The 922,746-nt window shown below is 57.9% G+C and carries 840 protein-coding genes, 8 tRNA genes, 3 rRNA genes, 7 pseudogenes and 2 riboswitches (2 of these 860 cut by a window edge); of the genes and pseudogenes, 329 read left to right on the top strand and 529 right to left on the bottom strand.

Features of this window, described 5'->3' with window-relative positions; genetic code table 11:
* The 5 genes from RE428_RS07565 to RE428_RS07545 all read left to right on the top strand — a co-directional run.
* On the top strand, positions 1 to 227 hold the 3' end of the coding sequence (locus RE428_RS07565; RefSeq protein ID WP_004581385.1) for an imelysin family protein. Its footprint begins 793 nt before the window's first position; 227 of the gene's 1,020 nt are visible here — the last part of the coding sequence; the start codon falls outside the window, past its left edge; it ends in the stop codon at positions 225 to 227.
* Between the two features lie 10 nt (positions 228 to 237).
* Positions 238 to 1,344 (top strand): DUF1513 domain-containing protein, encoded by a 1,107-nt coding sequence (locus RE428_RS07560; RefSeq protein WP_004581384.1) that lies wholly within the window; start codon positions 238 to 240, stop codon positions 1,342 to 1,344.
* Between the two features lie 156 nt (positions 1,345 to 1,500).
* A complete protein-coding gene (locus RE428_RS07555) occupies positions 1,501 to 2,805 on the top strand; it encodes an MFS transporter (RefSeq protein ID WP_004581383.1) in 1,305 nt (434 codons plus the stop codon).
* A gap of 336 nt (positions 2,806 to 3,141) precedes the next feature.
* Positions 3,142 to 3,441 carry a DUF6316 family protein gene (locus tag RE428_RS07550; protein ID WP_004581382.1) on the top strand — a complete coding sequence of 100 codons (300 nt, stop codon included), beginning with the start codon at positions 3,142 to 3,144 and terminating at the stop codon, positions 3,439 to 3,441.
* Positions 3,442 to 3,783: 342 nt separating this feature from the next.
* On the top strand, positions 3,784 to 5,082 hold the full coding sequence (locus RE428_RS07545) for a methyl-accepting chemotaxis protein (protein ID WP_004581381.1): 1,299 nt from the start codon (positions 3,784 to 3,786) through the stop codon (positions 5,080 to 5,082).
* A gap of 60 nt (positions 5,083 to 5,142) precedes the next feature.
* On the opposite strand, the gene RE428_RS07540 is transcribed toward RE428_RS07545, so the two are convergent.
* Positions 5,143 to 5,520 (bottom strand): DUF4870 family protein, encoded by a 378-nt coding sequence (locus tag RE428_RS07540; protein ID WP_004581380.1) that lies wholly within the window; start codon positions 5,518 to 5,520, stop codon positions 5,143 to 5,145.
* 36 nt (positions 5,521 to 5,556) lie between these two features.
* The gene (locus RE428_RS07535) at positions 5,557 to 6,192 is read right to left on the bottom strand and encodes a LysE/ArgO family amino acid transporter (protein WP_004581379.1); all 636 of its coding nucleotides are present in this window, start codon (positions 6,190 to 6,192) and stop codon (positions 5,557 to 5,559) included.
* Between the two features lie 116 nt (positions 6,193 to 6,308).
* On the opposite strand from RE428_RS07535, the gene RE428_RS07530 reads away from it, so the two are divergent.
* Positions 6,309 to 7,211, top strand: a complete 903-nt coding sequence (locus RE428_RS07530; protein ID WP_004581378.1) for a LysR family transcriptional regulator ArgP — start codon at positions 6,309 to 6,311, stop codon at positions 7,209 to 7,211.
* 23 nt (positions 7,212 to 7,234) lie between these two features.
* Here RE428_RS07530 and RE428_RS07525 read toward each other — a convergent pair whose 3' ends face one another.
* From RE428_RS07525 to RE428_RS07505, 5 genes are all read right to left on the bottom strand, one after another.
* Positions 7,235 to 8,878 (bottom strand): methyl-accepting chemotaxis protein, encoded by a 1,644-nt coding sequence (locus RE428_RS07525; RefSeq protein ID WP_040882570.1) that lies wholly within the window; start codon positions 8,876 to 8,878, stop codon positions 7,235 to 7,237.
* Between the two features lie 170 nt (positions 8,879 to 9,048).
* Positions 9,049 to 9,573, bottom strand: coding sequence for a YajG family lipoprotein (locus RE428_RS07520; RefSeq protein ID WP_004581376.1), 525 nt, complete (start codon positions 9,571 to 9,573; stop codon positions 9,049 to 9,051).
* A 135-nt stretch (positions 9,574 to 9,708) separates the two neighbouring features.
* Positions 9,709 to 9,975 (bottom strand): hypothetical protein, encoded by a 267-nt coding sequence (locus RE428_RS07515; RefSeq protein WP_004581375.1) that lies wholly within the window; start codon positions 9,973 to 9,975, stop codon positions 9,709 to 9,711.
* Positions 9,976 to 10,146: 171 nt separating this feature from the next.
* Positions 10,147 to 10,404: a hypothetical protein gene (locus RE428_RS07510; RefSeq protein ID WP_004581374.1), complete on the bottom strand. Its 258-nt coding sequence runs from the start codon at positions 10,402 to 10,404 to the stop codon at positions 10,147 to 10,149.
* Between the two features lie 192 nt (positions 10,405 to 10,596).
* Entirely contained in the window at positions 10,597 to 12,402 is a 1,806-nt protein-coding gene (locus RE428_RS07505; protein ID WP_004581373.1) for an acyl-CoA dehydrogenase, read from the bottom strand.
* A gap of 154 nt (positions 12,403 to 12,556) precedes the next feature.
* On the opposite strand from RE428_RS07505, the gene RE428_RS07500 reads away from it, so the two are divergent.
* The 9 genes and pseudogenes from RE428_RS07500 to RE428_RS07460 all read left to right on the top strand — a co-directional run bounded on the left by RE428_RS07500 (position 12,557) and on the right by RE428_RS07460 (position 19,974).
* Positions 12,557 to 13,531: a GlxA family transcriptional regulator gene (locus RE428_RS07500; protein ID WP_004581372.1), complete on the top strand. Its 975-nt coding sequence runs from the start codon at positions 12,557 to 12,559 to the stop codon at positions 13,529 to 13,531.
* 225 nt (positions 13,532 to 13,756) lie between these two features.
* Positions 13,757 to 14,872 carry an ion channel gene (locus RE428_RS07495; RefSeq protein ID WP_205624608.1) on the top strand — a complete coding sequence of 372 codons (1,116 nt, stop codon included), beginning with the start codon at positions 13,757 to 13,759 and terminating at the stop codon, positions 14,870 to 14,872.
* Between the two features lie 81 nt (positions 14,873 to 14,953).
* Positions 14,954 to 15,364 (top strand): YbjN domain-containing protein, encoded by a 411-nt coding sequence (locus RE428_RS07490; protein ID WP_004581370.1) that lies wholly within the window; start codon positions 14,954 to 14,956, stop codon positions 15,362 to 15,364.
* A pseudogene (locus RE428_RS07485) lies at positions 15,361 to 16,086 on the top strand (PspA/IM30 family protein). The gene RE428_RS07490 and the pseudogene RE428_RS07485 overlap by 4 nt, the downstream one beginning before the upstream one ends.
* 10 nt (positions 16,087 to 16,096) lie before the next feature.
* Positions 16,097 to 16,723, top strand: coding sequence for a DUF4178 domain-containing protein (locus RE428_RS07480; RefSeq protein WP_004581369.1), 627 nt, complete (start codon positions 16,097 to 16,099; stop codon positions 16,721 to 16,723).
* On the top strand, positions 16,720 to 17,568 hold the full coding sequence (locus RE428_RS07475; RefSeq protein ID WP_004581368.1) for a DUF350 domain-containing protein: 849 nt from the start codon (positions 16,720 to 16,722) through the stop codon (positions 17,566 to 17,568). The genes RE428_RS07480 and RE428_RS07475 overlap by 4 nt, the downstream gene beginning before the upstream one ends.
* Positions 17,569 to 17,572: 4 nt before the next feature.
* Complete coding sequence (locus RE428_RS07470) at positions 17,573 to 18,154, top strand: hypothetical protein (RefSeq protein ID WP_004581367.1); 582 nt, start codon at positions 17,573 to 17,575, stop codon at positions 18,152 to 18,154.
* 18 nt (positions 18,155 to 18,172) lie between these two features.
* Entirely contained in the window at positions 18,173 to 18,397 is a 225-nt protein-coding gene (locus tag RE428_RS07465) for a hypothetical protein (protein WP_004581366.1), read from the top strand.
* Between the two features lie 5 nt (positions 18,398 to 18,402).
* Positions 18,403 to 19,974 carry a polyamine aminopropyltransferase gene (locus RE428_RS07460; protein WP_081614601.1) on the top strand — a complete coding sequence of 524 codons (1,572 nt, stop codon included), beginning with the start codon at positions 18,403 to 18,405 and terminating at the stop codon, positions 19,972 to 19,974.
* A gap of 97 nt (positions 19,975 to 20,071) precedes the next feature.
* Here the strand turns inward: RE428_RS07460 and RE428_RS07455 are convergent, their stop codons facing one another.
* On the bottom strand, positions 20,072 to 21,103 hold the full coding sequence (locus tag RE428_RS07455) for a CNNM domain-containing protein (RefSeq protein ID WP_004581364.1): 1,032 nt from the start codon (positions 21,101 to 21,103) through the stop codon (positions 20,072 to 20,074).
* A gap of 162 nt (positions 21,104 to 21,265) precedes the next feature.
* On the bottom strand, positions 21,266 to 23,320 hold the full coding sequence (locus tag RE428_RS07450; protein WP_004581363.1) for an NADPH-dependent 2,4-dienoyl-CoA reductase: 2,055 nt from the start codon (positions 23,318 to 23,320) through the stop codon (positions 21,266 to 21,268).
* 95 nt (positions 23,321 to 23,415) lie between these two features.
* Between RE428_RS07450 and RE428_RS07445 the strand changes: the two genes are divergently transcribed.
* The gene (locus RE428_RS07445) at positions 23,416 to 24,228 is read left to right on the top strand and encodes a crotonase/enoyl-CoA hydratase family protein (protein WP_040883324.1); all 813 of its coding nucleotides are present in this window, start codon (positions 23,416 to 23,418) and stop codon (positions 24,226 to 24,228) included.
* Positions 24,229 to 24,328: 100 nt separating this feature from the next.
* Here the strand turns inward: RE428_RS07445 and RE428_RS07440 are convergent, their stop codons facing one another.
* A complete protein-coding gene (locus RE428_RS07440) occupies positions 24,329 to 24,709 on the bottom strand; it encodes an EF-hand domain-containing protein (protein WP_004581361.1) in 381 nt (126 codons plus the stop codon).
* 748 nt (positions 24,710 to 25,457) lie between these two features.
* On the opposite strand from RE428_RS07440, the gene RE428_RS07435 reads away from it, so the two are divergent.
* From RE428_RS07435 to RE428_RS07405, 7 genes are all read left to right on the top strand, one after another.
* On the top strand, positions 25,458 to 25,784 hold the full coding sequence (locus RE428_RS07435; protein WP_004581360.1) for an EF-hand domain-containing protein: 327 nt from the start codon (positions 25,458 to 25,460) through the stop codon (positions 25,782 to 25,784).
* Positions 25,785 to 26,321: 537 nt separating this feature from the next.
* Positions 26,322 to 29,117: a monovalent cation/H+ antiporter subunit A gene (locus RE428_RS07430; RefSeq protein ID WP_004581359.1), complete on the top strand. Its 2,796-nt coding sequence runs from the start codon at positions 26,322 to 26,324 to the stop codon at positions 29,115 to 29,117.
* A gap of 1 nt (position 29,118) precedes the next feature.
* A complete protein-coding gene (locus tag RE428_RS07425) occupies positions 29,119 to 29,487 on the top strand; it encodes a Na+/H+ antiporter subunit C (protein WP_004581358.1) in 369 nt (122 codons plus the stop codon).
* Positions 29,484 to 31,007, top strand: a complete 1,524-nt coding sequence (locus RE428_RS07420; RefSeq protein WP_004581357.1) for a monovalent cation/H+ antiporter subunit D — start codon at positions 29,484 to 29,486, stop codon at positions 31,005 to 31,007. Before RE428_RS07425 ends, RE428_RS07420 begins: the two co-directional genes overlap by 4 nt.
* A complete protein-coding gene (locus RE428_RS07415) occupies positions 31,004 to 31,495 on the top strand; it encodes a Na+/H+ antiporter subunit E (protein WP_004581356.1) in 492 nt (163 codons plus the stop codon). Before RE428_RS07420 ends, RE428_RS07415 begins: the two co-directional genes overlap by 4 nt.
* Positions 31,492 to 31,761 carry a K+/H+ antiporter subunit F gene (locus RE428_RS07410; RefSeq protein ID WP_004581355.1) on the top strand — a complete coding sequence of 90 codons (270 nt, stop codon included), beginning with the start codon at positions 31,492 to 31,494 and terminating at the stop codon, positions 31,759 to 31,761. Before RE428_RS07415 ends, RE428_RS07410 begins: the two co-directional genes overlap by 4 nt.
* A gap of 14 nt (positions 31,762 to 31,775) precedes the next feature.
* Positions 31,776 to 32,108, top strand: a complete 333-nt coding sequence (locus RE428_RS07405; RefSeq protein ID WP_004581354.1) for a Na+/H+ antiporter subunit G — start codon at positions 31,776 to 31,778, stop codon at positions 32,106 to 32,108.
* Positions 32,109 to 32,119: 11 nt separating this feature from the next.
* Here the strand turns inward: RE428_RS07405 and RE428_RS07400 are convergent, their stop codons facing one another.
* Entirely contained in the window at positions 32,120 to 32,632 is a 513-nt protein-coding gene (locus tag RE428_RS07400) for a DUF4112 domain-containing protein (RefSeq protein ID WP_004581353.1), read from the bottom strand.
* 65 nt (positions 32,633 to 32,697) lie between these two features.
* Between RE428_RS07400 and ppnP the strand changes: the two genes are divergently transcribed.
* The 4 genes from ppnP to RE428_RS07380 all read left to right on the top strand — a co-directional run bounded on the left by ppnP (position 32,698) and on the right by RE428_RS07380 (position 36,110).
* A complete protein-coding gene (gene ppnP, locus RE428_RS07395) occupies positions 32,698 to 32,979 on the top strand; it encodes a pyrimidine/purine nucleoside phosphorylase (RefSeq protein WP_004581352.1) in 282 nt (93 codons plus the stop codon).
* Positions 32,980 to 33,192: 213 nt separating this feature from the next.
* Complete coding sequence (locus tag RE428_RS07390) at positions 33,193 to 34,836, top strand: fatty acid--CoA ligase (protein WP_004581351.1); 1,644 nt, start codon at positions 33,193 to 33,195, stop codon at positions 34,834 to 34,836.
* Between the two features lie 273 nt (positions 34,837 to 35,109).
* Positions 35,110 to 35,637, top strand: coding sequence for a DUF2780 domain-containing protein (locus RE428_RS07385; protein WP_004581350.1), 528 nt, complete (start codon positions 35,110 to 35,112; stop codon positions 35,635 to 35,637).
* On the top strand, positions 35,634 to 36,110 hold the full coding sequence (locus RE428_RS07380) for a DUF4442 domain-containing protein (protein ID WP_004581349.1): 477 nt from the start codon (positions 35,634 to 35,636) through the stop codon (positions 36,108 to 36,110). The genes RE428_RS07385 and RE428_RS07380 overlap by 4 nt, the downstream gene beginning before the upstream one ends.
* A gap of 3 nt (positions 36,111 to 36,113) precedes the next feature.
* Here RE428_RS07380 and RE428_RS07375 read toward each other — a convergent pair whose 3' ends face one another.
* The 9 genes from RE428_RS07375 to RE428_RS07335 form a co-directional block, all read right to left on the bottom strand.
* Positions 36,114 to 36,563 (bottom strand): hypothetical protein, encoded by a 450-nt coding sequence (locus tag RE428_RS07375; RefSeq protein WP_004581348.1) that lies wholly within the window; start codon positions 36,561 to 36,563, stop codon positions 36,114 to 36,116.
* Positions 36,544 to 37,218: a glutathione S-transferase family protein gene (locus RE428_RS07370; protein ID WP_004581347.1), complete on the bottom strand. Its 675-nt coding sequence runs from the start codon at positions 37,216 to 37,218 to the stop codon at positions 36,544 to 36,546. Before RE428_RS07370 ends, RE428_RS07375 begins: the two co-directional genes overlap by 20 nt.
* 217 nt (positions 37,219 to 37,435) lie before the next feature.
* Entirely contained in the window at positions 37,436 to 38,380 is a 945-nt protein-coding gene (locus tag RE428_RS07365; RefSeq protein ID WP_004581346.1) for a DMT family transporter, read from the bottom strand.
* 103 nt (positions 38,381 to 38,483) lie between these two features.
* On the bottom strand, positions 38,484 to 39,737 hold the full coding sequence (locus RE428_RS07360; RefSeq protein WP_004581345.1) for a D-amino acid dehydrogenase: 1,254 nt from the start codon (positions 39,735 to 39,737) through the stop codon (positions 38,484 to 38,486).
* Positions 39,738 to 39,799: 62 nt separating this feature from the next.
* The gene (locus RE428_RS07355) at positions 39,800 to 40,546 is read right to left on the bottom strand and encodes a glutathione S-transferase family protein (RefSeq protein ID WP_004581344.1); all 747 of its coding nucleotides are present in this window, start codon (positions 40,544 to 40,546) and stop codon (positions 39,800 to 39,802) included.
* A 121-nt stretch (positions 40,547 to 40,667) separates the two neighbouring features.
* On the bottom strand, positions 40,668 to 41,024 hold the full coding sequence (locus RE428_RS07350) for a translation initiation factor Sui1 (RefSeq protein WP_004581343.1): 357 nt from the start codon (positions 41,022 to 41,024) through the stop codon (positions 40,668 to 40,670).
* A 61-nt stretch (positions 41,025 to 41,085) separates the two neighbouring features.
* Positions 41,086 to 41,436, bottom strand: coding sequence for a putative signal transducing protein (locus RE428_RS07345; protein WP_004581342.1), 351 nt, complete (start codon positions 41,434 to 41,436; stop codon positions 41,086 to 41,088).
* 11 nt (positions 41,437 to 41,447) lie between these two features.
* Positions 41,448 to 41,969 (bottom strand): DUF4136 domain-containing protein, encoded by a 522-nt coding sequence (locus RE428_RS07340; RefSeq protein WP_004581341.1) that lies wholly within the window; start codon positions 41,967 to 41,969, stop codon positions 41,448 to 41,450.
* Positions 41,970 to 42,046: 77 nt separating this feature from the next.
* Entirely contained in the window at positions 42,047 to 42,688 is a 642-nt protein-coding gene (locus tag RE428_RS07335; protein ID WP_004581340.1) for a YigZ family protein, read from the bottom strand.
* A gap of 101 nt (positions 42,689 to 42,789) precedes the next feature.
* On the opposite strand from RE428_RS07335, the gene RE428_RS07330 reads away from it, so the two are divergent.
* Positions 42,790 to 43,008: a hypothetical protein gene (locus RE428_RS07330; protein ID WP_004581339.1), complete on the top strand. Its 219-nt coding sequence runs from the start codon at positions 42,790 to 42,792 to the stop codon at positions 43,006 to 43,008.
* Here RE428_RS07330 and RE428_RS07325 read toward each other — a convergent pair.
* Positions 42,961 to 44,250 (bottom strand): sensor histidine kinase, encoded by a 1,290-nt coding sequence (locus tag RE428_RS07325; protein WP_004581338.1) that lies wholly within the window; start codon positions 44,248 to 44,250, stop codon positions 42,961 to 42,963. The two genes, RE428_RS07330 and RE428_RS07325, sit on opposite strands and share 48 nt — an antisense overlap.
* A complete protein-coding gene (locus tag RE428_RS07320; protein WP_004581337.1) occupies positions 44,247 to 44,933 on the bottom strand; it encodes a response regulator transcription factor in 687 nt (228 codons plus the stop codon). The genes RE428_RS07325 and RE428_RS07320 overlap by 4 nt, the downstream gene beginning before the upstream one ends.
* Positions 44,934 to 45,112: 179 nt before the next feature.
* Between RE428_RS07320 and RE428_RS07315 the strand changes: the two genes are divergently transcribed.
* The 3 genes from RE428_RS07315 (at position 45,113) to RE428_RS07305 (ending at position 47,889) form a co-directional block, all read left to right on the top strand.
* A complete protein-coding gene (locus tag RE428_RS07315; RefSeq protein ID WP_004581336.1) occupies positions 45,113 to 45,652 on the top strand; it encodes a Spy/CpxP family protein refolding chaperone in 540 nt (179 codons plus the stop codon).
* Between the two features lie 79 nt (positions 45,653 to 45,731).
* A complete protein-coding gene (locus tag RE428_RS07310) occupies positions 45,732 to 46,901 on the top strand; it encodes a GNAT family N-acetyltransferase (protein WP_004581335.1) in 1,170 nt (389 codons plus the stop codon).
* 181 nt (positions 46,902 to 47,082) lie between these two features.
* On the top strand, positions 47,083 to 47,889 hold the full coding sequence (locus RE428_RS07305; protein WP_004581334.1) for an SDR family NAD(P)-dependent oxidoreductase: 807 nt from the start codon (positions 47,083 to 47,085) through the stop codon (positions 47,887 to 47,889).
* 130 nt (positions 47,890 to 48,019) lie between these two features.
* Here the strand turns inward: RE428_RS07305 and RE428_RS07300 are convergent, their stop codons facing one another.
* Entirely contained in the window at positions 48,020 to 49,945 is a 1,926-nt protein-coding gene (locus RE428_RS07300; RefSeq protein ID WP_169334066.1) for a fibronectin type III domain-containing protein, read from the bottom strand.
* A 338-nt stretch (positions 49,946 to 50,283) separates the two neighbouring features.
* Complete coding sequence (locus RE428_RS07295) at positions 50,284 to 51,336, bottom strand: helix-turn-helix domain-containing protein (RefSeq protein WP_004581332.1); 1,053 nt, start codon at positions 51,334 to 51,336, stop codon at positions 50,284 to 50,286.
* A gap of 538 nt (positions 51,337 to 51,874) precedes the next feature.
* On the opposite strand from RE428_RS07295, the gene RE428_RS07290 reads away from it, so the two are divergent.
* From RE428_RS07290 to RE428_RS07275, 4 genes are all read left to right on the top strand, one after another.
* Positions 51,875 to 52,435 (top strand): LemA family protein, encoded by a 561-nt coding sequence (locus tag RE428_RS07290; RefSeq protein ID WP_227500281.1) that lies wholly within the window; start codon positions 51,875 to 51,877, stop codon positions 52,433 to 52,435.
* Positions 52,435 to 53,184, top strand: coding sequence for a TPM domain-containing protein (locus RE428_RS07285; protein WP_004581330.1), 750 nt, complete (start codon positions 52,435 to 52,437; stop codon positions 53,182 to 53,184). Before RE428_RS07290 ends, RE428_RS07285 begins: the two co-directional genes overlap by 1 nt.
* A 60-nt stretch (positions 53,185 to 53,244) precedes the next feature.
* A complete protein-coding gene (locus tag RE428_RS07280; RefSeq protein ID WP_004581329.1) occupies positions 53,245 to 53,862 on the top strand; it encodes a TPM domain-containing protein in 618 nt (205 codons plus the stop codon).
* A gap of 131 nt (positions 53,863 to 53,993) precedes the next feature.
* Positions 53,994 to 54,974, top strand: coding sequence for a transposase (locus tag RE428_RS07275; protein ID WP_004581328.1), 981 nt, complete (start codon positions 53,994 to 53,996; stop codon positions 54,972 to 54,974).
* A 734-nt stretch (positions 54,975 to 55,708) separates the two neighbouring features.
* Here the strand turns inward: RE428_RS07275 and RE428_RS07270 are convergent.
* From RE428_RS07270 to RE428_RS07255, 4 genes are all read right to left on the bottom strand, one after another.
* Positions 55,709 to 56,860, bottom strand: a complete 1,152-nt coding sequence (locus RE428_RS07270; protein ID WP_004581327.1) for a hypothetical protein — start codon at positions 56,858 to 56,860, stop codon at positions 55,709 to 55,711.
* Positions 56,857 to 57,354, bottom strand: coding sequence for a DUF4365 domain-containing protein (locus RE428_RS07265; RefSeq protein WP_004581326.1), 498 nt, complete (start codon positions 57,352 to 57,354; stop codon positions 56,857 to 56,859). The genes RE428_RS07270 and RE428_RS07265 overlap by 4 nt, the downstream gene beginning before the upstream one ends.
* Positions 57,355 to 57,466: 112 nt before the next feature.
* A complete protein-coding gene (locus tag RE428_RS07260; RefSeq protein ID WP_004581325.1) occupies positions 57,467 to 57,883 on the bottom strand; it encodes a DUF4844 domain-containing protein in 417 nt (138 codons plus the stop codon).
* A gap of 632 nt (positions 57,884 to 58,515) precedes the next feature.
* Positions 58,516 to 59,307: an enhanced serine sensitivity protein SseB gene (locus tag RE428_RS07255; RefSeq protein ID WP_040882569.1), complete on the bottom strand. Its 792-nt coding sequence runs from the start codon at positions 59,305 to 59,307 to the stop codon at positions 58,516 to 58,518.
* A gap of 574 nt (positions 59,308 to 59,881) precedes the next feature.
* Between RE428_RS07255 and ilvG the strand changes: the two genes are divergently transcribed.
* Positions 59,882 to 61,615 (top strand): acetolactate synthase 2 catalytic subunit, encoded by a 1,734-nt coding sequence (gene ilvG / locus RE428_RS07250; protein WP_004581322.1) that lies wholly within the window; start codon positions 59,882 to 59,884, stop codon positions 61,613 to 61,615.
* Entirely contained in the window at positions 61,612 to 61,902 is a 291-nt protein-coding gene (locus tag RE428_RS07245; RefSeq protein WP_004581321.1) for an ACT domain-containing protein, read from the top strand. The genes ilvG and RE428_RS07245 overlap by 4 nt, the downstream gene beginning before the upstream one ends.
* 60 nt (positions 61,903 to 61,962) lie before the next feature.
* On the opposite strand, the gene RE428_RS07240 is transcribed toward RE428_RS07245, so the two are convergent.
* The 7 genes from RE428_RS07240 to RE428_RS07210 form a co-directional block, all read right to left on the bottom strand.
* Positions 61,963 to 62,502 (bottom strand): hypothetical protein, encoded by a 540-nt coding sequence (locus tag RE428_RS07240; protein WP_004581320.1) that lies wholly within the window; start codon positions 62,500 to 62,502, stop codon positions 61,963 to 61,965.
* Between the two features lie 181 nt (positions 62,503 to 62,683).
* A complete protein-coding gene (locus RE428_RS07235; protein WP_004581319.1) occupies positions 62,684 to 64,030 on the bottom strand; it encodes a nicotinate phosphoribosyltransferase in 1,347 nt (448 codons plus the stop codon).
* Between the two features lie 56 nt (positions 64,031 to 64,086).
* Positions 64,087 to 64,641 (bottom strand): isochorismatase family protein, encoded by a 555-nt coding sequence (locus tag RE428_RS07230; protein WP_004581318.1) that lies wholly within the window; start codon positions 64,639 to 64,641, stop codon positions 64,087 to 64,089.
* 145 nt (positions 64,642 to 64,786) lie between these two features.
* Positions 64,787 to 66,937: a TonB-dependent siderophore receptor gene (locus tag RE428_RS07225; protein ID WP_004581317.1), complete on the bottom strand. Its 2,151-nt coding sequence runs from the start codon at positions 66,935 to 66,937 to the stop codon at positions 64,787 to 64,789.
* A 137-nt stretch (positions 66,938 to 67,074) separates the two neighbouring features.
* A complete protein-coding gene (locus RE428_RS07220; protein WP_004581316.1) occupies positions 67,075 to 68,016 on the bottom strand; it encodes an AraC family transcriptional regulator in 942 nt (313 codons plus the stop codon).
* Between the two features lie 94 nt (positions 68,017 to 68,110).
* Positions 68,111 to 68,713: a hypothetical protein gene (locus RE428_RS07215; RefSeq protein WP_004581315.1), complete on the bottom strand. Its 603-nt coding sequence runs from the start codon at positions 68,711 to 68,713 to the stop codon at positions 68,111 to 68,113.
* A gap of 85 nt (positions 68,714 to 68,798) precedes the next feature.
* Positions 68,799 to 69,668 carry an MBL fold metallo-hydrolase gene (locus RE428_RS07210; protein ID WP_004581314.1) on the bottom strand — a complete coding sequence of 290 codons (870 nt, stop codon included), beginning with the start codon at positions 69,666 to 69,668 and terminating at the stop codon, positions 68,799 to 68,801.
* Between the two features lie 157 nt (positions 69,669 to 69,825).
* On the opposite strand from RE428_RS07210, the gene RE428_RS07205 reads away from it, so the two are divergent.
* Positions 69,826 to 70,788, top strand: a complete 963-nt coding sequence (locus RE428_RS07205; protein WP_004581313.1) for a nucleoside recognition domain-containing protein — start codon at positions 69,826 to 69,828, stop codon at positions 70,786 to 70,788.
* A gap of 19 nt (positions 70,789 to 70,807) precedes the next feature.
* Here RE428_RS07205 and RE428_RS07200 read toward each other — a convergent pair whose 3' ends face one another.
* A complete protein-coding gene (locus tag RE428_RS07200; RefSeq protein ID WP_004581312.1) occupies positions 70,808 to 71,602 on the bottom strand; it encodes an SDR family NAD(P)-dependent oxidoreductase in 795 nt (264 codons plus the stop codon).
* A 143-nt stretch (positions 71,603 to 71,745) separates the two neighbouring features.
* Between RE428_RS07200 and RE428_RS07195 the strand changes: the two genes are divergently transcribed.
* Positions 71,746 to 72,528, top strand: coding sequence for a substrate-binding periplasmic protein (locus RE428_RS07195; protein WP_040882568.1), 783 nt, complete (start codon positions 71,746 to 71,748; stop codon positions 72,526 to 72,528).
* A 42-nt stretch (positions 72,529 to 72,570) separates the two neighbouring features.
* Here RE428_RS07195 and RE428_RS07190 read toward each other — a convergent pair whose 3' ends face one another.
* Positions 72,571 to 73,344, bottom strand: a complete 774-nt coding sequence (locus RE428_RS07190) for a sulfite exporter TauE/SafE family protein (RefSeq protein WP_004581310.1) — start codon at positions 73,342 to 73,344, stop codon at positions 72,571 to 72,573.
* Positions 73,345 to 73,663: 319 nt separating this feature from the next.
* Here RE428_RS07190 and RE428_RS07185 point away from each other — a divergent pair, with 319 nt between their 5' ends.
* The 5 genes from RE428_RS07185 (at position 73,664) to RE428_RS07165 (ending at position 80,083) form a co-directional block, all read left to right on the top strand.
* On the top strand, positions 73,664 to 74,170 hold the full coding sequence (locus tag RE428_RS07185) for a TRAP transporter small permease subunit (protein WP_004581309.1): 507 nt from the start codon (positions 73,664 to 73,666) through the stop codon (positions 74,168 to 74,170).
* Complete coding sequence (locus RE428_RS07180; RefSeq protein WP_004581308.1) at positions 74,170 to 75,492, top strand: TRAP transporter large permease; 1,323 nt, start codon at positions 74,170 to 74,172, stop codon at positions 75,490 to 75,492. Before RE428_RS07185 ends, RE428_RS07180 begins: the two co-directional genes overlap by 1 nt.
* Before the next feature lie 111 nt (positions 75,493 to 75,603).
* The gene (locus RE428_RS07175) at positions 75,604 to 76,647 is read left to right on the top strand and encodes a TRAP transporter substrate-binding protein (RefSeq protein WP_004581307.1); all 1,044 of its coding nucleotides are present in this window, start codon (positions 75,604 to 75,606) and stop codon (positions 76,645 to 76,647) included.
* A gap of 762 nt (positions 76,648 to 77,409) precedes the next feature.
* Entirely contained in the window at positions 77,410 to 78,510 is a 1,101-nt protein-coding gene (locus tag RE428_RS07170; protein WP_004581306.1) for a Glu/Leu/Phe/Val family dehydrogenase, read from the top strand.
* A gap of 166 nt (positions 78,511 to 78,676) precedes the next feature.
* Positions 78,677 to 80,083, top strand: a complete 1,407-nt coding sequence (locus RE428_RS07165) for a sodium-dependent transporter (protein ID WP_004581305.1) — start codon at positions 78,677 to 78,679, stop codon at positions 80,081 to 80,083.
* A 278-nt stretch (positions 80,084 to 80,361) separates the two neighbouring features.
* Here the strand turns inward: RE428_RS07165 and RE428_RS07160 are convergent, their stop codons facing one another.
* The 15 genes from RE428_RS07160 to RE428_RS07090 form a co-directional block, all read right to left on the bottom strand.
* Positions 80,362 to 81,366, bottom strand: a complete 1,005-nt coding sequence (locus RE428_RS07160) for an AgmX/PglI C-terminal domain-containing protein (protein WP_004581304.1) — start codon at positions 81,364 to 81,366, stop codon at positions 80,362 to 80,364.
* Positions 81,363 to 81,866 (bottom strand): ExbD/TolR family protein, encoded by a 504-nt coding sequence (locus RE428_RS07155; protein ID WP_004581303.1) that lies wholly within the window; start codon positions 81,864 to 81,866, stop codon positions 81,363 to 81,365. The genes RE428_RS07160 and RE428_RS07155 overlap by 4 nt, the downstream gene beginning before the upstream one ends.
* 54 nt (positions 81,867 to 81,920) lie before the next feature.
* Complete coding sequence (locus RE428_RS07150; RefSeq protein ID WP_004581302.1) at positions 81,921 to 82,415, bottom strand: ExbD/TolR family protein; 495 nt, start codon at positions 82,413 to 82,415, stop codon at positions 81,921 to 81,923.
* Between the two features lie 40 nt (positions 82,416 to 82,455).
* Positions 82,456 to 83,139, bottom strand: a complete 684-nt coding sequence (locus tag RE428_RS07145; RefSeq protein WP_004581301.1) for a MotA/TolQ/ExbB proton channel family protein — start codon at positions 83,137 to 83,139, stop codon at positions 82,456 to 82,458.
* 188 nt (positions 83,140 to 83,327) lie between these two features.
* Entirely contained in the window at positions 83,328 to 83,636 is a 309-nt protein-coding gene (locus RE428_RS07140; RefSeq protein WP_004581300.1) for a hypothetical protein, read from the bottom strand.
* 19 nt (positions 83,637 to 83,655) lie between these two features.
* On the bottom strand, positions 83,656 to 84,261 hold the full coding sequence (locus tag RE428_RS07135) for a tetratricopeptide repeat protein (protein WP_051079785.1): 606 nt from the start codon (positions 84,259 to 84,261) through the stop codon (positions 83,656 to 83,658).
* Positions 84,248 to 87,037, bottom strand: a complete 2,790-nt coding sequence (locus RE428_RS07130) for a tetratricopeptide repeat protein (protein ID WP_227500215.1) — start codon at positions 87,035 to 87,037, stop codon at positions 84,248 to 84,250. Before RE428_RS07130 ends, RE428_RS07135 begins: the two co-directional genes overlap by 14 nt.
* Before the next feature lie 212 nt (positions 87,038 to 87,249).
* Positions 87,250 to 89,181 carry a tetratricopeptide repeat protein gene (locus RE428_RS07125; protein ID WP_004581297.1) on the bottom strand — a complete coding sequence of 644 codons (1,932 nt, stop codon included), beginning with the start codon at positions 89,179 to 89,181 and terminating at the stop codon, positions 87,250 to 87,252.
* 86 nt (positions 89,182 to 89,267) lie between these two features.
* The gene (locus tag RE428_RS07120) at positions 89,268 to 89,822 is read right to left on the bottom strand and encodes a hypothetical protein (RefSeq protein ID WP_004581296.1); all 555 of its coding nucleotides are present in this window, start codon (positions 89,820 to 89,822) and stop codon (positions 89,268 to 89,270) included.
* A 10-nt stretch (positions 89,823 to 89,832) separates the two neighbouring features.
* On the bottom strand, positions 89,833 to 90,990 hold the full coding sequence (locus tag RE428_RS07115) for a DUF3570 domain-containing protein (protein ID WP_004581295.1): 1,158 nt from the start codon (positions 90,988 to 90,990) through the stop codon (positions 89,833 to 89,835).
* On the bottom strand, positions 90,977 to 91,210 hold the full coding sequence (locus tag RE428_RS07110; protein ID WP_040883313.1) for a DUF4266 domain-containing protein: 234 nt from the start codon (positions 91,208 to 91,210) through the stop codon (positions 90,977 to 90,979). The genes RE428_RS07115 and RE428_RS07110 overlap by 14 nt, the downstream gene beginning before the upstream one ends.
* Before the next feature lie 24 nt (positions 91,211 to 91,234).
* Positions 91,235 to 91,732 carry a TlpA disulfide reductase family protein gene (locus tag RE428_RS07105; RefSeq protein WP_004581293.1) on the bottom strand — a complete coding sequence of 166 codons (498 nt, stop codon included), beginning with the start codon at positions 91,730 to 91,732 and terminating at the stop codon, positions 91,235 to 91,237.
* A gap of 34 nt (positions 91,733 to 91,766) precedes the next feature.
* Entirely contained in the window at positions 91,767 to 92,414 is a 648-nt protein-coding gene (locus RE428_RS07100) for an outer membrane beta-barrel domain-containing protein (RefSeq protein ID WP_004581292.1), read from the bottom strand.
* On the bottom strand, positions 92,384 to 93,184 hold the full coding sequence (locus RE428_RS07095; RefSeq protein WP_004581291.1) for an SH3 domain-containing protein: 801 nt from the start codon (positions 93,182 to 93,184) through the stop codon (positions 92,384 to 92,386). The genes RE428_RS07100 and RE428_RS07095 overlap by 31 nt, the downstream gene beginning before the upstream one ends.
* On the bottom strand, positions 93,184 to 95,826 hold the full coding sequence (locus tag RE428_RS07090; RefSeq protein ID WP_004581290.1) for an HzsA-related protein: 2,643 nt from the start codon (positions 95,824 to 95,826) through the stop codon (positions 93,184 to 93,186). The genes RE428_RS07095 and RE428_RS07090 overlap by 1 nt, the downstream gene beginning before the upstream one ends.
* Positions 95,827 to 96,230: 404 nt before the next feature.
* Between RE428_RS07090 and RE428_RS07085 the strand changes: the two genes are divergently transcribed.
* The 3 genes from RE428_RS07085 to RE428_RS07075 are packed head-to-tail and all read left to right on the top strand — an operon-like array spanning position 96,231 to position 101,521.
* A complete protein-coding gene (locus RE428_RS07085; RefSeq protein WP_227500214.1) occupies positions 96,231 to 97,466 on the top strand; it encodes a hypothetical protein in 1,236 nt (411 codons plus the stop codon).
* A 2-nt stretch (positions 97,467 to 97,468) separates the two neighbouring features.
* A complete protein-coding gene (locus RE428_RS07080) occupies positions 97,469 to 99,949 on the top strand; it encodes a LamG domain-containing protein (protein ID WP_227500213.1) in 2,481 nt (826 codons plus the stop codon).
* A gap of 15 nt (positions 99,950 to 99,964) precedes the next feature.
* Complete coding sequence (locus RE428_RS07075; protein WP_004581287.1) at positions 99,965 to 101,521, top strand: hypothetical protein; 1,557 nt, start codon at positions 99,965 to 99,967, stop codon at positions 101,519 to 101,521.
* A 227-nt stretch (positions 101,522 to 101,748) separates the two neighbouring features.
* Here the strand turns inward: RE428_RS07075 and RE428_RS07070 are convergent, their stop codons facing one another.
* From RE428_RS07070 to RE428_RS07010, 13 genes are all read right to left on the bottom strand, one after another.
* Positions 101,749 to 102,654, bottom strand: coding sequence for an FAD:protein FMN transferase (locus tag RE428_RS07070; protein ID WP_004581286.1), 906 nt, complete (start codon positions 102,652 to 102,654; stop codon positions 101,749 to 101,751).
* Positions 102,655 to 102,891: 237 nt separating this feature from the next.
* Positions 102,892 to 103,761, bottom strand: a complete 870-nt coding sequence (locus RE428_RS07065; protein ID WP_004581285.1) for a hypothetical protein — start codon at positions 103,759 to 103,761, stop codon at positions 102,892 to 102,894.
* Between the two features lie 22 nt (positions 103,762 to 103,783).
* Positions 103,784 to 105,046: a catalase family protein gene (locus tag RE428_RS07060; protein WP_406564736.1), complete on the bottom strand. Its 1,263-nt coding sequence runs from the start codon at positions 105,044 to 105,046 to the stop codon at positions 103,784 to 103,786.
* A gap of 2 nt (positions 105,047 to 105,048) precedes the next feature.
* Positions 105,049 to 106,494: a Dyp-type peroxidase gene (locus RE428_RS07055; RefSeq protein WP_004581283.1), complete on the bottom strand. Its 1,446-nt coding sequence runs from the start codon at positions 106,492 to 106,494 to the stop codon at positions 105,049 to 105,051.
* Positions 106,495 to 106,523: 29 nt separating this feature from the next.
* Positions 106,524 to 107,876: a hypothetical protein gene (locus RE428_RS07050; RefSeq protein ID WP_004581282.1), complete on the bottom strand. Its 1,353-nt coding sequence runs from the start codon at positions 107,874 to 107,876 to the stop codon at positions 106,524 to 106,526.
* 17 nt (positions 107,877 to 107,893) lie between these two features.
* Complete coding sequence (locus RE428_RS07045; protein WP_004581281.1) at positions 107,894 to 108,526, bottom strand: hypothetical protein; 633 nt, start codon at positions 108,524 to 108,526, stop codon at positions 107,894 to 107,896.
* Positions 108,527 to 108,541: 15 nt separating this feature from the next.
* Complete coding sequence (locus RE428_RS07040; RefSeq protein WP_004581280.1) at positions 108,542 to 110,224, bottom strand: GMC oxidoreductase; 1,683 nt, start codon at positions 110,222 to 110,224, stop codon at positions 108,542 to 108,544.
* Between the two features lie 33 nt (positions 110,225 to 110,257).
* On the bottom strand, positions 110,258 to 111,235 hold the full coding sequence (locus RE428_RS07035) for an alpha/beta fold hydrolase (RefSeq protein WP_004581279.1): 978 nt from the start codon (positions 111,233 to 111,235) through the stop codon (positions 110,258 to 110,260).
* A gap of 3 nt (positions 111,236 to 111,238) precedes the next feature.
* Positions 111,239 to 111,910: a hypothetical protein gene (locus RE428_RS07030; RefSeq protein ID WP_004581278.1), complete on the bottom strand. Its 672-nt coding sequence runs from the start codon at positions 111,908 to 111,910 to the stop codon at positions 111,239 to 111,241.
* Between the two features lie 74 nt (positions 111,911 to 111,984).
* On the bottom strand, positions 111,985 to 112,788 hold the full coding sequence (locus RE428_RS07025) for a COG1470 family protein (RefSeq protein WP_004581277.1): 804 nt from the start codon (positions 112,786 to 112,788) through the stop codon (positions 111,985 to 111,987).
* A gap of 34 nt (positions 112,789 to 112,822) precedes the next feature.
* Complete coding sequence (locus RE428_RS07020; protein ID WP_004581276.1) at positions 112,823 to 113,302, bottom strand: hypothetical protein; 480 nt, start codon at positions 113,300 to 113,302, stop codon at positions 112,823 to 112,825.
* A 309-nt stretch (positions 113,303 to 113,611) separates the two neighbouring features.
* On the bottom strand, positions 113,612 to 114,073 hold the full coding sequence (locus tag RE428_RS07015) for an MgtC/SapB family protein (RefSeq protein ID WP_004581275.1): 462 nt from the start codon (positions 114,071 to 114,073) through the stop codon (positions 113,612 to 113,614).
* 81 nt (positions 114,074 to 114,154) lie between these two features.
* Positions 114,155 to 115,420: an AI-2E family transporter gene (locus RE428_RS07010; RefSeq protein ID WP_004581274.1), complete on the bottom strand. Its 1,266-nt coding sequence runs from the start codon at positions 115,418 to 115,420 to the stop codon at positions 114,155 to 114,157.
* A gap of 295 nt (positions 115,421 to 115,715) precedes the next feature.
* Here RE428_RS07010 and RE428_RS07005 point away from each other — a divergent pair, with 295 nt between their 5' ends.
* On the top strand, positions 115,716 to 116,261 hold the full coding sequence (locus RE428_RS07005; RefSeq protein WP_004581273.1) for a type 1 glutamine amidotransferase domain-containing protein: 546 nt from the start codon (positions 115,716 to 115,718) through the stop codon (positions 116,259 to 116,261).
* Positions 116,262 to 116,420: 159 nt separating this feature from the next.
* A complete protein-coding gene (locus RE428_RS07000; protein ID WP_004581272.1) occupies positions 116,421 to 116,651 on the top strand; it encodes a hypothetical protein in 231 nt (76 codons plus the stop codon).
* Between the two features lie 83 nt (positions 116,652 to 116,734).
* On the opposite strand, the gene RE428_RS06995 is transcribed toward RE428_RS07000, so the two are convergent.
* From RE428_RS06995 to RE428_RS06915, 17 genes are all read right to left on the bottom strand, one after another.
* Positions 116,735 to 118,120, bottom strand: coding sequence for a nucleobase:cation symporter-2 family protein (locus RE428_RS06995; RefSeq protein WP_004581271.1), 1,386 nt, complete (start codon positions 118,118 to 118,120; stop codon positions 116,735 to 116,737).
* Positions 118,121 to 118,420: 300 nt separating this feature from the next.
* A complete protein-coding gene (locus tag RE428_RS06990; RefSeq protein ID WP_004581270.1) occupies positions 118,421 to 118,681 on the bottom strand; it encodes a cytochrome C oxidase subunit IV family protein in 261 nt (86 codons plus the stop codon).
* 1 nt (position 118,682) lies between these two features.
* Positions 118,683 to 119,324 carry a cytochrome c oxidase subunit 3 gene (locus RE428_RS06985; protein ID WP_004581269.1) on the bottom strand — a complete coding sequence of 214 codons (642 nt, stop codon included), beginning with the start codon at positions 119,322 to 119,324 and terminating at the stop codon, positions 118,683 to 118,685.
* Positions 119,317 to 120,936 carry a cytochrome c oxidase subunit I gene (locus tag RE428_RS06980; RefSeq protein WP_004581268.1) on the bottom strand — a complete coding sequence of 540 codons (1,620 nt, stop codon included), beginning with the start codon at positions 120,934 to 120,936 and terminating at the stop codon, positions 119,317 to 119,319. Before RE428_RS06980 ends, RE428_RS06985 begins: the two co-directional genes overlap by 8 nt.
* Positions 120,933 to 121,931 carry a cytochrome c oxidase subunit II gene (coxB, locus tag RE428_RS06975; protein WP_004581267.1) on the bottom strand — a complete coding sequence of 333 codons (999 nt, stop codon included), beginning with the start codon at positions 121,929 to 121,931 and terminating at the stop codon, positions 120,933 to 120,935. Before coxB ends, RE428_RS06980 begins: the two co-directional genes overlap by 4 nt.
* A complete protein-coding gene (locus RE428_RS06970) occupies positions 121,928 to 122,740 on the bottom strand; it encodes an SCO family protein (protein ID WP_004581266.1) in 813 nt (270 codons plus the stop codon). The genes coxB and RE428_RS06970 overlap by 4 nt, the downstream gene beginning before the upstream one ends.
* Positions 122,737 to 123,147: a hypothetical protein gene (locus tag RE428_RS06965; protein WP_004581265.1), complete on the bottom strand. Its 411-nt coding sequence runs from the start codon at positions 123,145 to 123,147 to the stop codon at positions 122,737 to 122,739. The genes RE428_RS06970 and RE428_RS06965 overlap by 4 nt, the downstream gene beginning before the upstream one ends.
* The gene (locus tag RE428_RS06960) at positions 123,140 to 124,192 is read right to left on the bottom strand and encodes a hypothetical protein (protein WP_004581264.1); all 1,053 of its coding nucleotides are present in this window, start codon (positions 124,190 to 124,192) and stop codon (positions 123,140 to 123,142) included. The genes RE428_RS06965 and RE428_RS06960 overlap by 8 nt, the downstream gene beginning before the upstream one ends.
* Entirely contained in the window at positions 124,189 to 124,725 is a 537-nt protein-coding gene (locus RE428_RS06955) for a c-type cytochrome (protein WP_004581263.1), read from the bottom strand. Before RE428_RS06955 ends, RE428_RS06960 begins: the two co-directional genes overlap by 4 nt.
* The gene (locus tag RE428_RS06950) at positions 124,722 to 125,243 is read right to left on the bottom strand and encodes a DUF3341 domain-containing protein (RefSeq protein WP_004581262.1); all 522 of its coding nucleotides are present in this window, start codon (positions 125,241 to 125,243) and stop codon (positions 124,722 to 124,724) included. Before RE428_RS06950 ends, RE428_RS06955 begins: the two co-directional genes overlap by 4 nt.
* Complete coding sequence (gene nrfD, locus RE428_RS06945) at positions 125,236 to 126,585, bottom strand: NrfD/PsrC family molybdoenzyme membrane anchor subunit (RefSeq protein ID WP_004581261.1); 1,350 nt, start codon at positions 126,583 to 126,585, stop codon at positions 125,236 to 125,238. Before nrfD ends, RE428_RS06950 begins: the two co-directional genes overlap by 8 nt.
* Positions 126,586 to 126,588: 3 nt before the next feature.
* A complete protein-coding gene (locus RE428_RS06940; RefSeq protein ID WP_004581260.1) occupies positions 126,589 to 129,564 on the bottom strand; it encodes a TAT-variant-translocated molybdopterin oxidoreductase in 2,976 nt (991 codons plus the stop codon).
* The gene (locus RE428_RS06935; RefSeq protein ID WP_004581259.1) at positions 129,552 to 130,199 is read right to left on the bottom strand and encodes a cytochrome c3 family protein; all 648 of its coding nucleotides are present in this window, start codon (positions 130,197 to 130,199) and stop codon (positions 129,552 to 129,554) included. The genes RE428_RS06940 and RE428_RS06935 overlap by 13 nt, the downstream gene beginning before the upstream one ends.
* A 420-nt stretch (positions 130,200 to 130,619) precedes the next feature.
* Positions 130,620 to 131,096 carry a nucleoside deaminase gene (locus RE428_RS06930; protein ID WP_004581258.1) on the bottom strand — a complete coding sequence of 159 codons (477 nt, stop codon included), beginning with the start codon at positions 131,094 to 131,096 and terminating at the stop codon, positions 130,620 to 130,622.
* Between the two features lie 92 nt (positions 131,097 to 131,188).
* Positions 131,189 to 131,692, bottom strand: a complete 504-nt coding sequence (locus tag RE428_RS06925) for a methylated-DNA--[protein]-cysteine S-methyltransferase (RefSeq protein ID WP_004581257.1) — start codon at positions 131,690 to 131,692, stop codon at positions 131,189 to 131,191.
* Positions 131,693 to 131,710: 18 nt separating this feature from the next.
* Positions 131,711 to 132,484, bottom strand: a complete 774-nt coding sequence (cysQ, locus tag RE428_RS06920; RefSeq protein ID WP_004581256.1) for a 3'(2'),5'-bisphosphate nucleotidase CysQ — start codon at positions 132,482 to 132,484, stop codon at positions 131,711 to 131,713.
* A 454-nt stretch (positions 132,485 to 132,938) separates the two neighbouring features.
* Entirely contained in the window at positions 132,939 to 133,673 is a 735-nt protein-coding gene (locus tag RE428_RS06915; protein ID WP_004581255.1) for a murein L,D-transpeptidase catalytic domain family protein, read from the bottom strand.
* 220 nt (positions 133,674 to 133,893) lie between these two features.
* Between RE428_RS06915 and RE428_RS06910 the strand changes: the two genes are divergently transcribed.
* Positions 133,894 to 135,411, top strand: coding sequence for a L,D-transpeptidase family protein (locus tag RE428_RS06910; RefSeq protein ID WP_205624606.1), 1,518 nt, complete (start codon positions 133,894 to 133,896; stop codon positions 135,409 to 135,411).
* Positions 135,412 to 135,417: 6 nt separating this feature from the next.
* Here the strand turns inward: RE428_RS06910 and cfa are convergent, their stop codons facing one another.
* Positions 135,418 to 136,509 carry a cyclopropane fatty acyl phospholipid synthase gene (gene cfa, locus RE428_RS06905; protein ID WP_004581252.1) on the bottom strand — a complete coding sequence of 364 codons (1,092 nt, stop codon included), beginning with the start codon at positions 136,507 to 136,509 and terminating at the stop codon, positions 135,418 to 135,420.
* A 415-nt stretch (positions 136,510 to 136,924) separates the two neighbouring features.
* Here cfa and RE428_RS06900 point away from each other — a divergent pair, with 415 nt between their 5' ends.
* Complete coding sequence (locus RE428_RS06900; protein WP_004581251.1) at positions 136,925 to 138,601, top strand: methyl-accepting chemotaxis protein; 1,677 nt, start codon at positions 136,925 to 136,927, stop codon at positions 138,599 to 138,601.
* A 109-nt stretch (positions 138,602 to 138,710) separates the two neighbouring features.
* Here RE428_RS06900 and RE428_RS06895 read toward each other — a convergent pair whose 3' ends face one another.
* On the bottom strand, positions 138,711 to 139,394 hold the full coding sequence (locus RE428_RS06895; RefSeq protein ID WP_004581250.1) for a PEP-CTERM sorting domain-containing protein: 684 nt from the start codon (positions 139,392 to 139,394) through the stop codon (positions 138,711 to 138,713).
* Between the two features lie 448 nt (positions 139,395 to 139,842).
* Between RE428_RS06895 and RE428_RS06890 the strand changes: the two genes are divergently transcribed.
* Positions 139,843 to 140,787: a hypothetical protein gene (locus tag RE428_RS06890; RefSeq protein ID WP_004581249.1), complete on the top strand. Its 945-nt coding sequence runs from the start codon at positions 139,843 to 139,845 to the stop codon at positions 140,785 to 140,787.
* 264 nt (positions 140,788 to 141,051) lie between these two features.
* Entirely contained in the window at positions 141,052 to 141,459 is a 408-nt protein-coding gene (locus RE428_RS06885) for an ATP-binding protein (protein WP_004581248.1), read from the top strand.
* Between the two features lie 81 nt (positions 141,460 to 141,540).
* On the opposite strand, the gene RE428_RS06880 is transcribed toward RE428_RS06885, so the two are convergent.
* Positions 141,541 to 142,428, bottom strand: a complete 888-nt coding sequence (locus tag RE428_RS06880) for an NAD-dependent protein deacetylase (protein ID WP_004581247.1) — start codon at positions 142,426 to 142,428, stop codon at positions 141,541 to 141,543.
* A 185-nt stretch (positions 142,429 to 142,613) separates the two neighbouring features.
* Between RE428_RS06880 and RE428_RS06875 the strand changes: the two genes are divergently transcribed.
* Together RE428_RS06875 and RE428_RS06870 are read left to right on the top strand one after the other, a co-directional pair.
* Positions 142,614 to 143,063 (top strand): MarR family winged helix-turn-helix transcriptional regulator, encoded by a 450-nt coding sequence (locus RE428_RS06875; RefSeq protein WP_004581246.1) that lies wholly within the window; start codon positions 142,614 to 142,616, stop codon positions 143,061 to 143,063.
* A gap of 262 nt (positions 143,064 to 143,325) precedes the next feature.
* Positions 143,326 to 143,754 carry an organic hydroperoxide resistance protein gene (locus RE428_RS06870; RefSeq protein WP_004581245.1) on the top strand — a complete coding sequence of 143 codons (429 nt, stop codon included), beginning with the start codon at positions 143,326 to 143,328 and terminating at the stop codon, positions 143,752 to 143,754.
* A gap of 133 nt (positions 143,755 to 143,887) precedes the next feature.
* On the opposite strand, the gene RE428_RS06865 is transcribed toward RE428_RS06870, so the two are convergent.
* From RE428_RS06865 to codB, 6 genes are all read right to left on the bottom strand, one after another.
* On the bottom strand, positions 143,888 to 144,694 hold the full coding sequence (locus tag RE428_RS06865) for a DUF6160 family protein (RefSeq protein ID WP_004581244.1): 807 nt from the start codon (positions 144,692 to 144,694) through the stop codon (positions 143,888 to 143,890).
* 152 nt (positions 144,695 to 144,846) lie between these two features.
* On the bottom strand, positions 144,847 to 146,658 hold the full coding sequence (locus tag RE428_RS06860; RefSeq protein WP_040882563.1) for a choice-of-anchor D domain-containing protein: 1,812 nt from the start codon (positions 146,656 to 146,658) through the stop codon (positions 144,847 to 144,849).
* 341 nt (positions 146,659 to 146,999) lie between these two features.
* Positions 147,000 to 148,019 carry an AraC family transcriptional regulator gene (locus RE428_RS06855; protein WP_004581242.1) on the bottom strand — a complete coding sequence of 340 codons (1,020 nt, stop codon included), beginning with the start codon at positions 148,017 to 148,019 and terminating at the stop codon, positions 147,000 to 147,002.
* Between the two features lie 304 nt (positions 148,020 to 148,323).
* Positions 148,324 to 149,583: a cytosine deaminase gene (gene codA, locus RE428_RS06850; protein WP_004581241.1), complete on the bottom strand. Its 1,260-nt coding sequence runs from the start codon at positions 149,581 to 149,583 to the stop codon at positions 148,324 to 148,326.
* Entirely contained in the window at positions 149,580 to 150,332 is a 753-nt protein-coding gene (locus tag RE428_RS06845; RefSeq protein ID WP_004581240.1) for a PucR family transcriptional regulator, read from the bottom strand. Before RE428_RS06845 ends, codA begins: the two co-directional genes overlap by 4 nt.
* Position 150,333: 1 nt before the next feature.
* Entirely contained in the window at positions 150,334 to 151,617 is a 1,284-nt protein-coding gene (gene codB / locus RE428_RS06840; protein WP_004581239.1) for a cytosine permease, read from the bottom strand.
* 349 nt (positions 151,618 to 151,966) lie between these two features.
* On the opposite strand from codB, the gene RE428_RS06835 reads away from it, so the two are divergent.
* A complete protein-coding gene (locus RE428_RS06835) occupies positions 151,967 to 152,275 on the top strand; it encodes a hypothetical protein (RefSeq protein WP_004581238.1) in 309 nt (102 codons plus the stop codon).
* Between the two features lie 87 nt (positions 152,276 to 152,362).
* Positions 152,363 to 152,965, top strand: a complete 603-nt coding sequence (locus tag RE428_RS06830) for a CBS domain-containing protein (RefSeq protein ID WP_004581237.1) — start codon at positions 152,363 to 152,365, stop codon at positions 152,963 to 152,965.
* Between the two features lie 67 nt (positions 152,966 to 153,032).
* On the opposite strand, the gene RE428_RS06825 is transcribed toward RE428_RS06830, so the two are convergent.
* Complete coding sequence (locus RE428_RS06825) at positions 153,033 to 153,971, bottom strand: homocysteine S-methyltransferase family protein (RefSeq protein WP_004581236.1); 939 nt, start codon at positions 153,969 to 153,971, stop codon at positions 153,033 to 153,035.
* 265 nt (positions 153,972 to 154,236) lie between these two features.
* Between RE428_RS06825 and RE428_RS06820 the strand changes: the two genes are divergently transcribed.
* Complete coding sequence (locus tag RE428_RS06820; RefSeq protein WP_040882561.1) at positions 154,237 to 154,869, top strand: TetR/AcrR family transcriptional regulator; 633 nt, start codon at positions 154,237 to 154,239, stop codon at positions 154,867 to 154,869.
* On the opposite strand, the gene RE428_RS06815 is transcribed toward RE428_RS06820, so the two are convergent.
* Positions 154,866 to 155,159: a hypothetical protein gene (locus RE428_RS06815; RefSeq protein ID WP_004581234.1), complete on the bottom strand. Its 294-nt coding sequence runs from the start codon at positions 155,157 to 155,159 to the stop codon at positions 154,866 to 154,868. The two genes, RE428_RS06820 and RE428_RS06815, sit on opposite strands and share 4 nt — an antisense overlap.
* 176 nt (positions 155,160 to 155,335) lie before the next feature.
* Here RE428_RS06815 and RE428_RS06810 point away from each other — a divergent pair, with 176 nt between their 5' ends.
* From RE428_RS06810 to RE428_RS06770, 9 genes are all read left to right on the top strand, one after another.
* On the top strand, positions 155,336 to 156,268 hold the full coding sequence (locus RE428_RS06810; RefSeq protein ID WP_004581233.1) for a LysR substrate-binding domain-containing protein: 933 nt from the start codon (positions 155,336 to 155,338) through the stop codon (positions 156,266 to 156,268).
* A 114-nt stretch (positions 156,269 to 156,382) separates the two neighbouring features.
* A complete protein-coding gene (locus RE428_RS06805; protein ID WP_004581232.1) occupies positions 156,383 to 157,426 on the top strand; it encodes a sodium:calcium antiporter in 1,044 nt (347 codons plus the stop codon).
* Between the two features lie 229 nt (positions 157,427 to 157,655).
* Complete coding sequence (locus tag RE428_RS06800; protein WP_004581231.1) at positions 157,656 to 158,324, top strand: FadR/GntR family transcriptional regulator; 669 nt, start codon at positions 157,656 to 157,658, stop codon at positions 158,322 to 158,324.
* A gap of 46 nt (positions 158,325 to 158,370) precedes the next feature.
* On the top strand, positions 158,371 to 159,195 hold the full coding sequence (locus RE428_RS06795; RefSeq protein WP_004581230.1) for a transporter substrate-binding domain-containing protein: 825 nt from the start codon (positions 158,371 to 158,373) through the stop codon (positions 159,193 to 159,195).
* Positions 159,196 to 159,237: 42 nt separating this feature from the next.
* Positions 159,238 to 159,924, top strand: coding sequence for an amino acid ABC transporter permease (locus RE428_RS06790; RefSeq protein ID WP_004581229.1), 687 nt, complete (start codon positions 159,238 to 159,240; stop codon positions 159,922 to 159,924).
* Positions 159,921 to 160,571 (top strand): amino acid ABC transporter permease, encoded by a 651-nt coding sequence (locus tag RE428_RS06785; RefSeq protein WP_004581228.1) that lies wholly within the window; start codon positions 159,921 to 159,923, stop codon positions 160,569 to 160,571. Before RE428_RS06790 ends, RE428_RS06785 begins: the two co-directional genes overlap by 4 nt.
* Positions 160,558 to 161,286: an amino acid ABC transporter ATP-binding protein gene (locus tag RE428_RS06780; RefSeq protein ID WP_004581227.1), complete on the top strand. Its 729-nt coding sequence runs from the start codon at positions 160,558 to 160,560 to the stop codon at positions 161,284 to 161,286. The genes RE428_RS06785 and RE428_RS06780 overlap by 14 nt, the downstream gene beginning before the upstream one ends.
* Before the next feature lie 172 nt (positions 161,287 to 161,458).
* Positions 161,459 to 162,415 (top strand): hypothetical protein, encoded by a 957-nt coding sequence (locus RE428_RS06775; protein WP_004581226.1) that lies wholly within the window; start codon positions 161,459 to 161,461, stop codon positions 162,413 to 162,415.
* A 151-nt stretch (positions 162,416 to 162,566) separates the two neighbouring features.
* On the top strand, positions 162,567 to 163,487 hold the full coding sequence (locus RE428_RS06770) for a patatin-like phospholipase family protein (protein WP_004581225.1): 921 nt from the start codon (positions 162,567 to 162,569) through the stop codon (positions 163,485 to 163,487).
* Between the two features lie 38 nt (positions 163,488 to 163,525).
* On the opposite strand, the gene RE428_RS06765 is transcribed toward RE428_RS06770, so the two are convergent.
* Positions 163,526 to 163,792, bottom strand: a complete 267-nt coding sequence (locus RE428_RS06765) for a DksA/TraR family C4-type zinc finger protein (protein WP_004581224.1) — start codon at positions 163,790 to 163,792, stop codon at positions 163,526 to 163,528.
* Between the two features lie 273 nt (positions 163,793 to 164,065).
* Here RE428_RS06765 and RE428_RS06760 point away from each other — a divergent pair, with 273 nt between their 5' ends.
* The 5 genes from RE428_RS06760 (at position 164,066) to RE428_RS06740 (ending at position 170,465) form a co-directional block, all read left to right on the top strand.
* Entirely contained in the window at positions 164,066 to 166,504 is a 2,439-nt protein-coding gene (locus tag RE428_RS06760; protein ID WP_004581223.1) for a putative bifunctional diguanylate cyclase/phosphodiesterase, read from the top strand.
* Positions 166,505 to 166,638: 134 nt separating this feature from the next.
* Entirely contained in the window at positions 166,639 to 168,015 is a 1,377-nt protein-coding gene (locus tag RE428_RS06755; RefSeq protein ID WP_004581222.1) for an NAD-dependent succinate-semialdehyde dehydrogenase, read from the top strand.
* 232 nt (positions 168,016 to 168,247) lie between these two features.
* The gene (locus RE428_RS06750) at positions 168,248 to 168,883 is read left to right on the top strand and encodes an HPP family protein (protein WP_004581221.1); all 636 of its coding nucleotides are present in this window, start codon (positions 168,248 to 168,250) and stop codon (positions 168,881 to 168,883) included.
* A gap of 73 nt (positions 168,884 to 168,956) precedes the next feature.
* Positions 168,957 to 169,541 (top strand): GNAT family N-acetyltransferase, encoded by a 585-nt coding sequence (locus tag RE428_RS06745; protein WP_004581220.1) that lies wholly within the window; start codon positions 168,957 to 168,959, stop codon positions 169,539 to 169,541.
* A 12-nt stretch (positions 169,542 to 169,553) separates the two neighbouring features.
* A complete protein-coding gene (locus RE428_RS06740) occupies positions 169,554 to 170,465 on the top strand; it encodes a LysR family transcriptional regulator (protein ID WP_004581219.1) in 912 nt (303 codons plus the stop codon).
* 101 nt (positions 170,466 to 170,566) lie between these two features.
* Here RE428_RS06740 and RE428_RS06735 read toward each other — a convergent pair whose 3' ends face one another.
* Entirely contained in the window at positions 170,567 to 171,589 is a 1,023-nt protein-coding gene (locus tag RE428_RS06735; protein ID WP_004581218.1) for a class I fructose-bisphosphate aldolase, read from the bottom strand.
* A gap of 206 nt (positions 171,590 to 171,795) precedes the next feature.
* On the opposite strand from RE428_RS06735, the gene RE428_RS06730 reads away from it, so the two are divergent.
* Entirely contained in the window at positions 171,796 to 172,080 is a 285-nt protein-coding gene (locus RE428_RS06730; RefSeq protein WP_004581217.1) for a hypothetical protein, read from the top strand.
* Positions 172,081 to 172,094: 14 nt separating this feature from the next.
* On the opposite strand, the gene RE428_RS06725 is transcribed toward RE428_RS06730, so the two are convergent.
* Positions 172,095 to 172,610, bottom strand: a complete 516-nt coding sequence (locus tag RE428_RS06725; protein ID WP_004581216.1) for a GFA family protein — start codon at positions 172,608 to 172,610, stop codon at positions 172,095 to 172,097.
* Positions 172,611 to 172,848: 238 nt separating this feature from the next.
* Between RE428_RS06725 and RE428_RS06720 the strand changes: the two genes are divergently transcribed.
* The 3 genes from RE428_RS06720 to RE428_RS06710 are packed head-to-tail and all read left to right on the top strand — an operon-like array spanning position 172,849 to position 174,710.
* The gene (locus tag RE428_RS06720) at positions 172,849 to 173,334 is read left to right on the top strand and encodes a carboxymuconolactone decarboxylase family protein (RefSeq protein ID WP_004581215.1); all 486 of its coding nucleotides are present in this window, start codon (positions 172,849 to 172,851) and stop codon (positions 173,332 to 173,334) included.
* Between the two features lie 3 nt (positions 173,335 to 173,337).
* Entirely contained in the window at positions 173,338 to 174,246 is a 909-nt protein-coding gene (locus RE428_RS06715) for a sigma-70 family RNA polymerase sigma factor (protein ID WP_004581214.1), read from the top strand.
* Positions 174,243 to 174,710, top strand: coding sequence for a RidA family protein (locus RE428_RS06710; protein ID WP_004581213.1), 468 nt, complete (start codon positions 174,243 to 174,245; stop codon positions 174,708 to 174,710). Before RE428_RS06715 ends, RE428_RS06710 begins: the two co-directional genes overlap by 4 nt.
* A gap of 113 nt (positions 174,711 to 174,823) precedes the next feature.
* Here the strand turns inward: RE428_RS06710 and ftsH (RE428_RS06705) are convergent, their stop codons facing one another.
* Entirely contained in the window at positions 174,824 to 176,854 is a 2,031-nt protein-coding gene (ftsH, locus tag RE428_RS06705; protein WP_004581212.1) for an ATP-dependent zinc metalloprotease FtsH, read from the bottom strand.
* A gap of 178 nt (positions 176,855 to 177,032) precedes the next feature.
* Between ftsH (RE428_RS06705) and RE428_RS06700 the strand changes: the two genes are divergently transcribed.
* A complete protein-coding gene (locus tag RE428_RS06700) occupies positions 177,033 to 177,725 on the top strand; it encodes a pseudouridine synthase (RefSeq protein ID WP_004581211.1) in 693 nt (230 codons plus the stop codon).
* A 4-nt stretch (positions 177,726 to 177,729) separates the two neighbouring features.
* On the opposite strand, the gene RE428_RS06695 is transcribed toward RE428_RS06700, so the two are convergent.
* The gene (locus RE428_RS06695) at positions 177,730 to 178,467 is read right to left on the bottom strand and encodes a DUF72 domain-containing protein (protein WP_004581210.1); all 738 of its coding nucleotides are present in this window, start codon (positions 178,465 to 178,467) and stop codon (positions 177,730 to 177,732) included.
* 226 nt (positions 178,468 to 178,693) lie between these two features.
* Between RE428_RS06695 and RE428_RS06690 the strand changes: the two genes are divergently transcribed.
* A complete protein-coding gene (locus RE428_RS06690; protein WP_004581209.1) occupies positions 178,694 to 181,507 on the top strand; it encodes a mechanosensitive ion channel domain-containing protein in 2,814 nt (937 codons plus the stop codon).
* 8 nt (positions 181,508 to 181,515) lie between these two features.
* On the opposite strand, the gene ypfJ is transcribed toward RE428_RS06690, so the two are convergent.
* A complete protein-coding gene (gene ypfJ, locus RE428_RS06685; RefSeq protein WP_004581208.1) occupies positions 181,516 to 182,424 on the bottom strand; it encodes a KPN_02809 family neutral zinc metallopeptidase in 909 nt (302 codons plus the stop codon).
* 119 nt (positions 182,425 to 182,543) lie between these two features.
* Positions 182,544 to 183,227: a GntR family transcriptional regulator gene (locus RE428_RS06680; protein WP_004581207.1), complete on the bottom strand. Its 684-nt coding sequence runs from the start codon at positions 183,225 to 183,227 to the stop codon at positions 182,544 to 182,546.
* Positions 183,228 to 183,510: 283 nt separating this feature from the next.
* Between RE428_RS06680 and RE428_RS06675 the strand changes: the two genes are divergently transcribed.
* The 6 genes from RE428_RS06675 to RE428_RS06650 all read left to right on the top strand — a co-directional run bounded on the left by RE428_RS06675 (position 183,511) and on the right by RE428_RS06650 (position 189,903).
* Positions 183,511 to 184,590, top strand: a complete 1,080-nt coding sequence (locus RE428_RS06675; protein WP_004581206.1) for an ABC transporter ATP-binding protein — start codon at positions 183,511 to 183,513, stop codon at positions 184,588 to 184,590.
* Between the two features lie 62 nt (positions 184,591 to 184,652).
* Complete coding sequence (locus tag RE428_RS06670) at positions 184,653 to 185,993, top strand: ABC transporter substrate-binding protein (protein ID WP_004581205.1); 1,341 nt, start codon at positions 184,653 to 184,655, stop codon at positions 185,991 to 185,993.
* Between the two features lie 90 nt (positions 185,994 to 186,083).
* Positions 186,084 to 186,938, top strand: a complete 855-nt coding sequence (locus RE428_RS06665; RefSeq protein WP_004581204.1) for an ABC transporter permease — start codon at positions 186,084 to 186,086, stop codon at positions 186,936 to 186,938.
* The gene (locus RE428_RS06660; protein WP_004581203.1) at positions 186,938 to 187,792 is read left to right on the top strand and encodes an ABC transporter permease; all 855 of its coding nucleotides are present in this window, start codon (positions 186,938 to 186,940) and stop codon (positions 187,790 to 187,792) included. The genes RE428_RS06665 and RE428_RS06660 overlap by 1 nt, the downstream gene beginning before the upstream one ends.
* A complete protein-coding gene (locus tag RE428_RS06655) occupies positions 187,789 to 188,490 on the top strand; it encodes an aspartate/glutamate racemase family protein (protein ID WP_004581202.1) in 702 nt (233 codons plus the stop codon). Before RE428_RS06660 ends, RE428_RS06655 begins: the two co-directional genes overlap by 4 nt.
* 183 nt (positions 188,491 to 188,673) lie before the next feature.
* Complete coding sequence (locus tag RE428_RS06650) at positions 188,674 to 189,903, top strand: MFS transporter (RefSeq protein WP_004581201.1); 1,230 nt, start codon at positions 188,674 to 188,676, stop codon at positions 189,901 to 189,903.
* A 28-nt stretch (positions 189,904 to 189,931) separates the two neighbouring features.
* Here the strand turns inward: RE428_RS06650 and RE428_RS06645 are convergent, their stop codons facing one another.
* Together RE428_RS06645 and RE428_RS06640 are read right to left on the bottom strand one after the other, a co-directional pair.
* On the bottom strand, positions 189,932 to 191,560 hold the full coding sequence (locus RE428_RS06645) for a L,D-transpeptidase family protein (RefSeq protein ID WP_169334064.1): 1,629 nt from the start codon (positions 191,558 to 191,560) through the stop codon (positions 189,932 to 189,934).
* Between the two features lie 233 nt (positions 191,561 to 191,793).
* Positions 191,794 to 192,294: a DUF4124 domain-containing protein gene (locus RE428_RS06640; RefSeq protein ID WP_115840242.1), complete on the bottom strand. Its 501-nt coding sequence runs from the start codon at positions 192,292 to 192,294 to the stop codon at positions 191,794 to 191,796.
* Positions 192,295 to 193,125: 831 nt separating this feature from the next.
* Here RE428_RS06640 and RE428_RS06635 point away from each other — a divergent pair.
* Together RE428_RS06635 and RE428_RS06630 are read left to right on the top strand one after the other, a co-directional pair.
* A pseudogene (locus RE428_RS06635) lies at positions 193,126 to 194,600 on the top strand (SLC13 family permease).
* A gap of 268 nt (positions 194,601 to 194,868) precedes the next feature.
* On the top strand, positions 194,869 to 195,216 hold the full coding sequence (locus RE428_RS06630) for an EF-hand domain-containing protein (protein WP_004581196.1): 348 nt from the start codon (positions 194,869 to 194,871) through the stop codon (positions 195,214 to 195,216).
* Between the two features lie 234 nt (positions 195,217 to 195,450).
* Here RE428_RS06630 and RE428_RS06625 read toward each other — a convergent pair whose 3' ends face one another.
* Together RE428_RS06625 and thpD are read right to left on the bottom strand one after the other, a co-directional pair.
* The gene (locus RE428_RS06625) at positions 195,451 to 195,879 is read right to left on the bottom strand and encodes a host attachment protein (RefSeq protein WP_004581195.1); all 429 of its coding nucleotides are present in this window, start codon (positions 195,877 to 195,879) and stop codon (positions 195,451 to 195,453) included.
* Between the two features lie 336 nt (positions 195,880 to 196,215).
* Positions 196,216 to 197,124: an ectoine hydroxylase gene (gene thpD / locus RE428_RS06620; protein WP_004581194.1), complete on the bottom strand. Its 909-nt coding sequence runs from the start codon at positions 197,122 to 197,124 to the stop codon at positions 196,216 to 196,218.
* A 512-nt stretch (positions 197,125 to 197,636) separates the two neighbouring features.
* Here thpD and RE428_RS06615 point away from each other — a divergent pair.
* Positions 197,637 to 198,422, top strand: a complete 786-nt coding sequence (locus RE428_RS06615; protein ID WP_004581193.1) for a Crp/Fnr family transcriptional regulator — start codon at positions 197,637 to 197,639, stop codon at positions 198,420 to 198,422.
* 188 nt (positions 198,423 to 198,610) lie between these two features.
* Entirely contained in the window at positions 198,611 to 199,384 is a 774-nt protein-coding gene (locus RE428_RS06610; protein WP_115840314.1) for a Crp/Fnr family transcriptional regulator, read from the top strand.
* Between the two features lie 29 nt (positions 199,385 to 199,413).
* Here the strand turns inward: RE428_RS06610 and RE428_RS06605 are convergent, their stop codons facing one another.
* A complete protein-coding gene (locus tag RE428_RS06605; protein ID WP_004581191.1) occupies positions 199,414 to 200,655 on the bottom strand; it encodes a cation:proton antiporter in 1,242 nt (413 codons plus the stop codon).
* A 421-nt stretch (positions 200,656 to 201,076) separates the two neighbouring features.
* On the opposite strand from RE428_RS06605, the gene RE428_RS06600 reads away from it, so the two are divergent.
* On the top strand, positions 201,077 to 201,883 hold the full coding sequence (locus RE428_RS06600; protein WP_004581190.1) for a Crp/Fnr family transcriptional regulator: 807 nt from the start codon (positions 201,077 to 201,079) through the stop codon (positions 201,881 to 201,883).
* A gap of 33 nt (positions 201,884 to 201,916) precedes the next feature.
* On the opposite strand, the gene RE428_RS06595 is transcribed toward RE428_RS06600, so the two are convergent.
* On the bottom strand, positions 201,917 to 204,208 hold the full coding sequence (locus tag RE428_RS06595; RefSeq protein ID WP_004581189.1) for a putative bifunctional diguanylate cyclase/phosphodiesterase: 2,292 nt from the start codon (positions 204,206 to 204,208) through the stop codon (positions 201,917 to 201,919).
* Between the two features lie 478 nt (positions 204,209 to 204,686).
* On the opposite strand from RE428_RS06595, the gene egtB reads away from it, so the two are divergent.
* The 4 genes from egtB to RE428_RS06575 all read left to right on the top strand — a co-directional run bounded on the left by egtB (position 204,687) and on the right by RE428_RS06575 (position 210,253).
* Positions 204,687 to 205,976 carry an ergothioneine biosynthesis protein EgtB gene (egtB, locus tag RE428_RS06590; RefSeq protein ID WP_004581188.1) on the top strand — a complete coding sequence of 430 codons (1,290 nt, stop codon included), beginning with the start codon at positions 204,687 to 204,689 and terminating at the stop codon, positions 205,974 to 205,976.
* Between the two features lie 113 nt (positions 205,977 to 206,089).
* Entirely contained in the window at positions 206,090 to 207,067 is a 978-nt protein-coding gene (egtD, locus tag RE428_RS06585) for an L-histidine N(alpha)-methyltransferase (protein ID WP_004581187.1), read from the top strand.
* 184 nt (positions 207,068 to 207,251) lie between these two features.
* Positions 207,252 to 208,004 (top strand): TVP38/TMEM64 family protein, encoded by a 753-nt coding sequence (locus RE428_RS06580; protein WP_004581186.1) that lies wholly within the window; start codon positions 207,252 to 207,254, stop codon positions 208,002 to 208,004.
* Positions 208,005 to 208,009: 5 nt separating this feature from the next.
* Complete coding sequence (locus RE428_RS06575) at positions 208,010 to 210,253, top strand: hypothetical protein (RefSeq protein ID WP_004581185.1); 2,244 nt, start codon at positions 208,010 to 208,012, stop codon at positions 210,251 to 210,253.
* On the opposite strand, the gene RE428_RS06570 is transcribed toward RE428_RS06575, so the two are convergent.
* Complete coding sequence (locus RE428_RS06570; RefSeq protein WP_004581184.1) at positions 210,241 to 211,509, bottom strand: methyltransferase; 1,269 nt, start codon at positions 211,507 to 211,509, stop codon at positions 210,241 to 210,243. The two genes, RE428_RS06575 and RE428_RS06570, sit on opposite strands and share 13 nt — an antisense overlap.
* A gap of 301 nt (positions 211,510 to 211,810) precedes the next feature.
* Between RE428_RS06570 and RE428_RS06565 the strand changes: the two genes are divergently transcribed.
* On the top strand, positions 211,811 to 212,848 hold the full coding sequence (locus RE428_RS06565) for an MBL fold metallo-hydrolase (RefSeq protein ID WP_004581183.1): 1,038 nt from the start codon (positions 211,811 to 211,813) through the stop codon (positions 212,846 to 212,848).
* Positions 212,849 to 212,863: 15 nt separating this feature from the next.
* On the opposite strand, the gene RE428_RS06560 is transcribed toward RE428_RS06565, so the two are convergent.
* The 3 genes from RE428_RS06560 to RE428_RS06550 all read right to left on the bottom strand — a co-directional run bounded on the left by RE428_RS06560 (position 212,864) and on the right by RE428_RS06550 (position 216,875).
* Complete coding sequence (locus tag RE428_RS06560; protein WP_004581182.1) at positions 212,864 to 214,525, bottom strand: methyl-accepting chemotaxis protein; 1,662 nt, start codon at positions 214,523 to 214,525, stop codon at positions 212,864 to 212,866.
* 237 nt (positions 214,526 to 214,762) lie between these two features.
* The gene (locus tag RE428_RS06555; protein ID WP_004581181.1) at positions 214,763 to 216,094 is read right to left on the bottom strand and encodes an erythromycin esterase family protein; all 1,332 of its coding nucleotides are present in this window, start codon (positions 216,092 to 216,094) and stop codon (positions 214,763 to 214,765) included.
* A 154-nt stretch (positions 216,095 to 216,248) separates the two neighbouring features.
* Positions 216,249 to 216,875, bottom strand: coding sequence for a LysE family translocator (locus tag RE428_RS06550; protein WP_004581180.1), 627 nt, complete (start codon positions 216,873 to 216,875; stop codon positions 216,249 to 216,251).
* A gap of 248 nt (positions 216,876 to 217,123) precedes the next feature.
* Between RE428_RS06550 and RE428_RS06545 the strand changes: the two genes are divergently transcribed.
* The gene (locus RE428_RS06545) at positions 217,124 to 218,761 is read left to right on the top strand and encodes a methyl-accepting chemotaxis protein (protein ID WP_004581179.1); all 1,638 of its coding nucleotides are present in this window, start codon (positions 217,124 to 217,126) and stop codon (positions 218,759 to 218,761) included.
* Here the strand turns inward: RE428_RS06545 and RE428_RS06540 are convergent.
* The gene (locus RE428_RS06540; protein ID WP_004581178.1) at positions 218,751 to 219,656 is read right to left on the bottom strand and encodes a LysR family transcriptional regulator; all 906 of its coding nucleotides are present in this window, start codon (positions 219,654 to 219,656) and stop codon (positions 218,751 to 218,753) included. The two genes, RE428_RS06545 and RE428_RS06540, sit on opposite strands and share 11 nt — an antisense overlap.
* A gap of 165 nt (positions 219,657 to 219,821) precedes the next feature.
* On the opposite strand from RE428_RS06540, the gene RE428_RS06535 reads away from it, so the two are divergent.
* The 3 genes from RE428_RS06535 (at position 219,822) to RE428_RS06525 (ending at position 222,939) form a co-directional block, all read left to right on the top strand.
* Positions 219,822 to 221,051: an MFS transporter gene (locus RE428_RS06535; RefSeq protein WP_004581177.1), complete on the top strand. Its 1,230-nt coding sequence runs from the start codon at positions 219,822 to 219,824 to the stop codon at positions 221,049 to 221,051.
* Positions 221,052 to 221,091: 40 nt separating this feature from the next.
* Positions 221,092 to 222,354 carry an SGNH/GDSL hydrolase family protein gene (locus RE428_RS06530; protein WP_004581176.1) on the top strand — a complete coding sequence of 421 codons (1,263 nt, stop codon included), beginning with the start codon at positions 221,092 to 221,094 and terminating at the stop codon, positions 222,352 to 222,354.
* Between the two features lie 186 nt (positions 222,355 to 222,540).
* The gene (locus RE428_RS06525) at positions 222,541 to 222,939 is read left to right on the top strand and encodes a DUF2721 domain-containing protein (RefSeq protein ID WP_004581175.1); all 399 of its coding nucleotides are present in this window, start codon (positions 222,541 to 222,543) and stop codon (positions 222,937 to 222,939) included.
* A gap of 14 nt (positions 222,940 to 222,953) precedes the next feature.
* Here RE428_RS06525 and RE428_RS06520 read toward each other — a convergent pair whose 3' ends face one another.
* Both RE428_RS06520 and RE428_RS06515 read right to left on the bottom strand, forming a co-directional pair.
* Positions 222,954 to 223,616: a DUF2238 domain-containing protein gene (locus RE428_RS06520; protein ID WP_004581174.1), complete on the bottom strand. Its 663-nt coding sequence runs from the start codon at positions 223,614 to 223,616 to the stop codon at positions 222,954 to 222,956.
* A gap of 126 nt (positions 223,617 to 223,742) precedes the next feature.
* A complete protein-coding gene (locus RE428_RS06515; protein ID WP_004581173.1) occupies positions 223,743 to 225,047 on the bottom strand; it encodes a DUF2252 domain-containing protein in 1,305 nt (434 codons plus the stop codon).
* Between the two features lie 174 nt (positions 225,048 to 225,221).
* On the opposite strand from RE428_RS06515, the gene RE428_RS06510 reads away from it, so the two are divergent.
* Positions 225,222 to 225,626: a DUF3775 domain-containing protein gene (locus RE428_RS06510; RefSeq protein ID WP_004581172.1), complete on the top strand. Its 405-nt coding sequence runs from the start codon at positions 225,222 to 225,224 to the stop codon at positions 225,624 to 225,626.
* A 156-nt stretch (positions 225,627 to 225,782) separates the two neighbouring features.
* Here the strand turns inward: RE428_RS06510 and RE428_RS06505 are convergent, their stop codons facing one another.
* From RE428_RS06505 to RE428_RS06485, 5 genes are all read right to left on the bottom strand, one after another.
* Positions 225,783 to 226,472 carry an outer membrane beta-barrel protein gene (locus tag RE428_RS06505; RefSeq protein WP_004581171.1) on the bottom strand — a complete coding sequence of 230 codons (690 nt, stop codon included), beginning with the start codon at positions 226,470 to 226,472 and terminating at the stop codon, positions 225,783 to 225,785.
* Positions 226,473 to 226,717: 245 nt separating this feature from the next.
* Positions 226,718 to 226,861 (bottom strand): DUF3096 domain-containing protein, encoded by a 144-nt coding sequence (locus RE428_RS06500; protein ID WP_004581170.1) that lies wholly within the window; start codon positions 226,859 to 226,861, stop codon positions 226,718 to 226,720.
* Between the two features lie 212 nt (positions 226,862 to 227,073).
* Positions 227,074 to 227,199, bottom strand: a complete 126-nt coding sequence (locus tag RE428_RS06495) for a DUF427 domain-containing protein (protein ID WP_004581169.1) — start codon at positions 227,197 to 227,199, stop codon at positions 227,074 to 227,076.
* A 34-nt stretch (positions 227,200 to 227,233) separates the two neighbouring features.
* A complete protein-coding gene (locus RE428_RS06490; RefSeq protein ID WP_227500176.1) occupies positions 227,234 to 228,451 on the bottom strand; it encodes an integrase core domain-containing protein in 1,218 nt (405 codons plus the stop codon).
* Positions 228,452 to 228,472: 21 nt separating this feature from the next.
* On the bottom strand, positions 228,473 to 228,757 hold the full coding sequence (locus RE428_RS06485) for a DUF427 domain-containing protein (RefSeq protein WP_004581168.1): 285 nt from the start codon (positions 228,755 to 228,757) through the stop codon (positions 228,473 to 228,475).
* Between the two features lie 486 nt (positions 228,758 to 229,243).
* Here RE428_RS06485 and RE428_RS06480 point away from each other — a divergent pair, with 486 nt between their 5' ends.
* Together RE428_RS06480 and RE428_RS06475 are read left to right on the top strand one after the other, a co-directional pair.
* Positions 229,244 to 230,494, top strand: coding sequence for an ABC transporter substrate-binding protein (locus RE428_RS06480; RefSeq protein ID WP_004581167.1), 1,251 nt, complete (start codon positions 229,244 to 229,246; stop codon positions 230,492 to 230,494).
* Between the two features lie 432 nt (positions 230,495 to 230,926).
* A complete protein-coding gene (locus RE428_RS06475; protein WP_004581166.1) occupies positions 230,927 to 232,261 on the top strand; it encodes a sulfatase-like hydrolase/transferase in 1,335 nt (444 codons plus the stop codon).
* Between the two features lie 119 nt (positions 232,262 to 232,380).
* Here RE428_RS06475 and RE428_RS06470 read toward each other — a convergent pair whose 3' ends face one another.
* The 7 genes from RE428_RS06470 to RE428_RS06440 form a co-directional block, all read right to left on the bottom strand.
* Positions 232,381 to 233,244: an isocitrate lyase/PEP mutase family protein gene (locus RE428_RS06470; protein WP_004581165.1), complete on the bottom strand. Its 864-nt coding sequence runs from the start codon at positions 233,242 to 233,244 to the stop codon at positions 232,381 to 232,383.
* A gap of 447 nt (positions 233,245 to 233,691) precedes the next feature.
* Positions 233,692 to 234,213, bottom strand: a complete 522-nt coding sequence (locus RE428_RS06465; RefSeq protein ID WP_004581164.1) for a YqhA family protein — start codon at positions 234,211 to 234,213, stop codon at positions 233,692 to 233,694.
* Positions 234,214 to 234,368: 155 nt separating this feature from the next.
* Positions 234,369 to 236,327 carry an aconitate hydratase gene (locus RE428_RS06460; protein ID WP_004581163.1) on the bottom strand — a complete coding sequence of 653 codons (1,959 nt, stop codon included), beginning with the start codon at positions 236,325 to 236,327 and terminating at the stop codon, positions 234,369 to 234,371.
* 163 nt (positions 236,328 to 236,490) lie between these two features.
* On the bottom strand, positions 236,491 to 237,570 hold the full coding sequence (locus RE428_RS06455) for an AbrB family transcriptional regulator (RefSeq protein WP_205624605.1): 1,080 nt from the start codon (positions 237,568 to 237,570) through the stop codon (positions 236,491 to 236,493).
* Complete coding sequence (locus RE428_RS06450; RefSeq protein WP_004581161.1) at positions 237,567 to 239,072, bottom strand: tripartite tricarboxylate transporter permease; 1,506 nt, start codon at positions 239,070 to 239,072, stop codon at positions 237,567 to 237,569. The genes RE428_RS06455 and RE428_RS06450 overlap by 4 nt, the downstream gene beginning before the upstream one ends.
* Before the next feature lie 10 nt (positions 239,073 to 239,082).
* Complete coding sequence (locus tag RE428_RS06445) at positions 239,083 to 239,532, bottom strand: tripartite tricarboxylate transporter TctB family protein (RefSeq protein WP_004581160.1); 450 nt, start codon at positions 239,530 to 239,532, stop codon at positions 239,083 to 239,085.
* Positions 239,529 to 240,515: a Bug family tripartite tricarboxylate transporter substrate binding protein gene (locus RE428_RS06440; protein ID WP_004581159.1), complete on the bottom strand. Its 987-nt coding sequence runs from the start codon at positions 240,513 to 240,515 to the stop codon at positions 239,529 to 239,531. The genes RE428_RS06445 and RE428_RS06440 overlap by 4 nt, the downstream gene beginning before the upstream one ends.
* A 155-nt stretch (positions 240,516 to 240,670) precedes the next feature.
* On the opposite strand from RE428_RS06440, the gene RE428_RS06435 reads away from it, so the two are divergent.
* From RE428_RS06435 to RE428_RS06415, 5 genes are all read left to right on the top strand, one after another.
* Positions 240,671 to 241,339, top strand: a complete 669-nt coding sequence (locus tag RE428_RS06435; protein ID WP_004581158.1) for a response regulator transcription factor — start codon at positions 240,671 to 240,673, stop codon at positions 241,337 to 241,339.
* Positions 241,336 to 242,736 carry a sensor histidine kinase gene (locus tag RE428_RS06430; RefSeq protein WP_004581157.1) on the top strand — a complete coding sequence of 467 codons (1,401 nt, stop codon included), beginning with the start codon at positions 241,336 to 241,338 and terminating at the stop codon, positions 242,734 to 242,736. The genes RE428_RS06435 and RE428_RS06430 overlap by 4 nt, the downstream gene beginning before the upstream one ends.
* Entirely contained in the window at positions 242,733 to 243,764 is a 1,032-nt protein-coding gene (locus tag RE428_RS06425; protein ID WP_004581156.1) for an ABC transporter substrate-binding protein, read from the top strand. The genes RE428_RS06430 and RE428_RS06425 overlap by 4 nt, the downstream gene beginning before the upstream one ends.
* 130 nt (positions 243,765 to 243,894) lie before the next feature.
* A complete protein-coding gene (locus tag RE428_RS06420; RefSeq protein WP_004581155.1) occupies positions 243,895 to 244,923 on the top strand; it encodes an AI-2E family transporter in 1,029 nt (342 codons plus the stop codon).
* A gap of 311 nt (positions 244,924 to 245,234) precedes the next feature.
* The gene (locus RE428_RS06415) at positions 245,235 to 246,221 is read left to right on the top strand and encodes a zinc-dependent alcohol dehydrogenase family protein (protein ID WP_004581154.1); all 987 of its coding nucleotides are present in this window, start codon (positions 245,235 to 245,237) and stop codon (positions 246,219 to 246,221) included.
* 116 nt (positions 246,222 to 246,337) lie between these two features.
* On the opposite strand, the gene RE428_RS06410 is transcribed toward RE428_RS06415, so the two are convergent.
* The 8 genes from RE428_RS06410 to RE428_RS06375 form a co-directional block, all read right to left on the bottom strand.
* Positions 246,338 to 248,866 carry a sensor domain-containing protein gene (locus RE428_RS06410; protein ID WP_004581153.1) on the bottom strand — a complete coding sequence of 843 codons (2,529 nt, stop codon included), beginning with the start codon at positions 248,864 to 248,866 and terminating at the stop codon, positions 246,338 to 246,340.
* Between the two features lie 249 nt (positions 248,867 to 249,115).
* A complete protein-coding gene (locus RE428_RS06405; RefSeq protein ID WP_004581152.1) occupies positions 249,116 to 249,733 on the bottom strand; it encodes a class I SAM-dependent methyltransferase in 618 nt (205 codons plus the stop codon).
* Between the two features lie 123 nt (positions 249,734 to 249,856).
* Positions 249,857 to 252,064, bottom strand: a complete 2,208-nt coding sequence (locus tag RE428_RS06400; protein WP_004581151.1) for an OsmC domain/YcaO domain-containing protein — start codon at positions 252,062 to 252,064, stop codon at positions 249,857 to 249,859.
* Between the two features lie 210 nt (positions 252,065 to 252,274).
* Entirely contained in the window at positions 252,275 to 253,237 is a 963-nt protein-coding gene (locus RE428_RS06395) for a sugar kinase (protein WP_004581150.1), read from the bottom strand.
* Between the two features lie 67 nt (positions 253,238 to 253,304).
* A complete protein-coding gene (locus RE428_RS06390; protein WP_004581149.1) occupies positions 253,305 to 254,768 on the bottom strand; it encodes a M81 family metallopeptidase in 1,464 nt (487 codons plus the stop codon).
* Positions 254,769 to 254,821: 53 nt separating this feature from the next.
* Positions 254,822 to 255,880 carry a TRAP transporter substrate-binding protein gene (locus RE428_RS06385; RefSeq protein ID WP_004581148.1) on the bottom strand — a complete coding sequence of 353 codons (1,059 nt, stop codon included), beginning with the start codon at positions 255,878 to 255,880 and terminating at the stop codon, positions 254,822 to 254,824.
* Positions 255,881 to 255,916: 36 nt separating this feature from the next.
* Complete coding sequence (locus RE428_RS06380; RefSeq protein ID WP_004581147.1) at positions 255,917 to 257,194, bottom strand: TRAP transporter large permease; 1,278 nt, start codon at positions 257,192 to 257,194, stop codon at positions 255,917 to 255,919.
* Positions 257,191 to 257,712 (bottom strand): TRAP transporter small permease, encoded by a 522-nt coding sequence (locus tag RE428_RS06375; RefSeq protein WP_004581146.1) that lies wholly within the window; start codon positions 257,710 to 257,712, stop codon positions 257,191 to 257,193. The genes RE428_RS06380 and RE428_RS06375 overlap by 4 nt, the downstream gene beginning before the upstream one ends.
* Before the next feature lie 175 nt (positions 257,713 to 257,887).
* Between RE428_RS06375 and RE428_RS06370 the strand changes: the two genes are divergently transcribed.
* From RE428_RS06370 to RE428_RS06360, 3 genes are read left to right on the top strand one after another with little or no spacing between them, the layout of a single operon-like run.
* The gene (locus tag RE428_RS06370; protein ID WP_004581145.1) at positions 257,888 to 258,274 is read left to right on the top strand and encodes a RidA family protein; all 387 of its coding nucleotides are present in this window, start codon (positions 257,888 to 257,890) and stop codon (positions 258,272 to 258,274) included.
* A gap of 49 nt (positions 258,275 to 258,323) precedes the next feature.
* Positions 258,324 to 259,208, top strand: a complete 885-nt coding sequence (locus RE428_RS06365; protein ID WP_154660753.1) for a MurR/RpiR family transcriptional regulator — start codon at positions 258,324 to 258,326, stop codon at positions 259,206 to 259,208.
* Positions 259,209 to 259,243: 35 nt separating this feature from the next.
* On the top strand, positions 259,244 to 260,476 hold the full coding sequence (locus RE428_RS06360; protein ID WP_406564735.1) for an amino acid deaminase: 1,233 nt from the start codon (positions 259,244 to 259,246) through the stop codon (positions 260,474 to 260,476).
* Positions 260,477 to 260,546: 70 nt separating this feature from the next.
* On the opposite strand, the gene RE428_RS06355 is transcribed toward RE428_RS06360, so the two are convergent.
* From RE428_RS06355 to RE428_RS06340, 4 genes are all read right to left on the bottom strand, one after another.
* Positions 260,547 to 261,104 (bottom strand): winged helix DNA-binding protein, encoded by a 558-nt coding sequence (locus RE428_RS06355; RefSeq protein WP_004581142.1) that lies wholly within the window; start codon positions 261,102 to 261,104, stop codon positions 260,547 to 260,549.
* A 65-nt stretch (positions 261,105 to 261,169) separates the two neighbouring features.
* The gene (locus RE428_RS06350) at positions 261,170 to 262,474 is read right to left on the bottom strand and encodes a TRAP transporter large permease (RefSeq protein ID WP_004581141.1); all 1,305 of its coding nucleotides are present in this window, start codon (positions 262,472 to 262,474) and stop codon (positions 261,170 to 261,172) included.
* 5 nt (positions 262,475 to 262,479) lie between these two features.
* The gene (locus tag RE428_RS06345) at positions 262,480 to 263,019 is read right to left on the bottom strand and encodes a TRAP transporter small permease (protein WP_004581140.1); all 540 of its coding nucleotides are present in this window, start codon (positions 263,017 to 263,019) and stop codon (positions 262,480 to 262,482) included.
* A 27-nt stretch (positions 263,020 to 263,046) separates the two neighbouring features.
* Positions 263,047 to 264,024, bottom strand: coding sequence for a TRAP transporter substrate-binding protein (locus tag RE428_RS06340; RefSeq protein ID WP_115840241.1), 978 nt, complete (start codon positions 264,022 to 264,024; stop codon positions 263,047 to 263,049).
* A gap of 312 nt (positions 264,025 to 264,336) precedes the next feature.
* Here RE428_RS06340 and RE428_RS06335 point away from each other — a divergent pair, with 312 nt between their 5' ends.
* From RE428_RS06335 to RE428_RS06325, 3 genes are read left to right on the top strand one after another with little or no spacing between them, the layout of a single operon-like run.
* A complete protein-coding gene (locus RE428_RS06335) occupies positions 264,337 to 265,074 on the top strand; it encodes a 5-oxoprolinase subunit PxpA (protein ID WP_004581138.1) in 738 nt (245 codons plus the stop codon).
* Positions 265,074 to 265,823: a 5-oxoprolinase subunit PxpB gene (gene pxpB, locus RE428_RS06330; RefSeq protein ID WP_004581137.1), complete on the top strand. Its 750-nt coding sequence runs from the start codon at positions 265,074 to 265,076 to the stop codon at positions 265,821 to 265,823. Before RE428_RS06335 ends, pxpB begins: the two co-directional genes overlap by 1 nt.
* Entirely contained in the window at positions 265,820 to 266,761 is a 942-nt protein-coding gene (locus RE428_RS06325; RefSeq protein WP_004581136.1) for a 5-oxoprolinase subunit C family protein, read from the top strand. The genes pxpB and RE428_RS06325 overlap by 4 nt, the downstream gene beginning before the upstream one ends.
* A 75-nt stretch (positions 266,762 to 266,836) precedes the next feature.
* On the opposite strand, the gene RE428_RS06320 is transcribed toward RE428_RS06325, so the two are convergent.
* The gene (locus RE428_RS06320; protein WP_004581135.1) at positions 266,837 to 268,570 is read right to left on the bottom strand and encodes an isocitrate/isopropylmalate family dehydrogenase; all 1,734 of its coding nucleotides are present in this window, start codon (positions 268,568 to 268,570) and stop codon (positions 266,837 to 266,839) included.
* A gap of 598 nt (positions 268,571 to 269,168) precedes the next feature.
* Between RE428_RS06320 and epsA the strand changes: the two genes are divergently transcribed.
* The gene (gene epsA / locus RE428_RS06315) at positions 269,169 to 269,978 is read left to right on the top strand and encodes an XrtB/PEP-CTERM-associated transcriptional regulator EpsA (RefSeq protein WP_004581134.1); all 810 of its coding nucleotides are present in this window, start codon (positions 269,169 to 269,171) and stop codon (positions 269,976 to 269,978) included.
* 93 nt (positions 269,979 to 270,071) lie between these two features.
* On the opposite strand, the gene RE428_RS06310 is transcribed toward epsA, so the two are convergent.
* From RE428_RS06310 to RE428_RS06275, 8 genes are all read right to left on the bottom strand, one after another.
* Positions 270,072 to 271,070: a DUF4434 domain-containing protein gene (locus tag RE428_RS06310; protein ID WP_004581133.1), complete on the bottom strand. Its 999-nt coding sequence runs from the start codon at positions 271,068 to 271,070 to the stop codon at positions 270,072 to 270,074.
* 15 nt (positions 271,071 to 271,085) lie between these two features.
* A complete protein-coding gene (locus tag RE428_RS06305) occupies positions 271,086 to 275,219 on the bottom strand; it encodes an NfrA family protein (RefSeq protein ID WP_004581132.1) in 4,134 nt (1,377 codons plus the stop codon).
* A gap of 42 nt (positions 275,220 to 275,261) precedes the next feature.
* Entirely contained in the window at positions 275,262 to 276,899 is a 1,638-nt protein-coding gene (locus tag RE428_RS06300) for a glycosyl transferase family protein (RefSeq protein WP_004581131.1), read from the bottom strand.
* Positions 276,900 to 276,920: 21 nt separating this feature from the next.
* Positions 276,921 to 278,063 carry a non-hydrolyzing UDP-N-acetylglucosamine 2-epimerase gene (wecB, locus tag RE428_RS06295; protein WP_004581130.1) on the bottom strand — a complete coding sequence of 381 codons (1,143 nt, stop codon included), beginning with the start codon at positions 278,061 to 278,063 and terminating at the stop codon, positions 276,921 to 276,923.
* Between the two features lie 124 nt (positions 278,064 to 278,187).
* On the bottom strand, positions 278,188 to 279,858 hold the full coding sequence (locus RE428_RS06290; RefSeq protein ID WP_004581129.1) for a DUF2334 domain-containing protein: 1,671 nt from the start codon (positions 279,856 to 279,858) through the stop codon (positions 278,188 to 278,190).
* Between the two features lie 60 nt (positions 279,859 to 279,918).
* Positions 279,919 to 280,332 carry a hypothetical protein gene (locus RE428_RS06285; protein WP_004581128.1) on the bottom strand — a complete coding sequence of 138 codons (414 nt, stop codon included), beginning with the start codon at positions 280,330 to 280,332 and terminating at the stop codon, positions 279,919 to 279,921.
* 430 nt (positions 280,333 to 280,762) lie between these two features.
* The gene (locus RE428_RS06280; protein WP_004581127.1) at positions 280,763 to 281,179 is read right to left on the bottom strand and encodes an ester cyclase; all 417 of its coding nucleotides are present in this window, start codon (positions 281,177 to 281,179) and stop codon (positions 280,763 to 280,765) included.
* A gap of 40 nt (positions 281,180 to 281,219) precedes the next feature.
* Positions 281,220 to 281,813, bottom strand: a complete 594-nt coding sequence (locus RE428_RS06275; RefSeq protein ID WP_004581126.1) for a class I SAM-dependent methyltransferase — start codon at positions 281,811 to 281,813, stop codon at positions 281,220 to 281,222.
* 197 nt (positions 281,814 to 282,010) lie between these two features.
* On the opposite strand from RE428_RS06275, the gene RE428_RS06270 reads away from it, so the two are divergent.
* From RE428_RS06270 to RE428_RS06250, 5 genes are all read left to right on the top strand, one after another.
* Entirely contained in the window at positions 282,011 to 283,012 is a 1,002-nt protein-coding gene (locus RE428_RS06270; protein ID WP_004581125.1) for an iron-siderophore ABC transporter substrate-binding protein, read from the top strand.
* 53 nt (positions 283,013 to 283,065) lie between these two features.
* Positions 283,066 to 284,049, top strand: coding sequence for a FecCD family ABC transporter permease (locus RE428_RS06265; RefSeq protein WP_004581124.1), 984 nt, complete (start codon positions 283,066 to 283,068; stop codon positions 284,047 to 284,049).
* The gene (locus RE428_RS06260; protein WP_004581123.1) at positions 284,046 to 285,089 is read left to right on the top strand and encodes a FecCD family ABC transporter permease; all 1,044 of its coding nucleotides are present in this window, start codon (positions 284,046 to 284,048) and stop codon (positions 285,087 to 285,089) included. Before RE428_RS06265 ends, RE428_RS06260 begins: the two co-directional genes overlap by 4 nt.
* Positions 285,086 to 285,892 carry an ABC transporter ATP-binding protein gene (locus RE428_RS06255; protein WP_004581122.1) on the top strand — a complete coding sequence of 269 codons (807 nt, stop codon included), beginning with the start codon at positions 285,086 to 285,088 and terminating at the stop codon, positions 285,890 to 285,892. The genes RE428_RS06260 and RE428_RS06255 overlap by 4 nt, the downstream gene beginning before the upstream one ends.
* A 260-nt stretch (positions 285,893 to 286,152) precedes the next feature.
* On the top strand, positions 286,153 to 288,186 hold the full coding sequence (locus RE428_RS06250; RefSeq protein WP_004581121.1) for a TonB-dependent siderophore receptor: 2,034 nt from the start codon (positions 286,153 to 286,155) through the stop codon (positions 288,184 to 288,186).
* A 319-nt stretch (positions 288,187 to 288,505) separates the two neighbouring features.
* On the opposite strand, the gene RE428_RS06245 is transcribed toward RE428_RS06250, so the two are convergent.
* The 3 genes from RE428_RS06245 to katG all read right to left on the bottom strand — a co-directional run bounded on the left by RE428_RS06245 (position 288,506) and on the right by katG (position 294,659).
* Positions 288,506 to 291,112, bottom strand: a complete 2,607-nt coding sequence (locus RE428_RS06245) for a putative bifunctional diguanylate cyclase/phosphodiesterase (RefSeq protein ID WP_004581120.1) — start codon at positions 291,110 to 291,112, stop codon at positions 288,506 to 288,508.
* Positions 291,109 to 292,269 (bottom strand): acyl-CoA dehydrogenase family protein, encoded by a 1,161-nt coding sequence (locus RE428_RS06240; RefSeq protein ID WP_004581119.1) that lies wholly within the window; start codon positions 292,267 to 292,269, stop codon positions 291,109 to 291,111. Before RE428_RS06240 ends, RE428_RS06245 begins: the two co-directional genes overlap by 4 nt.
* Positions 292,270 to 292,514: 245 nt before the next feature.
* Positions 292,515 to 294,659, bottom strand: a complete 2,145-nt coding sequence (gene katG, locus RE428_RS06235; protein WP_406564734.1) for a catalase/peroxidase HPI — start codon at positions 294,657 to 294,659, stop codon at positions 292,515 to 292,517.
* Positions 294,660 to 295,155: 496 nt separating this feature from the next.
* Between katG and RE428_RS06230 the strand changes: the two genes are divergently transcribed.
* The 3 genes from RE428_RS06230 to RE428_RS06220 all read left to right on the top strand — a co-directional run bounded on the left by RE428_RS06230 (position 295,156) and on the right by RE428_RS06220 (position 299,316).
* Complete coding sequence (locus RE428_RS06230; RefSeq protein WP_004581117.1) at positions 295,156 to 296,262, top strand: hypothetical protein; 1,107 nt, start codon at positions 295,156 to 295,158, stop codon at positions 296,260 to 296,262.
* 793 nt (positions 296,263 to 297,055) lie between these two features.
* Positions 297,056 to 298,126, top strand: coding sequence for an AsmA family protein (locus RE428_RS06225; protein WP_004581115.1), 1,071 nt, complete (start codon positions 297,056 to 297,058; stop codon positions 298,124 to 298,126).
* A 101-nt stretch (positions 298,127 to 298,227) separates the two neighbouring features.
* The gene (locus tag RE428_RS06220; protein ID WP_004581114.1) at positions 298,228 to 299,316 is read left to right on the top strand and encodes a hypothetical protein; all 1,089 of its coding nucleotides are present in this window, start codon (positions 298,228 to 298,230) and stop codon (positions 299,314 to 299,316) included.
* A 129-nt stretch (positions 299,317 to 299,445) separates the two neighbouring features.
* Here the strand turns inward: RE428_RS06220 and RE428_RS06215 are convergent, their stop codons facing one another.
* From RE428_RS06215 to RE428_RS06200, 3 genes are all read right to left on the bottom strand, one after another.
* Positions 299,446 to 299,844, bottom strand: coding sequence for a septal ring lytic transglycosylase RlpA family protein (locus tag RE428_RS06215; protein ID WP_004581113.1), 399 nt, complete (start codon positions 299,842 to 299,844; stop codon positions 299,446 to 299,448).
* 165 nt (positions 299,845 to 300,009) lie between these two features.
* Positions 300,010 to 301,224, bottom strand: a complete 1,215-nt coding sequence (locus RE428_RS06210) for a winged helix-turn-helix domain-containing protein (RefSeq protein WP_004581112.1) — start codon at positions 301,222 to 301,224, stop codon at positions 300,010 to 300,012.
* 75 nt (positions 301,225 to 301,299) lie between these two features.
* Positions 301,300 to 301,680: a GNAT family N-acetyltransferase gene (locus RE428_RS06200; RefSeq protein WP_227500278.1), complete on the bottom strand. Its 381-nt coding sequence runs from the start codon at positions 301,678 to 301,680 to the stop codon at positions 301,300 to 301,302.
* A gap of 220 nt (positions 301,681 to 301,900) precedes the next feature.
* Here RE428_RS06200 and RE428_RS06195 point away from each other — a divergent pair, with 220 nt between their 5' ends.
* Positions 301,901 to 302,752: an endo alpha-1,4 polygalactosaminidase gene (locus tag RE428_RS06195; RefSeq protein WP_040882543.1), complete on the top strand. Its 852-nt coding sequence runs from the start codon at positions 301,901 to 301,903 to the stop codon at positions 302,750 to 302,752.
* 54 nt (positions 302,753 to 302,806) lie between these two features.
* Here RE428_RS06195 and RE428_RS06190 read toward each other — a convergent pair whose 3' ends face one another.
* A complete protein-coding gene (locus RE428_RS06190; RefSeq protein WP_004581109.1) occupies positions 302,807 to 303,619 on the bottom strand; it encodes a PEP-CTERM/exosortase system-associated acyltransferase in 813 nt (270 codons plus the stop codon).
* Between the two features lie 511 nt (positions 303,620 to 304,130).
* Here RE428_RS06190 and RE428_RS06185 point away from each other — a divergent pair.
* Complete coding sequence (locus RE428_RS06185; RefSeq protein ID WP_004581108.1) at positions 304,131 to 304,970, top strand: type IV pili methyl-accepting chemotaxis transducer N-terminal domain-containing protein; 840 nt, start codon at positions 304,131 to 304,133, stop codon at positions 304,968 to 304,970.
* Between the two features lie 139 nt (positions 304,971 to 305,109).
* Here RE428_RS06185 and RE428_RS06180 read toward each other — a convergent pair whose 3' ends face one another.
* Complete coding sequence (locus RE428_RS06180; protein WP_004581107.1) at positions 305,110 to 305,601, bottom strand: hypothetical protein; 492 nt, start codon at positions 305,599 to 305,601, stop codon at positions 305,110 to 305,112.
* A 389-nt stretch (positions 305,602 to 305,990) separates the two neighbouring features.
* Here RE428_RS06180 and RE428_RS06175 point away from each other — a divergent pair, with 389 nt between their 5' ends.
* From RE428_RS06175 to RE428_RS06145, 7 genes are all read left to right on the top strand, one after another.
* Positions 305,991 to 307,154 (top strand): sterol desaturase family protein, encoded by a 1,164-nt coding sequence (locus RE428_RS06175; RefSeq protein WP_004581106.1) that lies wholly within the window; start codon positions 305,991 to 305,993, stop codon positions 307,152 to 307,154.
* A gap of 275 nt (positions 307,155 to 307,429) precedes the next feature.
* Positions 307,430 to 308,557 carry a zinc-binding dehydrogenase gene (locus RE428_RS06170; RefSeq protein WP_004581105.1) on the top strand — a complete coding sequence of 376 codons (1,128 nt, stop codon included), beginning with the start codon at positions 307,430 to 307,432 and terminating at the stop codon, positions 308,555 to 308,557.
* A gap of 329 nt (positions 308,558 to 308,886) precedes the next feature.
* Entirely contained in the window at positions 308,887 to 309,858 is a 972-nt protein-coding gene (locus RE428_RS06165) for a glycosyltransferase family 9 protein (protein ID WP_154660752.1), read from the top strand.
* A 344-nt stretch (positions 309,859 to 310,202) separates the two neighbouring features.
* Positions 310,203 to 310,493, top strand: coding sequence for an IS66 family insertion sequence element accessory protein TnpA (gene tnpA / locus RE428_RS06160; RefSeq protein WP_004578761.1), 291 nt, complete (start codon positions 310,203 to 310,205; stop codon positions 310,491 to 310,493).
* A complete protein-coding gene (tnpB, locus tag RE428_RS06155) occupies positions 310,490 to 310,834 on the top strand; it encodes an IS66 family insertion sequence element accessory protein TnpB (RefSeq protein ID WP_004578760.1) in 345 nt (114 codons plus the stop codon). Before tnpA ends, tnpB begins: the two co-directional genes overlap by 4 nt.
* 28 nt (positions 310,835 to 310,862) lie before the next feature.
* Complete coding sequence (gene tnpC / locus RE428_RS06150; RefSeq protein WP_004578759.1) at positions 310,863 to 312,494, top strand: IS66 family transposase; 1,632 nt, start codon at positions 310,863 to 310,865, stop codon at positions 312,492 to 312,494.
* Positions 312,484 to 312,753 carry a hypothetical protein gene (locus tag RE428_RS06145; RefSeq protein ID WP_004578758.1) on the top strand — a complete coding sequence of 90 codons (270 nt, stop codon included), beginning with the start codon at positions 312,484 to 312,486 and terminating at the stop codon, positions 312,751 to 312,753. The genes tnpC and RE428_RS06145 overlap by 11 nt, the downstream gene beginning before the upstream one ends.
* Here RE428_RS06145 and RE428_RS06140 read toward each other — a convergent pair.
* The 6 genes from RE428_RS06140 to cysP all read right to left on the bottom strand — a co-directional run bounded on the left by RE428_RS06140 (position 312,727) and on the right by cysP (position 322,924).
* Positions 312,727 to 313,320 (bottom strand): transposase, encoded by a 594-nt coding sequence (locus RE428_RS06140; RefSeq protein WP_205624604.1) that lies wholly within the window; start codon positions 313,318 to 313,320, stop codon positions 312,727 to 312,729. The two genes, RE428_RS06145 and RE428_RS06140, sit on opposite strands and share 27 nt — an antisense overlap.
* A 139-nt stretch (positions 313,321 to 313,459) precedes the next feature.
* Complete coding sequence (gene avs4, locus RE428_RS06135; RefSeq protein ID WP_004581102.1) at positions 313,460 to 318,181, bottom strand: AVAST type 4 anti-phage nuclease Avs4; 4,722 nt, start codon at positions 318,179 to 318,181, stop codon at positions 313,460 to 313,462.
* Between the two features lie 882 nt (positions 318,182 to 319,063).
* Positions 319,064 to 320,155: a sulfate/molybdate ABC transporter ATP-binding protein gene (locus RE428_RS06130; RefSeq protein ID WP_004581100.1), complete on the bottom strand. Its 1,092-nt coding sequence runs from the start codon at positions 320,153 to 320,155 to the stop codon at positions 319,064 to 319,066.
* A 9-nt stretch (positions 320,156 to 320,164) separates the two neighbouring features.
* On the bottom strand, positions 320,165 to 320,995 hold the full coding sequence (gene cysW, locus RE428_RS06125; protein WP_004581099.1) for a sulfate ABC transporter permease subunit CysW: 831 nt from the start codon (positions 320,993 to 320,995) through the stop codon (positions 320,165 to 320,167).
* 3 nt (positions 320,996 to 320,998) lie between these two features.
* On the bottom strand, positions 320,999 to 321,871 hold the full coding sequence (cysT, locus tag RE428_RS06120) for a sulfate/thiosulfate ABC transporter permease CysT (protein ID WP_004581098.1): 873 nt from the start codon (positions 321,869 to 321,871) through the stop codon (positions 320,999 to 321,001).
* An 18-nt stretch (positions 321,872 to 321,889) separates the two neighbouring features.
* Entirely contained in the window at positions 321,890 to 322,924 is a 1,035-nt protein-coding gene (gene cysP, locus RE428_RS06115; RefSeq protein WP_004581097.1) for a thiosulfate ABC transporter substrate-binding protein CysP, read from the bottom strand.
* Between the two features lie 337 nt (positions 322,925 to 323,261).
* Between cysP and RE428_RS06110 the strand changes: the two genes are divergently transcribed.
* A complete protein-coding gene (locus RE428_RS06110; protein ID WP_040882538.1) occupies positions 323,262 to 324,647 on the top strand; it encodes an alanine/glycine:cation symporter family protein in 1,386 nt (461 codons plus the stop codon).
* Here RE428_RS06110 and RE428_RS06105 read toward each other — a convergent pair.
* The 9 genes from RE428_RS06105 to dctP all read right to left on the bottom strand — a co-directional run bounded on the left by RE428_RS06105 (position 324,617) and on the right by dctP (position 335,649).
* Positions 324,617 to 326,179 carry a hypothetical protein gene (locus tag RE428_RS06105; protein ID WP_004581095.1) on the bottom strand — a complete coding sequence of 521 codons (1,563 nt, stop codon included), beginning with the start codon at positions 326,177 to 326,179 and terminating at the stop codon, positions 324,617 to 324,619. The genes RE428_RS06110 and RE428_RS06105 overlap by 31 nt on opposite strands.
* 164 nt (positions 326,180 to 326,343) lie before the next feature.
* The gene (locus RE428_RS06100) at positions 326,344 to 327,585 is read right to left on the bottom strand and encodes a cation:proton antiporter domain-containing protein (RefSeq protein WP_004581094.1); all 1,242 of its coding nucleotides are present in this window, start codon (positions 327,583 to 327,585) and stop codon (positions 326,344 to 326,346) included.
* A 199-nt stretch (positions 327,586 to 327,784) separates the two neighbouring features.
* On the bottom strand, positions 327,785 to 328,450 hold the full coding sequence (locus tag RE428_RS06095; RefSeq protein WP_004581093.1) for an AbiTii domain-containing protein: 666 nt from the start codon (positions 328,448 to 328,450) through the stop codon (positions 327,785 to 327,787).
* Positions 328,451 to 328,986: 536 nt separating this feature from the next.
* Positions 328,987 to 329,745, bottom strand: coding sequence for a maleate cis-trans isomerase family protein (locus RE428_RS06090; protein ID WP_004581092.1), 759 nt, complete (start codon positions 329,743 to 329,745; stop codon positions 328,987 to 328,989).
* Positions 329,746 to 329,767: 22 nt separating this feature from the next.
* Positions 329,768 to 331,291, bottom strand: a complete 1,524-nt coding sequence (locus RE428_RS06085; protein WP_004581091.1) for a malonate--CoA ligase — start codon at positions 331,289 to 331,291, stop codon at positions 329,768 to 329,770.
* Positions 331,288 to 332,649: a malonyl-CoA decarboxylase gene (locus RE428_RS06080; protein ID WP_004581090.1), complete on the bottom strand. Its 1,362-nt coding sequence runs from the start codon at positions 332,647 to 332,649 to the stop codon at positions 331,288 to 331,290. Before RE428_RS06080 ends, RE428_RS06085 begins: the two co-directional genes overlap by 4 nt.
* Positions 332,650 to 332,718: 69 nt before the next feature.
* Positions 332,719 to 334,047, bottom strand: a complete 1,329-nt coding sequence (locus tag RE428_RS06075; RefSeq protein WP_004581089.1) for a TRAP transporter large permease — start codon at positions 334,045 to 334,047, stop codon at positions 332,719 to 332,721.
* Between the two features lies 1 nt (position 334,048).
* Entirely contained in the window at positions 334,049 to 334,570 is a 522-nt protein-coding gene (locus RE428_RS06070) for a TRAP transporter small permease subunit (RefSeq protein WP_040882536.1), read from the bottom strand.
* Between the two features lie 80 nt (positions 334,571 to 334,650).
* Positions 334,651 to 335,649 carry a TRAP transporter substrate-binding protein DctP gene (gene dctP, locus RE428_RS06065; RefSeq protein WP_004581087.1) on the bottom strand — a complete coding sequence of 333 codons (999 nt, stop codon included), beginning with the start codon at positions 335,647 to 335,649 and terminating at the stop codon, positions 334,651 to 334,653.
* Between the two features lie 247 nt (positions 335,650 to 335,896).
* On the opposite strand from dctP, the gene RE428_RS06060 reads away from it, so the two are divergent.
* Complete coding sequence (locus tag RE428_RS06060; RefSeq protein ID WP_004581086.1) at positions 335,897 to 336,559, top strand: GntR family transcriptional regulator; 663 nt, start codon at positions 335,897 to 335,899, stop codon at positions 336,557 to 336,559.
* A gap of 25 nt (positions 336,560 to 336,584) precedes the next feature.
* Here RE428_RS06060 and RE428_RS06055 read toward each other — a convergent pair whose 3' ends face one another.
* On the bottom strand, positions 336,585 to 337,685 hold the full coding sequence (locus RE428_RS06055; RefSeq protein WP_004581085.1) for a mandelate racemase/muconate lactonizing enzyme family protein: 1,101 nt from the start codon (positions 337,683 to 337,685) through the stop codon (positions 336,585 to 336,587).
* Positions 337,686 to 338,020: 335 nt separating this feature from the next.
* Here RE428_RS06055 and RE428_RS06050 point away from each other — a divergent pair, with 335 nt between their 5' ends.
* From RE428_RS06050 to RE428_RS06035, 4 genes are all read left to right on the top strand, one after another.
* Entirely contained in the window at positions 338,021 to 339,904 is a 1,884-nt protein-coding gene (locus RE428_RS06050) for a methyl-accepting chemotaxis protein (RefSeq protein ID WP_004581084.1), read from the top strand.
* A gap of 174 nt (positions 339,905 to 340,078) precedes the next feature.
* A complete protein-coding gene (locus RE428_RS06045) occupies positions 340,079 to 340,864 on the top strand; it encodes a ZIP family metal transporter (protein WP_004581083.1) in 786 nt (261 codons plus the stop codon).
* A 44-nt stretch (positions 340,865 to 340,908) separates the two neighbouring features.
* Positions 340,909 to 342,159, top strand: coding sequence for a CaiB/BaiF CoA transferase family protein (locus tag RE428_RS06040; protein ID WP_004581082.1), 1,251 nt, complete (start codon positions 340,909 to 340,911; stop codon positions 342,157 to 342,159).
* Positions 342,156 to 342,872, top strand: coding sequence for a glutathione S-transferase family protein (locus tag RE428_RS06035; RefSeq protein ID WP_004581081.1), 717 nt, complete (start codon positions 342,156 to 342,158; stop codon positions 342,870 to 342,872). Before RE428_RS06040 ends, RE428_RS06035 begins: the two co-directional genes overlap by 4 nt.
* 10 nt (positions 342,873 to 342,882) lie before the next feature.
* Here RE428_RS06035 and ggt (RE428_RS06030) read toward each other — a convergent pair whose 3' ends face one another.
* The gene (gene ggt / locus RE428_RS06030; protein WP_004581080.1) at positions 342,883 to 344,691 is read right to left on the bottom strand and encodes a gamma-glutamyltransferase; all 1,809 of its coding nucleotides are present in this window, start codon (positions 344,689 to 344,691) and stop codon (positions 342,883 to 342,885) included.
* Positions 344,692 to 344,928: 237 nt separating this feature from the next.
* Here ggt (RE428_RS06030) and ggt (RE428_RS06025) point away from each other — a divergent pair, with 237 nt between their 5' ends.
* Positions 344,929 to 346,737 (top strand): gamma-glutamyltransferase, encoded by a 1,809-nt coding sequence (gene ggt / locus RE428_RS06025; protein WP_004581079.1) that lies wholly within the window; start codon positions 344,929 to 344,931, stop codon positions 346,735 to 346,737.
* Positions 346,738 to 346,953: 216 nt separating this feature from the next.
* Complete coding sequence (locus tag RE428_RS06020; protein WP_004581078.1) at positions 346,954 to 347,442, top strand: pyridoxamine 5'-phosphate oxidase family protein; 489 nt, start codon at positions 346,954 to 346,956, stop codon at positions 347,440 to 347,442.
* A gap of 60 nt (positions 347,443 to 347,502) precedes the next feature.
* Here RE428_RS06020 and RE428_RS06015 read toward each other — a convergent pair whose 3' ends face one another.
* Positions 347,503 to 348,291: a CLCA_X family protein gene (locus RE428_RS06015; protein ID WP_004581077.1), complete on the bottom strand. Its 789-nt coding sequence runs from the start codon at positions 348,289 to 348,291 to the stop codon at positions 347,503 to 347,505.
* Positions 348,292 to 348,485: 194 nt separating this feature from the next.
* Between RE428_RS06015 and RE428_RS06010 the strand changes: the two genes are divergently transcribed.
* The 4 genes from RE428_RS06010 (at position 348,486) to RE428_RS05995 (ending at position 352,392) form a co-directional block, all read left to right on the top strand.
* Positions 348,486 to 349,100: a YqaA family protein gene (locus RE428_RS06010; RefSeq protein WP_004581076.1), complete on the top strand. Its 615-nt coding sequence runs from the start codon at positions 348,486 to 348,488 to the stop codon at positions 349,098 to 349,100.
* Between the two features lie 165 nt (positions 349,101 to 349,265).
* Positions 349,266 to 350,621 carry an MFS transporter gene (locus RE428_RS06005; protein ID WP_004581075.1) on the top strand — a complete coding sequence of 452 codons (1,356 nt, stop codon included), beginning with the start codon at positions 349,266 to 349,268 and terminating at the stop codon, positions 350,619 to 350,621.
* A gap of 112 nt (positions 350,622 to 350,733) precedes the next feature.
* Complete coding sequence (locus tag RE428_RS06000) at positions 350,734 to 351,993, top strand: PQQ-dependent sugar dehydrogenase (RefSeq protein ID WP_004581074.1); 1,260 nt, start codon at positions 350,734 to 350,736, stop codon at positions 351,991 to 351,993.
* A 66-nt stretch (positions 351,994 to 352,059) separates the two neighbouring features.
* Positions 352,060 to 352,392, top strand: coding sequence for a c-type cytochrome (locus RE428_RS05995; RefSeq protein WP_004581073.1), 333 nt, complete (start codon positions 352,060 to 352,062; stop codon positions 352,390 to 352,392).
* Between the two features lie 7 nt (positions 352,393 to 352,399).
* On the opposite strand, the gene RE428_RS05990 is transcribed toward RE428_RS05995, so the two are convergent.
* A complete protein-coding gene (locus RE428_RS05990) occupies positions 352,400 to 353,530 on the bottom strand; it encodes a patatin-like phospholipase family protein (RefSeq protein ID WP_004581072.1) in 1,131 nt (376 codons plus the stop codon).
* 157 nt (positions 353,531 to 353,687) lie between these two features.
* Between RE428_RS05990 and RE428_RS05985 the strand changes: the two genes are divergently transcribed.
* Together RE428_RS05985 and RE428_RS05980 are read left to right on the top strand one after the other, a co-directional pair.
* Entirely contained in the window at positions 353,688 to 354,305 is a 618-nt protein-coding gene (locus RE428_RS05985) for a LysE family translocator (protein ID WP_004581071.1), read from the top strand.
* Between the two features lie 108 nt (positions 354,306 to 354,413).
* Complete coding sequence (locus RE428_RS05980) at positions 354,414 to 355,043, top strand: LysE family translocator (protein WP_004581070.1); 630 nt, start codon at positions 354,414 to 354,416, stop codon at positions 355,041 to 355,043.
* A 102-nt stretch (positions 355,044 to 355,145) separates the two neighbouring features.
* Here the strand turns inward: RE428_RS05980 and betA are convergent, their stop codons facing one another.
* From betA to RE428_RS05965, 3 genes are all read right to left on the bottom strand, one after another.
* Positions 355,146 to 356,834: a choline dehydrogenase gene (gene betA, locus RE428_RS05975; protein WP_004581069.1), complete on the bottom strand. Its 1,689-nt coding sequence runs from the start codon at positions 356,832 to 356,834 to the stop codon at positions 355,146 to 355,148.
* Positions 356,831 to 358,939, bottom strand: coding sequence for a choline BCCT transporter BetT (gene betT, locus RE428_RS05970; RefSeq protein WP_004581068.1), 2,109 nt, complete (start codon positions 358,937 to 358,939; stop codon positions 356,831 to 356,833). The genes betA and betT overlap by 4 nt, the downstream gene beginning before the upstream one ends.
* 211 nt (positions 358,940 to 359,150) lie before the next feature.
* Positions 359,151 to 360,041 carry a chemotaxis protein gene (locus RE428_RS05965; protein WP_004581067.1) on the bottom strand — a complete coding sequence of 297 codons (891 nt, stop codon included), beginning with the start codon at positions 360,039 to 360,041 and terminating at the stop codon, positions 359,151 to 359,153.
* Positions 360,042 to 360,317: 276 nt separating this feature from the next.
* Between RE428_RS05965 and RE428_RS05960 the strand changes: the two genes are divergently transcribed.
* The 7 genes from RE428_RS05960 to RE428_RS05930 all read left to right on the top strand — a co-directional run bounded on the left by RE428_RS05960 (position 360,318) and on the right by RE428_RS05930 (position 365,218).
* Positions 360,318 to 361,043 (top strand): maleate cis-trans isomerase family protein, encoded by a 726-nt coding sequence (locus tag RE428_RS05960; protein ID WP_004581066.1) that lies wholly within the window; start codon positions 360,318 to 360,320, stop codon positions 361,041 to 361,043.
* A 264-nt stretch (positions 361,044 to 361,307) separates the two neighbouring features.
* Complete coding sequence (locus tag RE428_RS05955; protein ID WP_004581065.1) at positions 361,308 to 361,598, top strand: DUF6482 family protein; 291 nt, start codon at positions 361,308 to 361,310, stop codon at positions 361,596 to 361,598.
* 68 nt (positions 361,599 to 361,666) lie between these two features.
* Positions 361,667 to 362,158: an aminoacyl-tRNA deacylase gene (locus tag RE428_RS05950; protein ID WP_205624603.1), complete on the top strand. Its 492-nt coding sequence runs from the start codon at positions 361,667 to 361,669 to the stop codon at positions 362,156 to 362,158.
* A 291-nt stretch (positions 362,159 to 362,449) separates the two neighbouring features.
* Complete coding sequence (locus RE428_RS05945; protein WP_004581063.1) at positions 362,450 to 362,956, top strand: DUF2244 domain-containing protein; 507 nt, start codon at positions 362,450 to 362,452, stop codon at positions 362,954 to 362,956.
* A 150-nt stretch (positions 362,957 to 363,106) separates the two neighbouring features.
* Positions 363,107 to 364,501 carry a GMC oxidoreductase gene (locus RE428_RS05940; protein ID WP_004581062.1) on the top strand — a complete coding sequence of 465 codons (1,395 nt, stop codon included), beginning with the start codon at positions 363,107 to 363,109 and terminating at the stop codon, positions 364,499 to 364,501.
* Positions 364,498 to 364,857 carry a hypothetical protein gene (locus RE428_RS05935; RefSeq protein ID WP_004581061.1) on the top strand — a complete coding sequence of 120 codons (360 nt, stop codon included), beginning with the start codon at positions 364,498 to 364,500 and terminating at the stop codon, positions 364,855 to 364,857. The genes RE428_RS05940 and RE428_RS05935 overlap by 4 nt, the downstream gene beginning before the upstream one ends.
* A 202-nt stretch (positions 364,858 to 365,059) precedes the next feature.
* Positions 365,060 to 365,218, top strand: coding sequence for a YqaE/Pmp3 family membrane protein (locus tag RE428_RS05930; protein ID WP_004581060.1), 159 nt, complete (start codon positions 365,060 to 365,062; stop codon positions 365,216 to 365,218).
* Positions 365,219 to 365,263: 45 nt separating this feature from the next.
* Here the strand turns inward: RE428_RS05930 and gdhA are convergent, their stop codons facing one another.
* Positions 365,264 to 366,616 carry an NADP-specific glutamate dehydrogenase gene (gene gdhA, locus RE428_RS05925; protein ID WP_004581059.1) on the bottom strand — a complete coding sequence of 451 codons (1,353 nt, stop codon included), beginning with the start codon at positions 366,614 to 366,616 and terminating at the stop codon, positions 365,264 to 365,266.
* Positions 366,617 to 366,971: 355 nt separating this feature from the next.
* Here gdhA and RE428_RS05920 point away from each other — a divergent pair, with 355 nt between their 5' ends.
* Positions 366,972 to 367,265: a hypothetical protein gene (locus RE428_RS05920; protein ID WP_004581058.1), complete on the top strand. Its 294-nt coding sequence runs from the start codon at positions 366,972 to 366,974 to the stop codon at positions 367,263 to 367,265.
* Between the two features lie 9 nt (positions 367,266 to 367,274).
* Positions 367,275 to 367,472, top strand: coding sequence for a hypothetical protein (locus tag RE428_RS05915; protein WP_004581057.1), 198 nt, complete (start codon positions 367,275 to 367,277; stop codon positions 367,470 to 367,472).
* A gap of 358 nt (positions 367,473 to 367,830) precedes the next feature.
* On the opposite strand, the gene RE428_RS05910 is transcribed toward RE428_RS05915, so the two are convergent.
* The 7 genes from RE428_RS05910 to sodN all read right to left on the bottom strand — a co-directional run bounded on the left by RE428_RS05910 (position 367,831) and on the right by sodN (position 374,930).
* Positions 367,831 to 368,361 (bottom strand): cytochrome b, encoded by a 531-nt coding sequence (locus RE428_RS05910; protein WP_040882533.1) that lies wholly within the window; start codon positions 368,359 to 368,361, stop codon positions 367,831 to 367,833.
* A gap of 105 nt (positions 368,362 to 368,466) precedes the next feature.
* Positions 368,467 to 369,381: an EamA family transporter RarD gene (rarD, locus tag RE428_RS05905; RefSeq protein ID WP_004581055.1), complete on the bottom strand. Its 915-nt coding sequence runs from the start codon at positions 369,379 to 369,381 to the stop codon at positions 368,467 to 368,469.
* Positions 369,382 to 369,517: 136 nt separating this feature from the next.
* Positions 369,518 to 371,974, bottom strand: coding sequence for a putative bifunctional diguanylate cyclase/phosphodiesterase (locus RE428_RS05900; RefSeq protein ID WP_004581054.1), 2,457 nt, complete (start codon positions 371,972 to 371,974; stop codon positions 369,518 to 369,520).
* On the bottom strand, positions 371,961 to 372,860 hold the full coding sequence (locus RE428_RS05895; protein WP_154660751.1) for a tetratricopeptide repeat protein: 900 nt from the start codon (positions 372,858 to 372,860) through the stop codon (positions 371,961 to 371,963). The genes RE428_RS05900 and RE428_RS05895 overlap by 14 nt, the downstream gene beginning before the upstream one ends.
* A 525-nt stretch (positions 372,861 to 373,385) precedes the next feature.
* Positions 373,386 to 373,958, bottom strand: coding sequence for a HupE/UreJ family protein (locus tag RE428_RS05890; protein WP_004581052.1), 573 nt, complete (start codon positions 373,956 to 373,958; stop codon positions 373,386 to 373,388).
* Between the two features lie 76 nt (positions 373,959 to 374,034).
* Complete coding sequence (locus RE428_RS05885; protein WP_004581051.1) at positions 374,035 to 374,430, bottom strand: S24 family peptidase; 396 nt, start codon at positions 374,428 to 374,430, stop codon at positions 374,035 to 374,037.
* Positions 374,430 to 374,930, bottom strand: coding sequence for a superoxide dismutase, Ni (gene sodN / locus RE428_RS05880; RefSeq protein ID WP_004581050.1), 501 nt, complete (start codon positions 374,928 to 374,930; stop codon positions 374,430 to 374,432). The genes RE428_RS05885 and sodN overlap by 1 nt, the downstream gene beginning before the upstream one ends.
* A 109-nt stretch (positions 374,931 to 375,039) precedes the next feature.
* Between sodN and RE428_RS05875 the strand changes: the two genes are divergently transcribed.
* Positions 375,040 to 375,432: a hypothetical protein gene (locus RE428_RS05875; RefSeq protein ID WP_154660750.1), complete on the top strand. Its 393-nt coding sequence runs from the start codon at positions 375,040 to 375,042 to the stop codon at positions 375,430 to 375,432.
* Here the strand turns inward: RE428_RS05875 and RE428_RS05870 are convergent.
* From RE428_RS05870 to RE428_RS05855, 4 genes are all read right to left on the bottom strand, one after another.
* Complete coding sequence (locus tag RE428_RS05870) at positions 375,429 to 376,310, bottom strand: AEC family transporter (RefSeq protein ID WP_004581049.1); 882 nt, start codon at positions 376,308 to 376,310, stop codon at positions 375,429 to 375,431. The genes RE428_RS05875 and RE428_RS05870 overlap by 4 nt on opposite strands.
* A 116-nt stretch (positions 376,311 to 376,426) precedes the next feature.
* The gene (locus RE428_RS05865; protein ID WP_004581048.1) at positions 376,427 to 377,410 is read right to left on the bottom strand and encodes an FAD-binding oxidoreductase; all 984 of its coding nucleotides are present in this window, start codon (positions 377,408 to 377,410) and stop codon (positions 376,427 to 376,429) included.
* Between the two features lie 3 nt (positions 377,411 to 377,413).
* Positions 377,414 to 378,220 carry a family 1 encapsulin nanocompartment shell protein gene (locus RE428_RS05860; protein WP_004581047.1) on the bottom strand — a complete coding sequence of 269 codons (807 nt, stop codon included), beginning with the start codon at positions 378,218 to 378,220 and terminating at the stop codon, positions 377,414 to 377,416.
* Between the two features lie 5 nt (positions 378,221 to 378,225).
* Complete coding sequence (locus RE428_RS05855) at positions 378,226 to 378,609, bottom strand: encapsulin-associated ferritin-like protein (RefSeq protein WP_004581046.1); 384 nt, start codon at positions 378,607 to 378,609, stop codon at positions 378,226 to 378,228.
* Positions 378,610 to 378,901: 292 nt separating this feature from the next.
* Between RE428_RS05855 and RE428_RS05850 the strand changes: the two genes are divergently transcribed.
* The 4 genes and pseudogenes from RE428_RS05850 to RE428_RS05835 all read left to right on the top strand — a co-directional run.
* A complete protein-coding gene (locus RE428_RS05850) occupies positions 378,902 to 380,332 on the top strand; it encodes an amidase (protein ID WP_004581045.1) in 1,431 nt (476 codons plus the stop codon).
* 104 nt (positions 380,333 to 380,436) lie between these two features.
* Complete coding sequence (locus RE428_RS05845; protein ID WP_004581044.1) at positions 380,437 to 380,847, top strand: ectoine synthase; 411 nt, start codon at positions 380,437 to 380,439, stop codon at positions 380,845 to 380,847.
* A gap of 208 nt (positions 380,848 to 381,055) precedes the next feature.
* The gene (locus RE428_RS05840; protein WP_004581043.1) at positions 381,056 to 381,544 is read left to right on the top strand and encodes a discoidin domain-containing protein; all 489 of its coding nucleotides are present in this window, start codon (positions 381,056 to 381,058) and stop codon (positions 381,542 to 381,544) included.
* Between the two features lie 33 nt (positions 381,545 to 381,577).
* A pseudogene (locus tag RE428_RS05835) lies at positions 381,578 to 382,279 on the top strand (endo alpha-1,4 polygalactosaminidase); the annotation flags it as partial.
* Here RE428_RS05835 and RE428_RS05830 read toward each other — a convergent pair.
* Positions 382,276 to 383,601 (bottom strand): hypothetical protein, encoded by a 1,326-nt coding sequence (locus RE428_RS05830; protein WP_004581041.1) that lies wholly within the window; start codon positions 383,599 to 383,601, stop codon positions 382,276 to 382,278. The pseudogene RE428_RS05835 and the gene RE428_RS05830 overlap by 4 nt on opposite strands.
* A gap of 145 nt (positions 383,602 to 383,746) precedes the next feature.
* Between RE428_RS05830 and RE428_RS05825 the strand changes: the two genes are divergently transcribed.
* The 5 genes from RE428_RS05825 to RE428_RS05805 all read left to right on the top strand — a co-directional run bounded on the left by RE428_RS05825 (position 383,747) and on the right by RE428_RS05805 (position 390,640).
* Positions 383,747 to 384,181, top strand: coding sequence for a VOC family protein (locus RE428_RS05825; RefSeq protein ID WP_004581040.1), 435 nt, complete (start codon positions 383,747 to 383,749; stop codon positions 384,179 to 384,181).
* A 133-nt stretch (positions 384,182 to 384,314) separates the two neighbouring features.
* Positions 384,315 to 385,121, top strand: coding sequence for an oxygen-binding di-iron domain-containing protein (locus RE428_RS05820; RefSeq protein WP_004581039.1), 807 nt, complete (start codon positions 384,315 to 384,317; stop codon positions 385,119 to 385,121).
* A 629-nt stretch (positions 385,122 to 385,750) separates the two neighbouring features.
* Positions 385,751 to 387,550, top strand: coding sequence for an ABCB family ABC transporter ATP-binding protein/permease (locus tag RE428_RS05815; protein WP_004581038.1), 1,800 nt, complete (start codon positions 385,751 to 385,753; stop codon positions 387,548 to 387,550).
* Between the two features lie 466 nt (positions 387,551 to 388,016).
* Positions 388,017 to 388,859 carry a formate/nitrite transporter family protein gene (locus RE428_RS05810; protein WP_004581037.1) on the top strand — a complete coding sequence of 281 codons (843 nt, stop codon included), beginning with the start codon at positions 388,017 to 388,019 and terminating at the stop codon, positions 388,857 to 388,859.
* Between the two features lie 5 nt (positions 388,860 to 388,864).
* The gene (locus tag RE428_RS05805) at positions 388,865 to 390,640 is read left to right on the top strand and encodes a bifunctional protein-serine/threonine kinase/phosphatase (RefSeq protein ID WP_004581036.1); all 1,776 of its coding nucleotides are present in this window, start codon (positions 388,865 to 388,867) and stop codon (positions 390,638 to 390,640) included.
* A 20-nt stretch (positions 390,641 to 390,660) separates the two neighbouring features.
* On the opposite strand, the gene RE428_RS05800 is transcribed toward RE428_RS05805, so the two are convergent.
* On the bottom strand, positions 390,661 to 392,346 hold the full coding sequence (locus RE428_RS05800; RefSeq protein WP_004581035.1) for a methyl-accepting chemotaxis protein: 1,686 nt from the start codon (positions 392,344 to 392,346) through the stop codon (positions 390,661 to 390,663).
* Positions 392,347 to 392,667: 321 nt separating this feature from the next.
* Between RE428_RS05800 and RE428_RS05795 the strand changes: the two genes are divergently transcribed.
* Positions 392,668 to 393,210: a PRC-barrel domain-containing protein gene (locus tag RE428_RS05795; protein ID WP_004581034.1), complete on the top strand. Its 543-nt coding sequence runs from the start codon at positions 392,668 to 392,670 to the stop codon at positions 393,208 to 393,210.
* Positions 393,211 to 393,284: 74 nt separating this feature from the next.
* On the opposite strand, the gene RE428_RS05790 is transcribed toward RE428_RS05795, so the two are convergent.
* From RE428_RS05790 to RE428_RS05775, 4 genes are all read right to left on the bottom strand, one after another.
* Positions 393,285 to 396,509, bottom strand: a complete 3,225-nt coding sequence (locus tag RE428_RS05790) for a bifunctional diguanylate cyclase/phosphodiesterase (RefSeq protein ID WP_004581033.1) — start codon at positions 396,507 to 396,509, stop codon at positions 393,285 to 393,287.
* A gap of 2 nt (positions 396,510 to 396,511) precedes the next feature.
* On the bottom strand, positions 396,512 to 397,180 hold the full coding sequence (locus tag RE428_RS05785; protein ID WP_004581032.1) for a biliverdin-producing heme oxygenase: 669 nt from the start codon (positions 397,178 to 397,180) through the stop codon (positions 396,512 to 396,514).
* A gap of 365 nt (positions 397,181 to 397,545) precedes the next feature.
* Positions 397,546 to 398,268, bottom strand: coding sequence for a Crp/Fnr family transcriptional regulator (locus RE428_RS05780; RefSeq protein WP_004581031.1), 723 nt, complete (start codon positions 398,266 to 398,268; stop codon positions 397,546 to 397,548).
* Positions 398,269 to 398,533: 265 nt separating this feature from the next.
* Positions 398,534 to 398,728, bottom strand: coding sequence for a hypothetical protein (locus tag RE428_RS05775; RefSeq protein ID WP_004581030.1), 195 nt, complete (start codon positions 398,726 to 398,728; stop codon positions 398,534 to 398,536).
* A 282-nt stretch (positions 398,729 to 399,010) separates the two neighbouring features.
* On the opposite strand from RE428_RS05775, the gene RE428_RS05770 reads away from it, so the two are divergent.
* The 4 genes from RE428_RS05770 to RE428_RS05755 all read left to right on the top strand — a co-directional run bounded on the left by RE428_RS05770 (position 399,011) and on the right by RE428_RS05755 (position 404,083).
* A complete protein-coding gene (locus RE428_RS05770) occupies positions 399,011 to 400,018 on the top strand; it encodes a zinc-dependent alcohol dehydrogenase family protein (protein ID WP_004581029.1) in 1,008 nt (335 codons plus the stop codon).
* A gap of 402 nt (positions 400,019 to 400,420) precedes the next feature.
* Positions 400,421 to 402,211, top strand: coding sequence for a sensor domain-containing phosphodiesterase (locus RE428_RS05765; protein ID WP_004581028.1), 1,791 nt, complete (start codon positions 400,421 to 400,423; stop codon positions 402,209 to 402,211).
* Between the two features lie 280 nt (positions 402,212 to 402,491).
* Positions 402,492 to 403,229, top strand: a complete 738-nt coding sequence (gene nfsA, locus RE428_RS05760; protein ID WP_040882526.1) for an oxygen-insensitive NADPH nitroreductase — start codon at positions 402,492 to 402,494, stop codon at positions 403,227 to 403,229.
* Between the two features lie 155 nt (positions 403,230 to 403,384).
* Positions 403,385 to 404,083, top strand: coding sequence for a lytic transglycosylase domain-containing protein (locus tag RE428_RS05755; RefSeq protein WP_004581026.1), 699 nt, complete (start codon positions 403,385 to 403,387; stop codon positions 404,081 to 404,083).
* 59 nt (positions 404,084 to 404,142) lie between these two features.
* Here the strand turns inward: RE428_RS05755 and RE428_RS05750 are convergent, their stop codons facing one another.
* The 4 genes from RE428_RS05750 to RE428_RS05735 all read right to left on the bottom strand — a co-directional run bounded on the left by RE428_RS05750 (position 404,143) and on the right by RE428_RS05735 (position 414,723).
* Positions 404,143 to 405,075: a malate dehydrogenase gene (locus tag RE428_RS05750; RefSeq protein ID WP_004581025.1), complete on the bottom strand. Its 933-nt coding sequence runs from the start codon at positions 405,073 to 405,075 to the stop codon at positions 404,143 to 404,145.
* A 258-nt stretch (positions 405,076 to 405,333) separates the two neighbouring features.
* The gene (ftsH, locus tag RE428_RS05745; protein WP_004581024.1) at positions 405,334 to 407,223 is read right to left on the bottom strand and encodes an ATP-dependent zinc metalloprotease FtsH; all 1,890 of its coding nucleotides are present in this window, start codon (positions 407,221 to 407,223) and stop codon (positions 405,334 to 405,336) included.
* 186 nt (positions 407,224 to 407,409) lie between these two features.
* Positions 407,410 to 411,039 (bottom strand): bifunctional proline dehydrogenase/L-glutamate gamma-semialdehyde dehydrogenase PutA, encoded by a 3,630-nt coding sequence (gene putA, locus RE428_RS05740; RefSeq protein ID WP_004581023.1) that lies wholly within the window; start codon positions 411,037 to 411,039, stop codon positions 407,410 to 407,412.
* 192 nt (positions 411,040 to 411,231) lie between these two features.
* Positions 411,232 to 414,723, bottom strand: a complete 3,492-nt coding sequence (locus RE428_RS05735) for an NAD-glutamate dehydrogenase (RefSeq protein ID WP_004581022.1) — start codon at positions 414,721 to 414,723, stop codon at positions 411,232 to 411,234.
* A 158-nt stretch (positions 414,724 to 414,881) separates the two neighbouring features.
* On the opposite strand from RE428_RS05735, the gene RE428_RS05730 reads away from it, so the two are divergent.
* Entirely contained in the window at positions 414,882 to 415,334 is a 453-nt protein-coding gene (locus RE428_RS05730) for an Lrp/AsnC ligand binding domain-containing protein (protein WP_004581021.1), read from the top strand.
* Between the two features lie 15 nt (positions 415,335 to 415,349).
* On the opposite strand, the gene RE428_RS05725 is transcribed toward RE428_RS05730, so the two are convergent.
* Genes RE428_RS05725 through RE428_RS05715 form a run of 3 tightly spaced genes read right to left on the bottom strand, consistent with a single transcriptional unit; the run spans position 415,350 to position 418,546 of the window.
* Complete coding sequence (locus tag RE428_RS05725; protein WP_004581020.1) at positions 415,350 to 417,464, bottom strand: FUSC family protein; 2,115 nt, start codon at positions 417,462 to 417,464, stop codon at positions 415,350 to 415,352.
* Positions 417,465 to 417,475: 11 nt separating this feature from the next.
* Positions 417,476 to 418,336: an efflux RND transporter periplasmic adaptor subunit gene (locus RE428_RS05720; protein WP_004581019.1), complete on the bottom strand. Its 861-nt coding sequence runs from the start codon at positions 418,334 to 418,336 to the stop codon at positions 417,476 to 417,478.
* A gap of 9 nt (positions 418,337 to 418,345) precedes the next feature.
* The gene (locus RE428_RS05715) at positions 418,346 to 418,546 is read right to left on the bottom strand and encodes a DUF1656 domain-containing protein (RefSeq protein WP_004581018.1); all 201 of its coding nucleotides are present in this window, start codon (positions 418,544 to 418,546) and stop codon (positions 418,346 to 418,348) included.
* Between the two features lie 351 nt (positions 418,547 to 418,897).
* On the opposite strand from RE428_RS05715, the gene RE428_RS05710 reads away from it, so the two are divergent.
* A complete protein-coding gene (locus RE428_RS05710) occupies positions 418,898 to 420,364 on the top strand; it encodes an NAD-dependent succinate-semialdehyde dehydrogenase (RefSeq protein ID WP_004581017.1) in 1,467 nt (488 codons plus the stop codon).
* Between the two features lie 126 nt (positions 420,365 to 420,490).
* Here the strand turns inward: RE428_RS05710 and efpL are convergent, their stop codons facing one another.
* Together efpL and RE428_RS05700 are read right to left on the bottom strand one after the other, a co-directional pair.
* The gene (efpL, locus tag RE428_RS05705) at positions 420,491 to 421,057 is read right to left on the bottom strand and encodes an elongation factor P-like protein EfpL (RefSeq protein WP_004581016.1); all 567 of its coding nucleotides are present in this window, start codon (positions 421,055 to 421,057) and stop codon (positions 420,491 to 420,493) included.
* A 220-nt stretch (positions 421,058 to 421,277) separates the two neighbouring features.
* Positions 421,278 to 421,427: a hypothetical protein gene (locus RE428_RS05700; protein ID WP_154660749.1), complete on the bottom strand. Its 150-nt coding sequence runs from the start codon at positions 421,425 to 421,427 to the stop codon at positions 421,278 to 421,280.
* Between the two features lie 273 nt (positions 421,428 to 421,700).
* On the opposite strand from RE428_RS05700, the gene RE428_RS05695 reads away from it, so the two are divergent.
* The 5 genes from RE428_RS05695 to RE428_RS05675 all read left to right on the top strand — a co-directional run bounded on the left by RE428_RS05695 (position 421,701) and on the right by RE428_RS05675 (position 427,742).
* On the top strand, positions 421,701 to 422,132 hold the full coding sequence (locus RE428_RS05695; protein WP_004581015.1) for a DUF2267 domain-containing protein: 432 nt from the start codon (positions 421,701 to 421,703) through the stop codon (positions 422,130 to 422,132).
* A 349-nt stretch (positions 422,133 to 422,481) separates the two neighbouring features.
* Complete coding sequence (locus RE428_RS05690; RefSeq protein WP_085988667.1) at positions 422,482 to 423,369, top strand: alpha/beta hydrolase family protein; 888 nt, start codon at positions 422,482 to 422,484, stop codon at positions 423,367 to 423,369.
* A gap of 139 nt (positions 423,370 to 423,508) precedes the next feature.
* Positions 423,509 to 424,381, top strand: coding sequence for a helix-turn-helix domain-containing protein (locus RE428_RS05685; RefSeq protein ID WP_169334063.1), 873 nt, complete (start codon positions 423,509 to 423,511; stop codon positions 424,379 to 424,381).
* The gene (locus RE428_RS05680; protein WP_154660748.1) at positions 424,378 to 425,382 is read left to right on the top strand and encodes a hypothetical protein; all 1,005 of its coding nucleotides are present in this window, start codon (positions 424,378 to 424,380) and stop codon (positions 425,380 to 425,382) included. Before RE428_RS05685 ends, RE428_RS05680 begins: the two co-directional genes overlap by 4 nt.
* 203 nt (positions 425,383 to 425,585) lie before the next feature.
* Positions 425,586 to 427,742: a PhoX family protein gene (locus RE428_RS05675; protein WP_004581011.1), complete on the top strand. Its 2,157-nt coding sequence runs from the start codon at positions 425,586 to 425,588 to the stop codon at positions 427,740 to 427,742.
* Positions 427,743 to 427,814: 72 nt separating this feature from the next.
* On the opposite strand, the gene RE428_RS05670 is transcribed toward RE428_RS05675, so the two are convergent.
* Both RE428_RS05670 and RE428_RS05665 read right to left on the bottom strand, forming a co-directional pair.
* Complete coding sequence (locus RE428_RS05670; protein WP_004581010.1) at positions 427,815 to 430,166, bottom strand: FdhF/YdeP family oxidoreductase; 2,352 nt, start codon at positions 430,164 to 430,166, stop codon at positions 427,815 to 427,817.
* Between the two features lie 86 nt (positions 430,167 to 430,252).
* A complete protein-coding gene (locus tag RE428_RS05665) occupies positions 430,253 to 431,158 on the bottom strand; it encodes a LysR family transcriptional regulator (protein WP_004581009.1) in 906 nt (301 codons plus the stop codon).
* An 86-nt stretch (positions 431,159 to 431,244) separates the two neighbouring features.
* Between RE428_RS05665 and RE428_RS05660 the strand changes: the two genes are divergently transcribed.
* A complete protein-coding gene (locus RE428_RS05660) occupies positions 431,245 to 431,895 on the top strand; it encodes a hypothetical protein (protein ID WP_227500212.1) in 651 nt (216 codons plus the stop codon).
* Positions 431,896 to 431,949: 54 nt separating this feature from the next.
* Here the strand turns inward: RE428_RS05660 and RE428_RS05655 are convergent.
* From RE428_RS05655 to RE428_RS05605, 11 genes and pseudogenes are all read right to left on the bottom strand, one after another.
* Positions 431,950 to 432,321, bottom strand: a pseudogene (locus RE428_RS05655) (acyl-CoA thioesterase).
* Positions 432,322 to 432,336: 15 nt separating this feature from the next.
* Entirely contained in the window at positions 432,337 to 432,786 is a 450-nt protein-coding gene (locus RE428_RS05650; RefSeq protein ID WP_004581006.1) for an acyl-CoA thioesterase domain-containing protein, read from the bottom strand.
* A 55-nt stretch (positions 432,787 to 432,841) separates the two neighbouring features.
* A complete protein-coding gene (locus RE428_RS05645; protein WP_004581005.1) occupies positions 432,842 to 433,180 on the bottom strand; it encodes a zinc ribbon domain-containing protein YjdM in 339 nt (112 codons plus the stop codon).
* Positions 433,181 to 433,238: 58 nt separating this feature from the next.
* Complete coding sequence (locus RE428_RS05640; RefSeq protein WP_004581004.1) at positions 433,239 to 435,158, bottom strand: putative bifunctional diguanylate cyclase/phosphodiesterase; 1,920 nt, start codon at positions 435,156 to 435,158, stop codon at positions 433,239 to 433,241.
* Entirely contained in the window at positions 435,159 to 435,749 is a 591-nt protein-coding gene (locus RE428_RS05635; RefSeq protein WP_004581003.1) for a SpoIIE family protein phosphatase, read from the bottom strand.
* The gene (locus RE428_RS05630) at positions 435,746 to 436,156 is read right to left on the bottom strand and encodes an anti-sigma regulatory factor (protein ID WP_004581002.1); all 411 of its coding nucleotides are present in this window, start codon (positions 436,154 to 436,156) and stop codon (positions 435,746 to 435,748) included. The genes RE428_RS05635 and RE428_RS05630 overlap by 4 nt, the downstream gene beginning before the upstream one ends.
* The gene (locus RE428_RS05625; protein WP_004581001.1) at positions 436,146 to 436,640 is read right to left on the bottom strand and encodes an STAS domain-containing protein; all 495 of its coding nucleotides are present in this window, start codon (positions 436,638 to 436,640) and stop codon (positions 436,146 to 436,148) included. Before RE428_RS05625 ends, RE428_RS05630 begins: the two co-directional genes overlap by 11 nt.
* A 72-nt stretch (positions 436,641 to 436,712) precedes the next feature.
* Positions 436,713 to 437,111: an STAS domain-containing protein gene (locus RE428_RS05620; protein WP_004581000.1), complete on the bottom strand. Its 399-nt coding sequence runs from the start codon at positions 437,109 to 437,111 to the stop codon at positions 436,713 to 436,715.
* A gap of 372 nt (positions 437,112 to 437,483) precedes the next feature.
* A complete protein-coding gene (locus RE428_RS05615) occupies positions 437,484 to 439,100 on the bottom strand; it encodes a BCCT family transporter (protein WP_004580999.1) in 1,617 nt (538 codons plus the stop codon).
* Between the two features lie 288 nt (positions 439,101 to 439,388).
* Positions 439,389 to 439,958, bottom strand: coding sequence for an outer membrane beta-barrel protein (locus RE428_RS05610; protein WP_004580998.1), 570 nt, complete (start codon positions 439,956 to 439,958; stop codon positions 439,389 to 439,391).
* A 286-nt stretch (positions 439,959 to 440,244) separates the two neighbouring features.
* Entirely contained in the window at positions 440,245 to 441,498 is a 1,254-nt protein-coding gene (locus RE428_RS05605; RefSeq protein ID WP_227500211.1) for a dicarboxylate/amino acid:cation symporter, read from the bottom strand.
* A 245-nt stretch (positions 441,499 to 441,743) separates the two neighbouring features.
* Between RE428_RS05605 and RE428_RS05600 the strand changes: the two genes are divergently transcribed.
* From RE428_RS05600 to RE428_RS05590, 3 genes are all read left to right on the top strand, one after another.
* Positions 441,744 to 443,066 (top strand): PQQ-dependent sugar dehydrogenase, encoded by a 1,323-nt coding sequence (locus tag RE428_RS05600; RefSeq protein WP_004580996.1) that lies wholly within the window; start codon positions 441,744 to 441,746, stop codon positions 443,064 to 443,066.
* 196 nt (positions 443,067 to 443,262) lie between these two features.
* Entirely contained in the window at positions 443,263 to 443,733 is a 471-nt protein-coding gene (locus RE428_RS05595) for a DUF6942 family protein (protein ID WP_004580995.1), read from the top strand.
* A 114-nt stretch (positions 443,734 to 443,847) separates the two neighbouring features.
* Positions 443,848 to 444,693, top strand: coding sequence for a DUF72 domain-containing protein (locus RE428_RS05590; RefSeq protein ID WP_004580994.1), 846 nt, complete (start codon positions 443,848 to 443,850; stop codon positions 444,691 to 444,693).
* 16 nt (positions 444,694 to 444,709) lie between these two features.
* Here the strand turns inward: RE428_RS05590 and RE428_RS05585 are convergent, their stop codons facing one another.
* Positions 444,710 to 445,573, bottom strand: coding sequence for a hypothetical protein (locus RE428_RS05585; RefSeq protein ID WP_004580993.1), 864 nt, complete (start codon positions 445,571 to 445,573; stop codon positions 444,710 to 444,712).
* 444 nt (positions 445,574 to 446,017) lie between these two features.
* On the opposite strand from RE428_RS05585, the gene RE428_RS05580 reads away from it, so the two are divergent.
* The gene (locus RE428_RS05580) at positions 446,018 to 447,655 is read left to right on the top strand and encodes an FAD-binding oxidoreductase (protein ID WP_004580992.1); all 1,638 of its coding nucleotides are present in this window, start codon (positions 446,018 to 446,020) and stop codon (positions 447,653 to 447,655) included.
* A 123-nt stretch (positions 447,656 to 447,778) separates the two neighbouring features.
* Positions 447,779 to 448,612, top strand: coding sequence for a PEP-CTERM/exosortase system-associated acyltransferase (locus RE428_RS05575; RefSeq protein ID WP_004580991.1), 834 nt, complete (start codon positions 447,779 to 447,781; stop codon positions 448,610 to 448,612).
* Between the two features lie 182 nt (positions 448,613 to 448,794).
* Here the strand turns inward: RE428_RS05575 and RE428_RS05570 are convergent, their stop codons facing one another.
* The 3 genes from RE428_RS05570 to RE428_RS05560 all read right to left on the bottom strand — a co-directional run bounded on the left by RE428_RS05570 (position 448,795) and on the right by RE428_RS05560 (position 452,244).
* Positions 448,795 to 449,616: a THxN family PEP-CTERM protein gene (locus RE428_RS05570; RefSeq protein ID WP_004580990.1), complete on the bottom strand. Its 822-nt coding sequence runs from the start codon at positions 449,614 to 449,616 to the stop codon at positions 448,795 to 448,797.
* Positions 449,617 to 450,024: 408 nt separating this feature from the next.
* The gene (locus RE428_RS05565; protein WP_004580989.1) at positions 450,025 to 450,834 is read right to left on the bottom strand and encodes a THxN family PEP-CTERM protein; all 810 of its coding nucleotides are present in this window, start codon (positions 450,832 to 450,834) and stop codon (positions 450,025 to 450,027) included.
* 456 nt (positions 450,835 to 451,290) lie between these two features.
* Positions 451,291 to 452,244: a LysR substrate-binding domain-containing protein gene (locus RE428_RS05560; protein WP_004580988.1), complete on the bottom strand. Its 954-nt coding sequence runs from the start codon at positions 452,242 to 452,244 to the stop codon at positions 451,291 to 451,293.
* Between the two features lie 133 nt (positions 452,245 to 452,377).
* Here RE428_RS05560 and RE428_RS05555 point away from each other — a divergent pair, with 133 nt between their 5' ends.
* A complete protein-coding gene (locus tag RE428_RS05555) occupies positions 452,378 to 453,079 on the top strand; it encodes an FMN-dependent NADH-azoreductase (RefSeq protein WP_004580987.1) in 702 nt (233 codons plus the stop codon).
* Positions 453,080 to 453,173: 94 nt separating this feature from the next.
* On the opposite strand, the gene RE428_RS05550 is transcribed toward RE428_RS05555, so the two are convergent.
* The 5 genes from RE428_RS05550 to RE428_RS05530 all read right to left on the bottom strand — a co-directional run bounded on the left by RE428_RS05550 (position 453,174) and on the right by RE428_RS05530 (position 458,614).
* The gene (locus tag RE428_RS05550) at positions 453,174 to 453,899 is read right to left on the bottom strand and encodes a tellurite resistance TerB family protein (protein WP_004580986.1); all 726 of its coding nucleotides are present in this window, start codon (positions 453,897 to 453,899) and stop codon (positions 453,174 to 453,176) included.
* Positions 453,900 to 454,289: 390 nt separating this feature from the next.
* Positions 454,290 to 454,655, bottom strand: a complete 366-nt coding sequence (locus RE428_RS05545) for an SRPBCC domain-containing protein (RefSeq protein WP_004580985.1) — start codon at positions 454,653 to 454,655, stop codon at positions 454,290 to 454,292.
* A gap of 181 nt (positions 454,656 to 454,836) precedes the next feature.
* Positions 454,837 to 455,994, bottom strand: coding sequence for a glycerate kinase (locus RE428_RS05540; RefSeq protein ID WP_004580984.1), 1,158 nt, complete (start codon positions 455,992 to 455,994; stop codon positions 454,837 to 454,839).
* Position 455,995: 1 nt separating this feature from the next.
* Entirely contained in the window at positions 455,996 to 457,339 is a 1,344-nt protein-coding gene (locus tag RE428_RS05535; protein WP_004580983.1) for a GntP family permease, read from the bottom strand.
* 168 nt (positions 457,340 to 457,507) lie between these two features.
* Positions 457,508 to 458,614: a sugar diacid recognition domain-containing protein gene (locus RE428_RS05530; RefSeq protein WP_004580982.1), complete on the bottom strand. Its 1,107-nt coding sequence runs from the start codon at positions 458,612 to 458,614 to the stop codon at positions 457,508 to 457,510.
* Between the two features lie 355 nt (positions 458,615 to 458,969).
* On the opposite strand from RE428_RS05530, the gene RE428_RS05525 reads away from it, so the two are divergent.
* Positions 458,970 to 460,187 carry an MFS transporter gene (locus RE428_RS05525; protein ID WP_004580981.1) on the top strand — a complete coding sequence of 406 codons (1,218 nt, stop codon included), beginning with the start codon at positions 458,970 to 458,972 and terminating at the stop codon, positions 460,185 to 460,187.
* 49 nt (positions 460,188 to 460,236) lie between these two features.
* Here the strand turns inward: RE428_RS05525 and RE428_RS05520 are convergent, their stop codons facing one another.
* On the bottom strand, positions 460,237 to 460,764 hold the full coding sequence (locus RE428_RS05520; RefSeq protein ID WP_004580980.1) for a hypothetical protein: 528 nt from the start codon (positions 460,762 to 460,764) through the stop codon (positions 460,237 to 460,239).
* Between the two features lie 217 nt (positions 460,765 to 460,981).
* On the opposite strand from RE428_RS05520, the gene RE428_RS05515 reads away from it, so the two are divergent.
* The 4 genes from RE428_RS05515 (at position 460,982) to RE428_RS05500 (ending at position 465,717) form a co-directional block, all read left to right on the top strand.
* Positions 460,982 to 461,869, top strand: a complete 888-nt coding sequence (locus RE428_RS05515; protein WP_004580979.1) for a hypothetical protein — start codon at positions 460,982 to 460,984, stop codon at positions 461,867 to 461,869.
* A gap of 106 nt (positions 461,870 to 461,975) precedes the next feature.
* Positions 461,976 to 462,506: a (2Fe-2S)-binding protein gene (locus tag RE428_RS05510; protein ID WP_004580978.1), complete on the top strand. Its 531-nt coding sequence runs from the start codon at positions 461,976 to 461,978 to the stop codon at positions 462,504 to 462,506.
* A complete protein-coding gene (locus RE428_RS05505; protein ID WP_004580977.1) occupies positions 462,503 to 463,507 on the top strand; it encodes an FAD binding domain-containing protein in 1,005 nt (334 codons plus the stop codon). The genes RE428_RS05510 and RE428_RS05505 overlap by 4 nt, the downstream gene beginning before the upstream one ends.
* Positions 463,504 to 465,717, top strand: a complete 2,214-nt coding sequence (locus RE428_RS05500) for a xanthine dehydrogenase family protein molybdopterin-binding subunit (RefSeq protein WP_004580976.1) — start codon at positions 463,504 to 463,506, stop codon at positions 465,715 to 465,717. The genes RE428_RS05505 and RE428_RS05500 overlap by 4 nt, the downstream gene beginning before the upstream one ends.
* 125 nt (positions 465,718 to 465,842) lie before the next feature.
* On the opposite strand, the gene RE428_RS05495 is transcribed toward RE428_RS05500, so the two are convergent.
* Positions 465,843 to 466,631 (bottom strand): enoyl-CoA hydratase, encoded by a 789-nt coding sequence (locus RE428_RS05495; RefSeq protein WP_004580975.1) that lies wholly within the window; start codon positions 466,629 to 466,631, stop codon positions 465,843 to 465,845.
* Positions 466,632 to 466,750: 119 nt separating this feature from the next.
* Positions 466,751 to 467,344, bottom strand: coding sequence for a TetR/AcrR family transcriptional regulator (locus RE428_RS05490; RefSeq protein ID WP_004580974.1), 594 nt, complete (start codon positions 467,342 to 467,344; stop codon positions 466,751 to 466,753).
* A gap of 175 nt (positions 467,345 to 467,519) precedes the next feature.
* Here RE428_RS05490 and RE428_RS05485 point away from each other — a divergent pair, with 175 nt between their 5' ends.
* From RE428_RS05485 to RE428_RS05460, 6 genes are all read left to right on the top strand, one after another.
* Entirely contained in the window at positions 467,520 to 467,918 is a 399-nt protein-coding gene (locus tag RE428_RS05485) for a RidA family protein (protein WP_004580973.1), read from the top strand.
* A gap of 42 nt (positions 467,919 to 467,960) precedes the next feature.
* Positions 467,961 to 468,617: an NAD(P)H-binding protein gene (locus RE428_RS05480; protein ID WP_004580972.1), complete on the top strand. Its 657-nt coding sequence runs from the start codon at positions 467,961 to 467,963 to the stop codon at positions 468,615 to 468,617.
* A gap of 270 nt (positions 468,618 to 468,887) precedes the next feature.
* A complete protein-coding gene (locus RE428_RS05475) occupies positions 468,888 to 469,094 on the top strand; it encodes a cold-shock protein (protein WP_004580971.1) in 207 nt (68 codons plus the stop codon).
* A gap of 242 nt (positions 469,095 to 469,336) precedes the next feature.
* Positions 469,337 to 469,807 (top strand): DUF6635 family protein, encoded by a 471-nt coding sequence (locus RE428_RS05470; RefSeq protein ID WP_227500210.1) that lies wholly within the window; start codon positions 469,337 to 469,339, stop codon positions 469,805 to 469,807.
* Between the two features lie 8 nt (positions 469,808 to 469,815).
* Positions 469,816 to 470,298 (top strand): DUF6635 family protein, encoded by a 483-nt coding sequence (locus RE428_RS05465; protein ID WP_227500209.1) that lies wholly within the window; start codon positions 469,816 to 469,818, stop codon positions 470,296 to 470,298.
* Between the two features lie 95 nt (positions 470,299 to 470,393).
* Positions 470,394 to 470,876, top strand: coding sequence for a VOC family protein (locus RE428_RS05460; protein WP_205624647.1), 483 nt, complete (start codon positions 470,394 to 470,396; stop codon positions 470,874 to 470,876).
* Positions 470,877 to 470,918: 42 nt separating this feature from the next.
* Here RE428_RS05460 and RE428_RS05455 read toward each other — a convergent pair whose 3' ends face one another.
* Complete coding sequence (locus RE428_RS05455) at positions 470,919 to 471,644, bottom strand: transposase (RefSeq protein WP_004580969.1); 726 nt, start codon at positions 471,642 to 471,644, stop codon at positions 470,919 to 470,921.
* Between the two features lie 641 nt (positions 471,645 to 472,285).
* On the opposite strand from RE428_RS05455, the gene RE428_RS05450 reads away from it, so the two are divergent.
* A complete protein-coding gene (locus tag RE428_RS05450) occupies positions 472,286 to 473,959 on the top strand; it encodes a glycosyl hydrolase family 18 protein (RefSeq protein ID WP_169334062.1) in 1,674 nt (557 codons plus the stop codon).
* 507 nt (positions 473,960 to 474,466) lie between these two features.
* Here the strand turns inward: RE428_RS05450 and RE428_RS05445 are convergent.
* The 5 genes from RE428_RS05445 to RE428_RS05425 all read right to left on the bottom strand — a co-directional run bounded on the left by RE428_RS05445 (position 474,467) and on the right by RE428_RS05425 (position 481,459).
* The gene (locus RE428_RS05445) at positions 474,467 to 477,823 is read right to left on the bottom strand and encodes a glycosyl hydrolase (RefSeq protein ID WP_004580967.1); all 3,357 of its coding nucleotides are present in this window, start codon (positions 477,821 to 477,823) and stop codon (positions 474,467 to 474,469) included.
* A 180-nt stretch (positions 477,824 to 478,003) separates the two neighbouring features.
* A complete protein-coding gene (locus RE428_RS05440; RefSeq protein ID WP_004580966.1) occupies positions 478,004 to 478,777 on the bottom strand; it encodes a glycosyltransferase family 25 protein in 774 nt (257 codons plus the stop codon).
* A gap of 330 nt (positions 478,778 to 479,107) precedes the next feature.
* Positions 479,108 to 480,157, bottom strand: a complete 1,050-nt coding sequence (locus RE428_RS05435) for a mechanosensitive ion channel family protein (protein ID WP_004580965.1) — start codon at positions 480,155 to 480,157, stop codon at positions 479,108 to 479,110.
* A gap of 133 nt (positions 480,158 to 480,290) precedes the next feature.
* Positions 480,291 to 480,911 carry a DUF1294 domain-containing protein gene (locus RE428_RS05430; protein WP_004580964.1) on the bottom strand — a complete coding sequence of 207 codons (621 nt, stop codon included), beginning with the start codon at positions 480,909 to 480,911 and terminating at the stop codon, positions 480,291 to 480,293.
* 92 nt (positions 480,912 to 481,003) lie between these two features.
* A complete protein-coding gene (locus RE428_RS05425) occupies positions 481,004 to 481,459 on the bottom strand; it encodes a metallophosphoesterase family protein (RefSeq protein ID WP_004580963.1) in 456 nt (151 codons plus the stop codon).
* A 109-nt stretch (positions 481,460 to 481,568) separates the two neighbouring features.
* Here RE428_RS05425 and RE428_RS05420 point away from each other — a divergent pair, with 109 nt between their 5' ends.
* Positions 481,569 to 481,940, top strand: a complete 372-nt coding sequence (locus RE428_RS05420; protein ID WP_004580962.1) for a hypothetical protein — start codon at positions 481,569 to 481,571, stop codon at positions 481,938 to 481,940.
* 85 nt (positions 481,941 to 482,025) lie between these two features.
* Here the strand turns inward: RE428_RS05420 and RE428_RS05415 are convergent, their stop codons facing one another.
* From RE428_RS05415 to RE428_RS05395, 5 genes and pseudogenes are all read right to left on the bottom strand, one after another.
* Positions 482,026 to 482,505, bottom strand: a complete 480-nt coding sequence (locus RE428_RS05415) for an FKBP-type peptidyl-prolyl cis-trans isomerase (RefSeq protein WP_004580961.1) — start codon at positions 482,503 to 482,505, stop codon at positions 482,026 to 482,028.
* 181 nt (positions 482,506 to 482,686) lie between these two features.
* Positions 482,687 to 484,192, bottom strand: a pseudogene (locus RE428_RS05410) (MFS transporter).
* A 45-nt stretch (positions 484,193 to 484,237) separates the two neighbouring features.
* Positions 484,238 to 484,699 (bottom strand): universal stress protein, encoded by a 462-nt coding sequence (locus RE428_RS05405; RefSeq protein WP_004580960.1) that lies wholly within the window; start codon positions 484,697 to 484,699, stop codon positions 484,238 to 484,240.
* Between the two features lie 472 nt (positions 484,700 to 485,171).
* On the bottom strand, positions 485,172 to 485,642 hold the full coding sequence (locus RE428_RS05400; protein ID WP_004580959.1) for a universal stress protein: 471 nt from the start codon (positions 485,640 to 485,642) through the stop codon (positions 485,172 to 485,174).
* A gap of 6 nt (positions 485,643 to 485,648) precedes the next feature.
* Positions 485,649 to 487,046 carry a sodium/proline symporter gene (locus RE428_RS05395; RefSeq protein ID WP_004580958.1) on the bottom strand — a complete coding sequence of 466 codons (1,398 nt, stop codon included), beginning with the start codon at positions 487,044 to 487,046 and terminating at the stop codon, positions 485,649 to 485,651.
* A 243-nt stretch (positions 487,047 to 487,289) separates the two neighbouring features.
* On the opposite strand from RE428_RS05395, the gene RE428_RS05390 reads away from it, so the two are divergent.
* Positions 487,290 to 487,706, top strand: coding sequence for a globin family protein (locus tag RE428_RS05390; RefSeq protein WP_004580957.1), 417 nt, complete (start codon positions 487,290 to 487,292; stop codon positions 487,704 to 487,706).
* Between the two features lie 127 nt (positions 487,707 to 487,833).
* Here RE428_RS05390 and RE428_RS05385 read toward each other — a convergent pair whose 3' ends face one another.
* The 4 genes from RE428_RS05385 to RE428_RS05370 form a co-directional block, all read right to left on the bottom strand.
* Complete coding sequence (locus tag RE428_RS05385; protein WP_040882516.1) at positions 487,834 to 488,274, bottom strand: universal stress protein; 441 nt, start codon at positions 488,272 to 488,274, stop codon at positions 487,834 to 487,836.
* A gap of 123 nt (positions 488,275 to 488,397) precedes the next feature.
* The gene (locus RE428_RS05380) at positions 488,398 to 489,714 is read right to left on the bottom strand and encodes an MFS transporter (RefSeq protein WP_004580955.1); all 1,317 of its coding nucleotides are present in this window, start codon (positions 489,712 to 489,714) and stop codon (positions 488,398 to 488,400) included.
* 159 nt (positions 489,715 to 489,873) lie between these two features.
* Positions 489,874 to 490,728, bottom strand: coding sequence for an alpha/beta fold hydrolase (locus RE428_RS05375; protein WP_004580954.1), 855 nt, complete (start codon positions 490,726 to 490,728; stop codon positions 489,874 to 489,876).
* 209 nt (positions 490,729 to 490,937) lie between these two features.
* Complete coding sequence (locus tag RE428_RS05370) at positions 490,938 to 491,384, bottom strand: hypothetical protein (RefSeq protein ID WP_004580953.1); 447 nt, start codon at positions 491,382 to 491,384, stop codon at positions 490,938 to 490,940.
* Between the two features lie 271 nt (positions 491,385 to 491,655).
* Here RE428_RS05370 and RE428_RS05365 point away from each other — a divergent pair, with 271 nt between their 5' ends.
* The gene (locus RE428_RS05365; RefSeq protein ID WP_004580952.1) at positions 491,656 to 493,341 is read left to right on the top strand and encodes an NAD-dependent malic enzyme; all 1,686 of its coding nucleotides are present in this window, start codon (positions 491,656 to 491,658) and stop codon (positions 493,339 to 493,341) included.
* 9 nt (positions 493,342 to 493,350) lie between these two features.
* Here the strand turns inward: RE428_RS05365 and RE428_RS05360 are convergent, their stop codons facing one another.
* The 7 genes from RE428_RS05360 to RE428_RS05330 form a co-directional block, all read right to left on the bottom strand.
* On the bottom strand, positions 493,351 to 493,770 hold the full coding sequence (locus RE428_RS05360) for a hypothetical protein (protein WP_154660747.1): 420 nt from the start codon (positions 493,768 to 493,770) through the stop codon (positions 493,351 to 493,353).
* A 219-nt stretch (positions 493,771 to 493,989) separates the two neighbouring features.
* Positions 493,990 to 498,645, bottom strand: coding sequence for a cadherin-like domain-containing protein (locus RE428_RS05355; protein WP_004580950.1), 4,656 nt, complete (start codon positions 498,643 to 498,645; stop codon positions 493,990 to 493,992).
* Positions 498,646 to 498,928: 283 nt separating this feature from the next.
* Complete coding sequence (locus tag RE428_RS05350) at positions 498,929 to 499,075, bottom strand: hypothetical protein (RefSeq protein ID WP_154660746.1); 147 nt, start codon at positions 499,073 to 499,075, stop codon at positions 498,929 to 498,931.
* A 61-nt stretch (positions 499,076 to 499,136) separates the two neighbouring features.
* The gene (locus RE428_RS05345) at positions 499,137 to 499,826 is read right to left on the bottom strand and encodes a response regulator transcription factor (protein WP_004580948.1); all 690 of its coding nucleotides are present in this window, start codon (positions 499,824 to 499,826) and stop codon (positions 499,137 to 499,139) included.
* Positions 499,827 to 499,899: 73 nt separating this feature from the next.
* Complete coding sequence (locus RE428_RS05340; RefSeq protein WP_004580947.1) at positions 499,900 to 501,282, bottom strand: sensor histidine kinase; 1,383 nt, start codon at positions 501,280 to 501,282, stop codon at positions 499,900 to 499,902.
* 215 nt (positions 501,283 to 501,497) lie between these two features.
* Positions 501,498 to 502,049 carry a PEP-CTERM sorting domain-containing protein gene (locus RE428_RS05335; protein ID WP_004580946.1) on the bottom strand — a complete coding sequence of 184 codons (552 nt, stop codon included), beginning with the start codon at positions 502,047 to 502,049 and terminating at the stop codon, positions 501,498 to 501,500.
* 366 nt (positions 502,050 to 502,415) lie between these two features.
* Entirely contained in the window at positions 502,416 to 502,577 is a 162-nt protein-coding gene (locus RE428_RS05330; protein WP_169334061.1) for a hypothetical protein, read from the bottom strand.
* 425 nt (positions 502,578 to 503,002) lie between these two features.
* Here RE428_RS05330 and RE428_RS05325 point away from each other — a divergent pair, with 425 nt between their 5' ends.
* Positions 503,003 to 503,161: a hypothetical protein gene (locus RE428_RS05325; protein WP_154660745.1), complete on the top strand. Its 159-nt coding sequence runs from the start codon at positions 503,003 to 503,005 to the stop codon at positions 503,159 to 503,161.
* A 469-nt stretch (positions 503,162 to 503,630) separates the two neighbouring features.
* Positions 503,631 to 504,161 (top strand): annotated as a pseudogene (locus RE428_RS05320) (polyphosphate kinase 2 family protein).
* Between the two features lie 185 nt (positions 504,162 to 504,346).
* Here RE428_RS05320 and nfsA (RE428_RS05315) read toward each other — a convergent pair.
* The 3 genes from nfsA (RE428_RS05315) to radD all read right to left on the bottom strand — a co-directional run bounded on the left by nfsA (RE428_RS05315) (position 504,347) and on the right by radD (position 509,655).
* Positions 504,347 to 505,084, bottom strand: coding sequence for an oxygen-insensitive NADPH nitroreductase (gene nfsA, locus RE428_RS05315; RefSeq protein WP_004580942.1), 738 nt, complete (start codon positions 505,082 to 505,084; stop codon positions 504,347 to 504,349).
* A gap of 428 nt (positions 505,085 to 505,512) precedes the next feature.
* On the bottom strand, positions 505,513 to 507,525 hold the full coding sequence (locus RE428_RS05310) for a methyl-accepting chemotaxis protein (protein WP_040882512.1): 2,013 nt from the start codon (positions 507,523 to 507,525) through the stop codon (positions 505,513 to 505,515).
* A gap of 339 nt (positions 507,526 to 507,864) precedes the next feature.
* Positions 507,865 to 509,655, bottom strand: a complete 1,791-nt coding sequence (gene radD, locus RE428_RS05305) for a DNA repair helicase RadD (protein WP_004580940.1) — start codon at positions 509,653 to 509,655, stop codon at positions 507,865 to 507,867.
* Between the two features lie 412 nt (positions 509,656 to 510,067).
* Between radD and RE428_RS05300 the strand changes: the two genes are divergently transcribed.
* The gene (locus tag RE428_RS05300) at positions 510,068 to 511,384 is read left to right on the top strand and encodes a methyl-accepting chemotaxis protein (RefSeq protein ID WP_004580939.1); all 1,317 of its coding nucleotides are present in this window, start codon (positions 510,068 to 510,070) and stop codon (positions 511,382 to 511,384) included.
* A 206-nt stretch (positions 511,385 to 511,590) separates the two neighbouring features.
* Here RE428_RS05300 and RE428_RS05295 read toward each other — a convergent pair whose 3' ends face one another.
* Positions 511,591 to 513,252, bottom strand: a complete 1,662-nt coding sequence (locus RE428_RS05295) for a PQQ-dependent sugar dehydrogenase (protein ID WP_081614586.1) — start codon at positions 513,250 to 513,252, stop codon at positions 511,591 to 511,593.
* 478 nt (positions 513,253 to 513,730) lie between these two features.
* Here RE428_RS05295 and RE428_RS05290 point away from each other — a divergent pair, with 478 nt between their 5' ends.
* From RE428_RS05290 to RE428_RS05280, 3 genes are all read left to right on the top strand, one after another.
* Positions 513,731 to 514,558: a MipA/OmpV family protein gene (locus RE428_RS05290; protein WP_004580937.1), complete on the top strand. Its 828-nt coding sequence runs from the start codon at positions 513,731 to 513,733 to the stop codon at positions 514,556 to 514,558.
* Between the two features lie 131 nt (positions 514,559 to 514,689).
* Positions 514,690 to 515,274 (top strand): hypothetical protein, encoded by a 585-nt coding sequence (locus RE428_RS05285; RefSeq protein WP_040882509.1) that lies wholly within the window; start codon positions 514,690 to 514,692, stop codon positions 515,272 to 515,274.
* 114 nt (positions 515,275 to 515,388) lie between these two features.
* Positions 515,389 to 516,003, top strand: a complete 615-nt coding sequence (locus tag RE428_RS05280; RefSeq protein ID WP_004580935.1) for a hypothetical protein — start codon at positions 515,389 to 515,391, stop codon at positions 516,001 to 516,003.
* Positions 516,004 to 516,200: 197 nt separating this feature from the next.
* On the opposite strand, the gene RE428_RS05275 is transcribed toward RE428_RS05280, so the two are convergent.
* A complete protein-coding gene (locus RE428_RS05275; protein ID WP_004580934.1) occupies positions 516,201 to 517,373 on the bottom strand; it encodes a hypothetical protein in 1,173 nt (390 codons plus the stop codon).
* A gap of 347 nt (positions 517,374 to 517,720) precedes the next feature.
* Here RE428_RS05275 and RE428_RS05270 point away from each other — a divergent pair, with 347 nt between their 5' ends.
* Complete coding sequence (locus RE428_RS05270; protein ID WP_205624602.1) at positions 517,721 to 518,443, top strand: hypothetical protein; 723 nt, start codon at positions 517,721 to 517,723, stop codon at positions 518,441 to 518,443.
* Between the two features lie 51 nt (positions 518,444 to 518,494).
* Here the strand turns inward: RE428_RS05270 and RE428_RS24415 are convergent, their stop codons facing one another.
* From RE428_RS24415 to RE428_RS24410, 3 genes are read right to left on the bottom strand one after another with little or no spacing between them, the layout of a single operon-like run.
* On the bottom strand, positions 518,495 to 518,665 hold the full coding sequence (locus tag RE428_RS24415; RefSeq protein WP_004580932.1) for a hypothetical protein: 171 nt from the start codon (positions 518,663 to 518,665) through the stop codon (positions 518,495 to 518,497).
* Positions 518,622 to 518,942 (bottom strand): hypothetical protein, encoded by a 321-nt coding sequence (locus tag RE428_RS05265; protein ID WP_338381168.1) that lies wholly within the window; start codon positions 518,940 to 518,942, stop codon positions 518,622 to 518,624. The genes RE428_RS24415 and RE428_RS05265 overlap by 44 nt, the downstream gene beginning before the upstream one ends.
* Positions 518,830 to 519,153 (bottom strand): AbrB/MazE/SpoVT family DNA-binding domain-containing protein, encoded by a 324-nt coding sequence (locus RE428_RS24410; protein WP_081614585.1) that lies wholly within the window; start codon positions 519,151 to 519,153, stop codon positions 518,830 to 518,832. The genes RE428_RS05265 and RE428_RS24410 overlap by 113 nt, the downstream gene beginning before the upstream one ends.
* 239 nt (positions 519,154 to 519,392) lie before the next feature.
* Here RE428_RS24410 and RE428_RS05260 point away from each other — a divergent pair, with 239 nt between their 5' ends.
* The 3 genes from RE428_RS05260 (at position 519,393) to RE428_RS05250 (ending at position 521,207) form a co-directional block, all read left to right on the top strand.
* Positions 519,393 to 520,157 (top strand): glutathione S-transferase family protein, encoded by a 765-nt coding sequence (locus RE428_RS05260; RefSeq protein WP_004580930.1) that lies wholly within the window; start codon positions 519,393 to 519,395, stop codon positions 520,155 to 520,157.
* Between the two features lie 244 nt (positions 520,158 to 520,401).
* Complete coding sequence (locus tag RE428_RS05255) at positions 520,402 to 520,746, top strand: PBPRA1643 family SWIM/SEC-C metal-binding motif protein (protein ID WP_004580929.1); 345 nt, start codon at positions 520,402 to 520,404, stop codon at positions 520,744 to 520,746.
* A 26-nt stretch (positions 520,747 to 520,772) separates the two neighbouring features.
* On the top strand, positions 520,773 to 521,207 hold the full coding sequence (locus RE428_RS05250) for a DUF3010 family protein (protein ID WP_004580928.1): 435 nt from the start codon (positions 520,773 to 520,775) through the stop codon (positions 521,205 to 521,207).
* Between the two features lie 84 nt (positions 521,208 to 521,291).
* On the opposite strand, the gene RE428_RS05245 is transcribed toward RE428_RS05250, so the two are convergent.
* A complete protein-coding gene (locus tag RE428_RS05245; RefSeq protein WP_227500208.1) occupies positions 521,292 to 521,852 on the bottom strand; it encodes a DUF4174 domain-containing protein in 561 nt (186 codons plus the stop codon).
* A gap of 828 nt (positions 521,853 to 522,680) precedes the next feature.
* Here RE428_RS05245 and RE428_RS05240 point away from each other — a divergent pair.
* Positions 522,681 to 523,499 carry a THxN family PEP-CTERM protein gene (locus tag RE428_RS05240; RefSeq protein WP_004580926.1) on the top strand — a complete coding sequence of 273 codons (819 nt, stop codon included), beginning with the start codon at positions 522,681 to 522,683 and terminating at the stop codon, positions 523,497 to 523,499.
* Between the two features lie 31 nt (positions 523,500 to 523,530).
* On the opposite strand, the pseudogene RE428_RS05235 reads toward RE428_RS05240, so the two are convergent.
* Together RE428_RS05235 and RE428_RS05230 are read right to left on the bottom strand one after the other, a co-directional pair.
* Positions 523,531 to 523,659 (bottom strand): annotated as a pseudogene (locus tag RE428_RS05235) (transposase); the annotation flags it as partial.
* A 39-nt stretch (positions 523,660 to 523,698) separates the two neighbouring features.
* Positions 523,699 to 524,220 (bottom strand): transposase, encoded by a 522-nt coding sequence (locus RE428_RS05230; protein WP_227500207.1) that lies wholly within the window; start codon positions 524,218 to 524,220, stop codon positions 523,699 to 523,701.
* 468 nt (positions 524,221 to 524,688) lie between these two features.
* Here RE428_RS05230 and RE428_RS05225 point away from each other — a divergent pair, with 468 nt between their 5' ends.
* The 4 genes from RE428_RS05225 to RE428_RS05210 are packed head-to-tail and all read left to right on the top strand — an operon-like array spanning position 524,689 to position 529,094.
* Positions 524,689 to 525,816, top strand: a complete 1,128-nt coding sequence (locus tag RE428_RS05225; RefSeq protein WP_004580923.1) for an NAD/NADP octopine/nopaline dehydrogenase family protein — start codon at positions 524,689 to 524,691, stop codon at positions 525,814 to 525,816.
* 36 nt (positions 525,817 to 525,852) lie between these two features.
* Positions 525,853 to 527,160, top strand: a complete 1,308-nt coding sequence (locus tag RE428_RS05220; protein ID WP_004580922.1) for an alanine racemase — start codon at positions 525,853 to 525,855, stop codon at positions 527,158 to 527,160.
* Between the two features lie 9 nt (positions 527,161 to 527,169).
* The gene (locus RE428_RS05215; protein ID WP_004580921.1) at positions 527,170 to 528,216 is read left to right on the top strand and encodes a PLP-dependent cysteine synthase family protein; all 1,047 of its coding nucleotides are present in this window, start codon (positions 527,170 to 527,172) and stop codon (positions 528,214 to 528,216) included.
* Complete coding sequence (locus RE428_RS05210) at positions 528,213 to 529,094, top strand: DMT family transporter (RefSeq protein ID WP_004580920.1); 882 nt, start codon at positions 528,213 to 528,215, stop codon at positions 529,092 to 529,094. The genes RE428_RS05215 and RE428_RS05210 overlap by 4 nt, the downstream gene beginning before the upstream one ends.
* A gap of 19 nt (positions 529,095 to 529,113) precedes the next feature.
* Here RE428_RS05210 and RE428_RS05205 read toward each other — a convergent pair whose 3' ends face one another.
* The 26 genes from RE428_RS05205 to urtA all read right to left on the bottom strand — a co-directional run bounded on the left by RE428_RS05205 (position 529,114) and on the right by urtA (position 553,102).
* A complete protein-coding gene (locus RE428_RS05205) occupies positions 529,114 to 530,043 on the bottom strand; it encodes a LysR family transcriptional regulator (protein WP_004580919.1) in 930 nt (309 codons plus the stop codon).
* Between the two features lie 22 nt (positions 530,044 to 530,065).
* Positions 530,066 to 530,533 (bottom strand): GNAT family N-acetyltransferase, encoded by a 468-nt coding sequence (locus tag RE428_RS05200; protein WP_004580918.1) that lies wholly within the window; start codon positions 530,531 to 530,533, stop codon positions 530,066 to 530,068.
* 456 nt (positions 530,534 to 530,989) lie between these two features.
* Entirely contained in the window at positions 530,990 to 531,679 is a 690-nt protein-coding gene (locus RE428_RS05195) for a transposase (RefSeq protein ID WP_004580917.1), read from the bottom strand.
* A 155-nt stretch (positions 531,680 to 531,834) separates the two neighbouring features.
* Positions 531,835 to 532,281: a hypothetical protein gene (locus RE428_RS05190; protein WP_040882505.1), complete on the bottom strand. Its 447-nt coding sequence runs from the start codon at positions 532,279 to 532,281 to the stop codon at positions 531,835 to 531,837.
* An 82-nt stretch (positions 532,282 to 532,363) separates the two neighbouring features.
* Complete coding sequence (locus RE428_RS05185) at positions 532,364 to 532,960, bottom strand: hypothetical protein (protein ID WP_004580916.1); 597 nt, start codon at positions 532,958 to 532,960, stop codon at positions 532,364 to 532,366.
* Between the two features lie 123 nt (positions 532,961 to 533,083).
* A complete protein-coding gene (locus tag RE428_RS05180) occupies positions 533,084 to 533,905 on the bottom strand; it encodes a hypothetical protein (protein ID WP_004580915.1) in 822 nt (273 codons plus the stop codon).
* Positions 533,906 to 534,056: 151 nt separating this feature from the next.
* The gene (locus RE428_RS05175; RefSeq protein ID WP_004580914.1) at positions 534,057 to 534,707 is read right to left on the bottom strand and encodes a hypothetical protein; all 651 of its coding nucleotides are present in this window, start codon (positions 534,705 to 534,707) and stop codon (positions 534,057 to 534,059) included.
* Positions 534,708 to 534,957: 250 nt separating this feature from the next.
* Entirely contained in the window at positions 534,958 to 535,491 is a 534-nt protein-coding gene (locus RE428_RS05170) for a hypothetical protein (protein ID WP_004580913.1), read from the bottom strand.
* Between the two features lie 147 nt (positions 535,492 to 535,638).
* Complete coding sequence (locus RE428_RS05165; RefSeq protein ID WP_004580912.1) at positions 535,639 to 536,490, bottom strand: hypothetical protein; 852 nt, start codon at positions 536,488 to 536,490, stop codon at positions 535,639 to 535,641.
* Between the two features lie 102 nt (positions 536,491 to 536,592).
* Positions 536,593 to 538,368, bottom strand: a complete 1,776-nt coding sequence (locus RE428_RS05160; RefSeq protein ID WP_004580911.1) for an anti-phage dCTP deaminase — start codon at positions 538,366 to 538,368, stop codon at positions 536,593 to 536,595.
* 84 nt (positions 538,369 to 538,452) lie between these two features.
* A complete protein-coding gene (locus tag RE428_RS05155) occupies positions 538,453 to 538,950 on the bottom strand; it encodes a hypothetical protein (RefSeq protein WP_004580910.1) in 498 nt (165 codons plus the stop codon).
* A 6-nt stretch (positions 538,951 to 538,956) separates the two neighbouring features.
* Positions 538,957 to 539,739 (bottom strand): nuclease-related domain-containing protein, encoded by a 783-nt coding sequence (locus RE428_RS05150; protein ID WP_004580909.1) that lies wholly within the window; start codon positions 539,737 to 539,739, stop codon positions 538,957 to 538,959.
* Positions 539,740 to 539,778: 39 nt separating this feature from the next.
* Positions 539,779 to 540,414, bottom strand: a complete 636-nt coding sequence (locus tag RE428_RS05145) for a nuclease-related domain-containing protein (RefSeq protein ID WP_004580908.1) — start codon at positions 540,412 to 540,414, stop codon at positions 539,779 to 539,781.
* Between the two features lie 341 nt (positions 540,415 to 540,755).
* Entirely contained in the window at positions 540,756 to 541,328 is a 573-nt protein-coding gene (locus RE428_RS05140; RefSeq protein WP_004580907.1) for a HupE/UreJ family protein, read from the bottom strand.
* Between the two features lie 49 nt (positions 541,329 to 541,377).
* Positions 541,378 to 542,016: an urease accessory protein UreG gene (ureG, locus tag RE428_RS05135; RefSeq protein WP_004580906.1), complete on the bottom strand. Its 639-nt coding sequence runs from the start codon at positions 542,014 to 542,016 to the stop codon at positions 541,378 to 541,380.
* Between the two features lie 45 nt (positions 542,017 to 542,061).
* On the bottom strand, positions 542,062 to 542,751 hold the full coding sequence (locus RE428_RS05130) for an urease accessory protein UreF (RefSeq protein WP_004580905.1): 690 nt from the start codon (positions 542,749 to 542,751) through the stop codon (positions 542,062 to 542,064).
* Positions 542,741 to 543,349: an urease accessory protein UreE gene (ureE, locus tag RE428_RS05125; RefSeq protein WP_004580904.1), complete on the bottom strand. Its 609-nt coding sequence runs from the start codon at positions 543,347 to 543,349 to the stop codon at positions 542,741 to 542,743. Before ureE ends, RE428_RS05130 begins: the two co-directional genes overlap by 11 nt.
* A 10-nt stretch (positions 543,350 to 543,359) precedes the next feature.
* Positions 543,360 to 545,063: an urease subunit alpha gene (ureC, locus tag RE428_RS05120; protein ID WP_004580903.1), complete on the bottom strand. Its 1,704-nt coding sequence runs from the start codon at positions 545,061 to 545,063 to the stop codon at positions 543,360 to 543,362.
* The gene (locus RE428_RS05115) at positions 545,060 to 545,392 is read right to left on the bottom strand and encodes an urease subunit beta (protein ID WP_004580902.1); all 333 of its coding nucleotides are present in this window, start codon (positions 545,390 to 545,392) and stop codon (positions 545,060 to 545,062) included. Before RE428_RS05115 ends, ureC begins: the two co-directional genes overlap by 4 nt.
* 10 nt (positions 545,393 to 545,402) lie before the next feature.
* On the bottom strand, positions 545,403 to 545,705 hold the full coding sequence (gene ureA / locus RE428_RS05110) for an urease subunit gamma (RefSeq protein WP_004580901.1): 303 nt from the start codon (positions 545,703 to 545,705) through the stop codon (positions 545,403 to 545,405).
* A gap of 732 nt (positions 545,706 to 546,437) precedes the next feature.
* Entirely contained in the window at positions 546,438 to 547,358 is a 921-nt protein-coding gene (locus RE428_RS05105) for an urease accessory protein UreD (protein WP_004580900.1), read from the bottom strand.
* Positions 547,355 to 548,071 carry an urea ABC transporter ATP-binding subunit UrtE gene (gene urtE, locus RE428_RS05100; RefSeq protein WP_004580899.1) on the bottom strand — a complete coding sequence of 239 codons (717 nt, stop codon included), beginning with the start codon at positions 548,069 to 548,071 and terminating at the stop codon, positions 547,355 to 547,357. Before urtE ends, RE428_RS05105 begins: the two co-directional genes overlap by 4 nt.
* Positions 548,071 to 548,886, bottom strand: a complete 816-nt coding sequence (gene urtD, locus RE428_RS05095) for an urea ABC transporter ATP-binding protein UrtD (protein ID WP_264673113.1) — start codon at positions 548,884 to 548,886, stop codon at positions 548,071 to 548,073. Before urtD ends, urtE begins: the two co-directional genes overlap by 1 nt.
* A 5-nt stretch (positions 548,887 to 548,891) precedes the next feature.
* Positions 548,892 to 550,055, bottom strand: a complete 1,164-nt coding sequence (urtC, locus tag RE428_RS05090) for an urea ABC transporter permease subunit UrtC (RefSeq protein WP_004580897.1) — start codon at positions 550,053 to 550,055, stop codon at positions 548,892 to 548,894.
* A 3-nt stretch (positions 550,056 to 550,058) separates the two neighbouring features.
* Complete coding sequence (gene urtB / locus RE428_RS05085; RefSeq protein ID WP_004580896.1) at positions 550,059 to 551,681, bottom strand: urea ABC transporter permease subunit UrtB; 1,623 nt, start codon at positions 551,679 to 551,681, stop codon at positions 550,059 to 550,061.
* A gap of 113 nt (positions 551,682 to 551,794) precedes the next feature.
* A complete protein-coding gene (gene urtA / locus RE428_RS05080) occupies positions 551,795 to 553,102 on the bottom strand; it encodes an urea ABC transporter substrate-binding protein (protein ID WP_004580895.1) in 1,308 nt (435 codons plus the stop codon).
* 495 nt (positions 553,103 to 553,597) lie between these two features.
* On the opposite strand from urtA, the gene atzF reads away from it, so the two are divergent.
* The 5 genes from atzF to RE428_RS05055 all read left to right on the top strand — a co-directional run bounded on the left by atzF (position 553,598) and on the right by RE428_RS05055 (position 559,961).
* Positions 553,598 to 555,436 carry an allophanate hydrolase gene (gene atzF, locus RE428_RS05075; RefSeq protein WP_004580894.1) on the top strand — a complete coding sequence of 613 codons (1,839 nt, stop codon included), beginning with the start codon at positions 553,598 to 553,600 and terminating at the stop codon, positions 555,434 to 555,436.
* 35 nt (positions 555,437 to 555,471) lie between these two features.
* Positions 555,472 to 556,188, top strand: coding sequence for a GntR family transcriptional regulator (locus tag RE428_RS05070; protein ID WP_004580893.1), 717 nt, complete (start codon positions 555,472 to 555,474; stop codon positions 556,186 to 556,188).
* A 139-nt stretch (positions 556,189 to 556,327) separates the two neighbouring features.
* A complete protein-coding gene (locus RE428_RS05065; RefSeq protein WP_004580892.1) occupies positions 556,328 to 557,347 on the top strand; it encodes a 2-dehydropantoate 2-reductase in 1,020 nt (339 codons plus the stop codon).
* Positions 557,348 to 558,316: 969 nt separating this feature from the next.
* On the top strand, positions 558,317 to 558,613 hold the full coding sequence (locus tag RE428_RS05060; protein WP_004580891.1) for a ComEA family DNA-binding protein: 297 nt from the start codon (positions 558,317 to 558,319) through the stop codon (positions 558,611 to 558,613).
* A 391-nt stretch (positions 558,614 to 559,004) separates the two neighbouring features.
* On the top strand, positions 559,005 to 559,961 hold the full coding sequence (locus RE428_RS05055; protein WP_004580890.1) for a DMT family transporter: 957 nt from the start codon (positions 559,005 to 559,007) through the stop codon (positions 559,959 to 559,961).
* Between the two features lie 631 nt (positions 559,962 to 560,592).
* Here the strand turns inward: RE428_RS05055 and gloA are convergent.
* Positions 560,593 to 561,153, bottom strand: coding sequence for a lactoylglutathione lyase (gene gloA / locus RE428_RS05050; protein WP_004580889.1), 561 nt, complete (start codon positions 561,151 to 561,153; stop codon positions 560,593 to 560,595).
* 398 nt (positions 561,154 to 561,551) lie between these two features.
* Between gloA and RE428_RS05045 the strand changes: the two genes are divergently transcribed.
* Together RE428_RS05045 and RE428_RS05040 are read left to right on the top strand one after the other, a co-directional pair.
* A complete protein-coding gene (locus tag RE428_RS05045) occupies positions 561,552 to 563,339 on the top strand; it encodes a monovalent cation:proton antiporter-2 (CPA2) family protein (protein WP_004580888.1) in 1,788 nt (595 codons plus the stop codon).
* 212 nt (positions 563,340 to 563,551) lie between these two features.
* A complete protein-coding gene (locus RE428_RS05040) occupies positions 563,552 to 564,406 on the top strand; it encodes a choice-of-anchor L family PEP-CTERM protein (RefSeq protein ID WP_004580887.1) in 855 nt (284 codons plus the stop codon).
* Between the two features lie 289 nt (positions 564,407 to 564,695).
* On the opposite strand, the gene clpB is transcribed toward RE428_RS05040, so the two are convergent.
* From clpB to rluD, 3 genes are all read right to left on the bottom strand, one after another.
* A complete protein-coding gene (clpB, locus tag RE428_RS05035; RefSeq protein ID WP_004580886.1) occupies positions 564,696 to 567,278 on the bottom strand; it encodes an ATP-dependent chaperone ClpB in 2,583 nt (860 codons plus the stop codon).
* 176 nt (positions 567,279 to 567,454) lie between these two features.
* A complete protein-coding gene (gene pgeF / locus RE428_RS05030) occupies positions 567,455 to 568,198 on the bottom strand; it encodes a peptidoglycan editing factor PgeF (RefSeq protein WP_004580885.1) in 744 nt (247 codons plus the stop codon).
* Entirely contained in the window at positions 568,195 to 569,166 is a 972-nt protein-coding gene (gene rluD / locus RE428_RS05025; RefSeq protein WP_004580884.1) for a 23S rRNA pseudouridine(1911/1915/1917) synthase RluD, read from the bottom strand. The genes pgeF and rluD overlap by 4 nt, the downstream gene beginning before the upstream one ends.
* Positions 569,167 to 569,280: 114 nt before the next feature.
* On the opposite strand from rluD, the gene RE428_RS05020 reads away from it, so the two are divergent.
* Entirely contained in the window at positions 569,281 to 570,108 is an 828-nt protein-coding gene (locus RE428_RS05020; protein WP_004580883.1) for an outer membrane protein assembly factor BamD, read from the top strand.
* Between the two features lie 19 nt (positions 570,109 to 570,127).
* On the opposite strand, the gene RE428_RS05015 is transcribed toward RE428_RS05020, so the two are convergent.
* Positions 570,128 to 571,783, bottom strand: coding sequence for an NAD+ synthase (locus RE428_RS05015; protein WP_004580882.1), 1,656 nt, complete (start codon positions 571,781 to 571,783; stop codon positions 570,128 to 570,130).
* Positions 571,784 to 571,927: 144 nt separating this feature from the next.
* Between RE428_RS05015 and RE428_RS05010 the strand changes: the two genes are divergently transcribed.
* Complete coding sequence (locus tag RE428_RS05010) at positions 571,928 to 573,559, top strand: sensor histidine kinase (RefSeq protein ID WP_004580881.1); 1,632 nt, start codon at positions 571,928 to 571,930, stop codon at positions 573,557 to 573,559.
* A gap of 51 nt (positions 573,560 to 573,610) precedes the next feature.
* Positions 573,611 to 574,996: a sigma-54-dependent transcriptional regulator gene (locus tag RE428_RS05005; RefSeq protein ID WP_004580880.1), complete on the top strand. Its 1,386-nt coding sequence runs from the start codon at positions 573,611 to 573,613 to the stop codon at positions 574,994 to 574,996.
* Positions 574,997 to 575,094: 98 nt separating this feature from the next.
* Here RE428_RS05005 and RE428_RS05000 read toward each other — a convergent pair whose 3' ends face one another.
* The 13 genes from RE428_RS05000 to murJ form a co-directional block, all read right to left on the bottom strand.
* Positions 575,095 to 575,751, bottom strand: a complete 657-nt coding sequence (locus RE428_RS05000) for a GspH/FimT family pseudopilin (protein ID WP_004580879.1) — start codon at positions 575,749 to 575,751, stop codon at positions 575,095 to 575,097.
* 73 nt (positions 575,752 to 575,824) lie between these two features.
* Positions 575,825 to 576,334: a type IV pilin protein gene (locus RE428_RS04995; protein ID WP_004580878.1), complete on the bottom strand. Its 510-nt coding sequence runs from the start codon at positions 576,332 to 576,334 to the stop codon at positions 575,825 to 575,827.
* Between the two features lie 21 nt (positions 576,335 to 576,355).
* Positions 576,356 to 579,910: a pilus assembly protein gene (locus RE428_RS04990; RefSeq protein ID WP_004580877.1), complete on the bottom strand. Its 3,555-nt coding sequence runs from the start codon at positions 579,908 to 579,910 to the stop codon at positions 576,356 to 576,358.
* A 13-nt stretch (positions 579,911 to 579,923) separates the two neighbouring features.
* The gene (locus RE428_RS04985) at positions 579,924 to 580,538 is read right to left on the bottom strand and encodes a pilus assembly PilX family protein (RefSeq protein WP_004580876.1); all 615 of its coding nucleotides are present in this window, start codon (positions 580,536 to 580,538) and stop codon (positions 579,924 to 579,926) included.
* Positions 580,539 to 580,556: 18 nt separating this feature from the next.
* Positions 580,557 to 581,582, bottom strand: a complete 1,026-nt coding sequence (locus tag RE428_RS04980; RefSeq protein WP_081614584.1) for a PilW family protein — start codon at positions 581,580 to 581,582, stop codon at positions 580,557 to 580,559.
* Positions 581,579 to 582,088, bottom strand: a complete 510-nt coding sequence (pilV, locus tag RE428_RS04975) for a type IV pilus modification protein PilV (protein ID WP_051079780.1) — start codon at positions 582,086 to 582,088, stop codon at positions 581,579 to 581,581. The genes RE428_RS04980 and pilV overlap by 4 nt, the downstream gene beginning before the upstream one ends.
* Positions 582,089 to 582,140: 52 nt before the next feature.
* A complete protein-coding gene (locus RE428_RS04970) occupies positions 582,141 to 582,701 on the bottom strand; it encodes a GspH/FimT family pseudopilin (protein WP_004580873.1) in 561 nt (186 codons plus the stop codon).
* Between the two features lie 178 nt (positions 582,702 to 582,879).
* Positions 582,880 to 583,830 (bottom strand): 4-hydroxy-3-methylbut-2-enyl diphosphate reductase, encoded by a 951-nt coding sequence (ispH, locus tag RE428_RS04965; RefSeq protein WP_004580872.1) that lies wholly within the window; start codon positions 583,828 to 583,830, stop codon positions 582,880 to 582,882.
* Between the two features lie 49 nt (positions 583,831 to 583,879).
* On the bottom strand, positions 583,880 to 584,332 hold the full coding sequence (gene fkpB, locus RE428_RS04960) for an FKBP-type peptidyl-prolyl cis-trans isomerase (RefSeq protein WP_004580871.1): 453 nt from the start codon (positions 584,330 to 584,332) through the stop codon (positions 583,880 to 583,882).
* Positions 584,333 to 584,334: 2 nt separating this feature from the next.
* Positions 584,335 to 584,817 carry a signal peptidase II gene (lspA, locus tag RE428_RS04955; protein WP_004580870.1) on the bottom strand — a complete coding sequence of 161 codons (483 nt, stop codon included), beginning with the start codon at positions 584,815 to 584,817 and terminating at the stop codon, positions 584,335 to 584,337.
* Between the two features lie 38 nt (positions 584,818 to 584,855).
* Entirely contained in the window at positions 584,856 to 587,675 is a 2,820-nt protein-coding gene (gene ileS, locus RE428_RS04950; protein WP_004580869.1) for an isoleucine--tRNA ligase, read from the bottom strand.
* Between the two features lie 53 nt (positions 587,676 to 587,728).
* Positions 587,729 to 588,679, bottom strand: a complete 951-nt coding sequence (gene ribF / locus RE428_RS04945; RefSeq protein ID WP_004580868.1) for a bifunctional riboflavin kinase/FAD synthetase — start codon at positions 588,677 to 588,679, stop codon at positions 587,729 to 587,731.
* 105 nt (positions 588,680 to 588,784) lie between these two features.
* Positions 588,785 to 590,365, bottom strand: a complete 1,581-nt coding sequence (murJ, locus tag RE428_RS04940; protein ID WP_004580867.1) for a murein biosynthesis integral membrane protein MurJ — start codon at positions 590,363 to 590,365, stop codon at positions 588,785 to 588,787.
* Between the two features lie 250 nt (positions 590,366 to 590,615).
* Between murJ and rpsT the strand changes: the two genes are divergently transcribed.
* Entirely contained in the window at positions 590,616 to 590,885 is a 270-nt protein-coding gene (gene rpsT / locus RE428_RS04935) for a 30S ribosomal protein S20 (protein WP_004580866.1), read from the top strand.
* A gap of 70 nt (positions 590,886 to 590,955) precedes the next feature.
* Here rpsT and proB read toward each other — a convergent pair whose 3' ends face one another.
* The 4 genes from proB to rplU all read right to left on the bottom strand — a co-directional run bounded on the left by proB (position 590,956) and on the right by rplU (position 594,148).
* The gene (gene proB / locus RE428_RS04930) at positions 590,956 to 592,080 is read right to left on the bottom strand and encodes a glutamate 5-kinase (RefSeq protein ID WP_004580865.1); all 1,125 of its coding nucleotides are present in this window, start codon (positions 592,078 to 592,080) and stop codon (positions 590,956 to 590,958) included.
* A gap of 88 nt (positions 592,081 to 592,168) precedes the next feature.
* Complete coding sequence (gene cgtA / locus RE428_RS04925) at positions 592,169 to 593,359, bottom strand: Obg family GTPase CgtA (protein ID WP_004580864.1); 1,191 nt, start codon at positions 593,357 to 593,359, stop codon at positions 592,169 to 592,171.
* 184 nt (positions 593,360 to 593,543) lie between these two features.
* Entirely contained in the window at positions 593,544 to 593,804 is a 261-nt protein-coding gene (gene rpmA, locus RE428_RS04920; RefSeq protein ID WP_004580863.1) for a 50S ribosomal protein L27, read from the bottom strand.
* Between the two features lie 32 nt (positions 593,805 to 593,836).
* A complete protein-coding gene (gene rplU, locus RE428_RS04915; protein WP_004580862.1) occupies positions 593,837 to 594,148 on the bottom strand; it encodes a 50S ribosomal protein L21 in 312 nt (103 codons plus the stop codon).
* Between the two features lie 451 nt (positions 594,149 to 594,599).
* Between rplU and ispB the strand changes: the two genes are divergently transcribed.
* Positions 594,600 to 595,568 carry an octaprenyl diphosphate synthase gene (gene ispB, locus RE428_RS04910; protein ID WP_004580861.1) on the top strand — a complete coding sequence of 323 codons (969 nt, stop codon included), beginning with the start codon at positions 594,600 to 594,602 and terminating at the stop codon, positions 595,566 to 595,568.
* Between the two features lie 2 nt (positions 595,569 to 595,570).
* On the opposite strand, the gene RE428_RS04905 is transcribed toward ispB, so the two are convergent.
* Positions 595,571 to 596,569: a glutathione S-transferase family protein gene (locus tag RE428_RS04905; protein ID WP_004580860.1), complete on the bottom strand. Its 999-nt coding sequence runs from the start codon at positions 596,567 to 596,569 to the stop codon at positions 595,571 to 595,573.
* A gap of 143 nt (positions 596,570 to 596,712) precedes the next feature.
* Here RE428_RS04905 and RE428_RS04900 point away from each other — a divergent pair, with 143 nt between their 5' ends.
* Together RE428_RS04900 and RE428_RS04895 are read left to right on the top strand one after the other, a co-directional pair.
* Positions 596,713 to 597,654, top strand: a complete 942-nt coding sequence (locus tag RE428_RS04900; protein ID WP_004580859.1) for a LysR family transcriptional regulator — start codon at positions 596,713 to 596,715, stop codon at positions 597,652 to 597,654.
* A 211-nt stretch (positions 597,655 to 597,865) separates the two neighbouring features.
* On the top strand, positions 597,866 to 599,419 hold the full coding sequence (locus RE428_RS04895; RefSeq protein ID WP_004580858.1) for a WS/DGAT/MGAT family O-acyltransferase: 1,554 nt from the start codon (positions 597,866 to 597,868) through the stop codon (positions 599,417 to 599,419).
* A gap of 67 nt (positions 599,420 to 599,486) precedes the next feature.
* On the opposite strand, the gene RE428_RS04890 is transcribed toward RE428_RS04895, so the two are convergent.
* Positions 599,487 to 600,227, bottom strand: a complete 741-nt coding sequence (locus RE428_RS04890; RefSeq protein ID WP_081614583.1) for a DUF2057 family protein — start codon at positions 600,225 to 600,227, stop codon at positions 599,487 to 599,489.
* A 270-nt stretch (positions 600,228 to 600,497) separates the two neighbouring features.
* Here RE428_RS04890 and RE428_RS04885 point away from each other — a divergent pair, with 270 nt between their 5' ends.
* Positions 600,498 to 600,701, top strand: coding sequence for a DUF6316 family protein (locus tag RE428_RS04885; RefSeq protein ID WP_004580856.1), 204 nt, complete (start codon positions 600,498 to 600,500; stop codon positions 600,699 to 600,701).
* 80 nt (positions 600,702 to 600,781) lie between these two features.
* Here the strand turns inward: RE428_RS04885 and thiL are convergent, their stop codons facing one another.
* Genes thiL through glyA form a run of 7 tightly spaced genes read right to left on the bottom strand, consistent with a single transcriptional unit; the run spans position 600,782 to position 606,892 of the window.
* Positions 600,782 to 601,723 (bottom strand): thiamine-phosphate kinase, encoded by a 942-nt coding sequence (gene thiL, locus RE428_RS04880; protein WP_004580855.1) that lies wholly within the window; start codon positions 601,721 to 601,723, stop codon positions 600,782 to 600,784.
* A 3-nt stretch (positions 601,724 to 601,726) separates the two neighbouring features.
* Positions 601,727 to 602,203 carry a transcription antitermination factor NusB gene (nusB, locus tag RE428_RS04875; RefSeq protein WP_040883227.1) on the bottom strand — a complete coding sequence of 159 codons (477 nt, stop codon included), beginning with the start codon at positions 602,201 to 602,203 and terminating at the stop codon, positions 601,727 to 601,729.
* Positions 602,203 to 602,679 (bottom strand): 6,7-dimethyl-8-ribityllumazine synthase, encoded by a 477-nt coding sequence (gene ribH / locus RE428_RS04870; protein WP_004580853.1) that lies wholly within the window; start codon positions 602,677 to 602,679, stop codon positions 602,203 to 602,205. The genes nusB and ribH overlap by 1 nt, the downstream gene beginning before the upstream one ends.
* Before the next feature lie 44 nt (positions 602,680 to 602,723).
* Entirely contained in the window at positions 602,724 to 603,836 is a 1,113-nt protein-coding gene (gene ribBA / locus RE428_RS04865) for a bifunctional 3,4-dihydroxy-2-butanone-4-phosphate synthase/GTP cyclohydrolase II (RefSeq protein WP_004580852.1), read from the bottom strand.
* Between the two features lie 45 nt (positions 603,837 to 603,881).
* Entirely contained in the window at positions 603,882 to 605,009 is a 1,128-nt protein-coding gene (gene ribD, locus RE428_RS04860; RefSeq protein ID WP_004580851.1) for a bifunctional diaminohydroxyphosphoribosylaminopyrimidine deaminase/5-amino-6-(5-phosphoribosylamino)uracil reductase RibD, read from the bottom strand.
* A gap of 50 nt (positions 605,010 to 605,059) precedes the next feature.
* Positions 605,060 to 605,578: a transcriptional regulator NrdR gene (nrdR, locus tag RE428_RS04855; RefSeq protein ID WP_004580850.1), complete on the bottom strand. Its 519-nt coding sequence runs from the start codon at positions 605,576 to 605,578 to the stop codon at positions 605,060 to 605,062.
* Between the two features lie 57 nt (positions 605,579 to 605,635).
* Positions 605,636 to 606,892 (bottom strand): serine hydroxymethyltransferase, encoded by a 1,257-nt coding sequence (glyA, locus tag RE428_RS04850; RefSeq protein ID WP_004580849.1) that lies wholly within the window; start codon positions 606,890 to 606,892, stop codon positions 605,636 to 605,638.
* Positions 606,893 to 607,198: 306 nt separating this feature from the next.
* Between glyA and ettA the strand changes: the two genes are divergently transcribed.
* Positions 607,199 to 608,860 (top strand): energy-dependent translational throttle protein EttA, encoded by a 1,662-nt coding sequence (gene ettA / locus RE428_RS04845; RefSeq protein WP_004580848.1) that lies wholly within the window; start codon positions 607,199 to 607,201, stop codon positions 608,858 to 608,860.
* 75 nt (positions 608,861 to 608,935) lie between these two features.
* Positions 608,936 to 610,321 (top strand): DNA repair protein RadA, encoded by a 1,386-nt coding sequence (gene radA / locus RE428_RS04840; RefSeq protein WP_004580847.1) that lies wholly within the window; start codon positions 608,936 to 608,938, stop codon positions 610,319 to 610,321.
* A 9-nt stretch (positions 610,322 to 610,330) separates the two neighbouring features.
* Here radA and RE428_RS04835 read toward each other — a convergent pair whose 3' ends face one another.
* The 12 genes from RE428_RS04835 to RE428_RS04780 all read right to left on the bottom strand — a co-directional run bounded on the left by RE428_RS04835 (position 610,331) and on the right by RE428_RS04780 (position 626,647).
* Positions 610,331 to 610,705 carry a PilZ domain-containing protein gene (locus RE428_RS04835; RefSeq protein WP_004580846.1) on the bottom strand — a complete coding sequence of 125 codons (375 nt, stop codon included), beginning with the start codon at positions 610,703 to 610,705 and terminating at the stop codon, positions 610,331 to 610,333.
* Positions 610,706 to 610,822: 117 nt separating this feature from the next.
* On the bottom strand, positions 610,823 to 611,887 hold the full coding sequence (gene hemE / locus RE428_RS04830) for a uroporphyrinogen decarboxylase (RefSeq protein ID WP_004580845.1): 1,065 nt from the start codon (positions 611,885 to 611,887) through the stop codon (positions 610,823 to 610,825).
* 61 nt (positions 611,888 to 611,948) lie between these two features.
* Positions 611,949 to 613,367, bottom strand: a complete 1,419-nt coding sequence (locus RE428_RS04825; RefSeq protein ID WP_004580844.1) for an FAD-dependent oxidoreductase — start codon at positions 613,365 to 613,367, stop codon at positions 611,949 to 611,951.
* A 54-nt stretch (positions 613,368 to 613,421) separates the two neighbouring features.
* Positions 613,422 to 617,870 carry a glutamate synthase large subunit gene (gltB, locus tag RE428_RS04820; protein ID WP_004580843.1) on the bottom strand — a complete coding sequence of 1,483 codons (4,449 nt, stop codon included), beginning with the start codon at positions 617,868 to 617,870 and terminating at the stop codon, positions 613,422 to 613,424.
* Positions 617,871 to 618,172: 302 nt separating this feature from the next.
* Positions 618,173 to 619,888, bottom strand: coding sequence for an AAA family ATPase (locus RE428_RS04815; RefSeq protein WP_004580842.1), 1,716 nt, complete (start codon positions 619,886 to 619,888; stop codon positions 618,173 to 618,175).
* A 47-nt stretch (positions 619,889 to 619,935) separates the two neighbouring features.
* The gene (gene aroB, locus RE428_RS04810) at positions 619,936 to 621,024 is read right to left on the bottom strand and encodes a 3-dehydroquinate synthase (protein WP_004580841.1); all 1,089 of its coding nucleotides are present in this window, start codon (positions 621,022 to 621,024) and stop codon (positions 619,936 to 619,938) included.
* Positions 621,017 to 621,583 (bottom strand): shikimate kinase AroK, encoded by a 567-nt coding sequence (gene aroK, locus RE428_RS04805; RefSeq protein WP_040882498.1) that lies wholly within the window; start codon positions 621,581 to 621,583, stop codon positions 621,017 to 621,019. Before aroK ends, aroB begins: the two co-directional genes overlap by 8 nt.
* 133 nt (positions 621,584 to 621,716) lie before the next feature.
* The gene (locus tag RE428_RS04800; RefSeq protein ID WP_040882496.1) at positions 621,717 to 623,843 is read right to left on the bottom strand and encodes a type IV pilus secretin PilQ; all 2,127 of its coding nucleotides are present in this window, start codon (positions 623,841 to 623,843) and stop codon (positions 621,717 to 621,719) included.
* An 11-nt stretch (positions 623,844 to 623,854) separates the two neighbouring features.
* Positions 623,855 to 624,403 (bottom strand): pilus assembly protein PilP, encoded by a 549-nt coding sequence (locus RE428_RS04795; RefSeq protein ID WP_040882494.1) that lies wholly within the window; start codon positions 624,401 to 624,403, stop codon positions 623,855 to 623,857.
* Between the two features lie 2 nt (positions 624,404 to 624,405).
* Positions 624,406 to 625,017 carry a type IV pilus inner membrane component PilO gene (locus RE428_RS04790; protein WP_004580837.1) on the bottom strand — a complete coding sequence of 204 codons (612 nt, stop codon included), beginning with the start codon at positions 625,015 to 625,017 and terminating at the stop codon, positions 624,406 to 624,408.
* Positions 625,014 to 625,580: a PilN domain-containing protein gene (locus RE428_RS04785; RefSeq protein ID WP_004580836.1), complete on the bottom strand. Its 567-nt coding sequence runs from the start codon at positions 625,578 to 625,580 to the stop codon at positions 625,014 to 625,016. The genes RE428_RS04790 and RE428_RS04785 overlap by 4 nt, the downstream gene beginning before the upstream one ends.
* Entirely contained in the window at positions 625,580 to 626,647 is a 1,068-nt protein-coding gene (locus RE428_RS04780) for a pilus assembly protein PilM (protein ID WP_004580835.1), read from the bottom strand. Before RE428_RS04780 ends, RE428_RS04785 begins: the two co-directional genes overlap by 1 nt.
* A gap of 195 nt (positions 626,648 to 626,842) precedes the next feature.
* Between RE428_RS04780 and RE428_RS04775 the strand changes: the two genes are divergently transcribed.
* On the top strand, positions 626,843 to 629,311 hold the full coding sequence (locus RE428_RS04775) for a penicillin-binding protein 1A (RefSeq protein WP_004580834.1): 2,469 nt from the start codon (positions 626,843 to 626,845) through the stop codon (positions 629,309 to 629,311).
* A gap of 77 nt (positions 629,312 to 629,388) precedes the next feature.
* On the opposite strand, the gene RE428_RS04770 is transcribed toward RE428_RS04775, so the two are convergent.
* Both RE428_RS04770 and rpmE read right to left on the bottom strand, forming a co-directional pair.
* A complete protein-coding gene (locus RE428_RS04770; protein ID WP_004580833.1) occupies positions 629,389 to 630,654 on the bottom strand; it encodes a malic enzyme-like NAD(P)-binding protein in 1,266 nt (421 codons plus the stop codon).
* A 323-nt stretch (positions 630,655 to 630,977) separates the two neighbouring features.
* Positions 630,978 to 631,196 carry a 50S ribosomal protein L31 gene (rpmE, locus tag RE428_RS04765; RefSeq protein ID WP_004580832.1) on the bottom strand — a complete coding sequence of 73 codons (219 nt, stop codon included), beginning with the start codon at positions 631,194 to 631,196 and terminating at the stop codon, positions 630,978 to 630,980.
* A gap of 195 nt (positions 631,197 to 631,391) precedes the next feature.
* On the opposite strand from rpmE, the gene RE428_RS04760 reads away from it, so the two are divergent.
* From RE428_RS04760 to RE428_RS04730, 7 genes are all read left to right on the top strand, one after another.
* A complete protein-coding gene (locus RE428_RS04760; protein ID WP_004580831.1) occupies positions 631,392 to 633,557 on the top strand; it encodes a primosomal protein N' in 2,166 nt (721 codons plus the stop codon).
* Between the two features lie 186 nt (positions 633,558 to 633,743).
* Positions 633,744 to 634,562, top strand: a complete 819-nt coding sequence (locus tag RE428_RS04755) for a hypothetical protein (RefSeq protein ID WP_004580830.1) — start codon at positions 633,744 to 633,746, stop codon at positions 634,560 to 634,562.
* 129 nt (positions 634,563 to 634,691) lie between these two features.
* Positions 634,692 to 636,377, top strand: a complete 1,686-nt coding sequence (argS, locus tag RE428_RS04750; RefSeq protein WP_004580829.1) for an arginine--tRNA ligase — start codon at positions 634,692 to 634,694, stop codon at positions 636,375 to 636,377.
* Positions 636,378 to 636,413: 36 nt separating this feature from the next.
* Complete coding sequence (locus tag RE428_RS04745) at positions 636,414 to 637,040, top strand: SPOR domain-containing protein (RefSeq protein ID WP_040882489.1); 627 nt, start codon at positions 636,414 to 636,416, stop codon at positions 637,038 to 637,040.
* 201 nt (positions 637,041 to 637,241) lie between these two features.
* Positions 637,242 to 637,772 (top strand): ATP-dependent protease subunit HslV, encoded by a 531-nt coding sequence (hslV, locus tag RE428_RS04740; RefSeq protein ID WP_004580827.1) that lies wholly within the window; start codon positions 637,242 to 637,244, stop codon positions 637,770 to 637,772.
* An 11-nt stretch (positions 637,773 to 637,783) separates the two neighbouring features.
* Positions 637,784 to 639,112: an ATP-dependent protease ATPase subunit HslU gene (gene hslU / locus RE428_RS04735; protein WP_004580826.1), complete on the top strand. Its 1,329-nt coding sequence runs from the start codon at positions 637,784 to 637,786 to the stop codon at positions 639,110 to 639,112.
* Positions 639,113 to 639,178: 66 nt separating this feature from the next.
* Positions 639,179 to 639,571, top strand: coding sequence for a gamma-butyrobetaine hydroxylase family protein (locus RE428_RS04730; protein WP_004580825.1), 393 nt, complete (start codon positions 639,179 to 639,181; stop codon positions 639,569 to 639,571).
* A 9-nt stretch (positions 639,572 to 639,580) separates the two neighbouring features.
* Here the strand turns inward: RE428_RS04730 and RE428_RS04725 are convergent, their stop codons facing one another.
* The 3 genes from RE428_RS04725 to RE428_RS04715 all read right to left on the bottom strand — a co-directional run bounded on the left by RE428_RS04725 (position 639,581) and on the right by RE428_RS04715 (position 643,773).
* Entirely contained in the window at positions 639,581 to 640,816 is a 1,236-nt protein-coding gene (locus RE428_RS04725) for a patatin-like phospholipase family protein (RefSeq protein WP_004580824.1), read from the bottom strand.
* Positions 640,817 to 640,950: 134 nt separating this feature from the next.
* A complete protein-coding gene (gene ptsP, locus RE428_RS04720; protein WP_004580823.1) occupies positions 640,951 to 643,245 on the bottom strand; it encodes a phosphoenolpyruvate--protein phosphotransferase in 2,295 nt (764 codons plus the stop codon).
* 6 nt (positions 643,246 to 643,251) lie between these two features.
* The gene (locus tag RE428_RS04715) at positions 643,252 to 643,773 is read right to left on the bottom strand and encodes an RNA pyrophosphohydrolase (RefSeq protein WP_004580822.1); all 522 of its coding nucleotides are present in this window, start codon (positions 643,771 to 643,773) and stop codon (positions 643,252 to 643,254) included.
* A 248-nt stretch (positions 643,774 to 644,021) separates the two neighbouring features.
* Between RE428_RS04715 and RE428_RS04710 the strand changes: the two genes are divergently transcribed.
* The gene (locus tag RE428_RS04710) at positions 644,022 to 644,678 is read left to right on the top strand and encodes a histidinol-phosphatase (RefSeq protein ID WP_004580821.1); all 657 of its coding nucleotides are present in this window, start codon (positions 644,022 to 644,024) and stop codon (positions 644,676 to 644,678) included.
* A 5-nt stretch (positions 644,679 to 644,683) separates the two neighbouring features.
* Positions 644,684 to 645,820: an imelysin family protein gene (locus RE428_RS04705; RefSeq protein WP_004580820.1), complete on the top strand. Its 1,137-nt coding sequence runs from the start codon at positions 644,684 to 644,686 to the stop codon at positions 645,818 to 645,820.
* 13 nt (positions 645,821 to 645,833) lie between these two features.
* Here the strand turns inward: RE428_RS04705 and RE428_RS04700 are convergent, their stop codons facing one another.
* The 7 genes from RE428_RS04700 to thiC all read right to left on the bottom strand — a co-directional run bounded on the left by RE428_RS04700 (position 645,834) and on the right by thiC (position 652,342).
* Complete coding sequence (locus RE428_RS04700; RefSeq protein WP_004580819.1) at positions 645,834 to 647,027, bottom strand: class I SAM-dependent rRNA methyltransferase; 1,194 nt, start codon at positions 647,025 to 647,027, stop codon at positions 645,834 to 645,836.
* A gap of 142 nt (positions 647,028 to 647,169) precedes the next feature.
* Entirely contained in the window at positions 647,170 to 647,562 is a 393-nt protein-coding gene (gcvH, locus tag RE428_RS04695) for a glycine cleavage system protein GcvH (protein ID WP_004580818.1), read from the bottom strand.
* A 73-nt stretch (positions 647,563 to 647,635) separates the two neighbouring features.
* The gene (locus tag RE428_RS04690; protein WP_004580817.1) at positions 647,636 to 648,241 is read right to left on the bottom strand and encodes a YqiA/YcfP family alpha/beta fold hydrolase; all 606 of its coding nucleotides are present in this window, start codon (positions 648,239 to 648,241) and stop codon (positions 647,636 to 647,638) included.
* Positions 648,242 to 648,247: 6 nt separating this feature from the next.
* Positions 648,248 to 649,075: a 3',5'-cyclic-AMP phosphodiesterase gene (gene cpdA / locus RE428_RS04685; protein ID WP_004580816.1), complete on the bottom strand. Its 828-nt coding sequence runs from the start codon at positions 649,073 to 649,075 to the stop codon at positions 648,248 to 648,250.
* 149 nt (positions 649,076 to 649,224) lie between these two features.
* Positions 649,225 to 649,731, bottom strand: coding sequence for a DUF1249 domain-containing protein (locus RE428_RS04680; protein ID WP_004580815.1), 507 nt, complete (start codon positions 649,729 to 649,731; stop codon positions 649,225 to 649,227).
* Positions 649,731 to 650,357 carry an NUDIX domain-containing protein gene (locus RE428_RS04675; RefSeq protein WP_004580814.1) on the bottom strand — a complete coding sequence of 209 codons (627 nt, stop codon included), beginning with the start codon at positions 650,355 to 650,357 and terminating at the stop codon, positions 649,731 to 649,733. The genes RE428_RS04680 and RE428_RS04675 overlap by 1 nt, the downstream gene beginning before the upstream one ends.
* Before the next feature lie 104 nt (positions 650,358 to 650,461).
* Positions 650,462 to 652,342, bottom strand: a complete 1,881-nt coding sequence (thiC, locus tag RE428_RS04670; protein WP_004580813.1) for a phosphomethylpyrimidine synthase ThiC — start codon at positions 652,340 to 652,342, stop codon at positions 650,462 to 650,464.
* Positions 652,343 to 652,496: 154 nt separating this feature from the next.
* Positions 652,497 to 652,601, bottom strand: a riboswitch (TPP riboswitch).
* A gap of 177 nt (positions 652,602 to 652,778) precedes the next feature.
* Between thiC and RE428_RS04665 the strand changes: the two genes are divergently transcribed.
* Positions 652,779 to 654,164 carry a TolC family outer membrane protein gene (locus tag RE428_RS04665; RefSeq protein ID WP_004580811.1) on the top strand — a complete coding sequence of 462 codons (1,386 nt, stop codon included), beginning with the start codon at positions 652,779 to 652,781 and terminating at the stop codon, positions 654,162 to 654,164.
* Between the two features lie 48 nt (positions 654,165 to 654,212).
* On the opposite strand, the gene waaA is transcribed toward RE428_RS04665, so the two are convergent.
* Positions 654,213 to 655,472, bottom strand: a complete 1,260-nt coding sequence (gene waaA, locus RE428_RS04660; RefSeq protein WP_004580810.1) for a lipid IV(A) 3-deoxy-D-manno-octulosonic acid transferase — start codon at positions 655,470 to 655,472, stop codon at positions 654,213 to 654,215.
* A gap of 208 nt (positions 655,473 to 655,680) precedes the next feature.
* Between waaA and lpxL the strand changes: the two genes are divergently transcribed.
* The 4 genes from lpxL to RE428_RS04640 are packed head-to-tail and all read left to right on the top strand — an operon-like array spanning position 655,681 to position 659,748.
* On the top strand, positions 655,681 to 656,643 hold the full coding sequence (lpxL, locus tag RE428_RS04655; RefSeq protein ID WP_227500206.1) for an LpxL/LpxP family Kdo(2)-lipid IV(A) lauroyl/palmitoleoyl acyltransferase: 963 nt from the start codon (positions 655,681 to 655,683) through the stop codon (positions 656,641 to 656,643).
* Positions 656,640 to 657,578, top strand: a complete 939-nt coding sequence (locus RE428_RS04650) for an ELM1/GtrOC1 family putative glycosyltransferase (RefSeq protein ID WP_004580808.1) — start codon at positions 656,640 to 656,642, stop codon at positions 657,576 to 657,578. Before lpxL ends, RE428_RS04650 begins: the two co-directional genes overlap by 4 nt.
* Positions 657,575 to 658,693, top strand: coding sequence for a glycosyltransferase family 4 protein (locus tag RE428_RS04645; protein WP_004580807.1), 1,119 nt, complete (start codon positions 657,575 to 657,577; stop codon positions 658,691 to 658,693). The genes RE428_RS04650 and RE428_RS04645 overlap by 4 nt, the downstream gene beginning before the upstream one ends.
* Positions 658,690 to 659,748 carry a glycosyltransferase gene (locus RE428_RS04640; RefSeq protein ID WP_004580806.1) on the top strand — a complete coding sequence of 353 codons (1,059 nt, stop codon included), beginning with the start codon at positions 658,690 to 658,692 and terminating at the stop codon, positions 659,746 to 659,748. The genes RE428_RS04645 and RE428_RS04640 overlap by 4 nt, the downstream gene beginning before the upstream one ends.
* On the opposite strand, the gene RE428_RS04635 is transcribed toward RE428_RS04640, so the two are convergent.
* Positions 659,681 to 660,388: an SGNH/GDSL hydrolase family protein gene (locus RE428_RS04635; protein WP_115840237.1), complete on the bottom strand. Its 708-nt coding sequence runs from the start codon at positions 660,386 to 660,388 to the stop codon at positions 659,681 to 659,683. The two genes, RE428_RS04640 and RE428_RS04635, sit on opposite strands and share 68 nt — an antisense overlap.
* Positions 660,389 to 660,438: 50 nt before the next feature.
* Here RE428_RS04635 and RE428_RS04630 point away from each other — a divergent pair, with 50 nt between their 5' ends.
* The 3 genes from RE428_RS04630 to RE428_RS04620 all read left to right on the top strand — a co-directional run bounded on the left by RE428_RS04630 (position 660,439) and on the right by RE428_RS04620 (position 664,258).
* Complete coding sequence (locus RE428_RS04630) at positions 660,439 to 661,092, top strand: YrbL family protein (protein WP_004580804.1); 654 nt, start codon at positions 660,439 to 660,441, stop codon at positions 661,090 to 661,092.
* 149 nt (positions 661,093 to 661,241) lie between these two features.
* The gene (locus RE428_RS04625) at positions 661,242 to 662,147 is read left to right on the top strand and encodes a lysophospholipid acyltransferase family protein (protein WP_004580803.1); all 906 of its coding nucleotides are present in this window, start codon (positions 661,242 to 661,244) and stop codon (positions 662,145 to 662,147) included.
* Positions 662,148 to 662,200: 53 nt separating this feature from the next.
* Positions 662,201 to 664,258 (top strand): O-antigen ligase family protein, encoded by a 2,058-nt coding sequence (locus RE428_RS04620; protein ID WP_227500205.1) that lies wholly within the window; start codon positions 662,201 to 662,203, stop codon positions 664,256 to 664,258.
* Here the strand turns inward: RE428_RS04620 and RE428_RS04615 are convergent.
* Both RE428_RS04615 and RE428_RS04610 read right to left on the bottom strand, forming a co-directional pair.
* The gene (locus RE428_RS04615; protein ID WP_004580801.1) at positions 664,243 to 665,319 is read right to left on the bottom strand and encodes a CDP-glycerol--poly(glycerophosphate) glycerophosphotransferase; all 1,077 of its coding nucleotides are present in this window, start codon (positions 665,317 to 665,319) and stop codon (positions 664,243 to 664,245) included. The two genes, RE428_RS04620 and RE428_RS04615, sit on opposite strands and share 16 nt — an antisense overlap.
* Positions 665,316 to 666,422, bottom strand: a complete 1,107-nt coding sequence (locus RE428_RS04610) for a glycosyltransferase (protein WP_004580800.1) — start codon at positions 666,420 to 666,422, stop codon at positions 665,316 to 665,318. Before RE428_RS04610 ends, RE428_RS04615 begins: the two co-directional genes overlap by 4 nt.
* Before the next feature lie 120 nt (positions 666,423 to 666,542).
* Between RE428_RS04610 and RE428_RS04605 the strand changes: the two genes are divergently transcribed.
* The gene (locus RE428_RS04605) at positions 666,543 to 667,292 is read left to right on the top strand and encodes a BUD32 family EKC/KEOPS complex subunit (RefSeq protein WP_004580799.1); all 750 of its coding nucleotides are present in this window, start codon (positions 666,543 to 666,545) and stop codon (positions 667,290 to 667,292) included.
* On the opposite strand, the gene RE428_RS04600 is transcribed toward RE428_RS04605, so the two are convergent.
* Positions 667,289 to 668,023, bottom strand: coding sequence for a 3-deoxy-D-manno-octulosonic acid kinase (locus RE428_RS04600; RefSeq protein ID WP_004580798.1), 735 nt, complete (start codon positions 668,021 to 668,023; stop codon positions 667,289 to 667,291). The genes RE428_RS04605 and RE428_RS04600 overlap by 4 nt on opposite strands.
* A 347-nt stretch (positions 668,024 to 668,370) precedes the next feature.
* On the opposite strand from RE428_RS04600, the gene RE428_RS04595 reads away from it, so the two are divergent.
* The 4 genes from RE428_RS04595 (at position 668,371) to RE428_RS04580 (ending at position 672,862) form a co-directional block, all read left to right on the top strand.
* Positions 668,371 to 669,708, top strand: coding sequence for an O-antigen ligase family protein (locus tag RE428_RS04595; protein WP_004580797.1), 1,338 nt, complete (start codon positions 668,371 to 668,373; stop codon positions 669,706 to 669,708).
* Positions 669,674 to 670,633: a glycosyltransferase family 8 protein gene (locus RE428_RS04590; protein ID WP_004580796.1), complete on the top strand. Its 960-nt coding sequence runs from the start codon at positions 669,674 to 669,676 to the stop codon at positions 670,631 to 670,633. The genes RE428_RS04595 and RE428_RS04590 overlap by 35 nt, the downstream gene beginning before the upstream one ends.
* A gap of 244 nt (positions 670,634 to 670,877) precedes the next feature.
* Positions 670,878 to 671,708 carry a glycosyltransferase family 2 protein gene (locus tag RE428_RS04585; protein WP_004580795.1) on the top strand — a complete coding sequence of 277 codons (831 nt, stop codon included), beginning with the start codon at positions 670,878 to 670,880 and terminating at the stop codon, positions 671,706 to 671,708.
* A complete protein-coding gene (locus RE428_RS04580; protein WP_004580794.1) occupies positions 671,705 to 672,862 on the top strand; it encodes a glycosyltransferase in 1,158 nt (385 codons plus the stop codon). Before RE428_RS04585 ends, RE428_RS04580 begins: the two co-directional genes overlap by 4 nt.
* A 40-nt stretch (positions 672,863 to 672,902) precedes the next feature.
* On the opposite strand, the gene RE428_RS04575 is transcribed toward RE428_RS04580, so the two are convergent.
* From RE428_RS04575 to RE428_RS04560, 4 genes are all read right to left on the bottom strand, one after another.
* The gene (locus RE428_RS04575; RefSeq protein WP_004580793.1) at positions 672,903 to 673,541 is read right to left on the bottom strand and encodes a hypothetical protein; all 639 of its coding nucleotides are present in this window, start codon (positions 673,539 to 673,541) and stop codon (positions 672,903 to 672,905) included.
* A gap of 62 nt (positions 673,542 to 673,603) precedes the next feature.
* Positions 673,604 to 674,686 carry a glycosyltransferase gene (locus RE428_RS04570; RefSeq protein ID WP_004580792.1) on the bottom strand — a complete coding sequence of 361 codons (1,083 nt, stop codon included), beginning with the start codon at positions 674,684 to 674,686 and terminating at the stop codon, positions 673,604 to 673,606.
* A 50-nt stretch (positions 674,687 to 674,736) separates the two neighbouring features.
* On the bottom strand, positions 674,737 to 675,441 hold the full coding sequence (locus tag RE428_RS04565; protein WP_004580791.1) for a BUD32 family EKC/KEOPS complex subunit: 705 nt from the start codon (positions 675,439 to 675,441) through the stop codon (positions 674,737 to 674,739).
* A 50-nt stretch (positions 675,442 to 675,491) separates the two neighbouring features.
* Entirely contained in the window at positions 675,492 to 676,481 is a 990-nt protein-coding gene (locus tag RE428_RS04560) for a stealth family protein (protein WP_004580790.1), read from the bottom strand.
* Between the two features lie 215 nt (positions 676,482 to 676,696).
* Between RE428_RS04560 and RE428_RS04555 the strand changes: the two genes are divergently transcribed.
* Complete coding sequence (locus RE428_RS04555; RefSeq protein WP_040883221.1) at positions 676,697 to 677,746, top strand: glycosyltransferase family 9 protein; 1,050 nt, start codon at positions 676,697 to 676,699, stop codon at positions 677,744 to 677,746.
* A 46-nt stretch (positions 677,747 to 677,792) separates the two neighbouring features.
* On the opposite strand, the gene RE428_RS04550 is transcribed toward RE428_RS04555, so the two are convergent.
* The 3 genes from RE428_RS04550 to glnE all read right to left on the bottom strand — a co-directional run bounded on the left by RE428_RS04550 (position 677,793) and on the right by glnE (position 682,269).
* On the bottom strand, positions 677,793 to 678,197 hold the full coding sequence (locus tag RE428_RS04550) for a DUF6165 family protein (protein WP_004580788.1): 405 nt from the start codon (positions 678,195 to 678,197) through the stop codon (positions 677,793 to 677,795).
* A gap of 87 nt (positions 678,198 to 678,284) precedes the next feature.
* The gene (locus tag RE428_RS04545) at positions 678,285 to 679,211 is read right to left on the bottom strand and encodes a branched-chain amino acid transaminase (RefSeq protein ID WP_004580787.1); all 927 of its coding nucleotides are present in this window, start codon (positions 679,209 to 679,211) and stop codon (positions 678,285 to 678,287) included.
* Between the two features lie 151 nt (positions 679,212 to 679,362).
* The gene (gene glnE / locus RE428_RS04540) at positions 679,363 to 682,269 is read right to left on the bottom strand and encodes a bifunctional [glutamate--ammonia ligase]-adenylyl-L-tyrosine phosphorylase/[glutamate--ammonia-ligase] adenylyltransferase (protein WP_227500204.1); all 2,907 of its coding nucleotides are present in this window, start codon (positions 682,267 to 682,269) and stop codon (positions 679,363 to 679,365) included.
* Between the two features lie 234 nt (positions 682,270 to 682,503).
* On the opposite strand from glnE, the gene RE428_RS04535 reads away from it, so the two are divergent.
* The gene (locus RE428_RS04535; protein WP_004580785.1) at positions 682,504 to 683,691 is read left to right on the top strand and encodes a potassium channel family protein; all 1,188 of its coding nucleotides are present in this window, start codon (positions 682,504 to 682,506) and stop codon (positions 683,689 to 683,691) included.
* On the opposite strand, the gene RE428_RS04530 is transcribed toward RE428_RS04535, so the two are convergent.
* The 5 genes from RE428_RS04530 to typA all read right to left on the bottom strand — a co-directional run bounded on the left by RE428_RS04530 (position 683,688) and on the right by typA (position 690,048).
* Complete coding sequence (locus tag RE428_RS04530; protein WP_004580784.1) at positions 683,688 to 684,533, bottom strand: CYTH domain-containing protein; 846 nt, start codon at positions 684,531 to 684,533, stop codon at positions 683,688 to 683,690. The genes RE428_RS04535 and RE428_RS04530 overlap by 4 nt on opposite strands.
* 133 nt (positions 684,534 to 684,666) lie before the next feature.
* Positions 684,667 to 685,662, bottom strand: coding sequence for a porin (locus RE428_RS04525; protein WP_004580783.1), 996 nt, complete (start codon positions 685,660 to 685,662; stop codon positions 684,667 to 684,669).
* A gap of 640 nt (positions 685,663 to 686,302) precedes the next feature.
* A complete protein-coding gene (gene dtd / locus RE428_RS04520) occupies positions 686,303 to 686,746 on the bottom strand; it encodes a D-aminoacyl-tRNA deacylase (RefSeq protein ID WP_004580782.1) in 444 nt (147 codons plus the stop codon).
* A 208-nt stretch (positions 686,747 to 686,954) separates the two neighbouring features.
* Positions 686,955 to 687,926, bottom strand: coding sequence for a prolyl aminopeptidase (gene pip, locus RE428_RS04515; RefSeq protein ID WP_004580781.1), 972 nt, complete (start codon positions 687,924 to 687,926; stop codon positions 686,955 to 686,957).
* A gap of 310 nt (positions 687,927 to 688,236) precedes the next feature.
* Complete coding sequence (gene typA, locus RE428_RS04510; RefSeq protein ID WP_004580780.1) at positions 688,237 to 690,048, bottom strand: translational GTPase TypA; 1,812 nt, start codon at positions 690,046 to 690,048, stop codon at positions 688,237 to 688,239.
* Positions 690,049 to 690,654: 606 nt separating this feature from the next.
* On the opposite strand from typA, the gene glnA reads away from it, so the two are divergent.
* The 4 genes from glnA to ntrC all read left to right on the top strand — a co-directional run bounded on the left by glnA (position 690,655) and on the right by ntrC (position 695,719).
* On the top strand, positions 690,655 to 692,058 hold the full coding sequence (gene glnA / locus RE428_RS04505; protein ID WP_004580779.1) for a glutamate--ammonia ligase: 1,404 nt from the start codon (positions 690,655 to 690,657) through the stop codon (positions 692,056 to 692,058).
* 190 nt (positions 692,059 to 692,248) lie between these two features.
* The gene (locus tag RE428_RS04500; protein WP_004580778.1) at positions 692,249 to 692,794 is read left to right on the top strand and encodes a DUF4124 domain-containing protein; all 546 of its coding nucleotides are present in this window, start codon (positions 692,249 to 692,251) and stop codon (positions 692,792 to 692,794) included.
* Between the two features lie 424 nt (positions 692,795 to 693,218).
* Positions 693,219 to 694,289, top strand: coding sequence for a nitrogen regulation protein NR(II) (gene glnL, locus RE428_RS04495; protein WP_004580777.1), 1,071 nt, complete (start codon positions 693,219 to 693,221; stop codon positions 694,287 to 694,289).
* A complete protein-coding gene (gene ntrC / locus RE428_RS04490; RefSeq protein WP_004580776.1) occupies positions 694,286 to 695,719 on the top strand; it encodes a nitrogen regulation protein NR(I) in 1,434 nt (477 codons plus the stop codon). Before glnL ends, ntrC begins: the two co-directional genes overlap by 4 nt.
* 117 nt (positions 695,720 to 695,836) lie before the next feature.
* Here ntrC and ssb read toward each other — a convergent pair whose 3' ends face one another.
* Positions 695,837 to 696,370 (bottom strand): single-stranded DNA-binding protein, encoded by a 534-nt coding sequence (ssb, locus tag RE428_RS04485; RefSeq protein WP_040882485.1) that lies wholly within the window; start codon positions 696,368 to 696,370, stop codon positions 695,837 to 695,839.
* A gap of 72 nt (positions 696,371 to 696,442) precedes the next feature.
* A complete protein-coding gene (locus RE428_RS04480) occupies positions 696,443 to 697,801 on the bottom strand; it encodes an MFS transporter (protein ID WP_004580774.1) in 1,359 nt (452 codons plus the stop codon).
* 293 nt (positions 697,802 to 698,094) lie between these two features.
* Here RE428_RS04480 and pomA point away from each other — a divergent pair, with 293 nt between their 5' ends.
* The 3 genes from pomA to uvrA all read left to right on the top strand — a co-directional run bounded on the left by pomA (position 698,095) and on the right by uvrA (position 702,806).
* Positions 698,095 to 698,868 (top strand): flagellar motor protein PomA, encoded by a 774-nt coding sequence (gene pomA / locus RE428_RS04475; RefSeq protein WP_040882483.1) that lies wholly within the window; start codon positions 698,095 to 698,097, stop codon positions 698,866 to 698,868.
* A gap of 10 nt (positions 698,869 to 698,878) precedes the next feature.
* A complete protein-coding gene (locus RE428_RS04470) occupies positions 698,879 to 699,796 on the top strand; it encodes a flagellar motor protein MotB (protein WP_004580772.1) in 918 nt (305 codons plus the stop codon).
* A 139-nt stretch (positions 699,797 to 699,935) separates the two neighbouring features.
* Positions 699,936 to 702,806, top strand: a complete 2,871-nt coding sequence (uvrA, locus tag RE428_RS04465) for an excinuclease ABC subunit UvrA (RefSeq protein ID WP_004580771.1) — start codon at positions 699,936 to 699,938, stop codon at positions 702,804 to 702,806.
* 94 nt (positions 702,807 to 702,900) lie between these two features.
* On the opposite strand, the gene rplQ is transcribed toward uvrA, so the two are convergent.
* From rplQ to RE428_RS04175, 58 genes are all read right to left on the bottom strand, one after another.
* Positions 702,901 to 703,299, bottom strand: coding sequence for a 50S ribosomal protein L17 (gene rplQ / locus RE428_RS04460; RefSeq protein ID WP_004580770.1), 399 nt, complete (start codon positions 703,297 to 703,299; stop codon positions 702,901 to 702,903).
* Positions 703,300 to 703,336: 37 nt separating this feature from the next.
* A complete protein-coding gene (locus RE428_RS04455; RefSeq protein WP_004580769.1) occupies positions 703,337 to 704,341 on the bottom strand; it encodes a DNA-directed RNA polymerase subunit alpha in 1,005 nt (334 codons plus the stop codon).
* 36 nt (positions 704,342 to 704,377) lie between these two features.
* On the bottom strand, positions 704,378 to 704,998 hold the full coding sequence (gene rpsD, locus RE428_RS04450) for a 30S ribosomal protein S4 (RefSeq protein ID WP_004580768.1): 621 nt from the start codon (positions 704,996 to 704,998) through the stop codon (positions 704,378 to 704,380).
* Between the two features lie 18 nt (positions 704,999 to 705,016).
* Complete coding sequence (rpsK, locus tag RE428_RS04445) at positions 705,017 to 705,406, bottom strand: 30S ribosomal protein S11 (protein ID WP_004580767.1); 390 nt, start codon at positions 705,404 to 705,406, stop codon at positions 705,017 to 705,019.
* Between the two features lie 13 nt (positions 705,407 to 705,419).
* Complete coding sequence (gene rpsM, locus RE428_RS04440; protein ID WP_004580766.1) at positions 705,420 to 705,776, bottom strand: 30S ribosomal protein S13; 357 nt, start codon at positions 705,774 to 705,776, stop codon at positions 705,420 to 705,422.
* Positions 705,777 to 705,914: 138 nt separating this feature from the next.
* Positions 705,915 to 706,028 carry a 50S ribosomal protein L36 gene (rpmJ, locus tag RE428_RS04435; RefSeq protein WP_004580765.1) on the bottom strand — a complete coding sequence of 38 codons (114 nt, stop codon included), beginning with the start codon at positions 706,026 to 706,028 and terminating at the stop codon, positions 705,915 to 705,917.
* Between the two features lie 34 nt (positions 706,029 to 706,062).
* Positions 706,063 to 707,382: a preprotein translocase subunit SecY gene (gene secY / locus RE428_RS04430; RefSeq protein ID WP_004580764.1), complete on the bottom strand. Its 1,320-nt coding sequence runs from the start codon at positions 707,380 to 707,382 to the stop codon at positions 706,063 to 706,065.
* Between the two features lie 17 nt (positions 707,383 to 707,399).
* Positions 707,400 to 707,834 carry a 50S ribosomal protein L15 gene (rplO, locus tag RE428_RS04425; RefSeq protein ID WP_004580763.1) on the bottom strand — a complete coding sequence of 145 codons (435 nt, stop codon included), beginning with the start codon at positions 707,832 to 707,834 and terminating at the stop codon, positions 707,400 to 707,402.
* 1 nt (position 707,835) lies between these two features.
* The gene (rpmD, locus tag RE428_RS04420) at positions 707,836 to 708,021 is read right to left on the bottom strand and encodes a 50S ribosomal protein L30 (RefSeq protein WP_004580762.1); all 186 of its coding nucleotides are present in this window, start codon (positions 708,019 to 708,021) and stop codon (positions 707,836 to 707,838) included.
* A 4-nt stretch (positions 708,022 to 708,025) separates the two neighbouring features.
* Positions 708,026 to 708,526 (bottom strand): 30S ribosomal protein S5, encoded by a 501-nt coding sequence (rpsE, locus tag RE428_RS04415; RefSeq protein ID WP_004580761.1) that lies wholly within the window; start codon positions 708,524 to 708,526, stop codon positions 708,026 to 708,028.
* A 12-nt stretch (positions 708,527 to 708,538) separates the two neighbouring features.
* Positions 708,539 to 708,886 (bottom strand): 50S ribosomal protein L18, encoded by a 348-nt coding sequence (gene rplR / locus RE428_RS04410; RefSeq protein ID WP_004580760.1) that lies wholly within the window; start codon positions 708,884 to 708,886, stop codon positions 708,539 to 708,541.
* Between the two features lie 9 nt (positions 708,887 to 708,895).
* On the bottom strand, positions 708,896 to 709,429 hold the full coding sequence (gene rplF, locus RE428_RS04405; RefSeq protein ID WP_004580759.1) for a 50S ribosomal protein L6: 534 nt from the start codon (positions 709,427 to 709,429) through the stop codon (positions 708,896 to 708,898).
* A gap of 9 nt (positions 709,430 to 709,438) precedes the next feature.
* Positions 709,439 to 709,831: a 30S ribosomal protein S8 gene (gene rpsH / locus RE428_RS04400; protein ID WP_004580758.1), complete on the bottom strand. Its 393-nt coding sequence runs from the start codon at positions 709,829 to 709,831 to the stop codon at positions 709,439 to 709,441.
* A gap of 80 nt (positions 709,832 to 709,911) precedes the next feature.
* Positions 709,912 to 710,217, bottom strand: a complete 306-nt coding sequence (gene rpsN, locus RE428_RS04395) for a 30S ribosomal protein S14 (protein WP_004580757.1) — start codon at positions 710,215 to 710,217, stop codon at positions 709,912 to 709,914.
* Between the two features lie 12 nt (positions 710,218 to 710,229).
* The gene (rplE, locus tag RE428_RS04390) at positions 710,230 to 710,769 is read right to left on the bottom strand and encodes a 50S ribosomal protein L5 (RefSeq protein ID WP_004580756.1); all 540 of its coding nucleotides are present in this window, start codon (positions 710,767 to 710,769) and stop codon (positions 710,230 to 710,232) included.
* Positions 710,770 to 710,784: 15 nt separating this feature from the next.
* Entirely contained in the window at positions 710,785 to 711,105 is a 321-nt protein-coding gene (rplX, locus tag RE428_RS04385; RefSeq protein ID WP_004580755.1) for a 50S ribosomal protein L24, read from the bottom strand.
* A 16-nt stretch (positions 711,106 to 711,121) separates the two neighbouring features.
* The gene (rplN, locus tag RE428_RS04380) at positions 711,122 to 711,490 is read right to left on the bottom strand and encodes a 50S ribosomal protein L14 (protein WP_004580754.1); all 369 of its coding nucleotides are present in this window, start codon (positions 711,488 to 711,490) and stop codon (positions 711,122 to 711,124) included.
* A gap of 58 nt (positions 711,491 to 711,548) precedes the next feature.
* Positions 711,549 to 711,815 (bottom strand): 30S ribosomal protein S17, encoded by a 267-nt coding sequence (gene rpsQ, locus RE428_RS04375; RefSeq protein WP_004580753.1) that lies wholly within the window; start codon positions 711,813 to 711,815, stop codon positions 711,549 to 711,551.
* Position 711,816: 1 nt separating this feature from the next.
* Positions 711,817 to 712,008, bottom strand: coding sequence for a 50S ribosomal protein L29 (gene rpmC, locus RE428_RS04370; protein WP_004580752.1), 192 nt, complete (start codon positions 712,006 to 712,008; stop codon positions 711,817 to 711,819).
* Positions 712,008 to 712,421, bottom strand: coding sequence for a 50S ribosomal protein L16 (gene rplP, locus RE428_RS04365; protein ID WP_004580751.1), 414 nt, complete (start codon positions 712,419 to 712,421; stop codon positions 712,008 to 712,010). The genes rpmC and rplP overlap by 1 nt, the downstream gene beginning before the upstream one ends.
* Before the next feature lie 12 nt (positions 712,422 to 712,433).
* The gene (gene rpsC / locus RE428_RS04360) at positions 712,434 to 713,117 is read right to left on the bottom strand and encodes a 30S ribosomal protein S3 (RefSeq protein WP_004580750.1); all 684 of its coding nucleotides are present in this window, start codon (positions 713,115 to 713,117) and stop codon (positions 712,434 to 712,436) included.
* Positions 713,118 to 713,128: 11 nt separating this feature from the next.
* Complete coding sequence (rplV, locus tag RE428_RS04355; RefSeq protein WP_004580749.1) at positions 713,129 to 713,461, bottom strand: 50S ribosomal protein L22; 333 nt, start codon at positions 713,459 to 713,461, stop codon at positions 713,129 to 713,131.
* Between the two features lie 16 nt (positions 713,462 to 713,477).
* Positions 713,478 to 713,753 (bottom strand): 30S ribosomal protein S19, encoded by a 276-nt coding sequence (gene rpsS, locus RE428_RS04350; protein WP_004580748.1) that lies wholly within the window; start codon positions 713,751 to 713,753, stop codon positions 713,478 to 713,480.
* 23 nt (positions 713,754 to 713,776) lie between these two features.
* Complete coding sequence (gene rplB, locus RE428_RS04345; protein ID WP_004580747.1) at positions 713,777 to 714,604, bottom strand: 50S ribosomal protein L2; 828 nt, start codon at positions 714,602 to 714,604, stop codon at positions 713,777 to 713,779.
* A gap of 17 nt (positions 714,605 to 714,621) precedes the next feature.
* Positions 714,622 to 714,915: a 50S ribosomal protein L23 gene (gene rplW, locus RE428_RS04340; protein WP_004580746.1), complete on the bottom strand. Its 294-nt coding sequence runs from the start codon at positions 714,913 to 714,915 to the stop codon at positions 714,622 to 714,624.
* Positions 714,912 to 715,517, bottom strand: a complete 606-nt coding sequence (gene rplD, locus RE428_RS04335) for a 50S ribosomal protein L4 (RefSeq protein ID WP_004580745.1) — start codon at positions 715,515 to 715,517, stop codon at positions 714,912 to 714,914. Before rplD ends, rplW begins: the two co-directional genes overlap by 4 nt.
* A gap of 11 nt (positions 715,518 to 715,528) precedes the next feature.
* Complete coding sequence (gene rplC, locus RE428_RS04330; protein WP_004580744.1) at positions 715,529 to 716,167, bottom strand: 50S ribosomal protein L3; 639 nt, start codon at positions 716,165 to 716,167, stop codon at positions 715,529 to 715,531.
* A 75-nt stretch (positions 716,168 to 716,242) separates the two neighbouring features.
* Positions 716,243 to 716,554 (bottom strand): 30S ribosomal protein S10, encoded by a 312-nt coding sequence (gene rpsJ, locus RE428_RS04325; protein WP_004580743.1) that lies wholly within the window; start codon positions 716,552 to 716,554, stop codon positions 716,243 to 716,245.
* Between the two features lie 186 nt (positions 716,555 to 716,740).
* Positions 716,741 to 717,937 carry an elongation factor Tu gene (tuf, locus tag RE428_RS04320; protein ID WP_338381167.1) on the bottom strand — a complete coding sequence of 399 codons (1,197 nt, stop codon included), beginning with the start codon at positions 717,935 to 717,937 and terminating at the stop codon, positions 716,741 to 716,743.
* A 34-nt stretch (positions 717,938 to 717,971) separates the two neighbouring features.
* Positions 717,972 to 720,077 (bottom strand): elongation factor G, encoded by a 2,106-nt coding sequence (gene fusA, locus RE428_RS04315; protein WP_004580741.1) that lies wholly within the window; start codon positions 720,075 to 720,077, stop codon positions 717,972 to 717,974.
* Between the two features lie 18 nt (positions 720,078 to 720,095).
* A complete protein-coding gene (rpsG, locus tag RE428_RS04310; protein WP_004580740.1) occupies positions 720,096 to 720,566 on the bottom strand; it encodes a 30S ribosomal protein S7 in 471 nt (156 codons plus the stop codon).
* Positions 720,567 to 720,674: 108 nt separating this feature from the next.
* Positions 720,675 to 721,049: a 30S ribosomal protein S12 gene (gene rpsL / locus RE428_RS04305; RefSeq protein ID WP_004580739.1), complete on the bottom strand. Its 375-nt coding sequence runs from the start codon at positions 721,047 to 721,049 to the stop codon at positions 720,675 to 720,677.
* Positions 721,050 to 721,189: 140 nt separating this feature from the next.
* Positions 721,190 to 725,404: a DNA-directed RNA polymerase subunit beta' gene (gene rpoC, locus RE428_RS04300; protein ID WP_004580738.1), complete on the bottom strand. Its 4,215-nt coding sequence runs from the start codon at positions 725,402 to 725,404 to the stop codon at positions 721,190 to 721,192.
* 77 nt (positions 725,405 to 725,481) lie between these two features.
* On the bottom strand, positions 725,482 to 729,558 hold the full coding sequence (gene rpoB, locus RE428_RS04295; RefSeq protein WP_004580737.1) for a DNA-directed RNA polymerase subunit beta: 4,077 nt from the start codon (positions 729,556 to 729,558) through the stop codon (positions 725,482 to 725,484).
* 202 nt (positions 729,559 to 729,760) lie between these two features.
* Complete coding sequence (gene rplL / locus RE428_RS04290) at positions 729,761 to 730,138, bottom strand: 50S ribosomal protein L7/L12 (protein ID WP_004580736.1); 378 nt, start codon at positions 730,136 to 730,138, stop codon at positions 729,761 to 729,763.
* 39 nt (positions 730,139 to 730,177) lie between these two features.
* The gene (gene rplJ, locus RE428_RS04285) at positions 730,178 to 730,708 is read right to left on the bottom strand and encodes a 50S ribosomal protein L10 (RefSeq protein WP_004580734.1); all 531 of its coding nucleotides are present in this window, start codon (positions 730,706 to 730,708) and stop codon (positions 730,178 to 730,180) included.
* Positions 730,709 to 730,962: 254 nt separating this feature from the next.
* On the bottom strand, positions 730,963 to 731,661 hold the full coding sequence (gene rplA / locus RE428_RS04280) for a 50S ribosomal protein L1 (RefSeq protein ID WP_004580733.1): 699 nt from the start codon (positions 731,659 to 731,661) through the stop codon (positions 730,963 to 730,965).
* A 1-nt stretch (position 731,662) separates the two neighbouring features.
* Positions 731,663 to 732,094 carry a 50S ribosomal protein L11 gene (rplK, locus tag RE428_RS04275; protein ID WP_004580732.1) on the bottom strand — a complete coding sequence of 144 codons (432 nt, stop codon included), beginning with the start codon at positions 732,092 to 732,094 and terminating at the stop codon, positions 731,663 to 731,665.
* A gap of 101 nt (positions 732,095 to 732,195) precedes the next feature.
* Complete coding sequence (gene nusG, locus RE428_RS04270) at positions 732,196 to 732,729, bottom strand: transcription termination/antitermination protein NusG (RefSeq protein ID WP_004580731.1); 534 nt, start codon at positions 732,727 to 732,729, stop codon at positions 732,196 to 732,198.
* Positions 732,730 to 732,741: 12 nt separating this feature from the next.
* Positions 732,742 to 733,110 carry a preprotein translocase subunit SecE gene (gene secE, locus RE428_RS04265; protein ID WP_004580730.1) on the bottom strand — a complete coding sequence of 123 codons (369 nt, stop codon included), beginning with the start codon at positions 733,108 to 733,110 and terminating at the stop codon, positions 732,742 to 732,744.
* A 34-nt stretch (positions 733,111 to 733,144) separates the two neighbouring features.
* Positions 733,145 to 733,220, bottom strand: a tRNA-Trp gene (locus RE428_RS04260).
* Between the two features lie 21 nt (positions 733,221 to 733,241).
* The gene (tuf, locus tag RE428_RS04255) at positions 733,242 to 734,438 is read right to left on the bottom strand and encodes an elongation factor Tu (protein WP_338381166.1); all 1,197 of its coding nucleotides are present in this window, start codon (positions 734,436 to 734,438) and stop codon (positions 733,242 to 733,244) included.
* A 53-nt stretch (positions 734,439 to 734,491) separates the two neighbouring features.
* Positions 734,492 to 734,567, bottom strand: a tRNA-Thr gene (locus RE428_RS04250).
* 22 nt (positions 734,568 to 734,589) lie between these two features.
* Positions 734,590 to 734,664 (bottom strand) — tRNA-Gly (locus RE428_RS04245).
* Between the two features lie 11 nt (positions 734,665 to 734,675).
* Positions 734,676 to 734,759, bottom strand: a tRNA-Tyr gene (locus RE428_RS04240).
* Between the two features lie 38 nt (positions 734,760 to 734,797).
* Positions 734,798 to 734,873, bottom strand: a tRNA-Thr gene (locus RE428_RS04235).
* A 31-nt stretch (positions 734,874 to 734,904) separates the two neighbouring features.
* The gene (locus RE428_RS04230; RefSeq protein WP_154660744.1) at positions 734,905 to 735,693 is read right to left on the bottom strand and encodes a hypothetical protein; all 789 of its coding nucleotides are present in this window, start codon (positions 735,691 to 735,693) and stop codon (positions 734,905 to 734,907) included.
* Between the two features lie 14 nt (positions 735,694 to 735,707).
* Entirely contained in the window at positions 735,708 to 736,442 is a 735-nt protein-coding gene (locus RE428_RS04225; RefSeq protein WP_004580727.1) for a type III pantothenate kinase, read from the bottom strand.
* A complete protein-coding gene (birA, locus tag RE428_RS04220; protein ID WP_004580726.1) occupies positions 736,439 to 737,407 on the bottom strand; it encodes a bifunctional biotin--[acetyl-CoA-carboxylase] ligase/biotin operon repressor BirA in 969 nt (322 codons plus the stop codon). The genes RE428_RS04225 and birA overlap by 4 nt, the downstream gene beginning before the upstream one ends.
* Before the next feature lie 144 nt (positions 737,408 to 737,551).
* The gene (locus RE428_RS04215) at positions 737,552 to 739,921 is read right to left on the bottom strand and encodes a DUF6160 family protein (protein WP_115840236.1); all 2,370 of its coding nucleotides are present in this window, start codon (positions 739,919 to 739,921) and stop codon (positions 737,552 to 737,554) included.
* A 44-nt stretch (positions 739,922 to 739,965) separates the two neighbouring features.
* Positions 739,966 to 740,460 (bottom strand): hypothetical protein, encoded by a 495-nt coding sequence (locus RE428_RS04210; protein WP_115840308.1) that lies wholly within the window; start codon positions 740,458 to 740,460, stop codon positions 739,966 to 739,968.
* A gap of 65 nt (positions 740,461 to 740,525) precedes the next feature.
* Entirely contained in the window at positions 740,526 to 741,572 is a 1,047-nt protein-coding gene (locus tag RE428_RS04205; protein ID WP_004580723.1) for a hypothetical protein, read from the bottom strand.
* Between the two features lie 25 nt (positions 741,573 to 741,597).
* Positions 741,598 to 742,788, bottom strand: coding sequence for a DUF6160 family protein (locus tag RE428_RS04200; protein ID WP_004580722.1), 1,191 nt, complete (start codon positions 742,786 to 742,788; stop codon positions 741,598 to 741,600).
* 469 nt (positions 742,789 to 743,257) lie between these two features.
* Positions 743,258 to 743,373, bottom strand: a 5S ribosomal RNA gene (gene rrf, locus RE428_RS04195).
* 94 nt (positions 743,374 to 743,467) lie between these two features.
* Positions 743,468 to 746,360: ribosomal RNA gene (locus RE428_RS04190) — 23S ribosomal RNA — on the bottom strand.
* Positions 746,361 to 746,758: 398 nt separating this feature from the next.
* Positions 746,759 to 746,834: transfer RNA gene (locus RE428_RS04185), tRNA-Ala, on the bottom strand.
* Positions 746,835 to 746,928: 94 nt separating this feature from the next.
* Positions 746,929 to 747,005 (bottom strand) — tRNA-Ile (locus tag RE428_RS04180).
* A gap of 87 nt (positions 747,006 to 747,092) precedes the next feature.
* A 16S ribosomal RNA gene (locus RE428_RS04175) occupies positions 747,093 to 748,633 on the bottom strand.
* The 16S, 23S and 5S rRNA genes sit together here with 2 tRNA genes alongside, the layout of an rRNA operon.
* A 144-nt stretch (positions 748,634 to 748,777) precedes the next feature.
* Between RE428_RS04175 and RE428_RS04170 the strand changes: the two genes are divergently transcribed.
* On the top strand, positions 748,778 to 749,059 hold the full coding sequence (locus tag RE428_RS04170; protein WP_004580721.1) for a hypothetical protein: 282 nt from the start codon (positions 748,778 to 748,780) through the stop codon (positions 749,057 to 749,059).
* A gap of 302 nt (positions 749,060 to 749,361) precedes the next feature.
* Here the strand turns inward: RE428_RS04170 and tyrS are convergent, their stop codons facing one another.
* The gene (gene tyrS / locus RE428_RS04165; protein ID WP_004578828.1) at positions 749,362 to 750,564 is read right to left on the bottom strand and encodes a tyrosine--tRNA ligase; all 1,203 of its coding nucleotides are present in this window, start codon (positions 750,562 to 750,564) and stop codon (positions 749,362 to 749,364) included.
* A gap of 298 nt (positions 750,565 to 750,862) precedes the next feature.
* Here tyrS and RE428_RS04160 point away from each other — a divergent pair, with 298 nt between their 5' ends.
* Both RE428_RS04160 and RE428_RS04155 read left to right on the top strand, forming a co-directional pair.
* Positions 750,863 to 752,317: an OapA family protein gene (locus tag RE428_RS04160; protein WP_004578829.1), complete on the top strand. Its 1,455-nt coding sequence runs from the start codon at positions 750,863 to 750,865 to the stop codon at positions 752,315 to 752,317.
* Positions 752,318 to 752,320: 3 nt separating this feature from the next.
* Complete coding sequence (locus RE428_RS04155; RefSeq protein ID WP_081614523.1) at positions 752,321 to 753,424, top strand: anhydro-N-acetylmuramic acid kinase; 1,104 nt, start codon at positions 752,321 to 752,323, stop codon at positions 753,422 to 753,424.
* A 166-nt stretch (positions 753,425 to 753,590) separates the two neighbouring features.
* On the opposite strand, the gene erpA is transcribed toward RE428_RS04155, so the two are convergent.
* From erpA to argC, 4 genes are all read right to left on the bottom strand, one after another.
* Positions 753,591 to 753,944, bottom strand: a complete 354-nt coding sequence (gene erpA, locus RE428_RS04150; protein WP_004578831.1) for an iron-sulfur cluster insertion protein ErpA — start codon at positions 753,942 to 753,944, stop codon at positions 753,591 to 753,593.
* Positions 753,945 to 754,011: 67 nt separating this feature from the next.
* Entirely contained in the window at positions 754,012 to 754,512 is a 501-nt protein-coding gene (locus RE428_RS04145) for a bactofilin family protein (protein ID WP_004578832.1), read from the bottom strand.
* A 3-nt stretch (positions 754,513 to 754,515) separates the two neighbouring features.
* Positions 754,516 to 755,256, bottom strand: coding sequence for a DUF6776 family protein (locus RE428_RS04140; RefSeq protein ID WP_004578833.1), 741 nt, complete (start codon positions 755,254 to 755,256; stop codon positions 754,516 to 754,518).
* Between the two features lie 12 nt (positions 755,257 to 755,268).
* On the bottom strand, positions 755,269 to 756,306 hold the full coding sequence (gene argC / locus RE428_RS04135; RefSeq protein ID WP_004578834.1) for an N-acetyl-gamma-glutamyl-phosphate reductase: 1,038 nt from the start codon (positions 756,304 to 756,306) through the stop codon (positions 755,269 to 755,271).
* 273 nt (positions 756,307 to 756,579) lie between these two features.
* Between argC and RE428_RS04130 the strand changes: the two genes are divergently transcribed.
* The 6 genes from RE428_RS04130 to RE428_RS04105 all read left to right on the top strand — a co-directional run bounded on the left by RE428_RS04130 (position 756,580) and on the right by RE428_RS04105 (position 762,854).
* On the top strand, positions 756,580 to 758,361 hold the full coding sequence (locus RE428_RS04130; protein WP_004578835.1) for a chloride channel protein: 1,782 nt from the start codon (positions 756,580 to 756,582) through the stop codon (positions 758,359 to 758,361).
* Positions 758,362 to 758,408: 47 nt separating this feature from the next.
* Complete coding sequence (gene hemJ, locus RE428_RS04125) at positions 758,409 to 758,831, top strand: protoporphyrinogen oxidase HemJ (RefSeq protein WP_004578836.1); 423 nt, start codon at positions 758,409 to 758,411, stop codon at positions 758,829 to 758,831.
* A 24-nt stretch (positions 758,832 to 758,855) separates the two neighbouring features.
* Positions 758,856 to 759,641, top strand: coding sequence for a bifunctional hydroxymethylpyrimidine kinase/phosphomethylpyrimidine kinase (thiD, locus tag RE428_RS04120; RefSeq protein WP_004578837.1), 786 nt, complete (start codon positions 758,856 to 758,858; stop codon positions 759,639 to 759,641).
* Positions 759,638 to 760,273 (top strand): thiamine phosphate synthase, encoded by a 636-nt coding sequence (thiE, locus tag RE428_RS04115; protein ID WP_004578838.1) that lies wholly within the window; start codon positions 759,638 to 759,640, stop codon positions 760,271 to 760,273. The genes thiD and thiE overlap by 4 nt, the downstream gene beginning before the upstream one ends.
* A gap of 45 nt (positions 760,274 to 760,318) precedes the next feature.
* The gene (gene hemL / locus RE428_RS04110) at positions 760,319 to 761,602 is read left to right on the top strand and encodes a glutamate-1-semialdehyde 2,1-aminomutase (protein WP_004578839.1); all 1,284 of its coding nucleotides are present in this window, start codon (positions 760,319 to 760,321) and stop codon (positions 761,600 to 761,602) included.
* 328 nt (positions 761,603 to 761,930) lie between these two features.
* Entirely contained in the window at positions 761,931 to 762,854 is a 924-nt protein-coding gene (locus RE428_RS04105) for an esterase/lipase family protein (RefSeq protein WP_004578840.1), read from the top strand.
* A 69-nt stretch (positions 762,855 to 762,923) separates the two neighbouring features.
* Here RE428_RS04105 and RE428_RS04100 read toward each other — a convergent pair whose 3' ends face one another.
* The 5 genes from RE428_RS04100 to RE428_RS04080 all read right to left on the bottom strand — a co-directional run bounded on the left by RE428_RS04100 (position 762,924) and on the right by RE428_RS04080 (position 767,272).
* A complete protein-coding gene (locus tag RE428_RS04100) occupies positions 762,924 to 763,838 on the bottom strand; it encodes a DUF4382 domain-containing protein (protein ID WP_169334044.1) in 915 nt (304 codons plus the stop codon).
* A gap of 131 nt (positions 763,839 to 763,969) precedes the next feature.
* The gene (locus RE428_RS04095; protein ID WP_154660714.1) at positions 763,970 to 765,307 is read right to left on the bottom strand and encodes a tetratricopeptide repeat protein; all 1,338 of its coding nucleotides are present in this window, start codon (positions 765,305 to 765,307) and stop codon (positions 763,970 to 763,972) included.
* 151 nt (positions 765,308 to 765,458) lie between these two features.
* Complete coding sequence (locus RE428_RS04090) at positions 765,459 to 765,950, bottom strand: hypothetical protein (RefSeq protein ID WP_154660715.1); 492 nt, start codon at positions 765,948 to 765,950, stop codon at positions 765,459 to 765,461.
* A 41-nt stretch (positions 765,951 to 765,991) separates the two neighbouring features.
* Entirely contained in the window at positions 765,992 to 766,657 is a 666-nt protein-coding gene (locus tag RE428_RS04085; protein WP_004578844.1) for a hypothetical protein, read from the bottom strand.
* Between the two features lie 9 nt (positions 766,658 to 766,666).
* Positions 766,667 to 767,272: an RNA polymerase sigma factor gene (locus tag RE428_RS04080; RefSeq protein WP_081614524.1), complete on the bottom strand. Its 606-nt coding sequence runs from the start codon at positions 767,270 to 767,272 to the stop codon at positions 766,667 to 766,669.
* A 198-nt stretch (positions 767,273 to 767,470) separates the two neighbouring features.
* Here RE428_RS04080 and RE428_RS04075 point away from each other — a divergent pair, with 198 nt between their 5' ends.
* On the top strand, positions 767,471 to 768,379 hold the full coding sequence (locus tag RE428_RS04075) for a DUF4382 domain-containing protein (RefSeq protein ID WP_004578846.1): 909 nt from the start codon (positions 767,471 to 767,473) through the stop codon (positions 768,377 to 768,379).
* 44 nt (positions 768,380 to 768,423) lie between these two features.
* On the opposite strand, the gene RE428_RS04070 is transcribed toward RE428_RS04075, so the two are convergent.
* Positions 768,424 to 768,984 (bottom strand): hypothetical protein, encoded by a 561-nt coding sequence (locus tag RE428_RS04070; protein WP_004578847.1) that lies wholly within the window; start codon positions 768,982 to 768,984, stop codon positions 768,424 to 768,426.
* Positions 768,984 to 771,326: a penicillin-binding protein 1B gene (gene mrcB, locus RE428_RS04065; protein ID WP_040882738.1), complete on the bottom strand. Its 2,343-nt coding sequence runs from the start codon at positions 771,324 to 771,326 to the stop codon at positions 768,984 to 768,986. The genes RE428_RS04070 and mrcB overlap by 1 nt, the downstream gene beginning before the upstream one ends.
* Before the next feature lie 188 nt (positions 771,327 to 771,514).
* Here mrcB and RE428_RS04060 point away from each other — a divergent pair, with 188 nt between their 5' ends.
* The 3 genes from RE428_RS04060 to RE428_RS04050 all read left to right on the top strand — a co-directional run bounded on the left by RE428_RS04060 (position 771,515) and on the right by RE428_RS04050 (position 773,916).
* Complete coding sequence (locus tag RE428_RS04060) at positions 771,515 to 773,077, top strand: bifunctional aminoglycoside phosphotransferase/ATP-binding protein (RefSeq protein ID WP_004578849.1); 1,563 nt, start codon at positions 771,515 to 771,517, stop codon at positions 773,075 to 773,077.
* A 112-nt stretch (positions 773,078 to 773,189) separates the two neighbouring features.
* Positions 773,190 to 773,543, top strand: a complete 354-nt coding sequence (locus RE428_RS04055; protein ID WP_004578850.1) for a pentapeptide repeat-containing protein — start codon at positions 773,190 to 773,192, stop codon at positions 773,541 to 773,543.
* The gene (locus tag RE428_RS04050) at positions 773,533 to 773,916 is read left to right on the top strand and encodes a Rieske (2Fe-2S) protein (protein ID WP_004578851.1); all 384 of its coding nucleotides are present in this window, start codon (positions 773,533 to 773,535) and stop codon (positions 773,914 to 773,916) included. The genes RE428_RS04055 and RE428_RS04050 overlap by 11 nt, the downstream gene beginning before the upstream one ends.
* Here the strand turns inward: RE428_RS04050 and sfsA are convergent.
* Positions 773,906 to 774,616, bottom strand: a complete 711-nt coding sequence (gene sfsA, locus RE428_RS04045; protein ID WP_004578852.1) for a DNA/RNA nuclease SfsA — start codon at positions 774,614 to 774,616, stop codon at positions 773,906 to 773,908. The genes RE428_RS04050 and sfsA overlap by 11 nt on opposite strands.
* A 355-nt stretch (positions 774,617 to 774,971) precedes the next feature.
* Here sfsA and dksA point away from each other — a divergent pair, with 355 nt between their 5' ends.
* The 10 genes from dksA to pgi all read left to right on the top strand — a co-directional run bounded on the left by dksA (position 774,972) and on the right by pgi (position 787,418).
* Entirely contained in the window at positions 774,972 to 775,412 is a 441-nt protein-coding gene (gene dksA, locus RE428_RS04040) for an RNA polymerase-binding protein DksA (protein WP_004578853.1), read from the top strand.
* Between the two features lie 58 nt (positions 775,413 to 775,470).
* Positions 775,471 to 776,355: a tRNA glutamyl-Q(34) synthetase GluQRS gene (gluQRS, locus tag RE428_RS04035; protein ID WP_040882742.1), complete on the top strand. Its 885-nt coding sequence runs from the start codon at positions 775,471 to 775,473 to the stop codon at positions 776,353 to 776,355.
* An 85-nt stretch (positions 776,356 to 776,440) separates the two neighbouring features.
* Positions 776,441 to 776,617 (top strand): hypothetical protein, encoded by a 177-nt coding sequence (locus tag RE428_RS04030; RefSeq protein ID WP_004578855.1) that lies wholly within the window; start codon positions 776,441 to 776,443, stop codon positions 776,615 to 776,617.
* Positions 776,607 to 779,573 carry an ATP-binding protein gene (locus RE428_RS04025; RefSeq protein ID WP_004578856.1) on the top strand — a complete coding sequence of 989 codons (2,967 nt, stop codon included), beginning with the start codon at positions 776,607 to 776,609 and terminating at the stop codon, positions 779,571 to 779,573. Before RE428_RS04030 ends, RE428_RS04025 begins: the two co-directional genes overlap by 11 nt.
* A 20-nt stretch (positions 779,574 to 779,593) precedes the next feature.
* Positions 779,594 to 780,988 (top strand): sigma-54-dependent transcriptional regulator, encoded by a 1,395-nt coding sequence (locus tag RE428_RS04020; RefSeq protein WP_004578857.1) that lies wholly within the window; start codon positions 779,594 to 779,596, stop codon positions 780,986 to 780,988.
* A 1,111-nt stretch (positions 780,989 to 782,099) separates the two neighbouring features.
* Positions 782,100 to 783,428: a polynucleotide adenylyltransferase PcnB gene (gene pcnB / locus RE428_RS04015; protein ID WP_115840263.1), complete on the top strand. Its 1,329-nt coding sequence runs from the start codon at positions 782,100 to 782,102 to the stop codon at positions 783,426 to 783,428.
* Between the two features lie 3 nt (positions 783,429 to 783,431).
* The gene (gene folK / locus RE428_RS04010; RefSeq protein ID WP_004578859.1) at positions 783,432 to 783,956 is read left to right on the top strand and encodes a 2-amino-4-hydroxy-6-hydroxymethyldihydropteridine diphosphokinase; all 525 of its coding nucleotides are present in this window, start codon (positions 783,432 to 783,434) and stop codon (positions 783,954 to 783,956) included.
* 115 nt (positions 783,957 to 784,071) lie between these two features.
* Positions 784,072 to 784,866, top strand: a complete 795-nt coding sequence (panB, locus tag RE428_RS04005; protein WP_004578860.1) for a 3-methyl-2-oxobutanoate hydroxymethyltransferase — start codon at positions 784,072 to 784,074, stop codon at positions 784,864 to 784,866.
* Entirely contained in the window at positions 784,863 to 785,717 is an 855-nt protein-coding gene (gene panC / locus RE428_RS04000; RefSeq protein WP_004578861.1) for a pantoate--beta-alanine ligase, read from the top strand. The genes panB and panC overlap by 4 nt, the downstream gene beginning before the upstream one ends.
* Before the next feature lie 42 nt (positions 785,718 to 785,759).
* Positions 785,760 to 787,418 carry a glucose-6-phosphate isomerase gene (gene pgi / locus RE428_RS03995; RefSeq protein WP_004578862.1) on the top strand — a complete coding sequence of 553 codons (1,659 nt, stop codon included), beginning with the start codon at positions 785,760 to 785,762 and terminating at the stop codon, positions 787,416 to 787,418.
* A gap of 192 nt (positions 787,419 to 787,610) precedes the next feature.
* Here the strand turns inward: pgi and folK (RE428_RS03990) are convergent, their stop codons facing one another.
* Together folK (RE428_RS03990) and folB are read right to left on the bottom strand one after the other, a co-directional pair.
* The gene (folK, locus tag RE428_RS03990) at positions 787,611 to 788,135 is read right to left on the bottom strand and encodes a 2-amino-4-hydroxy-6-hydroxymethyldihydropteridine diphosphokinase (RefSeq protein ID WP_004578863.1); all 525 of its coding nucleotides are present in this window, start codon (positions 788,133 to 788,135) and stop codon (positions 787,611 to 787,613) included.
* Positions 788,136 to 788,489, bottom strand: coding sequence for a dihydroneopterin aldolase (gene folB / locus RE428_RS03985; RefSeq protein ID WP_004578864.1), 354 nt, complete (start codon positions 788,487 to 788,489; stop codon positions 788,136 to 788,138).
* A 219-nt stretch (positions 788,490 to 788,708) separates the two neighbouring features.
* Here folB and plsY point away from each other — a divergent pair, with 219 nt between their 5' ends.
* Positions 788,709 to 789,293, top strand: a complete 585-nt coding sequence (gene plsY, locus RE428_RS03980) for a glycerol-3-phosphate 1-O-acyltransferase PlsY (RefSeq protein WP_004578866.1) — start codon at positions 788,709 to 788,711, stop codon at positions 789,291 to 789,293.
* 10 nt (positions 789,294 to 789,303) lie between these two features.
* On the opposite strand, the gene tsaD is transcribed toward plsY, so the two are convergent.
* Positions 789,304 to 790,359: a tRNA (adenosine(37)-N6)-threonylcarbamoyltransferase complex transferase subunit TsaD gene (gene tsaD, locus RE428_RS03975; protein ID WP_004578867.1), complete on the bottom strand. Its 1,056-nt coding sequence runs from the start codon at positions 790,357 to 790,359 to the stop codon at positions 789,304 to 789,306.
* A gap of 362 nt (positions 790,360 to 790,721) precedes the next feature.
* Here tsaD and rpsU point away from each other — a divergent pair, with 362 nt between their 5' ends.
* From rpsU to RE428_RS03950, 5 genes are all read left to right on the top strand, one after another.
* Entirely contained in the window at positions 790,722 to 790,937 is a 216-nt protein-coding gene (gene rpsU / locus RE428_RS03970) for a 30S ribosomal protein S21 (protein ID WP_004578868.1), read from the top strand.
* Positions 790,938 to 791,186: 249 nt separating this feature from the next.
* Positions 791,187 to 792,914: a DNA primase gene (dnaG, locus tag RE428_RS03965; RefSeq protein ID WP_004578869.1), complete on the top strand. Its 1,728-nt coding sequence runs from the start codon at positions 791,187 to 791,189 to the stop codon at positions 792,912 to 792,914.
* 170 nt (positions 792,915 to 793,084) lie between these two features.
* Positions 793,085 to 794,944, top strand: a complete 1,860-nt coding sequence (gene rpoD, locus RE428_RS03960) for an RNA polymerase sigma factor RpoD (RefSeq protein ID WP_004578870.1) — start codon at positions 793,085 to 793,087, stop codon at positions 794,942 to 794,944.
* Positions 794,945 to 795,006: 62 nt separating this feature from the next.
* Positions 795,007 to 795,083: transfer RNA gene (locus RE428_RS03955), tRNA-Ile, on the top strand.
* Positions 795,084 to 795,607: 524 nt separating this feature from the next.
* The gene (locus RE428_RS03950) at positions 795,608 to 796,288 is read left to right on the top strand and encodes a hypothetical protein (protein WP_004578871.1); all 681 of its coding nucleotides are present in this window, start codon (positions 795,608 to 795,610) and stop codon (positions 796,286 to 796,288) included.
* Between the two features lie 79 nt (positions 796,289 to 796,367).
* On the opposite strand, the gene RE428_RS03945 is transcribed toward RE428_RS03950, so the two are convergent.
* The 23 genes from RE428_RS03945 to RE428_RS03835 all read right to left on the bottom strand — a co-directional run bounded on the left by RE428_RS03945 (position 796,368) and on the right by RE428_RS03835 (position 813,746).
* Positions 796,368 to 797,480: a hypothetical protein gene (locus tag RE428_RS03945; protein WP_004578872.1), complete on the bottom strand. Its 1,113-nt coding sequence runs from the start codon at positions 797,478 to 797,480 to the stop codon at positions 796,368 to 796,370.
* Positions 797,477 to 798,214: a hypothetical protein gene (locus tag RE428_RS03940; RefSeq protein WP_004578873.1), complete on the bottom strand. Its 738-nt coding sequence runs from the start codon at positions 798,212 to 798,214 to the stop codon at positions 797,477 to 797,479. The genes RE428_RS03945 and RE428_RS03940 overlap by 4 nt, the downstream gene beginning before the upstream one ends.
* Positions 798,201 to 798,773 carry a baseplate complex protein gene (locus RE428_RS03935; protein WP_004578874.1) on the bottom strand — a complete coding sequence of 191 codons (573 nt, stop codon included), beginning with the start codon at positions 798,771 to 798,773 and terminating at the stop codon, positions 798,201 to 798,203. Before RE428_RS03935 ends, RE428_RS03940 begins: the two co-directional genes overlap by 14 nt.
* A complete protein-coding gene (locus RE428_RS03930; protein ID WP_004578875.1) occupies positions 798,770 to 799,693 on the bottom strand; it encodes a hypothetical protein in 924 nt (307 codons plus the stop codon). The genes RE428_RS03935 and RE428_RS03930 overlap by 4 nt, the downstream gene beginning before the upstream one ends.
* Positions 799,694 to 799,710: 17 nt before the next feature.
* Entirely contained in the window at positions 799,711 to 801,111 is a 1,401-nt protein-coding gene (locus RE428_RS03925; RefSeq protein WP_004578876.1) for a phage tail-collar fiber domain-containing protein, read from the bottom strand.
* Positions 801,112 to 801,128: 17 nt separating this feature from the next.
* Positions 801,129 to 801,677: a phage tail protein gene (locus tag RE428_RS03920; RefSeq protein WP_004578877.1), complete on the bottom strand. Its 549-nt coding sequence runs from the start codon at positions 801,675 to 801,677 to the stop codon at positions 801,129 to 801,131.
* Between the two features lie 4 nt (positions 801,678 to 801,681).
* A complete protein-coding gene (locus tag RE428_RS03915) occupies positions 801,682 to 802,887 on the bottom strand; it encodes a baseplate J/gp47 family protein (RefSeq protein ID WP_004578878.1) in 1,206 nt (401 codons plus the stop codon).
* Complete coding sequence (locus RE428_RS03910) at positions 802,884 to 803,258, bottom strand: DUF2590 family protein (RefSeq protein ID WP_004578879.1); 375 nt, start codon at positions 803,256 to 803,258, stop codon at positions 802,884 to 802,886. The genes RE428_RS03915 and RE428_RS03910 overlap by 4 nt, the downstream gene beginning before the upstream one ends.
* On the bottom strand, positions 803,259 to 805,085 hold the full coding sequence (locus tag RE428_RS03905; RefSeq protein ID WP_004578880.1) for a phage tail tape measure protein: 1,827 nt from the start codon (positions 805,083 to 805,085) through the stop codon (positions 803,259 to 803,261).
* Between the two features lie 15 nt (positions 805,086 to 805,100).
* Positions 805,101 to 805,856, bottom strand: coding sequence for a DNA-methyltransferase (locus RE428_RS03900; protein WP_004578881.1), 756 nt, complete (start codon positions 805,854 to 805,856; stop codon positions 805,101 to 805,103).
* A gap of 14 nt (positions 805,857 to 805,870) precedes the next feature.
* Positions 805,871 to 806,017: a DUF6890 family protein gene (locus RE428_RS03895; RefSeq protein WP_406564730.1), complete on the bottom strand. Its 147-nt coding sequence runs from the start codon at positions 806,015 to 806,017 to the stop codon at positions 805,871 to 805,873.
* A 41-nt stretch (positions 806,018 to 806,058) separates the two neighbouring features.
* Positions 806,059 to 806,328 (bottom strand): putative phage tail assembly chaperone, encoded by a 270-nt coding sequence (locus RE428_RS03890; RefSeq protein ID WP_004578883.1) that lies wholly within the window; start codon positions 806,326 to 806,328, stop codon positions 806,059 to 806,061.
* Positions 806,329 to 806,356: 28 nt separating this feature from the next.
* Positions 806,357 to 806,680: a hypothetical protein gene (locus RE428_RS03885; protein ID WP_004578884.1), complete on the bottom strand. Its 324-nt coding sequence runs from the start codon at positions 806,678 to 806,680 to the stop codon at positions 806,357 to 806,359.
* On the bottom strand, positions 806,673 to 807,167 hold the full coding sequence (locus RE428_RS03880; RefSeq protein ID WP_004578885.1) for a hypothetical protein: 495 nt from the start codon (positions 807,165 to 807,167) through the stop codon (positions 806,673 to 806,675). The genes RE428_RS03885 and RE428_RS03880 overlap by 8 nt, the downstream gene beginning before the upstream one ends.
* 1 nt (position 807,168) lies before the next feature.
* Positions 807,169 to 807,573, bottom strand: a complete 405-nt coding sequence (locus tag RE428_RS03875) for a D-Ala-D-Ala carboxypeptidase family metallohydrolase (RefSeq protein ID WP_004578886.1) — start codon at positions 807,571 to 807,573, stop codon at positions 807,169 to 807,171.
* 10 nt (positions 807,574 to 807,583) lie between these two features.
* The gene (locus RE428_RS03870; protein ID WP_004578887.1) at positions 807,584 to 808,048 is read right to left on the bottom strand and encodes a phage protein; all 465 of its coding nucleotides are present in this window, start codon (positions 808,046 to 808,048) and stop codon (positions 807,584 to 807,586) included.
* 33 nt (positions 808,049 to 808,081) lie between these two features.
* On the bottom strand, positions 808,082 to 809,209 hold the full coding sequence (locus RE428_RS03865; protein WP_004578888.1) for a DUF2586 domain-containing protein: 1,128 nt from the start codon (positions 809,207 to 809,209) through the stop codon (positions 808,082 to 808,084).
* Between the two features lie 4 nt (positions 809,210 to 809,213).
* Positions 809,214 to 809,891 carry a phage virion morphogenesis family protein gene (locus RE428_RS03860; RefSeq protein WP_004578889.1) on the bottom strand — a complete coding sequence of 226 codons (678 nt, stop codon included), beginning with the start codon at positions 809,889 to 809,891 and terminating at the stop codon, positions 809,214 to 809,216.
* Positions 809,888 to 810,370, bottom strand: coding sequence for a phage tail protein (locus tag RE428_RS03855; RefSeq protein WP_004578890.1), 483 nt, complete (start codon positions 810,368 to 810,370; stop codon positions 809,888 to 809,890). The genes RE428_RS03860 and RE428_RS03855 overlap by 4 nt, the downstream gene beginning before the upstream one ends.
* Positions 810,367 to 810,906 carry a head completion/stabilization protein gene (locus RE428_RS03850; protein ID WP_004578891.1) on the bottom strand — a complete coding sequence of 180 codons (540 nt, stop codon included), beginning with the start codon at positions 810,904 to 810,906 and terminating at the stop codon, positions 810,367 to 810,369. Before RE428_RS03850 ends, RE428_RS03855 begins: the two co-directional genes overlap by 4 nt.
* Before the next feature lie 79 nt (positions 810,907 to 810,985).
* Positions 810,986 to 811,705: a phage terminase small subunit gene (gene gpM, locus RE428_RS03845; protein WP_004578892.1), complete on the bottom strand. Its 720-nt coding sequence runs from the start codon at positions 811,703 to 811,705 to the stop codon at positions 810,986 to 810,988.
* Between the two features lie 67 nt (positions 811,706 to 811,772).
* Positions 811,773 to 812,786 carry a phage major capsid protein, P2 family gene (locus tag RE428_RS03840; RefSeq protein ID WP_004578893.1) on the bottom strand — a complete coding sequence of 338 codons (1,014 nt, stop codon included), beginning with the start codon at positions 812,784 to 812,786 and terminating at the stop codon, positions 811,773 to 811,775.
* A 45-nt stretch (positions 812,787 to 812,831) separates the two neighbouring features.
* Positions 812,832 to 813,746: a GPO family capsid scaffolding protein gene (locus RE428_RS03835; RefSeq protein ID WP_004578894.1), complete on the bottom strand. Its 915-nt coding sequence runs from the start codon at positions 813,744 to 813,746 to the stop codon at positions 812,832 to 812,834.
* A 192-nt stretch (positions 813,747 to 813,938) separates the two neighbouring features.
* Between RE428_RS03835 and RE428_RS03830 the strand changes: the two genes are divergently transcribed.
* From RE428_RS03830 to RE428_RS24405, 4 genes are all read left to right on the top strand, one after another.
* A complete protein-coding gene (locus RE428_RS03830) occupies positions 813,939 to 815,717 on the top strand; it encodes a terminase large subunit domain-containing protein (RefSeq protein WP_004578895.1) in 1,779 nt (592 codons plus the stop codon).
* Between the two features lie 17 nt (positions 815,718 to 815,734).
* A complete protein-coding gene (locus tag RE428_RS03825) occupies positions 815,735 to 816,757 on the top strand; it encodes a phage portal protein (protein ID WP_004578896.1) in 1,023 nt (340 codons plus the stop codon).
* A gap of 50 nt (positions 816,758 to 816,807) precedes the next feature.
* Complete coding sequence (locus RE428_RS03820; RefSeq protein WP_051079738.1) at positions 816,808 to 817,110, top strand: ogr/Delta-like zinc finger family protein; 303 nt, start codon at positions 816,808 to 816,810, stop codon at positions 817,108 to 817,110.
* Between the two features lie 311 nt (positions 817,111 to 817,421).
* Positions 817,422 to 817,754 (top strand): helix-turn-helix domain-containing protein, encoded by a 333-nt coding sequence (locus RE428_RS24405; protein ID WP_051079739.1) that lies wholly within the window; start codon positions 817,422 to 817,424, stop codon positions 817,752 to 817,754.
* Here the strand turns inward: RE428_RS24405 and RE428_RS03815 are convergent.
* The 14 genes from RE428_RS03815 to RE428_RS03750 all read right to left on the bottom strand — a co-directional run bounded on the left by RE428_RS03815 (position 817,743) and on the right by RE428_RS03750 (position 828,921).
* Positions 817,743 to 818,729, bottom strand: coding sequence for a hypothetical protein (locus RE428_RS03815; protein WP_004578899.1), 987 nt, complete (start codon positions 818,727 to 818,729; stop codon positions 817,743 to 817,745). The two genes, RE428_RS24405 and RE428_RS03815, sit on opposite strands and share 12 nt — an antisense overlap.
* Positions 818,730 to 819,463: 734 nt before the next feature.
* The gene (locus tag RE428_RS03810; protein WP_004578900.1) at positions 819,464 to 819,868 is read right to left on the bottom strand and encodes a type II toxin-antitoxin system HicB family antitoxin; all 405 of its coding nucleotides are present in this window, start codon (positions 819,866 to 819,868) and stop codon (positions 819,464 to 819,466) included.
* Positions 819,869 to 819,959: 91 nt separating this feature from the next.
* A complete protein-coding gene (locus tag RE428_RS03805) occupies positions 819,960 to 820,142 on the bottom strand; it encodes a type II toxin-antitoxin system HicA family toxin (protein WP_004578901.1) in 183 nt (60 codons plus the stop codon).
* 94 nt (positions 820,143 to 820,236) lie between these two features.
* Complete coding sequence (locus RE428_RS03800) at positions 820,237 to 821,163, bottom strand: hypothetical protein (protein ID WP_004578902.1); 927 nt, start codon at positions 821,161 to 821,163, stop codon at positions 820,237 to 820,239.
* Between the two features lie 151 nt (positions 821,164 to 821,314).
* Positions 821,315 to 821,641, bottom strand: coding sequence for a hypothetical protein (locus RE428_RS03795; RefSeq protein ID WP_004578903.1), 327 nt, complete (start codon positions 821,639 to 821,641; stop codon positions 821,315 to 821,317).
* Between the two features lie 102 nt (positions 821,642 to 821,743).
* Entirely contained in the window at positions 821,744 to 823,444 is a 1,701-nt protein-coding gene (locus RE428_RS03790) for an AIPR family protein (protein WP_004578904.1), read from the bottom strand.
* Between the two features lie 96 nt (positions 823,445 to 823,540).
* A complete protein-coding gene (locus RE428_RS03785; protein WP_004578905.1) occupies positions 823,541 to 823,909 on the bottom strand; it encodes a hypothetical protein in 369 nt (122 codons plus the stop codon).
* A 412-nt stretch (positions 823,910 to 824,321) separates the two neighbouring features.
* Positions 824,322 to 824,555, bottom strand: coding sequence for a hypothetical protein (locus RE428_RS03780; RefSeq protein WP_004578906.1), 234 nt, complete (start codon positions 824,553 to 824,555; stop codon positions 824,322 to 824,324).
* A gap of 2 nt (positions 824,556 to 824,557) precedes the next feature.
* Complete coding sequence (locus tag RE428_RS03775; RefSeq protein WP_004578907.1) at positions 824,558 to 824,890, bottom strand: hypothetical protein; 333 nt, start codon at positions 824,888 to 824,890, stop codon at positions 824,558 to 824,560.
* 13 nt (positions 824,891 to 824,903) lie between these two features.
* Entirely contained in the window at positions 824,904 to 825,233 is a 330-nt protein-coding gene (locus tag RE428_RS03770) for a helix-turn-helix domain-containing protein (RefSeq protein WP_004578908.1), read from the bottom strand.
* Positions 825,217 to 825,747 carry a hypothetical protein gene (locus RE428_RS03765; protein WP_154660716.1) on the bottom strand — a complete coding sequence of 177 codons (531 nt, stop codon included), beginning with the start codon at positions 825,745 to 825,747 and terminating at the stop codon, positions 825,217 to 825,219. Before RE428_RS03765 ends, RE428_RS03770 begins: the two co-directional genes overlap by 17 nt.
* 206 nt (positions 825,748 to 825,953) lie before the next feature.
* Positions 825,954 to 826,373, bottom strand: coding sequence for a hypothetical protein (locus tag RE428_RS03760; protein ID WP_338381165.1), 420 nt, complete (start codon positions 826,371 to 826,373; stop codon positions 825,954 to 825,956).
* Positions 826,361 to 828,664, bottom strand: coding sequence for a toprim domain-containing protein (locus tag RE428_RS03755; protein ID WP_338381164.1), 2,304 nt, complete (start codon positions 828,662 to 828,664; stop codon positions 826,361 to 826,363). Before RE428_RS03755 ends, RE428_RS03760 begins: the two co-directional genes overlap by 13 nt.
* A complete protein-coding gene (locus RE428_RS03750) occupies positions 828,664 to 828,921 on the bottom strand; it encodes a helix-turn-helix domain-containing protein (RefSeq protein ID WP_004578911.1) in 258 nt (85 codons plus the stop codon). The genes RE428_RS03755 and RE428_RS03750 overlap by 1 nt, the downstream gene beginning before the upstream one ends.
* A gap of 210 nt (positions 828,922 to 829,131) precedes the next feature.
* Between RE428_RS03750 and RE428_RS03745 the strand changes: the two genes are divergently transcribed.
* From RE428_RS03745 to RE428_RS03735, 3 genes are all read left to right on the top strand, one after another.
* Positions 829,132 to 829,788: an XRE family transcriptional regulator gene (locus tag RE428_RS03745; RefSeq protein WP_004578912.1), complete on the top strand. Its 657-nt coding sequence runs from the start codon at positions 829,132 to 829,134 to the stop codon at positions 829,786 to 829,788.
* Between the two features lie 2 nt (positions 829,789 to 829,790).
* Positions 829,791 to 830,984, top strand: a complete 1,194-nt coding sequence (locus RE428_RS03740; protein ID WP_004578913.1) for a tyrosine-type recombinase/integrase — start codon at positions 829,791 to 829,793, stop codon at positions 830,982 to 830,984.
* 659 nt (positions 830,985 to 831,643) lie between these two features.
* Positions 831,644 to 832,324: a hypothetical protein gene (locus tag RE428_RS03735; RefSeq protein ID WP_004578871.1), complete on the top strand. Its 681-nt coding sequence runs from the start codon at positions 831,644 to 831,646 to the stop codon at positions 832,322 to 832,324.
* Between the two features lie 79 nt (positions 832,325 to 832,403).
* Here RE428_RS03735 and RE428_RS03730 read toward each other — a convergent pair whose 3' ends face one another.
* From RE428_RS03730 to RE428_RS03620, 23 genes are all read right to left on the bottom strand, one after another.
* Positions 832,404 to 833,516 (bottom strand): hypothetical protein, encoded by a 1,113-nt coding sequence (locus RE428_RS03730; protein WP_004578872.1) that lies wholly within the window; start codon positions 833,514 to 833,516, stop codon positions 832,404 to 832,406.
* On the bottom strand, positions 833,513 to 834,250 hold the full coding sequence (locus tag RE428_RS03725; protein ID WP_004578873.1) for a hypothetical protein: 738 nt from the start codon (positions 834,248 to 834,250) through the stop codon (positions 833,513 to 833,515). The genes RE428_RS03730 and RE428_RS03725 overlap by 4 nt, the downstream gene beginning before the upstream one ends.
* The gene (locus RE428_RS03720; protein WP_004578874.1) at positions 834,237 to 834,809 is read right to left on the bottom strand and encodes a baseplate complex protein; all 573 of its coding nucleotides are present in this window, start codon (positions 834,807 to 834,809) and stop codon (positions 834,237 to 834,239) included. The genes RE428_RS03725 and RE428_RS03720 overlap by 14 nt, the downstream gene beginning before the upstream one ends.
* Positions 834,806 to 835,729, bottom strand: a complete 924-nt coding sequence (locus RE428_RS03715; protein WP_004578875.1) for a hypothetical protein — start codon at positions 835,727 to 835,729, stop codon at positions 834,806 to 834,808. Before RE428_RS03715 ends, RE428_RS03720 begins: the two co-directional genes overlap by 4 nt.
* A gap of 17 nt (positions 835,730 to 835,746) precedes the next feature.
* A complete protein-coding gene (locus RE428_RS03710) occupies positions 835,747 to 837,147 on the bottom strand; it encodes a phage tail-collar fiber domain-containing protein (protein WP_004578876.1) in 1,401 nt (466 codons plus the stop codon).
* Positions 837,148 to 837,164: 17 nt separating this feature from the next.
* Positions 837,165 to 837,713 carry a phage tail protein gene (locus RE428_RS03705; protein WP_004578877.1) on the bottom strand — a complete coding sequence of 183 codons (549 nt, stop codon included), beginning with the start codon at positions 837,711 to 837,713 and terminating at the stop codon, positions 837,165 to 837,167.
* Positions 837,714 to 837,717: 4 nt separating this feature from the next.
* Positions 837,718 to 838,923, bottom strand: a complete 1,206-nt coding sequence (locus RE428_RS03700; RefSeq protein ID WP_004578878.1) for a baseplate J/gp47 family protein — start codon at positions 838,921 to 838,923, stop codon at positions 837,718 to 837,720.
* Positions 838,920 to 839,294, bottom strand: a complete 375-nt coding sequence (locus tag RE428_RS03695) for a DUF2590 family protein (protein WP_004578879.1) — start codon at positions 839,292 to 839,294, stop codon at positions 838,920 to 838,922. The genes RE428_RS03700 and RE428_RS03695 overlap by 4 nt, the downstream gene beginning before the upstream one ends.
* The gene (locus RE428_RS03690; RefSeq protein ID WP_004578880.1) at positions 839,295 to 841,121 is read right to left on the bottom strand and encodes a phage tail tape measure protein; all 1,827 of its coding nucleotides are present in this window, start codon (positions 841,119 to 841,121) and stop codon (positions 839,295 to 839,297) included. It abuts the gene before it with no gap.
* Positions 841,122 to 841,136: 15 nt separating this feature from the next.
* On the bottom strand, positions 841,137 to 841,892 hold the full coding sequence (locus tag RE428_RS03685) for a DNA-methyltransferase (RefSeq protein ID WP_004578881.1): 756 nt from the start codon (positions 841,890 to 841,892) through the stop codon (positions 841,137 to 841,139).
* A gap of 14 nt (positions 841,893 to 841,906) precedes the next feature.
* On the bottom strand, positions 841,907 to 842,053 hold the full coding sequence (locus tag RE428_RS03680; protein WP_406564730.1) for a DUF6890 family protein: 147 nt from the start codon (positions 842,051 to 842,053) through the stop codon (positions 841,907 to 841,909).
* Between the two features lie 41 nt (positions 842,054 to 842,094).
* On the bottom strand, positions 842,095 to 842,364 hold the full coding sequence (locus RE428_RS03675; protein ID WP_004578883.1) for a putative phage tail assembly chaperone: 270 nt from the start codon (positions 842,362 to 842,364) through the stop codon (positions 842,095 to 842,097).
* Between the two features lie 28 nt (positions 842,365 to 842,392).
* Positions 842,393 to 842,716 (bottom strand): hypothetical protein, encoded by a 324-nt coding sequence (locus tag RE428_RS03670; RefSeq protein WP_004578884.1) that lies wholly within the window; start codon positions 842,714 to 842,716, stop codon positions 842,393 to 842,395.
* Entirely contained in the window at positions 842,709 to 843,203 is a 495-nt protein-coding gene (locus RE428_RS03665) for a hypothetical protein (protein ID WP_004578885.1), read from the bottom strand. The genes RE428_RS03670 and RE428_RS03665 overlap by 8 nt, the downstream gene beginning before the upstream one ends.
* A 1-nt stretch (position 843,204) precedes the next feature.
* A complete protein-coding gene (locus RE428_RS03660; RefSeq protein WP_004578886.1) occupies positions 843,205 to 843,609 on the bottom strand; it encodes a D-Ala-D-Ala carboxypeptidase family metallohydrolase in 405 nt (134 codons plus the stop codon).
* A gap of 10 nt (positions 843,610 to 843,619) precedes the next feature.
* Positions 843,620 to 844,084, bottom strand: coding sequence for a phage protein (locus tag RE428_RS03655; RefSeq protein WP_004578887.1), 465 nt, complete (start codon positions 844,082 to 844,084; stop codon positions 843,620 to 843,622).
* A 33-nt stretch (positions 844,085 to 844,117) separates the two neighbouring features.
* Positions 844,118 to 845,245, bottom strand: coding sequence for a DUF2586 domain-containing protein (locus tag RE428_RS03650; protein WP_004578888.1), 1,128 nt, complete (start codon positions 845,243 to 845,245; stop codon positions 844,118 to 844,120).
* A gap of 4 nt (positions 845,246 to 845,249) precedes the next feature.
* Entirely contained in the window at positions 845,250 to 845,927 is a 678-nt protein-coding gene (locus RE428_RS03645) for a phage virion morphogenesis family protein (RefSeq protein ID WP_004578889.1), read from the bottom strand.
* Positions 845,924 to 846,406: a phage tail protein gene (locus RE428_RS03640; RefSeq protein ID WP_004578890.1), complete on the bottom strand. Its 483-nt coding sequence runs from the start codon at positions 846,404 to 846,406 to the stop codon at positions 845,924 to 845,926. The genes RE428_RS03645 and RE428_RS03640 overlap by 4 nt, the downstream gene beginning before the upstream one ends.
* Entirely contained in the window at positions 846,403 to 846,942 is a 540-nt protein-coding gene (locus RE428_RS03635) for a head completion/stabilization protein (protein ID WP_004578891.1), read from the bottom strand. The genes RE428_RS03640 and RE428_RS03635 overlap by 4 nt, the downstream gene beginning before the upstream one ends.
* A gap of 79 nt (positions 846,943 to 847,021) precedes the next feature.
* Complete coding sequence (gpM, locus tag RE428_RS03630; RefSeq protein WP_004578892.1) at positions 847,022 to 847,741, bottom strand: phage terminase small subunit; 720 nt, start codon at positions 847,739 to 847,741, stop codon at positions 847,022 to 847,024.
* A gap of 67 nt (positions 847,742 to 847,808) precedes the next feature.
* Positions 847,809 to 848,822 (bottom strand): phage major capsid protein, P2 family, encoded by a 1,014-nt coding sequence (locus RE428_RS03625; RefSeq protein WP_004578893.1) that lies wholly within the window; start codon positions 848,820 to 848,822, stop codon positions 847,809 to 847,811.
* 45 nt (positions 848,823 to 848,867) lie between these two features.
* Positions 848,868 to 849,782: a GPO family capsid scaffolding protein gene (locus RE428_RS03620; protein WP_004578894.1), complete on the bottom strand. Its 915-nt coding sequence runs from the start codon at positions 849,780 to 849,782 to the stop codon at positions 848,868 to 848,870.
* 192 nt (positions 849,783 to 849,974) lie between these two features.
* Between RE428_RS03620 and RE428_RS03615 the strand changes: the two genes are divergently transcribed.
* The 4 genes from RE428_RS03615 (at position 849,975) to RE428_RS24400 (ending at position 853,790) form a co-directional block, all read left to right on the top strand.
* A complete protein-coding gene (locus tag RE428_RS03615; RefSeq protein WP_004578895.1) occupies positions 849,975 to 851,753 on the top strand; it encodes a terminase large subunit domain-containing protein in 1,779 nt (592 codons plus the stop codon).
* Positions 851,754 to 851,770: 17 nt separating this feature from the next.
* Positions 851,771 to 852,793, top strand: a complete 1,023-nt coding sequence (locus RE428_RS03610) for a phage portal protein (RefSeq protein WP_004578896.1) — start codon at positions 851,771 to 851,773, stop codon at positions 852,791 to 852,793.
* A 50-nt stretch (positions 852,794 to 852,843) separates the two neighbouring features.
* A complete protein-coding gene (locus RE428_RS03605; protein WP_051079738.1) occupies positions 852,844 to 853,146 on the top strand; it encodes an ogr/Delta-like zinc finger family protein in 303 nt (100 codons plus the stop codon).
* A 311-nt stretch (positions 853,147 to 853,457) separates the two neighbouring features.
* Positions 853,458 to 853,790 carry a helix-turn-helix domain-containing protein gene (locus tag RE428_RS24400; RefSeq protein ID WP_051079739.1) on the top strand — a complete coding sequence of 111 codons (333 nt, stop codon included), beginning with the start codon at positions 853,458 to 853,460 and terminating at the stop codon, positions 853,788 to 853,790.
* Here the strand turns inward: RE428_RS24400 and RE428_RS03600 are convergent.
* The 13 genes from RE428_RS03600 to RE428_RS03540 all read right to left on the bottom strand — a co-directional run bounded on the left by RE428_RS03600 (position 853,779) and on the right by RE428_RS03540 (position 864,955).
* Positions 853,779 to 854,762, bottom strand: coding sequence for a hypothetical protein (locus tag RE428_RS03600; RefSeq protein WP_338381163.1), 984 nt, complete (start codon positions 854,760 to 854,762; stop codon positions 853,779 to 853,781). The genes RE428_RS24400 and RE428_RS03600 overlap by 12 nt on opposite strands.
* 734 nt (positions 854,763 to 855,496) lie before the next feature.
* Positions 855,497 to 855,901, bottom strand: coding sequence for a type II toxin-antitoxin system HicB family antitoxin (locus RE428_RS03595; protein WP_004578900.1), 405 nt, complete (start codon positions 855,899 to 855,901; stop codon positions 855,497 to 855,499).
* Positions 855,902 to 855,992: 91 nt separating this feature from the next.
* A complete protein-coding gene (locus RE428_RS03590) occupies positions 855,993 to 856,175 on the bottom strand; it encodes a type II toxin-antitoxin system HicA family toxin (RefSeq protein ID WP_004578901.1) in 183 nt (60 codons plus the stop codon).
* A gap of 94 nt (positions 856,176 to 856,269) precedes the next feature.
* On the bottom strand, positions 856,270 to 857,196 hold the full coding sequence (locus RE428_RS03585) for a hypothetical protein (protein ID WP_004578902.1): 927 nt from the start codon (positions 857,194 to 857,196) through the stop codon (positions 856,270 to 856,272).
* Between the two features lie 151 nt (positions 857,197 to 857,347).
* Complete coding sequence (locus tag RE428_RS03580; protein ID WP_004578903.1) at positions 857,348 to 857,674, bottom strand: hypothetical protein; 327 nt, start codon at positions 857,672 to 857,674, stop codon at positions 857,348 to 857,350.
* 102 nt (positions 857,675 to 857,776) lie between these two features.
* A complete protein-coding gene (locus RE428_RS03575) occupies positions 857,777 to 859,477 on the bottom strand; it encodes an AIPR family protein (RefSeq protein ID WP_004578904.1) in 1,701 nt (566 codons plus the stop codon).
* 96 nt (positions 859,478 to 859,573) lie between these two features.
* Positions 859,574 to 859,942: a hypothetical protein gene (locus RE428_RS03570; protein WP_004578905.1), complete on the bottom strand. Its 369-nt coding sequence runs from the start codon at positions 859,940 to 859,942 to the stop codon at positions 859,574 to 859,576.
* A gap of 412 nt (positions 859,943 to 860,354) precedes the next feature.
* Entirely contained in the window at positions 860,355 to 860,588 is a 234-nt protein-coding gene (locus RE428_RS03565) for a hypothetical protein (RefSeq protein WP_004578906.1), read from the bottom strand.
* A 2-nt stretch (positions 860,589 to 860,590) separates the two neighbouring features.
* The gene (locus RE428_RS03560; protein WP_004578907.1) at positions 860,591 to 860,923 is read right to left on the bottom strand and encodes a hypothetical protein; all 333 of its coding nucleotides are present in this window, start codon (positions 860,921 to 860,923) and stop codon (positions 860,591 to 860,593) included.
* A 13-nt stretch (positions 860,924 to 860,936) separates the two neighbouring features.
* Positions 860,937 to 861,266, bottom strand: coding sequence for a helix-turn-helix domain-containing protein (locus RE428_RS03555; RefSeq protein ID WP_004578908.1), 330 nt, complete (start codon positions 861,264 to 861,266; stop codon positions 860,937 to 860,939).
* The gene (locus tag RE428_RS03550) at positions 861,250 to 861,780 is read right to left on the bottom strand and encodes a hypothetical protein (RefSeq protein ID WP_154660716.1); all 531 of its coding nucleotides are present in this window, start codon (positions 861,778 to 861,780) and stop codon (positions 861,250 to 861,252) included. Before RE428_RS03550 ends, RE428_RS03555 begins: the two co-directional genes overlap by 17 nt.
* A 206-nt stretch (positions 861,781 to 861,986) precedes the next feature.
* Positions 861,987 to 864,698: a toprim domain-containing protein gene (locus RE428_RS03545; RefSeq protein ID WP_004578910.1), complete on the bottom strand. Its 2,712-nt coding sequence runs from the start codon at positions 864,696 to 864,698 to the stop codon at positions 861,987 to 861,989.
* The gene (locus RE428_RS03540; RefSeq protein WP_004578911.1) at positions 864,698 to 864,955 is read right to left on the bottom strand and encodes a helix-turn-helix domain-containing protein; all 258 of its coding nucleotides are present in this window, start codon (positions 864,953 to 864,955) and stop codon (positions 864,698 to 864,700) included. The genes RE428_RS03545 and RE428_RS03540 overlap by 1 nt, the downstream gene beginning before the upstream one ends.
* A 210-nt stretch (positions 864,956 to 865,165) precedes the next feature.
* On the opposite strand from RE428_RS03540, the gene RE428_RS03535 reads away from it, so the two are divergent.
* Together RE428_RS03535 and RE428_RS03530 are read left to right on the top strand one after the other, a co-directional pair.
* Positions 865,166 to 865,822, top strand: coding sequence for an XRE family transcriptional regulator (locus RE428_RS03535; protein ID WP_004578912.1), 657 nt, complete (start codon positions 865,166 to 865,168; stop codon positions 865,820 to 865,822).
* A 2-nt stretch (positions 865,823 to 865,824) separates the two neighbouring features.
* The gene (locus RE428_RS03530; protein ID WP_004578913.1) at positions 865,825 to 867,018 is read left to right on the top strand and encodes a tyrosine-type recombinase/integrase; all 1,194 of its coding nucleotides are present in this window, start codon (positions 865,825 to 865,827) and stop codon (positions 867,016 to 867,018) included.
* Positions 867,019 to 867,620: 602 nt separating this feature from the next.
* Here RE428_RS03530 and RE428_RS03525 read toward each other — a convergent pair.
* A complete protein-coding gene (locus tag RE428_RS03525) occupies positions 867,621 to 868,316 on the bottom strand; it encodes a glutathione S-transferase N-terminal domain-containing protein (RefSeq protein WP_004578914.1) in 696 nt (231 codons plus the stop codon).
* Positions 868,317 to 868,574: 258 nt separating this feature from the next.
* Here RE428_RS03525 and RE428_RS03520 point away from each other — a divergent pair, with 258 nt between their 5' ends.
* The 5 genes from RE428_RS03520 (at position 868,575) to RE428_RS03500 (ending at position 877,763) form a co-directional block, all read left to right on the top strand.
* Positions 868,575 to 869,687 (top strand): alkene reductase, encoded by a 1,113-nt coding sequence (locus RE428_RS03520; protein WP_004578915.1) that lies wholly within the window; start codon positions 868,575 to 868,577, stop codon positions 869,685 to 869,687.
* Positions 869,688 to 870,150: 463 nt separating this feature from the next.
* Positions 870,151 to 871,485, top strand: coding sequence for an outer membrane protein transport protein (locus RE428_RS03515; RefSeq protein ID WP_004578916.1), 1,335 nt, complete (start codon positions 870,151 to 870,153; stop codon positions 871,483 to 871,485).
* Positions 871,486 to 871,501: 16 nt separating this feature from the next.
* Positions 871,502 to 874,738 carry an Ig-like domain-containing domain gene (locus tag RE428_RS03510; protein WP_004578917.1) on the top strand — a complete coding sequence of 1,079 codons (3,237 nt, stop codon included), beginning with the start codon at positions 871,502 to 871,504 and terminating at the stop codon, positions 874,736 to 874,738.
* A 196-nt stretch (positions 874,739 to 874,934) separates the two neighbouring features.
* Positions 874,935 to 877,229 (top strand): molybdopterin-dependent oxidoreductase, encoded by a 2,295-nt coding sequence (locus RE428_RS03505; protein WP_004578918.1) that lies wholly within the window; start codon positions 874,935 to 874,937, stop codon positions 877,227 to 877,229.
* Positions 877,230 to 877,289: 60 nt separating this feature from the next.
* A complete protein-coding gene (locus tag RE428_RS03500) occupies positions 877,290 to 877,763 on the top strand; it encodes a DUF2489 domain-containing protein (RefSeq protein ID WP_004578919.1) in 474 nt (157 codons plus the stop codon).
* 180 nt (positions 877,764 to 877,943) lie between these two features.
* Here the strand turns inward: RE428_RS03500 and RE428_RS03495 are convergent, their stop codons facing one another.
* The 4 genes from RE428_RS03495 to RE428_RS03480 form a co-directional block, all read right to left on the bottom strand.
* Positions 877,944 to 878,222, bottom strand: a complete 279-nt coding sequence (locus RE428_RS03495; RefSeq protein ID WP_004578920.1) for a hypothetical protein — start codon at positions 878,220 to 878,222, stop codon at positions 877,944 to 877,946.
* 224 nt (positions 878,223 to 878,446) lie between these two features.
* Complete coding sequence (locus RE428_RS03490; protein ID WP_004578921.1) at positions 878,447 to 879,820, bottom strand: HDOD domain-containing protein; 1,374 nt, start codon at positions 879,818 to 879,820, stop codon at positions 878,447 to 878,449.
* Positions 879,821 to 880,094: 274 nt separating this feature from the next.
* Positions 880,095 to 882,170, bottom strand: coding sequence for an ATP-dependent DNA helicase RecG (gene recG, locus RE428_RS03485; RefSeq protein ID WP_004578922.1), 2,076 nt, complete (start codon positions 882,168 to 882,170; stop codon positions 880,095 to 880,097).
* Between the two features lie 17 nt (positions 882,171 to 882,187).
* Complete coding sequence (locus tag RE428_RS03480; RefSeq protein WP_004578923.1) at positions 882,188 to 883,153, bottom strand: hydrogen peroxide-inducible genes activator; 966 nt, start codon at positions 883,151 to 883,153, stop codon at positions 882,188 to 882,190.
* A gap of 108 nt (positions 883,154 to 883,261) precedes the next feature.
* On the opposite strand from RE428_RS03480, the gene RE428_RS03475 reads away from it, so the two are divergent.
* On the top strand, positions 883,262 to 884,128 hold the full coding sequence (locus RE428_RS03475) for an NAD-dependent epimerase/dehydratase family protein (RefSeq protein WP_004578924.1): 867 nt from the start codon (positions 883,262 to 883,264) through the stop codon (positions 884,126 to 884,128).
* Here RE428_RS03475 and RE428_RS03470 read toward each other — a convergent pair whose 3' ends face one another.
* From RE428_RS03470 to RE428_RS03450, 5 genes are all read right to left on the bottom strand, one after another.
* The gene (locus RE428_RS03470; RefSeq protein WP_004578925.1) at positions 884,129 to 884,515 is read right to left on the bottom strand and encodes a RidA family protein; all 387 of its coding nucleotides are present in this window, start codon (positions 884,513 to 884,515) and stop codon (positions 884,129 to 884,131) included.
* 155 nt (positions 884,516 to 884,670) lie between these two features.
* Positions 884,671 to 886,827, bottom strand: a complete 2,157-nt coding sequence (locus RE428_RS03465) for a RelA/SpoT family protein (RefSeq protein WP_040882764.1) — start codon at positions 886,825 to 886,827, stop codon at positions 884,671 to 884,673.
* A gap of 275 nt (positions 886,828 to 887,102) precedes the next feature.
* Complete coding sequence (gene rpoZ, locus RE428_RS03460) at positions 887,103 to 887,315, bottom strand: DNA-directed RNA polymerase subunit omega (RefSeq protein WP_004578927.1); 213 nt, start codon at positions 887,313 to 887,315, stop codon at positions 887,103 to 887,105.
* A gap of 79 nt (positions 887,316 to 887,394) precedes the next feature.
* Positions 887,395 to 888,042 carry a guanylate kinase gene (gmk, locus tag RE428_RS03455; protein ID WP_004578928.1) on the bottom strand — a complete coding sequence of 216 codons (648 nt, stop codon included), beginning with the start codon at positions 888,040 to 888,042 and terminating at the stop codon, positions 887,395 to 887,397.
* Between the two features lie 95 nt (positions 888,043 to 888,137).
* Positions 888,138 to 889,004 (bottom strand): YicC/YloC family endoribonuclease, encoded by an 867-nt coding sequence (locus RE428_RS03450; protein WP_040882244.1) that lies wholly within the window; start codon positions 889,002 to 889,004, stop codon positions 888,138 to 888,140.
* Between the two features lie 158 nt (positions 889,005 to 889,162).
* Here RE428_RS03450 and rph point away from each other — a divergent pair, with 158 nt between their 5' ends.
* Complete coding sequence (gene rph, locus RE428_RS03445) at positions 889,163 to 889,879, top strand: ribonuclease PH (protein WP_004578930.1); 717 nt, start codon at positions 889,163 to 889,165, stop codon at positions 889,877 to 889,879.
* A gap of 82 nt (positions 889,880 to 889,961) precedes the next feature.
* Here rph and RE428_RS03440 read toward each other — a convergent pair whose 3' ends face one another.
* Positions 889,962 to 890,768 (bottom strand): exodeoxyribonuclease III, encoded by an 807-nt coding sequence (locus RE428_RS03440; protein WP_004578931.1) that lies wholly within the window; start codon positions 890,766 to 890,768, stop codon positions 889,962 to 889,964.
* A gap of 67 nt (positions 890,769 to 890,835) precedes the next feature.
* Here RE428_RS03440 and pyrE point away from each other — a divergent pair, with 67 nt between their 5' ends.
* Positions 890,836 to 891,474, top strand: coding sequence for an orotate phosphoribosyltransferase (pyrE, locus tag RE428_RS03435; RefSeq protein ID WP_004578932.1), 639 nt, complete (start codon positions 890,836 to 890,838; stop codon positions 891,472 to 891,474).
* 139 nt (positions 891,475 to 891,613) lie between these two features.
* Entirely contained in the window at positions 891,614 to 892,285 is a 672-nt protein-coding gene (locus RE428_RS03430) for a DUF4124 domain-containing protein (RefSeq protein WP_040882247.1), read from the top strand.
* Between the two features lie 81 nt (positions 892,286 to 892,366).
* On the opposite strand, the gene RE428_RS03425 is transcribed toward RE428_RS03430, so the two are convergent.
* Entirely contained in the window at positions 892,367 to 892,783 is a 417-nt protein-coding gene (locus tag RE428_RS03425) for a hypothetical protein (RefSeq protein ID WP_004578934.1), read from the bottom strand.
* 376 nt (positions 892,784 to 893,159) lie between these two features.
* On the opposite strand from RE428_RS03425, the gene RE428_RS03420 reads away from it, so the two are divergent.
* The gene (locus tag RE428_RS03420) at positions 893,160 to 893,588 is read left to right on the top strand and encodes a fibronectin type III domain-containing protein (RefSeq protein ID WP_004578935.1); all 429 of its coding nucleotides are present in this window, start codon (positions 893,160 to 893,162) and stop codon (positions 893,586 to 893,588) included.
* A gap of 131 nt (positions 893,589 to 893,719) precedes the next feature.
* Here the strand turns inward: RE428_RS03420 and RE428_RS03415 are convergent, their stop codons facing one another.
* Complete coding sequence (locus RE428_RS03415; RefSeq protein WP_004578936.1) at positions 893,720 to 894,052, bottom strand: DUF2782 domain-containing protein; 333 nt, start codon at positions 894,050 to 894,052, stop codon at positions 893,720 to 893,722.
* Positions 894,053 to 894,135: 83 nt separating this feature from the next.
* Here RE428_RS03415 and polA point away from each other — a divergent pair, with 83 nt between their 5' ends.
* Positions 894,136 to 896,856 carry a DNA polymerase I gene (gene polA, locus RE428_RS03410; RefSeq protein WP_004578937.1) on the top strand — a complete coding sequence of 907 codons (2,721 nt, stop codon included), beginning with the start codon at positions 894,136 to 894,138 and terminating at the stop codon, positions 896,854 to 896,856.
* A 49-nt stretch (positions 896,857 to 896,905) separates the two neighbouring features.
* Here the strand turns inward: polA and RE428_RS03405 are convergent, their stop codons facing one another.
* The gene (locus RE428_RS03405; RefSeq protein WP_169334047.1) at positions 896,906 to 898,666 is read right to left on the bottom strand and encodes a TonB-dependent receptor domain-containing protein; all 1,761 of its coding nucleotides are present in this window, start codon (positions 898,664 to 898,666) and stop codon (positions 896,906 to 896,908) included.
* A 163-nt stretch (positions 898,667 to 898,829) separates the two neighbouring features.
* A riboswitch (cobalamin riboswitch) is annotated at positions 898,830 to 899,073 on the bottom strand.
* Positions 899,074 to 899,377: 304 nt separating this feature from the next.
* Between RE428_RS03405 and RE428_RS03400 the strand changes: the two genes are divergently transcribed.
* On the top strand, positions 899,378 to 899,749 hold the full coding sequence (locus RE428_RS03400) for a hypothetical protein (protein ID WP_004578939.1): 372 nt from the start codon (positions 899,378 to 899,380) through the stop codon (positions 899,747 to 899,749).
* Between the two features lie 110 nt (positions 899,750 to 899,859).
* Here RE428_RS03400 and RE428_RS03395 read toward each other — a convergent pair whose 3' ends face one another.
* The 3 genes from RE428_RS03395 to RE428_RS03385 form a co-directional block, all read right to left on the bottom strand.
* The gene (locus RE428_RS03395; protein WP_004578940.1) at positions 899,860 to 901,272 is read right to left on the bottom strand and encodes an OmpP1/FadL family transporter; all 1,413 of its coding nucleotides are present in this window, start codon (positions 901,270 to 901,272) and stop codon (positions 899,860 to 899,862) included.
* A gap of 325 nt (positions 901,273 to 901,597) precedes the next feature.
* The gene (locus RE428_RS03390; RefSeq protein ID WP_004578941.1) at positions 901,598 to 902,719 is read right to left on the bottom strand and encodes a PilT/PilU family type 4a pilus ATPase; all 1,122 of its coding nucleotides are present in this window, start codon (positions 902,717 to 902,719) and stop codon (positions 901,598 to 901,600) included.
* Positions 902,720 to 902,790: 71 nt separating this feature from the next.
* On the bottom strand, positions 902,791 to 903,825 hold the full coding sequence (locus RE428_RS03385) for a type IV pilus twitching motility protein PilT (RefSeq protein ID WP_004578942.1): 1,035 nt from the start codon (positions 903,823 to 903,825) through the stop codon (positions 902,791 to 902,793).
* A 201-nt stretch (positions 903,826 to 904,026) separates the two neighbouring features.
* Between RE428_RS03385 and RE428_RS03380 the strand changes: the two genes are divergently transcribed.
* From RE428_RS03380 to RE428_RS03335, 10 genes are all read left to right on the top strand, one after another.
* Positions 904,027 to 904,725: a YggS family pyridoxal phosphate-dependent enzyme gene (locus RE428_RS03380; protein ID WP_004578943.1), complete on the top strand. Its 699-nt coding sequence runs from the start codon at positions 904,027 to 904,029 to the stop codon at positions 904,723 to 904,725.
* A 94-nt stretch (positions 904,726 to 904,819) separates the two neighbouring features.
* Positions 904,820 to 905,653, top strand: a complete 834-nt coding sequence (gene proC, locus RE428_RS03375; RefSeq protein ID WP_004578944.1) for a pyrroline-5-carboxylate reductase — start codon at positions 904,820 to 904,822, stop codon at positions 905,651 to 905,653.
* 74 nt (positions 905,654 to 905,727) lie between these two features.
* Positions 905,728 to 906,312 (top strand): YggT family protein, encoded by a 585-nt coding sequence (locus RE428_RS03370; protein ID WP_004578945.1) that lies wholly within the window; start codon positions 905,728 to 905,730, stop codon positions 906,310 to 906,312.
* Between the two features lie 657 nt (positions 906,313 to 906,969).
* Entirely contained in the window at positions 906,970 to 908,934 is a 1,965-nt protein-coding gene (locus RE428_RS03365) for a dynamin family protein (protein ID WP_004578947.1), read from the top strand.
* A gap of 189 nt (positions 908,935 to 909,123) precedes the next feature.
* A complete protein-coding gene (gene metX / locus RE428_RS03360) occupies positions 909,124 to 910,272 on the top strand; it encodes a homoserine O-succinyltransferase MetX (RefSeq protein WP_004578948.1) in 1,149 nt (382 codons plus the stop codon).
* The gene (gene metW, locus RE428_RS03355) at positions 910,269 to 910,862 is read left to right on the top strand and encodes a methionine biosynthesis protein MetW (protein ID WP_004578949.1); all 594 of its coding nucleotides are present in this window, start codon (positions 910,269 to 910,271) and stop codon (positions 910,860 to 910,862) included. The genes metX and metW overlap by 4 nt, the downstream gene beginning before the upstream one ends.
* Positions 910,863 to 910,871: 9 nt before the next feature.
* Positions 910,872 to 911,327, top strand: coding sequence for a DUF4426 domain-containing protein (locus tag RE428_RS03350; protein WP_004578950.1), 456 nt, complete (start codon positions 910,872 to 910,874; stop codon positions 911,325 to 911,327).
* An 8-nt stretch (positions 911,328 to 911,335) separates the two neighbouring features.
* Complete coding sequence (gene rdgB, locus RE428_RS03345; protein WP_004578951.1) at positions 911,336 to 911,944, top strand: RdgB/HAM1 family non-canonical purine NTP pyrophosphatase; 609 nt, start codon at positions 911,336 to 911,338, stop codon at positions 911,942 to 911,944.
* A complete protein-coding gene (gene hemW, locus RE428_RS03340) occupies positions 911,941 to 913,095 on the top strand; it encodes a radical SAM family heme chaperone HemW (protein WP_004578952.1) in 1,155 nt (384 codons plus the stop codon). Before rdgB ends, hemW begins: the two co-directional genes overlap by 4 nt.
* Positions 913,092 to 913,619, top strand: coding sequence for a hypothetical protein (locus RE428_RS03335; RefSeq protein ID WP_004578953.1), 528 nt, complete (start codon positions 913,092 to 913,094; stop codon positions 913,617 to 913,619). Before hemW ends, RE428_RS03335 begins: the two co-directional genes overlap by 4 nt.
* A gap of 568 nt (positions 913,620 to 914,187) precedes the next feature.
* On the opposite strand, the gene trmB is transcribed toward RE428_RS03335, so the two are convergent.
* Entirely contained in the window at positions 914,188 to 914,913 is a 726-nt protein-coding gene (gene trmB, locus RE428_RS03330) for a tRNA (guanosine(46)-N7)-methyltransferase TrmB (protein ID WP_040882772.1), read from the bottom strand.
* A gap of 218 nt (positions 914,914 to 915,131) precedes the next feature.
* Between trmB and RE428_RS03325 the strand changes: the two genes are divergently transcribed.
* Positions 915,132 to 916,238 carry a histone deacetylase family protein gene (locus tag RE428_RS03325; protein WP_004578955.1) on the top strand — a complete coding sequence of 369 codons (1,107 nt, stop codon included), beginning with the start codon at positions 915,132 to 915,134 and terminating at the stop codon, positions 916,236 to 916,238.
* A 13-nt stretch (positions 916,239 to 916,251) separates the two neighbouring features.
* Here RE428_RS03325 and RE428_RS03320 read toward each other — a convergent pair whose 3' ends face one another.
* Together RE428_RS03320 and RE428_RS03315 are read right to left on the bottom strand one after the other, a co-directional pair.
* On the bottom strand, positions 916,252 to 917,775 hold the full coding sequence (locus RE428_RS03320) for a YifB family Mg chelatase-like AAA ATPase (RefSeq protein ID WP_004578956.1): 1,524 nt from the start codon (positions 917,773 to 917,775) through the stop codon (positions 916,252 to 916,254).
* Positions 917,776 to 917,854: 79 nt separating this feature from the next.
* Positions 917,855 to 918,115 (bottom strand): accessory factor UbiK family protein, encoded by a 261-nt coding sequence (locus RE428_RS03315; protein ID WP_004578957.1) that lies wholly within the window; start codon positions 918,113 to 918,115, stop codon positions 917,855 to 917,857.
* 324 nt (positions 918,116 to 918,439) lie between these two features.
* Between RE428_RS03315 and glnK the strand changes: the two genes are divergently transcribed.
* Entirely contained in the window at positions 918,440 to 918,778 is a 339-nt protein-coding gene (gene glnK / locus RE428_RS03310; protein ID WP_004578958.1) for a P-II family nitrogen regulator, read from the top strand.
* 77 nt (positions 918,779 to 918,855) lie between these two features.
* The gene (locus tag RE428_RS03305) at positions 918,856 to 920,127 is read left to right on the top strand and encodes an ammonium transporter (protein ID WP_004578959.1); all 1,272 of its coding nucleotides are present in this window, start codon (positions 918,856 to 918,858) and stop codon (positions 920,125 to 920,127) included.
* Between the two features lie 78 nt (positions 920,128 to 920,205).
* On the opposite strand, the gene speE is transcribed toward RE428_RS03305, so the two are convergent.
* Complete coding sequence (gene speE, locus RE428_RS03300) at positions 920,206 to 921,066, bottom strand: polyamine aminopropyltransferase (protein WP_004578960.1); 861 nt, start codon at positions 921,064 to 921,066, stop codon at positions 920,206 to 920,208.
* Positions 921,067 to 921,520: 454 nt separating this feature from the next.
* Between speE and speA the strand changes: the two genes are divergently transcribed.
* On the top strand, positions 921,521 to 922,746 hold the 5' portion of the coding sequence (gene speA, locus RE428_RS03295) for a biosynthetic arginine decarboxylase (protein WP_004578961.1). It continues 685 nt past the right edge of the window; the window shows 1,226 of its 1,911 coding nt (coding positions 1-1,226); its start codon is at positions 921,521 to 921,523; its stop codon lies beyond the right edge, outside the window.

The raw sequence follows: 922,746 nt of genomic DNA, 5'->3' as shown, positions 1-922,746 counted from the left end.
AGGGACATCAGGAACTCGCCGAAAAGCTCGACAAGCAGTTCGAGAGCACACTAGAGGAACTCGATGCGCTGCCCGATGCGCTCGCACCCTCACTGGAAGACGATGCGAAGTACCGCGGATTGCAGTCACTGTTCATCGAAGTCACGCAGCTCGAACAGGTGCTGGAGAATCGTATCGCTCCGGCGCTCGGAATCCGGCGCGGCTTCAATTCCAGTGATGGTGATTGAGGCTCCGTCAATGATGACTCGACGCCGTTTTCTCCAGGCCACGCTCGCCGGTCTGTCCCTGGCCGGATTTGGCGCGCGACTGGCCCTGGCGACGGGTGCGGGGCGCCAGCCCCTCGTGCTCAGCGCGGTGGACGATGCCGCCGGCAATCACTTCATCGCCGGCATCGACCTGGCGGGCCGCCCCCGATTCCAGATTCCCGTCGACGACCGCTGCCACGGCGGGTGCCAGCGCCCGGGTATCGAACATGCCCTGTTGTTTGCCCGCCGGCCAGGACGGCATTTCTATATCGTCGACACCCGGCGCGGCGAGGAAGTCGCACGGATCGAAGCGCGCGAGGGATTCCACTTCTACGGTCACGGTGTCTTCAGCCGTGACAGTCGCTACCTCTATGTCACGCTGAACCATTTTCCCTCTGGAGAAGGCGTGATACGTGTCTACGATGCCGACGAAAATTATCGGCACATCGCCGATTATGCGCTGGACGGCATCGGTCCCCACGAATTGCGCCTGCACCCGGACGGCGAAACACTGGTCATCGCATTAGGCGGCATCAAGACCCATCCTGACTACGACCGCATCAAGCTCAACCTGGACACCATGGAAACGGCACTCGTGCTGATGGATCGCCGGGACGGCCGCATCCATCAACGTTTCACGCCCTCACATCACCAATTGAGCTGCCGCCACCTCGACATCGCCCCCGATGGCACCGTTATCGCTGGCTACCAGTACCAGGGCCCCGAATGGGAGACGCCGCCCCTGATAGCGCGACTGGACGGCCACACCGGCAAGTTCAGCGAAATTGCCCTTCCGGAAGACGATCAGTCCCGGCTGCGCAATTACACCGCGAGCATCGCCGTACACCCCGAAACGGCCTATGCCGCGATCACCGCGCCCCGTGGTAATCGTGTCGTCATCATCGATTACCGGAAGAGCCGTTACGTCCGCAGCCTCGATGTGCCGGACGTAGCCGGCGCACTCCCCCTCGCAGGGGGCGGCTTCGTGGTGTCCTCGGGCAACGGTTCGGTTCAACTGATTCATCCGGACCGCGAACGTCCTGAATTGCTGACCCACCTGGATCTGCGCTGGGATAACCACCTGACACTCTTCGCCTAGCTCTACTCCAGCCGAATCCAAACCAACACGCTCCTGTTAATCTGCATGCGCCGTGCTGACGTAACCTGCTTTCATCCATTGACGCGACACATCGCCTGTCGGTGATGGATTGCGGCTGTTAATATCCCGTTTTTTGGATTGCAAAGGAGTGTGTCTTTGGCTAACCAGCGCGATACGGCAGAACAGCTCTACAGCCTCATTGCCAATGAGGAGGACGCCCGGACCTGCAAGGACATATCCGACGACGCCTGCAAGGAGGTTCCACGCAACTTCTTCCTGATTCTCGGCAGCCTGGTACTCACCAAGCTGGGCGACCTGTTGATCAGCCCCAAGACGGTGCTGGCATGGCTACTGGGCGCCGTGGGAGCACCCGGTCTCGTCGCCTGGCTGGTGCCGATCCGTGAATCGGGGTCGCTGATTCCGCAGATGGTCATCGGCGCTTGGGTCCGGCAGAAACCCGTACGCAAGTGGTTCTGGATAGGTGGCAGCCTCGGACAGGCCGCGAGCGTTGCCGCCATGGCCGCGAGCGTATGGTTCCTTGAGGGCAATGCGGCAGGCCTTGGAGTCATCGGTGCGCTGGTCGTTTTCTCTCTCGCCCGCGGCTTCTGCTCGGTCGCCATGAAGGATATCCAGGGCAAAACCGTTCCCAAAACGCGTCGCGGTCGTCTGTCCGGGCTGGCAACGACCCTGGGTGGCAGCGCGACCGTCGCCCTCACTTTCCTGCTGTTCTGGAACCAGGGGGATCCTTCGACCGGTTTCTACGTGACCCTGCTCGGCCTGGCGGCGGTGCTCTGGCTCATTGCCGCCGTCCTGTTTAGCGGTATCGAAGAGGAACCCGGGGAAACCGGCGGCGGGGGCCATGCCTTGCAGGAAGCGTTCCGTAGCCTGTCCTTGTTGCGGGACGACCCACCCTTCCGGCACTTCGTCATTACCCGCGCACTGCTTCTCTGCTCTGCCCTCGCCTCGCCCTATTTTGTACTCCTGGCTCAGCAGCAAGGCGAGAGCGGTTGGCTTCTTGGCGGTTTCCTGCTGGCAAGCAGCCTGGCCAGCTCCGTCAGCGCATCGGTCTGGGGCTGGATGGCTGATAAATCCAGCCGCCAGGTAATGATCCGGGGCGCCGCTATCGCCAGCGGCGTCTGCCTGGGTGTCGGCGGGCTCAACCTGTATTACGGGGGCAACCTGCAAAGCGCCTGGTTTTATCCAGTGGCGTTCTTCATTCTCGGTATTGCCCACGCTGGTGTACGCCTGGGGCGCAAAACCTACCTTGTGGATATGGCAGGCGGCAACAAACGCACGGACTACACGGCCGTGAGCAATACTGTCATTGGCGTCCTTCTCCTGGTTACCGGCGGGCTAAGTGCGCTCGCGTCACTCATTTCCGCCACCGCTGTCATTATTCTGCTCGGGTTAATGGGCGCGTTGGGAACGGTCAGCGCTCTACGCATGAAGGAAGTGGAATAGGTTGACTGAAGCCACCAGCGGCCTGGAGCCCGGGATTGCCCAAAACCCAATAAGAGTTCCTGTTCTTCATAAACCTAGGTTTATGTAAACTTTTGCTACAACCTGATAACTTCTGTAAGTACAATTCGAAGCGCGGTATCTCATACTGTGAGCGGTGAATGGGATGGATGGTTGCACCTTGGTCCAACCTGTCGTCGCAGCCAAGGATCGGGCCAGACCTTTAGCCCGAAGAAGCACACGTGGCGTCATGTGGTCCAAGTGCATCGTTCGGGAAAAGGGTCATCATTTCCGGGGTTTTGGCCCGCAGTCGATAATGAGCCAAAGGAAGGATTCGAGATGTCAGTCGTACGCCAGCAGTTCTCGCCGATCCGCACGGACCGATTCATTCGCACCCTCGTCGGTTGGTATGTCAGGACCCGCGAACAGGTCGATCTGGGGCCTTTCGCCGATGCCTCCGCCGCAGAAACCGCATTGCGGGGCCACCTCAACCAGTACCGCGGGTTGAACCGCCCTCGAACCACAGCAACCCTTCAACTGGGCATGGACATTCACGATCCGAGCGCCTGCAGCAAGGTCAACTGTGCCGTCTGTATGGAAGCGCGTATTGCCTCTCAGCAGCTGGATTTTGGCGCGTAACGCGGAGCCGACCATCCCCGCACCCTGAAACGAGGGCCATAAGCCTTCCCTTACTGGGGTTTCCTCACACTGTGAAGAGACTCTATCGGTCTCGAGCACCAGCCACCCGCGAGCTCTCTGACAATTGTTTACGTTCTGACGAAACTGCTTCCTCCCTCCCACCGTACTCACTAGCTGATTGTTCTGCATGGCTAAATGGACCTTTTTTGCGGTTGCCTATACCTCAATCGCACATCCATACGTCGATGCCCCTATAGCTCAAAAACTGCACTGCCGCTTAACTAGGTGCAGAAGCTAGTTTTTTGTATATCTAATAAACAAGTCTGCGCCGGATCAACAACCATGATTTTTACCAAGCACACTCGTCAGATCGAAAAGCAGAAGGACACCATCAACGAATTGCAGTCGACAATCGACGCCATCCGGACGGCAGTCGCGACCATCGAATTCACACCCGACGGCCATATCCTGACCGCCAACCCCCTCTTTCTCGGCGTGGTGGGCTATAGGCTCGATGAAATTCAGGGTAAACATCACCGGATGTTCTGTGACGCAGACTATGCCGGGTCCTCCGAATACCGCCAGTTCTGGAGCAAACTCGCCGAGGGAAAGAATCAGGCCGGTACCTTTTGCCGGTATGATGGCAAGGGCAATGAAATCTGGCTGGAAGCCACCTACCTACCCGTACGTAATGGTGAGGGTCGGGTATACAAGGTGATCAAGCTGGCCTATGACGTCACCGACAAACACCAGAAGATCAGCCGTCAGACGGCCGTTTTCGATGCCATCAATCGTTCCATGGCCGTTATCGAATTCACACCGGATGGCACAATCCTTACCGCCAACGGCAATTTCCTGAATGCGGTGGGCTATTCTCTGGAGTCCATTCGGGGCAAGCATCACAAGATCTTCTGCAAACCCAATTTCCACAAAGAGAACCCTACTTTCTGGGACGACCTGGCTCGCGGCCAATACAAGTCGGGGAAGTTCGAGCGGCTTCGCGCCAACGGGGACGAGTTATGGCTCGAGGCGTCCTATAACCCGATCATCGATGACGATGGCAAGGTCTGGAAGGTGGTTAAATTTGCCAGCGACATCACCGATTACGTCGCCCAGACGGAACGCACCAGCAAAGCCGCCGGAGTCGCCTTCTCGACCGCCCAGGAGACCGCACGCAGTGCATCCCAGGCAACGGATTCCCTGGCCAGCTCGATGAAGACCACGGACCTGATTCGCGAGCGGATCGATCAGACCAAACAGGTCATCGCGAAGCTCAACGCGCAATCCCAGAATATCGAACGCATCGTCGGCACCATCTCCGGCGTAGCCGATCAGACCAACCTGCTGGCACTGAATGCCGCCATCGAAGCAGCCCGGGCCGGTGAGCAGGGCCGCGGCTTTGCGGTGGTTGCTGACGAGGTGCGACAGTTGGCTGCGCGCAGTGGCGAATCCACAGCGGAAATCGAGAAGGTTATCCACGAGAACCTTACGTTAACCGAAGAGGTAGTGAGGAAGATCGAGGAAGTGGCGAATGTGGCCGGTGAAGGCCAAACCCAGGTAGCCAGCGTGGAGACGATCGTTAGAGACATCAGCACTGGCGCCGAGCGGGTACTCGAGGCTGTCGCGTCGATCAGTCACTAACTACCCGACTCAAGGCCTGCCGAGGCGGAGTTCTCTGCAGGCCTCCTTTTCATTTGTCGGTCAAGGCGCCTTGCCGTCATTCAGCGCCAGGGCACCCTTGACGATCCGGTAGATCACCCAGATTGAAATCCCGAGCAGGACGAACCAGCCGATCAGTATCGGCAAGGTGACGAAGCCGATCACACACCACAGCAGGCCAATCCAGAAAGTGCGGATCTGCCAGCGGAAGTGGGGCTCGACCCAGGTGTTACGTACATCGTCAAGCTTCACGTAGTTCACGATGACGCCGGCAAGACCGGTAATACCGCCAACAAAAAAAGACAGGGCCTGCAGCAGGTAAACCAACACAGCCAGGTTTCTGGATTTATCGCCACGGCGGACGATGGGGTCGTCGCTATCGACCTCCACGGGGCGGGCTTCCTGTTCGTTCAAGATCATTCCTCGGTTCGGTGGTTTCCAGCCAGTATAGAGGAATCAGCCGCCCGTTTGCGCCGGGTTCGGTACGTGAATCCCGTTGACGACCAGGTGCACGGCAATCGCGAGCATCATCAACGAGATCAGTCCATCGATAATGCGCCAGGCCATCGGTCGCGAAAGAACCGGTGCCAGTGCCGAACCACCCCAGGCCAACAGCGTGAACCACATGACGGACGCACTACTGGCGCCCGCAGCGAAAACCATCGGATCGGGCTGCTGGGCACCAACAGACGGAATCAGCAACAGGGTATCCAGGTAAACCTGCGGATTGAGCAACGTGACGGCCAGTGTCGTCATCAAGACAGCGCCCAGGCTGCGCCGTGATTGCTCGTCGGCGACCAGACCATCACGCCCTTGCACGGCCCGGACAAAAGCCGTAAATGAAAGCCACAACAGGAAGACCACACCTGCCCAACGCAGCATATCCAATGCCGAAGGAAACGCGATCAACGCCGCACTGACACCCAGCATTCCCAGCGTAAACAGGACTATGTCCGCACTCATGCACAGTGCCGCGGACCACCAGTGGTGTTCCCGCCTGAAGGCCTGGCCCAGAAGATAGGCATTCTGGGCGCCAATCGCGATGATAATCCCGCCGCAGACCACAAGGCCGGTCAGGTAACTCTGTAACATGGTTAATCTCCCTCCAAACACCGCCTTCAAGCTCGGACCGTCGTTTTGCAGGGAAAGACTAACCAAATGTCGTTATACTAAAAAATCATATTGCTAATACTGCATCACTTTTACTTATGCTCGACTACAAACTGCTGGAAGCACTCATCACCGTCGTCGAAACGGGTGGATTCGAACGGGCCGGCATGGCATTGGGTCTCTCCCAATCTGCCGTGTCCCAACGCATCAAATTGCTGGAATCGCGCCTTGGCCAACCCGTCCTCACCCGGCACCCCCACCTGCAAGCCACGCCGGCGGGTCGGAGGTTGCTCAACCATGCCCAGCAGGTCCAGCTGCTGGAACGGGACCTGAGGCGTCAGATTCCCGCCTTGTCCGAAGACCGCACCCGGCTGCGCATCGCCCTCAACGCCGACAGCCTCGCCACGTGGTGGGGCGAAGCGATTGGCGCGTTCTGCCAGGAAGAAGGGTTACTGATGGATATGGTGATCGAGGACCAGGACGTGGGGCTGCGCCGTATGCGGGAAGGCGACGTGGCCGCCTGCCTGTGCAGCAGCGACCAGCCTGTTGCCGGGGCGCGATGTATTGCTCTCGGCAACATGCCCTACCGCGCCTGGGCCCACCGGAACTACATTGCGCGATTCTTCCCCGACGGGCTCACCGCGCAGGCCTTCCAGGAAGCGCCGGCGATTGTCTTCGGCCCACATGACCAGCTCCAGCACCGCTTCCTGGCCCAGTGTGGGTATCACGGCCGCTTCCCCTATCACCTGTGCCCGTCAGCGGAAGGTTTCGTACGTCTCGCCATGGCCGGCATGGGCTACGGCATGATCCCCGACAACATGATCGGCGACAACCGCACGACCCTTGCGGTGCCGGAGGGTGAACTGGTCAACCTGAACCAGGCAGTGACGGTGGACGTGCCGTTGTACTGGCATTACTGGCGCCATGGCGGCGATTTCATGGAACGGCTGACCCGAACCATCGCCCGGGCCGGCAGTGCACTGCTGGAACCGATACGCTAGCGACGTGCTATGTCTACCGTCCGTCATCCAGCCTGCCGCGGCCGATAACCCAGCCGGAACCCACCCCAGTGGCGTCCGTTTACATAGATCGGTACCGAGAGGTCATGCATGATCTCGCCGGTGTCACGGCGATAGGTCTGCAGCAGCATATCCTGCTTGTGGCTGCCGCAGCGCTTACCGGTACGATCATTGAACAGTCGCTTGCTGCGACTTTTCACCAAGTCCACATTGGCATCGCCGGTAGGCTCGTTGGCAAAGGCTTTATTATGGGTGGGCACGTAGCCGTCCGGCGCCGTGGCAATGGCGAAGACCAGCGACTCATGGGAATCCTTGACCGGTTCCTGGATGGTATGGATATGCTGATCGGTAAAGCGATCAAAGCCACTATGGTATTTCTGGGGGCTGGTGTTCGGAATAGGCTCGCGTTTGCTATCGAATAACTGCGCTTCGGATAGCTTGCCATCGCTCAGTGCCCGCTCGAACAGGGAGCCAATATGGTCGGCACCTTCACGGGCTCGCTCGTAGAAGAACCGGTGGTAGCTGGCATCGCTACTCAATGCAAAGGCGGCGTTGGCGTTCTCGGCGATTTCCATTAGCCGCGCCGCTTGCTGGGCGAGGGATTGCACGCTGTTGTCGCTCTCGGTCATCTCGTCCCGCAGTGTTTCGATCGCCTGGAACATCTGCCTCAGGCTTTCCTCGTTATGCTGGTCACCTTCAGCGATGCTGGTCACCTGCTGTTCGACCTGCTCGGTCTGGGCTCGTATCTCATTGAGCCGCTCACCAACACTCTCCACTGATTCCAGGCCGCTTTCGATACTGCCGGCGAGTTTCTCGATCTGCGACACGATCGTTCCGGTATCCACACGAATCGCCTGCAGTGTTTCTGCCACCTCGCCGGTCGCCTGCGCCGTACGCCCTGCCAACTGCCGCACTTCATCGGCCACCACGGCAAAGCCCCGCCCCTGCTCGCCGGCCCGGGCTGCTTCGATGGCAGCATTCAGCGCGAGCAGGTTGGTCTGTTCGGCAATGGCCTGAATGGTCGTGGTGACGCCCTGAATTTTCTCGGACTTTTCATTCAGCTCCTGAATCTGCCGCAAGGTCTCGCCCGACTGCTGGTGTACGGTCCTCACCTCTTCAATCGCCTGGCCCAGGGCCTGGCGACCACTGGCACTGAGTTCGCTGGCGTGCCGCGACATGGTCGAAGCCTGACTCGCCTGCTCGGCGGATTGCTTGACGGTAGAGGTAATCCGGGCCGCGTAATCAGCCATTTGTGCCGTTTCCTCGACCTGTCTGTCCAGCCGAGACTTGAGCTGATCTGCTGCGTAAGACACCTCCGCAGCGGAAATGGCGTTGGCGTCAGCACCGGAAGACAGGGATTCAACCAGGGACTGTCCCGCCCTCGCCTGCTGTAAGAGAGACGGAATCCACTTAGCCGCCGGATTGTCAGGCGCCTTATCGCCGGCTTCCAACTTCGCGAAGCCCCGCTCCAGCGGTTCCAGTACGCGAATTACCAGAACCAGCGTAGCCAAAACCAAGCCGAGGATTAAACCGATAACCAAGGAGGGCGCATCCAGTCCAAGCATGGGAGACATGAAATACCCCACAACTGAAACAACCAGCGCAACAACGCAAACGGCAGTAATTGCCGCACTATTGATGAATCTCATTGAGCCGCCACCTCTGAACGAACTCGCCCGCTATCACGCCTCTGGCGGTAGGAGCTGATTATTATAATTTTCCGCACTCACGCCCCGCCTTGGGCCGCGTTATCCCAGCCTACGCAAACATGGACGATAGTTAACTTCTACTTTAGTTGATTTTCGAACAATTCGGGAGATCAGGATGAGTTTTTTGTTCTTGCCGGAATACCGTCGAGAAACATACGAACACGCTCGGCAATATCCTGTTCCTGCATGAAATCGAGATCGATACTGTCGAGGTTCGGCGAACGCCCCACGCGCAGGGTTTCGTCATCATCCATCATGTAGAGGTTCAGTCGGCCGGACTCCACCGGTTCGACAAAGGGGATAACCCGATCCGTTCTGGACAACTGGATCAGGACGGAGAAATCACCACTACCCCTTTCGACCTTTTCGTAGCCCAGAGCCTCAAGCTGCGTGATGACAGCGCGCTCCACCTTTTGGAGAAATCGGAAGCGGCCAGGAGCCGGGCGAACATCGGTATGGAAAGTTTCGGCGGACGCCGGTATAGGCTGTGCCCCCGTATCGAGCGACAACGGTGGCGTCGGCTGCAGTGAGCAGGCGGACAGCAGCCATACAGCCGTCAGACCGACGACCAATCCCGGGATACGGTGGCCCCGGAAACGTGAAAGGATTGAGGGGAAATTCGGGATGGTGTCCATAACCTGCTCCTCCTGGCGGACAGATGCCTTACTATGGGCAGGTGGACGACCATCCCGCAACCGTTCAGACGGTTATCGTGCGACCGTCACGGTTTGGATAGGACATTTTTAACTGGCAACCAAAGACCAGAAAACTTAGTTGGTAGCTTCTTCGGCCGTGTCTTCTACGGCTTCACCAGCTTCCTCAGCGCCTTCCTGAACATTTTCCCCGACGCTGTCAGACTGACCCGTTGCGTCTTCGTAAGTCTCTTCGACAGAATCGCCTGCGTCTTCTGCCATTTCACCGGCATTTTCGGCAGCCTGATCGATAGACTCACCTGCTTCCTCAGCCGGTCCTTCGTCACAGCCAACCAGCCCAAGCGCCATAAGAGCAGCAAACGTACCCGCGATCACCTTTTTCATGTGCTTTCCCTCAGCAAAAAATAAATTCCAAATTTCCAAACGATCGTTTGACTACGGGAAGCAGTGTATGAGTGAGCGGCACATCAACACAATAAACGGGCGATTACGTTTTCTTTAACAATGACAAAACGTTAGGAAAACCCTGACGATACCTACGACGCCCAGTGCCAATCAGGCCGAAACCTTGCCACCTTGGGTAACCGGCTTGCCGTCCACCAGGATCAGATGGTCCAGACGAATCAATTGACCGCGTCCCAGGAGCAGGAACTCCTCGCCGGCACGGGTAAAGACATCACGGATCCTGTCGTGAAAGGCCTGAATCTGGCCAGCCTCGTCTCGAAATACGATTTCCACGGTACGTTGGAAGGTTGCGACTTCGAGGAGGATATCGTGGGCAGAACAATCGATGGGCTGATAGTTGTTGGTCATTGAACATCCTCTGCCTGAGTGTGCTGCCTAGAGTAATAGGTAGCAGCGGAGATCGTGCCGAACGGCAATCTAACCAGTCTGGTTCAGGATGGGTGTTAACGCCAACTGCATGCCTACCAATCGCAGGCAAGCGAATTCAGGAAAAGGCAGGAAGACGGCCCCGAGGCAACGCCGGGGCCGAACAATGAAGGACTAGAACCACTCCGGCTTCATGGCAAGGCAGGTATCGTCCCGGTTCTGCAACAGTACGATGTCCTGGGCTACCGTCGGCAATTCCCAATGGAAGAAATACTGTGCAGCCTGGAGTTTGCCTTCCAGGAAGTGGCGTTCCTGCTCCGATAGCCCCCCCGAGGCCAACTTGAACTCCGCCACGTTCGCCTGGCGCAGCCACATCCAGGCCACCGCAATATGACCGAACAGATGGAGGTAGCAAGAGGCATTGGCCAGTACGCCGTCCGGACTTTCCTTCATCAGCGCTGCGCCCAGCTCCTGAGTCACCTTGACAGCGCGCTGCAGGGTTTCACTCAGGGACAGCGCCCACTGCTGACACCGGGCCGTGGTTGAGGCTTCAAGATCCGCCTGCATGCGTTTCATCAGCAGTTGCAGACCATAGCTCTTGTCCTGCCAAACCTTACGCCCCAGCAGGTCCAGCGCCTGGATACCGTTGGTGCCTTCGTGGATCGGATTGAGGCGGTTATCCCGCCAGCACTGCTCCACCGGGTATTCACGGGTATAGCCCGCACCACCATAGACCTGGATCGCCAGGTCATTGGCCTTGGGTCCATACTCCGAGGGCCACGCCTTCATGATGGGCGTGAGCAGGTCGAGGAGCTTACCCGATTGCTCCCGGACATCCGCATCCGGATGGGTATGCTGGTCGTCCACCAGCCGCGCGCCATACAGGCAAAGGGCCAGACCACCCTCACAGTAGGCTTTCTGAGCCAGCAACATACGGCGAACATCCGCGTGCTCGATGATCGGTACCGGCGGACTTGTCGGGTCGGATTCGGACGGCTTGCGGCCCTGTAAGCGATCCCTGGCGTACTCCAGGCTATGCAGGTAACCACGGTAGCCGATGACCGCGGCACCGAAGCCCACGCCCAGACGAGCCTCGTTCATCATTTGGAACATGTACTTCAGGCCCTGGTGGGGCTCACCTACCAGGTAGCCATGACAGGGTGCATCATCGCCGAAACTGAGCGCCGTGGACGTGGTACCCCGGTAACCCAGTTTGTGGATCAGCCCTGCCAGCGCCACACCGTTACGCCCGGTCACCTGGCCGTCAGCGTCAGTCAGGAACTTGGGCACGATGAATAGCGAAATGCCCTTCACTCCCGGAGGCGCACCTTTGATCTTGGCGAGCACCAGGTGAACGATATTTTCGGTGATCGATTGCTCGCCGCCGGAAATGTAGATCTTGGCGCCCTTGATCAGGTAGTGGCCGTCGTCAGTCGGCGAGGCGGAGGTACGGATATCGCTCAGGGACGAGCCGGCATGGGGCTCGGTCAGGGCCATGGTGCCGGAGTAGCGGCCGTCGAGCATCGGCGGCAGGTACTTGGCCTGCTGCTCCTCGGAACCAAACACCCGGATAAGGTTGGCGGCGGCGGTGGTCAGGAACGGATAGCCTGCCGTACCCGGGTTGGCTGCGGTGAAGAAACCATTGCAGGCGGCAATCACCGACTCCGGCAACTGCATTCCACCCAGGTCGTGGTCATAACGCCCCGCCAGGAAGCCGGCTTCGGCATACGCGTGGAACGCCTCTTTGACCTCCGGCAGCATTTCTACCTCGCCATTGACGAAGCTGGGCTCCTGCTTGTCCGCCAGACTGTTATGCGGTGCGAATTTTTCGCGTGCCATGCGGTCAGCGGTCTCGATCACAGCATCGAACGTTTCGCGGCTGTGATCCTGGAAACGCTCGCGACTGCTCAGCGCGGCGGTATCCATGACGTCGTAAAGCAGGAAATCGAGGTCGCGGCGATCGATCAGTGTGTCAGTCATTACAGCTACCTTTATGGAGAATCGGCAAGCGTCCCAAAGTGGGCGGAGCCCTGGAGGTTCGTAAGGTTCGCATAGCGCCGACTTGGTGAAAACCGTCACATCTGACACACTTTAGGCCAAATCCGCCAGCCATGATGTGTTACAGATTGCACCGATGAGAAAGGTTTCCATTGTAGGCTTCCCCGGTGCCCTGGCCAGCGCCATCACCGGCATGATCGACCTCTTCCGGCTAGCCGGCGTCACCTGGGCCCGCATCCAGGGAAGCGAGCCGGAGCGCCATTTTGAGGTGCAACTGCTTACCGAGGATGGCCGCCCGTGTCCCTGCCTGAACGGCATTTCCCTGCTTGCGGACGGCAGTATCCAGGAAAGCGAACCCGGCGAGCTTATTCTCGTTCCCACGATCGGCGGGCCGATCCTCCCGACACTGGAAAATGCCGGCGTTCTACTGAACTGGCTGCGGCAAAGAGCCGATGCCGGCCAGGAGATTGCCAGCAACTGTACCGGCGCCTTCCTGCTTGCCGAAGCCGGGTTGCTCAACGGCCGCAAAGCCACAACGCACTGGGGTTTCAGCGAACTGTTCCGACAGCGCTACCCGCAGGTCGAATGCCATCCGGAGCAACTGGTCACCGTGGATGGCCCCATCGCCTGTGCCGGCGGCGGCACCGCCTGGTGGGACCTGGGCATTCTGCTGATCGAACGCTACGCCGGTGCCCAGGTGGCCCGGGAGCTCGCCAAAGCTTTTGTGATCGATGCCGGCCGCCGCAGCCAGGCGCCTTACGCCGCGCTTCAAACCAAACGCTATCACCAGGACGAAGCAATCCTGGCCTTGCAGGACTGGCTCGACCAACGCTATGCACATCCATTGGCCACCGACGACCTGGTACGCCAGTCCGGCCTCAGCAGCCGGTCGCTGCTCCGACGCTTCAAGGCCGCCACCGGCGAAACGCCCCAGCATTACCTGCAGGCCCTGCGCATCGAGGCGGCAAAGTCACACCTGGAATCCTCGCGCCTGCCAGTCGAACGGATCACCCAGGCCGTCGGGTACGAAGATGTCAGCTCCTTCAGCCGCCTTTTTCGCCGCCAGACCGGTTTGACGCCCAGCGACTATCGGGCGAGGTTTGGACGCTAGGGAGCATGCTATACCGTATGTGAGATAGACGGCCCTGCACGTGGGCACGTCGCTACGACCATGCGTCGCCCTCACCTCGGCGCCCGGTGGTAATCCTCCGCAACGTCACGTAACATCGCCGTCTTGCAAGATAGATTACCTTTCAGCAATCACCTTTCGAAAAGACGGACAGGAGTCAGTTCGCCAGCGCTATCGCTTGAGATCAGGCCATATAGATACTCAGGGATGGGTAAATCAACGACCATGTTTTTCCTCCTTCGCAAGCGTCGGCAGTCCTACGCCCGAATCACCCGCAAACTCGACATCAACATGCGAGCACGCCTGACGCGCGCCCTGCTCTGGCTCCTTGGCCTATCCGGCGCCCACGTGGCGGTGATGCTCGCGTTTGAAGGGCTGGGCTTCGGCGATGCCGTCTGGCTTACGCTCACCACCTTGACCACCGTGGGCTATGGCGACTTTTCCGCATCGACGGTGGTCGGCCGCTTCGCAACCACATTCCTTTTGTATTTCGCGGGTATCACGCTGCTTGCCCAACTTGCCAGCGACTATATCGACTACCGCCTCAAGCAAAAGGAATACATGATCAAAGGCCTTTGGAGATGGCGTATGAAAGACCATGTTCTGATTATCAATAGCCCCCTCAACAACCCGGCTGTCTACTTCCAGCGCCTGGTCAGCCAGTTCCGTGCCACCAAAGCCTTCGCCGACACGCCCATCCTGGTGCTGACCGATGCCTTTCCTGACGGCCTGCCGTCACGCCTGAGGGAAATGGGCGTCGTCCACTACCACGGCGAGTCCACAGACCGAGGTGCCGTTGAAGCCGTCTCGCCGGAACATGCCAGAGCAATCATTGTATTGTCGCGCGACGAGCACAGCCGGATCTCCGATAGCGTCACGCTCGACGTGCTGCTCCAGATCCGCAACCGGTGTGGCGACAGGATGCCCTACACGGTTGCCGAGTGCGTGGACGAAGATAACCGTCAGCGCACCGAAGCCGCCGGCGCCAACACGACGCTACGCCCGATTCGCGCTTACCCGGAAATTCTCGTTCGATCGCTGGTCGCCCCGGGCGCGGAGAAAATCCTGGAAAACCTCTTTACCCATCATGACGACCACGCCATGCGCTTCGATGTCACGGTGAAAGACACCGTTTGGGCTGACGCCGCCTGTAAACTGATCAAGGCGGGCCACGGTACGCTCATGGCTTACGTCACCGATAACGGCGAGGTGGAATGCCACCCGGCCCCCGACCATCGTTTCGATGCCAGCGCACTGATCCTGATGGTGCGCGAGGAAGCCATCCCGACCGAACAGGACCTGAAACACTGTCTTCAAACCTGAATCCAATCTGCCTGCCGATGTCGTGTTCAACCAATATCGAAGGTCGACCGATGCCAGACAACCATCAAGGAGCGATAACCCATGACGACTGCCTACGCCACCGTTAAGGACTACGTGCAGCAACTGCCGCTCACGATCGTCGAAGAATATCCGGATGATCAGATCCTGATCGTCGAGGCCCCCGCCCAGGGTATCCACAACCTGATCCTGGACTGTGAGGACGACATCCTCATCATCGAGCAGTTCATCACCGCGCTACCGGGCGCCGATGCCGCCTGTTACCGGACCCTGCTACAAATCAACCGGGAACTGGTTCACGGCGCGCTCTGCCTGGACGAAGACGGCGAGCGGCTGATCTTCCGCGATACGCTGCAGCTGGAAAATCTGGACCTGAACGAACTTGAGGGCTCAATTAACGCCTTGAGCCTGATGCTCGCCGAGCATGCCAACCAATTGATCCAATTCGCCCGCCAGGGAGGAGTTACCGCATGAACCTGTTCAAGCGTCTTTTCAAGGTCAGTTCGGCCGAAGCACACGCCGCCCTCGACAAGATGGAAGACCCCATCAAGATGAGCGAGCAGGCCATTCGCGACCTCAAGGCCGATCTCGACAAGAGCCTGCAGAGCCTGGCCGAAATCAAGGCCATCGGCATCCGAAGCCGCCGAGATTTCGAGGTCGCCCAAGCCGATGCCGAGGACTATAAGGTCAAGGCTATGCGTCTCCTGCAAAAGGCGTCATCAGGGGAGTTGGCAGCGGACGAAGCCGACCGGCTCGCGACACGCGCCCTGGACCAGCAGGCACAGGCCCAGAAGCAGGCCTAGCAGCACCGTCAGAAAAAGGAAAAGTACGAGCGGCTCTCGGCCGACCTGGAACACCGCATCCAGGACCTGCGCGCCCAGATCACCCAATGGGAAAACGAGCTGAAGACGCTCAAGGCCCGTGCCAAGGTCAGCTCCGCAACCAAGAAGATCAACAAGCAGATGGCCCAGATCGACTCGTCATCCACCATCGCCACGCTGGAGAAGATGCGCACCCGGGTGGAAGAAGAGGAAGCGCTGGCCGAATCCTACGGCGACATGATCAAACCCAACCGCAACCTGGATGACGAGATCGACCAGGCGCTCGCAGGCGAGTCCCCCGGCAGCGATGCGTTGAGCGAACTCAAGAAACAGATGGGCCTCGACGGCAAGGACACATCGACCAACCAGCCCTGAGGAGAACACCGTGCTTTCCGAGCTTCTGTTGCTGATGGTGATCGGGGTGTTGGGCTATGGCGCCCACCGCCTCTGGTCGAACCGTCAAGGTAGCGCCCAGGCTTCCCCGGCATCTGCGCCCACACCGACCAATGCCACCATTGAGGACGTGCGACCCGGTGGCATGATCCAGTTGCCGCCCCACGGCGAGGATATGGAAGAACGCGACGTCCAGATCACCTCACGCCATGTCTACCGCCAGGACGGGTTCAACTGGTATGAACTGGAAGGCCAGTCCGGTTCAGGAACGGTTTGGCTGGATGTGGAGCATGACGACGAGCTGGAAACCAGCGTCACGTTGCAGCGCCTGTCACTCGACGACGCGGGCCTGACCGCCGAAGGACTGACCAACATCAAACCGGGCGCCACGGTCCGTTGGCAGAGAACGACGTTCAGGTTCGTCGAAAGAGGCCGTGCGCAATTCCTGAAAAACGGCGAGGCCCAGCAAGCCGAATCTCTCGAGTTCTGGGATTTCGAAGGGGACGACGAGCGACACGATCTTGCGGTTGAGCGCTGGGACCAGGAGTACCGCGTCTACATCACCCAACGCATCAACCCCGCCCGTATCCGAATCTACAGTCTGGGAGACAATACGTGATCGATCTGGACATCGACCTGCTGCTGCGTGGCGCCAGCATGCTGCTGTTGTTTGTACTGCTCTTCGTCGTTGCCAAGTACCTCAAGCGACTGCTAACGCCTTACAATATCGAGCAGGAACTGACCGGGGACGACAACCTCGCCCAGGCCACCAGCCTGGCCGGCTACTATATCGGCTTTACCATCCTGTTCTGCGGCGCCTACCTCGGCCCGAGCCAGGGTTGGTTGACGGATCTGGTCGTGGTTTCCGGCTACACCCTGCTTGGACTTGTGCTGCTGAACATATCCCGTCACCTCAACGACCGCTTTATCCTGCACGCCTTCTCTGTCGCTGCGGCTATTCGCGACCAGCATAACCAGGCAGCGGGCGTTATCCAGGGCGCCAACTACATCGCATCTGCGCTCGTCGTAGCCGGGGCGATCCATGGCGAAGGTGGAGGAGTGGCCACTGCGCTGGTTTTCTACGCTATTGGTCAGGTGGCCCTGCTGCTGTTCAGCCAGCTTTACGAAAAACTCACGCCCTACCGGATCCAGAACGAGATCGAAAAGGGGAATCTCGCGGCCGGACTTGGTTTCGGTGGCAGCATGGTGGCTCTCAGCATCGTGATCATGGCATCGGTTAACGGCGACTTTGTCAGTTGGACCTACAACCTGTCCTGGGTGGCGATCAACATTCTTGGCGTTTTCCTTTACCTGATCGTCGTACGGGTGTTTTTCGACAAGGTCGTTATCAGCCGCGACGATCTCAACAAGGAAATCGCCCACGACCGGAATGTCGGCGCGGGCCTGCTTGAATTCGCCATGGCCGTCAGCTTCGCCTCTGTCTTGTATTTCATGATCGGATAAAGCCATGACCCAGAATCAACCGCTCCCCCAGATCAACGTTGTCGGGCGTTGCCTCTTTGCTTTCGCCGTGGCGTCACTGATTACGGCCTTCATCCTGAGCCTGCCGGGCGGCACCCAGAAGCTGGCTGAAAGCGTACCGGCCGACGGCGGCATCGTGGGCCCATTTCATATCGAGGAGGACGACACGATCCTGCGTGCCAACGTCCGTCAGAACCTACCGGTCAACCAATGGAGCTTCGTCACACTCTCGCTACTCGATAGCCAGAAAAGGTATCTCACCGGCTTCGGTGAAGGCTTCTGGGACGAAGACGGGTACGACGAGGGCTACTACTGGCGGGAGGCCGAAGAGTCCTATGAAGCCAAGGTCACGGTAGCCAAACCCGGGGATTACTACCTACAGGTGACACCGGAGAGCAATCTGTCGCCCAACCAGATCTCAAGCAGCCCGATCAATGTGCAGGTCGCGACCCTCGGTTTCAGCCCGATCCCCCATATGGCGATAGGCATACTGGCACTGATTGCCTATTTCGTTCTGCGTTTCTTCCGCAAATCGGGCAGCACGCTCGACCTGCTCAGGGAACACTAATCTACAGGGACGTCCGTTATGCGTTTGATAACAGGTATGACACTCGCCCTATTGGGCATTCTCTATCTCGGTATGTTCTCCTTCGCCAGCGAGGGCTACGGCTACTCCGGATACGACGGCTATGACAGCGGCCCATCCTTCTGGTATTTCGGGGGGCCGCGCTACTTCCCGAACCGCTCCGTCCGTAACGGCAGTATCGGCGGGCCGGGCGATCGCGGTGCCGGCATCCATTACGGCAAGTAAGCAGTATGTCCTCTGCACCTCAAGGTCTGCACGACGGGAAGTCGGCGCAACATCCAAGATTCCACCGCCAGAAACAGGTGCTCATCGGCTCGATCCTGATTGCCGGTCTCTGCTCAATTATCTATGAACTATTGATCAGCACCACCGCATCCTATTTCCTCGGCGACAGTGTGCGGCAGTTCTCGATTACGATCGGGGTCTATATGGCCGCCATGGGGCTGGGATCGTGGCTTTCCCGCTGGGTCAACGGCAACCTGTTGATGGCATTTATCGCCGTGGAACTGGTGCTGGGGCTGATAGGCGGTCTGTGCGTGCCGTTCATGTACCTCGCCTATGCCTATACCGATCTGGTTCAGCCGGTCATGCTCCTGCTGATCCTGACCGTAGGTACGCTGACCGGACTGGAAGTGCCGCTGCTGACCCGCCTGCTTGAGCATCAGGACATTCTCGCCAGGAATCTGTCCAACGTGCTTTCGCTCGACTACCTGGGCGCACTGCTGGCCACCCTCGCCTTCCCGTTCCTGGTGCTGCCCTGGATGGGGGTCTTCCAGTCGTCCCTGGTTTTCGGGCTGCTCAATATCGGCCTCGGGCTGCTCAACCTCTGGTACTTTGCGCCGCAGCTTGACCTGTCGCGCAAACGTCTATTGGGTTGGTCGGGCGCCATGGTGACCTCGTTCCTTGTCGTACTCCTGGTCTTTTCCCAGGGCCTGCTGTCCCACTGGACGAACAGCCTGTACAGTGACCGCGTGGTCCACCGCGAACAGACGCCCTACCAGACCATCGTTCTGACGCAATACAAGGACGACATCCGGTTGTTCCTCAACGGCAACCTGCAGTTCTCGTCGGTCGATGAATACCGCTATCACGAGGCGCTGGTCCATATCCCCCTGTCGCAGCACGAGGCGCCACGCCGTGTTCTCCTGCTCGGTGCGGGCGACGGCATGGCGGCGCGGGAATTGCTCAAGTACCCCGAAGTGCAGTCCATTACCATGGTGGATCTCGATCCCGCCGTCGTCCGGCTTGCGCGAACGGATCACCGGCTGGCCGAGCTGAACCAGGGCAGCCTGGATGACCCGCGAGTCACCACCGTAGCCCAGGATGCCATGGTTTTCCTGAAGGAATCGGACAAGAAGTTCGACATTATCCTGGCGGACTTGCCAGACCCGAATAATGTATCCCTGGCCCGTCTCTACAGCCGCGAATTCTATCGACTGGTGGATATGCACCTCGCCCCCGGGGGAAGTTTCACCACACAGGCCACGAGCCCCTACTTTGCGACCAAAGCGTTCTGGTCCGTTCATGCATCGCTGGCAGCAGCAGGTTTTGAGCGCGTCGTCCCCTACCATGTCCAGGTGCCCTCATTCGGCGAGTGGGGCTTTGTCTATGCCAGCCACTCGCAGCGTCCGCTGAAACCGGAAGAACCGTCCGTCCAGACCCGGTTCCTGGATAACACCACCTTCGCCGAAGCGTTAACCTTCCCCCGGGATCTCAAACCGACAAGCCCTGTCGAGGTCAGTTCGCTGGACGACCCAACCATCCACGACTATTACATGGACGGCTGGACCTACTGGCACTAAACACCGGGTATCGCAACAGACCGCTGCAGGGGCTTGGCATCCCGGAACGAAAACAGCCAAGCTGGAGATGGCTTCGCCCGCCAGCTCGAGTTTCGCGCTATTTCCGCCGCGTACCGGCATACTGGCTAAGCCGGCGACTCCACCGCTGCTTGGCGTAGCGGCGAAGATTGGAGACATTGTCGGTCTCATCCATTATTTCGGTGCCGAGCAAGGTCTCAAGGATGTCTTCGAGGGTTACGATACCGAGCCAGGTACCCATTTCATCGTACACAACCGCGAGGTGCTGCCGTTCTCGCAACATCTCTGCGAAGACATACTCAATGTTGGTTGTGCCCCTAACGCGTTTGATGGCCCTGAGATTCTCCATCAGGTCATCGCTATCGTTCAGATTGATAAGATCCGACTTATACGCATAGCCAAGGGCCTCGCCTTCTTCGTCAAGAACCGGGTAGCGGGAGAAAGGCAGTGACCGTACCCGCTCACGAAATTCGGCGACCGTAGTGTCGGGTGTGATGAACTTACAGACGGTGCGCGGGGTCATCACTGCGCTCACCTTGATTTCGTGGAATCGCAGCGCATTCTGGATCAGACGACGTTCATCCTCATCCAATGCCTGCTGATCCCGACCTATTTCGGCCAGCGCGCTGATCTCTCCGCGAATGTCGGTCTCCTGCTCGCCCGAGACCAGGCGCCGGGTAACCTGCTTCGACAGCCACACGAAAGGCAGGAGCGCTTTCATCATGAAACCCAGGACGGCGGGTAATCTCGGCGCTATCCCACGCCAGTACTTTGCGCCGATGGTCTTCGGGATAATCTCCGAAAAGATCAGGATAGCCAGCGTCATCAGGGCTGACGCGGCCCCCAACCAGGCCTCGCCGAAAACGACTGCCACCTGTGCGCCAACACCTGTTGCGCCGACGGTGTGCGCAATGGTGTTCAAGGTAAGAATCGCAGATAGCGGATCGTCGATGTTGTCCTTCAGGGCACGCAGCTTGTTGAAGAGTGCCGGCTGCTCCTGCCGGATGGAGGCAATGTAGCTTGGAGTAATGGAGAGCAACGCCGCTTCAAGGACCGAACACAGGAAAGAGAAGCCAATAGACAGCGTCGCGAAAAGAACCAGCAGTAACATAGAAAACCAGTACGTGGGTGGGGAGCGTCAGTATAGCTAACCCGTCAACGGGTGCCCATGGGGCGATATAGCTGGCCATCGCTGGAAAAATAAATTCGCCCCCTTCGAGAGACGCAGGGGGCTCATCGTACCCAGTAGCAGCAGCACGGGAGGGGCAGAGCGCTAGATTCCCGCCGCCACCTCGGTCCCCTGACGGATCGCCCGCTTGGCATCCAGTTCCTCTGCCACGTCGGCTCCGCCGATCAGGTGGGATTTGATGCCGGCCGCGGCCAGTTGGTCGTGGAGGTCGCGGAAGGATTCCTGACCGGCGCAGATGATGACGTTATCCACTGACAACACGCGTTTCTCAGTTGTCTTCCCGTCCTTGCTGCTCACCGTGATATGCAGGCCGTCATCGTCGATGCGGTCGTAGGTGCAGCCCTGCAGCATTTCCACATCGCGGTGCTTCAGGCTGTTGCGATGCACCCAGCCGGAGGTCTTGCCCAGGCCACCGCCGACCTTACTGCTCTTGCGCTGCATCAGGTAAATCTTGCGTGGCGCTGGAGTTGGCTGGCGTTCAGCCAAGCCGCCAGGCCCCTCGAAAGCCGGATTGACACCCCATTCTTTTTGCCAGGCCTGTACACTGATCTGCTCGCCTTCCTTGTGGCCACCCATCTCGTGGGTCAGGAACTCGCTGACATCGAAACCGATGCCGCCCGCGCCGATGACGGCTACGGACTGACCAACGGGCTTGTTGTGGCGCAGCACATCCAGATAGCCCAGCACCTTGGGATGGTCGATGCCTTCGATGCGCGGTGTACGGGGTTTGACGCCTGTGGCGATAACCACGTCGTCAAAGCCTTCAGCCTTTAAAGCGTCCACATCCACTCGAGCGTTGAGCCTGAGGTCGATCTCCAACAGTTCGATCTGGCGCCGATAATAGCGCAGGGTTTCGTAGAACTCTTCTTTGCCGGGAATACGCTTGGCGTAGTTGAACTGGCCGCCAATGTCGCCGTCCGCCTCGTACAGCGTCACCTTGTGCCCACGCTTGGCGAGTGTGGTAGCGGACGCGAGACCTGCGGGGCCGGCGCCGACCACAGCCACACGCTTTTGCACGGGTGCGACCGTCAGTAGCAATTCAGTTTCATGACAGGCACGGGGATTGACCAGGCAGGAGGCCCGCTTCGCCTGGAACACGTGGTCGAGACACGCCTGATTGCAGGCAATGCACGTGTTGATTTCATCTGCACGGCCCTGCTCCGCCTTGCGCACGAACTCGCTGTCCGCCAATAGTGGACGGGCCATGGAGACCATGTCGGCCTTGCCGGCCGCCAGGATGTCCTCGCCAATCTCCGGCGTGTTGATGCGATTGGTGGTACAGACAGGAATATCCACTTCGCCGTAGAACTTCGCGGTCACGTCGGCGAAACCGCCACGGGGAACCGACGTGACGATGGTGGGCACCCGGGCCTCATGCCAGCCGATACCGGTGTTGATGATGGTGGCGCCGACTTTTTCGATGGCCTTTCCGAGCGTGACGATCTGGTCCCAGGTCTGCCCGCCTTCCACCAGGTCCAGCATGGACAGCCTGTAGATAATAATGAACTCAGGCCCCACCGCCTCGCGCATACGGCGTACGATTTCCACCGGTAGGCGCATGCGGTTCTCGTACGGGCCGCCCCACTTGTCGGTGCGCTTGTTGGTGCGCTCGCAGAGGAACTGGTTGATGAAGTAACCTTCCGAGCCCATCACCTCGACGCCGTCGTAACCGGCGAACTTCGCTAGCTTGGCAGCGTTCACGAAATCGTCGATCTGCTTATCAACGCCCTTGGTGGAGAGTGCCCGAGCCTTGAAAGGGCTGATCGGCGCCTTGGTTGCAGAGGCAGAGACGATCAGCGGCTGATAACCATAACGGCCAGCGTGCAACAGCTGTAGGCAGATCTTTCCGCCCGCTTCATGGACAGCGCCGGTGACCTGCCGGTGCAGGAAGGCCGTGGCACGGTTGTTCATCGTGGACGACAGTGGCGCCAATTGGCCAACCAGGTTCGGCGAGAAACCGCCGGTCACCATCAGCCCCACACCGCCCTCTGCACGTTCGGCGAAATAGCGGGAAAATCTGTGGATATTCCAGAAACGATCTTCCAGTCCCGTATGCATCGAGCCCATTAGCACGCGGTTATTGAGTTCGGTGAAGCCCAGGTCGAGGGGCTTGAGTAGATTGGGATACGCGGTCGTCATGTGGAGGTGCCTTTTATCGGAGTTATCGCGTTCTCATCAGGAACGGCCATGGTAGCATGCCCATCTACGACTAATGGATAATAAGCGTGGATTTTATGGCCAATAATCAATCAGATCGGGTCCTCCTGGAGATCGACCAGGGCATCGCTACGGTCACCCTGAATCGCCCGGACAAGTACAACGGATTGGACATGCCCATGTTCGAGGCCATCGCCGGCACCGCACGCAAGTTAAAAAAAGAGCGCCAGGTGCGGGCTGTCGTGCTTAAGGGCAACGGCGAGGCCTTCTGCTCCGGCCTGGACGTGAAGACCGTCAGCAAGAACCCGATGAACTTCCTGAAGCTGCTTGTAAAACCCGGCCGCAAGATCAGCAATCTCGCGCAGGATGTGGGCTACCTGTGGCGGGACGTACCGGCGCCGGTCATTGCGGCAACTCACGGCTACTGTTTCGGTGGCGGCTTCCAGATCGCCCTGGGGGCGGACTTCCGCTACACCACGCCGGACTGCGAGTTTTCCATCATGGAAGCTAAATGGGGACTGATCCCGGATATGAGCCTGACGGTGACCCTGCCCGAGCTGATCAGCATCGACCTGGCCAAGGAACTGACCATGACGGCGCGCCGGTTCAACGGTATCGAAGCCAAGGAGATGGGACTGGTGACGCGGGTCTGCGACGACCCGGTACAGGACGCCTATGCCTTTGCCGCGACCCTCGCCCAGCAATCACCGGACGCGGTCGCTGCCGCCAAACTCTTGTTCAACCGCGCCTGGCAGGCGGACGACAAGGCCAGCCTCGCCTGGGAAACCCGCCTACAAAAGAAAATCATCGCCCGTACCAATCAGCGTACTGCGGTGGCACGAAATACGACTGATCCGGAGCGGACCTTCGAGAATCGGAGAACCTTCTAGCCGTATGGATACGTGATCGGCGGACAAAAAAATGCCCGGATCGAATCCGGGCATTAACTCGTCGGAACACTTGCTTGTCAGGCTTTTAAGCCCCTAGCAATCAGTAATCTGTTCCGGTCTCGGGATGGTTGTCAGCGGCGTCCATATATTCCTGGCGGCTAATCTCACCATCTTCGTTCTGGTCAATGTTGTCCATGTTCATGCGGTTACGTTCCGCCTCGCTTTCGGCACCGGCACCGCCGGCAGCGGTGGAGCCGTAGACATTCAGCTCATCTTCGCTAATGACACCGTCGCTATTGGTGTCGATGCTGCTGAACTGCTCGGCCTGTGAGGAAGAACCGCCATACTGGTCAGTGGTTGCACCTTCGCGATCGGCCTTGGAGGTACCTGCACTATCCATTCCGTCGGACCCAGCGAACGCCATCGGCGCTGCCAAAGCCATGGAAACTGCAGCTGCAAGGGTCATCTTCCTGATATCCATAATGCCTCCTTCTTGGTGGCTATTTCCGATCTTTGGATTGACTCGCACATCAACCGTACGAGTTGTGGCACTACACGCTCGAGAACTTTCGAGCAAACCAGCCGTTCCCAGCTGATTCTGTGGAGTTGGTACGCCATTGCGTCCCAACTGGATTTCCTTTTTTGGTCTAGACACCACACCTCCTATTTAAGTTTCCCAACCACCGGTCTGACAAATGACATGTGCTTAATTAAGCGCCATGCCGATTAGCCACACGCATCCGGCCTCATCCAATAGTTGCTCAACGCCCCATGAGAGCGGGACGCCGACGTATCGACCCACAAAAAATCACCCCACCAAGGCGAGGAAAATTGAGCGGGTAAGGACAGCGAAGCACGTCGACGTCGACGATATTGATGAGGAAAACGTAATAGTTTTGCCTCACTTTTTCTTAATCCAGGCCTGCCGAGCATCGGATAATGGACTGACAGGGCATAAGAGCAGGAGCCTGCCCTCCAAACTCATATAGCGAGCAGCTATCCCTAACATGTCGTGATACGAAGTATTTTCTATTGGTCGACATAGCCCGCTTCAACTTGAATGTAAGTGGTAGTCATCTCCTGGGATTACTCGCTGAGCAGGGGAACGGCACTAAACCGCGAACTGGCCACAGTGATGCGGTACACCTACTGGATCAAATGCAGTCAAAGACGTTTTGGTCATGATGAACTTGGTCGCCTGAATGCAGGTCGCCAAAAGGAGGTTCGTTATGAAGATCAGGATGTATGCACTGGTTGCAGTTTCTGCAGCACTCATTCCCTTCACCTCGTCACTCGCTGAGGAGTCCATGCAGAAGTCTGGAGATTCCATGGAAGGACACAGCGATGAGATGGCCATGAAGGGGCCAAAATTCGAAGAAATGGACGCCAATCAGGATGGCGAAATCAGCTCTGACGAGCTAAACGTCTACGGCAACACTGCAGCTGGGGACTCAGCAGCAGAGCGTCGGATGCGACAGATTGAGAAGCACGACATGAATGACGACGGCAAGATCAGTCGCGATGAGTTTGACGAAGCGGTCAGGAAAGCCCAGTAGTTCCCGCAAGGCGTCCGGCGGCATCACTGCCACCAGGCGCCTTGTGTCCGCCGCTTTCTTCTCCGTTATACCGCCCAAAGCAGCACGATTGCTTGACCTGAGAGGTTTGCCACGTATCATCGGCCTTCGAGATTAACAGAGCGCTCTGGACATTCCGTCGTCTAGCATAGTGGCCTTTGCATACACAGGTCACTGGATTGCCGGGCCCCAGAAACGCGTTGACGGAGCATTCATGTTCGAAAGGCATCGTGTCATTACACTGCCATCCCCCCAGCCGGACGCCTTTGTACCCCTGCGCCCCGGCCGTCTTCCCTATTTCCCCGACCCGCCCAGCGTCCACTGACACGAATCCGGTCGCGCTGAGGCCGTGCATGGCCGACGTCTGAAGGCTAAACTCAGGCAGCCCATGTTGTTTTCCAGACGGTTCAGCACCCGATAACGTCGAACGCATAAGCTTTCAAAGACGGAAGCTTCTTAACGCTTGAAGCATTCCAGATACCAAGAGCTTTCTAAATACCGCAGAACAACGAGGTTGCAATGACCCTTGCGCTGGTCGTTTTACTGCCTTTTCTTGGCGCCATTGTCGCCCCCCTGTTTGCCCAGGCGGGCCGAACGGCAATCGCCATCGCCTCCTCCATACCAGCGGTGGTGGCCCTGGCCATGCTCTATCCGCTTTGGGGGCCGCTGGCCGAAGGCACTGTCCTGGTAGAAACCATGCCGTGGCTACCGACCATCGGATTGTCCCTGAGTTTCCGGTTGGACGGCCTGTCCCTGCTGTTTTCGCTGCTGATCCTGATTATCGGCCTGCTGATCATCCTTTACTCCCGCTACTACCTGAAGAAACATGAAAACGTCGGCAAGTTCTATTCCCTGTTGCTGGCTTTCATGGGGTCGATGCTGGGTATCGTGTTGTCCAGTAACCTGATCCTCATGTTGATTTTCTGGGAGGTCACCAGTCTGGTGTCGTTCCTGCTGATCAGTTTCTGGAACTACAAACAGGACGCGCGGCGCGGCGCGCGCATGGCGCTTGCGGTGACCGGCGGCGGTGGTCTGGCGCTACTGGCAGGCGTGCTCCTGCTGGGTGAAATCGTCGGTAGTTATGAACTGGACGATGTATTGGCAGCCGGCGAGCTGATCAAGAACCACGCGCTCTACCCTGTCACGCTGGTGCTGATCCTGCTGGGCGCGTTCACCAAGTCCGCCCAGTTCCCTTTCCATTTCTGGCTACCTCACGCCATGCAGGCACCAACGCCGGTTTCGGCCTACCTGCACTCCGCGACGATGGTGAAGGCCGGCATCTTCCTGATGGCCCGGCTTTATCCGGCCTTGGCGGGCACCGAACTCTGGTTCTACCTGGTGAGCTTTACCGGCATGGTGACCCTGCTGGTTGGTGCCTATACAGCACTTTTCAAGCACGACCTGAAGGGGCTGCTGGCGCACTCCACGGTAAGTCATCTGGGCCTGATCACCCTGCTGTTCGGTATGGGCACCAAGCTGGCAGCCGTGGCCGCAGTGTTCCACGTCATCAACCACGCTACCTTCAAGGCCTCTCTCTTTATGGCTGCCGGTATTATCGACCATGAAACCGGCACACGGGATATGCGGCAGATCAACGGCCTATGGCGCTTCATGCCCCATACGGCAACGCTGGCGATGGTCGCCGCGGCCTCGATGGCGGGGGTGCCGCTACTGAACGGTTTCCTGAGCAAGGAGATGTTCTTCGCAGAATCCCTTGAGCTGAACCTGCCAGGATTCTGGGCCTACCTGCCGCCGATCGTCGCGACGCTGGCCGGGGTCTTCTCGGTCGCCTATTCGGCACGATTCATCCACGACGTGTTCTTCAACGGCAAGCCGGTCAACCTGCCGATCTACCCACCCCACGAACCGCCCCGCTACATGAAGATCCCGGTGGAAATCCTGGCCTTCGCCTGTGTGATGGTGGGCATGTTTCCCGCAATTGCAGTCGGTCCGCTACTGGACTCCGCTGCCCTGGCTACATTGGGTGGCGCACTGCCGGACTATCACCTGCAGATTATCCATGGCTTCAACCTGCCACTGATGATGAGTTTTGCTGCCTTCTTCGGGGGCTTGCTGATGTATACCCAGCGTCAGAAGCTTTACGATTTCCACGACCGCTTCCGTGACATCGACGAGAAAGCCGTGTTCGAAGCTGCAGTATCATGGTTATCTGAACGAGCCCGGGCCCTGACAGATCGTATCGAGAATGGCTCACTGCAGCGTTACGCCGCGTTGCTGTTCGGGGCCGCGGTGGTGGTTGCCCTAGCGCCGATGCTCGATCTGGGCCTGAGTATCGGGGACCTGGGCGTGAGCTCCGTGGACCTGCCCACCGCAATCGCGGCAGCCATCCTGATCATCTGCGCCCTGGGCACTGCCGCCATGCATCGCGAGCGGCTGTATGCGCTGATCCTGCTGAGTGTGGTCGGCCTTATGGTCGCCCTGACGTTTGCCCGGTTCTCAGCGCCGGATCTGGCCATGACCCAGCTTTCGGTCGAAGTGGTCACCATCGTGCTGCTGATGCTGGCACTCTATTACCTGCCGTCCTGGACACCCCTGGAAGCCAGCCGTTTCCGCCGCTGGCGAGACGGCATCATCGCGTTATTGGCCGGTGGAGGGATGTTCCTCGTCACCCTGGCCATGCTGACTCGGCCGTTCGAGTCCATTTCCGACTACTTCCTGGAGAACAGCGTCACCGGTGGGGGTGGCACCAACGTGGTCAACGTGATCCTGGTGGACTTCCGGGGCTTCGACACCCTGGGCGAGATCACTGTGCTGGCCATCGCGGCGCTGGGTATCTTCGCCATGCTGCGGGAAGCCAAACTGACACCCCCGTCCACCGACGGTCAGGGCCACCCGTGGACGAAAGATGTGCATCCGACCATGCTCGCGCAAATTTCCCGGCCCCTGCTGCCGCTGGCGCTGATGGTGTCCCTCTTCATCTTCCTGCGCGGCCACAACCTGCCTGGTGGCGGCTTCATCGCCGGATTGATCACCTCTGTCGCGCTGATCCTGCAGTATATCGCCAGCGGCATGCGCTGGAGCCATCAACGCATGCCGTTCAGTCTGCGCACCCCAATCGGCTTGGGCCTTTTAGTCGCAACCGTAACGGGACTGGCCAGCCTGTCCGCGGGTTATCCGTTCCTTACATCCACGTTTACCCACATCCACTGGCCCATCGTGGGCGATTTCGAACTGGCATCGGCGCTGGCATTCGATGTGGGTGTATACCTTACCGTCGTCGGCGCCACCCTAACGATACTGGCCAGCCTGGGCCGCCTGTCGATGAAATCAGCTGCCATGCCGGAGGATGCCTGACATGGAAATCATGTTTGCACTGGTGATTGGCGCCCTTACGGCGTCGGGGGTTTACCTGATCTTGCGAGCGCGCAGTTTCCCGGTAGTGGTTGGGCTGACGATGCTGTCATACGCTGTCAACCTGTTCCTGTTTTCCACCGGTCGCCTGGCTACCGGCGCCGCGCCGATTATCGGCCACGTGGAGAACTATACCGATCCCCTGCCCCAGGCTCTCGTGCTGACAGCCATCGTGATCGGGTTTGCCATGACGGCCTTTGTAGTCGTTCTCGCGCTTCGTGCACACGCCGACGCCGGCGATGACCACGTCGACGGGCGTATCGACTACGAAGAACCCAAACAGGAAGAAACATCGTCGGAGGAGGTCAAATGAATCACTGGTTGGCCGCCCCCATCCTGTTGCCGTTATTGGGAGGGATCCTCCAGATCTTCATGAGTTTCGCGCCGCTGGGGCTGCGCCGCGTGCTCGGCCTGGCAACCACCACACTGATCCTGGTGATATCCCTCGGCCTGGTCTTGCTAGCCGATGACGGAAGTTACCGCATCTATGCTTTCGGTAACTGGGCACCGCCCTTCGGCATCGTGCTGGTGCTGGATCGTCTGTCGGCGATCATGGTCTTTATCACGGCGTTCCTGGCCCTGTTCTGCCATATCTATTCGATTCGCGGCACCGATGCGGTGGGGCGGCACTTCCATGCGTTGTTCCTGTTCCAGATCATGGGCCTGAACATAGCTTTCCTCACCGGCGACCTCTTCAACCTTTTCGTCGCTTTCGAAGTACTGCTGATCGCGTCCTACGGATTGCTGATGCATGGCGGAGGCTCGGTTCGTTCCATCCCGGGTCTGCACTATGTCGTGCTTAACCTGGTAGGTTCGGCCCTGTTCCTGATCGGTGTAGGCATGCTCTATAGCGTGACCGGAACGCTGAACATGGCCGACCTGGCGCTGGCTGTACGGGATGTCGATCCCAACGACCTGCCGTTGGTTGAATCCGGCGGCATGATTCTATTGGTGGTATTCGCCCTGAAGGCGGCCATCCTGCCCCTGTGTTTCTGGCTGCCACAGGCCTACGCAGCCGCGACCGCACCTGTAGCCGCGCTGTTCGCCGTCATGACCAAGGTCGGCATCTACGCGATAGTCCGGGTCTACTCGCTCATCTTCGGAGCCGAGGGCGGGCCGGTGGCCAACCTGGGCATGGACTGGCTATTCCCACTAAGCCTGCTGACGATCGCCATGGGCGTGCTTGGTGCGGTGGGGGCCGACGGCCTGCGTAAACTGGTCGCCTGGCAGGTCATCATTTCCGTCGGCACCCTGATGGCGGCCATCAGCCTGGGAACGGCCCCAGCCACGTCCGCTGCGCTGTTCTACCTTGTGCATACCACCTGGATAACCGCTGGCCTGTTCCTGGTGGCCGACCTTATCGCCCGCCAGCGGGGAACGGCCGAAGACCGGATCGTGACCGCTCCACGCATGCGCAGCCGGACACTGCTGAGCATCCTGTTCCTGCTGGGAACCACCGCGGCTGCGGGGCTTCCTCCGCTCAGCGGTTTCTTCGCCAAGGTCCTGATCCTGGAATCGGTTAACACCGGCGTATCCATGGCCTGGGTATGGGGCGTCATTATCGTGGGTAGCTTCATGACAGTCGTAGCCTTCAGCCGTGCGGGCAGCATCGTGTTCTGGCGTAACGTTGAAGGCCACGTCAAGGATCCGGGCCGGTTGACGCTACCGGTGACCGTGTCGACGTCGGTACTGATCGGCATGAGTCTGGCAATCGTTGCCTTTGCCGGACCGATCACCGAGTACACCGACGCAGCCGCCCGCCAACTGCACACGCCGTCCATGTATATCGAAATCCTGCAGACCCCCATGGTCGGTGAGGAGGTTACCCAATGAACAGCCGCTTCGGTTTGCCCCACCCGGTCCTGAGCATCACCCTGTTTTTGGTCTGGCAGGCACTCAACAATGGCATCAGCGGCGCCAGCGTGGTCATGGGCCTGCTGCTCGCCTGGCTGCTGCCGCTGTTCACTCGCAATTTCTGGCCAGACAACCCGCACGTTCACCGGCCGCTGCGCTTCATGCTCTACGTGATACGGGTCATATGGGACATCATCGTCGCCAGCATCAACGTGGCGCTGATCGTCATCAATCCCAAGCGGCGACCCAAACCTGCGTTCGTGTCCTTTCCACTGGAGCTCAAACACCCATTGGCCATTTCCACCCTGGCCGGAACGATCTCGCTGACACCCGGCACGGTGAGCGCGGATATCAGCGACGACCAGACGCTGTTGCTGATCCACGTACTCGACGTGGGCGATGAAATGGAACTGATCGAAACCATCAAACGGAACTACGAACGGCCACTGGGGGAGATTTTCAAATGATCGAGATAGCCCTGCAGATTACGCTCGCCATGGTCACCCTGGCCGTTGTACTCAATATCTACCGTTTGATAAAAGGGCCCGACGCGCCGGACCGCATCCTGGCGCTGGACAGTCTCTATATCAACGCGATTGCACTGATCATCCTGCTGGGTATGACCCTGGGTTCGCGGATGTATATCGAATCCGCACTGCTGATTGCGGTGATGGGTTTCGTAGGCACGGTCGCATTGTCCAAACACCTCAAGCGCGGCAGCGTTATCGAATAGGTGGGAGAAAGAACATGTCCATCGTTATGGAAATTATTATTAGCGTATTGCTGGTCACAGGCGGTCTGTTTGCCCTGGCGGGCGCTATCGGCCTGGCACGACTGCCTGACTTCTACACCCGGCTGCATGGCCCGACCAAAGCCACGACCCTGGGCGTCGGCGGTATCGTGTTCAGCTCGGTGGTGTTCTTCTCGGTGAGTGAACGCACACTGGGCATCGAGGAAATACTGATCATGGTGTTCCTGTTCCTGACCGCGCCTATCAGCGCCAATATGATGGCCAAAGCCGCCATGCACCTGCGGATCGACCGGGTGGAAGGCACCCGGGGCAATCCTTGGGATCAGTGACGTAAAAAGACTCAGGCGCTGCCCGTCGCCATGAAGAGGGCGCGCCAGAGCATAACCAGCAAGAACAGCAACAGGGCGCCGAAAACCGCAATCAGCGCATATTGGAACCAGGGTTTGCGGCGCTTGCCCTCGGGCTCCAGGCGCTTTTCGATATGGCGCCGCAGCAGCGCAGCGTTGCGATTGTTGGCTTTCCAGTACAGGTCGAAGGCATCGCCAAACAGCGGCACCAGGCCGACCACGAACTCGACCAGCACATTGCCGGCCATCTTGACCACCTGCCGGGTGCCGGCGCCCAAGCGTACGGCTTCTGCCATCAGGTAAAGGGAGAGCATCAGGCCAGCCGCATCCCCGATCCCAGGCAAGAGGCCGATCAACGGGTCCAGCCCGAAGCGGATGCGGGTAAAGGGAATCCGGAACTGACTGTCAAGCAGCCGAGCCGAGCTGTCGAGACGCTCCAGGGCCTGCTCGAGTCGGGCGCGCTCAGCCGGATCGGTTGCCGGACCAGGGTGTTTTCCATCAGCCATAATTTTCATCCATGCCAAACAATTTTCCCGTATAGTAGGCCACCCTCGATTCAGGAGACATGACTATGTTGAAAGTGAACGAATACTTTGACGGCAAAGCCAAGTCCATCGCCTTCCAGACCTCGACGCTACCAGCTACCGTGGGCGTCATCAGCCCGGGCGAGTATGAGTTCGGTACCAGCAAGAAGGAAACCATGACCGTGATCAGCGGTGCACTGGAAGTCCTGCTGCCGGGCATGGATACCTGGATGACCTATGGTGCAGGCGAAACCTTCGATGTGGCAGGCCAGGCCAGCTTCAAGGCCAAGTCCGACGTCGACACGGCCTATCTCTGCACTTACGAATAAAGTCCGAACACCTGTCTCCGGCGGGGTGCCCGCCCTGCCGGCTTTATCCTTTCCTTCTCCTCTTAACACCTTTCTCCAATCTGCTGCCAAGCTCCAAATGCCTCCCTGAAGATAACGCTTTCGAGTGATTTGCCTTTTTCGTGAACTGTGTCAGATTACCTCTTACAACGAAAAACAAAATCCACTTCCGAAAAATGACGAGGTTGTTTCACGATGGCAGAGACAAAAATAATCCCGCCTGTCAGCAACGCCTATAGCTATCCCCTGCTGATCAAGCAACTGTTGCTTTCAGGACCACGCTACTCCCCGGACGAGAAGATCGTCTACGCCGACCGCAGTGAATACACCTACCGCGAGCTGGTCGAACGTATCAACCGGCTGGCAAATATGCTGACCGAAGCCGGCGTCAAACCCGGTGATACCGTCGCCGTGCTGGACTGGGACACACCACGCTACCTGGAGTGTTTCTTTGCCATCCCGATGATCGGCGCCATCCTGCATACGGTGAACGTGCGACTGTCACCGGAGCAGATCGTCTACACCATGAACCACGCCGAAGACGACCTGGTCCTGGTCCACGACGACTTTGCACCGCTGCTGGAGAAAGTCAGCGACGACCTGCAGACGGTCAAGGGCTACATCCAGCTCACCGAGAACAGCCAGCCGGTGTCCACATCGCTCAAGTCACATGGCGAGTACGAAGCTCTGCTGGCGAAAGCCGAAGCGCATTTCGACTTCCCGGATTTCGACGAGAACAGCGTCGCCACCACCTTCTACACCACCGGGACCACCGGCAACCCGAAAGGTGTCTACTTCAGCCACCGCCAGCTGGTACTGCATACCATGGCCCAGGTGGGCAGTCTCGGGTTCAGCGACCAGATGCCCCTGATGCGCTCGTCCAGCGTCTACATGCCGGTTACCCCGATGTTCCACGTCCATGCCTGGGGCGTTCCCTATGCCGCCACCATGATGGGCATCAAGCAGGTCTACCCGGGCCGTTACGAGCCGGAGCTACTGGTCGACCTGCTGAAGAAACACAAGGTCACCTTCTCCCATTGCGTACCCACCATTATGCAGATGATGCTGGCGACCGAGTCCATCAAGACCGCGGACCTGAGCAATTGGCATGTCCTGATCGGTGGCAGCGCACTCACCGAAGGCCTGTGCAATGCCGGCGCCAAGCTCGGCATCCGCATGTATACCGGTTATGGCATGTCGGAGACCTGTCCACTGCTCTGCTCTACCCACCTGACCGAAGACGACGTCAAACTGCCCCTGGAAGAACAGACCGACAGGCGCACCAAGACCGGCGTCGCAGTGCCCATGGTGGATCTGCAGGTCATCGACGCCGACGGCAACATGCTCCCGCATGACGGCAAGTCGAAAGGTGAAGTGGTCGCCCGTGCGCCGTGGCTGACCCAGGGCTACCTGAAGGAGCCAGAGAAAGGCGAAGCCCTTTGGGAAGGCGGTTGGCTGCATACCGGTGACGTGGCCACCATCGAGCCAGACAGCACGCTGGTCATTCGCGACCGCATCAAGGATGTGATCAAGACGGGCGGCGAATGGTTGTCCTCGCTGGATCTGGAAAACCTGATCAGCCAGCATCCAGCCGTGGCGGCAACCGCTGTTGTTGGCGTGCCTGACGACAAATGGGGCGAGCGTCCGCATGCCCTGGTGGTATTGGCACCAGGCGAGGACGTAACGATCGAGGATATCCAGAAACACCTGCAGCAGTTCGTCGACAGCGGCGAGATCAACAAGTGGGCCATCCCCCAGCAGATCGACTTCGTCGACGATATCCCCAAGACCAGTGTGGGCAAGATCAACAAGAAACAGATCCGCGACCAACTCCACTGAGCCACCGGCTGGCACTGCGCCTGCGGTGCCAGCCGACCGTTCGAGCTCTGGCGAACGAACCCCTGATTGAAACAAACATCTGGTTAAAACGAACATCTGGTCAAATCAAAGGTGCCCTAAATCACTTCCTGTCGTAACCGTAACCGCTTGATCTTTAAAAGTGCTGGCAGCGCCACTATTTATTAGTAAATTATTTTTCGTGATTGCAAAGGGCTTTTTTAAGGAACCTTCGATTAAGTCCTCCGCCCCATTCCACTGTCAGCCGGAGTCACCATGAATACCATCGTCAAACGTTTCCTCATCGTGTCGAGTCTCTACCTGCTGGCCCCATCGGTTGGCGCGCTCGACCTGGGCAACAAACTGAATTCCGGCGCCTTGCTGGTGCCCGAGAAAGAGGTGTCCGTAAGCGGCGAAGCCCAATCCCTGGTAGACGACCTGCAGGATCAACTTGGCGTCACCCGCACCCAGGCCGCGGGTGGTGCAGGCGCAATGTTCCAGTTCGCCAGGAATGAACTGGATCCGGCCCAGTTCGGTACGCTTTCCGATCAGGTCTCGGGCCTTGGTAGCCTGCTGGGGGGCGGTAGCGGCAGTCAGTCCCAGGGGCTGATGGCATCCGCCCTGTCCGGCATTTCGTCTATGGAAGGCCTCGAGAAAGCATTTAGTGCGCTGGGCCTACAGGAAGGTGCGGTCGAACAGTTCGCCCCGGTTATCCTGGACTTCCTCAAGAAACAGGGGCTCAGCGGCGACCTCTTGGGCAGTCTGACGTCACTCTGGACCCCGGCGGGTATGCAACCGCAATGACCCGCACCATTCGAAAACTCTTTGCCTCCGCCCGTGGACTGCAGCGGGCGCTGAACGTCTTTGGTCCGTACCTGGGCGCCGGTATCACGGTCAGACACCTGGCCCCGGACTTCAGCGAGGCCATCGTGGAAATGAAACTCCACTGGTACAACACCAACTACGTGGGCACTCACTTCGGCGGCTCGCTCTACAGCATGACCGATCCGATGTACATGCTGCTGCTGATGAACCGGTTGGGAAACGAATACATCGTCTGGGACAAGGCCGCCAGCATCGATTTCCTGAAACCCGGAAAGGGCAAAGTCACCGCTCACTTCGTACTTTCGGACGAAGTCGTGGAGAACATCAAGACCCAGACCGCGAATGGCGACAAAGTCCTGCCCGAGTGGGCAGTGGATGTCCTGGACGAATCGGGAGAGATTGTCGCACGGGTCCATAAGACGCTTTATGTCCGCAGGAAACGCCCTTCCTGAGGCTTACTGGCCGGGCGCGTCCCCGGTAATACTCGATTCCAGGCGTTGTCCCAGGATCCGCCCGATGATCTGCCGGCGGGTCTGCAGAGCTGCATTCGACGCATGCAGGCGGGCCCGGTTGCGGGCGTCGTCGCGACCTGAACTGGACACGACTGCAGTGAAATAGTGGGTCACCGCTGTCTCATACCCCTTATAGACACTCTCACAGGCGCCCTGGGCAGCTTCGGCGATGTCTGCGGGCGGAGCCGACAACACCTGCACGTATGGATCGGATTCAGCCACCATGCAGTCCTGGTAGGCCCCAAATGCCGCCTGCAGGTTGCCCTGGAGATCCTCCTGCTGCTGTTTCGACAAGTCCGGCTGCATCGCCGCGCAGCCCGCCAGCAGGCCGACCGCGGCGACAAGCGTTACCGTGTGGCCGGCCGGCCATCCATTACGGTTTTGCAAAATCATACTCGCCTCCTCGCTCCAGGGCGCGCTGATAGGCCGGCAGTGCCTGGAAGCGTTTGACGTAGTTACGGATCTTCGGTCTGTTGCGCCCTACGATCCCCCGCGCCAACGATGCTTCCAGAGGGAAGCTCATCTGGATATCCGCAGCGCTGAACTTGTCGCCCAGGAACCACTCGTTCTTCGCCAGGTGGCCCTCGACGAAATCCATATGGGTCTTGATCTGGGGTCCGATAAAGGCCTCGTTGGTCCTGTCCGCGATGCCCTTGGCAACCGGCTTCACGAAGAACGGCATGGGGTTGGTCTTCACCTTTTCGAACACCAGCCGCAGTAATAACGGTGGCATCAACGACCCTTCGGCATAGTGTAACCAGTAGGTGTAATCAATCCACTGCTGGGTGCCGCGTTCAGGCAGCATGGTCTCGGGACCGTAGGTGTGCGCCAGGTAATCGATGATGGCACCGGACTCAGCGATGGTCATATCGCCATCGGTAAGCACCGGCGCCTTACCCAGCGGATGAACCTCTTTCAGGCTTTCCGGCGCCTGCATGGTCTTGGGATCGCGCTGGTAACGTTTGATCTCGTAAGGCACCCCGAGTTCTTCCAACATCCATAGAATGCGCTGTGAGCGGGAATTATTGAGGTGGTGGACGGTGATCATCTGGCTCTCCCTGTGATGATTGCAACCTGTGATGACTTCAATACGCGCCGTTGGGGCCGCGGAAAGGCTTCACTGTACGCAATGCCAAGCGGGTTCGCGACCTTTGGTTTACCACCCTTTGATTTTCCGAACCCCTTGATTTACTGGGACCGTTGATTTGTCAGCCCCCCAATCACCCATTCGAAGGGCAACAGACAGTGGATCACTTCCGGGATACCTATCGTGCCGGCGTGGTGGCCGCTGGTGCCGGTCGCCGCGAAAGGATCACCAAGGCAATACCGCCAAGAATAATCACGGCCGAGACCACCAGTCGTACCGTAACCGGCTCGGCCAACAGCGCCACCCCGAAAGCCGCGGCAATAACCGGGACCGACAACTGCACGCTGGCTGCCCGCGTGGCCGTCAACCCCGACAACGCGGTATACCAGATGGCGTAGCCGATGGCCGAAGCCACCGCACCGGACAGCATAGCCAGCACCACCCCATGCAAGTCCACCTCCCACATCGGGATGGCCAGCAACAAGGCCACCAAGGCCATGGGCACGGAGCGCAGGAAGTTGTCCGACGACACCACCAATGGCTGGCTGACACCCCGCCCGCGCAAGGAGTAGACACCCCAGGCCACCCCAGCCAGGGCCATCAGTAAGGCCCCGGTCAGCGACGGCGCGGTAACGCCCGGGGACAGGAGATACACCAGGCCGCCAACGGCCATGACCGTGCCGGTCCATTGCAGGACTGAGGGCCGCTCGCCCTTGACCAGTCCCCAGCCAATCATGGTCAGCTGCACCAGTCCAAACAGGATCAGCGCACCGGTCCCGGTATCCAATGACAGGTAGGCGTAGGAAAAGCAGATGGCATACAGAAACAGCATGGCGCCGGAGAACCAACTGCCCCGGTCTTCCGAAGATGGACGCCCTACCCTGATCCACACCAGGCCCCAAAGCATCGCCGCACCGGAAACCAGGCGAATGAAGGTAAAGCTCGCGGCGTCGATATTGCCGGTATCCAGCGCCATGCGTCCCAGCACGGAGTTGGCGGCGAAGGCCAGCATGGCCAGGGTAGTCAGGACCACGATGCGCAGTGCGCCGGAATCAGACACGCCGGTTCTCCTCAGGTTGTTGTTTTCTTCGAATTGGTTGTTGTTATTTTCGAATCCGCTCATTACGTTCTTCGGATACGGTTAATGCCTTGTTCCCGATAAAGCTAGCAGCTCGGGCCGTCAGGAAAATAGGACTTTCGTTCCCCCCGGCACGATCACGTCATCCTCAGCTATGGGTGAAGGCAAAGTCGACATCAGGCTTCCGCCCGCCAACGATGTCCGCCAGCGCTGATGCCGACCCACAGGCATGCGTCCATCCGAGTGTGCCATGGCCGGTGTTCAGGTAGAGATTACGCAGCCGGCTACGGCCGATATAGGGCACATTGGACGGCGTCGTGGGCCGTAACCCGGTCCAGTACTGCGCCTGGCCCCACACCCCGGCCTCGGGCATCAGCTGAGATACACGGCGCACGATAGCCCGACAGCGTTTCAGGTCCAGATCGCGGCTGTAGCCCCCGAATTCCGCTGTCCCTGCAACCCGGAGGCGATCTCCCAAACGGGAATAGACCAACTTGTACTGGTCGTCGATCAGACTCACGCTGTAGGCTGCGGCCTCGTTACGAACCGGTACGGTGATGGAATAACCCTTGGCCGGGTAGATCTGTAACCGGATACCCAACTGACGGGCCAGCAAGGCACTATTGCAGCCCAGAGCCAGCACATAGCCGTCGGCCTTCAGGGTTCGATGGACACCTTCCCGGATCACCCGCACGCCGGTCAGTTCGCTGCTGTTCGACTCAAGGCCGACGATGTCCGTGCCATACAGGAAGGTGACGCCGGCCGCCGCTGCCTTGATGGCCAGTGCCTGGGTAAAGGCATGGGCATCGCCGGACTCATCCTCTGCGGTGTAGGTGGCCCCGACGATACGGTCCCTGGCTGGCTTCAAGGCGGGCTCCAGCGCCACCGCTCTATCGGTGTCGATCATCTCCCGCCGGCAGCCCAGTTCCCGCATCCGGCGCGCCGGTTCCCGGGCATTATCGAATTCCTTGTGGTCGGTATAGATATGCAGGATGCCCCGCACCAGCTGGTCGTATTCCAGCCCGGTCTCCTCCCGCAAAGCCTGGAGCCGGGCGCGGCTATAGCTGCCCAGGTTCACCATCTGGCGCAGGTTGTAGCGCGCCCGCTCGGCCGTACATTGGCGCAGGAAGTGTAAGCCCCAGAGCCACTGGGCCGGATCCAGACGTGGCCGGAACAGCAACGGCGCCTCGGGCTGGTTGAGCCATTTCAATATCTTCAACGGTGTCCCGGGATTGGCCCAGGGTTCAGCATGGGAGACGGAAATCTGGCCACCATTGGCAAAGCTGGTTTCCAGGGCAGCGGCAGGCTGTCGATCGATCACAGTCACCTCGTGACCCGCCCGCCTCAGGTACCAGGCGCTTGTGGTTCCCACAACACCAGCGCCGAGGACCAGGATGTGCATCAAGTCGCTCCTTGTCGGATTAATTCAGTTCTTTAAATCAGGCAGGATGGTTCAAGGACGGTTCAGCAACGATGTTTACGATAGATTTCCCGCACCCAATCCAGGGTCGGGCGACCTTCGAAAGCAGCCAGGAAATCCTTCATCGCCTGGGGCTGTTCGCCGGGAAGCTGGAATGGCGCTTCCGGTGGCTGCGCCAGCGGCCCCAGCAACGCGGCGACGGCCAAGTCGGCCACGGAAAACCGGTTCCCCACGAGGTAGCCGGCTCCATCGCCCAAGCGGTTATCCAAATGGTCCAGGGCGGCAGTCAACCGCTCGAGACTGCGCTCATAGCCCCGTTCATTTATTCCCATTCCTTCCTTCATCGCCCGGATCACCACGGTCTGGCTGGTGCGGAAGGCCATGCGCCCTATGGCACTCTGGCCCTGGGTCAGGATCTCGAACATCAGGCGGCTGTCGTCGATTATGTGGAAGTAGGCTGTCCGCCGCAGGTGCGGTCCGATCTCGCGATCGGCATAGGCCTCCCAATCCAGCGCCTCTGCCAGAGCTTGCTCGTCTTCCGGGTAGAATGAAGGTGCCGATGGAAAGCGCTCCTCCAGGGTCTGGAGGATGGTCGCCGAGTTCGCAACGTAGCGCCCATCCAGCTTGAGGATCGGGACCTTGTTCTGACGTGTGCGACGAAAGGCCACCGGCATATGGAACAATGGTAGGAGGTTCCGGGTCTCGTACTGCAGGTGCTTGTGGTCCAACGCCCAGCGGACTTTCTCGCAGTAGTGGGACACGGGGAACTGGTACAGAACGGGCTTTGCCATACCTCACCTGACTTTTTATTGTAGGAAACCCAGTTTTAGGAAACCTGATTTTAGGAAGCCTAGTTTTTAGGCCGCCTTGTTTTCGGGGAACTTCTGATTGAATCCCGGCCACTCCGGGCTATCAGCCGCCGGCCTTCTTGACCGTCCAGCCCTTTTCCTGGAGCAGCGGCACCAACAGCTCACGATGATCGCCCTGGATTTCCACGACCCCGTCCTTGACCGTACCCCCGGTGCCACATTTGGCCTTCAGGGTTTTTGCATAATCCTTCAGGTCCTTACCGGCCAACGGGATGCCCGTAATCAGGGTCACGCCCTTACCCTTGCGCCCCTTGGTTTCCCTGCTCACCCTCACGATGCCGTCGCCGGGCGGCGCCTGGGCTTCGCCGCAACGGCAGGCTTCGACCGGCTCGCGACAATCCGGGCACATGCGGCCCTGGTCGGTTGAAAATACCAGGCCACCGGTGGATCGCTTCTTCAAACTGTAACTCCTCAATTCCCAAAACAGCGTACTGGCCAACGATAATCGTCCGCCAAGCGGCTCAGGATCCAATAAACCAGAACAGGAAAGCAAGGAAGAATCCACGCCGGTAACGGGGATCAGCCAATCGCGTCAGACGCGGAGCCTCGCCGGTCTCCCGCGATGCCAGGCCGGGCGCGATGGATTCGTCCACCAGGTCGGAACGGTCCTCCGCCAGCACGGCCTGGGCACGGGGCACATCCGCTTCGTCGACCTGGAGGCGCACCCCGCCCATGGCATCGGAGTAGAGCCACTGCATATTGATCGTATGTTCGTCGACGACCATCGCATGGATACCTTCGGACTCCAGCCGCGAACGCGCGACATGGGCCTCGAACGGCAATGAATAGCGAGCAACAGTGACCCAGCTCATAGGCGACAGCTTCAGCTTGGTGGATAACGATCAAACATGGCGGTAACCACCTCATCAATCAACTCGATGCGATCCTCCGGGGACTGACTCTCATCGAGATAACGACGACTCACGCCACGCCAGACAACGCGCTCGGAGGTGCGGTCCACCAACTCGACAACAAGTTTGCCCTGCTTCACTTCGCGCACATCCGGCGGCGTGGACAGACCAAAGCCGAAGTTGCCCCGTCCCAGGCCGAAGCCATAGGTAAACCCTCTGGTCTCCAACTTCTCGGCATCCTCAACGCGATAGGACACCAGCAGATCCGCAGCATCCGGTTCAGCCTGGGTCAGCGACTCGCCCCGCATCTCACGCTGGATCGCATTCTCGACCCGCGCGCCGTCCAGGCTCAGGAAACCGCTCTTTCCTTCGTTCGGTGCGAAGGCCCAGGTCTGGTAGTTGCCGAAAGAGGCACCGGCATCGTAATCGGTGTGAACGATACTGGCACAGCCCGAAACCAGGCCCAGCAACATCACCAAGATCAGGTAGCGCATAGACTTCTACTCCTCCGTCGGTTTCGAAAATTCCAGGAACTCAAAATCCCAAGAATCTGGTCGGCATACGAACACGCTCAATCCTCGGAGGCACCGGTTTCGACCGTGGGCAGGCTAATACCCGCGGCACGGCAGAAAGCAATGAAGGCGGCATGATGATCCTCGGGGACCAAAACCCGCATCGTCACACTTTCACCATAGTCCACACCGGTCACCTCCGCCTCATGCTGCTCGCACCAATGGCGCACAGGCTGCTCCAGGGCAAAATCCAGGTCCAGCGACAAGCCGCGCATCGGCCGCTGGGTCTTCCTTGGCACATCCGATAGCACCGCCTCCGTGGTGCCGGCGTAGGCTCGCACCAGCCCGCCTGCCCCAAGCTTGATGCCTCCGAAGTAGCGGATCACGACGACCATGATATCGCCCATGTCCTTGTGCTGGATCACATTCAGTATCGGCTTGCCCGCCGTACCGGAGGGCTCGCCATCGTCATTCATTGCCGCCTGGGTTGCGGCGCCGGGGCGACCGATCTGGTACGCCCAGCAATGGTGGCGGGCATCTGGAAAATCGACCCGGGCCTGCTCCAGGAAAGCCATCGCCTCGTCCCGGGAACTCACGGCTTTCACCCTGGCGATAAACCGGCTTTTCTTGATCTCGATTTCCCGCTCTATCGATTCCGCCGGAATGGGGTAATCTTTCGTTGTAAGGTCGTCTTTATTCACTTAGACAGCCGTTTTGCATGAGTTCCGCTCGGTTGATCGACGATAGAGTTAACTAGGGCGCCTTCGATAATTCAGCTTATCAAGGACTTGGAGGAAGGAACATGAGCCGTTCGGTGCAACAGGATGACGAAGAGTTCACGCAACGGGCGGGTACAGCGAGCCCGGTAAAGGTCATCAAGGCCGGTTGCGGCATCCGCTTCGGTGAAGACGAACTGGCCGAAGGTATCGACTTCTCGGGCGTCGAACGCCTGAAACCCGATACCGATTCGCCTTCAGGTGAAGACCGGCCAGTCGAGCCGCACGACAAGTCCGCCCGCTGAGCCATTCTCGGCGGCAATCCGCCCATCGTGGGCCTGCATGATATCCCGCGCGATCGCCAGGCCCAGCCCCCAGCCTTTGCCACCCCGGGCCTGGTCGGAGCGGAAGAACGGCTCGAACAAGTTGGGCAGATCGGATTCCGGCACGCCAGGGCCCTGATCCGCGATCTCACATGTCAGCCACTTACCCGCGACCACCAGGTGCAGGTTGACGACACGCCCGGGCGGCGTATGGTCGAGGGCATTCTGCAGCACATTATCCAGCGCTCGATGGATCAGGCTGGCATCCCCCAGGACCGTCGCGCGGCGGGCGCCTTCGGCGACTTCCAGCTTGCAATCGACCCGGTTCTGCTCCGCGTAGTCGGCCGCCCCCTGCAACACATCGTTGAGAACCTTGGTCATATTCACCGGCTCCTGGGCCATCGATTGCCCCTTGGCGCCCAGCCGGTGCAACGTCAGGATCTGGGCCGTCATGGCCTCCAGACGTTCGTTCTGGCGCAGGATCGAATCCATGATGTCCGGATCGTCGACGCTGTCCCTCGCCAATTCAATGGCCACGCGCTGCCGCGCAAGCGGAGTACGCAGGTCGTGGGAAATGTCCCGCAAGAGTTGTTGCTGGCGTTCCAGCAACTGGCACAGGCGGTCGGTCATCGCATTAAAGGCCTGGGCCAGCGCGCCGATCTCATCCCGTCGATTGGCGACGGCATTCCGAACCCGCAGGCCGGTATCGCCCTTGGCGATGGCACGGGCCGTGCCCTCCATATCCCGCAGCGGCCGGCTGATACGGCGCGCAATCCACCAGCAGGCCAGGGTAATCAGGATGAACGTCAGACCCAGCTCGAACGAGCGGAAAAGGCGAGGATCAAGCCAGCCGTCGCTGCCGGCCCGGGGCCAGACCACGAGCCGGTGGCCTTCCGGTGCGTCGATAACGGCCGGTCGCTGGGGCTGGAATCCGGGACGGTGGCGATCACGCATTTCTTCGCCTTCGATCAGGAACAGGTGCAACCGCTCCCGCTCACCCGCTTCCCGAAGCAGACGAAACGCCTGGCGTCGATCCCCTGCCTCCTTGATCGCCACCGCTTGGCTGGCTAGCTGCGCCAGGTCCTCGCGCTGTTCCAACTGGACCCGTTCCCGGCGCGCCCACTCCTGGATCGCGGCATTGCTCAACACCACCGCCAGGGCCATGGCGAACCAGATCAGGAAAAAGATGCGCCATGACAACGGCAGGAAAAAGCGCGACTTCATGCAGGTCTCCGATAGCTGTAGCCCAGCCCCCTGATCGTTTCGATGCGGGAGGATTCACCCTTGTCCAGCTTGCGTCGCAGGTTGCTCACATGCATGTCCAGGGTACGGTCGTGGGGTGTAAGGCGGCGCCCGAGCGCCCACTGCATCAGGTCGGTCTTGCGCACCACGGAACCGGCCCGGCTGATCAGTACCTGCAGGATTTCGTATTCGGTCGCCGTCAGCTCCACCGGCTGGTCGTCCTGGTAGACCCGGCGCTCATCCGGTTCGATACGCAGGTCGCCGATGGTCTGGGCGCGGGGCCCCTCCGTTTCCTGGTCCCAGGCAACGCGTCGCAGCGCGGCCTGGATACGGGCCACCAGTTCCCGGGGATTGCAAGGCTTGGGAATATAGTCATCGGCCCCGACCTCGAAGCCGACAATACGGTCGGTCTCCTCGCCACGGGCCGTCAGCAGGATCACCGGCAGGCGCGTGCGATACCGAAGCTGGCGCAAGACGTCGAGGCCGTTGATGTCCGGCAGCATGATATCCAGCACCACGAGATCGGCCAGTTCATCCTGGGCCAGTGCCAAACCGTCGTTACCCGTTGCGGCCTCGCGGACCACGAAACCCTGGCCGTTCAGGTAGCGCGCCAACAGGCCGCGGAGCTCCTCGTCGTCTTCGATCAGCAGAATACGATCCTGCACCCTATGTCCCAACCTTGCTCTATGCATCAGTGAACGGAGTCTATCACGCTCGTATCTGCGCACCCCGCCACCCTGCGCACTTTACCCAACCTTTACGTTGCCCTGACAGAACCTGACATTGAATTGGATAGTCTAGGGCCTGTTGATTCGAACTATCCCTAGCAATCAGGAGTACGCCCATGAAAGCGTTCAAACGATCCCGACTGATGATTCCCGCGGCCCTGACCGCCGCACTGGTTGCCAGCCCCCTGGCGTGGTCCCACGGTGGCCCCGGCGACTGGGAACGCGATCGCCCAGCAATGCACCATGACATGAAAGACCGCCGTGCCGAGATGCAGCATCGCTTCGACCACATGGCCGAACGGCTGAACCTCACCGAAGCGCAGCGCGACCAGATGCGCGACATCTTCAGGCAGGGTATGGAGCAGCGCAAGGCACGCTTCAAGGACATGCATGGCGGTGAGCGCCCCCATCTGATGACCGGCGACCCGGACAGCAGCGAGTACAAGGAAAGCCTGCAGGCCGCCGCAGACAAGGCTGCCGAAGCTGCCCGCGCCCGTGTCGAGGCTCGTGCCGAGCATTATCGCGCCATCTACAACGTGCTGAATGACGAACAGCGCGAGATCTGGGCCAAGATGCAGGCCGAACGCGAGGAAGATAGGAAAGAGATGCGTGAGCGAGGTTGGGGAAAAGGTCCGAAAGGTCCGCGTCACGACTGAAGCCATCCTCACCACGTGATCGAAACCGGCCAGTTAGCGTATGGTTAGAGGCTCACCAACCTGCGAGCCTGAACCGACAATGGCCGAATCCTCGACAACGACCGTCCCAGCCCTTCGCATCGAGTCCGTCGGCTCCATCGACGACATCAGCGAAGCGGACTGGGACGCGCTCAGCGGTACCGATAACCCGTTCCTGCGCCATGCGTTCTTCGCGGCGCTGGAGCGTAGTGGCTGCACAACCCGGCAGACCGGCTGGATACCCGCGCACCTGAAACTCATCCAGGGTGGAGAGCTGGTCGGCCTCATTCCTGCGTTCCGCAAGCTCCACTCCATGGGCGAGTACGTGTTCGACTGGGCCTGGGCAGACGCGTACGAGCGCTATGGCATGGACTACTACCCGAAGCTGCTGATGGCCGTGCCGTTCACGCCGTCCCAAGGTGCACGACTACTGCTCAAGCCCGAATTCCGCGAGCGGCTCCGCCCTGAAGATCTGCATGCCGCCCTGGATCAGGTCGCGGAAGCCCTCAGCTGCCACTCGTGGCACCTGCTGTTTCCCAACGCCCGGGACCAGTCGCTACTGGATCTCGACGGCCGGCTGCACCGGATCGGCTGCCAGTTCCACTGGTTCAACCGGGATTACCAGAGCTTCGACGATTTCCTGGCCACCCTCACCTCGCGCAAGCGCAAATCCATCCGCAAGGAGCGCAGGCAAGTCAGCGAACAGGGCATCGAGTTCCGGCACTTTCCGGCGCACGAACTGCCGGATCATGTGCTGGACGCCTTCTACGTGTTCTACCAGGCCACCTACCTCAAACGGGGCCAACGCCCCTACCTGAAAAGGGGTTTCTTCCAGGCCCTGAAGGAGAACCAGCCGGAACAGATGCATGTGGTCATGGCCGTAAAGGACGGTGAGATGATCGCCGGCGCGCTATTCCTGCTGGGGCAAGACACGCTCTACGGGCGCTACTGGGGCTGCCTGGAAGACTACCAGCACCTGCATTTCGAGACCTGCTACTACCAGGGCATCGAACTGGCCATCGACAAGGGCTTTCGCTGTTTCGATGCCGGGGCCCAGGGCGAGCACAAGCTGGTGCGCGGGTTCGAGCCGCAACTGACGCACTCGTGGCATTGGGTGGCGCACCCGGGGTTTGCCGAGGCGATCGAGCAGTTTACGTTGGATGAGGCGGAGGATGTGATCGATTATCGGGATGCGGCATTGGAAGCGTTGCCTTATCGGCAAGAGGAGTGATATGTATTCGGCAATCGGGATCGATCCATTTCAATTCCAACCCGACTCAAACTCCCCGGCGCATTGATCCCGTTGCACAACATACCGTACGGTGATTAACAGAGCGTGCAGTGCGACGAGTCGCTTCGCCACAAACCGCGCCTACCCTGCGCACACTCTCACCTGACGCTGGAGACTACCCATGGAGCTATCCGGCAAAACCATCTTACTGACAGGCGCCAGCCGAGGCATTGGGCGCGAAATTGCACTGGCCTTTGCACAAAAGGGAACAAATCTCGTGCTTGCCGGGCGTAGTGAAGATGCGCTTAACGAAACCCGGGCCGGCGTTGAACAGGCGGGCGGCGAAGCGATCGTCGTGCCGGGCAACGTGACCGATGCCGATTGGCGACAGTCAGTGATCGACAAAGCGGTTCAGGCGTTTGGCGGTCTCGATATTCTCGTGAACAATGCGGGCGTCGTTTCTGCCGGTTGGCTGGAAAATCTCTCCGAAGCCGATGTGGAGCAGCAGCTGCAAATCAACCTCACCGCTCCGATCCTGCTGACACGCGCAGCCCTACCCTCGCTCCGGAAAAGCACAGGCGCCGCCATCGTCAATATCTCCTCGATTTTCGGCCTGCTGGGCATGCCGTTCTACGCCACCTACGGCGCCACGAAAGCCGGCATCGCGCACTTCGGCGAAGCCATGCGCCGTGAACTCATCGATCAGGGCATTCATGTGATGACGGTGTATCCGGGCGCCACAGACACCCCGATGATGGAAACCGCCGGCCTGGGCGACAAGGCGGGCTTCGCCTATGACACGCCGCAAGGCGTGGCACAAGCGCTGGTGGAAGGCCTGGAGGCTGACGAGCTGAGCGTCGTCCGTGCCGACGAGAACAGTCAGGGCATGCTCGACGCCAACCAGCAGAACCCCCGGCAACTGGACAAGCAGATTCAGGAAATGAAACCGACGCTCGAGGAGGCCGTCGCGAATCACCGCAGCATGTGAATGGGCTAGGGAGCGCCGCGCCGTTTTACGACAACGGACGAGGCGGGGCGCCCCAGGCAGCTGACACTTAATCTCGTGCCTCTACTCAGCGGCCAATAGCTCTCCCCCGTTTCATCAACATTTGAGCCGTTCACTCAACAAACTCAACCGTCACGGTCTTCCACGCCATAGCTGACACCGCAATATGCAGTAGCCTACCTTCTGGCGGAGCTACGCCTTCCTCAAACAGAGGCTCATTCGCCTCAAGGGAAAAAGTCGATTCTCCCAAGCGTTTGGTGTAAACGTTCACTCTGCCGGTACGTGTATAGTACTCGAACTTTACATACTCCCCTTGCGTCCGAAGGGCAGTTCCGAAATGCGCTGTGTCGACGTGACGTCTTAACCCATCCCGGCCACTATACGCCCACTCATCCGCATACATCCCAAGTTCATGTGCTATAGGATAAATTTGCGGGTAACTCGCAAGCCCAAATGACATACCGTTCCGCGCTGGGTGGTAGCCATCCGCGACAATTTTAAACGTCCAGGTATAAACATCGTCCCTGTCGACGGGTAATGCCGGCCCTTGAATTATGCTGTGCCGGTCAACATTCGTTGGCCAGGTATAGGAGGTCTCGCCATTCGCAAACCTTAACTCTACGTCGCATTCCCTGCCGGTAACCAGTCCGAAGGCGCAGTCGCAGGTGTTGTTACTGGAACAGACCCCGCGGCCGCTGCATACGGTCGGATCGCTGGCTTTCTTGCCGTAGCAGACTGGCCCCGAGAGCTGTGGCGTTGCCGAAATCAGCGAGCTGGAGGCCCCATCGAGGTGACCCGTTGCGGTATTACCGTTGATGGCGAAATGGTATTTTGCGCCGTTGATGAGGTTATTGATCGTGAAGGGCGAGGCCGCCACATCCGGCTCAACATCGAAGCCTTTGGCGACCGCGGGGTTGTCCGGGTCGAACGTTTCGGTGGCGTAAGTGATGTCGTAGCTCTGCGCATCTTCAACAGGGTCCCAGCTTAGGGTGACCTGCCCCTCGCCTTTGCTCGCCCGCACATTCTGGGGGGCGGCCAGATCCACCCGAAAGCTGGCCGTGATTGTACAGTCACCGACGATATGACTAGCAGTGTAGGTGCCAGCGTTCAGGCTGCCGCCGCAGCCGTCGACCTTGTCCACGGCAAATCCTTTGGCGGGCGTCACTCCGAACGAAACTGCCTCGCCGTGTTGCACCGTTTGGCTGGACGAAGGGTCAACGGTACCACCCACACCAGCCTCGATGCTCACGGTATAACTGGTTGTTTCGAAGTGTGCAGTCACCATGCAAGCGGCCGTGATAGTGCCTGTGGTGAAGGTATTTCCGACCAATGTACCGCCGCAACCAGTGACGGACGCAATGCTGTAACCGGTGGCGGGTGTCACGATGAAGCTTGTCGACTTGCCGTGAACTACCGTTTTCCTGGCAACGTTGAAGGCGCCTCCGGTCCCGGTTCCTACCGAGGTTGTGACAGTGTGCCGGTATACGACGCCCGCCGGCACGTGTTGTTTCTCAATCGGCTGAGTTGCCCATTCAACCAGGTCTTCTACCCATGCTGCGAGTTCGTCACCGCCGTGGATATACTCGCGTGCGCTCGCCAGATCAAATTCAGGGGCCGGCTTTTTATCCACGTACACCCGCAGGAACGGGTCGTAATCCATGCCTGTGCGCGAATTGACCTTTGCCATGGCTTCATCGCGGTTATAGCCCCCTTCGCGCATCAGCAGAGAAACGGCGGTGGTGACGGGTGTCGCGTTGCAACGAACTGCCGTTACGCAGGGGGCCTCGAGAACCCCCGTGTAGGGCTTGCCATCCAGCAGACCGCCCTCTACTTCGATGCGGTAAGGCGGCGGGGCGCTCACGTCAACCTGGTAAAATCCTTCCGCATTGGTCATAGCCTTCCCTATCAATACGCCTTCAAGGCTATAAACGCTGACCGTCGCTCCGTCCAGCGGTCCATTAACGATGTAGCCAGATACCTCCAGGGGGCTTTCGGTGGTGGGAGCTTCAGTGGTGGGCGTTTCTGGCTCCGACGGCATGTCGGAGTCCTCAAGGCTGGGGTCATCGGACGAGGGCGCGTCAGGCGTCGATTCGCCCGTCGTCGGAGACTGCACCTCAGAAGAAGTCGCGGAATAGTCGTCATCGCAAGCCGCAAGGCCCAGAATGGCTGTCACAAGCAAAATGCGGCAGAACGCCGAGCCGAACGGTACTGTCATGGCTGATACTGACCCCGATGGTAAGGAGCAAATTCGAGTTTCCGTGCAGTGCGGCGGAACACACTGGCACGTAGACTGGAATTATCAGTATCGAAAGGAAGACTTGCTTGACGATGCGTCTCTGGTTTTCTTGACCCTCTGTCTCACGCGGGCCGTGATTACTATGACAGCTGTCTCAGCCAGTGGTGAAATTCAGGCGTCGACGAACTGGCCGGGCTTCCGGTAGGCAACCTGCCCGAACCTGACGCATCCTGTGCCTGACTGATCACATCGCTTGGGCTCAAGCCAAACGCTTGCTTGAACAGGCGGCAAAAGTGGCTGTGGCTGCTGAATCCCCAGCGCAAGGCGATGTCCAACACTTTGGCCTTGCCGCCAGGGCGGCTCAGTTCGTCGCGGCAGCGCACCAGCCGGCATTGCCGGATGTAGTTGGCCACACCGCCTAACGGGGCGAACAGGCGATAAAGTCGAGCACGGGAACAGTTGAAATGCTGACACAGCTGATCGGGCGTAAGCTCACTGCTCAGGTTGGCCTGGATGTAGCGCTGTATCGTCTCAAGCTTGGCGCTATCCAACGTTACCCCATGGGCGTTGCGTTCGCTGACGCCAGCGGCGAACGCCCCCACAATGGCGCCGAGCAACATAGGGTTAATGGCCTCGAGCTCTTCCATGGAAGCCGAGCGCACGTTTTGCCAGACGTTTAACAGATGGCTTCCCAGTATCCTGCCCAGCGGAGACTGCCCTTTCAGGACGGAACCACAAGCGAGCTTATGGGGCGGCACAAGGGAGAGCAGCAGTTCACGCGGAATAACAAGCGACAGGTTCTGCGATGCCCTGGCCCGTGTGGCTAGCGGCTGCCCCAGGTCCAACAGGCTGATATCCCCCGGACCGACCTGGAGCTGATGGAAGCCGTTGTAGCCCTCATAGCCACCCTTCGTGTAGAGCTGCACCAGAAAATGGTCTGACTCTGCCGAAGCGTGACCCGCGTCCCGGCGAAAGCGATGGGCAGAGAACTCGCTCTTACCAAAGAACATGTTATTTAAATTGAAGCTTTCCACGCGGGCTTCGAATGCGTGCACATCCCGCTCGGTTTCCGGAACGGCATCAAAAAGGGGTGACACGCCTTCTCGCCAGGCATCGAAACGGTCAGACGCCGGCAAAGCATCTGTCTTGAAAAGCGTATGCGGGACGGGGGCCAGGCTGCTGGTGCTTTGCATCAAAAGTGGTCGCCTCTGGTATACCTGTCTATCTTGCGCGCGAGAGTCTGGCCAATCCTGGCTCGACGCTTATGCTCTCCATAGACTCGGCAAAGGCGGCGTGTTGTGCCTTGATGCCCAGCGTGAACTTCGCCTCCAAACGATAAACATGATCATCACGATTCAGACATGATGACATCGTTGAAAAATCGATTCTGCCCTGTACGAACCGTCGTTTCCGTTGTCTTTTTGTTCACCGCAGTAGCAAGCGATAAAGACAGGAGAGATTGGGGCCAGCCGGCACCTATCTTAATCCAAGATAGATTTACCATTTACTTACCACCGCTCAGTAATGGCCCTGTTCCATAAGTGACGTTGGGCACGGATACGCTGGCCACCTTGAAAACATTGACCCTGCCCCCAACTAGAGGGTAGTTCGATGCTTCGGCCTGAGAGCCAGTCATCATCCCTTCTTAATGTATTCTCCACCGGGAAAAGCACTATGGGAATCGTTTATAAACCCTTTCAACAGTGGAGTGCCTGGAAGCTGGCACCGCTGATGGCATTGGTTCTGTTACTGAGTGGCTGTGGGATCAACAACATTCCCACTTACGATGAAAAAGTCACCTCTGCCTGGTCCCAGGTGGAAAACCAATACCAGCGCAGGGCCGACCTGATTCCCAACCTGGTGGAAACCGTCAAGGGCTTCGCAGCCCAAGAGCAGGAAACCCTGACAGCAGTCATTGAGGCACGCTCCAAGGCCACATCGATTCAGGTGGACGAAAGCATTCTCGACAATCCCGAGAAGCTACAGCAGTTCCAGCAGGCCCAGGGCGAGCTCAGCAGCGCCCTCAGCCGTTTGATGGCGGTGTCGGAACGGTATCCGGATCTGAAGTCGAATCAGAACTTCCTAGCTTTGCAATCTCAGCTCGAAGGCACTGAAAACCGCATTGCCGTCGCGCGCCGGGATTTCATTCAGGCGGTGGAACGCTACAACACCGAACTGCGCACCTTCCCGGGCAAAATCTGGCACAGCATTCTGTACAGCGATCTGGAGCCCCGCGCCAATTTTGAAGCCACCACGGAAAATGCCGATGAAGCACCCGCGGTGGAATTCTGATGGCTGTCCAGCTCCGCAAAAGCATGCTGTTGGTTTTACTGGTATTGCTGCCAGCCACCATCTGGGCCCAGTCCACCCCGAAATTTCCCGAACTGACGGGCCGTGTAGTGGACCGCGCCGAGATGCTGTCTCCTGACGTGGAGGCGCACCTGAGCCAGATGCTCCAAGCCCATGAGCAGGCCAGCACCGAACAGGTTGTAGTAGTTACCTTGCCAGACCTCCAGGGTTTCCCAATTGAGGATTTTGGCTACCAACTGGGCAGGCACTGGGGTATCGGTCAGGAGGGCGAGGATAATGGCGCCTTACTGATCGTGGCTAAGGAAGAACGCAAGATACGCATCGAGGTCGGCTATGGTCTCGAAGGCAGGCTCACCGATGCTGACTCCTCGGTCATCATCAATCGGATTATTACTCCGGCGTTCCGTCAGGGGAATTTTCAAGCAGGTATTGTTAACGGCGCTGAAGCCATGATCCAGGTGCTCGGCGGCGAGCCCATGGCCGTCGCGCAAGACCAGCAAAGCGGTGCCGTCCAGGAAAAACCCAAAGCCGGCATGGTTGCATTGGCCTTCATTATCATGATGGCCGTGGTGTTCGTGATCGGCAGTCGCGGTGGCCGCGGAGGGCGCGGTGGCGCAGCCCTGTTAGGCGCAGCTCTGCTGAGTGGCGGCCGGGGCGGCGGCTTCGGGGGTGGTGGCTTTGGCGGCGGCGGAGGTGGCTTCGGCGGCGGTGGTGCCTCCGGTGGCTGGTAGCTCTGCACCTAACGGCGAGTGCGCTGAATCCCTTCACCTGACAATGAGAATCACAAAATCATGACATTATTAAGCAAAACCGATCAGGAAGCCGTTACCGCCGCCATCAACGACGTGGAACGCGAAACTGACGCCGAACTGGTTACCGTACTGACGGCCCAATCCGACAACTACAGCTATATTCCACTACTTTGGGCCGGCATCCTGGCGTTGCTGGTGCCGGGCATTGCCAATTACTTCGGCAACTGGTTCGGTGCCGACATGCTGATGCTGGTGCAGTGGGGTACGTTCATCCTACTTAGCCTGCTGTTCCGGGTGCCCGGTATCAACACCCGCCTGATTCCCCGGCAGGTGCGTTACTGGCGGGCTTCCAACCTCGCGCGGCGACAGTTCCTGGAGCAGAACCTTCACCATACCGAAGGCTCCACCGGCATGCTGATCTTCGTTTCTGAAGCTGAGCGCTATGTAGAGATTCTGGTAGATCAGGGCATTGCCAATGTGCTGGACAACTCGGTATGGGAAGGCATCGTCGCCGACTTCACCGCAAAGGTACGCCAGGGTCAAACCCGGCAGGGGTTTATTGACTGCATTGCTGCTTGTGGCCAGCTATTAAAAGAGCATGTTCCCGCCACCCACGAGCGCAATGAGCTACCCGATCACCTGGTAATCCTGCCCTGATGAGCATGCTGCCACCCCGTTGGAGCGCTGACCCAGGCCTCCTCCTAGCTGGACACTCACAGAAAACATAGCCCGTCGCGCCACCTTCTGATACTGTTCATCCATACAGCAACCGAAAGAAGGAACTGCCAATGCCCCGGGCAAGGAAAGCCCAGGTCGCCCTCGAAGCGACACCCTATTATCACTGCGTCAGCCGCTGTGTCCGCCGCGCCTTTCTCTGTGGCCGGGATCATGTAACAGGTCAGGATTTCTCCCATCGCAGGGCCTGGATTGAAAACCGCCTACTCAAGCTCGCTACCGTCTTTGCCCTGGAAATCTGCGCCTACGCCGTGATGAGCAACCATGTCCACGTGGTGCTGCATATCAACCAGGCCGAAGCCGAACAGTGGTCTTTGAGAACGACCGTCGAGCGCTGGCATCAGTTGTTCAAGGGCACGCTCTTCAGCCAACACTACCTGCGGGGCGAGCCGTTGCGGGACATCGAACAACGCAAACTGGAAGAACAGGCCGAGACCTGGCGGGCCCGACTGCAGGACATCAGCTGGTTTATGCGTTGTCTGAACGAGGACATCGCCCGGCGCGCCAACCTGGAGGATGGCTGCACCGGCCGGTTCTGGGAGGGTCGCTTCAAGTCCCAGGCGTTGCTGGATGAGCAGGCCCTGGCTGCCTGCCTGGCATACGTCGATCTGAACCCCGTCCGCGCCGGCATCGCAAAAACGCCGGAGGCCAGCGGATTCACTTCGGTCAGAGCCCGTGTGCGACAACACCTTCGTGAAGCCCACTCCCAGCCCTTCGGCCTCTTTCCGTTTGCAGGCAATCCGCGAAATGGCATGCCGGCAGGGTTACCCTTCCGTTTGGAGGACTACCTGGAACTGGTGGACTGGACCGGCCGCCAGCTGAGGGACGATAAAAGAGGTCATATTACCGAAGGGTTACCGCCCATTCTCGAGCGTCTCGCCATCGATCCTCAGCATTGGCTCTACATGAGTCGGAGTTTTGAGAGCCGCTTCAAAGGATTGGTTGGTACCGCTTTCAGTCTAAAGACGGCCTGCCAGCAGTTGGGTTACCGACGAACCGTTGGCCTGGGTAGTTGCCAAGTACTGTTGGGATAGCCCACCTAAACCATACCACCACCCGAATCACCCCTGCCCTCCTTGAGTGGCAGCAGTCCTCTATTGTCCGAAATGTCGTATTGCCGGGTTTGCCCTACAGCAGAACGCGATTCGCTAATAATTTCCTGTCTGATCAAACCCATTTAGGTAGCATCGACGGGATTGATTACGGCAGTTGCGTGAGTCTGCCGAATCTTGGGTTCATTTTGAGGTGGGTGTCCTATTTACTGTCATACACATACTCAGACTGACAACTTGGACACGGGGGTAATGACATATGCTCTCGATTTCAGGATTTACAAAGCGCTGTATGATAAGCCGTCGTCGCTCAATTAGCGAGACAGGCAGCGGTGTTCCACATCATACCGCCCTCTGCTGTTTCTCAAGCCAAGCGGGACACCCATCAATATTATAACCTTCAGCTTGAAAGCAGCCTGCCAACAGTTGGGTTACCGACGACCCCCTGACCGGGGCAGCTGCCAAGTACTTTTGGGATAGCCCACCTAATCCAGTACTCCACTCGATAGTCCCTGCCCTCTTCGAGTGGCAGCAGCCCCGTTGAAGATGACGCCTTGCTAGCGGCCCGCCTTGTAGGACCCAATTAGATTTCTCAAGCCGGACGAGTGGGTAGGCGGAAGCTCGAGATTACGCCACGCTGATCAAAATTAAATCAATCCGCCCCCATCATTAGGAGCCGCCACTGCGCCGGGAAACTGTTCCCGTTGACGCATTGGCTAGTATTCGTCATCAAATAAATCCGGCTTATCCAAAACTTTAAAGCCCCGTGGATTCACCAAATACGCGGATCTGGGTGTTACGTGTAAATCACCTTGGCAAGTTACTGGTATATTTGGCTTGTGAGCTCTAACTGCTTCCCAATAGTCATCTAATCCTAGCTCCATTGAAATATTCTTCTCTGAACCATTGACCATAGAGCTCACCCTAACAGTTCCATAGTCCTCTGACGGCTCATGATCCATTCTCACCACCAAGCCATAAACTTCATAATTTCTAATTACATAATTACCTTTGTAATATTCCGAAGCAGTTTCTAGAACAGGAATATGGACCGTTGAAAACCTATGCAATGTGATTATCTCATGAGAGTCCTTTTCCGAGGGAGCTAGCTCAATGGATATCTCAACGTCCCTATTTTTTCTACTGCCACTAATCCCGATGAGGGCATCGCAAAGGTTAGCGCTTACACCGCTTGACACCACTTCCTCAAATGCCATTAGATCTTTGGTTTTCTCATATTTATTAATGGCTGATATGGTTGCTTGTAAACTTGTGGAGAGATTATTGCTCACTGATCTAGTAATAGACCTATCAGCCTCGAGAAAGCTTTCATGCGAAAATTTTATTAATGGCGCAATAACATTAACGACGTAACTACCACGCTCAGTTTGGCCAAACCTTAAAGTATCCAGAAAATCTCTTGCCGCAGCCGGCCAGCTTCCCGAGAAAAATTTCTTCTTTTTGAAGGCAGACAAAGTGGACGAAACCAATAGGTCTTTGGCTCTCTCAAACAAAAGAACGCCATCATCTATTGGGATAGCCCCGCCTTCCACATCGGGGCTAACAACCCTTACCTTGATTATGTCTGAATCATAGTTGATTATTTCTTCAGTAATTCTTCCAAAAGTTCTCTCTTCAAACTCCGAGATGACCTGTATTGCTTCACTCACTCTCAGGTAGTAATCGCGCAATTCCGAATTAAGAGGCTGGATTACCTCTAAGTCAAAATAGGCTTCTTCAGGCCTATGCCAAATTTTGGCCTTATTGCTTATTGCCCCATCATCTATCCAGCCGGTAGCAATCAAGTATTTTGCTAGTTGGTTCGGAACAATATCTTCTACGGCTCTGTTGGTCTCAAAGGAATTCATGCGGCCTCCTTTGAGCTAGCCATTTGCATCAGATAAAGTATGCTCTCAGAGGTGAGTCTCTGACTTCTGGGTATGTTTATGGTGACTTTTGATTTGTTAGAGACTTCAGGCATGTCTCTTAGTGAAATCCAATAGCAACAATGCTTTAGGACACTAAAAGCTGGTTCATGAACAAGCCAATCTCCGCAATCCTTCGGCACCACTAAAACAAAAAGGTACCTCGGGCAAATAATGTCCTCCCCTCTTAATTCGTTGTAGTTTTTGAGGGGAAGGGAGAACTTAAGATATTTCTCGTCTCCCTCGTCGATTGCAGTGCATTTCAGCTGAACATCAATTTGGGGGTTGCGGATCGCGGCTCTATATCCTCTGCCCCGAACAATAACATCGACGCTATCATCATCGACGTCCGGCTCAGAGCTTCTCAGCCCAGCTTGGGCGGCTAACGCTTTGACAAACGCCTTGCTGAACAATTCTTTTTTTAGGTTTTCGTCCATTTGGCAATCCGTATCCAAAAATTCCTAACGCCAAGGTAACCGGCGCCGGAGCGCTAGCGAAGGGAACCAAAAGCGGTCAGCTTTTGGCGTCCGGTTGACCGTATCGTTATGACTAAGATGGGTCAAAACCGTAACGCCATCGATTGAGTCTGCCCCCAGAACTTTGGATACCATAGATATCCATTATCTCCTCCATGTATGAGAGAGCACGATCCATCTCCTCAGAGTCCATAACAGCGTAGGCTCTTGCGGCTATTTCCATTACTTGCCAGAACTGTTCTTCCGAAGGGCCAGGCTTGCCAAATTTGATCAACGAACCGATCGCCCTATTGAGAATAGTCTCCGCTTTGAGCCTCTGGGATTCGCTCGGTGCCCCCGGATAAAACGAGCTCACGTCTTCATCAAACTTATCCCGCGCCTCGAGGCTTTCGAGACTGGCGATTACCTGTGGGGAATTTTCCAAAACGCTCTCTGCCTTTGCGTCACAACCGAAGAGAAAAAGAATGGCCAAAACAGTCGGTAACTTCATGCTCCTCCAGTCATAACGCCGCTAAGCACGCGCGGTTGCGGAATGGAGGCGAAGCCGCAATGCAGTAACCGTCGCCGTGACTTGCCTGGTTATGTGTAGGCCTGCTTAACAGCGAAGGCATAGTCCAAACTGCTTAGAACTGCAGGCTTCAGCTTGCAAAGGAGCCACCCAAGCCTAGTACAGACAATTTCGAAACTCTCCACGTAAGGCTCATTTGCCCATATGTAGATGTTCTTCTGAACCTCTCGGTCAGTGTCGGAACCGAAAGAGTCCATTAGCAAAGTGCAGTAACTTTCCCGCGTTGAGGCAGCGACAAGCATTAAAGTCGCTCCGCACTCGAAACTCGCCGAGTGCTTATCGTATGTGGCCCTGATCTGCTCATCACTGGGGAACCCATTCAGAGCATAGATAAAAAGTCCGCTCTTCGTGAGTCGAATTTGCTCGCAATGCAACCACACTATTCGGTGAGAAAACCCGTGCTTCTCAAGCTCTCTTCGGAACTCATGTAAGATACTGTCACCATTCATAAAGACACATAACGCCAAAATTCAGCAGCGGCCTTTGCGTAGCGAAGCGGAGGAAAGGCCGTCCGGTGGAGGGCCTTCAGGCCCGGAACGAACTGGAATGATTGGTTATGCCCGACCCGGACGCAGCATATTTCTCAATCTTGCCCCCCATTTACGCTGGTAAAACGGCTCGACGGATTCGTACATGTAACTCGCGGCGCCTGAATCTCCCCTGCTTACTTCAATAAAGTCGACAGGCTTTCCTGGAGGCGCCGTATCTGCAACAACAGATCCCGCCTCTTTCATAGCCGACGCCAGATCACCCTCCCCCTCAAATCCAACCAAAAGAGTCGGCAACTTATCAGTACCCTCCTCATGCATCATGCAAAGGTACGCTGCCTTTATATTTGAGTGCTTGGAAAGGAGCGAAGTAAGTGCTGAGACCATTCTCGCCGGATACTCGGCCGGTTGCCCCAGTAGTATACGCGTCGCTTCTTGCACAACTCGTTGGGTTAAAGAATGATTTATGCCGGTTTCCAAAAGAGCCTCAATCTCGTGTGGAAAGAACTCCTTCCCGTAATCGAGCTTGGGGTTAAGGTAAAGAGTTGACCCTCTAGTCATTTCGAAGAAGTCTCTAGCCGCCAAAGAGACAAAACTCGCTTCCTCGTCCAAAGTTTTTTGCAATGCTGAAAGACTAGTGAAAAAAGGTATTACTGCCGTTCCATCGTTTTTTTCCCAGTTTACGAGTGATAGCTTTTCTCCCTCAGCAACGGTTCTCAAGCCTTCGCCTGGAGAGTCGCTGAATCCCAGAACAAAAATTTTCGCCGCCAAGAGCTTCTTATAGAACATGGGACGACTCGAAGGGTCGTTTGCAGCCTGGATTAACGCCTCTTCGAGGTCATTCTGTGGGTCCATCATGAAAATTCCTTGGGGCATAACATTTGTATATCAGTCGCCAAGACCGATATCCCGGCGACCGATATTTCCCTTCCCAAATTCGCTTCAAACTAGCCCGCAACCCCCGGCACGTCAACGCTAGCGACACAATTGAACAAAACGTCACAGACGGCAAAACGGTCGTCACGACTGATATCCCCGTTTTTTCGGTGATACGCCAACCTATTGATACAGCTAAGAAATAGAGCTATCCCTAAAGACCTCCCAAAAATCACCGTCACCAAGACCGTTTTTCCAGCCAGCTCGAACCAACCACCTCTCCAAACCAAAAAAGGCTTGCCCCCACCTAAAACCTCGGGTTATGTTCTGTCCATCCAAACTGTTGTACTCAAAAGATTGATCCAATGATCCGTAACTCTGTTGTCGTCATCGTGAAGCTAGTCCTGGTGGTCGTGGTGCCATCCGGGGGCTTTTGCGTGGATGACAGGATGAGCTAACAACAGCCTGACTGAACACCGAAAGCCCCCGGCACCGAAAGGTCCCGGGGTTTTTTTTTTGCTGCAATTTTTGCCAAACGAGAAGAAGGGAAAATGACGTGAACGCTGCACAGCACATACTCGACACCTTGAGACGACACCGGATCGAAACGGTTTTCGGCTACCCCGGCGGTTGCATCATGCCGCTGTACGATGCGCTGGTCGCGGACCAGGCGGTGGGTGGTGTCGAGCATGTGCTATGCCGCCACGAACAGGCCTGTGCACTGGCGGCCGATGGCTATGCCCGGGCCAGTGGCAAGGTCGGGGTTTGTATCGCCACCTCCGGCCCTGGCGCGACGAACCTGATTACGGGGGTGGCCAACGCCCACCGAGATTCCATTCCCATGCTGGTTATTACCGGCCAGGTGCCGTCCGGGCTGATCGGTACCGATGCCTTCCAGGAAACTGACGTGTTGGGCATGACCCTGGGCATCGTTAAACACAGTTATCTGGTCACCACCGCCGATGAAATCCCGCAGGTGATGGAAGAGGCCCTGCAGCTGGCGGCTTCCGGACGCCCCGGGCCGGTCTGGGTCGATATTCCCAAGGATGTGCTGTTGGCAGAGGTCGCGCATGAACCCGAACCGTCGGATAGAGCGCCGGCCACCGATACTCTTGATCTCGACACGATTGATGCGGCTATCGCGATGTTGCGCGAGGCCCGGCGCCCCCTGCTCTACAGCGGCGGCGGCATCAGCCTGGCCAACGCGGAAACCGCTTTTCGACGCTTCGCCACCCAGTCCGGACTGCCGAACGTGGTCACCCTTAAAGGCATCGGCAACCCGGGCCGCGACAATAGCGATCAGCTCGGCATGCTGGGTTTGCACGGTTCGAGAGCCGCAAACATCGCTGTTGATAGCTGTGATCTGTTGCTGGTAGTGGGGGCCCGGCTGGACGACCGCGCGACCGGCGTCTTGAAGACCTTTGCCCCAAATGCCCGGCTGATCCATATCGATACCGACGCCGCCGAACTCAATAAGCTGCGCCCGGCGGACCTGGCTCTTCGTGGAGACCTGAATATCATTCTCGATGCCCTCGCTGATGGGCTGGGCGAGCAGCCGTTGGCGATCGACGACTGGCGCGAGCAGTGCCGCACCTGGCGCAAGACCCACGGCTTCCAGGCGGCGATCAACGAGGACCCGCATGCGCCCATTTCAGGGCCGGAGTTCATCCGGCAGCTTTCCGGCATTGCGCCCCGCGAGGCCATCGTGGCCTGCGATGTGGGCCAGCACCAGATGTGGGTGGCCCAGTACTTCAACTTCGACCATCCCCGCAGCCATCTCACCAGTGGAGGCCTGGGCACCATGGGTTTCGGCTTGCCCGCGGCAATCGGTGCGCAGTTTGCCTTTCCGGACCGGCCGGTGATCAACGTGACCGGCGACGGTTCCTTCATGATGAATGCCCAGGAACTGGCCACCATTCGTCGCCACAACCTGCCGATCAAGCTGGTGATCATGGATAACCAGTGCCTGGGCATGGTCCGCCAGCAGCAGGAGCTGTTCTACGGCAACCGCGAGAGCCAGATCAACCTGGACGACAACCCGGACTTCCTCGCCCTGGCCCGCGCGTTCGACATTCCGTCACTGCAGATCTCCCGCAGCGACCAGGTACGGCGTGGCATCCAGACCATCCTTGCCTACGACGGCCCGATGCTGCTGCACGTGGCCATCGACCGGGCGGAAAACGTCTGGCCCATCGTCAAGCCCGGTGCGTCCAACCGCGAGATGCTGGACGCCACCCATAGCCAGAAGCAGAAAAACCGCCAGGACCAACACAAGGAAAACGTGGCATGACAACGTCAACAGAGAACGCCAAGACCCACACCCTCACCTGTCGCATGGCCGCTGAGGCTGCCGCCATCGAACGGCTCTGTCAGGTCACGCGGATTCGGGGGTTCCGCATTGAACAGATGCAGGTTCAGACGGATGCCGGGGAACTTGAGATCAGCATGACGCTTTCCGGGGAGCGTTCCATCGATATGCTGCGCAGCCAGATCGAGAAGCTTCATACGGTGCTGTCATTGCAGCCCGAGGCAATGCCCTCGCCGGGGACGGCTGCGGACATGAGGCAGACCGCCTGATCCACCGCCGGGCCCCTCAGATGTCGGACGGGCCCGGCGGTCAGGCGTTCGGTTGGAGCCTCAGGTGACGTGGAATTTGCCGTCTCTCTCGACAAACGGGTTGTTGAAGCTGGAGCTTTCGCCCTGAAGCCGGGCTTCGGGGTGATTCTCGGCCATCAATTGCTTCATCGTTGCCATGTACTTCTTCGGGACATCGACCATGACGAGGTACTCGCCCTTTTCGATGTCATCATGGAAGCGGCGAATCCGGTAGTTCTCGCCGGTGATACCGCCGAAGCCGCCCAGCCAGCCACCGGCCAGGGTGAAGAAGGCGACCAGGGCGATCCAGGCGAACAGTGGCCATTCAAGCCCGCTGAACGTCTGCAGGCTGATGGTCAGCACCAGTCCGAATACGGCGCCGATCATCAGGCCACGTTCGATAAAGCGGACGAGGTCGGTACGGTCCAGCACGCTGGCCCGGTGCAGGCGGTGGGTGTATAGCCCGGCCTCATCCTTACTGACGATATGGAAGCGCCAGTCGGTCACACCGTGCTCGTGCAGATCCTCGGAGATTTCGTCGACGCTGTCGATGCTATGGGCAAGATAGTAGAGCCGTCTCATTGATTATCCCTCCCTGTGGTCGGGAATAGATGACTTCTCTATGTAATTATAGGGACCGACGGCTCCAGATTGTCACCTTCATCAGATGGATTGCGGATAAGCACGTCCGGCTTAGGATGCAGACGAATAAAAGGGGCCTGGGGCCCCTCTGTTAGCGTTTCCAGTGCTTCGAAAAACGCCCCTATGAGTGTTTCACACCCAGGGATTCCAGCGTTCTGGACTGCAGTTTCTGCAAGCGTTCGCTGATCGTCACCTGGTAGTCTTCCGCCTCGTCCAGTTGCCGCAAGCGTTCGGGCAATCGGGATACAGCTTCGCGAGAGGCTGCCGTCGCATCATCCAGAGAGGCGATGGCCCCCTCGACCGCGCGCCCTGCCCAGAGGGTTGGCACGAGTAGCGGTGTTCCCTCGGCCGATTCATCCCGGTGCGTGATGATGTCCCGTGTGTAGTTGCCGTCCGTATCCTGCTGGCGATAGACCTGCTTGCGCCCCGGAAAAGACTGCTTGCCCGGCGAGTTCTTCATCCGTGGCTTGCCCGCATACTCAGTCAGCTTGTAAGCCAGCTCCAGGGCTGGAGCGTCGTTGGACGCACCAACGGCGGTGCCGACACCAAAGCCATCCAGCGGAGCGCCCTGCTCCCGCAGGCGGGCAATCTTGTATTCGTCCAGTCCGCTGCTGGCCATGATCTTGATGTCTTTGTACCCCGCCTCGTCGAGCATCTTGCGACAACTGAAGGCCAGTTCGGCCAGGTCGCCGGAGTCGAGCCGGATGGCACCGATATCTACGTCCGGGCTGTCTTTCATCCAACGGATAATGTCCTGGACGGCCTTTTCCGTGTCGTAGGTGTCGACCAGCAGCGTCGTGCCGGGATAAAGGCGCGCGTAGGTGCGGAAGGCCGCCATTTCGTCATCGCAGGCCTGCACAAAGCTGTGGGCCATGGTGCCCCGGATCGGCAGGTCGAAGTCGAGTCCTGCCAGGACGTTACTGGTGCCCGAGAGACCGGCAATGCGGAACGCCCGTACGCCGCGATAGGCCGCATCCAGGCCGTGCATCCGGCGCATACCGAAGTCCACTACGGGCCTGTCGCCTGCAGCCTGCACCAGCCGGGCAGCCTTCGAGGCCAGCACGGACTCCAGGTGCACATAGTTCATTATCAGGCTTTCCAGCAACTGCGCCTCGGCAATCGGCGCTTCCACCTCGAGCAGGGGTTCCTGGGGAAATACCGGCGTGCCTTCCGGCAGGGCATGAATCGAGCCACTGAAGCGGAAACGGCGAAGCCAGTCGAGAAAATCCGGTTCGAACATATCCAGCTCGCGGAGCCGGTCGATATGCTCTTGGGAAAAGCGGAGCGACTCGATGATATGGGCGACCTGCTGTTGCCCGCAGGCCAGGACGAAATTCCGGTGGCGGGGCATCTTGCGGAAGAACAGGCTGAACGTAGCGGGCTCCTCCATACCCTCGGACCAGTACGCCTGTGCCATTGTCAGTTCGTACAGGTCGACCATCATCGACAGGTCTTTTTCCTCGACCATTCGCCCTCCTTAGATCGTGAAGTTTCGCTGTTCCGGGTGATCAATGCGCTGGCATGCTAGCCGATAATCCTGGCGCCGGCGGAACTCAGTGTACTCAGCACCTGCGTCGCCTGGCTGTCATCCACTGCGCGGGTCGCATCTGCCAGCAGATCTACCTCGAAACCCGCTTCGAGCGCGTCCCTGGCCGTGGCCTGGACGCAGACGTCCAGCGCTAGCCCGGCAATCTTCAGGCGTTTGACGCCCCGCCGGGAAAGAAACTGTTCCAGTTGCGTGCCCTCGAACGCGGAGTAGGCATCCTGCTCAAACGCAGTGCCCTTGCTGACGCGGATGGCGTCAACCGGTAACTCCATTTGGGGGTGGAAGGCTGCGCCGTGACTGTCCTGGACGCAGTGAACCGGCCAGGGCCCTCCCCGGCGCTCGAAGCTGCAATGATCCACTGGGTGCCAATCCCGCGATGCGATAATGGGCCAGCCCTTGTCCTGGGCCTCACTGATCGCGGCGTTGACCACGGGGAAGATCTCTTCGCTCTCCGGGACCGCAAGGCTACCGCCTGTGCAAAAATCGTTCTGGATATCGACCAGCAAGAGGGCTGTCTGGGGTTCCTCGGCCATCGTGAACTCCTGTCCCTGAAAGGGTCTACTAAGTTCGCCTCTTCACATAGCCTTGGGTCTGGGTCGGGAAAATGCAAGTGCCGCCCGGAGGCGGCACTGGAAGGTTTTAAGATGGCCGGATTTGATTCTGCCCGGCGCGGGCAAGCTAGAACGTATAGGCCAGGCTCGCTTCGACCGTGCGCTCTGCACCAAACCAGCAATTCAGACCGTCATAGCAGGAATAGTAACGTTCGTCGGTCACGTTGTTCGCTGACAAACCAATTGTCGTGCCACGCAAGGTATTGCTGACATAGCCGAGATCGTATTTGAAGGCCAGATCAAACAAGGTCGCGTCAGGCACCTTGTCGGTATTGGACGCATCAAGTTCCGCTTCGCCGATATAGCGTACACCCGCACCGGCGTTAAGCCCGGCAAGCGCACCTTCGAAGAAGCTGTAGTCCGCCCATGCCGACGCCATCTGCTCGGGAATCCAGACCGGGGTTGTACCCTCGACAACACCCACAGCACCGGCGTTCGCTTCAGAGTTACCTTCGGTCACCTCCGCGTCCGTATAGGTGTATGCCACGCTTAGACGCAGGTTTTCGATGGGCTGAGTCTGCGCTTCAAACTCAACCCCGCGAGATCGAACTTCCCCCGCCTGAATGGTTTGGTAGGCGGTTCCCTCGGGATCTCGGACCTCAACGTTCTCCTTGGTAACCTGATAAGCCGCCACCGACATACTGGTAATGCCATCAGGTGCGGCATATTTGATCCCTGCTTCCCATTGTTCGCCGGTGGAAGGATCAAATGCGTTACCGAACCGGTCCGCGCCGGACTCTGGCTGAAAGCTTTCGGAATAACTTACGAAAGGCGATATACCATTGCTGAACTCATACAGCGCGCCAGCTCTGGAAGAGAAATTATCTTCCTTGAGCTCGCGATCGATTTGCGAGCCATACTGGAGTCCTTTTTCCGTGCCCCGGTAATGATCGAATCGCGTGCCGGCAATAAATACCCATTGGTTCCAGCGGATCTGGTCCTGAAGGTATACGCCTAATTGTTCCTTTGTCAGATCAAAATCGCTGGAATAACCGGCTATATATTCGAGTTCCGCAGGATTGATCTGGTAGTGGTCAGGCGAGTAAAGGTCTATGGACGGCGCTGGAGCATCTTCATACTCGATGCCAGAATCGAGGTAGAGGTAGTCGATACCCACCAATACATTGTGTTCCAACGAACCGGTTTGTATCAGGCCGGACAGCTGGTTATCGACGGTTACCCCCTGGGTTTCCTCGTCCGTCATATAGGCATTGCGGCTCAGTGTCCGCATGTCTGCTGCCAAAGCATTGCTATAGGTATTTTCCTGATACGCCGACGCATCTGTGTAGCGAAGATTGTGCAGGAAGGTCCACTGCTCATTGAAACGATGATTGACCTTGTAACCAAGCATGGTTACTTCACGGGTGTACTGGTCCCAGTTCGCATCGCCGGAGAAGCTATCAACTGGAAGCTCTCCGTTGGGATTGTCCTGGAACAGGCCTTGAGCGGGCAGCGTGTTATAGACCCCCATGTCAGGATCTTTCTGGTAGTACAGGTTTAAATTGACCAGGGTGTCGTCACTGACCTGCCAGTCCACCTGTGGCGAGATCATAATGCGCTCTTCCTCAGACGTTTCAGCCTGACCGTCCTTGGAACGGGCCAACCCCACCAGGCTATAAGAAAGATCCGAATCTCCCAACTGCCCGGTACTTTCGAAACTACCTTCCTTCAAATCGTGGCTACCGGTTGCGACTTCAATACGGTTGAAGCTTTCGGTGTCCGGCTTCTTGCTGATCAGGTTGACCATACCGCCGGGCGCCATCGAACCATAGAGCGTAGAGGTGGGCCCCTTGAATACTTCGATCTGCTGGACCGCCAGCAAATCGATCTGAGGCTGGAGATTCCAGTCGTTATAAAGCAGTACGAGGCCGTCGTAATAGTTCTGGTAGTTGATAAAACCACGGATATTGAAGAGATCCGACCGCGTGACCGCGCCTCCCCGCAACTCCGTATTGACGCCTGATGCATAGCGTAATGCAGACGCAACGGAATCCGAATCCCGCATTTCCAGAGCCTCACGATCCAATACTGAGATGCTCTGGGGCGTTTCTTCCGGCTCAAGCGCCGTTTTGGTCGCCGTATTCCGATAGGTGTCGCCATACACGGTAAGGCTGTCCAACTGGACGGAATCGTCGTCCTGAGCCTCAACCACAGGCGCAATTGAAAATGCCACGGCTAGGGACAGCAGTGACCTCGGAAAGGAATTTCGGATGCTCATGGAATGTTCCTGCTACTTCTAGATTGGCCAAGGTATTTTGCAAATAACAATCATTCCCATTGTATGAGTACACCCATACTGGAACTTAACCATTTGGTGCATCTAGGTAGCGATGTGTCGTGTAGAGGCAGGTAATCCTATGCTGAGCCCAACGCCAGGCACGCAAAGCCCAGGGCCCTTCGACGAGCGGGATCAGGTTCCACCGGTACCCAATATTCCATTCGCGCATGGGGGTCCGAAGACTTGAAACCGGGCGGGTAGACTTCAAGGTCGTAACCGTAACAACCGCGATAGCCCGAGGCGGGGAGCCAATGGTGGATAAACCAGTCGAGTGTCTTTTCCAGCGCCGGCAATGGGCCCTGGAAGGGAATAACGGCATATGTCTGTGCGGGGACGCGAAGTTGACCGAAGCCGGGGTCAATAGAGCCGCAGCCAGACTCATGGCCGGCCCAGTATGGAAAGCTGCAGCCGTTGTCTGTGGATTCTGTCACACCCAGCACGCCGATCGATGCCTGCTCTTTATTCGATCCAATGTGTTGATGGAATGCCTGCCAGAGGCGCGGCACTCGTGTCGCAAAATCGGGACATTCAGAGAACAGGCCCTGAACCTGGTCACACAGACCCACTATGGTGAAAGCAGAGCGGGTTTCCAGACGAATCTGCAACAACCGATGATCGAGTTCTACAGGCGGAGACGGAACATCACCGGCGGGGATCGGTGTTCGCAAGCCGACCAGCTGACCACGCTGGCGATATGCGCGGGGGGAGCAACCAAACATCTGGCGAAAGCTACGGCTGAAGCTGATTTCTGAACAGAAACCGCACGCCAAAGCGATATCCAACTGCCGCCAGCCGGTATTGAGCAACGCCTCCGCTGCGCGACTTAGCCGCAGCTCCCGAACATACTGGGCCACCGAGAGCCCCGTGTGCGCGTTAAATACCCGCTGGAATTGCCAGCGCGACCAGCCCGCAAGTTCGGCCAGGTATTCAACAGATAGCGGGGCATCCAGGTTCTCATGGATGTGACGAAGCACCGCCTCAACACGATGTTCCGGGGTAACGGCAGGGGATGGAAACATTGGGTTCGCTCAAAGTGACACTTAATCCACGCGCCACTTTATCGCAAACAATTCTCATTTAAAATAAAACATGGACAGTTCGACGAACATGTCACTAAACCAACTCCACCAGCCAGGACACGCCCAAAGCCCCTAACAGCAGCCCCGCAGCCAGTTTAAGCTTCACTTCCGGGATCTTGCGCAGTTGCCCGTGCAGAACCAGTGCAGCCAGGCTCACCACCGCGATACCCGTACTGACACCCAGGATAACCTGGCTCCATGCCTGGGAGGCCGCGCCGACCGGGACCACCACAACCAGTATCTCCGCGGCTTCTATCAGCGAACTTTTGAGCATCACCGCAAATACCAGGAACGAGAAACCGTAGGTCGTCGCTTCAGCGACATTCACCTTTCCCATTGGATCAGTCGCCCACCGTGGTCGCTCTTGCCGGGCCATTCGTCGTAGCGATTTCTGGGTCCAGTGCAAACCCATCGCAGTCAGCAGGAGCGCAGCAAGAAGGGTGAGACCGTCCATGGGAAGAACACGGTAGAGAGGGAAGAACGCGGTCGCCAGCATAAACATGACGGCGTGCCCCAGCACGACAGCGCCGAGTGCTTCCCGCGCATGCCCTGCCCGCAAAACAGCGTAGGCGATAACGATGGTTTCGAAAAACTCTACGGCTGTACCGGAAAACGCGGCAAGGAAGGGTTGAGTCACGCAGGCCCCGGTCTGTTGTGATCATCGATTGCAGGATGGAAATGCGAATCATACACAACAAACCAGGGAAAAACAGGAAGGATCCCTAGAAACGGTTAATCGGCACCTTCAGATACACCTGCCCATTATCTTCCGCGGGAGGCATGTGCCCGGCGCGCATGTTGACCTGTACCGAGGGCAGGATCAGCCTCGGCATACCCAGGGTGGCATCCCGTTCGGTGCGCATCTTGACGAAGTCGTCCTCGCCCACCCCTTCATGCACATGCACATTATGCGCACGCTGCTCGGCAACGGTCGTCATACAGACAAACTCGTCGCGGCCGGGTGCCTTGTAGTCGTGGCACAGGAACAACCGGGTTTCAGGCGGCAGGGAGAGCACTTTCTGGATCGACTTAAACAAGGTGCGCGCATCGCCACCGGGGAAATCGCAGCGGGCGGTACCGTAATCCGGCATGAACAGCGTATCGCCGACAAACGCGGCGTCGCCGATGACGTAGGTCAGGCAGGCCGGCGTATGGCCCGGGGTGTGCAGCACATGGCCCTCGAGGTTGCCGATGCGGAAGGTGTCCCCCTCCTCGAACAACCGGTCGAACTGGCTGCCGTCCCGCGCAAACTCGGTGCCGGCATTGAATGCCTTGCCGAAGATCTCCTGTACCTCGACGATGTGGGCGCCAATGGCCGTCTTACCGCCGAGCTTTTCGTGCAGGTAGGGCGCGGCGGAGAGGTGATCCGCGTGGACATGGGTCTCGAGAATCCATTCCACCTCAAGCTCATTCGCGCGAACGTATTCGATAATGGCATCGGCGGAACGGAGGTCAGTCCGGCCCGCGGCGTAATCGAAGTCCAGCACGGAGTCGAGGATGGCACAGGCCTGGCTGTCCGGGTCCCGGACCACATAGCTGAAGGTGTTGGTAGGTTCGTCAAAAAAGGATTGAACGTGCGGTTGCTGGCTCATGGTTCTTCACCTTTCCGGTCGACAACCGGAATTGCGATATATTTTGGAATAACCTTATACCATTTTCACATATGGGCTGTCTGGCGATTTTTCAAGCCCTGTCCTCACGCCGTGAAACCACATAAACTGCGCGCTCGATTCGCCAGCGAGTATTCCGATGTCCGCCAAGTTTCGCGCGCAGATCACCAGCATCCTCCAGGAAACCGGGCTCGTCTACCTGACGCTTCTGAAGCTTCTGGTACCGGCCCTGATCATCGTAAAGATCCTCGAATCGATCGGTTTTACGGAATGGCTGGCGACCGTGCTTGCTCCGCTGATGTCGCTACTGGGTTTGCCCGAGGAACTAAGCATCGTCTGGGCCGCCACCCTGCTCACCAATATCTATACGGGCATGGCCATCTTCTACAACCTGCCCGGCGACTCGGCGCTGACGGTGGCACAGGTCACGGTGCTGGGCACCTTGATGGTGGTGGGGCATGGCCTTCCGGTCGAGGGTGCGGTCGCGCGCAAGGCGGGGGTTCCCTGGTGGCTGACCCTGCTATTGAGAGTGGGTGGAGCACTGGTACTGGGGAGTCTGCTGAACCTTGTTTACCAGTGGACCGGTTGGTTGCAGGAAGCGAATCAACTGGTCTGGCGTCCGGAACAGATCGATACCAGCTTGAGTGCCTGGGCCTGGGCGCAGTTGCAGACCCTGGTGACGATCTTTGTCGTGATACTGGCGCTGATCAGTCTGCTGCGCATCCTCCGAGCAGTAGGCATCGAGCGGTTGCTGCATGCCCTGCTCTACCCCATGTTGCGTTTACTCGGTATCGGTAAGGATGCCGCTAACACGACGATTATCGGTATTACCCTGGGATTGAGTTTCGGTGGGGGCTTGCTGATTCGCGATGCCCAATCAGGCCGTCTCAGCGCGCGGGATGCTTTCCTGACCCTGGCGTTTCTCGGACTCTGTCACAGTCTCATCGAGGATACGCTGCTGGTCATGCTACTGGGCGCCGACCTATCCGGCATCCTGTGGGCACGCATCCTGTTTGCCTTCCTGATCATCGGCATCCTGGCTCGCCTGCCCCTTTCGGATCGACCGCAGCCGGAACGGCCGAACGAACGTCCGGCCGCTTAATTTCCGGTTTACTCAGGCGTCAGGCAATGGAATCCACCACGCCGCCATCGACGCGAAGTGCGGCACCGGTAGTCGCCGAAGCCTGCTCGGAACAGGCGTAAATGATCATGTTCGCCACTTCCTCGACGGTCGCCGGGCGCTGGAGAATTGAGGACGGACGATGCGCCTTGACGAAATCGCGGCCCGCTTCCTCCAGTGACACACCGCGTTCCTTCACATCGTCCTGCAGCATGCTTGCGACACCCTCACTGAGGGTTGGCCCCGGCAGTACAGAATTCACTGTGACACCGGTGGCCGACATGATCTTCGCCAGTCCGCGCGAGATCCCCAGAACCGCGGTCTTGCTGAACCCGTAATGCAGCATCTCAGGCGGCATGTTGAGACCGGATTCCGAGGACAGGAAGACCACCCGGCCCCACCCGCGATCCTTCATTTTTGGCAGGTAGCCGCGTGCCAGGCGGACGCCGGACATGACATTGATGTCGAACATCTGCTGCCACTCGTCGTCGGTGATTTCGAAGAAGTCCTTGGGACCGAAGATACCGACGTTGTTCACCAGGATGTCGCAGTCAGGCACGGCATCGAAGATGGCATTGCAGCCGTCGGCCGTTCCAGCGTTGGCCGCCACGCCTTTGACATCGGCGCCGGAGACTGATTCGCGAATCGACGAGACGGCCTTGTCGACAGCCTCCTGGGTGCGCCCATTCACGACTACCGCTGCGCCTGCTTCAGCCAGGCCCTTCGCTGCGGCGAAGCCAATTCCCTTGGTTGATCCGGTCAATAATGCTGTCTTTCCCTTCAGGCTGATGTGCATGACCTGTCTCCTTACGTAGCTTGAATGGCATCCATGGGCATGAATTTAGAACATGGCTTTCGCTTGAGCCTACCATTTCGGACCGACCTGATGGTCCACCGAAATATTAACGCTGGTTCACATGGGGATGCCCGGATACTGCTATGCTTTTCCATATGGCTACGCTAACGAATGCAACGCCTCTTCGGCGCTGGCTAATCGTTCTTGTACTTCTGTCGTCCTCCCTATTCCTGGGACACGCAGCCACGGCAGCAAACAAACCCGTGCTGACCGTCGGCCTCGAGCTCTTCCCGCCCCTGATCGAGGAAAACCGTACCGGCTACAGCGTCGAATGGTTACAGGCGGTTGCCGATGAGGCGGGTATGGAACTGCGTATTCGCATCATGCCCTACAGCCGGGCGAAAGTAGCCTTGATGACCGAACAGGTCGACCTGATTGGCCATACCCCCTACAAGCTCGAAACCGACCGCTTCTACGATTACGCGGCGGAGCTCGACCATCGCGTACCCACGAAAATGGACGCCTTTGCGCTCACGCCCGGCGAGCTGGCTTTCGAAGCGGGTTATATGGAGCTGATCGGTACGCCTTTCGGCAACTCCGCCTTTATCGCGGACCTGACCGACGTCTCTCGTGACCGGTTCGTGGAGGCATCACTGACGCGGATCGTTAACATGATGCTCGCAGGACGCGTGCATACGGTGGTATTCGAGAGGATGTCGGTGGTCACCCAGTTGCGTCACCAGGCCAGGCAGCCGGTCTACTACCGGCTGGTCAGACAGATCGACGCAGGGTTTGCGGTACGCAAGGATAACGATGCCTTGCTGAAACGCCTCAATGCGGCCGCAGAACGGGTCGATGCGAAGAAAATCTACAAACCCTATATCAACCTGCTGGACTGGCCTGACGAAGGCAAGATCGAACCCTAGTTCGAGCGGTGTAGCAGGCCAGGCGAGCCAAAGCTTCCGAGATCACGCCAGCCCATTCCACAACCCGACGCAGCTGATCAGCAGGAGCACACATCCGAGCAGCCGGAAAAAGACCGGTGTTTCCGATTTGAGCATGTGGTCGTGGAACTTCAGGCCAATCACATGGCCGATCGCCGCACAGGGTAACAACCAGAGGTGATGGATAAGCTGAAGGTCCACACCGACGGCAATGAATGCTGCCATCTTGATTGTGACCAGGATAAACCAGAGTGCAAATAACGTATCCCGCAGCTTCTCCTTCGGTAGCTGCTGGGCGACCACCGCGATGATCAGCGGCGCGCCAATCAGGGAGGTGCCGCTGATATAGCCGCCCAGCATCAGGAAGATGGTATCCACCACCTTACTGTTGCTGCGAAACGGCCGGTTGAAGATATAGGACAGCGAATACACTGACACGATGCCGAAGATAATGACGCTCATGATCTGTGCCGGCAGGGTGATCAGGCCAAATACACCAATCAGTTTGGGCACGATCATGATGCCCAGGATGCGCCAGAGGTAGGGCCAGTCGACGGTACCGCCCTCCGGTTTGGTGTCCGCCTTGCTCTTGCGGTTGTTCATGGCGATGGTCAGCGCCGAGAAGACCAGCAGGTGGACCGCAATGATCGGCAAGTAAACCAGCGGATCGTTGTGGACCAGCAGCAGGAACGGCAGCGACAGCACCGCACCACCGAATCCCAGCCCGGAACGGACGAAACCACTCCAGATAAAGATCAGGCCAATAAGGACGTATTGGACGAGCGACAAGTCAGCCATGGCATCCCGGCGTTAGTACAGATGATGGGAAATCAAAGGATTGGAAAGACGACGAGTGTAATCGTCTCGTTCACCGATTGGTACTCGACCCAAGTGGAATCAATGCCCTGCCTCAACACGAACCTTGCCGTGCTCCAATATGACGCCCCGCCCAACAGGCTGCACACATTTTGAGCTAACGCCGGCGGCGAACGGTGCTCATGTACCCGCATCGATCAGCCCTACCCCATGCTATTTCCCACCGGTATTCAAATAGGTACAGAAGTTGCAATCGCCTCCCTCGAGCGTAATGGGACGCTCCAGAACCAGAGGGACCTGAATGCCGAGAATCATTGCCGGGTACGTGCGGGTCGTCGATGCGGTGAACTACCGGATCGGCCGGACCGTGATGTACGGCGTTTTCGTCATGGTGGCGATCCTGTTGTGGTCGTCGATCTCAAAGACCTTCTTCATGCCCTCGCTCTGGACCCTGGAAGCTGCCCAGTTCGCGATGGTGGCCTACTACGTACTTGGCGGCCCCTACTCGATCCAGATGGGGTCGAACGTTCGCATGGACCTGTTCTACGGTGAATGGTCCGACCGCAGGAAGGCGTGGTTCGACGCCTTTACCATCTTCTTCCTGATCTTCTACCTTGGCGTGCTGCTCTACGGCGCCATCGACAGCACCAGCTACTCCCTGGAATACGGCGAACGCACCCGCACAGCCTGGCGGCCCTACCTCTGGCCGATCAAGGTGGCCATGTGTGTCGGTTTCTTCCTGATGCTGCTGCAGGCGTTTTCCGAATTCTTCAAAGATATTGCACGGATCCGGGGAGAAGCACTCTGATGTCCTACGAAATGATTGCTGCCGCCATGTTCGGCTCGATGATGCTCATGCTGATGACCGGCCAGCGGGTATTCGCCGCGATTGGCGCGGTTGCCGCCGCAGCCGCCCTGGCACTGTGGGGAACCGGAGGATCGGATATTCCCTTCTCGGCCGCCATGAAACTGATGAACTGGTACCCGCTGCTGACGCTGCCGATGTTCATTTTCATGGGCTACATCCTGTCAGAGTCCAAGATTGCCGACGACCTCTACCGCATGTTCCACGTCTGGATGGGACCGATTCATGGCGGGCTGGCCATTGGCACCATCGGGCTGATGGTGCTGGTCTCGGCGATGAACGGGCTTTCCGTGGCCGGCATGGCCATAGGCGCCACCATTGCCCTGCCGGAACTACTGCGCCGGGGCTATGACAAGAAAATGGTGACCGGCGTGATCCAGGCCGGCTCGTCCCTCGGCATCCTTGTACCGCCTTCGGTGGTGCTCGTGCTCTACGCCATGATCGCCCGCCAGCCGGTCGGCCAACTCTGGCTGGCCGGCGTGATTCCCGGCCTGATCATGGCAACCATGTTCATCCTATACATCGCTATTCGCTGCCGCCTGCAGCCGGATTTGGGCCCTGTGCTTCCAAAAGAGGAGCGCAACGTCAGCACTGCGGAAAAGCTCCGCCTGCTGCGTGCCGGCATTCTCCCTATCGTGATTTTCGCGGTCATGATGATCCCGTTCATCAATGGCTGGACCAGCCTGGTGGAGAGTTCTGCCGTCGGGGCCATGGCCGCATTGCTCGCGGCCATCATCAAGCGCCGCATGAACCGTGAAGTATTCGAGAACTCGGTGCGCCAGACCCTGGGCATCACCTGTATGTTCATGTGGATCATCCTCGCCGCCCTGGGATTCGGTGCCGTATTCGACGGCCTGGGAGCCGTGCAGGCTATCGAGAACCTGTTTACCGAGCAGATGGGGCTCAGCCCGTGGATGATCCTCATCCTGATGCAGCTGTCGTTCCTGGTGATGGGCACCTTCCTGGACGACACCGCCATGCTGGTGATCGTTGCACCGCTCTATGTGCCACTGGTCCAGGCCCTGGGCTTCGACCTGATCTGGTACGGCGTGCTCTACACCATCACGACCCAAATTGCCTATATGACGCCGCCCTTCGGCTACAACCTGTTCCTGATGCGTGCCATGGCACCACCCGAAATCACACTGCGGGATATCTACGGCTCGATCCTGCCGTTCGTGTGCGTGATGGTGCTGGCCCTTGCCCTGATCATGGCGTTCCCACAGATCGCCCTATGGCTGCCGGAAACCGTCTATGGCAAATGACCCGCAAAGCCGACCGGCACCCGAGGCCGGCTGAACATGAAGAGAAACTTGTGAGTTTTAAACCGGAAGGCTCTGCCTTCCACAAAAAACGCCTGTGCAAAGGAGAACACCATGACCACAAGACGCCATTTTCTCGCATCCGCAGCCGCCATGGCCGTCGGCGCCGCCACACTGACACCGCCCAGACTCTATGCCGCCAACCCCAAGATCAAATGGCGCATGCAGACCTATGCCGGCCCGGCTTTGGCAGAACACGTCATCAAACCGGCCGTCGAAAGCTTCAACCGGATTGCCGGTGACGAGATGCAGATCGAACTGTATTTCGCCGACCAGCTCGTGCCCACCAGCGAACTGTTCCGGGCGCTGCAGAAAGGCACCATCGACGCCGTGCAGTCCGATGACGATTCCATGGCCTCACCGACCGAGGTGACCGTGTTCGGTGGTTATTTCCCCTTTGCCAGCCGTTATTCACTTGATGTGCCGGTACTGTTCAACGACTACGGCCTGGGTGAAATTTGGGATGAAGAATATTCCAAGGTGGGTGTGAAACACCTCTCTGCAGGTGCCTGGGACCCTTGCCATTTCGCCACCAAGGAACCGATCCGCAGCCTGGACGACCTTAAAGGCAAACGGGTATTCACGTTTCCCACCGCCGGTCGCTTTATGAGTCAATTCGGCGTAGTGCCGGTGGCGCTTCCCTGGGAAGATATCGAGGTCGCCGTACAAACCGGCGAACTGGACGGCATCGCCTGGTCCGGCATTACCGAGGACTACACCGTGGGCTGGGCGGATGTGACCAACTACTTCCTCACCAATAACATCTCAGGCGCCTGGGCGGGCTCCTTCTTTGCCAACATGGACAGCTACAACAAGTTGCCGGATCGCATGAAGGAACTGCTCAAGGTGACTATGGACAGTTCCCACTACTACCGTCAGTGGTGGTATTGGGGTGGCGAAGCGCGTCTGCGCACCGAGGGCCAGAAGATGGAACTGACCACCATACCGGACGCCGAATGGGCGGAGGTGGAAAAGGCCGCAAGGATATTCTGGGACGAGATCGCCGAGCAGTCGGAGACCAAGGCTCGGGTGGTCAAGATCCTCAAGGAGTACAACGAGAAGATGGAAAAAGCGGGACGTCCCTATCGTTATACCTGATCGTCGTTTCGGTGGATGTCGCCTCACCTGAGCGGCAGCCATTGGTCGACATCGAAAAGGCATCGCTTGCGGTGCCTTTTTCTTCGTCGACCACTAACATCCGGTGATACCACGATTTATTGCAATTTGCACTCATCCCTGGAGCGTGGTGGTCGCCTACTATGAAAACCTGCTCAGGTTTTAAGCATTGACGGCGTCTGTGGAACCCTCTAGGTTAGTGCCTGTTCGACGCCCCACAAGGGCCGTGTTGAACACTGAAATCGAACTACCGGTCACCGCCGGTTAACAAAAACAAGATCACCACCGAGGCCGAGATCCGGCGACGTGGACAGGATTTCAAGATGAATATGCAAACCGCACCCTTGGCGGGACTGTGCCTGTCGCAGGCCAAGTCCACGCTTTCTCTTATACCTCCCAGTTCTACCCGATCACCTTGCCGATCGACCGACTCGCCATCACCTGAGACGACTTGCCGATCCTGTCCGGACAATACGTCGGACACGTTACCCGGTTCCTGACATTCAGAGCCTTAATTCGTGAGATTGAGATCGAGCCCGACACACCCTATCCGGTTCCCGTCGTGCGATCAGCCTAACGGCTTGCGGTGTTACTACACCTTGAGTCTGGAGGTCTGAACTCCTACGGACTCAGCCGTACTAAACTTTAGATGAGTTGGACGGTAATCCCGCACCCGCTCAAAAGACCGTTGCCCCCTGTCCGCCCCACAAGGGTACAGGTGGCCCGAACAGAAGGTGAAACGCCATGAACGTATTCAGCCATCCCGAGTTCGACAACCACGAACACCTGTCCTTCTTCTGCGATCCCGAAACCGGCCTGAAGGCTATCATTGCTATTCACAACACCTCGCGTGGCCCGGCTCTCGGCGGTTGCCGCATGTTTCCCTACGCCTCTGATGAGGAAGCCTTGCGCGATGTACTGCGCCTGTCCCGAGGCATGACCTACAAGTCCGCCCTGGCCAACCTCGACCTGGGCGGCGGCAAGTCCGTCATCATTGGCGATCCGCGCAAACACAAGACGGAAGCGCTGATGGAATCCATGGGGCGCTTCCTCGAACAACTGGGCGGCCAGTACATCGCCGCCGAAGATTCCGGCACCAGCGTGCCTGACCTGAAAGTCATGGGCCGTCATACCGCCCACGTGGCGGGTATCAAGGAGCACTTGGGCTTCGACGGACTGCCAAGCAACGGGGACCCCTCCCCCGCCACCGCCTATGGCACCTATGTCGGGCTGCGTATGGCGGTGAAACACGGCCTTGGGCGCTCGGACCTGGAAGGACTCAAGGTTGCGGTGCAGGGCATCGGCAACGTTGGCTACCGTCTGGCTCGCCACCTCAAGGATGCGGGCGCCAAACTCTGGGTCTACGACATCCATAAGGACCAGATGGACCGCGCAGTGGACGAACTGGGCGCTACGCCCGTATCTGCTGAGGAAATCCTGACGTTGCCGGTAGACGTCGTTGCCCCCTGCGCCCTGGGTGCGGTGCTTAACGACAGCTCGATTCCCAGGATCCAGGCCAGGGTTGTGGCCGGTGCGGCCAACAACCAGCTCGAACGTCCCGAACACGATGCGGCGCTGCAGAAGCGCGGCATCCTGTACGCGCCTGATTTCGTCATCAATGCAGGTGGCATCATCGATGTCTTCCACGAACGCACGGACCATGACCACCACAAGGTTCGCGCCCATGTGGAGTCCATCGCCACCACCCTGGATGAAATCTTTACGCGCGCTAGCCGCGAGGGCCTTCCAACGGGTACCATCGCCAACCTTCTGGCGGAGGAGCGTTTCCGCCATATCCCCGCTCAACGTCAGCACACGGCCAGGAAACTGGCACAGGTGGGCTGAAACATTGAGTTAGCCGTTGATGAGGCCGGGGCTGTATCCTGGCCTCGGTCCCCTGGGAGCCCACTGACAAAGACACCGCCGCGTCGAAGCGCAGGTAGCGACGATAAGAACTGAGGTGTTCGGGGTTCGCCCACAACAACAATGTTTTTCGCAGGAGACTATAGTTATGTCATCTTCTTCTTCCGCCACCACAGGGGGCGTTATGGAAGGATCAACAGCAAACCGCGGCCTATGGTCGTCACGCCTTGCCTTTATCCTGGCTGCGACCGGCTCTGCGGTCGGCCTGGGCAACATCTGGAAATTCCCCTACATCACCGGTGAAAATGGCGGTGGCGCCTTTGTCGTGGTTTACCTGGTGTGTATCGCCGCCATCGGGATTCCCATCATGATGGCCGAGGTACTGATCGGCCGGCGCGGCGGTCATAGCCCGATCAACAGCCTGCGATTGATCGCGCAGAACGACCGCCTCTCGAAAGCCTGGCCCCTCGTTGGTGCGGTGGGTGTACTGGCCGCTTTCCTGATCCTTTCGTTCTATTCGGTGATCGGCGGCTGGGCGGTGTCCTACGTGGGTACGGCAGCAACAGGCGGTCTGACCGGCCAATCCGAGGAAGCTATCGGCGCCATTTTCTCCGGTTTGCTGGGCGACCCTGCCACCCTGCTGCTCTGGCATACGGTCTTTATGGCACTGGTCATGATAGTCGTCGCACGGGGCGTTAAGTCCGGCCTCGAACGCGCGGTGACTTTCCTTATGCCCGCGCTATTTATTCTGCTGCTGATTGTGGTGGGTTATGCCATGACCACCGGCTCCTTCGGACAGGCGGCAAGCTTCCTGTTTGCGCCTAATTTCTCCAGCCTCAGTACCGCGGGTGTCCTTGTCGCCCTGGGTCATGCCTTCTTTACCCTGAGTCTGGGCATGGCGGTGATGATGGCCTACGGCTCCTATCTGCCGAAGAACGTCTCCATCGCCAAGACGGCGATTACGGTTTCCATCATCGATACCGTCGTGGCCCTAACGGCAGGTCTGGCCATTTTCCCGATTGTCTTTTCCAACGGTCTCGAGCCGGGCGCCGGTCCGGGCCTCATCTTCCAGACCCTGCCGCTGGCCTTCGGCAACATGCCCATGGGAAGTTTCTTCGGTACGCTGTTCTTCGTCCTGCTGATCTTTGCTGCCTGGACCTCCGGCATTTCCCTGCTGGAACCGCTGGTGGAATGGCTGGAAGAGCAAAAAGGCATGAACCGGACGATCTCCACCCTGGGCGCTGGTATTGCCTGTTGGGCACTGGGTATTGCCTCGATCCTGTCGCTGAATGTCTGGTCCGACATCACACCGCTGGGCATGTTCAGCATGTTCGAGGGCAAAACCATCTTTGACCTGCTGGACTTCCTGACAGCCAACATCCTGCTTCCGCTGGGTGGTTTGCTGGTCGCCGTATTTGCAGGCTGGTTCATGTCGCGGGAAGCGCTGCAGACCGAGTTGGCCACATCGCCCGGCGTGTTCAAGGTTTGGTACGGCACCCTGCGGTACTTCACACCGATCGCGGTGGGTGCGGTGTTTATCTATAACCTGCTTTGATTTAGCCGGTAAGAACAGAAAGGGCGCGTTCGTAAGATCGCGCCCTTTCTTGTTTTCCGGACATTGAAACGTATGTCAGGTTGGCAACGCGTAACCCGACATCAGGCTGCCTGGTGGCACCTAAATCCCGCAATTACGACCGGTTTGTAGGGTTACGCTTCGCTTTTTACGCCCTTGGGTGAACCCGACCTGCATTGGCTTGGGGGCGGACTCGATATATGCCCCTTCCTGCAACAAAAAAGGGGCCTGACCGGCCCCTCGATTATCAAAACCAAACCTCAACCCGACAACAACTCGATCGGATACCGGATCGTCGTCTGCTCCACCCCCGGTTTGGAACCAAAGTTCACGAGCCGCAGGCGGTTGCAGATCTTCTGTTCCAGGTCCGGTTCGTTGAGCGTCGATTCCACCACCGAGCAGCTGGACACCGCACCGCTCGCCTCGATCACCAATTCGGGGGTGATCTGCCCCTGCAGCGAAGGCTGTTTGCGCAGGGCACGGTTATAGATGCTATAGATCGCCGACTTGTTGGCGTCCATCGTCCGGCGTAGTTCTTCCCGCGAGCGCTGGGCATTGTCATTGCGGGCTGCGGCTTTCTCTTCCGCTTCGACTGCAGCGGCCACCTGCTCCTGCTGACGGACTTCGGTCTGCTGACGCTGGGCCAGGGCAAGCTGCTGGGTTTCCTGGCTGAGCTGGGCCTCGTCGACACCCTCGCTGCGGGTAGTAGCCGCCTTGGCAGCCAGCTTGTCCGTGCTCTTGCGAGCGATCGGCTTGGCCGTGACGGTATTCGGTGTATCCAGCTTGACCGTATCCGCCAGTGAACTGAGCTTGGACAGTTCCTTGCTCATCGCCAATACGCCGGTCTGCTTGGCTTTGTCCCGCGCCTGCTGGACTTCGGTTGGCGTGGGCTCTGGCTTCTTGACGATCTTCGGCTCTGGCTTGGGCTTCACCGGCTCCGGCTTGGGAACCGGCTTGGGTTCAGGCTTCGCCACTTCCGGTTCCGGTTTGGGCTTCTCCGGCTCCGGCTTCTTTTCCTCAGGCTTGATGATCGGTTTGGGGGGATCCTTCTTCTCGAGGATCAGCTTGGCCAGCTGCGGCGGGAGCGCCTCACGTTCTTCGCGGGCCTGTTCCGGCAATTCCACCCAGGTGATGTAGCCGGCGACCACCAGGAACAGCGGCAACAGCAGGACGGCAACCAGCCTTAACCGTCGTTTTTCACCCGGTTCGTCGCTCCACGGCAGGCCGCCCTGATAGATTCCGCCCCGATAGGTTGCAGTACTCATCCGGCCCCCTGCTTCGCATCCTGGCTGACCGCCAGGGAAATGCTCGCGTAACCCGCCTCGACGCAGGTGGACATGATCTTCTTGAGCAGCTCATAAGGCAGCTCACGGTCCGCCACTATCGTGATAGGCCGGCCGGTCTCCGGCGGCGGGGTGCCGGCACGCTGGGCCTGGTAGTCGAGCTCCTGCTTCAGTGAAGGCTCGATTTCACCCTCGAAGCGCAGCAGCGCATCCCGCTTGAGCACCGGGCGCCCGCTTACGATGATGTCCTGGTCGGTTACCGTCAGTGCCAGGGTTTCATCCGGCGGCGTGTCCGCGCTGGACACAGGCAACTGGATGCCCTTATCCGGATTTATCACCTGGACGTCGCTGGAGGAGTTCACCATCAGGAAGAAAACGAGGATGGTGAAAATATCCATCAACGAAACGAGGTTCAGCTTGCTTTGCTGTTTGCCTCGTCTCTGATGCCTTTTCAGGCGTTTTGCCTTGGCTGATTCTTTCATGCCCTATCCCTTGATCCGTGTTTCCTGGCAGGCCTCTCGTTGGCAAGCCGGCTGTCAGGATTCACTTATCGTTTCCGGCGCATCGCCGATGGAAATGTCCGGGAACAATTCAGCATCGACAACGCTGCCGGCCACCACGGCTTCATACGAGCGCACCGTATCCATCACGGTCACGAGGTTCTGGTAGGACGTCTGCTTGCGCGCCATGATTACGATGTCTTTCTTCTCCGGCACCCGCGCCTTGATGTCCTTCATCACCTGTCCGAGCAACTCGAAGTCGTGATCGCCTTCCTTGTCTGGAATTCGCTTGATCACGCCACCCTTGTTGTCGGAAACCACCAATTCCTCGTCGAGGATGATGACCTGGAGCTGTAGCTCCTCCGCCTGGTCGGCACCGCCGGAGGTTTCGGGAAAGTTCAGCTCCAACACACTGGTGTGGGCAAAGACCATGTTGAGCAGCAGGACCGGTACCAGCACGATCATCAGGTTCATGAACGCGGTGATGTCCAGATCGGTGTCGCTTTTCAGGCGACGGTGTTTACGCCTCATGCTGCGGGCTCCTGTTTAACCTGGGTATCCGCGTCGATCATCAAGCCGGGGAGCCAGCTTTATTCGGGGCCGCCGTAGCGGCGGCTGCTGGTGCCGCGGCCTTGCCGTCGCTGACCAGGTTAAGCACCTTCACGCCGGCCATCTCGAAGCTGTCGACGATTTCGTTGGTCTTGGTCTGCAGCAGGGAATGGACCAGCAGCAGCGGAATGGCGGACATCAGGCCAAAGGCCGTGGTGTTCATCGCCACTGAAATACTCTGGGACAGGAGGCTGGCTTTCTCGGCCGGATCGGCGGACGCCACTGCGGTAAAGGCGGCGATCAGGCCGATGATGGTGCCCAGCAGGCCCAGCAGCGTGGATACGTTGGCCAGGGTGGACAGGTACTGGGTGCGCTTTTCCAGCCGAGGCATGACTTCCAGCAGCCCTTCCTCCATGGCGTACTCGATGTCTTCGCGAGACTGGCGGCGCACAAGACGCTGAAGGCCGGCACCGATCATGTTGGCCATCGCACTGCCGGACTCGGAAGCATACTTCACGGCCCCCCTCACATCACGGTTGGCAAGCATGTGGTGCAAGCGCTGGAAGTCCTTCCGGTTGGAATGCTTCTGGGCAGTCAGGTAGACATAGCGTTCGATGGCAACAATGAGACCGATCACCAGGACAATGGAAATCGGATACATAAAAAAGCCACCTTCCTGGAAAAAGCGAACGGCGGTTTCGATCATCTGAGAAGCACTCCAGCTTGCTAGTTTTTGAGGTCACTCGGAGAACCTCCTGAAGACTCAACGGGAGGTTCCTTAATTTCTTCAATTAGATCAGTATTCAACTGCACTCGCGGTAAGATTGCGCAAGCAAATGTTGTGAATTGTTGTGCCACCGAATGCGCCGCAAGTGATTTGTGACGCCGATCACACTATTCAACTTCCTCGCTATCGCCCTCTTCGAACTGGGCCACGAAGCGATCATGGTAGTCCAGCATGCGCCGGAACTGAGCACGCTCCAACGGTACAAAGGTACGTTCGAGCATCAGCCGCTCCGTAGGCTGCTCCAGCGCCTCGATAGCCGGCGGCTGCCAGGGCACCAGATACATCACGGTAGGCATTTCCTGGTCGCCGCGAATCATGGCGCCATCGATCGTGATGATTTCGTTCTCTTGCGCAGACGCCGTGGCCGTCCACGAACAGGAGATAGCCAACAAACAAAGGGATAGCGGACGCAACATAAACGGGTTCTCCATCGCCTCAGTTCATCCGGTTTTCCAGGTCGAAAATCCAGTCTTTCAATTTCGGATCAGGTTCCGGTTGAAGCGCCTGGTAGTGGCGGTATAGTGCCAGCGCTTCGTCGAACTCCCCCCGGTACAAATCCAGCAGGATTGCCAGGTTTCGAACTGCGGGCTGGAAATCCGGATCGACGGCCAGTGCCGCACGATAGTAGCCCTCTGCGGCCTGGAAGTCACCGCGCTGGCGGGCCAGCACGCCGAGATAGTTGAGGCTGTGCAGGTGGGCTGGGTCCGCGGCCACCGCTTTCTGGAAATAGGCCTCGGCCTGCTCGTTCTCGTCACGCTCCAGGGCAATGATACCGAGGTTGGCCAAGGGCCCGGGCAGGTCGGGATGCGCCCCGTTGAGTTTGAGGAATTCCGTCTCCGCGGCGACGGTTTCACCGGCTCTCTTGAGCGCTACGGCCTCCGCGAACGCTGACGCCACTTCCGGGGCAACGGCGCCTTCGGTTTCAGGCTCGACATCCGGTGTTGGCGTCTGGCTTGCGCAGGCCGAAAGCAGCAGTGCAGCCACAACCGCCAGGCAGAGCCTGACCGGAGACGAAGCGCCCATCAGATTACCGCACCTCATCGATCACCTCCGGCGTCGCCTCGGGCTTGTTGTAGCGCCCCGGCAACAACCCACTGAGTGCCTGGAAGCTCTCCCGAACCCACTTGTCGTAGAGGCCTTCCCAGGCCCGGCGTGCGTTCTGCTCGTGAATATCGATGGCATTTTCCTCGAACGGATAAGCCTGCTCTTCCAACAGCAATTCGTATTGCATCAGCTCCAGTTCGCTCAGGTTATCCGGGCGTTCGGAATCGATCAGGTCCGATCCGAGCTGCGCGTAGAGATCGGCAATGCGATAACCGGCCTCGGTGGAAAAGTCGGCCACGCCATAGTTCACCGTCTTCTGGTATGCGTTGACCGCCGCTTCAAGCGCCTGCATTTTGGCCGGTAAGGTCTGCTCCAGCGGCAGGGTCAGATCGATTGCACCGTAGGCCTGGTAAGCTTCGTCGGCGAGAATGGCCGAAGCCTCAGCGGCCTGGTAGCGCGCGCGGTCATCAGCAGCGTCGGGATAACGGTCGACAGCCGCCATTTGAGCATTAAGCCAGTAACGCCGCTTCGCGGGTTCGCCGGTCTCGTCATAGAGCTTGGCCAGTCGATTGGCGGCTTCCATATAGTCCGCAAGTGGCTGCGGATAACGGTTGGCATAGTCGCGCCAGGTGGTGATCGCCTTCGGCTTGTTGCCGGCACGGTCATAGAGTTCGGCTGCGATGTAGAGGGTCTCCCGCTTCTCCTCGTCAGTAGTCGCCAGCCCCACCATGCGCTGGGATTCGTCCGCTGCCTGCTCCCACTGTCCGGTTTCCCGGTATGCCAGGGCCATCTTCGCTGGCAGCGTATCGATCATCTCGTGCTGAGGGTAATTCGCGCGAAATGCCGTCATAACCTCGATAGCGCGATCCCACTGGGCCAGTTCCACCAGGTAGTTGGCGGCGTCGTACTCGGCATTGGCTCGCAGGCTGGACTCAGGGGCCACAGCACCGACCCTCAGGAACTCGTCAACGGCCGACGCCAGGTTGCCCGCTGCCAGGTAGTCTTCCCCCTGACGATAGACGCTGGCCGCCAGGTTCTCCCGAATGTCGCCACGCCTCTGATCCTGTTCAGGCATCGCCTGCAGCGCCTCCTGATAGGCCTCCTCGGCAAAGCGATAATCCTCCAGTCGATAAAGCGCATGGGCCTTAAGCAAGCGGGCTTCGACAACCATGTCCGCTGGCGCGGCCGGTCTCCAGTCGATGATCTGCTGGGCGTGGGCGATCACGTCCAGGTCATTTTCCTGCTCGAAATCACGCTGAGTGGCGATGTAGAGAATGTCGATCGCACGCGCGTCTTCGGGGAAACGATGGACGAAATCCAGGCGACTTTCCTGCTGTAGAACCAACAGGCGGTCGCGCTCCGTTTCAGGCATCTCCCCGGAAAATTCCAGATAATCCCGGTAAGCCAGGACGGCTGCGTAGCCTGCCTCCGCCGCCCGATCGTGAGCGCCATAATTGTAGGCCACCCATTCGAATGCCTCGATCGCTTCGGGCCAGTTTTCCAATGCCAACTGCGTTTCCGCCAGCAGGAAGTGCATTTCCGGCGTGCGCTCATGGTTCGGGAACGTCGCCACGAATTCACCGTAATAGTTCGCAGCGGCGGCATACTCTCGACGAGCCTCGGCGGTCCTATTCGCCTGCTCAGCCCGCTGGGCCAATACGTAATGGCGATTAGCCAGTTCGGTCAGCAAGGGCTCCAGTTGTTCGCGAAGGTAACCGCGGTTCGCATCGGATGTTTGGCGCCAGTAGTCCGATCCGACGCCGTAGTCGCGGACGAACGCGGCCTTGCGAACTGCGATTTCCTGCGTGAAACCCGCCTTTTGCAGTGTATCGATAATCGCAACGTGGTAGCGCGGTGCCCAGGGCGAGTCGGCGTGGCTGGCGATAAACCGCTCATAGACCTCGATAGCATCGGTGTACTGTTCCTTACTGATCAGCAACTGGCTATAGCGATCGTAGATCAGCACTTCGTAGGGTTTACTGCCGACCTCCTCAAACAGGGCTTCCAGACTGTCCGCGCCACCAAGATGGGTAAACGCAAGCCCCATCACCCGGAACACGTCTTCCACCAGCGTCTGGTACTTCTGTTCCACGGCGTCCAGGCGCGGGTCGTCGGGCAAGGTATTATCCAGCACCCGAGTGAAGCTGATCAGGCTGTCGTCATAGTCGAGCAACTTGAACTGGCTCCATCCCTTCATGAAATAGGCGTCCGCCAGGAACCGTACGTTCTCATTCCGACGGCTCAGTGCGATGACGGTATCGAAGGCATCCTGCGCCTCATCGTAATAGCCATCGACGAACAGCAATTCACCACGGCGGAACTCCGCTTCGATGCGGAATTCGGAATCCGGGTATTCGGCCACGAGCCGATCCAGGGTTTGCAGGTACGCGTCCCGGTTACCCTGCATTTCGTAGGCTTTGCCCAACTGATACAACACCTGGTCGTTGGTATCACGCTCCGGATACTTTTCCAGGAGCCGGTGATAGGCATCGACGGCGATGTCGAGCTCGTCCACCGCCTGTTCGACCATGCGATTCTCGGCTTTCTGGAAGCGTAGGTCCGCCAGGCGATGGTGCACCTGGACGATGCGGGCGGGATCATCCAGCAGGGGTAGCAGGTTTTCGTAGCCGTCGATGACCTCGTCAAGGCTTACAGAGGTTTGCAGCTCGGGAGACCGTTCGGTCTCTAGTGGTTCAAGCGTGGCCAGTGTGCCAGGTTGGATGTCGGTCCTGTCTTCGCTGAACAGTCCAAAACTCTGGCAGCCTGTCAGCACGGATGCGATCGCCAGGGTCAACAACGGTTTGGTTGTAGAACGAACACCTCGCTTCAGGAGGGTGTTGTAAAACGTAGCGAGCGAAGGCCAGGCAAGGCGGAAATTCGCGAAAAAGCGCAGTTTGCTGATAGTAAGCGAATATTTGATCGGACTCGCGCACGAGCGGGTTTCCAACGCCGCATGGTCGAGCGCAGTCGATCTCCAACACCCTCTCATGGCCGGCCTCCGGCCTGGAACAATGCATCGGCAAGGCGCGCCTGGCCATGCCGACTGGCCAACAGGAAACGCTCGACTTCGCGCTGCTGCCGAACCAGTTCCTCCCGCACCTGCGCGACCAGTGCATGCCTGGCCTGGGCCAGTGCCTGATCCAGCTTATCTTCTACGGCAGCGACGCGCCTCTGACTCTCCTCAACCCGCTCGGCCAGGGCTGTTTGGCGACGGTCGGTAGTCATCTCTTCAGCCAGCGTGGTCCGCTGCTGATCAAACGTATCCATCGCCGCGTTCAACTGCCGCAGTTGCTTCTCGGCGGCCCAGCGGTTAACGGCAAAATCATCCGCCAACTGCCATTGGAAATAGGCCTTCATGCGGGCAAATTTGCGGCGTTGCTCGGCGGTACTTCGGTTGTCCGGCAACACTGCGAGCGTGTCCTCGACCTCTTCGATACGTGCTGCCAGGTCCTTCTGTTTATCGCTCATGAAGAACGCTACGTCGCCAATATCAGCAGCTTCGTTGATCAGCCGATTGTATGCGGACTGTTGGGAAGACCAGGCTTCGGCCCCCAGTGACTCCAGCGAGTCCCGGGTCTCACGGATCTTGCGTTCCCGAAGCTGGGCACGGGTTTCGAGCATCACATCGAACGAGGCCAACTGCTGCTCACGCTCCTGCATCCGCCGTTTCAACTGGTAAAGTTCGTGCAGATCGCGTAGTGCCATCTGGAACGATTCCCGGGACAGCAAGAAGGCCAGACTGAAGTTACCCGGTTCGACTTGTAGACGTCCGTAGGAATCGTTGGCGATTCGGGGGTCGCCCAGGCTGAGATTGGCCCTTTGGAGGGCTTCGTCCTCACCGGCATCCACCTCGAAGCGCAGCCCTTCGATAATTTCAGATTCACTCAGTTCACGGCTGGCCTGCTGCAGGCGTGTCACCAGTGACTGGTAGTGGTCGGCCGCTTCGCGGTAGGCCGCCAATGCCGTCTGGGGGCGTTCAAGCTGTTCGTAGACATAGCCCCGGGCATAGGGAACCTGCTGTAGCCAGGGCGAAAACAGCGTGCGCTGCTGCAGCGTTTCCAGCACCTGGAGCGCGAGACCCCAGGACTGTGCCTCGGAGGCGGCCACAGCATAGTGATAAAGGGCTTCGTCCGAAAACACGCTGTCCAGGCTGATGGCGGCGAGATTCTCCAGGGCGGCCGCATAATTGCCCTGTTGCAGGTAGAGCTGTCCCAGGCTCAGGCGAACCCGTTCAAACAGCGCCCGGCGCTCACGATCATCTGCCCGCTCCTGGCGGTCTTCGTCGGACAAATCGGCTTCGTCGGGTTCTTCCGGCTCTTCTTCGAGCTCCGGCAACGCCTCCTGCAATTGCACAGAGATAGCATTCAGGCCCCGAACAGCGGATTCCGTCTCGCCGGCGGCCATCTGTTGCACGGCCAGGTTGTAGCCCAGGTAAGGCTTCCAAAGACTTTCTTCCGGCAGTTCCCCCGTAACGATGTCGATGATCTCGGCCGCATCCCTGCCCTGCGTACGCAGGGCAAGCTGTCCCTTCAGGTAGAGCCATTCATGGTATAGCGGCTCATCGTCATCCTCGAGAATCTCGCCGTCCACACGGCCCAGGGCATCCGCCGCACGACTGTTGTCGCCTTCCAGATAGAACACCTTGCCCAGGTAAAACCAGGCCTGGTTGCGCGCTTCGGGCGTGACGGCTTCGTCCAGCAAGGACTCGTACAGGTCGCGGGCTTCGCGCGTCATGCCATAGGCCAGCATGATGCCACCCTGCACCAGTTTGGGATGGTCGCCGTGACCCTGGATGCCGCCCCGCTTTTCGGCCACGGCGAAACGGGTCAGTGCCTCGAAGGAATGACCCTGGAAGTGCTCGTAGAGCACCGTGCCGTATTGAAGGTCATGCACCCGGCGCGGTGCTTCTTCTGCCATGGAATTCCCCGCGCTGCCTGCAATCAATAGTCCAAGCAGGCATTGGCGGAAGGGAAGACGGGAAGCCATCAGTCGCACGCCCTGACCTACTCCCACTCAACGATCTTGACGTCGGGCTGGTAGTCCGACGACTGGTCCTGGATACGGATCTCCAGGGAGGTGATGTCAGTGCCCTTGTCGATACTCAATGTCGCGGCCTTCTTGTAGGCGCGCTCATCCGGACCGATGCCCTCCACGAACACGGTCACCTCATGCTCACCACTCTTGAGGTTGCCGATATGCAGCCGCTGCATGGCGCCACGTTGCAGGGCTTCGACCTGCCGCTCGGTATACAGGTGGGCGGCCACGATCTCATCGTCCACCTTGAGTTTGACGCTGTCGAGCTTGAGGAACTTACCGGTGTCGAGACTCAGGAACACCGCGAACTGGGTGCTGGCCGGAAATAGCAGGTCCTCTTCAAGGATAAACAGGTCCCGGTTGAGCTGGATGACCTTCTTCTTGAGTGCTTCGACGCTGAGTGCGACGGACTGATCTGTCTGCTCCGCCGGGTCGGCTGCCATTGCAGGCTGAAAGCAAAGCCCCATCAACAGGGATAGCAGAAGACGGCGGACGATCTGTTTGTAGGCGGCGATTCGATTCATGGCGGTCTACTCAGTACTCGAGAATAAGCGATGCGCGGGTGACCAGGGCATCGAATTCGTACAGGGGCTCCTGCCCCGGGAGATAGTCCCCGGAAGCAGTCACATCCCGGAAATTGTCGTATTGGAAATCGATATAGTCGACGAGCAGGCTGAACTGCAGACGGTCGATACCCGGAATGTCCGGCTGTCGCCACTCGTAGGTGGCGCCAGTGCCGAAAGTGATGTCGGAGAAGCTGCTCAATTCCTTGTCCCGGGCGAGGTAATTCTGTGAGCTCTCGTAGGCAAACAGGTCGCTGTAGAAATCCGCCTGGTCCTGGGTGTAATAACGTACGCGGCCTTCCAGGGTCCAGCGCGGGGTCAGCGGATGCACATATGCTAGTTCAACGGTGTGAGCATCGATACCCCAGCTGTCGTTGAAGTAGCGGTATTCGCCGCGAATCGAAGCGCGGTACGGCAGGTAATAGAGTGCCCGTGCGGCCACGGCAATACTAGTGCGGGTTTCGGGATACCGTTCAGGCTGGTAGAGGTAGTTGGTCGGATCCGTCGGGTCCAGGTAGCGGTTCTGGCGGTAGGGATTCTCCAGGAACCCTTCGTCGGTAATGGCCTCGAAATCCAGGCCCAGCAGACTGTTCCTGGTAATCACCTGGGACAGGCCAAGCTGGTAGTTGCGGCGCTTGGCTTCTTCCTCAAAGGTGTCGTTGCCAACTTCCCGGACGGTATCCCACCCCTGGGCATAACCCATTTTCAGGGTGGAGAGGCCGCCGAAGAACTCCTGCACAATGGAGAAGTAGACCGTGTTGGCCTCGTAGTCATTCTCCTCGCTGTTGGTGTAGCCGAGGCTCATGATGGCGCTGTCGTGCAGGTAGTCGACGCCGGCGGTGTATTCGGTGCGCTCCTCGGTGTATTCACTCGCCGTGGCCAGTACATCCACGGAGGCCGCTGAAACAGAGTCCACGTAGTACTGGCCCGTCAGGGAGACCTGGGAACCGGCACTCTTGCGCACCAGTACCGACGGTCCATCGATGACCATGCCGCCGCCGTCATACCGGTGATACAGCACGTCGACGTTGTCGGTCGGCAGGGTCGCCGAACGCGCTCCGGGAATCAGCGACAGCAAGACCAGGAGCCCGACCAGCAGGTGCATCAGAACGCGCTCAATTGCAGCCACAACCGCCTCCCGAGCCACCTTCTGCGCCCCGCGCGGCTTCCCGCGCCTGGTAGACGTGATGCATGTAACTGTCCGCAGCGCCATGGCGACTCAGGCTCATGACGGGATCGGCCAGGTTGGCCCGTTCATAGGGTTTCACCCAGGGTTTGATGGAGCTGCAGCCCGTCGACGTCAACGCCAGCAGGACGACCAGCCCGACTCCGATAAGCGACTTCTTCATACCTGAACCGACCATGCCTTGCCTTTATTCCCGCACCAGCTGGCGAACCTGCTGCTCGTACTCATCTTCGTACCCAGGTTTGTAACCCCGGTGGACGAAACGGGCGTTGCCGTCGCGGTCAATCATGACCGTGGTGGGCATGGCGTCGACGCCGTAGGCCGCAGTAACCGTGCTGGTGTTGTCGTAGAGGATCGGATAGGAAACCGGTACGGCGTCGAGGAAGCGCTTGGCGTCGGTGGAATCTTCATCCACATTCACCGCCAGCACGGTAAAGCCGAGATCCTTGTACTCCTGGTAGATGTCGTCCATGAGCGGCATCTCTGTGCGGCAGGGTCCACACCAGGACGCCCAGAAATTCAGCATCACGACCTGACCACGATAATCTTCCAGGCGCAGGTTCTCGCCCTGGTTGCTCTTCAGGGTGAAGTCCGGTGCCGGCTCGCTGGCCACACTGGTCATGCTTATTGTTGCCGACAGCACCAGCGCGGCCGCACGGCCGCTTATCTTGAGAAGGCCCTTCATACGTCTGGCTCCTGTTTGCCAATGAAGATATCGACTAGAAGAACATGGACAGGCCGGCGCTCAACTCGGTGTTGAAGGCCGTCTTGTCCTCGCCCAGTATGTCGATGTTGTACATATGCTCACGCGCCCCGACATGGATGGAGAAGCTGTCGGTGAGCAACATCTGGTAGCCGAACCCGACATTGCCGGTAAAGCGGTTGTCACCGGCGAATTCCGTCGCACCGGCGCCGGCCACCAGGTAAAAATTGGTGTTGAAGGCGTAGTCGCCGATGAAGGCTTCGCCAGGCAGGACGCGGTAGCCGAAATTGAGGTTGTAGAAGGTGTAGTCCCGCTCGTCGTCGGTGAGCAGCTCCACGTTCCCCGCCAGTTTCTCGAAACTGGTCTCGCCGCCTTCGGCAAAGCCCACGTTGGCTTCGAGGAAAAAGGACTCGCTGAGGTTGTAGGCAATGCGCGCGCCGTATACCGCAGACGACTCGAAGTCCTCGATGTTGAGGACGCCGCCGAATACACCGATCTCGAAGTTCTCGGTATCGATCAGGGATTCGTCCACCTTCTGCGGTTTGACGTCCGGCTCGATCAACGGCTTGTCGTCTTCAGCCGCCGCCCAGGCTGGCAGCGCAGCCAGGGCCAGAACGACTGCGCTGGCCCGTTTCAGAAAAATACGCTGAGTCCCACTTTCCATTCTGTCGCTTCTTCATTGGTTTCACGTTCGGTGAAGATCTTGTAGTCCTTCACTTCGGCACGGATGAAATACCGATCCGTCACATAGAACCGCAGGCCCAGCCCCGCGTGGGCCACCACGTCGGTGCGGTCTTCCGGCTCGGAAAGGGTCGCTTTCGGCTTGATGTAAACCTGCCCCACACCAAGCGTGAAGAATGGCGAAATCCGCCAGTAGGGAAACGGTTGGTGCACGATATTGGCGTTCACCATCAGGATTTCCGACGCGTTACCCAAAATCTGCGAACCCCACAATTCCGCTGAGAGGTTTTCCGTCATGGTGTAGCCGGCATAGGCCGAGGTAACCGAGGCGCTGTCGAACTCGCCCATGAGGACGCCCGCTTCCCAGCTACGGGTCTCGTAATCGTCGAAACGCGGTTCGGACAGCGCCACCAATTCACCCGACCCGTCCGTGGTCAGCAGGATGTCATCCACATGGACCCAGCCTTCCCTGCCCTGATCGTCCTGGACCTTGAACCACTGGGTCTTGCGCAGGAGCAGCGTCAGCCATTCCCCTTTTTCGCTGACCCGCACGACCGGGTAGCCTTCTGCCGGGCCGGTCCGCCATTCGACATAAGGCTCGGCCACCTGGACCTGCGGCAGCGGCTCGTCGTCACCCCAGAGCCAACCGGCCAGGACGCCTTGGCTTTGCAGCAGCACCGTCAAAAGCATGGCGAAGCGCAACCACCCGCGCGTATGCCGATAGAACCGGTTTTTCGTTTCTGGCTTAACCATCAATCTTCGGGCGCATCGAACGGGTTGTTGTAATACTGGGCGCCAAGGTCCAGCCACTCGGAAATCAGTTTCAGCTCGGCGGCCGAGAGGAACCCCTCATGGGCACCTCCGGTACGGAACTGGCTCATGAAACGGTTACTGTTGCGTGCTCCAGCAGTACTCATGGGCGCAGGTACGGGCACGGTCGTAAAGATCGGGATTGGGTTACCGTCGCCGTCCAGGATCAGTTGGCCATCCTCGTCACGCTGAAATTCACCGGTATCCACCAAAAGGTCGATCAAGGCTCCACCCTGCACTTCCACTTCGTTGTCGTTAAACAGCAGTTCGCGATACGACTTGAAGTGCGCAGGATTGTCGGGCGATGGGCCATCGGTCAGGTCCAGTTGCGCTGCAGGAACCTGGATAGCGTCCATGGCGTCTTTGTCTGAATGGCAGGACGTACAGGTGTAGTCGTCGATGACCGTCCCCACTCCATCAGTAATGGTCCGATCGAGCCCCCACAGCGGGTGGATATGCTGTTCATAATTGATCACCACCCGACACAGACTAGACCATTCAGCCGCACAGGCTGGTGAAATCGGCGACGGGGTTTGCAGGTCCGCATAGGCGAAACTGAAGGAGGTCGCCTTGGGTACAACCGCCGGGTTGGTCCAGTCATCCTCGAAAACCGCGTCAGGCTGCAATTCTCGCACACCGTAGGTACGAGACCAGGTTTCCGCCATGGTCTCGCCCAAAGCGGCTACCAGCGCCGTTTCGGTATTGGGAAACGGGATGCCACCGGTAAGCGAACCATAATAGGCCGCACCCGGTCCGGCGCCTGGGCGACCGTGGGGTGCATCACTGTTCGGGTTATGGCAGCCCTGGCATTCCAGGGTTTCGCCTGGACGCAGCTGAAGCCAGTTCTGGTGCCGTGCGCTGGTGCGCTGGCCATTGGCATCGAGCACACTGATGGCGAAAGCCACGTTGGCAGGAACAGCCACGCGCACGGAACCATCCGGCTCCACTGGCGCATATCCGAGTATTTCGCGCATGGACTGCGCAGCGCTGCGGCCGAAGGCGGCATTGTCGAGATCCCGCACGTCGTCATCGGGAATGGAGACCGGCTTTTCAAAACGCACGAACATCGCCGGCCGATCGGTCGGATCGGTCCGGGCGGGATCAGCGACAGTACGGATGCCACCCGGCGCCTGGTCCCTGCCGTCCAGGTCGTAGACGCTCTGGATATGGACAACACCATAACCGTTTTCAGCCAGTGTCTCGGCTTCATCGAACAGTGTCGCCGGCGGGATATAGGTCGGGACCGGTCGGCGGGTCATCAACACCGCTTCGTCAATCTGCTGACCTTCGACGGGGCGTTCGATCGGAAGCTGGGTACCGGTGGTTTGATCCAGCAACCACAGGCCGAATACCGGATCGGCGGTTTCGTATTCGCCTGAGTCCAACCTTTCCTGCGTACAGTTGGTGATACGGTCGTCTTCGGCTGCTTCCGCCATAACCAGTCGGCAGGGGCTCCAACTCACCAGGTAACGATTGGTGCCATCGAACAGGGGAGAGGCGGCACCATAGCTGCCTTCAAGACCAACCTCGGCCAGGGCATCGTATCCGTCAATTACGGGCACCTGCCCTTCACCCTCCATGCCGTCGAGCTGTTGGTTCGCTTCCACGTAGGTGCCGACGTCGATATCCATCGGCAAGGCCGTGAGATTCTCGCTTTCAAAGGGACGAACCTGCACCAGCAGGCGATCGGGTTCAGTTTCTACGGCGCGATAATACTGCACCTGTTCATCGCCCACGGAACCATGGGAGTGCCGTCCATAAAGCAGGGACAGTCCCGTGCCGTCGGGATTGACCTGATAGAGATTGACACCGTTATTGCGGGTCTGGCCGGCATTATCCCAACGGCTGAAGACGATCTTGCCGCTCCCCATGACTGTGGGGTCGAGGTCGTGACTCTGGTTGAAGGTGATCTGCTCGATCTCGCTGCCATCACTCTCCATCACGTGCAGGACGAAGGCGGGCGAGTCACGGTCCTCGTCCAGGGCATCGAACTGGGGTTTGCCTTCGTCCAGAAGGATCGCCTTGGAAATCCGCTGGCGGGTAGACGAAAACACGATACGATCGTCCGGCAGGTACGCCGGTGCCACATCCTGACCGGCTTCGGCTATGGTGTCGGACTCGATGATACGGTGCAGATCGCCGGAGGTAGTGTCGTATTCCCAGATGTTCCAGGTGGGCTGTTCGTCATCGTCCGCGTCTTCTATTTCCGGCGCACGCATGGCGAACAGTAGCTTGCTGCCATCGTAGGAGACATCCAGGCCTCTCACGTCATAAAGCAGATCGCCTTCGTCATTGAGGAAGGAAGGGTCGGAGAAAACAGCGGACGTAATGTCCCGGGAACGCGCGCTGGGAGACGCACGATCCTTGACGTACAGACGCGCGCCCGGACGGAAAGCCTCCGGATCGCGACGATCGTCACCCATTAGTGTGTCATTATCGAAAGCCAGGGGCCGCTTGATAAAGGCAACGGCATTCTCGACCACAACCGGGTCCGCTTCCTGGTCACTACCACCGCTCGAACGGCAGCCAGCCGTCACAAGCGTCAGGCTTACTACCACTACGAGCCCCAACTTCGGGCTCATCATTTGCTTAATCCTTTTGCTAAAAAACCAGCTAATCCCTTGCCAACAGACAGCTCGGCCAACCTGGAACGCACACTTTCTGCACAGTGGCGTGTCTCACGCTCCGGCCGAGGAACCCTGGCGCGAGGCCCTGTATACCGGGTTTTAAGGCATATGGGAAGAACCAGAGTATTCCCACGCTCGCGTAACACTCCAAAGGGTTTGGGTAAATTTCTGTAATACCTTGTCGCACGTCTCAAAATTGCATTTAACAAAATTTCTAAACTTCGGGGGTATAGAAAACTCGAATACTATTTCGGATTTCGAATTATCCCGAATGGCAACCGCTGCGGAAAAAGTGCTTTGCACAAGGATTTGCAGTCCAAGGCGTTTGCTTAACAGGGCCCAGCTCGTTTAGGAAGGACACAATGAGACCCTGCAACATGTTCATCATCAAGGCGACTAAGGCAGTAGCGCTAACATGCTTGCTGGGGTCGCTTTTATCGCCGGGACTGGCAAACGCCGATGCCCGGGACCAGGCAAAACGTATCCATGAGCGCCTGACTGGTGTGCCGCCGGACGCCGCAACTCTCGACACTATGGCAACCCAAGTCAGCAGTAGTCCGGTGACCGCGGCCTATACGGCGATGGAAGATCCAGCATTCTATAATGTGACTATCAAGAACTTCGTTGCACCCTGGACCAACGAGGCCATGTCCAGCTTCGTGCCCCTGAACGACTACACCGCGACGGTGATCGGCGTGGTTCGGGACGGACTCGATTTCAGGCGGATTCTTTACGACGACATCCTGTACGTTGGCCAGGCTTCGGGCCTGCCTGCCTACTCCAACACCAACAACAATCACTATGCAGCTTTGGAACGAGGCAACTACGACCTTTCTGATCCGGACATACTCGTAGATACGACACAATCCAGCAGGAACGGTCTACCTTCTTCGGCAACCGCCGGCATCATGACTTCCCGCGCAGCGGCCCAGGCCTTCTTCAGCGCCGGTACCAACCGGGCCATGTTCCGTTTCACCCTGCTCAATCACCTATGCAACGACCTGGAACAGGTCAACGACGTGACCCGGCCACCGGACCGGATCCGGCAGGACGTGTCCCGCAGTCCGGGGGGAGACAGTCGTGTATTCCTCAACAACTGCGTAGGCTGCCATAGCGGCATGGACCCCATGGCGCAAGCTTTCGCCTACTACGACTACCAATATGACGCCGATGCCGATCCGGACGGCGAATTGGGCCGCTTGATCTATAACACCGTCGGTACGGTCGACCCCGAAACCGGGACCCGCGTCCAGGGCAAGTACCTGATCAACGCCGGCAACTTCGAGCATGGTTACGTCACTACCGATGACCAGTGGGACAATTACTGGAGAAAGGGGCCCAACAGGCGACTCGGCTGGGCCGATACGGCGCCAAGAGGTTCCGGTAGTGGTGCGAAATCGCTGGGTCAGGAGCTTGCGCAATCAGAGGCCTTCGCCGAATGCCAAGTGAAGAAAGTCTTCCGCAACGTCTGTTTGCGTGATCCGGTCGACACTGCCGATCACAACCAGATCGACAGCATGGTCAACTCACTGTCAGCCAGCAACTTCAACCTCAAGCAGACGTTCGCCGAGTCTGCCGTGTACTGCATGGGGGACTGACCGTGAAACTAACGATGACCCGTCTCGCCCCTGCCCTGCTGCTTTCCGTGCTGGCGCTTACCGGTTGTAAGACCGGCGATTCCACCGAGTCGCTGCCCAATACCGGTACCCCTTCCAATGCAGGAAACTACAATGGCCCACCACCGGCCACTGACGACGTGCAGAATTTCAAACTCGCCGTCTGGGATAACCTGGTATCCACCGATCGCTGCGGCGGCTGCCACAGCACGGGCGGCCAGTCGCCGATGTTCGTGCATGCCGACGACATCAACGTGGCCTATGCCCAGGCCAATACCGTGGTCAACCTGGATGATCCCGGCCGGTCACTGTTGGTAGCCAAGGTGGCCGGCGGCCACAACTGCTGGCTGTCCAGCGACCAGGCCTGTGCCGACACCATCACCAGCTATATCGAAGCCTGGTCTGGCAACTCGGCCGGATCGGTCAAGCGTATTGAGTTGAAGGCGCCGGCCATCAAGGATCCGGGCGCAACCAAATCGTTCCCTGACAGCTCCTCCGATTTCAAGACCCTAATCTACGATCCCCTGCTCGTTCCCTTCTGCGGCGAATGTCATGTCGAAGGTATACAGACGCCCTACATCGCCAGCGAAAACGTCACTACTGCGTACAACGAAGCCCAGAGCCGGATTAATCTCGAAAACCCGGCCCTGTCCCGGTTGGTAGAACGCTTACGCTACGACTTCCACAACTGCTGGGACGACGATTGCGCGATGTCCGCAGACATCATGGAAATGGCTATCGAGGACTTTGCCAACGAGCTCGATACCGACCCCGTCGATCCGGACCTGGTCACCAGCAAAGCCCTGACCCTGCTGGGCGACGGCCTGGTCGCCAACGCCGGCGGCCGCTATGAAGACAACGCCATCGCCCTTTACGAATTCAAGGCGGGCACCGGCTACACCGCGTTCGACACCAGCGGCGTCGAGCCCGCCCTGCACCTGAACCTGACCGGCAACGTCGAGTGGGTTGGTGGCTGGGGCATCGCCATCGGCGGTGCCTACGAAGACGAGCAGACCGGCGCCACCGTACCGAACGGCAAGGCCCAGGGCGGCACGTCCGCCAGCCGCAAACTGCATAACCTGCTGTCCGCCTCCGGCGAATTCAGCATCGAGGCGTGGATCGTACCGGGCAACACCACCCAGGAAGATGCGCGGATCATCACTTATTCCGGTTCCTCCACCGCACGTAACGTCACCCTGAGCCAGTTCCAGCAGAACTATGAGGTCCTGTTGCGAAGCTCGACAGCCGACCAGAACACGGCCTTCTCCACAGCTGACGGTGACAACCGCCTACAGGCGTCCTTGCAGCACGTGGTTGTGAACTACACCCCGAGCCAGGGCCGCCGGATCTACATCAACGGTGAGTACACCGGGGATATGGACCCGGAAGATGCGGGACTTCTGAACGAGTGGGACGATAGCTTTGCCCTGGTGATGGGCAACGAAACAGACGGCAACTCACTCTGGGAAGGCACCCTGCGCATGGTGGCCATCCATAGCCGCGCGCTGACCGAATCCCAGATCAAGGCCAACTTCGACGTTGGCGTCGGGCAGAAATACTACCTGCTGTTCAGCGTCTCGGATCTGGTGGATATCCCCGAAAGCTTCATCGTGTTCGAAGTAAGCCAGTTCGACAGCTATAGCTACCTGTTCAGCGCGCCCTTCTTCATCAGCCTGGTCGATAGCCAGGAACCCAGCGGCATCCCGGTCAAAGGCATGCGTATCGGCATCAACGGCAAGGAAGCCGTTGTCGGACAGGCGTACGCCAATCTTGATATGACGCTCGACGATGATGAGTATCGGCCCGGTGTCGGCCAACCACTCTCACGCCTGGGCACCATCGTTGCCCTGGAGAAGGGCCCGGAAGCAGATGAGTTTTTCCTGACGTTCGAGAATTTGAATGGCCACGACCATGTTCGTACCGAACCCGCACTCCCCGCGGAACCGACACCATCCAATGGCCCGGAAACGCCCCACATTGGCATCAAGACCTTCGACGAGATCAACGCCTCCATGTCGCGCATGACCGGCGTTTCGGTGACCCATCCGGATGTGGCCGAGACCTTTGCAACGGTTCGCCAGCAGTTGCCTAGCGTTGAAACCCTTGGCGGTTTCCTGGCTTCGCAGCAGATGGCCATCACCCAGATGGCCATCCAGTACTGCGACGCGATGGTCAACGATACGACCCTTCGTGGCAGCTTCTTCCCGGATTTCGACTTTACCGAAAGCGCCAATACCGCTTTCGATACCGATGGCCGGACCAGCGTGATTACCCCCTTGCTTGACAATTTCGTCGGCGACAATCTTTCTACCCAGCCAACGGATGTGGATGTCACCGACGAATTGAACAACCTGATGGATCGCCTGACGACATGTACCGGCAGCTGCGATGCCGATCGCACAGCCACCGTCGTCAAGGCCAGCTGTGCCGCCGTGCTCGGCAGCGCCGTGACCGTGGTTCAATAACGAGGATTTACGATTATGTTTATCAGGCCTTCCCGTAAAAAGCCTCTGGCGAATCACGAACCCTTGCGGCACGACGACCATCGACGCCCGGTGACGCGTCGGGAATTCCTTGCCCAGGGATTTATGGCAACGACGGCCACGGTATGTGGCTCATCCGTCTTCAGCCTGTTTGCCAATCCGCGGATGGCACAGGCTGCCCTTTCCAGTGACCTGGAGGGCCTCAAGCCCGGCTGCGGCATAGCTACCGTCGGTGCCGGCAAGATTCCCTTTATCTGTTTCGACCTGGCAGGTGGCGCCAACATCGTCGGCTCCAACGTGCTGATGGGCAAAAGCGGTGGCCAGAAGGATTTCCTGAGCACCGCCGGCTACAACAAGCTCGGCCTGCCCGGTGACATGCTGCCAAATAATCCTGCGTTCCTGAACGAGGAGCTGGGGCTCGCCTTCCATTCTGATAGCGGTTTCCTGCGCGGAATCCTCGAACGGACCACGGCGGGCACCCGAGCGGCCATCAACGGTTCGGTCATCGCTGCACGTTCGGAGAATGACACCGGCAACAACCCGCATAACCCGATGTACGGCATCTACAAGGCAGGGGCCAATGGATCACTGCTCTCGCTTATCGGTTCCCAGAGTTCGGAATCCGGCGGCAACTCGATGGCCCCCATGAATCTGATCGATCCGGAAGTGCGCCCCACCAAAGTTGACCGTCGCTCGGACGTCACCGGCCTGGTGGACGTCGGCGACCTGATCGGGTTGCTGGACCAGAGTGATGCTGTGGCGGTGATGGAATCCATCGCCCGGATCAGCCGAAACAAGCTGGACAGTGTCGATACGAAGATAACCGCGGACGATGTGGCTAAGGACCTGGTCGAGTGCGGCTACATCAAGAGTGCGGACATCGCCGACCGTTTCGGCAATCCGGCCAGCCTGGATCCTATGGCCGACCCTGACATCGTCGGTGCGTCCGGTATTTTCTCGGTCAACGAATTCAACAACGAACGGGACTTCCAGAAGACGGCTTCCGTCATGAAACTGGTGATGGAAGGCTATGCCGGTGCCGGCACCATCACCATGGGTGGCTACGACTACCACACTGGCGAACGTGGCACCGGCGAGATGCGCGATCTGAAAGCCGGCCGCTGTATGGGCGCCTGCCTGGAATACGCCGCCCGCAAGAACAAGCCGTTGATGATGTATGTGTTCAGCGACGGTTCGGTATCGAGCAATGGCCGCATCGACGATTCAATGGAAGGTCGCGGCAAGGGTGAATGGACTGGCGACAACCAGCAGACCGCCGCCTCCTTCTTCCTGGTCTACAACCCGAACGGTCGTCCCACCGCCCTACGCAACCAGATCGGCTTCATGCGCGCAGACGCCTCGGTGGAAACCGCCTCCAGCCCGGCGGCGAACAACGTGAACCTGCTGGTGCAGACGGTGCTGTTGAACTACATGGCCCTGCACGGCGAAGAAGGCAGCTTCGGTAGTGTGTTCACCGGCCATGGGCTGGGGAATGCAGCCATGCAGGATACGTTGATTGGGCTTGAGGGGATCGTTAGCGGGAAGATTGCTTGATTGGAGTCGAGCTCGCTTTACCTCCCTCTCCCCATCGCGGGAGAGGGCCGGGGAGAGGGGGAGGCGCCGGGAGGCGCCCCAAAATGGGCTAATGTTGAACAGGAGCATATGCCTCGCCCCCTCTCCCCAAACCCCTCTCCCACCAGGGGCGAGGGGCCTTATCCGCCGCCAACTCGAGCATCAACCGCCATTCGCTTCATCCACCAAACCTGAATGTCTACACCCTCCTACTCGGATTCGGAACCCCCCTTCGGATCCAGCAACCCCGCCGAATAATGCATCCGCCGCTGCTCGTCGATAATGATGGCGTCGACCCCGGCCAACTGGTTGATCATCGTCAACCCCTTCTCCACGCCCAGCACGAATACCGCTGTCGACAACCCGTCGGTGGTCAACGCGTTGGTCCCGAGTATGGTTACGCTTTGCACACCTTTGACCGGACGGCCGTTCTTGGGCGAGATGATGTGATGAACCCGCTCGCCGTTCTCGTCGATAAAGAAGCGCTCGTAGTCCCCGGAGGTGGAAATCGCAACATCGGATAGCGGCAGGACGACCGCGTTGGCACTCTCGTTGCGCGGATCCCGTACGCCGACGATCCAGGGCCTGCCGCGCTTGTCGCCCAGCAACCGCATGTCGCCGCCGGCACTCAGCCGCGCATGTCGGATACCTTCGGCCCTGAGAATATCAATGCCCCGGTCCACCGCGTAGCCTTTGGCGATACCGCCCATGTCGGTCAGCAAACCCTGCTGACGAAAGAAGACTGTCTGTTCGTCCTTGTCCAGGACGATATCGTGGTAGTTGATATGTGGCAGGTTCTGCTGGATCTGTTCGGCCGTGGGCTGGTGCTTTTCGCGGTAGTCGTACATGTACCCCACCGAACCGAAGCTGATATCGAAGGCGCCGCCACTGAGCTCGGAGACGGCCTCAGCCTTCATGAAAACCTGGAACAGCCCATCGCTCACCTTGACCGGACGCTCCGCCGCCGTCCGGTTCACCGCCGACAACTCCGAATCTTCCCGGTACCGACTCATCTGCCGGTCGATGCGATCGAACTCGTCGAACACTCGCTGGCTGATCCGTCCGGCGTCCGCCTCGCTCTCACTCCAGAACTCCATGGTGATGGGCGTCGTCATCGCGGTTCCGGAGAATTGAAACCATTCAGCATGCGCCAGCGGAGAAAACACGCACACCACAGCAACGAATAGGCATCGACGAATCACGGGAACACTTCCAAAGGCCGGTTAGACAGAGGCCCATTCTAGCGAAAGCAGAATGCAACCGTCCCAATTCGGTTGTTGTGTCTGTGTATCCGGGCTGTTTAACAGAGCTCTCTGGCAGAGCTATTTGTCGGATCGGGGCCGCGACACTGCTCATGCCGGCACCACCTCCGGCTCTACGAGCCCATCAACATGCAGATAGCTCCATAGCCGACTACCTTCGGCATCGATGGCGACGAACTTGCCGGCGCGGAAATTCTCCAGGTAATGGGCGTTAAGCAAATGCCCACCAGCCCGATAGGTGAAGCGATTGCCGGAGAACTTTTCGCGATTGGCCGCCACCCCAATGCGCGCTACAAAGTCGTCCGTGTGGTAGAAGTGCTCGGCATAGACTTGCGGCAGGTCGAGCTCGGTCGCAGCACTCGCGAAGGAATAGACCTCCAGCTTGTTGAGCAGGAGAGAACGTGATCCCTGCAGCCGGTCCCGAAGCTGGTAGAGCGCGCCGGTACTGATGATGCCGCCCTGGGAATGAACGATCAGCACAACCTTGCTATAGCGGCCCAGCGCGTCCTCGAGGATATCGGCAACACTGGTTTCCAGGGTGGAGACGAGCTGCATGGTGCGCCCGAGAACGCACTCGAAGATATCCAGCGCAAAGCCATCGGACGGGTTGTGCATCAGGTAGACCTTGCGCCCGAAAAGGTCCGCCAGCGCCTTGCCGTTTAGCCGCAACACGTTGCGGTCGGTACAGATGCCATTGAGGAAGAACCAGCCCTGGTTGTCATCGATCTGCACCCGGTTCTCGGGCACTTCGTAAGGCAGGTGCGGAACCTGGCGAAACGGTGAGAAGATCGGGAAAACCGCGCCCCTCACCGCATGCACGAAATGCAGAGGGGATTCGTAGTTCCCGGGAGCCAACTCCGACCAGGGGGCGGCGGTATCGACCGGATTCAATACAAAGGGCAGGTACGGCAGGTTGCGGATCCCGGTGGCAAAGCGCTTGAGCTTGTCGGCGACGATCATGGACAGACCTCCAGCAAGAAAGTTACGACACCGGCTCGGTTGCCTTCCGTGGCGCGTGCTCACCCGTTTCTGACAGGCTGACCACATCCGATCCGAAGTTTTCCTTGCCGGTGGGCTCGATGTGCCGTTCCTGGTTGATGGCCTGTCGAACCCGCGATGTGCGCAGGTAGATATCCCGCCGGGCCCGGTTCTGGTTGCCAAGGGGGCGGTGGACCGCCAGGGTATGCCAGGGGTTGTAGGTCAGGTTGCGGGCAAAGGCGTCCTGTGCCGCGAAATCGAAGCGCTGGGTGGGTATCTCGAGAGTTGCCACCGGAATGAACGGCGACTCCCGCTCCGACCAGACGATCGATGCATCTTCGATCGGCATACGCACCGGGTCGGCCTGGAACTGGATGGCGAAGTCGAACACCGCCGGCTCCCGTGCCAGTGAACGGACCATCGCCTCCCGCAGGTAGTTGTCGGTGAACTCGGTAATGCGAGAACGCCTCGTGAGGCGGGGGATCACCGCAAACTTGATCGCTCGGTCCCGCCCCCGCTCGCGGCCATACCGGTAGGGCACGCAACTGTGATAGGTCAGTTCCAGCGGATTGGCGTGTGCGCGGGCATAGAGCCCCTGCATGATCATGTCCAGGACGTGGGAATCCAGCGGATTGACGAAATACCAGGCCGGCGTGCCCAGACCGATCTGCTTTTGCAGCTTCACGTTTTCCCAGATGTCCGGCGTGGTGAATGCAGGCGAACTGATCCCAGTCAGGTCCATGGTCGATTTCTCGTCGGCCATCAGCTTGTGCCCGGGCAGGCCCATCAGCTTGATGCCGATACTGAGGATGCCTGCGTCCTCGATGTCCGGGACCACCCGGGGGCCCGGCCCGCCAAAGCGCACATAGGCCGAATACTGCCGCCCGGCCTGGAAGGCGCCTACCTGGAGCCGTCGCGGCAAGTCCCCGCGCACCGTAAACGACGCGCGCACCAGACCATAGGTCTTGGTGTTGCCCGCCCGCTCGGCCGTCTTACCGGTTTCCTGGTATTCACCCACGAGGAATCGGCTCATGCTATCGGCGATCCGGCGGGTAACTTCCTCCTCGTCCGCCCGGATCAGTTCCTCGGCGATCACCTGGCCGCGGTCCCGCAGCCGACGGCGCAGGAGGGCCTGGGCCACCTCCTCGATATAGGGTCGAACCAGGTCGTCGAAGGCATCCCGGTAATAGGGGTCGAAGCGTCTGATCATCGGCGCCAACCGCTCCGTGGCCGCCTGCACGAGGCGCGGTATTGGACGGGTCAACATGCTCACGATGCATCTCCCGATAGTAGGTAGTGGAGCGCCCGCCGCCCCGGCAGGAAGAAATAACCGCCGCCACGCGTCTGGATAAAGGAGGGCAGCCCCTGCAGCCGGCAACGGGCTGGCTGGCGCTGGATGGTGAAGTCTTCTTGCGGTCGGCCATAGGCCGTGCGGGCGCCGATGATCGGGTCGGGATCGTGGTGCAGGCCGTTGAAGTTCGGGTTGTTGGCCCAGGTGTGCTGCACGAATTCGAACTGCCGGCCGATGTTGGCGTTCAGGCAGATGAAGTGGAGGCCGCGTGCCACCGGTTCATCTTCTCGCTCCAGGTTCTTCAGGATCGAGCTGGGATCCATGCTGATATCGTACGGAGGGCCGTAGACCCTACCCCGGCGCAGGAGGCGGTGGCGGTTACTGAAGGCGATAGATTTTTCGCTGCCGGGCTCCGGTTCCAGGCTATCCCTTGGGTGGGTGCGTCGGATGTGGGCGCCCAATGGACACTTCAGGCCTTCGGCATCTGCGTCGTGATAGAGGAAGTCGTCCTTGTCCTCCTGTTCGGGTCGGTCCTTGTCAGGCGACTGCACCAGGGCCGTGCCGCTGGGCCAGCGACCCACCATCTTCGACGCCAGCTGTATCGGCTCCCATTCAGGATGCAACTGGGACTGATGCATCATGGCCCGCCAGAATCCAGGCACATCCTGCGACAGTTGCCGGAACACCAGATAGGTGCCATTCAACCCCAGATCCTTGCGCGAGGAGCCTTCCGGGTCGGGTGGCAACATATCATGCGGGTCCTCACCTGGTTCGATCAGCGGCCGGTCGGTATAACGCTCATAGCCATTGGGATAGCCCAGCAGGAACTCACCCAGGGGCACTGGATCAGGCCTGCGCCGACCATGGCGGCCGAATTCGGCAACGTAGGGCTGGCCGATGCTGTCGCGGAAACCGAAATGTTCACGGAAGTCCGGCAGCGTGAAGGTTTCCAGGTGAGCGATCAGTTCAAGCCCCTGGTCTGGAATTCCATCCTGTAGGCGCTGGACGTGCGCCTTGAGCAGTGCATCGTCCCGCGCGAACACCATCAGCAGCAAATCCACCTGTGTGGTTTCAGGCCCGCCCCATAGCCAATGTTCCGGCGCGCTTTCAGCGACGTCGCCCAGGATGCGTCGCTTGTGGGGTGTGGTCATCCCTGAGCGAAACTCATTGGAAAAGCGCTCCAGGATACCCTGCTCAATCCCCAGGTCGACCAGGCCATGATGGGTGACCGCCAGGTTGGTCGCCAAGTCATCCGGATGCAGGTCCGCATAGGTGACCATACCTGCCAGATCACGCAACGCAGCCTGGGAGCGCGGTCGATCGGTGATGCGCAGCAGTAGGTAGCTGGCCGCGTGCAGATGGCCGTAGCCGCGTACGACCAGCCCCTGGATATCGCCGAAATCAACCCTGCCATTGACGTCCATTTGCTTGCCCTCCCGTGATCGACAGCCGTTCAGAACCGCCGCAACCAGGCCTGGGCCTGGCCTTCGGACATGCGACCCCGCAGGCCTTCGCGGACCGCGGCATTGTTTGCGATGTTCACTGCCGTCAGGTGGGGATACGGCGAGTACCAGACGGCGTTTTCCAACTGGTGGAGCCCCAGGTAGTCCTTGAAACGCTGCTCCTTTCGGGCACCCCCGAACACCAGCCAGCGGGTGCGGGGATAGCCTACGCCATTGCTGAAGATCAGGTTCAGGCCCCAGGCCACCTTGTCGATGAAATCCACCATGTAGCTTTCCAGGCTGCCGTCGTAGTTACTGGTGAACAACAGGCGGCGGTCGTCATCGATCAGCGTCCAGCGGGCAAAATGGATCGTATCCACGCCATCCAGTCCCAGCAGGGAGATACCGGCCAGGTCGCCGCGGTTGAACACGTGTCGAAGCGCGACCTGGGCCGCGGCCAACAACGCCTTCGCCGTCAGCAATCGAAGCTTGCCGGGTTTGACGTAGCCCACCGCAGCAAAGGGGTTATGGGCGGAGATGTCTTCCGACGCGCGCAGCTGGTTGAGCCGGCTCAACGGGGGCCGATGGGTGAACTCCAGGTCCCGGCCCTCACGGACCCGCAAGGCGACCAGCCACGCCAGCAGCACCGGCCAGCCCCACGCAACGATCAGCACGCCGAACGCCGCCAAGGCAGCGAAACGCAAGTTTTCCCACGCCCGCCAGACGACCCCGCGCTCCGCGCGCGACGCCAGCGCCCAGGCCAGTTCCGGATTGGTGGCGACGAATTCGATCACCGACTCGCGGAGCTGCTTCGCTGATGCGAAGGCTGCCGGATCGACATCGTCGATAAAGCCCTGCAGCGCCTGATATAGCTCATCTTCCTGGCGTATCTGCTTCGCGTCCCGACCGATGGTGTTGATGTAGTAGGCCTGGGAGGGAATGCGATGGCGCTGCAGAAAGGCCATTCGCGTTGCCTCACTCCGCTTGCGTTTGGGTGGATAGCCCTGACAGGCCTCAAAAATGGTGTCGAGGCCGTCCGGCGACTGGTTCACCAGCCGATCAAGGAACATATCCACCGGGCCGTCCACATTGGCCATGAACACCAGGCTGGTACCGTAGGTCTGGGGCTCGGGCCCTTCCATGACCAGGAAGCGGGCGAAGTGAAGGTTCTCATGCACCGAAAACGGCAGCAGCGGGTTATCCGCCGGACTCTGGTTAACCGTCGCCAGGTGCTCCCGTAACTTGCCTTCGCGGGAGCGCACCAGCGGTACACGGAGGGTCAGGTCGTTCTGCGGCATCGGATGCAACCGCTCCAGCACGGAGCGGTTCAGCAGGGCACTGGCTTGACCGAGCAGGGACGTCACAGGTCGGGGCCGTCGACCTACGCCGTCTTTGGGGCTGGCATCTCCAGGGCGAAATCGAGGATCCGCCGCTTACCCCACCATACCTTGCCCAGGTAGAGCCCGGGCGAAACCTCCCGGATCTCGTCGCGGATCGCACGCGCGAGCAGCGACGTACCGGAATAATCGATTACATTGGTCTGCTTTCCATCGAGCCAACTGTCGTTGCGGTAGGTTTTGGCCACAATCAGGTTCAGCCCTAATGGGAGAACCTTGTTGACCGCCACCCCATTCTCGAAATTCGGGCCAAAGCTATCGAACACCTTCCCCTGCCAGGCAAAACGCCGGGCCAGCCCTGCAAATAGGCCGGCGAAAGGGGCGCCTGCCAGGATCGCCGTACCTCGCGTATCGCCCTGCGGCAGCTGACCGGGCTTGGCCTTGCGGTAGACGTCGTCCAATTCCTCCCGGGTCATCCCCAGCCAGCGTTTTACCTGATCGGCGGGAGTGGCTGGTTTTGTACGCGTGGCAGATTTCCGGCTGTTTGCGCCGCGCGCCCTGGAGGTGCCGGAGCCCGGCGAGCCAGACTTGGATGTACGGGTGCTGGCCGGCTTTTTTTGTGGGGTTGTCTTGGTATTTTCCCGGGTGGTTGTCGTGGTCGTCTCTGAATTAGCCATGCTGTGGATTCCTTCTTATGCCGTTAGCGAACGGGAGGTAGAAACCGGAGACGGCGTCGGCTCCAGCGGCATCGCACGATTGCTGGGCGCCTTCGCGTCCCCTTCCCGCAACTCCCTCCCGTGGATCATGTGGAAAGCCACCCGCTCGGCAACGGCACAGATCGTTGCCGATGGGTTGACGCCGATTGCGGCGGGCATCAGCGCGCCATCCGCAACATAGAGGCCCTTATATCCCCAGACTTCGCCGCGGTCGTTGGTGACCCCTTTAATCGGAGTATCCGAAAGGGCACAGCCGCCTAGAGGGTGGGCAGTCAGGGTCTTGCTCAATGGCAGGCGAGTCACTGGCGTCTGCCAAAGGAAGCTGTTCATCAGCCGGCCGCCGGAGCATTCGCTCAGCGCCTGCATGTGCTCCAGCATGCGGCGGAACATCGGCAGGCTGCGGCGTACCGACCAGTCCAGTTCCAGTTCGCCGGAGCGGTTGAGGTAGAGCCGACCGTCGGCCGCGTCGGTACCCATTCCCAGGTAAGGCAGGAAATGGGTCAGGTAGCCATCTTCGAGCAACTGGTTCAGCTCGAACCGCAGTGGCGCGCCGAGGGCGTCAGCCAGGTATCGACGGGTCTGGCGTAGCCATTTGCGATAGCGGCTGCGGCGAGGAATCACGCTGTTGAAGTACCAGATGAACGGGTCCGGGTAGCCCAGGTCCTCGATGTAGATGAGCTGGTCGTCCTTTTCGTGGAAGCCAACCCCGGCGGTAATGCTGGGCCCCCGCCCCGGGTCCACCAGCCGGTTTTCGTAGCGCGCCCCGGCAAAGATGAAGTCGCCATTGCCGGAATAACCTTCACCGAGACGTCCGGATAACCGTGGCAAGGTGCGATAGAGGTGTTTGCAGCGCAGCAGGAGCTCATTGGTACCCAGGGTACCGGCCGCCACAACGACCTGGCGGGCGCGGAGTGTCCTGAGCATACTATTCGGCTCGTCCGCCGGCGGCGCACCGAGGTCAATGACGTCGACGCCGTACCCCTCGGGTTCGGGGGTGATCCTGAGCGCCTGGTGCAATGGAAGCACCTCCGCCCCATGATGTTCGGCTAGCGGAATGTAGTTCAGGTCCAGGGTATTCTTGGCGTGGACATGGCAACCCAGCAGACAATTGCCGCAGAATTCGCAGGTATTCTCGGTCATCGTCGACGAGTGCAGGCGAACGCATATCGGTACCCGTTCCGCCTGCCTGCCGATACTGTTGACCGCGTCCTCGAAGGTCTGGGTACGCGAGGGTACGCGCTGGTCCGATGCAACGCTGAGACTGTTGGCGCCCAGCATATCGGCGGCCACGGAATAATAGGGCCGCATCCGCCGCATGGTGATCTGGCGGGGCCAGGCGGGGCGGTCGAAGATGAAGCTCGGCGGGCGCATATGGACGTTGAAGTAATGCAGTGAGCCGCCACCAACGCCCGTCCCCTGCACCACGTCCATAGTGCGGAACGTCAGGTATTCGATAAATCCCCGCCCAGCCAGGTGGTGGCCGGCGCCGGCAATGGCGTTGCGCGACACCTCCACCGGCGAGCGTGGGAAATGGGTGCGGTCCCAGCGCCGACCTTTCTCCAGCATACAGACGGAGCGTCCGGCCTGGGCCAGCCGGCAAGCGGTAATCGCCCCGCCGAAACCGGAGCCGATCACGATGACGTCATAGTCCCATTCCACGGTCTCTCTCCCGGCCTGTTCCGGCCAGTATGCTCAGGCTGCCGTCCGCCGGCGTTTTTTTGCCTTTCTGCCGCCGTTGCTATCACCACTACCATTGCGCCGGTCGATGACCCGTTCGAGTTCCCGCGCAAGCAGATTGGGCGCTTCCAGGTCGACGAAGTGACCGATACCTTCCAACGGGCGCCAGTCCACCGGGCAACCGGCATCCTGTTCGCTCCTGCGCGCCACCCGGTAGGACAATGCCTCGTCTTCCATGCCCCAGATCAGAGTGACGGGGTCCTGGATGGCTCGGTCGTAGATGGCCTTGAGTTGCGCACTGCTCTCACTGTGTAACAGGGTGCGCACAATCTCGCGGTAATAGTCGATGGCACCGTGCATGTCCGCGGCGGTCCGGAACCTGCGTACAATCTCGCGCACCAGGTCCCGGTCCATGCTCCCCCTGGAACCCTCGCGCAGCGTGAACGACAGTTCCAGCAGCTTGCGCCCTACCCTTGTGGTCAGCAGGTATTCCGGCAGGAAGGGCACCTGGAACGGGGGCACCCAGGGGATACGCAGGGTCTGGAAATCGTCGAAGTGCAGCACGGCGCGGACCAGCGTACGCGGATGGGTACAGTTGACCACCATCAGATGGCTGATACGGCCCGGGAAGCGGTGCGCGTAGATCCAACCGAGGGCGCCGCCCCAGTCATGGGCGAGCAGGATCGGCTTCTCCAGTCCGAGCTTGTCGATCAGCTGGTCAATGTCCTCGGTCAGGGTGAACACGTCATACCCGGCCAGGGGATAGTCCGATACCGGGTAGCCCCGCATATCCGGGGCGAAGAAGGCAACATTGGGCATCAACCGCATCAGCGGACGCCAGCCGAGCCAGCCTTCCGGGAAGCCATGGATACAGAGCACCGCCGCCCGCGCGCCGTTGGAAGCCGGGTCACCGGTATCTGCCGGCACCGCGGTGGCGACATGCAGACTGACGTCGTTGACCACGACCCGGCGATGCGTAATCGGCGCGCTCATGCGCTAGCCCACCTTCTTGGCCGGTTCAAAGCAATCTTCCACGCACTGGAAATGGTGATACCAGTGGTGGGCCTTTACCCGCTTGGGAATGTCACCCTGCTCCACATGACAACCACAGGCCTGACGTGGCCGCACCGTCAGGCAGACCTGGATGATCTGTTCATAGGCCCCCTTCACCTTGATGACGGTGCGGTACTTGCTTCCGGCGAAGGTCTCGGGAATGGTGAAGCTCGCTTCCGCCTGCAGGCTCTCTTCGGTGCCCAGGGTTTGCTTGCCCGGCGTGACCGCAACCGCTTCCTGTGTGTGGGGAAACGGCACCGACGTCAGGGTGAATTCCCGCTCGGTCTTGGAGGTGTTGGTCACCTGGATCGCGTGCTTGAAGCTATCCCCCGGGCAGCCTACCCAGTGAATGCTGCAAACGCAGGGGCTGGGGCAATGGATTTCCGGGATGCCGCAACAAATGCCGCCATGGGCATGGGTTTCGCCACAGGCCGGGCAGTTGTCGTCGTATGTACCGTCGAAGGTTTTCTTAAGCACGTCCACCGCGCCGTGGATCGTCGTCGCCAACAGGCGTGGCATCAGCAGGATCAGGCTGGTGCCGGATGGCAGGTAAACCGTCCCGGCGGAGGCCGGGTCGCAGCAGGTCGATTCCTTGATTGGCGAGATAGTGCCCATGGCGCGCCTCCGTATGCTCCTGTTTATTGATTATTGGGTAATCCTGGCTATCCGTTGAGTCCCAAGTGGATGATTCAGCCTCGTTTGTTTGAGCTGATGGACCGGCCGTTGCAATACAGCTCCAGCCAGATCCGCGTTTCGTTGATCTTGATAAACCCCATATAGAGCCGACCCTTCTGCAACCCCTGCGGCAGGGTCAGGTCCAGTGTCCGTGTCAGGCACTGCCCAACGGCCAGGGGGTCATCGATCATCGGCGTCAGTTGTATGCGGGCCGGCGAAACGATGGCGCGGCGGAAGTCGTGTAGCAGCCTGTTGGCGAAATCCTCGTAGCTATCGCTCTCCTGCGTTTCCCGCAGGGCGTAGACCAGCGTCCGCCCTATCCAGTCACGCTCGCGCAGCCAGACCATACCGACGTCACGCAGGGCCACCGGTACGTTACCTTCGTTAGTAATAGTGATGGGCACACTGACCGCGTCGCCGCTGTGGCCCTGGATGCGGATATGGCCCGGAGATACGGCCAGCGCCGCATGTTCGAAAACCGTTGCTTCGACCCTGACCTTGCGATCGCCGCAGGTTACGAGCGCATCGTACTCGCCGGGCGCCGTGCCGGGAGGCACCTGGAAATGCGCTTCGGTGCGCAGGATTTCTCCCGGTCGCATTCGCACCGAGAATTGCAGGTTCGCCCCTTCAAGCGTCCGCCTTCCCTTGCGCTTACGGGGCGGCGGTCGGGTCTCCAGCCGCCGTATCCGGACCTTCTCATCCGAACAGTTCACGAGCGTGACCTCGCCAAGGCAGTCCCCGGGCACACCGGCAAACACATAGGTCCCTTCCGCCAGGTACCAGTCCTTACCGGGTTCGCCATTGAATGCGGGTCTCACAGGTTCGCTCCTTGACGACGCTGGGTCTGTCGGGTCAGTCGCATCCTTCCGTCTGCCGAGGCACATAATCTTCGGCCACCACCATGGCTTCGCCACAGCTGGTAAACTCGAACACCTTGCAGCCAAACAAGGTCAGGCAGAATCGGTAGTTCATGGGAAAGTGGAATCGCATCGGCCTGAAGCCGAGCTGCAAGTCGATACGAGGCAGCTCACGAACGCGCAGATCCAGTGCCAGGTCGATCTTGCTCTCGGTGCGGACCTCACTGTCGGTCTTGACCGTGCTGTCGGTTCGCAGATCGCTCTCGGTATCCAGCCGGATCGTCGGCAGTTCGTGGACCGTAAGCCCGGCATTAAGATTGATATCAGGCAGTTGCGTAAGCCCCACGCTGATTGCCGGCAGGCTGGTAATGCCCACATTGATCGGCGCCAACTCACGGATGCGCAGGTCATCCAGGCCGAAATCGGCATCGAACTGACGGATACGTATGTTATCCAGGGCGACGTCAACGCTCATGGCGGACTCCAGTCAACAATCGATCGTCAATGGGACGATCCACTGAATCGGGACTCCAATACAGGTCGACGGCCTCAGGGCCTAAAACGGAGCGAAACTCGGTAAAGAGAAAAAAGTGACAGCGGGCAAACCGCAGGGAAGGACAGCAAATTCCTTTTTGCCATTGCGTTAATCTAAATTACTTCGAACCTACATACAATATTGACGAGACGCATTCACACATCATTGCGTTTTGGTAACGTTGCCCTTCAATAACGAGATTCGATAAAGGGACGCCGGCCAGACCTCATTGGGCACGAGATCACTTGTTCAGGCTTTCTTTTCATCCTTCATAACATCGCGTTCGAACCAGCCCAGCGCCACCATGATCACGATAGCCATGGCCGTTACCATTGCTGCCAGCACCAGGTTGCCGATGCCGCAGGCGACGCCGATAGCGCCAGAGGTCCAGATCGATGCACCGGTGGTGATGCCCTGAATATTGCCACGGCTCTGGATAATGCTGCCGGCGCCCAGGAAGCCGATGCCGTTGATGACGCCCTCGACAATCCGCGTCGGATCGATACGCGCCGACGGATCACCCTCCGCCGTGGAGAACATGATGTCCATGCCCACCATGATGAAAGCGGCGGCGCCTATGGCTACCAGCATATGGGAGCGCAACCCTGCCGGCTTGCCTTGAAGTTCCCTTTCAAGTCCCAGGATAAGCGCCAGGCCTGCGGCTGTAGACAGGCGGATTAACATATCGAGCCAGGGAATTTCCGTATCCATGAATGACTCCTTTACTTTCCTGGATTTACTTTTCAGTGTGACCTAGCCAATAGGCGCTTCCCCTGCTGACCTCCAATCGGTCTATTTGCCGAGCAACTCCCCTACGGACCGTAGATTGGCGATGTGATCGCACATGGACTTGATGATCATCAGGATGGGCATGGCGATCACCAAACCTACCGGTCCCCAGAGCCAGCCCCAGAACAGGAGCCCCACAAAGATAGCCACGGCGTTCAAGCTGGATACTTGACTGGTGAGCCAGGGCGTTAGCAGATAGCCCTGGATACTTGTTATCACAAGAGATATACCACCCACGATAAGCGCGATGTCGATTTCACCAAACTGGATAAATGCCGCGACGCTCGACCCGACCAGGACCAGGAACGGACCCAGATAAGGGATCGCGCTGGCCACGCCCGCCAGCACACCCCAAAGCGCCGACTGTTCAACCCCCATCAACAGGAAGGCCAGCCAGGTCAGGACGCCTACAAAAATGCCGCTCAGCAACATGACGAACAGGAAGCGTCGTATCTGCTGATGAAAATCGTTGAGAATCCATACCGCGCGACGCATCCGGCCGAACGATGGGCCGGACAACCGGACCACCTTACGCTTGTAGAGAGACCCCACCGACAACAAGAAGAAAACCAGCAGCAGCACGGAAAAGACCTGGGTCACAAGAACGATCGCGGCAGAGGACCCCTGCACCAGGTACTGCCTCAGGTCCACCGGCGTATCGACGATCATGACCGGCGTTACCCCTCTCGGCGTATCGGTGTTAGCGCCCTGATTCTGATCTGCCGTTTCTTCGATCTTCTTGGCGGCCTTCTGGGCCTTTTCGACCATGCTTTCCTCTTGCGGGACATTCCCAGACGTTCGCTGGAAACGCTCCACAGCCACAGGCACCTTATCGAGCATGGCCACTGCCTCTTCCTTAAGCGGAACGCTTGAGATCGCGAGAATACCGACTAATAACGACAGGATAAGGGCGGCGCTCAGCGGGCGGGGAAAACGGAAGCGGTCGAAGAAAGAGACCAAAGGATCCAGTGCATAGCTGATCAATACGCTGACCACCAACGGCAGCAGGATGGCTTGGGCCCAGTTGATAAAATAGATCGCGACAATCGTCGTCAGGATAACCAGCGCGATGCTGCGGATATTGATGGGTCCGATCAGAACGGGTGGCTGGTCATCGCCATCTGCTTCGCCAGGCGGAGGTTGTGTTCCTCCGTTCGGCGCTGGTCTCGCAGCATCGGCATTTTCGGAGTCGCTTTCTCCCTCGGCGCCCCATTCGTCATCGGCCGCGTCTGGATTTTCTGATTTACCGGCGTTGTTGTTCGTATCCATTCGGCTATTCCGGGATGCCCGCATTCATACTCCAGTTCCTCTAGGTGGGGTTGACCCACAGGAGGTGACGATCACCTGTTCAAGCTGATCTACACCTGACTCGATCCTATCACCCCTGAAAAGTATAGAAGGTCCATTTCAGCTACACACAGTAAAGCCTGTCTCCGTGGACAAACATTTCGATTCTTTCATTCTTGCCTCGGGCCGGTTTTTATCCGCTAACGTAGACCTTAAGTCATGTAGGTGAGTCGCAAGGTTTTTACATTACTGAAAATCGACAAGGAGGCATTAACCCATGACAGCCCCACTGCACGGAAAGAAAGTGGCATTCCTTTGCACCGATGGCGTTGAACAGATCGAGCTGACACGCCCCTGGAAAGACCTCGAGGGTGCCGGTGCGACACTAGAACTGGTATCCCTGGAGAGCGGCCAGGTCCAGGGCTATAACCATCTCGACAAGGCCGACACCTTCCGGGTCGATCGTGCCATCAACGATGCGGATGGCGACGATTACGACGCTCTGGTCCTTCCCGGTGGCGTGGCCAATCCGGACGATCTTCGCACCAACGAGCGCGCCGTCGCCTTCGTACGCGACTTCATGGAGAAGGGAAAGACCGTCGCGGCAATCTGCCATGCGCCATGGACGCTCGTCGAAGCCGGTGTGCTGAAAGACCGCACGCTCACCTCATTCCCCAGCGTAAAAACGGACATCAAGAACGCTGGCGGCCATTGGGTCGACGAACAGGTCCAGGTGGACAAGAACCTGATTACCAGTCGCAAGCCGGACGATCTCGACGCGTTCTGCGCCAAGATCATCGAGATAATGTCGCCCGCCGCGTGACGGACTCGCTACACCGGCCGATGTAGCTGGCTCAAGCCCGCCGCGCCCGACCTGATTCGTGGCGGGCTTGAACCTGGACTCTAAGGGTCCATAGTGAGTAATAGGGAATGCCCGACCATCACGACAGGTGAAGCTTGAGGGCAACGCACGGAGGTCACCATGGATGATCCTAAGACAGTTGTGAAGAAGGAGCCCCGCAAGAGCCTGGTTATCCTGTTTCTTGCGGCGATATTTACCATTGTGATCGGCGTTATCGCGTTATTTGCGCCGGGCGCGGAAAATACCGACATGGCCGATAATGTCGGCTGGATCATGATTGCGATCGGCATCGCGTGCCTGGGACTCTATGTCTACGGGCGGCGGGAACGGCCCAAGGTGCCGCCGAAATAGCGGTCGCGGTTGATCGGATCAATCGGAACGGAAACTGCGGTCCATCGCATAGACGCCGCTTGTCGGCGTCTGGCGTCAGCAAGTCAAACCGATGTGGCCGGGTCTTTGGCGGGCACTTCGACGTCCTCCACGGGTCGTCCGGACAGGACGGTATTGAGGATCAGCGCCGACAATCCACTCATGGTGACCGCTGAGCCCATTACGTTCTGCGCCATTTCCGGCAGGTTCTTGAACAGGTCAGGTACGGAGTCGACGCCGAGGCCAAGGCCGAATGCGACGGCCATGATCAGCATGCTACGGCGGTCCATGTTTACCGTTGCAAGGATACGAATACCGGCGGCCGCCACCGTACCGAACATCACCAGCGTGGCCCCACCAAGCACCGGCTTGGGCAATTGCTGTAATACCCCACCGATGATCGGAAACAAGCCCAGCAAGACCAGGATTCCAGCGATCCAGTAAGCCACATAGCGACTGGCGATACCGGTCAGCTGGATAACGCCGTTGTTCTGACTGAACGTCGTGTTTGGGAAGGTATTGAACACCGCGGCGATGGCCGAATTGACGCCGTCGGCCAATACTCCGGCGCGAATACGCTGGCGATATTTGTCACCGCTGATCGGCTGCTTGGAAATCATGGATGTGGCCGTCAGGTCGCCGGACGCCTCTATGGTGGTAATCAGGTAGATCAGCGCGACCGGTAGGAAGGCGGCAAAGTCGAAGGAGATGCCGTACTTGAACGGAACCGGCAGCGCGTACCAGTCCAGCTCGGACAGCCCGGAAAAATCCACCTTGCCCATGCCAATCGCAACCAGGAAGCCGACCACCAGACCCACGAAAATGGCACCGGAGCGCAGGTACATGTTTCGGCTCTGGTTCATGATGATAATAAGCAGCAGCACGCCACCGCCTAAAGCCAGATTGGTCAGGCTTCCGAAGTCCGGCGCGTTGAAACCACCGGCCAGGTCAGTCACGCCGACCTTGATCAGCGATAGACCGATGGTGGTGATGACGATGCCGGTCACCAGCGGGTTGATGAACGTCTTGAGCTTGTGCAGGAACTGACTCAACACGATCTCGACAAAGGCGCCGAAGAAACAGACGCCGAAGATCAGACTGAGGATTTCGTCCGGCCCGCCCCCCTTTGCCTTGGCAATGAAGCCGGCCGCCAGGATCGAGCTCAGGAAGGCGAAACTGGTGCCCTGCAGCGCCATCAACCCTGACCCGACCGGCCCGAACCGCCGCGCCTGGATAAACGTCCCGACACCCGACACCACCAGGGCCATACTGATCAGGTACGGAATTTCAGACCCAAGCCCCAGGGTGCCCCCAATAATCAGGGTCGGCGTGATAATGGCAACGAAGCTCGCCAGCATATGTTGTAAGGCGGCCAGCAACGCCGCCGGCACTGGCGGCCTGTCGTCCAACCCATACAGGAGTTCCGACTGGGGATCGGGGCTTGAGGTCATAGGAAATCTCCAATAGCTGCCACTCTGGGTTTGCCAAGGGGTCCAGCAGACAACAGCTGATCTAATGGTTTTTTGTGAAAGCTACGGGTTAGCGGTCGATTGAGGCTAGCCTTCCGGACAGTATGCGTTGACCACGCCCTACCCCTGTGAACCCGTACACTGAAGCGGCGACACAATAGCGGGAATTGCCGGTCGAACGCACGCCCAAAACCGGATACTTGCAAATGCCGACAGATGCAAGTGGCCCGCGAGGTCAAACGGTGAGGACGAATAATACCGGGTGATAGGTCCGTCTGGCGACTAGCGGGTCAGGTAATCGGCCAGGAAGAGGATGATCAGGAAGCTCAACCAGAGGAAGCCGCCCAGCGCGAAAAGTCGGATCAGAGCCTCGGCTGAACGCAGACGCATAAAGAATGTCATCACCAGGGCCGCCATGAGCGCCGCGCAGGACAGACTTATCACATACTGGACCGGGCCGGAGGTCATACTGACACCCAGCAGGCTGATTCCAAGCAAAACCAGCACACCCACCCACGTCAGCACCATCAGTCGATAGTTCATATCAGCCCCGCAGCAGGTAGAGAACGGTGAATACGAAGATCCAGACCACGTCGACGAAAGCCCAGTAAAGACCGACGATATGGATCTGCCGATCCAGCTTGGCAGGTGCACGCCAGCCGGCGATCAGCGCCGCCATCACGCCGAGGATGACGATGCCGATCAGCATATGGGCAGCATGCATCCCGGTCATGGCGTAATAGAAATTAAAGAACAGTTCCGCTACCTCCGGGTGCTCGCCCGGGTAGTTGAAAGGCAGGTCCAGCACCGGCAGCAGTTGCTTGGTGTATTCGTGGTGCCACTCGTAAGCCTTGATGCCGAGAAACACGATGCCCAGCAGGATCGTGGCCAGGAGAAAAAACACGCCCAGTCCGCGGCGCCTCACCCCGACCGCCTGCTCCGCCAACGCCATCGTCAGGCCGCTGGTCAGCAACAGCACCGTATTGATGGTCCCGAGCATGAGATCCAGATGATGCGCCGCTTCGGCGAAGACCTCGCCATGCTGGACCCGGAACACGGTAAAGGCGCCGAACACGCCACCAAACAGCAGAAGCTCGGTAATCAGGAACACCCACATCCCCATCAGCCCGGCATGGCGTTGCTGCTCCAGGGTATCGAACTGTTCGGCCGGGGCGGGTTCAGTCATAGGCATAAGGCCCCCCTGTCACCCTCGGAGTCTCGGTAAAGTTGTGTTCGATGGGCGGCGAGTTTGCCCGCCATTCCAATCCATACGCGTCCCAAGGATTGGCCGGTGCGCGCGGGCCCTTCCAGAGCGACCACGCCAGGTAGGCCAACGGCAGCAGATAACCAATTGCCAGCACACCGGCCCCCAGGGATGACAGCACATGCAGGAACTCAAAGGCCTCGGGGTAGGCATGATAGCGCCGCGGCATACCACTGTAGCCCAGCAGGAACTGGGGATAGAACGTCAGGTTGAAACCGATGAACAACGCAAGCGCCGCTACCTTGGACCACAACTCCGAATACATTCGCCCGGTCATCTTCGGCCACCAGAAATGCAGGCCGCCCAGGTAGGCGGTAACTGCCCCGCCCACCATGATGTAATGGAAATGTGCGGTCACGAAGTAGGTATCGTGCAGGTGCACGTCCAGGGCCAGGGAGGCCAGGAAAACCCCGGTCAGGCCGCCGATGGTGAATAGCCCAAGGAACGACAGTGCATAGATCATTGGCGCCGAGAACCAGATGCGCCCGCGGAACATCGTGGCGGTCCAGTTCAGCGTCTTTACGGCTGACGGCACCGCCACCAGGAAGGTAAAGAACGAGAACAGGATGCCGGAGTAGAGACTTTGGCCGGATACGAACATGTGGTGGCCCCAGACCACGAATCCGAACAGCGCAATGGCAGCGATGGACAACACCATGCCCTTGTAGCCGAATACCGGGTTGCGGGAAAAACAGGCGATGATCTCCGAAACCACGCCCATGGCGGGCAGGATCATGATGTACACCGCCGGGTGGGAATAGAACCAGAACAGGTGCTGGAACAATAACGGATCGCCGCCCAGGGCGGGATCGAAGATGCCGATACCAAGACCCCGCTCCAGCCCCATCAACAACAACGTGACCGACAGCACCGGCGTGGCCAGCACCATAATCAGGCCGGTGGCATAATTCGCCCATACAAAGAGCGGGAGGCGTTTCCAGGTCAGCCCCGGCGCACGCATGGTGTGCGTCGTCACCATGAAGTTAAGACCGGTGAGGATCGACGAAAACCCCACCACGAACACACCGGTTGCAGCCGCTATCACCGACGTATTCGAGAAGAGGCTGGAATACGGCGTATAGAAAGTCCAGCCCGTATCCACACCGCCGGCGAGGACCGCCGCCAGGGTAAAAATGCCGCCGACGGTGTAGATATACCATGACAGCAGGTTCAGCTTCGGAAACGCCATGTCCTTGGCCCCCACCATCATCGGCATAAGGAAGTTACCCAAGGTGGCGGGAATCGAAGGAATCAGGAAGAACCAGACCATGACAATCCCGTGCAGGGAGAACATTTCGTTGTAGACCTTTGCGCTGAGCAGATCCCCCGGTGCGGTGATCAACTCAAGCCGGATCAGCAGCGCAGCGATACCCCCCAGGAAGAAGAAACCGGTAATCGATACCGTGTAGAGCCAGGCAATACGCTTGTGGTCCACCGTCAACAACCAGCCGCGTAGCGTCCAGTTACTGCTGAGATAGTGTTCCGGGTAATCGTGTTCCCGATGATGGTTTTCCGGATGCGAGGCGACGGTCATTGCGGGGCTCCTGAAGCTCTGTCCTGATTCCATTCACCAGGCTGCAGCGATTTGATGTAGGCGATCAGCTCGAAGATTTCACTCTCGGACAGTTGTCCGGAGAAACTCGGCATAATGGGCTGGAAGCCGGCCACTACATGTTTCTGCGGCTGCAGGATCGAATCGCGAATATAGGCCTCGTCCGCCACGATGGTGCTACCGTTGTCCAGCGGTACTGTCCGGCCATACAGGCCATCCAGCGCCGGGGCCGGCGTTTGGGCGCTGTCCTGGTGGCAACCGGTGCAGCCGTGGCTCTGGAACAGCTGCCTGCCGGCCACTGCCGGACTCGGACCTTCCCCATGGCGCGTGAGCCATTCCTGGTAATCCGCCTGCGATAGCACGACGATGCGGCCTCGCATCTTAGAATGCTCATTGCCGCAGTACTCGGCGCAGAACAGGCGGTACTCTCCGGTCTTGGTGGCAACAAAGTGCGCCGTGGTGTACAGCCCGGGCACCGCATCCCGCTTCAGACGCAGCGCCGGGATCGAGAAGCTGTGGATCACATCCTGGGAGGTCAGCCGCAACTTCACCGACTCGCCGACCGGCACATGCAGCGTATTGATTTCCCGGGTGCCATCGGGGTGCTGGACCTTCCACATCCACTGCTTGCCGACGATATTGACGGTGATGTCCGACTGCTGGTCATCATAGAGATGCATGTAGAGGTGGCCGCCCCAGTAAAACAGCCCGAGAAAGAGCAGGGTCAGACCCGCAGCGAACCCGATCTCGATCCGGTGGCCTACGCGGTCCGAAAAACGGGGTTTGCGCGGCCCCTTACGCGACCGGCGATAGCGGAATCCGAACACCACGATCAGGCCCACCAGAATCGCCACCAGCAACGCCGACAGACCCAGCAGCCCGAAATACAGGTGGTCCACTTGCGTGGCGTAGTCAGACGCCTCCGTGGGAATCAGTTGGAGGCCGATGTCAGGATCAACAATCGACTGCTCGCTCATGACCGTTCACGCCTCCGCAACCAGAAGAAGATCACGACCATGGCGCCGACGAACACACCACCAGAGGCTTGCAGCAGCCTCATCACTGCCAGGTTGTACTGACCGGACTCGACATTGAAGCGGTAGCAGCGCAGCACCACCTGGTCCACCGGACTACCCACCTCGCCCTTGCCGGCATCCAGCAAGGCCAGACGCAAATCCGGCGCCTTGGGATCGATGCCGAAGAGGTAACGGTTGATGGTGCCGTCCGGGTCGACGATGACCAGGCCAGCGGGGTGGGCATAGCGGTCATGTTCGGCGTCATAGACGTATTCAAAACCTACCGCAGCGGCCAGCCGGTCAATCGCCGACTGGTCGCCGGACAGGAAGCGCCAGTTCGCCACCAACTCGCCGTTACGCGAGGCCATCCGCCGCTGGACGGCCTGGGCCTCCTCGGGGCCCTCCCCCGGATCGATGCTTACGGTAACCACCTGGTATTCATCCGGGCCGAAGGCGAGCTTTTCAGCCGTTTCCGCGAGGCGACCCAGCAGCATCGGGCACAGGTTAGGGCAATCGAACCAGGACATCACCAGCACCATCGGCTTACCCTTGACGAGCTGACCGATGGTCACCGGCTCGCCATACCGATCGACAAAGGTTATGTCCTCGGGCAGGGGCTCGCCGATGCGCTGTTCGAAGGCCACCTGTTTGAGCCGCTGCTCGGCGGTTTTCACATCATGTCCGGATTCGGCCACGGCCTGCAGCGCAGCCAGCAACAGTAGCGCCCCCACCGCCAGAGCCCGACGTGTCCCGAGCAGGATTCGAATCATGGATTGCCCTCCCCCTGTTGGCCTGGCAGCCGGGCTTCCTCCGCCGAAATATCCGTCTCTGGCAGTCCCCGCTCGACCAACAGCGACATGGCGTATTCGATGGGTATATGCACCACCCTTGCGTCGCGGTCGACCCAACCAACAGTCTCCAGTCGTTCCCGGGCGCGGGCTTCGAGTACCGCCAGGTCCTTGGGTGGGTTGGCCTGCAGGCGCGGCTGACCCTCGGCAACAGGTCGGTCTCCCAACGCCGACGGCTCGACCGGTGTCTGCCAGCCCAGGAACGCCCACCAAATCAGCAGCGTGATCACGACGACAATCACCAACGTGGCGAGCATGGCCGTGACCAATGGCCCCACGTTGGATATATCTCGTTCGTGGCCCGGCGGGTGCTTGTCCGTTTCAGCCATAGCGCACCTCCTGGCGAGCCCGCACGCCTCTGATCCAGCCCAGGTAAGTTGCGCCGGTCACGATCAGGATCAGTGGCGTCAGGAACATCTGCTCCACCTGCAGCGGACCGAAAGCGGGCAGGATCAGCCACTGCAACTGCAGCACGTGTCCCGCGAGGCAGAGCATCGCGACAGTCCATAACCATGTGCGGCGCTCTTTCCCCTTCCCCGGTAAAAGCATAAAAAACGGCACCAGGAAGAAGAGCACGAACGAAATCACGCTGATTTCACGCCAAACATGCTCGCTGCGGTGGATATACCAGCCAATTTCGTCCGGTAGGTTGCCGGACCAGATGATGATGTACTGGGAGAACGCCAGGAACGCCCAGCCCAGCAATATGGCCAGCCACAGGTTAGCCAGGTCCTTGCGTGGAGGGCTTTCCATCCCCGCTCCACCGATCAGCAGTCCGACCGCCAGGGCCGCTCCGGCGAGATTGGTACACAGCATCAGACCAAACACGTCGGAATAGAATTTCGGTTCAAGGGACATGAACCAGTCGAAACTGAAGAAGGTAATGGTCAGCACCCAGAGGATCAGCCCGGGCGCATGTATCCGCTGCGTCTTGGGCGTGCCCGAGATCGGCCGCCACAAGCCCTGCATCCAGGCCAGGGCCAGCCAGATGGCGCAATACAGCAGCAGCCGCGCGACAAAAAACGGCGTATTCAGGTAGAACTGCTTGCGCTTGACCACCTCGGGCAGCAGGTGTTCCGGCTGGGTCCAGGTAAACAGCGTGTCCATGGCCAAAAGCAATGGCACCAGGGAGACCACGAACAGCGGCAACGTCGCCGCCAGCGCCAGCCAGACAGGTCGACTCTGGTCGCCCCAGCGGCCGCCGGTCAAGCCATGGATCATGAGTATCGGCAACGCGCCCAACGGGATCGCGCCCCAGGTTAACGCCGCAGCCAGCCAGCTTTGCAGGAACGCTTCCGGCCAGAATACCAGGCCGGCGATCACCACCAGCAGCGTCAGCCCGGCCGGCAGCCAGATGCGGGGATTCGCGATCATGGCGTCCCCTCCAGTTGCGCGCGTAGACCTTCGGTCAAGTCCTGCGGGGCGGCATGCTGGGAAAGCTGCAAGGCGCGAATATACGCGGCCACCGCCCAACGATCCTCCGGCGGGACCCGGGCCGCATAACTGTACATCACCCCATAGCCATTGCTGATCACATTGTAGAAGTGCCGCAGGGCCACCGAACGTAAACGCTCGCTGTGCAGCGTCGGTGGTGCCGGAAAGCCGCGCTGCACCACCATCCCGTCGGCGTGCCCGGTGCGGCCGTGACAGGGCGAGCAATAGGTGTCGAATCGTTGCCTGCCCCGCTCCAGCAAATCCAAAGTCAGGGGCATGGGCAAGTCTTCCGGGACGGGCCCCAGCGAGGCGCCACGGGGCACGGTGCCGGGCACGGGTTGCAGGGCGGACTGGTTATGCTTCCACCCAGGCGCGGCCTCGTACGCCTCGTACCGGGGCTGGTTGGCCATGTCCTGCTCACAGCCGGCCAGCATGAGTATGGCGAGCCCCAACATCCAGACCCGGCACATCATGGCGCCAGCTCCTTTATCTCGCGGACATCGTGCTCCTCCAGGCAGGTCTCGACATCCACCAGGCTTGCACCGGGACACAGCAGGAAAAAGCCGTCACTGGATGCCCGGTCGAACGCCCGATCGTTGAAGACCGGGTGATAGGGTCGCGGCAACCCGTTGCGGATCAGCATGCCAAAAACAGCAGTCAGGACAGAGGTCAGCACGCCCACCTCAAAGGTGATCGGCAGGAAGGCCGGCCAGCTGTTCAGGGGTTTGCCGCCCACCACGTAGGGATAGTCGAAGGAGGCATACCACTGCATGAAGAAGGCGCCTGCGGCGGCGATCAAGCCGAGCACGAGTGCCAGGGGTGCGATCATTCGCTCCCGGTAGCCCAGTGCCTCCACCAGCCCCGGTACGGGAAAGGGCGCAAAGGCATCCAGTTCGCGAAAGCCTGCCCGCTTGGCCGCCCGCGTCGCCTCCACCAGAGCCTCGGCGGAAGGCATACGGACGAGAATGCCGAACACGCTGGATTCACTCATGGCGCTTGCTCCCGTGTATCTCCAGGCGCATATCATGGATCGACACCAACGGCGCCACCCGCACGAACACCATCAACAGGAAGACAAAGAGACCCAGCGTGCCCAAATACACCAGCCAATCCCAGGTGGTGGGCCAGGCGGTATCCCAGGCCGAGGGCATGAAATCCGCGTGGGTACTGGTAAACACGATCTGGAAGCGCTCCAGCCACATGCCGATGTTGCTGGTGATGGCCAGGCACAACAGGGCCAACGGCGAACGGCGCACCCGCTTGAACCAGAGCAGCTGCACCAGCACCACGTTGCAAAAAATCATGCTCCACCAGATCGGCGCATAGGGGCCGGTCCAGCGATCGTAGTAGACATTGAAGTAATTGGGATCGCCGGAATAGAAGGCGGTAAAGATTTCCTGGCTGTAGGCGTAGTCGACCACCAGGGCGAACACCAGCATCATGCATCCAAGATAGTCCAGGTGACTGCGGGTGATGAGATTCTTGAGGCCGAACATAGCCCGCATCACCACCGCCAGCAGCGCCACGGTAGAAAACCCGGAAAATAACGCGCCGGCCACGAAATACGGGGGAAAGATAGTGAAGTGGAAACCGGGCACGATCGACACCGCCAGGTCCAGCGAGATGATCCCGGTCACCGATACCACGATCGGCGCCGCCACCGCCGCCATCACCTGGTTGGCTTTTTCATAACGTGCCCAGTGCAGCGCGGAGTTGCGCCACCCCAGCGCCAGCATGGCGTAGAAATACTGGGCGAAGCGGTGTTTGGCCCGGTCACGCAGGGTAGCGAAATCCGGCAGCAGGCTGAGATAGAGGAAGCTCGATGTGTAGATCAGGTAGGTCGAGATGGCGAAGAAATCCCATACCAGCGGACTGCGCCATTGGGGCCACAGGTCCATGGTGTCCGGGTATGGCAGCAGGTAGAAGAAAAACCAGGGCCGTCCCAGGTGGATCAACGGGTAGAGCCCGGCACAGGCAATGGCGAACATCGCCATACCTTCGGCGAGCCGGTTGATCGACGCCCGCCAGCGCTGCCGGGTCAGCAGCAGCACCGCGGAGATCAGCGTTCCCGCATGGGCGATCCCGATCCACCAGATGGTATTGACGATGGGAAAACCCCAGGCCACCGGAATGTTGATCCCGAACAACCCAACCCCGGTCGTGAAGACCACCCAAAGCACCACCAACAGCATCAATGCCAACGCGGCGGAGATCACGAAGGCAATCCACCATGACGCGGGCGCCTTGCGGTCCTGTATCAGACCGGCAATCCGCTCGGTTACCGAGCGGTGGGTCATATCCGGGATCAGCGCGGTCTGGGAACGTTTCGCCATCGACTAACCCTTCCCTTCCAATGCCGGATTGGGATTACGCACGGCGGCCAGATAGGTGGTGCGGGGCCGGGTATTGAGGTGACCCAGCATGGCGTAGTTCAGCGGGTGCTCCTTGAGGTGTTTCACCTCGCTGTCCCGCTGGGCCAGGTCACCGAAGACAATCGCCTCGGTGGGGCAACTCTGCTGGCAGGCTGTCTGCAGTTCGCCCTCGGCAATCGGCCGGTTCTCGGCTTCGGCATTGTGCCGGGCACTATTGATGCGCTGGACACAGTAGGTGCACTTCTCCATCACCCCGCGGGAGCGTACGGTCACATCCGGATTCTGCACTGGCGGCTCCGCCGGATAGGCCGCCTGGGCGCTGGTGTAGTCGAACCAGTTGAACCGGCGCACCTTGTACGGACAGTTCTGGGAGCAGTAACGGGTACCGACGCAGCGCTGGTAGAGCATCTCGTTCAGGCCATCCGCCGAGTGCTGGGTCGCCCCGACCGGACACACATACTCGCAGGGCGCATTCTCGCAGTGCATGCAGGGCACTGGCTGGAAGGTCATGCGCGGGCCGTCCAGTTCCCCTTCGAAATAGCGGTCTACGCGAATCCAGTGCATATCGTGGCCGCGGGACACTTCCTCGGGACCGACGATGGGAATATTGTTCTCCGCCTGGCAGGCGGTGACGCAGGCATTGCAGCCAGTGCAGGCCGACAGGTCGATAACCATGCCCCAGGCATGCTCGGCTTCGCGTTCGGCCGGCCAGGGTTCCGGATAGAGCGAAAGTTCGTGGTGCTCGTGCTGGGCGAAAGCCGGGTTGTCGCGGTAGGTCTGCAGGGATGCCCCGCGCACCATGTCCCGGTCCTCGATATCGTGATGCGCCTGGATCACGGCCAGCTTCTGGTGTTTATCGGTCGCTTTAATCGACGCTGGTACCGCCCAGGGTCGGCGGCTGTCACGCACGTGAAAGGCGTTGCTGCCCACACCGTCGGCCACCCGCCCGGCTGAACGCCGGCCATGGCCCATATGGAGATTGACGGTATTGTCCGGCTGACCCGGCAGGATATATACAGGCGCCTCAAGCGTACCCGCGTCGGTGGTCACCTGGACAACCTGGCCCTCCCCCAGCTGCCGCGCTTCCGCCAACCGCGGACTGATGAGCAAGGCATTGTCCCAGGTCAGCGTCGTAATCGGCCGGGGCTGCTCCTGCAGCCAGCCGTTGTTGGCGTAGCGGCCATCCCAGAGCGCCGGGTCTGGGCGCAGTTGCAACGTCAGCCCCTGAGAAGGCTCTGCAGGTGCCGGCAGCGTCTGCGCCCAATTCGCGACGGGCTCGACACTCTGTGCCGGGTAGGCGCTGTCTGCCACCACGCCGTCATGCAGACTACGCCGCCAGAATCCTGGAAAATCCGGCCCGGTGTATTGCCCTCGCCAGTAATCCATCAACAAGTCCCGGGCTTCGCGATCCACCCCCGTTGCCAACGCATCCAGTATTTGCAGCGCGGAGCGACCACCGTGCATTGGTTTGATCAGCGGCTGGACCAGACTGGCCGAACCGTCGTAAGCGCGCCCATCTGCCCAGGTCTCCAGCATGTTGGCCGCCGGCACGTGCCAATGCGAGAGTCGCGCGGTTTCGTCCCGGTACTCCCCCCAATGCAGGCGCCAGGGCACCTGCTGGAGAGCAGCTTCGAAGTCCAGGTCCGCCGGTGCTGTGTAGACCGGGTTACTGCCCAGGATCACCAGATCGTCCACCTCGTCGGCACGGAGGGATTCAGCCAGTTCCGGCAAGCCCGGTGCAGTCACCAAGGTCGGCACCGGCTCGATCCAGTGAAGGGTACTGCCAAACGCATCCAGTTCGGCATTGATGCCATGGGCCAGCATGTGTACGGCCTGCGGCTGCTGCTCGCCCGGAACCACGAGCGCCCGGCCCCGATGGGCCCGTAAATCATCCGCCAAGGCGGTAACCCAGGCTTCAGGTAAGGGTGGGTTTTCAGGTGCCTCGACCATCAGTCCCAGCGCTGCTGCAATTTGCCGTGCCGCCCCTTCGATAGCGTCGTAAGACCTCAACTCCAGGTGATCGGCCACGGCACCGGCCACTGACGGCGTCGATTCCACCGCATAGAGCCGGGCCAATTCCGTCTCCCGGTCCCTGGGCCTGCGCCGCGCCATAAAGTCGTGGGCATAGCGCAGGAAACCCGGCTGGGATTGCAGGAAATCCGCATCCAGCGTCAGCGCGACATCCACCTGGCTAAAATCGTAGCGCGGCTCCAGCGGGCGACCGAATAGCGCGGCGCTACCCTGGTACACAGCCTTGCGATCCACCGGCTCGTGCACGTACCAGCGGGCCTCGGGCCAACGTTCACTCAGGGATTCGATAAGAGCCGCCTCACTGGGCGACGTCACCGTGCCCACAACAAACGCCAACCCCTGCCCCTGACGCTCGTCCCATTGCTTGCCCTTTTCCGCCAGCTCCACCAGACAGGCGCCATACCCGGACACCGCGCCGTGATAGCGCACCGCGGAAGACCGATCGGGATCGTAGAGCGACAAAACCGCCGCCTGGGCGATGGCGTCGCAGGCGCCGAGCGTCGCGGGATGGTCGGGGTTACCCTCCAGCTTGGTGGGCCGGCCTTCGTGACTTTCCGCCAACACACCATGGGCGTAGCCGCCGATAAGCGCTGTGGTGGCGTAGTAGCGCGGCTGGCCGGGCACCATCTGCTCGGGCATGTTCACGTAGGGCACGATGTGCTCTTCCGCCTGCCGACTACAGCCGGTGACGCCCGCCAGGGCCATGCTGGCACCCAGCAGCTTCAGCACGTTGCGGCGACTGACCGGGGCTTCCCAGGGCTTTTCCTCGCCGCCGAACTCACCGGACGCGGCATCGACGTACTCCGGGGTCTGGGCCAGCTCGGCCAGACTGCGCCAGTAGCCGACGCCTTCCTTTCCGGCCAGCCGTTCGCGCAATGGGTTGTAGTCGATTGGCGTTATCGGTGGCATGTAGTGCACTCGGTCATTCGATCCGTATGAATGTCGTAGAGCTTCAGATACTCCTCATCACTGCGTCCGCTTTCCGGTGAATACCCCATTGCCGTCACCTTGTCCCTCGGTCGCAGACGCGGGCCGGGATCGCGGTGACAATCCAGGCACCACTTCATCGTCAGCGGCTTGTCCTGGCGCATAAGCGGCATACGGTCGACGCGACCGTGACACGACTCGCACCCGACCCCGTTGTTGATATGCATCTGATGGTTGAAATAGACGTAATCCGGCAGGTCATGCACCCGCGTCCATTCGATCGGTTCCTCCCGGGCCAGGCTCTGACGGACCGGCGCGAGCATGTCAGCGTTGGTCCAGAGTTGAGAGTGGCAGGTCATGCAGGTCTGGGTATCGGGCAACCCCGCAAAGGACGACCGGTCGACACTGGTATGGCAGTACTGACAATCGATACCGAGTCCCCCTACATGATGCTGGTGGCTGAACGGCACGGGCTGTTCGGGTATGGCGTTCTGGCCGGTGTTGTATGGGGAACCGTTAAGTGTCAGTGCCACGCCCGCCAGCAACACCACCAGTGCAACCAGCGCCAGGAAAAGCTGGACATAACCATTGGTCCGGCGCCGGAAGAGCTGCGGCATGGGTACATTACCCCCGCAGCGTTTGGCGTCGGCTGGTCACTCGCTCCACTGGCGCACACAGGAAGGCTGAACGCTTACGGGTAAACTTCGGGAGCCCATAGCCGAGTGACAAATGGGTTACTGGAAGGGAAAGAAAACTGTGAGCAAAGGTGAAGCCACATACAGGTTCACGCCCTGCGATGGGCGTGTCAAAAGCACCATTCCGAATTGTGGCAATTCGCTGACTTTCGGGCATCCTCCTCCCTCCGTGTCAGACGGACAGCCGAACTTCCAAGCCCGGACTGACTGCTCCATCCATGAACCTCTTTTCAGGTTAGACGTCCACGACCGCTGAGTTCAATCGCCCGAACATTACGAGAGGGCCACGAATAAACATGGATCAGTGTCAGAGGATGCGCTGGATCAACCGGGTCGTGTGAATCAGGTCTCGGTGTAGAAACGACGGTGCAGTTCATGCACCTGCTCGGCCAGCTCCGGCACCGGCCCTTCAACCACAACGCTGGGCGCAACCGAGCTGATCGGCAGGGTATTTACCGGCGGGGGCGGCACTTCCAGTTCGCTAAGCCAGGCCGTCAACTGTTCAGAGGAGCTGACGTATACGATCCGTCCCAATCCGACCCAGGCATGGGCCGCAGCGCACATCGGGCAATGCTCACCAGAGGTATAGACCGTTGCCGCCGCCCGCGCTTCGGGCGTCATGTTGGCCGCCGCCCAGCGGGCCAACTCGAATTCAGGATGACGGGTATTGTCACCCGAGGCCACGTGGTTGTGGTCCTCAGCCACTATCTCCCCTTCGGCCGAGACCAATACCGAGCCAAATGGCTCGTCGCCCACCGCCAGGGCTTCGGTCGCAAGCTCGACGCAGCGGCGCAGGTATTGAAGTTCGCTATTTTCCACGGATGACGCTCCTCTTCCCGGTGAATCTGGTGACAGCGTAGCGTGCTGGCAAGGCCCTGCCGAATCGCACGATGTTTGCGGCGCGGAAGGCGTCAGAACAATTCAAACTGCCCGTATTCGCCGTTGCTCGCCTCATGGGCCAGCAGCCAGCGCTTGCGCTCCACACCGCCGCCGTAGCCGGTGAGGCTGCCGTCGGCGCCGATGACCCGGTGGCAGGGGATGATGATCGAAATGGGATTGCGGCCGTTGGCCGTGCCGACTGCCCGGTTCAGCTTTGGGCTGCCCAGTTGCCGGGCCAGCTCACCGTAGCTGCGGGTTTCACCATAGGGAATCTCGACCAGCGCACGCCAGACCGACTGCTGGAACTCGGTTCCCGCCGGCGCCAGGGGCAGATCAAACTGTTTGAGGTCGCCGGCAAAGTAGGCGTCGAGCTGGCGCCTGGCCTCGCCGAACTGGGATTCGTCCTGCTCCCAGCCCGGTTTTACATCGCAACCGTATTTCTGCTTTCGCATATAGATACGGGTCAGGGATGTGCCGTCACCGGTCAGCAGCAGTTCGCCGATGGGACTGGGAGTGTGGCAATAGAACGTGGTCATGCGCTTGTGCCCGATGCCTCAGCCCTGATACCAGCTACCGGCGGCGATAAAGTGAGGATTCATGACGTCCTCCTTGCCGTAGCGCATAGGCTCGCCGTCGATGGTCTGTACCTTGCCGCCGGCGGCTTCCAGCACAGCCTGGGCGGCGCCCGTGTCCCATTCACAGGTAGGGCCAATGCGCGGGTAGATGTCCGCCCTGCCCTCGGCAATGCGGCAGAACTTCAGGGAGCTGCCGGCCTGCACCAGGCAGTGCTCACCCAAGGCGTCGATAAAGGAACGGGTCTCCTCGTTGAGGTGGTTCTTGCTGGCGACGACCCGGCGTACCGGTGGAGGTACGACCACGTGGAGCTGACGGGTGTGGCCTTCGCTATCCCGCTTCCAGGCCCCTTCATTTCTGATGCCCCAGAACGCTTCTTCAAGGGCAGGCGCGGTCACCACGCCCAGCACCGGCACGCCGTCCTCGATCAGCGCGATATTCACGGTGAACTCGCCGGTTCGTTTGACGAAATCCTTGGTGCCGTCGATGGGGTCAACCAGCCAGAATCGTGTCCATTCCTTGCGCTCGGACCAGGGCGCGTGCGCAGACTCCTCGGACAGGATCGGTACGTCCGGCGTCAGTGCCTCGAGCCCCTTGACGATGACATCGTGAGACGCCAGGTCCGCCGTGGTCACCGGCGACTCGTCTTCCTTGTGCTCCACCGAAAAATCGGTGCCGTAGATCTCCATCACCTTGGCGTTGGCGGCTTCGGCGATGGCGAGGATATCGTTCAGCAGAGAGGCGTTAGAGGCCATGGGGCATCCTTTCGCGTGGTATTTTCCGGAGCGCTTTTGACACTTCGGAAAAACGAATGGCTATACCGACCGAGTTTAACGGATCGGCACCGCGGAAAGTACCGGAGGTAGAGATTACGAAGGTAGAGAGTCCAGAAGGTAAAGAGTATCAGAGCTAAGGGGCACCGGCGTTCGGGGAACAGGGGCGGGTCTACGGTGCCGAACAGTTTTACATTAAATCTGCTGCCCGACGTGGCGTAACTCTGGGTCGGTTGGCTATCGTTGCCAATAGCGGACGACTGATAGCGCCCCCTTACGTTGCCAGCCAATTAACACAAGTTCGCCCGGCATTTCGGAAAAGCTGGTACAAGGGAACTCAATTTGAGACAACCTAAGCAGATGAGGGCCCGCGTACGTCAGTCGGACGTAGACGGGCTTTTTTCTGAGCTCTTTGGCGGAAGGCGGAATGAGCGGTCTAGATGCGCTCGTTGCTGCCAGCGTTGCTTGCGGTACCGGCCATCTGCGTCGAGCCGCAGTTAAGGTAATCGGAGGACTGGAGCCACCGCTGATCCGGATAGTAGGTAAAGACGAACTGGCCGCCCTTGAGACTGTCGACCACTTGGCGGATCACTTTCTGGCTCACGGCCGGGCAGCCATGACTGCGACCGATGCGGCCGTAGTTCCGGACCCAGGCGGTATCGACGTAATCAGCGCCGTGAATCACGATGGCGCGCTGACGAGCGAGGTCGTTGATGCCCTCTTCGAGGCCATCGAGACGCAGGGAGTAGCCATGTTTGCCACGGTAGGTCTCGCGGGCCTGGAACAGACCGATACTCGACTGGTGACTGCCTTCGATATTGGAAAAGGCGCTCGCCTGGTTGAGGCCGGAGTTCTTGCCATGAGCCACCAGGTCACGCAGGACCAGCGCCCCATTCTCCAGGTCGAAGATCCAGAGCCGTTTTTCCGAAGAGGGCAGGGAGAAATCGATGACGGCAAGACGTTTCGGCTTCTCCAAACCGCTGCTCACCGCGCACTGGGAGGCCTGCAAAGCGCTTTTCAGGACATCACGGCTGATGTTGGGGGCGGACACGCTGAGTTTGCTGTACAGCGTCTGGTCAAACGGTGACGCCGTGGTGTTCGAAACGACTGAGACGGAAAACAGTACGCCCATTGCGACTGCCAGCACGCGTGGAAAGCGACTGTTGAGCATCGTTGATCTGAGCCTCTCGGGTGTCGGGGAGCCTTTTTTCGGCGTCCAGGGCATCTCGGATACAGCGCTGGCTTGGGGCCAGCCACTGGCTTCCGGAGCCATTGCCCCGAAAGGATGATGCATTCTAGCAAGGTTTTCTGCGATGGAAATCAGGGTGTACAAAAACCATACAATTCGGAACGTATGGCGACGCGCATTCAGTCTTGCCGTTGGTCTGTGCGTGCTACCCACAGCCCAGGCACTGCACCGGATCGATCCTGACCAGTGCGAGCCGCTTCCGGACAACTCGCCTTTCCATAGCGCTGCCATGGCCCGTTTCAGCGCGCAGACTCGCAACGTCGCCCTATGGACCGACACCCAGCGCCTGCAGTCCCTGATCGACGCCCTCGATAACCTGGCCAGCGACGGCCTCAATCCGGCCGACTACCATACCGAAGCACTGACACATGCGCTGGGACACCTGAAAACCTGGGGCCAGCTGGGCAAATGCGACATTCGTCTCGCCAACGATGCCTACCTGCGTGCCCTGGCTGACCTAAGCTATGGCAAGGCGCGCAATCTCGAAGCCCAATCGATCTGGTACTCGGCGAACATCGCCCGGATCGAGGACCCGGGACGGCTGGTGAAACAGGCGGTGAAGGGGCTGGATAACCTGGCCCGGGCGATCGCCCGAGCCCGGCCGGAATCGCCGCGTTATCGCCATTTGCGTAAGGGTTATGCACAGGCCTTGGAAAGCCTGCCGGAAGCCTGGGCCAGGATACCTGAAGGTCCGACGCTGCAGGTGGGCGACGACGATGACCGGGTACCACTGTTGCGCGAACGCTTGCGGGCCGAAGGCTACCTACCCTCGCCGCCGGTGCCCGACCGGATGGCAACGCGATTCGACACCGCACTGGCCCTGGCTGTGGAAGAATTCCAGCGCCGGCATAGTCTGGCAGACGATGGCAGGGTCGGCAGCCGGACACTCCAGCAACTCAATATCTCGCCCCAACGCCGCCTGGAGCAGATCCGCGCCAACCTGGAGCGCCTGCGCTGGCTCGCACATGATATGGAGCGCACGTTGCTGCTGGTGGATATCGCCGCGGCGAGGCTTGAGTTTTACGCGGATGGCGAGCTGATCTACCGTGGCCGTGCCCAGGTAGGCAAACCAAGGCGGGCAACCCCGGAACTGAAATCAGTGATCACCCATGTCACGGTCAATCCACACTGGAACATGCCCCGCAGCATTTTCCTAAGGGATGCCCTGCCCTCGATCCGTAACAACCCGTTCTACCTGAGCGAACGGGGCATGCGCGTCTACGACCAGGAAGGCAACGAACTGAGCCAGTCGGAGGTGGATTGGAGCAATCCCCTTGGCCTGCGCCTGAGACAGGATCCCGGGCCCGGCAATGCGCTCGGCCAGGTGGCCATTCGTTTCTCGAATCCCTTTGCCGTCTACCTGCATGACACGCCTTCAGCTGGCCTGTTCGAGAGCCAGAGCCGCTTCTACAGTTCCGGCTGTGTCCGGGTGGAGGATGCCATGAGCCTCACGCGATTATTGTTCCGGCATGCCGGTCCCGACCTCCAACAGCGACTGGAATCGGCCGTGGCTTCCGGGGAATCCAAAAACGTTCACCTGTCGCGGGGTGTGTATATCCTGATGGCTTATTGGACGGCCGAGGCAGACGCCTCCGGCCGTATCACCTACCGCCCGGACGTCTATGGCAGCGACGGCCAGTTGCTGGCTTTTCTGGACTAGTGATGATCAGACAGCGCGGGGATAGACACCCTCAACGCCGCCCTTGGAGAGCACCCACTGCCACAGCTGGATATCCCGCGCACGGAAAATCCCGGCGCAGGACAGCAGGTAGTAACGCCACATGCGGTAGAACCGCGGTCCCAACTGCTTGGCAAAGCGTGGCCAGTTTTCCTCGAAGTTCTCGTACCAGGCCATAAGGGTGCGATCGTAATCGGCGCCGAAATTGTGGACGTCTTCCAACACGAAGAGATTGTCGACGGCATCACCGATCTGGCCGACTGAGGGCAACTCGCCGTTAGGGAAGATATAACGGTCGATCCAGGGATCGGTGTAGGGCTTGCGTTCGTTCTTGCCGATCGTATGCAACAGGAACAGCCCCCCGTCTACCAGGCAGCGGTGGGCGACGTCCATGAAGGTGCGGTAGTTCTTGTTGCCGACATGTTCGAACATGCCCACGCTGACTATGCGATCGAAGGTATCGTTGACTTCCCGGTAGTCCTGCAGGCGGAATTCCAGGGGCAGATCGGGATACTGCTTCCTGGCCCAGGCCGCCTGTTCCCTGGAAATCGTCACGCCGACGCATTCCACGTCATAGTGTTCGGCGGCATACGCCATGAAGCTGCCCCAACCGCAGCCGATATCCAGCACCCGCATGCCCGGCTCCAACCGGAGCTTGCGACAGATCAGCTCCAGCTTGGCTTCCTGCGCTTCGTCGAGGGTTTCGGCGTCCTTCCAATAGCCGCAGGTGTAGGTCATGCGCCGGTCCAGCATGGCGCCATAGAAATCATTACCCAGATCATAGTGCTGCTCGCCCACCTGGTAGGCCCGTTTCAGGCTCTGGCGGTTGAAGAATCGGCTTTTCAGGGCCTGCCATATAACGGTGGATGGCCTGACTTTCTGCTCGAGATGGGCCCGCATGACCCGGTTGAAGAACTCGTCGAGCTGCTCCACCTCCCAATCGCCGTCCATATAGCTTTCGCCCAGTCCCATGCTTCCTCCGGCGAACACCCGCTCCGGCACGCCCGGCGCCAGCAGCTGCATGTCCCAGGGCCGGCTACCGCCGATCCGGACGTCCGCCTGCTCCAGCAAATCCCGCATCAACCGATGTACCGACGATCGCTCGGATAGAAATTCCGATTCCACTCTTCTGGGCATATCCACGAAAAAACACACCTCGACGCTTACTTATATGAATGCTCTTTTACACCTCCAAAATAACCTAAAGCTATCAATAATCTGAATTAGTTAGTTTTTATTGCTGGACCAGTTTAACGCTATCGCACGTGTATAGATTGGCGTATGCCAACTGCAACGGCATACGCGCTGACGACTGAGTTTCTATAGGTCTAGAACTGAAGGCGTATCGATGCTTGAACCTGGATAAAACCTGGCCCGCCGAGGGTTGCTCGTGCAACAACCTTTTACATTTCACGCTGGAGCAATAGCGGGCGCTGCCGATAACAAGAGTCAGACAACAACTAATTAGTTTATTCAACGATCGGATTATCTACTGATGAACCTATTTAACCGCTTGCGTATTCGTTCCCGACTGCTCATTGCTGTCCTGGTACCCGTTATTTTGACCGCATTCACTATTACCTGGTTCACCGTTAACCAGATCGAGCAGGATGGTGAAGCAGAAATCGATCTGCTGCGCGTAAACCTGCTCGAGGCCCGGAAGGCAGGACTAAAGAACGTCGTGGAAACGGCCTACTCGGTCGTTCAGGACGTCATTGACGATCCATCACTCAACCAGGAAGAAGCCAAGCAGGAAGCCCGTGAGCGACTCCGTGCGATGACCTTTGGTGACAGCAACTATGTCTTCGCCTATACACGCGACGTGTTCAATCTCGCCTACCGCCCGGACCCCGGCCGCGAGGGCCCGACAACCAAACCGGAGGTGCGCAAGCTCATTACCGACATCTTCAAGGCAGCAGCCGGGGATGGCTTCCATGCCTATGAGTGGCCAAACCCCGGAACAGGAAACGTCGAACAGAAGGTCTCCTACGCTACCCTGATCACGGAGTGGGACTGGATGATCGGCGCCGGCGTCTACACCACCGACATCCAGGCGGCCCTATCGGCCGCTGAACGGAAGGTCCAGTCACATATCGCTGGTACCATCAGCTTTTTCGCCATTATCACGGTCGTCGTTGTTCTCATCGCGCTGAGTATCGGCCTGCTGGTTGGGCGTAGCGTCACCGCCCCGATCAAGCGCGTAAGCACTACGATGCGTGAGATCGCGGAAGGCGAAGGCGACCTGCGTCAACGACTGCCTGATGAAGGTAACGATGAGCTGGCAGAGTTGGGCCGTCGCTTCAACGCGTTCGTTATCAGGATCCAGAACACGATCCAGCAAGTGGGCGCCACAACGGATCAATTGGCGTCAGCTGCCGAAGAACTGAGCCGGGTATCGGTCGAGACCCGCGCATCGGTCCAGGCCCAGGGTTCCGAGACCGACCAGATTGCCTCGGCCATCAACCAGATGGCGGCCACGATCCAGCAGATTTCCGGCAATGCCAATGAAGTGGAAAGCGCCGCTTCCGATGCCGATCGCCTCGCCCGGGACGGCGGTGCGACCATTGGCCAGGCCCAGGCAGCGGTCAATCAGTTGTCTGAGGAAATCGAGGATACGGCGAGCAGTATCAGCGCCCTGGCGAAAAAATCCGACGATATCCAGCAAGTGCTGGACGTCATCCATGCGGTCACCGAACAAACCAATCTGCTGGCACTGAATGCGGCTATCGAAGCGGCTCGCGCCGGCGAACACGGGCGGGGTTTCTCGGTGGTCGCGGATGAAGTGCGTCAACTGGCTCGTCGCAGCGCGGAATCGGCAGACCAGATCAGGGGCATGATCGAAGGCTTCGTGACCGAGTCAAAAGCGGCGGTAGAGCGCATGAAGACCTCACAGAACCGGTCCGGCGAAACGGTCGAACGGATCAACCATGCGACCACCGCACTGCGCACAATCGAGAGTTCGGTGGGTACGATCCACGATCAGGTCACACAGATTGCGACGGCGTCGGAGCAACAAAGTCAGGTTGCCGAGGAAATCAATCGCAATATCGTGCGAATCGTTGAAGCCGCCCAGCGCAGCGATACTGGAACAATCCAAACCAACGAAGCCAGCGAGGAGTTGGCTCGCCTGGGCGAAAACCTGCGCGAATTGGTGGGTCAGTTCCGGGTCTAGTGGAAACAGGCAAAGAGGGGCGGAACTGGATCAGTTTTTTGGAACCCAGAAAAGCGCCGACCCGCAGGATGCGGGTCGGAGCACAAGTTACGGATCTCGGGTATGTCGCTTAGGATTTGCGACGGGCAGCAGCACCCATGCCCAACAGACCCATACCGAACAATGCGAGGGTACCTGGCTCGGGCACCGCTTCCACGTCGGTCAGACCAACGACTAGGTCGTTGTAGTCACGGTCGCCAGCTTCCTGGTCTTCGAAGGCAACGACCAGGTTGGAGCCGAACAGGCCTTCACCTGAGGTACCGACGGTATCGTATATCAGGGCCGGATCGAAGCCATCGTTCATCTCCGGATCTGAGTAGTACTTGTTACCGTCGCCGTTGTCGATATAGAAGCCGAAGGTAGAACCCACTTCAGCAGATTCCTCGGTGGTCAGGTTCGTGGCCTCACCGGTAGCGAGGTCGAACGAAATGGTAACGCCGGTGTTGACGTCAGTTCCACCGGTGAAGAGTGAAAGCTCTTCGCCTGTGTTTTGGTCATAGATACCGAATGAGTTACCGCTTGCCAGGTTGGCATACTCGGCTAGAAGAGTGACGTTGCTATCGTCGAGATCGCCGTCGGTATCCGTGAGTGTAACGTAGCTCGCATACGTATCGCTGTACTGACCTTCGGAAACGTCGGCGAATACCTGATCGCCGTCGTCTGACTCCAGATCAGCCAGATCCGTTGGCATAGCAGCGACACTGCCTGCAGCGAACATAAATACGGAACCTGCGAGTAGCTTCTTTGCGAACATACATGTCCTCCTGGACTTTACTTCCTACTGAATATCCCTCGCCGACGAAACGTCTGTAACGAGGCATGCACCCCCTGCAACGCAATGTCGATGCCAACCCGGGCGAATACGCGTCTCAGGCCTTTCTGAAACATCCTTAATATTCAATTTGTTAAAAGAGAAAACACATCGATTAAAATGACACACTGTATTTAACTGCCTGTTTTGGGCACAAAATTACCCAAACACTCTACTCGGCCTTAAACATACGTTAAGTCAATAGGTTAGAGGCCTGTTAAATTAACCGTCCAAAGCCCGTTAAATATTCTGACAGCCACACATCCAACTGGACGGTATAACCGTTTAAGGACCTAAAATGTGTCGACAGGTTCGGGCGGAAGACCGTCATCGGAGGTAGCCCTCTACCGGTCCACCGGCCGGCTTCGCCGTACAGTTAATAGTGAGACCTATGCTGAGCATCACCACATCTGGTCGGCGTGTCCGGCTCATCTACATCGCAATCACCGTGGTTCTGCTACCCCTGTTTTTCGTGGGGGGCCCCGACTGGACTTCCGGGCCGTTATTCAAGGCGGCCTGGAACCTTGGCCACATCATCTTCTTTGCGCTACTGATGCTTGCGGTACAGCCCCAGCAGTGGTTTTCTGGCTGGCGGCTATGGCTGGTCGTTTCGGCAGTGGTTATCGTCGTGGGCGTGGCCATCGAATGGCTGCAGGGCAACGTCGGACGGCAAAGCGACTGGCATGATATCTTTCGCAACCTGATCGGCACCTGGCTGGCCCTGGCGTGGATGAAGCGACCCAGCCCGAACACGCGCAAGGCCATTACGCGCTGGGTCCTGCGTATTACCGCCGTCGTACTGCTGGTGGTCGAGCTCAAGGCGGTGGCCGATGTCGCCCAGTTGCAATATCGCATCAACCACCAATTGCCTACCCTCTATGATTTCAGCGCAACCGAACCGTTGCTGTTCTGGCGCGGCAACGTGCATCGCACACGGGAACACGTCTCGGGAGACGATTTCAGCCTGCGCATCGACCTGGGTACCAACTTCTATGCTGGTGCCGCCCTCGATAACCTGCCCGAGGACTGGCGGGAATACGACATGCTCCAGGTGGCGCTCTACAATCCGGGATCGACACCGCTGGAGATGACCTTACGCATCAATGACGTCGTGCACGATCGCAGCAAGAGTTCGTACAGCGATCGCTATAATACGCGGCTACCGCTGGAGCCAGGATTGAACCGCTTCCGTATCCCACTCGACGAAGTGCGCAACGCCCCGAAAAGCCGCACGATGGACATGCATGAGATCCGCAGGCTGGTCATCTTCACCACCCAGCTCAAGCAACCGCGGCAAATTTTCCTTCTCCAGCTAGCCCTGGACCGGTCGAACTGAAGTTCCATTGGGAGACGCGGCGAACCTGCAGGTTGATCTGTGTAAATGCGCGGGCGGCTACCGTCTGCAGAATGATTCTCTACAATAGAGAACATCGAATGGATTGAGATTTTCAACAATCAATGCTGTTCGAGAATGGCAGTAAACTGACATCGCGTATCCTGAACAAGTCGGCCGCCTGAAAGATTCCATAGAGCGACGTTTCCCGCAGCCGACATCCCAGTTGACCAGCTTTACAGGAAGAGAGCTGATATCCAGACGACCATGACGACAACCAACCTGAGTTTCCAACTTTCCGACGCCAACGAATTACCCACCGCCCTCAACTGGCTCACAGGCCATTTTTCCGAAGCTGGGGCCGACGCCAGTGTGAATGCTGAACTGAAGCGCCTGCTGGACATCGAGGTTAACCACCTGTTCCACCACCATGCCGACGAGCCCCGGCGGGTCGAGATGCATGTGGAACTGGAGCTAGACCGTGGACAGGTGTGCGTTAGGCTGATCGACAACGGCCAACCCTACAATCCGCTGCAGAACGGCAGTGGGGGCAGCGCACTTACCGGGAACGCCAGCAGCCAATCGCTGGTAGAAGCACTCTCGGACGAGCAGGTGTACTACAGGCGCCACGAGCAAAACATCCTGGTGCTAACAAGGCACTTTCCAGCAGTCTGAGGTGGCTCAAGACCGCATGAAACTACTTCAAATCGAATAAGTCGCTGTCCGGCCGGACCAGGCGTTCCAGCCGGATATTGTCTACAACACGTCCAGGGCCACCTTCAGGGTTTCCCCGATACGTGCGTTGAGCTTGAGGCTCACCAGGTCGTCGGCACGGGTTCGCCCCAGGTTGAGTGTTGCCATGGGCTTACCCCACTCCCTGGCGTAACGGCAAAAGCGGAAGCCGGAATACACCATGAGCGAGGAGCCAATTACCAGCAGGCCGTCACTCTCCTTGAGCGTATCCAGAGCCGTCGTCACCCGTTGTTTGGGCACGAAATCCCCAAAGAAAACCACATCCGGTTTGAGAATACCGTCGCACCTCGGGCAGTTCGCAACCCGGAAGTCGCTGAAATCAACCTCGAGATCTGCATCGCCGTCGGGCGCAGTCGTGGCCTTATAGTGGCGAAAGGCGGGGTTCAGGTCACTGCAGCGATCATGCACTTCATCCCGCGCGCAGCGGTAGCCGCAGCTCATGCAGACGACCTGATCGGCGCGCCCGTGCAGGTCCAATACGGCGTTGGCACCCGCACGTTGATGCAAGCGGTCGACGTTCTGGGTCACGACCAGTCGCGAGTGGGAGCGGTGCTCCAGTTCCGCCAATTGGAAGTGAGCCGGATTGGGCTGGGCATTGCGCATCACCGGCCAGCCAATGAGGCTGCGCCCCCAGTAGCGGCGGCGTACGTCATCCTCCGTCATGAAGGCCTGGTGCTGTACAGGCTGCTTACGCTTCCAGGCGCCCTCCCCGTCACGGTAATCGGGAATCCCGGAATCGGTACTAACGCCGGCACCAGTGAGCACCAGCAGGTTGGGGTGGCGGTGGATAAACTCAGCCAGCCTTGCGCCCGCCTCTTCAGGTTGGTGCAACTCAAGGGGCGGAAGCCCAGCGGCCGTGGAACGGATTCTCGATGCGGTAACGTCTGGCATAGTCCTTACTTTAGTGATCCGTTTGTGCCACGCCAAGGGCGCTTGTCAGCTATCGCATCGGTACATGCCCCTAGTATGCAAGCGATATGGTCCGCAGCCCGCACTGGGTGCCGTGGTCCGACAAAGCTTGGCTTCCCGTTAGTTTGCGCGATAAATTACCGCCATCAATCCCTCGGGAGCCCGTAATGAGCCAAAACGACGACTGTGCCGAACTCCAGCTGGAAAACCAGCTCTGCTTCGCCCTTCATTCCACGTCATTGATGATGACCAAGGTCTACAAACCCTTTCTCAAGGCTTTGGGCCTGACCTACCCCCAATACTTAGCGATGCTGGTGCTTTGGGAAAACGACGGCCTCACGGTGGGCGAAATGAGCCGGAAACTTCTTACTGACCCGGGTTCCCTGACGCCCCTGCTGAAAAGACTCGAAGCAGAAGGGGCGATCAAGCGTACCCGTCGATCGACGGACGAGCGCGTGGTCGAATTACGCCTTACGCCCGAAGGTAAGGCCATGCGTGAAATAGCCCGGACTATACCCAGCTGTATTGCCGGCGCCAGCGACCGAAGCTTCGAGCGCCTGATGGCGCTGAGAGACGAACTCGTTGCGCTACGAGAGGAATTGCGTAAGTCGCTTTAGCAACAGGCAAACGGCATATCAAAGGAAAACCCTCCTGTTGTAGTTCGGGGTTCGTTAAACCCCGTTATCTCCTCGCTCAATTACCCTCATTAAAATTTAACTTGCGCACAAGATAATTAGCGACTAGCTTGATCATGTAGTTAGCGCGCAATATATTTGCGAGCAATATTGTTCTGGCCTTTTTATGCTTTGCGGTGTCGTGTCCGGCAGCAGTCGCTTCCGGGACATGGACTTCATTTAACAGAACCAAAGGAGAAGAGATATGTCGCTCGAGAAAGTAGCCTATCGTGCATACGCTGAAGCCACTGGCGGTCGGGACGGCCGAGCCGTTTCCTCTGATGGCGTACTGGACGTAGCACTGACCACGCCCAAAGAACTCGGCGGTTCCGGCGGCGAAGGCACCAATCCTGAGCAGCTGTTTGCAGCGGGTTATTCAGCCTGTTTTATCGGTGCCATGAAGTTCGTGGCCGGCCGTGACAAGCTGCCGATGCCGAAGGATGCCTCCATTGAGGGCGCTGTAGGTATCGGGCCGACCGATACAGGCTTCGGAATCGAAGTGGAACTGCGCATCAGTCTCCCGGGTATGGATGACGACCAGGCCAAGGAATTGATCGACAAGGCCCATATCGTATGCCCCTATTCCAACGCTACCCGTGGAAACATCGACGTCACCCTTACCCGGGTCGATTGATCGCAGGATTTTCACACTTCGGGTATCGAAAAAATGCCCCCGTCCGGTTTCCGGATGGGGGCGCAAGTGTTCAGGCCTGGCTTGGGGTTAGGGACGGATTGGATTTAAAGCATCGGTTTTCATCCGATGCGTCTCAGTGGCCATAGATGCGCATCTGCGTATCCTGAATCGACAGGTCATCCAGCGCCATGGAGCCGATGGATGTACCGCCTACCAGCACACCGCCGATGTTCATGTCGGCGTCGAAAGTCTCGATATCCACGGCAAGGCTGTCTACACCGGCCGCGTTCGGTGCCTTGTAGACATCCATTTCAGCCACTGCGCCAAGGCTGACGATATTCGGGTTATCGTCGTAGCCTGCACCGGTCAGTTCCAGGTCACGGATACCGACGGCCAGGAAGGGCACGTCGACATCCATGTCGTCGATGGCGAAACGGGTGCGCAGGTTGAGATTGTCAGTTTCGGTGTCCACGCGAATCTTGAACTCGGTGAACAGGCCCTCGATCGACAGGTTGTCCATCAACAACGTACTGTCGGTATCGCCCCTCAGTTCCCAGGCGCCCGTGCGTACCGCGAAGTCGATCGGGGACCCGAAGAGCGGAAAGATGTCGATCGCGGCATCACCGTCCTCGAGCACATCGATGTTCATCTTGATATTGTCGATCAGATCCGTGGCTTCGTTGGGGATGGCAAAACCCAGTTCGGAGAACATGTCGTCGCGCCCAGCGCCGCCGACGAAGATATCGCTGACCGCCAGCGTGCCTTCATCGACGTAGCGGAATTCGCCGATGTTGACCTGGGTTTCCAGTTCGATGGTCACACCCGCCTGGCCGGTAATACCGCCCATCGCGGAGTCGTCCAGCGCCTTCAGTTCCGCCTGCGCCATCAGGGGCAGTCCGGAAACAGCCAGCGCCAGGGCTGTCGTTTTCAGGCTTTTCATGGTCGTGTTCCTTCTTTGTTGTTGGTCTTTTGTTGCTTGTTCGGAGAACGTTTGTCGTTATTGTCGGTTATCCCCCCAAAGGCGCAGCCCCGGAGGACAGGGCACCCAGAGGGGGAGCCGGGCGCCCCGGTACAGGGCACCCGGCAACATCCTTAGAGGTTCGGAGTCAAGGAGAGATTGATCTCGTTACCGTCACCTGCCAGGAACAGGTTGAGGATGTCGGTCAGACCGCCGCAGTTCTCCAGGGGCGGCAGTGCATAGGTGCCGGTGAGGTTGCCACCTTCAGCCGGCTTGAAGGTTTCGCCTTCAGGCGACTGCATGCTGATAGTGACTGGATCCATAGTCTGGCACTGGTCGCCACCGCCGATTGGCAACTTGAAACCAAACAGGTTGATGGTGACCTTGGGTACCTTGACGATCAGCTTCGACTCGGCCGTCAGCGTGCCGTTATTCAGGGTGCCCGTCGTCTGCTCCACCGGCTCGAACTCGACGTTCGCCGTGGCCTTGAGCTTCCTGAAGAACTTGAGCACCTGGAACGAGCCCTGGGTCGGCTCAATGTTCAGGTCCGCCGTGTACATACCGGTTGCCAGCTCCAGTACCGCGTCGATCGTGCCGTTGAGCGGCAGTGTGCTGTCAGACGCGTTGATGTAAGTGGAACCTTCGAGATCCAACAGGAAGTCGACGGTGCCGCTGCTGCCGTCATCACCCTCGCCGCTCAGCGGAACGGTCAGGCTCGCGGTATCCGGATCGTCGGACTCGATGACCAGTTCAGCCGCGCCCGCGTCGGCGGAGGCCGGTGTATAGGTCACAGTGACCGCACAGCTCGCGTCAGGCGCCACCGTGGCACAGTCGTTAGTCTGCATGAATTCGCTGGTCGCACCGTTGATGTTGATCGCAGCGATGTTCAGGGCAGCGGCACCGGTGTTGGAGACAGTGACGGTCTGCTCTGCTGTGGTACCGACCTGCACGGCGCCGAAGCTGACTTCCTCCGGTGAAGTGGCAATGTTCGGTGTCGCCATGGTGTAGCTGGTACCGGTCAGTTGCAGTTCCACGCTCGGGCTTTCAGGATCGGTGGACGCCACGGTCAGCGTTGCGGACTGCTCGCCGTCGCCTTCCGCGTAGTAGGTCAGGTTAACGCTGCAGCTTGCGCCCGGAGCGACGGTGGTGCAGTCGTTGGTCTGCATGAAGGCACCCGAATTGGTGCCACCCAGGGTCACGTTGTTGATACCCAGGTCGGCGCCGCCGGTGTTGGAAATGGTGACGGTCTGCTCGCCGGTCAGGCCGGACTGTACTTCGCCGAAGTCGACGGTTTCAGCCGGTTCGAGACCGATGACCGGATCGGTGGTCTGCTCGCCGACGATCTGGAAGGTCTGAAGCACGTTGTCCTGGCCCGCGACCTGGGTACAGTCAGCGACAAACTCGCCGATGGGCGCCGGCGCGACAGAACCATCTGCGGTTCGCGCCGTCATGTCCAGCACCAGGCCTCCCACCAGGATCGAGCCTTCGCCGACCTGGTCAGCGGTAAAGGTCTGGGCCGCGGCTTCGCCGGAGGCCGGCACGGTAAAGGCACCGGTCTCGTCCGGGATGGGTGATTGCGGAATGGTCAGCGGCACAGTGATGTTGGTATCGCCGGTGACCGTGCGAATGATGTTGGTCGAAGTGGCGACACCTTCGATGGTTTCTGAACCCACCAGTTTCAGGCCAGTGCGGGAATCCTCGTTAACCGTGGTCAACGCCTCGATCTGGAAGGGCCCCAGCGGTTGTCCTACCTGCGCCTCGGCCGGGATGTCGGCTGATATTTCCGCGAGAATCGGCTGGTCGCCAATCAATGGAAACGGACAGGTGTATTCAAGGGTAAGCGATACGGGCTCGGCGGTCGCAGCACCGCTTGCCGCCATCAGTGCCGCTGCGGTCATCGCAAACGGCAACCGACGCGGACTCCTGCGTACATTCGTCGAAGTCATGGTTCGTCCTCTGTTTGAGCGTTTAACTGTTTTTGTTGGGCTCGCAGACTGCATCGATGAGGACTTCGCTATCGATCTGCGGCGTATCCCTGTCATCCGTCGTCGTTGGAACAGATAACTGCCTGGTTGCACCTGGCCTGACGGGCAAAGTGCATCATCGTTATTAGGCGTGCCGGGGGCCGGGAGGGTCATTGCCAGAAACGGCAAGGGCTTTGACAAAAGAGGAATAGGAACGGGCCAATGCACCAATTCGTGAAGGCCTTCAAATTTCTGACCGATAGGGTTCTATTGGCCCGATAGGACTGCCGAACGCGCCCAGGCGCCCGCGGGAGCAGATCCAGCTACTCTTTGCTGTGGTTGCGCCTGACTTCCCCAGGGGTTTGCCCGGTCCAGCTGCGGTAGGCACGTGTAAAGCTGGCCTGGTCGCTGAATCCCATCTTCTCGGCGATGACATCCAGAGGTACGGTGGTTTCGGTCAGGTAACGGGTGGCGTAGGTGCAGCGAACCTCGTTGCGGATTTCGCGAAATGAGGTACCGACCGAGGCCAAGTGGTGACGCAGTGAACGCGCACTCATTACCAGCCTTTTAGCAGCGTGTTCGAGACTGCCGCCCTGCCCCGGATGATGCATCACGATCTCGCGCACCCTGGTAACGATTTCGCCGGGACTCTCCGGTTGCATCTCTTCCCGGGACCGGGCCTTGGCCAGGAAATACGCCAGCCCCAGTTTCTTGTCTCGCACAGGACGACCGGACAGCGGCATGATCACCTGGGTCGCGGATGCGTCGAACACCACATCGGCGCCCCGCGTCAGACGACGCCACTTTTCGTGCGCCACATCACTACTGAAATCGAATTCGAAGCGGAACTGATGGCAGGCCTGGGATGCCAGGGCGTGGATGCTGCCCATGTATATCTTGGCCATGAACGGTCGGATGTCGCCCAGCTCCCAGGAATCCCGCAGGCGGATGCGCACGTCGTCGCCGGTGGAACTGAGTTCCATATCCATAATCGGGAGGCAGACCCGCAAGTACTGAACGATCATGCTGACGAGTTTGCGCTGGTCCTCCTGGCCGAGCAACGCAAACCCCAGCAAGCCATGAGCGGGGAAATCCAGCTGCTGGCCGAACTCGAACGGCGCCGTTTCGTCGCGCAGGAGCGAGTTCGCCTGGCGCAGGAGTTGGATGACCTGGTTCATGGAGAGGAAGGCTTCGGGATTGCCCAGGGTGGCTTCGTCGACATCGGAGCCTTCCACGAGCGCGTGCCGACCAATACCCCGGGCTTCCATAAAGCGGAGAAAGCGGCGCCCATAACGCACAGAAACGATGGGCACGTTGTACGCCATGCGACTGGATGGGTGCATGTCTGGTTCATCCCTGAGGTCAGTTTCGAATTCTTATGCTTCTGACTACTGGCAACGGGCGAGGGCCACCGGCAAGCGCCATTCCATGTTGCCCAGAAGGGACCGCAGGCCAGAAAGAGTCATCATCGGCAAGACGCCTAGCGACTTTGTCTTGCTGGCCGTGGATGGGAGTATAGGGTCAGGACCGATTGACGTTTCTGCCGACCAGTTACGATTTCCAGGGCCTGGCCGGAAATGACAACTTCAGGTTGCGAACTTGTGACAGCACAAGCGGCCGTAGCGGCCGCATGCCCTGTCCGACAATCTATTCCGGCCAACCATTCACTTCCGCGGGGGCAGGTACACGCCTCACAAGCACCCGGCCATCACGCACCGAAGCGAGGACCGGAGACTGGTTCAGCAACACCTCATAGGGCGTTTCGCCGTTCAGTATGACGCAGCGGGCTGGCTTGCCCTCGGCGACACCGTAGTCAGCCAATCCCATAACTGCGGCGCCGTTCTCGGTGATAAGTTCAAGCGACCGGTCGATCCGGTCAGTCCCCAGCATATGACAGGCATGGAGCCCGACATCCAACGTACGTAGCAGGTTGCCATTACCCATGGGATACCAGGGATCGCGGATCGAGTCCTGCCCCATGGCCACCTTGAGGTCGGCATCCAGCAGTTCTGGCACCCGGGTCACACCCCGGCGCTTGGGATAGCCATCGAACCGGCCCTGTAAATGCAGGTTTTCGGTGGGCAACGCGACGAAGCGTAGGTTCGCCTTGGCCAAGAGGCGGAACAACCGGCTGCAGTAGGCGTCGTCGTACGAATGCATGGCGCAGGTATGGCTGGCGGTGACACGTGTACCATAGTCCCTGGCCAGGGCTTCGGCGGCCAGCACCTCGAGGAAGCGGGAAGCCGGATCGTCGATCTCGTCGCAATGCACGTCCACCAGACTGTCGTGGCGTTCCGCCAGATCCATCAGCGCCTTGACCGATTCCACCCCATAATCACGGGTGAACTCGAAGTGTGGAATGCCTCCGACCACGTCGGCTCCGATTGTCATGGCCCGGTTCATCAAATCCTTACCCCCGGGGAATGACAGGATACCCTCCTGGGGGAATGCGACGATCTGCAGATCGATGCAGTCAGCCACCCGCTCCCGCACTTCGACCATTGCCTCCAGGGCCACAAGCGTCGGATCGGTCACGTCGACATGGGTTCGCACGTATTGAATGCCGTGGGCGGCAAACAGCTTCAGGGTTTTCTCCGCACGTTGGATCACGTCCGCTCGGGTCAGCATCGGCTTGCGTTCGGACCAGCACTCGATACCCTCAAACAGCGTACCACTGCGATTCCAGCGCGGCTCGCCGGCAGTCATTGCGGCATCCAGGTGGATATGGGGCTCCACGAACGGCGGCGTCACCAGATTTCCGCCGGCGTCGAGTTCGCCGTCGCCGACAGTGGCCTTCTCCGGGAGGTGCTCGATGGCGCTGAACTGCCCATTGGCCATCGGCAAACGGAACAGGCCGTCACGCCCCGGCAGCCGGGCATTGGTTATCGCGGTGGGATGGGAGGTCATTCAATATCTCCGGGTGGGGTCTCGAATTCGGTCGTTGGCCGCAGCATGGCGCGGACCATGACCAGGGTTTCCAGGTCTTGCGCGCAGTCCGGGCGCAGGCCGGTCTCGCGAAACAGGTTATCCAGGCGGTAACGCAGGCTGTTGCGGTGCGCACCCATAGCCTGTGCAGCTGCAGATAGGTTGCCGCCATGTGCCAGCCAGGCATCGAGCGTCGGGCCACTTTTCTCTATCAGTTCAAGGCGGCCGTTCACACGAGCTGCCAGCATTTCAATAAGCTCCGATTTGGGTCCGATGCGCCGGCGGATAACCTGGGCCAGCGGCTCACCGGATCCACTGGCTGGCAGGCACGCCCGCTGCTCATCCTTTAGAAGCGCTCTCGAAATAATCTCGGTAACTTCCACCATGGGCAGGGCATACGGCTGTTCCAGCAATGGCAAGCCCTGTTCCTCAGCCACACGCACCAGACGCTGGGGCAATTGCCCAATGTAGGCATCGCCGGTAAGGATAACCAGGCCGGCTACGCCCGCATCCACCCCTTCGTATATCAGCTCGCTCAGGTTTTCCGGACTGCGATGGCGGCTGATACCGGTGATGAAAACCAGCTCCCCGCCCTTCACCCAAGGCCGGAAGGATCGGTTCTCCGCCACGTAAGGCCAGCGGACCGGTTTCAGTGGGCCACCGCATCCACCCCGGATAAGGATCGATTCGAGTCCGGGGAGTTGCGGAATATCGGCACAGGTCAGCGGCATGTCAGACCGGCTTCATCATTTCGGCCCGGCGTTCCTTCACGGCCACGGTTGCCACATGAATCAAGGCAAAGGCCAACGCTGCCGCGACAACCCCAACCACCGGCGCAATCCAGGGGGAGGTATAGGCCGCCAGTGAACCCAGACCATAAGCCGCCAGCCCGGGCAGGTTGAACGCCGGAAGCGAGGCCGTTTCAAGATCCGGATACCTCGCACGCCAGGCCACGAAATAGTTTGCCATTATCACGCCGCCCACCGGCGGGATGAACGTGCCCAGCAGGATCAGGAAGGGAATCAGCCATTCGTACATGCCCAGTACGGCAAGCAAGGTGCCCACACCGGCACCGACGACGGTAACCAACTTGCGACGGCGGGTGCGGAACATGTTGCACCCAGCGACCGCAAAGTTATAGACGGTATTGTCCTGGGTCGTCCAAAGGTTAAGGAACAGCATCAGGATTCCCAGCGTCGCGAGACCCTGCGCCACCAGGATGTCGACGATATCAGCCTGCTGGTAGACCAGCGCACCGAATGCACCCACCAGTGTCATCAGTCCATTACCGATGAAGAACGCTGCCAGTGTGGCAACCACAGCAGCCTTGCCTGAGCGGGCGAACCGGGTCCAGTTGGTGGCTTGGGTACCGCCGCTGACAAAGGTACCGAAGACCAGCGTAATCGCCGCCGCCATGCTCATATCCTCAGAAGGCACGATGGCACTCAGTCCAGCCAGCCCACCACCATCGTTCGTGGCAATCGTCATACTGACGGCAATCAGGATGATCATTGCCGGCACTGCAAATCGCGACAGCCACTCCAGACCTCTATAACCGATAAACGCACTGATGCAGAAACCGAAACCGAACACCACCATCAGGGGCATCTCCCAGGCCTGCGAAAGCCCGGTCATCTTGACCAGGAGGATCGCCATGGTCGCGGTACCCCAGGCGTACCAGCCGATCTGGGTAAAGCCGAGAATGAAGTCGGACAACTTGCTGCCCACCTGTCCGAACGCAAAACGGCTCATCAGCGCGGTATTCAATCCGGTCCGTGCAGCAATGAAAGCCAGGATCGCGGCGTAGGTACCGAGCAGCAGGTTACCGATCAAAAGCACCAATAACATCGTCTGGAAATCGAATGCAGTCCCGACCGACCCGCCGGCCCACATGGTGGCAGTAAAGAACGTAAATCCCAGGAGAACCAGGCCCATCGACGCCAGACTCTTGCGTGCCTCGAGCGGCACCGCGCTGAGCGGATAATCCTGTTCTTGTGGGGTGGCTGGATGATTCATGAAGGTTGATCTCCGTTCCGGTTGATATGCAGTCGGATTGGCAATGGCTGTGCCAGGAGACCATTCTCGGGCCGAAGCTTCTTTCATGGCGCCTCACTCTTTGTGCAGGTTGCACAAGCCATAGCCGCAGTCACGAAGTGTGCGAGGAAGAAGGCACCGTAACGGTGCGGTTTCTCGCGCCGAGCACCAAAACACGACAGCCAAACTTTCAACTTGTCAATGATTCAGGTCAGGTGTACGTGCTTTTACGCTGTTTAAATTGCAGCGCTGGGCACTATATTGAAAGAAGAAGCTGATGTACTACCGAATGCAGAAACGAAACAATCGGTTTGGCGCGAGGTAAAGCGCAATGCTCTACTCACATTTTGGCCGCATGCTGGTCGCTCTTGCGATTACGCTTTTTTTTGTTGGCTCGACCCTGTCCCAGTCTACGGATCTCGCTTCAGGCTATTCGGCAGGTGTGCCCAGCGCCGATACCGTAACCTCCCTGGCTGACGAGACCTTTTCCTCCGCCGAACTGGCACCACCACCCCAGACCGCCGGACTCATAGCCCTGTCCGCGTTGATCGTGCTCGTCGGGTTCCGCCCGCGTCCGGCGGCCAGATCCTATGACGTAAGCTACCCCGTTTTACCTCAGGGGCCCCCAGCCCGTCATTGAAGCCGTTGAAAACCATGCCGGAATTCATTGCCAGATAACCTGGCGATCACCGGATAGCTAACGATTCCAATGACGAGAGGCGTACCCATGAGCGCAAACTACCAGCCCCTGCCGACCAGCGAAGTACTTGGCAAACAGCGTATCGTAGACCCGGACCTGCACCCGGAACTGACCCCGGAAGATCCGGCTATAAAGATTATGCGCGACTTTCGCGAAACGCCGCCGTCCACCATCAGAGGTGACGTCTCGGTGAGCGAAGCCCGCGTGGTAATGAAACTGGCCGATGTGCCGCTGAAACTGGTGGTCAACGGTTCCGGTGAATTCGTCGGTATCATTTCCCTCAAGGACGTGCTTGGCAAAAAAGCACTAGCTACCGCCCATGCCAAGGGCACCAGCCTGGACGAAGTCCAGGTGAAGGACATCATGGAGCGGCCCAACCAGTTTCCCAGCATCCATGTCCGTCACCTGGCGAACGTGCGTATCGGCGATGTGGTCGAGACCTTCAACCAGGCGCAGACCGATCACTTCCTGGTATTCGAAGACGACGAGAACCAGCCCGGCCGAACCCGCCTGCGCGGTCTGATATCCTCGGGACTGATTGCTCGCCGGTTGCATATCGCCTTGGAGAGCAATGCCCGGGCCCGCACGTTCTCCGACATCGTGCATGCGGTCCACGGACACTTCGAGTAGATGCTACAACCCGGCTAACCGCGGAGAGACCGCTGGCTGAACCAGCGGTCTTCTTCGTTCAAACGCCTTAGTGTGCGCAGTGTCCGGCTATAGACTCGATGTGCCGGATATCCGTACCGCAACACCCACCGAGAACGTTCAGGTGACTGAAGCGCTCGCGCAGTTGAGCATATTGCGCCCCCAGTTCGCTCGGATCACCTGCATCAAGCTCCGTTGACCGATCCAGTTCCTCATGGCTCTTGCGACTCGCATTGGCGCGGATACCGCGAACCCGTCGTGTCCAGGGCTCTTCCGTCAGAGCTGGCGTAAAGTGGTCCGGATGGGCGCAGTTGATCATGTAGTAGATCGGGCCCGTGTCCGTCGCCGCATCCACTGCCTCTATCGCTTCTGCGAGCGATACGCCGCAAGGCAGCCGACCGTCGGTCTCCGTCGTGAAGGAAATCACCACCGGGATACTCGCCGCCTGTGCAGCCAACACGATACCGGTCGCCTCTTCGATGGTATTCATCGTCAACGCCGCGACCATATCGGCCGCGCTACCGGCAAAAACGTCGACCTGCCTCTGGTGATAATCCCGTGCCTCGTTGACACCCATGCCCTGGTTCGGCACGTAGCCATCGCCCCGCGGGCCCAGGCAACCGCTGATCACCATCGGCGTACCTGCCGTCTGGTAGCGCTCACGGATACGTTCCAGTAGCCCGATCGACTTGCGATTGAGATCGTCCAACTCATCCAGGCTGTAGCCCAGTTTCTCTGCCCAATCAGGGCTGGCGCGCCAGGTCGGGCTTTCCAGGATCAGCCCACGGCGTGAACGGCGTGCCAGTTCAACGAAGGGCAGATAATAGGCTTCGAGCTTTTCTTCCCCTTCTCGAGTCGACAACAAATCGAAGGCGGCAAAGTGAGGGAGCTCAAGGCCATCCAGGTAGATCAGCGTGGTTTCCATGCCGCCGTCGAGCAGGAAGAGCTGGTCGCCAAGCTGGGGCAATGCATTTCTGTAAACCGACATTATTCGTTCCTCCGGGAACACCGCATGGGAGTGATGCAGAGTTCATTCCTTGTCCATAACGGGTTAAACTTTTTGGATTGATCAATTATTGTCCGGACGAAAAGCAGTTTAGAGCCGCCCCTGCCCCAAAACTAGTGAACCGACGGTACGAACTTCGTCCATCTTTAAAACCTTTGAAATCAACATATTGCGTAAACCACGCATTGCGCCGCCAACTCAGTCTTGAGGCAACACAGATTTAACTGGACCACGGGTAAAGTTAAGGATGGCTACACGAGCAAACAGCAGTCGCGAGAGAATCTTGGCGACCGCCGAGGCGTTGATACTGCAAAAGGGATTTACGGGCACCTCGATCGAAGAAATCCTCGACAAGGCAGCCATCACCAAGGGCGGTTTCTTCTATCATTTCAACGGCAAGACAGCCCTGGCCAGGGCATTGGTAGAACGCTATATCGAGCAGGACAATGCGGTCTTCCATGAACTGTTGGCGCAGGCGGACAGGCTCAGCGAAGACCCACTCCAGCGCCTGCTGATCTTTCTCAACCTGTTTACCGAAATGGTGAGCGGCATGCTGACCATTCATCCGGGCTGCCTGGTAGCGGCCTTCACCTACGAGCTGCAGCAATTGGATGAGGAGGTGCGTGAGCAGATGGTCGCTGGACTGTTAGGCTGGCGCACCCTGATTGCCGAGCGACTGGTAGAAGTGGCTGAACGCTACCCTGCAAGAACACCGGTGTCGATAGACACCCTGGCGGACATGTTCAGTTCCTCACTCGAAGGCGGCATCATCCTTGCGCGGTTGCTCGACAACAATCAGGCGCTGATCGACCAGGTCCAATCCTACCGCACGCATCTGAGACTGGTTTACGACCCGGCGATCAGCGCCCTGGCGCATTAATCTGTTCGGGCACAACCCTGTAACCGCTGTTGCAAAACCTCAAAGGCGTCGGTTTGTAACGGCTGGCGAGCTGCCCACGCGAGATCCTCACGCTTGAGCCCCAGCACCGCCAGATGTTGGTCGTCGTAATTCAGCAGGCGGCGGAACTTGCGGCGCTGCAGCCAATGGCTAATCCAACGGTCAAGCGCCTCAGTTAGCTGGATCGGCGGCATGGCCGGCATGTAGAACGCGGGCACCTGTACACGGCCGGTATCGGGATGGCGGTTCGTTTCATTGTTCCGGCGATTCATGGTCGGCTCCTTCTTTCCTACGTTGATTGCTCAGTAAGGCCCCGTGTCGCCCGGACCATCCGGGCGGCTTGCTGGCCTCAACCTCGACCATCAGGTTGCGACCACGACTTTGTTCATTCAATCGAAATAAACTACACTGAGCCTTCAATCTAATTTAACGAAAACGGGAGCCGGCCATGACCTCCCCTGTCCCTCTCACTCGCACGTTGCCGTTACTCGAAAACGATGTCCTGCGAACGTTCGTTGCCATTGCAGAGACCAATAGTTTTAGTCGGGCGGCCAAACAGGTTTTTCGAACCACGTCGGCGGTCAGCATGCAGATCAAGCGACTGGAAGAGATGCTCGAAACACAACTCTTCGTTCGCGAAGCCCGGCGCGTGTCCCTGACGCCCGAGGGGGAAACACTGCTGCGTTACAGCCGGCGACTGCTGAAGCTGAATGAAGAGGCCGTTTCCGAATTCCTGCGCCCTTCCCTGAGCGGCACGGTCAAATTCGGCACCCCGGACGATATCGGCACCCGCATACTGCCCGGCGTGCTTGCTGATTTCGCTCGCTCCCACCCGGCAGTACAGGTGGATGTCGTGGTCGGCAGCAGCCAGACCATGGTGGAACGGCTTGAATCCGGTGAAATCGACCTGGCGCTGATTACCTCGGGTAGCGACGGGCAAGCCGATCACGGGACAGTGGTCCATACAGAGCCGCTGGTCTGGGCACACCGGGCTGGCGGTACGGCGATTGAACGCTCGCCGCTACCCGTTGCCTTTGCCAGCCCAGGCTGTATCTGGCGCGCCACTGCATTGGCTGCCCTGGATCGGGCTGGCATTCCCTATCGTGTGGCCTACACCAGCGAGCATTGTGCCGGCCAGCAGGCGGCCATGGAGGCCGATCTTGCCATCGCGCCGTTTCCGCTGGGCCTGATCCGCAAACCCATACGCCAGGTTCCGGAAGCAGCTGGGCTGCCGCCATTGGGGCATTACCAAATCGAAATGCTTACCGGCGCACAGCGTGGCGATGTGGTCGAAGCGCTTGGAGGACATATCGCGCGAGCCTTCACGGCATTGCGAAGCGAACAGGCGTTGTACCCGGAACCGATGCGTCAACTTGCATAACCGGCTGCCCTTCAGGCAGCCTTTAAAGGCCTTCGACTCTCCTGGAACACTCAGGAAGGTGTTCGAGGGCTCAAAGACCTCCGGGGAGGTCAGGGACTTCGAGCACGAGGGCGCATGGAGATACTGCTGTGGTCAGTGGTTGCACTGATCGGGACAGCCATTATCTGGAAGGGTAGCGGTTTACTGGAGTCCTCCAGTGCCCGGCTCTCTGCCTACTATTCCCTGCCGGAGATCGTCCAGGGCGCGATTGTCGTAGCGGTCGGCTCCTCCTTTCCGGAACTTTCCACCACCGTTATTTCTACATTGGTCCACGGCGAGTTCGAACTAGGCGTGGCCGCCATTGTCGGCTCGGCACTGTTCAATATCCTGATCATTCCCGCCGCCGCCGGACTGAGTACCCGCAAGCAACTACGCGCCAGCCGCGACCTGGTGTACAAGGAAGCCCAGTTCTACATGATCGCGGTGGCGGTACTGACGCTGACCTTCTCCTTCGCCGCCATCTATTTCCCGGTCGAGAACGAGCACGCTATCGTCGGTGAGATCAATCGCTGGCTCGCGCTGATGCCGATCGGGCTGTACCTGCTCTATATTTTCGTCCAGTACCAGGACACGCTGGACCAGGGTGAGAAGGTCGACACCACCGGCATTTCGGCCCCGAAGGAGTGGGGAAAGCTGGGCCTGTCGTTGATTGTTATCGTCGTCGGCGTCGAGGGCCTGGTACGCGCCGCCATCAACTTCGGCGAGATCTTCAGCACGCCCAGCTTCCTGTGGGGGATCACCGTGGTCGCAGCCGGCACCTCAATTCCCGATGCCTTCGTCTCGGTCCGCGCCGCCCGGGACGGGCGCGGGGTCACCAGTATCGCCAACGTGCTGGGGAGCAATACCTTTGACCTGCTTGTCTGTATTCCGGTTGGTGTCCTGATCGCCGGCACCACCGTCATCAACTTCTCCGTCGCTGCCCCGATGATGGCCGTGCTCACCGCCGCGACCATCCTTCTTTTCCTGCTGATGCGCACGAATATGGTGCTGTCCCGTACCGAATCCGTTGCCCTGCTGGTGTTCTATCTGGTGTTCGTGGTGTGGATCAGCGCGGAAAGCTTTGGCGTTGTTGACTGGGTCCCCGGCCTGCCGCCTACCTCGCCACAAGGGAGCCACTGACCCTTCTCAAGATCGCTTCATTGAAGTGCAACTGGGCCTTCGAAGTGCACGCCACCGCGCTTTACGCTTTCTGTAACCGCCCCCATAAAACCAGTTTAATTACCATTAAATCAATTACCTATCACTCGCTTACCATCATTGGCATACAACTCGCTTAGAGGCTTCCAACTGGTCAGACCAGTTATACCAGTCTGATCTCAATAGTCAGCCAGTTGAGTAAGCGAGCATCATGTCGACCCTGTCCAGCGTAGCTGCCCAGGCCCTCCAACGGAAAATTGTCAGCGCCGACTATTCGCCGGGCGAGCGTCTACCATCCCAGCGGGAACTGGCGTTGAGTCTGGGTATCAGCCGTACATCGCTGCGGGAAGCCATATCCATGCTGGAAGCCCTGGGCCTCGTACGTTCCCACCCGGGCAAAGGCGTCTATGTCAGCGAGCGCGCAGTTCACGACGAAGTGCCGAAAGGGCCGTCAGGGATTACACCCGAATCCATTTTCCAGCTGCGTTACATCGTCGAGCCCGCAGCCGCCGCCCTCGCCGCACGTTACGCCAGCGAAGCCGTCAACCAGTTGCAGGAAACCCAGGACGGACTGGAGCGCGCCCTCCACAAACTCGACCTGGTCAGCGCTGCGGAATGGGACCTCGAGTTTCACAAGCGCCTGGCCCGCCTTTCGGGTAATCCCTCGTTGGCGGCAGTAATGCAGCAGAGCGAGATCAAGATCGGCTATAGCCTCCGGCTCCCCTTCGCCAATACCCAACGCATCTGGGAAACCGTCGACGAGCACAAATCCATCATTCAGGCGGTCGCCGATGGCGATGCAGAACGGGCCCGTGAGGCCATCCAACGCCACCTGCTCTGCGCCGCCAGTCGGATAGGCATTCGCTTCGAGCAACCTTGATCGGTCATCCACAGCCAAACCCGAAACCCAAACCAGAGGAAAAACCATGCAAGCGATCAACCGAGTGACACGAAAGCAGACCGGCGCCTGGACCCTGCGGTTCTGTGCCATGGTGCTGGCTTGCTGCGCCAGCTTCCTGGGCACTGCCGCAGCCCAGGCCGATACCTTGGAAGACATCAAGCAGGAGGGCGTCCTCAAGGTTGCCGTACCTCAGGATTTTCCGCCCTTCGGCAGCATTGGCACCGATATGAAACCCCAAGGCTATGACATCGATATGGCCACCCTGATCGCCAACGACCTGGGCGTCGATGTAGAGCTCATCCCGGTGACCAGCGCCAACCGCATCCCGTTCCTGACCACCGGCAAAGCCGACCTGGTAATTTCCAGCCTGGGCAAGAACCCGGATCGCGCCAAGGTGATCGACTTTTCCGAGCCCTACGCGCCGTTCTTCAATGGTGTATTCGGTCCCAAAGCCTCGACCGTCGAGGGCGCCGAGGATCTGGACGGCAAGATGATCGCCGTGACCCGCGGCTCCATCGAGGATCTGGAACTCACCAAGATTGCACCCGACAGCGCCACGCTGAAGCGCTTTGAAGATAACAACGCCACGATCTCCGCTTTTCTCTCCGGTCAGACCGACCTTATCGCTACCGGTAACGTCGTCGCCGCCGCCGTTGCCGAGCGCACCTCAAGCCGAGACCTGGAGGTGAAGTTCCTGATCAAGAACTCGCCGTGCTATGTGGGCGTGGCCAAGGGCGACACCGCACTGATCGCCAAGGTGAACGACATCATCAAGGCCGCCCGTGAAGACGGCCGGCTCAACGACATCTCCCAGCGCTGGCTGAACGCCCCTCTGCCTGAGCAGCTCTAGGCGTCTACGCGTTAGAAATCCAGCAACGTCGCGTGATCGACTATGGCTTACGAATTCGACTTTGCCGCCACCCTTGAGTATGGGGATCTCCTGCTCAAGGGGGCGGGTTTTACACTGACGCTGACGGCGGTGGGGAGCGTGTTCGGGATCACCCTGGGCATCGCCTGCGCTATTTGCCGGGCCTGGGAGATCAGGCCGTTCAATTGGATCGCGACCGGCTATGTGGAGTTGATCCGCAACACGCCGTTCCTGGTCCAGTTGTTCTTTATCTTTTTCGGGCTACCGGAACTTGGCGTGCGCATGAGCGAATGGCAGGCCGCGGTGCTTGCGATGGTGATCAACCTGGGGGCCTATTCCACCGAGATTGTTCGTGCCGGGGTACAAGCCACCCTCAAGGGCCAGATCGAGGCGGGTGAATCGCTGGCGTTCAGCCGCTTCCAGATCTTCCGCCATATCGTGCTGCGCCCTTCCCTGCAGCGGGTCTGGCCGGCTCTGAGCAGTCAGGTGATTATCGTGATGCTCGGCTCCGCGGTCTGTTCGCAAATCGCGACCGAAGAACTGACCTTTGCCGCCAACTTCATCCAGTCCCGCAACTTCCGCGCTTTCGAAACCTATGCCATCACCACCGTGATCTACTTCCTGATGGCCCTCGGCATCCGCCAGGTGTTCAACCTGTTCGGTCGCTACGTCATCGTCCGCAGACCACTGGACGGGAGGGCTCGCGCATGACCGAATTTACCTTGTTCGACATGCTGCGCGGACTCTGGTCCGGTCTGCAATGGACGCTGGTACTTTCACTGCTGGCCTTTGTGCTGGGCGGGATCGTGGGGCTGATCGTTCTTTTTGCCCGCATTGCCGATAACCGCATACTGCAGGCCGTGTCCAAAGGCTATATCGAGCTGTTCCAGGGCACGCCACTGCTGATGCAGTTGTTCATGCTATTCTTTGGTATCTCCCTGCTTGGTCTCGACGTGTCGCCCTGGTTCGCAGCGGCGCTAGGTCTCACGCTGTTCACCAGCGCCTTTCTTGCCGAAATCTGGCGCGGCTGCGTCGAGTCGATTCCCCGCGGCCAGTGGGAGGCCTCCGAGAGCCTGGCCTTCAATTACGGCGAGCAGATGCGCCACGTGATCCTGCCCCAGGCCCTGCGTATTGCGATTCCGCCCACCGTCGGGTTCTCGGTACAGGTGGTCAAAGGCACGGCCGTCGCCTCCATAATCGGGTTCACCGAACTCACCAAGACGGGAACCATGATCGCCAACGCCACCTTCGATCCATTTCTCGTGTACGGCCTCGTGGCATTAGGGTATTTCGCCCTGTGCTGGCCGCTATCCCTGTTCGCCCGCCGTCTGGAAGGAGCTTTCCATGTCTCTGGTTAGTATCAACGAAATCCACAAGCACTTCGGCGACCTGCACGTCCTCAAGGGCATCACCATGGACGTCAGGGAGGGTGATGTGGTCACCATTATCGGCCGCAGCGGATCGGGTAAAAGTACCCTGCTGCGCACCATCAACGGCCTGGAAGGCATCGACGACGGTGCTATCCACGTGGATGGCACAGAACTGGTGGCTGGCCAGAAGGATCTGCGGGCACTGCGCCTGAAAGTCGGCATGGTGTTCCAGCAATTCAACCTGTTCCCTCACCTCAAGGCCGGGGAAAACGTCATGCTGGCCCTGAAGGTGGTCAAAGGCATCAGCAAGGCGGAGGCCCGGGAGATGGCCATGGCCGCCATGACCAAGGTGGGCCTTGCCGAAAAGTTCGACGCCTACCCCGACCAGCTTTCCGGCGGCCAGCAACAGCGGGTCGCCATTGCACGAGCCCTGGCCATGTCACCGAAGGTTCTGTTATGCGATGAAGTCACATCCGCCCTGGACCCAGAACTCGTCAATGAAGTGCTGAACGTTGTCCGCCAGCTGGCCGACGAAGGTATGACGCTGATCATGGTGACCCATGAAATGCGCTTTGCCCGGGACGTCAGCGACAAATTGGTCTTCATGCACGAGGGTCGGGTTCATGAATCGGGCGACCCGAAACACCTCTTCGTGAATCCGGGCACCCCGGAACTTTCGGCGTTCATCCAGTCCGTCTCCTGAGCGGAGCCGGTAACACTGCCATGGCGGTTGCGGGCCCCACCGCCTCCCCGGATCAACTTTGCCCACCTCATCCCTGAACCGCACTTAATTTGACCCTTCCAAGCGCTTGCGAGAGGCTGGACCGGTAACGTCAGGATGACGACATACCCACACGCAGAGCGCAGGCGACATCATGCCACTTGCTGACCGACAACGGCTGACCCGCTATACCTCGGACGTCGACACCTACACCCTCGCCATCATCACCGATGAAGACCATGCCTCCCAGGTAGAACTGGAAGACGGCCAGACGGCATGGCAGTCCACCCTTCGTTATGATCGGCTGACACGCTGCGAAGATCCGTCCACAGGCCGCGCCCGTTATACGTTGGAAGAGATCCCAGCCGATCAGGGCGGCGAACATCACCTGATCAGCCTGATTGCCGAGGGTGGCCGCGGCGCCGAGTTTTCCGAGCTGGTGATGTTCGGCGAACGGCTGGTGACCTTCGACGATCGTACCGGCCTGGTCTGCGAGATCCGCAACGACAACCAGCTGGTACCACGCCATATCCTCATGACCGGAAGCGGCGACGAGCAATTCAAGGGTTTCAAGAGCGAATGGGCCACACTGAGAGGCGACCAGATGATCGTCGGCAGTCACGGCAAGAAGCCCCAGGAAGAATGGATCAAGGTACTCGACCGCACCTACACGCTCCAGAGCATCAACTGGCAGGACAACTACCAGCGCATCCGCGATGCCCTGGGTGTCGATGCCGAGGGCTACGTCATCCATGAGGCCGCGGAATGGCATCCGGACCGTAACCAATGGCTGTTCTTCCCTCGCAAGATCTCGAATGAACCTTTCGACGAACCGGTGGATGAACGGGAAAAGGGATCGAACGTGCTGATCGTCGCCGACGAGGACTTCACCGACATCCGCACGCTGGAAGTGGGTGAACGCGTACCGGAGCGTGGTGTTTCCTCATTCAAGCTGGTGCCGGGCCGGCCTAACGAATGCATCGGGCTGAAGAGTGTGGAAATCGGCGACCGTACCGAAACCTACCTGTTCTGTTTCGATCTGGACGGCAACATACTGCAGGAAGATACCTTCCTCGGGGCCTACAAGTGTGAGGGCGTAGAGATCATGTAGCGCAGCGTTTCGGCGATATAGCGAATGGCCGGGGTATCACATCGATAGAATCAGCCGATTACCCAGGCCAATTTTCTATCATTATGATTATGGCTCGCCGTTATCAGGGAAAGTTGAACGTCATCAGGGAAAGTTGAACGAGAGTTAAATCATGCCCCCATCCCCGGAACATGGATCGACATCCGCCCTCGTCGTCGAGGGTGGCGCCATGCGAGGTATCTTCGCCGCTGGCGTGCTCGATGCCTTTATGGCCCAAGACTACAACCCTTTCGATTTCACGGTCGGTGTCTCAGCCGGCGCCACCAACCTGGTCGGCTACCTGGCTGGCGATTACGGACGCAGTTACCGGGTAATCACCGATCACGCCTGCCGACCGGACTTCATCAACTGGAAGCGCTTTCTACGGGGCGGTCACCTGTGCGATGTGCACTGGCTATGGCACCAGTCATTCAACGACGTCAGGCTCAATTTCGATCGCTACCTCCAGCAACAGGTTCCCCTCTGGGTGGGCACCACGCTGGTCCGCAGTGGCGAGCCTCGCTACTACCGGATCGACGAACGAAACCTCCATGACGTGTTCACGGCCTCCTGTTCGCTGCCGGTCGCCTATCGGGCCTTTCCGGAGGTCGAGGGCGAACCCATGACCGATGGAGGCATGGCCGATTCCATCCCCGTCAAATGGGCTTATGAACAGGGTGCGAGGGACATCACGGTGGTGCTCTCCAAGCCCTTGGGTTTCCGCAAGAAGCCGGCGCGCTTCCCGGCCCTGATGCGCCCGCTCTTCAGGCAACAACCCGCGCTCTACGACGTCATCCTGAAGCGTGCAGAAGACTACAACCGCACGCTCGATTTCATGACCTCACCGCCGGACGATTGCCGCGTCAATATCATCGCGCCCCCACCCGGTTTCCCCGTCAGTCGGCTCACGACCCAGATCACCAAGCTTGACCAGGGTTACAGGCAGGGAATATCTGCGGGGAATACCCACCTCGAACAGACAGCAACGCCAGTACCAGCGGCAAAAGAACGGATAGAGGCGCACGCCACAGAGCCGGACGCGCTCGCCGGCTAACACCTGAGGCAACCGTTTTCCCTACGTCGCTGAGAGCCTCATCGCAGCTGACTATCCTTGCTGCCCCGACGATTATAGCCGCTATAGGGGCCTGTGGCCTTGTCATGCTCGCTCTGACACTTCACACACAATCTCACCCCGGGTAGCGCCTTCCGACGCGCTTCCGGAATTTCCGCATCGCATTCTTCGCAATGCGTCAGGCTCTCACCGGAAGGCAAGCGGGCCCGAGCCCGCTGCAGTTCGTCTTCCACAGTACTATCGATCTGATCCTGGACGGCTCCGTCCTTCGACCATCCGCCAGCCATGGCCCTTCTCCCAAGCGTCTTCTATCAACTTTCATGATCCGCCGCGTTCAAACTGAATTCAACTCACATTCGTCCGGAACACGATGGGCAACTGGACGAGCAAGATGAAATCTCAGGATGTACCGCCACCGTGACGGAATTAGCGTCTACATTAATAGAAGTGAATGAAACAAGGTTGCAGACGACGCGCGAAACATTACGAATCCCGGTTTTCTATGAATTCACTGTCCGCCTTTCATTGGAGTTGAAAGGGCATCCGCAAGGAGGCAATGAATGAAGTGGGCTGAGACCAGCAGCAAGCAAAGCCGTCGGTTAAAAGTCGCAGGGCTGGTCGCGGGATTGGTTGTGCTTGTTATTGTCGCAGCCGCTTTTATCGTATCGGTGGTGCAGATCCAGGCGGCGATTACCGGGTATGTCGGTGGCAACGGTGCCTGGTCTCGCGCGCAGGTCAACACCGTCTGGCATCTGGATAAATATGCCCGGACCGGCATGCCCAGGGAGCTGGAAGCCGCAAAGAGATGGATTGATATTCCACTGGGGGATATGTCCGCCCGGCTGGCCATGGAAGCCGAATCGCTGGACCTCCAGCAAGCGAGGGCAGGACTCATTCGCGGCTGGAACCATCCTGATGACCTGTCTCGCATGATCTGGCTGTTCCGCCATTTTTCCGAGCTCAAACACTTCCAGTCAGCCATCGACGCCTGGCGCGAAACCGATCCTCACCTTATCGAACTCCAGAACATCCTCCGGTTCCTGGAGGACCAGTGGCAAACGGGCGCGCCTGACGAGGAACGCATCAGCCAGCTACGTGCACGACTCGAAGAGGTAAACGCGAGCCTGGACGAACTGGCGCGGCAATTTCGTCGGTCCATGGGAAAAGCGGCGCGCTGGACCACAACCATCCTCTCCATCACCAGTATCGTGTTCCTGGTTCTACTTTCCGCCCTGGCATGGGCGCTCGTCCAGCGCCTGGTCCAAATACGGCGAGCCCACGAACTGAAATTCCGCGCCATCTTCGAGCAAACGGCCGTCGGCATCGCCCAGGTCCAGCAGGATGGCCGTATACTGGACGTCAACCAGGCCGCCTGCGAAATCCTCAATCGGCCTCGGTCGGAGCTGATTGACCTGCCCTTCTTCCACCTGGTCCATCCAGAAGACTGGAAGCTGGGTCGGGACGAACGCCTTGACCTTCTGGAAGGTCGGAGACAGAGTGCGACCACGGAGTACCGGCTGCTCAAAGGCAGCAATGACCTCCTCTGGGCGCGCATCACAGCGTCGATGATATGGAAACAGGCGGGAACATCCCCCTACATGATCGCCATGCTCGAGGATATCTCCGAGTCCCGCCGATTAGCCTCAGAGCTGAGTTTCCAGGCCACCCATGACGAGCTCACCGGCCTCTTCAACCGCCGCGAATTCGAACGCCAACTGGCCAGTACGCTCGGGCGGGCCCGAAATGATGGTTCGGTCCATGCGCTGTGCTTTATCGACCTGGATCAGTTCAAGGTCGTCAACGACACCTCCGGCCACAGCGCCGGGGACCAACTCCTGCGCCAGGTCGCGCAACTGGTTCGCTCTACGTTGCGCGACCATGACATCCTCGCGCGGCTGGGCGGCGACGAGTTTGGCGTTATCCTGGAGAACTGCGATCTGGAACAGGCGACGGTTGTGGCTGAGAAGCTGCGGCGCGCGCTGGAGACGATCGTGTTCAGTTGGGAAGGGGACAATCACAGTATCGGCTGCAGTATCGGCGTCGTACCCATTACCACCGAAGCCCCGGATATCGGCGAACTTATGCGCGCCGCGGACATCGCCTGTTATGTGGCCAAGAACGAGGGACGCAACCGGGTCTATGCCTCCGCCCACAATGACCAGCTCCAGTTGGCCCACCGGGGCGAGATGGCATGGCTCAATCGCATCCAGGAAGCCTTGCATGAAAACCGTTTTTACCTGGATGCCCAGTTAATCGTACCGGCCAGCGACGCCGGCGACCTGCCCCGTTATGAGGTGCTGATTCGTCTGACGAACACGGATGGCGAGGTCGTCCCACCGTCGGCTTTCCTGCCTGCTGCAGAGCGTTACGGCGTGATCAGCAAGATCGACCGCTGGGTGATCACAGAGGCAATCCGCAAACTTGCTCAGCATCCAGAGCACCTGGACTCTATCGAGGCCTGTCACATCAACCTCTCCGGCCGCTCATTCGATCAGTCGGACTTCGCAGATTTCGTTATTGGCCAGATCCGCGAACATAAGGTACCCGCCAACAGGCTCTGCTTCGAGATCACCGAAACCGCCGCGGTCCACAACCTGGTGGACGTGCAGACATTTATGGTCCGCCTGGCCAAGATGGGCTGCTCCTTCGCCCTGGACGACTTCGGTACCGGACTGTCGTCCTTCAGTTACCTGAGGCAACTGCCGGTGGACTGCCTCAAGATCGACGGCGCCTTTGTGCGCCATATCAGTAGCGATGACAGCGATCGGGCTATGGTCCGCGCGATCCACGACATCGGACACACCCTTCACAAGTGCACGATCGCCGAGTTCGTAGAGAATGACGAGGCTGCGGACATTCTTCGGGAGATCGGCGTCGACTATCTGCAGGGCTTTGGCTTACACCGCCCCTGTCGTTTCGACGACTTACTTAAACAGGACCTGTCCAGAGACCCCAAGACCAAACCCCGGCCCCGGAATCGACGCTGGTTGCGTCACTGAGAGTACCGGAATGGAGAGCGTCGGAATGGAGAGACGGTAATCCCAATGTTGTTGGGACACCCCATTGCCCACCCCCATGGTATGTGTATGAGTAGTCAGACCAATCCATGGACATGGCCGCAAGGAGACACCCAATGGCGGATGTTTATCAGACCATCAACCCCGCAAATGGGGAGCCCATCGAAACCTACCACCTGATCAGCGACGAAAAAGCACGCACGTTGGTCCTGCAGGCCCACAACGCCTTTCTTGAGTGGCGAAAAACATCGTTTTCCGAAAGAGGCGATATTCTGCGCAATATTGCCCGAATTCTCCGGGAACGGAAGGAAGCCCTTTGTGACCTGATGACCCAGGAGATGGGCAAGCCTATCAAGCAAGGCGGCGATGAAGTCGAACTCTGCGCGGCCATCTGCGAGTACACCGCGGATAACGGCGCCGAGGAACTTGCCGACGAGGAGCGGCCTTTGAAGGGGGGACACGCGCTCATTACCTATCAGCCGATGGGCGTGATTTTGGGCATCCAGCCGTGGAACTTCCCTCTTTATCAAGTTGTTCGTTACAGCATCGCCAATATCATGGCCGGCAATACGGTATTGTTGAAGCATGCCCCGAATGTTTGGGGGTCGGCCCTGGAACTGGCCAAAATATACCGGGAAGCAGGCTTGCCTGAGAATGTCTTTACCGTGCTGCTGATCAATGCGGAACAAACCGCGCCGCTGATCGAGCACGAGTATGTCCGCGGCGTCACCCTGACGGGTAGTCCCGGCGCCGGTCGTAAAGTGGCTTCAAAGGCCGGTGAATGCCTGAAGAAATCCGTTCTGGAACTGGGCAGTAACGATGCTTACCTCATCCTTGAGGACGCCGATATCGAGAAAGCGGTCAAGACCTGTGTTCAGGCCCGGGTGATCAACAACGGCGAAACCTGCGTTTCGGCCAAACGGTTTGTTGTCGTGGACAAGCACTATGACGCATTCCGCGATGCAATGGTCGAGCAGATGGAAAAGCTCAAGTACGGTGATCCGACCGATCCTGAAATTGACATAGGCCCCATCGCCCGGGATGACCTGCGGGAAACCCTGCATAAACTCGTCAGCGAGTCGATCGATAAAGGCGCGACCTGTCTTACCGGCGGCGAATTACCCGTGGGGCCGGGCTATTTTTATCCGCCAACCGTCCTGGAGAATCTGAAACCGGGGATGCCCGCCTACGACGAAGAGTTGTTCGGACCGGTCGCTTCGCTGATCAGGGTCAAGGATGACGATGAGGCCATGGAGGTGGCCAACGACTCACGCTACGGTCTGGGTGGCGGCATCTTCTCCAAGGATCAGGACCGCGCTGTGGAGTTGGCCCGCAACCTGTTCGATACGGGCATGGTGAACATCAACGGCTATCGCCTGGCGCAGCCCCACCTACCCTTTGGCGGCGTCAAGGATAGCGGCTACGGACGCGAACATGGCGGGTTTGGCATGAAAGAGTTCACCAACGCCAAAACGGTTATGGTCATCGACTAAAGGCCTCTTTCTCTGCCGGGCCCGACGGTCCGGCAGTTTTCCCCCACCACAACCCATCCTTGCAGGTTCACGTAACCCTGCCAGCGTTTCAGACCGAGCTGGAGCTCAAGCCCTCCGACGAATCGACGTCGACAAATGACAAAGATCAATATCTGATCAAGCCTGTTGTTGCCATCGCACCAAAACAGGGCGTATCGTTCCCGGCCTTTTTGCTATACATCGGGCGTGATCAATGGGGATCAGGAACGAAAGGCTACGCTGGCAACTGGTTTCGGGCGTGCTCAGGGCCTTACATTTGGAGCGGCTCGCTCAACGCTACAGCCACAGAGCCGTCATGGCCGGCTTCAGCTTCGTCAACGGTACGATCAGCATTGCGCTCATCGCCTTTATCGCGCTGATAACACAGGAAGCGTTTATCTTCCCATCGCTGGGCGCCACTGCCTTCATCCTCTTCCACGTGCCTCTGGCGGCTCCCGCATCCCCGCGCAATACACTGTGCGGACATCTCATCGGGGCGCTCATGGGATACGCCAGTCTCTATCTGTTCGGCCTCATCGACGCCCCCTCTGCCATGATGTCAGGCGTTGGACCAGAACGTGTTGCGGCTGCGGCGTTTTCGCTTGGAGCAACGGGTTTTCTGATGGTGTGGTTTCGGGTCCCACATCCACCTGCCGGAGCCACGGCACTGATCGTTTCCCTTGGTCTGATGCCGGAAATACAGCAGTTACCACTGCTTATGGCGGGGGTGCTGATACTGCTGATCCAGGCCTTTACCCTGAATCGCCTTTCCGGCCTGCCCTACCCCCTTTGGCGAGCGAAGCCAAATGCCGACCCCGTCGCATTTTCCGGCGCCCGTCTACGCGGCTGAAAGAGGGAAAAGCAGGAGTAGTCGGGCGCTCAAATTGAGGGTATAAAAGTAGGTCCCGCAGCGGAGATCTGTCATGGACATCGTCAAAGCCACCCCTGAAGACTGCAGGGCTATCGCCGAACTGGCGCTTATGGCGGGCGAAGGCATCCCATCCTATTTCTGGCAACAGTCGAAGAGAGAGGGGCAGACGACCATCGAGTACGGCGCCGAGAAGGCCGGCAGCGAGAGCCAGAACTTCTCCTTCAGGAATGCCCACCTGGCCATGATGGATGACAGGGTAGCCGGCATGTTGCTTGGCTACCGGCTGCCAGACGCCGAGCAAGACGAGGACCTGTCCAGCTATCCGGCGTTTATCCGCCCGTTAATCGAACTCGAACGCTGCGTGCCCGGGAGCTATTACATCAACATGCTTGCGACCTATCCCCGATATCGCAATCAAGGTATTGGGTCTGCACTCATGGCAAGGGTTGACGGTCTGGCCCGGGAGGCAGGATGCCGCCTCGCCAGCATTGAAGTCTTTGAACAGAACACCGGCGCCGTTCGATTGTATGAACGCCTGGGCTACCGGCCTGTCGAAAGACGTGCCGCGGTACCGCACGAAAGCTATCCTTACACAGGTCAAGTTGTCCTGCTCACACGAGAGATCGACAACGAATAAGGCTGAGTCTCCATGGATCTGCCGTCCCTGAACCTGCTACGAACCTTCGACGCCGTCGGCCGCCGCAAGAGCCTGCGCGTCGCAGCCGATGAGCTGCGCCTGACCGAATCAGCGGTCACCCAGGATATCCGTGACCTGGAGGAACAGCTCGGCCTGTCCCTGTTCGTCCGCCAACCTCCGCAAATCAGCTTTACCCCCGAAGGGGCCCATTATCACCAGGCGGTGGCTGCAGCCTTTGCCGACCTGCGAACGGCCACCCAGGAGCTGCTGGCTCCAGCTTCGAGCTCGCCCCTGCGGTTCCACGCCATACCTTATGTCGCCACGGAAGTGGTGGGACCAATGCTCGGTGATTTCCTGAACGACTGGCCCGGCGTGCGGGTCGAGCTCGAAGGCCACCGCCGCACCCCGGATCTGCAGACCGGTGAGGCGGATGTCAGCATTCGCTATGGCTTCAACATTCCGGACCAGGCTATTCCGCTGGCGCGTACGTCGTGCACCCTGGTCTGCGGTCCTTCCATCCTTTCGGAGGTCAGAGCCGACCCACCAGGTGCGTTCGAGCGCTTTCCCGCCTATAGCATGGCTGGCTATGCCGATCTCTGGCAGCGCTGGACCGAAGCCCAGGAATGGGATGTCACACCGACGGAGCTCATTACCCTCAATAGATATCGGGAGCTGCTGGTGGCGGCATCCCGTGGTGGCCTGACCCTGGGCCTGTTGCCTATCATCACGCCCATGCTCGAATCCGGCGAACTGGTCGTTCCCTTCCCTGATCGAATCATTCCTCTGGGCGCGTTATCTCTATCGGTGCGGGATGCCGTGCGTTACCGGCCGGAGGTGGTTGCGCTGGTGCCCTGGTTGCGCAAATTATTCCAGGGCTACGTCCAGCGCACGGATGAATTCTTCTCATCACTGGCCGTGAAATGAACATGCCTGGCCAGCCACGGCGGATTCGTGGCCATGCGTCGGAGGCCAGAGGGCCCTGTGAGGAGGCATAAATGCCGGGCCCTCAGTACGGACCCTAAGGTCTAGGCCGCTTCTTCCTCCTGCGCCTGGTAGAGGCCCTGGCGCGCCATGCTGTTGAGCTTGGCTCGCTTCAGGAACGCCTGCTGGGCCTTTTCGCGGTTCCCCGTATCGCCACCCCACGCTTTCATGGCATGTTCCTGCAGCGCCCGGCCGTAGGACATGCTCAGATGCCAGGGCGCCTTATCGCGCAGGTGATTGAGGGCATTGAGGTTAGCCGTTGCCTCCTCCGGCGTCTGGCCACCGGACAGGAAGTTAACGCTCGGCACCGCAGCCGGCACCGTCCTGCGTAGGATCTTGAGCGTCATCTCGGCCACCTCTTCCGGGGAGGCCTTGCCAGTTTCCTTACCCGGCGTGACCATACTCGGCTTGAGGATCATGTGCTCCAGTACCACCCCATGCTGGTGCAATGCATGGAATACCGAATGCCAGACCTGCTCGTTGACCTCAGCCGCCCGGTACATGCTGTGATCGCCGTCGATCAGCACTTCCGGCTCGACAATCGGCACTATACCCGCCGCCTGACATGCTGCCGCATAGCGCGCCAGCATTTCGGCATTGGCGGTCAGACCCAGCCGGGTGGGATTGTGGTCGGTGATGGGATAAACCTCGCGCCACTTGGCGAAGCGCGCGCCCTGGGCCTTGTAGCCGTCCAGGCGTTCCTCGAGGCCATCGAGACCGTAGGTGATCATGTCGCCCGGTGCACCTGGTAGAGGCCCCTTACCCTTATCCACCTTGATGCCGGGGATCACCCCCTGGGATGCCGCCAGTTCCGGCAGTGGCGTGCCATTGTCATCCTTCTGACCCAAGGTTTCCTCGTAGAAGATCACGCCGCAGATATACTTGCCCACATCGGGCGCAGACAGCAGCATCGAGCGATACCAGCGCCGGTTCTCCTCGGTGGATTCGACACCTACGGCTTCCAGCCGCTTGGTCATCGTGCCCGTGCTTTCATCGGCGGCCAGGATGCCTCGTTCGGAATCAATCATGTCGTCGATGGTTTTTTGCAGCTCAGCGCTGTTCGACATGGCTTAAACCCTCCTTGTGAGTCCACTGGTTCTCCGATATTTGCTGATTTGAAAGCACTGAGCAAGGGGAAAGGCCGGCTGTTAACGCTCTCGTCATGATCGGTCGCGCTGTCTAGTCGACGAAGTACACGACAGAGGTTGATCCATTGCCCGTCAATCAGCATATCTTTAGGGAACACACTTCATCCGACCAAGGGAGGGATCCGATGAAACAGTTGCTCACCACTGCCCTGTTCGTGGCTGCCCTGGCCACCTCACCCGCGGCGACGACCGCCGAGCTCATGCAGGGCGAAGTCGAACTGATTACCTACGGCGTCAAGACCCTGGTCGTCAGAGGTATCACCTTCCATGCCACCGAGGGCACCGTCTACCGTGGCGAACAGGAGAACTTCGACGGCATCAAGACCGATGAATCGGTCGAGATCGTTTTCCATTTCCGGGACGGTGTCCACTACATCGAAGAAATCGCCATTGACGAAGACTTGCCGTAGCGAGAGCGCGGCAGTTACTCGTCCTTGGCCTCCAATCCCTGCGGATCTTCGAGCCCAAGACGCTGATGCCAGTCGGCCAGGGATTCGTCGGGATACTCGTCGAACACCTTGTCATTCTCACCGGCGTGTACCTGGACCCAATCCGGCTTGGAAGCGACCATCAGGTGCGTACGCTCGGGCGGCACCGGCAAGGGCGTATCGATCGCCGAGGCCATGGGGTGTACCAGCTCCGGCCAACGAGGATCCCATATCCACAGGGCACTGCCACAGTTCTTGCAGAAATGACGGGCGGCCGGACTTTCCTCCACGGTGCCGTTCTCGGCATTGGCAATACGGGCGTGGTAAATGCTGACGTTCTCGATCCCGTAGGTATGCAGCGTCCCGTAGTCTGCTCCAAGGTTAATGGAATAGCCGCCACCACCGGCGGTCTTGCGGCAAATGGTGCAATAGCATTGCATGAATGGATAGGGATGGGCGGACTCGACGGAAAAGCGAACCGCACCGCAATGACAGGATCCTTCTAGTTTCATTTGCGCCTCCCGGATCGTGGGCTTGGTTGGATAACGCGCAGGGCCATTCGAAAGACCGGTGCCGGCGCGCCATCCGAGGTGCTCTGGCACCGGTTAGAACACAGTATCCACGCTAACGCTTCGGCTCCCCCGTGAAAAGCAAACCATGTTAAGGCCGTTTTTTTGCCGTCGATGTCACAAAGTCGATGCCAGCACCGTCTTATTCCGTGAAAGGCCACCAAACTCACGGAGACTGGACATGAAAGCACGCATGAATCCCTTCAAGGCCGCACCGGAAGCCATCGATGCCATGGTCAAGCTGGAGAGCTACACCCGCCAGAGCGGCCTGGAGTACAGTCTGATCGAACTGGTCAAGACCCGCGCCTCGCAGATCAACGGCTGCGCCTTCTGCATTCACATGCATACCGCGGATGCCCGCAAGGCAGGCGAAACGGAAGAAAGACTTTACCTTTTATCCGCCTGGCGCGAATCTCCCCTGTACAGCGAACGCGAGCGAGCTGCATTGGCCTGGACAGAGTCACTGACCCGCATTGCGGATACCCAGGCACCGGACGAAGATTACGAATGGGCGCGCAGCCAATTCAGTGAGGAAGAGCTGGTGAAGCTAACCCTGCTGATCGGCGCGATCAATATCTGGAACCGGTTTGCTATCGGCTTCCGTAACATCCATCCGGTTACCAAAACGCCTTCGGCCACCCGTGCCAAGAAAGAGGAAGCGGTCTAAACGATGGACGAGATACGGGACATGGACTTCGAAGCCCACCGCGGCATGATGAAAGGCCTCGCCTACCGCATGCTGGGTACAGTGTCGGAAGCGGAGGACGTGGTTCAGGATGCCTATCTTCGGTGGCACAACACGGACCGGGCCCACGTGGAAAATCCGCGGGCCTTCCTGTCCACGATCGTCAGCCGCCTGTGTCTGGATCGTTGGAAAGAGGCCCGGCGCCGCCGTGAAACCTATGTCGGCCCGTGGTTACCCGAGCCCCTGATCGACGAGCTGGCTAGTCCCATAGAGGAGGACCTGGCTCACGACGTCTCCGTTGCCCTGATGCTGGCCCTGGAGAGGCTATCGCCCTTGGAGCGCGCTGCGTTCCTACTGCACGACGTGTTCGACATGGGGTTCAGTGAGGTCGCCCGCGCACTGGACCGCACCGAAGCGGCCTGCCGGCAGTTGGCAAAACGGGCCCGCGAGAATGTGCAAAAGGCGCGTCCGCGCTTCGATGTTGCGTCGGAGGAAAACGAACGTATCGCCGAAGCCTTCTTTGCGGCTTCGCGTGCCGGCGATACGGCCGCGTTGAGTCGTCTCCTGGCAGAAGGCGCCGTATTGCACACCGACGGCGGTGGCGTTCGCCCAGCGGCACTGCGACTGATCCGCGGCGCCGACAAGGTTTGCCGTTTCTTTGCCGGTATCGTTCTGAAGAAGCGTGGTAAACCGCCCCTATGGGCGCGGCAGGTCGTGATTAACGGCATGCCCGGCTGGCTCACCATCGAAGCCGACGGCTTGCCCCAGACCACCACCCTGGCCATCGTTAACGGCCGGATTACCGATATTTATGTGATGCGTAATCCCAATAAGATGGATCATCTGGCCACAATGGTTCCAGAACCTGTCCTTAAAGGAGGAGGCGAGCAATGAGTGCAACTCAAAATCCCGAACAGGAAATCGCGGCAACCCCGTCATCGCACCAACCACTAACCCTCTCCAATCCCGAGGGTCTGTACGACCCGTCGGCAAACGGCTACTCACACCTGGGCATCGTAGCCCCCAACAGCCAGCTGATCTACATCGCCGGCCAGGGTGGCGAGAACGTGCAGGGCGAGCTGCCCGACGATTTTCACCTGCAGGTGCGCTGGGCCCTCGCCAACCTGAAAACAGCGGTGAACGCCGCCGGCGCGGAGTTGAAGGACATCGCCAAGCTCACGGTGCTGATCGTCGACCACTCCGAGGAACGGCTGCGAATACTTGCCGACGAACTGGACGCAGCCTGGGAGTCGGCGATGAAACCCACCTGTACGTTAATCCCTGTGCCACGCCTGGCGCTGGACGGCATGCTGTTTGAGGTGGAAGCGGTAGCCGTGGCGCCGAAGCGGGAATTCTGAGCGGCCGGTACCACTGCCGTTACCACTAAAAGCAGGCCCCGTGTGAGTGAAGCTGATGGAGCGCTTTTCCCATCAGCACCACGGTATGGCCAATCCCCGAGCGCGCACCCTAGTCACCGGCGGTGATGCGAATGGAGCGACTCGGGGCGCCCGGGTTCGCTGGCCTGCCCTTCGTGACTACCGGTACCTGATACCTCTCTCGAATCTCCGGTTTTGTCGTCCTTGAAGCCCAGCAGACGATCGATCTCATCCGCCTCAAGGGTTTCACTGTCCAGCAGTCCATGGGCCAGCTCATCGAGCTTTTCGCGGTTGTCCTTCAGCGCTTGCTCGACTTTCCGCTCGATACCCGTGATCAGCTTGCGCACTTCCTGGTCGACCCGCTCAACCGTCGCTTCACTGAAGTCACGTTCCCGGGATATTTCGTGGCCGAGAAAAACCTCTTCCTGGCTGATGCCGATGGAAATCGGACCAATTTCGTCGCTCATGCCCCAGCGGGATACCATACGCCGCGCCAGCTTGGTGGCCTGTTCCAGATCGTTCTCGGCGCCACTGCTGTATTCGTCGTAGATCAACTTTTCCGAAACCCGACCGCCCAGCATCACGGCGATGCGATCCTTGGCATAGCTGGCGGTCATGTTGAGTCGGTCTTCGTCGGGCGCCTGTTCGGTCAAGCCCAAAGCCTGCCCTCGGGGAATGATGGTCACTTTCTCCAGCCGGTCCGCCTTGGGGAACAGAAGGGCCGTCAGGGCGTGGCCGGATTCGTGGTAGGCGATAACTTCCTTTTCATCATCACTCAGGCGCTGCTCCCGCTCGGCGCCCATGATGATCTTGTCCCGGGCCTTGTCGAAATGGTCCATGGAGATGGTGTTGGCATTCTCTCGACCGGCATTGAGCGCCGCCTCGTTAACCAGATTTTCCAGGTCCGCGCCGGAAAAACCAACGGTACGGCGCGCCACCATGTTGATATCCACGGAGTCGTCGAGCGGCACATCGCGGCTGTGGACCTTGAGAATGCGCTCGCGTGCCTCGCGGTGCGGCCGGTCCAGCAGAACCTTGCGATCGAACCGGCCCGGACGCAGCAAGGCAGAGTCCAGGACGTCCGGTCGGTTCGTCGCCGCGATGACCACTACGGCTTCGCTGGGCGAGAAGCCGTCCATTTCCGACAGGATCTGGTTCAGGGTCTGCTCGCGCTCGTCGTGACCGCCGCCGACTCCGGCACCGCGGGCCCGTCCAATTGCATCGAGCTCGTCGATAAAGATGATGGCCGGGGATTCCTTGCGTGCTTCAGCGAACATGTCCCTCACCCGGGAAGCGCCGACGCCGACAAACATCTCGATGAATTCGGACCCGGAGATGGAATAGAACGGCACGCCGGCTTCCCCGGCGACCGCGCGCGCCATCAGCGTCTTACCGGTACCCGGCGGGCCAACCATCAAGACGCCCCGGGGCAGCTTCGCGCCCAAGCGGCGGTAGAAACCCGGTTCGCGCAGGTACTGGACGATTTCTGCCAGGTCTTTCTTGGCGTTTTCGGAACCGGCTACGTCATCGAAGCTGGTGCTGGAGTCTTCCCGGCTGAAACGCTTGGCCTTGGATTTGGAGAAGCCAAAGATGCCCTGCTGCTGGTCGCCCATTCGCTGCTGCATACGCCGACCCACATAAATCAGCAACCCTACGATCAGGACCCAAGGCAACAGATTGATCAGCAACTGGCTCCACACGCCGGGCTCGTCCTCGACGGCGTTGATGGTCACACCATTCTGCTCAAGCAGGTCGAGCACGCTTTCACCGGCAAACTCCGGAATCTGGCTATTGAAGCCGGTGGGTTGGTCCGCCGCAGCTTCTCCCGACGCGTCGGTCCCGGCGGAGGTCAAGGTACCGCGAACTTGCCGACCTTCGATGGTGACCTCCTGGACCTGCCCGGCCTGCACCCGCTCCTTGAATTCGGTGTAGGACAGGTTCTGCGCGCCGGACTGGGAGAGCAGTTGAACCACGTAGAACAACACGAACATCAGTAGCAACAGGTTCAACACGTGGAACCACTTGGGCCCCTGATGTTTCTGGCCCGCTTCGGACATCGGGTCGGGGGGGCGCTGCTGTTTCCGTTGATCCTTGGACTCTTCCGAGCGCAAAAGGCGACGCATCATTTCCGCGTCCTCCGTACTGGGTGCTGAGAGAACAGCTCAAGCATGTCCTGCCGGACGCGTATTTTTCCGGCAGGTCTTTAGGGATTACCTTGGTCCGACGCAGCCAATCTCAAGCCCACGCTTGCCTCAGTGGGTCGGGCCGTGCATCGTTGTGCCTGACTTCAATACGGTTCTGGACATGAGACTCGACCGATTTATCTGTAAGCAAACGGGCCATAGTTTCCGACAGGCCCGCCTCCTTATCGCCGGAGGCCGGGTCTGGGTCGATGGCCAGCCGGAGCGTAATCCTGTGACCACCGTCGAGCGTTTTATGACCATCAGCATGGACGGCACTGTCTTGCAGGAACAAACCGCCCACTATCTCATGCTTCACAAACCGGTGGGCTACCTCAGCGCCACCCGGGACCCTCAGCACCCGACCGTCCTTGATCTCGTCGCACCACAGCTTCGGCCAGTGCTGCATATCGGCGGACGGCTGGATCGCAGTACGTCCGGCCTGATCATTCTGACCAATGATGGTTTGTGGTCGCGCCGACTGACCGAGCCGCGCGAGAAGATTCCCAAGACCTATCACGTGGTTACCCGGGACCCCATCTCGCCCGAGACTCACCAACGCTTTGCGGATGGCATTTACCTCGCCTACGAAAGGCTGACGACTTCCCCGGCTCGACTTGAACAAGTCGCCGAGCGTGAGGCCCGCCTGACGATCTACGAGGGTCGCTACCACCAGGTCAAGCGTATGTTCGCCGCCGTCGGCAACCGCGTGAAGTCCCTGCACCGGGAGAGCATGGGCGAAATCCGGCTCGACCCGACGCTAGCTCCCGGCGAGTGGCGGCCATTGCTCGACAGCGAAATCGCCTCGGTGATATGAGAGGTCAATGCTTCTCCAACGACTCCAGCAGTTTCTCCGCATCGTGCGGCGCGCAGGCCTTCTCGTCGTTGTCGAAGTAGCAGAACACGTCCCTACCCTCATTCCGCCAGCGATTGATCTTGCGCGCGTAGCCAGCCAGTGTGCGTCCGTCGTAAGAGCCTGAGTAAGCCGTCTCCTCGGGACCATGGAGGCGGATATAGATGAAATCAGCCGTGGCCTGTTCCGGCGATTGATACTTCTCGTAGTCATAGAAGCACAGGGCTACATTGTGCTTCTCCAACAGGTCGTAGACTTCCTGGCAATGCCAGCTGGTATCACGAAATTCGAAGGTATAACGGTGTCCCTTGGGCAGCTTTTCCAGGAATGCTTGCAGCCGTTCGGCATTCACTCGCCAGTTGGGCGGCAACTGGAAGAGGATGGGGCCAAGCTTGTTGCCCAGGGGCTCCAGCGCGTGAAGCATCTTGTCGATGCCCTCATCCGGGTCCTTTAGCTTCTTCATGTGCGTGATGTAACGGCTGGCCTTGCAGGCAAACAGGAAGTCGTCCGGGGCTTCATCCTTCCAGTGCCTGGCAGTCTTGGTGCTGGGCAGGTTGTAGAAACTGTTGTTCACCTCGACCGTCGAGAAGTGCCGGGCGTATTCCGGCAGCAAATCGCTCTTGCGCAGCCCATCGGGATAGAAATCCCCCGCCCAGCTATCGAAGTTCCAGCCCGACGTGCCGACATGAACCTGTCCCTTGCTCATAGTGCCTCCCTCCTTTCCGTCACTGTACGTGTTTCCGTCGCTGTGCGTGGAGGCGGTAAGGCCTGATCCGCCGATACCTTCAGCGTACTGCTCGGTTATGGGGTTTTAAACATCACAGGATGGCTGTCGGCGGGTCATGAATGCTTTGTCATCTGCGATAAGGCATGCTTTCGGGCTAGACTTACAGGTTAACCAATAACTCGGCTCGATTAGGGAAAGTGCACGCATGATGTTGTTGAGTAAGCTGCATCCCGGTACCCGCCCCATTGTTTTCTCCTTGTTCGGTCTACTGCTGATCCTGATCAGCGTCACGCCGGCCGTTGCCCAGCAGATGCCCCAGCTACTCGGGGGCGAACAACAACAGGAAGGTGAGCAACAACAACAGGAAGGCGAACAGGCCCAGCCTGAACAGGGCGAACAGGCGAAAAACGGGAAGTCTGCCCCAGGTGAGGAGCAGCCCGAAGAGGAACCCGCACCAAAACCCACCGGACCTCCGGTGCAACCTGACATCGATGATGAGGTTGCCGAACCGGAACCGCTGGATCTCCCTTCAGCCACTTCAGCCGGCATCCGCCAGCAAATCCAGTCTCTACGAGACTCCCTGGATCAGCAGCAGGCGGCACTGGAAGCGAGCAGCACCCGGCTGGCCTATGCCCAGTCACTCCTTAAGCGGCTCAACAATGAATACGAGAGTTTCCAGCTACGACTGGAGCGCGCGGGTCTCAATGTAACGGAAGAATATGCCAGCCTGCTGCGCCAGAGGCTCGACCGGCTGCAGCGACAGACGATTGCCGACAGCCTTACCGACGGTATCCAGAAGAAACTCTCCACCGCGCGGGAAGAGCAACTCAAGCTGGAGGAGTTTGAGGCTTCCCTGGACAGGGATATACAAAAAAACATCGAGTTGAAGGAAAAACGCTCAGAGCTCATTCGTCAGTTGCACGACGTCATTACCAGTCACATCGACGTGCTCAACGAGTACTTCACAACGGTCGCCGACCTGAGGGAGCGTGTCCTCGCTTACCAGGAATTGCTGCAACAGCGGTTGTTCTGGCTGCCGAGCGCTCAGCCATTTGCACTCGACACCCTAGGGCAACTCTACCAGGCTGCGGTATGGCTGGTGACCTCCTTCAAGCCATCTGAACTGGTGGCCACGATGAAGGCGTCGATCGACGAGCGCGGGGCCCGCATGTTGTTAATGCTCGCTGTGCTGATCGCCGTCGTGGTAAAGCGGAAGACAATCCGAAAAAATATCGCCACCAATGGGGAATTTGTCGGCAACGTTGGCAAAGACCGCTTTTCCCATACGCTGCTGGCGCTCCTCAACAGCATTCTCCTGGTTTTCCCCGGGGTTCTGGCTCTGTCGATCGTCTCGCTGCTGCTGATGGAAGGCAACGAGTTCTTTAAGGCGCTGTCACAGGGGTTCACCGCGGCGGCCTTTATCGTGCTGCTGTTGAGTTTCGTGAACAAGGTGGCACGCAACGACGGCCTGGGCGAACGGCACTTCAAATGGAATGGCCTGACCCTGCGAGTCATCCGACGGCAGATTCCCATCCTGCTGGCGGTACTGGTACCCATCACCATCCTCCTGCCGACGATGCAAACACCAGACGGCGCCGCCTATAGCGACAGCCTCGGACGCGTGCTGTTCACGATTGCGTCCATCGCCCTGGCGTTCTTCGCCCAACGGGTGATGATCACCGTAAGACGTCGACGCATGGAACAGAAGGTCCTCAGGATGCTGCACTGGCTTGCTGTGACACTACCCCTGGTGTTAGCAGCGGCGTCGCTTTGGGGCTACCACTACACGGCCGTCCAGCTCGAAGGCAACCTGTTTATCAGCATCTGCTGGCTGGCCTTTACGATGTTGGTTTACTACTTGGGCCTGCGCGGTCTTTCCGTACGTGAACGGCGTATGACCCTACAGCGGCTACGTGAGCAACGGGCGGCCGAGCGCAAGTTGGCCGAAGCCAAGGAAGCCGCTGAAAACACAGGCGAAGGCTTACCCCAAGCATACGACATGCCAGAAATGGACCTGAAGGATATCAGCCAGCAAAGTACCGCGCTGCTGCGCATTCTGACCATGGCCCTGGCACTCTCCGGGCTTTGGATGCTTTGGGAAGGTGTGATCCCCGCGCTGCAGCTGTTTGACAGTCTGACCCTGTGGACGATCACGACCGGAATCGAGGGCAGCGACCCCATCCCTATCACATTAGGTGATCTGCTCTTTGCCATACTGGCGATTGCTGCCACGGTGCTGGCGGCCAAGAACCTGCCGGGCACCCTGGAAGTCATGGTACTCAGCCGGATGAATCTCCAGCCTGGCGCCGGCTACGCCATCATAACGATTGTGACGTACCTGATCATCATCCTCGGCGTCACCCTGTCCCTGGCGGTAATCGGTCTACAGTGGTCCAAGCTCCAATGGCTGGTGGCGGCCCTGGGTGTCGGCCTCGGCTTCGGCCTGCAGGAAATCGTGGCCAATTTTATCTCGGGCATCATCCTGCTATTCGAACGCCCTATCCGCGTGGGTGACACGGTCACCATCGGCGGTATCACCGGCACGGTCTCCCGCATCCGTATCCGCGCCACCACGCTGGTGGACTGGGACCGTAAGGAACAGATCATCCCCAACAAAACCTTCGTCACCCAGGACCTGACCAACTGGACGCTGACCGATCCGATCGTGCGGGTCATTGTCCGCGTGGGTGTGGCCTACGGGTCGGACGTAGACAAGGTGCAGGAGGTCCTCAGCCGCGTGGCGGAAAGTAATGCTCGGGTCGTGGATGATCCAGCGCCGGCTGTATTTTGCGTGGGATTGGGCGAGAGCAGCATCGATTTCGAGGTACGGGTGTTCATCCAGGACCTCCTCGACTACATGCCGCTGGCCCACGAACTGCATTCATCGATTACACGAGAGCTGCGCGACGCTGGCTTCCAGATTCCGTTCCCGCAGCGGGACATCCACGTACGCAGCTGGATCGACTCAAAAACCGGCGAAGAGACAAACAAACCCGACGGACAGGCGACTCCCAGCTAATGCCACTGCTAGGGGTTCTCCACCGAGAAGGTATTGCAGTTGTTGATGTCGCCGGTTTCGAAGCCGCGCCGAAACCAGCGCACCCGCTGCTCGGAGCTGCCGTGGGTGAAGCTGTCCGGCACCACCGTGCCGCCAGTCTGGCGTTGGAGGCGATCGTCGCCGATGGCACTGGCCGCGCCCAGCGCCTCCTCCAGGTCGCGCGGCTCAAGCAACTGACGCTGAGTCTGGGCGGCATGCCCCCACAGGCCGGCAAAGCAGTCCGCCTGCAATTCCTGACGTACGGATAAGGCATTGACCTCTGACTGGCTGCGCCCCTGACCGGCCTGGCGCACCTCAGCGCCGATCCCCATCACTGTCTGTACGTGATGCCCCACCTCATGGGCAATCACATAGGCCTGGGCGAAGTCCCCCGGGGCAGCATAACGTTCACGCAGATCGCGGAAGAACGCCAGATCGAGGTACACCTGCTGGTCGCCTGGGCAATAAAACGGACCCACAGCAGAGCTGGCCAGCCCGCAGGCTGAGTTCACGCGATCTGAGAAAAGCACGAGGGTGGGTTCGGTGTAGGAGCCACCGAGATCGGTAAAGATCTGGTTCCAGGTATCTTCGGTGTCGGCGAGAACAACCGACACGAAATCCGCCAGTTCCTGCTCCTGCTCGGTCAACTCACGGGAAGGCTGGACCGTTGTCGGGCTGCCGGTGCCCAGCAGCATGGGCAAAACATCCACGCCCAGGAACTTGGCGCCGACAACCACCAGCACCCCGACGATCAAGATGACCCGCCCTGTCTTGCTGCGCAGCATATTGGGCAGCAAACGCAGCAACATCAAGCCTCCGGCGCCGGCGCCACCGTAGCGAACGGATTGCCCCCGCCGGTCCTCCACATTGCTGCTCTGCCGCCTGCCTCGCCAACGCATGGGAGCACCCCCTTGATCTTCGAGGTATGTCAGGAGGCCCGACTACGCTGGTCCGGGCTTCGATAAACCAACTGGTGCTCCCTGAATAATAGCCCAAGCCGGGACATAAGAGCGCGTCATTAAATCTGTAATAACGCTGCCCTCAGGTCCACCTCCGGTTCGCTTTCATCGAGCAGGAGGTGGTTCTGGATGTCGTCCATGTGGTGATCCATGAGCCGGATAGCCTCGTCCCTGTCCTGTCGCAGAATGGCTTCGGCCACGGCCTGGTGCTCACCGATAGAGCACTTCACGTCGAAGGTTTCCTGGTACAAGGCGATAATCAGCGATGTGCGCGTTATCAGCCCCTCCAGCAATTCGCCCAATACCCGATTGCCACTGATGTCCGCCAGCAGGCGGTGGAAGTTGCCTGACTCGCGGATCATCTGCTGTCGATCCTGACGGGCAATGGCTTCCCTCTCTTTGTCCACCTGCTTGAGCAGACGATTGTGATTACGCGGGGTCAGGTTGGTGACGGCAAGCTCGACGATAGCGCGCTCCAACACCATGCGCGCACTGAAGATCTCGCGCGCCTCCTCAGCGGTCGGCTTGGCGACGAACGCACCTCGGTTCGGTATCAGCGAGACGACCTTGGTCTCCGACGCCAACTTCTGCAGTGCCGCCCGCACGTGATTGCGATTTGCCGAGAGAACCTCCACCAGTTTGGCTTCTGTCAGGCGTGCGCCCGGCGGGAGGCGATGTTCTACGATAGCGCTGGTCAGGGACGCCATGATGCGCTGCACTTCCTGTTGGGCCTTGGTGCTCATGCGATCTCTTAATCGTTAACAATCTAACAGCCACTCTATCCGATTGGTTTGGAATAAACAGCCCTTCCCTTGTTGAAGGTCATGCACAAAATACGAGCACCGCGCCTCATTTTCAGGCATACAGCGCTTTGCCTCACTATTTCCTCCCTGCTGATTTACTGACCAAAAAGTCAGTTATGTTCTTTTTATACCCATATATTAGAGACCTATAACGGTAAACGTGCCGCTGGCACACTAACTGCAATCCTATTCGCTAAAATTGTTAGCAATTTAGGAATGGGTAATGAAGAAGGGAGCGGTTGAACTGGTCAGTGTGGCCAAGCGCTATGGCGACACGACAGCGGTCAGCGAGATCAACCTGTTTATCGAAGGCGGCTCGTACTGCTGCCTGTTAGGACCCAGCGGCTGCGGGAAGTCCACGACCCTGCGCATGATCGCCGGCCATGAAGAGGTATCCGAAGGCGATATCCTGCTCAATAACCGAAACGTCACCGCCTTGCCGCCCCGCCAGCGGGGGACGGCGTTGATGTTCCAGAACTATGCTCTCTTTCCACACTTGAGCAGCCGGGACAACGTTGCCTTCAGCCTGAAGATTGCCGGTGTGGGCAGGGCGGAACGTCGCAGCCGCGCGGACGAGATGCTCAAGCTGGTCAATATGGACGGGTACGCGGACGCCTTTCCGGAGCAGCTCTCCGGCGGCCAGCAGCAACGGGTCGCCCTCGCCCGGGCACTGATCAACGAACCGGACGTGATTCTGCTGGACGAGCCCCTGTCCGCCCTCGACCCCTTCCTGCGCACACGTATGCGGGCGGAACTGAAGCGCATCCAGCAGCAACTGGGCATCACCTTTATCCACGTCACCCACTCCCAGGACGAAGCCTTTGCCCTTGCGGACCAGGTGGTGGTGATGAACCACGGTTGCATCGAACAGGTGGATACACCGCCTGGCATCTTCAGTACCCCGCGCACCGCTTTTGTGGCCCGGTTTATCGGGGGACACAACATTATCGAGGGCTCGACCCGAGGTAACCGGCTCCAGTTCAGCGAGGAGCGCGTACTGGAACTGCCCACGACCAAGATCAACGGCCATGGCCAGCCCTCCGGCGCTTCCTTGCGCTGCGACCAGATCCACGTGGGCCATACGCCCACCGATTTCAGCACCGTCAACGCCATGAATGTGGAGTTCGTCGAGTACCAGGGCCGCTATGTCCACCTACGGGGGCGCTGCGATGACGGCCTCCGGCTTTCTGTTTTCCAGACCGATACCGATTACCTCAGCCACCCCGTACAGGAAGGCGACACCGTATACGTGGGCTGGGATCAACAGGACCTTAACCCACTCTATACCGCACCCAATGGGTGAGGCCCCATGGCAGTCACCAAGAAAAACGACACAACCCCTAGCGGCAGATAAGGAGAGCAGCAATGAGCAACGAATTCGACCAGGATAACGACGCCACCGATTCCCAACCCGAAACGCCGAAAGCCAAGACAGGTGGACTGACACGGCGCAGCTTCCTGAAAGCCGCCGGTGCGGTTGGTGGCGCCGCCGTGGGTTCCGGCGCGATCACCGGGTTCCCGATGATCTGGGCCCAGAACATCAAGAACGTCACGCTGCGTCAGTTCGGCACCGGCGTCTCCAACCTCAATGCCATTGCCGAGAAAGCGAAGGAAGACCTGGGTATCAACCTGCAGTTGACCGCACTGGACTCCGATGCGGTTGCCCAGCGCGCTATCACCCAGCCGGGCTCCTACGATATCGCGGACATCGAGTACTGGATCGCCAAGAAGGTCTTCCCGGCGGGGGTGATGCAGCCGATGGATACCACTCGCCTGAAGAACTACGACAAGATCTCGCCGCTGTTCATTACCGGCAAACTGACCGAAGACTCGCAGATCGCCCAGGGCACGGCGCCTCACACCGTCGGTTTTGTCGAGAGCCAGGATTCGACCACCTTTGCCAGCAACCCCACGCGCTGGATGACGCTGATACCGACCATCTACAACGCCGACACCCTAGGGATCCGACCTGACCTGGTGGGCCGCCCGATCACCCACTGGCGCGACATGATGGACCCGGCATTCAAGGGCAAGACCTCGATCCTCAACATTCCGTCCATCGGCATCATGGATGCGGCGATGATCTGCGAGTCCATGGGCGAAATTAAGTATGGCGACAAGGGCAACATGACCCGCGACGAAATCGACGCCACCATCGAAATCCTCAAGAAAGCCAAGGCCGACGGGCAGTTCCGTGCCTTCTGGAAGAGCTTCGACGAGTCGGTGAACCTGATGTCTTCCGGCGAGGTGGTCATCCAGTCCATGTGGTCGCCGGCGGTGGCGGCCGTGCGCGCCAAGGGGATTCCCTGCAAGTACCAGCCGCTCGAAGAGGGCTATCGCGCCTGGGGCGGCGGCATCGGTCTGGCCAAGCACCTGTCCGGGCTGGAGCTCGACGCCGCTTACGAATACATCGACTGGTACCTGTCTGGCTGGGTCGGCGCCTACCTGAACCGGCAGGGCTACTACAGCGCCGCGCCGGAAACCTCCAAGCAATACATGTCTGACAACGAGTGGGGCTACTGGATCGAGGGCAAACCGGCCCAGGAAGATATTCTCAGCCCCGACGGCAAGGTCATGGAGAAAGCCGGCGCCGTGCGTGATGGTGGGTCCTACGAGGAACGCATGGGCAGCGTGGCCTGCTGGAATTCCGTGATGGACGAAGACCGTTACATGATCCGCAAGTGGAACGAGTTCATCGCCTCCTGATCATCCGCGGTATCACCCTTTAACCCACCCGACAGATCCCCGATACCGTGCCGCATACACGGTATCGGGGCGGGAGCTGCGAGCATAGCCATGTCCCTGTCGCCCTCGAAAATCAGTTACCTGCAGGTCACACCGCTGACCCTGGTGATCCTGTTCTTCCTGCTGTTCCCGGTATTCACCATTATCGTGGTCAGCTTCTGGGACTTTAACGCGTACCAGCTGATCCCCGACTTCATGCTGGAGAACTACGAGTTCCTGCTGACGTCGGATGTCACCTACAAGGCGTACCTGACCACCTTTTTCTATGCCTTCACCAGTTGGGCAATCTGCTTCGTTCTGGGCTTTACCGTCGCCTACTACCTGGCGTTCCATATCCGTAGCCCGCTGGTCCAGGGTCTGATGTTCGTACTCTGCACCATTCCGTTCCTGACCTCGAACATCATCCGGATGATTTCCTGGATCCCGCTGCTGGGCCGCAACGGGCTGGTGAACTCAAGCCTGCAAGCCGCCGGCCTCACCGACGCACCCATCGAATGGCTGCTGTATAGCGACTTCTCGGTGATCCTGGCCTTCGTACACCTGTACACCCTGTTCATGGTGATCCCCATCTTCAACTCGATGATGCGGATCGATCCCAAGCTGGTCGAAGCCTCCATCGACGCCGGCGCGACGACGCTCCAAACCGTATTTCAGGTCATCCTGCCCCTGTGTAAATCCGGCATCGCCATCGGCTCGATCTTCGTCATCACCCTGGTCATGGGCGATTTCATTACGGTGAGGCTGATGAGCGGTGGGCTCAGCGCATCGGTGGGTGTGCTGATCCACAACGAAATCTCGCTGCTGCAGTATCCGGCGGCGGCCGCCAGTGCCGTGGTGCTGCTCATCACCGTACTCATCATGCTCAGCATCATGTTCCGATTCATCAACATCAAGCAGGAACTGTAATGGCATTCCGCAAGCGCAAACCAGGCCATGTATTCCTGACGATCGTCTTCGCCCTGTTTCTCATCTTTCTCTACGGGCCGACCCTGACGATTGCCATTCTCTCCTTACAGGGTCCGGAAGGCGGCCTGACCTTTCCCATGAACGGTGTATCGCTGCACTGGTACGGGGAGCTGTTCGAGAAACAACAGGTGGGGGACTTCGGAGGTTCGCTCTCCCGGTCCCTGCTACTGGGCTTTGCGGTGATGGTCTGCACCGTAGTCTTCGCCCTGCTCGCCGGACTCGCCTACCGACGCCATTTCCGTGGCAGCAACGTGATCTTCTACCTGACACTCGTGAGCCTGATCCTGCCCTCGATCCTGATCAGCCTGGGGATCGGCATCATGTTCGACCGGCTCGGGCTGGCCCCCTTCTGGTACAGCTCGGCATTCGGTGCCCACCTGACCTGGACCCTGCCCTTTGGACTGCTGATCATGTTTGCCGTGTTCAACCGATTCAACAAAGCCTATGAAGCCGCCGCCATCGACATGGGCGCCAGCCCCTGGCAGAGCTTTTCCCAGGTGGTACTCCCACTCATCCTGCCCAGCCTGATTGGCGTTGGACTCCTGGGTTTCACCCTGTCCTACGACGAATTCGCGCGCACCCTGATGACGGCAGGCAGCTTCAATACCTTGCCATTGGAAATCTATGGCATGACCACCAACGTCACCACACCGGTACTCTATGCACTGGGCACCTTTACCACCCTTTTCTCGTTTGCCCTGATCGTGACGTGCCTGTTGTTGATGCGGCTTTTCAAGCAACGCAAACCAGCGCTTAAAGCGGCCAGCGCCAATGCGGAGGTCACCGGGGCATGAAACTCAGGGTCATCAATCCCAACGATAGCGAAACCATGCGGCAGATGATCGAGCAGACATGCCTTGATGTTGTTGCTGCCGATACCGAGCTTGACGTCGTTTGCGGTGGCGCCGGGGTGGAGAGCGTTGAGGGATTCTATGACGGTGCGCGTGCCCAGGTGGGGGTATTGGATCGGGTTATCGAAGGCGACAGGGGCCGCTGCGCTGGCTATCTGATTGCCTGTGCCGACGACACGGGGCTGCATGCAGCCCGGGAGATCGCGCCTGGCCCGGTGATCGGGATCGGCGAAGCCGCAATGCATGCGGCCACACTCCTGGGGAGCGGCTTTTCGATACTGACCGCGCAGCAGAAGTCCGTACCCATCCTGGAACAGAATGCCTTCAGCTACGGTTTTGGTCGCCACGCCCGGGGCGTGCACGCCGCTCGGCTACCGGTCCTGGCGCTCTCCGACACCAGCAATACCGTTCAACAGGAGCTCTTGATCGAGCGGGCGAAAACCATCCTGATCGAGGACGCATCCGAAGTATTGGTACTAGGCTGTGCCGGCTTCGCGCCTTACCGGAAGGCGATGGAACGCATTCTCGGCGTACCAGTCGTCGATGGCGTCCGTGTAGGCATACTATTTCTGGAAGCTTTCGTGCGTGGCGGACTGAAAACCAGCAAACGCAATGGATATTCGCCCGGCATCAGTACCTGACCCGAGTGGTGCAATGGTGCGCTGTTCGACGTCCCCGAAATAAGCATTCGCGGAATCGCTTATTCTTCTATCCCGGTCATCAGCGGATAATGCGCCTTCGTTAGTCTCCTAAGAAACCCGATCCTCACCCCAGCATGAGCTCGGGTTCCTCTACTCATTTTTTTGCGACCCAGTAAGGATGCCATGTCGACCCCAGCGTCTACGCACGGTTTTTCACCATTCAAGTTGCTGCTGATCGAGTTCGCCCTGGCCATGGGCGGTTTCGGGATCGGTACGGGCGAATTTGCCATTATGGGACTCATGCCCAACCTCTCCCAGGATCTCGGCGTCAGCGAGCCGCAGGTCGGACACCTGATCAGCGCCTATGCCTTGGGCGTGGTCGTCGGCGCACCGCTTTTGGCCATACTGGGATCACGCCTGTACCGGCGCCATCTGCTGATTCTCTTGATGACCTTCTACGCCATCGGCAATATTGCCAGCGCCCTGGCCCCCAACTATGAATCGCTGATGGCATTTCGCTTCGTCGCCGGGTTGCCCCACGGCGCCTACTTTGGTGTCGCGGCGCTGGTGGCCGCTTCACTGGTTCCTGCAAACAAGCGGGCCAAGGCCGTCAGTCGCGTGATGATGGGTCTCACGCTGGCCCTCTTGATCGGCAATCCACTGGCGACGGTACTGGGTCAGTCGCTCAACTGGCGCTATGCCTACATCTTCGTCGGTATTATCGCCATGCTGACGGTGGCACTTGTGTTCTTCTTCCTGCCACTCAACCGCCAGGAGGTGCGCAACAGCCCACTGCATGAGGTCCGCGCATTCCGCGGCGCCCAGCTCTGGTATGCCCTGGCGATCGGCTCGATCGGTTTCGCCGGCATGTTCTGCGTATTCAGCTACCTGGCGCCGACGCTGCTGAACGTCACCGGAGTCGATGAGTTCTGGATCCCGATTGCCCTCGCCGTTTTTGGCCTGGGCGGCTTTATCGGCAATATCCTTGGGGGCTGGCTGTTTGACCGGCTGCAATTCCGCAGTGTCGGCGTGTTGCTGGTCTGGGCCATTGCCACACTCAGCCTGTTCCCGCTGGCTAGCGGGTCTATCTGGAGTCTGCTGGCAGTTTGCTTCCTGGTTGCCCAGATGTCCGCGTTGGGGCCAGCCCTCCAAACACGCCTGATGGATGTCGCCAATGAGGCACAAACCTTGGCTGCGGCTTCCCACCATGCGGCTTTCAACGTGGCGAATGCCCTTGGGCCATGGATGGGCGGTATCGCCATCACCGCCGGGCTGGGCTGGCAATCCACCGGTTATGTCGGGGCTGCCGCCGCACTCGCCGGCCTGCTGATCTTTGCGATGGCCTGGCGGCATGAAGTAGGCGCCACGCAAGAGATCGAAGCAGCGCGTCAACCCAGCAGTACCTCCTGCTAGCGGCTACGCCGAGCAAACGAACGAAAACTCACGGCCTACGGGATGTCTGTAGTGCTTCGTACAGGCGCGCATCCCGGGTGTAGACGTCGTTGCGGAACTGCAGACGCCCGTCGTCGCCCGTCCAGGCGGTCCAATATTCAAGGTGAACCGGTATCGGCTGCTTCAATGTCACCGTCGTCGTCTTGAGGGAATCCACCACGCTATCGATACGAGCCCTGTCCCAGCCGCCTTCGATTTCAAGCAGGGCGGCGGCGAGATCCAGGGGCTCGTGTACGCGGATACAACCGGAACTGAAAGAGCGCTCGGACTTACGAAACAGCTCGCGGGAGGGTGTATCGTGCAGGTAGACGTCGAACTTGTTGGGAAACATGAACTTGACCTGCCCCAGCGCATTCTGCGGCCCCGGCTCCTGAACCAGCTGGTAGGGGAAGTTGCGCGATGACAGGGACTGCCAATCGACTGTTTGCGGGTCCACCTGCACTCGCTCAGAGCCCCAACCGTGATAGATCGAGAAACCCAGTCGCTGGATATAGTCGGGGTCGCGGACAATTTCTGGCAGCTTGTCCTGCACCATCAACTTGCGCGGCACCGTCCAGGTGGGGTTGAAAACGAGGTAACGGATCTGGTCACTAAACACCGGCGTGCGACGGAAAGGCCGGCCAACGATCACCCTTTTGCTCAGCTTTACCTGGGATTTCTGGACCAGCTTGAGCTCGAAGGCCGCAATGTTCACCAATACATAGGTCTCGCCCAGACTATCGGGCAGCCAGCGCCAGCGCTCCAGGTTCAGGTCGATCTGTTGCAAGCGGTCCTCGGGCGTCCGGTTGAGCGCGGCGAGGGTGCTGCGGCCGACGATGCCATCGTCCTCCAGCCCGTGGCGGCGCTGGAACTCGACTACCGCCTGGTCCATTGTCCTGTCGTAGGTTGATGATGGCGCAGCTTCGTCATTCGCTGCTTCAAGATCGCCCAGGGTCACCAGTCGCTGCCTGATCAGGGGCACCCGCTCGTCTTCCATCCCCAACTTGATGGCTGGCCCCACAGGGATATCAGCCCAGGGTTCGCCCACCAGTCCAGCAATGCGGGCCCGCGCCGCCTTAAGTTGTCGGTAACCATCCTGGGAGGGGCGCAGCACATCGAGCGTCGCGGTTATGGCACTATTGGCGAGTGCCTCTGCCAGCAAGGGCGCCATCGCTCGCTGACGGCGGTTGGCGAACCATTCCGGATCGATGGTTTCCGGGTTCACCTTGCCTTCGAGCAGATGCGACCCCAGCAACAGGAAACTGTCGGACAGCAGCAAATCGAGATCGTCCCTGGCAGCGGCCGAAAGTTGCTCCCAATCCTCGGCCATTAACTCCTGCAGCGCCAACAGATGATAGTCGGTCGGCAACAGGCCATCCTGGGCCACCGCTTCCACCTCAGTCAGCAATGCGATCCGCGAGCGAAGATCAGTCCAGGCCAACTCATAGCCCCGAGCCTCGTAGAATTCACTCAGCGCCTGTGTTGTCATCAGCCGCTCGCCGGCGGCTTCGGCCGAATAGCCGGAGTGCAACGCCTCCAGCCGCTGACGCAGACTTTCACCGGCGTCGGCGACCAACGAAACCATGAGCAACAGCATCGCCAACAACCGGCATCTGCCCGGCGATAAAACAACCCGCATAGAGACTCCAGAACGACATTCAGTGCAATTATTCTTAACTAGCGGCTTTCTTAAACCACAGCTCAGTTGAATGGCACCACCCCGAACCACCAAAAAAGTGGGGAATAGCAGCGTGCTAAGCATAGTCAATCCGGGCTGCCCAGGGTATCCCGGACATGCGGATATATTTGTTTTGGAGGGATCGTCGGATTAATCCGAATTCTAGCCAGGACAGGCTGAGGTGTCTCGCAAGACTAGAGGATGGGTTTGTACTGTCGTCCACACACAGCAAGGTGGTTCGTTACTTTGGTAAGGCACTGGAAGAACTTCTTATTGTTGCCGGCAGCAGAGCGACACTTTGAAACGTTGAGACCCGACTGGAACGATTCCAGCTCGCGCATCCCATAGGCATACTCCGCCTGACTCATATGGCCAGTCTGCAGATTCCGCTTAGCCACATCTCGCATGCTTTTTATCCAGTCCTTGCCATTATTGATAGCGGTAACGCAGGCATCACCCGAGAGGCTAGCACCCTCAACTGAGGAAGAATTAGCCATAGGTGAAGAAGCAGAGTGACTACTACCGCCGGATAAAAGGGTTGCGGGCGGGATTTCCAGAGGCTCTGCGTTGACACAAGGCTTGTCGGAATATGAGATTTCACCCGAAGTTTTCTGACATTTGTATACGCCTGCCTGAACTCCGCCTGCGGCGAGCAACGAACTGATCAGAAAGACACCAGCAATTAGAATGCGCATAGCCCTACCTTTAAACGGATCAACTGGCGATTGCAGAGTATGTTATGTCCAGATCCAGGAATGCATCATCACTAAAGTGTGGTTTCCTGCACTTAAAATGGGAATGATAGCTTCCACCGTCTTTCGAAACAGCCGGAAGGTCTACCGCTTCTTCGCACCGGTCTATTAATCCCGCTAAAAGGTCGGGCGACGCCGACGTGTAACTTTTTAATAGGTAAGTTAAGGTCTGGTGTGCTGCCGAGGTAGTATCTTGAGAAACCTTCTGCGGCCCACGGATTTCTGCGCGCACCTTAGTCAACATATAAGCGTCGTCTACTTCGAGATACGTCGTCACGGTAGCCCCCTCCTGATGTTTCTGGCACCAGAAAGCTGGGTGTCCATCAAAGGTAGTGACCCTACCCTTCTCATCACAACTGACAGCGGCAAGGAATCTAGGCGTGTGCAAACTCAGGCTTCGGGGATCATCACTCTCGTTACTGGAAGAGCACGCTGATATAAGAATGAGGATCGAAAGCAGATATAGGGTCTTCATCTAACATCCCTGTCAATTTTCGCCCGGGCGCTCCCGAGTCGTTTTGCTGCATGAGACTGAAACAAAGAGAAAGCTATACGAGGTTATGCAAACTGTCTGAAAAAAATTGTCAAATCTTCAAAGGGCGGCCATGCCAAGTCGCCAACCCAATAGCGTTGAAGAATAAGAGCCCGGCGCACCTCTCCCCATTAAAACCTGGCAACGATAGTGTCACTTGCACTTCCTTCATCCCTCCGTAATTGTTGAATATATGCGCGAACCAGTCGGACGAACCGACGCGTACCAAGGGATGACATGACATGGACGAAAACAGTGCCCAGAGTAGGGAACGTAAGGGCCTGAGCCGGGCTCAAGTGGCAGGTTTCATTCTTGGCCCGCTATTTCTGGTGATGACGTTGTTATTACCTCCACCGGCGCAAATGCCGGAGGAGGCCTGGCGGGCGGCGGGGCTGATGCTGCTGATGGCGACCTGGTGGTCGACGGAGACCATCCCGATTCCCGCCACGGCCCTGATTCCGATCTGCCTGATACCCGCCCTTGGGTTGGGCTCCATCAAGGAAGCGACATCGCCGTACGCCAACCCCATTATCTTCCTGTTCCTTGGCGGGTTTACCATCGGCCTGGCGATGCAACGCTGGGAGCTGCACCGGCGTATCGCGCTGAATATCCTGGCCACCGTAGGCAGTCATCCCAAACGCCAGATCGGCGGATTCATCCTAGCGACTGCCTTTATCAGTATGTGGGTATCCAACACCGCGACGAGCATCATGATGCTCCCCATCGGCCTCTCAGTGGTGAACATGCGCGAAGGCGACGACCCTGAAGCCACCCGTCAATTCGCCACGCGACTGCTGCTCGCCATTGCCTATTCCGCCAGTGTCGGTGGCATTGCCACCTTGATTGGGACGCCACCCAACGCCTTGCTCGCGGCCTACCTTGCTGACAATCACGATATCAACGTTGGGTTTGCCCAGTGGATGCTGATTGGCATACCTATCTCTGCCACCATGCTGGTGGCTATTTGGTGGTGGCTGACCCGGGGTGACCTCGGCTTCAACAGGGATGGCGTCAGCAGCGGTGACGATAGCGGCCAGATGATCAAGGACCAGCTCAAGGAACTCGGCGCCATGGGCCGGGGCGAGAAGCTGGTACTGACCGTCTTCGTACTAACAGCAGCGGCTTGGATATGCCAGCCACTGCTCTCCAGTAGCCTGATTCCCTGGCTAGACGATACTGTAATCGCCATCGCCGCAGCAGTGGCCCTGTTCGTGATCCCGGTCAACCTCAAGACCCGGACGTTCATCATGAACTGGGAAACCGCCGAAAGGATCCCCTGGGGCGTGCTGCTGCTGTTCGGGGGTGGTCTTGCATTGGCCGGCGTGATAAGCAGTTCCGGACTCGCCAAGTGGATCGCCGAGAGTCTGTCGGTCATTGGCGTACTGCCGGTGCTGTTAACCGTCGCGCTGGTGGCTGCGGTCATCATTTTCCTGACAGAGATCACCAGCAATACAGCCACTGCCGCCGCTTTCCTGCCTCTAATGGGCGCGCTGGGACGTCCCAGGGCGCCGACCCCTACCTGCTCGCCGTACCTGCCGCTATTGCCGCGAGCTGCGCCTTCATGATGCCGGTCGCAACGCCGCCAAACGCCATTGTCTTCGGCAGCGGGCACATGCGCATTAGCGACATGATCAGTGCAGGCTTCCTGCTCAATCTGGTGGGTATAGTAGTCGTCACGTTGTTAGGTTATGTGCTGATGGGAATCGTCTTTGGCTAACGTCCGCTGGCGGCGCATCGGCCTGGCCAGGTCAAACCTGATAGAAACCGGAGCCGGGTAGACATTCTGCACGGCTGTCGCTTACGAAATTAACCTGGGAGTTGAGCATTTACGAGGCACCCAACATATCCTCTTATCAGTACGTCATCTTTAAAGCGATCAATCTGATCGGCGTCAGGGGCATTGCACGTATGCTTTGGCATACCAAGCATGAAGCTAACGAGGGCCCCATGAACGCCGGCCCATGGAAGAGAAGGAGGGATACGCTATGAGAGTGCCGTTGATGGCCCTATCCACGCTATTGGGCGCAACATTGTTGACCTCCCCGGTTATCCACGCCGGGGACTATCAAGGCGGCAACGAAACGCCCCAGCCGGCTCGTGAATCGAATACACACTACCCGGGCCTGGGTATGAGCCAGGGTACATTGGATTCGACATTGTTCAACCAGCTCGACCAGAATCAGGATGGTACCCTGAGTGGTGAAGAACTCGATGCCTATGGCGAACCAGCCGCCGGCAAAAAAGATGAAGAAAAACTCCGGTTATTGGATCGCTACGATACCAACGACAATGGCAAGATCAGCCGAGAGGAGTTTGATGAGGGGCGGGAATAGGAAGGCCCTGCACTTGCGACACAGTACCCTACAGACTGAATGATCAAACCCGGGACGCTTTAGCCGTATGTTTACGGTTAAGCTCCCGGGCCTTTGTCTATGCCTGCCTTTCCATTAAAGAATCAGCAGGACTTTACCGGATATGCCACACCCCCTTTTCAAAGACGGACGGGTTCGCCCAGTCTATCGGTGAGGGATCTGGTATAAGCAAACCCGTCCGCTAGGATCACCTGTTCAATGAAACAGGTGCTTGCGGATGCTCTCCTCGTCATGAGTGACCAGGTTCTTATCCAGGCTTTGCGTGACCATCTTGCTCAGCGGCTTGCTGAGCGAGTTCCGCAGGATACCCAGGAAGTTCGGCGCAGCAACCAGCACCAGGCTATCGAAGCGGCCCTGCTGGCGGCCCTCCTCCAACTTCTCGATAATAGTGCTGGCAAAGTCTTCCTGCTCTTGTCCCCGGTAGTCCGGCTCTTCCATCTGGTTCTGGGCTACGCCCATACGATCGTTCGTCTGGCCCGGCTTGTCCGAGACCAGCTCGCTTTGCTTCATCCGGGATTCAGGGTGCTCCAGCGATGCTATTTCAGCCGGAGTATTGACGCGCTGCGTGGTAGCCAGAATACGGGCGTGAGCGCTATCAGCTACGACAATCCAGGTCTTATCCATGATTCCCTCCTGTTGCGGATTTGCTGCTATTGCGAATTCATCCTTGCTGCCACCAGCAACGATGAATGTGACGGAATGACCTCAAACCGAATCGGAAAACCACCGGCATTTGCTGAAGAGTGCCGATCTGGCTCACCAAAACGGCCATTCCCTCTTTAACTTTAGCCTACGAAAAGGCGTGGGACACGAAAAGGGCTTTATCCACGAAGCTACAGAATCGTAACCCAACTTTCGTACCTCCGTTCGTTGATAACGGCTTCGTTATGGCGATGAAAGCGGGGGCCGGCTTTCATCAACGATTCAATCGTGCATCACTCAATCGAGGATGCATCGGTATCAGTGGTTAGGTGTAAGGGCGACATTGCGCTGACGTGCACCCAGGTATTCCGGACGTGGATTGGTTCCGGAGAACGGATCTGCCAAGCGGTTTTCGACGCTGTTGTAGACGAAGAACAGGTTCGCACGGGGCCAAGGCGACAGGTTCGCGTTCGACGCGTGCAACGTGTTGGAATCGAAAAGCAGCAACGAACCGGCACGACCTGTGGGGGCCTCGATACCGCGCTTGTTGGCCAGTTCAGCAATGGATTCCTGATCCGGCACGCCGATCTCCTGACTCTTGAGCGACTGCAGCCAGTTGTTATCCGGCGTTTTGCCAACACAAGGTACAAAGCGGTTGTGAGACCCCGGAATCAGCATCAACGGGCCGTTGAACGCATTGTTGTCGGTCAGCATGATCGATGCACTGATCGCACGCATCTTCGGCATGCCATCCTCACTGTGCCAGGTCTCGAAATCCGAGTGCCAGTTGAAGCCGCCACCGGAGAACCCGGCCTTGCTGTTGATCCGGGACTGGTGGATATAGACGTCGCCACCCAGGATCTGCTGCGCCATGCCGAGCAGGCGCGGGTCGCGGGTCATGCGGTCGAAGGCTTCAGACAGTTCATGCATGGCAAACACCGAGCGGATCTCGGTCTTGTCCGCATCCATGATGACCTCGTCCCGATCACGGATCTCCGGGTCGCGGGCCATGGCGTCGAGCTCTTCGAAGAACGGCTCGATACGTTCCTGGGGGAAAAACCCTTCAAGCCAGAGAAACCCGTCGCGCTCGAACTGATCGAGCTGGGAAACGCCGAGGGGGCCGTATTCCCGTTCTTCGCCTTCGCAGTGAATCACAGGTTCATGGCGATCAAACGTCTCCCGCTTGTCGTCCGTCCTGGTGGGGTAATGATCTGCATTCTGCAACATACCTACACACTCCATTTGTAAGTAAATGTAAATGACGGACGAAAGTTATCAGCCCACCCCAGGGGCTGACACAACATACGTTGTCACAACTTAGATCAAGGACTTAAAAAAGTTATTATTAATCAAATAGATAAAGAAATAGTCCGGGCACTGGCGCGCTTGGCGTGAAGCGATCGTAACTTCACTGACAGGTAGTTTTAGGCGTGGTGGATTTTTGCGGTGCAATTTTGGGTCCATCGCCCACGGCGATGTGTCCTTTGAGACTCCGTACTCGACGAAAAAACTGCATTTATATCGGGCAACTAGACGCATTATTGAGCAGTTTGAGGGCGAAATTTTTGCTTGGTTAAGGTTATTTCATTAAAACCTCAAAACGCTAAACATAGGTTATGGAGTTCGGGGGATATCGGAGGCTGAATAGGGCGCATCTCAAAGAATAAGGGCTAACCAAACCCATACGACGAAAGCCCAAAAAAGATTAGTCGTTAACATCTCTGTACAGATTAGCGTTCATGACAGACTCTTTGGACACCCGCTTTATCGTTGAGCAGTTCGAAAATTTCACACCCTTGAGCCAAAAGGATAAGGAACTCCTGAGTTCTCTGGTGAAGCCGCCCGTCACCTACATGAAGAACACCTCGGTCTGGCAACAGGGCACGAGTTCGGAACGCTTCTATATCCTGAGCAAGGGCTGGGCCTACGCCTACCGAAACATGGAAGAAGGCACGCGCCAGGTATTGGATATCTATGTCCCGGGCGACATCATCGGCCTGCGGGAATTTGCGTTCCGTAAACGGGGCTCGGGTCTCATGACACTGAGTCACGCGGAACTCTACCCGTTTTCCATGCCGCAGCTCAGCACCCTGTTCGCAAACTCGCTGTCGTTATGCAATATCTTCTTTACCATCGTGGCCCGTAACCAGGCGATCCTTCTGGAACGTATGGTCAACCTGGGTCGCCGCTCGGCAAAGGAGAAACTTGCGCATTTCCTGGTGGAGCTGTCCGAGCGGGTGCGTCGCGTACAAGGCGACATCGGCCATCACCTCGAACTGCCCGTACCCCAGGCCCTGCTCGCGGATGCATTGGGGCTCAGCGTCGTCCACGTAAACCGGACCTGCCGGGAACTCAAGGAAGAGGCATTGCTGATGCCCACCGGTAATGGCCTGACCATCCTCGATCTGGAGGGACTGCGGAAGGTTGCCCGGTTCGACGCCTACTACCTTCAGCATGACGACGAGACACTGTCCGCATACCTGCGCACAGTGCCGCAATTCAACATCAACCCTGGCCTGGGCTAGGCCGCCTGCCTCCCCCCCTGGCATCCTGTTTTGCGCCAGGGCTTGAACGACGGCACCCACTCTTCTTAAAGTTATTGTGACTGGTCCTTACGAACCCGTTATCTCGCTAGCCCCGCCCGAGAGCCTCGTAGGTACTGGATAGACAAATTTTACTAAACCCGCATCTGCACTGGAGAATGGAGAATCCCGTGAACGGCAGTTGTATCATTAAGCACTTCGAACATTACTCGCCCTTATCCGATAGCGACAAGGCGCTTCTGGATTCTCTCGAAAAAGGGCCCAAGAGCTATGTGAAGGGAACTACAGTTTGGGATCAAGGCTCGAGTTCGGACCATTTTTACACGGTCAAGAACGGCTGGGCCTTTTCGCACCGGGTTCTTGAGGACGGATCAAGACAGGTCCTGGATATCTTCGTACCCGGAGATATCGTGGGGCTGCGGGAATTTGCCTTCAACAAACGTGTATCTGGCCTAACAGTGATGAGCGACGCCGAACTCTGCGCCTTCCCCAAAACACGGCTGACAGAAGTCTTTGCTGAGTCAGTGGTGCTTTGCAATATCTTTTTTATGATCGCCGCGCGTGATCAAGCCATCCTGCTGGAGCGACTGGTGAACCTCGGACGCCGTTCGGCCCGAGAGAAGCTGGCCCACTTTCTGGTCGAGATTTTCGAACGACTGAAGAAAACCAATAGTGACGTCGGCGCACGCTCGAAGCTTCCCCTGACCCAGCCTATGTTGGGCGACGCCTTGGGGCTTAGTGCGGTTCACGTCAATCGAGTGTTCCGGGAGCTAAAGGACGAAGGACTGATCAGTCCGGGCAAAGGCGACGTAGAATTGCTCGATATAAAAGGCTTGGAAGAAGTTGCCCATTTTGATCACACCTACCTTCAGGAAGACATCGACGACATGCTGGAGCAGGCCCGCAAACTACAGTCCGGCAGCAACCGCCGCGCCCAACATTGACGCGGCCTGACAGTCATTCTCGTTTCATATCAGGGCGCCTTGTCACCGGTCCCCAGAACATGCTTGATCGTTAAACCCTGCACCAGGATCGAGAACACGACCACCACATAGGCCATAGGCAGGATCAAGTCGCGCTCCGGCCCCGCGGGCAACGACAACGCCAGAGCGACCGAAATCCCGCCCTTGAGGCCGCCCCAGGTCAGGGCTCGGATGGAATGGGGATTAAACTCTCGGAACGGCTTCAATGCCATGACCGGAATGCCTACCGCCACCAGCCGCGCCAACAGCGCCACCGGAATAGCGACGAGCCCGGCCCAGAGCGTCGGCAACTCAAAGGACAGGATCAGGATCTCCAGACCGATCAACAGGAAGAGAACGGCGTTGAGCAACTCATCCACCAACTCCCAAAAGGTGTCCAATTGCTCCTCGGTCTTTTTCGACATGGCAAACTTGCGGCCATGATTACCCAGCATCAGTCCGGCGACGACCACCGCCAGGGGACCGGACATGTGCAGCCGGTTGGCCAGGGCATAGCCACCGGCCACCAACGCTACCGTAACCAGTATTTCCACCTGGTAGTTATCCAGCTTCCGCAACAACCGGTAGCCGATGAAGCCGAGGATGAAACCCAGCACCAGCCCGCCTACCGCCTCTTCCAGGAACAGGAGGCCGATACTGGCGAACGTCGCCTCCCGTTCGCCCTGGGCGATACCAAGTATGCCCAGGAATACCACGACCGCTACACCGTCATTGAACAGGGATTCACCGGCAATCTTGGTGGACAGGCTCGCCGGCGCATCCACCGACTTCAGGATAGCCAGCACCGCAACGGGATCCGTAGGCGCTACCACAGCACCAAACAACAGGCAGTAGATAAACGGCAGCGACAGCCCCAGCCAGTCGACGACCAGCCACAGGGCACCACCGACCAGGAAGGTGGTCGTCACCACGCCAAAGGAGGCCAACAAGGCCACCAGCCATTTCTGCTCGGCCAGATCATCCAGGTTGACGTGCAGGGCCCCGGCGAACAACAGGAAGCTGAGCATGCCGTCGAGGAGCGTTCGTCCCAGATCCGCCTCCCCCACCAACTGTTCAGCCCAGTCAGCGAGATCGCGTATTCCCAAGTGGTTCAGCCCCACCAGGATCAGCGAGAACACCAGTGAGAAAGCCATGACGGCGATACTGGTGGGAAGCCCTATGAAGCGGGCATTGATGTAACTGAATAGCGCCGAGAGGCTGAGCAGGATGGCAACAATTTCGAATAAGGTCATGTGGTCCTTCACATTCTGGTTTTTAAAGTTGCTTTCGGCGTCTTTAACGATGCCTTCTAAAGCATCAAAACGATACCGATTGCCACGATTTCAGCAGATAATCTGTACACGAGCCAATTTCATAGGATTGAACAGCCACGTCAGACGACAATGACTCGCTGGTACCATGTCCGATAAGCGGGTCTGTTGCCCCTTGGGCGCGGTTTTTATAGATTAGAAAAGTTGATGGTCCCTTTGATTCGCCCTTCATACACTAGGCGTTACCCAGTGTAGGCAGTAAATAATGGCGGTGCCGGTTGCCTTGGCCAGATCGCGAGACACCTGCTTTTAGGGATACCGGTTGGCTTGTCGTCACCGGTGAATCCAGCAACTAATCAAAATAACGACATATGAGTAACAGGCTTGACGGCAGGAGGGCGCGATGGAAAAGAGCTGCATCATAAAACACTTCGAACATTATTCACCGCTAACCGAGGATGACAAGCTACTCCTTGATTCCCTGGAAAAGAGTCCACGGGAGTATCGCAAGAACACCTCGGTGTGGACCCAGGGAGAACCCTCCAACCACTTTTACACGGTGAGTAAGGGATGGGTCTACTCGTACCGGAACATGGAAGATGGCAGCCGGCAAATTCTGGATGTCTACGTACCTGGCGATGTGGTTGGCCTACGGGAATTCGCATTTAACAAACGCATTACCGGCCTGACGGTGATGTCCGATGCAGTCCTCTGCGCCTTTCCCAAGACCCGCCTGACGGAAGTCTTTGCCGAATCCCTGCTACTGTGCAGCATCTTCTTCATGATTTCCGCCACCGATCAGGCCATCCTGCTAGAGCGGCTGGTCAACCTGGGTCGCCGATCAGCGCGGCAAAAGCTCGCTCACTTCCTGCTGGAAATATCCAAACGCCTGCAAAAGACCAATGTCATTATCAACAACCACCTGACGCTGCCTCTTACGCAGACCCTGCTGGCCGACGCACTCGGTCTGAGCGCGGTCCATGTAAACCGGGTATTCAAGGAGTTGCGGGAAGAAAACCTGATCGAACAGACCAACGGCCATGTCCAGCTACTTGATGTCGAAGGCCTGCGCGAGGTTGCCGGCTTCGATGCTGGCTATCTCGAGGAAAACATCGAGGCCATGCTGCAACAGGCCCGTCAGATGCAACGCAAAATCAACGGCGCCGGCGGAGCCGATCCGGCGGACCTTGGCATCCTGGAGACCAGTTGATGAATCAACCGTCGGCGCTGGCTGATAATCGACTCAAACCGGCACAACCTCGGTAGCGGTCCGGCCCAGATACTCCATCAAGGACTCGAACGGCATCGGCCGGGTAAACAGGTAGCCCTGCCCCAGACTACACCCGAGGCGCCTCAACAGCGTGCGCTGCTGATCGTTCTCTACACCTTCGGCAACGAGCCTGAGCTCCAGTTTAGGCGTCATATCTGCAACGGCTGAGATCATCGAGGCGGCGTTGGGTGTATGCTCCGCCGCTTGCAGGAATGAACCGTCCAACTTGAGCGTCGATACGGGCAACGCCAACAGGCGTGCCATCGACGAATAACCGGTGCCGTAGTCATCGACGGTGAGTGAGAACCCGTGCTGCCTGAGATCCTGCAACACTTTCTCCATCCGTTTCACATCGCTCATCATGGACGCTTCCGTCACTTCCAGCTCGACGGCTGCCGGAGGCAGGCCAGCCTTCTGGACAACCTCTGCAAGACGCGCCGGCAACGAGGGCTGCCAAAGCTGGCGTACCGAGAGATTGAGGGACAGGCGCAGTTCGGGCAGGTGCTCCCGGGCCTGCCGGATGTCCTCGCAGGCACGTCGGAAAATCCAGTCGCCGACGCGAATGATCAGCCCGTTTTCCTCCAGTATCGGCAGGAACGCTTCCGGCGCTACCATACTGCCGTCGGCCTGGGGCCATCGCAGCAATGCTTCCACAGCCTGCACCTGGCCGGTCTCCAGATTGACCACCGGCTGATAGTGCAGCTCGAACGCCTGTTGCTGCACCGCCCGGTACAGGTCCTGCTCCAGTTCCACATGATTGGCATGCTCGGCGGAAAGCTCATCGCTGTAGAACTGGTAAGCATTGCCGCCCTGGCTCTTGGCCTCGTACATGGCCTGATCCGCCAACACCGGCAGCTCCATGGCCTCGCCACTGTCGTGCGGGAACAGACTGATACCGACACTCGCGCCCAGGTAGTGCTCATTGTGACCGTCGGTGAAGGGCTTCCGCATGCCGGTAACGATACGATCCGCCACATGGGTGGCCGCCGCGGTCAGGTAGTTGTGCTGCCCCTCCCGGTCGCCCACCTCTCCGGCATCCAGCTTTTCGAAAGGCATCAATACGACGAACTCGTCGCCACCCTGACGCGCCACAAAATCCTCTTCCCGGACCAACCCCTGGAGCCGTCGCGCAACCTTACGCAAGATCCGGTCCCCTACCTCATGACCCAGACTGTCGTTAATCCGCTTGAAGCCATCCAGATCGACGAAGAGCACGGCCGCATAACGCCCGTGCCGGTCAGCCTGGGCGTCCAGGGTGGTCAGCTGCTCATGAATCCACTGGCGATTCGGGAGGCCGGTCAGTACATCACGGTAGGCCCGTAGCTCTGCACTCAGCTTGGCGAGGCGCAAGGCCTCCCGGTCCCGAAGAGCCTTTAGGCCAAAGGCAATATTTTCGCTCAGCCGCCCCATCAACTCGATTTCCTCGGCCGTAAAGGCATGCCGGAGTTCCGAATAGAGCACCAGTATGCCCATTCGGTCATCGCTAACCTGGCACGGCAACACCAAGCAGGAGGCGAAATTGTACTCGCGCACTGCATCTTTCCATGGTTGGAAGCTACAGGCGCTCATCATGTCGTCGCATACCTGCGGCTGACCGGTGCGGACAGCGCGCCCGGCAGGACCGTTGCCCTCCGGTCCATCGCCCCATGTCGGAGATACTTCAGAGAGATAGCTTCCAGCATCACCACTCTGGGCCAACACTTCGATACTCTTGCGCTCGTCATTCTTAGCCAGACCTACCCAAGCAAACCGGAAACCTCGGTTACCGACCAGCTCGTCGAGCGTACTGTTAAGCAGCGCATCTTCGCTGTCTGCCCGGAGTATCAACTCGTTGCAAGAGGAAAATAACGAAAACGCACGTCCGAGCACACGCAGCTCACCGTCACTCTCGGCAATGCGATTCTTGAGGCTGACAGACAGGTCGCGCACCCGCACCAGATTGTTGACCCGAGCTAACAGCTCCGCCGGCTGGAAGGGCTGAACCATGACGTCCTCGATCTGCTGACCGATTAGTCCCATGGACAAATCCAGCTCCCGGGCTGGTAGCATCAACAACACGGGCAAGGCCGCCGGCGCTTCCCGTGAGCGAAGGATGCCGATCTCTTCCTGCCACGTATGCATCGCTTCGCGGTCGACGATAATCAGGTCCACCGCTCCAGCCTTGCGCAGTTCTTCCTGGTCGGTTGTAACGTCGAAATTCGACAGGGTTGCGTCAATCAGGCGCCGTTCACCTGCATTACCGACGAGTGATAGGATGCGTGCCATATGCGGCCTACGGGAACCGGAAATGTATCCGCCAACCTTACGCGGCACAAAGGCCCTAAGTCCTTAACATAAATAAGTTATTGATAAGCTTTAATTCCCGATTCACTCCTTGCAAACAACTGTTCTGACAGCACCTTCAGATACTTGCTGCATATCGCCTCGCCCGCCAATCCGTTCAAAAAACAAACAACGTTAATCTTCAGACCCAGTGTTTCCATTGCACGAATGGCACGTAATACCAAGAGTTCATTTGCAATGGAGTGCTTCAGATGTAGTAGGCTGAAGCCAGGACGCTGATATTCTGCCGCTCAAAGCATCATAGAGTAATCAGCCAGTGATCCGGCCCTGCTCCCCGGCAGTCGGGGCCGGATAACCGACGCTGCTGTAACTGAAATGCCATCGGTAGCCACGTTAATAGGGATGCACTCCCCGTTCGTAGGGCGGGTGAAAATAAGCTACAGAACAAGGAGAGAGCGCCATGATCAAATCCGGTGAGCTCGCCGGCCGGGAGACGGACGAACTCATGCCCCTCGCCCATCTCCGCGACATGTATCGCGACGTGCGACAGAAGTTCGAAGACTACTGCGCACCCCTGGAAATCGAGGATTACGGTCTGCAGGCGGTGGCGGAAACCAGTCCCGCCAAGTGGCACCTTGCCCACACCAGCTGGTTCTTCGAGACATTCCTGCTCAAACCCTTCATGCCGGGTTACCAGCCTCAACATCCGGCCTTCGAATATATTTTCAACTCCTACTACAACGGAGTCGGCGCCCAGTTCCCTCGACCTCAACGCGGCCTGCTATCGCGCCCGACGGTGGCAGAGGTCTATGATTACCGCCACGCCATCGACGACGCCATGCTGCGCCTGCTGGAATCCACCAACGGCGACCAGGAGACCATCGCCAGTCGCACCGAGCTCGGCTTGCAGCATGAGATGCAGCACCAGGAACTGTTCTTCACCGACCTGAAATACAACCTGGCGCAGAACCCGCTCTGCCCCGTGTATGTCGAGGCGCCCGGCCATGAAGAGCCTTCTGCCCCGCCCGAACTGGCCTGGAATAGCCATGACGGCGGTATCCTCAAGATGGGCGCGGAGACGGGTTCCGGTTTCTGCTTCGACAACGAAACGCCCCGCCACCGCGTCTTCCTCGAACCCTTCGAACTCGCCAACCGGCCGGTCACTAATGCCGACGTTCTGGCCTTTATCGAGGATGGCGGTTACCGCCAGCCGGCGCTTTGGCTGGCAGATGGTTGGGGCAAAGTGCAGGAGGGGCACTGGCAGCACCCGCTGTACTGGCGCCAGCAGGACAGTGAATGGTTCGAGTTCACCCTGCATGGTCTGAAACCGCTCAATCCCCAAGGCATTGCCTGCCACCTGAGCGCGTATGAGGCAGACGCCATCGCCCGCTGGATGGATGCCCGCCTGCCGACGGAATTCGAGTGGGAATCGGTGGCGCAGGGGCAACCGGTTGAAGGACATTTCGTCGATAGCGGCCTTTACCACCCCGATACCCCCACGCCCGATACGCTGTTCGGCAGCATCTGGCAGTGGACCAGCAGCGCCTACTCACCCTACCCCGGCTATCGTCCGGCCGAGGGTGCCATCGGTGAATACAACGGCAAGTTCATGTGTAACCAACTGGTGCTGCGGGGCGGCTCCTGCGTGACGGACCCACGCCAGGTACGTGCCAGCTACCGTAATTTCTTTTATCCGCCGGACCGCTGGCAGTTTAGCGGCGTGCGGCTTGCCAGGGATTACTGTAAATAACGACGGTCGCAGATCAGAACCGCCGTATATAACTACAGATTTGGCTCCAGGGACCAACGCGGCTACACATGCTAGCGCTGGTCGAACGCCTACCAGGGAAAAAAGGTAACGACATGGCTGAATCCGCCAAGGCACTGAATAACCGATTGGATTTCACCGACATGCACCCGGCCCAACAGGATGTCGTCGCCGAGGTGCTCGATGGGCTAAACCAGCCGCAGAAAACCCTCAGCCCCAAATTCTTCTATGACGAACGCGGCTCACAGCTGTTCGAGAGTATTACCGAGCAGCCGGAATACTACCCGACCCGCGCCGAACGGATGGTGCTCAGGAACAAGGCGCCGGATATCGCCCGGCATGTGGGCGAAGGGGCGATGCTGATCGAGCCCGGCTGCGGCAGTTGCGAGAAGGTACGCCTGTTGCTCGATGCGCTCCAGCCTTCACGCTACGTGGCCATGGATATCTCGTCGGAGTTCCTCCTCACAGCCGCCAACACGGTGGCGGGAGATTTTCCGGAGCTGGACATCCAGGCCGTGTGCGCTGACTTCTCGCAATTGGATGATTTGGAATTGGAGGCCTCTCCGGCACGTCGGGTCGCCTTCTTTCCCGGCTCGACCCTCGGCAACTTCACCCCGGAAATGGCCCGGAATTTCCTGCGCTCGGTGCGTCACATGGTGGGCGACGATGGCGGCCTGCTGATTGGCGTCGACCGGCATAAGGACGCCGACACGCTCACGGCCGCCTACAACGATCAGGCCGGGGTCACGGCGGCATTCAACCTGAACGCGTTGACGCACCTGAACCGTATCCTGCCGGCGGACTTCGACACAGAGGCCTTCCGCCACCGGGCGTTCTACAACACCGACGCGCGACGTGTCGAGATGCACCTGGAGAGCCTGCGGGACCAGTCGGTGCAGTGTGCAGGACAACGCGTCGGATTCCGGGTCGGGGAAACAATCCACTCGGAAAACTCCTACAAGTACACCGATGACGATTTCAGCGCACTGGCCCGGGATACCGGTTTCGCCGTCGAAGCGGACTGGTCCGATGCCCAGTCGCTGTTCTCGGTATTCTACTGTCGGGCGAACTGATCGTTCGCTTGTCACCGTAGGGAACCCCTAGACGGGTTTCCCGACATAGAATCTGGGCTAGGCTCTAGTCACAGGACTCGTATTGAAGAGAGCCCAGGTCAAAGCGCCCAGGCCAGAATGCCCGAGCCTGCGCGCTCAAGCCAGAAAGGAGACCGGACACATCCATCGAGGTATGCAGTAAGCAATGGAACAAGCTGAACTCGAACGCCGTGCAGGTTGGAAGAAGTCGCCCATCGTGGGCATCCTGGCCAGCATCGTGCTGGTCGGCGCTATTCTCGCAGTGCTCTACGCCCTCGGTATTCACGAGCGCATCGTTGAGCTGTTGCAGTGGTTTGATGCCCAGGGAGCCTGGGCGCCGGTGCTGTTCATCCTGATCATGAGCCTGGTAATGGTCCTGCTGTTACCCGGTGTGCTGTTCACCACCGGCGCTGGGTTCGTCTTCGGGGTGTTCCACGGCACCCTCTACGTGGTCGCCGGTACCGTACTGGGCGCGACCCTGTCCTTCCTGATTGCCCGTCACCTGTTCGGTGAAAAGGCCAAGGCCTTCATCATGGCCCGTTCCAGGCTCAGGTTGATGAGTGACGAGCTTACTCCTCACGGCTGGAAGATCGTGCTTTTGACGCGCCTCATTCCGTTCTTTCCCAGCAAGATCTCCAACTATTTCTTCGGGCTGACCCACTTCTCGCTGCCGGGATTCGTCGTGGGATGCGCCCTTGGCTATATCCCCTTTTCCCTGCACAACGTCTACCTCGGTTCCCTCGCCGCCGACCTGACCACGCTGGGCGTACGCGAGACCGGTCGATCGCACCTGGAATGGGCCATTTACGGCGCCGGCTTCGTAGGTACGGTTGTGGCGGTGATATTCCTCAATCGCCTCGCCCGCCGCGCGTTGGCCAAATACACAGGCAATGAAGATATCGTGGAGGATCCCTCGTGAGCTGGATGAAATGGCTGCCCTGGCGCTTCGTCGTACGTCATGTCGCACGCAAGCACGGCTTCCTCGACCCGATAGCGCTGCTGTCCCGCCTGCATAGCTTCGCCCAGCCGTCCGACGTCGGCGAACCCATTGAACTCCTGCGTGCCGGCGTGGTGTTCCACGCGCGTGGGCTGATCAACAGCCGGGTGATCCAGCACAACCTGGATTGGGTCTGGCCCTACTGGATCGAAAAACAGTTCGATCCGCTGGACCCGTCATTCATTCCGCGCGCGTTCTCTATCACGCACATCAATCTTAGCCATCGCAACTGGACCGCTGTCGGCCATCCCGACGTGGACGAACTTCCGATCGTCGATCCGCGCGGCCTGCTGACCCCGTTCTTCGACGGCTGGTCCCTGGACGGCTGGCTGATGGCCAAGGACGGGCGCTGTCTACTACCTTCCCGCATTCCCGACGCCAGGCAGCGCCAGGAGCTGGGCCAGGGTGTAAGTGTTACGACTGAATCGGCCATGGCGGGCATGAAGCTGACCAACCGCGCCTGGGTCGAACTGGAGAATGGTGTCCCCGTCTGCAAGATGCGACTGCGGGCCCAGAGCGACACCGAAGGTTCGCTCGTGCTGGCCTTGCGGCCCAGCAATCCGGAAGGCATTGCCTTTATCCACAAAGCCCACCTTTCCAGGGAACGCAATGCCTGGACCATCGACGGGCATAAATCGGTTTCCTTCAGCCGCCCAGCGGGCCGGCACCATGTATCCGACTACACGCATGGTGACGTGCATATCCACCTGCAGGATCGCGACGACCAGACCGAGGGCGTCTGCGATGTCGGCATGGTCACCGCCGCGGCACTATTTACCGTCAAGCCAGGCGAGACCACAGAGATCACCGCCAGCGTACCCCTGTCGGAGCGCTCCGCCCGCCTGCCTTCGCCCGACGCCTGGACCGAGGAGCGCGAAGGCCATGCAAAACTGGTGTGCCCCGACGCGAAGTACCAGTTTCTCTATGACGCCGCGGTTGTCTCGCTAATCCTCCACTCACCGGACGATGTCTATCCCGGTCCGTTCACCTACAAACGTTTCTGGTTCCGGGATGCCGCCTTCATCATCAATGCCCTGCTGAGCGTGGGCCTGACCGGCCGGGCCGAGCGGGCGCTGGAACGCTTTCCCGACCGGCAGACGACCATGGGCTATTTCCGCTCCCAGGAGGGGGAGTGGGATTCCAACGGCCAGGTGCTCTGGATCCTGCAACGCTTTTTCCAGCTGACCGGCACCAAACCCGGAGCCCATTGGCATGGCCCAATCAAACGCGGTTCGCGCTGGATCGGGCGCAAACGCCTGAAGGAAAACCTCGATGCGCCCCACGCCGGCCTACTGCCGGCCGGCTTTAGCGCCGAACATCTGGGTCCCAACGACTACTATTTCTGGGATGATTTCTGGGGGTTGGCCGGCCTGCACGCCGCGAGTGAGATGCTAGCCGAGTTCAACATCGAGGAGAGCAAGGAAATCGCCCGCGAGGCGGACAACTTCGCCCATGCCATTGATCGCTCCCTGGAGAAATGTCAGCAGCGTCTGGGTCGCCTGGCCATCCCCGCTTCGCCCTACAGGCGCCTGGATGCGGGTGCGATCGGCTCACTCGCCTTCGGCTATCCGGCACAACTCTGCGAGCCAGACGATCCGCGCCTGCTTGACCTGGCAAACTTCCTGATCGAGCACTGCTTCGTGAAAGATGCCTTCTATCAGGACATGATCCATTCCGGCCTCAATGCCTACCTCACCCTGCACGTAGCGCAGGTCCTGCTACGGGCTGGCGATCCGCGTCATGTGGACCTGATGGATGCCGTAGCCGATCTGGCCTCATCCACCGGTCAGTGGCCCGAAGCCATCCACCCGGGTACCGGGGGCGGTTGCATGGGCGACGGCCATCACGTTTGGGCATCGGCGGAATGGGTGCTGATGATCCGCAATTGCTTCGTCCGTGAGGAAGGCGAGCGGCTGGTCCTGTGCGCCGGCATTCCCCAGCGTTGGCTCGACCAGTCCAGACCGATCAGCTTCGGCCCGGCTCCAACGACGTTCGGCAGCGTTTCGGTAAGCATCAGCCCTAACCCTGACGGTGATCCCGAAGTGGTATGGACGGCCGACTGGCACGGTGCAGAGCCTGAGATCTCTGTCCAGCTTCCCGGCCACGACCCGATCATGGCGAAAAAGGGAGCGAACTCGGTGACGCTCGAACGTCAGGGTCAGGAAGCCTGATCAACGATGTGGAATGCCCAGATATAGAGAATCCCGAGGCACGCCAATACCGTCGCCAGGTTGCTCGCGCCGTGGTTCTTGCGGAAGGCGTGCCAGTTCCAGTGCAATAGCCGTTCGCGATCCAGGTTGGTCAGGCGAGGGACAAAGCGCGGCACACGCTCGCAGTAATCGCGGTACGCGTCGCCGAAAACCGTCGGAAGCAACGCCTCTTCCCTTTCCACGCGAGTGACCGCATAAAAGTAGTAAAGTGCCATCGTAGCCAGCACCAGCCACGGACTGCCCGTCATCATCACCACGCCGATGACCAACAGGAACCGGGTGATGTACTGGGGATTGCGCACGAGACTGTAGGGTCCTTTGTCCGCCAGCACTTTCTGGGTATCGATACACGCGAAACTCCAGGCCTGCAGTAACGCGCCGACCAGTGCTACCGCCGCCCCCGGCCAATACCAGGCTGCGCTGATCTCGCTCATGATGAGCACGAGCAGAGCGATGCCCAGGGGGACTCTGAGTTTACGGAACCACTGGCGGAAGGTGGCGTTGTGAAAGAATTGGCGAATGGCGTGCGTCATGTCGCGCCCCCAATGTTTTGGCTTGGAATGGTGCCGGTGATAATACGCTTGGAGGTACCTGGTCCGGTCGTCGTCGAGAGACTCCGGCGCCAGACGAGCCCAGGACTTGTAGAGGCGGCTGTAATCCATGCGTTGTAGCCGGTGGGTCAGCTGCTTGGGAACGAACTGAGTGAAGACGCAGGAGCCGAAATCAATCACACCGGGCTCTCCGGTTTCGTCGGCGACAAGGATATTACGAGTATTTCCCAGGTCCATATGCACCACCCCGCGGTCGTGGATCTGCCGGAGGGTACCTTCCAGCCTGAGGAAAAACCCGGCATCGAGCTTATCGTTCCGCTCACGTCGCTCGCGCAACGTCGTCCCGCCAATATAGCGGTAGCAGAGTGCATCCCGATCCAGCATGAACGGTTCGCGTGGCACGCCCGGCAGGTTCATCAGCAGTTTTAGGGCACGATACTCTCGGGCCAGGAGCCAGCGGCCCCAAAGGTATTTGGTAACCCGATTGCCCGAGACATCCTTGATCACCCACTCGTGGCCGGCGACCAGCCCACGGCTGACACGGGCCTGACCCCAGCGGGTCCGGTAGAGTGAAGAGAGTGACGCGGCCGGCTGGCTGCCTATGTCCCCGCGTGTAAACGGTTGGTGGCCAACAATGACGTCGGCCCATTGCAGATCCTTGTCCATGGTGTCGCAATGACTTCCAGAGCAAAGACCCAGGGGAAAGCTTCACACCCCGACAGCGGTGGTCGGTTGAAGATGGTCGCAACGCCTCCGGATGTTACAGAGCACGCTACGAAATGATTATAGAATCAGCATTCAGGATGCATCAAGAACGGGCGTCGAGACTGAGAGCTGCTCACCGTTTTCACGAGAATAGGTACCTGTTGCGCAGCACGGGCAATGGTCGCAAGCTAACATGAAATCCGAATCCGGGCGCTGCCGCGAGTCGCGGCCAAAGATTATGTGATGGCAAGGAACCCAACAGATGGACATTGACCGCAAACGACTGGCCGAACAGGCGGCTCGCCCACATTATGCCAAGGGGCGATTCCGCAACCTGGAACGCACGGTCACCCATGGCCTGGGGGATTTCCTGCGCTGGCAACTGGCACCTGGCCGCCGGTTCCCACGGGGCAAGCGCTTTGCCCTGTTACATCCGGAAGCCCGCACCCTGGCGCAGCCACCCGCCGAACCTCAACTCACCTGGCTCGGCCATGCCGCGTTCCTGTTCCAGTATCGTGGTCTTAATATCCTCACCGACCCGGTGCTGTCCGAACGCGCGAGCCCGTTCAAGCGGGTCGGTCCCAAACGCTACACGCCCGCGGCGCTGACAGTTGCGGAACTGCCTGAAATCCACCAGGTACTTATCTCCCACAACCACTACGACCACCTGGACGAAACCACCGTACGCCAGCTCCACCGGCGATTCGGCGATGACCTGTGTTTCTGTATTCCCAAGGGATTACGGGCATGGTTCGAGAAACGGAAGATCCGTAACCTCGTGGAGCTGGACTGGTGGCATTCCGAGAAATTCGCGGATGGCCGGGAAACCTTCTGCCTCCCCACCCAACACTTCAGCGGACGTTCACCCACCGATGGCAACCGATCGCTGTGGTGCAGCTGGCTGCTGGATATTGACGGATTCCGCTTCTACTTCGCCGGCGATACGGGCTACGGGACCGTTTTCACGGAGATTGGAGAAATCTTTGCGCCGATCGACCTCGCCCTGCTACCCATCGGCGCCTACGACCCTCGCTGGTTCATGTCGCCGGTCCACGTCGATCCGGAGGAGGCCGTCCACATCCACAGGGATATCGGCGCCCGGCAGTCCGTGGCCATGCATTGGGGTACTTTCGTGCTCACTGACGAACCGATGGACGAACCGCCCCGACGCCTGCGTCAGGCGCTAGCGGATCAGGGCATAGACGAGGGAGCCTTCCGCGTCATGCAGCACGGTGAAATCCGCCCCTTTCCTCGTACAGCGGAGAAACACGAACCGGCAACCGTCGCCTCACGCGCCTGAATCGGCAGCGACAGATCAGGCAACCCTGCGCTCCTGGCTGAAGAAGGCCACGCACTGCTCCAACTGCTGGCGTTTGGCCGCACTCTGCTCGGCGAATTTGATGCCATACCGGTAGCGGTTGTCCTGATCCCTGCGCCAGACCACCTCACCCTCAACCTCGACGATGTCGTGGCGAGAGAAATCACGGATATCGTCACTGGGCATCTGGATCTGCAGACGCAGGTGGCTGCCTTGTTCGAAGGACTGCTTTGCCAGCAGGTTCAGCCCCGTGAGGCTAATGTCCTGGGACAGACCTTCGTACTGGGTACTGTTATGCCAGATCGTGACCAGCAGGTGTCCGCTGACCCGCTCGGCATTGCGGCGCTCCTCGCCGTTGCTCGGCGCGTCCGAACGCTCGCGATGGCTCTCGTCATACTTCATACCGGTCAACTGGTTCTGTAGCCGGCTGGTGAGCTCGAACAGGGCGTCGCCGATATTGGCGGTATTGCCGATTTTCTGTGAGTTTTCCTGCAGCGTACTGAAAAGGGTCGACAGGGTATCGTTGACTTGGGCCAGTCCCTCGAGTTGCTCGGAAGACGCCTGGCTAATGCGTTGGTTCAACTCGGTGGTTTCGCTGATATCGTTACCCATGGCCTCGATAATGCCAATGGTGCGCTCGGAGCTTTCACGGTTCTCGTCCATATCGGCCACCACACCATCCATAACCCTGGATACCGCTTCGACTCGCTGGATCAGTGTCTCCACGATCCGCGCCACCTCCTCGGCCGATTGTCCCGTACGAGCGGCCAGCGCACGCACCTCGTCGGCAACGACAGCGAAACCACGGCCGCTGTCTCCGGCCCGGGCAGCCTCGATGGCCGCGTTCAGGGCAAGCAGGTTGGTTTGTTCCGAGATCGAGCGAATCGTACCCACAATCTCGCCAATGGTGCCGGCCGCAGCCTGAAGCTCACCGACCTCCGAGGACGCCTTGCCGACGCCCTGACCGATGACTTGCATACGCTGGATGGTCTGCTGCACCGATTCGACGCCTTCACGGCCGCGTGCTTCGGTCTCCAGGGCTTTTTCCAACGTGTTGCCGCTCAAGTCACGCACCTGCTCCGAGGCCTGGTGCAGGGCATCGGTCGCTTCGGTGACTTCCGTCGACCGGGTTTCCTGGGCGCGACTGATCTGCTCGATTTCTCGAGAGACCGCTGCGATCTGGTAGGCGGATTGCCCCATATGTACCGAAGAATCGTGGATACTCGCGATCAATCTGTTGAGCCGGGATAACATGTCGTTGAACTGACGCTGGACCTGCCCGATTTCATCCTGGGACGTCACCTCAACCGGCTTTGTCAGATCGCCTTTCTCGACCGACCTCAGCGACCGGTTCAGAGCCATGATCGGACGCACCATGACGGCCGCCAGTATGGCAATCAATACGAACTGGACCAGGAATTCCAGTGCCGATTCCCATATCGCAGTCACCATCACATCGTCGTAGTGCTGGTGCAGTACCGCCATGGTTTCTTCAGTCACGCCTTCCCTTTCCGCCAACGCTAGCATGGACTGCAGATTCAGCATTTCGATGAAGCGGTTATAGAGCGTCGTCGCCATGGTGACGGCGAAAAAGGTGAACTGCAGTTTCCAGCGGATGCTTAGGCGGGACCACCAACCAAACATGTAAACCTCGATCATTTGTTGTAATGCAGATCCGGGAACCTCGGATTCCCGAATGTGGCTGTTCAATACCCAGCCAGCAAACTCGCAGACGTTAAGGAATGCTTTTAGACGAACCGACTACCTGAAGATACAACATAAGTCGGCAAGGGGCGGGAAACTGCAGGGAATTAGCAATCTATTGTAATTTTCTGTCGCCGGTTCATCGGCATCTAAGCTGGGAGAAGCTGCGGCCCCCCAGCTCTAGCCTATATTTCAAAGACCGAAGGGATAGGTTTCGGGGGTCTCGTCACTCCACTCCGACACATCATCCATCGGCTGTAACGCATGGGTACGATCGAAGTGAAATACCGCGTCGAACTGCTCAGGCAATCGGCAGCGGAAGTAGTGGCTTTGACGCTCCGTCCTGGGTAGGTATAGCACGCCAATCGCACGTTCGAGACGCGGCGCGCGAAGGATTTCCGGCGCAGCATCGCCCAGCTCCAGGAAGAAATCATTTTCGTCCATCTCGTGGAACAGACCCTCGTAGCTTTCCGGCAACGCGGGGCGTACGGTCTTGCGTTCAACTGGGCCATCCCAGGCGGACGCTGCGGAAACTGAACCGCTATGGGTGGTGAAGCCAAGTAGCAAAGCATCATCCCCCACCCTTTCCCGGGTGAGTTGGCCGACATTATGTTCATCGCGGTCGCCCATCTGGGTGGCACGTGCATCGCCGAGGTGGGAGTTGTGTTCCCACACTGCGATTCTCGCCGGCTTGCCGGAACGTTCGGAAAGGTGTTTCTGTATGGCTTCCAGCGTATCGCTCATGTGTCGGTCCCGCAGATTCCAAGTGCTGATGCGGTCGCCGAACATGGCCCGGTAATAATTCTCGGCATTGCGGACCAGCCGGGCATTTTGCTCCGCATGGAACAGCTCGTCCCGCGCGAGCATACCGCCTTCCTTCACGTAGTCGGGGGCATTGAGCCGCAGGCGTACCAGTTGCTCGACCACTTCCTCCTCACAGGAAGGGCGACGCCCCGTGCTCACCCCGAAACCATAACGCTGCTCGTTGGACATGTGATCCAGACAGCCATACTGGCGACGCGCCTCCCGGGCGGCCTCGGGATCAACCCGGTCGAGGTACTCGAGTACAGCGGCGATGGATTCGTAGAGACTGTACATATCCAGCCCGTAAAACCCGACGCGCAGTTCAGGCGGCTGACTTTCGTTGTACTCGCGCAGCCAATCGACGAACGCCAGGACTACGGTATTGCGCCACATCCAAAGCGGGAATCGCTTGAAGTCACCCAGGGCCTCTTGCGCGGTGGCGTCATTCCCCAGGCCGTTAACGTATCGATTCACCCGATAGGCTGCCGGCCAGTCCGCCTCCACGGCGATAGCCTGCAATCCCTGGTCGAGGATCAGTCGCTTTGTGATCTCCACCCGCGTTTCGTAAAACTCATGGGTGCCGTGTGTAGCCTCACCCATCAGGATCAGTGACTTGTCACGGCACATGCTCAGCAACGTGTCGAAGTCGTGGGCGCTGTTGCGAAGCGGAGTCAACGAGTCCCTGAGCTCATCAAGCTCAGTTGTACTCTCGATGGCCATAGACGCCTCCTTGGATTAGATCGCCCACGCCGTGTGTTTCCGGTCCGGGTGTCGGCGCGGGCTCGATGTGTCGCTAATCCAGGCGCGACTGCGGTTTCTGCTGCCTGTGGGTAGAACGTTGTGACGATAGCTGAAGAGTTAAAGGGTCAATGTTCTAGACCGGCTGTTTAAGCCGCATCACGGATATCCCCAAACTGACGAAGGCGCCGCCCAGTATCCGGTTGAACCAGCGTGTACGGCGCGCCGAATTTAAAATGCGGGTGATGCGCTTCGCGAGCGTGCCGTAAGCCACCAGCGTTAAAAACGAAAACGCCATGAAGGTTCCCACCATCAGCAGGAACTGCGGCCAGACAGGACGCCCCGTATCCAGGAACTGTGGAAAGAGTGCGGTAAAGAAGAGGATCGCTTTCGGATTGCTCACAGCCACCAACAGGCCCTCAGTGAACAAGCGAACACCTGTTCGGTGCTCCCCCTGGCCAGAGGGAGACAAGACGAAGCCATGACTACGCCATTGACGAACACCGAGATAGATAAGGTATGCCGCACCGAGAAGCTTGAGCAGCAGGAACAACCATTCCGACGTCTTGAGTACAACGCCCAAACCCAGCACAGCAAATCCGGCTATGGCCAGAAGGCCGCAAACGTTGCCCAGTGAAGAAAGCACGACTTTGCGAATGTCGCCCGACATGCCGTTCCTGAGGGCGACAAGGACTGCAGGCCCGGGACTGAGAATGCTGACCGCAGCGGCGGCAATGAAAAGGAGCCAAGTGGAAATGGACATTTAAGCACACTCCTTCCCTACGAATTAGCTTGCAATACTCTTGCACGTTCTCCCAATCAAATGAATTGTAAAAAACAATAAAAAACACAAAAAGACATAGTTTTTAGTAATTCAATTGCCACAGCTTCAAGTATTGCTTCCCGGTAGCTCATACCGAGCGTCGTCGTCAGACCAGGAAAGGTCCCCGTCAGACTGTTGAGTCGGAGGCACGACATACCGAAACACTATCCTGGACAGGTGACGAATTCATGTTTGCAAAGCTCAGCACTGCCCAACGTCTAGGCGTTGGTTTTGGCCTCATTCTTTCACTCATGATCCTCATCAGCCTGATCGGTATTAACCGCGTCGACTTTATCGACCGTACCTTGACCGACGTCAGTGAAGGGGCAACCGATAAGCAGCGCCAGGCCATCAACTTCCGTGGCAGCGTCCATGATCGGGCCATCGCCATTCGCGATGCCGTGTTGGTCCGAGAGCCGAGCGCACTCGAAGGTCATCTCCAGAACATCGAACGCCTCGACCAGTATTATCAGGACGCCGCAGCCATCATGAGCCAGCTGTTCGACGAACAGGACAGCACAGCCAGGGAAGACGATCTCCTGGAAGCCATAGAAGCGATCGAACGTCGCACGCTGTCACTGACCGCTGAGCTGATCGAGCTACGGCTGGCAGGGGAAATCGAAGAAGCCCGCACGTTTCTTCTCGAGGAAGTATCCCCAGCCTATACAGAATGGCTCAAGCGGGTTAACGCCTTCATTGATTACCAGGAAGAGGCCATTACGGCAGATGTAGGCGCCGTGATGGACACGGCCAGCAACTTCCAGTCCATTATTCTGGCAATCACTGTCGTTGCCCTGATAATCAGCATAATGATCAGTACCGTAATTATCCGCACACTCAAGTCGACGCTGGGTGCCGAACCCCATGAAGTGGCTGAGGTGATCCGTCGTCTCGCCGAGGGGCAGCTGAACCACACGATTCATACCCGTTACGAGAATAGCGTAATGGGCGCCCTGAAGAACACGCTCACCCGGTTGCTGGACACCATCAATCAGGTCCGTTCCGGCGCGGATGCGCTGAACGGGTCCTCTGCGGAACTGCTTTCCACGTCTGAAAACAACAGCCAACAGATCCGCCTGCAATCACGGGAAGCCGAGCAGATGGCCGCGGCAATCAATGAAATGGCCGCATCGGTGGCTGAAGTTGCCGACTATGCGGCCCAAGCCGCCACGGCGACCCGCACCGCCGATGAAGAGGTCAAGACCGGCAACCGGATCGTCAGCGAGACTGCCGGTGCTATCAATAACCTGGCCGAGACGCTTGAGGATGCCGCCGAGACCGTTCACGGCGTCTCCAGGGACAGCGCCGACATCGAGAAGATTGTCGAGGTGATCAATGGAATTGCCGAGCAGACCAACCTGCTGGCGCTGAATGCGGCGATCGAAGCCGCTCGCGCGGGTACCCATGGTCGAGGTTTCGCGGTCGTTGCCGATGAGGTGCGCTCGCTGGCCAACCGCACCCAGGACTCCACCCGCGAGATTCAGGAGATGATCGCAAAGCTGCAGACCGGCGCCCACAAGGCGGCTGATGTGATGGAGGCCAGTCGGGATAAGGCCCGCAAGACTGTCGAGCAAACCCGTGAGGCGGAGCTGGCCCTGGCCAGCATTGGTCGGGAAGTCGGCGCCATCACCGACATGAACGCCCAGATCGCAGCGGCATCCGAGCAGCAGAGTGCCGTGGCCGAGGAGGTCAATCGCAATATCACCCGCATTCATGATGCCGCCGTCGCGACCTCAGCGGGCTCCGAACAGGTCGCCGTCTCCAGCCGAGAACTCTCCGGCCTGGCCGATCAGTTGATGTCCAAAGTGAGTTTCTTCAGGGCGTAGCAGAACGCGCGTTTGCCAGCCTTTCCTCGAGAAACTCGACAAAGCGCTTCACCCGGACCGGCCTGGGGCCGGTTCCCGGGTAGACGGCGCTGATGGGGACCGAATCGCCCAGCCAGCCTTTGAACGCCGGAACCAGCCGGCCGGCGGTCAGGTCGGCCCGGCTGTCCAGCTCGCTGATATACGCCACCCCTACCCCGTCCAGCAACCACTCCCTCACCATTGCTCCGTCGTTGCACGTGCGATCGCCATTCACCTCGACCACCACGGTTTCGCCACTTCGCTGGAACGACCAACGGCGATAGGCCTGACCGCGACTCTGGTAGATCAGGCAGTTGTGATTTAGCAGATCGTTGGGGTGAGCGGGGTAGCCATGACGCTCGAAGTAGTCCGGGGAGCCCAGCACCAGTCGGGAGTTTTCCAGCAGTCGCCGGGCGACGAGAGCTGAATCAGGCAGTTCGCCGTAGCGGATAGCAACATCCAGCGGCTCCGAGACCAGATCGCTCAGTGAATCACCCACCTGCGTGACGAAGCTGACCTGAGGATGCAGACACTGGAATTCATTCATTAGCGGCCGCAGGAACTGGTGCGCGAAATCCACCGGAGTGGTGACCCGAATCTCGCCGCTGATCTCAGCGCAGTCGTAGTGCATGGCGTGGCGGGCTTCGTCGATCAGTGCCAGCCCAGCTGCGATCCGCTCCCGGTACAACTGACCTTCCGGGGTCAATCTCAAGTGTCGGGTATTGCGCTCGATCAGCTTTACACCCAGTTCCGCTTCGAGTCGTTTCAGGGCTGCGCTGGCCGCTGCCGGCGTGCGTTCGAGCTTGCGCGCGGCGGCACGCAGGGAACCTTGGCGGGCGGCTTCGACAAAGAGCCGCAGGTCGTTGAGGTTGCTCATTTTCAAATTTTGCTTAAAAGAGTTTTATAGCCCAGCCCAATTATCACCACCGTTCCCCATCCGCACAATAGCGCTCAACGCTGTTAACCCCGTGAACACAGCTATCCATTCGACCCAAGAGGAGCGGATTGTGTATCCCATCATTTCCCACAGGAGGTCGTCACAATGACCACCTCCGCCGTTGCCACAGAGAAGCAGCCTCTGCCTTTGGCACTGCTTGCCCTGACCGCCGGCGCCTTTGGCATTGGCGTCAGTGAATTCGTCATCATGGGATTGCTGCTGGAAGTCAGTGCGGACCTCGTCGTCTCCATTCCCGCTGCCGGAATGCTGATTTCCGGCTATGCCCTGGGGGTCGTGGTTGGCGCCCCGGTGATGACCGCGCTGACCGCAGCCTGGCGGCGGAAACAGACGCTATTGGTGCTCATGGTGATCTTTACCCTCGGCAACCTGGCTTGCGCCCTGGCGCCGAACTATGAAGTGCTGATGCTCGCGCGGGTGATAACAGCCTTCGCCCACGGCACCTTCTTTGGCGTCGGTTCCATCGTGGCTACAGGTCTCGTAGCGCCGGACCGCAAGGCCTCCGCTATCGCCGTCATGTTCACCGGGCTGACGGTCGCCAACATCCTGGGCGTCCCTTTCGGTACCTGGCTGGGTCAGGCATGCGGCTGGCGTGCGACCTTCTGGGCCGTTACAGCGGTTGGACTGATCGCCCTCGCCGTGATTGCTGCCTTCGTACCCCGCGACAAGGCAACGCCGGAAAAGCCGGACTGGCGAGCGGATCTCCGGGCCCTGGGGCGGGCGCCGGTGTTGCTGGGCCTGCTGACCACCGTGCTCGGCTTCGGCGGCATGTTCGCCGTGTTTACCTATATCGCGCCCATCCTGACGGAGATCACTGGCTTCGCCGACTCAGCCGTTTCACCCATTCTGCTGGTCTTCGGTGGAGGCCTGATCGTCGGCAACCTTCTCGGTGGACGCCTGGCTGACCGGAAACTCGTCCTGACGGTCCTGGGGAGCTTGCTGATACTGGCCGCCGTCCTGGGGCTGATGACCTTTGCCATACACAGCAAGGTACTCGCGGTGCTGTTCGTCGGGCTAATGGGCATCGCCGCGTTCGCAACCGTACCGCCGTTGCAGATGTGGGTGCTGTCCAAGGCCGAAGGCGCCGGCCAGAGCCTGGCCTCAAGCTTCAATATTGCTGCCTTCAACCTGGGTAATGCGATTGGCGCGTGGCTCGGTGGTGCAGTTATCGACCAGGGGCCGGGCCTTGCCTCGATCCCCTGGGTTGCGGCGTTGGTGCCCCTCGCGGCCTTGGCCACGGCACTATTGAGCCTGCACCTGGAGCGATCAGCCCGAATTTCGCAAGTGAAATTGCAGTCGGCCTGTCCCTGCGACTGACCCAACGTACCCATCGTCGATATTGCCTGGAGAAGACGTCATGACCGCACACCGTCCCCGTTTCCTGACACAGCGCTTACTCACAGCGTTCCTCGCGTTGCTATTGTGCTCGCAATCCGTTTTTGCTGAGACCAATGGCGATACCCACTGGATCACGACATGGTCCGCCAGTCCGCAGCCGACCTGGGAGGGCGATTTCGCGTTGCCGACACGCACGCCCTTCCAGTTCTGGAACCAGACGGTACGCCAGGTAACCCAGGTCAGCCTGGGCGGTGATCGTGTGCGGATCACCGTATCCAACCAATATGGCGACGAGCCATTGGTCATCGGCGAAGCCCGTCTGGCGCGTTCCGAGGGCGGCGCCAGAATCGTCCCCGCGTTGGACCGGCCGGTGACCTTCTCCGGCGCACAGGAAATCACCATTCCGCCAGGCGCCAAGGTCGTCAGCGATCCGGTGGAACTGGCTGTCGAAGCGCAGGCGTCCCTTGCGGTGAGCCTCTATCTGCCCGAACCCACACCGCCGTCCACCTTCCATTGGGACGGCCTGCACACCACATACGTGGTTCAGGGCAACGAGACGGCTGAGCCCACCATCGACGCCGAATCACCGCTGACAGCGCGATTCTTCCTGACCCGTATCGCGGTGGACGCGCCCCGAGGCCAGGGCGCCGTTGCGGCCTTCGGCGATTCGATTACCAACGGCAATGGCTCGAGCCTGAACGCCAACCACCGCTGGCCGGACTTCCTGACAGAGCGCCTGGCTGGGAAAGATATTGCGGTAATCAACGCCGGCATCTCCGGCGCGCGATTGCTCAGCAACCGTATGGGTGAGAATGCCTTGGCGCGCTTCGAACGGGATGTGCTGGCTCAACCGGGCGTGAAAAGCGTGATCGTGCTTATGGGTATCAATGACATCGGCTGGCCCGGCATCCCCCTGGCACCAAACAAGGAGCCGGTGACGGCCGACCAGTTGATCGCCGCCTATCGGCAGCTTATCGCCCAGGCCCATATGCAGGATGTGCGCATTATTGGCGCCACGCTGACCCCATTCAAGGGAGCGCTTGATGAGACGCCCATGGTGGGTTACTACTCCGAGACCAAGGAGAAAATCCGCCAGGCGGTCAACGAGTGGATTCGTACGTCCGGGGAATTCGACGCGGTGATTGATTTCGACAAGGCCACCCGGGACCCAAAAGATCCACAGCGCTTTCTGCCTGCTTACGATTCCGGGGACCATTTGCATCCCGGGGATGAGGGCTATCGGGCCATGGCGGAGGCTATCGAGATCGACAAGTTGCTTTGATCGACGTCGGGGCTGAAAACCAGGGTCTGAAGCCGAGAGCGATCATCGCTTACGTCGTCCTGGGTGACTGAGTTCACTTAGAACGAATCAGGCCCTGCGTGATCGACAGAAGGAAAGTCGATAAAAAGCCATGCCCTGGGATAGGATTGGGTACTTGATTGCCCGACTCACGTAGAGGACGTCCCATTGAACCTGACTACCCCGGCCCTGCTGTTCCCCGCCATTTCCCTGCTGCTCCTTGCGTACACCAACCGTTTCCTGGTGCTGGCCCAGCTGATCCGTCAGCTCAAGCAAATGGAAAGCGAGAGAGACCAGCAGATCATCGCTCGCCAGTTCGGCACGCTGCGTAAGCGCATCGTCCTGGTCAAACGCATGCAGGCGACCGGCGTGTTGAGCTTCCTGCTCTGCACGGTTTCGATGTTCGGGCTGTTCCTTGGCGCCCATACCTTGGGGGTGATCTGCTTCGGCGCCAGTCTGGTGCTTCTCTCCCTGTCTCTGCTGTACTCGCTCTACGAGATCATCATTTCCACCGACGCCATCAATGTGGAGCTTGAAGATTTCGAGGCACGGCAACAGCGAGGTTAGTCTACAGACCAGCGTCAGGAGCCGCCGAAAAACCGGGGATTCCGCTCGATGAACGAATTGATCCAGCGCTCGAGGAACGACACCCGGCGCCCGTGTTTCAGGTAGTGCCAGCCCAGGATCGAGATCACCAAAGCGCCGATGGTATCGACGATCAGGTCCCACATGGTGTCGGTCAGACCGGATGGGTCGCCTAGCATCGCCTTCTGCATGTTCATGCCGAAAACCTGATCCATGGTGAACTCGAAGATTTCCCAGATCGCACCGAACCCGAGGGCGAAGAGGAAAGCGAAAAAGGCCACGAAACCGGGCCGCAGATGGACGTCCACACGGTCGGTCTCGTTGAGGATATGCACCAGCAGGAACCCGACGATCCCCAGCAAGAAGCCGGAACTGGTATGGAGAACGATGTCCCACCACCAGAAACGGATGTAATAATCGCGAACCTCCCCCAGGAACAGCGCCGCGAAGACAAAGGCGATGGCCAGAAGTTGCATCTGCGGAGGAATAAAGATCCGGAATCGGCGTTCAAGCAGGACGGGAAAGAACGTAATGCCGATGATCAACAGGGTAAAGCCAGCAGTTACCCACTGCATTTCCCACAACGCGAACAGCGCCTGGGACAGCAGGACCAGTTGCAGGGTAAGGGTAATTCGCTGGTGGGTAATCCTGAAACGCATCCAAGGCATCCGTTGTCTTGAATTCGCTTCTCACCTTATCACAGAAGCTGGCGGTGGCTGCCTTAACGCAAGACGGCCGCCCTTGCCGACGCTTGGGCCTGGCCAGACCGTCTGGCGCCTGTCCGCTCAGCCAAGACCAAACGCTTCCAGGAAACACCGGTAATCCACTTCTACACAATCCGCATAGTCCTCAGCAACAGAAAGCACCAGGCGGACGAAGTCATCTTCCCGGTCCTCGACCTTCGCCTGCACGCCTTGCTCGAACAGGAAGGGCTCGTCCGGATTCAGGGTACGGCTCGCCCGCTTGTGCTCAGTCGCCAGAATCTCGCCCCAGAGGGCCGCCATTTTCTTCAGGTCTTTTTTCTTATCGAGTTTGTGGGTCGGGAAGTCATCTTTGAAGGGTGAGCGCTCACGTACCGAGAAGACACCACCATCCATCGTCAGCCATCCCAGATAACGGTCTGGATGCTCAGCCAGCGCGCGGAAGGCACGAGCGTGGCGGATGCCCTCATTCTCATAGGTGTCGTCATAGACCTTACGCTCCTCCGGCGACATGGCCTCCAACACTGACGGCCCATCCTGCTGCTTGATGTCGAGGATCACGTCGTCGTGTTCCTCGCCGCCGGGCCCTTCTATCAGGACGTAGAACCGTGGTGTGCCCAGCGAACCCGTGCCCGCCTTTATCCGGCGCACCACATCCTTGACCCGAAAGAACTCCGAGTCACCGCCTTCGCGCGTCTTGCGATACGCCTCGAATGCCGCCATGAATTGTTTGCGGGCTTGCGGCGACAGGCGCCTGAGCTTGGGCTTGGTCGCGTCGAACACGCGCTTGCCGTTTTTCTGGACCCGGGTCCATTTGCCCAGCATGCGTTGGCGGTCCTTCTTCTTCGCGACTTTCTTTAGGAATTCCTTCAGCGGCTTGCCAGCGGTGTCGGCCGTGAAATGGACCTCTTTGTCCAGGTCGTTCGCCTCGTAGCGGGTGGCGGCGTGCAGGTAAGACCTGGCCAGGACCTTCACCGCCTTGGCGATGTCCGAGGCGTCGAAATCACCGTTGGCGCGGCTGTCCAATACAAGGCTGATCGCCAGTCGCCAGAGGTCATACTGATAGTCACTGACGATGGCGTCGTCGAAGTCGTCGAGGCCATAGATCACTTCACCTTCATGATTGGCGAAGGCACCGAAGTTGTAGACATGGGCGTCACCCTGGATCCACGTCTGGGTGGAAGACACACCGCCAAACAACACAAAGCGCCAATCGTGATACATATCCTGCCAGAACAGATGGCTAGTACCGCGAAAAAACCGGTACGGGGACTCGGCCATGGCGTCGAACTTGCGTTTGCGGGGGGCGCCATCCCGATCCTCGTTGTTGTCGGATATCGCCTGGATGACTTGCTGGGCACGGTTATGCAGGGTCAGTTCCTTCAGCATTCAGTGTCACGGCTCCCTTAATCGAATGGCGTTTAACCGGCTTGTAAAACTCGCGTCCTCTGCATGTCTTAAACACCCTATCAGCCTCTATAAAAACTGGACAGTTGAAATCCGGATGAAGGGGGCCATAAGTTAGAGAGACCCTTGAGCAAAAACGATGGAAAAGGAGCGCCTATGTTGCAAGTAAACCCGGAGACCGTCTGTCGCCTGATTGAGCTGGCCCAGAGTTTCCATGCGAAGGAACAGGCCGGCCTTCCCGAGGAAGGCGGCAATGCCGGAGACGACTGGACCCAGGAAATGCTGGCCGACCACGGCGACAACACCAGTTACCAGGAATTCGAAACCATCGTTAAGGATCTGGACCCGGACCAGCAGCAGGAAGTCGTCGCATTGCTATGGCTGGGGCGCGGCGATTATACATTCGAGGAATGGGATAGCATCGTAAAACAGGCCAAGGAGCAATGGACGCCTGAAACCGCCCAATACCTGATCGACCACCCGATGCTCGCCGACGAGTTGCGCGAAGGTTTGGAGCTGCATGGTCACAGCTGCGAGGAAATGAGCACGATCGGGCCTTGATCCGACGGGATCGTCACTCTGATCTATCCGGCGATGCGTCCTGCTGCAGAAATAACGTCTTCACGACACCCTAGAGGGGTCAGTCAAACCAGAAGAGCCGGCAACCTTCCAACCAAGTCGGGCTGCCGGCTCTTTGCAAGGTAATATATCGCAGCGCTAGAGCCGATAGACCACGCTGAAAGTCGCGTCGAAGACCCTGCCGTTTTCCAGCTCGACACCGTTGGCCTCAAGTCGTGCAGCCCAGGAACCTGAAAACTGGTAGGTCGCGCCAAGCCCATAGGCAATATCGATGTGCGTGTCGTCGACCTCCTCCGTCCAAGCTTCGGAACCGAGATTGCGAACCGAGTCATCGGCGATATCCAGTTCGAGTGCCTCGTGGTGGTATGTCTGCGTCTGCTTCGTCCAGGCTGCGCCAAGGCGCCCAAATATCGAGAGGTCTTCAGCCAGCGGGTAGCTCAATACCGAAGTCAGGCTGGCTCCTTGCGTATTCAGTTCAAAGTCTTCACGACCCCAAGCCTGCGAGCCATCACTGAAAGTTAATTCGAACCGGTTCGTCACATCGGTCTCGCCGTAGTCGAACCAGGCCAGTTCGAGCGCAAGATACTCATTCCATGCATATCCGGCAAAAAGCCGATATGCAAAGGTTTGCTCGTTTTCAAAGTCATAATTCCGGGTCTCCGATTCCAGCAAACGCCCCCCGAGGACCTCGTCACCACCCCCTACCGTGCCCTCCTCCAGGCTCGCACCAACCAGACCGGCACCGAGACCAGCCCCAAGATAAAACCCATCACCCGCTACAACCGGCCCAGCAACCAAAAAACCGGCCAGCACGAGAACTCCTTTCATGGAACAGCTCCGTTTCCATCGTTATTAGAATCCGGTGTTATGACGACTTTCGGATCGCCGCCCTATACATTGCCTCTGACCTTACTGCATACCATTCGCTTTTAGCGTCAGGACTCGAACGAAATGCGAACCAGATCACAATAGAAACGGAGTCGGTCAATTGAGCCCTATGATCGGCGGCTCTGGATGGCACAAAAAAACCGCTACCGGATCCCGGTAGCGGTTTTCATTTACCGGCTCTACGATCAAAAACCCTGCCCCAGCAGTCCAAGAATGCCAAGCACGATCAGGTAGGCCGCAACGATATAGTTAAGCAAACGCGGAAAGAACAGGATCGCCACGCCTGCACCCAGGGTGATCAGCGGCGCCAGTTCCAGGTGGAGCGTCATAGCTGTACTCCTTGTGTCAGCATTGATGAAGCATCGCGCGACATCGATCTGTCGCTTTTATAGATAAATCGCCTTCAAACTCAGCCTAGCAAAAGAACGTTCACAGCAGGATTACACTAAGCTTGCCATTCGTTTATATCGGTTGGTCTACAGGTCAATCGCCGGCTTGAGTGAGCTGACACAGACTCAATGTTCCCGATATGGAAAGCCGTTCAAAGCGGCGCTGTTTCGATACGCGTCACCCGATCCGGATAGAAGGCCAGATGGTCCTTGATCGCCTCCACACCCGATAGCGGTGATTCGTACGACCAGGCTGCATTCTTGTGCAACCGGAACATAGGTAACACTTTGAACCGGCAACATGGGTTACACCTATTCCCCCGCATGCCACTCGCATGCGGGCTCCAATCGCGCGGTTTTGAGGTTAATATGACCGAGCAGATGGGTGCTGTATCGCACCTCGACCCGGTCATTCTCCACCTCTTGCAGGCCTACGCGATGTCTGGCTAACAGCCCGCTGATGTAGATCAGATGGCCCTGCCACTTGATTTCGCCGTTGTGACGAACGTTGCGAACCGCCTGGTCCACGTTATATTCAATCGGGCGCAGCACGGGCGAGTACCGACGCCTTGAGGGCTGATACACGCTGGCCGGTGTTTGCCTGCCCAGCGCCTCATGGCTGCGTTGTTCGTTAAACTCCTCACGGAATGCCTGCAGCGTGGTCTGTTGCTGCATCAAGCTTGTCCCGCGCATCCGTCCACCCACTGCTCGATTCAGTGAACCGTGCATGCGCTCGTGACGGGCATTCTGTGTGGGCGTTCCCGGCTTGCTACGATGCACCCCAATGCCCAGCTCGACCCACCATTTCGACAGTCGCGTCAGACCTCCTGCTGAGCGACTGGCGAAGGGCGCCCCGTTGTCGGACAAGATCCCCTCCGGCAGACCGTACTCATGGAAAACCCATTCCATAATCGGCTTCGCCTGGACGTAGTCTGTTGCGCTCACGCCATGACAGCCCAAGACATAACGGCTGGCATTGTCGGTTACCGTGAGCGGATAACACCAGCGCCCGCCGGCCGTCCGGTACTGCCCCTTGTAGTCCACACTCCACAGCGCATTATTGCGATCACCCAGTTCAAACGGTTGCGGGTCGGCCGGGTACGGCCGCTTGTAGCGCCGTTTCTTGACCAGACCCGCCGCTTTGAGTATCTCACCGGCCGTGCTGTCTGCCGGCAATGCCATCGCCGGTTCTAGCTCACGCAAGCGGTCCAGAACCTTCTTGGGGCCAAAGCTGGGATGGACTTTCTTGATCGCCACAATCTGTTCAGCCACGTCCTCCGTCACTGCATGTGGGCAATAGTGCGGCGCTCGGGAGCGCTCCTGCAGCCCACCGGCACCTTCCTCCTGGTAGCGCCTGATCCACTTGTAAGCCGTCTTGCGGCTAATGCCGTAGCCGCGGGCCAGATCGCTTACACCGTGCCCGCCCTGCAGCCAGGCCGCGATCAACTGCATCTTCAGATCCATTACACAAGTCTCTTTCCAGGGCATGGGCGCGTCCTCCTTGCCCATACCGTAACTTGTGTAACCCATGTTCCCGGCTTGAGGTGTTACCTATGTTGCCGGTTTGCACATCTCCGACCGCTCCCCCCCGGCAGGAATGCTGAAGTAAGTGGCATCGCCCTTGAAGGGGCAATGCGTCGAATGGTCCGTCTGGCGCAGTTCGGTCATCACCACATCCATGCGCGGTATGTAGAGCACATCGTCCAACCCCTTTTCATGCAACACCTTGGCCTGCGCCGAATCGGCAATCACCAGGCCGGCGACAATGACGGTGACTCGATGGGTACTCGGTTCGATGGAAATAGCGTGCGGGTGGTCGTGTTGAGCATCAGTCATGGTCCATCTCCCTGGCAATGATCGCCACAAATATGGTGGGTCGATAGCCCTTATTGTGCCTGGTCCAGGGCCTGAAACGTCAACAGCTCAGGTAAACGACAAACCGCCGAGTTTTACCTGATTTCACGTTTCGTAACCATGAAGCAACAAAATTCCAGCCCCTTGCGTTTGCCAACACGCGACTTCAGAGCAAAACTTTATTTTGCTGTGCGATTATATAAATCCAAAAACAAACTACCATTCTGCCTTTGAAGGATAAAACCCCGCTAAATTTCATTCGGTGATTGACTGTATCGCTCACGGTGAAGTACCTCCGGATTTCCGATTTGCCTTCACCCGCCAGCACGTCGCATCACCTTCGGAATGACGGCGGATAGGGCAACCTAGCTTTCGTGCAATGGCCGGTGGAATCGTCACAGGGACGGCGTAAAGCCGCTCCAATGGAATAACCAATAACCACAATCACAAAAAGGACGATGTAAACCGATGACTTACCGCCTCCTTCTATGCCTGGCTCTGCTCTTCTCCCTGCAAATCGCCAGTGCTGCCTCTCCTATCAAGATCGGCCTGAACTACCCGGAATCCGGACGCTACCAGTACCTGGGTTTGCAACAACGGCTTGGTGCATTCCTCGCCGTCGAGGAGATAAACGCCCAAGGCGGCGTATTGGGCCGGCCGTTGGAACTGGTGATCCGCAACACTCGCCTCAAGCCGGATCGTGGAGCCCAGAATGTCGTGGATATGATCGAGAAAGAAAATGTGCAGATGATCTTCGGTGGCGTATCCTCCGCCGTCGCTATCGCTTCCGGCAAAGCGGCAAAAGAGAGGGATCGTATCTATTTCGGCACCCTGACCTACGCCAACGCGACCACGGGCAAAGCCGGCCACACCCATATGTTCAGGGAGTCCTATAACGCCTGGATGACGGCCAGCGCACTTGGCCAGTACCTTGCCAGCGAGTATCAGGATAAGCGCTTTTTCTATATCACCGCAGACTACACGTGGGGCTATTCGGTAGAAGAATCACTTCGCACAAAATCGGGAACCGAAGATACCGAAAGGCACCCCGTAGCGCGCACACCATTTCCCAATGCCCGTACGCAGGACTTCTATAAGGCCCTCGAAGCGGCAGAAGCCAGTGAGGCCAACGTGCTGGTACTGGTTCTCGGCGGCGGAGACATGGTGCGTGCGGTCAATATCATTCACGAGATGGGGCTGAAGGAGAAAATGGACATCATCTGGCCCAACACCAGCCTGGGCACGGCGATCCAGATCGGTCCGGCATTGATGCAGGGTATCATTGGTGCGGCGCCCTGGTTCTGGGAACTGCCTTACGAGAAGGGCTATCAGCCGGGCATCGACTTCGTGGAGAATTTCTCGAAAAGCTACGATATGCGCCCTTCTTCGGCAGCGGCATCGGCCTACAGCATCGTCTACCAGTACCGCGACGCCGTTGAGCGGGCAGGCACAACCAGGACGGCCGATGTCATTCAGGCGCTGGAAGGCCATCGCTATTCGTTGCTCAAGGACACCCAGGAGTGGCGCGCCTTCGACCATCAAAATGTCCAGTCCGTCTACGTCGTCCGCATGAAACCCCGTGATCAGGTATTAGCCGACGAGTACAACAGTGACTTCTATGAGATCCTCGCGACGATCGATGGCAGCGATGCCGCACGAACGCTGGAGGAGTGGCAGGAAGATCGGCGGAAAGCCGGGGCGCCGCTAAAGCTGCAGTAGAACGCCTCGGGGGCCACCTCACCTAAGTACAGGCCGAGGTGGCCTGAATACGAGCGGTTCCTGCACGCAGTGTTTTTTTGGGACTTCCTCAGTTCGAAACCAAGCTTTCGACTGGATGCTCGCTGCAGTTGCGGTTTTTTTGATTCTCACTGCTATTTCGACTAATTTTTAAACAGTCCCGTCAGGCTTCGATTTCCGGTTTTACAGGACGTACTCCGTCAAAGAACAGGGAGCGAGCCGGTATGTATCCAGCCCTTCGAGTTTTCGCTCTGGCCCTGCTTGGCCTGAGCTTCAATCTCCATGCACAATCGGAAAAACCCAATATCCTCGTGATATGGGGCGACGATGTGGGGATGTGGAATATCAGTGCCTACCATCGCGGCATGATGGGGGGGCGATACGCCCAATATCGATCGTATCGCGGAACAGGGCATGACCTTCATGGATCACTATGCCCAAGCTTCTTGCACAGCCGGGCGCGCCGCGTTTATTACCGGTCAATATCCCCTACGGGTGGGGTTGGCAACCGTCGGCCTTCCCGGCTCACCCATCGGCTTGCAGGAGGAAGATCCAACCCTCGCGGAAATGTTAAAACCCCTCGGCTACGCCACCGGCCAGTTCGGCAAGAACCATCTCGGTGACCGGGATGAACACCTGCCCACCAATCACGGCTTCGACGAGTTCTACGGCATCCTCTACCACCTTAACGCCGGAGAGTACGTCGAGCAGGATGATTACCCGACCGAAGCCGTCGAGAAGGCGGGCTTTGCCCAACGTGGGGTTATACATTCCCGCGCCACCGACGATGGCAGCCAGGAGATCGAGGATCTGGGCAATTTCGGTCGGGAACGTCAACGCACGCTTGACCAGGAGGTGCTTGAAGAATCCGTCCGCTTCATCCGTGATGCTGTTGCGGCCGGCAAACCGTTCTTTGTCTGGCACAACACAACCCGCATGCACTATCGCACCAATCTCAGTGAAGAATACGATGGGGCGACCGGTCATGGGCTTTACGCCGACGGCATGAAGGAAATGGATGATGATGTCGGCGTGCTGCTCGATTTGCTCGACGAACTCGGTGTCGCTGATAACACCATGGTGATGTTTTCCACCGATAATGGCGCTGCATCGAACAGTTGGCCTGACGGTGGCAACCAGCCCTTCCGCGGTGAGAAAGGTGTAGGCGGTTACGAGGGCGGGTTCAAGGTGCCGATGGTGGTTAAGTGGCCGGGGGTGATTCCCGAAGACACTACCACCGGCGAGTTGATGACTATGGAAGACTGGATTCCGACAATCATGGCCCAGCTCGGGCAGCCTGATATCAAGCAGCAACTGCTGGAGGGCCACAAGATTGGCGGTACCAGCTATAAAGTGCATCTTGATGGCTACGACCAGACACCGGTCCTGACCCAGTCCGGCCCCAGCAATCGCAAGGAGTTTTTCTTCTTTACCGAAACCACCTTCCATGGCCTCCGTTTCGGTGAGTGGAAATTCCTCTTCACCGAGCAGGACAAGTGGTTCAACGGCATCCAGAACGAAATGATCACACCACTGATCACGCGGCTCGATATGGACCCCTTCGAGCGCTTCCACGATGCCCGTGGGTTTGACGAGTGGCAGGAAAACCGATCCTGGGCACTGTCACCTGCGATGGGCGTCGTGCAAAAATTTACTGCTTCCTTTGAGGAATATCCGCCACGCCAGGCCAGCTTCAATCTCGATACCAAGGCAATCATGCAAACCATGATGGAGCCGAATACTCGTTAGGGTGGCGGCACCCAATGCCAGTGGGTCGGTCCGGCCATGCATGCATATGCAAAGGTTTTTGGGTCGACTCCCTACATCCAGCCGACCAACCACGAGGTTAGGGTCAGGAAGTTCCCGACTTACTCACGCACATCCATAAACTTCCGGGCCCATTCCCGGTTCTCATCGAAGGTCGAATAACGCACCGAGAGCTCTGACGCGTTGAGCGTGCCTTCGGCGATATCCCGCTGTTCACGCAGGCAGTCGTAGGTGGCCTTGATAGCGGCGAAGTAGGCGGCATGGCCGTTGACGACAATGCGGACCCCGTTGGCCGCCAGGCGCTCCCGGTCACACAGTTCCGGGTTGTCGTAAGCAACCAGCATGACCGGAACGGTGATGTGCCGGGTGATCTGCTCCAGGTGGTCAAAGTCCCGGATGCCAACCATGCAGATGCCATCCACCCCGGTCGCCTGATAGGCCGTCGCCCTCTCTATCGTTTCTTCGACGGTGAGCTGACCGGCGTTGGTGCGCGCAATAATCGCCATGGCCGGGTCGATGCGTGCGTCTAAGGCGGCCCGTAACTTTCCTACTGCTTCCTCGAGCGGAATCAAGTCGGTGGACTTGTGGCCATACTTGGCCGGAAGCAGTGTGTCCTCGATGGTCAATGCCGCAACACCAGCGCGTTCAAGCTCGGTGATGGTACGGATAACATTCAGTGCGTTGCCGTAGCCATGATCGGCATCGGCGATGATCGGCAGGCGGGCGACTCGGCCGATGCGCGTGGCCTGCTCGACAAATTCGCTCAGGGTAATCAGCGCGAAGTCCGGCGCGGCTAGAACCTGGAGGGAAGCCACGGAACCACCGAGAATACCGACCTCGAAGCCAAGATCTGCGGCGATACGGGCGGACATCGGGTCGAATGTCGAGGCGGTGTAGTAGCACCGCTGGGTTTCCAGCAATGAACGAAAATCCTTGCGCAGATCATGCTGCGAGGGTGTTGCCATACCTTTACTCCTTGAAAAGGCAGTGAAACGGGAGGGGCGAGGATAAAACGAATCCAGCTCAACAACGATCAGGCTTTACCGCTATCGTGGCGTCGGACTTGCGTCGGGCAAAGTAGACTTGGCGTCTCGAGTGCGCCCTGCGGGTGCAGTATTGCCGTGGTCGTGTTGCCGTGGTGCAGGCAAACGGCTTCGATAACTATGCCTACCAGGAGGGTCTGCGTGCGCATGAGCGTTTAGACAGCCAGCCGTAGGCCTGGCGACCACACACCTGAAAGTGTATGCCAGCGGTCGCTATGCGATAAATACGCCAAAGGTCACCCTGGCGCGGGCGAACAGGTAAGGTGCGGAGTGAGATGGATGTAATAGGCATGCCGGAGCGAGGGCAAACAACGAAATAGAATCGGGCAGCCTCGCAGCCTGGCGATAAGGCAGGAACCTCCCTTTTCCCTATTTCCCGGATCGCGAGCTATGCCAACTCATCAGGAAGAGAGATACGGCGAGCGCCAAGACCGAGAGGGCCAGATAGATCGCGTCCAGGGGTGTCGAGAACCGGATATCCACAACCGCCCTGAAGAACTCAATGATCACCGCCAGGATAACCACGCGTACGATCTTGTCTTTCAGTTCGTCGAAGGACTTCACATTAAAAGGATGAGAATCGCCGTGGCTCTCGGACTCATCAATCGACGAGATGAATAGACGGTAGATACCCAAACCGAAAATCAGCAGAACGACGGCAATCAGGTAGATGTCGATGGCAACGATAATATCGGTGACGATGAAGTCGTGAATAGCGACCGTGCCCTGCCCCATATAGTAGCGAGCCGCCGAAACGGCCACTTCAACGATGTCTATCGTTCCCACCAGGAAGAGTACGAAAGCGCCCAGCAAGCTGGCGATCACGGCAACCAGCACCAGAAACCGCGATTGCCACAAAAACTTTTCAAACTTCTGTTCCAGCTTATTCATTGATACGACGTTTCCTACCCGATTCCATTTTTTTGTAGGGACGGTTTGTTCGGTTTCACCTGAACGTTAGTGGCTCCTGCATGGCTCACTTGGGCCAAAGGAAGGACAGGTACGGCATCGTGTTGATTTCCCCGCAGACTTGGCGGGCAAGCTGATCAGGCCGCCAGCGACTCACGCATCATATTCAGCAATCCGCCCTTAAGTATCATCTTGATCTGGCGCTCGCTGAGATCATGGGTGAATTCGAAGGCACCACCGCGGTTGCTCTTAGCCGTTATCTTTCCTCCTGAGACCAATGTTTGGGCCAAATCAGCGAATGTCAGTTCGTCTCCCTGCTCAATCCTGTCGAGATCGTCCGCCTTGGCAAAACGCAACGGCAGAATGCCAAAGTTGCAGAGGTTCTGCCAATGGATACGTGAATAGCTCTTGGCAACGACCACCCGTACGCCCAGATAGCGCGGCGCCAGTGCAGCGTGCTCGCGACTAGAACCCTGGCCGTAATTGTCGCCGCCGACGATCACTGAGCCCTGCTCCTGATACTTCTTGGCGCGTTCGGGGTAGGAGGCGTCGACGCGCGTATAGGTGAACTCGCTGATCGCCGGAATGTTGCTGCGAAAAGGCAGGATCTTCGAGCCGGCCGGAAGGATTTCGTCCGTGGAGATGTTATCCCCCACCTTGAGCAACACCGGTGCCGTCAGCTCGTCTGGCAACCCATCGAAGAGGGGGAGCGTGCTGATATTGGGTCCCTTCTGCACGACGCTAAGCTCCGGATGTTTGGCCGGCGGAAGTATATTGCGATCCTCGACATAGAAGGTTTTGCGTTCGTTGAAGGCAGGGTAAGCCATATCCAGATCCCGCGGATCGGTAATCACGCCGGTAAGCGCCGAGGCCGTCGCCGTCTCAGGACTGCACAGGCAGACCTTGTCTTCTTCCGTACCGGAGCGACCGGGGAAATTACGGGGTACCGTGCGCAGGCTGATCTGGTCGGTGGCGGGCGCCTGCCCCATACCGATACAGCCGTTGCAGCCGGTCTGGTGTAGTCGCGCGCCGGCACTGAGCAGATCCATCAAGTACCCCGACTTGCTCAGGTTTTCCAGGACCTGCCGGGAGGTGGGATTGATGTCGAACGACACGCCCTCGTGAACCTGGCGGTCCTTGACCATCATGGCGGGCACCACGAAATCCCGTAAACCGGGATTGGCAGACGAGCCGATATAGGCCTGGTAGATGGGCTCGCCCGCGACCTCACGCACCGGCACCACCTTGCCAGGGCTGCTGGGGAGCGCGATCAACGGCTCCAACTTACTCAGGTCGATCTCCTCGTGTTCATCGTAGGTCGCGCCCTCATCGGCCTCGAGTCTCTCGAAATCGTCCTTACGGTGCTGCTGTTTGAGAAAATCCCGCACGGCATCATCCGCCGGAAATACCGTAGCCGTATGCCCCATCTCCTGGCCCATGTTCGCAATAACGTGGCGATCCATAGCTGACAGGTGTTTAAGTCCCGGTCCATAGTATTCGATGATCTTCCCTGCCCCGCCTTTTACGTCATGGCGGCGAAGCATCTCCAGCACGACGTCCTTGGCGCTCACCCAATCCGGCAGCTTGCCGGTCAGTTTCACCCCCATCACTTTGGGCATGTTCAGGTAGAACGGCTCGCCACAGATCGCCATGGCAACCGCAAGCCCACCGGCGCCCATCGCCAACATACCCATGGAGCCAGCGGCGCAGGTATGACTATCCGAACCCAGCAGAGTCTTACCGGGTTTGCCGAAGCGCTCCATATGCACCGCATGACTGACGCCAGACCCCGGCGGACTAAACCAGATACCGAATTTCTCGCAGGCACTTTTCAGGAAGAGATGGTCGTCGGGATTGCGGCTGTCGACCTGGAGCAGGTTGTGGTCGACGTACTGGGCGGAGAGTTCGGTCTTGGCCTGATCCAGGCCCATGGCTTCCAGTTCCAGCATCACCAGGGTGCCGGTGGCGTCCTGGGTGAGCGTCTGGTCGATCCTGAGGCCGATTTCTTCGCCGGGTTTCATCTTGCCGGACACAAGGTGGGCTTCGATGAGCTTTTGCGCCACAGTGCGCGGTTGGGTCTTGCTCTGTTTCGTCATTGGAGATCACCTCCCTGCGCGATCCAGAAGGGTGTGCCCGATCACACCTCGAAAGACACGTCCTTAAAGACAATATGTGCGTTTGGCGGAAAGGATACAACCCATCGACTTAATGGGTCTCGTTTCAATTGTGCTCAGTCGCTGGACGTTGCAACTTCAAGGATCAGACGCGACACCGTTTAAGAACATTCAACAGCAGCGGCATGATCATGATCAGCACGGTGATTCGCAGCAGGTGATGGGAGGTCACGAAAGCCGGCTCGATATTCAGTGACAGCGCCACCAGACTCAGCTCAGGCGCCCCACCCGGCATATACGCGAGCAAAGCCGCAGCCGGCGAATAACCGGTCACCAGATGGCCAACCCACGCTGCGGCGAGGGCGATCAGCATTAACAGCAGAGCCTGGACTATTGCAATCATCAGGCTGAGCCCCACCGACGACAGCGACGTCCCGACAAACCGCACGCCGACCGACACACCGATCACGATCTGGGCCAAGGCTACGATCACCGGCGGAATCGTAGCCTCGCAGATACCGGTTATATGCAGGGTTCCAGACACCAACACCGGCCCGAACAGCAACGGATTCGGCAACCTGAGAATGCGCCCCAGCCATGCGCCGGCGATACCGGATCCTACAAGCATCAAGGTATCGGCCAGCCCCGGCATGGCCAGCCATTGCGTCAGTGTGGTGGTGTTGGCCTGCAGACTTACGTGACCGATCAGCTGCAATACCGGAGGAATAGCCAGCAGCAGGACCAGAATGCGCACCGCATGGGTAAGCCCCACGACACGCAGGTCCGCATCCGAGTCCGCAGCCATCAGCGTGACGGCCGATAGGCCGCCCGGCATCCCGGCGTAGATAGCCGTATCCACCGAATTGCCGGCGACCCGGCGACTGAGCCACACCGATACGACCATCATGACCGCTGTACTAAGCAACATGATGACCAGGCTGGCGCCCCAGCGGCCAACATCCCCCGCCATATCCGGCGTAAAGGCGGCGCCCAATACGACGCCAATCACGACCAGAACGGCCTTCCTTGATCCCGCCGGTGCGGGAAGGCGAACACCGGCGAGGCTGAGTACCGTAGTGGCAATCAACGCCCCAAGTAGCCAGGGCAGCGGCATATTCACGGCGTAGGCCAGAACACTGCCGCAGACCCCAACGGCGAGCGTCGGGAGCAGCCTGCTGCCGGCGCTACAGCGATCTTTCAATGCATCGATCAAGGTCGCACTCAAGCGCTTGCCAGCGACTTGCGGGACAATAGCTTTGGCAACAACCAGGGCACCGCAACGAGCAGGACCGCCGCGATCCACAACCCGATCGATATACCCGATTGCCAGAGGATGCCCACATCGCCACCACTGATCGACAGGGCGCGGCGCAGGTTATCCTCCATGAGACCACCCAGCACGTAACCCAGGATCACCGGCGCCAGCGAGAATCCCAGCTTGCGCAGGGCGTAGCCGAAGATACCAATGATCAGCATCAGGTAGATGGCCATCAGGTCAGAGTGCAACTGGAAGACACCGACGAACGCCAGGATGGCGATGCCGGGCACCAGCACCCAGCGGGGAATCGTCAACACCTTGGCGAACAGGCCGGCCAGCGGCAGATTGAGTGCGAGGAGCACGATATTGCCGATGTAGAGCGAGGCAATCAGGCCGCCCGCCACTTCCGGGCGCTCCGAAAACAGCATTGGGCCCGGGGTAATGTTGTAGAGCATCAGAGCACCGAGCAGCACTGCCGTAGTACCCGAACCTGGAATCCCCAACGTCAGCATGGGCACGAACGAACCTGCCGCAGACGCGTTGTTGCCCGCCTCCGGCGCCGCCAACCCGCGCATATCACCGGTACCGAACGTGTTGTCCTTGTCGGACAGGCGCTTCTCAGTCGTGTAAGTCACTGCGCCCGCAACGGACGCGCCGGTTCCCGGCAGGACACCGACGATAAAGCCGATCACGCCGCTACGCAGCATGGTCCACTTGCAGTAGAGCAGTTCCTTGAGACTGACCATGACCCGGCCCAATGGCGGCATTTCGTCGCTAGCGTCCTTGCGGTTGGCGTGCTCCAGCATGAGCAGGATTTCGCTGATGGCAAACAGACCGATGATCATCACGACGAAGTCGACGCCGTCGTAAAGCTCAGCCATACCGAAGGTGTAACGCATGACGCCGGTTCCGGAATCCACGCCGACCATAGCGACCATGACACCAAGCACCGCACCAATACCGGTCTTGATCGGGTCCTTGCCCATCATCACGGACATGGATGCAAAGGCGAACACCATCAGCGCAAAGAATTCAGCAGGGCCGAACATCACCGCCACTTCCGCCAACAGGGGCGCAAACAGCGTCAGGCCGATGATTGCGATCGTTGCACCTACGAAGGAGCTGACGGCCGACAGCCCCAGGGCCGGGCCTGCCAACCCTTTCTTGGCCAACGGGTGACCGTCGAGGGTAGTCATGACGGCGCCGGCATCACCTGGCACATTGAGCAGGATGCTCGACATGCGTCCGCCGTATTCGGCCCCGGTGTACACCCCAGCCAAAAGGATCAGGGCGGATTCAGCCGGTAAGCCGAGGGTATAGGCCAGCGGCATGAGGATGGCGATACCGTTGATCGGGCCGATACCGGGCAAGGCGCCAAATAGCGTCCCGAGCAACGCGCCCAGGAATGCGAGCCCCAGGTTAAGGGGGCTGAGGGCAACATCAAAACCTTGGATCAGAAAATCGAACATGCCAGGCACCTCAGTTGAAATCGGGCAGCCAACGGCCGCCTGGCAAGGAAATTCCAAGCCCGAGGGTGAACAGGTAGTAGCTCCCGATGGCCATCAGGACGCCTGCCACCAATGCCTTGAGCCAGGTGGCATCGAACAGACGCGATAGGGAGAATACCGCCAGGAAGGTGGTCACGAGGAATCCAAGGCGAGTGAACAACAATGCATAGACCAGGAGCACGGCCAGCACCGCCACCAGTTTCAGCACCACCTGCTTTTCAGGCCATTCCCCGTTCTCGCCCGGGCGGAATACAAGCACCAGCGACAGGGCCGCCAATACCACCGAGAGCAGGATGGGAAACGCTTTGGGCCCGACGGGCTCGTAGCTGAACGTGACCTGGAACTGGGTGGCATTGAAGGCGGCGAATGCCGCCAGACCGATCAAGGCGAGCCCCAGAATACGGTCGGCGGCGATCCTCATTGCTTCAGCCCTACTTCTTCAGCGAGCTGCTTGAACTGGACGACCTGATCCTTCACATAAGTGTCGAAGCTGTCGCCGAAACGGGACATGGGGAACAGACCGCGCGCTTCCCGCATCTCGGCGAACTTCTCCTTGCCGGCCAGCTTTTCAAGCTTGCTCACCCACTTCTGGTAGGCTTCGTCATTCACATCCGGCCCCATGTAATAGCCGCGCCAGATCGGCCACTGAACGTCATAGCCTTGCTCGGCCGCGGTGGGAATCCCCTCATAGGGCTCGCCCATGCGCTCCTCTGACAGGGAGGCGAGCACACGGATCTTGCCGCTTTCCAGATGCGGGCGCAGTTCGGACAGGTCACCGGTGAACACCTCGATGTGGTCACCGAGCAGTGCCGCCAAGGATTCGCCACCGCCTTCAAACGCCACATAGCGAAGCTCCCGTGGGGAAATACCTGCCGCCTTCGCGGTCAGTGCTGCCTTCATCCAGTCCTGGCTGCCTACGGTGCCGCCGGCACCAAACACGATCTTGTTGGGCTGGCCCTTAAGGTCCTTCATGAGTTCATCAAGGGTTTTCCAGGGTGCATCGGCCTTGACCACGATAGCGCCGTAGTCGACACCCAGTGCGCCGACCCAGCGAACCTCGTCAGCGTCGTACTGGCCGAACTTACCCAGGGCCAGGTTGACTGCGGCACCGGTACTGGCCGCGACAATAAGGTTGGGGTCGTCATCGCGCACGCCATTGACGTGGTTGTACGCGACCGCACCGATACCGCCAGGCATGTAACTGACCATCATGGGCTTGTCGATCAGCCCGGTCTCCTGCAGGCCGTTGGCCGCCAGCCGACAGGTCAGGTCGTAGCCACCGCCGGGTTTGGCGGGCGCGATACATTCGGTGGTTTCGGATTGGGCATGCGCGTTGCCGGTCATCAGTGCCGCGCCCATAACCAGCGGCGCAGACCAGCGAAGGAATGCGGAGTTGAATTTCATGTTGGACTCCTGTTGTATTTGTTTTGCCGCGAGGGCGTCAGGAAACGTCCCCGCCGTTCATCATGTCGATGACCCGATTCATTCTAGGGACGCAACCTGTCATCAACCTGTCAGTTGCCTTTCATTGCCGCCCCCACCTGTGAGAGCCGGAAACCATGCGCCTGCTTGTCGTCGAGGACGATCCGTTGATCGCCGATTCCCTGACCCAGGGCCTTGCCCCGCTGGGCAATACGGTGGAGATATTCGCCAGTCTGAGAGAGGCGCGGGCGGCGATGGCGCACAGTCAGTTCGATCTGGTGGTCCTCGACCTGGGACTCCCGGACGGCAGCGGCCTGTCGTTGCTGGAGGAGATACGCAAACACGGGGATGCCACACCGGTCATGATCCTGACTGCCCGCGATGGCGTCGCCGAGCGCGTCGAGGGACTCGACCTGGGCGCCGACGACTACCTGACCAAGCCTTTCTCCCTGGCCGAGCTCCAGGCCCGGGTACGCGCGCTGCTCCGCCGTAGCCAACAACGCACCGACAACAGGCTCCGGTTCGGCCCGCTGTGCTTTGACCCTGCATCCGGTGAAGTCACCCTGCACGGTGAGCGCATGGACCTGCCGCCTCGGGAGCTGGGGTTAATGGAGGGCCTGCTGCTCCACGCCGGGCGCATCGCGCCCCGGGAGCAACTGATTGATCGGCTGTTCGGTTTTGGCGAGGCCGGGCCCAACGCCCTCGATCTATACATCAGCAGGCTGCGCAAGCGACTCCAGGGCAGCGGTGTCCATATCCGCACGCTACGCGGGCTGGGTTACCGGCTGGAGGACGATCCTGCGTGATCATCATCGATGGCACGCTCAAACGTCGGTTGGGCGTATGGCTCCTGGCCACCGTCGGCGTACTGGGCACATTTCTGTTGGTTGAGGCGTACACCAGCGCCCAACGGGCAGCGAACCGTGCCTTCGACAGTCAACTCGAAGCCGCCAGTCTGACCATCGCCGAGGCGATCCAGTGGCAGGATGGCCGCCCCGTAGTGGAAATACCGGCAGCCGCATTCCAAATCCTCGCCACCGACCAGCAGGAGCGCGTGTTCTATACCATCCTCGATACGGAAGGCCGTGAAGTCACCGGGAATCTCGAAGGCGTGGTGACAGATCAATTGCGCGTCAACGCCCAGAGCAAACCAGTTTGGCAATTCGTCGACTACCAGGGCGCCCCGATCCGACTCTACGGTCGCGAGCTGAAATCCGCCGGCTGGGAATCCGTCGAGCCCGTACAGATCTGGGTCAGCCACACCCTGTCCGGCCGCGAAGCCCTGGCCAGGGATCTTTTCGCGCGGGCCCTGACCCGCTTTGTGGCCATGGTCATACTCACAGGGCTGTTAATGCTGCTTGCGATCCGTACGGCGCTGGGACCGGTGCGCCGGTTGCGTCACCTGATACGCCAACGGGATGCCGACGATGTCAGCCCGCTGAACGCCAAGGTACCCGGCGAACTCTACGATATGGCGGATACGCTGAATGCCCTGTTCGAACGCCAGCGCGAAGGCCGCGATGCGCTGTTGCGTTTCACCGCCGATGCCAGTCACCAGCTCAAGACGCCGCTCGCGGGTTTGCAGAGCACCAGTGAGTTGGCACTGCACAGCAACCGCCCGGAAGATTGGCGCCAGGCCCTGCAAACCGTGCATGACAGCTCCGCACGCACCAGTCGTCTGGCGGGGCAGTTACTGAGCCTGGCACGCTTGCGCCACGGTGAGGAAGGCACGCCGAGCCGGATCGACCTGGCCTCCCTACTGCGTGAAACAGTCATGGAATGGGCAGAACGCGATGATGCGCGGTATCACGACCTGGGACTGGGCGACATGCCGGACGGGCCGGTTCCGGTGCAGGGAGAACCCTGGTCACTGCGGGAAATGATCGGCAACCTGATCGACAACGCCTTACGCTACACACCACCCGGGAGCGAGATCACCCTCGGCCTGGCCCGGCTAAACAATACTGCCCTGCTGACCATTCGGGACAACGGTCCCGGCGTCAATCGCGATCTGCTGGATCGCCTGCACCAACCCTTCGAACGTGGCGGACGCCAGGATACTGAGGGTTCAGGCCTGGGCCTCGCCATCGTCGACTCGATCGCCCGCCGTCATCACGCCACCTTGGAGGTCCGCAGCGAACCCGAAAAGGGGCTCTGGGTAGGCGTGCGTTTTCCCATCCTGGAGGGAGAAAACCTGAAATGAGGAATCGGTTACCGACGTATCTCCTGCTCTGGCTGTTACCCGCGCTGGCCATAGCCCAGGCCAGAACGCCCCTTGAAGTCGAGGCCGCCCTGGACCGGCAGGTCGTCGCGCCCTTGCTCGAGGCTTTTGAGCGCGCCCACCCTGAGATCGACTTGCGTTATAACGACCGATCCACGCTGGATGTCGACGAGAAAGCGCGCCACGCCCGGCCTGCCCCGGATGTTGTCATCAGTTCCGCCATGCCGTGGCAGATGGCCAGGGTCAACGAGGGGCTGGCCCAGCCCGTGGACAGCGACGCCGCCCGCAACTGGCCTGAATGGGCCAAGTGGCGTAATGAAGTCTTCGGTTTCACGTTCGAACCGATCGTCACCGTGTATCGGCTCGACCTGGCGCGTCACATGATGCCGCCGACCACACATGCGGACCTTCATACCCTGCTCGAGAGCCACCAGGACTTGCTCAAAGGGCGCGTCACCACTTATTCACCTTCGGGGAGCGGGATCGGCTATACACTTTTCCAGCAGGATGCCCGCTATTCCCCCCGGTTCTGGGATCTCGTGGCCGCCATGGGTGCCGCAGGAGTCATCCTCGAGAACAACACCCGGGACATGCTCGAAGGCCTCACTGATGGCACCTACTGGGTGGGCTATAACCTTCTGGGTTCCTACGCCATGCACTGGGCACGCAGTCACCCTGACCTGATCGTCCAGATCCCCCAGGACTATGCCCTGGTCATGATGCGTATGGCGTTCGTACACCGGGACGCCCCACATCCGGTCGCCGCCAGGATCTTCGTGGATTTCCTGCTCAGCGTCGAAGGTCAGAAGACCCTCGCCGGAAGTACGCCGCTATTCAGTGTGCTGCCTGACGTCATCGGCCCCTACACCGCTCAACGCCTGCGCGACCAGGTGGGCGAACGCCTCTACCCGATTCCTATCGACGCCTCGTTGCTGGCTTTTGTCGATCCCATGCGCCGTAAGGCGTTTATGGATCGATGGAACCGGGAGATAAAGATACTGACGCCGTAATCGTGATAAACATGACGTCAACGTACGCTCCTTCCTCTCAGTAACCCGTGTTAATTGATCTCACCATACCGGAAACGGCACAGTGAGGGTTGGCACAGAATGTCGACTACGCCAAAGACAAGGATAGTTAATGGATTCGTTGATCCTGAACAGCCTCAAGATCATCGGCCTGGTTACCGCCACAGTCCTCCTGCTGTTGGGCTTCTGGTTCTATTCAGATTTCTTCCTGCTGCTTTTCGGAGGCATGCTTTGGGGGCTCGCGTTGAGCGGTGTCGCCGGCTTTACAAGTCGGCATGCCCATGTCCCGTATCGGCTGGCGGTGGTGCTCTCGCTCCTGTCTTCGCTGGCCGTGGTCGCGCTGATAATCTGGCAGTTTGGCCCCAAAGTGCTCAGCGGTGTTCAGCAACTGCAACAACTATTGCCGGAGATACTGCAGGAGCTGAAGTCGCAAGTGCATCAGCATACGTTCCTGAGTGAGGCTTTCCGGCTCTCCGAGCAGCAGAGTAGAGCCTTGTTGACTGCCGAAAACTTCAGCCGAATCGCCGGTATGTTCTCTTCGACCCTGGGTGCGATTACTGCACTTCTCTTTATCATGGTCACCGGCACCTATTTCGCGGCGACACCGGGTCTGTACAAGAGCGGTGTGATACAGCTCGTCGTACCGCGCCGCAGGGATGTCGCAGAGCGACTTCTCGATGAACTGGGTCACGCCCTCCGCTGGTGGCTATTAGGACGCTTGCTGTCTCTGAGTGTCGTCGGGATACTGACCTGGATTGGCCTGTTCGCCCTCGGTATTCCTTCAGCTGCCGCGTTGGCGTTCGTAGCGGCTGCGCTTTCATTCATTCCCAATATCGGACCGATCCTGTCAGTCATTCCAGCCGTCCTGGTCGGCTGGTCCGTAAGCCCCTCAATGGCCCTGTGGGTCGTGCTGCTCTACCTTGCTATCCAGACCCTGGAAAGTTACCTGATAACGCCACTCATTCAGCAGCGCAACCTGGCTATCGCCCCGGCACTACTTCTGGCCGTGCAATTGCTGATGAGCCTGATGTTCGGCGTGCTGGGCCTACTGCTGGCAACGCCGCTTACGGTTGTCGCGTTGGTGTTGGTGCGTTTGCTCTATATCCGCAAAGTGTTGGGAGACTCGATACGCCTGCCGTAACGCGAGCGTCTCCGCATCCGTCATCGTGAACTCCTGCGGGCATTTGATAATCGTGGAGTATGGACGCAGACGCAATTATGGATCGGGCGTATGAGATACGGACGTGGCCCGATAACATAAGGATATGGCAGACGATGTGTTTTCCCGCCAAGCGCGAGGGATCGCACCAGACCATTAAAACGGGCGCCTATTTCCCGACCGGCGCCCGGTTTCAACAAACCGGAACACAGGGTTTACGTCCGCATTGATTCACGACAAAACGATCCGTTGCGACTGGGTTACGCTAATAGAAACGCCACTGGAGAGCCGCCATGCGAGCCATGATTCTCCGCCATCAGCGCCAACCCCTTGAGCTCACCGATATCCCCATTCCTCAGGCGGAGACGCACCAGCTCCAACTTCGCGTCACCGCTTGCGGTATTTGCCGAACGGATCTACATGTGCTGGACGCTGATCTCACCGAGCCCGTGCTACCGCTTATTCCCGGGCATCAGATCGTGGGCGAGGTCACACAGATCGGTGCCCATGTTACGGACTTCGAACTGGGCCAACGGGTAGGCGTGCCGTGGCTGGGCAGCAGCTGTGGCCATTGTGACTTCTGTAGCCATGGCCAGGAAAACCTGTGTGACCAGGCCCGTTACACCGGCTATCAGATCAATGGGGGGTTTGCGGAGTTCACTGTGGCCGACGCGCGGTATTGCTTCCCTATCCCCCAGGATTTCAGCGATCTGCAGGCGGCCCCATTACTTTGCGCCGGACTGATCGGCTATCGCGCCTACCGGAAAGTCAGGGACAGCAAACGAATAGGACTTTATGGGTTCGGCTCGGCGGCGCATATCCTGATCCAGGTGGCTCGCGATGCAGGCCAAATGGTCTACGCATTTACTCGGCCCGGGGACACCGAAGCACAGGCCTTTGCCTGCTCCCTCGGCGCTGTCTGGGCCGGGGACTCGACCAGCACGCCGCCCGATACCCTGGACGGAGCCATCATCTTCGCGACGAGCGGCGAACTGGTGCCCGCAGCACTCCGAGCCATACGTAAGGGCGGACGCGTCGTATGCGCCGGCATTCACATGTCTGACATCCCTTCCTTCCCCTACGACATCCTATGGGGCGAGCGGGAAATCTGCTCTATCGCAAATCTCACCCGGTGCGATGGCGAGAAATTCCTGCCGCTGGCCGCACGCATTCCCATCAACACGACCGTCAACGCCTATCCATTGGAGAAGGCCAACGAGGCACTGGAGGATCTGCGTCACGGCCGATTTACCGGCTCGGCCGTGCTGACAGTGGGTTAGCTCCAGCAAGGGCCGACTGAGTCGTCACCGATACTGACGATCACGTTGTTTAAAGGGGATCGCTATTGGCAGGAAAGTCGCTATAAAGAAGGCCACCAACCCGGCGAGCCACGACGTTATGAGGAGAATAAGGGTAGCGTTTTATCCCTACGTAGATACTTCCGGTACCACGCGTCAAAATCATCGCACGTCATTGGCCGCGCAAGATGAAAGCCTTGGCCCTGCTGGCAGCCCAAGGCGCGCGCGTGCTCAAGCGTACTTTGCGTCTCTACACCTTCGGCGACCACATCAAGCCCCAGATTACGAGATAGCGCGACGATTGCCCCCGTTATCGTCTGGCTCACGCTATTCGATCCAAGACCGGTAATAAACGACTTGTCGATCTTTACCTTGTTCACCGGCAGACGGGCAAGGTAAGTCAAGCTGGAGTGTCCGGTGCCGAAATCATCCAGTGCGATTGTTACTCCCCTGCTTCTCAGCTTCGACAACTGTCCTATCTTAAATTCGATGTCGTCCATGGCCGTCGTTTCGGTGAGTTCAACCTGTATGGCATCGGGCGGAAGCCCCGCCTTCGCCAAGCTCTCGAAAAAACGGTCGACAAATTCGTGATCCCGCAACTCGACCACGGAAATATTAATGGCAATGGGCAGCGGAGGCAGGTTCATGTTCTGCCACGCCGCATACTGATCGGCTACTTCGTCAAGCAGCCACCCCCCGACCGCCCCGATCATACCGGTGGCTTCCGCGACCGGCACAAACTGTTCCGGCCCGATATTCGTGTCGCTCCAGCGCAGAAGGGCTTCAACGCTAACGATCTCACCGGACGTCAGATCGAAAATGGGCTGGTAGGCGAGATGGAAGCCCTTGTCCCGGATCGTCTCCGACAGCTTATGCTCGATTATGTGCTTTAAGCGAGCATCCGCAGCCAATGCGCGAGAATAGAAACTGTACTGGCCACGGCCACTCTGCTTGGCTTGGTACATGGCCAGATCCGCATGGCTGATCAGCGTATCGATATCCGTGCCATCCTTTGGGAACAGGCTGATCCCAACCGATATCCCCAATGTCAGCGACTTTCCCTGAATGCGGTATGGGGCACTGACGCGTTCGATGAAATTACGCGCCATCTCAGCCGCGGTTTCATCGTCGGCAATCTCAGGGTACAGAACCAGGAACTCATCCCCGCCCAGGCGGACCAGGAAATCTTCGGCACGGACACACTGCCGTAGCCGGAGCGCCACCTCCTGGAGTAGCGCGTCGCCGACCGCATGGCCATGAGAATCATTGATCTGCTTGAATCGGTCCAGGTCCAGAAAGAAGGTGGCGGCTTGTTGCCCCGACCGATGGTTGTGGGCAAGGAGATGGCTTGAATACTCAAAGAGCTTGGCGCGATTGGGCAGGTCAGTCAGGGGATCGTGTAATGAGGCGTGCAGGATCTGTTGACTCGCCAGCTTCCGCTCGGTGACTTCCTGCACAATACCGGTCATCCGCGTTAAACGCCCCTGGCTGGCGTAGAAGCGGCCCTGTGCGTGAATCCAATGAATGCTTCCATCAGGCCAGACGACCCGGCACTCGACATCCAGATCCTTGCCCTCTGCAACCGCCTTGGCAAACTCACCTTCGACCCAGGCCCTGTCGCCCGGATGGACATGTTCAAGGAAGGTCTCGCGTCCCCAGTGAGGCGCACCCTCGGGATAGCCGAAGCACTGGTCGTGAATCAGGGAGCGCTGTGCCGTGTCGTTCACCAGGTCGAGATCCCAGTCGCCAATGCGGCTGGCATCCATGACAAACTTCAAACGCGCGGACGTGTCCCTTTCGATGGCTTCCGCTTTGTGCTGGGCAGTAACATCGACCGCTGAAATAACCGCACCGACGATGTTGCCCTGTTTGTCACGAACAGCCGCCGAGGAAGCCTGCACAATCTTGCGCTCAGGCGGCACATCGAACGTTTCGATTTCGAATATTTCATTCGTGACGGTTTGCCCCTTCAATGCCCGAACCAAGGGCCATTCGTCCAGCTCAAGCGGCCTGCGGGGTCTACCTGGGCGCTCCAGGTGCCAAGCCCGGAAATTAGGCAACTGACCAAGATCGACGTTTACCGGCGGCTCAATGCCCCACAGACGTTGATGCGCGTCATTCATCTTCAACACCACGCCCCGCGCATCAGCAACCACCACCCCTACAGGGGCGTGGGCGATAGCAGCCTCCAGCTGACGCTGCTCGATGAGCACGTCATCGCCGGAAGAGATCGTTTCACCAATTGATTCGTCGGTCACCCGACGCAGGCTCTTGCCAAAGCCGACAAGTTCGTTGTACTTGCCATAGAGCGGAGAGGTTATGTCCTCGATGAAGATCTCAGCCCCACCCCAACAGCGCTGCCAATACCTCGCGCTGGTCTCGGCCTCGTGGCAGGATTCGGCGGATGGATAGGACAAAGGCGTAGGCAGGGGATCACGACCGTCAAGGATTTCAGTCCAATAGTGCCCCTGAGCTTCTTCTGCAGACCAGCCCAGCAAGGCCTCTGCACCGACGGGCCAGGCCACTACAAAACCATCGATATCAAGCACGATGAAAACCGGCGCGGAACGAGCCTCGCTGAAGAGGGAGAATGCCGATTCGGGAAGAAATGGCCGCAAGTCAGTCATAAAGGGGGGCCCGAACTGCGTCCAATAACGACCGCTGATTACAGATTTGACTCACCTTCTCCGGCATGAAACCCGATCGCTCCAGCGGACCTCGCGGAAAGGATCGCCAACGTCCGCATCCACCATACAGGTTTATCCGAGCGAATACATAAAACAATTGACTGAGCGACCAGCCGCACATGCCCCATCGAGATACCGCTTCTCTGAGCACTGACCGAACTTGCGAACTGGGGGCTTCGGAGGTCACAATCACTTTTTCCTGGCAATAATAAAAACCGAATCCCTCTTTGGCTGCCACACGTATTCGATCGAAAAACCCGCCGTAGTCAAAAGGTTGATGAGCCCAGTCTTGTTGAAGCGGCTTACAGGCGGAGCCAAATTCAACCGTTGCATGATTGGGATCAGTATGCGCCAGTGGACTTTCAGGTCGGCGATCAATGCACTGCTGGAGACAAATATACCGCCCGGCTTGAGTACCTCCCCCACCCTGACGATAGCCGACTCAACGTCCTCAAGAAGATGCAGGATATTGAGCCCAAGCACGGCATCGAAACTCTCCGTCGCCAACTCAAGAGTCTCTAACGTCCCCTGTCGGAAACTGACATTGCTGACATGGGCATCGCGTGCTTTCTGCTCGGCGATCTCTAGCATCTTGCTGGACACATCGGTTGCCAGAATGTGTTCGACGTGAGGCGCGTGGATGATCGCCGTGCTGCCAGTACCGCAACCGAATTCCAGCACCTGCCAGTCAGGATGGAAGTAACCCTGGGTGACGGCGAGCTTCTTCTGGTAGGTTTTCTCGTCGCGGATCGGGCTTTTGGCGTAGCGGGGTGCGGCCTTGTCCCAGAATTGTTGTGAGCTTTTCAAATTGACGTTCCTTGAAGAATGAAAAGCAGTTCGAAATTCCCCTTAGGGAACTCCGCTTCCTACCTGGACGTATTCCCGCTGGCTGTCACTCGCTATCGACGTCCCTGTCATTTGCACTAGTGCTCACTGCGCGACCCGGGCCACCGGATGTCCCGATCTCGCCGCCCGAGCAGCATGCAGCTTCTTGTAGCTCTCGATCAGCCTGAGGTGCTTATCGAGGCCCTCCAACTTCATGTTGGTCGGCGTCAGACCATAGAAACGTACGGTGCCGTTAACCGTGCCAACCACCGAGTCCATCGTCTCATCGCCAAACATGCGGCGGAAGTTGTACAGGTAGTCGTCCAACTCGAGCTCATCGTCCAGGGCAATTTCCAGTACGGCGCATACCGCGCGGTAGAACAGTCCACGTTCGACGGTATTGTCATTGAACTGCAGGAAGGCTTCGACGAACTCGAGCGCTTCTTCGTGCCATCGCAGGGCCAGGCAAATCAGCGCCTTCAGCTCCAGGATCGTGAGCTGGCCCCAGACGGTATTCTCATCGAACTCGACACCGATCAACGTGATGATCGTCATGTAATCGTCGAGTTGGCTCGCCTCCAGCCGCTCGACCAGATCTGCCAACTGTTCGTCGCTGAGGGTATGGAGGTTGAGAATATCCTCGCGATAGTCCAGGGCCATGTTGGTATTGTCCATGATCAGGTCTTCGACCGGATAGACCTCGGAATAACCCGGCACCAGGATGCGGCAGGCCGGTGCGCCCAGGTCCTCATAGACGGCCACGTAGACTTCCTTACCCATGTCCTTGAGGATGCCGAACAGGCGCGCGGCTTCCTCTTCGTTCGTACCTGAAAAATCCCACTCACAGAATTCGTAATCATGGTTGGCACTGAAGAAACGCCAGGACACAACGCCCGTCGAATCGATAAAGTGCTCGACGAAGTTGTTGGGTTCTGACACCGCCAGACTATTGAAGGTGGGTGGCGGCACATCGTTCAGCCCCTCGAAACTGCGGCCCTGCAACAGCTCGGTGAGACTGCGTTCTAGCGCCACTTCAAAGCTTGGATGCGCCCCGAAGGAGGCAAATACGCCGCCCGTCCGAGGATTCATGAGCGTGACGCACATGACCGGGAATTGGCCGCCCAGGGACGCATCCTTGACCAGTACCGGGAAGCCCTGCTTCTCCAGCCCCTCCAGGCCTTCGACGATGTGCGGATACTTGTCGAGTACCGCTTTCGGCACGTCCGGCAGCACGATTTCCTGCTCGATGATCTGCTTCTTTACTGCCCGTTCGAAGATTTCCGACAGGCACTGCACCTCAGCTTCATTGATGGTGTTACCGGCACTCATGCCGTTGCTGAGGAACAGGTTCTCGATCAGGTTCGACGGAAAATACACCACTTCGCCATCCGACTGACGAACGAACGGCAGTGAGCAGATTCCACGGTCCGGCCGTCCTGAGTTGGTATCGAACAGGTTGGACCCGCGCAGGTCGCCTTCCGGGTCGTAGATCGCCCGGCAGTGGTCGTCCAGGATTTCTTGCGGCAATTCGTCATTAGGCCCCGGCTTGAACCACTTCTCGTTCGGATAATGCACGAACGCGCTGTCGCCGATCTCCTCGCCGAAGAACTGGTCGTTGTAAAAGAAGTTGCAGTTCAGGCGCTCAATGAACTCGCCCAGCGCAGAACACAGGGCGCTTTCCTTGGATGCTCCCTTACCGTTGGTAAAGCAGGTGGGCGAGGCGGCGTCACGGATATGCAGGGACCACACGTGGGGCACGATATTGCGCCAGGAAGAGATCTCGATCTTCATGCCGAGCTCCGCCAGAATGCCCGTCATATTGGCGATGGTCTGCTCCAACGGGAGGTCCTTGCCCTCGATATAGGTTTTGTTGCCGTCCGCAGGCATTGTCATCAACAGTGCCTGGGCATCCTCGGCGATATTCTCCACCGTCTCGATATCGAACGTGGGGCCCGTCTGCACCACCTTCTTGACGGTACAGCGATCGATCGAACGCAGGATGCCCTGCCGGTCCTTCTCGGAAATATCCTCCGGCAGCTCTACCTGGATCTTGAAGATTTGGTTGTAGCGGTTTTCAGGATCGACGATGTTGTTCTGCGACAGGCGGATGTTGTGCGTCGGAATATCCCGGGCCTTGCAATACACCCGCACGAAATAGGCCGCACACAGCGCCGACGAGGCCAGGAAGTAGTCGAAAGGACTGGGCGCAGAGCCGTCGCCCTTGTAGCGTATCGGCTGATCGGTGATGACGCTGAAATCGTCAAACTTGGCTTCGAGCCTGAGGTTTTCGAGGAAGCGGACGTTGATTTCCATTACTGGGGTACCGGGCTTGGAGAATGTTGGCAGGTTTGATCGGCCTCTGATTAAGGCCTGGTTGTCAATTCCTGGGATCAGATGCCGCTATTGTCCAGATTTTGGCCGTCCACGTCTTCCTCAGTATGGTTATCGGAGGCCCGAGCAAATGCTTGTCGACGAGCCCATACCGCTGCTGTTAACCCGTGCTGGTGCCAGGTAGATAGAAGTTCAGCGGACGATTTCATCGCCAAAGCCCGTTGCCACGAGATTGGCAACAGAGCTGGCGTCCAGCAACGGGAGGTCGCCTGGCAAAGTGTATTTGAAGGCAGCGCTCGCGCAGCCCCAGGCCAGCGCGTCATCCGTTCCCATTCCGTTTAGCCAGGCGTGAAGGAATCCGGCGGCGAAGGCGTCACCACGACCGATCCGACAGGCGGACCCGCTGACCGGAAAGGCCGGATGATGTGCCGTCGGGCAACCTGCCCTGATGGCCAGGGCGCCGGCGGCGCCCCTTGAGACGACCAGCAACGGCATAGCAAAGTGACGGTGCAGTGCCTCGGGACCATCCAGCTCCGGCCAGATGGCTTTGATATCCCGTTCGGCAACGAATACGACATCGGCAGCAGCGATAGCCGCCTCATAGTGCGGACGAGCGGTAGCACAGTCCCAAAGCCCGCTTCGGTGATTGATATCGAAGCTGACCGGCACATTGGCTTGCCGGGCCGCATCCATGGCTTCCATAGCCGCAGCCCTCGACCCATCTCCTATCCCCAGCGTAATTCCCGTGGTATGGAGCAGGCCTGCAGCGCCATCCGCGAACAGGTGGAGCGGTAGATCGGCGGGCGTCAGATTCGCCATGGCGGAACCCGCACGATCATAAATCACCCGCCCCCCACGCGGAGCCGGGCCTTCCTCGTGGAAATACAGCCCCATACGGGCACCCTTTACGGTCGTGATGAGACTCGTATCGACGCCAAAGCGCTCAAGTTCACCACGGACCCGACTTCCCAGACTGTTGTCCGGTAATTGGGTGAGCACTGCGCTGGGTGTACCCAGGCGAGCGAGCCCCACCGCCACGTTGGCCTCAGCCCCGCCGACATGTACGCCCAATGCGCCCGCAGTCTCAATCAACCCCTGGTGATCTGCACTGAAGCGCAGCAAAGGTTCACCCAATGTATATGCGCATGGCGTCATGATTCCCTCTCCCGGTTTGGTACTAACCCGCGTTGTTCGGGCTCCCCACAGCGTATCGAAGCCACGCTCAGTTGCCATGGGGATTTTCGACAATCGGCCAGATATCGCGACGCAACTTGCGGTACTTCGTGGTGCGAGGATCGCTTGGATACGGCGCACCGGCGTCCACGTAAATGATCTCGTTGCTGATACGGGCGAAGGCCTCGTGAAAATGATTGGTGGACTTGATGAGGAGGATATGGCGGTCCATCGGATCGATCCCCAGGTTACTGAACAGGTCCGGAGAAAAGGATTGCGAGCGCACCGAATTCAGGATGACATCGATACCCTGGTCCATGGCAATCCAGACGGCATCACCCAACGGCACCCGGCTTTCGCCAAAACTCTGGTGGGCATCACGCACCACACGCTTTACGGTCACCCATGCATCGTAGGGATAGCCGGCCTTTTCATCGGTCTTGCCGCCGAAGCGCAGACGAATGTGGGCGCCCTCGCCGGCTGCGACACACAATTGCACGGCGACTGGATCCCAGATCGTACCTACCGCAGCGTCTGTTACGCCCTGGGCAACCAGTTCCCGCAGGATAAGCGTCGCGTCACCGGCTACCCCGCCTCCAGGGTTGTCCCAAACATCCGCAAGAACAACCGGCCGCTCGGGGCTGGCTTTCGCGCGGGCCACGGCATCCGCCGGGCCCCGATAAGGGGGCCTGGCACGACCGCGGAACGAGAACAGCTCCATGCCGAGCTTGCGGGCGATAGCGTCACCCAGTGTCCCCGCGTCATCGGTGATGACCAGCACCCGCGTTCCCATATCAGGAACGTCGCCGGCCATAAAACCATGGATGACGGAAATGGACAGCACATTGAGATTGTCCGCCTCGATACGGCGTACGCGCTCCAGGAACGAACGCATGGGGTCGATGCTGGTAGGCAGGACCTCGATCATCCGGCAGTCGAATGCAGACATCGCCGGCTTGATCTCACCGCGCATGTGTCGAACGGCCAGTTCGACGAGCTCCTCTGCCCGGTCCAGGAAGTCTGTATGGGGAAATTCCTTGAACGCGATAAGAAGGTCCGCATTGTCGAGGCGCTTCTGGGTCAGGTGACTGTGCGGGTCCAGCTCAGCGGCGACCGTCACGTCGGGGCCGACAATTTCGCGCACCCGCTCGAGGATATCACCCTCGCAGTCATCGTAACCGTTTGCCACCATCGCGCCATGCAGACCAAGCAGGACACCGTCGACCGGCATCGCTGCACGCAGTTGCTCAAGCACTTCGTCGCGCAAGTGCTCATAGGTCCGGCGGTTAACCAACCCGCCGGGCTCAGCCCAGGCTGCAGTGCCCTCGACCAGCTCCCAGCCCAGTTCCGCAAAACGCCGGCGAGCGGCAATGAAGGGCGCGCTACACAACGTGGGGGTCTCGGGGTGTTGGCCAGGAGGCGCATAGAGACTCGCCCGAAACGAACTCATATCCGTATACACCGGTGAGAACGTATTGGTCTCGGTGGCGATGGATGCAACGAAAGCCTTCATGAATACTCCTGTGGAAGCCTCCCGGGACCATTACCCGGAAGGCAGTTACCGGATTACTGCAAATAGTGGTCGTTGTTGGCAGCCTGCGATTCCTCGATGAAGAGCTTGAGGAGCTCCTGACCCTGCTCGTCCAGGTTGTCCTCGAGATACTTGCGAACGGCCGGCTGGGCCACCTCGCGAAACTTCTCCCTGACGTCGGGCGAGAGCGCATTGACCTCCATCTTCTCTGACAATCCGGCCAGTCCACGGTCCTCGGACGCCTCGATAATCCGCGACATACCCCTCGAAGCAGCGATACCCGAGCGGGCGGCCGCACGCAGAACGTTCTGCTGATGTTCGGTGAGACTGTCGTAGAAATCTCGATTGATCAGCAGGATGTAGGGTGAGAACAGGTGGTTTGTCAGGGTCAGGTAGTCCTGGACCTCGTCGAACTTTGCAAACGACACCGTTGGGACAGGATTCATCTGGCCGTCGATGGCACCGGTTTGCAGGGCCGAATAAACCTCACCCCAGGCAAGTGGGTAGGCCTCGCCACCCAGCGACTGGATGAGCTTCTGGTGAGCGGGCAACGTCATCGTACGGATACGGATGCCCTCGAAGTCTTCCAGGGACTCGATCGGTCGTACCGAGTTGGTGATCGAAAAGAATCCCCCCGTATCCGGGAACCCGAGCACCTTCACGTTGCCCAGTTTCTCCTCGATATCGGCGGCCAACGCCCTGCCGAACTTGCCATCGAAGACCTCGTAGGTCGCGGAGATATCGTCGAATGCGAACGGCAGGTTAAGGACGCCGATCCGCGGGTAGTAGCTGGCAAGCGCGCCGACGGAGGCGAGCGTGCCCTGGATAATCCCGTCACGCACCATCTGGATGTGCTCCTTTGCACTTCCCAGCTGGTTATTGGGAAAAACTTCGACCGTCACTTCACCGTTGGTGGAAGACTTCACCAGGTTGGCAAACACGCCGGTGAATGCCTGCGCGGGATTCTCGGTCATATCGGCCTTGTTATCATGGCCAAAGCGAATCGTCTTCGCGGCATGGCCGGCGAGCGGAACGGTCAGACTGAGCGCGCCGACCAGAGCGGCACTCACGAGGTGTTTACACAGACTTCGCATGCTTTTTCCTCCAAGGGGTATATCGGTCGCGTGATTTCAGAATCCCAGCGCGCGCGGCACCCATAGGGTGAACGCCGGGGCATAGGCGATCAGCAGAAGCAGCAACACTTCGCCGATCAGGAAGGGCATGAGCTCATAGGCGATGCGGCCGACCCGCTCACCCGTCACCGACGACAGCACGAACAGGCACGCCCCTATCGGCGGGCTCATCAACGAAATATTCAATGCGAGTACGAAGACGATGCCGGCATGCAACGGGTCCATGCCGATCTGCTGGGTAAGCGGTACCAGCACCGGCGCCAGGATGATCAACATGGCATTGATATCCATGACCATGCCGACCACCAGCAGCAACCCGATAATCAGCAGCAGCACGATGTCCGGGTTCTGTGACACACCCATGACGAGTTCCGCAAGCGCCTGCGGTACCCGCTCGAAGCTCAACCACCAGCCTAGAATGGCGGCGGCACCAATGATCAGGTAGATCACGCCGGAGATCTGCGCCGTGCGCACCAGCATCGCGAAAAGGTCCCGCCACTGGAGCGATCGATACACGAAAGCCCCGAGGACGAGTGCATACGCCACGGCAATAGCAGCCGCCTCTGTCGGTGTGGCGATACCCAGCAGGATCGTACCCAGGATGAGCACCGGCATGACGAGGGCCAGAAAGGAACGGCGGAACAGACGACCGAGTTCACGCAACGATTGCCGCCGTTCATGCTTCGGCAACCCCTTGGCGCGGCCACTCACCGCAATAATGATCATGCAGACCAGGCAGATCAGCACACCGGGTAGTACGCCGGTCGCAAACAACCCACCGATGGACACTCCCATAAGCGATCCGTAGAGGACCATGAGACCGGACGGCGGAATAGTGGGACCGATGATGGAACCTGCCGCTGTGACGGCGCAGGCATAGGGTCGCGAGTACCCTTCCTTGACCATCGCTGGAACCAGCGTGCGGCCAAACGCCGCAGCGTCGGCCGTAGCGGCGCCGGTGATGCCGGCGAAAAACACCGAGGCCACCATGTTGGTGTGTGCCAGTCCCCCACGGAAATGACCGACCAGTCCCTGCGCGAAAGCAACGACACGGGAGGTGATACCTGTGTGGTTCATGATCTCGCCGGCAAGGATGAACAGCGGCATGGCCAGAAACGGGAAGATATTCAAGCCATTGAACATCTTGCTCGGTGCAAGCTCGGTAAAGTTCGTCCCACCCAGCGCATACATACCGACCAGTCCCGCCACACCCAGCGTCACGCCAATGGGGACGCCGGCGAGGAGCAGCACCAACAGAATGATCGCAACCGTCATGCCTCGAGCTCCTCCAGCGTCTGTGGATCACGTGGATCGCTATAGAACCCGGTGATGAAGGTCAGGAGCGATTGCACCGCCGCCAGCCCGAACGACACCGGAATCGCGGCGTAAGGCACCGCCATCGGCATGCCAAACAACCCTGAGAACTGTTCGAAACCATCGGCGACCAGCGCCTGGCCGGCGATCGCAAGGTATGTAAAGAAAGCGAAGGTGACCACCTCGGCCAGGCGCGCCAGGGGGACGCGTACCGGCCGCGGTAATGCATCGCAGAGGAGTTCGAGACGGATGTGCTGGCGATGGTAGGTGCAACTGGGTACGGCGAGCAGGATCGCCCATATCATGAAGTAGCGGGCCGCCTCTTCGACCCAGTTGATCTGCCAGTGGAGCAGATAACGGTCGACGACGCCCACCCAGACGTCAATGATGAGCACAGCCATCAGCACCCCGACGGCCAGCCGATTCAGCCGGTCGAGTCGGAGAGCCAGCCACGAGGCGGCATATTGCGCGCGCTGCATGCGTCTTCTCCTTGCATCTATTTATGAAGATTATTTTCATTATGACTGGATACTGTGCTAGATTTGACCACCAGTCAAGCTCATAATGTACAAAATCTTCATGTATTGACGAGCGAAGCCATCAATCCACGAACAAACCCCAGTACAGCAAGGCAATCTCTAAGGAGGCCAACGAATGTCGATCAAACGTTATGCAGGACCGGTCACTGGCGTGGGCGGACAAACCATGCCTTTCGCACGAGCTACCGAAGCGGGCGGATTTCTCTACATCTCGGGTCAGACCCCAATGCGTGACGGTGAAGTGGTACCGGGGGGGATCGAAGTGCAGACCCGACAAACATTCGCAAACCTGCAGGCTATCCTCGATGAAGCCGGATATACCTTCGACGACGTGGTGAAGGTAAACGCGTGGCTGGACGACACCCGGGATTTCGCGGGATTCAATCGCGTATTCAAGGAATATTTCGATGGTCGGCCCCCGGCACGCTCTACGGTACACTCGGCGCTCATGGTCGATGGCAAGGTCGAGATCGACCTCATCGCCTACCGCGAGCCGAAGTAGACAGACTGCTAACCGAAGCCGCTATCCGCAATTAACGGGAGTTTGACGCGTGGCCAGAAGAGCCGTAGAGACCCAGGACATCGTCTCGCTCATGCGGGACCAATCGTCGATGAGCAAGTCCGAGCGACGCATCGCCGATATGATACTGGCCGACTTGTCCTGGGCCGTGAAATCCACGACGACAGAGCTTGCCGAGCGCACGGGCACCAGTACCCCGACCATCACCCGTTTCTGCCGCCGCCTGGGTTGCGACGGCCTGCGCGATTTCAAGCTTCGCCTCGCGCAGGCTACGGCAGTCGGCCATCGTTACCTGGGCCCCCAACAGGTCGAACGAACCCCGATCAAGGCGGTAACCTCGGTGATCGGCGCCGCCCATGACGCACTTGAACGGGTATCGGGCCAGATCGACGAACAAGCACTGACCCGCGCGGCGGAATGGCTGGGCGGCGCCCGACGCATCGCGATCTTTGGCGGTGGCGGCGGCTCGAGTATGGTCGCCGAAGAAGGCGAGAATCGGTTGTTCCGCCTTGGACTGAGCGTCCACGCCTGCATCGACACCCAACTGCAGCAGATGATCGCAGCCACCCTTTCGCCTGATGACGTACTCCTGACCATTTCCACGTCGGGGCGCTATCCAGAAAGCCTACGCATGGTGGAGATCGCACGCACCTACGGCGCGAAAACCGTGGCGATCACGAGGCCAGGTTCCGCACTCGCCCAAGCGGTGGACGTGCTCCTGGGTGTCGATGTGCCCGAGACCGAAGAGGTGTTGAAACCCACGGCATCACGCTACGGGCTATTGGCGATGATGGACATACTTGCGACGGAACTTGCCGGGCGCTGCGGCGAAGCAGCGGTCGAGAATATGAGACGCATCAAGTACCAGCTCGTCACACACCGTGATACCGATGACACACAGCCGCTCGGTGACTGACCAAGGAGACAACCGTGAGTTCGAACACCGCCGATATACAGACGGCCATCGCAAGAGGTGACAAAGGACTGCCCGTGGCGACGTCTCAGGCCAGTAACGCGTCCCTGCCAGATGACGAACTCAGCCTGCCGGCCATGGTGCTCAGGGAAAAGGCGTTGGCACACAACATCCGCTGGATGCAACGGTTCGTCGATGAGCGGGGTCTGGCACTTGCGCCACATGGCAAGACCACGATGACACCCGCGATCTTCCGGCGCCAGATCGAAGCGGGTGCCTGGGGAATTACGCTGGCCACCGCAGCCCAATGCCGCGCCGCCTACAGGGAAGCCGGCGTGCGACATCTGCTCATGGCCAACCAACTGGTCGGCGCGGGTAACATGGCTATCGTCTCGGCGCTTATCGCCGACCCTGAGGTCACCTATTACTGCACAGTGGATTCGGTTGACAACGTGCGGGCCCTGAGCCACTTCTTTGCCGCCCGGAACCAGACCGTTCAGGTGCTCATCGAGTTGGGTGTGCCGGGAGGGCGCTGCGGCTGTCGCTCGCAGGAGGAGGCCCTTGCACTCGCTGAGCTGATCGATACCTGTCCCGGCATTCAGGTGGCCGGCGTCGAGGGCTACGAAGGCATCATTCATGGTGACGATCTGCCGGATCGTATCCGCGCCTACGCCGACGAGCTGATCGCCACCACAGCGGCGCTGGTCGAACGCGGGCTGACAGCCGTCAAGCGTCCCGTCATTACAGCCTCCGGCTCCGCCTGGTACGACGTTATCGCCGCCGCCTTCACCGAATCAGGGGCGCGGGACCGGTTCCTGCCGCTGCTACGCCCGGGCTGCTACGTTGCCCACGACCACGGCCTCTACCGCCGTGCTCATGCCGACATTCTGGCTCGCCTTCACAGCGACCCCGGAGACGGGCTGATGCCGGCCCTGGAGGTTTGGGCCCATATCCATTCGATTCCAGAACCGGGTCTGGTCGTGGCGGGCATCGGCAAACGCGACATCGCCTACGATGCCGACCTCCCCATACCACTGCGCCGCTGCCGCGCGGGCGGGGACGACAGCGCGTTGTCCGTCAACGGATGGACGGTCACAGGCATCATGGATCAGCACGCGTTCATTGCGGTCCCTGCCGATGAAGACGTGCGCGTGGGGGACATCGTGGCCTTCGGCAGTTCGCATCCCTGCCTGACCTTCGACAAATGGCGTTTTATCGCCCTGGCTGATGAGAACTTCCGAGTGAAGGATTACCTGACGACCCGTTTCTGAGCCGGTGCGCTGGAGATCGGGTCCCACCGCTCCAGCCCTGCCGTCCGTAGCATAACTTATGCGGCATGGCTTATAGTGATGCCGCCGACCGTGCGGCCTGGTCGTACAGTCCGGAGACACCGCGCAGGAAACTCGCGATGGAGCCCAGGTCCGCGTTCGAGAAACCCAGGGTCCGTAGCGAGTCCACCAGGCAGTCCTCACGGATCTCGCTGTAGCTTTTGCAGATAGCCTCGCCCTTGTCGGTCACGGTATAGAAGGTTTCCTTCCCCCGCTTCTCCGAGCCCACCACGCCGTGTTTGAGTAGTTTTTTCAGGGCGTAGGTCACCGTGTGGCTGTCCTCGACATTCAACACAAGGCAGATATCGGCCGACTTCTTGGGCCGGTTGCGATGGTTGACGCTGTGGAGCACCAGTACATCCAGGGGGCTGAGGTCAGGCAATCCCGCCGCTGTCATGCAACGCACCATCCAGCGGTTGAACGCATTGCTGGCGACAATGAGGCCAAATTCCAGCTCTGACAACTCCGCCGATTTACCCGCCGCCAGATGGGCGGAGGACACGATCGGCCCCACCCGGTGTGATCTCTCTTCGGACGTTTCTGGCACCTGAGTATCCGTATTCTTTTTCATACACGTATCTTTGGTCGATTATCGGTGGCATCCGGCGCGACACCGGCCGGGCGACGGGCAGTCTATCAGTTGCCCATCTTGCCTGGCAGGTAAGTCACGATTTCCGGGAACAGCGTAATCAACACCACGCCGGCCAGTATCAGCAGGAAATACGGCAGGGCCGCCCAAGCCACCCGCAGGATGTTCTCGCCCGTCAGGCCCTGGATGACGAACAGGTTGAACCCGACCGGCGGCGTAATCTGACTCATCTCCACCACAATCACCAGGTAGATCCCGAACCAGAGCGGATCGATACCCGCGGCCTGAACCATCGGCAGGATGACCGAAGTCGTCAGCACGACCACAGAAATACCGTCGAGGAAACAGCCCAGCAGGATGAAGAACAGGGTCAACGCCACCAGCAGCATGTAGGGCGAAAGATCCAGCGTGTTGATCCAGGCTGCCAATTCCCGGGGGATCCCGGTGAACCCCATGGATGTGGTCAGGAAATGGGCCCCCACCAGGATAAACGCAATCATCGACGACGTTTTAACCGTGCCCATCAACGCACTGATAAAGGTCTGCCGACTCATGGAACCGCCACGCCAGGAAAGCAGGTGAGCCAGGGCAACACCGATCGCGGCGGACTCGGTCGGCGACGCCAGGCCACCGTAGATCGAGCCGATCACGCCAATGATCAATAGCACCACCGGAATCAGCGGACGGCTGCGTTGGAGTTTCGCGGCAAACGAGAAGGACTCCGACTCGCCCTTGGGCACGGCTGCAGGATTCATCATTGACCAGATCATGACGTAGCCCGCGAAGAGCACCATCAGGAGGATACCGGGCAGGATGCCGGCGACGAAAAGCCGGGCAATCGACTGCTCGGTGGCAACACCATAGACAATAAGAATAATCGAAGGTGGAATCAGCAGCCCCAACGTCGCCGAGCCCGCCAGCGTTCCCAGGACCTGCTTCTGGTCGTAGCCGCGACGGGTCAGCTCCGGGATCGACATCTTGCCGATCGTCGCCGCCGTTGCGGCCGACGAACCGGAAATCGCAGCAAAGATGCCGCACCCCACGATATTGGTATGCAAGAGACGCCCGGGTACCTTGCCAACCCAGGGCGCAATCCCGCTGAACATCTCTTCCGAGAGGCGGGAACGAAACAGCACCTCCCCCATCCAGATGAACATGGGAAGCGCAGCCAGCTCCCAGGATACGCTCGCGCTGTAGAAGGCTGTGGACAGGCTGTCACCGACAGGGATGCTACTGAAGAAATACAACGCCACGCAGCCAATCGCCGTCAGCGAAAAGGCCACCCAAAGACCCGCAGCCAGCAGCGCCAGGAGCACGGCGAGGAGGATGAGACTCATCCAGATCATATCCATGCGATTTACTCCTGAGGGTCTTCAGTAGGGATGGTCTGGAGACGGCCGGTCACGAGCGAGACGAACGCATCGAGCAAAGCAATCAGCAGCCAGACGAGTCCGAGTACCATACCCAGCTGGGGGATCCACAACGGCACGGGCACCATACCGATCGACAGGTCACCAAAGTCATAGCTGTCATAGGCGAGCCAGGCGCTGTACCACGCGGCAAAGGCTGTAATGGCAATGGCAACCAACACCATCGCCATATCGAAGTAACGCTGGACGCTCACAGGCAGGCGCTGCAAAAGCAGGGTGACCCGGATATGGCCGCCCTGCCAGAACGTGTACGCCAAACCAAAGAAGGTCGCCCCCAGGAGGAGGAAGGCCGCCAGTTCGGCCAGCCCCGGGATGTTCAGCCCCAGGGCATCGGCACCGACCCAGACCAGGAGACGATCGAGAACGCGACCCAGGACCTGCAATACCACCATCACCATGATGGCCGTCAGTTGCAGTGCAGACAGTGCGCCAGCTAACCGGTAGAACCCATTCAGAGCGTTACGCATGGGTCGCCCTCGCCTTCCGTTAACCGGTTATTGTTCGCGATAGGCGTCGATCAGTTTCTGACCGTCAGGACCGGCACGTTCCAGCCACTCGTCCGTCATGGTCTTACCCACCTTCTCCAGGCGTTTTGACAGCGCTTCGGACGGTTCGGAGATCTCGATGCCGTTTTCGCGCATGATCGCAATCTTGGCATCCGTCTCTTCTTTGCTCGCTTCCCAGCCACGCTTTTCAGCGTCAGCGGCAGCCTTCTCGATGGCAGCCTGCACCTCTTCGGGGAGCCGCGAGTATTCGCGCGCGTTCACGACGACCATATTCTTGGGCAACCACAGCTGGGCGTGGTTGAAGTTCGAGAGGTAGTCCCAGGCCCGCGTGTTGGCGCCAGTGGACGGTGAGGTGATCATCGCATCGACGCGCCCTGTCCCGAATGCTGTGGGGATATCCGGCACCTCCACCTGTGTGGGAATCGCCCCCAGCAGTTCAGCCAAACGTTCGCTGGACTTATTGTAGGCCCGCATTTTTACGCCCTGCAGCTCCTCGCCCGTTTCTACCGGGAACTTGGTGTAGATGCCCTGGGGCGGCCAAGGCACCGCAAACAGCAGCTTCAGCCGCTGACTTTCGAGACGCTTGGCCAGGATATCCTTCGAGGCCTGCCAGAGTTCCCAGGCTTCGTCGTAATTGCTGGCTAGGTAAGGCACGGAATCCACTTCAAACAGTGGGTCCTCGTTCGCCAGGCGGGACATGATCAATTCGCCAATCGGAACCAGCCCACGGCGCACGGAATTCTTGATTTCATGGTGTTTGATCAGCGACCCACCACTGTGGACCGTGATGTTCAGTTCCCCGTCGGTCGCCGTCTTAACGTCCTCGGCAAACTGACGGATATTGACGGTGTGGAAGTTGGAATCCCCATAGGGTGTCGGCATATCCCAATCCGCTGCCTGGACGCCACCGATCACCAGCGACGACGAGACAGCCGCCAGAGAAGCCCAAAAGTGTTTCATTCGCATGTTGTGCCCTCCTGGTGACTGCTCTTGCGGTCGCGATGCGCCACGCAGACACCGATTAGCCCGTTGTTTTGACGCATCTTTAAGGCGCGCCCCTGTTGAGATTCGATCATGCAAGATCTGTGCGTTATCTAATCAAACTAACGGCGACAGAATTCGCTGTCAAACTTTTTGTTTAGATGATATAGGTATTTTTACTTTTATTTGTCGATAATTTATCGATAATTTGCTTGTACAGAGAAATGACAAATACAACTGACTGACGCATGCTGACCATAGCCCTCATGGAACAATGGCCAGCGGCGGGAGGCTGACATGCGACTGAACTGTGATATTGGCGAGAGTTTCGGCGCCTGGACCATGGGCCTGGACGAACAGGTCATGCCTTATATCGATCAGGCCAACATTGCCTGCGGCTTCCACGCCGGCGACCCAAGCGTCATGACCAGGACCGTGCGTCTCGCGCTCACCCATGGCGTTACCCTTGGCGCGCATCCGGCGTACCCCGACCTCCAGGGGTTCGGCCGCAGGGCCATGGCCTGCAAACCCGAAGAGATTACCGCCATGGTTCTCTACCAGGTCGGGGCACTCACCCAGATTGCCGCGTCCGAAGGCGGTCACCTGGCCTACGTGAAACCGCACGGCGCGCTCTACAACAGCATGATGCGGGACGACGCCATACTGCATGCTGTACTCACGGCCCTGCGCAAGTCACCTCAACCACTCGCTCTGATGGCCATGGCCACGGCAGACAACGCGCCCCTCAAGCGAAGCTGCGCGGAACAGGGTGTCGAACTCATGCTCGAGGCCTTTGCCGACCGGGCTTACGACAGCGCAGGGTATATCGTCTCGCGCAGCCAGCCCGGGGCGGTCCATCACGATCCGGATGTGATCGTGCAACAGGCTATCGCCCTCGCGCGGCACGAGCCGATTCAGACCATAGACGGCCAATCGTTGACCCTGGAGGCCGACACCCTCTGCGTCCACGGAGACAATCCCGAATCGATTGCCGCCGTGCGCGCCATCCGGGATGCCCTGCCGGAGTCCGCCTGATGTTCTGGCGCTATGAAATCACCGGCGTGGATACCATCACCCTGCATTTCGGCGAACAGATCGACGTGGCGCTGGTGGATAGCATCCACAAGGCCGCGGCCGTTCTTCGGGAAACACTCGGGGAGCGGCTGCTGGACGCCGTGCCTTCCTACACGACGCTGTTGCTCAGATATGACTTGCGCCAGGACGACCTCGCAAGCCTGGTTGCCGACGTTCGGCCAGCACTCGACACCCTTTCCCCCGAAGGCGGGGAAAGCGAGGTGGAGCCGGATGTGGTGGAGGTCCCTGTGTTCTACGATGTCCGCGTCGGGCCTGACCTCGAGCGCATTGCCAGACGGGCGGATCTGAGCATCGACGATGTTGTTAAACGCCACACCGCGAATACATACCATGTGTTCGCCATTGGTTTCGCACCGGGTTTCGCCTATCTGGGTCAGGTGGTCGACGAACTGGCGACGCCACGGCTTTCCACCCCTCGCCAGAAAGTACCGGTGGGCACCCTGGGCATCGCGGATACCCAGACGGCGATCTACCCCATCACGTCACCGGGAGGCTGGAACCTGATCGGTCGCACGCCACTCACCCTGTTCGATCCTGAGCGCGACCGTCCCGGTCTCCTGGAAGCCGGGCAGCAGGTTCGTTTCAGGGCCATCGACGAAGCGGAGTACATCGAGCTTGGCGGCAGGCTGGACGACCTCCCCTGGGAGCGCGAAACCACAACGGCATCAACGACGGGGGAACGTTCATGACCGCTCGGCAACAGGGTCTTATCGTTCGCAAGCCCGGTTTCCTCAGTCTGCTGCAGGACGCGGGGCGCGAACGGGTGATGCATCTTGGCCTCGCCACCGGGGGCGCGATGGACCGTCACGCCTGGGCCTGGGGGAATCAACTCCTCGGCAACCGCTACGGTGCGCCCGCACTGGAAATCACCTTTGGCGGCAGCGAATTCACCTGCACCCTGGATACGCAGATCGCCGTCACAGGCGCCGCAGTCACCTGCACCGTCAACGGGGAAACACAGCCGCTGTGGGCGACCATCAGCGTATCGCGCGGCGACGAGATCGCGCTCAGTGCCCCCAAGTCGGGGTTGCGCGCTTACCTGGCGGTTCGTGGTGGCTTCCTGGTCGAACCAGGGCTTGGTGGCAGCTGCGCCACCTTTACGCGAGAGAAGACCGGGGGGCTGCATCATGACGGCAAGCCGTTGCAGACGGACGATATCCTCCCGTGCCCGGAGACATCTGACTACGTCCCCAACCGGAAAGTACCGGCGCAATGGATTCCCGAATACACCGCGGCAGCCACCCTGGACGTCGTTCTCGGGGCGCAGGTCGACCGCTTTCCGAGCCGTGCGTTGGATGACTTCTTCAGCCACGCCTACGAACTCAGCGCGCAGAGCGACCGAATGGGGGCGCGACTCAATGGCCCCGCCCTGGCCGTTAAAGGGGAGCGTTTGATTTCCGAGGGTATCAGTCTGGGCTCAATCCAGGTGCCCGCAGACGGGCAACCGATCATCCTGCTGAATGATCGCCAGACGATCGGCGGCTACCCCAAACTTGGCGCCGTGACACCACGCAGTCTCGACACCCTGGCCCAATGTGTCCCGGGGAGTTCACTTCAATTCCGGCCCATTTCACTGCATGAGGCCCAGAAGCAGGAGCGAACGTTTTTGCGCTTCTTTTACCTGTAAGCGTAGGCTGTATATCGGCCGTCGGGCGGGAAGGGGCAATCGCAGCCTCATCTTCGCCCGACTTATCTTAACCCCCTACATGCGCGCCTTCAGCGCGTCGATAAACCCATACAGATCCACCACTTTCTCGGCGTCCTTGTTGGTGATCTTGCCTTTCAGGTCGGCAGTAACGATACCGTCGGCCACGGTATCCTTGAGTGCCTGTTTAAGTCGTCCCGCATAATCCGCCAGCTCGCGGTTTCCATCCCTTTCGCCCAAGGTTTCCAGCGCGTTGCCCAATGCATAGATTAATGCGGAAGGATTGAAATGCGCCTCCTTGCCCCCGCTCTCCTGATACTTCACATAGAGGTCATGTGCGGTACCGTGGGGCGCCTCGAAAAGCATCGCGCCGTCCTTGCTTTCGATGATCGAGCTGGCCGTGGCGAGGCTGCCCCCGAGGGCGGCGGAGATATCGGAGAAGATATCGCCGTCCAGGTTCTGGGAGGGATAGAGGGCATTGCGGGGCGGATCTGTAATCATCTTCCGCAATTGTCTGGACGGTCGCATGATCATGAAGGACGGCGGCGGCGTATGCTGCTTCGCCAGCTCCCGGCGCACCTCGGTGATGACATTGCTGAAGACTTCGTCGTACTCCATGTATTCCCGCTTCAGGCCGAAGTAGACTTCCTTATCCTTACGGGACGCATCCCGGAAAACCTGGCTGACCCAGTCCTTGATAGCCTCACGGTCGTTGGACATGAGCAGCATGGGGTCGCCTTTCTTGACGTGCCTGGCGTGCCGCTCCTCGCCATCGACAACCACCTTGACGATCCCGTCTTCCCTCGCCGGCGCGTTGAAGCTGCCGTACTGGTCGCCGCCGCCCGCGCTCATACGCGAAATGGAGACATGCGCACTGCGATCGGGTATGCCGTAGCGTTTCAACTGGTTGACCAACTTGAAGAGCTTACGGCCTGTGGTGTTGTCCGGCACGCCCCACAGGGCTCGCTCCGGCGGGTTGGACACGATTCGCGCTGCCTGCGCGTCAATCAGTTCGTAATAGAAGTTGAGTCCGAGGCCCTCCACCTTTTCCCGATAGTCACTCTGGTAGATGTCTTCGATGGCGGAGCGCATGGCACCGTCATAGCCGGGGATCACCGTATCCTTCAGGCCCAGGTAGATATCCCGTTTCTCGTCGATGGCGCGCTGGAAGAACCGATGTGCCCAATCCCGGATGTCGCCCAGGTCGTTGGTGGCCAATAACAGGGGATCGCCCTTGTTGATCTCCCGGCGATGAAGTTCTTCCGGATCGCCGCTGCTGCCGACGAACAGCAGTTTGATGATGCCTGTGGCGCGAGCCAGCTCGTTGAAGCTGTCCTTGATGCCACCGTTATCCATGGTCATGACTTCAATATCACGGTCGATCCACTCGGGTCGACGGACGCGGAGATTGCGGAACTGGATGTCCTCCCGGGTGATGTTGCCGCCGATGCCTTTACGGATAGCGCCGTTGGGCGACTTGGTGGCCAGCGGATCCAGGGCGTTGCCATCGACGTCAGGGTATTTCTTGAGAAGCGCTTCGAGCTGGCTACGGTTGACGGTGATCCCTGCGTTCTTGATGCCGATGCCGTATTTTTTGATCGCCTCAATAGCTTCGGTGACTGCCTGCCCATTGGTCGCCAGTCGATTTTCTGCAGAGAGATCGATTTCCTTAAGCTCGATCTCCAGCCGCGACGTGACAAACGTCTTCAGGAGTTCCTCAAAAGCTACCTGGGCCATCTCGTCACCATGGAGGATGACCAGTGGCGATTCCACCCGGATCGTGTTGTCCATCGCGTTCTCCTTTCAGTTGTTCCGGTAAGCCGGCTGTTGCCTGATAGCCGGCGCCTGTCCTTTGCGCTGGAAATTGGTCGTCGGAAAAATGGAGCTGTCTCTGCTAACCCTAAGCCTGTTTGCGTGGGGGTCAAGGGAAAGAGCACCAGAATTGTTTGAGCGCAACAGCGTTCAACAGCCTGTATGCCCGGAAGAAACCAATGCAGGGGCCTGCATGACCAAATGCGACAGACCAACACTTGAGAATATTCTCAAGTGTCAATCCGTTTTACGCACGAAGGCATGAGTGAGGCGACGCGATGGCCGTATAATAAGCTTCCGGATCTAAACGGGTCTTCTTTATGCCAACAAAAATATATTGGTAGGCATTCAGATTACGGGCCTCACAAGGCCGCACGCGACTCGTCGGGTAAATTTACAGTTCACCAGAAAGTGACAACAGTTGATAAAAACAAATATTTGAAATCATGTTCATTATTACGCCACGGCATGAATCTGGTTAGCCAACATCATGTTTTTTGTTGGCGACTCCCTTTCCCGTTCAAGTAGTCAGTGTCCCAGCACAGATCTCTTAAACAGACGGCAAAAGGACGAAAAGGTGGCACACTTTTTCGAGTCCCCCGAAGCCATTTTTGTCAAACACAGTCAGTTCCTGGGAGTGATACAGGAGGCCCTTAAGATTCAAAGCCATGCCGATCTCTTTCATTGGCTACAGGGAGATCTGCAAACGTACCTACCCCATGAGATTGTGCTCGCGGCATGGAGCATACCGGGTACGGATGCCCTCGAAGTGGATGTCGTTTCCGCGCTCCCGGGCATGCGTACATCGGACGTTGTCAGTGCCGACGTGATGCCCTTTCTCAAGAACCTGCTAACACGTTGGAACGACGGTGGGGCACAGCTTTTCTGGCTTCGGAACGAACGGGGGTTTGCGCTGGACCTTAACAAGGTCGACACGCCGGGCTCGGTGTCTGCGACCTTCAAGCGTATGCGGTCGGCAATTGTTCATGGCATAAAGGATGAGCGGGGGCAAAACCATATACTCTACATCGTCTTCAGTCAGGCGCTGACCCCGCCCCGGTCGGTTCAGTACTATTTCAAGCTGTTGTTGCCTCACGTGGACACCGCCTTGCGACAGCTGACGCCTTTACGGCTACAGCCCAACCTCAATAGCGCGGCGAAACCCTACCTGGAATTCGGGTTAACCCAACGCGAGCGCGAAATTATGGATTGGGTAAGGGCCGGGAAAACCAACGAGGTTATTGGCGTCATTCTGGATATCAGCCCGTTCACCGTGAAGAATCACGTGAAGCGCATTTTCCGGAAACTGGACGTCTCGAACCGGGCCCAGGCCGTGAACAAGATCCATGTGCGCTCTGATGTCAGGCCCCGGAACGATTCAGGGTAAAGTCCGTGGCTGGTTGCAACTATCCCGTGACGGTGACCTGGCTTATGACGCTCACTGTGTCGAGTCTCGGCCTTACGAAGTCAACGGTCGCTTTCAAAGTCGACAGTATAGGCGTCTATACGCGCTGAGCAGCTCGTCCTGGCCTGGCCGTGTGGGGTCAAGTAAGTACTCGGGGACCGAGAAGGCGATGGTCTCGTCAGGGCCGGGAGTGAGCGCGGCGACCGCATCCAGCTGCTGCCGCACCCGTTCGATGGGCGCCGCTGTCGCGCTGAACGGCGCATCATCCAGCGGCGGTCCGCTTTCCTGGGAAAAGAGCTCGACGATCATCCCCCAATACCGATCTTGTCCAGCGGCTATCTGGTTGATGCCTTGCGCGTATTCGTTGAACTCCGCACGCGGTAAAGCGCCTACACCGGCTCCGTCCTGCAGGAGGAGGTGGAGGTGGGGCGCTGCGGCCCATAGCGCCCGCCAGAGGTCCTCGAACTGGTCCGCCGATCTGGCGCCACTCACGTAGGTCGAGATGCTCACCGTCTTTGCAGGGCTCAAGCGCGCAAGAGTCTCGACCTGCGCCCGCAGATGTTCCCGCAGCATATCCACCTGCCAGGCATCGGCCCACGAGCGATCGTCGATTTCTTCGGGAAGATACCAGCCGGCAAAGGCAGGATGCCCCCCTATCCTGGCATCGAGTCGACCTGCCACCGCCAGGGAGCGGGCACGAAGATCTGAGAGGTACGCAGACAGTGCATCAGCAGGCTCGGTGATGCGCGTACCGAAGTCCGCATCCGCGACCAATCCCAGGTGGACACTCAGTCCGCTTGAATGGGCCTGGTCGAGCCACCCGGTGAGAAAGCCGATACCGGTGTCCTGGCTAAGATCCAGGTCACCATAGACACTCCACTGCAGGTACAGGGTCTCAATGCCGGTCGCTGCGATACCCGCCAACTTGGCCTGCCATTCCTGAGCTGGACGTTCGAGGTCGGAAGCCAGGGGTTGAAGAAAGCTTGAGCGAAAGGGCGCGTCGGGGCACTCGTTCGCGTAGGCGGGAAGAGAGATTGCCAGCAGTAGCCACAAGTAGCGATGCTTCACCGACATGAGTCTTTGACCACATCAGAAACCGACATACAGGCGCACGACAACGCCCGAATCTTCGTCCGTGTTTCCACCCACCACCTCCCGATACTCCAACCCCAATTCTAGCTCACTGCTGTGGGTATGGTAGGCGTCACCGCCAAACCAGCCACGTAGGGCGATGCCCGGACCGATCTCGTAGCGGCGTTCGGTTTCAGCATCATCGGTATAGCTCACGGCAGCAACAGCATAGGGAGCGACACCCAAGCCCTGCCCTACGCGGATGGCGAGCCCCTCACGCCACTCTCCCACGAGAAATTCGGCGCTGTCATCCACGACCAGAGCCGCGTCCAGATAGACCGATCGGTAGTGCTGGTATGTCTGGTCCGGAACATAGGCGGACCCGCGGTTGAAGGAGGCACTCGCACGCAGCATCCAGTCGTTCCTCGCATCGCTTCCCAACGCCACCAGTCGCTCGCCAGAGAGGAAAAAATTGACCGGGGCAAAGGGTTTTACCCTCAACCCGACGCCACCCTGGGTCTCGCTCCCTTCGGGTGATAGCGTATCTTCCTCAAACGCCCAGAGGCTGCGCCCGAACACCTCGACAAAGCGGCCATCCGAGACATCATCGAGGCGGTACCCGATATCCACACCGGCCTGACTCTGGAACCCGGCGAGGCCGAGGGGCGCATCTAGCGCCGATGTGCCGTCCCCATTCATGCGACGGACGAACAAGCCCGCGCCTATCCGTAGCCGATCCTCCAACTGCTGGACCTCTCGGCGTAATTCATAGCCAGCCTCATCGGTGCCGGTACCGACGACATTGTCACTTTTGGAGTCCCCCCGTAAGCCGTTGGCTACGCCGGCTTGCGCCAGATCGATACGCGCTCGGAAAGCCTTGGCAGCGGCTTCATCTTCCCCTAGCCGTCGGTAAACGTAGCCCAGTTCCTCATACAGCGGCAGGCGCTGGGGTTCGGCGGCCAGGGCGGCTTCGAAGTGATCCGCCGCGAGCGCCTCTTCCCCGGCGTTCAGGTGGGCGTAACCCAGGCTGGCCTGGAATTCGGCGTTGTCGGGTTCGAGCATCACGGCCTGCAGCAGTTCGCTGCGGGCACTGGCCAGTTCATCGAGCTCCAACTGGTACTGGGCAAGCCGATAGTGACGTTCCGCCGTGGGATCAGCCCAGACCGCCCTGCGTTGTGCCTCCGCAGCTCGTTGTGTATCCCCCTCCAGCGACGCAAGTCGGGCGCGTTCCTCATACAGCAGCGCCTGGTCGCCACGTGTCAACTCGTCCTCGCTGACTTGTGCCAGCATTTGGTCGGCCTTCGCGAACTGGCCTGAAAGCCGCGCCGCACGCCCCGCATGCAGCATCAACGACTCCGACTGGGTATCGTCTGTCCGGTAGAGTGCCTCCCAGGCCTGTGCTGCGGCGGCCCATTGGCCCTCGGCTTCCGCTACGCCCGCCCACTGTCGCATTACCCTGGCCCGGTCTGGATTCTCTGGCGGAAGGTCTTCCACAAGCTGCTGTAATTCGACCGATGCCGCATCGAAGTTCTCGGCCGCCAGCAATATATCCACCAGTCTGGCGCGTGCGTCCGTCCCGCCCTCCAGCTCGACCAGTCGTCGCTGGGTGTTCGCGGCCCCTTGCAGGTCTCCGGCCCCGACCTGCCGTTCCACCAGGGCATTCAGGGCCGGTGTATAGTCCGGTGCAAGTGCAACCGCCCGCTCAAGAGCCGCCAGTTGGGCATCCGTGTCTCCCGCCCTGGCGTGCATTTCGGCAATCTCCAGCGCGACAGGTCCCGGTGCCTGCTGGCGGGAGGAGCTATCGAGCAGCTTGTTCAGCTCACGCTCTGCGTCCTCTAGCCGGCCCATCTCCATGAGAAGCTGGACCTTAAGCCGCGTACCGTAAATGGTGAGATCATCACTGGACTCAAGTACTTCCAGCGCCTGAGCCGGCAGTCCTGCCCGCCTCAACGCTTGCGCCTGCTCCAGCCGTAGCCTTGCGACGCCACCCGGTTTCGGTCCGGCGCCTGCAGTCAAGTCATCATGGGATCGCGCGCCCCCGGCCTGCCGGCGGACAAGCTCACCGAACATCCTGGCCTCGGCTTCGTCCCGACCAAGGCGTCGGTAGGTATACGCTAACTCCTCGTACAGCGACAACCGGCCCGGATCGATCGCCAGCGCCGCCTCGAAATGTTCGGCAGCGCGCTGGTCATCGTTTCCTTCCACATAGGCATAGCCGAGGGTGGCCTGATATTCGGCGTTGTCCGGCGCCATCATGACCGCCTGCTGGAGCGCTTGGTGGGCATTACCGGTTTCCCCCACCTCGTTCCAGATCTGGGCCATCTGATAGTGACGCGCTGCCGTAGGTTGAGCGATTACTGCCTGCTGCTGCGACTGGGCGGCTGCAATGCGGTCGCCCTCCAAAAGGGCCAGCTGGGCGCGCTCTTCGAAGAGCGCGGCACGCACGCCCGGAGCCAGGGCGTCATTGTCGAAATCGTCGCTGGCGAGCTGGTCGAGAAACTGCCTTGCCAGCGCCGGCTGATCCCCAAGGCGCGCAGCGCGGGCCGCCTGTAGCAGCAGTTCCGGCGGCCTGTTGTTGTCCGCCAGGTACAAGCCCTCCCAGGCGCGGGCGGCATCCGGCCATTGCTGTTCGGCTTCGGCCACAATCGCCCATTGACGCAACACACGCATCCGCTCGGGATGACCAGACGGGAGACTCTCCGCGAGCAAACGCAGCTCCACCAGGGCCGTCGGGTAATCGTCTGAGGCCAACAAGACGTCCACCAACCGTAATCGGGCTGACGGCGAGTCTTCAATCGCCACGAGCCGCTCGAGCGTGGCCGAGGCAGCCGCCAACTCGCCGGCGCCAATCTGCCGCTCGGCCAATGCCCGCAACGCCGGGGAGTAGTCCGGCATGAGCGACACCGCGCGTTCCAGCGCCGCCATCTGGGCCTCCGATTCCCCCGCCCGGGCATACAGATCCGCTATTTCCAGCGCTATTACACCGGCGTTCTCTCCTTGTGAAGGATCCTCAGTAAGTCGCGTCAATACACGCGCCGCATCCTCGGGCCGCCCCATATCCGCGAGCAACTGGGCGTGTAGACGACGGCCGTAGGGCGATGTCTGCTCGACAGTCTCAATGACGTCCAGCGCCTGGGCGGTTGACTGGGACTCTGCCAAGGCCTGGGCCCAGGCCAGGTACAGCGCCGCATCCGGCTCACCCTCCTCGGCCGCCTGGGCAAAAGCCCGGGCGGCAAGGTCCGGTCTGCCCCGCTGCATATGGAGATGACCCAGGGACGTCGCCAGCTCGCGTCTGAGGGCTGCGGGTTCCTCGACTTCCAGCCCGCGATTGATCGTGACAGCCGCAAGCGCGGGTTTGTCCAGTTCCAGTTGGTACTGCGCGATCGTGAGCCATCCACCGGGCGGAACATCCTCAACTTCGAGCACCGCCTGGAAAAGTATTTGCGATGCCTCTGCCGGCCGGTCAAGTTCCAGGTAAGCCCGGGTGAGCCGCATCCGGTCCTCGAAGGGCTGGTCGGCGCCATCGTCTTCGAGCAGTGGAGGCACCGCTGCAAAGTCGCCACGTTGTATTGCGATATCCGCAAGTTGACGCCGGATATACCGGCTGCGGTCTTTGCTCAATTCCCCGGTGTCGAGCGCGCGCCTCCAGTCTGCGACCGCCCCATCGGTATCTTCGAGGTAAAGCTTGGCCAGGGCGCGGTAGTGGTATGCCAGCCCCAGCTCGCGATCCCGTTCGATCAGCTTCGACGCCTGTTCGCCGGCAAGGCCGGGTTTATCCAGCGGTCCCAGCAAGAGCACGACCAGGCGCAGCCGGACATCGACATCGTCAGGATCCAGGGCCAGGACCCGCTCCAGCTCGTCAGCGGCTGCTTCCGATTGCCCTGCGCCAATCAGCCGTTCGGCGCGCTCGAGATAGGGGTATTTACGGAATTTCGCCAGTTCCTGCTGAAGCCAGCTCTGGCGGCCTGCCCAGGTCGACGCTTCGCTGTCGCTTCCGGTTGCAACCTCAGCCTGTGTCGGCGGCTCGGCTTGCTGCGCCCCGCTGAGTGGGCTGAAAGCAATAAGTGCGACGAATAGAAGCCGGTTTTGGATAACCCTGAAATGGCCGTGATGATCGTCAGACCGACCGGCCGCAAAAATACGTCGTCCCATGGCACCGCGGTTCCTTGCTTGGCGTTCGATTCCGGCTGACGGTTATGCGGCTTTTTCAAAGCCTTCCTGCATCCGTAAAGCCCGTTCCAGGGTCTGCTCGTTCAACCAACCGCGATCCAGCAGGAGATGCCCCAGGGGACGCGGGTCCTGGCGCTGTTCGGCCAACACCGCGTGCAGCTGTTCGGAGGCAATGGCGTGGAGGTCCAAAAGCAACTCACCCAAAGGCCGCCTGCGCTGGGCGCCCAGCCCGGGTGCCACGGGAAACGCGTGCTGGGTCTTGTCCCAGCCCAACTGACGGCCGTGCAACAGGTGCCCGGCAAACTGTCGCAGGGCGCGGTTACAGGCGAAGAAATTGACCACGTTGGCCCAGATCTGTCGGGGTGCAGAAAGTAGCCCCTGGCGCCAACCGAAGAGGTGCGTCATGAAAACAATCCGATGCAGGACGCGGTTACTGAGTAGCAGTGCGTTGACGATCATCAGCCACCACAACCAGCTGTCGACCGGAACCAGTTGCGGGAACCAGTAGCTATCGGGAAGCAGCAGGTGGACAACCTCCATGGCCACCACGTTAAGCACGACGAAATAAGCCAGGAAGCCAACTTGCGACGTGACCAGCGCCTTGCGATCTCGAAAGAGGATGTACTTGGTGGCCAGGTCACCTTTCCAGCCCACGTTCGCCCAGCCCTGCAAGGCAATACCGAGTATCCAGCGGGCTTTCTGGCGGTAGGCAGCGCGGAAACGATTGGGGAAATACTCGCGTACGGCGATGTACTCATCCGCATGGCCCGGGTTCCTGCGCTCACTCGGGCTTTCGATGGGTACCCGAACGCGCACGAACACTTGCCTCATGCCCAGCTCCCGCAGCCGCAGGCTGATGTCGTAGTCTTCCGTGAGGCTTTTGGGATTGAAGACTTCGCCATCGCGCTCGCGATGCAGTGCCAGGATGGCGTGCCGGCTGAACGCGGTGCCCACCCCTGCACTGGGAACGATCCCGGTGAGCGCCGCCCGGACAGGAACATCCTTGGAATGGCACTCCGAGAACTCGTCCTTGTAATGCCCCCCGGTAAATTCCCGCCAGGGTCTGGGCAGGGGCAGAACCGGAATCTGCACCAGGTCGTAGCGGGAGACCATGTGGTTGAACAACCGTAATTCGAGGGGATGCACGACATCTTCGGCATCCTGGAGCACGAAGCCGGCAAACTCGATGCCCTGTTTCTCCTCGAACGCGAGTATCGCAGTGATCACCTCGTTCAGGCAGTCCGCCTTGCAGGTGGGCCCCGGCCGGGCGCCAACCACTTTATGGATATTGAGCTGCGAGGCGGCCACCCGGTCGACTTCCCGTTGGGTGTCGGGATCGTTGGGATAGGTGCCGACGAAGATGTGGAAGTTCTTGTAGTCGAACACCGTCAGCGCGTTGTGCAACATCTGCGCGATAACGTCCGCCTCCTGCCAGACCGGCACCATCAGGGCGATGGGTCGCTCCTCGGACGCCCTCAGGCTCTCCAGCGTAGGTGTTTCGGAGGCCTCGATGCCGGTCAGCCGATGGTATGTCCGCCGGCACCAATAGCAGATGTCGATGAACAGGTCATCGAAACTACTGATGGCGATCAGTACGGCCGTCGTAATAAGCAGCAGCTTTACGAGGAACCAGTAAATCGCGATGCTGTCTACCCAATCCATTCCCTGACTCCTCGTATCCAGCTAGGCCGCAACGTGGGACGCGCGCTCGGTCTTCGCCGGCTGCTGCGACAGGAACTCGGCCATGCGCTGGACGATCCGGGCCGCCGCGTAGCCATCCCCAAACGGATTGACGTTCTTCACCATCGATCGATAGGCCGCATGGTCGTCGATCAAACGTTGCGCGGCGCTGACCACGATATCCGGATCGGTTCCGGTGACTTGCGCCGAACCCTGCTCTACGGCTTCCGGCCGTTCGGTCAAGCGGCGTAACACCAATACCGGCACGCCATAGCTGGGCGCTTCTTCCTGGATGCCGCCGGAGTCCGTGAGCACCAGGTAACTCTGGCTCAACACCTTTTGCAGGCTGAGGTAGTCCAACGGATCAAGCAGATGGATCCGGGGATGATGCCCGAGTAACCGGTGCACAGGTTCCCGTACTCTCGGGTTCAGATGGACCGGAAAATGAATCTCCACCTGGGAACGGCTATCGGCGAGCGTGCGCAACGCGATGCACATCTTCTCCATCTCGTCGCCCCAGGCTTCCCGACGGTGCATGGTCACGAGAATCCGACGCTTGTGCTCGTCCACCGGCCGGCAAAGGTGCAGCAACTTGTCTCGAACGTGATGCACCGCATCCACCACCGTATTGCCGGTAATGAGGATCTGTGCTTCCGATACCCCCTCGCGACGCAGGTTTTCAGCCGCCCGGGGTGTTGGCGCGCAATGGATGGTCGCGAGGCTGCTGATCATCCGGCGGTTGGCCTCCTCCGGAAACGGATTGGCACAGTCGAACGAGCGCAATCCGGCCTCGACATGGATGCTGGGAATCCGGTGGTAGAAGGCCACCAGCGCGCCCGCAAAGGCTGTCGTCGTATCACCCTGCACGACGACAGCCTCGGGCGGCGACTGGGTAAACAAACCATCGAGCTCGCTGACCAGGTTGCGGGTGAGTACGCCCAGCGAGCCGCCTGGAGCCATACTCTCGAGCACCCGCCCCGGACTGACACCGAACGCCTGGAGGGCCAGGTCCGCCAGCGCGGTATGCTGTCCCGTGTTGATCCATTCCACAGCATCGGTACCAAACCGATCGACCGCCTCCAGGTAGACCGGAGCCAGCTTGATGACTTCCGGTCGGGTCCCCGCAATCACCAGTATTTTCTTCATTATGCGTCCTGCCTTTTGGTTGCGCGCTTGCGCTGCCTGCTGAATAAGCGTTCTTTCCCCTGAGAGCGGCCCGGGCGGCGGCGATACAGCCGTATGCCGCCTTTGCCGGGCCATGGGCGCTGCCCTATTTCGTTAATGGCGGGGGAGGACTCAGGTCACTCCCGTCTATCCAGGTGAAGCCCAGTTGGTTAATGCCGTTCACGAGGTTCTGCAGGTCCGCAAGGCCCGGGGTCCCCAGGCTGGGCTCGAGCCAGAACGGGTGGAAGAAGAAGGAGGCAAACCCGTCCCGGACGACCAGGGCGTACTGGGCGTTCAGGTAGAGGTCTTGCCAGGTGTAGTCGAAGTAGGACGCCGGATCGATATGGCTGATGTCATACTCGATGTTGCCCAGGTTCTCCGGCAGGATGCGCTGGCCGTAGTAGTCCTGCTCGATGATGTACGGGAAGAACTGGCCCACCGCGAAGTCCGGGTCGCCGTTCGCACCCGCGAAGTCGGGAACGTCAGCGGTGTAATAAACGACGCGGTTGTAGGTGGTATCGAAGCGCTGTGCAAAGGCCCGACTGGCGGTCGCAGAGGCATGGTAGTGAGGTGTTTCCCAGGCATAAGGGTAAATGCCGTAGGCCAGGAATTCGGCCATACCCGCATTGAGCCGATTCAATACCCACGTCGTCGAATCTTCAGGAACAGGCCGGTTGTTGACGATATCCCAGAACTCGAAGTCGTCACCGCTGACCCCGGTCCACGGATTAAGCACTTCGCCATACTGGTGGGTATAGCCGTGCAGCACCACGTTACCGCCACGGGCCATGGCATAGGCAAGGCCGTCGCGGAACTCTGTAGCATCGGCGAGCGGGATTTCCTGCGGCACGCCACCATTCCATTGACCCAGCGGATCGCGATACATGGGGATGGCGGCAATCGAGAATTCGATCCCCTGGCCGTAGAGATAGTCCGTCAGGGTCTCCATCGCGTCGTAGTCGGTGAGCGCGCCCACGTCTTCCAGACGGATCATGGCAAGCCGCTGGGTCGGCGTATTCACGCCCAACATATCGTGCAGAAGGTCTGCAATAACCAGGTAGCGGTCCCGTGGCCCGATGTACGAGAACGGAATGTCCGCGACATACCAGAAGTTGCCGGCGCGGACGACGTAAGGCAGGCGCTGGCCGGTGTCGCCATTCTCGACCTCGACAACGGTGGTGGCCGTCGCTGGGTTGGTAATGGCGGTCGCACCCGTTTCGGGGTCGGCAAAAACCGAGTTTGTCTGGGGGTCATAATCGTAGTACTTCACCATGCTGCGTCCTTTGTACAGCACGGTGTCATAGAACCCCGGCGCCGGGTTCTGTGCCGATGGAGCCGCGTTTAGGCTGACGACGCCATCAAACCGGAAGCCGCGCGTCGCCTCGAAATTGAAAGCCGGGTTCCAGGCCAATTGCCAAAGGTTGTACTTGAACCATACCAGGCTGCGCGTGGTGGTCGAGGCATCGTTAAGGAAGGCCGTGGGCAGCGCATTATCGTAGTAGGAACCTACATAGAAAGTGATGTCCTTGGCCTCGATCTGGCCCGCTACGTATTCTTCTACCGGCTTCATCTCGACGGACGTATCGAAGTGCCCTAGCAGATTGCGAAGCATGATGGCATAGGCTTTGCCAAGCTTGTTGTAACTGCTGCCGGGCTCGGAATCGTAAAGAACCAGAGCCTGCACCGAGGCAGCCGACGTCGTTGCGGCGCCGCCGGAGAAAACGAACAACAAGACCAGAGAGAGTGTACGAATGGTGAGAGGGAGTTTGCTGAACATTGCCTGGTTTCTCCATGGCATGATCGGGTCCTGGGTTAGCGAGCGTCGGAAACGACTTCGCTAGGGCGCCGATTTGTCTGACTTGTTACCGATCTTCGGCTTACCTTTGTCCGGCTTGCCCTTGCCCGGAGGTACCGCGCGCACTTCGACGATTTGGCTGAATTCACCAGGCACCACAACGATGCGATTGCGCGTCATCTGGGGACGCTCAGACCGCAGGCCCCGCTCGCTCCGGAATCCTTTCTTGCCGGGATGCTTCTTCGCGCCCCGGATTTTCTTGCTTTGCACCGACTCGCCCTGGGGGCGGACCTGCTCACGCATCAGCACGACCTCCGGCATCGCGTTGGCTCGTTTGGGCGGGGCAACCTTCTGTTTCCCTTTATCGGCGGGGCCCGCAATGCCTGGTCCCGAGGCAAACAGAAGAAAGAGGGCCATCACCGCGCCCCGATAGAAAAAGCGGCAGTTCGTTTTCATAACCAGCTCCTTGTCAGTGATGGGCCTCTCGGTCCCACTGCCCGGCCGGACACCCTGGAAGCCGTGCAATGGGACAGGCCAACGCCTTAGGTTGTGACGCCCGTTGGCCGCTCACGGAAGAATTTATATATCAGCGAAAACTTCGCCCGAAAGGGCGCAAAAGGGCTAATGGTGGGCGTCGGGAAAGGCAGCGATCCTGCAAGCACCAAGGCCGGGTTTGGTGCTGCCCAATGAGACCGTTAACGAATAAAGGAAAAATTGCAGATACCGGGAGGCGGCTGGCGCACCCGGTAGCTGCAGGAGAGGGGCAAGGTGGCTCTAATCATGGAGGTTCAACTGGCCGCGATCCAGGCGCCTCGCAGGACGTCTGGAGACCGTAATGCGGTTCCGAGGCCATCAGCCGCCGCCGACGGTTCAACGCCAAGGATAATCAGCTGCCAGCGTCGGGTTTGCCGTCCGCCTGCAACTGCGCTTTGATCGCCGCCAGGTCGATGACGGACCAGACTCGGGCAATCTTGTCGCCCTTGAACTCATAGAACACATTCTCGGTAAACGAGACAGCCTTTCCGTTCACCTCGAGGTCGAAAAACTTACCCTTAGGCGAGCAATCGAAACGCAGACGGCTGGCGATCCGCGGCGGATCAGCAACCAGTAGCTCCGCCTGGAAGTGCAGATCCGGGATGGCCTCGAAATCATCTTCGAGCATCCGGCGGTAACCCTGTACCCCAAGCGCCCTGCCGTTATGCTCGACGTCAGCGCTGACAAAACGCCCCAGCGACGACCAGTCCTGCGCGTTCAGGCAATCGAGGTAATTCGAATAGATACCGATAAGTTCCTGTCTCGTCATTGCCTACCCCTCGGACGAAGATGGATCTGGATGGTTGGGGTCAGGGCTTGCCCTTCGCCACCACCCCGTTACTACGGGCCCGATAACAACTCACCGGTGGCACGTTACGCAACACGAACTCGCGACTGACATCGTCGAAGCTGCGGTGCAGGTACTGGGCGGAATGCCTGGAGAACTGATAGACCAGGAACTCGCCTTGCGGCGTGAGTCGGGCGCGAGTCTCATCCAGCACCGCTTCAACATCGGCCGGCGGCATGGTCGAGAACGGGATGCCGGAAACGGCATAATCGACATGGGGCCAGTCCAGTTCGTCGAGTACCGCCCCCAGTCGCGCGGCGGAATCGCTTCGAATCACCAGTCGAGGGTCGTCGATAGCGGCGTTGAGATGGCGTACGAAGTCGTCATTGATCTCCAATGCCAGGAGCCTGGCATCGGGACGCATTCGTTTCAGGATATGCCGGGTAATGGTACCGACACCGGGGCCGTACTCGACAAAGTAGCGAGCCCGGTCCCAATCCACCTGCGCCAGCAGACTCCGTATGAGCCACCGGGAGCTTGGGATCACCGAACCCAACATGGTGGGATGCTTGACGAAGTTCACGGCGAACAGCCACTCGTCCTTACCTCTAGCCATCAGTTTCTCCATTAACTGCGTTCAGGGCCCCAAACAAAGCTTGGCGGTCAGGTTTAAAGCATAGGCTCACGCGATACCTTTTACCTCCATATTCTCCGACATAGTCGCCCAAAGCACTTTCCTGCTTGCCTCCCTGCGGGGGATCGGTAAGATTGTCGCAAACACGAATACTTCACATTTAAATTTGATATTACGACATGCATAAAATTTCCCGGACGTTTGCTGTTGCCCTCACCTTTGCCATGTCGCTGACCATTCCTGTAACCGGGTGGTCGCAAGAGATTGAACAGTCCTTCCCCATTACCATCGAACACGCCTTCGGAACCACGACAATCAAGCAGAAGCCCAGGCGGGTGGCAACGGTGGCCTGGGCCAACCACGAGGTCCCCCTGGCGCTGGGCATCGTTCCCGTAGGCTTTGCCGCCGCCGCGTTCGGGGACGACGATAACGATGGGCTACTGCCTTGGGTCAGCGCAAGACTTGAGGAACTGGGTGCCGACCCGCCCGCCCTGTTCGATGAAGGCGACGGCATTGATTTCGAGGCTGTGGCCGCGACGCAACCGGATGTCATTCTGGCTGCCTATTCCGGCCTTAGCCAGGCGGATTACGACACACTCAGCCTGATCGCCCCGGTTGTTGCCTATCCCGAGTCGCCCTGGTCCACGGACTGGCGCGAGATGATCCGCATCAACAGCACTGGGCTCGGCATGAAGGCTGAAGGCGAGGTCCTGATCGAAAGGCTTGAAGCCCGGATCGCCGATACGGTCGCACAGCACCCCGCCCTCGAGGACAAGTCGGCGATGTTCATTACGCATCTCGACCCCACCAACCTGAGCATCATGCGTTTCTATACCGCCAACGATACACGGGTGAAATTCTTCGAAGACCTCGGAATGCACTCCCCGGAAAGCGTTGAGCAGGCAACCGGGGGAGGCCAGTTCTCCGGCGAGGTCAGCATCGAACAGATCGACGCCTTCAATGACGTCGATATCTTCGTGACCTACGGCAATGAGCAGTTGCTCGATCCCCTCAAGGCGAATCCGCTGACGTCCAGGATGCGCGCGATTGCCAATGGTTCTGTGGTGATGCTGGGGCGCGGCCCGGCAGCCACGGCTGCCAATCCGACGCCCCTGTCGATCGCCTGGGTGCTGGACGATTACGTCGCGATGTTGGCGGAAGCCGCCCGCAAGTCAGAATGACAGGCCTCTCGGAAGGTTCAAGCGGAGCTCCACCCTGGAAACAGAGTAATCGGATGAAAGCCGCCAGTCTCGTGGCGCTGGTCGTGCTCATGGCGTCACTTTGCCTACTGTCGATTGCCATAGGTACCCGCGACGTATCCTGGGGCGAGATCACCGCCGCCCTACAGGGGCACGTGAACAGTATCGGTGAAGCGGCGGTCGCGATGCGGATTCCCCGCACCCTCCTGGCCGCCATTGCAGGGAGTGCACTGGGGCTCGCCGGGGCCATTTTGCAGGGTGTGACCCGCAACCCCCTGGCCGATCCGGGCATCCTCGGCATCAATATGGGCGCATCCCTCGCGGTGGTGATTGGCCTTGCCTGGTTCGGGATGAGCATGGCGAATGCCTATGTCTGGACGGCTATCTTTGGTGCCGCCGTCACGGCGGTCTTCGTCTATACCATCGGATCAATGGGGCGTGGCGGCGCTACCCCACTCAAACTGGCGCTGGCGGGCGCAGCGACCTCGGTGGCCCTATCCAGCTTCACCATTGCCGTCGTGTTGCCCCGGAACGATATCGCAGGCAGCGTGCGTTCCTGGCAAATCGGCGGCGTCGGCGGGGCCACCTTCGACTCCATCCAGCTCGTAATCCCATTCCTGGTCGTGGGTTTCGTGATCAGCCTGCTCTCGGCGCGGAAACTGAATACGCTGGCGCTGGGCGACGACCTGGCCGCTGGCCTCGGCGAGAAGGTCGCACTGGCTCGTGCCTCGGCCGGCATTGGCGCGATTCTCCTCTGCGGGGCAACAACGGCGGTCTGTGGACCCATTGGTTTCGTCGGTCTGGTCGTACCCCACCTTTGCCGTTTGCTGGTCGGCGTTGATCACCGTTGGCTCCTGCCCTTCTCAGCACTGAGCGGCGCCAGCCTGTTGCTACTTGCCGACGTCGTTGGGCGCATCATCGCGCGGCCAAGTGAACTCGAGGTCGGCGTAGTCACTGCCTTCATCGGTGCGCCGTTCTTCATCTGGATCGTGCGACGGCAACGGGTCCGGGACTTATGACCACCGAAACGTCCAGGATTCTCTCCCGCGTCAAGACCAGCCGTCAGCGCCGCTCCCGCTTCTGGTATGGCATCACGTCAGTACTCGTGCTGATTGTCGTCGCCGGCATCGCCGTGACGCTGATGCTGGGCCAATCATTTACGCCGCCCCAGGATGTCCTGCGCGTGCTGATGGGTGAGAACGTACCCGGCGCCAGCTTTACCGTCGGCCACCTGCGTCTTCCGCGGGCCCTGCTGTCGGTCCTGGTCGGTATGAGTTTCGGTTTGGGCGGCGTGGCCTTCCAGATCATGCTGCGCAACCCGCTCGCCAGCCCCGACATTATCGGTGTGAGTTTCGGCGCCAGCGCGGCAGCTGTGTTCGCCATCGTGATCCTGCAGCTGGATGGCCCCGCGGTATCTATGTTCGCGGTTGTCGCCGGGCTTGGGATCGCGCTGCTGGTTTATGGCCTTGCCTCCAGGAATGGCGTCGCGGGGACCCGGCTGATCCTGATCGGCATTGGCATCTCGGCGATGATCGAGAGCTTCATTGCCTATATCCTCGCCCGTGCGCCCGCGTGGGATTTACAGGAAGCCATGCGCTGGCTGACCGGTAGCGTCAACGCTGCGCAACTTGACCAGGCCTCGCTGGTGCTCGTGGCGCTGATCGTCTTCGGGGGCCTTCTCCTCAGTCGCGGGCGTGATCTCGAAGCCCTTCGCATGGGCGACGACACGGCAGCCGCCCTCGGCGTTCGCGTTGGCCTGACCCGCATCACGGTGATTATCTGCGCTGTTGGCATGATCGCCGTGGCCACCGCAGTAGCCGGCCCCATCGCCTTCGTGGCCTTCCTGTCAGGGCCGATTGCCGCCCGTCTTATTGGCCCCAACGGTTCGATCCTCATTCCGTCAGCATTGATCGGTGCTTGCCTGGTGCTCGTCGGAGATTACATCGGGCAGTTCCTGATGCCGAGCCGCTATCCGGTTGGGGTTGTTACCGGCGCCCTGGGTGCGCCCTATCTCATCTATCTGATCATTCGCGTGAACCGCAAAGGAGGCTCGCTGTGACTGCCTCGCACCATCTCGTCGTCGAAGACCTGTCCGCCGGCTACGGCGAGCGCATCATTCTCGACGAACTTAATCTGGACATCGCTCCCGGGCAGGTCACATCGATCGTTGGAGCCAACGCCTGTGGCAAGTCGACATTGCTCCGCACTATTTCCCGTTTATTGTCGCCCAGCAAGGGCCAGGTGCTACTCGATGGTAAATCCGTACATCGCAGCCCGACGCGTGAACTGGCCCGTACGCTCGGCTTGTTGCCGCAATCGCCGATAGCACCGGAAGGCATCAGTGTCGCCGACCTGGTCAGCCGCGGCCGTCACCCGCATCACGGCCTGATGTCGCGCTGGACAACGTCTGACGACGAGGCTGTCGCCAACGCACTGGAGGTCACCAAGACAGCCGATCTGGCGGACAGGGAGGTGGACGAACTCTCGGGCGGACAACGCCAGCGGGTCTGGATCGCGATGGCACTGGCACAGGAAACCGATGTGCTGCTGCTGGACGAACCGACCACCTTCCTTGACGTCAACCATCAGGTCGAGGTTCTGGACCTGCTCACCGACCTGAACCACAGCCGTGGAATCACCATCGTCATGGTGCTGCACGATCTCAATCTCGCCGCGCGTTACTCAGACCGCCTGGTGGCAATGCATGGGGGCCGGCTGTACGCCCATGGCCAGCCCGAGGAGGTGTTGAAGGAAGACGTCATCCAGTCGGTCTTCGGCCTGCGTAGCCGGGTCATCCGCGATCCGATCTCTGGCAAGCCGATGATGCTGCCTATCGGGCGTCATCGGGTGGAGGAGCAATAGGTTAGTTAAACCGACAACCTCCCGAATACACAAATGATAAATATTATCATCATAATTCGCATATAGATTGACACTATAACGATATCCTCACAGAATGTAACGTTCTCGTAATCAAAAGGCATAAGGCGGGCCGTTGAGGCTGCCAAACATCGAGGGTGTCAACAATGACTGATAGCAAAACCAGGGTTAGCGCGGCATGGATGCAGCGGCAACGTACGACTACCGCACTTCTATGTGGCACGGCTCTGGTTGCCGTTCCCATGATCGGGAACGCGCAGGAGGCAGGCGAAAGCAACGACAATGGTGAGGCTTACCGCCTCGCGCCGATTATCGTCAACGCGACCGCAGCAGCGGATGACAACGCGAACACGACCGTAGCCCGGGAGCTATGGGTGGGCGGCAAGGTCGCGACCAGTCTCCAGGATACTCCAGCCTCCGTTTCAGTCATCACCGAAAAGGAAATCGAACAGCGGGATGCCAATACGACTGAGGAAGTCCTGCAATACACCCCGGGTGTTATCACCGATTACTACGGTACGGATGACCGCAACGACTATTTCAAGATTCGCGGTTTCCAGGCCACGACCTACCGCGACGGTATGACACTGGGTTCCATGCGCGGCGTTCGCGAGGAACCTTATGCGTACGAGCGTGTAGAGGTGTTGCGTGGCGCCAACTCCACCCTCTTTGGCCCAGCAGATCCGGGCGGTTCAGTAAACTTCGTGAGCAAGCGGCCACGGTTTGAGTCATTCGGTGAAATCTATCAGGCCTATGGCTCATTTGAGCGTCAGGAGCTAGGCCTTGATTTCGGCGACACGCTGAACGCCAGCGAAACAGTGGCCTATCGTTTAACCGGCAAAATTACAGACAGCGAACGCGAATACGAACATTCCGAAGACGACAACGAGTTCGTAATGGGTGGCCTGACCTGGGAACCAACGGCATACACGTCTGCCACGTTAATTCTGGATTACCTTAATCGCGAAAACACACCCAATAGCGGTGGCTACGCACTCGACAAGGAATACGACCGAAGTAAATTCTTCGGTGAACCCGATTTCAACGAACACAATGTCGAGCGTACAAGTGTCACAACAAAACTCACCCATGATTTCGATAACGGCCTGATCCTGCGCGGTAACCTACGCTACAGCGACCTGAAAGACGAGTTCGGCTATGTCTACATCACTGACTTTGCCGGGCGAGAAGGCACTGTAGTGGAACGCGACTACTTCGGTACCGACAGTGAAGCCCAAGAGTTGATTGGTAACGCGATTCTGCAATATGACATCCGCTTTGATCGGATCGATAGCAGCACTCTCGTTGGCATTGAGTATCGCGATGCGTCCAGTGAAGACATTTCCGCCTACGGGGATACAACCTCAATCGATTTAGCCAATCCTCAATACAGCGGCGCCCCAACCAGCCTTAACGTCTACAGTGCTAATGATCAGGACTACACGACCGAGTCCGCTTTCCTGACGCAGAACCTCTCATTCGACGACCGATTCATCGTCACCGCGGGGGTACGGCATGACTTACTGGATCTTTCCAGCAAAGATATTAGCGGCGTAAGGTCTTCCGACGACTTCTCCGAGACTTCAATCCGCGGCGCGCTGACTTACCGAGTCAATGAGGAAATCTCCACCTATATCAGCCAGGTGGAATCCGTCGCACCGCCGTCGATCGGCGTTACGCCCGAACGTGGTGAACAATACGAGATTGGTGTGAAATACGCGCCGACGGGAATGAATGCCCTGTTTTCTGCAGCAGTCTATGACCTCACCAAGGATGACGAGACCATCGCGGTTGTTCAGGACAACGGCACTATCGAGCGGGAGACGGTTGGCAAGTCACGGGTACGCGGGCTGGACCTGGAAGCCAGGGCCGAATTGTCCAGTAACCTGAGCCTGAGCGGTGGCTACTCCTATATGGATTCGGAAGTGGTTCGCGGCGCACTGCGGGATGGCACTTCGCTTGAAGGCAACGAGTTCAGCGCGGCGCCAAAACACACGGCTTCGCTCTGGAGTTACTACACCCTGTCCAGCATGCCTATGAGCTTCGGCCTGGGCGCCCGCTATATCGGCTCCTACTACTTTGATGCCTCCAATACTGGCAAAAGCGACGGCACAACGCTCTTCGATGCGGCCTTCAGCTATGAGGTCGTTCGCAACGTCAACCTCACTGCCAACGTCAGCAACCTGTTCGACGAGCAGCACGTAGTCGGCACCGGCACGGCGAATTACTACAATCCTGGCCGTGAGATCGTGGCAAAGGTGAGTTATAGCTGGTAAGCACCCCATCAACCAGGCACTTACCTTCAAAGAAACCGGGGCTCGGCAATTGGCCCCGGTTTTTTTATGGTTCATCACGGATTAGCGTGACGGGGAGCCGGGAGTTCTCCGCAAGAGCCTTCAGACCACGGGGCACCTTCGGCGCCTCAGAAGCTGAAGCATCTGCTACATGCTCGAGTGATCTGGAAAATGTAGCCGACGCTTCAGCTTCGGAGCAGCCCGCCGGGTTGCCCATTTCCAGAATGGCTTCCGTTACACGGGTTCCCGTCAAAGTGCGATGAACCGTTTTTTATAGCCCTCAGACCGACGGGCCATACGATCAAACCTGATCCGTTTTTTGCACACCTTCAGCCTGGCTTTTCAGGCACGCTTCGAACGCTTCCGGCGTTAATGGTTTGGAGAAGAGAAAGCCCTGCGCGTAATCACACCCGGCCGAACGTAGCCACTCTCGCTGATCCTCCGTTTCGACACCTTCGGCAACGACCTTGAGCCCCAGCTTGTGCCCCATGACGATGATACTTTCAGCAATCGTACGGCTACTGGCATTGCTCGCCATGTCCTGCACGAACGACATGTCTATCTTGAGGTAGTCGACATCGAATTTCTTGAGATAGGCCATCGAGGAGTAGCCCGTACCGAAGTCGTCGATGGCCAGCTCCATGCCCGCCTCCTGAAGCTCCAGAAGCTTGTCCGACGTCGTCGCAGTAGCGTTGAGGATGACACCTTCGGTAATCTCCACCGAGATGCTATTCCCAGCCATGCCCTTTTCCTTAAGGTGGGCTGCCCAGTTCATCTTATGACCTCGACCCTCGAACTGGACGGGTGACTTATTGATGCTGATCTGGAAAGTGCGCCCCAGTAGCTGGCTCCATCTCTTCGACCATTGCGCCGCCTGGGTGAATACCCAGTTACCCAGACGCTTGATCTGGCCGCTTTCCTCAGCAAGCTGGATAAACTCATTCGGGAGCAGCAGTCCTCGGGCGGGATGCTCCCAGCGCACCAGTGCTTCTGCCTTGACAATCGCGCTGTCGGCCAGGCGTACAATCGGCTGGAAATACACCCGAAGCTGCTTCTCCGAAACCGCATGGCGCAGGTCCGTCATCAACCGCAGGCGGGTCAGCGCCTCGTCCTGCAACGACCGGGTAAAGAAGCTGAACTGGCTGCGACCGCTGTTCTTGGCGTTATACATGGCCTGGTCGGCGTTCCTGATCAGATCGGCCGGTTCAACGGCATCTGAGGGATAGAGGGTGATGCCCACACTGCCCGAGACATGGCAAATGTTTTCCTGGACGCGAAAAGGGCGAGCCAACTCGTCCAGGATCTTCTGCGCTGTGCGCTCGACATGCTCATCGTCCAGCTCGGTCAGGATCACGGTAAATTCGTCGCCACCCAGTCGCGCTACCGTGTCGGATTCACGAACACAGGAATGTATGCGTGTCGCAGCTTCCCTGAGCAATTCGTCGCCCGCACCGTGCCCATACAGATCGTTGACCTCCTTGAACCGATCAAGATCGATAAAGAAAAGTGCGAGGGAGGCCCCATTGCGCTCGGCGTGCTTTACTTCGAGCTCAAGGCGGTCGCGAAACAGTCTACGATTGGGCAGCTGGGTCAGGCTGTCATAGTTGGCTTCCTTCCAGACCCGCTCGCTGGTCTCCCGATGCTCGGTAATATCCCGGGTCTTACCGGCAACCGCCTCTATGCGGCCTTGCTCGTCCAGCACCGGCACGAAGATGTAATCAAACACCCATCGCTTGCCTGAGGCAGCCGTAAATGGCACTTCCGACCGGACAGAATCGCACGTCGTGATGACTTGCTGGATGTGATCCCATATCTGACGAACGGTCTCCTCAGGAAAGCCCAGGTCGGCGGTCTTCTTACCAATAACCCAATCGAGATCCAGTTCCAGTTGATCGGCCAAAGCCTGGTTCGCATAAAGAAAGCGGCCATCGAGATCGAGCACATAGACTTGATCGAGCGAGGACGAAAGCGCCGATTCGAAAAGCCTTCGCTGGTACTCTTTTTCAGCAACGGCCAGCGTAAAGTCGTGCTGTGCTTTACGTTCCGCTTTAAGAGCCCGGTTGCGTTCGGTTACGTCTCGCAAGAAAAGCGAAAACCCTATTAGTGCACCGGAATCTTCCCGAACTTTCGAAATAACGGCTTCAACCTGGGCCACACCCTGGAGTCCGGAAACTTCAATCTCCGTTTTGACAGTTTCGTCACCGGCGCGCACCTGATCGAGATACGAGGCCAGGGTTTCATTCCAGAAAGGGAGCTGGCTGACCTGCCGACCAGCAACATCGTCCAAGCGGAGGCCGAAAAGGCGTTCGGCGCCATCGCTCCAGTATAAGACCCTGCTCGCGGCATCCAGCGAAACCACGGCTTCATGGGCCTGGGAAAGGAAGCTTTTCAGGTAGTAATCGGAGTTAACGAGCCGTCGATAGCTATGGCTCTCGATCGGCTTGGGCGTGCCAATCTGGCGATTGGCCCGGTCAAGGGTCGTGTGAAGCTGCAGTCGACGCCGGTTCGTGTTGGCCGCCTCGACGATCAGGTCTGGCAAAACGTGTTGGTCAAAATCAGCTACAGACCAGCTCTTACCGATCATGGGAGCCCGTTGCAGTTCGCCCTTCAACGAGTGCACCTCCGTGCGATTCGGAGCGAAGAGAAAGTGGGCCTCGGGACAGAAGACACGAATCTTTCTGGCAAGGGAGAGCGCGTCGCGAAGGCCTGGTCCGAACACGACTACCGCGAAGCGATCCTTCGAGGCTTCGGCCTGATTGACCTGCGCCACCGCATCAGACTCCGCAGCCAACAGAACCTTCGCTCCCTTGGCTTGGACCTCGCGGGAAGTTGACTCCAACATCTCGCCTTCCCCAGCATTGCCGGAGGTTATGATCAGAACCTGCCACGGCGCCTGGGCATTACTCATAGCATTGGCCTTCCCAGCAACGCACGTCCGGTCCAGGTGCGCAGCAAATCCGTCGTCGGTGCCATGACATGACTTGCACGGGCATCCCGCAACATCTGTGCGACGCGGCTGTTTTCCCGGTAAGCCTGGCCACCGCAGATCGTCATAGCCTCGTTGGCAAGTTGGACGGCGGTCTCGCCCGCATCAGCCTTGCAGGCCAGGATGAAAGGTAACGCATCGGGGCTGCCGAGATCACCGCGTGACGCTGCTTCATGAATCAGGCTGCGCGTCTTCTCTACCGCGATCCACATATCCGCAAACTTTGTCTGCAAGGCGTCTACATCGGCCAACGACTCGCCTGAGTGGCTGTGCTGGCGGGTGCGTAAATGTTCGGAGGTGATATCCACGGCAGACTGGGCGATACCCAGGTAGGTACCCGCCATCGCCATTAAAAAATACGGTGCAACCACTTCGAAGACGTACCAGACCTGGTCGCCCTCCTCGCCCAACAAGTTCGTTTGCGGCACATGGGCGTCGGCTAAGCGTAGCCCCCTGGATGAATTGCCTCGCATACCGAACCCCTGCCAGGGCTCCAGCCACTGCATACCCGAGGTGTCATGATCGACAATAAGGCAACTGAAATCGCCGGGCGCAGCGTGATCGTCTGAAGCAGCGGTGGATACCACATAGGAGTCGGCATGTCCGCCGTTAGTGATGAACTGCTTCGTACCATTCAGCACATAGCCGCTGTCGCTGGCGGCGAAGCTCGTCTCCGGGAGATAGAAATGCGATCCGGTACCGGACTCCGCGAGAGCGAGCGTCGTAATGTGCTCTCCCCTGGCGATTGGCCGCAGGTATTCGTCCTGTTGGAACTTCGTAGCCTTGGCGGCAATGACGGCCGTACCGACGCAGTGCATGCCAAAGCAAAGTGCCGAAGACGGACAAACCTGCCCTACAAGCTCGGTCAGCACAGTAAGGCTGAGCAGGCCCTGGCCGTGCCCACCGAACTCCTCCGGAACCTGCAAGCCGAGAAGCCCCTCGTCCGCCAGGGCGCGCATCGAGTGCTCGGGCCACATGCAGTCACGATCAACCTGCCCGGCGAGGGGAGCCATGTCCTGCTCGATTACTCGCCTGGTCCTCGCCACAAGATCGATCAACTTCGGAGGCAATTTATCCATCAAGCAAGGCCTTTCGTAGAGAATTGGCCGCGATTGTACCGGAATCGACACCAAACGTATCCGTTCACCGCTCTGACGCCAGCGTACAGAAAGTATTCCAGTAAACACAAAATTGAAGGTAAATGGCCGGCCTGCCGTATGTAATGCCCTGTCGGACAGACAGGTTCAGGTATTCTGGCAAATAAGGGGAAGGGGCGCGGAATCAGAGCTTACAACCCCCTCTGATTCCGCTCTTTAGATCTTTCTTAACGGTGCAAGTCGAAGCGGTCATTCTCCATGACCTTGACCCATCCCTTGACAAAACGGTCGATCAACCGCTCCTCGCCACCGTTTGCGGCGTACTCTTCCGCAATGGCACGTAACTGGGAGTTGGAACCGTAGATGAGATCCACGCGGGTCGCTGTCCACTTCTTCTCGCCCGTGCTACGGCTCTTACCGACAAAGCGTTCTTCCTCGTCGTCGGTCGGTTCCCAAACGATACCCATATCGACGAGGTTGACGAAGAAATCGTTCGTCAGTTGCCCCGGACGGTCGGTGAGGATGCCCTCTTCACTGTCACCGGCATTGACACCGATCGCCCGCATGCCGCCCAGCAAAGCTGTCATCTGCGGTACGCTGAGGTTGAGCATGAATGCCCGGTCGACCATCAGGTGCTCGGCCGGGATAGAGGTCGTCTGGGTCTGCATGTAGTTGCGGAACGCATCGTGCTTCGGTTCGAGGTGGGCTTGCGTGTCGACCTCGGTCATTTCCTGGGTCGCATCAGTACGCCCCGGGGTGAACGGCACGGTGATATCGTGGCCAGCCGCCTTCGCTGCCATTTCGACCCCGACGTTACCACCCAGCACAATCAGGTCCGCCAGCGAAATATTCGCATCGGAGCCGTTCTTGATCTGCTCAAGCCGATCGATCACTTCAGATACACCGGTGCGCACATTGACGTCCCAGCCGGCCTGAGGCTCAAGCCGGATACGCGCACCGTTGGCACCTCCACGATAGTCAGTCTGGCGATAGGTGCAGGCCGAAGCCCATGCCGTTCCCACCAGCTGTTTGGCGGACAGGCCAGAATCGGCGATCTCCTGCTTCAGCTTGGCGATCTGCTGATCATTGACCAACGGACCGTCCTGCTCGGGCACAGGATCCTGCCAGACAAAAACCTCGTCGGGAACCTGCGGGCCAAGATAGCGGTCGCGTGGGCCCATGTCGCGGTGCAGCAGCTTGTACCATGCTCGGGCGAACTCGTCGGCAAGCACGTCCGGGTTCTCGTGGTACTCCTTGGCAATCTCCAGGTAGGCGGGGTCGGTGATCATCGCCATGTCGGCAGTATTCATCACCGGCGGGTTCTTCTTGCCCTCAACGTGGGCATCCGGCACCCAGTACCCTTCCTTGACCTCGACCGGCTCCCATTGGTTCGCTCCAGCGGGCGACTTCTTCACCTCCCACTGGTGGGCAAAGATGGTATTCAGGTAGGTGTTGTCCCACTTGGTCGGCGTCGGCGTCCAGGCGCCTTCGAGCCCGGAGGTCACGGTGTATTCACCAAGGCCGGTCTCGTGCTTGTTTGCCCAGCCGATGCCTTGCTGGTGGATCTTCGCCCCTTCGGGCGCCTCACCAACCGCATCCGCAGGTCCGTTGCCGTGCATCTTACCGAAGGTATGTCCACCCACGGTCAAAGCAACGGTCTCGCGGTCGTTCATGCTCATGCGCGCGAAGGTCTCGCGGACGTCCTGCGCAGACTTCATTGCGTCAGGAATACCATTGGGGCCTTCCGGGTTGACGTAGATCAGCCCCATTTGCACGGCGGCGAGCGGGTTGTCCAGAACGCGGTTGCCGTCCTCGAAGGAACCGGTATAGCGCTCGTCCTTGGTCGCCAGCCACTCGGTCTCGGGCCCCCAGTAGATGTCGTCTTCAGGCGCCCAGATATCGGCACGACCGAATCCGAACCCCAGTGTGCGGAACCCCATTGTTTCGAGCGCCCGGTTGCCGGCAAGCACTAGCAGGTCGGCCCAGGAGATTTTCTCGCCATACTTCTTCTTGATCGGCCAGAGCAAGCGGCGTGCCTTGTCCAGGTTGCCGTTATCGGGCCAGCTGTTCAGTGGTGCAAAGCGCTGTGCCCCGGTGCCGCCGCCGCCGCGGCCATCGACTGCCCGGTAGGTGCCGGCCGCGTGCCAGGACATGCGGATAAAGAACGGACCGTAGTGTCCCCAGTCCGCGGGCCACCACTCCTGCGAATCGGTCATCAAAGCATCGATGTCGGCATTGAGTTCATCCACATCGAGCTGCGAGAACGCATCGGCATAGCGGAAGTCAGGGCCAAATGGGCTGGCGTCGGGATGCTTCTGGTGAAGAATGTGGAGGGTAAGCTGGTCGGGCCACCAGTGCTCATTTCCTTGCAGGCGTGGCGTGGTACGCGCACCCCATTCGGGGCGTGCAGGTTTTGGATCTGTCACGGTCGTCTCCTTGGCTGGATGGAGGCAACAGGCACCTGAGCCAAAACAGCAAATCCGCCTCAGTTTTCCTGCGGCCTTTATTGTTCTACGGGAAGGCATGGAGAACTCCCCCAAGCCGTACCCATACAGTGAAGGATTCCGGCACTGAACCGTCAAGAAGCGGTATGGCTTTAGCCTTGATAGGGGTAAGCTATAGAAGCTGACGACCGGCCTCGCAGGAAACTGAAACAGCAATCTGATATCCGGGGCGACGGGAATACGATCGAAGCGCGACAACGAATGGACCGGTCGCGTTGACACCCTTTATGGATTGACGTATTACGGGTCACCAAGCACCCGCCCGCTCGAAAGGAATCGATAACGGAATGTAGCTCAATCGTTTACTGTGCGTCTTATCTCCTCACCCCCCTCTTTCAGAGCTTTAGCAATCAAAGGATCAACAATGTTCATCACGGATTTCAGATGGGAAGACCATGAAAGCGGCCAATGGACGCTTTCCGCGAAGGTAGATAAGGAAGAGATATATTTTACGTTCAAGGGAATAGCCCGCCCTGATAAGAGCCAACTGGTTGGGGACGCCTTTGTGATATCTGCTCTAGTCCCCTCGATGATGCGTAAAGAATCGCTCGTCATCGACCCATCGGTCCCGGTAAGCCAACAGTTGCTGGAGCAATTACCGAAATATCAGGAAGTCTACCGTCACTGGCACCCTGACCTTCCTGAAATCGCAGTAGAAGCAGAAAACCAGCTAAAGCGTGACGAGGGCCAGTTGGCCGCGTGCTTTTATAGCGGCGGAGTCGACAGCATCTATACCGTTGCCAAAATCAAGGGACAGCTGGACTATCTCATCCTGGTGTGGGGCCTAGATATAGCACACCGTGAAACAGATCGGTGGAACAAAACGGTTACGCTCGCACAACAGTTCGCGGATGGTTTGGACCTTAAACTCATACAGGTCAAGACGAACATAAGTAATCTAAGAACTCGTGTGGCAGACAACCACGGAGCCATCCTAATCAGCAACGGCATCAGCCTCGGATTCAAACAGCTATTCGTACCGGCGTCGCACTCCTGGGAAGAACTGTTTCCCTGGGGCAGCCACCCTGCGACCGATCCGCTGCTTAGCAACGGTACGACACAAACCATTCACCACGGCAATGTCCATCGAACCGAAAAAACCAAAGCGATTATTGAGCTAAAGCATGGACTCGACGAGCTTCGCGTGTGCAATGTCTATTCCGATTACAACTGTGGAAAATGCGAGAAGTGCTTGCGTACATCGGTAGCTCTCCGCTTGTTTGAGGCGTCCAGTCCTTCACTCCCCGCGCTCGATAGTGTCGAACGGATTCGCAAGTTGCGACTGGATAACCATAGTCAACACTCATTCTGGCGTGACAACTACCGCCTTGCGCAGCAAAAAGGACACGCAGAACTGGAAGGTGCAATCGGCGAGGCGCTCATGCGCTATAGGCGCCGTAACGTACTAAAGGAGTTTGATGAATTTTTCTTCAAAGGGTCGTTTATCAAGCTTAAACGCCGCGTACTATAAGTGAATGCCCCCTATCGACCCTTAGGGTAGTTGAACCGGCCCGGTCATGGGCCATCCTAGGGGAACCGGTTGTGGCGGAATTTGTGCTTGGATCATTAGGGCTCAGGGACGAGCCGTCTCCTACCTTGGCAGTTCTGGCTGCGCCTTCTTTTCTATTCGAATGCCGCTAGTGGTTTTCTAACACTTGAAACAAACGGGCACATAGTCGCTAAACCGCTCGCCGTCCATAGGCAGCTTAAGAGGCGACGTGCTTGAGGGATAACGCGTGCGATTTTCGTATGTATAAAGCTGGAATTCGGGGTCAAATTGGGACGACTCCCAGATATCCACCTTATCGAAAATCACCTTGTAACGATCGAAATAGTCGACGCCGGGCTCCCTGACATGCCCGAATTGCAGCAATTTACCTAAGTATCTAGCTGCACTAAAATGAGGAAATGCGTAGTGCTGGCGGCTACTCCAATTCAGCCAGAGGTCTAACCCGTTTCTCTCACGACGCCTACCAACCTCCCCACCCTGGTCTTTTATCTCAATGGCAACCTATGCCGATATGGCTCGAACGGGCTATTTACTCGGGGCTGGATTTGCGTAAGTGACAGGACATCACCGGGCTGCATTCGGGTAGTGCATACATATAGGTACTCGGTGAGATGCTCCTTGAACCCACGACACCTGCAATGTGACCCACCGCACAGCATGGAAACATTTTGTTACACAAGCAGGCCAAATTTTTGGGATGTGTCCGAAATCTCGTTATGTTTAAAGATACAACAACAATACAGGGACCTGCCGTATGTTCGGTAAGGCACTACTCGTTTTGACAGTGGTACTGGCTGTCGTGTTTGGCACGGGCTATCTGCTGGCTACCGCGGTACCTCAGGACGCTGACCCTGTGGCCGGTATGAGTAGCGGCGGGCCCTCCAACGCCGCATCCAAGCCGTCAGTCCAGCATGCCCTGGATGCAGTTCAGCCATCTCAGCCCGAACCACCGCCAGAAAACGCCCTCGGTTTCATGCTGGCCCGCGTTGCTGACCAGTACGAACAAGCCAGCCGGTATCCGGTCTGGTCCGTACCTCTTAGCCCAGAACAGGCAAGCGCGTACCGGGGCAATCACTACGAGCCAACCACCCTGCGCCTCCCAGGTGACGGACAATTCACCGTTACCCTCGAGAAGTTTCGCTTCACCCGGGGCGATGACATCCTGATTGCCGCCGCCATAAAGGGTCCGCAAGTGGTTGGTAACAGGCTTGAAGCAACCCTTGAGGCGCCGGATAGCCGCGATGCGGTTGCCAGTACAAGTCTCCAGGAAGCGGGTTCGCAAGGGTACTTCGAGGGTACGCTGAGCGCCGACAAAGCTCCTGGCGAGTACCGCCTGATTGTCGAAGCGACAATCGACGGACGACCGGTCCGCCATGCGTCTTCGCTGAGCATCGAACCCTACCTCGGCGATTTCGAGGGCGTTGGCGATCCGCACATCAGCGATAACAACCTGATCATCCCGGTGCAGTTTTCAGCGGAAGAATCCGGGTTCTATAGCCTCTCCGCCCAGCTCTATTCGGGGCAGCAACCTATTGCCCAACTGCAGGCGGAGCAGCGCCTGGACAGCACCACAGGCACTATCAACCTGCGAGCGCATGGCACCGTGCTGGCCGACCGATCCCTGAAAGGGCGGCTCCAGTTAAAGGCTTTGCAGCTACGTCAGCTGCCCGCAAAACCCGGCGACCGCACCAACCATGCCTTCGGTCCTGAGGAAGGCTATTCATTTACACCACCGGATCTTGATGGGCTGACCGATACCCCGGCGGTGAACCCCGAATCGGAACAACGTGCGGCTCTGCTTAGGCAGCTTGCCGACAAGTTCTGATGGCAGGGCTATGGCTCTGCGCCGGCTAAGGCCGGGAAGAACCGCCGGACCGGCGGAGAAACGTCTTGGGACAACAATAATTCAGCAAAGACGGAGCAACCATGAAAACGACAAGGATCGAAAATGCCTGTAAGACCGCCCTGGCGGTCGCCCTCACCGGCAGCTTGTTTGCCGGAACCGCCCAGGCCAACCTGGCCGGGCATAACGTCATACTGGTGCATGGTTTCCAGCAGGAAGACCTGGCCAATCCGCCGGCCAATATGGAGGCCGTGAAGAGCGCCGGCGAGGACTACTGGCGAACCTTCTGGCTGTCGCGATCGGAAGCGCGCATAGACTGGGGCAGTGATGGTCGCGTCGAGGGCAATATCGCCCAGCAGGCCTACCAGCAGCTTCGCGAGATCAGCCAGCAGGGCCTGTGCGACAACTACTGTATCGTAGTCTCTCACTCCACCGGGGATTTGGTGACCCGTTACCTGCTGGAGAACCAGGCCCGCTGGCTCCAATCCGAAGGACTGCAACCGCTGAAGATCCTGGCGACCCTGGACTATTCAGGTGCAGGCGGCGGGACAGAACTGGCAAACCTCGCCATGAGCCTTGCCTACAATGACAGTTGGTATAATTGGCCCCTGCGGCAAGCCGTACAGGCTTTCACCGGTATCGAGCCGGAACCGGGCAAGCTGGGCGTGGTGAATGATCTGCAAACCAACGCCGCCCGCAACCTGGCCGTCAGTCCCAATGCCATCCCGAGGTTGCGGTTCGTGGCCGGTGGTTCTTCCTATGGGGGCATTACAAAGCCGTTCATTGCCGGCACCGACGATGGTGTGGTGCCCACCCACTCGGCCTGTGGTGCAACCTCAGCCGAGGGTATCGAGTCCTGCACTTCGGGCATCAGCCTCGCGGGCAAGGTCACCAGCCAGAATGGCCCTGGTGCGCTGTACTACAACCACTATCCCGTTCTGATGAACGAAGGCGTCAGCCACAGCGGTGTACTCGGTTCCGAAACCGGAAACATCTCGGTGCCGGTGGTCAACAATACGAGCCTTGGCGGTCTGCAGGTGGACTTCGCCAGCCGCACCTACAACCAACGCGCCTGGTGGCAACTCTGGGGTTCCGGAGACCAGTACATCGAAGTGCCCGGCTCCGACCAGACTGACATGTCGAACCTGGTGTACAGCACGCTCGATAACTGATCGGACCTGACGCGAGGAGCAACGAGGCTCAGGGATGAGCCGCTTTCCGCTTTAATAGACCCAACGCGTCTTTGCTTTGCCGCCCTTCGACTGGAAGCGTGAGCTGTGAGATCCAACCCTTCGCACCGGCTATGGCGACTTCACCACTTCAATCTCTACATTAACCAAACCCTGGGATGGGCGACCAATACGGCTAAAGGCTGATTTCGACAGATCAATAATGCGGCCTTTAGAAAAGGGACCACGATCGTTGATCCTGACGACGACGCTTTTGCCATTCCTGACGTTGGTCACTTCTACGGTGGAACCTAGCGGTATCTTCTTGTGGGCTGCGGTCAGCAGATCATGCTTATAGAGTTCACCGCTGGCTGTCTTCCTATTCTGAAATGCGTCCGCATAGAACGACGCTTTTCCGGTTTCGGTGAAACCCACCCAGTCATCTTCCACACCAGGCTGGGCGGTTGAACATCCGGCGACTACGCTTAAAAACATAGCAACCAGCAAATTTCTACAAATGACTGCCATCATCTGAGTCCTCTTTGGCCTATGCCGTGCTCCAGGGCCGGAGCTAAAAAACAACAACCCACGCCCGGGCATTTATTCACGCGGGAACCACTGGTCGCGTCCGGACCACGCAACCGTAAATCACGGCCAGACTATTGCCAGAAAATCTACTGACGACGTGCCCATCGCTTAGGCCAGAAAGCCCAATGCATCACGCAAACGTTGCTCCAAAGACTTGGGATAGGCCTCAGTCAAACTCACCCTGTCGCAGCCCTGGAACTGGCAAAACGTTCTGATAGCCTCCACGAATGCCGCGATGATCAGCGCTTCATCAAAGCGATGTTGCTCAAAGTGGAGCGACTTAATTTCCAGCAGTCGATCCTTCCTGTGGGCCTTGCAGTCCATCCGTCCGACGAACTCATCGCGGTAGAGTAGCGGCAGGCAAAAATAGCCATATTGGCGCTTGGCTGCCGGCGCATAGCATTCGATTTGATAGTCATACTGAAACAGCGCTCTGAGCCGCTCTCGCTGGATAACACTGTTATCGAATGGAGAGAGAATAAGCATGCGGTTTCTCAAACGCGGCATCGGACGCTCTAGGGCTCCCGCTTCCACCAATAATATGTCGCCGCTCGGGAGTTTGACCTGCTCTAATGCCCCTGTTGCCAATCGTTCATTCACCAACCTTTTAACCGCTTTGCGAAGAGCGGCATTGCGGCGCAGGTAGGTGATGCCCTTGAGTGACGCAATCCCATGGCAGCGAAACTGCTGATCGACCAGGTGTGCGGCAAATTCGTCTGTAGTGGGGAATGTGGTATTCACCTGCGATGGCAGCACCCGCTCGGTCAAGTCATAGGTTTTCTGGAAGCCCGTACGGTCGCTGACCATCAGGTCGCCCTGCATATACAGCTGCTCGATCGCCTTCTTGGCTGGCTTCCAATCCCACCAGCCTGCCCGTTTCGCTTCGCCGCTCTCTAAATCGCGGGAACGGAGCGGCCCCTCCGACCTTATGCGTGCAAGCAGCTCTCCCATGAGTTTCTTGTCCGGGTTTCTGAACCAGTGGGTCTGGCCGTTTTTGATAGCGTGCTTGTAGGGCAACGAGAAGCGATAATCGGCCATGGGCAGGAAGGCCGCCGCGTGGGCCCAATACTCGAAGATGTCGCCATCAACCAACATCTGGTTCGTCATGGCTGGGTCGTAGCCAGGAACCCTGGAATGCAAAACGTGGTGATGCGCTCGCTCCACGACCGATATGGTGTCGACCTGCACATAACCGATGTGATGAATCGCCTCCCGGCACCCCTTCAACCCACGCCCAAAGGGCTGCGCATGGAGTAGGCCCTGGGCAGCCAGGGCAAGACGGCGTATGCGGGACAGGTCCTTTGGGCGTCTAATCTCGATCATTCGTATGCTTATTCGTGGTGTTGCTGGAAAAGCGCGGCCCATCATTAAGGACTGATTGCCGTGCCCTTGACCGAATCACTCTGGAACGACCTGGGGTGAGAGCATCCATTGCATATAGTGCGTATCATCCTCGCTTTTGACGATGCGGAACCCCAAACGCTCATACAGGCTAACCGCAGGATTGCCTTCGAAGACCCGTAGGCGCAGGGTACGGATACCGGATTCCTTCGCGATGCCCGTGGCATAGTGAACAGCCTCAGTACCCAGCCCCCGGCCCTGCCAGGCCGGCTCGACGTGAAGGTCTCGAATGTAGCAGGCGACGTCGTCGTGGCTGAGACAAAGAACATCTACGGCTTGGCCGTTCACGCATATCTCGTAATTCTCAAAAGCGCTCCAATTCCTTTCGAATGAGGCCGAATCCCAGCGAATTTGCAGCTTCGCGTAGTAAGCAGCCATATTCTGGTGGATCAAACGCTCCGCATAGTGCGAATCCCTGGCCTGACGGAAGCTAACGGTCATTTGCGCTGACATATTCCAACAATTCTTCCCAATGACGTGCCCTGACGTTAACTATTCGCGTCAGTGTGTATTTTTGTAATGAACCCCAAAAATAACACCATCCTTGCAATGGCTCGACTCTATAATCCTGTCAGCGAATCTATCACGGCAGTGAATTATGAGAGCAGTAAAGATCGTGGTGCTAATGGCCTTCCTTTCAGGCTGCGGGGGTGGTAGCTCCTCTTCCGGCAATTCAGGTGAAAGCACGCCACTCGAGCCTGCGGTCGACCCGGTCACCGAAGGTGATTGGTATCGACCGAAACCGCTGGTGACCTGGCAGTGGCAGCTACAGGGCACCGTCAATACCGGGTATGCCGTGCAGATCTACGACATCGATCTATTTGACGCTGAGGTGTCCCTAATACAATCGATCCAGGCGACGGGGAAGAAGGTGATCTGCTACTTCTCCGGAGGTTCCTATGAAGAATGGAGGGACGACGCGGCGGACTTTAGCCCGGCAGACCTGGGGCATACACTCGATGGCTGGGAGGACGAACACTGGCTGGATATCCGCAGCACGAACGTTCGCGACGTGATGGAAAAGCGGCTCGATATGGCAGTCAGCAAAGGCTGTGACGGTGTCGAGCCGGATAATATGGATGGCTATATCAACGACCCAGGGTTCGCTTTCACCGCGGCTGATCAGCTTGCCTATAACCGCTGGATGGCTAATGAAGCCCACAGCCGCGAACTGGCCATTGGCTTGAAGAATGACCTCGACCAGGTCGAAGAGCTCGTGGATTACTTCGATTTCGCCGTCAACGAACAATGCTTTGAGTACGACGAGTGCGATCGACTGCAGCCGTTCATTGACGCAAACAAGGCCGTACTGAGCGCAGAATATCTCGACGGATACGTAAACGACGCCTCGCGGCGGAATCAATTGTGCACCGATAGCGTCAACCGACAATTCAGTACGCTGGTGCTACCGCTGGATCTGGACGACGCGTTCCGTTACAGCTGCAATTAGCGATTATTTGCTCTGACACCTGCCCCACTGTCTATTTCACAGCGGGGCAGAGGTTCACCGCTTACCGGGTCTCGGGGGCAAATAACGCCCTGATTCGGTGATCAACTCCCAGACATCCGGGCGGCGTTGGAGAATGCCATCGATCAGCGAGGCCGCCTCGGTGAAAGCGGGCCGGCGGAGGCCGTGGTACTCCATGACGGGGCCGACGTGATCAAACTCCACACCAAAACGTTTTAATAATCGCAATTGCGCCGGCTCCATGACGGCCATCCAGTGCGTGATACCGTGTTTGACCGACATCCGCAGGATAGCGGCGAACAGGCCCAGGCTGATATAGGGCATGGCGCGTCTACCGCCCTCAGCATCGGCGTAGCTGCTTTCGTCCGTAACACCCGTGGGTGATTCATACTCGTTGAGACGGCGGCGAAATTCCCGGCTGACCGCCATTCTGGAGATCTCGGCCATGTGCTGCCGAGGCGCCGCCGCAACCGCATCCTGTGCTTGCTGATCCATCCTGTGCATACAGGGCCCTTCCATAGGAAAGTCCGACTGCTCCGGGTCATCGCCCGCCATGACGAGTCGAACGACCGCGACGCTATCCCCGGTCCGCCGGTGCTGGATCAAGGCATGCGCCGAGCGGGGGTCGTAAGCATCATGCTCTCTTTTGTCGGGAAACTGGTTGGGGTCTTCGAAGGGTCTGTCGATACAGTAAACCTGGTACCGGACCTCAAAGACCTTGTTGACCGTTTCCTCACTCGAGGCGACCTCAATATGGAAAAAAGAGTTGAAGATCTCGCTGAGGTTCTCGGTTTGGCCGGAGGGTGTTGAACGTCGTTCTTCATTATTGGATGAAGAGTGTGCGGGCATGATCAAGTCCTCCTATCCATCCTCGCGGGGCGTGTCGCCCGCATAGGCCATGTCGATCAAAAGCCCACCGGGACAGTAACGGGTGGACTATCGGTGCACAGATGGAATGATATCGAGGGCAGAACTGCCGAGCCTCGTACTGCGGTTCCAGCGTTGTTCGGTGCTACGTATCAGCGCGTTAGTGAAATGTGTTGGTGGCTTCCTTCGTTACTCTAAGGGAAAGCTTAGTTGAGGTATACGGGCCGAGCCATACGATCAGATTACAGCGCTGAAACTGCACAGGAAGCGTACAGGGAGACGACTTGCCTCCTGTCCGCGACAGGCGAATGATGTGTGCTTCCCGAATTCATTAGCCACCAAATATTCGGGCTGATCCCCATGCTCTGCCGCGCCATGATTATCGTCAAAGATGTGTTCCCGGGACCCAGTGTAAGGTCAGGTTCTTGAAAGACAGAAGCAGACGACGTTTCTGACGCAAGAGCCTCGCTCATTATCCACCAGGGAACACAAAATGCGACGCAACCACGGCCCGTACAGCCCACGCCTCGAGAACGCGTTACAAGCAATCATTTCATCGTTCGTAACGCTCGCAATAGTCATGATTACGCTATTCTTGACGCCAACCACGGGCACTGCGGACATACTGAATATTGACGCAGCGATCAACAAGGCTGGAATGCAACGCATGCTGACCCAGCGGATCGCCAAGTCCTATCTATTGATCGGTCAGGACGTAGCGACAGACACGGCACTGAAGCAGCTGGATGGGAGTGTCGCGCTTTTCGAACAAAACCTCGGCGAGCTGGAAGACTTTTCTCCTACACGAGAAATTACGGCTTCCCTGGGGGATATTCGCGACTCGTGGAACCAGTTTCGTCAGTCGGCTATTAGCCAGCCAAAGCGTGACCAGGCGCTTTCCGTGATCAAACAGGCCTCGCGCTTGCTTGAGCTGTGCGATAAAAACGTTCAGTTGTTTGAAACATATTCTGGCGGTCGAAAGGGCGAGCTGATTAATCTCGCGGGGCGTCAGCGTATGCTGTCCCAACGTATCGGCATGTTATACGTCGCAAAGAGTTGGAGAATCGACGACCAGACCGTTGAGGAAGGATTCGCCCTGGCAATGAAAGACTTCGACAGTGCCCTGGGCCTCCTGACCCAATCCCCTCTTAACACCGAAGAGATCAATCAGGCCCTGAGTGACGTGGTGAGCCAATGGCAATTCTCACGGTCAGGATTCGAATTGGACGAGAGTGGTCGCCATGTACCCTTCGTTATCCAGGTCACTACTGAATCCATTCTGAAAAAAATGGACGCGATCACTAACCTGTATACGTCGCTTGGCTCCTCCTGAATGGCCCTTCCAGAGCCATATGATTTGCGTCGACCGGGACTGGCGCATGAGCCGTTATCCGTCGCGCTTCACGCTTCAGAAGCCGCACTGATAGCGGATGTGCTGGGTCGGCGCGCAGACATATGCTCTGACAACTTTTTTACCCGCGGTTAGCTTTCCGCGCAAACCCGTGCGTACGAGGTTCGGTCAGTAATCGCGTCCAACCCGCAGTAGAAGCGCCCCAAATACAGTGCACAGCCAGCATCAACAGGTTCCGGCGAGCCGGATGTTGGGTGGCTGGCCGCAATACCTTTGCGGCAGGTATCCAGCCAAGATAACTGGCAGCCCAGACAGCGAGCCCAAACGCCATACCCCCGGCCACGGGCCGTTGGTTCTTGGGTGCGAGTGCGCCCCACAGTGTTCCCGCAGCCGCACCATAGGCGAAGTGCGCAGCCAGGGTAAGCTGCGTTAAGGACGTGTCACCGCGGGGCTTGTTGACCGGCATACGCTCGACAACGTCTTCGGTGATTTCCCGCGGTGGGAGCGGGTATTGCTCTTCCCGGGGCAGCCTTTTGTGCAACCTTCCCATTGCGATGGTCATCGGCACGGTGGCAAGCAATCCACCAAGTGCACCCGCGAGATACCGGTTCATGCGCACGTCTCCTCCACTGATAAGTGATGGCAATGTGTTCGAGCCCTCGCTCGCGCTCGCTACGGTTGGAATAACTGAAGGGCTGCCGCGTCCTTGTAACGATAGCTCATATTCTTTGGGCAGTTAAACTCGCGCACGGCAAAGGGTCAGGTCTTACCTGCCCGAAGCTGGAGGCGACGGTCGTAGTATGGGGCAACCGGCAAGACCATACCTCGCGTCTGCTGACTTCGGGCGAGGTCGGATCGACGGGGATGTTTACACTGGCCGGTGCCGAACAGAAAATCGCGAACGGGCTGTCAAGCCAGTGGAAGGTCGAGATGGTTCGCAATGTCCGATAGTCCGGTATGATTGCGGCCAGCATTAATCAAGGAAGACAGGAATCAAAAAATATGGAAGAGCCGTACCAGTATCGGGACAGGATCGTCGTTAAAAACCCCGACAAAGAATTTCGCCTGGGGGAAGGCAGGGTTAGCGGCTACCTGTCCGCTACTCTGGGTATCCTGAGCCTGCTTGCCGTCTTTGCGTATCTGTATCCCTCTTTACTGACAACGACAGAACTCCGGCAGTTGTACGACGCGGAGAAACTGCAAATCGTTCTGAAATACGCCATGTACGCGTCCCTCATCCTGGGCGCGCTAGCCTTCTTTAAGAACAACGGGCGCTATAAGCTCCACGGCCTGACGGGCATTTGCTTTACCCTCGTGGCGTTTTCTCTTGGCGGGTACTCCATCCCGGTTGGTCCGGTTGAGCCACGAAAACTTTCCATCGGTGTTGACTGGCTCATCCTCGCTTTTCTCGGTTCGATCGTGATCTTTCTGACCCTGGAAAAACTGTTCCCTAAATATAAGGACCAGCTCATTCTGAGGCCGGAATGGGGCGTCGATCTTTTCTATTTTGCGTTCAATCATCTGGCGATATCGGCCATTATTATTTTCGCCAACTACCATGTCAGCCACTTCGACTGGGCTATCAGCGCTTCGGCCCAGGACTTTATCGGGTCAGTTCCGCTTCCCATTCAATTCCTCGTGATTGTTATCTGTGCCGACTTCGTTCTCTACTGGGAGCATCGCGCCTACCACGAGTTCAAAACGCTGTGGCCAATCCACGCCGTTCACCACTCCATCGAAAATATCGACTGGCTTGCAGGCTCCAGGGGTCATTTCATCCAGGTGTTCTCCGAGAGAGCGATGGTGATGGTGCCTCTCTACCTGCTGGGCGTCGGGCAGGATGCCCTGAACCTCTACGTGACCTTTGCCGCTTTACAGGCGGTGCTGATCCACTGCAACCTGGGACTTTCTTTCGGCCCTTTAAAGTATGTGTTGGTCACACCGCAGTTTCACCATTGGCACCACAGTTCCGAAAAACCCGCCATCGACACAAATTACTCCGCCCACACGCCCTTGTTCGACTGGCTATTCAATACCTATCACTTTCCAAAGGATCACTGGCCCGCCGAATACGGCACGACCCAGCGGTTGCCTAGATCGGTGATTAGCCAAACCATTCACCCAATGAAGGTTTGGCTCCGCCCTTTTCGTCAACCAAAGGATTAAGCACAAATTCGCTTGATTCAGTCCAGCAATAAGGCCAGCGCAGAAGCACGGATAACGACCGGTGCAATTGCCTCTCAACCTCGAGGATGGTTGTGCCGGTCCTGGGAGGGTCGCTTCAAACCTCAAGCCTTGCTGGCTGAATAATATGAATTTGTCCCGGTTCTTATTGTGTGGGAGGGGGTCTTAGGATGGGTGTCCTTTTTCGTAACCCTCATTTTATCGGGTAACATCCGCTAGAGAAGTACCGGATCCCTTCATCTTTGCAGGAGAAAACAGTGTCAGACAACAATATCGAATTGACGTCCACTATTAGCGAAGACAATAAACTGGAACTTGCCCTGCGCGAGATCGAAGTTCCGCAGCCGGGCGAAAACCAGGTGGTCATACGCGTCGAAGCCGCCCCTATCAACCCGTCTGACCTGGGCGTGATGTTCAGCGCGGCCGATATGAAGACGGCCAGCCAGTCCGGTAGCGCCGATCGCCCAGTCATCAGCGCCGATGTCCCAGCCAAGTTCATGGGTGCCGTTAAAAAGCGAGTTGGCAAGCCTATACCCGTGGGCAATGAAGGCGCCGGCACCGTGGTCGCGGCAGGCTCATCCGACGCCGCGCAGCGCCTGATGGGCAAAACCGTGGCGTTCATTGGCGGCGGTAGCTACCGCAAATACCTCTGCGCCAATGTTCAAAGCTGTCTGGAACTGGATTCGGGTACGACCGCAGAAGAAGGCGCTTCAAGCTTCGTGAATCCGCTGACGGCATTATCCATGGTAGAAACCATGCGCGCTGAAGGTCACAAGGCTATCGTTCACGCTGCGGCCGCCTCTAACCTCGGGCAAATGCTCAACCGTATCTGCATCGCCGACGGCGTCGACCTGGTCAATATCGTCCGCAAGCCGGAACAGGAAGCGCTGCTGCGCGACCAGGGTGCCAAATACGTGGTCAACTCCAGTAAAGACAGCTTTATGGCAGACCTGACCCAGGCACTGATCGACACCGGCGCTACCATCGCTTTCGACCCAATCGGTGGCGGACGGATGGCCAGCGATATTCTCACTTGCATGGAAGCGGCCATCTCTCGCAACATCACGGAATACAGCGTGTATGGATCGGACACCTACAAACAGGTTTATATCTATGGCGGTCTCGATCGCGGCCCCATCACATTGAACCGCAACTTTGGTTTTGCCTGGGGTGTGAACGGCTATCTGTTGTTCAATGCACTAGGAAAACTGGGCACGGAAACCAACATCGCCATGCGCAAACGCGTAGCCGCCGAGATCAAAACCACGTTCGCCAGCCACTACACCCATGAGGTATCCCTGGCCGGTGCTTTACAACTGGACGCCATCTCGGCCTACGGCAAAATGGCCACCGGTGAGAAATACCTGATTAAACCACAGAGCTAACGTTTAGCCTCTCGCCGCAGGGCCATCCTGGGACGCTGACGTCAGATTGACGCCAGCGCCAGCATGAAAGGTAACCCTGCGGTTCTATGTTTCTGAACTAACCCCGGTTGTACGGGCACCTAAAAATGGCTATACACAGAGTATAGGAAGGTGGCCCGTCTGGCGGATGTCCTGTTAACGTTTCTAAGTTTTCAACGTCCCTATCAAGTTTGTAGGTTCAATCAGGAATCCATCAATTGGCCGCTCGTGACCACTCGCTCCCACCCGGTTTCGACAAGAATACGATCCGCAAAATACTCGTCATACGATTGGGACCATTCGGGGATGGCTTGCTGACCACAGCTTATTTCGAGACCGTCAAGCGATTCTTCCCCAACGCGAAGCTGCATTACCTGATCAAGGAGCCGTACCACAAATCTGCGGTGAGGCATCCCTTTATCGACAAGCTGGTAACCATTCCCGAATCTCAAGGGGGCCGGCTGCGTTATCTCATGGAACGCCTGGGGCTTGTTAAACGCCTAAGAGCCGAGAAGTACGACCTGATTATCGACTCCCAGAACAAACCATCCTCGCAATACCTCGTCCTGTTAAGTGGATCGCGTTTCCGCCTGGGCTATGACGAACGGGCGTTGAGCTGGATTTACAACATCAAGGCCTCTCGTGCCCCCAAGCGGTATACCGCCTCCCGCCGTTTCGACATTCTTAAGCCCCTTGGTATCGAGGAGGAGCCCTTTCAGTTGTACTTTCCCATACCAGACGACTGCCAGGGGGCCATAGATCGATGGCTCTACGCTCAGGATCTACGTGATGGCCGGTTCGTGGTAATTGCCCCTGGCAGCCGACAGGCACGCAAGAAATGGCGAACTGACTACTATGCGGCTGTGGCCGATCAGGTGCAGACCGAACTCGGTTTGCGTGTAGTTCTGCTTTGGGCACCGAAAGAGAAAGAGGACGCGGAAACCATGGCCCGGCTGATGACCACGAGAGCCGTTATGGCGCCGCCCACGTCGCTTGAAGAAGGGGTTGCCCTGGTCAAGCGGTGTCGGCTGCTGATCTGCAACGACAGCGGTCTCAATCACATGGCCGTGACAACGAAAACAACTACGCTGGCCCTTTTCGGCCCCATGAATCCGATCAGTTGGTCGCCCTCAACGATTTTCAGTCATCACCACCACCTGTACGTACCGGGTGGTGTTAAGTTGGGGGACGGTTCCTTCGGTATAACGCCAGCGATGGTGTTGGAGACGGCGCGTGAGATCCTTTACACATCGTCAACACCGGTTGTCGAAGAAGCGGGCTAGCCGACGCCTTGTTTTTCTGGGGATCAATAGGGTCAGAGGGGATCAATAGGGTCAGAGTACTTGGTCAGTCGCAAATTTATATTCCTTAGATCGCCGATCACCTCCCCGCTTGCTCGCGACAGCGCTGCGCCCGCTGACCGTTTCGAAATGCCGCTTAAAGGAATCACTGCCCAAAACCCAAGCCTTATTAGTTGCTTCACGGATCTCCTCGAGTTCCCGCTCCGCCATCCTGCCGTTAAATAGTGATCGATATTGCGCCGTAAGCGTTCATTCCGCGACGTTCTGCCACCCCGCTGAGATTCGCTCTACAGTAACCTCACATTTCCCGATACGAGGTTACCCCCATGAGAAAGCACCGTACTCCAGAACAGTGGCAGACCCTGGTTGATCAGCAGCGCGCCAGCGGCTTGTCAGCACCGCAGTTTTGTAAACAGGAGAAGATCGGTTACGCCAGCTTCTGTAACTGGCGCAAGCGCCTGTCCGACCCGTCGACTGATGAGTCGTCAGGTCCCGGTGAAGCCGATTTTCTGGATCTCTCGTCGTTGATGGGCAACTCTCCATCCTCCGGCCCCGGCTGGAACATTGTGCTCAGCCTGGGCAACGGCGTGGAACTGCGGCTGAGCCAGAACGGATGATCGGGCTCGATAGTCAGGCCCGGATCTGGCTGTGCACTGAGCCCACCGATATGCGCAAATCGTTCCGGGGCCTGAGCGCCCTGGTCCGGAATCAGTTGAAGCACGACCCGCTCAGCGGCCAGTATTTCGTCTTCGTCAATCGCCGTAAAACTCAGATGAAGATGCTGTATTTTACGACCACTGGTTACTGCCTGTGGGCCAAACGCCTGGAGCAGGGACAGTTCCGGGTGCCTTTATCTGCCTCCGGTCAGCGAGCCCTGACGCTGACGGATCTGCAACTGCTGATCGATGGCATTGAGGTGCAGAAATACCGCCAGTTCAAGCGTTTTCGAGGGGTATAGAAGGCCGGGTTCCGGTATAATATCGGTCATGAATTCAACGGCTTCTGCTCCTTCTCCCAATGCATCGTCCTCCTCGGCTCTGGCCGAGGAGAATGCACTGCTGCGTGAGCAGGTCCAGACCCTTCAGCGCCAGCTGGACTGGTTCAAGAAGCAGCTGTTCGGCCCCAAATCCGAGAAGCAGGCATTTGACCTGCCGGGCCAGAACAGCCTGTTCCAGGAAGGCGATGCACCGGTTCCGGAGAACCCACCGGAAGAGAAAAAGCGCACGGTTAAAGCCTATCAGCGTGGTACCGGTAAGAAGCAGCGGGACGACGACTGCCTGAACGACACCGGCCTGCGCTTCACCGCCGATGTGCCGGTGGAGGTCATTGAACACCTGCCACCGGAACTGACCGGGCCGGAGGCTGACCAGTACGAAGTGATCGGCAGCAAGACCACCTACCGGCTGGCCCAGCGGGCCTCCAGCTATGTGGTGCTTAAGTGCGAACGCCCGGTGTTCCGGCGCAAGGGCACCGAGAAGCTCATCACGACACCGGCTCCGTTCAACGTGCTGGACAACAGCCTGGCCGATGTCAGCCTGCTGGCCGGGTTGCTGGTGGACAAATTCCAGTTCCATCTGCCGCTGTATCGCCAGCACCAGCGTATCCAACAGGCCGGTATCACCGTCAGTCGCAGCACTCTGACCAATCTGGTCAAGCGTGCCATCGACCTGCTGCGCCCCATTGTGGATGCCCAGACCGACAACGTACTGCGCAGTCGGGTACTGGCCATGGACGAAACGCCCATCAAGGCCGGTCATCAGGGCCGGGCCGGCCCGCAAAAGGGCAAGATGAAATCCGGCTGGTTCTGGCCGCTGTATGGCGATGCCGACGAGGTGGTGTTCACTTACTCTAACAGCCGTGGGCGTGCCCATATCGAAGAAGTACTCAGCGAATCGTTCAGCGGCACCCTGATCAGTGACGGCTACGCGGCCTATGCCCGTTATGCCGCCGCCCAGGAAAACGTCACCCATGCCCAATGCTGGGTGCACAGTCGCCGTTACTTTATCGAGGCGCAGAAGGATCATCCGGAGATAGTCACCGACGCGCTGCAACAGATCGCCACGGTGTACCGGAATGAAGAGGCCATCAAAACCCAGGGGCTGACTGGCGAGAAGAAACGCCAGTACCGGTTGGATCACTCGAAACCGGTGGTCAGCGACTTCTTCCAGTGGTGCCGGGATCAGTTGGCGCAAGGCGGCCTCGTGCCCAGCGATTCGCTGACCAAAGCCCTGAACTACGTGCTCAGCCGTGAAGCGAGCCTGACCGTGTTCCTGGAAGACCCGGATGTGCAGCCAGACACCAACCACCTGGAACGAGCACTACGCCCCATTCCAATGGGCAAGAAAAACTGGATGTTCTGCTGGACCGAACTGGGCGCGGAACACCTGGGCGTCATCCAGAGCCTGATCAGCACCTGCAAGCTGCACGATATTACCCCGTACACGTATCTGGTGGACGTGCTGCAACGTATCAGCCAGCACCCGGCCCGTGAAGTCAGCGACCTGACGCCCCGACTCTGGAAACCCCGGTTCGCCGACAATCCGCTACGGGCGCTGATCGACCCACGCCACCCTGACCGACAGAACAAACAGCCGGAGGCCAACGTCCGTGCGCATTGAGGACATGACCATCGACCAGTTGCTGGAACTGAACCAGACCATCTGCCAGCGAATTGATGAACTGCAAGAACAAGAAACCCTGCATGCCTTGAGTCAATTGCGGGTTGGCCTGAAAGTGACCTTCGAAGGCCGGGAAGGACCGGTGTTGGGGATCGTCACCAAAATCAATCGCAAGAGTGTGATCGTGCTGGGTGAGGATGGCAGGAAACAGTACAAGGTCTCGCCGGAGTTATTAAGGCCTCTCCGTGACGTGAAGTAGGTCAACTACGTCGTGGAATGAACGCTTACATTGCGCCTGACGTTCGGCCGGTTTGCATCCAAGTGCCAAGTATTGAGGGTGCGGAGAAACCAACTGGATCGCCTTCCCCACGGCATTGTATTGGTAACTCGACCAGGGATACTCCGACGCATGCTCAACCATGCCGGCCCGGACGGGATTAAGTTCAATATAGCGATAGACAGTCAGCAAATAGGTTTCGGTATCAACGACCGTCGACCTATATCGCCCTTCCCAAAGTGTTCCGGTACGACCATGAACGTGATTGAAGTACCGGACATAGCGACGACCCAGCGCCTGCATCATCCGGGAAACCCCTGTTTCACTTTGAGGGGTTGCAAGCAGGTGGACATGGTTTGTCATTAGCACAAAGGCATGAATGGAAACGCGGTATTGCTCCGCCGCGTCCTTCAGAAAAGCCAAATAGGCACTGTGATCTGTGTCGTCGTGGAAGCACGCCGTGCGATTATTGCCGCGCTGAATAAGGTGCTGAGCGCACCCAGGGAGATAGGGACGTGGTAAACGGGCCATCTGGAATTCCTTTTCCAAGATTGGTTTCGTGTTGAATTGTATGAAGGCTTCGGTTTTGAATCAAAGGACTCTGACCCTATTGATCCCAGATAATATATTCTTCGTATTTTATCGAGGGCTTTAGTTTTTCGGTAAATTTCGGCCACAATGTTTTTAGCTAGGCTACATCCTCTCTTAGGAGATACCCAGTAATTGAATATTGCTCAACCAGAAAATCCAAAACCACCATTGACTGCGCCCGTAAATTTGGTGTTCGTCTAACTTTGTCATGATTTTTGAATAGATATCTTCTCATATATCTTTCCAAGAAAAATATCGTATTTCCTGATTTATCGTGCGATAAGTCGATATCAAAGGTATTTATTGCATGGCTGATCCAATAAATACCATCATCTAAAAATTCACTTCCTATGCCACAAAGGAGTTTAGAGATGCTATATATAAAGGATGATTCACCACCTATCTTACCGCTTAAATCACTAAAAAACGCTCTATTCTCCGGCGAAAATGTATGCCATGTCTTTGCTTCATCCTTCCAAGGGATTCTTGCAAACAAAAAAGATTCGACTACGCGCTCCTTATCATGCCTCCAACCTTGATTTCTTATTGAATCAACGATGTGGCCTTTAAATCGGTTCCAAACATACCAAAATGAGTCCGACATATTCAATGAGTCTTCAGCGCTAACGAATTCATTTAACAAATCTGCCACACTTTCACCCAAGGTAAAATTATCGGTAAAATATTTAAGATATTTTTCCTTCTCGCTATTCTCTAGATGAAGGATAAAATGGGCATAGTGCTTTAAAAATTCATATCTGGAAGTATAATCAAGCCGGTCTTCTCTGTCTCGTGAAAGCAATTGTTGTGATATTATCCTAATAATTTCCTCGACAAACGGTACTGATTTCTTGTGTTCGCCATCCAATGGTACAAGCTGAAAAGCAGTTATCAATATATCCTTATCTATACTTTCAATGTTGTCTATTGCGGATTCCGTTATGGTTTCATCTTCGATACTGCTTACTACACTCTCTAATTCTTTAAATAATTCCCGCTCAAATTCATTGCCGCTAATTTCATATTTGTTCTGCTTATATGCCTCTTGTCTTAAACGATCCCGAACATTTCTATGTTTTTGAGCAATTACCAAATACCCAATGTACAGCGACTTCATGAACTCAGATTCATTCTTCCATAAGTGATGAACAGCCTGAATGGCTACTGAATTTATCCTGTCCATTCCCATCATCGATATTGGATCTTGCCTCATTAATGCTTTGATTAATAGCAGCTTGATAGTTAGTCTTTCGTCCGGAAAATCTTCTATCAATCTTGGGAGTACAAATAACGCAGGAACAAGACCGTCGCCGATCTGGTGCCTATAATCATCATTGTTAACGATATCTGTATATCCAAATATGACTTCCCTGCAAAAATCTAGTTCGGTTTTTTCCAATTTTTCCTTAAAATCCCGCAATAACACGGCGCATACATACGATGGTGTGGCTCGATCAAACAGTAATGCCTCACCCATGTTGCCTTCTGAAAGTTGATTCCATATTTCTTTTGCCTCGCCCAAAGCAGCCAGCGGATCATTTTCATATGATTCATATTTTTTGTAGTTATCTTTATTATAGAGCCTGCTATCAGCCCAAACCTTTAAACCGGAATGTGTAAACGGCTTGCTCGCTTCTCGTTGGGACGTTTCACTATATTCCTTAAGCTCTGGATCAATCTCTGGATTGAATTCTATTGCTATACCATCCTCTACTTCCTTCACTTCAGGTAACATTTTTCTTCTGTCCATACGGGCTAAATATAAACGCCATGTTTTATCGTGATGGTTTTCTTGTTCTTTATCTGGTAAATCCATGTAGTGAACATCAAGGATTTCCCAAACTTCCTGAAGCCTTTTCTCTGACTCCTCCTCGCTTACTTCCTCTGATCTAAAAAACTGGTAGTGAAGCGCAATGCTTTCTAATGAGAGTTTCCGGTGTTTTTGGTCGCAGGCGCTTATCCTTTCATTTTCGTGATATTGATTTATCTGATTTATGCTAAAATTTTTCAGCGAAGTAAGCTGAGTCTTATGTGTTTGATCAAGCATCATTCGAGATGTGTCATAGAAGAAAAACTCTTTTGTTCTGAATAGAATTTTAGCTACATTGAATGTTTTCTCAGGAAACGCACATACAACGCTTGCAACAACTGCCACGAGTGCAGAAGATTCAGATCTAGATAGGATATAGTTTAGATAATATTCTAGCGTTTGAGCCTTGGTGTTTTTTCCTCTCTCAAGAAAAAAACGTTCTAGTGACATTAATATTGATTCTAATAAATTAGGGTTTACCTGTGTACCTCGGTACATGCACCAAAGACGATTCGAAATGGGCAGATCAATTTTATTCCCATCATCTAGTAACAGTGTTACTGTTTCAATCTGACCCTTATCAAGGTTGGAATCTGCATATTTTTTTGAAGCATAATTTATTAGGTCGATAATGAAGTTTAATGTTGATTCTAAATTGGCTTGTAGCAGGGCGTATATGGGTGTTTGATAAGCACTGGCGGGGAAATAGTCTTGATGTCCATTCTCAACACCAAATTCATGATCTATCTCTAGTCTTGATCCATAAAAATAATCCTCGTTTTCTAGTTGTTCATACACCCAAAGGCATTTGGCTAGAGCGATTACTTTTTCCGGAATTTCCATAGCAACATTAAAGCATTCCATTTTCTTTAAAATGAAGTCACTCATTAGATGATAGGGGTCGTTATGTCGCCTCCAATTATTTTGAATTATTTCACCAACGATTGCTTCAAGTTCACTTTTAATTTCGCCTACCCCATACAGAATGGTGAGGATTAGCTGCTTGAAAAAACCATCATCCCTAATATAGACGTTGTTTTCGATTACTGATTTGTAAAACGATAATGCAATTAGGCTGGAATATTTAGTTGCGTCGCCTGACTTGTTGTGGCTGTTCCAGTCGTAGAGGTTGGGCAATACAAAATTGAGATTATTAACACCTATCTTTTCGAGGTTGTCATGGATGAACTTGATAAGCGATTTCCATCCGCTTCCTTTCGGCTTGGTTATTACATATTCCATTGATAAAATATCTGGCGTTCTCACACCAAGCCTATCAAAAAAGCTATTATCTATCTCCTTGCATCCTATTCTTATCAGCAAGCATATCCGTCTGAGAAGCCGAAAGTCGTCTTCCAATAGTGAATCTTTATTAACGTTAAAAAAATAATCGGAATAGTCGGATAGAAGCATAGAAACGAGCACTTCATCTTTCCACAAATTAGATATTTTGCGCGATGACAAGGTTTCTACAATAAGATGGCTAACCTCTTCGTTAGCCACGCTAAGTTTCTCTGATAGCCACCGCCTGAAAACTCTTCTTATGGGCAAAGACTGTTGTATTCTATCAAAAAATATTTCTGCATTTTCTGAGGATAAAAAGTTACTCTCGACGAATTTATCGAGCGCCCATTCTTCATAAATATCATGGGTGATAAAATATCCACGAGCGGACTCATAGCTAATTATTCCATCGGAAACCAACGCTTTTTCTACCGTTTCATTTGAGTAGCTAGAACCTGGGATGACGAAAAATCTTCCTGAATTAGCTCTTTCTTCGGCAAGATGTATAAAGAATTGTTCTCGTTGCGGGGACCGTTTTGTTATGACTCTTGGCCATAAAGACTCTTTGAATTCAAAGTAGTCTGCGCCTTTGTTTTCCTGATAATGCCTCAAATACTCTCTGAGATAAAATGGAGTCAATATGAGCAATTTGAGCTTTTTGTCATCAGGGATGACAAAATCATGTTTTTTTGCAAGCTCGAATAATGCATCTTCGTTCAGTTTTTCTAGATGTACTGACTTAAAGGTAATTTTGTACACTTCATATAGTTGAAAAATCAAATCATCTAGGTAGGTATTTCTCGTGGTGAACCACACCCTCCATCCGGCTTTGATTAAGCTGGATAGGTACTCTTTAATGGGATCAGTATTTTCTAGAGCAATTAGGTGTTCCGCTGAATCAATGACAACTGTTTTATTTTCGGCCCCCTCATGTGCTTCAATAAAATCCTTTAAAAAAACACCCGATAAGAACTCATTCAAGTTGTTAACAGAAAATTCCGTCGCCTTATGGACATAAAAGGCATCATCCCCCCTCTTATTTCCATAAAGCTCTTTTATTAGAGCTGTTTTCCCTGTGCCACCTTCGCCACGTATAATTAATGCGCTAGAACCTGAATTTTCGATTTGAGATATAATATTAGAGCGATTGATTGAAAAATCTTCGTCTCCAAATGTTATAGAAGTTTCAATATCGTCCAGAATTGCACCCGCATGAGACTCAAACGACTCCAAAAGACCAAATAAATTATCAGATTGAGTGAAGAAGTACGAAGTGATCCGGCTACAATCATCGACAACAAACGGCGATTCGAAAAAGCTACAGCATCTCCATTCAATTTCTAAGTCATTTTCCTTTGCCTTTTTTTCTGCTTCTATTTTTCCTTGTGGTTCCTTTCCTTTGCTTTGCCCCCACTCCGAATTTGTGTAAAAGATTATTTTATTTAAATCAGGGTAATCACGCTTCGCTTTTGTAATAGTTTCTATTATTTCATTTTTGTGGCTAGATAATGCGCCATCATAAAACTTAGCTTGCCAACCAACATTATCTCCATTTGAGGAAATTGGATTGGTTTCTATCGCCGATTGGTTTTTATAACGAAAAATTCCAGTTTTCACACTAAATTCATTGCAAAAAAGTAGATAACACATCCACTCAAAAGCATTTTGTGGATTTTCTGAAAATTTTGCTTTAAATATATCCCAGTCAGTTTTAATCAATTTCATTTTCTCATTTTGTGAGTTTTAACTAATATTGGAACGATACCATCTGGAAGGTTATTAGGGAGTTTGGAAAGGCAATATAATCCCGCTTTGGTGCAAAATCAGATGCTCGCGCGGTGCCGTATAAACGCCCGCGTTACGGGCTGGTTTGTAGCGCCAGCGGAAAACCAGTCCGGGTACACGCGATTGTTAAGTTGCTCGGTTCTGACCACTGCCCCCGAATCCGGCTAGAGCTTTTTGCATGAGTGTCAGAACGGGACCGTCCCTAGGTGAATCGTAGATCACCAAGACAAGTCCTTTCTCAACTAATCCAGGTACAGTGTCGTTGTATTTCTCGATCGTGAATCCATCTCGGAAAAGCACTTCCGAATATTCTGGGAGATCTGGAGACACTGCTTCTACACCACTCAGGTGCAGGTCTCGCATGCCGTGGATGAGATCCGATTCACGCTTGCTCAGTGGTTCCATTTCATCGCTCATAGGTTGGCTGGTGCTGAAATTTAACGGCCAATTATACGAACACGTTCGTATAACACCGGTTCGTATAACTCCAACAAGCCTCGCTCAAGTAACCTATATTTACCCACAAAAACAAACACCTAAGAGAGGCCACTCAACAATTCGACCGGAGTTATACGCCCCAGAGCTCATACCAAATGGCGTATAACTCCACCCTACAATTTTAAAAACCACTCTAATTCAATCAATTAACAAACAAGTCCCGCACTTTTACGAACCCGTTCGCTGAACCCCAAACCTAGCCCGCCCAAAACCCTACGTCAACAAACCCGACATACCGTCTTTCAATCCCAACAACCATAAACAAAAACGCCAGCAAAACGCTGGCGCCAAAAGCTTCTCTATTCCGGGAGCAGCGTCCCTACCTCACCGCCACTCCAACGTCCGTGGCTCCCCCACATGCTCACAAAACAAATGCCCCACATCCGGCACGGCATAGCACCGGTCCCCACGCTGGGGCCTGCGGGCATTAAACTCGGTGTGGCTGATTCCCACTTCCCAAAGCTCTTCACAGTCCCAACCGTCGGGCTTGAGTTCCACACGCACTTCCGCCCCAATTAGGCTGATGGCTTCGATACGGAACGGCAGGTGGGCATGCTCAGTCGGTTCCTGGGTCAGGCGCACTTCGTGGGGACGCAGGTAGAGCTGGGCGTCGTCGTTTTCGCAGCCTTCGGGCAGGCGCACCCAGGCGTCGCCCTGGCGGATGGTGCCTTCGCTGATCTTGCCGGAGAGTACGTTGACCTGGCCGAGGAATTCGAACACGAAGCGGCTGTCCGGGCGGGCGTAGAGTTCCAGCGGGGAGTCGACCTGTTCGATGCGGCCGTTGCTCATGACGACCACCTGGTCGGAGAGTTCGAGGGCTTCTTCCTGGTCGTGGGTGACGAACACGCTGGTGAAGTGCAGTTCGTCGTGCAGGCTGCGGAGCCAGCGGCGCAGGTCCTTACGGACTTTGGCGTCCAGCGCGCCGAAAGGCTCGTCCAGCAGGAGGATTTCCGGGCGCATGGCCATGGCGCGCGCGAGTGCGATGCGTTGCTTCTGGCCGCCGGAGAGTTGCGCCGGGTAGCGGTTGGCGAGGTGGTCGAGCTGGACCATCTCCAGCAGTTCTTTCACCCGCTTGCGGATTTCGGGTTTGTTGGGGCGTTCCTTGCGGGGAAGTACATCCAGGCCAAAGGCGACGTTCTGGGCGACGGTCATGTGGCGGAACAGGGCGTAGTGCTGGAACACGAAGCCCACGCGGCGGTCGCGTACGTGCAGTTGGGTGACGTCCCGGCCGCTGAAAAGGATCTTGCCCTGCTGCGGGGTTTCCAGGCCGGCGATGATGCGCAGCAGCGTGGTCTTGCCGGAGCCGGACGGGCCCAGCAGCGCGGTGAGCTGGCCATCGGGGATGGTCAGGTCGATGTCGTGCAGCGCCTGGAAGTTGTCGAAAAACTTGTTGATGCCCTGGATTTCGATACTCATGGAAAACCCTTAAAGTCGGCTCTGACGCCATTCGACGATGGCCTTCACGACAAGTGTGATCAGCGCGATGCCCGCCAACAGTGACGAGGCGGCGAAGGCACCGGCAATGTTGTAGTCCTGGTACAGCAGCTCCACGTGCAGTGGCAGGGTGTTGGTCTCGCCGCGGATATTGCCGGAAACCACCGACACAGCGCCGAACTCACCCACCGCGCGCGCGTTGGTGAGGATCACCCCATAGATCAGCGCCCAGCGGATATTCGGTAGCGTGACACGGCGGAACAGCTGCCAGCCGGAAGCACCGAGCACCACACCCGCCTCTTCCTCTTCCCTGCCCTGCTGCTGCATCAGCGGGATCAGTTCCCGCGCGACGAACGGACAGGTCACGAACACGGTCACCATCACAATGCCCGGCCAGGAGAACATCAGCTGGATATCGTACTGGCCCAGCCATTGGCCAACCCAGCCGTTGCTGCCATAGAGCAGAAGATAAAGCAGGCCCGCCACCACCGGCGACACGGCGAACGGGATGTCGATCAGCGTGGCGAGCAGCTTGCGACCGGGGAACGTGAACCGGGTCACCAGCCAGGCCAGGAACACACCGAACACCATGTTCAGCGGCACGGTGAGCAGCGCGACGAACAGGGTCAGGCCGATGGCGTCGAGCGTGTACTCATCGAAGATGTTACCGATATAACCCGCCCAGCCCTCGGCGAACGCCTGGATGAAGATCAGTACCAGGGGCATGAACAGGAACAGCACGGTCAGCGTGGTGGCAACGCCGATCAGCGTGCGGCGGACGAGCGGGCTATCCCCGACTCTACGATGCTTGGTGGTCGCCATACCCTAACCCCCGTGCAGGCGCTTGAGGTAGCGCCCCTGCCAGACATTGATCGCCAGCAACAACAACAGCGAAACCGTCATGACCACGGCGGCGATGGCACTGGCCGCCGGGAAGTCATATTCCTCAAGACGCACGAAGATCATGAGGCTGATCACTTCGCTGATGTAGGGGGAGTTGCCGGCAATGAAGATGACGGCACCGTATTCACCGAGGCTGCGAGCAAACGACAATGCGCCACCGGTCACTACGGCAGGCCACAACGTGGGGAACAGGATCTTGCGGAATACGGTCATGTCGGAGGCGCCCAGGCTCATGGCCGCTTCCTCGTCTTCCGGGGCCAGTTCTTCCAGTACCGGCTGCACCGTGCGCACGACGAACGGCACACTGGTGAAGGCCATGGCGACTACGATGCCCAGGGGCGTGTAAGCGACTTCGATACCCAGCTTGGCGAGGTACTGGCCGTACCAGCCGCTCTCCGCGAATAGCGTCGCCAGGGTGATGCCCGCGACAGCCGTCGGCAGAGCGAACGGCAGGTCCATGATGGCATCCAGTAAACGCTTGCCGGGGAACTCGTAGCGCACCAGTACCCAGGCCATCAGCAGCCCGAATACGCAATTGAACAGGGAGGCGGCGAGCGCGGCGAGCGCCGTGACCTTGTAGGAGGCCACCACACGCGGGTCAGTGATGACGAACCAGAACTGGTCCCACCCCATGCCCGCGGTTCGGATGATCAGGCCGCTGATGGGCAGCAGCAAAACCAGGCTGATAAAGAAAAGCGAAATGCCGAGGCTCAGTCCGAACCCCGGCAATACGCGTTTGGTGGCAGAAGCGCTCAGCCGTTTGGCCGGGCGCTCCGTTACGTCAGTGGTGGCCATGGATCAAATGGGAATCCCTTAGCGCTGGCGCTGAAGCTGGTCGAGCTTACCGCCGCTGGCGAAATGGGTTTCCATGGCCTCTTCCCAGCTACCCGCAATCTCTTCGATCGGCAGAAGTTTCAGCTCGGGGAACTTGTCAGCCACTTCTTTCTTGACGGTCTCGTTGTGCACCCGGTAGTTGAAGCCGGCCAGCATGCGCTGGGCTTCTTCGGAGTAGAGGTATTCCAGGTATTCCTTGGCGACCTTCTCGGTGCCTTTCTTCTCGATGTTCTTGTCGATCCAGGCCACCGGGAATTCCGCCAGGAAGCTGACCTTCGGCACAACCACTTCGAAGTTCTTGCTCGGGTTCAGCTCGGGGATGTTGTTGACCTCGGATTCGAAGGTCAGCAGCACGTCGCCCAGACCACGCTCGACGAAGGTGGTGGTGGCGCCGCGGCCGCCGGAGTCGAAGACCTTCACGTGGCCGAGCAGGTCGCTCATGAACTGGTCGATCTTCTCCTGGTCGTCGCCGAATTGCTCCTGGGCATAGCCAAGGGCCGCCAGGTAGGTGTAGCGGCCGTTACCGGAGGTTTTCGGGTTCGGCATGATCAGCTCGACGTCCTCGCGGATCAGGTCGTCCCAGTTCTGGATGTTCTTGGGGTTACCGTCACGGACCAGGAACGCCATGGTGGAGAAGTAGGGCGAGCTGTTGTTGGGCAGGCGAGAGGCCCAGTCGTCCGGGATCAGGTTTCCGCGCTCGGCGAGGATGTTCACGTCAGTCACCTGGTTGTAGGTGACCACGTCTGCATCCAGGCCCTGCAGGATGGCTCGCGCCTGTTTGGAGGAACCGGCGTGGGACTGCTGGATATCGACCGTTTCACCGGTCTCCTCTTTCCAGTGCTTCTGGAACATGACGTTGTATTCGGCGAACAGCTCCCGGGCGATGTCGTAGGAGGAATTCAGTATCTGTGTCTCCTGGGCGGAGGCAGGCCCGGTCAGGGAGAAAGCCAGCGCAATAGCGCTGAACCAGCGGGCTTTGCGGGTCTTGAGTGTCGAGAGAATAGCATTCGGCATAGCGGACAGGGCTCCCTGTTGGCTCGGAATCTCTATATTCACTAGGAGAATAAAGGACGTATTCAGTTAGAACTGAAAGATAAGGCACTGACAGCAAAACAACAATGCCGTGTATAGACGAATTGTGCCTGTCATTGGAACCGGCGGTTATAAAGGTAGGTTGCTTAGCGTGAAGGTCTTGGCGCAGAACGATTAAACACCGGACAGAAACTCGGGGTTTCTTTGACAGGGGGAGATGTGGTTGCTGCATTGAAGGTGTAAGCGGTCATTGCTGGCGACATGGAGGTTAGCTGTCTGCGCTTAGCTACCGCATCACCCATCCATGGGAGGTGCCGTCTTGAAAGCTATCGAATCCTTTCTGCAATCGGTGTCCAACTTTCTCTGGGGGATTCCGCTGATTATCCTGCTGGTCGGCGGTGGGCTCTTCTTCCTGTTCTATTCACGCGCACTGCCCTACCGACACTTCGGCCACGCCATCGACATCCTGCGGGGCAAGCACGACCGCTCCAGCGATCCGGGGGATATCTCCCATTTCCAGGCGCTTTCCGCCGCCCTGTCAGGAACGCTAGGCATGGGCAATATTGCCGGCGTCGCATTCGCTGTCAGCTATGGCGGTCCCAGTACCGTCGTTTGGATGTGGGTTACAGCGCTAGTGGGCGTGGCAACGAAGTTCTTCACCTGCTCGCTGGCGATCATGTATCGCGGCGAAGACAGCAAGGGCAATATTCAGGGTGGGCCGATGTATGTGATCCGCGAGGGCCTCGGCCGCCGCTGGATGCCGTTGGCGATATTCTTCTGCCTCGCCGGACTGATCGGCACCCTGCCCGTATTCCAGATCAACCAGCTTACCGAAACCATGCGGGATGCCATCCTGTTGCCTTACAACGTCATCGGTGAGGATCAGGTCACCCTGTTCAACTTCTGGTTCGGCCTCGGGATTGCCGCGTTGGTGGCCTATGTCATCTTTGGTGGCGTACGGCGCGTGGGCTATTACGCGGCTCGACTGGTACCAACGATGGTGGTGGCTTACCTGCTATGCGTGATTGCTATCCTGGCAGTCAATGCCTCACAAATCCTGCCTGCGTTGGGCACCATATTCACCCATGCGCTGCAGGCAGATCTGTCCTCCGTTGCCGCCGGCGGCCTGATGGGTGTTTTGATCACCGGCATTCGCCAGGGTGCGTTTTCGAATGAAGCCGGTATCGGTACCGAGGTCATGGCCCATGGAGCCGCACGTACCAAGGAGCCGATTCGGGAGGGCCTGGTCGCAATGATGGGACCGGTGGTGGATACGCTGATCGTATGCACCCTGACCGCGCTGGTGCTGCTAACCACCGGCGTCTGGTCGAAGGAAAGCGGCGACAACGTCTCAGGAGCCGCGCTCACAGCGGAAGCCTTCGCCCAATCACTTGGCGCCGCCGGACCGTGGATCATCATGGTGCTGGTGACCGTTTTCAGCATGAGCACCATGTTCACCTTCTGGTACTACGGTGCGAAATGCCTGGGCTTCCTTATCGGTGCCGAGCACCAGGGGTGGTATCGATATATCTATATCGTGTTGATCGTCGTGGGCGCGGTAATCTCGCTGAAGGCGGTCGTCTTCCTGATCACCACCGGCTATGCGCTGATGGCGATCCCGACCATGATTGCGTCCCTGTTGCTGGCCCCCAAGGTGATGGATGCGGCACAGCGCTATTTCGAGCCGTCCACCAGCCGACGCTGACTGGCGCGAGCGTGGAGCCGTGAGAGACGTTCAAATTGGTCGAGATCTTTGGAAAAGGCTTCGTGGGCATCGAAAACCAGCTGGCGAATATCCTCGGACACACGCTCGTCGGGGATGATGCGGTCGTTAACGATGCCCATACCAATACGCACCAGAAAGTTATCCAGGCCCTCGAAAGCGCCGGCGATATCCAACTGGGCGGCCTTGCCTGAGTCCGGACGACTGATCTCCGCCGAAGCCGCGATGCCCTGGCCGCCATTGCCTTCGCAGGCCACGGTGAGGAAGTCCACCACCAGTTCGTCGATATGCCGTGGCAGGAAGACGTTGATCAGGTCGGCTGGCACCAAACCTAACGCCCGGCCTCCGACCTTGATGCCCGGCACCTGGGTGACTTGGCTCTCGACACGGGCGCCGGTGTCCGTCGGCGAGTAGCGGATGTTCGCCATCATACCCTGCACGTCTGCGACGATGCCGAGGATGTCCATGCGCGTGTCGATACGGGCGACCAGGTCGCGGGTTTCCGCTGGATCAAAAGGTCTGGCGTCGCGCATGGGTTTGCGCCCGCGGGTAGGTACGAGCCGGCCATTCTCTAGCACCATGGAGACCGTGCCTTCGAGCGTCTCGGTATCGAATCGGAGAACCAATAACTGGCCCTGGGCATCGTGCAGTTGAAGGTCGATTTTCAGTAAGGAATCCAGACGGCCCAGATGTCTGGCAAGCGCTGGGTAGGTATGACCCAGGCGGTCGGTGTCGATCGAGAAGGACGCCTCGATGTCCCGGTAGCCATCCTCAGTCGACGGCCCGGCCAAGAGATTGTCGACCTTGCCGACCTGGGCCAGCAAACTCCAGATTTCCGGGAAAGCGGCCCAAAGTGGCGCCAGCGTCTCGACTTCGTCAGTAGTCAGCGACGGGTTCATTACTTGCACATGCCGCCGGAACGCATCCGCATCGGCAGAGGTGTCCCGATCGAAGGCGGGGTCGCGCTGGACCATAAGACGCAAGGCCTCGTTGGTGGATTGCACCATCGACGGCCAGGTCAGCTCACCGATACCCAGACTGACCTCACCCTCCAACAGGTAGTGGGTCGCGTCACGCCGTTCGATTTCCCGGGCGCGAATCCGGGCGTCGAACTGGCCTAATGTAGGGGCGGTTTGCCAGTGGTCGCCAACGACCGGATCGGGACCTACGCGGTAATGATCCGACAGGACCCGACCATAGACTTTCATGGTTCGCCAGGCTTCGGTCTGCTCGGGCAACAGGCGATAGAAGCGGTCCAGGTCGAAGGATTCGAGGGAGTCCCACAGATCATCGATAAAGCGCTGGGTTTCCGGGTGGATATCGGTGTACCCCATGACCAGACGCTGCAGTGCCACGTAATCCCGCAGCCGCGCAACCGCCCGCGCCGGATCACCCTGCCCGGCCAGCGTCACCGGTGGTTGCCAGGCGCGCTCAATCACGGTAACTGCCACCGCATGGGCAAACAGGGGCACCGCCAGAACAGCGCCCATCACCCCGAGGATCAGCCTTCGCATAGTCGCTCCCATCGTTGTCGTTGTTATTGACGGAACCGGGACGTCCGACGATGGGTCGAGTATACGTTGCCCCCAGGCTGCCTCCCTTAGCGTATGAGGCCGTTAGCCGGCTAATCTGGCCCAGGGATACGACTTCCTGACCAGGATGTGAAACGGGGCACAGCCTATTCATTTTGGCGCCTCGCGCGATCATGACGACGGCCGTAGGCCTTGCCGATCGGCGCAGCCGTCACACCGTGGACGATCAGGGATGCTGCCACCAGCAAGCTACCCGCAACCCAGGCTTTCTCGTCGCCGGTCTTGTGGTGGATCAGCAGCGCATAGAAAAGCGCCGACACGCCGATGGGCCCGAACCAACCCGCCAGCAGCGCGACTTTCATATCGCGCCAGCGTTCGATCCACGGCCTCAGCAACAGGACGAAGGGCAGACGACGCAGAGCCAATACGGCAACCACCAGACCAATACCGCTCCAGCCCAGCGACTGCCATTCCTTCACGGGCGCCATCAAACCGAACAGGATGAAGACCGGCAGGGTAAAGAATAGATTGACCGCTTCCTGGATGTTGGCTTCCTCAGCCCGGTCCTGACCTTCCACCTGTTGATCAAAGGCGACGCCGGTCGCGAACACGGCGAGGATGCTATCGGTGCCCAACACCTTGCCCAACCCGAGAGCCAGTAGCGTCAGCGCGAGTGTTGTAACCAGGAAAGAAGGCTGATCGATGAGGCCACGCTGCTCGGCCGTGCGCAGGGCCCAGCCTGCCGCGTAGCCCAGTGCTGCGCCAAACAGGATGGAGCCACCCACCTGCCAGACCATCACGTGCAGCACCCACTCGGTCCAGGCGCTACCGGTGGATTGGGTGAGCAGCAATATAGGAATCATCACCAGGGGCAACGCCAGGCCATCGTTCAGGGCGGATTCGGCAGACAGGGTATGACGGAAGCGGCCGGGCAGATTCTCCTTTGCGACCCCGCCAGTGACGATGGAACTGGCGACCACCGGGTCCGTGGCGCACACCGACGCACCCACCAGTAGCGCGCCCAGCAGCCCGACCTCCAGGAAGCCCCAGGCCAGTACTGAACTGGCCAGGCACATCAGCGGCATGCCCAGGCCCAATAGCACTGCAAGTGAACGCCAATGGCGAAAGACAAAGTCGGCGGGAATCCGCAAGGCAATACCCATCAGGCTTACGCCCAGGGTCAGGCGGGTGGCTTCCTCCAGGATTTTCATTTCGTCGCCCCACTTGCCCGGATGCAACAGGCCGATCATAGCTGGCCCTGCGACCAAACCAATCAGAAAGGCCAGGAGCGGCAAAGAGAAGATGCTGCGGTTCAGGGGGCGGGAATAAAGTCCCATACCCAATACGGCGGCGCCGGCGATCGCCAACGCCAGGTTGAACTCGCTCATGACTTCTGCCTCCATGCAGTCAGTTGATGCGTGTTCGTATTTGGCTAAAGCGGATAGAGAGACCGGGGTTGGCCCCCGGCACCATTCCAGTCTTTCGCAACCAGGGCCGGGTTTAAAGGGGTGAGGTATTAAGGTGCTTTAATCAGCAACCGCCGATATCCGGGGCGGATACCGACGGGTGTGTTCATCAGGCAACCGGTTAGCCAGTCGCGCCAAACATCCGTTCGAAGAAACCTACCGAACGTACGCCGGGTACCGGCAGTTCGTCCACTTTCTCCATTGCCTGACGCCAGTAGCGCTCAGGCGTGTCCAGGTTGACCGCTTTCTCACGCTCCTCCTTGCTGAAGGAGTTGTGCGGGCCATTCAGGCCCAGGGCCATCAGTTCCTCGACCCACAGGTAGATGGCGGAACGAATGACCCGCAACAGGTCGGAGTATGTTTCGCGACCGACAGATAAGGCCAGTTCGGCCTTCAGGTTGATGTGTTGCTGTATATCGGCCTGCGCCTCTTCAGAAAACTTGATTTGGTGCCCGCCGCCCTTCTTGCAGTTGAGGCAGATCTTTTCAAGGGTCTTGACGCCATCCCAGGTGTCGACGTGACCGTACTCGGTCGTTTGCTGTTCGCTGATGGGGGCCTGGATCCAGCCGTACTGGGGGGAGCGAGCGACGATGTGTCCGTGAAGATCGACACGGTAAGGGGGGAGCGCCGTGCCTTCGGGATAACCTTCGAACTCGATGCGCAGCCATGAGGCCATGGTCCGGTGGCGGAACATCATCGCCAGGGTGATCGCCGCCGGCATGATGTCGGTCAGCCCGTCGCCTGAATCCAGCAGCCGTTGCTCGAGATCATCGACCGGTGATTCCATCCTAGTGTCTCCTATGCGGGTTCGACGCGCCTGAAGTCGCTGAGGGCAAGACGCGTTGCGTTGTTATTGTTGGACCCAACTTCGGTATTAGACCGAAGTCTATGGTTAAAAAATAGACATTGGCGACAGATTCATCCGTTGTAGATTCGTTGCGGTTCGTTACTGGAGGTAATGTGGAAGTGCAGGGGTAAGCATAGCGGCCCCGCGTCGTAGCTATCCTCCCTTGGCAGCCCGTTGGGCTGCTCCGAAGCTAAAGCGTCGGCTACATTTAAGGCATTACTCGAGTGTGTAGCAGATGCTTCAGCTTCTGAGGCGCCGGAGGTGCCCGCTGTTGTTCCAGGTTTGTGTGCGGCTACTTACCGGAAGTTGCACCTAACGCACGGGTAAGTGGAGCGATCTGGGCTCGCAGTGCCCCTCCCTTGGCAGCCCTTCGGGCTGCTCCGAAGCTGAAGCGTCGGCTACATTTAAAGCCTTACTCGAGCGTGTAGCAGATGCTTCAGCTTCTGAGGCGCCGAAGGTGCCCCGCTTGTTGCTAACTACTCATCATACACGCCGCTGAGCAACCGCCCTGCATTCGGGATATGCGTCGACAACTCCAACGCCCGTAGCATCTGGAAGGTCGTGCATGTGGCCGCCGATACCACCGGCACGCCCAAACGTTCCTCGACGGCGGCAATTGCGCCCAGCGAGGGCATCTGGACGCACGCGGATAACACCACCGCATCCGCGCCATCCCACTTGAGCCGGTCGACGATATCGTTCAGCAGCATCGGGTCACGCCGACCGACTTCGAGGTTGTCGGGGATCTCCAACGAGATACTGTCGACGACCTTGATGCCCTCGGCTTCGATATAGTCTGTGACCATCTTCGTCAGCGGCTGCATGTACGGTGTGATGACTGCGATCTTCCCTGCCCCCAGGGTTTTCAGGCTTTCGGTCAAGGCACCGGCGCTGGAGACGACTGGCGCGGGATGGCCGTTATCCACGGTCACCTGGTGCAGGCGTTGGGCGGATTCGCGGTGATAGCCATGACCGCGGCTCATGATCGCGACCAGGCAGGCGTAGCCGAGGACGTCCACATCGGCATCGGACAGTTCCAGCGCGCAGCGGTCGGATTCGTCGTCCATGGCAGCCAGCTCTTCCCGCGTCACCTTCTTCATGCGCATACGGCTGGAATGAAAGGTGAAGCGCTCCGGCGCCACCGCCTCCCGAGCCCTGAGAAGGGCAGGGATTTCCGTTTCCATGGTGGTGTTGGAGCTGGGCACAATCTGCCCGATGCGGTAGCTGGCTGCCATAGCCGTCCTCCCCTACCCTGTTTCAGGCGTTGTCGTAGATCGTTTTGTAAGTTTCCCGCAGCTGGTTCTTCTGCACCTTGCCCATGGTGTTGCGCGGCAAGCTGTCGACGAAGAAGACCCGCTTGGGCTGCTTGTACTTGGCCAGACGGTCTTTCAGGGCAGCCAGCACTTCAGCTTCGGTGGTTTTGGCGCCGGACTTGAGCACCACCACAGCCGTTACACCTTCGCCGAAGTCCGGATGCGGCACGCCAATCACCGCGGACTCGTCCACCGCATCCATCTCGTCGATCACCTGTTCCACTTCCTTGGGGTAAACGTTGAAGCCGCCGGAGATCACCAGGTCCTTGTCACGGCCGACGATCTGTACGTAGCCGTTCTCGTCCAGCTGCGCCAGGTCACCGGTGACGAAGAAGCCGTCGTCGAGCAACTCTTCCTTTGTCTTCTCCGGCATACGCCAGTAACCCTTGAACACGTTGGGCCCGCGGACTTCCAGCATGCCGATATCGCCATCCGCGACCGGCTCGTGGGTTTCGGCATCGGTGATACGGATCTCCACGCCAGGCAGCGGCTTGCCGACCGTGCCGGCAATGCGGGCACCGTCATAGGGGTTGGAAGTGTTCATGTTGGTTTCGGTCATGCCATAGCGTTCGAGGATGGCGTGGCCGGTACGCTCCTCGAAGGCCTTGTGGGTGTCCGCGGTCAGGGGCGCCGAACCTGAGGTGAACAGGCGCATGTTAAGGGTCAGGTCCTTGTTGAGCCGGTCGTCCTGCAACAGCCGGGTGTAAAAAGTGGGCACGCCCATCATGGACGTGCCCTCAGGCATCGCCTCGATAACTGCGTCGAGGTCGAACTTCGGCAGGAAATAGAGACTGGCACCAGACATCAGCACCACATTGCACGCCACGAACAGGCCGTGGGTATGGAAAATCGGGAGCGCGTGGATCAGCCGGTCGTCGGCGGTAAAACGCCAGGCCTCGGTCAGCGACTGGGCGTTGGACCCCAGGTTGCCGTGGGTCAGCATCGCGCCCTTGGAGCGACCCGTCGTGCCGGAGGTATAGAGGATCGCCGCCAGGTCGTCTTTGTCCCGCGCTTCCACGGATTCGAAGGGATGAGCCACCCGCGCCAGGTCCATCAGGCTGCCATCGCCGCCGGTGCCGAGGGTTTCCACATTGGGGCAATTCGTTTCGTCGGCGATGGAGCGCGCTTCAGCGAAGGCGGCAGGGCGACAGACGAACAGCGCCGGTTCGGCATCCCCCAGGAAATACCCCACCTCGGCGGTGGTGTAGCCAGTATTCAGCGGCAGGTAGACGCCACCCATACGCAGGCAAGCTAGGTAGAGGATGATTGCCTCCGGGCTCTTGTCCACCTGCACCGCCACGCGGTCGCCGGGTTTGACGTCCAGGTCTTTGAGGGCGCCAGCGAGCCGGGCACTCAGCGCGAGGGCGTCGGTGTAGCTGTAGCGGCGCCCGTCCGGGGTCACGATAAAGTCCTTGTCCGCCTGGGCGCCCATGCGTTGGGCAAAGGTTTCAAACAGGTTGTCAGTCATTTTCCGGTTTCTCCCTTGAACAGTTTGCGGCCTCGCCGGCTGAGATCACGGACGCTGGAGGAACAGACGATGGTGTGATCGGTGATGTACTGCTCGTGGTTGCGTTCGATGTTATCGAGTACATACAGGTAGTTGATCATCAGCCCGGTGGACTGCTGCAGGCCCTGCGCCGAGATATCCCCCTGCCAGTTGATGCGATGCAGTTCCGCCCCATTACCCAGATGGAATCGGGCCACGGGATTGAGTGGCTGGCCGTCACGGTTCTTCTCTTTCAGCAGGTAGCGCGCGGCCAGCGGCCGAATCACGGCGTTAAGGCGTTCGGACAGCTCAGGGTCCTGTAGCCAGTCCGGATTCTCCAGCTGTTTGAGCGTGGCCAATGCTTCCGGGTCCAGGGCCACCTGTTCGTCCAGATAGGTCGACTCGAGCCACTTTCGGAAGCCGGGCATGGGCGAGAGGGTGACGAAGTTCTTGAGGTTGGGCAGTTCCTGCTTGAGCTCCTGGACTACCTGCTTGATCAGGAAGTTGCCGAAGGAAATCCCGCGCAACCCGACCTGGCAGTTACTGATGCCAAAGAAGGCCGCGGTATCCGCCGCTTCAGGATCCTCGATATCGTAGCTCTCGGTGTCCAGGATGGGCTGGATCTGGTCCGGCAAACCTCGGGTCAGCGCCACTTCCACGAAAATCAGCGGCTCGTCGCCGATAGCCGGATGGAAGAAGGCGTAGCAGCGGCGGTCACGGTTATCCAACCGGCGGCGTAGGTCGCCCCAGTCCCGGATCTTGTGCACCGCCTCATAACGGATGATCCGTTCCAGGATCGCGGCGGGGGTATTCCAGTCGATCCGTTTGACCACCAGGAAACCCCGGTTGAACCAGGATGCGAAGAGGTGGGTAAAGTCCGCGTTGATGGCGGCGAAATCCTTATGATCCCGCATCAGGCGCAACAAGTCCTCACGCATCCGCACCAGTTCGTAGGTACCGCCAGCGGTAAGGTTGAGCCGGCGCAGCAGTTCCTGCCTGCGCGGCTCGCAGGCATCGAACAGCCGCTGAAGGGCGGTGTTCTCCCGATCCTTGCGGTAGGCGGCATAGGCGAGGTCAATCTCCCGCGGGTCGGCGGAGAAATCCTTGCCCAGCCGCTCGAAGAAACGTGTCTTGCTGTTATCGTCCAGCCGGGAGTAGATTTCCAGCGCATGACTGGCGTGGGTGATGCTGGAGGCCTCACCATCACTCTCCAGCAAGGCCCGGCAGGCCTCAAGCAGGTGGCTGTGATCCACGGTTAGCCCGTTACCCGTGCGTCGCCTGAGTAAGGCCTCACGCTGGGTGATGTTGCTGAACAGCTCCTGCAGAAAACTCATGTTCATGGTCGGATCCTGTCGCTCGTTATGGAAGTCGGCTCGAAGGCGTCATCGGCGCGTCAGTTCATCAACGCTCTAATTCATCAGGACGTCGGGCAACCAAAGCGCAATCTGCGGGAAGAAGCAGAGAATGACGATGCCCAGCACCATGCACAGCGCATACGGCAGGCTGCCCATGAGAATGTCGCGCAGGGCGATGTCCGGCGTGATGCCCTTGATGATGAACAGGTTGAGACCCACCGGCGGGGTGATCAGCCCGATTTCCAGGTTGATGGTGAGGATCACCGCGAACCAGTAGGGATCGAAATTCGCCGCCACCACGATGGGCAGCAGGATCGGAGCCGTCATCACGATCACCGCCACCGGCGGCAGGAAGAAACCGGCCACCAACAGGAACACGTTGATCGCCCCCATCAGCACCCAACGGTTCACTTCAAGTGCCGCAATGGATTCCGCGAGCGTCTGCGTGATGTACATGGACGACAGCGCGAAGGCGAAAATCTCGGCTGCAGCGATGATCAGCATAATCATCACACTCTCACGCAGGGCGTCGCGCATGATCGTTTTCAACGGCTTGAACTGCCACATGCGGTAGACGATGATCGCCAGCGCCAGACAGAAGAAGGCGCCGACACCAGCAGCCTCCGAGGGTGTTGCCACACCGCCGTAGAGGGCGAAGAGGATCGCTATGACGACCACCAGGAAGGGCACCACCCGCATGAGGGCGCGCAGGTTGCCTTCGACGTTTTCCTTGACCTGGGTCGCCACTTTCATCAAGGGGCTGGGCGTATCGTAACCGCCGGCCAGTTTGCAGGCGATCAGCGTCCACAGCATGAACAACCCGGCGAGCATGACACCCGGTAACGCGCCGGCGATGAACAGGCGCCCGATCGAGGTTTCGGTGGAGATGCCATAGACGATCATGGTGACCGAAGGCGGAATCAGGATGCCCAGTGTGCCACCAGCGGCAATACAACCGGCCGCGACACCGTCAGGGTAACCGCGCTTGCGCATCTCCGGGATGCCCAGCTTACCGATGGCCGCACAGGTTGCCGGAGACGAACCGGACAGCGCAGCGAATACCGAGCACGCGGCAATGTTGGAAATCGCCAGCCCGCCGGGCAGACGGCCCATCCATAGATCCAGGGAACGATAGAGATCGCGCCCCGTGGGCGATGAGGCCACCGCGGCCCCCATCAGGATAAACATCGGGATCGCCACAAAACCGAAGGAGGCGATGCTGCCGAAGAAAGTTTCACCGAAATAGGTCAGTTCGGCCATGCCCTGGTTGAGCACAAGAGCCACAACAGAGATGCCGCCCAGGGCAAAGGCGATAGGTACACCGATCGCCATCAGGAAGACGAGGGCAATCAGGACCAGGATACCGCTGGTTACAGGATCCATATCAGCGCCCTCCCCGAATCATTTCCGCGACATACTGCAGCGACAGGAGCGTGGAACCGACTGCCATGGGGACGACGGCCGGCCAGAGGGGAGGATTCCAGACCGTGCCCGTACTCCAGTCCATCGTGTAGGCCTCGTGCACATAGATCCAGGCGCCGTACGTTAGCGCCAAGCAGAAGGCCAGACCGAACAGGGAGGCAATAAGGCTCATGATCTTGCGCGGCGTCTCGCTCAACGCATCCGGCAGGACAGTGACGGCGACGTGGCCGCCAGTGAGCAGGACATACGGCGCACCCAGTAGCATGGCACCGGCGATGGCGTAGGTCGTGAACTCGGTCTGCCAGACCGTACTTTCGCCCAGGACATAGCGCATAAACACCATGTGGCAGACAGCGAGCACACCCAGGCAGAGCAGGACGCCGGCGACGACGCCGGTTACGACAGACAGCGCATCCATCATTCGAACATAGGCGCCGGTGACGCCGGATAAGGCAGGAGCAGGTCGGCTCAGGGAATTAGACATGGCACCCTCAACTCGTTGGCAGCGGAGGCCGCCCCCGTCGAGGGGGACGGCCCGGATCTATCAGCGCTTCCGGGAAGCGACTATTCCACTTCCAGCGCGGCGTCGATCAGCGCCTGTCCATTGGGTACGTTTTCGGCAAAGGTCTTGTAGGAACTCTTCTTGGCGATGTCGAGCCACGCCTGGTAGTTCTCCGGCGACATCTGCACGACTTCCACCCCATTCTCCTTGTAGACATCCACCAACTTCTTATCGAGATTCTCCGCTTCGCCGGCGAAGTACTCTTCAGCCTTCTGACCGGCCGCTTCGAGTGCTTCCTGCTGTTCCGGGCTCAACCGATCCCAGCTGCGTTGGGAAATCAGCACCGGTTCGTACATGAACCAGAGGGCATTCTCACCCGGCGCTGTGAGGCAGGTGGCCTGCTCATAGATACGGTAGGAAACGAAAGAGCCGGACGAGGTATTTGCACCATCGAGCACACCGGTCTGCATGGCGGTGTAGATTTCGGAAGACGGCATTGAGGCAATGGACGCGCCGGCTTCTGCCAGCATCTCGTCGAATGCGGGGCCAGCCGCGCGCATAGCCTGTCCCTGGACGGTCTCAGGCGCGGTGATACAACGCATGTCGGAAGCGAAACCGCCGGCGAGCCAGGCATCGGCGAGAACCTTGACCCCCGCGTCGTTGATCACTTTCTTGATCATGTCCATGAACTTGGAATCATTGAGGCGCTGGGCCCGTTCATGACTGCGTACCAGCCCGGGCATAAGCGTGGCGGAAAACTCCGGGTGGCGACCACTGGCGTAGTCCAAGGGTAGTGCCGTCATATCCAGGCGGCCGCGAACCAACGCACCCCACTGCTCCTTGGCCTTGAACAACGACTCCCCCGGATAGACCTGGATCTTCAGATCGACGTCGGCCTTGGCAACCTCTTCGGCCATCATCTGAACCATTTCGTCGCGTACATCGCCCTTACCGCCGGGGAACTGGTGGGAAGCTCGCAACACGGTTTCCGCCGCGGCCGTGCCGGCAACGGATACGGCCAGACCTACAGCCGCTACGATCGATAGGACTTGATGTTTCATCTTGTGTTCTCCGGTCTCTTGTTCTTGTATGTATTTATCAGATCGCTCTGATGTATACATCATCGACCGAGGTGTATACTTGTGTCAACATTACAACTGAATACACTTCGAACGCCCGGGAAGGGTCCGCCTCAGACGGACTGCCTGCATCGCGGGAACAACCCGGCAAAAAAACAAAATCCGAGCCGCAGCAGTAGAAGAATAAATAACGCGAGCTCATTTGAATTGCCCCAGGAGTAGCCAACGCGTGAAACGCTCTAACACCCAGCGTCTGAAGGACTCCCTCGAAGACGACATCATCAATGGCCGCCTGTCACCGGGTGCGCGCCTGGATCCGGAAGAACTGGCCCAGCGTTTCAGTGTCTCCCGCACGCCGATCCGCGAAGCCATCCACCAGTTGACCGCCAGCGGCCTGGTGACGGTGGTCCCCAAGAAAGGCACCTTCGTCGCCAAGATGGGCGTGGAACAACTGATCGAGATGTTCGAAGTGATGGCAGAGCTGGAAGGCATGTGCGGTCGCCTGGCAGCACGCCGGATTACCTCAGCGGAACTGGCCAGACTGGGCGATGCGTTGAAGCGTTGCGAAGCCGCCGCGGAGAATGGGGATCCTGACGAGTACTATTACGAGAACGAGGATTTCCACCAGTGCATTTACCGGGCGAGCCACAATAACTTCCTCGTCTCCGAAGCCAATCAGCTCAAGCAGCGGCTGAAACCCTATCGACGCCTGCAGCTTCAGGTGCGCCACCGGGTCAGCAATTCATTGCAGGAACACCGGGATATCTACGAGGCCATCGAGGCTGGCCGGGCGGACGAAGCCGAAGATGCCATGCGCCAGCATGTCCTGATCCAGGGCGAACGCTTCAGCGATTTCGTCGCCAGTATGAAGAAGTTCAGCGACAGCCTCTGACGGCAAGGCGCTCGATATCGCCGGTCTAGAACTGAAGGACCGGCTCTCCCAACAGATCGAAGTCCGGCTCCACCCCAAGGCCCGGGCGATCACTTACCGTCATCCTGCCGTCTTCCGCCACCGGAGCCCCCTCGGCCAACTGTGTGGTGTTGTAGTTGTGCAGGTCGGTGGCATTGAGCAAACCACGCTCCTCCGTGCTGACCGCCAGGTGGGCGAAAGCCGCCGTAGCAATGCCACTGCCCCAGGCATCCTCGAAGGTGATTGGAATGCCCGCATCGACACAGACGTCGCGGATGACCCGCGCCCGGGTCAGACCACCGAACTTGCTGACCTTGAGCGACATCGCGTCCATGGCATCATCCCGCAGGGCCCGCTGTACCTCCCCAAGGCTGTTCAGGCTTTCATCCAGCTTGACCGGATGCTGGATACGCCGACGTACGGACAGGCATTCGTCGTAAGATGCACAGGGCTGCTCCAGGATCATGTCGATATCCGCGAGGGCGTGGGAGAATCGAAGGACTTCATCCCGGCGCCAGGCGCCGTTGATGTCGCCCACCCAGACCTCGTCGGCCTGGAAGCCATCGGCCAGTTCCACCATCAGCGCGATATCTTCCTCCACCGCGTGCCCGAGCTTGATCTGGAAATGGCGGAAGCCGGCATCCCGGTATTCCTGCAGCGTGCCGCTCATGGCCTCGGGATCCGACAGCGGCACGATGCGGTGCAGCGGCAGGCTGGGCGACATCATTCCGCCCAGCAGCGTATGGACGGGCAGATCGGCAGCCTTGCCCAGCAGGTCCCAGCAGGCGATGTCGATGGCCGCCTTGGCATAACCGTGGCCATTCAGGGCCTGGTCCATGCGTTGGGTGATGCGGGTGAGTTGGCGTGGGTCTTCGCCCAATACCGACGGCGCCAAGGCCTTCAAACAGGCCGGCAAGCCCTCCGCAAACGCTGGCATATAGCTTGGTCCGCATGGACAAACCTCCCCATAGCCACGCAACCCGGTGTCGGTTTCCAGCATCAGGATCGTGCTAGTGAAACTCTGGTAGCTTCGGCCGCCAGCAAAGGCGTAGGTTTCGCCGGCGTACTTCAATTCTGCGGTGTAGACACTCATCGTTTTGATGCGCATGAAGCTCTACTCCCAGGGTGGGGTTCTGCTACCAAACTACGCCCATACCCGAGACCTTGTCACGCCTCGACGCTGCCTTCGCCTTACAAATAGACACAATTTCATACAGCTTGCCATTGTGACTCGTTTCACATTCCGGGCACGATCTATACCTAGGCTACAAGCCGCGCGAAATAAAGGGTTCCTTCCTTTTGTTTTGCTGTGCGAAAAGTAATTTCTCATAAAAATGATTAGATGTTTACTTGTAATACAGGTTCCGGTGCGTTGACCTCCATAAACGGCTGATTTATATATCAGCATTACTCGACAACATAAGAAAACCCGGAGATGCCCTCGTGAAGTTCAACCTGTCCTGGCGCCAGAAATTCCTGGCGTTGATTATCGTCACACCTGTTGGCTTGGCTTTCATCGGGGGCGCCGTCTTCTGGGGCCTGGAAAGCGTGTCCACCTCATACCAGCGGATCTACGAGATCTCTCGTTACGAGAGTACCGCCGGCAAGCTGGTTACCGAGTGGAGTGCCGTCGAAAAGGAACTGGGCGCGCTCAGTCCCGACACCCGTGATACAACAGCTAACGCGCTCGATACCCTGCTCGCCGATGCCAATGCGCTGAATGAGCAGGCTGCAGATCTGGATGATGCCGAAGTGGCCAACTACGCCGACCAAATCCAGGCCGAAGCCGAACGCTATGTCGAGTTCCGCCGCCAGTGGCTGACACAGATGGACAGGCTGGGACTGACCGTGAACGACGGCATCCGAAAAGAACTCACTGTTGCTATGAAGCAGCTCGAGGAGCTCTCCCTGAGCCTCTTCGAAAAGAACCTGAAGGAAATCAGCACCACCTCGCGCGCTTATATCGGTGACCTCAATCCTGATCTTGCAGAACCCGCCGACAGCGCGGTGGCCGGTCTGGAGGCGCTGGTCGAGGAATATGACTGGAAAGACAACGTCATCGGAGAGAATACGCGGGCTTATCGCGAAACCTTTACTCGCGCTGACGCCATCGTACAGGAACTGATTGCTACCGGCGTCCAGGCCGAACAGGCGGGCAACGCGCTGCAGGACACGGTCCTGGCCCAGAGTGAATCCCTGCGCTCCGGTCTGATTGCCGATGCGATTCGCGAGGCGGAAGGCGCAGAGACCTCCGCCAAGGTTGTCAGTATCGGCGCCATTGCGGTATTCGGTCCATTGCTGGTGCTGATCCTGTTCCTGACTTCCCGCGTCCTGGTCAGCCGCCTCAATAGCGTGGTGTCGGTGCTGTCGCGCGTATCCAAAGGTGACCTGACGCAGAAACTCACCCTGGGCAAGAACCCCCAGGACGAGTTCAACATCCTTGGCCGGGCCACGAACGAGATGGTCGACAACATCGGCAAGCTGATGCGCGAATCCATCGCCGGCACCGAGAACCTGCTGGAAGTCCATGGCGAACTGGAAAAGACCATGGACCGGCTGAGCCAGAACAGCGAGAAGGTGGAATCCCAGACTATCCAGGCAGCGACCGCTACCCAGCAGATTTCCGTGACCCTGAACGATGTGGCCCAGCGCACCTCCCAGGTGGGCGTCTCCACCCAGAGTGCCAACGAGTCGGCCCAGTCCGGCGCCCAGGTGGTGGAGAGCAGCGTCAACGCCATGCGCCGCCTGTCGGCCATGATCCAGGACACCCACAACCATGTGAAACAACTCACCCAGGCCGCCAGCAACGTGACCGGCATTATCGACGTCATCAATGGCTTGGCAGACCAGACCAACCTGCTGGCACTCAATGCGGCCATTGAGGCCGCCCGCGCGGGCGAAGCCGGTCGCGGTTTCTCTGTGGTTGCCGACGAGGTTCGTACGCTCGCCCAGAAGACCGTAGCGGCCACCACCAACATCGTCAGCATTATCGATGACCTCAACAAGCAGACCACCAGCATGGATAAGCTCGCCGCCGAGGGCCTGAACATCGCCAAGGAAGGTGAAGCCAGCGCCACCCAGATCGCGGACGCCATGGGCAACGTGACCACCTCTATCGAAACGCTCAATTCGGAGATGGACCAGGTGGTCGTGGCGGTCGAGGAAATCTCCGTCACCACCGAAGAGATCGCCCAGAAGATGGAAGAAATCCGCGGCCAGAGCGGCGAGACACAGTCGATCGGGCAGGAACTGGGCCGCCAGAACGAACGTCTCTCCCAGCAGGCGGGTGTTATTGCCGAAAGTACCCGACGTTTTCGGGTTCAATAAGAAATCGTAATCCTTACTGAACCCGTCGCGATGGCCTTCAGTATGTCTTGAACACTAGTATGTTCAGGCAACACTAAGGACATCGCGTCGGTTCAGGGCTCGCAAGCAACTTACTGATCCAGGGCTGCATCCCACCGGCATTCATTTCCCCCATCAGGATGATCAGGGAGATTCATGCTCGCAGACATGAATGTGGTCTGGCTGGGCTCGTTTGCCAGTCTTCTTGCCGGCATGGGCACGGCACTGGGCGCGCTGGGTGTATTCCTGGTACGCCGTCTTTCCGACAAACTTCAGGATGGCATGTTGAGTGCGGCCGCCGGTGTCATGCTGGCGGCGTCCTTCTTTTCCCTGCTACTACCCGGTATCGAATACGGCGAAGAACTGACCGGGCATACATGGATAGCGGCCCTCATGGTAATCGCCGGGCTGCTGATGGGCGCGTCCCTGCTCTACTACATCCACCAACGTCTGCCCCACGAACACTTCGCGCTCGGCCGCGAAGGCCCCTCGATCGCACATATCCAGCGGATCTGGTTATTCGTCATCGCCATTACCCTGCACAACTTCCCGGAGGGAATGGCAGTGGGCGTCGGCTTCGGTGGCGGCAATATCAGCAATGGCGTCGCCCTGGCCATCGGTATCGGGCTGCAGAATATTCCCGAGGGCCTTGCAGTCGCCGTGTCGTTGCTGGGGATCGATCACTCGCGAACCAAGGCGTTCGGGATTGCCTTACTCACCGGGCTGGTCGAACCGGTTGGTGGCGTGTTCGGAGCCACGATGGTCTGGCTGGCCGAGCCCATTATGCCCTGGACCCTGGGATTTGCTGCAGGTGCGATGCTGTTCATCATCAGTGACGAGATCATTCCGGAAACACACCGGGGCGACTACCGTACCCTGGCCACCTTCTCCCTGTTGGGCGGGTTTGTCATCATGATGTTCCTGGATGCCACGCTGGGCTGACGCCGTATTCGATGGGTGCGAATCACGCATAAGGAGACATAACCATGACAGCCCCTTTACACGGAATCCGCGTGATCGACCTGACGGCCATGGTCTCCGGGCCGCTGGCGACCATGATGCTCGCCGACCAGGGTGCCGAGGTCATCAAGGTCGAGAATCCCGCCGGCGGCGATTTCACCCGGCTCGCCGCCAATCGCCAGGCTGGCTTCGCCGCCTCCTACCTGAACAACAACCGCAACAAGCGCTCCGTTGCCCTCAACCTGAAAGAACCGGAAGGCAAGGAGGCATTGCTGAAATTGATTGCGGGCGCCGACGTGTTCGTACAGAACTTTCGTCCGGGCGTGATCGAACGCATGGGCTTTGGCGAGGAAGCTGTGCGCAAGGTGGCGCCCGATATCGTCTACGTATCGATCAGCGGCTTCGGCGAAACCGGCCCCTATGCCGACCGGCCGGTATACGACCCGCTGATCCAGGGCCTGTCCGGACTCGCCAGCGTCCAGGCCGGTTCCGATGAGCGCCGGCCGCAACTGGTCCGCACCATCCTGCCGGACAAGCTGACCGGTGTCACAGCTGCACAGGCTATCACTGCGGCCCTGTTTGCCCGGGAACGTACCGGTGTGGCCCAGCATGTGCGGCTGTCGATGCTGGATGCAGTCATTGCCTTCCTTTGGGGATCGGACATGGGCAGCCAGACGTTCGTGCAGAACGAGCTGCCGCAACAGGAAGCAGCCAGCTTCCAGGACCTGATCTACGAGACCACCGACGGCTATATCACCGTCGCGGTCCAGAACGACCGGGAGTGGCAGGCGCTGCTCAGGGCGCTGGAGAAGGAGGAATGGGCTGAGGATCCCCGCTTCCTGGACGCCGAGCTGCGACAGCAGAACATCGATGCCCGGCTCGAGCTGACCCAGTCGGTGCTGCGCACGAATACATCCGGCTATTGGCTGGCGCGTCTGGAAGCAGAACGCGTGCCCTGTGCCCCGGTTTTGACCCGGCACCAGATGATCCGCCACCCGCAGGTGGAGGCCACCGGCATCGTTCGCGAATATGAACACCCAGAGGCCGGACGCCTGCGCCAGGCCCGCGCCGCGGCTCGCTTTTCCGGCGCGGAATTGCCGGCACCGGCGCCCGCCCCTGCCCTCGGCGCCGACACCCGGGCCCTACTAGGCGCCCTCGGCTACGATGACGCCACACTGACCGACCTGGCCAGGCGGGGCGTTATCGGGGCTATTAATTTAGAGAGCAATACAGCGAGCGATGCTGAGAGCGACACAGCGAGTGAGGACTCCGAATGATCGATTTCTACTACTGGCCCACACCCAACGGCTGGAAAGTCTCCATCATGCTGGAGGAATGCGGCCTGGATTACCGGGTCATTCCGGTAAACATTGGACGCGGCGACCAGTTCAAACCGGAGTTTCTCGCCATCAGCCCCAACAACCGCATGCCGGCCATTGTCGACCATGATGTGGACGGCGAACCGCTACCCATTTTCGAGTCCGGCGCGATCCTGATCCACCTCGCGGAGAGAACCGGCCGCTTTATGCCCACCGACGCCCGTGGCCGCAAGGAGATGCTGGAATGGCTGTTCTGGCAGGTGGGCAACCTCGGGCCGATGGCGGGTCAGGTAAGTCACTTCGTCAACTACGCGCCTGGCAAACATCCCTACTCGTCCGAACGCTATAACAACGAATACAACCGTTGCCTGGGGGTATTGGACCGGCGGCTGGAGAACCGCGAATACATCCTGGGCGATGACTACACCATCGCCGACATCATCAGTTGGCCCTGGGTGTTGATTGCCAAACCGCTGGGACAAGACCTGGATGACTTCCCCAACGTACGGCGCTGGCGCCAGACCATCAAGGAACGCCCCGCGGTGCAGGCCGGCGTGGACCTGGGCAAGGAAAACCGGCGCCAGGCGCCACCGGGCGAGGCCGAGCGCAACATCCTGTTCGGGCAGAACAGCCGTTCGGGACAGGGCAGCCGCTCGGGTGAGGATAGTTAGGTAATCGTCGCTACTGGCCGGCAATGGCGCCATCCACACGCGGGTCTGTACCGCCCCGCCAGCCATCGGCGTGCCGTTCGATACCGTGCAGACCGCTCATCAGGCCATCGACGTCCACGTCATGCCCCATCGCCTCGAGCCGGTCGATGATGGCCTCCGGCACCGTGCCCTCTTCGATCTCAAGGATTTCCCCCTGGTTGACGATGTTCGGTAACTCGATCGCGTCCTGGACACTGAGGTCCCAGTCCAGGACACCCACCACGACCTTGGCCACGTAGTCGATGATCCGCCCGCCGCCCCGGGAACCCATCACCAGGCGCACCTGCCCCTCCGGGTCCAGCACGATGATCGGTGACATGGAGCTGCGCGGCCGTTTATGGGGTTCGGGCGCGTTTGCCTTCAGCTTGCCATTTTCGTAGGGGACAAAGTCGAAATCCGTGAGCTGGCTGTTGATGACGAAACCGTGGGTCATCACCCGGCTGCCAAAAGGTGCGGCGTTGGAATTGGTCATGCTGACGACGCCACCGTCGGCATCGACGATAGAGAAATGCGAAGTACCGTGCTCCTCTTTGTATTCGAGCGGCCCGGCCACATCGTTGATCGCTGCCGTGGGCGGCATACCGGGCTTAACGTCCGCCAGCGCGTTCTGCGGCTCGATCAAGTCGGCGCGCTGTGCCAGGTAGTCCTTATCCAGTAACGAGGCCAGGGGGATATCGACGAAATCCGGATCACCGACGTAATAGTGAACATCCGCCAGCGCGAGGCGGCTAGCTTCGGAAAACAGATGAATGGCTTCCACTGACTTCGGCGCCATGGCTGACATGTCGTAATGCTCCAGGATGCCCAGGATCTGCAGCACACCCAGTCCCCCACCGTCCGGAGGCGGCGGGCCGCAGACCGTCCACTCCCGGTAATTGCCGCAGATGGGCTCGCGTTTTATCGCCCGGTAGTGGGCGAAGTCTTCGATACTGATCGGACTCCCCAGAATCGTGTCATCCCTGGCGGTTCGTACGAAGTCACGGGGAATTTCCCCCTGGTAGAACGCCTCGAGGCCTTCGTCCGCGACTCGCTCAAGGGTTCTGGCCAGTTCAGGATTCTGCAAACGGGGATGATCTCCGGCACTCGCCGGCTCGACGAAGGCATGGTCCAGGGCATGGAACAGGGCGAGAGAGGGATCGAAATCAACCTGCTCGCTCAGTCGCTCCGGTATGGGCACACCGTCCTGTGCCGCATCGATGGCGGGCTGCAGGAGATCTTTCCAGGGAAGCGTGCCATGGTCCTGGTGAGCCAGATGGAGCATGGCTACGGTACCGGGAACGCCAATCCCGTGGCCACTAATCACCGCAAACCACAGAGGCATTGCGCCCTCCAAACCGGGAACACCACGAAAAGCCATCAACTGGTACGGCGACATGCCCGACGGCGCCATCTCCCGCCCATCATAGACGTCGATCTCACCCGTACTGCCGTTCCGGTAGACCATAAAGCCACCACCGCCTATGCCGGTCGACGGCCCAGCCACGAACGACATCATCATCTGTACAGCGACGGCTGCATCGACCGCGTTCCCGCCCCGGCGGAGGACCGCCAATCCCACCTCAGATGCCAGCGGGTTGCCGGAGACCACCATCATCTCCCGGGCTATTTCGGCGTTTCCAGGAGCGTCCGTTGCGGCCATAGCTTTGCCTGACAGCGCCACGACACACGTCACCGCAAGGAAAAACAGCAGCACGCAACCGACCGCAGTGACCCGAAAATCTCCGGCGATTCGCCTGAACCACTGACTTGCTTCCTGGAAATCCGCGGGCTGGGGCAACATGGCAAATCCTTAGTCGAAACGGTCGGCATCCGATGCGCAACCAAGCATGCCACTCCCCTGTTACAACCCGCGACAACCTGAGTCTTACCACTTCGTAATCTGCTCTGACCGCGTTTTAAACCTTTGCGGTTGCAACCACAGCGACTCCTTAGGTGTAGTGGATATTCAACCGTGCATTTATTGACTCGAGGCTTTTCGGGCTACGGGCAGCAAGAGCGAACAACAGGAAAGATCTCCATGGACAAAGCTTCAAGACACAAGGCACCCCATCACGCTGGCCTTAGTCGTACCCGTCGTCGTCGATTAAACGTTAGGGGTCCATTTCTGGCTCTCTGGCTGCTGGGCGGCTTCAGCCTTCAAGGCTGCGCCAGCGCCGACCAGTCCCACGGTGCCCCACCTGCCAACCAGTCGCCCGAAGAGCAGACTGCAGAGAAGTTCATGGTGACCGCTGCGAATCCGCGAGCCGTGGAGGCTGGCGTAGAGGTCTTACGTAACGGCGGTAACGCGATGGACGCTGCAGTCGCCGTGCAAATGGCGCTGACCTTTGCCGAGGCCCCGGAGACCGGTATCGGGGGCGGCGGTTTCATGCTCTACCGGGACGGTAAGACCGGTGAGATCACCATGTATGACGGCCGCGAAAAGGCGCCGGCGGACGCAGAGCGCGAAAGATTCATGATGTGGCGTTGGTCCATGCCGCTTTGGCTGGCGGTCCCCAGCGGCTTGTCCGTCGGCGTCCCTGGCCTGGTGGCGATGATGCACGATGCCCATGGGGACCATGGTTCCAAACCCTGGGCCGAACTCTTCCAACCTGCCATCACAATGGCCGAGAACGGCATTCCCATGCCCCGCCGTCTGCAACGGCAGATCGAGAACGACTGGTCGCTGCGGATACTGGATGATACCGACGACTACTTCGTCGACCAGTGGGCGGCGTCGGACGAACCGCAGCTACGCAACCCGGCGCTCGCAGACACCCTGCGCGAAATCGCACAGCAGGGACCTGAAGTCTTCTATGAAGGGCATATTGCCGAGGATATCGTCGAAGCCGCGCGCAGCCGTTGGCTCTGGGGCAGCGATATCACCATGGAGGATATGCGCAATTACGAACCGCAAACCCGCGAACCGGTGTGTGGCGAGTATCGCCAATGGACCCTGTGTGGTCTGGCCCCGCCCTCCTCTGGCGGCATCGCGGTTCTGCAAATCCTCGGCATGCTCGAACAGTATGAAATGAGTGCATTGGAGCCGGTCAGCGCCGAGGCGATCCACCTGGTTGCCGAAGCCAGTCGGCTGGCCTTTGCGGACCGCTTCAACTATGTGGGCGATCCGGCGTTCGTCGATGTGCCATCGGACGCCCTGATCGCCGAGGACTATCTCAACCGGCGCGCCGAGCTGATCGAGACCGGTATCGCCATGACCGAAGCCAAGCCCGGGCAACCTGGCGGCCCGGCGTACCTGGAAGACGAACAGGTACCCGAGGAAAAGGAAACCACCGGCACTTCCCATTTCAACGTCATCGATAGCGAAGGCAACATGGTGGTGATGACCAGCTCCATCGAGGCACCGTTCGGTAGTCGCAACCGGGTGGATGGTTTCTTCCTCAACAACCAACTGACGGATTTTACCTTCCAGCCTCGCTACGACGGGGAGTTGGTGCCCAACGCCGTCGCCCCGGAAAAGCGCCCGCGTAGCTCCATGTCCCCCATCATCGTAATGAATCCCGAAGGCGAGGTGGAACTTATCGTCGGGTCGCGGGGCGGGAGTCGTATCATCGGCTATGTGGTCAAGGCCCTAGTGGGGGTACTGGACTGGGACCTGACCATCCAGGAAGCCATCGCCCTGCCCAATTTCCTGCATCGCGGCGAAGGCAAACCATTGGAGCTTGAGGCCGGCACCCTGGCGGCCACCCAGGCCGACGCCCTGCGCGAGATGGGTCATGATGTGGAGGTACTTCGTCTGGAAAGCGGCCTGCACGGCATCCAACGCACAGAGACCGGTTGGCGCGGCGGCGCCGATCCACGCATGGATGGGGTAGCGCTCGGCGACTGAACGACGCTTCCCGTAAGTTAAGAGAAGAGTGAACGCTCCATGCTCTCTGTCTTTCTGGCTCGCGAAGCGTACGCCCCGCGTCATTTCCATCTTCGCGGGGTTCACCGAAGACCAGCAAAGTTAAGGAACCGTCATTGGCGATTTGTGAACGCGGAAGGTTGAATGATCGTACACAATCGGTGAAACAATCAGTCACAGCAACAAGGAGGAACGCTTATGTCCAGCCCGGAGCACAAGGAAAAAGTCTGGGATCTGATCCGCCACATCAAGACCGGTATGCTGACGACGTTGCATGGCGAGGAGCTACGTGCCCGCCCCATGCACCTCGTTCAGGATGAGTATGATGGCACGCTCTGGTTCTTTACCGACCTGGAATCTGAAAAGGTTTTCGAAGTGGAGAATGACAGTGACGTCTGCGTGGCATTCGCCGATACGCATGACGATACGTATGTCTCGATGACCGGTGTGGGCCGGATCGTCAAGGACAAGGCTCTGATCGACAAGTTCTGGAATCCATTCATCGGTGCCTGGTTCCCCGATGGCAAGGGATCACCCAACGTCGGCCTGATTGAAATCAAGATCCAGAAGGGCGAGTACTGGAACAGCGACACCAGCAAGATGGTATCCTTCTTCAAGATGGCGAAAGCCAACGCGAAGGACGAGACACCCAATATGGGCGAGCACGAGAAGTTCGGGACGTCCTGATCGAGCATGGCACCCGAACCGGGCCCTCGCGAAAGCGGCTAACGCCGCTTTCGCAATCTATTACCTTGTACTCACAGCGCCAGCCTGGCGCCCCAACGCCGCTCCCAACCGACGAAAATATGCTCCATAGGCCTCGTTGATCCGCTCACGTTGATGGCCCAAGGGATAGAGCCCCATCCTCGCTTCTTCAGACTCCCGCGCGCCCCTTACGAGAAAGGCATTCTTGACGGTCGCATCCTGCACAAAGGCTTCGAATGCCCGAGCGCAGAGTTCCTCCGGCTGACTGAAGTAAACGATACCCGCTGCCTTGTCGGCCCGCGCCGATTGGCGGAACAGGTCGCTGGGTTCATCGCCTCCCTCGTCTAGCAGGACCGCCTCGAAGCATCGCTGCAAAAGCGTGTTGAGTGGATGAGCGACAGCCTTACGCCTGGAGAGCCAGACCTTTGAGGCAAAAGCGCCCGTTTCCGCTCCCGCGAACAGCTTGCCGCAGATATAGTGATCGAAGGCGTGAAACCACTCGTGGGCAATGCTTCCCGGACCGGCATTCTTGGCCAGGGCAAAGCTTCGGGTGGCCGGGGTGTAGTGGGCAGAAACACCCGGCCGGCCGCCGATGCCGTATTGCAGCCCAAGGCTGCCGCGCAGGGAAACCAGCTCCTCCGGGCCGCCGAGGATCGCCATCAGGTCGCAGAGCGCGTCGTAGAACAGCGCTGCACTGCGCTGCTTCTCCGCCTCGGTGACCCAGCGCCCCAGCTCGACACTGCGAAAGCCAAAGCGGCACCTCACATCCAGAAAGGTGACGGTAGAGCCTGCCCGGTGATCGGGTCCGCGACGAAAGAATTGCCTTGCCATTCAAACCAACAAATACTGTTTATTTATACAGCCATTTTTAGACAGTCAACGGTCTAAAGCAACCCCAGCGTTGCGCAGATGCCTCACTGCCTGCCTCCAACGCTCCTAACGCATTATTTCTTTTTAATTTTCATTTCCTGCCAATGCCGCTAACGTCGAGGTTTGAGGCCTTTTCACCAGTGCCAGGACTTACCATGTCGGATGGATCCGAAACCACGACCCGAGAAACGCGCAGGAACTCCCGACTGCGTCGCCTGCTCAACCGCTTGATTCACTCCAAACACATGCTTTGGGGGCTTGGCCTAGCCTCGTTCCTCGAATCGATCATCGTACCGATACCCCTTGAGGCCATCCTCATCCCGCTGATGCAGGCGCGCCGCAGCGCGATGATTGCCCTGGCGACCGCCGCGCTGCTCGGCTGCCTGGTCGGCGCCAGTGTCGGCTACGCGGTCGGTTATTTCATCTTCGACGCGGTGGGCCAGCAACTGGTCTCCCTGATCGCCAACCAGCAGCAGTACGAACAGGTGGCCCGGCAAATGGAAAGCCAGGGATTCTGGTTCGTGCTGAGCGTGGGCGTGATTCCGGTCCCCTTCCAGATCGCCATGCTGGCGGCCGGCGCCACCAAGTATTCGTTTGGCCTGTTCCTGGCGGCTTCGATCATTGCCCGGGGACTACGCTACTACGGGCTGGCCCTGCTGGTCTGGCTGGCCGGCAACAAGGCCCAGGCATTGTTCGAGCGGCACAAGGTATCGGTCACCATCGGTCTGACGGTGGTGGTGGCCGCCGCCTGGGGACTCTCGATGCTTTAGTGGGCCGCGCGTGCGGCCTCACGTGCTTTCGCACATTACCCGTTCTTCAATTTCCGGCTCCAAGCCTTTAACTCAGGTTTTTTGCCATAACATTCAGGCTGTACCAAGCTTGTCCATACACTGACTGCGACACCGCTCATTAATACCGATGGAACCGGAGGATCGATGTCGAAAACCGCACTCAGCCTTTCTTCGCTCATTGCCAGCATCATCCTGCTGATCGGCGGTAATGCCTTCCTGATGACCCTGCTAGGGCTGCGCCTGAGTATCGAGGAATTCAGCGCCAGCGTGATCGGCTGGATCCTGGTGTTCTATTCCGTCGGCTTCGTGGGCGGCACGCTCTACGCCGGGCGCATCATAGAAAGGGTGGGACACATCCGCGCATTCGCGGTGTTTGCAGCGGTGCTGGCGGCCTCGATCCTGCTCTACCCAATGGCCGTCAAGGCTGGGCTCTGGGGAGTCCTGCGGGCTTTGGGCGGGTTCGTCATGGCCGGCCTGATGATCGTCATGGAAAGCTGGTTCAGTAGCCGGGCGGACAACAACAACCGGGCAACCCTTTTCGCGATCTACCAGATTGTCTTCTTCCTCTCTACGGCCGGCGGTCAGGTACTGATCCGGGTCGCGGATCCAGCCGGTTTCATTCCGTTTTCCCTTGCCGCAATGCTGGTGGCCCTGGCACTCGTTCCGCTCTCGCTAACACGCCGGGAATCGCCCACGATCATCCAGGGCGAACGGATGTCACTGGCCAAGCTCTATCGCATTACCCCAGTGGGCACGCTCGGCGCGCTGGTCGCAGGCCTGCTGATCAGCGCCTTCTACGCCATGGGGCCGGTATACGCCAACCAGATCGGGCTCGACGTCAATCAACTCTCCAACTTCATGGCTTCGGCTATCGTAGCCGCCATGATCATGGCGTGGCCGGTGGGCCGCTTCTGCGATCACTTCGACCGTTACCGGGTGATGCAGGTCGCCACGCTGGTCGCCGCAGGTTGCAGCGTGGCTGCTGCCCTTGTCGGAAGTTTCAACATGCTGGTGCTGATACTGTTCGTGGGGCTCTACATGGGTATCAGCGCAACGATCTATCCGATCGCAGTGGCCATCAGCAACGACCGGATGGACAGCCACCAGATTACCGCCGCCAGCACGGCGCTGCTTCTAAGTTACGGTATTGGCAGTTGCATAGGCCCGGTGGTCAGTTCGTTCGTAATGGACCTGATGGGGCCGGCGGGGCTGTTTGTCAGCAACGCCGTGATCCTCGGGCTCCTGCTGTTTTTCATCACGGTTGGCCCTGGTCGCCACAAGCGAGTACCGGTGGAAGAACAGGAGCATTACTACACCACCTCGCCGGAGATGGCCCTGGGTATGGCCGATCTGGATCCGCGCAATCCAGACTTCGAGGCCCATACCAACCATGAATCTGCGGACGAGGGTGAACCGCCACCTGAAGACCCGCACCACGTGGAAGCCAATGCGGAATCGGAGACGTCAGGAGACGATACGGATGATAGTAAAAAACAATAGCGCTCTTAGATGGTTTAAAGCGCCAGGCACTCCAAAACGCGTTGACGGTTAAAAAATAACCACCTTTACTGATTGTTGCCCAAGCAACCATTGGAAAGGGAGTGCCACAACAATGACAAGAAATACCCTAGCAATCAGTGTCTCCGTCCTTATCGCGCTATCGCATTCCGGTCTTCTCAGGGCCGATGATACGCTCAAGAAACTGGGCAATTTCCAGACGACGGGGACCACCGAGTTCACCGTTATCGACCAGAAGTCCGCCAGCGCTGACGCTATCCGCAAGACGCTGGAAACGATCAAACTACCCAAAGGCTTCCGCATCGAGCTTTACGCGCTGGTGCCCGATGCACGCCATATGGCCGTCGGTCCCCAGGGCATCGTGACCTTCGTGGGCACGCGCAAGACCGAAGTCTGGGCCGTCACCGATCGCGACAAGGATCGGGTGGCGGATGAGGTCAAGAATTTCGCACCCTCGCTGGCCAAAGCCATTCCCAACGGCCCCTGCTTCTCGCCGGAAGGCGTGCTGTATATCGCCGAGCAGAACCGGGTACTGGCCTACCCCGCCGCTGAGTTTTTCTATGAAAGTCCGGATGTCGTGGCGTCGGAGGTGATTCCCGGCGGTAAATTGGTGCCGTCGCAGTTCGAAAGCTATAACCACACCGCCCGGGTCTGTGACGTCGGCCCTGACGGCAAGCTGTATATTTCCCTTGGCCAACCTTACAACGTGGCGCCCAAGGAGCACCTACAGGTGTTCGAGGAACAAGGCATTGGCGGCATCATCCGGGTCAACCAGGATGGTACCGAGCGCGAGGTCTATACCCTTGGGGTACGCAACTCCGTGGGCCAGGATTTCCACCCCGACACCGGCGAACTCTGGTTCACGGACAACCAGGTGGACGGCATGGGCGATGATATCCCACCCGGTGAAATCAATCGCCAGACCGCCATGGATCAGCACTTCGGTTTCCCCTGGTACGGCGGTGGTGACGTGCGCACCAACGAATACAAGGACGAGGACGTGCCGGCCGACACCGTTATGCCTGTCGCAGAGACCGTGGCTCATGCCGCCGATCTCGGCATGATTTTCTACACCGGCAACATGTTCCCGAGCGAGTACAGCGGCGGTATCTTCTCGGCACAACATGGTTCCTGGAACCGTACGGAGCCCGTGGGGGCACGCGTCATGTTCACGCCGGTGGATGGCGAAGGTAACGTTAAGGGCGAGCCCAAACCCTTTGCCGAAGGCTGGCTCGACCAGAACGGCGAATACCTGGGGCGGCCCGTGGACGTGGCGCAGCTCAGGGACGGTTCGCTATTGGTGTCCGACGACTTGGCCGGCGCGGTATACCGGATCTCCTACGGCGGCTCATAGCATTCCCGCCCCATCATCACTTGCGACGGGGTAACGCCGTACCCGCCGCACATCCGGAGCCCTACCATGCCTCGTCCACGCCTTTCGCTCGTGCTTTTGTTGGCTACGTGCCTGGTTCCCGTCTGTGCCCAGGCCGCCGACCCGGCCAACGGACGCAAGCTGGCGCGCCAATGCCAGACCTGTCACGGTCTCGACGGTATCGCCAGGATTCCCATCGCCCCGCACCTGGCCGGCGAGAGCCAGATCTACCTCGAACGACAGCTCAAGGCCTTCCGCAGCGGTGAGCGCCAGCACGAGATGATGACGGTCGTTGCCAAGGACCTGACCGACCAGCAGATCTCCGACGTGGCCGCCTGGTACGCCTCGATCAAGATTTCCGTGACCCTGCCGGATGAGTGAAGGGTGGTCAGTTCGCGTCCGCCTTGAAGAACTGCTCGATTTGCCGCGACTGGCGCTGGGCATCCTCGTACCCCATACGAATCAGCTCGCGGCAGAAGCCCTGATCGAACATCAGGTAGCTCACCAAACTCGAACCGGAGGAGTGAGCATCACGGCTTGCTCCGGCAAATCGACGCAGGACCATGGGGATGCGGTTGAGGTAGCGGGTGGCCAGCTCACCCATGTCTTCCGACGGAGAAATCTCCAGCAAACGTACGGGTTTCAAGTCAAGTTTCGATTCTTGCAGCTTGTCTTCGGGCACCAGTTCCAGCAATTGGTTGATCAGCCGCAGACGGTCGATATCGTAATCCAGGGTGTCCAGGAACATGCCATTGAAGACATGGGCGATCACGTGGCCCAAATCGGCCACCTCCGGCGTTTTTGGCCGCTTCGGCGGGCATATGTTGTTCGCGCTGACACCGATGACCAGCACTTTTGATGCGCCCAGCCGCAACGCCGGGCTGATATGGGCCATCTGCCGGGTGACGCCATCGCCAAAATACTCGCGGTTGATTCTTACCGGCCTGAACAGTGTTGGGATGGCCGAGGACGCCAGCACGTGGTCAAGCCCCAATTCCGTACGGACACCCGCTCGCTGTCCGATGGCCCATCCCGCGATCGACGGCGCTCCCTCGAAGAAGCAGATGCTTTGGCCCGTGGTATATCCACACGCGTTGACGCCAAGCGCCGCGATGTTACCTGCGGCGATGGCGGCCCTTGCCTGACCAAAATCCACCTCCCGCTTCAGCAAGGCTTTCAGCGGGCTGTTGTTCAGCAAGGCCATGGGGCTTTCATCGTAGGCGCCTGAGATCATGCGCCGGGCGATATCCGTCATATTGCGGAGGATGTCGTAGGAATTGGCCTTGTAGATCTGGTCGATGGTGAGTTCTGACCAAATCTGTTCGAGCTTGGTGATATTGTGTCGGAATACCCCGCCACCGCCGGCCAACGCCACGGCGTTGATCGCGCCGGCGGACGTACCGACGATCACGCGAAAGGGGTGCGCCCAGTCCGGGAAGATATCGGAGATCCCTTTCAGCACGCCAACCTGATACGCGGCTCGGGCACCGCCGCCCGTAAGTACCACTCCGGTATCCATCCGAACCCTCCCTACCTGGTGATGGACTTGCTATACAGAACCTAACCAAGCATAGCCCAGGCACCAGCCACCACGGCATGACGCAAATCAGTTGGCGTGGTATCCCCCGCATCGGGAATCATCTAGACTTCCACCGTTTCGGGAGAAGGACTTCACCATGACACTCGCCACTTGGCTCACGGTCGTCAGCATCTGCATCCTCGGCGCGATGTCACCGGGCCCGTCGCTTGCGGTGGTATTGAAGCAGACCCTGGCGGGCGGACGTCGCAATGGTGTCGTCGCAGCCTTACTGCATGGTCTGGGAGTAGGTCTTTACGCGCTGTTGAGCATTGTCGGACTGGCGGCAATCATCACTGCCTCGCCGACGGCTTTCACGGTCCTGCAATGGGGCGGTGCGCTTTATCTGGCGTGGCTGGGCGTCAAAGGTCTGACCGCCCGAAGCCGAGCTGACAACGCCCTGCCCGAGGTACCCACCACGACCAGCGCTGCCCGCGACGGCTTCCTGGTGGTCTTCCTCAACCCCAAGATCGCCGTCTTCTTCATTGCCCTGTTCAGCCAGGTGGTCGGTCAGGACACCTCGTTCATCGCCAAACTCGGCTACGCGGCCACCGCCATGATCATCGACGGCGCCTGGTATCTGATCGTCGCCTGGCTATTCTCGAGCCCCCGCTGGCTCAAGCGCCTGCAACAGCACACCGTCTGGTTCGAGCGTCTGTTCGGAGCGATCCTGCTGGCCCTGGCCGGTCGGTTGGTGGTGGGGATACTGAAAAACTGAGCTAAAGGCCCTGCCCCGGGCTTGCTTTGCTTAAGCTCAGATACCATATACGCTTTTCTGCCCATCCCTAGCGATGGCCATTTTATCGTCCAGTGAGGGATCGCCGCCTTGTTGTCGCTTAACGTCCATCTCCTCTCAGCCTTCATCCCCACCTTCTTCGTGGTATCGATCACCCCGGGGATGTGCATGACCCTGGCGCTATCACTGGGCATTACCATCGGTGTGCGCCGTGCGCTGTGGATGATGGCGGGGGAACTGGTGGGTGTGGCGGTGGTTGCGACGGCTGCGGCAGTCGGGGTGGCGACCTTTATGTTGCAGTATCCGACGGCGTTCGCGGTGTTCAAGTACGCCGGTGGCATCTACCTGGCGTGGTTGGGCGTCCAGATGTGGCGTTCGCGGGGCAAGATGGCGATGCCGGAGAGCGACGCGGCGCCACCGGACACATCGCCGGTGCAACTGGCCACTCAGGGTTTCGTGACGGCAATCGCCAATCCCAAAGGCTGGGCGTTCTTCATAGCCCTGTTGCCGCCATTTATCGACAGCTCACTACCCATGGTGCCGCAGCTCACGGTGCTGATCCTGATTATCCTCGGGCTGGAATTCCTCTGCCTGCAACTCTATGCCCATGGGGGCCGTAAGCTGAGCCAAGCCTTGCGCCGCGGTGTCGGCGTACGGGCGATCAATCGGGTGGCGGGAACGCTGATGGTATTGGTGGGAGCCTGGCTGGCATTCGGCTAGGCTCCGCCAAACAATGCAGCATCTAGTTCCTCCGTTCGTTAATTCGTCAACTTAACAGGACACCCGTGTCCCGCCTGGTCAATTCGTTGATCAGACGGAACACTAGCGCTTCGGCTCAGTTTCGCGCTGGCTGTTTTCCCAGTTTTCCATATGGAAGGCGGGAACCTGCGCAGGTTCTAGCAAGCTGCGACCAAGGATCATGTCCGCCGCGCGCTCACCGATCATGATCGTGGGCGCGTTGATATTGCCGTTGGTGACAGTGGGCATGATAGAGGAGTCCACCACCCTCAGGTTTTCGATCCCATGCACCCGGCATTGTGGATCGACGACGGCGTTTGCATCCGTACCCATCCGGCAACTGCCGCAAGGGTGATAGGCCGTCTCGGCGTTGTCAGCAACCCAGTTGTCGATCTCATCGTCGCTCTGCACCTTGTCTCCCGGCATCAGCTCTTCGCCCCGGTAGGGATCGAACGCCGGCTGGGCGAAGAGTTCGCGGGTGAGGCGGACACCGTCCCGATAGGCCTGTTTATCTTCCTCCGTGTCCAGATAATTGAAGAAGATTCGCGGCGGGGCCTCCGGGTCACTTGAGCGTAGCTTCAGCCAGCCGCGGCTCGTGGGCTTGTTGGCTCCGAGATGGGCCTGGAAGCCGTGTCCCTCCGCCGCACTGGAACCATCGTAGGCAATAGCCCCGGCAAGGAAGTGGTATTGCAGATCCGGATACTTGAGCCCCGCCCGACTGCGGATATAGCCATTGGACTCGAAGTGATTGGTGGCCCCCAGTCCGGACTTGAAGAAGAACCATTGCGCACCGATCAACAGCTGGGCCAAGGGATTGAGCTTGCTGTTGAGGGTAATCTTCTGGGTACAGGTCTGCTGGATCCACACTTCCAGGTGGTCGTGTAGGTTCTGCCCCACTCCCGGCAGGTCGTGGACTACATCGATGCCCATCTCTTTCAGGTGCTCGGCCGGGCCTATGCCCGAGAGCATCAATAGTTTCGGCGAGTTGAAGGCACTGGCACACAGGAGTACTTCCTTACGCGCCGCTACTCGATAGTTTTTTCCCTGCTTGCGGTACTCCACTCCAACAGCTTTCTTACCCTCCATGAGAATGCGGGTGGTCAGCGCATGCATCTGCAGGTTGAGGTTGGAACGCCCCAGGGCTGGCTTGAGATAGGCGTTGGCGGTGGAGCTTCGGACACCGTTACGCACGGACATGTCCATGCGGCAGAAGCCTTCCTGACGATAACCGTTGTAGTCTTTGGTTTCACCGTAGCCGGCCTGGCGCCCAGCCTCGATGAAGGCCCGGTACAGCGGGTTCTTCATGTTATTGCCATTGCAGACGCCGACAGGTCCGCCGGTTGAGCGATAGTCATCGTCACCGTAGATACAGTCCTCGGCCCGCTTGAAGTACGGCAGCACGTCGGCGTAGCCCCAACCTTCGGCGCCGTGTTCCACCCATTCCTCAAAATCACCGGCGCAACCACGCACATAGGCCATGCCGTTGATCGATGACGAACCGCCGATCACCTTGCCCCGTGCCTGATGGATGGAGCGACCGTTGAGACCGGGCTCGCGTTCGGTGTGAAAGCCCCAGTCGAACCGGGGCTTATTGAGGGGGATCGAGAAGGCCGTCGGCATCTGGATATAGACCGAGTTATCCTTGCCGCCGAACTCCAGCACCAGCACCTGATTCTGGCCATCGGCGCTCAACCGGTCCGCCAGCACGGAACCGGCGGAACCCGAGCCGACAATGATGTAGTCGTACGTTTCGTCGAAGTTGGTCTCACTCATGTTTTCGAAGCTCCCTCATCCTCCGATGACGTCGTATTCTCCGGCATGATCGCGTCGCCGCCAGGCAACTCCCGTTGACTATGCAGGAAATACAGGTGGCGTTCGTACTGATCCAGGATGTCGGCGATCACCTGCTCCCTGGTATACCCGAACAGGTCATATCCCTGGCCGCCTTCACCGATATGCACCTCAAGCCGGTAGTAGTGGGTATCGCTGCGGGTCGCCCGTATCGAAAAGGCCGGCATCAGGCACTTGCGCGGCCACACCTGGTAGGTGAAGTTCTGCTCGCCACCCAGGTCCACCGTCAGTCCTACATGCTCGTTGACGCCGTTGTCCTCTTCCACGCGTACCTTGAATCCCTTGTCGACCAGGACTTCGGAGATTTCGCCCATCGCCGGTTTGGCAATATCGACGAGAAAGGTCCTCGCCTGCTTGTGATCCGGGAAGCTCACGCTGCGCGTCAACCGCTGGCGCCAGTTGAGCATACCTTTTTCCGTCGTTACCACGCGTCCGGAGAGATGCCCCGCCAGACTGGACATCTGGCTATCCTCCTTCAGCCCTTCCAACCGCAACGCCCGGAAGACACCAACCATCATCAGGAAAAGCACGAACGCGAACGGCAACCCCATGATCACGACCGTACTCTGCAAGGCGGTCAAGCCGCCGGCAATCAACAGGGCCAGGGTCAACAAACCGATGACGGCCGCCCAGAGGATTCGCATCCAGGCCGGCGCATCGTGGTTCGGGTCCCGCAGTACCGATGTCAGGTTGGACAATACCAGCGAGCCGGAGTCGCCGGAAGTCACGAAGAAGACCACGGCAAGGATCGTCACTACGATGGTGGTCAACCCGACCCAGGGATAACTTTCCATAAACAGATAGATGGACGAGCCCGGATTCTCCATGGCCTGCTGACCAAAGTTCGCCACGCCGGTGTCGTTGATGACAAGGTCGATGGCACTGTTACCCATGATCGACATCCACGCCATCATGAAAGTCAGCGGCAGGATCAAGGTGCCGGCCACGAACTGGCCGATGGTGCGCCCGCGGGATATGCGTGCCAGGAACAGACCGACAAAGGGGCCCCACGCAATCCACCAGGCCCAGAAGAACACGGTCCAGGCATTGAGCCAGTCGGTGGGCGGGTCGAAGGCATAGGTATTCATCGACAGACTGACGAACTCGGAAAGGTAGTCGCCGATGTTCATCACCAGGGCGTTGAGCAGGAACAGGGTCTTGCCCGAGAACAACACGAACAACATCAACATCAGGGCCAGCAGCATGTTGAACTCGGACAGCCGGCGGATGCCTTTGTCCACGCCGGTGACGGCGGAAATAGTCGCGAAGATCACGATCAGCACAGCCAGTATCGCCTGGGTCAGGGTGCCGTCGGGTACGCCGAACATGTAATTCAGCCCGAAGTTGAGCTGGATGATGCCGATGCCCAGGCTGGTCGCAATACCGAACACCGTCCCCAGCACGGCAGCGGTATCCACCGTGTGGCCGATCACGCCTTTGATACGTTTTCCGAAGATGGGATAGAGGGTCGATCGTATCGTCAGGGGCAGGCCATGACGGTAACTGAAGAATGCCAGTGCCATGCCCACCAAGGTATACACGCCCCAGCCCGACAAACCCCAGTGCAGGAACGTCAGTTGCAGAGCCTGGCGGGCCGCTTCGATCTCGTCGGGGTTCCCTGTCGGTGGCGCCAGGAACATGGTCACTGGCTCGGCGATACAGAAAAACAGCAGGTCGATACCGATACCCGCGGAGAAGAGCATTGCCGCCCAGGTCAGGACATTGAAATCGGGTGTGGAATGGGCCGGCCCGAGGCGCAGTTTGCCGTAGCGGGATAGTCCGATACAGATTACGAAGACCAGGTAGACCACAACGGCAATGAAATAGAACCAGCCGAAGGTATTGGATATCCAGCCCAGTACCGCGGTAATAACGGCACTGGCGGATTCGGTGAACACCATGGTCCAAACGGCAAAGGCAACGATGCCGATGACCGAACCATAGAAGACGATTGGATTGAGGTGCGCCTCTTCGGACGTTGCTTCGTGAGACGGCTTTCCTGCGGAACTTCCGGCTTCTTCGGCCATAACTTCCCTCGTCGATCGCATTGGCGGCGCATTCGACAGCGCCCATCGTGCACGAACAAGGGCAAGTACTGCTGGGCAACACGTACGACTAGGCAAACACTACCGATCGGCCATCCTGCCCCGGACAGACCTTAAAGAAAAACGTCGGGCTCCTAAAAGATAGGACTGCAAGCAGAGCTTCTAGAGGATATAGAGAGAAAGCGGGGCCCCGTCAAGGACGCCCCTGCTCGGCGCCGCGCAGCATGGCCTGCAGCAGTTCTTCCGCATCGAACTTGGTCAGTGCCTCGTTGGCACCAACCTGGTTGGCATAACTGACACTCATCTCACTGTTCAGCGACGTGTGCAGAATGATGTATGGCTGCTTCAGGGAGGCGTTGTCCCGCACGCTGAACGCCAACTCGTAACCATCCAGCCCGGGCATTTCGATATCGCTGACGAGGATATCGATGCTACGGCGATCCTGGGCCGCATCCAACATGATGTCCAGGGCTTCCTGACCGTTAGAGGTGACGTAGTAGGTAATGTCCTTGCTGTCGAGCACATCGGACAGCTGCTTGCGCGCAACTTGCGAATCATCCACCAACAGGATATTGAGGGATTTCAGGGTTTCGCGCTGGACGTCGGTCAGTAGGACATCGCCCGTATCCACGGCGCTTGGATAGACTTTCGACAGTAGCAGCTCTACATCCAGTAACTGGATAATTTCTCCCTCGATGTCGAGCAGCCCCGTGACGAAAGCATTCTTGCCCAGGGCCTTCGGTGGCGACTTGACCTGCTTCCAGTCGGCTTCGACGATCTTGCGCACGTTGGGCACCACGAAGCCAATTTCCTTGCGCTGGATATCGGTAATGATGACCGAGCTGTTCTTGCGGTCCTCATAACTCAGCGGGGGATAGCCTACGGCTGCGGCCATATCGATCACCGGTACGGCCGCACCCCGGAATGTGGTGGTGCCAATCACCGACGGGTGGCTATGCGGAAGTTTGGTCAGGCGTGGAAACGGCATGATCTCGCGGATCTTGAGCGTGCCGATGGCAAACGATTTCTGGGCTGACAGACCGAACAGCAGCAGTTTCTGTGAATGACTATTTCTGGAAGACATCAAGATCGGTGATCCTCGAAAAACGAAACGCCGCGATCCTGCACGCATAACACGCGGGCAGCCACGACACGCTTCCTGAGCTCAGACATATCTGCAGAAATTAATATGCCGGCCCCCAGAGATCAATTTCCGTTTGTGTACGGGCTGTGTACGCAATGTGACCGGGCCGGTGCGGACATCGATACCCTGCCCCTCTATCTCCACATTTACGTTGCTGGCGATAAACTTGATAGTGTCGGACAGGCTTATGCAAACTACCAGCAAACGAGGAAGCCAATGGTCGACCAAGCCCTCCGCCGCGTCGGTTTTCTCTACCCCGGCCATGCTGCGGAAGACGATTATCCCTGGCTGGGCCTGGCTCTCGATCCGCCGGTAGACCCCCGGGTCGTCCATACCGGCTTTCTCGAGGATGCCCATACCGTCGAGGCGCTCAGCGAAATGGGCAGTACCCGACGCCTGGCCGATGGCGCCCGGGCATTGGCGGGCAGCGGCATCGAATCGGTGCTCTGGACGTCAACCAGCGCCAGCTTCGTGCTCGGCGTTGATGGCGTTCGCCGACAGATTGCGACACTCGAACAGGCCTTGCAGGTCCCGGCATCCACCACCGCGATGGCCTTCATCCACGCGATCGAAGCATTGGGCGCCCAGCGAGTCGCGATCGCAGCCACCTTTCCCGAGGTCGTCGCGCAACGATTCAGGGCTTTCCTGGAAGTCTTTGGAATAGAGGTGGTCGCCCACACCAGCCTGGGCATCGTCACCGCCGCCGAGGTGGGCACACTGGAAAAGGACGCCGTAGTCCAGTTGGCTGCCAGACATGGTCAGCCGGATGCCGATGTCCTGCTTGTCCCCGATACCGCCTTGCACTCGGTCGCCTGGCTCGAGGACATGGAGGCCGCGGCGGACCAGCCGGTATTGACGGCAAACCAGGTCAGTTTCTGGGAAGCCCTACGGCTTTGCGGAGACCTCAAGCCACAGTCGGGTTTGGGGCGGCTGTTCGAGTAATACAGGCAATCGTGACGCGCTGACCCCATTGGGACTGTCGCCTGAATCGTGACTGAACGTCCGCTCGCGGGTTCGTTAACATGGGGCTATGGTCAAGGCGATTACTGTCTCGCACGGGCTTTTCCCGGTATAGGTTATGCCCCGACGCTGTTCGATCTCCACGAATCAGGTACCGATAAGAGTAGTCGTCAGACTGGTTCTGACCCAAACTAAACTTGTTCTCGTAGCTTCTCCCAACGGCATAGCGCCACCCTGGAGGACGATATGAACATCACCATGACTGAAGCCCGACTCAGACCGGAGACGACCATCGACTTGCTCGAACTCGTTTCCATGGAGGGCTGCCATTACATGGCGCGTTACTACATCAACGACGAGCCTTACATCCTGGTCGGCAAGGACCAGCACCCCTTCTGGTTCAATGGCGCCCGCGAGGCCAGGGATGCCTTTCGCGGCTTCCAGGTGAAGGAAACCGTTATCATCCCGCCCACGGGCACCGACGAAATGATCGGGATGTCGTCATATGATATGACCGAGATGCGGGTGCGCCTCTAGCCCGTCCCGGAACCGGATGCGAGACGGCTACGAAAGCCGCTAGGCGTGCTATGATCATTGGACATGTCATGGAACTTCCACCCTGGGTGAAGGAGGATAACGCCATGATCAGTCAAAAACTCCGAGAGTACCTCGATAGCCATGCGGTGAAGTACCACACCGAACGCCACGCTCCGACCGTCGACGCCGCTCGAACCGCTCAGGCAGCCCACGTGCCCGGTCGCGAATTCGCCAAGACCGTCATCATCCGAAACAACGGCCGCCTGTCCATGGCGGTGTTGCCATCGACCGATGTCGTACATGTGGAGCAGCTGAAGAAGGCGCTGGGTTCGGAAGACCTGGACCTGGCCGATGAGTCCGAGTTGAGCTCCGCCTTCCCGGATTGCGAGCTGGGCGCCATGCCGCCTTTCGGCAATCTCTACGATATGGAAGTCTTCGTCAGCGACCACCTGCGCAACGATGAGCACATCGTGTTCAACGCGGGCGCCCACGACGAAGTCATGCGCATGAGCTACCGGGATTACGACCGGCTCGTCAATCCAACGGTGCTTCACTTCTGATCGAAGCCGGCGGGCGAAGCGATCGCATTTGCCCGCCGCTTTCCTGCTCATCGGCTACGCCAGATTCGCGACCTTCCTTGAAACACGACCCTCCGGGAACGCGTACCTGATCCATCCTGTCTGAATGACCTATAATCGTTGAGAGGCTCTTTGGGTGACCTGGAGAGTTAGTGACCTAGAGAGCTTCTTGATTCCCCTTGATTCCCAGGAGGCTCTGTCAACCATCGGGAGCTCCTCTCTCCACATCGACCTTGTCCCGACAACAACAACCGACGAGGCAGGGAGTCGGACATGGTGCAGCACTACAGGGGGGTCAATGGCAGCCGCTTGCTGTTGACGCCCAACCGGTCACTGAGCTGGCAGGGCAACGTCTGCATCTGGCTGGCGTTGTGCGCCGTTTCGGCGGTGATCGTCACCGGAATGTTCCTGCTTGGCGCATGGGTCGTGCTGCCATTTGCCGGCCTGGAGCTGCTGGCCGTTGCTGCCGGTCTCTACAAGACCGCGCGCAAATGCCGCCGCCTGGAGGTCCTTCGAATATCCCCGGAAAACCTACTCCTGGAGAAGGGAGTTAACCGTAAGGAAGCGGAGTGGAATCTCCCGCGACGGGCCACCCGAATCTATCTCGTATCCTCCCGGCATCCGTGGTCGCCCCCCAAACTCTTCCTTATGTACCGTGAGACCGAAATCTCCCTGGCATCCTTCCTCAACATCGAGGACACCAGGATTCTGATCAGCATCCTGGAAAGCCAGGGTATCCTCATAGAACGCCGCCAGCCGATCGTGGGTTTCTGGTTTTGACGACCCACCCAAAGGGCGACCTACCGTTTCCTCTGCCGGGATCGGCGATGGTTAATAGACTGTAAGACAACCTGATTTTACTTGCACAGGCGAGTGGTTTGCTTCTTTAATCTTTGCGACAGGGACGATTTTCGCGAGGGCCAGTCGCCCATGATTCTCGACAGAGTCACCCAGGATCACTACGACGTGATCATTATCGGCAGCGGGCCTGCCGGTATCTCCACTGCTTTGCAACTGGCCAACAACAACCCTTCGGTGCGCGTAGCGATCATCGAGAGTGGTTTGTTGGAACATGATCAGGACATCCTGGAGCTCTCCCGGGTGGAATTGGTCGGCGAACTGCCAGACGACTATTTCCCCATGCACACCCAGCGGCGCTTTGGCGGCAGCTCCACCATCTGGGGCGGATTCTGCGCGGTGCTGGAGAAGCGCGCGTTCATGGACCAGTCCTGGCCGATCCCCTACGAGGAACTGGAACGCTGGTATCCCGAAGCGGCGCAGGTGATCGAAGTTCCCGAGAACATCTACCGCCGATCATCGACACACTTCGCCAAGACCTCGGATATCGTCTATAAACCGTTCTACCTGAGCCCGCCGGTGCGCTTTAACGTCAAGTACGGGCCCTTTATAGCGCAACACCCCAACATCCACCTGATACTGGGTGCCACCTGTACCCAACTGGACATCCGGGATGAGACGGTCGATGCAATAAGGCTCAAACAATCGGTCGCCCCGCACCGGAACCTGCCGTCGCTGACCGCTGACCGCTTCGTGCTGGCTTGCGGCGGCATTGGCAATCCGCGCCTGATGCAGCTCTCGGGGTTCAAGCAGCAGCTACCGGTGGGCCTGGGCCTCATGGAGCATCCGCATCTCTATGCAGTGGCGGAGATGTACCTTGATCAGGACCGCATCAAACCGTCGCTGGAGAAGCAGGCGCCCGTCGTCCATGCGCTGCAGCTTTCGGACAGCTACTGCGTGGATCATGGCCTGCTCTCCTTCAGCGCCGATTTCAACCTGGAACAACTGACCAGCGAGCCCCTGATGGGTCGGCGCGAGGAAACCATCCTGACCCCGGTCACCCTGCGCACGGAGACCCCGCCCCACCCCGATTGCTACGTCGAGCTCGGCGACAAAATGAATGCCCTGGACCAGCCCTGGTCGCGAGTGGGGTTCCGCTTCCACTGCGAGGAACTGGCCCAGGAGAGCTGGCTGCATTTCTCCCGCGCGCTACTGAAATCAGGCCTTGGCCGTCCATCCACACTCAAGCCCAAATTCAAGCCAGCGGGCGGCGGGCACCTCATGGGCACGACCCGGATGGGATTCTCCGAGGAGGATTCCGTGGTGGACGGCAACTGCAAGGTGCACACCACAGACAACCTGTACATTGCGGGATCTTCGATATTCCCCGCCGGCGGGGCATCACACCCCACGTACACCATCGTTGCCATGGCGCTAAGGCTCGGAGACTATCTTGCGAGCCTGACTCAACCCGCACGAACAGCCGGTGTGGGAGGCCCTGGAGACAGCAGGAGATCCCCACGATGAATAGACGCGCGTTCCTGACAGGTCTCGGCGGACTACTGGCCCTGGTCGGATTCAGTGGCTACCTGCTACCCGTCCAGGGCTCCGAAAAGACCGGGATCACCGTCACCAAGAAGCTTCGGCGCGAACTGGCGGAATTGTCAGACCCGCGCTTCCAGGACTACGCCAGTACGCTCGACCTGGAAACCCTGACCGATGCCCTGGCCTCAAAAGGCGTCGTTTCACCGGAATACGGGGTGGATTACGAACGCCTCAGGGCCCTGGCCACCCAGGAACCGCTGATCGTCTATCACGGCTTCTACTACACGCCAAGCGAGCTGGAACTGTATTCACTGGCCTACCTGGTGTCCGGTGTTTGAGCATTGCGCTTGCGTGACGCTACTTGAAAGAGAACGGACGCAACGTTCGCCCTGTATTTTCATGGATGTCGCGAGCAAGGGCGGCGGCCACTGATAAACCCCCGTTCGCATTGAGATAGCGCATTGATGAAGGTTAATTCTGGCCGGGGCGAGCGGGCTGTAGACTGGGCGTCAACATTCAAGGAAACAAGGAGCTAAGCGAATGGATCTCCTGCGCATTCTGATCGCAATCCTGCTGCCGCCGTTGGGCGTGTTCCTGCAGGTGGGTATCGGCAAGCACTTCTGGATCAATATCCTCTTGACGATCCTGGGTTACATTCCCGGCATCGTGCATGCCGTCTGGGTTATCGCCAAGAAGTAGTTGCCGGCCAGCCGGTTCCGATCGCCGGCTGGCCCTCGCAGAGATCTACACGACGCCCTGCGCCAGCATTGCATCAGCCACCTTGATAAAGGCGGCGACATTGGCACCCGTCACATAGTCCGTTGACCGGTTATTGCTACCCTTCCCTACCTGCCCGTGCCGCTGGCAGGCATGGTGTATCGACACCATGATCTCATGCAGCTTGGAATCGACTTCACCCTCCGACCAATGCTGCCGCATGGAATTCTGGGCCATCTCAAGGCCACTGACCGCAACGCCGCCGGCATTAGCTGCCTTGCCCGGTGCAAACAGGATGTCTGCCTGACGAAACTTCTCGACCGCCCCCGCGGTCGATGGCATGTTCGCGCCCTCGGCGACGCATATACAGCCGTTATCGATCAGTTTTTTAGCCGCATCCTCATCCAGCTCATTCTGGGTGGCGCAGGGCAAGGCGATGTCACACGGGAAATCCCAGGGTTTGGCGCCCTTGCCATATTCAAGGTCGAACTTCTCGGCCAGTTCAGAGACACGGCCGCGGCGCTCGTTCTTCAGCTCCACCAGGAAGTCCCACTGCTCGCTGGTGAAGCCGTCGGGGTTATACACCGTGCCGTCGGAGTCAGACAACGTGACAACCGTGGCCTCCATCTCCATCGCCTTGTAAATGGTATGCTGGGCCACATTGCCGGCACCGGAGACGGCAACTTTCATCCCGTTCAATGTCTTCTCCTGCGTCTTGAGCATTTCCTCGACGAAATAGACCAGCCCATATCCGGTAGCCTCGGGCCGGATACAGCTACCGCCATAGGAAAGCCCCTTGCCGGTGAAGACCCCTGCAACCTCGTTCGCCAGCTTCCGGTACATGCCGTACATGTAACCGATTTCACGTGGTCCAACACCGATATCCCCGGCAGGCACATCGAGATCAGCGCCTATATGACGGTACATTTCCGTCATGAAGGACTGACAGAAACGCATGACCTCCCCGTCGCTCTTTCCCTTGGGGTCGAAATCGGCACCACCTTTGGCTCCGCCCAGCGGCAGGGTGGTCAGCGCGTTCTTGAACACCTGCTCGAACGCCAGGAATTTGAGGACACCCAGATTGACTGACGGGTGAAAGCGCAACCCGCCTTTATAGGGACCGATGGCGCTGCTCATCTGTACCCGGAATCCGCGGTTGACTTGTACGTTCCCTTCGTCGTCTACCCAGGGCACACGAAACTGGATAACCCGCTCGGGCTCTACCAGTCGTTCCAATAGGCCTTGGGAATGGCACTCAGGATAGGCTTCGAGGTAGGAGGAAAGGCTGGACATCACCTCTTCCACCGCTTGGTGAAATTCCGGCTGGTCGGGATCGCGTTCGTGCACGATTTCCAATACTGACTTGAGCGACTTATCCATAACCTCCTCCTGAGTATGCATTGCTTGGGGTGCGGACTGTATGACTTACAGGCTATACGAACTTTAAGTTCTACAGATTTACGGCTGTCCCAGAATTAACACAGGTTCGATGGATCGTCGGGGCTTACGGCCATAATTGGAGCCGTCAACGTGATTCTGCACCGTGATCCGTTCAGATCTTGGTTGCGTAAAGGAAAGCCGCAACCAAAAAGTCGAGATTCAGACTTGAATTCGAACTGACCGCCCCCATCTCCTTACGCGGTAGGTCAATTGCACTGACGGCCGATGCTCGATCCCTGAACCTCCAGAACCTGACTTTTTGCACGTAAAAAAATCAAGGAAGAGGAAAAAAATCATGGAGACCATCGAACAACCAGAAGAACGTTTCCCGCTTGAAAGCATTCCGCTCCAGGAGAAACGGAACCTTCCTCTGGAAAGCATCGCCTTCGCGATAGCAGCCCTCACGGCAATTTCATGCATCGCTGCGCTATTTCTGATCAACCTGGAATACCTGCTCCCGGAACTGGCTCGGTCCAACGGACTGACCCTTTCCTACGCACACAAGCTGTGGCTGGCGCCAACCAGCATTGTTTATCTGCTGGCGAGCATTGCCTGGACAATCAGCCACCTGGCCCATAACGACAACTGAGGAGGTCACTTGGAAACGGACCAATCCAGTATCCAGATCAAACCTGGCAAAGGTCTTTGGATGGCCCAACATAGCGGCCCCCATACCTCTGAGCTCATCGAGTTGTTCGGTAGCGATCGCCTGCCGACCGCCTTCGATAGCTCCACGCCCAAAGAAAAGGTCATTGCGGCGCTGCGCAAGCGCAACCCCGGTTTCAGGGTTTCCTAACACCGCGCCACGGTGAACGTGTTCTGCCTATGCGCGCATGACATGAAAAAGAAAAGCCCGGCATCACGCCGGGCTTTTTTTGGTTCATCGCGCTTTAGCGGAAATCGACGAAAAAGCGCAGCTTACAGATAGTAAATGAGTATTTTGATCGGACTCATGCACGAGTCGATTTCCAATCGCCGTATGCTCGAGCGCAGTAGTTTTGCAACACCCTCAGAAGCGCCGGCTGCATTTTCCAGATAACTCGAGCATGTAGCAGATGCTTCAGCTTCTGAGGCGCCGAAGGTGCCCACGGCCTTAGACTCCCGGCCCCTTGTCACGCTAATCCGCAATGAACCTTTTTTTGTTCCAGGCTTGATTAGCGGATCATCCGCGGGAATACATCCACATGGCCCGGCTTACGTCGATGCACCCAGGCCATAACGATGTGACCGACGACCAGGGCCAGCAAGGTCCAGCCTAGGAAGCCGTGGAGCAGGTTGGCCGGCATCACCATCCAGCCGATTTCTTCACCGGAGAAGCCCGGCATCAAAGGCAGGCCGAAGGGTTCGAACGCCCGCCCCGAGCCATACTGTCGCAACAGGGCCAGGGCCGGAATGACGACCATCAGCAGGTAAAGCGCGATATGCCCCAGCTTCGCAGGCGTGCTGACCGAGTGCGGTCTGCGGCTGATGTTGGCCAGCGCCCAGATTCCTCGTATCGCAACCAGGATCAGCAGTAACAGGCCCAGCGGCTTGTGGGTGGCCCAGAAGAATGCCTCTACCGGCGTATCGTCGAGAAAGGCGTGTGCCGAAGCGGAAAGGAACTGCCAGAGGAAGAGCAGTGCCATTCCCCAATGCAACCACCGACTCACCGTGCCATAGCGTTCACTCGTATCTCCCAGTTGCACGTCATTTCTCCCTTTTTTTGGCCGATCTTTGCCTTATTGATCTCTCACACCGGACGGCCCGCTCGGGCTCGTTCAAGGAACAAGACAGTAAAGCCGCCAGCAGGTTCAACGGGCTGCCGGAACGGCGGCGGGCCGGGAGCGCCAGGACGACCAGGAGTAAAGCACGAGTGCCGTCCAGATCAGCGCGAAGCTGGCCAGTTGGGTCTGGCTCAGTGGCTCGCCGAAGATGAAGAGTGCGATGAAGAACTGCAGGGTCGGGTTGATGTACATCAGAAAGCCGACCGTGGAGAGACGCAAACGCCGTGCAGCGCCGGCGAACGCCAGCAACGGTAAGGCGGTGATGATGCCACTGGCAATCAGCAGCAGCGTGGCAGGGGTGTCCACAGCAAAATGGGACGCCCCTTTGGAACTTAGCCAGCCCAGGGCCAGCAGTCCGATCGGCAGCAACAGTAGCGTCTCAACGAAGAGTCCGGATAGCCCGTCCAACTCCACCTGTTTGCGCAACAGACCGTAGGTTCCGAAGGTCATCGCCAGCACCAGGGAAATCCATGGCAGACTGCCGATCAGGGCCAACTGGATCAGGATCGCAACCCCAGCCAGCGTTACCGCCACGCCCTGCAGGCGCGCCATCTCCTCCCGTAGCACCAGCATTCCCAGGGCGACATTGACCAGTGGGGTGAGGAAATAGCCCAGGCTGGCCTGCAATACGTGGTGGGTTTCCACCGCATAGATATAAATGCCCCAATTGGTGGCAATCAGCACCGCGCAGCCCAGCACCCGCCAGAGCTTACGTGGCTGGGCCAGCGCCAGTTTCACCGGTGGCCATCGCCGCAGCACGGAAATGACCACGGCCAGGAAGATGCTGGACCAGATAATCCGGTGAATGAGCACCTCGTAAGCCGGCACACCCTGGAACAGGGCAAAGAACAGCGGGAAGCAGCCCCACATGGTGTAGGCAGCCAAACCGTAGGTAACGCCTTTGGTGATCTCCGGCGCACTGACAGACGTTGAGGTGGACATGCGAGTCTCGCGGGCAAAGCGGAAACACTACCATAGCTCGCAAGCGGGACAACGAAACAGATGGAGCACAACAGACCAGCACAGTTGGTTCGCAGTCTGACCTATCGCCCCAGCCCTATCCGAGGGGGCTGCACATTCAGCTCTTACTGCGAACCGGCTTTAGCTCCACCGGCTGACGCATCAGGTTCGGGCCAGGCATGCTGAAATATTCACCTTGGGAATAGTCGATCCCCAGAGACTTTACCTTCTCCTGCACCGCCTCGCTGTGCACGAACTCCGCCACCGTCTTGATGCCCAGACTGCGGGCAAACTGCACGATGCCCTTGGTGACCAGGAGGGCTGTGTGATCCTGGGCGAGATAGCGGATCAGGCTGCCGTCGATCTTGATGATGTCGATATTCAGCTTGAGCAGGTGAGAGAAGTTGGAATAACCGGTACCGAAGTCGTCGATAGCAATCTGGCAGCCGTAAGGCTTGATCTGTTCGATAAAGCGGAAGACTTCTTCGTAGTTCTCGATACCGTCGGATTCGAGGATCTCGAAAATAACCCGTGGCCCCACATCACTGGACTTCAGGTGTTTGAGGATCAGCGCCAGGATATCCTGGTCGACGATATCGGCATAGGACAGGTTGATGGCGAACTCGTAGGGCTCACGGGCGAAGGCGGCGAACGACTTCTCGATCATCAGGCGGGTAATCTGACGGTTCAGCCGCAACTTGCTTGCCACACCGATAAACTGCCCGGCGGCAATTACGCCGTGTTCGTCGTCCTGCATCCTGACCAGGCATTCATACTTGACGATGCGCTGCTGGCGGTTGTCGTAGATCGGCTGGAAATGCGGCAGCAACTGATCGTGTTCCAGGGCGTGCTTGAGACGCTGTGCCCAGTAAAGATTCTGCTCGTAGCCTTGTTCCACTTTCTGCATCTGATCATAGAACAGGTAGTGGCGCATCTGCTCCCGGGCCTGCTGGACCGCAATGGTCGCCTGACTCAACAGCTGGTCCGGGACCTGGTCCTTTCCCCCGGCAGACTGGAAGGCAATACCGGCACTGGCATCCAGACTCAGGGACTGCTGTTGCCAGAAAACCTGCTCCCGACGCAGGAACTCGGTCAGCCCCGCGGCAAAATCCCTGGCCCGTGTTTCGGTGATCGCCGGACCGAGAACGGCGAATTCGTCACTGGCCAGTCGGTAGAGCTGCAGCCTTGCACCCACCGTATCCGCCTGGGAACGGATATAACGCTTGATCCTGCGGGCCAGCGCCAGCAGGACATGGTCGCCACAATCGTTGCCGAACAGGCTGTTGATTTCCTTGAAACGATCCAGGTTGAGGATAATCAGGCAGGCGCCATCGCGATCGCCGGCATCCTTGAGCAGGCGCGACCGGTTGGGCAGCCCCGTCAAGGAATCCGTATACGAAGTCTGCAACTCCCGCATCAACTGGATAATGCGGTACAGCAGGTAAAGGCTGAGGATGAGCAACACCGACCCGGTCCCCAGCAGGATACGGTAGTTGGCATCGCGCATGGGCAGGAGCACCTGGTCGATCTCGTCCCTCGGTACACCGGCACCGTAAACCATTCCCGCTGGTGTCGAGGCATAATAGAGTTCGTATATACGCCCCTCGACTTCGATCGCCCGGGTTTGCAGACGCTGCCCCTGAGTCTCTGACCTTGAAATCGAGGCGGGCGAATCCTCGCCGCCCGCAGACAGTTCCTCAGCGAGGATGGCATCGATGATCTTCTGTTCCAGCCGCGGATCGGTATTGTTGCTCAGGCTGGACAGGTTGCGGTTATTACTATCGTTGAGGAAGGCGAAGCTGTTATCGGTGACCGCCACATGGCTGACCAGGTCCACGATCTGGTCCGAGGTCCAGTCCGTGGTCACCACACCGATCAGTTTGCCTTCTTCGCTGTACATGGGTCGGGCCAGGGTGAGCATGGCCCGCTGGGTGGCCAGGTCAAAATACACCGGTGACCAGTAAAGCTGCCCCGGTTGCTGCGGGTCCGGTATCCACCCCTTGCCCAGGGTCAGGTCGAACCAGCGTTCCGCCCGAAATCCCTGGGCCCGGGTCGCTCCGCCGGCCGGGCGGGCAATAAGTGCGTTATCTGTCTGCACGAGATAAGGGGAATACGCCTGACCCCGCTCAGCCAGGATGCCCGGCTGGAACCAGATGCCAGCGCCTGAGACCCCTTCGAAGTCGCGCAGGTGTTCGCCAAGCGTGGTCTCCAGTTGGGCCCGTAGCGCCTCGCGGCTGGAGGGTTCGTCCTCGCCATCCCGGGAAAGCCGATAGAAGGTTTCGCCGATAATGGCGAGGGTGGAAATGTGCCGTTCCAACTCGATCTGGCGGGCGTCGATCCGCGTCAGACTGGCGAAGAACACGTCCTTGATCTGCTGGCGCCGCAACTCGTACATCGCCTGCTGGGAATAGCTGAGGTTCAGATGGGAAAGCAACAACATGCCGGCAAAGAACAGCACCGTCAGCAGGAGCAGCAGCCACATAATGGAATGCATGGCGTAGTTGGTGCCCCAGAAAGGTAACTGGGGCCCCTGACGCAATCGCAGGCGTTGCAGGAGGAATTTACCGGACTTCATTGCCGGCGCTAACCTTTACGTTGCTGTCGAGCGTGGCCTGTGCGCCGGCATGGCCGAGACTCGCGGCTTGCTGGAACCATTGGCGGGCGACCTGCTGGTCCGCCGCAACCCCCTGCCCCTCGGCGTACATCCGTCCGATCAGGTTGGCCGCATTGCCGGATTCCGGCGCCGCTCGTTTCGCCCAATCGAGTGCTTGATCATAGTGCTGCAGAGCGTAGGCGATGGTCGCCATATTGGTCTGAGCCCTGACATTACCGTTCTCCGCTGGCGTGCGGCAGGCCTCCAGGGCATCGCTGAAATTGCGGATCGCCGTCAGCAGGAAGCAATCATTGAGCTCCTGGGATACAGCCGACGGTACCGATCCGGCGGCAGCACTTTCGGCAGCCATGTCCTCCTTCGCCAGATCTTCTTCGTCTTCAGCCCCTTTATCCTCCGCCTCGGCGAGGCGCACCTCATTCTGCTCCTGCCGGCGTTTTTCTTCATATCTTAGCGCGAAAGCCTCGACGTCCTCCGGGCAAGAGAGACTGTACCCGGCCCGATAACGCGCCACCTGCTCGCGCGTCAGCGGCCTCGCTGCATAACGTTTGGCGATGACGCTGCAGCGTCGTTCGCGCTCGTCGCGCACCTGTGCCAACTGCTCGGCGCGGGAGGCATCACCATCGTGCTGTTTCAGGTATTTGGTCAGGGGATCGATATAGGATTGGTCGAACAACGTCTGGACTTCGGCGTCGCGCGCTATCTTGGCAGTGGGTTCGCCAATCTTGCCCAACGCCTTGCCGGCCCGATCAAAGAAATCAGAGGACGACGCCAGGAAATCCTGGTCCTTCAGACTCGCACAGCCCGAGATCAGGATCACGCCCACAAACATGACAAGCCATCGGTACATCATCATTCACCCAAAACATCATGATTCCTATTGGCAGTGTCGTCCTCGGCTATCCCTGCCGACATCGCGGTTCATTCACATCCAGTGCTCCGGCGCAGCCAAGCAAACCGTACGCCACGGACGTCTTGAACCAGTTCCGAAGCCTGGGCTATCCCAGATCCTGATTGGCTGACACCACAAACAGCCAATCCGCGCGGACCGTGTATCAAATTACTGAAGGGTCAAGCGAACCAGGAATAACATAGAACAAGGCGCCGGAAGGTTTTACTAGATTTTGCGAACCGGCGCGAACAACTCCAGCGAATGATTTCCATTGAAATTGTTTGTTATTCGACGTTATTACTTGGAACCCTAACCGAGGTGCTGTTGAAAGTCCGGATTAACTTTGTAACTAATTGAAAACAGGAGCACTAATCGGTCGACGAGAAGGGCCGCATCGGAAGTGCGGCCCTTCTCGTTTTACTGTCTATCCCGCCGACTATGCGACTTTTACTAACCGTTTTGCTGACTACCGCCTGATGTCAGTCAGGACGCAAGGAAGGCTCCGGAGGCCACAATGGCCGCTCCTATACCACGAGTGACGCGGCTATCGGTCTTCATAAGCAGTGCACCCAGGCCGGCACCGGCGAAGGTGATGGCCAAGGTGGCCATGGAGAACCCCGCCATATAGGCCGCCAGGGTCGCACCGGCCGGCATTTCGGTGCCGTGGGCAAAACCATGGAATACCATGAAGACGACCACAAGTGATGCACCTACCGCCAATGGCAATTTCACAAGGGTCGCCAGCAGTACGCCGGCCAACAACACGGAAAGCGTGATGCCAGTTTCAACACCCGGTAGCGCCAGCCCGCCCCAGGCAAGGCCTGCCCCGAGCAGCATGCCACCAACCACGAACAGCGGTGTGCCGCGTTTCATGAAAGTGGATTGCCGCATACTCCATAAGCCTACGGCGGCCATGGCCAGCAAATGGTCAAGCCCCATGAGGGGATGCAGCAGACCGCTGGTAAAGCCACCCTCAGCATGTCCGGGGTGCGCGGCTGCAGTCGTGGCCGTCAACATCAGGCCGATAGTCAAAAAGATCTTGGTGCTGCGAGTCATTGTCTGTCTCCGTTTTTCCATATTGTGGGGGGATTAACACGTTCAGGATTCAATGGACCAGACGCCGGAGACCGCGTTATGGGCGTACTGATCCTGAGGCGTTGGTATCCTGCGGGCACTGGGTCGTCACGCGCTCGGCCGCGGGTGCCCCGTTCATTACTGTATTCAAGCGGGACAGGCCTGGACCGCGAATCACCATGAGCACCTTGCCCGCGACCCTTTCGCGAGGAATTTGGCCCAACCGCTCGCTGTGCGTACTCATGGCAGGGTTATCGCCGGAAATATTCAGGTCACCACCGGGCAGGATACGGTCCACTCGCTTGATGATCCGCCCGAACTCGGGGTGGTCGACAACCACCCGGTCCCCGGCTTCCAGGGCCTGCCGGGCGCACCTGAACGCCAGCACGAAATCACCGTCCGCAAGGGCCGGGAGCATGCTGTGGCCGGTCACCTTGTAGAGTCTCAGGCGCATCAGTTCAGCTTCGGGTAGACGACCGTTTCATTGGGCGGATACGGAGAGGTTGCCGTGAATGTCGAGACATCCTTGGTGGCCCAGAACAGTTCGGCGAACTCATTGATCAGCTTCAGCAGCTTCTCGCCGTTGGCACGATCAAGGCCCTGCTTGCAGGCAGACCCAGCCATCATGATGCTGTGCGCGAGGCTGTGGACATCCGGATACTTGTCGATGTGTGGCTGCTTGATGTAATCGCCCCAGATCACCCGAATCTCGTGCTTGGCGATCTCCGCATGCTCTTCCTTTTGCAGGGTCAGGCGAACCAGCTCAGCCTGGTCGGCCACCGACAGGTTTCCCTTTTTTTCGACGTCTGCGATCAAATCCATAAACCGCAGCACACTCAGGGCGGCAATCTGTGCTGCCGACGGGTCATAGATCTTGCACGGAATGTCGCAATGGGCCGACACGGGCTCCACTCCGACGGTTTTGTCATACCAGTCAATCAGTTTATGCAGCATTTCTCAGACTCCTCTCTGGATTAACGGTTGGTTCCTCTTTTCAGTCACTACCACCAAAGCCAGCAGCGGTCAGGGCCATAGGCCCCAACCACCGTATGTGCCACCCGCCATGCGGATCGGCAACAAACAGGAAACGTCATCGAACATCAGCTGGAAGCCCACGGGTTTGAACGTACTGGGGCAAAAAAACCCTGTAACTTCCGGTTATAAAAAATTCGCACTAAATAAAAATAATTATCAATTAGATTTGATCAGTATAGAAACTGAATCCGGTTACCGCAATTGGTCGTGGGCGACGGGGCTGCAAAACTTGGGAAAGCGTCGGGATAGGCGTATGGGTTATGCCAACTGGATGCGGAACGGAAGCGAGAAAGATAAGCAGCAGGATACGCTCGGGAAGGGGATGCCCGGACCGTTAACGTTCAACCACATCCCTGCGGGTCCTGGCGGCCCGGCCCCATTGCGGGGCGTACAGAACCATTGCTTCGGGCCGCTCATCTAGAAGAATTGCAAAACGCCAAATACCGCCAGCAGGGAAATCGGCATGCTGATAAGGATCACGGCCGCGATATCGTCCTTAGGTCCGTTATAGTGACTGGCCAGGATATAGCTAATCACCGCAACGGGCATGCTGGCCTGGATCAGCAGCGTCTGGCTGACAATCGGGTCGAGCGGCAACACGCTGATAACCGCCAGCGCAGCCCCCATACCCAGTGCAACGCGCCCCACCGACAAGCCCGCAATACGCCCCAGGTGACCCAGGTCGCGTGGGTTGATGGTCGACAGGGAGCGCCCTAGCAGCAGCAACATCACCGGGATGGTCATTCCCGCCAACATATCCAGCGTGCGGACGACAGCCTGCGGTGCCTGCAAGCCGGTAGCCACCCAAACGATCCCCACTAACAGGGCAACGATCGATGCATTGGACAGAATGGCTTTGAGGGAGAAACGTCCAGACAGCAGCCAGACGCCCAGCGTGAAATGACTGATCTGAACCGTGGTGGAAATCACTACAGCATGGACAAGCGCCTGGTCCCCGAGCAGCGAGAACACCAGGGGAATACCCAGGTTGCCGGTGTTGGGGTTCACCAGCATGGACAGGTAGCCGCGCACCTCCAGCCCCGCCAGCTTCAGCCCGACCGCACCGACAACCGCCGACAGGGCCAGTACCGCCAGGATAGCCATGAGCGTATCGGACACCGACCAGATGGGCGTTTCCATACCGAGCATCGCGTTGAGGATCAATGCCGGCAGCCCGATCATGGTGACCAGTTTCGACAGGGCGGGCGAATCGAGCAGCGTGGTGGTCCGCGCCAGGACCAGACCTAGCGCCGCGCAGAATACAACGGGAAACAGGGCGTTCAGGTATGCCGACAGCACTACAACGAACCTCTGGAGCAATGGGTAAGCGATGCAAACCCGGCATTGTACCCGCTCACGCTGTCAGGGGCCCGTCATGACAAGCAACAAAATTGATCCAGTGGATGATGCGCTCGCTAGTCGTAGTTTTCCGTGCTGAGCTGGAAGCCCAGCGGCACCAGTTGCCGTCCCACCGCATCGAGCATACCGGAATGACCACAGGCATAAGCCAGGGTCGACCCGCTATCAAGTCCCGCCCGTCGCAGGTATTCGACCACCTGGGTGTCGACACGCCCGGTTTCCCCCGACCACCCCTGGTTCGCAGGTTCATCCGGACGGCTCACTGTCGGTACGTAAGTGATGACCTCCGGATGGGCCGCAGCCAAGCGCTCCAGCTCCTCGCGATAGCCGAATTCGTTCTGGTAGCTGGCGCCCTGCAACAGGTGGAAACGGTGACCGGTTCGGCCCTGGTGAAGATAATCCCGCAGGATACTGATAAACGGATTGATGCCGGTAACCGTCGACACCATCAGGTGGTTGGGAAACCCCGGGTCTAAGCGCAGACCGCCCTTGGGAGGCCCCAAGGCGACCCGCTCGCCGACACGCATACGGCGCAACTGCTCGGACATCTGGCCGCCCGGCACCAACTCCACGAAGAACTCAAGGACCGGCTCGTGGGGTGCCGATACCAGTGAAAACGAACGCCGGATACCCCCTATCCCGACCTTGACCGATTGACCGGCGATGAAATTGAAATCCTGCGGCCGGGGCACGGTGAACTGAATGAGCTCCGGCGTCACGTCGCGGCGCGCCAGTACCGGTACGCCTTCAGCCGCCGTCGCCGGCCGGGCTACAGCGTCACCCGCCACTTGCGGGGACTCGGACCGCGATACCCGGTCCGAGTTGGCGGGAGCATCCAACACTGGCCCCGCCACCTCATGCCGGTTCACCCAATCGAGCAGCCGCAACGTCTGATCTGAGCGCCGTCGACTGATACCAGCCAGCAGGAGTTTCAGGTCGCTGTCGACGCTCGACTCTGTGGCGCCACTGAGCGTTTCCAGGACGGCCAGGTTATCCTCTGCGCCCTTCCTGGCACGCCGGATATCGGACTCGTTGGCCATGACTTACGTCTTCTTGACCAGGGTGCAGATGGCGCCCGGCTCTTCCACGCGCAACACGAGGCTTTCGCTGGCAAACATCTGGTGGTGGATACCATCATTGGACGAATACCCGGACATCAGGTCCTGGCCGATGATAATCCGGCCGACCCGGGCATCCACCAGCACCGCACCTTCGATCTCGGCCTTGAACACACCCAGCTCGCACAGCCGCTTGAGGTGCTCCAACTGCAGCATGTCGGTACCTTCATAGCGACGGAACAACAGGTTGTACCAGACCGGCGACAACGCCAGTGCATAGGGGCCGTGGAAGCCGTTATCGTCCAGGTAGTTGACCGCGGACAACACGTCGTTCAATGCCTGCTCGATCTTGGCCCAGTCCTCACACTTGACCTCATTGCGGCCCTTGGCGGTAAGCAAACCTTCCAGCCCGAAGTCCGGCTGACCGTAGTAGATGAACTCCTCTTCGCGACGGGCCACGGCTTCCGCGGCGTCTTCGACCGAGCGCAGGTCCAGCGGCTGCCCCATGGACTCGTAGCCCTGTACCCGCCGCACACTGAGCCCGAAGCTCTTGCGCAGCATGGGGATGGCACTGGCACGGCTAAGCACGGCTCCGGCCTCGTCGGGCGCTGGTTGGCGACAATAACCTTCCTCCCCGACTTCGATCGCCGTAAGTCCGACACCGTATGGGCCATCCACCTCCAGGAACCGCCGCCCTGTCAGGACTTCACGCGCCGCGCCCACCGCGGCTTCGTCGATTTGATCCCAGACTTCCCGGGAGAAGGAGGCATTTTCGCGATTGAGATAGTTCATGATGCTTACTTCCCCTTCAACGAACCAATGGTGAATTTATTCAGAGGCTGACTGGCCACCTTGGCTTCGGCTTCGCTAACGTCGCCATCTTCCTCTTCCGCGTCCAGGATGGGCTTGTCCGTAAACAGATAGATGCGCATCTGCTCGGCAAAATCGGGATGGTTGCGGCGTAGCCACTCCAATACCATGCAGGCGTGCTCGATCTCCTCGCGCATGTTATGGAGCAACAGTCCCTTCAGTTCCTCATCGTGACTGGCATCCGCGCGCTGCTGATACCAGTCCACCGCCTCCAGTTCCTCCTGTACCGAAACCAGGGCGCGATGCATTTCCTTCGTCTTCTCCGACAACATTTCTATCGGTTCGTGGTAGCTCTCGCTTGCACCCGCCATGTCACTCTCCGTATGTAAGGCTCCCTCAATGAGGGGCTCCGCAAGTGGATTATGGGTCCGAAAAAATTGTGGGTTCGATTCAATAAGTAAGAGATGAGCTTAGTCCCTTATACCTACCTTATGACACAGCCTTGTGATTACAAGGTGGACATGGGATGCCCGCAAAACATGTACAAATATTAATCAGAAGAACGATTCAGGTTAATTACGTCGCTTCGTTCGGTTGCTAGCTTTATTTGATCCGCTTATGGGAAGTGTATGAGCAAACCCACCCCTAGCCACGGAGGAGGCAATGAGTCGAAAAGCGCAGACCGACCTTGGTCTTTGTACCGCAACCGAGCTGGCTGAACTCTATCGGTCGGGAGAGGCCTCGCCGGTGGATGCCACCCGCGCTGCCCTCGCCCGCATCGAGCGTTTCAACCCCGGCGTCAATGCCTACACTTATGTCGACGAGGAAGGTGCCCTGAAAGCAGCGCGGGCAAGCGCCAGCCGCTGGGGACAAGGAAACCAGAGGAGCCCGCTGGATGGCGTCCCCGTTTCCCTGAAAGACCTGACCGACGTGAAGGGGATGCCCTCCAGCGAAGGTTCAAGCACGTCCGGCGAAGGCCTTTGCGATAGCGATGCGCCGCCGGCAGAGTTCCTGCGCGAAGCCGGTGCCGTGCTCTTGGGCCAGACCAACACGCCAGAGTTCGGCTGGAAGGCGGTCACCGACAACCCCCGCTATGGCACCACCCTGAATCCGTGGGATACGCGGCTCACCGCTGGCGGTTCCTCTGGCGGCGCGGCAGTCGCCGCGGCTCTGAACATGGGTGCCCTGCACCAGGGCGGCGATTCCGGCGGATCGATCCGTATTCCTGCCGCTTTCACCGGTGTATTTGGCTTCAAGCCAACGTTTGGCGTGGTACCGCAATGGCCACCCAGCAAGATGGCATCACTGTCCCAGATCGGCCCGCTGACACGAACCGTCGAAGACGCCGTTGCGATGCTCAAGGTCATCGGGCGCTACCACTACCGGGATGCCTACGCGATCCGCGCCCAACCGGAAGATTGGGGGTACGCGCTCAAGGACGGCCTCAAAGGCTTCCGCATCGCCTTCACCACCCAATGCAACTCGGTAAGCATCAACCCGGAAATCGAGAAACGCCTGAACGTGGTGGCCAAGGAATTCGAAAAACTGGGCGCCACGGTGGAGCGCATCGATCCGCCGTTCGAGGACCAGATCGAGGTGTTCCGCGCCCTCTGGTTCATCGCGTCCGAAGAATTGTGTTCGCAGATGAGCGACAAGCAACTCGAACAGATGGACCCGGGCCTGCGCGCGTGCGCCGAACGCGCCAAACCGTATCGCGGACTGGACCTGTTCCGGGCACAGGTAAACCGGGCGCTGCTGACTGAGAAGCTCGAGCACCTGTTCCAGGACTACGACCTGTTGCTCAGCCCCAGCGTGCCTATTCCACCCTTCGAGGCTAGCGACAGCGTGCCACCGGAAAGCGGCATGCGCGACTGGATGGAATGGACGCCCTACACCTACCCGTTCAACCTCAGCGAACAACCGGCCGCTTCCGTGCCCTGTGGCTTTACTAAGGAGGGGCTCCCGATCGGATTCCAGGTTGCCGCCGGCAAGTACGATGATCTCAAGGTGTTGCGGGCCAGCTACAGCTATATGGATGAGCATCCGCCGCACTTCCCGGAATCACTCAACGAGAACCTCAAGCACGACGTATGACGGTTAATGGCCAGGTTCCGTTTAACAGAAACCAGCGGATGTCAGAAGTCCTGCTGTTCAAAAACCAATACCGAAAAGCTATTGGCAACGAATAAGGAGACGCCATGCTTGTTAAGAGCATCGAAGGCCTGAAAGGCACAGATGACGAAGTAAAGGACGAAGGATTCGTAAGTCGCCGGCTGATCCTCGCCCACGACGATATGCATTACTCCGTGCATGATACGGAAATCTCCGCCAACAACGAGCTGCACATGTGGTACAAGCACCACTTCGAGACCGTGCTCATCACCGAAGGCAGCGGCGAGATCGAAGACCTGGGTAGCGGTAAGACCCACGAACTCAAACCGGGTGTGATGTACGCCCTGAACGAGCATGACAAGCACATCCTGCGCGCCGGCAAGGACGGCCTGCGTATGACCTGCGTGTTCTACCCCGCCCTGGTCGGTCCGGAGACTCATCAGGAAGACGGCTCCTACCCGCTATACAACCGGGAAGGCGAGATTCTCGAGAACTAGGCCATCGCTTTCGGGCCCAAGTCGGCCAAGAGGTCGATTTCCGGCCTGGGCCCAGGTCGGGGCTTGCTGCGAACGCAGCGCCCCTTCCTCCACATTATTGCCCCCCCGAACAGCGTTACAAATCGGCGCAAAGCTACAATAGTGAAATTCTGTCAAAACCCGCTAAGATCGGACACCGCTATTTAGACGCCCCTAACCAGGATTCACCATGCGCCGTCAGTCCCTTGCCGTTTCCATCGCCAGTGCCCTGTTGACGTTTAGCGTTTCAGCCTCAGGCATGACTATCGCCACTGCCAGCAGCGACAACGGCTACGTGCCCTCCAATACCCTGGATGGCAGCCTGGCGAACTGGTCACGCTGGACCAGCAAAGGCGACGGCGAGTGGATCCGTTTCGACCTGGGCAACGTGCGGCTGGTCAAGGCAGTGGACTTGGCCTTCCAGCGCGGAAACGCGCGTGAATACTACTTCGACCTGCAAGCCTCGGCAGACGGCGAAAACTGGACACCGTTGATCGAGGATACCGCCAGCAGCGGCCAGACCCTGGATTTCGAGCGGGTCGATACGCCGGATATCGAGGCCCGCTATGTGCGCTACATCGGTTGGGGCAACAGCGACAACCTGCAGAACAGCCTCACGGAGGTCCGCATCCAGAGTTCCGCCCTGGAGCCTACGGCGCCTCCGACCACCGGCGACTAGTGGCAACCCCAGGGCGGCCTTACCTGGCAGTGGCAATTACAGGGAACCATCAATACCGGCTACGATGCGCAGGTGTATGGGATCGACCTGTTCGATTCCAGCGTGGAGCTGATCGAATCCCTGCAGCAATCCGGCCACCGGGTCGTATGCTATTTCTCCGCAGGGAGCTACGAGGATTGGCGTGAGGACGGTGATCGCTTCACGGCGGCGGACCTGGGAGACCCGATGGGTGACTGGCCGGGCGAGAACTGGCTGGATATCCGTACGCAGAACGTGCGCGACATCATGACCGACCGCCTGGTGCTGGCCAAAGCCAAGGACTGCGATGGCGTGGAGCCGGATAACATCGATGGCTACACCAATCCCACCGGCCTGCCCCTGACCTATGCCGACCAACTTGACTATAACCGTTTCCTGGCGGAAACCGCCCACAGCCTGGACCTGGCCATCGCCCTCAAGAACGACCTGTCCCAGGTGCTGGACCTGGTCGGCTACTTCGACATGGCAATCAACGAGCAGTGCCATAAGTACAACGAGTGCCACCTGCTACAGCCGTTCATCGATGCCGGCAAGCCGGTCTTCAACGCTGAATACGGTTCAAAGTACGTCACTGACCCCGTTGCCCGCGATGCACTCTGTGCTTCTTCCCGGCTGTTCGGCATGCATACACTGATCCTGCCTCTGGAACTGGACGACAGCTTCCGGTTGGATTGCGGAGCGCCGCAGGCGCACTAGATCAGCACTAGCGTCAGCCCGGCGGCCAGCACGCTGGCCATGGCCAAACCGGTGCATGACAACGCCAGACTCCAAAGCAGGGATGCATCCTTCGCACGGTAGCCAGTGAGACGCTCCATGATCAGCGCATTGGCAGCGAAGGGCGTGCCGAATGCAGTCACGCCCCAGCCGGTCACCATGGCGATTCCGAGCCCCAGGATGGCGCTGGTCGGCCAGATCGAGCCAAGGATACCGCCGATAAGGGTGCCGATGACGATCGGATTGATCCCGGCCAGCCCCGCCGCGAAATACGTCCAGGGCACCAACGCGGCGAGCAGCGGCCATGCCCAGCCCGGCAGAGTCAGGCTGCCGTCGATCTGGCCCAGCACCACACCACTGATGATCGCCCCGATAAAGGCCGACCCGCCGACGATGGCCAGCTCATTGCTGACCTTATCCATGCTGGCCATGGGCGGGTACTCCCGGCGCATCAAGGCCAGCAGGCGCGCACCGACCACCACCGCCAGGCAGCTCAGGGTTACGGCGTGGGCATAGCTCAAGTGGAACACGTGACTGAGTACGAACACCCCGGCGCAGATAGCAAGGATAAGGCCGCCGAAGCGCAACCAGCTTGCCCAGCCAGCCGACTCATCGCCGCTGACTGCAACGTCCCCTTTTTCGGGCTCCCGCCAGATTAGCCCCAGGAAGACCATCAGTACCGCAAAAGGCAGCGCCAGGGCGATGAGGTGACTGCTCTTGAGGCCAGGCAACAGGGTCAGGGTGAGCACTACGGAAATCGATAATGGCGAAAAAGATGGCGAGGTGCCGAACCCGCGCAGCACGGCCCGTGTGGCATTGCGTGTGGCCGGCGAATCACCGTCCGCCCGGATACGCTCCCCCACCAGGCTCCCCACCACTGCAACCGAACCGAAATTGAGCGGAATGGACACCAGCGCCGTCCCGAATGCCAGGCTCAGGTAGCGGGTCAGCGGCTGGCCACCGAACAGGCTGACGGAGATTCGCCTCAGATCCTTCGAGCGCCCCAGCACAGCCGACAACAGCATCACCGACAGGATCAATCCCGTGAGTCGCGCAACATTGGCTGCGGCTTCAGGAATCAGCGAGACATCCCTGACCAGGGCGTACAGCAGGCCGGCACAAGCCACCAGGAACACACCACGCGGCACATAACGCAGCTCTCGCCAGCCCAACAGAACGACAACCGCTACCAATACCGTTGCGACATAGGCGGCACCCGGCAAGAATGCGAATACAGCCAGCAGCAGAGCCAGATAGGCGAGGATGGACCGGGGTGTCAGGACCGATTGGAAAACAGACGGCATGGATCGTCCCTGGGAAGAATGAACGCTTATTCTAAGCAAGCTATATAAGGGCCCGATATGCGCAATTATGCGAGGTGGCGTAATCTGTTGCTCAGCAGTCCTTACCACACTGCGACCCTATACCCTGCGAACAGGAGTTCCGCCCATGTCCCTGACACCCTTTCACCTCGCGATCCAGGTTCGTCATCTTGCTGAAGCCCGCGCGTTCTACGGCGAAAAGCTCGGTTTCCCGGAAGGCCGCAGCTCCGAGCAATGGATCGACTTCAATATGTTTGGCCACCAATTGGTAACCCACCACAACCCGCAGCTTGGCAAGGACGGCTCCGTTCGGGGCACCTCGAACCACGTCGACGGCCATGGTGTGCCCGTCCCCCACTTTGGCGTGGTGCTGACGTTCGAGGAATGGGAACGTTTCGCCGACAAGGCCCGCTCGGTCATCGACGAATTTATCATCGAGCCTTATGTGCGCTTCCAGGGCCAGGTGGGTGAACAGGGCACCCTGTTCTTTGCAGACCCTTCAGGCAACGCGCTGGAGTTCAAGGGATTCCGTGATATCGAGCACGAACTGTTCGCCAAGTGAGCGGCCGCCCCTTTAATGTCATCCCACCCCATTTGTCGTTTTATTGACATAAAACAAGGGGTGGCCGCGGCGATTCGCTAACCTCTCCCCGTTCTTCGGTTCAACGCCCCATCGGTCCCATGGGAGAGGTAATATGTCGGCGAAAGCGCCTATCGTGCTGTTTGATAACGGCGATCACAAATGTCTTATGTTCGATTCGCTAGTGACCGGCGAAGGGGTACAGTCAAACCAGTTCTTGCTGGTGGATGGCAAGCAGGAAGCCCTGATCGACCCCGGTGGCGACCTGACCTATACCCCCCTGTCGGTCGCAGCATCACGCCACATGAACATCCAGCGACTGGCCTATGTATTCGCCTCGCATCAAGACCCGGATATCATCGGTGCCATCGACCGCTGGCTGGTTCATACCCCAGCCCAGGTCGTCACTTCCAAACTCTGGGCCCGCTTCCTGCCTCACCTCGTGTCCAACTACGTCACTGGCCAACTGTCAGGTAGCGTATTCGATCGCATCGTCGGCGTACCGGACGCCGGTATCAACGTACGGTTTGGGGATAGCTACATCCAGTGCCTCCCGGCGCATTTCATGCACTCGGTTGGAAACCTCCAGTTTTACGACCCCGTCTCCAGAATCCTCTTCTCAGGTGACCTGGGCGCTTCAATGGAAAGCGAGAACGATCATTTACCGGTGGCGGACTTCGACCGTCATATTCCGCACATGATCGGCTTTCACCGACGCTATATCGGTTCGCGCAAGGTTTGCCAGCTTTGGGCGGAAATGATCCGGGGGTTGGACGTGGCGATGATCGTGCCCCAGCATGGCAAACGGTTCGAAGGTCCTGCGATGGTCGAGCGCTTCCTGGAGTGGGTCAGCTCCACCGATTGCGGCATCGATCTGATGGGCCAGGAGAATTATCGTGCGCCCGTAGACTTTATTCAGTAAGTCACCCGTGAGCTTCAATTAAAAACCCTTAATTGGATTTTTTGCACTCAAGGGATGACAAACGCTCAAGCCTTTGTTATCTTTTGTAACAGTTCACGGACGATAAGGACGGGACGACGCCATAGAAGGCAACCCCGATGGACCGGGGTCGAGCAGGGAAAAGGACATAGCGAGCTTAGGGATTTCCAAATTCCAAAAGAACCGGATCGGCTGATCCGGTTTTTTTTATGCCCGACGCAAATTTCTACCCGAGAAAGTTCTACCCAAGACAGTGGGCCCCGGGATATACCTCCTTCCACTCATCCTTCATCCCGTAACGGTCACTCGGTCTTAAGAAAAAATTTTGCTCTAGGGGGTGACAGACGCCAGAGCCTTTGTTATCTTTTGTAAAAGTTCACGGACGATAAGGACGGGACGACGCCATAGACGGCAACCCCGATGGATCGGGGTCGAGCAGGGAAAAGGACATAGCGAGCTTAGGGATTTCCAAATTCCATAAAGAACCGGATCGATCGATCCGGTTTTTTTATGCGTGACGTATAGGCTCATGCCACCTACCTAAATGCGCACTGCCATTTCCGCTGATCCCGGAACTCTTGTCGGGATACGGCTGAAGTTAAGGAATACCCTTGTCCGCCTACGCCGACGATGATGACAAGACCAACAGCAAACCCGACTGGCGGGTGATCCTTGGCCTCTGGCCCTACCTCGCCGAATTCCGTGGCCGGGTCATTGTCGCCTCCGGCTGCCTGGTCCTCGCCAAGCTGGCCACCGTAGCCACCCCCATCGCGCTGAAATACATCGTCGATTACCTCGATCAGCAACGGGATGGTAATGTCCTCCTGTGGATCCCCCTGGCCCTGGTTATCGCGTATGGTCTGCTGCGGTTTGGCAGCACCCTGTTCAATGAACTACGGGATGCGATCTTCGCCCGGGTGGCCGAACGTGCCATGCGACGGGTCTCGCTGCAGGTCTTCCGCCACCTGCACGAGCGGGAACTGGCGTTTCACCTGGATCGCAAGACCGGCGGCCTCGCCCGCGACATGGAGCGCGGCACCAACGGCATCAGTTTCCTGATCCGGTTCACCCTATTCAATATCCTGCCAACGATACTGGAGATCGTCATGGTGTCGGCGATCCTGCTGGCCGCATTCGATCCCGGTTACGTCATGGCCGTCGTCATCGCGGTGGTCATCTACGTGCTGTTCTCCATCAAGGTCACCGAGTGGCGCACCGGCTTCGTGCGCGAGACCAACGCCCGGGACAACCAATCCAATGCCCGCGCCCTGGACAGCCTGCTCAATTACGAGACTGTCAAGTACTTCAACAACGAACGCCACGAGGCCGAGGTTTACGATCGGGACCTGGAGGCCTGGGAACAGGCACGCCTGAAAACGCGGCTCTCGCTGGCAACCTTGAACATCGGCCAGGCATTGATCATTGGCATTGCCATGATCGTCATCATGGGCATGGCCGTCAGCCAGGTGGCGAGCGGTGAGATCACCCTGGGGGATTTCACCATGATCAATGCGTACCTGATCCAGCTTTTCATTCCGCTTAACGCCCTGGGCTTTGTCTATCGCGAGATCCGTCAGGCCCTGGTCAACGTCGAGCGCCTGTTCGCTCTGCTGCACTCCACACCCCGGGTGCTGGACGCCCCTGACGCCCGCCAACTCGTTACGAAGGGCGCCGAAGTACGCTTCCAGAATGTGCGCTTTGCCTATCAACCCAACCGCCCCATCCTCAGGGATGTCGACTTTACCGTGCCCGCCGGCCGCAAGGTGGCGGTCGTAGGGGCGAGCGGTGCCGGAAAGTCGACCCTGGCCAGGCTACTGTTCCGCTTCTTCGACGTGGACGAGGGCGCAATCACCATCGATGGTCAGGACATCCGCTCCGTCACCCAGGCCAGCCTGCGCCAAGCCATTGGGGTGGTCCCCCAGGACACGGTGCTTTTCAACGATACGCTCTACCGCAACCTGGCCTACGGCCGCCCCGACGCCAACGAGGAGGAGGTCTATCGCGCGGCCCGACTAGCGCACCTGGAACACTTCATCGACGCACTACCTGACGGTTACCATACCAAGGTGGGCGAGCGCGGCCTGAAACTCTCTGGCGGCGAGAAACAGCGTGTTGCGATCGCCCGGGTTATCCTCAAGAACCCGCCTCTGCTGATACTGGACGAAGCCACGTCCTCCCTGGATTCGCTCTCGGAACGGGCCATCCTCGGTGCGCTGGACGAAGTCAGTCGTAGCCGGACCACGCTGGTCATCGCCCACCGCCTTTCCACCATCCGCGATGCAGACAGCATTCTGGTGATGGCCAACGGTGAAATCGTCGAGTCCGGTAACCACCAGCAACTGCTGGACGCCGGTGGACGCTATGCCGAGCTATGGTGGCAGCAACATCAGGGGCGCTCCGCCCAAGCCTGATTCCACCCCTTGCCCTCACGACCGGTATGGGTGTCGATCTGCAGAATTGACGATCTACCCGGATATACCCTGAATCGCTCAGTTCGGGCGCAAGCCACGCCCGAATCGGATGCCTTCGCACCAAGGTGGTGCATCGCTGAATCCTGGCCGTACGTTCCTGGACACATACGACCTGCCTGAACGACTTCAAGCATCTGAATATGGGAGGAATTTGACCTTTTTCGAGATTTGGGCACGGGTGTTGCGTAGGTATAGCCGATCTTCGTATTTCCCGGGGGCCGCCAGTCCCCAACAATCACACAGGTATCCGGACAACGGCGTCCATAACCAAATGAGGGGCATCCTCTCCGATTTGGCGATGGTGCCGTTTTTTTATGCCCGCGCATAACGGATCCAAGAATAACCGCCGCCAAGGCGACTCACTCAGATAGACCGAAAACCCGCGCTCATTGAACGAGGTAATCCAATGTCCTATTTAGCTCCGTCGGAATTCGTCACCAAGATGGTGGATGCCGGTGAATCCAAGATCTACATGTCGACCCGCGACACCCTGATCCGCGCCTACATGGCCGGCGCCATCCTCGCCCTCGCAGCCGCCTTTGCCGTGACCGTCGCGGTGGAAACCGGTGTCTTTCTCATCGGCGCGGTGCTCTTTCCTATCGGCTTTTGCATGCTCTACCTGATGGGGTTCGACCTGCTGACGGGTGTCTTCATGCTCACGCCACTGGCCCTGTTGGACAAACGGCCCGGCGTCAATATCAACCAGATCCTGCGTAACTGGGGCTGGGTCTTCCTGGGCAACTTCGCCGGTGCCCTGACCGTCGCCTTCATGATGGCCTTCATCTTCACCTATGGCTTCAATACCGATCCAGGCCCAGTCGGCGCCAAGATCGCCGGCGTCGGTGAAGCGCGGACCCTGGGCTATGCCGAATACGGTCTGGCCGGCTGGATCACCATCTTTATCCGCGGCATGCTGTGCAACTGGATGGTCTCCATGGGCGTGGTCGGTGCAATGGTCTCTACCAGCGTCAGCGGCAAGGTACTCGCCATGTGGATGCCGATCATGCTGTTCTTCTTCATGGGCTTCGAGCATTCGGTGGTGAACATGTTCCTGTTCCCGTCAGGCATCATCATGGGCGGTAACTTCTCGATCATGGACTACTTCATCTGGAACGAGATCCCCACTGTGCTGGGTAACCTGGTGGGCGGCCTCGCCTTTACCGGGCTAACGTTGTACACCACCCACGTACGCACCGCCGCCAAACGCAAGATTGCCCCGCGAGCCAGCAGCGAGCGCGCAGCCGCTTGAGTTCGATGCATGAAGCCCCGGCCGCCGCACAGGGCGGGGCTGCAGTACATGCCCCTTCCGGTCGGCGGCTCAAGGCGACAGTCGGACAGTGCACCGACAAGGGCCACAAGCCGTCGAACCAGGATTTCATCGGATACCAGATTCCCGGCGAGCCCCAGCTCAGTCTCAAGGGGATCGCCCTGGCCATGGCCGACGGCATCAGCACAAGCGATGTCAGTCATATTGCCAGCGAGACCGCCGTCACCAGTTTCCTGGACGACTATTTCTGCACCTCCGACGCCTGGTCGGTCCGGCATGCCGCCGAACGGGTGCTGACAGCAACCAATGCCTGGCTCCACTCACAGACCCGCAACGGCCCCTACCGCTATGACAAGGATAGAGGTTACGTCTGCACCCTCAGCGCCTTGGTGCTCAAGGCCGCGACGGCCTACCTGTTCCACGCCGGCGATACACGTATCTACCGCCTGCAGGACGGGGGCCTGGAACAGCTGACGCACGACCATCGATTATGGCTATCACGGGAGGAAAGCTACCTGAGTCGTGCATTGGGGGCCGACTCCCTGCTGGAACTGGACTACCAGGCTCTCGCCCTCAGGCCAGGCGACATCTACATCCTGGCGACCGACGGCGTATACGAACACGTCGATGCCAGGGAGATCATAAATACGCTCCGTGGAGACTCTGTCGATCTGGACGTTGCCGCCCGGCAGATCGTCGACCTGGCCCTGGACAACGGCAGCGAGGACAATCTCAGTGTCCAGATCGTACGGATCGACGACGTTCCGCACGACGCCGCGCCGGACCTGCACCATCAGTTGGAAGACCTTCCGTTTCCGCCAATCCTCGAAGACTGCGCAAAGTTCGATGGTTACACCATCCTGCGTGAAGTGCATGCCACCAGCCGCAGCCATGTCTACCTGGCACTGGACGAGGAAACCGATACCCAGGTCATCCTGAAACTACCCTCGATCGACATGCGTGACGACCCGGATTACCTGGAGCGCTTCCTCATGGAGGAGTGGATCGCCCGCCGCATCAACAGCGTTCACGTGATGAAGGCAGGCCTGCAGGACCGCAAGCGCAACTATCTCTACACGGTCACCGAGTATATCGAGGGCCAGACCCTGAAGCAGTGGCTGATCGACAATCCGCAGCCCGATCTTGAAACCGTACGTGACATCGTCGAGCAGATTGCCAAGGGCCTCTACGCCCTTCACAGGATGGAGATTCTCCACCAGGACCTCAAACCCGATAACGTGATAATCGACAGCAACGGCACCGTTAAACTGATCGACCTGGGCGCCGCCCGGGTGGCCGGCATCGTCGAAGCCTCTACCGTGGACCGTCAACACCTACCCGGTACCGCGCTCTACATGGCTCCGGAGTATTTTATGGGAGAAGTGGGGACGACACGGTCGGACCTGTATTCGCTGGCGGTGCTCACGTACCACATGCTGTCGGATCGCTTTCCCTACGACACCCAGGTGGCCAAGGCCAAGACAGCGGCAGCCCAGCGGCGATTGACGTACCGCTCGGTGCTGGATGACGAGCGGGAGATTCCCGCCTGGATCGACGAAACCCTGCGCAAGGCGGTCCATCCCAATCCCGAGAAACGCTACCAGGAACTCTCCGAGTTCACCTACGACTTACGCCACCCGAATAAGGCGTTCCTGAGTAAGACCCGGCCACCTTTGCTTGAGCGCAACCCGGTAGCCTTCTGGCAGGGCCTCTCCGCAGTTCTGGCAGCAACGATCGTGTTTCTGCTGGTGTTCGATTCGTAAGCCAAAGGACTCACACCGCTTCACGCCGTCTTGAAACGGCCCATCATCTCCTGCAGCTTGCCCGCCAGGTTAGCCAATTCCGCACTGGCAATCTCGGTCTGCTGGGCGCCGCCGGCGGTTTCGTCTGCGGACTGGTTGATACGCTCGATGCTGCGGCTGATGTCCTCCGCCACAATGTGCTGCTGTTCCGCAGCACTGGCGATCTGCATGTTCATGTCGCTGATGCGGGTCACGGCCCCGGCGATCTCTTCCAGCAGGCTTTCCGCCGCCACCGCCTTCTGCACGGTGCCAGCCGCGTCCGACTGCCCGCCCTGGATAATCGATACCGACGCCCGGGCTTCCCCTTGCAGGCGCTCGATCATGGTATGAATCTCGCGAGTCGATGTCTGCGTGCGCGAGGCGAGCGTGCGCACTTCGTCCGCCACCACGGCAAAGCCACGGCCCTGTTCCCCGGCACGGGCAGCCTCGATGGCCGCGTTGAGGGCCAACAGATTCGTTTGCTCCGCGATTCCCTGGATGACGCCAAGGATGTTACCGACGTTGTCGGTTTCACGCTCAAGCTGACCGATGGTCTCAAACGCATCCCGCATCTTGGTCGCCAGGGCGTCCATGGCGCTGCGGGTGCCCTCGACCTCCCGCTGACCTGACCGCGCAGCGCGCTCTGCACTCTGGGTGGATTCCGCAGCCTGGCTGGCGTTGCGGGCGACATCGTGGATCGTCGTGGTCATTTCGTGCGTGGCAGTCGCGGTCTGCGCGATAGCCTCTTGCTGGCTGTCCACGCTGGCCCGGGTCTGGGTGGTGATCGCCGACAACTCTTCAGCGGACGCGGACAGTTGCAGGATCGAGCTGTCGATCTCGCCAATCACGCTACGCAGGCTTTGCGCCATACGCCGCATGGCATCCAGCATCACGCCCGTTTCATCCTTGCTATCGACCCTGATGTCGACCGTCAGATCGCCTTCCGCCAGCGCGTTGGCCGCATCTACCGCCCGTTTCAACGGCCGGGTAATGCTGCGGGCGATCAACAGACCGATAACGATGCCTACAACGATGGAAATGGCGCTGATCACGATCAGTCCGTGCAGTAGGGCCTGCTCGTCCTGCTCCACCACGGCCAGCGTATGACTGGTCATCTGTTCGATGCCCTTGAGGATAGCTTCCAGGTGCTGGCCCAATTGCATGCGGGACACTTCGATGTCCCGGGCCAGGCGATTGGCTTCGGCCATATCACCGGCATCGAGCGCGGCGAAGAGCGTGGTGAATTCTTCTTCGAATGCCGTGTGCTCCAGCTCGGCATTCTTCAGGTCCGCAGCAAGGGCATCGATTTCCGCGGCAATCGCTGCATTGGGCGCATGGGCCTTCGCCTTTTCGATCAAGACCTCGGCATCACGGATCTCAATGTCGACGGTTCTGCCCAGAGCAACGATGTCACGCCTGATAGCCTGGATACTGACGCCTTCCCTCGTATCGACGCCACCGACCCTGAACAGCTTCTCCAGCAGGATCGCTTTTTCCAGCTGTTTGACGGTGACGTCCGACACCAGCTCAACCAGCGGCATATCTTCAGTGGCAATGGCATGGAATTCGTTGCCGACCTTGGCAACCTTGACGATGGCGAATGCAGCCACGGCACCCAATAACACTAACAGCACCGCAGCCAGGGCGAGAATTTTCGTCCCAATCGCCAGATCCTTTAGGGCTTGCATAGATTCTCCGTGAACGAGCGTGCTCGGCAGATAAGGAGGTAACACATCCAGTGTGGACAGGGAGGAAGTACAGGTTAGCCGAAAAAATGCGAACCACGTCGCAAAATTCTGCAAAATCAACCTTCACCAATACGTGTCGCTGTCAACATCATATGTGTCATAAAACGGCATGAAACCTGACGTTATCGATTACGGAATCGAAATCACGCCGCCGTCAGCTCTTCTGTTAGCTTGAACTCAGGAGTTGGCAAATGCGCCCTCCAAAAGGAAGCAACAAAGTCACTCGAGAACACAAAAGACAGGGAAAGGAAGGAGATAAGTATGCAAGCGCAACTTTCTAAGACCTTCAAAATGTCACTGTTGGCGAGCGGTATCGCCCTGAGCATGTCAGCTACCGCAGCAGAAGGGCTCTACTCCGCGGACGACCTGATGGATGCAAACGTCTATGACCAATCCGGCGAGGAAATCGGCGAGGTCGAAGACATCCTGATGGGCAACGGCATGGAAGTACACTCGCTGGTCGTTGAAGCCGGTGGCTTGCTGGACATGGGGGATCGTGAATTCGTCGTCGAACGCGGCGACTTTACGGTGAATACCCGCGAAGGCAATCAAGGATGGGAAGACATTGTCTATGAAGTGCATATCGATGCACCCCGCGACCAGATCAAGAACTTCGACGAGTACAGCGAAAGCTGGTGGAACCAGACCCAGCAATCATTGAATCAGGCCTGGCAAAATACCCAGGAAGGAGCCGCAAGCGCTTGGGAAAATACCAAGGAAGCTACTTCGCGTGCCTGGCAGAACACCAAGGAAGCGGTCGAGAACCTGGGCGATGAGGTTGAGGAAGACACCGACCAGATGTAACTGTCAGGCCTTAAATTCGCAAGAAAGGCTGCCAATGGCAGCCTTTCTTGGTCCTACCCCAACCTGTCGAGGCCCTACGCCTCGTTCAACTGCTCAATCAACAAGCGCTCCATATCATCCGCAGAAATCGCCTCGCTGAAGACAAAGCCCTGCCCGCCATGACAGCCTCGCGATTCGAGGAAGGCCATCTGCTCCAGGGTTTCCACCCCTTCGGCCACGACTTGCAAATCCAGCTCAGTGGCAAGATTGATGATGGCCGTCGCAATCGCCGAATCGTGCCGGCTATTCGGGAGACGCTGGATGATACTCTTATCGATCTTGATCGCATTCACCGGCAACCGCGCCAACTGCCCCAGGCTGGAGAGCCCCGCCCCGAAGTCGTCGGCACAGATACGCAACCCCAGCTCCCTCAAGTCATGGAGCACCGACAGGACTTCATCCTGGTGCTGGATCATGTCGCCTTCGGTCACGTCGATTTCGACTGACGCCGGGTCGACGTCAAAGCGTTCCAAAAGCTTTTTGGCGTGCTCCACAAACCCCGGCTGCCGGAGCTGCTTGAACGACAGATTGACGCCGAGGACGAAATCCTTCAGCCCCTTGGCCCGCCAATCCCCAGCCTGCCTGAACCCCGCTTCCATGGCCCATTCGCCAAGCGGGAGGATGAGACCCGTTTCTTCCGCCAGCTCCATAAACCTGGACGCCGGCACCAGCTGCATTTCCGGGTTCTCCCAGCGTAGCAGCGCTTCGGCACCGATGGTGCGGTTGGTCTTCAGGTCAAAAACCGGTTGGTAGCCCAGTTTCAACGCGCGCGTCTGCAGCGCCTTACGCAACCCCTCTTCCAACGTCTTGCGGTCGCGGACTTCACTGTAGAGATCCTCGGTGAAGAAGCCATAGGTCCGACGGCCACTGTCTTTGGCACGGTAAAGAGCGAGGTCCGCATTCTTGAACAACCGGACCGGGTCCTCCGCATCATCAGGATAGATGGTGATACCGATGCTGGTGCCGCTGTGGATTTCCGTACCATCCAGCAGGTATGGCCGGGCGAGTTCGGTGACGATTTTCTCCGCCAGTCGCCCGGGCGAGAGATTGGAAGCCAGGTGGCTCTGGATAATGGCAAACTCGTCACCGCCCAGGCGCGCCACCACGTCCGTTTCACGGATACTGGACTGCAGGCGCGCCGCGACCTCTTTAAGGAGGAGATCGCCGATATCGTGGCCCAGGGTGTCGTTGACCTGTTTGAAACGATCGAGATCGAGCAACATCAATGCGAATTGGCCCTGATCGCGCTTGGCGTGGGCGATGGCCTCATGGATTCGATCGCTGAAATAGGCCCGGTTCGGCAGACCGGTGAGCGTGTCGTGGTTCGCAAGATAACGGTTTCGCTCCTCCGCGGTCTTGCGCGTCGCAATATCTTCGACAATGGCAATGAGGTAGCGCGCCCGCTGGTTCCTATCACGAATGAGGGAAACCGTCAGATTGGCCCAGATGGCGTTGCCATCCTTACGGATGTAACGCTTCTCCATGCTGTAGGTTTCGATTTCGCCTTTCTCGAGCCGCTCCAGTTGCTCAAGGTCGGCGGCGAGGTCATCAGGATGGGTAATCTGCTGGAACGTTCGCGTATAGAGCTCGTCCCGACTGTAGCCCAGGGTGTCGCAGATTTTCTGGTTGACCATTATCCACTTGCCGTCCATCGCAACGTGGGCGACCCCGACGGCGGCCTGTTCGAAGGTGGCACGATACCGTAGCTCACTCTCACGCAGGGCCTCTTCGGCATGGGCTCGCTTGATCTGTTCTTCACGCTCGAGAATCAAGCGCCTCAAGTCCAGCGCCATGTTCACATCCAGCCGGGTCCACCGCGCAGATTGCCCGCGCACGGTTTCGAGCCAGTTTTCGAACGATTTACGTGGGTGGATGCGCGCGTCGGGGTCTTTCATCTGCGGTTTATTGGGATTGCCCGCCCAGATCCGTGACTCGACCTTTTCCCGCCGCAGGACCAGCAAGGCATCACCGTAGTCGCTCAATCGCACCAGCATAACGCCACTTGCCTGGTCAGCCAGGTGCTCGAACCGGACATCCAATGCGCCTAACTCACGCGTCTGGGAGACCAAACCCGGTCCTGCCTCTAGCTCCATTCGTTTGAAAAGCTCATGGAGCTCCGCATCAGGCAACGGCTGTCCTACCAGCGTCGCTTCCCCGCGCAGACGAACGACGACGGTACTCGCCTGCAGGAATGCGAGAAGATCCGACTGGGCTCTTGCAACCCCCTGCTCGACACTGTTCGCCTCCAATAAATGCTCCCTTACACGGGCTTCGTCCAGTTTGCGAAGATTCTCATCGTGCACGAAGCTGCGATGCTCCAATGCGGCGATCGTATGCGAGGCCAACTCGCCAAGAACCTTGCACCGCAACCGAATAGAATGTGGGACGTGGCGAGCCGACACATGATGACAGGTGACCATCCCCCACAGGCGCTCGTTCTCCATCAGCGAGATTGTCAGCGAGGCGCCCACGCCCATATTTTCCAGATACTCGAGGTGGATGGGGGACGAATTCCGCAGCATGGAGTGCGTCATGTCCAACGGTTTTCCGGTCACCGGATTGGAAGCCGGCATCACCGGCACCGGCGTGTAGGAGGCATCCGGGATAATCCGTAACCGATTGATGGCGAACAGCTTCCTGGCCTGTGCAGGAATGTCGGTAGCTGGAAAATGGTGATGAAGGTAGGTTTCGTGGTAGCGCTCGTTCCGGGCTTCGGCGATCACCTCGCCGTGCCAGTCGGTGTCGAAACGATACGCCATCACCCGGTCAAAGCCGGTCAGGCGGCGGACTTCACGCACCAGCAGCCGGCAGAGGGTATCGGTATCGCCGCAGTCGTTGATGGCACCAAATGGCATTTCACCTTCGTCCCAAAAGCCCCGCTCAGACAGGCCATCCTCCTCGCGCACTTCGAATTCCGCAATCAGCAGGGGATCCTGCCGAACATAGAATACGTTGCAGTCTCCGCCATGGCTGTTCAACCTTACCGTGGTGGGCCTCAACGAGTGGAGCTCATTCGAATGGAGTTCCTGCTGGAGCTTGTCGAAGTTATCTGAGCCGATCAGCTCCAGCAGATGACTTTCCAGCACGGCGTCGACCGGACGCCCCAACAGCTCCTCAACATTGGCGCTGGCCTGGACAACCCTGAAATCCTCGATGCGCACCACCACGAGAGCGCCGAACGGTTGGATTGCAGCCGGAATATGAATGGGCTCGCGATCACAATTCGTCAGGTCGACTGGCTGTGAAACGGACATCTCCATGCTCACTCCTCTCTCATGAGCCAGCGGTCCAGAGCGCTGAATGTCTCAACCGCCGCTGTCGTTATCTTTGCTGTCTGGGAAGCGTCCATGTCCAGGTTCGCCAGCTGTTGCCGGAACCGTCCCCACATAGGCCCATTATCCGGGCCGTATCCGTGATAGAACCGACCGCCATTGGCAGCCGTGATATCCAGGCAGCTCTCGATCTGTCGGGAAATGAGCTTGCCGCCCAGGGTCGCCCCTTCCAGTACGTAAAGGCACCCGATGACTGACGGCAGCCCCTCGATACCTGGGCATTCACTTCGGGGAGCCCGCGGCAGCCCGGCTATCGCCTCATCGCTCAAACCAAGATTGCGTAGATCGTGCCGTAACCAGGGCGTTTTCCAGCGACCTTCGGTAGTCAACGCTATGGCCTTCCGATCCGCATCGCTCAGTAGCAACGCGGCACAATCCAGTTGGGCTTCCACAGGCTCATAGAAGCCGAGGAGGTCGGCGAGAAGTTGTCGATACGCCGTAACCGATAGGTCACTGGTGAAAAGCTGCTTTAGCCGGGGATTGCGCTCAATCGCCTGATGGGAAATCTCGGTTGCTTGGCGAAGTTCGGCCAGCAGCGGATTGGATCGAGACCCGGTAGCTTCGGCTGATCGCGCGTTGACTGCTTCGACTATCTGCACCGACTCTCCTTGCCGAGCTTGATCGTGCACCAAATCGACATAAACGAGCACGCAAGTCGTGGGAACGGGTGACCGTAAGCGCACGCAAAATGCCAACTCATGTGCGAAGTTGACGACTTGATCAGGTAGTCTAGAAAAAGCTGGAAACTAAAGATCCAACATAAGTTTAGAGAAGAGCTGATCGCGACGAGCTATGAGAAGCAACTTACGGTTCGGAAACACGCAGTTCACATAGGCCGCATATTAGGAGGCGGTATTATAGCCGCAGCGTAGGGAAGGGTGGCAACCATACTGGAAGGAACGGCTTCCATGCCGTCCGTACGTCCCTGTAATTTTTTGATTTTCAGTTGTTCAGCAGCGTTCAATCAGTGTGTCGCTATTTTCAGGTACCCCGCATCGAAACAGGCGAACTTCACCAGATTCTGCCAATCGGCAACTGTCAGGGAGCCCTGTCTGAGATCAAGCATTCCTTCCTTGCGCAGTTGACGCACCACACGGTTCATGTGGACTATGCTGATCCCCAAGGCCTCAGCGAGTTCAATCTGCGTCAAAGGCACATTGAAGCTGCTACGCGTTGCAGCTGCGGCACCGTGACGACGGTAGACGATCTCACACAGCAAATGCGCCAGGCGTTGGTCCGCCTGCAGACTCACCAGGTTGACCAGCCATTGGTGCGACATACGCTTACGCAGCACCTCCTGCTCACGCACGAATTGGCGCGTATCGGGCAGCGTATCGGCCGCGTGGGTCATTTCCGTCAGCGGAATCTTGCGCGCGATGACCGGTCCCAGTGCCCTGACGGACATCGGTGATTTGAGCAGCATAAAGGTGGAAAGATTGCAGAGATCGCCTGGCATGAAGAAATGCAGCGTCTGCATGGTCCCGTCGACCAGGAGTTTGTAGCCACAGGCCCAGCCCTGCTCGATCAGGAATACATGGTCTATCGGGTCGTTTTCGAGGATCAGGTTTTCACCCTTCCCCAGATGGATCTCACTCCCGCAGCGCCGCAGAAAATCAGAACTATCTTCAACGAAATTCTCAGCCAAAACGCCAGCGTGGGGCTGTACCGCAACATTTATCGTTTTCATAATTCGTCCTTGATTGCGAAGACTGTCGTTTTTTTGACGTCCAGCTTATCTGCGCCAATTTACCGTCGCATTAACATACGCTAGTGCTTTTAAACGGATTGGTTAGTTCCCAAATAATTTTTAGGCGACGTAATTTTATGTCGCATAAAGAGATGCAAGCCCGGAAGCGACGCTTGAAGAGCCCCGTGAGCGAGGAGGACGCCAAGAGAGCCACCTACGACGCTATTCGGGTGGAAGAAACGAAGCGAGAGAAGAATGAAAAAAACTAGAAAAAATAGTAGTTGAGGATCTGCAAGACGATCAGGAGGGCAATGAGCGGAAAAATATAGCGCGCCAGGTGACTGTAGTCTTTCGGACTACGCCCCTTCTGGTCGCCCTTCGCGGCATATTTTTCCCATAGCGGCACGAGAATGACCAACGTCAGGAAAAGAACACCAAGAATGATCAGCAGTGTACCCATCGACCATTACTCCCTGGGAAGAAACTTGCCATGAAACCGGTTGTTGCTGGCATATCCAAGCGGAACTTACTGTTCTCATTGCATCATGGCGTCCCCCGGAGGTAAAGGTGGCGCTGCCCGTATGTAAGCGGGCATGATCCATCGCACCGCCCACCATTGAAATTTCCGCCGGCGACCCGAGTCTCGGGGATGGGACGGAAGTATCCACGCAAACACGACTGATCCTTATGATGGCGCTAGCCTCTGAAGGCTAGCCACACCCAACGTAACGAGGTTCGATGCATGAAGGTTGTTACACTTTCCAGCCCCGGCGGCCTGGACAAACTCCAAATTGGTGAATCTGCTGACGCCCAGGCCCCCGGCCCCGGCGAGATTCGCGTGCGCATCCACGCCAGCTCCCTGAACTTTCACGACTTTGCCGTCGTTACCGGTGGCATTCCCACCGAGGATGGCCGCATCCCCATGTCAGACGGTGCCGGTGTCGTCGAGGCCATCGGTGAAGGCGTGGATGAGTTCGCAGTGGGCGATCATGTGGTCTCAACCTTCTTTCCGAACTGGCTGGCCGGTTCGGCCTGTATTGACGACTTCACCACCACGCCGGGCGACGGCGTTGACGGTTATGCCAGGGAGTATGTTACGCGACCGACCCATTGGTTCACCCACGCGCCGCAGGGCTACAGCCATGCCGAAGCGGCCACGCTCACTACGGCGGGGCTGACCGCCTGGAGAGCCCTGGTGGTGGACGGCGGCCTCAAGGCGGGCGACACCGTGCTCACCCTCGGCACCGGCGGCGTATCCGTATTTGCCCTCCAGCTTGCCAAGCTGATGGGCGCCAAGGTCATCGCCACATCGTCCTCCGATGAGAAAATCGAACGGCTACGCACGTTAGGTGCCGACCACACCATCAACTACAAGTCCGAACCGTCCTGGGGCAAGCGGGTACAGGAACTCACCGGAGGCCGCGGCGCCGACCACGTCATCGAGGTGGGTGGTCCCGGCACCCTGCCCGAATCCATCGATGCGGTGCGCATCGGTGGTCACATCGCACTTATCGGCGTGCTAACCGGTCGCGCCGGCGACGTACCCACGGCCAAACTCATGGCCAAGCAGGCACGCCTGCAGGGCCTGATCGTCGGCAGTCGCACCCATCAACAGGAGATGATCCGGGCGATCAATGCCAACGGTTTACGTCCGGTCCTGGATCGTTCATTCCCGCTGGAAGACATTGCCGATGCCTTCCGACATGAGGAGGCTGGCCGCCACTTTGGCAAGATCTGTCTGGAGTTCTAGGTCTCACGCCCCCCTGGAACACCCTTTTAGGCCGGCCTCGGTGCCGGCCGCTCGCTACGACAACATCTACATTAAATCAGCAGGTGATTGGAAGGCGGCGTCCCGGTAATAACTGCGGGTAACCCACTGATTTCTCTGGCACGTTTACCCCATCGGGACGTCCGCGATTTCGGCGAGAGCGTTACAACTGCCTCCAAGCGCCCCAGTACAGCCGGACGGGGGTTGTCCGAACTTCTCGTTTTCTACTAGGCTGATTATTAGAGAATCGACCAAAACCATGCCGTAGCCCCTGTCCCAGTCCGGCCACCGACAGCGTCTCCGGCCATCTCTACCCGACTCTTCTCTCAACGCTGTCTGTTACCCGGTCGGCAAGCCCAAGCTATTGGACGGGAGGGAGCCCTCATGTCCGACTATGAGCGAGAACGTCTGTTCACCCTGCGCCAGCTCAGAATACTGGACACACCTCCGAGCGAGAGTTTTGACCGCATAACCCGCACCGCCAGCAAACTGTTCAACCTACCTCTTTCTGCAGTTTCGCTGTCGGACGCGGATCGCCAGTGGTTTAAATCCCGGGTGGGCACGGAACTGACGGAAGTACCGCGAACCAAATCCCCCTGTAGCGATATTTCGGCCACATCTGAAGTCCTGGTGATAGAAGACTTCCTGGCGAAGGATTTCTACCAGGATTGTCCGCAGGCAAAACTCGGTATGCGGTTTTACGCCGGAGCCCCGTTGACCACTCACGACGGCTACACCCTGGGCACCCTCTGCGTATTGGGGCCCGAGCCGCGTAAGGCCTCCGATGAAGAGCTGGAAGGCCTGGTGGACCTCAGTCATATGGTCATGGCCCAGATCGAGTTGCAATACGCATTGGGACGCGTGGATCCCAATACACTGTTGCCGAATCGGTTCCAGCTTAACGAGGACCTTGCGGACCTGGCCAAGGATCGGGCAGACGAGACCTGCCACGTACTATTCGTGGAACTGGGCGATGTCCGGGAGCTCAACACCCTGGACCGCGTCATGGGTGCCGGCCATACTGACGAACTTGGCCGTGAAGCAACACGCGCCCTTCGCCCCCTACTAAACGGTGAAGAGAAGCTTTATAGCGTCGGTCCCTGCCAGTTCCTGGTCCTGTGCCCTCCAATGGAGAACAGCAGCGTCGAGGACAAAGCCCAGCGAATACATGACCAACTATTTGAGATAAACAGCGGCTCCACACTGAATATCCTCGTGCGTCCAACACTGGGCATCGCCCCTGTGCAGTTGGGTCGCGACAACCTCAAGGATACGATCAGGCACGCCCAGAGCGCCTGTCATGACGCCCGTCGAGACCAGGCTGCCTGGCGCGTCTACAATCCCTTTACCGATGCCGATTTCCAGCGCCGCTTCCAGTTAGTTCGCGACATACGGGATGCACTGGAGACCGGGGAAGGCCTGCGTTTGGTGTACCAGCCGCGTATCGAGATTAAATCCGGTCTCTGTATAGGCGTGGAGGCCCTGTTGCGTTGGACACATCCTTCGCTGGGCGAAATATCCCCCACTGAATTCATCCCCCTGATCGAGAACACGCCGTTGGCCCGGCATGTGACCCGCTGGGTTCTGGACACGGCCACTCAACAGGCGGCCCTTTGGTTTCACCAGGGTCGCCATTTGCGGGTGTCAGCGAATGTTATGGCATGCAACTTTGAAGAGGAGGCCTTCACCGAGCGCCTGATCAAGCGCATGCAAGAGCTCCGGTTGCCGCCCTCTGTGTTCGAACTCGAGCTCACAGAGAGCGCGCTGGCACGCAACCAGGAACTCCTGGAACGCCAGCTCCGCATGCTGACCACGACCGGGATTCATTTGGCCATCGACGATTTCGGCACGGGGTACAGCAGCCTCTCCTACCTGCTCAATATTCCGGCCAAGGTTATAAAAATCGACCGCACGTTCACGGTCCGTGCCGACAGGTCACTGCACGCGTCGCAGGACACGTTGCTCAAGGCGATGATCGACCTGGCCCATGGCATGGGCTTCAGAACCGTGGCCGAAGGTTACGAACCTTCGGAGATGCTGCAGACGCTCAGCCTCTTCGGTTGCGATGAGGTTCAGAGTTTCGCTATCTCAAGGCCCCTCAGTCCTGCCGAGCTGGAACGATGGCTCGACGACGCCGAATGGAACGGGCCATTTTCAGGTCTGTCCTCATACTGAGTCATTCCGACCGATTGTCTTTTGCCTTCACATCGCTATGGTTAAGGAGCCTCTGAATAACTCCGAATCGCCTCTGCGTGATCTGAAGGCTGTAGCCGCAAGGCCTGGCTCGCAGGGAACGGCCGTAGCCCTTGCCAGGAGCCATAACGCCGCGGATGCAGCCTTCAGAGCACGCCTACGGGCCACCAGAGCGATCCGGTGTTATTCAGAGGCGCCTTAAGTTCCTGGCGAAGCGAGATGCATGCCGGAATATGCCAACCAATCGAACGTAGTGAGAGCCATGAATCCAACCATCGAACGCCTGCAGTCCCATCGTTCCATTCGTAAGTTCACCGATCAGAAAATCCCCCGCGAGGCCTTCGAGACGTTTATTCGTGCTGGCCAGAGCGCTGCCACCTCGAACCATGTGCAGGCCTATTCCATCATTCACGTGGTCAATCCTGAGAACCGCAGGAAGCTCGCCGAACTTGCCGGTGGTCAGGCTTATGTGGTGGACAGCTCCGACTTCCTGGTGTTCTGCGCCGACATGAAGCGCTCCACCGAAGCGGCAGAGCGGGCCGGTGCAGAAGTGATCCGCGGTATGACCGAGCAACTGCTGGTCGCCAGTATCGACACGGCCCTCATGGCGCAGAACATCGCCGTCGCCGCCGAATCCGAGGGCGTTGGACTGTGCTACATCGGCGGCATCCGCAATGATCCGGCGCAAGTCAGCGAGATCCTCCGGCTGCCGGAGCACGTCTACCCGGTGTTCGGCATGTGCCTCGGCTATCCGGACCAGAACCCGGAGGTCAAACCGCGGCTGCCGCTGGCCGCCATCCTCAAGGAAGACTATTACCTGGACCACCAGGATCAGTCCCTCGTGGCCGAATTCGACAACACCATGCGCACCTACTACGCGGCCCGCACCGGCGGCACCAAGGACACCACCTGGTCGGAACAGCTCAAACCGCTGTTCACCTCCAAATTACGACCACACATGCGCGAGTTCCTGTTGGGCAAAGGCTTCGAGATGAAGTAGCTCTCGCCAGCATCACGCCGTGACTCGCTTCACGGCGTAACACTATTCCAACAAAGCGTTGATTTCTTCTCCCAGTCAAAGGCTTATGATTGCAGATCTAGGCTATGCTGGATCGACAAGCATAGAACACGGATAGCGCTGTCTGATTTCGAAGAATGAATAGAAGAACGATCCTGACTTCAACGCTGGCTGCCTTGCTGCTAACGGCGTCGGGTTTCCTTTGGGCCGACGGCGTCAAGCGCATCATGCACGCCGATGGCACGGTGGAATTCACGAACGTCAAGAGTGCCAGCCCGAAGCGTGCGTCTACCAAGAACGAGACCGTATACCGTTATCGCGACGAAAACGGCGTCGTGGCGTTCAGTCAGGTTCGTCCAGAGAATACCGAAGTCGACGTCATCCATTTCTACTGTTATGCCTGCGACCCCAACTCCAAGGTCGACTGGCATAACACTCCGCTGTTCTTCAAACCCTATCGCACCGAAATCAGCACGGCCGCCCAGGAGTTCGGTGTTGATGCGGCGCTGGTACGGGCTGTCATCCACGCCGAATCGGCGTTCAACGCCCAGGCGCTCTCACCCAAAGGCGCACAGGGCCTGATGCAGTTGATGCCCGCTACCGCTGAGGAACTGGGCGTGAAGAATGCCATGGTTGCCGCCCAGAACATCCGTGGCGGCGTGAATTACCTGGCCAAGATGCTCAAACAATTCAACGGCGATATTCGCCTGGCAACCGCAGCCTACAACGCCGGCCCCGGAGCGGTCAGTCGCTACGGCGGTATCCCGCCCTACGCGGAAACCAAGGCCTATGTGGAACGGGTGGGCATCCTCCGCGATCGCTATGCATCCCGCTAGTGCCCCGGCAAACGCTCAATAAAACGATCCGGGGCCGAGCCTGGTAGCCCACGTACGCTTTAACCTACCGATACCTTCGCTCCAGGCGACTCAACGGAATCAATGGCATGGCGCACGATTTCTGCGCTATGCAGAAACGCCCTGCTCTCACCTTCACTCAACCGCGGATGCAGCACGCGCTCAATGCCATTGCCGCCAATGACGGCTGGCAAGCTAAGGCAAACATCCCTTACACCGAGAAAGCCGTCGACCCGCAAACTGACCGGCATCGTGTGTTTGGCGTCCAATGCAATGCACTGGATGATTTCCGCAGCGGCCAAGGCAATGGCGTAGTTGGTGCATCCCTTATACTTCAGTACTTCAAAGCCGGCCCGGGACGCCCGTTCAAACAGGGCGTAGCGGGCTGGCGTGGGATCGAGAGGCTCACCACCCGCATCGGCACAACTCATGGCAGGGAACTGACTGTCGCCATGCTCTCCGAGAATGTAGGCACGGATATCTTCCATATGGATACGAAGCTCCTCGGCGAGCAACTGACGAAAACGGGAGGAGTCCACCAACGTTCCCGTCCCCAGAATCTGGTGTGGCTGAAATCCGGTGAACTCCAATGCGTAATGCACCAGGACATCCACCGGATTGGAAACAATGACGATCTTGCTTTCGGGGGCATGTCTGGCCAGAGCGGGCATGAGCTCGCGCAGCAAATCCACGTTGCCCTGTGCCAGCTCAAGCCGGCTACGCATGTTCTTCGGTGTAGGTACCGATGCGCAGATCGCGATAACGTCGGAACCGGTCGTGTCCGCAATGCGACCTGCGAATACTTCGGTGGGGGAATCGACGAAAAGCTGACCATGGCGTAAGTCGAGCACATCGCCCATGACCGAGTCGCGGTTACGTCCGACCAACACCAACTCGCGAACGAAGTTTCTGATAGCCAACACGAATGCCAGACTGGAGCCGACATTCCCAAGACCAATAACGGAGACTTTCATGGCTGCTCCCGGGACGAATGGAAGGACGCTCCGGCCTGCAAAGCCGGGAGTCAAAGGGAACATCGTTGCAGCAATCATGCCCGCAGGATTATGCGTCTCCCGCCGAAGGTCAGGCGTCCACGCTGGACGGCACTGGCACTATTCCGGGTCTGGTGACCCGTTTTGAAGCATGAAAATCGAACCGCACCACCTTGCCATGATCGTCAACGGGCTGGCTGCTGAGCCTGAAAGAAGTCCTGGCCACGAGAATCGAGTCGATCAGCCAACGTCGGTGAAGGCCTTTTTTCCATATGAAGCCTCTTCGGCGCCAGCGTTCCAGGCCAAAGCCAGATGCCGAGCCAATCGCTCTAGATCGTCTTCCTCCAGTGTTTCGTGTGCCAGCAGTTCACCGGCGCCCTCTTCCAGGATCGCGCGATTGTCCGATAGCGCGGCATAGACCCTGCTGAATACGTCGTGGATGATGCGTCTCACTGCGGCATCAATGGCCTCGGCACTTTGTTCACTGAAAGCGCGCTCGCCAACGGGCGCAAATTGACCCATGAGTGCGGACCTATCATTGCCATAGATCACGTAGCCCAGGTCTTCATCCATCCCATAGCGGGTCACCATACTACGGGCGATGTCCGTCGCCTTGGCAAGGTCATCCGCTGCACCAGTCGACAGATGGTCAAAGATCAACTTCTCCGCCGCCCGGCCCCCGAGGAGCACCGCGATCTTGTTCTCCAGCTCTTCCCGGGTCATCAGGAAACGGTCCTCGGTCGGACGCTGTAACGTGTAACCCAGTGCACCGATGCCACGGGGAATAATGGAGACCTTGTGTACCGGATCCACCCCGGGCAGCATCAATGCCATCAGGGCATGGCCCATTTCGTGGTGGGCCACGATGTTCCGCTCGCGCTGGTTGAGAATGCGGTTTTTCTTTTCCAGACCGGCGACGATACGCTCGATTGCCTGGGTAAAGTCGTCCATGGTCACCGTTTGGCCCGCCCTTCGGGTCGCAAGAAGGGCGGCCTCATTGACCAGGTTGGCCAGATCTGCACCCGTGAAACCCGTGGTTAAGGCGGCAATCTGTTCCAATTCGATCGACGGGTCCAGCGTCACCTTCTTCGCATGTACGCGCAGGATCTGTACCCGCCCGCGTTTGTCGGGCCGGTCCACCAGCACCTGGCGATCAAAACGACCAGCTCGCAGCAATGCTGGGTCGAGAATCTCCGGCCGGTTGGTCGCCGCCAGCAGGACCAGGCCTTCACTGGTATCGAATCCATCGAGCTCCACCAGCAGCTGGTTCAGTGTCTGCTCCCGCTCATCGTGGCCACCACCGGGATTGAAGGCGCCGCGAGCCCGGCCCAGGGCATCGAGCTCATCGATGAAGATGATGGCCGGCGCCTTCTGTCGGGCCTGCTCGAACAGATCCCGCACCCGCGCTGCACCCACGCCAACGAACATTTCGACGAACTCGGATCCGGATATGGAGAAGAAAGGCACCGCTGCCTCGCCGGCCACCGCACGTGCCAGCAGGGTCTTGCCGGTCCCGGGCGGTCCGACAAGCAACACCCCTTTCGGCATATGCGCGCCCAACGCCCCATAGCGCTTGGGATCACGCAGGAATTCGATGATTTCCTGGAGTTCTTCCTTGGCCTCGTCGACACCGGCGACATCGTCGAAGCCCACCTTGGTATCCGTCTCCACGTAGACCTTGGCCCGACTCTTGCCAACCTGCATAAAGCCACCCATGCCTCCGCCCTGCATCCGGTTCGCCACCCGCCGCATGACGAAGAGCCAGACGCCGACGATCAATGCCGTGGGCAACAGCCAGGAAAGGATATCGGTCAGCCACGTACGGTCCTGGACCGCACGATACTCGACGCCAGCCTGCTCGAGATCCGCCCGCACATCGGCGGGTACGGGGACGGTGGTAAAGCCTGTAACCCCGTCCTGGTCAGACTTGAACTCGCCGCGAATCCGCTGCGGCCCGACCACGACATTGGCGATAGTGCCGTCTGCCAGCAGTTGCTGGAATTCGCTGTATGGAATCTCCCGAACGTCTCTTTCTCCCTGCCACAGGTCCTGGATCATCAACAGGCCAATCATGAAAGCCAGGACGTACCAGAGAATATAGGGTTCGGGTTTCGGAGGTAATTTAGCCATGATCTCAGCTTAACTCCGCGCACCGATAGGCGCATGACCTGTGTCAACGGACAGAACGATTCAGGTATTCCGGTGTGAGAAGTTGGATCAGCTAAAGGTCCGGTCGGCCTACATTTTTCACTTATCAAAAAAACCGTCCGACTGAAACCAATCGGACGGTCTTTGCCAGCGACTACAAACTGCAGCTTATTCAGATGCCGCAATAAGGCTCGCGTTGCCCCCGGCAGCCGTAGTGTCGACGCACAGATGGCGCTCGATCACGTAGCGTTGGTCCAGGGTCACTTCTGTGATCAATGGCAGCAGCACGCCTTCGCGCTTGGCCAGCGCCAGGCGGTACTGTTTCAGCAAATCACGCTCGGCGACGCTGACGACACCGTCGAAGCCGGTCAGGGTAGCCAGGGCCTCGGGGTCGATCAGGCCGTCGGTACCGGCGATCGGCAGCCCAGCCTTCGCCGCCTCAGTCACGGTCTTCTCGACATCCGGCGCAACGACCACCACCTTGTTGCCCTGGGACAGGGCCACACCCGCTTGCTGCAGGGCTGAGTCACTATCCGGCCCCAGGCAGAGGATGACGCCACGGGCGTAATCCGTCAGGCGGTTGAGTTCGCCGGTTGGTCCCGGCAGGTCCTCGGAGTGACCATCCAGCGGGGCCGGCGTCTGGCCGAAGATCGGGTTCAGCAGTTCGGCCCGGGCCTCAGGTTTCGGGGCCTGTAGGCTATCCAGTTGACCGATCAGTTTCTGCACCTTCTTAGCATCGATTTGCTTGGCATCGGCGGGTGCCGACTTCTCAACCAGGGGCCCGCGAATGAAGCGACGCACGTAGTGCGGGCCACCCGCCTTGGGACCGGTGCCGGAGAGGCCTTCGCCACCAAACGGCTGGGAACCGACGATCGCACCAATCTGGTTACGGTTGACGTAGGTGTTGCCCACCTTGATGCGCTGGGCGATTCGATCGACCCGGCGGTCCACCCGACTGTGGATGCCGAAGGTCAGGCCGTAGCCTTTGGCGTTCACTGCATCCACCACCTTGTCGATGTCCTTGGCCTCAAACGTGGCGACGTGCAGCACCGGGCCGAAGATTTCCTCTTCCATCTCCTCGATGCCGCTCACTTTCAGCACCACCGGCGAGACGAACAGGCCCTTCTCCGGGATGGGCACCTTCTTCAGCAGTCGTCCCTGTTTCTCAAAATTCTCACAATGGTCGACGATTTTCTTCTTGGCCCCTTCATCGATGACCGGGCCCACGTCGGTGGACAGCTGCCAGGGGTCACCGATACCCAATTCCTCCATGGCGCCGTAGAGCATTTCCAAAAGATGATCGGCAATGTCGCTCTGCACATAGAGCATGCGCAATGCAGAACAGCGCTGACCGGCGCTCTGGAAGGAGGACGCCAGTACATCGCGTACCACCTGCTCCGGTAGCGCGGTGGAATCGACGATCATGGCATTCAGGCCGCCCGTCTCCGCCACCAGAGGGGCGTCCGGGTGCATGTTCTCGGCCATCTTCTGGTTGATGCGATGGGCCGTGGCAGTCGAGCCGGTGAAGCACACCCCGGAAACCCGCGAATCCGAAGTTAGCGGGCCACCAACCGCTGCACCGGTCCCCGGCACCAGTTGGAGAGCATCTCTCGGAATGCCAGCCTCGTGCATGAGTTGAACCGCACGGTAGGCCAGCAGCGACGTCTGTTCCGCCGGCTTGGCAATGACGGCATTACCCGCGACCAGGTTGGCCAGGATCTGGCCGGAGAAAATCGCCAGCGGGAAGTTCCACGGTGAGATACACACCATCACACCGCTCGCTTCACCCGAATCCTTGTAGCGCAGCCCCTCGTTGGCATAGTACTGGGAGAAATCCACCGCTTCGCGAATCTCGGCGACGGCATCCAGCAGCGACTTGCCCGCCTCGCGGGTGGTGATCGCAAACAGCTCGTAAGCATGCTCCTCGAACAGGTCCCCGACCTTGCGCACACAGGCGGCACGTTCTTCCGCCGGAGTGCTGGACCAGGTTTTGAAACCCGCCTGAGCCGCGACGATAGCCGCGTCGATATCCGCTTCGGACGCCTGGGTTACATGACCGACGGTGTCGTCCTGGTCTGCCGGGTTACGTACGACCTGAACTTCGGTGCCCACCGAGTCGACCGCCATGATCGGGCCGCCCTTCCAGCGATGGGTCTTGAACGCGCCGCGACCTGCTTCGATCTCCTCGATGGTTACCGGATCGGTGATATCCCAACCCTTGGAGTTACGGCGCTGATCACCGAACAGCTTGGGCGGCGGCACGATGGCTTTGCTCGAGATTTCTGTCCCCATAGCCTCCACGGTGGCGATCGGATCCTTCGCAATCTCTTCCGGCGTAATCCGGGTGTCGACGATCTGGTTCACGAAGGAACTGTTGGCACCATTCTCCAGGAGCCGGCGAACCAGGTAAGCCAAAAGGTCCTGGTGGGCGCCCACCGGCGCATAGATGCGGCAGGGCACGCCGCTATCCTTGATCACCTGGTCATGCAGGGATTCACCCATGCCATGCAGGCGCTGGAACTCGAAACGGTCGCGACTGACGTCTTTCGCCAGTTCCAGCACTGCCGAAACGGAGTGAGCGTTGTGGGTCGCAAACTGGGGATAGATGCGATCGGTCATCCCCAATAACTGCCGGGTACAGGCCAGGTAGGACACGTCACTACAGGCTTTGCGGGTGAAAACAGGGAAACCGCTTAAACCCATCACTTGCGCGCGCTTGATCTCCGCGTCCCAGTATGCGCCCTTCACCAGACGCACCATGATGCGGCGATCCAGTGACTTGGCCAGCCCATAAAGGTAGTCCAGCGTCTGCGAGGCCCGTTTCCCGAAAGCCTGGACCACCACACCGAAACCATCCCACTCGGCCAACGCGGGGTCGGCAAGAACGGCTTCGATCACATCCAGGGAAAGGTCGAGGCGATCCGCCTCCTCGGCATCGATGTTGAAACCCATGTTGGCTTTGGCGGCCTTCTTGGCCAGCTCCAGTGCGCGAGGCATCAGCTCGTTCATCACCCGCTCTTTCTGGCCATATTCGTACCGGGCCAGCAGCGCGGATAGCTTGACGGATATACCCGGGTTGGTGCGTACGTCGCCCTTGCAGTTCTTGCTGATGCTGTCGATGGCCTTGGCATAGGCATCGTAGTAGCGCTGCGCATCCGCATCGGTGCGGGCCGCCTCGCCGAGCATGTCGTAGGAGTAGGTGTAGCCGCGCTCCATGTAAGGCTGGCCATTTTCCTGGGCCTCCTCGATATCGCGACCCAGTACGAACTGGCGTCCCATCTCTTTCATCGCCTGGCCGGCGACGGTACGCACCACCGGCTCGCCCATGCGCTTGACCATCTTGCGCAAGGTTTCGCCCACCGTCTGACGCTCGGAATCCTTGAGCAGGTTGCTGGTCATCAGCAACGCGAGAGTGGTGGAATTGATTAGGGAGGATGAGGCCTTGCCCACATGGGCGCCCCAATTACCGGAGGTGATCTTGTCTTCGATCAGGGCGTGGATCGTCGTGTTGTCAGGCACACGCAGCAAAGCTTCGGCAAGGCACATCAGCGCCACACCTTCTTTGGTCGTCAGACCGTATTCCGCCAGGAATTTTTCCATGATGGTGGGTTTCGCGTTCTCGCGAACATCACGAACCAGGTCGGCGGCGCGGGCGGAGATGGCGTCGCGCTCGTCCTGGGTCAGGCCCGCTTCAGCGATCAGCTCACGAATCACCTTGTACTCGTCAGCCAGGTAGTAATCGCGGATTGCTTGCCGGCGTTCGGTTAGTTCGGGTGTTGCTGACTGCTGCGGTTTCATAGCGGTAACCTCGTCTTTGTTAGTCTCCCTAAATTCTACAGAGACAGTTAGAGTCCGTTTTCCTATTCAAACCGTTGGCGTACCCATTTTTTGCTTTTTTTATTAAATAATTGACACCCTCCTCCTTCAGGAAAGGTGAAAAACAGGCAATTTGTCCTTTACCGACCTGGCACTGATACCCAACCACCACAATTAACCAGGCTCTATCGCCAACTCGCGCAGGACGCTGTTTGCTACGGAAAACACAGCGCAGTCAATGACTTTCGTCGCCTGCATATCCGCAAGCATCTGTCGCCAACGGGTCAACTGCCCCTGTTTCCCGTCCCTCCAGGCCTCCAGCATCTGTTGTGGCGCCTGGCCGGGCTCACCTGACTCGAACACACTGGCTGTCAGTTGCCTCAGCCGGTGGTCCAATTCGTCCCGATAGTGGCTGGTCGCCAGCGCCTGCCAGTGCCCCTGGCCCCTAAAGGCGCGAAGCTGCCGATCGAGCCAGGTGAGCTTCAGGCCCTCGCCGAGGGTGAAGTAGACGCTGGCGACGGCATCCAGCCGCTGGTCGAATTGTTCGGCCACCTCGATGATATCCACCAGCCAATAGCGACTTTCGGTGGAAGCACAGCAAGCAGCCAGCGCCTCGGGTACGGCATTGTCTACATAATAAGCATAGCGCTCTTTCCATCGACTTTCCGGAATCACGGCCTGGAGCCGCTCCAGCGAGGCCAGGACCTCCGCCAGCGGCGCCGCAAAACGGGCCTCGCAGGCCGCCGCGTCCAGGCCGGCGGGCCGGTTGCGCAGCAGCCAGGTGGTCGATCGCGTCACCAGGCGGATCAGATCACGGAAAAGTTCGAGCTGGACCTGGGACGGCACCTCACCATCCAACCGCTCGACGTCACGCCATTGCTCATCCACACCGTAGATACGTACGGCAATGCGATAGGCGATCACAATATCGCTGACTGCAGCCCTCGTCGCCTGCCGTACGCGGTCCAGCCAGGTGATGCCCATGCGGTTGACGAGGTCGTTAGCCAACTGGGTCGCCGTGATCTCAGCGCGTAAGGGGTGATGCTCGATAGCTTCGGGATAGGCCTGACGTAATGAATCCGGGAAGGCGGAATAAAGCGCGTCAAGGAAGCGGTCGTCGAGCACGTCCGGCGCTGCGAGCAGGGCCTGCTTGAGCTCGAGCTTGGCATAGGACACCAACACCGCAAATTCAGGCCGTGTGAGACTCGCGCCGCGTTCGCGCCGTTCCTGCAGGGCCTGTTCATCCGGCAGGAATTCCAGCGCCCGGTCGAGCCGGCCTTCCGCCTCCATCCTTCGGATCAGCCGCTCGCATGCATCGAGGGAAGCGGCACCGCCGGCATCGGCTATGCTCAACGCCAGGGCCTGGCGGTAGTTGTTCTGCAGCACCAGCGCCGCGACCTCCGGCGTCATCTCCCGCAGCAGGCGATTGCGTTGGTCAAGCGTCAACCGGCCATCGCGCACCTGCGTGTTGAGCAGGATCTTGATGTTTACTTCGTGGTCGGAACAATCCACGCCACCGGCGTTATCGATAAAGTCCGTGTTGACCGAGCCCCCGGCCCGCGCGAACTCGATACGCGCCCGCTGGGTGAACCCCAGATTGCCGCCCTCACCCAACACCTTGCAGCGCAGGGTATGGCTATCCACGCGCAACGGATCGTTCGCCTTGTCGCCGACATCTTCGTGGGACTCGTGGCGAGCCTTCACGTAGGTGCCAATACCGCCGTTCCAAAGCATATCCACCGGAGCCTGCAATAGCGCGCTGATCAGTTCGTTGGGGGCCAGGCGCTTTGCCTTGATGCCCAACGCCGAACGCATCTGTCGCGAGATCGGGATCGACTTCAGGGTTCGCGGGAAAACCCCGCCACCCTCGCTAATCAGCGAACTGTCGTAATCCGCCCAATTGGAACCCGGCAGGTCGAACAGGCGCTGGCGTTCGCGGAAGCCCACGGCGGCATCTGGCTCGGGGTCGATAAAGATATGCTGATGGTTGAAGGCCCCGATCAGCCGGATACGGTCGGACAACAGCATGCCGTTGCCGAAGACGTCCCCGGACATGTCACCAATACCAACGACGCTGAACGTATCGGACTGCGTATCGGTGCCCCGCTCCAGGAAATGCCGTTTGACCGATTCCCAGGCGCCCCGGGCGGTAATCCCCATCTTCTTATGGTCGTAGCCTTCGCTGCCGCCAGAGGCAAAGGCATCACCCAGCCAGAAGCCATATTCCCTGGCCAGGTGGTTGGCAATATCAGAGAAGGTCGCCGTACCTTTGTCAGCGGCGACGACCAGGTAGGTGTCATCGCTGTCGTGACGCACCACATCGACCGGCGCGGCCACTTGGCCGGCCTCAAGGTTGTCGGTAACGTCCAGCAATGCACGGATAAACGTGCGATAGCAGGCGACGCCTTCCGCCTGCATGGCTTCGCGGCCGCCCTCTGCAGGCGGCTGCTTGACGATAAACCCGCCTTTTGCACCGACCGGCACGATGACCGAGTTCTTCACCTGCTGGGCCTTGACCAGACCAAGTACCTCGGTTCGGTAATCCTCGATGCGGTCGGACCAGCGTAAGCCGCCACGGGCGACGGGGCCGGCTCGCAGGTGCACACCTTCGATACGGGGTGAGTAGACGAAGATCTCGAACTTCGGCCTGGGCTTTGGAATGTCGGGAATCGATTGGGGATCGAACTTCAGGGAGAAGTAGCCCTTGGGCTGACCGCCGTCCTGCTGGAACCAGTTGGTGCGTAATGTGGCCTTGATCAGGCTGAAGTAGCGCCGCAGGATTCGATCTTCATCCAGGCTCTCGACTGCCTCCAACGCCCCCAGGATTTCGCTTTCGAGTTTCTCCATCGCAGTCGCCCGATTCTGCGACGCAGGCAACTCGGGATCGAAACGGGTCCTGAATAGTGAGACCAGCCGCGTGGTGATATCGCCGTGCCGACCGAGAACTTCGGCCATGAAAGGCTGACTGAAGCCGAAGCGCAGTTGCTTGATGTATCGGGCATAGGCCCGTAGCAGCGCAACCTCCCGCCAATCCAAACCGGTATGCAGGATCAGCCGGTTGAATTCGTCGTTCTCGGCGAAACCGTTCCAGACCTCCCGGAATGCGTCCTGGAGCAGGGGCAGGATCCGATCCAACGCCACCGGAGCACTGCCACGGAATTCAACCGTAAAGTCGCTTACGCCAAAAAGTTCGCCGTCGTGACGCCGGATCGGATAGGGATGTTCATCCAGCACCCGCATGCCCAGGTTTTCCAGCAGCGGAATCACATCCGACAGAATGACGGGTGTGCCCAGGCTGTAGAGTTTGAATCGCAGTCGCTTGTCGTCGCCATCACGATCGTAGAAGCGCATCGGCACGTCTGAGCTCACCGAGATCGACTGGATCTGGCGGATATCCTCGACAGCGTCGGCGACGGAAAAACGGGCACGGTAGGCGGACGGGAAGGCGTTGGCAAAGGCGTCGGCATATTGGGGACCCAATGGTTTGCCGAAGGCCTGCGCCAGGCCTGCGCGAAAGTCTTCGTCCCAAGTGCGGGACTGCGTGACCATTTCGGTGATCAGTGTCTTCAGGTTTGCGGTGCCTTCGGCATCCAGCGTCTCGTCCTGAAGGGCGTCAGCAAGCTGTTCCAGCAAGGCATCCTGGTCAGCTGGGCGGGCATCGGTCATCGGGCGTCTCCGGGAAAGCCACTCTACTGAGAATGAACGGCATTAAACCAGTATAGCTAAACGTGTAAAGGCTCTTTGGCCATAAGGTTTCAAATTGCAGGCATGTTGATTATATTCACCGGCTCAACTAGCCATTAGTTTTCCGGAGAAAGCGAAAAATGGTCGAACTGGACAGAATCGATCACTCCATCATGCGCGAATTGCAAAAGAACGGGCGCATTACCGTGACCGAACTGGCTTCCCGTGTCGGCCTCTCCAAGACGCCGTGCCAGGTACGCATGCGGCGATTGGAGGAACAGGGTTACATTACCGGCTATACCGCCCTGATCAACCAGACCAAACTTGGCCTCAACCACATCGCCTTTGCCCAGGTTACCCTGAGCGATACCAGCAGCAAGGCTCTCGGTTCCTTCAACGATGCGATCCGGCAAATCTCAGCCGTGGAACAATGCCACATGATCGCCGGCAATTTCGATTACCTGCTGAAGGTGCGGACCCGGAACATGGCCGAATACCGACAGGTGCTGGGCGAACAGATCTCCGCCCTGCCCCATGTACTGCAGACCAGCACCTTTGTGGTGATGGAGAACGTGAAGGACAGCAGCGTCTGACGGTCGGCCCCGGATCTATCCGGCCTGCGAAGGGGCCGCAGACGACGCTTCATCACCTTCAGCCGCCCCGCCACCCTTCTGTTTCCGGGACGCCTCCACGGTCCGCGCCGTGCGCTCCAGGGTCAGCGCCAGCCGCTCGAACATCCCTTCGACGACCTCTATTTGTGAACCCGGCTCGGCGACCTTACGGATAGCCTCCAGCAACCGTTCGCTCGCCGGTCGGAAACGATCGTTGAACTGCCCCTCCGCGCTCATCCGATAACTTTCGGACAGCTCTTGCTGCCAGTACTGCAACGCAACATCGACTGCCGGTGTACGATTGTCCTGGATCAGCCTGCGAAGACGAATGGAAACGTGCCCCAGGTTCAGGCCGGTGAAGCCCAGGTCGGTCATTGTACGGTCTGCGGCGTTGGTTGCCTGGTCATAATTGGCCAACCGCAACAACCGTTCTCCCATGCGTCCGTTGATCCAGTGTTCGGGCTGCTCATGATCATCAATGTCGAGCAGGTCCTTTGCCGTCGCCCGGATCAACCGGCGCTGCATCAAGCTGCTATCCGGCGGCGAAACCAGTTTGAAGATCCAGTACAGCAGGCTGATACCGACCAGCAATCCGAGCGCGGTACTCAGTGCGGTATCGGCACTGAACGACATCTCATTGCTCGGCTGGATCACAATAATGCTCGGAATACAGAAACCAAGCCCATACGGCAACGTCGTTCGATCCGCCAGCAGTATCAAGCCAACAAATAACGGGGCTGCCAGAACCAGTACGAGGAGCTCAAAGTCGCCACTGCTCTGGGACAGTAGCCCCAGCGCCAGGAGTGCCACCGGGACGGAACAAAGCGCAGCCATTAGCAATCGTTTGAGAATGAAACTCTGAACGACGGACGAGAAACGGGCGAACATCACCGAAAACACCACCGGCATGATCATCAACATGATGGCCGCCGGACTCGCGGTCTGGACCCAGATGAAGGCCCCGATCAGGAACACCAATGCCGTCCTGAAACCGTTGACGCCGCCGATCAGCAGATCGCGATGGGTCTTGAGTTTGGGCGTCTTCAACAGGGTTCGATCTCGGGACTCCAAGGCGTTGTAGGCCCGCAGCACCATAACGAGATCCGCTACCAGGTCCAGGGCCGTCTGGCTCAAACGGGTCACGATGGCCGACTCGTCCTGGAATTCCGAACGAATTTGGATCAGCACCCGGCGCAACTCCTGCGCCAGCCGGTAGCTGTCCTCGTAATTATCGGCTGCTGCAATATCGCTGAAGTAGCGCCGCATCTGGGCAAGGAGCTCGCTGAACGCCGGCGACACCAAGTCCGCGTGGTTACGCTGGAACCGGCCCATAATCTGGGTTACCGCCATCAACGACATCACCTTATTGCATAGCAGGTTGGCGGCGCGGCTGCGCCCGGGACCCTCCGGGCCTTCGTAGGAAACGGCGCTGGAGTCGTCATTGAGGAGGATCAGTGTTTCAAGGATCTCGTCCGCGTGCTTGTGTCGCTCAGCATGGGAACTGTCGAGGTCCAGCTCAAGGGTCAGGTATTCGAGGGTGCGGTTGATCACCAGGCGGGCGTTGGCGCGCAGGCCATCCTTAACCCGGACCGGCCACAAAAGCTGGCTGACCAGCATGGCACAGATCGCCCCGACGGCGATCTCACTGATACGCGCCTGGGCGATGGCAAACACCGCGCGGCTGTCCGCGCCCTCCGGATGCGCCATGACCAGGATGACGACCAACCCGGCGGTCATCCCTGCCATGGCAAAGGCATAGATGAAGTTGACGTTGTGCACCATCGAGGCGGCCGCCGAGTTGAGCCCGATCCAGAGTGTCAGGCAGCCCAGCGCCAGGACCGGATACGGCGTGAGGAAGGCCAGGATCAGGATGCCGATGCCCCCGCCTACGATCGAACCGGTGATCTGGCACAGCGCCTTTTCGATCACGAGCCCACTTTCCGGACGGATCTGCAGGAATACCGCGGAAACCAGCGCCCAATAAGGCCGGTCCAGTTGCAGGAACATCGACACGTAGAGCGCCAACGCCATCGAAATGACGCCCTTAAGGGCGAAGATGACCGCCTGCCGGTTCGGCGTCAGCAGTTGGGCAGCCAGCGGATGCAGCGTCATGACCCGTGGACCTATTGGGTCTCAAGATCGATGGAGACGGTCATCCCGGCGCTCAGCTTTACGCCCTCCGGCACCGGGTCCAGTGCAATATCCACCGGAATACGCTGGGCCAGCCGCACCCAGTTGAAGGTTTGCTGTACCTCGGGCAGTAATTGGTCGTTGCTGGTGGTATTGGTATCGGCGATGCCCTGGGCGATGCTGGTCACCTCGCCGGTCAGGGTCTGGTCAGCGCCCATGAGCTGGATATGCGCGGGCTGCCCGACACGCACGAGCTGCAGCTTGGTCTCCTCGAAGTAACCGGTCACGTAGAAAGACCCTCGCTTGACCAGCGACAGAACCGGCTTGCCCTGGTCGACGTAGTTGCCCTCACGCAGGCTCAGATTGATCAGCGAGCCATCGGCGGGTGCGTCTACGCGGGTTCGCTCCAGGTCGATCTGGGCCATGCGCAGGCGGGCTTGTGCCAGGGCGTAGCTGGCCTTGGCGGATTCGGTGTTGATGCGGTAGGTTTCCAGGTCCTCTTCACTGATGGCCTGACGCCCGGTCAGCTGCTGGCGGCGTTCGTACTGGTGCCGCGCCAGTTCCCAGGCGATGCGTTTTTCCTCCACCTCGGCCTGCGCCTCGGCGACCTCGGCACGATAGCGCGTGTCGTCGATGACGAATAGCAGGTCGCCTTTTTCCACCGATTGGTTGTTGCTTACCGAAAGCTCGGTCACCCAACCGGATACATCCGGCGCAATCGTCACCACATCCGCCCGGACCCGTCCGTCCCGCGTCCAGGGCGAATGCAGATAATGGTTCCAGACCCAGGTGCCTGCAGCGATGGCAAGGGCGACCACCACCAACGTCAGTCCAACGCGCAATACCTTTTGCATGACTGTGTACTAGCTCCCGAACAGATAGACGACAACGGCCAGGTAGCAGACGAACAGGCTCACCTCGAACCACGCGTGCTTCCATATCAAACCCTGCACGTCCAGTTGATGGAGGACCAGACGGGTCAACAGCACAAGCGCGAACGCAAGTGGCACCAGCACCACCAAGGGACTGAACAGCATTCCGCCAAACCCCACTTCGCGAAGCATGCCGACTCCTGTATCGATTGCTTGAAGCGGGAGGCAATGGCCTTTATACCTCCCGGAACGCAGTTTGGTCTGCCGGACACCAAGAGTCCACTCGATGCTGGGTTCGCTCATGTGCGAATCCCGATTATAAGCCCGGTCACAACCGGTATCCGTTTGATGCAGCAATACTTCAAGCCACGGGCGATTGAAGTGAGTTTCGCGATGTGGAACTGCTGGCAATACGCTTGCTCTACGTAAAGACCTGTCCGGATCGTAACCCAAAGTACCGATATAGCCCTGTTAGGTTGAATCTAATCATCCAATGGCAGTACACAAGTCATTGCGAGCTTCTAACAGGACAGGGAGGACGTCATGCCAGACGCATTCATCGAACCGGCCCTTTTCCGTGAACAGGCCTATATCGGAGGGCGCTGGATACGCTCCCGCGAAGGCGACATGAAGACCGTCGAAGATCCTGCGACGCTGGAGATCGTCGGTAAGGTACCGATGCTGGAATCGGATGCCATCGGCGATGCCATCGACAGCGCCCAGGGGGCGTTCGAGCAGTGGTCGCAAACCGCTGCGGTCGAGCGTGCCGACCGGCTGATGGCCTGGTACCGGGCGATGCACGACAATCACGAGGCGCTGGCCCGGCTGATGACCCGGGAACAGGGCAAACCCATTGCCGACGCCCGTGGCGAGGTGACTTATGCCGCCAGCTTCCTGCGCTGGTTCGCCGAGGAGGGCCGGCGGTCACTCGGTGCACGGATTCCATCGGAGAATCCGGACAGTGCGCTCGGCACCGTTGAAGAGCCTATTGGTATTGCCGCCATTATTACGCCGTGGAATTTCCCGCTGGCAATGATTACCCGTAAGGCGGCTGCCGCCCTGGCGGCCGGTTGCAGCGTCATTATCAAACCCGCGATGGAAACACCGTTCTCGGCCCTGGCCCTGGCGGTACTGGCGGAAGAAGCCGGACTGACCAACGGCGAATTCAATGTGGTTACCGGCGATTCCAAATCCATCGCGAGCCAGCTCTGCGCCGAGCCAAGGGTGCGGGCCCTTTCGTTTACCGGCTCCACTCACGTCGGCCAGCAGCTTTTGAAGAACTCTGCGGACACGGTCAAGCATGTCTCGATGGAGCTGGGCGGTAACGCCCCACTGATCGTCTGCGACGATGTGGATCTGGAACAGGCCGTTGACGGCGCTCTCGCCGCCAAATTCCAGACCAGCGGCCAGGATTGCCTTGCGGCAAACCGGATTTTCGTCCACCGCCGCATCTACGATGAGTTCATCAAGGGATTCAGCGAGCGCATGAACGCGCTAATCGTGGGCAACGGCGCCGAGGAGAAGACCGATATTGGCCCGCTCATCCATGCTGGCGCCGTGGAGAAAGCCCAGGCGATGGTCGACGATGCGCAGGGCAAGGGCGCTAAAGTGACCGGCCGTAGCCAGGACGACGCGCCGGGCGCCAACTTCTTCATGCCTACCCTGGTGGAATGGATTACGCCGGAGATGCGGCTATTCAGGGAAGAAGTCTTTGCCCCAGTTGCATCGATCTGCGTCTTCGATGACGACGACAGCGTGATCAAGGCGGCCAACGATACGGAGTACGGTCTGGCCGCCTATATCTTCACCAACAACGACGCCCGCATCCGCAAGTTCCTGCGCCGGCTCGACTACGGCATGGTGGGCATCAACACCATGGATATCACGGGGCCCCACGTACCGTTTGGTGGCGTGAAGCAGTCGGGACTCGGCCGCGAAGGCGGACACGTGGGTTTGAAGGAATATCTGGAGACCAAGTACTACTGCATCGGCGGTGTACCCGTACATTAGCCTCCGTTTGGGGGCGGGTCGCGATGACGCTTCTGCCGTTCCAAGCTCCACACCTGAATGGGCTGAGCCGCCCAAAAAGTGATGGGACTGGCTCAGCTTCGAATCAGAACGCGGGGTCTCCGGATGTTAGGCGCGCCCGAGGAAGCGGCGCTCTTCGACGTTGATCTTGATCCGGTCGCCCGTGGAGATATGCTCCGGCACTTGCACCGTGAGTCCGGTGGAAAGGCGGGCCGGCTTGGTGCGGGCCGTAGCGGAGCCGCCCTTGATGGACGGATCGGTCTCAACGATTTCGAGATCGACCGTTGGCGGCAGGTCCAGCGCAACCGGCGCTTCACCGACCAGCACCGCCATCACGCCCTGGGTGTCTTCATTGATGAACAAAAGCTCCTCGGCGATGGCCTCCCGGTTGAGGCTGTACTGGGAGTAGTCCTCATTGTCCATGAAGACATACTCATCACCGTCGGCATAGGAGAAACTCACCGGCCTGCGGCTCAGGTCCGCCAGGTTCAGCATGTCTGAATCCTTGAAGGTTTCATCGAGCTTCTGGTTGGTCACCACATCGTACAGGCGCATGCGATAGAGGCTTCCGCCGGCACGGCCCTGGGGCACCGACCGCTCGATATCCTTGACGAAGTAGACCCGGCCTTCGTATTCGACCGCTGAATTTTTCTTTATTTCACTGGCTCGTGGCATTGCTACTGGTTCCGCATCCGAGAATAGTTTGATCGAGTCGCTGATATACCACGACAGGGGAAAAGAGGCGATAGGGATCGACGCCGTCGATGCGCCAAGAAGGAATTCGGTAAGTCAGGAAAGGAATCGGAGAAGGAAAAGAAAGTGTAAGGGCAAAGTGATCCAAAGCCATGATACCGGCCCAGGCGCCGGAGCTCTACCGACGCCTGGCCGTTGATGTTCAGACTGCGCCCAACGCCACCAGGATGCCGCCCACCGCAAACACGATGGGAATCACGGCTGCCAGGACCTCGCCCACATCAACTCCAGCTTCAACTTCTTTTTTGCGCTCGCCCGCCATACAACGACTCCACTCAACTACGTACATCATCAGGACGCGCAACTGTAGGGCTTCAGGCCGGTTTTCGACAATAAGTAGGAAGCGCAGAAAACCGGGAATTTCGGGTTTCCGCTAATGCCAAGGCAGCTACCACCGTATAAGGCAGTTTATTTCCGCTTGTTCATTGTTAACGCAGGTTAAAGTCCGGGGGAAATCCAGTCTGACACCATCACCGGAACAGTAGAAAGACAGCCTGCAGATGCAGTCGCAGACGCTGAGCAGTAGTCGACAATCCACGTAACGCAACATCCCAAGGAGACAGACATGCAAGGGAGTATCGACACTGTAGAACGCAACGTGGCAGTCATTAATAACTGGCTCAAGGATACGTCAGAAGAGCTGGGCGGCATTGGCCAGGACGAAGCCTGGAGCCGTCTACGCGCCGTACTCCAGACGATTCGCGACCGTATCACCACCGATGAGGCCGCCCACTTCGCAGCCCAGCTGCCGATCATCGCCCGGGGCGTATTCTTTGAAGGGTGGCACCCGGCGGATAGCCCGCAGACATGGCGCGACCGGGACGAGTATCTCCAGGCCATCGATGACAAGATCAACACCAATCAACAACCAGGCGTTGATGCAGAGGAAACCCTGAAAGCGGTACTCAGGGTCATCGTCCGGCATATTGATGCCGGCGAGGTGAAGAAGATCAAGGAAATGCATCCCAAGGAAATGTGGGACCTCTGGCCCAACTAAGCGCCAGGTCACCCCGCCCGGCTTGCCTCAAGCCGGGCTTCCTTCAATCCTCAATGGGACCGCCCCCGCACTGCGCTCTTCCCACTCGCTCCCCCCAATGACACCTGCCTTGGGATAACCACCTCGCCGGCCGTGTTCCACATCGAAGAACGCGTTAACTCTACGCATCCAACATGGTGCTCCGACGTGACACCAATATCCCATCTAGCTGCATTGCGGCACCTGGTGTGATGTTTTGCACAGATGAGTGCCAAATCGTGAAAGCCATACCGTCGGACATGAACTAGGGTCTGCATGGATGATTGTTATCCAGTGACAACAAATTCAACACGACTGCGAGCGATCGACCATGCCCTTATCAATGAACAAACTGCAAAAACTACCGCTCACCCTGACCTCCGCCGCGCTGTTATGCGCAGGCGGCCTGACAGTTAACACCGCGGTCGCCGAGACCCGCGGTCCTGACCCTACCGAGGCCTACGTCGAGGCCGAAGGCCCTTATAACGTCGACACCATAAACGTCTCATCGTTGGCCCTTGGCTTTGGCGGCGGCACCATCCACTACCCGACCAATACCACCGGGCAAATGGGCGGCATTGTCGTTATCCCCGGTTACCTGTCTTACGAGTCCTCCATCGAATGGTGGGGCGAGCGTTTGGCGTCCCACGGCTTTGTGGTGATGACCATCGATACCAACACTATCTACGACCAGCCGGGGTCCCGGCGTGACCAGATCGACGCCGCACTCGATTACCTGGTCGACCGCAGCGATTCGTCGTTCAGTGCGATCAGCGGGATGGTCGACGGCGACCGTCTTGGTGCCGTGGGCTGGTCCATGGGCGGCGGCGGCACACTTCAACTGGCGTCCGGCGATCGCCTGAGCGCGGCAATTCCACTGGCGCCGTGGAACTCTAGCTTCAATGATTTCGACGACATCGAGACACCCACCCTGATCTTCGCGTGCGAGAACGACACAGTCGCACCGGTCGGTGTCCATGCGTCGCCGTTCTACTACGATATTCCGGCCAGCACTGACAAGGCGTTCTTCGAGATCAACAATGGCAATCACTTCTGCGCCAATGGTGACAACGCCAACGATGCCGTTCTGAGTAAGTACGGCGTGTCCTGGATGAAGCTGCACATCGACCAGGACGCGCGCTATGGGCAGTTCCTGTGCGGCCCCAACCACGAGTCCCAATACCGGATTTCGGAGTATCGTGGGACCTGCCCCTACTAAGGGCGGCTCGGTACGCTCCCAAGCTCAGGGAGACCGACTTCGAGGAGTATGATGATCCTATTGCCGGGCCAACCAGGCCCGGCTGTTTCAGGTTGTGGACCTGGTATTGATGGTTCCGGCCGCCATGACGGGGTTGAGCATGACCGACAATAAAAACCGTGCACCGATATGCCTCCGGACACCCAAACTTTGTCTCTGGAATCGCGAGGTGGTTTTCCTGGGCACCGGCTATGCCCGGCAGCAACCTCATCGCACAACGCAGGAGCGGCTGACCCTGTGCCTCAACGGCACGTTTACCGTGCGGGGACGGAATAGCCAACCCATCCAGACCCGAAGCTGCCTGACGCCCTCCGGTGTGTGGCTCGACCATACAGTCCTGGATACGCGACAGGCGGTGGTCGCCATCTTCTTCCTGCCCCCCCTCTCGCAGGACTACGCCGTACTGGGCAGCCTCATGCGTGAAGCTACCCCCGGCGTTTTCTACGAGCACCCGGACGAAGATGCCCTCATTCGGGAAGCGCTACGAATCCGCAACGCCCCTGATGTTTCAGCCCCGGCAGCACGCCAGCGACTGCGTAACCTGCTGCTGCCCCGCTCCCTTCGCAACGCCGTGCTGCAGGACTTCGACCCGCGCATCGTACGAACGGCCCAGAGAATACGAGAGTCCCTGCGGACGCCCTGGAGCCTGGACGAAATGGCACAGGGCGTTCACCTGTCTGGCTCCCGGCTGGAAAAGCTGTTCAAGCAGCAGGTCGGCCTGCCCATCACCCAGTACCGGGTCCGCTACCGCGTTTTCATCGGCACGATCCTGATGGCCCTGGGACACTCGATGACCGATGCGGCCATGTACGCGGGCTTTTCAAATTCGGCGCATCTCTCCAGGTGTTACCGATCGATCAATGGACTGACTCCCTCGGCAATGTTCCTCCAACCCCCGTTCCTGCGACCACTGATCGATGAGTCCGCGTTTGAACTGGTTGCACCGTTGCTGGGTAGGCAGGTCGCGGTATGAAAGACCCGAAACACCATCGCAGGACTTCGAAACGTAGGCGAGCCCGCTGGCTCATCGCCAGCAGCCTTGCCCTGCCAGCGTTAGTGGTCGCGCTTTACTATGGACTCTCGGAGCCATTCTCCAGGCCTTACGAAAAAGTGTTTCGCACGAACGACAGGGTTACCCGTTCGCCAGACCCCGAGGCGATTTTTTCCGAAACAGGGTCAATCGCGTCCAAAACAGGGTCGATCGCTCCTAAAACAGAGCCGAGCGCCGGCAGCACCGATCACATCCACACGAAAGAGGCCGCGGCGAAAAGCCCGGCTTCTGGGCAAGCAGACGAAATTCCCTTCACCGTCGACGAAGTCTACGCCGTCGCACGGACCATGAACCTCGATGAGTCCGACAACCTAGCCCTAGGCAACGATACACTACTGGCACTGGACCGGCTGTTCCTGAACGGCGCCAAGACACTATCGGAGCAGGATCTGCAGAACCTGCGAGAGCTGATCCAGGCCGGGCTGCCCGGAGAAACCGGCCAAAAAGCGGCCAAGGTAGCCACCGACTATTACAATTACCTGGCGGCCCAATCGCAATTGATGGCGACCCATAGGCCGAAAGAAGGCTCGGCCAACAGGCTCTCCGGCGAACAGCTTTATCGGGAGTTGCGCCAACTACAGACCATGCATATGGGAGAAGAGGTGGCGGACCAGTTATTCAGGACCGCCGATGCCCAGTTCGCCTATATGACCCAGGCGCTCCGGCTTCAAACCAACACGGACCTAACTCAGGCGCAAAAACTGGACGAAGCACAAAAGCTGGGCGAAGCATTGCAGGAGGCCTCCATTGGCGTTGCTGACTGGCCCCAACGCCGCGACCGGTTCCAGGTTGAAAAGCGGCTTATCGTCGAGGCCGCCCTTCCCAAGAGTGAGAAACGGGCGCAGGTACAGGCGCTGTTGAAGCGACATTTCCGTCCCTATGAACTTGAGCACATCAAACATCTGCAACTCGATAACTTGTAGCCTCCATACCTGGTTCGGCGCAGGATGACCTACGTCAACCAAACTACCACCCGAGCTAGTGGCCTGGGCACGTTGTTTTTTTCCGTTCATCGCGCTGTCTTTTTTTGGTCATCCCGCTGTCATTTTTCCCTCTTAGGCTAAATCCCGTTAAAGCGGGGCTCGACTATAGCCTGGACGAATAATGATGAGAGGGAAGTAGCGGTATGAGTAAAGAAATCGAAAGCCACGAGTTGTACAACAAAAGCGGCAACGAGCCGTTCACTTCGGTTATGGAGCGCCGTCTTAGCCGTCGCTCGATGATGCGCGGCAGCCTGAACGTCGCAGCGCTGTCGATGTTTGCGGGTTTCGGCGTCAGCCTTGCCGGCTGTAGCGACGATGATGACGACAACGACACGGGCACGGGTGGCGGCAACCCGACGCCTGAGCCGACGCCGATTACCCTCGGCTTCGAATCCATCGCAGGCTCCAAGACCGACGCTATCGTGGTACCGCCAGGCTACAGCGCCCAGGTTCTGATCCCCTGGGGTACACCGCTGAACGATCTCGCCCCGGAATGGAGCGAGAACCTCGCCTTTACGCCGACCATCCAGGAAAATAGCGTCGGTATGCATCACGACGGCATGTACTTCTTCCCGCTATCTGAAGACACCGCCTCCAACGATTTCATCCTGGCCCTGAACAATGAGTACATTGACCAGGGAGCACTTTGGGCGCCGCAAAATGGCCCGACAGCCGCGCCGCGCCCGGCGGACGAAGTACGCACCGAGATCAATGCCCACGGTATTACCCTGGTGCGCATCCAGAAGCAGTCGGATGGCAGTTGGAGTCATGTCAAGAACTCGTCCTACAACCGCCGCATCACCTCTTCGACACCCATGCGACTATCAGGACCCGTTGCGGGCAGCGACTACGTCATAACCCCCTACTCGCCTTCAGGTACCATGACCCGAGGTACGAACAACAACTGCGCGATGGGTTACACCCCGTGGGGTACTTACCTGACCTGCGAAGAAAACTGGCCAGGCTACTTCATTAAGGATTCTGGCCGTGAGAAGGACGACGACCGTCTTGGCATTGAGACAGGACATGGCCGCTACTACTGGGAAACGGCCGCCGGCGATGGTTCGGAAGTGAACGACGAATTCGGCCGTTTCAATGCGACGCCGACAGGCACTGGCCCAAGCGACGACTACCGTAACGAGCCTCGCACCTTCGGCTACGTAGTCGAGATCGACCCTTACACCGGCACCGCCGTCAAACGCACGCACCTGGGCCGTTTCCGTCATGAAGGCTGCTGGCTGGGCAAACTGGTCGAGGGTGAACCCGTTGTGTTCTACTCCGGCCACGACTCCCGCAACGAATACATCTACAAGTTCGTCTCGGCGAAGATGTGGAGCGCCTCCGATGAAAGCAAGGTTGGCAGCTCATACGATCGCCTCGACGTCGGCAACAGCTACCTCGATGAAGGCACCCTCTACGTCGCCAAGTTCAACGACAACGGCACTGGCGAGTGGATTGCGTTGACCCCGGATGCGCAGACACCCGGCGGCAGCACGCTGGCTGCAGAGTTGGGTCTGGGGGCTGACGATCTTGCCGGTATCATCATCCATACCTGTGACGCTGCCGATATCATGGGCGGCACCCCCATGGACCGCCCGGAATGGGCTTCGGTCGATCCGGCATCCGGAATGGTCTATATGACCCTGACCAACAACTCGAAGCGCACCGAGGAGAATACCGCTGCTACCTACACCAACGGTGGATCTGCCATAGAAGAGGCGGGCGTCGGCTTTTCGACAGCGCCTACCAACGGGCCGAACCCCCGTGCCAGCAACAATGGTGGTCAGGTCGTCCGTTGGCTGGAAGCCTCTCCGGGCGCCACGGAATTCGAATGGGAAGTGTTTGTCTTCGGTGCCGCCGCCTCCGATACCGACAACCTGTCAGGCCTGACCGACATGAACCAGTTCGCCAGCCCGGACGGCCTGTGGTACGACCAGCGGGACGGTGAGCAAGGTATCCTCTGGATCCAGACCGATAACGGATACAGTAACGTGACCGACTACACCAACGACCAGATGTTGGCCGTGGTGCCCTCTTCCGTAGCTGGCGAGAGCAATAGTCCATCCATCGTGGACGGTCGCGACCAAAGCAACCTGAAACGCTTCCTGGTGGGGCCGAACGGCTGCGAAATTACGGGTGTTTTTGCCAACGCTGACAAGACCGCGATCTTCGTCAACGTCCAGCACCCGGGCAACTGGCCATCCGTGAAAGATGCGACGGTCGAGACCGCCGGCTCGGTGCGTCCGCGTGCATCCACGGTAGTGATCTGGAAAGACGATGGAGGCCAGGTCGGGGTTTGATGACCGACGGGTTTCAGGAATGAAAACCGGGGCCGCGGCCCCGGTTTTTTATTGCCTGAACCGGGCAACTCCCTACCCTGCATAGAGGACACGATCCCTGTCCTGCCTCTCGCTCTTCGCCAACTTGATCGCAATAAACTTCGAGGTCGGCGTGTTACTGCCCGTACCACGACTTTCCAGCGGCACAAGCGGGTTGGTCTCCGGGTAATAGGCAGCCGCCTGCCCCGCCGGCACATCGTAGGCCAGCAATTTGAAACCGGCCACCCGACGCTGTCGGCCATCCTCCCAAAGTGAGGTGATATCGACCCATTCCCCCGCTGCAAAGCCCAGGCGCTTGATGTCGTCACCATTCATGAACAACACCCGACGCTGGCCACTGACTCCACGGTATCGGTCGTTCAGGCCATAGATCGTGGTGTTGTATTGGTCATGCGAACGCAGTGTCTGCAGGATCACATCCGGTTGTTGACCTGATGCCTTGATACGCTCGTGCAACAGGTCATCCGGCAACGGATTGGCCGAGAAACTGGCTTTGCCGCTCGAGGTATTCCAGCGCCGATCCCGGGCCGCATTCCCCAGATAGAAGCCGCCATTCTGCTTGAGCCGTTCGTTGAAGTTTTCGAAGCCCGGAATCGTTCGCGCGATATAGTCACGAATTACACCGTAATCAGCGATCGCCGCATCCCAATCGATGGGCCGGTTACCCAATACGGCCTTGGCGATACCCGCGATGATCGCCGGTTCGGACTTCATCTGGTTCGAGCCAGGCGGCAGTTGACCGTACGAAGCGTGGATCATGCTGAACGAATCTTCCACCGTCACCGCCTGGGGGCCAGACGCCTGCATATCGATGTCCGTACGGCCCAGGCAAGGCAGGATCAGCGCCTCCTTGCCCTTCACCAGATGGCTGCGATTCAGCTTGGTGGAAATCTGCACTGTCAGGTCACAATTCGTCAGTGCCTGATGGGTCAGCTCGGAATCCGGCGTCGCCTGGGCGAAGTTGCCACCGAGTCCTATAAATACTTTGGCGTTACCGCGGGCCATGGCGTCGATGGCCTCCACCGTGTTATGCCCTCGTCCACGCGGGGCAGCGATACCGAAAACCTTCTCAAGCGCATCGAGCAACCCGGACGGCGCTTTTTCGTCGATACCCATGGTGCGGTCGCCCTGGACGTTACTATGTCCACGCACCGGGCACAGCCCGGCACCGGGTCGGCCGATGTTGCCGCGAAGCAGTTGCAGGTTAACCAACTCCTGAACCGTGGCGACGGAATGACGATGCTGGGTGATTCCCATGGCCCAGCAGAGCATCACCTTGCTCGACTTGCGGTAGATGTCCGCCGCTACCTCGATATCGACCCGCGTCAGCCCGCTTTGAGTTTCGATCTGGGACCAGGGCGTTGCCTTGACCTGCGCGATGTAATCCTCAAGCCCTTGGGTATGACGTTCGATAAATGCCCAGTCCAGGACGGGCGCTTCGTATTTCATCCGTGCCTGTTCGTCATATTGGATCAAGCACTTAACCATACCCCGCACCGCAGCCATATCGCCGCCGAGCGCCGGCCGGAAGTAGGCGGTGTTCGTCGACTCGGCCCCGTTGCTCAGCATGTCGTGGATGGCTTGGGGATCCTGGAAGCGTTGCAGGCCCCGCTCCTTGAGCGGATTGAAACAGACCACGTGGGCGCCACGGCGGACGGCCTCGCTCAGGGGGGCCAGCATGCGTGGATGGTTCGTACCCGGATTCTGACCGAAGATAAAGATGGCGTCGGCTTCGGCAAAATCATCAAAAGTCACCGTACCCTTGCCGGTACCGATGGTCTGGGATAAACCTACGCCGCTGGCCTCATGGCACATGTTGGAGCAATCGGGGAAGTTGTTGGTACCGAAGGCGCGTACGAACAACTGGTAGAGAAAAGCAGCCTCATTGCTGGCACGGCCCGAGGTGTAGAACTCGGCCTGGCCAGGACTCTCCAAGCGGTGAAGATGATCCGCAATCAGTGCAAAGGCGTCGTCCCAGCCAATAGGCCGATAGCGGTCAGTGGCCCGGTCATAACGCATCGGCTCGATCAGTCGCCCCTGGTATTCCAGCCAGTGATCACTACGCTGTAGCAATTCGCTGACACTGTGCGTGGCAAAGAAATCACGCCCCACCGCGCGCCTGGTAGCCTCCCAGTTGACCGCCTTGGCACCGTTCTCGCAGAACTGGATGCGCCCGCCCTTCGGGTCGTCGCCCCACGCACACCCCGGACAGTCAAAGCCACCGTGCTGGTTGGTCTTTAGAAGCGCGCGGATGTTCTTGATCGGTTGCTTACTATCGAGCCAATGTGCCGCAACACTTTTCAGGGCGCCCCAACCAGCCGCAGGCCCCTTATAGGGTTCGTATTGGGCCTTCTGCTGCTTTTCCGGAAGCGATTCGTGCGTCATGAACCAAACCTGCTGGATAAATAGCCCACAGGTTACGGCTCGACTTCATAACCGTCTAATCAAGATTAAAGATGCTTCGATAAGATCTACTTATTGGTCGGGCGTGATTCACTTGAATTTTGCGAGCGAAAGAACTGGAGCAACGCTTCCGCCAGAGCCGACACCGGTGCGCCACGGCGGGTTGCCAGACAAAGTGGGGCTAACGTGTGGCTGTTCGTAATCGGCAGTAACGCCAGGCTTTCGTCCTGTTGTTCGAGGCCACCACCCAAAGGCATAACGGCGCAGCACAAACCGGCACGGACGGACTGAACGAGGATTTCCACCGAGTCGGTTTCCACCAACGGCTTAAGTTCGATACCGGCGCTGCGCAAGCCATGGTCGAGGGACTGCCGGAAGTGCATGCCCTTGCTCAACACACCCAACGGCAGGCTTTCCAGCGCGGACCAGTCAAGGCTTGACCCTGCAAAGGACCAGCGGCTCCGATTGAACAACACCCCCATCCCCGTCTCGGCGACCTCAAGCAACTGGTATTTTCGCTCGTGGCGACTTTCGACGTAGGCCAATCCTGCATCCAGCTTATTGTTGTCCAAACCCGCCAGGATCTGCTCACTGCTAAGCGACTTCAGTTCGAAGCGGACATCTGCATGCTCGCGCGCGAACGTTTGCAGCAGCGGCATCGGCTCGAAGCCTGCAAGCGGAACCAAACCCAGGCGAAGCGTACCGACGAGTTGCCCGCGACACACCGAGGCCTCAGCCTGCAACCCATCGTGTGCCGCCATCACTGCCCTGGCCCACGCCAGGATGCGCTCCCCCTCCTCGGTAAAGCCTACAAACCGGTGCCCACGGGAAACTAACGTTAGTCCCAATTCATCTTCCAATTGCCGCAGCCGCATCGATAACGCCGGCTGGGTCACATGGCAGCGATTCGCGGCCTCGCCGAAATGGCGGACCTCGTCCAAGGCGATGAGGTATTGCAATTGCCGAATGTCCATTCCGCCTCTCTCCGGAGGATTTCCGTTCACGACCTTTCATATCTTTTTACAGCTTCGCACAGACTCATGTCTAGCAAGGCTACAGTATGTCGATTAATATCCTGTCGGTACTCTTGTCTTTGCCTAAACGCATATTTGAAAAAAGACGTCTATTTGAACCATACATAAACAAAAAGGAACACGCTGTGCTAACTGTAAGGAGCACAATTATCCTGGCTGCACTAGCCTATCTCTCCGGCTGCGCTTCCGGTGCAAAAATGGAAAACATGGTGTATGACGGGCCGCTGAAGCAATACGACACGCACCTGGCCGATAACATGGGATTGACGAAAGTTTCGGGCGGGGAAGAAACTAATCCGGCCTGGACGTCCGAGATAGATGACGACGCCTTCTCCGGCGCACTCAAGGAAAGCCTCACAGCCCAGGGCCTGCTCTCGGACAACGGCCGCTATCAGTTGGAGGTGGTCATGGTCGAGGTCGACCAGCCTATGTTTGGCCTCGATATGGCTGTTACCACCCACATCAAGTACATCCTTAGCGACCGTGAGAATGGCAACGCGGTTGTGATGGACGAAACCATCGCAGCCCAATACACAGCGACCCTTGGCGACGCCTTTGCTGCCGTTAAGCGGCTGCGCTTGGCCAACGAAGGTTCGGGGAAAGCCAATATAACCGCTCTGCTGGACAAGCTGTCGGCGCTGCAGATCGACCCGGGAGAGATTTCGCTGACCCAGTAACCTGAAATGATACTCACGTCCACCCCCGGCCGGGGCTGGACTGATTTCCAAGCGTTAACCCTTGAAGTAAAGTACCTGGTGCGTTGTCGCCAGGAGCTCGCCATCTGCGCTCCAGAGCTCCGCGTCCTGATCGCAGTACCTCCGGTAGTATCGGCCTCCGCGAGCTTCGGCCAGGATCTCCCTATCCCCCTAACGGGCCAGCGTATCGCTGTCGGCATGGAAGTAGGTGGTCATGGAAACGGTACCTGCGGGCATGCGCTCCTGGCGCCGGATGTAGACCCGGGGGAAGAAACAGTCGCTGATCGCTACCAGTGAGAGGAAGTCCAGCGGACGCGGAGGGTTGTCGCGCACCCAAAGCCGTGTCAAGGCATTCTCCTGCTCGCCCGTATTGCCAGTGGGATCGAACCCACCCTCTACCAGTCGCATATGGTAGTTCTGCATTCACCTCATATAGCCCTGGGTGTCCAATGGCTCAATATCGCTGGGCTGAGGGACCTGGGGCATGGTGACGTCGGCGCCAGACCATGAATCGCCGCGTATCGCCAGAAATACGGTTGCCGTAGCGACAATGGCTCCATCCTGGACCAATTCGAGGGTCCAGTGTTGGGTCGAGCGATTGGTGCGGCTGACTTTCGGTACGATCTCGAACTCAGTCTCCGCCATCGGCGCCGCGAAATTGACCGTCATGGCCACCGGCTCGCCCTGGCGTTCGGGGTGCGTCAGCACCGCCTTAAGCAGCAAAGCCGCGGTGATACCGCCGTAGGGACCGACCATGTTGGCATACGCATGCGGAAAGTCTCCCCGAAACCGCGCATTTTCCAGCGGCTCCAAGCTCGTGTTCCGGTCAAACGGATGCTTCTGGGCTTCATGCGTGATGGGGTTGTCAGTCATTCCGGCGCCTTACTTCGCGGGTTTGAAAAATCGAAGGATGGTCCTTGGGTGTGACTCAGGCCTTCCTGACGAACTCGGACTTCAGCTTCATGGCGCCGATGCCGTCTATCTTGCAATCGATGTCGTGATCCCCAGTCACCAAGCGAATGTTCTTGACCTTGGTACCCACTTTGACAACCAGGCTTGAGCCCTTCACCTTAAGGTCCTTGATGACCGTAACCGTATCGCCATCCTGCAACGGATTGCCATTGGCGTCGCGAACCAATGCATCTGTCTCTGCTTCGGCCTGCTCGGCTTCCGACCATTCATGGCCACATTCGGGACAGACAAGCTGGATGCCGTCTTCGTAAGTAAATTCAGAGCTGCACTGGGGGCAAGGTGGGAGCTGGGACATAACCATTCCTGAAAGAACGTGAAGGCGGATAATAGCAAAAAGGATGGTAGGGTTCTTCTCACCCCCCAGTGCCGCTTTTCCGCTCAGGGCTATGCCGTTCGCGCAAGAGCGCTTCGAAATCTTCAGGGGGCAGCGCCTTGCTGAACAGATAGCCCTGCCACTGGTTGCACCCGTGCTCCCGCAGGAACGCCAACTGGGCTTCGTTCTCGACCCCCTCGGCAATCACATTCAGTTTGAGGTTATGCGCCAATACGATAATGGAGCTGACGATGGCGGCGTCGTCCGGATCCTCGGTGATACCCTGGCTGAACGCGCAATCCACCTTGATCGTATCGATCGGCAGTCGCCTGAGCTGGCTCAACGACGAATATCCCGTCCCGAAATCATCGATTGAGATGATCACGCCGGCTTTCTTGAGCGAAGCTAGCATCGCTCTTGCGCTCTCGACATGATGGAGAAACACACCTTCAGTGAGTTCCAGTTCCAGCCACCGGGGATCAAGCCCGGTTTCGTCCAGGATGTCCATAATGTCGTCAGCCAGGTCACGCTGCTCGAACTGACGCATCGAAAGGTTCACGGCCACAGGCATTGGCGCATAGCCGGCATCCTGCCACGCCTTGTTTTGTCGACAGGCTTCCCGCACCGCCCAATACCCGATGTCCACGATCAAACCGGTTTCCTCGGCCAGGGGAATGAACTGCTCCAGGGGCATCGAGCCGTAGTCGTCGTGATGCCAGCGTAACAGGGCCTCCATCGAGACGATTTCACCCGTGGCACAGTCGAGCTGGGGCTGGTAGTACAGTTTCAGTTGCTCGTTCTTAACGGCCTTGCGCAAACTATTTTCCAGGTCCAGCCTCGCCTTGGCCTGGCTGTTCATCTCTGGGGAGTAGAATTGGTGGTTATTGCGGCCCAGCTTCTTGACTTCATACATGGCCGTGTCGGCATTGCGCAACAGGAGATCAACGGTGTCGCCATCGTCCGGATAAACGGCGATACCAATGCTGCTGCCGATATAGAATTCGCGCCCTCCAAGGACAAACGGCTGCGAGATGCTCTGCAGGATACTGCGCGCCACCTCGGCGGCCACTTCGGGATGGGCGATGTTCATAAGGGCCAGTGTGAACTCGTCACCGCCCAGGCGGGCCACGGTATCGCTCTTGCGAACGCATCCCAGCAGCCGCTCAGCTACTTCGCGCAACAGCTGGTCCCCTTCTGCGTGACCGACCGTGTCGTTCACATTCTTGAAGTGGTCGAGATCCAGGAACATGACCGCCAGGTTTTGCGGTTCACGTTCGGCTCGTTCTATAGCCTGGGTCAACCGATCCTCGAAGCAGGTCCGGTTAGGCAGGCCCGTGACCGCATCGTAGTTGGCGAGCCGATGCTCATGCTCGTGGGCCTTGGCCAATTTGCGGTAGGCCTTTTCCAGTTCGCGGGCCTCGCGACGTTCCACTTCCGCGACTGCCGCAGCAGCCGCGAGCTCTTTTTCCCGTTCGGATTGCTGTTTCACCTCGTCGAGCAAGGCGGTAAGTTCCTCGTTCCGCTGCTGCACCTCTTCGAGTAATTCTGCCTTCGTTAGACGAACCAAACGCTCGCGTTGGTCGATAATAAAGCGTTCCGACGGATCGAATGCCCGGTTCGGTATACGCTTGATCACCGTAAATCCGTGGTGACCAGTTTCGAGGCGAAGTGGGTATGCGTCGTCGAAGAGGGATCCGGCGTCGTGGCGGCTTAATGGATTGCTGCTACCCCTGAAAATCAGCTGCAGACTGCAATCCTGGTGGTATTCACCAAAGCCGATGGTGAGGCTGGCATCGTTTCCGTGCTTATAGAGTCTGCGACAAAGGTTGGAGGTTACAGCCGCCAGGCGGGTCGATGCGAAGACATCAAACTCCAGATCCTCCGCGAGAAACCGTACGCGATTACGCGCGCCGGTTATTGCCGCTGAGCTGTTTATGGGAAACGTCGCCAATTCAATCATTCAGTCCACCTTGACTACGATACAGCTGACATCGTCGTCGTCCTTGCCATACTCAAACAAAAGACCTTCGGCGATCGCCTGAGCCGAGCGCTCGCTAGACAACGCCCCGCTAAAATCCTTGTGTGCCGGTAAACCATCGCTGTGTAAAATCAGAACCATGCCCGGGGAAAGAATGAGTGTTTCTTCACGCGGGCTGCTCATGACGTCTCCAACAATGCCTTCCCGAGGAACGAACGTAATGGGGTTCGGCGCGTAGAGCTTGGCGCTGATATTCCCCACGCCGGCATAATTCAGCTCACCAGAGGACGTATTGATTCGACAGAGAGCCACCACGGCCCCCTTGGTCCTGCGAAGGCTTTGGTGCAAACCCTGGATGATATCGACCAGGCTGGCCTTTCGATACGCATGCTCGAGGTATGACCGCGCCTGACGCGCGATTTCGTCTGCATCAGGCCCGTGACCCAGCCCATCGATGAGCGCGAGGAATACCCCTTCATCAGTGTTTTTTATTAACCCGGTATCCCCACAAACATCGGCGTCCTCATCGATGTGAGATTGCGTCGCCAACGCATAATCCAAATGCAGGGTCATCTGAGCCACTTACGCACCACAATGCGGGTGCCCTGTTTTCGTTGGTCGTCGAAACAGAACTCGTCCATCAGGCGTTTCACGCCCGGCAGCCCAAGCCCCAGGGTGCCGATGGTGCTGAACCCTTCCTGCAACGCCTTATCGATATCGGCTATACCTGATCCCGTATCCTCGGCGATCACCTCTATACCAGTACGCCCATTCTCAGTGACCGCCCTTAATGTTATCCGCCCCCCGCCGCCGTGAAGGGACGCGTTGCGCGCCAATTCGCTCACGGAAGTGGCAATCATAAACTGGTCGGTTCGACGAAACCCCATGGCGGAAGAAAGGTCATGAGCTTCGAAGACTGCATGGGCGACATCGTTTTCTTTATTAATTTCCACATAGCGTATATCACGGTCAGCGCCCACGAGTGTTTTCCGGGTCGGTTGGAGTGGTTAGAGCCTGGCTCGTATAGTCATCCAGTAAGGACACGCTATCATCGACGGCAGGGGCGTCGGCATCAACCTCAGCTTCATCGATCGAAACAGGATCATCCTCGCTCAACGACGCGGGCTCACTATCCTGTATGAAAGGCTCAAGCATCGCCATCCCCTGCTCCAGGGTGACCGCTGTACGCAAATGCAGAGGTGGCGTATCCAGATCCATCAATGCACTCGCCACGGCAGGCCTTATACCCACCATGACAGTACGTGCGCCGAGCATTTCCACCATCTGGAGTGTCTCACTCAGACACTGGGTGATATGCGCATCCATGATTTCGACCATCGAAACGTCGAGCAGAACGCCCCGAAGACGAGATTCACGCACTTTCGCCAGTATTCCATTCTGAACCTGTACAACGACATCGTCATAGAGCTCAACCTGAACCGATACGATCAGGCACTTACCCATGACGTACATTCCCGCTCGAGGGTAATTGGCTTCCGCTTCCATGCTATTGACCTACTGTTTTCTTCACGAAAGTTACCGTAGGGGTGAATTCGCTGACTGACGGATATCGAGCCCCAGCGTCTGCAATGCGTAATACACCGCGTCACGAAGTGTCGCCCGAGTCACGATCTCGGTTAGAGGAATCCCCAACTGAACCAGCGTCTGGGCGATAGCCGGAGAAATACCGGAAACCACACAGCGCGCGCCCATCAATTGGGTAGCCTGGGTAATCTTGATCAAGTGATTGGCAACGGCCGTATCGACCGTCTCCACCCCTTCGATATCGAGAATCACGACCCGCGCCTCGGTCTCCTCGATGCGGGCAAGCATCGTTTCCATAATGGACTGCGCACGCTGGGAATCAACGACACCCACAATTGGGAGCATCAGGACACGATCCCAAAGCAGGGTCACGGGGGTATAGATTTCCATTGTTGAATTCGAGGTGGATGGCATAGCGTCTCCAGACGGTTATTCAGCAGCTTTTTAGCACATAGCTATACAACAAGCGCGTACCGGCGAAGCCGTACGCAACCAATAGGCACGCGGTAATACACGCAATAACAGCTGTTCTAGGCGAACAAATTTCGAGCAAGAGGGGCGCATATTAAGGGAAGGTACGTCAAATGAGAATCTCTTATGTTTATTTCGTGAGGGCCTCAAGCGTCGCCACCGTGGTAAAAACAGGCATTTGAAGGGCGCGCCTTGCGACGACGACCTGCCAGACGAACTAAAAAGTTCGGGAAAGTGCCCGGAAAAACCGGGCACAAGAGCTAAAGCTCACGCAGCTAGAGAGGGTCGCCGCTACTCTCGCAGCTCCTCGACCTTGGGCGGCAGGCCGACCCTAACCTCGCTGATATTTTCCCGCAGCACACCCCGGAATAACGCAACGGCCATGACGCACACGAGGATAAACATAGGCAACCCGACAACGGTGATCACCTGCTGCAAGGCTGTCAGGCCAGCCTCGCCCGCCAGGACGATAAGCAGGGCTGCGAGCGCACCTTCCGACACACCCCAGAATACGCGCTGGTGCACCGGACCCGGGTCCGGGGTACCCGTACACAGCATGTCGACCACCAAGGACGCCGAATCCGATGAGGTGGAGAAGAAGATGGCGACGATCACAACGGACAGCCCCTGGATCAGGGTAGCTGCAGGGAAGTGGTCGAAGAACGCAAAAATCGCCAGCGGAATACTTTGCTCCACTTCCTGCGCCAGGGCGCCCGCCTGGTCACCGAGTGCAGCCCGCGCCTCCTGGCCGATACCGTCAATTTCCATTGCCGACCAGCCGAAAATCGCGAACCAGACCAGGGTAAAGATTGATGGCGCAAACAAAACACCCAGGACAAACTCGCGGATGGTCCGCCCCTTGGAAATCCGCGCCACGAATATGCCGATGAACGGCGACCAGGTGACTGTCCAGGCCCAGTAGAAGACCGTCCAGTTGCCCTGCCAGCCCCAACCACCTTGCTCGTGGGTGTATTCCGCCAGCGCGTCGTTCCAGAACGACATCGGCAAGAAATTGGTAATGTAGATACCGAAAGTCTCAACCAGGGCGCGCAGCAGGAAGACGGTGGAACCGGCGAACAGAACGAAGAACATCAACCCCACGGCCATGCCGATATTGATGTTCGACAGTACTTTGATGCCCTTATCCAGACCGGCCACGATAGAGCAGACAGCAACGGTGGTCAGGACACCGATAATGATCACCTTGGTGCCGACGGCATTGGGGACGCCGAGCAATTCGGTCAGGCCGGCATTGATCTGCTGGGTACCCATACCGAGCGAAACCGCCACCCCGAACAGTGTTCCCAAGATGGCAAAAATATCCAGCGCCTTGCCCAGCCGACCATAGATCCTGTTCCCGATCAGCGAGTAGAACACCGAACTGAAACGCATCGGCAGATCATAGCGGTAGATGTAGTAGGCGAACGCAAGCCCGGGCAGGGTGAAGATCGCCCAGGTATGCAACCCCAGGTGGTAGATGGCAAAGCCCATGGCGTCGTCGGCGGCTTCGACGGTGAAGGGTTCGACATCCGGGCGGGGAGGGTTGGCGAAATGCGACATGGGTTCGGCCACCCCCCAAAACATCAGGACGGTACCGATACCGCCTGCAAACAACATGGTGAACCAGGAAATGTTGCCGTATTCAGGCTTGGCATCATTGCCGCCCAGACGTATCGACCCATAACGGCTGAGCGCCATGTAGAGCAGGAAGGCAACCCAGCTGGTGACCCCGAAGATAAAGAACCAGCCGAGATTGGTGACGATCCATGTTCGTCCCGCGCCGAAAGCGTCCCCAATCGGACCTGGCGCCACCAGGATGGCTATCAGGAAAACGACCATGATCCCCGCCGAAACGAAGAAAATAGTCGGGTTGGTCCTCAACCCAAGCTTGCGCGCAAGTTCCTCCATTGCCTTTCTCCCCTTCGTTTACTTCAAAGGTAGGCGGCACGGGCGGGGCAGTCCAAATCCTGTAACCTTGAGAGGCTCTGATTAACTCTGGGGGAGCCGTTTCCATCGCCGCCGTTACCCGGATCGTGGTCCAGCGCCAATTTGAGCGCCTTAACCCATGTGAAACAGGTTTAAAACAGCGCGACGAGAAGCCACGCACACGGGAAGAATATCCCGACTAGAACGTACGTGAGGGGGGGGAGGTCCGGGACAACCAGCGCCTGGGCGCTGCCCGGCTCAAGGATGGTTTCAAAAGGTGAACGCTGCGCCCACCGAAAAGTAGTCGATATCGAAATCATCCAGGTCATAGCGCTCGTATTCCGCCCTGACCTGAAACGAGAACAGGGTAAAACGCGCACCCACGCCATAGAAAGGATCGGTGCCGTCATCGTCGCCTATCACATCGATATCACTGTCCCAGTTAATGGCGCCGACCTTACCGAACACGCCGATGGGCCCCAACTTGAAACCGGCGAGTCCAGCGCCGGTCCAGCCGGTCACGTCCAGATCCCGTCCACTGGCACCGGCAATCCTGCCACTGAAGTTGCCAAAGTCCACATAGGCGCCTTCAACAGCCAGGTCCACCAGCGGGATCAGCCCAAGGTTATAGCCGACGAAGATCTTGTAGCCGGCATCGTCGTCATCGAACTCAACTTCCCCGATATCCGCAAGCTCGTCGTCGTAATCCAGCTGTGACGAGCCCACAGAACCACCGATATAGACACCGCTATCACTGCCTGCAAATGCCACTTCGGCGGTCGCTATAAGAACAACTGCAAGGAATGGAACTGCAAGAATGGAGTATATGGAACGTGTCATGACCCTAGCCTCCCTTGCTAAAGACACACACCTGAGAATTAAACCGCAGCCGTGTTGCACCCATCTCGCTCTATTAACTTGTGCTGCTTGAGCACGTTTCCCTCTAGAGTAACTCTCCTACCGGGACACTCCCCTTCTATATAGTTCAGTTTGCCGGGTTTCACCACGAACAAACCCAGCAAGCAAACAAGGCCGGCAGGAGGTTTAAAGGACCGAACCAGAATGAGACGTCCAGACGCCTGAAATGGACAAACTCCCCGTACATACGACTCAATCTATATGCCAGTTACGTCGCGACATCGACCTTTGCCTCACCGCCATCACGCTGCGTTTGCTCTCCCGTTCTCACATACTTCCGTTCAGTTCGGGAAATGATGGCTGTACCTACCAGGTCGCCAGTCACATTGAGCCCCGTCGCCCCCATACCCACCAGAGCATCGATGGAAACGAGGAGAGCCACGGCCTCGATGGGCAGGCCCACCTGGGCAAAAACGGTGGCTATCATAACGATACCCGCTCCGGGTACACCCGCCGTGCCGACGGATATTAGCGTACCTATCAACACGATCTCGACCATGGTGACCAGGTCCAACGGCGCGCCCGCCACGTTGGCTGCAAACACGGCGGAAATGGCGATACGGATGGCCGCACCGTCCATGTTAATGGTCGCGCCCAGCGGCAGACTGAAGCCGTAGATACTCTGCGGCAAATTCATACGACGGGCGGCGTCCAGGGTAAGCGGGAGCGTACCGGAACTGCTCTGGGTGGCAAAAGCAGTGGCCATCGGGGTACGCGCTTCGCGAAAGAACGGTCCCAATTGAACGCCAAATAGCCGCATCAACCCGCAATAGATCAGCAAATGGATGAGTAGCGCGACATAGAGGACGAGAACCATGTCGCCCAGCGCCAGGATGGTATTGACGCCCTGCTCGCCCGCCGTCTCTGCGACAATCGCGAACACGCCAATCGGGACATAGTGGAGCACACCAGCCATCACCTTCAGGGTTACGGCACTTAGTGCTTCGACCACCTGATATAGGCGCTCTCCCTGCTCCCCATGGGATTTGCTTTCACGCAGTTTCAACAGCGCAATGCCAAAAACGATGGCCGTGAAGATAATGCCAAGCAGATTGGGTTCACTGAAGGCGCCCACAATGTTGGTCGGTACGATACTGAGCAGCACGTTGACGAAGCCGGGGTTCTCAGGCACCTCCACCTGAGCATTCTCATCCAGTGTCATGCCGGTACCCGGCTCCAGCAGGGTTGCCACTGTTAATCCGACAACAATGGCAAACGCGGTGGTCGCTACGTAGTAGCCCAGCAACTTTCGACCGACACGTCCCATGCTGCCGACATTGGCCTGATTGACGCCCACCATGAGTGTGAACAGGATGATCGGCACGATCAGGAATTTCAGGAGCTGCAAGAGCAGGTCGCCAAACGGCGCCAGCCAGTCCGCAACCGGCTGCCCACCCAGCAGACCGACAACCACGCCCAGCACGAGAGCAATGCCTACACGCAGAATCAAAGATGAGTTCATGTACGCACTGAGCATAGCGCTCATCGATTTACCCCCGTTCCCTGAAGATAGATGGACGAAAAGAAAGGATTTATCAGTCCGACTGTGGCCTCTGGAGACTGGTCAGACAACTTAAAGACTGGCAACCTCGGATAATAGAGTGCTCGGGAATGCTCGACTATTCGCTTGGCACTATTCGCTCGGTACTACTCGTCCGGTACTACTCGTTTGGCCACTACTCTCTTGGCACCAGGGAAAGGATGCTTATGCAACGGCCCAATCCGCTTATACCCGTCGGACTGATCTTTCTGCTTGCAGCGTGCGGCGACAAAGCCCAGCTCTCGGTTTCCGAAGGCACCGGAAAGGATCCGAAGTTGCCCGACCCTACCCAGACCTTCATCCCAACCGTCAACATCGCCAAGGCCACCGGCTGGCCCTCCGGCGAAAAGCCCCAGGCAATCGAAGGCACACAGGTCGAAGCGTTCGCCGATGACCTGAAGCATCCCCGCTGGCTCTATGTACTCCCCAACGGCGATGTGTTGGTCGCCGAAACCAATGCCCAACCCAAGTCCGGCGGTGAAGACGACGGCTTCAGCATCCGCGGCTGGATCCAGGGCATGATAATGGAAGACGCTGGCGCTTCGGTTCCCAGCGCCGACCGCATCACGCTGTTGCGGGACACTGACGGCGATGGCGTTGCCGATGAACGCTCGACATTCCTGGAGGACCTGCGGTCACCCTTCGGCATGGCCCTCGTGGGTAACGATTTCTATGTCGCCAATACCAACGCGGTAGTCCGCTTTCCATACGAGGAGGGGCAGACGCGTATCACCGCCGAGGGTAGCCAAGTCACGGAGCTGCCCGCAGGGCAGATCAACTACCACTGGACCAAGAGCCTTGTGGCCAGCCCGGATGGCAGCAAGCTGTATGTAGGCGTGGGCTCCAACAGCAACGTTGGCGAAAAAGGCCTCGATAAGGAAAAAGGCCGTGCGGCCATTTGGGAGATCGATCCAGGAACCGGCGAGTACCGGGAATATGCCACCGGCCTGCGCAACCCCGTAGGTATGGCGTGGCAGCCTGATACGGGCGAGCTCTGGGTTGCCGTCAACGAACGCGACGAACTCGGGAGCGACTTGGTACCGGACTACATGACATCAGTCCGGGAAGGCGGTTTCTACGGCTGGCCCTACAGCTATTTCGGCGATCATGTCGACGAGCGAGTGGAGCCGCCAGCTCCCGAGAAGGTCGCCGAAGCCATTGTGCCGGACTATGCCCTTGGCCCGCATACGGCATCACTGGGCCTGACCTCGGCCGAAGGCAACAACCTCCCCGAACAGTTCCGCAACGGCATGTTCGTCGGCCAACACGGTTCCTGGAACCGCAAGCCGCGCAGCGGTTACAAGGTCATTTTCGTGCCGTTTGAAAATGGCGAACCCAGTGGCCAGCCGGTGGATGTATTGACGGGCTTCGTCAGCGAAGAGGATAAAGCACAGGGCCGCCCTGTAGGCGTTGTTATCGACAAGGAAGGTGGCCTGCTAGTCGCGGATGATGTGGGCAACATCATCTGGCGGGTCAGTGCGGCTGAGTAACAGACCCTTGCTCTTGCCCTGATGTTGCCAATACCATCCGCAGCAATTTGATGGGCTTTCGAGCGGCGATGTTTCCGCTACGGGCTGTTGCGCTACCCACCGGAGCGATTGGACTGGTTCGGGGCTGAGAAGCCCACCCACTATGCTTGGCAGACGAACCAGCCGGCTTCGTTCAAGTCACAGGATCATCCGAGCCATGCCCAAAGATAGCCGCCTGGGTCCAGACTTTCCGCGCGTGACGCTCTACCTTCCCCACCGCCCCCGCGGACTCATCCAGCTTATAGAAAACCCGAATGCTCATGCCCTGCTCTCCCTGAACTCCAACCATTGGCGCAAGATCGTAACGTTGCTGGCCAAGATTGCGAGTCCGGTGGCCGATGGCTGGCGACAGTTCCGGGACCAGGACCTGTTCAGGGATACGGCCCTGGGTTTTTCGCCTGAGCTGGACGAGGGAAGCCATTGGCACTGGATCGGCGGTAAAGAAAATCTCCAACGTTTCGGCCATCTTCACCATGATGCACAACCGCTGGTGGACCAATCCGAGGTTTTGATCGATCCCGATAAACGCTTACTACTGACGCCCTATCCGGATTATCGCCAACTCAGCAATACCATGGTCGACCGCATTAGGGTGGCGCTTGAATCCAAGGGCTTCTACGACACCTGATCCAGCGGTAGATCGGCACAGCTGCCGGGAAACCGGGTAGAATAAGGCGCTGACTGACGCAGCCATGTAATTCGCTATATTCACGATCGCGCCCCCTTTACATAGCACTAAAAAATGACCACACCCTATTTCCTCGGCTGCCCCCAATGGCAAGATCCCGACTGGAACCGCCTGCTACCACCCGGCGGCAGTCCGCTTGAGCGGTACAGCCAGGTTCTCAATTGTGTCGAAGGCAATACCACGTTCTACGCCACCCCCACCCAGGCGCAATGCCGGCAGTGGCGGACGCAGGTGCCGGACAACTTCCGCTTCCTGTTCAAGTTTCCTAGGCCGATTACGCACGAACAATTGCTGGCTGGGCCGCGGTCAGAAGTCGGTTCATTCCTGGAAATTGTCGCCCCGCTGGAGGATGTCCTGGGTCCATTCCTCCTGCAGTTGCCTGCCGCATTCGGACCAGAACACCTGGACCGCCTGTGGCGCTTCGTCGATGGCTTGCCGTCGTCGCTCTCGTGCACGGTCGAGGTTCGGCATACGGCCTTCTTCAGCAAGGGAGAAGCGGAGAAAGCGCTGAATCGGGGCCTGCGCGAACGCAATATCGCCCGCGTATCATTCGACAGCCGCGCCTTGTTCGCTGCCTCGCCCGACAGTGAGACAACAATAGAGGCCCAACGCAAGAAGCCCAGACTACCGGTGCACGTGCTGCCCGTGGATGCGCCCCCCGTCGTCCGCTATATCGGCCACCCGGACCTGGACGCGAACCGCGCCTTCCTGGAGCCCTGGGTGGAACGGGTAGCCCTATGGATTGAGGAAGGCCAAAAGCCTTTCTTCTTTATACATATGCCAGACAATGGCGACGCCCTGCCGCTTGCAGGACTATGGAGCGAACTGCTGCACGAACGGATACCGGCCCTGGAACCGTTACGCCTCAAGGAAAAACAGCCACAGATGGGGCTGTTCTGATCGAAAACCCCAAAGCTTAGCCTGTAGGCTGACGTGCCCGCTGGAGGAGATCCGCCAGCCCTTCCTCCATCTTCGCGACGCGCTGTTTCCATTCAGCCTTATAGCCGGCGAATTCGTCACTGAGCTGTGCGAGTTCCAGTTGAGTTTGGACGGCGGTCTGGGAGCTCCGGGCCACCGACCGAAGGTCGGGCGTATCCAGATTGTCGCGCTGCACGTCCAGGCGAAGCACCGCCTGGTTCAACCGGCGGCGATCTTCCGGTGGTGCTGCGGGATGATTCTGCAGCGCCTCGTTAATGGACCGGGAAAACGCATCGAGATGATGCTCCAGTGCTTCGGCGTATTCCTGAAGCAGACTGGAAAAATGCTCGTTGGCCTGTTCAGCCTTTTGTTCCAGATCGTCGTTCAGCCGCTCGATCTCTCTCACCATCTCGCTGGACTGCTGTGACCTGCGGGCCTGCAGTTCCTCACCCAACCTTCCCAGCTTGTTCAGCACGTCGCCGAACAGCGGCCCCCGATCGAGGGCGTCACCGGTGCGGTAATAATCCACCAACCACTGGTCATCCTTTTTCACCAGGTACGTGGTCACCTCCCGTGGCTCGCTCTGTCCCTTCAGGCCCCGCAATGTGGTTTCGACGCTCGCCTGGTGACCATCGATGACCACCCGCCCCCAATCTACGCCAACACCTCGCCAATCCTGCTCATAACTATCGGAAGCCGCATCGTCGACGAGCGTGGAATATGTATTGGCGGAGCCGGCGTCGCCTTCGAGCATCGACTGCCAGAACGCTTCAGAGACCTCTTGAGGCGTGTTCGGGCCAGAGCAAGCCGAAAGTAAAAAGGTGACAGCGATCAGGGGAAACAGCAGGTACTGCGTTGTCATTTTGGTGAATCCATCGACGTATATTTGTGAGCGATATGCTAGGCGGATCTGCAGGTGATTGGCGCGTATTTATGCAGCACTGATAGTTTTGTATACACAATAAAACAATCAACAAGACGCCTTTTTATATGTGAAGCCTATACACGTGTCGCCAAATATTTCACTTTAATTAACCGGAAAAATCGATACTTAACTTAGGTTAACTAGTTTTAATGATACCGCGTGACACGACTTCTCAATATGGCCCACAACTTATTGTTTGCCTTGAACAAGGCTGATTACAACCATTTTCAAAGACGTAACTCAATATCGTAGTTTTGGCCGGCTTTTCTCGCCTATAATTCCGCGCAATTCATGAACAAGTTGTCAGCAAAACATAACAGGATGTTAATGCGAGGACAGGACGTTATTACAAACCTTTTTTCATAACTTTTTGGAACATTCGTGAATAGCACCTCCCTAGAATCTGCGCTTACAGAGTGGACCTACATCCTGGGCGAATCGAGAGTCATTCCCGCCACTGCAGAAGCCTTTGGTGCGTCCACGATCGGCGCGTCGACTATCGGCGCAAAGCGCAACATTCCAGCGATACTCAAACCGGGAAACCGGGAAGAGATCGCCGCGATTCTAAAAGTCGCACAGCAGTGGCGTATCGCTGTCTATCCGGTCAGTACGGGCAACAACTGGGGTTACGGTAGCGCCAACCCCGTCGAGGACGATTGCGTGGTTCTCGACTTGAGCCAACTCAATCGCATTAGTGATTTCGATCCCGAACTCGGCGTCGTCACGGTTGAACCGGGTGTGACACAAGGTGCGCTACGAAAGTTCCTTGACCAGAACGATGGCGACTACCTGGTGCCGGTCACCGGAGCAGGACCAACCTGCAGCCTTCTTGGCAATGCGCTCGAACGGGGATACGGCATTACGCCCATCACCGATCACTTTGCTGCAGTCACAAAGATTGAAGCCGTCCTGCCGGACGGGAGTATTTACGAAACCGCGCTCAGCGAGCTTGGCGGTCAAGAGGTGGACAGGCTCTTTAAGTGGGGCGTGGGGCCTTACATCGACGGTCTTTTCAGCCAGGGCAATTTTGGTGTGGTCGTGCGTATGACGATCGCCCTTGCCCCGGCGCCCGAGACCATCACTGCATTCTTCTTCTCGACGAAAGACGACGCCAGACTGGAAGCTCTCGTCCCAACCGTCAGAGCGGTATTACGCGCACTCACGGGTTCCGTTGTGGCGATCAACCTCCTCAACGACCAGCGCATGCTTTCCATGATGACGCCTTTTCCTGAAGACAAGGCGGTTGATGGTGTGCTCCCCCCGCAAGAAGTCGAGAAGATGGCGAACAGTCACGGCGTCGCGGCCTGGAGTGGCGTGGGCGCGATCTACGCCAGTAAGGAAGTGGCCCGGGCTGCGCGGCGAACCTTACGCCGACTGCTCGGCCCGGTAACCGACCGGCTTGTCTTTGTTGATCGTCGGAAAGTGAACACGGCCCGCAACCTTGCCAGACTCTTGCCCGGCAAGCTGGCGACCCGGCTCCAGGGTATGGCCGATACATTGTCCGGCGCTTTGGAGATTATGCATGGCGCTCCCAACGAAGTGGCATTGGCGCTGGCATATTGGCGTTCCGGGGAACTGCCTGGTCCCGGACAGCCGAAAAACCCGGCCCGTGATGGATGCGGGCTTATATGGTTTGCGCCGTTGGTCCCCATTCGTGGGGACGACGTCCGGCGTTATACCGACATGATCGAGAGGATCTGTCCGCAGTACGGCATCAACCCTCTTATCACGTTGACAACAGTGAGTGATCGCTGTTTCGACTCCACTGTGCCCCTGCTGTTCGATCGTAACGATCCGGAAGCAACGGCGCGGGCCAACGCTTGTTACAAGGCATTGTACGAAGCTGGAAGAAGGGAAGGCTTCTTGCCGTACCGCCTTAATATCGACGCAATGGGCTCGATACACGCCCAGGGCTCGGCTTTCTCGAAGCTGGCGAGCCAGCTGAAAGCCGCCGTCGATCCCAACTTTATCCTGGCACCAGGACGTTACGTGTCCAGGATCCAGCACTCCGAGGTCTGATGAGCTGTAACCTCGATACAACCGTAGTACGCCGCAATACAACGATTTAACGGCGATTTTCCATAAACCTGCGAATTATCGGCATAACAGCTCCCTGTCAAAGGGACGAATGAGGACCTAACAATGCAGACAGGCTTTGCTCTTCAGCGAGATACAGGAATCACACAACCTAGCGAAGTCCAGGAAGACGTCAGCACTATCTTCAATTCCGTATTCAATGTTGAATTGGCGTTAACTCCCGAGGCGATCAATACGGTCTACGAAGTTCGGTACCAGGTGTATTGCATCGACCGCTCATTCGAAGACCCGAACTGCTTCCACGATAAACGGGAGCGTGACAGTTACGATCCGCGTTCAGCACATGCGCTCATCCGGCATCGTATTACCGGCGATAGCGTTGCAGCCGTTCGCCTCGTACTTTCTGGAGACAATCCGGAAAGGGCGGATTTTCCCATGGAAGGGCCATGTGTCCCGCACATGGATCAGCATGCAAAGAATGCCATTGCCGCCACGCCTCGTCATCGTATTGCGGAAATATCCCGTATGGCAGTAAGCCGTGAATTCCGGCGTCGTCTCAACGAGGATCAATCCGTTTCGGGTATTAGCGAACACGCTTACTACTCTGATGCCGAAAACGGTAAACGCGCCATGCCTTATATCAGCCTTGGCCTGTTTGCCGCGATACTGCAGATGTCAGTACGGCACGGCATTACCCACTGGATGGCGGTGATGGAGCCAGCCCAACTGCGCCTGCTGAAACGCTTCGGTGTCGAGTTCGACCATGTGGGCCCGATCATGGAGTACCACGGCAAGCGCCGACCTGCCTATACCGAGGCGGCGTCCCTGGTTGAAGGCATTCGCAGACGTCGTCCGGATGTCTGGTCGCTGATCACGGATGGTGGTCGTTACCTTCCGGCGGAACCTGAGCTCAAGCGTAGCGAGAGAAGGGTCGCCTGATGGGGCGGTCGTTGTAGGGCGTTCAATTGATAGATACTTGGTAGTCTGCCGTTAGCTGTTTGGTAGTTATCAATTGTTGCTTGGCGACTGACAGAAGGCTCCGTTGTCACACAGCAGTCTTAAACGAAAAAGCCCCCGTTCTCACGATCGGGGGCTTTTTTATCAGCTCAGTCTCTCAGATATTAAGACTTTGCTGCTTTCTTGCGACGAGAGAGGCCGAATCCTGCCAGACCCATACCCATCAGGGCCAGGGTGCCAGGCTCGGGTACCTCTGTGGCGGTGATGCGGAAGCGGGTCTCGAAGTTGTTTTCGTTGCCTTCCTGAGTCAACAGACCAACACAACCTACTAGCGCACCTGCTTCTTCACAGGCATCGGCGTCCAACATTGTCAGACCTGCCAGCTCCAGAAACACAGTGTAAGTGTAGTCATCGATCGTGAATGACTGCGACGCAAACTCGTAGCCATCATCAGTTTGCACAGCATCCAGCTCATTGATGTTAAAGACTGTGAAGATGTCATCACAGGTCGAAACCGACGCGTCTACACATGAGCCGCCGTTGAACGTCTCACTGAAGAAACTGTTAAACGTAATCGACGGTACAGTGTACGAGTCACCACTGGTCGGAGCGTAAGGTGTTAGCGTCAGTGTTGAGGTCAGATCAAAACTGGTTAACGCCGCGTCTCGGTCGCTGATAACAAAGTTGTTATGTGTAAAAACGCCGCCATCGACGTAACCACCATTGGTCATCAGCCCGCTTGGCGCCGAGACATCTGTGATCGAGATTGAAGACTGCTCATCCGGATTTACGGTACCCCAAGACAGGGTTTTATTGTCGGCAGATGATGTGACGGCGCCGTTTCCAGAACTAGCAGTCCAGTCTGTGAACTGGCTATCGACATCGAAACCCCAATCAGTAATCAGCTCAGCAGAGGCTGACTGCGCACCCAACGCGAAAGGCACAACCAGGGATGATAGAAGCGTTTTCTTCAGGGCACTTTTCATTAGGTTATCTCTCCTTGATTTTGATAACTGACAGCTAAAGTTAAAACCCAGCCTCAATCACTCTAAAGCAATCCTTATGCCATAATTTTAAACGACTGATTTTAAACAACTTTTAAATTTAAAAGGATGGATCACGGGAGTGGATGTAAACTTAACCGACACAAACAAATAATTTGTTCATCACCTTTGAAGTCATGTTGTTTTTTGCGTCGTATTTGAGCAAGAGACTTCCGCAAGGAGGAAAAAAGCGTTACTTACCTATTGATTTCTGCACCCCGGGCGATCATGAGAGCTGAAGCAGCGTTTCACCTAGCGGCTCCCCGGATTTGCTGTTTTCGATGCAATCTTTAAACGAAAGCCCCCGCTTATATAAGCGGGGGCTTTGATGTCAGCCTGATTGTTAAGCTGTTAGTGCTTCGCAGCTTTCTTACGACGAGCGAGGCCCAAACCTGCGAGGCCCATACCCAGCAACGCGAGCGTACCCGGCTCGGGCACCTCTGTGGCAGTAATACGGAACCGGGTCTCGAAGTTATTTACAGCGCCCTCTTCAGTCAGAAGACCTACACAACCCACCAATGCACCTGCTTCGGCACAGGCGTCGTCATCCAACATGACCAGGCCCGCCAGCTCAAGAAACACCGTGTAAGAGTAGTCGTCGATAGTGAACGCGGGAGACTCGAACTCGTACCCATTCTCTGTCGGTACAGCGTTTAGGTCGTTGATGTTAAAGACGGTAAAGATGTCATCACAGATAGAAGTCGATGCATCCACGCATTCACCGCCGTTAAAGGTTTCGCTGAAGAAGCTGTCGAAGGTCCGGGACAACGGGTCCACAGGGTCACCTGACGGCGAGAAAGGAGTCAACGTCAGTGTGGAGGTCAAATCGAAACTGGTCAACGCCGCATCATTAGCGTCGATAACAAAGTTATTGTGAGTGAAGACGCCACCATCGACGTAGCCTCCGTTGGTTATAAGACCGCTAGGGGAGGATACGTCGGTAATGGAGATAGAAGACTGCGAATCCGTACCCCAAGACAGGGTGTGGTCATCGTCGGATGGGGTGACGCCACCTTCACCGGGGCTAGCCGTCCAGTTAGAGAACTGACTGACAACGTCATAACCCCAATCCGTAATCAGCTCAGCGGAGGCAGACTGCGCGCCCAAGGCAAAAGGCACTACCAAAGATGAAAGAAGCGTTTTCTTGAGGGCACTTTTCATAGTTTATCTCTCCTTGATTTTTCGTAGCTGACAAACTTAGACCTGAACCATCACGTCAGCGGTATTTGTTGATAGCAGCTTCCATACCACATAATTAACCCATTGTTTTAAAATAATTTAAAAATTTAAACATATGTCGCGATCAAAGCCGGTGTAAGCATATTTGACGTCACACCGCTATAAATACATCGCCTAAAACGCCATGTTATTTTATGCATCATATTTACGAGCAAAATATTATCCCTTTAAGAAATAAAGAAGACCTCTTATTTATTAAAGTTGCATAAAAGCGGATTGTTAAATTAAGTTCATCAGCAGCTGCGTAAATTAAGCTGACGCCGCCGATTCCGGAGCGGTTCCAAAGCCGCCCGGATGCAGCCGCACTGAACTTTCAGGCATTTACAACCAGGTGAAAGGGAGGTAGCGCGCGCACATCTCTTGCCTACTTTAACGGCTTCAGCGCGACATGACTGATGGCCCCGGGGTGGGCATCGGATCACTCTCGGCCGATAAGTCGCAAATCCCACCAGGCACGTTCATTACCCATTCCCGGATCGCAAGAATTGTCGGGTCCTTGCGTCTGCTTTCCGGATACACCAAGTAGAAGGGTTTGCCTGGCAGCTCCGGTCCAAACGGCTGCACCAATCGGCCCTGGCTCAGCTCATCCTCGATCAATTGACGGCTCATCAAGGCAACACCCTGACCACCGATGGCTGCGGAAATGGCGTGGGTCTCGTCGGAGAACATCAACCCGGCACTAACGTCCAGGCCCGGTACCTGGGCCAGTTTCTGCCAACCCGCCCAATCCAGCGGTGAGACCGAGGTCGCCGCCTGAGGACGGAAATGGATCAGCGGATGTATTGGCAGGTCAGCAACATCATGCAGCTGCAGATGGGGACTGCAGGCGGGGATGAAAACGTTATCGAAAAGCTTCTCTGCGACCAGCCCTGGCCAGCGGCCGTCACCGTAGCGAATGGCCAAGTCCGCCGTCACACCGTCCAGGGCAACAGCCTCATGGGATGCATGGAAGCGAAGATCAATGTCCGGATGCGAATCCCGCAGCATACACACCCATGACAGCAGCCACCGCACGGCAACGGCAGGCGTGGTCGAGAGTGTGATGGCCTGGCGCGCAGGCGTTGTTTTTAGGCGCTCGACAACATGGCCAATGCTGTCGAATGCCGTTTCCAGCACCTGCTGCAGTTCCCGCCCTTGCGGTGTCAATTCGAGCTGCCGGGGCCTACGAATGAACAGGGATACTCCCAATGCCTCCTCCAGCCCACGGATCTGGTGACTGATGGCGGTAGCCGTCACGGACAGTTCCTGCGCAGCCTGCTTGGCGCTTTCGTGCCGGGCTGCGGCTTCGAAGGCGCGCAGGGCAGAAAGAGAAGGCAATCGACGCGTATTCATGGATGAATCTGACTCATCTATAAGTGCAAGAAATGATCGTTTGTCGTTCTTTATAGCGTAGCGATAGCCTGAGTCTGCTGAGAATAACAGATGAATTCAACTCAGAGCATGACCAACCAGAAGGACCACCGCTATGACCCATATCCTGCAACTCAACGCCAGTGCCCGCCCCGGCTATGCCGGTATAGACGAGCACGGCTCCCATAGCCGCAACCTGACCCGCCAGTTCGTAAACCGGTGGCTGGACCATTCACCCGCGGATACGGTCACTTACAGGGATATCGGCGCGACGCCACCTTCGTTTATTACCCGGGACTGGATACAGGCCGCCTTCACGCCCGCAGACCGCCAGGAACCCTGGATGAAAAACGTGCTGGCAGAAAGCGACCAACTGATTGACGAACTTATCGCCGCGGACATCCTGGTCATCGGCGCGCCACTCTACAATTTCGGCATGCCTGCCACCCTCAAGGCCTGGATCGATCTCGTCATTCGCATGGACCGGACGGTCAAGTACGACCCGACCAAGCTGGACGATCCGTTCATCCCGATGCTGAATTATCGTCCGCGTCACGCGGTTATCCTGTCCTCTAGGGGCGGTGTTGGCTTCGAGCCCGGCGGAGCACTCGCCCATATGAATCATCTGGAACCCAGTCTCGTCACCGCCCTGGAGTTTATCGGTATCACTAACTTCCATCGCATTGCAGTGGAGAACCAGGAGGCAGGAGGCGAGCTACTCGCAGACTCCGTCAAGCAAGCGGAGCAACGGGTGGAGGAACTGGTGGAGGAGCTACAGCTGGTACGCCGTTCTAATCGCGTCCCCGAACTGGCTTGATAGGTTTATCGGCATAACGTTGAGAAGGGGCAAAGAGACTGCCCCTTCCCGAATGCGGTCCGCCTACGAATAACAGTTCGGGAATGCCCAGCGCCTAGGCCTGGTCCACCTGCGCCAGGATTTGACGATCCAGCTCGAGAACCATCTCCGGTGGCAGGTTCAACGCCCCCGCCAGTTGATCCAGCCATGCCCGCTCCATCGGATTCTGATCGTCGATAATAGCGGCGCTAACCAGGTAGATCTCCCGAGCAGCCTGCGGGGAATCCGCGCTTCGTGCCAACGCCGAGGCATCCAGCGGTGCATCGAATTGCTGCTGGATCCACGCATGCAGCTCGTCGTCCGGGCCCAGCTTCTCGATTTCCTGCGTCAACAACGCACGTTCGTCAGCGTCAATATGGCCGTCGGCCTTGGCAGCCATAATCATCGCCTGCAGGATCTCCAGCCCACGCTGCTCCTGCTGCTGACCCTGCAGCTGTTCAAGCGGCTGCCCCTGCTGATTATCGGTGGCACTCGCCGTGCTACTGCCCTGGTAATTCTGGTAGGCCTTCCAGGCCAACACGCCGATGCCAGCCAGCGCACCATACTTTAGCGCCTTGCCCCCCATTTTCTGGCCGCGCTTCGAGCCGACCATCATGCCCAGGGCGCTGCCGCCAAGGAGGCTTTTCATATCAAGGCCACCACTTGATCCCCGCCCTCCCTTAAGCTGGGACGACAGGCTGTCTACCATCCGACCGACATCCAAACCTTTACCGGAGCCATGCCCGGAAGACTGGCCAGCGGCCTGTTTAACCAGTTGATTCAGGATCGACGATACATTCATGGCAATGACTCCCTTCCGGCTGAACGAAAGATTCGGGCCGTGAGCAATCAGTCTAGTCACGGCTCCCATGCGTGGACCTTGCCTCATTATTAAGACTTGGCCAGCTTGAAACGGGGGCGTCATGCATACAAGTGACGGCCTGGTCCTCCGACTTCTAACTCCGACCGGCAAACAGCCGTACGGTTCGGCCAAGACGTCAAAACAACACAAAGGCTTCAAAGACGCTCGAATAAAGCGTTGACTTCAACCTAACTTGAGGCTTTATAACGTCAAACCACGTCGAAAGCAGGAGAAGCGGAAAGGGGCGAGCGGGTCTAAATCCCTGGAACTCGGCGCCAGGGCAAAAGGAGGGGTCGTTAACCATCATCTCTTGCCCGGTAGCCCGCTAAGTCACATCTCATCCGGAATTTCCGGGTCCACCAGCAATGCCAGCAGGCCTAGCGATTCCTGCCAGCCCTGGTAGCAGAGCGCCTCAGGAATGACCTCGGGAATCCCTTCCTGAACAATGGAGGGGTCCGTACCGCACAACACCGGCTGCAGCCTGATCGTCACCTGTATCTCCCCCGGCAGGTTGGCGTCATCGAATCGGTCGATGTGACGAATCAGCTCGCCAGGTTTGAGTTCGGTAAAGCGGGCGCTGAAGGAATGCTTGTTGCCCGTGGTGAAATTGGTGAACGACATGTGATAGCCCCCGCCTTCGCGGACATCCATCTCGTCGATATGACCCACAAACCCATGGGGTGGAAGCCATTTCACCAAAGCGTCCGCGTCAACAAAAGGCACGGTAAACGCGGTCGGGACTGGCGCGCAGCACCCGGTGCAGGTGGATAGTATTGCCGGGCATGATGGCTCGCCTTTTCGAGTTATAGAACACCTTCAGGTAAAAGGTATTGACTAGTCGAACAGGCATTTCAGGTTTCGACAGCCCATCGAACGATCAGTCCGATGGGGCCGACCTCCTTTTACTGGCAATCGCGATAGCCATCCGCGCCAGTTGCTCTGCGGCCTGCACAAGATTCCTTTCAGCATTGCCCATAGCATCACCGAGCGAGGCCGGACCGGGAACGATCGCGAATGCTGCCGTCAGCCCCGAGGCATGCAGCGGCGCCAGCTCGTCACCAACACGCCCTGCGAGACCGATAACCGGTACAGCGTATTTCCGGGCAAGGGACGCAACGCCCGCAGGGGTCTTGCCGAACGCGCTCTGGCTGTCGATCGCCCCTTCTGCGGTAATCACCAGGTCAGCGCCACGAATCCGCTGCTCCAGGTGCACTGTTTCCATGATCAGTTCGATACCGGATTTGAGGGTGGCGCCGAGAATGCCGGCCACCATGCCACCGATACCCCCAGCGGCCCCACTTCCGGCGAACGAGTGGATATCAAAACCCGCCCCCTCTGCCAGTTTGGAGAAACGAGCCAGTGCTTGACCCAGTATGTCTACCTGGGCTGACGTTGCCCCTTTTTGCGGACCAAACACCGCTGCCGCTCCCTCTGGCCCTAGCAGCGGATTTGAAACATCACACGCTACCGTCAACTGGATCCCGTCCAGCAGGTCCAGAACCGGGTCGACATCCAGGCTGGCCAAGAGTGCCAGGCCCTCGCCACCCGGGGATATATCCTGTCCATCGGCATCGCGTAGTCTCGCACCCAGGGCCTGGAGGATCCCTGCCCCGCCATCGGTTGTAGCACTCCCTCCCAGGCACATGACCAACTTCTTGGGTCGATTCAAGATCGCTGCCCGGATCAGCTCACCGGTCCCATAACTCGTAGCCCGCAGGGCGTCGCGGGAATCTGCGGCGACAAGGTGCAACCCGCTCGCCTCAGCCACCTCGACAATAACGGTGTCACCATCGCCCACCCGGCCGTAATGTGCCGTGACGGTACCGCCAAGCGGGCCGGTCACCTCGACAGCGTGAAGGCTGCCACCCCGGGACTCAATGAGTGCAGCCGTACTGCCCTCGCCACCGTCCGCCAGCGGCACCTGTACAATATCGTCATCGGGAGCCCCCTGACGCCAACCTCGCGCAATGAACGCCGCGACCGACTTGGCGGAAAGACACTCTTTGAATGAATCGGGGGCGATGACGACGCGCATATCAGAGCGCCACCAACGAGACCAGCCAGACACACACAATAGTTACCAGCCCCATGATGAGTGTTGCCGTCGTATGCGACTTATAAGCCGTGGCAACCCCCATCTTGCTGAACTGCGAGACCACCCAGAAATAGCTGTCATTGGCGTGGGACACGGTCATTGCGCCAGCACCAATCGCCATGACGGTCAGCACACGCCCGAAGTCGGAATCCAACCCAAGCTGGGTCATCAACGGAGCCACCAGGGCCGACGTGGTCACCAAGGCAACCGTCGACGACCCCTGCGCCGATTTAAGGGCTGCCGCGACGAGGAACGGCATGATGACACCCAGCCCCAGCGTCGACAGCGTATCGCCCAGGTAATCGCCCAGCGGCGTCTGCGACAGCACGCTTCCGAAAGCACCGCCGGCACCCGTGATCAGGATGATGGGGGCGGAGACCTCAAGTCCTTTTTGCGTATGACGGGCAAACTCCTCCAGTTTGTTGTCGCCCTTAAGCAGCACAACCGCGAAACCAAGACCGATCATCAGCGCATTCAGGGGCTTTCCGAGGAAGTTCAACGTTTCATAGAGGCCACCTTGCCCGAGCGGCGCAGTGGGATAGCTCGCCACGGAGCCAAGACAGATCAGCACGATGGGTACGAAAATCGGTGCAAAGGCCGCCCACGCCGAAGGCAGCTCACCATAGTGCTCGCGGGCTTCCTGAAAGGCTTCTTCCGCCTGCTCCAGCTCCTTGCTTTCAAGGTTTCTGCATCTGGAGGCCCAGAACAGGCCGGCTGCGGCTGCAATGACAGCGAAAACAAAGCCAACGGCGATGACCAGTCCAAGGTTGTTCTCAAGCCCCAGGTTGCCAGCAGCCGCGATTGGCCCCGGCGTCGGCGGCACCAGCGTATGGGTGGCAAACAGCCCGGTGGACAACGCAACCGTCATGGCCACCGGGGACACGGACAGGGTTCGGGCCATGGAACGCTTGAGGCTGTTCAGGATAACGAAGCCGGAATCGCAAAAGACCGGGATGGACACGATGAACCCGACCATGGACATCGTCAGCGTCGGGAAGCGCTGCCCCAGCATCTTGATAATGCTCTCAGCCATAACGATGGCGGCGCCCGTACGCTCGAGAATAACGCCGATAATCGTCCCCAGTACGATCACCAGACCTATATAACCAAGGATGTTACCGAACCCGGTACGTATGGTTTTTTCGATCGAGTCGATCGGCAGACCGAAGGCAAATGCGGCCAGGAAGGAGGCCAGGAGGAGTGTGATAAACGGATTCAGCTTGAGCTTGCTGGTCGCGAAAACGATAAACACGATCAGCGCCACCAGGATCAGGACCAGGTGCATGAATTATCTCCTTTGACTGCATTGTTGTTGGAATGGAGCGAAATTCTGCCAGACAGTTTAAAAGCTGCTTGCAAGAAGGTCGTTAGGGAGACAAACAAAATTGACGACGGAATAGCCGACTATTTTTGTTCATTTGGACAATCTGCGGCTTTGAGCATCGGGAGAACGTCAGCGTGTAGCCAGAGCCAGCTGCAGGATCAACAGTTCGCGCAGGAGGAAGGGCGACAGGCCGGTGACAGAATGAACCCTGCGGAGCCGGTAACGCACCGTGTTGGGATGGACATGCAGCTGTTCGGCACACCACTGAACCTGGCCATCGCAATCGATGAACCTGATGAGGGTTTTCAGGTAGAGCTCTCCCTGGCGCTCCCGGAGTAGCGCCTCTACCGGCGCCTGGATGTCATCATGCTGCCATTCAGGCACCAGACTGTGCCAAAGCACACCGATACGAAACTCGTCATAGTACAGGGTCCGTTTTGCCGGGGCCTTACGCCGACCGACCTCCAGCGTTGCCCGGGCAGACTGGTAGCCAACGTGGAAACGACCCGAGAAGGGCTGTCCCACGGCGAGACGGATATCTTCCCGGTCCGGCAGAATTAGCAAACGGCGAAGTTCGACAGCGCTGTTTTGCCGGTATTCGACCTCAAGCCTGTTTTCAAAATCAAGGAAGACCAACAACTGCCGTGGAGACAGGCGTACGGGCAGCGCAGTCTTATGCCGCTGCTCGATGGAGGGCAGCAGGGGGACCAGTACCTGGTCGACTGCAAGCTGAGTCGTTGCCTCCACGATGACCGCAATGCGTCTGCGCTGGACATCGATACCCAACTGCTCGAACCAAACCGCCGGCACGGTCTTACCCTCACAAGCGGCCAGTAGCGTCTCCTCGATCTGCCGACGGCGATGCTGCCCTGCCTCTAATAGCGCCGCCTGTTCAAGCATCAGTTCTGCGGTCATACAAACCAGGTCCGCAAACTGGGCGACCTCGTCGGGAGAGCCCGAGATCCCCACCACCGCAGCCAACCGTCCACCCACCGTCACCGGCAGATTAACGCCCGGTCGCGCACCCGGGTATCCATGCGCATCGGCCACCTCAATCACCAGCGGCTGGCCCCGCTCGGCAACCAAGCGAGCCGCCTCATGCTGGCTCCCTATCCTCTGCGGTTCTCCAGACGCAATGATCAGCCCATCCGGACTCATCACGTTCACGGAATGACCGATAGCCAGCATCGTGCGCTCGACGATGCGTTTTGCCGTTTGCTGGTCCAATACGAGCACGTGTTATTGTCCAGGTCGTTTTGAAGGATGAGACTGGACTCCGCACCCGATTCGGACGTCCAGTGCAAGAAAGGGACGCTACCACGAGTCCACCTTCTCGTCAGGCGCTATTTCTTTCCGATGGCTCAAAAAGGAAGGATTACCCGCAGGCCTCCAGACAAGACGCGGGTGAGCCGATCAACCCGTCCCGCTATAAAAAAAATCGGACTCATTGCCTGGCTGTTTTTTCGGGTATTACCCATAGCCTCAAGTCGCCAGATAGATAGCCTGTTAACCAGATCAGGCGCAGACCGAGAAAAAGAATACAATCACGCGCTACCCCTCATTCCTCTTCAATCCGCCAAGGAGGCAGCTGATGACCGCGCAGCATAAGCGCCCGAGTGCACCTGACGAGCGTGGTTTCCCTGCCTTGCTACTTTTTCTCGGGCTTGCCTTCTCGTTTAGCGTGACGATGATCGGCACCACATTACCCACGCCGCTGTACCCGATTTACCAGGATGTCTTCGGTTTCTCACAGTTGATGATCACCATCATCTTTGCCGTCTACGCTGGCGGCGTGATTGCGGCGCTGGTGATTACCGGTCGATGGTCCGACCAGTTGGGCCGCAGGCCGTTGCTGTTTGCTGGCCTCGCCTGCTCACTGATAAGCGACGTGCTGTTCTGGCAGGCTAACGGATTGGAGTTTATTCTCGCCGGACGGATGCTATCGGGATTCTCCGCCGGAATTTTCACGGGCACCGCCACCGTGGCCGTCATGGAAGCCGCACCACCCCACTGGCGCGAGCGGGCCACATTCATTGCCACCGCCGCTAATATGGGCGGACTGGGTCTCGGCCCGATGTTCGCCGGGGCCTTATCGCAATACCTACCGGCACCACTGGCGCTGCCCTACCTGGCGCATACGGGGCTCGCTGTCCTGGCCCTGATCTGCGTCTGGAGAGCTCCGGAAACCGCATCGAAGCCAGCTCACCCCAAACTGTCGCTGCAGCGCCTGAGCGTACCGCCGGAAGTACGCGGCGTGTTTATACCTGCAGCCATCGCGGGTTTTGCCGGTTTTGCCGTTTGCGGATTCTTCACTTCAATTGCACCCGCAATGATGGGCAAGGTGCTGGGCTACCAGAACCACCTCCTCATCGGATGCGTGGCCGGTAGTATCTTCATTGCATCAACCGTCGGCCAGTTCGTGCAGGGGAAACTGCCCATCAACCTCCGCTTGCCGCTGGGCAGCGCGACACTGGTGTCAGGCGTCATTCCCGTAGCCTTGGGCATTCACCTCCAGTCACTGATCCTGTTTATTCTGGGGGCGATCATTGCAGGTATGGGCCAGGGCATTGCCTTTCGTGCCGGCATGGGCGCCATCACCGCAGCCAGCCCGGCAAATGAGCGCGCAGCTGTGGCGTCGACTTTCTTTATTGTCGCCTACGTGGCAATTTCCGCTCCCATCATCGGCATTGGGTTGATGGCGAGTGCGATTAGTCTTCAAGCCACCGGAATCATCTTCGCCGCGTTCGTGGGCACCTTGGCGGCGTTGGCATTAGGACTTCTGTTGCGACGGGGTACCACGCCCGGCTAATACCGCTGAGAATAGTCCCGCACGCAGAGGTAAAGCAGGCCAGGAACAGCTAGGCAGCATAACCCCAATCGGCCGTGTTGAACCGGAACCGAACACCTGCGCGTTCACTTCCTGTTCGACATTCACCGATCTCTTCTTCCAGCAGGAACTGACAAAAAGCCTCCACGTCGGCGTTTGAAAAGGTGCCGGACACCAATTCGCCAGGGATGAGCCCCTCATCCCACCGGTTTGTTACCAATGTGTACGAGTCGTCCTCGTCGTTAGCGGGATAAATCTCCACAACGGCCTTTGTCTGGTGGATATACAGGTCACGTAGGTTTTTCGAGCAGCGAAATTGATCAGGCCTAACCTCGGCGCCACAGTCGTAACCTGCGCTGACGAAGAAGTTGCTGGCAATTGAGAATAAAGCCTTGCTACCAGAAGGTGATGCAGAAGGCAGCTCGATTATTCTGGCGACATCTCCAGCGACGTTTGTACAGCCCCCAAGCACCAGCAGACAGGGGCACACGAGGCCTCTTAGGGTTTTCAGGGAAAAAGAATACCGCTTGTTCATCGAGAGCCCTGTTTTAGTGTTCATAGGATTATCGCTAACGCTTCCTGAGGCCGGATAGTACCTCGAGATGGTTCTCTCGATCGACGGCAACCGATCAAACGCCCTCTAAGCAACGATCTATTATTAAAAGATGCATTACCCCCGGAAACGGTTGCATCGAAGCGGTAACGACCGTCTCGTCCTCACACTACTGCTTGCCGTCGGCGCTCTGTCGACGTTTCGGCCGAGAGGAGGCGACGCCATGAAAACGTTACCCGAGTACATACGCTCACTCAGTCTCGTACTATTGGCGGCATCCATTGCCTATTTCGGATACGCCCTGATCACCACGGCGGGTACGCTTGGCCAGATGACCAGCCAGGCCACCCGAACCGTGGAAAGGCTTGATCCGCTCCTGGCATTGGCGCCCACGGTCCTGGAGCAGGCTGAAAAGCTCAGGCAAACGACCGACGCCACGGTATCCGAAGTGGCAGCCGTTCGCGAACTACTGCCGTCCGTGCTCGATGAAGTCAGGGCCACCCGGGAAACCGTCCCAGCCATACTGACGCAGACCGAACGCATGCGCGTCGAGTCCCAGGCGATCCGCAAGGAAATTGCCCTCACGCGCGATCAGATACCGCCCCTTCTCGCCGAACTGGAAGCCTACCGCACACTGATTCCCCAGATCCTGGCGGAAAGCGAGCGCATTCGTCAGCTGGTTCCTCCAACGCTGGACCGGGTCGAGTCGATCGTAACCCAGGCCGACGAGGTGGCTTCAACCGCCGGCGAAAACGTGTTTACCGGCATGATCTCGGGCATCGTCAAGGCGCCGTTCAAGCTCATCGGTAGCGCCGCCAGCGCGATAGCACCTTCAGGAGTCAATGTCTCGGAGGCCGATACGGAAATACTCGAGCAAAGGATCGAAACCTTCCTCGGCACGGCAGAGGTCGGCGATATCGAAGCCTATGTTTCAAGGGACGGAACCCTGACCTGGCGATACGGCTTGACCGCCAAAACGACCGAGGATTCAGAGACATGCCGGGAGCTGGACCTGACCACCCTCCGTAGCCGTAAACAGATCAAATCGACCCAGCTCACCATCTGCCTGAACCAGGCCGAAGGCGAATGGTATTTGAAGGACGCCAACTGAAGATGAAATCACCCACGCGATACGCGCTGTCTGAACACGTGTTAACCCCGCGGGTATCAACATCCACTAGGATGGACAAACGCATCGAAGCATAGGAGGGCTCGGCATGGCGGTACTTTCGATTAACGGCCAGGAAGTCTCACTCAACGAAGATCCCCGAACGACGCTGCTGGATACATTAAGGGAAATACCTGGACTCACCGGCACGAAGAAGGGCTGCGACCACGGTCAGTGCGGTGCCTGTACGCTGCTACTGGATGGGAGGCGAGTCAATTCCTGCCTGATCCTCGCGGTGCAGTGTGAAGGCAGCGAAGTGACGACGATCGAAGGCCTTGCCCAGGACGGCACGCTCAACCCGCTGCAGGAGGCCTTCGTACGACACGATGGTTTCCAGTGCGGCTACTGCACTCCCGGACAGATCTGTTCGGCACAAGGCATGCTGGATGAACTCGCCAACCTGGAACCCAGCGATGTGACTGGCAAAGGCGAAGTCAGCCTCAGTCGGGAGGAAATACAGGAGCGCATGAGCGGTAATCTCTGTCGCTGTGGAGCCTATGCCAATATCGTGGATGCCATCCTTGAAGCCGCCGAGAAGACCGGAGTCGCCAGTTCGGTGAGCAAGGAGGCTGAGGCATGAAACCGTTTCACTACCAGCGCATCAACGTGGTCGAGGATATCAGTGCCGGCACCCACGAAGCCGCCGCCGTTCAGTTCCTCGCCGGCGGAACCAACCTGATCGACTTGATGAAGCATGAAGTCGAGCAGCCGGACCAACTGGCCGACATCACCTCGCTCTCTCTTCGACAGATTGAAGACAGCGACGACAAGGGGCTCAAGGTCGACACCCTGGTCACCAATACGCAACTGGCCAGTGATCCTCGCGTCAGGCAGCGTTGGCCGTTACTTTCAGCGGCATTACTTTCCGGGGCGACAGCCCAGTTGCGCAACCGTGCGACCACAGGCGGCAACCTGCTGCAACGCACCCGCTGCTACTATTTCTATGACACGTCCCGCCCCTGCAACAAGCGACAACCGGGGGAAGGTTGCAGCGCTATCGACGGCCAGAACCGGATACACGCGATCCTGGGCGCCAGCGATCACTGCATCGCCACACATCCCTCGGATATGGCCGTCGCCATGGTGGCGCTGGATGCCCAGGTGAGCATACGCAGTGGTGATGGCCGCCAGCGCACGTTGCCCGTCGAACAACTCCATCGTCTGCCCGGCGAGCATCCGGAACGCGATACCGTACTCGAACCCGGCGATCTCATTCTCGGGGTCCAACTGCCGGAACCGCCACCAGGGCGACAGATCTACCGCAAGGTTCGGGATCGCAGCTCTTACGCGTTTGCGCTGGTGTCCGTCGGCGTCATCCTGAACGTGGTCGACGACAAGGTCGACAGCGTCCATATCGCCTTTGGCGGGGTGGCCCACAAACCTTGGCGTGCGCGCAAGGCAGAGGCCGCCCTGCTCGGCCAATCGCCAACGGAAGAGAATTTCATTCGCGCTGCTGAGACCGAACTGGCCGACGCTCAGGGTTATGGCAGCAACGACTTCAAGATCCCGCTGGCCCGCCGCACATTGGTCGCCACGCTCAGGGAAGCAGCCCGCCAGGACGAGGAGGAGGTCATCGCATGAACAATCCCGCATCTATCGGACAGCCACTCGACCGGGTCGACGGCCCCCTGAAGGTCACGGGTAAAGCACCCTACGCGGCCGAGCACCAACTGCCCCAGCAGCCATTGATTGGCTGGATTGTTGAAGCCTCCATTCCCAAGGGCCGCATCAAGTCAATCGCGACCCAGGCAGCCGAAAAGAGCAGCGGCGTCGTGGCAGTACTCACCCACCACAATAGCGCCTCCCAGACACCGCCCCATGAACCGGAGGAAGAGGGGCGTTTCACCCAGTCCCGGGCTATGCTGTTCGACGACCATATTCCCTACCACGGTTTTCCGGTCGCACTGGTGATCGCCGATACCCTGGTGAACGCCCGTCACGCTGCAAAGCTGATGGAGGTGAGCTACGAATCCGCCGAAACGACCACCAGGGCCGGTGATGAGGCCGACGAAATTCCGAGTGAACTCGACGGCGGCATGGAGCCCGATATCACCCAGGGCGATTTCGAGCAGGCTTACCAGGGTTCCGAGGTGACGCTCGATGTGACCTATACGACGCCCCATCAGGCGGCTGCGGCGATGGAGCCGCATGCTACCATCGCAGACTTCGATGGTAGTCAGCTGAAGGTTTATATATCAGCCCAGCTGATTGGGCCTTCGGTCCAGTCACTTGCGACCACCCTCAAGCTCGACCAGGACAAGGTTCGAGTGATGAGCCCCTATATCGGGGGCGGCTTCGGATCCAAGCTGGGCGTCCACAACGAAGCCGTTCTGGCCTGTCTTGGGGCCATGCACCTGCAGAGGCCCGTGAAGGTGGCTCAGCATCGGCGCCACGTTTTCCAGAATGCCCCCCATCGCGGTAATTCAATCCAACATATAAGGCTCGGCGCCGGCACCGATGGCCAGATCCGGGCCATCGGGCACGAGAGCTTCATGCCCCGGGCCCGGGGTTACGAGTTCGCCGAACCAACCGGGGCTTCAGCACGGACGACATACCGTACCGACGCCCTGAAGAGCCTGCACCGCGTTAAACAGGTCGACATGCCGCCCTGCGACTCATGCCGGGCGCCGGGCCATGCGATTGGCTCCCTTGCCTTCGAGTCGGCCATCGATGAGCTGGCCTACAAGTGCGGGCAAGACCCGCTGGCCTTCCGCCTCGCCAACATGCCTGACAAGGATCCGAGCACAGGCCAGCCTTTCGCCAGCCATGACCTGGCCGCTTGCCTCAAGGAAGGCGCCGAGAAGTTTGGCTGGAAATCGGATGGACAAGAACCGGGGACCCGGACCGAGGGGCGCCATCTGGTGGGCTACGGTGTCGCCAGTTCCATCCGCGTGAATATGCTGATGCCGTCGAAAACCCGGATTCGGCTCGACAGCGACGGCACGCTTACAGCGTGGGCGGATATGACCGATATCGGCACGGGCACCTACACCATCCTCACCCAGATCGCGGCCGAGGGTCTGGGACTCGCAGCGGAGAACGTCCGCATCGAGTTGGGCGACAGCACCTATCCGGACAGTAGCGGGTCCGGCGGTTCGTTCGGCGCGGGCAGCTCCGGCTCTGCTCTCCACGATGCCTGCTTGAATATGCGTAAAAAGCTGCTCGACGTTGCCCGGGAGCAAGGTCTGGTGAAAGACGCCCCTGAAGAAGATGCCCGCTTCGAAGACGGGAATCTGCACTGGGGCGACCAAACCCTTGCGCTAACCGATCTCGTTCGCCAGAGCGGAAGCGACGCTCTTGAGATGGATGGCGAAGTCGAACCCGGTGACGATCAGGAGAACTACTCCCAACAGGCTTATGGGGCCCAATTCGCCGAAGTGCACGTGGACCGGGACACCGGGGAGGTTCGGGTGAAACGCCTACTGGGCGTATTCTCGGCCGGGCGTATTCTCAACCATAAGACTGCACGCTCCCAGATACTCGGGGGCATGGTCTGGGGGATTTCATACGCCTTGCTGGAAGAGCTGATGCTCGATGAACGCTACGGTGCCTTCATGAACCGGGACCTGGCCGAATACCACCTGCCGGTGAACCGCGACGTCCCCGCCCTTGAAGTGCACTTCCGGGAAGAGCCGGACCCGCGCTCCAACCCCCTGGGTTCGAAGGGTATTGGCGAGCTGAGTATCTGCGGTGCCGGCGCGGCGGTCGCCAACGCCGTATACAACGCGACCGGCGTCCGGGTGAGGGATTTCCCGATCACCCTGGATAAGGTGCTGGAAGCCCTACCCTGATCGGCAGGGAATCCGGCCTGGACCCTTCAAAGCACGCTATCCAAGCAGGTCGATCCCAAGTGGCGGATCGGCCTGCCAGGGCTTACCAGGGGGTCGGTTGCACCGGCAGCCCGGCTTACCGGCGACTAGCGGTCATGCCACTCGGGCTTGCGCTTATCCAGAAACGCACAAATGCCTTCCTGGGCATCATGGGCCTGGAGGTTCTCCGCCATAACGCGGGAGGTGAATGCGTAGGCATCAGCCAGGGGCATTTCCAGTTGCCGGTAAAAAGCCTCCTTGCCGATTTTCAGGGTATGACCCGATTTGTCTGCAATGGTCCTTGCCATCCGGTATACGGTGTCGTCCAACACCTGCTCATCCACCGCCCGGTTCACCAGACCAATCTCCTCGGCGCGAGTGGCGCTGATCATCTCGCCGGTCAACAGCATCTCCATCGCCTGCTTGCGTGACACATTGCGGGATAGGGCCACCATGGGCGTCGAACAGAACAGCCCAATGTTCACGCCCGGGGTTGCGAACCGAGCCGTGTCGGCAGCTACCGCGAGATCGCAGCTGGCGACAAGCTGGCAGCCCGCCGCTGTAGCCACTCCGGCCACACGTGCGATCACCGGCTTCGAAAGATCGACGATTTGCTGCATCACCTTGCTGCATTGGTCGAACAACGCCAACTGAAAATCAGCATCATCGAACTTCTCTCGAATCTCCCTCAGATCATGCCCCGCGCAGAATACGTTCCCCTGTGCAGCGAGGACCACGACTCGGGTCTCTGCGTCCTCCACAATATCGTGCAGTTCCGCCGACAGGGCTTCGAGCATCGCCATCGACAGGCTGTTACGGCGTTCCGGCTGATTAAGGGTTAGCGTGGTCACTCCGTTATCACTGGTTTTAAGGACCAGTGGTTGATCTTCAGACATGGCGACTGCCCTCCTCCCGGCTTCATTCGATCAAGTTTGTTGGCAGGTTCAGTATCGACCAAGTCATCGGGCCTGTCGTACTTTTCGGCCCTGCGTCTGGTTATCTCTTCGAGTCAAGCTCAATCCTTCCGTAGCAATCCCTCGGCTAAACATCGGAAGGCGTCCACCGCTCTGTCGAACACCGCTTGCGAGTCATCCGCTGCCGCGATCCATAGCGCGGCGTTAAGGGCGGCGCCGTTGATTAACCGGGCTGCAGCCTCCGGATCCACTTTCTGAATCGTTCCCTCGTCAATCAACGCCTGAAGCGTTTCCATCGTCGTATGTAGGCAGGCATTCTGGTTTGGCCATTGCGAAGGGTCGCCGAGAACCGCCGGCCCGTCCAGTAACATGACGCGCTGGATCTCGGGCTCCAGGGCCGTTTCCAGGTAGGCCATGCATTCATCCATGAAACCGAGCCAGGTGTTGTCAGCCTTTTCCCTGGCCGCGCGCATACGTACCAGGATTTCCGCATCCATCTGATCGATCACCGCTTGGAGCAATCCCTTCTTGTCGCCGAAGTTGTGGTAGAGGGCACCCCGCGTCAGGCCCACCTCGGCCGTGAGATCATCCATCGATGACGCGGCGTACCCCTTGGCGGCAAAAGCCTTCCGAGCCGCCTGAATCAGCTTGCCACGGGTCTCCTGGACCATCTGTGCCCGGCGTTTCGCGACCATTCACGTTTCTCCTATCGATAACATACGCTGGGTATGCCTATTGACATACGCGGCGTATGCAAGATTATACTGACATACGGCTCGTATCTTAGTTGCGATGGCGGGCCGTTGGAAGTCCGGCGTCTCGCAGTGAAGCAGCCGATCTTCCTATTACTCACTTAACAGGACTGAAATCATGACCAAGCCCCAAGCCATCTTTCCTGCCGGTCGGCAGGCGCTTTACGACATCAACCGCTACTCAGCGGCAACCCGCTCTGGCGACCTGCTGTTTGTCTCCGGCCAGGTCGGCAGCCGCGAAGATGGGTCACCTGAACCCAATTTCAAAAACCAGGTTCAACTCGCCTTCGATAATCTCGCTGCCGTGCTCAAAGCCGCCGGGTGCACGTTTGATGACATCGTGGACGTCACAACATTTCATACCGATCCCGAGGCGCAATGGAACGACATCGACGCCGTGAGAAGGAAGGTATTCGGGGAACCGCCGTACACGAACTGGACCGCTGTAGGCGTGAACTGGCTGGCCGGTTTCGATTTTGAAATCAAGGTGATCGCGCGCATTCCAGGGAACGCGTGATAAAGCGATAACCTCTCGCAAAAGACAAAAGGAGCATCCGGAATGAACGTCTTCATCATCGGTATCACAGGCGGTGTCGGCAGTCTGCTTGCCCGGGAACTGCACGTAAGGGGTGATAGTGTTCGCGGCCTTGTGCGCCTCCATGCACAGCAGACCGAACTCCGGCAGCAAGGCATGGACGCCCAAATCGCGGATCTTGCCACCATGACGCCAAACGAACTCGCCGATGCGTTCAGTGATGCGGATGCAATCGTATACAGCGCCGGGTCGAACGGTGGCAGCCGCGAGATCACGAAAGCCATTGATGGCGACGGCGTCGAGAAAGCCATCTGCGCAGCCCATATCGCTGGCGTCAGGCGCTTCCTGCTTGTGTCCGTGCTTCCCGAATCCTGGCGAGAACGGGAGCTTGGTGAGGAAGTGGAGTATTACTTCGCCACCAAAAAAGGAGCGGACGTTGCCGTTAGCCAGAGTGAACTGGACTGGGTGATCCTCCGCCCCTCCCTCCTGGTCGACGAGCCTGGGACAGGCACCGTTTTCCTGGGCCCGGCGGCATTCCATGATCAGATCCCCCGCGCGGACGTTGCCAGTACCCTCTCACAACTGCTCCACGAACCTCGGCTCAGTCGGCAGATTCTGGAACTCAATACAGGGTCGATGCCAATCCAGGAGGCGGTTCGGGTGAATGTTCATGCAAGGTGACAGGCTGGCTGCTGCTCTGTTCTCAACGAGCGTCTGCCCTCGGTTAGTGACTATAAAATAAACTTGGCAATCACCCTTCCATAAGCGTAGAGTGCATAGACAGGAAAGATCGAGCAAAGCATTTCAATAATAAGACGTTACATTGTTGTAGTTAGTAGTGCACCGTCCTGTTTTTGATTCCGCGTGTTTTTTGTTTCCGCACACTGCTGATCGGGCGTCATACCGATGTACTGACAGCACTCTAAATATTCGAATGCAGGATAGTCTTTTATGTCTACTACTACCGGTACGGTTAAATTCTTCAACGAAACCAAAGGCTTTGGCTTTATCACTCGCGAAAGCGGAGCGGACGTCTTCGTTCACTACAGCGCTATTCAGGGCGGCGGTTTCAAGACACTGGCAGAAGGCCAGTCTGTCGAGTTCACCGTGACCCAGGGCCAGAAAGGTCCGCAGGCGGAAAATGTCGTTGCTATCTAACTAGCACGCGTTCCGCTTGAAAAAGGCAGCTTCGGCTGCCTTTTTTGTTGCCCGTGACTCGTCCTGAATAAGGTTTACACCTACCTATTTCAGAACTAGACGCCGGAGATTAAGTGAACACCACTTACCCTCCTTCGCGATCTGGGTTTGACCGTTCCTACCTTCACGCACGACTGTCAACGTGCCCATCTTTACGGTCTAATGTTCCAGTCATTCACAGAGCTACTGATACACCCATCGCTATGTCCACCGCTACATCGTCCGGCCAGGATATATCCGAAGCAGAGATAGAACAGGCCACCCGCTCAGCTATCGAGCGCTATTTCGACGACTGCAGGGGGCGTATACCCACCTTTATTGACCGCCATTTCCATTACCCAGGCGCGATCGAGACCAACCGTCAGGCTATCGGTTGGGATATGATGCGTGCCCCTATCAACCTGCTTTGGGCGCCCGTGTACGCCCTGGCGTGTCTGGTGAAGTTTCTCGTTCGGAAACGAGCCCGCCTGAAGTGGTTGTACCGCCTGATGGATTCTGTGCCCGCCGGCTTTACGACCCGGGTGCAGCAGCACATCTCAACACTCATTCAGGTCGAGCTACTGAACAATGGCCGGCCGGGTCTTCTGCTGGAGGACTACCTGGTCGAAGCCTTGGAGGTCGTCTATGCGCGGCACATTCAGGAACGATCGATCACCAACGCTTTACCGGACTGATCGAGCCCGTGGTCGCCGACGCGCTCAGCCAGTACCGCATAACCCGGACGGCCTCGGCCGACATCACCAACAGCATTTCCTGCGCGGTGCTGGGTGCGTTCGCATTCCAAAAATTCACCCCGGGGGGCATCGGGTTGGGCGTGGTACTGGCATCCATACTTGCCAAGGCCTTGGCCGCCCGGGAATTTATCCTGGGTGAAACAATCGGCGGATGGTACTACAGCTGGTTTCCGCCGGAGCCCTCGCTGGCGATGACGACCAGCGTAATGGTCGCTGTCATGGCCATATTGGCAGCATTTGCTGCGTTATCCGGTGTTATATCCGATCCCATTCAAGCCGCGGTCGGCCTGCATCGCCGACGTCTGAACAAACTGCTCGATCATCTGGAGCGGGACATTTCAATCAGCACCCAGAGTAGCTTCCGGCCGAAAGACCAATACGTGGCACGCATTCTCGACACCTTCGACATGATCAGGTCGGGTTTGATCTGAGGAACCTCTAATTAAAAAATTTCTCGCCTTGTCGATTTTCAAAGCTGCTGCACGACAACCCGTAAAGGCCAACCAGATCACTGGAGAAGCGCATGATGAACCATCCAAAGAACACCATTCGCCTGTGGTACAACGGCGATGCCGAAGAGGCTGCCCGTTTTTACGCCGAGATCTTTCCCGATTCATCCGTCGACGCCGTACATCGTGCACCGGGCGATTATCCAGCCGGCTCTGAAGGCGATGTTTTGACCGTCGAGTTCACAGTCATGGGCATTCCCTGCCTCGGACTGAACGGCGGAGACGCGTTCAAGCACAGTGAGGCCTTCTCCTTTCAGGTCGCTACCGTCGACCAGGAGGAAACGGACCGCTACTGGAATGCGATCGTAGACAATGGTGGTGAAGAGAGCGCCTGCGGCTGGTGTCGCGACAAATGGGGACTGTCCTGGCAGATCACACCGGTGGTATTGACGGAAGCGATTACCGACCCTGATCGCGCAGCCGCAAGACGGGCATTCGAGGCCATGATGGAGATGGGCAAGATTGATGTCGCGGCGATTGAGGCAGCGCATCGGGGCTGAGGTGAACTCACCAAGACGGCCCGCCCTATGGGTGCTTAGTCGTCAGAGACTCTCTGACTCTGTCTCGGGCTGGTCGTGGCATCGCTCTTTTCTCGGCCGCCCCACCCGCACCTGGCCCAGTTTCCGCCCCAAGGCTGACTCCACCTGTTCCTTGAACCGGTTCTTGCCCAGGACCTGGCCTGCCGAAAGGCATTCAGCAATGGCCCTCCTCTCTTCCAGCGGCAAACTGAAACGAAAAAGTTCACGATAGGCTTTCCGCCTGACCACTGGGTCGTCAGACAGACCTGAATAGATAGGATGCGGTGAAACCAAAGGATTATGTTCACCCAGTGCGTTAACCCGAAAGCTACTCCAGCGGTATTCTTCCGGATGTGTAACCCTATCTGCCGTAACCGGATTTAGCTCGATGTAGCGATAGCAGCTCAACAGGTAGTTTTCCGCGTCGATCAGACTGCCCCTGTGTCTCCCCTCCCACAAGGTTCCAGAGCGGCGGTAAGTACGATTCACATAACGGACATACACGCTACTGACGTGCTGCATTAAGCGGGAAATGCTGACAGAGGTTTCCGGCGTCAACAGCAAGTGGACGTGATTCGTCATCAGGCAATACGCGTGGAGTTCGACGCCGTACCGCTTCAGTCCCTCACCAAGCAGGAACTGGTAATAGTGGTAATCTTCATCCGCAAAAAAGCAGGCGTCCCGGTTGTGGCCACGTTGAACAACGTGGACGGGAATGCCAGGTAGATACATCCGTGTCTTCCGGGGCATAGGCAAATTCCTTTTTACTGCATATTGGGGCCTATCCTTTAGCCTTGTTTAATTCTAGCGGAATTCGGCGATAGCGCCAGAATTAATCCTGAAAACATCCAGTCATCCCAAACTCTCACATCCATTATCTCGCACGACAAAAATTACGCCGTATGCGCTGATACTTTATTTATACGCTCAAGGAATTCTCAAACCATTAATATATTTCCCACAATACGGAACAATATGGCCTTTTTAATATATTTCGATATTTGCTCTGACACCTTTTTCTTCTCCTCTCTACACCAATGTAACAACATGTAAGCGATTGCTCTGACACCATTTTTATATTTTAGTCACTTTTAGATTATGTGATCCAACTCTCAGAATTAGTGAGACATTGATATTAAAAAAATTAAAACCTCATTGATCGCGAGCATCAAAAACTTGCTGTTCAACGACGGTTTTTATCATTGACAAGACCGGTCTGATTTCACAGTCGGAACTTGTTTTCAATACCGGTTAACTGGGCGCACTTCATGTTGACCGATAAAAATAGTTGTGTATATGCAAGGCCATCTACCGACGTCTTATTTATCGTTACACATATGTCGGCGTTCAGTGCATGACATGGACAGAAACACATAAATAAAGGAATTATTATGACGATTAACTCGAGTAAGGGGCGATTAAGTCGCTGGCTGATGGCTGTAGGCGCATTGGCAGTATCTTCCTCAGCCCTCGCGGTCGACTGTACCGGCATCAGCGAATGGCAAGCTTCGGAAGTCTACCTCGGCGGCGCAAAGGCAACCCAGGATGGCAAGCTATACGAAGCCGCATGGTGGACAAGGAACCAGAGCCCGGCAACGCATTCCGGCCAATGGCAGGAATGGAAGCTGCAAGGTGAGTGCGACAGCGTAACGCCGCCTGGAAACGTGGCGCCTGTAGCCGGCACAAACGGCCCCTACAGCGCAAGCATCGGTGGCACTATCAACATGAAGCCGTCGGGCTCTTCTGATGCGGACGGTTTCATCGAATCATATGATTGGACCTTCGGTGACGGTACGTCATCAACGGACATGAACCCGGCTCACCAGTACAGCCAGGCGGGCGACTACACCGTAACACTGGTGGTGACCGATAATGACGGCGCCCAGGCAACCGCAACGACGACCGCAGCTATCACCGACGGAACAGACCCTACCGATCCGACAGATCCACCGAGTACGGGCGACAAGAAAATCATCGGCTACTTCACTAACTGGGGTGTCTATGGCCGTGATTATCATGTCAAAGACATCGTCACAAGTGGTTCAGCTGACAAGCTGACTCACATTGTCTATGCCTTCGGTAACGTCTCTGGCGGCAAGTGCGTCATCGGCGACCCGTACGCCGATTACGACAAAGCCTACTCGGCCGCAGACAGTGTTGACGGTGTTGCGGATACCTGGGACACCGGCGCACTGCGAGGCAACTTCGGCCAGTTGAAGCGGCTGAAGCAAATGTACCCCGACCTTAAGGTGATCTGGTCCTTCGGCGGCTGGACGTGGTCACGTGGCTTCGGTGAAGCGGCGGCCAATCCGCAGGCATTTGCCGAATCCTGCTACAGCCTCGTCAACGACTCCCGTTGGGAAGGCGTGTTTGACGGTATCGACATCGATTGGGAATACCCGAACGCCTGTGGCGCGACCTGCGATAGCAGTGGCTTCAACGGTTACCGCGACCTGATGGCGGCGCTACGTGCACGCTTCGGGAACCAGCTGGTCACGTCGGCCATTGGTGCCGCTGAATCGAAATTGCGCGCAGCGGACTACGGCGGTGCCGCCCAATACGTCGACTTCTATATGTTGATGACCTACGACTACTTCGGCGCCTTTAACCCCCAAGGTCCGACAGCACCCCACTCACCTCTGTATAACTACAGTGGCATCCCGACGGAAGGTTTCTATGCCGACAAGGGCATCCAGGTCATGAAAGAACTAGGCATTCCTGCAGACAAGATCCTGCTGGGCATAGGCTTCTACGGTCGTGGCTGGACCGGCGTTACTCAGAGTGCTCCCGGCGGGGCAGCAGGCGGCGCGGCACCCGGGGAATACGAAGCGGGTATCAATGACTACAAAGTCCTGAAAAATACCTGTCCTTCAACCGGCGTCGTTGCAGGCACGGCCTACGCACACTGCGGGAACCAGTGGTGGAGCTACGACACGCCAGCCACTATCGGAGGCAAGATGGATTACGTGAAACAGCAGGGTCTGTCTGGCGCCTTCTTCTGGGAGTTGAGCGGCGACACCAGCGATGGTGAGCTCATCGACGCGATTGACGACGGCTTGAACTAGGCACCCGCGCTACCAGCAAGTATCCATTAACAAGCCATCTAAAAGCACAGCTTCGGCTGTGCTTTTTTGTGTCTGAACGATGTGTGGACAGAGGCATGCGAGCAAGGCCAGTAAGCGCTGCCGTCTACAGTGTCAGCCCATGCTCGCCAGGGTGGATGACCGGAGTGCGGTCTTATGGGTTTTCCCGTTATATCGCGCTACCCTCGTCCTTATCCAGCAAACTCCCGGAAGCAAACAGCAGGCTTCGCGAAAGCCCTCAGTGTTGGTAGCGTTTGCCACCTGATGTCAATCGCGACCCGGACCAAGGGAAAAGCAGTGATAAGCCAGATTGGACGGGCGGGTTGTGACGCTTGTTGTTAGGCGTGATCACATCGGGGCAGGAAAACAGTTAGACACGCTGGTCAAGGGAATCGGTGTGTCGGTATATCTAATGGGAGGGAGGCTGACAGTGGCCAGTCAATACGCGGTGAGACGCGGGCCCGACAATACATCAGGCCCGCGTATGCGTTACTGTCCGATCAGGCGGACTTCGTAGATCGAGTAACCCCAGTCATTTCCAGCACTTCGATTCCCCATGACCAGGGACACATACCGGGCGGACTGGTTCAGCGAAACGACATCCGTCCGGCTACCGAATGTGCGGCCGGATACGCTCGAAGCATGCCACCAGTCGCTGCCATTCTCGGACAGCCAGATATCGTAGTTCGCTGCATTGGCGGCTTCCCAATCAATTTCCACTTGGCGGATCGCCGTGGTCTGAGGCAGGTCAAGCGTGAGCCACTGCCCGTCGTTGAGCCAGTCGCTTTCCCAGCGAGTGCCCGCGTCGCCATCGACGGCCAGTGACGGACTCTGCGTGGCAGTACTGGCGGTGGCCCGGGAAATGGTTAGCGCTCCGCTGTCACCAGCGTCGCCATTTCCTCCACCGGTGTCGGAGCCGCTATCGCCGCCTCCATTGTTACCACCGCCGTCGCTGCCTCCATTACCGCCATTTCCACCACCATTGCCGAACGTATGGGAGGACCATTCCGTATCGTAGGCGGACGGTTCGATGACGGTGAAGAAATAATCGACCTGATCGCCCTGCCCCAGGTTCGGGATGGTGTAGACGTGCTTGCTGCCATTGCGCGTCATGCGAACGTTCTGCTGCGGACCATCGTTGACCCGATAGTGGAGATCCACAGCCGTACCCACATGCGCCGTAACGGTCAGACTGTCAGCGCCTTCGGAGAAACAGAAATCGCTGCAGGAGCCACCATTGCCACTGCCGTCGTCACCCCCGTTATTGCCGCTGTCTCCGCCGCTGTCGCCACCATCGTTTCCGCCGTCATCGCCACCGTTATCGCCGCCGTTACCGCCACTGTCGTCGGGCGTACCGTAGCCGGAGATGCCGAAGCTGTCTGCCGGAACGTCGAGGCGAGTACCGTCGGAGAACGTCACGGTCTGCGGGGTATCGTGATAGTTATAGGCGACGTAGGTTCTCTGGCCGTTTTTCTCATACACCTGGGCAATCGGACTGTCCGCCGTTATTTCGCCCTTACCGCTTTCGATATGCCCCAGGACATTTAGCGTGTGAATCCAGTGATACGTATGGGGTTTGCTCTCCCCGGCCTCGACATCGTAGTTGAAGTCCATGGTATTGAAGTCGGCGATCGCAGCCTCCGGCTCGGTCATCGCCCAGATATTCCACCAGACATCGCGCCATTGATCGTTGGCAAGGCCGGACGGTTTGCCGTTCGACGACTCGCTCAGTCCCAAATCCACATAGTCACTCAGGTAATCGGCATGCTGTCCGATGTGCATGACCATCGGATTCAGTGGCAGCCCCTGTATACCAAGGATGTGCGCATAGGCGCCGCTGAACCAGGTCGAGAAGACATGCCCACTGCCCCAGATGATCGACGTAGTCATTTTGTCGTATTCCGGGGCAAAGTTATCGTAGGGCGCGCCGAAACCACGATAGCGGTCGATGTTGTTCCAGTATTCCCAGTAACTGGCAGTGGACAGCGTGTGCAGGTAGATACCGTGGTCGACGAGGTCGTCGTTGCCGGTAATTTCGCCGTACAGGACGATGGCCCCGTAGGCGTTGGCCGCTTCAGACGTCGACTCGTTGTTATTGCCGAGAACGAAATTGGCGTGACCGGACGCCCAACTGAAACCGTTGGCCGGATCGAAATTACGGACGTACGGGAACAGCGGATCGTCACGCTGGCCGGCATAATCCCGAATCAGCATCTCGACCATCCCGCCCCAGGCGTTGGCCGCACACCAGCTCTTATCGGTCCGGCAGATTTCCGCCGCCGCACGGACGAAATAGCCATAGTGGAAATGGTGGTCGTTCAGCTCCTGCTGGGCGCCGAAACTCTCGTCGTAGCCCAGCAGCGTGTTCCACTGGTCATCGTAAGAGAAGTACCGGGTGACGTCCGCCTGACCGTTGGTCTGCGCGGTAAACCAGTCTTCGAGCTCGAGTTTCAGCCACTCGACCAGGATCTCGTGCTCGTTGGTCAAGCCGTGCTCGTAAGCCAAAGCGGCGACCTCCGCCACTTTGCCGTAGCTCTTTCCTGACCAGTAGGTATCGCTATAACTGTTCCAGGCAGACGGACCCTGCGCAACGAATTCACGGATCAACTGGGTCAGCTTATCGTTGTCGTAGCTCCGGTTGAGTGCGGGAAGGGTCGGCAGTACACCAACGAAGGGCAGCCGGTAGCGGAACTGACTCAAGTTGCCGAATTTCAGGTAGCCACGGGCGCTGCGGATCTGGTCCTGACTGCTGATGTCGTCGACCGTATTTTTCCATTGCAAAGGCATCAAACCGGTGAACGTATCGACCGGCTGGCCGTTAAACAGATAACGCTGGGTCACCGTCACGTCCTGGGTCTGTTCATCGACCTGATAGTCAATACGGACTTCATTCACCCGGTTCAGGGCACGCGCGGCGAACCGGTTGATCTTGGCCGCATCCGGAACGGCGCCATTCGCCGTCGGGATCAGTGCAACGGTAATCTGCCCGGCGGGGTTAGACACGCGGACAGCGTCACTTCCTACGTTATGGAATTGGGTACTGCCATTGCCGACAACCAGGAAATTACCGTGATTCCCGGCGACGTCGGTCCACATTCCCAACTGGTTTGCGGACTGATGGAAGACGCCTTTCTCCGGGCCATTAGGCGCCTTGCTGCGCAGTTCCAGTTCGCCCTGCAGGACATCGACATAGACGTAGGGTGAGCCGTGAACAAAGGTCCCGCGCATGACCGGCGAACCATTATTTTGCCACTCGACCGTCACACTACCGTCTGAGTAGTCGTACATCTTGGCGTCCAGGGTGCTGAACTGGCTGTTGCCGATCGCTAGCCCGTCAAACACTTCATCGAACGGTGCCGGCACGTCATAGGTATCGGTATTGCCGTTCTTGAACTGCATGCCATCGGGAATACTGGCCATGCGGAAGCCGCGGTCGGTAATACGCGCCGCAATCGGATCGGGCGTGATATAGCCGGCCCGGTTGGCATCGCCGATCGGCATATCGCCATAGAAAGCCACCGAGCCCCACCAGCGATGTGTCCCGGTCGGTTGGGCATCGGCTGGCCCTGTCACATGGGGATAAAGCGGCGTTGGCTCCCCGATGGGGCCCTGCACCGGATCACAACCGGCGATGCCGGGTTCGACGACCCCCGCATTATGAATCCAGGCGCCGTAGTCGTTGACACAGGTGTAGCCGTCAGGGTTGGGTCGGTCTGCAATGCTGCCAGCGCCGATGGTTTGAATGGCAGCCAGGGTACTGGCCGGAGTGAAAGTCAGAAAAAGCGTACTGGCTAGAATACTGCGAACGAACGCACGTGATCGCGCGCCCCACTGAATATCTTCCATGATATTGCTCCTTGTGTAAGCGACTAAAACATATAATAAAAGCGCCTACAGTGGTCAAATAGCGACCAGCCCTTTATGAGAACCAATTCACAAAATCAGGCAGATGTTCCTTATAGTGGGACCGCGCAAAATATGCTCTGACACCTTTTAATCCTAATCCCTGACACCTTTTAATCCGGTTTACTGAAACCGCACTCGACGATAATTCAAAACCAGCTTTTTCATCCAAAGTACGACCTGAGCGGGATTCCGCAGCTCTTTCAGTCGCCTGACCAAAGGGCTGTCCTGCTTTCTGAGCTTCTCGATATTGCTGCCCAGGCTCAATGCGCCCTCCCCCTTGTATTTGTCCTGCTGGGTAATGGCTGGAACGCACTGGAAGATATTCAGCTCTCTCGCCACCGGGCTGTCTTCAAAGGAGAAAAGGAACATATCGATGGGACAATGGCGCTTCTTGTCGATGTTGATTAGTTTCTGTGCCGTGGTTTTCTTGAGAATGTAGGAGCCCGCGCACCAGGAGGTGGAACGTAGCCTGAAGATATTCCTGTCGGCGACCGTCACGTCAGGCTTCTTCGCCAACCGGACGAAATTGGTGGAAACTTCCAGACGGATAATATCGGCCTCCTCCGGTATCCAGTCGGTCGACGACAAGAGCGCCTTCAACTGACTGGAAACGTGCAGATCATCCTCAATAATCAGCGAATGGGCCCCCTCCGCCTTGGCACAGTGTTCCCACGCTTTAAAGTGACTGGAAAAGCAACCGATCTTCCCCCGCGACCAGGACTTCACCCCATCCCGCGGGCGGGCCGCCCGAAACGCCTCGGCATCGATCTCTGGCAACGTATGGCCATTGACGGCGTCTACCCTTACGAAATCCAGCCCCATATCGCCAAGCTGTTTCCGCATGAAGTCCAGACGGGCGGTATCTTTTTCCATATTGATGACGAAAATATCCATAGTTATCGCGCCTTGAATAACGAGTCATGGTGGATTGGATTCGCGGTACGACTTGCTGTCCGGTACGACTTATTCTTGGATGGAACTGCAACTGCTGAGGGGGAGTGGCCTTTCGTCGCCTGTCGGTTCGTTATCCCAGGAGACTGCGGACTGCGCCAAGAGACGCGCACCACTCGCGACTGTGGCGAGAATACGTAGCAAAGATCCAGGTAACATCTGGATGCCTCCACTATCAAAACTACCCACGTCGAATATGTATTGCAAGCACACCCTTCTGGCAAGCAGGCATCGCCTGCAAGCGACGATACCCCGTTACCGACAATCGACAGCTCAACTGCCATTTAGGGTTTCAGGCTCAGGCGACTCCAGCACCCGCGCACGCAAGCGCGGCAGGTGATCCGGGTAGTGTTCCTGGATGAAGGTCACCAAACCTTCCCGAACTGCGCAGCGAAGGTTCCAGTTCCTGCTGGAATCCGAGGCGCTTACAAGGAACCGTATCTGCATAGCCTGATCGCTGGCATCAGTGACCTGTACTGTGGCCGTTTTCCCGTCCCACAGGTCCGAACTCTCCAACAACCGCATGAATTCCTCCCGTAACGGTTCCACCGGCATGGTGTAGTCCACCCAGATAAAGATCGTGCCAAGCAGGTCCGCGTTGTTGCGGGACCAGTTCTGGAACGGGTTTTCGATGAACCACTGCAGCGGTACCACCAGCCGGCGTAGATCCCATACCCGGAGCACGACGTAAGTGGCAGTCACTTCCTCCACCCAGCACCACTCCCCCTGGACGTGCAGTACGTCGTCGATACGGAAAGGCTGGGTAATGGCAATCTGCATGCCCGCCAGCAGGTTACTCAGCACCGGACGGGCGGCAAAGCCGAGAATCAAACCACCGACACCCGCCGAGGCAAGCAGACTCGCCCCCATGTGCTGCACAGACTCGAATGTCATAAGGGCGGCGCCGAGGCCGACGATCACGATCAGGATATTCAGCGCACGCACAACGAAACGGGTCTGCGTTTCGACCTTGCGGGCCCGTTTCCACTGCCCCTCCAATACCGGGTTCAGCGCAACGATCACTTCACCAATTGCCGATGTGAGCCGCACCGCGGCCCAGGTCACGGCCAGCACCAGTAGCAGTTTCGTGACGTGCTGGACGACCGACATGAACGGCAGATCATCAGGCGCCGCTTCCAGCCCTCCGGCCACCGCCAACAAACAGAACACCACGCCAAGGGCCTTGGCAGCGGCGTCGAGAAATAGACGAGGGACCGTTCTGGACTCGGAAAAGTGGCGCACAAGCGCAAGGGCCACCCGGTAGGCCAGATAGGCGACGGCAGCCGCGGCAAACACCGACACCCCCGGCCATAACCAGGCCATCAACCCCGACTTTAAAGCCTCCAACACCGCCCCTCCGCAACTTCCGTTCTTCCATTGTCCATTGAAGCCGCGGCATCAGCGTGTTGCGCAGCTCAAGGATGAGGACCTCAAGTCAGCTCGACTTTAGCCTTTGTCACCCAGGTAGCTCAATGCCTAACTGCTGGCGCAACGTCGATGCCTCCGGCGCAATAAGTAACCATCCCAGGGCGCCCAGGTTGGCCAACACCGCCAGCCAGAAGACGAATTGATAGCTGCCCTTTCGCGTTTTATGCCGGAACACCTGCTGGGCCAGGAGTGCACCTGGCCAGCCACATAGGAGTTCTAGGAGATGGAGGGTATTTTTAGGCGTACGTTGGGCTCCGCGAGTCGCGGCCCGCTTGTCGATCCAGTACATCAGGAATAAGACCAGGCTTATCGCAGAATAAACCCCGGGAAAGGAGGCCGGTAGAACGTTTCGGTAAAACAGACCTGCCAGAGCGGCGAAGAACACCAGCACAACAGCAGCGGCTAACCAGACTCCCGGCGAAAGCCCGGCCCCCATCCGGTAGGCACCTACGTATTGGAACTTCCCTGCTCTCAGCCGCCCCTTCCCATCTTTGGCAACGCTGTAAGTCACCTTGCGGCGGGAAACGGGGCGCCCGCGGCCGGCATAGCTGCTGATATGCGCGAAGACCCGGTCACCGCCGGTTTCCGGTGTAATGAAGCCGAAGCCCTTGGCGTCGTTCCAGGTGGTCAGAGTGCCTCTCTGATTCAATGCACTTCTTCCTTCAACAACATGCGCCACAGCCATCCGCCCGTGCAACTTTCTTCGCCGTCCTACAGCTTTTCGCTGGAGTTCGCCCCGGTTCAAACAGACAGTTCAATAATCTCACCCGTCACACCGTCTTCAGTCACTTCCAGTCGCCCAACCGTAATCGGCAGCGTAAAGCGTCGGGGCCCTGCGCCGCCGGGATTGAAATAGAGCACGTCGTCGACCCACTCGTTACGAGGTTTATGGGAATGGCCGGCGATCACTACACGGCATCGACCCTGAGGATCGAAATCGAGGGTTTTGACATCGTGCAGCATGTAGAAAGTGTGGCCGGCGAATTCGAGCTCCTGCACATCAGGCAGCTCCGCTGCTCGACCGGTCTTGTCGATGTTGCCACGAATCGCGATCACGGGCGCCAACGACTCCAGCGCGTCCAGAACCTCGTCCCGCCCCACGTCGCCGGCGTGAAGGATCAGGTCGGAGCCAGCCAAAACCTCGAGGGCTTCGCGGCGCATTTTGCTATGGGTGTCTGCGATGACGCCGATTTGCATGCCTTAGCCTTGCCTCGTTTCTCTTGTCGTAGAAAATGAGTGGGGGCCAACGGGTTCAAACCCAAGTATAGTGGTCGGTCGCCAAACAGAAGCGGAAAGAGCGAACCCGATGAAGAATAAAGTCCTGGTACTGAACATTGCGCTTCTGGCACTGTCCGGCTGCACGAATACCGGCCATAACAGCGAAGGGTTACCGCTGGATGCCTCCGCAACCTATTGCCAGGAAATTCGTGTCAGCCAGCCCGAACACTACTCGGAAATCTGTGAATCAGCGGCGGCATGGAAGGCCCGGGATCCGCAGGGATATGCCCAATCAAGCCGGGATGACGGTTACGATCTTTGGGATTTCATCTTTGATCTCGCCGGCGAGGACGATGATCGGCATCGCCCCGCCTACAGTACGCGTGGGCCTTTCGAGGGCTCCTGCTGGGACCCGACGCATCCTGCTTGCCAAGCGGCGCTCAGGCGCTCGCAACGCTGATCCCCGATGGCACTCCAAGACGGTCTGGATTTATTTGTGCCAATCGAGCGCCCTTCCAAAGCAGCCCTCTTCCCGATGCCTACTTTCAGTGATGCCCACCCGGCCCATGCACATGACCGTGTGAGATTTCTTCCGGATCAGCATCGCGAACTTCGATGATCTCGATATCGAAGGTCAGGGTCCGACCGGCCATCGGGTGGTTGGTATCGACATCCGCAAACTTATGGCCGACCTTGACGACGACCACATGACGAGCACCCTGCTCCGTCTGCACCTGGGCAATCATGCCCGGCTTCCAGCGCTTGGCGCCGCGTAGATGTTTGATCGGGACACGCTGCATCGCCTCTGGATTACGCGGACCGTAGCCTTTGTCCGGCGTGACAGTGACACTGAAGCTTTCGCCGGCTTCGCGGCCTTCCAAGGCCTCTTCCAGGCCTTTGATAATACCGCCATGGCCATGCAGGTAGGCGTTCGGCTCGCCGTCACGGGAGTTTTCGATGGTGTTGCCTTGTTCATCGCTAACGCTGTAGTGGAATAAGACCACCTGATTCTTTTCGATTGGCATAAGGTTCTCCGCGCCAGTTCGGGGTACGCCATTATAGCGAGCCATGGCGTGGACTATAGGGGTGTTACGACGGGGTGATTGAAGTTAAACGTTGCGGCCACTTTTCACTTATTTTCCGCTTCAATCGAAGAACCGCCGGGGCCAGTCCCGGCGGTTCTCCTCACGCTCTATCGATGATCTATCAGACAGCTGAGGCGGTAGCCTGCCGACGGCGCTCCTCTTCCTCGATTTCAAGGTCCACCGAGGACACCTGGTACTCGTCGGCAAAGCCGGATTCGGGCTCTTTCAGCCACATGACGCACAGGACCCAGCTGATAAAGGCCCCCGCAGCAATGATGTAGAAGAACTGCGTTGGGGTAACGAAAGTGAATATGGTGAGATAGACTACCGCACCCACATTACCGTATGCCCCCGCCATGCCGGAAATCTGTCCGGTAAGCCGTCGCTTGATGGACGGGATGATGCCGAAGGTTGCGCCCTCCGCGCCCTGTACGAAGAACGATGTGAACACGGTAATCCCGACCGCAATGATGAGCGGCCAGCTGGAGTTCATGAGCCCCATCAATGCGAAGCCAACTGAAATGCCGAACATGTAGCTGAGCATCACAAAGCGCCGGTTCCCCAATCGGTCCGAAACCAGCCCTCCCATGGGCCGCGCAACCAGGTTCACAAACGCAAACGAGGCGGCTATGAGGCCTGCGGCCGTAGCGCTCAGACTCCAGGTTTCCTCGAAGAACATGGGCAGCATGGAGACAACGGCGAGTTCTGCACCGAAGTTGGCAAAGTAAGTACTATTCAGTGCCGCGACACTGTTGAAGGGATACTTGTCGTCCTCGGGCACGCCTTTTTTGAGAATGGGTACATTCACCCGCAGGATCTGGACGATCTGGTAACACACGATGGCGAAGATCGCTGCATAGCAGACTGCGGCTCCGGTGGTCCCCAGGTAACCCATATTCTGGATTCGCCATACCAGGATGCTCAGGACACCAACCAGCGGAATGGTTCACAGGATCAGTTTGACCATGTCACCCCAGGTACTGACTTCCAACGCTACCGCCTTGCGCGGCTTGCGGTGCACGGTTCCGGCGGGGCCATCGGTAATGGCAAACCAGTAGTAAACGCCGTAGGCGGCCATGACCAGGGCGCTCTGTGCGATGGCCCAGCGCCACCCATCTTCACCACCGTACATATGCAGTGCGATGGTCGGCAGGGAGATGGCCGCAGCGGCGGATCCGAAGTTGCCCCAACCGGCGTAGAAACCTTCCGCAAAACCGATGTCCTTCGGCTTGAACCACATCGCCGTCATGTGAATGCCGACGACGAAGCTTGCGCCAATGGAACTGAGCACCAGACGGCTGACCAGCAACTGGGTCATGGTATTGCCGAAAGCGAATACCAACGCCGGGATCGCCATCAAAACCATCAAGACCGAGAACACACGGCGCGGCCCGAAACGGTCCAGGGCCATGCCTACGATAATGCGGGCGGGAATGGTAAGGGCCACGTTACAGATGGCGAACAGGCGAATATCGTCGGTAGTTAGCCAGGCGACACTCTTAAGCATGCTCGATGCCAGCGGCGCCATGTTGAACCACACGTAGAAGGTAATAAAGAATGCTATCCAGGTAAGGTGCAACGCCTTGATCTCGGCGTTCCTGAAGTGGAAGACATCTGCGACTTTCATGTCAGCCTCCTTGGGCTATCAATCGAAAACTGCGTCGTCGCCGGGTTAGCGGCTGGGCAAGATCAGAAGTGGGCATTGAATCCGCCGGGCGAGGAACGAACTCACGCTGCCGAAGGTCATGTAGTCCAGTTCGTCCACGAAATAGGTAAGGGACCGCGCGATAAAACCGCCATCCGGCTCATGGCTATGGCGAGCGATGACCAACATGTCCGGACGGATGTTCTTTTCGGCGGCAAAGAGGAGCATCTTGCGCGGGTCACCCTCGAGCAACATCGTCTCGGCGACGATGTCGGCGTCCTGGCACACCTGCATGGCTTCTTTCAGGTCATCTTTGAGACTGGCGACTTCCTGCTGAAACAGGTCTTCGTTGCCAGAGGTGATATCCCGTGGGTTTTCAGCAACCGCGACAAGCACGATTTGGGGATTCAGATCGCGAAACAGGGTGATCGTCTGGGCCAGTGCCAACCTGGCATTCCGCGATCCATCGTAGGCAAGCATGATTTTCATGGGCGTCTCCGAGGACAGATCTCGGCCCCTGGGCAAGAGGCCGCAATTGATATCTGTCAGCTATTACCCCACAGCCTGGCCATGCTAATACTTGATTAAAATCAACGTCCTTGGTGCGTACCCCATTAGAGGAATACGGTAATTACCCCCTTTTCCTTTACTCCCAATATTTCGTACCACCCCGCCACCATAGACGAGATACCTCCACCGCCCCAGCCGATGAAAGCCCGCAACAAGGGCTCGACCGAAAGCACACGATGGGATGACTCGACACCAGTTCCGAACGTGACCAAGTAGCCAGGAATGTTCTGTGCCCCAGAGGCAACGGCTTTAGAGGAGGTATATGGTCGCAAGCGACCCGCGAGGCCCGCCTGAAAGTGTTACGTCACCTTTAGTGTTAGTGTCGGCGGCTAAATGGTGAAGCGGGCTTGAACCGCACCCTGAATGAGAATCGAGGTGCGCAAGGCAAGCGTCACTCCGGTGGCGCCATAATCAACATCGACTGGTTCGCATAGCGGTTGAGGTAATCGATGACACTGCCGACAAGTAACCGCTGCCAAGCAGTCTGCCTTCGTCGTTCGACGAGGATCAGATCGACCTGATGTTCATCGGCCATGGCAACAAGCACTTCGCCGATCTTGCGCCCTCGCTGAACTCTGGAATCCACTTCATACCCCAGGGATTCGAGTCGTTTGACGACCTCAAACATCCGTTCCTGCAACTCGACCTCCTGGGCTGCCACTTGGCGCCTAAGCTGTAGCGGCGGCATCAGACGCTTGCGGAACCAGGACAGGCTCTCCTCGGGGAGTTCGCAAGCCATCACGACCAGGAGGCGCGCATTTTCCGGGCTGATCAACCGGCCACCGGGATCCAGATCTTCCAGGTCGCGGTAGGGGTCACAGGCATAAAGCACCTTAAGCTTGTCACCTTTTTCTTCCGCCATGACTTGTCAGGCCTCCTTGTGTTGGAACGGGTACATGAGCCCGTATACCAAAAACGAAACGGCCAGGGCTGGCAGCAATTCATACAGGGAATCGGAATAGCCGAGTAGCTGCCAGATAATCAGGGTTGCCATCCCCGATGCCATCATCGTCAATGCGGTGGGCCTGCCCAAGGGCGCGTGCATGATGCGCAGGAGAATGACTGGGCCCAAGGTCCCACCGAGCGAAGACCAGGCAAAAACGACCAGGGTAAATACGTTTGCCGGTGCCGAGAGAGCGATGGCCAGCACCAGTACAGTAATACCGAGAGTACCCACCTTGGTTCTGACATAGGACTGACCGAACCTCGGAATCAAATCCTGGCTGATCGCCGCAGAACAGGAGAGCAGCATCGAATCGGCAGTAGACAGGGTGGCGGCAAAGATGGCCGCGAGAACCATGCCGGTCAGAATCTCCGGCAGGTACAGTTCAGCCATCAAGGGCAAGGTCAGTTCCGGATCGATGAGTTCACCATCGAGCAATACGCGTGCATACAGGCCTACCGTGACCGTCAGTACGGCAAACGGCAAGTACCATGCGAAGTAAACCCGACGGGCGGCGGGCACATCGTCGGGGCTACGCAGTGCGATAGTGCGTACCAGAATATGAGGCTGACCGATAGCGCCGATGCCTGCAGCTACCCAGCCAAGGATGAAAGGCACCAACCCGAACAGCAGGCCGTCGGGGCTCCAGTGCACCAGCGTCGGGTCCACCGACTCCAACGCAGCGGCTAGCTCCCAGGGCCAGCCCACGGCGAGCAATCCCGCAACGAACAGGGCGATCATGCCGAAGAGCATAACGAACGATTGCGCAGCATCGGTCCAGATTGATGCGCGGATTCCGCCAGCAAAGGAATACAACAGGACCACGGCCGCCCCGAGCAGTGCCCCCAACCATTCAGGCCAGCTGAACATCACATTAAGAGCCTTACTCCCCGCTTTGAGCTGGGCGGCCGCATAAACAGCGAGAAAAACCAGGGTAATCACAGCCGAGACCAGCCTTAGCGGGCTTGACTGGGTTGCCGGGTCTAACGCCGTCAGTGCGGGAATGGTATTCACCGGATGCGCCTCGGAGTAGCGACGCAGGCGCTGGTGGAAGCCACACCATACGAGCCAGTCGCCGAATAACCAGCCCAGAGCAACACAGAACGCCGAGACCCCCGCCATCCAGGTATAACCCACCAAGCCGATGAACATATAACCCGAATTGTTGGTGGCGACCGAAGACAGCCCAATCAACCAGGGTGCGGTGCTGTAGCCGGCAGTAAGGTAATCATTGACGTCAGAGTGCTTCTTTCGGATCGATGACACACCGATAGCCAGAAACACCATCAAGACCGCGACGAAGCTATAGGCTGTTACGCTCATAAAATCAGTCTCGAACGAAGCTTAACAGGCCCACCTTAGCTGAATGCCCAAGCCCGCTTCTTGCATCAGATCAACGATTGGCACGGACGTCAGGCCCCAACAACTGGAATGAACGCCTGGTCCTGCGCACATGGGACTGCTACGTTTTAGAGAGTATGTTCCAGGGAGAATATGGTTTAGACGTCTGACAGAAAGTGCACGGTTACCCAGAGAGGATGAACCTTAGTAACCAAGGAGGCTGTCATGTCGTTCGAGGAGATATTTGACGAGAGTTACAACCGCGTCCTCCTGGCCACGCCCGAAAATACGGAATTCTTTGAAGCTTTCTACCAACGGTTTCTGCGCTCGTCGCCCGAAGTCAGGCAATTATTCCGCAATACGGACATGGCCGGGCAACGCCGGATGTTGAAAAAGTCGTTCTTCAGCCTGGTCGCCTTTTACGCCAGCGGCGCCATCGACAATGTGCTTCGTCGAATCGCATACATTCACAGTGCCCGAGAGCTCAACATCAAGCCTTATCTCTACGATCTTTGGCTAGAGTGCCTCATCGACACTGTAAAAGCCTACGACCCTGAATGCCGCGATGAAGTCGAGCTAGCCTGGCGACTGATTCTTAGCCCCGGTATTACTTACATGAAATTCGGCTACGATCACTTCTGACAGGGCCCGCTCGCCCTTTCACGATGTTTAGCGCCTCGTCTTCACGCACACTCCTTCAAACGCAATGACTTTCAGGTCGTTGCGTACAAGCCCGTGCGTTCACAAAGGCAAGCTTCAAGCACCTACGTCAAGCACCGACGATGGTGACAGGCCCAGTCGCATGCCGGACAATCTTTTCACTGACGCTTCCGAGCGTCAGGCTGCGGATGGCTGAATAGCCGCGCCGACCCAGAATGAGATGGGAACCCGGATTATTTTGCATGTATTCCAGAATTTCGTGCGCTGGATCACCACGCAAGATCACCTCGTCCTCAGGTTCGACGCCGTCGCCCAGGACCTCCCTGGCGGCATCGAAGGCCGCACGGGCGTATTTTTGCTTTTCAGCCTGCATCGTGTCACCGCCGACTCCAGCCAGTACAAGATTCGACGCTTTCGATTCTGGAAAGACAGTGAGGAGCTTGAGAGGCTGGCCAAGAGCGCTTGCCAAGCTCCCGCCCAACTTTGCAGCACTACGCGCCTGGTCTGAACCATCACAGGCAACAATGATACTCGATGAACCCTTGTCCACGGTGGTACCTCCTCCTCGGGTATTTCCAAATAAACTACCCCTCGATAGACCGCCGGGGGTTGATTCAAATCAATGTCACGAGGCCTATCATCGATCCGGCTCTCGCACCTCTCTGCCGTTAACCTATGACTGGGTATCAGGCTTTGGTTCAGCCCGCTGATCTTCGAGGTTCGAGGCATCGGTGCCTTTCTCGTCATAGGTGAACGGCTCGCCCTCCTCGGTCTGGAGTTGATAATCGTATGCGGCCTGGAGACCGGTTTCTTCCTCTGCTTCCTCTTCGTCATCGTGTTCCAGATGGCGGGGGTAGAACGGCGAGAGCATGGCCACAAGAATGCCAATGGAAGCGTATGTGGCGAACGCCACGTTGTACCCGAGGTTGTTTACCAATATGCCCAGAATTGGCGAGCCAGCCGCCTGGCCAAGCGAGACGGCCATGAATGGCAATACCGGCCCCAGCGAGAGGCGCCCCGGCAAGAGGCGGATGCCCGTCATCAGGTAGAGTCCGGTAAGGCTCATATACGCCAGGCCGAACACAAGTGCGGAAAACGAAGCAAGCACTAACTGACTGGGACTCGCCGCCAGCAAGGCCAGGCTGGCAGCCAGCATCATCAGCATCAGGGCCTGGGTAATGGCTGGATTGTTTCGATCAGCGAGGTCAGCCACCACGGCACCCCCAAGCCCGGCGACACCCACAGCCAACCATAGCCACCCCGTCCCGGAGGCATCCAGACCGCCAAGGGTCACCATCAAATCGGGCGCAAAGATCCAGTAAGCGGAAGAAACGAACCCCATGACAAACGCAAACAGCGAGAGCTTGAAAAGACGCGACCATTGCAGGGCGCTGATCGGCGGTGGCGGCGCCGCATTCGACGGTGTGACGCGGGAGACCGAAGGTATGAAATACCACGCAGCAAAAACGCCAAGGGCCGCCAGGACGGCAAAGGATGCGTAGGCGTAGCGCCAGATACCCGCAAGAAACAGGACGGCGGGCACCGCAAGGGCAACGCCGATACTCGTGCCCGCGTTCATCACGGAACTGACCCGCCCGTGCATGGAACGATCGACCAGAACCTGCATGGCGGCCGTCAGCGCCGGCATCATGAGACCGGTGCAGATACCGCAGGCAAACACGCCTATGCCGAGCGACAACGCGCCCGAAGACTGGCTGATCAACCCCAGGCCCACGACGCCGAACACGCCCGCCAACATGGCCGTATTGCGAGCGCCGAGACGAACCGCAGCGAACGACGCCACCGAAGACGCCAACAGAAAGCTGATAAGCGGTAGCGCGCCGATAATACCGATCAGGTAAGGCGTTAAATCCAGATCGTCGCGGATGGGCGGCACGAACAGGCCGAAGGCGAAACGCGCGAGGCCATAGCTGATCGCAATCAGCGAGGCGCCGAAAATGGCAAAGCCTGTGCTCGACAAGGATTTCATGCCCCTATCTCCAAGAGTCGCCTGCCCCGCCGCATACGGCAAGATCGAGCGTTACTCTGAGCCTAGAGCAGTTCGGAGTGTTTCTAAAGTTTTTGACCTAGACACTACAGCCCTCGCACCAGGGGTATTTGCCTCAGGCTCACCACCTGAACCCGCAGGTCAGAGATAGGCGTGCGCATTCAGAAAATCGACAACAAGCGCGGCGATCTCATCGGGTTTGTCTTCTAGTGAAAAATGCCCCGCCCCCCTGACAATCGTCAGGTCCGAACCCGGTATATCCCTGTTGAGCCGATGAGCCCAGTCCGGAACCTGCCAGGCATCGTCTTCGCCCCAAATCAACTTGACCGGGATGTTTCCCAGTTCGTGAAGCCGATCTGCAATCTTCATGGTGTGTTTTGGATCGTAGTGACGGATTTGGTGCTGAAACAGGCTCCCCTGCCCGACCGGACCCGAGATGTAGTCAAGATAAGTATCCAGTGCTGAAGCCTGCAGTGCCTCCCGATCGACCACTGCCGTCAACAGCCAGTCCCGGAAATGCTGCCTGTGCTGCGCGTTTGGCGCCTTTCCCAGGACTTCGAGCCCTGCTTCCATCTGCTGCCGCGTGCGCTTTGAGGGATAGCTGTCATAGCTGACCGTGTCGATAAGCGTGAGGGTCAGCAGACGGCACGGCGAGAAAACGCCAAGCTGCTGTGCGATGCCGCCGCCGAAATCGTGGGCGACGATATGCGCCGTATCCAAACCCCAGTGTGCCATCAGGCCTTCCAGAATGGGCAGTTGCCCGCTGATCGACGTATCAACGTCCTTATCCCATGGCCTCTCGGACAGACCATAACCAAGTAGGTCGAAAACATGCACCTTGTAGCCCGCTGCGACCAGCTTTGGGATGACATCGCGCCAGATTAGCGACGAGGACGGCGTTCCATGGAGGAGGACGACGGGAATTCCCTCACCATGCACACCACAGGCAATACGCGCATTATTGATGATCACATGATCGGTTACGACTGGCGTCATGACGTCCTCCTGTTCAAGTGCGTCGTTCAAAGGAGCATGGCCCGTCCTTTAGAGACACAAATGACTTCCCCGAATTCAAGATGGAGGTCCAATTGGTTCGGGGCGCTGCGGACGCCAGGGTTTGCTGTGACCCGTTCGAGGCCCGACATTCATAGAAAATCCTCTGGCCCATCGTATTGGGCCAGCCGCTGCGTTTTTCCTTTCGAAAATTAAGGTGCGGATTCCTGAAGCGCCTGCTGCTTATTCTGCATCTCACGCATGAGTTCAGCGATCTTTTCGCGAGGCTGATGGGTACGCTGCGCTTCCATCAGATCGAACTTGAGCATCCATAGCTCACGGCGCGTTGTCGCCGTTTTATCCAACCATTCCTGATGTTTGAGGTAGTCGTCCGCCTGCAACCCGTATTGCCCCATCATCACGCCGTGAGCGTCCATGCCGGGCCCCATCATCCCCTTATGCATACCGCGGCCGTACATACCCGGCCCCATCCCGGGGTTCATCATGCCCTGGCCCATCATGCCTGGGTTCATCATCCCCGGCCCCATCATGCCTGGGCCCATTGGGTATCGCTCGTCAGGCTGCCCTTGCTGGGCCCAAAGCGAACCGCTAAACAACAGAGCGGCCAAACTGGCAACCCATACGCGTTTTGTTTTCATTAACGAGTCCTCCTTTCACTTGTTGCCACAATCTTGAGCCGAGAACCGGCGGATCGACAACGTGGTTCGGGTGGAAACTGCAAGTAGTTTGATGCAAGTCAACTTGGAAAAACCTTGGTAGAACGGGAGTCACTAAGATCGATCTGATATCGATCAGTGCGGCGCACTGGCCTGCGAGAGAGGCTGATATCAGCTACCCTCAATAAACGGGATCTGGCTGTTCGAGACATCTCCAGCGCCTGGCGCCTTCGTAATCCACTCCATCGACGAGGTGATTGTGAGCAAGAGAGAACAACGCCCCTTGTACATTCCCTATGCCGGCCCCTCCCTGCTGGAGCTGCCGCTACTGAACAAAGGCAGTGCGTTCTCGCACCGGGAGCGTGTGGATTTCAACCTGATCGGCCTGCTCCCACACAACGTGGAGACCATCAAGGAACAGGCGGAGCGCGCTTACCGACAATACGAGTTATGCCAGACCGATCTCGACCGACACATCACGCTGCGCGCGTTGCAGGACGACAACGAAACCCTTTTCTTCTATCTGCTGGAAGATCATCTGGAAGAAATGCTCCCGATTATCTACACCCCGACCGTGGGCGAGGCCTGTGAGGAGTTCTCCAAGATCTACCGCAACCATCGTGGCCTGTTCGTGTCCTATCCCGACCGGGAACACATGGACTACCTCCTGCGCAGTGCCACCAAGGACAACGTCAAAGTCATCGTGGTGACCGATGGCGAACGCATCCTGGGTTTGGGCGACCAGGGCATCGGCGGCATGGGCATCCCTATCGGCAAGCTGTCGCTGTATACCGCCTGCGGCGGCATCAGCCCGGCGAATACGCTCCCCATCGTCCTCGATGTCGGCACCAACAATCAGGCGCTGCTCGACGATCCGATGTACATGGGCTGGCGCCACGAGCGCATTGGTCCGGAAGAATACGACGCGTTCGTCGCTGAATTCATGGGCGCTGTGAGACGCCGTTGGCCCAAGGCCCTGGTGCAGTTCGAGGATTTTGCGCAGAACAACGCCATGCGGCTCTTGAAGCAATACCGCGACGAGGCCTGCTGCTTCAACGACGATATCCAGGGAACGGCGGCCGTATGCCTGGCTACGTTACTGGCGGCATGCAAGGTGAAGAACGAAAAGGTCAGCGACCAGACGGTGGCTTTCCTGGGCGCCGGCTCGGCTGGCTGCGGCATCGCCGCACAGATCGTAGTCGCCATGACGAATGAAGGGGTGCCGGAGGACGAAGCGCGACAACGGGTCTACATGGTTGACCGTGATGGACTGCTGACGACGGATATGAACGGCCTGCAGGATTTCCAGTCAGCGCTCGCCCAGGATCCTGCGCGGATCAAGGACTGGTCGGGTCGAGAGTTGATTAATGTAGTAGAGGAGGCAAAACCGACTGTGCTGATTGGCGTCTCAGGCCAACGCGGATTGTTCACGGAGGACGTGATCAAAACGATGCACGCGGGCTGCGCCCGCCCCCTGGTGATGCCGCTATCGAATCCCACCTCCCGCGTCGAGGCGACACCCACTGACATCCTGACCTGGACCAACGGCAAAGCGCTGGTTGCGGCTGGCAGCCCTTTCAAGCCGGTCGATCTGGACGGTCATACCTACCCCATTGCCCAATGCAACAACGCCTATATCTTCCCGGGCCTCGGGCTCGGGGTGGTCGCTGCCGGTGCGAACCGGGTAACCGACACGATGTTGATGGCCGCGGCTAACGCCCTGGCGAAACAGGCGCCCATCGTCCAGCAGACGGGCGAGAAGCTCTTGCCGAGTCTGGCCGATATTCAGGATATCAGTCGCGCTATCGCCTTCGATGTGGCCAAACAGGCCCAGGAAGAAGGCGTCGCCTTACGCTCTGACGATGAGACGATCCGGCGGGCCATTGAACGGAATTTCTGGAAACCCCGCTATCGGCGTTACCTGCGCCGTGCAATTTGAAGAGGCCGCTTACTGCGGCGTCTGCTCTGGAACCGGCTCGTAGCCAAAGTCGAAATACCACTCCCGAGCACTCTTTTCGCGAGCGTGCCAGGTGAAGCAATATTCCTGACTTTCAGAGGCGGTCAGTTGTGCGTGGTATTGCGCGACGTTCTCGGCTTTTACCGGATAGATCGTTTTTTCGGTCAAGTGGACGTGAATATTGAAATCAAGCGGTTTCGGCGCGTCGAAGTGATAAGTGAGCTTTGTGCCGGCCCCAAGGAAAACGCACTTTTCGGTGAAATACGTTGCGCCCGTTCCCATCCTGATGGAGGCCTGGTGCGCCTGGATTTCATGGTCCGCATGTTCGTGGTGTTGATGTCCCACGGCCAGCCCGGCCCAGGTCATCACTATCGAGCCGCATACGACAAAGAGAAAGACCTTAACTTTCATGTACTGCTGTCTCCGACGAAACAAGAAATAGCCTGCCAGAGCCCGCAAGGCGTCTCCTCAAAAGGCTCCGATGCAGAGTAGTGCAAACCCAACGGGCTTCGCCCCATCGTGCTGACGCTTGAAGCGCCGAGCGGTATCCAAGGGGACAATCAAGACGACCGATTGGAGTGAAACAGGCCACGAACGGTTTACATCAGTCCGTTCTTGGCCTGTTTGGTTTTATTTCAAGAGTTCAGGAAAGCGAAACTCCATGCCTGCGGACAGGTAGTAGCTCGGATCGCGGTCGAACTCGAACCGTTGGAGTTCGGTCTTGAACGAAAACACATCGCTGAACCGGTAGTCGGCACCCAAGCCGTAATAGACATCTTCACCGCTATCCTCTGCGTCGGCGACATGGAGGGAGCCTTGCTTCGTGTCGTAGTCACCATCCCAGAAGAAAGCACCGACGCGGACATTCAGCCCCCAGCGTTGACTCAACCCGTAGCGGTAAAGTACCGAAGCCGCAGGCCCCTGGCCGGACTCCGGGTAAACATTCGCGATATCCCGATCGATGGGCGTGGAGCGGAAGCTCACTTCGGTCTCTCCCAGGTCGATATAGGCCACCTCAAAGGCAAAGCTGTCGTTGAGGCGATAGCCAGCGCCCAGCATCCCCCCCAACCGACTGCCGTCCGTCGAAGTAACCTGTGCCCGATACCCGCGATCAGCAAAGCGACGTTCAACATCCCCATCGTCAACGTCCGTGTAGGCATAGCCCAAACTGGCAGTGAGATAGATAGGCGACGGTTGCTGCCCTTGCAGCCCCTCAGCCTGGGCCGTCGGTGCCTGCGTGGACAACGTCAGTGCGGCAGCTGCACCCAGGGCGGCAACGCCGAACCGCGTCGCACCGTCCTTGCGAAGGCCTCGCTTGCGCGCGACTCTCGCAAGTCCGGCCAAGGCCAGCATCGTCAAGAGACTGACAGGCCCCATCGAACCGCCGCCGGACGTTTTCAGCTTACCGCTGCTGTCCAGCCCTGCGATCGTCGCGACGCCACCGGGATCGAGTACCGACCCGTTTGCCTGACCGTCAGCGTCGTTCGGACCGCCGTCTTCTATCGTCAATTGCACACACCAGTCCCCCACATTCAGGCCAGGCCGATATTGGCCGCTACCCGGTGTCGGGCAGAAGCCCGGCTCGCCCGGTGCCGACGCCAGTTGGTTTTTGTCGTCCTGGAAGAAATCCTGCCAACCGGCGGATTCGCTGTATTTCCGGTAGATCGGGTTCTCCGGAACCGCCGCCCGCTGGGGTACCACAATGCGTACGCTCTGGCCGGCCTGCGGAAGGTCATCCACCGTAAAGTCGAACACACCACCGACATTGGTCGCGGCGATATCCTCCGGCAAGTGGGTCGGGCTGTTCGCACCGATGTCGCTGCCATCGATAAGACGGCTGCCACCGCGCGAGGCAAAGCGGGAGAACACACCCAATTTCAGGCAGCTACCCGGATCGCTTTCCATCAGGTAACGCTGATAATCCGCAACCTCCTCCGGAACGACGCTACAGGCATGGGACTGGCTATCGAGGTAGTCCGGAATGCCATCCTGGTCCGCATCGCCATACCCTTCTTCGGCATCGGGAATGCCATCGCCATCGCTATCGGCCGTCGGGGAAAGCGCCGGCAACGTATCCACCACCTGCAGGTGCACCGTCACGGTATCCTGCAAGGCTGGGCTTCCGTCGTCCGTCACAACCAGGGTTACAGCGTAGTCCTGGCCCGGCTCCATCACACTGGGGTCCAGCGTGACCGTATCGTCGTTCCGGTCGCGGTCGATCATGATGCCAGTGTCCCATTCATAGCTATGGGTATCCCCGGTATTGGCATCCATCACGAGCCCGCTTATGACCGCGGGGGCACCGTCACGCAGCAACATCAATCGATTCTCGCCACCCTGCGTCACCTTCAGGGACGCCTGGGGCGCGATGTTCCTTTCACTGATAGTCAACACGTGGCGATAGGATGGGCTGCGATTCAGGCTCTTATCGAGGGTGACAACCATCGTCTCGTCCACCTCCGGCACGGAATCCTTAACGGTGCGTACCGCAATCGTGGTGGTCAGGCCCGCGTTGATCACGGCCGTACCGCTCACCAGGTCATGATCCGCCGGATTGAGGGCCGTACCGCTCACGGTATACGGCACTTTGACCGGATAGGCAGGCGCCGGCCCATTGAGCACGACCTGGATGGTCGCCATGGCACCCTCGGGTACCGTCTGGTCCTTGCTGAGACTAACCAGCGGTTCAACGTTCAGGATCTGCCCAGCAGTGCCCGTGTTGCCCTTGGCATCCTTCGCGGCCCAGACAATTGTGTGCTTGCCGGGCGGGAAGAAGGGCTCATCGTCAACCAGTGACCGGGGATATGGCGAGCAGCAATTGACACCGTCAACGCTATCGCTCGCAGTGGCTTTGCCGAGCGACTCGAGCTGGGTGCGTGAGATCTTGGTGTAGAGCCCGGTCGCACTCACCGTAACTTCCGGCGGCGCCATTACCTCAGGCGGGGTGTTATCCCGGTAGCTCTTCGGATCTTTCGGATCCGTACCGTCTATCTTGGTTTCGACATAGTCAGGCACACCATCGCCGTCTTCATCCTTGTAGTCCTTCGGATCGCCGGGATCCGTGCCTTCGACCAGTTCCACCTCATCGGGCACACCATCACCGTCACTGTCAGGATTCGACTTCGTCGTTATTGAAAACGGTCCGACCGTCGCCGTGCCGCCGTCCGTATCCGCGACCGTAATGACGATGTTGCTAGCCGTTCCTGCATCGCTGTTCGCAGGCGTACCGCTGAGCGTACCGGTTGCTGTGTCGAATGACGCCCAGGATGGCATGTTCTGGATCGTGAAGGTAAAGCCGCCGGTCGAATCGACATCCGTCACCGTGGGGGTATAGCGATACGGTTCACGGGCAGTCGCGTTATTTCCGGGAAGATTCGTGATCTCAGGGGGATCGTTGACGTTGGTGAAGCGGATCAGCGCATCGGCTGGTACCGTTGAAGCCGTACCGTCGGATGCCGACACCTTATAGACGGGCGCCTCTTCGCCACCATCGTGCACGAAGTTCACCTGGCCCAGATCGACCTGCTGCTGCGTGAACGAGGTGACCGCCACACCGGGCGCCGAGATCAGCTCAAACTGCCCGTGGGTCAAGTCGGAAACGGTCAGCGTAATCTGGTCGCGATCCGTGTCCGGGTCACCGTAATTGATGTTTTCCGTACTCAGCGTGGTGGTACTGCCTTCCACCACCGTCAACGCGTTCGCCGCCTCCACCGGCCCGCCACTGGTTGGCCGGGTGGGATGGGCCTGGACGTTCACGAAGAAGTTATAGGAATTGCTACGGCGATCCGGGTCCTCAATAAACAGGGACAGGTTCCGGTCACCAGGTTCACGCAGCGCGAAGGTATCCTGGTAAGTGAGCGCACGCACCAGGGCCGTCAATGCCGTCGGCGTGGAATGGCTACCGGTCAGGTGAATCGTCAATGCGCGCCCGACACCATCTTCATCGGCATCCACGTCACCGATCAGATTGCCCTCATAGTAGATCTGGTCGCCCATCCGGTTGATCTGGCCAGCACCGTCACCGGAAGACATCACGCCCAGTATTTCCTGAGTGCCGTCCGTGAAACTGACGTTGAACTTGAGTTTGCCGCCACTGAAATGGGTGTTGTCCCGGTCGGTGACCACGGCATCCTGATTCTCATCGACCCGCTGTTCCGGAATGTCGGCGTAGAACGTGCGATCGGCCTCGAGGTTGGCGATTTTCGGCGCATCGGGATCGGGCACGATAAAGTTCAGGATGAGGTAATTCTTGGTGAAGCTATCCGTGGTGTCCCGGATTTCGAATGTAATGGGATAGGCAGCCGGCAGCAGGTCGGCGGGATCGAACGTGAACTGACCTTCCGTGCCTTCCGAAAGCGCGCCCTGGACATCGCCAAGACTGGTCGATTCGATTGCCGTTCCATTCACGTCGAAGGTGTAGGTCGTCCCCTTCTCCACAATGATATTGCGGGTCTCGGTGACGTTATCCGACGTGGTGAACTGGACAGCCTTCTTGTTTTGCAGATACAGGATGAAATCGACGTGAGACTTGGACTTGATCACGCCGTTTGAGTCCACATCCTCGGCAACCACACCGGCACTGTAGAGCCCCGGCGCCAGGTTGCCCGAGTTCGCCCAGTTAATGACACCGGTATTCGGGTTGATAGAGAAGCCGTCCGGCTGCACCGAACCACTACCACCGAGTTCATTCACGTTAGCGAGCCGGAACTTGAGCTTGTCCGCGTTCGGGTCCGTCGAACCGGTATTGAAGGTCCAGTTCAGCAAGGTCGAGCCATCCTGCTGCAACTGGGGTACCTCGAAGATAATGGGCAGGTCGATCTTGGGCGCCAGATTACGGTTGGCGAGGTTGATCGTACTCTGGATATTCCAGTCGCCATTCGCGTTATTGACCAGATTCGAGATACGGCAGCAACTGGTGTAGTTCAGCGCGTACGTCGTATTGAGGTCCAGATCCTTGGCCTGGAAAATCTTGGTACTGAGCTCATACTGCCCATTGGCGTCGGGGCTTTCGCTCAGTTTGGTCAGCGTTCCGGTTCCAACCTCGCTGAACGTCAGTGCCGGCGTGGCATTGATCGCAGCCGCCGAGGGAGGCGTGCCGCCGTTCAAACGCCATGCGGTCTTTACCGTGACCTGGACATCGTTTTTCTGACCGTCGCCATCCAGATCCACCGATTGCCATGTGATCGACCCACCTCGGAAGTGACTCGCCAAAGCGGCCGTAGATGCCAAACTGGCAACGATCAGCAACACACAACTGCTGATCACCTTGAGAGAACGAGAACTCATGACGGAATGAACCTCCAGCGCATTTTTAGTTATTCAGCACGTGCCTGTTTATGCCTCAGTCAACGTAGGCCGAGCCGTCGGTGGCGTTACCACGACAAAGCGAGGCCTTGAGACGGCCGGCCACGACGTTCCTTAACGTGAACCAGGGTGACTGCAAGGAGGTCGGCGTTCGGATCCAAGCGAGTCGCGCAACCAACCACGCCTTGGGCGTACAGCCCCAAGGCAAAACCAGGTCGTCCTATCGCTGGTTGTTCATGGGCAAGTTCAGACGTCAAACCGTGAATCAGCCTGCATCCATCACCTGCATGTCTGCGAGCACCGGGGCGGTGGAATACGACCCACCCATGACCCGGCTGTCGTCGACCGTAACGGTCCAGTGAAATAACGCGGTAAAACCGCGCCATAGCGGGATTTGGGGGAAATCTATCACGGGGGAACCTCGAATTATCTTTCGAGTTGTAACACCGTCAGGCGCAGCTCAGCCGGTCGCTTCAGGAACAGATCCTGACCGGCTCGCTAAACTGGTAGCCAAGGCTGTGAACGGTTTTGATGGGAAGGGTGTAGCGGTCGTTGGTGAAGCGGCGACGAAGGCGGGAAATGTTGATATCGAGGCGTCGGCTCTCAGGCTCGTAGTCTTCTACGCCCAAGGCTTCGTAGAGCTGCGACCGGCGTACTGTCTCGCCTGCATGGGAAGCCAGAGCCTGAAGCAGATTGCGCTCTGATATAGACAGTGTATGTCGTTCGCCATCGGGAGTGGTGAGTAGCCATTGAGAGATATCCAGCACCCACCTTTCCGCTGGCCTGGCTATGCTTTCGCTCCCCTTTCGGCGACTCGCAATGACCGCCAGCAGTTCGCGGATATCCACCGGCTTTGGTAGGTAGTAGTCAGCGCCGGAGTGAAGTCCATCGACACGGTTTTCGACGGTCTTCAGCGCCGACATCATGATGATGTCGAGATGCCGCGTCTGTTTTATCTGACGGGCGATATCCAGGCCCGTCGCGTCAGGCAGGTTAACGTCGAGCAGCAGCAAATCCGGCTCGAACCGCTGCAAGATCTCATGCATTTGCGCTGCGGTCGCTGCCTCCCTGACGTCCATCCCATATTGCTCGAGAATCGCTTTGATCGGCGCACTGAACTCAGGTTCATCGTCGACAATCAGCACTCGGGTGTCGGCATGCATAGTATCTCCGTCGACCATAAACTCATGGAATGGGCGGATAAAACGCAAGAAAACCATAGCACAGTTGTTGAGGCTAACCGCTATAACCTGAAGCGCTGGCAAGCGGCAGGGTCAGTGCAAAGCGCGTCAGCTCATCACTCTCCAGGGTAATCTTGCCACCGTGGCGTTCCGCTATACGCTTTACGAAGTACAACCCCAATCCCGACCCGGTCGCCTTTCGGCTGTTCTCCGCCCTGAAGTATTTTTCGAACACCGTGTGCCGCTGAGCATCGGGTATACCGGGGCCATCGTTAACCACGATTACCGATATCTCGCCAGTGGCACGATCCAGACGAACTTCGATGTTGTCCAGGTTGGCCGCATATTTCCGGGCGTTATCGATCAGATTGGATAAGAGGATATGCACCATGAAGGGATCGCCCTGAATCTCTACCCTGCTCGCCCCACACCCGTTAACGAAGCGGACGCTGTTTTCCTGGCATAGCTGTTCGAGCAAGGCCGCAATATCGATGCGTTCGAATCGATAGTCATCACTATCGACGGCCTGGGATATAAGAGCACCATTCAGACTATCGTCCACCAAGCCCGCCAATCGTGTGGAGGTACTCCGTATCCGGTCAACGCTGTCTTCGATGAAACGATCAGGCGCTTTTGTACAAACCAGGATGGAATCGGCGTTGGCTTTGATGATACTGAGCGGCGTTTTGAACTCATGCGTCAGCATGGCAAGAAAATTCTGCTGGTCCTGCAAAGTCTGGTGGGCCACGTCCCTGGCCACTTCGAGGTCGGCAAGACGATGATTCAATGTTTCACGCAGACGCTCCGAAGCCATGACGATAATGCCGACGGTGATTCCGATAATTTCAATGATGCCCCAGATAAAAATCACGTACATCGAATACCCTTTCACCTCCAGAAGCACGCCGCGCCCAACAGGGTAAAGGAGTGTCGCTATCATTCTGAAGAGCGCAAGCGAGCTGAAAATGGCAAACAGGATACTTAACGCGCGGCGTCCGGGCAGCCGTTCCGCGCCCTCCCAGAGAACCTTGGCCGGCATCATCCCGAGCACGAACAATCCCAACGAACTCAGGACAATGCGCAGGCCCAGATAGTCGCTGCCATGGAATATCAGCAATAACGGCATCAAGACACCGATGACGATGGCTGGCAGTCGCCAATCCTGGCGGCGGTTATCGAAGAGCCGGGCGGCCTGGTAATAGAAAGCGAACGCGAGAAAGTAACCAATATTCGTAAACAGGATGGAGACCAACACGCCGACCTGCTCCCGCCCCAGCAGAAATAGCGAGGCAACAACCTGCCAGCCGCCGGCAATGGCCGCCTGCTTAAGACCCGCCACTTCAGGTAATAGTCGATAGAAAAAGTACATGGACATCGCTGCGACAAACGTGGTGATGGCCAGGATTGCAACGAGCGTTCGGAAATCAAGATTTAACATTGTCGCGTCGTATGGGGCAGCAAACAGAAAAAAAACTTCGGGGATTCAGCCCGCAGTATAGTTCGACGAAGGGTACAACCATCCGCAAGGAAGCGAGACCAACCTTCGATAGATACCAAGATTTAATGAAAGGGGGGTGTACTGGAAGATGGCGCGCGGAACGCCCCGGTTGGGATAGTCGGTACCTTCGAGCAACGAAGGTACCGACCGAGCGTTCAAACGTTACGGCGACGCTTGCTACCCATACCTACGCCAAGCAGGCCCAGGCCCAGCAGCGCCAGGGAGGCCGGCTCCGGTACCTCGTGAGCCTCTACGATGGCGTCAAGTCGTGAGGTTTTCCACCAGAAGTCGTTGTGGCCCGCCCACCACTCGGTGTCCAGAGCGGTCACGGTGACCTCGAGCATGCCGAGTGAATTAAGCGCAGAGATACCCGCAGGGCCTACGCCCAGCACACGAACGTCGAATCCGAACAGGTGGGTGCCACCCACTTCATAGGTACCGCTCAATCCGGCGCCGGTAATACCGGCCAGATCCAACGCGAAATCACCGAACAAGGTGCCGTCAGAGAAGCTCAACGTCAGTGAAGCCGCGGTCACAAAGAAATCAGTAGGCACGCCGTCATCAGTCAGGTCGTGCGTAATGGTCTTCGATTGACCTTCATTCAGGAAGGTATAGGGATTATTCACATCCGTGATGACCAAAGCCGACGCAGATGAGGCTAATCCAAGAGAAAGTACAAACGCTAGCGTTTTATAGAGCACTGCCATTGCTCTTACTCCTTTTTAGTATTTTAAAATCTAATCACGGACAAGCCATAAGCACAAAACGCTCCATAAAAAACAAATAACATTAAAAACAATTAACTAATTAGGAATTAAAAAGGCTTGGCCAATCGACATGTAAATTAAATCGACGTTAAAGGCCGTGTTCGTGCGAAGGCTTTGCGCACGCTAGCGACTTCGGGGAACTGATTTCAAAGAGAGGAGGGCTACGCGAGGCTGGTCAACTTTAAAGTTTATGACTTCGCTACTGTTCTTGACTTTGAGAATTCCAGCGTTTCGAGCTGAACGAAGCATGGCTTGGACAAAAAAGTACGCGCCCTCAAGCTTGCCAGGCGCGATCTGTGCCGATGTTCATTTTGCTTTCTGGGCACTCTGCTTTGACCCTTGATCCTCGTACTGCTTACTTCTGCCTTTATCCACATACTCGATTGTTCCGCCCGCTTTTAGGAAAGCAGCCGTCTGCTCCTCGATCATGGCAGTCGTCAATGTCGCCTTCTCAGGTTTCTTACTCATCATATCCTCCAGGTTAACGGTCAGCTTTTGCGCCAACTACGGTCCCCCATGATAAGCGATACAGGAAAAGAATGTTTGAAGCGAGTATGTTTCATCCAACGGCGGCGAAAGACTAGACCCGACGAGAACAGTGCGCGTTGCCACCTTCTGCATCCCCCGGATCAATTTCGGCCTTTAATGCCCTAGCGACTGGGTGATCCAGACCCGCCTAAGCCTGCACCGGTAGCAAAGGAAGCCCTGTCGTTCATGCGTTTCGCGAATGGCACCGAATAGTGTCTATAATTTTTACACCACCCAAATATGCGTCAACTATATTTACACTCGACTTACAGCCGGCGCCTTATCTATCTGATATTCCGTTCATTTTTACAACTGGCCTACAAAATGCTGAAGCCAGAGTGGACCCATAACAAGGATGATTAGCTATGAAGTACGTTATCACTGGACTGGTCTTCTCTGCCCTCTCCGCTACCGCCAATGCAACAAGCCTCGTAGCACCTATCGAAGTGCCTGAACCAGGCATGCTGGGCTTTCTTGCTGCCGGCCTGACCGCACTTGTTGCCTTCAAGATGGCCGATGAGTAAGTGAAATAATCGCCGTGAAGAATGGCAACGAATGCTTAAAAAACGAAAGAGTAAAAAGGGACAAGTTGGCAAGGATGCCCTCGTGCCGGGAAAGCAAACAGCGAGAACTGGCTGCCGGTCCTTTGGTCCTGTCCTGTTCCCCGCCGAAGGAGCCAGATCGATTTAATATTGATCTGCCCATCCAAGTAACTCACCTTCCCGCCATCTTGCTTGCACCACAGCCAGACAGAGAGTATCGGACGGGGATATTGATAAACGGACCTACGCTCAAAAATTAAATCGTTCTACCCCATATCACCACAACTGGATTATGCGACAGGCCGGCTGTGAAATAGAGGAGATGGTAACCCGCGGGTTGTAGCTAAGCTCACCAAGAAGGACGACGAGCATGCGGTAAACAAACTGCGGACTGATATTTGCGAGATGCAGCGCCGGGTGCACGAGACCAGAGCCCGGATCTTGCTCTTGTTTGAGGGGCCGGATACTAGGGCAAGGGCGGCGTTATATTCCCCACCTACCCGCCGGCGGCGGGGCGGTCCTGTTCGACCGCAGTTGGTACGGGGGTGCAGCGGTTCATGGGATGCTGTTCCGCAGAAGATATGGCAAGTTCGTTCGCACCTGCCCAGCTTTCGAGCGTTCTCTGGTTGAAACCGGCATTCGGCTGCTCAAGCACTGACCGGATGCTGACCCCGAGGAGCAGGAGGAGCCCTTCCGCGAACGAATCGAGGACCCTCCCAAGCACTGGAAACTCTCCCTAATGGATATTGAAGCAATTCGCCGTTACTACGACTATTGGTGTGCCTACGATGCGATGTTAATCATGACCCAAACCAGCTACGTTCCCTGGCATATTGTCGACACCAACGACCAGGAACGGGCGTACCTATACTGCATTGCTCACCTAGTCGACAGCGCACCCTGGACCCGTCCCTCTTCGGATAGCCCAAGTTGCCCAAGAGGTGGGCCCCGGGCGACTATCAGCCGTCGCACCCCGCCGTAAATCACGTTGAGGAAGGCTGTTAGGGCGGGTTTGGCTTGTAAGGATCTGAATCCCGGATAAAAAACGAGTACGTGGTCGAGTTCGTTAAAGCTAAATCGCTCTGCCCCTCATCACCGCCTATCATCCATGAATGAAGTAGACCGCCCCCATTTGAATATCCGAATACGATGACACCGCCAAAGTCGCTATTTCATCTCAAAGCCCCTGGCTCGCAGGAAGTCACGCATGTGACCGCGCAGTTTGGTGGAAAATAGCGGTTTAAGTTGTTCTGACCAGGTGGAGTGTTTTTTGCCGGCGCTACGTGCCTGGTAATAAGCGCTGATGGTGTCGTCGTACTCCGCCACCAGCGCCACGTCCTGTTCATCCTCGTAGTAATCCCGCTTCAGGATCGTCGCCATAGGAAGGCGCGGTTTGATTTCAGGTTTTTGGTCAGGATAACCAATGCACATACCAAACACCGGGTAGACATGGTCTGGCAGGCGGAGCAGTGTGCTCACCTCGGCAGGGTCGTTGCGAATGCCACCAATGTAACAGACACCCAAGCCCTCAGATTCTGCTGCTGTCGCCACGTTCTGGGCAACCAGAGCAGTATCAACAGTGGCCACTAATAATTGCTCTGTCGTACCTCTGACCACCTCGATTCCCGCACGTTCGGCGGCATCGGTGGGCCGCTTCATATCAGCGCAGAACACCAGGAAATGCGAGCAATCCAATACATAATGTTGGCCACCACTCAGCTCCGCCAGGGCTTTGCAGATTTTCTTGTTGGTGACATGGATAATGGAATAGGCTTGGATGTGACTGGAGGTGGCAGCGCTCTGGCCTGCACGAATCAGCTCTTCAAAAAGCTCGTTGCGAATCTTCCAGTCCAGAAATTTACGAATAGAACGGTGTGACTTGAGCAGTTTAATCGTTGGGTTCATGCTACCCTCTTTCTCATCCTGAGAATCAAATAGCCTGCCATCGCTTCGCAGAGCTCGCATAGCCAGTTTTACAGCATGGCGGCGCTCAGTTAATAAAGTTAGTCTCCCACCGAATAAAGCAAGAATTCGTGACCTATGACTATAGGACAGGCTGTTCCCCGGTGCTAGTCGTTAAGGACCCGCGCCCTGGACCAGGTTTTGTTGCCGATGGATGCTTCATCCTGAAAACATCAGATCGAACTAATCCTTATCATTTGCGCCAGGGGAACAGAAATCTCAGGTAGATACATCCCTTCCTTACTTGGTGCGGGTCAAGCCCACTCGTATGGCCAAGCCAGTCCGTTGGCTTGAGGGTTATGGAATTTAGTTGGGACGAAAGGCTACGCCGAGTTGGTCAAAACCAAATCGATCGGACACTCATCATCCTGCTAAACCGTGGCCGGTAGCCGGAACTCGTTAGCCAAATCCTGGAGCTGCCTGGCCAGGCGGGCCTGTTCGCCGGTTACCTGGGTAATTTCCTGCGAACCCGTTAGGGTCAGGATAGCGACCTCGCTTACCGACTCCATGTTGCCAGACACCTCACGGGTCACGGAAACCTGCTGCTCAGAGGCTGCCGCAATCTGCGTCGCCATATCGGATATACGGCCCACATCGGCCAGAATGTCCGCCAAGGTTTTTTCCAGTTCTCCGGCACTGTCGCTAGTCTGTGTGGCCAGCTGGTAGCTGGCTGTTACCGAGCGGCCGGCATTTTCGGTAATGTCGCGGAAGCCATTGATGATGCCTTCGATCTCAGTGGTCGACTCGTGGGTCTGGCGCGCCAGGGTACGGACCTCGTCCGCAACCACCGCGAAGCCCCGGCCATGCTCGCCGGCCCGGGCCGCCTCGATAGCCGCATTGAGTGCAAGGAGGTTGGTCTGGTCTGCGACTTGGCGAATGACATTGATGACTTCACTAATGGTTCCGCTCCGCCCTTCCAGCTCTTCAATAACCTGATTGACCTGCTGCACCGATTGGACCAGTTCATGGATTCGCTCGACGCTGGTCCGCAGTACCCGCTCACCTTCGCGACTCTTGTCGGTCGCGCTGGTTGCAGCCTCGGCCACCTGCTGGGTGTTGCGGGAAATTTCCTCCGACGTAGCGGACATCTCCTCGGTTGCCGCGGCCACTTGCTCGATCTGCTGTTGCTGGTTCCGCACCTGACCGGCATTCTGGGAGGCCGTTGAACTGGTTTCCTCAGTGGCGGTGGCAAGCTGCACACTGGCTTGATCGATTTGACGCAACGCCTGGCCAAAGCGCTGGAACAGGTCATTGACGGCCCGTCCGATATCACCTATCTCATCCCGCGAGGTGACGGTCAGCGGCTGAGACAGATCCTTGTTATCCATGGCATAACGAACACCCTCCAGCAGGTTGCGCACCTGACCGGTGATCGCCGCGGTAATCAACCCAACCAGGACAAGCACCAACACCACCGCACCGGCAGCCATTACGGAAGTGGTCACCAACGCGCTACGCGCTGCGGACACCTCGGCCTGTGTCACGACGGCGACTTCATCGAGAAGGTCATTGCGAATTCCGTTCAGGACCTCGATACGGTCCGTGGCTTCGTCAAACCATTGCCCCGGGGTCATTTGCAGTATGCCGGTCTCGCTCAGGATCAAGGTATTGCGTAGCTTGCCCATGGCGCGGGCATTGGCCGACGCCACGGCTGCCTTGACCGTCTCGCGCGATTCCTCGTCAAGCATCTCGGCAGCGGACCTGAACAGTGCCACCTGCTGGCCATAGAGCTCGGTAATGCGGGCTGCGGTTTCAAGACTGAACTGATTACTCTGGACCAGCCCAGCACCGATCGCCCGCTCCCTGCCCGCCATCTCTACACCCTCCGACAGGCCATGATAGGCGGCCATCAGGCGGGTGACGGTCGCAGAGGACGAGCGGCGGAGGATCCGGCCCTCAAGATCGATAACGTCAGTGATCAGATCGGTATAGAAGCGCGCGGATTCTGCGCCGGTTTTTTCCAGCCGGTCCACCGCCTGTCGCAGCCCCCCCAGTTTCTGCAACTCGCCGAGAAACTGCTCGGCGCCACTGACAATACTCTCCGGCAGGTTGCCCGCCGCCAGTAAGGGCTGAACCTGCTGCCGGAAGTCACGGATGGCCGCATCTGTGTCAGCTCGCTGGGTTTGAAGGCCCGATTCTGCCTCCTGGCTCTGACCGCCCGAGGCGATGTAGACCGCAGAACGCCCCCGCTCCCGCTGGAGGTTCTCCACGACCGGCGCCCCCAGCCGGACCTGCTCGATCATAGCCTGCAGCACGCGCGTGTTGTGGAAATTGTCATAGCTTGCAGAGATTCGGCCTGCCGCAAATATGAGAATGACGATCAAGGCTGGAGCAACCAGCGTAAGGAGCTTCGCCTTCATTGATAGGCGACTTAAAATAGACATGCAAAGTATCCCGACGTGCGAACTGATAAAGCCGTAGCTTAATGGCTGATTATCGAGTGCGCCATCCGCCAAAAGTGATGAAAAAGAGGTAGTTACAGCATAGTTAAGCTGCGTAACGCCGTGTTAACGCAATGGAAATTAAGGCGTTTATTGGGGATTCCCGATGGGTGAGGGAGGTACCCCATAAGGAGTATCGTTAGAGTGTGAAGGCTTGGTCAGAGCTAAATGCTTGCTCTGATAAGTACTTACCGGAATAACCCGATAAAATGTTATTTTTCGCAAATGCGCGGTAAGCCCTGTCGATACATGGGGACTCGTTTGACGACGCGCTGATCCAACCTACACCTCATTCGCCTTACGATAAGGCCCCCGATAATCGAAGATCCTCTCCTGCACCTGCCAATAATGCTTCTGCTTGCGGGCGATGACGAAATCCGGCGCCGACAACAGGGCTTGCATCTCAAGCACCTCCCCCACCCCGCTGAACATTCTCGGGGCCTGGCTATTGGCGAAACGACGCCCGAACAGCTTGTTGAAGACGGTGCGCTGCGCCGGCTTACCGAAATCGAACGACTCGCTGAGTTCCTCCCCATCCTCACCGTGATAGGTGATCTTCAGTTTTTCGTCGTTTCTGCTGTTAGGGGCGCCTAACGTAATCCCGGCGCACCGAATCACCATGGCGTCCTTGAGTTTCAGTGCGTCTCTTAGCTGATCGTCGGGATCGATGATGGCCTTTTGGCACTGATGGCAGTTTCGGGCGGCGATATCATTCTCGCCACCGCAGTGTGGGCATTCCTTGAAGCGAAAACGGTAGTCGCACTGCTGAGGTCGTGCGCTTTGCGCAGAAACACTCTCCTCATCCGCAGGCTCAAGCAATCCCTGACAGCGCCGGCCGTAGTGTTCGATCACAAGACCGTCACCATCGGTTTTGCCCCAGAAGATGTTGGCGAAACCACAGCCGGGGCAGAAGACCTGGACCGGTACACTGTCGGCATCCGGTTTCGGCTCCCCCACCTCCGGATGATGAAGGTTCACGTTGTTGCCCGCGTAATCGATGACGAGACAATCCTGCTTACCCTCATCTAGTCGAAGACCGCGACCCACGATCTGCTGATACAGGCTGACCGACTGGGTCGGACGAAGGATGGCGATAAAGTCCACATGGGGCGCATCGAAGCCTGTGGTGAGCACAGATACGTTAACCAGGTACTTTAACTGCCGCTGCTTGAAGCGCTGGATCAGCGATGCCCGTTCCGTCAGGTCGGTCGCGCCGGTCACCAGGGCAGTTTGGCGTTCCGGCAGATAGCTGGTGATCTCACGTGCATGATCCACCGTGGCCGCAAAAATCATCACACCCTGGCGCTCCTCGGCCAGCTCCATCACTTGCTCGATGATGGAACGGGTCACACGCGGGTGTTTGCTCAGCAGTTGGTTGACGTCCCGCTCGGCGTATTCGCCAAAGCGGTCCTGAGGCAGCGTGGAGAAATCGTATTGCGCCACCGCTGCGTTCACCAGCTCAGGTTTGGTGAGATACCCGCGGTTGATCATGTAGCGCAACGGCAATTCGTAAATGCAGTGCTGAAAGGGTTTGTCCTGATCTTCACTAGAACCGCGAACAAAACCCCGGTAGTGATAGCGATAGATCCAGCCCATCGCCAAACGATAGGGTGTGGCGGTCAGCCCAAGCACCTTGAGGGCGTCATTCTGTTGCCGCAGCAGCTCGATGATCCGTTGATACTGACTGGTTTCCTCGCCACTGACCCGATGACATTCATCGATAATGACCAACGAGTATTCGTCCCGGAACTGATCCAGGTTCGCCGCGACGGACTGCACGCTGGCAAAGGTCACCTGATGCCGGCTTTCCTTTTGTTTCAGTCCGGCGGAGAAGATGCCGCCCGTTAAACCGTAGCTCTCGTACTTGGCGTGATTCTGCTCTACCAGCTCTTTGACGTGGGTCAGCACCAGAATCTTGCGTCGGGCCAGGCGGGCCAACTCGGCAATGACCAGGCTTTTACCCGCACCGGTGGGAAGCACGATCACGGCCGACTCGTCGGATTGGCGGAAGTGCCGCAGCGTGGCATCGACCGCTTCCTGTTGGTAAGGCCGCAGTTTGAAAGGTGCGTTCATTTGCAGGGCTTAATCGTTATCGGGGTGATGGGGCGAACATAGTAGCAAATGGTGGTGCCTTACCTGTGGGTCGTTTCCATTTGCGTGGCGGAGCCAGTCCGTTGGCTAGTCAGACTGGGGTTACAGCGAAAACGAAACGTTACGCAGAGTCTGCCCAAGTGGAATCTAACCACACCTCATCGTATTACTTTTTCACCAAAAGAAACTTCAGCTTTGCATGCGTTTGCCGATACCTTCCCTAACAGCAATTATTCAGGCCGGTATGCGGCCCTTGGCATTTGACGCGCTCAAAGTTTGAGCTGCCTTCAAGGCCCGTTTTACTGGAACGGCAAAACGAGCAATACCCTTACCCGGCAGTAAGTCGTTAGAAAACGGACTCGCTCACGACTCGCCTGTTTGAAAGGTCTTAGACATGTTTGACAGAAAGGTAAAAAAAGAGATCGAGGCGCTGCAAGAAAAACTCTTCATGCGGGACCAGATCATCGATGGTCTCTGTGATGAAAAGATGGTCCTTGACCTGGATCCCTCAGGCAAGATCACGTCGATCAACCAAAATTTCCGCGAAGAGTTTGGCGCCGGTGCTGATGCCGTTATTGGTCAGCAGATGAAAGACCTCGTACCGCAAGCCCTGCGCAACACCGATCACTTCCGCAGAATGGTGTCTGCAATCGAGAAAAAAGAAGTCTGGGTGGGCGCGTGGCAGGTTCAGAATGGTGACCACAAAGACATGTGGTTCCGAACGACGCTCTTCCCCATAAAACATCGGGACGGCGATCTGGAAGGTTACAGGGCCTTTGCCAACAACCTCACACGCACCATTGAGACGTCTAAAGAACACGAAAGCCTGATCCACGCCATGCAACGCTCGACGGCCGTAATCGAATTTGACTTGGACGGCCAGGTGCTGGCGGCAAACGACCTGTTTTTGAATTGTCTGGGCTACACCTTGAGTGAAATCAAAGGACGACATCACCGGATGTTCTGCCCACCGGACGTCTACGAGAGCCCCGAGTACGAACAGTTCTGGGCGCGGCTCGCTAGGGGCCAATTCGTGGCGAGCCGCTTCAAACGTGTCGATAAGTTCGGCAACGAGGTCTGGCTGGAGGCGTCCTACAACCCGCTCAAGAACTCACGGGGCGAATACTACAAAGTGGTCAAGTTCGCCACGGTGATTACCGACCAGGTTATGCAAGAGCGCGAGGTCGCAAATGCCGCGGGCGTGGCCTACGAAACCTCCAAGGCCACCGATGCCAGCACCAAACGCGGCATCGAGGTCATGCAGGGTACCGCCGGCGTAATGCAGAAGCTCGCCGAGCAAATGACCAAGGCGACTGAAGGCATCAGCGCCCTCGATCAGCAATCCCAAAAGATCAACTCAATCATCCAGAGCATCAGCGGCATCGCCGACCAGACCAACCTGCTGGCACTGAACGCAGCGATCGAAGCGGCTCGTGCCGGTGATCAGGGCCGAGGTTTTGCCGTGGTTGCCGACGAGGTGCGCCAACTGGCACAACGGACATCTGCTGCCACCGAGGAAATCGTCGGCGTCGTAGGACAGAACCAGCAGATGACCTCGCACGCCGTCAGCATCATTGAAACCGGCAAAAAACAGGCCGAGGAAGTCAACCAGATGGTGGATGAAGCCAGCAGCGTCATCAACGATATCCAGGAAGCTGCCCAGCAGGTGGTTGATGCGGTCTCGCGATTTGCGGACCGGTTGGGTCGCTAGCGGCCACCAATGACGACCAGAGCAGCAACGGACCGCCGGCCTGAGTGCCGGCGTTCTCTGCAGCTGCCCGACCGAAAGTACCGCACACTTTGGCGACCGACACCCTGTATTCGCGTGTCCCAAACAAGCAAAACGACCGCGAGTCCGCCCTGTACCGGGATGAGATCGATTTCAGCAAGTAGATGTGTCCCGGCTTTCCCGCCGCCTCAGTCTTCCGCCGTTTTCCCGTTCGGCTCGATGCGAAGAATCTCGCCGGAGGCATAGTCTGTCAGCAGGTAGAGTTCGCCTTCCTTGCCGACGATAACGTCGCGAATACGCTTGCCGAGTTCGTGGAACAGGCGCTGGTCGGAGACCAGCTCACCCTCCTCCATGTTCAGGCGGAAAACGCCCTGTCCCGCCAGGCCGCTGACCAGCAGGTCACCTTTTAGCTCAGGGAACGCCTCGCCGTCATAGACGGTCATGCCTGACGGGGCGATCGACGGTGTCCAGTGATTGATAGGGCCCCGCATGCCTTCGAGCTGATCGTGAGGGGTAATGTTCGAGCCCGGATAGTTGATGCCCTCGGTGGCCACTGGCCATCCATAGTTCACGCCCGGCTCAATAATGTTGACCTCATCCCCTCCGTAGGGGCCATGCTCACTCTCGTAAAGACGACCGGTCTCTGCGTAGTAGAACAGCCCCTCGGGATTGCGGTGGCCGTAGCTGTAGATCTCCGGCTGCTTGACCTCCTGTCCCACAAAGGGATTGTCCTCCGGCACGGACCCGTCCATATTCAGACGGATCAGTTTGCCCATGTGGTTGCTCAGGTCCTGGGCCTCCTCACGGAAGTCGAAGCCATCGCCAACCGATACCACCAGGGTGTCGTCGGGGAGGAACACGATCCGTGAACCGAACTGTAATGTCGTATCTTTCAACGGCTCCGCCCGGAAGATGCGCTGCACGTTCTCAAGCACTCGCCCATCAAGTTCGCCCCGGCCGACACACAGGTTGTTGGCTTCTACCGTGCCGCAGGCATAACTGAGGAACAGGGTCCGGTCCTGCTCGAAGTGGGGCGACAGCTCCATGTCCAGCAGACCGCCCTGCTCGCCGAATACCACCTCGGGAACGCCCTCCAGGGGCGATTTGAGCAGCGCCCCCTCGGTATCGATGATGCGGATATCGCCCGTGCGTTCAGCCACCAGACGCCGCCCATCCGGCAGCGTCACCATACTCCAGGGATATTCCAGGCCCTTGGCCAGAATGGCGACCCGATAATTCGTATGGGAGTAGTCATCAATGGCCAGCTGGCGTTCCGGGCGCATCGACAGGTGAAGTGCAAACGCCGCGATCAGCACGACCACGGGAAACGCCAGGTGGGTCCAGGTGAACCCCTTTTGTGACCGAAACTCCGGCTTGCCGCTGGTGACTGCAAAGACCCAGGCACCGATCAACCCGGTCACCATCATGGCCACGAAGCCAACGACGTTGCGAGTAGCGGCGATCACCGTCGGTATAGCGGATATCTCGTTGGCAACGACAAACGCAACGGCCAGCCCCACGGCGCCCGACGCACCCAGTGCAGTCGAGCCTAACCTGGGCCAGCCCCGGGACACCCAGAGTGCGCTGGGAAACGCGAAGAGAAAGGCAACGCCAACTAGCAGCGCATAAAACGGCGCAAAGGTGAGCAAGTCGTGAAGGAGGGTCCGCCCCCAATCGTGCCAGGTTGCGTAGGACCCCATCTCGAATATGTTGATGAGATTCAGGGTAGACTGGACCAGAGAGCCGAGGACAGATGTAACCAGTACGGCAAACAGCCAGGGAAGCAGATTACGCCCCAGCTTACGCCAGGAACTCTTGAAAGCCTGGCGACTCATATGTGCAGTGGACATGCGCTCCCTTGTCTTTTCCAGGTTCCGCTTCTCTCCCAATTAGGTGTCGCTAACCAAGCGAACCTCGCCATCAGTACACCGCACCCCGGTAATGCATGCTGTTAGCAAATTTAACCTAACAATGAGGGTTGCAGTGGTCAAACCAGCGGGGTTTCTTATCCAGCGCGGGGGCACGGTCCAACCACGGGGCGGGTCGATTTATCCCGATCAACCACGGTTAGCCGGCCGCCCCGCTCATCTGCCCGCCTTGCGCCTGAGTGCAGCTTCAACTTCTTCCTTAAATCGGCCGCCGCCCAGGAGGCAACTCGCCGGAACATTGCAGCCAAAAATCTTGTTGATGTATTGCACTGACTGCATCAACCGATGCTGGACAAAATTAAATCGATCCGATCCTCACCATGCAGGCCAATATTCTTTCCGGAACGTAAGTATATCCATACTCACTAGTACGACCTCTTCTATATCGGAGGACAACCCAATGAAGCGCCCAACTGCTCTTTTGCTAACGGTGCCCCTACTGGCATTTCCCTACGTAAACAACGTGTTGGCGGACGAAAGTAGAAGGGTGCTAGTACCTCTACCTTCCCTGGACGATTTTACGGATGGTGACGGCTGGGGTATCGGGCTGGGGCTTTCAGTGGAGTATGAATCCGAGTACGAGGGTTCTGACGACTTCGATTTTGAAGTCGATCCGGCGGGGGCACTCCAATGGCGTAGCGGCCGCCACATTTACTATTTTGCGGGAGAAGCCATTGGTTGGCGTGGTCTTGTTTCCGACGCCTGGCTTTTGGAGGCATCGCTGGGATTCGATGAAGGTCGACAGGAATCCGATTCAAGTGATGGGGATCTGGATGGGCTCGGCGATCAAGACGACGGGGCCGAAGTGGTACTGCAATTACGTCGTGACCTCAGTGACGGTTGGCGCAACTGGATAGATGGCCGCCTAATATTCGGCCCGAATGGAAACCGAGCCTTGATCGGGTACGGGCATAGATTCGGCGCACAAACGGACGGAACCGGCTCCGAAATTGGCATTGTCGCGGTGTTTCATGACAGTGACCAAGCCAATAGTGATTTTGGCGTTGATGCGACCCAATCTTCCGCCTCGGGGCTCCCACTTACCGATCTTGATGGCGGCTTTCGATCGATCGGGGTTAACTACAACTACAGATACAACTTTAACGAGAATTGGCAATTGTTTGGCGAGGTCCTTTACGAGCACTACGGGAACGATATAGCGGATAGCCCCGTGTCTCGTAACAATTACGAGGCTGAGGTAGGTATCGGGGTGGTTTATGTTTTCTAATGGAGAGCTTTGCCAAGGGGCGTCCAATTGACAGCCCGCTTCCTTTAAAGTATTAAGTCGCAAACCGTCCGCGAACTCGAAAGGAATCGAGCCGGACATAGCTCTGATAACAGTGGAAAGGACGCCACTCCATGTCTCATCGCCTCAGTGCAGTACCGCATATCGTTCGTTTTCTTACAACCGCTCTGCTAATGCCTGGCCTGATGTTTAGCTCGGGTTGTGCGCTTACGATGACGAATACTCTCGATACCGTCGGCGAACGCGAGCAGAGCGGCGAAATCATCGTCAGGGACCTCGAAGAAAACCACGCCATCCCTACAAAGATTCACGAGTTCAACGTCGACAATAACTTTTTCTATTCGCTGGCATTGCAGACGTCGATCAGTAAATCGGAGAAAGGCGAAGGAGGCACAGTCCGTATCCCTTTTAACCGACTGACTTCATCATGGACCGAAGTAAATGGCACCCTGGACGGGGAACCTGCAGTGTTTGAAGCGCGGCAGCGTGAAACCGATTATGGATACAAAGTTGAAGTTCGACGAGAGTACAGCGAATGGTATGCCTACCCATTCAATGCGCTCGCTACCGCAATCACTCCGATTGATGCCGCCAAGAATTTCACAATTACCTATTCCGCCATGATCCTGTTTGCGATCGTGAATCCGTTTATCGATGCAAGCATACCCATTGTCCCACTCACGCCCACGGGTTATTAAAAAATCTTCGGTCCAAGCTCAGCCCACCTGACGCTTAAAGCAAACCGCTGTTAAGCCACATGCCAAATTCAACAACGCCAATAACACGCTTGGTCTAAATATGAAGAGAAACCAATGAAGAGCACCAGCCAGAGATCCGGCGAGAACTGGCAACAGAGGGCATTGTTGACGATCGTACTCGTTGTGGCCAGCCTTACATTGATTCATGTACTTGGCCCTAAAAGCTTTCTTCCACACCTGTGGCTCGAACGTTTATCTACGTACATTTCTATTGGGTTAACCGTTACGATTCTACTCTGGTATACGCTACTTTTACGGACAGGGCGCCTCAAGCCCGATGCACAATGGTACGCTCTAAGTCGCGCCAAGAAGTCCCTCGCAATTATAGGAGCACCGCTGTTGATATGGTGGACGTTCTTCATGTCCATCGGATATACGATCCCAAACCTCTGGACGACACTGTATAGCGAAAGCAAGATCATCGAGTATGAGGTATCCCTGGGCCGCGGCGGTGGGCGTCATTCATGCGATTACCAGCTCATCAATGAGAGGATAGACCGACTGTTTTTCGAGATGTGTATTCCTAAGGGACTCTGGTATCGCCTTCCGGAGCATCCTTTTCTTGCGCGATTCACCGTTGAGTACTCCTCCGTTGGGATGAAGTTCACTGGCGTCCAGTTAAGTTATAAAGTTCTTTCAGGCTTTGCCGAGCCGGCCCTGGCTCGTTGAACGCCTCGAACAGAAGAACAAAGGATCCCGAAGCCGAGAATGGAAGAGTTTTAGTCTCCATAGAGTCCGCTAAACATATTGCCGTGAAATTTGAGCCCGCGCCGGCTGGGCCAATCAGCTATATTCTAAGCTTGACAGTCGATGAGTAGCCATTAAAAGCCGGTTTAAGAGAATCAGGCTTAGCTAAATATGAAACGTCAACCTGCGTCATCAATTGCATAAAGAAGACTATGGAATTCTCTGTCACTCATTTTTGACGTAACTATTGGAGAATTTTTGCTCTCCAAATCATAGGCCACGGTTGTAGGATCACGCGATCTTCGCGATTCCAGATATAGCGTTTCCGGTAAAGGAAGCGTCACATTCATGTAGCATTTTATGATTTCCCAGACCTCTAAATAGGCACGGGCCGACGTACTCGCAACAAATGGGGCTAAATCCACGACATGGCCGTAAGAATAATCTTCGTTTCTATAAGCCATATGCAAGCTTCTCACCCACCCGGTGCGGCCACCATAGTACTCCTGCTTGAAGTAGCAGTTAAAATCTATAAAACGATGGCAAAAGACCTCTTCCCCATTTTCATATAAAGTAACCAACCCCGTTCGTCTGTTCAGAGTAAACTCTTTTGAGCCACCATGGTCTTGGTAATATCCCTTGAATATTAGTTGGTGAGCGATCACACCTCCACTAAGCATAAAGAAAACAACATAACCTATAACATTAACGTTACTTGCATCTAGACCGAACAAGTGAACGATAACGAGCGGCCAAGCAAGCAAAACTATAGGCCAGCATAAGAGTTGCACTCCGAGCATATTACCCTGAAAGGAAGAGGGAGAGACGTACGCAAGCTCCTCCTCATTCCACGCCACGCCCTGGAAATTGGAATAACCTCCAATATATCTCCGCCATCTGCTTGGTTTCGCGTCTCCGCCACGAAACGCCGTTAGGGCGGATCGAGGGCTTGGCCTGCACTCAAAATCAAGGATATTCAATCGGGCGGCGCCCGACTTTAGGCGGTGACTCGCGCGTCGCCTAAACCCTTCGGCCTGCAACCGCTTTTGTTTTTTTTCATCGATCCAGAGTACAAAATGCAATATGGCAATAGCAGCCAGGAACACGTAGACGGCGGAGAAAAGCGGGTCATTAATCATGACGGAAGGCCTCAGGCCAGAACCGAACGCAGCCATACCGAAGAGTATAATGCTGGCAATCAGGGCCGCCGTGATCACAAACATGAGAAGCGTTTTGGAAACCCGCCAAGCCTTCCCTGGAACCGGTAGCTGTTCGTCATGGGGTGCCTGCACAGCGAATTCACAGCTGAAGGGCTTCTCGCCACGCCAAGCTGACTGAGCGTATGTCTGCATAGAACAATCCTTGTTCAAGATAAGTCTATAATTCTGGATAATACCAATTAAAAGAACAATATTCCCGTCAATAGTCTTTTCTGGCCACCGAGACATGGTCGAATCGATGGTGGTCTAGCGCGGGGGTCAGATTGAACTGCGCCCTATAATGTATTCACCTCAGCGAACCATAAATCCGATATAAAACAGCGTGGCGCTATGCTAATTTCCTACATGTTTAGAAGGACCAAATTATCGCCAAAAGGAGATTGGCATGAACAACGACGAAAGAGCGTACTGTCATCAACTACTTCTGGGGACAAGGCACTGCAGCGCCTCGTGCTGTGAATGGTGAGTCGGCAAAAGTCGTGTACGAAACCCTCGAAGAAAGCCAATCCTGTTATGCCTCCATGGATCTCGTGCCGAGGCCAAGCTCCGGCAAACCCGGGATATCCTATATCGTCAAACAGATTGCCAAGATCGGCAAGCGAATGGCCGAGGGCGATACCGCTGTCTACGAAGACTACCGGGCTCAAGTCGACAGAAGCTATAAATCAAAATCCAGTTCGCACTTATGGGCCTTTGATATGCGTCGCTTCCTACTCGCAATGTCCTGTCTACTCATCTTCTCCGGCTGCGCCACACGTAGCGACGTGGAGGCTTCTTACTCGGGTTTGAACTTCCATATACCCAGCAATGTCGTTGCCGTTGGTTCAGCCGGTGGAGATGACAACTTTCTCGGCTTCAAGTACAGCACAAAGCCTGGCGAGCAATTCATCGCGTTTACTAAGGAGGGCAGCTTCGGAACGGGCGGGTGCGACTACCCCTCATTCTTCCGGCAGGTTCTTAAGTTGGAAGACTCAGGCGCGTGCGATATTTCAGCCGTCGAAAGCTTCAGGAAGGTATTCGACGTGAGCGATGCGTCAGGGGTTTGGCAAGCCGGGCAGCACGACGCTTATTACTTCCCCGCAGACGACGGGAAGATATTCGTCTTCCTGGTGTTAGATGGACGTACTGTCGTGAAAATTGATTCCGATTTTCTAGACGAGAAAGGGATGAAGGCTGTTTTGTCAGATCAGCTACCCCCCTAGGCTAGCGGTCCATCGACCTTATGCAGAGAGCTGGATGAGGTTCGGCCAGGTTCACCCTTGCCAATTACCTATATATTGAAATAAAGGCTGTTTACCTGTCTTCTTGTCGAATGTTGCCGTCTCTTCCGCACCCGCCGCTTTACCCAGCCACGCGATCAGGCGATCCGGGAAGTCCGCGTTACTTTCTCGGAAATCGGCCAGGGGCACGCCGGACCAGTTCACGGCCAGCCACCACCAGTTGCTGGGCGTCCAACAGATCTGCGATCTGGTTGGCAATCTCTACCCTAGGCACTTTATAAGCTCGCTGAAGAACCCAGGACAATTCGCACAGCGCGATACTGGACATGTAGCACGGGTCGTCCACGGTGCCGTGGGTCTGTATGAAGTCAGCCGCGATTTCGTGCTGTTCCGGATCGCCCTCCGCGTCGACCAGAAACCGCACCAGAGCTTTGGTATCCAGCCCTTTCACTCGCCGCCGCCCCAGCCTTAATGGCCTCATCCATTTCTTCGACAGACACTGATTTGCCGCCACTCTTAGTCCGGCCTCGCAGCGTCAAGAGGTCGCCCTTTGCCAAGGTGACCCGGATAGTGCCATCGTCATTCATGACCCAGGACAGTTTGTCGCCCCGCTGCACATCCAGGGCCTGCCTGATTTCCTTCGGGATTACGAGCTGGCCTTTCTCACTGACTGTCGATTCACCTTTAATCATTATCCCTACCCTCCCAAGTATCAGGCATAACTGTGCGTAAAATTCACCGTCTTACTTCAAAGTAAGCCAATCCATCTTACCGAAGATAAGAGCACTTCCATTGCCGTAGAGATCGTCTAGGGCAAATTTGCCCTGACATCATTAACTCCGACCGCTTTAATCGAAACGTGCATGTGTGTGACCCTGATCGCAGGATTCAAATCCTGATCGCCCGCCTTTCACTCGATTGGAGATTATTCATGCCTGTCGCCCTGTACGCCCATCGCTTTTCGCAACCCAGCCGCGCCGTGGAGATCCTGCTACGCGAACTCGATCAGCCCTATGAATGGCATGAAGTGGATTTCGCGAACGGCGAGACCCGCGAATCCTGGTTCACCCAACGCGTCAATGCCTTGCAGACGATTCCCGCGATCATCGTTCCGGCGGCAGAATGCGACGGTCGGGAGACGGAATTCAAGCTCGGCGAAAGCCATGCGATTCTGCGCTATCTATGCAGGCACGCGCCGAACGGGAGTGCGGCCGCGGCATGGTATCCCGGCGCGGCCGACGCCGAGCGCACCGCAACAATCGATCTGTGGATGGCCTGGCATCACAATCACGTTCGGCGTTACGACATGTTCCACGACATCATGAACCTGCACCTGACCTTGCCGATGCTGAAGTACGAGCTGCAAAGCAATGTGCTCGTGCCGTTGCAGAATGCACTGCAGCCGAGCCTGGCGACGCTCGAATCGCAGCTGTCCGCACAGGACGGCGGCGATGCGAACACCCCCATGCTCTGTGGCGGCACGCAGCCAACGCTCGCCGATCTCACCATCGCCTGCGAACTCTATCAGATCGTGGCGGTGGGCTATCACTTCGATCGCTATCCGCGCGTAGCCCGCTGGCTCGACACCATGGCCGCACGGCACCATTTCCGCGAAGTCTCGGCCGAGATCGACGACCAGGGCCGCACGATTCGCGAAGCCAGCGGCGACTACCTGGATCTCGACGCGTTCGCCTGATTGCGGGCGTAGCGGCCCGGCTGTGCAGACCGATTTAATTTGGATCATCCAAAAATGGCTGGTCGCCCCGTCCGATCTGCCCCGCCTTACGCCCGAGGGCAGCTTCAACGTGTTCCTTAAATCGCCCGCTGCCCAGTACCCGCCATCTCCGGAAATTAAATCTGCCTATATCGCCGTTCCCGCAAGCATGCTAAAAGACTCCTCCCGGCAATAGCTCGGGTATTCTCCTCACCAGGATGTCGCGATGTCAGATAAATTTTTCTACAAGGGTCGGCAGGACGCTCACCAGCACCACACCGCTTACGGCGGCTTTCAGACCAACGCCAGCCAAAAAAGTGGCAGCAGGAAGTATCCGCTAACGCTGGTAGTTACCAGTGAAGCGCGCAAGCAGGAAATTGAGGCACAGGTGGCCAGGGCGAAGCTGCACGCGACTATTTCGGTTGATACCCGCGAGGGCGCCGTTGAATCCATCAATGAGCTCACCGCTATCCTGAACAAAGGCGGGACCGTCACCACGGCAAAATCACCCTCCCGCAACGACGTTTGCACCTGCGGTAGTGGTATCAAATTCAAGAAGTGCTGTGACTGACAACAGTCTATGCACAGAGGGCGGCTATGATTGTTTGCGGGGTTGAGCTGACGGGCAGCGATGCGGTGGTGTGTTTGCTGAGCATGGAGAGGGGGCAGTTCAACCTGCCGGCGTGCAAGGTGCGCAAACTGTCACTACCGAAAAACCACAGCCGTGAAGATCTGAAGCAGTTCCAGGCGGCGTTTGCGAAATTAATGGCCGAGTACGGGGTCACCCGTGTCGCGATCAAAGAGCGGATGCCAAAAGGCAAATTTGCCGGTGGTGCCATCAGCTTTAAAATGGAAGCGGCCATTCAACTGATCACCGGTATTGAGTTGACGGTGACCTTGCTGCCCCCGGCTCTGATCAAGTCGACCCTGGCATCCAACCCGCTGCCCATTGCGTTTGCCGATACGGGCCTGAAGGCGTTTCAGGAAACGGCTTTTATTGCTGCCTATGTGGGGCAGCTGCAAGGTCGTTGAGCTGGCCAGAGGGTACTCAGAAAATCGATTGGTACCGGCTCTCTATGCCGGTGGAGCCTTGAATTCGATGGCAGTTCCGCCGATTTAATCGCTGGCGCGCATCTCGCGAATGCGCATTGGCATGGCGTCAATACGGCGGAAAATAGCGTCAAGATTGAGACTGGACTCCCGGCTTTTGATACCGCCGTCTTTGCCGATCAACAGGACCCGCTCATCCGAACGGGACTCCTCAAGCAGAGCCCTGACGTCGCTCTCCAGGCTACTCGAAAGAACGTCCTGGTTTGAAACGACGTCCGACCCAGTGTTCACAAACCAGACAATATCACGGTCATCACCGTCGGCCTTGGCACGCCTGAGCGTTTCAATCTCACCGCCATTCTCACTGGCAGCTTGAACCAGAATGAGTCGATTTCTCCACTGATAGTCGTTCAGCCTGTTCATATCCGTTCCGTGAGCAGTCAGTGCGATAAGCGAAAGCAACACCGCCAGAATGGTTTGCCCTGTGGTGACGAAAAAAGTGAAGCGCATATTTTGTTCCCGCAATTGTTCCCTAAAGGCGATACGAGAGTTTGTGCTCACCTGATCATACGAACGGCCACTCAATATGCGCTCTGCCCCATTACTTCTGCCGGCCCTAAACAGCATTCCCGGCGCCTATCTGCATAGCGTTCTGGTTTCAAGGGATTGTCAGTATCGACGCCGCCTCGGTACATGACGTGTAGGAAAGGTTTCTTCTACCATCCCCGGACCACTCCATTCCGCCCTTCACCCGCGAAATAACGACGCTATAGCGATCACAGCAGAAATGTGAACGGGCTGGCGAATCTCTATCTCAAGGCGGCCATTGCCCGGGAGGGCGCGCTACCACCCGCCTCGAGATGCCTGTGCGGCGCCCAACTGACGCCTAAAATTCGGAGAACTCGTTCGTAATGATAGCAACGTAAAAAATATCGACGCTCTGGGAGATCTACGTCGCCAGCCTTATTGCGCGGGAAAGAGATATTTCGACTACATGCTTCACACGCCGCTTGTTGTGCGGATTGGCGCCCAGGGCTCCAATTTGAATGTCCTTTTTAAGTATATGTCCACCCTGCCACTTTGTAATTTTGAAAATAATATTAAATATCACTATTTATGTGCGCTCTTGTTTCATGTATCTAAAACAGCCGTAGCTGAGCAGCCCTTTATATAGGGGCTTTAAATATATACCCCAATAAAAGATACATGTATTCGCCGCTTTAAACAGATTGAGTAATTTTAACAAATAGATGTGTTCCATCCGTTGTCGGCTGGCTTTACGGGGTATTCATAAAAATTTTAAGTAAAATACTCAATCCATTGAAATTAATAGCTAAATAAAACTGGCATGATGAGTGCTAACTTGGGGCAAACGGGTCGCGACATTCAGCTACAACAATCCCGTTTTGCCCTCTGGATAAATGATTCATCCTCAAACAATCAGGTGGTTTACATATGACTCGGCTTCCGAAGAAAGCAGCACTTATTACAACGGCAGTTCTTCCCTTTGCTCTGGGTGCAACTGCTGCCAGCGCCGCCCAAATCACGTCATGGGACTACGAAGTAGACAATTCATTTTCCGATGTCACTTTTAGCGAAGGCACAGGGACCGGAAGCGTCGCTGCAGACGGCCAATCGGTTTCCTGGGGTTCAGACGATGCCAGAAGCTCCATCTCCATTACCGACGCCAGTAATCCACCTCCGCTGGTAACCAACGGTGACATGGTGCCCGGTGGCGTATTCAGCCATGATAATGCGGTTATCCCCGCTTCAAGCGCAGCGCTGGCCAGCTTTAACCTGAACAGTACGCTAACGCTGACCGCGGCGACCCCAGACGAAATGGCTGGTACCTCGCCAGACCCCGTCACCATCAGCTTCCAGAGCTTCTTTACCGAAACCTTGAATAACGGTGACTGCTTCGAAGGTTCTGCTTCTACCTGTGACGATGTGTTTTCCCTGGCGAACCCCGAGTTCGGCAACTTGAACGAAGCGGGTAACTTTGAAGTCACTGGGCCCAACTTCTCCATCGATGGCACCAGCTATTCCGTGTTCCTGGAAATCGTTGGCCTGAACCAGCTGAGCGATGAGCAATGTGCGGTAGCGGACGCACCCGCGAACTGCATTGGCTTCCTGACCCAGGAAGGCAACAACAACATCTTTGAAAGCAACTTCCGTATCGAAACCGCTGCGGCTTCAGTTCCGGAGCCGGGTTCCCTGGCACTGCTGGGTCTTGGCCTGGCCGGCCTTGGCGTAGCCAAGCGTCGCAACAAGTAATTCGCCCCAGGCGAACGGCGTTTAAAAAGGTTCATCGCACGTTACCGGGAAACGCTGCTTTTATCTTCAGGAAGAAGTAGTCGTTGTCCCGGTAGCCATCGGCCATCCGCTTGCTCACCTTGATCTTGTTGTTCATGCCTTCCCGCACACTGGTATGCATGCGGTAACCGAATGCGGGGCCAGATCGATTTAATTTTGATCAACCACCGTTAGCTGGCCGCCCCCGACCAATCTGACCCGCCTTACGCCCGAGAACAGCTTCAACCTGTTCCTTGAACCGGCCGCTACCCAATATACGACTCGCCGAAATGCTCGCAGATATATCGTTGCGGGTCTTCTCAGTTAAGTGAGACCGAAAGAGGTCTTGATAGACGGATTCGCGCTTGAGTTTATCCTTGGCCAAAGACTCAAACAGCGGGTGCGGGGATATCAGGGTGTCCGTCTCAGCCAGCGCGTTGGAGCGATAACTACTCCATGGATATTCCTCGGGCCGATCCACCATACACGCCGTGACCGGATTGAGCTCAATATAGCGATAGCAGCTCAGCAGGTAGTTCTCGGCATCGACCAGGCTGCTTTTGTGCCGCCCCTCCCAAAGTGCCCCCGAACGGCGATAGGTCTTGTTGATGTACTGAACGTACTGGCGACCGACATGCTGCATCAACCGGGAGATGCTGCCAGTCTCGTCTGGCGTGACCAACAGATGAACGTGGTTCGTCATCAGCAATAGGCGTGAAGCTTGGCGCCGTAGCGCCTCATGCCCTCCCCTAATACCTGCCGGTAGTAGCGAAAGTCCTCTTCTGCGAAAAACAGGCATCCCGGTTATGGCCGCGCTGGACCACATGAACGGGAAGGCCAGGCAGATACATCCGTGTCTTGCGTGGCATCGGTCAAGTCCATTTGTGGGGCTGAGCCAATCCGTTGGCTCGTGAGCGTGGGATTCTAGCTGGCACGAGGGGCTACGCAGAGTTGGTCAAAATAAAATCGTTCTGCTCCCCCCATCGTTTCCAATCTAAGCAGGCCCCACTTATCTTCGGCCTCCTCTAAATCAAACTCAATAAGCAACTATTAGAAAATCTAATCAATCGCATGTTCCTCAACCCTGATGGATTTTTTCTCAATACAAAAACAAAACCTTTCAAGTTATTAATAAATCATCCAACACAATAATCTTCTCGGAGATGCAAGGATGGCAAATATTGTGATAGTGGGCGGGGGCAACCAAGCTCATGCATTGATCGGAACTCTTTCAGGAAAAAATCATTCGGTTTCCATACTGACGAGGAAAGCTAAAGAAATCGAACAGAAACTAAAAGACTATAACGGTATAGCGATATTTCATGCCGCAAAAAACGTAACACAGTTTGCGAAGCCTGATAAGGTGACCGATGCAGCCAAAGAAATTATCCCTCACGCAGATATCATATTAATAACTAACCCCGCAAACGACAGAGAACGAGTATTAAAGCAAATAAAACCTCACCTATCCAAAAATAAAAGGGTATTCGTTGGCGCGATACCTGGATGGGGAGGTTTTCACTGGTTGGTAGAGAAAGAGCTCGGCAATGAAAAAAACATCATAACTTGGGGCCTGAAGGATACGCCCGTTATGGCATCCCATTTAAATCCCGGCGTCAGCGTTACTCAACTAGGTGAAAAGAACACGCTCTATTTCGCAATAAATAAACCAAGCACTGACAAAATCGAGCATACCAAATATATTTTACAAACTATATTCGATGCCGAATTAGCCTACTGCGAGAATTTTCTTGAGTTCTCACTCTGCGCAGGTAATCCCATCGAACACCTCCCTATATTATATGGGAAGATAGGACCCTACTCCCAATGGGACGGAACACCCTTCTCTCAGCAGCCCCTATTCTATGAGGACATCAGCGAACTAGAAGCATACTTCGTCAAGCGAGCCGATGAAGAGCAACAAAAGCTGGTTAAAACCATTAGAAATAGTTACCAAATGAAGATGGACAATGCAATCCCATTACAAGAAGACATTATTAAAATCTATGGAGATCAAGTTAAAGACAAGTCTACACTTTATAAAACAATAAAAACTAATACAGCTTATAAAAGTATAAAAATGCCCATGAAAAAAGGGGAGCAAGGATATGAACTCGACTTTGACCATCGAATATTTAGCGAGGACATACCATTTGGGCTTGATATATTAATTGAGATTGGAAAAATCTTGGCGATAGAAACACCATTTCTAACCGAGCTCAAAAGATGGCTATCTACTATAGGTGCTAACTACCCTCGGTCGGCGCTTGACTACATACCAGAGAAAGCAATTTATTAGCTCCCTCTTACACTGGCAGTAGCGAGGAACAGATAAATGGTTAACCTACCTCCTAAAAACGATACATCTATCTTTTACCGGGACCTAATAAAACAACTGATATTATCAGTGTCATCGCCGCTACACGCGATATTACCCGACAACATGAAAAACAACATAATAGAGTTACAGCAAGCGCTAAAAAAATATACGGGGCTCACATCGACTTTATATTATGCAATGAAAGTCAATCGATCCGTCACGTTATTGCAAACCGCTATCAAAGAAGGTCTTGGCATTGATGTTTCGTCTGAAAATGAGCTGAAACTGGCTCTATCAAGGGGCGCCGATAGCAGCAACTGTTCTTTATCCGGTCCTTGTAAGTCCGATGAGTTCATTGAACTCGGCATATTAGCCGGTTCAATAATTGCTGTCGATTCATATGACGAATTGTTACTAACGACCAATATTGCCGAATCGACCAATAAGACAGCAAGAGTAATGCTTCGTTGGAATGGCGGGGTATCTTGCAGTCGATATGGCATGCCTTTCTCTGATTTGAAAAGAATTTCGAAAAATATAAAAAACGAAAGCTATATTAAGTTGGTAGGCTTCTCATTTCATCTCCCGGGATACTCGCCGCTTGACAGAGCAGGCTGTCTTGCGAGCATTTTAGAGCTAAGCAGTCAGCTTCAAAAGCAAGGTATAGACGTCGAAAAGGTAAATATTGGGGGCGGTATTCCCATTTCCTATATCAGCAAGGAATCTTGGAACCAATATCATGCAAACATCTCCAAGGCTAAATTTTACAAAAACCAAGCTCCAAAGGATTACTACCCCTACTGGAATTCAAGCTCAAAAGAAAGATTTATAAACCAAGTATTGGTAAACCACGACAACATCGAGCGATTGAGTAGTTTGGGAATAGAGCTGATTTTAGAACCTGGACGGGCGCTTGTAGATAACGCAGGATTTTCGGTCTTCGAAGTACTTGGGCTTAAAAAAACCGAATTGGGAGATAATTGTATAATCGTGAGGGGCCTCAGTTTCAGCGCCTGCGAAGTTTGGTGCAACTCTGAGTTCCTCGTGGATCCAATATTAATTCCTCGGACTACAAACAACAAAAAGCGTCCCATGTATGCATATATAGCAGGGCAAAGCTGTTTAGAGGACGACCTTATTACCAAGCGTCTAGTAGCCTTTGAACGTTCCCCCGTGCGAGGAGACCTTCTTGTCTTCAACAATACTGCCGGATATCAGATGGACCTTATGGAATCAAGGTTTCATCATCTGCCCATCCCGAAAAAGGTAGCACTTAATTGCTATCGGACCGACATCTCATGGACCGTTGAAGAGGCTATGTAGGAACCCACTATGATTTATAAAGCTATGCATCAGATGATTGGTGGAACGCCCATATTAGAAATGGGACTTCTAAATAGCAAATGGAGACTGTTACTTAAGATCGAAAAATTTAATCCTGGGATGAGCATGAAAGATCGCATGGCTCGACAGATGATTTTTGATGCTCTGGATAGCGGTAGATTGACTAAAGAAGGCGTTATTGTTGAGTCTTCTTCCGGAAATACGGCTACGGGAATCGCTTACATAGCGTCTGAACTCGGAATTAGGTTCATTGCGGTTGTAGATCATCATGCGGCAGAAGATAAGATTAACACCATAAAAGCCTATGGTGGCGAAATACATATGATCCAAGGCGATTATGCCGATAATGAAGTCGCAACGGTGGAAAGGGAAGCGACAGCGGCAAGATTGGCTAAAAAAATACCTGGAGCAGTATTCTTCGACCAATCAAATAACTTTTCAAACCCAAAAGGGTATGCGCTTACCCTCGCACAAGAAATACTGAGCGACGTAGGCCCAGACCTCGACGAGTTTATCGCCTGCGTCGGAACAGGTGGCTCATTAACCGGAACCGCACAAGTTCTAAAAGATGAGATTCCCAATTTGAAAGTAATTGGCGTGGAACCGAAGGGATCCACAGTATTCGGCTATCCTGGCGGACCATACTACCAAAGCGGTACAGGAGTGCCGCCCGGGGACAAAATAGGAGTCATCTATAAGCCATCGCTACTAGATGAGGGTGTCATAGTGAACGACCAAAAAGCGTTTACAACGTGCAAATACCTAGCACAAGAACATGGACTGCTTGTCGGAGGTTCCGCCGGCGGAGCCATCTATGAGGCGGTAAGACGTTCAATTGGATACTCTGGAAGTGGCACGTCATTATGCTTGGTTTGCGATGGAGGAGAAAAGTATTTGTCAACGGTATTCAATAACACATGGCTAGAAGAGCGAGGGCTGTACTGCAAACAGACCTATAGATTCTTGAAGAGCGTATTGTCGAAGCCCAGTTATATTACAACAAAACGGAATTCTGTAGCGGATTTGGAATTATGAATATGCCCCTACTTCGTGATCGCAAGGCGATGTTCTTTGTATTTATCGCCGTAATTGCCGGGACCGTTATGGACGCAGTAGTAAAAAGCTTAGGACAGGAAATCGGAACATGGCAATTGCTAACCATGCGATGGTTCTTTGCGATATTGCTCCTCCTGCCGGTCCTGTACCGCCGCCGGACAATCAGCACAAGTATAAGATGTAAAAAGATTTATTTCGCAAGAGCGATTTTAAATTGCATTGGTTCTTTCGCGCTATTTTATTCACTAAGCACTGTACCGTTAGCAATTGTTGTCACTATTATGTTTGCAGAACCCATATTTGTTATACCCTTTGCGATCCTTTTACTCAACGAACGACCTTCGGCTAAGGATATCATATGTGGACTATTCGGCTTTCTAGCAGTGGTATATATAAATGATACAAGCCATTCCGATTATTCGATTGAAGCGCTAGCTCCCATTATAGCTGCTACTTCTTATGCGCTGATGCATGTTTTGACAAAGAAATGGGGCGCAGAAGAAAATGCATTCTCCTTGATGTTCTGGCTCGCAATTTCTACTTTTTTTATCTCCGCGCCGTTATCTTTGCAGGAATGGAGACCTTTAGATATTAATGTAGTCTCAATGGCATTTATTATTGCCATACTGGGCTCCATTTATAGTTACTTCATGATCGTAGGTTTTAGATATGGCAGCGTCCAAAAGGCATCTCAAATATCTTATATCTCAGTTCCAGTTGCATTTTCATTAGGCTGGATATTTTTTGACGAACCTCCCACATGGAAGATGGCCATCGGTAGCTTGTTTATTTTATCTACAACGTTGGTAGTTACAACAGAATTTAAAACGCTAAAAATCTTGGCTCGAAAAACTTAGGACCTCAAAATTAGTCAAGTCATACGCTTTCATTAGTCCAAGGTATTAGCCGTAACTTAAGTTTTGACAAACTCGCCGAGTCGATAAGGCAAGGATGCGTCACCAACCAATCGAGGAAGCTCCTATAAATTCTAGAGTCTTCCATAGTCTTCGGACATACTAATTTGTAGCCTAAACCTGTTTCAACAATGTAATCAAATACAGGAATCAGCTTACCGGACTCTAATTCCTTCTGTACGTACAGTATATCTACAACGGTAATACCGCCTATTCTCTCAACAATATCTAAGGCCGAATTCATGGAATCGGCCACTAAAATTTTTGCCTCCTCTATTAACGACTGGTTAAGTTGGCTTCGCGCAAAATATACGTACCAGTCAGACTTATTAATAGAGGGACTAACTAATACCGCTTCCTTAATTTTATTTTTATCAATTTTTCCCTTCGACAGGAACTTTTCAAGATATAGGGGATCGGCCACCGCCACTAATCTTTCTTTGTAAAAGTAATTCGTTGAAACCTCATCGGAAAAAATTATGGCCAGATCAAATCGTTCTTGAAGGAAGTCTACCGAATGTCGCCAAGCTATATGAAAATTAACATTATCTCCTAAAAGCTCGTACGGAGCATTCTCCAGCAACCATCTCAACCCAAAGGTTACGGGAACTTTCACTTCTAATTTAGGGTTATCACGCATCGCCGAGCAAGCAGAGTTAATAGCTTCAAAGCCAATCGAAAGCCGATTAGCGACATCCTCACCGACCGCGGTTAACTCCAGTTCCTTACCTGGCTTCCCAATTAACCTCAAGTTATAATATGCCTCAAGCGCTTTGACATGCTTGGAGACCCCAGTGTAATCGATGCAAAGCTCATTTGCTGCTTTTGCATAACTCTTAAGTCTCGCGACTGCTTCAAAGACCTCTAGAGACTTGTAAGACGGCTTGGACATAATCAACCTTCCTGTTGTTTGACTAAATTTCCAATCTCATAATTCGCTGCGGACCTAGGGCTCCGCCATTGTAATCTTTATTTATGTCCACAAAGCCTGCCTTCAAGTAACATCGATAAGCTTGCGTATTATTATGGTTTACGGTTAGACAGATAGCGGTATAATTTTTATAGTATTTAGAAACAAACTGCCTTAGTTGAAGGATAGCTTCTAGCCCATATCCTCTCCCCTGAAACTTCCTATCTATCATAACTCCACGCAAACCTATTTCATTAGTAGTCGCGAAGCAATAGGTACTACTGTATTCAAAGTCTAGTTTCATCGCGCCTATGGGCGTATCATCTAGCTTCACCATTAAAATAAGCTCTCCAGATTGGACATTACAATAGTTGTCCAATCCACCTATGTATTCTTGCTGTGTTTTATCTAGTTCTATTTGACTGAGGAATTCTGCATGTTGTGGAACTATGCTATCCAAGGTTAATTCCATCTTTAATTCCTCTTTCTATACTGCTGGCGTAAGGCAACAAGCGTTGGGCGTCGGGGCTAAAGCAAAATAAGGAAATGCATTCTATTTTGGGGCTCTCGGACAATTATACATAGCATCAGCTCACCGGCTGTGCTACACAATTGATATAAGGCAAGTAATCATAGCTCAGCGTTTCTAGATACAATGTTACTCAGCCTGGTTCGATTTACTTTTGATGAAATCGCCGGAATCGCCGCGGGGCAGATCAATTTCGCCGAAGGCTCGCCTGGAGTCCGGCCCGGTCAGCTCGATTTAATTTTGATCAACCAATACTGGCTGGTCGCCCCCGTCCAATCTGGCCCGCCTTACGCCCGAGTGTCGCTTCAACCTGTTCCTTGAATCGATGGTCCGCCCCGGGGGTCAGATCGATTTAAATTTGATGGGTCCGCCCCGGGGGTCAGATCGATTTAAATTTGATCAACTACAATTGGCTGGTCGCCCCCGTCCGATCTGACCCGCCTTGCGCCCGAGGGCAGCTTCAACTTGTTCCTTAAATCGACCGCTGCCCAGTATCCGACTCGCCGAAACGCTCGCGGCGATATCGCTGCGGGTCTTCTCTGGCAAATGAGACCGGAAGAGGTCCCGATAAACCGACCCACGCTCGAACCTATCCTTGGCCAAAGACTCAAAAAGCGGATGCGGGGATATCAGGGTGTCCGGTTCAGCCAGTGCATTGAAGCGGAAACTGCTCCAGGGATATTCTTCGGGGCGTTCCACCATACAAGCCGTGACCGGATTAAGTTCGATATAGCGATAGCAGCTCAACAGATAGTTCTCAGCATCGACAAGGCTGCCTTTGTGCCGGCCTTCCCAAAGCGTGCCCGAACGACGGTAGGTCTTGTTGACGTACTGCACATATTGGCGACCGACGTGCTGCATCAACCGGGAGATGCTGTCGATTTCGTCTGGGGTTATCAACAGGTGAACATGATTGGTCATCAGACAATAGGCGTGAAGCCGGGCGCCGTAACGCTTCATGCCCTCCCCTAACACCTGACGGTAATAGCGGAAGTCCTCTTCGGCGAAGAAACAGGCATCCCGGTTGTGACCGCGCTGGACCACGTGAACGGGGATATCGGGCAGATACATCCGGGTCTTTCGGGGCATGAGTCAAATCCATTTGGGTGGTTAAGCCAATCCGTTGGCTCGGGAATTTGGGATTCTAGCTAAAACGACGGGCTACGCCGAGTTGGTCAAAATTAAATCGATCTGACCCCTATCATACTTATCATACTACTGAACTAACCCCGTTAATTGCTTTGCTATCTATTTATATCTTTCAGAGCAAGCGAAATTCGATTTAGAGCTTCGCAATATTTATCGATACCCCATTTCGCTTTAGTTAGAATAAATAAAGTAAGCACAGAGACGACCAAGAGCGGCATATCATCATTCGTAAAAAGATATGTACACGACAAGCCTAGAGCTGCAATCATTACGGAATAAAGTTTGCTAAACGTTCCCATAGACATAGCGTGAGAATCGACGCGAAAACTCCAATAAGAGGGAGAGGCCTCATCCCCGCTCTGTCTCGACAGAGCTAGACCTATGCTCTCTTTAAGCTTACGATCCAAATCCATGTCATCGTCTCGAATCTTAGAAAAATTCCTCGAACTTTCCCTCATCGATGCGCAGAACACAGATACATTAAATTTCACTTTCTTCGCCTGTCTTTTTACTTCAAAAACACCTGCTTGAATAGGATCCATAAAAACTCCAACACTACTTATTAAAAGCAACCGCCTAAATGCTCATAATAAATATATAATCACCCCTTCTAATAGGTTAATTTTATTGAAACTTTGCATTGCTAGCTCGATCGATGGCCGGCAGAACGGAATTTTTTATTTTTTTCAACAACCGCTTATAAGGCATATTCACTACGAACTGAAAGAATGGCCAGCTAGTGATAGATAAAATTGCAAGCGATGCTATTTCTGTGTATTTAAAAACTCCAAAAGCCAGCGCAAGTGAGAGGACCCCTGGTACGATATATCGCTCGCCTTTACCAAAGAGTTTTTCCGCAATTGTCTCTGCAACATAATCCACAGATCGAATAACTGAATATCTGTTTGAGCTCATATTGATTCGAGCCAAGTCAGACAGCTCCCAACGACCGTTGCTAGCGAAAATAACACGTAAGCGTTGTCCTGGCAGGGCTGTTACCGAACCGGGCAGCGACTGCAACTCATCTTGCGAACCATCTTCCCAACGAACCCAAAAGGCCGTCGACTCGTAATTATCTTGGTGCAAAGTAACCTTTTTACCGTGCCTAGTCGTTCTGTAATTCGTACCTGCGTGGGTTCGAGCATCAAGCACCTCGCCCTCACGGGCCAACAACTTGATGGTCGTACTATTGGAGTAGATTTCACCAACTTCGATAACCATGAACTGTCTCACTACCTTGTCTCTAGTATAGCAACGGCAAATATTGGCAACGCAAAGGTGAACTAAATCAGTCCGACACCAATAGTTCAAATCCTGCCGCTATAAATACGTGCTATGACACCTTTAACTTACAGTTTCGCCAAGCTTCTCTTCCATAGCATCTAGCATTTCTTCCAAGGGGGCCGCTTCTAACTGCCCCTTTATGCTCTCATCCTGTACTAGAACCTCAATCATTAGCGTCTTAAAGGCGCTGCCCAAAGCGGCTTGCTGCGCTTCGCTTACTTCCTGTTCGTTACTATTTTCTTCTTCCGCCTGCGAAAGCACCCTCCAAGCTCTAAACCACATAAATAGGCCAGCCTCTCGTCCGACAGATAGGATCAACTGGTCCAGCTTTGCCAACAAACCGTCTCTGGTATCGTCGAACTCTCGATTCAGTTGCCGTGCACCATAACTTGCCACCTTTTGTGTGTCTGGATCGTCTTCAGCCAAGCCAGGTAAGCTTCTGAATGAAGAAAGAGTTGAATCCAGGTTTTTCGAGAGCTTAGGAATCAACTTCATCCCTCGCAGCCGATGCGTGAGGAAAGGATCAATACGAGCATAGTTCGCAAGCGCCACCTCGTAGCTATCGAGAAGACTAGAATCGACTCTATTTAACCCATTCGTTACAGTCCCGAGCATTGCCCCAAGTTCCGTTTTCGGCAACATATCGACGATTTTTAAAAGATTAGTTCTCTCGCCTACGACTGCTCGAAAGTCTTCCTGCAGTTTTTCAACTTCATGATCTGACCGAGGCAACCTGAGACTTAGCTCGTGACGAATTTCTAAAAGATGAAACAATAGATATCGGGCACTTTGACGCTTCTCTACACCAAGCTTATATAAGTAACCTACTGACGCCAGTAACGCACTGATGACAATCCCAATGTCTAAGGCAGAAAAAGTCATGTATCAGAAGATCCTAGTCGTTAGTTGAGCCTGCATTCAAAGCAACACGCCCGTGTGAAATCAAATTGAGCTGGCACGATATTGAGGCTAAAGTATCAGAGTTGATTGAAACATATGCCCTCGAAAATATGTGCTCTCCCCCTTTAATTCCTCAATTCTCGATAGAGGCCGCAAAATCGCTGACCAGGCCGTCCACTGCAATACTTACTGACTGCTCAATAATCTGCCGAGCAAATTCGGGTTCCAACATCCACTCCTCGAGATTGCGACCGTCTTCAGTCGATATGGTGTAAATATTAGTCTGGTGCGAACCTTCCCAGACCGACGCACCATCGTTGCGCAAAAACGAACCTTTGATCTCGACTGTTGGCATCACGCTGGTGGTTAAAGGGTTGGAACTCACAAAACTCAACTTGAGCGAGTCCAAAAAGAATCGAGCGTCGCTGTCTTGGTATGATTCGACAATCTCGAAACGAGGCGTCTGCGCACGCAGTCCTGCTGCAAGCTCCCTATTAGCCTGACCGGTCAGATCAATCTCCTGCTGTTCCAGAAAGGCTTCAATAATTTCTAGTTCAGAAGCGTCATCCTGAGATGCCAGAAGCCCGCCTATAGCTCCGCCAATGGCGGCTCCCCAAGCCAAAGAAGGGCCCGTGTAGCCGATTTTGGGGCTCGTGTGCTCAGTAATGAGATATACGCCTTCAACACCAGACAAAGCCTCACCACTTATCCGTTGTTGGCTCGCGCAACCGGCCAGAAAAAGCAGGGAGACCATCGGGAAAATCAGAGAAACGGAGAACTTCATTAACTACAGCTCCAGGCAAGGAAATCTAAGAATGTATGGAGTAACGGCCGCTAAAATAAAAACGATCAGGTAAACACCTGCTCGCAGGCGTATAGCCCACTGTGATTAACAAATATGTGCTCTGACACCTTTAACTCTTCAATGATCTATGGCGGAAAAACAATCAGACTCCGCTTTCTGTCTATGAGGCTATGGAGTCAGAGCTGATCAAAAAAAAAATGTGCACTCGACCCCATTAATTCCTGTTGACTCAACGTTGGCTGGCTACGTAGCCCTTCAGCATGTCGCCAATTGAGCAATCAACAAGCAATAGCCTCAGCATTTTGGCGGTTGCCTCAGATCGACCGTCACCGGCATACAAACGCTTGTCGCCTTGACTGATAGTCATGTTCATTAAATAAAGTTCTTTGAACGCAGTCGTTAGCCCCATATCAAGCCCCCTGCCAACAAAATTCAGTCGAACGCTGAAGGTGTCGTCAATTGTGAAACGGGATGCCACCACGTATCCATCTTGCCCGTCTGAGTTTGAATGCACTGAAAAATCGGTTATCGAGTCGCATTCATCAACACCGTCGCCTATGGTAGTGTCGACGTCAAAAGGCGCGACTTCGTGAAGTTTGTCCATAAGCCGCTCAATCTGTTCGTCATTCGTATCCCTCATGACTTGAGAGTAAACAATCATTTCGGCTATGGAGGTGTCTTCAACAGCGCTTTCAGGCCCAAAACTTATACCGCAACCGCTTAACAAAAACGGCAATAACACAACAGCGTTCTTTAGCTTCAAAACAAGTTCCTTATATATTTTTATATCTAAACCAGCTTAACACAAACAAAAAGCACCCCTACTTCGAAAATGTAATAAATAGTGAACAGTAGGGTTTTATCAACAACAGCGACCAATAATTATGTGCTCTGGCCCCATTAGTTCTTTTCATGCAGCCACGTCGATAATGAGCAGGCTGCCGATCCGGGTTTCTCGAAGAGGGTCGTTCTCGTACTCCACCAAGCAGTGTATCTCTACTTGTTTTTCAGTCATCGACAAAATGTAATCTTCAACTTCTTGCCTGCCAATCACTTTAAACTTGTAGTTTCCCTCAGGAAGTTGTTGAGATTCGGAAACCCTAAGTTTTCCGATGCGATCATATTTATTGAAATCGAAAATATCACAGTTTATTGTTTTGGGCTCTTCATCCACAGAAACTGGTGGATAGTACAAGCCCTTTTCTCCGAAAGGCATTTTTATGGCAGGTTCTTTCTCATACTTTGAGCCAAGGGTTATTTCTTTAACATTATCTTCTTCTAATGCATCGTCCAGAGTACGAAACCCCGTAATAATCTGGGTGGCAATTTGGTAAACCGGACCATGGTAGACATGAACGGTATTTTCGTTTCCCTCAGTGACTACCGCAGTATTTTCACCCTCTTGGTGAAGGGTCACGGACTTTCCTTCGTGAGCAGCTTTGTAAACATCATACAAGAAGGCTGCACTAGCCTTGGTGTATTCCCACATATCCTCAGGAGACAAAGACGGAAGAAATGGAAGCGTCTGCTGAACACCAGAGAAAAGGGCTCCTAGATAAACAAGCAGACTTCCTGACTGAACGTCTTCCGCTATTAGTTTGTAGAGCTCTCGGTCGTTTTTTGAAAGACGTGATTTACCAGTAACACCCTTATACACACCTTCAAGAATTTGTTGGGTGCCATGGAGCCCTGAAACCATTTTGTCCAATCTGTATCCATCAGAGAAAGCTCCGCCTTCCATCCGGAAAATCAGGTTCTCCATAATATATTCCTATGCTTTTTTTATTTTTCCTAACGTCAGCAGTAAACGGTACTTCTGTAGGGAACGAAAGGAACACCCGCACTCACGATCTTATTATGAAAATTAGCTTTGCTGAAATATTTCAGCCGCATCACGTTCAATTTCTTTGTATGACTCAGGCAATAATGCCACCCTAACGTTGGCAGTACTTTTCGCCCAATCTACGATCTTCCCATCTTTTCCTTTTCTGGTTAGCTTGATTCCACCGCCAAGACTCATTGAGAAAAAGTCTAAGAAGCGTCTCGCGCCTACGCCGGTAAATGGCTCGAAAACAACATGACTGCTTTCTGAGTTCCCATCTGACTCCAACTTTGTCCTCAATTCAATTGAATCTGAGTGAAACTCAAGGGCCTTGCTCTTCGGGTAGGGCTCGACATAAACCACCCTTTTAATTCCTGCTGCAATAATGTGTTTTGCGCAGTTATGACACGGAAATGTGGTGCAGTAGAGAGTACCGTCTATTGTTGATATTCCAGCCCTGCCACATGATAAAATAGCTTCCATCTCGGCATGAACAACCCTTCCAAACTCAGTCAAGTCTTTAATTCTACTATGGTTGAGAACCATTTCTACTTCACTCGCTTGAGCTTCGGTCAGGCCAGAGACCTGCTTAACACCTCGCATAATCTCCGATAATATCTCTTGCTGCTCTACCTTGTTAGAATCTTCATTTCTTGTGTAATCTTTTCCATCTTGCTCGTCTATCACCTTTCCACTTGCACCGTCAACCTTGGCCCAGTAAAGCCCTCCACCTTTCCTCGGAGTTTCATTAGAACCTGTAGACAATATTTGATCATTTCTCGCAATCACTGCACCAACTTGACGAGAAAGATCACCCGATCGAACCGAGCTTGAAAATGCCATGAACATTGCAAATTCATCAAACGTTGGATTTTTATAAGGGTGAGCAAATATAAGCTCGAGAAATCTTTGAACAGTATTTTTTACTTGATCGTCATTTTTCCCAAAGTTTATATAGAAATCGGCAAGATGGAATGTATCTCGGGTGCGTTGACCATGCTTTACCTTTTCGTCTTCATCGATATCAGTAAGCTCTATCGCCTGTGGGTCACTTAGATTTTTGTCATTAGTCAGATAATGAAGTCTTCTCTTCTTTTCGGCATGGACACCAAACAAATAGAACCCTTGCCCATAAATCTTCCGAAGGGCCTCTACTTCATCGGGATGTTTCAGAGAATTAATGATGTAAGCTCTCTTAGGCTTTGCTTCATCTCGCTTATCGGAAATTAGTTTGGCGGCCCCATAAGCGAGTATTGAATTAAGCTTAGTGTCTTTTCGGCGCTGATCGCCAGCATCCATTAAAGACTTTATTCGCTCGTACTCATTTGCTGCTGATCCATCGGTTACGAGCAATGAAGAGACCTTTATCTCTTTTGCATCGTATCCAAAATGTGATAGCCGATCTTTCAGGGGGGTGACCACTCTAGTTGTTTCTGTGCCCACAGCACTTACTAAGCCAATCACTATCTCAGAGTTTTCAAATACACCATCTAGATATGCTCTTCCAACACTCCCTCTTTCAGGAGTTGAGTCCTCGGTGCTGTCTTTGGGCTCACCACTTACTCCCTCTTCTATTGGATCAGCTGTCGCTTTCGGTTGATGATCTGGATCTAGGCACGACAGCACTAAATCTTCCAATTTCGCTCTTGGTTTATCTTTTCCTTGGAACTGAATAGTTCCAGTACTTTCATACCAATTCATCACTCCACCATTTAGGCGGAGAACTTTCTTATTGGCTTGGCTCTCGTCCCAATCACCTCCAATGGAGCTTAGTCTTTCTTTCAACTCATCGAAGGTACCGGTAAATATCGATTTCATCACAATTCCCTATTAAAAGATGCTATCGCAGGGTTATTTGTATGCATAACAGTGGTCAGGAAGTCAAAGAGCTCGACAGATCTATTATCTCAATTTAAGCGATTCATAAACCCAACATAACTCCCGCTTCTCCCGCAAAATCCCCGGTTCCCGACTCCCCATAGCCGCCACAGTAGCCGCATTACAAGCCTGCCTCGCCTTCGCCAGCTCAGTCTCTTCCGTGCCGGCACTCACCCGCGCAATCGTCGGCCTAAACGAAACCGACGCATTGCAATACATCGTCCGGAACTTCCCATGCTTCCAGTTCTTCTGCGGCGCTTTGGAAAGCTCGGAGCAAAGCTCCCCAAAGAGTTGTTTCGCCTTCAGAGTGCATTCAGAGAACACTTTCAGGTTATGGCTAACATTGCCGCAAACGCTCTTGTCCCGAATGCGCCAGAGCTGGTGCTGAAACGCCACCTCGACGCCTTCGTACTGAATCTCGACCGGCGTAATCTGGGTGCCGTACCTTTCGGCGAAATGCTCCTGAACATTGGTCTGTACCGTATTCAGGTAAGCAGAAAACAAGTAAGAAACTGGATCCAATTCTCTCTACTCCGCCTGGAGATTCAGCATTCCCCTACACCTCGGAAACGCCGAACACCCCCAAAACTCCTTCCCAACGTTCTCGCCGCGTTTCACAACGCGCCGAACCATATCGCCTTGACACTTCGGGCAGAGAACCGTATTCGTTTTCTCTTCAACGATGGCTTGGACATGCTTCACGTGTTCTCGATGCGTCTTAAAGGAACCCTTCAGACGACCCGAGGCGATCCTTTCTACTACCTGACTGACTTCTTCCGACGTCAGTACCGTTTCTTGATGGGATTTGATAAACCGCAAATACCCGCCGCCTCGCGTCACATTCCCCGGCATCTCCGTCTTAAACGTCGAATCCCCCACAAACACCACCACCGAATGCACCTGTGCATCACTCAGCCCCAGCAGTGCTTGAACCGTCTTCACATGCTTGTAATTCTGATGCAGCGGATTCTGAAACTTTTGCGAGTGCTTATAGATCTTCTGCGTCCAATACCGCTGCTTGGCACTGCCGAAGATCCACCCTTTCATGTTCTTGGTTTCCACCACGAACACGCCGTAGCGTGACACAATGATGTGGTCGATCTGTGTGGTGCCGTCTTCGGTGGGCAGGGTGACGTTGCGGATCAGGTGGTAGGTCTTCTTGTCGAGAAACAGGCGCGCAGAGAGATTAACGAGGCTTTCGCCGACCCAGCCCTTGAACCGTGGCGAGTTGATAATGCCGCCGAGAATAGCCAGCGGGATGAGATACCAGAGGGCGTGGATTAATGGCTGTAAGGCGGGAGCAAAATCCATTTTTAGTATCCTTAGCAAACAGAAAGCGGGAGCCTTCCCTTAAACAATCCCTCGAACATTCCTCACATGATCCAGCTGAGTCCGAAGCACCTCCTTCAAACGCCCGGAACCCACCATCTCAACCACCTCATCAACCTGCTCCGCCGAAAGCACCGGCTGGCGACGAGCCTTAACCGCCCCCAAATACCCCCACCCCCTCACAACATTCCCCGGCATCTCAGTCCGAAACCGCCCTTCTCCCAAAAACACCACCAGCGAATGCACCTGGCCCTCACTCAGGCCAAGCAACGTCTGCAGGGTCTTCACATGCTCCCGGTTCTGGAACAAAGGATTCTCAAACCGGTTCACATACCGCCTCCTGCGCTGTAGCCAGTCCGGCTGTTCGGCACTGCCATAGATCCCGCCTTTCATGTTTCGGGTGTCCACCACGAACACGCCGTAGGGCGAGACGATGAGGTGGTCGATCCGGGTGGTGCCGCCGTCTTCGGTGGGGAGGATGACGTTGCTGATCAGGTGGTAGGTCTTCTTGTTCAGCAGGCGCTTTGAGAGCGTGAAGGCGGCTTTGCTGAACCCGCTTCTGAACTTGGACTCAAAGAGGACGCCCGCGATGATGACGAACGGGACGGTGTACCAGAGGATGTCTAGAACGGTTTGGGTTGTCGGTGAGAATTCCATTTATTGTTATCCCCAGCCAGCGACGTCTCCCTGCTTGGCTGTTTCTTATTGTGATGACTGACTGGGCGTGTCGGTGCCAAAGCTTTCTAAAAGTTAATGTCCTTTTTATACCGCGGGGGAAAGTTGGGGGGCAAATGGAATCGGTAACAGGAGGGCAAAATTTTGTTAAATGGCGAGATAGGGAATTATTGCAAACATTAGATATTCAAGGTTATTTGAAAGAAAGGCAGACCATTGGCCTGCCCTCTCTTCAAACCTCCACTCCCCACTTCGGCGGAAGAAACGGAGCTTTGTTTTTATCGGCCTCTACCTCCACGAGGAGACAGAGGCTTTAACCGACCTTAAGCTGCCAGGAAAGCCCCTGTCGCGGCCAACACTGCACCCAGCGCCTGGGAGACGCGGTTGTCGGTTTTCATCAGCAGCGCGCCAAGACCACGACCGGCAAAGGCGATCGCCAGCGTCGCCAGCCCGAAACCTGCCATGTATGCCAGGAAGTGGGAGCCAGCAGGCATTTCTGCACCGTGGGCGAAGCCGTGGAAGACCATGAATGCTGCGACCAGGGTTCCACCAACCACCGTCGGCATTTTAGCCAGGGTGGCGATCAGGACACCGGCCAACATGACGGACAATGCGATGCCGGTCTCGACGCCGGGGATGCTCAGGCCCGCGAAGGCCAGCCCGGCGCCCAGGAACATGCCGCCGATCATGAACAACGGTGTGCCGCGTTTCATCCAGGTGGACTGGCGCATGCTCCAGAAGCCGATAGCGGCCATGGCCAGCAGGTGATCGAGGCCGAGTACGGGGTGCATCAGGCCGCTGGCGAAGCCGCCTTCGCCGTGTCCCGGGTGGGCGGATGCGGCGGTTGCGGTCAGCATGAGGCCGGCGGTGAGCAGGGTTTTGGTGAGTCGTGTCATGGTTTGTCTCCGTTTAACTGCAATCCAGTTCGTTTTGTTTGTGCCGGTCTCAGGCGCTCGCTTCTATTTTCTCTGGCCGTCTTTCCGGCAGCATGCCTTTATCCAGAATGAAGCTGATGATCTCTTCCAGCCCTACCCCGTCATACAGATTGGTGAACACAAACGGCCGCTCGCCGCGCATCTTCTTCGAATCCCGATCCATCACCTCCAGCGAGGCATGAACCTGTTCGGCGATGTCGATCTTGTTGATGATCAGCAGGTCGGACTTGGTGATGCCCGGCCCGCCCTTGCGGGGGATCTTGTCGCCGGCGGAGACGTCGATGACGTACAACGTGAGGTCCGACAGTTCCGGGCTGAAGGTGGCGGAGAGGTTGTCGCCACCGGATTCCACCAGCACCAGTTCCAGGTCCGGGTGACGGGACTGGAGGTCGTCGATGGCCGCCAGGTTCATGGAGGCGTCCTCGCGGATGGCGGTGTGCGGGCAGCCGCCGGTTTCTACGCCGAGGATGCGGTCGGCTTCCAGCGCTTCGTGGCGCAGGAGGAAGTCGGCATCTTCGCGGGTGTAGATGTCGTTGGTGACCACGGCGATGTTGTAGTGGTCGCGCAGGGCCAGGCAAAGCTGGCGCAGCAGGGCTGTTTTACCGGAACCGACAGGGCCACCGACCCCGACTCGCAGACAATGTTTCATGGTGTGTTCCTCATCGTTGTTTCTGGTTGCGCTCTGGTAGGCGCATTAACTACGGAATAAACGGGAATACTGTGTTTCGTGGTGCGCTGAAGCGAGCGCCAGTCCCGGCAGTACCGGACCCAGTTCGTCGTCTTCCAGCGCCAACGCGGCGTCCACGGCACTTACCAGCGCCGGGCGCAGTTTTTCGGTCAGCCGTTGTGCCGCCGTGTGGCCTAGGGGCAACGCTTTACACGCGACAGCGAGCTGGTTTTCCAGCCAGGCCCAGGCAAAACCCAGCAGGCTCTGGCGCACCGGTACGTTGCGCTGGTGCGCGGCCCAGGCGAAGACGGTGACGTAGCCCGGTTCGTGGGGCATCAGGCCGTCTTCGGGCATCAGTTCCAGGCTGGTCAGCAAGCGTGTGAGTGCGGAACCCAGGCGAACATCCTCGTCGCTCAGTTCGGCGGTTTCCCGGGTGGCATGGAGCCAGTCGTTCCACTGCGCCAATGTTGTCGCCTCGCTATCGGCCCAGGCCTGTTGCTGGCGCGCCAGAACGGGTAGCTCGCAGCGGGTCAGGCCGTCGTCCAGAACGCCCGCCAGCCATTGGCCCAGCTCATCCTCGTTGCGCACCCAGTCCAGCTCGAAGGCGCTTTCCAGACCCTGGGACCAGGCGAAGGCGCCGATGGGCAGCGCCGGGCTGACCAGCTGCAGCAGGCCGAGCAGGCTTAGGTCGGCCATGGGTGTGCTGTCAGTGGACATGGCCTTTACCCGATCCATGGCTGTGATGATGGTCGTGTTCTTCGCGGTGGCTATGACTGTGGCTGTGGGAATGACTGTGCGCGTGGCTGTGGCTATGGCCGTGCCCTTCCCCATGGCTCTTTTCATGGCTCTCCCCATGACTATGGGAATGCCCCGCCTGGGAGTAGGCGCCCGGTTCGGGATCGAAGGGGGCCTGGTGGTGTTTGAGGGTGGCGCCCAGGCGTTCGGCCAGTTCTTCCAGCACGTGATCCGGCGGGAAGCGGACCCAGCCTGTCTGATCATCAATCGAGCCGATGGCCAGTTGCACATGGCGGTTGCCCAGGTGGTAGCACAGGCGTGCCAAGGGCAGGCCCGCCGGGATCTGGGCGGTGACGACCGGCTCGTCGGCCGCGCGGATGCGGACCACTTCGCCGCCGGCGGATTGCAGGCAGTCCCCGTCCCGCAGCACCGGGCCGCGATCCAGGAACAGGCCGACGTCGGTGCCGTTGTCGGTGGTGGCCCGGAGGCGGCCACGGATACGCAGTTCGAACGGCAGGGTCAGGCTGTCGAAGATTTCTGCCGACTCGACCGGGGCGATGCGTTCTGTGAGTTCGATCATGTCTGCGCTCCTAAAACAGATGGTAACGCTGCGCGAGTGGCAGCTCAGTGGCCGGTTCGCAGGTGAGCAGTTCGCCGTCGGCATGGACCTCGTAGGTCTGCGGATCCACGGTCAGGTGCGGGCAGGCGTCGTTGAGTTTCATATCGCCCTTGCGTACCTGGCGGACGTTCTTGCAGGCGGACAGCGGGCTATCGAGACCCAGTTCCTTGTCGATGCCCGCGTCCAGTGCGGCCTGGCTGACGAAGGTCAGGCGGGTGGCACTGGCAGCCTTGCCGAAGGCGCCGAACATGGGGCGGTAATGCACCGGCTGCGGTGTGGGGATGGAGGCATTTGGGTCGCCCATCGGCGCCGCCGCGATCATGCCGCCCTTGAGGATGCAGGCGGGCTTAACGCCGAAGAACGCCGGGCTCCACAGCACCAGGTCCGCCAGCTTGCCCACTTCCACCGAGCCCACATCGTGCGCGATGCCGTGGGTGATGGCGGAGTTGATGGTGTACTTGGCGATGTAGCGCTTGGCGCGGAAGTTGTCGGCGCCCAGGTCTTCGTCTTCCGGCAGCAGGCCGCGCTGGACCTTCATCTTGTGGGCGGTCTGCCAGGTGCGGCAGATGACCTCGCCCACCCGGCCCATGGCCTGGGAGTCGGAGGAGATCATGGAGATCACGCCCATATCATGGAGGATATCCTCGGCGGCGATGGTCTCGCGGCGGATGCGGGAGTCCGCGAAAGCCACGTCTTCCGGGATGTTCGGGTCCAGGTGGTGGCAGACCATCAGCATGTCCAGGTGCTCGTCGATGGTGTTCACCGTGTAGGGCCGCGTCGGGTTGGTGGACGACGGCAGTACGTTGGCTTTCGAGCACGCGGTGATGATGTCCGGTGCGTGGCCGCCGCCTGCCCCTTCGGTGTGGAAGGTGTGGATGCAGCGGTCCTTGAACGCGGCCAGGGTGTCTTCGACGAAGCCGGATTCGTTCAGGGTGTCGGTGTGGATGGCCACCTGCACGTCGTATTGGTCGGCGACGGTCAGGCAATTGTCGATACTGGCCGGGGTGGTGCCCCAGTCCTCGTGCAGTTTGAGGCCGATCACGCCGGCCTTCACCTGCAGTTCCAGCGCTTCCGGCAGGGAGGCATTGCCCTTGCCGAGGAAGCCGATGTTCATGGGCAGCTCGTCCACCGCCTGGAGCATTTTGCCGATGTGCCAGGGGCCCGGTGTACAGGTGGTGGCGTTGGTGCCGGTGGCCGGTCCGGTGCCGCCACCGAGCATGGTGGTGATGCCGCTCATGAGAGCTTCTTCCACCTGCTGGGGGCAGATGAAGTGAATGTGTGGGTCGATGCCGCCGGCGGTGAGGATCTTGCCCTCCCCAGCGATGATTTCGGTGCCCGGGCCGATAACGATCTCGACGTCCGGCTGGGTGTCCGGGTTACCGGCCTTGCCGATGGCAGCGATGCGGCCTTTCTGGATACCGACGTCGGCTTTGACGACGCCCCACCAGTCGAGGATCAGGGCGTTGGTGATGACGGTGTCCATGACCGCGTCGTCGCAGCGCTGGCTCTGGCCCATGCCGTCACGGATGACTTTGCCACCGCCGAATTTCACTTCGTCGCCGTAGTGGGTGTGGTCTTTCTCGACTTCGATCCAGAGTTCGGTGTCCCCCAGCCGCACGCGGTCGCCCACGGTGGGGCCGTACATGTCGGCGTAGGCCTGACGGGAAATCTTCATGGCTGGCCTCCTGTTTTCTTCTTATCCACGGCACCCATGACTTCACCCCGGAAGCCGTAGATTTCGCGGTTGCCTGCGTAGGGGATCAGGGTGACTTCGCGGGTCTGGCCCGGTTCGAAGCGGATCGCGGTGCCCGCTGCGATATCCAGCCGGTAGCCTTTGGCCTTGTCGCGGTCGAAGGTGAGCGCCGGGTTGGCTTCGGCAAAGTGGTAGTGGGAGCCGATCTGCACCGGGCGGTCGCCGGTGTTGCCCACCTCGACGGTGATGCGCTCGCGGCCGGCGCAGAGCTCAATGTCGCCGTCCTTGATTTCATATTCGCCGGGAATCATCTGCGCCTCCTTACACTATGGGGTTATGGACCGTGACGAGTTTAGTGCCGTCCGGGAACGTGGCTTCCACCTGGACCTCATCCACCATTTCCGCCACGCCTTCCATCACGTCATCACGGGTGAGGACTTCGGTGCCGGCGGTCATCAGTTCGGCCACGGTGCGGCCTTCCCGGGCGCCTTCGAGGATCTCGGCGCTGATCAGGGCGACCGATTCCGGGTAGTTGAGCTTGAGGCCCTTGGCCTTGCGGCGCTCGGCGAGCAGGGCTGCGGTGAAGAGGAGCAGCTTGTCTTTGTCTCTGGGGGTGAGTTCCATCGTCGTAACTCCGTTGTTTGCGATGCTCGTATGTGTGTCTTTCGTAGCCGACGCTTTAGCTTCGGTGCAGGCCGTAGGGCTGCTGGTGTTGGTCCGGGCGTCTGGCGACGCCTCCGAAGCTGAAGCGTCGGCTACATTGTTTGTGCTTCCTATTGTCTCCGAGCTATCCGGCTCGGGTGTTTTGTAGCCGATGCTTTAGCTTCGGAGCGGGCCGTAGGGCTGCCGGGCGTTGGCTGGGCGTCTGGCGACGCCTCCGAAGCTGAAGCGTCGGCTACATTGTTTGTGCTTTCTGTTGTCTCCGAGCTATCTGGCTCGGGTGTTTTGTAGCCGATGCTTTAGCTTCGGTGCAGGCCGTAGGGCTGCCGGGGTTGGTCCGGGCGTCTGGCGACGCCTCCGAAGCTGAAGCGTCGGCTACATTGTTTGTGCTTCCTGTTGTCTCCGAGCTATCCGGCTCGGGTGTTTTGTAGCCGATGCTTTAGCTTCGGTGCAGGCCGCGGGGCTGCTGGTGTTGGTCCGGGCGTCTGGCGACGCCTCCGAAGCTGTAGCGTCGGCTACATTGTTTGTGCTTCCTGTGGTCTGCCGAGGTATGGGCTCGGGTGTTCGTGTTTTTTGGAGACGGGGTGTCGGGTTACGCTTTGCTAACCCGACCTACGTTTCCCCGAGTTCAACCTCGTAGGTCGGGTTCACCCAAGGGCGTAAAAGCGGAGCGTAACCCGACACATCTCTCGTCTTTTATGTCATCCAAATCCTGGGTATGTGCGCCTCGTAACCGGTCAATCTTGGTCTGAGGATTTCCCATGCCTGCTGGCATATCGCCCAGGCTTCGTTGCGTTCGTTGCCGAGGTAGCGGAGGAGCAATACGCCGCGGCGGCGGGTGACGGCCCATCGCGGTGATACGGTGATCTGCTCACGCAGCGCTTCTATCGCCTCGCTTTCATCGTCCAGTCCCACGACCCATAACGTGCCCTGGACAGTGCTGCCGCCCTGGCCCCAAGGGCCTTTGAATCTCGGGTGCTTCGGGTCCATGGGCTGGCGTTCGATCCACAGGGGGCGGCCGTCGCGGGTCAGGCGGAAGCGTTGTTCCAGGTGGCCACTGACGAAGGGCAGATCCCCCACCGGTCGGCCCAGGGCCAGGATTTCCCAGCCGATGCAGCGGGCGCTTCCACTTAGGTCGATGGTGGTGGTCTGTTCGCCGCGGGAGCCGTCGAAGGCCAGGGTTTCCTGGGGGAGCCATTCGAGGGTGGCGCCGTCTTCGACGATCAGTTGGGTGTGCTGGCCCCAGGCCACGCCGTGGCTGTCGGCCTTGTAGAGTTTGGCGGCGGCGGGCGTGGTGAGCAGGGCGTGGGCGCCGGTTTGGATATTCGCCTTGATATGCAGGGCATCGCCGCTCACCAGACCACCCGGTGGGTGCAGCAGGTAGACGTGGCAGCAGCGGGTCTTGCCTTCGGGGTAGAACGGCTTCTGCACCCGCAGCGGGCCGTAGTGCCGGCGGCGGGTCAGGCGGGTGACGGGCTGCAACTGTTCACGCCGGGACTCGAAACCCAGCTCGATGGACGCCGCCCAGCGACGCCCGGTATCGAAGCGATGGCCGGAATCGTTGGCGGATTCGCGGCCCGGGTCCACGTTGGCGGCCAGCGGCGTGAAGATCGTCATACCGTCAGGTGCTGTTTGATGAGTTCGTCGGACAGCTCGGCGATGTCCCCTTCGGCCACGCGGCGGCCCCGGTCCATGATCGCGAACTTGTCCGCATACTTGCGGGCGAACGGCAGTTTCTGCTCCACCAGCAGGACGGTCAGGTTGTCCTCCTCAATCAATCGGCGGATAACCTCACCGATCTGCGCGACGATGTTGGGCTGGATGCCCTCGCCCGGCTCGTCGAGGATCAGCAGCTTGGGCTCGATCACCAGCGCCCGGCCAATGGCCAGTTGCTGTTGCTGGCCACCGGAGAGGTCGCCGCCGCGGCGATTCTTCATCTCCTTGAGCACGGGGAACAGCTCGTAGATCCGTTCGGGGATCTGCTTGCTGCCATCCGCGCGAGCGGCGAGGCCCACGCGCAGGTTTTCTTCCACCGTGAGCAACGGGAAGATCTGCCGGCCCTGGGGTACGTAGCCGATGCCGAGCGCGGCGCGGTCTTCCAACCGGCGTCGGGTCAGGTCTTCACCCCCCGCGCCGCTCTCGTCACCTCCGTAGATAATGCGTCCGTCCTTCACCAGTTCTTCGCCCATGACGCACTTCATCAGCGTGGTCTTGCCTACGCCGTTACGGCCCATGACACAGGTGCACTGGCCCTTGGGTACGTCCAGATCCAGGTCCCAGAGGGTGTGGCTCTCGCCGTAGAACTGGTTGAGTTTTTCGATCTTGAGCATCAGGCGCCCTCCCCCAGATAGACTTCGATGACCTTGGGATCATTGGACACCTGATCCATGGAACCTTCCGCCAGCACGCTGCCCTGGTGCAGCACGGTGACCGTGCGGGCGATGGAGCGGACGAAGCCCATATCATGCTCGACCACGACGACAGACTGTTTACCGGCGAGGCTGGTGAGCAGTTCGGCGGTACGTTCCATTTCCTGTTCGGTCATGCCAGCGACGGGTTCGTCCACCAGGAGCAGGCGCGGCTTCTGCATCAGCAGCATGCCGATCTCAAGCCACTGTTTCTGGCCGTGGGAGAGGATGCCCGCCTCGCGGTTGCGCAGCTCGGTGAGGCCGATGGTGCCAAGAACCTCCTCGATACGGTCCTTTGTTTCACCATTCATGCGCGCGGTCAGCGTGGGGAGTACCCGCTTGTCCGCCGCCATGGCCAATTCCAGGTTCTCGAATACGGTGAGCGCTTCGAACACCGTGGGCTTCTGGAATTTACGGCCGATACCGAGGCTGGCGATGTCCGGCTCGTTCATGGTCAGCAGGTTGTGGCGGCTGCCAAACCAGACCGAGCCCACATCCGGGCGGGTCTTGCCGGTGATGATGTCCATCATCGTGGTCTTGCCCGCGCCGTTGGGGCCGATGATGCAGCGCAGTTCGCCGTCGTCGATGGTCAGGTTTAGGTTGTTGATCGCCTTGAAGCCGTCAAAGCTGACGGTCACATCCTCCAGGTAGAGGATCGGGCCATGACGGACGTCCACTGGTGACGCCGTCGGGGTGAGGAAGTCGAAGACCCGGTCGCGCTGGGTCAGCTCCGTCATAATGCTCATGCGGTGGCCTCCCGTTCGGTGCCGGTGGTTTTCGGGTCGTCATCCTGCTGTTTTTTCCTGAAGCCTGGCAGCAGGCCGGCAATGCCCTTGGGCAGGAATACCGTCACCAGCACGAACAGCGCACCCAAGGCGAACAGCCAGGCGTCTGGCATGACACCGGTGAACACGGTCTTGGCGTAGTTGACGATTAGCGCACCGATCACCGCGCCGTAGAGCGTGGCGCGTCCGCCCAGGGCCACCCACACCACGATCTCGATGGAGAACAGCGGCGAGAATTCGCTGGGGTTGATGATGCCCACCTGCGGCACATAGAGAGAGCCGGCGACACCCGCCAGCATGGCGGAGACGACGAACACGAACAGCTGCACCCGCTCCACCCGGTAGCCGATAAAGCGCGTGCGGGCCTCAGCATCGCGGCAGGCCACGCTCACCCGGCCCAGCTTGGAGCCGACAATGGCGCGGCAGATCACGTAACCGATAGCCAACGCGACGCCGGTAGCCAGGAACAGGCCGAGGCGCGTGGCGTCGGTGCGCAGGTCGAAGCCAAGGATGTCCTTGAAGTCAGTCAGGCCGTTATTGCCGCCAAAGCCCATCTCGTTGCGGAAGAAGGCCAGCATCAGGGCAAAGGTCAGCGCCTGGGTGATGATCGACAGGTAGACGCCGGTCACCCGCGAACGGAACGCCAGGAAGCCGAACACCAGGGCCAGAATGCCCGGCGCCAGCAGCACCATCACGAAGGCAAACCAGGCCATGTCGAAGCCGTGCCAGTACCAGGGCAGCGACTCCCAGTTCAGGAACACCATGAAGTCAGGCAGGACCGGGTCGCCGTAGACACCGCGATCGCCGATCTGGCGCATCAGGTACATGCCCATGGCATAACCGCCGAGCGCGAAGAACGCCCCGTGGCCCAGGCTGAGGATACCGAGATAACCCCAGACCAGGTCCACCGCGACCGCCAGCAGCGCATAGCACAGGTACTTGCCCAACAACGTGACGGTGTAGGAGCTCACATAGAGCGCGCTGTCCTGCGGCATCGCCACATGCAGGAAGGTAACCACCGCCATGGCGGCGAAGAGCACACCCAGGAAGATCTGGGTGGAACGCTCGGTAAAGGGCCGCGTCAGCCAGGATTGGGAATAGCTGGTGTTTGTAGTCGACATCGATCAACCCTCCGCCGCACGGCCCTTTTGCGGAAAGAGTCCGCGCGGGCGTTTCTGGATGAACAGGATGATGAAGACCAGCACCAGGATCTTGGCCAGGACGGCGCCTGCCCAGGGTTCCAGCAACTGGTTGATCGTGCCGAGTGAAAGGCCGGCGACCAGCGTGCCCCAGAGGTTACCCACGCCGCCGAACACCACCACCATGAACGAGTCGATGATGTAGTTCTGGCCCAGGTTGGGGCCGACGTTGGTGATCTGCGACAGGGCCACACCCGCCAGGCCCGCTACACCGGAGCCCAAGGCGAAGGTCATGATGTCCACCCGGGTAGCCTTGATGCCCATGGAGCGCGCCATGGCCCGGTTCTGGGTGACCGCGCGCACTTCCAGTCCGAGGCGGGTCTTGCGCATGATCAGCATCAGGCCGGCGAAGACCACCAGCGAGAAGCCGATGATGTAGAGGCGGTTCAGGGTCAGGAAGAGGCCTTCGTTCACCATGAACGACCCGCTCATCCACTCCGGCGTAATCACCGTGCGGTTGAGCGGGGAAATGACCGTCCGCACCAGTTGTTGCAGGATCAGGCTGATACCGAAGGTGGCCAACAGGGTTTCCAGCGGGCGCCCCTTGAGGAACTGGATGACGCTGCGCTCGATAGCAATACCTGCGAGCGCAGCAACCAGGAAGCCCGCCGGGATCGACAGGATCAGGGCCAGCCCCGGCTGGCCCGGCAGCAGTTGCTGCATGCCCCAGGTGGTGTAGGCGCCGAGCATGATCAGCTCGCCGTGGGCCATGTTGATGACGCCCATGACCCCGAAGGTGATGGCAAGCCCGATGGCAGCCAGCACCAGCACGGAACCGAGTGACAGGCCGAAGTACAGGGTCTCGGCGGCACGATTCATTTTCAGTTTCTGCTCAATGCTGACCATGGCTTCTTTCGCGGCCTTGGCCAGGGCGGCATCATCGCTGCGCGAGGCGGCATTGAGTGCGGCCCGCGCCTGGGAGTTCAGGCTGCCGGAGAGGGTCTCGACGGCGTCAACGTCGCCCAGCTCTTCCACACGGTAGATGGCGATGGCTTCTTCCAGCGCGGCTTTCACGCTGTTGTTCTCTTCTTCCGCCATGAGTTCGGAGAGGTTCTCGACCATGGCGTCGTCCACACTGCCACGGAGCCCGCGGGCGGCGGCGAGTCGCTGTTCGGGGTCGTCCACCTTGAGATCGATGACGGACAGGATGCCGTCCAGTTCGCCGCGCAGGGCGTTGTTGATGCGGATCGAATCGAGGTTACGGCGGGAGATTTCGCCGATTTCGTCGCCGGTCAGGGCGTCGGCCACGGTCCAGTCCCGGCCGCGGTTTTCGAGTACGATCACGAAGGTATCGGCCGGGGCGACATCTGTGTCCTCTTCCACCCGGGCCAGCTTGCCGTCGGCGAAGGCTTCGAGCCATTGCCGGGCCCTTTCGTCACCACTGCCTGCGATGTCGTTGATAATGCGGCCCTTCTCCGCGTAGGACGCGTCGGCCAGTTGCTTCAGCAACGACTGCGCCTGCTCATCACTCGCCTGGGCATGGACGAGGGCGGGCAACGTCAGCAGGCAGGCCATAAGCAGCTGTTTGAGCGATCGGGTGATGCTCATGATGGCTTTCCTTGGTTATTGTCTTTGAATCTGTTCCGGGTTGGCGCCGGAATGGGCGGGCCCTGGTATGTCCAGCGCCCGCCGTCGGTTCAATGGCCTATCCGGCCTGGAACTTATTGCGCTGCAACTTCGGCCTTGCCGCCGCAGGTCTTCTCGACCACGTTGTAGTTGCCGCAGAACAGGGGCTTGCGCCAGTCGCTGATCAGGTCCTTGGAACCCGGCAGGAAGTCAGACCAGGCATCGCCAGCCACGGTGGACGGGGTCTGCCAGACTACGGAGAACTGGCCGTTGTCCTGGATTTCGCCGATGAGGACCGGCTTGGTGATGTGGTGGTTGGGCATCATGGTGGCGTAGCCGCCGGTCAGGTTGGGTACGGAGACACCAATGATGGCGTCCTTGACCGCATCCACGTCGGTGGTGCCGGCTTTCTTGACCGCTTCGATGTACATGTTGAAGCCGATGTAGTGCGCTTCCATCGGATCGTTGGTCACGGCATCTTCCTTGCCGGTGTACTCGATCCACTGGTCGATGAAGTCGTAGTTGGCGTCGGCATCGACACTCATGAAGTAGTTCCAGGCAGCCAGGTGGCCTACCAGCGGGCCGGTGTCGATACCGGAGAGTTCCTGCTCACCCACGGAGAAGGCAACCACCGGGATATCGGCGGCATCGATGCCCTGGTTGGCCAGCTCGCGGTAGAACGGCACGTTGGCGTCACCGTTGATGGTGGAGACGACGGCGGTCTTCTTACCGGCGCTGCCGAACTTCTTGATGTCGGAAACGATGGACTGCCAGTTGGAGTGACCGAACGGCGTGTAGTTGATCATGATGTCTTCCTGCGCCACGCCGTGATCCTTCAGGTAGGTCTCGAGGATCTTGTTGGTAGTGCGCGGGTAGACGTAGTCGGTGCCTGCAAGAACCCAGCGCTTAACGCCCACTTCGTTCATCAGGTAGTCAACCGCCGGGATCGCCTGCTGGTTGGGCGCAGCGCCGGTGTAGAACACGTTCTCGGAAGACTCTTCACCTTCGTACTGGACCGGGTAGAACAGCAGCCCGTTCAGCTCTTCCACGACAGGGAGGACCGACTTACGGGACACGGAGGTCCAGTTGCCGAAGATCACGTCGACTTTTTCCTTAGCCAGCAGTTCGCGGGCCTTCTCGGCGAACAGCGGCCAGTTGGAGGCCGGGTCGACCACGACCGGCTCGAGCTGACGGCCCATCACACCGCCTTCGGCGTTCTGCTTCTCGATCAGCATCAGCATGGTGTCTTTCAGGGTGGACTCACTGATCGCCATGGTGCCGGAGAGTGAGTGCAGGATACCGACCTTGATCGGACCTTCGTCGGCCGCTGTGGCAGCCGTGGAAATCGTGAGGGAGAGCGCTAGGGCAGAGAACCCGGTCTTGAGGTGTTTTTTAATAGTCATGTTGTGCGTCCTATTTTCCTGTCCTGATTGGTTTCGCAACATTTCAAAACGCAGTACTGCGATTGCATCCACCATTCCAGCAGGAAAATAAACCAGCTAGTTCAGACACTTAATTAGTATACAAGCCTGTTTTTCGATCACTACCCACGACACACCATGCCCTTTATGGGACCAGCCACACGATTAGCGCACCAATATCGTGCATCCAGTGGACCGCCGTCCGAAATCGGGCACCTGTCTCAAATTCAAATAAAAGCAGGGAGTTAGAACACGCCAAAGTTTCCGTAACCCAACGGCCTATTTTCTGCACTCGTTTGGCCCTCTACCCGGGATGGCGCGCATCCGTAGTGCACGTTTCTCGCCAGCTTCTGCGCCACAAAAAAGCAATTTCTTTTGTGGTTAATGACTTAGGGAGCAACATCCGCCATGGCACGGGCATTGCCATAGCCCGCTACAGACAGGTTGTATACAAGTTGATAGCGAAAGGATGAATCGATGCCCGACATACTCGGATGGACGATCAGCGACTGGCAGCAGGCCTACCAGGGAAGCAGTACACCGGCGCAGTTGCTCGGCGACCTGCAGACCTCGCTGGATAGTAACGATAGCGCCTGGATCAGCGTGATCAGTCCGGACCAACTCGAAGCCAGCCTGGCGGAGCTGGCCCATCGACTGGAATGCGCCGAAGGTGATCACAGCCGCCTGCCCCTTTACGGCATTCCATTTGCGGTGAAGGACAACATCGATGTGGTGGGTTTCGAGACGACGGCCGCGTGCCCGGCATTCGCCTACACACCGGAGCACGATGCTGTCGTCGTCGCCCGGCTAAAGGCCGCCGGAGCGATCGTGATGGGCAAGACCAACCTGGACCAGTTTGCCACGGGCCTCGTGGGTGCGCGGTCGCCCTATGGTGCGGTGCCCAATAGCTTCGACAGCGAAGTCATTAGCGGCGGGTCCAGTTCGGGCTCAGCTTCGGTCGTGGCGCGCGGCCTGGTGCCCTTCGCACTGGGAACAGACACGGCGGGGTCCGGGCGCGTACCTGCGGGTCTCAATAACCTGGTAGGCCTCAAGCCCACTAAAGGTGCAATCAGTATCAACGGGGTGGTTCCCGCCTGCCGCACGCTGGACTGCGTGTCCATTTTTGCGCACACCCTGGAAGATTCGCGCACCGTCTTTGATCTGGTGGCGATACCTGAACCGGCGGATCCATTTTCGCGGGCGCATCCAGCCGCTTTCTCGACAGACGAACCGGCGATCCGCAGGCCGGGCGTTATCCGGCGGCTTGCCGTGCCGGCGAACCCAGACTGGTTTGGTGATACGCAAAACGAGGCCGCCTGGCAGGTCACCCTCGAACAGTGGAAGGCGCTGGGCTATACGCTGATGCCTGTCGACTTCTCGCCGTTGTTCGCGCTGGCCGCATTGCTCTATGAAGGGCCCTGGGTGGCCGAACGGCATGCGGCCGTGGAAGATTTTATGGCTGATCATGCGGACAGCATGAACCCGGTGGTTCGGGGCATCATCGAAAAAGCCAGCCAGTTCTCGGCAACGGACACCTTCAAGGCGATGTATCGCAAGGAGGCCCTGGTCAGGAGCATTGACCAGTTGCTGGCCGAAACGGACGCCCTACTGGTGCCCACGGCGCCAATCACACCGACCCGGGCCCAGGTCGAAGCCGATCCGGTGGGCGTCAACAGCTTGCTGGGCACCTACACCAATTTCGTCAATCTCGCCGATATGAGCGCACTGGCGATCCCTGCGGGGTTTCGAACCGACGGTTTGCCGTTCGGGCAAACGTTGATCAGCGGCGCCTGGCGGGACGCGGATCTCCAGCAGATCGCCGGGCTGTGGATGAACGCCTACCCGACGCCGATTGGCGCTACCGACCGTGATCGTCAGCCCGAAGCGCCTTTTATAGCCAGCGATGCCAACGACATGATCGCGGTGGCCGTGGTCGGTGCCCACCTGAGCGGGATGCCGTTGAACATCCAGTTGACGGAGCGGAATGCCGAACGGCTGGAGGAAACCACCACGGCGTCCACCTATCGGCTGTACGCCCTGCCTGATACGACACCCCCCAAACCGGGTTTGCGCCGGGTCGATCCGGCAGACGGGGCGGCTATCATCGTCGAGGTCTGGCAGATGCCGGCATCGGCCTTCGGCTCGTTCGTGGATCTGGTGCCACCGCCCCTGGGCATCGGCAATGTGGAGCTCTCCGATGGGCGCTGGGTGAACGGGTTTATCTGTGAAGGCTATGCGCTGGACGGTGCTCGGGACGTGACCGCGTTTGGCGGCTGGCGTGCCTATATCGACGCTGTGAAAACCGAACGTGCTTGATCGTGCTGATGGCGATCGATAGATGAGGCGTGATTATGGAAAAACCAGCACGTAATCCTCGCCGCAAAGCCAGCGTCGCGGACACGGTCTACGAGGCCCTCAAGGACGATATCTTCGAATTTCGCCTGATTCCCGGCGACAAGTTCAGCGAAGGCGATGTCGCCGCGCGTCTGGCCGCCAGCCGGACCCCGGTACGCGAGGCGCTCTATCGCCTGCAGCGGGAAGGCTATGTCGAGGTGCTGTTCCGCAGTGGCTGGCAGGTCAAGCCGTTCGACTTCCAGCAGGTGGAAGAGCTCTATGACCTACGCGTCACACTGGAGCGGGCGGCGATGCACAAGATCTGCCGGCTCGCTTCACCGCCGCCGGTGTTGCGCCAGCTCAATGCCCTCTGGCGGCCGGATCATCCGTCGGAGCGCGCCATCGGCAGTACCGCGCGGGCCCTGGACGAGAGCTTCCACTGCGAACTGGTCGCCGCTGCCGGCAACCGCGAGATGGCCCGCATTCATCGGGAAATTACCGAACGCCTGCGGATCATCCGTCGGCTGGACTTCACCCGCGCCGACAGGGTGGATGCCACCTACGAGGAGCACGCCGAAATCCTCGATGCCCTGGCCAACAACAATCCGGCCGAGGCCGCGGCGAAACTGACCGCCCATATTCGCAGTAGCCAGATGGCGGTCAGCGAAATCACCATGGAGAAGATCCGCGAGGCTGCCGAGGCGCACAAGGCGCGACGGGCCAGCGGCGACTGATTTGTTCGCCGGCGTGCTTCAGCACCGACACTGTCAACCGGTTTACAGACAGGCGCCCTTCAGCGGTCTATGGTGTTCTGGATAAGAACACCCCAATAAACATGATCCAGACAAAAACAACACAGACCGGAATGCATTGATGACAGACTCCCCCCGTATCGTGATCTTTGGCGCTGGCAGTGTCGGCTGCTACCTGGGTGGACGCCTGCTCGCGGCGGGCGCAAACGTGGTGATGGTCGGGCGCCCGAAGATGGAAGCCCTGTTCGCATCGACACCGTTGCGGGTCAGCGATTATCTTGGTGTCGATCACGAGCGTTCGCTCACGTCCGGCCAGTATACGTCCGACCCGGGCGCTGTCGCCGAGGCCGATCTGGTGCTCCTGACCGTAAAATCCGCGGCCACCGAGGAGGCCGGTCAGCAGATGGCACCGCACCTGAAGCCCGGCGTTCCGGTCATCAGTCTGCAGAACGGCATCAGCAATGCTGAGCGCCTCGAGCCCCTACTACCGGATCAGGTGGTCCTGGCGGGCATGGTTCCATTCAACGTGTTGCAGAAAACGCCCGGGCATTTCCACCATGGCACCGAAGGTCAATTGATGGCCGCGCACAGCAATACGCTGACACCTGCAATGCTGGACACCTTCGCACGCTCCGGCCTGCCACTCACCTTGCAGCACAACATGACCTCGGTGCTCTGGTCCAAGCTGCTGCTGAACCTGAATAACCCCATCAATGCCCTATCCGGCAAACCGCTACGGGACGAACTCTCACAACGCAGCTACCGGCTCTGCCTCGCCATGGCTCAGCGCGAAACCCTGCAGCTGCTTAACAAAGCCCGTATTCGTACCGTCAAGCTGGCGGCGGTCCCGATGCCGGTAATTCCCATGCTCATGTCACTGCCGGACTGGCTGTTCCGGCGTCTGGCCCAGGCCATGCTGGCGATCGACCCGCTGGCTCGTTCCTCCATGTGGGAGGATCTCCAGGCCGGCCGGCGCACCGAGGTGGACTGGATTAACGGTGAAGTCGTGCATCTGGCCGAACGCCTGGGCCGTTCCGCCCCGGTCAACCAGCAACTGGTGTCGTTGATCCGTGATGCGGAGGCGGGGAAGATAGAAAGCTGGACGGGGCAGGCGTTACTTGAGACTCTTAAGGGCAAGTAGCACGAGCAACTTCGACGCATTAGCCTTTTGTCTAACCCTCCACAAAGCCTGCCGTTACAGGGCTGACAGCCCACCTTTCCGAACGATTACACCCATGTAATCCATATCTCACACGCCGCATTGAGAATGTCCGATTTGCCAGATTTGGGATTCCAGTAAACTTGTTTTCAGCAAGGACGCAGAACTGCACGGATGCAGACAAGGATGTGTTGGCCTAACGGAATTAGGCAAACGAGGCGACTCGTAGATCCAAGGACGGATGCGCCTGAAGGAACGGGCGATCAAGGATGAAAAGGTCCGAAGGAACGGACTGAAGCATGGAAGAATGAACCTGAAGGATCAGGTGATCAAGGAAGACAGGTCTGAAGGACCAGGCCGGTAGCAAGGAAGAACGAACCTGAGGGATCGGGTGATCAGGGAAGACAGGCCTGAAGGATCGGGCTGGCAGCAGGGAAGAATGAACCTGAGGGATCAGGTGATCAGGGAAGACAGGTCTGAAGGATCAGGCCGGCAACAGGGAAGAATGAGCCTGAAGGATCAGGTGATCAGGGACGAATGGCCTGACGGAACAGGCACTCAAGGATGAAAAGCCCGATGGATCGGGCGACATAGGGAAATATCCGCCCAAATGGATCGGGCAAGATAGGGATATGCAGGCCAAGGGATCAGGCTTTTTAAAGCCACGGAACGGGCGCACAAGGAAGGTGGGCCCCATTCCGTGACTTTATTTCCAAGCTGTGAGCATGCCATTAGGCCAAGTATTCCTCCCCTCCTCTGACTTTCGTCACTCTCTTCACTGAAAATCGCTTATCGAGCTTCTTGCTTTTCAGTTTTCACTACAGTCACCCGGATTTTAACGTTCGTTCATCAGCCCGGCCTCGGGACATTTCCATTGCAAGCCCGTTTGCGCGTTCCTGTTCGATCGCAATGCAGCTTGTGCTGATAAACCTAAATAAACGAGATAGATGCATGAAACTACTGATTAGCGCCTTCTTCGTCATCACCACCCTGTTCTCCGGCTTTGCTTTGGCCGACGCCACTGCACCGGCCGAACCGGCCGCCACCGCTGCTGCGCAGGTGAATATCAACACGGCAGATGCCAAAACCCTCGCGAAGCTGGATGGTATCGGCGAATCCAAGGCCCAGGCGATCATCGACTTCCGCGACGCCAACGGCCCTTTCGCGTCCGTTGCAGATCTGACCAAGGTCAAGGGTATTGGTGAGCGCACCCTGGAGCAGAACCAGGCCGTCATCACCGTTCAGTGATTTAACGCTGGGCACCCCAAGCGGCGGAACCTGCCCTCTTCGCCGCTTGTTCGATATCCTCATCTATTTCTTCTGCAGTTCCTGTTCATCTGTCTCTTCCAAGTTTACAACGCTGGTCCTCAGAAGCGTCGCTATCCTCAGGCCCATGCGCCAAAGCCCGTTCGGGCTTGTCCGCCTCATCGTTTCCCGTTAACCTTCCCGCCATGGATACGCAAACACTGATCTTCGGAAAACGCACACCACCGCCCGTCCGGTCCTGAACCGGATACGGTCCTCGATTGCCGGAGCGCTGTTTAGCAGCGATTCGCCGGCGCACCTGTCTGTCCGGTTCCCCTTTTACGCTTTTGATCGCTTTCACCCTTTGATCGTTTAACCGGACACGAGATTGATCATGAAAACACTGACCCAAGGTTCCGCTGCGGTCCGCGGCGCGATACTCATTGCCGTTGCTGCCGCGCTCTGGGCCACTACCAGCATCGCCGCCAAAACCCTCTTCACTGAAACGCAACTTGAGCCGATCGTGCTCGCCTTCCTGCGCCTGTGCATTGCCTTCCCGTTCTTCTTCCTGCTGATGCTGGCTGAAGGCCGCAAGACGCGCCTGCCGTTCAATCGGGGCATGCTGTTTGGCCTCGTTGTGCTGGGCTTCTTCCAGGCGGGCTACCAGGGCACGTACCTATGGGCCGTCGACCTGACCGGCGCGGGTATTGCTACGCTGATTGCCCTCTGCCTTGCACCGGTACTGGTCGCAATTGCGGCGGCACCTCTGCTGGGTGAACGGCCCAACCGAACGACCGTTCTGGCCTTGATTGCGGCGATCATAGGCTCCTTGATGTTGGTCGCCACCGATGTACGCAGTCCTGACGCCGCTCGAGTGGGCGGTGTATTGATCGCCGTGCTGGCGGCGGCCGTCTATGCCGCTTTCACCCTGACCAGCCGGCACATGTCCGGGGGCGCCTCGGTCTACGCGACCGCGTTCGTCTGCTTTATGACCGGCGCGCTCGTGCTCGCCCCCATCGCCGTGCTGAGCGGCGGCCTCGGCGAATTAGCCGACCTGGACCTGAAAGCCTGGCTACTCATCGGCTATATCGGCATCGTGCCCACCTGTGTGGGGTATGTCTGTTTCTTCCGGGGCATGCAATCCACACCCGCGACCACCTCTAGTATTATCGTGACGCTGGAGCCGCTGTTCGCGGCGATGCTGGCGTGGATGATTCTTGGCGAGGCACTGGGTTGGATGGGCATTGCCGGCGCGTTTGTGCTGACCGTTTCGGTGTTGGTGGCTTCGCGGAGTGGGCGTGAAGTTTCGAAGAGCGAATCGGCGGAGACGGTTGAGGCGGAGACGACTTAAGGATAGATGCTAATGTAGCGACACAGCCCGATCCGAGGCCGAGCAGGCCACCGGGATTGGCAGAGCACCTGCGGTGCCTCCGAAGCTAAAGCATCGGCTACATGGTTCGTGTCGCCTGCGTCTACGAGGTAGCGATCAGGGTGTGTTGTAGCCGACATCGTAGCTTCATGACGAGCCGGTGATATAGCGAGCTTGAGTTTTCCGATAAGTGTAGCCGACGCTTTAGCTTCGGAGGCACCGCAGGTGCTCTGCCTGGCTCCGGCAGGCCTTCGGCCTGCTCCGAAGCTGAAGCATCGGCTACATGCTTTGTGTTGCCTGCGTTCACGAGTCAGCGGTCGGGGATGTGTTGCAGCCGACGCCGTAGCTTGGGCAAGGCGGTGATACAACGAGCGTGAGTTTTCGGATAAGTGTAGCGGACGCTTTAGCTTCGGAGGCACCGGAGTTGCCCTACCTGGCTCCGGTAGGCCTTCGGCCTGCTCCGAAGCTAAAGCGTCGGCTACCTGTCACGGGCAAACGTCGGATGCGGTGAATCAGATGAACCGCGTCAAACCAACCGCTACTCCGTACAAATAAAAAAGGCCGGTCATGCCGGCCTCTTTTGTCCTGGACTTTATCCAGGCTATTGCATCCTTCAGGACGTGGAATCCCCGTCCTTGCGTTGCCGCTCCAGCATGTTCGGCTGGAGGATCTCGATCCAGTAACCGTCCGGATCCTTGATGAAGGCCAGGCCTTTCATCTTGCCGTCATCCGGTTTCTTGACGAAAGGTATGCCGAGGGATTCAAAACGTTCCGCCGCCTGGTAGACATCCGGCACGGCAATACCGATGTGACCGAAGCCCTGGGGCTCGTCGTTGCCGTTGTGGTACTCGAAATCCGCATCATTCTCGGTGCCCCAGTTATGGGTCAGTTCAAGCATCGCTTCACGGGCGAAGATGTAGGTGGTGCGGTGACCATCATCAGACGGGACGGTTGTCGCCTGGCGGTCGTCCAGATACCCAAGGAAATAGAGGGTAAACTTCATTTCCGGAAAATCGAGTTTGCGGATCAACCGCATACCGAGCACGCGCGTATAGAAATCCAGACTGCGTTCAGGGTCCTTGATACGCATCATGGTCTGGTTGAAAACATAGCCTTCCGTCGCCGGGTCAATTCCTTCCGAAAGGCCGGGCGCTTCCTCAAAATGGGGGGACATGCCTGTTCTCCTGTGTGGCTGTGCCTTTGGGCTTACGTGCTATCGGACGAAGCCTGGTGAAATGATGAGATCGCAGGGGAACTCTGTTGGGTAGGAAATTGCTGAATCAGCCTGCTCGCCCGACATGAACGTATTGATTCAGAAGCCCACGAACAGGTTCACCCAGCAACTCCGTATCATCACGATGGGGGGTGAACGTTTAACTTTCAAGCCGCAAGTAGGTCTCCATCGTCGTAGAAATGCATAAACTAATGGACGATGGTCAGCCCAGGCGCCACGTTTAACACTGGTCGTTAAGTCGCGCTGTCCATCTCTGGCCAGTGGACGTTAATCGGCAAACGATGATCGGTCATTAACGGCCATCAAACCTGACTCCGTTCATCAGCATAAGGATTCGAATGAACCCACTCGGTCAACTCGTTGTTCTATTCCTGGTCGCCGTTATTGCCGTCCCCCTGTTCAAGCGCTTGGGGCTGGGCGCCCTGTTGGGCTATATAGCCGCAGGCATGCTGATTGGGCCATACGGCCTCGGCGTCGTCGGTGATGTGGACAACATGATGCACATCTCCGAGTTCGGTGTCGTGCTGCTGATGTTCGTGATTGGACTGGAGCTGCAATTCTCCCGGCTACGGGCGCTACGCAAACCCATCTTCGGCCTGGGTACCCTGCAGGTACTGTCTGCCATGGCCGTGATCGGCGGACTGATCCTGATAGCGGGTAACGATGTGACCCTGGCAATTGTCCTGAGCTGCGGCCTGGCACTGTCGTCCACGGCTTTTGTGCTTCAGCTACTCGCAGAGAAAAGGCAACTGGCCACCGGCCATGGCCGGCTGGCTTTCACTATCCTGCTGTTCCAGGACATGGCCGCTGTTCCCATGCTCGCGTTCCTACCCTTCCTGGCCACCGGTGGCGATGCCGGTGATACCAGCTGGCAGGAGTTTCTGCTCGATGCCGGGCGTATCCTGCTTGTTTTCGGCGGCATCGTGATCGCCGGACGCTACCTGCTACGCCATTGCCTGCGCTTTATCCATGCCGCTCGGGTGCGGGAGGTGTCTATCGCCGCTGCGCTGCTGGTGGTATCTGGCACCGCCTACTTGATGGATCTGGCAGGCCTGTCCATGGCGTTGGGCGCATTTGTTGCCGGCGTACTGCTGGCGGATTCGGAATTTCGTCACCAGCTCGAGGCGGATATCGAACCCTTCAAGGGGCTACTGCTCGGCCTGTTCTTTATCTCTGTGGGTATGACACTGAACCTGAACCGGGTGCTGACAGACCCATTTATTCTGTTTGCCTGCGCCGCCGGCCTGATGCTTATAAAGGCTTTGCTGATTGCCGCTATCGGACACTGGGGCGGTAAGCTCAGTGGCGTGAGCGCGTTCCGGCTGGGACTGCTGCTCAGCCAGGGCGGGGAATTCGGCTTCGTGATCTTTTCCCTGGCGGGCCAGCTCGACCTGATCGATCGCAACCTGCGTGAACAACTGGTGGCGGTAGTGACGATTTCCATGATGCTGACCCCTCTGGTGCTGTTCCTGTTCGAACGTCTTGTCGCACGCTTCGCACCTGATGACAGACCGCCGTTCGACGATATCAACGATGGCCGCACAGGCGCTGTCATTGCCGGGTTTGGCCGTTTCGGGCAGATCAGCGGCCGGGTATTGGGCTCCCTGAAGATCCCCTTCACCGCGCTGGATGTGAACCCCGAGCAGGTGGACGTGGTGCGCCGGTTCGGCAACGAGGTTCACTATGGCGATGCGTCCCAGATCGATGTATTGAATGCAGCCCGGGTGGGCGAAGCCAAGGTGTTCATCCTGGCGATCGACGACATCGACGCTTCCATCCGGGCCGCTCACCTGGTACGCCAGAACTTTCCCGACGTGCGTATCCTGGCCCGCGCCCGCAACCGCCGCCATGCGCATCTGCTGATGGATGCCGGCGTGCGTTGGCTGGTTCGGGAGACCTACCATTCCGCACTGTTCATGGCGGAAGAGATGCTGGTCGGACTGGGCAAGGAACGTAAGGAAGCCCGGGAATTGATTGGCCTGTTCCGGGACGCTGACGAGCGTAATCTGGTCAGACAGCATGGCCTGCATGACGACCCGGCCAAGATCCTGCAATCTGCCAAGGAAGCTGCGGAGGAATTACGTCAACTCTTTGAACAGGATCAGGAAGAACGGGGAAGGGATTGACGTGTAGTGGGTTTACACTGTACCCGCTGGCAAACCAACGCGCGAATCTGACTAAAAAAGCGTCAATCGTCTTTACATCGCATGTTCTTAACCTGCGTCTATATACGCCAACTACCTGTTTTATAAAGCTACGGTCCAATTCTTGCTGATAGCGCTCTGCCGATAATTTTTTCGGCAAAACAACCTATTAAAGCGAAACAAGGTAACCGAACATGAATGGACTCAAGACGTTGATAGTCGCTGGCAGCTTCGCTTTTGCCAGTAGCCAGGTATCAGCGCTGGCTATTACGCCTAGCAACGATGGCAGCGCGCTTGTCGATGCCATCGTTGGCTCGGGTATTTCCGTTATTTCCAGTTCGATTAACTACGTAGGCGCCGACGGGCAAGCAGGCTTTTTTGACGACGGTCTGGCCTCGACTATTGGCATTGAAGAAGGCGTCCTGCTTACGACCGGCCTTGCCGAGAATGCGTTGGGGCCCAACAATGCCCCTGCGCTCTCAGAAGAGCTTGGAACACCCGGGGATAGTGATCTGGATACCCTTGCCCCCTCATTCACACTCGATGCAAATATCCTGGAATTCGAATTTACGACTGAAGGCGGCAACCTCACCTTCGACTATGTTTTTGCCTCGGAGGATTACCAGGAGTCAGTGGGCTCGATTTTCGCCGATGTCTTTGCCCTGTTTTTGGACGGCGTCAATATCGCAACGATCGGCGGCGAACCAGTATCCGTTAATAGCGTCAATTGTGGCCGTACCGATCTTGGCATTCCTCCCAGCAACTGCGACGCCTTCAACGATAACAATACGTCGCCTTTCGAAGACATCGAATATGACGGTTTCACGGATGTCTTTACAGCGTCTGTCCTTGGGCTCGCCGCGGGCACACATTCGATTAAACTGGCTATTGCGGACAGTGGCGATCAAACCTTCGATTCCGGCGTGTTTATTCGGCAGAACTCGCTATCCGTGTCGGCCGCGCCTCCTAGCGAAGTCCCCGAACCGGGCACCCTTGGTCTGATGGCTGCCGCCCTGGCCGGGCTCGGCCTGCGTCGGCGCAGCCGGTAGTCAGTTTGCTATCAATGCGAAGGGCGCCGCGGGAGGCTAAATAACAGGCCGCTGCTGGCCTCAGACGCCATGGCCATTAAGAATGAATGCCTCGGCTTGCCGGGGCGTTATTCGTTAGGCCTCGGTTTTGGAAATGAAGGCCGCGGCAGCGAGGTCTTGCTACGGGACTATCCTCGTAGGTAGCACATACAAAAATAGCCGTGAACCCATGGGTTCACGGCTACCTCGCATCCGGCGAGGCTGCTTCCACGCAACCTTCCCCCGCCCTTTTTCATTTTAGGTTAACGAATCAACCTTCCTGTTTGCTAAAGGCCAATCCGTCACCTTCAACATCGGCTACGATGGTATCCCCTGCGGAGAACTCACCTTTCAACAGGCGTTGAGCCAGCGGATTCTCGATCAATCGCTGAATAGCCCGCTTCAAGGGCCGCGCCCCGTAGACCGGATCGTAACCCACCTCGCCCAGACGGTTCATGGCAGCATCGGATAGCTCCAGCGTCATCTCCTGTTCGCGCAAGCGGCGGTTCAGGGACTCGATCTGGATCCGTGCAATACCCTGGATCTGATCGCGGGCCAGCGGATGGAATACAACCACTTCATCCACACGGTTGATGAACTCCGGACGGAAATGGGTGCCGACGACTTCCATTACCGCCTCTTTCATCGCCTCGTACTCATCCTTGCCGGCCATGGTTTGGATTAGATCCGAGCCGAGGTTCGAGGTCATCACGATGACGGTATTGCGGAAGTCCACGGTACGCCCTTGCCCGTCAGTCAGCCGTCCATCCTCCAAGACCTGTAGCAGGATATTGAAGACATCCGGGTGGGCCTTTTCGACCTCATCGAGCAACAGCACCGAATAGGGCCGGCGGCGCACGGCTTCCGTGAGGTAACCGCCCTCTTCGTAGCCCACGTAGCCAGGAGGCGCGCCAATCAGACGAGCCACGGAGTGCTTCTCCATAAACTCGGACATGTCTATGCGCACCATCGCCTCTTCCGTATCGAACAGGAAGGTCGCCAGCGATTTGCATAGTTCGGTCTTACCCACGCCAGTCGGCCCCAGGAACAGGAAGGAGCCGTTGGGCCGGTTCGGATCTGCCAGCCCTGCCCGGGAGCGCCGTACGGCATTGGCAACGGCCTCGACAGCCTCATCCTGACCGATAACCCGGTCGTGCAACGCCTCTTCCATGCGCATCAGCTTGTCGCGCTCGCCTTCGAGCATCTTGGATACGGGAATGCCCGTCCATTTGGAGACCACTTCCGCGATCTCCTCATCGGTCACTCGATTGCGCAGGAGCTTCATCTCCATCATCTCGGCCTGGCTGGCCATATCGAGCTGACGTTCGAGTTCCGGGATGCGACCGTATTGGAGCTCGGACATCTTGCCCAGGTCACCGGAGCGTCGCGCGTTCTCCAGATCGATACGGGCCTGCTCCAACTGGCTCTTGATCTTCTGCGAACCATGCAGTGCCGCTTTTTCGGTATTCCAGACTTCTTCCAGATCCGCGTACTCGCGCTCGACACTGCCGATCACGTCCTTAAGTTCTTCAAGGCGCTTCTTGGAAGCGGCGTCGGTTTCCTTCTTCAAGGCCTCTCGCTCGATCTTCAACTGGATCAGACGACGCTCGAGCCGATCCAGGGCTTCCGGTTTGGAATCCATCTCCATACGGATCTGGCTGGCCGCCTCGTCCACCAGGTCTATGGCCTTGTCGGGCAACTGACGGTCCGTGATATAGCGATGCGATAGCTTGGCAGCCGCGATAATGGCCCCATCGGTGACCTCGACACCGTGATGCACCTCGTAGCGCTCTTTCAGGCCTCGTAGGATAGCGATGGTGTCTTCCTCGGAAGGCTCAGATACCTGAACCTTCTGGAAGCGACGCTCCAGCGCAGCATCCTTCTCGATGTTCTCACGATACTCATCCAGGGTCGTCGCACCCACACAGTGAAGCTCACCACGAGCCAAAGCCGGTTTGAGCATGTTGCCGGCATCCATCGAGCCTTCGGCCTTGCCGGCGCCCACCATCGTATGGATTTCGTCGATGAACAGGATGATCTGCCCTTCCTGCTTGGACAGTTCATTAAGAACGGCCTTGAGACGTTCCTCGAACTCACCACGGAATTTCGCTCCAGCGATCAAGGACCCCATATCCAGCGAGAGCACTTTCTTGTCCTTGAGGCCATCGGGCACCTCGCCATTGACGATCCGCTGGGCCAGGCCTTCCACAATCGCGGTCTTACCCACACCGGGCTCACCGATCAGCACGGGGTTATTCTTGCGACGACGTTGGAGGACCTGGATCGTGCGGCGGATTTCATCGTCACGCCCGATGACGGGATCCAGCTTGCCTTCAGTGGCCCGTGCAGTCAGGTCGATCGTGTATTTGGACAGCGCCTGCCGGTTCTCCTCGGCGGAGGCGTCACTCACCGACTCGCCACCGCGAACCTCGTCGATCGCGGCCTCGAGCGCCTTGCGATCGATATTGTGCTCACGCAGCACCCGGCCAAGCGTGCCACGGTCCTCAAGTGCCGCCAGCAGCACCAGCTCACTCGAGATGAACTGGTCCTTGCGCTGCTGGGCCAGTTTGTCCGCGATATTGAAGAGGCGGCCAAGGTCGTTGGACATTGCCACGTCGCCTGCGGAACCGCGCACTTCCGGCAAGTTTTCGATTTCACGCCCCACGGCCTGGCGCAGACGCGCGGGGTCGGCACCCACCTGTTTCAGCAATGGTTTGATAGAGCTACCGTCCTGATCCAGAAGGGCCTGCATCAGATGGAGCGGTTCAATAAAATTGTTGTCTTTGCCCACCGCGATGGATTGGGCATCTGCCAACGCCGTTTGCAGACGGCTGGTCAGTTTGTCGATTCGCATGAGTATTCCTCGCAATCAGTCATGAAGCGCCGGTGAAGGAGAGCTGCAAAAAACGAAAGGCCTGCAGCTCTGGCGCATTTACCTGAAATTAATGTAGGGGCATCAGGGAGGAGTTCAAGCGGTGATAAGGGAAATGCGCAGGTCTTTTGCGCTGGATCAAATTTGCAGGGGTGCCGCTATTCCATCCAGATGAGACTGGCCATGCGACCCGTCTCGCCGTCGCGTCGGTAGGAAAAGAAGCGTGCGCCATCGCTGACGGTACAGAAGCCGCCGCCATGGATATTCTCGGGGTGAACACCCGCCGCGGCAATGCGTATACGGGCCAGCTCGTAAATGTCTGCCAGGTAGTGATTCTCGCGTTTCGGTGAAGGTTTGAAGGCCTGGCCAGCTTCGCGATGTCGACCCAGGAATGCTTCCCGTACTTCCGACCCGACTTCGAACGCGTCGGGGCCAATGGCCGGGCCGAGCCAAACCATAACGGTCGACGGGTTGCTGAACGTTGCCAGGGTGTTTTCCAGCACTCCTGCGGCCAGCCCGCGCCAACCCGCGTGAGCGGCTGCGACTATGGACTCACTCGACGAGCAAAACAGCACCGGCAGGCAATCCGCGGTGAGAATGGCGCAGGCCCGATATCGCTCATGCGCGACAGAAGCATCGGCCTGTTTGCCCGCGCCCCCCGGAAGCGCGACCACCCGATCACTGTGCACCTGGTTAATCCACCCCAAAGCGTCCACGGGCAAACCGACCTCACCGGCCAGCCGCTCACGATTTGCCGCGACAGCGGCCGGCGCATCATTCACGTGACCGCCCAAATTCAGGGAATCGTAAGGCGCGAGACTCAGGCCTCCCTCTCGCGTCGAAATCGCAGCCCGCACATTCGCGGGCGCCGGCCAGTCAGGAATGATCAGGGGCAGACTCACAGGGATTCCAAGGCCTTGGCATGGGCGCGCAGGGCAGCAAGCAGTTCTTGTATATCCTGAGGCAGCGGCACTTCCCAGGTCATCTCTTCGTCGGTTTCCGGGTGAACCAACGTCAGTTGACGCGCGTGCAGCGCCTGGCGCTGGAACTTACGCAGCGCCTCCTTCAATTCCGGCGTACAGCCCTGTGGCAGCCGCATACGTCCGCCGTAGACCGGGTCGCCGACCAGAGGGTGGCGGATATGACTCATGTGCACGCGGATCTGATGCGTCCTCCCGCTTTCAAGTTTGCATCGAACCAAGGTGTGCGCAGGGAAACGCTCCACTAACCGATAGTGGGTAACCGCCGGTTTGCCATCCCTGACCACGGCCATTTTCTTGCGTTGATTAGGGTGTCGACCGATCGGCTGGTCAACGATGCCTCCGCCGGTAATGGTGCCGACTATGACTGCATCATACTCCCGGCCCATCGTGCGCGTCTGGAGCTGATCGACCAGCGAGGTATGGGCAACCAGGCTACGCGCCACGACCATGATGCCGGAGGTATCCTTGTCCAACCGATGCACAATCCCCGCCCTCGGCAACTTGTCGACTTCAGGCGCATAATTCAGTAACGCATTGACCAACGTTCCGGCGGCGTGGCCAGCGGCAGGATGAACGACCAGCCCCGCGGGCTTATTGATCACCAGCAGGTGCTCGTCCTCGTAGACAATATCGAGATCAATCGATTCCGCCTCCCAGGTCACCTGGACTTCGGGCTCGGCGCTGACCAGGATGCGGTCACCCAGCATGACCTTGTCCCTGGGCTTTTTGACCTTACCGTTGACGGTCAGGTCGCCGTCCTTGATCCAGCCCTGGATACGCGAGCGGGAATGTTCGGGCATCAGCTCGGCAACCGCCTGGTCGAGGCGCCGATCGCTCAGCTCGGGAGGCACTTCAAATTCACCGTTGATCCGGTCGTCGGCGGTCATTCAATCCCCTGGCGTTTTCAGTAAAAATAGTCGGTAATACGTGGATGAACCCTGCACAATAGCAGGCAGGGTCGTTACAATGTCGCTCGCTTATTCATTATACGGGAATCAGGCATGAGATCAGGTCTTCGCTTGCTATTGCTATCAGCGATCATTGTGGTAGCCGGATGCGCTTCCAAACCGGAAGAAGTATTGCCGGAACAGAGCTACTACGAGCAAGCGCGTTCAGCGATGCAATCCGGCAACTTCAACGAAGCCGAACGAAACCTGGAATTCCTCGAGACCTATTACCCCTTCGGTCGCTATGCCGAGCAGGCCCAGCTGGACCTGATCTACGCGCGCTACCAAAACCTCGACCTGGAAGGTGCACGGGCGGCGGCCGATCGCTTCCTGCGACTGAATCCCCAGAGTGAGCACGCCGACTATGCTCTCTATATGCGCGGCCTGGCCTCCTACAACCTGGACGTGAGTCTGGCGGGAAAGTTCTTCCCCATCGACACGTCAGAGCGCGACCCGGGTGAGCAACACCAGGCTTTCCGCGATTTTTCCGATCTTCTGGCCCGCTACCCGGAAAGCGAATACGCACCGGATGCCCGTCAGCGCATGATCGCGATCCGCAATCGCCTGGCCCAACTGGAGCTCCACGCTGCGCGTTACTATATCAAACGCGAAGCCTATGTCGCGGCTAACAACCGGGCCCGCTATGTGGTGGAGAACTTCCCGAACACACCGTCTATCGAAGATGCGCTGGTGATCCTGATCGACACCTATCGCTTCCTCGATCTGCAGAAAGCGGCCGATGACGCAACGGCCTTGCTGGCCATCAACTACCCTAACAGCGACTCATTCGACAGCAACATGAAGTACCAGCCCAGCTCGATCAAACGGGAAGATCGCTCCCTGGAGAGCGTCATCACCTTCGGGCTGATGGGCGACGAATAAGTCGCCCCGCCCGGTCTGGTTACTTGCCGGGCTTCCAGCCATTGGTGATGGGATAGCGCCGGTCCTTACCAAACCCACGCTCGGACACCCTGACGCCAATCGGCGCTTGCCGGCGCTTGTACTCATTGATATCCACCAGGCGAACAACGCGTTCCACGTCAGCCCGTTCAAACCCTTCCGCAATAACGGCTTCGGCGCTGCAATCCCGCTCGATATATCGATGCAGGATATCATCCAGTACGTCGTAACCCGGCAGACTGTCCTCGTCTTTCTGGTCTGGAGCCAGCTCCGCCGATGGCGGCCGAGTGATCACACGCTCCGGGATAACCGGTGACACCGAATTGCGATACTCCGCCAACCTGTAAACCATGGTTTTCGGCACGTCCTTGAGTACATCGAAGCCACCGGCCATATCACCGTACAGGGTGGAATAGCCCACAGCCATCTCACTCTTATTGCCCGTGGTGAGCACCAACGAACGGAACTTGTTGGAAAGCGACATCAGCAACACGCCCCGGATACGGGCCTGCAGGTTCTCCTCGGTGGTATCCGGCTGGGTACCTTCGAAAGGCTTTTCCAGTGTCGCCATGAAGGTGTCGTACATGGGCTCGATGGAAAATACGTCATAGTGCACGCCCAAGGCCGTCGCCTCGGATTCGGCATCTTCGAGACTCATGCTGGAGGTGTAGCGGAACGGCATCATCACGGCCCTCACCCGATCGGCCCCCAGAGCATCGACGGCAATAGCCAGAGTGACGGCAGAATCGATCCCCCCCGACAGGCCCAGCACGGTAGTGCGAAAACCATTCTTGTTGACGTAGTCGCGCACCCCGATGACCAGGGCGTTGTAGATGTTCTGCTCAAGGGAAGGCTCGTCGACCGGTGGTTGGGCTATAGGCTGACAATGATGGTCGAAGACGAACTCGACCGGGAATAAACCCTCGGCAAACTGCGGCACTTCCACCGCCAGCGCTCCGGAATGATCGAAGACCATGGAACCGCCATCGAACACCAGCTCGTCCTGGCCACCCACGAGATTGACGTAGACAATGCTGACACGGTTTTCCCGGGCCCGTCTTTCGATCAGTGCCTTTCGGCGGGCCTGCTTGTCCATGTCATAGGGCGAGGCGTTGATGTTCAGGATCAGCTTGGCGCCAGCCGCCGCGGATTGCTCAACCGGACCGTCGACCCAAATATCCTCACAGACCGTCAGTCCTACGGGAATGCCCTTGACTGGGACCACGCAGGCGTCGGTTCCAGCACCAAAATAACGTTTCTCGTCGAACACCTGGTAGTTGGGCAACTGCTGCTTCAGATAGGTGGCACGCACTTCACCGTCATCGATCAAAACAGCCGCATTGTAGAGAAGGCCATCTTGCCGGATCGGCGCACCCACGACGATTGCTGCCGCCAAGCGGGCATCGGCCAGCATATCCAAAGCCTCCTGGACACGGCCATCGAGGCTGGGGCGGAGCAGCAGGTCTTCTGGCGGATAACCGGTCAAACAGAGCTCCGGAAACACAACGATATCCGCTCCCTGTTCGTTGGCCGCCTTCTCTGCGGCGGCCCGTATCCGCTCGGCGTTGCCCGGGATGTCCCCGACCAGAAAATCCACCTGGGCCATGGTGACTGTCAGACGCTGGCCGGGTGCGGTTTCAGTTTGGCCGGGATTCATGCCTATCTCCTGTCCATTGAGGGGGTTAAGCCGCTATTATACCTACCAAAGTTTCCCTGCTTCGACAGGGCGAGTGCAATTTGGTGGCTGCCAAGCGGCTAAACGTCAACACGCCACCGTCATAGTGATTTAAATTGGCGTGCCATGACCCCAGACACTATCCCCCCATCACAAGCCGATAGCCTGCCGTTCGAGCAAAGCCAGCGCCCACGTCTCTTCCGCATCTATAACCACTATCGCCTGGTTATCAGCCTGATTCTGGCAGGCTTGTTATTCGTGGATCCGGCGACGCTGGATACCAAGTTCCGGTTGCCGGAATTTTACGAGATCTGCGTGCTATCCTACCTGGGTGTCAACCTGTTTACCGGGTTGCTTCTCATCGCTGGCGTCCACACGCGGCAACGACATATCACCCTATCCATCCTGATCGATGTCATCGCTCTGCATGGTTTGCTAATGCTCAGTGTTGGTATGACGGGCGGACTGGCAAACCTGATTATTGTCAGCGTTGCAGCAGGCAACATTTTGACGCCGAGTCGGATCGGCCTGTTCTATGCAGCACTGGCTGCCATATGTTCGCTGGGCGTAGCGTCCTGGTCGGTTGTCACTTTGGGCGCCAGTCCCGATGAAATCGTCCGCGCCGGCTCACTGGGCGTACTGTACTTTGCTGCTGCTTTTCTGCTGCAGAGCGTAACCCGCCGTATGCTGCGTAGCGAAGAACTCGCGAGCTCCCGTGCCCGCAGCCTGGTCGAGCTGGAGCAGATCAACAAACAGATTATCCAGCGTATGCGCACCGGCATCGTCGTCACCGACCGTTTCGGGCAGGTCCGCCTGGCAAACGCCGCCGCCCACGAACTGCTTTTTGGTGAGCGCGGACGGCGCAGTGAGATGAAGACGCTCCCGCCTCCCCTGCAATTGCGGCTGGACCAGTGGCTCAATCATCCAGGCACGCGTACCGAGCCGTTCCAGGCCACGCCGGTGGCGCCTATGCTGCAAGCCAACTTCACTCGCCTTCACCAGGAACGCGGTGACCAGATCCTCATTTTTATCGAGGACATGAGCAAGGTGACCCTGCAGGCCCAGCAGATGAAGCTCGCCTCACTGGGCCGGCTAACAGCCGGGATCGCCCACGAAATCCGCAATCCCCTCGGCGCGATCAGCCACGCTGCGCAGTTACTCAATGAGTCGCCGAACTGCGATGTAGGGGATCGCAAGATGGTCGATATCATCCAGAGGCACTCCCGACGCGTGAACGGTATCATTGAGAACGTGCTGGATCTTTCGCGGCGTCGGCAAGCTGATCTGGAACTGGTGGAGATCGGTCCCTGGCTACAGGAGTTTGTCGACGACTATAAGCAAGGTGTGCGCAACGGCGAAGCTACACCCGACATAAAGCTGGAGTTGCCCCCAAACGCACCCCCGGCGCGCTTTGATAAAAGCCAGATGGCCCAGGTTATGGTTAACCTGTGCGACAACGGCCTGCGCTATAGCGAGGTGCAAACCGGGAAACCGTCACTCAGGATCGCAGTTGGCGTGACCGTCGATAGCGAGCGCAGCTATATTGATATCCAGGATCAGGGGCCGGGTATCAGCCCCGAGCAACACGAGCATATATTCGAGCCATTCTACACGACAGACCAAAGCGGCACCGGTCTGGGCCTGTACCTGGCCCGGGAGCTTTGCGAGGCCAACCAGGCGCACCTGTCGCTGCTCGATAATAATGAACCGGGATGCTGTTTCAGGATTACTTTCGCCCATCATCGGCGCTTGATGTAGAGCATCCGGCAACCAACGATTTCCATGAAGTAAATTGGGATACACAAAAGAATGAGTACTCCAACTGCGCTGATCATCGACGACGAACCGGACATTCGCGAATTACTGGAGATTACGCTTGCACGCATGGGCATCGAGGTGGAAACGGCTGCCGACATCACTACGGCGAAGCGTCTGCTTGAAGCCAATCCGCCCCAACTCTGCCTGACGGACATGAACCTGCCTGACGGCAACGGCATCGAGCTGGTCCATTGGATCCAGAAAGTGTGCCCGCAAACACCGGTCGCAGTGATCACCGCCTATGGGAGCATGGATACCGCCATTGAGTCGCTGAAGGCCGGCGCCTTCGATTTCGTATCAAAGCCCGTGGAGCTGCCAAGGCTACGCGAACTGGTACAAAGTGCGCTCAAGCTTTCCGAGCCGGATGTCGAGGAGATGCCCGCAGATGATCCCGGGCTCCTTCTCGGACAGTCAGAAGGCGTGCGGCGGTTGCGCAACCAGACCCGCAAGCTCGCGCGCAGCCAGGCCCCCGTCTTCATCAGTGGCGAGTCCGGCAGCGGGAAGGAGCTGGTGGCGCGCATGATCCACCTGCAAGGCCCTCGGCGTGATGGTCCGTTCGTGGCCGTCAACTGTGGCGCCATCCCCTCCGAACTGATGGAAAGCGAGTTTTTCGGGCATAAGAAAGGCAGCTTCACCGGCGCCGTCGACAACAAAGCCGGCCTTTTCCGGTCCGCCGATGGCGGCACACTCTTCCTCGATGAGGTTGCCGACCTGCCACTCAACATGCAGGTCAAACTCCTGCGCGCGATCCAGGAGAAAGCGGTTCGGCCAGTGGGCGATTCCAAGGAAGTGCCGGTGGATATCCGAATCCTTAGCGCTACACATCGGGATCTCCCAGCGCTGGTACAAGAAGGCACCTTCCGCCAGGACCTGTTCTACCGGATCAACGTCATCGAGCTGAAAGTACCGCCACTCAGGGAGCGCCCTGACGATATCGAATTGCTCTCGCGTCATATCCTGGAGCGCTTGGCTCGCGACTACGAATGCGAGCCCGCGCAGCTTACACCAGCCGCGCTGAACAAACTCAAGGATCACGCGTTTCCAGGCAATGTGCGCGAGCTGGAGAACATCCTGGAGCGAGCGTTCACCCTTTGCGACCTGGACCAGATCGATGCAGCGGATTTGCACCTGGGTAGCGCGCCAGTGCCCGGTGGCTCGTCAAACATCTCTGAGGCGATAATACCCAATGAGGCGCCGTCTCTGGATCTGCCAGAAGATGGCGAGCTTGATTTGGAGAACTATCTGGAATCTATCGAGCGTAAGGCGATCGAGAAGGCACTGGAAGCCACGCGCTGGAACAAGACGGCTGCGGCGAAGAAGTTAGGGATCAGTTTCAGGGCTTTGCGGTATAAGTTGAAGAAGTTGGGGATGGAGTGACGGGGATACCCTTTTTTAGCAATGACCTACAAGTTTTAGCAATGACCTACAAGCTTATGGAGGCTTTCCCCTTTTCCTGTCACCGCGGGCGACCACTCTTATAGTGACGGGCAAGCACCGCCGAAATCAACGCGCTGGATACGCACCCGCCCAGTGGCCGATATGACGAGTTCTCGGGCATTGGGCACGACAGCGCTTTCCACACAAATCCGCAGCCGGCCAGCGCCAAACGCTCCGCTAACCCGCTCTGCATGCCCCAGGGGCATGTAAACCAGAGCAGAACGCAATGGTCCGTTACCCTCAATCGATACCGCTTGACCCGCCCCGGGTACAATACCGTGCTGTATGACAGCCTCGCCAGCGTCAAGATCACCACTATGATTGGAATCACGGAACACAAGCCACTGACCACCTGACCAGTCGCCGCTGCAGCCGTTCTCGGGCTCACCGGCACACAGGGAAACCGAGTTTCCCTTCGCGACCGCCGTTTCCCGAGCGACCATTAGCGCTCCGCGAGCAGCATTGCTGGCCACCGCCAACTCGTTCTGGGCGATGATATTGGAAAAGGCCGGTATCGCAAACGCCAACAGGATAGCGGTAATAGATATCACCACCATTAGTTCGACCAGCGAAAAGCCCCCAGACCCGCAACTTGCACGGCCGGTTCTTGCTGCAGCCCGCGCGGCGGGCACAGATTTACCGGACAAGCCCAGGAAAAAGCCCCCATCCTGGGCCGTTCGCTCATCCTTGAGCATAAACAACTCCCTATTTTTAAAAACGGAGAGTCTTACACACCTCGTCCGTTCAATGGGTTAACCTGATCACAGGTTACCAACAACTAGCCACATCGCCGCCGGCGCCACGCGTCCCCTTCTCATCAAGCGTCAATGTGCCGCAATTACTGTCCCTACTCGCCTGCGCGCCCTGAGGCGCTGCATTGAGCGTGTATTGGGATCGCGCAAGGGACTGGACGGAGTAGCTGTAATCATTTCCAGTCTGACCCGCGGACATACAATCGAGCACCAGGGAACCGTCAGACAACGGGTTATCGCTCCCGCCCTGATCTTTGTCGTAACGAAGGTTAGTGGTGTAGAACCGCTCCATGTAACCCGCCTGCTCCGACAAACAGGCCGCAGCAGCCGCGCGCTTGGTGGAGGCTACCTGGTTGTTGTACGACGGGTAAGCAATCGCCGCAATGATCCCAATGATCGCAACCACAATCATCAGCTCGATGAGCGTAAACCCGGAGTGAGAACCGGCAAGGTTTCTCACTCCAGCAAGCCTTTTATAAGCTTGGCGGCCAGGTGCGACGCGATGTTTGAGGCTTTCTAACTGCATTTTTATGCTTCCTATCCCGCCTTAGTTGAAGATTTCATGCCAATTTAACCGCTGTGCCCCGGTCGCTCCCATGGAGGTTCCGAGCCCCATCCCGGTGGCATTCAGACGGAGACCAAACAGCTTAACCTCCCCGCCTTCACCTATCAGGGCCGATACCGAACCGGCTAAACCAACGTCGTACCGCTGCCCGTTATAGTGGTGGACTTCACCGTCGATCACTCCGGAATCGCTGTTATCGATCTTACCGTCTCCGTTGGAATCCAACACACCTTCACCGGGATTCGCGCCAGAGAACGGATCGACGATCAATGTGGCCCCGCCCGGGAACGTATCACAGGGGCTACTTGATTTCGGGATCAGGGTATTCACGATCAGCCGGCCGGCGATGAGCTGGGTCTGGTAGACAATCCGCTCACCTTCTCTGCCCTTTACAGGCGACTCGAGATCCATGTACCAGCCGACATTATTATCACTGGTCAAATCCGAAAAATCGCCGGTACTTGTTGCCCTGTAACCGTCCGCATTTTCAGCCAGGATTTCGCGCTCCTGCAGGTTGTTACGTGAATGCGAAGCCGTCACCTCAGCCAGGCCCGATGCGCCCTTTAACGCGCGCAAGCCATACCAGGTCTGGATTTGCGGATTCGACGAGGTAATGTCAGCGCCCGTCAGGAAGCGCCCGGTTCCAAAAAAGACCCAGACAGCACCGGTCTTTTCGTTCTGGGTCGCGAGCATATCGGCGGTGATAGGCTGGCGGTTCCCCGCATCGTCCTTGGCAACATAGATCGGATCACTGACACTCCCGCCGGTAGCACTGAGTTCAATACGCCATACATTGCCCTGGAGGTCTCCGGCAAACGCGTATTCGCTCAAACCATCGCTGTCGTCGGCCTGAATGACGTAGGGTGCCGCAAGGCCATTGTCGCTCATGGTACCCGTGGGATAGACCACCAGTTCGCCGGTTGCCAGATCAAACTGCAGCAAAGCTGCTTGATTCTTTTCGCTGTTGGGACCATTACCCAGATGGGCAACCCATTGGCCCTCGTCCCCGCTGCTCCCCTTGATCAGCGAGATCGTTGCCCGTCCAAGCGCCATACCGATCCAGTCGTCGTTGGATTTACCATCCCCCGCTGAGCGCTCCCAGAGAATCGCATCTTCGGCTTTGTCCGGGTCGGCCAAGTCAGCCGGATTGGTAATGTCGAGGGCATAAACGGTCCGGGACGTGCCCCGCCCCGTCGTACCGACCAGAATGGTTTTCCATTCACCGTCGATAAACACATTCTGCGTCGTCAATCGGCCATCATTGTAATACTGATGCGGCACCGGTTGCGTACCGTCGACCGGGTCGTAAACCCCGTACTCCGGATTGGCCAGCCGCGCGAGCGAAGCATCGCCCGTCCCACCGACCACAGCACCCGGAATAAAGGCAAAGACTTCGTTACCATCCTCAGCATTGAAGGCATGCAACATGCCATCATTGGCCGCGACATAGACGATCGACGTCCGTGTGGCATTGTCGGCTACGAAGTCGTCGTAGGTATTTTCGCCGCTCAGGCCGTCAAAATAGTTTTCGTTGAGAACGTGCTTATACAGATCCGCCTTCGGCGCACCGATAACCACCGGCGTGGAATTCACAATATCGCCCAGCAGGGAATCCCGCTCGCGCAGTACATCGCTTAGCGGTGTCAGCGCTAATTTCTCATAACGCTGGTCACCGCGCAGATAGTTAACAAGGTGCTTACCCCACGCCTCGCCTTTTTGTTCTGAGAGGTAAAGGTTGTTCCCAAGGGTTTCCCAATAGTCGCTGAGCTCTCCTTCCTTGAACTCGACCGCCATCCCGCTCTTATCCGTGGTCCAGATATTGCGGTCCGCGGCTGCGGGCAACTGGGCCGAGGCCGACCAAGGGTCTACTGTAAACTCTTTTGTCGTATCATTATAAGCTACAGACTTAAGATCGCCCGTCCAAGACCCCGTCATATAGCTAGCGGTATACTGTCTGGTAGCTGACGTCAGTGTCTCGCCGCCGCTAAAGGAAGGCGTACTGCCGGCCCCTGGCGCGGCGGCAATATCCGCCAGGGCATCACGAAGCCCCTGGGCAAACTGGCTGGGGTCTCTCGCTGAGAAAAAGTTACCGTGCCCATTGATTGCGGCGTGAAGCATATCGCTGACGTTCTCAGATTTGCCCGAACCACCACCGCTGCCCGGCGTGGGCCAGCCACCCCAACCAGTCACTTTAGCGTCATCACCAAGGCGCGCCCAATTGAATAGCTCTGTTTGCGTCGCCCCAAGCCCATCTACGGTCAAGCCAAGGCCGACGGTAAAGGTGGTCATGTGCTGCCAGGTTGCAGGATCGTTCTCTGTTGCGGGGACATTGTTCTGCTGCCCTTCGCTGGCACCATCCCGCAGGTCCGTCTTCCAGTAATAATTCGCCACGTCTGCCAGGGTTGCAGAGTCGCCGTCAGCAGCACCGCCGATAAAGGGCGGAACCGCCTTGTAATTATCCGTCGACGTGTTATCCGATTTTTTCAGGAAGTTCGAAGGATTGTTGCCGCTCCAGTAACCGTCAGAAACCAGAATGGTATAGGATGGTCGGCAGGAGTACTCGACCTCACGCCCTTGATCATCAGTATCGAGCCAAGGCTGTTGTGTCTGGTAATACCTTCCGGCAGTTTCCAATGCTCTACGTAGTGGCGTACCACCATTCGTGCCCACGCCATTAAGCCACTCCCAAAAAAGCTTTTTCTGGGTACCGTTGCTGCCGTTACCGAACGGCTCAACCTGCTTGATTTTCATATAGCTGGTTGAAAACTGACCCGAGCCAAGTTTGTCGTTATTGCTACCGTTGATCGAACCGAACCCAAAACGGTAGTTTGGATTCAGTTCGGAGAACGCACTCATAATGCCGCTTTTGGCGGACAGATAACGTGCCCGATAGTAGCTATAGAAATTGGCGACGTTCTGGCCGTAGGTGGTCGTTGTACCGCCAACCACCAGTGAGTCACTGGCGTAATGGCAGTTTGATAAATAGCTACAATTCCCTCCATCTTCAATGACATGATGCCTCTCATTGCCGTCGAAATAAACGAAGGCTCGCATCCACCCATTATACCAACTATCCGAATAGTCTGATTCCGACAGGATGTTGTCTGTCCTGGTACCGTTGAACGGGTCCTCATAACCGTCGGGAAATGATGGAGTGGGATACAATGTCCCGTCAGCCTTAGGCGGAATGGTATAAAGCGTCTGCGGATTGTAATACTGGCGATTTTTATTGGATTTGCGGAAGTCGTCGCCGTTTTTTGGCGCAGTATCGGGAAGATAGTCATACCCCATTGAGCCAGAATCATCGTGCAACAAGACAATGTTCGGGGGCAGCGGGTCGCTCACAATCAATGGGCTCTGGTCAACATCCACATCGTCTACAGCCGCCTGTACGCTTAATACCGGCAGCAAGGCAAACAACGTCAGTATGACGAGGCACCAATTAGCCGACATTGACCACCACCCGGTGCTTGCAGGAGCAAAAAACCCGTTGTCTTCCGAGATCGGGTCGTTCAGTTTTGCGTTGGAGTACTTCATGGTCGGATATCTCCTACATCCGGTAGGTCGCTTGAAGAAGAACCTGCGCACGGTCAGCGTTTACCGACGCAGTGGGATCAAGCGCTCGCGCGGTAATGCGGTAACACGTGCCCTGATTGTTGAGCTGACTGCCTCCCGGGCCCCCTTCGTTCTGGTCGGTCGTTCCGGTAAATCCGCCGCCGGCACCAGTTGACGAACAATCCCCCAGCAACTGCACGACGTATTGCGGCGGATTGCTGCTATCGATTGCGGTGAATTCACTCGCGGAGGTTCCAGACGTAACGGACTTCCAGCGAGCGTTGGCTATCTGGCCACTGGGGTTAGAGGCGCAGCTCTTGTTGCTGCAATCCAGATCACTGGCATTCGCAGCGATTTCGTTATCCCAAGTCGATGGGTTACTGGTGAAGTCTTGTGCCGCCAGCATCAGGGCTGCCTCAGCTGCCTGGAAGCCCGTTTCACGGTCATAGGCACCACCCGCCATGCGCTCCTGCAGGATCGTGCCCCGCATGCCCGCCAGACCAACCAGCGTTACGACAACCAGCAAGATCAGGGAGACAAACAGGGCCATGCCACGCTGTCGGGCCGGGCAGCCCATCGCTACGGTTTGTTTTTTTCGATTGCGTTTCATAGTTCGCCGCTCTACCTGTCAGTTATCCAGCCGGTTGCGCAGGGCCACGGTGGAAGTGAATGCCCGCTCGAGAGGCTGGTTGTCAGTTCCCGCCCCCATAGCACTGGCCGGCTGAACTCCACCACTGCGTACGGTCAACTCGAGCCTGACCGCGTCGACAGTCTCCCAGTTACCAACGCTGCCAGCGGCAACATACGAATTGCCGCCCTGCTCGTGGTAGGTCACCTCCATTGCCCAAACGCCCCGCACCATCTCAGCCGTTCCTGACGTTGCTTCCTGACCGCGACCATATCGATACAGCGAGCGGCCACCGGCGTCATTTTCGCCGATATACCAGACGTAGTTGGTGGGTATCGCCAGGTAGGACGAAGGGCTGAACGTGGTGCAGGTGGACCCGGGCGACTGCGGTACGGGATGATTCAGGCACTCTGTCTGGTTGCCGGGCGAGCCATCATCCTTGTTATGGGTCACGGTCTTGTTTGACGCATTATCACTGGTCACCTGGAACAGGGTGGCCTTTTCGATATCACAGATCATGACGATATCGCCCTTACCGATCGCCGTCGTTGCGCTCTTCAGATTGACACTCAGCCGCTGCCCGTTTGTCGATTCAAGCTCCAGCCCTGCGCCCCGGGCACCCGCCAGGCGAAGGGCGTCCCCAGCGCCCGCCACCGGCGCACCCACACCGCTGGCCGGCAGATTCGGCGCCGTTGTCGCGTTCTCCCATCCCTCTATGCCTCCGCTGCTGTATAGCATCGAATCTCCGCCCGGCTTCAGTACGCTTGCGACGCTGGCCGTGCCACACGGATTGGCCCCAGCGGAGCGAATATCCCTGGCCAGGAATTCGAAAGACGTACGGGCACTTTCCTGCACTTCACCAAGGGCTACATTGGTGCGATAGGCATTCTGGTTCGCAATGAACACACTTCCGACACCGGCGACGATCAGCAACCCGAGGACCATTGCGATCATCAGTTCGATCAGAGTAAAACCGCTATCCGTTCGTCTTGAGGCCGGAATTTTACGTTGACTGTTAAACATCATAATTTCGCCCGCGTAATCATGGTCTGACTTGCGCTACCACCGGTGGCCCGTTCGTCGTTGAAGGTGATGGTAATGGTGTAATTACCGCCACCGTCCGCGCTGATTTCACCTTTGGTACCTGGCCCCATCAAACTGCCGAGATCGTCACACCACTGATTCTGGTTCGCCCGCGCAAGGGCGCCGCCCGACCCCAACCCGGAACAATCCCCCGGAGCGTCCCATGCCGCGGGCACCGACACGTTGAAATCATCATAATCACCCGCTTGAACGCCGGTCTGATCGACTCGCATGGCATCCAGAATGGAGTAGCTGGCGATCGTGCCAATACTGCGCACCATGGCGCTGTTGTTGTTGCTCAGCGCCTTAGACTGCAAAGCCGCCATACCGAGAAAACCGACTGAGAGCACCAGAACGGCGATCAGCACTTCGATCAAGCCCACACCGGATTGGCGATAGCTAACCCCGCCTCCACGTCGCCGCCCAAGAAAGCTGGTCGTTAGATGCATAAATCACCCTTTACACTTCGCGCACAGTTCAAAATTTGCCCCACAACATCTCTCACGGGCAGCTCGCCCGGGTTTCTGTAACGACCTGCACCCTGGTGCCGGCAATCAGCTCAACACGGCGAGCGTTGTCAACGGTGAGAGCGGTACTACAAAGCACGACAACCGGCGGACCACCACCGGCCGTACTGTATGGCGTCGTCATGTTATCTCCCCGATATCCGACACCATCGCCCCTGAACCGAACGGCGGTTGATGCCGCGATCACTAAAGGCTGGGTGACCGAATCAGTAAGCGCCGCATGAAGCGCTTCCGCGGCGCCGCCATTTCGAGGTAGATAACGCACTTCACCGGCCTTGGATGCGCTACAGTCGGAACCGGCCCCGCTTGTCGGCACGTCGTCTTCTCCACAAAATGCCACGTGCTGATTGAGCTTGACGGCTTCTGCACGCGCTGTATTCAGCGCCCCGACCCAACTGTTAGTGACCGTGACAAGCTCGTTACGCGCCATTAAATCCCGGAAACTCGGCAGTGCGACCGTTACCAGAATCGCAGCCACCGCAAAGGTAATCATCAGCTCGACGAGGGTAAAACCGCGACTGATCCGGATACGCATAAAACAGACCTCCTTTAACTTGAGCTTGAGGTTATGAAATGCCGCGGGAAATAGGTACTCACAAACGACGAACGGAAAAAAGCCAGGAATGAGCGGTATCCAGGCCAAAAAAAAGCGTGATCAAGATCACGCTTTTTCGCTTGGCTATCTCGTTACTGTTCGCGGAGACTGCTCGCCGTCATACATTCACCACGTCAATCCGCAACTCCCGCGGCATAGAAAAGACAATGTTCTCCTCACGACCCGCGATTTCCTCAGGCGCATCGCACCCGAGTTCACGTAGCCGTGCGATCACATCGTGTACCAACACTTCCGGGGCGGAGGCGCCGGCGGTGACACCAACGGATTTGCGATTTTCCAGCCATGTGGATTCGATTTGACTGGCGTCGTCGATCAGGTAGGCGGGGGTGCCCATGCGCTCGGCGAGTTCGCGTAGGCGGTTGGAGTTGGAGCTGTTGGGGGAACCGACGACGAGCATGAGGTCGCAGTCGCCGGCGAGCTGTTTGACCGCGTCCTGGCGGTTCTGGGTGGCATAGCAGATGTCGTCTTTACGCGGCCCTTTTATCTCGGGGAATTTCTCGCGCAGCGCGTCGATGACGCGGGCGGTGTCATCCATCGACAGCGTGGTCTGGGTAACATACGCCAGGCGTGACGGGTCCTTGACTTCCAGGCGCTGGACATCGGACTCGTCCTCGACCAGGTAGATATCACCGCCGTTGCTACGGTCATACTGTCCCATGGTCCCTTCTACCTCGGGATGCCCCTCATGCCCAATGAGGATGCACTCGTGCCCGTCGCGGCTGTAGCGCATGACTTCCATGTGCACCTTGGTAACCAGCGGACAGGTCGCGTCGAAGACCTTGAGCCCACGGCGGTCGGCTTCGTTCTTCACAGCCTGGGATACGCCATGGGCGCTGAAGATCACCAAGTGGTCGTCCGGCACTTCGTCCAGCTCGTCGACAAAGATCGCACCGCGATCACGCAGATTGCTGACCACGAACTTGTTGTGCACGACTTCGTGGCGCACGTAGATCGGCGCTCCGAAGACATCCAGCGCCCGGTTGACGATCTCGATCGCGCGGTCGACGCCGGCACAAAAGCCGCGGGGATTGGCCAGTCGAATCTGCATTGCTTGTCCTGCTGTTCCGGAAGGGCGAGGCTTAGAGAAGCGCCCTGAGTCAGTGTGCTGTCTGCGCGGGCTCCACGCTGACGATTTCCACTTCAAAGGTCAGTGTACGCCCTGAAAGCGGGTGATTGAAATCCACCTCGACCTGATCGCCTTCGACGCGGTGAACCACACCGGGCAATTCGCCCTGACGAGCGTCGGCAAACGAAATGACCGCACCCTGTTCGAGCACCATATCCGGCCCGAACTCCGAACGTTTGAACGTCTGGATGTTCGACGGATTATGCTGACCGAACCCTTTCTCCGGCGGCACGTCAAACGCTTTGCGCTCGCCGGCGGTCAGCCCGAACAAATAGGACTCGAAGTTTTCAGGCAGGTTACCGTCACCAATTTCAAGGGTGGCCGGCGCCTTGCCGAAGGTCGAGTCGATCTCGCTGCCATCTTCCAGTTTGAGAGCAAAATGCAGCGTCACGCGGGTCCCTGTATCGATTGGAAGCGCGCTCATAATCAATCTCTCTGCTCCTGCGGCTTACGGAAAAGATCCACTATCATCATGATGGCACCGACTGTGATAGCCGTATCAGCAAGATTAAAGGCTGGAAAGTGATACTGGTTCCAGTAGAAGTGGATGAAATCCACCACATAACCATGAATCACCCGATCGTATACGTTGCCGATGGCGCCGCCGAGGATAAGCGCGATCGCACAAGCCATCCATCGCTCGTTTGATTTAAGGGTAACCAGCCACCGCACCAATACCACGGACACCACAGCCGCCAAGCCGATAAAGAACCACCGTTGCCAACCGGCCTCTCCGGCCAGGAAACTAAACGCGGCGCCGGTATTGTGGAGCAGCGTCAAGTTGAAAAACGGCAGCACAGGCACCGGCTCGCCGTAGCTGAGCATGCTCGACGCCAGTGCCTTGGTGCCAAGGTCCAGCGCAATGACCACGGCCGCCAACCAAAGCCAGTTCAGTGGCGAGCGGGCCATCTCGGCATCTTCTTTAGCACTTCCTGTCCCAGCCATCGTCAAGCGTAAGTCCTCGCCTCGCCCTGCCCTTCGATATTGTCGATGCAACGACCGCAAAGCTTGGGATGCTCGGGGTGCTCGCCAACATCTGCACGGTGATGCCAGCACCGGTCACACTTGGCGTTCTCTGTTGGCTTGACACTGACACGGAGTCCCTCAAGGTTAGTGACCTCCGCGTTGGACGCCTCGGCGACAGGCGCAACCGTTGCCTCGGAGGTGATCAGTACGAAACGCAGTTCGTCACCCAGGGCCTCGAGATCCGCTTTCAGGTCGCCCTCGCAATAGAGCGTGACCTCGGCGCTCAGTGACCCCTTGATTTCGCCGCGGTTACGGGCATCTTCCAGGCACTTGTTAACGGCTTCCTTCACTTCCTGGATACGCTCCCAATAGTCGCGCCCCATGTCCGTGTCGGCTGGCAGAGCGGTGAGCCCCGCGTACCAGTCTTCCAGGAAAACGCTCTCGCCGTGCTCACCCGGCAGGTGCTGCCAGATCTCATCGGCGGTGAAACTGAGGATCGGAGCTATCCAGCGCACCAGCGCTTCTGCCACGTGGTAGAGCGCGGTCTGGCAGGACCGACGTGCAAGGCTGTCGGCCTGGGTGGTGTACTGACGGTCCTTGATGATATCCAGGTAGAAGCCGCCCAGGGTCGCTTCACAGAAGTTGTAGATCTTCTGGTAGACCTTGAGGAATGCGTAGTTGCTGAAGTCCTCGTTCAGCTCCTGCTGCATGGTCAATGCACGATCAACCATCCAGCGGTCCAGTGCCAGCATCTCTTCCGGAGCCACGGCGTGCGGGGCCGGGTCGAAACCATTGAGGTTGCTGAGCAGGAACCGCGCGGTGTTACGGATACGCCGATAACCGTCTGCGGTCTGCTTCAGGATGTCCTTGGACACCGTCATTTCGCCGCTGTAGTCGGTCGCCGCAACCCAAAGCCGCAGGATATCGGCGCCAAGCTCGTTCATGACCTCCTGGGGCGCGATAACGTTGCCCAGGGATTTAGACATCTTGCGCCCCTTGCCATCGACGGTAAAACCGTGAGTCAGCACCTGTTTGTAGGGCGCAACGCCGTTGATGGCAATCGAGGTCTTCAGGGAGGACTGGAACCAACCGCGATGCTGGTCGGAACCTTCCAGGTACATATCGGCGGGGAACTGCCCCAGATCTTCCCGCTTCTGTAGCACAGACGCATGAGTTACGCCGGAGTCGAACCAGACGTCCAGCGTATCCGTCACCTTCTCGTAGGTTTCAGCATCGGCACCCAACATCGCCGAAGCATCCAGTTCGTACCAGGCGTCGATACCACCCTCTTCCACCTGTTTGGCGACAGCCTCGATCAGCTCGGGGGTATTGGGGTGCAGTTCTTGGGTTTCCTTATGGATAAACAATGCGATCGGCACGCCCCAGGTACGCTGACGCGAGATACACCAGTCCGGAGATTGTTCGACCATCGCTTCGATACGATTCTGTCCCCAGGCCGGAACCCACCGCACACCCTTGATGGCCTCTAGCGCATCCGCCTTGAGCCCTTTTACGTCCATACTGATGAACCACTGCGGTGTTGCGCGGTAAATCAGGGGGGTCTTGGTCCGCCAGCAGTGCGGGTAGCTGTGCTGGAATTTTTCCTTGCGTACCAGCTTACCGGCGCGCTCGAGCGCGTCGCTGATCGGGTCATCCACCTTGTAGACATGCATACCGGCAAACTCGCCGGCCGCTGACGTATAGGTGCCGTCCGCCTGCACCATATTCAGCGTGTCAATGCCGTATTCCTTGCCAACGGTAAAGTCTTCGATACCGTGGTCCGGGGCCGTGTGCACTGCCCCTGTACCGGCGTCGGTTGTGACGTGATCGCCCAGGATGACCGGGACCTGCTTGTCGTAGAGCGGATGCTGCAGCTTCTGATGCTCAAGGGCCTTACCGCCGCAAGTTCCGAGAATCTGATAATTTTCGACCGACCAACGCCCCATGATGTCTTCAATCATGGCCGAGGCCAGAACCATGCGCTCGGGACCATTACCGGCGTCCAACTGGACCAGCGAATAATCCAGCTCGGCATTCAGCGAAACCGCCTGGTTGGCCGGGATCGTCCAGGGAGTGGTGGTCCATATCACGACAGAGATCGGACCTTCGCCGCCCGGCTCACCAAACAGCGCGAGCACACCAGACGGGTCTACCGCGGTAAAACGCACATCGATCTGGGTCGAAGTCTTGTCCTGGTATTCGACTTCCGCTTCGGCCAGCGCCGATTGACCGACCACGCTCCAATAGACCGGCTTATAGCCACGTACCAAGTGGCCATTTTCGACGATACGGCCGAGCGCACGGATGATATCCGCTTCGACCTTGGGATCCATGGTTAGATACGGCTTGTCCCACGAACCGAATACACCCAGCCGGATAAAGTCAGTCTTCTGACCTTCGATTTGTTTGGCCGCATAGTCACGACAGGCCTGACGGAAGGTCTTGTAGTCGACCTTGACGCCCGCCTTGCCGATTTCCTGCTCCACCTTGTGCTCGATCGGCAGACCATGACAATCCCAGCCCGGCACGTAGGGGGCGTCGTAGCCCATCAGACTGCGGGACTTCACGATCATGTCCTTGAGAATCTTGTTGACCGCATGGCCGATGTGGATGTTGCCGTTCGCGTACGGAGGGCCATCATGCAAAATAAAGCGATCACGACCGACACGGGCCTTGCGCAGCTTGCCGTAAATGTCTGCGTCCTGCCATTGTTGGAGCATTTCGGGCTCGCGCTTAGCGAGGTTACCGCGCATCGGAAACCCGGTTTCCGGCAGGTTCAGGGTATGCTTGTAATCGCTCATAATGCTCTGTCGGTCAATGGTGAATCTTGGAGTGGAATACGTCCGTCAGGAGGTCAGTGCGCCGCCAGCCAGTCCCGGGCATCCCGGAGGTCCTGTTTGATCTGGCCTTTCAGCGCCTCGACGGAGTCGAACTTGATCTCGTCCCGCAACGGATGGCGGAATTCCACCCGCAGCCGCTGGCCGTACAGTGTGCCAGCAAAGTCAAAAAGGTGCACTTCCAACGACGGCTGACGGCCGTCAACCGTGGGCCTCACACCGATATTGGCGACACCCTCATGGACGCGTCCGTCCTGCAATGTCGCCCGGACCACAAAAACGCCTCGCAACGCGGGCCTTTGCTTCAGCACGATATTCGCAGTTGGTGCATCCAGATCCCGTCCGAGCTGGCGCCCGTATACGATGCGCCCCTCGATAGCGTAAGGCGCGCCGAGCAGTTGCTCTGCCTCGTTCAAGTCGTTCCGCTGCAGGCACTGGCGTACGCGTGTGCTGCTTACGCGCTCATCGCCGACCTCGACGGTGACGGTGCGTTCAACGCCGAAACCCGCGTCCGCGCCGACTTTCTGCAATAGAGCAAAGTCCCCCGCCCGGTCACAGCCGAAGCGGAAATCATCGCCGATGACCAGGTGCTGGACCGCCAAGCCTTCAATCAGGACGTCTTCGATGAAGCCCATGGCGGAATAGCTGCGGAAGCGCTCATCAAAATGCACGCACAGCACGATGTCCACATCCTGATCCTTCAAGGCCTGCAGCTTCTGACGAAAGCCTGTGAGGCGCGGCGGCGCCTCGCCACCCTGGAAGAACTCCCGTGGCTGCGGCTCGAAGATCATAACAAGGCTGGGCAAACCCGCGGCTTCAGCACGGTCGTGCACCTGCTGGATAATGGTCTGGTGACCGATGTGCACACCGTCAAAATTACCAATGGTGGCGACGCACCCGTCCTTCAATGGCGAATCGGGTCGGCCGCTCAATGCTTCCAGGTTTGCGAGGCCTCGAATAAGCCGCATGCACTACATACCTTCGCGGGTGATTAGGGAGACTTTAGGAAACGCGCAATTATAAACGATCTGGACCCACGGTATAAGATGCGGTTCCCCGCGATATCATGCTGCTTACCGCAAACGGAAATGCCTGATGCGAACACCGGCCAGGGCCAGCACGATGAAGTAGACCAGCACCCCGGCCCCAACGAGAATCGCCATTTCTTTCGCCCGTTGCAGGCCGGACATGCCGAGCCAGGCCTCGACCGGCGCGTTCAGCAAGAAGATAACGGCACCAAGCGCCGCGTTCGCCAATCCCAGTTGAACCAGAAAACGTATCCACCGCGGCTGCAACTTCCAAGCGCCCTCTCGCTTCAGTCCGCGCCAGAGGAGCGTTGCGTTGAGCCATGCAGACAGCGAAGTAGCAAGCGCCAACCCGGCATGAGCCAGCGGAAAGACCAATGCGAGGTTAAAGACCATGTTGGCGACCATGGCAATGACCCCGATCTTGACAGGTGTGCGCGTATCCTGGCGCGCAAAAAATCCGGGTGCGAGCACCTTGATCAGCATGAAGGCCAGCAAACCGACCGAGTAGGCTCGCAGACTCTGCGCCGCCATGGCGACATCCCGATCTGTCACCTCTCCATAGTGGAAGAGCGTCGCAATCAACGGCTCTGCAAGCAACACCAGCGCCACTGCCGCCGGCACACCGATGAGCAGCACGGCGCGGATAGCCCAGTCCACCGTTGCCGCAAAATGCTCAGGCCGTTCAGCGGCATGCTTTCGCGAGAGATTGGGCAGGATCACCGTCCCTATCGCGACCCCAAAAACTCCCAACGGCAGCTCGGAGAGGCGATCCGAGTAGTAGAGCCAGGAAACGCTACCGGTTTGCAGGAACGACGCCAGCACCGTGTCCAGCAGCAGATTTATCTGGCTTACGGAAACGCCAAAGATGGCAGGCGCCATTAGCTTGAGGACGCGGCTCACGCCCTCATGCCGGTAGTCGACACGCGGCCGCGGCATCAACCCCAGTCGCATCAGGAAAGGCAACTGGAAGAACAGCTGGATGGCACCGGCAATGAACACCCCCCAAGCCAGCGCCATGACCGGCGTCTGCATAAGAGGCGAGAGGAAGATAGCCGCTCCGATCATCGCCAGATTGAGCAGCACCGGCGTGAAGGCGGGCACCGCAAACCGATCGTAGCTATTGAGGATTGCGCCAGCGAAGGCCGTGAGCGAGATCAGTAGTAGATACGGAAAGGTAATCCGCAGCATATCGCTGGCGAGGGCAAACTTTTCCGGATCCTCCGTAAAGCCGGGAGCAAACACGGCAGTCAATACCGGCGCGCCGATGACCGCAATGAGCGTCACTCCCAGCAGCACCAATCCGAGCGTGCCGGCTACCGCATTGACCAATTGATGAACTTCCGACAGAGAACGATTCTGGCGATAGGACGAGAGTACAGGCACGAACGCCTGAGAGAAGGCACCCTCGGCAAACAGACGTCGGAGGAAATTGGGAATCTTGAAGGCGACAAAAAATGCATCCGCCGCTGTCCCGGCGCCGAAATAGCGGGCAATGACCATATCCCGCACCAGACCCAGCACCCGCGACAACATGGTCATCGACCCGACGACACTAGAGGAGCGTAACAGGCCAGGCGCTTTCGAGGTCGGCTCAGGCGTTTCAGGCGAGGCGGGATCGGACGCCATCAAACATCATCCTTGTTGTGGATAAACGGTATGGCAACAATAAAGGAAACCGCGACAGCGGGCCGCCAGCGTTTGCCGCTCGGGAGTCTACCATAAGGCAAGGAACCCGCATCACAGCCGTTTTTAACTTGACAGAACAGGCCTTGGCCGGCATCATTCCGCGTCATTTATTTTGAGGCGCTGATTGTATGCGCGCCCGCCTTTTATTCAGAAACGCCATTTTCTAGAAACGAATTTCAGGAGTTACACGGTGGCCAACTCTCCCCAAGCCCGTAAGCGCGCTCGTCAGAACGAGAAGAACCGCAAGCACAACGCCAGCCTGCGTTCCATGTCGCGCACCTACGTAAAGAAAGTCGAAAGCAAGATCAACGCCGGCAACTACGAAGAAGCCCAAGCCGCCTTCAAGACCGCCCAGCCGATCCTGGACAGCATGGTCAACAAAGGCATCTACCCCAAGAACAAGGTGGCGCGCCTCAAGAGCCGCATGACCACCAAGATCAAGGGTCTGAAAAGCGCCTGATCGACACTTAGATGTAAAAAACCGGCCAATTGGCCGGTTTTTTGTTTTCGATACCCTTGCAGCGACCAAGTCAGACGATTACCAGATTGTCCCGGTGAATCATCTCCTCATCGGAAACGTAGCCCAGCACTTCAGCAATACGATCACTGGAGCGCCCCGCAATAGCTCGCGCCTCATCCGCATCGTAGTTCACCAGACCGCGCGCGACCTCCCTACCGAACTCATCCGCACAGGACACCATCTCCCCCCTGCGGAACTGACCGGTCACGGACCGAACGCCAACCGGCAGCAGGCTGCGCCCGCCCTGACAGAGCACGCGAACAGCACCATCATCCAACACCAATTGGCCGCGAGTCTTCAGGTGGCTGGCCAGCCACTGCTTGCGGGCCGCGATACGCCCCTGCTCGGGCAGCAACAATGTGCCCAACGACTCACCTGCCCGCAACCGGGTGATCACCTGTTCGAGCCGACCACCCACAATCACCGTAAACGCACCCGAGCGTGCCGCCAGTCGCGCCGCACGCACCTTGGTTTGCATACCGCCGCGCCCAAGCATGCCGGCACCGCCGGCAGCCATGGCATCAAGCCCCGCATCACTGGCCAAACGCTCGTCGACCAGGGTCGCATCAGCATGCTTTCGCGGGTCCCGATCAAACAGGCCATCCTGATCGGTGAGGATGACGAGACCATCCGCCTCAACCAGGTTAGCCACCAGCGCACCCAGGGTATCGTTGTCACCAAAGCGAATTTCGTCAGTGACGACAGTGTCGTTTTCGTTGACGATCGGAATAACGCCCAGGTCGAGAAGCGTTCTCAGCGTGCTGCGCGCATTTAGATAACGCTTGCGGTCCGAAAGATCATCGTGGGTTAGCAGGATTTGAGCCGAATGAAGCCCATGACGCTTGAACTGGGCCTCCCAAGTCTGAACGAGCCCCATCTGCCCCACGGCCGCCGCAGCCTGAAGCTCATGCAAATGCTGCGGCCGCTCACGCCAACCAAGCCGACTCATCCCTTCCGCGACCGAACCGGACGATACCAGCACTACCTCGATATCGTCGCGAATCAGCGCCGTCAACTGGTCGACCCAGCCAGCCAGTGCCGTCACATCCAGCCCCCGGCCATCGTCGGTCAACAACGCGCTGCCGATTTTTACCACCAGTCGCCGAGCCCGCTGCACCCGCCCACGTTCAGCCATGATCCCTGATCACCTCGAAAATCCGTGATTACCCCGAAATCGCCGAGCACACCTGTGCCCAGAGGAAAAATACTCCAGCAACGAGTCGCTATTCGGGTGCGTAGACCACCTCGACGTCGTCGTCATCGTCGTCATCAAAATCGTCGTTGTTGAGTCGGGCCGCCCGGCGGGCCTCCTTGATCGCTTCGATCTGCGACCGCGCCTCGTCATCCATACGACGGCGAAGGACCGCTTCCTGCTCAGCCACCTCGGGATTTTCCGCCTCGTCCTCCGCACGCCGCTCGATCCAGCGCATAATCGCCTGACAGAGCGGCTTGGTGCCATCGCCGCTCAGCGCGGAAATGCGGTAAACCGGACCTTCCCAGCCCAACTCATCGACAATGGCCTGACAAACGGATTCCCGCTCGTCTTCGGGTAGCACATCCACTTTATTGAACACCAGCCAACGCTCGCGGCCGGCAAGAGTTTCACTGAACTTCTGCAACTCACCCACTATGGCGCGCACACTGTCCACGGGATTCGTACCGTCATAGGGCGCAACATCCACCAGATGGAGCAACAAACGGGTACGCACCAGATGCTTGAGGAAGCGGATGCCCAATCCGGCACCTTCCGCCGCACCTTCGATCAGCCCGGGAATATCGGCAACCACAAAGCTCTGGTGCGCCTGGACACTGACCACACCCAGGTTCGGCACCAGTGTGGTGAACGGATAGTTCGCCACCTTCGGTCGCGCGGCCGACACCGCGCGAATGAAGGTGGATTTACCCGCATTGGGCAGCCCCAACAAACCGACGTCAGCCAATACCTTGAGCTCCAGGCGAAGATTTCGCACTTCGCCAGGGGTGCCCTTGGTGGTTTGCCGGGGCGCACGGTTAATCGACGACTTGAAGCGCGTATTGCCCAGACCATGAAAACCGCCCTGGGCGACCTTGAGCTGCTCGCCCGGGCGCGTCAGGTCACCCAGCACCTCATGGGTATCCATGTCGACGACAGTGGTGCCCACAGGAACCTGAAGCACCAGATCCTCTCCCTTACTGCCGGAGCAATTGCGCCCAGCACCGCCCTCGCCGGACTGAGCCTTATAGGAACGCTGGAAGCGGTAATCCACCAACGTATTCAGCGCAGAATCCGCTTCGAGATACACCGATCCGCCATCACCGCCATCACCACCGTCCGGGCCGCCTTTGGGGACATATTTTTCGCGACGGAAACTCAGGCAACCATGGCCACCATTGCCAGCCTGGACCCGAATTGTCGATTCATCTACGAATTTCATGGTTTGCCTGCCCCGGATTGGCCATCCAACCCAATTGAGAAGAATGCCATTATAAGAAAAATGGTGGGCCAGGGCGCCAGAGGAACTTCTGACTAACGCCCTATACCCCCTTAGACGAAAAAGCCCCGCAGGCTCGATGGGAGGCTGCGGGGCTTTCGGTACAGCTATGTAAGCGGTCAGCCCCTTACTGGGCCGGAACAATGCTCACAGTCTTGCGGCTTTCAGGACCTTTGGCCTCGAACTTCACGACACCATCCGCCTTGGCGAACAGCGTGTGGTCACGACCCAGGCCAACATTGCTGCCAGCATGGAAACGAGTGCCGCGCTGACGCACGATGATGCTGCCGGCGCTGACCACCTGGCCGCCAAAACGCTTGACCCCAAGTCGTTTCGACTCGGAATCGCGACCGTTACGGGTACTACCTGCTGCCTTTTTATGAGCCATGACTAGCCTCCTCTAATGGGGTTTCCCGGACCTTAGCCCTTGATACCCGTGATCTTGACTTCAGTAAACCACTGGCGGTGGCCCTGACGCTTCATGTGGTGCTTACGACGACGGAACTTGATGATCTGCACCTTGTCGCCACGGCCGTGACGTACGACTTCTGCTGTCACAGAGGCACCGCTCACAACCGGCTCGCCGACCTTGACGTTGTCGCCATCGGCAACCAGCAGTACGCGGTCGAACTCAACCGTGCCGCCGGTTTCGGCTTCAATCTTTTCCAGCTTGAGGACTTCGCCCTCGGCTACGCGGTGCTGCTTACCACCGCTGACAATCACTGCGTACATGTTCTACTCCGCTGCGTTCAACTGGCCCGCCACACCGTGCGAGGCCACGTATGACCCATCCCTGCTCTTTAATCCACCTGGTTCTAAGGGAAGCGCTCTGGCAACCCTATAGCAGGGAGCGCAGGTTGGGATGAGTGCAGGACCCGCCGACCAAACGTCGAACCGGCAAATCCCAGGGCGCGCAATTGTACGAAAACCACCCGCTCTTTACAAGCGACGCCCTGATTTACTCCAGAATCGCCTCTTTGACTTGGAGGGAGATGTAGAAGCCGACAGAAAATTAGGGCGCCTTAGCCCCAAAAGGCCTTAATTTCAGATACCTCGACATATAACATAAGGCCATGACAGCGCGGACGATCTATTGCTGCCCCGACGGGCCTATCAAGTTGACAGGCCTGGGAGCAGTACCTAGCATTGCCGCGTCCCACCCGATAACAACCGGATCATCCGCATGACCGCGCAGCGTATCTATGAAACCGTGGCGGACGACTTCGCCCGCGTCAACGATTTGATTACCCGTCGTCTATCATCCGATGTTCCGCTGGTCGAAAAGATCGCCCAGTACATCGTGGAAAGCGGCGGCAAGCGCCTGCGCCCATTGCTGGTGCTGCTTACAGCCCGAGCACTGGGCTACGAACGCGACGACCACCTCAAGCTGGCCGCTGTTATCGAGTTCCTGCATACCGCCACCCTGCTCCACGACGATGTCGTGGACACCTCGGACCTTCGGCGCGGAAAAGCCACGGCCAACGCCCGCTGGGGCAACGCACCCAGCGTTCTGGTCGGTGATTTCCTCTATTCCCGGGCCTTCCAGATGATGGTGGAACTGGGCAGCATGCCGATCATGGACGTACTCTCGAACGCGACCGCCGTCATCGCCGAGGGCGAGGTGCTACAGCTCATGAACACGCGCAACCCGGACATCTCGGAAAGTCACTACATGACGGTTATCCACAACAAGACCGCGATGTTGTTCGAGGCCGCCTCCCACTCCGGCGCTTTGTTGGCCGGGGCCAATGGGGAGATCGAGACCAGCTTGCAGAAGTACGGCAAGCATCTCGGCATGGCCTTCCAGCTCGTGGATGACGTACTGGACTATCGCGGTGACGCCGAAACCATGGGCAAGAACGTGGGTGACGATCTGGCGGAGGGCAAACCTACCCTGCCGCTGATCTATGCCATGGCCAACGCCAACGAAACCGATAGCCAACTCCTCCGCTCGGCCATTCGCAAGGGGGGGCTCGATCAACTGGAGCGCATTCTGGATATCGTGGAAAGCTCGGGCGCACTCGACTACACCGTTTCCAGGGCGAAGGCCGAGGCGGAAAAGGCCCGCGAGTGCGTAACCGCCCTACCCTCATCGGGCCATCGCGATGCACTGATACTACTCACGGAAGTTGCCGTCGCACGCACGGCCTAGCGCTATGCGACGTCAGGCCCCAATGACTCACGCCCATGGGATGCCACGAAGTCCAGTTGAGGACCGACGGGCACAATCTGGGTCGGATTGACGGTCCGCTGACTGACGTAGTAGTGCTGCTTGATCTGCTCAATATCCACAGTCTTCGCCACGCCCTGTACCTGATAAAGGTCGCGCAGATAGCCTGACAGGTTGCCAAAGCTCGCCAACTGCTGCCGATTGCACTTGAAGTGACCGTAGTACACGGCATCGAAACGTACCAGCGTGGTGAACAGTCGCCAATCCGCCTCGGTGGGCGTATTGCCGACCAGATAACGCTGATCAGCCAGACGCGAGTCGAGCCAGTCGAGAGAGTCGAATAGTTCGTTGTAAGCCTTTTCGTAGGCATCCTGGGCCGTCGCAAACCCTGCCTTGTACACGCCGTTATTGACCGTGTCGTACACCCGCTCGTTAACAGCCTCAATCTCGTCGCGCAACGCCTGCGGGTAGAAATCAATGCCCCCTCGAACACCTTCGAGGTGGTCGAATGCGCTATTGAACATACGAATGATCTCGGCAGATTCGTTACTGACGATGTCGCCGGTTTTGCGATCGAAAAGTACAGGAACAGTTACCCGCCCGGTGTAGTCCGGCGCCACCTGGGTATAGACCTCATGCAGGAACCGCTTGCCGTTGACATGGTCACGATGCGCAGGGTCGTCCCGACGGAATTCCCAGCCATTTTCCAGCATGTGCGGATGCACTACCGAAACCGAGGTATGCGGCTCCAGGCCTTTTAGCGCCCTGAAGACCAACGTGCGATGCGCCCAGGGGCAGGCCATGGAAACATAGAGGTGATACCGGTCCGACTCACCGGCAAAGCCCCCCTTTCCAGAGGGGCCAGGAGAGCCGTCGGCCGTGACCCAATTCCTGAAGCGGGCCTTTTCGCGCTCGAATTTTCCGCCGGTCTTTGCGGTGTCGTACCACTTGTCCTGCCATTTACCGTCAACCAACAATCCCATGGTGGTCTCCTCTAGGTGTAGATCACTTCAGCAAGAGAACATCGGCTCATACTCAAACCGACTGGTGTATGCCTTGAGACTACGATTACACTGAAAGCCACACAAACGATGATTTCTGGCCGATTCATTCAGAATGTCTGAACATGCATAACGCGATAACCATCGATGCCCTGAAAGTCCTTGATGCCATTGACCGGAGAGGGAGCTTTGCTGGCGCCGCTGCCGAGCTTTTCCGGGTTCCGTCAGCCATCAGCTACACCGTGCAGAAACTTGAGGACGATCTGGGCATCGATATTTTTGACCGCTCTGGCCACCGCGCCAAACTGACCCCGGCCGGCCTCTACCTGCTCAACGAAGGCCGGGCGCTGCTCGACGCGACCGATGCGCTGGCCCACGCAACCAAGCAGGTCGCCCAGGGCTGGGAGACGAGGATCAAGATTGCGGTCAACAGCCTGCTGCCAATGGACGCGCTTTTTGCGGTGGTCCGTGAATTCCAGGCACTGGATGTCCCGGTCGAAATCCAGTTGGTGGAGGAAGTCTTCGCCGGTGCCTGGGACGCGCTCCAATGTCGCCGGGTCGATCTGGTCTTTGGCGCCGATTCCGTCAGCCGCCCGGCGGGCCCTTTCGTTACCCGCATTCTGGGACAGGTGCCGTTCGTCTACGCGGTGGCGCCGGATCATCCGCTTACGCAGGAGGCCGGCCCTATCCAGGAGGAGGTGCTGGCGCAGTATCCGGCTATCGTCGCGGCTGACAGTTCGCGCCATCTGCAACCGGCTACTGCGGGCATCTTCAATCGACAGCGGACCATTACCGTGACGAACCTGGATCAGAAGATCAGCGCGCAGGTTGCAGGGCTCGGTGTTGGCTGGCTGCCGGAGCCTCGCGTTCGCGAGCTACTGGCGGCAGGCAAGCTGGTGGAGCTTGAAGTGGAGGCCGTACGTCAACCGGTCATACTCCACCTGGTCAGACATCAGGAAAGCCAGGGTAACGACCAGGTGTGTCAGGGGAACGCGCTAAGGTGGTTTTGGGATAAGCTCTCCGAGCCGAACCAGTTCAGCCGCTGGATTGACCCGCACACCAATTGAAAGGCGTTGTAGCGGACAAAGTCTTGCCAAAAAAGCCCGTTATGACACTCGACGCCCTGGCGCGGGGGGCGCAATAATGGCGACCCGTTACCAAGCCAATGTCGAGGGAGACGCCGGTTGTTCCCAAGCGCCCGAGAGCGTGTCGTATTGAGCGCCGTAGGGCGCAGGGTTAACCGGGATCGCCCCAGGCCGACAACGCAGGGAGTGTTACATGCGGCAGCTGTCCGAACTGGATGCCTCGTTTCTCTATCTGGAATCCGACACCGCGCCTATGCACATCGGCGGTATCTACATATTCGACGGCCAGGACCGCCAGGCGCCCCTCTCGTTCAGCACCTTCGTGGCCTACTTGCGGAGTCGCCTGCATGTAGTGCCTTTCTTCCGCGAGAAGCTACAGCAGGTACCGTTCCGCCTAGGCCATCCCTACTGGGTCGACGACGCCGACTTCAGCATCGAGCGCCACTTGGCCTATGTTAAAATGGGCGCCCGTAATGATCAGGACAGCCTCCTCGCCCTGGCTTCCCGCATACTGCAGGAACCGTTGAAACGGGACCGCCCCCTCTGGCACATCACCTTCGTCGACGGCCTGAACACGCATACTGGGGAACGGACAGCCGACTCGCCGCCACCCGACGAGGGGGCTGGGTTTGCACTCATCGTACGCCTGCACCACGCGGCGATTGACGCCTTCAGCGGCGAGGAAATCATGGGCAAGCTGTTGGAATACAGCCCCCACCCGGATTCAATCAAGCCGCCCCAGCCCTGGCGTCCGCGCCCAGCCCCAACGGACCAGAGGGCTCTCATGCATGTCGGTGCCAACCTGCTACGCAAGCCGTTTCGCATCGCCTCCCTGGCTTCAACCGCCGTCCAGGCGACTACCCGCGGCATGATCCAGAAGCAGTTACGCAGACTACCCTTACCGCTGCCGCTCTTCTCAGCACCCAACAGCCCCTTCAACCGACAGATCACCAGCAATCGCCGGGTGCTCGGAAAGAGCCTGCCTTTATCCCGCCTCAAATCCATCAAGGCTTCTATCGGCGATGTCACGCTGAACGACGTGGTTCTGGGACTCTGCGCGGAGATCCTGCGACGTTACATGGAGGAGCACAATATCAGCCTGGACCGCTCGCTGGTTGCCATGACGCCCGTCTCGGTACGCTCAAAGAGTCTGCGACGGCCCACTGGCAACCAGATGTCCGCCATGCTCCTGGACCTGGCCACCAACGAACGCTGTCCAGCGACCCGAATTCGCCGCATCCACTGGAACGCCGTGGCCTCCGAACCGTACCAGGAGGCCATAGCGGCAGATCGACTGACTGAGCTGGTGCCCTCCACCATGCTTGCCCTGTCTGCACGACTCTACACTGAGTTGCAACTTGCACAGCGCTACCAGCCGGTATTCAACGTTCCGATTACCAATGTGCCCGGACCGCAGGTGCCCTTGTATTTGCAGGGCGCGAAGCTGACTCACCAGTACAATACGGCACCGTTGTTCGACAGTATGGGGCTGGTCGTGGTGGCGGTCAGCTACGAAGGCCGACTGACGCTGAACTTCACTCTGTGTCCGGACGTGGTGCCGGACGGTCAACGACTGATAGAGCTGGTGGAGCCCAGTCTGGAAAGTATCGAGGAAGCGGCTAACGAGCTACCGGCGGAAATGCCTGAAGAGCTGGAGCCCAATAAACATGGCTCGACGCTACTGGACGACACGCTGAACATGATCGAAGGTGCCATCCGGAAGTCAGTCGGACGTCTACGGCGCTGATATCCAGCTCGGATCGGAAAGGCGGGATTCGGGAAAACGGCGGCTGGCTGTCTTCCCGAAGCACGTATTACTGGAATGCCCAGCGCAGGAAATCTTTCTTCTCTTCAGTACTGGCGCGCTCCCAAAGCAGTTTCAGGCCTTCCAGCGTGGGCAGGCCATTGGCAGCAGGCGACACCGTGGCGGCACCCGACGGCGCGTTAGCTCCATTGGCTGCAGAAGCCCCCGCTGGCTGCGTTTGGACAGGGGCCGGCGCAACCTGCTGACCAGAGGCATTCAACGTAGGCAGCTGTGGTTTGGGCGCCACGTAGTCGGTCGATTGGGCAACCTGGCGGCTATTCCCGTTAACGATGGTCGCCTGGAAATTCTCCGCGAGACGCTCCGCCTCCCGCTGCGTCTGCGGCTCCGGCACCACGAACGAGTAGGTTTCGCCGGCCTGCGCATTGATCACCACCTGCTGCGGATCGGTTTCAATGGCAGTCACTTTGGACTCGCCGTCTTCCACTACCGTCTTCTTGGCCCAGATCGTCTTGTAGGTGAACACCACGGTATTCTGGCCAGGCAGGAGCTCGTAGTTCAGCTCGATGTCGTCCATCAGGAAGTTATCCATATCCCGACCGTTGACGGACAATACCTTGACCGAGCCGGGCTTTTCCAGGATCGCGATCTGGTTCCGTTCAGCCGAGGGGCCCTCCCAGGTCTGAACGCTCTTGAATGTCGTGCCGCAGCCTGCCATTACAAGAGCGACAGACAACGCAAAGAACAGCTTCAGGTGGCTTGCGAGCCCCTGCCTGTTAAGACCTGATGACATGAAAACCTCGCGACGATAATTCTGTGAGCAGAAGGTGAGCCGCGGCAGCACCGCGACCGAATCGGCATTTTGACGATTGCCTGAGGTAAGCGCAAGATAAGCGCGAAAGCCTGCGGCTAATCGCCTCTCTGACAATTCATCCAGTGTCACATTACAAACGTAACTTTGTATTGAATTTCGCCAGACATGATTTAAATTGGGGCTATCGGCATCCAGAAACGTGACAGATCACTGAGAAACCAAAACGTTACAGAGGACGGGAGCAGGATAATGGATACCAGGAACAGGCATGGAGAGCAGGGGACAGTCCCTTTCCGCAGCAGCCGTTTCTTCTGTGTCGGTAGCAAGTGGTACTTCACCACGCGTGAGGGCTTCGACAGCGGACCCTTCGCGTCGAGGGACCGCGCAGAAATTGGGCTGCGGCGCTTCTTGCACGTGGTCGAGCTACTGCCAGACGACGTTGCGCTACATTAATAGCCTTTGGATGATGGCACGAACACGCAGCTCGTCACTCTTGCTCTCATAGCAATTTCGTCCGCGTGGACATCATTGAGTTAGCGAAAGTGATCGTAGCCGCCCTCTCCGCATTCCAGCCCTGACGCGTTTTGTAGCTGAAGCCCCGGCGTTTCCACAATTTCGCCAATTACCGTGAGCGTTTCTTCGCGGCTTTGCTGGACTTCCAACCACTGCGACTTCGGCACCGTAAAGCAGAGTTCATAGTCGTCGCCACCGTTTAGCGCCTGCCTCGTCGCATTACTCCCTGCAACCTCTGCCAGCGCGGCGGAAAGCGGAAGCAACGCAAGATCGAGCCGCGCACCCACGCCTGATGCTTCCAGAATATGCCCCAGATCGGCTGCCAGCCCATCGGAGATATCGATCGCTGCGCTGGCCCGGCCACGTAGATATTGACCTAACTGCAACCTGGGCTGGGGCCGATGATAACGATCGAGTAACACATTCGTCTTCTGGCCGGCTTCAACGTCAAGCCAGTTCAACGCTTCAGCAGCGTCGCCCAGACTGCCCGACACGACAACGTTATCCCCCGGCTTCGCACCACCGCGCATCAGCGCCTGCCCGACCGGCACCGTACCGTGGACCTGAATCGTAACTGCAAGTGGGCCACGGGTCGTATCGCCACCGGCGAGAGCAATGCCAAAAGCACGACTGGTGTGCGCTAACGTGCGTCCAAAGCGCTCCAGCCAGGGGCGATCTGCGCGAGGTAGTGTCAACGCAAGGGTATAGCAAACCGGATCGGCGCCCATGGCAGCAAGATCGCTGACAGCGACCGCGAGGGCACGCGTTGCCAAGTATTCGGGATTATAGTCTCGGGGAAAGTGAACACCCTCGACCAGGGTGTCCACGGAAAAGACGAGTTCGTGACCTTCCGGTATGCGCTGTATGGCGCAGTCGTCACCGATACCCAGGATCAGGCCCGGCGTCCGGCTCAAGCGGGCGACAGGCTCAAACACCTGCCTGATAAGTTCGAACTCGCCCATGCTTCAGCGGGGGCGGGTTTCCGCCAGGCGCAGCCGGCGGCTGAGCTTGTCCAGGATACTGTTGACGAACTTGTGACCTTCCGTGCCGCCGAAGCGCTTGGCCAGCTCGATACCCTCGTTGATAACAACGCGATACGGCACGTCGATGCGGTGCTTGAGTTCATAGGTCCCCAGGCGAACGATGGCCAGCTCGATGGGGTCCACTTCACCCAGCGGGCGATCGAGAAAAGGCTCGAAAGTCTTGTCCAGATCCGCCTGTTCACGATGAACACCACGCAAGAGGTCGCGGAAATAGGCTGAGTCGATCTTGGACATATCGTTGTCCACCATGAACTCCGCCTCGATATCGCTGACCGGGCTCTTGGAGTAATGGCGGTGGTAAAGCGCCTGCATCGCCAGGATGCGTGCCCGACGGCGCTCACCCGCCTTTGGTGCACCGCTTCCCGGCGCTTCTGGCGAGGTCGTTTCCTGATCGCTCATCATTCACCTATCTTCTTGAACAGACTGACCATTTCCAGCGCGGTCACGGCAGCCTCGGCGCCTTTGTTGCCAGCCTTGGTACCGGAACGCTCGATCGCCTGCTCGATGGAATCGACAGTCAACACACCGAATGCGACCGGGACATCAGTCTCCAGGCTCACGGCGCCAATCCCGCTGGAGGCTTCGCCAGCGACGTAGTCGAAGTGAGGCGTGCCGCCACGAATCACCGCACCCAGGGCGATAATAGCGTCGTAGTCGCCGGTCTGAGCGACGCGCTTGACGGCCAGCGGCATTTCATAGGCGCCAGGCACCCGAACCACGGTGATGTCACTCTCGGCGATACCGTGACGGCGCAGCGTATCGATCGCACCCTCCACCAGGCTTTCCACCACGAAGGCGTTGAAACGGCCAATCACCAGGGCATAGCGCCCGCTGCAGTTGGTGAAATCACCTTCCAGCGTCTTGATTCCAGACATGTAAGACTCCTGTTTCCGGCTCAGATCAGGGTAACGCCGGCTGATTAAGGGTTATAGGGCAGATACTCGACCACTTCCAGATCGAAACCGGAAATGGCGGAGAACTTGATTGGTGCACTGAGCAGACGCATCTTGCCAACGCCCAAATCGCGCAGGATCTGGGAACCGGTACCGACAGTGAAGTAAACGCCGGAACTGCCTTTGGTAGACATCGGCCGACGCTGCTCGAAAAATTCCTGGATCCGCTCATCCAGGTTATGACTATCTTCGAGACCGTTCAGGAGCACGACGACACCGCGCCCTTCTTCGGCCACCGTCTCCAGCGCATGATGCAAAGGCCAGCTGTGCGAGCCGGAGCGACGTGCACCCAGCAGGTCCCGCAAGGTATCCGTGATGTGGACGCGCACCAGCACCGGATCCTCCTTGCGAATTTCACCCATGGTCAGAGCAAGGTGGGTGCCGCCCTGGATCGTGTCCCGGTAGGAATGGAGCTTGAAGACACCGTGTTCGGTTTCAAGATCGTAGCCTTCGATACACTCGATCGTACGCTCGTGCAGCGTCCGGTAGTGGATCAGGTCCGCAATGGTGCCGATCTTGAGGCCGTGCTGCTCGGCAAAGGCTTCGAGATCTTCACGGCGCGCCATGGTGCCATCTTCGTTCATGATCTCGCAGATCACACCCGCCGGTTCGGCGCCGGCGAGGGCCGCCAGGTCGCAGGAAGCTTCGGTATGGCCGGCGCGGCTCAAGACGCCACCGGGATCGCTCATCAATGGGAATATGTGACCCGGCTGGACAAGGTCAGACGGCTTCGCATCCTTCGCTACCGCAGCGAGTACGGTGCGGGCGCGATCAGCCGCGGAAATTCCGGTGCTCACTCCTTCGGCAGCCTCGATGGACAATGTGAATTTTGTCCCGAAGCCTGAGGCATTTTTCTGGACCATCAGCGGCAATTCGAGTTGCTCGCAGCGCTGATGGGTCATTGGCATGCAGATCAGCCCTCGGCCGAACCGGGCCATGAAGTTGATAGCCTCAGGCGTACAGAATTCGGCAGCCATCACGAGATCGCCTTCGTTCTCGCGATCCTCGTCGTCCATCAGGATCACCATCTTGCCCTGACGGATATCTTCGATAATGTCTTCAATCGTATTCAGTGCCATAGGAAACTTGCACCCTCAAATCATGTGACAGGTCCGTGCCTGGCTTCAGTGCGTCCCTGACGTTGTTTGTCCGGACGGCGGAATTACCGGAATCAGGATCAGGCGCTGGTCATCGCCAACCTGGCGGCGCTCCCTGATGGTCCATTGTTTGCGGTCGGCCATGCGTGAGATGGCCAGGGTTACGGTGGGCATTCCATCGCTGCCGAGAAAAACCGGTGCCTGGTAGAGCCAAAGCTCATCCGCCAGGCCCGCACCGACAAACGCCCCGGACAGGACGGGGCCGGCTTCGACCAGCACCTCATTCAGTCCAGCATCACCCAGGACCTGGGCGACGGCATCCAGGTCGAGGCGGTTGGCAACAGCCGATACGCCATGCAGAACCGCGCCCTTTGCGCGCAACGCGTCTGCGCGAGACGACGTAAGACATTCTGCATCGCAAAAAATCCAGACCGGTCCGTTGGCTAGGATGCGGGCCGTTGGCGGTGTACGCAGTAGCCGATCGAGAATAATCCGTGGCGGCTGTCCACCCGGCGACACGGCGTTCTCCAACGCGCCCATCTCATCCGGACGTACCGTAAGCGAGGGGTCGTCCGCCAGGACAGTGCCAATACCTGTGAGAATGGCTGCACTCTTGGCACGCAGCCGCTGCACATCACGCCGGGCAGCCGTGCCAGTCACCCACTGGCTCTCACCGGAGGCCATCGCCGTGCGTCCATCCAGGCTGGCAGCCACCTTGATACGGAAGAAAGGACGACCGGTCCGCATATGCTTAAGGAAGCCGGGATTGAGTTTCTCCGACTCCGCTTCCAGCACGCCTCGGAGCACGTCTATACCCGCGTGTTCGAGAAGCTTAAGGCCTCGGCCCGAAACTGCCGGATTGGGATCGGTCATTGCCACGACAACGCGACCAACACCCGCCTCCACGAGGGCTTCCGCACAGGGCGGTGTGCGGCCATGATGACTGCAGGGCTCCAGCGTGACGTAAACGGTCGCGCCTCGCGCTTTCGAGCCGGCAGCCTTTAGCGCGTTTATCTCCGCATGGGGCTCGCCGGCACGCTCATGCCACCCTTCCCCGACGACCTCCCCGTCGCGCGTGATCACGCAGCCGACCCGTGGATTGGGATGCGTAGAATACCTGCCACGCCAGGCAAGCTGGATAGCGCGGGCCATCATCACCACGTCGATTTCGGAGTACGGGCTCGAGGAACTCAAGGATGCGCCCTTCAGCGTTTGGATTTGTCCGGTGTCGTCAGCGCCTTGGCTACATCCACCGGATCTGCCTTGTCGCCCATATTGACGCTCAGGCGCTCGATCTCTTCCTTGAACTCGTTGATATCCTGGAAACTGCGGTACACCGAGGCAAAGCGGACATACGCCACCTTGTCGAGCTGCCGCAACTCCGTCATGACCTCTTCACCGAGTTCCATCGACTTGATTTCCCGCTCTCCACGGGAACGGACGCGGGACTTGATGCGATTCAGGGCAGCCTCGATTTCCTCGATGCTGACTGGCCGCTTCTCCAGGGCCTTCATAATGCCCGAGCGCAGCTTGTCTTCATCGAAAGGTTGGCGCGTACCGTCCTGTTTGACCACCCGGGGCATGACCAGCTCGGCGGTCTCGAAGGTGGTGAACCGCTCCTTGCAGGACAGGCACTCACGGCGACGCCGCACCTGGTCGCCCTCAGCCACCAGTCTTGAGTCGATCACCTTGGTATCCGCTTCACCACAAAATGGGCAATGCATGTCGTCTGCTCCGGGACCGGTCGGGGCTCTGTCCTGAGCCCCTCAGTTCGTGCCGCTTCAGCCTGCGTATACGGGGAAGCGCTCGCACAGGGTTTTGACCTGCTCGCGCACCCGGTTGATAGTGTCTTCGTTTTCCAGGTTGTCGAGGATGTCACACATCCAGCCGGCCAGGTCACGACACTCGCCCTCGCCAAAACCACGCGTGGTTACCGCGGGGGTACCGATGCGCAGGCCCGAGGTCACGAACGGGGAACGCGGGTCGTTGGGAACCGCATTCTTGTTGACGGTGATGTGTGCCTTACCGAGGGCAGCGTCTGCGTCCTTACCGGTAATGTCCTGCTTGATCAGGCTGACCAGGAACAGGTGGTTCTCAGTACCGCCGGAGACGACATCGTAGCCGCGATCAATGAACACGCTGGCCATCGCCTGGGCATTCTTGACGACCTGCTTCTGGTAGTCACGGAACTCGTCGCCCATGGCTTCCTTGAAGCAGACCGCCTTTGCAGCGATTACGTGCATGAGCGGACCGCCCTGCCCACCAGGGAAAACGGCAGAGTTGAGCTTCTTCTGGATGTCCTCGTCCGCACAGGCGAGGATCAGGCCGCCGCGGGGGCCGCGCAGGGTCTTGTGGGTCGTGGTCGCGACAACGTGGGCATGAGGCACCGGATCGGGATAGACGCCGGCGGCCACCAGGCCAGCAACATGGGCCATGTCGACAAACAGGTAGGCGCCAACCTTGTCGGCAATCTCACGGAAACGGGCGAAGTCGAGGTGCTGTGAGTAGGCGGAGAAGCCGGCGACGATCATCTTCGGCTTATGTTCCTGCGCCAGGCGCTCGACTTCGTCGTAGTCGATCAGACCGGTTTCCGGGTTCAGACCATACTGGACCGCTTTGTAGATCTTTCCGGAGAAATTCACAGAGGCACCGTGGGTCAGGTGGCCGCCGTGGGCCAGACTCATCCCCAGAACCGTATCGCCAGGTTTGACGAGCGCCATGTAGACCGCACTGTTAGCCTGGGAGCCGGAATGCGGCTGGACGTTTGCATAGGCCGCACCGAACAGCTCCTTGGCACGTGCAATCGCCAGCTCTTCAACGACGTCGACGTGTTCGCAGCCACCGTAATAACGCTTGCCGGGATAACCTTCGGCGTACTTGTTGGTGAGCACGCTCCCCTGCGCTTCCATGACTCGCGGGCTAGTGTAGTTTTCCGAAGCAATCAGCTCGATATGAGCTTCCTGGCGTTCGTTTTCAGCCTGGATGGCATTCCAGACGTCATCATCGAAGCCGGCGATTTTCATTTCACGGTTAAACATGGATGCGCTGCCCCTGTAATCGCTATCAGTGAGAATGGCTAATCAGTGAAAATTGGAGGGCCCGTATTCTAGCCCAAAAGCCCCGCTGAAATCATCCTTTAACCCGCATGATACGGGTTTTCCGCGCCGGTTGGCAGGCGGCTCGCCGAATTGCCAAATCGGGCCTGTTTCGCTACCGTAAGAAACCTTCTGAGCTGGACATTTCGGGGCATTCAGCAGTCCCGGACGTCTCCATTCAACTGAGACGCTCTTACGTCAACCGAGACACTCATAGCGAGACACTCACAGAAAGGATACTGCCGGAACATGGCCCAATACGTTTACACCATGAATCGCGTGGGTAAGGTTGTCCCGCCCAAGCGCGAAATACTCAAAGATATATCCCTGAGCTTTTTCCCGGGTGCCAAGATTGGCGTGCTCGGTCTCAACGGGGCCGGTAAATCGACGCTGCTGCGCATCATGGCCGGTATCGACCAGGATTACATCGGCGAGGCCCGTCCCCAGCCGGGCATCAACGTCGGTTACCTGCCCCAGGAGCCGGAGCTTGACGAAACCAAGACCGTCAAGGAAATCGTCGATGAGGCGGTCGCCGGCATCCATAACGCTCTCGCCGAGCTGGACCAGGTTTACGCCGCCTATGCGGAACCCGACGCCGATTTCGACGCGTTGGCCAAGAAGCAGGGCGAGCTGGAAAGCTTTATCCAGGCCGCCGATGGCCATGACATCGAGCGTAAACTGGAAGTCGCTGCGGACGCCCTGCGCCTGCCGGCGTGGGATGCCAAGGTCGACAAGCTTTCCGGTGGCGAGCGCCGCCGGGTCGCGCTGTGCCGGCTGTTGATGTCCGGTCCGGATATGCTGCTGCTGGACGAACCGACGAACCATCTGGATGCGGAATCGGTGGCTTGGCTCGAGCGCTTCCTCCATGACTACACCGGTACCGTGGTAGCCATCACTCACGACCGTTACTTCCTAGACAATGTCGCCGGTTGGATCCTGGAACTGGACCGTGGTCAGGGCATTCCCTTCGAAGGCAATTACAGCCAGTGGCTGGAAGCCAAGGAAAAACGCCTGGAAATCGAAGCCAAACAGGAAGTCGCCCGCCAGAAGTCGATCAAGCATGAACTGGAGTGGGTACGCAGCAATGCCAAGGGCCGCCAGTCCAAGAGCAAGGCCCGCCTGGCCCGCTTCGAGGAGATGAATTCCCAGGATTTCCAGAAACGCAACGAGACCAACGAGCTCTACATCCCACCCGGCCCTCGCCTGGGCGACAAGGTGATCGAGGTCGATAATATCAGCAAGTCCTTCGGCGACCGGCTGCTGTATGAAAACGTTAGCTTCAACGTGCCACCAGGCGCCATCGTCGGCATCATCGGCGGCAACGGTGCGGGTAAATCGACCCTGTTCCGCATGGTCGCCGGCAAGGACCAGCCGGATTCCGGCAACATTACGGTCGGCGAAACGGTCAAACTGGCCTATGTCGATCAGATGCGCGACCTGGACGGCGACAAAACGGTCTGGGAAGAACTGAGTGACGGCCAGGACATCATTCAGGTCGGCAACTACCAGACCCCTTCGCGAGCCTACGTCGGCCGCTTCAACTTCAAGGGCAGCGACCAGCAGAAGCGTGTCGGCGACCTGTCCGGTGGCGAGCGCAACCGTCTACACCTGGCGAAGCTGTTGAAGGAAGGCGGTAACGTTCTGCTGTTGGACGAACCGACCAACGACCTCGACGTCGAGACCCTGCGGGCGCTGGAAGAGGCACTACTCAACTTCCCGGGCGCCGCTTTGGTGATCTCGCACGACCGCTGGTTCCTCGACCGGGTCGCTACGCATATCCTGGCGTTCGAAGACGACGGGGAGGTAGTGTTCTTCGAAGGTAATTTCCACGATTACGACGAAGACCACCGCAAGCGCAAGGGAGACTCAGCAATGGTGCCCCAGCGCATGAAGTACAAGAAACTGGCCTGATCGCCAGCGAGGTAGCCGGCCCTGCCGGCTACCTTTTCCTTCCGCCAGAACCCACACCTTTAAGCATCGAGATCCATGGCAAAGACCAAGACCGCCTACGTATGCACCGAATGCGGTGCGGAATACTCCAAGTGGCAGGGCCAGTGCAATGCCTGCAACGCCTGGAACACGATCAGCGAGGTCCGAGGCGTATCGTCGTCCTCATCGGGTGGACAGCGGGGATCGCGATTTGAAGGTTTTGCCGGGAGCCTGTCCGGCGTCCAGTCGCTGGATTCGGTCAGTTTGGCTGAGCAATCACGCGTTAGCTCTGGCATGAAAGAACTTGATCGGGTGCTCGGGGGCGGGCTGGTAGAAGGATCGGCCATCCTGATGGGCGGCCACCCAGGGGCCGGGAAAAGTACGCTACTACTGCAGACCGTTTGCCACTTGGCAGCCCAGTTGCCGGCACTTTACGTCACCGGCGAGGAATCCATGCAGCAGGTCGCACTGCGAGCCAAGCGCCTGGGCGTGCCCACTAAAGACCTGAAGATGCTGTCGGAAACCAGCGTCGAGCGCATTATCCAGGTCGCCGAGACCGAGAAACCGCGCATCCTGGTGGTGGACAGTATCCAGGTCATGCATATCAGTGACGTGGAGTCTGCTCCCGGCAGCGTATCCCAGGTACGCGAAAGCGCCGCCTACCTGACCCGCTTCGCCAAGCAGACGGGCACCATCCTGTTCCTGGTCGGCCACGTCACCAAAGACGGCAGCCTGGCCGGCCCCAAGGTACTGGAGCATATGATTGACTGTTCGATACTGCTGGAAGGCTCAAGCGACAGCCGTTTCCGGACCTTGCGCGGCATCAAGAACCGTTTCGGCGCGGTCAACGAATTGGGCGTGTTCGCCATGCTCGAGCAAGGCCTGAAGGAAGTGAAGAATCCCAGCGCTATCTTTCTCAACCGGGGCGATGAGGCGGCACCGGGCAGTGTCGTGATGGTCGTCTGGGAGGGTACACGACCCATGCTGGTCGAGATCCAGGCGCTGGTCGATGTCGCCCAGGGCAGTTACCCACGCCGCGTGGCTGTCGGCCTGGACCAGAATCGACTCGCCATGCTGCTGGCCGTACTCCACCGCCATGGCGGCATGCACTGCGCTGACCAGGATGTGTTCGTCAACGTGGTGGGCGGCGTAAAAGTCAGCGAAACAAGCGCAGACCTGGCGCTACTGGCGGCCGTGGTTTCGTCATTCCGCGACAAGACGTTACCGCAGGACCTGGTGATCTTCGGTGAAGTGGGTCTATCAGGGGAGATTCGACCCGTGCCTAGCGGTCAGGAACGGATCTACGAAGCATCAAAACACGGTTTCACGAGGGCGCTCGTACCCAAGGCGAACGTCCCGAGAAAACCTATCGAGAACATGAAAGTCATTGCAGTGACAAAACTCAGTGAAGCCCTGGACGCCCTACTGGACCTGGCCCACTAGCTAGAACCTTCAGGCACCGTCGAGGTAACGCAACTCCCGGTCCAATAAAGCCGGGTCCCCCAGGTTAAGCTCTACCAGGCGTTTCAGGTGTGACGCGCTCTCGATATCGATGTATTGGCACTTGAACCCCAAGTGGCCGTCTTCGATATGACGCAGTTCCACGGCCATGACGATACCGCTGTCACGGTCATTCAGGTGGATAACCACCTCGAATGGGTGGTTCAGTTGCGCCTTCCACTCGACCGGTCGCTTGACCAGCACCCCTTTCAGGGAAATATCCAGCACCTCCGTGTGCCACACACCATCTCCAACGTGCAGCTCGCAAGGCGCATCGAACAGGATTCTTTCAAAACGGCGACGATTCAAGGACCGGGCTTCACTCACGTTGGCGCACCTTCAGCTCTGAATAGAAAGGTTCACGTTGAACACAATCTAACTATAGCGCTGTACGGGAACGCGACCAACCTTGTTGGGTGGAGGTGCATGCCTGCCTTGTACTCGTTAGCGGTGATAATCCCCGCTTAGCTCGCACACTGCACGAATAAACGCGCCGGCATTCTCGGGATCGACATCGGGGGTGATGCCGTGGCCAAGATTGAAGATATGACCGCTACCCTCGCCATAGCGCGAAAGGATATCTGCTACTTCCTGGCGGATACGTTCCGGCGGCGCATACAGCATCGAGGGATCCATGTTGCCCTGCAGAGCCACGCGATCACCGACTCGCGCCCGGGCATTACCGATATCCGTAGTCCAGTCCAGGCCCAGCGCGTCAGCACCGGTTTCCGCCATGGCTTCCAGCCACTGGCCGCCGTTCTTGGTGAACAGGATGACCGGCACATGGCGACCGTCGTGATGGCGAATCAGGCCGTCGACAATCTTCTTCATGTACGCCAGGGAGAACTCGGCATACGCCCAACTGGAGAGCGTACCGCCCCAGGTATCGAAAATCTGCACGGCCTGGGCGCCGGCGCGAATCTGGGCGTTGAGGTAATCGGTCACTGCCGCCGCCAGCTTCTCCAGTAGCGCATGCATGACCTTAGGTTCGCTATACATCAGGCGCTTGGCTTCGCGGAAATCCTTGGAGGAACTGCCTTCAACCATATAGGTTGCGAGCGTCCAGGGGCTGCCGGAAAAACCAATCAGCGGAACACGTCCGGCTAGCGCTTCGCGGATCGCCGAGACGGCGGCCATCACGTAGTCGAGATCGGTTTCCGCCTTCAGTGAAGGCAAGGCTTCGACGTCTGCTGCCGAACGTACGGTATTGCGGAACTTGGGTCCCTCGCCAGTCTCGAAATAAAGCCCGAGACCCATTGCGTCGGGGATGGTCAGAATGTCCGAGAACAGGATGGCCGCGTCGAGCGGATAGCGCTCCAACGGCTGCAAGGTCACCTCACAGGCCAGCTCGGTGTTCTTGCACAGACTCAGAAAATCACCGGCCTTGGCGCGGGTGGCCCGGTATTCCGGGAGGTAACGCCCCGCCTGACGCATCATCCAGACAGGTGTACGGTCCACCGGCTGGCGCTGAAGTGCGCGCAGGAACCGGTCATTCTTGAGTGCTGTCATACTGCTCTCGTATTCAGGAACATGTCAGACGCCCCGCAAACGAGGGCGTCGAGAAAATCGATCAGACATCCAAAAAGTCGAGAATGCCTTCCGCCGCCTGGCGCCCTTCCCAGATTGCGGTCACGACCAGGTCGGAGCCGCGCACCATATCACCGCCGGCGAAGATCTTCTTATTAGACGTCTGGAACGGGAATTCGGATTCCTCCGGGGCGGTGACACGGCCAGAATCGTCGATACCGACCTCCAGCTTGTTGAACCAGTCGGCTGGACTGGGACGGAAGCCGAAGGCAACCAGCACGGCATCCGCCGGAATGACTTCCTCGCTGCCGGCTACCACTTCGGGGCGTTGACGGCCGTTCTCATCTGGCTCGCCCAGGCGGGTCTGAACTACCTTGACGCCTTCAACCTGATCCTCGCCGATAATCGCTATCGGCTGACGGTTGAACATGAACTTCACACCCTCTTCCTTGGCGTTGGCTACCTCGCGACGTGAGCCTGGCATGTTCTCCTCATCCCTGCGATAGGCACATGTCACACTGGCCGCCTGCTGGCGAATGGCGGTGCGGTTGCAATCCATGGCGGTATCACCCCCGCCCAGCACCACCACGCGCTTGCCTTTCATGTCGATGAACTCGCTGTCGGTCGCACTGAAACCAAGGCGACGGTCGACGTTGGACACCAGATACGGCAGTGCGTCGTAAACGCCCGGCAACTCTTCACCCGGAAAGCCACCTTTCATGTAGGTGTACGTACCCATCCCCATGAAGACGGCATCGTAATCTTCGATAATGTCTTCCAGAAGTACGTCCTTACCCACTTCCGTCGATAACCGGAACTCCACACCCATGGACTCGAAAATCTCACGCCGGCGCGTCATGACGCTCTTCTCGAGCTTGAACTCCGGGATACCGAAGGTCAGCAGACCACCAATTTCCGGGTAGCGATCAAACACCACCGGCTTGACGCCATTACGGGCCAGGATATCGGCACAACCAAGTCCGGCCGGGCCCGCGCCGATAACGGCCACCTTCTTGTCCGTCCACTTGACGTGAGACAGATCCGGACGCCAGCCCAGAGCAAACGCGGTATCTGTGATGTACTTCTCCACGGATCCAATGGTTACGGCACCAAAACCGTCGTTAAGCGTGCAGGCGCCCTCACATAGGCGATCCTGCGGACACACGCGTCCACAGACTTCCGGCAGCGAGTTGGTCTGGTGACAGAGCTCGGCCGCTTCCAGCAAGTTGCCTTCGGACACCAGCTGCAACCAGTTGGGAATGTAGTTGTGGACCGGACACTTCCACTCGCAGTACGGATTACCACAATGCAGGCAGCGGTGGGCCTGGCTGGCCGCCTCTTCCTGCTTGAACGGATGGTAGATCTCCTGGAATTCCTTTTTCCGCTTCTTGGCCGGTACCTTTTTCGGGTCGACACGGCCAACCTCGATAAACTGGAAATCGTTGTTCAGTCTCTCTTTCATCACGCGACTCTCAATTATTCAATTTCGATGCGGGAAAACTGGTGCCACACGCCCTTATTCCGGGCGTGCGCGGGTGCTGGCCAACAACGTGCGCAGGCTTGCAGCCTTGGGCTTGACCAGCCAGAAGCGACCAATGTAGTCATCGAAATTGTCGAGGATGTGCTCCGCCCATTCGCTCTGGGTCTCAGTCACATGCTCCCGGATCACAGTGCGAAGATGGTTGCGGTACGGCTCCATGTCTTCGCTGGAAATACGCTGGATTTCCACCAGCTCGTGGTTGTACTTGTCGACAAACGTATTCTGCTGGTCCAGCACATAGGCGAAGCCGCCGGTCATACCCGCGCCGAAGTTATGGCCAGTGTGACCCAGTACGGTCACCAGACCGCCCGTCATGTATTCGCAGCAGTGATCACCTACGCCTTCTACGACGGCGTGGGCGCCGGAGTTACGAACGCCAAACCGCTCACCGGCAGTACCTGCTGCGAACAGCTTGCCGCCAGTGGCGCCATACAGACAGGTATTGCCAATGATCGACGTTTCCTGGGTCTTGAAGCTGCTTTCGCGCGGCGGACGGACCACCAGCTTGCCGCCGGTCATGCCCTTGCCCACATAGTCGTTGGCATCGCCTTCCAGAATCAGGTTCAGGCCCCCGACGTTCCATACACCAAAGCTCTGGCCAGCCGTACCGGTCAGTTCCAAGGTGATCGGTGCACCTGACATCCCCTGGTTACCGTGTTTTTCAGCGATTTCGCCCGAGATCCGCGCCCCGATCGAGCGGTCGCAGTTCGTCACGCGGTACTGCCAGGTACCGCCGGACTTATTGGTGATCGCATCGCTGACAGCGGCGACCATCTCTTCCGCAAGCTGCCCCTGGTCGAACGGCGTGTTGCGCTCGACCTGGCAGGTATGCGGCTTGTCCGCCGGAATCAGGTCGTTACCCAGGATGGGGGTCAGGTCCAGATTCTTCTGGCGCGGCGTGTCGCCCGGCAGCACTTCGAGCAGGTCGGTTCGGCCCACGAGTTCTTCCAGGTTGGTTACGCCCAGCTTGGCCATCCATTCGCGCGTTTCCTCCGCTACAAAGCGGAAGAAGTTCATGGCCATCTCGACCGTACCCTTGAAGTGGTCCTCCCGCAGGCGATCGTTCTGGGTGGCAACACCGGTTGCGCAGTTGTTCAGGTGACAGATACGCAGATACTTACAGCCGAGCGCAACCATCGGCGTGGTGCCAAAACCAAAGCTCTCGGCGCCGAGAATGGCGGCTTTCACTACGTCCAGACCGGTCTTCAGTCCGCCGTCGGTCTGCAGGCGAATCTTGCCCCGCAGGTCGTTGGAACGCAGGGCCTGCTGGGCCTCGCTCAGCCCCAATTCCCAGGGCGAGCCGGCGTAGCGGATCGAGGTCAGCGGACTGGCCGCCGTACCACCGTCGTAACCGGAAATGGTGATCAGGTCCGCATAGGCTTTCGCGACACCCGCCGCGACCGTACCCACACCCGGTTCCGACACCAGTTTGACCGATACCAGGGCCTTGGGGTTGACCTGCTTGAGGTCGAAGATCAGTTGCGCCAGGTCTTCGATCGAATAGATATCGTGGTGCGGTGGCGGAGAAATCAGGGTAACGCCCGGCACGGAGTATCTCAGACGAGCGATCAGCTCGTTGACCTTACCACCGGGCAACTGCCCGCCCTCGCCCGGCTTAGCGCCTTGGGCCACCTTGATCTGCATGACATCGGCGCTACGCAGATACTGCGCGGTGACACCGAAACGACCGGAGGCCACCTGCTTGATCTTGGAGCGACGATCGGTGCCATAACGAGCGGGGTCTTCGCCCCCCTCACCCGAATTGGAGCGACCACCCAGTGTGTTCATCGCCATTGCCAGCGCCTCGTGGGCTTCCGGCGACAGGGCACCTAGCGACATGGCTGCCGAATCGAAACGGGGAAAGATATTCTCGACCGGCTCCACCGACTCGATGTCGACGGACTTGATACCATCCCTAAAGCCCAACAAGTCGCGGAGGGTTGCTACAGGACGCTCGTTCACCAACCCGGCATACTCACGGTAGGTGCCGTAGTCGCCGTCCTGTACCGCCCGCTGTAGCGTGCTTACGACGTCCGGGTTGAAGGCATGGTACTCCTGCCCGTGGACATATTTCAGCAGACCACCCTGGTTGATCGGCTTGCGATTCTTCCAGGCGATGCTGGCCAACAACTCCTGATCCTGCTGGAAATCGTAGAAGGTGGCGCCCTTGATACGGCTCGGAACACCCGGGAAACACAAATCGACCACTTCCTCCGATAACCCGATGGCTTCGAACAGCTGTGCGCCACGGTAGGAAGTAATCGTAGAGATCCCCATCTTCGACAGGATCTTCAACAGACCTTTGTTGATGCCCTTGCGGTAATTGTTCTTCGCCTCGATCGGATCCATCATGACCTCGCCCGTGCGAATCAGGTCATTGAGGATCTGGTAAGAAAGATACGGATAGACCGCTGTGGCGCCGAACCCGAACAGCACCGCAAAGTGATGGGAATCCCGGGCCCAGCCGGTTTCGATAATCAGGTTCGAATCACATCGCAGCCCCTTGTTCACCAGGTGGTGGTGCACGGCGCCCGTCGCCATCAGAGAGCTGATCGGCAGTTCGCCTTCCTTCAGTTCCTTGTCGGAGAGGATCAACAACACCTTACCGTCCAGTACGGCTTTTTCGGCTTCGTCACAGATGGCTTCGACAGCCTGCCGCAGGCCCAGCTCAGGGCGATAACTCAGGCGGATACGCGCAACTTCGAAACCGGCACGATCATTACTCTCAATCTTCAGGAACTTGGCAGGGGACAGTACCGGTGTCGACAGGATAATCCGATTAGCGTGATCCGGCGTTTCTTCGAAGACGTTACGCTCTGCGCCCAGACAGGTTTCCAACGACATGACAATCGCTTCCCGCAGCGGGTCGATCGCCGGGTTCGTCACCTGGGCAAACTTCTGACGGAAGTAATCCGCTACATGGCGAACGCGGCTGGAAAGGACCGCCATAGGGGTGTCATCACCCATCGAACCGACTGCTTCCTGGCCATTCTCCGCCAGGGGACGCAGGACCTGATCCCGCTCCTCGAAGGAGACGTGGAACATCTTCTGATGGACCTTGAGTTCCTCGGATTCCATCAGTTTGAATTCCGGCGTGTCCTGGTTCAGCGTCGCCTCGACCCGCAGCGCATTCTCGCGCAGCCAGCGCTTGTAGGGCTGACTGTTCTTGAGACGGCTGTCGATATCCTTGGTATGCAGCACCTGGCCCGATTCAGTATCGACCGCCAGGATCTGACCCGGCCCAACACGGCCTTTAGCCACGACGTCTTCCGGCTTGTAGCTATAGGTACCGATTTCGGAGGCCAGCGTAATGAAGTCGTCCTTGGTGATCACCCAACGCGCCGGCCGTAGGCCGTTGCGGTCGAGCATACATACGGCATGACGGCCATCGGACAGTACGATACCGGCGGGGCCATCCCACGGTTCCATATGCATGGAGTTGTATTCGTAGAACGCGCGCAGATCGGAATCCATGGTGTCGACGTTCTGCCACGCGGGCGGAATCATCATCCGGACTGCACGGAACAGGTCCACGCCGCCGGCCAAAAGGATTTCCAGCATATTATCCATGCTGGAAGAGTCGGAACCGGTACGGTTGACGAGAGGCTGCAGGGTTTGCAGGTCCGGCAGGTCGTTCGACTTGAACTTGGACGCACGGGCGATGGCCCAATTACGGTTGCCCTCGACGGTGTTGATCTCGCCGTTGTGCGCCAGGAAACGGAACGGTTGGGCCAACGGCCAGCGCGGCATGGTGTTGGTCGAGAAACGCTGGTGGAACACGCAGATCGCTGTTTCCAGGTCCGGATCGCCGAGATCCCGGTAGAAGGTCGGCAGATCCGACGGCATCATTAGCCCTTTGTAGGCCAGCGTCTTATGGGACAGGCTACAGATGTAGAACTCGCTATCGTCGGCCATCTCCCGCTCGGTGTGGCGGCGACTCAGGAAAAGACTGATGGCGAACTCCCGCTCACCCTTGCCGGCGGATTCAACGAACACCTGCTCAATACGCGGCAGGCAGTCGAGCGCCATGGGACCCAGGCAATCGCTTTCGGTGGGTACTTCACGCCAGCCCACGACCTGTAGACCTTGTTCTACCAAGTGCTTTTCCAGTGTTTTGCGACCACGCTCGGCCTTTTTCTCATCCTGATCGAGAAAGATCATGCCGACGCCATACAGATCGCTGAGCTTCTTACCGAAACTCTGCTGGGCAGCCTTGCGTAGGAAGGTATCGGGTTTCTGCAGCAATAGGCCGCAGCCGTCACCGGTCTTGCCGTCCGCTGCAATGCCACCTCGGTGGGTCATGCAGGTCAGCGACTCGATGGCAGTTTGCAGCAACTTGTGACTGACCTGTCCCTTCATGTGGGCGATCAGGCCAAATCCACAGTTGTCCCGGAACTCACTGGGATGATACAAACCTGTCATCATAAGCGTTCTCTCACATAAAAATTCTTTTCAATCAATGGTATAGCCGCCGAGCCCAGGCGCAACACCCACTGACACTGAAAATGGGGGCTGGCTATTTTACATGCGCACTAATACCTACTCAAATGATTGAGCAATTTTTAGCGCATATACGGAATAAAGAATTGATGAGATTGGGGTAAAAAAGAATAAAAAACAGTGCCGTATGCGCCCGAACGGCTCATGCCACGACTGGCAACGCCTTGCTGGCGAGTTCGGAATCACAGACACTGCATTAAGAGACTTCCGAGACTTGCAGAAGTTCCCTAAAGTCCTGAAAAAGAACGGATCCAGACATCACGCTGGGCCAGTTCTTGCGGAAGCTGACCAATTACCCGGTCCGCTTCGTCCCGGCTGGCGAACCCTCCGTAGATCACAACATACCATGGTTTGCCTTTTCGTGTAGAGCGGGTGTACACCAATTCTTCCACACTCGGGTGCTGCGCCAGAAAATCAGTTGCCGTATCCTCCTCGTAACCCGCTATGTACTGGGCGGTATAACCTTCCCTCGTCCGCAACTGCTCTACTGGGCGGAAACGTCCCGGGTTGGCCACGTCGAACCCAGGCTCCGATTCTGGAGCGGACGAAACGGCAGACTCGACAAGAGCAGCACTTTCGGCCACTTCGGGTGAGGGCGAACCCTCGCTGGAAGACGCCTGCTGAGCAAAAGACAAAGTATCCTGCTCCGCGGCAGCCCCCTCATCGCTGCTCGGGTCGACGGAACCTGTCGGATCGAGCTCAGGCAAGACGCTCTCGGGTCTGGAGGAACCTTCGTCCTCCGTCGGCACAGCCCCAATCTCGGCCGTAGCAGGTTCTTCTTTTGAAGCTTCAACTTCAGTCGATGGAACCTCTCCATCAACCTGCTCGGCTCCGGTATCCAACGCCCCAATCGACTGATCTTCAACGGTGGCGGCCGGCGGCGATTGGGCAGTATCGGCAGCCCCCGCCTCTACTCCTCGACCTTCATCCGGTTCATCTCTAGTATTGGACATGTCAGCCCAAATGTTCGAATCAGGCCCAAGCCGGACCGTTTGGCGCACCGGCTCTACCGCGGGAACCACGTCGGTTTCGGAAGCGACCATGGCATCATACTGCCAGGAAACCAGCAGCCAGGAGGCCCCGAGCAAGACCACTGCCAGCATTGGCCACATCAATTTTTTGAAACCTGGCCCAGCCTTGCGGGAGGGCTGCGGCTGGCTGTGCCCAGCCATACCCAGCCAGACTGCGGGCGCTGTACGCTTGAGGCGCGAAAAACTGCCCTGACTCAACTCATGCAACTGCTTGAGGCGCCCACTATTCAGCAGCTCAGAAGAATCTCCTCCTGACCTTTCTATCCTCGGTGCCAGGTACTCGGCGACCTCGTCCCGCGTAAGGGGTCTAAGATGAACCTGGTGAACGGTTTGCCGCACGTTGTCACCGACATCAACAATCCCCAGCGACGTAATCAAGGTATCCGCCCCCGTCAGTACGGGCACCGCACATTGACTACAGTCAGCCGCTCGATGTGCCGCGAGCAATACGTGAACAACCGCCGCCGGCATATGATCAGCATCGTCTAGTAAAAGTACGATCCGTTGGCCCTTACGGGTCGCCGTTTCACTCCATTTGAAGAAACCAAAGATTGCATCCCGCGAAGAGCGGCCGGAGCCCAGACCGTGGTGAGCGATACGCAGCAAGGCGTCCGCCAAGCCCTGTTCCGTAGCGACCTCGGAGACGGCCAGGCGGTGAAATTTCAGCCTTTCAGATTCCGCTCGCACTAGCTCGGCCAGCAAACGCGTCTTACCGGAACCACGCTCCCCGGTAACCAGCAAGGCCATGTCGCCAAAGGCCGCAAGGTGCCTGATCGTTTCCAGTGCATATTGGCGTTGCGCGCCGGGGAAGAAGGGAGAGTCCATGGAAAGCGGATCCTGCCCCAGGCCATACCGTTCTTGGAGTCGATTAAACAGGGTGCCGGGATCACCGGTCAGGATGTCTTCAGCCATTGCGCCATTCCGGGAGATCTAGTCGGCTATCGACCGCTGTCCGAGGCCTAATGGCAAAAGTGAGCAAGCGTGTCATGCAGATCTTCGTTTCGGAAGGACGAAGTGACGACTGCTTTGCCCAGCGATTCGAGCAAGACAAGCCGAAGCGAACCATCGACATTCTTCTTATCGACCGCCATCAGTGTCATAAAGTGCTGCGGCGTCATGCCAGCAGGGGGGACCAAGGGCAGGCGGGCTCGTTCAAGCAATACCTGCACGCGCTCTACATCGGCATCCGCCAATGAGCCACTACGTCGTGACAGATCCGCTGCCATCAACATTCCGGTGCTTACCGCTTCGCCATGTAACCAAGAGCCATAACCGGTATGGGTTTCGATCGCATGGCCAAAAGTATGCCCCAGATTGAGGATTGCGCGAAGGCCGCCTTCCCGCTCGTCCACCGCCACGACGTCTGCCTTGCAGGCACAGGATCGGAAGATCGCCTCGGAAAGCACTCGGGAGTCCCTGTCATTCAACCGATCGATATTTGTCTCGAGCCATTTGAGGAATTCGATGTCCCGAATCAAGCCGTACTTGATGACCTCGGCAAGCCCGGCCGACATTTCACTGGACGGAAGGGTGGAAAGCGTATCGGTATCGATCAACACTGCTTGGGGCTGATGGAACGCCCCAATCATGTTCTTTCCTAGTGGGTGGTTGATACCCGTCTTGCCCCCGACCGAGGAATCAACCTGGGACAGGAGCGTGGTTGGAATCTGGATAAAGTTGACGCCGCGCTGGTAAGTGGCTGCGGCAAAGCCTGCCATATCACCGACAACGCCACCGCCCAAGGCGACCAACGTGGTTTTGCGCGTATGCTTCTTTTCAAGCAGGGCGTCAAAAATAAGGTTGAGCGTTTCCCAGTTCTTGTAACGCTCGCCATCTGGAAGAATAACGCTGTCCACCTGTTTTCCCGGAAAGCTGGCCTGCGCACGCTCAAGATAAAGCGGCGCTACTGACGCGTTAGTGACGATCAGGACACGATCACCCGGAGCGAAACTCGCCAGGTCTTCCTTTCCAAGTAGCCCCTGACCTATAACGATGGGATAACTACGCTCTCCAAGGTCGACACGGAGCTCACGGCGGGCTTCAGGCATGATTTTGACCTTCCTTCCTCAGGTGGCGCCTCTTGCGATGGGTGCGAGGCTTCAACCGATTCATCAACTGGCGCACAACGAGACGCGGGCTCTTGCGGTCCGTCATCATGACTATGTCCGCCAACTGACTGTATAGCGGGTCTCTATGGGCAAACAGATCGTCGAGTATCGACTTGGGATCATCGTGCTGCAACAACGGCCGATTGCGGTCGCGGCGTGTCCGGTCATACTGCTGTTCGACAGAGGTCTTCAAGTAGACGATAAGTGCGTTACGGCGAAGGCATTCATGGTTGGCTTGACGCATGACCGCCCCACCGCCGGTCGCAATGACCGCCCCTTTCTCATGAGACAGTTCTTCCAGGATATTACTTTCGCGCGTACGGAAGCCGTCCTCGCCCTCGACATCAAAAATCCACGGAATATCAGCGCCGCAACGCTCTTCGATCAGGCGATCCGAATCAATGAAATGATAACCCAGCTCCCGCGCCAACAAGCGGCCGATAGTGCTTTTGCCAGCACCCATGGGCCCCACGAGAACGATTCGCTCTGGCAACGACATAGTTCAGCTCAATTCGATACAGGGCGCAGAGCATAGCACAGCATTTGTTCAGGCGATAAGCACGGGGTACCGCGAAGACAGACATAAAAAAGCCGCCTCATTGAGGCGGCTTCGACGTTCGCTGACACTTAGGTTAGTTGATCAATTCTCCGCGCATGATGGAGGGCGTGATAAAGATCAGCAATTCGCTACGCTCGTCGATATTCTCAGTACGCTTGAATAGGCGGCCAATGTAGGGGATATCTCCCAAGAACGGTGTCTTTGTGATGTTGGTGGCTACCTCCGACTGGAAGATACCGCCGAGCACGACGGTCTCGCCATCGGCTACAAGGACCTGGGTAGTCACCTCATTCGTGTTGATTGCCGGTATACCCGCTGTAACTTCACCCCTGGAATCCTGATTCACAACCAAATCCATAATGATCTTGTTGTCCGGGGTGATCTGCGGAGTCACTTCAAGCGAGAGAACGGCTTCCTTGAATGAAACCGAAGTCGCGCCACTCGATGAAGCTTCCTGATAGGGAATCTCTTCACCAGACTTGATGGATGCCGTTTGACGATCAGCAGTCACGACGCGTGGCTGGGAGACAACTTCGGCCTTCCCATCGGTTTCCAGGGCGGACAATTCCAAGTCGACCAGGAAGTCATCACTTGCCCAACCAAAGGCAAACGACGATGCACCATTACCAGTCACCCCCAAATCCACGGCAAGAGCCCCTGGGAAGCTGATATCCCCAGAGCCGCCACCCGCGGCGTCGCGAGCCTCTTCAACAGCACCCTGAGAGCCACCTACGGAAAACACGTTATCACCGCTAACATCATAGGCCGCACCGCCCCACTGGATACCAAGACTCTCGGCGACGTTTGTCTGGGCTCGCACGATTCTGGCCTCGATAGAGACCTGGCGCACAGGAATATCCCACGTGTTAACCAAACGGCGAATCTCTTCAAGCTTCTCCGCAGTCTCTCTTACGCTGATGGTATTCGTACGCGCATCCGAAGAAATAAAGCCGCGCCCGGAAATGAGCTCCTCGTCAGCCTGGATCAAAGCGACGATATCTGCAGCCTTAGCATAATTAACCTGGATAATGTCCAGTCGAACCGGGGCCAACTCCGCAATCTGCTTGGAGGTCTCAAGCTCCAGACGCTCGCGCGCAGCGATTTCATCGGCCGGAGCCACCAGGAGAACATTGCCGATCTGGCGCTTGTCCAAACCCTTGGTCTTCAAAATCAGGTCAAGAGCCTGGTCCCAAGGTACGTTCTGCAGGCGCAGCGTGATGCTGCCACTTACCGTATCGCTGGCTACGAGGTTAAGTCCCGTGAAATCGGCGATGAGCTGAAGAACAGAACGTACTTCGATGTCCTGGAAGTTCAACGACAGCTTCTCGCCACTGTAGGGGAACTTCTCTTCACGACGGCTTTCAGCTTCTTCCTGCGTCAGCGGTTCGACGCTGACGGTAAACTCGTTGTCAGCCTGGTATGCCAGATAGTCATAATCCCCTTCGGGGCGAATCTCAATGACAGCGTCGTCACCCTGCATGAAGGTATCCACGCGGGTAACCGGCGTCGCGAAGTCGGTAACATCCAGACGACGACGCAGCTGTTCGGGCACCTGGGCATCATCCAACACCAGTCGAATACGACCTCCAGTCTCAGAGAGATCTACCGGAATGCCGGGGTTGCTAAGGGTAACGATTATGCGCCCTTCCCCGTTCGCACCACGGCGGAAATCGACGTTGGTGACTGCCTCTCCCTTCACCGATGAAGAAGTACTCGAAGCGGGCATTGCCTGGTTGGACGACGCCTTTGCAGAACTACCACCTGATCCTTCGCCGCCAATCCTCAGGGTAACTGTGTTTCCAGAAACGTCGGTAGAATAAGGAACGAGCTCAACAAGGTTAAATATGAGACGGGTCCGGTCATCGGTTTCCACCACGGTCATACTCTGGGCATTACCACCGCCCAGCGACACGCTGCGATTCTCCAGCGCATTTTGCGTATTCCGCAGGTCTACAGCGATGCGGGCCGGACGCTCGATGGTATAGCCGGTGGGCTGAGGAGGTGTGCCATCAAAGGTCAAGGTAACCTCAGTGCCGTCGCCGGGAAGCGACGTAAAATCGACATCGTTCAGGCTGACGGCTTGCGCCAATCCTGAAACCATGCCGAGCGCGGCCATGCCGAACATTAATGCGATTTTTCTATACATCGTTAGCCTCGACCCCAAACTTTTTTTTACAACAAGTCTTCTTTGATTATTCATAACGCCACTCCTTAGCCCTCATCCAGAGACAGGGATCGGGGGCGCTCCACCCAACCACCGCGGCCATTCGGCACGATTTCAATGAGCTCAATCCGGGTTTCGTTTACCCCGACAACCCGCCCGTAGTTCTGTCCCATATGATTTCCTTTGCGCACGCGATGGATACCGCCGGCGTTATCCTTGATTAACGCATAGAGTCCGCTACTACCGTCAGCTCGGCGCAACGTACCAACCATATTCAGCTCAGTCAGCTGGAAGTTCTCGAGCACTTCTTTCGGCCGATCGAGATCCGGCTCGATATCACTTTGCGGCTGTTCGTCGACCATTGTCAGTTGCACTTCCACTGGCACTTCGAATGGCGAGCGACGATCTGAAGCGGAGTAAGTAAACGCTTCATAGGCCTTGAATTCAGGCAGCGGTTCGACGAAGCCTCTCGGCTTGGAACGGGTTTCCGCCATAAACTGATCGAGATCGGAATAGCCACTACCTTGCGAACAGGCTGTCAGCAGCGATGCGAGACAGATGCTAGTCCAGGCTTTAACTGCATGCTTTTTCATCATGCTTACTCCCCAGCCCGGTAGCGGTAGGTGCGCGCCAGAACTTGCATATCCAGCATTTCCCTTTCACCGCCTGTTGGTTTAATCGTGAAATCGTGCAGCGTTACGATACGCGGCAGCCCGGCAATACTGCTTACGAAAGATGCAAGCTCATGGTAGGTGCCTCGTACGCGAATATTGATAGGCAACTCAATATAGAAGTCGCGGGTCTGCTCAGGCTGCAAGGTAATCTCCTGCAGTTCCAGACCGTTGCCGAGAGCCGTATTGGTAATGTCTTCGAGAAGACCCGGAACTTCAGTATCACTGGGCAACTGCTTGACGAGCGCGCCGAAGGTTTCCTCCATTTCCGCCATTTGGTTCTTGAAGGTCTGGAGGTTCGCTACTTTGTAGGCTTTTTGCTCGTACTGCTGTTTCAGCTCAACTTCTCGCTGCTCGACACGCTCAAGCTGTGAATATTGATCTTTTATGAAGAACCAATAAGCACCGCCCAGGATCAGGCCAAAGACGATCAACGCGACGATGATTTTGATAGGCATTGGCCAAATGCCCGCGTTGTTGACATCCAGATCGTTAATGTCGAATTCGTTCAAACTTTTCAGGGAGTCTGAAAGGCTCATTTTTCTTCCTCCCCTTCTGTTTCGGGCGCCTTCTGATTCACGGAAAGATTGAATGCGCTATAGCCTGCCCGACGCTCATCTGCTGCAGACACGTTGGTCAAATTCGGATTCGCGAACCACTCGGATTGGTCGAACTGACGCATCAGACTGGAGATTCGACTGTTGGACTCGGCCATACCGGTAATAGAGATCTTTTCCGCTTCTTTCTTAAGGTCGGTATAGAAGAGCCCATCAGGGAGCGTTCTAACCATTTCGTCAAATACCCTTACGATCACCGGACGCTTGCCCTGCAGATCCTGGATAACCTGCATGCGCGAGATCAACTCATCCCGCTTGCGCCGCAGATCCTCGATCTCCTTGATCTGGGAATCGAGTTCCTTAGTTGCATTTTCTATATAGGCGTTGCGGGATTCCTGATAATCGATACGGTTATCCAGATTTGTTTTCCACAGGAAGCCAAGGCCAGCCGCAATAACAACGGCCCCCAGCAACATGGCAACGAATTGCTGCTGTTTCTCGGCCCGTAGCTCCTCGCGCCAGGGTCTGAGGTTAATCTTTGCCATCAGTCGAAACTCCTCATCGCCAGACCACAGGCAATCATCAGTGACGGCGCATCGTTACTCAGGGCAGACGCATTGACGCGGGAACCCACCGCCATATCCGCAAAGGGATTCGCGACCAGCGTTGTCGTGCCCGTCTTTTCTTCCACCATTTCGGTCAGACCGATAATGGAAGCCGTGCCGCCGGCAAGCACGACGTAGTCGACTGCGTTGTACTGACTCGCGCCGAAGAAGAACTGCAGCGCACGAGCGACCTGTTGAACGACTGCCTCACGGAAAGGTGCCAGCACCTCTATTTCGTAGTCGTCCGGCAAGCCACCCTGTTTCTTTGCAAGACCGGCCTCTTCCAGGGACAGGCCATAGCGACGCTGGATTTCTTCGGTCAACTGCTTGCCACCGAAAATCTGCTCTCGGGTATAGACCGTCTTGCCGTCGGCAAGCACACTCAGGGTCGTCATGGTCGCACCGATATCTACGATGGCCACGACCAACTCTTCGCCCTGCGCATCCAACTGCGGTTCGATCAACTCGTAGGCGCGCTCAAGGGCGTAGGCTTCGACATCGACGACCTTGGCGGACAGATTGGCAATGGAAAGAGCGTCCTCCCGGATGTCGACGTTCTCTTTCCGGCACGCAGCCAGAAGGACATCGACCTGATCGGGATTGGTTTCCGAAGGCCCCTGGACCTCGAAGTCGATGGCGACTTCATCAAGGGGATAAGGAATGTACTGATCGGCCTCCAGCGCGATCTGGTCTTCCATTTCAAATTCGTTGAGGCCACTGCTCATCTGGATCAGCTTGGTAATAACCGCCGACCCCGAAACAGCAACCGCAGCCTGTTTTACGCTAGTGCGAGCCTTGCCCGACACCTTTTTTAGCGCATCACCGACCGCTTCAACATCCGTGATATTTTTTTCGACTACAGCATTGGCGGGCAGCGGCTCTACCGCATAACTTTCCACCTTATACCGCTCGCCACTCAGCCTGGAAAGTTCCAGCAGCTTGACCGAGCTTGAACTGATGTCGATGCCCAGAACGGTACTGGACTTTTTACCGAACAATCCGAACACGCGCTCACCCTATACCTGGTTAAATGCACCCGGTTACGTATTTTTTATTTAAGAGAATTTGTTCTGCTTTGCGTCTACAATGCCAATTCTTTCATTGGAAGGAAGGCATCCAAGCATCAGAAGATGCGTTAAACTCTTAAAGCATTTTCTTAAATAATAGTCTTATACCTAACAGTTGTCAGAAAAATGTCCCGAATGATCCGCTTTACTCGCATAACGGCATGGCTTTTCCTGGTGGGAATCTCACTCGGCGCCATTGTGCTTTCAAGTTTCTATCTCTACCTACGGCCTGGTTTGCCTGCTGTCGAGCAACTCGTCGACATGCGGCTCCAGACACCGCTTCGGGTCTATTCCAGCGACAACAGATTAATAGCAGAATTCGGTGAAAAGAGAAGGGCTCCGATCACAATCGAACAGATCCCAACACTTCAGTTACATGCCTTCCTGGCCGCTGAAGACGCGCGATTCTACGAGCACAACGGGGTCGACATCAAAGGCCTGGTGCGGGCTGCAGTCGAACTGGTATCGACCGGTTCAATCCGTTCCGGGGGTAGTACGATCACTATGCAGGTTGCAAAAAATTACTTTTTGACACGTGATCGTACGTTTATCCGCAAGTTCAATGAGATACTGCTAGCCTTTCAGATCGAGCGTGAACTTCCCAAGGATCAGATACTGGAACTGTATCTGAACAAGATATATCTTGGGAATCGCGCTTACGGCATCGAAGCTGCGGCCCAGGTCTACTACGGCAAACCCGTCAAAGAACTCGAACTCGCCCAGATGGCCATGTTGGCAGGCCTACCCAAAGCTCCCTCAGCATATAACCCGTTGGCGGACCCGGAACGCGCGCTGATCCGGCGCAACTGGATCCTCCAGCGCATGAACGAGCTGGGCTATATCTCCAATACGGCTTACGAGCTGGCCTCGGGGGCACCGGTCACCGCCAGGTATCATGGCGCGGAAACCGAACTGAATGCGGATTACGTGGCCGAGATAGCGCGAGGCGAGATGGTCCGGCGCTTCGGCGACGAGGCCTACACCGACGGCTATAAGGTGTACCTGACCGTCGACAGTGAAAAGCAGAAGGCGGCCAACAAAGCCATGAAAAATGGCTTGCAGGCCTACGACCAACGCCACGGGTACCGCGGTCCGATTGGCCAACTGGAAAAGGACACTCTGGAATCCGGCGACCTGGCCGAATCGCTAAGCAGCTTCTCCACGTACCCCCCTCTACGGCCCGCCGTTGTGACTTCGCTCAGCAACGACAAGGCAGAGGTCTATACCCAGGAATTTGGCATGACGGAGATGCCGCTCGAAACCATGGCCTGGGCCCGAAGCTACCAGAACCCGGATCGACGCGGCCCTGCACCCAATAAGCCCTCCGATGTTCTGGCGATTGGTGATGTCGTCTACGTGGAAGTCATCAACGAGCCGAAAGCAGAAGTAACCGGAGCCAGTGAGAACGAACCCAACGAAGAGGCCCATGAAGCAGCGACTCAAGACAAGGTGAAGGTTGCGCTGTCACAGCTTCCCGAGGTCCAGGGCGCCCTTATTTCCCTGGATGCCCAGAACGGCGGAATGCTAGCGCTCTCAGGCGGCTATAGCTTCCAACAATCCAAGTACAACCGGGCCACTCAAGCCCGGCGTCAACCGGGCTCCAACTTCAAACCCTTCCTCTACCTGGCGGCACTGGAAAAAGGTCGAACCCCGGCGACGTTGATCAACGACGCGCCCATCGTGTTCGACGACGCCAGCCTGGAAACTATCTGGCGCCCGGAAAACTCCAGCGGACAGTTCTATGGCCCAACACGTCTGCGAGAAGCCCTCTACCGCTCCCGTAACCTCGTGTCCATACGCTTGCTACGCTCGATCGGTATCGACTACACCATCGATTATCTCAACCAACTGAAGATCGACACATCACAGATACAAAAAGACCTTTCACTGGCACTGGGCAGCGGCCAGCTCACGCCCATGGAAGTAGCGCGCGGCTTTGCCGTTATTGCCAACGGCGGCTATGACGTAAAACCGTATCTGATTGACCGCATTGAGGACAGCCGCGGCAATATCGTCTATGCCGCGCCAAGTGTCATCCATTGCGACGAAAACTGCGCCGAGATTGCCCAGCAGACGCCGACGCCAGACGTTGGCTTCCCGGCCATACAGGTTGCACCGCGCCTGGCCGACGAGCGGGCAATCTACATCCTGCACTCAATGCTGCGCGATGTAATCGAGCGCGGAACAGGTCGTCGCGCCCTCGCCCTCAACCGCCAGGACGTGGGCGGCAAGACCGGCACCACTAACGAACAACGTGATGCCTGGTTCTCGGGGTTCAACTACTCAATGGCCACGACGGTCTGGGTCGGGTTCGATCAACCTAGCCCGATGGGCCGCGGCGAATATGGCGCCGTAGCCGCCCTTCCCATCTGGCTGGATTATATGGAGGTCGCCCTGGCTGGCCAGCCGCCATCGGTTATGCCGCGTCCCAATGGCATTGTTACTGTCAAGATCGATCCGGAAACAGGGGAACGAGCAGCGCCCGGCAACACCAATGCGGTCTTTGAACTGTTCCGGGAGGAAAATGTACCAGCACAGCAGACGTCGGACGCCATACAGAGTGGCGAAGATGGAGGCACCATGCTCCCCCAGGAGCTGTTCTAGAAAATCCAGCCGTCCCGTTTTCGAGGCACAAAAAAACCCGCCAGCTCAGAGCTGGCGGGTTTTTTATTCCCTGCAGATTACTTGATATCGTCCAGGGACTTCAGCGGGTAGTGTGCCGGATAGGCATGACGTGCAACACCGGAATCCACCGCTGCCTTGGCCACTGCCGCCGGCACGAACTCCAACAGGCGCACATCCATCGGCTTTGGAATAATGTAGTTCTTGCCGAACTCAAAACTCTCTACACCGTATGCTTCGCAGATTTCCTTGGGCACCGGCTCTTTGGCCAATTTCTGGATGGCATGTACGGCAGCAACCTTCATTTCTTCATTGATGGCTGTCGCACGGACATCGAGCGCTCCGCGGAAGATGAACGGGAACCCAAGCACGTTGTTAACCTGGTTCGGGTAGTCGGAGCGACCTGTCGCCATGATCAGGTCGTCACGAGCCGCCAGCGCCACTTCCGGGCTGATTTCCGGATCCGGGTTCGAGCATGCAAACACGATCGGATTTGGCGCCATTTTCTTGAGCTGCTCGCCGCTGAGCAGATCTGGACCTGACAAGCCCAGGAAGACGTCTGCGCCGTCGATGGCGTCATCAAGCGTTCGCTTATCGGTCTCGTTGGCAAACATGGCCTTGTACTGATTCAGATCGTCGCGACCGGCATGGATAACCCCTTTCCGATCGAGCATATAGATGTTTTCCGACTTGATGCCACAACTGATCAGCAGCTTCATACAGGCGATCGCCGCAGCACCGGCACCCAGGCATACCACCTTGGCGTCTTCCGGCGACTTGCCCTGGAGCTCAAGCGCATTGAGCATACCCGCTGCAGTCACGATGGCTGTACCATGCTGGTCATCGTGAAAAATGGGGATGTTGCATTGTTCCTTTAAAGCACGCTCGATCTCAAAGCATTCCGGCGCCTTGATATCCTCAAGATTGATACCACCAAAGGTATCGGCAATACGCGCTACGGTTTCAATAAACGCCTGGGGACTTTCAGAATTGACTTCGATGTCGAATACATCGATGCCAGCAAAACGCTTGAACAGTACGCCCTTGCCTTCCATTACCGGTTTGCTGGCCAGCGGGCCCAGATTACCCAGACCGAGAATGGCAGAACCATCGGAAATTACAGCCACCAGATTTCCTTTGGCGGTGTACTTGTATGCGTTCTCGGGGTCTTTTGCGATCTCGCGGACCGGTTCCGCTACACCCGGGCTGTAAGCCAGGGACAGATCACGGGAGGTCTGGGTCGGCTTGGTGATTTCAACGCTCAGCTTCCCGGGGCGCGGATTGGCGTGATAATCGAGGGCCGCTGCTTTCAGATCTTGAGACATTGCCACTGTTCCGTTTGTCACGTTAATAGGGTGGAGATTCGTTGTTCCGGCCGGAGACCCACCATCCTGTTACCCGGATGATTTGAGAGGACGTCCGTGCGTCGCTGCACAGCCTCCGACACTGCTCTCACTTTATTAGCCCGCCAAGGCTGACGGGAGCGCGACATTATGGCGTGACTACCCTGCTCAAACAAGGGCGACTGCGCAAATACTGATCAGCTTTAACACCAAATTAAGACGACTTTGCCAGAAACAGAAAAGGCGCCTTTCGGCGCCTTTTCTGTTCTTCATACCGGTCAGTGCGATCGGCCTGGCATTGCGTGTCAGCCGCCTTTCTTGATCCGGCCACCGAAACGCTTCTGGAAACGATCGATACGACCCGCCGTGTCCATCACCTTCTGCTTACCCGTATAGAACGGGTGGCACTGGGAGCAGACGTCGATCTGCATATCGTGACCGACGGTGGAGCGGGTCTGGATGACGTTACCGCAGCTGCAGGTCGCGGTAATGTCGACATACTTGGGATGGATACCTTCTTTCATGAGGAACACCTCTCTGGCCATGCCGCCACCTGATCCTATGCCAGGCACCGCATATTTGGTTCACTCCGACGCATAAAAAATAGCCAGCGCCGGAAACAGGGCGGCAATCATAGCAGAATCCGCTTGAATCGCAATAGATGAGGGACTCGTGGTGTTCCCCTATACTGCGCCTTTATTTCCATCTGTGGAGACCCTGTGATCCAGACGGCACGTATTGCGCTGTCACGCCCCTTGCGCCGGCTCTTCGACTATCAGGTACCGGTAGGCATGCGCCTAACTCCAGGTCAACGGGTGCGAGTACCCTTCGGCCGGCAATCGCTGGTAGGTCTCGTCGTCGAAACTGGCGTAGAACCACCTGCCGGCATCAAGTTGCGGCCGATTAGCCAAGTATTGGAAGACTGGCCTGTCCTCCCGCCTGAAACCCGGCAGCTCATGCAGTGGGCTGCAGCCTATTACCAGCACCCCTTGGGCGAATGCCTATTCATGAGTCTCCCGCCAGCCTTGCGGCGTGGGCGGCCCGCAACCGCCAATAACGATCTTTTCTGGCACGCGTTAGAGGAGGCGACCCCCGAAGCACTTCCTGCCCAGGCTCATCGGCAAAAAGCATTGCTTACGTGGCTGAGATCCCAGCCCACTCCATGTAGCCAAAGTACCATCCAGGCCGCTGGATTTACGCCGGACCAGATTCGCAACCTGAAAAAGCGCAATCTCATCGAGGAAACAGAACCGCAGCCTCCGCTGGCTCAAGCCTGTGAAAAACTGCCCTCGTTGACGCACGCTCAAGAGCGGGCATTCGGCGAAATTCCTAGACCCGAGCTGGGCTTCAGCGCCACCCTTTTATATGGGATCACTGGCAGCGGCAAGACCGAGATCTACCTCCATTATCTCCAGAGGTATCTGAAACAGGAGCAACAGGCGCTCGTACTGGTCCCGGAAATCAACCTTACCCCCCAGACCGTGCGCCGGTTCAACCGTTATTTCGGCGACCGGATCTGCATGTGGCACTCAGCCCTGAACGACGGTGAGCGCCTGAAGACATGGCTCAGGATTCGAAATGGCGAACCGGTCATTGTTATCGGCACGCGGTCCTCGGTAACCCTGCCCTTCCTGTCCCTGGGCGCAATCATCGTCGATGAGGAACACGACACCTCCTTTAAGCAAGGGGAAGGCTTTCGCTACTCGGCCCGAGACCTGGCCGTATACCGCGGACACCTGAACCGATGTCCGGTTTTGCTGGGCTCCGCCACGCCATCGATCGAGTCCTACCAGAACGCAACAACGGGCAAATACCGACTGGTCAAACTGGAAGAGCGCGTTGGCGAGGCCCGCCCCCCGACCTTGAGATTACTGGATATCCGTAGCCGCCCCCTGGAAGGCGGCCTGTCCCCGAAAGCCATACAGGCAATTCGAGAGCGTATCGAGCGCAAGGAGCAGGTGCTGGTTTTCGTCAACCGCCGCGGCTTCGCGCCTGTCATGATGTGCTTCGACTGCGGTCACATCAGCGAATGCCCCCGCTGCGATTCGCGCCTGACCTACCACCGCAAAGACCGCGCGTTACGCTGCCACCACTGCGATTATCAAACCGCGGCGCCTGAAACCTGCCCGGCATGCGCCAGCGACGCCTACAGCCCGGTCGGCCAGGGCACCGAGCGCACCGAGGACATCTTACAGGCTAGCTTTCCGGAGACCCCCATCATTCGGGTCGATCGCGACAGTACGCGAAACCGCGGTAGCATCGACCGAATCCTTCAACAGGTTAATAGTGGGGAATCTTGTATCCTTGTCGGCACCCAAATGCTCGCCAAGGGCCATGACTTCCCCAATGTCTCACTGGTGGTCGTGGTCAACGCTGACGGAGGGTTGTTCAGTGTTGATTTCAGGGCGCCGGAGCAACTAATCCAAACGCTTCTGCAAGTCAGTGGCCGCGCAGGGCGAGGCCGGATCCCCGGCACCGTCCTAATCCAAACCTGCCACAGTGAACACTCCCTCCTGAACCAATTGTGTACAGGTAACTATCTAGCCATGGCGGAGCACATTCTTGCGGAGCGCGCCGCCCTTCAACTGCCTCCCTATCGAGCCATGGCGCTACTTCGTGCCGAAGCAACCACAATGGAAGAGAGTCTTGCATTTCTGGACGGCGCAAAAGGTCAGCTGACAGGCAGCGATTTGGAAATCTGGGGCCCCTTACCAGCAGTCATTGCCCGCCGCGCCGAGCGTCACCGAGCGCAGCTTGTATTGATCAGTAACCAGAAAGGCCCCTTGCAACGACAGCTCCAGACGCTTTGCCACCACCTCGAAGAACAAAAAAAACCGTCTTCACTGAAGTGGCAAATCGACGTAGACCCTCTGGAAACCGGATGAGAACGGTTACAAAGTTTTGCATAAATCGTACCGTTCTAGATTAGCGATTTTTCATGTTGTGCTATGATCTGAGCACGATAAACCCTTGCTTTATGCGAAATGGTTCAGTGCGAGTCTCGTGTGAGAAATTCCGACAGAGATCGTAAAGGCTTGCATAACTAGAATGGGAACAGGGAGCAAACAAAGATGTTAGGGAAGTTGCTTGCGAGTATATCCACTATTTTTCTCTCCTTTATCTTAGCTGCTTGCGGCGGAGACGGAGATGACTCAAGCTCGCTATCCGGCCTCAATCCTGAGAACGTGAACGCGGGTGAAAATCCCGAGGATGAGGACACAACTGAAACACTGCCCCCCATTCTTCCCGGCTACTATTACTCCGAGGTATCCGTAAACAACGTATTAGAATATAGCGGCGCTACCATCATTGATTCCGAGGGGAATTTCGCAACATACATCCCAGAGACGGACGGAACTTTTGGCACACTGCAGGGTAGTTCTGACAACCAATTCATAGGAAGCGGTGTCAACTTTACCTATACGACCAACTGGGAGCGGAATTCAGGCACTATCACGGGCAGCGCCACTAATAATACGACTGCAACTCTTTTTCTGGACGCAAGCCAAACCGACTATCAATCTGTAACCACAATTTCACGACCCGCAGGCTATAGTGACAGTGGGGCCACCCTATCTGATATATCGGGGATATATCTTATGCAGGAAGCTGGGTTGCTCACTAAAGAGTTCACCATACAAGATGACGGTAGCATTGAAGGCAGTGACGAATCTGGCTGTCGGTTTGACGGCACAGCGTCGGTTCCCGATCAATCGGTAAGTGTCATTCGTGTCGCCTTCATCGCTTCCAACTGCGGCGACACAGCGCTTGGAACAGCGGGACAACGAAATGGCGACTACAGTGGCTTAGGCATACTTATGGAAGGGGGCCGGCTTCTTATATTTGGCCATAACGATACTGTGGTAACTTACTTCAATGGCCAAAAATAGTCCACCTTAAAGCCATACCTTTCACCGCGCTTTTGATTAACAAGCTTCTTTCCGCAATAATACCCGGTCCCCGATAACGGGGGCCGCGGCCCCTATCAATGCTCCGATCCGACTGAGTCATCTGCCAGCATGAAAGACACGGTAAACCAGCTACTTGAAGCCGCTGTTGCGGCGCTCCAGGCTGATGGCGTTCTGCCGTCTGACCAGACGTTCACACCCAATGTGGACAACACCCGCGACAAGGCCCACGGCGACTTTGCCACGAACATTGCCCTGGCCACCGCAAAAGTAGCCGGAAAACCGCCGCGACAACTGGCCGAGACCATTATCGACAAGCTGCCAGCGAGCGATGCCGTCGCCAAGGTCGAAATTGCCGGGCCGGGCTTTATCAATTTCTTCATGAGCGATGCCAGCAGCTTCGATATCGTCCGCACGATTATCGAATCGGGCGAAGAGTTTGGTCGCAATGATTCAGGCAAGGGCAAATCGGTACAGATCGAGTTTGTATCCGCAAACCCGACCGGGCCGCTCCACGTGGGTCACGGCCGGGGTGCGGCCATTGGCGACTGCCTGGCGCGTCTGCTGGAAGCCAATGGCTACCGCGTGACCCGCGAGTTCTACTACAACGATGCCGGGGCACAGATCGATAATCTGGCACTTTCAGTTCAGGCCAGGGCCAAGGGTATGACTCCTGAAGACGCCGCCTGGCCGGCCGATGGTTATCGCGGCGACTACATCGTCGACGTTGCCAACGCCTACCTGGCCAATGAAACCGTTACAGCAGATGATCGCGAAGTGACGGCGAAGGGTGATGCCGAGGATCTGGACGCTATCAAAGCATTCGCCGTTGCCTACCTGCGGCGCGAACAGGACCTGGACCTGAAAGCGTTCGGCGTCGAATTCGATGTTTATTTCCTGGAGTCCTCGCTCTACAGCGATGGTAAGGTTGAAGCAGCTGTCCATAAGCTCAAGGACAACGGCTACACCTACGAAAAAGACAACGCCCTCTGGCTGCGCACGACCGAATTCGGCGACGACAAGGACCGGGTTATGCGCAAATCTGACGGCGGCTATACCTACTTCCTGCCGGATGTGGCCTACCATCTGGATAAATGGCAGCGCGGTTTTACTACCGTGATCAACGAGCAAGGCGCAGACCACCACTCAACGGTCACCCGGGTCAGGGCCGGGTTACAGGCTTTGAATACCGGCATACCGGAGGGTTGGCCTGACTACGTTCTCCACCAGATGGTACTGGTTACCCGCTCCGGTGTTGAAGTTAAACTCTCCAAGCGCGCTGGTAGCTATGTCACCTTGCGCGATCTTATCGACGAGGTTGGGCGGGACGCCACCCGCTTCTTCCTGGCGGCTCGCCGGGTCGACTCCCAGTTGACCTTCGATATCGATCTGGCCCGCTCACAGACCAATGAAAACCCGGTCTACTATGTGCAGTATGCGCATGCGCGGATTTGCAGCATGCTTCGCAAGCTGAATGACCTGGGCGTTGCGATCGCCCCGCAGGATTTCGCGAACAAGCTGGACGGCCTGGAACTGGAAGAAGAGCGGGATCTGGCAAACCGACTGGCCCAATACCCTGAGCTGATTACCAATGCCGCCACCCAACGTGAACCGCACCACATTACACATTATCTGCGCGACCTGGCGGGCCAGTTCCACACCTACTACAACGCCCACAAGGTCTTGGTGGACGACGTCGATACCCGTGACGCACGCGTGGCCCTGTGCCTGGCGGTCAAGCAGGTCCTGGTCAACGGGCTGGAGCTGATCGGCGTCAGTGCCCCGGAAGAAATGTGAACAACGACAAGCTGTTTGAGCGCGAGGCCCAAGTCGATGTCCCGTGATTACGCCAAGAAGCCCAGGAATGACCGGTCGGCAGCCACGTCCCGGACCGTTAGCAAAAACAGGCCTCGCCCAGGTGCGCGCAGCAACGGCGCCCCAAAACGGCAGGCTGGAGGCCTGTCACTGCGCTGGATACTGTCGTTGGCGATGGTGGGCGGCTTTATTGGCTTCATCGCCTACCTGAACTCCTTGCCCACGCCCGAGGAGCAGCATGCGGCGGCTCCCAAGCCGGCGCCATCCAAACCGAGCCCAGCACCGGCAGAAAAGAAAAAGGAACAGCAACAGTCCTTCCAGTTCTACGACATGCTGCCCGAATCAGAGGTCGTTCCGCCGAAGGTTAAGGAATACGACCCCGGTCCGACAGCGGCTGAGCGGCAATACCGCTACCTCGTCCAGACCGGCTCGTTCAAGGGACACGCTGACGCCGAACGCCAGCGAGCCCAGATAGCCTTCCAGGGGCTCCGGGCAAACATCGAGAAAGTCACCCTGGACAGCGGCACCACCTGGTACCGCGTCAATGTGGGTCCATTCGATTCCCGCAGCAAAATGAACAGCGCGGTGGACAAACTGGTAGGCATCAACATCCAGCCCCTCGTACGTAAAGTGCCAAAAGGCTAGGGAATCAACACCAGACTGATCTAGAGCCACGTAATACGGCCCGTTCCGACAAGCGCTTGGGCGGGCCATCCCCTCCTCCCTACACCAAGCCACCTTTATTGCAGTTATTTCACTGACCCTGTCCATCTTGCTCCCTTGAAATCCACGGCTCCACTGCCATATCTAGATCTTTGAAACGCTCACCCTGCAACTGGAGCACGCATGACAACGATTCTCTCAGTCCGGCGCGACGACACAGTCGCCATGGGCGGCGATGGCCAGGTCTCCCTCGGCAATACAGTAATGAAAGGCAATGCCCGTAAGGTGCGCCGCCTATACAACAACAAGGTACTGGCCGGGTTTGCCGGTGGCACAGCCGACGCGTTTACATTGTTCGAAAGGTTCGAAGCCCAGCTGGAAAAACACCAGGGCAACCTCACCCGAGCGGCCGTGGAACTGGCAAAAGACTGGAGAACCGATCGCGCGCTTCGACGGCTGGAGGCACTGTTGGCGGTGGCTGACCACACCGCTTCCCTCATCATTACGGGTAATGGTGACGTTATCGAACCCGAGGATAGCCTGATCGCCATTGGCAGCGGCGGCCCCTTCGCGCAAGCTGCTTCTCGTGCCTTACTTGAGAATACAGATCTGAAAGCGGATGTGATTGTCGAGAAAGGTCTCGATATTGCCGCGGACATCTGCATTTACACGAACCACAACCGCACCCTGGAAGTGCTCTCTGCCAACGAGTGATCGGAGCCCCCATGTCTGGAATGACCCCTCGCGAAATCGTTCACGAGCTGAATAAACATATCGTCGGCCAGGAAGAAGCCAAGCGTGCCGTAGCTATTGCCCTGCGTAACCGCTGGCGCCGCATGCAGCTTGAAGCGGGCCTGCGGGACGAGATTACCCCGAAGAACATCCTGATGATCGGCCCCACCGGCGTTGGTAAGACAGAGATCGCCCGCCGCCTCGCCAAATTGGCCGATGCCCCATTCCTGAAAGTCGAGGCGACCAAGTTCACGGAAGTGGGCTACGTAGGCCGAGACGTAGAGTCCATTATTCGTGACTTGGCGGATATGGCAGTCAAGATGTTGCGCGAAAAGGAAATCAAGCGTAATGAGCACCGCGCAGCGGACGCCGCAGAGGAGCGTATCCTCGATGCTCTGCTACCGCCGGCCCGCAGCTTCCAGGAAGACAGCCAGCCCAGAGAAGATTCATCCACCCGTCAACTGTTTCGCAAGAAACTGCGCGAAGGTCAGTTGGACGACAAGGAAATCGAGATCGAGCTCAGCAACAGCGGAGCCGGTGTAGAGATTATGGCGCCTCCAGGAATGGAGGAAATGACCAGCCAGCTGCAGAACATGTTTTCCAACCTTTCCCGCGACAAGAAGAAGACCCGTAAGATGAAGGTCGCCGATGCGCTCGCGAGCGTTCGTGAGGAAGAAGCGGCCAAGCTGGTCAACGAAGAGGAAATCAAGCAGAAAGCCATCCAGACGGTCGAACAAAACGGGATTGTCTTCGTCGATGAGATCGACAAGGTTGCCAAGCGCTCGGAAACCGGATCGGCAGATGTGTCCCGGGAGGGTGTCCAGCGCGACCTGTTGCCGCTGATCGAAGGCAGTACGGTAAGCACCAAGTTCGGCATGATTCGCACCGATCACATCCTGTTTATTGCCTCCGGGGCTTTCCACCTGTCCAAGCCTTCGGACCTGATCCCGGAGCTGCAGGGCCGGTTGCCGATCCGTGTCGAACTCCAGGCACTGACGCCGGAAGACTTCAAGCGCATACTGACTGAACCCGATGCATCGCTGGTCAGACAGTACGAAGCGTTGATGGATACCGAAGGGTTGACGCTGAAGTTCACCGATGACGCGATAGAACGAATTGCCCAGGTATCCTGGAAGGTGAACGAGACCACCGAAAACATTGGCGCCCGGCGTCTGCACACCGTGCTGGAACGCTTACTTGAAAGCGTGTCCTTCGATGCGGGCGATGCAGTATCCGGTGATTTCGAAGTGACCGCGGCTTATGTCGACGAGAAACTCGGCGACCTGTCCGAAGACGAAGACCTGAGCCGTTACATTCTCTGATCCGCCAGTAGAGGTGGCGTGTCCCTTCACGCCACCGTTCTCCAACGCTTTACGAGAGCCCAATCCATGAGTGAGACCTCGGATATACCCAGCGACATTCGCATTCGTCGCCAGAGCCGGGTCCTACATCTGACCTATGCAAGCGGGGACACCCTCGAGCTGCCCTTCGAACTACTCAGAGTCTACTCGCCCTCGGCGGAAGTGCGTGGCCATGGTATGGGCCCGGGCACGTTGCAGACAGGAAAGCGCGAGGTGCTGGTTACCGGCGCGGAGGCGGTCGGTAACTATGCATTGAAATTGCACTTCAGCGATGGCCATGACTCCGGCCTGTTTACCTGGAGCTACCTACAGGATCTTGGCAGGAACCAGGAACAATACTGGCAGGATTATTTGGCAAGACTGGAGAAGGAAGGCGGGAGTCGGGAGTCGGGAGGCCAGCAGCTTCTATCCAGCCCCTGAAGGAAAGCTCTAGAGGGCTTTCTGCAGGATATCCGTGACATTATCCAGGCCCGACCGCACCCGGGCGCGCTTTGCCCTGCCCTTGGCAACGTAGAGAGGCAGCATTTCCCCATAGAGACTGGTACTGATCGTACGCTGGTCATCCTCCAGCCGGTCGCGGCGTAGTCGGATGCCATAAGGCGCCAGGGTCGATTCCAGCATATCCGCCCGCGCCAGCAGATCCCGTCGCGTCATCTGATAAGCGTGCTCACACACCATCCTGCGCGACTGGAAACTGAATACATTGGAGAAAAACAGCTTGGCATCGTCCCGCGTCGGTTCGAACAGCAGGATATCCTTGTCTGGATAATCCCGAGCATACTGGGCGATCCCCGACTGCATACGCGAGTAGACCATGGTCCGGAACGTTTGGGCGAGGACGTTAGGCATGCCCGAATTGGTCAACGCACCGGGTTTCATAGACCCCGCGCGAACGGCAGCGCTGGCGTCAATCGGGACCTGAGGATTAACTGCAAGCACCAAGTCAGCGCCATCCTCGAAAGCGACCGAGGCGTGCAGCCCCTTTCGCAAGGTGCCGTCCACGTAGAAGCGTCCATCCACATCCACCGGTACATAGAGGCCCGGCGACGCTGTACTCGCCTGGATCGCCCGGGAGATAGGCACATGGTCATACCCAGGTGCGCCGAAACAGACGGCTTCTGTGCTCTCCACATCGGCAGCAATGATATAGAGGCTGCGACGTAGCTGCCGGAAATCATTGGTCCTGCCCAGCATGGAGAAGGCACGCTCAAGGTAGTCGTGCAGCCCTTCGTTATCGAACAGGCCGGAGGGCGCCGCCTGCGCCAGGATCGTCAGGGCCTCGAGAAAGCTCTGGTCATAGGGATTACTGACGAAGCGACCGACGGCATTGGCGAGCAGCCCGGGCACCGCCATCAGGCGCCGGCCGATCTCGCGGAATGCTGGCCGATAGAACACCTCCGGATGAAACGGGTGAACTTCGGCCTCGTTCTTAACGAAAATTCGGCAAAGTTGCGCCGTGGTCATCTGGTTGGCGAGGTTAGCGGCGACAAAAGACCCGGCATTGACTCCCACGTACACATTGAGGTCGTTGAAGTCGATACCATCCAGCGCCTCGTCCAACGCCCGCAGGGCACCGATCTCGTATATACCCCCCAGGGGGCCACCACCGCCGAGCGCGAGACCAATACGAGGTTTTTCTTTCAGGTCTGTCTTGTTCGCCGCCATTCGCTACCCTGCTGGTTGGAATGAATTCTTATGGCTAGTTTGACTTCTGAACGACGTTATCAGGACACTCTAGAATAAACACCCTAGGCGAATAGATACCTCACGAAGATAAACACTTGTGGGCATTACGCCGCTCATATCGAGGCGGATTCCGAGGGTGAGCGGTTCGGCCGGAGGTAGCGCCCGAAGCCTGCATTACGCAGGGCGAGGTCGATGCAACTCTTGATTACATGAGGCGAATCCAGATCGAGCACATCCCCCAACAGTTTCCGGGCCCAGGCCGAATCGATACTGCGGATCACCGACTTTACCTTCGGCAAGCTGGCCGCGTTCATCGACAGGGCGTCGTAACCCATGGCCATCAGCAGCACCGCCCCACCGGGGTCCCCTGCCAGTTCCCCGCATATGCTTACCGGCGTGCCCGCGTCATGGGCGTCCAGCGCAATCTTACGCAAGGCCTGGAGCACGGCCGGGTGGAACGAGTGATAGAGAGAGGCCACACGTGGGTTATTGCGATCAACTGCCAGCAGGTATTGGGTCAGATCATTGGAGCCCACCGACAGGAAATCGACCCGACTGGAGAGCTCCCTGATCTGATAGACGGCGGCCGGGATCTCGATCATCACGCCGACCTGCGGCATCTGGATCTGGTAGCCCTCCTCCCGGACCTCATGATAGACGCGGTAGATCAGGTGGAGTGACTCCTCCACCTCGGAGACGTTGCTGATCATCGGCAGCATAATGCGCAGGTTATCCAGACCCTCGCTGGCCTTGAGCATGGCACGAACCTGAACCAGGAAGATCTCGGGATGGTCCAGCGTTACCCGGATGCCGCGCCAGCCGAGGAACGGGTTTTCCTCGCTGATCGGGAAATAGGTCAGCGCCTTGTCGCCCCCGATATCAAGGGTCCGCATGGTAACCGCATTGGGTGCGAAGGCCTCAAGTTGCTCGCGGTAGTACTCGCGCTGCTCCTGCTCCGAAGGGAAACGCTCGTTGATCATGAAGGGCACTTCGGTGCGGTAGAGACCAATCCCCTCGGCGCCGTGGCTGAGAGAACGCACCACATCCGTCATCAGGCCGGTATTTACCAGCAGTGACACCCGTGTGCCGTCGGTGGTGACACAAGGTTTGTCGCGCAGCTCTTCCAGACCGCGAAACAGCGCCGCCTCCTCGTCACAGATCTCCTGATAGAACGAGCGTAGGTCCGCCGACGGCGATGCGTAGATCTGACCCTCGAAACCGTCGACGATCAGGTCGCGTCCGTCGAGCTGATTGACGGGCATATCAATCATACCCATCACCGTCGGTACGCCCATCGCACGCGCCAGGATGGCTACATGGGAGTTGCTCGAACCACGCACGGAAACGAGACCCACCAACTGGCCACGCGGAACCTCCCCCAACATGGCGGGCGTCAGCTCGTCACTGACCAGTACGGTTTTTTCAGGGTAGCTGACGGTCTGCTGGTCACCCTCCTGCAGATGCGCCAACAGTCGCCGGCCCAGGTCCCGGATATCGACCGCGCGCTCACGCAGGTAGAGATCGCCCATCATCTCGAAGTGACGCACATACTGCTGGACCACCTGTTTCAGCGCCCCCTGGGCCCACTGTCCGTCGGCGATACGACTCATCACCTCGCCGGGCAGGGCGTTGTCGTCCAGCATTCGCAGGTAGACCTCGAACAGCGCCTGCTCTTCCGGCCGTAGCTGAGGTGCAAGGCGTTCAGCGACCAGTTGGATATCCTCCCGCACAGCGCTGACGGCCTGTAGGAAGGTTTCCTTCTCCGCTTCAGGGTCATCTACCGCCTTGTCGGGCACAGCGTCGAGATCAGCGGGCGGATAGACCACCACACCCTTGCCAATAGCGACGCCCGGCGCGCCAGCCACGCCCTTGAAACTGATGTCATGGGCCTGCTCACCGGTGAGCGAAAGTCCGCTGATCGCACCCGTAGCCTCACTATGGGCAATGACCCCCGCGAGTTGCGCCGAGATGGTCACGAGGAAGGCTTCCTCACCCTCATCGAAACAGCGCGAGCTCTCGCGCTGCTGGACAACCAGAACGCCGAGCACACGACGATGGTGAATAATGGGAACGCCCAGGAAGGAACGGAAACGTTCCTCACCGGTTTCGGGAAAATAGCGATAGCGGGGATGGGCCGTCGCATCTTCCAGGTTGATCGGCTCCTCCCGGGAGCCCACCAGACCAATCAACCCCTCCGAAGGTGACATGCTGACCCGTCCGACGGCCTTCTTGTAGAGACCCTCGGTCGCCATGAGGATATAGCGATTGGTATCCGGATCAAGCAGATAGACCGAGCACACTTCGGTATTCATGGCACGCTGTACGCGGGAGACGATGATTTCCAGAGCATCCTGAAGGTCCCGGGCACCATTGACTTCCTGAACGATACTTCTCAGCGTGCTCAACATAGGCTGTTAATCCATCCTGTCCGGGAACCGCGGCGATCCCTGCCACTGCTCCATATTGTGGAACAATCTCGGCGCCAGCTCCCGCAGGGCCCGCCGATACACCTCTCGCTTGAACGATACGACCTGTCCCAGCGGATACCAGTAGCTGACCCACTGCCAGCCGTCGAACTCGGGTGAATCCGTCCCGTCGACGCAAACACTGGCATCGGGGGACAAAAGCCTCAGCAGGAACCATTTCTGTTTTTGCCCGATACACACCGGGTGCGAATGGTGTCTCACCATTCGACGGGGCAGACGATACCTCAGCCAGCCTCGGGTACAGCTGATAATTTCCACATCCCGCTGTCCCAGACCAACTTCTTCGCCCAGCTCGCGATAGAGGGCTTCCTCAGGCGTCTCGTCGTTCTTGATGCCGCCTTGGGGAAACTGCCATGCGTCCTGTCCGATTCGTCTTGCCCAGAGAACCTCACCTCGATGATTGGCCAGAATGATTCCGACGTTGGGTCTGAAACCGTCGGAGTCGATCACCGTATTATCCTGTTCAAATTTATCAGCAGCGGGTCGCCGTTCTGTTTATACTGCGCAGCCTCTTCCCCTGCCAGGAAAGCGCCTGTGACGCGGCATCCGCAATTTGCCTAAGTTGCCTTCATTCTTGCAGAAAGCGTACCGCCGGGCAAACCAGACCCGATGCCCCCAGGCATGATAGAATCGCCCGCCTGTATACCGCCCCCAGCGGCCCAAGAAGACTCTTTGACGCTTTCAGTAAGGACTATGCCGTGACCCTTGCCATCTTCGACCTCGACAACACCCTCCTCAAAGGCGACAGCGATCATGCCTGGGGCGATTTTCTGGTGGCGGAAGGCATTGTCGACGCCGGCGAGTACGAACGGGCCAACGATCAGTTCTACCAGGACTACCTGAACGGCGACCTGGACATCCTGCGCTATCTGGCCTTTGCCCTGGCGCCGCTGGCGAAGCATGAGCCGGAGGTGTTGTATGCCCTGCGCCAGCGCTTCGTCGACGAACGCATTCGTCCGCTGATGCTGGATAAGGCCGTGCAGCTGTTGGAAAAACACCGCCAGCAAGGACATTATCTGCTGATCATTACCGCCACCAATCGTTTCGTGACCCAGCCTATCGCCGAGCTGCTGGGCGTGGATGATCTCATCGCAACCGAGCCGGAAATGCAGGACGGTCGCTACACCGGCCAGGTTGCTGGCACTCCCAGCTTCCAGGATGGCAAGGTCAAACGCCTGGAGACATGGCTGGAGGAAAATGGACAGTCTGCCGACGATGCGTGGTTCTATAGTGATTCGCACAACGATGTGCCATTGCTGGAGCAAGTCGCTCATCCGATTGCCGTAGACCCGGACAGTAAACTTGAAGCGCTGGCTCAGGAAAGAGGCTGGCCCGTGATCTCGCTCAGGAACTAACACCTATGCCAGGGAAAGCACGTGTAGCACCCCCGAGACTATCGAATATACTGGGCCTGGGCCTCGCCCTGCTTTTAACCGGCTGCTCCGAGTCACCGCCGCCAGACGAAGCTTCCACCGCCGAGGAAACGGGACCAGTCACTGCGATCCCTGAGGCGTTGAAGTCTGCCGTTACTGAGAAGACCCAGGCTGTCTGTGAGGCCACCGCGACCCTGACCGGGCAGGTTACCCGGTTCCTTGACGCGCCAGGTATCGACAGCTTGAAGGCCGCACGTGAAAGCTGGCGCCAGGCCCATCAAACCTACCAGCAACTAACCGCTGTCTATCAAATTGCGGAACTACCCCCACCCCAACAGTTCAATGATAGAGATCCGGTGGATGCACACCCCATGTTGCCCGGCTACCTGGATCAGGTTCCCAATTACCCGCGTAGCGGGCTGACGTTCTCGGAAGTGCCACTGACCACGGAATTCCTGCGCAAGGAGCACCAGTCCACCGATTTCTACTATTTGACGCTGGGCTTCCACCCCATGGAATCACTCTTATGGCCTGTAGGCGGCAGGCCCGCAGAAGCCACGCTGGCCAACTTCCAGGTATCGGCCCCGAAACCGGAGGGCGATCGAATCAACGCCCCCCAACGCCGGAGCGACTTACTCAGGATTATCGCCATTGCCCTGGAGCGTGACACCCAACCGCTATGCCAGCCCCAGAATCAGGCTTATCTCATAACCGAACTGGCTGATCTCAGCGAATCACCGGCCAAGGCAGCCGTTCGCCTGGAGAGAACCCTTGCAGGTACCGTAGGTGATGGGCTGGCCCGCTGGTCGCAGAACCCAGGAGGTGAAGACCGGAACGGCATGCCGATCGCCCACAGCCCCCAGGCGCGGAGCGACTTCGCCGAATACAACGCGACTGTCCGCTACCTGCGGAACACCTGGCTACCGCTACTGCTCAAAGGCGATGAAGAGACGCTGACCGAGGCCCAGCAATCGCTGGAAACATTGGAGAGCAGACTGGCAGCTATTGACCAGGACCAGAAGCCCGTGGATCAAGCCGCGCTGACAGAAGCGCGCGCGGCGTTAACCGAATTCAGCGAAAGCCTGACCGAGCTGGCGTTCCAGGGTCGGGCTGCAGAATATTGAGTGCCGGATGCCGTCAGAGGAAACCCGTCAGCGACCGCACGAAACAGCTCTTGATGTAATCGGTCTCGGGAATGCCGGGAATCACCGGATGATCCGGCGCCTGGTGACCTTGCTCCAGCAACTGCACGAAGCGATCGATGCGACGGCCGCTGCCGCGAATGATGTCCACCAGGCGATCGGTGGACAGATGCATCGAGCAGGACGCCGACACCAGTAAACCGTCGCGATCCAGCAACCGCAAACCTAGCTGGTTGAGCCGCGCATAGGCCTGCTCGCCCACCTTCTGGTCGCGTCGACGGGGAATCAGTGCCGGTGGGTCCAATACGACGATATCGAATCGTTCTTTCTGGTCGCACAGGTCTTTCAGCGCGGTAAAGGCATCGCCCTCCAACGTGTCGACATTAGAGAGGCCGTTCAGCGCCGCATTGCGACCCACACTATCCAGGGCCGTTCGCGAGCTGTCGACACAGGTCACGCTTGCGGCACCTGCAGCTGCGGCCTGCACGCCCCAACCGCCCACATAGCTGAACACGTCGAGCACCCGCTTGCCGGATGCGTAATCCTGCAGGCGACGACGGTTCATTCGGTGATCATAGAACCAACCGGTTTTCTGCCCTTCAGCAAGGGGCGCCTCAAATCGCACGCCATTTTCTTCGACCTGAAGCACATCCGGTATATCGCCCAACCCTGCTGCGACGTAGCTGTCCAGCCCTTCCACTTCGCGCATCTTACCATCGTTCTTGAAGACGATGCTGCGCGGGTGAGCCAGCTTCTGGACGGCTCGCACGAGGGACTCCCGCATCGTCTCCATTCCAGCCGTGGAGACCTGGATCACTACCACATTATCGAAGCGATCGATAACGAGACCGGACAGACCATCGGCGTCGCCGAACACCCAACGATAGAACGGCCGGTCAAACAGCCGCTCGCGCAGGGCCAGCGCGGTTTCGAGCCGATCGGTCAGGCGTTGGGGCGTCATGCCCTGTTCCGGGTTGCGACTGATCAGACGTCCGCAAATCAGCGCGTGGGGATTAAGAAAGGCGGTGCCCAGAGGCTTGTCGTTGGCGGCGAACACACACACCTGCGACCCCGGCTCGAAGCCATTGAGAGGCGAACGACGGGTATCCACTTCGTTACTGTAGATCCACAAATGGCCGGCACGAATACGACGCTCGGCGCCTTTGCGCAGATAAAGCTGGGGAAACATAGGAATTCCTGGAAAGGGATGTGCAGAAACTGCGGCGATTATACGGGGGTGCTGGTCATGAAGACAGTGGCTGTCCTTGGTCAGCCACGCCGCCCAATAGCCCGCGCGATGACAGGCAACCGTCCCGCGCGGGCCATTGCGGTTATTCGACGTCAGCGACCAACTCGCCGTAGGCGTCAGCGTCCATCAGACCGTCCAGCTCACCCTCGTCCGCCAGTTTGACGCGGAACAGCCAGCCCTCGCCGTAGGGATCGTCGTTCAGCTTCTCGGGTTCCTCATCGAGACTCTCGTTGATCTCAATCACCTCGCCAGTCACGGGGCTGAAAACATCGGAAGCCGACTTTACCGACTCTGCAACACCAGCTTCCTCTCCCCCCGTCACGGTCGCGCCGACTTCCGGCAGCTCGACAAAGACCACGTCGCCCAACTGGTCCTGGGCGAAATCAGTAATCCCAACAGCAGCTGTGCCGTCGGACGCAACCCGCACCCACTGGTGGGTTTCGATGTACTTGAGATCCGCAGGGATCTGGCTCATGACTCATTATTCCTTGTTGCAATGTCGGGGCAGTTTACCGCACTTGATGAGGCCGGCTGAATAGCTTATGGCTTCAGTACCGCCGTCCTGGCAACAGCTTGAGGAAGGCCAGGGCCGCGGGCAAGATTCGGGGAAAACCCTGGAAGCGATGGTCACCGCCGGGCTGGATCCACTTTGGCGAATGCCGGTAGCGGTGGACCGCCTCCCGATAGTCGAGGGTCTCGTCGCCAGTCTGGAGGCAAACCAGAAAGCGTTCGGGGCGAGCCAGCTCGCTGGGATCCATCGCCTGAAGCTGATCCATATGCGCTTCTTCCACCTCGAAGCGCTCGCCGGTGTAGAGATTCTCCTGAACGCCGATATAACGGCGCAACAGGCGATACGGCGCAACCGCTGGATTGATCAATACACTGCGCAGGTTGTAACGGGCGCCGAGCGCCGAGGCATAATAGCCACCAAGGGAACTGCCCATCAAACCACAGGGCCGGCCGGCGGCAGTTTCAATGTTACGGGAGACCCGGGCGATGGCTTCGTCAGGCGCGAATCCCAGCTCGGGAACCACCAACTCAATCGGCAATGCTTCCCTTTCCAGCCACTCACGCAGCTCAGTCACCTTCTGGGACTGCGGCGAACTCTTGAAACCATGCAGATAAATCAGGCGAGGTAAGTCTTCGGAAGACATAGCCGATCAATAACCCTGACTATCCAGGTCGACGGTAAACACGTAATCCTCGGCACGGCGGACATGAGTGTCCAGCGTCCCGTCGGGGTAGAGGTCGATCCAGCGATACCCGGGCGCCTGGCCGTCGATGGAAAACTCGTTCGATCCTGGGGCGAACTGGATACACGTGGACGGCGTGGCCATCAGGCGCATGCCGTTAAGCTCGCCATCCCAGGTCTGGTGGATATGCCCCCAGAGCAGTGCCCTGACCTGGGACTGCCCTTCGAGCACCGCCATCAGGGCGTCGCTGTTGGTCAAACCAATTTGTGACATCCAGGTGCAATTGACGTCCACAGGATGATGGTGGAACGCAATCAGCGTCGGCCGCTCGGGGTGCTCCGCGAGACAGTCATTCAGGAAAGACAATTCCCCGGAGGACAACGCACCGTAGACCTTTCCAGGCACTGCCGAATTCAGGAAGATCAACTGCCAGCCACCGACAAGCAATCGACGCTGTTCGGCGTTCGTACCGGCAATCACCTCGTGCATGACCTCGACATCATCGTGGTTACCAGGGAACCAGATGACCGGGCAAGAATAAACGCTCATCTTTTCCTGGAAGACCCGATAGGCTGTCTCCGAACTATCCTGGGCAATGTCTCCACTGGCGATCACCAGATCAGGCGCATGGGGCTCCCGCTTGGCAAGCGCGATAACCGCATCCAGGCTTTCCCGGGTATTCATGCCCAGCAGGGTACCCTCAGGATCGGCCATCAGGTGCGGGTCGGTCAACTGCAGGATGCGCAGTGACGGCGCGCGAGTGGCGATATTTTCAGGTGAAACCGGGGAAGGCATGAGCGGGCCAGGACTCCAGGACGAATGATATTCATTAACGGTAAAACATAAACGTCTTGGAGAATACTAGTGGATTGCCAAAATTTTTTCCTGAAACACTGTCACATTTGGCGACGGGTCTGGAGAAGAGCCTATTTTTGCCTCGGCGGCTATTCGGCCACCGGCCAGGCGATTCGCTCTGCCGGAACGTGACCGAAGCGCAGACAGAAACTCAACCAGTCTGCCAGGAAGGCATTCACCTGGGTCTTTTCATCCGGGTGATGCATAAATCGGTTGGGATAGTCGTTGATGGCCTCGATACGGCGATTGCGATAGCAGCTGATCACCTCCGCCAGCCCCGCATCGTGATAGACGCGAACGGTCAGCTGCGGATTGTTCAGCCAGCGGCCTGCATTATGCACCTGTTCGAGCAACAGGGTTTCGGTGAAACGGGATTGCTGGAGTTGCTCGATCCGGACACGGCCGAAGTAGGCCTCACCATCCTGCAGTTCAAACTCGGCCACCTCGGTACGTCCTTCCGCCAATAGGCGCAGCCGCCGGATGCGCCCATAGTTCGCCTCGCATAGCGCGCCGAAGCGCCTCAAATCGGGCACATAGGCTTTCTTCCGCCATACCGGCATCTCTTCTGATTTCTTCTGCACCACACGCTTCTGCATCAAACCCACTCTTCTTGGAGTCGCGCCCGCTGTAGGGTAAGCCATTGCAGCGCGATGATTGCGGCGGCGTTATTGATCCGCCCATCCGCTATCATACGCAAAGCCTCATCAGCCGCCATTACATGCGCGCGAATATCTTCATGCTCGGCTTCAATGCCATACAGGCCGCCGGCACCTTCGGTGCTGACATGCCCACAATACAGCGACACCATTTCCGTGGTGCCACCCGGTGATACCAGATAACTGCAGATCCTCTCCAGTCGCCTGAATTCCAAGCCGGCTTCTTCTTCAGCCTCACGATGCGCCACATCCTCTGGGCTCTCTCCAGCTTCGTTCATGCCAGCGACCAGCTCTAACAACCAGGGCGACTGATCCCGACCCAGCGCGCCTGGGCGAAACTGTTCCAGCAGAACGACCTCGTCGCGTTGCGGATCGTAGGGCAGGACACAGGTCGCGTCACCGCGAACGAACATTTCGCGATCAAAGGTTTCCGTATAGCCACCGGCAAACCGGGCATGACTCAGCCGCAGTCGCTCCATGCCGAAAAACCCATCATACAGGGTCTCCCGATTCTCAATCCTGACGTCCTTTTCGGAAAACTGGAATGGAGCTGGTTTATCAGACATGGGCCGTCCTGCTTACTTTAAGTGAAGCAGAACAATAGAAGGCGGGAGACTGCAATTTCAAGTCCCCCGCCTGACGACAGGCACGATGCAGGAAGGAGTTCAGGCTAGATTTTGTCGTAAATCCGGGCACCTGCGCGCGTGAACTGCTCCGACTTTTCCTGCATTCCCCGGTTCAGCGCTTCCTGGGTTTCCATGCCATGTTCCCGGGCATACTCCCTCACCTCTTGCGTGATCTGCATGGAACAGAACTTGGGGCCGCACATGGAACAGAAATGCGCCACCTTGGCGGAATCCTTGGGCAGCGTTTGGTCGTGATAGGCCCTCGCGGTGTCCGGATCGAGACCGAGGTTGAACTGATCCTCCCATCGGAATTCGAAACGGGCCCGAGAAAGCGCGTCGTCCCGCAGTTGGGCGCCGGGGTGCCCTTTAGCGAGATCGGCTGCATGGGCGGCAATCTTGTAGGTAATGATGCCGGTCTTGACGTCGTCCTTGTTCGGCAGCCCCAAATGTTCCTTGGGCGTGACGTAACAGAGCATGGCGCAGCCGTACCAGCCGATCATCGCAGCACCAATCCCCGACGTGATGTGATCGTAACCGGGGGCTATATCGGTGACCAACGGGCCGAGCGTATAGAAGGGCGCTTCTTCGCAGCACTCCAGTTGCTTATCCATGTTCTCCTTGACCAGGTGCATGGGCACATGTCCCGGCCCCTCGATCATCACCTGAACGTCGTGCTCCCACGCAATTTGCGTAAGTTCACCGAGCGTTTCGAGTTCGCCAAATTGCGCCGCATCGTTCGCGTCCGCGACACACCCTGGACGCAGGCCATCCCCCAGACTGAACGAGACATCATAGGCTTTCATGATCTCGCAGATGTCTTCGAAATGCGTGTAGAGAAAGCTCTCGGTGTGGTGGGCAAGGCACCACTTGGCCATGATGGATCCGCCCCGGGAAACGATACCGGTCACCCGATTGGCAGTCAGCGGCACGTGGTGCAGGCGCACGCCGGCATGGATAGTGAAGTAATCGACGCCCTGCTCCGCCTGTTCGATCAGCGTATCCCGGAAGATATCCCAGGTCAGGTCCTCAGCCACGCCGTTCACTTTTTCCAGCGCCTGGTAAATCGGCACCGTACCAATCGGGACGGGAGAATTGCGGATAATCCACTCCCGGGTCTCGTGGATATTCTTGCCAGTGGAGAGGTCCATGACCGTATCCGAGCCCCAACGGATCCCCCAGGTGAGCTTCTCGACTTCTTCCTCGATGGACGAACTGACAGCCGAGTTACCGATATTTCCGTTGATCTTCACCAGGAAGTTACGGCCGATAATCATGGGCTCCAGTTCCGGATGATTGATGTTGGCGGGAATGATTGCGCGGCCTCGTGCCACTTCATCCCGCACAAACTCAGGCGTGATTTCCAGGGGAATCGACGCGCCATGGGATTGACCTGGATGCTGACCGTCCAGCCACCCCAGTTCCCGGGCCTCCTGCAGTTTGAGGTTCTCCCGGATCGCGACGAACTCCATTTCCGGCGTGACAATGCCCTGCCTGGCATAATGCATCTGGCTGACGTTCCGGCCCGGCTTGGCCCGCAGTGGCTTGCGGTGATCCTCGAAGCGCAGGATATCCAGTGCCGGGTCGCGCAGGCGCCGCCGGGTGAACTCGGAGGTATAACCTGCAAGGGTTTCGGTGTCCTCACGCTCATGAATCCACGCATCACGAACCGGCGAGAGTCCTTTACGTAGGTCGATGCTCGCGGCGGGATCGGTGTAGGGACCGGAGGTGTCGTAAACCACAAGCGGCGCGTTGGGCTGTGGCCCCTGCTCCGTGTTGCTGTCACTCAGGCGGATCTCACGCATGGGCACACGCAGGTCCGGCCGGCTGCCGGTTACGTAGATCTTGCGGGAACTGGGGAGTGGCTGGACCGCGGCCTGATCGACTTCGGCTGCGTCCTTGAGAAAAGAAATCGGTTCGGTCGTCATAAAGCGTCCCTCTTATCGTTCGATCCCCCTCCCTGATGCCATGCAAATATGGGCAGGAGATCGACGGAAATGGTGTCCAGGGTGGACGGGGCGCGTTTGACGAGGTTACGGCCAGGAGCCGAACGGCTGGTGGGAATTGCGCCACTGCCGGTCAAGAAAAGCTTGTCTCAAATCCCTACGCCGGTACTAACCGGATCAGGTTCGCGGGTTTTGCTTCTGCAATCTCAGCCGGCCTTCGCCAGCACCCCGTCAAGACGCGTTATTCGTTGCCACACGATGACGGCCAGGACCTCCCTCCAACCGCCTGACAGCGCGGCTTCGAGCCTGTTACATCGGTGACTTTTGCAAGTGTAGAGATCAGATGGATTATTGTCCATAATGTCCCGGCTCCCCAGCACCTCCGGACGAGGTGTCATCATCGCAGGCAGGAGAATCCATGAAGAAATCTGTGCTTTCCGGACTGGTCGGACTTCTGGTCGCCCAACCCGCCCTGGCCATCGACCTGATCGGGGCTTACGAAAAGGCGCTGGCCTATGATTCTGGCATTGCCGCCGCCCGGGCCTCCTACGAATCCCAGCAGGCCAATATCAACGTGGTCCGCAGTCAGCTCCTGCCGCAACTCAGCGCGTTTGGCGACGCCAGACATACGGACGCCGACGGCCCGGGTCGTGAAGACTCCTACAAGACCTACAGCTATGGTCTGGAACTTGCCCAACCGCTATTCCGGCCGGAAATCTGGTTCAACTTCGACGCCAGCCAGTTCCAGAGCCAGAGCGCACGGGCCGACTATAGCCTGGCCCAACAGCAACTGATTCTGGATGTGGCTACGGCGTACTTCGATGTCCTGCGCGCGGAAGACAACCTGACCACCGTTCGCGCCGCCGAAGCCGCCTTCGAGCGTCAATACGATCAGGCCCGGGAGCGTTATGAAGTTGGCCTGATAGCGATCACCGAAGTCTACGAAGCGCGAGCCAGTTACGACTCGACCAAGAGTGAACGTATTGCCGCGGAGAATGACCTCGACATTGCCCGGGAGCAACTGAGTCGCCTGATTGGTGAGAACGTCGACGATTTGCAGAACCTGGAGCAGGACTTCCCGCTGACACGCCCACAGCCAATGGACCCCAGCGCCTGGGAAAATATTGCGTTACAGCAGAATTGGCGCATTCAGGGCGCAGCGTATGACCTGGACGCCAGCCGATCTCTCCTGGATGCGGCCAAATCAGGACATTTGCCCACGCTCGACCTGAGCGCCAGCTATGGCAATACCCGGCTGGACGGTGTGGGCCAGACCTCACCCTTGCAAACCAACCGGGATGGCACGACCACCGAGGGCGTGGTGGCGCTGAGACTGAACGTTCCACTTTACGAAGGTCATGGCACCCAGGCCGAGATTCGCCAGCAGCGGGCCCAGGTGGAAGTGGCAGACCAGAACCTCAATACGGTGCGCCGCGACGTCAGCGTCAATGCCCGCAGCTTCTATCGGACGGTCAATACGAACATCGAAACTGTTACCGCCCAACGGCAATCGATCGTCTCACGGCGCAGTGCCCTGGACGCAACCCGCGCGGGCTATCAGGTAGGCACCCGGAATATCGTGGAAGTGCTGGACGCCGAACGTAACTACTACATTTCCCTCAGAGACTACGCGAACGCCCGCTACGACTATGTGGTGAATACCCTTAACCTGAAGCTGGTTGCCGGAACCCTAAGCCCACAGGATCTGGTCGACCTCAACCGTTGGTTGAGCTCATCGGCTCCCGGCATCGAGGCTATTGCTACCGACGAAACCACTGAGAACCCTCTGCAGTCGGCTCCCTGATCAACCCAATCATTCTTCCAAGCAACGCCTCATCCTGCAGAAGCTCTACTAGTCCAGCTTCTGCAGGATGCCGTCCACTACGCGCTCAAGCGCACCCCGATTGGCATCCACGACTGCCAGTGCGTTCCTGCCTAGCGTTCCGGCTCGCTCCGGGTCGTCGAAACACTGGTTAACCGCGGCGGCAAGGGTCGACGCATCGAGGGCTTTTACCACCCCGCCTCCACGATCGAGCCGCTCGTAGATATCCGCAAAATTGAACACGTGCGGCCCGGTGGCCACCGGCATCGCCCAAGCAGCGGGCTCTAGCGGATTATGACCACCGCGCTCGATGAGCGAACCACCGACGAAGGCCAGATCGGCCACGCCATAGAGCATCATAAGCTCGCCCATGGTGTCGCCAAGGTATACCTGGCTGGCATCGCTGGCCTTGTCTGCGGATCGACGCAGCATACTGAGTCCTTGCTGACGTACCAATGCAGCAACGTCGTCAAAGCGTTCCGGATGACGGGGAACCAGGATGAGCAGAGCGTCTGGATGTTTTTGCAGGATGTCGCTGTGAGCATCGAGAATTTGCTGATCTTCGCCCTCGTGCGTACTGGCGGCGATCCAGACCCGGCGTTCACGCCCCAGTTGCGAACGTAGCGCCCTGGCATCGGCCCGCAGTGCATCGGTCACATCCACATCGAACTTGATACTGCCGGTCACCGAGACCTGATCCTCAGCAGCGCCGATGGCAACGAATCGCCGTGCGTCGCTGTCTGCCTGGGCAGCAATCCAGTTGAGCTTGCCCAGGAGTGACCGAACCAGTCCGCTGACCCGCTGGTAGCCCCTGGCCGAACGTTCGGAGAGCCGCGCATTGATCAGGAAGATCGGCACACCCGCGGCAGCTGTCCGGCTAATCATGTTGGGCCAGAGTTCGGTTTCCATAACGACCAGCGCCTGGGGATGGGCCCGTTTCAGAAAACGCCTGACCGACCCAGGCGAGTCGTAGGGGGAATAGGCATAGGTCACCGCGTCTCCGAAAAGCGCTTTTGCCCGGGCACGCCCTGTGGCCGTCATCGCGGTCATCAGGATATTAGCGTGCGGGCGGCGGGCCAACAATGCCTTGACCAGGGGGGCCGCGGCGATAGTCTCCCCGACGGACACCGCGTGTACCCAGATCACTGGCTTGCCTGTGTCCGGAATCAGCCCGAGCCGGTCCTGCCAGTGGGCCAGCAACTCCGGAGAGCGACGACCGATCCACCACAAGCGAATCAGCAAAAAGGGCAGGATCAGCCGAAAGACAAACGAGTAGAGATAGTGAACCATCGGTGCTCCAGTACGAAAAACTGCGCGCATTCTAGCGCATCACAAGGCGAGTTACGTCCCAATGTGTCGCAATGGTTCACGGAGACTTAGCCCACGCGCGATGGGTATACCGCCCGCAGAATGGTCTCGTCAGCAAGACTGGACAATCGCCCTTATCAACGCGCCATTTGCTGATAGACTTGTGCAAAATCATCAGCCTGAGCATATCGTGAGTCAGTCGAAGTCAAAGAAACGCACCCGCGTGCGCGACACCCAGCTTTCCCATTACCTGCATCCACGATGGTGGGGCACGTGGCTCGTCATCGGGTTTATATGGCTACTCGCCAAGCTGCCGATGCGTGTCCAGTGGCGCACCGGTGTCATCCTCGGCGAACTGGCCTATCGCACCCTTGGGAGCCGCAAGCACATCACCCGTGTGAACATCGAACTATGCTTCCCGGAGTTGAGCCCTGCAGAACGAGAAGCACTGGTACGCAAATCCTTCCACTCCAATGGCATCGGCATCATGGAGATCGGACTGGCCTGGTTTCGCAATCCCGAGTCCTTGCGTCACCTGACCCGGGTACATGGCCTGGAGCATGTGGATGCTGGCCTGGCGGAGGGGAAAGGCATCCTGTTGCTTGGCGGCCACTACAGTACGCTCGATCTCGGCGGCAGCCTGGTCACCATGTTTATCGAAGCCGACGTTATGCAGCGCGACCACAACAACGCGCTGATGAACGCCGTGATGACCCGTTCCCGAGAACAACGATACGGCGTCGCCCTAAACAGCAAGGACCTGCGTGGTCTGTTCCGGCGCCTCAAGCAAAATCGTATCGTCTGGTACGCGACGGATCAGGATTACGGCCGCAAGGGCATCGTCTTCGCGCCTTTCTTTAACGTACCCGCCGCCAGCATTACCGCTACGGCCCGTATTGCCGAACGCAGTGGCTGCGCCGTGGTCCCGTTCAGTCATTTTCGCCGTGAAGGGGAGATCGGTTATGACATCTATTTCCATGCCCCGCTGACGCACTTCCCGTCAGGCGACGACCTGGCGGACGCTACCCGGGTGAACCAAGTCATCGAGAACGAGATTCGTCGTTGCCCCGATCAATATCTGTGGATGCACCGGCGATTCAAGACTCGCCCCTCAAAAGATGATCCAGACCTGTATCGCAGGAAAACCACATGACGCCAGAACTGGCGCCCGTTGTCTGGCTACTCCATGATGACCGACGCGGTCACCAGGTCCAGCTCAAGGGGCTCGGTAACCGGCTGAACGCCAGGGCCAACGCCCAGATTTTCTGGATCGACTGCACCACGACCAAAGTGTCCCTCTGGCGATTTCTTCTGGGCCTCCCGCCCACTCTCGAAACCCCGGAGCCCTACATCAAACCCGACCTCATCATTGGCGCCGGTAGCCAGACGCACCGCCTGCTGGCGTCCCTACGTCGCAAACGGAGTGCCCATACCGCAATACTCATGCGGCCGTCCTTTCCGAAGGGTTGGGTCAAAAGCCGCATCATTCCCGCCCATGATGGTGTCGAGGAAGATCGAGACACGCTCGTCACCCAAGGCGTTCTCAACACCCAAACCCCGATGGCGCACCTGACCAATAAACACCACGCTTTGATCCTCGTCGGCGGGCCATCGAAACATTTCAATTGGAATGGGGACGCGGTTCTGCAACAGGTCGACCATCTGTGCCAACGCTACCCGCAGTGGCGCTGGACGGTCTCATCAAGCCGGAGAACGCCGGTCGAGATGATCGATGCCCTTTCGCGCCGCGCCGGCCCGAACCTGCTCTTCCGTGACCACCGGGAAACCCACGCCAACTGGCTCGCCCACACCCTGGCGGGTTGCCGGGCAGCCTGGATCACACCGGACAGCGTCTCGATGGTCTACGAATCGCTTACCGCGGGCATCCCCACCGCGCTCTTCGATCTGGCCGCAAAGCCGTACAGTCGGGTAGCGCGGGGCGTTGAAACGCTAAGGCGAAATGGACGCGTCGGCCATATTGAAGCCGCAGAGGCGATCATGGGGGACAATTCGCCCAGACCGAAGGCGCTGTGGGAAGCCGATCGCGCCGCCCGTTGGCTTCTAGAGCGCTGGAGAAGCGCCCAGTGAAGGTGCTCCAGGTCTTACCCGCGCTGCATAGCGGTGGCGTTGAGCGGGGCACCGTCGAGCTGGCCGCCGAACTGGTCAGGCGCGGCCATGAATCCTACGTACTTTCCGCCGGCGGCCCCATGGCCGAACAACTTGAATCCGAGGGGAGCCACCACGTCAGCCGGCCGATCCACCGCAAATCCCTGGCCTCACTGGGCCAGATCCTTCCGGTCCGCCGGTTGCTGCGGGAACTACGTCCGGACGTGGTACATATTCGTTCCCGCATGCCGGCCTGGATCGTCTACCTGGCATGGAAAGGTCTACCCGTCGACGACCGGCCGGTGCTGATCAGCACCTTCCACGGTATGTATTCCGTAAATCCGTACAGCGCGGTGATGGCCAAAGCCGAGCACCTGATCGCGGTGTCCGAATGCGTCCGCAACTACATCATCGACGCCTATAAGGTCGAGGATGAGCGCATCACGGTGATCCAGCGCGGCGTGAATACCCGGACGTTCCGCGACATGCCGCTGGATCCGGATTGGCGTCGGCAACTGCTTCAGGAGCATCCACAGCTGCGAGATCGAAAAATCCTGTTGATGCCCGGCCGGCTATCGCGCTGGAAAGGCCAACTAACCTTCCTCGATGTCATGGCCCGCCTGGTCCGGCAGGACGACAACCTGCATGGCGTTATCGTGGGGGGACTTGAGGGTGGCAAGCAATACTTCATGCAGGAACTGGAAAGTCGGCGAACAGCACTTAAACTTGATCGATATGTAACCTTTCTCGGGCAGCGCAGTGATATGCACGAGCTTTACCTGTTTGCAGATCTGGTTTGCCACCTGTCGACCAAGCCTGAACCTTTTGGCCGCACCCTGACCGAGGCATTGGCTTCAGGCACACCGGTCGTCGCCTTTGAGCGCGGCGGTGCAGCTGAAACCCTCGGGGCATGCTTTCCCCAAGGCCTGGTTCCACCGGACGATATCGATGCTTTTGTCGCAAAAGCCAGTGACGTACTGACCATGCGCGAGCCCGCCTTAGAGATCCCAGAGCGATTCCGTCTCGAGGCACAAACCGAGGCCACGCTGGCCGTCTATCGCCAGGTGCTTGCCCGACATGGAAAGGCTCTGTCATGACTCGCCCGCTCCGTATTGCCCTGCTGTTGGCAACACCGGGCTCCACCTGGGGCGGCATGGAAAAGCACACCCTGGAGTTGGCCCGGGGGCTAAGCGAGAGCGGCCATGAGGTTCATGTCCTGGCGGATGCGGACTATCGGGAACCGTTTATGGATGTCAGTCATTTCCACCCGGCCCCGGTCCAGTACAGCCGACGCCACCCCTGGCTAGGCCTCCGCCTGCGGCGCTTGTTGCGGCGAATCCAACCCGATATCTGTCACGCGCAGGGCAACAAGGCCGCGCAACTGCTTAGCAATGTGAAACGGCGCCGTGGCACCACAGAGTCGATGTATGTCGGCACGCTGCACGGGACCAAGTCCTCCCACCGGGCCTTTGCCAGGCTGGATGGCGTCATCGCCGTGAGTGACGATATCGCCGAGAGTCTGGAGCATCCGAACAAGACGGTCATTTTCAACGGCATCTCAACACTCCCCCTCAGCGCGACCACCGCGTTCGAGCCGCCGACAGAACGCCCCCTGGTCGTGGCCGCAGGACGATTGGAACCGGTGAAAGGTTTTGACCGCCTACTACGGGCCTGGAGCCAGGAAGTGGGGCACGGACAGTTGGTTATCCTTGGCGAGGGGAGTGCCCGTGGGAAGCTTGAGAAGCAGGTCAAGCAATTGGGCCTTGAGGATCGTGCCACACTACCCGGTTATGAAACCAACGTGAGGGCGTGGCTGAAGCAGGCAGATCTCTGCATAATCAGCTCCGACCGTGAGGGCTTTCCCTACATCCTTGTCGAAGCCCTGCTCAGCGAGTGCCCTATCATCTCCACGCCAGTCAGCGGTGTCAGCACCTGGCTGCCCGAGGGCTGCATCGCCGCATCACTCTCAACGGACGATCTTGCAGCCTGCCTCAGTTCAGCGCTCGCGGACCTGCCTGCGCTACGGGAGACGCTGGCACCAACCTTTGCCCGGGCAGCGGAATCCCTGACCTGTGACGCCATGGTCAGACGGACAGTGGCGTTCTATGAGCATCTCGCTGCAGCAACGCCAGACTCGGACGAAGCACGCTAATCACCTTCTCCGCCACGACGGTGTGGCCCGCGTCTGTCAAGTGGGTACCGTCTGGCATCAGGGTTTCGTCGCGCCGGGCCCAGAGATCCTCGAAGGCATTCACGTAGAGAGTGTTATCGCAGCGCCCGGCAAGTTCCTTCAGCGCCGCGTTATACCGGCGGATGCGTGGATTGCGCGTTTCGTTCAGATTGGGCGCGGTGCCGACCAGCACGAACAGGGTCGAAGGGGCGGATTTGACGACAGCTTTTATGGACCGGAGGTATTCATCCAGGGGCACCTGCTCTACCGCGCCTAAGCGCTCCTGCAACTGGAAACGCCGCACCCACTTTTTCAGTTTTTTGACGAATTTGCGGGCAATACGCCGTCTGGGCGAATCCGGATAGTAGAGTACGTAGGGCGCGCCACGGAAGGTCAACCAGGAATCGACAAGCCCGTACTGTATCATCGCTACGCGGTACTGGTCGGGTGGGTAGTCCGAAGCGTAGTGGCGCAGCTCGCGCGTTGTACTCATGGTGTGGCCACAGTTGGTCAGGGGCATCCCCAGGGCATCAGCCACCCGTTGCGCCCATAGTCGACCAGAGAACCGGCGAATCCCTTCGGTATTGCAATCACCGTAGGCTATACATTGATGTACCGTCACCCCTAACGCTCCATTTACTGCGAAAAACGCCCTAAAGCGACACACTGTCCATGATAGATCTCAGTCAACAGGAACCTTTCGCCGCGGGCTACAACCGGTTCTGTTATATCCATCCCGAGGATCCCCGTCGCTGTCTAAAGATCCTCAACCCGGAGAACATCGAGCGACGCTTTGCCCGACAGCGCTGGTACAAGAAGATGCTCGGCAAATCCCGTATCAATGACAATCTCCAGGAACAAATTGCCTACGACCAACCAGCGGTCATACATGGCGGTGAGAAAGTGTGGTCACACCTACCCCGCTTCTACGGCCAGGCCCCCACGACACGGGGTCCCGCAAACAGTAGTGAGCTTATCACCAACAGCAATGGCGCGCCTGGCATCACACTTGAAAGCTATCTGAAACGACACGGCGTCAATGGCTGTATACGGACTGCGATCGACGATTTCTGTCGGTGGCTGCGCGAAACCGGCATTCTTACGCGCAACCTCCTACCCCACAACCTCGTCGTGGTTACCCGCGAAGACCACCTCAAGCTTTACCTGGTAGATGGCCTGGGGGCACCGGGTATACCGGCCCGACTTGCCGCGCTTCCCGCTTACAGACAACGCTATATCGAGCGCAAGATCCGGCGCTTCTGGAAGCGCGTCGAGTGGGAGGCGAACGGGCGACAGGGAGCCTGGGAGGCTGCTGAAAAGATCTAGGCACACAGAGACTGGGTAACGCCCACATTCTTCCCTACCCATGGTGACTGCAAGCCCCACAGTCGACATTGCGGCATCCCTGACCTTGCCGGTCCTGGTCGATGGTGGTAGCTTGCCGCCCTATCCTAATTCCTTGAAAAAATAAGATCATGGCCCTGTCACGCATCAGCCTGTTGACCAGGATTCTCAAGCTCGCCGGCAAACTGCCTCTCAATATTGCCCAGGGGTTGGGCAGTTTTATCGGTTTGCTGTTGTGGTGGTTCCCGACGAGATCCCGCCACGCCACAGAAATCAACCTGGGCATTGCGTACCCCGACCTTCCGGCCCCTGAACGCCAGCGTCTGGCCCGTAAAAGCCTGAAACAGACCGGTCAAACCATTATGGAGATCCCGTTGATGTGGGAGTGGCCGGTGGAGCGCTGCCTGGACCTGGTCCGGGAAGTCGAAGGTGAAGAATTGCTGACACGGAGCCGCGAAGACAGCAAGGGCCTGATACTGCTGGCACCACACCTGGGTAATTGGGAACTGGCGGGGCTCTATTTTTCCTCCCGCTACAAAATGGCGGCTCTCTACAGCCCGCCCCACTGGCCAGAGTTCGAAGATTACATGATTCGGGTGCGTGGCCGGCTGGGGTCAGAACTGGTTCGCGGTGACCGTCGGGGTCTCGCACGTCTTATAACCCTGCTGCGGGAAGGCGGCGTCGCCGGGATACTGCCAGACCAGAGCCCTCGAGGAAAGACAAACGCCTATGCCCCTTTCTTCGGCATGGAAGTCCGCACCATGACGTTGGTCGCAAAGCTATTACAGAAATCCGGTGCGGCAGTATTGCTTACCTATGCTGAGCGCTTGCCCAACGCAAAAGGGTTCCGGATCGTCATCCGCGAATGCGAGCCAGGCATGGCCGATAGCGATCCCGTGGTCGCGGCAACGGCCCTTAACGCCTCAGTCGAACAGGCGGTGCTGGCCATTCCCGAGCAGTACCAGTGGGAGTATAAGCGTATGAGGCATCGTCCACCGGGCGAGGTGAATCCCTATAAACCGGGGCGGATCTGTTAGAGTCCCGCTACACTGGCAAAGCCCAAGATAATGAAAGGAAGAGTCGGGTGTCGTTGACTGAGGATACAAAAACCCAACCCGTCGTAATGGCTCTGCTATTTGTTGGGCTGGGCGGCGCTCTCCTTTCCTCAAGCCTGATTGCCGGAAGCGCCCTGCTTCTCGCCCTATGGGGTATCGTCGCTCTTAGCAAGGGTCGACTGAATGAGGCAGGCTGGGAGAAGCCGCGAGAGTTACGCCTGATTCATTTCGGCTTCTGGTTCTTCGTCCTGGCCAGCGTCATTAGCTGGGCGACGTCGGGTTTCAGCTACGAGGGCCTTAAAACACTCGGGGCACATGTGCCCTTTATCCTGTTCTGGCCTCTTCTCGCGGCACTCACGCTTGCACGCCTCCGTGCCAGCCACCTGTTTATGGCACTGGCCGCAATGGCGCTGGGTTCAGGACTGGCCATTACCATCGACAATGGCTTCAACGCACGCGCCTGGCAGCTATTGCTGGAGCGACCATCCGGTCTTGTGAACCCCACTACCTTTGGCAACCTGTCCCTCCTGGCCGGCATGATGAGTTTTGCTGGGGCGCTCTATTTCAGCCGCCAAAATCACGACAAGATACCTCAACAAAGACGCAAAGCACGGGTGACGCTATGCCTGACAGCGGGCCTGGTTGGCGTGATCGCTGCTGGCCTGGCACAGACCCGTAGCAGCTTCGTTGCCCTGCCAGTCCTGGTATTGGTCTTCGTTCCCATGCTGCCTCGGAAAGCACGCATTCCAGCCCTAGTGGCGGGCGTTATCGTCCTGATTCTGGCGACGTTCTCCAGCGACCGGCTTACCCAGACCCTCGACCAGGCTGGCAGCATGTCATCCGATCGGATCATCCAACTTCGATTCGAGGCCTGGAAGGAAGCCGCTCGACTTTTCCTCAACTCGCCGCTTACCGGCGCCGGGCTCGATGGCTACCAGCAAGCCATCCTGGAGGGCACATCCAGCGGACGTCTCGATGTCGCCCTGGCCTCCTGCTGCGACGACCAGGCCCATAACGACGTCATGCAGATTCTGGCAACCCGGGGACTGATTGGACTGCTGGCATGGGCCTTCCTGCTCGGCTTGCCTATCGCCCTCTTCGGTCGCTACTTGGGCGACCGCAACAGCCAAGTAGCACATATTGCCGTCGCCGGCCTGATGATACCCGTGGGCTATTTGGCGTTCGGACTAACCGAAACCACTCTGGACCACGCCCTGTTCGTGACAACCTATCTCGTGCTGGTGGCTGCTTCAGCCGCAACGCTCTTTGTAGAACTGGATATTGGCTGCCAGCGCCAGCGAAGGGTCAAAGTGTCTGCAACCATTATCACTATGAATGAGGCTCACAATATTGAGCATTGTCTACGGTCGGTTCGCGCGGTGGCCGACGAGATTATCGTGCTGGATAGTGGTAGCACCGACGGTACCGTGGAGCTGGCACGACCGCTTGCGGATATTGTGGAGGTCACCGACTGGCCCGGCTTCGGCGTCCAGAAACAGCGGGCCCTCGAAATGGCTTCCGGGGACTGGGTACTCTCGATCGATGCCGACGAACGTATCACCGAAGGACTGGCCCGGGAGATCAACGACCGGCTGGCCGACCCGGACGCTGATGCCTACAAGTTACCCTGGGCGGTCACCCTCTATGGTACACGCCTGGACTTCGGTCGCAGCGGGCGCTCTCCCCTAAGACTGTTTCGGCGAGAGGGGGTACGTTTTTCGGATGCAATGGTTCACGAGAAAATCCTGATTCCCGAGGGCCGCAAAACCCGCCAGCTCCGGGGACGCATGACCCACTACACGCATCGCCATTTCGGTCAGGCACTGGAGAAAAGCGCCAAGTACGCCTGGCTCGGTTCGCAGGAAAAATTTCGTCGCGGCAAACGGTCGCGGACCCTGGCTTACGCCAGTTTTCGCGGCCTATTGACCTTCGTGCACGTCTATTTCCTGCGTTTCGGCTTCCTTGACGGTCCCGTAGGTTATCTGGTGGCCATCACCTACGCACAGGGTTCCTTCAACAAATATGCAGGCTTGTGGACTCTGAGTCGAACCGAACGATCAGCCTCACGTAGCGGAAATCAGGCGCCGGATTGATCCAGCCGCTTTTGCAAGGCGGCCTCCCTTCTTAAACGCAAACCAATCCTGATCTTGCGCAAGAGGTTGAGCGGTTTTTTCTTCAACTTCGGCGGGTTGTCCAGGAAACACTCGACGGCATCCAGCACGCGCTTGCTCGATTGGCCGTCCCTGAACTCGTGCAATTCATCGGCAAAACGCCTCATATTCGCCATCAGTTCCGGTGGGTGCGTCAGGGCCTCACGCAAGGCGGGCTCCACCTGCTCGGGCGTCTTCGTATCCAGCAGATAGGGACCCGGCATATTCGTGCGAAAGGTCACGACGGGCGTGTCCAGGAACATAAACTCGAACAGGATCGAGGACGTGTCGCAGAGCATCACATCCGCATGGGACATCAGTGGGATGAAATCCTGATCGCTTTCGATGAACGTCAGGTATTCGTTGGCCATTGCCCGGTATTCGGCGACGATTTGTTCCGGCATTTTGGGATGCAGGGTGACGATGAACCGCCACTTTCCCGAATCGCGCATACGGCGGATGACGTTGACTAGATGCGGCGCCGACGTAACGTCATCACTGAATGTCGACGCGTAGAAAACCGTCGGCAGCTTGTCGCCGTTGTGGGCGTCACCCTTCGGCTGACTGGCGAGAATCGCATCCAGTTTGGGCCAGCCCGTCTTGGCCACCGCAAAGTGGCCGTACTCAGCAGCGAGCTTCTGGTATCGCCGTGTATCCGTTTCCGCCATGGTGCAGTAGAGATCGAACCAACCCCTGATGCGGAAATGGGACTGTTTTTCCGGTTTGTGGGCACGTTTGTTGATCGGCAGTCCATGGAATACCTTGACCTTGATGCCTGGCAGGAAAAAAGGAACCCAATCACCGGGGCAAAAAACGGCCTCCGCCGCCCACGCCCTGGCCTCGCGAAAACTCATGACGCGCTTTTCGTCTGCACCTAATGGCTTGGCAGTGCAACCAACAACCAACCAGGCCACTTCATCCCCCCGTTCACGAATCGCCGCCTGCAGAGGCCGCAAGATGGCATAGGAATAGGGCTGGCTCACATAGAACAGATAACGTCTCACGCGTTCAACTCGTTTAGCATGTCCCGATAGAGCGCCAGGCTTTCCTGGACCGTGGTCTCATTGGTGAAATCCCGGGCAATACGTTGACGGCCGCGCCGTCCCATCATGGCGGCGGCTTCCCGATCCGAAGCCAGTTTGACAAAAGCGTCCGCCAGCGCCGAGGCATCCCGGACCGGAACGACATAGCCCTCGACACCATCACGTACCAACTCCGGCATTCCCCCTGCTTCTGTGACCACCACCGGACGCTCATAAGCCATCGCCTCAATGATCACTCTCGGTAACCCTTCGCTTTCGGAAGGCAACACCATCGCATCACAGGCTGCCGCAACTTGTGGCGCATCAGTCCGGAAACCCGCGAGTCTGATCCGATCGGCATGACGGGAGGCCCTAATCATTTCGGCCAGCTCGGCGTTCTCGTCCAGCTTGCCCACCAACAGCAAATAAACGGGACTATCACCGGGAACCAGATCCATGGCGTCGATCAGGGTTCCGAAACCCTTTCCAGGCCGATCCCGACCGGTACAACAGAAGACAAAAGCCGACTCCGGAAAATCGAATTCAGACAAATCAGCCGGGGGGCGGTCGTACCACTCTAGCTTGTGGCCCTTATAGATTCGTACAACCTTGCGTTCCGGAAGGTGCATCCAGAGAAAACGTAGACCAAGAAAGTAACGTCGGACAGCATCTGAGACACAAACGATGCGATTGAGGCGGGGGTGCAGGAACGTAATCCATGATTCCGGGTTCAGGTAGCTGACATTACCGATGACACCGCGATAAGCCGCTATGGCCACTTTCCGACCTTTAGCTGCGCGTAAACCACAAGCCAACGCCCGAGGGTTGAAACAGTGCATGACGTTGATCTTTTCGTCATCAATAACCTGGCGAACCTGCCGGGTGCCCACTTTGTCGAACCGTCCCTGCAAGGCGATATGTGCGCGAACGATGCCGGCTGCCTCCAGGTCACTGAAAAAGCGTCCGTCAGGATTGCATGCCACGACAACCCGAGCCCCCGCAGTGTGCAGACCCAATATCCATTGGGTTTCCGAGAGATCGCACTTGTCCGTCACAATCAGTATGCGGGGCCCAGGGGTGGTCATCGGTCGAAGGTTCTCCAAATCTCCAGCAGCTGGCGGCGGTGCGATGGCCGGCATGAGTAAAACTTGGTAAATTGGCGCCTCCCGCGGAGGGGAAGGGTCACACAGGGCTGCGAGAATAGCATGAACACGACAGATGAGACGACGCTCGAGTGGCATGCCGACGAGTGCCAGTTCCTGCGGAGCCATGGCGTTATCAGCAGCCAGACCGAACTCGAGGGACTGCCGCCCCTGAAATCACGCTGGATACACCACACGCTCCGCGAGGTCTACATCACGCCGTCGGGTTACGTGCTCAAACGCTTCTGCCAGTTTCCGGGACGCAAGGACTTCCGCCGAGTATGGGTCCGCGAGCACCGCGCGCTCGTAAAACTCGAAGGCCTTCCTGTACCGCGCACACTGGGTTACATACGGGCTGAGCACTCACCGGGACATCATTCAATTCTCTACGTGCGAAGCTGTCTGGCCGGACAGCCACTGCAACGGATAGAGCCAACTGACATTTCCAAAGTCGCCGTCCTGTTCGCAGCGTTCCATGGCAGGGGGGTCGTTACGCTCGATCCTCAACCCGAGAATTTCCTACACCCTGAAAACGAACCGGACAAGCTGGCCTTCATCGACTTTGGTCGTGCGCGGGTCTATCGACTAATGAACCCCCTCCTTCACATCGCTATCGGCAAGGAGATGCTGCGCCTCACCCGGGAGGGGCAGTTGAGTGCCGACGAGCTCGATCAGCTTATGGCGCGTTACGCGGTCGAGCGTAAGATCGGTGTTTTGGCATCCCACCTGGTTCGCCTCGGCCTGGGTTTCTGGCGCTGGCGGTACCGATCAAAGGACCGCAAGCGAGCAAACCGCAGGCGCGCTCGTAGTTAGCCCAGCGCACTCATCTGAGCCTCATAGCCGCGCTTGATTGAGCCCCAAAAGTCCTCCCGCGTCGAGACGGGCCACTGGCTGAGCTCCTTGTCCACGGAGCGGCGCAGTCTTGCGAGGTTATTCTGTTGCCAGTTCAGACCTTTCCGGCCTGCCTCCCTCACAGCACATTTGTCGAAATCGACGAGATAGACCCCGCTCGGGGCCAGCAGAATATTGTTGATGTTGAGATCGACATGGTCGAGCCCCGCACCGTGGAAACGCCCGATAACCCGACCGGCCTCCGAGAGCAGGTCATCTGAAGCGGCATGCGCCCGTTCGAGTAGGGTTTGCGCGTCGACAATGCGTTCAATCAGTATGCGCGCCCGATAGAGTCCCGGCCCCGCCGACGCATACCAGGCGGCGACTGGCGCAGGCACTGGAAGAGCCTGGCGTTTCAGATAATCCAGCAAGCGTAGCTCCGCAAACGAGCGTACGCGGGCTTCGCCCGAAAACCTGAATCGATCCCGTGAAACCTTGGCGGCCAGGCCCCCTCGCCGGTAATGCCTCAAGACCCAATCTCCCTCGGTCCGACGGATATACCACGCGCTACCTCGCCCCCCCGCCGCCACAGGCTGGGCCTGCTCACGCCAATGATCGGGGTCGAACGATGCCGGTGATATGACATCTTCAAAGCCGGCGGCGATCAACGCAACCTCTCCCTTGTCTTCAACCCGTGTAAACGATGAGGTCATCTCGCCATCCGATCCTTTGAACAGCCGGGGGCGTCGAAGAATACCGCACCCGGATTAACGGATTATTACCCGCAAGCGCACCAGCTATGTCAACCGGCGAGCACATGGTAAAATGCCGCCATCGAACAACCGGGTACCCCGAAAAAAACGTAGCAAAGCCAGCACGACCTTCATCCCAGCCTTTATATCTGGGTAGTCGGCCACTACCAGTTCTCCGGTTATTCGCCATTAACACTTCACATATTTCGGCCGAGTGCCATATTAGGAGTAGCGCTCTGCCAATGTCAGCGAGCAATTTACATTCCAGCCGTATCGAGCCGCAAATGGAAAAGCGCTCAAAAAGATATATGGATTTACTCCGCCGCCGTCTACCTCTCCTGTTCAGCATCACCTTGGCTATCTACGCCTTCGCCTGGTATCCGTTGCCGGCAGCCTATCAGGGCGCGGAGGGCATCATGGTTGCACTCTTCCTGTTTGCGCTTACCCAGGAACAAGGACGGCCAATGCGCACCAATACCGCCTTCCTCCTGTGCATGGGATTGCTGGTTTATCTGGTGGCCGGACTGGCTTACCACAAGCTCGTGCTGCCGGAAGGCTTCAAGGTTAGCGTGCGCTTCTCGCGATATTACCTGAAGCCCCTGCTCATCGTTATTGTGGCCTTTGGACTGGCGTTGGCGCGCCCAAGGTTCGCTTGGCTCTTCTTGCCTATTGCCTTCTGCGGACTGCTCGTACAACTCGCCCTGACCATCGATGGCTCGCTGATCGACCAGATTCTCCAGGGTTACCGCCCCAGCTTTGGCTTCACCAACGCCCAACATTCCGGCGTTGCATTCGGTACTGCATTGTTGGCCCTGATCATTTTTGCACCCCGGATATTGCACACCCGCAAGCCCCGGCGGTATGTCTATGGCGCATTGCTCCTCTGCGCAATTGCTATCGCGGCGGCCTGCGTCCTGGTGACTCAGGTCAGGGCGGTCTGGCTTGCTCTGGCGCTGGCCTTGCCCATTGGGTTTGTCCTGTCACTGGTCTATCGCGACCGTGGGCGCAAGAATACCTTCAAGGGTATCTATCTACCGGTTTTCGCCCTTCTCGCGGTCATAGGCATCACGTCAGCCCTCCTGCTGACGACAGGCCTCGAGGACCGCCTGGAACAACGCCTGGTCGCCACGGACGAACAGATACAGGAGCTACAGGAGGCCTTGACCCTTGAAGATGTGGCGCGAACCAGCACAACGATCCGCGTTGCTTCCTGGGCGGCAGCCGTCGACTGGTTCAGCGAGAGGCCGATACTGGGCTGGGGACCGGGTACTACCCCCCAACTCATCGAAAAGGCCCCCTACTTCGATGACTGGTTCAAGAATCAATTTGGACACCTGCACAACTCCTATCTCGAAGCTGCCGTTTCGCTAGGGACCGTTGGTCTGCTGTTGTTGTTAGGCCTCGTGGTCTATCTCGGCTGGGCTATTATCCAGGCCTATCGCTCTGGAGCCATGCCGAGAGATGCTTTTATCTTCAGCTGGACGTTCTTTATCTTCTGGTTGGTCGTAAACTGTTTTGAGTCATACATCATGTTCAATACAGGGCACGTCATAACCGCCTGCGTTGGCGGGTTCCTCTATCACTTTTACCTGAAAGCCGAGATCAAGGATCATGACCGCACCCCCGGGAACGAATCAGGAGACTGAAATTCAGATCGGCGCCTGCTGCGATGAAAATTATGTTCCTTTCGCCAGCGTCATGATGATATCGGCGTTGGAAAACGTCGACCCGAACTACCGACTGCATTTCCATTTCGTAGCCGACAAGGTGCCCGCAAATGTTATTGAACAAATGCGGAGGCTGGTCGAAGAACGCAACGGCAAGCTCTCGGTCTATCCCGCCGACACCCTGAGGTTCGACGGGCTACCGACGCTACGTTTTGGTTCGTCGGTGTATCAGCGCATCCTGCTCGCCGATTATCTGCCTCGGGATATTCGGCGAGTCATCTATATCGATTCCGACACGCTGGTGATCGGGGACGTCAGTGAACTTTGGAACGTCGACCTGGAGGGGCAACCCGTTGCCGCAGTGGAGGACCTCTCCCGCTCAGCCTGCGAGTCCGTTGGCGTAAGCCGGCGCGAGTATTTCAACTCCGGTGTACTCGTCATGGATCTCGACCAGTGGCGCGCTGAAGACATCCACGGCACGGTAGCTCACTATGCCGGGGAGAACGCCCATCGTTTCCAGTATGTCGACCAATGCAGCCTGAACGCGATACTGCATACCCGGTGGAAGCGCCTTCCCCCAGTCTGGAACCAACAGGCCAATATCTACAAGATACTGCGCAAATACAGTGAAGGCAGTGCATACACGATCAACGAACTTCGCGAAGGCGTTGGCCGCCCCAAAATCGTCCACTTCACGGGAAAGAAGAAACCCTGGCTCTACTACTGTTTTCACCCGTTCAAGCCGCTTTACCGTGAGTTCCTGCGGCAGACACCCTGGGGCGGGCGCTATCCTGCCCCCGCAAGTCCACGAGAGAAACTCAGATATGTGCTTTCGCTACGCCAACACTACAAATGGCTGAGCCGAAGCTCCAAAATGAGGTTCTATCGTAACCTTAAAAAATAATTGCCGGAGAACGGGCCGGTCACTTGCGGACCCCAGGCCCTTAGCCATCATATAAAGTGGCAAAGTAGCGAGCCCCAGATGCTGGTGGCTCAAAAGCATTCCCCCTAGTGGGAACATCGGTAAAATTCGCGGAACGGCGCATGATTCGAGCACAAAATACGACAGCTCCGAGGCATACGCTGGCGAGGGAGTGTATACTCGGAACTCGTCAGATCCAGCCTACCCGCCCAACCCTTTCGAGCCTATGACACCTGTTTCAGTTGGCGTAGTCATAACCACCTATAATTCGCCGGCCTGGCTGGCCAAGGTGCTTACGGGCTACGAAAGCCAGACCGTGAAAGACTTTCGGGTGATCATTGCCGACGACGGCTCAACAGATTCGACCCGTGAACTCATCGAACATTTCAAATCCCGTGGCTTACTGGAAATCGACCACTTCTGGCAGGAAGACGAAGGCTTCCGAAAGTGCCAGATCCTAAACCGGGTGATCAGCAGCACAAATTGTGATTACCTGATCTTTACGGATGGAGACTGTATACCTGAACCCAATCTCGTCGAGACCCATCGCAACCTCGCCCTACCCGGCTTTTTTCTCTCCGGGGGCTACATCAAGTTAACCATGCCTGTCTCCGAAAAAATATCAGAGGACGACATTCGCTCTGGCGTCATCTTCAACCCGCAATGGCTTATCGATAGCGGGCAACCCAAAAGCCACAAGCTCTGGAAGCTTTCTCCCTCTCCCTGGGTAAAAAGGTTCTTGAACACGGTTACACCCGCTGCCGCGAGCTGGAACGGCATGAACAGTTCCACCTGGACCAAGGACCTCATTGCCGTCAACGGGTTCAACGAAGACATGCAATATGGCGGTCTTGATCGCGAGCTTGGCGAACGTCTGTGGAATTTTGGGCATAAGTCCAGACAGATTCGGTTCAGTACCGTCTGCCTTCACCTCGACCACGCCCGAGGCTATTCCAAGCCGGAAATATGGGCCAGAAATCGCGCTATACGGGATGCCGTCAAAGACAATCGCATATTCTGGGCGGAAAACGGTATCGAGAAGAAAATAGCTTCATGAGAACCCTGGTTGTCATCCATAGCTTGAAGATGGGCGGGATGGAGCGTGTCGCGGTGAACCTCGCGGATGCTTTCGCAGAAGAAGGTCACGAAAGTCACCTGCTTTCCTGTCGTGACAACCCCCGGGATTTGCACCCACAAGAGCCTGCCGTCAACGTGCATTACCACGACCAGCTACGGGCCTTATTCAAATCTATCGTCGGGATTCCGCTTTTCCTACTTTCACGACTGCTCCTGGGCGTACTCCTCCCGAGATCCCACTTCATGTGGGTCGGATGGCTCAGCGGCTGGTTGCTCGGACGGAAAATTAAACGCTTGGAAGAACAGTACGGCCAATTTGATCGCATCATTTTCCGGGGGCTGGGCACGTTCAAGTACTTTTGGTCTTTCCGTGACGAACGCGCGATCTACGTACTCGAAAACGTCATCCACTATGATCGGCCGCTGTGGCAGAAAAAGCTGGAGTGGAGACTGGTTTTCGAGAACCGTCATCTCGCTTGCGTTTCGTCAGGCGTGGAAGAATCGGCCAGAAAAGCTTTTGCCCTTGGGGGCATCCGCCCCCGCAGCTTAAGCGTCATCACCAATCCTTGTCCGGTTAGGGCGATCCAGACAATGGCCGATGAAAGCGAACCAGATCTTCCCGACGCCCCCTACATCGTGAACGTCGCACGCCTGGTGCCACAAAAAGGTCATGCATTGCTATTGGATGCCTTCAAGGTGGCCCGAATTCCCCAAAGACTCGTCATCATCGGAGAAGGCCCTCTTCGAAAGGAACTCGAAGAGAAAGCGAAGAAGTTGGGACTATCGGACCGCGTGTATTTTGCCGGCAAACGCAGCAATCCTTACCCCTGGATGAAGCAGGCCGATCTCTTTGTACTCGCGTCAGAGTACGAAGGGCTGGGCATCGTGCTCACAGAAGCTTTAGCTTGCGGAACGCCTATTCTCTCAGTGGACAGTCGCGGCGGTGTCCGCTCTGTTTTTCAAGGCGAACTCGAACAGTATCTGACACCGCGCACCATTAAGGGGCTGGCAGAGGGACTTGAGACGACTGTCGAGAGGCTTCCTGTTGAGGTCAAACCGGACTGGCTAGCGCCATTCAGTTCAAAATCAGTTGTCGAAGCTTTCCTCGCCGATCCCATGAATCCCTTTTCGTAGACCCTGCTTGTGGGCAAGAAGCACCGTCAACGCAGGGGAGTTATTCCCCCAAGCGGAAATTGGGCAGATGCTCCAGCGCCGACATATGAACACAGCCAAGCTGGGCCGGGAAAGGCGTGTCCAGCATCATGGCCATTGCAAATCGATGGCAGCCAGCCCCGGAAAATATGGGTTCGCCGCCCGGCCCAAGATGCATCAGGATACCTCCGACCTCGCGATAATTGCTCCCATCCAGCGTCTGCCGCGTAGGGAAATGTCCCCTTCCCCGAACCTGATCCCAGATTCGGTCAAGGGTCTCGAAACGGTGTTCCACATCCTCTGGCGTTCGGCACTTATCCGTGACGCCGGTTGGAGAAACAGCAATCCGTTGCAACATAAAGTCGATAGCACCTGACTCGTACCAGTCTTTGCCGTCCCGCCAATGCTCCCAGCAATAAGTCAGTTTTGGGTGGTTCTCGAACGGTTGCTCAAGCGACACGGGCCAGTCAGAGACAACACGGCCAGACATTTGACGCACCCTGGCGCCAAAGTGGTCTGCTAGATCCGCGGCCTCGATATATCGTTTGCAGCGGTCGGGTGGAATCCAGATGCGTTCGGCATAACGGGGCGCTTCAGTACCAAACCTGAGGCGGTTGTATGCATCAATCCAAAAAGCCCTTAGTCGATACTTGGTAGCCAAAACAACTCCATCTCGAGGTCCGCGCCATGCATGTCACATGATTGGACATCCTGGCCCAATACTTAACTCCGGTCAGCCGGGAAAAACACCCTGTTCGTTTCACGCATCATTTTCTCGAGGCCAAATTTATCGACAATCCACCGTTCAAGCTTTTCGGGCGCAAACGAGCGTTCTCCCTCTGCGATAGAACGAATCGCCTTCGCCATGGCTGGCACATCATCGATATCCACGAGCATACCGTACTCCCCATGCGCCAGAAGCTCTTCGCTTCCCGGCACACGTGTTGAGACGACAGGTACGCCGTGACTCATGGCTTCGTTGAGTACGTTGGCCATACCTTCGTTCCTCGAGCACAGTAGAAATATATCGATGCCTCCGAAAAATGCGGGCATGTCTTGGTGGTAGCCAAGAAAATGGATCCGTTCGGACTCCGGGCGCGACTGGATAGCCGCTTTAATCGTTTCTTCAAACTCCCCCTCTCCGGCATGCACCACGTGTACGTGCTCGGGAAGTTTGGCCAGCACGTCGGGCAACAGATCAAAGCCCTTCTGGGGACTGAAACGACCGGCGCACCCCACAAGGACAGCGTCATTCGGAAGATTGAACATCGCCTTGAAATCCAACGGCTTCGTCTCAGCGGGAGGCGCGTCAAAACCGTTGTAGACCCGATATACATTGCTTTCGTCAAAAAAACGCGAGTGCTTCAACATGGCATATTTCAGGGAATCGCTATTTACCATCAACACCGATTTCATCAACCTGAAAATCACGAAATACTTGATCGGGCTCTTAACCCGTCGGGCAATGCCCAGATAGAGGACAACGCGATCGACGCCTGCGATCTTCGACGCCAACGAAACCAGCCACCAATCTTTTTTCAATGCGGCGAAAACAACGTCGGGGGCAATTTCTCGCAGAATCTTCACGTAGTTGGCGACGACGAAGATATTGAAGTCACCGCCACGCGAAGCAACTTCAATAACTCGCACGTTCGGCAAATCGGCGAAGCGCTCCGCAAAGAAGCCTTCCAACAGGATAACAACGACGCTAACGCCGTCTTCTCCGAGCAACTTGGCTCTGAGGTGGACATTTTTTTCGATACCACCCCATACCTGGGAAGGGCAAAAGAGTACGGCCGTTTTCATGGGTCACTCCACCAATAAACCACTGCACCCCTGAAGAGGACATCGTCAAATCAGGACCGCATTCGCCTTTTAAGTTTCCGCATACCAACACTCATATCATCGAGGCGCATGGCCAACCATAACCACCCTGGCGAGGTAGCGGTAACGCGCGGACTGCCCTGCCCTTCGGGGCAGCTTCGAAGAAATCGCGCAAGCTCCCGGGCTTTCTGCAAGGCTGGTAGGAATCGGGGCTTTTTCAACCTGAAGTCGATGAAATATACGGTCTCACCCGAAATTACAAAGTTGGCCATCTGCGCATCGTTTCGAAGATAACCGCAATCGTGCAGGGCCTGGAGGGACGTTAGGATCGCCCCGGCATCTTGCGGCCCGGCAACGCGCCCCTCCACAAATCGATAACAGACGAAGGCGTCCGTGACGACGCCGCCCTGCCGCAACTCACAAGCCAAGATGGGGTCTGGGACGGCAAACCCCATCGTCGACATCAGTTCGAGATGCCGGAACGTACGCACGGCATCACTCGCCCGGAAGCGAGTCAGGAAACGCTCCCATCGACGGCTGTTCCTGGCGCGAGGGACCTTGAGCAGAAGCGATTCACCCCGAAAACGCACCTGCGCACTTAACGTACGCCAATTATCCCGAAAAACCTTCTCACGGGTGATCGTGCCATCAAGAACGGCATCCACGAGCGCCCGCCCGGCATCTTCTTCGAGTTGAGAAACCACGCGGTAGTGGCGGTGATCAAAACAATAGGACATTCGCAGTTCCTGCTCGCTGCGCAAAAAAACAAAAACGGGCAGTCTTTCCTCTAGTTCAAATGCTGAACGAAATCACTCTGAAAGCGACCGACATTTCGATCCATCCAGTCCATCCAGGAAGCCATAAATTCTTCACTGGCGTTATCGAGGCTCTGTGCGCATAGAAACTTGCACTCGGGTCGCTGCTCCGCGTCCTGCAATAACGCTATGTCGCGGATGCCTGACTTTGAATTCAGATAGAGGGACTCCGGATACGCCGAAATTTCGGCAGAATGATGTCTTATTTCCAGGTGGTTCGCGAGGGCAATCGGCCAGAATTGCCTGACGTGCCGCAACGGGTATGTAGCGTTATGGCGCATCTGCTGAGGATGCTCTCGGGCATAGTCTCTAAAGGTGCTAACACGCATCGGATGCGGTATGTGCCCAACATCCAGATAGCGCTCCTCCATGCCGACCAGTCCCGCAGTTTCCGACTGCAACGTCCGACGTGTTGGACGGCCTATACCAATGAAACGTTTGAGCGTCCTTCGTAAGGATGGCTGTATCATGGGCCGAAACGTCCCCCTCAACACAACCTTGCCCTGATCGAAAAACTCCGAGGCTAAGACCGGCTTAATAAGGAAACAATCGTCATTGAAGTAGATGAACTTTTCGGCCAATCCGGGTATCCGCCACAACACTGTTTCGATAGAAAGACTATTAAACGTCGGCAGCCCCTCGGCCATGCCATGAAAAATATCTGTATGATCCACCACCCGCACCCGGTCGCTAACGTCGGCCGGCAACCGGTCCAGGAAACCGGGCCTCTGGGCATCAGTCACAATAAAGATATACCTGAGCCATGGCGCAAAACGAAGGAGGGATGCGACACAGTATTCGAGCTCACCTCGATCGGCATATCGCGTCTCGGCCGCCGCCTTGGGCCTTCTTCGAGCACGCCGGCCGAGGTAGGCTTCCAGCTTCTGGCGGTGTTGCGGGTCATCACCATCCACCCAGGTGACGACAGCGTCAATCGGTCCATCTGTTTTTTCGGAACACATAACGTTTAAAACATATCGTGTGGAGTTTCGCCCTTTTTGGCCCCATAAGTGAGCCCCAACCAGCCTCTGGCCCGTTCGCACGCCCATAAAATACGAGGCTAACAGATCCCGGAGAGACGCTGGTTCGACGGTTAGGCTAGAATGGCCGCTAGCTTATCAGAACCGGGGCCGCAGGCCCGCTAACAATCAGTACAGGATAAACGGACAGCGTCTTGATCAAATCCATCTGCATTCTCCGCCTTTCCGCCATAGGAGACGTCACCCATGTCATTCCCGTGGTTCTCAGCCTTCAGGAACAGCTTCCAGGCATCGAGATCACGTGGGTTATCGGGAAGATAGAGGCAAAGCTGATCGGCGATTTACCGGGGGTCAGGTTCGTGATCTTCGACAAAAAGGCAGGAATCGACGGCTATCGGGAATTGCGCCGGTCGTTGAAAGGTCAAAAATTTGATGCCCTGCTACATATGCAAGTCGCCTTTCGAGCCAATCTGGCCGCGGCAGTTATCCCGGCAAGGATCAAGGTCGGTTACGATCAGGCGCGCAGCAAGGACTTGCACAGTCTCTTCATTAATCGGCGAATTGCATCTGCGGAGAGACAGCATGTCCGCGACTGTCTAGCGAGCTTTCTGGAACCTCTTGGTCTGAGAGCCGCGCCACCTTGCTGGACTATTCCACTCGCCGAAACCGATCTAGCCTTCGCTGACAGCCATCTTTCGCCTGACAGGCTTAACGTCGTCATTAGTCCCTGCGCCAGTCACCCCCTCCGGAACTGGCCGGCCGAGCACTACGCGGCACTGGCGGACCACGCCATACTCAATCATGGCGCACAGGTCATTCTCGTTGGCAGCCCAGCGCCGCATGAAAAGGACTATTGCGAGTCGATAGAAAACCAGATGCGCGAGCAACCGCTCAACATCTGCGGCAAGGACACGCTCAAACAGCTTACGGCGCTGCTCAGTAAAGCGGACCTGCTGGTCGCTCCGGATACGGGCCCTGCACATATTGCCAGCGCCATGGGCACGGACGTGCTAGGCCTTTTTGCTGCGAGCAATCCTTATCGTTCCGGCCCCTACAATTCCCTGGAACTGTGCGTCAACCGCTACCCGGAAGCACTGAAGCAGTTTGCGGGGAAGGACATAGACACGGCGCGCTGGGGAGCAAAGGCCGAATACCCGGGAGCGATGGAGCTGATCAGCGTTGAGGACGTCTGCCAACGTTTCGATCAATGGGTCGACAATCGTCAGAATATCTTATCGGCCGGCTGACGCATGATGAGAGAGGAGCTGGCAAAGCGCCAGCTCCCGGAGAGGCTTACTTGCGGGCGGTGTAGTCCTGATAGGACTTCTCTTCAACAAAGCGTGAGCCCAGCGCCAGGTTGATCTCTTTCTTGATCGCCGCGCGCTTATCGTTAGTCACATAGACCGCGCGTGCCAGTTCGATAAAGCGGGGGCCAAAATCCTGCGCCGCCTCCTGGTCGCGAATATCGTCCTCGATCACCCAAAGCTGCTCATTGACGGACTTCAACTGTTTACGTAGATCCGCGATCACAGCCTGATCCTGAACGGCTTCATTCCAGGTCTCGCTCAGTTCATCCAGCTCCAGACGGACATTGCGGACTTTTTCTTCGTCCTTGATACGCTCGGACTTGATTTCGAGGATGGTGATCTTGTCGAGTACCTCGCCGAACGAGACGGGCACCTTGATTACGTCGGCCATGGGATCTTCCTGGGCTTAACTCTGGATTTGAATGGTTTGCTGACTTCATGGCAGACCGATGCAACCGGGCCTCGGCCGAACATGACATCAGTTACGGACGGCGGTGAGCCAACCAAGATTCTCGGTCCGCTTGCCCTTCACCGCATCGAAGTACATCCCCTGCAGCTTCTCGGTCAGCGGGCCACGCTTGCCCTGGCCTATGACGCGGCCGTCCAGCTCGCGGATCGGCAGGACTTCGGCGGCGGTGCCGGTGAAGAAGGCTTCGTCGGCAATGTAGACCTCGTCGCGGGTGATACGACGTTCGCGCACGGGCACGTTCAGCTCTTTGCAGAAATCGAGAATGGTCTGACGAGTGATACCTTCCAGGCAGGAGGTCAGTTCTGGCGTATGCAGCACACCGTCACGCAGGATAAAGATGTTCTCGCCGGAGCCTTCGGCCACGTAGCCTTCGTTGTCCAGCAGCAGGGCTTCCTCGCAACCGCAGGCAATTGCCTCGTTCAGGGCCAGCATGGAGTTGATGTAGTTGCCGTTGGCCTTCGCCTTACACATGGTGATGTTGACGTGATGGCGCGTGTAGGAAGACGTGCGCACCTTGATGCCCAGCTCACGGGCCTCCGGGGCCATGTAGGACGGCCAGCTCCATGCGGCGACCATGAGGTGCACCTTGAGGTTGTCAGCACGCAGCCCCATGCCCTCAGAGCCGAGGAAAACCATCGGACGAATGTATGCTTCATCCAGATTGTTCTCACGAACCGCTTGGCGCTGGGCCTCGTTTACCTGCTCCTTGGTGAACGGTAACTTCATATTGAGAATGTGGGCAGAGCGGAAAAGGCGGTCCGTGTGCTCCTGAAGACGGAAAATGGCAGGACCTTTCTCGGTATTGTAGGCTCGCACCCCCTCAAAACAGCCAAGGCCGTAATGCAGGGTGTGGGTCAGCACGTGCACCTTGGTGTCACGCCAGGGCACCATTTCACCATCCAGCCAGATGAGGCCGTCACGATCCGCCATCGACATCTTTATTGCTCCTGAAACCAGCCATGAAAGTGCTTCGCGACCGAGCCGGAAACACTGTAAAAGACGGGCATTCTAGCAGGAAAACGGGGACCGACGAAGTAACCAGTACGACTGCAGACACCCCATGACCTGAGCATTGCCACCTCGACGTTCAGCCCATGACCCGCTGCCATACACTCCAGATGTAGGCTCTTTCGGAGGCAAAAGCATCCCTCTCGACCTGACTATTGAGGTTCTGCAAGGCCCTGCGGTGGATCGTCGAACGCAGTGTGATATAAGCCTCCCGTAGCTTTTCGGCATCTTCGGTCGGTAGCACACCAGCCCGACCAAGCTCCTCCATTTGACGAATATTATCGGACCATTGGGTCAGCTCCGGATGCTCTGCGGAATAAGCCAGCATCAGGTACTGCACCATGAATTCGATGTCGACGATACCGCCTTCGTCATGCTTGATATGGAAAACCTCGGTCGTCTCGCCAGCCTTCGACCCCAGGTTCTCGCGCATCTTTTCCCGCATCTCCATGACTTCGTCGCGCAGCTTCTTGCGGTCCCGGGGCTGGCAAAGCAGGTCGTGACGCAGCGCTTCAAATGCCGCCAGCGCATCCTTGCTGCCCGCGACGCCCCTGGCCCGGGCCAGGGCCTGGTGCTCCCAGGTCCAGGCGTCTTCGCGCTGATACTTCTCAAAAGCGGAGAGGCTGCTGACCAACAGGCCCGAGTTGCCTGAGGGACGCAAACGCATATCCACCTCGTACAGCTGGCCCGAGGGCGTTTGCGCATTGAGGATATGCACGATGCGCTGCCCTAGCCGGGTATAGAACACCGCATTGTCGATAGGTTTCTCGCCGTTGGTCGTACCTTGGGGGTCCGCGGTGTGAATGAACACCAGGTCCAGGTCCGAGGTGTAACCCAGTTCGATGCCCCCGAGCTTGCCGTACCCGATAACGGCAAAGTCGCTGTCGCTGGACTGACTGTCTTCATGGCGCGGGTAGCCATGACGGCTGACCAGATTGGAGAAAGCGACGTCCACGACATGGTCGAGCACAACCTCGGCAATCCAGGTGAGGTAATCGCTCACTTTCATCAGCGGCAGTGTGCCACGTATTTCCGAGGCCGCCACCCTCAACACATGGGTCTTTTTGAAGTGGCGCAGCACCTCCATCTGCTCTTCCAGATCCTCAAGCGGAATACGCAGGAGTTGCTGGCGCAGGTCGTCCTCAAGCTCCTGCTTGGAGGGCGGATGATAAAGACTTTCCTTATTGAGCAACTCATCCAGAAGCAAAGGCGTTTCGGCCAGTTGGCGGGCGATCCAGGGGCTTTCACTGCACAGCCGAACCAACTGCTTCAACGCCTCGGGGTTCTCCAGCAACAACACCAGGTAGGCCGTCCGCCGCAGTACCGCCTCGACAAGCTGGAGCACACGTCCCAAGGTCTCCGAAGGGGCCTCGCCATCACTCAACGCCTCGAGCAGCACCGGCATAAAACGGTTCAGGCGCCGACGCCCTTCGGTCTGCATCATTTGAGCCGTGCGGCTCTGGCGCAGTTTCTGAAGGAGTTCGAAGCTCTCACTGGGCTGTTCAAAGCCGACGCTCTCCAGACGCTCGGCGGCAATATCCGGCTCCAGCTCCCCCAGCCAAATCTCCTGCCATCGCTCACTGGCTTCCTGCTCTTCTGCCTCCTCGTCATCCGAAGCGATAATGTCGGCAAAATGCTTGGCCACACGCTTACGGTGATCATCCAACTCCCGATGGAAAGCCGACCAATCCTCGAAGCCCATGATCAGCGCCAAGCGGGCCTGCTCGAGTGCCGTATCCGGGAGTTCCTGTGTTTGCTGGTCGGCCATGCCCTGCAGGCCGTGTTCGACATTGCGCAGGAAAACGTAGGCCGCCGCCAGCTCATCGGTCACCGCCTTGGGCAGGAGTTCCAGGTTCATTAACTCGGGTAGGATCTTCAATAGTTCGCGCTGCTGCAGCTCACGATCGCGGCCGCCGCGAATCAATTGGAATGCCTGGACCACGAACTCAATCTCCCGGATACCGCCGCTACCCAGCTTGATGTTGTTCTCAAGCCCCTTGCGGCGGACTTCCCGGCTGATCATCGCCTTCATGTTGCGCAGGGATTCGAAGGCACTGAAATCGATGTATTTGCGGTAGACGAACGGCCGCAGGCTCTCCATAAGCACCCGCCCCGCCTTCTGATCTCCCGCGACCACCCGCGCCTTGACCATGGCATAGCGTTCCCAGTCCCGCCCCTGGTCCTGGTAGTAGGCCTCCAGCGCGGCAAAGCTTAATGCCAGCGCGCCGCTCTGGCCGTATGGGCGCAGCCGCATATCAACGCGAAACACGAAACCGTCTGCTGTCAGTTGATCCAGCGCCTGGATAAGCCGTTGACCGAGCCGCGTGAAAAACTGCTGGTTATCGAGGGTTCGCCGGCCATCCCGGGTTTCGCCGTTGCTCGGAAACGCGAAGATCAAATCGATATCCGACGACACGTTCAGCTCGAAGCCACCCAGTTTGCCCATGCCCAGCACAATCATCTTTTGGGGCGTTTCTTTTCCCGTTACCGGATCGGCACCGTAAGGCGTGCCCCACTGTTCACAGGCATCCTCATGAAGCCAAGCCAGGGCGCCGCCGATAGCAACATCGGCAAGACTGCTGGCTGCGGCCATAGTTTCGTTAAGGTCTGCCAGGCGCAGGAAATCCCGAAAGACGATCCGGAACATGCACTCCCGACGGAATAGGCGCAGCTCACGGTGCAGGCTGTGCTCGTCGGTCACCCTGGCGAGGTAACGCTGCCAGCAGGCCGATACGCCGTCAGTCGTCGTCGGCTCTGACAGCGGCCAGGCTTCCAGCCACTCGGATAAATACTCGGGATCACGCTCAGCGACCTCCCTCAGGAAAAGGCTGTAGAGCAAGGCACGCTCCCAAGCGGCCCGGGTGATCGCGGTGTCCTGGTTTATAGCCTGATTGAGTGCCATGGCATCCAGGATCTTAGACACCTTATGCAGATCAGGTTCGAGGGATTCGGGGACTGCGGGCATTTCCGCGTGTGATGAAACCATAGGCTTGAGTATTTCGTTTTTGGTGTTGGCTTTCTTGTTGGTCACCTGGACAAGACGGCCGGGTAACCTCTGATTAAACAACCAGACGATTGTCCGCCAAGCGATTAGACTTATACCTGAATTCTCTATACCTTCAGGCCACACATTGACATTGGAGCTGCGTCCGAATCCCCCTCACCCAGAGGGAGAGCGGATTCACAAGACACCCAGGCCCGGACCGGAAGTTTCGCCGCGATGCTGAATAAAGACCGACGCGCCATTACCGCCGAGCACCACTTCTCGCATCTTCCCATGTCGGGGGTGATTCGCCAACGGATCAAACGCCTGCTGATTGCGCTGCTGTCCCTCGTCGGCATCCACATCATCGCCATGATGACTTTTGAAGGACTGTCGTTGCTTGAGGCTTTCTGGCTGACCTTCACCACACTAGCGACGGTAGGCTACGGTGACATTTCTCCCCAGACCCCCTGGGGGCGGCTCATTACCGTTGCAGTGATGTACATCATGGCGATCACCGTGTTGACGCTGATCGTCAGCGACTACATCGAATACCGGTTCTATCGGCGCGAGCGCATACTGACAGGCCGCTGGAGATACAACATGAAGAATCATATCGTCATCATCAACACCCCAAAATACGGCGGCCAACAATACTTCCTGCGGCTTTCGAGCCAGATCCGGGCGGTGCCGGGCTACGAGAGCGTGCCCATACAGATTCTGACACAACAGTACCCGGAAGGACTCCCGCCGGAACTGAGGGATGCCGGCCTCGTGCACTATCATGGCTCGGGCGGCGACCCGCAAGCCCTCCGGGCCGTCAATATCATCGATGCCCGCCACATCATCGTGCTCGCACCGGACGAGTCAGACCCGGACTCGGATAGCGTCACCTTCAACATTGCCCATCGGCTCAACGATCTCAAGCTCTGTCATCGGGCGACGCTTGAATGCGTTCGCGATGAGGACCGCCATCGCTATACAACCATGGGTATTCGTACCGTCATTCGCCCTGTTCGCACCTATCCGGAAATCATGGTCCGGGCCGTCGTTTCTCCCGGATCGGAGAAGGTGCTGGAGGATCTGTTCAACTACCAGAACGACCATCCGCATCGCTACGAGCTAAACCTCGACGACCTCACCTGGGCGGATATCGTCAGCGCACTGATAAGGCATGGCATAGGTACCGCCCTGGCTTATATCGATGAGGAGAATCGGGTGGTCTGCCATCCGGAGCCGGATAAGGAAGTCGAAGGCCGCGGCCTGATCGTACTGGTCAAATCCGCAGACACGCCGCCGACCGAGGAACTGGTCGATGCCCTGGATCGTTACCGGGCTTTCCTTGAGCGCTGGCATAATCTCCAGGACGATCAGCCGCAAGCGGGTGCGACGATCCCCAAGGTGCCGACCGACAAACAGGACTAGCCGTTCAGCAACCCCAGTTGTAGTTGGACCAGTGGCGGCTGAAACATCCAGCGAGGATGCTGCGACGTCGATGCCTGCTCACGCACCCACTGCCACTGGGACCGGAGGCCTAAGTTTTCGGCGCTCGTCTCGATCGCCTCAATGGCTGATTGCAAGGCTTCGCTCGCTACGCCTGTCAGCCACTGCACGCTCACAGCCCGCAGAAAGGCCGTAACGCTATCGTCGCCGACCACTTCCGGTGACGGCTCACCCAGCCCGGCCAGCCAGTAGCCCTGCTCCGCCTTGCTCACCAGATTCAGAAACATCGGTGCCCGGCCGGAAAGCTCCACCGCCAAGGCCATCAACGCACCACTGTCACCGCTTTTAAGCTCGAACTCCACTTCGGCCAGATCAAGCGCCTTATCGTCGGCGACGATTTTGCCGAGATCCAGGGCGAACTCCACTGACGCATCGTTTTCCTCCAGGATGACACTCTGGCGCTGGAAATTGGTCTCGAAGATCACCTCGAGCTCCGCCAGGTTGACCCGATCCGCAATAGGCGTATCAGCCAGGAGACCTAGATTCAGGTTTGCCCCGGGTAGCGGCCACTCCCATTCGTTGCGGCGGTGGGCTCCGGAGACGAATTCGCCCTTGGTCTTGAGGGTTTGGATGTAATGGGTGCCCGCCTGCCGAACCCGCAAGGCGGCACGCTGCTGGTTAAGCATCTGGTCAGGCGTGTCGTAGTAGCGATTGAGCAGGTGTTTGCTGGAAAGCTCACCCGCGTGCTTATCCGCTATCCAGGCTAGGACCCGTTCGGAGCTATCGGATGCGAGGGTCAGCTTGATTTCCAGCTCTTCAGCCATGGTTGGACTCCCGGGAGATTTATCGACCGCGTATGAGCATAACGCCAGAGAATTTCAGGCACAAAAAAACCGGCAACCCGAAGGTTGCCGGTTTTCTGGTTTGGTACTGCTTCTAGATCAGGCTAAGCCTGGATCAGAAGTAGTAAACCGCACCAACAGCTACGCCACTCTTCTCGTCAGCGGCAACAGCAACGGTCTCGCCATTCTGGAAGAACTCGTTGATGTTATCTTCGTCAGAGGACTTCAGGTAACCCTCCACATAGACGTACATGTGATCGGAAAGGTTATGCAGCGCCTGCAGAGTTACGATGTCCTGATCGTCATCAGTCTCGTCGAAAGACTTGAGTTCGTATGACAGAGCAAACTGGTTGGCGCCCAGTGTGTAAACGCCCATGACACCGGCCAGATCAGCATCGTCTTTGCGGGTCTGATACTCAGCGGACAGGGAGAGGTTATCCATAGAGTATGCGGCGCGCACACCGTAGGTGTTCTCGTTGTTATCATCGCCACCGTCGTTAGAATCCATAGCAACGGCCAAGCTCAGCGCGTCCATTTCGTAGGCAGCAACCAACTGGTACGGGTAGGACTTCTTACCGTTCTTGTCAGACAGTGACTGATCATCACCATCACCGTTGATCTGAACAGCGCCGGCAAAAGTCAGGCCGCCGAAGGACGGAGTCTGGTACTGGATCAGGTCGCCTTCACCAGTATCTTGCAGGCCACCGAAGTTGTCACCAACCTCGTAGAAGTTAGCAATGCCAACGATGGCTGACTCGTATACGGAGTCGTCAGAACCAACCCACAGTTGACCGAAGCTGTCGCCCTTAACACCGATGTAAGCTTCGTCGACATCTTCCAGACCAGTTTCACGGTCTTTGTCGTCAGCAGCCAGACCTTCAAGCTCCAGCTTCAGGAAGCCAGTCAGGCCCGGGGCAATTTCGTGGTCGTGCTTAACACCCAGAGTAGAACCGTTGTCGAAGTGGCTCAGCTCGGAGGTACCGTCGATATCCTCGTAGTACACCGCATACTGGATGTTACCGTAAACGGTCGGCAGGTTGCTTTCCTGCGCCAGAGCAGCGCCGGAGAATGTAGCCGCCGCTACAGCCGATGCGATCAGAGTCTTTTTCATGTTGCGTCTTCCTTCTTGAGTTAACTCAGGTTTTAGCCGCGGGTTTTTACCCGTTTTTAGTATTGGGCCCTGACAGACCCATTATGTGAATCAAACATGTCATTCCCGTTACTTCCGCCTGTATCCTTCCGGAATTACAGAAATTATTCATGTGTGATTTCGTTTCACCTTGTGACCGTGCTTGGCGTTTTTTCGAGAAGCATCTACTTCAATCGCTTGCTAGGCCTTAAAGGTCAGTCACTTACAGTAGCTTCTTAATGCACTGCATGATGACTAGGTTTTAATACACTGTGCGCTATTTTGCAAATTTTTTGTGGCGATTTTTTAGGCACCACACTCCGAACAATTCCGAACTCCACCAACAACTTTTAGGCCAATTCACAATTATTTTTAATTTTCAGCCACTTAAAACTAAACATGCTGTCATGATTGTGATTGAGCCGCTCCAAGATGAAGCATTAAATATTAGCGCGCCCCCAAATTGCTCAGCCCGCCAGACGCCCGGAAGGTAGCACAACTCGCCACCGACTCAACTCCGACCTTTGGCCAGCGCCGTTTCACTTGCGCCGCATTGAATCACGGTAATCATTACGACTTTGTGACAAAGGGCAACCGTAGCTACAGCTACAAACTTCACGCCTCACGCTTCCAGAACGAAGGTGACAGGCCCATCGTTTACCAGGCTTACTGCCATGTCCGCACCGAATTGCCCCGTTGCCAACCGCGCCGAACCCAATGACTGTCCCGCCTGCTCCACAAAAGCATCGAACAAGGGCTTCCCCTGCTCGGGGGGCGCCGCAGAGGAAAAACTGGGGCGCTGGCCCTTTCGGGTATCGGCAGCAAGGGTGAACTGTGGAACGGCAAGTAGACTACCCCCGGTATCGAGGAGGCTGAGGTTCATCCGACCATCATCGTCGGCGAAGATTCGGTAGTTGAGAATGCGCTGGCAAAGGCGAAGAACGGTGTCCCGGGTGTCTTTATGCTCGACGCCCAGGAAAAGCAGGATACCGGCATCAATCCGGCCGACCGATTGGCCGCCCACATCGACGTTGGCTTGAGTGACCCGCTGGATCAGCGCTTTCAAAAACGGCTCCTTGTCCTTCTGCCCTGAAAGGCCTGTTTTCACGCGCCGTGCGGCTTTTTGGATTGTTTCATTACACGGCGGTATGAAATTGAACAGATCGGGATTCTAATTATCCCGATCCGGGTGGGCAAGCGGCGGTTACATAAATAGACAAAACCCCTATTGCCCTCTTTGGGAGCCCTCGCCGTAGGGCGAGCTCATGTTGTACCTAGACCGGACGATGGGGCCCTTTCGCGTAGTACTCAGCGACTTTCTCGCAGGCAATCATCAGTGCATCGACGATCGCCGGCTCAGAAGCAGAATGGCCCGCATCACGGATGATCGCGAAGTCGGCTTCCGGCCAGGCTTCGGTCAGTGCCTGGGCGTTGTCCAATGGACACACCATGTCATAGCGCCCGTGAACGATATGGCCCGGGATCCCTTTCAGGCGTCCGGCGTCGCGAACGATTTGATCCGCTTCAAGGAAGGCATTGTTCATGAAGTAGTGGCACTCGATCCGGGCCAACGCGATGGCCACATGGGGATGACCGAAATGCTCGACGACGCGGGGATTGGGATGGAGCGTGGCGCAGCGCCCTTCCCAAACGGACCAGGCTTTTGCCGCTTGTATCTGCTCAAGCTCATTGGGACTGGTCAATCGACGGTAGTAGGCGCTCACTAAATCGTCCCGCTCACCTTCGGGGATCACTGAGAGATAATCCCTCCAGTAATCTGGAAAGACGCGACTGGCACCTTCCTGATAGAACCAGTGGATATCCTGCGGCCTGCATAGGAAGATGCCACGCAGGATTAATGCAAGCACTTGGTCGGGATGGGTTTCGGCATAGACCAGGCTCAGGGTCGAGCCCCAACTCCCGCCAAATAGCACCCACTGATCGATCCCAAGGAAATGGCGAATGCGCTCCAGATCCTCCACCAGCGCCTGGGTGTCATTGCCTTCGAGCTCCGCCAGCGGTGTGGAGCGCCCTGCACCACGCTGGTCGAACAAGATGATGCGAAAACGCTCGGCATCGAAAAAGCGCCGGTAGTAGTCCTCACATCCTCCACCGGGACCGCCATGAACCACCACCACAGGAATACCGTCGGAATTACCGCTTTCTTCTATATAGAGTTCATGGGGCGCATCCACTTTCAGGCGATGCTCGGCGTAGGGCTTGATGTCGGGATAGAGCGACAGCATGGCAGACAGACCTCTGAGTCCTTGGGACGGATAAAGATGTAGTCTGGCCGAATTTAGGAGATCAGACGGGGAATTGCCAGTCTGAAGAGGGATAGCAGCGGGTGAGAAGCTCCACCTAGAATGTAGCCGACGCTTTAGCTTCGGAGCAGCCCGCAGGGCTGCCCAGGTTTCCAAGCCACCTGACGTGACGACCCCAAACACCTTGCACGCTAGAAATAAAAAAGGCGCCTTGCGGCGCCTCAGAAGCTAAAGCATCTGCTACATGCTCGAGTCGGACGCGGCATGCGCGCCATTACATTCGAACAATGTCTTACTTCTTGTTCGCGCGACGCCGCTCGTTTTCCTTGAGCAGCTTCTTACGGATACGTACGGATTCCGGCGTGACTTCCACCAGCTCGTCGTCATCGATGAATTCCAGGGCCTGCTCCAGACTCATCCGGATCGGCGGCGTCAGCATGACGTTTTCGTCGGTGCCGGCGGCACGGATGTTGGTGAGCTGCTTGGCCTTCGTCGGGTTGACCACCAGGTCATTGTCCCGGTTGTGGATACCGATGATCATGCCTTCGTACACTTCCGTACCCGGATCGACGAACAGGCGTCCACGCTCTTGCAGGGTCATCAGGGCATAGCCCAGCACCTTGCCGTCCACCATCGATACCAGCACACCGTTGTTGCGGTGCTCGATGTCGCCACCCTTCACCGGACCGTAGTGGTCGAAGACGTTGGTGATGATGCCCGTACCGGAGGTCAGGGTCAGGAACTGGTTGCGGAAACCAATCAGTCCGCGCGCCGGCATGATGAATTCCAGACGTGTACGACCTCGGCCGTCCGGCACCATGTTCTTCAGCTCGGCGCGGCGCAGACCCATGACTTCCATAATGGAACCCTGGTGCTGGTCTTCCACGTCGATCACGACGAATTCGTACGGCTCGTGGATCTCACCATCGACCTCACGCTGGACCACTTCCGGCCGGGACACGCCCAGCTCAAAACCCTCGCGGCGCATGTTCTCGATCAATACCGACAGGTGAAGCTCACCACGGCCGGAGACCTTGAATTTTTCGGAGGTCTCTCCCTGCACAACACGGAGAGCCACGTTATGCAGCAGCTCTTTTTCAAGGCGCTCCTTGATATTACGACTGGTAACGAACTTGCCTTCCTTTCCGGCAAACGGCGAGTCGTTGACCTGGAAAGTCATACTTACAGTCGGTTCGTCCACCGTCAGCGCCGGAAGGCGCTCGGCATTTTGGGGATCGCACAGGGTGTCGGAGATGAACAGCTCGCTGATACCGCTGATACAGACGATATCGCCGGCGCTGGCTTCTTCCACCGGTACGCGCTGCAGGCCATGGAAGCCTTTAACCTCAAGCACCTTGGCGTTGCGTTTCTTGTCGTGGCGATCGATGACCGATACCTGTTGGCCCGGGCGCAGCTTGCCGCGGGTAATGCGGCCGATACCGATAACGCCCACGTAGCTGTCGTAATCGAGCTGGGAGATCTGCATCTGGAACGGCGCATTGAGATCAACGTCTGGCGCCGGTACGTGCTGGGTAATCGCTTCGAACAGCGGCGTCATGTCATCCGCCAACTGATCCGCTTCCGGACCGGCAATGCCATTCAATGCCGAGGCGTAGACAATTGGAAAATCCAGTTGCTCGTCGGTCGCACCCAGGCGATCAAAAAGATCGAAGACTTCGTTGATGACCCAGTCCGGACGGGCGCCGGGACGATCAACCTTGTTGACGACGACGATCGGCTTCAGCCCACGATCGAACGCCTTCTGGGTGACGAAGCGGGTTTGCGGCATCGGGCCGTCGACGGCATCGACCAACAACAGCACCGAGTCCACCATGGACATCACCCGCTCAACCTCACCGCCGAAGTCGGCGTGACCCGGGGTGTCGACGATGTTGATCTGGTATTCGTTCCAGCGGATCGCAGTGTTCTTGGCGAGAATGGTGATGCCCCGCTCTTTCTCCTGATCGTTGGAGTCCATGATCCGCTCGGCGCCGCTGGATTTGCGGTCCAGGGTACCGGACTGCTCCAGCAGCTTGTCGACCAGCGTGGTCTTGCCATGGTCGACGTGAGCAATGATGGCGATATTTCGGCGTTTTTCGATCACAAATAAATCCTGCGGCATGCGTCTGACCTGAGAAAGGCCTGATAGGCGCGCAGGAAGCCCGCGCGGCATGCCATCTCAAATCGGGAAATGTTCGGGTTAGGGAGCTCGAGGGCTCCATTTCAGGACTGCCTGGCGCCCAGGCAGACTTTGGGCGCGCGCAGTATATCGAAAACCGCCTGGAGTAACTACGTTCAAATTGTGATCAGCGGTACAAGGGCCATCACATTTTGATCACACGCTTTGCTTAGCTCAAACCCGATGATCTCAAGCCCAACAGACTTGGCCTCCAAGTTTAGAACCATTATGGTGCGTTAATCACTTTATTGCACCGTTATAGCGCATTCTGCGCACTATCATCGCGCTAATGCTCCAATGCTGTCGTTGTTATCCGCCCTGTAAATGCTCACTCTGCACCACCATCGACCGAATCAAGGATGTTGGCAAGCGCTTTGCTTAGCTGTTTGCAGCCGAATTTGCAGGCACTGCCGCAGCACATTTGATAAGCTGCCCTGCGCCTGTCGAATGAATCGGACGCTGAACAGGCTGTTTCGCCGCAGTTCAGCCGAGCCGGCTCCATAAAAGACATAAACTGACGGAGTATGCGTAATGTCCAAGACGCTTGACCTGATCAAAGAACACGAAGTGAAGTGGATTGACCTGCGGTTTACCGACAGCCGCGGCAAGGAACAGCACGTGACACTGCCTTCCAGCGAGATCGACGAAGATTTCTTTACTGACGGCAAGATGTTCGATGGTTCTTCCATCGCCGGCTGGAAAGGCATCAATGAATCCGACATGATCCTGATGCCGGACGACTCCACGGGCGTTATCGATCCGTTCACCGAAGAAACCACCCTGAACCTCACCTGCGACATCGTCGAGCCGACCACCATGCAAGGCTACGAGCGTGACCCGCGCTCTGTTGCCCGTCGCGCCGAGGAATACCTGAAGTCCACCGGCATTGCCGATGGCGCCCTGTTCGGTCCGGAGCCCGAGTTCTTCGTATTCGACTCCGCCCGCTGGAATGTCGACATGAAGGGCGCGATGTACGAACTCTACTCCGAAGAAGCGGCGTGGGTTTCCGGCGAAGACTTCGAACGCAACAACATCGGTCACCGTCCGGGCGTTAAAGGCGGCTACTTCCCGGTGCCGCCGGTCGATAGCCTGCACGACCTGCGTGGCGCCATGTGTGCAGCCATGGAGTCCATGGGCCTTGAAATCGAAGTGCACCACCACGAAGTGGGCACCGCTGGCCAGTGTGAAATCGGCGTTGGCGCCAACACCCTGACCAAAAAGGCCGACGAGGTCCAGATCCTCAAGTACTGTGTGCACAACGTCGCCCACGCCTACGGCAAGACCGCGACCTTCATGCCCAAGCCTGTCGTTGGCGACAACGGTTCTGGCATGCACGTACACATGTCCCTGAACAAGGATGGCAAAAACGTCTTCGCCGGTGACGGCTACGCTGGCCTCAGCGAGACGGCCCTGTACTACATCGGCGGTATCATCAAGCACGCCAAGACCATCAACGCGTTCACCAACGCGTCGACCAACAGCTACAAGCGTCTGGTACCAGGCTTCGAAGCACCGGTTATGCTGGCCTACTCCGCCCGTAACCGCTCCGCTTCCATCCGCATTCCTTATGTGAGCAGCCCGAAAGCGCGTCGTATCGAAGTTCGCTTCCCGGATCCGTCTGCCAACCCGTACCTGGCGTTCGCTGCCATGCTGATGGCCGGCCTTGACGGCATCCAGAACAAGATCCACCCGGGCGATGCCATGGACAAGGACCTGTACGATCTGCCGAAGGAAGAAGCGCTGAACATCCCGACGGTGTGTGAAACCTTCCAGGAAGCCCTGGATACACTGGAAAAGGACCACGAGTTCCTGACCCGTGGCGGTGTCTTCACCGAGGACATGATCGCAGGCTACATCGATCTGAAGCGCGGCGAAGTCGAGCGTCTGAACATGACCACGCACCCGGTCGAGTTCGAACTTTACTACTCTGTGTAAAAGCCGGAACACTGCCCCGGGCAGTTGATTGGCATACCAGACCGAGCCCCGCAATTGCGGGGCTTTTTTGTGCCCTGCGAAAATCTCGCGAGAGTTGAACAACGCGTAACGCTGAAGATACAAGCAGGTGTTGCAATGCTGCCAAAGCACCGTCAATAATCAGGAAACCAGAAGCAGAAGGGAGTCTCCCGTGAAACGAATTGTCGCTCTACTCGGCGTTGTCGCGCTGTCCGGTACGATGACCTGTACCGTAGCCCAGGCCGAGGTGTACAAGCGTGTGGATGCCCAGGGCAACGTCACCTATTCGGATGAGCCACTGGATGGCGGTGAAGCCATCGACGTCAAGCCGGTTACTACCGTTACCCTGCCGAAGGCCGATCAGGTCCGCGAGATCGTCGAGCGCAATCGGCGCAACGAAGACCGGGATCAGCAAACGAGCCAGCCTTACGGTAAAGTCGGCTTTGTGGCTCCTGAAGACAACAGTGCGTTCCATAGCGGCAGCGGCGATGTCACCTTTTCAGTCAGCAGCCAGCCAGCATTGCGCCAGGGCCACCTGTTCGAAGTCTCTCTTGATGGCCAGCCTATCGGCCAGAATGCTTCGGGGCAGTTCTCGGTTAACAATGTCTATCGGGGTACCCACGAAGCTTCGGTAAATATCGTCGATGGCCAGGGGCGCATTATCCAGCCGGGCCAGAGCATCAGCTTTACCATCCACCGCCCTTCTGTCCTGAATTAATCCCGCCGCCTGCCGGAGCTCTCAGGAAGAGCTCCGACCTCTATTGCACCAAGTTGGTGCTTGAGCACCAAAATACCTCTACCATTCGAACAAAAGCGGGGCGCTCTCGATCTCTCGATCTATCGCGCCTCAAGCTGGTGAACGGCCTTAGCGCGCATACGGTTTTTTACAACAGTCGCCACTTTTTGCGCCCTAGCGTAGGCAAACTTTAGATATCCATTAAAAACAGCGATATATAAGCCCAATAAAATATTCATCTGGCACATATGTCTACTTTCCAGGCGTAGGCTGCGCCGAAATTGGGCAGTTTCGGAGCCCAATATCCAGGCCCCAGCCACCTGCTAACCAAAAAAGCGCAGATCGTTCGTGGGGGTTCACAACTGGTTCGCTTTTTGCAGTTACCGCATCGAACGCGAGGGACAACATGTCGAAGAATATTGTCTACAGACAAATACTGGATCATCTGACGACCGCGACGCTGGTGCTGGATAGCAACCTGACGATCGAATACATCAACGCGGCCGCTGAATACCTGCTGGAAGCCAGCGGTTCACGCATTGTGGGCACGAACCTGGCGAGCTTGTTTACCGGCTCCGAGGAAGCCTTCGAGACCCTGCATGACGCCGCGCGTACTGGCCAGCCGTTCACCAAGCGGGAAGCCGAATTCACCCTGCTCTCAGGTTCGCGGTTTACGGTCGACTATTCGGTGTCCAATATTGGTGCAGACTCGAATTCGCTACTGCTGGAACTCCAGCCTCGTGATCGTTTGCTGCGCATCACCCGTGAAGAGGACATGCTGACCCAACAGGAGACCACCCGAATCCTGGTACGCGGCATGGCACACGAGATCAAGAACCCCCTCGGCGGCATCCGGGGAGCAGCGCAACTCCTTGACCGTGAGTTGACCGACGAAAACCAGAAGGAATACACGCGGGTAATTATCGACGAAGCCGATCGCCTGCGGAGCCTGGTGGACCGAATGCTTGGCCCCAACAAGGCGCCGCAGTTCCAGTCCACCAACATCCATGAGGTGTTGGAACGGGTCCGTACACTGCTGGAGGCGGAGAGCAAAGGGCGAGTTCGGTTGGAACGGGATTACGACCCTAGCCTCCCTGAGTTCCAGGGCGATAAGGAGCAGCTGATCCAGGCGTTCCTGAATGTCGCCCGCAATGCCATGGAAGCAGCCGCCGACCATGTCTCCGAAGAGTCGCCCTGCATCACGTTCCGAACCCGGGCGCTACGCCAATTCACCATCGGCCACCGACGTTACCGGTTAGTGTGCCGGGTCGACATCGAGGACAACGGACCGGGCATCCCGCCGGATCTGTTGCAGAACATTTTTTACCCCATGATCAGTGGCCGGGCCAACGGAACAGGCCTGGGCCTATCGATTACGCAAAGCATCATCGGTCAACACCAGGGGCTCGTTGAATGCGAGAGTGTCCCCGGCTGCACCGATTTCATCATTTTCCTGCCTCTGGAGCTGAAAGCATGAGCCAATCGGCCAACGTCTGGATAATTGACGATGATCGGAGTATTCGCTGGGTCCTGGAACGGGCCCTGTCACAGGCCAACATGCAGCCACGGGTTTTCGAGAGCGGCGAGGGCATCATGATGCGCCTCGACCGAGAGCAGCCCGACGCCATCATCAGCGACATTCGCATGCCTGGCATCGATGGTATCGCCCTGCTCTCGCAGATCGTGCACGATCACCCCGATATCCCGGTGATCATCATGACCGCGCATTCAGACCTCGAAAGCGCCGTCGCCAGCTACCAGACCGGTGCCTTCGAATACCTGCCCAAGCCGTTCGATGTGGATGATGCCGTCGAGCTGGTCAAGCGCGCGGTCGATCACAGCCGTGAGCGCCGGGCGACCTCTGAGCCACAAGCGGAGTCCACGCAGCGCCACACCGAAATCATCGGCGAAGCACCGGCCATGCAGGAGGTCTTCCGTGCCATTGGACGGTTGTCACATTCCAACATTACGGTACTGATCAATGGGGAAAGCGGAACGGGTAAGGAACTGGTCGCCCAGGCCCTGCACAATCACAGTCCGCGGGCGAGTCACCCGTTTATCGCGCTCAACATGGCGGCGATTCCGAAGGACCTGATCGAGTCCGAACTGTTTGGCCACGAGAAAGGAGCATTCACCGGCGCCGGTGCTGCCCGTCAAGGCCGCTTCGAACAATCCAACGGCGGCACCCTGTTCCTGGACGAGATCGGGGACATGCCAGCGGATACCCAGACCCGGCTGCTGCGAGTCCTGGCCGATGGCGAGTTTTACCGTGTAGGCGGTACAACGCCAATCAAGGTGGACGTGCGGATCATCGCGGCGACGCACCAGAACCTGGAAAAACTGGTTCAGGCCGGCACTTTCCGGGAAGACCTTTTCCATCGCCTGAACGTTATCCGCGTCCACTTGCCGCGCCTGTCCGAACGCCGCGAGGACATTCCGCGCCTGATGCGCCACTTCCTCAAGCGCGCCGCCCTGGAGCTCTCAGTTGAACCCAAGCTCCTGCGCCCGGAAGCGGAAGAATACCTCACCACCCTGCCCTGGCCGGGTAACGTCCGCCAGCTCGAAAATACCTGCCGCTGGCTCACCGTCATGGCCAGCGGTCGAGAGATCCATGTCAGTGACCTGCCGCCGGAACTGCTCGATCAGGCCGATACCCCACCTACCGGTCAGACCTGGCAGGAAGGCCTGCGGGCCTGGGCGGAACAGGAACTCAAGCGCGGCAAACAGGGCATCCTGGACACAGCCGTGCCTGAATTTGAGCAGGTGATGATCGAGACCGCTCTCAAGCATACCGGCGGCCGCCGTCGGGACGCCGCAGTATTGCTTGGCTGGGGCCGCAATACGCTGACCCGGAAGATCAAGGAACTGGGAATGGGGGACGGTCAATCCGAGGATGATGAGGACTGAAACGGATGGCCCCCTCTGACGGCTGGCCGGAGTTTCCGTCAGGGCGCCATCATGGCCAAATAAAAGCCCCAAAAAATTGGGGCTTTTATGCGACAGGAAAAGCTAAACCAGAGCCGCCTAGAACGGGATATCGTCGTCGAAGTCGTCGACCGGCTCGGGCATACCACCGCCGCCCTGGTTCTGGGCCGGCGGCTGGCTGTAACCGCCTGAGGATCCGCCTCCCTGGCCCTGGTTACCGTAGGCCGGCTGCTGTTGAGGCCTGGATGGCGCCCCTTGATTCATGCCGGCGTTGTCGCCACCGGCACCGCGGCTGTCGAGCATCTGCATCTGGCCGTTGATGTCCACTACGATTTCGGTGGTGTAACGATCCTGACCGTCCTGCCCCTGCCACTTTCGGGTCTGTAGCTTACCCTCGATGTAGACCTTGGAGCCCTTCCGCAGGTATTGTCCTGCGACCTCGGCGATCTTGCCGAACATGACCACGCGGTGCCACTCGGTCTTGGGCACCATCTGGCCAGTCTGACGATCCTTGTAACTTTCGTCCGTCGCCAGGTTCAGGTTGGTGACGGCGTTGCCGTTAGGGGTGTAGCGGGTTTCCGGATCGTTGCCCAGGTTACCGATCAGGATGACCTTGTTTACGCCTCTTGCCATGTTCGACTCCCAAAATAGTCTCTTTTCACCCACCATCCCTGGTCGGCTTCTGGAATTCACTCAGTTATGCGTTCAGGGCCTGACGAAGGCAAACTGTTCCAGGCTTGCTGCGTCAAATTGCCGGTAGTCCACCTTGAGGTAAGCGGCGTCGGCATCCACCAGGATCACCACATCCTCGACTCCGGGCACGCCACGCAAGGCATCGTCGATGACCTTCACGCCACGCCCGTTAACATCGACCAACTGTACCATGAAACTTGACGCGTGACTCGGTCGCTTCATCGTCAATGCCAGCCCCAGCCAGATCAGCAACACGCTGACCATCAGGACGAATACGGCCTCGACGCCGGATTGCTCCAGCAGCGTACCACCAAGGGTGCCGCCGACAAACGCGCCAAAGAACTGTGAGGTCGAGTAGACACCCATCGCTGTGCCTTTAGCCGCCGCCGGCGACTCTTTGCTGATCAGTGAGGGCAGGCAGGCCTCCAGCAGGTTAAAGGCCATGAAAAAGAAGAATAGGCCGCCCCACATAAACCCCAGTGTGTGCGGTAACTTCGCCAGGGAAAAACTCGCCAAAGCCAGTAAAGCAATCGCCCCGCAAAGTATTGGCTTCATCACCCTCCGCTTCTCGCCAACGATGATGAACGGCACCATGGCGAAGAAGGCCAACGCCATCACCGAAAGGTAGACCCACCAATGTTGAGTCGGGGGCAGACCGACTTCGTCCCGCAACATAACTGGAATCACCAGGAACGCCGCTGTCAGCACCAGGTGCAGTGCGCAGATGCCGAAATCCAGGCGTAGCAACCGGCGGTTGGTCAATACCTGCCGCAACTTGTCCCGGGCGGGATGGGCATCGAGGTGGGTGTTCTGCGCCGCCGGGGTGGGTACCACCCGATAAACCAGCAGGATGCCGATTAGCGCCAGGGCGCCGGTTACGTAGAAAATTCCGGAAAGCCCTACCGCAGCCCCCAGCAACGGCCCCAGAAACAGCGAGGCCGAAAAGGCCATACCAATGGACAGCCCCACCAGCGCCATCGCCTTGGTGCGATTCTCCTCCCGGGTCAGGTCGCTCAACAACGCCATCAGAACGCTTGCTATGGCGCCGCCACCCTGGAGGATCCTACCAACAATCACGCCGTAGATACTGTCCGAGGCTCCAGCCAGGAAGCTACCGGCAGCGAATACGATCAAACCGGCATATATCAACCTCTTGCGCCCCAACCGGTCCGATAGCATGCCAAAAGGGATCTGTAGCAGCGCCTGGCTCAGACCATAGGCGCCAATTGCCACCCCGAGTAACGCCGGCGTAGCACCGGCCAGGTCCTCCCCCAGCAACATAAAGACCGGAAGCACCATAAACAGACCCAGCATGCGCATGGCATAGACCGAGGCCAATGCAGCTATGGAGCGTTTCTCGAGGGCATTCATGTGGCGGGGGATCCTGATCATCGGTTTGCGATAAGGCGTCGAATTGTAACAGATGGCCCGTTCGCAGCGCAGCCGGCAGAAAACCGAGATCAACGTCAACTTTGCGCAATCTGAAAACGTGACTTACGTTAAAACACTGTTCCTGACAAAAAGCCTGAGGTTTTGCCACGCTCACAAATTCAGCCGGTCTTAAACTCGTCGTATGATACCGCCCCACCAAGCCGGAAATTCGGCGAAATCCGAATTGGGCAAGTTGGCTTGGAAACATGCTCGGAATATTCGTAGAGGTTTAAGTGGATTTAGCAACGCTTATAGGTCTGGTAGGAGCCATGCTGGTCATTGGCGCCTCAATTGTACTTGGCGCTTCGGCACAGGTATTCCTGAACGTGCCGTCCATCCTCATCGTTCTGATCGGCAGCCTATTCGTCGTTTTGGCGAAATTCAGCGTTGCCCAGTTTCTCGGCGCCTTCAAGGCCGCTTCGCGAGCGTTTTCATTCAAGCTGCCAGACACCGAAGATCTCATCAACGAGGTTATTGATATAGCCAATGTCGCTCGGAAACAAGGTGTGCTTGCACTGGAAGAAAAGGAAGTCAGCAGCCCCTTTCTCAAACAGGGCGTTCAGTTCCTGCTGGAGAGTCAGCCGGCGGAAACCATCGAGAAACTCATGCAAAAGGAGCGACTGCTCACCCTGGATCGCAACCGCATGGGCGCCAAAGTTTTCCGTGCTTTTGCCGATGTTGGCCCAGCCATGGGCATGATCGGAACCATCGTAGGTCTGGTGCAGATGCTCTCAAACATGGAAGACCCCAAGTCAATCGGCCCCGCCATGGCGGTGGCACTGCTAACGACCCTTTATGGCGCCATACTCGCCACCATGTTTGCGAACCCCATCGCCGACAAGCTCGAGTTGCGGATGACCGAAGAAGCTCGGTCCCAGGCGTTGATTATCGACGCCATTATCGGCATCCAGGAAGGCCGTAACCCGCGGGTGATTGAACAGATGCTGTCAAGCTATCTGCCGCCGGCCAAGCGCGACCAGAACGCTGAAGCACAAGCGGCTTCCTAGGCACTTAGCGATGGATGAATTACCAGAAGAGGAGCAGCCGGGCGTACCTGCGTGGGTCGTCACCTTTGCCGATCTGATGTCACTACTGATGTGCTTCTTTGTCTTGCTGCTGTCGTTTGCAGAGATCGACGCCAACAAATTCAAGCAAATTGCCGATGAGCTATCCAAAGCATTCGGTGTGCAACGAGATGTACCGGCTCTGGAAATCCCTATGGGGACGTCGCCTGTCTTCGATCACTTCTCCGCCGCAAAACCTGAGCCCACTGTTATCAACGAGGTGCGTCAGGAAACAAGTCGGGAAGAGCCGGTTCTGGAGACCAACACCACGCAGTCGGAGATCGAAACGCAGTTAACAGAAGCTCGCGAACAGGAAGCCCAACGCCATTTAGAAACGCTGGAGAAGGTGCTTCAGGAAGAACTTGAAACCGGTAAGCTGGATCTGCGTAAGGATAGTGATCGGATTGTGATCCGCATCGAGGAGAAGGGTTCCTTCCCATCGGGTTCTGCCACGCTCACCTATGCCTTCGAAGACATGCTCTACCGTATGGCCGAGGTACTGAAAAACATCCCTGGCGATCTCACTATCGAGGGGCATACGGACGACATACCCATCCGTAGTTCCCGCTACGATTCCAACTGGAACCTTTCAGCCGACCGTGCCGCGGCGGTTGCCAACGTCCTGATCGAAGGCGGCGGCATCGATCCCAAGCGGGTCAGGGTCCAGGGCTTTGCAGCCACACAACCACGAGTATCGAACGACACGCCTGCAAACCGCGCGCTCAACCGTCGCGTAGAAATTATTGTCGACCTGTCCGAATCCCATGCAGAGACTCGTGTGCGTCTTCAGGATTTGATGGAACAAACTGGCGGAGGGATAAGCCCAACGCTCGAAGACGCGCCTTCGCCCTCCGATTCTCTGGATTGGTAGTCAGTCAGCTTTACCCAGATTGTGTCCCCGACGGTTAACGTCAAGCCATAATACTTCTTGGCATCCGTCGTCACGCTGTATACTGGTGGGTTTCGGGCATGACGACCTGCCCCATACCATTTCCTGCTTGAGGAGTGTCATGGATTCTATCCAGATCAAAGGCGCACGCACTCACAACCTGAAAAACATCGATCTCGACATCCCGCGTGACAAACTGATCGTGATCACCGGGTTGTCCGGCTCAGGCAAGTCCTCACTTGCGTTCGACACCCTCTACGCTGAGGGACAGCGCCGCTATGTGGAGTCACTGTCGACCTACGCCCGTCAGTTCCTGTCGATGATGGAAAAGCCGGATGTAGATCATATCGAAGGCCTGTCGCCGGCGATTTCTATCGAACAGAAGTCGACATCCCACAACCCCCGCTCCACCGTCGGGACGATTACCGAAATCTACGATTACCTGCGTCTGCTGTTTGCCCGTGCCGGCGAACCTCGCTGCCCCGATCATGATCAGCCGTTGGTCGCACAGACTGTCAGCCAGATGGTGGACCAAGTGCTGGCCATGCCGGAAGACAGCAAACTGATGATCCTGGCGCCGGTCATCCGTGATCGAAAAGGCGAGCACCTTCAGATTTTCGACAATATGCGCGCCCAGGGCTTTATCCGCCTGCGCGTCGATGGCCGGGTCTACGACATCGATGATCTGCCGGACCTGGACAAGAAGAAAAAGCACACCATTGACGTGGTCGTGGATCGTTTCAAGGTCAAACCGGGGCTGGAGCAACGGCTGGCTGAAAGTTTCGAGACAGCACTGGATCTGGCCAGCGGTATCGCGCTGGTTGCACCCATGGATAACGATGGCGAAGAGCATACCTTTTCCGCACTCTATGCCTGCACCCAGTGTGGCTATTCCCTCAGCGAACTTGAGCCGCGCCTGTTCTCCTTCAACAACCCCGCCGGCGCCTGCCCGACGTGTGACGGCCTCGGGGTTAAACAATTCTTCGATCCGGAGAAGATCGTCCAGCATCCGGAAGCAACCCTGGCCCAGGGGGCCATTCGCGGGTGGGACCGGCGTGCGGTCTATTACTTCCAGTTGCTGAACAGCGTTGCGGAACACTATGGCGTCGATATGGACACGCCTTTTGTCGACCTGCCGGCAGATTTTCGTGACGTGATCCTCCACGGCTCCGGTAAGGAGGACATCAGCTTCAAGTACGTCAATTCCCGCGGCCACATCATGGAAAAGGCGCACCCCTTCGAGGGCGTGCTGCCAAACCTCGAACGCCGTTATCGGGAAACCGAATCCCAGAGTATGCGCGAAGAACTGGCAAGACACCTGAGCCAGCAGCCCTGTAAGGATTGTGGTGGTTCACGGCTGCGCCGCAGTGCGCGCCACGTGTTTATCGATAACCACAACCTGCCGACGATTACCCATTTGCCTGTTGGCGAGGCCCACGACTATTTCGAACACCTTGAGCTGCCGGGCCAACGTGGCGAGATCGCTGAGAAGATCATGAAGGAAATCCGGCAGCGGCTGCATTTCCTGGTCAACGTCGGCCTGGAATACCTGACGCTTGAGCGTAGTGCCGATACGCTGTCAGGCGGCGAGGCCCAAAGGATCCGCCTGGCCAGCCAGATCGGCGCCGGGCTGGTGGGCGTCATGTATATCCTCGACGAGCCGTCCATCGGTCTGCACCAGCGCGACAATGATCGCCTGCTAGCGACCCTGACCCACCTACGCAATCTGGGCAATACGGTTATTGTTGTAGAACACGACGAAGATGCCATCCGCGCGGCCGACTATGTTATCGATATCGGCCCGGGCGCCGGTGTCCATGGCGGCCGAGTGATTGCCGAAGGGCCGCCCGAAGATATCATTGCGAACGATCGATCGCTCACCGGTCAGTATCTCAGCGGCGCCAAGGAAATTGCGGTCCCCACGAAACGCAAGGAAGGCAGCGGCAAATTCCTTAAGTTGAAAGGCGCCAGCGGGAACAACCTGAAATCGGCAAACCTTTCGATTCCATTGGGCGTTATGACCTGCGTGACTGGCGTATCCGGTTCCGGCAAGTCCACGCTGATCAACAGCACACTTTATCCGGTTGCTGCCAGCCGCCTGAACAAGGCGACCACCCTCTCGCACTCACCTTACGAGAAGCTTGAAGGACTTGAGCACCTGGACAAAGTCATTGATATCGATCAGAGCCCGATTGGACGCACACCCCGCTCGAACCCGGCAACCTATACCGGTCTGTTCACGCCTATCCGTGAACTTTTCGCCGGCACCCAGGAGGCTCGTTCACGGGGTTACAAGCCCGGCCGTTTCTCATTCAACGTCAAAGGCGGGCGATGTGAGGCCTGTCAGGGCGATGGCGTGATCAAGGTGGAGATGCACTTCTTGCCGGATATCTATGTGCCCTGCGACGTGTGCAAGGGCAAGCGGTATAACCGGGAGACACTGGAGGTTCACTACAAGGGCAAGAATATCCACGAAGTACTGGAGATGACCGTGGAAGAGGCTCGGGAATTCTTCGACTCGGTGCCCTTCCTGGCCCGCAAACTCCAGACGTTAATCGACGTCGGCCTTTCCTACGTACGCCTGGGGCAATCCGCGGTAACGCTTTCGGGCGGCGAGGCCCAGCGGGTCAAGCTCGCCCGGGAGCTTTCGAAACGTGATACCGGTAAAACGCTGTATATCCTCGACGAACCGACGACCGGCCTGCATTTCTACGACATCCAGCAGTTGCTGAACGTTCTCCAGCGCCTTCGCGAGCACGGCAATACCATCATCGTTATTGAGCACAACCTGGATGTCATCAAGACGGCGGACTGGATTGTCGACTTGGGGCCAGAAGGCGGCAGTGGCGGCGGTGAGATCATCGCCGAGGGCACTCCCGAAGAGGTCGCCAGCATTGAGCGCTCCCATACCGGACGCTATCTCAAACCCTTGCTCAAGCGCGCCCGAAGCGGCAAGAACGAGAAATCCAAAGTGGAAACGGAAGCCGGCTAGTTCGGCTCCCCCTTGCCTGGCCGGTACCAGGCAAATAGACAGACATAAAAAAACCGGAGCCTGGCTCCGGTTTTTTTTGACCACGATGAAGAACTTACTCTTCGTCGTCGTCCACTTCTTCAGCTTCGATATCCAACGGACGACCTACCAGCTCTACAAAAGCCATGGGCGCGTTGTCGCCGGCACGGAAACCGCACTTCAGGATGCGCAGGTATCCACCCGGACGATCGGTATAACGCGGGCCCAGCTCGTCAAACAGCTTGGCAACGGCCGCATCGTCACGCAGGCGAGAGAACGCCAGACGACGATTGGCTACCGAATCATTTTTGGACAGTGTGATCAAAGGCTCTGCCACACGGCGAAGCTCTTTCGCTTTGGGCAGGGTGGTTTTGATCAACTCGTGCTCAACCAGCGACGCAGTCATGTTGCGGAACATGGCCTTGCGATGCGCGCTGGTCCTGCTGAACTTACGACCACTCTTACGATGACGCATTGCTCTGATTCCTTACCTTAAACTACCAATACGGCGATCAACCGCCCAGAACCCGGTCATCGCCACGAAGGCTTGCCGGCGGCCAGTTGTCGAGTCGCATACCCAGGGACAGACCACGAGAGGCCAGCACGTCCTTAATTTCGGTTAGCGACTTCTTACCCAGGTTAGGCGTCTTCAGCAGCTCAACTTCAGTCCGCTGAATTAGATCGCCGATGTAGTAAATGTTTTCAGCTTTCAGGCAGTTCGCTGAACGCACAGTCAACTCCAGATCATCAACCGGACGCAGCAGGATAGGATCGACTTCTTCCTCTTCCTCTACGCGCTCCGGCTCCTTCTCATGATCGAAGTCAACGAACACAGCCAATTGCTGCTGGAGGATGGTCGCGGCACGACGGATCGCCTCTTCCGGGTCGATCGTACCGTTGGTCTCCAGATCAATAACCAGCTTATCCAGATCCGTACGTTGCTCGACACGCGCATTCTCTACAGCGTAGGAAACGCGGCGAACCGGGCTGTACGTGGCGTCCAGCTGAAGGCGTCCGATGGCACGGGTCTCGTCGTCGTCAAGACCACGCTGGTCAGCAGCTTCGTAGCCACGGCCACGCGCTATTTTCAAGCGCATGTTCAGCTCACCCTTTTCACTCAGGTGACAGATCACGTGGTCGGGATTGGTGATCTCGACATCGTGATCAAGCTGAATATCAGCCGCGGTTACAACACCCGGACCTTTCTTGCTGACAGACAGTTCCGCTTCATCGCGGCTGCCCATCTTGACGGCAACGCCCTTGAGATTCAGCAGAATCTCGATGACGTCTTCCTGGACACCCTCAATCGCACTGTACTCATGCAGCACACCGTCGATCTGCGCTTCGGTAATGGCGCAGCCCGGCATGGAAGACAAGAGTATCCGGCGAAGTGCACTACCCAGAGTGTGACCGAAGCCCCTTTCCAGGGGCTCCAGCGTAACCTTGGCGTGCGTCTTGCCCAATTCTTTTACGTCGATGGTACGAGGTGTCAATAACTCATGTACTGAACGCTGCATAGACGCCCCTATCTGCTCTCGTTGCTAACTCAGGCCTTACTTGGAGTAAAGCTCGACGATGAGGTTCTCGTTGATGTCGGCCGGCAGTTCAGTCCGCTCAGGGATTGACCTGTAAACGCCGGACATCTTGTTGGCGTCGACCTCTACCCAGCTCACAGGGGCGCGATTGCCCGCGAGATCCAGGGCGCCTTTTACGCGCAACTGGTTCTTCGCCTTCTCGCGAACGCTGACCACGTCACCCGGCTTGACCTGATAGGACGGAACGTTCACGACGCTATCATTCACCAGAATGGCCTTGTGAGAGACAAGCTGACGTGCTTCTGCACGGGTCGAACCAAAACCCATGCGGTAAACGACATTGTCCAGACGACCTTCCAGAAGCTGCAGCAGGTTCTCACCTGTCGCGCCCTTGATGCGGGCTGCTTCCTTGTAGTAGTTCCGGAACTGTTTCTCGAGTACGCCGTAGATACGACGAACTTTTTGCTTTTCGCGGAGCTGTACGCCGTACTCAGACAAACGACCGCGGCGCGCACCGTGCATACCCGGAGGGGTTTCGATGTTGCACTTTGAATCGAGTGCGCGAACGCCGCTCTTCAGAAAAAGGTCTGTCCCTTCACGACGAGACAGCTTACATTTTGGACCTATGTAACGTGCCATACTTCACTGTCTCCTGTCTTACACGCGGCGCTTCTTGGGCGGACGGCAGCCGTTGTGCGGAATCGGCGTGACATCAGTGATGTTGGTAATCTTGTACCCGCAGCCATTCAGCGCGCGTACAGCGGATTCACGTCCGGGCCCAGGACCCTTAACCTCTACATCCAGGTTTTTAAGGCCGTATTCAGCAGCCGCGTTACCGGCTCTTTCAGCTGCTACCTGCGCAGCAAAAGGTGTGCTCTTGCGTGACCCACGGAAGCCGGAACCACCAGAAGTGGCCCAGGACAGGACATTGCCCTGACGATCAGAAATGGTCACGATCGTGTTGTTGAAGGACGCGTGGATGTGCGCGACGCCATCAACAACCGTCTTTTTCACCTTTTTACGGGTACGTGTACCTGGCTTTGCCATGTTTGCCTACCTGTTACTTGCGAATCGGTTTGCGAGGACCTTTGCGGGTGCGAGCGTTGGTCTTGGTGCGCTGGCCACGGACGGGAAGTCCATGACGATGACGCAGACCACGGAAGCAGCCCAGATCCTTCAAACGCTTAATGTTCATCTGAACTTCACGACGCAGATCACCTTCAACAGTCAGCTTGCCCACTTCGGTACGAAGCGCTTCAACCTGATCGTCGCTAAGGTCCTTGACCTTGGCGTCCGGCTTGATGCCGGCTGCATCGCAAAGCTTCTGTGCTGCAGTCTTACCAACTCCAAAGATGTAAGTCAGTGAGATAACAGCATGTTTGTTATCGGGTATATTGACACCGGCTATACGTGCCATCCAAATTACTCCGCGTTCAAAGCTTTGCTGTGTGAATTTTCCGCCACAAAAAGGGCGCGAAATGATAGCCCTTGATCGATTAAAGATCAAGCACCATCATTTCGCCCCTTTGCGTTCCAGAATGATATCGCTTGGATATCAGCCCTGACGCTGCTTGTGACGAGGTTCCGTGCAGATGACTCGAACCGAGCCATTGCGACGAATGACTTTGCAGTTACGGCAAATTTTCTTTACCGAAGCGCGTACTTTCATTGTCGACTCCAGTGTTACCGGGGGACTGACTCAGTCAGCCCCGACCATAGCCCTTGAGATTGGACTTTTTCATCAGCGACTCATACTGATGGGACATCAGATGAGACTGAACCTGTGCCATGAAATCCATCACGACCACAACTACAATCAGCAGTGAAGTTCCACCCAGATAGAACGGAACGTTACCCGCCACCATCAGGAATTGCGGGAACAGCGACACTGCCGTGATGTACAGGGCACCAAACAACGTCAGACGAGTCAGTACACCATCAATATACTTCGCAGTCTGCTCACCCGGACGAATTCCCGGTATGAATGCGCCTGAACGCTTGAGGTTGTCTGCAACTTCGCGCGGATTGTACATCAGCGCTGTATAGAAGAAGCAAAAGAAGATCACCGCCGCCGCGAACAGGATGATGTACAGCGGCTGGCTCGGCGCCAACGCCTGCGACAGACTACCCAGCCACTCCATGCCTTCGCCCTGACCGAACCACTGACCCAGCGACGCTGGGAACAGCAGGATAGAAGAAGCGAAGATCGGCGGGATAACACCGGCCATGTTGACCTTGAGCGGCAGATGGCTGGACTGCTGGGCAAACACCCGGCGGCCCTGCTGACGCTTGGCGTAGTTGATCGTCAGACGACGCTGCCCACGCTCCATGAAGACCACGAAGCCTACAACAGCAATGGCCAGCACAGCGATGCCGAGCACCACCAGGAGGCTCATCTCACCACTACGAGCCTGCTCAAGGGTCTGTCCGATGGCACCAGGCAGACCAGCGACGATCCCGGCAAAGATCAAGAGGGAGATACCGTTACCGATACCGCGCTCGGTGATCTGCTCGCCCAGCCACATCATGAACACCGCACCACTGACAAACGACACCACAGCCACAAAGTGGAAACTGAAACTGTCGTTGAACGTAACGCCCTGGGAGGCCAGACCCACGGAAATACCGAGACCCTGAACCAGGGCAAGCAATACGGTGCCGTAGCGCGTGTACTGACTGATCTTGCGACGACCAGCTTCGCCCTCTTTCTTCAGCTGCTCAAGCTGCGGACTGACCGCAGTCATGAGCTGCATGATAATTGAGGCCGAAATGTAAGGCATGATGCCCAGCGCGAAGATACTCATCCGCTCGAGGGCACCACCAGAGAACATGTTAAACAGGCCCAGGATGGTCCCCTGGTTCTGATCAAACAAGGCTGCCAAGCGATCAGGATTAATACCCGGTACCGGAATATGGGCACCGATGCGGTACACCAGAAGCGCCAGGAATACGAACCAGAGCCGCGAACGCAGCTCTGCAAATCCTTTCCCGACTCCCGCCGGCATTGATGCTGTCTTGGCCATTATGTCCCCGACTCGCCTTAGTCTTCGATTTTTCCGCCTGCAGCCGTGATGGCTTCACGCGCGCCTTTGGTGACCTTCAGACCCTTGACCGTAACCGGACGGGTCAGCTCACCGGAAAGAATGACTTTCGCCGCACGAATCTCTTCGCGGATGATGTCCGCCTTCTTCAGCGCTTCCAGGTCGGCCACGTCGCCATCGACCTTCGCCAGCTCGTTGAGGCGGATTTCCGCCTCGAAACGGGCTTGGCGAGAGGTAAAGCCGAACTTCGGCAGACGGCGAGCCAGTGGCTGCTGACCGCCTTCAAAGCCCGGCGCTACGCTACCGCCTGAACGTGATTTCAGACCTTTATGACCACGGCCGCCGGTTTTACCGAGACCGCTACCGATACCGCGACCAACCCGCTTCGCGGATGGACGTGAACCGGGTTCCGGACTAAGTTCGTTAAGACGCATCTTAGTTATCCTCCACCCGAACCATGTAATTAATACGGTTCACCATACCGCGCGTGGAAGGGGTATCTTCCAGCTCGACGGTATGACCGATCTTACGTAGACCCAGGCCCTTGACGCACTCTTTGTGCTTGGGCTGACAGCCGATCGGGCTGCGGGTCAGTGTGACTTTCATTGTCTTGTTCGCCATGACTTCAACCCAGAATATCTTCCACGGTCTTGCCGCGCTTGGCTGCAACATCTTCAGGCGCTTTCATGGCCTGGAGACCCTTGATAGTGGAACGGACCACGTTGACCGGATTGGTCGAGCCGTAACACTTGGACAGGACGTTCTGAACACCGGCAACTTCGAGCACCGCGCGCATCGCACCACCGGCGATGATACCGGTACCTTCGGACGCCGGTTGCATGTACACCTTGGATCCGCCGTGAGTAGCGCGAACCGGGTACTGCAAGGTGTTCCCCTTCAGCGGTACGTCAACCATGTTCTTACGTGCTGCTTCCATCGCTTTCTGGATCGCAACCGGCACTTCACGCGCCTTGCCACGACCGAAGCCTACACGACCCTTACCATCACCAACCACAGTCAGCGCAGTGAAGGCAAAAATACGACCGCCTTTCACTACTTTCGCGACGCGGTTGACCTGAACCAGCTTTTCCTGGAGCTCAGGCGCTTTCTGATCATTCACGCTCATCTTCTCCACCTCTTAGAATTGCAGGCCAGCTTCACGCGCCGCATCGGCCAACGCCTGAATGCGACCATGATAGCGATAGCCGGAACGGTCGAATGCAACCTGCTCAATACCGGCTGCCTTGGCACGCTCAGCAATGAGCTGACCGACTTTCTTGGCAGCTTCCACGTTGCCGGTCGCACCCTGGCGCAATTCCTTGTCCAGCGTGGAGGCAGAAGCCAGAACCTTACTGCCGTCTGCAGTCGTAACCTGAGCGTACATATGCCGCGGCGTACGATGTACACAGAGACGATTGGCGCCCAGCTCACGGATCTTCATGCGCACTTTACGTGCGCGACGCAATCTTTCGTTATTCGCGCTCATAGTCCCGCCTTATTTCTTCTTGGCTTCTTTACGTCTGACCAGCTCATCCGCGTAACGAACACCCTTACCCTTATAGGGCTCGGGCGGACGGTAAGCGCGGATTTCAGCTGCGACTTGGCCAACCTGTTGCTTATCGATACCCCGAATCACGACTTCGGTCTGAGACGGTGTTTCAGCCGTGATACCTTCGGGCAGCTCGTACTCAACCGGGTGAGAGAAACCCAGAGTCAGATTGAGCTTTTTACCCTGCGCCTGGGCACGGTAGCCGACGCCTACCAGCTGGAGCTTACGCTCGAAGCCAGCGCTTACGCCGGTCACCATGTTGTTGACCAGTGCACGGGTGGTACCGGCAAGGGCACGAGACTGTTTTGCGCCATCACGAGCGGCAAACCGCAGGACATTCTCTTCCTGCTTTACCTCGACCGCGTCGTGGATGGTGAACTGAAGCGCTCCCTTGGAGCCCTTCACATTGATTTCCTGTCCGCTCAGCTTAACCTCAACACCGGAAGGCAGCACGACAGGATTATTGGCAACCCTGGACATGTGTAACTCCTAAAATACGGTGCAGATGACTTCGCCACCCACGCCGGCTTGACGCGCGGCGCGATCGGTCATGACGCCCCTGGACGTCGACACGATGGCAATACCCAGACCGCCGGCAACCTTCGGCAGTTCCCCAGCGCCTTTGTATTGGCGCAGACTCGGACGGCTGACCCGCTTGATAGACTCGATAACCGGCTTGCCCTCGAAATACTTGAGGGTAACGGTCAGCTCGGGCTTGGCGTCAGCTGAGACGGAAAAGTCCTGCACGTAGCCTTCGTCCTTGAGGACCTGGGCTACCGAGACCTTCATCTTTGAAGACGGCATCGTTACGTCTGCTTTGGATGCCATCTGTGCGTTGCGGATGCGAGTAATCATATCCGCAAGCGTGTCTTGCATACTCATTGGTATGAGGCTCCTGATCTTTTCAGTTGTGCAGCGGCTTGCCGCACCGCTTACCAACAGGCACCGAAGTGCCTACCTGCTTACCAGCTGGACTTGGTCAGTCCCGGTACGTCACCGCGCATGCCGGCTTCACGAAGTTTGATACGTGAAAGCTGGAATTTACGCAGAACGCCGTGGGGGCGACCGGTGAGCTGGCAGCGGTTACGAAGACGTGACGGGCTTGCATCACGGGGAAGCTGCTGCAGTTTGATCTGAGCATCCCAACGGTCTTCGTCGCTGGTGTTCGGGTTCTTGATAATCGCCTTGAGCTCAGCGCGCTTCGCCGCGTATTTCTCGACGGTTTGCTGACGCTTCAGCTCACGGTTTTTCATCGATACCTTAGCCATAACGCTCGTTCCTTATTTCTTGAACGGAAAGCCAAAAGCTTTCAGCAATTCACGGCCTTCTTCATCGGTACCCGCCGAGGTGGTGATAGTGATATCCAGCCCGCGAATCTTATCGACCTTGTCGTACTCGATTTCGGGGAAGATGATCTGCTCACGCACGCCCATGCTGTAGTTACCACGGCCATCAAAAGACTTCGGATTCAGGCCACGGAAGTCGCGTACACGGGGAATCGCGATGTGAACCAGACGATCGAAGAAGTCCCACATACGCTCGCCGCGCAGGGTCACCTTACAGCCGATCGGCCAGCCTTCACGAATCTTGAAGCCCGCGACGGATTTGCGTGCCTTGGTAACAACCGGCTTCTGACCGGACAGACGCTCGAGATCCGCAACCGCGTTCTCGATCAGCTTCTTGTCACCAACCGCTTCGCCGACACCCATGTTCAGGGTGATTTTTTCGATACGCGGCACCTGCATCGGGTTCACATACTTGAACTCGTTTTGCAGGGCGGGTACCACGTCCTTTTTGTACATCTCTTTCATGTTAAGCATCGTAACCACCACCGCTTACTGGTTATCGACTGCTTCTTTCGTGGACTTGAAAATCCGCATTTTGCTGCCGTCTTCCTTGTTCTGGAAGCCAACACGATCGGCTTTGCCGGTCTGCGGATTAAAAATAGCCACGTTGGAAGCCTGGATAGGTGCTTCTTTCTCGACGATGCCACCCGGCGTACCGACCATCGGGTTGGGCTTGGTGTGCTTCTTGATCATATTGATCCCGGAAACAATCACCCGGCCGTCATCCTGAACCTTCAGGACCTTGCCGCGCTTACCCTTGTCTTTTCCCGTGGTGACGATAACTTCGTCATCTCGTTTGATTTTCTTCATAACCGGCCTCTAGTCCTTACAGTACTTCGGGTGCCAGTGAAATGATCTTCATGAACTTTTCGCTACGCAGCTCACGGGTCACCGGACCAAAGATCCGGGTGCCGATAGGCGCGTCCTGGTTGTTCAGAAGTACAGCCGCGTTGCCGTCGAAACGAATCAACGAACCGTCCGGGCGACGAACACCCTTGGCGGTACGTACTACGACAGCCTTGAGGACCTGGCCCTTGCGCACTTTCCCGCGGGGAATGGCTTCCTTAACGGTCACCTTAATAATGTCTCCCACGCTGGCGTAACGCCGGTGTGAACCGCCCAGGACCTTGATGCACATCACACGACGGGCACCACTGTTGTCCGCGACCTCAAGCATTGTTTGAGTCTGAATCATGGTTGTTCTCCAGCAGAAACCACTTTGCCGTTACGACAAGACTCACCGTCCGGGCGAGTTACACCTTCGAAGCGCGTTCGACGACGTCTACCAGAGCCCAGCTCTTGGTCTTTGAGATCGGACGAGTTTCCTCGATCCGAACTGTGTCGCCGATGTTGCACTGATTGTTCTCGTCATGGGCGTGAATTTTGGTTGAGCGCTTAACGTACTTGCCGTAAAGCGGGTGTTTAACCTGGCGCTCAACCAGAACCACGATGGATTTCTCCATCTTGTTGCTCACGACCTTGCCGCTCAGGGTTCTGGCAGTCTTAGTAGCTTCAGTCATGTCACTGTCCTGCCTTTTCATTCATAACCGTTTTCACGCGAGCGATGTCGCGCTTAACCTTGCTGAGGAGGTGAGACTGATTCAGCTGACCTGTCGCCTTGCGCATGCGCAGGTTGAACTGCTCCTTCAGGAGGTCGATCAGCTCTTTGTTCAGCTCCTCGACTGACTTTTCACGCAGCTCTGTTGCTTTCATCACATCACCGTCCTCGTAACAAAGGTTGTCGCAACCGGCAGCTTCGCAGCGGCCAGAGTGAACGCTTCACGCGCGACTTCCTCGGGAACGCCTTCCATCTCGTACAACATCTTGCCGGGCTGAATCTCAGCTACCCAGTACTCGACAGAACCCTTACCTTTACCCATACGTACTTCCAGCGGCTTGCCGGTGATCGGCTTGTCCGGGAAGACCCGGATCCAGATCTTACCGCCCCGCTTGATACGACGAGTCATTGTGCGTCGTGCCGCCTCAATCTGGCGCGCAGTTATACGCCCACGGCTCGTCGCCTTCAATCCGTACTCACCGAAGCTCACCTTGTTGCCGCGGTGCGCCAGGCCGGTGTTACGGCCTTTCATTACCTTGCGAAATTTGGTGCGTTTTGGCTGCAGCATACGAGTGCCCCTTTACTTAGAACCTTTCTTGCGAGAGGCATCCTTCTCAGCACGGACTTGCTCCATGCCGCCAAGAATCTCGCCCTTGAAGATCCATACCTTGACGCCGATAACACCGTATGTGGTATGCGCTTCGTATGTCGCGTAATCGATATCCGCACGCAGTGTGTGCAGAGGTACACGACCTTCGCGATACCACTCGGAGCGTGCGATTTCCGCACCGCCCAGACGGCCGCCGACCTGGATCTTGATACCTTTTGCGCCCTGGCGCATCGCGTTCTGGACCGCACGCTTCATAGCGCGACGGAACATGACGCGACGCTCCAACTGGCCCGCCACATTCTGGGCAACCAGCTTGGCATCCAGATCCGGCTTACGGACCTCTTCGATGTTGATGTGCACAGGCACGCCCATCATCTCGCTGACTTCGCGACGCAGACGGTCAACATCTTCACCCTTCTTCCCGATAACGATACCGGGGCGGGCGGTATGGATCGTGATACGGGCGTTCTGAGCAGGGCGCTCGATCACAATCTTGCTTACAGACGCCTTCTCCAGACGCTTCTCGAGGAAATTACGAACCTGCAGATCGTTCAGCAGATTGTTCGCATACTCCTGTTTTTCGGCATACCAGACTGAGTTGTGCTCTTTAATCACACCCAGCCGAATACCGGTTGGATTTACCTTATGACCCATCTGAGCATCTCCTACTTGTCGGCGACCTTGACGGTGATATGACAGGTGCGCTTGAAAATGCGGTCAGCGCGCCCCTTGGCTCGAGCCTTGATTCGCTTGAGCGCCGGACCTTCGTCCACCATGATGGTGGCCACCCGCAACTCGTCAACGTCCAGACCTTCATTATGCTCAGCATTGGCAATGGCGGATTCCAAGGCTTTCTTGATAACCACCGCAGCCTTCTTCGGGCTGAAAGTCAGAATATTCAGGGCTTCCTCTACTGCCTTGCCGCGGACCTGATCTGCGACAAGACGCGCTTTCTGAGCAGAGAGGCGAGCGCCTTTGTACTTAGCCGCTACTTCCATTTCTCTATACCCTCAATCAGCGTTTAGCTTTCTTGTCGGCAGCATGACCGCGGTAAGTGCGCGTAGCAGCGAACTCACCCAGTTTGTGACCCACCATGTCTTCAGTAACATGGACCGGCACATGTTGCTTGCCGTTATGGATTGCAATGGTCAGGCCTACCATCTCCGGGAAGATTGTCGACCGGCGGGACCAGGTCTTGATCGGCCGCTTGTCGTTACCTTCCAGAGCTGCCTCAACCTTCTTCAACAGATGCAGGTCAATAAAAGGACCTTTCTTCAAAGAACGTGGCACAGCAAATACCTCTATGTAGTCGTTTACTTGGCTGAACGACGACGTACTATCATTCGGTCAGTACGCTTGTTCTTACGAGTCTTATGCCCTTTGGTCGGAACACCCCAAGGAGTAACAGGGTGACGTCCGCCAGAGGTACGCCCTTCACCACCACCATGTGGGTGGTCAACTGGGTTCATAGCAACACCACGTACTGTTGGGCGTTTGCCGCGCCAACGTGATGCACCCGCTTTACCAAGCTGCTTGAGGCTGTGCTCGCTGTTGGACACTTCACCCAACGTTGCGCGACATTCCACAAGCACCTTACGCATTTCACCTGAACGAAGGCGCAGTGTTGCGTATGCACCTTCACGGGCAACCAGCTGTACGGATGCACCCGCACTGCGAGCCAGCTGAGCACCCTTTCCAGGCTTGAGTTCGACGCAGTGGACGACGGAACCAACCGGAATATTCCGGAGCGGCAGCGTGCTACCCACCTTAATCGGCGCGTCGATACCGGAACGCACCTCATCACCAGCCGAAACGCCTTTGGGAGCGACAATGTAACGACGCTCGCCATCGGCATACTTCAGCAGCGCGATGTGCGCAGAGCGGTTCGGATCGTATTCCAGGCGTTCTACGACAGCCGGGATACCATCTTTGGTCCGCTTGAAGTCAATCAGACGGTAGTGACGCTTGTGACCACCACCGACGTGACGCGTTGTGATCCGACCGAAGTGGTTACGACCACCGGTGCGGCTCAATGATTCAACCAACGGCTCGAAAGGCTTGCCTTTGTGCAGGTCAGGATTGTAAGTCTTTACAACGTGACGGCGGCCGGGCGATGTTGGCTTGGTTTTGACGATCGGCATTTTACGACCCCTTTACCTTATTCCACATCCACAAAGTCGATTTCCTGACCTTCAGCAAGACGAACGTAAGCTTTGCGAAGATCGTCGCGCTTACCGAAGCCACGAACCGTGCGCTTCAACTTACCCTTGCGATTCAGGATCTGAACACCTTCGACTTTGACGTTGAACAGTTGCTCAACAGCGCGTTTAACCTCCGGCTTCGTCGCGTCAGCAGCGACTCGAAACACGACCTGGTTGCTTTCTGCGACCAAGGAGGCCTTTTCGGAAACATGTGGTCCCAACAGGACCTTATAAATACGCTCCTGATTCATCCCAGCATCTCCTCAATCTTCTTCAGAGCCGGCACGGTAACCACAACGTTTTCATAAGCAACCAGACTCACCGGATCCAGACCCGCAACATCACGCACGTCGACATGGGGAATGTTACGCGATGCCAGGTGCAGGTTCTGCTCAACGCTGTCCGCCAGAATCAGTGCGCTCGACACGCCCAGATCCTTAAGCTTGGCGTTGAACGCCTTGGTCTTGGGGGAATCAACGCTGACGTCGTCCACCACGACCAGACGCTCCTGACGCACCAGCTCGGAAAAAATAGAGCGCAGCGCGGCACGGTACATCTTGCGGTTGACTTTCTGGGAGTGATCCTGCGGCTTAGCTGCGAAGGTCACACCACCAGTACGCCAGATCGGGCTACGAATAGTACCCGCACGAGCACGGCCGGTACCCTTCTGGCGCCACGGCTTTTTGCCACCGCCGCTAACCTCGGAGCGCGTCTTCTGGGCACGAGTACCCTGACGAGCGCCAGCCATGTAAGCCGTAACGACCTGGTGAACCAGCGACTCGTTGAAATCTTTCGCGAATGCAGCGTCGGAAACAGAAACGCCTTCGCCGCTACCAGTAATTTTCAGTTCCATCGCATCGCTCCTCAGGCTTTAACTGCAGGCTTGATGACAACGTTGCCGCCAGTAGCGCCGGGAACGGCACCCTTCACGAGCAGCAGGTTGCGCTCAGCATCGACGCGGACCACTTCCAGGTTCTGAACGGTGACCCGCTCATTACCCATCTGGCCAGCCATCTTCTTGCCTTTGAAAACTTTACCCGGAGTCTGGTTCTGACCAATCGAACCCGGAGCGCGATGAGAAAGGGAGTTACCGTGAGTAGCGTCCTGGGTTGCAAAATTCCAGCGCTTAACGGTACCGGCGAAGCCTTTACCCTTGGAAGTTGCGGTTGCGTCTACCATCTGGCCAGCCTCAAAAATGGAGGCCACGATCTCGCCACCAGCCTGGAGCTCTTCACCTTCGCCGTCACCAAGGCGGAATTCCCATACGCCACGACCGGCTTCTACGCCCGCCTTGGCAAAATGGCCTGACTCACTCTTGGTCACACGGGAGGCGCGACGCTTACCCACAGTCACCTGGACCGCGCGGTAGCCATCGGTTTCGAGCGTCTTGAGCTGAGTGATGCGGTTGGCTTCAACCTCAATCACTGTTACGGGCACCGCCTGCCCGTCGTCCGTAAAAATACGGGTCATACCGGCCTTACGACCGACAACACCAATTGCCATGTTTCACCTCTTAAGTGTACGGGGCTCTCACCCTCTATGGCCTTATGACAGTTACACAAGCCAACGCATTGCGCGTTAGCCGAGGCTGATCTGAACGTCTACACCTGCTGCCAGATCAAGCTTCATCAATGCATCTACTGTCTTCTCCGTCGGCTCAACGATGTCGAGCAGACGCTTGTGCGTACGAATTTCATACTGATCGCGCGCGTCTTTATTGACGTGCGGGGAGATCAATACGGTGTACTTTTCCTTGCGCGTCGGCAGAGGAATTGGGCCACGCACCTGAGCGCCGGTCCGCTTAGCGGTATCGACAATCTCCTGCGTGGACTGGTCGATCAGGCGATAATCAAACGCCTTCAACCGGATTCTGATCTTTTGGCTTTGCATGTTGCACCAAACTCCACTCGTAGCAGCTACTGTTAGCCGACCTTAAAAAAAGGAGCCGCATTGTATGCAGAACACTCAACTCTGTCAAGCAGGTGCGCATACGGACTTTTTCGGGCCAGCAACTATTCGCCTTTCATAGAAAAAGGGGCTGCACGAGGCAGCCCCTTTTCTCCAGGGATCTATCGATTACTCGATGATCTTGGCAACAACACCTGCGCCAACAGTCCGGCCGCCTTCGCGAATCGCAAAGCGCAGACCTTCTTCCATGGCGATCGGCGCGATCAGCGTGGCAACCAGCTTCACGTTGTCGCCCGGCATGACCATCTCAACGCCTTCCGGCAGTTCACAAGCACCGGTCACGTCCGTGGTACGGAAGTAGAACTGCGGACGGTAGCCCTTGAAGAACGGAGTATGACGACCACCTTCTTCCTTGCTCAGAACGTAGACTTCAGACTCGAACTTGGTGTGCGGCTTGATGGAGCCCGGCACACACAGAACCTGACCACGCTCAACGTCGTCACGCTTGGTGCCACGCAGCAGCACACCCACGTTCTCACCCGCACGACCTTCGTCCAGCAGCTTGCGGAACATCTCAACACCGGTACAGGTGGTCTTGGTGGTATCGCGGATACCCACGATCTCAACCTCGTCACCCACCTTGATGATGCCACGCTCAACACGACCGGTCACAACGGTACCGCGACCAGAGATCGAGAACACGTCCTCGATCGGCATCAGGAACGGCTGATCGATCGCACGCTCCGGCTCAGGGATGTACTCGTCCAGGGCTTCTACCAGCTTCTTCACAGCGGTAGTACCCATTTCATTGTCATCCTTGCCTTCCAGCGCCATCAGCGCAGAACCGGTGATGATCGGCGTATCGTCGCCCGGGAAGTCGTACTGGCTCAGCAGGTCACGCACTTCCATCTCGACCAGCTCCAGCAGCTCCTCGTCATCGACCATGTCAGCCTTGTTCAGGAACACGACGATGAAGGGAACACCAACCTGACGGGACAGCAGGATGTGCTCACGCGTCTGCGGCATCGGGCCGTCAGCTGCGGAACACACCAGGATCGCGCCGTCCATCTGCGCCGCACCGGTGATCATGTTCTTTACGTAGTCGGCGTGACCCGGGCAGTCAACGTGTGCGTAGTGACGCGTCGGAGAATCGTACTCAACGTGAGAGGTCGCGATGGTGATACCACGCGCACGCTCTTCCGGAGCATTGTCGATCTGGTCGAACGCACGGGACTCACCGGTACCCCATACTTCGTGACATACGCGGGTCAGCGCCGCGGTCAGCGTGGTCTTGCCGTGGTCAACGTGGCCAATCGTGCCCACGTTTACGTGCGGTTTGTTACGCTCAAATTTAGCTTTAGACACGGTTACACCTCTTCCTGTTTCTTAAGTCCGGGTATCAACCCTTTTTAATGATCGCTTCGGCAATGTTCGAGGGAGCCTCTGCATAGCGCGAGAACTCCATCGCGTAGGACGCACGACCCTGCGTTGCAGAACGCAGATCGGTGGCGTAACCGAACATCTCCGACAACGGAACCTCAGCACGGATGATCTTGCCCGAAGGGCCATCTTCCATACCCTGAACGAGACCACGACGACGGTTCAGGTCACCAACTACGTCACCCATGTAATCTTCCGGGGTAACGACTTCAACCTTCATCATCGGCTCGAGCAGCGCCGGACTTGCCTGCTCAGCGGCCTTTTTCAGCGCCATGGAGCCGGCAATCTTGAACGCCATCTCGTTCGAGTCAACATCGTGGTAGGAACCATCATGCAGCGTTGCCTTGATACCCAGCAGCGGATACCCAGCGATGATACCGTTCTGCATCTGCTCCTCGATGCCCTGGGAAACCGCCGGGATGTATTCCTTCGGAACCACACCACCCACGATCTCATTCACGAAGATAAAGTTTTCTGCATCTTCGTCGTCCAGCGGGATCGGCTCGAACTTCACGTGAACGTGACCGTACTGACCACGACCACCAGACTGACGGACGAACTTACCTTCGACATCTACTGCCTTGCGGATGCACTCACGGTAGGCCACCTGAGGCTTACCGATGTTCGCCTCTACCTTGAACTCGCGACGCATGCGGTCAACGATGATGTCCAGGTGAAGCTCACCCATACCAGAAATAATAGTCTGGCCGGATTCCTCGTCGGTACGGACACGGAAAGAAGGATCTTCCTGGGCCAACTTACCCAGTGCAACGCCCATCTTCTCCTGATCCGCCTTGGACTTCGGTTCGACAGCTACGGAGATAACCGGCTCCGGGAACTCCATACGCTCCAGGACGATCTTGGCGTTCTCGGCACACAGGGTGTCACCGGTGGTCACGCTCTTCAAACCGATAGCCGCAGCAATATCGCCGGCCAACACTTCCTTGATTTCCTGACGATCCTTGGAGTGCATCTGAACCATACGGCCGACACGCTCTTTCTTCTGCTTAACAGAGTTATAGACCGCCTGGCCGGATTCCAGCTTACCGGAGTAGACACGGAAGAACGTCAGCGTACCCACGAACGGATCGGTTGCAATCTTGAACGCCAGGGCCGCGAACGGCGCTTCGTCGTCGACCGGACGCGTTTCCTCAGTGCCCTCGTCGTCAACTTCACCACGAATCGCCTTGACCTCGTCCGGCGCCGGCAGGAACTCGATCACCGAGTCCAGCACCGCCTGGACACCCTTGTTCTTGAACGCAGAACCACAGGTTGCCACAACGATTTCGTTAGCAATCGTGCGCAGACGAAGACCTTTCTTGATGTCCTCGATGGAAAGCTCACCTTCTTCCAGGTACTTCTCCATCAACTCTTCGTTAGCCTCGGCCGCTGCCTCGACCATCTGTTCGCGGTACATGGCAACTTCGTCAGCCATGTCGGCAGGCACATCTTTCTGATCATAAGTCGCACCGGAATCTTCTTCATTCCAGTAAATCGCCTTATTACGAATCAGGTCGACGATACCCTTGAATTCGTCTTCAGCACCGATCGGCAGTTGAATAGGAACAGCTGTCGCGCCCAGACGATTCTTGATCTGGTCGACGACGCGCAGGAAGTTCGCGCCGGCACGGTCCATCTTGTTGACGAACACCATGCGCGGAACTTCGTACTTGTTGGCCTGACGCCATACAGTCTCGGACTGAGGCTCAACACCTGAAGAACCACAGAAAACGACCACGGCGCCGTCCAGAACGCGCAGGGAGCGCTCTACTTCGATGGTGAAGTCAACGTGACCCGGGGTATCGATGATATTGATCCGATGCTCATCGTACTGCTGGTCCATACCGCGCCAGAAACAGGTGGTAGCAGCAGACGTGATGGTAATACCACGCTCCTGCTCCTGCTCCATCCAGTCCATGGTTGCCGCGCCATCATGAACCTCACCGATCTTGTGGGAAATACCGGTGTAAAAAAGAACACGCTCGGTCGTCGTAGTTTTGCCCGCATCAACGTGCGCACAAATCCCGATGTTGCGATAACGCTTAATTGGGGTCTTGCGTGCCACAGTAAAAACCTCGGCTTATTAGAAACGGAAGTGAGAGAACGCCTTGTTGGCTTCGGCCATGCGATGTACGTCTTCGCGCTTCTTAACTGCCGCACCTTTGCTGTCGGCAGCATCAAGAATTTCGCCGGCCAGACGCTGAGCCATGGATTTTTCGCCACGCTTGCGCGAGAACTCTACGAGCCAACGCATTGCCAGAGCATTCTGACGGGAGGCACGAACTTCCACCGGAACCTGATAGGTGGCACCCCCAACACGACGAGATTTAACCTCAACCATCGGTTGAATATTTTCCAGAGCCTTTTCAAACATCTCGATCGGCTCTTCTTTGGATTTTTCAGCCACGATATCGAGCGCGCCGTAAACAATGCGCTCGGCTACGGACTTCTTGCCGCTTTCCATAACGTGGTTGATAAATTTGGCCAGGCGCTGGCTGCCAAATTTCGGATCAGGAATGATTTCCCGTTTTGCTGCAACTCTTCTTCTAGGCATCGATAAGCCCTCAATAAAAAAGGTCTTCAGGAACCCCTGAGATAGCTGTTAGCTACTCAGCCTTACTCTTATCGTCGTTTGGCAACGATAAAAGACCCGCTAGGGAAATCAGGACTTGGGTCGTTTAGTACCGTACTTGGAACGGCCCTGCTTACGGTTCTGCACACCCTGGGTGTCCAACGTACCGCGCACTGTGTGATAACGAACACCCGGCAAGTCCTTTACACGACCGCCGCGGATCAGAACAACACTGTGCTCCTGCAGGTTGTGGCCTTCACCACCGATATAGGAAGACACCTCGTAACCGTTGGTCAGACGAACACGGCACACTTTACGCAGTGCTGAGTTCGGCTTCTTCGGCGTGGTGGTGTATACACGAGTACATACACCCCGACGCTGCGGGCAGCTCTGAAGCGCCGGCACGTCGCTCTTCGCCACTTTGCGTTTACGAGGCTTACGTACCAACTGATTAATCGTTGCCATGTAAGCAAACTCCAAAATACTGGATCATTGACATCGCCCCGAGGGGCAAAATTAAGGGACGCAAGTGTAAGCCTGCGTCCCAGGTCAGTCAAGAAGACTGCTTCCTTTTTGACCAATCGCTATATCCGTACTTTCCGGACCTAGCGATTCAGCTCCGCGCTCAGCGCTTCTACCACATCTTCAGCCGTTACACCCTGGCTTTCAGCAGTATCGCGCTTGCGACGACGCTCGCTGTGATAGGCGAGACCGGTACCTGCCGGAATCAGTCGGCCTACGACAACGTTTTCCTTCAAGCCGCGCAGATAATCCCGCTTGCCCGTGACCGCGCCCTCGGTGAGCACGCGGGTGGTTTCCTGGAACGACGCCGCCGAGATGAAGGAGTCGGTCGCCAGGGATGCCTTGGTAATACCGAGGAGCAGGCGCTCGAACTTGGCCGGCTGCTTGTCTTCGGCATCTGCCTTGGCGTTCTCTTCGATCACCTGGTGGTACTCAACGTTGTCACCGGCGATAAAGGCGGTATCGCCCGCGTCGATGATCTCAACCTTACGCAACATCTGACGTACGATAACCTCGATGTGCTTGTCGTTGATCACAACGCCCTGCAGGCGGTAGACGTCCTGGATCTCGTTGGTGATGTACTTGGCGAGTTCCACCACACCCAGCAGGCGCAGGATATCGTGCGGGTTGGAAGGACCATCCGCGATAACCTCGCCCTTTTCAACAGTCTCACCTTCGAAGACGTTGAGCTGGCGATACTTCGGAATCAACACCTCGTACGGATCGCCATCCTTCGGCGTGATCACCAGACGTTTCTTACCCTTGGTCTCTTTACCGAAGGACACGGTACCGGTGATTTCCGCCAGAATGGACGGCTCCTTCGGACGACGCGCCTCGAACAAGTCGGCAACCCGCGGCAGACCACCGGTGATATCCCGGGTCTTCGAGCTTTCCTGTGGGATACGGGCAACAACATCACCAATTTCGACCTTGCCCCCGTTGCTCAGGGTGACCAGCGCGTTAGCCGGCAGGAAGTACTGCGCCGGGCTGCCGCCTGGCAGAACGATTTCCTCACCCTTCTCATCGACCAACTGGATCATCGGACGGATGTCTTTGCCCGCTGCAGGACGCTCTTTCGGGTCAATTACCTGAACCGTGGACAAGCCAGTCATTTCATCAGTCTGGGTGCGGACAGTGATGCCCTGGTCCATACCGACGAACTGCGCCGTCCCGTTCCCTTCAGCGATGATTGGGTGGGTATGCGGGTCCCACTTGGCGACAACTGCGCCGGCATCCACCACATCGCCCTGCTTCACCGACAGCATGGCGCCGTAAGGCAGCTTGTACCACTCACGTTCACGACCCTGCTCGTCGGCGATTGCCAACGCAGAAGAACGCGAGACCACGACCAACGTACCGTCAGCCTTCTCGATGGACTTCAGGTTGTGCAGACGCACGGTACCACCATGCTTGACCTGGATGTTGTCCACCGCAGACGCCCGGCTCGCCGCGCCACCGATGTGGAACGTCCGCATCGTCAGCTGGGTACCCGGCTCGCCGATGGACTGGGCTGCGATGACACCGACGGCCTCACCGACGTTAACCTGGTGACCACGTGCCAGGTCGCGTCCGTAACACATGGAGCAGACGCCGTGCTTGGTGTCACAGGTGATCGCAGAGCGCACCCAGATCTCATCCACACCGGCACGCTCGACCATTTCGATGGTCTTCTCGTCCAGCAGCGTACCTGACGGTACGACAGCGTTTTCCTTGTCGGTCGGCGTGAAAACATCACGCGCGGTAACTCGACCCAGCACACGATCGCCCAGCGGTACGACAACGTCGCCGCCTTCGATGTGCGGCGTCATCAACAGACCTTCGTCGGTGCCGCAATCATTTTCGGTCACCACCAGATCCTGGGAGACATCCACCAGACGACGGGTCAGGTAACCGGAGTTCGCGGTCTTCAGTGCGGTATCAGCCAAACCCTTACGCGCACCGTGGGTCGAGATGAAGTACTGGAGTACGTTCAGACCTTCACGGAAGTTCGCAGTGATCGGCGTCTCGATGATCGAGCCATCCGGCTTCGCCATCAACCCCCGCATACCGGCCAACTGACGGATCTGGGCAGCGGAACCCCGCGCACCGGAATCTGCCATCATGTAGACGGAGTTGAAAGACTCCTGGTAAACCGTTTCGCCATCGTCATCCTTGAGCGGCTTGCCTTCCGCATCGAACACCTCTTCTTTCGAGAGGCGCTCCATCATCGCCTTGGACACCTTGTCATTGGCACGGGACCAGATGTCGATCACCTTGTTGTACTTCTCGCCCTGCGTCAGCAGACCAGAGGCATACTGGGATTCGATCTCCAGTACCTCGTCCTCTGCCGCACTGATCATCTCGTACTTCTCGGGCGGAATTTCGAAGTCGTTCACGCCGATGGACGTACCAGACACGGTTGCATAATGGAAACCGGTGTACATCAGTTGGTCGGCGAAGATGACAGACTCCTTCAGACCCACGGTGCGGTAGCACACGTTGATCAGGTTGGAGATTGCCTTCTTGACCATCGGCTTGTTGACGATCTCGAACGGCATACCATCCGGCACGATATCGAACAGCAACGCACGACCGACGGTGGTGTCGACGATGTTGTAGCTTTCACTCAACTCGCCGGTTTCCTCGTCGCGCACGACTTCCTTGACGCGAACCTTGATCTTGGCCTGAAGATCCACTTTGCCGGCACCGTAGGCACGATGAACTTCCTTGGTATCGGCGAAAACACGGCCTTCACCCTGAGCGTTCTTGCGCTCACGAGTCATGTAGTACAGACCCAGTACAACATCCTGGGACGGCACGATGATTGGCTCACCGTTAGCCGGCGACAGCACGTTGTTGGTGGACATCATCAGCGCACGGGCTTCGAGCTGGGCTTCCAGGGTCAGCGGTACGTGGACCGCCATCTGGTCACCGTCGAAGTCGGCGTTGTAGGCCGCACAGACCAGCGGGTGCAGCTGGATGGCCTTACCTTCGATCAGCACCGGCTCAAACGCCTGGATACCCAGACGGTGCAGGGTCGGCGCACGGTTCAGCAGGATCGGATGCTCGCGGATAACCTCGTCCAAGATGTCCCAGACCACGGCTTCCTCGCGCTCAACCATCTTCTTGGCCGCCTTGATCGTGGTCGCCAGTCCACGGTGCTCGAGCTTGGCAAAGATGAAGGGCTTGAACAGCTCCAGCGCCATCTTTTTGGGCAGACCACACTGGTGCAGCCGAAGGTACGGACCGACCACGATAACCGAACGACCGGAATAGTCGACCCGCTTACCCAAGAGGTTCTGGCGGAAACGGCCCTGCTTACCCTTAATCATGTCAGCCAGGGACTTCAGCGGACGCTTGTTGGTACCGGTAATGGCACGGCCGCGACGACCGTTGTCCAGCAGCGCGTCAACCGCTTCCTGCAGCATCCGCTTTTCGTTGCGCACGATAATATCCGGCGCGTTGAGCTCGAGCAGGCGCTTGAGGCGGTTGTTGCGGTTGATAACCCGGCGGTACAGGTCGTTCAGGTCGGACGTTGCGAAACGACCGCCATCGAGCGGCACCAGCGGACGCAGATCCGGCGGCAGGACCGGAAGTACGGTCATGATCATGTCGCCCGGACGGTTACCGGAGAACAGGAACGCTTCGAGCAACTTCAAGCGTTTGCTCAGCTTCTTGATCTTGGTTTCGGAGTTAGTCTGCGGAATTTCCTCGCGCAGCTGGTCGACTTCGCCCTGGAGGTCGATATCTTCCAGCAGGGCCTTAACGGCTTCAGCCCCCATGCGGGCATCGAACTCGTCACCGAACTCCTCCAGCGCTTCGTAGTACTGTTCGTCATTCAGCAGCTGGCCACGCTCCAGAGTGGTCATGCCCGGCTCGATAACGATAAAGGACTCGAAGTACAGCACGCGCTCGATATCACGCAGGGTCATATCCAGCATCAGGCCGATGCGCGACGGCAGCGACTTGAGGAACCAGATATGGGCCACCGGGCTGGCGAGCTCGATGTGTCCCATGCGCTCGCGACGGACGTTGGCAAGCGCAACTTCAACGCCGCACTTTTCACAGATGACGCCACGGTGCTTCAGACGCTTGTACTTACCACACAGGCACTCGTAGTCCTTGATCGGACCAAAGATCTTGGCGCAGAAAAGACCGTCACGCTCAGGTTTGAACGTACGGTAGTTGATGGTCTCCGGCTTTTTCACTTCACCGAAGGACCATGAACGAATCATGTCAGGAGAAGCCAATCCGATTCGGATGGCGTCGAACTCCTGCTTCTGGTTCTGGCTCTTGAGAAGATTCAGCAAATCTTTCATCAGTAACAGCTCCGGATGGCGTTAATCTCGGGCGGGCACTGGGCGTGCCCGCTCACGCTGCCAAAAAACAATTCGGCTCAGTCGGACTCCAGCTCGATGTCGATACCCAGCGAGCGAATTTCCTTGACAAGAACGTTGAAGGACTCGGGCATACCCGGCTCCATCCGATGGTCGCCATCGACAATGTTCTTGTACATTTTGGTCCGACCGTTCACGTCGTCAGACTTGACGGTGAGCATTTCCTGCAGCGTGTAAGCTGCGCCATAGGCCTCAAGGGCCCAGACTTCCATCTCACCGAAGCGCTGGCCACCGAACTGCGCCTTACCACCCAGCGGCTGCTGGGTTACAAGACTGTACGACCCGGTGGAACGGGCGTGCATCTTGTCATCGATCAGGTGGTTCAGCTTGAGCATGTACATGTAACCCACGGTTACCGGGCGATCGAATTCATCACCAGTACGGCCGTCGTACAGCGTGATCTGGCCGCTGGTGCTCATGTCCGCCAGTTCCAGCATGCGCTTGACTTCCTCTTCCTTGGCACCGTCGAAGACCGCGGTCGCCATGGGGACACCTTCGCGCAGGTTACTGGCCAGCTCCATGATTTCGTCATCCGACAGCGACTCCAGAGGTACCGGGAATGTCTTGTCGCTGTGGTTGTAGATCTCGCCCAGCAAGTTGCGGAGTTCCGCGACCTTCTTCTGGGACTCGATCATCGCATTGATCTTGTGACCCAGGCCCTTCGCCGCGGCGCCCAGGTGTGTCTCCAGCACCTGACCGACGTTCATCCGCGAAGGTACGCCCAGCGGGTTCAGAACCACGTCGACCGGGTTGCCCTGCTCGTCGTATGGCATATCTTCAATCGGCATCACGGCGGAGATAACACCCTTGTTACCATGACGGCCGGCCATTTTGTCGCCCGGTTGGATGCGACGCTTGATCGCCAGGTAAACCTTGACGATTTTCAGTACGCCCGGTGCCAGGTCGTCGCCTTGCTGAAGCTTGCGCTTCTTGTCGTCGAAACGCTCTTCGTGAACCTTGCGACGGTCTTCCAGGCCTTGCTCTGATTTCTCGAGCAGCTCGTTGAGCCCCTCGTCCTTCATCCGCAGCTTGAACCAGTCGTCCCGCGGCAATTCAGCGAGAAACGCCTCATCCAGCTTGGCACCTTTCTTCAACCCAGGACCGCTGATCACTTCCTGATCCTTCAGGGCACTGGTCAGACGCTCATAAGTGGCGCCTTCGACAATGCGGTACTCGTCTTTCAGGTCCTTGCGGAACTGGTCGAGCTGGTCCTTCTCGATGGACAGCGCGCGCTGGTCCTTTTCGATACCGTCACGGGTGAAGACCTGTACGTCGATGACCGTACCACGCGTACCGGTCGGCACTCGAGAGGAGGTGTCCTTCACGTCGGACGCCTTCTCACCGAAGATGGCACGCAGCAGCTTTTCCTCCGGCGTGAGCTGGGTTTCGCCCTTCGGCGTCACCTTGCCCACCAGGATGTCACCGGGGCCAACTTCAGCACCGATGTACACGATGCCGGATTCGTCCAGCTTGGACAGCGCACTTTCACCAACGTTCGGAATATCCGCGGTAATTTCCTCGCTACCCAGCTTGGTATCGCGAGCCACACAGGTCAGTTCCTGGATATGGATCGTTGTAAAGCGATCCTCCTGGACCACTTTCTCAGACACCAGGATGGAGTCCTCGAAGTTGTAGCCGTTCCAGGGCATGAACGCGATGCGCATGTTCTGACCCAGTGCCAGCTCACCCAGGTCGACGGACGGACCGTCGGCCAGCACGTCGCCGCGGGCGATGTTGTCACCCTGCTTAACGATGGACCGCTGGTTGATACACGTGTTCTGGTTGGAACGGGTGTACTTGGTCAGGTTATAGATATCCACACCGGCATCACCGGCTTCAGTCTCGTCGTCGTTAACACGGATAACGATACGGGCCGCGTCCACGCTCTCAACGGTACCGCCACGGCGGGCAGTCACACAGACACCGGAGTCCTGGGCAACGATACGCTCGATACCCGTACCTACGAGAGGCTTCTCGGCACGCAGGGTCGGAACCGCCTGACGCTGCATGTTCGAACCCATCAGCGCCCGGTTTGCGTCATCGTGCTCGAGGAACGGGATCAGCGACGCCGCAACCGAAACCACCTGACGCGGGGACACGTCCATGAAGTTGACGTTCTCCGGCGGAGTTACGGTGAACTCGTTCTGGTGCCGCACGGTGACCAGTTCGTCGACCAGCTTGCCGTTCTCGTCGGTTGCCGCACTCGCCTGGGCGATCACGTAGTTGCTTTCTTCAATCGCCGACAGGTATTGGATATCGTCGGTAACCAGCCCATCTACAACCTTCCGGTACGGTGACTCGAGGAAACCGTAGGAGTTAGTACGGGCGTATGTTGCCAGCGAATTGATCAGACCGATGTTCGGACCTTCAGGGGTCTCGATCGGACATACGCGACCGTAGTGGGTCGGATGAACGTCACGCACCTCGAAGCCGGCACGTTCACGGGTCAAACCACCGGGACCAAGGGCCGATACACGACGCTTGTGCGTTACCTCGGACAGCGGGTTGTTCTGATCCATGAACTGGGACAACTGACTGGAACCGAAGAACTCCTTAACGGCAGCCGCTACCGGCTTGGCGTTGATCAGGTCCTGCGGCATCAAGCCTTCGCTCTCGGCCAGGCTCAGACGCTCGCGGACCGCCCGCTCAACACGAACCAGACCTACGCGGAACTGGTTCTCAGCCATCTCGCCGACCGAACGGATACGACGGTTACCCAGGTTGTCGATATCGTCGACGTTACCCTGACCGTTACGGATCGCGATCAACGTTTTCAACACATCGATAATATCGTCGTTGGTCAGGGTGCCCTGACCGGTGGACTCCTCCCGACCTAGCCGACGGTTCAGCTTCATACGGCCAACCGAGGACAGGTCATAACGCTCCTCGGAGAAGAAGAGGTTATTGAAGAGATTCTCAGCCGATTCCTTGGTGGGCGGTTCGCCCGGACGCATCATGCGATAAATCTCGACCAATGCTTCCAACGGGTTGCGGGTCGGATCGTTGCGCAGGGTATCGGACATGAACGGACCGCAGTCCAGATCATTGGTGTAGAGGGTCTCAAGGTCCTTGATGCCAGCCTTGAGGAGCTTCTCCACGGAGTCTTCGGTCAGCTCGGTATTGCACTCGAGGATCAACTCACCGGTGGACTCATCGACAATATCCCGCGCGGTCACGCGGCCGTACAGGTACGCAGTCGGCACCTCCAGCTCGCTGATACCCGCTTTTTCCAGCTGACGAATATGGCGCGCGGTTACGCGGCGACCTTCTTCGACAATGACGCTGCCATCGGGGTCCTTGATATCGAAAGTCGCAATATCGCCACGCAGACGGCTCGGCACCAGTTCCAGCATGCAGGTCTCTTCACCCACGCGGAACTTGCTGGTATCGAAGAACATCTCCAGCATCTGCTCGGAGGTAAAGTTCAGCGCACGCAGCAGGATTGAGGCCGGCAGTTTACGGCGACGGTCGATCCGCACAAAGACGCTGTCTTTCGGATCGAATTCGAAATCCAGCCAGGAACCACGGTAAGGAATCACCCGGGCTGAATAGAGCAGCTTGCCTGAAGAGTGCGTCTTGCCCTTGTCATGATCGAAGAACACACCCGGAGAACGGTGGAGCTGGGAAACAATAACGCGCTCAGTACCGTTGACAATGAAGGTACCGTTCTCAGTCATCAGGGGCATTTCGCCCATGTAGACTTCCTGCTCTTTAATATCCTTGATCGCCTTATTGGACGACTCTTTGTCGTAAATAATCAGGCGAACTTTCACTCGCAGCGGTGCAGCGTAGGTCACGCCCCGCAGCTGACATTCCTTGACATCAAATACCGGCTCGCCAATGCGGTAGCTCACGTATTCGAGCGCCGCGTTGCCCGAGTAACTGACAATCGGGAATACGGATTTGAATGCCGCGTGCAAACCAGTTTCCTGGCGCGCATCCGCAGCGGCTTCCATTTGGAGGAAATCCCGGTAAGAATCGAGCTGAATAGACAGCAAATAGGGGACATCCATCACGGAAGGCAATTTACTAAAATCTTTGCGGATCCGCTTTTTCTCAGTGTAGGAGTAAGTCATCTGCATTCCCCAGCTTTAGACCTGATACCTGGTATCAAGAAGCAAACATTTACCTGCTTCGGGGCCGAATTGCTCGGCTTACTGCGCCGTCTCGAACAAGACTCGGGCTGTAGGTTATAGCATATACAACAGAAAAAGGCCGGTGACTCTTGCCACCAGCCATTTTCATGCCTAAGGCACCTATGCGGTCAACAGCCAACTCTTACTTGAGCTCAACTGAAGCGCCCGCTTCCTCAAGCTTCTTCTTGGCTTCTTCAGCGTCGTCCTTGGAAGCAGCTTCCTTGATGGTGGACGGAGCGCTATCAACCATTTCCTTCGCTTCTTTCAGGCCCAGACCTGTCAGTTCGCGAACAGCCTTGATAACGTTAACTTTCTTCTCACCGGCACCGGTCAGAACAACGTCAAATTCGGTTTGCTCTTCAGCAGCGGCAGCTTCGCCACCGGCAGCAGCCGGAGCAGCAGCAACGGCTGCAGCAGCAGAAACACCGAACTTCTCTTCCATAGCTTCAACAAGCGCAACAACGTCCATTACGCTCATTTCGGCGATTGCATTCAAAATGTCTTCGTTAGACAGAGCCATGACTTTCTCCCAATGTTAAAAAAAACGTATTCAACAGAATCAAGCAGCGTCTTGCTTCTGGTCGCGAACTGCCGCAACAGCACGGGTAACCTTCGACGGAATTTCGTTGAGGGTCCGTGCCAGCTTGGTGATCGGTGCCTGTGTAACGGCGGCCAGCATCGTAAGCGCTTCGTGACGCGTCGGAAGCTTGGCCAGGCGATCGATTTGGTCTGCACCCATCAGCTCACCGCCGACAGCCAGACCTTTGATTTCGAACACCTCTTTCTCTTTGGCAAAATCCTTGAGCAGGCGCGCAGCCGCACCCGGATCTTCCATTGAGAATGCCAGAATGGTCGGACCAACCAACGCTTCCCGGATGCACTCGAACTCGGTACCTTCAATCGCACGCTTCGCCAGGTTGTTACGCACAACCTTCAGGCGAACCTGCTCGGCACGAGCCTTGGCACGCAGGGTCGTCATATCACCGGAGGTGATACCACGGTAGTCGGCCAGGACCACAGACAGAGCACCACTGGCAGTCTCGTTGACTTCAGCGACGATCGCCTTCTTGTCTTCGAGTCGAATTGCCACTGGATTTCTCCTTGATTTCGCTGACAGCTGTCAGCAAACCCATCTCAGCCCCTATCAGCACCGAATATCGAGGAAGATCCCTTACCCATTCAGTACTTTCGGGGCGCCATACGGTGTTTGGGTTCAGAGAACGTCTTCACACCGTCTGCGCAGGCGTTGCTTTAACCCTTTAGCGCCCATGGGCGCCTCGGGGGCCTGCGGTCTTTGACAGCCTTGGCTTCCGCCTAGACTACAAAGGTTCTATCGAACAGGGATCAGATGCTCAGACCGCTCTGATCGATAGTGAGGCCCGGCCCCATGGTGGAGGACAGAGTTACCTTCTTCAGGTAAACGCCCTTCGCCGTGGACGGCTTGGCCTTTTTCAGGTCTGCGACCAGTGCTTCAAGGTTTTCCTTGATGGACTGGGCAGGAAATTCAACATTACCCAACGGGGCATGGATGATGCCGTTCTTGTCAGTCCGGTAACGGACCTGACCCGCCTTGGCATTCTTTACCGCCGTTTCAACATCTGGAGTCACGGTACCGACCTTCGGGTTCGGCATCAGGCCACGCGGCCCCAGGATCTGACCTAACTGGCCAACAACACGCATTGCATCCGGAGTGGCGATAACCACGTCAAAATCCATGTTGCCTTTCTTAACTTCTTCCGCCAGATCATCCATACCCACAACGTCCGCGCCGGCAGCCGTTGCCTTCTCGGCATTGGCGCCCTGGGTAAAGACAGCAACACGTACAGACTTGCCGGTTCCGTGCGGCAAAACAGTAGAGCTACGAACCACCTGGTCGGATTTACGCGCATCAACGCCGAGATTCACGGCCACGTCGATGGACTCCTTGAACTTGACGTTTCCGCCCAGTTCAACCAGCAGAGCTACCGCCTCGTCGACCGAGTAGGAACGTGTGGAGTCAACTTTTTCACGAATCAGCTTTTGACGCTTGCTCAGCTTAGCCATCTCACACACCCTCCACGTTCAGACCCATGCTACGCGCAGTACCCGCAATCGTGCGAACTGCAGCGTCCATGTCGGCAGCCGTCAGATCCGGCTCCTTGGTCTTGGCAATTTCTTCAAGCTGCGCCCGGGTTACAGTACCGACCTTGTCGGTGTTCGGACGTGCTGAACCGCTCTTGAGGCCAGCTGCCTTTTTCAGCAGGACTGACGCAGGCGGCGTTTTGGTGATAAACGTGAAGCTGCGATCACTGTAGACAGTGATAACAACAGGCGTCGGCAGACCTGGTTCCATACCCTGGGTCTGCGCGTTGAACGCCTTACAGAACTCCATGATGTTGACACCGTGCTGACCCAACGCCGGACCAACGGGAGGGCTCGGGTTAGCTTGACCGGCCGCAACCTGAAGCTTGATATAGGCTTCGATTTTCTTTGCCATGATTTACTCCTAGTGGGTTCAAACGCCTCTCGGCTCCCCTTTCTCAGACACAAAAAGCCCGCGTCACAAGAGTGCGCGAGCTTCCCGCCAAAATCTGTGGATCAGTCTTTCTCGACTTGACCAAACTCCAGCTCAACAGGTGTTGAGCGACCAAAAATTAGGACGGCGACTTTAACACGACTCTTGTCGTAGTCAACCTCTTCCACCACGCCATTGAAATCGGCAAACGGACCTTCAATGACGCGAACGATTTCGCCTGGCTCGAAGAGCGTTTTAGGCTTGGGCTTGTCGACACCACTTTCTACACGGCGAAGAATAGCCTCGGCCTCTTTCTCAGTGATCGGCGCAGGCTTATCCTTGGTACCACCGATGAAACCGAGGACGCGCGGCGTGTTCTTAACCATGTGCCAGGTTTCGTCATCCATTTCCATCTGGACCAAAACGTACCCAGGATAGAACTTCCGCTCGCTCTTGCGCTTCTTACCTTCCCGCATCTCGACCACTTCTTCGGTCGGCACGAGAATTTCACCAAACCTGTCTTCCAGACCATTCAGGGCAACGCGTTCGCGGAGAGTGCGCATCACGTGCTTTTCGAAGCCGGAATAAGCGTGTACGACGTACCAGCGCTTGGCCATTGCTCTCTCCTGTTACCCGATAATCCCGGAGACCAGCCAACTGATCAACGAGTCCATACCCCACAGCAGCAGCGCGACAACCAGAACAAACACGACCACAATGAAAGTGGTTTGTACAAGCTCCTGGCGCGTGGGCCACACCACTTTTCGAATCTCGACGCGCGCCTCTTTCAAGAGAAGCGCAAAACGACGACCACGATCAGTCTGCAGCGCTACGAATGCAGCCACCACAGCGAGCGCGACCAAGCCGAGAACCCGGTAAAGCAGCGACTCAGCACCAAAATAAAGGTTGCCAACGACACCGGCGGCAATTAAGACAAAAACAACCAGCCACTTCAGAGCATCGAAGCGGCCGGTTGTCTGTTCTGCTTTAGACTCCATAGGAATCAGCTTTTGGTATCCCAAGGATTAAAAATGGCAGGCCAGGAGGGAATCGAACCCCCAACCTGCGGTTTTGGAGACCGCTGCTCTGCCAATTGAGCTACTGGCCTGCACCTAAACTTGCCCGGTGCTTATTCAATAATCTTGGAAACAACACCTGCGCCAACAGTCCGGCCGCCTTCGCGAATCGCAAAGCGCAGGCCTTCTTCCATGGCGATCGGCGCGATCAGCGTGGCAACCAGCTTCACGTTGTCGCCCGGCATGACCATCTCAACGCCTTCCGGCAGTTCACAAGCACCGGTCACGTCCGTGGTACGGAAGTAGAACTGCGGACGGTAGCCCTTGAAGAACGGAGTATGACGACCACCTTCTTCCTTGCTCAGAACGTAGACTTCAGACTCGAACTTGGTGTGCGGCTTGATGGAGCCCGGCACACACAGAACCTGACCACGCTCAACGTCGTCACGCTTGGTGCCACGCAGCAGCACACCCACGTTCTCACCCGCACGACCTTCGTCCAGCAGCTTGCGGAACATCTCAACACCGGTACAGGTGGTCTTGGTGGTATCGCGGATACCCACGATCTCAACCTCGTCACCCACCTTGATGATGCCACGCTCAACACGACCGGTCACAACGGTACCGCGACCAGAGATCGAGAACACGTCCTCGATCGGCATCAGGAACGGCTGATCGATCGCACGCTCCGGCTCAGGGATGTACTCGTCCAGGGCTTCTACCAGCTTCTTCACAGCGGTAGTACCCATTTCATTGTCATCCTTGCCTTCCAGCGCCATCAGCGCAGAACCGGTGATGATCGGCGTATCGTCGCCCGGGAAGTCGTACTGGCTCAGCAGGTCACGCACTTCCATCTCGACCAGCTCCAGCAGCTCCTCGTCATCGACCATGTCAGCCTTGTTCAGGAACACGACGATGAAGGGAACACCAACCTGACGGGACAGCAGGATGTGCTCACGCGTCTGCGGCATCGGGCCGTCAGCTGCGGAACACACCAGGATCGCGCCGTCCATCTGCGCCGCACCGGTGATCATGTTCTTTACGTAGTCGGCGTGACCCGGGCAGTCAACGTGTGCGTAGTGACGCGTCGGAGAATCGTACTCAACGTGAGAGGTCGCGATGGTGATACCACGCGCACGCTCTTCCGGAGCATTGTCGATCTGGTCGAACGCACGGGACTCACCGGTACCCCATACTTCGTGACATACGCGGGTCAGCGCCGCGGTCAGCGTGGTCTTGCCGTGGTCAACGTGGCCAATCGTGCCCACGTTTACGTGCGGTTTGTTACGTTCAAACTTTGCCTTAGACATTCGACCAATCTCCCTAATCAACTTTCAATAAGCAACGTTGACCGGACAAATAATGGAGCTCATGACCGGAATTGAACCGGTGACCTCATCCTTACCAAGGATGTGCTCTACCGACTGAGCTACATGAGCACACAACTTAACTTGCCTAATCTGGAGCGGGCAGCGGGAATCGAACCCGCGTCATCAGCTTGGAAGGCTGAGGTAATAGCCACTATACGATGCCCGCGAGCAATTAAGTGGTGGAGGGGGCAGGATTCGAACCTGCGAAGCTTTCGCGTCAGATTTACAGTCTGATCCCTTTGGCCACTCGGGAACCCCTCCAAATCCAAGCAGCAACTGCATGGACTCAAAACTTAAAGTGGAGCTGGCGGACGGAATCGAACCCCCGACCTGCTGATTACAAGTCAGCTGCTCTACCAACTGAGCTACGCCAGCTCACATTCGCCTGTTCAGCGAGGCCGGTATACTACGGATTTTTATCGGGTGATGCAACACCTTCACAGGACGCATTTTCAACCGATTTCAAATCTCCGGCATATCGCTCTGCAGCGTGGACCACCCGATCCAGATCGGCCTGGGCGACCACCGCAAAAACGAGGGCGTAGCTTATCTGATTACGGTCCTTATTGACCAGTACTGTTTCGACATTTCTTGATTGGAAACGAGCGTTTAGCTCTTGAGCCAGCCTCTCCGACTCGAATAGCCCCAGTGAGATGGCGTTGCTGTATTCGCCCTTGGTAACAAGATAGCTGTCGACGCCGGCGCGCTGGAATTCAGCCAGCCGCTTGAGCGCGACCGAACGCGACTCCAAAGGCGGGATGATAACCCAGTGGTAGGGCGGACGGGGGTTAGTCTGCTCGACGATTGCCGTCCGGCTCAGTAGCGACTCATGGCTGGCTATGAAGCCTTGGGTCTGCTCTTCCGATTCGAAACCCTCGATTCGCCCGCAAATGGCCGCCGACTCCTCAGCAGGCTCGGCGACGGCGTCGCTCAGCGGCTCAGCCTTCCCTGCTGGCTGTTGATGAGCGGGCTCAACGTTCTCAGCCACAGCGCTTTCCGGGGGGTGATCCGGCCGCGCGGGCTCGTCAGGCACGACTTCTGCCTCAGACACCCGCCCGGAAGGTTGTGCAGGACGATCAACCTTCAGGGCGGAGACCCTTGGCAGCGTGCCACTTCCCCCTTCGACATCCAGCTTGCCAGGAGATGACCACTGCGATACACCAATTACCAGAGCAACATTCACCAGGATGAGCAACACGACCACCCACCTCATACACCGGTTACCTCAGCATCAACCGCTTCCAGCCCTTCGAGCACGAGCTGGGGTCGCAGGCACCCCTCCAAACCCAACTGCATTAACCCCGGTGCATCGCCACCTGTCAGAAAAACCGCATCGACATCGATGCCCAGCGCCCTACGCAAAGCGTCCAGTTGCATGCTCAGAGCTTGCAACAACCAACTGAGCCCATTGCGGACACAAGCGTCAGTACTTTTGCCTGGTGAAGGATCCTGCGACAATGCCTTGCCGAACCGCACGCGCGCCGTATTACTCTCAAGTGACTCACGCATGAGCCGATGCCCTGGGAGGATATATCCACCGCGATGCATACCCTGGCCGTCCAGGATATCAACGGTCAGCGCGCTTCCCGCATCCACGACGAGCAAAGCCCGTTTTGCCTGCTTCCAGGCGCCAATCAAAGCATGCCAACGATCAGCGCCCATGGTTTCCGGCCGATCATATGCGCAGGTAACGCCGCACTGGGACGATTGTGTCCAGTGGAAAACGGGCTCGACGCCAAGTGCCCGGTAGAGTTGTTGATGCAGTTTCTTGCGCGCGTCTTCGGAGATGACGGTAGATATGGCAATGCGGTTTACCGACTGTGCGTCAAAGGCCTGGAAGAGTTGCGGGTCGGTCAATACGCCGACACCTTCAAGGGCAGGCCTGCCCTCAGGCTTGAGGCGCCATTTGATTCGTGTGTTGCCGGCGTCGATAAACAGTGTCATAGCTGACGCCGCACACTGATTTCGCCGGCACGAAGCACTTTCTCACCTTCGGCTGTATTGAGCAGATAGGCCCCGGACCGATCGATCCCCGCGCCAATCCCTTCGTCCCCATCCGGTTCCGTGCGAAGCGCTACACCACGGAGCGCATCACGACACTGCCAATCATCCCGGTAAGCCGAGAAACCGGCCTGCTCGAATCCCCGGAGGACGCTCAACGTTTCCTCGATCACCGCACCGATGATCTCGTTGCGCTTCCAGTTCCCATATGGCGCAGCCTGATCGAGACTTATCCAGGGCTGATCCACCTGCTTCTCACGATCACTCATATGGACATTGATACCAATACCAATAACCACACGGGCCGCACCCTCCAGCTCACCTTGGAGTTCGATGAGAATTCCTGCCAGCTTGCGGGCATCGACCAACACGTCGTTGGGCCACTTGAGAGATGCCTCCTTTAAGCCCAGACGCTCAAGCGCCCGGGCGACGGCGACGCCCACGACCAGGCTCAATCCATCCAGCGCTGCAAACCCACCCGCCAGTCGTAGCGCCATGCTCAGATAAACATTCTCCCCACTTGGACTGGACCAAGCACGCCCGCGCCGCCCTCGTCCCTGGGTCTGCTGATCAGCGATACAGATGCGTACGCGCTTGTCCGGCACGTCCGCGTTCTGCATCAGGTACGCATTGGTTGAGTCGATTGCACCGAACACCTCGAGCTGCAGATCACCGGCCAGTTCATCGGGCAGTTGTCGCAGAATGACCTCCTGATCGATCAGATCCACTTCATCTACCAGGCGATATCCCTTACCCCTGACACGCTCAACGCCGAGCCCCTGCTCCATCACCCGATTAAGCTGCTTCCAGATAGCCGTGCGACTGACGCCCAGCGCCTTTGCCATGTCTTCGCCGGAATGCCACTCCCCATCGGCCAACAGGGAAAGCAACACGTTGTCTTTTATCATGAGCAGAACTCGCCAGGCGGGAATGGAAACAATGGCCGGATTAAACAACAGCTCAGCAGAAAAAACAAAAGGCGGAGCACCCGCCTTTCGTTACCGCATGTTCAGGAGAGAAGGGAGGCGGACTTTACAGGCCCTGCTTCACCACTACTGGATCGGAGTAGCGGTCAGGTTGGCCTCAATATCGAAATTCTGCATCTTGACGCCGTAGACTGCCGTCGCCGCACCGCCAGTCGGGTGAACCAGATCAATATTATTGATGGATAGTTCCATGAACCGGGAATGGGCTTGGACTGCAAAACCCAAGGGGCGATTGGCGCGCTCCGATTCGCTCGGGGCAGCTACGTAGCGATACCCCAGCGGAGCCGAGGCATCCATGATCTTTTCATCTCCACGATCGCCAACAATGCCATTGCTATCGGCACCATCGTCCTTTTTAACCACCTTGGTCTGGTAAATGTCCACAGAGAGGTCAGTCTGGATACCGAAGGTATTGTCTTCGACGCCGTCTCCATTCGCATCTACGCCATCGCTGGTATAGATATCGTTTAGCACCAACTGCGTCCCCGTCCCATTCTCAGCGCCATTCGCGCCGATCGTCCGATTGGTTTCCCAGATAAAGGCGTTGCGTTTCGTCTCGCTGATCGCCCGAGCGAGGATTTTCTTCATGGCAATAGTCACGCCCTCTTCACCGCGCATTTCCCACATACCGCCAGAAGCTGTGCAGGCGGAGGCATCTGCGCCCGAGCCGCCGACGCACACGTTACCGGCGCCGCCGGGAGTGATGGTCATGCTGCTGCCTTTTTCGTAGTTCTGTACGACGAATCGCCCGAAGCTCTCACCGGTCTTGTTGCCGATACGGAGATTCCCCATATCCATGGTTCCCCAAACCTCGCCCTTGATAATGGCAAGGCCGTCTTCGGTAACATCGATCGTCATATCGCGGACATGCGTATCGTAGTCCAGCTCCGTGGCCCATAACCCTTTCTGCGGTACCTCGCCGGCACCTTCGTCATAAGGCGCCGCGATGATTGCTGCGCGACCATTGCGGATCTGCATATCAGAGTTGATAGTCAGCCCCTCACCTTCAGCACCGCCGGCTCCAAGCGTAATATGGCCGTCGATCTCGAATTCATAGGATGGAAAGAAACCCAACGCCAGAAGCAATTCAGTCCCACCCTGCAGGGGCGAATCCTCGTCGCCAACCCTCAAACCGTTCAGCCGGTATCCGCCTTTCACACCCTCGAAACCGAGACGCAGACCGTCGTAGAACTGGGTGCCCCCAAGTACCTCCTCGCGAGTAACGTTCACGGTCAGGTCGCCCTGTCCCCAGGACTGTAAGCCGCTGAAAATCACACGGTTGCCATCTTCTGTATATGCAATGTCGGCGTCGGCGAGACTCCACTGGGCGGCCAAACGCAAGCCTTGTGGGCCGGCATCGGCGTGTCCGCCACCCTGGAGGTACAGCGCGTTGGTATAGATTTGGCCGTCGATGGTTTGGTCTGCGAACAGGTAGCCAAGACTGACCTGACCGAGGTTCTTGCCATTAGCACCCATTTCGATCCGATCGATGTTGAGGTCACCTGCAATGGAATCCACTGTTAACGCGAGCCCCTGCCGATCATCCCAATCCGGAGCGACATCGAGGCGCAGGTTGTTCACTGTCGATGAGCCGGATATTCCGCGAAGCGCAATCGGGTTGCCGTCATCCCGGTAAATGAAGGTAGCGCTGTTGATCGTAGTCTCACTGTCGATTCGCAACCCTTCGTCCCCAAACCGGCCGCCTGCAGCGATCTTTGTCAGGCTGGAGATATCGAAGTCACTGCTCAGGGAACCGTAACTCGCCAACAATTCCCCACTGGTAGCGTCGACGCTGACACCATGATTCGCAGGATTGCCGCTGAAGCGAATCGCATCCACGCTATAGCTTCCGGTGACCGATGGGGAGCGCAACTCCAGCACTGAGCCCACCACATCCAGGGTGATACCCGGCGCGTTTACAGCCATGGAGACGCCATCGAGGAAAACCTCATTTCCGTTGGTCCGATAGCCAAGCCGCCCGTCGGTCATTTCATAGGCTACGTTAAATGTATATCCCTCCGGGCCGAGAGCTCCGCCAGGAGCTATATTGAGGCTGCCCGACATATTCTGGTCGAGAAAAACACCGCCCATACTAACGTCCGGACTGCCATCCAACCGTACATCCGCGAACTCGAGGCGCCGGTCCTCCACCAGGAAATCAAGATTAAGACTGGCATCGGCGAGGATATCCAGTTTGATGACATGACGGGCCTCACCTTCTGGATCGGTAGCAGATCCAATACGGAAGCCATCCAGATGGATACCGCTGCCATCGTCAAAATAGGAGATGCGCCCCACGGTGGCCTCGAGGTCCAGCTCCATGGTGATACCACTTTGGGCACTGATACCTGCCATGTCACTGTCGTCGAGACTCTGTAGATCAGCCATAGCTACCGAACCACAAGCCGCAAAGGCGAAAACGAGAGGGTGCTTCATGAAACATGCTGCCCGAGCGCTCATTCCAACGGCCTCCTTTATGATCACGGGTTACCGGTCGGAAAGACGAGAAGATTGCCCTCCAGAACGACATCACCCTGCATCTCGACAGAAAAAATATCCGTCTGCTGGAAGCCGGGGTCTGTCGGCCGGGCTGTGCTGCTCGTAGCCAATTTGAACTGGACCGAGTCGTAGCGAACGATGTTCGGTAACCCGATCTCAAGGACATCTCGATTGAACAACGTGCCATCGCCGCCAAAGCCGGAATCAATGGCGCGAACACGAAGCGTGAGGCCTTCGAAAGAGAACTTACCCCTTATATCGTCCAGCACCATCCAGCCGCCATCTTCCTTCAAACGATATGCGATACGGGCGCCGCAACGTTTCTCCGCCTCAGAGCAGCTGCCAAAATAGGTATTCTGGATAGGACCACCGTTCTCGTTGATGCTGATATCACCCGACAAATAGATGCCCCCTTGCCCGGAAATGTCAGCCAAGTCGCCGTCGTCCAGACGGTCGAGTTCGGCGTGGACGGGCATGCCGCTAACGAGCAAAATCGGGAAGACGAACTTTGGGCTCAACTTCGAGAATCGATTCCAAGCGTTCACGGCGCGAGGTCCTTGGTCTGGATTTTAAGGTGCTGGATCAACACGCCCTCGATCCGGCCAGAGCCGAAGTCGCGATCCCCGACACTGAGGTTCCCCACCGTCAGGCTGCTGCGGTACTCCGGGTTGGTGTAGTAGTCCTCATAGAAATCCCAGGCTGCAGGATCGCTGCTTTCCCGAAGCCCATCTTCGCCGATGGCTCCCGGAGCCGGTTGGCGGATAGTGGCAACCTCGATGAGAAAATTGCCGGTACCGTCGACGTCGAGATACATCGGCTGCAGGGTGTTGCCTAGCGCCAGTTCCAGAGCGAAATGGCGCATAACGATACGTGAACCGCACTCCGCCGTTTGCTGGTCACAGGCGTTGATGGAAAGCTCGGGCGTGTAGAAGTTAAGCTTGAACTGACCCACCATCTGGCGTCGCTCGTTGTCGCCCCACAAACGAAGGTAGCTACCATCGATGACCGCGCTCTGAGCATGGATGTTGATGTTTGCCGAATCGTCGCCGCCCACATTCACGTTCATTTGCATACCTATATCCGGTCGCTCCCCCTGGGGAAGGCCCGCTTCAACCGGTCGGCTCGCACAAGGGCCGGAGCCGGCGGTGGCAGAGGCATTCATGCAGTCGTAGCCCTCGGCTGGGTCGACCATCGTCGGTGCAGCGAATTGCAGAACGGCCTTATCAGGCACACCAATGTCATTACCATCGATAACGTCGATGCTGAACGGATTGACCAGACGCCCCAGGTTCACCGGGTTCAGCGTCTCGCCGTAGTTGCTGTCGGCGCCAGCTATGTAGAGTTGGTTGACGACGATCTCGACATCCTCCCCCGCTGAACTCTTGATGCCCCCGATCTTGAAGATCCGACCATTTTCGACATCCGTTCCATGAGCAAACTTGAAATCCTCCAACACCAGGCCAATGCCCGCGCCGTCAACCTCCGACAATTCGGTTTCGGTCAGGCTCTGCATTTCCCCGCTGGCCCAGCCTGGAAGCACCAGACAGGCAAACAACGCGGCTGGTTTATGGAAAAGGTTCCAGTTCAACTCTTTCGCTCCTTCAAGGCGCCGCTCAAAAAAGACCGACGCCCCGGTCGATATATTCGCGGCGCTGCCCTTCGATACCCGTCAACGCCTCTTCCAAATTAACGGTGACGGCGCCGTTAGGGATATTGAAAAACGCGCCGGCCGTGGCCCTGATAAAATCCTCCGGCGTTGGATTTGTCTTCGCCACATCGGCAAGGTATTCCAAATCCTTGGTTTGGATGGAGATAAACGCGCCATCCGATGGCCCGGTGATCTGTCGCCGACCATTAACTTCTTCGATCTCGCCCACCGGCATACTGTTGTAGATTCCCAGATCGAAGCACGCCTCGATGCCGAGCACCTCACATTGTTGGGCTACGACCACGACATCGCAGCCACTCAGCAACGAACAGTTCTCGGTATAGAGCTCTGAACTGAGGGTTGGCGAGATAATGTCGATCAATCCAGCAACCAGGAAGTTCACATCCTCGAGAACGAAACTCTCGCCATTGGGTACACCAATGTATTCAGAGCGTACCGGGTCAAGCGCACCGTAATCTGGTCGATCAGGATCTCCCTGAACGAGCTTCGCTTTCGTCCGCAGCGGACTACTGCCGGCCAATACAGGCGTCAGGAAACCCACCATTTGATCGAAAAGGTTGCCCTGCGAATCAGCAGCGGCGAGCCCCTCGCCCCGATCCAGGATGTCGATACTTATATTGCCGGTCAGTTGCTGGATCGCGCCGGAAAGCACTCCCTCAGCTTCGCCGAAGCCAAAACGGAAGCCTACAATTTCCTCGGTTCCCTCATCGTAGGCGAATTCGAAGTAGGGATTGGAGATCTTGAAAGGAACGATTTCCCCATCCCGGTACGGCGAACCATCTGCCTTAACCTGCCGAGCAGCATCGGGATTGCGCTCGAAATAAGCCGAATCGTAGATATAGCCCAACGAAAAATTATCAATGAGCACATCCGATGAGCCCTCCTTCTCACCTTCGCGCTCGTAACGACCCAACTCAAAGGTATCCGCGTTGGCCTGGAGTTCGATGTCCATCCCCAGATTCACTCGCGTGTAGGATGTATCGTTATCCGGCGAAGGATGGTATTGCCGATCGACCGACACGAAGGCCTGGCCGGTGACTTCAGACATCGCCTCGTCCGAAATGGGCTTCAGCTCGGCATGGGCAACGACGGTAGCCATCATGGCAATGGGCACGGCAATGTATTTTCTGAACATAGTGACATCTCACCCATCGGCGGATTGTTGTTATCAGCCGCCTTGTAGATTAGTTGCTACGCATGAGTGTCTCTGAGTAATGTTGTTGTTCTTCTGGTTAGTTCTTATGCAAAGTGTAGGGGCATTTACAAATTGTCACTGTGCGCGGAGACACAGATTGAAGACTTTGTCGGGATTGTCGGACAGAACGTGAGATTGGCCTTTGGTGGTAGGTTGGGAGTTGTGGTTGTTCGTGGGATCTGGTGAGCGTAGCGAACCGCATCGGTAGTGGATGTAGACGAGGAGGCGTAGAGACGCCAGGACGCCCGGCAACAGCAGCCCGATGGGCAGCAGACGGTGGCCCCGCGCTTTGCTGGCCGAGCCGTGGTCGCTCGGCCTGGCGGCGTCGGTGCGGATAGCCGTAGGTCGTCCTTTCTTGCAGGCAATAAAAAACCCCAGCACGTTGCCGTACTGGGGTTTTGGATTGGGAGCCTGACGATGACCTACTCTCGCATGGGCAGAAGCCACACTACCATCGGCGCTGGTCCGTTTCACTGCTGAGTTCGGGATGGGATCAGGTGGTTCCGGACCGCTATGGTCGTCAGGCAAAAAGGTTGACCACTGGGTGGGACAAGATTGCGCGAGCCGAAGCTCAGCTGAAGCGATTTCCTGCGTTATCCGCAGTTGGCTTGGGTGTTATATAGTCAAGCCGCACGAGCAATTAGTATCGGTTAGCTCAACGCCTCGCAGCGCTTACACACCCGACCTATCAACGTCCTGGTCTTGAACGGCTCTTCAGGGCCCTCGAGGGGCCAGGGAGATCTCATCTTGGAAGGGGCTTCCCGCTTAGATGCCTTCAGCGGTTATCCTGTCCGAACATAGCTACCGGGCAATGCCACTGGCGTGACAACCCGAACACCAGAGGTTCGTCCACTCCGGTCCTCTCGTACTAGGAGCAGCTTTCCTCAAATCTCCAACGTCCACGGCAGATAGGGACCGAACTGTCTCACGACGTTCTAAACCCAGCTCGCGTACCACTTTAAATGGCGAACAGCCATACCCTTGGGACCGGCTTCAGCCCCAGGATGTGATGAGCCGACATCGAGGTGCCAAACACCGCCGTCGATGTGAACTCTTGGGCGGTATCAGCCTGTTATCCCCGGAGTACCTTTTATCCGTTGAGCGATGGCCCTTCCATACAGAACCACCGGATCACTATGACCTGCTTTCGCACCTGCTCGACCTGTCCGTCTCGCAGTCAAGCGGGCTTGTGCCATTACACTAACCGTACGATGTCCGACCGTACTTAGCCCACCTTTGTGCTCCTCCGTTACTCTTTGGGAGGAGACCGCCCCAGTCAAACTACCCACCACACAGTGTCCTCATCCCCGATCAGGGGACCAAGTTAGAACCTCAAACAGGCCAGGCTGGTATTTCAAGGTTGGCTCCACGATGACTGGCGTCACCGCTTCAAAGCCTCCCAGCTATCCTACACAAGCATGCTCAAAGTTCACTGTGAAGCTATAGTAAAGGTTCACGGGGTCTTTCCGTCTAGCCGCGGATACACCGCATCTTCACGGCGATTTCAATTTCACTGAGTCTCGGGTAGAGACAGCGCCCCCATCGTTACGCCATTCGTGCAGGTCGGAACTTACCCGACAAGGAATTTCGCTACCTTAGGACCGTTATAGTTACGGCCGCCGTTTACCGGGGCTTCGATCAAGAGCTTCGCACGAATGCTAACCCCATCAATTAACCTTCCGGCACCGGGCAGGCGTCACACCCTATACGTCCACTTTCGTGTTTGCAGAGTGCTGTGTTTTTAATAAACAGTCGCAGGGGCCTGGTATCTTCGACCGGCTTCGGCTCCACCCGCAAGGGGCTTCACCTACACACCGGCGTGCCTTCTCCCGAAGTTACGGCACCATTTTGCCTAGTTCCTTTACCCGAGTTCTCTCAAGCGCCTTGGTATTCTCTACCTGACCACCTGTGTCGGTTTGGGGTACGGTCTCCCGTGACCTGAAGCTTAGAAGATTTTCCTGGAAGCAGGGCATCAGTAACTTCCCGCCCAATGGGCGGTCGTCATCAGGTCTCAGCATTAAGGGCCCGGATTTGCCTAAGCCCTCTGCCTACACCTTTAAACCGGGACAACCGTCGCCCGGCTTACCTAGCCTTCTCCGTCTCTCCATCGCAGTCACGCGAGGTACGGGAATATTAACCCGTTTCCCATCGACTACACCTTTCGGTCTCGCCTTAGGGGCCGACTCACCCTGCGCCGATTAGCGTTGCGCAGGAACCCTTGGTCTTCCGGCGTGCGGGTTTTTCACCCGCATTATCGTTACTCATGTCAGCATTCGCACTTCTGATACCTCCAGCAGACCTCTCGATCCACCTTCACAGGCTTACAGAACGCTCCCCTACCCCGCATACAATGTATGCAGCCGCAGCTTCGGTAACCAGTTTGAGCCCCGTTACATCTTCCGCGCAGGCCGACTCGACTAGTGAGCTATTACGCTTTCATTAAAGGGTGGCTGCTTCTAAGCCAACCTCCTAGCTGTCTTCGCCTTCCCACATCGTTTCCCACTTAACTGGTATTTAGGGACCTTAGCTGGCGGTCTGGGTTGTTTCCCTTTTCACGACGGACGTTAGCACCCGCCGTGTGTCTCCCGGATAGTACTCACTGGTATTCGGAGTTTGCATCGGTTTGGTAAGTCGGGATGACCCCCTAGCCGAAACAGTGCTCTACCCCCAGTGGCATTCGTCCGAGGCGCTACCTAAATAGCTTTCGGGGAGAACCAGCTATCTCCGGGCTTGATTAGCCTTTCACTCCGATCCACAAGTCATCCCCTGGCTTTTCAACGACAGTGGGTTCGGTCCTCCAGTGCGTGTTACCGCACCTTCAACCTGCTCATGGATAGATCGCCCGGTTTCGGGTCTATGTCCACCGACTAAATCGCCCTATTCAGACTCGGTTTCCCTACGGCTCCCCTAGATGGTTAACCTCGCCACTGAACATAAGTCGCTGACCCATTATACAAAAGGTACGCCGTCACACCCGAAGGTGCTCCGACTGCTTGTACGCATACGGTTTCAGGATCTATTTCACTCCCCTCACAGGGGTTCTTTTCGCCTTTCCCTCACGGTACTGGTTCACTATCGGTCAGTCAGGAGTATTTAGCCTTGGAGGATGGTCCCCCCATATTCAGTCAACGTTTCTCGTGCGCCGACCTACTCGATTTCACTAAACTCAGGTTTCGGATACGGGGCTATCACCCACTATGGCGGCACTTTCCAGAGCCTTCTCCTACCAGTTGTCTAGCTTAAGGGCTAGTCCCCGTTCGCTCGCCGCTACTGAGGGAATCTCGGTTGATTTCTTTTCCTCGGGGTACTTAGATGTTTCAGTTCCCCCGGTTCGCCCTGTACACCTATGAATTCAGTGCACAGTACCTGGCCGAAACCAGGTGGGTTTCCCCATTCAGAGATGCCCGGATCACAGCTTGTTTGCCAGCTCCCCGAGCCTTATCGCAGGCTTCCACGTCTTTCATCGCCTCTGACTGCCAAGGCATCCACCGTATGCGCTTAGTTGCTTGACTATATAACCCCAAACCAACTGTTTAATCTTCGTCTGAAACCGTCATGCCGCGCTGCAGTCTTCGTTCAGTCAGTTACATACGTGTGTATGCGCCTTCCTTCACTCAGCCTGCGCCTTGCCTGACGCCTTCAGCCTCGATTAAACCTGCCGGCAGCCTTTTGTCCTGCCAGCGGTTGATCCAAGATTAAGCAACCCAACGATTAACACCGGATAACGCTTGAAATCGCTATCATTGGATGGGCCATCTCGGAGATAAAGAGATGATCCATCCGGCTTGCAATCTTGTCCGCATTGTTAAAGAGCATGTCTGACCCAGTGATCAGAAAGAAGGGCTTCCGATTGTCATCAATCCGAAACGCTTGTTTCTGCACACTGACCGAAGCCAGGTCTTCGTAAAGTTGGTGGAGCCAGGCAGGATCGAACTGCCGACCTCCTGCGTGCAAGGCAGGCGCTCTCCCAGCTGAGCTATGGCCCCAGTAAAGCTGCCAAGAATTTTGTGAGGCAAGGCATCGAAGTGCGCCGCATAGCCTGCTATGCAAGTACTTCGATAACGCCGCATCACGAAATTCTGGTGGGTCTGGGTGGACTTGAACCACCGACCTCACCCTTATCAGGGGTGCGCTCTAACCACCTGAGCTACAGACCCAATGGTATGGGCCCGCTTAGACCCTATGCTCTCTTTCGGCTGACCAAGTAATTCGTGTGGGCTCTGACCGAAGCGTTCGGCTTCGTTTAAGGAGGTGATCCAGCCGCAGGTTCCCCTACGGCTACCTTGTTACGACTTCACCCCAGTCATGAACCACACCGTGGTGATCGTCCTCCCGAAGGTTAGACTAACCACTTCTGGTGCAATCCACTCCCATGGTGTGACGGGCGGTGTGTACAAGGCCCGGGAACGTATTCACCGCGACATTCTGATTCGCGATTACTAGCGATTCCGACTTCACGCAGTCGAGTTGCAGACTGCGATCCGGACTACGACGCGTTTTAAGAGATTAGCTTGCCCTCGCGGGTTCGCAGCCCTCTGTGCGCGCCATTGTAGCACGTGTGTAGCCCTGGCCGTAAGGGCCATGATGACCTGACGTCATCCCCACCTTCCTCCGGTTTGTCACCGGCAGTCTCCCTAGAGTTCCCACCATCATGTGCTGGCAACTAGGGATAGGGGTTGCGCTCGTTACGGGACTTAACCCAACATCTCACGACACGAGCTGACGACGGCCATGCAGCACCTGTGTTTGGGTTCCCGAAGGCACCCTTCCATCTCTGGAAGGTTCCCAACATGTCAAGGCCAGGTAAGGTTCTTCGCGTTGCGTCGAATTAAACCACATGCTCCACCGCTTGTGCGGGCCCCCGTCAATTCATTTGAGTTTTAACCTTGCGGCCGTACTCCCCAGGCGGTCGACTTAGTGCGTTAACTGCGCCACTAAGACTTCAAGAGTCCCAACGGCTAGTCGACATCGTTTACGGCGTGGACTACCAGGGTATCTAATCCTGTTTGCTCCCCACGCTTTCGCACCTCAGTGTCAGTATTGGTCCAGGTAGCCGCCTTCGCCACTGGTGTTCCTTCCTATATCTACGCATTTCACCGCTACACAGGAAATTCCACTACCCTCTACCATACTCTAGCCTGACAGTTCGAAATGCCGTTCCCAGGTTAAGCCCGGGGCTTTCACATCTCGCTTATCAAACCACCTACGCGCGCTTTACGCCCAGTAATTCCGATTAACGCTTGCACCCTCCGTATTACCGCGGCTGCTGGCACGGAGTTAGCCGGTGCTTCTTCTGTGAGTAACGTCAAGGCGAGCCCGTATTAGGGACCCACTTTTCCTCCTCACTGAAAGTGCTTTACAACCCGAAAGCCTTCTTCACACACGCGGCATGGCTGGATCAGGGTTGCCCCCATTGTCCAATATTCCCCACTGCTGCCTCCCGTAGGAGTTCGGGCCGTGTCTCAGTCCCGATGTGGCTGATCATCCTCTCAGACCAGCTACGGATCGTCGCCTTGGTAGGCTCTTACCCCACCAACTAGCTAATCCGACATAGGCACATCCAATAGCGCAAGGTCCGAAGAGCCCCTGCTTTCTCCCGAAGGACGTATGCGGTATTAATCCGGGTTTCCCCGGGCTATCCCCCACTACTGGGCAGTTTCCTATGCATTACTCACCCGTCCGCCGCTCGTCAGCGGGGAGCAAGCTCCCCCTGTTACCGCTCGACTTGCATGTGTTAAGCCTGCCGCCAGCGTTCAATCTGAGCCATGATCAAACTCTTCAGTTTAAATCATACGGGATCCGAAAATCCCAAATCATGCTCAAGACAAAACTCAATTTCGACGAGTCACTGTCTCGATATTTCGTTGCCGAAATACCTCAGCCAGCGCCCACACGAATTACTTGGTCAACTTTTTAAAGAGCTGGGCCGTTGCCCGATCAAGGCCGCGTATTCTACAGCGAACCGCCACCTTGTCAACCGTTTATTTTTCCGCGTTTCGCGACTTCCGAAACCGCCGAAAACCTCCCGGCTTTACCTCATCAAGGTGGCGCGCATTTTACGCTGAACCGCCGCCTTGTCAACCGTTATTTTGAAGAACCTGAACTCAAATACTTCAAAGAAAACAAACGGTTGCCTTTCGACTCCCGGCCCGCCTCAGTGGCGTGCCCCTCGAAAGAGATGCGCATTCTACAGACCCCACCGGACCTGTAAACCCCTTTCTCAAACTTTTTATCGAATGTCTCGGTTTTCCGAAGTACTCCGATCAAAGAACAAACAAAAACATCCTAATCCGACCAGTAGATAACCACACTGCGAGGCGTTGTATAAAGCTGAACAATTAACTAAAATCCGCGCCACGCTCGTTTCTCGCCCAATAAAAAAGGCCATTCCTGATTCGGGAATGGCCTTTCTACCTTCCTTCAGCAAACGGACTCGGTAATCACCTTTTTAGCGGTTCGGTGATCCTTGCAGTTCGAGCACTGCCAAATACAGATCCCCTTTGCTCAAACTCATCATTCAACGATGATGACCCGAGCTATTTTTTTCTTGCCCGCCTGGATCACAAAATCCTCGCCCCGGGTAAACATGCGTTCGTCCTTCAGCTGTTCACCATCAATATAGACCGCGCCTCGACCAAAAACGTCTTTAGCCGCCTTGCCGTTCTGCGCCAAACCCGCCTCACGGAGCAGTGACACCACATGAATGCCTTCACGATCCCCCAGGGAAACCGACACTTCCGGAACGTTATCGGGAATATCCCCCAACGCTACCTGATTACCCGCTGACTTGTGCGCATTCTTTGCCGCCTCCTCATCGTGGAAACGGGTGATAATCTCTTCAGCCAGCAGCCGCTTGTAGTCCTGAGGATTGGCCCCACCCTCTACAGCCTTACGGAACTCTTCCACTTCCGCCAGCGGTCGGAAGCTCAATAGCTCGAAGTAACGCCACATGAGGTTATCGGGAATGGACAGGAGCTTGGTAAACATCTCTCCCGGGGAATCGTTGACGCCCACATAGTTGTTGAGCGACTTGGACATCTTCTGTACGCCGTCCAGACCTTCGAGGATCGGCATAGTGATAATGACCTGCGGCTCCTGGCCGTAGCGGCTCTGGACGGTGCGCCCCATACCCAGATTAAAACGCTGATCAGTACCCCCAAGCTCGACATCCGCCTCAAGCGCCACCGAATCGTAACCCTGGACCAGGGGATACAGGAACTCGTGGATCGCGATCGGCTGATTTGCATCGTAGCGCTTGGAGAAATCGTCACGCTCAAGCATCCGCGCGACGGTACTCTGGCCAGCCAGACGGATCATGTCGGCGGCCGACATCGTGTTCATCCAATCGGAGTTGAATGCGACCGTGGTCTTTTCCGCATCCAAGATCTTGAAGACCTGCTCTTTATAGGTCAGCGCGTTCTGCGAAACCTGCTCAGGCGTCAGCGGCGGACGCGTTGCACTCTTGCCGGTGGGGTCACCAATCATGCCGGTGAAATCACCGATCAGGAAAATCACCTCGTGCCCCAAGTCCTGGAACTGGCGCAACTTGTTAATAAGGACGGTATGCCCCAGATGCAGATCCGGCGCAGTGGGATCGAATCCCGCCTTGATCCGCAGACGACGCCCGGATTTTAACTTCTCGATCAGCTCCTCTTCGGGCAGAAGTTCGTCAACGCCACGTTTGATCTGCGCCAAGGCATCGTCGATTGCGGTCATCATCCTTCCTTTATCTACCAATCTGCTTTAACAAAGTTCTACACAACGATTCAGTGCGTTACCCGTGTACCTGATACAGTTCACCCTGTTTATTTTTTGGCCAAACAATAATAGGCTTCTGCCTCATGAAGCCGGCGCATTATATCAGGGACGAACAAAAAAGACCGGGAGCGTTACGATAACGACCGTCTGACGTTAACGCACACGCTTTTTATGGTATTTTGCTTGCACTATACTTCAGACTGACTCTAATTATTTGACACAACTTGCAGAAGTGTCGGGAAAAACAGGTAATAACGTGCTCAACAACTTTCCTAAGAAGCATCTTTTTGCCGTCGGGGCATTGGGTGTTGTTATTGGGCTGGGCCTGGCTCTAAGCCCCAGCACACCGGTAGAAGCGGGCCGCGTATCGGTTTCGCTTGACCTGGAAAATGACCAGACCCGGGCCCTGACGCCTGCAAATGACGAGCAAACCGAACAAGCAAGCGAGCCGGCAGAAGCTTCCACTGCAGATAATACGGTCGATGCAGCTGAAGAGGCAGCAGCCGTCGCCAAGGCCGTTGAGCAAGGGGAAGAAACCTCCCCTGAGGTAAAAACGGCCCAGGCAGAGGCACCCAAGACTGATGTACCGAAAGAACCGCAGCTTGAGTGGAGCTCGTTCAAGATCAAAAGCGGCGACAGCCTGTCTTCCCTGTTCAAGAAAGCTGGGTTCAGTAGCAGCTTGATGATGTCCGTTATTCACGGCGAAGGGGAGGCCAAGAAGCTGGAGCGTCTGTACGCCGGGGAAACCATTGCCTTTGCCTCGAACAGCGAAGGCGAGCTGGAACAGATCAAGCTGGAGCGTAATCGCCTGGAATCCCTGGTCATCAAGCGCGGTGACGAAGGATTCACCGGAGACATCGTGATGCGCGAGCCGGAAGCCCGTCCGGTATTCGGCCACGGTGAGATCGACGGGTCTCTTTATCTCGCGGGCAAAGAAGCGGGGCTTAGCGATCGACTGACCATGGAACTGGCCGGCATTTTCGGTTGGGACATCGACTTCGTATACGATATCCGCAAGGGCGACCGCTTCGAAGTACTTTACGAGGAGCTCTACCTCGACGGCGAGAAAATCGACACCGGCCGCATCCTTGCCGCCAAATTCACCAACCGGGGTGAAGATGTTACCGCCCTGCTGTATACCGACAAAGACGGCAACACCGACTACTACACGCCGGATGGCCACAGCCTGCGTAAGGCTTTCCTACGTACGCCGATCAATGCCCGAGTATCTTCGCCATTCAACCTGCAGCGCCGCCATCCGGTACTAGACGTGGTACGTCCGCATGAGGGTACCGACTACGCCGCGCCTCCAGGCACCCCAATCAAGGCAGCAGGCGACGGTCGCATTCGCTTCTCTGGCTGGAAAGGTGGCTACGGTCGCACCGTGGTCATCCAGCATGGCGACAACATTTCGACCTTGTACGCCCATATGCGCGCGATCGCCAAGGGCGTCCGCAATGGCGCCAAGGTCAAGCAGGGCCAGACTGTAGGCTATGTCGGCGCTTCCGGCATGGTGACCGGCCCACACCTGCATTACGAATTCCGGGTCAATGGCTCACCGCGCAATTCCCGTACTGTCAAGCTGCCCGATGCTACGCCAGTACCCAAGTCGGAAATGGCTGCGTTCAAGGAAACCGTCCAGCCCCTACTGACTGCCCTCAACGAGTCGAGTGGCGAGCGGCAGATCGCTCTGGGCCCCGAGAGCGATTAAAGCGTGAACACGCCAGCCTACATCGGGCTCATGTCGGGAACCAGCATGGATGGCATCGACGCCGTGCTGGTTTCCTTTTTACCGAATGAACTGAAAATCCACGCCACCTACTCGCTCCCCTACACCGACACCCTGCGCCAGCGCCTGACGCGTGCCTGCCTTAACCAAGCCACGCCCGATGAAATCGGTGAACTGGACCATGAACTGGGCGAACTCTTCAGCCAGACCGCGCTGGGCGTTATGGACGAGGCTGGCGTTAGCGCCGGTGAGGTCACGGCTATTGGCAGCCATGGGCAAACGCTGAGACATCAACCTTCGGGAAAGAGCCCGTTTACCCTACAGATTGGTGACCCAAACATCATCGCCGAGCGCACCGGCGTGACGACCATTGCCGACTTCCGGCGCCGGGACCTGGCCGCCGGCGGCCAGGGTGCGCCGCTGGTGCCGGCCTTCCACCAGTCCTACTTCAGCACGCCGGCCGAAGCCCGTTGCATCATTAATATTGGCGGCATCGCTAATATAACCTGGTTGCCGGGCAGGCCACAGGAGCCGGCACTCGGCTTCGATACCGGCCCCGGTAACGCATTGATCGACGCCTGGAGCCACAACCAGACTGGCCGACTCTTCGACGATGACGGCCACTGGGCCCGGACCGGAGAAATCAATGAGAGCCTGCTTGAGGATATGCTAAGCGACGCCTATTTTGGCCGTCCGGCTCCGAAGAGCACCGGCAAGGAAAGGTTCAACATCTCCTGGGTGGAGACCGTGGTGGCCCGCCATCCAGACGTCGCGCCAGCCGACATCCAGTGCACGCTGGTGGAGCTGACGGCTCGAACTATCGCGATGCAACTGCCCGAGGCCGATCAACTGAAGCTGTTTATCTGCGGCGGTGGAGCCCGTAACAGCTTCCTGCTAGAGCGGCTACAGAATGCAGCCCCGGCGGCAAGGATCGAAACGACCCAGGTCCTCGGGCTGGATCCACAGTGGGTAGAAGGCGTGGCCTTCGCCTGGCTGGCGATGCGCACCCTGGGTCACGAACCCGGTAACCTGCCCGCCGTGACGGGCGCCAGCGGCGACCGCATCCTCGGCGCCATCTACCAAGCCTGAACACGTTTTTGGACCTAAAACGAGAACGGCCCGAGGCGTATCGCTCCCGGGCCGTCTTCCTCTAATTCGTGTGGTACTCGGTTCAGCTACTCAATCTAATCCGGCGCCCTTTCATATCTACGCGTTGCGTCACACCTGATGCGTTTCGATCACCCTGGACACCTAATCAAATAGAGAACGATGAGCCGCAACCGCAGGTCGTAGTCGCATTAGGGTTCTGCACGACGAACTGGGATCCCTGGAGCCCCTCTTGATAATCGATCGTCGCACCGATCAAATACTGATAGCTCATCGGGTCCACCAGTAGCGAAACACCATCTTTCTCGATGATCGTGTCGTCCTCTTCCTGATCCTCATCAAACGAGAAACCATACTGGAAGCCGGAGCAACCGCCACCGGTAACAAATACACGAAGCTTCAGATCGGGATTTTCCTCCTCCTCGACCAGCTCCCGAACCTTAGCCACGGCGTTGTCGCTGAAAAATAGCGGTGTGGCTATCTGTTCCTGAACTGCACTCAAGGTCGCCTCCTGGGTTATACAAAAGCGGCTATCGCTGGATTATCCAATTCCCGACCAAAACAGTCAATTATTCACCCTTACCCGGGGCCCGTTCCTGCTCGGAGACCTGCTCCTCTTTGGCAACGGCGACCTTCTCGGAGGCCTTGGTATTTCCCGAAGGCTTCTCCTTGCCGGACTGCCCCAGCAGGCCAACCGGTTCTTTCTGATGAACCAGGTTACCATTGACCGAGGCGCCCATCGCCATCTGAATCAGGTTGTAATAGACATTACCGTTAATGGAGGCTTTTTGCGCCAGCTCAAGGTGCTCGGAAGCATAAACATCGCCGTGCACCGTGCCGTTGATGATCACCCGGGGGGCAATGATATCGCCCTCGACAGCACCCACTTCTGAAATCCTCAATACGGCGCTGGAGCCCTCCTCCGCCATTACCTTACCGCGGATGCGCCCATCTACATGCAGGCCGCCGGAAAACTCGACATCGCCCGACACATTGGTCTTGCTGGAAATCAGGGTATCGAAATGCCCCGTGGTCGGTTTGCGTGCCTTCTGCTTCTTGTTGCCCAGCATGCCTTAGCTCTCCAATAACAATTGCCAGTCAAATGTTCGTTCGCTGCGTGACGCTTTCTTCCCCTCCGCCTTGGCCACCACCTGGATTTCCAGCGGTGTGAAGTCGGCCGGCAAGGTCATGACGCCCTCCACGTCCTGGAAATAGCGGTAGCGAAACCGCACACCCAGATCTTCGATATCCTTCGACAGATCGCGAAGCGCGATCACTTGGCGCTCTCCCCCCTTCTCACCTATGACGTTGACGGCGACGAAGCCGGCGATATAGCTGCGGTTGTCACCCACTTGCGTCAATACCAGCTTGAAGGCATAAGTCCCGTCGGAACGACGTTTATCAAGCTCGAAACGCTGGATCTGGAGTCCGGTAGCCGTTTCAGATGGCGCCATGATGTTCTTGTAGAACGTCAGGTCGGAATTCAGGGAGACCATCTTCGATTCCAACTGGGAAATGGTCTCGCGTGCCTGTTTCAGGGCTTGCTGATCGATGCGATTGCCCCGCTCCAGATTGATCATCTTCTGCTGCAAATCGGTATGTTGTTCGCGCAGTTTAGACAATTCCGACGAAAGTACCGACCGGGTTTTCGCCATGTCAGTGAAGCGGAAACCGCCCTGCGCCATACCGGTCATGTAGCCGAGAACAGCCGCCCCTACGCTAAAGGTAAGAAGAATCAAAAATCGCCGGATGCGGCGGCCGGGCCGGTGCCTGACGACGACATACTCACCCCGGTGCTCTTTGCCTGAAGCCAAAACCGTTCTCCGTCAGGGCAACAAGGCCGGTGCATCGAGTCCTGCGGTTTCATCGATACCGAACATGATGTTCATGTTCTGTACAGCCTGGCCCGCAGCACCTTTCACCAGGTTGTCGATCACCGAGGAGACAATCACCACGGGACTGTTCTCCTGGCGATGCAAAGCCATGCGGCAATGGTTGGCGCCGCGTACGCTGCGGGTTTCCGGATGGGCGCCATAGGGCATGACGTCCACAAAAGGCTCATTAGCAAAACGCTCTTCGTAGAGCGACTGTAGTGTGTCGAAAATGGCCGGATCGCGCACCTCAGCATAAAGCGTCGCTTCGATACCACGAATCATCGGCAGCAGATGCGGCACGAAGGTCACACCAACGCGTCCACCCGCCGCAATTTCCAGGCCCTGACGAATTTCCGGCAGATGGCGGTGGCCGGAGGCACCATAGGCCTTGAAGCTCTCACCGATCTCGCCGTGCAGCATCCCAATCTTGCCCTGGCGTCCGGCACCACTGGCGCCGGACTTGGCATCGGCGATCAGACGGGACGGATCGACCAGGCCTTTCTCCAGTAGCGGCAGGAAACCCAGCTGAACCGCTGTAGGGTAGCAACCGGGATTGGCCACCAGTTTCGCATCGCGGATCTGGTCGCGGAAGACTTCCGGCAGACCATAGACCGCTTTTTCCGCCCACTCGACGGATTCGTGGGGCATACCATACCAAGCCGCCCACACGTCGAGATCACGGATACGGAAATCGGCGGACAGATCCACGACCCGCGTACCGGCGGCGATCAGCTTTGGCGCGGTACGCATGGCTACACCATGAGGCGTGGCGAAGAACACCAGGTCGCAGGCTGCGAGTCGCTCTTCATCCGGCTCGGTAAACTCGAGATCAAAGTAGCCGCGCAGGTTGGGATACATATCGGCTACGGGCTGCCCCGCCTCGGATCGCGAGGTAATCATCGTCACCTCGGCCTGGGGATGTGTCGCCAGGATCCGCAAGAGCTCAACGCCGGTGTAGCCGGTTCCACCCACAATGCCCACTTTGATCAACGTGCCGTCCTCCTCATGTTCGCGGGTCGCCAGATCCGGGGTACGTCTGGATAATAGACAGGTAACGATACGTGTCCAGGCCCCGGAAACCAGCCGCAAGTCTAACATGATAATCGTCCGGCTTTTGGCACCCTATAGAAGGCTGGTTACAATACACCAAGTTATTGTCACTATTCGTTTCCTGAGTTCTTCGTTCGCTGAGTTTTGATCCCCGACCGATAGCGGTCCGCCGGATCAATCAACATTCGATTCCGATAACAGGCAGTCCGGCACATGGACAAAATCAAGCGACGTATTAACGATGAGCTGATTCCGATGTTTCGGCGGCGGTTGTCAGGCGTGGACGCGCTGCCCCAACTGGCGCTCCTTGGCCTGTTCGCGGGCATCGTCACTGGCCTGGTTATCCTGCTCTTCCGTCTGGCGATCGAATGGCCGCTAGCGACCTTTCTCCCGGCCCGCCATGACGAAGCCTTTGAAAGCCTCGATTTAGTGACCCGGGGCCTGCTGCCATTGGCCGGGGCACTGACACTGGGCGTCCTCATGCATCGCCTGGCGATCTCCGACCGCAAGGTCGGGGTGACCTACGTCATGGAACGCCTCAACTATCATCAGGGCTATATCTCGCTGCGTAGCGCGGTCATCCAGTTCGTCTTCGGGGTCGGCACCGTATTGACGGGGCAGTCCTCCGGCCGGGAAGGGCCAGCGGTGCATTTGGGCGCGGCTTTTTCCAGCCTGCTGGGCCAGTGGATGAAGCTACCCAACAACAGTATCCGCACGCTGGTGGCCTGCGGTTGCGCGGCAGCGATCTCAGCGTCGTTCAACACGCCCATCGCCGGGGTAATCTTCGCCATGGAAGTGGTGATGATGGAATACACCATTGCCGGCTTCACCCCAGTCATCCTGGCGTCGGTGAGTTCTGCCGTGGTGACCCAGGCGGCGTACGGCTCGGAACCTGCCTTCAGCGTGCCCCCGCTGACCATGAACTCCCTGCTGGAGATCCCCTGGATCCTCGCCATCGCCCTGGTCATCGGTGTTGCCTCCGCCGCCTTCGTGCGTTTGCTGGTGCTCTCGACCCGGTTCAACCAGCGGCCAATCCTGCTAAGGATGACCGTGGCGGGACTGTTGATGGTACCTGCCGCCATCCTGCTGCCGGAAATCATGGGTATCGGCTATGACACGGTCAGTGAAGCCATCCACGGACAGCTGCCAATCCTCCTCCTGCTGGCTATTGCCATTACCAAGCTGGTCATCACTGCGGTCACCATCGGCCTGGGCATGCCCAGCGGCCTGATCGGCCCGACTATCTTTATCGGCGCCACTATTGGCGGGGCGATGGGCCTGATTGGCGCAGCAGCAGCACCGAACTATGCCTCGAGCGCTGGTTTCTATGCCATGCTGGGCATGGGTGCGATGATGGGGTCCGTATTACAGGCGCCCCTTGCGGCGCTGATGGCGCTGCTTGAGCTGACCCGCAACCCGAACATCATCCTTCCCGGCATGCTGGTCATTACTGTTTCAAGCCTGGTGGCCAGCGAGGTTTTCGGTCAGCGCTCAATATTCCTCTCGGTCCTCAAGAGCCAAGGTCTGAGCTACCAGAACTCGCCCATCATCCAAGCCCTACGGCGAGTTTCCGTGGGCGCGATCATGGAACGCAGTATCCGCCGCACCAATCGGCGTATCACCGCCGAAAAGGCCCGGGAAATCCTCAAGAGCGAACCTCGATGGCTTATCGTAGACGGCCAGAACGGCCCGACCGCGCTGCTGCCCGCCGTCGACATGGCACGGTACCTGGAGGATCACGCGGAACAACTGATGCCGAACGACGATAAACCCGACGAGATCCCCGAGTTAGACCTGATGGAAATCCCGGCCAATCGACGGGATCTGGCCCCCATTCCCTACCAGGCTACGCTCGAGGAAGCCATGGAGCAGTTCGCCAGCAGCCAGGCGGAAGCGCTCTATGTCCAACGCCACGCGGCGCCGATGATCCAGCGCATTATCGGCGTGGTACTCAGAAGCGAAATCGAAAGCTACTATCAATATCGCAAAGAGTAGCGATCAATACCGCAAAGAATAACGACGACACCGAAAGGAATGAATGCATGCTCTGGGTGAAAGCCTTCCATATCATCGCCATGGTCTGCTGGTTCGCCGGCATCTTTTACCTGCCGCGACTATTCGTCTATCACGCCAGCGCCCAGGATGAGACAGGGCGCGAGCGGTTCAAGATTATGGAGCGCAAGCTTTACCGGGGCATTGCCACGCCCTCGATGGTCGTCACCGTCGTTCTCGGGTTTTGGCTGATCAGCTATAACCCGGCCGGTTATTTCAGTCAGGGCTGGCTTCATGCGAAACTGGCGCTGGTCGCTGTCCTGGTGGCCTATCATTTTTATTGTGGCCATCTGGTCAAGGTCTTTCGCGACGACGCCAATCGGCGGTCGCATGTTTTCTACCGCTGGTTTAACGAGTTCCCGGTTCTGATCCTGATCGCCGTGGTCATTCTCGTAACCGTGAAACCTTTCTGAATCTATCCGACACAAGGTCGTGCTATGAACCAACGTCCACACGTGCTGATCCTGTCGGGACTTGATCCCTCCGGCGGCGCCGGCATTCAGGCGGATATCCAGGCGATCACCGCCCTCGGCTGCCACCCGTTACCGGTCATAACCTGCCTGACTGTGCAGGATACCCTAAATGTCTACAACGCCGAGGCCATCAACGCCGATATGATCCGCCAGCAGCTGGAGTGCCTGTCAGCCGACGTGCCGATACACGCGATCAAGACCGGTGCACTGGGTAGCGCGGCCATCGTCGACGTGCTGGTCCAGTTCGTTGAGGACAAGCAAGACATTCCGCTGATCGTGGACCCGGTCATCAAGGCTGCTGGCGGCGGTGAGCTGGCCGATGAAGCTCTGGTGAGCGCGATGAAGGAGCGACTGTTCCCCATCGCCGATGTGATCACGCCCAACGGGGTGGAACTGGCGCAGCTTGGCGGCATCGAGAACGAACGTAGCGCCGCAGAAACCCTGATCGCCCAGGGCTGCCCCGCCGTTCTCACCACCGGCGGCCACGGTGACGAACCACAGATTACCAACCGGCTGCACCGGCCCGGCAGCCCGGACGCCGAGTGGAAACTCGAACGGCGCGGCGGCGAATACCACGGCTCAGGCTGTACCCTGGCAGCTGCGATTGCCGCAGGCCGCGCCCAAGGCCTGGACCTGGACAGCGCCATCGAACAGGCGCAGGGCTATGTCTCCAAAGCTATCGAACACGCTCTGACCGTCGGACGCGGTCAGCCCGTTCCCGACCGCGGCGGGGCGGCGGCCACGTCATGACACCCTCGAAATATAGCCTCCGCCCTGGGCTCTATGCCATCACCGACCCGGATCTCTTGCCGGATAAGCGACTGGTTCCAGCGGTCGAGGCCGCGCTGCGCGGCGGAGCGGTGATGGTGCAGTATCGGGACAAGACATCCGGGCCGTCCGATCGTCTCCGTCGTGCCAGCGACTTGCTCTCCGTCTGCAGAAACGCTCACGTTCCTCTATTGATCAATGACGACCCGGAACTGGCCAAACGCATCGGCGCCGCCGGCGCTCACCTGGGCCAGGAAGATGGCGAGCTCCGCGCCGCCCGCGACCTGCTGGGACCAGATGCGATCATCGGCCAGACCTGTCATGCCAGCCTCGACCTGGCGGAAGCTGCAGTCAAGTCTGGCGCCGACTATCTCGCCTTCGGGCGTTTCTTTCCGTCGATGACCAAACCGGGCGCCCCTGCCGCAACACCAGAGATCTTGCAGCAGGCACAGCAATATCGGCTACCGCTCAGTGCAATCGGCGGCATCACCCTGGAGAACGCCCCTCTACTGATCGCCCAAGGCGCCGACCTGCTGGCCGTCATTGGCGGGCTCTTCGGCACCGACGATGTGGAAGCCCGGGCCCGCGCCTTTACCGAACTTTTCAACACCTGATTTTTCCGTCCCCTTATCTTCAATCCATTAACGGGAGTCCTCCTGATGACACAGTCCGAAACCCTTTTCGAAAACGCCCAGCGTTACATTCCCGGCGGCGTCAATTCCCCGGTCCGGGCGTTCAAGGGCGTGGGTGGCACCCCCATCTTCATCAAGACCGCCAAGGGCGCCTACCTGTACGATGAAGACGACAAGCGCTATATCGACTACATAGGCTCCTGGGGCCCGATGATCCTGGGCCATCGCGACCAGCGAGTGATCGACGCCCTGCACGCGCAGATCGACGTCGGCGTCGGTTACGGTGCGCCCACGGCTATCGAGACCGCGATGGCCAAGAAAATCTGCGAGATGGTGCCATCCATCGATTTGGTTCGCATGGTCAACTCCGGGACCGAGGCAACCATGAGCGCCATCCGCCTGGCCCGCGGCTACACCGGCCGCGACAAGGTCGTCAAGTTCGAGGGCTGCTACCACGGCCACGTAGATTCGCTACTTGTAAAGGCCGGCTCCGGTGCGCTGACGCTCGGGGTACCGAATTCGCCGGGCATTCCCGCGAGTCTGGCTGAGCATACCCTCACGGTTAACTTCAACGACATCGAAAGCGTGCGTAAAGTTTTCGCGGAAATGGGTGACGAGATTGCCGCCGTGATCGTCGAACCGGTGGCAGGTAACATGAACTGCATCCCGCCGGTACCGGGCTTCCTGGAAGGCCTGCGCAATGTCTGTGACCAGCATGGCAGCGTGCTGATCTTCGATGAGGTGATGACCGGCTTCCGCGTGTCGCGCGGTGGCGCGCAGGAACGTTATGGCGTGACACCGGACCTCACCTGCCTGGGTAAGGTCATCGGTGGCGGCCTACCCGTCGGCGCCTTTGGCGGTAAGCGTGAAATCATGTCTCATATCTCGCCGCTAGGGCCGGTATACCAGGCGGGCACACTCTCCGGTAACCCCCTAGCCATGCGAGCGGGCTTAACGACCCTGGAAGCGATTTCGGAGCCGGGCTTTCACGACCATTTAACCGAGAAGACCAACATACTGCGTGACGGTTTCAAGCGTGCAGCGGACGCCGCGGATATCCCGTTGGTGGTCCAGAGCGCCGGCGCCATGTTCGGCTTCTTCTTCACCGACCAAAACCAGGTGACCAGCTTCGGCGAAGTCATGAACTGCGATGCCGAACGTTTCAAGCACTTCTTCCAAGGCATGCTGAAAGAGGGCATCTACTTGGCGCCGTCTGCCTTCGAGGCCAGCTTCACCTGCGCTGCCCTGTCGGACGAGGATATCGAGCAAACCCTCGCTGCTGCCGAAAGAGTCATGAAAACCCTGCCGTAAGGGTATCTAGCGCCGGCTACCTTGGTAGTCGGCGTTTTCCGTTCAGTCGTCTTTTTGGTAGCACCTGTCCTTCTGGTCATACCGGGCCACCTCCGAGACGCACGTCACATCCCGCCACGCCCTTGCCAGCCTCGCATTGACTTCGACTCGCTGCTGTCCAAAAAATGGACAGGCATAACAACAAAGATGTCTGCGCTCCGCCTGCACCGATCACAAGGATGCGAATGCCAAGATAACCAAATTGCAGTGGGCTATAGGATCACGCCATCGTGCGGCGCGTCCGCAGTTTGACAACAAACACAAGAACCAAACTGTAGGAAAGCCAACAATGAAACAGTGCCTGAGACTGGTCGCACTCGCGGCCCTTATGGTGGCGTGGTCGATGCCTGCCAATGCCTGGTGGTGGGACGCCACACCCTCCGACTACGCCGATACCCGTTACCCCATCGTTCTGGTCCATGGAATGTTCGGTTTCGACGATATTGCCGGTTACGACTACTGGTACGGCATCCCCGAAGATTTGCGCAGCTACGGCGCGACGGTCTATCTGACCCAGGTTCCGGCGCTGGATACTTCGATCCAGCGTGGCGAAGCGCTGCTGCCCCAAATCGAGGCCATTGCGGCGGTACACGGCAAGGTCAACCTGTTGGGCCATAGCCACGGCGGACCGACCGCACGCTATGTCGCCCGGGTCCGGCCTGACCTGGTTGCCTCCGTTACATCGGTAGGCTCTCCGCACAAGGGGTCGCCGGTCGCCGACCTGATTTCCGGCACGCCTATCGAGAACCCGGTTGCCGGACTGGCCAACGTCCTCGGCGGACTCATAGACCTGCTTTCCGGAGGTGGCTATGATCAGGATTTCTCCGCGAGTGTCTACTCACTTTCCGCCCAGGGCAGCGCCGAGTTCAATAACTTCGCGCCAGCGGGTATTCCGACATCAGCCTGTGGCGAAGGCGCCCATAGTGCCAACGGTATCCGCTTCTACTCCTGGGGCGGGACGGGGGTGTTGACCAACGCCCTCGATCCGTCGGATGCATTACTGGCAGTGAGTTCTGCGGCCTTCGGCTTCAGCCAGAATGATGGAATGGTGGGTCAGTGCAGCAGCCATTTTGGCGATGTTATCCGGGATGACTACTTTATGAACCACCTGGACGAGGTGAACCAGGCGCTCGGACTGCATAGCCTGTTCGAGACCGATCCCAAGACGGTTTACTTACAGCAGGCCAACCGCCTGAAGAGCGCTGGGCTGTAAAACGGGGCAGCACAGACAAAAAGGGCGGCCAAACTGGCCGCCCTTTCTATATCTCTGGTTGCGAAACGATCAGTTGAAATTGATTTCGGCTTCCTCGCCGGCTTCTACTTCCACCGACTCCGTCTCCACGAATTCAATGGCCTCGTCGACGTCGTTATTATCGATATCGCAGCTGTAGCTCACGGTGTAGTTGCCCTCGCTGAGTAGGGAAGCCTCGTAGCGATAGGTGCCGGGGTCCTCCTCGTCGGTGACTACCGGCACGGCGACAACCGGCTCGGTACCGCTGCCCAGGTCGTCTGGCGAGATATCAACGCCTTCGTAGACATAAACCAGACCAGCGTAATCCTGGGCATTATCGCACTCCACAGCGATAACGGTGGACTCATCCACCGTCCCGGCAATCGAACCTACCTCATCATTGATCACCAGACGCAAAACCGGCCGCAGCAGGTAGTTAGCCAGCGTGCTGTTGGCATTAACCACGGACTTGCGCACGTCAAAATCCAGGGTCAATTCGATCTCGTCGTCCTCGTCAATAGAAAAGCCGGCATTGACTTGTAGCCCTGACTGGGCACCGGACGGGATAGCGAGTGAATAACGGCCTCCATCTTCACCCACAACGTAATGGGCACCGCTTTCGCTGCTCAGGTTCAGCCGTATCCACTCGTAGGACTCGGCGGGCACGTCCTCGTTAGACAGCAACTTCGCCGTTTTACCATTCTGCAACTCGAGCAGATCGTAGGTTTCCGGCTCGTCGAAGGTAAAAACCAGCGCATCCTCGTCAGAAGGTTTGACCTCCACACCGGTCACGGTGATATTCACTTCAGTCAGGTCATCGACAGGAGCATCGGCCAATTCCAGCGTCAACTTGCCCTCTTCGTCTTCATCGATAGTACCGAATTCCCATTCGCAACCACTCAGCGCCAAAGTCACACTCAAACAGAGCAACGCCGTTTTCCAGGTTGCCGATACACAATACTTCATCGAATCACCCTCAAGCATATCCCTATGACCGCGTTTACCTTGTTACCTTCCAAGGTGGCCGCGTTAAGAGAGAACTATTACATAACCCTATTGGCACTGGAACCTACCCGGATGCTCGAAGACGTGAGCATTCAGGGCAAAAAATAACTCAATGTCAGCTGGTAGCTCCGGTTTTCATAGCTGTACTGCGAAAGCGAACTCTCGTTGCGCTCGTATGTCGCATCGAGGACAACAGACCATGCGGCAAGAAAGGCATACTCCATTTGTAATGAAGCGGCATAACGGTCATCGGAACGTTCACCGGACTCGAAGGTCGAGCCGGCCGGAAAGCGGTAGGCATCCTCATAGCGGCTCAGCCGATATTCCAGGGCGCCGCCCACAAGCAGATTCCGGGTGGCCACGTAATCGACTCCCAGTTCAAACTTGTGGCGAGCCGGCGACACATCCACATACTGGGTATATGTACTGAAGTCTTCACGGGCGTTCAGTTCCAGTTCATAGCTGGCTGAACCCCGCCAATCGCCCCAATCAGCCCGGTATCGGCCCAGTGCGTTGTAACGCATGCCGCGGTACGCTTCGTACCCCTCGAAAGGATGAACGCGAGTGATTTCTGCCTTCAACTGACAACGACCGGAGACGCCAGTCGTGCAAGTCCCCCAGCGCCAGTCGCCATAGAGTCCTGTGTGTGTTTCCCTGGAAGCGCTGTCCGCCCAGAAATAGACCTGATCAACCCCGACCCGGCGGCTGGCATTCCCGTCGTCGACGTACCAGCTCACCCCGCCTTTAAGTGCATCGGTATTGTAGGGACGATCGTGGTGATAATGGCGCTGGTAATAGCTGGCCTGCGCCTCGATTCGGGATTCCGAGCCCATGTCGGCATCGAGGTTCATCAGAGGCCCGCGCGTATAGAGCACCAGCTCGTGGTAGGTGTCGTTATCTTCTGAAGCTGCCGTATCGGGTAATAAAGAAAGATTCTCTTCGTAACCCAATCCTGCTGATGCGAATAGCAGCCACGACGTCGCGTGGTCAACTGGGCCCTTTTGAAGATCCAGTTGGCGACGCGCCAGTACGCGTAGATTCGATTCGGTCGCGGTATTCGCGACTTCGAGAAAAAGCCTGTCGGCACGCGCTGCACGACCGGTCGCCTTTGCAATCAAGCCCAGGTTGTATCGGGCCAGATCCCGATGCGGCGTATCGAGCAGGCGTTCAAACGCAGTTTCCGCCCGGCCATAGCGCTCGAGCCTGTAATAGACCACACCCAGGTTGTAGTGCAGGGCAGACGCAGCGTAGCCCATTGCGGCAGCCTGCTCCAAAAGCTCACGCGACCGTTGCAGATCACCGCCCTGGAAGGCTATAACACCTTCGCGGAAAGTCTTGCCAGCGTCTTCTTGTTCGGCGAATGCCGGCGACGCCAACAGGCTAGCGCCGACAAGCATACCGATCCACAACAACGCTGGAACTCGAACCAACGGATAGCTCCCGAAAGCCTGACTGAATTCAGATCACGAAAAAAAACCAAGCCAACCGGTGGCAAAGCTCAGGGAGGATAGACCGAGGGGAACGACAAATTCAAATGAAGGAACGGCAAAGCCAGGAAATTTATGACAGATTGTTCACCGATCAACCTGGGGGACCATTGCCCCGCCCAGCGCTATTACCAGGGCCGATGGGCAGGTTCTCGGGAGGGCCTGGCTGACGATCTGCCTTGCCTGGCAACTCGTCAGGTTTGCCTGACGGTCTATCCGGCTTACCCGGCAAGTCGTCGGGTTTGCCGGGCGGTTTATCCGGCTTGCCCGGCAAGTCACCGGGCTTGCCGGGTGGTTGGTCAGGGCGCCGTCCCGGCTTACCGGTCCCCTGGTCTTCACGGCGGCTGCGAGCCTCTTCCGCCATGTTCTGACCGAACGAGCGCCCTTCTTCACGTGCTGCCGCTGCTTCGGAACGTGCATTATCCGGGGGGGCCGCGGATTCCATGGAAGCGGGATCAGGCAGTTCCAGTTCCTGCACCAGGTCGCCGGACAGCTCTTCATCATCCATGACCATGCGCATGGTGACGTCGAGATCCTCACCGGCCTGCGCCAGGACTGTCGCTGGACCGACGAGGAGCAGCGTCATTCCGACAAGCCGAAGCATGTTATTCATTCGCCTGTTGTACATCACGACGAAGGTTCCTGAGTCTTATCCATAGCCGGTATCTGAGTCCGGAACGTCTTTCGGTGCTGGCCATCATCCAGATGAGCCAAAAGCTCGCCCGGCTGCGGATAGATGATACGCAGTGGCAGGGCGATCACGTTTTCGCCTGGCTTGAGCGACACCTGCCAGGACAGCGCCCGCCTTCCCGGAAACGCCTGAAGCTCCACGTTCGGCGGCAATTCGATTGTCAGCCGCACGTCGTCGAGCGACTGGCGGGCATTGAAGGCCAGTCGTACCGTCTGTTTCCGCGGTTCAGCAGTCTGCGTCGCCGGTTGAGAGACGGCGGCCATGCCGGGCTGGGCCGCCGGCTGTGCCGATTGTCGCTCCACACCCGTACCGATGACAATGCCGAGCACCAACGCCGCAGCGATGGCGGCACCTGTTTTCCAACCGGATACTACCCCGCCTGTACCTGTAGCACGCGCCATTACACGTGCCTCGAAGTCCTCCGTCGGCGGAGGAATATCCTGCTCCCGGAGCCCTTCATCGAGACGCTGCAGCCACAACAGATACGGTCGGCATTCCTTACAGCCTTTCGCGTGAGTTTCAGCGGCCTGCCACTTCAAACGATCAACTTGTTCCTGATCTGCTGCCAGGAGCGTTTCTCTGACTTCACGGCATTTCATCATGAGATCACCTCACTCCTTCACACGCAGAGAAGCTGCAGAAAGTTCCAGGCGCGCCGCCAGACGGTCGCGAAGCATCATCCGGCAACGGTGCAGTCTGGATTTAACCGTTCCCACAGCGATATCCATGACTACGGCGATATCTTCCTGGCGCCAGCCATCGACGTCGTGCAATAGCAAAAGTGCAGACTGCTCCGGCGGCAGGCTATCCAGTACCTCGCGCATCACGCGCTGAAATTGTTGATCCTGGAGGACATGATCCGGCTGAAGTCCGCCTTCGACCAGCTGAACCAGGTGCTCATAGGCCCCATTACCCTCCGCGCCATCCCAATGCACCATTGGAGCGCGCTTCTCCCGTCGACGGCCATCCACGAAGTGACGGTAGAGCACTTTACGAAGCCAGGGCGCCGGCTGCTCCAACGCAAGCACTTCATCAGCACGGGGATAGAGTTTGACCAAAACGTCCTGCACCAGATCCTCAGCATCATCCCGCTGCCCCGTGAGCCGGTAGGCAAAGCGGTAGAGGCTGTTCAAATGCGGTTTTACGCATCTTTCAAAGCGCCGGGCACGGGAACCGGGAAAGCGGATCAGAGACAAGCGGGAAACCTTCCACGGCATATTCAGTGCGTCTTATAGCAAAAACAGCGGGCAAACGCAGGTGCAATCGCTCAATCGGCGGTTCGGAAACCAATCTGTACGTTTGGTAACACGAATAACGGAACCCATCACTTCACCGCGTCGTGGAAGAGAGCAAGCCGGCAGCCGCCGGTTCACAACCAGAACACCTATGGAAGGGACAATGTCAGAGAGGTTTTTATGAAGCACACATTGATCCGCGGTTTCACCGTTGCAGCCCTTGCAGCTGCCGTAAGTGCTTGCGGTGGAGGCGGTAGTGGCAGTAGCGATGGCGCCACCGGCAGTGTCTCACTGAATATCACCGATGCACCCACGGACGCTTTCACTGAAGTCGTCATCACCTTTACCGGTGTCACCCTGAAACCCAACGATGGCGAAGCCATCACTATCGAGTTCGATGAACCCAAGACACTGGACCTGTTAACACTGCAAGGCGGCGAGTCGGCGCCTCTGCTTGAGGACGTAGAGGTCGCCGCGGGCGATTATGCTTGGATCCGACTCACGCTGGATGAATCGAATCTCTATGTCATGAACGAATCGGGCGGCATGGAAACGCTTGCCGTACCGTCCGGCGCCCAGACCGGCCTTAAACTGGTGAGCGGATTTACTGTTGCCGCCGGTGGCGAAAGCGACTTTACGATCGATTTCGATGTGCGTAAATCCATCGTCAACCCCCAAGGCAATGGGGTTGCCGCGGACTACTTCCTGAAACCGGCCCTCCGCCTGGTCAACAACCTTGAAGTAGGATCCATCACTGGGACCGTCGACTACGCGACCATCAATCAGTCGGACACATGCGACTATGAAGGCATGACCTATATCTACCTTGGCGCGGATGTCGAACCGACCGACCTCAACCTGAACAGCGACGGCGGCCCCCTCATGGCTGTGCCGGTCAGCGACGACGAGAACCCGGGTACTTACACTTATAAGGCAGCCTTCCTGAGCGAGGGCGACTATACCGTGAGTTATTCCTGCCAACTGGACGACAACGAGACCGATAACGCACTGACGTTCATCGGCACCCAAAACGTTGCCGTCGTGGCTGGTGAGGAGAGCACGGCTGATATCGACGCACCGGCTCCCTGAGCCAGAGCGCTAGTTTTACCTCGTCCTGTAAACCCCGGGCCCGGCTAGAGCGCCGCGGCCCGGGCTTCCGCCTTTTCCGCTCCGGCGACGTTACCTGCAGCCCGGCGGATATCCGCCAACAGCATCCAACCGGTTCGCTGCAACCCTGTATTCGATCCGGAAAGCGATAGCCCCTTCAAGGCAAACTGCTCGGCCCGTCCCAGATCGCCCGTCGAGCGATAGGCCGCCGCCAATTTGAAGTAGATCTTGCCTGAACGGGGCGAAATACGCTGCGCCCGCTCAAGCTGACCGATCGCCGCACGGGCTTCTCCCTGGGCCAGCAGGGCGTCGGCGCGGTTGACCAGGCTCTGGGCGGCGGGCGACATGTCTTCACTGCTGTCCTGGTAGCTCGGCGCCCGGCGTGGGGACTCGGGCTCTTCCGCTTGGCGCTGCTCGCGCTCCTGCCGCTCCGAGGCGCTCGGGGTCTGCGGTTCCGAAGTGTCGGTTTGCGGAGGTGGTGGCGCTTTTTCTGCCGGTACGTAAATCGGGCCACCGGGACCCGCTGCACACCCCGCAAGCAGGAGTGTAGCCAGGCAAAGTCCCGGGAAAAGGCGTTGTTGCATCATCAGAAAATTCCTTCGAACCAGCTCCGCAGGCGACGGGTGAAGTCGCCGGAGCAATTAATGGTATCCGTCGGTGCACTACCGGCGATGAACGGTATGAACCGTGCGTCGCTGCAGGATTCGTCGGTGAGGGCCTGTTTCTCGCTGTTGACCCACTGGTACTGTACCTCGGAGGGAACGATCGGCGAGAAGCCATATTGCGGGATCTGCGCCATGACGTTGGCCCAGACCGGCAAGGCCCCGGTCGCGCCGGTCAGTGCGGTCGGACCATTATCGTCGCGACCCACCCAGGTCACTGTCACCAGGTCCCCACTGAATCCGGCAAACCAGCTGTCGCGGCCGTCGTTGGTGGTCCCCGTCTTGCCCGCCAGCCCGAGATCGCTGGACAGGGTGCGGTAAGCGGAACGCCCTGTCCCCTCCTGCATGACTTCCTGCATGGCATACTGAATCAGATGCACCGCGGCAGGATCAACGACCTGATCCACGTCGAGGCCGTAGCGAGTCAAGGATTCACCACTTGAGGTCGTTACTTCACGGATGGTCCGCAGGGGCGTATTGAAACCAGATGTCGCCAGACTCTGGTATAGCGATGCCACATCCACCGGAGAGAGGTTCACCGCGCCGAGGAGCATCGACGGGTAGCTGGAAATCGGCTGCCCCACACCTAACCGTTGCAAGGTCTCGATCACCGCGTCGATACCCACGTCCAGGCCGACGCGGACGGTCGCCAGGTTATAGGATTTCGATAGCGCCTGATGCAGCGGCACAACGCCGTGTGCCTGTTTGTCATAGTTCTCCGGCTCCCAGCGGCGGCCATCGTCGAATACGAGGGAGAACGGCTGGTCCTTGACCGGGGTGATCAGCGTGTAGCGCTCCGGCTGACTGAGCGCGGTGAGGTAGATAAATGGCTTGATCAACGAGCCGATAGGCCGCTCGGCATCCACTGCCCGGTTGAAACCGGCAAACTGTGGATCTCGCCCGCCTACCAATGCCACCACTTCGCCGCTGTCCCGCGAGGTCACCACCGCGGCCGCCTCCAGCTGCTTCTCCTTGCGCCCGCCTTCCAACTGGTTGAGGGTCTGCTCCACAGCCGACTCGGTTGCGCGCTGGACTTCCGGATTCAGCGTCGTGAAGATCCGGAGCCCCTCGCTCTGTAAATCTTCGTCCTTGTATTCGCGCGCCAGATGGCGGCGCACCAAATCCAGATAGGCGGGATAACGGGCATCGGTGTAGGACGGCTTGCCCACCACATCCAATCCACGCTGCCGCGCTTTCTGGATTTCGCTGGCAGGTACCTTGCCGGTGTCTTCCAGCAGGTCAAGCACCAGGTTGCGACGTTCCAATGCCCGCTGTGGATGACGACGGGGATCGTAGTAACTGGGCCCCTTGATGATCGCTACCAGCAGCGCCACCTCGTGCAGGTCCAAATCCTGGAATGGCTCGCCGAAATAGAACTGGCTGGCCAGGCCGAAACCGTGGATCGCTCGCGGACCCGCCTGGCCCAGGTAGACCTCGTTCAAGTAAGTTTCGAGGATTGCGGACTTGTCGTAGTGCAGCTCGAGGAGCATCGCCATCAATGCTTCATTACCCTTGCGGATCAGCGTCTGCTCACGACTGAGGTACAGATTCTTGACCAATTGCTGGGTCAGGGTACTGCCGCCCTGCACCACCCGGCCGGCCTGCATGTTGACCCAGAGCGCACGGGCGATAGACAGGGGCGCGACGCCCCAGTGATCGAAGAAGTCCCGGTCTTCGGTGGCCAACAAGGCCGTGGGGAAATAGTCCGGCATATCCTCGAGCTGGATCAGGATACGGTCTTCCTTATGCGCCGGATAGATCCCACCGATCTGGACCGGGTCCAGTCGTACGACAGGTGCATTGCCGCCGGAGACCACACGGAAATCGGCAACACGATCCTGTGCGATCTCGAAGCGCAGGCGTCTCGGTTTCTCGCGGCCATCCGGGAACAGGAAGGCGCGCGTGTGGATCTCGAACCGACGTCCGGCGCGACTGAAGGTGCCCGGCTCATTGGCTGACCGGACCGGCGCGTAGCCCAACATTGACAGCTCATGACTGAGGCCGGTGCTCGTCAAGGCGGCGCCATCGTAGAGTTCCAGCGGCCGCGCATAGACCCGAGAAGGCACTTCCCAGCGCCGGCCCTCGAACTTCGAGGTGACGATAGCATCGAGGTAGACGGTCCAGCCCGCGAGAATGACGATACCGACAAGCCCCAGGCGCCACGCTACGCGCCACAATCTTGCGCGAAACCCGGAACCGGCGGAGGACTTGTTCTGCTTCTTCTTCGATCGGCCGCTGCTGCGGCGCTTGGGGGATGATTTTGCCATGGCGCGCATTATAACCAGACGCCGTATAGGTCTGGACAGACCTTGTGAAAACGTAATGCGCTGATTCCATGGCGCCGATTGGCGCACAGACCGGTTGCGCCCGGTGTCATTTCAGGCCTGTGACGCTATGATAGGCGGCAATATCTATAACATAGACACGACACATTAAAGGATGAAAGGAGAGACCCGTGAGCAGCGAGCTGATCAGCGCCCTTCAGGACCCCACCCGATACGACCACCCGGTCGACGCCTTCAAGGTCCTGGAGACCCACATTTCCTGGGTCATACTCACCGGTCCCTACGCCTACAAGATCAAGAAGCCGATGGACTTCGGTTTCCTCGACTTTTCCACCCTGGAGCGCCGCAAGCATTTCTGCGAAGAGGAAATCCGCCTGAATCAGCGCTTGGCACCGGATGTCTATGTCGACGTCCTGCCAATCAGCGGCAGTGAGACCGATCCGCAGGTTGGCGGCACGGCCGAACCGATCGAATACGCCATCCGCATGCGCCAATTCGACCAATCCAGCCTGCTGGACGGCATCCAGGAACGTGGCGAACTCACCCGGGACATGATGACCAGCCTGGCGCGACAGACCGCTGCGTTCCACAAGGATCTCCCCCGGGTACCGGAGGACAAGCCCCTGGGTACACCGGAAGCCGTCTACGCGGCGATGCAGGAGAATTTCGACCAGATACGTCCGCTGCTGGATGACAAGGCCCTGCTGATTCAGGTAGACGCGCTTGAAGCCTGGACCCGAAGCACCTTCGAGCGCATGCAGGAGACGATCGAACAGCGCCGTGCCGACGGCTTCGTACGTGAGTGCCACGGCGATCTGCATCTGTCCAACATCACGCACTACGACGGCAAGGTCACCGTCTTCGACTGCATTGAGTTCAACGAACCTTTCCGCTGGATCGACACCATCAATGATCTGGCTTTCCTGTTGATGGATCTCGAATCCCGGGACGAATTCAAGCTGGCTACCGACGTGCTGAACACCTACCTGGAATATAGTGGTGATTTCGGCGGCCTACCGTTACTGCCCCTCTACAAGGCCTACAGGGCGATGGTGCGGGCCAAAATCGCACTTTTCACCATGGGCAACCCGGGGCTCAGCGCCGAGGAAAAGAAGGGGCTGCTCGATACCTACCGCAGCTACGCCGAACTGGCCGACAGCTACGGCGCCTGTCCCAACCCTTACCTGCTGGCGACCACCGGTCTCTCCGGCAGTGGCAAGACCGTTATCAGCGGTGAGCTGGCCCGTGAACTTGGACTGGTCCGCATCCGCTCTGACGTGGAACGCAAACGCCTGTTCGGGCTGGATCCGCTAGCAGCCAGCAAATCGGGGGTCGGCACCGATCTCTACAGCCCCCAAGCCAACGAAAAAACCTACAATCACCTGCTCCAAATCGCCGGAAAACTATTGCTCGCAGGTATGCCGGTAATCGTCGATGCCGCCAACCTGAAACAGGCCGAGCGGATAAGCTTTGACGAACTGGCCAACGGCCTCGGCATGCCCTTCGCCCTGGTTTACTGTGAGGCGCCAGAGGAGCTACGGCGGCAGTGGGTCAGGGAACGCCACGGCGATGCCTCAGAAGCGACGGAGGAACTGCTTGAACAGCAGAAGACCTGGTTCGAACCTTTGACCGAGCGGGAAACCAGCCATACGGTCTATGTGCATACCGAGGCGGACCGGGTGGCGGAAGACTTGGCCGAACGCATCCGCGGGCACTTCACGCTGGCCCGCTAGTCGGTTCGCGGTCAGCCTTGGGCTACACTTACGTAGCCCAATGAAAACCGCTTACAAACCCGATGAAGCCGTTGACGGCCCAGACATAATCGCTGAACGAAGGAGTAAGGGCATGGAAGAAAAAGTACGGACGATAGACGATCCACTCTATGAGACCTTGCGCAACGAGAACATCGAAGCCTTCAACCAGGCCAAGGCCCGCATGACTGAATACCCGAGCTTCTCCCACGGCGATTTCCGCGGGCTGGACCTACGGGGAATCGACGTCGACGACCTCGACCTGAGCCACGCCTATTTTCGGGGTGCGGATCTGCGGGGAATCGATTTCAGCAGGACCAACCTGCATGGCGCGTCCATAGCCGGCGCCAAAATTTCCGGCTGCCTGTTCCCCAGCGAACTGCACGCGGACGAGATCGTCATGTCGCTGAACCATGGCACCCGCATGCGCTATAACGTTGGCAAGTGACCGCACCGAAGCAGTGAACGACAGCAGATCCGAGAGTCACACCATTACACTCAGGGACGATCTGGCGGAGCACGAATGCCGCCAGTTTGACCTTCCCGGCGAGCGCAGCGGCTTCGTGATTTGCCACCGGGGCGATATCTACGCTTACCTGAACCTTTGCCCACACCTGGGCATCGAACTCAACTGGCTGCCTGACCGGTTTATGGATCCGGACAACTGTTTCATCCAGTGTGCCACCCACGGCGCCCTGTTTACCGTCGACGACGGCCACTGTATCGCCGGGCCGTGCGCTGGGGATCACCTTTTCCCGTTGTCGCTGCATCGTACGGGGGGCCTGATCAGGATCCTGGCGCCGGACGAACTCAGTCGGTAAGCACCGGCAGTTCACGAACCAGTGCGAGCCCCTCGGGACTCAGCGCCGCCTGCCAGGCCATCACTTCGACACCGCCAGCTACAGCCTCACGCAGCAGGCTACCATACGTGGCATCGATATGGTCCGCCGGCGCCACTGATGACACCGCGGTGTGATTAACGCAGAAGAACAGTACCGCACGCTCGCCGATGGCCGCCTGGGCCTGCAGCTCGCGCAAGTGCTTTTGCCCGCGCGTGGTTACCGCGTCCGGGAAGAAACCCTTGCCATCTTCACACAAGGTGACATTCTTCACTTCAACCCAGGCATCAGGCTGTTCCGGGTGACCGGACAGGTGAAGATCGATACGGCTCTTCTCGCTGCCGTACTTCACTTCGCTACGCACCTGGCCATACCCGGCCAGCGACGGCACCAGCCCCGCCTCGATTGCTGCCCGGGCCTGGCGATTGGGACGAGCAGTGTTTATCAGCGCCAACTGCTCCGGGCCGGTCTCCACCAGCTCCCAGGTAAATTTGAGTTTGCGCTTCGGGTCGGCGCTCTCACTCAGCCAGACCCGGCTTTGCGGCGCGTTACAACCCAGCATTGAGCCGGTATTGGGACAGTGCGCTGTGACGACCGAGCCATCCGCCAGCTCCACATCCGCCAGGAATCGCTTGTAGCGCTTGATCAGTCGTCCTTCCACCAAGGGAACGGGAAATTGCATAGAAACTCCGGCCATTTACCGGCAAAGCACCGTTCGAGGGCACCTTCCACCGGCGCGTTTACCCTGAAAACCAGCGCCCATCATACGCTCAAATCGCTTGTGCGGCATGGCCCGTATCCTTTGGCGCCGGGACTAGCGCGACTCAGGTGAATCTGCTATTTTCCGCAGATTCGTTCAGTCCCGCAGCAGGGCGATGCCTACCGGCAAACGTGCTAGGCTGGTGTAATCATCCATCGGGCCTGAACTGGTGACAGGAATCCGAGGTGGGCGTCAGCGACGACCACCATGCCGACAGGCCAGGCACCGGACCACAATGGCCGGAGCCTCCTTGGAGTTAAATAAGAGGCTGGTTTCTATGCCGAATACCGAAGAAAGAGCCCGCGAGCGGTTCACGAACTTCACGCCCTACGAGATGAAGAAGGGCGAGGAGTACATGAGCGATGACATGCTGGAACACTTCCGCAAGCTCCTGCTCCAGTGGAAACAGGAATTGATGGAAGAAGTCGACCGCACCATGCACCACATGCAGGAAGATGCGGCCAACTATGCCGACCCCAGCGACCGGGCGACTCAGGAAGAGGAATTCAGTCTGGAACTGCGTACGCGAGACCGCGAACGTAAGCTGATCAAGAAGATCGACAAGACCATCGATCGCATCGACAAGGACGACTACGGCTTCTGCGACCAGTGCGGTGTGGAGATCGGTACACGCCGCCTCGAAGCGCGCCCCACAGCGACCCTGTGTATCGACTGCAAGACCCTGGCTGAGATTCGCGAGCGCCAGACCGGCCTCTGATCCAACCCGTATCCGACAAGCCGGGCGCACGCATGTGATCCCGGCCTTCTTTCGAACGATGAGCGCATCCTATCGGGGCCGCTTTGCGCCCTCGCCTACCGGCCCCCTGCATTTCGGTTCGCTGGTGACCGGGCTGGCCAGCTATCTGGATGCCCGGGCCCGCGATGGCGGCTGGCTTGTGCGTATCGAGGATCTGGATCCGCTGCGCGAATCCGAAGAAGCGGTCACGTTGATCCTGCGGAGCCTTGAGGCCCACGGTTTGCAGGGGGATGAGCCTGTCCGCTTCCAGTCCGAACGGCACGACGCCTATGAGGCGACCGTCGACAAACTCCTGGCCTGCCACAAGGCCTATCGCTGCATCTGCTCGCGCAAGGAGCTGAATGAGCACGACGGGCAACATCCGCACCACTGTCTCGAGTACCGCCATTCACCGGAGCATCCCCACGCCATCCGGCTTCGCCTCGAAAGCCGCCTGGAATCCTGGACGGACCGACTGCTCGGAGCGCAAAACCTTAAGGTATGTGCCGAACTGGATGATCCGGTCATCAAACGCAAGGAAGGCTTCTATGCCTACCAGCTTGCCGTCGTGGTCGATGACATTGACCAGGGGGTTACGGATATCGTGCGCGGCTCGGATCTGCTGGAGACGACGCCGGCCCAGTTGCAACTCTATCGACTCTTGGGGTCTGAGGCTCCGAGCTATTTGCATATCCCGGTCATTATCAACACCGAGGGCCAGAAGCTGTCCAAGCAGACCCATGCCCCGCCGCTGATCGACGACCAGGCAGGAGCCAACCTCTGCCGGGCACTGGAAGCGCTCGGGCAACAGCCGCCGCGCTATCTGTCCCAGGAAAGTCCGGAAAGGATCCTGGCGTGGGGTCGCGACCACTGGCAGCCGTCGCAGATACCTCTCACTTCAGCCGCTATGCCGGATTATGCATGACAGGCATACGGGGTTCTGCCTGACAGGACAGGCACCTACGTGTTATAACCGGCCCATTCAGTAACGGCAGGGAACGATTCGTTCGATGTATATTTACCGCTTGGTTTTTCTGCTTGTTCTGGCCGTGTATATCTTCTCGCCCAATATCCTGGATTGGTGGATCGAACCGGGTAGTGCCTGGTACAGCCCGTTCCTCGCGTGGGCGGGGCTGATTGCGGTGGGCTTCTGGCTTGAATGGCGGCGCGACCCCAATGAGTTTTAGCCTCACCACGCTAATCCTGGTCAGCCTTGCCTACCTGCTCCTGCTTTTCGGACTGGCCCATATCACCGAGCGTGGCCTGCTCCCCGCGCGCTGGGTGCGTCGTCCGCTGGTCTATGTCCTGAGCCTGGGTGTCTATGCCGGTATCTGGGCGGTCTATGGCGCGGTGGGCATGGCCGAGGAATTCGGCTTTGGCTTCCTCGCCTACTACATCGGCATCAGCGGCGCCTTCCTGCTGGCGCCGGTACTCCTGAACCCGATCCTGCGCATCGGACGCACCTACCAGCTTACGTCCCTGGCCGACCTCTTCGCTTTCCGCTACCGCAGTCAGTGGGCTGGCACGCTGGTCACCCTTCTGTCCGGCGCGGCCATACTTTCGCTGCTGAGCATGCAGATCAAGGCGGTGGCCGACACCGCGTCCATGCTCGCTCCCGACGCTTCACCGCAATTGATCGGCATTCTCTTCAGTATCGCCATGGTGCTGTTCACCGTGCTGTTCGGTGCACGGCGGGAACAGGGGAGCGAGAGCCATCAGGGCCTGGTCGTGGCCATTGCCTTCGACTCCCTGGTCAAACTCGCAGCGATGCTACTACTCGGCGGCGTACTGCTGTTCTCGATCTTCGACGGGCCTGCGGGCCTAGACCTTTGGCTCGCACACAACATTGCCCTCTCCAGCCCGTTTGGCGAGCAACTGGATGACGGCAGCTGGCGGGCGCTTATGCTGATGTCCTTTGCCGCGGCACTGGTCCTGCCGCACATGTACCACATGATCTTCAGCGAAAACCCCAGCCCCCAGGCACTGGCCAAGGCCAGTTGGGGCCTGCCACTGTACCTGCTCATGCTGGCGCTACCGGTGCCGATTATCCTCTGGGGCGGCATGGCGCTCGACGCCCCGGTCGAGGCGAGCTATTTCGCGGTGGGAGCCACCTTCGAACTGGGCAGCCCGGCACTGACCCTTTTGATGTATATCGCCGGCCTGTCCGCGGCCAGCGGACTGGTCATCGTCAGCACCCTGGCCCTGGCCGGGATGGTCCTGAACCACGTGGTACTGCCGCTCAAGCCGCCCAGGGAACGTTCGGATATTTACGGCTGGCTACGCTGGGTCAAGCGGATGCTGGTAGCCGCAATCATCCTCGCCGCACTGGTTTTCTACGAGTGGGTCGGCTCCAAGCTCGATTTCGCCACCCTAGGCATTCTGGCCCTCGCCGGCGTACTGCAACTGCTCCCCGGCGCCCTGGGCGTCATCTACTGGCCTGAAGGCAACCGCAAGGGCCTGATCGCCGGATTGATCACCGGCTCCGGCATCTGGGCATTGACCCTGGTACTGCCCTTCTCCTACACGGCGGACTTGCTGACCTACTTTGGCCTGCCGATGGTGGACGTGTCCTCGTCGCACATCTATGCCTTCGCCAGCCTGACCTTGAACGTGTGTGTATTCGCCCTGGTATCGTTGCTGACGGAAACGTCCAACGAAGAAGACAGCGCCGCGCAATCATGCTCTCTCGGTGCCCTGTCACGCCCCCAGCGGCGGGAGCTGCTGTCTGGCTCTTCCGAGGAGTTCAAACACCAGTTGGCGAAGCCGCTGGGCCGGGCGGTCGCCCAGCGGGAAGTGGACCGCGCCCTCATGCAATTGCGCCTGCCCTCGGTGGAATACCGGCCCTACCAGTTGCGGCGCCTCCGAGACCAGATCGAAGTCAACCTGTCCGGCTTGATGGGGCCATCGGTCGCCCAGGACATCGTCAAGCATCACCTCGGTTTCAAACCCCAGGCAGGGCGTGGTTCGGGTCAGGACATCCACTACATCGAGAAAGCCCTGGGCGATTACCAAAGCCAACTGACGGGCCTTGCGGGCGAGCTGGATAACCTGCGGCGCCACTACCGCCAGACTCTGCAAAACCTGCCCATCGCCGCATGCTCCATCGGTGACGACGGCGAGATCCTGATGTGGAATCACGCCATGGATGAAATCACAGGCATTGCTGCAGAGGACGTGGTCGGCGCGCGGCTGGCCGCGCTACCGGAACAGTGGCATGAAATGCTGGAGGATTTCGTCGATGGCCAGGAAGTACACCGCTACAAGCACCGCCTGGATATCAAGGGGCGCCCGCGCTGGTTTAATCTCCATAAGTCCAACCTCAGCGGCCCGGACCACCCCGAAGGGGGCAGCGTGGTATTGGTTGAAGACCAGACCGAAACCCGCCTGCTGGAAGACGAGCTTATGCACAGCGAACGCCTGGCCTCAGTGGGTCGACTGGCGGCCGGTGTTGCCCATGAGGTTGGTAACCCCGTGACTGGCATCTCATCCCTTGCCCAGAACCTGAAGCTGGAAACCGACAATCCGGACATCCTGGCCACGGCCGATCAGATCCAGCAGCAAACCCGGCGCATCTCACGTATCCTGCAGTCGCTGATGAACTTCGCCCGCTCCGGTAACCACGCGCCGGCCAATCGCTATGAACCGGTGACCCTACATCGCTGCATCGACGAGTCGATCAACCTGGTCTCCCTCAGCGGCAAGGGACGAAGCCTGCAGTACCGCAACGATTGCCCTGGCGACCTGCAAGTGCTGGGTGACGAACAGCGTCTGGTGCAGGTATTCGTCAACCTGCTGGCCAACGCCCGGGATGCATCGCCGGAAGGCAGCCTTATCAGCATCAGTGGAAAGCGGGAAGCCTACTCCGCTATCATCGAAGTCGTTGACGAAGGGGCCGGCATTCCTGCGGACCAGCTCGACCATATCTTTGAGCCGTTCTATACCACCAAGGCGCCCAACCAGGGTACCGGCCTGGGGCTATCGCTGGTGTACAGTATCGTGGAAGAACATTACGGCCACATCCAGGTCGAGAGCCCCGCTACAGGGACAGCGTCCGAAAATTCGGCGGAAGGCATGGCGGGCACCTGCGTGCGGTTGCGACTGCCGGCCTACGAAGCCGAGACCGAAACCCTGCAAGACGAATGAGAGAGGTTATTTACCAAGGCATGCGTCGTATCCTGATCGTTGAAGACGAAGAGATCATCCGCTCGGCCCTGCGCAAGCTTTTGACCCATGCCGACTACGACGTGTCCGATGCCGGCTCGGTGGACGAAGCTCGCTCGCACTATGAGCTTGACGGTTTCGACCTCATCATTTCCGACCTGCGCCTGCCCGGTGCCGCCGGCACTGAACTGATCCGTCTCGCGCCGGAAACCCCGGTGCTGATCATGACCAGCTATGCCAGCCTGCGCTCGGCTGTAGATTCCATGAAGATGGGCGCGGTGGAATACATTGCCAAACCCTTCGACCACGACGAAATGCTGTCCACCGTCGAGGACATTCTCGAACGCACGGCACCGGTAGCCGCAGCCTCTCCCGCTGACGACACCAACCAGCACGAAGCCACTGACGGCGACCCGTCGCGCATCATGTTCGGCCAGTGCACAGCAATGCAGAGCGTCTTTACCCTGATCCGCAAGGTGGCACCGACGGAAACCACGGTACTGATCAATGGCGAATCCGGTACCGGTAAGGAACTGGCTGCCCGCGCCCTACACCAGTTGAGTCCGCGCGCGCGCCAGCCGCTCATCTGCGTCAACTGCGCAGCGATTCCCGAAAGCCTGATCGAATCAGAACTCTTCGGTCACGAGAAAGGGGCCTTTACCGGCGCGGTTTCGGCCCGTACCGGTCTGATAGAGGCCGCCGACGGTGGCAGCCTGTTCCTGGATGAGATTGGTGAACTGCCTGCCGAAGCCCAGGCCCGATTGCTCCGGGTGCTACAGGAAAGCGAGATCCGCAAGGTTGGCTCAACCCAAAGCCGCAAGGTGGACGTGCGCATGATTGCCGCCACCCACCGCAACTTGCGGGCCATGACCAAGACCGGCGAGTTCCGGGAGGACCTCTATTACCGGCTTAACGTCATGCAGATCCGTATCCCGCCGCTACGTGAACGCAACGGGGACATTCTGGGCCTGGCCAAACGTTTCCTTCAGGCCCAGGGCCAACGGATGGGCAAACCCGACATCAGCCTCAGCCCGGACGCCATGCGCGCCCTGGAACTCCACCGCTGGCCCGGCAACGTGCGGGAGCTGGAGAACGCCATCGAGCGCGCCACCATACTCAGCGATGACAATATGATCACGCCGGCGCTGCTGGACCTGGATCCCGATGCCAGTGAAGTACACATCCCCGCCGGCCTGCTGGAAGAGGACAACCCCGCCCCGTCGCCGGATCCGCAATCCTCCAACGACCTATCCCTGGAGGACTACTTCCAACATTTCGTGCTGGAAAACCAGGACAAGATGAGCGAAACGGAGCTCGCGCAGAAGCTGGGGATCAGCCGGAAATCCCTCTGGGAGCGACGCCAGCGCCTGGGTATCCCACGCAAGAAAAGCAACTGACGGCCACGCCCACCCAACCCTGTTTCAGCACCATAAGCACTGGACAGGCATCCCTTCTTTGACTGTAAGCCCGTCGCCCGCGGGCTCTGGTCTTCCCTAATTTGGCCATTAGCTGGCGAACCCGCTGTCTGTCGCCTATTCTTTGATCAGTCGCACCTTTCTGGGCAATTTTTGGTCAAAAAACTGAACCCGATCTCAACTGTTACCCGGTGTTACCTGGGGGAACAGTCTCAGTCTGAGAATAGAGCCTCAAGTAACACTTAGGTCTAACAAAATCGCCCTTCGCGCTAAGTCGAAATTGATAAACCATTGTTAATTAACGATTTAGAAAAACTGGCACGTGCACTGCAAACTATATTCGCGAACAACAACAAGAACTGAATGACGCAGCGTCAAAAACAAAAACAAAAAGCTGCAACGCGCTCGGTAACAAAAACAAAAACAGAGCGCACGCGAACTGAGTGTTTTGAGTGCTGAGCTTTTTAGTGGTGCTTGGCTGTTGCGAGTTGCAAGTGTAGATAAGAATCGTCTTCCAGACGCCGCTTCACCTGCTTCGATCTCGCAAAAAGTCATTGCTGCTCTCTGTATTCAAAGCGTTCCGCTCGCATCATTCGCTCCTGGTTTGGAGCTTGCGTTCTACCCTAATAAGGACGCGCCACAACAAGAACAATGCAGATCGTCTACTCTTCTCGGCGGGTTCGTGATTCACGTTCCCGCCTTTTGATTTTCTGGAAACCTCATTTTCTGAATCTTTCTTTCCGGAACGAGCACTCCAAGTTTGGGTTTATCCTCTGCCCCGATTACTGTCACCACTCGCCCGCGAAATGACGCTTGTTCGCCTTCACCGACACAAACCGTTAAACTCCCACCGTGGCTGCCCAAGTTGCGGCCAACATGAATTTCCCCGGACGCTCCAGGGGGCTTCTGAAAACGTTCAGGCTGCGAAAGCAAGCTCGAGGCAAGGTGGATCTGGTTGGTAGAGGTCTCCAGGCATCGCGCAACGCCGGAAACGATCGTCGCATGGACTTTTTCAGAGGCTCTCCAGGAAAGCGCGGGTTAACCGTCCTATCCACCAGAATCTGTTTCGATGCTAAGAAGACTGATGTCCTTTATGCCTGGGAAAGGCCAAAAAAAACAACCACCCACCTACCAACGCCAGGTCATTCCCCGCGACCAGCATACCGTCTCTCGTTCGCTGATCAGCGATAACGCCAAGAAGGTACTTAGCCGGCTGAATGGCGCGGGCTTCGAAGCCTACATGGTAGGCGGCGGCGTTCGGGATATCCTGCTCGACGGGCGGCCCAAGGATTTCGATGTGGCGACCAATGCCACACCGGAAGAAGTGCGCGACCTGTTCCGCAACTCGCGCCTGATCGGTCGCCGCTTCCGCATCGTGCACGTCCTGTTTGGCCGCGAGGTCATTGAGGTCACCACCTTCCGCGGCAATACCGCCGAAGCGGACGAGGACTCCGAGGACGATCGTCGCGCAAGCGAACACGGCCTACTCCTGCGGGACAATGTCTACGGCACCATGGAAGAGGATGCCCTACGTCGCGACTTCACCGTCAACGCGCTCTACTATAACCTGCAGGATTTCAGCGTCATCGACTTCACCGGCGGGGTGGACGATCTACGTGCCCGTCGACTGACGATGATCGGCGACGCCGAAACCCGCTACCGTGAAGACCCGGTGCGCATGCTGCGGGCGATCCGTTTTGCCGCCAAGCTCGACTTCGACCTGGCACCGGATACCGCCGCTCCGATCCGCGAACTGGCACCCTTGCTGACACACGTGCCAGCGGCACGCCTGTTCGACGAGGTGCTCAAGCTGTTCTGTGCCGGATTCGGCGCCACAACCTACGACCTTTTACAGGAATATCATCTATTTGCGGCGCTATTCCCCGCGACTGCGGCCGCACTGGAGCAGGGCGAGTCCGACGAGGTAATCCGACAGGCGCTGGAAAACACCGACCAGCGCATCCGCCAAGGCAAGTCGGTAACCCCTTATTTCCTGTATGCCGCGCTAATGTGGCCAGCCCTTCAAGCCGAATGGAAACGCCGCCAGAACGCTGGTGAACCGGTCCAGCCCGCTCTGCACCAGTCCATTGCCCAGGTGATTGGCCAGCAGGTCCAGGCCACCGCCATCCCCCGCCGTTTCTCAGGCCCGATGAAGGAGATCTGGGAACTGCAGATGCGCCTGCCCCGTCGCAACGGCAAGCGCGCTTTCGTCACCCTGGAGCATCCGCGTTTCCGCGCCGCCTATGATTTCCTGCTAGTACGCGAAGCGGCCGGTGAAGATACTGAAGACCTCGGCCCATGGTGGACCGATTTCCAGCAGGCGGACGAAAAGGGACGGGAGAAGATGCTCAACGAGCTCGGCCCCACCGGCCCCCGCAACCGGCGCCGCAAGCGCCGTAAGAAGCCGCAACCGAAGGCATAGGCCATGACCGGGACGGACGTCTACATCGGACTGGGCAGCAACCTGGCCGACCCGCTGAGTCAGCTGGCCCGTGCGGTCGGCGCGCTGGCCAACTTACCGAAGACGCACCTGGTGGCCCAATCGCCATTCTATGCCAGTAGCCCCGTAGGCCCCCAGGACCAACCCGATTTCATCAACGGTGCGGTCCAGCTCGTTACCGAACTTTCGGCTCTCGAACTACTCGATGCGCTCCAGACTATCGAACAGGGCCATCACCGCGAACGTATCCGCCGCTGGGGACCACGTACGCTGGACCTCGATATCCTGATCTACGGCGACAGCGTGATCGAAAGCGAACGGCTGACCGTACCCCACCGGGAACTACCCAACCGCGACTTTGTGCTCCAACCGTTGCTGGACCTCAATCCGGACCTAAAACTTCCGGATGGGACGACAATCGCTCACCTGCGGGACCAGTGTCCAGACAACAACTTACGTCGCCTTCATCCTGCGCCGGGCAGCCTTGCCTCGCCAGGGTACGAAGATTAACCTTAGGGAAGCTCTGATAGGGAACCTCTAACCTAAATCTATTGGCGATTCTGGCTCGGGACCTGCTTCCCTACCCAATGCCTCTTCCATAATCCACCCACAAGGCAAGGATTCTATGGCAGTTACCATCAATACCCTGCGCGAACGCAAGCAGAACAACGAAACCTTTTCCGTACTTACTGCATACGATGCAACTTTTGCGCAACGGGTCAGTGAAGCCGGCGTCGATGTTATCCTGATCGGCGATTCGCTGGGCATGGTCCTGCAGGGCCATGACAGCACTCTGCCGGTCTCCATGAACGACATGTGCTACCACACCCGCGCTGTGGCCAATGGCAACAAGGGCGCCCTGATCATGGCGGACATGCCATTCATGAGCTACGGCTCGACGGATGCGGCGCTAAAGAACGCTGCCAAGCTAATGCGGGCCGGGGCCCAGATGGTGAAGCTCGAAGGCACTGACTGGATGGAAGATACCATCAAGGCGCTGAGCGACCGCGGCGTACCGGTTTGCGCCCATCTTGGACTGACGCCGCAATTCGTCAACAAGTTCGGCGGCTATAAAGTCCAGGGTCGCGGCGACGCCCAGGCCGAAGCCATGGTCAAGCACGCCCGCCTACTCGAGGCAGCCGGCGCCGATATGATCCTGCTGGAATGCGTACCGTCCGAACTGGGCAAGCGCATCACCGAAGCCGTCAGCGCACCGGTCATTGGTATCGGCGCAGGCCCGGATACTGACGGCCAGGTGCTGGTCCTGCACGACATGCTGGGTGTTACACCTGGCCGTCGTCCACGTTTCGTCAAGAATTTCATGGAAGAGGCAGGCTCGGTCCAGGGCGCGCTGGAAGCCTACGTGGCCGCCGTCCGTGAACGCCGCTTCCCGTCAGAAGAGCACACGTTCAAGGCATGAGAACCGTCCATACCATTCGCGAACTCCGCGCTCTGATCAGCAGCCATCGCCAGCACGGGCATCGGGTTGGCCTGGTGCCAACCATGGGTAACCTTCACGAAGGCCACATTTCCCTGGTGGAAAAAGCACTGCTGCAAGCGGATGTCGTTGTCACCAGCATCTTCGTCAATCCGATGCAGTTCGGCGCCGGCGAGGACCTGGAGAGCTATCCCCGCACGCTGCGTGAGGACCAGCAAAAGCTGGAAGCGGCCGGGAACCACATTGTCTTTGCGCCACCGGTGGAGGAGGTCTATCCCCACGGCCTGGTGGAACAGACCCAGGTCACCGTGCCGGTCGTCAGCGAAGGCCATTGCGGTGCCAGCCGACCCGGTCATTTCGATGGCGTTTCCACGGTCGTCACCATGTTGTTCAATATGGTCCAGCCCGACGTGGCAATCTTCGGCGAGAAGGATTTCCAGCAGCTGGCGGTCATCCGCAAGATGGCCAGCGACCTGTTCATGCCCATCGAAATCGTCGGCGCGCCCACCATGCGCGACGAGGATGGCCTGGCCCGAAGCTCGCGCAATGGCTACCTCACCGAGAGCGAGCGCCTGATCGCGCCGACGCTCTACAAAACGCTGCAACAGACCGCCGCTAATATCCAGAACGGTCAGAGCAACTTCGCCGAACTGGAAAAGGAAGCCAACGAAACCCTTAGCAAGGCCGGCTTCCGCCCCGACTACGTCAATATTGCCAACAGCGTGACCCTGAAACCGGCCAGGCCCGGCGACGGCGAAATCACCATCCTCGCGGCGGCGTTTCTGGGCAAGACTCGTTTGATCGACAATCTATCCATTCACCGAGACAGCTAATCGTCCACGATAACGCATACCTGCCAGGGAGAGGTCCCCGAAATGAGCCAGCCAGGACTTACCGAAAAGCCGGAATGGAAAGCCCTCATCGACCACCAGGCCAGCTTGAGCGGCACCCATATGCGGGACCTGTTCGAACAGGACCCAGGGCGCTTTGAACATTTCTTCGCAAACGCCGCCGGCATTTCGCTGGATTACTCCAAGAACCTGCTGACCCGGGAGACCATGCCGCACCTGATGGCCCTGGCCCGCGCCTGCGAGATACCGGAACAAATCCAGGCCATGTTTCGCGGCGACAACATCAACACCAGCGAGAAACGCCCGGCCTTACATGTAGCGCTGCGCAACCTGGGCGACGACCCGATTACCGTCGAGGGTACGGATATCATGCCCGAAGTGCGCTCCACCCTCGGACGCATGGAAGAGTTCGTCTGGCGTATCCGTAGTACCCAATGGCGCGGCTTTACCAACAAGCCATTCACTGACGTGGTCAGTATCGGCATCGGCGGCTCCTTCCTTGGCCCCAAGCTGGTTTCCGCGGCTCTGAAGCCGTACTGGCATGGTCGGCTAAACTGCCATTACGTAGCTAACATAGACGGCAGCCATATCACCGAGGTGCTACGGCACATCAACCCGGAAACCACCCTGTTCCTGATCCAGTCCAAGTCGTTCCGCACCCAGGAAACCCTGGAGAACACCAAGGTGGCCCGGGAGTGGTTCCTGCACAATGGCGGGGACGAGGCGCTCATTTCCAAGCATTTCGTAGCGGTGACCGCCAACGAGAAGGAGGCGATTGATTTCGGAATCGCCGAGGAAAACATCTTCCCCATGTGGGACTGGGTCGGCGGACGCTACTCCCTCTGGTCCGCCATTGGCCTGCCGACGGCGCTGACCATCGGCATGGAGAATTTCCGCTCCCTGCTGTCGGGGGCGAATGCCATGGACCAGCATTTCCGCGAGGCACCGCTGGAAGAGAACCTGCCGGTGATCATGGCGCTGCTGGGCATCTGGTATGGCAACTTCTGGGGCGCCGACGCCCACGCGATCTTGCCTTACGACCATTACCTGCGCGGCCTGCCCGCTCATCTGCAGCAACTGGACATGGAAAGTAACGGCAAATGCGTGACCCGCGCCGGTCAACCGGTCAATTATGACACTGGCCCGATCATCTGGGGTGGCGCAGGCGCTAATGGCCAGCATGCCTACCACCAATTGCTGCATCAGGGCACGCGCATGTCGCCGGCGGATTTTATTATTCCGCTACGCACACACAACCCGGTGGGCAGCCACCATGCCATCCTGTTCGCCAACTGCCTGAGCCAAACCCAGGCCCTGATGCGCGGCAAGAGCCTGGACGAAGCCCGGGCCGAGCTGCGCGACCAGGGCCTGGACGCCGACGCCATCGAAACCCTGGCGCCGCACAAGGTCATCCCCGGTAACAAACCCACCAACACCATCCTGTTCGAGCGCAGTACGCCGCGCACGGTCGGCGCCCTGGTCGCGCTCTACGAGCATAAGACATTCGTACAGGGCGCGATCTGGGACGTGGATTCGTTCGATCAGTGGGGTGTGGAGCTGGGCAAGCAGTTAGGTACCGACATTCTCGACCGCCTACTCAAATCCGGTAATGGCAAGAAGACGGACAGCTCAACGGATGGGCTTATCGATCTGTTCCGCCGCAAGCACCGGGACGACGCCTGAAGAGTGGAAACTGGGGCACCATCGGTGCCTCAGAAGCTGAAGCTTCTGCTACATACTCGAGTTAGACGCAAAATGTAGCCGACGCTTCAGCTTCGGAGCAGCCCGCAGGGCTGCTTTTTTTGGGGCAAACGTTATACACCCAGTTTTACTCCCGAAACCTCAGAGCCGCGAAAAATAGAGGTTGAGGCAGCGTCAGGCAGGACGCGGAGAAATCGGCCGCCCCTGCCACTTGAAAGGCACGGCCCAGAGCTTCTGGCCGCGCTCGTAGGCCCGCCAGAGGGATCGATAAGTCTCGCCCTCCTCGGGATGCAGTTCTTCAGGTGCAATTTCTGCTAAAGGCTGCAGCACGAAGGCGTTGGTCAGGATCTCGCTGCGCGGTAATTCCACGCCATCGATCACCCCAACCCGGTCATCGTACGTCAGGATATCCAGGTCCAGCGTCCGCGCGCTAAACTTGGGTACGTCGCGGCGCCGGCCGTTTTCGCCCTCCAACGCCTTAAGGAAGCGGGACAGCGTGGCAATGGACTCTTCGGTACGGATACCGACGACCAGATTGTAAAAATTCTCACCATCGAAGCCGACCGCTTCACTTTCGTAGACCGACGAGACATCCAAATGGCCGTAGTGCTCTGCCAGTGCATTGAGCGCTGCCAGGATGTGACGCTCGCGCTCGATGTTGCTGCCGATGCTGATGTAGACCGTAGCGGCGTGGGACACTCAAATACCTCGTTCGATTCGGACGCCGACGTTACGTGCCCCTGGAACCGCACCGGGCTTACGCAGGGTCAGTCGTAGCCACTCGACCTCAAATTCATTCTGGATCATGGCTGCAATGGCTTCGGCAGCCTTTTCGAGCAGGCGCGGCTGATGTTCGGCGAACCATCGTCGCACGGCATCGCTGACCGCCGCATAGTCCAGCGCATCACCAACATCGTCGCTGAGCCCCGGCATCCGGTTGTTCCATTTCATCTCGAGGTCGATTTCCAGGCGCTGCTGCACGTCCCGTTCCCAGTCATAGTCACCGATAACGGTTTCTACAGTCAGCCCTTCGATGAAGACGGTATCTGTCACACGTACTCCCGAGCGATCTAAACCTGTATCCAGGGCGCCAACCCGTTCTGGGCGGCCCCGGAAATCCAGCGAAAACTCTTAAAACTTGCGGCCTGCATCCAATTCACCTTAACGTGACACAGGACGTATCCCCACTTCGCATCCAGGCAGCGATTGTTCCCCTGCCTGACCGTATGGGGATGCGATTCTCGCACAAACCACCGGTAGGCGTCTCTGCCCATGCCTGATTCTGCGCTAACGATACTGGCCTGCTTTGTCGCCTATCTACTGGGCTCTATCCTGTTTGCGCCTCTGGTCAGCCGGTTCTGGGGACTCCCCGACCCTCGCGCCCTGGGCTCTGGCAACCCCGGCGCCACCAATGTCTATCGCGCGGGAGGCTGGGCTCCGGCCGCTGCAACTCTTGCTCTGGATGCCCTCAAAGGCGCCGCCGCCGTTTGGATCGGCCAAACACTGTCACTGGGCCCCATGGCCATGGCTATTGTCGCGCTCTGCGCCGTCACCGGCCACATGCTGCCTCTGTTTGCCCGCTTCCAGGGCGGCAAGGGCGTCGCTACGGCATTTGGTACCGGTCTGGCACTCGCGCCGCTGACCACCCTGCTGCTGGCCGCCATCTGGGCGCTGGTCATGAAACGCTGGCATATCTCGTCCATGGCTTCGATCAGCGCGGCCGTAGCGGGACCGATCATCTGCGTATTCCTCGAGCCCGAGGCACTTCCGCTGTTTGGCCTGCTGACCCTGCTGATCCTGGTGCGTCACCGTGACAACCTGATCCGTCTGGCCCAACGCCGAGAGCATCGGCTATAACCGCTGAAGGTCAGAGCTTCAAACCATCCACACACTGCGCTTCCAGCGGCGGCAAGGTATCCATCGGCCAACGGGGCACGGCAATGATCCGGTCCCCGTCACGCTGGCCCGCCATCAATCGCTGACAGCCTGCATAGGCGATCATCGCGCCATTATCGGTGCAGAATTCCGGCCGGGCGTAGAAAACTTCCGCTCTAAGACGCTTTACCATTGTTTCCAAACCGTGGCGCAGGCGCTTATTGGCGCTGACGCCGCCCGCCACCACCAGCCGTTTGCAGCCGGATGCTTCCAACGCCCGCCGACACTTGATCGTCAGCGTTTCCACCACCGCAGTTTCGAAGGCCAGCGCAATGTCTGCCCTGACCTGATCATCCAATGCGCCCGCCGCCTTAGCATCGTTGATGGTATTGAGGGTGTAGGTCTTAAGACCACTAAAACTGAAATCAAGCCCCGGCCGATCGGTCATGGGACGGGGGAAGGTATAGCACCCCTCCCGCCCCTGTTCGGCAAGCTTGGCAACACGCGGCCCACCTGGATAATCCAGCCCGAGCATCTTGGCGGTCTTGTCGAAAGCTTCACCGGCAGCATCATCCACCGACTCGCCCAGCAACGCATACTGGCCGATACCATCGACCCGCACCAGTTGTGTGTGGCCACCGGAGACCAGCAGCGCAACAAAGGGAAATGCTGGCGGCTGATCTTCCAGCATCGGTGCCAGCAGATGGCCTTCCATGTGATGCACCCCCAGTACCGGAATATCCAGCGCCAGCGCCAGTGCATGCGCTACAGAACCGCCCACCATCAGCGCACCGATCAGGCCGGGGCCAGCGGTATAGGCAACGGCATCGAGGTCCTGGCGCGAACACCCGGCCTCTGCCAGCACCTCGTCGCATAGGGGTAGCAGCTTGCGCACGTGGTCGCGGGAAGCCAGTTCCGGCACCACACCGCCGTAGTCGGCATGCATGTCGATCTGACTGAACAGCGCGTGGGCTAGCAGGCCGCGCTCACTGTCATAGAGGGCAACGCCGGTTTCGTCGCAGGAGGTTTCAATGCCAAGCACCAGCATAGTCGTTTCACCGTCTTTGGGAGGTTAGCCGGGCGACCCGGACCCGATTCTCGATTCATACAAGACCCCGGATTTTAACATGCCAGGCGAATGGAGACGGCAGGAGAAATCCTTATCGCCCGATACTGCAGACTTGAAAAGGTGACAACGACCACCACCTCTGGTCACGAGGAATTGAGCGCTTTACAACCAGCCAGATAAGACGCTATCATTGCCGCCCTTAAATCTGCGCTGGTCGAGTTTTAGACAATTTCGCAGTGATCCGCGTGGGAACAAACGCATCAGCGCCAAGCGTTGGGCGGCACGCCCGCGAGAGGAACTGAATACTTAATCCGAACGATTCAAAGGTAGGTGATTTTCGAATGCCAGCTGTCAAAGTGAAAGAGAATGAGCCATTCGACGTAGCGCTGCGTCGCTTCAAGCGGTCTTGCGAAAAGGCCGGCATTCTGTCTGAAGTGCGTCGTCGCGAGCACTACGAGAAGCCGACTGCTGTTCGTAAGCGCAAAGCTGCAGCTGCCGTCAAGCGCCATCTCAAGAAGCTTCAGCGGGAACAGCGCAAGTTCGAGCGTCTGTACTGAGTTACAGCCTGCTCTGACTGCAGCTATTTCGTCCCGCCGCTGAACTGCGGTTCTTGAGCGGGATGCGAGCATCCAATGCCGCCGAGGCCTGGCTTCGGCGGCATTTTTTGGCTTGTGGATGCCCTTTTCGCACCAGTGTCTTTACGTGTTGACCTAGCTCATCCGGCAACCCGGCGACCTGGCGCATTTGGTCTAATCTCTAGTAGCCGGGCCGGCTGGCCCGACTTGTAGTTCAATGCCGGAGATGCCATGAGCGGTCTGATCCCCCAACGCTTTATCGAAGAGCTCCTTGACCGGGTCGACCTGGCAGAGCTGATCGGAAGCCGGATCACACTGAAGAAGGCCGGTGGGAACTACAAGGCACGCTGCCCGTTCCACGACGAAAAGACACCTTCATTCAACGTCCGTCCCGACAAGGGCTTTTACCATTGTTTCGGCTGCGGCGCCCACGGCGACGCCATCAGCTTTGTCCGCGAATTCGACAACCTGGGATTCACCGAAGCGGTGGAGGAACTGGCGCGCCGCGCCGGACTCGAAGTGCCTTATGACCAGGCTGCCCGGCAGGAAATGCAGCAGGCCCGTACACTGACAGACGCTCTGGAGTTTGCCAACGGCTTCTACCAGGACGCGCTGCAGCAGCCGGGCGCAGCACTGGCCCGCGACTACCTGCGTCAACGGGGACTCGATGCAGCGACGATCGAGCAGTACCAGATCGGTTACGCACCAGGTGACGGCCAGGCCCTTCATCAGGCGGCCGACAATAGCCTGCAAAAGCCGTTGATCGAAACCGGCACGGTTTCAGACAAATATGGTCGCCCACGGGACCTGTTCCGCAACCGGATCATGTTCCCGATCCGTAATACCCGCGGCAAGACGATCGCCTTCGGCGGCCGCACGCTGGGTGACGACAAGGCAAAGTACATTAATTCGCCTGAGTCCGATGTGTTCCACAAGAGCCGCGAGATCTACGGTCTGTTCGAGGCACAGCGGGCGCTGAGACGCCTCGACCGCCTGCTGGTGGTCGAAGGCTACATGGACGTAATCGCCCTGGCCCAGCACGGCATCCACGAAGCGGTGGCCACCCTGGGCACGGCGACCAACCAGGACAGCCTGCAGGCACTGCTGCGCCACGTGCGACACGTCGTCTTCTGCTTTGACGGCGACAATGCCGGCTTCCGCGCAGCGGACCGGGCCATGGAGAATGCACTGGAACTGATGGCCGATGGCCTGCATCTGCAGTTCCTGATGCTGCCGCAAGGCGAAGATCCGGACACGCTGGTCCGCAAGGAAGGCCCTGACGCCTTCCGCAAGCGCATCGAAGGCGCGGCGCCGTTATCGCGCTTCCTGTTCGATCGCCAGAGCGAGGGCCTGGACCTGAACCTGCCCGAGCACCGCGGCGAATTACGGGCCCGGACCGAGCCAATGCTCAACCGGATGCCGCGCAGCACCCTGCGAGATGCCATGTGGCACGAAATGCTCCGCCTGTGCGGGCGCCGGGAATGGCAAGGTAAGCGCGAAGGCGGCAAGGATTTCAGGCGCTTCAAGGGGTCGGAACGGATCAGCGAAGAACCCGTCGAAGTGCGGCTTAGCAAGGACAGCAGCCTGAGCCTGGCAGTCATCGAAGCGCCGGAACTGGCCGAGGAAGTGCTGGAAGCCGCCCGTCGTGACCGCAGCCTTCGTCAGGCGGCATCGTTGGCCAACTGGGTTCGCGAATCCGGCCTGAAGCGACATGGCGAAGTGATTGAGGCATTAGCCTTTGACAGCCGGGCGCGCGCCCGGTTTTTCCATCTGTTCGATGGCATTGAACACGTCCCGGAACGGGAAAATATCCTGGCTTCCGCCAGGGAACTGCTGACGCCGAACCAGGAAGGAGTTCGCCAGCAGACAATTACAGCGCTCATGAAGCGTATGGCTACAGGCCAATCAACCGCAGAGGAACTGCAGGAGCTTATTCGCCTACAGCGAGGTGAAGGATGAACCTTCCTCGGAATGCCTGATCCAAAGGCATTGCGGAGGTTACTTACGGAGGGTTCTCTTGAAACAGGGACAGCACGCCACAACCTACAGTTTGTGGCAGAGCAATTGAGCGACAGCTATAATAGCTGTTTATCTTTTCATCTTTTTAAAAGCGAGTCCATAGGGTGTCTATGTCAGGCAATTCGCAGAAGTCACGTTTGAAAGACCTCATCGCCCGAGGCAAAGAACAAGGGTACCTGACCTACGCCGAAGTCAACGACCACTTGCCTGAGGATATAGCGGATCCGGATCAGGTGGAAGACATCATCCGGATGATTAACGATATGGGCATCCAGGTCGCTGAAGAAGCGCCCGACGCCGATACCCTGCTCATGACCGATGGCGACGCCACCGCCGACGAGGCCGCCGCCGCCGAAGCTGCCGCAGCCCTCGCCGCCGTGGAAACAGACGCCGGCCGTACCACTGACCCGGTGCGCATGTACATGCGCGAAATGGGCACTGTCGAGCTCCTCACCCGCGAAGGCGAAATCGTTATCGCCAAGCGCATCGAGGAAGGTATCCGCGACGTGATGGCCGCAATTGCCCACTTCCCCGGCACTACCGGCACCGTCATCCAGGCTTATGAGCGCATCGTCGAGAACGAAGGTCGCCTGAGTGACATCGTTACCGGCTTTCTCGATCCGGACGACGCCGAACCGTTCATGCCGGAAGACACTTCGTCAACGTCGAGCAGCAGCAACGACTCTGACGACGACTCCGATTCGGATGACGATGACGACGACAACAACTCCGATGAAGACACCGATAACGGCCCGGATCCGGAAGAGACCCGACTGCGTTTCGAGCTGCTGAAAGAAAAGCTTGAAATCGCCAACAAGGCTCTCGAGAAGCATGGCCGTGACGACCAGCGCACTCAAGATGCACTGAACGATCTGGGGCAGGTTTTCGCACCGTTCAAGCTGGCCAACAAGGCGTTCGACGAGCTGGTTAACGTGATCCGCTCCACCAACGAGGCCGTTCGCGAGAACGAGCGCGCGATCATGACGATCTGCGTGCGTGAGTCTGGCATGCCGCGAAAGGATTTCATCAAATCTTTCCCGGGTAACGAGACCAATCTCGATTGGGCGCCGAAGCTGGCCGGCAACAAAAAGGCCTACGGCGAGAAGGTAGCCGAGCGTCTGGACGAAGTCGTGCGCATGCAAAAGCGCATCCTCAACATACAGACCGATGTCGACCTGACCGTTGCCGAGATCAAGGAAATCAATCGCCGCGTCTCCATCGGCGAAGCCAAGGCCCGTCGCGCCAAGAAAGAGATGGTTGAGGCCAACCTGCGCCTGGTCATCTCCATCGCCAAGAAGTACACCAACCGCGGCCTGCAGTTCCTGGACCTGATCCAGGAGGGCAACATCGGTCTGATGAAGGCGGTGGACAAGTTCGAATACCGCCGCGGTTATAAGTTCTCGACTTACGCGACATGGTGGATTCGTCAGGCGATCACCCGCTCGATCGCGGACCAGGCACGGACTATACGTATCCCGGTTCATATGATCGAGACCATCAACAAGCTCAACCGGATTTCCCGCCAGATGCTGCAGGAAATGGGCCGCGAGCCGACGCCGGAAGAGCTGGGCGAGCGCATGGAGATGCCGGAAGACAAGATTCGCAAGGTGCTGAAGATCGCGAAAGAGCCGATCTCCATGGAAACACCGATTGGCGACGACGAAGACTCGCATCTGGGCGACTTCATCGAGGACATCCAGGCGCTCTCGCCAGTGGATTCTGCCACTGCCGAAGGCCTGCGCGAAGCGACGCGCTCCGTCCTGGCCGGCCTGACCGCGCGGGAGTCCAAGGTGCTGCGTATGCGCTTCGGCATCGAGATGAACACAGACCACACGCTGGAAGAAGTCGGCAAGCAGTTCGACGTCACCCGCGAGCGTATTCGTCAGATCGAAGCCAAGGCCCTGCGCAAGCTGCGTCATCCTTCACGCTCAGACCACCTCCGCGGCTTTATCGACGACCACAACTCCTGATAAAGCCGGTAGCGGGCGCCTACCCTGATGGGTATAATGGCGCCCGCTTTTTACTTTCCCTTGGGCCTTTAGCTCAGTTGGTTAGAGCAGTCGACTCATAATCGATTGGTCGCTGGTTCAAGTCCAGCAAGGCCCACCATTTTCAATGACTTAGCTAAGTGTCACAAAAGTGCCACCCAGCCTAAAGACGGGTGTCACAGCCCATTTGTGTCACTGAGGTGTCACAGGGGATTGTGACACCCACCCCAAGCGGGCAACCCGCGCCACGCTTGAGATGAGTCCCAAACCTCCGATTCCAGTATTGCCCTGCCCTTCAGTTTTTCGCACTTCGTGCAAAGCCCTCAGAAGCCTCTGACACGGCATAACGCCAACACCTAAGCATCCCGCTGCACTCACACAGAAATCGCACTAAATTGGACCCAGAACGCCACAGGTGTGGTGTGGAGGAGTGGTTTTTCTGACCAATACTATTTTTTGAACCAGTTTCCGTCTTCTACAACGAGAATGCTCAGCTACGAGTTGTTAAAATTTGACCCATTAGTGAACGCCAGTGGGCGTATATACTCGGAAGCTGAACCGTATCAAGGCGTAAAACGTTATCAGTCAGCTTATTTATTGAAGGCCGCTAGTGCCGGGAAAGGTCGTATTCGCCAGGTGGATTGAATGGGCTGTAGTCACAAAAAAATTGAAGCTGCGTTAGACCGGTGGGACGAAAGCCATTGGTATCTGCATCAAATTGAAGTCCACTACCACAATGCAGACGCTATGCGTTATTCAATGAATGCGTTTATACGATCCCTGAGAGAAATCCCTGACATGGTCGCTATGGCATTACAAAACCACGATGGATTCTCCACTTGGCACAAGCCCATCAGAAGAGAACTGGAGCTAGCTGACCACCTTTTCTCTCAGATAATTCGGCATCGTCGCCACATCGTTCATAAATCGATGTTAAAGCCAAAAAGCAAGGCGTTTGTCGCTTCGATCCGAGGATACACTGTTAAAATGCAGTTTGGGTTCCATGTGGATCCATTCGAAGACAGCGACATGGCTATAAGAAGATTTATCGACATGTCAAAAGACAACCCCATAGTGTTGCAGGCGTTAGCGCCAGACGAAATTCAAGTACTAGCATTGATCCGAGAATGGCACATTGAAGGGTTTGAGGAAGAGCTCATAGACTCATTTAGAAATGCCTGGCTCAGAGTTACTGCTTATTTATCGAAAATTCTCGTTTACTTGGGAGGAGAGCCGTTCCCAGAGGGTTTGCCGGAGTGCTTTAAAGACCCGAGAAATTACAGATATAAAAAATACTATGGTAGCCAACTAAGTGCTCCAAAATAGCGTTGGCCTCAAGCGCAAATAGGAGTCGACAGGGCGGACATGCCGCGCAAGCATACTGTCGAAAATATTGTGCAAAAGGTTACTTCTGCAATCCATCAACTGTAGTTTTATTACTGTTAATCGCTGCTGCGCATGAAGCAATACTGCTTCCTTCGTTTATAGTCCCAACGCTTGGATGAGTATGCGTTGATAAAACAGTCAGAGCATCACTAGTCGACTGCATGAATGCGCCAATTACAGCCAGCAAATTGACAGCAGGCGAACCTATCCAAACATTAGCCCCCTGCAGCACCAATGGCCCAGCAGCCGAAACAGTGGTTGTACCCGCACTACCCATCTGGGCATTACCCTGGCTCATCATCGTCATATCCGCCTTGACCGTGATCGAGGCCGTACCCGCCACTGTCTGCGAATAGTCGAGCGAGACAGTATCCGAAACCGAACCGGCCACGGTACGGCTAACGTTCTGTCCGATGTCCTGCACCAAGTCTTTTCCGGTGATCTGATTCAAGGATCCGCCGGCGATGTGGTTTTGGTCCCCTGCAGCCGTCATGTTCAGGCTTCCCCCGGATCCTGCGTGTACCGTGGATTCCGCCATCATCTTGATGGTCCCGGCCTCGGTCTGCTTGATGCCGCCGATGTGTTCCACTGAATGCTCGAGGATTTCGCGCACTTCGTTCTGTAGCTGGTCGATCTTCTCCAGCGTCTGGGTCAAATGGACTTCGCTGGCATCCGTAATGCTCGCGTTTGTGGTTCGGGTCCAATCGCCCTCGTTATCTACCTTTTGGGCCACACCATCGCGCTGCTGCCAAACCTGCTCGTATCGGTCGCAGGCCGGCAGGCTTTGCCGAAAAGGAAGCACAGAACGCACGAATGGTTGATCAGCCCGGCCGTATGCCCAGGCAACCTCAACAACGGTGCCCGGCTGTGGTAGCGCGAACTGGCCCCGCTCGTGCCCTACTCCGGGCACCGTGACCGGTACCGATTCCAGCAGGGGCTGATCGGTATCAGGGCGGCCATTCTCATCCAATAGCTGCAGGTCCACCGCCCAGCGCGGCCGGTAGGGATCGGCCAGACCGCCTTCAACGGGTGAATCGGCGATGCCCTCAACAACCGCGAAAACCGGTAGGTGATAGCCAGCCACCAGCTCAGGAAACATTCGGGACACCAGGCGCCGCACAGTCTCGATCACGCCGCCACCTCCTTTTTCAAACGATTATCCCAAGGGTTCAGGCTCCAGCGAATCCGCATGTCCACACCCATGATTTCCACCCGCGTGATGTACACGGGTTGCCCGCCGGCGATGCTTATCCGCACACCTGGCCGCAAAGCCGGTACCACGGGCAGCGTTGCCCCATTGGCGGCGCTTTGCCGGGTCAGCCGCGCGATCGGTACCGGAACCGTGGATCCGCCAAAGGGCGACGAATCCCAGCTACCAAAATACACGCGGCCGTCAGGCTGTTGCTGCCAAATAAAGCGGGGGATCTCCAGAGCCTGGCCCAGGTTGTCCAAGGCCATATAGCCGCCGCCTCGATGAGCAAAGCGCGGTAGCATCACTTCACTCCAGGCGCCCTCACCCATTGAAAACGCCAGACCAGTCTGATCAGTGACAGCCCGCAGCACCTCAGACGCGCGGCAGTGCCTGAGAGACAGCGGCACGCGCCGGTTCAGCGTTGCCGGCAACTCACGAACCACCACGCGCCGCTGCTTTGCGTCCAGTGCCTGGCACTGCTCGACATAACCCAACATGTAGACCGGGATCGTTTTCGCGTCATACCCGACGCAAAGCTGCACCAGCCCCGAAACCGGGCCGGTCGCCTGAATGGTGAAAACGGCCCGCCCTGGCGTTGAAAGCTCCAGGGTCAGTTGATCGCTTACCAGCGGATAGCGATCGCCGCCGATCGCCAACCGTTTATGCAGACGCATTGCCATTACCTCCAGGCGCCTGCGGCAACGCCTTGTCGACGCTGCTAAGGAACTGCTCAAACCCTGTCATCTGCACCCCGTTGGGCACGGCCGCGCTGGTATTACTGGCGCTGACATTCTCGCCGGCCGTCTCCCTCGCATTTGGCGTGGGCTCTTCCGCGCGTTGCTCTCGCTTCTCCGCGACGCTCAGGTGTTCAGCCAGGGTAAATCGAACCGTCCACGCTCTTTTTCCGGTTTGGGGATCCACCCGCAGCGATTCAGCAAAGCGCACCTGGCGGATATTCATTGCCTCGGCCAGGTCGTCGGCAATGGTGTACGTCAGCGGGTCACCGCTGTCGTCGATCGCTTCCGCTACAGAGGAAAGCCGGCGCAGCGCGTTGCCCTCAGCAAAGGTTAACGTCAGAGCAACGCTTAACTTTTTGGCCTTATTCCCAGCCGTAACGGTGTCGGTGCTGCTGGTCTGACCGCTGATATCCTTCCGGGCCAATGGCATAGCCAGTGATACCGAAAGATCCTTGCCGGGTACCAGATATTCCGTATCTCCGTTAGAAAGAATCATTGGCCTACAACCTCTTTGAAGTAACTCAGACAACCAGCCGGGCCCGTCACGGCCACCAAAGCGCAAAGCGGGGCGCCGGGATTCGGTGGCGAGGATTGCTGCAGTTGTGCCGCCAGTCCCTCCGGACTTCCACCGGCCGCAACGTAAAGCTGCTGTGTCGTCGGGCCCAATGTTCCGCGCAAGTCATCCCATGCCCGCTGCCTTTCCGTGAGCATTGCCGTCCGGTTGTCCAGAAACGCCTGCAGGTCCATTAGCGGATCCGTATCGCTGGACAGTGTTTCAACCCTTGCCAACAGCGCACCAAGCTGCGTCCGAATAGCCGCGCCCGTCCCATGCTGTTGTCCGTTCAGGCGCCGCCATCGTGGGTTATGTGATGCCGCGATGCGCTGCCGCTTGTCAGCTTCCAGGGTGGCCAACTGCTCGGCGCGACGCTGGCACAAAGAAAGATCACCCAAAGGCAAAACTGAATTGAACGCCGCCAACGAACGGGCCCAGCTTCCGTAGTCGCTGCCGCTGACCATGATCAGCAACAATTCTTCGGATTCATCCTTTGCTGGATCCAGTTTGTCCTTGAGCTTGTCTACCAGAGCCTGAACTGCCTGGGCCGGGCTCAACCACCCGCGCGCGGGTTCGCTTCTAACCCCGTTCCCAGTGTCGCCGGCCCCTTGAGTCCAGGGGTGGATGGTGACGACCTGCCCACCACTGGCCAGCAGGTCAGAAAGCGCTGCACGTTGCTCAACGATGCCGCCGGCTCCCGAAGCCAGATCGCCGGGCTTCCACTTGCTGCGAGACGAAATAGCAGCCAGTGACGCTGTCGAGGTCTCGATCGCTCCCGGTATAGCCTCCAGGCTTGGATCGGCGGCATCTGACGCCGCACCAGCGGTTGCAGGTTCTGTAAGATCAAGTGAATACCACGTCACGCCTGCCTCCTTTGTCGCTACAGTTTCATGATGAAAGCGAGTGCGTAGTACGGGGGTAAATTCTTACCTTTGCCGTCTTCACCTGCAGATTGGACCGAGATTGAGTGCGAGTGGCTACCATTGCCGCTCACAGACACACTGTGGCTATGGCCGCCTGCTGTCGATGTGTAGTGGTACGTTGACGCGTTGCTACCGGTAAGCCCTTCTCGGCGATGCCTCGAGGATCCTGACACACCGCCATAGGCGCTTGCGAAGTCGTTCGCTTCAGCCTTTCCCGACAGGTGTCTGTGACTGCCGGCACTGCTCGTACTCGCTGAGTGCCCGTGATAGCCCCCTGTGCTTGCTGAGGCGCCATGCGAGTGGCTTACGACCACCGCGTCTGCACTACCTCCGACAGCGCCAACTTCGTATGCCTTGCCGGCCCCAACCACAAAGCGATCCGTCAAATCCGGCGTGCCGTTTGTACCGTCACACAAAGCCCATCCCGGACGAATTTTCGAGATATCGCCGTAGTGCATGATGATGTCGCCAGGTTCAAATTCGGCAGGCGGCTGACGCAAAAACTCATCGATCAGCGCAGTCGTGACGTCGACCGCTTGGCGCAGGTCAGTGGCGGTCCCGTTGGTCTCGATCTTCGCAATTTTGACCAGAAAGTGAGGGGTCCCCACGCCATCCACATAGTCACTCTGGGCAGCGGTAAAAAACGCCGGCACTATCCTGATCGTTTTCCCAGTCAGGTCACCGGCCAAACTCACGTCCAGCCAAATGTCCTTCGGCAGCACACCGGGATCGTCTAGTGTCAGGGCTTGCTCAAGGGAAACATGAAGCCCGGCCACAAATCCTTCCCCGGCACTGATCGAATAGCTGCCGGCCTCCTCGAGCACCTTAAAACCGTCATTCATGAAGCGCTGACGGCCATAGATGGCCAGGTTCGCCATCCGCTCGCGCTCGTCGATACCGTCCACCCGGGCGTTGAAGTCGATTTGCCAGGTCTCCGCCTGCACCGTGATGTTGGTGGTCGCCTGGGCATCGGTGAACGCCAACAGGAAATTGCGAGTCAGGTTGTTGCCCGTCGCTGTTCCGCTGGTTGCAGATTTCTGCTGTGGCGGAACATAGGAGACCGCCACCAGCGTGTCATCGTCTGCTAACAGACCAACCCAGTTAAACGAGAAGTCGCCCACGTTCGTGCCCAGCAACAGGCTGTATACCACCTGTTCGGGGTCCACATAGCCCTGCGCGCTTACTGCGCCCTGCCAAACGATGTCGCCGGCGTCGGGCAGTACCTCGTCGGGATTCACCGGCTGGGTGTAATCCAGGCCCTCGATATTGGCCAGAACAAAGCGGTCGAGAGTCAGCACCTCCCGCGCGCCCTGCTTCTGGGCTATCAGATCCCGGCCGGCCTTTGTAAAAGCGCTCATGATCGTTCCTTTCCTCGTTACAGCTCTGCCCGGGCGTAATCCCAGACGTTTGAGAATTCAGGCGCGGCAGCGCCCACAGACACCGGCGTTACCACTTCAAACTCGTATCGCCTGCAGGTTCGCCCGTACATTTGCCGGATAATGTCCAGCAGCTCGGGGTTCTCACCCAGCTGGCTGTCCGTCAATCGCAGCACGATAATGTCCCAGTCCCGATCGAGGCGCCGTTCCTCGATCTCGACATATCCCACACCCAGCCGCTGCAGTATTCGTTTGAAGCCCGCCACGCTGCCGGCATCGGCACTGTTGAGATAGGCGTATTTCACGCGCTTGCGGTAGAGCCAGTCTGGTTCACCGGTGAATCGCGTTATGTCCCGCTCCCAGGCCAGCAGGTTGAGGATTGCCAGCGGCGCGGTGTCCGCATCAAGCTGCTGCATCGGCCATTCCAGCCACGTCTGCACCAAATCCCACCAACGATCGGCTGCGCGCCGCAGTGCCTGCATACCGCCCAACGCCTGCCAAAAAGTCAGCGCCAGGCGCGGCCGTATAGGTGATTCGTTGCTGCTCATGCCCTTACGCCTCCATCGTCCACGTAAGGGCCAGCGTCCCCAGCCGGGCCACCGCCAGTTCCGTCACAATGTCGGGCTGCCCCCAGCTAATCGAAACGAGGACCGCAAACTGGGCATGCAACTCCTGGGACAGTTTCGAAAAGCTGAATCGATTGAACGGCCAAGTCCGCGACGGGCTGTAATCGCTGTTTTCGCGGAATGCGGCCCGGATGAACTGTTCAACATCAGCCTGCAGCAGCGTGAGCTCTGCGGCCGTCAGCGTACTGGGATAGATAAATGTCCCGGCCACATCCTCGACCTGCTCGGGCATGGCTTTCACCTGCAGGTCGTCCCCATGCCCGTGGTTGCCCTCATCGGTGATATAGGTGTTCACCGGATCCAGATAAGACTGCGAAGGTGTCCCTGTATCGAAAAGCACATAGGCGTCGGCCGATCCGGGACCGCGCGGGGCTGAATGGTCAAAATAGATCCGATCAGGATCGATCCCGATCTGCTCTGCGATCATGGAGCGGTAAACGGCATCCGTGTGGTATTGGTTTACCGCGCTGAACTGGTTGCGAACACGCAGCCGCATGGCGTCGTCGCTTTCCTCCTCGGCTCCGGGCGTCGTGATCCAGTCGCTGGCGTTGGTGACAGACGTAACGCCATCTATCGGTTCTTCCAGAACCGTGAAGTATCCGCCGGCCAGGTTGTAGGCGCTCCCGGCCAGTTCCGCCTCGACCGGTGCCTGCAGCGTCGTTTCGCCATCTGCAAAACTGGAGTCTGCGGTGACCCGCACGCGGTAGGTAGTGCCATTGATCGCCACCGTGCGCACCCAAGTGCCCTTCGCTACCATCAGCGCCCCACTGCTGGATGCGCGGGTAAACGTGAGCGTGCCCGTCAGCTTTGCCGCCGGCTTGCGCTCAATATCGAACGTCCAGGCCAGCAGCTCCAGCATGGATCCGGTCGCCAGCTTGACGAACGTCTGCGGCATCAGGTGCCGAACCAGATAGGCCAGTAACCAAAGGACAGGCTTGGTTACCAGGGCCCGCGTCATCCGCCAGAACGGCGAATACGCCGAATCATTGGAAAACGGCACGCCCTCATTGTCCGCGATAGTCTGAAACTGCGACTCCAGTGCCGCCGCACTCGTTGGTACCCCTGCTTGATCCAGAGCTGCTTTAAACTCCTTCTCCTGGCGGTTCAGGTTGTCCAGATTCAGTTCCGTCATGTCGTCACCAGTTGCGATAAGTCCAGATCCACAGCACCGAATTCACGGGTTTGCGCCACCAGTCCCCAGCGACCCTCGTCCTTGGGGAAGCCGGGCAACAACGGCTCAATCTCGACCGTGCCCGGTACAATGCGCAGATCGTCTTCCAACAGAAGTCGGATCTTCTGCATCAGCAGCCGCCGGCGATCGCGTGACCGCTCGGCCACCATCTCGACGAGGTACCCGCTCTCGCGGATTGCGTGCTTGATGTCCTGGGCGATGCTATCCCGATCCCAGACCAGTTCCGGCACCCCGGCCGGATCCAGCGCCAGGTCGTCGCCCCTGATCAGCAGGTCGATGTACTTCGCGCCTTCTGGCGCCTGCAGGCTCATTTATCCGGCCTCCATCATTGACCACTCTTCCAGCTCGGCCGGTCCCATTGGCTGGCTGCTGTTGATATACACATCGCCGTAATTGGCCGAACGGTTCCCGCCTCCCGCCTGGGCGGCTACGCCACCGGCTGGCACATTCAGTTGCCGGCCCTGCTCGAGGGCGGGCACTGTGCTATCGCCGAAATCGATGCCGGGGATCGTTTCCAGTTTTTCAATCACCCAGTCGAAGATGCTGCCAAGCTCCTTGAACCAGCCGACAATGCCGTCAATCACGGCCATGAGCGCCTGGCCCCAGGCAGAATCCATAAACGCGGCTTTGAGGTCGTTCCACCAGTAAATCATTGCCGCAACGGCCCCAATCAGGGCGATGATCCCGGCCACTATCCAAGTCAGGGGATTCGCCCACATCGCCGCATTGACCAGCCAGATCGCCCCTTGCCATAGCAGCATTGCGCCCCGGACTGCGCCCATCACTCCCACGGCTCCCACAAGTGCGGTTACCAGGCCGGCGATCGCCATGACACGCATCACTACGAGTCCGGCGTTCACCATCCACATCACGCCACGGGCAGCCAACAGAGCACCTGTCCAGCCGGCTGTCGCCAGCGTGGCTAGGCCCGTCAGCAAGGCAAAGGCGGAAACGGCCGCGCCCAGTCCCAGAACACCTATCGCCCCAAGTCCTACCCAGCGGGTCAGGTTCGGGAAAAGCTGTGTCCATCGGGTCAGCGTGGCACCGCCTTCTGCCAGCGACTCCAGAACCGGGTTGATCACCGGTAGCAGCACCTGGCCAAAGCTGACGCGGATCGCATCAACGGCCGCGCTGAATTGCTGGTAGGGATCGACCATGGCACTGGCCATCTGTCGCGCCTTATCCATGCCGGTCACTTTGCCCAGATCGTTGATGCTTCCAGCCAGGCGCCCGGTGTCCTTAAGCAATAGCTTGACCATGCTCACAGCCTCATCGGATCCAAAGGCTGACTTAAGCGCGTCGGATTCGGCCACGTTGAGGGTGTCGCCGAACTTGCCTTGCAGCTCTTCCAGAATCTGAATCATGGGCAGCAACCGGCCTTCGCTGTCTGTGAAGGACAGCCCCAGTTTTTTCTGGGCATTACCGACGCCTGCCAGGAAGGCTTTGTATTTCGTCCCCGCCTCGGATCCGCTCATGGTGGCTTGCAGCGTTCCCAGAATGGCCATCTGCTCGGATAGATCCACGCCGGCGGCCCGGGCGTTCGCGCCCAGACTAGTGAATGCTGCGCTCATGTTCTGGCCGTCCGTTTTGAACATCTGGACAGCCGCGGCTGTTTGGCCGGTAAGCTGCTGCACCCACTCGCTACGCCCCATCGCGTCAGCCTGGCGCGAAAAGATCCCGTACATGGTCCCCATGTAGGACGTGATCGTGCCGGCATCGGCCTTGGTCGCTGCCGCCAAAAGGTTGGAAGATTCGGTAAAGGTCGCCAGCTCACCGTTATTAAGTCCGGCGATCGCAGATTGGATATCGTAGGAGCTGCGCACGAAGTCCTTGGCGGATTTGCCGTACTGGATAGAAAACTGCAGCGCGGTATCAGTCAGCTTCTGGAGCTCGGCGTCGGCCACGCCCAGGCTCCGCACTTCACCGATGGCCCGTTCCATCTCCATCGCCGGCTGGATCATGCTTTTAATCGCCAGACCGGTTCCGGCCAGACCGACTGCCCCGCCGGCGATTTCCTGAAAACCAGCGGAAGCCGAGCGCCGAACACTCATCAGCGATTTGTCTATTTTTCCAAGCGGGCCGCTGACTTGATCGCGCATCCCAACTGAGAAGAACAGTTTTTCCAGTGCGGCACTCATCGGTTACCTCTGAATCTACGCAGCCTTCGCCTGGCTCTGTGCGGATGCGATGCGCTCACAAGCGATCTCGAAGTATTCGGGACTGCGTTCGATACCTATAAACCGGAAGCCTTCTTCAACCGCCGCCACCCCCGTGGTACCTGACCCCATAAAGGGGTCCAGAATCACCCCGCCAGGCTCACAGATGGCATTGATACTTTTCATCAACTCCACCGGTTTCGCGGTCATATGCTGTTTTTCCCGGGGATCCAGCCGGATGCTGTATGCCCCAGGCAGACACTTCACCGGTCGGTCGAGTGGCATCGGCCCCTTGCTCCCCCATACCACGTATTCCGCTTGAGCTCGGAAACGACCAGCGACGGGCCTGACGGCTGGGGTTTTATCCCAAGGCAAAACCCCGCGCCAAACCAGGCCGGCGGCCTGCATGTAATCGGTGGTGACCGGAAGCTGTCGCCAGTCAGTAAACGTGCAGACGGGGGCCCCGGATCGACATAGCTCTACGGCTGCCGTCAGCCAAAGCGTCGACCACATGGCAAAGCTGCGCTGATCCCTGTTTTCACCGAGAAACTCCGGGTATTGCTTCTTGGTTCCAGTCTGCTGGTATTTAGCGCTGCAACTTCCTGCGGCCCGATCGCCACGATACTGTCCACCGGAGCTGTACGGCGGATCCGTCACAACTGCATCCACACTCTCAGCCTCGAGCTGTCGTAGGATTTCCAGCGCTTCACCGCAGTAGAGCGTCGCATTACCGATGACTACTTTCCGGACCATCAAATTTCCTCTCTTCACTTACCGTTAACCGCCCGGGCTATCCCATTGGCGATCGCTACTTCCATTCGCTTCCAGTGGTCCTGCTCCAGCCAGGCCGCCTCGATCATCGCGGCCGGGTCCGGATCACGCCCCGGAAAATGCTTGTGAACCAGGGCCAACAACTGGCCCACGGTGTCGTCGTGCAGCCGGCTTATACCGGCATTTATTTTTTTACCCGGATCTCCAAATCCGGTTTGAATTCAGACGCCACGGCGCTGGCCAGCTCGACGGTCAGTCCCTGTTCCAAATAGTCCTGCAGCGTGTCTTTGCTTCCAGACTCCACCGTGCGTTTCAGGAAATTGGCGCTCGGCGCCACCTTGTTGTCGGGCATAAAGGCGTTCTGGTAGTTGTGGTAATCCTCCAGGGACACCCGAAACGCCAGGCTTGCGTCGCCGACTTCCAGTTCGATTTTCTTGCCGCTTTTCTCGGCCATGGTTCACCCCTTGTTGCTTCGTTGGTCGTTACTTCGTGACGTGCTGAACAGCCCAGGTCACGGCACCGCCGATCACCGCCAAACTGGTCAGCCATTTCATGAATCGCCCCAGTAAGGCCCCGACCTTCAGAGCCCCCTGGGCCGCCTTCCAGGCTTCCACCACTTCGTGGGTGGCGTCGGCCAGACGGTTGATCGCTGCCGCGCTCTCCGATTGCATCGTCAGCAGCTTGTCGTACTTCTGTTTTTCCTCGGCTTCGTGCTTGTCGAAGCGGTCAACCAGGGCCCGGAATTCGTTTCGCATAGACAGCAGCTCCTCATCGGTCAGCGGCCGCTGTGGTTCGGCGTCAGCCATCGCCCGCTCCTTTTGCCCGACTCCCGCCGAACACCTGCACGATCAGGGGCTGCAAGTTCTTCACGGTTCGTTCGCCGAATAGAAAACCCAGCACCAGCACGTTGATCACAATCAGGGCGCTCTGCTGCTTATCGGTGAGTGTCCAAGCACTGAACCAGCACCAGTCCAGCCAGAGCGTTGCGAAGCCCCACAACGGCCGCTGGCACCCCCGCAGGAATAGAACGATGGGGCCCAGCAGCGGAATCGTCCTCAGATCAGAAGCGGTACCCTCCAAAGCCTTAATGCGTTGGTTAAAGCGTTCTTCGGCGTCTGCTGCAGCCTGCGCGGCCGAATCGCGTCGCCGTTGCTCGACCTTCTGCAGGGCCAGTTCCATGTCGGCTTGCTGCTGGGGCGTCATGTCCGGCGGGAAATAGTCCTTGATCGCCTCAATCGCCTCTTTCGCCAGGCCGCCAGTGACCAGATCGCCCAGTTTGCTCAGCACACCCATGTCAGTAACTCCAGAGCCATGGACGGGGGGCGCCGCTGCTTGGCTTGTCCGCATCCAGATGAATGAACCGGGAAGCATGCGGCCCGTTCTGGGCAATCCCGACGCCGGCGGCAAAACCCATGCTCATGACAGCCGCCAGAACCCGGAGCGCCTTGTCACCGCTCACCTGCAGATCAATAGCCAGGCCACGGGAATGACTACCCGGTTTGCTTTTCTTCCGCTCGTCCGGGTGATTGGGGCAGCGGTAGGCGCTGGATATCGGCAAGGGGAAACCCAGCCGCTCGCGCAGGACCTGCACACTGTCCATAAAGTCCGGATCTATCTTTCGCCAGGTTTCCGGCCCGCACTCGCCGCAATGGCACTGCAGCTCGGTGTCCTGAAAGTTCTTCCAGTCAGTCTTCGCCATGACCTACCCCTTAGCTGGACTCGCTCAGTGATTCGATTTCCTCGGCGGCGAGATAAGACACGCCATCGATGCGCACAAAGTCCGGGCTTGTCACCATGAACGGCAGCTTGAATACCGACTTGTCTGCGCTGCTCGGGTCCACGTCCAGCAGGCTGCTGATCGTCAACTTGCAGCCGAATGCCTCCACCTTCAGTTCGTCATCACCGGCCTGGGCATAGCCGGTAACGTCGAACGGCTCCAGGCTGCGGAAGCTGCCCGCCTTGCGGGCGGCTTCGGTGATCAGTTTCAGGTTTGCGCGGTCCACCTCGATTTCGCCGGACGCTTCCACGTCGCCGGCGGTGTACCCATCCGGTACGCCGCGCGTCTTTGCCACGGCCGTGTTGTCGGTAATATCCAGGGTGAATTTGTTGGCATGCACCGCCAGATCCCCCAGGGAAAAGTCAAAGCTCTTGCCGTTAATGCGCTGTTTGCTCATCGCTCGTTCCTCGTCAAAGCGTCAGGGCCTGGCTTAGCCTTCCAGCCCACGGGTCAGGTCAAGCATCAGATAGACGCCGATCTTTTTCGGACACTCGAAGGGGGCCGCCTGAATGTAAATCTCAACCTCTGTGCGGCTCACCCAGTTGATCACCACATCCCCTTCCTCGGGGGCCCGGATCATCGCGGGGAATGGCTCGCCACCAATCACCACGCCCCGGCTTGCCTCGCGTAGTGGGCGGGCGAAATAGGTCTGGTGAAAGGCGATCGACTTTGGCGTGCTGTTGAGGGCTCGATCGGCAATCTTGGCGATCGCCAGCTTGCGAACACGACGAGCGCAGTAGTCAAGGATCCGCAGGTTTTCGTACACCTGAAAATCGCCGCCATCGTTATCCAGCATCATGTGATCGGCCCAATACGTGCCGTTGTAGCCCGCATAGGTCTGCGGTACTGAAAAGCGGGACTGCGCCAGGTCTGTCAGGTGCGCCATGGTCAGCGGGTTACCATCGATGTCCACCGGTTTTTCACCCAGACCGACCAGCGGGCCCGTGCGTACGCGCATGGGGCTGTCCGCGATACTGACCGAACGGTTACAAAGGCGACCGGTGACTACGCCAAGGTTGTTGCCATGGAGTTGGGGCGTTACAGAGACCCGGTTACCGGCGACACCGTTGATAATCGGCTTGATCCGTGCGGTGTACTGGGCCCAGGTCTCCTCCATGGCCAAATCGATACCCGACACGCACAGGTGAATCGTGAGAAAACGCGCATACCTCGCGAGGGAATCCATCGCAGCGGTATAGGCCGCGTTCACTTCGCTGCTATCCACCACCGGCGTGGTGACCACCACCGCCTCCGGCTCAAGGTTGTTCGGTTGCTCCAAGGCCATGTCCAGCGCGTCAGTCCACGTGCCGGTCGTGTTGATCGCGTAGGCTTGCCAGTTCTGGCCCGCATTGGAGCGCGCCGCCTCCAGTTGGGTTTTGAGCTCGCTGGTTGTCTCGCCCAGCAAGGCGTCCAGATCGCTGTCGCCATTCAGTGCCAGCAGGGCGTCTTCACTTGCGCCGGCCGCACCGGCGCCGATGTAAAGGAACTGGCGCTCCACTTCCGTGAACCCGCCCTGCATCCGGTTCACGTTGCTTACAGTGACTTGTCCGATTGCCATGGTTTTATCCTCTCCGCCGTTGGGCGTTGTCGGTCATCTTCGTCAATATTTCCTGGCCCACACTGGCCCGCTCGTCTGGAGTCAGTCCCAGGAAGCTGCGAGCCGGCAGCGGGATATCCCAGCTCTGCTTGCTCGGTTGGTCCCCGATCAGTCGCAGCACCAGCCCCGCCTGCCCAAGGGTCATGTTTTCGCGGATCCACCGCTGGCTGACCCGGCGTGTCTTCACCTTTCCGCCCTTGGTCTTCCCGGCGTACACCCGGAACCCGGACTGGATCAGCGCCTTTGCCTGCGCAGGCGTCGCGTCGGCCTGGTAGTCGGGGCGGCCGTGGATCCGCTCAGCCCGTTTCGCGGTCATCCGTTCGGGGATCCCTTCCTGCTGCCGGCGGGCAATTTGTCCCATCAAGCGGCTGCGCCAGGTGACCGTCACCGCCTCGGACGAGGCATCAATGCGCAGGTGCTTAGGCCGCATGATCTTGCGCATCATCTTGCGCCGGCCGTTCTTTCGGCCCGGCCATGGCTGCCCGTTCAGGTCCTGCTGCCGCTTGATCCGGGCGCGACTGAGGCGGGCCACTTCCTTGCCCAGCAGCCGGTGGTATCGCCTGCGCTGAGCGCCATCCAGTCGCAACAGCGCAAGCTGGTCACGCAACACCAGATCGCCGGACACACTGACTGTCAGTTTCATGCCGGCAGATCCGTATCAGCGCCGTGGGTCACGTCGCCCTGCTCTGCAACCCACAGGTCGTAATCGCCGAATTCGTACTGGCGGCCCTGCCAGGTAATGGGTCCGTCCTCGGCTTCCACCAGGTAAATCGGATCCATAAAGTCCAGGGTCAGCTCCAGATCAGCGAATTTGTTGCCATCGTTCATGTCCACCTGACCCTGGGGGGCATCCAGCCCGGCATCCTCGCGTTCGGGGTCGTGGTCGCTCAGCCACGCCTGCACCAGCGCCAGCAGAAGGCCGGCGGAATTTGACGGGATCCGTTCGAAAACAAGCGCGGCGCGGTACTTCCAATCTGCCAGGTGCCAGCCCAGTTCGGTTTCGCTTCCGCCGCCGGGCTGTAGCTCGCCGTTTTCTTGGAAGCTGTCGAAGTTCTCGCGGCGGATCCCAAGCTGGGAAAAGTGGCCGGCCAGGTGATCGCTCAGGGCCTGCAGCTTGCTCATATCAGGGCCACTCCTATCCGATTGAGGCCGGCAATCACCCGGATCGCCTCGGCCGCAAACTCCCGATACTTGTCTTCCGTTTCTTCCCCTGCCTTAGCGGCGTTCTCAGCCACCGCCCGGCGGTCCACCGTCTCGGTCTCTTTCAGCAGCTCGGCTTTCGCCTCGCACATCACGGCGCGTTTGTAGAGGCGGACGAGTTCCGACTCATTGCCCAGGCTCTCCGCTGGTACATCCGATAGCGCGGTGTGCCCCTCGCTTTCCTGTGTTGCGCGCCAGGTCTGAAGGCTGTGATTGGTTCGTGTCATCGCCTGCAACAGTTGGTGCTCGATGATCTGGGCGTCGATCTCAGTCGGGATCCGGTAAAGCGTTAAAAACTCGCCTGTGTCGATGTCCGGGAAAAAAGCCACATTGGTCAGCGTCACCGGTTCCGCCGGCGCGGGACTGCCGCCTGCAAAGCTGTATCCGCTCACCAGTCTGTCCTCTCTCAGTGGATCAGTAGGTGCAGGCCGGTCCGGCACCTTCAGACGGTCGCCCATGGGGCGTTGTCATCCGGGCCGGGGGCCTGCGGTGGGGTGGAGTCGGTCCACCGTGCCCCTTACGGAGCTGAAACTCGGGTTACTCGTCTGCTGGTGCCTTGCTCGCCAGTTGCTTTTCCAGCCTGGCGATTACGGTTTTTACCTTGCTCCGCTTCGGGTCCAGCTTTACGGCTGTCTTGTAGTGCGCCAGAGCATCTTCCAGCGCCTCGCGCTTCTGGCACTCCTGGCCGGCCAGCTTGTGCAGCTTCATCAAGGCCGCCGGGTTGACCTGCCATTGCTCCGATCGGATCCGGTCGAACGTGTCCGAAAAATAGGGCTCGATCGGGTCACCCTCGGCCTGCTGGTTCTCGGCCCACTCTCGCAGGGCGTCCGCCACGTAGGTTTCCAGGCTGCGGTTGAATCGCTCGGGCATGGGCTGGCGCTGTTCGTGCGCAACCTTGGCCAGGTCCAGCGCGGGCTGAATTTCCCCCAGGTCGAAAAGCCAGATCATCACCTGCACCAGAACCGGATTGCGGTAAGGTTCCTCACCGTCTTCACAGGCGGCCAGGTAGGCATCCACCACCGGGCGGTACCGCGGTAGCAGCTCGTCCCGCTTCATATCGCCCTTTTCCTCAAGGGTCAGTCCCTGCAAGCGCTGGGCGTCCTGCTCGAGGCTGGTCACAACAAGCTGGTGTTGCTCGTAGTCGCCGGCGAGGTTGTCGATCTCGTCGGCCTGCTTCGCATCCAACTGCGCCTTTGCGCGCGCCTCGGCCTGCTGCTGGCGCACCCGTTGCTGGTGTCGCATGGCTGGTGTAGTCATGGTTACTGTCTCCTCCCCAGGATGATCAGCAGCCCCAGTTCCCCGGGGCGTTTATGGTTAACCCGCCTTACGCCTCGGCGAACTGGACGTTACCGGCCTTGATGCCGGCGATGCCCTTGGTGTCCTCGATCACGTAAGCCTCATTGGACGAGTTGAAGTCCTCGACGCGATCGCGGCGCGCGTTATCCTCGGACTTGCGGCGCATGCTGCCCTCCTGCCAGTAGATGGACAGGTTCTCCAGATCAGTCACGACCAGGCCGGTGTCGGGGAAGCCAGGCACGGTCAGCGTGGGAAGGCCCCCGTATGACTTTTCCATGATCTGGATATGGTTCTTCTCGGTGGGTTGCTGGGCGTGGCTCGTGAGCACTTTCCCCATGTCATCCGCTACGAGGCCACGCCCGACAACAGCCACCTCATTTCCGGTGCGGTGGGCGTCGCCGATCATGCTGTAGATGTCATAAGCCAGCGCATCGAGGTTCTTATAATCGCCGGCGGGTCCCAGTGTGATTTTCCCGGTCGCGTCGGTGCTTTCGGTCAGGAAGTTCGCCGCGTTGTTGTCTTCCAGCAGCTTCAGCCAGCCGATGTTCACGTCTTCCAGATTCGGGTTAGCCGCGTCATCCGTGTTTGTAGCTGCGCTGGTGCCGTGCCAGCCGATCAGGATCCGGTCCAGCGCAATGCGCCGGTATACGTGCTGCATATACCGCTCCTGAAAGTTCGGGAAGCGGGCCCAGGCGTCCAACAGCGCATAAGTAATAGCCACGTCGAATTCAGTTTTCACGCAGGTGTATTTCATGCCGTCAGGCCCGCTGGCGTCTTTCGGCTTGCGCTCGCCGGTACCGCTGGTATCCGTGCGGCGGGCCAGAGTGCTGGAAATCACCATATTGAGCGCCTGGCCGATCTTGTCGGTCACAGGAATGATGTTGATGCGCTGGAGGAAGTCGGACGACGACTGAATGGCGTCATTCAGTCGCGTTTCCATCGGAATGGACACCGCGAAATTTCTTGTCACGTCGCCAACGCCATAGGCTTCAGCCATCGCGACCTGCAAGGCAGTGAACGCCTGAACGGTATGCTGCTTCATGAAAATAGGTCCTGTTCTGGGTTTTAAAGAAAGGTGCCGGAGGGCTTAAACGAAACCCTGGGCCTCATTGGCTCCGGTGCCTGCTGGCTTGCGACCGTCCGGGCGTTCCTGCAGCAGAGCATCAAATTTCGCAGCCAATCCCTTCACGGCGTCCGTGATCTGCGCAAACTGATCTACACCCTCACTGGCGCCGGGCTCGGCCGACTCACCACCGCCGGCGAGCTGCTCGATCTTGGCGCCCAGGGCTTCGACCTGTTCGGTCAGGGTGTTGAACTGTTCGGCGGTCACGGTCGTGTCGGCAGTCTCGCCCTGCTCAGGGTTAACCTTTGCGCTCAGCGCCTGCAGCTTCTGCATCAGCGCGTCGTATTGCTGTTGGGTCATTTCGTCGTCCTCGGTGGGGTTTTCATTGGCGTCATCCGCCACCGCACCGGTGGCGTGGGAACTGTTCACGAAAGCGCGCATGAATCGCTGAAATAGGCTGTCGTCCGTCGCCGGTGTTTCCAGGGAAAGTTCGGTCGACTCACCCAGCAAGGACGGGACAACGGACGATGATTTGGAAAAGTGCAGTTCAGTGGTACCGATGCTGGCCGGCTGATCTGTTACGGCCAGGCCAATCAGATAACCCTCGCCGGTACCGACGAAGTCCTCGATCAATTCCATGCTGGTGAAAAGCCGCTGGCCCTCTGCATTCATCTGCAGCAGTCGTTTGTTAGGTGCCAGGCGTGCTTGCAGTACCGTGCGGTCCTTTTCGTCCCTCGCTGTCTGCAGTTCCACAACGCTGCCGAAATTGCCGTAAAGGCCCAGCAGGTGGTCAGAATTGATCACCGCCGTGTATTCGCTCGGGTCGTAGTTGCTCGCCGCCTGCTCCAGCAGGGTGTCGGAAATGTTCCGGCCATCGATCGTTGGCCCGGCAGTGCCGATGACAATCCAGTCGGTATAGAGGGCGGTTTTCTTGGGCATGTTCGGGTCCGTTTTCCGGTGATTCGATGGCGCATGATCCAGCGCTTTCGTGCTTCAACGGATTGCAGATTAGGCGGCGACCGGGACACCTTCAACGCGCTTTATTCTTTGTTTTTCAAGGATTTTCATGACTTGAAACCCCAGCAATGAAGGCCCGTTTTCGGGGTACGTTTCCCCGTTAAACTCCGCTGCATGAGCTACAGCCAGGAAACCAAAGACGCGGCGCGCAAACTGTTTTTGCGGCGCTTCCGGGTACCCGAGATTCAGACCGAACTCGGGGTGCCCCGCCGTACTCTGTACCAGTGGGCCGCCTCCTACGGCTGGTTGGATCAACTGCAGGACGAAGAAGCGACAAGCGCGATCACCCGCCGTCTGGTGTTGCTCGCTGACCGGGATAAGAAGACCGGCGCCGAACTGGAAGAGATGGACAAGCTGGTGGGGATGCTGGAGCGGCTGCAGCGGCTTGAAAGCCGTAAGCAGACCACCAAGGCGGCAGACGTAACGCCACCTACTGAACAGGATCAAGGGGGCGCCAGTAAGCCGAAGAAGAAGCGCAAGGGACGCCGAAATAATGACTTCAGCGGCTATGACGCCGAAACGATCCTCGATCACTTCAAGGCCGGTCTATTCGATTATCAGTTGAACCTTTGGGACGAACGACACCACCGGATCCGTAACGTCCTCAAGTCCCGTCAGTTGGGGCTGACGTTCTATTTCGCCCGGGAAGCCTTCACCGATGCCCTGCTGACCGGCGACAACCAGGTGTTTCTATCCGCCTCCCGGGCCCAGGCCGATCTGTTCCGTGAGTACATCGCGCATTTTGCGAGTGAGTGGTTCGGTATCGAGTTGAAGGGCAAGGACAAGATCAAGATTCACAGCGACGCCGGCAGCGCAACGCTGTATTTCCTCAGCACCAACAGCGCCACGGCCCAGGGGTATCACGGCCACGTTTATGTGGATGAATATTTCTGGATCCCGAATTTCGACAAGCTCAACAAGGTGGCCAGCGCGGTAGCCACACATAAGAACTGGCGCAAAACCTACTTCTCCACGCCCAGTGCGATGAGTCACAGCGCCTATCCGTTCTGGAGCATGGAAACGTTCAACAAGCGCCAGCGCGCTGCCAACGAGCCCGACTACAACCTGCCCAGCCGTACAGAGCTGAAGGGCGGTGTCGTGTGTGCGGACGGCCAGTGGCGTCAGATCATCACCGTTCATGATGCCGTGAAAGGTGGTTGTGACCTGTTCGATATCAAGCAACTGCGTATCGAGTACAACCTTGATGAGTTCAGCCAGCTATTCGAGTGCAAGTTCATCGACGACACGGCCAGCGTGTTCAAGTTGTCGGATCTGGAAAAGTGCCTTGGCGATCTGCAGGACTGGCGCGACTTCAAACCCGATTCCGATCGGCCGCTGGGCAACCGGCCGGTGTGGATCGGATACGACCCCAGCCGCACTCGGGACGGTGCCTGCATCGTCGTGGTCGCCCCACCGCTCAAGGCCGGCGGTAAGTTCCGGATCGTTGAGCGAATCGCGCTACATAACTGCGCGTGGCAGTACCAGGCGCAAACCATCAAGGACCTGTGCGAGCGGTACCGCGTGGAATACATCGGCGTCGATGTGACCGGTCCCGGATCCGGCGTCTTTGAGCAGGTGCAGCGCTTCTTCCCGGCAGCCACAGCCATCACCTACTCCCCGCAGATGAAAACCCGCCTTGTACTCAAGGCACAACAGGTTGTGCTCGAGGGCCGTGTGGAGTGGGACGCGAGCTGGTCCGATATCGCCGCCGGCTTCATGCAGATCAGAAAGACCACCACCGGATCCGGCCAAATCGTCTACGTGGCCGATCGCAACGACAAGACCGGCCACGCGGATGCCGCCTGGGCCGTCACTCACGCCCTGATTAACGAGGGATTGCTGACACCCGACGACACCCGCCGCAGCAAGGTTGTGTTCGCGGACGCGGCCTAACCCGAAAGGAACCGATCATGAGCAACAAGCGCAAGCCAAAACGTACCAGCGCCACCAAAGCGCCGGAGAAAAACAGCATCGACCTGAGTTTCGGGGATCCGGAACCGGTCCCTTTGGGCGCTTTGGCGGATTACCTGGGTGTGTTTACCTCGCCTGGGGGCGACCTTTATTTGCCCCCGGTGTCGCTCAGTGGCCTGGCGCAGATCAGCCGCGCCAACGCGCATCACTCCAGTTGCCTGTTTTTCAAGCGCAACATGCTGGCCCGATTTTTCAAACCCGGCGGGCACATGAGCCTGGCCGATTTCCGCGCTGCGGCGTTGGACTTTGAAAACTTCGGCATGGCCTATCTGCAAGTGCTAACCGACTTCCTCGGTGTTCCGGTCCGCTTGCGCCATCTGCCCGCCATGAATATGCGTGTTCGCCGCGACGGCGGGTACCGGATGCTGCAGCCCTACGGAACCCCGGATATTGAGTACCGGGAAGACGAAGTATTGATGGTGAAAGAATACGACACCGTGCAGCAGGTGTATGGCGTGCCCGAATGGCTGGGCGGTCTGCAGTCGGCGCTACTCAATCAGGACGCGACCCTATTTCGCCGCCGCTATTTCCTGAATGGCAGCCACCTGGGATACATCCTTTACACCACGGATCCGCAGATGGACCCGGAAGTCGAGAAAGAAATCACTGATAAGGTGCGGGAAGGCAAAGGTGTGGGGAATTTCCGCAGCATGTACCTGCATGTGCCCAACGGGAAGGAAAAAGGCGTTCAGGTGATACCGGTCGGAGATATCAGCCAAAAAGACGAGTTCGAGCGGGTGAAGAAGATCAGCGCCGACGATGTTGTGGTGGCGCACCGGGTACCCCCGGCCCTTGCGGGCATCAAGCCGGATAACACCGGCGGGTTTGGGGATATTGAGAAGATCAGCCGCGTCTATATCGATAACGAAGTGCGCAGCAAGGCCCAGCCGTTTCTGGACTTAAACGCTCAGCTTCCTGCCCGGTGTCACCTGGCGTTCGACTTCCCCGAAACCAGTTTGTGACACTAACCGAAACACAACAAAAGCCTTGCCACGCTTGGAGTTTTTCTAGAATGGGTTACAATTTATCCATTGGTCAAATCACTGAGGATCAACACGGCATGCGGATTGAGTGCCCCCACTGCCAGCAGAAAGCCGCGATCACTGGACACAACAAGCTCAGCCCGGCCGTGAAAGATGTTTATGCCAGTTGCACCAATGCCGACTGCGGATGGCGCGGCGTCATCACTGTTTCGCACAAGCATGACATCCAACCCCCAAAAGCTCAGCTTCACAGCATGATGGCCGAATGGCTCGGGGCCCTTCCGGCGGCCGATCGATCGGCCGTGTTGCGGCAGGCGGGGGTCGGAAGCTGACCGGCGCCAGGGCTATGATGTGGTTCAGTAGTTGGGCAAGCAGTCGATCAATCCCCGCCTGATCCCGTTCACTCAGATGCACTCCCTGCTCTCCAACCACCGGCTTAGTCAGCCACCCTTGAAGTACCGAAACCAAGTCGATGGCCGCTTCTTGTTCTTCCCTGAGTGCCATTGGATATTGCCCTTCTGACATACTGCGTTTTCCTCTAGCATAGCGCGGGCTTTATTTTGCACGACTGGTTCACATTTGTGCTTGCGCCCTTTCACTTGAGCTGAACAAAGGATTGGCAGTTTTTCAGTGACACTAAACAATGGGACACGTTGACCCCGACCGAGGTGCGCGCCTGGTGCGCGCCATGGCGGCTGCGGGGGTCTCAGTGACCCATTTAGCCCGTTTCTGCGAATGCTCGCCCGCTACTGTGAGCAACTGGCGTAAGGGCCACGAGATATCTGCGTCACAGCTAGCGAATATTCAAAAATACCTAAAAATCAGCATCGATTGGCTTTTATTCGGGAGGAATACAAAAATGACCGAAGCGGACCTAAGCTTAATATCGCAGATTCGTCAGCTTCCGGAACATCAGCAGCGGGCTGTGGAGCAGCTAATAGAAAATCTATTGTCAGATGAAGAGCTAGAACAGTAGGTTTATCCAGAATCCCATATAAAATAGCAGATATAACGCAGGCAGGATGATAGCCACTCCCAAGAAGCCGACTAGCACTACGGAAGCCCCAAATAGCGCCATACTGGCGAAGAATCCGACAGGCATAGCCTTTAGATAGTAGTAGATGTTTAAAATCAAAACGACAGCAGAAAAAATATAAATCAACAAAAAATTCGACTTGAGCCAGTCAAACATTCCGTATCTTAAGTAATCAGAAGGCTCATTCCAAAACACAATGAATGATAAAGTCATGATAATACGAGAACAACAACTCCATATTATGTAACTTGAAAGCGTCACTTTAAATATATCCGATAATTTAGCAGCAACACCAAAAAGACGGCTTAGAACAAATATCGAGAAGGCAAAAGAAAAAGAAAAAGCCATTGCATAAACAATAAAAAAGGTGGGTCCATCGAGATCTGCCGGTCTGACTTCGTCAAACAATATGGAAGAAAATCCCATTTTAAGAAGAGCCAACTGCGGCACATCCGGTTCAAAGAAACATTGCTGAATCGCTGCAACGCCAGCATATATACCAAACTCGAGAACTCTATCGTTTGCTCTATCGAGGTCCTCGTTTCCAGTAGCAACGGCGAGCGCTTTTCCATAAAACTTCACGCCCATAAAATGTGGAAAAAAATTCTCACCCGAGCTTGCTGCCTGCTCCCGGCTTGAGATAAATTCTTTTATCTCTGGCTGTTTCATGAACTCTTCCACATCTTCTGCCTGGCAAAACAATACCTCATAAGGTGAACCAACTCCGGCATTACGCAAAAAGTGACTAGTTGCGGACTGGATTAGAAACACTGGGAATACAATCCATGCTGTCAGAACAAGGAGATTCTTAAGATTGCCTTGACGTATAACCACATCAAAAAACAAACGTGGCTTTAGGAAAAAAAACAGGAATCGGAAAAAATTTATTTTTGCAGATTTAAGCCAATCAAGCATTCAACCCGTCTCAACTGTGTAGTTAGAGCAGCTTATTATGGCGTGAAACATGCCTCTCTCCAGTGACTTCAATCACTTTTCCCTAATAGCATAGAGCACCTTTTCCCATGCTGCAGTCGCCACTAGCATAGGCGCAAAACTTAATCGGCCGAACATCGGCTCTACACTTTAATAGCTCAACATCATCCATCCAATTGAACAACGTCAGGGACCCATACGGGCCATCAATATAGACGCCCCCCATAGTTTGTCGTTCCAGAGGCCACAGCTTCAAAGTCTACACAGGATAGGTACATTCCCATCGCAACGAGCAGAAACTGTACATAAACACATCATGACTGTACAATTATTAAACAATGGCAAGGTGGATCTGTGAAGAGGCGAGTGCTAATGGGAAGAAAACGAGTAACCGTGCGGCAAGAATCGAAGACTGGTCGAAATGAACGCTTTCACGATAACCATACTGGTGCTGACATGACTCGTGGCCAGTTCGTAAAAGCGATTAGAAATGGGGATTATCCGAATTACCATGTACGAAACGTCAATGGTATCGATACCCCCGTTTCAAATCCCGACGCTAAGGTGAATAACAACCTCGATTAGGGGTATGTAAGGGAAGGGATTCCCTGCAGATAAAAGGAATACTAGAATTCGGCGAACTTTTCTAAGCTCAAGAATGCGCTCGCCTGCATAAAAAAAGCCCCAACGGGCGGGGCTTGAGATTCTCTTGGACCTTACGCGTGCCGCAACACCTTAAGCGCAGCGTCCGCCAAAAACTTCGACCGGTCCTTATATTCCTTATGCGTGTCAACGAAACGGTCAATCTGAGTGATCAGTCGGTTGGGTAACGAAATATTGATACGCTGCGCGGTTCCCAGGTAACGGCTCAGGTCCACCGGGACCAAAACCCAAGTACCACCGGCGTAGTCCGGGTTATCTTTCAGACCTTCAAGATCGCTCGGAGCAGGAATTTCCGCACCGTCCTCAGCCATGCCTTCCAGATGAAAATCGATGGCCTCTGCCACGTTTTCTAATGCGTCATTCATAGTTTCACCAGCGGAGTGACAGCCTGGCAGATCCGGCACGATTACACCGTATGCGCTGTCGTCTTCCTGGTGAATTACGATGGGATAGTACATATCGCCACCTCTCTTCTCTCTTTGTTCGCTGTTTAGCTCTGTTTGGGGCGGTCGCCCGCGTCACCAGCAATCAGGCAGAAATCCGGCCGGGCTATTTAAGCCCGGCCTGCTTCAAGATGCTGTTGACGGTTCCTCGAGGCAGATCCTTTTTCGGGTGTGGAATCGTCACTCGTCCAGGCTTTTTTGGGTGCTTGAACTGGTGGTGACTCCCCCGGACGGCAACCTCGTACCAACCGTCTTCTTCCATCATCTTGATCAGGTCTCTGCTTTTCATGCGGGGCTCCTTACTCAAGATGAGGCAATTATACACACGCTACACACACAGTCAATTTTTTACTTACGCTACACACTTTTAACGCACGTGCATGTCACTTGCCGAGCAACGAGTGAATCTCAGAAAACCATGACTCTCGATGAATAACCCGCCCCTTGTGCAGGTTGGCGTTAAGTAGATCCGCCTTCGTAAGCGACGACAATTCTTCCCAGTCTCGATCCAACACATACGTAGCATTATTTACTTGAACGCTTTCTAGAACGTAAAGAGACTTCGATGGAAACCCGAAGATCACATACCCATCAAATCCACCGCGCCCGACAGCTACAAACTCAGGGTCATGCCGCGCGATTGCCTCATGACGGCTATCAATTACGGTTCTATTCCCCTTGGGCTGGCGATTAACAATTGGCTTCAACTCCTTTTGGAGCTTCTCCCACGGAAGTTTGCCTTTAGGTAGTACTTCCCAGTTCAGGCGAATCAACTTAGATGGAGATACTGGAGAGAGATCCTTCTTGAGAATGTCGCATTCACCAAAAAGCTCTAAGAAGAGATTGATGATGTGAGTCAATAGCTTTTCTGAAGTACTGTCGAACGTAACGGATGCCGAGGTAACCACCTTCTCGTTGTTTGGAGATAACGCAATCTGCAGCTCAACCGCGGGCGGTTCTACAAACGTTCTCGGATACCTTTTATAGGGTATTTCGGCGATTTTTGATTTCTCAACTTTGCCATACCTACCGCGGAATTCTTCCCAGCGCCACTCGGCCTGACGGAACGCCGTTTCCATAGGCTGATCGCGATGAACCTCGTACCCGCCTTCTGCATTGAAATAGCTGACCTTGCCAAGCGCCGCAGGCAACAACTGTTCGCCTACTCCAAGAGAGGAAGAGAAACCGATTTTATCCAGTTCGCTGCTAAATCGCTCAATTGAAGTAACTGCCATACAGAACCGCTCGCCATCCTTTATTCCCCGGATGTTACTGCGCGCCGATCTGATCCTTTTCTTACGGATGAGCATATATCCCTCCCTGGCTGGCACTCGTAATGGCCAACCTGAAACCGCCAAAAACCGGTAGTTCTACGACTCAAAGCGCCGTGCGTTCGCTTACAAACGCTGCCCTCGTTATGGACGTTTACTTTAGAGAGACCACCACTTAAAGTGGCCACGCCTATAAGTTATCTATCAAGACTCTGAGGTTGGCGAGGCGGTCCTTGAGCCCAAGTTCAATTCCCAACCCTGTGTCGAAGTCAATTGGATCACCATCCTGTCCAATGAGAGAGCCCCTAAAATCATCACACTCTGCGACAATGTCATGCGCCTCCTCGCATTCATCAGCTATCGCTTCAGCACTGCCTTTAATTTTTGCTAGACAGATCATTAAGTTATTTGTATCCGCCGCACTATGGGGTGCTGGATATCCATATTCATTTAAAAGAGCGCTTTCAAGATTCTCCAACTGCTGGCTCATTTCCACGACATTGGCATTAAAACTCATGCTCCAGCTCCTTTTGGTTGATTCAAGGTAGTCGTAAATTAAGGCGAAAGTTTACTCTTAATGTAAGCCAGAAGTGACGAGGGAAAGTAGATCGATCATCAACTAGCTAACATGGGCGAGCATTTCATCCAAAACAGCTTGCCTTTTAAGTCGATCGTTCGTTATTTCGCCCAAACTTTCAATAATGCCTACAGCTTTTGTGAATATCGCAGTGCCTTCCGCACTATGGTGACTAAACTTATCAATGATCTTTTGTGCATATGCATCCATCTTTTTTGATCCTAGTGGTGGAACATCTTTACCAGCCACTAGAGCGGCAGCCAAAGGAAGAATATGCCATTTAAACCTTCGCATATTCTGCGGAATAGTATTATTTGAAGTAAGCAAATGAAATCGATACAACGCTAGCGCACTAGCGTAATATATTATCTCCCTATTCCCTTCGTTGAAAATTTTCGCACCAAAATCTTCATACATTCTTTTTGGATATTTAAAAGAAAGGTCCGGCCTTCTAACGAACATTGCACATACACATTTCGCCGCATTATGGAGCGATACTACTCTAATTGCCGCTACGCCTTTTCCAACATACTGCCTATCTCTCCGCTCAAAATATAGCCGACCATCCTGTCCTTCGTATGTATTAAAATAAGCTTCCACTCTTTTTGCTATAGGACTCAATGACAAGAACTGCGACTCTTCAATTTTTGACTGGCTATTTGTCGCACGAACCAGTTCACTAAAAACATCCTCATCGGTTGTTTCAACCACCTTCAATGTAACCATTAAATCATCAGTTAGAGCTTCACGATTCTCATATAGAACATGAGACGTTTGACATCCATTGACGATCTGAAAGTTCGAAATATGCAAAGTCGTACCTTGGACTCTTACATCTGGACTTACTAGAGTCACTCCATTATTTAGCACGGGAAATCTTGTCTTACTACTTTGATTAAGAATGGTTTCCGCAATCTGTTCGTTAACAGGATTCTCAGGCCCCAGGAAGTGCCGAACGTTTTCTTCGAACAGTTGCCCGCGGATGCTACCATCATCACTGACAAGCAAATTTTCGACGTAGTCCTTAGCTTTCGCCACAACGAGATATGACTCGTCGATTCCGGCTATTTCTGGAAGCGAAGCACTACTATTCATTGTAAGGCTCGCCTCGATTCCACTGTAGCTAGCTACCCAAGCACTCACAAGGTCATCACGTCCCATGAAGCGAACGTCAACATTTTGGAATAAACCGAGTTCGCCAAGCTGGGAAATCATATCCTTTCGCCCAGCCTCCAAGGCATCAGGAGCACTATAATTGCCTGTTGTTACAAAGAATGCGGAAACACTTGGCTTACCATGCCTAATCTTTGGGACGTTCTTAATCGCGACATCGAAAGCCGCTCTTGCTTCCTGCTGCAAATCACTAAGGGCCAAGTATGGCTCTTGTGTAAAAAACCTGAGCACAGACTCTTTGAATTTAAGAAAGTCACCTAGATCAAAGCCGTCACTTGTTTTTCCCTGTACAAAAACCACCTCCACATCATTATTTCGTCTTTCGTGGGCAAACAGAGATTCGGCATCCCCAGCTGAAACAATGTGCTCTTCATTTATAATAAGGGCTACGCCATCAGTACCGTCATCGTCATTCCCAGTAGTTACATCGTCGAGATCAACTGATGTTGCTAATTTCCCAGAAAGAACTGCGAAGTTCGCAAATTTCTCGAATTGAACTGTACGGTCATCGGCTGCTAGAGCGTATTGATCAACAAAACTATCAAGGTGACTTGCTACAATGCGATGCATTTTATAACCCTTCTATTTTAAGTAAACTTCAATATCACTGAACGCACGCATGATCCCGAGCCGATTCGATTCCCGACCTATTGTCCAGTCACTTCCTTACTTTCCGTGGGGCAACACCATAGGAATTTTGAATTGGATTCGAGATTCAGAGCTCTTAGATTCGCTTGCTCCGCCGGAACCGCCGATGTTCATAGCTCCAACCGATATGCCGCCTTTTGCGGACTTTTCCTTACCTTCAGTCGCATGCACCGCCACATCGAACTCAATTGCTTGCACAGAGGGAAGATACTCAACGATGTCATCCGACGCAGATAAGATGCCATAGTGTTTTGCCTTTCCCGTGACATCGACTATGACATTCTCCGGATTAACTACTGCAGCCGAACTCCTGAGTTCCATATTGGCTTCTTCAATTCCTTGGGCAAGCTGGACTAATGTCTCCCGAATAAAATCCTTTAATTCCATATCTAGCCCCCCTGGAGGTGATACGATATAACATGGCAAATGCCTCCTACCCCACGATAACAATCTCTCGTTACCATTCGACCTAATACTTAGTTCGAAACGACGGAAACGTCAACGCTGGCGGCATACCGCGCGAATAGCTATATCGAAAGGGTTCGCCTAGACTGGCTTTGACCGAACGTGGGCGCAGTAGACGGGTAACAACTGAAGAACCAGATCTCTCCCTGGAAGTCACACCACTAGGCAGGTGTCGCTAATGCCTGGCATCCTTGCCGGCAGTATTTCGAACGAGGAACTCTATAGAAAGGCGGCACAAACCTTACCATGCTTGAGGGCTCGCGCTGTCGGCATAATCGGAGTTTCCCGTACGATATAGCCCACACCGCGAACCTATACTCTTTACCGCCCCTACTCACTCCCCTTCTTCTATACAGCAACCATTGAGCTCATCGAGCTGCCGGATCAGTTCGGTCGCTTTGGACTGCCACTGAAAGACAGTTGATCGGAAGTCCGCCGCGGCCTCCCTGGCGACAAAAATGGCCGCCAGGTCCGGGCCGGTCGATTGATCGGCCATGTCCTCGATGCGATGCAGAATTTCGCTTACCTGCATGCCTACGTTGATCACGTCATGATTTATGGAAGCCATGGTTATTGCGCCTCCTTACCGTCAATGAATCCGAGCAGTGCTTGCAGTTGAGCGACACCTGTCAGGTACGCCCTGCCATCCTTTTCTCCAGCGGTCAGAGCATCCTGAATAGCCTCATCTTCAGTGCGCCCGAAACCCTGGGCGAGGCCGGCGCTGACAGAATCCCCACCCGGTACGTATAGCGCCGCGTGATGGCGGCCATCGTCCATTGGCTTGATCTCTCCAATTTTCTTTCCGTCCAACATTATGTCTTGTGGAATCCGGATGCCCGGCTGGTCAACAAGCTGAAATTTCATGGTGTGGCCCTCGTGTCGTTGTTGGGTTGCGTTAGTCATGGGTAGCTTTCTCCTAAACCGATTCCTGTGGTTCTTGATCCAGTAGCGGGCGAATGTGGCGTATCACATGCCGGCCGGCCCGGGTCAGATAAACTTCGCGGTACCGCCGATCCAGCAGGTGGTCCTCCAAACGAACCAGCCCCAACCCTGCTGACGGGCGCCCTTTCTTTCCCGTCGCCAGAGTGGTGACGTGAAACTGGACGTGCTGGTGCGGCAGGTGGAGGGCATCGGCGATATCACACATAAAGCCGCCCGGCTTCCGATCCACTTCCCGCAGAATCCGCAGCTTTGCCATATCCAGTCCTGGCCAGCGTTCGGCCAGGTCATCAAGCGCGTCGGCCATAGTCGCCTCCCTCGGCTTTTTGCATATGGCGAACCCGCGACTCGATATCGGTGGCGAATGCCCTGTGCCTCTCCCCTTTGCGAGCGTTAAAGCGGATCCGGGCCAGCCGGGCTTCGCGACGTTCGGGATCGAGGGCCATAAGCTGTTCCGCGAACTGATTCAGCATCCGCTGGCGAATGTCAGCTCGCAGGCGCGGTTTCATTTGTTCCAACAGGAATTCCCGGCTTTCGGGTTTCTGCCGCATCACGAACCGGGCGAGGCAATCGCGCCGGTGCGCCTCGCCGTGTTCCGGCTTCTCTGGGCCCAACGTGGCCGTGTTCTTGTACTGCATACCCGCCCCCTTACTTGCTCGTTCTAAGTTGGTGTGTCGCAAAAAGGTAATATTGGTAATGCCGGTGCAAAACGGGCCGCTAACCCGCGTGGTTACTGGGTTTCCGGTATTACCTTTAAAAGGTAATTTCGGGTAATACAAAAAGTTATGTCTTTGATTTATAAGAAATTGTTTGTTCGCCATTATTACCTTTTTCCTCTCTGGTGATTTGGTAATTAATTACCTTTCTATTACTCATTTATTACCTTTAGCTTTAGCTCCTATCTCACTGTTTTTTATTAATTTTCTTACTTATAATTTCACGTATTACCTAAATTACCTTTTTGCGACGCTCACCCACGGACACAGAATTCAGGCTCTATAGGCGCGCATGCGTGTGCGTAACCCACTCATGAAGCCGCTCTCTCGTCGCGGAAAACCCAACAATGAACAGCCTTCCCTGTTAGCTTGCTAAGCACCTTCTTTTGCCCTACAAATGGCCGGCGCTGGCTCTGCGGCAGCAGCCTTTTCAGCTCACGGGTACTGATCATCTCGGTGCGATTACGAGCGCACTCCTGCGCGAACTGCTGGAGATGAACGGCTATGAAGTCGGAATCGCGGGAGTGGTTCAGGATCTCGGGATCCTCGATGCTGAATTCGTCGTTGCTTGGGCGGACGTTGATCAGGTCGTAGATTTCCCAGAACTGCTCGACCATCGGGTGATCGGCCTGCAGGCGGCGCTGGCGATCAAGGGCGCGGGACCAGGCAAAGTCCTGCAGCCGCTGACTGTCCTCCGCGCTCCAGCGATCGCCAAAGATCAGGGTAGGCACCAGCCCCAGGCGGCCACCTGGGCGTGGTTGAGTACCAGGCGGTTCTGGATCTTGCCGTCTGACAGGCCCTGATAGATGTCCTCTACCTGGGCGAACCGTTCCTGATAGAGATCCAGCAGGCTGCGCTCAAGCGACAGCGCCTTACCCATCCAGCCGGCCAGATCCTCGGCAGGAATAGACGCCAGTCGGCGTGCATGTTGTTCGGTCCTGCGGCTGAAATGGGCCCGGGTGCAGTGGCCATGGACGATCCGGGAAAGCAGCGCTTCGGATCCGTCTACGGTGGCGTTCTGGCTCAGCAGGATGCTGCCCCGGAATGGCGGTTCATCCGTTTCTGCGCCGCGCTTTTTGACCCCCATGGACCGAATGCCCCGGCCGTTGAAGGCCGTTTTCAGCTCGTCCATGTCAAAGCCGCCTTTGCGCGCGCCTCGATCGTCGCTGTTCCGATCGCCTTCGATCAGGACAACCGGGAGGTTGGACACCTGCATGAAGTTACGGGCGCGGCCGGCCGGCGTGGCCTTGCTCGGGTCAAAGCCCTCGTATCCGTCACGGCCGCAGCAGCGCCACAGGAATTCAATCTGGGTAGACTTACCGGCGCCCTGGTCGCCGGTGTACTCGAGGAAACACCAACTCTTTTGCAGCGCCCGGACCTGTTCAGCGAAAAGGCTGCCCAGCCACCACGCCATCAAAAGCATGCCGTTGTCGCTGAATGCAGCCTTGTAGCCGTCGATCCATCCCGGATTAAAGGACTCACCGCGAATCAGGTTCAGGGACTTCAAACCCGATTTGAGCCGGTGCTTTCCGCACTCCATGAATCCCTGTTCGTTGAGCTCCAGCCCCTGACCCTTGTGGTACCCAAAGCCTGGGAACACGTAAGAACCGGCATCGCGGTAGTAGCCCACAAACGGGATCGTGTGTACGTAGCTGATCCGGCGGTTAAACCACTGATCACGTAGGCGCTTGAGGTCGCGGGCGTCGCCATCGAACGTGCCACCGGCGGTGCGGTTCAGTAGCGCCTTGTTGAATGCGCTGGGAGATTCGAGGGCGGATCCCTCCAGCGACACCAGGCTGGTGGGGTTACCGCTGGTGAAGTCGAACCGGAAGAAATAAAGCTGTTCTTCGGTCAGCGCGTCCTGCTCGATATAAAGAAACTGCGGGTGGCAGTTGCTGATACGCTCGCCCCGCGTGGCGCCAAAGAAGTTGCGCTGCAGATCCTTGATCAGGTCATCATCGGCCAGCCAGGGCGGCTCGGCCGGATCCAGCGCGTCCTGCAGATCGCCGATATCGCGTTCATCAACTTTGTATTTCCAAAGGCTGGCGCCCCAGGCGAAATTGACCTGGGCCCGGGGCTGCTTCACCCACAGCCAGAACGCCTTTTCCTGGGCTGTCTCAGCGGCCGCCGCGAAGCCCCGCCAGATGCTTTCATTCAGGTATTTCTCATCCAGCCGGCCGTTGCGTAGCTCATCGTCCCAATCGGCCTTGCCATCGGGCAGAGCGATCAACACGTGCTCACCCATGGCCCGCAGTTCCTCGCGGTATTTGCGGGCGAACTTGATGCCGGCCGGGTCGTTGTCGAGTGCCAGAACCCACGTCACATCACGGTCGCGGTTCGCCTCGATCAGTTCCCTGGGCAAATTGTTGGTGCTCAAGGGGCTGACCGACTTCACGCGCTGGCCGTTGTGCTCGCAGTGCATCAGGGCGATCGACTTAAAGATGCCCTCAGTTATCCAGACCCAGTCGCCCTTCTCGACCTGCAAGCCCCGGGGCTGCCAGCACTTGTTCTTGTACATGGATCCGTCCGGCTGGCGCTTCCCTCCGAAGTGCGCCTTCTTCCCGGCCTTCTTCACCATGCCGGTGTCGATCAGACGCTCCCAATAGGTTTCGGTACCGCCGAACAGGTAGAAGCGGACCGTATCGGCATACTCACCATCACTTAGCCGAACCGATGCTTGCTGGTACATGCCGGCAATAAGGCCCGGGTTGAATCCCCTGTTTTCCGCCAGGTACGCCCGGGCGGTGGCGTTGGGATCTTCCGGCGTGGCCGGGAAGCGCTCGCTGTAGTTATCGAACAGATGCGGGTAACGAGTGCGGGTGCTTTCCGTATATCCGCAGTTGTTGCTGCGGTTGCATGCCAACTGCCAGGGCTGCTCTGCCGAAACGAACAGTTCCTTTTTCTGGCACTCAGGACACACGCCGCGCTGCAGGTACTTGCCGACCTTCTTGAACTGCAGGGCCGGATCGTTCAGCAGTGCCTGGACGATATCGGCCGGATTGGGTCCAGCGTATTGATCCATTACGCGCCCCCAGTACCGCTTCCGGCTGCATCTGAGGCGGCTTTAGCTATTTCGACGGTGCAGGCCGTTAGATGTGGATTCGCACGGAGTAGATACCGGTTGAGCTGAGAGGCTGAAAAGGTGGTTCTCCCCGCCACCATGATCGGCCGGAAGATATCGGGGTTCTCATCCCGAATTTTTTTGAAGTAAGGCTTCGAGATCCGCAGTGCTTCTGCGGCTTCATCTATCGTGTATAGAGGGTCTTTTTCGATGTTCATTCCTTCCTGAGCTCCTCAAGACAGCCATAAACGCAAGATTTGCCCTTTTGTGGTTTGCGACGGATTCGTACTGCTATCATCCGGTTCCGATCAGGCAAATAAATGGAAACAAAACCAAATACGAATAAATTACCTGTATACGGTGATAGTGGATGCGCAAACCCTAACTGTCAACCGTTAATGGTCATTTTGTGCATATGAGGTTAAAGGATGAACGCAGAATCGCGAGAGAACTTCGGGGAACGCTTGAAACAAATTGAGTTCGAGTTGGGAGGAAGGAAGGTACTGATCGATAGGACCGGCATCTCTCAAAGCCAGCTATCCAGGTATGCCCGTAACGAGGGCCAGCCAACTATCGGAAATGTCATCGCCATCGCAAATGCTGGAGGCTACAGCCTAAAGTGGTTGGCTACCGGCAAAGGCCCAAAGAAAGAAGGAAACGAGCAAGTTCCCGAAGGGACCGTAGTAATACATTTTTATCGTAGCAATCAGTCCTCTAGTGGTGCCGAGAGATCAACGACCGGCGAGAAATCAGTTCCAATCTTGTTCGACATCGATTACCTGCGTGATGAAGTCCATGTAGAACCTCAAGCATGCGCACTTTTCAGGGCCCGCGGGGACAGCATGGCTCCCACCATCAAGAGCGGCGATTTACTAATTATCGATCAGTCAGTCCGGCGCGGCGACGACATTTTCGTGCTGCGTTTGAATGACGAGACCATGCTGAAGCGGCTGCAGTTTCTTCCTACGGGTGAAGTCAAAGTCATCAGCGATAGCGAGGCTTACGACAACTACACCCTGGGCAAAGAACAACTGGCCGACTTGCAGGTTATTGGGCGTGTTGCCTGGCATGGCGGGAGGTGCTGAGGATGGCGAGAAAGCTTTTCACCATTCGCAACGGCCGCTGGGTGGGCGAGTTTCCCCACGACCCAATAGAAGGCTGGGAGAGCGGGCGGCGCGGTATCCGCCGAACACTCTGCAAAGTCTCAGATCTGGATGGACTTGATCACGCGGAAAAGACCAGGCGGCTGTCCGATCTCTATCACATCGCGCATGACAAGCTTCGGCGGGAGCAAAGCGGGAAGGCAGAAGCGCGCAACATAGAAAAACAGCGGAAGAAGAACATCACCATCCGGAGAGCAAGCAAACTTTGGCTCGAGGAAGTCGCCATTACGAACTCGCCCCAGACCCTGCAGAAGTACACGAAAACAATCAGCTATTACCTGCAAGGTATCGGCGACCATCGTTTCCGTGATTTCGATCGCTCATACAACATCAAGTTTCTGAAGCACTTGGGCACCTGCGCTTACCAGGGCCGTCCCATGAGCGAGTCGACGAAAAATAGCCACCTGCGACAGTTTGAAGTCTTCCTTCGCTGGGCTTACGACCACGAAATTATCGACCGGATCTGGTCGCTGAAAAAACCAAAGGTGCCCAGGCGGGATATGGACACCTACACCGTCGACGACCTGCGCGTGCTGAAAAACTACATTCAGGAACGCCTGACCGAAGCGGAAGTGGATGAGGACACCCGGCAGATCAAGCATATGCGCAACATGCTGCGGGCCTACATGATGGCTACCCACTCACTACTAAGACTTGGGCCGATATGGGCTATGCGGCTAGAGAATATCGACTTGGACAAGCGAGTCATCCGGGTGCAGAACAACCCGGAACTGAAATGGGTAAACAAGATGAATAAGTGGCCGCTGAAACCCATCAACGAGAAGCTGGCCGCTTTCTTGGAAGCCGATATCGAGGCCAGAGACCCACGGGAGGTGTACTTTCTGGACAACGGGCGCGGCTATCCCTGGTACGCCGATCGCGCGGATATCTCTAAGCTCGCGTCGAAGATGTGCGCCGGCGCCGGATTGCCAAAACTGAAGCCGTTCCACTGGGGAATGAGGGCAACGATGATCACTGCCCTACTCAGTGAAGGCGTGGATCCAGTGAAGGTCCAGCAACTGGCCGACCACGACGATATATCAACCACAATGCTCTATCGAGACAGCCGGAGAATCAGCCAGGAGGAAGCCGCAAACCGGCTTGCGGACCTGCTGTAAAATGTCACTCGCACGTCACTTAGCTTGTGCAATTATTTAAAGACACTGAAAATCAAAAGCCTACGAAAAAATACCAATACCATGACCCTGCTCATAATCGATTGGTCGCTGGTTCAAGTCCAGCAAGGCCCACCATTTTCAATGACTTAGCTAAGTGTCACAAAAGTGCCACCCAGCCTAAAGACGGGTGTCACAGCCCATTTGTGTCACTGAGGTGTCACAGGGGATTGTGACACCCACCCCAAGCGGGCAACCCGCGCCACGCTTGAGATGAGTCCCAAACCTCCGATTCCAGTATTGCCCTGCCCTTCAGTTTTTCGCACTTCGTGCAAAGCCCTCAGAAGCCTCTGACACGGCATAACGCCAACACCTAAGCATCCCGCTGCACTCACACAGAAATCGCACTAAATTGGACCCAGAACGCCACAGGTGTGGTGTGGAGGAGTGGTTTTTCTGACCAATACTATTTTTTGAACCAGTTTCCGTCTTCTACAACGAGAATGCTCAGCTACGAGTTGTTAAAATTTGACCCATTAGTGAACGCCAGTGGGCGTATATACTCGGAAGCTGAACCGTATCAAGGCGTAAAACGTTATCAGTCAGCTTATTTATTGAAGGCCGCTAGTGCCGGGAAAGGTCGTATTCGCCAGGTGGATTGAATGGGCTGTAGTCACAAAAAAATTGAAGCTGCGTTAGACCGGTGGGACGAAAGCCATTGGTATCTGCATCAAATTGAAGTCCACTACCACAATGCAGACGCTATGCGTTATTCAATGAATGCGTTTATACGATCCCTGAGAGAAATCCCTGACATGGTCGCTATGGCATTACAAAACCACGATGGATTCTCCACTTGGCACAAGCCCATCAGAAGAGAACTGGAGCTAGCTGACCACCTTTTCTCTCAGATAATTCGGCATCGTCGCCACATCGTTCATAAATCGATGTTAAAGCCAAAAAGCAAGGCGTTTGTCGCTTCGATCCGAGGATACACTGTTAAAATGCAGTTTGGGTTCCATGTGGATCCATTCGAAGACAGCGACATGGCTATAAGAAGATTTATCGACATGTCAAAAGACAACCCCATAGTGTTGCAGGCGTTAGCGCCAGACGAAATTCAAGTACTAGCATTGATCCGAGAATGGCACATTGAAGGGTTTGAGGAAGAGCTCATAGACTCATTTAGAAATGCCTGGCTCAGAGTTACTGCTTATTTATCGAAAATTCTCGTTTACTTGGGAGGAGAGCCGTTCCCAGAGGGTTTGCCGGAGTGCTTTAAAGACCCGAGAAATTACAGATATAAAAAATACTATGGTAGCCAACTAAGTGCTCCAAAATAGCGTTGGCCTCAAGCGCAAATAGGAGTCGACAGGGCGGACATGCCGCGCAAGCATACTGTCGAAAATATTGTGCAAAAGGTTACTTCTGCAATCCATCAACTGTAGTTTTATTACTGTTAATCGCTGCTGCGCATGAAGCAATACTGCTTCCTTCGTTTATAGTCCCAACGCTTGGATGAGTATGCGTTGATAAAACAGTCAGAGCATCACTAGTCGACTGCATGAATGCGCCAATTACAGCCAGCAAATTGACAGCAGGCGAACCTATCCAAACATTAGCCCCCTGCAGCACCAATGGCCCAGCAGCCGAAACAGTGGTTGTACCCGCACTACCCATCTGGGCATTACCCTGGCTCATCATCGTCATATCCGCCTTGACCGTGATCGAGGCCGTACCCGCCACTGTCTGCGAATAGTCGAGCGAGACAGTATCCGAAACCGAACCGGCCACGGTACGGCTAACGTTCTGTCCGATGTCCTGCACCAAGTCTTTTCCGGTGATCTGATTCAAGGATCCGCCGGCGATGTGGTTTTGGTCCCCTGCAGCCGTCATGTTCAGGCTTCCCCCGGATCCTGCGTGTACCGTGGATTCCGCCATCATCTTGATGGTCCCGGCCTCGGTCTGCTTGATGCCGCCGATGTGTTCCACTGAATGCTCGAGGATTTCGCGCACTTCGTTCTGTAGCTGGTCGATCTTCTCCAGCGTCTGGGTCAAATGGACTTCGCTGGCATCCGTAATGCTCGCGTTTGTGGTTCGGGTCCAATCGCCCTCGTTATCTACCTTTTGGGCCACACCATCGCGCTGCTGCCAAACCTGCTCGTATCGGTCGCAGGCCGGCAGGCTTTGCCGAAAAGGAAGCACAGAACGCACGAATGGTTGATCAGCCCGGCCGTATGCCCAGGCAACCTCAACAACGGTGCCCGGCTGTGGTAGCGCGAACTGGCCCCGCTCGTGCCCTACTCCGGGCACCGTGACCGGTACCGATTCCAGCAGGGGCTGATCGGTATCAGGGCGGCCATTCTCATCCAATAGCTGCAGGTCCACCGCCCAGCGCGGCCGGTAGGGATCGGCCAGACCGCCTTCAACGGGTGAATCGGCGATGCCCTCAACAACCGCGAAAACCGGTAGGTGATAGCCAGCCACCAGCTCAGGAAACATTCGGGACACCAGGCGCCGCACAGTCTCGATCACGCCGCCACCTCCTTTTTCAAACGATTATCCCAAGGGTTCAGGCTCCAGCGAATCCGCATGTCCACACCCATGATTTCCACCCGCGTGATGTACACGGGTTGCCCGCCGGCGATGCTTATCCGCACACCTGGCCGCAAAGCCGGTACCACGGGCAGCGTTGCCCCATTGGCGGCGCTTTGCCGGGTCAGCCGCGCGATCGGTACCGGAACCGTGGATCCGCCAAAGGGCGACGAATCCCAGCTACCAAAATACACGCGGCCGTCAGGCTGTTGCTGCCAAATAAAGCGGGGGATCTCCAGAGCCTGGCCCAGGTTGTCCAAGGCCATATAGCCGCCGCCTCGATGAGCAAAGCGCGGTAGCATCACTTCACTCCAGGCGCCCTCACCCATTGAAAACGCCAGACCAGTCTGATCAGTGACAGCCCGCAGCACCTCAGACGCGCGGCAGTGCCTGAGAGACAGCGGCACGCGCCGGTTCAGCGTTGCCGGCAACTCACGAACCACCACGCGCCGCTGCTTTGCGTCCAGTGCCTGGCACTGCTCGACATAACCCAACATGTAGACCGGGATCGTTTTCGCGTCATACCCGACGCAAAGCTGCACCAGCCCCGAAACCGGGCCGGTCGCCTGAATGGTGAAAACGGCCCGCCCTGGCGTTGAAAGCTCCAGGGTCAGTTGATCGCTTACCAGCGGATAGCGATCGCCGCCGATCGCCAACCGTTTATGCAGACGCATTGCCATTACCTCCAGGCGCCTGCGGCAACGCCTTGTCGACGCTGCTAAGGAACTGCTCAAACCCTGTCATCTGCACCCCGTTGGGCACGGCCGCGCTGGTATTACTGGCGCTGACATTCTCGCCGGCCGTCTCCCTCGCATTTGGCGTGGGCTCTTCCGCGCGTTGCTCTCGCTTCTCCGCGACGCTCAGGTGTTCAGCCAGGGTAAATCGAACCGTCCACGCTCTTTTTCCGGTTTGGGGATCCACCCGCAGCGATTCAGCAAAGCGCACCTGGCGGATATTCATTGCCTCGGCCAGGTCGTCGGCAATGGTGTACGTCAGCGGGTCACCGCTGTCGTCGATCGCTTCCGCTACAGAGGAAAGCCGGCGCAGCGCGTTGCCCTCAGCAAAGGTTAACGTCAGAGCAACGCTTAACTTTTTGGCCTTATTCCCAGCCGTAACGGTGTCGGTGCTGCTGGTCTGACCGCTGATATCCTTCCGGGCCAATGGCATAGCCAGTGATACCGAAAGATCCTTGCCGGGTACCAGATATTCCGTATCTCCGTTAGAAAGAATCATTGGCCTACAACCTCTTTGAAGTAACTCAGACAACCAGCCGGGCCCGTCACGGCCACCAAAGCGCAAAGCGGGGCGCCGGGATTCGGTGGCGAGGATTGCTGCAGTTGTGCCGCCAGTCCCTCCGGACTTCCACCGGCCGCAACGTAAAGCTGCTGTGTCGTCGGGCCCAATGTTCCGCGCAAGTCATCCCATGCCCGCTGCCTTTCCGTGAGCATTGCCGTCCGGTTGTCCAGAAACGCCTGCAGGTCCATTAGCGGATCCGTATCGCTGGACAGTGTTTCAACCCTTGCCAACAGCGCACCAAGCTGCGTCCGAATAGCCGCGCCCGTCCCATGCTGTTGTCCGTTCAGGCGCCGCCATCGTGGGTTATGTGATGCCGCGATGCGCTGCCGCTTGTCAGCTTCCAGGGTGGCCAACTGCTCGGCGCGACGCTGGCACAAAGAAAGATCACCCAAAGGCAAAACTGAATTGAACGCCGCCAACGAACGGGCCCAGCTTCCGTAGTCGCTGCCGCTGACCATGATCAGCAACAATTCTTCGGATTCATCCTTTGCTGGATCCAGTTTGTCCTTGAGCTTGTCTACCAGAGCCTGAACTGCCTGGGCCGGGCTCAACCACCCGCGCGCGGGTTCGCTTCTAACCCCGTTCCCAGTGTCGCCGGCCCCTTGAGTCCAGGGGTGGATGGTGACGACCTGCCCACCACTGGCCAGCAGGTCAGAAAGCGCTGCACGTTGCTCAACGATGCCGCCGGCTCCCGAAGCCAGATCGCCGGGCTTCCACTTGCTGCGAGACGAAATAGCAGCCAGTGACGCTGTCGAGGTCTCGATCGCTCCCGGTATAGCCTCCAGGCTTGGATCGGCGGCATCTGACGCCGCACCAGCGGTTGCAGGTTCTGTAAGATCAAGTGAATACCACGTCACGCCTGCCTCCTTTGTCGCTACAGTTTCATGATGAAAGCGAGTGCGTAGTACGGGGGTAAATTCTTACCTTTGCCGTCTTCACCTGCAGATTGGACCGAGATTGAGTGCGAGTGGCTACCATTGCCGCTCACAGACACACTGTGGCTATGGCCGCCTGCTGTCGATGTGTAGTGGTACGTTGACGCGTTGCTACCGGTAAGCCCTTCTCGGCGATGCCTCGAGGATCCTGACACACCGCCATAGGCGCTTGCGAAGTCGTTCGCTTCAGCCTTTCCCGACAGGTGTCTGTGACTGCCGGCACTGCTCGTACTCGCTGAGTGCCCGTGATAGCCCCCTGTGCTTGCTGAGGCGCCATGCGAGTGGCTTACGACCACCGCGTCTGCACTACCTCCGACAGCGCCAACTTCGTATGCCTTGCCGGCCCCAACCACAAAGCGATCCGTCAAATCCGGCGTGCCGTTTGTACCGTCACACAAAGCCCATCCCGGACGAATTTTCGAGATATCGCCGTAGTGCATGATGATGTCGCCAGGTTCAAATTCGGCAGGCGGCTGACGCAAAAACTCATCGATCAGCGCAGTCGTGACGTCGACCGCTTGGCGCAGGTCAGTGGCGGTCCCGTTGGTCTCGATCTTCGCAATTTTGACCAGAAAGTGAGGGGTCCCCACGCCATCCACATAGTCACTCTGGGCAGCGGTAAAAAACGCCGGCACTATCCTGATCGTTTTCCCAGTCAGGTCACCGGCCAAACTCACGTCCAGCCAAATGTCCTTCGGCAGCACACCGGGATCGTCTAGTGTCAGGGCTTGCTCAAGGGAAACATGAAGCCCGGCCACAAATCCTTCCCCGGCACTGATCGAATAGCTGCCGGCCTCCTCGAGCACCTTAAAACCGTCATTCATGAAGCGCTGACGGCCATAGATGGCCAGGTTCGCCATCCGCTCGCGCTCGTCGATACCGTCCACCCGGGCGTTGAAGTCGATTTGCCAGGTCTCCGCCTGCACCGTGATGTTGGTGGTCGCCTGGGCATCGGTGAACGCCAACAGGAAATTGCGAGTCAGGTTGTTGCCCGTCGCTGTTCCGCTGGTTGCAGATTTCTGCTGTGGCGGAACATAGGAGACCGCCACCAGCGTGTCATCGTCTGCTAACAGACCAACCCAGTTAAACGAGAAGTCGCCCACGTTCGTGCCCAGCAACAGGCTGTATACCACCTGTTCGGGGTCCACATAGCCCTGCGCGCTTACTGCGCCCTGCCAAACGATGTCGCCGGCGTCGGGCAGTACCTCGTCGGGATTCACCGGCTGGGTGTAATCCAGGCCCTCGATATTGGCCAGAACAAAGCGGTCGAGAGTCAGCACCTCCCGCGCGCCCTGCTTCTGGGCTATCAGATCCCGGCCGGCCTTTGTAAAAGCGCTCATGATCGTTCCTTTCCTCGTTACAGCTCTGCCCGGGCGTAATCCCAGACGTTTGAGAATTCAGGCGCGGCAGCGCCCACAGACACCGGCGTTACCACTTCAAACTCGTATCGCCTGCAGGTTCGCCCGTACATTTGCCGGATAATGTCCAGCAGCTCGGGGTTCTCACCCAGCTGGCTGTCCGTCAATCGCAGCACGATAATGTCCCAGTCCCGATCGAGGCGCCGTTCCTCGATCTCGACATATCCCACACCCAGCCGCTGCAGTATTCGTTTGAAGCCCGCCACGCTGCCGGCATCGGCACTGTTGAGATAGGCGTATTTCACGCGCTTGCGGTAGAGCCAGTCTGGTTCACCGGTGAATCGCGTTATGTCCCGCTCCCAGGCCAGCAGGTTGAGGATTGCCAGCGGCGCGGTGTCCGCATCAAGCTGCTGCATCGGCCATTCCAGCCACGTCTGCACCAAATCCCACCAACGATCGGCTGCGCGCCGCAGTGCCTGCATACCGCCCAACGCCTGCCAAAAAGTCAGCGCCAGGCGCGGCCGTATAGGTGATTCGTTGCTGCTCATGCCCTTACGCCTCCATCGTCCACGTAAGGGCCAGCGTCCCCAGCCGGGCCACCGCCAGTTCCGTCACAATGTCGGGCTGCCCCCAGCTAATCGAAACGAGGACCGCAAACTGGGCATGCAACTCCTGGGACAGTTTCGAAAAGCTGAATCGATTGAACGGCCAAGTCCGCGACGGGCTGTAATCGCTGTTTTCGCGGAATGCGGCCCGGATGAACTGTTCAACATCAGCCTGCAGCAGCGTGAGCTCTGCGGCCGTCAGCGTACTGGGATAGATAAATGTCCCGGCCACATCCTCGACCTGCTCGGGCATGGCTTTCACCTGCAGGTCGTCCCCATGCCCGTGGTTGCCCTCATCGGTGATATAGGTGTTCACCGGATCCAGATAAGACTGCGAAGGTGTCCCTGTATCGAAAAGCACATAGGCGTCGGCCGATCCGGGACCGCGCGGGGCTGAATGGTCAAAATAGATCCGATCAGGATCGATCCCGATCTGCTCTGCGATCATGGAGCGGTAAACGGCATCCGTGTGGTATTGGTTTACCGCGCTGAACTGGTTGCGAACACGCAGCCGCATGGCGTCGTCGCTTTCCTCCTCGGCTCCGGGCGTCGTGATCCAGTCGCTGGCGTTGGTGACAGACGTAACGCCATCTATCGGTTCTTCCAGAACCGTGAAGTATCCGCCGGCCAGGTTGTAGGCGCTCCCGGCCAGTTCCGCCTCGACCGGTGCCTGCAGCGTCGTTTCGCCATCTGCAAAACTGGAGTCTGCGGTGACCCGCACGCGGTAGGTAGTGCCATTGATCGCCACCGTGCGCACCCAAGTGCCCTTCGCTACCATCAGCGCCCCACTGCTGGATGCGCGGGTAAACGTGAGCGTGCCCGTCAGCTTTGCCGCCGGCTTGCGCTCAATATCGAACGTCCAGGCCAGCAGCTCCAGCATGGATCCGGTCGCCAGCTTGACGAACGTCTGCGGCATCAGGTGCCGAACCAGATAGGCCAGTAACCAAAGGACAGGCTTGGTTACCAGGGCCCGCGTCATCCGCCAGAACGGCGAATACGCCGAATCATTGGAAAACGGCACGCCCTCATTGTCCGCGATAGTCTGAAACTGCGACTCCAGTGCCGCCGCACTCGTTGGTACCCCTGCTTGATCCAGAGCTGCTTTAAACTCCTTCTCCTGGCGGTTCAGGTTGTCCAGATTCAGTTCCGTCATGTCGTCACCAGTTGCGATAAGTCCAGATCCACAGCACCGAATTCACGGGTTTGCGCCACCAGTCCCCAGCGACCCTCGTCCTTGGGGAAGCCGGGCAACAACGGCTCAATCTCGACCGTGCCCGGTACAATGCGCAGATCGTCTTCCAACAGAAGTCGGATCTTCTGCATCAGCAGCCGCCGGCGATCGCGTGACCGCTCGGCCACCATCTCGACGAGGTACCCGCTCTCGCGGATTGCGTGCTTGATGTCCTGGGCGATGCTATCCCGATCCCAGACCAGTTCCGGCACCCCGGCCGGATCCAGCGCCAGGTCGTCGCCCCTGATCAGCAGGTCGATGTACTTCGCGCCTTCTGGCGCCTGCAGGCTCATTTATCCGGCCTCCATCATTGACCACTCTTCCAGCTCGGCCGGTCCCATTGGCTGGCTGCTGTTGATATACACATCGCCGTAATTGGCCGAACGGTTCCCGCCTCCCGCCTGGGCGGCTACGCCACCGGCTGGCACATTCAGTTGCCGGCCCTGCTCGAGGGCGGGCACTGTGCTATCGCCGAAATCGATGCCGGGGATCGTTTCCAGTTTTTCAATCACCCAGTCGAAGATGCTGCCAAGCTCCTTGAACCAGCCGACAATGCCGTCAATCACGGCCATGAGCGCCTGGCCCCAGGCAGAATCCATAAACGCGGCTTTGAGGTCGTTCCACCAGTAAATCATTGCCGCAACGGCCCCAATCAGGGCGATGATCCCGGCCACTATCCAAGTCAGGGGATTCGCCCACATCGCCGCATTGACCAGCCAGATCGCCCCTTGCCATAGCAGCATTGCGCCCCGGACTGCGCCCATCACTCCCACGGCTCCCACAAGTGCGGTTACCAGGCCGGCGATCGCCATGACACGCATCACTACGAGTCCGGCGTTCACCATCCACATCACGCCACGGGCAGCCAACAGAGCACCTGTCCAGCCGGCTGTCGCCAGCGTGGCTAGGCCCGTCAGCAAGGCAAAGGCGGAAACGGCCGCGCCCAGTCCCAGAACACCTATCGCCCCAAGTCCTACCCAGCGGGTCAGGTTCGGGAAAAGCTGTGTCCATCGGGTCAGCGTGGCACCGCCTTCTGCCAGCGACTCCAGAACCGGGTTGATCACCGGTAGCAGCACCTGGCCAAAGCTGACGCGGATCGCATCAACGGCCGCGCTGAATTGCTGGTAGGGATCGACCATGGCACTGGCCATCTGTCGCGCCTTATCCATGCCGGTCACTTTGCCCAGATCGTTGATGCTTCCAGCCAGGCGCCCGGTGTCCTTAAGCAATAGCTTGACCATGCTCACAGCCTCATCGGATCCAAAGGCTGACTTAAGCGCGTCGGATTCGGCCACGTTGAGGGTGTCGCCGAACTTGCCTTGCAGCTCTTCCAGAATCTGAATCATGGGCAGCAACCGGCCTTCGCTGTCTGTGAAGGACAGCCCCAGTTTTTTCTGGGCATTACCGACGCCTGCCAGGAAGGCTTTGTATTTCGTCCCCGCCTCGGATCCGCTCATGGTGGCTTGCAGCGTTCCCAGAATGGCCATCTGCTCGGATAGATCCACGCCGGCGGCCCGGGCGTTCGCGCCCAGACTAGTGAATGCTGCGCTCATGTTCTGGCCGTCCGTTTTGAACATCTGGACAGCCGCGGCTGTTTGGCCGGTAAGCTGCTGCACCCACTCGCTACGCCCCATCGCGTCAGCCTGGCGCGAAAAGATCCCGTACATGGTCCCCATGTAGGACGTGATCGTGCCGGCATCGGCCTTGGTCGCTGCCGCCAAAAGGTTGGAAGATTCGGTAAAGGTCGCCAGCTCACCGTTATTAAGTCCGGCGATCGCAGATTGGATATCGTAGGAGCTGCGCACGAAGTCCTTGGCGGATTTGCCGTACTGGATAGAAAACTGCAGCGCGGTATCAGTCAGCTTCTGGAGCTCGGCGTCGGCCACGCCCAGGCTCCGCACTTCACCGATGGCCCGTTCCATCTCCATCGCCGGCTGGATCATGCTTTTAATCGCCAGACCGGTTCCGGCCAGACCGACTGCCCCGCCGGCGATTTCCTGAAAACCAGCGGAAGCCGAGCGCCGAACACTCATCAGCGATTTGTCTATTTTTCCAAGCGGGCCGCTGACTTGATCGCGCATCCCAACTGAGAAGAACAGTTTTTCCAGTGCGGCACTCATCGGTTACCTCTGAATCTACGCAGCCTTCGCCTGGCTCTGTGCGGATGCGATGCGCTCACAAGCGATCTCGAAGTATTCGGGACTGCGTTCGATACCTATAAACCGGAAGCCTTCTTCAACCGCCGCCACCCCCGTGGTACCTGACCCCATAAAGGGGTCCAGAATCACCCCGCCAGGCTCACAGATGGCATTGATACTTTTCATCAACTCCACCGGTTTCGCGGTCATATGCTGTTTTTCCCGGGGATCCAGCCGGATGCTGTATGCCCCAGGCAGACACTTCACCGGTCGGTCGAGTGGCATCGGCCCCTTGCTCCCCCATACCACGTATTCCGCTTGAGCTCGGAAACGACCAGCGACGGGCCTGACGGCTGGGGTTTTATCCCAAGGCAAAACCCCGCGCCAAACCAGGCCGGCGGCCTGCATGTAATCGGTGGTGACCGGAAGCTGTCGCCAGTCAGTAAACGTGCAGACGGGGGCCCCGGATCGACATAGCTCTACGGCTGCCGTCAGCCAAAGCGTCGACCACATGGCAAAGCTGCGCTGATCCCTGTTTTCACCGAGAAACTCCGGGTATTGCTTCTTGGTTCCAGTCTGCTGGTATTTAGCGCTGCAACTTCCTGCGGCCCGATCGCCACGATACTGTCCACCGGAGCTGTACGGCGGATCCGTCACAACTGCATCCACACTCTCAGCCTCGAGCTGTCGTAGGATTTCCAGCGCTTCACCGCAGTAGAGCGTCGCATTACCGATGACTACTTTCCGGACCATCAAATTTCCTCTCTTCACTTACCGTTAACCGCCCGGGCTATCCCATTGGCGATCGCTACTTCCATTCGCTTCCAGTGGTCCTGCTCCAGCCAGGCCGCCTCGATCATCGCGGCCGGGTCCGGATCACGCCCCGGAAAATGCTTGTGAACCAGGGCCAACAACTGGCCCACGGTGTCGTCGTGCAGCCGGCTTATACCGGCATTTATTTTTTTACCCGGATCTCCAAATCCGGTTTGAATTCAGACGCCACGGCGCTGGCCAGCTCGACGGTCAGTCCCTGTTCCAAATAGTCCTGCAGCGTGTCTTTGCTTCCAGACTCCACCGTGCGTTTCAGGAAATTGGCGCTCGGCGCCACCTTGTTGTCGGGCATAAAGGCGTTCTGGTAGTTGTGGTAATCCTCCAGGGACACCCGAAACGCCAGGCTTGCGTCGCCGACTTCCAGTTCGATTTTCTTGCCGCTTTTCTCGGCCATGGTTCACCCCTTGTTGCTTCGTTGGTCGTTACTTCGTGACGTGCTGAACAGCCCAGGTCACGGCACCGCCGATCACCGCCAAACTGGTCAGCCATTTCATGAATCGCCCCAGTAAGGCCCCGACCTTCAGAGCCCCCTGGGCCGCCTTCCAGGCTTCCACCACTTCGTGGGTGGCGTCGGCCAGACGGTTGATCGCTGCCGCGCTCTCCGATTGCATCGTCAGCAGCTTGTCGTACTTCTGTTTTTCCTCGGCTTCGTGCTTGTCGAAGCGGTCAACCAGGGCCCGGAATTCGTTTCGCATAGACAGCAGCTCCTCATCGGTCAGCGGCCGCTGTGGTTCGGCGTCAGCCATCGCCCGCTCCTTTTGCCCGACTCCCGCCGAACACCTGCACGATCAGGGGCTGCAAGTTCTTCACGGTTCGTTCGCCGAATAGAAAACCCAGCACCAGCACGTTGATCACAATCAGGGCGCTCTGCTGCTTATCGGTGAGTGTCCAAGCACTGAACCAGCACCAGTCCAGCCAGAGCGTTGCGAAGCCCCACAACGGCCGCTGGCACCCCCGCAGGAATAGAACGATGGGGCCCAGCAGCGGAATCGTCCTCAGATCAGAAGCGGTACCCTCCAAAGCCTTAATGCGTTGGTTAAAGCGTTCTTCGGCGTCTGCTGCAGCCTGCGCGGCCGAATCGCGTCGCCGTTGCTCGACCTTCTGCAGGGCCAGTTCCATGTCGGCTTGCTGCTGGGGCGTCATGTCCGGCGGGAAATAGTCCTTGATCGCCTCAATCGCCTCTTTCGCCAGGCCGCCAGTGACCAGATCGCCCAGTTTGCTCAGCACACCCATGTCAGTAACTCCAGAGCCATGGACGGGGGGCGCCGCTGCTTGGCTTGTCCGCATCCAGATGAATGAACCGGGAAGCATGCGGCCCGTTCTGGGCAATCCCGACGCCGGCGGCAAAACCCATGCTCATGACAGCCGCCAGAACCCGGAGCGCCTTGTCACCGCTCACCTGCAGATCAATAGCCAGGCCACGGGAATGACTACCCGGTTTGCTTTTCTTCCGCTCGTCCGGGTGATTGGGGCAGCGGTAGGCGCTGGATATCGGCAAGGGGAAACCCAGCCGCTCGCGCAGGACCTGCACACTGTCCATAAAGTCCGGATCTATCTTTCGCCAGGTTTCCGGCCCGCACTCGCCGCAATGGCACTGCAGCTCGGTGTCCTGAAAGTTCTTCCAGTCAGTCTTCGCCATGACCTACCCCTTAGCTGGACTCGCTCAGTGATTCGATTTCCTCGGCGGCGAGATAAGACACGCCATCGATGCGCACAAAGTCCGGGCTTGTCACCATGAACGGCAGCTTGAATACCGACTTGTCTGCGCTGCTCGGGTCCACGTCCAGCAGGCTGCTGATCGTCAACTTGCAGCCGAATGCCTCCACCTTCAGTTCGTCATCACCGGCCTGGGCATAGCCGGTAACGTCGAACGGCTCCAGGCTGCGGAAGCTGCCCGCCTTGCGGGCGGCTTCGGTGATCAGTTTCAGGTTTGCGCGGTCCACCTCGATTTCGCCGGACGCTTCCACGTCGCCGGCGGTGTACCCATCCGGTACGCCGCGCGTCTTTGCCACGGCCGTGTTGTCGGTAATATCCAGGGTGAATTTGTTGGCATGCACCGCCAGATCCCCCAGGGAAAAGTCAAAGCTCTTGCCGTTAATGCGCTGTTTGCTCATCGCTCGTTCCTCGTCAAAGCGTCAGGGCCTGGCTTAGCCTTCCAGCCCACGGGTCAGGTCAAGCATCAGATAGACGCCGATCTTTTTCGGACACTCGAAGGGGGCCGCCTGAATGTAAATCTCAACCTCTGTGCGGCTCACCCAGTTGATCACCACATCCCCTTCCTCGGGGGCCCGGATCATCGCGGGGAATGGCTCGCCACCAATCACCACGCCCCGGCTTGCCTCGCGTAGTGGGCGGGCGAAATAGGTCTGGTGAAAGGCGATCGACTTTGGCGTGCTGTTGAGGGCTCGATCGGCAATCTTGGCGATCGCCAGCTTGCGAACACGACGAGCGCAGTAGTCAAGGATCCGCAGGTTTTCGTACACCTGAAAATCGCCGCCATCGTTATCCAGCATCATGTGATCGGCCCAATACGTGCCGTTGTAGCCCGCATAGGTCTGCGGTACTGAAAAGCGGGACTGCGCCAGGTCTGTCAGGTGCGCCATGGTCAGCGGGTTACCATCGATGTCCACCGGTTTTTCACCCAGACCGACCAGCGGGCCCGTGCGTACGCGCATGGGGCTGTCCGCGATACTGACCGAACGGTTACAAAGGCGACCGGTGACTACGCCAAGGTTGTTGCCATGGAGTTGGGGCGTTACAGAGACCCGGTTACCGGCGACACCGTTGATAATCGGCTTGATCCGTGCGGTGTACTGGGCCCAGGTCTCCTCCATGGCCAAATCGATACCCGACACGCACAGGTGAATCGTGAGAAAACGCGCATACCTCGCGAGGGAATCCATCGCAGCGGTATAGGCCGCGTTCACTTCGCTGCTATCCACCACCGGCGTGGTGACCACCACCGCCTCCGGCTCAAGGTTGTTCGGTTGCTCCAAGGCCATGTCCAGCGCGTCAGTCCACGTGCCGGTCGTGTTGATCGCGTAGGCTTGCCAGTTCTGGCCCGCATTGGAGCGCGCCGCCTCCAGTTGGGTTTTGAGCTCGCTGGTTGTCTCGCCCAGCAAGGCGTCCAGATCGCTGTCGCCATTCAGTGCCAGCAGGGCGTCTTCACTTGCGCCGGCCGCACCGGCGCCGATGTAAAGGAACTGGCGCTCCACTTCCGTGAACCCGCCCTGCATCCGGTTCACGTTGCTTACAGTGACTTGTCCGATTGCCATGGTTTTATCCTCTCCGCCGTTGGGCGTTGTCGGTCATCTTCGTCAATATTTCCTGGCCCACACTGGCCCGCTCGTCTGGAGTCAGTCCCAGGAAGCTGCGAGCCGGCAGCGGGATATCCCAGCTCTGCTTGCTCGGTTGGTCCCCGATCAGTCGCAGCACCAGCCCCGCCTGCCCAAGGGTCATGTTTTCGCGGATCCACCGCTGGCTGACCCGGCGTGTCTTCACCTTTCCGCCCTTGGTCTTCCCGGCGTACACCCGGAACCCGGACTGGATCAGCGCCTTTGCCTGCGCAGGCGTCGCGTCGGCCTGGTAGTCGGGGCGGCCGTGGATCCGCTCAGCCCGTTTCGCGGTCATCCGTTCGGGGATCCCTTCCTGCTGCCGGCGGGCAATTTGTCCCATCAAGCGGCTGCGCCAGGTGACCGTCACCGCCTCGGACGAGGCATCAATGCGCAGGTGCTTAGGCCGCATGATCTTGCGCATCATCTTGCGCCGGCCGTTCTTTCGGCCCGGCCATGGCTGCCCGTTCAGGTCCTGCTGCCGCTTGATCCGGGCGCGACTGAGGCGGGCCACTTCCTTGCCCAGCAGCCGGTGGTATCGCCTGCGCTGAGCGCCATCCAGTCGCAACAGCGCAAGCTGGTCACGCAACACCAGATCGCCGGACACACTGACTGTCAGTTTCATGCCGGCAGATCCGTATCAGCGCCGTGGGTCACGTCGCCCTGCTCTGCAACCCACAGGTCGTAATCGCCGAATTCGTACTGGCGGCCCTGCCAGGTAATGGGTCCGTCCTCGGCTTCCACCAGGTAAATCGGATCCATAAAGTCCAGGGTCAGCTCCAGATCAGCGAATTTGTTGCCATCGTTCATGTCCACCTGACCCTGGGGGGCATCCAGCCCGGCATCCTCGCGTTCGGGGTCGTGGTCGCTCAGCCACGCCTGCACCAGCGCCAGCAGAAGGCCGGCGGAATTTGACGGGATCCGTTCGAAAACAAGCGCGGCGCGGTACTTCCAATCTGCCAGGTGCCAGCCCAGTTCGGTTTCGCTTCCGCCGCCGGGCTGTAGCTCGCCGTTTTCTTGGAAGCTGTCGAAGTTCTCGCGGCGGATCCCAAGCTGGGAAAAGTGGCCGGCCAGGTGATCGCTCAGGGCCTGCAGCTTGCTCATATCAGGGCCACTCCTATCCGATTGAGGCCGGCAATCACCCGGATCGCCTCGGCCGCAAACTCCCGATACTTGTCTTCCGTTTCTTCCCCTGCCTTAGCGGCGTTCTCAGCCACCGCCCGGCGGTCCACCGTCTCGGTCTCTTTCAGCAGCTCGGCTTTCGCCTCGCACATCACGGCGCGTTTGTAGAGGCGGACGAGTTCCGACTCATTGCCCAGGCTCTCCGCTGGTACATCCGATAGCGCGGTGTGCCCCTCGCTTTCCTGTGTTGCGCGCCAGGTCTGAAGGCTGTGATTGGTTCGTGTCATCGCCTGCAACAGTTGGTGCTCGATGATCTGGGCGTCGATCTCAGTCGGGATCCGGTAAAGCGTTAAAAACTCGCCTGTGTCGATGTCCGGGAAAAAAGCCACATTGGTCAGCGTCACCGGTTCCGCCGGCGCGGGACTGCCGCCTGCAAAGCTGTATCCGCTCACCAGTCTGTCCTCTCTCAGTGGATCAGTAGGTGCAGGCCGGTCCGGCACCTTCAGACGGTCGCCCATGGGGCGTTGTCATCCGGGCCGGGGGCCTGCGGTGGGGTGGAGTCGGTCCACCGTGCCCCTTACGGAGCTGAAACTCGGGTTACTCGTCTGCTGGTGCCTTGCTCGCCAGTTGCTTTTCCAGCCTGGCGATTACGGTTTTTACCTTGCTCCGCTTCGGGTCCAGCTTTACGGCTGTCTTGTAGTGCGCCAGAGCATCTTCCAGCGCCTCGCGCTTCTGGCACTCCTGGCCGGCCAGCTTGTGCAGCTTCATCAAGGCCGCCGGGTTGACCTGCCATTGCTCCGATCGGATCCGGTCGAACGTGTCCGAAAAATAGGGCTCGATCGGGTCACCCTCGGCCTGCTGGTTCTCGGCCCACTCTCGCAGGGCGTCCGCCACGTAGGTTTCCAGGCTGCGGTTGAATCGCTCGGGCATGGGCTGGCGCTGTTCGTGCGCAACCTTGGCCAGGTCCAGCGCGGGCTGAATTTCCCCCAGGTCGAAAAGCCAGATCATCACCTGCACCAGAACCGGATTGCGGTAAGGTTCCTCACCGTCTTCACAGGCGGCCAGGTAGGCATCCACCACCGGGCGGTACCGCGGTAGCAGCTCGTCCCGCTTCATATCGCCCTTTTCCTCAAGGGTCAGTCCCTGCAAGCGCTGGGCGTCCTGCTCGAGGCTGGTCACAACAAGCTGGTGTTGCTCGTAGTCGCCGGCGAGGTTGTCGATCTCGTCGGCCTGCTTCGCATCCAACTGCGCCTTTGCGCGCGCCTCGGCCTGCTGCTGGCGCACCCGTTGCTGGTGTCGCATGGCTGGTGTAGTCATGGTTACTGTCTCCTCCCCAGGATGATCAGCAGCCCCAGTTCCCCGGGGCGTTTATGGTTAACCCGCCTTACGCCTCGGCGAACTGGACGTTACCGGCCTTGATGCCGGCGATGCCCTTGGTGTCCTCGATCACGTAAGCCTCATTGGACGAGTTGAAGTCCTCGACGCGATCGCGGCGCGCGTTATCCTCGGACTTGCGGCGCATGCTGCCCTCCTGCCAGTAGATGGACAGGTTCTCCAGATCAGTCACGACCAGGCCGGTGTCGGGGAAGCCAGGCACGGTCAGCGTGGGAAGGCCCCCGTATGACTTTTCCATGATCTGGATATGGTTCTTCTCGGTGGGTTGCTGGGCGTGGCTCGTGAGCACTTTCCCCATGTCATCCGCTACGAGGCCACGCCCGACAACAGCCACCTCATTTCCGGTGCGGTGGGCGTCGCCGATCATGCTGTAGATGTCATAAGCCAGCGCATCGAGGTTCTTATAATCGCCGGCGGGTCCCAGTGTGATTTTCCCGGTCGCGTCGGTGCTTTCGGTCAGGAAGTTCGCCGCGTTGTTGTCTTCCAGCAGCTTCAGCCAGCCGATGTTCACGTCTTCCAGATTCGGGTTAGCCGCGTCATCCGTGTTTGTAGCTGCGCTGGTGCCGTGCCAGCCGATCAGGATCCGGTCCAGCGCAATGCGCCGGTATACGTGCTGCATATACCGCTCCTGAAAGTTCGGGAAGCGGGCCCAGGCGTCCAACAGCGCATAAGTAATAGCCACGTCGAATTCAGTTTTCACGCAGGTGTATTTCATGCCGTCAGGCCCGCTGGCGTCTTTCGGCTTGCGCTCGCCGGTACCGCTGGTATCCGTGCGGCGGGCCAGAGTGCTGGAAATCACCATATTGAGCGCCTGGCCGATCTTGTCGGTCACAGGAATGATGTTGATGCGCTGGAGGAAGTCGGACGACGACTGAATGGCGTCATTCAGTCGCGTTTCCATCGGAATGGACACCGCGAAATTTCTTGTCACGTCGCCAACGCCATAGGCTTCAGCCATCGCGACCTGCAAGGCAGTGAACGCCTGAACGGTATGCTGCTTCATGAAAATAGGTCCTGTTCTGGGTTTTAAAGAAAGGTGCCGGAGGGCTTAAACGAAACCCTGGGCCTCATTGGCTCCGGTGCCTGCTGGCTTGCGACCGTCCGGGCGTTCCTGCAGCAGAGCATCAAATTTCGCAGCCAATCCCTTCACGGCGTCCGTGATCTGCGCAAACTGATCTACACCCTCACTGGCGCCGGGCTCGGCCGACTCACCACCGCCGGCGAGCTGCTCGATCTTGGCGCCCAGGGCTTCGACCTGTTCGGTCAGGGTGTTGAACTGTTCGGCGGTCACGGTCGTGTCGGCAGTCTCGCCCTGCTCAGGGTTAACCTTTGCGCTCAGCGCCTGCAGCTTCTGCATCAGCGCGTCGTATTGCTGTTGGGTCATTTCGTCGTCCTCGGTGGGGTTTTCATTGGCGTCATCCGCCACCGCACCGGTGGCGTGGGAACTGTTCACGAAAGCGCGCATGAATCGCTGAAATAGGCTGTCGTCCGTCGCCGGTGTTTCCAGGGAAAGTTCGGTCGACTCACCCAGCAAGGACGGGACAACGGACGATGATTTGGAAAAGTGCAGTTCAGTGGTACCGATGCTGGCCGGCTGATCTGTTACGGCCAGGCCAATCAGATAACCCTCGCCGGTACCGACGAAGTCCTCGATCAATTCCATGCTGGTGAAAAGCCGCTGGCCCTCTGCATTCATCTGCAGCAGTCGTTTGTTAGGTGCCAGGCGTGCTTGCAGTACCGTGCGGTCCTTTTCGTCCCTCGCTGTCTGCAGTTCCACAACGCTGCCGAAATTGCCGTAAAGGCCCAGCAGGTGGTCAGAATTGATCACCGCCGTGTATTCGCTCGGGTCGTAGTTGCTCGCCGCCTGCTCCAGCAGGGTGTCGGAAATGTTCCGGCCATCGATCGTTGGCCCGGCAGTGCCGATGACAATCCAGTCGGTATAGAGGGCGGTTTTCTTGGGCATGTTCGGGTCCGTTTTCCGGTGATTCGATGGCGCATGATCCAGCGCTTTCGTGCTTCAACGGATTGCAGATTAGGCGGCGACCGGGACACCTTCAACGCGCTTTATTCTTTGTTTTTCAAGGATTTTCATGACTTGAAACCCCAGCAATGAAGGCCCGTTTTCGGGGTACGTTTCCCCGTTAAACTCCGCTGCATGAGCTACAGCCAGGAAACCAAAGACGCGGCGCGCAAACTGTTTTTGCGGCGCTTCCGGGTACCCGAGATTCAGACCGAACTCGGGGTGCCCCGCCGTACTCTGTACCAGTGGGCCGCCTCCTACGGCTGGTTGGATCAACTGCAGGACGAAGAAGCGACAAGCGCGATCACCCGCCGTCTGGTGTTGCTCGCTGACCGGGATAAGAAGACCGGCGCCGAACTGGAAGAGATGGACAAGCTGGTGGGGATGCTGGAGCGGCTGCAGCGGCTTGAAAGCCGTAAGCAGACCACCAAGGCGGCAGACGTAACGCCACCTACTGAACAGGATCAAGGGGGCGCCAGTAAGCCGAAGAAGAAGCGCAAGGGACGCCGAAATAATGACTTCAGCGGCTATGACGCCGAAACGATCCTCGATCACTTCAAGGCCGGTCTATTCGATTATCAGTTGAACCTTTGGGACGAACGACACCACCGGATCCGTAACGTCCTCAAGTCCCGTCAGTTGGGGCTGACGTTCTATTTCGCCCGGGAAGCCTTCACCGATGCCCTGCTGACCGGCGACAACCAGGTGTTTCTATCCGCCTCCCGGGCCCAGGCCGATCTGTTCCGTGAGTACATCGCGCATTTTGCGAGTGAGTGGTTCGGTATCGAGTTGAAGGGCAAGGACAAGATCAAGATTCACAGCGACGCCGGCAGCGCAACGCTGTATTTCCTCAGCACCAACAGCGCCACGGCCCAGGGGTATCACGGCCACGTTTATGTGGATGAATATTTCTGGATCCCGAATTTCGACAAGCTCAACAAGGTGGCCAGCGCGGTAGCCACACATAAGAACTGGCGCAAAACCTACTTCTCCACGCCCAGTGCGATGAGTCACAGCGCCTATCCGTTCTGGAGCATGGAAACGTTCAACAAGCGCCAGCGCGCTGCCAACGAGCCCGACTACAACCTGCCCAGCCGTACAGAGCTGAAGGGCGGTGTCGTGTGTGCGGACGGCCAGTGGCGTCAGATCATCACCGTTCATGATGCCGTGAAAGGTGGTTGTGACCTGTTCGATATCAAGCAACTGCGTATCGAGTACAACCTTGATGAGTTCAGCCAGCTATTCGAGTGCAAGTTCATCGACGACACGGCCAGCGTGTTCAAGTTGTCGGATCTGGAAAAGTGCCTTGGCGATCTGCAGGACTGGCGCGACTTCAAACCCGATTCCGATCGGCCGCTGGGCAACCGGCCGGTGTGGATCGGATACGACCCCAGCCGCACTCGGGACGGTGCCTGCATCGTCGTGGTCGCCCCACCGCTCAAGGCCGGCGGTAAGTTCCGGATCGTTGAGCGAATCGCGCTACATAACTGCGCGTGGCAGTACCAGGCGCAAACCATCAAGGACCTGTGCGAGCGGTACCGCGTGGAATACATCGGCGTCGATGTGACCGGTCCCGGATCCGGCGTCTTTGAGCAGGTGCAGCGCTTCTTCCCGGCAGCCACAGCCATCACCTACTCCCCGCAGATGAAAACCCGCCTTGTACTCAAGGCACAACAGGTTGTGCTCGAGGGCCGTGTGGAGTGGGACGCGAGCTGGTCCGATATCGCCGCCGGCTTCATGCAGATCAGAAAGACCACCACCGGATCCGGCCAAATCGTCTACGTGGCCGATCGCAACGACAAGACCGGCCACGCGGATGCCGCCTGGGCCGTCACTCACGCCCTGATTAACGAGGGATTGCTGACACCCGACGACACCCGCCGCAGCAAGGTTGTGTTCGCGGACGCGGCCTAACCCGAAAGGAACCGATCATGAGCAACAAGCGCAAGCCAAAACGTACCAGCGCCACCAAAGCGCCGGAGAAAAACAGCATCGACCTGAGTTTCGGGGATCCGGAACCGGTCCCTTTGGGCGCTTTGGCGGATTACCTGGGTGTGTTTACCTCGCCTGGGGGCGACCTTTATTTGCCCCCGGTGTCGCTCAGTGGCCTGGCGCAGATCAGCCGCGCCAACGCGCATCACTCCAGTTGCCTGTTTTTCAAGCGCAACATGCTGGCCCGATTTTTCAAACCCGGCGGGCACATGAGCCTGGCCGATTTCCGCGCTGCGGCGTTGGACTTTGAAAACTTCGGCATGGCCTATCTGCAAGTGCTAACCGACTTCCTCGGTGTTCCGGTCCGCTTGCGCCATCTGCCCGCCATGAATATGCGTGTTCGCCGCGACGGCGGGTACCGGATGCTGCAGCCCTACGGAACCCCGGATATTGAGTACCGGGAAGACGAAGTATTGATGGTGAAAGAATACGACACCGTGCAGCAGGTGTATGGCGTGCCCGAATGGCTGGGCGGTCTGCAGTCGGCGCTACTCAATCAGGACGCGACCCTATTTCGCCGCCGCTATTTCCTGAATGGCAGCCACCTGGGATACATCCTTTACACCACGGATCCGCAGATGGACCCGGAAGTCGAGAAAGAAATCACTGATAAGGTGCGGGAAGGCAAAGGTGTGGGGAATTTCCGCAGCATGTACCTGCATGTGCCCAACGGGAAGGAAAAAGGCGTTCAGGTGATACCGGTCGGAGATATCAGCCAAAAAGACGAGTTCGAGCGGGTGAAGAAGATCAGCGCCGACGATGTTGTGGTGGCGCACCGGGTACCCCCGGCCCTTGCGGGCATCAAGCCGGATAACACCGGCGGGTTTGGGGATATTGAGAAGATCAGCCGCGTCTATATCGATAACGAAGTGCGCAGCAAGGCCCAGCCGTTTCTGGACTTAAACGCTCAGCTTCCTGCCCGGTGTCACCTGGCGTTCGACTTCCCCGAAACCAGTTTGTGACACTAACCGAAACACAACAAAAGCCTTGCCACGCTTGGAGTTTTTCTAGAATGGGTTACAATTTATCCATTGGTCAAATCACTGAGGATCAACACGGCATGCGGATTGAGTGCCCCCACTGCCAGCAGAAAGCCGCGATCACTGGACACAACAAGCTCAGCCCGGCCGTGAAAGATGTTTATGCCAGTTGCACCAATGCCGACTGCGGATGGCGCGGCGTCATCACTGTTTCGCACAAGCATGACATCCAACCCCCAAAAGCTCAGCTTCACAGCATGATGGCCGAATGGCTCGGGGCCCTTCCGGCGGCCGATCGATCGGCCGTGTTGCGGCAGGCGGGGGTCGGAAGCTGACCGGCGCCAGGGCTATGATGTGGTTCAGTAGTTGGGCAAGCAGTCGATCAATCCCCGCCTGATCCCGTTCACTCAGATGCACTCCCTGCTCTCCAACCACCGGCTTAGTCAGCCACCCTTGAAGTACCGAAACCAAGTCGATGGCCGCTTCTTGTTCTTCCCTGAGTGCCATTGGATATTGCCCTTCTGACATACTGCGTTTTCCTCTAGCATAGCGCGGGCTTTATTTTGCACGACTGGTTCACATTTGTGCTTGCGCCCTTTCACTTGAGCTGAACAAAGGATTGGCAGTTTTTCAGTGACACTAAACAATGGGACACGTTGACCCCGACCGAGGTGCGCGCCTGGTGCGCGCCATGGCGGCTGCGGGGGTCTCAGTGACCCATTTAGCCCGTTTCTGCGAATGCTCGCCCGCTACTGTGAGCAACTGGCGTAAGGGCCACGAGATATCTGCGTCACAGCTAGCGAATATTCAAAAATACCTAAAAATCAGCATCGATTGGCTTTTATTCGGGAGGAATACAAAAATGACCGAAGCGGACCTAAGCTTAATATCGCAGATTCGTCAGCTTCCGGAACATCAGCAGCGGGCTGTGGAGCAGCTAATAGAAAATCTATTGTCAGATGAAGAGCTAGAACAGTAGGTTTATCCAGAATCCCATATAAAATAGCAGATATAACGCAGGCAGGATGATAGCCACTCCCAAGAAGCCGACTAGCACTACGGAAGCCCCAAATAGCGCCATACTGGCGAAGAATCCGACAGGCATAGCCTTTAGATAGTAGTAGATGTTTAAAATCAAAACGACAGCAGAAAAAATATAAATCAACAAAAAATTCGACTTGAGCCAGTCAAACATTCCGTATCTTAAGTAATCAGAAGGCTCATTCCAAAACACAATGAATGATAAAGTCATGATAATACGAGAACAACAACTCCATATTATGTAACTTGAAAGCGTCACTTTAAATATATCCGATAATTTAGCAGCAACACCAAAAAGACGGCTTAGAACAAATATCGAGAAGGCAAAAGAAAAAGAAAAAGCCATTGCATAAACAATAAAAAAGGTGGGTCCATCGAGATCTGCCGGTCTGACTTCGTCAAACAATATGGAAGAAAATCCCATTTTAAGAAGAGCCAACTGCGGCACATCCGGTTCAAAGAAACATTGCTGAATCGCTGCAACGCCAGCATATATACCAAACTCGAGAACTCTATCGTTTGCTCTATCGAGGTCCTCGTTTCCAGTAGCAACGGCGAGCGCTTTTCCATAAAACTTCACGCCCATAAAATGTGGAAAATTCTCACCCGAGCTTGCTGCCTGCTCCCGGCTTGAGATAAATTCTTTTATCTCTGGCTGTTTCATGAACTCTTCCACATCTTCTGCCTGGCAAAACAATACCTCATAAGGTGAACCAACTCCGGCATTACGCAAAAAGTGACTAGTTGCGGACTGGATTAGAAACACTGGGAATACAATCCATGCTGTCAGAACAAGGAGATTCTTAAGATTGCCTTGACGTATAACCACATCAAAAAACAAACGTGGCTTTAGGAAAAAAAACAGGAATCGGAAAAAATTTATTTTTGCAGATTTAAGCCAATCAAGCATTCAACCCGTCTCAACTGTGTAGTTAGAGCAGCTTATTATGGCGTGAAACATGCCTCTCTCCAGTGACTTCAATCACTTTTCCCTAATAGCATAGAGCACCTTTTCCCATGCTGCAGTCGCCACTAGCATAGGCGCAAAACTTAATCGGCCGAACATCGGCTCTACACTTTAATAGCTCAACATCATCCATCCAATTGAACAACGTCAGGGACCCATACGGGCCATCAATATAGACGCCCCCCATAGTTTGTCGTTCCAGAGGCCACAGCTTCAAAGTCTACACAGGATAGGTACATTCCCATCGCAACGAGCAGAAACTGTACATAAACACATCATGACTGTACAATTATTAAACAATGGCAAGGTGGATCTGTGAAGAGGCGAGTGCTAATGGGAAGAAAACGAGTAACCGTGCGGCAAGAATCGAAGACTGGTCGAAATGAACGCTTTCACGATAACCATACTGGTGCTGACATGACTCGTGGCCAGTTCGTAAAAGCGATTAGAAATGGGGATTATCCGAATTACCATGTACGAAACGTCAATGGTATCGATACCCCCGTTTCAAATCCCGACGCTAAGGTGAATAACAACCTCGATTAGGGGTATGTAAGGGAAGGGATTCCCTGCAGATAAAAGGAATACTAGAATTCGGCGAACTTTTCTAAGCTCAAGAATGCGCTCGCCTGCATAAAAAAAGCCCCAACGGGCGGGGCTTGAGATTCTCTTGGACCTTACGCGTGCCGCAACACCTTAAGCGCAGCGTCCGCCAAAAACTTCGACCGGTCCTTATATTCCTTATGCGTGTCAACGAAACGGTCAATCTGAGTGATCAGTCGGTTGGGTAACGAAATATTGATACGCTGCGCGGTTCCCAGGTAACGGCTCAGGTCCACCGGGACCAAAACCCAAGTACCACCGGCGTAGTCCGGGTTATCTTTCAGACCTTCAAGATCGCTCGGAGCAGGAATTTCCGCACCGTCCTCAGCCATGCCTTCCAGATGAAAATCGATGGCCTCTGCCACGTTTTCTAATGCGTCATTCATAGTTTCACCAGCGGAGTGACAGCCTGGCAGATCCGGCACGATTACACCGTATGCGCTGTCGTCTTCCTGGTGAATTACGATGGGATAGTACATATCGCCACCTCTCTTCTCTCTTTGTTCGCTGTTTAGCTCTGTTTGGGGCGGTCGCCCGCGTCACCAGCAATCAGGCAGAAATCCGGCCGGGCTATTTAAGCCCGGCCTGCTTCAAGATGCTGTTGACGGTTCCTCGAGGCAGATCCTTTTTCGGGTGTGGAATCGTCACTCGTCCAGGCTTTTTTGGGTGCTTGAACTGGTGGTGACTCCCCCGGACGGCAACCTCGTACCAACCGTCTTCTTCCATCATCTTGATCAGGTCTCTGCTTTTCATGCGGGGCTCCTTACTCAAGATGAGGCAATTATACACACGCTACACACACAGTCAATTTTTTACTTACGCTACACACTTTTAACGCACGTGCATGTCACTTGCCGAGCAACGAGTGAATCTCAGAAAACCATGACTCTCGATGAATAACCCGCCCCTTGTGCAGGTTGGCGTTAAGTAGATCCGCCTTCGTAAGCGACGACAATTCTTCCCAGTCTCGATCCAACACATACGTAGCATTATTTACTTGAACGCTTTCTAGAACGTAAAGAGACTTCGATGGAAACCCGAAGATCACATACCCATCAAATCCACCGCGCCCGACAGCTACAAACTCAGGGTCATGCCGCGCGATTGCCTCATGACGGCTATCAATTACGGTTCTATTCCCCTTGGGCTGGCGATTAACAATTGGCTTCAACTCCTTTTGGAGCTTCTCCCACGGAAGTTTGCCTTTAGGTAGTACTTCCCAGTTCAGGCGAATCAACTTAGATGGAGATACTGGAGAGAGATCCTTCTTGAGAATGTCGCATTCACCAAAAAGCTCTAAGAAGAGATTGATGATGTGAGTCAATAGCTTTTCTGAAGTACTGTCGAACGTAACGGATGCCGAGGTAACCACCTTCTCGTTGTTTGGAGATAACGCAATCTGCAGCTCAACCGCGGGCGGTTCTACAAACGTTCTCGGATACCTTTTATAGGGTATTTCGGCGATTTTTGATTTCTCAACTTTGCCATACCTACCGCGGAATTCTTCCCAGCGCCACTCGGCCTGACGGAACGCCGTTTCCATAGGCTGATCGCGATGAACCTCGTACCCGCCTTCTGCATTGAAATAGCTGACCTTGCCAAGCGCCGCAGGCAACAACTGTTCGCCTACTCCAAGAGAGGAAGAGAAACCGATTTTATCCAGTTCGCTGCTAAATCGCTCAATTGAAGTAACTGCCATACAGAACCGCTCGCCATCCTTTATTCCCCGGATGTTACTGCGCGCCGATCTGATCCTTTTCTTACGGATGAGCATATATCCCTCCCTGGCTGGCACTCGTAATGGCCAACCTGAAACCGCCAAAAACCGGTAGTTCTACGACTCAAAGCGCCGTGCGTTCGCTTACAAACGCTGCCCTCGTTATGGACGTTTACTTTAGAGAGACCACCACTTAAAGTGGCCACGCCTATAAGTTATCTATCAAGACTCTGAGGTTGGCGAGGCGGTCCTTGAGCCCAAGTTCAATTCCCAACCCTGTGTCGAAGTCAATTGGATCACCATCCTGTCCAATGAGAGAGCCCCTAAAATCATCACACTCTGCGACAATGTCATGCGCCTCCTCGCATTCATCAGCTATCGCTTCAGCACTGCCTTTAATTTTTGCTAGACAGATCATTAAGTTATTTGTATCCGCCGCACTATGGGGTGCTGGATATCCATATTCATTTAAAAGAGCGCTTTCAAGATTCTCCAACTGCTGGCTCATTTCCACGACATTGGCATTAAAACTCATGCTCCAGCTCCTTTTGGTTGATTCAAGGTAGTCGTAAATTAAGGCGAAAGTTTACTCTTAATGTAAGCCAGAAGTGACGAGGGAAAGTAGATCGATCATCAACTAGCTAACATGGGCGAGCATTTCATCCAAAACAGCTTGCCTTTTAAGTCGATCGTTCGTTATTTCGCCCAAACTTTCAATAATGCCTACAGCTTTTGTGAATATCGCAGTGCCTTCCGCACTATGGTGACTAAACTTATCAATGATCTTTTGTGCATATGCATCCATCTTTTTTGATCCTAGTGGTGGAACATCTTTACCAGCCACTAGAGCGGCAGCCAAAGGAAGAATATGCCATTTAAACCTTCGCATATTCTGCGGAATAGTATTATTTGAAGTAAGCAAATGAAATCGATACAACGCTAGCGCACTAGCGTAATATATTATCTCCCTATTCCCTTCGTTGAAAATTTTCGCACCAAAATCTTCATACATTCTTTTTGGATATTTAAAAGAAAGGTCCGGCCTTCTAACGAACATTGCACATACACATTTCGCCGCATTATGGAGCGATACTACTCTAATTGCCGCTACGCCTTTTCCAACATACTGCCTATCTCTCCGCTCAAAATATAGCCGACCATCCTGTCCTTCGTATGTATTAAAATAAGCTTCCACTCTTTTTGCTATAGGACTCAATGACAAGAACTGCGACTCTTCAATTTTTGACTGGCTATTTGTCGCACGAACCAGTTCACTAAAAACATCCTCATCGGTTGTTTCAACCACCTTCAATGTAACCATTAAATCATCAGTTAGAGCTTCACGATTCTCATATAGAACATGAGACGTTTGACATCCATTGACGATCTGAAAGTTCGAAATATGCAAAGTCGTACCTTGGACTCTTACATCTGGACTTACTAGAGTCACTCCATTATTTAGCACGGGAAATCTTGTCTTACTACTTTGATTAAGAATGGTTTCCGCAATCTGTTCGTTAACAGGATTCTCAGGCCCCAGGAAGTGCCGAACGTTTTCTTCGAACAGTTGCCCGCGGATGCTACCATCATCACTGACAAGCAAATTTTCGACGTAGTCCTTAGCTTTCGCCACAACGAGATATGACTCGTCGATTCCGGCTATTTCTGGAAGCGAAGCACTACTATTCATTGTAAGGCTCGCCTCGATTCCACTGTAGCTAGCTACCCAAGCACTCACAAGGTCATCACGTCCCATGAAGCGAACGTCAACATTTTGGAATAAACCGAGTTCGCCAAGCTGGGAAATCATATCCTTTCGCCCAGCCTCCAAGGCATCAGGAGCACTATAATTGCCTGTTGTTACAAAGAATGCGGAAACACTTGGCTTACCATGCCTAATCTTTGGGACGTTCTTAATCGCGACATCGAAAGCCGCTCTTGCTTCCTGCTGCAAATCACTAAGGGCCAAGTATGGCTCTTGTGTAAAAAACCTGAGCACAGACTCTTTGAATTTAAGAAAGTCACCTAGATCAAAGCCGTCACTTGTTTTTCCCTGTACAAAAACCACCTCCACATCATTATTTCGTCTTTCGTGGGCAAACAGAGATTCGGCATCCCCAGCTGAAACAATGTGCTCTTCATTTATAATAAGGGCTACGCCATCAGTACCGTCATCGTCATTCCCAGTAGTTACATCGTCGAGATCAACTGATGTTGCTAATTTCCCAGAAAGAACTGCGAAGTTCGCAAATTTCTCGAATTGAACTGTACGGTCATCGGCTGCTAGAGCGTATTGATCAACAAAACTATCAAGGTGACTTGCTACAATGCGATGCATTTTATAACCCTTCTATTTTAAGTAAACTTCAATATCACTGAACGCACGCATGATCCCGAGCCGATTCGATTCCCGACCTATTGTCCAGTCACTTCCTTACTTTCCGTGGGGCAACACCATAGGAATTTTGAATTGGATTCGAGATTCAGAGCTCTTAGATTCGCTTGCTCCGCCGGAACCGCCGATGTTCATAGCTCCAACCGATATGCCGCCTTTTGCGGACTTTTCCTTACCTTCAGTCGCATGCACCGCCACATCGAACTCAATTGCTTGCACAGAGGGAAGATACTCAACGATGTCATCCGACGCAGATAAGATGCCATAGTGTTTTGCCTTTCCCGTGACATCGACTATGACATTCTCCGGATTAACTACTGCAGCCGAACTCCTGAGTTCCATATTGGCTTCTTCAATTCCTTGGGCAAGCTGGACTAATGTCTCCCGAATAAAATCCTTTAATTCCATATCTAGCCCCCCTGGAGGTGATACGATATAACATGGCAAATGCCTCCTACCCCACGATAACAATCTCTCGTTACCATTCGACCTAATACTTAGTTCGAAACGACGGAAACGTCAACGCTGGCGGCATACCGCGCGAATAGCTATATCGAAAGGGTTCGCCTAGACTGGCTTTGACCGAACGTGGGCGCAGTAGACGGGTAACAACTGAAGAACCAGATCTCTCCCTGGAAGTCACACCACTAGGCAGGTGTCGCTAATGCCTGGCATCCTTGCCGGCAGTATTTCGAACGAGGAACTCTATAGAAAGGCGGCACAAACCTTACCATGCTTGAGGGCTCGCGCTGTCGGCATAATCGGAGTTTCCCGTACGATATAGCCCACACCGCGAACCTATACTCTTTACCGCCCCTACTCACTCCCCTTCTTCTATACAGCAACCATTGAGCTCATCGAGCTGCCGGATCAGTTCGGTCGCTTTGGACTGCCACTGAAAGACAGTTGATCGGAAGTCCGCCGCGGCCTCCCTGGCGACAAAAATGGCCGCCAGGTCCGGGCCGGTCGATTGATCGGCCATGTCCTCGATGCGATGCAGAATTTCGCTTACCTGCATGCCTACGTTGATCACGTCATGATTTATGGAAGCCATGGTTATTGCGCCTCCTTACCGTCAATGAATCCGAGCAGTGCTTGCAGTTGAGCGACACCTGTCAGGTACGCCCTGCCATCCTTTTCTCCAGCGGTCAGAGCATCCTGAATAGCCTCATCTTCAGTGCGCCCGAAACCCTGGGCGAGGCCGGCGCTGACAGAATCCCCACCCGGTACGTATAGCGCCGCGTGATGGCGGCCATCGTCCATTGGCTTGATCTCTCCAATTTTCTTTCCGTCCAACATTATGTCTTGTGGAATCCGGATGCCCGGCTGGTCAACAAGCTGAAATTTCATGGTGTGGCCCTCGTGTCGTTGTTGGGTTGCGTTAGTCATGGGTAGCTTTCTCCTAAACCGATTCCTGTGGTTCTTGATCCAGTAGCGGGCGAATGTGGCGTATCACATGCCGGCCGGCCCGGGTCAGATAAACTTCGCGGTACCGCCGATCCAGCAGGTGGTCCTCCAAACGAACCAGCCCCAACCCTGCTGACGGGCGCCCTTTCTTTCCCGTCGCCAGAGTGGTGACGTGAAACTGGACGTGCTGGTGCGGCAGGTGGAGGGCATCGGCGATATCACACATAAAGCCGCCCGGCTTCCGATCCACTTCCCGCAGAATCCGCAGCTTTGCCATATCCAGTCCTGGCCAGCGTTCGGCCAGGTCATCAAGCGCGTCGGCCATAGTCGCCTCCCTCGGCTTTTTGCATATGGCGAACCCGCGACTCGATATCGGTGGCGAATGCCCTGTGCCTCTCCCCTTTGCGAGCGTTAAAGCGGATCCGGGCCAGCCGGGCTTCGCGACGTTCGGGATCGAGGGCCATAAGCTGTTCCGCGAACTGATTCAGCATCCGCTGGCGAATGTCAGCTCGCAGGCGCGGTTTCATTTGTTCCAACAGGAATTCCCGGCTTTCGGGTTTCTGCCGCATCACGAACCGGGCGAGGCAATCGCGCCGGTGCGCCTCGCCGTGTTCCGGCTTCTCTGGGCCCAACGTGGCCGTGTTCTTGTACTGCATACCCGCCCCCTTACTTGCTCGTTCTAAGTTGGTGTGTCGCAAAAAGGTAATATTGGTAATGCCGGTGCAAAACGGGCCGCTAACCCGCGTGGTTACTGGGTTTCCGGTATTACCTTTAAAAGGTAATTTCGGGTAATACAAAAAGTTATGTCTTTGATTTATAAGAAATTGTTTGTTCGCCATTATTACCTTTTTCCTCTCTGGTGATTTGGTAATTAATTACCTTTCTATTACTCATTTATTACCTTTAGCTTTAGCTCCTATCTCACTGTTTTTTATTAATTTTCTTACTTATAATTTCACGTATTACCTAAATTACCTTTTTGCGACGCTCACCCACGGACACAGAATTCAGGCTCTATAGGCGCGCATGCGTGTGCGTAACCCACTCATGAAGCCGCTCTCTCGTCGCGGAAAACCCAACAATGAACAGCCTTCCCTGTTAGCTTGCTAAGCACCTTCTTTTGCCCTACAAATGGCCGGCGCTGGCTCTGCGGCAGCAGCCTTTTCAGCTCACGGGTACTGATCATCTCGGTGCGATTACGAGCGCACTCCTGCGCGAACTGCTGGAGATGAACGGCTATGAAGTCGGAATCGCGGGAGTGGTTCAGGATCTCGGGATCCTCGATGCTGAATTCGTCGTTGCTTGGGCGGACGTTGATCAGGTCGTAGATTTCCCAGAACTGCTCGACCATCGGGTGATCGGCCTGCAGGCGGCGCTGGCGATCAAGGGCGCGGGACCAGGCAAAGTCCTGCAGCCGCTGACTGTCCTCCGCGCTCCAGCGATCGCCAAAGATCAGGGGTAGGCACCAGCCCCAGGCGGCCACCTGGGCGTGGTTGAGTACCAGGCGGTTCTGGATCTTGCCGTCTGACAGGCCCTGATAGATGTCCTCTACCTGGGCGAACCGTTCCTGATAGAGATCCAGCAGGCTGCGCTCAAGCGACAGCGCCTTACCCATCCAGCCGGCCAGATCCTCGGCAGGAATAGACGCCAGTCGGCGTGCATGTTGTTCGGTCCTGCGGCTGAAATGGGCCCGGGTGCAGTGGCCATGGACGATCCGGGAAAGCAGCGCTTCGGATCCGTCTACGGTGGCGTTCTGGCTCAGCAGGATGCTGCCCCGGAATGGCGGTTCATCCGTTTCTGCGCCGCGCTTTTTGACCCCCATGGACCGAATGCCCCGGCCGTTGAAGGCCGTTTTCAGCTCGTCCATGTCAAAGCCGCCTTTGCGCGCGCCTCGATCGTCGCTGTTCCGATCGCCTTCGATCAGGACAACCGGGAGGTTGGACACCTGCATGAAGTTACGGGCGCGGCCGGCCGGCGTGGCCTTGCTCGGGTCAAAGCCCTCGTATCCGTCACGGCCGCAGCAGCGCCACAGGAATTCAATCTGGGTAGACTTACCGGCGCCCTGGTCGCCGGTGTACTCGAGGAAACACCAACTCTTTTGCAGCGCCCGGACCTGTTCAGCGAAAAGGCTGCCCAGCCACCACGCCATCAAAAGCATGCCGTTGTCGCTGAATGCAGCCTTGTAGCCGTCGATCCATCCCGGATTAAAGGACTCACCGCGAATCAGGTTCAGGGACTTCAAACCCGATTTGAGCCGGTGCTTTCCGCACTCCATGAATCCCTGTTCGTTGAGCTCCAGCCCCTGACCCTTGTGGTACCCAAAGCCTGGGAACACGTAAGAACCGGCATCGCGGTAGTAGCCCACAAACGGGATCGTGTGTACGTAGCTGATCCGGCGGTTAAACCACTGATCACGTAGGCGCTTGAGGTCGCGGGCGTCGCCATCGAACGTGCCACCGGCGGTGCGGTTCAGTAGCGCCTTGTTGAATGCGCTGGGAGATTCGAGGGCGGATCCCTCCAGCGACACCAGGCTGGTGGGGTTACCGCTGGTGAAGTCGAACCGGAAGAAATAAAGCTGTTCTTCGGTCAGCGCGTCCTGCTCGATATAAAGAAACTGCGGGTGGCAGTTGCTGATACGCTCGCCCCGCGTGGCGCCAAAGAAGTTGCGCTGCAGATCCTTGATCAGGTCATCATCGGCCAGCCAGGGCGGCTCGGCCGGATCCAGCGCGTCCTGCAGATCGCCGATATCGCGTTCATCAACTTTGTATTTCCAAAGGCTGGCGCCCCAGGCGAAATTGACCTGGGCCCGGGGCTGCTTCACCCACAGCCAGAACGCCTTTTCCTGGGCTGTCTCAGCGGCCGCCGCGAAGCCCCGCCAGATGCTTTCATTCAGGTATTTCTCATCCAGCCGGCCGTTGCGTAGCTCATCGTCCCAATCGGCCTTGCCATCGGGCAGAGCGATCAACACGTGCTCACCCATGGCCCGCAGTTCCTCGCGGTATTTGCGGGCGAACTTGATGCCGGCCGGGTCGTTGTCGAGTGCCAGAACCCACGTCACATCACGGTCGCGGTTCGCCTCGATCAGTTCCCTGGGCAAATTGTTGGTGCTCAAGGGGCTGACCGACTTCACGCGCTGGCCGTTGTGCTCGCAGTGCATCAGGGCGATCGACTTAAAGATGCCCTCAGTTATCCAGACCCAGTCGCCCTTCTCGACCTGCAAGCCCCGGGGCTGCCAGCACTTGTTCTTGTACATGGATCCGTCCGGCTGGCGCTTCCCTCCGAAGTGCGCCTTCTTCCCGGCCTTCTTCACCATGCCGGTGTCGATCAGACGCTCCCAATAGGTTTCGGTACCGCCGAACAGGTAGAAGCGGACCGTATCGGCATACTCACCATCACTTAGCCGAACCGATGCTTGCTGGTACATGCCGGCAATAAGGCCCGGGTTGAATCCCCTGTTTTCCGCCAGGTACGCCCGGGCGGTGGCGTTGGGATCTTCCGGCGTGGCCGGGAAGCGCTCGCTGTAGTTATCGAACAGATGCGGGTAACGAGTGCGGGTGCTTTCCGTATATCCGCAGTTGTTGCTGCGGTTGCATGCCAACTGCCAGGGCTGCTCTGCCGAAACGAACAGTTCCTTTTTCTGGCACTCAGGACACACGCCGCGCTGCAGGTACTTGCCGACCTTCTTGAACTGCAGGGCCGGATCGTTCAGCAGTGCCTGGACGATATCGGCCGGATTGGGTCCAGCGTATTGATCCATTACGCGCCCCCAGTACCGCTTCCGGCTGCATCTGAGGCGGCTTTAGCTATTTCGACGGTGCAGGCCGTTAGATGTGGATTCGCACGGAGTAGATACCGGTTGAGCTGAGAGGCTGAAAAGGTGGTTCTCCCCGCCACCATGATCGGCCGGAAGATATCGGGGTTCTCATCCCGAATTTTTTTGAAGTAAGGCTTCGAGATCCGCAGTGCTTCTGCGGCTTCATCTATCGTGTATAGAGGGTCTTTTTCGATGTTCATTCCTTCCTGAGCTCCTCAAGACAGCCATAAACGCAAGATTTGCCCTTTTGTGGTTTGCGACGGATTCGTACTGCTATCATCCGGTTCCGATCAGGCAAATAAATGGAAACAAAACCAAATACGAATAAATTACCTGTATACGGTGATAGTGGATGCGCAAACCCTAACTGTCAACCGTTAATGGTCATTTTGTGCATATGAGGTTAAAGGATGAACGCAGAATCGCGAGAGAACTTCGGGGAACGCTTGAAACAAATTGAGTTCGAGTTGGGAGGAAGGAAGGTACTGATCGATAGGACCGGCATCTCTCAAAGCCAGCTATCCAGGTATGCCCGTAACGAGGGCCAGCCAACTATCGGAAATGTCATCGCCATCGCAAATGCTGGAGGCTACAGCCTAAAGTGGTTGGCTACCGGCAAAGGCCCAAAGAAAGAAGGAAACGAGCAAGTTCCCGAAGGGACCGTAGTAATACATTTTTATCGTAGCAATCAGTCCTCTAGTGGTGCCGAGAGATCAACGACCGGCGAGAAATCAGTTCCAATCTTGTTCGACATCGATTACCTGCGTGATGAAGTCCATGTAGAACCTCAAGCATGCGCACTTTTCAGGGCCCGCGGGGACAGCATGGCTCCCACCATCAAGAGCGGCGATTTACTAATTATCGATCAGTCAGTCCGGCGCGGCGACGACATTTTCGTGCTGCGTTTGAATGACGAGACCATGCTGAAGCGGCTGCAGTTTCTTCCTACGGGTGAAGTCAAAGTCATCAGCGATAGCGAGGCTTACGACAACTACACCCTGGGCAAAGAACAACTGGCCGACTTGCAGGTTATTGGGCGTGTTGCCTGGCATGGCGGGAGGTGCTGAGGATGGCGAGAAAGCTTTTCACCATTCGCAACGGCCGCTGGGTGGGCGAGTTTCCCCACGACCCAATAGAAGGCTGGGAGAGCGGGCGGCGCGGTATCCGCCGAACACTCTGCAAAGTCTCAGATCTGGATGGACTTGATCACGCGGAAAAGACCAGGCGGCTGTCCGATCTCTATCACATCGCGCATGACAAGCTTCGGCGGGAGCAAAGCGGGAAGGCAGAAGCGCGCAACATAGAAAAACAGCGGAAGAAGAACATCACCATCCGGAGAGCAAGCAAACTTTGGCTCGAGGAAGTCGCCATTACGAACTCGCCCCAGACCCTGCAGAAGTACACGAAAACAATCAGCTATTACCTGCAAGGTATCGGCGACCATCGTTTCCGTGATTTCGATCGCTCATACAACATCAAGTTTCTGAAGCACTTGGGCACCTGCGCTTACCAGGGCCGTCCCATGAGCGAGTCGACGAAAAATAGCCACCTGCGACAGTTTGAAGTCTTCCTTCGCTGGGCTTACGACCACGAAATTATCGACCGGATCTGGTCGCTGAAAAAACCAAAGGTGCCCAGGCGGGATATGGACACCTACACCGTCGACGACCTGCGCGTGCTGAAAAACTACATTCAGGAACGCCTGACCGAAGCGGAAGTGGATGAGGACACCCGGCAGATCAAGCATATGCGCAACATGCTGCGGGCCTACATGATGGCTACCCACTCACTACTAAGACTTGGGCCGATATGGGCTATGCGGCTAGAGAATATCGACTTGGACAAGCGAGTCATCCGGGTGCAGAACAACCCGGAACTGAAATGGGTAAACAAGATGAATAAGTGGCCGCTGAAACCCATCAACGAGAAGCTGGCCGCTTTCTTGGAAGCCGATATCGAGGCCAGAGACCCACGGGAGGTGTACTTTCTGGACAACGGGCGCGGCTATCCCTGGTACGCCGATCGCGCGGATATCTCTAAGCTCGCGTCGAAGATGTGCGCCGGCGCCGGATTGCCAAAACTGAAGCCGTTCCACTGGGGAATGAGGGCAACGATGATCACTGCCCTACTCAGTGAAGGCGTGGATCCAGTGAAGGTCCAGCAACTGGCCGACCACGACGATATATCAACCACAATGCTCTATCGAGACAGCCGGAGAATCAGCCAGGAGGAAGCCGCAAACCGGCTTGCGGACCTGCTGTAAAATGTCACTCGCACGTCACTTAGCTTGTGCAATTATTTAAAGACACTGAAAATCAAAAGCCTACGAAAAAATACCAATACCATGACCCTGCTCATAATCGATTGGTCGCTGGTTCAAGTCCAGCAAGGCCCACCATTTCTACCAGGTTTTAGATAGCTCGAGTCCACCTGCCTCTCGAGATCGACCCGTTAGTCGCTGGACTAATCCGGTCTCGCATCACAGATGCGAGCCGTTTTTGGCACACGAAGCTTTGCTTCGTTAATGGCGCACCAAAAACCCAGCAAGGCCCACCATTTCTACCAGGTTTTAGATAGCTCGAGTCCACCTGCCTCTCGAGATCGACCCGTTAGTCGCTGGACTAATCCGGTCTCGCATCACAAATGCGAGCCGTTTTTGGCACACAAAGCTTTGCTTCGTTAACGACGTGCCAAAAACCCAGCAAGGCCCACCATTTCTCTTTGGTTTCGACCGGGCTTCCAATATTGTTGATTACCGTCGCATTAGGGGCGATTTAATAGCTTTAATTCATAAAAAAAGACCTGCCCACGGGGCAGGTCTCCTTGTCAGCAATCATCGAGATCAGATGGCGATTAGATAGCTGATCAACCGGTCTTCCGACGCCCCTGGCCAAACAGCACCGACTTGCTGTCTTCGCTCACCGTGGCATTGGTATTGATTTCGTCAGCCTTCGCGTAGGCTCGCTGTACCGCCGGGCGTGCCTCGATGGTGTCCAGCCAACGTTTGACGTTGGGTAGCGTAGCGATGTCCTGGCCCTGACGCTCCCAGAGTTTGGCCCATGGATAGGTGGCCATGTCGGCAATGGAATACTCGCCCGCCATAAACTCCCGATCCGCCAGCAGGTCGTCCAGCACGCCGTAAAGGCGTTCGGACTCCTTCTGGTAACGGTTGATGGCGTATTCGATCTTCTCCGGGGCGTACTGACTGAAATGATGGTTCTGCCCCAACATCGGCCCGAAGCCGCCCATCTGCCAATAGAGCCATTGCAGCGTATCCCAGCGGGTACGCAGATCCCTCGACAGGAACTGCCCGGTTTTCTCCGCCAGGTACTCCAGCATGGCGCCTGACTCGAATAGCGCCAGCGGCTCCCCACCGCCGACCGGATCGTGATCCACCATCGCCGGAATCTTGTTGTTGGGCGATATCTTCAGGTAGTCCTCGTCAAACTGGTCGCCCTTGCTGATGTTGATGGGTTTGATTCGATACTCCAGTCCCGCTTCTTCCAGGAAGATCGTGATCTTGTGGCCATTGGGTGTGGTCCAGTAATAAAGGTCGATCATGTGACAATCCTCTTCTTGATGGCTGGTATGCGTCTTTACGATGAGCGATTCGAGGCAATTGAGAACGGCTTTCCAGTTAAAAGTCTCACCCTATTGAATTAACTTTGACGCTTTCTAGACGACCGGTCTATTATGCTCATGGCTAATCACTTATTGTCAATTCACGGTCGCACGGTGGCTTTTCCATCGCTGTCCGGCGGCTTTGGTTTGCCGGCCCATATCCAGGCAAACTTAAAGACAGAAACAAGGAGCCTGTCCATGAGTCAAGATGACGTCTTGTTTTCCTCTTTCACACTGGGGGACATCGAACTGCCGAACCGCGTCCTGATGTCGCCGCTGACCCGTTCGCGGGCCCAGCAGCCCGGCGATGTTCCTTTCGAGATGAATGTCGAGTATTACGCCCAGAGGGCCTCCGCCGGATTGATTATCAGTGAAGCGACCCAGGTTTCGCCGCAAGGCAAGGGCTACGCCTTCACACCCGGCATCCATTCCCAAGAGCAAATCGATGGCTGGAAAAAAGTCACCGACGCCGTACACGACGCCGGCGGGCGCATCCATCTGCAACTATGGCATGTCGGCCGCATCTCCCGCCCGGAACTGCAGCCTGACGGAGATACGCCAGTCGCACCGTCAGCCATCAAGCCAGAGGGCGCAAAGACGTTTATCAGCGCCGAATCCGGCATGGTTGATGTGCTTGAACCCCGGGCCCTCAGCACCGAGGAAATCCCGGATATCGTCGAGCAGTTCCGCATCGGTGCGGAGAATGCCAAGGCCGCCGGCTTCGATGGCGTGGAAATCCACGGGGCAAATGGCTACCTGCTGGACCAGTTCATCAAGAGCAACAGTAACCAGCGTACGGATAGTTACGGCGGCTCCCTGGCCAATCGTCTGCGCCTTCCCCTTGAAGTAGTGGATGCAGTCGTCAGCGTCTGGGGCAAGGGCCGCACAGGCATTCGTGTCAGCCCAACCGGCAGCTTCAATGATATGAACGAGCCGGACCCCGTCACCACGTATGGCGAACTTGCCAAGGAGCTCGACAAGCGCGGCATCGCCTACATCGAAGTGGTCGAAGACTCCTTCCAGGGCAACCTGGCCAAGGGCCGGCCCGAAGAAGTGATCAATGCCATTCGGGACAACTTCAGCGGTGCCTATATCGGCAACGGCAACTATGATGCGGATGAAGCGCGTCAGCGGATCGGTGACGGACTGTGCGACCTGGTGACGTTCGGCCGGCCTTTCATTGCCAATCCGGATCTGCCGGAGCGATTCCGTACCGGCGCACCACTAAACGAGTGGGACGACAGCACCTTCTACGGCGGCAGCGAGGCGGGCTACACCGACTATCCGTTCCTCGAAAAAGCAGCCTCCTAAGCCCTACCGGACACCCCGCCCGGGGTGTCCTTTCTTTCCCTTCAGCACCCTCACCAGAATCCTTTCCCGAAGACCCAAACGTGACACAATTCACAGATAAACCAAAATGAACACCCCGCAACATCCCCCTATGCAGTTCGAAGCGACACAAAAGCCAGTCAACAAGCATTAGCATAATTAGCTGTTTTAACATTATTTTTTACAAAAGCGACGCACCTTTTGGTCAGCTTGTCTGGAGGCGATGCCGACAGGTCGCCGGCCTCTAATGACTAGATGGACTGCCCTTACTGTCAGTCAGGCCAAACCCCACCTGTCCATAACGTCTTAAGATCGCCGTTAAAACAATAAGTGGACAAATGTCCCACTATGCATTGCGACCGGATGCGTCGGTTCGGGATTTCCCAATTTGGAATCAATTCGCGCAACCCGGGCAGGATAAAAAACACAATAACGGAGTATCCAGATGAAAGCTTCGGCATGTAAGCGCCAGTATCTCCTTTCCTCCGCAATTTCCCTGGCACTGACGGGCGTGGCGACAACCGCGTCTGCCAGCATGGGCAACATCGGCACCACCTATGGCATCCTCCCCTCGGATATCGGCTCTGCACAGGCCTTGTCGATGTTCAACACCCAGGTGTCGGCAACCTATTACAACCCGGCATACCTGGCCAAGGACCCACGTGGCGAACTGACCGGCGGCATCCTGCATGCCGAGCCGGAACTGCGGGCGTCGTCCCCCAACCGCAACGGCGACATCCTCTCCAACCAGGAAAGCCAGCACGTGCTGATCGGCATGAAGACGAACCTGACCTCCCTGACCCGGTTCGATCATCCGATCTACCTGGGCTTTATGGCTGGCGTGGAGAAATACGGTAAGGAAATGCTCGCCTTCGAATCGACCACGTCCAACGAAGGCCAGTTCCTGGAATACGGCCGCCAGCCGCTGTTCCTCAACACTGGCGGCGCGACGCCCGTTTGGCGCGGTATTGATGTAGGCGCGTCCTTCCGGATCACGCTGCAGTCCGAAGCCTCACTGTCGACGACGACCGACCTGGCCGGCAACACGCAGTACGAATCCCTATCGGTCAATGCCGAACCCTCGATCCGCTCCATTCTCAGCACCAACCTCGACTTCGGTGAGACCTTCTGCCCCGAGAACGATTGCTGGGTCGACGGCCTGGAAATGGCCTTCGCTTATCGCAGCAGTTCCAATACCAGCACCAAGGTCAATGCCAACACGGTGATCCCAGGCCTGATTCCGGAGAGCGCCCCGCTCGTGTTTTCGGTGCTGACCTACGACTCCTACCAGCCGTCGATCTACGCCGCGGGTATCCAGTACGCCACTGACAGCTGGCGCATCGGCCTGACGCTCGAGCAGCAGAACTGGTCCGATCTGGAGGAAGAATTCGCCAACGACACCATCAAGGACCAGGCGAATGCCAAATTTGATGACATCCTGATCCCCCGCATTGGTGCCGAATACAAGTTCATGGAGCACTTTGGCGTCACCGTGGGCGCGGCCTACCAGGAGTCCGCACTCAAGAGCAACAGCACCCAGGACGTGAACTACTTCGACAACGACAAGATTATTGTCGGTATCGGGCTGAGCGCGGAATACACCAAGACCCGGCTGCTGACCTACCCGATACGTCTGGACATCGGTTACCAGCGCCAGATGCTTCAGGATCGCGACTTCGTCATCGATACCAGTAATCCCGACGATATGAATGATGGCACTACGGTCGCGACCGAGGGCGAGGTTGATGTACTCAGCGGTTCGATCACGCTGAAATTCTAAGCACGAGGAATTTGCCATGAATTACAAAAAGATATTGGCACTCACCCCAGCTCTGCTACTGGCTGCATGCGGTGGCAGTGAACAATCCATGGAAGAATCCGTGACGCCCGGAGCCGTGGTTTATTCCTATCCTGCGGACGGCCAATCAAATGTCTCCACCAAAGCAAACATCGTTCTGCGCTTCTCCGACCCGATTACTGACGAAGCGGTTGCCGGGAAAGTACAAATCACGCCAACAAACGGTGGCGAGGCAATCGGTTTCAGCCTAACGCAGGTCGACGGTGGCCATAGCCTGGTTCTCGATCCGACAGATGAGCTGGCCCCGGGCGTCGACTACACCATCACGTTCAGCGAAGACCTGGCGGCGGCCGGCAACCGCGTGATCAGCACCCCGAACGCCACCGGCGACCAGGGCGTCCAGTTCAGCACCCGTGGCAGCCTGGACGGCGTGGCCGCGCTGACCAACCTCAGCGACACTTTCGAGATCATCGATTCCCTGCCGGATGGCGAGACCTTCCGCTTCATGGATTTCTCCACCATTCGCCTGCGGGCCAGCCAGCCGATCCATACGGATTCGGCGATCTACGGCGTCACGGTTTCCCTGCGCGACAGCGGCGGGGAACTGGTACCGGCCACGCTGCTGGTCAAGGACAACATGATTACCGTCGACCCGTGCACCACGGAGGCGATGAGGAAGTGCGGCAGCCCGGACGACCAGTTGAACCCCGACGAGACATACACGCTCAGCATCACCGGCCTGACCAACCTGGAGGGCGAGACGCTGGATTACGAGACCACATTCCAGCCCAAGGAAACGGGACCAACCGAGATCCTCTACCAGGAAATCGTCGACTCCAACTTCAGCCAGCAGTCGATCCTCAACGGCCAGTACGTGAACGCCGTAACGCTGAACTCCGTACTCCAGGGCAAGGCCGGCCCTTCGCAGCAGACCGGGGCCCTTTATGCCGAGCTGGGCTATGCGCCGAGCTTTCCGGGTGATACACCCGTACCGCTGCGTGTGCCCAAGGGCACGATTCTGGAAAGCTCGAGTCTGGATGTTCTGGTCAATGGATCAGTACCTGTCCTGGATGCTGCTACAGGCGAGTTCCAGAAAACCGGTACCATCAAGGTCACCATGACTTCCGATGCGGTCGGCTACCTCTACCCCAACCCCTACAGTGATTCCGGCGAGGCACCGCGCCACGTCCGTCTGTGGATGGATGTGTCCATGAACACTGAAGAGGCCCAGCCCAACGCGGCCTTGTCCCAGGACTTGCTGCGCGTCGAACTGACCGGCCTCGCCATTGTCCGTGACGGCATCCTCACCATCGATGCCATCGGTATGGTCGAACCCAACCTGCTGGGCCAAGAGTTCACCGACTCCACCATCGCTTTCCGTATAGAAGCGGACACGTCCGAACAGGACACCGCGCCTGAGCGCCCTATGGATGTCACTGGCCCAGAACTGGTGAGCTGGATGCCTGGCCCAGTCGATGCAATTCCGGCAACCCGTCAGGCCATGCAACGTCCGGGCGATCCGATCATCCTGAACTTTGATGAACCCCTGGATCGAGACTCCGTACCCAACGGCTTTACGCTCTTTGCTGACGGGACCGAAGTGACCAACCTGCGTATTAGGCTCGATGGCACGGCGGTTGTGCTGAACCCCGAAGGTGGACTGCAACATGGAGTGGATTACTCGCTGAATATCGAGAGTGCACTAATGGATTTGGCGGGGAATGGAGCGTTCGCGCAGACGTTGACGTTTGCACTGCCGCAAACGGAAAACGGAACTGCCATCCCGCAACGATCGCCCTTCGCGCTGAGCACTTATCCCGGCTATCCCTGCGTCACCGAAGGCCTGGACCTGGCTAACGGCGTTCACGGTTACTGCAAGGATGCCGCAGGCGAAAATCTGCCAAACGATGGCGATGGAAACAGTCAAAGCAGGGACATCCTCCCGGTGACGACGATGCCGACCAATCGCCCCATCGTTGTCGTATTTTCACAATCAATGGATCTGGCCTCGATCCGACTGGATGAGACTTTCATCGTCGAGAAGGTTAGCGATGCCAGTACGCCGGTGGGGTCCGGAGAGCGCGTCGCGGGAAGGCTTGAGAAGAACAATCAGCGTATTCGGTTCTATCCGGACGAGCCATGGCAAGTCGACCGACTGTATCGGTACACCATGGTTTCTGCCCAGGATGGTGACTGTGCCACCGTCATGTGCGGGGAAAACGGCATGGCTTTCCAAACAGACTTGCTGCTCGATCCCGAGGACAACGGCGGTGAGCCGCTGACCATCTACTTTAGGGGCCATGAACAGCTGTCCAGTGTCTATACCCCGTTGCGCAATCTACCCATCCGCGATGCCAACTCGAATTATACGATCGAGGAGTTCGAGACCTATAACTTTGAAACGGCCAGGGGCGAAGGCGGCGAACCGTTAGCTCATTTTCGGACACCTCCCAATGCGGCACGCCTTGCCATGAATGGCAACGCTACCGTATTGGGCAATGATGGATCTCCCGACGACGCAAACGCGCGAGTTGGCTGCTCTTACGAAGGCGACGAATGTTGGGAGGAAAAGTACATCTACCAAACCTACGGTTTGAACACTGAAGTTGTTGGACCGGAGATCGACCCAGTTACTGGCGAACCGACAGGCAACGTGCGGGTCCTGTTGTATCCGACCATGCTGGTCACCAGCCCAGCGACGGTCTGGTATAACCTGCTGGGGCCCTCCGAGTCAGAAACGGGCCCGCAAATTCTGCGCATGCGCTACCAGGAACCGACTGAGGATAATCCGCTCGGGCTCATAGAAAGTCGCATTGTGCGGGGAGAAAACGGAGGAACCTACTACGAAGTTGATGCGGACCTTCTCCTTGACGCGCCGAACTTGCATCTGCCGATCGAGGGCCTGTTAGCGCACAACCTGTTCAGCTACCCGTTCACTCTGGAACTGGAAGGCCCAATCACCTTCTTCGACGATGGACGGATGCAAGTGGCTCTACACAACACCAACACGCCGCTTATTAATGTTGATGTTGCAGGCTCGAGTAGTGCTTCGACAGGGCTACTGGGTTTTGTCAGTTGCCTCGGCAGTATCTTCACCGGCGGAGGAATATCCGCGTGCGAGGAACTCGCCGACGGCAACGGCAAGGCGGTCAAGTTACCACTTAAAATTCCACCTGAAGGCGTCTACCTCAACTTCATCTCCAACCCGGTCAAGGAGATTCCGGAAGAAGGCTAGGTGTTTTCCTGCCGTCCTTGGGCCAGCCTTCGGGCTGGCCTTTTTTGTCCCCATTGGGCACGACCCGGCGTTCCGGCACATTAATGGAAAATCTGCACGCCGACTTTCCCCTGTCCTTCCGATTCCTGCTAATCTGGTTTCCAAACAAAACTAAACCACAGAGAACACCAACAACAAATTTCTGGGAGAGATCACCATGGAGAACGGCATTCACTACCGCACCTGCCACCTGTGCGAAGCCATGTGTGGCGTAGCGATCGAAGTGAAGGAAGGGAGGATCGCCTCGGTAAAAGGCGATGCGGACGATCCCTTCAGCCGAGGCCACATCTGTCCCAAGGCCGTTGCCCTGCAGGACCTGCATGATGATCCGGACCGGCTGAAGCGCCCCCTGCTCCGCACCGGTAATGGCTGGGAAGAAACGGACTGGGAGACCGCGCTCGACTTCGTCGCCGAGCGCCTGCACCGGGTCCGCTCCGAGTATGGCCGTAATGCAATCGGCACCTACCAGGGCAACCCCAACGTCCATAACCACGGCGCCATGATCGCCGGGCTGCCGTTCCTGCGGGCTTTGGGTACCCAGAATCGATTCTCAGCCACCTCCAACGATCAACTGCCGCATATGCTGGCCAACCTGGAGATGTTCGGGCACCAGGTACTGTTCCCGGTTCCGGATATCGACCATACCGAGCTCATGATCTGCATTGGTGCCAATCCGATGGCCTCCAACGGCAGTCTGATGTCGGTACCGGATTTTCGCGGGCGACTGAAAGCACTCCAGTCCCGTGGTGGACACCTGGTTGTTATTGATCCCCGCCGCACGGAAACGGCCCAGCAGGCAGACGATTTCCATTTCATCCGGCCCGGGTCGGACGCCCTGCTATTGATGGGCATGGTCTACACCCTATTCGAGGAACACTTGGTGGACCTGGGTCCGGCCCAACACTGGACCCGCGACCTGGACCTGGTACGCCTGGCTTGCGCCGCCTACCCACCGGAAGCGGTAAGCCGGCACACGGGCATCGAGGCCACCACGATCCGCATCCTCGCCCGCCGCCTGGCCAAGACCCGGCGCGCAGTCCTCTATGGCCGCATGGGCACCAGCACACAACCCTTTGGCGGGCTGTCCACTTGGCTCATCTACCTGCTCAACATCCTGACCGGCAAACTGGATGCGACCGGGGGCCTGATGTTCACCCAGCCGGCTGTCGACCTGGTCGCGCTGGGAGCGATGTCCGGCCAAAGCGGGCACTTCGGCAAGCGCCGCAGCCGGGTTAAAGGGCTGCCGGAATTTGGTGGCGAGTACCCTTCAAGCACAATGGCGGATGAGATCCTCACGCCGGGCGATGGCCAGATCCGCGCCTTTGTCACCATTGCCGGGAATCCGGTCCTTTCCAGCCCCAATGGCACCCGTCTGGAGAAAGCCTTCGAGCAGCTCGATTTCATGGTGTCGGTGGACTACTACCTGAACGAGACCACGCGCCACGCCGATGTGATCCTGCCGCCCACCCACGCCCTGGAACGCAGCCACTACGACCTGATCTTCAATATGATGGCGGTACGCAACGTCGCCAAGTTCAGCGATGCGCTGTTCAAACCGGCAGCGGACGCACGACACGACTGGCAAATCCTGCTCGAGCTGGCCCATCGCCTCGAACGTCTCTGCAACGGTGGACGCCTGGGGCTGCGCAAGGAACTGGGCTGGCGCACCTTCAAGAAACTGGGCCCCGATGCCATGCTCGATGTCGCCTTGCGCTCCGGCCCTTATGGTCAGCCTGTGGGCGCTATCCGTCCAGCTTTGCAACCTGCCGTGGACCTGATGGAAGCGGTGCTGCCGGATCGCCATCCGTTGCGCCACCTGACGCGGCTGAGTCCACTGGACCGGCGCTGGCAGGATCTGCCAAAAGGACTTTCCCTCGCCGCCCTGCGGGATAATCCCCATGGCGTCGATCTCGGTCCGTTACGTCCGAGCCTGCCCGACCGCCTGTATACCCGCGACGGTAAGATCAACCTGGCTCCGCGGCGATACCTGGACGACCTGGCCCGCCTGCACGCCTTCCTGCGCGCGAAACCCTCCAACGACCTGCTGCTGATCGGTCGCCGGCACGTGCGCAGCAACAACTCCTGGATGCACAACAGCCAACGGCTCGTGAAAGGTAGAAGTCGCTGCACCCTGCTGATCCACCCCGACGACGCCGCCCGTTTCCAGCTAGTTGACGGCGATGACGCCCAGGTGGCCACCGATGCCGGACAGATCGTCATCCCGGTGGAGGTTACCGGAGACGTCATGCCCGGCGTGGTGTCGATCCCCCACGGCTGGGGACACAATCGCGAGGGTATCGGCTGGAAGGTGGCGGAAGCCCATGCTGGCGCCAGCATCAACGATGTTATCCGCGACGACCAGGTGGATCCGGTCAGCGGAACCTCAGTGTTAAATGGACAGCCGGTCAAGGTCCGCGCAAGGAAACACCAGGACATGCGTCAGCGAGCTTGAATCAAATACGATAGAATCCACGGCTTACGTTTATCGTTCGCAACCCGGAGGCGCTAGTACATGCCGCAGTGGATCCAGTGGATTCTTATCGTCACAGGGGTTCTGGTTATCGCCCTTTTGGGCAGATTCATCTGGCAACGTAGCCGGCTGCTACAACAGCAGAGCCGCCAGCAGGCCCGCAACCTGGCTTTCCAGAACGAGCGTCGCGAGCAGATGATCCAAAGCATCCGCGTCCTTGCCATGTCCATCGAGCAGGACCAGGTGGAGTACTCTGAAGCCTGCCTGCGCATCAAGGGACTGCTGGACCACCTGGCGCCAGACCTGCTGAGCCAGTCGCCCTACAGGATCTTCCAGGAGATGCACGACGCCCTGCAGCACATGCCCACTCACCAGGCCCGGCAGGACACGGCCTCACGTTTCATCGACAAGATGGACGCCCAGCGCTTCGAACTGGAAAGGAAACACGCCGATGCCATCCGCCGCGCAGCAACCGCAATCCGTTACCACACGTTCCCCGATATTCAGGGCCATTAAGTCGAATCCGTTTAGTTACTACCAGCAGGCCTAAAACCCCGAACATAAAAAAGCCGGCCCTTCGGCCGGCAATCACCCGCTTGTGCAGATCAACCTGAGTTACTGCTTCCGGCAGAATGCCGTACTACTGACGCTCACCACACTTACTGCAACCTGTCTTCGACGACTCTCTTCTCGAGCTTACGACGAAACCTTGAAATCAGACGCGCCCCGGTAGGGCTCGGGATCGGCGACGCCGTCCTTCCGCAAGGCGGCAACAAGGTCGGCATCCAGCTGGCGCCAGAATTGACGGAAGTACCGCTGGATAATGCGGTCCCGTGAATGGGATGTCACCCGCAGGAGTTCGAGGAGCTCGTCCGCATCCGCCAGATGGAAGTGGCGCCCACCCCGGTGACGAAAATAGGTCTCCAACTGGTGGAGATGAAAGATACTGCCAGAGTTGAAGATGAACCTGTCCATGAGGCACCTCCAAGTGGGACAAGGCGCTATAGGCGTCCAAGCGGTAGAAAGCCGCACACGCCTGGCTTGCCCCCAGTCTGCTTTTCCATGGGCACTGCCGTCTCAAACGATACGCCTACTCTTAATCTAGCTGACCGGCACAAAAAGGAAAGCAATAATTGCAGGAGTGAAGAAAACCGGCCGCCTAGAAGGAGGGAGAGCGACCGGACATCAGCTAAGCCACCTCAATGCTGCATCATGCCCGCCATGGCAAGGATGCTGTCGCGATTATCCATCATGCCGTCGAACTGATCTGCGACCGCTTTAGCATCCAGCCCGAGCTGCTCGTAGATATTGGTTTCCAACGGCAGGGACGGCCCCAGGTCGACCCCCCGCTCGATCAGCAACTGGCGCCCAAGACGCAGCAGGTGGGCGTAGACCGAATAAGGCCCATCATAGGCCGGGTTTTTCTGGTGCCGGAGGGCTATCACCACTTCGTCGGGCATCCCCCAGTTCTCCATCAACTGGGCCCCGACCTGCTCCCGGGTAACACCCAGGAGATGTTGTTCGACCAGCGACGAATCGAGGTTGGCGTTCGCTTCCAGATTGCGACAAACCAGCCGGAAATGGGGTGGAAACACCTGGTTCAGAACCAGGTAACCGAAGTTATGCAACAGCCCGCCAAGATAGGCCAACCCGAAAGACGGCCGCTCCCCTCGACGCATCATCGCGGAGAGCACACCGGCGGCCTGGGCCTGCCAGATCGCCTGCTGCCAGTATCCGATGTAGCCATCCGGTTCATCCTCGGGCGGTTTGAGCACCTTTCCCAATGACAACCCCATGGCGAGGTTCATGACCAGTTCAAAGCCAAGGACCCGTGAGACGGCATCGTGCACCGAGCGCACCTGTCCGGCCGCCGCATAGAAGGAGGAAGACGCCCAACTCACCACTTGCGCCGCAAGACTCGGATCACTCTCAACGATATCTACCAGGTCGCCCATGACGGCATTGGGATTGACCCGAAGATGGATGATGCGCTGGGCTGTCTCCGGCAGCGGAGGTAGCTCCAGGGTGTCTTCCAGGCGCTGGCGGATGCGCAGGTTTGTGAATCGCTCGATTGCGCTATGGAGCTGCTCGCGATCCAGCTGGGGTTCGGAGAGGTTAACCCGGATATCAGCGGCGGATGTTGCCAGCTTCATCCGTTGTGCGTCGGCGGTTATGACGTGGAAGGCTTCGGAGGGCAACTCGATCTGCGGCCCGCCAGGTTTATAGGACAAGGTAACGACAGCCTGGCTATCCACAGCCTCGTCGACGATGGTTTCCCAGCCGGTCAGGGACGGCAGCGCCGGCAACAGTTCCACGCCCAGGCGCTCGCGGATCCGGTACAGTTCCTTGCGGCTGATAACACGGAAATCCCGCCCCAGCTTGCTGTTCAGTCGATTGACATCAAGCAGATCCGCCTTGCGGCAGATCACCTGCAACTTTCCCTGGTAGTCCTCCAACGGCACCATACGCAAGGCATGGCTGTCGCCATTCACCTCCACGATCTCGAACAACGGCATCCCCCGGCCGCGACGCGCGGCATCAAGGGCATCTCGAACTGCGATCGGCAGTTCCATGCGAACCCCCTAAACTGTCTTATGTGGAGCCGACAGGCGGCTTGCCGGTTCCTTATGAAGCTGGCCCGTGGCGACAGACTGCTGAAACAGCACCCGGGCCTGATGTAACTCGCGCGGCACAACTCCCGTGAGCCCATGCCCTATTAAAGCGCGCAAAACCCGATGGGAAAGCGTCTCGGGCACCGACATAACGTGATACAAGTCACACGATGAATCGACGTCGATCGTTCCCAAAACTGTAATATCTTCTGGAATAGCCGGTCTTCTGGAATAACTATACGTCACCGTAGCGGATGCGCTCGCCCAACCAGCGACGGATCAGGGCCTCCACACGTTGGCGATCACCCATCAGACTGGGAGCGGCTTCACGGACGACCGGGATCCATCCCTTATCGCGTTCAAAATCCGCCAAGCGGAACTGCATCATGCCGGTCTGTCGCGTGCCCAGGACCTCGCCTGGGCCTCGGATTTCCAGGTCCTTCTCCGCGATAACGAAGCCGTCCTGGCTGTCCCGCAGTACTTGTAGCCGGGCTTTGCCGTTTTGCGACAGCGGCGGATGATACATGAGCACACAGAAACTCGCCTCGTGCCCACGCCCGACGCGGCCACGCAACTGGTGAAGCTGCGCCAGACCCAGGCGTTCCGGATTCTCGATGATGATCAACGAGGCATTGGGCACGTCTACCCCGACCTCGATGACAGTAGTCGCCACCAGCAAATCCAGGATACCGTCCTTGAATTGCTGCATGATGCCCGCCTTTTCCTGGGCTTTGAGGCGCCCGTGCACCAGTCCGACTTTCAGGTCCGGCAGTCGTTCACGAAGATCTTCGGCGGTCACCTCGGCGGCTTGGCACTGCAGGGCCTCGGATTCTTCTATCAGTGTACACACCCAGTAGGCCTGGCGCCCGGCACGGCACGCGTCTTCAACCCGGGAAATTACTTCATCCCGACGGGCATCGGCTATGGCTATGGTTTCGATGGGTTTGCGGCCCGGGGGCAACTCGTCGATCAGCGAGGTATCCAGGTCGGCATAGGCGCTCATCGCCAGGGTGCGGGGTATTGGCGTCGCCGTCATGATCAACTGGTGTGGCGCGAGACTACCCGCCGCACCCTTCTCGCGCAGGGCCAGTCGCTGGTGGACACCAAAACGGTGCTGCTCGTCGACGATCACCAGGGCAAGCCGGTCAAAAGCCACGTCGTCCTGAAACAGTGCGTGGGTACCGATTACGATACGCGCATCGCCGCTGGCGACCCGCTCCAGCGTGGCCTGACGGACCTTGCCCTTGACCTTGCCGGAAAGCCAGGCAGGTTCCAGCCCAAGGGGCTCGAACCACCCTTGGAAATTGAGATAGTGCTGTTCGGCCAGGATCTCCGTCGGCGCCATCAGGGCCACCTGGGCGCCTGACGAGATCGCCTGTAAGGCCGCCAGTGCCGCAACGACGGTCTTGCCCGAGCCCACGTCCCCTTGAACCAGGCGCAGCATCGGCAGCGGCTGACTCAAGTCCTGACGGATATCCAGAAGCACGCGCTCCTGTGCCTGGGTCAATTGGAACGGCAGTTGATCGCGGAAGCGATCAGGCAGATCGCCCCGGGGCAACAGCGCCAACGCTTCCCTGGACTGGATCTGCTCCCTTACCCGCAGCAGGCTGAGTTGGTGCGCCAGCAGTTCTTCCATCACCAGACGTTGCTGGGCCGGGTGCCGGCCTTCAAGCAACGCGGGCACCGGAGCACCCGCCGGTGGGGCATGCACCAGGCGCAGGGCCTCGTTGATACCGGGCATCTGGAAATCTGCCAACAGCGCGTCCGGCAGCCACTCCTTGACCGGATAACGGTCGAGGTAATGCAGCGCCTGCTGGCACAGGCTACGTACCCTTGGCTGCTGGATACCTTCGGTGAGAGGGTAAACCGGCGTAAGGGTGGCCCTTTCCGGCGCGGGCATGGGTGGCGGATTGACCTGGTACTCAGGATGGTAGAACTCGAATCCCGCGCGCCCTGGTCGAACCTCGCCAAAACAGCGGATGCGGGCGCCTTCGCTGAGCTGGTTTTTCTGGGAAGCGTTGAAATGGAAAAACCGCAGGACCAGGAAGCCGGAGCTGTCCCGCACCGTCACCTGCAGGCTGCGGCGGCGCCCCATGACCAGGTCGGACTTGACCACCTCGCCCTCGACCACACCTACATCGCCTACATGCAGGCTGCCGATGGGAATAATTCGGGTACGGTCCTCGTAGCGATGAGGCAAGTGGAACAGCAGATCTTGCAGGGAATGGATCCCCAGCTTTGCCAGCGTCCCTGCCAGCGCGCTACCGACCCCTTTCAGGGTCGTGACGTTAATATCTTCCAGTGCAGCCATGGGTTATGCCATGGAAATCAGGCGGAGGCTGCGGTAACGGGAAGGGCCTGATCGGATTTCTCGATCACCCGGCACTGGCTCGCCGCCAGCGACAGTACATCGATAGCCTTGGGTCGCGGGAAGGTCACGCGCCAGGCCAGGGCGACGGTCCGGAACGGTACCGGTGGCTTGAACGGGCGCACAGTCAGGATATCTTCCTTGTACTCCATGGCCGTGGCCGCGGACATGGGCAGCACCGTAACCCCCAAACCAGAAGCCACCATATGCCGTATGGTTTCCAGGGAGCTGCCCTCGGTCACCAGGGCGGGACGGCCGCTGGTGCTGGTGGCGCGCGCGGCCATCGCATTCTCGAGTGGCGGACAGGACTCCAGTACCTGGTCGCGGAAACAGTGGCCCGGGCCCAGCAGGAGCAATTGCTCTTCCGCCAACTGCTCAGCTGAAAGTGATTTCTCCTTGGTCAGCGGGTGACCAGCCGGCAGCAGCACAACGAAAGGCTCGTCGTAGAGCGGCAGGGTTACCACCTCCGGCTCTTCGAACGGCAGCGCAATGATGATGGCATCAAGCTCGGATTGACGCAGTTTCTTGCGCAGATCCTGGGTATAGCCCTCTTCGATGAACAGCGGCATTTCCGGCGCAGCCCGACGCAGCTCCGGCAACAGGTGCGGGAAAAGGTAGGGCCCGATGGTGTAGATGGCCCCAACCTTAAGCGGCGAATTGAGCTGGTTCTTGCCGTTCTGGGCCATATCCCGGATCACACCGACCTGGTCCAGCACGCGCTGGGCCTGCTCGATGATCTGCGATCCGGTTTCCGTCACCCGGATGCTGCTCTTGCTGCGTTCGAACAGGGGGATACCCAGCTCATCCTCCAGTTTCTTAACGGCCACGCTCAGGGTAGGCTGGCTGACGTGGCAGCGTTCAGCGGCCCGGCCAAAGTGCTTTTCTCGGGCCAGGGTGACGATGTAACGCAATTCGGTCAGGGTCATGGATTTCTCCGGACAATCACGGGATCGGTTCAAGTCTGTATTGGCTCAGGACGTCATCGGTCCCGGACAGCGTTTTAATGGTTTACAGAATAAGGATTGAAATTGACTATGGCAATCAGTGAACCACGCATTCTTGTCGTCGGCTGCGGCGCACTCGGCAGCCGCATCGCCTCGGACCTCGCTCAGGATAGCCGGGTTTTCGGTCTCAAACGCAATATCAGAACGCTACCCGCGAATATAGAGCCCGTCAAAGCCGACCTGCAGGACCCGACCAGTATGCATGGCAAGCTTCCAGCAAACCTCGACGCGGTCGTCTACTGCCTGACCCCCAATAGCTATGACGACGAAGGCTATCGGGCAGCTTTCGTGACTGGGCTAGGTCATTTGATCGACGCGCTGGAGACCGATGGGCATTCGCTCAACCGCCTGCTGTTCGTCTCCAGCACCGGAGTCTACCACCAGGACGATGACAGCTGGGTGGACGAAGACAGCCCGACAGAACCCGACCGGTTCAGTGGCCAGCGGGTACTGGAGGGCGAGCACCTGGCGCTGAACAGCGCCTATCCCGCCACGGTGATCCGCTACAGTGGCATCTATGGGCCCAGTCGTGGCCGTTTCCTGCAGTCTGTGATGGAGGGGCGTATCGATCCAGCGTCACCCGGCCCTTACACAAACCGGATTCACGAAGAAGACGCAGCAGCAGCTGCTGCACATCTGGTACGTTACTCGCTGGCCGGCAACCCCATGCACGACCGCTATCTGGCCAGTGACTCGACGCCAGTGAGACTGGATGAGATTGTCGCCTGGATTCGTGAACAGGTCCCATGCGCGGAGCCCGGGGAAGAAGCCCGCGGCGGGACGCGCGCGGGCAGTAAGCGCTGCTTGAACCAGCGCTTGCGGGACAGCGGTTTCGATTTCCGCTATCCCGGATTCAGGGAAGGCTATGGTGAACTGATCAAGGCCTTGGAGCGTTGATCAGCTCAGGACCATTACGGCATCCATTTCCACCGGCACGCCCTTGGGCAGTGCAGCAACACCGATCGCGGCGCGGGCCGGATAAGGCTCCTGGAAATAGGTCGCCATGATTTCGTTGACAGTGGCGAAGTTACCCAGATCCGTCAGGTAAATATTGAGCTTGACGATATCCTGCAACTGACCGCCAGAAGCCTCACAGACCGCGGAGAGATTATCGAAAACACGGCGAATGCTGACGCTGATATCGCCGCTCACCACCTCCATGGTTTCCGGGTCCAGTGGGATCTGGCCGGACAGGTAGACCGTATCCCCGGCCTTCACCGCCTGTGAGTAGGTACCAATGGCTTCCGGCGCGTTATCGGTCTGGATTACGGATTTGTTTGTCATCGTGTTGAGTGCCCTTGTTGCTTGCACCCGCCGAAACGGGCTTTTTTGAAGAAAGACATATCGATCGAGAAAGACAGTGATCGTCTCCGGGATCGTCACGTCCTGTCAACAAATACGGGATATACGGAACAGGCCGCCTCTTGCGGCCTGGAATGCTAGTGTCGAACCCGGGCGATATGTGTCACCGCACGGACGTTGCGGACCCGCCGCATCACGCGTGCAAGGTGACGTCGCCCGTTGACGTGGACCACCAGGCTGACGATGCTCAGGCGGGCATTCTGCTCTTCCACGTTGATCCGTTCGATATTACCGTCCGCGAGGGAAATGGCGCTGGCCACCTCGGCGATCACACCGCGCTGACGCTCCAGTTCAACGCGCAGTTCCACGGAGAATTCGTCAGTGATGTCCTTGGCCCACTTCAGGGGGGTTAGCGCTGACCGGTCCGCATCCTTGTCCGGCAACTTGCGGCAGGTATCACTGTGAATCACCATGCCACTGCCCGACTCCATCACGCCCACCACTGGATCGCCGGGAATCGGCTTGCAGCAGCTAGCGAAGCGCACCAGCAAACCTTCGGTGCCGCGGATGGTCATGGACCCGCGGCCGTGACCGCCCGCCTCAATGTTGACGATTCCCCGGTCGTCCGGACGCTCACTGCCGCCGCTGTCACCGCCGGGATCCGAAACCAGTTGGCGCGCCACGATGTAAGCCATTCGATTACCCAGGCCAATATCGCTGAGCAGATCGTCGAAGCTTGCCGCCTGGTTGTGGTCGCAGACCCGCTGGCGCTGCGCTTCGTCAATCTGCGAAAGCGTGTAGTCGAAGCCCGCCAGGGATTTCTTGAGCAGCGTCTTGCCCAGCTCCAGCGATTCCGCCTTCTTCTGGTACTTGAGGAAATGGCGAATGCTGCTGCGCGCCTTCCCAGTGACGACGAAGCTCAGCCAAGCGGGATTTGGACGCGCGCCGGGAGCGGTAATGACCTCGACAGTCTGCCCGCTTTGTAGCGGCTGACTCAGCGAACCCAGGTTGCGGTTGATACGGCAGGCCACGCAGGCGTTACCGATATCCGTGTGGATAGCGTAGGCAAAGTCGATCGGCGTCGCTCCGCCGGGCAGTTCGAGAATCTTGCCCTTGGGCGTGAATACGTAGATTTCGTCCGGGAACAGGTCGACCTTCACATGCTCGATGAATTCCAGGGAATCGTCCGCCCGCTCGCGCATCTCCATCAGGCCCTGGACCCAGCGATCCACTCGGCGCTGGCTGACTTCCAGCACAGCCGAGTTGTCGTTCTTGTAGAGCCAGTGGGCCGCGATGCCGTTGTTGGCAATCTGCTCCATTTCTTCGGTGCGGATCTGGATTTCGATGTTCACGTGCATCCCGAACAGGGTCGTGTGCAGGGACTGGTAGCCATTCGCCTTGGGCATGGCAATGTAGTCCTTGAACCGGCCGGGAAGCGGTTTGTAAAGACTGTGAACGGCGCCGAGGATGCGGTAGCAGTCGTCGGTGGTGTCGGTAATGATGCGGAAGGCGTAGACATCCATGATTTCATGGAAGGACTTGTGCTTGAACTTCATCTTGTTATAGATGCTGTTCAAGTGTTTCTCGCGACCGATTATGCGGCCCGGCAGCCCGCGCTCATTGAGCTTTTCTTCCAGTTTGCCCCGTATTTCCTCGATGATTTCCCGGTGACTGCCGCGCAATTTCTCCACCGCCTTGGAGATATAGCGCGAACGCATCGGGTAAAGGAAGGAGAAGCCCAGGTCTTCCAACTCGGTGCACAGGCTGTGCATGCCCAGCCGGTTGGCTATCGGCGCATAGATGTCCAGGGTCTCGGTCGCAATGCGCTGTCGTTTCTCGTAGGACATATGCCCCAACGTGCGCATGTTGTGCAGCCGATCTGCGAGCTTGACCAGAATAACGCGGATATCCCGGGCCATGGCCAGGGTCATCTTCTGGAAGTTCTCCGCCTGGGCCTCGGCGCGGGAGCGAAATTCGATCTGGGTCAGTTTGGAAACGCCATCCACCAGGTCGGCGACAGGTTCGCCAAACTGTTCGGACAACGCGTCCTTGGGAATACCGGTATCCTCAATGACATCATGCAGCATGGCGGCCATCAGGCTCTGATGGTCCAGCTTCATGTCGGCGAGAATGCGGGCGACCGCCAGCGGGTGGGTAATATACGGCTCGCCCGAGCGGCGCATCTGGCCTTCATGGGCCTGCTCGGCGTAATAGTAGGCTCGCCGCACCTGATTGATGCGGGGCGTATCAAGGTAGGTACTCAGTTGCTCCGCAAGCGTATCGACGGAGCTGATCGCCGTGGCCTCTGCTGACACTGCGCCTCCAGTGACTGAAGGAATTCCCCGCCGCTTGTCCTTAGCACTGGTGTGCTTAAAGCGAGACTCGAATCCCGGTGAATCACCGACAAAAAAACCCGAATGCATGACACTCGGGTCTTCCTTTGCCCTTACAGACAGCCGTTTCACGGCGTCGTACTACTTACTATAAGAGCCGCTACGCAGATTTCAATCAGTAAGCCTGTTAACAAACCGCCGCTAAAAGGCTGCAAGGACCAATCTGCGGAATCTACTTACTCTTCGTCTTCCTGCTGGATCAGAGCACGGTCGACTTTGCCTTCGGCGATTTCGCGCAGGGCGAGTACCGTCGGCTTGTCGTTTTCCTCAGGGACCATCGGCTCGTGGCCTTTAGTGGCGATCTGACGCGCGCGCTTGGTCGCCAGCATCACCAGCTCGAAGCGGTTATCGACGTGATCCAGACAGTCTTCAACAGTGACTCGTGCCATAATTTCCCCGAAAATTAAAAAGATAACTGATTGCCCAGCCTGACGGTGCAGAGCAGACCGCGCAGTATATCAAAAACGCTCAATTTGTATACGCCGTTCCACCGGAAACCAGGGCGGCGAGCAGGTCGGCGTGGCGAACTTCCTGGCGCTCGACGCTCAAGCGCTGGGTACGCACGATCGAGAGTAATTCTTCCAGCGCCACGTCGAACTGGTCGTTGACCACGAGGTAATCGAACTCCAGGGCGTGGCTGCACTCTTCCGCCGCCTCCCGCAGGCGACGCTCGATCACGTCGTCCGCATCCTGCCCGCGACCGGTGAGTCGCGCACGCAGGCTTTCCGGCGAAGGCGGCACGATGAAGATCCCGACGCAATTGGGAATCAGGCGACGTACCTGCACCGCCCCCTGCCAATCGATTTCCAGGATAACGTCTTTTCCCTGGGACAGGGTTTCCTCGACCCAGCGTTGGGAGGTGCCGTAGAAGTTGCCAAACACTTCCGCATGCTCGAGGAAATCGTCCTGGCCGATCATACTCTGGAAGGTCTCGCGCTCGACGAAGTGATAGTTGACCCCGTCCTGCTCGCCCGGTCGCATGGGGCGTGTCGTGTGGGAAACGGAGACGCAGAGTATCGGGTCCCGTTCCAGCATGGCCGCAACAAGGCTGGTCTTACCTGCCCCGGATGGCGCCGAAATCACAAAAAGAGTGCCTTTATCGACCGGCTCACTCATCAGCCTTGTCTCCTCACAGCAATAGACAAAATACAACGATAGACAGGGTGCGCCCCAAACCGAAGAGGGTACGCGATAGGAAATGAAGTTCCTTGTTATTCGAGGTTCTGGACCTGCTCGCGCATCTGCTCGATCAGCACTTTCAGGGTGACGGCCACCCGGGTGACGTCGGCGTCGATGGACTTGCTGCTCAGGGTGTTGGCTTCGCGGTTAAGCTCCTGCATCAGAAAGTCCAGCCGCCGGCCAATGGCCTGATCGCTATTCAGGGTTTCCCGCACTTCACTGACGTGGGTGTCCAGCCGATCCAGCTCCTCGGCCACGTCGGACTTCTGCGCCAGCATCACCATTTCCTGGGCCACGCGTTCGGGATCGAGCTCCACCTGGGCTGCGGCAAAACGGTCGCGTAGGTTCTGTTCCTGCTGCTTCAGCAAGTCAGGCATGCGCTTGCGCACTTCTGCGACGGAGGCCGTCATCTCTTCCAGGCGGGTATCGAACAGCGGCCGCAGGCGCTCGCCTTCCCGCTCCCGTACGCTGACAAGTTCAGCCACTGTCGCTGAGAACAGTTCGCCGGCAGCCTTCTTGACTGGTTCCATGTCCCGCTCCGCAGACTCAAGGACACCGGGCCAGCGCAACACATCGAGGGCGTTGATGTGCGCCGGATTGTCGAGGATGCGATTGATGTGGTTGGCCGCGTCGTTGATCTCTTCGGCCAGCGGCAGGTTAACCTTGAGTCCGCCGGCCGTTTGTTCGGCCAGTTGCAGGCGCATGCCGATCTCCACCTTGCCGCGACGCAGCCGGTTGCGGATCGACTCGCGGAAGCCGTTCTCAAGGTCTCGTAGCGGTTCGGGCAGGCGGAACGTCGGCTCAAGGTAGCGATGGTTGACGGTCCGGATTTCACACGTCAGCGAGCCCCACTCACCTTCGGTGTCTTTGCGGGCAAAGGCTGTCATGCTTCTGATCATGTGAACTCCGACTGTCGTTAACGTGCGGCTATTCTAGCAGGCCTGCCTGTGATCGGGCGACCGGTCTGAACTCTCGGTTCCGCGCATGTTACACTGCCTTGCTGATCCCACATCATCCAACCATCTTAAACCCATTCCCAATCAATACAGGATAACCTATGCGACCCAGTGGACGTGCGCCTGAACAGACCCGCGATATCCGCATCACCCGCAACTATACCAAGCACGCCGAAGGCTCGGTCCTGATCGAATTCGGCGACACCAAAGTTATCTGTACCGCATCAGTCGACAATAGCGTGCCCCGCTTCCTCAAAGGGACCGGCAAGGGTTGGATCACAGCCGAGTACGGTATGCTGCCTCGCTCCACCGGCAGCCGCATGGGCCGTGAAGCCGCACGCGGAAAACAGGGCGGCCGCACCGTGGAGATCCAGCGCCTGATCGGCCGCTCCCTGCGCGCCGCGGTGGACCTGTCCAAGCTGGGCGAACACACTATCACTATCGACTGTGACGTCATCCAGGCCGACGGTGGCACCCGCACCGCATCCATCACCGGCGGCTGCGTTGCACTGGTGGACGCACTGGATCATCTGGTTGCCGAAGGCCGCCTGAAAACCTCTCCGCTCGTTCAGATGGTTGGCGCTATTTCCGTCGGCGTGCACGACGGAAACACTGTGGTCGACCTGGACTATCTGGAAGACTCCGCGGCTGAAACCGACATGAACGTCATCATGACCGACCGCGGCGGCTTTATTGAAATCCAGGGTACGGCCGAGGGCGAGCCTTTCGCCCAAGAGGAACTGGATGAGATGCTGAAGCTAGCAAAGGAGGGCATCAACTACCTGTTCGACCTGCAGAAGCTGGCGCTGGAAAAGTAAGCCGAGCCAAGCGGCGGCAGTAGAAACAAAAAAACGGCCAGCAGATGCTGGCCGTTTTTTTACGGACTCGCGAAGACCTGGCCTAGAAGCCAATCTCGATATCGTAATCGATAATGATCGGCGCGTGATCGGAAAAACGCGTCTCGTCGTCGATCCAGGCATCCTCGATAGCCTTGCGGATGCCGGGCGTGGCAAGCTGATAATCCGTCCGCCAGCCGGCGTGCTTGCGCCAGCCTTCGGCCCATTCCGGCCACCAGGTGAACTGGTCACCTTCCTTATTGACTTCCCGGAATGCATCGACACAGCCCATTTCATCGAATAGCCGGTCGAGCCATGCCCGCTCATGGGGCAGGAAGCCGGACACGTCCAGCTTGTGGTAGCGTGGGCTGGTATCGGTAACGTGGTGAGCCGTCTGCAGGTTGGCGCAGAAGATAAACTGACGACGCTTACGCAACGTCTTCTGCATATGCTGGCCAAACGCCTCCATGAAGGCGTCCTTATGGTCCAGCACCGTCAGGTCGTTCTCGCCGGTCACCTCGTCTTCGCGACCCAGGGCGCAGGGCGCCAATACGCAGGCGACGCTGACCTTGTCGAAATCCGCCTGGATAAAGCGGCCTTCGCGATCGGCCATTTCGTTGGCGAAACCGTAGATGATGGCTTTGGGGAAATGGCGGGTGTAAATGCCGACGCCCCCGTGTTCGGTTTCCTCGCCATCGATGAAGTAAGCTTCATAGCCCTCAGGCACGTATCGGGGGTCGTCGAATTCATAGACCCGCATGCGGTGATCCTGGACGCATACGACATCTGCATCCTGGTCCGCCAGCCAGTCAAAAAAACCCCGGTCAATAGCCTGCGCCAGGCCGTTGACGCTGATCGATACTACCCGCATAGATGTTCCCTGAAACGTTTGTGTGTATGATACCGTTTTTGTGCCGTTTTGAAAGAAACCCCTCGCCATGCACGACTATCAGCACGATTTCATCGAATTCGCCATCCGTCGCGACGTTCTGCGTTTCGGAGAGTTCACACTCAAGTCCGGGCGCAAAAGTCCCTACTTCTTCAACGCTGGCCTGTTCAACACGGGGTCGGATTTGCTGCAACTCGGGCGTGCCTATGCGTCTGCCCTGCAAAATAGCGGCCTGAATTATGACATCCTTTTCGGACCTGCCTATAAGGGCATTCCGTTGGCCGCTGCCACCGCCATGTCGCTGGCGGAAACGGGCGACGACCGCCCCTACGCGTTCAACCGCAAGGAGAAAAAGGATCACGGTGAGGGCGGCAATATCGTTGGCGCACCATTAAAGGGCAAAGTGCTGATCATCGATGACGTGATCACCGCCGGTACGGCGATTCGCGAATCCATCGACATCATCCGTGCCGCCGGCGCCGAACCGGCGGGCGTCCTGATTGCACTGGACCGCCAGGAACGGGGTCAGGGCGAACTCTCCGCTATCCAGGAAGTCGAGGCCGAGTTCGACCTTCCCGTGGTCAGCATCATTCGTCTTGAGCAGGTGATCAGCTACCTGTCGGGCCAGGAAGGTTTCGCCGAGAACGCCCGCAAGGTGGAAGACTACCGGGAACGCTACGGCATCTGAGGCTTTGCGTGCGAGCGAACGTTCCAGCTTCAGAAATGATCACGAAGACTGACACGCTCGATAACCGTTTTTCACAAGCCGTCGCGGCAAAGTCTGTTATTCTTCAGGCAATCCATAGCAAACGGTGAATCAGCAGTTTATGAGACACGTACCGCGACTTGCCCTGGCAGCAGCCGTATGCTTTAGCCTGGCAACCTCATCGGCCCTGGCGTCCACCATGTACCGCTATAAGGACGACAACGGGCGCATGGTCATCAGTAACACGGTGCCTTCCGAAAGCTCAACCCGTGGGTATGAAATTCTCAATACCCAGGGTCGCGTCGTTGATGTGGTCGAACCGGCACCCACAGCAGAGGAAATCGCTGCCCGGGAAGCGGAGAAGAAGCGCAAGGCCCAGGCTGAAAAGCAGCGCGAGGAGGATGCGGAACTGTTGCGTACGTTCAGTCATCCCAACGATGCCGTTCGCGCCCTTCATCGTAAACTTCAGGAGCTTGACAGCCTGGTTCAGCTCAAGCGTGGCAACATCTCTGTTATCGAGAGCCAGCTGGAAGAACAGCAAAGCAAGGCCGCGGATCTTGAGCGCGCAGGACGGGAGGTACCGGAAAACCTGACGACCCGAATCGAGCGTCTGCACGCCCAGATCCGTGAGATCGAAAAGGAAATCGCGGTCCAGAATATGGAAACCCAGGCGATTCGCGCGACCTACGAGCAGAAAATCGAGCGCCTTGAAGCCATCACCGGCGAAAACCGGACACTCTCCCTGGAACCGCAAACCAAGACGCCCACCCAGGAAGCCCGCCGCGCCGACTAGTCTTCATGGAGCGCTGACCGGGATACCCTTGGCAAATAAAAAAGAGCCGCGTCTGCGGCTCTTTTCGTTATCGACCATCCGTCAGGCAGATTCAGGCTCCGTCTTCTTGGTCGACGCGGCCTTGCGCGTATTGGCCCCACGCTTGCCTGTCGGCGCATGAGTCCTTTTCACCGGCTTGGCTTGGTCGGAGACTTCATTGGCTGTCGCGGCAACCGCGTCGGCACTCTCAACGGTTTCTTTCTCGATACGGGCAACCACATCCGACGCCAGGGAGCCGAAACGCGTGTTCAGGCTACGTAGTTGCTCGAACAGGCTCTCGCTGTAGCCGTCATAACGCTTGCGCAGATTCTTGACGCTATACCCGCGAGCTTCTTTCTCAAGCTTTTCCGCGTAGCTGAAAGGCTTGGCCGCCAGCTTCTTCTGCTGCTCCTCGGCCGAATTAATGCCCTTCTCAACGATTTCTTGAAGCTGTTCCTGATAGGTTCTTAGCTTACCCATTGCGGTGCCTCTCCCTTGTCTTTACATAGTGCTGAAATTCGGCGTCGTAGACGCCTTCAGATAACAACACTGAAGTTACGTCCAAAAATTAGAATATTCATACTAGGAGGGCCGCAAGCCGCATAAGCGAAACGCTCCAGCAAGCACTTATGTTATTTAATGTAACAGAGAAAACGTGCTGTAGGTCTCAATTGGCTGATTTTTAGGAGATATCTCACAGAAAAACGACGAAATACTTACGTGAGGCGTTAAAACCACTTTGCATAATGAAGCAGCTTTAATATTGGGGACAGGTTTCCAAAGACTCCTCGCCTGTCCCGTCGCTGTAACAAGTCCGCTTAAGTAGACGGACCAGACAAAAGAAGACAGGCTCATTATGCGTAGTAATCAATCATTCAACATGAGGCTCCCCCTCGCCTATTTGCTTCTGGCCACCTTCGCACTCGCTGGCTGCAAGACCGGCGGCTCCTCCACCGGAGCATCAACCAATGCCTATTACGATGCCGAGAGCGACTCCCTCGTCGACGCAGGGCTCCAGCCATCTGTCGTCCACCTGCAGTGGCTGGCGCCGGCCACCCGGGCAGACGGTTCAAAGCTGTACGCCGGCGAAATTGGTGGCTATCGGATCTACTACAAACTCCGTCATCAGGATGCTTTCCGTATCATCGACATCGACGATGCCGGCAATACGAGCTACCCACTGGAAGGCTTCAGCCCGGGCGTGTATGAATTCTCGGTATCCACTCTGGACGTGGAAGGGCTTGAAAGCCAGCGCTCGAAGGCGGTGTCGGTCAATATTATCTAAGGGCCCGGACATACATCGAATAAGCTAGGGCGGGCCCGCTGGGGGTCCCGCCCGACAGGCAAAAATTCCTATCTGTGTGTGCGGCCTGAGCACAGGCCGCCAGTCACTCGGACGGGTTGATTACCCTCAACTTACCATTCGAATAACACCCACTTGGGTACAACCAGCTGGGAGCCATCCTGCCGGATGAACCCGCCGTCTACCGGAACCAGGTAGTAGACCGGTCCCACCTTGGGCTTGACCCTGATTTCCCGCAACTCCCCGTTGACCCGATACTCATAGTAGGTCGCATCCTCACCTGGACGGATGACCACCTGGGGCTCCCCCGGCGTAGGCTGGTATTCGGACGCACGGACGGGCGGGTTGACTGGCTGAGCATCCTGCGGCTGGGCTTCCTCTGCAAATGACGCAACGGGAAAAGCGCTTGCGGCGAGCGCGGTCAGCAGGGCAATGGATCTTTTCATGTTAACCTTGGCATCCTGAATTCGACGGTATTTTCCTGAGATTTACATAACGCCGCCACCTACACAACCGGAATCCAGCACCTATGAGTCAGACACAGACGCCACCGGTAGTTCTCGTCGACGGATCGTCCTACCTGTTTCGCGCCTTTCACGCCCTGCCCCCGCTGACGACCAGCAAAGGACAGCCGACCGGCGCGATAAAGGGTGTGATCAGCATGATCCGGCGTCTCGACCAGGACTTCCCGGGCTCGAAGGTCGTCGTAGTGTTCGATGCCAAGGGCAAGACCTTCCGCCACGAACTCTACGAGGAATACAAGGCCCACCGGCCCCCGATGCCCGAAGACCTGGCCACCCAGATCGCGCCGATCCACGAGATTATCCGCGCCATGGGGCTGCCCCTGTTGATCGTACCCAACGTCGAGGCCGATGACGTTATCGGCACTCTAGCCTGCGAGGCGACCGCCAAAGGCGTGGACGTGGTGATTTCCACCGGCGACAAGGATATGGCTCAGCTGGTCAGCGATCATGTGACGTTGGTCAATACCATGACCGAAACCACCATGGACCGCGAGGGCGTGAAGGAGAAGTTCGGTATTGGGCCCGAGCAGATCGTCGATTACCTCGCCCTCGTGGGCGACAAGGTGGACAACATTCCCGGGGTGGAGAAATGCGGGCCGAAAACTGCAGTGAAGTGGCTGCAGTCCTACGAAAACCTGGACAAGCTGGTTGAACACGCCGACGAGATCAAGGGCAAGATCGGCGACAACCTGCGTGCCGCCAGTGAAATCCTGCCGCTCAGCCGCGAATTGGCTACCATCAAGGTCGACGTCGAGTTGGAGTTCGGTATTACCGACGTACAGCCGGACGAGCCCGACCGGGAAAAACTGCTGGCCATGTTCAAGGAGCTGGAATTCAAGACCTGGGTGGACGAGCTCAGCCGCCAGGAAGGCGTCGTCGATGTTTCCAGCGAGGAGTCGACGCCCGAGACGCCGGAAAAGCATTATTCGACAGTGACCGATAAAGCGGAGTTCGACGAGTGGGTCGAGCGCCTGAAGAAAGCCGATATTTTCGCCTTCGATACCGAGACCACCAGCCTTAACTACTCCACGGCCGAAGTCGTGGGTGTCTCCTTCGCCATTGAGCCCGGCGAAGCGGCTTACGTCCCATTTGGCCACGATTACATGGGTGCCCCTGAACAACTGGAGCCAAACTACGTACTCGGCCAGCTTAAACCCCTGCTGGAAGATTCCAGCCAGAAAAAGGTCGGCCAGAACCTCAAGTACGACAAGAACGTACTCGCCAACCACGGCATTTCCCTGGAGGGGATCACGGAAGATACGATGCTGGAGTCCTACGTACTGAACTCCACGGCATCACGCCATGATATGGACAGTCTTGCCCTGAAATACCTGGGCGAGGCCACGATTTCGTTCGAATCCATCGCCGGCAAGGGTGCCAAGCAGCTCACCTTCAACCAGATTTCCCTGGAGCAGGCTGGCCCCTATGCCGCTGAAGATGCAGATATCACCCTGCGTCTGCATCGCACCCTGCGTCCGAAACTGGCTGCCGAGCCCAAACTCGATTCGGTCTACCAGAACATTGACTTGCCCTTGGTACCGGTGCTGTCGCATATGGAGCAGCGCGGCGTGATGCTGGACAGCGCCACCCTCCGGCGCCATAGTCAGGAATTGGCCATACGCATGGCAGAGCTGGAGCAGGCCGCCCACGAAGAGGCCGGCGAGCCTTTCAACCTGGGATCGCCCAAACAGTTGCAGGCCATCTTCTATGAGAAGCTTGGTTTGCCGGTAATCAAGAAAACCCCGAAAGGCGCACCTTCCACTGCGGAACCGGTACTGCAGGAACTGGCTCACGAGTACAAACTGCCGCACCTGATCCTGGAACACCGCAGTCTGAGCAAGCTCAAATCCACCTATACCGATCGGCTGCCGGAGATGGTCAGCCCCCGAACAGGCCGCGTCCATACGTCCTACCACCAGGCAGTAGCCGCGACAGGTCGCCTGTCATCTTCCGAACCCAACCTGCAGAACATTCCCATCCGAACGGAAGAAGGGCGGCGCATCCGCCAGGCCTTTATCGCACCGGAAGGCTACAAGCTGGTTGCGGCGGACTATTCCCAGATCGAACTGCGCATCATGGCCCACTTGTCCGGCGACAAGAGTCTGCTCAAGGCCTTCGCCGAGGGCAAGGACATCCATCGCGCCACCGCCGCCGAAGTATTCGACACGCCTGTGGAAGATGTCACCGGCGAGCAGCGCCGTAGTGCAAAGGCAATCAACTTTGGTCTGATCTACGGCATGTCCGCCTTCGGCCTGTCCCGTCAACTCGGCGTCGAACGCAAGGTAGCGCAGGAGTATATCGATCTGTACTTCCACCGCTATCCGGGCGTCGCCGACTACATGGACAACATCCGCAAACTGGCCCACGACCAGGGGTATGTGGAAACCCTGTTCGGTCGCCGCCTCTATTTGCCGGAGATCAACGCGCGCAACAAGCAGATGCAACAGGCCGCCGAGCGCACCGCCATCAACGCCCCCATGCAGGGGACCGCTGCGGACATCATCAAGCGGGCGATGGTCACCGTAGAGAATTGGCTGCTGGACAGTCACGCTGAAGAGGCCCGCATGGTCATGCAGGTGCACGACGAACTGATCCTGGAGGTGAAGGAATCCGCTATCGACAAGGTGATCGCCGGATTGACCGAGCGTATGTCCAAGGCTGCGGAACTGGATGTCCCGCTGTTAGTCGAGGCGGGTGTCGGGGACAACTGGGACGAGGCGCATTAAGCGCCTCGCCTCTTCTCCGTCTTGTTTCTGCGCCTACTCGATTTGTCTCCTAGTAGGTATACCGCACCGTTGCCAGCACCTCTCGAACCTGGCCAGCGTAGCCGGCGGCTGTGATTGCTTCCTGGTCTAGCAGGTTCGTCACATCCAGCCCGAGATCCAGCGACTCAGTCGCCTTGTACGTTGCCCCCACGTTGGTCATAACGTATCCCGGAACATGGCCACCGCCAGTATCGACGGCGTCGGTGCGTCCAAGCAATTCTAGATTCAGTTCGGTCTTCCCAAACACCTTGGCACCGGCCAAGCGTCCGTTCCATTTTGGACGACGCTCGAGTTGATCACCCGTTTCATCGTTGGTCGCGCGGGTATAGCCAGCGCCGACTTCAACGGACCAGTCGCTCGCCTCATAGGCAGCGCTTAACTCAGCCCCTTCAGCAGTCGCTCGATTGACGTTATAGGGGATATAAGATGGTGGAGGACCCAATACGATCAACTCGTCAAAGTTGGTCTTGTAGACTGCCAACTCGTATGAAAAGCGTCCCGCGTTTCCCTTGAGGCCTGCTTCGTATGTTTCTGAGGTTTCGGCCTCCAGATCCGGATTCGCACCAAACGGGGAATACAGGTCATTGAAAGTGGGCGCCTTGAAGCCCGTCCCATAGCTGGCGTAGGGACGGAAGAACTCTGCCACCTGATATCCGACCGACAAGATCCCCGTCGTTTCTTCCCCAAAACTTTCATTGTCATCATGGCGAAGAGAAGCCGTCACATGGAGCGGCTGGGCGACGGTCTGCCATTGGACGAAAACGGCATTGTTGTATCGCTCACTCTCGGTGTACTGGGTCGAAGCATCAACTTCCTCGTCAACGCGCTCCAGCCCGATGGTCAGCAATTGATGCGTCGTCAGGCTGATATCACCCTGAAGCAGATACTGGCGACGGCGGGTTTCATAGTCGAAAAAGTCACCTGTATCGATAAAGTTCTCGTTCGTCTCTCGCCCGAAGCCAAGCTGGGCGCGAATTGACACGTTATCCGAGGCGAAGTAGTCGACGAAGAACCGCCCCGACTGCTGGACGAATTCATTCCAGTATCGATCGCCGAACGCGGCGTCACCGTCGTAGTCGTTTTTTCCCTGGGCATGCATGAAGTTCACACCCAGCGCCAGACTATCCGACACCCACTGATCCAGGCTCGCAGCCAACGATTTAGTCTCAAAACCATCGTTGTCGCTTTGCCCACCGCCCGGTTGGGAATCGACCCCGTCGGTGTCGTACATCGATGCCGATAGGCTGTAGGCCGTATTGCCTGTAGTGCCGCCAAAGTGCTGGGTAAGCCTTGAAGTTCCATTGTTCCCGGCAATCACCTCGGAAATGATCTCCGGCTCGACGGTGCCACGGCGCGTAAAAATCTGGATAACGCCGCCAATAGCCTCAGAACCATAGAGACTCGAACGGGGGCCTTTGACGACTTCAATATGGTCCACCAACGCCAACGGGATATTCTCCAACTGGGCCGTGCCGGCAGTAGCTCCACCGACTTTAACCCCGTCGACCAATACCAACACATGGTCGGAATTGGACCCCCGCATAAAAACGCTGGACTGTTTACCCGGACCTCCGGTGCTGGTCACCGAAACACCCGGCACCGCACGTAGAACCTGTTCAACCGTCATCGCCGTGCTTCGCTCAATATCCTCTCGACTAATGACCGTCACCGAAGCATTCGCCTCATCCACCGTCTGCGCCGTACGGGTCGGGGTAATAACCAGGGGATTGAGGGTCTCCGCAGACAGCGTGGAGGAAATGATGCCGGCCATCAGGCCAAGGAAAAGTCGGGCTGGGTTCTTCACTATGTCGTCCTTCATCAAGACAGCGTCGGATGAACGGGCGAGTAGAGGGACGAGCGGCTGCTGGCGTAGGGCAGGTAGCCACCGGTGAAGCCCTCCGCTACACCGCATGTCAGGCCCCCGACTGAAAAGACGGGGAAAAGTGCAAACGGCCGGTCTCCGGGCTCACAATGACATCGCTAAGCGATGTGGACGACAACGCCTTCCCGGGCCGTAGCCCAGTGGCGGGCGCGCCTGAACACTCCGGAATGGCTCCGGAAGCGTCAACACGCCGATCATGTCGTCGTTCACTGTTTACCGTTGCGGGGGCAGCACTGGATTTTCACCAGTTTCCCGTTTCACTCGCTTGCGCGAGCACCGCTTGCGTATTTATTCGAGGCTCAAACCTCAGATGACAGAAGCGTCATTTTATATGGCGGGCACTTTAGGCGCAGCCGTCGCCCCGGTCAATGCGAAAGATCAAGGAATGCACCACGCGAAGCCGCCCTCTTTTAGGGCGCCGCGCCAGAATAGCGTGCACAATTTCCGGAAAGGTAAGCAAAACCACGTACTTTTATGACATCTCCGGCCGGCACATTTTTCGCTTTAAACACCAATACCGATAAAAAACAAACCTGATCGGCATCTATCATGTCGTGGAACCGGCCGCCGCCCGCGGCGCGCCCAATCACCGAGGTAAAAATGATGATGACGCTAGCACCAGAACGCAGTTGGCTGCTGGACCGCGGACTACTCAAGCTCGTGCACCAGTGTCGTAGGCTGATACTGGCTGAATTCGGCGTTAAGCTTCACCTGACCGATGAAGATCTGGAACAACGCCTCGCCTCGTATGCAAAGCAATCGCGCTCATCGCACCTAACCCGGACTTGGGAAGAACTTATCGAGCAGGTCCCCGAACTCACTGACGAAGACGCCACACCAGGCTCGGAAGACAAACGCTATCGTGGGCAGGCCCTGACGGAGCCACCTGCGCCCGCATCCGCAGCAGAAGGCGAGGGTAAGACCCGGACGATCACTTACCGTGGACGCAAGATGGTCGTACCCGCTCATTGATTCAAGCTGAGTGCAAGACCGAGTGCGCACCCAGCTGCTTTTTTGAGCACCCAAAAAAACAGGCAGGCCCGGGGGCCTGCCTGTTCGTCACGTCGATCGGTACTCGCGTATCAGAATGCCTTGCTGACCTGTACCGCTGCGCCCCAGGCGCTCAGCTCATAAGTTGCTGAATAGCTTGCTGCGCCTTCGGCCGGCTCGTCGTCAACCGTATACTCCTGTTCGTTGACGTCGACGTCGTCGAACAGCAGAACACCGGCTGCGACATCGACCGTCCAACCGGACTGGGCGTGGGCGTACTGGGTGCCAAGGGTGAGCCACTGGCGATCATCCGATGGAATACGCGCGGTACGGAAGTTCTCGTTCACCGGCGACTCGTCATACGCGTACCCGGCCTTGAACGCCCACTCCGGGGTCGCCTGCCAGATGGCACCGACGTTCACTTGCCATGTGTCTTTCCAGTTTTCGGAGACATGGCCAATGATATCTTCGTCGCCATATTTGGGACCGCCAACGGCAGAGATTGCACCGCCTTCTTCATCACTCTCCACGTCGAGCGCTTCGAAGCGACTCCATTTGGCCCACGTCGCACCTGCCAGCAGCGTGACGGTATCCGTGAGCTGGTGGCGAACGCCAAAGGTCAGGCTCTCGGGAATCTCGAGCGGCACAACCGCATTCTCCCTGACGTTTGCAACGTTGACGTCAAGACCGCCCGCTCCCAAGGAGACTTGCGGAAAGTTGGACAGCTTGGCATCCCCCTCCAGTTCCAGTTCGGTCCCTGTCTGGCCCGACAAGCCGATTTGCGTACGTTCTGTTAGCTCATACAACAGGCCAAAGGAGAAGGTTGCGCCAACATCATCGCCTTCGACATCGAAATAGCCTTGCTCCAGGGCCGGGCCGGCATAGCCCAGCTGGCGCAACTGCGCTTCGTTACCGCTGTAATCCTGATACTTGCTCAGACGCCCTTCGGCATAAAGTACGTTCACGCCAAAGCCGAGGGAGAATCCTTCACCATTATTCAGGGCAATGGACGGGCTAAACGAGATCACTTGCAGCTCGGTCTTATCGGCAAAGAAACGGCCAACGAAATCGTTCTCGTAGTCTGCCGCCAAACCGTAGGGGGCATGGATGCCAAAGCCCACATCCACAGTATCGTTGAGTTCATGGGTCATGAAAAAGTTCGGCAGAACAGCGAGATCGGCAATGTCGCCGCCATTAGAGCCGCTTACAGGCTGCCCAAGCGTGTTCCTCGCACTCGCCGTCTCTTTCTTTGCCTCGGCATCGATGTCCAGTACCGCCGCACCAAAGGAGATATTGGTGCCCGACAGCTGGCTCATGCCCGCCGGGTTAAAGTAAACGGTTGTGGCGTTTTCTGGATTGGCTGCGGTACCGGCATTGGCCGCACCCATCGCGCTGGCGCTCTGTTCGTTCAATGCAAAACCACCAGCCATGACGGCAGGGGCACAGAATGTTGATGAGAGAGCTGAAGCGACGATTGCACGTGACAAGGTCTTGTTATTTCGCATGTTATTGGATCTCCGCCTAAAGTCGTAGGGACGCGAGTATACGCACGAGCCAGCGCTGGCCTCAAATGCTAAGGCAACCCATTTGGATTGCATATTGTTAGTTATTACAATCGCTTGTCTTTCGACTATCTGGAGACTGTCTCTTCCGAACTGCAGACTCTTGCAAGACGACGAAGTTCCAGAACCGCGAAGTCTTTCGAGACTGGACGTTCTTTCGAGCGTGGAAAGGCCGGGTATCGAGGCGTGACCGGGCCGGTCACGCCTTCAATAGAGCAGGACGTACGGCGAACAGGAAAGCGGGGCCGAATTTTCCGGCCCCCTATTCCTAATCGTCCTGGATCGACAGCTTGTCGACCGTGGATGAAAGCTTATCAGAACCGGCCGCATCGGCACCCAGCTTGATCATCAGACGCAGGTCGTTGGCCGAATCCGCATGGGCCAACGCGTCTTCGTAGGTGATCGCACCTTCAGCGTAGAGTCGGTAAAGCGCCTGGTCAAAGGTCTGCATGCCCATTTCGGTGGATTTGGACATTAGTTCCTTCAGTTTGTGAACTTCACCCTTGCGGATCAGGTCCTGGGCCAGAGGGGTATTGATCAATACCTCGATGACCGCGCGGCGTCCTTTGCCATCCGGCGTCGGCACCAATTGCTGGGCCACGACGGCTTTAAGGTTAAGGGAAAGGTCCATCCAGATCTGGTTATGCTGTTCCGGATTGAAGAACTGGATAATCCGATCCAGCGCCTGGTTCGCGTTGTTGGCGTGCAGGGTGGCCAGACACAGGTGACCGGTTTCGGCGAATTGCACCGCGTATTCCATGGTCTGCTTGGTCCGCACCTCCCCGATCAGTATCACATCGGGCGCCTGCCGTAGCGTGTTTTTCAGGGCCACCTCAAAGCTTTCCGTGTCGATACCCACCTCACGCTGGGTGACGATGCAGCCCTGATGCTGATGGACGAACTCGATCGGATCCTCGATAGAAATAATATGGCCGCGGGAATTGCGGTTACGGTGACCGATCATCGCCGCCAGCGAGGTGGACTTACCGGTGCCGGTGGCGCCCACGAAGATGATCAGCCCCCGCTTGGTCATCGCCAAGTCCTTGATGATATCCGGCAGGGACAGGTCATCCAACTGCGGGATCTTGACCTCGATCCGACGCAGCACCATGCCGCAGATATTGCGCTGGAAGAAGGCGCTAACCCGGAAACGGCCGATGCCCCGGGCACTGATCGCAAAGTTGCACTCGTGGGTTTCGTCGAACTCGGCGCGCTGCTTGTCATTCATCGCGCCGTAGACGAATTCGCGGGTCTGTTCCGGCGTCAGCGCGTTCTTCGTGACGGGGAGCACCTTGCCGTTGACCTTCATGCTGGGTGGCACACCGGCCGTAATGAAGAGGTCAGAACCGCCTTTCTCCACCATCAACCGCAGCAGTTTTTCAAATTCCATCAGTTCACCTGTTACTCATACGTCTGCACCCGAAGGCACACTGAACGTCTAACACCGGGAAAGGACCGGTTTTAGAAGTTGTCCGGCATCTTGGCCTTGGTCCGTGCCGCTTCGCGGGTAATCAGACCTTTTTGCAGCATGCGCTGCAGGCATTGGTCGAGGGTCTGCATGCCGATTGAACCACCAGTCTGGATCGCCGAATACATCTGCGCGACCTTATCTTCCCGGATCAGGTTCCGGATTGCCGAAGTGCCGATCATGATCTCGTGAGCCGCCACCCGGCCGCCGCCGACCTTCTTCATCAGGGTCTGGGAGATAACCGCCTGCAGGGATTCGGAGAGCATCGAGCGGACCATGGATTTTTCTTCCGCCGGGAACACGTCAACGATACGGTCGATGGTCTTGGCGGCGGAGGTGGTATGCAGGGTGCCGAAAACCAGGTGACCGGTTTCGGCAGCGGTCAGCGCCAGGCGAATGGTTTCCAGGTCCCGAAGCTCACCGACCAGGATAATGTCGGGGTCTTCCCGCAGGGCCGAGCGCAAGGCCTCGTTGAAGCCCAGGGTATCGCGATGGACTTCCCGCTGGTTCACCAGGCACTTCTTGGATTCGTGCACGAATTCGATCGGGTCCTCGATGGTGAGGATATGCTCGTAACGACTGTCGTTGATGTAGTCGAGCATCGCCGCCAGCGTGGTCGACTTACCGGAACCGGTCGGTCCCGTAACGAGCACCAGGCCACGCGGAACAGAAGAGACATCCTTGAAGACCTGGCCCATGCCCAGATCTTCCATGGTCAGTACCTTGGAGGGGATAGTCCGGAACACCGCGCCGGCGCCCCGATTCTGGTTGAATGCGTTGACACGGAAGCGGGCCACGCCAGGCACTTCGAAGGAGAAGTCGGTCTCGAGGAATTCTTCGTAGTCCTTCCGCTGCTTGTCATTCATGATGTCATAAATGAGCGAATGGACTTCTTTGTGCTCCATGGGAGGCAGGTTGATCCGCCGCACATCGCCGTCGACACGGATCATCGGTGGCAGTCCGGCAGACAGGTGCAAGTCCGACGCGCCCTGTTTCGCCGAGAAGGCCAGGAGTTCAGTTATATCCATCAGAATTCCTCGGAAGGCTTTTTCTTGGTTCTGTTGTTGCTATAACTTGGTTGTTTCTTTGGTATCGGATAGCTGAACGCTAACCGGTGTCGATTTCACCGCACAGCTCCGGAGACGCTTTTGCAGCTCCAACTCGAGCCCGTCTTGTGTCCCCTTTGAGACCAAGCCAGAATGGGCGCAAGTTTCGACCAGAGGTTCTGAATGGGCAGCATAGCAGACAATATTGGGGGCGTAACCCGACGCATACAAAAAGCAACAAAGGCCGCCAACCGGCCTCCTGAGAGCGTTCGACTCCTGGCTGTAAGCAAGCGAAAACCACCCGAGGACATTCGTGCGGCGGCAGCGGCAGGACAACTTTCGTTCGGCGAAAATTACGTGCAGGAGGCGCTGGAGAAGATGGCCGCCCTGGCCGACCTGCGCAATCTGGAATGGCACTTCATCGGCCCGATCCAGTCCAACAAGACGCGGGACATCGCCGCTCACTTCGACTGGGTCCACAGCGTCGACCGCCTCAAGATCGCCCGCCGCCTGAGCGACCAACGCCCCGAGAGTAAACCGCCGCTGAATATCTGCCTTCAGGTCAACGTCGACAACGAAGACACCAAGGCCGGTGCGACACTGACATCGATTCCCCAGTTGGCCGAAGACGTCATTCAGCTGCCAGGCCTGAGACTGAGGGGACTGATGGCCATACCCGACCCCGACCAGTCCGAGGCAAGCCTGCGAGAAAGCTTCCGCGCACTTGCAACGGCACTAAACCAACTGCGCGAGGCGAACCCCGACGCCGAAGGTCTCGACACCCTGTCGATGGGTATGAGCGACGACATGGAGACGGCGATTGAGGAAGGTGCCACCATCGTGCGTGTCGGCACAGCACTGTTTGGTGCCCGCGATAGCTAGTCTGCTGTTATTATCGGGTTCCAGACGCCCTTGTTTTGTAGCCAGAACTTTTGCATCCAGATTGACCTTTTTACCAGACTGACGGAGTTCCAGCGTGAGCACATCCCAGACGATTGCATTCATTGGTGCCGGCAACATGGCGAGCGCCATTATTGGCGGCATGCTCGAGAACGGTTACAACGCCGATAATATCTGGGTCAGCGCCCCAGACGATGATCACCTGCAGAAAATCCGCAATCGCTTCGGCGTCAGCGTCACCACCGACAACCGCCATTGCGCCCAGCAAGCCGACATCATCGTGCTCGCAGTCAAACCCCAGGTCATGCGGGCCGTCTGCCAGGACATCGCCCCAGTGGTGCAGAATACCCGGCCGCTAATGGTTTCAATCGCCGCCGGGCTGGAATCCGCCACCCTGGACCAGTGGCTTGGCGGCGGCCTACCGGTGGTACGCGTCATGCCCAACACGCCATCGCTGGTCGGCAAGGGCGCGGCCGGCCTCTACGCTACCGACGAAGTTGGTAGCGAGCAACGCGATGCAGTTACGGCCATTTTCGAAAGCATCGGTGTCGCGGTTTGGGTGGACAATGAGGACCTGCTGCACTCGGTCACCGCCCTGTCAGGCAGTGGCCCCGCCTACTTTTTCCTGATACTGGAAGCGCTGGAAGAAGCGGCCATCAGCAATGGCCTGGACGCAATGACCGCGCGCCAACTGGCGATCCAGACCATGGCCGGTGCCGCTGAAATGGCCGCGCGAGGGCCGGACGAGCCGGCGCAACTCAAACGCAACGTCATGTCCCCCGGCGGCACCACCGAACAGGCGATCAAGACCTTTGAGGAAGGCGGCCTGCGCGAACTGGTCCAGAAGGCCGGCCAGGCCGCTTTCAAACGCTCAGGCGAACTCGCCAAAGAATTGAGCAAAGACGAGTAAGTTTGTGCATAGAGGTGGAAATTCACCCTATGCGACCGCATTATTGACGCCGACACCTGAGCACGGAGCCTGATATGCTGGCGCAGATTCTGATTACGACGTTACAGATTCTATCGACCTTCTACCTCACCATCGTCCTGCTGCGCTTCCTGTTGCAACTGGCACGGGCGGACTTCTATAACCCCATCAGCCAGTTCGTGGTCAAGGCCACCAACCCGCCCCTGCGTCCGCTACGCAAGGTGATTCCGGGTTGGGGCGGCATTGATGGCGCCTCACTCGTGCTTGCGATCATCATCCAAACCATCACCTTCCTGCTGATCCTGATCGCCCTGAACAATGGCCTGCCGGCCATCAATCCGCTGACCTTGCTGGCCTGGTCGGTGGTGACCGTCCTGGGGCTGATCGTTAAGATCTACTTCTGGTCGGTGCTGGCCATTGTCATTATCAGTTGGATTGCACCCGGCAGCCCACACCCCGCGATCCAGTTGATTGGCCAACTCACCGAACCGGTGATGCGTCCAGTCCGCAACGTCATGCCGGCGGTTGGCGGACTGGATCTCTCGCCGATCGTGGTGTTCCTGATCCTCAACGTCGTGTCCATCGTGATCGAACATATGGCCCGAGGCGTCGGCCTCGGCAATATCGGCGTCGCTCTTTGAGCGGCGCCTGCCACACGCCCAGCCATCCAATTGCCCGCCCCAACAAACACTTACATAATTACGCAAAAAACCACACGCCAAGCTTGTCCCGCCAGCTAACTGATTTTCAATAAATTATCTATGCCCTGCCGATAAATTGGCGGTAACCAGGGGCGAAAACCGGCAACAGATCACAGAGCCACCTTTTCGCGCGTCCTACCATGGCTAGAATAAGCCGGAACTGTCTTAAGAGACGACGCAGGTGCAGGACATCGAAAAGACAGTACACAGGTATTCAAAATAAAGGACCGCAGGAAAGGTTCGCATTACGGGTGATCTAGCGCTGCAACCAACCCCACTACGAGCACTCCGGCGTCTCCGCAGACTGAGAATTCGCGCAGAAGGTTAGTGCTCCGTGAAGGTGATATTTACGGCTTCAGCATCCCTGTGGTGCTTCGCCGCAAGACGCAGGACGCAGGGAATGGCCTCGGCCCTTGCCAAGGCCTGCAACGCCGTGGCGAAGCACCACAGGGTTGCCCTGCGGGTTGGTCTGTCCGACCTTAGGACTGCGTTACGCCTCTTGCCAAGGGCTGCGGCCATTGCCTGCGAGTCGCGCCTTGCCCTAAGGACGGGCAGGCCAACTGAAGTCGCAAATATCACCTTCACGGAGCACTGGCCATGAACGCAACTGGAAGCTTGACCCACCAGGTGGAGGCCTACCACACCTGGAAGAAGGAACTTATTCGTCAAATCTCCCGCTACCGTCTCTGGCTGCAGGACAATGACCTGTTCTCCGACGATGTCAGCCAGCGCATCCGCCGCGGCCTGGAGCTATTGATTGAAGACGAACTGACGATTGCCTTCGTCGGTGAGTATTCCCGGGGCAAGACGGAGCTGATCAACGCGCTCTTCTTCTCCGAGTACGGCCAGCGCATGCTGCCCTCCCAGGCCGGTCGCACCACGATGTGCCCGACTGAGCTGTTCTATGATCGCACCGAAGGCAAGGACTACCTGCTCCTGCTGCCTATTGAGACCCGCCGCGAAGACGTTTCCCTGCAGCAGCTGCGCAAGCGTCCTGAACGCTGGCAGCGTTACGACCTCGACGCCAGCAAGCCCGATATCATGCGCGAAGTGCTGGCCGAGGTGGCCCAGGTCAAGAGCGTCACACCGGGCGAGGCGCGGGAACTGGGTTTCCACGAGAGCATGCTGGAGCATGATCGCAACAATCCGGGCCATGTGCTGGTACCGGCCTGGCGCAACGCCCAGATCAGTATCCGCCATCCCCTCTTCGAGCGCGGCCTACGCATCCTCGACACGCCGGGCCTAAACGCCCTCGGTTCCGAGCCGGAACTAACCATCAGCATGCTGCCCAGCGCCCATGCAGTGATCTTCCTGCTCAGCGCTGACACCGGCGTTACCGCAAGCGACATGACCGTCTGGAAAGAACACATTGCCACAGAGGAAGCCGATCACCGTGCCGGTCGTTTCGCCGTACTCAATAAGATCGATGTGCTTTGGGACGACCTGCAGGGGCCAGAACATACCGAGGCGTCCATTCAGCGGGTGCGTGAGTACACGGCCGATCACCTGAACATTCGCGCAGACGACGTGATCCCCGTGTCGGCCAAGCAAGGGCTGCTGGCCCGAGTACAGAAGAACGAAGCGCTGTTCGAGCGCAGCTGCTTGCCGGAGCTGGAAACGCTGATCATTAACCGCATCCTTATGCATAAGGAGCAGTTGATCACCCAGAGCCTGATCAACGACCTGCTGGGTATGCTGCAGAATAGCCAGGCGGCGATGCAGACCCGCCTGGACGCGTTGAAGGATGAACTCAATGCCTGCGGTGAAACCCAGATGGACCGGGACGCCCTCAAACGTCTATCTGATCGGGCCCAGCAGGATTATGACTTCTACTACAAGAAGCTGATCACCCTGCGCTCCAGTCGCCGGCTGATGCAGTCCCAGGGGGATATGCTCATCGACCTGGTCACCGAAGCCCGTTTCGATGATCACGTCGAGAAAGTCCGTGGCCTGCTAAGCAAAAGCTGGACGACCGCGGGCATGAGCCGGGCGATGAACCACTTCTTCGAGTTGCTGGAAAACGACCTCAGCAACCTGCTGGCCGAAGGCCAACTGGCCGAGAAGATGGTCAGTTCCATCTACCGCCGCTATAACGAGGACACCCGCGCCCGCCACTTGGAGCCGATTCCGCTACGGGCCGGCCGTCACGTCATTGCGGTACGTGAGCTACGCAAGAAAGCGGACCGCTTCCGCCGTAACCCGAAAAACATGCTGACCGAACAGTCACTGCTGATTCGCCGCTTCTTCAACGTCATGGTTGGAGAAGCACGCACCCTGCACAACCGCGTGCGGACCGATGTCGAACGCTGGCCCCAGGAGGCGCTGCTGCCGATCATGCAGTACTCCATGGAGCAGAAACAGCTGCTGGAACACCAGATTCGCCGCATTCGTGACATGGCCCGCAACGAGCGCACCATGAAGGAAGAGCGCCAGCGACTGGAAGACAGCATCGGCGACCTTCACCGGCAACTGGAACTGGCCGACAATATGCACCGCCAGATTCGCAAGCCCGCACCGACATTGATCCAGCAGAAGGTCGTCAATCTCTCCGGCATCGCCTGACCCCTTCTGCTTTCGCCCCCCCAAGAGCGGCTATTGATGCCGCTCTTGGGGGTTTTATGACGTGAGTCCCGACGCGCTGTTGCAGCCCTCGCCCCCCACCTTTAAACTGCTTCGCTGGCCGGCACTACGAGTCTTCCAACGATCATGCCGGTGTTGTCCAGGAACCCAGTCCAGGAACCCCTTGCGTCGATGCCCGATTCATTGCCACCCGATTCCGTAGGGTTGGTCCAACCCCAGACCCTGCACTTCCCGGAGCCGCTGACGTTAGCTTGTGGTCAGGCGCTGCCGAACTACGACCTGGTGGTGGAAACCTACGGCGAACTCAATGCCGATGCCTCCAACGCGGTGCTGATCTGCCATGCCCTGAGCGGCCATCACCATGCTGCCGGCTTCCACAGCATGGACGAACGCAAACCAGGCTGGTGGGACAGCTGTATCGGGCCCGGTAAGCCAATCGATACCAATCATTTCTTCGTTGTCAGCCTGAACAATCTGGGGGGCTGCCACGGCAGTACGGGGCCGGCTTCCATCAATCCGGATAGTGGCCGTGCCTATGGCCCCGACTTTCCGGTCGTGACCGTAAAGGACTGGGTAGAAAGCCAGGCACGCCTGGCCGACCGTCTGGGTATCCAGCAGTGGGCTGCAGTCGTGGGCGGCTCCCTCGGTGGCATGCAGGCATTGCAGTGGAGCCTGTCCTTTCCCGAGCGCATCCGTCATGCCGTGGTAATTGCCTCGACACCGCGCCTGACCGCCCAGAACATCGCGTTCAACGAAGTGGCCCGCAAGGCCATTACGTCAGATCCGGATTTCCACGATGGCCGCTACTGCGAACACGACGCCGTCCCGCGTCGCGGCCTGATGTTAGCCCGTATGGTCGGCCATATAACGTACCTGTCCGATGCGTCGATGGGCGAGAAGTTCGGCCGCGAATTGCGGGAGGAAGCCTATAAGTTCGGCTACGATGCCGAGTTCCAGGTGGAGAGCTACCTGCGGTACCAGGGAGAGCGTTTTTCCGAGACCTTCGACGCCAACACCTATCTACTGATGACGCGTGCGTTGGACTATTTCGATCCGGCCTTCGAATATGGCAACGATCTGGCCAAGGCCCTGACCCAGGCCCGTTGCGAATTCCTGGTGCTTTCCTTCAGCACGGACTGGCGATTCACCCCGGCCCGCTCCGAGGAACTGGTCAAGGCCATGATCGCCGCCCGCAGGAAGGTCAGCTACGCCGAGATCGACGCGCCCTGGGGCCACGATGCATTCCTGATTCCGACGCCGCGTTACATGGATACCTTCACCGCCTACATGAGTCGCGTGGCACGGGAGGTAAACGCATGAGGGCCGACCTGGAAATCATCGAGAAGTGGATCAGTCCCGAGAGCCACGTATTGGACCTCGGCTGCGGCGACGGCACCCTGCTCGCGCACCTGCAGCAGGAAAAGCAGGCCACCGGCTATGGCCTCGAGATCAACCCGGACCATATCACGACCTGCATGGGCCGCGGGGTGAGCGTGATCGAACAGAACCTCGACCTGCAGGGGCTGGGCAATTTCGAGGACCAGAGCTTCGATGTGGTTCTGATGACCCAGGCCCTGCAGGCGGTCCGCCGCCCTGACGTCGTGCTGGATGAGATGCTCCGACTGGGCCGCGAAGGCATCGTTACATTTCCCAACTTCGCTTATTGGCGGCTGCGCTGGTACCTGATGCGCCGTGGCCGCATGCCCGAATCCGAAACCCTGCCTTACAAGTGGTACAACACCCCCAATATCCACCTGTGCACGTTCAAGGATTTCGAAGCACTCTGTTATCGTAAGAACATCCACATCCTGAACCGTACCGTAGTCGACAGTGAACACCGCTACCGCTGGTTCAGCCGACTATGGCCCAATATGCTCGGGCAGATCGCGATCTACCGGATTACCCGCTAGGAGGTCATCATGCGCGCCAAGACGCTTATCCGACGCCTGTCATTTCTCCTCGCTGGCTGTGTGCTGCTGGTCGCCCCCCAGGCGAACGCCGGGCAATATCAGCAGTTCGGCGACTATCAGGTGCACTACAGCATCTTTCCCAGCAGTTTCCTGACGCCCGAGATTGCGAAGCAGTACAACATCGTGCGCAGTCAATCGATCGGCGTCGTCAACGTCAGCATCCTGAAACAAACCGAAGCTGGCCTGGAGCCGGTTTCCGGCCAAGTGGAAGGCCAGGTCATGAACGATATCCGCCAGAGCCGCTTCCTGGGATTCCGCCGCATTAGCGAGGGCAAGGCGGTCTACTACATTGCTGAATTCCAGTTCAGTGACGGTGAACTGCTGACCTTCCAGCTCGAAGCCAACGTGCCCGGCGCCAGCGACCCCATGCCGGTTCGGATCGCGCAAACACTTGTAAACGACTGAGCAGGGCTATGACGAATCAACGACTGGTACTGGCAAGCAACAATGCAGGTAAGATCCGGGAGCTGGGCGAACTGCTGGCGCCGCTCAACCTGACGGTGGAATCCCAGGCGTCCCTGGGCGTGTCCGAAGCAGAGGAACCCGCAGTCACCTTCGTGGAGAACGCGCTGATCAAGGCGCGCCACGCGGCCAGCCATACTGGCTTACCGGCCCTGGCGGACGACTCCGGACTGGCGGTCGACGCCCTCGACGGCGCCCCTGGCGTTCGATCGGCACGCTACGCCGGCCCGAATGCCACCGATCAGGACAACGTTAACCGCCTTCTCGAAGCCATGGCCGACGTGCCTGACGACCAGCGCGGCGCCCAATTCCACTGTGTGCTGGTCTACCTGCGCCATGCCGAGGACCCGACCCCCATCATCTGCCATGGCGTCTGGCACGGCAGCATCCTGCGCGAGCCTGTGGGCGAAGGCGGCTTCGGTTACGATCCCGTTTTCTGGGTCCCCGATGCCGGCTGCTCTGCAGCCGAGCTCGAACGTAGCGTGAAGGGGCGCATGAGCCATCGCGGCAAGGCCCTGGAAGGGCTGCTGGCCAGCCTCAAGCTGCGCGGAGGCACATGATCCACCATCACGGCGCGCTCCAGCTCCCCCCGCTGAGCCTATACATCCACGTCCCCTGGTGCGTGCGCAAGTGCCCCTACTGCGACTTCAACTCCCACGCCCTGAAGACCGACATCCCGGAAGACGCCTACCTCGACGCCCTGGAAGCTGACCTGAAGCCTGATCTGGCCGGAGTTCAGGGCCGCGCCATCGAGACAGTCTTTATCGGTGGGGGTACGCCTTCACTCATGTCTGCGGATTTCTATGGGCGCCTGTTCGAGCTGCTCGGCAACCATCTGTCCTTTGCCGCCGACGCCGAGATCACCCTGGAAGCCAACCCGGGGACCGTCGAACAGGCCCGCTTCGAAGGCTTCCGCAAGGCCGGCATCAACCGTTTGTCGCTCGGAATCCAGAGCTTCGACCCCAAGCAACTGCACAAGCTCGGGCGCATTCACGATGATCAGGATGCGCACCGCGCGATCACAACCGCCCGGGAGGCAGGATTCGATAACTTCAACCTGGACCTGATGCATGGCCTGCCTGGTCAGACTGTCGAGCAGGCGTTGGCGGACCTCGACTCGGCCTTGCAGTATGCCCCGCCCCATCTATCCTGGTACCAGCTCACGCTGGAACCGAATACCGAGTTCTACAGTCGCCCGCCGGACCTGCCGGAAGACGACCAACTCTGGGATATCCACCAGGCCGGCCACGGCCATCTGCGAAAGAACGGCTATACGCCCTACGAGATCTCAGCCTGGTGCCAGCCAGGCCGGGCCTCGCGCCACAACCTGAACTATTGGCGTTTCGGCGACTACCTGGCCCTCGGCGCGGGCGCTCACGGCAAGATCACCTTTGCGGATAACGGCGAGATTCGTCGTTTCTGGAAGACCCGCCAGCCGGAAGCCTATCTCCAGCGACTGGGCAGTCGAACTGCCGGCCAGCAGGTTCTGGAGCGGGAAGATCTGCCGCTCGAGTTCATGATGAACGTGCTGCGATTGGAGCAAGGGGTCGAAGAAGCCGCATTCGAGGCGCGTACCGGTTTACCATTACAGGAGATTGCTGCGATACTTTCAGCACTGCGATCTGACGGTTTGCTGGAGAAGGACCGCCTGCAGGCCACACCGCTGGGCCAGCGGTATCTCAACAGTATTCTGGAACGATTCCTGTCATGAGTGAAGCCACCCTGCCCCCGATGCCCCGCCACCTCAAGCTGCTGGGCCTGACAACGTTCGCGTTGCTAGCCGCGCTCGTGGCCATCAATATTCCCCTGGCAACCTATGCGGCGCCCCAGGGCGTCATTAGCCTTCAATTCGCCGTCACAGCCGAACAGACCATCCAGATCCTCAACAGCTGGGGCGCGGAAAACAGCCACTGGGCGGTGGCGTCGCTTCTGCTCGACCTGCCGTTCATCGTAGTCTACGTGGTGACCCTGTTGGCACTGACGGGTTACCTGCTGCTCGATCGGCCCGGCATACGCGAACGCCAGGCCGGACGTTGGGTGCGTGGACTATTCGTTGCCGCAGGGGCGAGCGACGTGGGAGAGAATATCTGCCTGCTCAGCAACCTCTCCGAGCCCACGGATACCCTCAGCCTCATGGCCTCCCTGTTTGCACTGACAAAGTTCACGGCGCTGCTGTTGGGTACGGCGGGACTGCTGGTCATCCGTGCATCACGGCGCCATTCGCTGCACACCTAGTGTCCAGATGAGTCCGCTCCGCCACGACGTGCGCTCGCGCAAGCGCCAGGAAAGGCATCAAAAGAGGGGATGGCGACGAGGCACCTTCGGTGCCTCAGAAGCTGAAGCTCCTGCTACATGCTCGAGCTTGACGCCAAATGTAGTCGATGCTTTCAAGATTGACGTTAAATGTAGCCGACGCTTCAGAGGGTGTTGCAAAAGCTTGCGGTATCAAGCCTCTCTCCCCTGGCGGGGTGTAGGCGGAAGTAGCGAAGCAGCGCTTCGCCCGCCGGAACGCCCAGAGCCTCTGGCGAGGGGCCGGGGCGCGGAGCGGAGGTTTGGAGAGAGGGGGACGAGGCGAACGCCTCGCGCGAAATCGTCTCTGGCAACGATGAGCGTCTGACGGAGCTACCCCCTCTCCCCGGCCCTCTCCCGCGAGGGGAGAGGGAGTTTATGCCGGTACTTTTAAAATACGGCTACTTTTGCAACACCCTCTTCAGCTTCGGAGCAGTCCGCAGGACTGCCCCTTATCCACATGCCACTTGATCGGAAACGGGCGCCCACAAACACCGCGAGAACCTGCTTTCGATCAGTTCGTCCGCCGGAACAGCAGATCCCAGACACCGTGGCCGCGCTTGAGCCCGCGCTGCTCGAACTTGGTCAGCGGCCGATCCTTGGGCCGGGGTGAAAAACCGGCTTCCGGCATGGTGTTGGCGAAGCCTTCGGATTCGCTCATTACTTCCATCATATGTTCGCTGTAGTTTTCCCAATCCGTCGCCAAGTGGAAGATGCCGCCCACCCGCAGTTTATGGCGGATACGTTGGACGAATTCAGGCTGCACCAAGCGGCGCTTGTGGTGACGCTTCTTATGCCAGGGGTCGGGGAAGAAGAGCATGACGCGATCAAGAGACGCATCCGGCAGGCAGAAGTCGATCACATCATTGGCGTCAATGTTGTAGATCCGCACATTCTCCAGGTTACGCTCCTCAATTTCCTTGAGCAGCGCCCCAACGCCTGCGGTATGCACTTCGACACCGATAAAATCCTGCTCCGGCGCGGCTTCCGCCATGGTCGCCAGGGACTGCCCCATTCCAAACCCGATCTCCAGGTTGAGCACCGCCTGACGGCCGAAAACCTGCCGCGGATCGATCATGCCCTGCTCCCGGGTGAGGCCGAAACGCGACCAACTGCGTTCGTAGGCCTTCTTCTGGCCCTCTGTCATGCGTCCCTGGCGCAGCACGAAACTGCGGATACCGCGGCGGGTAGTTACAGGTTCATCTGAGGAAGAATGGCGCTTGTCATTCTCGTCGGTCATGGGCATCTCTCGTATCCGGTATTGGGGCTTCAGAGTGTACCAAAGGTTACGCGAGCTGAGGGATTTGGACTGTTAAAGGTCCCTTCTCGACAGTACTGTCGCCGATGATGCCTGAACACGCGCCAATAAATGACTATGCTGTGATAGCAACTGACGTCAACGACGATCACCGGCTTCGCACAAAGTCCGCAGATCGCAATCAGGGACGAGGTCCACTCATGGCAGCAAAACGCAAGGTTACCTTGTTCTATGACGAACGGGTCCTCGCCCACGCTCCGGATACCGATGCCTCCTTCCTGCCAGCGCGCCTGGATCGGCGCATCCGGCAGATACTGGCGACCCTGAACGTACCCTGGAAATACCCGGAGCACCCCGGGCGCCTCACCGCCATCATGCAGTACCTGGAACAGAACCCGATCGAGGGTGTCCATCTGGCTTCGGGCCGGGCGGCTACAGCCGAGGAGCTGGGGCGGGTCCATACCTCGGCCTATCTCAAGGATATCTACGACCTTCGTGGCAAGAATGCCTGGCTGGACGTGGATACCACAGCCGTCTCGCCCGGAAGCATCGACTCTGCCGAGGTCGCTGCAGGGACTGCGATCGCCGCCGTCGAAAGCGTCGCATCCGGCGAATCAGAATCAGCGTTCGCGCTGGTCCGGCCACCGGGGCATCATGCAGAACCGGTACGGGCGCGGGGCTTCTGCCTTTTCAATAACGTTGCTGTGGCGGCAGCCCATGCCCAGGCCGAACTGGGCCTGGAGCGGGTAATGATCATCGACTGGGACGCCCATCATGGCAACGGGACCCAGGATATTTTCTGGGCCGATCCGGACGTGCTGTTCTTCGATATCCACCGGGCTTCGCCCTTCTACCCCGGCACCGGGGCTTTGGAGGATATCGGCGCAGGTCTCGGAGAAGGTACGACGGTCAATGTTCCGGTGCCCGCAGGGTCAGGCGATGCGGCCTACCTCAAGGCTTTCCGGGAAATCCTCGAACCGGCGGCGAACTGGTTCAAGCCAGACCTGATCCTCGTGTCCGCAGGATTCGACGCCCACTGGATGGATCTGGCACTGAACGTCTCCTACGAAGGATTTGGCGCCATGACCGGCGCTATCCGGGCGGTCGCCCAGCGCCACTGTAAAGGCCGCTTGGCCTTCGTCCTTGAGGGTGGTTATAACCTGGAATCCCTGCCCCGGGGCGTTCACGCGGTGCTCAACGTACTGGCCGGCGCCGAGCCGATCGAACCCGGTATTTGCGGCTTCAAGGAAGTGGAAGCCGCCGCCCTGTTCCACCGGGACGCTTTCATTCCACCGGAGGACGAGTAAGCCCAAGCGGCCCCTAGCCAGTCGGCGCAGTCACCTGCGTGTGACGTCGATCCAGTTTACGGTATCCCAAAGCCTCCACCAGGTGGGTCTGCTGCAACTCCTCGTCGCCGGCGAGGTCGGCCAGCGTCCGCGCCACCCGCAGGATACGGTGCAAGGCCCGCGCCGATAGCCCGAGACGCTCCATAGCCTGGGCCAGCATGCGCTCGCCGGCTTCGCCGGGACGGCAGTAATGGTCCAGGGCGTCGCCGCTGAGGTCGGCATTGAGCACCCCGCGAGCGGCCTGAACCTCGCGCGCGCGCAATACCCGTTCACGCACCGTCTGGCTATCCAGCGGCTTGGCGTCCTGTCGCAGCAATGTCTCGCCGCTTTGCACCGGCACTTCCACATGCAGGTCGAACCGGTCCAGCAACGGTCCCGACAGGCGGGATTGGTAACGGGCCACCTGCTGGGGCGAACACTGGCAGTCGATACTCGGGTGTCCCCGGTACCCACACGGACAAGGGTTCATGGCGGCGACAACCTGGAATCGCGCCGGATAGGTCACCTGCTGGGCCGCACGGGAAATCACGATCTCCCCGGACTCCATGGGTTCACGCAGAACTTCCAGCACCTTGCGGTCAAATTCGGGAAGCTCATCCATGAACAGCACCCCGCGATGCGCCAGGGAGATCTCGCCCGGCCGCGGTGAACTGCCGCCACCCACCAGGGCCACGGCGGAAGCGGTATGGTGCGGGGCGCGATAGGGTGGACGCCGCCAACTACCAGGGTCGACCGTTTCACCTGCCACCGACCGCACACTGGCCACCTCCAGCGCAGCACCGTCGGTTAACGGCGGCAGGATGCCCGGCATGCGGCTGGCCAGCATACTCTTGCCAGTACCTGGCGGGCCGAAGAGCAAGAGATTGTGCGATCCGGCTGCCGCGATCTCCAATGCCCGCTTGGGGACATGCTGGCCGCGCACGTCCCGCAGGTCCGGGCATCCCATGTCGATGGGTGGCTCAGGGCATCGTGCCAGCGGCGACAAGCGCTCTTCGTCGCATAGATGGGCAACCACTTTCAGCAGGTGATCGGCAGCGTAGACGTCATCCGCCGCTGCCAATCCGGCTTCTTCGCCGTTCTCCGCCGGAATAAGTAGCTGCCTGCCCGCTTCCCGCGCAGCCATGACCGCCGGCAATACGCCGCGTACCGGACGCAATGCACCATCAAGGGCCAGCTCACCGATACATTCCAGGCCCTGGAGGCGTTCAGAGGGAATTTGCCCGGACGCCGCGAGAATGCCGAGGGCAATAGGAAGGTCGAAACGCCCGCCTTCCTTGGGAAGATCTGCAGGCGCAAGGTTGATCGTTATGCGGCGGGTGGGAAATTCGAAACCGGCGTTCATCAGCGCACTGCGAACCCGGTCCTTCGACTCGCGGACTGCCGTTTCAGGTAAGCCGACGATCGAGAGGGAAGGCAATCCGTTGGACAGGTGAATTTCTACGGTAACCGGTGGCGCAGAGACGCCCAGACGGGCGCGCGTATGGACTATGGCGAGCATGACAACCTTCCATGGTTAATTGAGGGACGATCAGCGGGATGGCGTCCTGCCACCCCGCGTTGTTCAGGTTTTGCTGGCGTCAGCTGTTCTGGTCGCCGACACGCTTTTCGAGCGCGGCCACCTGCTTCTCCAACGCTTCGACTTTTTCTCGGGTACGGAGCAGGACGGCCTGCTGGGCATCGAACTCCTCCCGTGTAACGAGGTCCAATTTATTGAGCACCGACAGCACCGTTGCGCGGGCATGCTGTTCAAAATCCTCCCGAGCGGCACGGGCCATGTCTGGAACGAATTGGCCGAACTGTCCTTGCAGCTGAGCGAAGATATCCTGCGGTGTTTTCAATTTGTCTCTCCACGGGTCCCAAGGAATGAGGGGAAAAGTGTACCATAATCGGTGTGATGCAAGGCTGGCCCGGGTGCGCACCGAAATGGCGCACCAATACGGTTCGCGACGGAACAGCACGCACCAAAGTAATGCGCGCACGTGACCCAAAGCAGGGCCACCCAATCATAAGATTTTGTTTTGTTAGTAGATTTTTGCGTTGGCACACACGATGCTTTAAGCCTCGTACGCAATCCGCACACTTGTGTGCGAGGTAGCAGCATCCCGAGCTCAAACCCTAACCCATACGAAAAAGTTTGAGACGGAATTACCAAGGAGACAGCAATGAAACTTGTGACAGCGATCATCAAGCCTTTCAAGCTGGACGATGTCCGCGAGGCATTATCCGAGATAGGCGTTCAAGGCGTGACCGTCACTGAAGTCAAGGGCTTCGGACGGCAAAAGGGGCACACCGAGCTTTATCGTGGCGCGGAATACGTGGTCGACTTCCTGCCCAAGGTCAAGGTCGAGGTTGCCATTGGCGACAACCTGCTGGATCAGGTCATCGAGTCCATCACCAAGGCGGCCAACACCGGCAAGATCGGTGACGGCAAGATCTTCGTGACCGAGCTGGAGCAGGCCATCCGGATCCGGACGGGTGAGACTGGGGAAGAAGCCGTTTAAGGCCCGCCCGGTCCTGTAAAAAACGCCAACGCAAAAATCCTATTCATCCTTGAAGAGCCTTGTGCGGAGGGCTTCACATGGAAAACAACATCTTCCATTTGCAGTACGCTATAGACACCTTTTATTTCCTTGTATGCGGCGCATTAGTCATGTGGATGGCAGCAGGCTTTGCCATGCTGGAATCCGGTCTGGTTCGCGCCAAGAACACCACTGAGATCCTGACCAAGAACGTCGCCCTGTATGCGATAGCCTGTATCATGTACATGGTATGCGGCTACGCCATTATGTATGGCGGCAATATCTTCCTGTCCGGCATGGGCGATATCGACGTGGCTGGCGTGCTGGGCGACTTCGCCGGCCGTGAGGACGGCTTCGAAGGCGGCTCCATCTACTCCGGCGCTTCAGACTTTTTCTTCCAGGTGGTATTCGTCGCCACCGCGATGTCCATCGTTTCCGGTGCGGTTGCCGAGCGCATGAAGCTCTGGGCCTTCCTGATTTTTGCCATTTTCATGACCGGCTTCATCTATCCCATGGAAGGCTCCTGGACCTGGGGCGGCGCAGCCGTACTGGGCATGTACTCCCTGGGCGACCTGGGCTTCAGCGACTTCGCCGGTTCCGGCATCGTACACATGGCGGGCGCTGCCGCGGCCCTGGCGGGTGTGCTCCTGCTGGGCGCACGTAAAGGCAAATACGGCGCGAACGGTGAGATCCGCGCGTTCCCGGGTGCCAATCTGCCGCTGGCGACACTAGGTACCTTCATCCTTTGGATGGGCTGGTTCGGCTTCAACGGCGGTTCCGTACTGAAGCTGGGTGATATCTCCAACGCTCACGCTGTTGCCATGGTCTTCCTGAACACCAATACGGCAGCGGCGGGCGGCGCTGTAGCCGCGCTGATCACCGCTCGCCTGATGTTCGGCAAGGCTGACCTCACCATGCTGCTGAACGGCGCACTGGCCGGCCTGGTTGTCATCACCGCCGAGCCGTCTACCCCGAGCGCGCTGACAGCCACCCTGTTCGGTGCCCTGGGTGGTATCCTGGTGGTCTTCAGCATCGTGACCCTGGACAAGCTGCGCATCGACGATCCGGTCGGCGCGATCTCCGTCCACGGTACCTGTGGTCTGCTGGGCCTGCTGCTGGTACCGGCCACCAACGGCGACGTCAGCCTGACGGGCCAGATCATTGGCGCCATCACCATCTTCGTCTGGGTCTTCGTGGTCAGCCTGATCGTCTGGGGTATCCTCAAGGCGGTCATGGGCCTGCGGGTTTCCGAGGAAGACGAATACGAGGGCGTGGACCTGTCCGAGTGCGGTATGGAAGCCTATCCGGAGTTCGTGAGCGGCAAGCAGTAAGCGGCTCACACCGGAAAACAAAAGGCGCCCCACGGAGCGCCTTTTTTATGGCCTGGCGTTCAAGATCGGCGAACTGATTCAGTCTTCGAAGATATCACGCATGAACTGCGGCTGGGCCAGTGCTGCATTATGGATCGCTTCGTTGTAGTAACGGGTAACAAACGGTCGCTCCGCTGCGTCCTCTTCACGAAAATAGTGCAGCGGATTCTCCTTGCTGGCCATGGTGCAGCTCCACCAGCCTGTCGGATAGACCGGTTGCGGGAACGGCAGGGTCACTACGTGGTCCAGACCGGCTTTCTTCATGTCGGTATGGATGTCCTTGATGATGGTCTCCGCATGCAGCAGGGGTGACTCGCTCTGCTGTACGATGATGCCGCCCTCGCGAAGGGCCAGCATGCAGTCACGGTAGAAATCGAGCGCAAACAGCCCTTCGGCCGGCCCCACTGGATCGGTGCTGTCGATGATGATCAGGTCGATACTGTCTGGATCGGCATCGCGGATCCATTGGATGCCGTCGCCGAAGAAGAAGTTGGCGCGAGGATCCTCGTTGGACTCACAGAGCTCTGGAAAGTATTTCTCGGACATGCGGGTGACCCGCTCGTCGATCTCCACCTGCCAGGCTTCTTCGATGTCGGGGTGCTTGAGTACCTCCCGCAGGGTGCCGCAGTCACCGCCGCCAACCACCACGACCTTGCGCGGTGATCTGTGAGTGAACAGGGCGGGATGTGTCATCATCTCGTGATAGAGGAAATTGTCGCGACCAGTGAGCATCACACAGCCGTCGAGCACCATCAGGTTGCCGAAGGTTTCCGTTTCATAGATTTCCAGCTTCTGGTATTCGGTCTGCTCTTCATGCAGTTTCTTCTTGACCTTGAGGGAAAAGGCCGTGCCCTGGTCCTGGAAAACTTCCGTGAACCATCCTTCGTTGAGTGCTGACATCGCGATGCTCCTCATGCCCTTCTATCGGAAAGTCGTTGGTCGGCCAGCGAAGATGGCCTTCTTTAATGGCGGCATTGTAGGGTGACATTGTTGCATGCGGAAGCCTAGGGAGCCTCTGAATAACTCCGGATCATCTCTGGCCTTCAGAGCGGTTCATAGGTAAGGCGCGGTTTGCAGGAAGGCTGGTTGCCTTTCAAAAACACCGCAACGCAGCATGTAGATCGCTCTGGTGGCCCGGTGAAGGAAGCATCCGCGGCGTTATGGCTCTTGGCTAGGGCTACGGCCATTCCCGGCGAGCCACGCCTTGTGGCTACTGCCTTCAGAGCGCGCAGAGGCGATCCGGAGTTATTCAGGGGCTCCCTAGTTTCCCTGTAAGCTAGTGAAAGCTTCCAGTGCTCCCGCCGCTTTATTTACAATGGCGGCCAATCCACGGAACCCCGGTACCCGACCCGCTATGACTGATTCATCCGGCGCACAAGCTCACCAGGTCTACAACATTGCCCATTGGGGCGATGGCTACATCGACATCGACGATGCCGGCGATGTGCTGATCCGCCCGGATCGCGGCCATAGCGGCGCCCCGATAAACCTGCCCGACCTGACCCGGGAACTGCTGGAACAGAACGTCCAGTTGCCGGTATTGGTGCGGTTCAGCGACATCCTCCACGACCGCGTCAATAATCTCTGTAACGCCTTCAACAAAACCGCGCAGGACCATGGCTACCAAGGCCGCTATACGGCGGTCTATCCCATCAAGGTCAACCAGCAGCGGCATGTGGTGGAAGAGATCACCCGAGCCGAGCCCGCTGCCAGCGCAGGCCAGATTGGCCTGGAAGCAGGCAGTAAACCGGAACTCATGGTGGTGCTGGCGCTATCCCGCAAGCCCGGTTCGGTCATCGTCTGCAATGGTTATAAGGATCGCGAATACATTCGCCTGGCCCTGATCGGCCAGAAGCTCGGACACAAAGTCTTCATCGTCGTGGAGAAGCAGTCCGAATTGCCGGAAATCCTTGAGGAAGCCCGAAAGCTGAACGTCAAACCGTTGATCGGTGTGCGCGCTCGCCTGGCCACTATCGGCAAGGGCAACTGGCAAAATACAGGCGGCGAGAAATCCAAGTTCGGGCTTTCGGCCAGCCAGGTCCTTGACGTCGTCAACAAGCTCAAGGCGGCGGACGCGCTGGACTCGCTGCAACTGCTTCACTTCCACTTGGGTTCGCAAATCGCCAACATCCGCGATATCCAGACCGGCCTGAAGGAATGCGCCCGTTTCTACAGCGAGCTCTATTACCTGGGTGCACCGATCGACACCGTGGACATCGGCGGCGGCCTGGGCGTCGACTACGAGGGAACCCGTTCACGCAGTAGTTGCTCGATTAACTACAGCGTCGGCGAGTACGCCTACAACGTCATCCATACCCTGCAGGCCGAGTGCGATCGCGCCGGGATCCCCCATCCCGACCTGATCAGTGAATCCGGCCGCGCCCTGACCGCCCACCACGCGGTCCTGATCACCAACGTGATCGACCAGGAGGAACCGCCATACCCGACACCCGGCGAGCCGGGAGCCGACGCGCCGGCACCGCTGCATGACCTCTGGCGGGATTACAGCGACCTGCGCTCACCGGATCAACGCCGTTCGCGGCTGGAGATCTATCACGATGTGATGCACGCCATCAGCGA

The sequence above is a fragment of the Marinobacter nanhaiticus D15-8W genome (assembly GCF_036511935.1).
Classification (GTDB): domain Bacteria; phylum Pseudomonadota; class Gammaproteobacteria; order Pseudomonadales; family Oleiphilaceae; genus Marinobacter_A; species Marinobacter_A nanhaiticus.
The sequence above is the reverse complement of the archived record's forward strand: the minus strand, read 5'-3'. Positions and strand labels throughout refer to the sequence as shown.

Bases quoted from the DNA above. Each gene is read 5' to 3' on its own strand.
- RE428_RS03635 (WP_004578891.1), bottom strand. From the start codon at position 846,942: ATGGGCGACCGTCTGAAGGTGCCGGACCGGCCTGCACCTACTGATCCA.
- RE428_RS03430 (WP_040882247.1), top strand. From the start codon at position 891,614: ATGAGACACGTACCGCGACTTGCCCTGGCAGCAGCCGTATGCTTTAGC.
- RE428_RS05930 (WP_004581060.1), top strand. From the start codon at position 365,060: ATGGATCTCCTGCGCATTCTGATCGCAATCCTGCTGCCGCCGTTGGGC.
- RE428_RS07030 (WP_004581278.1), bottom strand. From the start codon at position 111,910: ATGGGCACTATCTCGCCAATCAAGGAATCGACCTGCTGCGACCCGGCC.
- RE428_RS04210 (WP_115840308.1), bottom strand. From the start codon at position 740,460: ATGCCCGTCCACGCCGAACTCGACCGTCTGGACGACGGCGACTTGGCT.
- RE428_RS07225 (WP_004581317.1), bottom strand. From the start codon at position 66,937: ATGAGCATCCGAAATTCCTTTCCGAGGTCACTGCTGTCCCTAGCCGTG.
- betA (WP_004581069.1), bottom strand. From the start codon at position 356,834: ATGAGTGAGACCAACTTCGACGAAACGTACGACTACATCATTGTCGGC.
- RE428_RS06210 (WP_004581112.1), bottom strand. From the start codon at position 301,224: ATGATCGAGATTAGACGCCCAAAGGACCTGTCCCGCATACGCCGTCTT.
- ribH (WP_004580853.1), bottom strand. From the start codon at position 602,679: ATGTCTGGAATCAAGACGCTGGAAGGTGATTTCACCAACTGCAGCGGG.
- RE428_RS06180 (WP_004581107.1), bottom strand. From the start codon at position 305,601: ATGAACCGGTATCTCGCGGGTGCACTTGGTGGATTGCTTGCCACCGTG.
- RE428_RS04700 (WP_004580819.1), bottom strand. From the start codon at position 647,027: ATGTTTCCCCAGCTTTATCTGCGCAAAGGCGCCGAGCGTCGTATTCGT.
- RE428_RS06290 (WP_004581129.1), bottom strand. From the start codon at position 279,858: ATGTTCAGCAAACTCCCTCTCACCATTCGTACACTCTCTCTGGTCTTG.
- RE428_RS06755 (WP_004581222.1), top strand. From the start codon at position 166,639: ATGGCGGATGTTTATCAGACCATCAACCCCGCAAATGGGGAGCCCATC.
- RE428_RS05405 (WP_004580960.1), bottom strand. From the start codon at position 484,699: ATGAAAATCATGCTTGCCTACGATGGATCGCGGAATGCCAGGTTGGCA.
- RE428_RS03570 (WP_004578905.1), bottom strand. From the start codon at position 859,942: ATGGAATTAAAGGATTTTATTCGGGAGACATTAGTCCAGCTTGCCCAA.
- RE428_RS03790 (WP_004578904.1), bottom strand. From the start codon at position 823,444: ATGCATCGCATTGTAGCAAGTCACCTTGATAGTTTTGTTGATCAATAC.
- RE428_RS05730 (WP_004581021.1), top strand. From the start codon at position 414,882: ATGGTCGAACTGGACAGAATCGATCACTCCATCATGCGCGAATTGCAA.
- RE428_RS05560 (WP_004580988.1), bottom strand. From the start codon at position 452,244: ATGAATACGCGTCGATTGCCTTCTCTTTCTGCCCTGCGCGCCTTCGAA.
- RE428_RS06230 (WP_004581117.1), top strand. From the start codon at position 295,156: ATGTTCATCACGGATTTCAGATGGGAAGACCATGAAAGCGGCCAATGG.
- RE428_RS06775 (WP_004581226.1), top strand. From the start codon at position 161,459: ATGCCACTTGCTGACCGACAACGGCTGACCCGCTATACCTCGGACGTC.
- RE428_RS05105 (WP_004580900.1), bottom strand. From the start codon at position 547,358: ATGACGATCTTCACGCCGCTGGCCGCCAACGTGGACCCGGGCCGCGAA.
- RE428_RS04570 (WP_004580792.1), bottom strand. From the start codon at position 674,686: ATGAAAACGGCCGTACTCTTTTGCCCTTCCCAGGTATGGGGTGGTATC.
- RE428_RS24400 (WP_051079739.1), top strand. From the start codon at position 853,458: ATGGGACACGTTGACCCCGACCGAGGTGCGCGCCTGGTGCGCGCCATG.
- RE428_RS06795 (WP_004581230.1), top strand. From the start codon at position 158,371: ATGCAAGCGATCAACCGAGTGACACGAAAGCAGACCGGCGCCTGGACC.
- RE428_RS05775 (WP_004581030.1), bottom strand. From the start codon at position 398,728: ATGGGTACACTGCTGATCATTCTTGGTGTTCTTTTCCTGACGTTGGTC.
- RE428_RS05510 (WP_004580978.1), top strand. From the start codon at position 461,976: ATGGCGGTACTTTCGATTAACGGCCAGGAAGTCTCACTCAACGAAGAT.
- RE428_RS05725 (WP_004581020.1), bottom strand. From the start codon at position 417,464: ATGACGCTGCATCCGCTGGCTGCCCAACTGCTGACGCCGAACCGGCAG.
- RE428_RS06820 (WP_040882561.1), top strand. From the start codon at position 154,237: ATGGCTACACGAGCAAACAGCAGTCGCGAGAGAATCTTGGCGACCGCC.
- coxB (WP_004581267.1), bottom strand. From the start codon at position 121,931: ATGAGCGAGCAGTCGATTGTTGATCCTGACATCGGCCTCCAACTGATT.
- RE428_RS05660 (WP_227500212.1), top strand. From the start codon at position 431,245: ATGTCGATTAATATCCTGTCGGTACTCTTGTCTTTGCCTAAACGCATA.
- RE428_RS06185 (WP_004581108.1), top strand. From the start codon at position 304,131: ATGCGACGCAACCACGGCCCGTACAGCCCACGCCTCGAGAACGCGTTA.
- RE428_RS05700 (WP_154660749.1), bottom strand. From the start codon at position 421,427: ATGATGTACGTAGTTGAGTGGAGTCGTTGTATGGCGGGCGAGCGCAAA.
- RE428_RS07255 (WP_040882569.1), bottom strand. From the start codon at position 59,307: ATGATGGACCCACAGAATGACCTCGAAGAGGCGTTAATCCAGGCTGCA.
- RE428_RS07105 (WP_004581293.1), bottom strand. From the start codon at position 91,732: ATGAAGGGCCTTCTCAAGATAAGCGGCCGTGCGGCCGCGCTGGTGCTG.
- RE428_RS05990 (WP_004581072.1), bottom strand. From the start codon at position 353,530: ATGGATACCGGAGTGGTACTTACGGGCGGCGGTGCCCGAGCCGCGTAT.
- RE428_RS05210 (WP_004580920.1), top strand. From the start codon at position 528,213: ATGAATATGCCCCTACTTCGTGATCGCAAGGCGATGTTCTTTGTATTT.
- RE428_RS06800 (WP_004581231.1), top strand. From the start codon at position 157,656: ATGTCGACCCTGTCCAGCGTAGCTGCCCAGGCCCTCCAACGGAAAATT.
- RE428_RS04725 (WP_004580824.1), bottom strand. From the start codon at position 640,816: ATGGCGGCGAACAAGACAGACCTGAAAGAAAAACCTCGTATTGGTCTC.
- RE428_RS07145 (WP_004581301.1), bottom strand. From the start codon at position 83,139: ATGATCGAAACCGCCGTTCGCTTTTTCCAGGAAGGTGGCTTTTTTATG.
- RE428_RS03840 (WP_004578893.1), bottom strand. From the start codon at position 812,786: ATGAAGCAGCATACCGTTCAGGCGTTCACTGCCTTGCAGGTCGCGATG.
- RE428_RS05610 (WP_004580998.1), bottom strand. From the start codon at position 439,958: ATGACACGTTCCATATACTCCATTCTTGCAGTTCCATTCCTTGCAGTT.
- RE428_RS06750 (WP_004581221.1), top strand. From the start codon at position 168,248: ATGGGGATCAGGAACGAAAGGCTACGCTGGCAACTGGTTTCGGGCGTG.
- RE428_RS04080 (WP_081614524.1), bottom strand. From the start codon at position 767,272: ATGCCGTGGAAGGTTTCCCGCTTGTCTCTGATCCGCTTTCCCGGTTCC.
- RE428_RS07020 (WP_004581276.1), bottom strand. From the start codon at position 113,302: ATGAGCGTTGACGTCGCCCTGGATAACATACGTATCCGTCAGTTCGAT.
- RE428_RS06935 (WP_004581259.1), bottom strand. From the start codon at position 130,199: ATGCCGCAGCTCTTCCGGCGCCGGACCAATGGTTATGTCCAGCTTTTC.
- RE428_RS03595 (WP_004578900.1), bottom strand. From the start codon at position 855,901: ATGTACTATCCCATCGTAATTCACCAGGAAGACGACAGCGCATACGGT.
- RE428_RS07240 (WP_004581320.1), bottom strand. From the start codon at position 62,502: ATGAGACGGCTCTACTATCTTGCCCATAGCATCGACAGCGTCGACGAA.
- RE428_RS05750 (WP_004581025.1), bottom strand. From the start codon at position 405,075: ATGAAAGTCTCCGTTATTGGTCTTGGGAATGTCGGCTCCAGTCTGGCA.
- RE428_RS07160 (WP_004581304.1), bottom strand. From the start codon at position 81,366: ATGAGTACTGCAACCTATCGGGGCGGAATCTATCAGGGCGGCCTGCCG.
- RE428_RS05275 (WP_004580934.1), bottom strand. From the start codon at position 517,373: ATGCAGACATACGCTCAGTCAGCTTGGCGTGGCGAGAAGCCCTTCAGC.
- RE428_RS06390 (WP_004581149.1), bottom strand. From the start codon at position 254,768: ATGAAGGCTTTCGTTGCATCCATCGCCACCGAGACCAATACGTTCTCA.
- RE428_RS03305 (WP_004578959.1), top strand. From the start codon at position 918,856: ATGGAAAACAACATCTTCCATTTGCAGTACGCTATAGACACCTTTTAT.
- RE428_RS06245 (WP_004581120.1), bottom strand. From the start codon at position 291,112: ATGAGTAATGCCCAGGCGCCGTGGCAGGTTCTGATCATAACCTCCGGC.
- ettA (WP_004580848.1), top strand. From the start codon at position 607,199: ATGGCCCAATACGTTTACACCATGAATCGCGTGGGTAAGGTTGTCCCG.
- RE428_RS05360 (WP_154660747.1), bottom strand. From the start codon at position 493,770: ATGAAAGTTAAGGTCTTTCTCTTTGTCGTATGCGGCTCGATAGTGATG.
- RE428_RS06415 (WP_004581154.1), top strand. From the start codon at position 245,235: ATGCGAGCCATGATTCTCCGCCATCAGCGCCAACCCCTTGAGCTCACC.
- RE428_RS05260 (WP_004580930.1), top strand. From the start codon at position 519,393: ATGCCTGTCGCCCTGTACGCCCATCGCTTTTCGCAACCCAGCCGCGCC.
- RE428_RS06045 (WP_004581083.1), top strand. From the start codon at position 340,079: ATGCTCGCAGACATGAATGTGGTCTGGCTGGGCTCGTTTGCCAGTCTT.
- gpM (WP_004578892.1), bottom strand. From the start codon at position 811,705: ATGACTACACCAGCCATGCGACACCAGCAACGGGTGCGCCAGCAGCAG.
- RE428_RS06670 (WP_004581205.1), top strand. From the start codon at position 184,653: ATGAGCAACGAATTCGACCAGGATAACGACGCCACCGATTCCCAACCC.
- RE428_RS07155 (WP_004581303.1), bottom strand. From the start codon at position 81,866: ATGAAAGAATCAGCCAAGGCAAAACGCCTGAAAAGGCATCAGAGACGA.
- RE428_RS03875 (WP_004578886.1), bottom strand. From the start codon at position 807,573: ATGGCGAAGACTGACTGGAAGAACTTTCAGGACACCGAGCTGCAGTGC.
- RE428_RS05250 (WP_004580928.1), top strand. From the start codon at position 520,773: ATGATTGTTTGCGGGGTTGAGCTGACGGGCAGCGATGCGGTGGTGTGT.
- RE428_RS05225 (WP_004580923.1), top strand. From the start codon at position 524,689: ATGGCAAATATTGTGATAGTGGGCGGGGGCAACCAAGCTCATGCATTG.
- RE428_RS07525 (WP_040882570.1), bottom strand. From the start codon at position 8,878: ATGAGATTCATCAATAGTGCGGCAATTACTGCCGTTTGCGTTGTTGCG.
- RE428_RS06845 (WP_004581240.1), bottom strand. From the start codon at position 150,332: ATGCCGCTGACCTGTGCCGATATTCCGCAACTCCCCGGACTCGAATCG.
- RE428_RS07410 (WP_004581355.1), top strand. From the start codon at position 31,492: ATGATCGAGATAGCCCTGCAGATTACGCTCGCCATGGTCACCCTGGCC.
- RE428_RS06010 (WP_004581076.1), top strand. From the start codon at position 348,486: ATGTCGGATGGATCCGAAACCACGACCCGAGAAACGCGCAGGAACTCC.
- RE428_RS06665 (WP_004581204.1), top strand. From the start codon at position 186,084: ATGTCCCTGTCGCCCTCGAAAATCAGTTACCTGCAGGTCACACCGCTG.
- RE428_RS06655 (WP_004581202.1), top strand. From the start codon at position 187,789: ATGAAACTCAGGGTCATCAATCCCAACGATAGCGAAACCATGCGGCAG.
- nfsA (WP_040882526.1), top strand. From the start codon at position 402,492: ATGAATCCAACCATCGAACGCCTGCAGTCCCATCGTTCCATTCGTAAG.
- RE428_RS04030 (WP_004578855.1), top strand. From the start codon at position 776,441: ATGTATATTTACCGCTTGGTTTTTCTGCTTGTTCTGGCCGTGTATATC.
- RE428_RS06815 (WP_004581234.1), bottom strand. From the start codon at position 155,159: ATGAATCGCCGGAACAATGAAACGAACCGCCATCCCGATACCGGCCGT.
- RE428_RS03690 (WP_004578880.1), bottom strand. From the start codon at position 841,121: ATGAGTGCCGCACTGGAAAAACTGTTCTTCTCAGTTGGGATGCGCGAT.
- RE428_RS07460 (WP_081614601.1), top strand. From the start codon at position 18,403: ATGTCCTCTGCACCTCAAGGTCTGCACGACGGGAAGTCGGCGCAACAT.
- RE428_RS07140 (WP_004581300.1), bottom strand. From the start codon at position 83,636: ATGTTGCGTCCGCTATCCCTTTGTTTGTTGGCTATCTCCTGTTCGTGG.
- RE428_RS07470 (WP_004581367.1), top strand. From the start codon at position 17,573: ATGACCCAGAATCAACCGCTCCCCCAGATCAACGTTGTCGGGCGTTGC.
- RE428_RS24405 (WP_051079739.1), top strand. From the start codon at position 817,422: ATGGGACACGTTGACCCCGACCGAGGTGCGCGCCTGGTGCGCGCCATG.
- nrfD (WP_004581261.1), bottom strand. From the start codon at position 126,585: ATGGCGAAACGTTCCCAGACCGCGCTGATCCCGGATATGACCCACCGC.
- RE428_RS07290 (WP_227500281.1), top strand. From the start codon at position 51,875: ATGGCATTGGTTCTGTTACTGAGTGGCTGTGGGATCAACAACATTCCC.
- RE428_RS06385 (WP_004581148.1), bottom strand. From the start codon at position 255,880: ATGCGAAGTCTGTGTAAACACCTCGTGAGTGCCGCTCTGGTCGGCGCG.
- RE428_RS05500 (WP_004580976.1), top strand. From the start codon at position 463,504: ATGAACAATCCCGCATCTATCGGACAGCCACTCGACCGGGTCGACGGC.
- RE428_RS05805 (WP_004581036.1), top strand. From the start codon at position 388,865: ATGCATGAAGCCCCGGCCGCCGCACAGGGCGGGGCTGCAGTACATGCC.
- RE428_RS03720 (WP_004578874.1), bottom strand. From the start codon at position 834,809: ATGATTCTTTCTAACGGAGATACGGAATATCTGGTACCCGGCAAGGAT.
- tyrS (WP_004578828.1), bottom strand. From the start codon at position 750,564: ATGACCGCAATCGACGATGCCTTGGCGCAGATCAAACGTGGCGTTGAC.
- RE428_RS03450 (WP_040882244.1), bottom strand. From the start codon at position 889,004: ATGATCAGAAGCATGACAGCCTTTGCCCGCAAAGACACCGAAGGTGAG.
- RE428_RS06650 (WP_004581201.1), top strand. From the start codon at position 188,674: ATGTCGACCCCAGCGTCTACGCACGGTTTTTCACCATTCAAGTTGCTG.
- RE428_RS05840 (WP_004581043.1), top strand. From the start codon at position 381,056: ATGCGCCGTCAGTCCCTTGCCGTTTCCATCGCCAGTGCCCTGTTGACG.
- ptsP (WP_004580823.1), bottom strand. From the start codon at position 643,245: ATGTTGAGCACGCTGAGAAGTATCGTTCAGGAAGTCAATGGTGCCCGG.
- RE428_RS06505 (WP_004581171.1), bottom strand. From the start codon at position 226,472: ATGAAAGGAGTTCTCGTGCTGGCCGGTTTTTTGGTTGCTGGGCCGGTT.
- RE428_RS06240 (WP_004581119.1), bottom strand. From the start codon at position 292,269: ATGGATAAATTGCCTCCGAAGTTGATCGATCTTGTGGCGAGGACCAGG.
- RE428_RS03850 (WP_004578891.1), bottom strand. From the start codon at position 810,906: ATGGGCGACCGTCTGAAGGTGCCGGACCGGCCTGCACCTACTGATCCA.
- tuf (WP_338381166.1), bottom strand. From the start codon at position 734,438: ATGTCTAAGGCAAAGTTTGAACGTAACAAACCGCACGTAAACGTGGGC.
- RE428_RS07295 (WP_004581332.1), bottom strand. From the start codon at position 51,336: ATGCAAAGCACCAGCAGCCTGGCCCCCGTCCCGCATACGCTTTTCAAG.
- RE428_RS04090 (WP_154660715.1), bottom strand. From the start codon at position 765,950: ATGACGCTGCTCCTCGTCGGTCCAGCGACAGTCCTGGCGCAGGCCGGT.
- RE428_RS03880 (WP_004578885.1), bottom strand. From the start codon at position 807,167: ATGGGTGTGCTGAGCAAACTGGGCGATCTGGTCACTGGCGGCCTGGCG.
- RE428_RS05800 (WP_004581035.1), bottom strand. From the start codon at position 392,346: ATGCAAGCCCTAAAGGATCTGGCGATTGGGACGAAAATTCTCGCCCTG.
- RE428_RS06005 (WP_004581075.1), top strand. From the start codon at position 349,266: ATGTCGAAAACCGCACTCAGCCTTTCTTCGCTCATTGCCAGCATCATC.
- RE428_RS07445 (WP_040883324.1), top strand. From the start codon at position 23,416: ATGGCCAATAATCAATCAGATCGGGTCCTCCTGGAGATCGACCAGGGC.
- RE428_RS07000 (WP_004581272.1), top strand. From the start codon at position 116,421: ATGGATGATCCTAAGACAGTTGTGAAGAAGGAGCCCCGCAAGAGCCTG.
- RE428_RS05550 (WP_004580986.1), bottom strand. From the start codon at position 453,899: ATGAATGTATCGTCGATCCTGAATCAACTGGTTAAACAGGCCGCTGGC.
- RE428_RS06510 (WP_004581172.1), top strand. From the start codon at position 225,222: ATGTTGCAAGTAAACCCGGAGACCGTCTGTCGCCTGATTGAGCTGGCC.
- pyrE (WP_004578932.1), top strand. From the start codon at position 890,836: ATGCACGACTATCAGCACGATTTCATCGAATTCGCCATCCGTCGCGAC.
- RE428_RS07150 (WP_004581302.1), bottom strand. From the start codon at position 82,415: ATGAGGCGTAAACACCGTCGCCTGAAAAGCGACACCGATCTGGACATC.
- RE428_RS05640 (WP_004581004.1), bottom strand. From the start codon at position 435,158: ATGATTGAATTGGCGACGTTTCCCATAAACAGCTCAGCGGCAATAACC.
- RE428_RS06895 (WP_004581250.1), bottom strand. From the start codon at position 139,394: ATGTTCGCAAAGAAGCTACTCGCAGGTTCCGTATTTATGTTCGCTGCA.
- RE428_RS03400 (WP_004578939.1), top strand. From the start codon at position 899,378: ATGATGATGACGCTAGCACCAGAACGCAGTTGGCTGCTGGACCGCGGA.
- atzF (WP_004580894.1), top strand. From the start codon at position 553,598: ATGCCCGACATACTCGGATGGACGATCAGCGACTGGCAGCAGGCCTAC.
- RE428_RS03540 (WP_004578911.1), bottom strand. From the start codon at position 864,955: ATGAACATCGAAAAAGACCCTCTATACACGATAGATGAAGCCGCAGAA.
- RE428_RS05330 (WP_169334061.1), bottom strand. From the start codon at position 502,577: ATGAGTAAGAAACCTGAGAAGGCGACATTGACGACTGCCATGATCGAG.
- RE428_RS03530 (WP_004578913.1), top strand. From the start codon at position 865,825: ATGGCGAGAAAGCTTTTCACCATTCGCAACGGCCGCTGGGTGGGCGAG.
- RE428_RS05950 (WP_205624603.1), top strand. From the start codon at position 361,667: ATGGAACTTCCACCCTGGGTGAAGGAGGATAACGCCATGATCAGTCAA.
- ppnP (WP_004581352.1), top strand. From the start codon at position 32,698: ATGTTGAAAGTGAACGAATACTTTGACGGCAAAGCCAAGTCCATCGCC.
- RE428_RS05230 (WP_227500207.1), bottom strand. From the start codon at position 524,220: ATGACGAACCACGTTCATCTGTTGGTCACGCCAGACGAGACTGGCAGC.
- ribBA (WP_004580852.1), bottom strand. From the start codon at position 603,836: ATGGCACTGAATACGATTGAAGACATTATCGAAGATATCCGTCAGGGC.
- RE428_RS03940 (WP_004578873.1), bottom strand. From the start codon at position 798,214: ATGCGTCTGCATAAACGGTTGGCGATCGGCGGCGATCGCTATCCGCTG.
- RE428_RS05535 (WP_004580983.1), bottom strand. From the start codon at position 457,339: ATGCACCTGGTCCTGATCCTGGTGGCGCTGATCGTGTTTATCGTTTTC.
- RE428_RS05380 (WP_004580955.1), bottom strand. From the start codon at position 489,714: ATGAAATCCTTGTCGAGCACAGGCTTTGCCATTTTCGGCGCCTCGCTG.
- RE428_RS03935 (WP_004578874.1), bottom strand. From the start codon at position 798,773: ATGATTCTTTCTAACGGAGATACGGAATATCTGGTACCCGGCAAGGAT.
- RE428_RS05850 (WP_004581045.1), top strand. From the start codon at position 378,902: ATGAGTCGAAAAGCGCAGACCGACCTTGGTCTTTGTACCGCAACCGAG.
- RE428_RS05960 (WP_004581066.1), top strand. From the start codon at position 360,318: ATGGTCGACCAAGCCCTCCGCCGCGTCGGTTTTCTCTACCCCGGCCAT.
- RE428_RS03780 (WP_004578906.1), bottom strand. From the start codon at position 824,555: ATGGCTTCCATAAATCATGACGTGATCAACGTAGGCATGCAGGTAAGC.
- RE428_RS07545 (WP_004581381.1), top strand. From the start codon at position 3,784: ATGATTTTTACCAAGCACACTCGTCAGATCGAAAAGCAGAAGGACACC.
- RE428_RS03535 (WP_004578912.1), top strand. From the start codon at position 865,166: ATGAACGCAGAATCGCGAGAGAACTTCGGGGAACGCTTGAAACAAATT.
- RE428_RS05520 (WP_004580980.1), bottom strand. From the start codon at position 460,764: ATGAACACTAAAACAGGGCTCTCGATGAACAAGCGGTATTCTTTTTCC.
- RE428_RS06690 (WP_004581209.1), top strand. From the start codon at position 178,694: ATGATGTTGTTGAGTAAGCTGCATCCCGGTACCCGCCCCATTGTTTTC.
- RE428_RS04625 (WP_004580803.1), top strand. From the start codon at position 661,242: ATGGCCCTGTCACGCATCAGCCTGTTGACCAGGATTCTCAAGCTCGCC.
- RE428_RS07510 (WP_004581374.1), bottom strand. From the start codon at position 10,404: ATGACCAACAACTATCAGCCCATCGATTGTTCTGCCCACGATATCCTC.
- pgi (WP_004578862.1), top strand. From the start codon at position 785,760: ATGAGCCAGCCAGGACTTACCGAAAAGCCGGAATGGAAAGCCCTCATC.
- RE428_RS03695 (WP_004578879.1), bottom strand. From the start codon at position 839,294: ATGAGCCTGCAGGCGCCAGAAGGCGCGAAGTACATCGACCTGCTGATC.
- secY (WP_004580764.1), bottom strand. From the start codon at position 707,382: ATGGCCAAGACAGCATCAATGCCGGCGGGAGTCGGGAAAGGATTTGCA.
- RE428_RS05400 (WP_004580959.1), bottom strand. From the start codon at position 485,642: ATGGCGGAAGAAAAAGGTGACAAGCTTAAGGTGCTTTATGCCTGTGAC.
- RE428_RS07275 (WP_004581328.1), top strand. From the start codon at position 53,994: ATGCCCCGGGCAAGGAAAGCCCAGGTCGCCCTCGAAGCGACACCCTAT.
- rplU (WP_004580862.1), bottom strand. From the start codon at position 594,148: ATGTACGCAGTGATTGTCAGCGGTGGTAAGCAGCACCGCGTAGCCGAG.
- RE428_RS04755 (WP_004580830.1), top strand. From the start codon at position 633,744: ATGTTAGGGAAGTTGCTTGCGAGTATATCCACTATTTTTCTCTCCTTT.
- RE428_RS05115 (WP_004580902.1), bottom strand. From the start codon at position 545,392: ATGATTCCCGGCGAATATGAAATCAAGGACGGCGACATTGAGCTCTGC.
- RE428_RS06955 (WP_004581263.1), bottom strand. From the start codon at position 124,725: ATGATGTGCCGGGTCTGGATGTTGGGGCTCGCCATACTCATGCTGGCC.
- gpM (WP_004578892.1), bottom strand. From the start codon at position 847,741: ATGACTACACCAGCCATGCGACACCAGCAACGGGTGCGCCAGCAGCAG.
- RE428_RS07055 (WP_004581283.1), bottom strand. From the start codon at position 106,494: ATGGACGTCAATGGCAGGGTTGATTTCGGCGATATCCAGGGGCTGGTC.
- RE428_RS03800 (WP_004578902.1), bottom strand. From the start codon at position 821,163: ATGCTCATCCGTAAGAAAAGGATCAGATCGGCGCGCAGTAACATCCGG.
- egtB (WP_004581188.1), top strand. From the start codon at position 204,687: ATGATCAAATCCGGTGAGCTCGCCGGCCGGGAGACGGACGAACTCATG.
- RE428_RS04885 (WP_004580856.1), top strand. From the start codon at position 600,498: ATGGATACCAGGAACAGGCATGGAGAGCAGGGGACAGTCCCTTTCCGC.
- rpoD (WP_004578870.1), top strand. From the start codon at position 793,085: ATGTCAGGCAATTCGCAGAAGTCACGTTTGAAAGACCTCATCGCCCGA.
- RE428_RS07310 (WP_004581335.1), top strand. From the start codon at position 45,732: ATGGCCGAATCCTCGACAACGACCGTCCCAGCCCTTCGCATCGAGTCC.
- rpsM (WP_004580766.1), bottom strand. From the start codon at position 705,776: ATGGCACGTATAGCCGGTGTCAATATACCCGATAACAAACATGCTGTT.
- RE428_RS05435 (WP_004580965.1), bottom strand. From the start codon at position 480,157: ATGGCCTGGTTATGGCCGGGGGTGTCGGTGTTTGCCGCGGCTGCCGTC.
- RE428_RS04795 (WP_040882494.1), bottom strand. From the start codon at position 624,403: ATGATGAAAAAGCATGCAGTTAAAGCCTGGACTAGCATCTGTCTCGCA.
- RE428_RS05455 (WP_004580969.1), bottom strand. From the start codon at position 471,644: ATGCCCCGGAAGACACGGATGTATCTACCTGGCATTCCCGTCCACGTT.
- cysQ (WP_004581256.1), bottom strand. From the start codon at position 132,484: ATGGCCTCTAACGCCTCTCTGCTGAACGATATCCTCGCCATCGCCGAA.
- RE428_RS04590 (WP_004580796.1), top strand. From the start codon at position 669,674: ATGACCGCACCCCCGGGAACGAATCAGGAGACTGAAATTCAGATCGGC.
- panB (WP_004578860.1), top strand. From the start codon at position 784,072: ATGGCAGTTACCATCAATACCCTGCGCGAACGCAAGCAGAACAACGAA.
- RE428_RS06570 (WP_004581184.1), bottom strand. From the start codon at position 211,509: ATGGACAAGGATCTGCAATGGGCCGACGTCATTGTTGGCCACCAACCG.
- rplA (WP_004580733.1), bottom strand. From the start codon at position 731,661: ATGGCTAAGCTGAGCAAGCGTCAAAAGCTGATTCGTGAAAAAGTTGAC.
- rplL (WP_004580736.1), bottom strand. From the start codon at position 730,138: ATGGCTCTGTCTAACGAAGACATTTTGAATGCAATCGCCGAAATGAGC.
- RE428_RS04900 (WP_004580859.1), top strand. From the start codon at position 596,713: ATGCATAACGCGATAACCATCGATGCCCTGAAAGTCCTTGATGCCATT.
- RE428_RS04890 (WP_081614583.1), bottom strand. From the start codon at position 600,227: ATGTCATCAGGTCTTAACAGGCAGGGGCTCGCAAGCCACCTGAAGCTG.
- codA (WP_004581241.1), bottom strand. From the start codon at position 149,583: ATGACCTCCCATCCCACCGCGATAACCAATGCCCGGCTGCCGGGGCGT.
- dnaG (WP_004578869.1), top strand. From the start codon at position 791,187: ATGAGCGGTCTGATCCCCCAACGCTTTATCGAAGAGCTCCTTGACCGG.
- RE428_RS07005 (WP_004581273.1), top strand. From the start codon at position 115,716: ATGACAGCCCCACTGCACGGAAAGAAAGTGGCATTCCTTTGCACCGAT.
- rplE (WP_004580756.1), bottom strand. From the start codon at position 710,769: ATGCTTAACATGAAAGAGATGTACAAAAAGGACGTGGTACCCGCCCTG.
- RE428_RS05625 (WP_004581001.1), bottom strand. From the start codon at position 436,640: ATGGGTAAGTGCCTGATCGTATCGGTTCAGGTTGAGCTCTATGACGAT.
- rplB (WP_004580747.1), bottom strand. From the start codon at position 714,604: ATGCCGATCGTCAAAACCAAGCCAACATCGCCCGGCCGCCGTCACGTT.
- secE (WP_004580730.1), bottom strand. From the start codon at position 733,110: ATGGAGTCTAAAGCAGAACAGACAACCGGCCGCTTCGATGCTCTGAAG.
- RE428_RS04530 (WP_004580784.1), bottom strand. From the start codon at position 684,533: ATGGCTGAAGAGCTGGAAATCAAGCTGACCCTCGCATCCGATAGCTCC.
- RE428_RS06710 (WP_004581213.1), top strand. From the start codon at position 174,243: ATGAGTGCAACTCAAAATCCCGAACAGGAAATCGCGGCAACCCCGTCA.
- RE428_RS05370 (WP_004580953.1), bottom strand. From the start codon at position 491,384: ATGAAAACAAAACGCGTATGGGTTGCCAGTTTGGCCGCTCTGTTGTTT.
- RE428_RS05145 (WP_004580908.1), bottom strand. From the start codon at position 540,414: ATGGAATTCTCACCGACAACCCAAACCGTTCTAGACATCCTCTGGTAC.
- RE428_RS04980 (WP_081614584.1), bottom strand. From the start codon at position 581,582: ATGATGTTTAACAGTCAACGTAAAATTCCGGCCTCAAGACGAACGGAT.
- RE428_RS07220 (WP_004581316.1), bottom strand. From the start codon at position 68,016: ATGTTTCCATCCCCTGCCGTTACCCCGGAACATCGTGTTGAGGCGGTG.
- RE428_RS05245 (WP_227500208.1), bottom strand. From the start codon at position 521,852: ATGCTGTTTAGGGCCGGCAGAAGTAATGGGGCAGAGCGCATATTGAGT.
- RE428_RS06660 (WP_004581203.1), top strand. From the start codon at position 186,938: ATGGCATTCCGCAAGCGCAAACCAGGCCATGTATTCCTGACGATCGTC.
- hslU (WP_004580826.1), top strand. From the start codon at position 637,784: ATGTCTGGAATGACCCCTCGCGAAATCGTTCACGAGCTGAATAAACAT.
- RE428_RS05985 (WP_004581071.1), top strand. From the start codon at position 353,688: ATGACACTCGCCACTTGGCTCACGGTCGTCAGCATCTGCATCCTCGGC.
- rpsE (WP_004580761.1), bottom strand. From the start codon at position 708,526: ATGAGCGTGAATGATCAGAAAGCGCCTGAGCTCCAGGAAAAGCTGGTT.
- RE428_RS03855 (WP_004578890.1), bottom strand. From the start codon at position 810,370: ATGAGCAAGCTGCAGGCCCTGAGCGATCACCTGGCCGGCCACTTTTCC.
- RE428_RS04145 (WP_004578832.1), bottom strand. From the start codon at position 754,512: ATGCTGGGCAACAAGAAGCAGAAGGCACGCAAACCGACCACGGGGCAT.
- RE428_RS05685 (WP_169334063.1), top strand. From the start codon at position 423,509: ATGACCGACAATAAAAACCGTGCACCGATATGCCTCCGGACACCCAAA.
- RE428_RS06435 (WP_004581158.1), top strand. From the start codon at position 240,671: ATGCGCCTGCTTGTCGTCGAGGACGATCCGTTGATCGCCGATTCCCTG.
- RE428_RS05055 (WP_004580890.1), top strand. From the start codon at position 559,005: ATGAAAACACTGACCCAAGGTTCCGCTGCGGTCCGCGGCGCGATACTC.
- rpmA (WP_004580863.1), bottom strand. From the start codon at position 593,804: ATGGCTCATAAAAAGGCAGCAGGTAGTACCCGTAACGGTCGCGATTCC.
- RE428_RS03415 (WP_004578936.1), bottom strand. From the start codon at position 894,052: ATGAAAAGATCCATTGCCCTGCTGACCGCGCTCGCCGCAAGCGCTTTT.
- gltB (WP_004580843.1), bottom strand. From the start codon at position 617,870: ATGATGACAGGTTTGTATCATCCCAGTGAGTTCCGGGACAACTGTGGA.
- RE428_RS04985 (WP_004580876.1), bottom strand. From the start codon at position 580,538: ATGAAACGCAATCGAAAAAAACAAACCGTAGCGATGGGCTGCCCGGCC.
- RE428_RS03810 (WP_004578900.1), bottom strand. From the start codon at position 819,868: ATGTACTATCCCATCGTAATTCACCAGGAAGACGACAGCGCATACGGT.
- gdhA (WP_004581059.1), bottom strand. From the start codon at position 366,616: ATGGATAAGTCGCTCAAGTCAGTATTGGAAATCGTGCACGAACGCGAT.
- RE428_RS06490 (WP_227500176.1), bottom strand. From the start codon at position 228,451: ATGGGTTACACAAGTTACGGTATGGGCAAGGAGGACGCGCCCATGCCC.
- RE428_RS06190 (WP_004581109.1), bottom strand. From the start codon at position 303,619: ATGCCCGCACACTCTTCATCCAATAATGAAGAACGACGTTCAACACCC.
- RE428_RS07390 (WP_004581351.1), top strand. From the start codon at position 33,193: ATGGCAGAGACAAAAATAATCCCGCCTGTCAGCAACGCCTATAGCTAT.
- RE428_RS05255 (WP_004580929.1), top strand. From the start codon at position 520,402: ATGTCAGATAAATTTTTCTACAAGGGTCGGCAGGACGCTCACCAGCAC.
- RE428_RS05495 (WP_004580975.1), bottom strand. From the start codon at position 466,631: ATGTCTGAAGATCAACCACTGGTCCTTAAAACCAGTGATAACGGAGTG.
- RE428_RS06015 (WP_004581077.1), bottom strand. From the start codon at position 348,291: ATGGCAAGGCAATTCTTTCGTCGCGGACCCGATCACCGGGCAGGCTCT.
- cgtA (WP_004580864.1), bottom strand. From the start codon at position 593,359: ATGAAATTCGTAGATGAATCGACAATTCGGGTCCAGGCTGGCAATGGT.
- RE428_RS05720 (WP_004581019.1), bottom strand. From the start codon at position 418,336: ATGCAAAAGGTATTGCGCGTTGGACTGACGTTGGTGGTGGTCGCCCTT.
- RE428_RS05355 (WP_004580950.1), bottom strand. From the start codon at position 498,645: ATGAGTTCTCGTTCTCTCAAGGTGATCAGCAGTTGTGTGTTGCTGATC.
- dksA (WP_004578853.1), top strand. From the start codon at position 774,972: ATGCCGAATACCGAAGAAAGAGCCCGCGAGCGGTTCACGAACTTCACG.
- nusG (WP_004580731.1), bottom strand. From the start codon at position 732,729: ATGGCCAAGCGCTGGTACGTCGTACACGCTTATTCCGGCTTCGAAAAG.
- RE428_RS06285 (WP_004581128.1), bottom strand. From the start codon at position 280,332: ATGAAAACGAACTGCCGCTTTTTCTATCGGGGCGCGGTGATGGCCCTC.
- RE428_RS06500 (WP_004581170.1), bottom strand. From the start codon at position 226,861: ATGACGCTCCACCTGGAACTGGCGCCGCTGATCACCCTGGGTGCAGGC.
- RE428_RS06565 (WP_004581183.1), top strand. From the start codon at position 211,811: ATGGACATTGACCGCAAACGACTGGCCGAACAGGCGGCTCGCCCACAT.
- tnpC (WP_004578759.1), top strand. From the start codon at position 310,863: ATGAATTCAACGGCTTCTGCTCCTTCTCCCAATGCATCGTCCTCCTCG.
- RE428_RS03580 (WP_004578903.1), bottom strand. From the start codon at position 857,674: ATGAGTTTTAATGCCAATGTCGTGGAAATGAGCCAGCAGTTGGAGAAT.
- RE428_RS05920 (WP_004581058.1), top strand. From the start codon at position 366,972: ATGGAGACCATCGAACAACCAGAAGAACGTTTCCCGCTTGAAAGCATT.
- RE428_RS04565 (WP_004580791.1), bottom strand. From the start codon at position 675,441: ATGTCCTATTGTTTTGATCACCGCCACTACCGCGTGGTTTCTCAACTC.
- RE428_RS05240 (WP_004580926.1), top strand. From the start codon at position 522,681: ATGACTCGGCTTCCGAAGAAAGCAGCACTTATTACAACGGCAGTTCTT.
- RE428_RS06270 (WP_004581125.1), top strand. From the start codon at position 282,011: ATGCATAAAATTTCCCGGACGTTTGCTGTTGCCCTCACCTTTGCCATG.
- glnA (WP_004580779.1), top strand. From the start codon at position 690,655: ATGTCCAAGACGCTTGACCTGATCAAAGAACACGAAGTGAAGTGGATT.
- sfsA (WP_004578852.1), bottom strand. From the start codon at position 774,616: ATGCAATTTCCCGTTCCCTTGGTGGAAGGACGACTGATCAAGCGCTAC.
- RE428_RS03390 (WP_004578941.1), bottom strand. From the start codon at position 902,719: ATGGAATTTGAAAAACTGCTGCGGTTGATGGTGGAGAAAGGCGGTTCT.
- RE428_RS07450 (WP_004581363.1), bottom strand. From the start codon at position 23,320: ATGACGACCGCGTATCCCAATCTACTCAAGCCCCTCGACCTGGGCTTC.
- pilV (WP_051079780.1), bottom strand. From the start codon at position 582,088: ATGCATCTAACGACCAGCTTTCTTGGGCGGCGACGTGGAGGCGGGGTT.
- RE428_RS03870 (WP_004578887.1), bottom strand. From the start codon at position 808,048: ATGAGCAAACAGCGCATTAACGGCAAGAGCTTTGACTTTTCCCTGGGG.
- RE428_RS06830 (WP_004581237.1), top strand. From the start codon at position 152,363: ATGAGCGCAAACTACCAGCCCCTGCCGACCAGCGAAGTACTTGGCAAA.
- cpdA (WP_004580816.1), bottom strand. From the start codon at position 649,075: ATGCCTTCCCCGGTTTCACCTGAAAATATCGCCACTCGCGCGCCGTCA.
- RE428_RS07070 (WP_004581286.1), bottom strand. From the start codon at position 102,654: ATGACGACGCCCATCACCATGGAGTTCTGGAGTGAGAGCGAGGCGGAC.
- RE428_RS04070 (WP_004578847.1), bottom strand. From the start codon at position 768,984: ATGATGCAACAACGCCTTTTCCCGGGACTTTGCCTGGCTACACTCCTG.
- RE428_RS07500 (WP_004581372.1), top strand. From the start codon at position 12,557: ATGAGAAAGGTTTCCATTGTAGGCTTCCCCGGTGCCCTGGCCAGCGCC.
- RE428_RS03405 (WP_169334047.1), bottom strand. From the start codon at position 898,666: ATGGCCGGCATCATTTCCTCCACGCTGTCTGCGGAGACCCTCAATCCC.
- RE428_RS03565 (WP_004578906.1), bottom strand. From the start codon at position 860,588: ATGGCTTCCATAAATCATGACGTGATCAACGTAGGCATGCAGGTAAGC.
- ribD (WP_004580851.1), bottom strand. From the start codon at position 605,009: ATGATGGCCCGCGCTATCCAGCTTGCCTGGCGTGGCAGGTATTCTACG.
- RE428_RS03590 (WP_004578901.1), bottom strand. From the start codon at position 856,175: ATGAAAAGCAGAGACCTGATCAAGATGATGGAAGAAGACGGTTGGTAC.
- RE428_RS06335 (WP_004581138.1), top strand. From the start codon at position 264,337: ATGCGACTGAACTGTGATATTGGCGAGAGTTTCGGCGCCTGGACCATG.
- RE428_RS06605 (WP_004581191.1), bottom strand. From the start codon at position 200,655: ATGACCTTATTCGAAATTGTTGCCATCCTGCTCAGCCTCTCGGCGCTA.
- RE428_RS07095 (WP_004581291.1), bottom strand. From the start codon at position 93,184: ATGGTTAAGCCAGAAACGAAAAACCGGTTCTATCGGCATACGCGCGGG.
- RE428_RS03555 (WP_004578908.1), bottom strand. From the start codon at position 861,266: ATGGCCGACGCGCTTGATGACCTGGCCGAACGCTGGCCAGGACTGGAT.
- RE428_RS06915 (WP_004581255.1), bottom strand. From the start codon at position 133,673: ATGCTCAACAGTCGCTTTCCACGCGTGCTGGCAGTCGCAATGGGCGTA.
- RE428_RS05195 (WP_004580917.1), bottom strand. From the start codon at position 531,679: ATGCCCCGAAAGACCCGGATGTATCTGCCCGATATCCCCGTTCACGTG.
- RE428_RS03910 (WP_004578879.1), bottom strand. From the start codon at position 803,258: ATGAGCCTGCAGGCGCCAGAAGGCGCGAAGTACATCGACCTGCTGATC.
- RE428_RS07455 (WP_004581364.1), bottom strand. From the start codon at position 21,103: ATGTTACTGCTGGTTCTTTTCGCGACGCTGTCTATTGGCTTCTCTTTC.
- rpmC (WP_004580752.1), bottom strand. From the start codon at position 712,008: ATGAAAGCAACAGAGCTGCGTGAAAAGTCAGTCGAGGAGCTGAACAAA.
- rpsL (WP_004580739.1), bottom strand. From the start codon at position 721,049: ATGGCAACGATTAATCAGTTGGTACGTAAGCCTCGTAAACGCAAAGTG.
- RE428_RS07520 (WP_004581376.1), bottom strand. From the start codon at position 9,573: ATGGACACCATCCCGAATTTCCCCTCAATCCTTTCACGTTTCCGGGGC.
- RE428_RS03585 (WP_004578902.1), bottom strand. From the start codon at position 857,196: ATGCTCATCCGTAAGAAAAGGATCAGATCGGCGCGCAGTAACATCCGG.
- RE428_RS05855 (WP_004581046.1), bottom strand. From the start codon at position 378,609: ATGGCGGGTGCAAGCGAGAGCTACCACGAACCGATAGAAATGTTGTCG.
- RE428_RS06040 (WP_004581082.1), top strand. From the start codon at position 340,909: ATGACAGCCCCTTTACACGGAATCCGCGTGATCGACCTGACGGCCATG.
- RE428_RS05200 (WP_004580918.1), bottom strand. From the start codon at position 530,533: ATGGAATTAACCTTGGATAGCATAGTTCCACAACATGCAGAATTCCTC.
- RE428_RS03420 (WP_004578935.1), top strand. From the start codon at position 893,160: ATGCGTAGTAATCAATCATTCAACATGAGGCTCCCCCTCGCCTATTTG.
- folK (WP_004578859.1), top strand. From the start codon at position 783,432: ATGACCGGGACGGACGTCTACATCGGACTGGGCAGCAACCTGGCCGAC.
- RE428_RS04535 (WP_004580785.1), top strand. From the start codon at position 682,504: ATGCTGAATAAAGACCGACGCGCCATTACCGCCGAGCACCACTTCTCG.
- RE428_RS06300 (WP_004581131.1), bottom strand. From the start codon at position 276,899: ATGGATTGGGTAGACAGCATCGCGATTTACTGGTTCCTCGTAAAGCTG.
- rpmJ (WP_004580765.1), bottom strand. From the start codon at position 706,028: ATGAAAGTACGCGCTTCGGTAAAGAAAATTTGCCGTAACTGCAAAGTC.
- RE428_RS06480 (WP_004581167.1), top strand. From the start codon at position 229,244: ATGACTTACCGCCTCCTTCTATGCCTGGCTCTGCTCTTCTCCCTGCAA.
- RE428_RS06425 (WP_004581156.1), top strand. From the start codon at position 242,733: ATGAGGAATCGGTTACCGACGTATCTCCTGCTCTGGCTGTTACCCGCG.
- RE428_RS07175 (WP_004581307.1), top strand. From the start codon at position 75,604: ATGACCACAAGACGCCATTTTCTCGCATCCGCAGCCGCCATGGCCGTC.
- RE428_RS07535 (WP_004581379.1), bottom strand. From the start codon at position 6,192: ATGTTACAGAGTTACCTGACCGGCCTTGTGGTCTGCGGCGGGATTATC.
- urtA (WP_004580895.1), bottom strand. From the start codon at position 553,102: ATGACTATTAAAAAACACCTCAAGACCGGGTTCTCTGCCCTAGCGCTC.
- metX (WP_004578948.1), top strand. From the start codon at position 909,124: ATGCCCGATTCATTGCCACCCGATTCCGTAGGGTTGGTCCAACCCCAG.
- RE428_RS07260 (WP_004581325.1), bottom strand. From the start codon at position 57,883: ATGAAGTTACCGACTGTTTTGGCCATTCTTTTTCTCTTCGGTTGTGAC.
- RE428_RS04680 (WP_004580815.1), bottom strand. From the start codon at position 649,731: ATGCAGAAGCGTGTGGTGCAGAAGAAATCAGAAGAGATGCCGGTATGG.
- RE428_RS05605 (WP_227500211.1), bottom strand. From the start codon at position 441,498: ATGAACTCATCTTTGATTCTGCGTGTAGGCATTGCTCTCGTGCTGGGC.
- RE428_RS07185 (WP_004581309.1), top strand. From the start codon at position 73,664: ATGCCGAGAATCATTGCCGGGTACGTGCGGGTCGTCGATGCGGTGAAC.
- RE428_RS04675 (WP_004580814.1), bottom strand. From the start codon at position 650,357: ATGTCTGATAAACCAGCTCCATTCCAGTTTTCCGAAAAGGACGTCAGG.
- RE428_RS06630 (WP_004581196.1), top strand. From the start codon at position 194,869: ATGAGAGTGCCGTTGATGGCCCTATCCACGCTATTGGGCGCAACATTG.
- RE428_RS04705 (WP_004580820.1), top strand. From the start codon at position 644,684: ATGCCAGGGAAAGCACGTGTAGCACCCCCGAGACTATCGAATATACTG.
- RE428_RS04825 (WP_004580844.1), bottom strand. From the start codon at position 613,367: ATGAAAGAGAGACTGAACAACGATTTCCAGTTTATCGAGGTTGGCCGT.
- thiE (WP_004578838.1), top strand. From the start codon at position 759,638: ATGACACCCTCGAAATATAGCCTCCGCCCTGGGCTCTATGCCATCACC.
- RE428_RS05945 (WP_004581063.1), top strand. From the start codon at position 362,450: ATGGTGCAGCACTACAGGGGGGTCAATGGCAGCCGCTTGCTGTTGACG.
- RE428_RS04690 (WP_004580817.1), bottom strand. From the start codon at position 648,241: ATGTCTTCCGAAGACTTACCTCGCCTGATTTATCTGCATGGTTTCAAG.
- RE428_RS05845 (WP_004581044.1), top strand. From the start codon at position 380,437: ATGCTTGTTAAGAGCATCGAAGGCCTGAAAGGCACAGATGACGAAGTA.
- RE428_RS06535 (WP_004581177.1), top strand. From the start codon at position 219,822: ATGACCACCTCCGCCGTTGCCACAGAGAAGCAGCCTCTGCCTTTGGCA.
- RE428_RS05490 (WP_004580974.1), bottom strand. From the start codon at position 467,344: ATGGTCGCGAAACGCCGGGCACAGATGGTCCAGGAGACCCGTGGCAAG.
- RE428_RS06580 (WP_004581186.1), top strand. From the start codon at position 207,252: ATGGAACAAGCTGAACTCGAACGCCGTGCAGGTTGGAAGAAGTCGCCC.
- RE428_RS07085 (WP_227500214.1), top strand. From the start codon at position 96,231: ATGAGACCCTGCAACATGTTCATCATCAAGGCGACTAAGGCAGTAGCG.
- RE428_RS05675 (WP_004581011.1), top strand. From the start codon at position 425,586: ATGAGTAAAGAAATCGAAAGCCACGAGTTGTACAACAAAAGCGGCAAC.
- RE428_RS03725 (WP_004578873.1), bottom strand. From the start codon at position 834,250: ATGCGTCTGCATAAACGGTTGGCGATCGGCGGCGATCGCTATCCGCTG.
- RE428_RS03950 (WP_004578871.1), top strand. From the start codon at position 795,608: ATGGGCTGTAGTCACAAAAAAATTGAAGCTGCGTTAGACCGGTGGGAC.
- RE428_RS07060 (WP_406564736.1), bottom strand. From the start codon at position 105,046: ATGTTGACCCGTCCAATACCGCGCCTCGTGCAGGCGGCCACGGAGCGG.
- RE428_RS05130 (WP_004580905.1), bottom strand. From the start codon at position 542,751: ATGTCCACTGACAGCACACCCATGGCCGACCTAAGCCTGCTCGGCCTG.
- RE428_RS07230 (WP_004581318.1), bottom strand. From the start codon at position 64,641: ATGGCCGAGGAACCCCAGACAGCCCTCTTGCTGGTCGATATCCAGAAC.
- RE428_RS06035 (WP_004581081.1), top strand. From the start codon at position 342,156: ATGATCGATTTCTACTACTGGCCCACACCCAACGGCTGGAAAGTCTCC.
- RE428_RS05280 (WP_004580935.1), top strand. From the start codon at position 515,389: ATGAAGAGCACCAGCCAGAGATCCGGCGAGAACTGGCAACAGAGGGCA.
- RE428_RS06325 (WP_004581136.1), top strand. From the start codon at position 265,820: ATGACCGCTCGGCAACAGGGTCTTATCGTTCGCAAGCCCGGTTTCCTC.
- waaA (WP_004580810.1), bottom strand. From the start codon at position 655,472: ATGGTTCACTATCTCTACTCGTTTGTCTTTCGGCTGATCCTGCCCTTT.
- RE428_RS05765 (WP_004581028.1), top strand. From the start codon at position 400,421: ATGTCCGACTATGAGCGAGAACGTCTGTTCACCCTGCGCCAGCTCAGA.
- RE428_RS05440 (WP_004580966.1), bottom strand. From the start codon at position 478,777: ATGGATATTTTCGTCATCAATATGGAAAAAGATACCGCCCGTCTGGAC.
- RE428_RS06790 (WP_004581229.1), top strand. From the start codon at position 159,238: ATGGCTTACGAATTCGACTTTGCCGCCACCCTTGAGTATGGGGATCTC.
- hemW (WP_004578952.1), top strand. From the start codon at position 911,941: ATGATCCACCATCACGGCGCGCTCCAGCTCCCCCCGCTGAGCCTATAC.
- RE428_RS03890 (WP_004578883.1), bottom strand. From the start codon at position 806,328: ATGGCCGAGAAAAGCGGCAAGAAAATCGAACTGGAAGTCGGCGACGCA.
- ureC (WP_004580903.1), bottom strand. From the start codon at position 545,063: ATGAAGATTTCCCGTCAGGCCTACGCCGACATGTACGGCCCCACCGTG.
- RE428_RS05895 (WP_154660751.1), bottom strand. From the start codon at position 372,860: ATGTACCGATGGCTTGTCATGTTTGTGGGCGTGATCCTGATCTCGGGC.
- RE428_RS04550 (WP_004580788.1), bottom strand. From the start codon at position 678,197: ATGGCCGACGTAATCAAGGTGCCCGTCTCGTTCGGCGAGGTACTCGAC.
- ileS (WP_004580869.1), bottom strand. From the start codon at position 587,675: ATGAGCGATTACAAGCATACCCTGAACCTGCCGGAAACCGGGTTTCCG.
- RE428_RS07285 (WP_004581330.1), top strand. From the start codon at position 52,435: ATGGCTGTCCAGCTCCGCAAAAGCATGCTGTTGGTTTTACTGGTATTG.
- RE428_RS06725 (WP_004581216.1), bottom strand. From the start codon at position 172,610: ATGAAACTAGAAGGATCCTGTCATTGCGGTGCGGTTCGCTTTTCCGTC.
- RE428_RS07125 (WP_004581297.1), bottom strand. From the start codon at position 89,181: ATGGCAGAAGAAGCACCGCGCCGGGTGCATGACCTTCAATACGGCACG.
- RE428_RS05795 (WP_004581034.1), top strand. From the start codon at position 392,668: ATGCAAGCGCAACTTTCTAAGACCTTCAAAATGTCACTGTTGGCGAGC.
- RE428_RS04545 (WP_004580787.1), bottom strand. From the start codon at position 679,211: ATGTCGATGGCGGATCGTGACGGCCTCATCTGGCTGGATGGTGAAATG.
- rplP (WP_004580751.1), bottom strand. From the start codon at position 712,421: ATGCTGCAGCCAAAACGCACCAAATTTCGCAAGGTAATGAAAGGCCGT.
- RE428_RS06875 (WP_004581246.1), top strand. From the start codon at position 142,614: ATGAGCCAAAACGACGACTGTGCCGAACTCCAGCTGGAAAACCAGCTC.
- RE428_RS03615 (WP_004578895.1), top strand. From the start codon at position 849,975: ATGAGCTACAGCCAGGAAACCAAAGACGCGGCGCGCAAACTGTTTTTG.
- RE428_RS05470 (WP_227500210.1), top strand. From the start codon at position 469,337: ATGTCCACCGCTACATCGTCCGGCCAGGATATATCCGAAGCAGAGATA.
- RE428_RS05450 (WP_169334062.1), top strand. From the start codon at position 472,286: ATGACGATTAACTCGAGTAAGGGGCGATTAAGTCGCTGGCTGATGGCT.
- RE428_RS03820 (WP_051079738.1), top strand. From the start codon at position 816,808: ATGGGTTACAATTTATCCATTGGTCAAATCACTGAGGATCAACACGGC.
- RE428_RS05755 (WP_004581026.1), top strand. From the start codon at position 403,385: ATGAATAGAAGAACGATCCTGACTTCAACGCTGGCTGCCTTGCTGCTA.
- RE428_RS05790 (WP_004581033.1), bottom strand. From the start codon at position 396,509: ATGGAGATGTCCGTTTCACAGCCAGTCGACCTGACGAATTGTGATCGC.
- RE428_RS06715 (WP_004581214.1), top strand. From the start codon at position 173,338: ATGGACGAGATACGGGACATGGACTTCGAAGCCCACCGCGGCATGATG.
- RE428_RS07495 (WP_205624608.1), top strand. From the start codon at position 13,757: ATGGGTAAATCAACGACCATGTTTTTCCTCCTTCGCAAGCGTCGGCAG.
- RE428_RS03750 (WP_004578911.1), bottom strand. From the start codon at position 828,921: ATGAACATCGAAAAAGACCCTCTATACACGATAGATGAAGCCGCAGAA.
- RE428_RS05735 (WP_004581022.1), bottom strand. From the start codon at position 414,723: ATGACCGATGCCCGCCCAGCTGACCAGGATGCCTTGCTGGAACAGCTT.
- rplN (WP_004580754.1), bottom strand. From the start codon at position 711,490: ATGATTCAGACTCAAACAATGCTTGAGGTCGCGGACAACAGTGGTGCC.
- RE428_RS06130 (WP_004581100.1), bottom strand. From the start codon at position 320,155: ATGAGTATCGAAATCCAGGGCATCAACAAGTTTTTCGACAACTTCCAG.
- RE428_RS04970 (WP_004580873.1), bottom strand. From the start codon at position 582,701: ATGCGTATCCGGATCAGTCGCGGTTTTACCCTCGTCGAGCTGATGATT.
- mrcB (WP_040882738.1), bottom strand. From the start codon at position 771,326: ATGGCAAAATCATCCCCCAAGCGCCGCAGCAGCGGCCGATCGAAGAAG.
- RE428_RS06520 (WP_004581174.1), bottom strand. From the start codon at position 223,616: ATGCGTTTCAGGATTACCCACCAGCGAATTACCCTTACCCTGCAACTG.
- cysT (WP_004581098.1), bottom strand. From the start codon at position 321,871: ATGGCCACCACTGACGTAACGGAGCGCCCGGCCAAACGGCTGAGCGCT.
- RE428_RS07190 (WP_004581310.1), bottom strand. From the start codon at position 73,344: ATGGCTGACTTGTCGCTCGTCCAATACGTCCTTATTGGCCTGATCTTT.
- RE428_RS05540 (WP_004580984.1), bottom strand. From the start codon at position 455,994: ATGCGCGTCGTCATCGCCCCCGATTCATTCAAAGAGTGTCTTTCCGCC.
- thiC (WP_004580813.1), bottom strand. From the start codon at position 652,342: ATGACGACCGAACCGATTTCTTTTCTCAAGGACGCAGCCGAAGTCGAT.
- RE428_RS05190 (WP_040882505.1), bottom strand. From the start codon at position 532,281: ATGGATCCTATTCAAGCAGGTGTTTTTGAAGTAAAAAGACAGGCGAAG.
- tnpA (WP_004578761.1), top strand. From the start codon at position 310,203: ATGAGAAAGCACCGTACTCCAGAACAGTGGCAGACCCTGGTTGATCAG.
- RE428_RS03520 (WP_004578915.1), top strand. From the start codon at position 868,575: ATGAGTCAAGATGACGTCTTGTTTTCCTCTTTCACACTGGGGGACATC.
- RE428_RS04580 (WP_004580794.1), top strand. From the start codon at position 671,705: ATGAGAACCCTGGTTGTCATCCATAGCTTGAAGATGGGCGGGATGGAG.
- RE428_RS04075 (WP_004578846.1), top strand. From the start codon at position 767,471: ATGAAGCACACATTGATCCGCGGTTTCACCGTTGCAGCCCTTGCAGCT.
- RE428_RS03700 (WP_004578878.1), bottom strand. From the start codon at position 838,923: ATGACGGAACTGAATCTGGACAACCTGAACCGCCAGGAGAAGGAGTTT.
- RE428_RS05710 (WP_004581017.1), top strand. From the start codon at position 418,898: ATGCCAGACGCATTCATCGAACCGGCCCTTTTCCGTGAACAGGCCTAT.
- RE428_RS03735 (WP_004578871.1), top strand. From the start codon at position 831,644: ATGGGCTGTAGTCACAAAAAAATTGAAGCTGCGTTAGACCGGTGGGAC.
- RE428_RS04665 (WP_004580811.1), top strand. From the start codon at position 652,779: ATGAAGAAATCTGTGCTTTCCGGACTGGTCGGACTTCTGGTCGCCCAA.
- RE428_RS04055 (WP_004578850.1), top strand. From the start codon at position 773,190: ATGGAAGAAAAAGTACGGACGATAGACGATCCACTCTATGAGACCTTG.
- hemJ (WP_004578836.1), top strand. From the start codon at position 758,409: ATGCTCTGGGTGAAAGCCTTCCATATCATCGCCATGGTCTGCTGGTTC.
- RE428_RS05505 (WP_004580977.1), top strand. From the start codon at position 462,503: ATGAAACCGTTTCACTACCAGCGCATCAACGTGGTCGAGGATATCAGT.
- RE428_RS05040 (WP_004580887.1), top strand. From the start codon at position 563,552: ATGAATGGACTCAAGACGTTGATAGTCGCTGGCAGCTTCGCTTTTGCC.
- RE428_RS06730 (WP_004581217.1), top strand. From the start codon at position 171,796: ATGAAACAGTTGCTCACCACTGCCCTGTTCGTGGCTGCCCTGGCCACC.
- RE428_RS07110 (WP_040883313.1), bottom strand. From the start codon at position 91,210: ATGAAGAAGTCGCTTATCGGAGTCGGGCTGGTCGTCCTGCTGGCGTTG.
- RE428_RS03830 (WP_004578895.1), top strand. From the start codon at position 813,939: ATGAGCTACAGCCAGGAAACCAAAGACGCGGCGCGCAAACTGTTTTTG.
- RE428_RS05395 (WP_004580958.1), bottom strand. From the start codon at position 487,046: ATGAGCGTAACAGCCTATAGCTTCGTCGCGGTCTTGATGGTGTTTCTG.
- RE428_RS05140 (WP_004580907.1), bottom strand. From the start codon at position 541,328: ATGACACGACTCACCAAAACCCTGCTCACCGCCGGCCTCATGCTGACC.
- RE428_RS05665 (WP_004581009.1), bottom strand. From the start codon at position 431,158: ATGGACATTCGGCAATTGCAATACCTCATCGCCTTGGACGAGGTCCGC.
- nrdR (WP_004580850.1), bottom strand. From the start codon at position 605,578: ATGCATTGCCCATTTTGTGGTGAAGCGGATACCAAGGTGATCGACTCA.
- RE428_RS05515 (WP_004580979.1), top strand. From the start codon at position 460,982: ATGAAAACGTTACCCGAGTACATACGCTCACTCAGTCTCGTACTATTG.
- RE428_RS06970 (WP_004581266.1), bottom strand. From the start codon at position 122,740: ATGATTCGAATCCTGCTCGGGACACGTCGGGCTCTGGCGGTGGGGGCG.
- rplC (WP_004580744.1), bottom strand. From the start codon at position 716,167: ATGGCAATTGGTGTTGTCGGTCGTAAGGCCGGTATGACCCGTATTTTT.
- RE428_RS05865 (WP_004581048.1), bottom strand. From the start codon at position 377,410: ATGGCCAACGAGTCCGATATCCGGCGTGCCAGGAAGGGCGCAGAGGAT.
- RE428_RS03645 (WP_004578889.1), bottom strand. From the start codon at position 845,927: ATGAAACTGACAGTCAGTGTGTCCGGCGATCTGGTGTTGCGTGACCAG.
- RE428_RS05650 (WP_004581006.1), bottom strand. From the start codon at position 432,786: ATGACTGACAACCCCATCACGCATGAAGCCCAGAAGCATCCGTTTGAC.
- RE428_RS06545 (WP_004581179.1), top strand. From the start codon at position 217,124: ATGTTTGCAAAGCTCAGCACTGCCCAACGTCTAGGCGTTGGTTTTGGC.
- RE428_RS03745 (WP_004578912.1), top strand. From the start codon at position 829,132: ATGAACGCAGAATCGCGAGAGAACTTCGGGGAACGCTTGAAACAAATT.
- RE428_RS03425 (WP_004578934.1), bottom strand. From the start codon at position 892,783: ATGGGTAAGCTAAGAACCTATCAGGAACAGCTTCAAGAAATCGTTGAG.
- RE428_RS07195 (WP_040882568.1), top strand. From the start codon at position 71,746: ATGCTTTTCCATATGGCTACGCTAACGAATGCAACGCCTCTTCGGCGC.
- RE428_RS07375 (WP_004581348.1), bottom strand. From the start codon at position 36,563: ATGATTTTGCAAAACCGTAATGGATGGCCGGCCGGCCACACGGTAACG.
- RE428_RS03915 (WP_004578878.1), bottom strand. From the start codon at position 802,887: ATGACGGAACTGAATCTGGACAACCTGAACCGCCAGGAGAAGGAGTTT.
- RE428_RS03575 (WP_004578904.1), bottom strand. From the start codon at position 859,477: ATGCATCGCATTGTAGCAAGTCACCTTGATAGTTTTGTTGATCAATAC.
- RE428_RS04105 (WP_004578840.1), top strand. From the start codon at position 761,931: ATGAAACAGTGCCTGAGACTGGTCGCACTCGCGGCCCTTATGGTGGCG.
- RE428_RS07345 (WP_004581342.1), bottom strand. From the start codon at position 41,436: ATGAGCTGGGTCACTGTTGCTCGCTATTCATTGCCGTTCGAGGCCCAT.
- RE428_RS03905 (WP_004578880.1), bottom strand. From the start codon at position 805,085: ATGAGTGCCGCACTGGAAAAACTGTTCTTCTCAGTTGGGATGCGCGAT.
- RE428_RS05285 (WP_040882509.1), top strand. From the start codon at position 514,690: ATGTCTCATCGCCTCAGTGCAGTACCGCATATCGTTCGTTTTCTTACA.
- RE428_RS05010 (WP_004580881.1), top strand. From the start codon at position 571,928: ATGACCCCAGACACTATCCCCCCATCACAAGCCGATAGCCTGCCGTTC.
- RE428_RS06220 (WP_004581114.1), top strand. From the start codon at position 298,228: ATGAAAACGACAAGGATCGAAAATGCCTGTAAGACCGCCCTGGCGGTC.
- RE428_RS06225 (WP_004581115.1), top strand. From the start codon at position 297,056: ATGTTCGGTAAGGCACTACTCGTTTTGACAGTGGTACTGGCTGTCGTG.
- RE428_RS03675 (WP_004578883.1), bottom strand. From the start codon at position 842,364: ATGGCCGAGAAAAGCGGCAAGAAAATCGAACTGGAAGTCGGCGACGCA.
- RE428_RS06885 (WP_004581248.1), top strand. From the start codon at position 141,052: ATGACGACAACCAACCTGAGTTTCCAACTTTCCGACGCCAACGAATTA.
- RE428_RS06600 (WP_004581190.1), top strand. From the start codon at position 201,077: ATGGAAAAGAGCTGCATCATAAAACACTTCGAACATTATTCACCGCTA.
- rpsH (WP_004580758.1), bottom strand. From the start codon at position 709,831: ATGAGTATGCAAGACACGCTTGCGGATATGATTACTCGCATCCGCAAC.
- proB (WP_004580865.1), bottom strand. From the start codon at position 592,080: ATGGCTGAACGTGGGCGGGTGCAGCGGGCTCGGCGACTGGTGGTAAAA.
- RE428_RS05160 (WP_004580911.1), bottom strand. From the start codon at position 538,368: ATGAAATCGATATTTACCGGTACCTTCGATGAGTTGAAAGAAAGACTA.
- RE428_RS03885 (WP_004578884.1), bottom strand. From the start codon at position 806,680: ATGGCTGACGCCGAACCACAGCGGCCGCTGACCGATGAGGAGCTGCTG.
- RE428_RS06515 (WP_004581173.1), bottom strand. From the start codon at position 225,047: ATGCTGAAGGAACTGACCCTGCATAACCGTGCCCAGCAAGTCATCCAG.
- RE428_RS03860 (WP_004578889.1), bottom strand. From the start codon at position 809,891: ATGAAACTGACAGTCAGTGTGTCCGGCGATCTGGTGTTGCGTGACCAG.
- RE428_RS05935 (WP_004581061.1), top strand. From the start codon at position 364,498: ATGAATAGACGCGCGTTCCTGACAGGTCTCGGCGGACTACTGGCCCTG.
- RE428_RS07425 (WP_004581358.1), top strand. From the start codon at position 29,119: ATGGAAATCATGTTTGCACTGGTGATTGGCGCCCTTACGGCGTCGGGG.
- RE428_RS07505 (WP_004581373.1), bottom strand. From the start codon at position 12,402: ATGACTGACACACTGATCGATCGCCGCGACCTCGATTTCCTGCTTTAC.
- RE428_RS03525 (WP_004578914.1), bottom strand. From the start codon at position 868,316: ATGATCGACCTTTATTACTGGACCACACCCAATGGCCACAAGATCACG.
- RE428_RS04775 (WP_004580834.1), top strand. From the start codon at position 626,843: ATGATCCGCTTTACTCGCATAACGGCATGGCTTTTCCTGGTGGGAATC.
- rpoZ (WP_004578927.1), bottom strand. From the start codon at position 887,315: ATGGCACGAGTCACTGTTGAAGACTGTCTGGATCACGTCGATAACCGC.
- RE428_RS05185 (WP_004580916.1), bottom strand. From the start codon at position 532,960: ATGGTTATCGAAGTTGGTGAAATCTACTCCAATAGTACGACCATCAAG.
- ribF (WP_004580868.1), bottom strand. From the start codon at position 588,679: ATGCGGCTTATTCGAGGCCTCGCAAACCTGGAAGCATTGAGCGGCCGA.
- RE428_RS06470 (WP_004581165.1), bottom strand. From the start codon at position 233,244: ATGGCAACACCCTCGCAGCATGATCTGCGCAAGGATTTTCGTTCATTG.
- RE428_RS05310 (WP_040882512.1), bottom strand. From the start codon at position 507,525: ATGTCTATTTTAAGTCGCCTATCAATGAAGGCGAAGCTCCTTACGCTG.
- RE428_RS03380 (WP_004578943.1), top strand. From the start codon at position 904,027: ATGGGCAGCATAGCAGACAATATTGGGGGCGTAACCCGACGCATACAA.
- ureA (WP_004580901.1), bottom strand. From the start codon at position 545,705: ATGGAACTCACCCCCAGAGACAAAGACAAGCTGCTCCTCTTCACCGCA.
- RE428_RS04585 (WP_004580795.1), top strand. From the start codon at position 670,878: ATGACACCTGTTTCAGTTGGCGTAGTCATAACCACCTATAATTCGCCG.
- RE428_RS05445 (WP_004580967.1), bottom strand. From the start codon at position 477,823: ATGGAAGATATTCAGTGGGGCGCGCGATCACGTGCGTTCGTTCGCAGT.
- RE428_RS06260 (WP_004581123.1), top strand. From the start codon at position 284,046: ATGACCACCGAAACGTCCAGGATTCTCTCCCGCGTCAAGACCAGCCGT.
- RE428_RS06595 (WP_004581189.1), bottom strand. From the start codon at position 204,208: ATGGCACGCATCCTATCACTCGTCGGTAATGCAGGTGAACGGCGCCTG.
- RE428_RS06900 (WP_004581251.1), top strand. From the start codon at position 136,925: ATGAACCTATTTAACCGCTTGCGTATTCGTTCCCGACTGCTCATTGCT.
- RE428_RS05325 (WP_154660745.1), top strand. From the start codon at position 503,003: ATGAAGTACGTTATCACTGGACTGGTCTTCTCTGCCCTCTCCGCTACC.
- RE428_RS05695 (WP_004581015.1), top strand. From the start codon at position 421,701: ATGCAAGGGAGTATCGACACTGTAGAACGCAACGTGGCAGTCATTAAT.
- RE428_RS03475 (WP_004578924.1), top strand. From the start codon at position 883,262: ATGGCAATCAGTGAACCACGCATTCTTGTCGTCGGCTGCGGCGCACTC.
- RE428_RS03510 (WP_004578917.1), top strand. From the start codon at position 871,502: ATGAATTACAAAAAGATATTGGCACTCACCCCAGCTCTGCTACTGGCT.
- RE428_RS05180 (WP_004580915.1), bottom strand. From the start codon at position 533,905: ATGACTTTTTCTGCCTTAGACATTGGGATTGTCATCAGTGCGTTACTG.
- recG (WP_004578922.1), bottom strand. From the start codon at position 882,170: ATGGCTGCACTGGAAGATATTAACGTCACGACCCTGAAAGGGGTCGGT.
- RE428_RS05070 (WP_004580893.1), top strand. From the start codon at position 555,472: ATGGAAAAACCAGCACGTAATCCTCGCCGCAAAGCCAGCGTCGCGGAC.
- RE428_RS05810 (WP_004581037.1), top strand. From the start codon at position 388,017: ATGTCCTATTTAGCTCCGTCGGAATTCGTCACCAAGATGGTGGATGCC.
- RE428_RS03505 (WP_004578918.1), top strand. From the start codon at position 874,935: ATGGAGAACGGCATTCACTACCGCACCTGCCACCTGTGCGAAGCCATG.
- RE428_RS04895 (WP_004580858.1), top strand. From the start codon at position 597,866: ATGCGGCAGCTGTCCGAACTGGATGCCTCGTTTCTCTATCTGGAATCC.
- RE428_RS04905 (WP_004580860.1), bottom strand. From the start codon at position 596,569: ATGGGATTGTTGGTTGACGGTAAATGGCAGGACAAGTGGTACGACACC.
- RE428_RS06440 (WP_004581159.1), bottom strand. From the start codon at position 240,515: ATGAAATTCAACTCCGCATTCCTTCGCTGGTCTGCGCCGCTGGTTATG.
- RE428_RS04200 (WP_004580722.1), bottom strand. From the start codon at position 742,788: ATGTTCAGAAAATACATTGCCGTGCCCATTGCCATGATGGCTACCGTC.
- RE428_RS06450 (WP_004581161.1), bottom strand. From the start codon at position 239,072: ATGTTCGATTTTCTGATCCAAGGTTTTGATGTTGCCCTCAGCCCCCTT.
- RE428_RS07405 (WP_004581354.1), top strand. From the start codon at position 31,776: ATGTCCATCGTTATGGAAATTATTATTAGCGTATTGCTGGTCACAGGC.
- RE428_RS06350 (WP_004581141.1), bottom strand. From the start codon at position 262,474: ATGGATATGATCTGGATGAGTCTCATCCTCCTCGCCGTGCTCCTGGCG.
- RE428_RS05165 (WP_004580912.1), bottom strand. From the start codon at position 536,490: ATGGAGAACCTGATTTTCCGGATGGAAGGCGGAGCTTTCTCTGATGGA.
- RE428_RS03685 (WP_004578881.1), bottom strand. From the start codon at position 841,892: ATGGTCCGGAAAGTAGTCATCGGTAATGCGACGCTCTACTGCGGTGAA.
- RE428_RS06865 (WP_004581244.1), bottom strand. From the start codon at position 144,694: ATGAAAAGCCTGAAAACGACAGCCCTGGCGCTGGCTGTTTCCGGACTG.
- RE428_RS06785 (WP_004581228.1), top strand. From the start codon at position 159,921: ATGACCGAATTTACCTTGTTCGACATGCTGCGCGGACTCTGGTCCGGT.
- RE428_RS03500 (WP_004578919.1), top strand. From the start codon at position 877,290: ATGCCGCAGTGGATCCAGTGGATTCTTATCGTCACAGGGGTTCTGGTT.
- RE428_RS05885 (WP_004581051.1), bottom strand. From the start codon at position 374,430: ATGCGCCTGAGACTCTACAAGGTGACCGGCCACAGCATGCTCCCGGCC.
- RE428_RS04785 (WP_004580836.1), bottom strand. From the start codon at position 625,580: ATGGCAAAGATTAACCTCAGACCCTGGCGCGAGGAGCTACGGGCCGAG.
- RE428_RS06700 (WP_004581211.1), top strand. From the start codon at position 177,033: ATGAGACTCGACCGATTTATCTGTAAGCAAACGGGCCATAGTTTCCGA.
- RE428_RS07035 (WP_004581279.1), bottom strand. From the start codon at position 111,235: ATGAGCGCGCCGATTACGCATCGCCGGGTCGTGGTCAACGACGTCAGT.
- rplK (WP_004580732.1), bottom strand. From the start codon at position 732,094: ATGGCAAAGAAAATCGAAGCCTATATCAAGCTTCAGGTTGCGGCCGGT.
- RE428_RS03775 (WP_004578907.1), bottom strand. From the start codon at position 824,890: ATGACTAACGCAACCCAACAACGACACGAGGGCCACACCATGAAATTT.
- RE428_RS05065 (WP_004580892.1), top strand. From the start codon at position 556,328: ATGACAGACTCCCCCCGTATCGTGATCTTTGGCGCTGGCAGTGTCGGC.
- RE428_RS03495 (WP_004578920.1), bottom strand. From the start codon at position 878,222: ATGGACAGGTTCATCTTCAACTCTGGCAGTATCTTTCATCTCCACCAG.
- RE428_RS03865 (WP_004578888.1), bottom strand. From the start codon at position 809,209: ATGGCAATCGGACAAGTCACTGTAAGCAACGTGAACCGGATGCAGGGC.
- RE428_RS03440 (WP_004578931.1), bottom strand. From the start codon at position 890,768: ATGCGGGTAGTATCGATCAGCGTCAACGGCCTGGCGCAGGCTATTGAC.
- RE428_RS04215 (WP_115840236.1), bottom strand. From the start codon at position 739,921: ATGAAGCACCCTCTCGTTTTCGCCTTTGCGGCTTGTGGTTCGGTAGCT.
- speE (WP_004578960.1), bottom strand. From the start codon at position 921,066: ATGTCAGCACTCAACGAAGGATGGTTCACGGAAGTTTTCCAGGACCAG.
- RE428_RS06000 (WP_004581074.1), top strand. From the start codon at position 350,734: ATGACAAGAAATACCCTAGCAATCAGTGTCTCCGTCCTTATCGCGCTA.
- RE428_RS03470 (WP_004578925.1), bottom strand. From the start codon at position 884,515: ATGACAAACAAATCCGTAATCCAGACCGATAACGCGCCGGAAGCCATT.
- RE428_RS07300 (WP_169334066.1), bottom strand. From the start codon at position 49,945: ATGCCGTCGGAGCCAGAAACGCCCACCACTGAAGCTCCCACCACCGAA.
- RE428_RS07515 (WP_004581375.1), bottom strand. From the start codon at position 9,975: ATGAAAAAGGTGATCGCGGGTACGTTTGCTGCTCTTATGGCGCTTGGG.
- RE428_RS05860 (WP_004581047.1), bottom strand. From the start codon at position 378,220: ATGAACTATCTCAATCGCGAAAATGCCTCCTTCTCCCGGGAAGTCTGG.
- urtD (WP_264673113.1), bottom strand. From the start codon at position 548,886: ATGACGGAGCTGACCCAGCGCGACCGGGTCTTCGACTTCCTCACCCCG.
- RE428_RS04225 (WP_004580727.1), bottom strand. From the start codon at position 736,442: ATGACACTGTTTATCGACGCCGGCAACACACGAATCAAATGGCGCCTC.
- thpD (WP_004581194.1), bottom strand. From the start codon at position 197,124: ATGTTGCAGAATGCAGATCATTACCCCACCAGGACGGACGACAAGCGG.
- RE428_RS06825 (WP_004581236.1), bottom strand. From the start codon at position 153,971: ATGTCGGTTTACAGAAATGCATTGCCCCAGCTTGGCGACCAGCTCTTC.
- RE428_RS06305 (WP_004581132.1), bottom strand. From the start codon at position 275,219: ATGGGACGACGTATTTTTGCGGCCGGTCGGTCTGACGATCATCACGGC.
- RE428_RS03350 (WP_004578950.1), top strand. From the start codon at position 910,872: ATGCGCGCCAAGACGCTTATCCGACGCCTGTCATTTCTCCTCGCTGGC.
- RE428_RS03610 (WP_004578896.1), top strand. From the start codon at position 851,771: ATGAGCAACAAGCGCAAGCCAAAACGTACCAGCGCCACCAAAGCGCCG.
- RE428_RS06460 (WP_004581163.1), bottom strand. From the start codon at position 236,327: ATGACGAAACAGAGCAAGACCCAACCGCGCACTGTGGCGCAAAAGCTC.
- RE428_RS04100 (WP_169334044.1), bottom strand. From the start codon at position 763,838: ATGAAGTATTGTGTATCGGCAACCTGGAAAACGGCGTTGCTCTGTTTG.
- RE428_RS07365 (WP_004581346.1), bottom strand. From the start codon at position 38,380: ATGAGCGGATTCGAAAATAACAACAACCAATTCGAAGAAAACAACAAC.
- wecB (WP_004581130.1), bottom strand. From the start codon at position 278,063: ATGAAGAAAATACTGGTGATTGCGGGGACCCGACCGGAAGTCATCAAG.
- RE428_RS07360 (WP_004581345.1), bottom strand. From the start codon at position 39,737: ATGCACATCCTGGTCCTCGGCGCTGGTGTTGTGGGAACCACAAGCGCC.
- RE428_RS03365 (WP_004578947.1), top strand. From the start codon at position 906,970: ATGAACGCAACTGGAAGCTTGACCCACCAGGTGGAGGCCTACCACACC.
- RE428_RS05820 (WP_004581039.1), top strand. From the start codon at position 384,315: ATGTCGGCGAAAGCGCCTATCGTGCTGTTTGATAACGGCGATCACAAA.
- RE428_RS05340 (WP_004580947.1), bottom strand. From the start codon at position 501,282: ATGTTAAATCTTGATTTCCGAACGCTCGTTGCAATCCTGGCCATCACC.
- RE428_RS05060 (WP_004580891.1), top strand. From the start codon at position 558,317: ATGAAACTACTGATTAGCGCCTTCTTCGTCATCACCACCCTGTTCTCC.
- trmB (WP_040882772.1), bottom strand. From the start codon at position 914,913: ATGACCGACGAGAATGACAAGCGCCATTCTTCCTCAGATGAACCTGTA.
- RE428_RS04470 (WP_004580772.1), top strand. From the start codon at position 698,879: ATGGATGAATTACCAGAAGAGGAGCAGCCGGGCGTACCTGCGTGGGTC.
- RE428_RS07170 (WP_004581306.1), top strand. From the start codon at position 77,410: ATGAACGTATTCAGCCATCCCGAGTTCGACAACCACGAACACCTGTCC.
- birA (WP_004580726.1), bottom strand. From the start codon at position 737,407: ATGATAAAAGACAACGTGTTGCTTTCCCTGTTGGCCGATGGGGAGTGG.
- RE428_RS04085 (WP_004578844.1), bottom strand. From the start codon at position 766,657: ATGATGAAATGCCGTGAAGTCAGAGAAACGCTCCTGGCAGCAGATCAG.
- RE428_RS06990 (WP_004581270.1), bottom strand. From the start codon at position 118,681: ATGAACTATCGACTGATGGTGCTGACGTGGGTGGGTGTGCTGGTTTTG.
- rpsQ (WP_004580753.1), bottom strand. From the start codon at position 711,815: ATGACTGAAGCTACTAAGACTGCCAGAACCCTGAGCGGCAAGGTCGTG.
- efpL (WP_004581016.1), bottom strand. From the start codon at position 421,057: ATGCCACGAGCCAGTGAAATAAAGAAAAATTCAGCGGTCGAATACGAA.
- RE428_RS04595 (WP_004580797.1), top strand. From the start codon at position 668,371: ATGGATTTACTCCGCCGCCGTCTACCTCTCCTGTTCAGCATCACCTTG.
- RE428_RS03395 (WP_004578940.1), bottom strand. From the start codon at position 901,272: ATGCGAAATAACAAGACCTTGTCACGTGCAATCGTCGCTTCAGCTCTC.
- cysP (WP_004581097.1), bottom strand. From the start codon at position 322,924: ATGCCGAATGCTATTCTCTCGACACTCAAGACCCGCAAAGCCCGCTGG.
- RE428_RS06640 (WP_115840242.1), bottom strand. From the start codon at position 192,294: ATGCGCATTCTAATTGCTGGTGTCTTTCTGATCAGTTCGTTGCTCGCC.
- glyA (WP_004580849.1), bottom strand. From the start codon at position 606,892: ATGTTTAACCGTGAAATGAAAATCGCCGGCTTCGATGATGACGTCTGG.
- RE428_RS07010 (WP_004581274.1), bottom strand. From the start codon at position 115,420: ATGGATACGAACAACAACGCCGGTAAATCAGAAAATCCAGACGCGGCC.
- RE428_RS05425 (WP_004580963.1), bottom strand. From the start codon at position 481,459: ATGCAAATCGGCGTCATCGCAGACACCCATAGCAAAATGCGCCGCGAA.
- RE428_RS06420 (WP_004581155.1), top strand. From the start codon at position 243,895: ATGGATTCGTTGATCCTGAACAGCCTCAAGATCATCGGCCTGGTTACC.
- RE428_RS05615 (WP_004580999.1), bottom strand. From the start codon at position 439,100: ATGGAGGAACTTGCGCGCAAGCTTGGGTTGAGGACCAACCCGACTATT.
- RE428_RS06370 (WP_004581145.1), top strand. From the start codon at position 257,888: ATGTCGATCAAACGTTATGCAGGACCGGTCACTGGCGTGGGCGGACAA.
- RE428_RS04650 (WP_004580808.1), top strand. From the start codon at position 656,640: ATGACGCCAGAACTGGCGCCCGTTGTCTGGCTACTCCATGATGACCGA.
- RE428_RS03900 (WP_004578881.1), bottom strand. From the start codon at position 805,856: ATGGTCCGGAAAGTAGTCATCGGTAATGCGACGCTCTACTGCGGTGAA.
- uvrA (WP_004580771.1), top strand. From the start codon at position 699,936: ATGGATTCTATCCAGATCAAAGGCGCACGCACTCACAACCTGAAAAAC.
- RE428_RS05715 (WP_004581018.1), bottom strand. From the start codon at position 418,546: ATGCTTCGCGAAGTGGGGTTTGGCGGAATGCTGTTCAGTCCCTTGGTG.
- RE428_RS03335 (WP_004578953.1), top strand. From the start codon at position 913,092: ATGAGTGAAGCCACCCTGCCCCCGATGCCCCGCCACCTCAAGCTGCTG.
- ispB (WP_004580861.1), top strand. From the start codon at position 594,600: ATGACCGCGCAGCGTATCTATGAAACCGTGGCGGACGACTTCGCCCGC.
- rpsD (WP_004580768.1), bottom strand. From the start codon at position 704,998: ATGGCACGTTACATAGGTCCAAAATGTAAGCTGTCTCGTCGTGAAGGG.
- RE428_RS07090 (WP_004581290.1), bottom strand. From the start codon at position 95,826: ATGATGAGCCCGAAGTTGGGGCTCGTAGTGGTAGTAAGCCTGACGCTT.
- RE428_RS06695 (WP_004581210.1), bottom strand. From the start codon at position 178,467: ATGAGCAAGGGACAGGTTCATGTCGGCACGTCGGGCTGGAACTTCGAT.
- RE428_RS06890 (WP_004581249.1), top strand. From the start codon at position 139,843: ATGCTGAGCATCACCACATCTGGTCGGCGTGTCCGGCTCATCTACATC.
- RE428_RS03480 (WP_004578923.1), bottom strand. From the start codon at position 883,153: ATGACCCTGACCGAATTGCGTTACATCGTCACCCTGGCCCGAGAAAAG.
- RE428_RS06625 (WP_004581195.1), bottom strand. From the start codon at position 195,879: ATGGATAAGACCTGGATTGTCGTAGCTGATAGCGCTCACGCCCGTATT.
- RE428_RS05205 (WP_004580919.1), bottom strand. From the start codon at position 530,043: ATGTCCAAGCCGTCTTACAAGTCTCTAGAGGTCTTTGAAGCAGTCGCG.
- RE428_RS05265 (WP_338381168.1), bottom strand. From the start codon at position 518,942: ATGAGGCCATTAAGGCTGGGGCGGCGGCGAGTGAAAGGGCTGGATACC.
- RE428_RS06575 (WP_004581185.1), top strand. From the start codon at position 208,010: ATGAAATGGCTGCCCTGGCGCTTCGTCGTACGTCATGTCGCACGCAAG.
- rpmE (WP_004580832.1), bottom strand. From the start codon at position 631,196: ATGAAAGAAGGTATCCATCCCAAGTATGTCGACATTACCGCGACCTGC.
- rplF (WP_004580759.1), bottom strand. From the start codon at position 709,429: ATGTCCAGGGTTGCCAATAATCCTGTCGTGCTGCCTTCCGGTGTTGAG.
- RE428_RS06465 (WP_004581164.1), bottom strand. From the start codon at position 234,213: ATGAATAAGCTGGAACAGAAGTTTGAAAAGTTTTTGTGGCAATCGCGG.
- gluQRS (WP_040882742.1), top strand. From the start codon at position 775,471: ATGAGCGCATCCTATCGGGGCCGCTTTGCGCCCTCGCCTACCGGCCCC.
- RE428_RS05015 (WP_004580882.1), bottom strand. From the start codon at position 571,783: ATGAATCCCGGCCAAACTGAAACCGCACCCGGCCAGCGTCTGACAGTC.
- RE428_RS05415 (WP_004580961.1), bottom strand. From the start codon at position 482,505: ATGCCAATCGAAAAGAATCAGGTGGTCTTATTCCACTACAGCGTTAGC.
- RE428_RS06200 (WP_227500278.1), bottom strand. From the start codon at position 301,680: ATGGCTGCTTACTACGCGAAGCTGCAAATTCGCTGGGATTCGGCCTCA.
- RE428_RS05000 (WP_004580879.1), bottom strand. From the start codon at position 575,751: ATGCTCAAGGATGAGCGAACGGCCCAGGATGGGGGCTTTTTCCTGGGC.
- RE428_RS05830 (WP_004581041.1), bottom strand. From the start codon at position 383,601: ATGCCGTCTGTTTTCCAATCGGTCCTGACACCCCGGTCCATCCTCGCC.
- ureG (WP_004580906.1), bottom strand. From the start codon at position 542,016: ATGAAACATTGTCTGCGAGTCGGGGTCGGTGGCCCTGTCGGTTCCGGT.
- RE428_RS05215 (WP_004580921.1), top strand. From the start codon at position 527,170: ATGATTTATAAAGCTATGCATCAGATGATTGGTGGAACGCCCATATTA.
- RE428_RS03815 (WP_004578899.1), bottom strand. From the start codon at position 818,729: ATGCTTGATTGGCTTAAATCTGCAAAAATAAATTTTTTCCGATTCCTG.
- RE428_RS07270 (WP_004581327.1), bottom strand. From the start codon at position 56,860: ATGAATTCCTTTGAGACCAACAGAGCCGTAGAAGATATTGTTCCGAAC.
- RE428_RS04025 (WP_004578856.1), top strand. From the start codon at position 776,607: ATGAGTTTTAGCCTCACCACGCTAATCCTGGTCAGCCTTGCCTACCTG.
- RE428_RS24410 (WP_081614585.1), bottom strand. From the start codon at position 519,153: ATGATTAAAGGTGAATCGACAGTCAGTGAGAAAGGCCAGCTCGTAATC.
- rpoB (WP_004580737.1), bottom strand. From the start codon at position 729,558: ATGACTTACTCCTACACTGAGAAAAAGCGGATCCGCAAAGATTTTAGT.
- thiL (WP_004580855.1), bottom strand. From the start codon at position 601,723: ATGGGCGAGTTCGAACTTATCAGGCAGGTGTTTGAGCCTGTCGCCCGC.
- RE428_RS07325 (WP_004581338.1), bottom strand. From the start codon at position 44,250: ATGAAGTCGCGCTTTTTCCTGCCGTTGTCATGGCGCATCTTTTTCCTG.
- RE428_RS07210 (WP_004581314.1), bottom strand. From the start codon at position 69,668: ATGAGCCAGCAACCGCACGTTCAATCCTTTTTTGACGAACCTACCAAC.
- rpsG (WP_004580740.1), bottom strand. From the start codon at position 720,566: ATGCCTAGAAGAAGAGTTGCAGCAAAACGGGAAATCATTCCTGATCCG.
- RE428_RS07370 (WP_004581347.1), bottom strand. From the start codon at position 37,218: ATGATCACCGTCCACCACCTCAATAATTCCCGCTCACAGCGCATTCTA.
- rplR (WP_004580760.1), bottom strand. From the start codon at position 708,886: ATGAGCGCGAATAACGAAAGATTGCGTCGCGCACGTAAAGTGCGCATG.
- rplD (WP_004580745.1), bottom strand. From the start codon at position 715,517: ATGGAACTGAAAATTACTGGTAGCGGCGAAGGCGTTTCTGTTTCCGAC.
- RE428_RS06280 (WP_004581127.1), bottom strand. From the start codon at position 281,179: ATGACGAGACAGGAACTTATCGGTATCTATTCGAATTACCTCGATTGC.
- hemL (WP_004578839.1), top strand. From the start codon at position 760,319: ATGACACAGTCCGAAACCCTTTTCGAAAACGCCCAGCGTTACATTCCC.
- RE428_RS05220 (WP_004580922.1), top strand. From the start codon at position 525,853: ATGGTTAACCTACCTCCTAAAAACGATACATCTATCTTTTACCGGGAC.
- RE428_RS05290 (WP_004580937.1), top strand. From the start codon at position 513,731: ATGAAGCGCCCAACTGCTCTTTTGCTAACGGTGCCCCTACTGGCATTT.
- ntrC (WP_004580776.1), top strand. From the start codon at position 694,286: ATGAGCCAATCGGCCAACGTCTGGATAATTGACGATGATCGGAGTATT.
- RE428_RS07490 (WP_004581370.1), top strand. From the start codon at position 14,954: ATGACGACTGCCTACGCCACCGTTAAGGACTACGTGCAGCAACTGCCG.
- RE428_RS03605 (WP_051079738.1), top strand. From the start codon at position 852,844: ATGGGTTACAATTTATCCATTGGTCAAATCACTGAGGATCAACACGGC.
- RE428_RS05645 (WP_004581005.1), bottom strand. From the start codon at position 433,180: ATGTCCCAGCTCCCACCTTGCCCCCAGTGCAGCTCTGAATTTACTTAC.
- rpsN (WP_004580757.1), bottom strand. From the start codon at position 710,217: ATGGCTAAGGTATCGATGAAAAACCGTGAGCTGAAGCGTCAGCAAACC.
- betT (WP_004581068.1), bottom strand. From the start codon at position 358,939: ATGGCCGAAGAAGCCGGAAGTTCCGCAGGAAAGCCGTCTCACGAAGCA.
- RE428_RS05375 (WP_004580954.1), bottom strand. From the start codon at position 490,728: ATGACGCCAGTCGTAACCGATCATGTGATCATCAATAATGCGCGTATT.
- RE428_RS04525 (WP_004580783.1), bottom strand. From the start codon at position 685,662: ATGAAAAAGACTCTGATCGCATCGGCTGTAGCGGCGGCTACATTCTCC.
- RE428_RS06105 (WP_004581095.1), bottom strand. From the start codon at position 326,179: ATGCGAAGGCTGATCCTCGGGGTGATGGGCGCTGTTCTGGCGGTGCCC.
- ggt (WP_004581080.1), bottom strand. From the start codon at position 344,691: ATGTTGCCCCAGCCCGCGGATTTCCAGGAAGCAAGTCAGTGGTTCAGG.
- rpmD (WP_004580762.1), bottom strand. From the start codon at position 708,021: ATGGCGAACAAGACAATGAAAGTCACACTGACCCGCAGCCCGATCGGC.
- RE428_RS06745 (WP_004581220.1), top strand. From the start codon at position 168,957: ATGGACATCGTCAAAGCCACCCCTGAAGACTGCAGGGCTATCGCCGAA.
- RE428_RS06095 (WP_004581093.1), bottom strand. From the start codon at position 328,450: ATGGAATCACCGGTCGATGATCTCGAGCAACGGCTGCTGGATTCAGGC.
- RE428_RS07540 (WP_004581380.1), bottom strand. From the start codon at position 5,520: ATGATCTTGAACGAACAGGAAGCCCGCCCCGTGGAGGTCGATAGCGAC.
- RE428_RS06925 (WP_004581257.1), bottom strand. From the start codon at position 131,692: ATGACCACGTTCTATTGCCACACTCCCAGTCCCATCGGCGAACTGCTG.
- RE428_RS06735 (WP_004581218.1), bottom strand. From the start codon at position 171,589: ATGTCGAACAGCGCTGAGCTGCAAAAAACCATCGACGACATGATTGAT.
- RE428_RS03325 (WP_004578955.1), top strand. From the start codon at position 915,132: ATGGCAGCAAAACGCAAGGTTACCTTGTTCTATGACGAACGGGTCCTC.
- RE428_RS06540 (WP_004581178.1), bottom strand. From the start codon at position 219,656: ATGAGCAACCTCAACGACCTGCGGCTCTTTGTCGAAGCCGCCCGCCAA.
- RE428_RS07465 (WP_004581366.1), top strand. From the start codon at position 18,173: ATGCGTTTGATAACAGGTATGACACTCGCCCTATTGGGCATTCTCTAT.
- RE428_RS07245 (WP_004581321.1), top strand. From the start codon at position 61,612: ATGACAACGTCAACAGAGAACGCCAAGACCCACACCCTCACCTGTCGC.
- RE428_RS06980 (WP_004581268.1), bottom strand. From the start codon at position 120,936: ATGACCGTCGCCTCGCATCCGGAAAACCATCATCGGGAACACGATTAC.
- glnL (WP_004580777.1), top strand. From the start codon at position 693,219: ATGTCGAAGAATATTGTCTACAGACAAATACTGGATCATCTGACGACC.
- RE428_RS05780 (WP_004581031.1), bottom strand. From the start codon at position 398,268: ATGAAAACGATAAATGTTGCGGTACAGCCCCACGCTGGCGTTTTGGCT.
- RE428_RS07385 (WP_004581350.1), top strand. From the start codon at position 35,110: ATGAATACCATCGTCAAACGTTTCCTCATCGTGTCGAGTCTCTACCTG.
- RE428_RS06475 (WP_004581166.1), top strand. From the start codon at position 230,927: ATGACCTTCATGGATCACTATGCCCAAGCTTCTTGCACAGCCGGGCGC.
- sodN (WP_004581050.1), bottom strand. From the start codon at position 374,930: ATGCTGCATAAACTGATTGACTGGTATGACAAAACCGTCGGAGTGGAG.
- RE428_RS05300 (WP_004580939.1), top strand. From the start codon at position 510,068: ATGTTTGACAGAAAGGTAAAAAAAGAGATCGAGGCGCTGCAAGAAAAA.
- RE428_RS07430 (WP_004581359.1), top strand. From the start codon at position 26,322: ATGACCCTTGCGCTGGTCGTTTTACTGCCTTTTCTTGGCGCCATTGTC.
- RE428_RS05295 (WP_081614586.1), bottom strand. From the start codon at position 513,252: ATGTCCACTGCACATATGAGTCGCCAGGCTTTCAAGAGTTCCTGGCGT.
- RE428_RS05390 (WP_004580957.1), top strand. From the start codon at position 487,290: ATGTCGTTCGAGGAGATATTTGACGAGAGTTACAACCGCGTCCTCCTG.
- urtB (WP_004580896.1), bottom strand. From the start codon at position 551,681: ATGAGCATCACCCGATCGCTCAAACAGCTGCTTATGGCCTGCCTGCTG.
- RE428_RS05525 (WP_004580981.1), top strand. From the start codon at position 458,970: ATGACCGCGCAGCATAAGCGCCCGAGTGCACCTGACGAGCGTGGTTTC.
- RE428_RS03625 (WP_004578893.1), bottom strand. From the start codon at position 848,822: ATGAAGCAGCATACCGTTCAGGCGTTCACTGCCTTGCAGGTCGCGATG.
- RE428_RS03920 (WP_004578877.1), bottom strand. From the start codon at position 801,677: ATGAGCAGCAACGAATCACCTATACGGCCGCGCCTGGCGCTGACTTTT.
- RE428_RS06215 (WP_004581113.1), bottom strand. From the start codon at position 299,844: ATGATGGCAGTCATTTGTAGAAATTTGCTGGTTGCTATGTTTTTAAGC.
- RE428_RS06765 (WP_004581224.1), bottom strand. From the start codon at position 163,792: ATGGCTGGCGGATGGTCGAAGGACGGAGCCGTCCAGGATCAGATCGAT.
- RE428_RS06250 (WP_004581121.1), top strand. From the start codon at position 286,153: ATGATCGGGAACGCGCAGGAGGCAGGCGAAAGCAACGACAATGGTGAG.
- RE428_RS06410 (WP_004581153.1), bottom strand. From the start codon at position 248,866: ATGACTGACTTGCGGCCATTTCTTCCCGAATCGGCATTCTCCCTCTTC.
- pcnB (WP_115840263.1), top strand. From the start codon at position 782,100: ATGCCTGGGAAAGGCCAAAAAAAACAACCACCCACCTACCAACGCCAG.
- clpB (WP_004580886.1), bottom strand. From the start codon at position 567,278: ATGCGAATCGACAAACTGACCAGCCGTCTGCAAACGGCGTTGGCAGAT.
- RE428_RS05565 (WP_004580989.1), bottom strand. From the start codon at position 450,834: ATGAAAAGTGCCCTCAAGAAAACGCTTCTTTCATCTTTGGTAGTGCCT.
- RE428_RS06195 (WP_040882543.1), top strand. From the start codon at position 301,901: ATGAGAGCAGTAAAGATCGTGGTGCTAATGGCCTTCCTTTCAGGCTGC.
- RE428_RS05995 (WP_004581073.1), top strand. From the start codon at position 352,060: ATGCCTCGTCCACGCCTTTCGCTCGTGCTTTTGTTGGCTACGTGCCTG.
- thiD (WP_004578837.1), top strand. From the start codon at position 758,856: ATGAACCAACGTCCACACGTGCTGATCCTGTCGGGACTTGATCCCTCC.
- RE428_RS06805 (WP_004581232.1), top strand. From the start codon at position 156,383: ATGGAGATACTGCTGTGGTCAGTGGTTGCACTGATCGGGACAGCCATT.
- RE428_RS03515 (WP_004578916.1), top strand. From the start codon at position 870,151: ATGAAAGCTTCGGCATGTAAGCGCCAGTATCTCCTTTCCTCCGCAATT.
- RE428_RS06530 (WP_004581176.1), top strand. From the start codon at position 221,092: ATGACCGCACACCGTCCCCGTTTCCTGACACAGCGCTTACTCACAGCG.
- RE428_RS06275 (WP_004581126.1), bottom strand. From the start codon at position 281,813: ATGGCTAGAGGTAAGGACGAGTGGCTGTTCGCCGTGAACTTCGTCAAG.
- RE428_RS07205 (WP_004581313.1), top strand. From the start codon at position 69,826: ATGTCCGCCAAGTTTCGCGCGCAGATCACCAGCATCCTCCAGGAAACC.
- RE428_RS06940 (WP_004581260.1), bottom strand. From the start codon at position 129,564: ATGCCACCGATAACGCCAATCGACTACAACCCATTGCGCGAACGGCTG.
- RE428_RS05635 (WP_004581003.1), bottom strand. From the start codon at position 435,749: ATGACCCTGCATTTGGATTATGCGTTGGCGACGCAATCTCACATCGAT.
- RE428_RS04605 (WP_004580799.1), top strand. From the start codon at position 666,543: ATGAACACGACAGATGAGACGACGCTCGAGTGGCATGCCGACGAGTGC.
- RE428_RS06075 (WP_004581089.1), bottom strand. From the start codon at position 334,047: ATGGATCCTGTAACCAGCGGTATCCTGGTCCTGATTGCCCTCGTCTTC.
- RE428_RS04995 (WP_004580878.1), bottom strand. From the start codon at position 576,334: ATGCAGTTAGAAAGCCTCAAACATCGCGTCGCACCTGGCCGCCAAGCT.
- rluD (WP_004580884.1), bottom strand. From the start codon at position 569,166: ATGACCGCCGACGACCGGATCAACGGTGAATTTGAAGTGCCTCCCGAG.
- RE428_RS03835 (WP_004578894.1), bottom strand. From the start codon at position 813,746: ATGCCCAAGAAAACCGCCCTCTATACCGACTGGATTGTCATCGGCACT.
- RE428_RS06615 (WP_004581193.1), top strand. From the start codon at position 197,637: ATGACAGACTCTTTGGACACCCGCTTTATCGTTGAGCAGTTCGAAAAT.
- rpsU (WP_004578868.1), top strand. From the start codon at position 790,722: ATGCCAGCTGTCAAAGTGAAAGAGAATGAGCCATTCGACGTAGCGCTG.
- RE428_RS07340 (WP_004581341.1), bottom strand. From the start codon at position 41,969: ATGCGCTACCTGATCTTGGTGATGTTGCTGGGCCTGGTTTCGGGCTGT.
- tnpB (WP_004578760.1), top strand. From the start codon at position 310,490: ATGATCGGGCTCGATAGTCAGGCCCGGATCTGGCTGTGCACTGAGCCC.
- RE428_RS06965 (WP_004581265.1), bottom strand. From the start codon at position 123,147: ATGGCTGAAACGGACAAGCACCCGCCGGGCCACGAACGAGATATATCC.
- RE428_RS05590 (WP_004580994.1), top strand. From the start codon at position 443,848: ATGACCACACCCTATTTCCTCGGCTGCCCCCAATGGCAAGATCCCGAC.
- RE428_RS03785 (WP_004578905.1), bottom strand. From the start codon at position 823,909: ATGGAATTAAAGGATTTTATTCGGGAGACATTAGTCCAGCTTGCCCAA.
- RE428_RS06985 (WP_004581269.1), bottom strand. From the start codon at position 119,324: ATGACTGAACCCGCCCCGGCCGAACAGTTCGATACCCTGGAGCAGCAA.
- RE428_RS05045 (WP_004580888.1), top strand. From the start codon at position 561,552: ATGAACCCACTCGGTCAACTCGTTGTTCTATTCCTGGTCGCCGTTATT.
- RE428_RS03925 (WP_004578876.1), bottom strand. From the start codon at position 801,111: ATGAGCGCTTTTACAAAGGCCGGCCGGGATCTGATAGCCCAGAAGCAG.
- plsY (WP_004578866.1), top strand. From the start codon at position 788,709: ATGCCTGATTCTGCGCTAACGATACTGGCCTGCTTTGTCGCCTATCTA.
- RE428_RS05965 (WP_004581067.1), bottom strand. From the start codon at position 360,041: ATGTCTTCCAGAAATAGTCATTCACAGAAACTGCTGCTGTTCGGTCTG.
- RE428_RS06780 (WP_004581227.1), top strand. From the start codon at position 160,558: ATGTCTCTGGTTAGTATCAACGAAATCCACAAGCACTTCGGCGACCTG.
- RE428_RS07560 (WP_004581384.1), top strand. From the start codon at position 238: ATGATGACTCGACGCCGTTTTCTCCAGGCCACGCTCGCCGGTCTGTCC.
- RE428_RS05825 (WP_004581040.1), top strand. From the start codon at position 383,747: ATGTCCCTGACACCCTTTCACCTCGCGATCCAGGTTCGTCATCTTGCT.
- RE428_RS06855 (WP_004581242.1), bottom strand. From the start codon at position 148,019: ATGCACCCATCCAGTCGCATGGCGTACAACGTGCCCATCGTTTCTGTG.
- panC (WP_004578861.1), top strand. From the start codon at position 784,863: ATGAGAACCGTCCATACCATTCGCGAACTCCGCGCTCTGATCAGCAGC.
- RE428_RS06395 (WP_004581150.1), bottom strand. From the start codon at position 253,237: ATGACGCCATGCGCATATACATTGGGTGAACCTTTGCTGCGCTTCAGT.
- RE428_RS06080 (WP_004581090.1), bottom strand. From the start codon at position 332,649: ATGAACATGAGTTTTCTGCAGGAGCTGTTCAGCAACATCACCCAGCGT.
- nusB (WP_040883227.1), bottom strand. From the start codon at position 602,203: ATGAGCGATCAGGAAACGACCTCGCCAGAAGCGCCGGGAAGCGGTGCA.
- codB (WP_004581239.1), bottom strand. From the start codon at position 151,617: ATGAATCATCCAGCCACCCCACAAGAACAGGATTATCCGCTCAGCGCG.
- RE428_RS05555 (WP_004580987.1), top strand. From the start codon at position 452,378: ATGACCCATATCCTGCAACTCAACGCCAGTGCCCGCCCCGGCTATGCC.
- RE428_RS05335 (WP_004580946.1), bottom strand. From the start codon at position 502,049: ATGGCAGTGCTCTATAAAACGCTAGCGTTTGTACTTTCTCTTGGATTA.
- glnK (WP_004578958.1), top strand. From the start codon at position 918,440: ATGAAACTTGTGACAGCGATCATCAAGCCTTTCAAGCTGGACGATGTC.
- RE428_RS05345 (WP_004580948.1), bottom strand. From the start codon at position 499,826: ATGCATGCCGACACCCGAGTGCTGATTGTCGACGATGAACCTGAGTTC.
- nfsA (WP_004580942.1), bottom strand. From the start codon at position 505,084: ATGAACCCAACGATTAAACTGCTCAAGTCACACCGTTCTATTCGTAAA.
- ypfJ (WP_004581208.1), bottom strand. From the start codon at position 182,424: ATGCGTTGGCGAGGCAGGCGGCAGAGCAGCAATGTGGAGGACCGGCGG.
- RE428_RS06055 (WP_004581085.1), bottom strand. From the start codon at position 337,685: ATGCGCATCAAAACGATGAGTGTCTACACCGCAGAATTGAAGTACGCC.
- avs4 (WP_004581102.1), bottom strand. From the start codon at position 318,181: ATGAAATTGATTAAAACTGACTGGGATATATTTAAAGCAAAATTTTCA.
- metW (WP_004578949.1), top strand. From the start codon at position 910,269: ATGAGGGCCGACCTGGAAATCATCGAGAAGTGGATCAGTCCCGAGAGC.
- polA (WP_004578937.1), top strand. From the start codon at position 894,136: ATGAGTCAGACACAGACGCCACCGGTAGTTCTCGTCGACGGATCGTCC.
- RE428_RS03320 (WP_004578956.1), bottom strand. From the start codon at position 917,775: ATGCTCGCCATAGTCCATACGCGCGCCCGTCTGGGCGTCTCTGCGCCA.
- murJ (WP_004580867.1), bottom strand. From the start codon at position 590,365: ATGGCGTCCGATCCCGCCTCGCCTGAAACGCCTGAGCCGACCTCGAAA.
- hemE (WP_004580845.1), bottom strand. From the start codon at position 611,887: ATGACAGCACTCAAGAATGACCGGTTCCTGCGCGCACTTCAGCGCCAG.
- RE428_RS03490 (WP_004578921.1), bottom strand. From the start codon at position 879,820: ATGGAACTGCCGATCGCAGTTCGAGATGCCCTTGATGCCGCGCGTCGC.
- RE428_RS03660 (WP_004578886.1), bottom strand. From the start codon at position 843,609: ATGGCGAAGACTGACTGGAAGAACTTTCAGGACACCGAGCTGCAGTGC.
- RE428_RS03795 (WP_004578903.1), bottom strand. From the start codon at position 821,641: ATGAGTTTTAATGCCAATGTCGTGGAAATGAGCCAGCAGTTGGAGAAT.
- glnE (WP_227500204.1), bottom strand. From the start codon at position 682,269: ATGGTTTCATCACACGCGGAAATGCCCGCAGTCCCCGAATCCCTCGAA.
- RE428_RS07120 (WP_004581296.1), bottom strand. From the start codon at position 89,822: ATGAATCGAATCGCCGCCTACAAACAGATCGTCCGCCGTCTTCTGCTA.
- RE428_RS04600 (WP_004580798.1), bottom strand. From the start codon at position 668,023: ATGACCTCATCGTTTACACGGGTTGAAGACAAGGGAGAGGTTGCGTTG.
- RE428_RS06720 (WP_004581215.1), top strand. From the start codon at position 172,849: ATGAAAGCACGCATGAATCCCTTCAAGGCCGCACCGGAAGCCATCGAT.
- RE428_RS07235 (WP_004581319.1), bottom strand. From the start codon at position 64,030: ATGGTCGAGGAAAAAGACCTGTCGATGATGGTCGACCTGTACGAACTG.
- RE428_RS06770 (WP_004581225.1), top strand. From the start codon at position 162,567: ATGCCCCCATCCCCGGAACATGGATCGACATCCGCCCTCGTCGTCGAG.
- RE428_RS06950 (WP_004581262.1), bottom strand. From the start codon at position 125,243: ATGAGTGAATCCAGCGTGTTCGGCATTCTCGTCCGTATGCCTTCCGCC.
- RE428_RS05600 (WP_004580996.1), top strand. From the start codon at position 441,744: ATGCAACGGCCCAATCCGCTTATACCCGTCGGACTGATCTTTCTGCTT.
- RE428_RS06760 (WP_004581223.1), top strand. From the start codon at position 164,066: ATGAAGTGGGCTGAGACCAGCAGCAAGCAAAGCCGTCGGTTAAAAGTC.
- RE428_RS07550 (WP_004581382.1), top strand. From the start codon at position 3,142: ATGTCAGTCGTACGCCAGCAGTTCTCGCCGATCCGCACGGACCGATTC.
- RE428_RS04560 (WP_004580790.1), bottom strand. From the start codon at position 676,481: ATGTGTTCCGAAAAAACAGATGGACCGATTGACGCTGTCGTCACCTGG.
- RE428_RS05900 (WP_004581054.1), bottom strand. From the start codon at position 371,974: ATGAAGTCCGGTAAATTCCTCCTGCAACGCCTGCGATTGCGTCAGGGG.
- RE428_RS07435 (WP_004581360.1), top strand. From the start codon at position 25,458: ATGAAGATCAGGATGTATGCACTGGTTGCAGTTTCTGCAGCACTCATT.
- RE428_RS07280 (WP_004581329.1), top strand. From the start codon at position 53,245: ATGACATTATTAAGCAAAACCGATCAGGAAGCCGTTACCGCCGCCATC.
- RE428_RS06355 (WP_004581142.1), bottom strand. From the start codon at position 261,104: ATGAAAAAGAATACGGATACTCAGGTGCCAGAAACGTCCGAAGAGAGA.
- RE428_RS07355 (WP_004581344.1), bottom strand. From the start codon at position 40,546: ATGGCAAAGCCCGTTCTGTACCAGTTCCCCGTGTCCCACTACTGCGAG.
- RE428_RS03740 (WP_004578913.1), top strand. From the start codon at position 829,791: ATGGCGAGAAAGCTTTTCACCATTCGCAACGGCCGCTGGGTGGGCGAG.
- RE428_RS04815 (WP_004580842.1), bottom strand. From the start codon at position 619,888: ATGGCTGAAGACATCCTGACCGGTGATCCCGGCACCCTGTTTAATCGA.
- RE428_RS05175 (WP_004580914.1), bottom strand. From the start codon at position 534,707: ATGAAGTTCTCCGTTTCTCTGATTTTCCCGATGGTCTCCCTGCTTTTT.
- RE428_RS03825 (WP_004578896.1), top strand. From the start codon at position 815,735: ATGAGCAACAAGCGCAAGCCAAAACGTACCAGCGCCACCAAAGCGCCG.
- RE428_RS04480 (WP_004580774.1), bottom strand. From the start codon at position 697,801: ATGAATGCCCTCGAGAAACGCTCCATAGCTGCATTGGCCTCGGTCTAT.
- rplQ (WP_004580770.1), bottom strand. From the start codon at position 703,299: ATGCGTCATCGTAAGAGTGGTCGTAAGTTCAGCAGGACCAGCGCGCAT.
- RE428_RS06960 (WP_004581264.1), bottom strand. From the start codon at position 124,192: ATGATCGCGAATCCCCGCATCTGGCTGCCGGCCGGGCTGACGCTGCTG.
- ftsH (WP_004581024.1), bottom strand. From the start codon at position 407,223: ATGGCTAAATTACCTCCGAAACCCGAACCCTATATTCTCTGGTACGTC.
- RE428_RS03770 (WP_004578908.1), bottom strand. From the start codon at position 825,233: ATGGCCGACGCGCTTGATGACCTGGCCGAACGCTGGCCAGGACTGGAT.
- RE428_RS03705 (WP_004578877.1), bottom strand. From the start codon at position 837,713: ATGAGCAGCAACGAATCACCTATACGGCCGCGCCTGGCGCTGACTTTT.
- rph (WP_004578930.1), top strand. From the start codon at position 889,163: ATGCGACCCAGTGGACGTGCGCCTGAACAGACCCGCGATATCCGCATC.
- pip (WP_004580781.1), bottom strand. From the start codon at position 687,926: ATGCTGTCGCTCTATCCCGACATCAAGCCCTACGCCGAGCATCGCCTG.
- rpsC (WP_004580750.1), bottom strand. From the start codon at position 713,117: ATGGGTCATAAGGTAAATCCAACCGGTATTCGGCTGGGTGTGATTAAA.
- RE428_RS05575 (WP_004580991.1), top strand. From the start codon at position 447,779: ATGCAGACAGGCTTTGCTCTTCAGCGAGATACAGGAATCACACAACCT.
- RE428_RS07180 (WP_004581308.1), top strand. From the start codon at position 74,170: ATGTCCTACGAAATGATTGCTGCCGCCATGTTCGGCTCGATGATGCTC.
- RE428_RS06175 (WP_004581106.1), top strand. From the start codon at position 305,991: ATGGAAGAGCCGTACCAGTATCGGGACAGGATCGTCGTTAAAAACCCC.
- RE428_RS03370 (WP_004578945.1), top strand. From the start codon at position 905,728: ATGCTGGCGCAGATTCTGATTACGACGTTACAGATTCTATCGACCTTC.
- rplV (WP_004580749.1), bottom strand. From the start codon at position 713,461: ATGGAAGTAGCGGCTAAGTACAAAGGCGCTCGCCTCTCTGCTCAGAAA.
- RE428_RS05680 (WP_154660748.1), top strand. From the start codon at position 424,378: ATGAAAGACCCGAAACACCATCGCAGGACTTCGAAACGTAGGCGAGCC.
- RE428_RS07440 (WP_004581361.1), bottom strand. From the start codon at position 24,709: ATGGATATCAGGAAGATGACCCTTGCAGCTGCAGTTTCCATGGCTTTG.
- RE428_RS06680 (WP_004581207.1), bottom strand. From the start codon at position 183,227: ATGAGCACCAAGGCCCAACAGGAAGTGCAGCGCATCATGGCGTCCCTG.
- tsaD (WP_004578867.1), bottom strand. From the start codon at position 790,359: ATGCTGGTGCTTGGCATTGAAACCTCCTGCGACGAAACCGGCGTTGCC.
- RE428_RS06070 (WP_040882536.1), bottom strand. From the start codon at position 334,570: ATGTCTAATTCCCTGAGCCGACCTGCTCCTGCCTTATCCGGCGTCACC.
- RE428_RS07065 (WP_004581285.1), bottom strand. From the start codon at position 103,761: ATGATCGTCGCCGACAAGCTCAAGCGCTTTGCCACCGGGATCCGCAAC.
- RE428_RS07400 (WP_004581353.1), bottom strand. From the start codon at position 32,632: ATGGCTGATGGAAAACACCCTGGTCCGGCAACCGATCCGGCTGAGCGC.
- RE428_RS06835 (WP_004581238.1), top strand. From the start codon at position 151,967: ATGCTCTACTCACATTTTGGCCGCATGCTGGTCGCTCTTGCGATTACG.
- RE428_RS07135 (WP_051079785.1), bottom strand. From the start codon at position 84,261: ATGAGGTGCGGTAATCTGATGGGCGCTTCGTCTCCGGTCAGGCTCTGC.
- RE428_RS07305 (WP_004581334.1), top strand. From the start codon at position 47,083: ATGGAGCTATCCGGCAAAACCATCTTACTGACAGGCGCCAGCCGAGGC.
- RE428_RS06340 (WP_115840241.1), bottom strand. From the start codon at position 264,024: ATGCGAATGAAACACTTTTGGGCTTCTCTGGCGGCTGTCTCGTCGTCG.
- RE428_RS05940 (WP_004581062.1), top strand. From the start codon at position 363,107: ATGATTCTCGACAGAGTCACCCAGGATCACTACGACGTGATCATTATC.
- aroB (WP_004580841.1), bottom strand. From the start codon at position 621,024: ATGCCTGAAGCCCGCCGTGAGCTCCGTGTCGACCTTGGAGAGCGTAGT.
- RE428_RS04770 (WP_004580833.1), bottom strand. From the start codon at position 630,654: ATGTCTCAAGATCTGAAAGCAGCGGCCCTCGATTATCACGCCAATCCG.
- ispH (WP_004580872.1), bottom strand. From the start codon at position 583,830: ATGCAGATTCGACTGGCCAATCCCCGCGGCTTTTGTGCCGGCGTCGAC.
- RE428_RS07530 (WP_004581378.1), top strand. From the start codon at position 6,309: ATGCTCGACTACAAACTGCTGGAAGCACTCATCACCGTCGTCGAAACG.
- RE428_RS04020 (WP_004578857.1), top strand. From the start codon at position 779,594: ATGCGTCGTATCCTGATCGTTGAAGACGAAGAGATCATCCGCTCGGCC.
- cfa (WP_004581252.1), bottom strand. From the start codon at position 136,509: ATGCGGGATTTGCTGGAGCAGGCGGACGTCCGGATCGGCGGTAGCCGG.
- RE428_RS05570 (WP_004580990.1), bottom strand. From the start codon at position 449,616: ATGAAAAGTGCCCTGAAGAAAACGCTTCTATCATCCCTGGTTGTGCCT.
- argS (WP_004580829.1), top strand. From the start codon at position 634,692: ATGAAAGACACGGTAAACCAGCTACTTGAAGCCGCTGTTGCGGCGCTC.
- RE428_RS03805 (WP_004578901.1), bottom strand. From the start codon at position 820,142: ATGAAAAGCAGAGACCTGATCAAGATGATGGAAGAAGACGGTTGGTAC.
- RE428_RS06495 (WP_004581169.1), bottom strand. From the start codon at position 227,199: ATGTTCCGGTTGCACAAGAATGCAGCCTGGTCGTACGAATCACCGCTA.
- RE428_RS04745 (WP_040882489.1), top strand. From the start codon at position 636,414: ATGTCCCGTGATTACGCCAAGAAGCCCAGGAATGACCGGTCGGCAGCC.
- RE428_RS04630 (WP_004580804.1), top strand. From the start codon at position 660,439: ATGATAGATCTCAGTCAACAGGAACCTTTCGCCGCGGGCTACAACCGG.
- gcvH (WP_004580818.1), bottom strand. From the start codon at position 647,562: ATGAGCCAGATCCCTGCGGATCTCAAGTACATCGAAACCCACCAGTGG.
- RE428_RS06860 (WP_040882563.1), bottom strand. From the start codon at position 146,658: ATGACTTCGACGAATGTACGCAGGAGTCCGCGTCGGTTGCCGTTTGCG.
- radA (WP_004580847.1), top strand. From the start codon at position 608,936: ATGGCAAAGACCAAGACCGCCTACGTATGCACCGAATGCGGTGCGGAA.
- RE428_RS06740 (WP_004581219.1), top strand. From the start codon at position 169,554: ATGGATCTGCCGTCCCTGAACCTGCTACGAACCTTCGACGCCGTCGGC.
- egtD (WP_004581187.1), top strand. From the start codon at position 206,090: ATGGCTGAATCCGCCAAGGCACTGAATAACCGATTGGATTTCACCGAC.
- RE428_RS03670 (WP_004578884.1), bottom strand. From the start codon at position 842,716: ATGGCTGACGCCGAACCACAGCGGCCGCTGACCGATGAGGAGCTGCTG.
- RE428_RS06265 (WP_004581124.1), top strand. From the start codon at position 283,066: ATGAAAGCCGCCAGTCTCGTGGCGCTGGTCGTGCTCATGGCGTCACTT.
- RE428_RS06320 (WP_004581135.1), bottom strand. From the start codon at position 268,570: ATGGACAACACGATCCGGGTGGAATCGCCACTGGTCATCCTCCATGGT.
- dctP (WP_004581087.1), bottom strand. From the start codon at position 335,649: ATGAAACATCAAGTCCTATCGATCGTAGCGGCTGTAGGTCTGGCCGTA.
- RE428_RS03665 (WP_004578885.1), bottom strand. From the start codon at position 843,203: ATGGGTGTGCTGAGCAAACTGGGCGATCTGGTCACTGGCGGCCTGGCG.
- RE428_RS06310 (WP_004581133.1), bottom strand. From the start codon at position 271,070: ATGTCGGTGAAGCATCGCTACTTGTGGCTACTGCTGGCAATCTCTCTT.
- RE428_RS05890 (WP_004581052.1), bottom strand. From the start codon at position 373,958: ATGACTCGCAGCACCAAGATCTTTTTGACTATCGGCCTGATGTTGACG.
- RE428_RS07100 (WP_004581292.1), bottom strand. From the start codon at position 92,414: ATGGAAAGTGGGACTCAGCGTATTTTTCTGAAACGGGCCAGCGCAGTC.
- RE428_RS06675 (WP_004581206.1), top strand. From the start codon at position 183,511: ATGAAGAAGGGAGCGGTTGAACTGGTCAGTGTGGCCAAGCGCTATGGC.
- RE428_RS05485 (WP_004580973.1), top strand. From the start codon at position 467,520: ATGACCAAGCCCCAAGCCATCTTTCCTGCCGGTCGGCAGGCGCTTTAC.
- ggt (WP_004581079.1), top strand. From the start codon at position 344,929: ATGGACAAAGCTTCAAGACACAAGGCACCCCATCACGCTGGCCTTAGT.
- RE428_RS06880 (WP_004581247.1), bottom strand. From the start codon at position 142,428: ATGCCAGACGTTACCGCATCGAGAATCCGTTCCACGGCCGCTGGGCTT.
- RE428_RS05420 (WP_004580962.1), top strand. From the start codon at position 481,569: ATGAAGAATAAAGTCCTGGTACTGAACATTGCGCTTCTGGCACTGTCC.
- RE428_RS03545 (WP_004578910.1), bottom strand. From the start codon at position 864,698: ATGGATCAATACGCTGGACCCAATCCGGCCGATATCGTCCAGGCACTG.
- RE428_RS05690 (WP_085988667.1), top strand. From the start codon at position 422,482: ATGCCCTTATCAATGAACAAACTGCAAAAACTACCGCTCACCCTGACC.
- gmk (WP_004578928.1), bottom strand. From the start codon at position 888,042: ATGAGTGAGCCGGTCGATAAAGGCACTCTTTTTGTGATTTCGGCGCCA.
- RE428_RS07380 (WP_004581349.1), top strand. From the start codon at position 35,634: ATGACCCGCACCATTCGAAAACTCTTTGCCTCCGCCCGTGGACTGCAG.
- RE428_RS05460 (WP_205624647.1), top strand. From the start codon at position 470,394: ATGAACCATCCAAAGAACACCATTCGCCTGTGGTACAACGGCGATGCC.
- RE428_RS04610 (WP_004580800.1), bottom strand. From the start codon at position 666,422: ATGACCACCCCTGGGCCCCGCATACTGATTGTGACGGACAAGTGCGAT.
- gloA (WP_004580889.1), bottom strand. From the start codon at position 561,153: ATGTCCCCCCATTTTGAGGAAGCGCCCGGCCTTTCGGAAGGAATTGAC.
- rdgB (WP_004578951.1), top strand. From the start codon at position 911,336: ATGACGAATCAACGACTGGTACTGGCAAGCAACAATGCAGGTAAGATC.
- RE428_RS03620 (WP_004578894.1), bottom strand. From the start codon at position 849,782: ATGCCCAAGAAAACCGCCCTCTATACCGACTGGATTGTCATCGGCACT.
- RE428_RS06400 (WP_004581151.1), bottom strand. From the start codon at position 252,064: ATGGAAATCAACGTCCGCTTCCTCGAAAACCTCAGGCTCGAAGCCAAG.
- RE428_RS03560 (WP_004578907.1), bottom strand. From the start codon at position 860,923: ATGACTAACGCAACCCAACAACGACACGAGGGCCACACCATGAAATTT.
- RE428_RS06810 (WP_004581233.1), top strand. From the start codon at position 155,336: ATGACCTCCCCTGTCCCTCTCACTCGCACGTTGCCGTTACTCGAAAAC.
- rpsJ (WP_004580743.1), bottom strand. From the start codon at position 716,554: ATGCAAAGCCAAAAGATCAGAATCCGGTTGAAGGCGTTTGATTATCGC.
- RE428_RS03640 (WP_004578890.1), bottom strand. From the start codon at position 846,406: ATGAGCAAGCTGCAGGCCCTGAGCGATCACCTGGCCGGCCACTTTTCC.
- RE428_RS05595 (WP_004580995.1), top strand. From the start codon at position 443,263: ATGCCCAAAGATAGCCGCCTGGGTCCAGACTTTCCGCGCGTGACGCTC.
- rplW (WP_004580746.1), bottom strand. From the start codon at position 714,915: ATGAATCAGGAGCGTATTTATAAGGTCCTGTTGGGACCACATGTTTCC.
- hslV (WP_004580827.1), top strand. From the start codon at position 637,242: ATGACAACGATTCTCTCAGTCCGGCGCGACGACACAGTCGCCATGGGC.
- RE428_RS07315 (WP_004581336.1), top strand. From the start codon at position 45,113: ATGAAAGCGTTCAAACGATCCCGACTGATGATTCCCGCGGCCCTGACC.
- RE428_RS03765 (WP_154660716.1), bottom strand. From the start codon at position 825,747: ATGGCGAACAAACAATTTCTTATAAATCAAAGACATAACTTTTTGTAT.
- RE428_RS07165 (WP_004581305.1), top strand. From the start codon at position 78,677: ATGTCATCTTCTTCTTCCGCCACCACAGGGGGCGTTATGGAAGGATCA.
- RE428_RS05150 (WP_004580909.1), bottom strand. From the start codon at position 539,739: ATGGATTTTGCTCCCGCCTTACAGCCATTAATCCACGCCCTCTGGTAT.
- RE428_RS07330 (WP_004581339.1), top strand. From the start codon at position 42,790: ATGAGCCGTTCGGTGCAACAGGATGACGAAGAGTTCACGCAACGGGCG.
- RE428_RS05620 (WP_004581000.1), bottom strand. From the start codon at position 437,111: ATGGAAATCTATACCCCCGTGACCCTGCTTTGGGATCGTGTCCTGATG.
- rpoC (WP_004580738.1), bottom strand. From the start codon at position 725,404: ATGAAAGATTTGCTGAATCTTCTCAAGAGCCAGAACCAGAAGCAGGAG.
- RE428_RS06645 (WP_169334064.1), bottom strand. From the start codon at position 191,560: ATGCGGGTTGTTTTATCGCCGGGCAGATGCCGGTTGTTGGCGATGCTG.
- RE428_RS06870 (WP_004581245.1), top strand. From the start codon at position 143,326: ATGTCGCTCGAGAAAGTAGCCTATCGTGCATACGCTGAAGCCACTGGC.
- RE428_RS05875 (WP_154660750.1), top strand. From the start codon at position 375,040: ATGCGGATCGGCAACAAACAGGAAACGTCATCGAACATCAGCTGGAAG.
- RE428_RS06020 (WP_004581078.1), top strand. From the start codon at position 346,954: ATGTCCAGCCCGGAGCACAAGGAAAAAGTCTGGGATCTGATCCGCCAC.
- RE428_RS04455 (WP_004580769.1), bottom strand. From the start codon at position 704,341: ATGCAGCGTTCAGTACATGAGTTATTGACACCTCGTACCATCGACGTA.
- RE428_RS05020 (WP_004580883.1), top strand. From the start codon at position 569,281: ATGAGATCAGGTCTTCGCTTGCTATTGCTATCAGCGATCATTGTGGTA.
- rplX (WP_004580755.1), bottom strand. From the start codon at position 711,105: ATGAAGAAAATCAAACGAGATGACGAAGTTATCGTCACCACGGGAAAA.
- rplO (WP_004580763.1), bottom strand. From the start codon at position 707,834: ATGCGTCTTAACGAACTTAGTCCGGAACCCGGTTCACGTCCATCCGCG.
- RE428_RS03600 (WP_338381163.1), bottom strand. From the start codon at position 854,762: ATGCTTGATTGGCTTAAATCTGCAAAAATAAATTTTTTCCGATTCCTG.
- RE428_RS06445 (WP_004581160.1), bottom strand. From the start codon at position 239,532: ATGAGGATCGCCGCCGACCGTATTCTGGGGCTCGCCTTGATCGGTCTG.
- ssb (WP_040882485.1), bottom strand. From the start codon at position 696,370: ATGGCAAGAGGCGTAAACAAGGTCATCCTGATCGGTAACCTGGGCAAC.
- radD (WP_004580940.1), bottom strand. From the start codon at position 509,655: ATGAACGCACCTTTCAAACTGCGGCCTTACCAACAGGAAGCGGTCGAT.
- RE428_RS04790 (WP_004580837.1), bottom strand. From the start codon at position 625,017: ATGAGCCTTTCAGACTCCCTGAAAAGTTTGAACGAATTCGACATTAAC.
- RE428_RS06550 (WP_004581180.1), bottom strand. From the start codon at position 216,875: ATGTCCATTTCCACTTGGCTCCTTTTCATTGCCGCCGCTGCGGTCAGC.
- RE428_RS07415 (WP_004581356.1), top strand. From the start codon at position 31,004: ATGAACAGCCGCTTCGGTTTGCCCCACCCGGTCCTGAGCATCACCCTG.
- RE428_RS03755 (WP_338381164.1), bottom strand. From the start codon at position 828,664: ATGGATCAATACGCTGGACCCAATCCGGCCGATATCGTCCAGGCACTG.
- lspA (WP_004580870.1), bottom strand. From the start codon at position 584,817: ATGGCCCGCTCGCCACTGAACTGGCTTTGGTTGGCGGCCGTGGTCATT.
- RE428_RS04990 (WP_004580877.1), bottom strand. From the start codon at position 579,910: ATGAAGTACTCCAACGCAAAACTGAACGACCCGATCTCGGAAGACAAC.
- cysW (WP_004581099.1), bottom strand. From the start codon at position 320,995: ATGGCGACCACCAAGCATCGTAGAGTCGGGGATAGCCCGCTCGTCCGC.
- RE428_RS03710 (WP_004578876.1), bottom strand. From the start codon at position 837,147: ATGAGCGCTTTTACAAAGGCCGGCCGGGATCTGATAGCCCAGAAGCAG.
- RE428_RS06380 (WP_004581147.1), bottom strand. From the start codon at position 257,194: ATGACGGTTGCGATCATTCTGTTGGTGCTGCTCCTCGCCGGCGTCCCC.
- RE428_RS05955 (WP_004581065.1), top strand. From the start codon at position 361,308: ATGAACATCACCATGACTGAAGCCCGACTCAGACCGGAGACGACCATC.
- RE428_RS06085 (WP_004581091.1), bottom strand. From the start codon at position 331,291: ATGACTGACAACCTGTTTGAAACCTTTGCCCAACGCATGGGCGCCCAG.
- aroK (WP_040882498.1), bottom strand. From the start codon at position 621,583: ATGTCGTTGCCAGAGCGAATCGTTCTCGTGGGGCCCATGGGTGCTGGC.
- RE428_RS05670 (WP_004581010.1), bottom strand. From the start codon at position 430,166: ATGACGCACGAATCGCTTCCGGAAAAGCAGCAGAAGGCCCAATACGAA.
- RE428_RS03385 (WP_004578942.1), bottom strand. From the start codon at position 903,825: ATGGATATAACTGAACTCCTGGCCTTCTCGGCGAAACAGGGCGCGTCG.
- ftsH (WP_004581212.1), bottom strand. From the start codon at position 176,854: ATGATGCGTCGCCTTTTGCGCTCGGAAGAGTCCAAGGATCAACGGAAA.
- RE428_RS05770 (WP_004581029.1), top strand. From the start codon at position 399,011: ATGAAGGTTGTTACACTTTCCAGCCCCGGCGGCCTGGACAAACTCCAA.
- rarD (WP_004581055.1), bottom strand. From the start codon at position 369,381: ATGTCCACCTCAACGTCTGTCAGTGCGCCGGAGATCACCAAAGGCGTT.
- RE428_RS04730 (WP_004580825.1), top strand. From the start codon at position 639,179: ATGAGTGAGACCTCGGATATACCCAGCGACATTCGCATTCGTCGCCAG.
- fkpB (WP_004580871.1), bottom strand. From the start codon at position 584,332: ATGAGCGCGCTTCCAATCGATACAGGGACCCGCGTGACGCTGCATTTT.
- RE428_RS06995 (WP_004581271.1), bottom strand. From the start codon at position 118,120: ATGACCTCAAGCCCCGATCCCCAGTCGGAACTCCTGTATGGGTTGGAC.
- urtE (WP_004580899.1), bottom strand. From the start codon at position 548,071: ATGCTCAAGATCGAAAAACTCAACCAGTTCTACGGCGAGAGCCACACC.
- RE428_RS07045 (WP_004581281.1), bottom strand. From the start codon at position 108,526: ATGGCTAATTCAGAGACGACCACGACAACCACCCGGGAAAATACCAAG.
- putA (WP_004581023.1), bottom strand. From the start codon at position 411,039: ATGAAACCGCAGCAGTCAGCAACACCCGAACTAACCGAACGCCGGCAA.
- RE428_RS05475 (WP_004580971.1), top strand. From the start codon at position 468,888: ATGTCTACTACTACCGGTACGGTTAAATTCTTCAACGAAACCAAAGGC.
- RE428_RS03650 (WP_004578888.1), bottom strand. From the start codon at position 845,245: ATGGCAATCGGACAAGTCACTGTAAGCAACGTGAACCGGATGCAGGGC.
- RE428_RS07075 (WP_004581287.1), top strand. From the start codon at position 99,965: ATGTTTATCAGGCCTTCCCGTAAAAAGCCTCTGGCGAATCACGAACCC.
- RE428_RS04640 (WP_004580806.1), top strand. From the start codon at position 658,690: ATGACTCGCCCGCTCCGTATTGCCCTGCTGTTGGCAACACCGGGCTCC.
- RE428_RS06375 (WP_004581146.1), bottom strand. From the start codon at position 257,712: ATGCAGCGCGCGCAATATGCCGCCTCGTGGCTGGCTCTCCGACTCGAC.
- RE428_RS06090 (WP_004581092.1), bottom strand. From the start codon at position 329,745: ATGGCAGCCAGCTACCGCATCGGGCAGATTGTGCCCAGCTCCAACACC.
- RE428_RS07265 (WP_004581326.1), bottom strand. From the start codon at position 57,354: ATGGACGAAAACCTAAAAAAAGAATTGTTCAGCAAGGCGTTTGTCAAA.
- rpsK (WP_004580767.1), bottom strand. From the start codon at position 705,406: ATGGCAAAGCCAGGTACACGTACCCGTAAAAAGGTGAAAAAGACGGTT.
- ureE (WP_004580904.1), bottom strand. From the start codon at position 543,349: ATGATCGAACTCACAGAACGCATCGCCCCGGTCGAGTCGGCAGAAATC.
- RE428_RS03655 (WP_004578887.1), bottom strand. From the start codon at position 844,084: ATGAGCAAACAGCGCATTAACGGCAAGAGCTTTGACTTTTCCCTGGGG.
- RE428_RS05005 (WP_004580880.1), top strand. From the start codon at position 573,611: ATGAGTACTCCAACTGCGCTGATCATCGACGACGAACCGGACATTCGC.
- RE428_RS06555 (WP_004581181.1), bottom strand. From the start codon at position 216,094: ATGGCCATCGAGAGTACAACTGAGCTTGATGAGCTCAGGGACTCGTTG.
- RE428_RS06485 (WP_004581168.1), bottom strand. From the start codon at position 228,757: ATGACTGATGCTCAACACGACCACCCGCACGCTATTTCCATCGAACCG.
- RE428_RS07200 (WP_004581312.1), bottom strand. From the start codon at position 71,602: ATGCACATCAGCCTGAAGGGAAAGACAGCATTATTGACCGGATCAACC.
- RE428_RS06345 (WP_004581140.1), bottom strand. From the start codon at position 263,019: ATGCGTAACGCTCTGAATGGGTTCTACCGGTTAGCTGGCGCACTGTCT.
- RE428_RS05480 (WP_004580972.1), top strand. From the start codon at position 467,961: ATGAACGTCTTCATCATCGGTATCACAGGCGGTGTCGGCAGTCTGCTT.
- RE428_RS07420 (WP_004581357.1), top strand. From the start codon at position 29,484: ATGAATCACTGGTTGGCCGCCCCCATCCTGTTGCCGTTATTGGGAGGG.
- pxpB (WP_004581137.1), top strand. From the start codon at position 265,074: ATGTTCTGGCGCTATGAAATCACCGGCGTGGATACCATCACCCTGCAT.
- RE428_RS04130 (WP_004578835.1), top strand. From the start codon at position 756,580: ATGGACAAAATCAAGCGACGTATTAACGATGAGCTGATTCCGATGTTT.
- RE428_RS06100 (WP_004581094.1), bottom strand. From the start codon at position 327,585: ATGAGCGAGTTCAACCTGGCGTTGGCGATCGCCGGCGCCGCCGTATTG.
- RE428_RS05585 (WP_004580993.1), bottom strand. From the start codon at position 445,573: ATGACAACGCAGTACCTGCTGTTTCCCCTGATCGCTGTCACCTTTTTA.
- RE428_RS04800 (WP_040882496.1), bottom strand. From the start codon at position 623,843: ATGAATAATCAAAGAAGACTTGTTGTAAAAAAAAGTTTGGGGTCGAGG.
- RE428_RS03550 (WP_154660716.1), bottom strand. From the start codon at position 861,780: ATGGCGAACAAACAATTTCTTATAAATCAAAGACATAACTTTTTGTAT.
- RE428_RS06560 (WP_004581182.1), bottom strand. From the start codon at position 214,525: ATGATCGAGGTTTACATGTTTGGTTGGTGGTCCCGCCTAAGCATCCGC.
- urtC (WP_004580897.1), bottom strand. From the start codon at position 550,055: ATGTCGACTACAAACACCAGCTATTCCCAATCCTGGCTGACGCGGCCC.
- RE428_RS07015 (WP_004581275.1), bottom strand. From the start codon at position 114,073: ATGGATACGGAAATTCCCTGGCTCGATATGTTAATCCGCCTGTCTACA.